The sequence below is a fragment of the Steroidobacter flavus genome, from assembly GCF_042651805.1.
In the GTDB taxonomy this organism is placed as follows: domain Bacteria; phylum Pseudomonadota; class Gammaproteobacteria; order Steroidobacterales; family Steroidobacteraceae; genus Steroidobacter; species Steroidobacter flavus.
Genome location: NZ_JBHSDU010000003.1, coordinates 1 through 922,746 on the forward strand (window position 1 = coordinate 1; position 922,746 = coordinate 922,746).

Here is a 922,746-nt window from a genome sequence, read left to right on the forward strand (position 1 = left end):
ATTGCATGCATACGAGTTACCCCAAGAAAGTCGCGTCCCCCGGCTGAATCTCAGCATCAGCGGCGGCTCGCATCAACAGATTTTCTTTACCCTTCCCCAATTTGCGACATCAAGATGGGGCGGCCGCCGTAAGCGGCCATTCGCCTTCACCGAGCATGGTGCCATCATGGCCGCAACCATCCTCAACAGCCCACGAGCTGTCGCCATGACCATTCACATCGTGCGCGCCTTTTTGCAGTTGCGTCACTTGCTTTCGTCCAACAAACAACTCGCGGAGAAGTTCGCACAACTAGAGAAAAAAGTGTCGACGCATGATCAGGCGATCGTCGGCATCCTCAAAGCAATTCGCGAGCTCATGCGCCTGCCAGAACCCAAGAAGCGCCCTATCGGCTTCACCGCCAATCTCGACGAATAGCCTCATCGGCTCCGAGACATGTAACTGCCGCGCCACAACACGTCATAACCAGAAAATATTTCAAACAAATGACTTTTTTCGCGACGGAAAAATGTGATGATTGTCGCTATACATTTTAGGAACAACAGTTTCACCACGGACGGAGTTCAGTTGTTCCAAGGAAGCGCGAGTCGTGCATGGACGCACACGATGATCACTGTCGACATGGAGTTTCCAGTGACATCGCCGCTCAAGATCGAGCGAACTCGCGGATCTTCCGGAGTCGACCACGAACCACTCCCACGGCTCGTGACGACTTCTCACACAAGGAAAGTGACAATCAAAAAGAACAGGAGGAAGTCAGCACACGCACGCCACACGAGAGAGCCAGGAAGGCTAAGTGGCATGCCAACGCCCTACTCACTTTGAGTCCCGCCGCGGGCCGCCAGGGAGCAGCCCGCGGCGTTTGTATGCGCGAGCATCACGATGCTCTCGGTGAACCGTTGCTCGTACAACAACGCTCGGAATTCAATTCGCATAGTGATCTTCCCTAGCGCACATAGCTGCCGCACCACGACACGTCATAACTCGAAAATATTTCAAATAAATTACTTTTTACGCGAGGGAGAATTGCAACGTTTGTCGCTTTATCTATTAGGAACAGCAGCTTTATCACGGAGGGAATTCAGCTGTTCCAAGGAAGCGCGAGTCGTGCAGGGACGCACGCAATGATCGAGAGTCGACATGGAGTTGGCATTGAAACATCGCCGCTCAGGAAGAGCGGGCTCGCGATTCTTCCTGAAGCTCGTCACGCACCACTCCCGGGATGCGTGACGGCTTCTCACACAAGGACAGTGACTATCAACAACAGGAAGAAAATCTCATGCGCCCGCCACGCAAGAGCCAGGGAGGCGAAGGTGGCATGTCAGCGCATTACTCAAATTGAGTCGCGCCGCGGCCGGCAAGGAGCCGGCCCGCGGCGATTCCATGCGCGTACAGTCCCTTGCAACGGAATCGCGATGCGCAGGTGAGCGCAACTCCGCAGGCAAGATCAAAAGAACGAAATTTGTTTCGATCGCACCGAATGACTGGCGAAAGTCGCGACCGTCAAACAGGCGAGCCGAGCTTGATCATCGGCACGTACATGGCCACGATCAGCAACACAAAAATCCCCAGGTTGGCCTTGGCGATGCGATAGAACAGACGACGCGCCTCCGGCGTTCTTCTGTTCAGCAGCGCGAGCAGCGATACCACCTGCGCGATCAAACAAAGCAGGAGAATCACGAAGACAGGAATTCGAAACGAGAGGACGGCACGGGTGAGCCAGGGCAACTCCGCGCCGAAGCCCAGGAACAGGCGATGGAACTCGCCGACGATGGACGGGGTCGCCAGCCCCGCAGCAACCATTAGCAGGCTCAATACGGTCGGCCCCAGGCCGCTGATTGCCGAACGCTCTTCCTTGACCATGCGAGATGCCCTCCTCGCATGTAATTATTCCACAAAATCAGGCGCCGGGAATCCTCCGCGCGGAGGATTCCCGTACTCCTAGTCTCCTACGGCGTTAGAAGTTGACGCGCGCTCCGACGCCAATCGTTCGAGGACGCAGCGTGGTTGCGGATGACTCGCCCGAGGTGCGAGAGAAGTCCAGGTAGGGCGACTCGTCCAGGAGATTGTTGACGAACAAGCGGTACTGCCAGTCCCCGCGGAAGATCGTGAAGTTGAGATTCACGATGTCGTAGGAGCCCTGGATCTGCGTCATGTTGGGAACATTCGCCGACGTGCCGTTCGGATACGCCACCAGCATGGTCGTATCGAACTGACGCAGGCTCGAATCGCGATACTGATACTCAGCGCGAATCGTGGCATCCATGGTCTCGCTCAACCGAAACTTGTAATCGCCGTACACGTTACCCATCCACTCCGGCGTGTCGAGCACGGACTGACCGACCTGCGCAGAAACGCCAGGGGCAGACTCCGTAATCTCAGCATCCGTGTAGCTCGCCGTACCGCCGATCGTCAGCGCATCCGTCACTGCAGCTTCGATTGCCAGCTCCGCGCCCTTGATCTCCGCCGCGCCGACGTTACCGACGAATTGGAATCCGCACGTCGGCAAGTTCACCTGCTGCTGAATCTTGCTCCAGTCCGTGTAGTACACAGCGGCATTCACCGTCGCGCGACGATCTAACACTTGATTCTTACTGCCAACTTCATACGTCCACAACGTATCCGGCCGATAGCTGTCCGGCACGCGATCGATACCAAGCCGTTCGAAGTCCGGCGCGCACAGCGGGCTGTTGGTGTTGAAACGATTCGGTCCGCCTTGACGGAAGCCCTTGCTCGCCGTCGTGTAGAGCAGATTGTCCGGCGTCGCGCGCCAGGTGAGCGAGACCTTCGGTGTCACGCCATCTTCGCTGCTCTTCTTGTTGTCGACGGTGCTGGCACCGCCGTTGAAGATGCCGTCGAACTCGGCGTTGACCGTCTGGTCCTGATCGAAGTAACGCAGGCCGACCGTCAAGTCCAGGTTCGACAGAATCTCGAACGTGAGTTCGCCGAACGCGGCGAACTGTTTGCTGTCGGTCCGCTGGTCGCCGAAGTAAGTCACATCGGTGCCCAACCCGAACGGCACGCCCGCACCCACCGTGTCCACGATCTGCAACAGCCGATCTTCCTGATCGGCGTAGTACAAGCCGCCCACCCATTGCAGACGACCGCCGATCGCCTCGCCCGACAGGCGCAATTCCTGCGTGAACGTCTTGGTGGTCGTGTCGGAAGTATTGTACGAATCGTACGGGAAGAACGCGCCCGCCAGGTTGCCGATGAACAGCGAGTAGTCGCGATCCCAATTCACGTCGCGATCGACGTACGCAGAGATCGACGTGAGCGTCGCGCCGCCGAAGTCATTGGTGAGCGTGAGGCTGTAGATGCCCACGTCATCCTTGGTCGGCTGAGCGAAGCGATACGACACCTGATACTCAGGCAGGTTCGTGAAGAAAGTATCCGTGCCGTCCTTCTCGCTCTTCTGGAAGAACACCGCCGGCACAATCGTCAGCGTGTCCGTCGGCGTGTACTTCGCCGACAGTCGCACCGAGAGCAAGTCGCGCTCGTTGGTATCGTCCTGACGGAACGCGCTCAACGTCGAGTATCGCGTGGGTTGGATCGCCGCCGGCGGGTTGGTCGTGCTGCGGGTCCAGACTTCAGTATCGCCATTGGGAACGTTGTCGATGTAGCCGCCCGTCTTGCGATAAGACACGCCAGCGCGGATCGCCAGCTTCTCAGCGACCAACGGAATGTTCGCGACACCCTCGGCCTCGTAAGAAATATCGCCGCCGCGCGTACTGGACATGCCCGCCGCGGTCGAGAACGACGTCTTATCGATCTCGGCCTGACGGCTCACATATTTGATGGCGCCGCCCATGGCGCTGCCACCGTACAACGTGCCCTGCGGGCCTTTCAGCACTTCGACCCGTTCGAAGTCGAAGAATGCCGGATCGATGGCACCCGCGAAACTCGTCGAGATGGACACGAGCGAGATGTCGTCGAGATACACGCCCACCGTCGGGCTCGACGCTTCGGTGCTGACGCCGCGAATCGCGTAGCGGCTCTGGCCGGGCTCGGTGCCGGCGAAAGAAACGCCGGGCACGCTGCGTAACAAGTCCTGGAACTGCGTGATGCCCTGCTGTTCCAGCTGCACGCCCGAGACCGCAGTGACCGCCATCGGCACTTCCTGCAGTTTCTGTTCGCGCTTCTGAGCGGTGACGACGATTTCCTCCAGACCTTCTCCGGCAGCTGCGCTCTCCTGAGCTAAAGCGTGCAGCGGAATCGTGCTGGCAAGGACCGCCGCGCTCATCGCGGCGGCAAGATGAGTTCGGGTATTCACTGGCGATGACCTCGGGATGGATTTATCAGAATGCGACGGCGTTGCCGTCTGCCTTATAGGTGCGTCCCTGCTTCATCACGAACGTAATCTGCTCGAGCAGGCGGATGTCGGTGAGCGGGTCGCCTTGTACAGCGACGATGTCCGCGAAGTGACCGGGTTGCAGGGTGCCGATGTCCTTGCTGCGATCGAGCAGATCGGCGGCGTTCTGGGTGGCGGCGCGAATCACTTCGAACGGCGGTACGCCCGCCTCCACCATGTAACCGAACTCGCGAGCGTTGCGACCGTGCGGATAGACGCCGGAGTCCGTGCCGAATGCGATCGGCACGCCGGCTTTCCAAGCACGGTTCAACGCGGCCACCATGAGCGGACCGATCTCGAGCGCCTTGGCTTGCACGGAGGGAGGGAAGAAACCGGGCGTCTTCGCGGCCTCAGCAACAGACGCGCCGGCGATAACCGTCGGCACCAGATAGACGTGATTCTTCTTCATGAGCGCGTACGTCTTCGGCGTGAGATACGTGCCGTGCTCGACCGAAGAAACACCCGCGGCCACAGCAACGTAGGCCCCTTCGTCACCGTGCGCGTGGGCCGCCACTTTCAAACCGTGACTCTTCGCGGTTTCGACAATCGCCTGCAACTCAGGGGATGTGAATTGCGGACCCGAGCCATGATCGGCAACGGACATCACGCCGCCCGTCGCTGTGACTTTGATGACATCCGCGCCGCGCTTGATCGCGATGCGCGTGCCGCGAATGGCGCTATCGACGCCATCGACGACGCCATCGGCTTCCGTCGGATGGAACAACTCTTCGCGATAGCCCGCGGACGGATCGCCATGACCGCCCGAAATCGACAGCAAATTCGTTGCAACGAGCATGCGAGGCCCCGGCACGTCGCCGCGCTCGATGGCGTTCTTGAGCGCGACATCGACCAGATGCTGGCCGCCAAGATCGCGCACCGTCGTGAAGCCCGTCATCAGCACGACCTTCGCGTTGCGCGCGGCCTTATAAGCAATATCGCCGTCGGTGTCGACGAACTTGCTGAGATAGGCGCCCTTGCCAAATTCCATCGTCAGGTGAGTGTGGCTATCGATGAAGCCAGGCAGGCACGTGGCCTTACGAAGATCGACAGTCTGCGCGCCAGCCGGCGCGGAGATGAAGCCGGTATCGACTCGAACGACGCGACCCTGCTCGATGACGATGGAACGCTCTGACAACGGCTGCGCCGACGCGGCGGGGTCGATGAGCGTGCCGCAATGGACAACGATGCTCGAAGTCGGCTCGGCCGCGTGCGCGACACCGCTACCAATCAGCAAGCCAACGGCGGCGCGAACCAGCAAGGAGAAATGACGGATGGGTTGGCTCATGAAACTCTTAGCTCTTCGCCTTCAGCGCCTCGACGGCGCTGTTCGCGCACGCCGCGTCTTGATCGGGCTGGCCGCCCGACACGCCAACGGCACCCGCTACCACTTCAGCGCCACGCGCGAACGGCACGCCGCCGGGGATCGAAGTCAGTTGCATCGTGATGAAGGCATCGCGCGTTCCCGCATCGCCTTGCACGACCGGCGACAGCACCGCCGTCGGCGCTCGCGTGCGAATCGACGTCCGAGCCTTGAGCAGCGCTGCGTCGACGGCGACAGGCATCGCACCGTCCTGCCGCTTCGACGCGATCAACGCACCGCTCGCATCCACGACAACGACGCTCACTGGCGGCATCTTGTTAGCGGCGGCGTAAGCGAAACAGCTGGCGATCATCTTCTCGGCCGAGGCGAGCGCCGAATCGGCGGCGAGTGCGGAGGGCCCGGCGCACAACACGCAGGCAGCCAGTAACGTTCTCAGATGTCTCATCAGTGAGCAGCTCCGGTGGAAGGCTCATGACCCGGCACAGTTTTGGAAGAGTTCGGCAGCTCAGGTGAGGTAGCCGGCACGTGAGGCGCGGTCTGCGGCGCGTGCGGCGCCGATTGCGGCAAATCCTGTGCAGATTCATAAGCACGCCACGCCGAATCGACGACGGCCGCGCGAATCTGCTGAGCTTGAGCAGGCGTGAGCAAGCTCGCGAACGACCCCATGCCCTTGGAAGCCCGCACGCCCTTCAACACGATGTCTTCGAATTCTTGATGAGTCTGCGCGCTCATCCAGCGCAGATCGGGAATCGCGCCCGGACCTTCGTTCGCGTGACAACGCGCGCAGTTGCGCTTCAACAATTCGTTGCCGGTTTCGATATCCGCCGCCGACCCGAAACGCTCGACCGACGGACGCGGAACGGAAGAAACATGTTCCTTCTCCGCCGGCTTCGGCACCGGGCCGCCATCGATCTTGAACGTCACGATGCGACCGGCGTTGCCATAGCGCTCGGCAGCAGTGCCAACAGGATGCACGCCGCCCAGCGCGCCGCCGTACCCCGCCATCACCGAAACGTATTGAACGCCATCGAGCTCATAAGTCATCGGGGCAGCCATGATGCTGGTGCCGATGTCGATCGCCGCGAGCGGATGACCGTCGGTCGCGCGATAGACATGAAGCGCACCGGTCGACTGGCCCTGGAACACGAGATTGCCCGACGTGGTCATCACCCCGCCGCCATTCCAGATCGCATTCATCTGGCCCACCCACTGGCCCGAGGTTTCAACTTCCCACACGACTTTGTTTGCTACCGGATCCCACGCGCGCAGGAAGCCGCGAATAGTCGTGTCGGGCTGACCTTTGCCCAGCTCGGACAACGGCGGCAGATGTTTCGCCGCCGGCGATTCCAATCCCCAATTGCCCGCGTGCGCCGCCGGGAATGCATACATCGCGCCGGCGTTGGCACCGCCCTTCGCATATACAAAGGGCTCGGCCGGAACCCAGAACACCGCGCTCGCTTCCAGCGTCGGGATGTAGACCAGTCCCGTCTCCGGATTGAACGCCATCGGATGCCAGTTGTGACCGCCGGCCGGCGAAGGGAACACCAGCTTCGGACCGTTGCTGTAATCGGCCAAGCCCGTTTCCATCGGACGGCCGGTCTTCTCATCGACGCCCGAGGCCCAGTTCACGGGCACATAAGGTTTGGCGGACAGCAATTCGCCGGTCGCGCGATCGAGCACGTAGAAGAAGCCGTTCTTCGGTGCCTGCATCAGCACCTGACGCGTCTGATCGCCGATCTTCAAATCGGCCAGGATCATTTTTTGAGTGGCGGTGTAATCCCACTGATCGCCCGGCGTCGTCTGGTAATGCCACGCCATCCGGCCGGTCTTCGGATGGATCGCGAGAATGGAAGAAACGTACAGATTGTCGCCGCCATTCGGGCTACGCAGCTTGCGCGGATACAACGCGGAGTTGCCGACGCCCACATACAGCAGATCGAGCTTGGCGTCGTAGGCCATGCCGTCCCAAACGGTGCCGCCGAGGCCGACGTCCCAACGTGACTTCGGATCCCACGTCTTCGCAGCCGCTTCGAGCTCGGGGTGTTCGAACGGTCCGGTCGAGCTGCCGGGCACGGTATAGAAGCGCCACGCGAGTTCGCCGGTGCTCACCTTGTATGCAGTGATGTAGCCGCGCGCATCGAGCTCGCCGCCCGAGTTGCCAATGACGACGACGTCGCCCGCGACGTAGGGCGAGCCGGTAACGGTGTAGCCGCGCTCGTGATCGACGATCGTGTCGGCCTGCCACAGGACTTTGCCGTCTTTGGCATCGAGCGCCGACAACCGGCCATCGATGGACGCCGTGAACACGCGCCCTTCCGCGAACGCGAGGCCGCGGCTGACGATGCCACAACAAACTTTGCTGGTGATGGAGTTATCGACCTTGGGATCGAACACCCAGCGACGTTCACCGGTGCGTGCATCGACCGCGTGCACGAATCCCCAAGGGGCGCTGGCGTACATCACGCCATCGACCACGACCGGCGTGGCTTCCTGGCCGTGCGTCGTTTCGAGATCGTATTGCCACGCATAGCCGAGCCGGCCAGCATTGGCTTCATCGATCTGCTTCAGCGGGGAATGATAGGTCTGGGCCTGGTCATGACCGCCGGTCAGCCAGCCGGCATCGGTCGATGCTTTCGGGGCCGCGGCCTCCTGTTTGGAACAGCCGGCTGCCAGCAGGCCCAACACAGCCACGGCGGACAACGCACGCCAAGCATTGCTCACTCGCTATTCTCCCGAATCGATCCCCAGTGACGGTGTTGTACGCGATGTCGGCGATGCCGGCTTACGCGATCCTCACTAAGTCATTCGAGATCGTCACTATCGGGTAGGCAGAGCGCGGGCTTCGCTGGGGGAATGACCGAAGTAGCGGTGGAATGCCGAACTGAACGCGCCGGTCGAGGAATACCCGACCGACAAAGCGACCTCTGAGACATTGAGGCTGGATTCGCGCAGCAGGCGCCGCGCTTCATTCATCCGCAAGCCGCTGGCGAAATCGAAAATGGAGACGCCGAACAGCGTGCGAAAACCGGTGCAAAGCTTATTGCGATTGAGCCCGAACTCGCGGGCCAGGTCCTCGATGCGGGTGCCTGCCATGAAGCTGGCTTCCAGGCGCTCGCGGACCTGTTGCAGCTGGCGCTTGTCCCGCTCGGTCAGCCGGACCGACGAGCCTCGCGCCTCGGACGGCGAGACCAGATGCTCCACGACGGTGTGGATGAACTCGAGCGCCTTGGCCTCGAGAAACAACTTACGCATCGGGCCGGAGCTGCGGCAGCCGAGAATTTCCCGGGCGAGCCGGATCTCATCGGGCGTCGGCACGGCGGTGGCCAGACGCGGCGAGTAAGCGTAGCGGCTGATCACATCCTCGAGCGCGACCGGCATGTTGGTGTCACCGGTGTCGAGGTATTCGAGGAAGCGTTGCCGCTCCATGGCGACCGTGATCGACACTTCCTCGTGATTGGCGAAGATGTGGTCGGTCTTGGGCAGGTCGCGCTCGTGAAGCAGGACGGCGGTGGCCGTGTCATCGAGCGCCAGCATGTCGTAACCGTCGAAGGTCAGCGAGCGCCGACCGGACAGCCGGACATGGAATTTGATCATGTCCTCGCCGTGGATCAGGCTGTCGAAGCGCTCGCGCAGGCGGTAGTTGTCGATAGAAAGCCACAACCGGCCGAAATCCAGCACTTCCGGCGCTACCGAGCCCGGCACGGCCAGGGCCGGCGGCACAAACGTGGAAGGCAATGACAGCGGCGGCTCGGTCATGGTGACCGAGTCTATGCCATTACTCTTCGACCGTCACATCCGGCCGCGGCGGCGGCTGGAAACCGGAACGTTTCGCAACTCGCAGCTGGAACACGTACGTCAGCACCTGAGCGACGGCCTGATACACCGTTGAGGGAATCTCGCCGCCGATGTCGACGTTTCTATACAACACACGCGCCAGCGGCGGCGCCTCGAAGATCGGCACGTTGTTTTCCGCCGCGATCTCACGGATGCGGGCGGCGACCAGGTCCACGCCCTTGGCGACGACGATCGGGGCGCGCATGCGCTTCTCGTCATAGCGCAAGGCCACGGCGAAGTGCGTCGGGTTGGTGACGATCACGTCGGCCTTCGGCACGTCCGTCATCATGCGCTGGCGAGCCATCTGCTGTTGCAACTGACGGATGCGCCCTTTCACTTCCGGCGAGCCTTCCGATTCCTTGTGCTCTTCGCGGATCTCCTGACGGCTCATCTTCAACTGTTTGGCGTAGGTGTACAGCTGATACGGCACGTCGATGCCCGCGATGATCAGCAAGCCCGCAGTAATGGAGATCAGTGCCTTGCCGGCCAGAGTAATCGTGTGAGCGATGGCTTGATCGAGCGGCTCCTGACCGAGGCCGAGCAACAAGTTGACGTCTTTCCAAAGCACGATCACGGCGATCAGACCGACGATGCCGAACTTCGCGAGCGCTTTGACCAGCTCGATCACGGCGCGCATGGAGAAGATGCGCTTCACGCCTTCCAACGGATTCAACCGATTGAACTGCGGCATCAGCGCTTCGGTGCTGAACGACCAGCCGCCGAGCGCCAGCGGAGCAAGCACCGCCGCGAGACAGATGATGCCGAGCACGGGCGCGCACATCTTCAAACCATCGATGGCCGCGCTGGTGAGCGACGGGATCATTTGTGACGAATCCAACGCCTGTTCGCGCGTCAACGTCAGGCTGCGCTCCATGAAGCCGTACATCTTGGCGGCGATCTGATCGCCCATCATGTACAGCGCCGCCGCGGCCGACATCGTCACCGCCGCCGCGCTCAGCTCCCTGGATCTGGGGATATTGCCTTTGCGCCTCGCTTCCTCGAGGCGCTTGGGAGTTGCACTTTCGGTTTTTTCCTGTGCGTCATCGCCCTCTGCCATGGCTCACTCCTATGGCGAGATACGAAGCAATGTGCGGATGACTCCGAACGCCGCTTCGAGCGATTGATTGAAAGCGGCCAGCACCGAGGGCAGGCCGACGTACATGATCACCAGACCGGAGATCAGCGTGATCGGGAAACCGACCGCGAACAAATTCAACGTCGGGGCGGCGCGGCTCATCACACCGAACGCGAGATTCACGACCAGCAGCGCGGCCATGCCCGGCAGCGCCACGACCAACGCACCGGCGAACAACTGACTGCCCCACTCGCCCAAGCGCCAGATCATCTGACTGTCCAGACCGGTCATGCCCACCGGCAAGGTCGTGAAGCCTTGCACCAGCAGCTCGATCAGCACCAGATGACCGTTGATCGCGAGAAACGTCAACGTCACCAGAATCATATACAGCTGACCGAGCACCGGCGTGCTCACACCGCGCAACGGATCGACGTTGAACGCGAAACCCAGGCCCATGGTGTTCGCCAGCAACTGGCCGCCCATGGCGAGCGCGTCGAAGATCAGCTGCAAGGCGAACGCGCTGGCGAAGCCAATCAACACTTGATGCAGGGTCACGATCACAGCGGCGAACGAAAACACTTCCACATTCGTCGGCGGGATCAGCGGCGCGACGATGAACGTGATCGCGCCCGCAAGAAACAAGCGCACGCGCGGCGGCACGAAGCCGGCGCCGAAGATGGGCGCCATCATGAAGCAGGCACCGATACGCAGGAATGGCCACAGGTATTGCGCCAGCCAGGCTTCGAGCTGTCCTGTGGTGAGGTTAATCATGAAGTGACTACTGACTAATGACTAATGAATAGTCAGAAGACCGTCAGCCGATCAGGCCCGGAATGCTCTCGAACAGCTCGCGCGTGTAGCCGACGATGAGCTTGAGCATCCAGGGGCCGGCGATGACCAGCGTCGCCGCCATGCCGAGCAGCTTGGGAATGAACGACAGGGTCATTTCGTTGATCTGCGTCGCCGCCTGGAACACGCCGACCAGCAAGCCGATCGCCAGCGCGGCGAGCAACAGCGGCGCCGCGAGGAGCATCGTGATCTCCAGCGCGTGGCGGCCGATCGTCATGATGGTCTCGGGCGTCATGTATAGAAGCTCGCTGCCAGCGTGCCCATGATCAGGCTCCAGCCATCGACCAGCACGAACAGCATCAATTTGAAGGGCAAGGAGATCAGCACCGGCGACAGCATCATCATGCCCATGGACATGAGCACGCTGGCCACCACCAGATCGATGATCACGAACGGAATGAAAATCAGGAAGCCGATCTGGAACGCCGACTTCAGCTCGCTGGTGGCGAACGCCGGCACCAGGATGCGCAACGGCACATCTTCGGGCTTGTCGAAGCCCTGGCCGCCGGAAATGCGCACGAACGTCGCGATATCGCTTTCGCGCGTCTGATCGAGCATGAACTTCTTGAGCGGCTCGACGCCGGTGCTCATGGCCGTGGTCGCGTCCATCTTGCCTTCCATGTACGGCTGCACGGCCTGCGTGTTCACCTGGTCGACCACCGGTCCCATCACGAACAAGGTGAGAAACAACGACAGCCCGATCAACACTTGATTCGGCGGCGCCTGGCCGGCGCCCAGCGCCTGACGCAGGATGGCCAGCACGATGACGATGCGCGTGAACGCCGTCATCATCAGCACGATCCCCGGCAACAGCGTGATGGCCGTCATCAGGATCAGGATCTGCAGCGTCAACGAATATTGCTGACCGCCGCCCGGCGCGGTGGACACCGTGACCGCCGGAATGCCCTGAGCGAAAGAAATAAACGGCGCGAGCAGCAGCAACGTCGCCAGCGCATACCGCGCGAGCCCTCGGCCGCGCAGCTTGTCGAAAGCGCGCATCACAGCCCGAGGCTCCGCTTCAGGATGGTTTTGAAATCGGTGGGGTGCTGCGGCGTCGAGCCGTCAGCGGCAGGCGCTGAAACTGCCGGTGCTTGCGGAGTCACCGGCTCATCGAGAACGTGCAACGTGCTCACACGACCGGGAGCGACACCGATCAGCAGCTGCTGCTTGCCGACCTGCACGAGCACGACGCGCTCTTTCTGACCGACGGCGATCTCGGTGACCACCTGGAGCGCGCCGTTACCAAACTTGCCGAAGCCGCGCAGACGACGCGTCAGCCACGCGGCCGCGAACACGACGCCCAACACGAGCAATAACGACAGCGTCACCTGAGTCAGACTGCCCGCGCCGACGGCGGCGGGTGCCTGGGACGCTTCCGGGGCCGCGAATTTTTCGGCGGCGAATACCATCGGTGCGGCTAAACACAGAACGCCGATCACGGCCGTGACGGCCAGACCCCGAAGTGCCACGCCACGAATGACGGACAACATCAAGGTGCGCGGCATGAGAACTTTGCCCTGACTCACTTCGACTTCAACTCACTTCAGCTTGCGGATGCGCTCGGACGGGGAGATCACGTCGGTGAGACGGATACCGAACTTCTCGTTCACGACCACGACTTCGCCGTGCGCGACCAGGGTGCCGTTGACGAACACGTCGAGCGGCTCGCCGGCGGCGCGATCCAGCTCCACCACCGAGCCCTGATTGAGCTGCAGCAGGTTGCGGATCGGAATGCGCGTGCGGCCCACTTCCATCGACAGCGTGACCGGCACGTCGAGAATGACGTCCAGGTTCACATCGCCGGGAACGCCGGTCGGAATGCTGGCCTCGGCCTGAGGCGGCTGGGCGGCGGCGTTGCGCTGACGCTGCTCCTGCTCCAGCAGCTCGGCAAACTGAGCGGCCTGGGCCGCCTCCATCGCTTCTCTACTCATGCTCATGGTTTCAAGCCTTCGCGTTCAAAATGTCCAGCATTCGCGGACGCAAACGAGAAATACGATCTTCGATCTGCACGGCCTGCTGGCCGTTGGAAACACCGAACTTGCCTCGGAAGATGGGCACGTCCTCGGCCATGATGGTGGCGCGACCGTTGAAGTCGCACGGCAGGATATCGCCCGCCTTCAAGTCCATCAGCTGGCGCATGGTCAGCTTGGAGCGACCCAACAACGTGGTCAGCTCGACGTCTGCATCTTCGATCTCTTCCTTCAGCGCGCTGACCCAGCGCTCGTCGTGCTCGACACGGTCGCTCGCCACGCCGGCATCCAGCAGCTCGCGCAGCGGCTCGATCATCGCGTACGGCATGGTGATGTGAATGTCGCCGCCACCGCCGTCGAGCTCGACGTGGAAGCTGGTGATGACGACGATTTCCGTCGGGCTCACGATGTTGGCGAAGTGCGGATTGATTTCGGAGTTGACGTACTCGATGTCCAGGCGCTGCACGTGGGACCAGGCTTCCTTGAGGTCGGCGAACACATGCTTGAGCAACATGTGAATGATTCGCTGCTCGGTCGCAGTGAACTCGCGGCCTTCGATCTTCGCGTAACGGCCGTTGCCGCCGAAGAAGTTGTCGACCGTGGTGAACACCAGTTTCGGATCAAGCACGATCAGGCCGGTGCCCCGCAGCGGCGCGATCTTCACCAGATTCAAATTGGTCGGCACGTGCAACGAGTGCACGTACTCGCTGAACTTCAGCATCTTCACTGGCGCGACCGCGACTTCCGGCGTCCGGCGCAGCAGGTTGAACAGGCTGATACGGAACAGGCGCGCGAACCGCTCGTTGATCATTTCGAGCGTGGGCATGCGCCCGCGCACGATACGAACCTGGTTCGAGAAATCGTAATTGCGCGCCTCGCCGGGCGCGATGGGCGCTTCGGTCTTGACGGCGCCGCTGTCTACGCCATGTAGCAGGGCATCGATTTCATCTTGATTTAGAATGTCACTGCCGGACATGTCTCAATCCCGGGTTGGTTACTGCATCACGAAGCTGGTGAAGTACAACTGCTCGACGCTCTCAGCCTTGCCGCCTTCGGCCGCGATCACATCCGCCACCGCCTTGAGCGCCTGGGTGCGCAGCTGTTCCTTGCCTTCGCGCGAGCTCAGCGTCTCGAACGTCTGGCCGCCCAGCAACATCAGCAGGTCGTTACGCAGCTTCGGATCGTGCTGCTTGATCATTTCGGCGGTCGCCGGATCGCGGGTCATCACTTCGATGCTGACCTGGAGGAAGCGCATCATGCCCTTGTTCTGAAAGTTGACCACGAACGGCGGATCGAACTTGCTGTAGATCGCCGGGGTCTTCACGGCCGGTGCCGGCGCGGCTTCGGCGTGTTCGTCCTTGCCCTTCTTCGCGGTCATGAAATACACGCCGCCACCCGCTGCTCCCGCAGCGAGCACCGAGCACAACACAATCACCAGCATTTTCGATTTGCCGGGAGGCGCCGCAGGAGCGTCACCAGCAGGAGCATCAGACATCGCGCATTTCCTCGAAGACTTCGTCGCACGCGGTTAAAGAGCAAGCCACGTGCCACGCCATGCGTCGAGCATGCAAGTGATTAATTCAGAAGAGAAATACGCGAAAAACACAGTGTGAACTGCGACACACCGCAAGCGCGCGACAGAATCCTGACGCGGACACTTGAGCAGCACGTCACAGTTACGTGCCGGCTCGGCGCCAGCAGTGTCAAAGGCTGGACGCCCCCATCAGCCGTCGATTGGGTTGAGCGGCGTGCGCAAAGTCAGCTGATAGAACGCCAGATCCAGCCAACCGCCGAACTTGAAACCCGACTCGCGAATCGTGCCCGCATGCACGAAGCCGAGCTTCTCATGCATGGCGATGCTGCCGGCGTTGGTCGCATCGATGCCGCCCACCATCACGTGCAAATCCTGCGCACGGGCCGCCTCTATCAGACGTTCCATTAGCGCCAAACCGAGACCCTTACCTCGGTGATCCTGGTGCACGTACACCGAGTGCTCGACGGTGTACTTGTACGCCGGACGTTCGCGGAACACGCCGTAGGTGGCGAATCCCATCAGCGTACCGTGCTCATCCTCGACCCCGATGACCGGGTAGTTCTTGACCTCCTTGGCCTTGAACCAGGTCGCCATGCTGTCCGGACTGCGTTCCACATACTCGTACACCGCGGTGGAGGTGCGGATCTGCTCGTTGAGGATGTCCAGAATCGCCGCACCGTGGTCGGAAAGAGTGCAGGTCACGAACTTCATTGCTTGATCCTCATGGGTCAGGCGCTCCGCGCCGTAATCCCGTAACCCAACCATGCAACCAGCAAGCCAAAGACGATGCTCACGGCCACGTTGGCAATCGCGACGGCCGCCTCGCCCCGCTTGAACAGCAGCAGCGTCTCCAGGCCGAACGCCGAGAACGTGGTGAACCCGCCCAGGATGCCGGTGAACAGGAACACCCGCGCCTCCGGCGAGAAGATGTCCTGCTTCACGGCCATGCCCGCCAGCAAGCCGGCGATGAAACAGCCGATGAGATTGACGGTGAGCGTGCCGGCCGGAAAGCGCCAGTTCGGCGTCGCATGCAACACCCATCCGGACATCTTGAAGCGCGCCACCGAGCCAATGGCACCGCCGAGCGCAACGAGCAGCAGTTGTTTCAATTGGTCACCTCGTCAGCACGATATCGCAGCAGTTGCTCTTTGAATCTTTGCTGTAACCCTTCGACCCGCCGCTCGCGTCCAACTCGCCAGACCGAACCATTGACGTCGAGGCTGCGATGTTTCAGCAGTTCACGCGAGCCGCCGCGGGCGTAATTCTATTCGCTTGCGGAGGGTTGAGCATTACGAGTTGCTACGCCGGCGAAACCAGCGACATCACGACGCCGGCCGGCGAGGACGCCATCGGTCGATCCACGCGAGCCGCGCTTCAAGGCAATGGCAAGCTTGCCGCCTCCGTCCTGCAAGGCTTGCCGAGGAATCACTTCGCCGGCAAGGACATCGTCTATCGACGGTGCATGCTCCAGCGCTTCCATGCGAAGGCCAAGCCGCCCGCTCGTCCGGAGGTCGGCGATCCCTTTGTCAGCGACGTGCTCGGGCTCTATCAAACGTACTGGTGGCACGCGCTGATGTCACCTTCGGACCGCGATACTTACGGCCGCCAGCTTCAGCGCGATCTCAGCACGCTGCTTGGCGAGCCCAATCCGATCGACGATTGGAACGTCCTCGACGAACGTGTTGCCCGCGAACTGCGGGCGCGAGGCTACTACTCGCAACTCGGCAACACTCCACCGCTGCGAGAACTGATGGTCTGGCGCAAACAGGACTCATCGCAACGCGAGGTTCAGTTACCGGAACGCACTTATCCTGTGAAACTCGAAGTGCTGAATGACTTCGTGACGCGCGGCTGGAGCGCATATGCACGTTGCGACCGAGGCTCGAATGGCGGGTGGGCGACCGATGAGCGCTTGTTCGCCGTCGGCCCCGCGTTTCCGCAGGGGTTGGACAGCGAGGCTTTCCGCACCAGCTTGCTGGGTCACGAAACTCAGCACTTCGCGGATCTCCAACAGTTCCCCACGCTGCAGCCGTGGGAGCTGGAATATCGCGCCAAGCTCACCGAGTTGTGGATGTCGCGAGACTCGCTGCATTTTTTGCTAGGCAAGTTCAACAGCGATCAAGGCGATGACCAGCAGGTGCCGCATCTGTTCGCGAACAAGCGAGTGATGCGGGATCTGCAGGCTTACCTGACTGCGAACGGCGTGCGGTGCTCGCGAGAAGATTTATTCGACGTGGCTCCCGATCAGCTTCGAGCGGCGGCGGTAGAAGTGTTGAATCGAGACACGCGCGTCCGAGAGTATGCCGCGAGCCTGGCCGGGACCCGCCCGGCCAAGCCCGGCCAATGAAAGTTACGGACTGGTCGACGAGCTCCCGAACTCGAACGCCCACTGCTGATTGAAACTGATGTTGTCGTACCAGAACTGCATGACCGCGCCGTCGCCCGTCTGCCCGCCGGTATCGACGGCCTTGCCGTTGGAACGATTGAGGATCTTGTAGTACGAGTCGATGGCCACGAGGGTCCACTGCTGATTGAAGTTGGCGCTGTCGGCCCACTGCCCGACCGCCGAGCCGTCCGCCGTGCGACCGACGCTGTCCAGATATTTTCCGCCCGTGACCGCGCGTAACTTCCAATAGCCACCGGAGGCCGTGAGTATCCATCGCTGATTCAAGCTGCTGCTCGAGGCCCACTGCGCGACATTCGCGCCGTCCGCCGTCGCGCCGAGATTATCGAGATATTTCCCGCTGGTTCGATTGCGTATGCGATACGTGCCATTCGCCAGCGCGCCGCCCTGTGCCGGCACATTCACGCCCGCAGCCACCGGCCAGCCGTTGCTGAAGCCCACCGTCGTGATCCTCAACTTCGGCGCGCCGTTGTCGTTGCCGTCGTAGAAGTGAAATGTGAGCTTGCCTTCGCCGATGCCGACGTGACCCGGCCCGATGTATCGACCGTCGCGATTCGGAAGAAATACACTGCCGCCGCCGTTCAACACGCTCGCGCCGGTCTTGTCGAGATATGGGCCGGTGATGCTGGTGGAGCGGCCGACGACGGTGTAGTACGTGCTGTTCACGCCGTTACAACACAGGCCGCGCTGGAAGAACAGATAGTAATAACTGCCGTTCTTGTGCAGATACGGCGCCTCGACCTGACCGGGCACCAGATCCCAACGACTTGAATTCAGCGCCTTGCCGTTCGACGGGTTCAACTGCAACAGGTCGATGCCCGACTGCCAGTTACCCCACGTCAACCATTGATTGCTGCCATCCACCAGCGGCGCGGGATCGATGGCGTTGTTACCCGCCACGACCAGGCCTTGATCGGTCCATGGGCCGGCCAGATTCGCGGCGGTCGCGAGCCCGATCGCCGCCGGTGCGCCCTGCCCCGCGCACGAGTAGTAGAGACGATACTGTCCGTTGACGTAGATGACATCCGGCGCCCAGAAGAAGCCGTTGAATCCCGTCACATAGTTGTTGATCCAGCTGGGCCAGGTGCCCACTGGAAACACCGTCGGCTCGACGCGCCAATCGGTGAAGTTCGCGTTGCTCGAGGACATCGCCCAGACGCCGTCGCCCGTCGTGAATATCCAATAGCGACCGTCGACGTTGCGGACCATGCGCGAGGGGTCGTGACTGGGCGCGACCTGCGCGTGGGCGTTGAATAGCAGTAGCGAGCCGAGGAAGAACAGGACGACCGCCAGAAGGCGGGGTAAAGGGTTCCGGCCGTGCAGTTCCGTCATTGGAATCTCCCGTTGGATGAGTGACTGTTCCTTGTCGGCCGACGGGATTTAATATGTCTGACAATTTAAATCAGCGCAAGGCCCAGGCTAAAGCGTCCTCCAATCGATCGTTCCCCCAGAACAATTCACGTCCGACGGTGAACGACGGTGCGCCGAAGATGCCTCGCTCCATGGCTTCGGTCGTTTGAGCTTTGAGTTTTTCTTTGGCAGTTTGCGTTTGTGCTGTGGTTAAGAGGGTTGCTGCGTCCTGACCTGCTTGCGTCAGACACTGCTCGACTATTTCCGGACTGGAGATTTCAGCGTCGTTCGCAAAGTTCGCGCGATACACAGAGCGAACAAACTCCGGCACCCATGGTTCCTCTGAATGGGCACACACTATTCGCGCAGCCAGCAAACCATTGCGTGGGAATTTGCTTGGCCTGCGCAACGGAAGATTTTGGCTTTCGCAGATGCGCTCCATATCGCGCCACATGTACCTTCCCTTCGCCTCGTAGATATTGAACGGCGAATCGTTCCAGCCTTGCTGCTGAAAAATCGGCCCCAACAGAAAGGGCCTCCACACCACCTGCACTCCCCGATTCGCCGCCAGCGCTTCGATACGCATCGCCGCCGGATAGGAATATGTACTCGCGAACTCGAACCAGAACTCGACCTTCATGCCGCCTCCGTCTTCTGAGCAGGCAGACATGCTAACCGACCGCTCGCTGAATTTCGCCGGCCGAGCACGAGCAGGAACAGGGCCAGCACCCAGTGAAAGGCCACTGGAATGCCGCCCGCGTCGATGACGTTCTCCGCGCCTCGCAAGAGTTGTACTAGTAGTCTTAGCAACATCACTGCGAAATAGCCGACCGCTATCCGTCGCACCCACGCCCTTCCCTGGCCCGAGTTCGTAGGTGTGCCCCGCTCCGCCTGCATCTCACGCATCACTACGGCTGACATGATCATCAGAAGCACGATCTGCAACGGCAACAGGATCGGATAGGGAATCAGGCCCGAGTACCAGTCGTGCATGGATGGCAACCAGGACGGTGCGAGCAGCAGCACCTCCATCTGTCCCAACACGCGCAATAAGAACAGCCCGACGCAGGTCCAGAGGATGGCGATTCGCCCGGAGCTCGATTCGACGCCCATCGCACCAAGCTTCGACTCAAGCTCGCGGCTAACACTCACCCCGCTCGGACTCGATCCGAACTCGCCGCCGGTACTCATCGCGTTGGGACTGGATTTAAGCTCGCGACTGATGCTCATCGCGCGGGGACTTGGTTCGAGTTCGCGGCCGATGCTCATTGGGCGACCGTGAATTGGTCTCGGTAGTGGCGATACCAATCGCTCTGGAACACCTCGCGCGGGTCGAAGTGCTTCTTCGCGGCGAGGAAGCGGTCGAACGTCGGGTAGCAGGTTCGTAGTTGATCGGCGGTGGCGTGGCGGTGGTAGGTGAGGAAGTAGCTGCCGCCGTGGTGGATGGCGATGTCGATCAACCGGCGGAACGCTTCCGCCGACGCGGCGAGGCCGCGAGGATCGTGGTCCACGTGTAAATTGAAAATGACGCAGGCGAAGCGCTCGCGGGCCCAGGCCATGAGCGTTTCCGTATCCGGCTCGATCAACCGTACCGTGCCGTAAATGAAATCGACCCGGTGCCTGAGAAAATCCCTGCGCACATCCTGCATGAAGCCCGTCAGCCGCTCCCGCGGCACATACAACTCCGTGATCATCTCCGACCCGGGCACTTGCGGCTGCAACGCCTCATCGAGCTTGCCGTGATAGTCATCGAGATACACGCTCAACTGGTGCGTATCGCTCCAGTAAATCTGCCCCGACGACTGCAAATAGAAATCCGCGAATTCATTGAACGCGCGCAGCTTATTGCGATGAGCGAGATACAGGAGCCGCCGCCAGTCCGCAGGCGACAATCGAATCTGGTTCGGCGGAATCGGCGTATCTGGAGTGACCGGCCGATAACAGGAAAACACGCCGCGAGATAGAAATCCTCGATCCTCCGGCGCGCTCGAGAATTGGAAGTCCCCGTAGAGATAACCCGCGTCGATGCGCTCTTGAAAGCGATCCATGATCTGCTCGATCCGTGCAAGCTCCACGACGCGCTCGACCTTCTGCCGAGGCACCAATCGCAACTTCACTGAAGTGACGACGCCGAACAAGCCGTAGCCGCCGACAACCAACCGAAACAACTCATAATTCCGTGCGCGGCTGCACTCGACGACCGAACCATCGGCCAGCACGACTTCGAGAGATTCGATCTCTTTTACAAACGGCGCATACGACAGCCCGCGCCCGTGAATGTTTGCAGCGACGGCACCGCCAAGGGTCAGCCGATCCGCGCCCGTCTGCTTCTGGCGAATCCCCCACGCACTCTCGCCATCACGCTGCTCGATCACATAATGCCGCATCAAATCCGGCCAGGTGATGCCAGCCTCGGCGTGAATAATTCCGTGCTCGCGATCAAAGCCAAGCACCTTGTTCATCGACCGCATGTCGAGCAGCCAGCCATCCGTCGCGAACTGCTGACCGCCCATGGCATGACAGGAGCCAGCGACGCTCAAACGATCGCTCGTCTTCACGGCACGAACCACATCCTCCACGCGACGAGGAGTAAGACGGCCAAGCACGCTCGTCGCATTGAGATGCGAGTGCTTGTCGTTGCAGATCTCGCGATGTTGAGTCCAGGAATCGAACGAGGTGAGCGCGTTCATGCCGTTCAGTCCGTGCAATCAGGGATGCGGCAAGCCTGCTGATTGGCACCCATAATCCGCAACCGGGCTTGCGGAAGTATCAAAATGCAATACCCTGGGCCTCACCCGACCGGACTGGAACGAAACGTCATGAGCGAGTGCGCGCAAATCATTGCCGTGTTGAAACGCAGCCTGAAGGCCCGAGGCACGACCTATCGCGACCTGGCCAAGGCGGTCGGCCTGAGCGAAGCGTCGATCAAGCGCATCTTCGCCGAGGAAACGTTCTCGCTGGCGCGACTGGAGCAGATCTGCACAGCGCTGGGATTGAGCATCATGGAAGTCGCCAGGATGGCGGCTCAGCAGACCACGCCCGGCGGTCAGCAGCTCAGCATCGATCAGGAAGAAACGCTGGCCAGCGATTCGCGTCTGCTCGCCTGCTTCCACCTGTTGCTAAACGGGCGCGAAACCCCGGCGATCGCAAGCGAGCTCGATCTGCCCGAGCGGGAGTTACGACGTCTGCTGGTCAAGCTCGACGCGACCAAGCTGATCGAGCTGCAGCCAAAAATGAAAGTGCGACTGCGTACATCGAATGTAATTTCCTGGCGCAGTAACGGGCCAGTGCGACGGCTCTACGAGCAGCAGGTGAAAACGGAGTTCCTGCAGTCCGATTTCACCGGTCGTCACGAATCGATCAGCTTTGCCTCGGCTGAATTATCCGAAGCCTCGGCAAAGATTCTGACGCGCAAGGCCGAACTGCTCGCGCGAGATTTCGCGGAACTGGCCGCGCTCGACGCCGGGCTGCCGGACAAGGACAAGCGCAGTATGGGACTGCTGCTCGCCCTGCGCCCGTGGGTGTTTTCGATGTACGACGGGCTGCGAAAGAAAGGTCAGGCGTACGCGTCGAGCAACCCGAGTCGGACCTGAGCAGCCGACACCGAGGTCACGCCCTCGTCGCCGCCAAAGTTGGACGATGACGACGAAGATTGTGACGTCGGATTCTGCTGCTGACGCGGCGGCTCGCGAGAAACATTGGCATCGGCGAGCGACAAGCCCGTCGACGCAAACATTTCGCGCAATCGAGGCAATGCGTTTTCGATGGCGTTACGCGTATCGACATGCGCGGCGCCGAACTGCACCGACGCCTGATCGCCATTCATCGTGATCCGCACTTCGAGCGGGCCGAGATGTTCCGGTGACAACCGCAGCGAAGCGGTGTGCTTGCCCTGTTCCACCATCATGGTCATGCGCGAGCCGATCTCATCGGCCCACTGCGCGGTGCCGACTGGAACGTTTACCGGACGTGCATGGGCCGCCTCGGCCTGGCGCAGCGGCGACACGTTATCAGCCGGCAATTGAGGAATCTCGAACTTACCCTGACCCGAGGCGGCCTCCGGCTGAATCAGATCGGTGAGCAGCTGCGCTTCGGGAGCGACAGTGTCTTTCGACTTACCCAACCCGGCAGCGACACCGAGCAACGCCCCAGCTTCCGCACTGACGTCGGCTTTCACTTCCGTCGGCATCACGGGCAAGGACAACGGCATCATGCCGATCATGTCGGTGGACTCGGGATCGGTGTCCAACTCTTCCGTATCTTTTGTTACAGGCAGCGCCGGCCCGGTCTGCATCGCTGTCGACGCAGGCGTCGGCGCGACGGCACCGGCGAGCTGACCCAGCATCGCCATGAAATCCACCTGGACGCTGGACGGCGCGGCCGACGCAGACGTCGCCGGCGGAGCGGCAGCGGGCGTGGCAGTGCTGGCGACTGGCATTGAACCCCCTGAGAAAGGAACACTGGGCGTCATGATCGGATCAGGGTCTCGGAATCTTGCGTTGGGCGCGCTCGTCGCTTTCGCGTTGCTCGCGCCGTTCGGTCACATGGCGCTCTTCGGCCTGCCAGCGCTCGACCACGTGGCCCAGCGCCTTGGAACGTCTCAGAGCCTCCTGCCACTTTACGCGCTCGCCTTCGTGCTCGGCGCGGGCGCGGGTCACAAGCGCCTGCTGCTGCTTGATGGCCTCAGCCAATCTTGCGAGAAAAGCCTGGTAATCGCGCATCTCCATGACGCCGATGCCGGTCGCGGCGCGCTGCTGAAAGCCCTGCTCGTACTCGGCCTTGTAGCGCACCAGCTCGTCGAGTTTCTGCTCGCCGTCCAGCACCCGTTTTTCGAACGCAGCCACGCTCATCGCGAGCCGCTTCTGCGCCTCGTCGACAATGTGCTGCACCGGTTCGAGTCGTTTCGCTCTGGTCATCTAGATCAACCGCCGACCAATGCTTGCAGCTGCGCAAGGCTCGTGCGGTAGTCGACTGACTCGTGCACGTTCTGCTGGAGGAACTTCTGCATCGCCGGCCACGCCGCGATCGCCGCGTCGATGCGCGGATCGCTGCCTTTGTTATAAGCACCGATCGCGATCAGGTCGCGGTTCTGCTGGAAGGTCGACAAGGCCTGTTTGAACTGACGCGCCATCTGCGAATGCTCGTGCGGCACGATTTCGTGCATCACGCGGCTGATGGACGCTTCGACATCGATGGCCGGATAGTGGCCGGCTTCGGCGTAACGACGGGTCAACACGATGTGACCGTCGAGAATGGCGCGGGCCGAGTCAGCGATCGGATCTTGTTGATCGTCGCCCTCGCTCAGCACCGTATAGAACGCAGTGATCGAGCCCGAGCCGCTATCGCCGTTACCTGCACGCTCCACCAGCTGCGGCAACTTGGCAAACACCGACGGCGGATAACCTTTGGTCGCGGGCGCTTCGCCGATCGCCAGACCGATCTCACGTTGCGCCTGAGCGAAACGAGTGAGCGAGTCCATGATCAACAAAACATTCTTGCCTTGATCGCGGAAATACTCGGCGATGGCCGTGGCACGCCACGCACCATGCAAACGCATCAGCGGCGTGTTGTCGGCCGGCGATGCGACGACGATGGAACGAGCCAGACCTTCCGGCCCGAGGATGCGCTCGACGAACTCTTTCACTTCGCGACCGCGCTCGCCGATCAGACCGACGACGATCACATCGGCCGTGGTGTAGCGAGCCATCATGCCGAGCAGCACGCTCTTACCGACGCCGGAGCCGGCGAACAAACCGATACGTTGACCGCGACCAACCGTGAGCAATGAGTTGATCGCGCGCACGCCGACGTCGAGCGGTTCTTCGATGGGCTTGCGAGTCAATGGATTGATCGGTGCGCCCACCAGACGAATACGATCCTCACATTCGAGCGGCCCCAGCGTATCGAGCACATTACCGGCACCATCGATGATGCGGCCCATGAGCTCGGGACCGGCCGCGACGGTGCCGGCGCCCGTCCGGGGCACGACACGCGCGTTCGGCTTCAAACCGTGAATGTCGCCCGTCGGCATGAGATACAAACGATCGCCCGAGAAGCCGACGACTTCGGCTTCGACGCTGTGACCGTTCGTGCCCAGCACGTCACAACGATCGCCGATTGCGGCCTGGCAGCCGGCGGCTTCGAGCGTGAGACCAATCATGCGAGTGAGCACGCCTTCAACCGGCGGCGGCTCCAATTTCTCGACGACGCGGGCAGCACGCTGGAGCTGCTTGGCCCAGTTCGCACCGCGCTTCAATTGCAGGACCGGAGCGCTGTGAGACCCGATCGGCGCGGTCGCCGAATTCCCGCGAGAGGCCGGACTGCTCATGTCTGCCCCGCTTTGGCGTCGTCACCGAACAGGTCAGCGGATGCGCCGGCATCGGCGGACGCTTCTTCGCCGCGAACTGCTGTAACGCGTTCGTCGCCCAACAGCGCGCTGATAACGCTGCCGATGCGTGTTTCCAAACGCGCGTCGATCTGCGCCGTCTCGGTGGAAACGCGGCAACCGCCGCGCCCCATCACCGGATCTTCAGCAATCGTCCAGGCTCGTTCGCCAACAGGTGCCGCGAGCTTTTCGCGAACCACCGCCGCATCTTCGGGATGCAAATGAACGCGCACATCGCGTGCCGACGCGGGCAGCAGCGCCACCGTCTCACGAATGATCGCAATCACCTGACTCGGATCGATGCGCAGCTCACGACGCACCAGATGACGGCCGATGCTCAGCGCGAGCTGCAACAGCTGATCCTCGACTTCGGGATCGAGCTCGTCCAGCGGACGCGCCATTGAATTGATGATGGTATCGAGACGTTCGACGCGTGCCTGCAGCTGTTGGATCTGCGGGCGCATCTCGCGCTCGGCCGCGGCCAACCCTTGCGCGCGACCTTCTTCCAGACCTTTCGCGAACGCTTCTTCGTACGTGCGCTGTTCGAGATCTTCCAGCTCCTGCACGGTCTTGCCGGGGCGACGCCCCTGCACAGCCGCCTGCATGCTGGTGATGCTCGGCAATTCGTAGCGCGGCGGGCTCGTCATACGAACTCTTCACCCTTGCCGCCGAGCTGAATAGTGCCGGCTTCGGACATCTTACGAACCTGCAGCAGGATTTCTTTCTGCGCTCCTTCCACTTCGGACAGGCGCACCGGACCGCGCGACTCGAGATCGTCCTTGAGCATTTCGGCGGCACGCTGCGACATGTTCTTGAAGATCTTCGCCTTGAGCTCGTCGTCGGCACCCTTCATGGCGAGCAACAACTTCTCGCCCGGCACCGCGCGCAACACTTCCTGCATGCCGCGATCGTCGATCTCGACCAGGTCGCCGAACACGAACATGAGGTCCTGGATCTTGCCGCCGAGCGTGTCGTCCACCTTGCGAATGTTCTCGATCAGCACACTCTCCTGGGTCGAATCCAGGAAGTTCATGATCTGCGCCGCCGTCTTGATGCCGCCGATGACCGACGTCTTGAGCGCGCCCGTCTTACCGGCGAACTGTTTCTCGATCACTTCGTCGAGCTCATGCAACGCCGTGGGCTGAATACCATCGAGCGTCGCGATACGCATGATCACGTCGGCGCGCAGCCAATCCGGGAACTGCGACAGGATCTCCGCCGACTGATCGGCGTCGAGATAGGCGAGCACGATGGAAATGATCTGCGGATGTTCCTGGCGGATCAGCTCGGCGACCGCACGCGCGTCCATCCACTTCAGCGCTTCCAGGCCCTTGCTGGAGCGGCCGAACAGAATACGATCGATGACGCCGCCGGCCTTGTCTTCGCCGAGCGCGCCGATCAGCACCTTGCGCAGATAGTCGTCGACGCCGATGCCCAGCGCGGTCTTTTCCTCGAGCTCTTTGGTGAACCCGGCGAGCACGTCCTGCACTTCCTGACGTGAAATATTCTGGAGCTGCGTCATGGCCCCGCCGATGCGCTGCACGTCCTTGGCGCCCATGTGCTTCATCACTTCGGTGGCTTCGGCCTCGCCGAGCGACAGCAACAGGATGGCGGCACGCTCGGTGCCGTTGCGCTTGCTTTCCTTTTCTTTACTCATCGTCGCCGACCCACGTCTTCACCAGCTGCGCCACGCGAGCAGGATCCTGCGCCACCAGAGCGCGGGCCGCCGCGATCTGACCGTCATAATCGAGCGGTGCCGCGATGCTGCCATCGGCGGCGAGCGCTGCCGGCGCTGCCATCGCAGCCATCGCCACTGGTGTCACCTGCTGCACCTGAGCTTCCTTCGCATCCTTGTCCTTGTCCTTCTTGCCCTTCTTTTCAGCCTTCGGCGGCACGCCCAGCAAGCTGCGAAGCATCGGGCGGAGCACAGCGAAGACCAGCACCAGCAGCGCGATCAAGCCGACGAGCAACTTCGCCACGTCGCGCATCAGCGGCTGTTCCCAGAGCGGGATCTTGTCCGCCACGATATCTTCCGGCTTGGTCTCGCCACGGAACGACTGATTCACCACACTGACGCTGTCGCCGCGCTGTTCGTTGAAGCCGATCGCGTCCTTCACCAGGCGAGTCATGTTCTCGATCTGCTCGGGTGTAATCGGCGTTTCGTTGACGGTGCCGTCTTCGGCGGTCGAGCGCAGGTTATCCACCAGCACGGCCACGGTCAGACGCTTCAACCGACCCGCCGGCAACTTCGTGTAAGCCACGGTGCGATCGATCTCATAATTGCGAGTCGCCTGCTTGGACGTGTTGTCCGGCGGCGCGACGCCAGCGGCCCCGTTCGCATTGGCCGGCGCGGCCTGCGCCTGAGCCGGAGCGGCGCTCGAGCCCGGCGGCAACGCGGTGCCCGGCTGCGGCGGCTGATTGGTCAACGCCCCCGGCACGCCCTGCGGACCGGCGCCGTTGCGGCTCGACTCTTCCGAGGTTTGCTCGCTGCGAACGATCTGGCTGTCCGGCCGATACTGCTCACGAGCTTCTTCCGTCGTGGACATCTCGACATCGGCCACGACCTGCGCACGCACGCGATCGCTGCCGACCAGCGGCGCCAGCAACGACTGAACTCGCTGTGTGTAACGATCTTCCAGCTCGCGCGCGATTTCCATTTGTTTCTCGCGCTCGGCCACTTCGGTATTGGTGCCTTCGGGAGACGACAACAAACGCCCCTGCTGATCGACGACCGTGACCTGCTGCGCTTCCAATTCAGGAATGCTGGACGCGACCAGATTGATGATGGCAGTGACCTGTTCCGACTCGAGACGACGGCCCGGCTTCATCTGCAGGAACACCGACGCGCTCGGCTTGCGACGATCGCGAACGAAGGCGGACTGACGCGGCAACGCGAGGTGCACACGTGCCCCTTCAACGGCCTGAAGATTGGTAATCGTGCGGGCCAGCTCGGTTTCCAGCGCGTGCTGATAACGCGCGCCTTCCATGAACTGACTGACCCCGAAGCCCGGATCTTTCGACATGACGGAGAAACCGCCATCGCCTTCCGGCAAGCCCTGACCGGCGAGTTTCAAGCGCGCGTCGTGCACGCGATCGGCGGGCACAGTGATCGTGCCGCTGCCTTCGAGCTTATAAGGAATGCCGTTGGTATCCAGCGCCTGCGCGATCTGCGCGGCATCCGATTGACCGAGGCCACCGTACAACAGGCTGTAGGTCGGCTCCTTCGACCACAACACGACGCCCACACCGGCGGCCACTGCGGCAGCGATGCCGATCAGAAGAATGAGCGGCTTGAAGGCCGGCGGAATGAGCGTCGGCCGCGGCGGCTGCGCGGGCGTCGACGTCTCCGGCAGGCCCGCCCCTTGCGGCGTAGGCGACGGCAACGGCAATGCTGAAGCTTCAGCGCTCATGCTTTACCCCGGATACTCCATACACATCGCATAACAAATCCTGGCTCCACCTATTCATTAGTCACTAGTCAGTAGTCACTTCTAAATCGGCATGTTCATGATTTCCTGATACGCGCTCACGAAGCGGTTGCGCACTTCGGTGACCGCGCGGAAGGAAACACTGGCCTTCTGCATTTCCAACATCACTTGCGGCAGCTCGACGCCGGGCACGCCCTGCTCGAACTTGGTCGCCAGATCCGAGGCGCGAGCCTGGGTCTGATTGACCGAATCCAGACCTTGTTTCATCACGTTCGCGAACGAGTTGGTCGGCGACTGAACCGCGCTTTCCACCCCCGCCACTTTGGCAACGTCGTTCGACGGAGCGCCGACGCCGCCGCCAACGCCCTTGATCTGCGACTGCATAGCGCGGATCTGCGAGAGCACGGCGTCAATCTGTAATGAAGACATGTGTGCTTACCTCAAGCGGCCGGAACGACGAAGCCAGCCTCACGCAAACGCTGAAGCTTGTAACGCAGTGTGCGCGGGCTGATGCCGAGGCGCTTCGCGGCAGCCTGGCGATTACCGCCATCCTCACGCAGAGCGTCCATGATCAGATCGCGCTCGGCACTGGACAGCGAATCGGACAGACCGCCCTCCGCCGTGCCGTTCCTGCGCGATGTTTCTTGAACGACCGGGCGCTGAGGCGCGGCCACGAAATCGCGAACCGTCTGACTCGCGGCGGCCAGTGCGGCGGGCAACGCGTCCAGACCTTCGATCTCGAGATGAATGTGCTCCGGCTGGATCACCGAGCCGTTCGCAAGAATCAGTGCACGCTGCATGACATTGTCCAGCTCGCGCACGTTGCCCGGCCACGGATACAACAACAGCATGTGAGCAGCGTCGGCGCTCAGGGCCGGAATGCGTTCACCAGCACGGCAGCGAGCAGTCAGCAAACGCATCGCCAGCGGGAGCACGTCATCGCGACGTTCACGCAACGGCGAGGTCTGCAAAGGAAATACGTTCAATCGATAGTAGAGGTCTTCACGAAAACGACCGGCGGCAACTTCAGCACGCAGGTTGCGGTTCGTGGTCGCGAGGACACGCACATCCAACGCGATGGAAGAACGACCGCCAAGGCGCTCCACTTCGCGCTCCTGCAGAACCCGCAGCAGCTTGGCCTGCAGACCCAGCGGCATCTCGGTCACTTCGTCCAGCAACAATGTGCCGCCCTGCGCCTGCTCGAACTTACCGGCGTGGCTGGCATGCGCACCCGTGAACGAACCCTTCTCGTAGCCGAACAGAATGGCTTCGAGCATGTTTTCCGGAATCGCCGCGCAGTTCACCGCTACGAAGGCTTTGGTGGCGCGAGTCGAATGACGATGGATGAAACGAGCCAGCACTTCCTTGCCGGTGCCCGACTCGCCGGCGATCAGCACCGTGCAGTCGCTGGCAGCGACGCGGCGGGCCAGGTCGGCCAGGCGACGCGAGGTATCGGCGATTGCAACCATGTCGTCCGATGGCGAGGCCGACGAGCGCTGCTCCGACACCGCAACGGCGTCTTCATTGACCGCCAGCTGGGTGCTTACGTCGTCGAATTCTGTTTGTGACACTGCGCTCATTCGTACGGATCTCTGTTTGCCACCCCAGAGGGAGCAAGTTCTGTTCCAGTGCCACAGCGGAGAGGTTTTGCCGGTGAATCCTGTGGAGCCCATCACACCGGCAAAGGTTTGCCGCGGCAATCGCGACCATCCGAGTAAGGGTTGCGCTTAGAGAAAGGGCTCGGGGTCGCGTGGGCTTTGGCCGCGCCCGTCAAAGTTCCGACGCGGCGGCCTCGTTGAGCATGTGGAATTTGCGCAGCTTCTCGACCAGCGTGGTACGACGCAGTTTCAACAGACGCGCAGCGTGAGCGACGGTGCCGCCGGCACGGGTCAGCGCCTGCTGGATCAGATCGCGCTCGATGGTGAAAAGATGATCGCGCAGGTCGATGCCGTCGGCCGGCAATTGCACGACCGCGGCTTCGTTCGGCTCGCTGGACAGCATGGACATGACTTCGCGGTCCTCATCCAGCGCCTCTTCGGCTTCCAGCTCGGACTCGAGGGTCTCGACCGGCAACTGCAGATCGGCGCTCAGATCCAGCTCGGCGAGCAGGTCCGCAGGCCGGTACTTCAGCGGCAGATCGGCCACGTCGACCGAGCGGTTCGGGCACAGGATGGACAGACGCTCGATCAGATTGCCGAGCTCGCGCACGTTGCCGGGCCAGGGATAGTGGCTCAGCACCTTGAGCGCCCGCGCTGTCAGGTCTACACGGCTACGACCTTCGGCGACATTCCGATCGGAGAAGTCCCGCACCAGCATCGCCAGGTCTTCGATACGAGTCCGCAGCGCCGGCATTTCGATGGGGAACACGTTCAAGCGATAGAACAAGTCCTCGCGGAACGAACCCTTGGCAATCGACTCCTCGAGATTGCGGTGGGTCGCGGCGATGATGCGCACGTTGCAACGGATCGGCGTGTGATTGCCGACGCGCTCGAACACCCGCTCCTGCAAGACTCTCAGCAGCTTCACTTGCATCGGCAAGCTCATGTCGCCGATCTCATCGAGGAACAGCGTGCCGCCCTCGGCGATCTCGAACCGACCCTTGCGAGCCGCGATGGCACCGGTGAAGGAGCCCTTCTCGTGTCCGAACAGCTCGCTCTCCAGCAACTCCGCGGGGATGGCGCCGCAGTTGATGGCGACGAACGGACGTTGGCGACGGGGGCTCGCCTCATGGACGGCACGAGCCGCCAGCTCCTTACCGGTGCCAGATTCGCCCAGGATCAGCACACTGGAGTCATGAGCGGCGACCTGACGAATGAGGCGCGTGACATCGCGAATCGCGGGCGAGCTGCCGGTCGGCATGGCAACGTCGCCGATCTCGGCCGGGGTCGCTTGCGCAGGCATGCGCAAGGCGGTGCCCAGCACTGAGTGCTTGAATGGAAATGTGAGGCGCTTCACACGCGCGGCGCCGACAGCGGCGATCAATTGATCCGCGACGCTCGAGGAGCCGTACGCCACCACCGGGATATCGCTCAGTTGCTCGCGCAAGGCGGCGCCCAGCTCGACCCAGTCGCAGTCGGCGACATCGCCGACCAGCAGCGCCGGGGGATTGTTCGGGGTTTGAATCACGGCGCGCATCAGGGCGCAGTGATCGATCAACAGCGGCTCGAGACTCAGCTCACGTACCACGTCCGCGACTTTTTCTGCCCGCCCAGAGTCGCTGTCGTACACGACGGCTTGCTGGATGGTCAGGCTTCGCGCCTGGGTGTCGTTCAAATTCATTCCTTCGCCTCGCGCCGACTCGCGTCAGTTTTTTTGTAAACCTGACGGGCATTCTGTGCTTGGGAATGAATGGCTCTATCAGGCTAACCCTGAACGCCACGCGTGCGTGAACTGCTGCCAGAAATTTGGCGCCCGGCTCAGGGATGAGCTGAGTAAACCATGGTGCAGACCGCAAAAAAATGCGCACTGGCGCGCACTTTCATCGCGGCCTGGCAGTACCGATACTGCGTCGGACTATTGGCGTGCGCAAATCGGGTGCGACACGCGTCACACTGTTGGCTGTGACAACAATTGCGGACTCAACGGCGCGAGACCGCTACTTCTTCGGCTGGCGCACGCCCGCGACCTGTCGTCGATGCTTGCGGAAGGCCAGCTTCTCGAGCAGGTCGGAGATGTTCTCGCCCGGCGGCACGAAGCGCACCTTGACCTTCCCGTCAGGGCTTACCGAAGCGATACGGCCGAACAGCCGCAACGGATCGGCGACGCAATCGCGCAGATAGACTTCGAGCACACCCTGGTTACCCAGCGGCGGGAACGGCGAGGCGCCCTGATACACGCCGCCGAGCGCGTTGAAGCGCACCGCTGCCGGCTTGGGGCGCGGACGGCTGGCGATCAGCAGCGCGCCGACCATGTCCAGCAACAGATTCATTTTCATTTCCAGCCGCATGATGTCGGCGGCGTGGGGAGAATTGTCGTCCGGCTTCTCGATCTGACCGTGCTCGTCGAGCGCCGCGACCGCCTGCAATACCCGCAGGTTGCGGTCGGCGAAGCTGCCGACGATGGCGGGATCGAAAGGTTCGGGCAATGGCCTCCATGCCACCGGCAACACGTCTTCGTAGGCCAGCTCTTCGTACAGAATGACCGTGTCTAGTCCTTCATACATAGCAGCTACCTGCTCTGTTTGAGCAGCTCCAACATGCTGTCCACCGCAGCCGAGTTTGGCGTATCCACCACGCCGCCCGCGACCGTTCCTTGTGAATGCGTAGTCAAGCCCAGATTCGTTGCAACGCTCGCCGGGGCGATCTTGGCCACGGCCGCGTCCGATTCTGCCATCGCCTGCTGGAGCGCGCCCAGCCATTGACGATCCTGCGGCGACGCGGACGCCGACAGATTATTCAACAACTCACGGCGCTCCTGCACCGTCTTCGGCACGTCCTGCCATTGGCCGGTCATGGCCTGCTGGACCAGCTTGTGAGTGGCGGCCAGGACGCCGTCGGCAATGATCGAGCTCATTTGCCACGAACCTCCGGAGCAATCGCCAGCCAGGCGCCACGGATCTCGTGCAGCAGCTTGCTGACTTCGTCGAGCATCTCCGCCTTGTTCTCGCTGGTGGCGAGCAGCAGGCGGCGGCACATGTAATCGTACAGCTCGGCGAGGTTGGCGGCGATCTGTCCGCCATTGCGCATATCGAGACTGTTGCGCAGCTCACCGATAATGGACACGGCGCGATTGATGAGGCGAGCCTTCTCGGACGTCTCGTTACGCTGCATGCAGCCGCGAGCCGTGGCGATGCGCTCGAGCGCGCCGTCCATCAACATCACGATCAAGCGATGCGGGTCCGAAGCCGCCACGCCACCATGCGCAGCTGCGCTCTGATAGGCGGCGAGATTCGAAGACTTTGCGTAACCCAGCATGCTCAAATGCTCCCATCAATCCTTGAAGTGGGTAACGGCGCGCGGGATGTTTCCTTGAGGTCCCGGCGGCTCAGTGTTTCCACGCGTTAAGTTCAATCGGTCGACCACTTGGGCAACGAGTCGATCTGCTGACCCAGATACGCGGACGTCGACGACAACGACGACAACAACGTGTCGAGACGCGTGAACTGCGCCAGATAAGTCTTCTGCACGATCGCCATGCGCGTATCGATATCGGCACTCTTCTTTTCGAGCGCACGCTTTTGCGTCTGCAGGCTCTCAGTGCGCATGTCGAGCGCGGCGCCATCGGCCAGACGATCTCCGATCTGGCTGTACAGGCGCGAGGCAACGCCAGTCTCTTCCGTGCCGAACAAGCGGCTCACCGCATCGAAGTTGCTGTTCAAGGCCGCGGTCAGCTTGGCGTCGTCCACCTTGAGCGAGCCATCTTTCTGAGTCGCGATGCCGATGTCGGCGAGCGTCTGCACGGCGCCGTTGCCAGCGGCAGCGACGGGCTCAGACAGCGTGCGGCGGATTTCCGAATCGATACCGGCCAGCATCGAGTCGCCCAGCATCGGGCCCGCGACTTTGGTGGTCGAGTTGTAACCGCCGAGCGCCGTCAACATCGTGCGCAGCGAGTTATAGGCCTGCACGAACGAGTTGACCTTGTCTTTCGCCGCCGCCTTGTCGTAAGTCACATCGATGCCGACCGTAGTGCCCGGCTCCGCCGACACCAGATTCAGCGACACGCCGTCGATCACGTTCTCGATGACATTGGTCGGACTGGTCGTGGTGTAGCCCGCGATGACCACGGTCGCATCGGCCGCTCCACGCAGCTGCGTGTAGTTCGCCGTATTGGTCGAGGAGTACTCGAGCCGGTTCAGCGTGCCCGTCTGCGCCACCGTGATCGCGTTCGCAGCGCCCGTCTTGGTGGACGTGAGCACCAGATGCGCGCCGTCGCTCGCATTGATGATGGTTGCGGTGACACCGGGATTATCCGTGGCGGAATTGATCGCGTTACGCACATCGGCCAGCGTGTTGGCCGAGGCGCCGATGTTTACGTTGAAACTGCTGGAGCCCAGCGAGATGGTCAGCTGACCGGTGCCGGCGACGGCACTGCTGCCGCCGACGAATGCGGTCGATGAAAGCTGCTGCGCGCTGGCGAGACTTTGCACTTCAACGTCGTAACGACCGGGCACGGCCGAAGTCGTCGCAGTGGCAGTCGCGATGTCCGCATCGGTGCTTGAGGTGGCGCGGCCGCTGAACGCGGTCGTCGTCTTCAAACCGTTCAACTGGGATTGAAACGCGGACAAAGCGCCGAGCAAGGCGCTGGTTGCGGAAATCTGCGTCGTGACTTTCGTGGTCGCGCGCGTCACCTGGTCGTCGAGCGGTTTGCGCTCGGCGGCGACCAGCTGTGCGACCAGCGATTGCACATCGATTTGCGAGCCGCCTGTGATTCCCGAGGTTGCCATGTCCTTCTTCCTTCTTGATTACACCGTCTGATCGACCAGACCGGTCGGCGCCTTGCCGCCCAGGTTGTGAGCCAGACGCATGATTTCTTCAGAGGGGATCTGCCGGATGGTCTCACCCGTGGCCTTGTCTTTGACAGTGACCACCGTGCGACCGCTTTCCTGGTCGATCCGGAATTCCAAATAACGATTCAAGCTCTGCATGTGAGCTTCCAGCTGCTGGGCCGCGCGCTTCACGTCATCAGCGGACGGTTCGGCGGGTGCGCTGGCTTGAGTCGTCGTCTGCTTGAGCTGCGACACTTCAGCAGCCGTGGTCGGCTGCGGAAATGACGGCGAGCGGGGAGATCTTACGATCTCCCCGCCCGCTTCGACCTGACTTGCGTCAAGCCTGCTCATCGCTCATTAGCCACGGAGCAGCGACAACACGCCCTGCGGAGCCGAGTTCGCCTGAGCGACCATCGCCGTACCCGCCTGCTGCAGGATCTGGGCCTTGGTCATCGCGGCGGTTTCAGACGCGAAGTCCGCGTCCTGAATTCGGCTGCGGGAAGCGGTCAAGTTCTCGGCAGTGGTCTGCAAGCTCGCAACCACCGACGTGAAGCGGTTCTGAGTCGCACCGAGCGTCGCGCGGGCGCCCGACACCTGGCTCAGAGCGGCGTCGATCGAGGCCAACGCGTTGCGGGCGTTATCCGCCGTGCTCACGTTGATCGCGGAGATCGCCGTACCGGTCGCCGTCACAGCGTGGGCGCCAGCGCCCAAGCCAGTCGTCATCGCGCCACCGAAGGTGATGCTGTTCGTGCCGGCCGGAGCCTGGTACGTCAGATCGAACGTCGAGGTGTGGTTCGACAGGCCGCCGAGGCCGTACGAAGCCAGGTCACCGCCGGTCGAGCCAGCCGCGCCGAAGGCCACGGAGATGTTGCGGCCGTCAGCAGCCGTCAGGCGCACGCCCGAACCCGTGTCCACAGCGGTCACGCCAGTCGTCGCCGACTGCGAGTTGATCGCGGTGATCGCGTTGGTGCGGTTGGTCTGCGCGTCGGTCGTGCCGGCGATGCTGATGGTCGTGCCGTTCAACGTGATCGTGTCGGTACCAGCAACGGTGATGCCGTTGGTGGTCGTACCCGTCTGCACGTTGGCGTCGGCAGTAGCCTGCAAGCCAGCGACACCGGCCGCGTTGATCGCCTGAGCAATCACTTTGGCGTCGGTGGACAGCGTGCCGAAGTTCACGTTCTGCGTGCCAGTCGCGGTCGCGATGGCAGCGGTGAAGCCCTGAGCAGCAGCGTTGTACGTCACGGAGACGTTCTGCTGGTTGTAGCCGTTGTAAGCACCGAGCGAGCTGGAGCGCGCGTTGGTGATCGCATCGACCGTGATCTGGTCGGTCGAGGTCGCATTCGCGCCGACCTGGAACACCTGCGCCTGGAAGCTACCATCCAACAGCTTCACGCCGTTGAACGAAGAAGCCTGGGCGACGCGGTCAATTTCCTGAGCGAGCTGCTGAACTTCGGCGTTCAACGCGGCGCGGTCAGAGACCGAGTTCGAAGCGTTGGCGGACTGGACGGCCAGTTCGCGCATACGCTGCAGGTTGTTGCCGATCTGGGCGAGGTCGCCTTCGGCCGTCTGCGCAAGGGAGATACCGTCGTTGGCGTTACGAGCAGCGACGTTCAAGCCGCTGATCTGCGCCGACAGACGCTCGGAGATGGCGAGACCGGCGGCGTCGTCTTTCGCGCTGTTGATGCGCAAACCCGAAGACAGGCGCTGCAGGGAGGTCGCCAACTGGTTGGCGGATGTCGACAGGTTACGCTGAGCGTTCAGCGACATCACGTTCGTGTTGATAACAAGTGCCATGAATCTAACTCCTGGTGATTACTTTGCCGGAAGACCCGAAGTCCTTCGGCTTGCTCTCAGCACTTACGGCGTGATGTGCGCCGGACTGCTGTTCAAGTGCTGTATCGGTGCGCTCCCCTGGAACTTGAGTGGGTGTTACCACATCGATGAAAAGTGAGGAGTCGGTCACGGACAGCGGCTTAACAGTGGCAGGCAAAGGGTAAAAAGCCTACGCAGCAACCATCTGTATCAGCTCAGATAGTTGAAGAGCGACAGGTTGGAGATCTTGCTGTAGGACATCTGCGCGGCCTGCAAGCCCACCAGCTGTTGATTCATCTTGGTGAGCGCCTGCGCATAGTCCAGATCGCGCAGATCGGACAGCGCGCTGGCCGTATCGATATCCATGGCTTCGCGCGTGGCATCGGCGGCGTCGATCGAGCCCAAACGAACGCCGACCTGCGCACGCACGCTCAGGAAATGATCGGTCGCCTGGTCCATCTGTTGCAGCTTGCCCTGCAAGGTCGACGCGAGCTTGGCATTCGCGATCGCATTGCCGGCTGGCTGTCTGAGAATGTTCACCACGTCGCGAACGGTATCGAAGATGCTTTCGTTGCGACTCTGATTGACCTGGAAGGTATCGCCAGCGGCCGGCGCACCGGTGACAGTGACGCTCACACCATTAAATGTAATCGCACTACCCGAAGTGTATGTGCCGGTCTGCACGACGTTCGCCGGGGTGGCGCCGTCGGTGATTTCATAAGCCGTCGGCGAAGTAAACGTAATCGTGTAATCGTCCGGCACCCAGTTCGGCCGATCCACCACCGAGCCCACGTCGATGGCGCCCGAGCCGTTGTTATTCATATTCACCGCGGTGGAAAACGTGCCGTTGCCTTCGGGAATATCCACGAAGACCTGGAAGCCGTTGTGACTATCAGCCACCTTCTGTGTGCTGGAAATCTGCAGCTGCCGCGCGCCCTGATCGGCCACGTAGTTGATGGGCGTGCCGTCGCCGCCGGAGAACGGCTTGGTCTTGGTCGAGAAACCCGCGAACAAATATTCGCCGTTACCGTCCTGACGATTGGCGATGTCCTGCAATTCGTCCAGGCGCTGCGCCAGCTCGGTCGCCATGGACTCGCGATCGGCGTTGCTGTACGTACCGACGTTGCCTCCTTGCACCATCAGCTCGCGGATGCGCGTCATCGTATTGGTGATATCGACGAACGCCTGCTCTTCCTGACTCAAACGATTCTTGGCGAGCGTGCTGTTCTTGGAAAACTGCTCCGACTCGGACTGCGAGCGCTGCAGCTCCTGAATATGCACGTAAGCAATGGGATCGTCGGCCGGCGTGGAAACGCGCAGGCCGAGCGCCACCTGATTCTGCAGCTTCGCCAGTCCCGACTGCTGCTCCAGCATGGCGCTGAGCGAGCCCATCGAAAAACCGAGAGTCGACATACGCATATTCAGACCTCTTCTCAAGCAGCCATCCCTGGAACGTTAGCCAGCCGTTACATCCGTGTACCGGCGTTCGCCCGGTTTGAAGACACGTTAAGTGTCTTCAAAAAGGCATCCGGGCTCACCCTCGGGTCGCCTGGAGCACGGACTGGAAGCAGCTGTCCGCGACTCGAATCATTTGCGAAATGGCCATGTAGGCCTGCTGATAGCGCAACAGATTGGCGGCTTCTTCGTCGAGATTCACACCCGACACCGCCTGCATCGATTCCGTCGCCTCTTCGGCTACCACTTTTTGCGCGGCAGCCGTCACTTGCGCGGCATTGGTCTTCACGCCGATGTCGCCGACGAACTGACCGATGCTCTGCGACAGCGACACGGTGCCGTTGTTCATCACCGGCTCGTTCATGAGGCCGGACAGCAGCTGCATGTTGCGGTTGTCGCCCGAGCCGTTGCTGTTGTCGCTGACGGTGAATGTATCGCCGGCGACCGGAGAGCCACTGATTTGAACGCGCCAGCCATTGGCGTCGATGTTTGAGCCGGCCGTGTACGTGTACACCGTCGGATCGCCGCTCACCGTATAAGTGGTGGCGCTGGTGAAAGTAATCGTCGCCGACGTGCGCAGCGCCGGGTTGGTGGGATTCAACACCTCACCCGCGCTGATCGTGCCGTTGCCCTGATTGCCCGTGCCCGCCTGCCCCACGATGGGCGCAGCCGCCGCGACCTCGGCCGGATCGGTGATCAACACCTGCATCGAGCTGACCGCGCTGGAGGTCGGCAGGATCTTCAAGCTGTCGCCGACGTTGGCCGTGCCGCTCACGACAATCGACAAACCATCGGCCACGAACGGATCGCCCGCCGTGCCCGTGCCGGTCATCGGCACCGTCGCGCCTGTGTCAGTGCGACGTAAGCTCCAACCGCCGGCCGTGTTGGTAAGAATGTAATCGGAGTTCGTCAGCGCGCCCGTATCGGTGCGCGTGACGGTCGCACTGGAGTTGCCAGTGTTGTTGGCATGCGCGCGGACCGCGACATCGCCGACAGAGAAGAAGTCACCGCCCATGTTGCCGTTGAGGTCCATGCCGGCGTTGTGCTGCTCGTTCATCACATCGGCCAGCGCGACGCTGATCTTGCCGATGGTGTTACGCGCCGGATCGAGCATGTCAGAGCGGAAACTGAGAATGCCGCCCAGAGTGCCGCCAGACAGCGAACCGGTGATATCGATGGTGCCGACGCTCGACTGCACGGCCAGGCGCTTGCGCGTCGGATCGTACGGATCGCTGGTCGCGACGACTTTCGCCGGATCGTTGCCGACCACTAAAGGCTGGCCATTGCCGATGAACACGTTCAACTGGTTGTCGTCAGTCTTCACGACGTTCACGTTCACGTGCGTCGATAGCTGGTCGATCAAGCGGTCGCGCTGATCCAGCAGGTCGTTCGGCGCCTGACCGGTTTGCGCATAACCGCTGGCGATCTGTTTGTTGAGGTCGGCAATGCCTTTGGCAAGCGACGTGATGGAATCGGCCTCGCTCGAAATCGACGCATTCACCTGGCTGTCGAGGCTCTTGAGGCTCGAGTCGTAGGCCTTCAACCGCTCGACCAGGCTGCCCGCCTGGCTCAGCATGGTCTGGCGCGCGGCCGTGGAATTCGGCGCGTCGGCGACGGACTGCAACGAGTTGACGAACTTCTGCATCGTGGCGCTCAGACCCGTGGTCGAGTCGCCGAACAGATTGCTGATACGCGCAGCCTGGGTCGCATATGTATTCGACTGGCTGTAAGCGCTCGACGCGGTGCGCGCTTGATCGGCCAGGAAATTGTCATAAGCGCGATTGACTGCGGCCACATCCGCACCGCTGCCGATCCAATTGCCGCCGAGGAACTGCGGCGTGCGGGTCTGGAAATCCGGCAACTGCCGGCTATAGCCCGGCGTGTTGGCGTTGGTGATGTTATGGCTGGTCACGTCCAGCGCCCGCTGGAACGCGAGCAGGCCGGAAATGCTGGTGTTTAAAAGGTCTGCCATGACTTCACCGGAAAAGCGGTTGCGGGCCCATCAGATCAAAACCGACGCAGTCCGCCGCTACCGCCGTTTGTCGGCGATACCGAAGCGAACTTTAGGGAGTTGTCTGATGCAGCGTTGTTAGCGAGTGCGCGGACCTCATCGGCCACCGCGACGATCTTCTGCGCATAATTCGGATCGGTGGCATAACCACCGTCCTGCAACGCCGAGGCGAAGGTGGTCACATCACCACCCGCGCCTCGAGCGTTTTCATACCGAGGGTTGTTGCCGATCAGCTGGGCATAATCGTTGAAGCTGTCGGCCGGAGAATCGTAGGCTCTGAAGCGCTCGACCTTACGCACAGCGACGCCATCTTCGAATTCCAGCGTCGGCACATTCGCGGTCGCGCCGTCCCAGCCCGAGCCTGCCTTGATTCCAAACAAATTGAAGCTGGAGCCGTCCGCGTTGGTCGGCACTGCCCGGCCCCAACCGGTTTCGAGAGCGGCCTGGGCGACCAGCGCACTCGGATCGACACCGAGCGCCGCGCCGGCCTGTTGCGCATGCGGCCACATCATCTTCACGAAGTCCTCTTTCGACTTCGCGAGCGGTTGATGGTCGGCGGTGGGGAACTGTGCTTTGGATGCCGCTTCGGCCGCGGCAGCCGCGTCCATATCTTTCACCATGCCTGAGGTCGCGAGCTGGCGCACCAGCACGTCCGCGAGACCGAGGCCCTTGCCCTTCGACAACTCCATCGAAATCTGGTCGTCGAACATGTCCTGATAGAAATCGCCCTGCTGACTCGAAAACATCGAGCCTTCGCTGAAGCTGCGATTCGCGTCGCGCATGCTCTTCAGCATCATCTGGGTGAACAAGCTCTCGAACTGCTTGGCCGCTTGCTTGAGCGTCGCCACGTCCTGGGACTTGGTCGCGTCATTGCGCAACGACGCCAGGCCGGCGAAGTCGAAGGAAGCATTGATGGGGGCGGTCATTGTGGCACCCCTTTAGATGACGATCAGCTCGGCGCGCAATGCGCCCGCTTCTTTCAGCGCTTCGAGGATGGCGACCAGGTCGCCCGGCGCTGCGCCGACTTGATTCACGGCGCGGACGATCTCATCGAGATTCACGCCCGCGTTGAAAACAAACATACGCGCCGCGCCCTGCTCGACCTTGATGTCGGAACGCGGCGTCACGACGGTCTCGCCATTGGACAGCGCGTTCGGCTGGCTCACATCGTTGCGCTCGGTGATCGTCACCGATAGCGAACCGTGAGCAACGGCCGCCGGCGTCACGCGCACCAGGGAACCAATCACAACCGTGCCCGTGCGGGAATTCACAATCACACGCGCCGGCGCTTCACCCGGCTGAATCTCGATCGCTTCGAGCGTCGAGAGATAAGCAATGCGCTGGCTGGAATCCGTGGGCGCCTGCACGCGCACGGAAACCGCATCGATGGCGCGAGCCGTGTCGGGGCCGAGCATCTTGTTGATGCCGTCGGTCAAACGGGCCGCGGTCGTGAAGTCCGGCGTGTTGAGATTCAACGTGACATACGGCTCGCTCGAGAAGTTATTCGCCACGGCGCGTTCCACCGACGCACCGTTCGGAATGCGGCCGGAGCTCGGCACGTTGAGCGAAATGCGCGAGCCGTCTTTGCCCTGCACGCCGAAGCCGCTGACCACCAGGCTGCCCTGACCGATCGCGTACACCTCGCCGTCGATACCGCGCAGCGGGGTCATCAACAAGCTGCCGCCGCGCAGGCTCGTGGCGTTGCCGATCGAGTCGACCGTGATATCGATCGTCTGACCCGGCTTCGAGAACGCCGGCAGATCGGCACGCACCGTCACGGCGGCAACGTTCTTCAGCTGCGGATTCACGTTCGCCGGAATGGTCACGCCGAACTTCGCCAGCATGTTACGAATGCTTTGAATGGTGAACGGCGCCTGGCTGGTCTGATCGCCGGTGCCGTCGAGGCCCACCACCAGACCGTAGCCCACCAGCTGGTTGCCACGTACACCCGCGACCGACGCCAGATCTTTGACGCGCTCAGCGTGAGCCGGCGCTACAAACATCGCGGCAATCGTCAACGCGGCAAGTACATTTGTGAGCTTCATCACCCTTTGGTCCCGAATTTGGCGCCGTTAATCAGAACGGCAACCAAGGTATATTGAAGAATCGTGCCAACAGGCCGGGCGTGTTCGCGTCATTGAGCGCGCCCTTGCCGCCATAGCCGATCTGCGCGTCGGCCACCTTCAAGGATGAGATGGAGTTATCGGGATCGATGTCGATGGGCCGCACGATGCCCTGAATGCGCACGTACTCCCGGCCCTGATTAATTGTGATCCATTTCTGGCCCCTGACCAGAAGATTGCCGTTCGGCAGCCGCTGCGCCACCGTGACTGTGATGTCGCCCACAAGTCGGTTGCTCTGGCTGCTGTCGCCGGCGCCGTCGAACGACGTCTTATTGTCAACCGACATGTTCAGCACTTCGGTGCCGTTCACCGTCACCGGCCGGCCGGCAATGGTCGGCCCCGGCATATCGACGTTGGTGGCCTTGCTGGTCGTGGTGCTGGAGCTCTTGGAAGCATTGGTGCTTTCGTTGAGCTTGATCGTCAGCGTATCGCCGACCCGACGCGCGACCGAGTTCTCGAACAGCGCCACGTCGTGGCCGACCTGATAGATGGCGCCATTGCCGCTCTCCTGCGTCGGTGCCGGCTCGGGCCAGGTCGCGGAGTAATCCGGTTCCTTCGGCGGGGTCACGCAGCCGCTGAGGGCGAACGCGGCCGCGACCATCACGAACAAGTTACGCACGGTGACGTTGATCATTGCTCAGTTACTTCAAAGATTGTTCGTCAGATACTGGAGCATCTGATCCGTGGTCGAGATTGCCTTCGAGTTCATCTCGTAAGCGCGCTGGGTTTCGATCATGTTCACCAGCTCTTCCACCACGTTGACGTTGGACGCTTCCAGCGAGCCCTGCTCGATGTAGCCCAGCCCGTTCAAGCCCGGCGTGCCGGTCTGCGGCGTGCCGCTCGCGGCCGACTCGACCAGCAGGTTTTCGCCCTTGGGCTGCAGGCCCGCGGGATTGATGAAGTCCACCAGCTGCAGCGTGCCGATCTGCGTCGGCGCGGACTGACCCGACAGCTGCGCCGTGACCACGCCGTCTTTACCGATGGTGATGGACTGCACGCCGTCCGGAATTGTGATGCCCGGCTGCACGCGATAGCCGGCGGACGTGACGAGCTCACCTTGCGGGTTGAGTTCGAAATCACCGTCGCGCGTGTAGCCCATCGTGCCATCCGGCAGCAGCACCTGGAAAAAGCCGCGACCGTTCACAGCAACGTCGAGACTGTTGCCGGTGGTCTGCATGTTTCCTTGCGTGTACTGCTTCTCCGTCGCCACGACTCGGACGCCCGTGCCGAGCGACAAGCCCGTCGGTGCAACCGTGTCCTGCGACGTCGAGCCGCCGACCTGACGCACGTTCTGATACAGCAGGTCCTCGAACACGGCGCGACCTTTCTTGAAGCCGGTCGTGCTGACGTTGGCGAGGTTGTGAGAAGTCACGGACATGCGCGTCTGTTGCGCATCGAGTCCGGTTTTGGCGGCCCACAAGGCTGGATTCATGATGAAACCCTAGAAGTGACTAATGACTAATGACTGGTGACTAGACGCCGCCACGCAGTAGCTGTGCCGAAGTCGCCGCGTTCTCTTCGGCGGTGCGCATCGCCTTCACCTGGAAATCGAAACGACGCGACAGCTCGATCATGTTGACCATGGCATCGGCGGTGTTGACGTTGCTGGACTCCAGCGAACCGGTGGCGAGCTTCACGCTCGCATCCGGCGGCACTTCGGCACCGCTGGCGCTACGAAACAAACCATCCTCGCCTCGAACCATGTCCGCATCCGGCGGATTCACCAGCTTGATGCGACCGATCATCGCGGTCGTTTCCGCGCCCTGGCCGAGCGGAATGACAGAGATCGTGCCGTCGGCACCGATGGTCAGCGACGTGTTCGGCGGCACGCTGACCGGGCCGCCCTCGCCCATCACCTGATGACCCGCACCGGTCATCAACATGCCGTTCGGATCGACGCGCAGATCGCCGGCACGCGTGTAAGCCTCGCGCCCATCCTTGCCCAGCACGGCAATCCAGCCCTTGCCGTTGACGCCCACGTCCAGATCGCGACCCGTCGATGTCAACGAGCCCTGCGTCGGATCCCAACCTGTCGTCGAGTTGGTCGCGTAAGCACGCGAGGCATATCCCGACCCGGCCACGTTGCGCGTTTGAAACGCGCTCATGTCGGCGCGAAAACCGGTCGTGCTCGCGTTGGCGAGGTTGTGGTTGTTCGCGGTCTGGGCGCGCATGGTCTCTTTGGCGCCGGACATCGAGATGTAGAGAAAGCGATCCATTAGTTACTCGATCTCATCCGTAGATGAGTTAGCGAATATTGATGATGGTTTGCGTAATCTGGTCGGCCGTCGAAATCATTTGCGAGTTGGCCTGGAAGTTCCGCTGCGCGGTGATCATGTTGACCAGCTGCGCGGTGATGTCGACGTTCGACGCTTCCAGCGCACCCGACTGAATCAGGCCGAAGCCCGAGTTGCCGGCCTGGCCGTTCAACGGCTGACCCGAAGCAAACGTCTGCGCCCACGTGGTGTCGCCGAGCTGCTGCAGGCCTTGCGGATTCTGGAAGTTCGCGATCGCGACCTGACCGAGCTCAGTCGACTGACCGTTGGTGAAGCGAGCCTGCACCACGCCGGTGGAATCGATGTCGATGCCGATCAAGCGGCCGGTGGTGTAACCGTCCTGCGTGATCGAGGTCATCGTGAACGTATCGCCGTACTGCGTCGTGCGGCTCAGATCCATCGTCACGTTCATCGTCGCCGCGCCGGTCGACAGGCCCGCGGCCGCATCGTAGGGCGGCAACACGAACTGGCCGTTGGCCGGCGTCGTCAGATTGCCGTTCTGATCATAAATGAGATGCTGTGTGCCGGACGGGTTGCCGTCGATGGTCACATGCATGTCCCATTCGTTGGTCGCCGTCTTCACGTAGTACATGCTGGCCGTATGCGCCGCGCCGAGCGAGTCGTACAGCGTCATCGAGCGCGCGGTGTTGTAGCTGGTCTCATCGGCCGCATCGAACGGCGTCGTGGTCGGCACCGTGGCGGCGGACGGCAGGTTGAACACCGTCTCCACTTCCGACGTGGCGGCCGGCGAGCTCTCGCTCGTCACCAGACGCAGGTCGGTCATGGTGCTGGTGTTGAAAGTCCCATTGGCTCCCGCCGGATACACCTGCAGGCGCTGAGCCTGGCTGTTCACGACGTAGCCGTCGTTGTTCGGGCGGAATGCGCCGGCACGGCTATAAACCGTGGAGCCGCCGTCGCTCAGAATGAAGAAGCCCTGGCCGCTGAGCGCCAGGTCCATGCTGTTGTTAGTGGTGTTGATGTTGCCCTGGGTGAACTGCTGCGACACCGAGGCCACCTTCACGCCGTTGCCGGTCGCGTTACGGTTGACGCCGTACGGAGAAACAGCAAACAAATCGGCGAACTCGGCGCGCGACTGCTTGAAGCCGGTCGTCGACGAGTTGGCGATGTTGTTGGCGGTGACGTTCAAGTCCTGCTGAGCCGCATTGAGACCGCTGAGCGCGATACCGAAAGACATTTTCTTGACTCCTAAGACGAAAAACTACAAACCGAAAATTTCGACTACCCCGAACTCGATGCCACTACCGGTCGTAAGACCAACTCAATCGAGATACTTGGCGAAGTGTCATGATTCGGCTGCGGGAGAGTAGGAAGCCGGTTAAAACTGAAATCTGTTACTGCACGCGACGCACGTCGGCCATCGAGATCGAGCCGAGCGTCGGAGTATTCAAAGCAAGATTGTTGCCGGACGCGTCCATGCTGACGCTGGCCACGTGCCCCGCCATCAGCACCTCGAGCGATCCGGTCTCGCCGCGCACGGTGGCGACGGCTTCGATGTCGTACGTGTCCGATTCAGCCTGGGTGCCGTCGGTGCGCATGCCGTCCCAAGTGAAGTTCTGTGTGCCTTCGGCGGTCTCGAGCTGAATCTCGCGCACGACGGCGCCAGTCGAATCGGTGATTCGCAGCTGCAGAGAAGTCGTGCCAGCGGGAACGTCGATCTGACCGCTGACCGAGCCGCCCTGGGTGTGGTCGAAGCTGTCGGCCGAGGCGAGGATGTCGCGGCCGATCATGGTCGAGCCGTTCAACGTCTGCGTAGCGCGCAACGACGACGCCAATGTTTCCAGCGAGGTCCCCATTTCCTGCACGCCCGTCACGGTGCCGAACTGCGCGAGCTGCGAAATGAACTCGGTGCCTTCCAGCGGCTTCAACGGATCCTGGTTCTTCAACTGCGCCGTCATCAGCGTCAGGAACGAATCGATGCCGAGCGTTTGATCTTTCTTCTGTCGCGCCTCGGCTTCAGCCTGCGCTTGCGCGGCCCAGTTCTGGATCGGATCGGTGCCAATAGTCATGTCAACTCCAAATACTTCTAGCTATTACGAGCCGAGCCGCAGTGTGGCCAGCATCATTTCCTTGGCGGTGTTCATCACTTCGACGTTGTTCTGATACGAACGCGACGCCGAGATCATGTCGGTCATCTCTTCGACGGTGTTCACGTTGGGCGAGTACACATAACCATTGGCGTCCGCGAGCGGATTGCCGGGCTCGTAGCGAGCGTTCGGCGCTTCCGGATTCTCGAAGATGCCTTTCACGGACACGCCGGAGGACGACGCGTCCTTGCCGAGGCCGTTCTTGATGGCTTCGAACAACGGATGCTTGGCCCTGTAGACCTGATTCGGATCGCCGCTGACGCTGTCGGCATTGGCGAGGTTGCTGGCGGTGGTGTTGAGGCGCACGGTCTGCGCGCTCATGCCGGAGCCGGCGATGTTGAAGATGTTGAAAGAGGACATGTGTCGTTACCTCTTATTGGCCCGTGATGGCGGTCATCAGGCCGCGGAACTTGGAATTCAGGAACTGCAGGGTCGCTTGATAGCGAACGGTGTTCTCGGCGAACTGGGCCTGCTCCATCTGCGCGTCGACGGTGTTGCCGTCGAGCGAGGGCGCGAGCGGGTTACGGTATTTCAGTTCAGGCGCGGGCGAGCCGTTAACCATCTTGGGGCCGATGTGCCCGGCATTCGTGGTCTGCAGATGCACACCCGGCTGCGCGCTGCCGCTGGCCTGCGCGAGCGCTGCTTTGAAATCGATGTCACGAGCGCGATAGCCCGGCGTGTCGGCATTGGCGAGGTTCGCCGCCAGCAACTCGGTCCGCTGCGAGCGCAGCGTCAGCGCTTGCGCGTGCACTCCTAGATGTTTGTCGATTGCGCTCGTCATAACTACATCCGCCAGAAAACTGTCTGCGAAAGTAGTTAGCAAGGCGCGTGCCACCTCCCTGCGAGCCGCATGTTTCCTCGCGCTCTCACCGCCCTCGAGCCTTAGCAAACAAAAAAGTCGCGACGTGGATCACATGGGGCGGCGGCAAAAATTTGCCGCGTGGCGGAGTGATGGCGCTGACACGTCGGCGGTTCGCGCCTCGCGAGGCAGCGTCGGTGGCTGAAGCCGCGCGTCGCCTCAACGCCTATAGATCAGTGGTAACGGAGAGCGTCCTTAAGAAGAGACGTCGCCGTAACTCCTATAGATCGGCGATCGCAGCGACGCTCTTTCCCCATGCCAAACCTCCGGGCCGGCTGACACGGCTCGACCGTCCGGTCGGTTGGTGCGTATCCGTTTCGGCGTCTGGCTGATGTGTTGGCTGCGTCACAGTTCGTACGATCAACGTCGCACGTTCTGGGGCGTGCGCGGTTTGTGGCACTTCACTTGCTTTGTTTCAGGCAGCGTCAATGAGACGACTCTCGGCGGTTTCGATAGTGAGCAGCTTTCGTTCTTATATAGGTGCCCTGATGGGCGCCGTTGCAGCTCTGGCCTTCGCGGCGCACGCGAACGCCGGCGGCGTGCAGAACATCGATTCGATTCGGGGAGCGGCTGAGGAATTCGTACGGTCTTCCCTGCCGGAAAAATCCACCAAACATTTCGTGACCGCCGGCAACCTCGACCCGCGGCTGCGGCTCGATGAGTGCGCCTCACCGCTGGAGGCCTTCTCTCAAGGCACGGCGATGAACACCGGTCGCATGACCATCGGCGTGCGTTGCCCGTCCGCGAACCCATGGACCATCTATGTCCCGGTCACGATCGAGGTCGAAGTCTCCGTACTGGTGCTAAGACGCCCGCTCTCCCGCCGCTCGCGGGTCGAACTGGCCGATGTCGAGCCGCAAGTAAGACGGCTGCCAGGACTGGCGTCAGTCTTTATTAATGATGTGGGCAGCCTGCAGGGCCATCGCTTGAAGCGGTCGCTGCCGGTAGGCACGGCGCTGACGGTCGAGATGCTCCAGCCGGACGTGCTGGTTCGTCGCGGTCAACAGGTCACGTTGATTGCCGCTAACAGCAGTGTGCAGATTCGCGCCCAGGGCCAGGCGCTCACCGAAGGGGCCGTCACCGAGCGGGTGCGGGTCCAGAATGTGAGTTCGCTCAAGGTTGTGGAAGGTGTAGTGGAAAGCGACGGAGTTGTCAGGGTCGGGTTATGAAAACCGGTGCGAAAGCGCGGCGATTTTCTGACATTGGGGTTTTCCCTGCGTCGCGAAACGGCGCCACATTTGTCAGAAGCTGGCCGAGTGTGCCGCAAGTCCCAGAAACTCCGGGTGAAAACGAGTTTTAGGTCGATGCCGACGCTGTGCGGGAGTGAGTGAAGCCGAGTTGATTTGACCTATTGTCACGACGGTTTTTCGCGGCTTGGGTGATTCCCCTAAGGCACCTCTGAGGCGGTGACCGATGAGGTTGCTAAAGTTCTCAGAATCGCGGCCGTTACCCTCTTCGAGCGGTGCGACGTTGTTGTCGTTGCCGCAACCGGAGAAAGGACGTGACTACCAAAATCACTGGCTATCAGAACACCCCCGTACAGGTGGGCACCGATAAGTCGGTGTCGCGCGTGAAGGATGGTGCAGCGGGCTCCGCCGAAGTGGCGAGCAAGCCGGCCAACCCCGTGCAGATCACTGACCAGGCCCGCAAGCTGGCGGCGCTGGAACAGACAGTGAATAGCGTCCCGGTGGTGAACGAGGCGAAAGTCGCGCGCATCCGCCAGGCGATCGAAGATGGTAGTTACCAGGTGGCGCCGGAGCGCATCGCCGACAAGCTGCTCCGCATGGATCGCGATCTGGGAGCAGTTCTGAAGTAAGGAGTGAGGTCTCGTGGATCCGGTTGTCTGTCGCGATACGCTCGACAAGTTGATCGCCGAAGAATCGAGCACGCTCGACCAGCTGCATCAGCTGCTCGAGCGTGAGCATGAATATCTGGTCGCCAATGACGTGGACGCGCTGGAGCGCGCCGGTCATGCGCGTCAGAACTGTATCGGTACGCTGATGCGTATCGAAGACGAGCGCAAAGCGCTGTGCCGGGCACTGAACGTGCCGGCCGACAATCACGGTCTCGATCGCATCCTTGCCTGGTGCGATCCGAACAAACAATTGCGTGTTCGCTGGAAGGATCTCGGCGAACGTGCCGACCGCTGCCGTACGGCCAACGATCGCAATGGCGCGCTGGTCACAGCTCGCATGAGCCGCACCCAAGGCTTGTTGGATATCGTGACGGGTCGCGCCGGACAGCCCAAGACCTATGGTCGCCAGGGCGCATTCCAGAATCAGCCGCGCGCCGGCCGCGTGATCGTCTCTGTTTAACTTTCCATCACCGGCCGCGCTAGCGGCCAGGTGATGTTTCCTCATCCGTTCAGTTGATTCAGGTCGACGGCTCTCTCGGGAGCCGGCGGCGCGTCGCTATTTGCAACGACATCGCCGAGTCGTAGCAGGATGCTCGCGGTGAGCTTGCTGCCCTCCTCTTTCACCATGCGCGAGACCGCCAGGTTCAACAGCGCATTGGCAATGTATTCCCGTTGCGCCATCGGCACGTTGCGCAGCGAGCTCTGAATCCGATGCATCACGGATTGCAGCTGCGCCACTTCCACGCCGCGATCGTCATCGGTCATCACACGAGTCAAACAACGGCGGGATACGACTGCGTTCATCACTTGGCTCCGTTGACTCAGGACACGAAATGCAGCGCCTCGACCCAGGCTCGCAAGCCGACGATCGCGGCGAGCCCGGCACTGACCAGAGAAGGAAAAGCAGGGAGTGGTACGCGCAACCAGCGTTGTCGCGGCGAGGCGGAATAAACCAGCGCGGCAGCCAGCATCCAGGTTGCAAGCGCAAAGATCAGCAACCAAACATCCATTGGCACAGCTACCTCGATTACGCCGATGTTTGTTATTCGGCGGCGCGATGTGAGATAGCTGGCTGCGCCGCTGTGGGGGAGAGGAGGCGGCGCTTGCTGGCGAGATCGCATCGCCCTTCGGGCTCACGATCAATTCATTTCAGGAACAAGCCCACTGCGGTCCCGCAAGACAGGTGAGCGATCGATCCAGCATTGAGTCCCGCAGGACTCAGGTGACCGAGCGACCTAGCACCGAGTCCCGTGAGACTCAGTAGCCGATCGCTTCAGCGAGCGGTCACTTCGTCAGGATCAGCTTGTTACTGTGAGTCACACGCAAGCGGTAATAACCGCCGCTGTGCTCGATCAGAATTTCCCGCGCCTTGCCGAAGAGCTCTTCGGAACGCAGTAAAGGAATCGCCGGCAAACGAGCGAGCTCGGGGGCCGGCGATCGAACCTCCGCTGGGCGGAGAGGGGTTTTGGATTGTGTGTGCAGCATGGATGCAAATGATAATGACTCTCACTAACAGTGCAAGAGTCTATTGGACTTTTTTTGAATCCTGCCGTTTTGTACCTATGCCGGCGAGCGACTTAGGGCAATGCGCCCATGTCTTTCAAGGCGTTACGGATGACCGTCTGATTTTGGGCGCTGGCCGCCTCGCCCTTCTCCGCCACCTCGTCCGCCTGCGCGAACAGCGGATGGAACAGGCCGAGCTTGTCGACCGGCCCTTTCAAGGTGACCTCGCCCTGCTTCACGAAGATCTGCGACCACTCATCGCGCACCTGATCCCAGAATTGTTTGGTGCGCTCGTAATAAACATCGGCCTGCGCGAAATCTGCGTCGCGAATGCGCTCGTATCGAGCGACACCATATTCGCGCGCGACATAGGGCTGCGATGGATCGAGCACCCGTGCCGAGGTGAGCACCGTCTTCAAATTGTTTTCTTCTTGAATCCAGCCAGTCGGTGAGATGGTGTGACGATTGGTGCCGACCAGCACTTGATAGTCGTCGCGCACGCTCCATTCGCGCCGAGGCAGCGGCCGCCAGGTCTCGCCGCTCAGCCAGGAAGAAAAGCTGCCGGAGTGTTCCCAACGCCCGACGCTCGCATAACGCGGCGATTCGTCGACTTGATAGACCGTTTGCAGCCACACGCCCTTGGATTCGGCGGCGCTGAGCTTGCGACTCTGCCAACGATCCCGACCGCGATATTCGACGATGTGCGTCGGCTCGTACTGCCAGTCCTGACGCCAATGTTTGGTGACCATGGGGTCGCTGATCGAGCCGTCCTTCTGCACGATGCGCATCTCGAGAATGTGCACCAGGCTGATGTTCTTGCCATCGTCGCTATCGACGAAGACTTTCTCAGTGCCCCACGACTGATACGGCGCGTTCGGTTTTTCCAGCGATTTGAAAGGCACGACTTCGAGGAAGTCGAACGTGACCCGATACGTGCCCGACATGGCGAGAATCGCGCGACGGTCACGCTCTTGTGCTGACAAACCGTCCGCGCGCAAATCCTTCCACGCTTTCGAAGGCTCGAGATCGAGCGTGACTGGCGCGCCTTTGGTGGTGCCGCCGCGCGGCGCCGGCGCGCCCGCTTCCAGAGGCCACGAGAATGTGTAGCGCGCTGGCGCCGAAGCTTGTTGTGGTTTGCCCGAGTAGTCGTCGGCGCCCGACGCCGCACTAACGAACAGCGCCGCCGCGATGGCGGCGACCCAACCTTCCACTCTGATCATGACCAACTCCTGAACGCACTAGCTTGGATCCGACGTGGTCCTGGCGGTCCCGTCAGTGTAAGCGAGCCTCGTTCGGGAATTGCAGCCTCAGCACTCCGGCAGGTTGACGGCGAGACCGCCCAGCGAGGTCTCTTTGTAAGAATCCTGCATATCGGCACCGGTCCGCCGCATGGTCTCGATCACTTTATCGAGCGTGACGTGATGCGAGCCGTCGCCCATGAGCGCGAGGCGCGACGCGTCCACGGCCTTCACGGCGCCGGTGGCGTTGCGCTCGATACAAGGAATCTGCACGAGGCCGCCGATGGGATCGCACGTCAGACCGAGGTTGTGCTCCATGCCGATCTCGGCGGCGTTCTCGATCTGCTGGTTCGTACCGCCCTGCGCGGCCGCGAGGCCGGCGGCGGCAATGGAACAAGCGACACCGATCTCGCCCTGACACCCCACTTCCGCGGCGGAAATGCTGGCATTCAGCTTGTAGAGCGATCCGATCGCGCCGGCCGTCAGCAAAAAGGTATGCCGACCTTCGCGCGTACCATTACAGAAACGATCGTAATAACGCAGTACAGATGGCACGACGCCGGCCGCGCCGTTCGTCGGGGCTGTGACCACTTTGCCACCGGCCGCATTCTCTTCGTTGACGGCGAGCGCCCACACGTTGATCCAGTCCATCGCGATGAGGCCATCGGAAGACTGCGCCTGTTCGCGCTTCTCCAGCATGCCGCGCAACTTGGCAGCGCGACGCTTCACATTCAGACCGCCCGGCAATATGCCTTCCTGCCGCAGGCCGCGATCGATACAGGAATTCATGGCCTCGGCGATGCGATCGAGCCCAGCCAGCACTTCCTCGCGAGTCCGGGTCGCGCATTCATTGCGCATCATCACTTCGGCAATCGTCAGACCATTGCGCTCAGCGACTTCCAACAATTCCGCGGCATCGGAAAACGGCAGCGGAACCGTCGTCGCAGCCGTCGCGGTCGCCGGGGACTTGGCTTCCTCGTCGCTGACGACGAAGCCGCCGCCGACGGAATAGAACGTCGCCTCATGCAACAACGCACCGCCGGCATCGCGGGCGAACAGCGTCAACGCGTTCGGGTGATACGGCAGGCTTTCTTTGTATTTCCAATGAATGTCGCGCTCGATGCGGAAGTCGATCTCATGACTCCCCGCAAGCTTGACCTTGCCGTGCTGACGGACGTCTTCAATGAGCTTGGCAGCCGCATCGGGATTGACCTGCGCAGGCAACCAGCCCGCGAGGCCGGTCGTGACAGCGGTATCGGTCGCGTGGCCCTTACCGGTCAGCGCCAGCGAGCCATAAAGATTCACCGTCACTTGCGCGACCCGCGCCAGGATTCCTTGCTGTTCCAGTGACTTCGCGAAACGGCAGGCGGCGGTCATCGGCCCCATGGTGTGGGAGCTCGACGGCCCGATACCGATTTTGAACATGTCGAAGACACTGATGGTCGCTGCGCTCAAGAGACACTCTCGTTCAACCGTAAGCCCGTGAATAGTAAACGTCCCGCCTGCATCGCGGTGTTGCGGGCGGACACATTAATTGATGTCCAGGGACAATTTCGAAATTTTTAGCAAAAGACTTGCCAATGAGAATTATTCTCATACACTGCCCGTCTATCGTCCTCTCATTCAGTGTCCCGCGCGTCTGTGATTTCACGGGTAATTGCAGTGGTTGCTCATGGCTGAAGCCCTCCGTGCCTCCTCCGCTCAAGCGCAAAAGGCCCGCGCGTTCTGGCTGAAGCATCTTCACCAGTGGCACTGGCTGAGCGCGGCGATGTGCCTGGTCGGAATGCTGCTGTTCAGTGTCACCGGCTTCACGCTCAACCACGCTTCGTGGATCGGAGCGAAGCCCAAGGTCACGACGCAGACAGCGGCACTGCCGGCCCCATTGCTCGAGCAATTACAGAAGACGCGCGAGTCTAGTGGCGATGACAAGGCCGCGCTCCCGACCGAAGTAGCGGATTGGCTCGATGAAACATTGACCGTGCGGCTCGAGCATCGCGACACGGAGTGGTCGGACGATGAAGTTTACGTGTCGCTGCCGCGCCCCGGCGGCGATGCCTGGCTGACGGTGAATCTCGAAGACGGCGAAGTCACGCATGAGCTCACCGATCGCGGTTGGCTGTCGTACTTGAACGATCTGCACAAGGGCCGCAATGCCGGCGCCGCGTGGAGCCTGTTCATCGATGTGTTCGCGATCTCGGCGCTGGTGTTCGCTATCACCGGCCTGCTGCTGTTGAAGATGCACGCGGGCAATCGTCCCGGCACCTGGCCGATGGTGGGCCTGGGACTGGTGCTGCCGCTGCTGCTGGCGATTTTGTTTATTCACTGAATGGGGATGGACATGAAAAGGATAGCGGGTGCCCTGCTGTTGATCGGCTCGAGTGCCGTATCGTTCGGGGCCGAGCTGAATCTCAAGCTCACAATTCCACGTCTCGACGTCGCCGAGTACCACCGCCCGTACCTCGCCGTATGGGTCGAGAACCAGGATCAAAGCACGGCCGCACAACTCGCGGTCTGGTATCAAACCGACACGAAAAAAGAAGACGGCACGCAATGGCTGAAAGATCTGCGTCAATGGTGGCGTCGTGGCGGCCGCGAACAACAAATGCCGATCGACGGCGTCACCGGCGCCACTCGCCCGGCCGGTGAGCACACGCTGAGCTTCAAGAGCACGGACAAGCAACTCGCCAATCTCGCGCCCGGCAAATACAACGTCGTGGTCGAAGCCGTGCGCGAGGTCGGCGGACGCGAACTATTGCGCGTGCCCTTCGAGTGGCCCGGCACCCAGAAACAATCGGCAACCGCTCAGGGCAAATCCGAGCTCGGCGCCATCACGCTCAACGTCACTCCCTAGGCTCTCTATTACTTCGCGAGGAAGACCATGAAAACCGCACTTCGCGCCATCGCCGTCACCGCCGCCCTGCTCGCTCCGTTCGCGAGTCATGCGCACAAGATGTGGCTGCTGCCGTCCGCCACCGTTTCGACCGTCGATCAATGGATCACCGTCGACGCCGCGGTCTCGAACGATCTGTTCTATTTCAACCATGTGCCGCTACGCCTGGACTCGTTGGCGATCACCGCGCCCGATGGCTCGAAAGTGAACGCGGAGAACCCGTTCACCGGCAAATATCGCAGCGTGTTCGACGTGCAACTGAAACAGAACGGCACGTACAAAGTGGCGCTGGTCAACAACGGCTTGTTTGCGAGCTACGAAGAGAACGGTCAACGCAAGCGCTGGCACGGTAACGCGGAGAGGTTCGCGAAAGAAGTGCCCGCCGATGCAAAGAACCTGGAAGTGAGCGAGTCGGTCGGCCGCGTCGAGACCTTCGTCACCGCTGGCAAGCCGACCGAAGGCGCATTGAAGTTCTCGAATGTCGGTCTCGAGCTCGTGCCGGTCACGCATCCGAACGATCTGTACGCCGGCGAGGCCTCGAAGTTTCGTTTCCTGATCGACGGCAAGCCTGCAGCCAATCTCGACGTAGTCGTGCAGGCCGGCGGCACGCGCTATCGCAACGACCAGGAAGAGCAGAAGCTCAAGACCGACGCCAAAGGCGAACTGGCCGTGAACTGGCCGGCGCCCGGCATGTACTGGCTCGAGACCGGCACGGAAGATCAGAAGACCTCGCTCAAGCAGGCCGAGCAGCGCCGGCTGAGCTACGTCGCGACATTCGAAGTGTTGCCGCAGTAAGGCGGAATGTCCGGGATTCTCGCCGGCCTCAGCGACGCACGACTGTATTCAGCGTGCGTCGTTGTCGTTTTGTATCTGACTACCTGCGCGTATTTTCTCTGGCCGCGACGCCAGCCCGCCCTGATCGCCACCGGCCGTGATCCCACGTTGATCGCGTTCGCGAGTCAAACAGGATTCGCGGCCGAACTGGCGAATCGAACCGCACAATCGCTGCAGGCCGCGGGCGCGCCGGTGATGCTCGCGTCGTTACAGCAGATCGACAATCAGCTGCTGAAACAAACCAAGCACGCACTGTTCGTCGTGAGCACGACGGGCGAAGGCGACGCGCCCGATCCGGCCGCCGCATTCGTTCGCGATGTGCTCGACAGCACTGTGCCGCTCAAAGATCTGAGCTACGGCGTGCTTGCGTTAGGCGATCGTGAATACGACAACTACTGCGCGTTCGGGCATCGCATCGATCAGTGGCTGAGACATCAAGGCGCGACCGCGCTGTTCGACGTGATCGAAGTCGACAACGGCGACGAAGGCGCGCTCCGTCATTGGCAACATCAGCTCAGCGTGATCAGCAACAGCCCCGATCTGCCTGACTGGGAAGCTCCTCGCTACGATCGCTGGCGCCTCACAGCGCGCCATCAGGCCAACCCCGGCAGCGCGGGTGACGCCTGTTTTCACATCGAGTTGCAGCCGCAGACTGCGGATGCGAAGTGGCAAGCCGGCGATATCGCCGAAATCGATCCGCGCAATTCGACTTGGGATGACAAGCTCACGCCCCTGCCCCACCGCGAATATTCCATCGCATCGTTACCGACGGACGGCGCAATTCATCTGCTGGTGCGACAGATGCGGCGTCCGGACGGCGAGCCGGGGCTGGGCAGCGGCTGGCTGACGGCAGGCGCAAGAGTTGGAGAAGACATCGCCGTTCGCGTGCGAGCCAACCCGAACTTTCACGCGCCTCAAAGTGATGTGCCGTTGATCCTCATCGGCAACGGCACGGGTATCGCCGGCCTGCGAGCATTGTTGAAAACTCGCATTGCCGAAGGTCGTCACCGCAACTGGCTCATCTTCGGCGAGCGCAACGTCGCGCACGACAGGTTCTACGGCGATGAGATCGAGCAATGGCGCAGTCAAGGACAGTTGGAACGCGTCGACCTGGTCTTCTCGCGCGATCAGACAGAACGCCGTTACGTGCAGCACCGCGTGCTCGAGTGCGGTGACGAAATGAAACGTTGGATAAGCGAAGGCGCGGCGATCTACGTCTGCGGCAGCCTGCAAGGAATGGCTCCAGCGGTCGATGCCGCACTCTCGGAAGTGCTCGGCGCCGACACCCTCGAAAATCTGGCGATCTCCGGCCGCTACCGGCGCGACGTCTACTGAGCGTTCACGGCGACCAGCCGAGATGATTCGGATACGGTGCGCTCTCGCCCGCGTACTTCAGGCCTTTCACGCAGCGGATGATCCACCATATTGCCAACGCGAGCAGGATCGGCAGGCCGATCAAAATCCAGCTCAGCACTCCGCCGATCGCGCCGACGATCAAACCGAACCAGAACGTGCGGATCTGCAACTCGTAGTGCGTACGCAGCCACTCCGGCGCGCCGTCCTTATGGACGTAAGCCATGATCACGCCGACCACCGCCGTGATACCGCCGGAAATCAATGCCAGCAAATAGAGCACGTAGATGATGGTGACCATCGACGTATTGGCCGAGCGATCGGTAAGGCTCTGATTCACGATGGGCTCCCAGGCAAGCACGCTAATGTGAAAATTGTGCGGCCGGTCACGTTGCAGCTCAACCTGATTCACCGGCAAATAGCCGCGACTGGCCTGGATTCTTGCCGGCCGGGAATCAATTACATGCCATTCGCCACGATGATGCCCGGCGTCCGACGGCGTACTCTGCACTCACGGTTTGAAGCGCACGGCGAGGAGAGAATCCATGCTCGATTTCGAAGAAGACAACGTGGTGCACATGCCGACCGGCGTACAGACGACCTCGCCGGAAGCGGCCAAGACGCTGGAACAGGCGTGGCAGCGCCGTCGGGCCGAACTTGCCGATTGGGCGCCGTCAGCCGGCTGGCTCACCGAGCGCCGTGAAGTGCGACATCTCGGCCGCGTCGGTGCTCGCTAAGGACCGACCGGCGCGACAACAAACGACGGCTCGAGCTCTTTGGCCCAAGCCAGCAAGCCCCCTTCCAAGTGACCGACATTTGTCAGCCCGGCACGCGTAGCGATAGCCGACGCGGTCAAGCTACGCGCGCCGCTGCGACAGATGAAAACAACCAGCGGCTCGCGAGGAATCTCGGCGAGTCGTTGCTGAACTTCGCCCACAGGAATACTCACCGCTCCTGGCAAGTGCGAGGCACGAAACTCACTCGGTGATCGCACATCGACGATGGCGACTTTGCCGAGCAGCGCCCGCAACTCCACCGGCGACAGACGCCGCACCTGGTCCATCGCATCGGCACTGCAAATCTCGGCGAGATCCGCCGGCTCGTGAATGGTCGGATGATCGCCGCAGACCGCACAGTCCGGGCGCCGCGTGAATCGAAACTCGCCGAAGCGCATCGCCAATGCATCGTAAGTTAACAGTCGACCGAGCAACGGCTCGCCGACACCGACGATCAACTTGATCGCTTCGGTCGCCTGAATCGTGCCCATCACCCCCGGCAACACTCCGAGCACGCCGGCTTCAGCGCAGTTCGGCACGAGCCCGTCGGCGGGCGGCTCGGGAAACAAACAGCGATAGCAAGGCGCCTGGCCCGGCACATACGTCATCGCCTGCCCTTCGAATCGATGAATGGCGGCGGAGACCAGCGGCTTGCGCAGAATCACGCAGGCGTCATTGGAAAGATAACGTGTGTTAAAGCGGTCCGTGCCGTCGAGCACCACATCGTACTTGCCAAAGATCTCGCGTACGTTCGCGGCCCGCAGCTCAACGGTGTGTGACACCAGCTCGATCTCGGGATTGAGCGCGAACAAACGTTCCTTCGCCACCTCCGCTTTCGGCCGGCCGACGCTCTGCGTGTCGTACAGCACCTGACGCTGCAGATTCGAGACATCGACCCGATCGTTATCGATCACACCGATCGTGCCCACGCCCGAGGCCGCCAGATACAACGCCGCCGGCGAACCCAGGCCGCCGGCACCGACCAGCAGCACTCTGGCGGCTTTGAGTTTTTCCTGGCCCTGAACACCGATCTCGCGCAACGCCAGATGACGGCTGTAACGCGCAAGATCCGCTGGAGATAACGAAGGAGTCGACATCGGTTGACCATCACACTTGGCTCCCGCCCTGTCAACCGCCAACCTGAACCGTTGCTAAATAGAGAAAGCGGTGTGTCATGGATTGCGCGCTTGTTCCACGGACAGGCAGCTCTTTCGGCCGGGCTGTTGAAGCCCACCGACGACGCGCTCGATAATTCTCGCGCAGCGGGCTGACCTATTAGGCCCGGCACCAGCACGATTGGACGCTGACTGACACGGACCGGAGCAGCCCGCATGGCTTTTCTCGTTGTATCCTCGACGCAGCAATACGGTGCCGGAGATCACCGATGAGTGCCACCAGCAATCCCCTGGTCGCCGCGACGTCAGCACCGCCGCGCGTCCAGCGAACGGTCAACGCGAACATCAACAACTTCTCCGCCGGCCTGACGCGCATCGATCCGAGGCCCTACGCGATCGTGTGCATGCATATCGGCCCGTCGGTGGAAGTCACTTGCGAGCGCGGCGGCAAGCTGCGTCACGGCCGCGAAGTCGCAGGCGATCTGGATATCGTGCCTGCTCACACGCCCGCGGCATGGGAAACCAAACAAAGCGGCACCACGCTCGTCATGCGCGTACCCGACGAGTTACTGCGGACTGTCGCGGTCGAACTCGACATGGATCCCTCCAACATCGAGATCGCCGACCGCTTCCAGTTGCGCGACCCGTTCATCGAACATATCGGTTGGGCGATCAAAGCCGATCTCGATTCCGGCGGCGCGGGTGGACGTTTGTTTCGTGAGAGTCTTGGCACCGCACTCGCCGCGCGTCTGCTTCAACGTCACAACCGTCGTTCGTTGCCGATGCGCGATCCGAAAGGCGGATTGAGCGCGTGGAAGCTCAAGCTGGTGATCTCGCACATCGAGGACAACCTGGAAAGCGAGCTGTCGCTGGCGGAGATCGCGAAGGTTGCCGGCGTCAGCGTGTCGCATTTGAAGACGCTGTTCCGGCGCTCGACCGGTACGCCGGTACATCAATACATCCTGCGCCGGCGCGTGGAACGGGCGAAGTTGCTGCTACAGGATGAGTCGCTGTCGATTGCGCAGATCGCGTTCGCCACCGGCTTTGCACACCAGAGCCATCTGGCTCGTCACATGCGCAAGATTCTGGGCGTCACACCGGCCGCGGCGCGTCGCGACCTGGCACAACCTCACGTTGCCGAGCAAGCGGCGAACATTTAATCAAGCGGTCACGTCTTCGCGCAGCTGCAGCTCGGCGATCATCTGCTCGCGCATGATGAACTTCTGAATCTTGCCGGTGACCGTCATGGGGAACTGCTCGACGAAGCGGACGTGCGTCGGCACTTTGAAGTGCGCGATCTGATCGCGACAGAACAACCGAATCGCATCGGCATCGCACGGCTCGACGCCTTTGAGCTTGATCCAGGCGCACACGACTTCGCCGTAACGCGAGTCCGGAATGCCGAACACCTGCACGTCTTGAATCTGCGGATGCCGGTACAGGAACTCTTCGACTTCGCGGGGTGAAATGTTCTCGCCGCCGCGGATGATCAGATCTTTCACGCGACCGGCGATGTTGCAATAACCCTCGGCATCGATCACCGCCAGATCGCCGGTGTGCATCCAGCCTTGCTCGTCGACGGCTTGGCGCGTCTTCTCCGCGTCATCCCAATAGCCCGTCATCACGCTGTAGCCACGAGTCAGCAACTCGCCGCGCTCGCCTCGCGGCACGACTCGACCCTCGGTGTCGACGATCTTCACTTCGAGATGCGGATGAATCCTGCCGACCGTGGACACGCGCCGCTCGATGGAATCGTCATTGCGGCTCTGGAAACTCACCGGACTTGTCTCCGTCATCCCGTAAGCGATGGTGACCTCGCGCATGTGCATGTCGGCGATCACTCGCTTCATCACTTCGACCGGACACGGCGCTCCGGCCATGACGCCCGTACGCAATGAGCTCAGGTCATAGTTCCGGAACTGCGGATGATCCAGCTCGGCGATGAACATCGTCGGCACACCATAGAGTCCCGTGCACTTCTCCGCCGCGACCGCTTCCAACACAGCGCCCGGCTCGAACGCCTCGGATGGAAAAACCATCGCCGCACCGTGCGTCACGCAACCAAGCACCCCCATAACCATGCCGAAGCAGTGATACAGCGGCACGGGAATGCACAGACTGTCTTCGTGCGAGAACGCCATGTGACTCGCCACGAAGTAGCCGTTGTTCACGATGTTGTGATGAGACAGCGTCGCGCCCTTGGGCAGACCCGTCGTGCCGCTCGTGAACTGAATGTTGATGGGATCTTCCGGCTGCAACAGCGAGCGCAGCTCGTTCAATCGTCCGCGTTCAACCTCGGTGCCTAATGTTTCAACGACGCGGAAAGGCATGAATCCCGGCACGCGCGCATCGTCAGTGAGAATCACGGTACGCAACGTCGGCAGTCGCGCGGCCTCGAGACGGCCCACGGCGCTCGTGGTCAACTCTGGCGCAAGCTGCTTGAGCATGCCGACGTAGTCGCTGCTCTTGAAGTTGGGCGCGAGTATCAACGCCCGGCAGCCAACTTTGTTGAGCGCGAACTCCAGTTCGGTGATGCGATACGCGGGATTGACGTTGACCAGAATCAAGCCGGCCTTCGCCGTCGCGAATTGGGCGAGCACCCATTCATAACGATTCGGCGACCAGATGCCGACGCGATCGCCCGGCTGCAGACCGAGCTTGAGCAAGCCAGCGGCAAAGCGCTCGGCTGCTTCGTTCAGTTCGCGATACGTCCAGCGGATGTTCTGATGACGGACGATCAACGCCGGCCGGTCGCCCCAGCGGCGTGCCGCGTCCGCGAGCACCGCACCGACGGTTTTGTAGAGCAGCGGCACCGAACCGGTGCCACAAACGTAGCTCAGCTCCATGGTTCCCCCTCGAGCGAGCTCCAGCCCGCCTCGTTTATTCGGCGGTCGAGACGAAGCGCGCGTGCTCTCGATCTTTACGAACCTCATCGCCCCGGAATACCTGACCGCTCATGGCCACGTACACCCCCGGCGGTAAGGTCTGCACCGCTGCGAAAGCCATCCCCAGGTTGAACATCGCATCGCTTTCCGCGAAGCGGGCCGGCGACAGCGCGCCGGTGAAGACAATGGTCTTGCCGGCGATGGCTTTGAGCACCTGGGCCGAGTCGGTCATGGTGTCCGTGCCGTGCGTGATGACGACCCGATCGGTGTCGAGCGCCGCGACCGTCTCGTACAGCGCCCGGCGATCCTGGTCGGTCAGGTCCAGGCTGTCCTTGCGGAACATCTCGACGACGCGGAACGGGCGCGTGACGTTGGCCACGTCCAGCATCTTCTTGACCATGGGCTCGCCGATCTTGTACGCGCTGAGCGCGTCGAAGTAGGCCTTGTCGATGGTGCCGCCAGTGGTAATGACTACGATCGGTGGGGTGACTTTTTGCATCCGGGCAAGATACCAGTCGGACCGGTCCGACTGAAGTGACCGCTCGCGGCAGCACCCACGTTCCGCCGCTTCATGAATCGATGCGCTATAAAGTGCACCGGTTATGTCTTCCGGGAGAGTGCGATGGAATTCAGGCAATTGGGCGCATCGGGCTTCATGGTGCCGGTGTTCAGCCTCGGCACCGGCACGTTCGGCGGCAAAGGCGACTTCTTCAAGAGTTGGGGCGACAACGACGTGAAGGAAGCGACCCGGCTGGTCGACATCAGCCTGGACGCCGGCATCAACATGTTCGACTCCGCCGATATTTACTCCGGCGGCGCCGCAGAAGAGATCCTGGGCGCGGCCATCAAGGGCCGGCGCGACCAGGTCATCATTTCCACCAAGGCCACCTTCCGGCACGGCAAAGGCCCGAACGACGTGGGCTCCTCGCGCTTCAACCTGATCCGCGCAGTCGACAAAGCGCTGGGCCGTCTGGGAACCGACTACATCGACATCTTCCAGCTGCACGGTTATGACGCACTCACGCCGGTCGAGGAAACCCTGCAAACCCTCGACGACCTGGTACGCGCGGGCAAGCTTCGTTACACCGGCGTCTCGAACTTCTCCGGCTGGCACTTGATGAAGTCGCTGGCCGCCTCGGATCGCCATGGCTGGAACCGCCACGTCGTGCATCAGGCGTATTACTCGCTGATCGGCCGCGACTACGAGTGGGAGCTGATGCCGCTGGGCATCGAGCAGAAAGTCAGCGCCATTGTCTGGAGCCCGCTGGGCTGGGGTCGACTGACTGGCAAGATCCGTCGCGGTCAGGGGTTACCGGAAACCTCGCGCCTGCGCTCGCAGTTGAGCATCGACAAGGGGCCGCCGGTCGCTGATGAATATCTTTACACGGTCGTCGATGCGCTTGACCAAGTGGCGAAGGAAACCGGCAAGACCGTGCCGCAGATCGCGCTGAACTGGCTGTTGCAGCGGCCCACCGTTGCGAACGTCATCGTCGGCGCCCGCAACGAGGAGCAACTGAAACAGAACCTCGGCGCGCTCGGTTGGAATCTCACGCCGGAGCAGGTGAAGAAACTGGATGAGGCCAGCGCGACGACACTGGCCTATCCGTACTGGCATCAGCGCGATTTCAAGGAACGGAATCCGCCGCCAGTCTGAGCACGTTAGCGCGTGCTCGTCGCTGCAGTCTTTTGGTAGCCAGGTCCGCGCACGACCTGGCCGGGCTTCGCGCCGGTGTGCTCGCCGTCGCGAAGCACTTGCACCCCATTCACGAAGACGTGCTGTACGCCGGTCGCGTACTGATGCGGCTTCTCGAAGGTCGCGTGATCCTGGATCGTCGCCGGATTGAACACGACGATATCGGCGAAGCATTCTTTCTTCAGGCAACCGCGATTCGTCAGCTTGAAGGTCTCGGCCGGCAGGCTGGTGAGACGACGGATCGCATCTTGCAGCGTCGTCACTTTCTCATCGCGCACATACTTGCCGAGGAAGCGAGCGAACGTGCCGTAGGTACGCGGGTGCGGATTGCTGAGGAGGAATGGCCCTTCCGGCGCCGAGGCTTCCGCGTCTGAATCGATATTCACCCAAGGCTGCGACAAGCCGAGCTTCACGTTCTCTTCCGACATCAGGAAGTAAGCGGTGCCGACGCGCGTGTGATCTTCGATGACCAGATCGATCGCCGCATCTTCCGGCGACACGCCACGCATCCTGGCGACTTCGGCCAGCGTCTTGCCGGTGAGCGGCTTGAGCTTGTCCGTCTTGAAACCGATCAACAGCACGCGGCTGGCATCGCCCGCCGCCTGCAACAGACTTTCGAAGTCGGCGTTCGGATCGCGCATTTCCTTGATCACGCGGGCGCGGATCTCAGGCTTCTTCAAGCGCGCGACCCAATCGTCGATACCGCCTTCCTGCACCCACGTCGGCATCGATGCATCCAGACCGGTGGCACCGGCCGTGTAGGCATACATGTCGGCGGTGATCTTCTGACCCGACTTGCGAGCGGCTTCGATCTTGTCGATGGCCTGCTGCATCTTCGGCCAGTTCTTCTTCCCGGCGGCCTTCAAGTGATAGACCTGCGCCGGCACCTTGGCTTCCTTCGAGATCAGCAGCAACTCGTCCAGCGCTTCGAGGAAACGGTCGCCCTCGCTGCGCATGTGTGAGATGTAAGCGCCGCCGAATTCACCGGCCGCCTTGGTGATCGCGATCAACTCGTCGGTCTTCGCATAGTTGCCGGGCGCGTAGATCAACGAGCTGCCGACACCGAGCGCACCTTCGCGCATCGCCTGACGAACCAGGTCCTGCATGCGCTTCAACTCTTCCGGCGTGGGCGCGCGGTTGGCGAAGCCGACTTCGTGCTGTCGAACTGTGGCGGCGCCGACGAACGAAGCGATGTTGGGCGAAATGCCCTTCTTCGCCAGAAAATCCAGATATTCGCCGAGCGTGGTCCAGGTGATGTCATAGCGGATGTCGCCCTGGGTCTTGAGCATCTCGGTGCGGATGGTGTCGTTGACCGGTCCCATGGAGGTGCCTTCGCCGAAGATCTCCAGGGTCACGCCCTGCTTGATGTCGCTCATGCCGCGACCGTCGTAGATCAGCGATTCGGTGGCCCAGGACAGCGTATTGATGAAGCCCGGCGCCACCGCCAGTCCCTTGGCATCGACGGTCTGCTTGCCCTGGTAATCAGTGAGCTTGCCGACCGCGACCACGCGGCCATTGCGGACAGCGACCGAGCCTTGGACGGGATTGCCACCGCTGCCGTCGTAGATCACGCCGTTGTTGATCAACAGGTCGACTTGTTCGGCCGCCGAGGCAGCCGTCGTCAGGCCAAGACATAGGACGAGCTTCGCGATGACGATGGACGTGAGACGCACGATGACTCCAAACGATGACGAATGGGGGAAGGGACCCTAGCGCAGATCGGCACGGATCGTACAGAGATTCACAACCTGAGCTACAAGGTAGTCGATCTCGAGGCCCGCTTCCTGCAAGATCTCTGCAGCCGCTGGAATATTTTCGCCCATGGAGGCCGAGGCTCAGCCTTCGAACACCTTCTCCAGCACGCTGGCCAGCTCTTCCACCGTATCGGGCTTGAGCACCAGCTCGCGTACGCCGACCTGCTTGGCGGTGTCGCGATCCTCGGCGCGCACATATCCGGAGGTGACGACGACGGGCAGATCGGCGCGAATCTCTCGAATGGCCTGCGCGACGTGGAAGCCCGACATGCCCGGCATGGATAGATCGGTGACGATCACGTCGAACGCGCCCGGTTGCTCGCGAAGAACTTGCAAAGCCTGCTCGGCATCGGTGAAGCCGGTGACGTGATAGCCGGACTTCTGAAGCATACGAATCATCAGATAGACGAGCGAGTCTTCATCGTCGATATACATCACGCGCCGGCCGCGGCCTTGAACTGCCGGTGGAGCCACTGTATCCGCGACTCGCTTCGTTTCGGATGGCGCGGTATCGACGGCGGGAAAATACAGTTTGAACGTCGCGCCTCGTCCAGGCTCGCTCGTTGCGATCACCGATCCTTCGTGACTGCGCATGATGCCGTCCACGACACTCAGTCCGAGCCCAGTGCCCCGCCCCACCGGCTTCGTCGTGAAGAACGGATCGAACACCCGATCGAGCGTGACTTTGTCCATGCCGCTGCCCGTGTCGGTGACGGACAAACGCACATAGCGACCGGCCTTCAACTCCGGCGTCAGCGCGCCGCCTTGTGCGATATGCACCTCGTCGAGCGCCACGGTGATACATCCCGCCGCACCGTCGCCGATGGCATGCGCCGCGTTGGTCACCAGGTTGATCATGATCTGATGAATCTGGGTCGCATCGGCCCGCACCGACGGCAAGCCTTCGGCGAAATTAGTGTTGATCTCGATCATCGCGGGCAGGGTCGCACGCAGCAGCTTGATCGCATCCTCCACCGCGGGCTGCAATTGCAGGACCTCGCGACGACAATTGTTCTGCCGACTGAAGGTGAGGATCCGATTGACCAGATCGGTGGCCCGCGCGGTGGCCTTCGCGATCTCGCCCAGCATGTTCTGAATCGGATGATCGGGCGCCAGCTCCAGCTTCGCCAGGCGCGTGTTGCCAGCGACCGCCAGCAGGATATTGTTGAAGTCATGGGCGATGCCGCCGGCGAGTGTGCCGAGCGCTTCAATCTTCTGCGCGTGATGCAAGGCGTCTTCGGCGTTCCTGCGCGCCGTGACGACAATGGTCGCACCGATCATTCGCGTGGCGATTCCCTGTTCGTTCCGCTCGATCTGTCCATTGACGTCGACCCACTGCGACACACCGTCCGGCCGGAGCAAACGAAACTCGAGCGAGATCTCTCGCGCGTCACTGTTGATGTGCTGCTCCATGGCTCGCGCGACCCAGTCCCGGTCCTCCGGATGCAACAGCGCCGTCGCCGTGGCGATGGGCAATATTCCGTGGTGACGGCGCTGACCCCAAAGTTTGTACATCGCGCTGTCCCACCACACGGTGCGCCTCTGCAGATCCCAAACCCAAGTGCCGATGCGCCCCGCTCTCACCGCCGCCCGCAATCGTTCTTCGCTGTGTCGGTTGCGAACATGCGAGACATGGCCGCCGCGGTGGTGCCCCGATCGCGGCCTGACGGCGACCAACGTGCACCGAATCTCGCCGGCGTCGACCGGCAGTTGAATGAAGCGCAATGGGAACGTGCTGCCATCGAGACGATGTCCGGTGGCACGGCGACGCGTCGCAAGCGGCTCGCCCCGATCCAGGGGCCGCCATGCGGGAATCAACTCGTCGACTGCAAGCCGATGCAAGTCGCGCTGTTCATAGCCGAACAGCCTCGCAGCAGCACGATTGCCGGCGGAGATGTAGCCATGCTCATCGATCAATACCGCTGCCGCCGGCCAATGCGCCAGCGTCAGTTGCACGATCGTCGAGCCCAATCCTTCCTCTTCCCCAGACTGGTCGTCACCGTCCCTGCGTGGCGACTGCTGCCGCGGCTGGCCACCACGGCGATTCGCCCGAACGGATTTCACAGGTCACCTCTGCGGGCCTGATTGATTAGTTATTCCTGAAACACAAAGGCCCCACCCGACTCGTCGGATGAGGCCTACCGGTTCTACTACGCTACGCAACAGCGCGCACGTAGGACTTACCGTCGAATGTTACTGCCGACCTCTCTTAGGACAACTTCGCATCGATCAGCGCTGTCAGATCCGCCTTGCGAGGCAGACCGACTTTCTGACCGACCACTTCGCCGCCCTTGAACAGCAGGACTGTCGGTACGCCGCGCACGCCGAAGCGATATGCCGTCTGACTGTTGGCATCGACATCGATGGTCGCCACTGTCAGACGACCGTCATAATCGCGTGCGATGTCTTCGATCATCGGCTTCATCGCCTTGCACGGACCGCACCAGTCGGCTTCGAACTTCACCAGCACGGGACCGGCGGCGCCGAGGACCTGATCTTTGAAGCTGGCGTCCGTAACCGCGACAAACTTCGCATCGCTCATGAAACCTCTCCTTTTCGGAGTGTGACCTTGGTGAGTCAACATGCGCCCGGGAACAGTCATCGGCAATCGCCATTGGCAATCCCGTCAATCGACAACTTCGATGGCGCTTGCCATCATGGGCGCCCTTCACCACCGGGTTGCGCCGTTGAGCCTGTGTCGCGCCGATAAGTTCCTGCTGGCCAGTGCGGCTGTAACCCTCGGCTCCGCCACGGTTTTCGGCCCGGGCGCGCTGGGCCTCGGAATTCCGCTGAGCGTACATGCGCTGCTGGTGGCGGACGGCATCTTCCGCCCCGCCTCCTCCCTGCTGTACCCGACACTGGTCCGCGGCCGCACCGATCGGCCGCGAGTGGCGCTCACTTTCGACGACGGCCCCGACCCCGAGATCACTCCGGCCGTGCTCGACCTGCTCGCGAAATACAACGCCCGCGCGACGTTCTTCGTGATCGGCCGTTACCTGGACAAACACCGGGCGCTGGGCGAGCGCATGCATCGCGAAGGCCACGAGATCGGCAATCACTCCTGGCATCACTCGCCGTTTCAGAATTTCTATCCGGCGTCCGGGCATGGCATCGAGATCGATCGTTGCTCGCAGCTGATCCAATCGGTGACGCAGTCGAACCGCGAGCCGTTGTATCGGCCGCCAGTCGGATTGAAGAGCCCGGGGATGTCACGTGCCGCTCACAAGCGCAAGCTCGAGGTGGTCGCCTGGTCCATCCATTCGAGAGACACGATGGCGCGCGATCCTCGCGCGGTCGCAAATGGCGTAGTGAATCGCGCTCGACCCGGAGACATCGTGCTACTGCACGACGGGCACGATCGCGAGAACCATCATCGTCCGTTGATTCTCGAAACGCTGCCGTTGTTGTTAGCAGGGCTGCGCGAGCGCGGGCTCGAATCGGTCAGCGTCAGCGAGCTGTCGAACGAAACTCAGCCGGCGACACCCGCTCCCAACGGCGCCAGACTCGCCGCAGATGATGCGCGGAGCTGAAGCCGCTGCGCTCGGCGACACGCTCCAGCGCTAAATCGCTATTCGCCACCATTTCTCGCGCCACCGCCACGCGAAGGCGCTGCACGTAATCGAGCGGCGAGCATCCGGCGTGTTCTGCGAAGAGCCGGCCGAGATTTCGAGCGCTCATACAACCGACCGCCGCAAGCTTTGCCGATGTCCAATCCGCCGCGGGATTGCGAGCAATCGCATCCTGGACTTTGTGAACCGCAGGGTGAATGTGATTCCGATGCATGACCCACGCGGAAAGCTGCGGGTCGGCGGTGGTCCGCCTCATATAAACGACGAGGTCGCGCGCCACAGCCACAGCGATCTTGTGACCTAACTCCTGACCGATCATGTGAAGCGCGAGGTCGATGCCGGAAGTCACACCGGCACTCGTCATGACCTGACCGTCCTCGACGAAGATGCGATTGCCGTGCACCGTCGCACTTGGCTCGAGCTTGGCCAGATGGTCGACCAGGTCGTGATGTGTCGTGCACTCACGCCCGCGCAACAGCCCGGCATTTGCGGCCATCAGACTGCCCGAGCATACACACATCAAGGTCACGGTCTGGTTGCGCCCGATGACCTGCAACCACCGCGTCAGTTGCTTGAACGGTTCCGAGTCGAGATCGAACGCGGCCGTGGTGACGCCGGCAACGACGACAATTGAATGATCCGGCACGGTGGCCGGCAGCGGCTGCAGCTTATGAAGTTGCAGCCCGATGCAGGAACTCAACGACGAACTGGTGCCGACGAACTGCAGATCGTAGCTGCCGGGAACGAGCTTGGTTGCCAGACGAAACGCTTCCGCCGCGCCCGCCACGTCGAGCAGCACGACCTCGGGCAACAGCGCGAACAGCACCGTTCTCATTCGTTAGACCTCACATCACGACGGCTTCGGAGTGCTGAACCTGGGCAAACCGGCCCTGTAACACCAGCTCGGTGCGGTCGCGGATCTCTGCCGGGGTATACGTGCGGCCCGATCCAGACACCATGGGGAACGTCAGCGTGGCATCCATCGCGTAGGTCACACTATAGCCGAGATCCGAAGCGTGACGGGTCGTCGTCTCACAGCACTGCTCGGTGCGGATGCCCGTGACGATCAGCCGATCGATCCCGTGAGTGCGCAGCCAGTAGTCGAGGCTCTTGCCATTCCTGGTGGTTGAGAACATGGCCGAGTGCACGGCCTTGGTGAACACTTCGGTGGGCCGGACATCGAGCTGCGGCAGGGTCTTGATCAGCCCGGACTCTTGGGAAAAGGCGCTCTCCGGGCCTTCCTCATCGACATGAAACACCTGCAAGACCGGCAAGCCGGCCTTGTGAGCACGGTTCACCAGCTGCTGCAGATTCTGTACGAACCCAGGCAGCTCCGCCTCATTCCAATACGGACGGCGGGTAAACGACTGCTGCACATCGATGACGAGCAACGCGGACTTCATGGCGACTCCTCCAGGACAACGTGGGCGCATGGTGCGCGCCACGCGGTCCGGGGACGAGAGCGTCGCTCGACAGGCAGCGGTCAAAAACGGCCAGTAGATTCCGGCCGCCGATTATGACCGGTAGGCTTCGCGCCCCACGCCCTGGATGGGAATGCCCTGCGACTTGAGCACTTCGTGCTGGAGCGCGTACATGGCCGCAGCCGCCTCATCGATGGCCTTCACGAACGCCAGCGAGCCCTGGAGGATGGGCGCGAGCCGGGCCTTGTCCTGGATGCGAGCCGGCGGATATTCGTGCTCGACGACCAGATAAGTCTTGGCCGGATCGATCGACAACAACTCTCGCGCGGCGAGCTGATGATCGAGCCAATCGACACTTCGGTTTTGCAGATAGGCCAGCGGATCGTGACGCGCTGTGCCCGGTAGCTCGTGCTCGCACAGCACGGTTTGTTTCTTCCACGCATTGCCTTGATCGGCCGGATTCGGCGACGGCTTGCCGTCGATCCAATCGCCCCGCTGCATGGTCTGACCGCCGTAGCCCCACGCAGAGACGCCTCGTGAGTCGACGACCTGACCTTTGACGTGAAATCCGCCGATGAGAAACGCGTAGCCCGAGTCCTTCAGATATTGAAACAGCGAGCGCGTGTCCTGCCCCATCAGAATCGCATGCGACGGATCGTAGTGAATGCGAAACTGATCGCCGACCCCATGCCGCTCACAGATCCGATGTAACGCAATCCACGGGCCGGGCGCGTAGGCAATGTTGTTGTGCCAGCGATCGAGCACGTTCCAACCGGGCATCGGACATTGCTCGACTCGATAAGTCAGGCCGCGCGCCTTCGCTTCCTTGAGCAACGGAATGAACGACTCTTCGAACATGATGAGGTTCTGATCCATTTCCAGCTGCGGATTGCGCCCGACGAAACCGCACACGGCATCGGTGCCCAACAGCACGGCGGCATCGAACACCCGCAACATGAAGTCATATTTCTTGCGACGTGCCGCCGGATCGGCGACCAGCATATTGTCGAAGTAACCCAGATCGGACAGACCGACGCCGGTTTCTTTCATGGAGGCGAGCACCCGGGTGGCGCGTTGTTTGTTGAACGGCTGGCGCAGATCCAACGTGTTCGCGACCGGATCGAGCATGGCCTCGGCGGGCACGTCGCTTTCGGTCGGATGCAGCGCTGAGGAGAGTTGGATATTCGGCGAGCCGATGTCGCGCGCGAATTGCAGCCATTCTTCGATGGCCAGATCCGGGTCGGCATCCCGTTTGTCCCGAGGCGTCAGCTCCTGGAGCGCCGCGGTCAGAATGCTGAGCTTCATGGGCTTGGGGGCAAAGGGTGTGGTGCTCATGCCCCCGAGTCTGGCAGATCCTGTAACCGTTTACAGCCCGGACCTGCGGGCCTGCGGCCGGCAATGTCCCGAGATTGGTCAGCTAGGCGGTTGATGTTCGGCGGGCCCGCGCTCGGCCAAAGGACCGCCCGGGCCGCGGCAGGGTCAGCCGAAGGCGGCCTGGTATTCGGCGGGTTTGAAGCCGATCAGCAGCTTGGCGCCCTTCTCCAGCACGGGGCGCTTGATCATCGAAGGCTGCTGCAGCATCAGCATGATGGCCTTGTGCTCGTCCAGGTCGGCCTTGTCCGCGTCAGGCAATTTACGAAACGTGGTGCCGGCCCGATTCAGCACGGTTTCCCACCCGGCCTTCTTGCACCACGCCTCCAGGTGCTCGCGGTCGATGCCCGCGACCTTGTAGTCATGAAACTCGTACTTGACCCCGTGCTCGTCGAGCCAGGTGCGCGCCTTTTTCATGGTGTCGCAGGCTTTGATGCCATAGATCGTCGTTGTCATTCAGAAATTGTACTTCACACCGAAGCGGAGGGTACGCGGCTCCTCCACCCGGCTGACCCGGCCGTCGACCTGCTCGCCCTCCGGATCGAGGCCGGCCACGTGCGCACCGTAGTAATACACGATGTCCTTGCCATCCTCGTCGAGCGCGTTGAGCAGTTCGGCGTAGACGGTGAAATGTTCCGTCTTCCAGGCGCCGCGCAGATTCAGACTGGTCTCGGCGTCGGCGCGCAGTGAGTTGTCTTCGATGAGTGGATACTCGCCGAGATGCCGCACGCGCAGGCTCGCTTCCCAACGATCGTAGATCATGGAGATGCCCATCTCGCCCGCGTTCTCGACCGCCCCCGTGACGTAAACACCATCGGGGCTGTTCTCATAGCGAGCGCGACTGCCGGTCCACACGGCGTCGAATGCGAGCCAATCCACGGGACGCCAGAAGCCCACTAACTCATATCCGCGACGTTTGGTCGCCGCACCGGGCTCGACGGAGTTGGAATCGCCGACGAACTTGAGCTCGCTGTCCAGCTCCAGCCACCAATAGGTCGCGGTGAGTCGCACCGGACCCAGCTCGAAACGCGCGCCGACTTCGTGACCCGAACCTTTGCTCAGTCCGGCCACCGGCGTCTCTCTATTCATGACGCCGCGTGCGTCGTTGGAATGAAAACCCTTGCCCCAGTTGCCGTAGACCTCGACGCGATCGTTGATGCTGTAAGCCGCGCCCAATTTCGGAGACACGGCGTTGTCCGAGTCCGAGCCTTCGTCGACGCCGTCGATGCGCGCCTTTACGTCGAAGTCGTAGTAGTCACCGCGCAATCCGCCGGTGAGTCGCAGATTTTCCACGGGCCGCCAGGTCGCTTCGGTATAGACGCCGGCCGAGCTCTCGCGCACCGAGTGTTGGCTGATGGTTTCGATATATTGGCCAGCCTCGGTATGTTGTAAGCCGACGTTGCCGATGTCGTCGTAGCGCGCTTCGACGCCCGCCGTAAACGACAATTGCTCGTTGACCTTGAAGCCACGCTCGAAACGGCCTCCGCCGATCCACCGACGATCGATTTGATTGATCTGATAGTCGTAGGTTGCGTTCGACAGCATGTGCCAGTCGTAGTACTGCGCGTATGCCGTCGCCCGCCAATCGTCGCCGATCAAACGAGCCGCGGCGATCCAACGCAATGTTTCGCCGACCGCGGTGGGATCGAGCGAGCAATAAGCGTTCTCGCAAACATCGGTGCCGATGGCGCGCTCGGGGATTTGTTCGGTCGGCCGCCATTCGGCGTGATAGCCCGACAGGCTCAGCTCGAGCCGCGTGTCATCGAGCGGCAGCGAGTACTTCGCCCAGGCGGATTGATGCCGCAAGTTCTCAGCCAGCTCCCAGGGACCGTCATAGGACTTCCATTCACCGACAGCGACCAGCTCGCCCTCGCCGATTTGAGCGGACGTGCCACCGGCCAGACGCTGCCAATCGTATCTGCCACCTTCCGCCGAAATGAAAGAGTCGAGACGTGTCACCGTGCTCATGTGAGCGGCGCCGGCCATGGAGAAGTCGCCGGTGTCGGCGCGATACGGCCCCTTGCGATAGTCGATGCGGTCAATGACTTCCGGGATGAGTCCGTTCACGTCCAGATAGCCCTGCCCATGACCGTGGGTGCGCAGGTTCATCGGCACGTCGTCGATGTAGTTGGAGAAGTCGGTGCCGTGGTCGAGATTGAAGCCCCGCAGAAAGTACTGGTTCGCCTTGCCCGAGCCGGAGTGCTGGACGGCGATCATGCCCGGCACGACCTCCAGCAGTTCCGCCACTCGCAACAGCGGACGCACCGAGAGATCGGCCCCGCCGACCGCCCCCTCGCTGGCCGCCGCCGCCTTGCCGATCTGCTGCTCGCCCCGGGCGAACACCACAACCTCTTCCAAGTTGTCCGCCGCCACCACCCCGTTGCTCACCGCCAGCAACGCCCAAGGCAGCATCGCCGCCGGACTCAGATACCGATCAACCATCGCCAACTTCCTCGCAAGTCCTCGCCCAAGCCCGCCCGGAGTTTTCCACCGGCAGACCTCGCTGAAGTTCTCTGCCGAATCTTCTCGGTCAAAGCCCTCCGCAGAAGAACAAAAATTAATTTCCCCCTCCCGTAGACGGGAGGGGGCAAGGGGGTGGGTCTTCCGGCCCACGAGGAAAGCTTAGGTTGCGAGGCGCACGCGGACGCCGTTTATTACGGTTACCGCCCGCCCGTTAACGTGAATAACGTCCTACGAATCAGGGCGCTAGCGCCGACTGCGACGCCGTTCGCGACGACGACTTCTCAGCAATCCAGGCTTGAACGCGCTTGCTCACCACATCCAACGGCAGCGCCCCACTCAGCAGCAGCTTGTCGTGAAACTCGCGAACGTTGAAGTTTTCCCCGAGCGCCTTCTCCGCATCACGACGCAAACCGCGGAGGCGCAGCTCGCCGATCTTGTACGCGAGCGCCTGGCCCGGCCACGAGATGTAACGCTCCAGCTCGGTCTGGATGTTGTGAGGCGCGAGCGCCGAGTTCTCGGTGAAGCAGCGACGCGCCTGCTCGATGTCCCACCCCAGCCAATGAATGCCGGTGTCGGCCACGAGGCGGCAGGCCCGCCACATTTCGTAGGAGTAGCGACCGAAGCGCTCGTACGGATCGCGATAAATCCCCATCTCCTCGCCCAGGAACTCCGAATACAACCCCCAGCCTTCGACGAACGCCGTCGGACTGGTATTGCGACGGAAGTACGGCAGACCGCTCAGCTCCTGCGACAACGCGATCTGCAGATGATGGCCAGGCACCGCCTCGTGCACGGTCAGCGCCGGCAGCTCGTACAGCGGCCGCTGATCCAGATGCGAGGTGTTGACCATATACCCGCCCGCCTGACCCTGCTGCATGCTGCCGACCCAATAGCGACCGGTCGTGTAACCCTCGGCGATATCGGCCGGCACCGCACGCACGCCGTAAGGCAAGCGTGGCAGCGTGCCGAACAAGCGAGGCAACTGATCGTCCGAGCGCTTGGCGATCTCGCTCGCCTTCTCCATCAGCTCTTCCGGCGTCTTGGCATAGAAGCGCGCATCGGTACGAAGCATCTTCAGAAAGTCCGCGAAGCTGCCCTTGAAGCCGGTCTCCGCGATGGTCTGTTCCATCAGCCCACGAATGCGCGCAACTTCCGACTGACCCAGTTGATGAATCTCATCCGGCGTCATCTGCGTCGTGGTCTCACGTCGCACGAAAAACTTGTAGGAGCTCTCGCCGTTCGGAACCGTTCGCCACGCCAGCTTCGGCCGCGCCGCGCGGAGATATTCCTTCTCCATGAAGTCGGCGAACTTCTTCTGCGCCGGCAGGATGCGATCGCGCACGATCGCGAGCGCCTTGGTGCGATAGTCCGCTTGAGCCGCGGCCGGAATGCTCGACGGCATGCGCGCGAATGGCAGTAACAAGGAGCTGTCTTCAGGCTTCGTATTCGCCACCTTGCGAGCCACTTCCAGCACCCGATCGGCCACGATGCGCGGCTGCGTGTATTTGGTTTTGATCCCTCGCTGCAGATTGGCGAGGTTCTGCTCGTAGTACGCCGGCGTCGCTTCGAGTCGAGCGAGCCAGGCATCCGCGTCGTCACGCGAGCCGATCGTCGTCGTGCGCGCCAGATAGTCGAGCAATGTATGAAAGCCGCTGTCGTTCTCAAACGGAATGCGCGGGAGGTCGAATGTGAGTTGTTCCGAGTGAAGCGCGACGACGCCGGTGAGCAACTGATGATTCAACGCCGCGTCTTCAGACAAGCCCGACGTGTTGATCGCCGCAAGCCGTTCGCCGATGCTCTTCAGCTGCTTCGCAATCGCCGCCTGCGTTTCAGGCCGCACATCGGGAAGCCGTCGCAATGCCTCGCGATCCCCTTCCTGCCCCGCGCTCACCGGATCGTCCTTCCGGATCAACTGCTCATATTCGTCAATCAGCGTGCTCAGGCTCGACTCGGGCGTTTGCGCGCTGGCCAGCGAGCATGACAACAGCAGCGCCAGACCGCTCAGCAAGGATGCGGGACGGAACATGCAACCCATGAGGCCCTCTCCATAGCATTTGGAAGACGGCATCTTGGGCCGGCGGCTCGTGAAATTAAAGAGCCGGGGCGATGTATACGGAGGGAGCTTTCGCTAGCGCGGCGCAGCCAGCTCGGTCGAGCCCAGGCCACCGCGCAGGACGCTGGCATTGAAGCCACGTTCCGCAAGAATGTAGGCACATGCCGAGCTGCGCCGGCCAGTGTCGCAACAAACGATGTAATGGCGGTTGCGATCCAGCGCTTTCATTTTCAGGCGCAGCGAATGCAACGGAATGTTGATCGCGCCCTCGGCCCGATAGTGCTCGAACTCCGACGGCAGGCGCACGTCGATCCACTGCCCTTCTTCCCTGGCGACGATGCGCTTGGCGCTCTCGTAATCGACCCAGTCGAGCAGCGGCTCGTGCAACAGCTTGCGAAAATCGTCCTTGGCCAGTCGCATCAGCACGCCGTCGGTGACCATGGTCACGGTGGCATTGCGCTTCACATCGGAGATCAGCGCTTCCTCGCCGAAGGTATCGCCCATCTTGAGCTCGGCGAGGCGCACGCCTTCCTTGTTGAGGGGCGTCTCGCGCGCGACCTGACAAATGCCTTTGACGACGACATAGAAATAATCGCCGATATCGCCTTGCTTGATGACGACCTCGCCGGCGCGATGATCGATCCGCTGCAGCCGCATGAACACGGCCTGGATGTTGGCCGGCGGAATCTTGTGAAATGCCTTGGTCTGCAACAGCGCGGTCATCCAGTCGTCCGGGCCGGGCGAGTTCTCGTCCAGGCCGTTCAACTCCAGCACTTTGTAGGCACCGGTCTGGTCGAGCGTGACCGCGACGTCGAGGAATTCGCTGTCGATCTGGAAATATTCGATGCGGTCGGAAGTGACCACCGCCGAATAAGGCCGCGGCAGCTGATGCGCCAGCGGGCTCTTGGATTTGGGGGTGCCGCTCCTCACCGAGCCGACGATCTCGCCCTCGGCGAGCAGGTCGATCGAGCCGCTGATCAGATAAAAGGTCTGCTTTTCCTCGTCGCCTTCGGTGAACAGCAGGCGACCTTTGGGCGCCTGGCGACGGGTCATCTTCCGGGCGAACACAGCCACGCTTTCGGGCTTCATGCCGTCGAACGGCGCGAAACTCCGTAGCAGGGCCAGCTCTTTGGGGTTCCCGGATAAATCCATGGCCACGATCTTGTTATTAGACCCGAGCCAGTATTAGGCAGCCGCCTTAGGTAATCCGCGATGTATCTCACAAAGGCGTCCGGATACCGCCCCAACGTCAATATTCTGTCGGCCCTGCTACATTCGCTGATACCAGGCCGCGGGTAAGCCCCGCAGCAACCAGGCCATCAGCCGCCAGCGCCGGGTCACATAGGCATGTCGCTTCCGACCGCGGATCGCAGCAGATATCTGTTCGGCCGCCTTCTCGGCCGAAGCCACCCAGAACAGTTGCGGACTCTGTGCCATGGCGGTGGCCACGAAACCGGGCTTGATATCGGTCACCGTGATCGGCAGGCCGTTGCGATGGCATCGCTGCCGGATCCCTTCGAGATAGTTAGAAACAAACGCCTTGGACGCGTTGTATGCCGGCGCGGCCCGCCCGCCCCGCAAAGCGGCCACCGATGAGATACCAACCAAATGGCCCGAGCCGCGCTGTTCGAGCGCGTGCATGGCTGCATTCACCATGGCGGTGAAGCCGAGCACATTCACTTCGATGGTGCTTCGCTCTTGCGACCACTCGAGCGTCGGATTGATATATCCCACGCCAGAGCTGACTACATACAGCTCTACATCGCCCACTTCCTCAGCGAGCTCGCGCAATGCCGTCATGGCTTGTTCAGGCTGGGCAATGTCGATCACTTTGGTGAACGCGGCATTCGGCAGGCTGGCGCGCACGCTCTCGAGCAACTCGCGACGACGCGCGGCCAGACCGACTCGATAACCCTGAGCCGACAGCCGCCGCGCCAGCGCCGCGCCAATGCCTGAACTGGCTCCGATCACAATGGCACCCGGCATGAGACTCCTTTTGAACTTAATTGCTTGTTTTTTCGGGGCTGCCCGGAACGACAGGGTAGCGCATTGCGCCGTTCACCTTGAGTTCACCCCAGGGAACGGATCATGCTCACAACCGTTCTAAACGGGGGTGGGCAACATGATTTCCGGCAACGCCAACCGCCGACTCACGGATCGATCAAGCGGCCAGCTCATAGGCGGCAACAACGTGACGAATTCCCTGACACAGTGGCTGACGGGACTCGCGGGCAGCGCGGTCTTGCTGGTCGCATTCGGCGGTGTCGCTCGCGCTCAGGAGCCTGTCGTCGAGCCAGAGCCCGTGGTCGAATCTTCCGACGACGGCGCACCCGTTGTCGAACCTGTCGTCGAGCCCGAGTCCGCCACTGAATCCTCCAGCCGCGGCAGCGCCGTCACTGACCCACCGAGTCGTGCTGCCCGTCTCGGCTATGTCGATGGTGAAGTCACCGTCGCGCCGGCCGGCAGCGAAGAATGGGCCGAAGCCGCACTGAACCGTCCGCTGACCAGCGGCGATCGATTGTGGGTTGAAGATAAAGGTCGTGCCGAGCTGCAGATCGGCTCCGCGGCCGTGTATCTCGACGGTGACACCGGCTTCGGTTTCATCGAGCTGGACGACAACGTCCTGCAAGCGAGCCTCACCGAAGGCGCCGCCACCATTCGCGTGCGTCGTCTGGCCGAAGGCGAAACCATTCAAGTCGAGACACCGCACGCCACGGTGTATTTGAATCGGGTCGGCGAATATCACCTCGAAGTGGACAAGGCCGCCGATCGCACCATCGTCAAGACCCGGACCGGCGAAGCCGAAGTCAAAGGCGGCAACAAAGAATTCACGGTGCGCGCCAACGAGCGCGGCGTGTTCACTGGATTGGAAACACTCACCGCTCAGATCGAGCCGCTGGGCCCGCGCACCGCGTTCGAGAACTGGGCGAACGATCGCGACGGTCGTAACGAGCGCTCGCAGTCGGCGAAGTATGTCTCTCGCGACGTGGTCGGTTACGAAGATCTCGACGACAACGGCACGTGGATCAGCGAGCCCGAGTACGGCTACGTGTGGCGGCCGACGTATGTCGTGAGCGGCTGGGCGCCCTATCGTTATGGCCGCTGGGTATACGTGTCGCCTTGGGGTTATTCATGGGTCGATGACGCGCGCTGGGGCTATGCGCCGTTTCACTATGGTCGCTGGGCGTACATTCGCAGTAACTGGTGCTGGGTCCCCGGCCCGCGTCACATTCGCCCGGTGTATGCGCCGGCCCTGGTTGGCTGGGTTGGCGGCCCGGGCGTGGGCCTCTCCGTCTCGTTCAGCAATGTCGGTTGGTATCCGCTGGGGCCCCGCGATATTTATTATCCGGGCTACCGTCACACGCCGCGGTACATCCGCTACGTGAATGTTTCCAACACAGTTGTTATCAACAACAACTATTTCTACGGCAGCCGGCGTGCCCCGCCGCCGCGCTTCGACTATCACCGCTATCCGGGAGCCGTGACTTCCGTACCGCGTGACTCTTTCGTCGGCGGCCGACGCATCGGCGATCACTGGGTGCGGCCAAGCGAGAATGACATGCGCAACTGGCACGGCGTGCGCCAGCCGCCCGCCATCGCGCCGTATCGTGAAAGTGTGCTGGGCGGCCAGGTTCGTCAGCCGCCGCGCGATGCGGATCGTTTCAACAACATGAGTCGCGGCGATTTCTATGCCGGGCGCCTGCCGTTCCATCGCGAGCGCAGTGCCATCGAATCGAATGGCGGCCGGCCAGTCGGCCGCGCTGAGCTGATCGACCGCCAGGACGGCAACCCGAAACGCGGCGGCGATTTTCATTCGATCCGCCCGAGCGGCAGCTCTGATATCAGACGGACCGATCGCGATCAGGCGCTGGGCTTGGGCGGCAGCAATCGGCCTCGCGAGTTGAACAACGACTCGGCGCGCGAATGGCAAAGCCGTCGCGATCGCGACGACGCTCGCGAGCGAGTGAGAAGCATGCCGGCGGAAGAGTCTTCGAACATCCGCCGCAACGATCATATGCAACGCATCCCGAGCAGCGGCTATCAGCAAAACGGCAGCGGCTTCTATCGCCCACCGTCGAACGATAGCGGCCAGGACCGGTTCCGCGATCGCGAGCAATCTCGCAGCTCCGGCGGCGGCTCGCGGGTCGAGCCGCGTCAATACAGCCAACCTCGCGTCGAGCCTCGCCAATACAGCCAGCCTCAGCCTCGTAGCGAGCCGCGCAACTACTCTCCTCCCCCAAGCCCGAGGCAGGAGATGCCTCGCGCCCAGCCGCAGCCCTCACGCCCCTCTCCGTCCAATAACAACAACGGCGGTGGTGGCGGAAAAGGCGGCGGCAATCGGCCGTGGAATACGCCGAAGGAACGCTGAGGATCTACGGAGCTCAATTTCGTTGACCGGCACGGGCGCGCACGCTAGCGTCCGTGCTGTGTCGCGCGTGCTCTATTTGATTTGACAATATCTAACGCGCGCTCAGCGGATCCAACAAACATTCGAGAGACGGAAGTCCCGAGACGGAGTCGAGCGTGCGTAGTCGTATTTTGCTGGCGGCGGGAGTGCTGCTGGCGTCGTTTACCGTTCAAGCGGCCATGGACGTGCAATGGCGCACGACCACCTTCGGCACCGGCATTGGCGCCACCGGCATCTGGCCGGTCGACGCCGACCACGATGGCGACCTGGATTTCGTGCTCGGCGGCGGCTTTGCCTTCAGCCAGAACGCCACCTGGTCCATTGTTTCCTATGACGCCGCGGCCCACCGCTACGAGATCGCGTGGCAGAGCGTGGCGCCGGGCTCCCCGCCCTATCCCTACGATCAGAGCATTCAGGCGCTGCGCGTCGTCGAAACCGGCGGCACTCAGCGCGTTTGGATCGGTCGGGCCAATGGCACGGTCGACGTCGTCGACCTCGCCACGCGCGAGACGTTGCAAACGTTGAGTCCGAGCGGCGCCCTGGTGACTGACTTCGCCGTCGAGGACATCGACAACAACGGCGCGTTGGAAGTCGCAGTGGTCACACAGGCTCAAACGTTCCTATACAACGCACAAACGCTCGCCCTCGAACGAACGCTCGCTTATGGCGGCTCGCATGCCGCGGTCGGCAACATCGACAACGATGCCGAGCTCGAACTGGTGTTCAACACCGGCGCCGTGCTTCAGGTCGGCACCAGCAGCGTCACCGAGGAATGGGTTTCGTCGATCGCATTCGGCGAGCGCGTGGAACTGGCAGATATCGACGGCGACGGCCGCGACGAAATCGTCGGCGCCGACGCGTGGTATTTGATTCGTGCCTGGGACGCGGAGTTGCACTCGCTGAAGTGGAGCAAGGGTGTCTCTCTGGACATCAGCGCCTTCAAAGTGGTCGACGTGACCGGCGACAGCACCCCCGAAATCCTCTACGGCGACGGCCAGTGGGGCTACGTCCACGCGCTCGACGCGGCCACCCAGAACGAACTGTGGAATATTCAGAACGCCGACAGCGGCGTGACAAATATCGCGGTCTTCGATGCCGACGGCGACGGCGCTCGTGAGCTGCTGTTCGGCGCCGGCTGGCATTCGACCGGCCCCGATCATCTCAACGTGCACGACCTCGCCACGCAGGCACAGGAGTGGCAGAACACGATCTACTCCGGCCCCTACAGCGCCGTGGATATCGGCGACGTGGATGCAGACGGCCGGCTGGAAATGGTGATCGCCTCATATTCCGACTACGGCACCACTGATGGCGCGATCAGCATGATCCGCGTGTACGACGCCATCACCAACGAGCTCGAGTGGAGCAGCGTGGGCCAGACTTACTACGGCGGCCGCGCGCTCAAGCTGATCAATATCGATGCGGATCCACAGCTGGAAATCGCGCTGTCCGCGGACAATTCGATGATCGTCATCGACGGCCTCACCCATCAGGTGCAGAGCGAAACCCTTCACAGCGGATACACGACGCTAAGCGCGCTCGACGCCGCCGATCTGACCGGCGACGGCATTCCCGAAGTGATCGTCGGCAACATGGAGCAATCGACCGGCTCCACCGGCGCACGCGTGTACGTCATGGATCCGGTCAACGGCACAGTGATCTGGCAAAGCGCCGTGTTCGCAACCGGCTTTGCTCAGGTCACGGATGTGCTGGCCACCGACGTCGGTGCGCCGGGTCCCGACATCATCGGCGTTTCCTCACAGGTGCACGTGATTCGCTGGAGCGATCGTCGTCACATCTACAGCGCGGGCGCCAACTATCTCTCCGTGACTACAGGCGAAGTGGCACCGAACGCCGGAGTCGAGATTCTGGCCGGCAAGAACGCGGGCTCCCTCGACGTGCTCGACGGCGAAACGTTAGCGCTCATCGACACACACACTGTCTGCGCGACGCCGATCCGGGCCCTGGAAATGCAGGCCAGTAATCGAGTCCTGGTCGCCTGTGACGACCAACTGATCGTTTACGATCTGGCCACGCGGACCGCCATTGAATCGAAGGCCGCGGGCACCGTGTGGCTCGGCAGGTCCGGTAGCCTCGTGCGTAGCTCGATCAACGGTCGCGCTGTTGTGCTCGCCGGTGGCCTGCAAGCAGTGAAGTTCGTGGACGACAGCGGCAACAACGCCCCGCTGCTCACAGTCACGCCGGTCTCGGTGCATTGGCGTACGCCCACCGAGATGCAGCTGTCCGCGTCGGACGCGAACAACGACCCGCTGCGTTTTGAAATGCTGACGACGCCGCTCAGAGGCACAGCGATCTGGACCGATCAGGCCACCGGCAGATTGCGTTACTCCGGGAGCCTGGAAGGCGGCACGGGAACCGACACGGTTCGAGTTCGCGTCTCCGATGGATATCAATACTCCGACACGCAGACGCTGCAGATCACGGTGACCAACACGGGGCCCACCGCGACCGCGGCGGGACACGATCTGAATCCAGGCGCGACGACGATGAGCGGCCGATTCAGCGCGTCCGATCCGAATGGAGATCCGCTCACCTATTCGATCGTTCGTCAGCCCACGCGAGGCACGCTGACCTTCGACGCGACTGCTGGAACGTATCAATACGTCGGCACGGGCAGCCCGTCCCAGACGGACTCAGTGACGTTTGCCGTCAGGGATGGCTTGTCGCAGGCCGAAGCGACGGTTGAGTTCCGCTATGTCGCTGCAAGAAGCAGTGGTGGCGGCGGAGGTGGTGGAGCGTTTGGAGCGCTGATGCCCGCGCTGCTGGCTCTGATGGTGGGATTGAGGAGGCGAGCGCATCGCGCTCGCCTCACCTGAGCTTTTACTTGCGCTTCAGTGCCGCTGCGAACGCATCGGCCATCGCGCCGGCACCCACCGACTCTTCACGACGCGGCTGCTGCTGTTGACGCTGCGGTGGCCGTGAGTCGCGGTCGCGACGGAAATCGCCGGACGCGTTGTCACGAACGCGTTGTGCCGATTCGTCGAGACGCATGGTGAGAGCGATGCGCTTGCGCTGCTGATCGACTTCCAGCACTTTGACCTTCACCACGTCGCCGGCCTTCACCACTTCGCGCGGGTCCTTCACGAACTTGTTCGACATCATGGAGATGTGCACCAGGCCGTCCTGATGGACGCCGACGTCGACGAACGCGCCGAACGCGGTGACGTTGGTGACGACGCCTTCCAGGATCATGCCCTGTTGCAGATCCTTCAGCTCTTCGACGCCGTCCTTGAAGGTCGCGGTCTTGAACTCGGGGCGCGGGTCGCGGCCCGGCTTCTCGAGCTCCTTCAGAATGTCCTTCACCGTCGGCAAGCCGAACTTCTCGTCGGTGAACCTGGCGGGATCGACTTTCTTCAAGGTCGAGCCGTCGCCCAGCACTTCCTTCACGGGCTTCTTCAAGTCCGCGATGATGCGCTCGACCACCGGGTACGCTTCCGGGTGCACGGCTGACATATCGAGCGGATTGTCACCGTTCATCACGCGCAAGAAGCCGGCGGCTTGCTCGTACGTCTTGTCGCCGAGACGCGGCACCTTCTTCAAGCCCGCGCGATTCGCGAACGCGCCGTGCTCGTCGCGATAGCGAACGATGTTTTCAGCGAGCGTCGAGGACAAACCGGAGATGCGAGCCAGCAGCGCGGCCGACGCGGTGTTCACATCGACACCGACGGCGTTCACGCAATCCTCGACGACGGCGTCGAGGCTCTTGGCGAGCTTGGTCTGGCTCACGTCGTGCTGATACTGACCGACGCCGATGGACTTCGGATCGATCTTCACCAGCTCGGCGAGCGGGTCTTGCAGACGGCGCGCGATGGAAACAGCGCCACGCAAGCTCACGTCGAGATCCGGGAATTCCTTCGCCGCCAGCGCCGACGCCGAGTACACCGACGCGCCCGCTTCGGACACGACGATCTTGGTGAGCTTCAGATCCGGATGCAGCTTGATCAGCTCGCCGGCGAGCTTATCGGTCTCGCGCGAGGCGGTGCCGTTGCCGATGCTGATCAGATCGACGTTGTGTTTCTTGGCCAGCAGCGCGAGGTGAGCGATGGTCCGATCCCACTCATTACGCGGCACGTGCGGATAAACCGTCGCAGTCTCCAGCAGCTTGCCCGTGCGATCGACGATGGCAACTTTCACGCCCGTACGCAGGCCCGGGTCGAGGCCCATCGTGGCACGCGGACCGGCCGGAGCAGCGAGCAACAGATCGTGCAGATTGTGCGCGAAAACGCGAATCGCCTCTTCTTCCGAGCGCTCACGCAACGCCGTCAGCAGTTCAGCTTCCAACTGCCACGCGAGCTTGACCTGCCACGTCCAGCGAACGGTCTGCAGCAGCCACGCATCGGCGGGCTTCTTGCGATCGGCGATATTAAAGCGCGCAGAAATCTTCAGCTCGCACGCGTTGAACGGCGCCTGACCGGTCGCCGGCGGCGGCTGCATGTCTTCCGGCAGCTTCAGCGTCACCTTCAGCAGCTCTTCCTTGCGGCCACGGAACAGCGCCAGCGCGCGATGCGAAGGCACAGTCTTGAGCGTCTCGCTGTACGCGAAGTAATCGCGGAACTTCGCAGCCGGCTCTTCCTTGCCTTCGGCAACGGCTGACACCACGATGCCGTTGTCCTGCAGATGGGTGCGGAGGTTGTTCAGCAACTCGGCGTCTTCGGCGAATTGCTCGATCAGAATGGTGCGCGCCCCTTCGAGCGCCGCCTTCACGTCCACCACGCCCGGGTTGTCGTCACCCGCCGCGGTCTTGAACGCCGGCTTCAGGTACTTCGCAGCCTCGGTCTCGGGCGTCAGCGAATGATCGGCAAGCAGCGCTTCCGCCAGCACATCGAGCCCCGCCTCGCGCGCGATCTGCGCCTTGGTACGACGTTTCGGCTTGTACGGGAGGTACAAGTCCTCCAGACGCTGCTTGGTGTCGGCCGCCTCGATGCTGGCACGCAGTTCAGGTGTCAGCTTTTTCTGCTCATCGATGCTGGCGATGATGGCCGCGCGGCGCTCTTCCAGCTCGCGCAGGTAGCCCAGCCGCTCCTCCAAAGTACGCAGCTGCGTGTCGTCCAGTCCCCCTGTCGCCTCTTTGCGATAGCGCGCGATGAACGGCACCGTCGCGCCTTCATCCAGCAGCGCCACGGCGGCGATGACCTGCTCTGGTTTAGCCGACAATTCGGCGGCAATGCGGGATTGAATCGACGGCAGCGGCATCAGGTCCGGTCCACAGAGCGAAAACGAAGGCGCGCACTATGAAGAACGAGCCCCGCCGCCACAAGCCTTGAGATTCGCGCCTGACTGGTCTAAGCAAAGTTCTGTCATTGGCTGCCTGAACCAGGGTCGGCGGCTCGCCCCTACCGCTACACTCGGCAAGCGTTACAACAAGTAACTCGTCGACGGAACGCGGGGGATTTCACTGTGCGGATACAACCATTTAGCGCACGCGCCTGGAGCCTGGTCGCGCTGGCAATGCTGGTCACGGTCGCGGCCCAGGCACGCAACCTGTCGCTGCCCGAAACCAAGCCGGAAAGCGTCGGCTTCTCTTCGGAGCGCCTGAAGCGGCTCGATGCCGGCATGAAAGCCGTCGTCGATAGCAAACAACTGGCCGGCATCGCCACAGTGGTCGCGCGTCGCGGCCAGGTCGTGCAGCAGATGACGTACGGGCAAGCCGACGCGGCCGGCGGCAAGCCCATGCAGATGGACTCCATCGTGCGCATCTACTCGATGACCAAGCCCATCACTGGCGTCGCGATGATGATGTTGTACGAGGAAGGCAAGTGGAAACCTTCCGATCCGATCTCGCGCCACATTCCCGAGTTCAAGGATCTGAAAGTGTTCGCGGGCAACGGCCCCGACGGCCAGCTCACCTTCGTCGCGCCGACTCACGCGCCCACGATGGGCGAACTGATGTCGCACACCGCCGGTTTCACTTATGGAGTGTTCGGCGCCACGCCGGTGGACAAGCTGTATCAGCAGTCGGCGCCGCTCAGCGCGGGGTCGCTGCAGGAATTCATCGATCGTGTGGCCAAGCTGCCGCTGCTGTATCAACCCGGCGAAGGTTGGGTTTACAGCGTCGGCGTCGACATTCAGGGCTACTTGGTGGAGAAGCTGTCTGGCAAGCCCTTCCCCGAGTTCCTGCGCGAGCGCATCTTCGAGCCGTTGAACATGACCGACACCGCGTTCCACGTGCCGGCGAACAAGATGTCGCGGCTCGCCACGATTTATCAGTGGGGCAACGACGGCCTCAGCGCCATGCCTCACGATAAAGGCGTGAACGAGCCGCCTGGCCTGCCCTCCGGCGGTGGCGGCCTCTACTCCACCGCGGCGGACTATCTGCGCTTCGTTCAGATGCTGGCGAACCAAGGTCAGCTCGACGGCAAGCGCCTGCTCGCGCCGAGCACAGTCGCGCTGATGACGGCCAATCACGTGCCCGAAGGCGTGAAGAATCAGAACGGCAAGTTCGGCATCGGCAACTACCGCATGCAGCCGGGCTTCGGCTTCGGGTTCGACGTGGCGATCTTTGAAGAGCCGCTGGAAGTCGGCAGCCCTACGGGCAAGGGCACTTATCTTTGGGATGGCCTCGCCGGCACCTGGTTCTGGATCGATCCCACCAACGACGTGGTGTTCCTCGGCATCATCCAGCGCCGCGGCAGTCCACCGAACACGCCGAACATCGAAGATCTGTCGCGCCAGCTGACTTTCCAGGCTCTGGTCGAGCCCGCCAAGTGAAACGAAGGGCGGGAGCATCGCGCTCCCGCCCCTGCTGCGTCAGAACTTCTGCCCGAACTTCACACCGATCGTGCGCGGTTGATTGGTGACGATGTAGGGCTTCGTGCACATCTCCTCACGACACTGCGCAAAGCGTGTGATGTCGGCACGCTTGTCGAAGGCGTTGTTCAGAAACACCTGCGCCGTCCACGAGTCCTTGCCGAAACCGATCGAGAAGTCGGCGAGACCGTAGGCTTTGTTCTTGCCGAGAATGCCTTCGTCGAACGCCGTGAGTGCCGCGCGACTTTCGGATTGGTACACGAAGGCCGCTTGCGCGAAGGCATCCAGCGAGCCCATCTCGAAACGATAGCGACCGGTGAGATTGGCTTTGTAATCCGGCACGACCGGCAGCTCCGTCCCATCTTTCGCACCTCGCAGCACGTCAGGACCGCCGTAAGGATCGGGCGCGAGACATTCGCTCAGCGGCAACGGCTGCCCCGCTCCATCGAGCAGCTCGCAGAAATCGCCGCGCAGCTTGGCATCGAGCACCGACAGACCGCCCGAGATCAGGAAACTCTCGGTGGCGGCGAACTCCAGATCGGTTTCGATGCCTTTGATGCGGGCACCGCCGGCGTTGGTGATATTGGTCAGACCGTTCTCGCCCGTGAACGAGAATTGGAAATCGTCCCAATCGAGCATGAACACCGCGCCGTTGAAGCGCAGGCGGTTGTCCATCCAGGTGGTCTTCCAACCCACTTCGTAGTTCTTCAGATAATCGGCATCGTACGGCGGGAACGTGCCGCGACGATTGACGCCGCCCGGCCGGAACCCTTTGGAGTACGTCACGTACACCATGCGATCGTCATCGAACTTGTAAGTGAGATTGACCTTGGGCGTGATGCCGTCGTCCTTGACGGATTTGTCCAGGTTCTTGCAAGGCGCCGTATTGACGGCGCTGTAAGGCACCCAGCTGGAGCGATCCCCGACCTCGTCGCCGGCGACCAGACTACACAGCGCTTCGCCGCTGCTACCGCTGCTGCTGTAGCCCTCGCCATAACCGAAGAAGCCCGCCAGTGAGTTCTCGGCTTTGAACCAACGCGCGCCGCCGGTCAGCGTCAGCTTTTCTGTGATGTCGAAACTGAGTTCGCCGAACACCGCGTAGTCGCGATCCACGCGCTTCTGCTCGGTCAGCCAGATCGTGTCGGGCCAGTCTGTGACTTCATAGACTGGCGTCAGGTTATCGATCTTGTAGCGTTGTTCGATGCCATGCTCCTGGCGCTGGTAGAACAAGCCGCCGACGAAACGCACCCGTTTATCGCCGGGCGTAGACAATCGGAATTCGTGGCTTTGCCGCTTGTAACGATCCTTGCCCTGGATGTACTGCGTCGGCTCGATGGTGTCGCCGGCGTCGTTGTAGACGGTGTATCCGTACGAGATGTCATAGAACAGCGAGTAATCGGAATAGTCCTGCTGGGTGTCCACATCGCGCTTGAGATAAGAGCCTGCGTACACCACGTCGAGATTGGCGATCTTGCCTTCGACCGTGAGTGCCGCTTGCGTCCAGCGATCGTCGGACGTCTCCGGTCGATAGCGCGCCACTTTCAGATCGCCCAGACTGGGATCGTAAGCAAACGCGCCGTTCGACTCCTGCTGCTGATGCATCAGGGTCGGAGTAATGGTCCAGCTGTCATTCAAGTCCACGCGCAAAGCGGCACGCGCGCCGTAGGTTTCTACATCGTTGTAATCTTTCTTGGCGCGGTCGGCGTTGTTGATGGTGATGTCCGCGGTGGGATAGAAACGATCCCGTGCGACATTGCTGATATAGCCGGCGTCGCGCTTGCCCCAACCGACGAGTCGGATCGCGGCATTTTCGCTCACCGGCAGATTGGCGAAGCCCTCGGCGACGTAGCCGGTCTCGCCATCGAGCATGTTGCCTTCGATGTCGTAGCCCGCCACGAACTTCGACGGATCGGGCTTGTTGGTGATGATACGAATCGTGCCCGCTTGCGAGCTGGCGCCGTACAGCGTGCCCTGCGGCCCTGCCAGCGCCTCGACCCGCTCGATGTCATAAACGTGCACATCGAGCGCGCCTTGAATCGTGGTGATGGGCTGCTCGTCGAGATAGATACCCACGGAAGGCATCGAGCCCGAGTGGTTACCGTTGTCACCGCTGCTGACGCCGCGGAAGAACACTCGCGAAAACCCCGGGCCAAGCGAGGTGTAAGACAGGCTGGGTAGAAACTTGGCGTAATCGGCGAAATCCGTTACGTGCAATTCTTCCAGCTTCGCGGTGCCGAGCGCGGTGATACTGACCGGCACCTCCTGCAGATTCTCCTGCCGCTTCTGAGCGGTGACGATCACCTGCTCGAGTACCGCGCCTTCGTTGGCTTGTTGCGCCGACGCCTGCGACAGCGTCACGGACAGCGCGGCGGCCAATGGAACCGACATCGATCTTCGGCGACTGTGCCGAAGTTTGTGAGCATGCAAGCGACGTTCAACCATCTTGCTCTCCCCATGTTGTAGCCGCGGGTCCACGCGGCTCCTTTTGATGACTCAGTCGAGTTAATCAGCGTGTCGAAACATCTCCGGAACGGCGGGATACGACTCGAGCACCGGCCCGAGCGCCCGCTTCAAAGGCTCCAGCCAGGATTCATAGTGCTGCCAGTGGTCGACGCCGTCGCGATAAATGGGACGGCGAACCTGCTCCGAGCTGGCCGTGCGCACGGCACGATCGTTCTCATAAAAGCGCAGGCAGCGCTCATCGAACGGCAGGCCACAGTAGTCGAGCAGACGACGCACTTCGCGCTCGGTGTCGTCGACCAGGGTCTCGTAAATCACTCGATGCACGCGCCCCGGCAACACCGCGTCGAAATGCGCCATCAGCTCGACGTAGTCGCGGTAGTAGCGACCGATATCGTCGAGCCCATACGTGAAATGCTGGCCGCGCGCGAAATGCTGCTTGAAGCCCGAGAAGCAGCAGCCCAACGGATGGCGTCGCGCATCGATGATCTTGGCCCGCGGCAGGATCAGTTGGATCAAGCCGATGTGCGCGAAGTTGTTCGGCATCTTGTCGATGAAGAACGGCGCATCGGTCTTGCGCTGGATGCGCGTGTTCGCGATGTATTCATCGCCGAGTGCGCGCAACTGATCGGCGGACAGCTCGGCCAACACTTCGGGATACTTCGACACCTCGGCTCGCACCCGACGGCCGCCGAGCGAGCGCGCCATATCGATGATGTCGGGCAACTCCATCGTGCCCTCGACCAGGGGATGGCTGGAAAGAATCTGCTCCAGCAACGTCGAGCCCGCTCGCGGCAAGCCGACGATGAAAATCGGATCCGGCGCGCTCGAGCCCCAGCCTTGGCGCGCGGCGAAGAACTCGGGCGTGAACAACTGTTTCGAGCGATGTGTCTTCTCGGACGTCTCATCGGCGTCGTACTGAACCAGCTCCCGCCGCAACCGATTGCCCTGCTCATAGTGCTCGAACGACTTCGCATAATCGTGCGCGTCTTCGAATGCCTTGCCGAGCGAGAAATGAAAGTGGAAACGGTCCTCGGCACTCAGCTCATTTCGTTGCAACTGCGCCTGCATGCCAACGACATCCCGCTCGTTGAAACGGAATGTTTTCAGATTCGCCAGACTCCAATACGCCTCGCCGAGTTGCGGAGACAGCTCGATGGCACGGCGATAGGTCGCCACGCATTCGCTCTGCTGACCTGCCGCCTTCAGCGCGTGTCCATAACTCATCCAGACCTTGGCGTTGCTCGGATATTCCTTCACTACGCCGGCATAGATCTTCAGGGCGCGATCGTAGTCTCCGGTTCGGCCCAGCACGGCGGCCAGCAGATTGCGATATCCGGGATTGCGCGGATCGGCGGCGAGCAAACGATCGAGCTGCTGCAGCGATTGCGCCAGCTTGTTCTGTCGCTGCAGAACGAACGCGTAGTTGTGACGCGCGCCGGTGAAACTCGGCGCGAGCTCGAGACAGCGCTCGAGCAAGACTTCCGCATCGGCGTAGCGACCGAGTCGCGCGGCGACTTCGGCAAGCATGCGAATCGCCGCGACATCGGTGGGATGCTGCTTCAAATGCTCACGAAGCAAAGCTTCGGCGACGGGAATGCGATTGTCTGCCAACGCCACGCCCGCTTCGAGCAAGCGCGGATCGCGAGTGGAGAATCGAATGTGCTGCGCGTACGCGTGGTCGGCGCCTGCGGTATCGCCGGCAACAGTGAGATGATCGGCCAGCGTTCGCCACGCGTCCGGCAAATCAGGCTTCAACTCGACGGCCCGGCGCAAGGCCGCGATCGCTTCATCGCCCTGCCCCGTGGCACTGTATGCAAGGCCCAGTAGAAACTGTGCCAGCGGTTGTCGGGGAATGACCTTTAAAATCTCCCGCGCCTGCTCGGCAGCCGCGGACGGGTCATGATCCAGCAAATGCCGGGTATGCGCGAGGGCGATCTCCAGGGTTCCTACCGGTTCCGGTGTTGCGCTCATTCGTCAGCTGGCCAGTGACAACGCAATGTCCCCGCTGTGATCATAACGCCGCTCACACCCGATTCTGCAAATGCATTGAGAAGTCTTCATGCCTGCCGCCCCATTCAGCTTCCGACTCGAATGCATCGAAAGTCCCGTTGGCGACATGCTGGTGGTGGCCGATGAGCAGGGGCGTTTGCGCGCGTTGGGCTGGGCCGATCTGGAAGAACGGCTCAAGCGGACGCTGACGGTGCTGTACGGCGACCTGAAACTCCAGACTCGGCCGGTGGCGCCCGCGATCAGAGAAGCCTTGCTCGCCTATCTCGAAGGCAAGTTGGATGCCATCGATCAAATTCGCATCGAAACCGGCGGCACCGCCTTTCAACGCTCGGTGTGGCAAGGGCTGCGCAGTATTCCAGTCGGCACCACGATGAGCTATGGCGACTTCGCCGCGCGCATCGGTCGCCCTAAAGCCGTGCGCGCCGTCGGTCATGCGAACGGCTCCAATCCCATCTGTATCGTCGTGCCGTGCCATCGTTTGATCGGTGCCGATGGCTCGCTCACCGGCTACGGCGGCGGCCTGCCCCGCAAACGCTGGCTGTTGAATCACGAAGCAGCAGCGCAAGGCAGGCTGATCTGATAGATTTTCGCGCTTCGATTTTTCGTCGCACGGATATCACAACTAATGCAGCACGCTCATGCGCGCGGCGCCTCGCGTCGCCCGGTCATGATTCCTTTGCTGGGGTTCCTGCTGAGTGCCTGCGCGACCGCGCCACAGTCGCAGACACCGACGCCGCAAGCAACCCCTGCTCCATCGACACCCGCACCGTATACATCGACGTATCAAGCGCCGGCATCAGGGCCGACACTGATTCGCGGTGCGACCGTGCTGACTGGTACGGGCACACGCATCGACAACGGCGATGTGCTGATTGTCGACGGCAAGATCTCCGCGGTCGGTACACAACTGACGGCCCCCGCCGGCGCCAAAATCATTGAAGCGAACGGTCGCTGGGTCACGCCCGGCTTGATCGACGTGCACTCTCACCTCGGCGTGTATCCCAGCCCGGGCGTCGACGCACACAGCGACGGCAACGAAATGGTCGATCCCGTGACCGCGCAAGCCTGGGCCGAACATGCCATCTGGCCGCAAGACCCCGGCTTTGAGACCGCGCTCGAAGGCGGCATTACCTCCCTGCAAATTCTGCCCGGCTCGGGCAATCTGATCGGCGGCCGCGGCGTCACCGTAAAAAACGTGCACACCACGACCTATCAGGCGATGAAATTCCCCGGCGCCCCGCAAGGCTTGAAGATGGCGTGCGGCGAGAATCCCAAAGGATTCTATGGCAGTAAGGGTCAAGCGCCGATGACGCGCATGGGTAACGTGGCCGGCTATCGCCAGGCGTTCGCCGATGCCCAGGCCTATCGCGAGGAGTGGAACAAATATCGTCGCGAGCTGGCCGAGTACGAAAAGAAACAAAAGGACTCGTCCGGCAAGAAGAAGGACGAGGACGCCAAGCCGCCTTCACCGCCCAAGCGCGACCTGAAATCGGAAACGCTGGTCGGCGCTATGAACGGCGAGATCCTGGTGCACATCCACTGCTATCGCTCCGACGAGATGGCCATCATGATCGACCTGGCCAAGGAATTCGGCTTCAAGATCGCCGCGTTCCACCACGCCGTCGAGGCCTACAAGATCGCCGACGTGCTCGCTCAAAACAACATCTGCGGCGCCGAGTGGGCCGACTGGTGGGGCTTCAAGATGGAAGCGTTCGATGGCGTGCTGGAAAACCTCGCGCTCACCGACATGCCCAAGAACAGCTGCGCCATCGTCCACTCCGATTCGGCCGAAGGTATACAACGACTCAATCAGGAAGCCGCCAAAGCCATGACTTATGGCAACCGCATGGGCCTCGCCATTTCGCGCGAGCATGCGATCACGTGGCTCACGTCGAACGCCGCGAAGGCGCTCGGCATCGACAAAGTCACCGGCACGCTCGAAGCCGGCAAGATGGGCGACGTGGTGATCTGGAACGGCGATCCCTTCAGCGTGTACGCGCTCGCCGAGCAGGTGTTCATCGACGGCACGCTGGCCTACGACCGCGCCAATCCGCCGACGAAACCCGCCTCGGATTTCTTGTTGGGCCAGTATGAGACCGCTGTGAAAGGGAGCGCGCAATGAAAGCTCTGATCGCCTCTGTGCTGGCCCTGAGCGCCAGCAGCGCTGCTCTCGCGCAAGATGTTTTGATTCGCGGCGCGACGGTCTATACGTCGACGGCCAAAGGCACGCTCACGAACACTGACGTGCTGATTCGCGACGGCAAGATCCACTCCATCGGCAACGGGCTATCCTCCGATGGCACCGTGATCGACGCGAAAGGTCGCGCACTGACGCCCGGCATGTTCGCTGGCCTCAGCACCATCGGCATCCAGGAAGTCTCACAGGAATCGACTACCGACGACGCCTCCATCGGTCTCGGCGCGCCCGCCTATGAGATGCAGTGGCGGCCGGAGTTCGACGTGTCCGCCGCTTATAACGGTCGCTCGGTGCTCGTGCCCGTCACGCGCATCGAAGGCATGACCTGGACCGTGCTGAATCCCGGCATCGCCAGCAGCGGCAACTTCCTCGCCGGCCAAGGCGCGGGTGTAACGCTCGATGGTCGACAGGACGCCGTGCTCGATGGCAGCCGCTCGCTGTTCATCAATCTCGGCGGCGGGATGAACTCACATTCCGGTGGCAGCCGCGCGGCACAGTGGATGGTGCTCGAACAGGCCGTGCATGAAACGCGCAATCGGGTCGCCGATCAGAAGACGCTGATGCATCCGCTGGGTCGCGAAGTGTTTGCTCGTTATTTGTCCGGCGGGCGAGTGATCTTCAACGTCGACCGCGCCGGTGAAATCGTCAAGACAATCGCGTTCGCCAAGCGTTACGGCATCAAGCCTGTGATCGCAGGTGGCGCCGAAGCGTGGGTCGTTGCCGATCAGCTCGCCGCAGCGAAAGTGCCGGTGATCGTCGATGCGCTCAACAATCTGCCGAACTCGTTCGACCAGATCGGCTCGCGCCTCGACAACGCCGCGCTGCTTCACAAAGCCGGCGTGAAGATCACGTTCACTCAATTCGAAGACAGCCACAACGCTCGCAAGGTCCGCCAGACTGCCGGCAATGCCGTCGCGCATGGCATGCCGAAGGAAGCAGCGATCACCGCGCTGACCGCCGATGCCGCCGAGATCTTCGGCCTCGGCGCCACTCGCGGTCATATCGCCGCCGGCCAGGTGGCCGACGTGGTGTTGTGGAGCGGCGATCCGCTCGATGTCACCAGCCTCGCCGACCAGGTCTGGATCGCTGGCCGCCCGATCGACATGCGCTCACGCCAGACCGACCTGCGCGATCGTTACTTCGAACGCCTGAAGCGCGCGACCGCGAACTGAGCGGTCAACCTCGCGAGAGGTGGTGCGTTGATGGGAGGAAGCGCTGGGCTGTGCCAGCGCTTCACCCGGATACTGAGGAAAGCACCATGTCTCGCTTGTTTGTATCGTCCGCCCTGCTCATTTTGTTAAGTGCGCCCGCGATGGCGCAGATGCGCGGCGAAGGCGTCTTCGAACGCGCCGACTCCAACCACGACGGCTCCGTCACACGCGAAGAATTCCTCGCCGCCCGCGCCGAGCACTTCGCCAAACTCGACCGCAACTCGGACGGCTACCTCGATAGCGCCGACGCTCCCAAACGCCGCGGCGGAGACTTTCTGACTGGCCAGTTTGACACTGACGGCAACGGCAAGGTCAGCAAGGAAGAGTTCGTGAACGGCCCGACCACACTGTTCGACCGCTCCGACGCCGACAAGAACAACGTGCTCGATGCGAAGGAACTTGCCGCGGCAAAAGAAGCAATGAAAGAGAAAGGCGACGGGTGGCGCAATCGGAAGCGTCAGTGAGGCGCTACGGCGCCCCGCTCCAAATCGCATCGTTCTTCATCGAAGAAACAAACACCACCCGCGCATTCAACCCTGCGCGGGCCATCCCATCGACCTCATACAGCGATTCGAACGACTCAGCCCCGGACGCCCGACGAGCAATCTCATCGACACCCGTGCGACGTGACAACGTCTCGGCGACATGCATCACGCCGTTATCGCGCGTCCCTGAAATAACAACGATCCGATTCCCATTCGGTCCAGCAAACGTGGAGAAATAACCGAAGTCGCGAAAGGCTCCGCCCTCCGGTCCCATCGGCATCGCTGTGCTCACATAGTCAGTCCCCGTCTGCGAGTCGTGCAGCTCATCGAACGACCCGCCCAACGCCAGCCTCGACTGCGCGAACACTCGATCGGCCAACATGCCCATGCCGCTGATGTAACCGACGTAAACCACATGTGTCGACTTGAGCAGCCTCGGGTCGAGCGCCGACAGCAACGTCACTCGCACCTGCTTGCCGGCATTCAACACCGGCACCAGATCCTGCAAAGCGAAGGCGCTCGCCGCCGGCAAATACGTCAGATCCAGATTTCGATAGTTCGCCATCTGCCCCGCATTGAGCTGCAGATGATCCAGAAAGTCCTGATTGGAGTTGATGTAGAACTCGCGCACCAGCCGTTCGACATTGCCCGCCTGGTCCACTTCGCCGAGCAAAAAGTAGTCGCCCACCACCAGCGTGATCGGCAAGTCATCGTCCAGCAGCGGCCCCCAGACCGCGCTATGACGAACGGCGTCCAAATCTCGATCCGTCGGATTCGACGTGACCGCATACGTCAGCACGACGCCCACGATGAACGCAGCCACCGCCACCAACGCCGGCTTCAACCATTCTCGCCGCGTGAGCCGACTCGTTGGCAGCACCTCCACCGACGGCTCAATGACCTCAGCCACGGGCGCAACCGCCGTCGATGGCTCGAGCACCAATCGGTACTCGCCCTTCGGAATAGTGATGCGACTGTCGTAAGGCGTCAGCGAGCGCGCCGCGAACTCCTCGAGCCGACGCCTCAGCTTGTGGACGTAAACGCGAACCACCGAGTCCTGCGCCACGTCGAAGTTCGCCCCCTTGCCGAAAACCTGCAGAGCGATCTCGATCTCTTTCGGCACCTCGCCGCTCAACGAGCGCGACAACAGAAAATCGAACAGGCGCGACAACGCCCCCGGCTTGCCGAGCAAGCCGCTGGCGCGGAACTGCTCCGCCTGCCTCTGCAGCTCCTCGACCGCTGTCATGCTGAACGCCACACCACCCCCGCTCATGGCCACGATACTAGGAGTTTTAACGTTAAGTAACGTCATTGGAAACAGTAAATTACTGGAGAAGAGCGCGGTTCGCTAACTAGTCTGGTCCCGACTAGTTTGCCCGAGCCTGCCGGTGCCGAGCGGTAACGCACCGGTTACGAATCAGTCTGAATCTTTCCCTGGGGACTCCCTTGCTTCGCCATAGCCGACTCGCAGCCTCGCTGCTCACCCTGGCTTCCACCGTCTCGTTCGCTCAAGACGACCCGCTGGAGGAGATCCTGGTGACTGCCCGGAGCATCGAAGAGACGCTGCCGGTGGAACTGGCCCGCTATGGCCACGACGTGGAATACGTCAGCGCCGATCGCGTGCGTGCGGCGGGCTATGTCGATGTCAGCACCGCCCTGCAGTTCGAAGTGCCCGGCCTGTACGTCTCCCCGGGGAGCGGACCGTTCGACTATGTGGACGTGTCGCTGCAAGGCTCGCGGCCGGGCGACGTGCTGTGGCTGGTCGACGGCGTGCGCATCAACAACCGCATCTTCAACGACACCAGCCCCGACACCCTGCCGGCCAACATGGTCGAGCGCATCGAAGTGCTGAAAGGCGGCGAGAGCCTGTTCTACGGAACGCAGGGCGTGGCCGGTGCCATCAATGTCGTGACCCGCAGCTTCTCCGACGAGCCCGGCGGCAACGTCGCCGTGAACTACGATGGCAACGACGGCTACCAAATCGCAGGCTACGGTCGCGGCGCCATCGGCCGGCACAAGTTCGTGGTGTACAGCTCGAAGAACGAAGGCGACGATTACCGGCAGTTCGCGCACTTCGAGCCCAGCGCCACCGACCGTGACCGCAGTTACAACGTGACCAATGCCGGCCTGAAATACGGCCTGGACTTCACCGACTCGCTGCGACTCGACCTGCTCTATCACCACACCGACGCCACGCTCGACAACAACAGTGCGGCTCGCACCAAGCGCAGCTACAACGATCGCAATGAAGACATCGTCAGCGCCAAGCTCGCTTACGACGCCAGCGACCAGGTGCAGTTGCTGGTCAAAGCGTATCTGCACGACTGGGACACGACCTACGCCAACATCCAGAACGATCCCGCGACCGGCGAGGAAGTCGTGCTATATCCGCCTGGCACTTACTGGGGCTTTCATGACTACGGCGGCAGTGCGCTCGTGAAGATCCGACCGGGCGGCCAGGTCGACTATCACGTCGGCTACGACTATCAGAACTACAAGGCGCGCGACGATGTGTTCCCCATCGCCGGCGAGACCGAGACCGTGCATGCATTCTTTGGTGAAGTGCGCACGGCGGAGAATGCATTCGAGAAGATCGCAGCGGCCGCCGGCGTTCGTTACAACCGCGGCAGTGGCGGCAAGAACGCGACGGTGTGGAACGTCAGTAGCCGCTACACATTGAGCAATGCCCTGTACGTCGAAGGTGTCGTCGCAACGGCGTTCCTGCTGCCGAGCGCGGAGCAGCTTTACTACATCGGCATCGACGACTACGCCGGCAATCCGGACCTGCAACCCGAGGAAAGCAAGAATCTGAATGTTTCCATCGGCGGCAACATTCCGCTGAGCGAAGGCGCCGCAATGGCGTGGCAACTCACCGGTTTCGCGCGCAACGTCGACAATCTCATCGATGTCGGCGACGGGACCGATCAGTTCCCCAACGGTCGCTATCAGAATCTGCCTGGCGAAGTGCAGGTTCGTGGCGCCGAAGCTTCGATCAGTGCGCCGCTCGGCCGCGTCTTCAGAACGAGCCTGAGCTACACCTACAGTCAGTCCCGCCCAGAGGGCTCGGATCTGCAAATCGCGCGACTCCCGGAGAGCTACGCGAAAGGATCGCTGCAATTCACGCCTGCTCGGTTGCCGCTGGACGCGAGCGCGACGGTCAATTGGGTCGGCAATGTGTATCAGTCTGTCAGCGGCTTCGGTCGCCGCAACTACGGCAACTACTTCGTCCTCAACCTCGCCGGACGCTACTACGTCGACGATGCGCGTCGCCATCGTATCGGAGTGAACTTACAGAACGTGTTCGATGAGGAATACGCGACTCGCTTGAGCTCCGCTCGGCGCGACGACGGCTCGGGCTCATTCATCGCCGAGCGCCTCGGCGTGCCGAGAACCTACGGTGTGAGCTACACATACGAGTTCTGACGATGATTCGCTGGCTGCTCCCTGCCGTTGAGCAACATCAGCGCAATGCGCCAACCGACCGGGCACCCATATTTCAGTACATCTCTTTGCGATTGCGGTCACACGCATACTCACACCACCTCGGCAATCGCCGTTGCCCTCTCAACTATCTTGACGGTCGTCCCCCCTTTAACCAGACTGAAACCGCGCTTCCAGCGCACACCACAGCCATTTGGCTCATCACCGAATCGAGGAGATAGTCATGATCATCGAACTCGGCAAAGCAACTGAGGAGACCAGGAAGTGGTATGGGTTCATGGACTTCTGGTTTGACGAGCAACCCTGAACCATACATCGCGCGCATCGAAAGATGCGCGCCCGGCTCAACGCAGCTCGCGTGACAATCTATCTTCGACACGGCGTCCACATGTGCCTCGTTGACGAAGGCGCTATCTTTCTCGACATTTCAACCAATGCGTACGTTGGCATCGATGCTGAGACCCAGTGCGCGCTGACTACGTGTCTCGCGGGGCTTGATTCGGGTCAGAACTCTGCGCCACCGGACACAGTGTTAGCGCTGATGCGTCGCGGGCTGCTTACCGACTCGCAATCGCTCGGCAGGCCCTTCTCACCGCTTACAGTTTCCCTGAATCGCGCGCTGCCTTACGGAACGGGACGACACCCAAGGCCAGGCATCACGGCAATCCACCTTGTGAGATTCTTGAGCGCGCTCACTCGTGTATCGATCATGATTCGTCGCGGGCGGCTCTTGCCTTTGATCACTCGCCTCACCACTCTCAAAGCCAGCGCCTCCCTGCAAGACCTGCAGAGCGCCTTCATTCTGGTGCGCATCTTTCGCCGGCTGTCCACGGCCTTCTATACCGCCAAGAATGCCTGCCTCCTCGACTCCCTGGTGCTCACAGAGTTTCTCATCAAGCACGGTCACCGGCCCACGCTGCTCATCGGAATATGTACCAAGCCCTTCCTTGCGCATGCATGGGTGCAGATTGAAGACTGCGCACTCAACGACTCTCTCGAGCACGCACAAACATTCATACCTTTAGCGGCTCTGTGATGCCAAATGACGCGCTTTCTGGCCCTTGTCTGGGACGATCGAGACCTCGAGAGCAGCGAAGGTGCGTCGAGGATGCGCCGGCAGGTAATGAATGGTAGCGATTGGCTGGTCGCAACGGATCACGCCGGCTTGGCCGTTTACATTCACCAGAAGAGCGCAAGCAGTCGTCGCCCAATATCGCTTCAACAGGATACCGGCGTCATTCTCGGTACGCTGTTCAGACGATCGACAAGTGCCATGGAGCCGGCCGAGCGTCGGCTCACGATTGACGAACGGCAAAGCGCGGACATCCGACGCACTCATGGGCGATCGCTCGTCGATAGCGATTGGGGATCGTACATTTTGTTCCTGCGACGTTCCCAGGAGCATGCGATAAGCGTGTTTCGAGGACCTGCGGGGGCCCTTTCCTGCTACTACCTGACTCGCGACCGGTGCACCCTGTTTTTCTCGCATGCGGCGGATCTTCTCGGGCTGGGCAGCTCACTCTCCATCAACTGGGATTCCATACGAGCCCAAGCCGCCGCGGGCGATTACTTGACCCGAGAAACGGGACTCTCCGAAGTCACTGCAATCCTCAGTGGCGAGTGCCTGGATATCTGTGACGGACAAATCACCAGTCGGTCCTACTGGAATCCATCCAGGTTTTGCAGCGATCCCGTTCGATGCCTTGCTGACGCCGCAACACTATTGCATCTGGAGACGCATCGGTGCATCAGCGCCTGGGCTTCCCTGCACGAAACCCTCCTGCTGCTACTGTCCGGCGGGTTGGATTCGTCGATTGTCCTGTCGTGTCTGCGCAGCAAGAGCCATCGTACAAGAGTGATCGCGGTCAACTTCTATTCCCAAGGCGCCGGCGATGAGCGCCGCTTTGCGCGAAGCATGACCGAAAGAACGAATACCCCGCTCGAGGAGATCCCGAGCAACATCGACATCGATCTGCGCGCATTTGCCGATTGCGCTTTGACTCCGAACCCGGTGTTGAATTTTACCGGCTTCGACGTGGAGCCCGTCATGCAGAGACTGGCTCGCACCTATAACGCGACCGCAGTCTTTACTGGAGAGACGGGTGATGACGTGTTCGGACACGCGCCCACGCCAGATGCATTAGCGGAGATCCTGCAAAGCCCCGAGAACATTCACCGATTCTTTACCGCTGCAATGGACTATGCGGAGCTCGCGCGCATTTCTGTCTGGCGAGCCATGCGCATGGCGTATGTTCATCTCAAGTGGCTGCGTCGGATCCGGACCTGGAGCCTCTATCGCCATCGACTCCTTGCCGGACGATCCAACGACAGCTATCTGGTTTCTCGAAGTGCCGTGACCGTGTATGAAAGCATGCTAGGTCGTTTTACGCACCCGTGGTTCCAGGATGCCGACAACACGCCGCTAGGCAAGGCAACACTGATCTACAGCTTGATCAAGGCAACCTCATCCATCGCTCATTCGCCATTCAGCGCTGCGGAGGAGCCCACCCGCATGAGCCCTCTCGTGAGTCAACCGCTGCTCGAAGCCACGCTGCGAATACCCAGCCATATGCACTTTTCAGGGGCGGAGAACGGTGCGGTCGTGCGCGCTGCATTCCGCTCGGCCTTATCCCCGCTGGTACTGGATCGAGGGATTGGCAAGGGCACTCCTGCGGCGTGGGCTCGTAGCTTGCTCGATAGAAACGCGGCGTTCCTGAGCGAGTTGCTTCTGGGCGGATGGCTCGTGCAGAAAGGAATACTCGACCCACAAAAGATACAAGAGCTGCTGTCGAGTCAGATCAGTCGAACCCGGCTGGGCACGGCTGATTTGGTCAGACAGGTGTACATAGAGACCTGGCTGAGGCGCTGGATTCGTGAAGGTGCCCGCCCCTAGCTCGACTTCCTCTCACCAGATCAGTGAGAACTCTATGGCGATCAACCGACCGAGCGGATCCGCATTGGCGGCATCGTAGGTTGCGCCTCGAGTTGCGCGTGAGCCGGCAATACGCGGCGGCCCTTCATCGAAGAGGTTCGATACACCCAGACGGATAGACAAGTCATCAAGCGTCCGCGCGCGGCTATTATGGAATGTGTAGCTCAGATAGGCATCGGTCGTGCCATACGAGCTCACTGGAACATCGGGCTCCGGCGTCGTATCTCTATAGCCATTGGTGAAGTTCACCGCGAGTCCGCCCTCCCAACGCCCTCGGGTGAATACGGCACCTGCCCGCAGTTTCAATCCCGCAGGGTTTCCTACCGTGCCGACAGAGTCGAAAGCTTGAGCACCGGGCGCGAAGGTCGTCTCGAGCTCGTGGATCGCGCTGGTGGTCAAGGACAGGTCCAGCTGCCCTCCTCTCATGCGGGTTGAATAGCCCACCGTAAGGTCGATGCCGTCGGTGTCGAGCACGCTGGCATTGACGAGCCGCGCGTCATAAATATAGGTCGCGAGATTCTGTGGATTCGGCCCAAAAGCCCCGCCCGTTGAATCTGTGCCAGTCCGGTCCACATACACGAGTTGGCCACCGGTTTGCCGCGCCAACGCGGTCTGCAGGGCCGCGGGACTGCTGTAACTGCGAATGAAACTCTGCAAGGCAGGATTGGACAACGCTGCCGAGTCGAAGGGAGGCGCGACAATGCGCCCCGAGTACGAAATCGCGTAGTAAGTGAGATCGAGCTTCAGCCCTTCAATCATGTTGGGATGGAGAGTGAGTCCGGCGGTCCAATGCCGTGCCGTCTCCGGACGTAAATTTGTTGCTCCAGTCAAGAACGCTACAGGGATCGTTTCGCTGCTATCGGCGCTTCGGAATGAATAGATCGACACTAAAGCGTCAGTTCCGTGCGATGTTCTGATGAGCTCCGCACCCGGCGCCGGCGCGCGAAACGAGTGACTGTAGGTCGCGCGGAGCTCCAGGCCTGATACAGGCGCCCAGGAAAGCCCGAGCTTTGGATTGACAATATGGCCGACATCGGAATAGTCATCGTAGCGCCCAGCTAAAGACAGCCGTGCGCCTCTGGCATCTGGAGCTCGATTGGGCTCGCCAAAGAGGGGCACATGCAGCTCGACGTACGCGGATTCGACAGTGCGTGCAACGTGTTGGCTGCCGATGGTCGGCGACCGCAATGAACGAGTGTATTCTTCCTCTCGGTGATCGATGCCGACGGCAACGCTCATGCTCCCCGCGGGCAGGCTGCCCAGAATTCCATTGGCCGCCAGGCCTGTGATCCATTGCCCTTGGGTCAGCCCCTGTACTTCAGAACTGCTCACCTGCGGCACTGACTCGCCCGTGGGAAAGTGTAGAAAACTGAAATCGGTGCCTTCCCGACTGAGGTGCCCTCTGAGCCAGAGGTCCCATCCCTCGATGCCTGCATAGCGCAGACTCATGGACCCTTGCGTTCGGTCGATCGTGGCCGGAAATTCCAAATGACCGGGCTGGGAAGCTGTTCCAACGGCGAATCGCTGCGTGCGGCCATGTTGAACATCAGCATGCGCAACCCATGAATCCGCGAGCTGCTGACGGCCCGAGACATGAACACTCAATTGCTCATTGCTGGGAAAGATCGAGGCCGGTCGAGCCACACCGCTGGTACAAGCCCTTTTATCCACGCGCAGCGCCGATTGGCTCAGCACGCTGGCAACACCCAAGACACTGCCGCGGTCCCAGCTGGAACCCAACGATTGCCAGGCATGAGTCTCATTGCGCCCCGCCGGTGACGTAAATCCGTATCGAACATGAGTTTCAGCTTCGTCAAAGTCGTCCTTGAGGATGATGTTCACCACGCCTGCGATCGCGTCGGCTCCATACACCGCGGAAGCGCCATCTGTCAGCACTTCGATTCGAGAGACTGCAGCAAGGGGAATGAGGGAAATGTCCGTGATGAGCCCTTGCCCTGAAGGTGCCACACGATGACCATTCACCAGAGTCAACGTCGCCGTGGATCCCAAGCCGCGAAGATTTGCGCTGGCACCGAAGGAAACATTCCCCGAGGCCGCAGCGCCCGCGCTGAATCTTGCGTCCGCGGACTCGCCGTTCGTTCCGCTACGAATGTTCTGTGTGAGCCACTGGACGGCTTGCTCCGTGGTGGCGTACCCCAGCCGGCGAATCTCGTCCTTGTCCAATGTGATAACGGCGGAGCCCGCGGGTGCGACGCCCAGAATGTGTGTTCCAGTCACCAACACTTCAGCGATGGGCTCGCTCGACCTCTTGATACCATTTTCCGCGCTGACAGCGGCGACGCTCGTTTCAGGCGCTGACGTCCGACCGGCGGGTTTGGTCCCCGCACCCGCAGTTGCCGGGAGAATCAGCACTGTTAGCGAATCAACCAACTTATAGGTGAGCCCGGTCCCGGCGAGCAGCTGTAATAGCGCGTCAGCGGGCGAGAGCCGTCCGATGACCTTCGGCGCATCCGACAGTGCCACTGACCCCGGTTGGAAACTCACTTGGAACCTGGATTGGTCCGCCCACTCAGCCACCGCCTGGAACAGAGGCTGCGCCTCCAAACGGAACTCCTGCTGCTTCGACAAATCCGGCGCCGCCCGCGATTGTCCAGGCGCGAGCAGACACAAGACAGCGAACAACAGCAACGCTGCGCCGCTTCGCCAGGCCGGCGAATTCAAGGCCCGAGACCGCACCCGTCTAGGGGCCACTATCACGCAGAGTGATGTCTTCTCCATTGCGAACGATTTTTATGGTCTTATTGAGCTTGAGCACGTTTAGCAAGGATTCCGGGCGCGTCTTCCAGAACACGCCAGAGACGGGAAGCCGGCGTAGCTCCGCACCTTCAACGATCAGCTTTGGCGCCGCGTTGTAACGATTGAACTCTTTCGCGACCTCTGCCAGGGGCCAACGATCGAACACCAGCTGCTGTTCTGGCTGCCACCATGCGGTTGCCGCAGTCGCATCCACCTTCTTCACCGGCTCTATTCGACCGTCTTGATGAATGGTCACTGACTGCCCGGCCGAGAGCGTCACTGCCTGAACCGGTCTGGGGGTTTTAGGGGGAGCAAGCTGTGGCTTCGCCTGCACGACGCCTTTCACCACCACTGCGGTGACTGTTTGATCGCGGGCCACACTCACATCGAATTCCGTACCAACCGCCACCACCATCGCGAGGCCGGCATGCACACGCAAGGGGCGATGAGCGTCTTGACGAACTCTGAAAAAGCCCTGTCCCTTCTCCAGGTACAAATCACGCGCCTCCGCGGAGAACGCTGCCCGCACCTCAGAGTGAGCATTCAACGCAACCACCGAGCCATCCTCCAGCTCGAACTCCTGCCGCTGTTCGCCCGCGACGTAAGCTCCTCTTGTGGGTTGGAGCGCAGAGATCGCCGCCACTGACAAGCCGAGCGCTGCCACACTCGCCGCGATCGCCATACCCCGGACACGCCGACGCGCGAGCCGCCGCTCCGCTTTGGATCGCTCGATCAGGGCGTCCACATCGATGGGATAAGTGCGCACAACATCCCGAATTCGATTGTCGACCTCCTGGGCAGCCGCGAACTCCATGACGTTTCTCGGCGAGGCCTGGATCCAGTTCGAAAACTCCGTGAGATGCTCTTCTGTTGGCTCATCGGTCAGTACCCGAAGCCAGTATGCCGCCTGCTCTTCTACTGGCCCGGTGCGCAGTTGCGAGTCATCCTTTGTCATCGGCGTGCCTCCCGAGACAGGCGAATTCGCAGCTTGGCCCGGGCGCGCTGAATGCACTTCTTCAGCGCCGCCTCCGTCATCTCCAGTCGCTCGGCCGCTTCGGCGTAGCTCAGCCCATCGCGCACCAGCAGGACGATCGCTGCGTAAGCCGTCGGCATATCGGCCAGCTTTGTTTCAACTTTCTTGAGCAGCTCCGCATAATGTTGACGATCTTCCGGATCCTCGCTTGACCATTGCTGGATGCTTGCTCCGTCATCACCCTCGGCCGACTGCTCCAGTTCGTAGAGCCACACCATGTGTTCGCGCTCCTTGGCACGGTTGGCGCGGAACTCCGCCAGCGTCCAGCTGGCCAGCGTAAGAAGAAAGCCAAGGGGCTTTCGGATAAACGGCATTCTGTTGTTGATACTGAGGATCTTCTCAAACGTCGATTGAGCGAGGTCTTCGACATCCTGCGGGTTGCTGACTCGCCGCGAGAGATAGTCACGCAGATTCCCGGAATATTCCTTCGCGGCGGCCTGCGCCAGATCCCGGCTCGAGATCATATTGAGCGTCCTCGACAAACTGATGGGCTAGGCCGGATAGACCGGCCTGAGTTGGCGAGTCGCCTTCGTGGTAATCAGTTTGTTTGTTTTCGAGGTAAGCGCCGCGGGTCAGCGGTGCTGCCGACCGAAAAAAAATGTCCCCGAATGCGGGTGAAGTTCAGACCTAGTGGACGAGGGACCGTACCCCCCGGCCATGGATGGCCTTCCAGCACACACATCCATCGATGAGAGAGATAGCCGTGCGACGACAGAAACAAAAAGGGCGCCTTTCGGCGCCCTCTCTCAATCAAACAACAGCTTTACCCGATCAAGTCGCCTGCACAGCGATCAACCGCACGCGCAGGTACTGCTGACGCAGCGACTCTTCGAGCTCGCGAACGCGATGGGCGAATTCGGTGTGCTCGATGTGGTCGATAACGGCCTTCTTGGCGGCTTCGACTTTCTTCTGTTGCAGCGTGGCCCAGTGAGCCAGCGTTTCCTTGAAGTGCGCCATCTCGGTTTCGAGGGACTGGCGCAGGGCGGCCAGGCGGCCGTGGTCCTGGCACTGGCCGAGGTTCTCTTGGGCGGCCTGCAGCTGACGCTCGACCAGCGCCTGGCGGATCTGGAACTCGGGCACGCGCTTCAACGAGCGGGCCAGGCCGACGAACTTGGCGGCGGAGATCAGCCACTTGGTCGGATCCCACTGGTACCAGCGGATGCCATTGCGGTAGTCCCACTGAAACAGGTGGTGATAGTTGTGATAGCCCTCGCCCCAGGTGAACAGCGCCAGCACGCCGTTGTCGCGGGCGGTGTTCTCAGTGGTGTAAGGACGGCTGCCCCAGAAGTGGGCCAGCGAGTTGATGAAGAACGTGCAGTGGTGGCTGACCACCAGGCGCAGGAAGCCGCCGAGCAGCAGGCTGCCCCAGATGTTGCCGTGGATAAAGCCCAGCAGCAGCGGGATGCCGAAGTTCATGGCCACGGCGATCGGCACGTAATACTTGTGCTGGAAGGCGACGATCGGGTTGGCTTCCAGGTCCTTGGCGTTCCGGAAGTCCTGCTTGCCGCTCTCGTAGTTACGGAGCATCCAGCCCAGGTGCGAGAACCACAGGCCGCGCTTGGCCGAGTACGGGTCCTGGTCCACATCGTCGACGTGGCGATGATGCACGCGGTGGGAGGACGCCCACACCAGGATGCTGTTCTGGAGCGCCATCGCGCCGAACAGCATGTAGAAAATCTGCAGGGGCTTGGACGCCTCGTAGCTACGATGCGCCCACAAGCGGTGATAACCGGCCGTGATGGACATGCCGTTCAGCGCCCACAGCACGAAGAAGCCGATCCACTCGTAAGCGTCGAAGCCGTAGTTCGCCCAGTACCACGGCAGCACCGTCACCACCGGAATGGTGGAGATCAGGAACATGATGATGGCAGGCCAATTCAGCGGCGCGCGTTTCGTCGTGGCGTCAGCGGTCATCGGTACTCCGTGGAAAACTTGAGGCTCGGATCCTAGCAGGGGCTAGCGGGAATTTCCGCGCAATAATGGCTCAGACCCACCCGGCCCGTACTTCGTGCGAAGTACGGGCCAGGTTCAGGGAATGCCCTAGGTTCCTGAGCGGAATCTGTGACTTAGCGCTCAGCCAGCGCCGCCACCAGGGCGCCGCGGGCGGTCGCTGTCAGTGGATCGCTGGCCATCCGCACCTCGCCCACCTGGAACGGCCAGGAGCGGCGGCGCAGGGCCTTCTCGAAGCGGTCCCGGAAGCCATTGGGCTTGGAGGTGCCGCCGGCCAGAATGATCGGCATGGGCTGATCGTTCCGCGGCAGTTTCGGGGTCTTCTGCACGGCCTTGCCCAGCTCATCGACCAGCTGCTCGATCAGCTTGTCGTAATAGATGTGCAGCGCCTTGTCGATCTTGTCGCCGCCCTCGCGGGTCAGGTCGAGCGTTTCTTCCTTGATGGCTTTGACGCGGGTGGCCGGCTCGTTGACGACCGCACCGACCGAGGCGTCGATGAAGTCGCCGCCGTGCGCCAGGCTCATGGTCAGCGACGGAATCGACAGGTACGAGATCGCGACGTTGCACATGCCGCCGCCGCAGGAAATGCCGATGCCGGTGAAGCCTTCTTTGGCGAGCTCGGCCAGCACCACCGCGAGGCCTTCGTTGACCGCGAGCGGCGTGTAACCGCGGCCCTTCAAGTAACGTTTGATGGTCTCTTCGTGATAGGTCAGCTCGTGGCCCGTCTCAGGCGCGGCCGCCGGCACGGAGAACGCCAGCAATTCGCCAGGATTCCGGGACTGCGGCACGAGCGTGCTGAGCACGGTCTCGAGCACATGTGTGGCCTGCGGCTCGCTGGGATTCAAGATGCCCTTGGCCATCGGCCGGCGCACGTTGGCATTGAAAATGTGCGCGAACTTTTCCGAAGCGTCGCCATAGACGATCAGACGATCGTTCTCGCGATAGAACGGCGTGCGATTCGCCTTCAGCCCTTGCTCGTGCAACGCCGAGTACGGCACGTCGAAGAACGCGTTGAGCTGCGAGTCGGTCGTCGGCGAAATGTTATCGCCGCGCGCCGAGACCACTTTGCTGGTGCCCACGTCGAGGCCGATGCGAGTGCGAGTCCCGCTCTGGCTCTGACCAGTGTGGCTGCCCGAGCCCGACGATTCCGAGCCGTGGTCGTTACGATCGTCCATAGCGTTACCCTCTTTTGTCTGCCGTCTGTAAAACCAATGTTTACTGAGTTCGATTGGCCAGGCCGGGCTCGTCCCCGGTCGGCGTCGGAAGTTCCGCGCGCCAGCGGCGATAGTCCGCCTGGCGTTCGTGCCGTAAATCGTCGAGCGACATCGAGCGCTGACGAGCCTCATTTGCAAGTTGTTGCTCGGCTGCGATCAACCCGGGCCAGCGCTCGCCCATCGTGCGCAGGAATTCGCTGTCGTAAGTGAAGCCGAACAGCGCCACGCTCGGCAGCGGCTGCGCATACAGGTCCGGCAAGCCAAACGCTTTGAACGGGAAGCCGCGCGCCCAGTCGAGGTGATATCCAATCAAGCCCCGCTTCGGCGACACGCTCGCGAGCCCGTGCGTCACACACATCTCCGGCGCGATGGCGAATCGCTGCCGCAAGTAATGAGTGAGATTGCGACCGGCGATCAGCTGCGCGCGTGTGATGGGCAACGTGCGCCCGCCCTCCCAGCGCGACTCGAACGATACCCCGAGGAATGCCGAATTCAGATCCAGATAAACCTCATCGCCGCGCGCCCACACACCGTGTCCGGCATGATTGGCGCGACTGTCGTCATCGACGATGCGATACACGCGGCCGAAGCGATCGATCATGTAGTTATAGGCCTGCTCGCGCTTCACGAAGCGGAGCAAGGCTTCCGAGCCCTTGCGCAATTCTTTCTCGTAGCCCGGCTCGAGCGGCCACAGATCGCTCTCCGAGGTATGAAACAGAATGCCGATGGGACGATTGAGCTTGGTGGGTAACAACTGACCGTCGCGGGAATGCACGCGATAGTCACGAGGCGCGCCCTTCACCGTATACGCGGTCTCGATGCGCAAACCGTTGCTATACAACTCCCAGTCCGGCCCACGATCTGCGAGCCACAGCATGCTGGGCACGATGCCAACGTCATCGTCGGCCAACGTCTCAGCGACCGGCGGCTGATTGACCGGCGTCTCATCGACTGACGCGGGAGTGGTGAGCGTCGTCGTTGTCGGTACAGAGAGCGGCGCAGTCGCAGATTCAATCGCGGTGGCATTCGCTTCGGTGGAAGAACCTACCGATGCAACTTGTTCAGGCTCGCTGCGCCATCGATTGACTTGCCAGGCAACGATGGCCACGAGCACGGGAACAAACAACATCGCGGCCGCGGACGCGCCGACGACCACACGACGCGCAGTCTGTCGAGCCGCTAGGGTGCGCTCGGCAATTTCTTCATCGGCATCGGCCACGGCGTCGAGCGCACGCAAACCTTTCAATCGATACCAGGCACGACGCGCGGGAGGAATGGGCACGAGCTGCACGAGGGCGCTCTTGTCGCCGTCTTCGTTAAGGGCGCTTTGCAGATAGCGCAGCTTGACGATGGGATCGTCGATGTCGTCGGTGATGCGGGTCAGCTCTTCGCCGCATTCACGGCTCACGGGCGGCCGCTCACGCCGATAGCGCTCGGTGGGCGAGCCTCTCGCTGCAGCCGTCATGGGCCGGCCATCCATCCAAGGAAAACAATGGGATGCACGTTATGCCTGCGAACATTCTGCGTTGCAATCAGGGATTACAGTCGCGTTATGTCCGGCGAACCAGTACCCAGTTCACGGTCCCGCCAATTCCTTGGCGGTAAGCACCCCAGAAATCGCCGTTCGCGAGCCGTTAGCCGTATATCGGTACGCGCGAGGCTTCTCGCCCATCCACGCGGGATCAACCGCAAAGCGCAGCGCCTCCTCCGGCGCCGTGGAAAATGCATAGGCTTCCGAGCGCACCCCGAGATCCGCCAGCCGTTGACGAATGTCAGACGCCGCGGCGATGGGATCGGTCGAGATCGTGACCACCTTGAGCGTAGATTGCTGCTTTTGCAGGGCCGCGATGTTACCGAGCGATTTCATGCAGTAGACACACTCCAGGTCCCACATCACGACCCAGAACTCCGCGCCGGCATGTTGTTGTTCGATCTTGCGCAGCGTGTCGCGGCTGAACGGCTTGATGGCATCGTCGCCGGTCGCATCGCCGAGGTTCGCGACGGCAACGCCATCGGCCTTGCGCCAGACAATCAACATCGACGTGTCGTTGCTCAGCACTCGCGGCTGATCGGACTCACCTTCTGTTTGTAACGTCGGGCCCGCCGTGAAATGACGTCCGCCGTCTTTAGATAACCACGACTCCACTTGGGTGGCCGTGCCGTCGAAACGTTTCCAAACGACGCCGACGATGTTTCCTCGGGCCACGATGTCCGCGTGCATCGCTCCGGCCGGCAACGGTTGCACGCCGGTAGGAGCGGCGCCCGTCAGGCGTCCGTAGAACGCACGCCCTTCGCCGTTGACTTGATTGAACCACACCGCATGACGAGTACCGTCCGCGGCGATCGCAAGTGACGGCCCGTGATGAGGGCACGCGTCGATCTTCCATCGATCCGATGTAACACGCTCGACAGTAATGCCCTCGCCCTCCGGTTTCAGCACGGCGAATGCATGATCCCGTTCGCTACCCGGAAACACATGACGCCACATCGCAACGGCGCGCCCCTTCGAATCGAGCGTCATGGCGATCCGGCAACACTCGCAACTGTTGTCGGCCAGTTTGTAATCGCCCTTCCAGGTCGCGCCCCGATCGTCCGAGTACGCGTAATACACGGCCGCGCCGGCGTACTCGCGTTTCGCCGCCTGCGCGGCGCCGAGATCGCGCTTGTCGATCCACGACACCCAGAGGCGACCGGTCTGATCGACCAGCATCGACTCGAATCGATGCGTGATGAGTTGTCGATCTCGATGAACCACCGCGGGCGCCGACCAGCTCTTGCCGCCATCCAGCGAGCGAGCGAAGCGAATGTCGCCGGTGAATTTGTCCGAGGTCGGCGACGTCCAGGTCACATAGATCTCGTCACGAGGACCGAACGCGATCTTCGGACGATTCTCACCGTCGGCGGAGACCGGCTCCGGCTTCGTCGTGACGCGAATCGCGGGCTGCCAGGTTTTGCCGTTGTCGTCGGAACGCTCGAGCACGACGTGAGCGTTCTTATCGACCGGCTCGCTGCGAACGATCCACAAACGTTTCTGCTGATCGAACGCGGCGGTCGTGCCCAGAGCACGACCGTGCGACATGGCGGCACTCGCCGGCTGAAGCAGCGTGGCGAGCATGAGCGCCAGGAGCGCCGGCACGGCGGTCCAACGAACGACCGTGCGGCTGAGCTTCAACGCCCTCATCGCGATCCCTTGACCTGCCAGCGCGCTCGTACGAGCGGGTGCCTCTCGGCGAACGACCGTGCGGCTGAACTGTAGCGATTTCATCGCGTGCCCTCGAAAGACCAGCGCGCCTCAACAAACGCCGTGCGACCCGCATAGGGATGCGATTGATACGCACGCTCGTCGGTAAGGTTGTCCACGCCCAGCGCCAGCTCGATGTTGTTTTCCATCGTGTACGCCACCCGTGCATCCAGCATCGTGAAGCGCGAGACGCCGCCGTATGTATCGGGATTGATGTCGTCGTTCTCCAGGCGGTTGTACATCCGCCCGGAGTAACGAATCCCGAGACTGGTCATCCACTGATCCGTCGGCCGCCACACCGCTTGCAAATTTCCGCGCCAATCCGGAACGCGCGGCCAGATGTTGCCGACCGACACGGGATAGTTGTCGTTCTCCAGAATCCTGGCACGCGCATACGCCAGGCTGCCGTCGAATGACACTGACTCAATCGTTGGCAACGCGACGCTAAAGGCCGTTTCGATGCCGCGCGTCCGTACGCGGTCAACGTTCTGCACATTGGTGACATTCGGCGTCACCGTGATGTTCGTCTGACTGAAGATGCTGTCACGGACGTCGTCCTGGAACAAACTCGCGCGCAGCTTGCCCCAGCTGAACCAGCGCTCGACCGTGAAGTCGACCGAGTCGGACCGTTCCGGCTTCAAGTTCGGATCGTTGACGACGATGGTCCCCGCCGTGCTCGTGCCTTGAAACAATTCCGGCACTGTCGGGAAACGCACGCCGCGACCCGCGCTCAAGCGAAGCGTCCAATCGTCATTCAACGTGTAGGCCAGCGATGCCTTCGGCGACAGCGCGCTGTCATTGCGCTCGGGGTACGACACCACCGACGTGCCAGCACGTTGACCGCCATCGAACGCCGACCATTCTTCATAACGCGCACCCAACGTGAGCGCCCAACGATCCGCAAGCTGCCACTCGTCCTGCAGATACAAAGCTTCGAGCCGCGTCTGACCGAACACGTTCTGGGTCAGTGCGCCGCTAGTAACGTTGTAGACAGGATTGTCGAGTTCGTACTCATTGCGGTGATAGCCGATCGCGAGCGTGTGTCGTCCGCCTGTCCAGTCGTCAGCGAACGGCGTGTAGACGCCCTGCACTTCGAACGTCTGCCAGCCGGTGCCGTCGCGCTCCGTATTCGTCGGATCGGGCGAACCCGCGGGACCTGAGCCGTTGCGATATCCCTCGACGAGCGTGTCTTCGAGGATGTCGTAACGCGAATAGACCAGCGAGCCGTTCCAACCATCGGGGCGCGTGGTACGTAACGTCGTCCCCCACAGCCGATGTTCTTCTTTGCGTGTGCTCGGCAAGAACGCGTTGGTCGGAATATTGAAAGTAATGCCATCGGCGATCACGCGACCCGACCAGACTTCGTTGCCCGCCGCGTCACGCATCAACGTGCGATTCTCGTTGTTGGTGTCGTTACGCCACATCGAGACGAAGCCCTCCGCCTCCAGCCAATCCGTGAATGCATAACCGCCCCGCAGCTTCACTTGATCCTGAATCGTGTGATCGATGGCGCCCGAGTTCGCTCCGAAGACCGCGCGCTGACGACCCTGCGGATCGCTATCGAAACGCACGCCCGTAACCGGTGTTGCCGCGCCTGTCACCGTCGGGAACTGCCCGGCTGCGTTGGCGGATACCGTGTAGTACTGCATCGGATGCCCAGTCGCGTCCTGACGATTCGCGGCCAACGTGAACCACGCTCCGTTGTCGAAGCGATTGCCGAGATATCCCGACACTTGGTAGCCGTTGTAGTCGTCGTCGAGACCGTACTCGTCGAAGTGCTCGCTGAACGCCGTGGTCCGGACGCTCGTCTCGAAATCGGACGGCCGACGAGTTCGGATCGCAACGGTCGTGCCGATGGAGTTGCCGGGATAGACCGCCGAGTACGGGCCATACAACACATCGACACGCTCGATCTCCTCGGGCGCGACCATGTTCCAGCGGGGCGCATCGAACCGACCGAGGAAGTTGGACAGCAAATAGCCGTCCATGAAAACCAGGCCGCGTGCCGGTTGCAGCGTCGAGAAGCTGCGACCGCCGATCAGCGCGTTCCGATCGCCGATGTAGCGCTTACGAATGGTGAGATTGGGTAAATATTTGAGGGCGTCCTCGGGATTGAAAAGATTCTGCGTGCGCAGCTCGTCGGCGGTTTTCGACGCCGTCGTGTTGGGCACATCCACACCGGGCCGCTCGCGCAGGCCGGTCACAGTGATTGCATCTATCAATTTGTCCGTCGCCACGCCTTGGGCGTGCGCGCAGACAGTCGCGCCGGCACTTAACAGTACCGCCGTCGCGAGCTTAGTTCGGGTGTCCATGAAATCGACTCCAGACCATCGCCGCCGCGATGTTTAGTCGCGGCAATCAAGGGCGCGGAACGATCAGGAGCGAGCAGCAATGCCCGCGATCCTCATCGTCGGGGCGCCCTCACTGGTGACCAATGTCAGGCGAGGCTGGGAGGACCGCGAATGCGATCGGCGCGAACGGGGCCGACACGGAAGGTCGGCGCGGAGAGGAATTCGAAATGTTCGTCACGCGGAGCATCGGTCGCACCCGCGAGATAAGGAATGTCACAAGGCGTCGCCGATGCGACCAGCGAGAACGGACAGGGCGAGTTGTCGTCATGCGAAGCCGATGCTTGATCCGCTCCGCCATGATGCATGCCCGGGTGATGCTGATGTTCGGCATGGGCTTGCTGGGTCGCCGGCTTCGGCGAGAACAGCGGCGCCACGACGCCGGACGGACAGAACATCAACTGCAGCTGGCCCGCATCCACCGACAGCATGAAGCCAGCCGGAATCAGTGCCCGCATGACCAGCAGCGGGACGATCCAGAGACTCAGCAGTTTCAGGTAATGGCGACGCATGACTGCGAGCGGAAGTATACGCCCGCTCCAGTTCAGGCAGTCACCCTCCAAGGTGAGACAGATTGCCCCAGCGCACGGATGTACTCAGGGCTGCTCTTTCGGGCAGTACCCTTTTAGAGCAGTCTCTTTTTGAGCATTTTTTCTCTGGCCACCGCTGCTTAGGATGCGTCCCATCGAAATAACACTGGTTGGGGAGCATGCCATGGACACCGCTGAAGTCTGCGAGCAAACCGATATCTACGAACAAGTCCGGGAGGCAGTGCGGCAAGCCGTAAGTGACACGCTGGCCCGGATCGCCACCCGGGACGATCTGAACACCCTGCTGTTGCAACTCATGCCGACCCCGGCCGCCACCAATGCGGTGCGCGTCTCAGCGCCGCCCTCGGCCGCCACGCCGAGCTCGGTTCGACTGACGGCGCGCGAACAGGAAATTCTCGAGCGCATCACCGCTGGCGACAGTAATAAAGAAATCGCCCGTGCCTTCGATCTCAGTCTGCATACGGTGAAACGTCACGTCGCGAACATTCTGACCAAGCTCGGCGTCAGCTCGCGCGTGCAGGCGGCCACCTGGAAGTACGCGCGTCACTGATGAGATCGCCTTCGGCCATGTTGTCCCCGGAGCACATTCTGCAGACGGGCTTCGGATTCCGCGCTTCGCAGACATTACTGTCGGCGGTCGAAGTTGGATTGTTCACCGAGCTCGGCAAAGGGCCGCGCTCGAACCGTCAATTGCGCCGCTCGCTCGGCTTGAAACAAAGCGCCGTTGCCGAGCTGCTGGAGCCGCTGGTGGCGCTGGGCTTTCTGGAACGAGAAGGCGACGACGCCGGCGCCGTGTACGTGAACAGTCGGGAGAGCGGACATTTCCTGGACCGGAACAGTCCCGGCTATCTGGGCGACGTGCTGGTCCAAAGTGCCCGCCCCGAAGCCACCCCACAACAGTCCTCAGCGACTGGACTGTTGACCATCGCAGCCTTGTTACTCGCCGATCGTTTCGATTTTTCCCGCTATGGATCGATGCTCGACCTGGGCAGTACGCGCGGCTTGTTGGCGAGAGCCCTCGCCGCCCGGCACGCGCATCTGGCTTGTACGAGACTCGGCTTTTCCACACTGCGAACCACCGGCTCCCTACCTCGCGCCGATGTCATCGTGACGCCGATGATTCTCCGGCGTTTCGATGAAGCTGGCCGAACGCGGCTCATCAAGCGCGCTCATCAAGCGCTCGCCTCTGGCGGCTGCCTGATCGCCATCGAATTTCTGACGGGCGAAGATCGGCGTCGAGGCTCGGCCTTGGCCGCGCTACTGGGCGTCGAGCCCCAGCGCCACCGTGCACTGAGCTGGTCGGACCTGGATGACAGCTGTCGTGCAGCCGGCTTCGAGCGCACCGAATTGTTGCCGCTGATCGGCCCGTTGACTGCGACACTCGCCTACAAGCCGCCCAAACGTTGAGTTGTCGACCTCGCTGACAATTTGCCGCCCGAGACCAACGGGAGGCTACTGCTCGCGTGCGCATTCGCTAGAATCCGGGACCGAATCTCCAGCCCAAGGTCCCCGTCTCAGAGATCCATGGCCCGCAGCGACCCTCCCCGCGCCATCTCCCGCTTGCGTCATCGCCCGGTTGCGCGCCGGGACGTCGATGAATGTTTCGAGCTGCTACCGCCGTGGCTCGGCGTGGATCAACAGCAAGTCGCGGAGATCCGGCAAGTGTGGGATTGGCTCATCGATGAGCCGTCGCTGCTCTCGGGCGTCATCGAGGATCTGGCGCTGCCGCCCGGTAGGCGCATCCAGGCATCGGGCGTCACGCTCATCGTGCCGCAAAGCCTGGTGCGGGCGTTGGACCTGGACGGCCAGCCGCGAGCATTCATCACCCGGCGCATCTACAGCGCGCTCCGGGATGGCAGCTTCAAGCCCATGACCGATCGCGAGATCGGCATCGAGAATGCCCGCGGTGAGCTCACGATGATGATCCTGCACTTCTCACAACGCGATCACGACATCACCAATCCGTACGTGCAAGACGTGATTACGATGGCGAACGATACGTTCCGCATGTTCCACGACGGCTTCAACCTGCGCGCCGTGTATTACGAAACGGGCGAGATCAACGATCTGGTCGCGGTGGCGTCCGGCTTCATCCGGCGTCATTACGCCAACCCGGCGGAATTGCAGGTTCTGCCGCGCGAGCATCAGCCCGCTCTGTTCGGCCTGACCCGCGAGCAGGCCAAGGGCTTGTTGCCTGGCTCGCCGGCCCGCAATTGTTTCCAGAACCAGCCGCCGCTGTTCACCTTCTCGGCCTCGCAACGCCGGCTGCTATGGTTCGCCTTGTTCGACGACTCCGACGATGCACTGATGCCGTTGCTCGATGTGTCGGTGCACGGCCTGAAGAAACTCTGGCGCGGCATCTACGAGCGCGTCGAAGATCGCATGCCCGAGTTCTTCGGCGACAGCGGCAGTGGCGACGAAGGCAAACGGGGTCCGGAGAAGCGGCGGCAAGTGCTCGCTTACGTTCGGCAGCGACCGGAAGAATTGCGGCCCTGGTTTGCGGGCTGAGCCGTGCGCACGCCTCACATCGCAAGATTGCGATTCCGCCCCACGCAGCCCGCCGACCTGACGGAATGTTTGGCTTTGTCGCCCGAATGCCTCGGCCTGGACGACGGACTCCGGCGCGCCCTGCCGGGGCTGTGGCAGCGGATTCTAGGCCTGCCGAGCATCATCACCACCGTGATGGAAGACCTGGCGATGCCCACCGGCCAGCGTATTCAAGGCTGGGGTTACAGCTTCGCGCTCGCCGACGAGTGGGTACGACAGGAACAGCTCGACGACCGACCGTCCGCGTTCGTCATCCGACGCATCTACGCCGGCATTCTGGACGGCAGCTTCAAACTGATGGACGACGCCGAGCTGGGTCACGCGAACGCGCAGGGGCGATACAACTACATCCACTTCTACTCGCAACGGCGCAAGGATCTGAACGACCCGTACGTGCAAAGCGTGTTCAACATCGCCAATGAGGCGTTCCGCACGGCCGCCAGCGGTTACAACGTGCGAGCCATGTACTTCGAAACCAGCGCGCAAGACGCGCCGGCGATCGTTGCGGCCGGCTTCCACCGCAGGCTGTACGCAGACGAGAGCTCGCTCGAACACCTGTCGGAGGAGGCGCGTCCGGCGTTTCTCAGCATGACTCGCGAGGAAGTGCGAGCCAGCCTCCCGGGCACTTCGGTGCGACACGTGTTCGATCATCATCCGCCGCTGTTTCGATTCTCATACTCGCAGCGTCGGCTGTTGTGGCTCGCCCTGTTCGACGACAGCGACGCCCACCTCACCGAGCGATTGGAAATATCCGTGCACGGCCTGAAGAAATTGTGGCGCGGGATTTACGAGCGCATCGAAGATCGCATGCCCGAGTTCTTCGGCGACACCGGCGGCAGCGACGAAGGCAAGCGCGGCCCGGAAAAACGCCGCCAGGTGCTCGCGTATGTGCGTCAGAGACCGGAAGAATTGCGACCCTGGTCCGGCGCCGATTGATCCTTTGTGACATGCACTGAAGTGCATGGCTCCCCACTCGCCGCCGGCATAGCTCCTCCGAGCGATTCGACATCCGGGGCGCACCCGGAAACTTCGCGTCCATCGTTCACCGCGGAGTTTTCTCATGTTCAAGCGACTTTCCATTCTTGGCTGTCTGGCCCTGTCCTTGTCCGGCTGCATCAGCCCCGTCGAGGCCGCGACCTTGCCGATGCCCACTGTCGAATACTCGGCCGATCGCATCATCGAAACCGCGCAGGGCTCCTTCGAAGGCAAGATCTTCGCCGCCAAGGACAAGGAGCGTACCGAGACCAGCATGCAAGGCATGCAGAGCGTGATGATCCTCCGTAAGGATCAGCAGCTGGGCTGGATGCTCATGCCGGCGCAGCGCATGTATCAGAAGCTCGACTTCAAGCAGGCTCAGCAGCAAAGCGGCTCGCAGCCCAACGATGTGGAAATCACCGAAATCGGCAGCGACACCGTCGAAGGCATCGCGGCCACCAAGTACAAGATGATCATGAAGGACGGCAGCGCCGGCGGCTTCCTGTGGATCACGTCCGAAGGCATCACGGTCAAGATGGACATGCTTTCCAAAGACGGCCGCGATAAGAACCGCACGACCGTCACGCTGAAGAATCTGGTCATCGGCCCACAGGATGCCGCGCTGTTCGATCCGCCCGCCGACTACAAGGCCATGCCGTCGTTCGGCGGCGGTATGAAAGGTCTGTTCAATCGTTAACGCGCGCACGTCGTCACATCAGGGGCAATCATGAATTCTCGATATCTCGCGACGGCTGTGCTCGTCACTACTTCTTTGCTTGCTGGCGCTGCGTTCGCGGACTGCGCGGGCGACGGCGTCGCCGACAAGAAGCGCTCGTATCAGCAGGCACAGAACTTCGAGCACGAAGGGAAGAAGGAACAGGCGTTGTTTGCTTACCATGCTGCGCAGGGCTATGCGTGCGAACCCAACAATCCATATGAGATGGATGCCGCAAGACGCGCCGCGCCGCTCGGCCTGGAGCTCGGTCAGGCTGCTGAGAAGAAGGGTGATTTGGTTCGCGCCTTTCAGCTTTATGAGGCAGGCGGTCACTTTGCTCACGCCGATCGCGTGTTCATCGTAACGATTCGTGCGGAAGACTCGCCCCAGGCTTATCAACGCGCGCTCGAGCATTATCGAAATCGCGAAGGCGGCGCGTTCGTCAGCAACAATGCGGCTGCGCTGAAGGTCACTGGCAATTACAAGGTCGATCCGAAGTACATGGCCGAAGTGATGGCGATGCCGAAAAACGGCGTCGAGCGCGCGGCGGAGAAGGAGAAGGCTGCATTCAACGAGCAGTTCTTGCGCGAGTACGTGCAACTGATTCAGTCACAGCCGGATGACCCGAGCGACTTCGCAGCCCTGCAACGCGCTGGTGACGCCCACACGGCGTTCGCGAGCAAGTGGCCCGATCAGGATCCGATGAAGACTTCGCGTGATGCGATTCAGTCCATGCGGATGTGGGGTTTGAATGGCAACGACGAAGCATTGGCCAAGTCGGTGGACGGCCGAGTCAAGTCACTCGTCGAGCAACGAGCTTCGTTGCTACGAGACAAGTTCTTCAACGCACCGAAGCTGCTTGGTGACGCGATGGACTTCTATCGTGTGCTGGGGTCAGAGGCCGGCGTCGGTGGCAAGATCAAGGCGATTCGTTCGCAGGCCAAGCAGCTCGCGGCGGATGCGGATGCGAAGCAACGCTATGGATTGGCTGCTGAGTATTACAGCGTGGCGGGCGACAGCGATGCCGCTGAGGCGTCCCGTCAGAAACAACAACAGCTGGCGATGACGAAGATGCAGCCGTCGATCGATGCCGCCCAGAAACAAGCCGAGGAATTGCAGAAGCAGTTCAGCGACCCGAAGGCGGTGGAAGCGATGCGTAAGCAGGCCGAAGCCGCGCAGGCTGCGATTCAGGCTCAGCAGAAGAAGCAGCAGAAGAGCGGCGATAAGAAAAAGAGCGCGGAGGAGCTGGAGAAAGAGCTGGGGATGTAACAACTCGAAGGGTGCCCGCTCTGCCCCGGCAGAGCCGGCAGCCCGGCCTGCCGAGCCGGATCCACCTCGTAGCACACGCCACCTTCGTCGCAGGCCCCATTGCATCGCCCGGCTCCGCCGGGCCGATGCGGCTCTACTAGCCAGCCCTCGATCTCACTCCCTGGGCAACAAGAGCATGGCGCGGCTTCCGCCGGGGCCGATGCGACTCTACTAACCAACCCTCGGTCTCACTCCCTGAGCAACAAGAGCATGGCCCCGGCTCCGCCGGGCCGATGCGGCTCTACTAACCAACTCTCGGTCTCACTCCCTGAGCAACAAGAGCATGGCCCGGCTTCGGCCGGGCCGATGCGGCTCTACTAACCAACCCTCACTCACTGAGCAACAAGAGCATGGCGCTGCTCTGGCCGGGGCATCTGGCTCTATCAACAAACCAACGGTTTCAATCTCCCGGCAACAGGAGCCGGTATCCGACCCCTGCTTCAGTGAGTAGATACTGGGGTCGGGCCGGGTCCGGCTCGATCTTGGTTCGCAGGTTCTTGATACAAACGCGCAGGCTGCGGGTATCGCCGAGCTTGTCCGGTCCCCAGGCCTCGTTGATGAGCTGACGTTGCGTGACGATCATGCCGGACTGACGCGCCAGACTCTCCAGCACCCGATATTCGAGCGGCGTGAAATGCACGTCCCCTTTCGGCCCGACCGCCTGCCTCCGGGTCAAATCGATTGAGATCGTACCGATTTGCAGATTCGGCACCTGCTCCGCCCCACGAACATTCCGTCTCAACGCCGCTCGCACGCGGGCCAGCAACTCCGGCGCGCTGAAAGGTTTGGTCACGTAGTCATCCGCGCCCGCATCGAGCGCTTCAATCTTCTGCGACTCCATGGTCCGCGCGGACAGCACGACGACGGGCACCGGCGACCACTCGCGAACAGATCGAATGACTTTGAGGCCGTCAGCATCCGGCAACCCCAGATCCACCAGCAACAGATCCGGCTTGTGAGTTCGCGCCTCGACAATCGCGCGTGCCGCGGTCTCAGTTTCAATGACTCGATAGCCCGCCGTCTTCAGCAGCGTGCGCAGAATGCCGCGAATATCCGGCTCATCTTCGACAATGAGCACTTGATGAAGGGCCTGCGTCACGAGCTGGCCTCCTTCATCGGCAAAGTGAAAACGAATCGCGCCCCGCCGCCCGGCCGTGCACTCGCAGTGATATCGCCGCCATGAGCGCGAACAATCGCGCGACAGATCGCGAGGCCCAGCCCCGCACCGACCGTCGCGCCCTCCTCGCTGCCCCGCTGAAACTTATCGAACAACCGGCTCGCCTCTCCCGGCGGTAGCCCGGGACCCGCATCGTCACAAGTGACGACCACCGCCTCGTCGCGGACGGCGGCGGAGATCGTCACGGGCGTCGCAGGCGGCGTGTACTTCACCACGTTATCCAGCAAATTGACGAACACCTGCACAATCAAGTTCGCGTCGACATGGACCGGCGGCAGATCGGCGGGCAACTGCGATGTGACCTCGTGCGAGCCAAGCCGCTCTTGCATACGAATCAACGCGGTGCCGAGCAGATCGTCCACGGTCTCCCATTCCCGGCGCAGCGCGACCTGCCCGGATTCGAATCGCATCAGGTCGAGCACGTTGGAAACCAGATCCGTCATGTCGCGCGCTTTGGATTCGATGGACCGCGCCAGCTTCCGGCGCGCCGCTACATCCAAACCGTCGCCGTGCTCCACCAACGTACTGCTGGCACCGGCGATCACCGCAAGCGGCGTGCGCAAGTCATGCGAGATGGAGGCGAGCAACGTATTCCTCAAGCTCTCTGTCTCAGCAGCAACGCGAGACGACTCTGCAATTTCAGCCAGCTTGCCCCGCTCCACCGCCAAGCCGATCTGCGCCGCAAATGTTTCCAGCAACCGTCGCTGCTCAGGCAACAAGACGCGGCGCCGGTTCTGAGGCAACACTGCCAGCACACCGAGCTGCTGTTGTTCACTTCCGAGGGGCAGATACAACGCCGGAGCCGCGGGCAACGTATCCGAGTCGAGCCCCGCACGACGCCCATGATCGAGCACCCACTGCGCGATCGACAGGTCCGCGCCTCTGAGCGAACCCGCTTCCGCCCCTTCACGCGGATGCCCGAGCTTGCCGGCAGCATCCGGCAACAGAACCACAGCCTGACATTGAAACACTTCCGCGACATGACGAACCGCGACTCGCGCCATCTCAGCGATACCTCGCGTTGCCGCCAACTCTCGACTCATCGCGTACAGCAGATAAGTCCGTCGTTCTCGCGCGCCAGCGACGCGAGTCTGTTGCCGCACGCTCGCCATGAGGTTCGCAATCACCAGCGTCACGATCAACATCACCGCGAATGTCACGACATACTGCGCATCGGCAACCGAGAACGTGAAGTGTGGCGGCACGAAACAAAAGTCGAAGGCGAACACATTGGCAATCGCGGTGAGCACCGCCGGACCGCGACCGAAGCGCACGCCGGCGATGGTCGCCCCCAGCACGTACACCATCACGATGTTTGCCGCCTCGAAGCTCGACTGCATCGAGAATCCGACCAAGGTGCAAATCAACGTAGTAGCCAGCGCCCACGCGTACCGATCCCAATGCACGGGCATCGCCACTTCCGGCACCTCGGACCGCTCGGCCGCAGCTCGCTTCGGCGAATCGGCGGGCGCGATGGTGATCACATCGAAGCCCTTCGCCTTGCGAGCCAGGGCCGTCGTCGTGGACGGTCGGAACAACGCACGCCAACCCCGCCGCTTGGGCGAGCCGACGATCACGCGAGTGGCATTCCGGGTGTGGGCATACTCGGTCAATGTTTCAGCGGCCGTCGGACCGTCGAGCGTTACCGTCTCCGCGCCCAAAGATTCAGCGAGCCGCAAAACATCGATGCGACGATTGCGCTGGTGTTGTGACAAGCGCAGCAGCTCAGGCGTCTCTACATAGACAACCGACCAGACCGCATCGAGCGCATCCGCCATTCGCTTGCCGGCACGCACCAACTGCTCGGCCTGTTCGTCCGGTCCCACGGCGACGAGCAAACGATCACGCGCCATCCACGCGCGTGAGGCTCGATCCAATGAAGCGGTAGCGCGAGCGGAGGCGTCGACGCGGTCCGCCATGCGACGAAGCGACAGCTCGCGTAGCGCAATCAAGTTGGATTTGCGAAAGAAACGATCGGCCGCCGTGCGCGTCTCTTCCGGCAAATAGATAAGTCCCGCCTGCAAGCGCCCGAGCAGATCGTCCGGCGGCAGATCGATCAGCTCGACTTCATCGGCTTCGTCGAAAATACGATCGGGAATGGTCTCGCGCTGACGCACGCCGGTGATCTGTGCCACCAGATCGTTGAGGCTTTCCAGATGCTGGACGTTGACCGTGGTCCAAACGTTGATGCCCGCTTCGAGCAGCTCTTCGATGTCCTGCCAGCGCTTGGCATGGCGTGGCGGCGGATCGCCGTCGATGAGGTTGGAATGCGCCAGCTCGTCGACCAGCAGGATGGCCGGCCGGCGTTTCAGCGCGGCGTCGAGATCGAATTCCTGGCGGACCAGGCCGCGATAACGGACCGGCAAGGTGGGCAGCTGTTCCAGGCCTTCGCGCAGGCTCTCGGTTTCGGCACGGCCGTGCGGCTCGATATATCCAAGCACCAGATCGGCGCCCGTTTCCCTGACCCGATGCGCGGCCTCGAGCATCGAGTAGGTCTTGCCGACGCCGGCCGACCCGCCGAAAAAGATGCGCAGCTTGCCGCGATGGGCGCGAGCCTCCTGGGCGGTGACGGCGGCCAGCAATTGGTCGGGATCGGGGCGCATGCCCGATTTGAGCATGCCGCCACGGTCGCCAGATAGACCAAACGTGTGAGGATTTAGGCCCGGGCGACGGGCTGGTCCTCGGCGCTGGGGCTTCTCAGCTCGCCTTCCCACTTCGAAACCACCGCGGTCGCGACGCTGTTGCCGACCACGTTGGTCGCGGAACGGCCCATGTCGAGGAAGTGATCGATGCCGAGCAGCAGCAACATGCCGGCTTCGGGAATATTGAAGTGAGGCAGCGTCGCCGCGATCACAACCAGCGACGCGCGCGGCACGCCGGCGATGCCCTTCGACGTGAGCATCAGCACCGCGACCATGACGATCTGCTGGGCGATGCTCAACTCGATCCCGTACACCTGCGCGATGAACATGATCGCGAACGTGCAATACATCATCGAGCCATCGAGATTGAACGAGTAGCCCACCGGCAACACGAAGCTCGCCACGCGATTGCTACAACCAAATCGCTCCAGTTCCTCGAGGGTCTTCGGGTACGCCGCTTCGGAGCTGGCAGTCGAGAACGCGAGAATCACCGGCTCGCGTATGCGACGGATGAGCTGCGTGATGCGCGGCCCGATCACGACGCCGCCGGCGATAGCGAGCACCAGCCACAGGATCGCCAGGCCGAGATAGAACTCACCAATGAACAATCCATAGACGCCGATGATGCCCAGCCCTTCTTTCGCGACGGTGCTCGCGAGCGCACCGAACACCGCGAACGGCGCAAACAACATCACATAGCCGGTGACCTTCAGCATGATGTGCGCGACCACGTCGAGCACTTCGATGACCACCTTGCTTCGTTCGCCCAGCGATGCCATGGCGGTGCCGAAGAACAGCGAGAACACCACGATCTGCAGGATCTCGTTGCGCGCCATCGCGTCGATGACGCTGGTGGGGATGGTGTGCTCGATGAAGATCTTCAGCGACAACGCATCGCCCTTCACACCTGAAGTCGCGTTCGCTTCCGGAATCGGCAACTGCATCGCTTTGCCGGGCTCGAACAGCTGCACCAGGATCAGGCCCAGCGTCAGCGAGATCACCGACGCACCGATGAACCACGCCAGCGCCTTGCCGCCGACACGACCCACGGTCGCGATGTCGCCCATCTTCGCGATGCCGACCACCAGGGTCGCGAACACCAGCGGCGCGATGATCATCTTGATCAAGCGCAGGAACACGGTCGGCAGCAGCGATGTAACGTCCGCGTAGCCGGCGCTCGACTCCGGAAAATACGCGTACGCGAGGTAGCCGCTGAGAATACCGAGCACCAGCCCGATAATGATCCAGCGAGTCAGGCGATTCGGCATGAAGGTCCTTTACACGGCAACCAGCAACAGAATGCCCAGCGCGATGCGATACCAGGCGAACACGGTGAACTTATGCGTCTGGATGTATTGCAACAGCCATTTCACCGCGATGAACGCGACGATCGCCGATACCACGAAGCCCAGCGCCACATCGCCGAAGTTTTCATTCGCGAGCCCGCCGTCTTCATACATCTTGAGCAATTCGTAAGCGGTCGCGGCGAACATGGTCGGAATGCCGACCAGGAACGCGAACTCAGCCGCGGCCGGGCGCGACGTCATGCCGGCGAGCATGGCCGCGAAAATCGTTGCCGCCGAGCGCGACGTGCCGGGAAAGACCGCCGCGACGATTTGCGCCAGGCCCACCCAGGTCGCCACGCCCCAACTGAGCGTGTCACGCACCGGCTGCCGGTCGGCGTAAGCCTCGACCGCGAAAATCACGATGCCGCCGACTATCAGCGCCCAGGCAATCGGCGCCACCGTGTCGGGCAATTCCAAGCCAAGCTTCTTGGCGATGAGACCGCCCACCACGGTGATCACGAACGCCCAGCTCAGCTTGTACAAGTAGTCGCGATTGACGGGATCTTTGATATTGAGGGTGAGATTCCACAACCGCCGCCAATAGATCAGCACGACCGCGAGAATCGCGCCCGCCTGAATGGCGACGGTGAACAGCTCCGAGCGCCGGCCCAGCCAGTGCTGCGCGATCAACAAGTGACCGGTGCTGGAAATGGGCAGGAACTCGGTGATGCCCTCGATGATCCCGAGCAGGATGACCTGTAAAAAATTATCCACTCGTCCCCATCGTCATTCAGTGGCACATCGGCCAATGATACTGGCGCGGCGCAGCCGGGGACAGGGCTTGCAAGCACGCGAACCATACATCCGGGCATTAAGTTTCAGCCACGTGCCGGCCACTGCCGTATTTACACTGAGAGTCACCCTTCGGCGACAGGACTTGGACAGGTTTCAGCCGCGGCCCGGATTGAACTCGCGCATCCAGGTATGCAATTCGGTGCGGCCCGCCTCGCTCACACCGGTCATGATGTCGGCGAACACATCGTCGCGCTCATCCTGTCCCAGCTTGAATCTGGCCCGTACGTTGCGAACCTTGGCGCGGAAGCCGATGACGCGTTGAGCCAATGAGCCATAACGCGCGCCCATGTCATCCACTTTCCATGCCGCTGCGGCCGCCGAGCGCGGCGTCTTCTGTTCCATCGTGTTCACGAGCTCGCGCAAGTGCGCTTCAATGGCTGCGGGCTGCTCGAAAAATTCCACGTCGACGAAGAACTGCGCACTGGCGTAGTTCCAGGTCGGCGCCTGTGTTTTGTCCTGCATCCACGACGGCGAAATATAGCCATTCGCGCCCAGCACCAGCATCACGGCCTTGGGGTTCTGCATCAGCAGTTTGTATTGATCGTTGGAGCGCGCGAAATGCCCCTCCAGCACCTGCTGGCCCTGCGCGTCGGTCCGGGCAAGGATCGGCAGCAACGTCGAACGAAAGTTATCTTCGGCAACCGAACCGGACACCACCCAGGCGAGCGGCTGCTGTTGCACGAGACGTAACAAATCCGCATCGGAGCGCGGCGCGAAACGATCGACCCTGGCGTTCATGATCAAGCCCTTGGAAAAGTGCGCAATGCTATTGACCGCCGCGAACGGCAGCTTTGCTATGCGGATCATTTATTACCGCGCGCGGGCCACGCGCGCCACGTATAACCCGATCAGGTCCGGGTGCGACGGCGCGCCAGCAGCGGCCAGAGCCCGGCCGCCAGGAACAGGAAACTCACAATGATGACGGGCCAGTTACCGACCTGCGCATAAGGCGTCAAGCCGACGCGCGGCTGCACGTCGCCGGTCAGCACACCGGGCTTGAAGCGAGGGAATGTTTTCTCGATGACGCCATTGGCCGCGATGATGGCGGAGATGCCGTCGTTCCCCGCGCGCAACAGTTGCCTGCCGGCTTCGAGCGCACGCATGCGGCTGATCTGCAGATGCTGATGAGCGGCGGTGGAGTCGCCGAACCAGGCATCGTTAGTCACATTCACCAGCAGCGTCGCGGTCTTGAGGACTTCGAGCTGATCCGACGCGTAGGCGTCTTCGTAACAAATCGTCATGGCCAGTTTCTGACCGGCGGCGTCGAGCGGATCCTGATTGTCGACCCCGGCCCGGAAGCCGCTGTACGGCAGATCCATGCCGCGCAGCCAGGCAGTGATCCACTTCGGCAGCTCCGGGAAATACTCGGTGAGCGGCACCAGCCGACGCTTCGCATACCACTGCGGCTCCTTGTCGAGCGCCAGTACCGCGTTGTAGTACACCTGTTCTTCGAAGTCGTAACGCGCTTGCCCGAGCACCAGGGCCGAACCGGCACGGTGCGCAGCCGTCCACTCCTCGCTCAGCACATCCGTCAGCTCATGCGACAGACCGGGCAAGGCCGCTTCCGGCCAGATGATCAGCTTGGTGCCCAGATGGTCGCGCGTGAGATTGCGATACAGCGCAATGGTTTTGTCGCGCTGATCCTCTTCCCATTTCATTTCCTGCGGGACCGCGCCTTGCACGATGGCGACGCTGATCGGTTCGCCCACCTTTTCGGTCCACTCTTTGTTGTGGATCGACAGCCCGATGAGCCACAGGACGGCGATGACGCTCGCCGCCGCGATGCGCGTGTTCTTGTTCCCAAGCACGAGCGCGGTGATGGCACCGGCGCACAAAGTCACAGCCAGGCTGACGGTGTAAACACCACCCACCGGCGCAAAGCCCGCGAGCCACGTATCGGTCTGTGTGTAACCGAGCGCGAGCCAAGGGAAGCCGCTGAGAAACCAGCCGCGAAACCATTCGAGAATGACGATGGCGGCGGGCAGCACGAGCAACCAACGAATCCAGCCCTGCGCCGGAATCCAACGTTTCAATGCATAGCCGACGAAGGCCGTGTACGCAGCCATGATCGCAACGAGTGCCAGCATCACGAACAGCGTCAGGTACATCGGCGCGTGACCGATGGTGTGAATGCTGTGATATAGCCAGTAGGTGCCGGCCAGATACGTGCCCGCAGTAAACAAGAAACCGCGCTTGGCAGCCTGCTTCGGCGTCGCATCTTCCCAGGCCAGAAACAGAAACGCGAAACAAAGTATCGCCAGCGGCCAGACATTGAATGGCGCGAACGCGAGCGACACCGCCGCGCCGACCGGCAAGGACGCGTGCGTGTAGAACTTGAAGGCGCGCACGCTCAAGGCATGCTCCTTTTCGATCAGTGACGGCGTCGCCGTCCATTCTCCCTTCGAGATGCTCACTTGAAGGCGCCTGTTGTATTGGCCATCACAATGACGACTGACAGGATCAATCGTGCCAGGCGGCTCGGCCCTGCGCAGCCAGCCCGGGGCTGTCGTAGCGTATCAATCGTCTTTCGGTTCGATATCGCGCGGCGTGATCACACGCAGCAGGTCGAGGCGGCGGCGATCGGCGCGCAGTACTTTGAATTCGAGCCCGCCGAGCGAAAAAGATTCACCGCGCCGGGGCAACCGGCCCAGGCTGCTGATGGCCAGGCCGCCGATGGTGTCGAACTCCTCGTCGCTGAAGTCCGTGCCGAAGTAGCTGTTGAACTCGTCGATGCGCGTCTGCGCCTTGACGGTGAACTGCCGCTCGCCTTCCTTGCGGATGTCCAGGTCGTCGTCGGTGTCGTACTCGTCGCCGATGTCGCCGACGATCTGCTCGAGCACGTCTTCGATGGTCACCAGGCCCGACACGCCGCCGTACTCGTCGACCACGATGGCCATGTGATGATGGCTGACGCGGAATTCCTTCAGCAGCACGTTGAGGCGCTTGCTCTCGGGAATGAAGACCGCCGGACGCAGGCATTCTTTGATATCGAAATTGCCGCGGGCGCCGTCGGCGAAATAGCGCAGCAGGTCCTTGGCGAGCAGGATGCCGGCAATCTGATCGCGATCGTCGCCGATGACCGGATAGCGCGAGTGGCCGTGCTCGACCACCATCGGCAGGATTTCCTCCGGCGGATCGTCGCGATTCACGATGATCATCTGCGAGCGCGGCACCATGATGTCCCGCACCTGCAGCTCGACCACCCGAAACACGCCCTCCATCATTTCATGCGCGTCGGAGTCGATGATGCCCCGCTCGCGCGCCTGACCCAGCACTTCGTTGAGATCTTCCAGATCGCGCGGCTCGCCGCTCAGTGAGCCGGTGATCCGTCGCAGCCAACTGCCGGTGTGACTGTGCTCTTCAGGCATAAGGGTTGTCGTATCCGAATTGCGCCAGAATCTTCACTTCACGGGCTTCCATCGCCGTGGCGTCACGATCGTTCTCGTGATCGAAGCCCAACAGATGCAGCACGCCGTGGACCACCATGTGGGCCCAATGCGCCTGCGCCGGTTTGCCCTGTTCCTTCGCTTCCCGCGCCACCACGGGCGCGCAGATCGCGAGATCACCGAGCTCGGAAAACTCTTTGGCTGGAAATCGAGTCGGCACGCCGTTCTTGCCCGGCGCGAGCGGCGCGGCAGGAAACGACAGCACGTTGGTCGGTTTGTCTTTGTTGCGCCAGGTGCGATTGAGGCGGCGGCTTTCAGCGGCGCCGACGACGCGAATCGTGAGCTCGAGTGCGCTGTCGTTGCGAGGCAAGTAGGGGGCGCAGGCAGCCTGCGCCCACCGGTTCAGACTCCGGGCATGCGGTACGCCGCGACGCGAACTTGCCACTTGCACGGTCACGGCCAATTTCAAGCTCCGTCGCCTCCAGGCCGGTCGGGAGCGGCCGCCTGTTTCTGCTCGTACGCCTGCACGATCCGCTGCACCAGCGGATGCCGGACCACGTCACGCGAGGTGAAATGGGTGAACGCGACGCCGTCGACGCCCGGTAACACGTTCATCACATGCTTCAGCCCCGACAGCTGCTGCTTGGGCAGGTCGGTCTGGGTGATGTCGCCGGTCACGACCGCCTTGGAACCGAAGCCCATGCGCGTCAGAAACATCTTCATCTGCTCGACCGAGGTATTCTGAGCTTCGTCCAGAATGATGAAGGAGTCATTAAGGGATCGGCCGCGCATGAACGCCAGCGGCGCGATTTCGATCACCTGGCGCTCGATGGCCCGCGCCACGCGGTCGAAGCCCATCATGTCATACAGCGCGTCATACATCGGCCGCAAATACGGATCCACTTTCTGGCCGATGTCGCCAGGCAAAAAGCCCAGGCGCTCGCCCGCTTCCACCGCCGGTCGCACCAGCACGATGCGACGGACCCGATCCGTCTGCAGCGCCTCGACCGCGCAGGCCACGGCAAGATAGGTCTTGCCCGTGCCGGCCGGCCCGATGCCGAACGTCAGGTCGTTGGTGTGGATGTTATGCAGATACTGTCTTTGATTCGGACCCCGCCCGCGGATGCCGCCGCGTTGGGTGTGGATCGTGACCTCATCCGACGGACGAGGCGCGACCAAGACTGGCGCCGTCGTTGTTTCTTCCATCCCTGCCTCCTGCACAGCCAAGTGCACACGTTCCGGTGTGATTGCTTCTTTCGACGACAGATCGAACAAACGTCGCAGCACCCGCTCGGCCGTATGGGCCGAGGCCGCGGGGCCGGACACTTCGATATGACCGCCACGGCGATGCACCTGCACGCTGAGCCGCTGCTCGACGTGACGCAGGTTCTCGTCCATGGGGCCCACGAAATTGGCGAGCCGGGCGTTGTCCACTGGCTCGAACGCGAGCTCGCGCGTTGCGATGGATGCGTTCAATTGCGGGCCACGTCTTCCGCACCGACCAGCCGGCCACGCAACGAATTCGGCATGGCCTCGGTGATCAACACATCGGCGAATTGATTGATCAGCGAGTGCGGGCCATCGAAGTTGACCCAACGCATGTTCTCGGTCTTGCCGGCAATCTGCCCTTCGTGTTTTTTCGCGGGGCGCTCGACCAACACACGCTGCACCGTGCCGACCATGCGACGACTGATCTCCAGGTGCTGCTGATTGATCCGCGCCTGCAGAATCTCGAGTCGCTTGTGCTTCTCTTCCTGAGAGACATCGTCCGGCAGCGACGCCGCCGGCGTACCGGGGCGACGGCTGTAGATGAAGCTGAAAGACTGATCGAAGCCGACGTCGGCGATCAGGTTCATGGTCGCTTCGAAATCTTTCTCGGTCTCGCCGGGGAAGCCGACGATGAAGTCCGAGGAGATGCTGATATCCGGGCGCACCGCGCGCAGCTTGCGGATCTTTTGTTTGTATTCGAGCGCGGTGTAGCCACGCTTCATCGCCATGAGAATGCGGTCTGAGCCGGCCTGCACCGGCAGATGCAGATAGTTCGCGAGCTGCGGCACGTCGCGATAAGCCTCGATCAGGGAGTCCTTGAACTCCACCGGATGTGACGTTGTGAAGCGGATGCGCTCGATGCCCGGCACGTCCGCCACGCAATAGATCAACGTACCCAGATCGCAAGGCGTTCCATCGTCCATCGGGCCGTTATAGGCGTTGACGTTCTGGCCGAGCAGATTGATTTCCTTCACGCCTTGCTCGGCGAGCTGGCGAATCTCCGTCATCACCGACTCAAACGGACGGCTCACTTCCTCGCCGCGCGTATAAGGCACGACGCAGAAGGTGCAGTACTTACTGCACCCTTCCATGATGGACACGAACGCAGTCGCGCCTTCCGAGCGCGGCGCCGGCATGTGGTCGAACTTCTCGATCTCAGGAAAGCTCACGTCGACCACCGAGCGGCCGGCCGAGCGGATCTCGTTGATCATGTCCGGCAGCCGATGCAGGGTCTGCGGGCCGAACACCAGATCGACATAAGGCGCACGCTTGGTGATGCCCTCGCCTTCCTGACTGGCCACGCAGCCACCCACGCCGATCAACAGGCCGGGGTTGTTCTTTTTCAGCTGCCGCCAGCCGCCCAGCTGCGAGAACACCTTCTCCTGCGCCTTCTCGCGCACCGAGCAGGTATTGAGCAGCAACAGGTCGGCCTGGGCCGGGTCGTCCGTCGGCTCGTAGCCCCCTGCCTCGCGCAGCACGTCCACCATGCGGGCGGAGTCGTACTCATTCATCTGGCAGCCGAAGGTGCGGATAAAGACGCGAGGCATTGGGTAAAAACGAGCGGACGAACGCAGGCTATGAGGGGCTGATAAGGATAAGGGCCGCGCGGTGGCTTTTCCACCGGCGAACTCATTTCGGGGGCCCGGCAGCACGGTTGGCTGGCGGGCCCCGAGAGATAGGGGCAATCTTTTGTTAATTCAAGGGCATGGCTGTCTCGCCAGGCCCCATTCCGGTGCGGGTCAGAACGGAATGTCGTCGTCGAAGCCGCCGCCACCGCCGTCATCGGCCGGCGGGGGCGCCGAACGCTCGCTCTGCTGGGAACGGGACGGGGCGCGACGCGGCTGTTCGTCGTCGCCGCCAAAGCCGCCGCCACCGCCTCCACCACCGCCGCCTCCGCCACCGCCCCGGCCGCCCAGCATCTGCATGTTCTGGCCGATGATTTCGGTGGTGTACCGGTCCTTACCTTCCTTGTCCTGCCACTTACGGGTGCGCAGCGAGCCTTCGATATACACCTGCGAGCCCTTGCGCAGGTACTCCGCGGCGATCTCGCCGAGCTTGTCGTAGAGGACGATGGCGTGCCACTCGGTGCGCTCCTGCATGTCGCCGGTCTGCTTGTCCTTCCAGGACTCGGAGGTGGCGATGCGGATGTTGGTGACCGCCTTGCCGCTGGGCATGTAGCGCGTGTCGGGGTCCGCTCCCAAGTTGCCCACCAGAATGACTTTATTGATACCGCGCGCCATGACTAGCGAACCTCGAATTCAGTGAAGGCGGGGATTGTAAACGCGGTTGGCCAGGCTCGCAGTACATTCTGGGACCCCCAAACCGCCAGTTATTCAGTGTGCCGCGCCGGGCCGATTCATGCTTGGCGCAAGCTCCGGCTAATTCCTGCCGGCCCCTGTCGAGTTTTTGCTCCAACTTGGCCGGCTCCGTATATTGAACGATCCCCTTTTGACGCCACGTCTGGAACCCATGCCTTCCATCGTTATCCGCGGCGCCCGCACTCACAACCTCCGCAACATCGATCTCGAGATCCCGCGCGACAAGCTCATCGTCTTCACGGGCTTGTCGGGCTCGGGCAAGTCGTCGCTGGCGTTCGACACTATCTATGCCGAGGGCCAGCGCCGCTATGTCGAGTCGCTGTCGGCCTACGCGCGGCAATTCCTGTCGATGATGGAAAAGCCCGACATCGATTCGATCGAGGGCCTGTCGCCGGCCATCGCGATCGAGCAGAAGTCCACTTCGCATAATCCGCGCTCCACGGTGGGCACGGTCACTGAGATTTACGACCACCTGCGTCTGCTGTTCGCGCGTGTCGGCACGCCGCGCTGTCCGGATCATGGCGTCGATCTCGCCGCGCAGACGGTGAGTCAGATGGTCGATCAAGTGATGCGCCTGCCCGAAGGCACGCCGCTGCTGCTGCTCGCACCGATGATCGACGACCGCAAAGGCGAGCACGCTCAGGTGTTCGAACAACTGCGCGGCCAGGGTTTCGTGCGTGCTCGCGTCGACGGACACGTCGTCGAACTGGACGCAGTTCCGAAGCTCGATCCGAAGAAGAAGCACAGCATCGATGCGGTCGTCGATCGTGTGAAAGTCCGCCCCGATGCGGCTCAGCGCCTGGCGGAATCTTTTGAAACGGCGCTGCGCATGGCCGACGGCGTCGCGCGCGTTTCGTTCATGGACGACCCGAAGCGCGAAGAACTGGTGTTCTCCGATAAGTTCGCCTGCACCGTCTGCGGTTACAGCATCGCCGACCTCGAGCCGAAGCTGTTCTCTTTCAACAACCCCGCGGGCGCCTGCGCCACTTGCTCGGGCTTGGGCGTGCAGCAGTTCTTCGATCCGGCGCGCGTGATTCATCATCCCAATCTATCCATCGCCGGCGGCGCGATTCGCGGCTGGGATCGGCGCAACGCTTATTACTTCGCGTTGATGCAATCGCTGTCGAAGCACTACAAGTTCGACGTCGAGGAACCCTGGGAAGACCTGCCCGCCAAGAGCCGGAAGGTCGTGCTCTATGGCAGCGGCGAAGAAAAGATCGATTTCAAATACGTCAACGCTCAGGGCGGGACCTTGCGTCGCTCTCACAAGTGGGAAGGCGTGATTCCCAATCTCGAGCGACGCTATCGCGAGACCGAGTCGGTCGCGGTTCGCGAAGAGCTTGCCAAGTATCTGAGCAATCAACCCTGCCCCGATTGCGGCGGCACCCGGTTGAATCGTGCGGCTCGCAATGTGTTCGTCGCCGAGCGCAGCTTGCCGGAGCTGGCCCGGTTGGCGGTGGCGGATGCGTTGAGCTTCAGCTCCGATCTGAAACTTGAAGGCTGGCGCGGTGAGATCGCGGGCAAGATCATCAAAGAGATCGGCGAGCGGCTGCGGTTTTTGAGCGATGTGGGGTTGGATTATCTGACCCTGGATCGCAGCGCCGATACGTTGTCCGGCGGCGAGGCGCAGCGTATTCGGCTTGCGAGTCAGATCGGCTCTGGGCTGGTCGGTTGTATGTACATCCTCGACGAGCCTTCGATCGGCTTGCATCAGCGCGATAACGATCGACTGCTGCTCACGTTGAATCGGCTGCGCGATTTAGGAAACACCGTGCTGGTCGTCGAGCACGACGAAGATGCGATTCGTCACGCCGATCATGTGGTCGACCTCGGCCCGGGCGCGGGCGTGCACGGCGGGCAGATCATTGCTCAAGGCACGCCGGCGGAGATCGCGGCCGATGCCAATTCGATCACGGGCCAGTACCTGTCCGGTAAGCGTGAGATTGCGATTCCGGCTCTGCGCACGCCGGTGCAGGCGGAGCGTCATCTGCGCGTTGTGAATGCGCGCGGAAATAACTTGAAGGGCGTGACGGTTGATATTCCGCTCGGCGTGATGACGTGCGTGACCGGCGTGTCCGGCTCGGGCAAGTCGACGCTCGTGAACGACACGTTGTATCAATTCGTCGCGCGACAGTTGAACGATGCCTCCACCGATCCGGCACCGAGCGACGGTGTCGAGGGCTTGGATGAGATCGATCGGGTGATCGATATCGACCAGAGCCCCATCGGCCGCACTCCCCGCTCCAACCCGGCGACCTACACCGGTCTGTTCACGCCGATTCGCGACATCTTCTCCGGCGTGCCCGAAGCACGCGCTCGTGGCTATGAAGCCGGGCGCTTCAGCTTCAACGTCAAAGGTGGCCGCTGCGAAGCTTGCCAGGGCGACGGCGTCATCAAAGTGGAAATGCACTTCCTGCCCGACGTGTACGTGCCTTGCGATGTTTGCAAAGGCAAGCGCTACAACCGCGAGACGCTGGAGATTCGTTACAAGGGCAAGAACATCAGCGAAGTGCTGGAGATGACCGTCGAGGATGCGCTGGAATTCTTCCGCCACGCGCCGGTGATCGCACCGAAGCTGCAGACGTTGATGGATGTCGGCCTGTCCTATATTCGCCTGGGACAGAACGCGACGACGCTGTCAGGCGGTGAGGCTCAGCGCGTGAAGCTGGCGAAGGAACTGTCGAAGCGCTCGACGGGTCGCACGCTTTATATTCTCGATGAGCCCACGACCGGCCTGCACTTCTTCGATATCGAGCAGCTACTGGGTGTGTTGCATCGTCTGCGCGATGAAGGCAACACGATTGTGGTCATCGAGCACAATCTCGACGTCATCAAGACCGCGGACTGGATCATCGATCTCGGTCCCGAAGGCGGCGGCGGCGGCGGCACGATCGTGGCCACCGGCACGCCCGAGGAGATTGCTCAGGTGAAGGGGTCGTATACGGGTAAGTATTTGAAGCCGATTCTGGAGAAGAAGAAGCCGGCGGCGGTTCGGAAGCGGGCTTAGCGGACGTGTGCGACCATGGCGCACCTTTCGTGCACTGGAGCACGAGGCTGCGCCTACCGAGCACAAAGCAACTCATCCGTCGCAGCAGTCCACCGCCGAGGAAACCGAGGTTACTGCGTATAGTCAGGGACCACCGATCGTTGGTCCCGAAGAAGCCGAAACTGATCGACGACGGCCCCTCGATTTCCAGCTTCTGGATGAACCCGAAGTAATCCGGCGTCGTCGCGCGATCGAGCACTGCGCCGTTCGAATCCAACAGATAGAACCAATGGTTGGTCCCCTCGAAATAATCGTAGCTGACAATGACCAGGAAGCCCGCATCGCATTGAAACTGATGCTGCAGCCGGTCGCCGTTGATCACTCCAAGGGACCGACCTTCCATCAGCAGCGGACTGAGATGGTCCAGCATCACGGTCCCAGGTAACGACGGCCCCAAAGAGAACAGGTGAACTGCTTTCATGCCGCTGCAAACATCGCCGCTCTCCTCGCAGCCCAACCTTCTTCTACGTTAGAGATATTCGTACTTGGCGGCAATAAATTCATTGCTCGAGGTCACCAGAGCTTCCACCACGGCTTCGTCGCTTGCGGTGACGATACGCTGTCCTCAGCTTTTCCGTCCGTGACATTGCGCGCGAGTTGTGTGTAGTCAGTGCGGTCGGTGGTGGCGATGGCTACAGATGTTGAGGCGATGGGAAGATCGTCGGGAGGAGACAAGCCGAAGGCACGCATGAGTTGCTCTGTTTCTTTCATGTAATAATTTTCGACGGCGATCCCCACCTCTTGGGGGAGAGGCGAGCCGGAGGAAGTGAGCTCCCCGTCGATGTTTTGAATCATTCGGCGCAGTTGGCCGGATTCGTAACAGCAAAAGGACGCGCAGCCGCCGGCGGTTTCGACGATGAAGGAAACGACCGAGCCGAACCGGACGCTCAGTTCCTCGAGCGCGGCGTCGTCGCCGGGCAGAACGAAGCTGAAGTCCATGAGCACGGCCCAGGGCCCGTCCTGGCACAACACATAGGCCTCGACACCCTGGTTATCTTTAGTCCACTCGGCTGCCGACACGAAACGCTCGTGGGCGTTTTTCCAGGACCAAACGTCGTCCGCAGTGGCGAACTTCTCCGCGGAGGAGACAACCTCCAACTCGGGCCACGTCTCAGAGAACGCTGCCCTGAGCTCCGACACGGACGTCTTCGCGGCGATGAGTCCGAAATGCATGCCCATTGTTAGATCTCCGTGGCATCCGCTTCTCACACGATAGTGATAATCATCCCGTGACCAAGCGCCGCGCTCCGGTTTTTCTATCCGCCAGCGCGCACGGTCAACTTTGCGCCGAGAGCATGCGCGAGCGAGGTTAGGAGCGGGCGAGCCTCGGCAACGTAGTCGCCGATCACTCGTCCGCACCAGAGACGCAGATTGAGAGTTCCGCCGCCGACTTCCGCCGTGGCAAACCCGGGCATGTCGAAGCGCAATTCTTTGCCTGTGAAAGGGTCTTGTCCCGATCGATAGCCGCGATACTGCACACCCTTGCAGGCAGAGACAGCGACTTTCCATTCGTCCAGCGATATGGGTCGAAGAATGGACTCGGCCCACGCCGCACTGCGGGCGATACAGAAGGACTTCGGGGGCAGCGGGCCGCGAGCGGGATTCTCTTGCTGAGCCGAATCGAGGAAGGATTCGAGATCCTCCTGGGCATCTTCAATGCCGGGCGGATCGTGCGACCAGAGCCGTACTCGATCGGATCGCTCGGGCTCGGTCGAAACGAAATAATAGTTGCCGAAGCCGTCGCCGGAGAGAAAGAAACGATTGCGCGTCCAGCCGGTCTCGTCGTTCTCGCGCAGCTCGAGATTCAAAATACAAAGCGTCTTGGGATCGAAGCCGCGTTTGCGCAAAACGGATCGATCGGAAGCCTCGACGTACTCGATGTACTCTTCCGGGACGAGCTCCGGCAACAACGCCTCCAGCTCGTCCAGATCGATTTTCATTGTTCTCTTCCAGTGAGTGTCGACCGCGCAAGATAGTCGACGACGCGAGACCGCGCCGTCAACACGCGAGAGGGTGTCAGCGCACCCGTTGACGGTTCGTCGAGGTGAACGTCTGGTGCACTTCGCCGTGGGCCACCTTCTCCAGAAACTTCCCGGCGGTGTATTCGGTCAGGATGGTGCGCCAGAAGCCGACGGCGGCTTTGTTGTGGAGAAACTCGGTGATCTCCCAGCTGCCGGCGAAGCGGTTGAAGATCAGCTGGGCGGCGTCGCGGCCGATGCCGAGGCGGCGGGACTTCAGGGCGATGAAGAACTCGGCCATGCGGAAGTCGACCTGGTCGCGGCGATTCCGCGGCGGGCGGCTGACGAGCGCGAAGCCGGCGGGCTGCTCGTCCTTCAGGATGATCAGGGGATAGGAGCTGTCATCGGCGAACCACCGGGCCATCAGTTCCGTCTGCACCTCACGGGTGGCCGGGAACACGCCGGTGTTCATGCTCATTTGCGACAAGTCTTCCAGGTACTCCGGGTATTGAGCCTGGATCCATTGACGGTCGCGGGGAGAATTCAAGGCATCGCGAATACTGACGGGCACGGCTTGCTGGCGGTTCCCTTGCCACCTCCGAGTTCTATTCCGTGAGTACGGTACTGAAAAAACGGAGCCGCCGATATCGGTGATCCCCGCGTGCCCGAGATCCGGGCGATCCTTAAAACAACACCGGGCGGAGAGCCCGCCCGGTGTTGGTGGGAACGGCGGTTACCCGCCGCTCCGCAAGCTCGATGACCGAGCTTGGGCTCGATTACTGAGCCTGAGCAGGCGGCGTGGTCTCGCCAGCCGGCGGCGCGGTGGCAGCGTCAGCAGGAGCTTCGGCCGGAGCAGCGCCTTCAGCCGGAGGAGTCGCCTCGGCAGCAGGAGCTTCAGCAGCAGGAGCGGCAGGAGCTTCAGCGGCAGGAGCAGCGGCGTCGGCCGGAGCCTCTTCCTTCTTGGCGCAAGCAGCGAGCGACAGCGACAACGCCAGAGCGGCGAGGATCATCTTTGTGTTCATGTGAACGATCACCCCAATGTGATGTAGGTTGATTGAACAGCAACGGATCAAGTGGCTCGCGCCACCATTCCCATGCGGCGGCGGGAGTCTAAGATGTTTCAGTGGTCATTGAAACAGTCATGCAACATCGGCGCGCTCACGTCGCCGCATAAAGACAAATCACAAACATCATGAAAACCAGAGCCGCGCGCAGCGTCGCGTCGATGTCATTGATCTGTATCGTGCTTGCTGCGTGCAGTTCGACAGAACATCGGCTCGTTGACGAAATAGTGACATCGTGGCGCGAGCAGCGCTCGCTGCCAAATATTGACGAAACATTGACAATCGATTCCGCGTATCGCGTGCAGACGCGCAGCGTGCGCGAACGATTGCATGGCGCGAGTCCGGCAGGCTTTAAAGCAGGCCTCACGTCCGCGCCCGCGCAAGCACGCTTCAAAACGAACGATGCAGTGGCAGGCGTACTGTTCAAGGAAGGAGCGCTGCAGTCTGCAGGCACTGTGAGCTTGCATGATATGCGCGGTCTATTCATCGAAGTCGAAGTGGCCATGCGCATCGGCACACCGATCGACAAGCCACTCGCGGATGTCGCAGCACTGCGCACGCACATCGATGGCATCGGCCCGGCGATCGAGCTCCCCAATCTCGACTACACACAACCGCAGTCGCTCGACGCCATCGATGTTGTCGCCACCAATGTCGCGGCGGCGAAGTACATCGTCGGTGAGTTCGCCCCGCCTCAACAGCGCGATCCGAATGCGACCGACGTTCGCCTCGTGTGCAACGACAAAGAGATGTTGACCGGCAAAGGCACCGACGCGCTCGGCGATCAGTGGCGCGCGGCGCTGTTCCTGGTGAACAAGATGGTCGAGCAAGGATGGACGTTGCAGCGTGGGCAGATCTTACTCACCGGCTCGCTGGGTCGGATGCTTCCCGGCACGACGGGGCACTGCGTCGCCAGCTACCATGCAGGCCAGACACAGTGGGCTCAGCTCGAGATCAACGTGACGGACTGACCATGAACACCGCTTCGCTGAAACCTTCGTACACCGCACATCTGCAGATCCAGCGCCGTCACACCGACGAGGCCCTCGCCGCCACCGGCTTCGACGCGCTGGCCATCTACGCGGGCGGTCATCACATGCAGTTTCTGGATGACCTGACCTACCCGTTCAAGCCCAATCCCCACTTTCGGCTGTGGACCCCGCTGGCGGAGCCTGTCGACTGCTGGATCGTGTATCGGCCAGGGCAACGGTTGCAGCTCGTGTTCCTGCAGCCGGTGGATTATTGGCACAAGCCGCCCGCGATGCCGAACGACTTCTGGACCGATCAGTTCGACTTCAAAGTCATTCGTGAAGCAGCGGAAGCCAAGGCGCATATCGTCGATGTGGGGCGCTGCGCATTCATCGGTGAATGGCGCGAAGAGTTTACCGATTGGGGTTTCACCGGACGTAACCCCGAGGCGCTGATGCATCGCTTGCACTACGTGCGCGCGTTCAAGACAGAGTACGAGCTTGAATGCATGCGTCGCGCATCGCGCATGGCTGCACGCGGTCACAAGGCGGCGGAAGCTGCGTTTCGTGCCGGAGGCTCTGAGTACAACATCAACATGTCGTATATCCGCGCGACGGCGCAAACGGAGAATGAACTGCCCTACCCCAATATCGTCGGGCTCAATGCGAACTCAGCGGTGCTGCATTATCAGATTCAGGAGCGCACGGCGCCGGCGCAGTCACGTTCATTTTTGATCGATGCGGGCGCGCAGTTTCATGGCTATGCGTCCGATGTCACGCGCACCTACTCGCGTGAGGACGATGACTTCGCGGCGTTGATCAAGGCGATGGACCGTGAGCAGCAAGGTCTGTGTTCAGAAGTGCGGGCCGGCGTTGAGTACGCCGACATTCATCTCAGCGCGCACCGGCGGATTGCGAAGATCCTGCGTGAGTTCGATGTAATCACAGCTGCGCCGGAAGAAGCGCTGGCGAGTGGATTGAGCAGCGTGTTTTTCCCGCACGGCGTTGGCCACTTGCTGGGGCTGCAAGTGCACGATGTCGCGGGCTTCACGGTGACGCCGGATGGTCAGCAAAAGGCGCGGCCGCAAGGTCATCCCTACCTGCGACTGACACGCACGCTGGAGCCGGGCTTCGTCGTTACGATCGAGCCGGGGTTGTACTTCATCGATCAGTTGCTGGAGAAGGCGCGCACGTCGCCGCTGGGCAAGCAGATCAACTGGCAAACGGTAGAGAAGTTCAAACCGTTCGGCGGCATTCGTATCGAAGACAACGTCGCCGCGACGACGAGCGAGCCGGAGAACTTGACGCGTCCCGCGTTCGCCGCAGCCTGAGAAAGCGCGCCACGCGAGAGCGTCGGCGCGCTCCGTCCTAACGCTGCTGCTGTTTCAGCAGATCGCGAATCTCTTCGAGCAACACTTCCTGGCGAGGCGGCGGCGGTGGCACGGCGGGGGCGGCAGGCTTGGCTTCTTCGGCACGACGCAGGCGGTTGATCAACTTCACCAGCAAGAAGATCGCGAACGCCACGATCATGAAATCGAACGTCGCTTGCAGGAACACACCGTAGCGAATAGTCACTGGCTCCACGCCTTCCCGAATCGTCGGCAAGGTCACCGCGAGCTTGGTGAAATCCACGCCGCCGATGAGGTAGCCGAGCGGCGGGGTCACCACGTCGCTGACCAGCGAGCTGACGATCTTGCCGAACGCGGCGCCGATGATGATACCGACGGCCATGTCGACCACGTTGCCCTTGACGGCGAATTCCCGGAATTCCTTGACGAAGCTCATAGCCACCTCGATTGGAGTTGTTAGCGCAACGAACGATACGCCAATCGACGTGACAATTAGAAGCTGCCACGGGCGCCAACGGGACGTATCAAGCCGGCGCGTGGGCCCGACCGGCGGTAGGGACAGATTTGAAATCTGTCCCTGTCACGCAGGATGGCGACGCGGGCTCAGGTCAGCCGATTGATGCCGTTATACGCCGCCACCCGGTATGCCTCGGCCATGGTCGGATAGTTGAACGTGGTCTGGGTGAAGTAACGAATGTCGTTGTTCGGCCCGGCCATCACCGTCTGGCCGATGTGCACGATCTCGGAGGCGTTGTCGCCGAAGCAGTGCACGCCCAGCACCTGCATGGTCTCGGCGTGGAAAATGATCTTCAGCATGCCGACGCGTTCATCCGTCATCTGCGCGCGGGCCAGGTTCTTGAACGAGCAGTGCCCGACCTCATACGGCACCTTCGCTTCCTGCAGCTCACGCTCGCCGCGACCGATGGAGGAGATCTCCGGGATCGTGTAGATGCCGCTCGGAATGGTCGCTGTGCTATGGGGCGGGATCGAGGGATCGAGCATGTGCTGAACCGCATGCGAGCCCTGCACGTACGCGGCGCTGGCCAGCGCGGGCGGTCCGACAATATCACCGACCGCGTAGATGTGAGGCACCGCCGTCTGATAGTGCTGATTCACTTCGATCTGACCGCGGCTGTTGGCTTTCAGGCCGACGTGATCGAGCTTGAGCTTGTCGGAGTTGCCGGTGCGGCCGTTCGCCCATAGCAGCAGGTCCGATTTGATCTTGCGGCCCGATTCCAGATGCAGGACCACGTCGCGCTCGCGGGCTTCGAGTGCCTTGAATTGCTCGTTATGACGAATCACACAGCCCTGTTCGCGCAGGTGATATGACAAAGCCTCGGCGATCTCATCGTCGAGGAACGACAAGAGCCGGTCGTGAGTATTGACCAACGTCACCTTCGCGCCTAAGTTGATGAAGATCGAGGCGTACTCACAACCAATAACTCCCGCACCATAGATGGTCACGGAGAACGGATGCTGGTCGTAGCGCAGGATGGAATCGCTGTCTCGAATACGCTCGTGGCTGAAGTCCACTTCGGGTGGATGGTACGGCCGCGAGCCCGCGGCTATCACAATGTTCTTGCCGCTGATGCGCGTCGGCTTGCCGGTCGAGGGCTGGATCTCCAGCGTGTTGGCATCCACGAAGCTGGCCTCGCCGAAAAACACCGGAATCCGATTTCGTTCATAAAAGCGCCGGCGGCTCGCCACCTGCGCCTCGATGACTTTGCCTGCCGAGGCCAGCAGCTGCGGGTAGGTCAGCTTCGAGGCGTCGTGAAACTCGCGGAGCAAAGGATTGCGCCGGAGGTCATGGAGGATCTTCACCGCGTGACGCAGAGCCTTACTGGGGATGGTGCCCCAATGCGTACAACCGCCGCCCACCTCGAAGTAGCGCTCGACGATGGCCACGCTGCGATGACTCTTGGCCGCGGTGAGTGCCGCGCCCTCGCCCGCCGGGCCGCTGCCAATGACCACGAGATCGAATTGTTCGGTCGCCATGCTCGATACCAGACTCTGAATCGAAGAGTTGAGCCCCGCATCATCCCCGACTCGTTGTCGGGGAACAACAGCTCAGTACTGCAGAACGCAACAACATCGACCGGGGTTCGCCGGGGCCCCGGGGCTAGCCCGGACTGCACGGCGCAATCCCCGAATATCCTGGCCTGCAACGGCCATGTTTGAATCATTTTGGTGCTTTTGCGAACGTTGCTTTTACGCAAAGTCTCTTTCGCTGGCGCGCCGAACTCAGTTAGTCTTCGCGTGCTGAGTAACAGCAGCGGGCTGGTTAGCCCCGCCATGACAAAGTTCTGAATCTGGTTGGATCTAAACAAGGGGGATCCATGAAAGATCGAAGTGAGCAGCTGCGCCGAGCAGTGGTGGGTGCACTGGCTCTGGTGACTTTGCCTGCGCTTGGCCAGCAGGCATCGGAACCTCAAGAATCGCGCACCATCGACACGATCATCGTCACTGCGCAGAAACGAGAACAAAGCCTGCAGGACGTGCCGATCGTAGTGACCGCGGTGTCCGAACAGTTGTTGAAGGACACGGGCGTCAAAGACATCAAAGATCTCACCATCCTCACGCCGGGCCTGCTGGTGACCTCGACCTCGAACGAGTCGGTCACCACCGCTCGTATCCGAGGCATCGGTACGGTGGGCGACAACGCCGGCCTGGAATCGTCGGTCGGTGTGGTCATCGACGGCGTGTACCGGCCGCGTAACGGCGTGGGCTTCGGCGACCTGGGCGAACTGGAACGCATCGAAGTGCTGAAAGGTCCGCAAGGCACGCTGTTCGGCAAGAACACCTCGGCCGGCGTGATCAACGTCGTCACCAAGCGGCCGTCGTTCGACTTCGGCGCCGACGTTGAGCTCACCGCCGGCGATTACGGCGCGATGGAAGGCGCGGCCTCGGTGACGGGTCCGTTCTCTGAGAAGGTGGCCGGTCGTTTGTATGTGGCTTCGCGCGAGCGCGACGGTTTCCTCGATGTGGTTCGCGGCCCTGGCCCGCGCACTGAAGACGAAGACGTCGATCGCAAGTTCACGACCGCGCGCGGTCAGTTGTTGTTCAAGCCCAGCGACGCGCTGGATATTCGCTTGACGGCCGACTACACCGATCGCGACGAGAACTGCTGCGCGGCTCCGCAGGCCGTGCTGTCGCCCAACCCCGGCGTGATCCAGGTGTTGACCGCCATCGGCGGCCCGAACTCGTTCCGCAATCCCGCCGATCCGTTCGATCGTGTCGCCTACTCCAACCGCTCCACCAAACAGGAAGTGACGGACAAGGGCGCGTCGATGGAAATCAATTGGGACCTCGCCGGCCTCGGCGGCGCGACGGTCACGTCGATCACCGCGTACCGCAATTGGGAGACCATCAACGGTCAGGACGCCGACTTCACCACGGCCGATATTTTGTATCGCAATCCCGACGGCAACTTCGGCAACGAGTTCAAGCAGCTGACGCAGGAATTCCGTCTCGCCGGCGAAAGCGAAAAACTCAGCTGGCTGGTCGGGCTGTTCTACGCCGACGAAGATCTGGACTCGCGCGATCAGCTGATTCAAGGCACGCAGTTCCAGAACTACTTCATCGGCTTGACCGGTGGCGCGGCGAGCCCGCTGGTCACGCTCGGCGTGCTGACGCCGGGCTCTTATCCTGCCAATTCCGCGACCAAAGACGTGTATGAGCAAAGCTCCAAGAACTGGGCGCTGTTCACTAATAACAGCATCCGCTTTACGGAGGCGTTGGAGCTGACGCTCGGCCTGCGTTATACGGATGAGTCGAAGGATCTCGACTCGCACTATCAGAATCTGCACGACGGCCTGGGCTGCACGCAGCTGCGCGCCAACGATACGCTCCGCAACCTGGCGATCGCCGGCAACGCCGGCATCCAGACGCTGTATGGCATCGGCTGTAGCGTCACGTACGCGGATCCGATCTACGGCAACGTCCAGACCAAACAGTCGCTCGACGAGGAAGAATGGAGCGGCACCGCCAAGATCGCCTATCGCTTCACCGACGAGGTGATGTCGTACCTGTCGTATGCGAAGGGCTACAAAGGCGGCGGCTTCAACCTGTATCGAGAACGTAACGGCATCTTCTTCCTGCCGGTCGGCACGCCGGGTCTCGGCCCGACGGTCGACACCGACACGCACTTCGAGAAAGAGACAGTGGACTCGTACGAGCTGGGCGTGAAGACGCAGTGGGCCGGCAACAGCCTGCTGGTGAACGGCGCGGTGTTCTACCAGGACTACACGGACTTCCAGCTCAACACCTTCACCGGCCTGCAGTTCATCGTGACTTCGCTGCCGCAAGTGGTGTCGCAGGGCGTGGACGTGGACTTCGTGTGGTTCACGCCGCTCGAGCAGCTGAGCTTCCAGGGTGGCGTGACCTATGCGGAAACGACCATCGAGGACTTCGGCGGCCCGGCCAACCTCGCGTTCTTCCGCACCGAGCGCAAGGACGACACGCTGTCGTTCGCACCGAAGTGGTCGTCGAGCTTGTCGGCGACGTTCGATCAGCCGATCGGCAACAGCCTGCTCCTCCGCGCCAACATCGGTGCCCGATACACGTCGGAGTACAACACCGGCTCGAACCTGGATCCGCGCAAGATTCAGGATGCGATGACGCTGGTGAACGCACGCGTTGGTTTTGGCGCTGCGGACGAGAAGTGGATGGTCGAGCTGTGGGCGCTGAACGTGACCGACGAGGACTACTACCAGGTGCTGTTCGACGCCACGCTGCAAGGCTCGTCGACCACTCCAGGCGCCTCGCAGAGCACGCTCAACGGCTTCCTGGGCGCTCCGCGGACTTACGGTGTGACGGCTCGGTTCAAGTTCTGATCGACAACGACGAAGACTCTCGCGGGAGTCCGGGGCGGCTTGGCTTAACCAAGCCGCCCTTTTCTTTTACGAGGGATCGGGCATCCTGCCACGACCCTCGTGCGAGTCGGCAAAAGGCGTGACTTTTGCCTCTCGCCGCCGCCCATGGCGGCGGGGTACATCCATGTACCCTTGGGCTCACCTATTTGAGCTTCGATTCAATATGAAATACCCGCTTCTGATTGCTCTCGCGCTGTTCGTTCTCGTGCAACCGGCTCGCGCCGAATGGATGGAGCGCGTCGAGGACGGGATCATGGGGACGCGCATCACGGTGGAGCTGTGGGCCACCGATAAGGCGCAGGGCAACGCCGCCATCGAGGCCGTGCTCGCGGAGATGCGCCGGGTCGATGAGGCGATGAGCACTTATAAGCCCACCAGCGAGCTGTCCATCGTCAATGCCCGCGCGGCGCAGGAGCCGATCAAGATTTCGCCCGAGCTGTTCGATCTGCTGTCGACGGCGCTCGACTATTCGCGCATCACCGACGGCGCGTTCGATATCACTTATGCGAGCGTCGGCTACATGTATGACTTCCGGAAACATGTGCATCCGGATGAGAAACAAATCGCCGCCGCGCTGCCGGGCATCAACTATCGGCACGTCGAGCTGGACAAGAAAAACAGCACCGTGCATTTCGCCCGTGCCGGCATGCGCATCGACCTGGGCGGGATCGGTAAAGGTCACGCCGTCGATCGCGGCATCGCTATTCTCCAGGCGCGCGGCATCGACCATGCGCTGGTTACTGCCGGTGGCGACAGTCGGATCATCGGAGATCGATTCGGTCAGCCGTGGGTGGTCGGCATTCGGCATCCCGACCGGAAAGACGAAGTGATCGCGCGCATTCCGCTGGAAGATGCGGCGCTCTCAACATCAGGCGATTACGAGCGCTATTTCGAAGAGAACGGCGTCCGGTATCACCACATCATCGACCCGAAAACGGGTCACTCGGCCAGCAAGGTTCGCAGCGCCACGATCATCGGGCCGACGGCGACTCGCACGGACGGACTGTCAAAGACTGCCTTTGTGCTGGGGCCGGAGAAGGCGATCGAAATATACAACCGGCTGGAAGATATCGACGCGGTGTTGGTGACGCCGGAAGGCAAAGTGCTCTATACGAAAGGACTGACTCCTCCCGATACAGCAGATAAATAACAAACGTTCTCGCCTCGTCCGGAGGCCCTCAATCGCCGTACGGCTCGGAACAGAGCGAGTGACCGCAGTCATGTTTGAGCCGTACGGCGATTGAGGGCGTCTTACTCCGGAATACAATCGACGCGAGCGAAGAGACAGCGCAAATAAAAAGGGCCCTCTCAACGAGAGGGCCCTTTGGTATGAACAGCGACGGCGAAGTTACTTCTTCGCAGCAGCCTTTTTCTTGGTCGCACCGCCGGCCTTCTTCTTCGGGGCGGCAGTCTTCTTGGCGCTCTTCTTCGCAGCAGCGGCTTCGACCTTCTTGGCCTTGGCGGCGGCCTTGGTCTCAGCCTTGGCCTTCTTCTCGGCCTTCTCGGCGTCGGACTTCACGGCCTTCTTGGTCACGCGCTTGGAAGCGGCTTTCTTCTTCGAAGCAGCCTTCTTCGGCGCAGCCTCTTCGCCCTCGGTGGACGGCGCGGCTTCGGCGTCGGCCAGTGCCGGCTGATCCAGCAACTGCATGAGCGCCATTTCGGCGGCATCGCCCGGACGCGGGTTCATGCGCAGGATGCGGGTGTAACCGCCCGGACGCGCCTGGAAGCGGGGGCCGAGGGTTTCGAACAGCTTCACGACCACTTCGGCGTCGCGCAGCAGGGAGAACGCACGGCGGCGGTTGGCATCGCTGTCGTCCTTGCCGAGCGTGATCAACGGCTCGACCACTCGACGCAATTCCTTCGCCTTCGGCACCGTGGTGCGGATGGTCTCGTGACGGAGCAGCGAGGCTGCCATGTTACGCAGCATCGCCTGGCGATGCGGGGCATTGCGGCTGAGCTGCCGGCCGGAAAGTTGGTGACGCATTGTTCTAGGTCCTTACACAGAACCGGGGCTCACATCGTGAGCCCCGGGTTTAGTCTTCAGATGACGTCTCGATCGTCATCGCGTTTCAGGCTGACCGGCGGCCAGTTGTCCAGGCGCATGCCGAGCGACAGGCCATGGCTCTCCAGGACTTCCTTGATCTCGGTGAGCGACTTCTTGCCGAGGTTCGGAGTACGGAGCAGCTCCACTTCGGTCCGCTGCACGAGGTCGCCGATGTAATGGATGTTCTCGGCCTTCAAGCAGTTCGCGCTGCGAACCGTGAGCTCGAGCTCGTCCACCGGGCGCAACAGGATCGGATCGAACTGCTGCTCGGCAGCCTTCGACGCGCCCTCGTCCTGGCCCTGCAGATCCACGAACACCGACAGCTGATCCTTCAGGATCGAGCCGGCGCGACGGATGGCTTCTTCCGCGTCGATCGTGCCATTGGTTTCGATGTCCAGGATCAGCTTGTCCAGGTTCGTGCGCTGCTCGACGCGGGCGCTCTCGACCGTGTAGGTCACGCGACGGATCGGGCTGAACGACGCATCGAGCTGCAGACGGCCGATCGGGCCGCTGGACTCTTCGAACGTGGCGCGCTGGATGGCCGGACGATAGCCGCGGCCGCGCTCCACCTTGAGCGTCATATTCAGTTCACCGGCCTTGGTCAGATTGGCGATCACGAGGTCGGTGTTCAGCACTTCCACGTCGTGGTCGAGCTGGATGTCGCCCGCGGTCACCGGGCCCGGGCCCTTCTTGTGGAGGCGCAGCTCGGTCTCTTCACGCGCATTCAAGCGGATCGCGACCTGCTTCAGATTCAACAAAATGTCGACGACGTCTTCCTGCACGCCTTCGATGCTGGTGTACTCATGGAGCACGCCGTCGATCTCCGCTTCGGTGATCGCGCAGCCGGGCATGGAGGACAGCAGCACGCGGCGCAGGGCGTTGCCCAGCGTGTGACCGAAACCGCGCTCAAAGGGCTCGATCACGACTTTCGCCTGCTTGGCGGTCGTGGGAGTCACCTTGACGACACGAGGCTTCAGGAATTCGCCAACGGATGCCTGCATGGACCATTCACCTATCAGGTAAGTGTTGGAAACAGATTAGAGATCTGTCCCCAGAGATATGGGCTGGAGGCGGATTTAACATCCGCCCCCAACGCAAACTTATTTCGAATACAACTCGACCACGAGGTTCTCGTTGATCTCGGGCAGAATCTCTTCGCGGTCGGGCAGCTGCTTGAACGTGCCGGTAAATTTCTTCTCATCGACCTCAACCCATGCCGGGAAGCCGACCTGGGACTTGATCTGCAAGGCGGTCTGAATGCGCAGCTGCTTCTGCGCCTTCTCGCGGACCGCGACCACATCGCCGGCGCTGCACTGGTACGAAGGGATGTTCACCACTTCGCCATTCACCGAGATCGACTTGTGGCTGACCAGCTGACGGGCTTCGCTGCGCGTGGCGGCGAATCCCATGCGGTAGACCACGTTGTCGAGACGGCCTTCCAGGAGCTGCAACAGGGTCGAGCCCGTGGCGCCCGGACGACCGGTAGCCTTGATGTAGTAATTACGGAACTGTCTTTCAAGGACGCCGTACATACGGCGCAGCTTCTGCTTCTCGCGCAGCTGCAGACCGTAGTCGGACAAACGACCGCGGCGCTCACCCTTGATGCCGCCCGGCGGCACTTCCAGCTTGCACTTCGATTCCAGCGACTTGACGCCGCTCTTCAAGAACAAGTCGGTGCCTTCGCGGCGGGACAGCTTGCACTTCGGACCAAGATAACGAGCCATGCGACTTCCTTAGCGACGCGTTAGACGCGGCGCTTTTTGGGCGGACGGCAGCCGTTGTGCGGGATCGGCGTGACGTCAGAAATGTTTGTAATCTTCAGACCGCAGGCGTTCAGCGCGCGGACAGCGGATTCGCGACCCGGGCCGGGGCCCTTGACGCGCACTTCCACCATCTTCACGCCGTGTTCCTGAGCGGCGGTGCCGGCCTTTTCGGCGGCGACCTGCGCGGCGAACGGCGTGCTCTTACGCGAGCCGCGGAAACCGCAACCACCGCTGGTCGCCCACGACAGGGTGTTGCCCTGACGATCGGTGATCGTGACGATGGTGTTGTTGAACGACGCGTGCACATGGGCAATCGCATCGGTCACATGCTTTTTGACCTTCTTGCGAGCGCCACCCTTGGCGCCGCCCTGCTGGCCCTGTTGCTTCTGTTCAGCCATAACTATCTCTTAGGCCTTACCGGCCGGGGTGTTCATCTTCACCGCCGCCTTACGCGGGCCCTTACGGGTGCGGGCGTTGGTGCGGGTACGCTGGCCACGCAGCGGCAGACCACGGCGATGACGGATGCCGCGGTAGCAACCGAGGTCCATCAGACGCTTGATGTTCATGGACACTTCGCGGCGCAGGTCGCCTTCGACGGTCAGCTTGCCGATCGCCGAGCGCAACGCAGCCACTTCCGCGTCGGTGAGGTTCTTCACCAGCGTGTTGAGCTTGACGCCCGCGGTTTCACAGGCCTTCTGAGCCTGAGTGCGGCCGACACCGTAGATATGTGTGAGGCCAACCCACACATGCTTGTTCATCGGAATGTTGACGCCGGCAATGCGAGCCATCTGCGGACTACTCCCCGCGACGAAAAGCGCGGAACTTTAAACTAAAAAACCTAGTAACTCAATGCTTTAAAGACTGGCACCCGCGAGGGATCAGCCCTGGCGCTGTTTATGACGCGCGTCGGAGCAGATTACGTACACCACGCGGCGGCGGCGCACGACCTTGCAGTTCTTGCAGATCTTCTTGACTGATGCACGGACCTTCATGACTCACTCCCGCGGATCGCTCACGCGCCCGCCATCAAATGCTGACTAATTCTGCTGGCCCGGGCGGCCGTAACCGCGCAGGTTGGCCTTCTTCATCAGGCCTTCGTACTGGTGCGACATGAGGTGTGCCGCGACCTGCGCCTGGAAGTCCATGATCACCACCACCATGATCAGCAGCGAGGTACCACCGAAGTAGAACGGCACGCTGAAGCGCGAGATCAGGAACTCAGGCAGCAAGCAGACGATGGTCACGTACAGCGCACCCCACACCGTCAACCGCGTCAGCACCTTGTCGATGTACTCGCCGGTCTGCTGACCCGGGCGGATGCCCGGAATGAAGGCGCCCGACTTCTTCAGGTTCTCCGCCGTCTCGCGCGAGTTGAACACCAGCGCGGTGTAGAAGAAGCTGAAGAAAATGATCAGGCCGCCGTACAGAATCATGTGCGCCGGCTGACCCGGCGTCAGTGCCGCAGACACGTTCTGCAGCCACGCGAAATTGCCCGAGGTACCGCCCCAGCTGGCGATCGTCGCCGGGAACAGCAACAAGCTCGACGCGAAGATCGGCGGGATCACGCCCGACATGTTCAGCTTGAACGGCAGGTGCGTGCTCTGACCGGCGTACAGACGACGGCCCTGCTGACGCTTCGCATAGTTCACCTGGATGCGACGCTGGCCGCGCTCCACGAACACCACGAACGCGGTCACCGCGATCACCATGATGAACAGCACCAGCGCCAGCGCCGGATTGATTTCACCGGTGCGCACCAGCTCCAACGTACCGCCGATAGCCGCAGGCAAGCCCGCCACGATACCGGCCAGAATGATCATCGAAATGCCGTTGCCCAGACCGCGCTCGGTGATCTGCTCGCCGAGCCACATCAGGAACATCGTGCCGGCGATCAACGTCATGGTCGCGACGAACACGAACTGCGGGCCCGGCTGCAACACCACGCCCTGGTTCTGGAACGCGATGGATGCCGAAGCGCCCTGCACCGCCGCCAGGATCACCGTGCCGTAACGCGTGTACTGCGTCAGCTTACGACGGCCCGACTCGCCTTCCTTTTTGATCGCGGCCAGCGACGGCACAACCACTGCCATCATCTGAATGATGATGGACGCGGAAATGTACGGCATCACGCCCAGCGCGAAGATCGACAACCGCTGCAGAGCGCCGCCCGAGAACATGTTGAAGATGTCCAGGATGGTGCCCTTCTGCTCCTGGAAGAAGCGCGCGAGCGCCACCGGGTCGATGCCCGGTGCCGGAATGAAGGTGCCGATGCGATACACGATCAACGCGCCCAGCAAGAAGAACAACCGCTGTCGCAGCTCTGCGAAGCGGGTCATCTCGCCGAAGGCGGACAGAGACGCAGCGGTGGCGGGTTTCGTGGCCACGGAGTCCTTGTCGTTCAGTGAATCGTTACGGGTCGAGGCGTCAGAGGCTGCTTACTTGGCAGCCTCGACCGCTTCGATCTTGCCGCCAGCCGCCTCGATGGCAGCCTTGGCACCCTTGGTCAGGTACACGCCCTTGATGGTCACCGCGCGGCTGATGCCGCCCGAGGACACGATGCGCGCACGCTCGGCGAACACCGGCACCAGGTTGGTGGCCTTCAGGACTTCCAGGTCAATGACGTCGCCTTTGACCTTTGCAAGCTCCGACAGGCGCACTTCGGCGACGGTCGGCGCAATCTTGGAGCGGAAGCCGAACTTCGGCAGCCGGCGCTGGATGGGCATCTGGCCGCCTTCGAAGCCGACCTTGTGATAGCCACCCTTACGCGCACGCTGACCCTTCACGCCACGGCCGCAGGTCTTGCCCTGGCCGGCGGAAGCGCCGCGACCGACGCGCAGACGCGTCTTCTTGCTGCCCGGAGCGGGCTGGATTTCATTGAGGCGCATGCTAGTGCTCATTGCATTCAGCCCTTCAACTCTTCGACTTTCAGCAAGTGGCGCGAGGCGCTCAGCATGCCGCGAATTTCCGGCGTGTCCGCCACGGTCACGGTGTCACGAATCCGACGCAGACCCAGGCCGCGCACAGTGGCGCGATGAGCCTTGAGCTGGCCGAAGACGCTCTTCACGAGCGTGACCTTGTAGCCCTTGTTGCTTGCCATGACGACTTTCCTAATGTGATGCGCGTAGGTGATCCGTTGGCTTACTGGCCGAGGATCTCTTCCACACGCTTGCCACGCTTCGCCGCGATGTCATCGGGCGACTGCGCGCTGTTCAACGCATTCATCGTGGCGCGCACGATGTTGATCGGATTACGCGAGCCGTAGCTCTTGGCGAGCACGTTGCGCACACCGGCGCACTCGAACACGGCGCGCATACCGCCGCCCGCGATCAAGCCCGTACCGTCGGCGGCCGGCTGCATGTGCACGCGAGTCGCGCCGTGACGGCCCGAGACCGCGTAGTGCAACGTCGCGTTCTTCAGCGACACGTTCGACAGGTTCTTGCGAGCTGCCTGCATCGCCTTCTGGATCGCGACCGGCACTTCACGCGCCTTGCCGTAACCGAAGCCGACCTTGCCGCGACCGTCGCCGACCACCGTCAGCGCGGTGAAGCCGAACTGCCGACCGCCCTTGACGACTTTGGCGACTCGATTCACCGCAACGAGCTTCTCGATGTACTCGTCGCCCGCCTGGTTCTTTTCAACTCTGGCCATGTGGTGTCTCTCTTAGAATTCCAGACCGTGCTCACGCGCGGCATCGGCCAGCGCCTTGATACGACCGTGGAACTTGAAGCCGGAACGATCGAAGGCCACTTTCGTGATGCCCTTCGCCTTGGCGCGCTCGGCAATTGCCTTGCCGACGGCGGCAGCGGCGGTCGCATTGCCGGTGCCTGTCAAACCTTCGCGCACGTCCTTCTGCAGGGTCGACGCCTGCGCCAGCACCTTCGACTCGGTGTCGAAGATCTGTGCGTAGATGTGCTGTGACGTGCGATGCACCGACAGCCGCAGAACTTTCAGTTCGCGGATCTTGGCGCGCGAGCGGATCGCACGGCGCAGTCGTTGAGCATTTTTGTTCATAACTAATTTCCCGAAATGACCGGTACTCTCTGGCACGACGCCTGAGCCGATATCACTTCTTCTTGGCTTCCTTCAGTTCGATCTTCTCGCCGGCATAGCGCACGCCCTTGCCCTTGTACGGCTCAGGCGGACGGAACGCGCGGATGTCGGCGCAGACCTGGCCGAGCTTCTGCACGTCCGAGCCCTTGACCAGAATTTCGGTCTGGCTCGGCGTTTCGATGGTGATGCCCTCGGGCGCCGTGTAGACGACCGGGTGCGAGAAACCCAGCGTGAGGTTCAGGTTCTTGCCCTGCGCAGCGGCGCGGTAACCGACGCCGACGAGCTCGAGCTTGCGCTCATAGCCCTTGCTCACGCCGAGCACGATGTTCGCCAGGTGCGCACGGGTCGAGCCCGCGACCATGTCGGCTTCGCGACCGTCGTTGGCCTTCTCGACCTTGAGCGCCGAGGCGTCCTGCACCACTTTCACCAGCTTGCTGTTGAGCGCCAGGCTCAACGTGCCCTTGGCGCCTTTGACGCTGATGGCATCGGCGCTGATGGTGGCGGTCACGCCCTGGGGCAGTGGGACCGGCTGTTTAGCTACTCGAGACATTGCTGTGCGTCCCTATTAGGAAACGACGCAGATGACTTCGCCGCCGTGCCCTGCGGCACGTGCCTGACGATCCGTCATCACGCCCTGCGACGTGGAAACGATGGCGATACCCAGCCCGCCCAGCACGGAAGGCAGCTCGTCCTTCCCTTTGTAGACGCGCAGGCCGGGACGGCTGATGCGTTCGAGGCGGTCGATGACCGGGCGGCCCTGGTAGTACTTCAGCTGTACCGCCAGCGTCGGCTTGCCCTCGACGTCAGTCGCGGTGAAATCTTCGATATAGCCTTCGTCCTTCAGCACCTTGGCAATCGCCACCTTCACCTTGGAGGTGGGGGCGTTGATTGCGGTTTTGCCAGAAGACTGCCCGTTACGAATACGGGTCAGGAAGTCGGCGATCGGATCCGTCATGCTCATTTATGCGTGCTCCAGAGGTACCAGCTGTTACCAGCTGGCCTTGCCGAGGCCCGGAATTTCGCCGCGCATGGTCGCTTCGCGCAGCTTGGTGCGGCCCAATCCGAACTTGCGGTAGAAACCGCGCGGACGGCCGGTGATTGCGCAGCGGTTGCGCATGCGGCTCTTGCTCGAGTCGCGCGGCAGAGCCTGCAACTGAGCGACAGCAGCTTCGCGTTCCGCCGGCGTGGAAGTCGGCTTACGAATGATCTCTTTCAGCTTCGCGCGTTTGGCGGCGTAGCGCTTCACCAGCTTCGCACGCTTGTCTTCGCGATTGACCATCGATGTCTTGGCCATAACCTAGCTCCCGCCGTTACTTGCGGAACGGAAAATTGAACGCTTCCAGCAACGCGCGGCCGGACTTGTCGTCCTTGGCGGTCGTGGTGATCGTGATGTCCATACCGCGGATCGCATCGATCTGGTCGTATGCGATTTCCGGGAAGATGATCTGTTCCTTGACGCCGAAGTTGTAGTTGCCCTGGCCGTCGAAGGAGCGTGCGCTGACACCGCGGAAGTCGCGGATACGAGGCATCGCGATGCTCACCAGACGATCGAGGAACTCATACATACGGGCCCCGCGCAGCGTCACCTTGGCGCCGATCGCCAGACCGTCGCGGACCTTGAAGGTCGCAACCGACTTGCGGGCGCGCGTGACCAGCGGCTTCTGACCGGTGATCTTGGTGAGATCGCCGACCGCGTTGTCCATGATCTTCTTGTCCGCGACCGCCTCGCCGACGCCCATGTTGACCGTGATCTTGGTGATCTTCGGCACTTCCATGACGTTGGTCAGGCCCAGCGTCTCTTTGAGCTGGGACACGATCGTGTCGCGGTAATACTGTTCGAGTCTTGCCTTAGCCATCTTCGTTTACCTGTGGACCCGCTCCGACGCCTCAGGCGTCGACGGTTTCCTTGTTGGACTTGAAGAAGCGCACTTTCTTGCCGTCGGCGAGCGTGCGGATGCCCACGCGATCGCCCTTCTTCGTCACGGGATTCCACAACGCGACGTTGGACAGATCGATCGAGGTTTCTTTCTCGACGACGCCACCCTGCACGTTACGCTGCGGGTTCGGCTTGGTGTGCCGCTTGACCATGTTGATGCCCTCGACGACCACGCGGCCTTCGAGAACTTTGGTCACCGTGCCACGGCGGCCTTTGTCTCGGCCGGTGGTCACGACGACTTCGTCACCCTTACGAATCTTGTTCATGACCCAACTCTCAAAGAACTTCGGGAGCCAGCGAAATGATCTTCATGAACTGCGCGGTACGCAGCTCACGAGTCACGGGTCCGAAGATACGGGTGCCCACCGGCTCCAGCTTGTTGGTCAGCAACACCGCGGCGTTGCCGTCGAAGCGGATCAGCGAGCCGTCGGCACGACGCACACCGAACTTGGTGCGCACGACCACGGCGTCATAGACCTCGCCCTTCTTCACTTTGCCGCGCGGGATGGCATCGCGGATGCTGACCTTGATGACATCGCCGACCGTCGCGTAGCGACGCTTCGAGCCACCGAGCACCTTGATGCACATCAGGCTGCGGGCGCCGCTGTTATCGGCGGCATTCAACAACGTGCGCATCTGGATCATGGCGCGGCCTCCACGGCTTCAACCTGCACGGCGCGCTGGACGATCTTCACCAGACGCCAGGACTTGTGACGCGACAGCGGGCGGCACTCTTCGATGGCCACGGTGTCGCCTTCACGGCTTTCGTTGTTCTCGTCATGAGCGAGGAACTGGGTCGAGCGGCGCTGATACTTGCCGTACTGAGGGTGCGGCACATAGCGCTCGACAGAGACCGTGATGGTCTTCTGCATCTTGGTGCTGACGACCTTACCGGTCAGCTGACGCGCAGCCTTGGTCTTCTCGGTGCTCATTACTTACTACCTTTCGCGGCGGCCGCGCGGCGCTGTTCGCCAGCCACGGTCTTCAAGCGCGCGATGTTGCGACGGACCTTGCTGAACTGGTCCGGCTTCGCGGCCTGGCCGGTGGCCCGGGCCATGCGGAGATTGAACTGTTCGCGACGCAGCTCCAGCAGCTCTTTCTGCAGGTCGGCGGGCGACTTGGCGCGCAATTCTTTGGCGGTGCTCATGGTCTATCTCTTAACGGACCTGGCGGGTCACGAACTGCGTGTCCACCGACAGCTTCGACGCAGCCAGACGGAACGCTTCGCGCGCGATGGTCTCGGTCACGCCTTCCATCTCGAACAGCACTTTGCCCGGCTTGATCTTGGCGACGTAGTACTCGACGTTGCCCTTACCGGAGCCCATTCGAACTTCGAGCGGCTTCTTGGTGATCGGCAGGTCCGGGAACACGCGGATCCACACCTGACCGCCACGCTTCACGTAACGGGTCATGGCGCGACGCGCGGCTTCCAGCTCACGCGCAGTCATGCGCGCACGGCTGGTGGCCTTCAGGCCGTAGTCGCCGAAGGCGACGTAGTTACCGCTCTGCGCGAGGCCGGCGTTGCGGCCCTTGAACGCCTTGCGGTACTTGGTGCGTTTGGGTTGCATCATGATGGATTACCTCAGGCAGTCGCTTCAGCGGCCGCCTGCTGGCCTTCAGCCGCTTCAGCCGGCTGTTCCTGCGTGTTGAACACTTCGCCCTTGAAGATCCACACCTTGACGCCGATGACGCCGTAGTTGGTGCGGGCTTCAGCCAGGCCGTAGTCGATGTCCGCGCGCAGCGTGTGCAGCGGGATGCGGCCTTCGCGGTACTGCTCGGTACGTGCGATTTCGGCGCCGTTCAAGCGGCCGGCGACACGCACCTTGATGCCCAGAGCGCCGATGCGCATCGTGTTGGTCACGGCACGCTTCATGGCGCGACGGAACATCACGCGACGCTCCAGCTGCTGAGCAATGCCTTCGGCAACCAGCATCGCGTCCAGCTCGGGCTTACGGATCTCGGCGATGTTGATGCGCACGTCGGACGTCGGCATCTTCATCAGCTTCGAGACCTGACCGCGCAGCTTCTCGATGTCCTCGCCCTTCTTACCGATCACGATGCCAGGACGCGCAGTGTGAATAGTGATGTTCACTTTGCGCGCAGCACGCTCGATCTGAATGCGGCTCACCGATGCTTCGGCCAGCTTCTTCTTCAGCAGCTCGCGCACCTGGAAGTCGGTGTACACGTGCGACGGGAAGTTCTTGCTCGAGGCATACCACTTCGAGGTCCACTCACGGGTGATGCCGAGGCGGATGCCGACCGGATTGACTTTTTGACCCATGGTTCTTACTCGCTCTTACCGTCGCCGACCGTCACGATGATGTGACTGTTGCGCTTCCAGATTCGATTGCCGCGGCCCTTGGCACGCGCGTGGAAACGCTTCAGCACGGGGGCGGTGTCGACGGTGACGGTCTGCACCTTCAGCTCGTCCACATCCGCGCTCAGGTTGTTCTCGGCGTTGGCCACAGCCGACTCGAGCACCTTCAACACCAGACGCGCGCCCTTCTTCGGCGTGTACTTCAGCGTGTTCAACGCGAGGCCGACAGGCTTATCGCGGATCAAATCCGCGATCAGGCGGCACTTCTGCGGAGAGATGCGCGCGTACTTCAGTTTGGCAGCGACTTGCATTTCGATTACTCCGCCGAGCTCTTCTTGTCGCCCGAGTGACCTTTGAAGGTACGCGTCGGAGCGAACTCACCCAGCTTGTGACCGACCATGTTCTCGGACACGAGCACGGGAATGTGCTGGCGACCGTTATGGACGGCGAGCGTCAGGCCGACGAAATCCGGCAGGATCATCGAACGGCGCGACCACGTCTTGATCGGACGACGATCGTTCTTCTCGGCGGCGACGCGCACCTTCTTGGCGAGGTGCAGATCGACGAACGGACCTTTCTTTACGGAACGAGGCACGTTGCTATCCTCTTAAGCTCAGTTACGGCGGCGGATGATCATGCCCGCCGTGCGCTTGTTACGACGCGTCTTCTTGCCCTTGGTGTTCCAACCCCATGGGCTCACCGGATGCGGATTACCCTGGCCGGACTTACCTTCACCACCACCGTGCGGGTGATCGACCGGGTTCATGACCACACCACGCACCGTCGGGCGGACGCCGCGCCAACGGATCGCGCCGGCCTTGCCGTAGCTGCGCAGGTTGTGTTCGCCGTTAGAAACTTCACCGATGGTCGCGCGGCAGTCGACGTGCACCTTGCGCATCTCGGTGGAGCGCAGACGGATCGTCGCGTACATGCCTTCGCGAGCAGCCAGCTGGGCCGAGCCGCCGGCGCTGCGTGCGAGCTGCGCGCCCTTGCCGGGCTTCAGCTCGATGCAGTGAATCGTGGTACCGATCGGGATGTGGCGCAGCTGCATGGCGTTGCCAGACTTGATCGGAGCTTCGGCGCCCGACATCACGGCGTCGCCGGGATTCACATCCTTCGGCGCGATGATGTAACGACGCTCGCCATCCTTGTACAGCACGAGCGCCAGATGCGCGGTGCGGTTCGGATCGTATTCGATGCGCTCAACTTTGCCGGCGATGCCGTCTTTGTCGCGCAAGAAGTCGATGACGCGGTACTTCTGCTTGTGCCCGCCGCCCTGATGGCGCACGGTCTGACGGCCGAAGTGGTTACGCGCGCCGGTCGAGTTCTTGTGCACGACCAGGGTCTGCTCGGGACCACCCTTGTGGAGGTGATCGCGCGAGATCTTCACCTGGAAGCGGCGGCCCGGCGAGGTCGGTTTGGACTTGATCAATGCCATGACTGATTTCCTGATGCTGCCGGTGGGCCGTTAGGCCTCGGTACCGGTCAGGTCGATGCTCTGACCCGGGGCCAGGCGCACATAAGCCTTCTTGTAGTCCTGCCGGCGACCGAGCCGCTGGCCGAAGCGCTTCTGCTTGCCGCCGACGTTCACGACGTTCACGTCCGCCACTTTGACTTCGAACATCAGTTCGACCGCGGCCTTGATGTCGCTGCTGGTCGCATCGCGACGCACGCGGAACACGAATTGGTTCGCCGTCTCGGCGATACGCGCGCTCTTCTCGGACACATGGGGTCCGAGCAGCACGTTCATCAGTTTTTCCTGACTCATGCGAGCCTCTCTTCGAGCAGGCGAACGGCACCGACCGTCGCGAGCACTTGGTCATGACGAGCGAGGCTCAGCGGATCGAGCGCGCTCACCGGCAACACGTCGACATACGGCAGGTTGCGCGAGGCGAGTTCCAACTTCTCGTCGAAGGCCTCGACCAGCACCAGCACGTTGTCGCCCTGGTTCAGTTCCTTGAGCTTCTGCAGCAGCAGCTTGGTCTTCGGCGCTTCGAGCTCGATGCCGTTGACGACCTGCAAGCGATCGGTACGAGCCAGCTGCGACAACATGGCCTGCAGACCGGCGCGATACATCTTGCGGTTCACTTTCTGCGCGAAGTCACGCGGCTTGGCAGCGAATGCACGACCACCGCCGACCCAGATCGGGCTGCGGATGGAGCCGGCACGCGCCTGACCGGTGCCCTTCTGGCGCCACGGCTTGATGCCGCCGCCGCGCACTTCGGCCTTGGTCTTCTGCGCTTTGGTGCCCGCACGACCGGCCGCCATGTAAGCGACGATGATCTGGTGCACCAGGGATTCGTTGTACTCGCGGGCGAACGTCGCGTCGGAGACCTGGACGTCCTGAGCCTGCGCGCCTTTGCTGATGAGTTTGAGGTTCATGGGCGACTACTCTTACTTCTTCGCCGGGGCAATGCGCTTACGGCGCAGTTGCGCAGCAGCCTTCACCGACGGACGCACGATGACCTGACCACCCTCGGCACCCGGAACGGCACCGCTGATCAGGATCAGATTGCGCTCGGCATCGACGCGCACGACCTTGAGGTTCTCGATGGTGCGACGGACCTGGCCCATGTGGCCGGACATGCGCTTACCGAGGAACACGCGACCCGGGGTCTGGCGCTGACCGATAGAACCGGGCGAGCGGTGCGACACGGAGACACCGTGCGTGGCCGGCAGACCGCCGAAGTTGTGGCGCTTCATGGTGCCGGCGAAGCCTTTACCGATGGTGGTGCCAGTGACATCGACCACCTGGCCCACTTCGAACGCGTCGACCTTGAGCTCGAAGCCCGCGGCGACATCCTTCAGGTCATCGCCCTTCAAACGAAACTCGACCAGCTGCTTGCCGGGAGCGACTTTGACTTTGGCGTAATGGCCCGTGAGGGACTTGTTGGTATGCGACGCCTTGCGATCGCCAACGGCGACCTGGATGGCGCGATAGCCATCGGCTTCCAGCGTACGAACCTGCGTGACGCGGTTCGGCACGGCTTCGATGACGGTCACAGGAACGGCTTCACCCGTTTCCGTGTAGACGCGCGTCATACCCGCCTTTCGACCGACCAGACCTGGGGTCTTGGCAGCGCTCATCGTGATTCCTCGTTAATTACGGCGACATCACCCGTCCCGGCTCATGACCGGTACGGTGCGACACCGCGCTGATCCAACGCCCGCGACTACGATTGGCCGCGAACGGTAAAACATTGTCTCTGCAGTGAAATCGGCGACAGGAATTCGAGAGGAACGACCAGGAACTCTGGTCATGCATCTCGAGCGGTACCCCGTCAGGGCCAGACCTCGGCGCAAAAGAGGCGCGAATTATAGTCAGGTCGGCTGACTTTGCAAGCGCCTCAGAGAATCCCGAACCTGGTTTCCGGCTCGGGGCACGGGGCGAAGCCCCGTACATAAAGAAAACGCTGTCTCGCGAGGGTCGCCGGCAAAAGCCGGCGATCCGAGCGGGGTCTTAATTGAGCTTGATCTGAACGTCCACGCCGGCCGGCAATTCCAGCTTCATCAGCGCGTCGACGGTCTTGTCCGTCGGGTTCAGGATGTCCATCAGGCGCTTGTGGGTACGGATCTCGTACTGGTCGCGCGCGTCCTTGTCACCGTGCGGGGAGACCAGCAGGGTGAAGCGCTCCATCTTGGTCGGCAGCGGCACCGGACCCTTGACGGTGGCACCCGTGCGCTTGGCGGTCTCGACGATTTCACGCGCCGAGTTGTCGATCAGGCGATGATCGAACGCTTTCAGACGGATGCGGATGTTCTGGTTCGTTGCCATGGTTGCAAATCTCTTGAAGCGCCGGAGGGTTGGTTCCGCCGGCGCCCGTTAATTGAACTTACTTGATGATCTTGGCGACGACGCCGGCGCCGACCGTCTTGCCGCCTTCACGGATGGCGAAGCGCAGGCCTTCTTCCATCGCGATCGGCGCAATCAGCTCCACCACCATCTTGATGTTGTCGCCAGGCATGACCATCTCGACGCCTTCCGGCAGCTCGCACGCGCCCGTCACGTCCGTCGTACGGAAGTAGAACTGCGGACGATAGCCCTTGAAGAACGGCGTATGACGACCGCCTTCTTCCTTCGTCAGCACGTACACCTCAGCTTCGAACTGCGTGTGCGGCTTGATCGAACCCGGCTTGCACAGCACCTGGCCGCGCTCCACTTCTTCGCGCTTCGTGCCACGGAGCAGCACGCCGACGTTGTCGCCGGCCTGACCCTGATCCAGCAGCTTGCGGAACATTTCCACGCCCGTGCAGGTCGTCTTGGTCGTCGGACGGATGCCGACGATTTCAACTTCGTCGTTCACCTTCACGATGCCGCGCTCGATACGACCCGTCACCACCGTGCCGCGGCCGGAGATCGAGAACACGTCTTCCACCGGCATCAGGAACGCGCCGTCGATCGCACGCTCCGGCACCGGGATGTACTTGTCCATTTCCGCCACCAGCTGCACCACCGCCGGCACGCCGATCGGGCTCTGATCGCCTTCCAGCGCCTTCAGCGCCGAACCCTTCACGATCGGGGTCGTGTCGCCAGGGAAGTCGTACTTCGACAGCAGCTCGCGCACTTCCATTTCGACCAGCTCAAGGAGCTCGGCGTCATCGACCATGTCGGCCTTGTTCAGGAACACCACGATGTACGGCACGCCGACCTGACGGGCCAGCAGGATGTGCTCGCGCGTCTGCGGCATCGGGCCGTCAGCGGCGGAACACACCAGGATCGCGCCGTCCATCTGCGCCGCGCCCGTGATCATGTTCTTCACGTAGTCGGCGTGGCCCGGGCAATCGACGTGCGCGTAGTGACGCGCATCCGAGGTGTACTCCACGTGCGCCGTCGCGATCGTGATACCGCGAGCGCGCTCTTCGGGCGCCTTGTCGATCTGGTCGTACGCCTTGAACTCACCGCCGTGCTTCTCAGCCATCACCTTCGTCAGCGCGGCCGTCAACGTGGTCTTGCCATGGTCGACGTGGCCGATGGTGCCTACGTTCACGTGCGGCTTGGTACGTTCAAACTTCTCTTTGGCCACAGCGGCGTTCCTCTAGCTAGAAGTCACTTATTCGAATGGCGTTGACAACAAACGATGCATGGAGCTCACGACCGGGATTGAACCGGTGACCTCGTCCTTACCAAGGACGTGCTCTACCAACTGAGCTACGTGAGCGCCCTTCAAAACCGGACGTTCCCTCTATCTTCTTATATCCGCCGTACTCAACTCATCGCGATGTGCGCAATGGAGCGGGTGATGGGAATCGAACCCACACCATCAGCTTGGAAGGCTGAGGTTCTACCATTGAACTACACCCGCATGAGGAGTGGTGGAGGGGGTAGGATTCGAACCTACGAAGGCATAAGCCAGCAGATTTACAGTCTGCCCCCGTTGGCCGCTTGGGTACCCCTCCGCGGACATAAGAGCCGGGCATTCTCTTCGCCGAACTATTGAGTGTCAACAGCCAACGAGTGCTGTTTGACGCCTCGAAGCAAAATTCCTGCTTAAGTCATGTCCTGAAGCGCCGATACAGGGCCCGTCGGCGTCATTCAGGCGCCGTCCCGTATTGAAACGCAGCCCAGGGACCCCGGTTATGCTGCCCCAGGACCTCGAACAACGCCTCAAGGCGCAGGTCGATTTTCCCAGCCCACCGCAAGTGGCGACTGAGATCATCACGCTCGCGCGCGATCCGGACATCGAGATGGCCAAGGTGGCCACCGCCGTCGGCCGGGACCCGGCCATGACGGCCAAGATCCTTCGCATCGCGAACTCGGCATTTTACGCACAACGCCGTCCAAGCCAAAACTTGCGACAGGCGCTGGTTATTATCGGCTTGAATGCCGCGCTAACACTGGCGCTCAGCTTCTCGCTGGTCTCCTCGATGCGCGCCCTCCGCGCAACCGGCATCGACTACAGCCGCTTCTGGCGCCGCGCGCTGTTGGCCGCGACCGCCGCCCGCGCCTTCAGCGAAGCGGCGAAAACCGGGCATCCCGAAGATGTTTTCCTGTCCGCGATGCTTCAGGACATGGGCGTGCTGGCCCTGGACCGCGCCGCGCGCGACTTCTACAGCCAGCTCCCCCAGAAGTCGACGCATGCCGACTGGGTGGCTTACGAAATCGCCAAGCTGGGCAAGGACCACTCCCACTACACCGCGATGATGTTGCGCGCCTGGAACCTGCCCGAGCGGCTGTGCAAGCCGGTCGAGGCCAGCCATTCGCCGCAGATGTTCGCCTGGACCACCGAGGAAGGTCAGTTCGCGCGCTGCGTCGCGCTGGGCAGCGACCTCGCCGAGGCGGTGCTGTCGCCGGATCAGGCCAGCTCGGTGCCGGCACTCGCGCAACGGGCCCATCGCCTGCTGAGCATGAGTCACGAGCACTTCAACGAAGTCGTCGCGCGGATCCTCGCGCTGATTCCCGAGACCGAAGCGCTGTACGAGACCAGCATCCTCGACGCGGATGACGCGGAGAACCTGCTGGCCGAGGCGCGCGAGCTCCTGGCTGTCAGGAATCTGCATGCCCTGCAGGAAGTCACCAACCTGCAGGCCACGACCAGCGCCCTGCAGACGCGCACCGAAGAGGCGGAAGACTCGAGCCGCCGCGACCCGCTCACCGGCGTGCTCAACCGCCCGTGGCTCGATCGCCTGCTTGATCGAGAGTTCACGCAGGCCGTGGTGTTCGGCCGCGACTTGAGCGTCGCGCACATCGACCTCGACCGCTTCAAACTCATCAACGAGAAGTACGGCACGCCGGTCGGCGACAAGGTTCTGCACAGCTGCGCGCAGGCGATTCAGGCCGTTATCCGCGGCAGCGACCTCGTGGCGCGCTTCGGCGGTGAGGAATTCATCGTGGTGCTGCCGAGCACCGACCGCGCAATCGCGCGGCAAGTCGCTCAACGAATTCTGGCGGCGCTGGCCGGTCAGGATCACGGCAGCGATGGGGCCTCGGGCGTGCACGTCACGGCGTCGATCGGTGTCGCGACCTATACGACGAACCAGCGTTTCCCCAGCACGCTTGCCTTGCTGGAAGCGGCCGACCACGCGCTCTATGCCGCGAAGCTCTGCGGCCGCAATCGCGTGGAATGCTACGACGAGCTGCCGACCTCGCGTCGAAGCCCGGCGGCCGCGCGCAGTTAGCGCGCAGCGGTAGGAGCTAGGTCGACCAGCTCGACCCGGCTCGCATCGAACGCCTCGCCCAGGAACCGGCTGCCCACGCGCGCAAAGCGCTCCGGGCTGTCAGTTGCTTGCAAGATCGGAGCGGACGCCGGCCCGGTCGTATTCAACAATCCGCGATCAATCAGTTCCGCCTGTACGGCCCGCGCGGTCGTCTCCGCCGAATCGACAATCGTGATCTGCGGCCCGATGACTGCGCGCAAAGCAGATGCAAGCACCGGGAAGTGAGTACAGCCGAGCAACAACGTGTCGATCCGCGGGTCGTCACGAAACAACTCGTCAACATAACGATGCGCGATGGCCTCGGCGATGGCGCCGTCGGTCCACCCCTCCTCCGCCAGCGCGACGAATAGCGAGCACGCCTGTGCCTTTACTTGCGCCGTGGGTTCCAGCCGAGCGATCGCTCGTTGATAGGCGCCGCCTCGCACCGTGCCTTCCGTCGCAAGCACCGCGATATGTCCACTCGTCGACGCCGCGCAACCCGCAATCGAGCCGGGCTCGATCACGCCAATGACTGGCATCGGCGCGAACCGTTCGCGCAGCGGCTCGACCGCGACCGAAGACGCAGTGTTACAAGCGATCACCAGACACTTGATGCCCTGCCTGACCAGAAACTCCGCGGCCTGGATCGAATAGCGCAGCACCGAGTCGCCACTCTTCGTTCCATAGGGGAGTCGTGCCGTGTCGCCGAGGTAGATGAATTGCTCATCGGGCAGTCGTTGCCGAAGCGCGCGGAGCACGGTCAGCCCGCCGACACCGGAGTCGAACACTCCGATGGGGAGCGAATTTGCTTTGATCATGAAGGGCGATAATAAGCATATGCCGGGAATCTGCTCACAGCTTTCCGTTCCGCGAGGCGAGCACACCGGCGCCGAATTCGGCATGGGCGCTTGCCACGAATCGTTGCACGGACTGTATTTCGTCAAGCGTGAGCGGCGACACCCTGCCGACTGACCTAGGGGAATACATCAGTAGCACGAGGGTGGATATTGTGCAGGTGACATTGTGCCGTCTGAAATAGCCGATGAGTCTACATAACGCCTCATCAACGGGCTTATCACGCGTCATCGAGCGCGGCATAATGATCGCGCAAAGATCGCATCGGGGAGTTGAGCATGGAGCGACGTCTCCATACACGTCATAGAGCGAGAACCGCCGTCTACGTTTCTGTCCCCGGACGCCCCGGCAAGCTGTGCCGTGCGCGCAACTTGAGCGCGAATGGTGTCTTCATCGAAACCGAGAACCTGGGATTGAAGAAGGGCGCGACGGTGCATCTCGCGTTCGCCATCAATCTCGGCGTCGTCACCAAGATTCATCGCCGTACCGCCATCGTCGCGCACGTGTCCAAGGGTGGCACGGGCTTGATGATGGAAAGCCTCACCGGTACGCGTTAAGACGAGCTCACCTCGTCTGCGTGACCATTGCGTGCATGTCCGCCGCAATGGTCCGCGACGCGCCGAACAGCGATCCCGAGCACAACAACATCAGTACCGGGATTACATACATCGCGCTGTGCAGTCCCGCCGCGCGAAAGTGCGCTGCCATCTGTGTCGCGCCGGCATTCAACATGGCTTGATTCGCGAAGTAATCGCTCAGCGCGCCCATGATGGTCGAGCCGAAGCTCGCACCTAATACGTACATCGCAAAGAAGTACAACGACACCGCCGTGCCGCGCAGATTGGGCGCGACCACATCTTGAATGGCGCTGTACACGGTCGAGTAGTACGCGAACGACAACGCGCTCGACGCGCCCATCAGGATCGTAAACACGACCACGCCACCCTTCGGCTGCTGAAGCGCCATGAACACGCACGGCGCCGCGAACAACAACGCGAACGCCGCGACCAGCACGCGGCCATTCGCGCGCTTCACACGCAGACGATCGCCGAGCCAGCCGCCCAACAGCAGACCGATCGCACCCGTGAGCCCCAACGACACGGCCGAGATGGTGTTCGCATCCCGCAAGCCGAGCTCGTGGAACCGTTGCAGGAACGGCGTTTGAAACACATTCACCGCGTAGCTATTGAAGTTGAACAGCAACCCGGACAGCACGATCCACCACATCGTCTTGATCCGCAGCACGCTGCGAAAAGGCGAGCCCGGCAACGCCAGCGACGTGCGCTGTTCGATGGCACCGCGCGGCGGTTCTTTAATGAACAGCGCGAGCCCGGCGAGGATCAAGCCCGGCACGCACGCCACGAAGAACGCCGCGCGCCATCCCCAGGTCTCGCCGATGTATCCCGACAGCATATAAGCCGCGAACAACCCGAACGGCAGACCGAGCATGAAGATCGCCATCGCCCGCGCACGCCGCTCGGGTGGATACAAATCGCCGATCAACGATTGACCCGCCGGCGCGCAGCTCGCCTCACCGATACCGACGCCAATGCGCGTCAGCAGGAAAGATGTGTAATTCCACGCCAATCCGGACGCGGCGGTGAGCACGCTCCAGAACGTCACGCCGATCGCTATCAAGCGGGTCCGCAGCCAGTTGTCAGTAAGCCGCCCCAGCGGCACGCCCACTGCCGCATATACGAGCGTAAATACTGTGGCCACCAGGCCGAGCTGCGTATCGTTCAGCCCGAACTCCACGCGGATCGGCTCGCCGAGCGCGCCGGCGATCTGCCGGTCGAAAAAATTCATCAGGTTGATGCCGAACAGTACCGTCAGTGCGAAACGCGCATTCCTCTGCTGTTCGGTCACGACGCCCCCATGCTCAGCAAGTTATCGGTATTGGCACGCGAGCGTACCATCGGGGCCCCGCGCAGGGTGGGCAAAGAATTGTGGATCGGCGGTGTCACAACGTGTGCCAAAGCCGGAACGAGGATGAGATGATGCCGGGGTGACAGCCGCTCCCGTTTCCATGACCCGCAATGCCCCCGCCGACGGCGCCGACCTCGCCGACGCGCTCAAAAGTCGCTTCGGTTTCAGCACGTTCCGTCCCGGCCAGGAAGCCGTCGTGCGCGATGCGCTCGCCGGTCGCGATCTGCTGGCCATCATGCCTACCGGCGGCGGCAAGTCGTTGTGCTTCCAGCTGCCCGCGGTTCTGCAGCCTGGCATCACGCTGGTGATCTCGCCGCTGATCGCACTCATGCAGGACCAGGTGCGCCTGCTCCAGGACAACGGCATCCCGGCGACGTACATCAACTCCAGCCTCGAATCGAGCGAGGTGAGCGCACGCCTGCGCGGCGCGGCTCAAGGTGAATACAAGTTGCTGTACCTCGCGCCCGAGCGTTTGTTACAGCCGGGCTTCTTCGATGGCGTGCTTGCGCGACTGGACGCCGGCCGCGGCATCACCGCGTTCGTGGTCGACGAGGCCCATTGCGTGTCCGAATGGGGCCACGATTTCCGTCCGGAATATCGACAGCTCGCCGCGCTCCGGCGGCGCTACGAGAATGTTCCGTTGTTTGCATTCACCGCTACAGCGACACCGCGCGTCCGTCAGGACATCATCAATCAGCTGGCGTTACACGACCCGGCGGTGCATGTCGCGAGCTTCAATCGGCCGAATCTGTATTACGGCGTGCGGCCGAAGAACAAGCGCACCTACGACGAGTTGCTGGCGCGAGCGCGCGAGGACAGCGCTGGCATCGTGTACTGCCTGTCACGCAAGCGCGTCGACGAGCTCGCGTTGCAATTGCAAGCGGACGGCATCGACGCCCTGCCCTATCACGCCGGCCTCGATGCCGAGCAACGCCGTAGCAATCAGGAAGCTTTCATCCGAGATGACGCGCGTGTGATGGTCGCGACCATTGCCTTCGGCATGGGTATCAACAAGCCCGACGTGCGCTGGGTGATTCATTACGATCTGCCGCGCACCCTCGAAAGTTATTATCAGGAGTCCGGCCGCGCCGGACGCGACGGCGATCCCGCCGAATGTATTCTGTATTTCAGTGCCGCCGACATTCGCACCGCCGAATTTCTGATCCAGCAGAAGGTGGATCCGGACACAGGCGAACCGCTCGAGGACGAGCAGCGGCTCGCCCGCCAGCAACTGCGCCAGGTGCTCAACTACGCCGAGTCGACCGAGTGCCGGCGCGGAATCCAGCTTCGATACTTCGGCGAAGTGCTCCCCGATTCGTGCGGAAACTGCGACAACTGCCGCAACCCGCGCCAGCAGCAGGACCGCACGATCGAAGCACAGCAGTTTCTGTCGTGCATCGCGCGGCTCGCGCAGCGGCGCGAACGCTTCGGTGCCGCTTATTTGATCGACATCCTGCGCGGCAGCCAGTCTCAGCGCCTGATCGACAATGGACATGCGCAGCTCAGCGTCTACGGCATCGGTAAGCAGCACAGCGTCGACACGTGGCGCGGCGTGGCCCGCGCGCTGCTCCATCAGGGCCTGCTCCAGGAAACGCAGGACGGCTATTCGGTGCTGTCTCTCAACGCGGCGAGCTGGGAAGTCCTGCGCGGGGAGCGCAAAGTGCACATCGCCGACGCGCCGGCCGCCCCGTCACGGCGCAAATCGGATGCGTCCGGCGGCGCCGAGGACCTGCATGTCGCCGATCAGCCGCTGTTCGATAAGTTGCGAGCCTTGCGGAAAAAGCTGGCGGATCAGAGCGGGGTACCGCCCTACGTCATTTTTCACGACGCCACCTTGCGCGAGATGGTGCGCCGGGCGCCGGCCACGCTGGCAGAATTTGCCAACATTCCCGGGGTGGGTCAGGCCAAACTGGCGCGCTACGGGCAGTTGTTCACGGATGAAATCCGCTCCGGCCGCAGCTAGGTATAATCTCGCCGCCCCGCAGGGCCGCCGGTGGCGCGGCCCCGTTACTACTGCCTACTGAGACCGCTTCGCTTTGACAGTCCAGAGACGACCGATGTTCATTCATGCCTCGGGTGAGTACTTGCCGGAACGGGTCGTTGACAACGACTACTTCGCGCGCCTGACCGGCCGGGCCTCGCCGTGGTTCGAGCAATTGACGGGTATTCGTCAACGCCGCCGCGCCGGTGAAGGCGAGAACGCCAATTCGATGGCGATCGCGGCCGTCAAGCATTTGCTACGCACGGGCGACGCGACGCTCGAGGACGTTGATCTCATCATCGGCGCCTCCTACACGCCGTGGGACACAATCGGCACCATTGCTCACGTGTTACAGCGCGAGTTCTCGCTCGCCAACGCGCGTGCGATGTATTTGTCCACGGCATGCTCGTCTTTCATCGACGCCATCGACATGGCATCGGCCTACTTCGCGTCGGGCCGCTCGCGCAAGGCGCTGATCGTGGCCTCCGAGCACAACAGCCTGTACTCGTCCGACGGCGACGAGAAATCCGGTCACTTGTGGGGCGACGGCGCGGCTGCCCTGATTCTGGGCAACACGCCGGGCAAGTTGCAGCTGGAAGTTCTGGACACGCACACGGTCGGCCTCGCCGATCGGGGCAAGGGCCCGTTCGGCATCACCATGGTGCCGCGTGACGGCGGCCTGGTCATGCATCATGGCAAGGACATTTTCGTGCACGCTTGCCGGGAGATGGCCGGCATGGCGCGGCTCCTCCTGGAACGCAACAAGCTCACAGTGGGCGACGTTCGACTGGTCATTCCGCACCAAGCGAACAAACGCATCATCGATAGCGTCGCCGACGATCTCGGTCTGCAGCCGCAACGCGTGGCGCTGACGATTGGCGAACTGGGTAACACCGGTTGCGCGAGCGTGGCGATCACGCTGCATCGTTACGCGCACAAGCTCGAGCCGGGCGAATATGCGTTGCTGATCGCATTCGGCGGCGGCTACTCAGCAGCCGGCGCACTGGTTCGCCGCGCTCAATAACGTTTCCCGCGGAATGTCTCCAGCCGCGCTTCTTGAGTTGTGCGGCCTTCTCGGTCGCGCTCGTTCAGAGCGCGACATGCTCGCCGAACTTCGGCGGCTTCAAAATCAGCGCGTCGCACGGCAACTTCTCCAGCACATCCTCTGCCGTGCTGCCGATGAAAATCCGTTTGAGTCCGCTGCGCGCGATCGCGCCCATCGTCATCACATCCGCATTGATCCGTGCCGCCGCCATCGGCAGCACTTGAGCCGGACCGCCCAGCTCGAGATGAATGTTCTTGGGCGCGACGTTGTAATCGCTAACTAGCGCGGTCACCAGCTCGCGACGATTCTTTTCTTCGAGCGCCAGTTCTTCCGGCGTCGCAGCCGCCACCATGGGCGGATTCACCGCCGTCGCCGCACCGATGATGGCCATGGGCAAATAAACATGCAGCACATGCAGCTCGCCGTTCAGTCGCTGCGCGAACAACGATGCATGCTCGACGATCCAGTGATCCAGAATTTCCGGCTTGTCATTGACGTGACCCGGATCGACCGCCGCCACGACGCGTGGCACCTCGGCCCATTTACCGCCTTTGGTCAACAACAGCGGCACGGGACAGCCGCGAATCAATTGCCAATCGGTGTTTGTAAGAAACGTTCGCTGAGCGAGCGAATGATGATGCGTGTCCTTCACCACCAGATCGGCATTCGTGTGTCGAATGCGATCGAGCAATCCGATATGTAGCGGATCGGCGCAAGCAGTATCGGTCGTAACGTCCAGCCCGCGGGCACGCAGCGGTACGGCCAAAGATTCGAGCTCGCCTTTGAAATTGACCGGCAACGGCGCACCCGGATTGGCGCGCACGTGTGACGACAACCGCATCTCGCGAGCCGCCTTGGTGTCGCAGGCGAACAGCTCCAGCCGCGCATGAAACTTTTCCGCGAGCAATGCGGCCTTGTCCACGGCTGGATGCTCGGTCGCGGTGGGATCGACGATCACCAGGATTTGTTTGATATAGCCCATTGGGGTTGTCATGGCAGTGACCTCGACTCAGTCTCGAATCGCACCGGGGCGCCCGGTATCGGGACAACCGCGTAACCGCTCCGGACAAGCCCGGCGTTTTCAGCCAGCGCCGCCGGCAGCGCTGCGGCGATCGGTACCGCCGTCGACGGAGAGCTCGTCGATCGCATCGAGCAATGCCGAGGTGTCGACCGGCTTGCTTAGAAACCGACAATTCGGCACCGGCGTGCGCAACGAGCGCAGGACCGACGGCAAGTCGCCACTGAGCACGACACCGGGCACGTCATAGCCCAGACGTTGGCGCAACCTTGTCAGCAACTCCAACCCGGTGTTGCGACCGTCGAGATGATAGTCAGCGACGATCACATCGCCGCGCTGAAACTTCTCGAACAACACCTCGGCCTCGGCAGCCGACGGCGCGCTCTCGACGTGGAAACCTTCGAAACGCAGAAACAACTCGGTCGCCAGGCGCACGCCATCGTTGTCTTCGACCAGCAGTACTCGAGATCGACGCGTCGCGCCGCCGGCGGGTTCCGCAGTGGCGGTCGAATCCGCTCCCACGGCGATCGCAGTCAAATACTGATTCGGGATGCTCACAACCGCCCGCGTGCCCTCACCGACGTGCGAGCTGATGCTCACCGTGAATCCCAACAGTCGCGCGACTTCTTTAACAATCGCCAACCCGAGCCCCACGCCCATGCGCTTCGCGCCTTGCGTGTCGACCTGGTAGTACTCGTCGAAGATGCGATCCAGCTTGTCGGCCGGAATGCCGATGCCCGTGTCGCTCACAGTAATAGTGAGCGCGGCGGGACCGGTGACGCAGCTGACCTTGACCTCGCCTTGATCGGTATATTTCAACGCATTGCCGACCAGGTTCTGCAGCAACTGATAGAACAGCGTGCGATCGGTCGAGACGATCAATGAAGCGGGCTCGACCCGAAGCGCGATGCCACGCGCCTGCGCCACCGACTCGAACTCGGTGGTCAGCTGATGAAGCGTCTCGGTGAGCGGCACATCGGAGACTTGCGGCTCGATCGCGCCTGACTCCAAGCGACTGATATCGAGCAATGCGTTCAGCATGCGAGTCATGCCTTCAATCGCGCGCTCCTGCTGCTGTAACAGCTCGCGCAGATCGGGCCGCGAAATCTTGAGCATGGCCGCATTCAACAAACGAATGGTTTGAATGGGCTGACGCAAGTCATGGCTGGCCGTCGCCAGGAAGCGGCTCTTGGCGCGATTGGCCCGGTCCGCCTCTTCGCGCGCGGCAATCAACGCTTCATTGATCTGCTGCCGTTCAGTGTTGTCGCGGATCGCGGCGGCGACGAACAGCTTCTCACCGATTTTGAACGGCGCCAGCCGGATACCGGCCGCAAACTCGCTGCCATCGGAACGGCGCGCATACAAGTCGGCGATACGAGCGCCCATCTCGCGATTGCCGGGCTTGCTCAAATACGCGGTCAGATGACTGACATGCTTGCCGCGCAGGCGCTCGGGAATCAGCGTCTCCAGCGGCTTGTCCAGCAACTGCTCGAGCGCGTAGCCGAACAGCTGGGTGACCGTCTCGTTGGCGAAACGGATGCGGCCGTTGGCATCGACCACGATCAGCGCGTCGGGGGAAAAGCGCAACAGGTGCTGAGTGATATCGCTAAGCTGGTCCATCGTCTCGGGCTCGTCGTAGGCTGAAAATTATGCCGCTTTTCACGCCCGCGGGACATCGATGCGGACCACGACGGCCGGCTCTAAGGGGCGGGCGTAGTCGCTTCCGTGGAAGTCGCGGGTGTGCCGGCCAGGGCTTGCGGGCAGTCTGCGACCCATATGAAACTCCCGGAATCATGGCAATCCCGCCCCGTTCCCGTTCCGCCACCGACCGGCGGTGCAGTCATGGCTGCTGACGACCCGTCCGGCGAGCCGGCGACATCGCGACTGCTCGAGCAACTGATGCAGATTGCCCGCACGTCCGCGCTGGAGGAAATGGCCAGCGGCTTTGCGCATGAATTGAATCAGCCCATCGGCGCCATTGCCACCTTCGCGCAAGCCGCCGAGCGCATGCTGTCGCGGCCCGAGCCGATGACGGCGCAGGCCCTGGACGTCCTGCGTCACATCAGTAACGAAGCGCTCAATGCCGGCCAAGGCATCCGTCGCATTCGTAAATTGTTCAACGATCACGCCGTGGCCCGCGTCAATTGCGCCATGGCCGACGTGATTGCGGAGCTGATGCCAGTGCTGGAGCTGCTCGCCAGTCGCGCCGGTGTGCGCCTGGAAGTGGTCATCGACGAGGCGCTGCCCGCCGTCTCGGTCGACCGCCTGCGCATTCAGCATGTGCTCTATACGCTCGTACAGAATTCGCTCGAAGCGCGCCGGCCCGCTCAACAGCCGGCCCGCGTGCGCATCGAAGTCACCGGCGACCGCTACGCCGTGACCACCGCCGTCATCGACAACGGCGTGGGCCTGACGACCGAGGCTCGTGCGCAATTGTTTCGACCGTTTTTCACCACCAAGGATCAGGGCACGGGCTTGGGCCTGGCGTCGAGCCGCGCTATCGTTGAAGCACACGAAGGCGCGATCGGCTGCGACGATGTCGAAGGCGGTGGCGCGAAGTTCTGGTTCCGCATACCGGTGTCGATCTCCTAGCGAACATGACCGCCACTAAAACTCCGGCCCGCAAAAAGCCAACGATCTACATTGTCGACGACGACGACGGCATGCGTCGCGCCTTGAGCGTGCTCATGTCGACGGTCGGTTACAACGCCGTCAGCTTCGAGCGTCCCGCGGAGTTCCTGCAGAAGCTCGATCCGAATCAGCCCGGCTGCCTGGTGCTCGACGTGCGCATGCCGGAAATGAGCGGCCTGGAAGTACAGCAGCAGCTTAATCGCAGCGGCTCGATGCTACCGGTGATCCTCATGACCGGACACGGCGACATTCCGATGGCCGTGCAGGCCATGAAAGACGGCGCGTTCGATTTTCTACAGAAGCCGTTCCGTGACCAGGATCTACTCGATCGTATTAACGGCGCCCTGAAACAGGACGCCGAGAATCGCGAGACCGTCGAGCGGCACGCCGATCTCAAGCGTCGCAGCGAATCGCTCACCCCGCGCGAGCGCGAAGTGATGGCCCTGGTCGTCGATGGCCGCGCCAACAAAGTCATCGCCATCGACCTCGGCCTGAGCGAGCGCACCGTCGAAATTCACCGCGCCAATGTCATGGAAAAAATGCAGGCGCGCTCGGTGGCGCATCTGGTGAAGATGCACCTCACCCTGAATGGTGAAACTCTCGGCAATGGCTGACGATTAGCCAGGGCCTAGCATTCTTCGAGGACCGGCTATGTCAGATGCCACGCGCGACGATCCCACACTCAGTCCTGAATATCTGACACGGCTCGATGCCTACTGGCGGGCCGCGAACTATCTCGCGGTCGGTCAGATCTATCTGATGGACAACCCGCTGCTCGAGCAGCCACTACAGTTGTCACACGTCAAGCCGCGGCTGCTGGGTCACTGGGGCACGACCCCCGGGCTCAACTTCATCTATGCGCACTTGAACCGCGCCATCCGCAAGTACGACCTGGACATGGTGTATGTGGCGGGCCCGGGTCACGGCGGACCGGCGCTGGTCGCCAACGTCTATCTGGAAGGCACGTACAGCGAGTACTACCCGAATATTTCCGAAGACAAGGACGGGATGCGCAAGCTGTTCAAACAGTTTTCGTTTCCCGGCGGTATTCCCAGTCATGTCGCGCCCGAAACGCCGGGCTCGATTCATGAAGGCGGCGAGCTCGGCTACGCGCTGTCGCATGCCACCGGCGCGGTGCTCGACAATCCCGAACTCATCGTGGCCTGCGTCATCGGCGACGGCGAAGCCGAGACCGGTCCGCTCGCCACCAGCTGGCACTCGAACAAGTTTGTGAATCCCGTGCGCGACGGCGCGGTGCTGCCCATCCTGCATTTGAATGGTTACAAGATCGCCGGCCCGACCGTGCTCTCTCGCATCCCGCAGGAAGAGCTGAAGCAACTGATGCAGGGTTACGGCTACGAGCCCTTCTTCCTCGAAGAAGCCGATACCGTGGCCGCCACTCATCTCGCCATGGCGAAGCTCGTGGATCGAATGATCGAGCGCATCCGCGAGATTCAAACCGACGCGCGCAAGAACGGTTTCCATCAACGGCCACGCTGGCCGATGCTGGTGATGCGCACTCCGAAAGGCTGGACCGGTCCCGAAGAGGTCGACGGCGTGCCGGTCGAGAACAGCTGGCGCTCGCATCAAGTGCCCCTCGCGCAGCTCGCGGAAAAGCCCGAACACTTGAAGCTGCTCGAACAGTGGATGCGCAGCTACAAGCCCGAAGAGTTGTTTACTGCCGAAGGCAAGTTACACCCGAAATTGCGTGAGCTCGCTCCCGTCGGCAAGCGACGCATGGGTGACAACCCGCACGCGAACGGCGGCCTTCTGCTTCGGGAGCTGCGCCTTCCCGACTTCCGCGAATACGCCATCGAGCTGCCGTCGCCCGGCTCGCGCATCGGCGAGGCGACGCGCGTCCAGGGCAAGTTCCTGCGCGACGTGATGAAGATGAATATGGACTCGAAGAACTTCCGGTTGTTCGCGCCGGACGAGTTCACGTCGAATCGCTGGGACGAGGTGTTGCAAGTCACCTCGCGCATGCTCGCGGCCGAGATTCTGCCAACGGATACCGGCGTCGCGATGGACGGTCGCATCATGGAAGTGCTCAGCGAGCACCAATGCCAGGGCTGGCTGGAAGGCTATCTGTTGACGGGACGGCACGGTTTCTTCAGCTGCTACGAAGCGTTCGTGCACATCGTCGACTCGATGTTCAATCAGCATGCCAAGTGGCTCAAGACCTGCAACGACATCCCCTGGCGGCGTCCCATCGCTTCGTTGAATTACCTGCTGACGTCGCATGTCTGGCGCCAGGATCACAACGGCTTCAGCCATCAGGACCCGGGGTTCATCGATCATGTCGTGAACAAGAAGCCCGAAGTCGTGCGCGTGTATCTGCCGCCGGATGCCAACACGTTGTTGAGCGTCACGGACCATTGTCTGCGCAGTCGCAACTACGTGAACGTCGTCGTCGCCGGCAAGCAGCCGGCGTATCAATGGCTGTCGATGGATGCGGCCATCAAACATTGCAGCGCCGGTGCCGGCATCTGGGACTGGGCCAGCAACGATCAGGAAAGCTCGCCCGATATCGTGATGGCCTGCGCCGGCGACGTGCCGACGCTGGAATCATTGGCTGCGGTGTCGCTGCTGCGTGAGTGGCTGCCGTCGTTGAAGATTCGTTTCGTGAACGTCGTCGACCTCATGACGCTGCAGCCGGCAAGCGAACATCCTCATGGCATGAGCGACAAGGAGTTCGATGCCATGTTCACAACGGACAAACCCATCCTGTTCGCGTTCCACGGCTATCCTTGGCTGATCCACCGCCTCACCTATCGCCGCAAAGGCCACGACAATCTGCACGTGCGCGGCTACAAGGAAGAAGGCACGACCACCACGCCGTTCGATATGACCGTGCTCAACGACCTCGACCGCTTCCACCTCGCCGAAGCCGCCATCGACCTGGTCCCCAGCCTGGGCGCGCAGGCCGGCCACTTACGTCAGCGACTGCGAGACAAGCTCATCGAGCATCGCGAATACATCTGCCGGCATGGTGAAGATATGCCGGAGGTTCGGAATTGGCAGTGGAAGGTGAAGTAAGCGCCGATCCGGTACCGCCCCGCGCGCTGGCCGGGCCTTCGGCCCGGCAGCGCCTACCGATTCAGTGCCGGCATCTGCGCATGCAGAAACCAGCGGTCGAGCACGACATTGCGTGCGAACCACTGCGTCTGCATCAGTGCTCGAGCGAGGCCGAGACGCAACTTCGAGGGAAGCATCGCCAGCGCCGGCGCTTCGCCGCGCTCTCCGAAGCGAGCGCGGAGTGCGGCTTCGTAAGGTGACAGCCGCTCGCGACGATAGTCGCGATTCGCGGCGAGCGCGTTAGCGGCCGCCATCAACCCCGACTCAATCGCCGGCCGAATTCCCTCACCGCTCTGCGTATAAGCGAGGCCGGCCGCATCGCCAATGATCATCACGCCATCGCCAATCACAGGCCGGTTGCCGTGCGCATAGAGCAAATAGGCGTGCCCTTTGAACTTGCCCGGCAAGTCCGCCGGAATCCTGCCTTGCTCAGCCAGCGACCGGGCAAACGTTTGCACATGCTCGGCGAGCCGATGGTTGCCTTCGCGGCCCAGGCCGACATTGAGATAGTTGCCCTTCCTGAAACACCAGCCATAACCCTTCAGGTCATCGCAAAAATAAAGCTCCGGCCGCTCGCCGGTCACAGCGCATCGCGCCGCCTGCGAATCACTCAGCTCAAACTCGATCTCCTGCGCGCTGATAGCGCGCTCTTCCTTGCCCAAGTGAGCACCGAGAAAGCGGGCCACGGGACAGAAATGACCGCCCGCACCGATGACCAGCGAAGCGGAAATCTCTCCGTTCACGAGCCAGCGATCGCCCTGCCGCTCCATCGACTTCCACGCCTCGCCCATCCGCAACCGCGCACCGCTACGTTCCAATAAATAATGATCGAACTCACACCGCCGGATCCCGTAGCTCACGATCTTGCCGTAGCTCACCGACGCATTGGCCTGCTCACCCATGCCGGTGATGAATGAATCGATAGGTTGCAGCACGCGCCCCTGTCGATAGTCATCCACATCCAGTTCCAGCTCCTGCACGACCTGCGGCGTAATCCACCCCGCGCACACCTTGTCCCGCGGGAACGTGCTCTTGTCCATGATGAGCACATCGAGCCCAGCCTTGGTCAGCGCGCGTGCGCACGTGGACCCGGCCGGGCCGCCCCCGACAATCAGCACATCACAGGTAGCCGCGCTCATGGGTGATACAGATGCTCGCGCGTCATGGGAATCTTGTTGTTGGTGCCGGCCGAGAACACCACCTGAAACAGCTGCATCTCACCGGTGACGAACGCGGCGCGCGAACCGGCCAGATACAGGCGCCACATTCTGACGAAGTTCTCGTCGAACATGGCGGCGACTTTATCGCGCGACTCTTCATACAACCGCCACCACCAATCCAAGGTCTTGGCGTAGTGCAGGCGAATGTTCTCCACGTCCAGCACCGAGAACTCCGAGTCCTCGAAGATATCCATCATCTGTTTCAGCGACGGCGGATTCGCGCCCGGGAAGATGCGTCGATCGATCCAGCGGTGCATGGGCTTCCAGCGATTGCGACCGATAGTATGAATCAGCCCCAGCCCTTCCGGCTTCAAACAGCCGCGAATGACCTCGCCCAGCCCCGGGTAGTTTTCGACGCCGACGTGCTCGAGCATGCCCACCGAAACGAACGCGTCGTACGAACCACGAATGTTTCGATAGTCGTCCTCGACGAACTCGACGTTGCTCTCCAGCCCCTGAGCTTTGGCCCGCTCGCGTGCAAATGCAATTTGCTCGCGCGAGATATTGAACGCCCGGACTTTCACGCCGTGGTGACGAGCCATATACAACGCGAGCCCGCCCCAGCCACACCCAGCCTCGGCGACCGTCATCCCCGGGCGCAGCATCAACTTCCGGCACACATGTTCCATCTTGGCGTTCTGCGCTTCATCCAGAGTCGCTTCGGGCGTCGGGAAGTACGCGCAGGTGTACGCCATGGTCGAGCCCAGCCACAGGGAATAGAACTCGTTACCGATGTCGTAGTGATGATGAATATTTTCGCGCGAGCCATGCAACGTATTGGACGGTCGACGGTGCAACCATTGCCCCAGGCGCCGCAGGGCCGAGATGGAATTGCGTCCCGGATGTGCCGAGCCTTGATACAACACTTCGATGAGCCGACCGAGATCGCCTTCGATCGGCAGCTGGCCGGAGCTGTACAGCTCGCCGAACTGCAGATCGGGATCTCTGCACAGACGCACTAACGTGGACCGGTTCGGCACATGCAAGGTCGCCACGGGCTCCGCGGGGCCGACGCGCTCGCCATTCCAAAGTGCAATCTGAACCGGCGGATCGCCGAATGCATGTAGCAATGCGCGCAGCATGCGGCCTTCGAGGGAGAGTGGCTGCAACGCGGGTGCAGGCTGAGCGGAGGAGTCGTGCCGCGCAGGACCCGGTGGCGCATTGTCCGCCACTCGGTACGCAGTCATAGGCCGCTCTTGAGAGGTCTGCATTGTTGTCTCCGCCCCCGCTGGCAGTCGCCGACCTTTATATTGGGATTTTTTCTATTCGATGCAAGCGTTCGCGCGCATTTGGCGTCGTGAACGGCGGTTGTCGAAAGAATTGCTGCGAACTGCCGGCAAGGATTACACCCTGCCACCATCCCCGGACTACCCCGCAGACCTTCCGTGGACCTCCGGAGCGCGGCACACCTGCCCGCCTCTTATAAATACACCCAGACAAAACGAACGATCCGGCCGAAAGGTTCGGCCTGAATGATGACAAGGTGTGTGCCATGAGACTCGCTGCTGCAATTCTTTCCGCATTGACCCTGACTACCGCGCTCCCCACCCAGGCCCAGGAAGCCGGTGACTGGATCTGGCGCGTGGGTGTCCATAACGTCCGCCCCAAGTCGGACAATCACGAGCTGGTCAACGTCGATGCCGCCGCCCAGCTGACCTTCAATGCGACATATATGCTCGCACCCAACTGGGGCGTCGAGGTGCTCGCGGCCCTGCCGTTCGAGTCCGATATCAATCTGAATGGCGGCCCCCGGGTGGCCAAGTCCAAGTACCTGCCGCCCACCGTCAGCGCCCAATATCACTTCAATCCCAACGGCACGTGGCGCCCCTATGTCGGCGCGGGCCTGAACTACACGTTGTTCTTCGACGAGAAGACCCGGGGCGCACTGAACGGCGTCAAGCTCGAGCTCGATCCCTCCTGGGGACTCGCGGCCCAAGTCGGCCTGGATGTGGATATCGGTTCGGACTGGTTCGTGAATGCCGACGCGCGCTGGTTCGACATCGACACCGACGCCAAGGTGAACGGCGCCGACATCGGCACCGTCGAAGTCGATCCATTGGCCTTTGGCTTGTCCATCGGCCGCCGCTTCTGACGCGCACCGCGCAAGGCCGCGAATGAAACTGGACGCTGCATTGATTCGTCGTTATGACAGCCACGGACCGCGCTACACGTCCTATCCGACGGCGGTTCAGTTTCATTCCGGTTTCGACGAGCAGAGTTACCGGCGCGTCGCGTTCCTGAGTAACGCCGGCGCGCCGCGACCGCTGTCGATTTACGTGCACGTGCCGTTCTGTGCGAAGCCTTGTTTCTATTGCGGCTGTAACAAGATCATCACGCGGAATCCGGTCCACGCCGAGCAATACCTGAAACGGTTGCGTCGTGAGATCGAGCTGCAGGGCTCGTTGTTCGAGCGGCGCCGGAGTGTGCGTCAGATGCATTTCGGCGGCGGCACGCCCACCTATCTGACGATGGCGCAGCTCGGCGGCGTGTTCGATCACCTGGGCAGACATTTCAGCATCGATCGTTCAGAGCGCCGCGAGTTCTCCATAGAGATCGATCCGCGCACGCTCGATGCCAACACCCTGCCCACGCTGGCGCAGTTCGGCTTCAACCGGCTCAGCCTCGGCGTTCAGGACTTCGATCCCCGAGTCCAGCACGCCGTCAATCGTGAGCAAAGCCCGGCGCAGATCGCCGAATGCATGGCTCAGGCCCGCGCGCTGGACTATCGCTCGGTGAGCTTCGATCTGATTTACGGTCTGCCGCTGCAAACCGTCGAAAGCTTCGGCCAGACGCTCGATACCGTCATCGGGATGCGCCCCGATCGGATCGCTGCCTACGGTTATGCGCACATGCCTCGCCTGTTCAAAGCCCAGCGAGCGATTCATACCGACCAGCTGCCCGACGCGGACACACGCTTGCAGTTGCTCGCGCTGACCGTCGAACGACTCACAGAAGCAGGCTACGTTTATATCGGCATGGATCACTTCGCCCTGCCCGATGACGACCTGGCCCGCGCCATGCGCGACGGCAGCCTGCATCGTAACTTCCAAGGCTACTCGACCCACGGCGACTGCGATCTGATCGGTCTGGGCGTCAGCGCCATCGGCGCGGTCGGCACCTCTTACTCACAAAATCGTAAGGACCTGTCCGGCTACTACGCAGCGCTCGATCAAGGGCGGCTGCCGGTCGAACGGGGCATCGCATTGAGCGTCGACGATGTATTGCGCCGTGAAGTCATTCAACGGCTCATGTGCAAAGGCGAGCTGTCGATGCGCGAAATCGAAGGACGTTACGCGCTCGACTTCAGCAACTATTTCGCGGGCGAGCTGGTGGCGCTGAATGCATTAGCCGGCGACGGGCTGATTACCAGCGACGCCGACACCATCCACGTCACCGAACGCGGACGCTCGCTCCTGCGCACGATCGCCATGGTCTTCGACGCGTACCTGCCGCGAGCCGCGAGCACGCAGTTCTCCAAGGTCATCTGATCTCAGGCAAACCCTGAACGCGCGCTTCGCATGATGCGAAGGGCGTGATCGTATTCGACGTTATCCCCACGTCGAAATGAGAACCAGTCGGAATTCGCAGCCTGTATCAGGCATCCCACTCAGGGCTGGTGCGCAGTCTCTCTCGGGGTCTCCGTAATTAGAAAAAAAGCGCTGCACGGTACCTTTGTTACGCCGACACCAACACCGTAACGAGGCCCCTAGATGTCCGCGAATGATTTGCCCGCCACTTATAACGACAAGGTCGTTCGCCAGTTCGCGATCATGACCGTCGTCTGGGGCATCGTCGGCATGGCGGTGGGCGCGTTCATCGCCGCGCAGCTGTTGTGGCCGGCGTTGAACTTCGATGTTCCCTGGCTGACTTACAGCCGCCTGCGTCCGCTACATACGAACGCCGTGATCTTCGCGTTCGGCGGCTGCGCGCTGTTCGCCACCTCGTACCACATCGTGCAGCGGACCTGTCACGCACGACTGTTTTGCGATCGGCTCGCCGCGTTCACGTTCTGGGGCTGGCAAGCGGTGATCGTGGCCGCGGCCATCACGCTGCCGCTGGGCATCACTCAGAGCAAGGAATACGCCGAGCTGGAATGGCCCATCGATCTGCTGATCGCGATCGTGTGGGTGTCGTACGGCGTGGTGTTCTTCGGCACCATCGTCAAGCGCAAGGTGAAACATATCTACGTCGCGAACTGGTTCTTCGCCGCGTACATCATCACCATCGCGGTCCTGCATATCGTCAACAACATCGCAATCCCGGTCTCGCCGACCAAGTCGTACATCGTTTACTCCGGCGTCGTCGACGCCATGGTGCAGTGGTGGTACGGCCACAACGCGGTGGGCTTCTTCCTCACCGCCGGCTTCCTCGGAATGATGTACTACGTCGTGCCCAAGCAGGCCGGCAAGCCGATTTATTCCTATCGCTTGTCCATCGTGCACTTCTGGGCGCTGATCTCCATCTACATGTGGGCCGGCCCGCATCACCTGCACTACACCTCGCTGCCGGACTGGGCGCAGTCGTTGGGCATGGTGTTCTCGCTGATTCTGCTGGCGCCGTCGTGGGGCGGCATGATCAACGGCTTGATGACCATGTCGGGTGTGTGGCATCGCCTGCGCACCGATCCCATCCTGAAGTTCCTGGTCGTGTCGCTGTCGTTTTACGGCATGGCGACGTTCGAAGGCCCGCTGATGTCCATCAAGACGGTGAACGCGCTGTCGCACTACACCGATTGGACCATCGGTCACGTGCACGCCGGCGCGCTCGGCTGGGTTGCCTTCATCACCATCGCGGCGATGTATCAGATGATTCCGCGACTGTTCGGCAAGCAGCAGATGTACAGCGTGAAGCTCATGGACGCGCACTTCTGGGTCGCCACCATCGGCATCGTGTTGTACGTCACCTCGATGTGGATCGCCGGCGTGATGCAGGGCTTGATGTGGCGCGCGGTGAACGCCGACGGCACGTTGACCTACACCTTCGTCGAAGCCCTCAAGGCAACGTATCCGTACTACGCCATCCGACTGCTCGGCGGCCTGATGTTCCTGACCGGCATGCTGATCATGGCCTACAACGTGTGGCGCACCGTGCGCGACACGCAGCCGGTCGATTCGCCTGTGCTCGCTCCCGCCACCAGTCATTGATCGCTCATCATGAAACACGAACTCGTTGAAAAGAAGATTGCGTTGATGGGAGCTCTCATTGCCGTCGTCATCAGTGTCGGCGGCCTCGTAGAGATTGCCCCGCTGTACATGCAGAGCTCGGTCATCGAACCGTCGCCGGGCATCAAGCCGTACTCAGCCCTCGCGCTCGAAGGCCGTGACGTGTACGTGCGCGAAGGTTGTTACAACTGCCACTCGCAGATGGTGCGACCGTTGCCGGCCGAAACCGAGCGCTACGGTCACTACTCCATCGCTGGGGAAGCGGTGTACGACCATCCGTTCCAGTTCGGCTCCAAGCGCACCGGCCCGGATCTCGCGCGCGTCGGCGGTCGCTACACGGATGAATGGCATCGCATCCATCTGACCAATCCTCGCGACGTGGTGCCCGAGTCGAACATGCCCGGCTTTCCGTGGCTCGCCGAACGCACCCTCGATCCCGCCGGCACCCAAACAAAGATGCAGGCGCTGCAGAAGATCGGCGTGCCGTACACGGCAGAGGAAATCGCAGCCGCGCCGGAAGCGGTGCGTAACCGCACCGAGATGGAAGCGTTGATCGCTTACATGCAAGGCCTGAAGTTTTATGGCGAGCCCAAGGCCGCCGATGGTTCCGCGAAGGGGCAGAAATGAATATTGAACTGAACGTAGGGTTGGTGCGCGGGTTACTGACACTGATCTTGTTTCTGGCCTTCATGACCCTGTGGGCCTGGGCCTGGAACAAGAACCGTCAGCCGGACTTCGACCGCATGGCGCGCCTGCCTCTCGAAGATCAAGACTCGAACCCGGAACAGCCGCGATGATCCGCCAACCCGCCAGTGTTTTTATCATCGTCTTCACCGCGATCAACATCGTCGCCTGTCTGTGGCTCATGTGGTGGACCGCGCGCACGCGCGTGGCCGCAAACGATGCATCCGAAGACTCGGCCACGACTGGCCATGTTTGGGACGGCGATTTGGAAGAGATGAACAACCCGCTGCCACGCTGGTGGCTGGGCCTGTTCATCATCACTATTCTCTTCGGCGCCGGCTATCTCACCTTCTATCCCGGCATGGGCAACTTTGCCGGCACGTCGAAGTGGAGCTCCGCGGGTGCGTATGAAGAACAAGTTGCCCAGCAACGCGCGAAATTCGAAGAGAAGCTGGCCTCGTTGAAAGATCGCTCGCTGAAGGAGCTGGCCAACAACGGCAGCGCCATGGCGACCGCGAAGAACTTGTTTGGCGCCAACTGCGCCGGCTGCCACGGCTCGGATGCGCGCGGCGCGAAGGGCTTTCCCAACCTCGCCGATAAGGATTGGCTGTGGGGCGGCGATGAAGATCGCGTGCTGGAAACCATCGCGCAGGGCCGTCACGGCATGATGCCGGCACTCGGCAGCGCGCTCGGCGAACAAGGCGTGAAAGAAGTTGCTTCCTATGTCGTGAGCTTGAGCGGCGGCAAAGCGCCGGCTGACTGGGTCGCCGCCGGTCAGCAGCGCTTCGCGATGATGTGTGTCGGCTGTCACGGCGTGGACGCGAAGGGCAATGCGATGCTCGGCGCGCCGAACCTCACCGACAACGTCTGGCTGCACGGCGGTGACTTCGACACCGTGCGTGCAACCATCACCAATGGTCGTGACAACCAGATGCCCGCTCACAAAGACTTGCTCGGCGACACCAAGGTGAAATTGCTCGCCGCTTACGTGCTCAGTCTCAGCGAGCCCGAGATGCATGTCGCAAACTGAACAGCCCACGTCGCAGTCCCGCTGGCCGCACTTCCTGGAAGATCTGGGAGTGCTGCTGTGGGCTTCGTTCCTCGCGGCCTGCGTCGCCACGCTGGTGTTCTTCGGTTTCTTCGACCCGCAACTGCTCGTGGATGATGTCGCGCCGCCGGCGTGGCTGGCCGATCGTCGCGCCGGCTACACCGTCGGCTTTTTCTTTTTCTGGATGATGTCCGCCATCGCCAGCTTTCTCACCGCCTACCTGATCGAGACCCGAAACAGCGCGGCGGACAGGGAACCTCGATGAATCCCGCTCGCGCTCCGCAGCCCGTCAACAATGACGGCGGCCTTTATATTGCTCATCAGAAGGTGTATCCGCGCGAGGTCGCGGGTCGCTTCAACCGGCTGCGCGTCGCCGCCACCATCGCGCTGCTCGGTTTGTTTTATGCGATGCCGTGGCTACAGTGGGACGGCCGGCAGGCGGTGCTGTTCGATCTGCCCGCGCGCAAGTTCTATATCTTCGGCCTGACGTTCTTTCCCCAGGACTTTTTCCTGCTGACCTGGCTGCTGATCATCGCGGCCTTGTCCTTGTTCTTTTTCACCGCCCTGGCCGGCCGCTTGTGGTGCGGCTTCGCCTGCCCGCAAACGGTGTGGACCGAAATCTTTGTCTGGATGGAGCGCTGGACCGAAGGCAATCGTCAGCAGCGCATGCGACTCGACAAGTCGGCGTGGTCCCCCGAAAAAGTGGCGCGCAAGACTGGCAAACAACTGCTGTGGATCACTTTCGCGCTCTACACCGGCTACACCTTCGTCGGTTATTTCACGCCGGTGCGCACGCTGACAGGCTCGGTGCTGACGGCAACCGTCGGTGGCTGGGAGCTGTTCTGGATTCTGTTCTACGGCTTCGCCACTTATGGCAACGCCGGCTACATGCGCGAGCAAGTCTGCAAGTACATGTGCCCGTATGCGCGCTTCCAGGGTGCGATGTTCGATCGTAATACCCTGGTGATTTCCTATGACACCAAGCGCGGCGATCCTCGCGGCTCTCGCGCACGCAACGTCGATGCCAAAAGCAAAGGGCTCGGCGATTGCATCGACTGCAAGCTGTGCGTGCAGGCGTGCCCGACCGGTATCGACATTCGTCAGGGCCTGCAAATGGACTGTATCGCCTGCGCCGCCTGTATCGACGCGTGCGATGACGTGATGGATAAGATGAACTATCCGCGCGGACTGGTTCGTTACACGACCCAGAACGCCATGGATAACAAGCCCACCCGCGTCGTCAGGCCGCGCACCATCATTTACGGCACGGTGCTGCTGGCATTGATCGTCGGATTCGGCGTGGCGGTCGCGAATCGTCACCTGGTCGAAGTCGACGTGCTCCGCGACCGCAATGCCCTGTATCGTTCCATCGAAGGCGGCCTGGTGGAGAACGTCTACACCATCCGATTTATCAACAAGGATACGCGTGAGCACGCGCTGCGCATCGGCGCTGAAGGCATCGACGGCGTCACGGTCGATACCGATCGGGACTTGCAACGGGTCGGCGCTGGTGAAGTCGTGAGCGTGGCCGTCCGCGTGCGCGCTCCTAGCAGCGCCATCAGCGGGGGTCGGGATATTCAGATCGTGGTTCATTCCGACGACGGCGTCATCGAAGCCAAGTCCAAGGCGCGCTTCATCGCCCCGGTGGCTCGATGACCACTTTCTGCTTCCATTGCGGTGAGCCGTTGCGAGGATCGACGCTGGTTGCACGCGTCGAGCAGCGCGATGAGCCTGTGTGCTGCAGTGGATGCCAGGCCGTCGCCGAGCTCATCGCCGGCACCGGCCTCGGCGATTTCTATCGTTATCGCGACGGCAATTCGGTGCGCCCGAGCGAACAGAATCAGACCGACAAGTGGCGCGTCTACGCCGATCCGCAATTCGCTGCTCAGTTCACACAGACCACGCAGGGACAAACATCCGTCACGTTGCTGATCGAGGGCCTGCGCTGCTCGGCATGCAGCTGGCTGATCGATCAAGTCTTACGACGGCACGCTGGCATCCACGACGTGAGCGTGAACGCCGCGACCGGCCGCGCCAGCGTCATGTGGGACGGCACCAAACTGAACCTCGCCGATGTCATGCGCACCATCGCGCAGCTTGGTTACACCCCGCATCCGGTCACCGATGAAACCGTCACTCGGGCGTTACGTCAGGAACGACGCGACAGTCTGAAGCGCCTGGCCGTCGCGGGCTTCGGCATGATGCAGGTCATGATGTTTGCGGTCGCCGTCTACTCGGCCGAGCTCGCGCACGAGATCATGGAGCCGTCGCTGCTCAACTACTTCCGCTTCGTCAGCCTGCTGGTGGCGACGCCCGTCATGTTCTATGCCGGCGCGCCGATTCTGCTGAGCGCGTGGAACAGTCTGCGAAGCCGCTCGATCGGCATGGACGTGCCAGTGAGCATCGCGCTGGTCCTCGCCTATGGCGCGAGCGTGTGGAACACGTTCAATGGCGCCGGCGGCGAGGTGTACTTCGACTCGGTCACCATGTTTATTTTCTTCCTGACACTCGGGCGCTTCGTGCAGATGAGCGTTCGCCAGCACACGGCGGGCGTCACCGATGCGCTGGCGAGACAGTTGCCGTCGATTGCCCATCGAATCGGCGCGGATGGGATTGAAGATGTGCCGGTGACCTCACTGCGCGTCGGCGACGTGATCCAGGTGCGTCGGGGCGAAGTGCTGCCGGCGGACGGCCAGTTGCTCGACACCGAAGCTCATATCGACGAAGCCATGCTCACTGGCGAGTCGCTGCCGGTCCGACATCAACTGGGCCAGCGCGTTGTCGCGGGCACCATCAACGTCGATGGCCCGATCAGCATCGCGATCACAGCGCTGGGTGCCGACACCGCGCTGTCTCACATCGTCGCGCTGATGCAGAGAGCTCAAACATACAAGCCCGCGCTGGCTCGCAATGCCGACGCCGCCGCCGGTAAGTTTCTCGGCTACGTACTGATCGGAGCCGGGCTCACGTGCGCGGCATGGTTGGCGATCGACCCGTCGCAAGCCTTTGCTGCCACACTGGCGGTACTCGTCGTCGCTTGTCCTTGCGCCTTCGCGATTGCCATGCCCGCGGCACTCGCCGCCGCGACAGCGAGCCTCGGGCGCCACGGCATCCTCCTGACCGATCCGGACGCGCTCGAAAGCCTGGCGAAAGTGGATCACATCGTCTTCGACAAGACCGGCACGCTGACTCGAGGCGAGCTGCGAGTTTCCAAGTGCACCTCACTGGACGGTCTGTCCGCGCCGCAATGCCTGCAGATTGCAGCCCTGCTCGAACGAGCTTCCGAACATCCGTTGGCCCGTGCGTTCGTGCCTTATCTCGACAAGGGCACCGTTGAGGATCTACAGACTGTCGCCGGCCGCGGCGTGCAGGGACGAGTCGACGGTCGTTTGTATCGCATCGGCACGCCCGACTTCGTCGCCGAGCTCCGCCAGGAACAGCATCGGTTGACGCCACCCGCCGAACTGATCGGCAGTGTCATCATGCTGGGCGATGAGCACCATGCGCTCGCGTGGTTCGAGCTCACCGACTCGCTCCGACCCGCCGCGCACAGCGCCGTAGACCAGCTGCGCTCGCTGAACATCGAACCGCAAATCCTCAGCGGCGATGCTCATGGAGCCGTACAAGCTGTGGCCCAGCAGTGTGGCATCGCTGAGTCTTTCGCCCGGCGCACGGCGAAGGAGAAACTTACGCACGTGCTGAACCTCCAGAAGGAAGGCAAGCGCGTTGCCGTCATCGGCGACGGCGTAAACGATGCTCCGGTGCTGGGCGCCGCCGATGTTTCTATCGCGATGGGCCGAGGCGCGGCGTTGGCTCATGCCAGTGCCGGGCTGGTGCTGGTCAGTGACAATCTGGCCGCCCTTCCTGAAGCCGTCCTGCTCGCACGACGCACTTTGCGGATCGCGAAACAGAATCTGTTGTGGGCCGCGATCTATAATCTGGGCTCGATCCCGCTGGCCGCGCTCGGCTTCATTCCGCCGTGGCTCGCGGCGCTGGGCATGTCGCTCAGCTCGGTCGCCGTAGTATTGAATTCGACTCGACTGTTGCCGCGCGCGTCCCGAAGCACCGCTGCGCCATCGGCCATGACATCCGCACATCTGCGGGAGACGACGGCATGAGCATTCTGTTCGTTCTGATTCCGCTGAGCCTGGCGCTGGTGGTGTTCGCCGGCTGGGGCTTCTTCTGGGCCGTGAACACCGGCCAGTTCGACGATCTGGAATCGCCGGGCTGGGACGCGTTGCGCGACGACGCTCCAGCCGATGCCCCGAATCAAGATGGCTGACGCGACCGACGCCATCAGTCTGTCGGCTGCGTTCATCGCCGGTGTCGCCGGCAGCGCTCATTGTTTTGCCATGTGCGGCGGATTGGCAGGCGCTCTCGGCATGCGAGCACGCACCACCGCGACGAGTCCTGGTAGCGCATTCACCAATGCCCTGTCCTATCACGTCGGTCGGCTGAGCGGATATGCAATGGCCGGCGCAATCTGCGGCTTGATCGGCGCCTCGCTGCAAGCGGTGCTCGACCTCGCACGCGTCGGCGCGACATTACGCATCGCCAGCGGCGTGCTGTTGATGTTGATCGCTCTGCGAATGCTGTCGCCGTGGAACCCGCTGCGATGGCTGGAAACATTGGGCGCCAAGTTCTGGCGTCAGCTGCAACCGTTCACGCTCGGTACGAGCAAATTGACCGGCCACACGCACGCCATCGCGCTCGGCTTTCTGTGGGGCTGGTTGCCGTGCGGACTGGTCTACTCGATGTTGCTGTTCGCGGCCCTCAGCGGCCACGCATGGAATGGAGCGGCGATTCTGCTCGCGTTCGGCTTAGGCACGCTGCCCTCGATGCTGACCAGCAGTGTGCTCGCCTCTCAGATGCAACGTTTCCTCAAGAGCCGCTGGCCGCGATTCGCCAGCGGTGCGTTACTGCTGTTGTTTGGCGCCTGGATGATCTGGGTGTCGATCCCCGCAACGGGCCACGCGCATCATCATTGATTCAGTCGGCTCAGCGCCGCCTCGAGGTTGTCACAAAAGTTTTCCGGGCCGATCAGATCGACGATGCCGGCCCGACGCAGCTTGCCGGCCACTCGCTCGTTGGCGCCAGTCAACATCACACGCACTTTGCGCCGCTGCAGACCGCGAATGACTTCCTCCAGCGTCTGCAGCCCGGTGATGTCCATAAATGGCACCCAGCGCAACCGGATGATGAGCACTTCCGGATCGGTGCCCGTGCTCGCCAGCGCCCGCTCGAAGTTCTCCACCGCACCAAAAAAGAACGGCCCCTCCACCGCAAAGGCCAGCACCCCAGGCGGAAAGCTCAGCCCGCGATGTGCGAACTCGCGACTCAGGTCCTGATGCGTCTGCTGTTGCACTTCCACGCTGCTCGACATCCGGCGCAGGAAATGTAACGTCGCGACGATCACACCGATGTTCACAGCCACAACCAGGTCCACGAACACCGTGAGCCCGAACGTCACCAACAGCACCACCACGTCGGCCGGCGGTGCGCGTCGAACCATTTTGACGACGTGGCCCGCCTCGCTCATGTTCCATGCGACCACGAACAGAATCGCCGCGAGTGCCGCCAACGGGATGTGCACAGCTAACGGTGCGAGCGCGAGCACGATGAGCACCAACGTCAGCGCATGCGTGATGCCGGCGAGCGGGCTGGTGCCACCGTTACGAACATTGGTCGCCGTTCTTGCCAACGCACCGGTGGCCGCGAAGCCGCCGAACAACGGCGCCGCCATGTTGGCGATGCCCTGCCCGATCAATTCCTGATTCGAATCGTGACGAGTGCCGGCCATGCCGTCGGCAACCACAGCCGATAACAGCGACTCGATCGCGCCCAGCATCGCGATGGTGAACGCGGGCCCGATCAGCTCGATGACCCGATCCACCGTGATTGCCGGCATTTGCAACGAAGGCAGGCCGCGTGGAATGCCGCCGAACGCCGAGCCAATGGTCGCCACGCCTTTGATATGAAACATCGCCTGCACGAGGGTGGCGAACAGCAGGCCGAGCAGCGGCCCCGGCACGCGCTTGAGAGCAGACACCTTCGGCGTGAACAGCACGATCAGCAGCGTCGCAGCCGCCAGCGCGGTCGTGCCGAGTTGTGCCTGCGGAAACGCCTGCAACGAATGCCAGAGCTTTTCGTGGAAGTGTCGCCCCTCCACCGCGGGCAGCCCGAAGAAGTCATGCCACTGACCGACCCAGATGACCACGGCAATGCCGGCGGTGAAGCCCAGGATCACCGGATCGGGAATGAACTTGATGATGGCGCCGAGTCGCGCAATGCCCAGCAGCAGTAGCATCACGCCAGCGAGCAGCGTGGCGATCTGCAGGCCATCGATGCCGTGCTCGGCGGTGATGCCCGAGAGAATGACGATGAACGCGCCGGTCGGTCCGGCGATCTGCAGACGGCTGCCACCGAACATCGAGACCAGCAGTCCGGCGACGATGGCCGTGTACAGGCCCTGCTCGGGCTTCGCGCCCGAGGCGATCGCGAACGCCATGGCCAGCGGCAGGGCCACTACGCCCACGACGACGCCGGAGACGATGTTTCGTGCCCACTGGGCGCGGCCCAGCAGGCCGGCGCGATGTGCCTCCAGAATCGCAATCATCGAGAATGTTCCCTAAGTCTGTGTAGGGGATGCCCCGCGAGATTATGCGGCAGCGCCCCGGGCAGCAAACAACCAATGCCCCGCATGACATAAGTGTCAGTCCGTAGTGACGACCTGCTGCTCGTGCGGGACCCTCGTCCAGGCATAAGGCGGTTGCCTAAACCGGCTCGGACCGGCAATTCATGATGAACCGTTGTGACAGCGGCACACGCCGTGCCACACATTCTGTCCGATAGTCGACGTATGCCATTGTCCGCTTTCATCGGTGCCGGTTCGCTGTCGCAGCGCCGGCATGCGCAAATGCAGGGCAAGCCCCTGCCGCGGACCTGGTACCGGCCCCTGCAGTTGCTGTGCTCGTTACTGGCTCGTCCCTTCGTGGGCGGGCTGCATGCGCGCCTGCACGAGCTGGAAAGCGAGCTCGACGTGCTCAACAGTTGCAGCATCGTGTCGAGCACCGACGGCAGCGGCCGCATCACCCACGTCAACGAGCTGTTCTGTCGCGTCAGTGGCTACTCGCGAGAGGAACTGCTCGGTCGCAATCACAACGTGATCAACTCGGGAGCTCACCCCCGCAAGTTCTTCATGGAAATGTACCGGAACATCGCCACGGGTCAGCCCTGGCGCGGCGAGATCTGTAATCGCGCCAAGAACGGCGAGGACTTCTGGCTGGACATGACCATCATCCCGGCCACCGACGGCTCGGGCCGAGTGGTCCGCTACACGTCAGTCTGCATCGATATCACAGAGCGCAAGAAAACCGAGGCGATGCTGGTTCGATTGCGTGAGCGCCATGCGCTGGCCATCGACGGCTCCGGCATCTGCCTGTGGGATTGGGATCTGGTGCGCGACTCGGTGGAGTTCGACGGCAACTGGGGCGCGATGCTCGGCTACACCAGCGAGGAAGTGGCACACACGCCGCGCGACGCCTGGAATCGCAATATGCATCCGGACGATCTCGCGAACACGATGCATCAGATCGAACGGCACTGTCACGGCGAAACCGCGTACTTCGAGAGCGAGGCACGCATGCGTCACCGGGACGGCCACTGGGTATCACTGCTGTTTCGCGGCTCGGTCAACAAGCGCGACCCGAACGGTCTGGCGTTACGAATTTCCGGCACGGCCATCGAAATCTCACAGCTCAAGCAGGCTGTGCGCCAGGCGGAGCAATCCGAAGCTCTGCTCAAGACGGTCATCGACCTGCTACCGCAGCGAGTGTTCTGGAAAGATTGCGAAGGCCGCTTCCTCGGCGCGAATCGGAACTTCAAATCCGACGTGGGCGTGGAAAATATCGTCGGCAAGACCGATCGGGAAGTGGCCTGGGCCGGCGCCCAACCCGACGGCACTCAGGATCGGCACATCATGGAACATCGCCAGCCGGTGCTGAATCATGCACAGCAGCTCATGGACGGCGATCAAATCGAATGGCGCACCACCAGCAAGGTGCCGCTCATCGACGCGCGTGGCGAAGTGTGGGGCGTGCTGGGCACCTATCAGGACATCACGCCTTACAAGATCGCCGAAGCCGAGCTGATCAAAGCGCGCAACGCCGCCGAAGACGCCAGCAAGGCGAAGAGCGAATTCCTGGCCACCATGAGCCACGAGATCCGCACGCCGATGAACGGCGTCATCGGCTTCACCGATCTGCTGTTGCAGACGCCGCTGAATCCCGAGCAGCAGTCGATGGCCAGCACCATCCGCGATTCCGGCCGGGCGCTGATGACCATCATCGACGACATTCTGGATTTCTCGCGCATCGAAGCGGGCCGGGTTTCAGTCGAGCTGGCGAAAGTCGATGCCAGAAAAATTGCGAGCGACGTGCTCGCGCTGTTGCGCCCGCGGGCGGTCGAGAAACAACTGGAGTTCGACGTGCAGTGGCCGTCGGGCGTTTCCGCCATCGTGCTCGGCGATGCCGGTCGCTTGCGACAGGTGCTGGTGAATCTCGCGTCGAACGCGATCAAGTTCACCGAAACCGGTCGCGTCATCATTCGCGCCGTGGACGCCGATGGCATGTTACGTTTTGAGGTGGAGGACACGGGCATCGGCATCACGCCCGATCAGCTCCCTCGCCTGTTCTCCAAGTTCACACAGGCCGACTCCTCCACCACGCGCAAATACGGTGGCACGGGACTGGGCCTCGCGATCTCCAAACAGCTCGTGGAATTGATGGGCGGTCAGATCGGCGCGCACAGCCAATCGGGTGTCGGGTCGACGTTCTGGTTCACGCTGCCGTCCGCTCAGCGCACGGAGTTGACCGCGACGAATCGGGTCCTGAAATTGGATGCCAGCCTCGACGCCGCCGATCGGCGGTGCTCGAGTACATCGGCTCCGCGAGTGCTGGTCGTCGAGGATCATGCCGTCAATCGTATGCTGGCGACCCGCCTGCTGGCCAAGCTCGGCTGTGAGGTGGAATTCGCCGAGAACGGTCTCATTGCCTGCGAGCGCGCCTCGCTGCAGAGCTACGATTTGATCTTCATGGATTGTCAGATGCCGGAAATGGACGGCTTCGAAGCAACGCGCGCCATTCGCGAGCGAGAGCAAGTCCTGGGCCGCCATACACCGATCGTCGCACTCACTGCCAATGCCATGAGCGAGGACCGCGACCGCTGTCTGCAGGCGGGCATGGACGACTACATCACCAAACCCTACTCCGTCGCCGACTTCGAGCGAACCTTGCAGCGCTGGTGCAGCCCTCAGGCGTTGCCCGCGATGGGCATCGAGAAATAAACCGTCGCACCGCGCCCTTCGGCGCCCTCCGCCCACGTGCGGCCGCCGTGACGCTGCACGATACGTCGCACGTTCGCCAGACCGACGCCCGTGCCTTCGAAATCCTTCTCCGCGTGCAGGCGCTGGAACACGCCGAACAAGCGATCGGCATACTGCATGTTGAAGCCCACGCCATTGTCTTTGACGTAGTAAACGACTTCGTTGGTGCCCACATCGGCACCGATCTCGATCTTCGCCGGATCGCGCGGCCGCGTGTACTTCACGGCGTTCGCCAGCAAGTTCACCCACACTTGCTTCATCAGCTGCGGATCGCCCACGGTGTCCGGGATGGCGCGACGCTCCCAATCGATGTGCCGATCGCTCAACTCCGGCCCCAGCTCCTGGAAGGTTTCGTCGATCAGGTCATCCATGCGAATGCGTTGCCGATGCATGGCCGCGCGTCCGATACGTGAGAACGCCAATAGATCGTCGATCAACCGGGTCATGCGCAGCGCCGCCTTCTGTACGGTCTGGACGTGCCGCCGTTCCTCCGAGTTGAGCTTGGCGCCGGCCGACGCTTCGAGCATCGACACATAGGAATGAATGTGGCGCAGGGGCATGCGCAAATCGTGCGAGACCGAATGACAGAACGACTCGAGATCGGCATTGGCCGCCAACAGATCGTCGTTCTTCTCGCGCAGGGCACTGTTCAACTCCGTGACCTGCTCGGCGATGCGCACGCGCTCGCTGATCTCCTGCTCCAGCTCGTGCCGCGCTTTATCCAGCTCGACGAACACCGCCACCTTCGCGCGCAGCACCTCGGGCTCCAGCGGCTTCATCAAATAATCCACCGCACCGGCCGAGTAGCCGCTGAACACCATCTCCGCCGTGCGCATCATGCCGGTGAGAAAGATGATCGGCGTGGCTCGCGATCTTTCACGCCCGCGAATCAGCGCCGCAGCCTCGATGCCGCTCATGCCCGGCATCTGCACATCGAGCAGGATCACGGCGAAGTCATATTCCAGCACGCACTTGAGCGCCTGCTCGCCGCGCCGGGCGGTGATCAGATTCTGCCCCAGCCCTTCCAGCACGGCCTCCAGCGCGTCCAGATTCGCCTGCTCGTCGTCGACCAGCAGAATGTTCGATTTGTGAGCCGCTTTGATCATCGCCAAACTCCCTCAACATGCCTTGCGATACAGCCGGTGGCGCCGCGACAGCAATTCATAATCCGATTCGTGCCGGGTCAGGTGCAACGACTCGCTCTGTCCCAGTCCCAGAAATCCCAGTCGCACCAGGCTGTCGCTGAGCAGCTGATACACCCGGTAACGCAACGCCTCGTCGAAATACATCAGCACGTTGCGACAGAAAATCACATGAAACTCGTTGAACGATGCATCGCGCGCCAGGTCGTGACGAAACACGGCGATCCGATCCAGCACCGCAGGATCGATCACTGCCGAGGTCGTGCCGCGCATGTAATAGTCGGACAGCGCACGTATGCCGCCGGCCGCACGATAGTTCTGTTCGTATTCCTCGAGCGCCGCCAGCGGCAAGACGCCCGAGCGTGCCTGCTCCAGCACGACCTCGTTGAGATCGGTCGCATAGATGCGGCAGCGGTCATACAGCCCTTCTTCGCGCAACAGAATCGCCAGCGAATAGGCTTCCTGCCCGGTGGAGCAGCCGGCGACCCAGAGCCTCGGATACGGATACGTGCGTAACAACGGCACGACACGCTCACGAAACAAACGAAAGAAACCTGGGTCGCGAAACATGGTCGTGACCCGCAGCATGAGCCGGTCGAGCACATGCGAGAGAAAGCGGGGATCGTCACGAATGCGATCGCTCAGCTCCCCGATGCCCGACAGGCCTTCGCCACTGATCAGGCTACGCACGCGCCGATACAAGGCGCGCTTGCCGTAACCGCTCAGATCCACGCCGCTGAGATCGAACAGACGGTCCAGGAACTGATGCAACTCCAGTCCTGGGGCGTCATGTCCGTGCGCGTCCACTGGGCTAGCGCTGCTTGTACAGCCACACTCGCAGCATGGAGCGCAGCTGATCCAGATCCACCGGCTTCGCCAGATAGTCCGAGGCGCCGGATTTCAAACATTCCTCACGCGCCCGCGCCATGGCTTTGGCGGTGAGCACGATGATGGGCAGATTCGCGTGCCGCTCGATGCGACGGATCCGGCGGATCGCCTCGAAGCCGTCCATCTCGGGCATCATTACGTCCATCAGCACCACGTCGAAATGTTCCGGCGACTGCATGATCTCGATAGCGGCGGCACCGCTCTCCGCGTAACGCACGCGCATGTGATGACTCTCGAGGCCGGCGGTGATGGCGAAGATGTTTCTCACATCGTCGTCCACGACCAGCACGCTTCGTCCTCGCAGCAGCGGATCTTCTTTGCGCGCACGCTCCAACAGCTGGCGCCGCGATTCCGGCAGACGCGACGCTGGGTAATGCAACAGCAGCGCCGTCTCGTCCAGCAGCCGCTCAGGCGAGCTGGCATCTTTGATGATGATGGCTTCGGACACCGCGCGCAGCTCGGTCTCTTCGGTGCGCGACAGCGGCTTGCCGGTGTAGATCACCACCGGCGGCGAGCTCCTACCGAGCCGGCGGTGCATGGTCGCGATCATGTCGGCGCCGCTCATGTCGGGCAGCATCAAGTCCGCGATCATGCAGTGGAAATGACTTTCGCTCAGCGCCTGCAGTCCTTCGGCCGCCGTGCCTTTCGCCACGATTTCAACGTCGGTGGCATTGAACAGATCGACCACCGCCTGACGCTGACGCTCGTCGTCCTCGACGATCAACAGCCGACGCGCCGGGCTGTCGAGCAGCGCCAATGTTTCGCCGAGCACGCCATCCAACATTTCGCGCGTGACGGGCTTTTGCAGGAACGTCAGCGCGCCTTGCATGAGCGCCCGCTCGCGCTGATCTTCCACCGAGATCACATGAACCGGGACGTGTCGCAGTTCCGGATCGTGCTTCAAGCGATCCAGCACCGCCCAACCGTTGCTGTCCTTGAGCAGCAGATCGAGCGTGATCGCGCTCGGCTTGAAACGTCGCGCGGCACGAATCGCTTCCTGCGCCGACCGTTCGATGATGACTTTGAATCCTTTCTCGCGAGCGAAGTCGGCCAGCACCGCGGAGAAACTACGATCGTCCTCGATGATCAGCAGAATGCGATCGTCCGGCGCGAGGTTGGAGCGATCGTCATCGGCAACTTCCGGCGCGTCATCGAACGCATCGATATCGGCAAGCTTCGACTCTTCCACTACCGCACGCGGCGTGAGGCGGGCGATTTGGGGCTCGGGCGCTTTCACAGCCGGCGCGTCGGGGGTCAGCGTCACCGGCAGGTACAACGAGAATGTGCTACCCACGCCCGGTTTGCTCTCGAGCGAGAGCGCGCCTTGTAACAAACGACTGAGCTCGCGACTGATGGACAGTCCCAACCCGGTGCCGCCATACCGCCGCGCGGTACCGGCGTCCGCCTGTTGGAAAGCTTCGAACACGATTTCACGACGGTCCTCGGGAACGCCGATGCCCGTGTCGATGACCCGGAAGGCGACGACGGCATCCGCGTTCGCCAACGCCGAAGCATGGCCGCCCCATCCTGAAGTCACGCGCTCGATCTTGAGCGTGACGCCGCCCTTGGACGTGAACTTGAATGCATTCGACAGCAGGTTGCGCAGGATCTGTTGCAAGCGGCGGCCATCAGTCACCAGCGTGGACGGCACATCGGCGCCCACGTCCACCGTGAACTTGAGATGCGCATTCTCGGCAACGTGATCGAACGCCTGGCGCATCTGATAGGTGATGTCGGCAATCCGCACCTGCGCCACATCGGCCGTGACCGTGCCCGACTCGATCTTCGCCAGATCGAGGATGTCATTGATCAGTTCCAGCAGATCGTTGCCGGCGCCGTGGATGGTGTTGGCCCGCTCGACCTGCTTGGCCGTCAGTGTGCCCTCGTTGTTCTCGGCGAGGATCTTCGAAAGAATCAGCAAACTGTTGAGCGGCGTGCGCAGCTCATGTGACATGTTGGCCAGGAACTCGGACTTGTACTTGGAGCTGAGCGCCAGCTGCTGCACTTTGTCTTCCAGCGAGAGGCGGGCCCGCTCGACTTCCTTGTTGGCGCGCTCCAGCGCCTCGCGCTGCTCCTGAAGCACCGTCGCCTTCTCTTCCATCTCGACGTTGCTCTGCTGCAGCTCCTCGTTGACCTGTTCCATTTCAACGTTGGCCTGCTGCAGCTCGGTCTGCTGCTCGCGCAGCTTCTCCGACATGGCATTCGCTTCTTCCAGCAGCTCCTCGGTCCTCAGCGAGGCTTGCAGGGCGTGCAGCACCGTGGCGAAGCTGTCGCAGAAGCGACGAAGCAATGTGAGTTGTGCCCCGGAGAAACTGGTCAGCGTGGCCAGCTCCAGCACGGCCTTGACCTTGCCCTCGAACACGGCGGGCATCACTACGACCTGTGCCGCCTTCGCCTGACCGAGCGCCGAGCTGACGCGCAGATAATCTTCGGGCACCTTGTCCAGCACGACCCCGTTGGCGTCGCGAAAACATTGACCGATCAAGCCTTGGCCGCGAGCGATCCGCTGCGGCGGATTTTCGCCGGCATAGCTGGCCTGCAGCTCGAGGGTGTCTGAGGTATCCGATTGCGGAGCGTAGATCAGCGATTGTTTCGCGCCGACCAGAATGGCGAGCTCCGAGAGCACCTTCGCGCCCAGTTTGGCTGGATCGCGAGCCCCTTCGAGCAAACGTGACAAGCGCGCCAGGCTGCTGTTCATCCAATCCTGTTCGGCCAGCGCCTGCTCGCGGGCGGCGATCTGGGCCGCCATGCGATTGAACATCACGGCAAGCTGGCCCAACTCGTCGTCCCGTGCAACCGCCACAGCCTGCTGATAATCGCCTCGACCCACTCGCGAAGCGCCTTCCGACAACGCCGCTACCGGACGCAGGATGCTGCGAGTCACGAGCCAGCCGACGAACGCGATCAGCACCACCACCGTGATCGATCCGTACATGACGACTTGCTGCGTCATCCGCTCGTTATCGGTGGCACGCGCCCGCCGTTCGTCCAGCAAGCGCCCTTCTTCCACTTCGATGGAGCGGGTCAGCCCGTCGATACGATCCATGAGGGCCAGGCCACTGGCGACCATTGCAACCGTATCCGGACGCTGCGGGTCGAGCAACAGTCGCAAGGACTCGAAACGTTGTCGAACCAGGGGCACCAGGGTGCCGATGAGTTGCTGCTGGGTGGAGTTGTCCGCCGTGAGCGACCTGAGTTCGGTGAGCGTGCGCTCGACATTGACGAACGAAGTATCGAACTGCTCGCGGAACACCGGGTGGCCGGTCAGTTTGAAGCCGCGAGTCGCTCCCTCCGCCAGGCGGATCAGGCCGACCGCATGCTCGTTCGCCTTGAGCACTTCCAGTGAATGTTGCACCCACTGTCGTTCTTCGCCCGCTGCCTTGAGCCGTGAATTCACCGCCACGCTGAACAACGCCAGCAACAGCAGCGCAACACCGAAGCCCGCGCCGATGCGCACACCGACAGACAGTAATGAGCGACGGGCGGGTTCTAATGGGATGGCGGCAACCGACGGCCCGGTATCGAAGCCCGCCGTGGCGCTGAAGTCCCTATTGGGGGCAGGGTCAGCCAGCCCGGTCTGTCCAAACGAGCTGGCGTGCATGTTCCAGTAACTGTTGCAACATCGAGGGCGGACGGAAGTTATAGTCGCGCAGGACGATAGATATGGCGGGTGCCGGGAGCAATCGGTAGTTAACGCGCCTACAGCATTCGCTGCCGACGACGCGATGGGGCCGAAAGTCGCCTTGCACCGATCATTGCCATGTCGCGCTCCGTTGCCGCTCCAACGGTGGTAACAACAACAAAATGGCGTCAGATGCCTTGTTTTCCCGCGCGATGTAAACTGCAAACGCGAGATGGGACATCAGGGAGAGGTGGGGATGAATAAAGCAGCGCACCCGGTCGTCCATATCTTGGATGACGACGATGAGGTCCGCGATGTACTGACGGCTGTCGTGCAAGCCGCCAATCATGTCGCTATTTCTTACAGCCGGCCTTCTCAGTTCCTGGAGAAGCTCGATTCTTCGCAGCCCGGCACCTTGATCCTGGACGTCCGCCTCCCGGAAATGAGCGGGCTGGAATTGCAACGTCACTTGAACCGCATCGGCTCGCTGCTGCCGGTGATCCTGATCACCAACCACGCCGACATTCCCATGGTGGTGGAAGCCATGCGCGAAGGCGCGTTCGACTTCCTGGAGAAGCCGGTCCGGCACCAGGACCTGATCGACCGGGTCAACGCAGCCATCAAGAAGGACGCGCAGAATCGCGAAGGTATCCGCCGGCACGCCGACATCCGCTCCCGTTTCCTCACGCTCAGCGCCCGGGAGAAAGAAGTCCTGCAGCTGGTGGTGGACGGGCGCGCCAACAAAGTGATCGCGCTCGACCTGGGGCTGAGCGAGCGCACCGTCGAGGTCCATCGCGGCAACATCATGGACAAGATGGGAGCGCAGTCGCTGGCCCATCTGGTCCGCATGCACATGATCATTCAGTCCGGCATGGGCAACGCCTGAGACCGCCGCTCCCGGCCCGCACAGCGAACGCCTCTTCGCCGGATGAGGCGTTCCCTCATTTCCCCGGGAATGTGCGTTTCGATATGACGAAACGCCGCGATGTGATGTTGAATCGCGCCACTTGATCGTTTCCTGGCTTCACCTCGGTTCCCAGTGGCATCCGGCTCCCGCACCAGACTCGCGCTCGGCATCTTTTCGGCTTGCACCGTGCTCGCCGTGACCCTGGCCGTTGCAGCGAAGCTGTTTGTCAGCCGCTTCGACACTATCGAAGACGCGCGTACCGCGCAGAAGGCGGAGCAGATCGTTCAGGGGATAGACGCCGATCTGAATCAGCTGGCCATCAGCACGCGGGATTACGGCCAGTGGGACCAGATGTACAACTACATCCAGCAGCCCACCCAGCAGTTCGTCGACGTGAACTTCACGCCCGACTCCCTGGCGAGCATGGAAGTCGACATGGTCGCGATCCTGAATCCCCAGGGCGAGCTGATGTTCTCGGCCGAGCTGCTCGAAGATGAGCGGCGGCTGCGCTTTCCGGCGCCGCCCGGACTGCTGCGATTCGCCAGCCATCTGCGCAGCGATCCGCAGGACTGGCACAACCGCCCGCCGGTTGGGCGCATCGTGGATACGCCGCGCGGCCCGATGGCGTTTTCCATCGTCGAGATCAATCGTTCCGACAAGAGCGCCCCCACCGGCGCCCTGCTGCTGTTCCTTCGCTTTTTCGATCCGGACGAGATCGCTCGCATCGGCCAGACCAGTCAGCTGCCGGTGACCATGACCCGGGTCTCGGGCGACGAGCTCGAGTACGCCCGGCTGCCCGACGAGGTGCGCGGGTGGGTCGCGACCGCCGGCAGCCCGATGACCTTCGGCGCCAACCTCGACGACGAGCGAGCGATGAGTTACGCGTTGCTACGAGACATCCACAGCAAGCCGGTCGCCCTGCTGAGCGCGCCCAGCACTCGTGATATCGCGACGCTCGGTCGTCGCACCACATTGATGCTGATCGGCACTATCGCTCTGGTGCTGCTCGCCTGCGTCGCATCTTTAACCTTCCTGGTGCTGCGACTCAAACAAAGCTGGGAGCGGCAGGTCGCGGCGGAGCGGCGTCATCGCCAGACGCTCGATCACGTCGGCGAGCACGATTCGCTGACCGAGCTGCCGAATCGCGTGTACCTGCGCAAACGTCTGCCGCAGCTGCTGCATGAAGCCTCGGAGAGCGGTCGGCCGCTCACCCTGCTGTATGTGGACCTCGACCATTTCAAACACGTCAACGAATCGCGCTGCCACGGCATCGGCGATCAATTGATCAAGATCGTCGCACAGCGCTTGCAGGCGGCCACGCGCCCCGCCGACATCGTGATCCGTTCCGGCGGCGACGAGTTCGTGGTGGTTGCGCCGATGCTGGAGAGCATGCTGGAGATTCGAGCGTTGGCCAGCCGCCTGCTGGAAGCGGTACGCGAGCCCATTCCGTTGAGCGATATCACTGTCTCGATGACCGCGAGCATTGGCGTTGCGGTTTATCCGCACGATGGCATGGATGCGGAGGCACTGCTGAAACATGCCGACATTGCGCTGTATCGCGCTAAAGAATTGGGCCGTGACAACTTCCAGCTGTTCGACGCGAATATGAACACCGAGCTGGCCGAGCACGTCGCCATCGAACAGGCGCTGCGCCGGGCCATCGGCACCTCGCAGATCTATCTGGAATTCCAGCCGCTGGTGGATTTGCAGAGCGGCCGGCTCACTTCATTCGAAGCGCTGGCGCGCTGGCGACATCCGGAGCTCGGCGTCGTCTCGCCCGGACGTTTCATTCCCGTGGCGGAAAAGAGCGGTCTGATCGTGCCGCTGGGCGAGCAGATCCTGCTTATGGTCATCAAACAACTGCACGCCTGGCAGCAGGCCGAGGTGCCGCTGGTGCCGGTAGCCGTCAACGTGGCGCCGTTGCAGTTCGAGCGCACCGACTTCCCGACCCGCTGCCACGAGCTGGCGCTTCAGCACGAGCTCGATCCCAAGTGGCTGTCGTTCGAAGTCACCGAGTCGGCGTGGCTGCAGAACTCGACCAAGAGCGTGGTGATGATCGATACCTTGCGCCACGAAGGCTCGAAGGTTTATCTGGACGACTTCGGCACCGGCTTCTCGAACCTGAGCTATCTGAAACATCTGCCCATCGACGCGGTGAAGATCGACCAGGCGTTCGTCAGAAACATCACCGTCGACGCCGGCGACGCGGCCATCGTGCGCGGCGTGCTGGCCATGGCCAAGCAATTGAACATCGACACCATCGCCGAAGGCATCGAGACCGCCGAACAGCTCGACTACCTGCGCGAGATGGGCTGTCATCGCGGCCAAGGCTATTACTTCAGCAAGCCGATCCCGGTCGATCAGTGCCGCGCGCTGCTGGAGGAGATGGACGAAATGCGCCGCTTCACCGAAACCGTGAAAGCTCGGGCGCTACAAGTGACGATGGCTCAGGCGCCCGCCGCGTAGAGCAGAATCGCGCCGGCGATCTCGTTCAATGGCAGGGTCCGCTGCGCGCCACCAAGGCGGATCGCCTCCTTGGGCATTCCGAAAACCACACAGCTCGCTTCGTCCTGCGCCAGCGTCGACGATCCGCTCTCGCGCATCTCTTTCAGTCCGCGTGCGCCGTCGTCGCCCATGCCGGTCATGATGACGCCCATCGCATTCGGACCGGCGCAGTTCGCCACCGAACGGAACAAGACATCGACCGACGGCTTGTGACGATTCACCAGCGCGCCGTCGAGCACTTCAGCGTAGTAGTAGGCGCCACTGCGTTTGAGCATGAGATGCTTGCCGCCGGGCGCGATCAGCACATGACCCGGAAGCAGTCGTTCGCCCGTAGTCGCTTCGCGAACGGTGACCTGGCAGATCTTGTTCAACCGGTCGGCGAACGCGGCAGTGAATCGCTCAGGCATGTGCTGAACGGCAATGATGCCCGGTGCATCCTTCGGCAATACCTTCAACACCGCTTCGAGTGCCTGAGTGCCACCCGTCGACGTGCCGATCGCGACGATGCGCTCAGTGGTGCGTTTCATCGCGCCGGTTGTGGCAGCGAGCACCGCGTCGGCGGTGAACTTCTGCCCGGCCCGGCCGGCGTCCGCAGCGGGCTTGAGCGGGCTCGGGAGAACGGCCGCGGGTCTCGAATCCGAGCGAGCCGAGGGAGTCAGCCGCTTCACATTCGCCGAAGCCGCGGCTTTCACTTGAGCAATGATGTCCGTGCTCGCATCGAGCAGGAAATTCTTCACGCCCATCTTCGGCTTGGTAACGATGGCCACGGCACCCGCCGCCAGCGCATCGAGCGTGGTCGCGGCGCCCGCTTCGGTGAGCGACGAGCACATCACGACCGGCGTCGGCCGCTCGCTCATGAGCCGTCTCAGAAAAGTAATGCCGTCCATGCGCGGCATCTCGACATCGAGCACGATCACATCCGGGCTGAGCGTCTTCAAGCGCTCGAGCGCGAACACCGGATCGGACACCGCCGCGATGACTTGGATCTGCGGGTCGCGCGTCAGCATGTCGCTGACGACCTGACGCACGACCGCCGAATCATCGACGATCATGACATTGATCTGCCTCACGCCGGCACAGCCTGGCCGCGACGAATCCAAACGTCGCCGCTCCACAACTCGAACACGAGCACGCGGCTGCCGTAGCCGCCGGTATGCTCGGCCGAGAGAGTAAAGCCATGGTTGGCGAGTAGGGCTCTCCCCGCCGCGATATTGCGAGTCGACACTTCGCGAACATCAGTCGGCGGCCGATGAGTATCGTGGGCGTCGACGAACATACAGCCGCCGCCAAACAGCTTGACGATGTAGTCCTTGGGCTGCGTGCCGGTTTTACGCAGCTCGCGAAGAAACATATCCATCACTTCATCGGCGTAGTTGCCTTCGACCGCCACCGACGCTGTTCCGCCCGTGCCGCGCTGAGGCAGCATGTAATGGCACATGCCGCCGATTTTCAGCCGCGGATGCCACATCGTAATCGACACACAGGAGCCAAGCAGGGTGCGGATCTTGGTCTGACCGCCGCCAAAGTAAAATTGACCGATCTTCAAAACGACTTCGGTCACCGCGGGAGCATTCATTGTCGTCAGCATGACGTTGCCGCGTGAGTCCAGCCACCAGGCATTGCCGTAACGCCGACTCGGATTTTCGCGCCAGACACCTGACGCGCTCCCTTAAGCGGCGGCCGTGTGCTCGGCGAGCAAGGCCGCGTCCTCCATGGACAGGACCTGGTTCACATCGAGCACGATGACGAACTTGCCATTCACCTTGCCGAGCCCGGCGATGAACTCGCTGCGGATCGCGGTCCCGAACGTGGGCGGCGCCTCGATCTCGGACGCCGCAATCTCCAGCACCTCATTGACCGCATCCACGACGATGCCGATCACCTGACGCTCCTCGTTGAGCTGCATCTCGACGATGACGATGCAGGTCTTCTTGGTGACGGGCTGACTGGGCCGCTGCAGCCTCGCGGCCAGATCGAGCACCGGTACCACCGCGCCCCGCAGATTGATCACGCCGCGAATGAACGACGGCATCATCGGCACCTCGGTCGGGTGCCCGTATTCCAGAATTTCCTTGATACACAGAATGCCGAGCGCGAGCGTCTCGCGACCGAGCATGAAAGTTAAATACTGGCTCATGTGAACTCCCCGCGCCGCGTGCTTAGAACTTGACGAAATCCTGATCGTTCACATCCTCAGCGGCCGCGCCGCCAGCGGGGCGCCGTGCCTGCCCTTGTCTTGCCGGCACAGGTCGAGCTGACTTGCCGCGAGCAGCAGGAGCCCGCGCAGGGCCCGTTTGAGCGATGCGCGTCACGCCGCCGCTTGCCGCCATGCCTTGCACGGTGAAGAAGCTCATCGTGCTTTGCAGGTGTTGCGACTGACTGCTCATATCCTGCGCCGTCGCCGCCAGCTCTTCGCTCGCCGACGCGTTCTGTTGTGTCAACTGCGACAGCTGGGTCATCGCCGTGTTGATCTGACCGACGCCGCTCGCCTGCTCAGAGCTGGCGGCCGCGATCTCTTGCACCAGGTCCGAAGTCTTGCGGATCGACGGCACCATCTCGCTCAACAGCTGGCCCGCCTGATCCGCCAGCTCCACCGACGAGCTGGCGACTTCACCGATTTCCTGCGCGGCGACTTGCGAACGTTCGGCGAGCTTGCGCACTTCAGCCGCCACCACCGCGAAGCCTTTGCCATGCTCGCCGGCCCGCGCTGCTTCGATCGCGGCGTTCAACGCCAGCAGATTGGTTTGATACGCGATGTCGTCGATGATGGAAATCTTGCGAGCGATCTGCTGCATGGCCTCGACGGTCTTTTTCACCGCCTCGCCACCCTCGCCCGCTTCGCGCGCCGCCTTGGTCGCCATCTGATCGGTGACCTTGGCATTGTCGGTGTTCTGATTGATCGAGGCGCTCATCTGCTCGACCGACGCGGATGTTTCTTCCACGCTCGCGGCCTGCTCATTGCTCGCCTGCGACAGCGACTGCGAAGTCGACGACACCTGCTCGGACGCGCCCGAGATGCTGTCCGCCGCCTGCCGCACTTCCGCGATGACCGCAGACAACTTCAGCACGGAATCGTTGATGGCTTCCTTGAGACGACCGAACGTGCCCTGATACTCGCGATCGATGGTCAACGTGAGATCGCCCTTCGCCATCTGCTCCATCACGCGCAGCGCGTCTTCCAGGATCTGCGACGACGTGCCGGTGAGATCGTTGATGCCCTGAGCCAGTTGTTTCATGAAGCCTTCCTTGCCTTCCAGGCTCAGCCGCTTGCCGAGATCGCCGGCGACCGCGGATTGCACGATGGCGTTCACTTCCTTCTCGACCGCGACTTCTTCGGTAGCGTCGATCCACTCCATCGAGCTGCCCAGACGCTCGCCCTTGTCGTTGAACACCGGGTTCGCGGTCAACCGGAAGCTGCGACCGCCGACCGTGATCGCCGCGCGATGCGTGCTCGTGAGATTCTTGAGCATGGTGCGCTGATGCGAGGGATTGCGATGGAACGTATCGATGTTCGTGCCAATCAACGTATTGGCATTGAAGCTCGGCAGATCCTTGCGCATGTCGCCTTCGGCCTTCTTCAAGGTCGTGGCCAGCGACTTGTTCAAATAAACGATGTTCAGATCCGGGTCGGCGATCATCATGCCGGTGCTGGCATTGTCCAGCGCCTGACGCACTCGCAGGTTTTCGGCGGCGACGCGCCCGTCGGCCTCGATGCGCTCGCGCAGTTGCGTCTGCATTTGGCTCAAGGTCTCGAGCAGCTGACCGGTCTCGTCCTTGCTGGTGACTACGATCTCGCTATTGAGATCGCCGCTGGCGATGCGGTTGGCGACATCGCCGGCCTTGCTCAGCGGCCGCGTGACAGAGCGAGTGACCCAGAAGGCCGCTCCGAAGGCCGCCAGCGCCGCGAGCACCGCAATCATTAGTAAGAGCTGGCGCGCACCGGCGTACGTCGCCTTCGCCTCTTCGTTCGCCGACGCCATCTGATCGGACTGATAGCGAACGAAGTCGTCGATTGCGCCGGTGTAGCTGGCCTGCATCTGGAACAGCTCGCCGCGCATCAACTCGAACGCCGCATCCTGTTTGCCATTCACCCCGAGCTCGATGAAGCGCGCCAGCAGTGCCGCGTACTTGTGCTCCGAGTCGGAGATGGCTTGCAGCTTCGCCTTGGCCTCGTCGCTCTCCGCCTTGCTTTGCAGCTGCTGGATGGCCTCACGATTGGCGGCGATGTACTCCTCGATCTTCCGCTGCTGCTCGCGCACCGCTTCGGGCCGGCGCTCCAACAACAGGTCACGCAGCGCCACCCGCGTGAGGTTCATGGTCTTACGCAGCTCGGCGGCCTGGACCGACTGCGGATAGCGATCTTCGACGATCAGACTGGTGGTCTGATTGACGGTCGCCAGATTCTTGATGGACAGGCCCACCACCGCCACCAGCAACACCATCACCAGCCCGAAGGCAAGACCGAGGCGAGTGCCTACTTTCAGATTAGCCAACATGAGCGCGCTCCTGAACAACATTGAGATCCGTTGCGAACTGTCGAACATTCAACTGAGGCGACTCTGGCACTGAGCGATCAGTGCCGGCGCGTCGATGATCAATGCGATCCCGCCATCGGCCAGGATGGTCGAGCCACCCAGACCGCGAACGTGTTGAAACACGCGCGCCAGCGGCTTGATGACGGTCTGATACTCGCCGAGCAATTCGTCCACGACGAAGCCGGCGCGGAGGTTGCCGCAACGAACGACAACAACACTTTCGCGCCGCCCGGCTTTGCCGCTCACACCGAAGTGATCGCGCAGCCGAACGAACGGCAGCACCTGGCCACGCAGATCGATATAGCGATGACCGCTATCCACCACAGACGTTACGGCGTGCGACTCGACACACTCTTCCACCATCTCCAGCGGAATAACGAACGACGAGGCGGCAACGCGAACCAGGAACCCTTCGATGATCGCCAGCGTCAGCGGCAAGCGAATGCGCACCGTCGTGCCCTCGCCTTCCTTGCTGTCGATATCGACGGTGCCACGCAAAGCCATCACGTTGCGCTTGACGACGTCCATGCCGACGCCGCGACCGGAGAGATTGGTGACGGCATCCGCCGTCGAGAAGCCCGGCTCGAAGATCAGCGAATACACCTGAGCATCGGTGAGCTGCTGGCCGGCCGTGACCAGGCCGCGCTCCAGCGCTTTGTTGAAAATCTTCTCGCGACGTAGACCGCCGCCGTCATCGGACACTTCAATCACCACCGAGCCGGAGTCGTGATACGCGTTCAAGCGCACGACGCCCTCTGCTTTCTTCCCGTGAGCCAAGCGGACATCGCTCGGCTCAATGCCGTGATCCATCGCGTTACGCACCAGATGCGTCAACGGATCGGTGATCTTCTCGATGAGGGTTTTGTCCAGCTCGGTCTCGGCGCCGCTGGTTTCCAGACGAATGTCCTTGCCCAGCTCATGCGACACGTCGCGCACGACGCGGGCGAAGCGCGCGAAGGTGCTACCGATCTGCATCATGCGCAGCTGCAACGTTTGATCGCGAACTTCCTCGACCAGTCGCGCCAGCCGCTGTGACGATTCATTCAACTCGGCCAGATTGGCGCGCTGAGCGAGCAGATTGGTCGCCGCGCCCGCAATCACCAGCTCGCCGACCAGATTGATCAGTACCTCGAGCTTGTCGGCATCGACGCGGACCGATCGTTGCTCGCGACCTTTCGGATCGCTCTGACGCTGCTTGGGCGACTCAACCGTGCGCTGTTCAATCGACTGCGGCGGCACCAACGTCAGCGTGCAATCTTCCCGCACGAACTCGAACGCGCTTTCGATGCGCTCGCGATCGGCATCAGTTCGAAATTGCAGATCGAAGCCAAGGTAGCAGGCTTCAGGATCGAATTCGTTCAACGGCGGCAGTGCTTCGTCAATCGTCTCGATGGCGACGATTTCACCGAACGTGCTCAGGTAACTCAGTGAGGCCAGAGGATCCATGCCATTGCGCAGGACCTCCGGCTTGAAACGCAGCGACAAATGCCAGCAGCCCGGAGCGTCGCGCGGACCGTCTTGATCGTCGCCCGGCGCCACCGTTTTCGGCGTACTGACAGACGCCGCGGCGCCGATACGACTGACCGTTCCCGCAATGGACTGCAGTTGTTCCAACAGCTGTTCGCCCGCAATTGCAAACGCCCGCTGATCGCCCGGCGATTGCTCGCCCACTGCATCCAACAGCACATTGATATGATCGCGGCAGCCGATCAGCACTTGCACGAGCGGTGGCGTCATGGGCTGCTGCCCGTTACGCACCCGATCGAGCACCGTTTCGACCACGTGCGCGAACGCTACGATATTGTCGAGACCGAACAGGCCCGCCGACCCTTTGATCGTGTGAACGGCACGGAACAACGCGTTGATCGTGTCGCAGTCGACGTCGCCGCGTTCACAGGCGAGCAGCGCCGACTCGATCTCCTCGCTCAGCTCGCGCGCTTCCTGCAGAAACGTCGGTAGTGCTTCGTTGCTCATGCCCACACTCCGTGGCGTGATGGTTTAGGGAAGGACCAGCTTCGCGACCGCGTCCAGTAACACTTGCGGCTGAAACGGCTTGACCATCCACGCCTTGACGCCGGCGGCGCGCCCTTGCGCTTTCTTTTCCTCGCCCGCTTCGGTCGTGAGCATGATGATGGGCATGAACTTGTACGCCGGCTGCGCTTTCACTTCGCGCGCGAAGGTCAAGCCGTCCATGACCGGCATGTTCACATCGCTGATGATGAGATGAACTTTCTGCGCGGCGGCGAGCTTGCTGAGCCCGTCGCGTCCGTCGCTCGCTTCGACGACGTTATATCCACCGCGTGACAGCGCACTGGTGCACACCTGGCGCATCGACGCTGAATCGTCCACGATCAGTACGGTTTTCATTGTTCGTTCCGGCTAGTCAATCCGTTAGCGCGGGCGAAAGATACAAGCGGTCTCACTGCAGCAAACATCGGCGTTCGCCGTTATGGACAGGGAGGTGCCGCCTTAGCGACTGACCACTAGCGGGTCGGGGCAATCGAGCCCTAGAAAAAATCCACAGCCGCGGCTCTAGGCTGAGCCACTTCCATGTCACCGTTATGAATGGAACGTTGTTCCGTTGTTGTATATGTCGCAGCCATGCGAGTCAGGAAGTCCGCAATGTCCGCGGCCTGCAGAGACTGATGACTGCTGGCACTCTGACCCAGCTCGCGCAGATGATTGGCCGCATGCACGAGAATTTGTGACACCCGATCCTGAAACTGCAGCTGCACCATCGCTTGTTCGATGACGTCTTTGATTCGTTCGCTGTCTTGCCGCAAGCGCTGTGTCGCTTCGGCCAGCGTCTGACTGGTGGTCGCGAACCGCGACAGCACTTCGTTGATCTGTTGCTCACAACCGCCGACCGCCGACGACTCTTGTGAGAAGACCTCTTCATTGCGCTGCGTCAGGCTGCTCAACGTGCCATTGACCGCTTCGATCCGAGTCACAATCTTTCGACCGGTCTCGCGCGATGCTTCGGAGAGCGCGCGAACTTCCTGGGCAACGACGGCGAAGCCCTTACCCGCTTCACCGGCATGCGCCGCTTCGATGGCCGCATTCAACGCGAGCATGTTGGTTTTGAATGCAATCTGCCCAACGTCGGCGGCCATTGCATGCAATTCGTCCGTGTACTGGCGCAACCCGCGAATTTCTTCCGCCAGACCGGAGCGACTGGCGTGAATGTCTTTCAGGTCATTTATAACTTGGGTTAGTCGCTGACGGCCTTCGCCGAGCGCCGAGGCGAAGCTGCTGTCGTCATTGCCGCCGATGCTGGCGGAGACCGCCAATGTCTCGTCCAGCTGCTGAACGATACCCAGAAACTGCGAGCTCAGCGCGCCCACCCCGGATTCCATCTGATCCCGCGATGTATCCACGTGCTGCGCGAGGACCGGCAGGACCTGCTCACACAAATCAGCAAAATACCCGCTCGAGGGGGCCGCCGATTGTTCCTTAGGACGCTTGCGCAGCAGGTGAAACACCATCACGCTCCGTTGCTTCGAGCCGATTTATAAAACCTTCAACATACTCGCGGACTGCAGGGCGCGACAGCCGAAACAAACACAGGGTCGGCCCTTAAGCGGAGGTGCGTATAGATGCGGACTCCGGGCAATGAGCGGGCTGCTTAGACTGCTCGCAAAATCCAGGGTGCAGCGAAGCCGATCGGACCGAGGCGCGCGACGAGGAGATCCCCTGAACAACAAACATAATGTTTCCTCACTGACATCGGCCGCCGTCATGGCAGTTCGACCCGGCCCGCCGCTGGCCTTGATGCCGTTCGCTCGCGCGATCGCGGCTCTCTGCGTCGCCATCGGCATCATCGCTCTGATCGGCTGGTGGCTGTCGTTCCCGCTCCTTCATAACCTGGTGCCCGGACTGGGCACGCTCAAACCCAATACGGCGCTGTGTTTCGTGCTCGGCGGATTGTCTCTTGCCGGCCTGGCCGCACACTCGCGCCCCAAAGGCGCCTTCAGCCGGCTGTTGATCCGGATTCAACCGACGGCGGCGGCTTTGTTACTTCTGGTCGCCAGCACCACCCTGCTCAGTTACGCGATGCATGCGCCTATCGGCATAGACCGGTTGTTGGTGCCACATGATCCACCCAATCAATTGAGTTTGTTTCCTTGGCGCATGTCGCCGATCTCGGCCCTCAGCTTCAGTTTGCTGGCAGTCACGATGTTGCCGTGGCCAGCCCGGCTGACGCGACTGTGGCTGGCGATGGAAGTGATCGTGCTGCTGATCTCGGTGAGCGCCTTCATCATGGTGCTGGGTTACGCCTACGAAGCGGCGTCGCTGTATTCATTGCCGGGCTTCTCAGTCGTGGCATTGCATACAGCGCTCGGTTTGCTGGTACTCACAAAGGCGGTGCTGACCGTTCATCCGCGCTTCGTACTGGCGGGCCAGATCATGGCGCCCGACCAGGCCGGCGCGGAAACGCGTCGTCTGCTGCCGGCAGCCATTCTTCTTCCGTGTATCGTCGGTTGGTTACTGCTGCAGGGTCAGCGTCGCGGTTACTACGACGCCGAGCTCGGGCTCGCGATGTTGACGGCCGTCAACATGCTGGTGTTCTCGACGCTGATCTGGTGGAACTCACATATCGTCCGCCGTAGTGACGTAGCCTTGCTCGCTCACCTACGCCGCGTCGAGGCAGTCGCCGAGCTGGACCGCGCCATTCTCAGCATGCGCTCCACCCGTGAGATTGCCGGCAAGGCCCTGGATCATCTGCGACGAATGGTTCCTTGCGCCGGCGCCAGCGTGATCGTGTTCGATCGTAACTCCAGCGCGCATCGGCTGTTAGCCGCCGGCACGTGTGGCGCGACGAACTTCATTCCTCGGGTGCATTCGGTCGCGAGCTATGAAGAAGCCCTGCGAGACGTCGGCTCCGGCCAGGCCATTCTGTTGGGCGACTTGAACGCCGTCGAATCGAACACCGAACTGTTCAACGAGCTGCGCCACGCCGGCGTCGTTTCCTATGTGGGACTGCCATTACGGGGCGAGCAGCACTTGCTCGGCATGCTGGAACTGATCGATGCCCGTCCGCACTGCTTCAACAAGGAGCACGTTCAGGCGGCGCACAGCATTGCCGATCAGCTCGCGATCGCGCTTCAACAGGCGCTGCTTCGGGAAGATATAGAGCGACACACTGCCTCACTCGAGCGGCGCGTGGCGGAGCGGACACGCGAGCTGCAGGCCATGAATCAAGAGCTGACCTTCGCCAATCGCGACCTGGAGGAATTCACTGCTTCGGCCGCGCACGATCTGCGAGCGCCGTTGAACGGGATGTCCGGCCATTGCGGTCTGTTGCAGGCGATTATCGAGCAGCATCCCGAAGAGGAAGCCCGCCGTCACATGGAGCGCATCGAAGCCTCGGTGCGACGAATGAACGATGTCATCGACGGCATGCTCGGGCTCGCCCAGCTCACCAAGGTCGAGCTGACGCGTCGACCGGTGGATCTGAACCTCGTCGCGACCGAAGTGATTCAGGAACTCCAGCAGCAATATCCCGACCATCGGGTGCGTTTCAACATCGACTGCGGCGCGCCGATCTGCGCCGATCCACGCTTGATGCGCAGCCTGCTGGTCAACCTGTTGGGCAATGCCTGGAAATATACGACGCGCACCGACTTTCCTTCCGTGTCCCTCGCGCGCCAGGAAGACATGGGCGGCCCGATGTTCGTGGTCCGGGACAACGGCGTGGGCTTCGACATGAACTTCGCCCAGCATTTGTTCGAGCCGTTCCGCCGCATGCACACGCTGTCCGAGTTTCCGGGCGTCGGCATCGGCCTCGCGACGGCCGCACGTATCGTGCAACGCTACGGCGGCAGGATCTGGGCGGACAGCAGGGTCGGCGAAGGCTCGTCGTTTTACTTCACGCTGCCCCAAGCGGCAGCGACCAACGACGAACCAGTGACGACGGATTAGAACTCGTGCCAATCGCCGCCGCTGGCCTTGGCCATCGGGGCGGGCGCTGCCTTGGCACGCGTCACCGCTTTCGGAGCAGGTTTACGCGATGGCTTGCCAATCGGTTTGACAGCCGCGACCGGACGAGCCGCAACCACCGGCGCTGCCACCTGAGAGGTGACAGTATCGGCAGTCCGGAACTGATTGACCTGCGCGACCAGTCCCTGACCCTGTTGTTCGAGCGACTTGCTGGCAGCTGACGCCTCTTCGACGAGCGCCGCGTTCTGCTGCGTCATCGAGTCCATGGTCGAAATCGCGTTGTTCACTTGATCGATACCCTGCGCCTGCTCCTCACTGGCAGCGGCGATCTCGGCAACGATGTCGCTGACCCGCTTCACCGATTCCATGATGTCGGCGAGCGTGCGGCCGGATTCATCGACCAGCTCGGAACCCGAGCGCACCTTGTCGACCGAGTCATTGATCAGATCTTTGATCTCTTTAGCGGCGCTGGCACTACGCTGAGCGAGGCTACGCACTTCAGACGCGACGACCGCGAAGCCGCGGCCCTGCTCACCCGCCCGCGCCGCTTCGACTGCCGCGTTCAATGCGAGCAGATTGGTCTGGAACGCGATCTCGTCGATCACGCCGATGATGTCCGCGATCTTGCGACTGGAGGCATTGATCTCGCCCATCGCGCCCACGGCCCGTTGCACGACCTGCCCGCCCTTCTCGGCGTGCGAGCGCGCGTGTGAGGAAAGCTGATTGGCCTGGCGCGCATTGTCGGCGTTTTGTTTCACCGTCGCCGTCATCTGCTCCATGCTCGACGCCGTTTCTTCCAGCGCCGCTGCCTGTTCCTGCGTGCGCTGATTGAGATCGTCGTTGCCGCGTGCGATCTGCAACGCGCCGCTCGACATGGACGCCGACAACGACTTGGTGGTCGAGATGATTCTGTGCAGCTTGTCGATGAAGCCGTTCAGCGAACGCGCGATCTCGCCAAACTCGGCCGTCATCGGCGGCAATTGATAAGTGAGATCGCCATCGCCGGCGCGCAGATCCTCGGTGGCTCGCAACACCTGACGCAACGGATTGACGATGCTACGGGCGATGACGATCGCCATCATGATCGACAGAATCACGGTCAGCGCGCCACCGCCGATCAATACAGAATTAGCAAACACTCGGGCGTCTTCGGCGGTCTGGGCGCGCTGCTCGAGCAGGTTCGCCTCGATCTCGCCGATCTCGTCGACGATCGTGCGCATGCCGTCCATGCTTTGCTTGCCGCGAGCTTCGCGCTCGAGCGCAACGATGTCCGCCATGGTCGCCTCGCCGGAAATCACTTTACGACGCAGACTGATTGAAGGCTCGATGGCCTGGCTCAACCATGCCTGCTGAGCCGTACGCAGCCGGTTGAGCTTCTCTCTCACGTGCTCGTCCCGAGTCAGCTCCTCGGCGGTCGCGAGATACTTGTCGAAGTCCGACCGGCCCTTGTTGAAAGGCTCGAGAAACGAATCGACACCGGCGAGCAGGAAGCCGCGGGCGCCGGTCTCCATGTTGATGAGGGCATCGCTCAGGCCGTTAATCTGTTCGATGACGTCGTAGGTATGAATGTTGCTGCGCTGGGCCTCGACCTGCTTGTTCTGGCTGACCGTGGCCACGCCGATGAGCGTGACCAGGATGGCAATGACGACCGAAAAGGCCGCGATCAGGCGCGCGTTGATGCTGAGTCTGGACAAGCCCACGACAACTCCGAGGAATGAGCACACTTCTGCGTAGCTCGTTATATCGGTCGCGGACTCAGGACCTTAACCAGCGATGTAGGGATTCGGGGGCGGCCTTAGTCCCTACCAACGCAGGATGTCCACCTAGGATAAGGAACTTTTACAATCAGGCACTTATTGCTTGACTTGCGCAATTGGCCCGTTCCGCCAATGTGACAGCTCATCGGCGGCCCTCCAGCATCCGAGCGCAAGTGACTGACACCACACAAAAAGCATAACCGGCTCCTGCACCAAAATGGGGCGGAGACCGCAAAGTTAACGGTAACGGCGAGGACTGCGGCTAACATTCGCCTCCGCCGATGAACCCGTTTCTTTTAAATACCCTGGAGGGATCATGACCGTCTTGCGAAATACCGCAGGTGATCCGGCCAAACAGCAACAAGCCATCGAAGCCCTCGCCAAGGAAAGCGAGACCTCAGTCGAACACGTGCGCGAACTGTATGAAATGGAACATGCGCGCCTGAATTCGCAAGCTCGAGTCAAGACCTTCGTGTCCGTGATCGCGACTCGCCTGGTGCGCAACACGCTGCACGCAGAACGTACCAACAGCTGATTCCGCCAACCGGTTCCCTTCCGGACCGGTCGACTTGCGATCGCTCGGTTGTCATCGAGCGATCATCGAATCGAAATCTGCGTTGAACCTCCCCGGCGTATCTGTAGGCCGGTTCGAGCGCCGTTAAGTCAAAACAATGCGGCGTCGGACTCCCTATCCATTCGCAGGAGAGTTCAATGCCACTTCGTTTGCAGTTGGCCGCGCCCGCGGCTTTGCTAGCGGCACTTTGTTCCTTTGCCGCGCTCGCCGGTGACTACGATCGCGGCGACGACAACTACAGCGATCGTCACGACGACAAAGGCTCGCGTAGCACCGCGCAGCTCGGCGACCGCCCGTTCTTTCTGATCGACGGTCTCGACGACAGCCGCCTCAAGGACAAGCTGCAGAGCTGCAAGGCCGGCCCGTTCTACAAGTCGAATTTCTCCATCGCTCATCGCGGCGCCCCGCTGCAGTTCCCGGAGCACACCAAGGAATCGTATGAAGCCGGTGCGCGTCAGGGCGCGGGCGTGGTCGAATGCGATGTGACTTTCACCAAGGACGGCGAGCTGGTGTGTCGTCACGACGAGTGCGATCTGCACACCACCACCAACATCGTCGACACCGAACTGAATGCCTCCTGCACCACGCCGTGGGCCCCGGGCGTGACCCCGAAGTGCTGTGCCAGCGATCTCACGCTCGCTCAGTTCAAGACGCTGAAGGGCAAGATGGACGCGTCCAACCCGAGCGCGACCACCTCGAAAGGCTATCTCGGCGGCACCGCTTCGTTCCGCACCGATCTCTACAACAGCCGCGGCACCCTGCTCACGCTGAAAGAGAGCATCGCGCTGAATAAGAAGCTCGGCGTCAAGCACACTCCGGAACTGAAGGCCGGCAATCCGGCGCGCCTGCAGACGGTGTTCGGCGGCCAGGAAGGCTACGCGCAGAAGATGATCGATACGTTCAAGGCCGCCGGCGTGAACCCGAAGGATGTCTATCCGCAGTCGTTCAACGTTGCCGACGTTCTGTACTGGATCAAGAACGAGCCCCGCTTCGGCCAGCAAGCCGTGTATCTCGATGACGTCGATCCGTCGTCGCCAAGCTTCCCGCGCCTGACGGTGGAAGAGCTGAAGCAGCTGAAGAAGCAGGGCGTGAAGATCATCGCTCCACCGATCGGCGTGCTGCTGGCGGTGAACAGCAATGACGAGATCGTGCCGTCGCAGTACGCGCTCGACATCAAGAGCTTCGGCTTCGACATCATCACCTGGTCGTTCGAGCGTGCGGACCTGCGTAACGGCGGCGTCGGCGCGGGCTTCTACTACGCGTTCGATCCGACCGGCCGTGCGCTGAAGAAAGACAGCGACATGTACAAGGCGCTGGATGTGCTGGCGAAGAAGGTCGGCGTCATCGGCATCTTCTCCGACTGGCCGGCGACCGTCACTTACTACGCGAACTGCATGGGATTGAAGTAATCCCGGTTCGCTGAGCAATAAAAAAGCCGGCGGCACTCGGGCCGCCGGCTTTCAGCATCGAACGTTTACAGGCGCGGAGTCTTCTGGCCCTCGCCCCGAACCAGATTGTTGCCAACCTCGCTGACCATCACCGACGCCAGCGTTTCCTGATCGCTCTTCGCATCGACGGTCGCGACATGATAGATCTCGCAGGTCGCCGCCTCGTGCGTCAGATCGAGCACGCCATAGCCACGACGATTCAGATTGATGTACTTCAGATGCGGCGACACGAAGCGCAACTGAGCCGCCAGCACGTCACCCGCCGCACCGGGCACCGGGCCCGGTGAAGTTACGGCCGGGCACACGAACTCGGCACCCAGCACGCCCGCGCCAGTCTGCGGGTTGTAGCCCGAGCTATCCCACGGATTCAACGTGAGATCGGCGCACCACGACGAGTGAATGTCGCCGGTGAGCACCACGTTGTTCTTGATATTGTTGTCGCGCAGGTGAGTGAACAAACGCGCGCGAGCCGGCGCATAGCCGTCCCACTGATCCGGATTGATGATGGTCTGACCGAAGGTGCTGCTGAGCTGCGCCATCATCACCTGCTGACCGAGCACGCGCCACGTCGTGCCACGCTGCTTGGATTCCCACAGCTGACGGTTCAACCACTCTTCCTGATCGAAGCCGAGCAGCGTGCGCGTGCCGTCGCTGATCGTGGGATCGCTGACCGGCAACTCGGACTGACCGGTCTTGAACGCAGCCTGCAGGTCACGGCCATGCAAGCGCGTGTCGAGCATGATCAGATCGCCCAGATCGCCGATGCGGAAGTGGCGATAGATCTCGTCGTCAGCATCGTTCGTGCTACGGATCGGCATGTACTCGTTGTACGCACGGACCGCGTTACGACGGCGCACGATCCACTCGCCTTCGCCATTCTCGGGATTGTGATTTTCAGCGCCGTCGCGCCACGCATCGTTGGCGCTCTCGTGGTCGTCCCACACGCAGATGAACGGATACAACCGATGCAGCTCCTGCAGATCGGGATCGGTCTTGTACAGCGCGTGACGCAGGCGGTAGTCGGTGAGCGTGAGAATCTCGTTCGTCGGCACGACATCGCGCAGGCCGACCAGCAACGGATTGGCATAGCCACCCTGCGGGTATTCATACAAGTAATCGCCCAGGTGCAACACCATGTCAATGTCGTTGCGAGCCGCCATTCGGCCGTAGGCATTGAAATAGCCGTAGGGATAGTTGGAGCACGAAGCAAACGCCATGCGCCAGTGACGGCGATGATCGACCGGCAACGTGCGCGTGCGACCGAGCGGGGACTGCGCGCCGCGCGTTTCGAACTGGTAGTAATACATCGTGTCCGGCTCGAGGCCGATGGCGTCGACCTTCACCGTGAAGTCACGAGTAATATCGGTGGAGAACAAACCTGAACGCACCACGTTCTTGAGATGATGGTCGGTGGCAATGCGCCACTTGACCTGCAGGTGATCTTCGAGCTTCTTCGGGGTGAGACGGGTCCAAAGAATGACTCGATCGTGCAGCGGGTCGCCGCTGGCCACGCCGTGCAGGAACGAAGGACCGACGCCTTCAGTCGGCAACTGACCGTCGCGACCGATGGCAAAAGCGCTCGGGGCAATGCCCAGAGCGGATAACGTGGCAAGAAATTCTCGTCGGCTGAATGCACTCATTGTTCTGGCTCCTGCGGCTGGAGCCGGTACCTTCGACGCTTTGCATTGCTGACTGATGACGGTTGCTTTGCAACCTGACGGCAAATCGGCTGCCGCGCGACGTGCATTTCATGCAACACTGGTTCGAGCGCACGCCGCCCCATCGGAGGGCGGCTCTGCTATTCATGGCGATCGTTCCACTTCGTGAATCCGATATGAAGCCACTCGTCGCTCTGCTGCTCGCCGTCCTCCTACCCAGCTCGGCTGCGCAGGCCTGGTCCCGCCCGGGACATATGGTCACGGCCGCGATTGCGTATGACGAATTGAGTGCGCAGGACCGACGAGTCATCGACAAGATCGTCGCGTTGGCTGAGAAACATCCGGATCGCGGCGCCTTCGAGGTCGCCGTCGGTCGCGCCACTGGCGAGGAGCGCGGCCGGCGCCTCTTCCTCGAGCTGGCCCGCTGGCCGGACGACGCCCGCGGCAGCATTCACGATCATCCGACGTGGCACTACTGGTCGCGCCCCATTGTCGACCGATCGTCCCCTCCCCCGCAGAGTCCTAAAGATGTCCCCGAAGGCTCGGCCTACGAAGCCTTTGTACTGAATCTGAGCGTCGCGGCCGATTCGCGCGCCTCAGCCGGCGAGCGGGCGGTAGCGCTTGCCTGGCTATTTCATCTGGTCGGCGACATGCATCAGCCCCTGCACAGCGTGTCGCAGGTATCGAAACGTTTCCCGGAAGGCGACCGCGGCGGCAGCCTGCAATTCGTGCTCGATCCGGTCGAGAAGAAGCCGATCACACTGCACTGGTATTGGGACGACAGCGTCAGCCGCGATGGCGAGCCCGAGCTGGCGTTCAAGCGTGCCGACGATCTCATGCGTCGCGTGCCGCGCACGCAGTTCATGCTCCAGCCGTTCAAGAGCGCCACGGAATTTTCGGAATGGGCCAAGGAAAGTTATCAGCTCGGCAATACCGTCGCGTACGGCCCGGATCTGCGAGCCAGCGATTCGGCCAGCACCGCGCCGGAGCAGTCCAAACGTTACGTGGACCAATCCCTGGAAGTCGGGGAACAGCGACTCACCCTGGCCGGCTATCGACTCACCGAGGTACTGCGCTGGGTGTTTCGTAACGAGCGGTGATTCCGTCATCCAATTGCAATACAAGGGTTCGATGCTAGAGCTTTTCTCGCCGATGCGCAGAAAAGCTCCGCCGCTGGAATTCATCGAAGCGTTCGTGGCCGCCGCCCGAACCGGCAGCTTTCGCGCGGCCGCCGATAAGCTCGCACTCAGCCCGTCCGCGTTCTCGCGCCGGATTCGCAACCTCGAAGAATTCCTGCGCGTGCCGCTGTTCGACCGCAGTCAGTCGAGTGCACGCCTGACCACCGCCGGTCAGCAGTATCTACAAAGCATCGAGCCCGCGATGGACGCGCTGTTTCGCGCCACGCTCGACTTCCGCCGCGAACAACCCGCCGGCGTCCTGCGAATTCGCGCGCCTCATTCGTTCGCCATCAGCTGGTTGTTACAACGAACGGCCACCTTCATGGCGCTGAATCCGGACATCGAGATCGAGGTCACGATTGGCCGCGGGCTGGACGAACTGCGCGCCGGCAAAGTCGACGCGGTGATCGCTATTGGACCGAACGAGTCGCACAGCTTCCCGCAAGATCGGCTCATTGAATTGGAAGCGGCGGTTGTCGCCGCGCCGTCCTTGCTGAGAGGCCGAGCGCCGCCACGCCATCCCTCGGAGCTCGACGGACATCACGTGCTCTGCGAGGAACACGCGCCACGCCTGTGGCACACGTACCTGTCCACCGCCAATCTCGATGCGAATGGCTCCTGGTCGTTCACTCGCTACGAAACATTGCTGATGATGTACGAAGCCGCCGCGACCGGGCTGGGCATCACCCTCGGCCTGCCCTTGTTCATGGAAAAGTACTTCGCCGACGGCAGGCTGCAACCCTGCTTCTCGTTGCGCCAGCCGATCGACTACTGGTACTCGATGATCTACGCGAGCGACGCCATCAGCCGTCGGACGGACATGAGACGTTTCTCGCGTTGGCTTCATGCCGAGATCACTCGCTCACAACAGCAGTTCGCCGCTGCTGTCGATGCGAGTTCTCCGTGGACATCTCAGAATCCTGCCCAGATGCGGGCGTAGTATTCGCGCCCATCTGAACCGAGACCGCCCGCTTCGGAGTATTGCAAGCTGCCTCCCTGCAGTGACGCACGCTGAGCGATCTTGTCCGGATACGCGTCCGTCGCGTTGATCACGCCGACGCTGAGCCGCAGCGATTTGGTGATCTCATAGTCCACGCCCACATCCAGCGTCGTCACCGCGCCGTACGTCTGCTCTGTCGTGACGGGCACGTTGCGATACTCACCGAATCGCGTCACGTCCAGACGCAGCTGCCAATCACCCCACGATTGCATCGAAGTGAGCGTCACCTTGTCTTCGGGCTGCGCTTCGGTCAGCAGATCGATGGACGCCAATCCGAGCAGCGGCACGGAAGGAACGACCGAATTGCTCTTGACTCGTTCGAGCTTGGTGTCGGCTGACATGTAGCCCAACGTGAGCTCGCTACGAACGCTATCGAACCAGGTTCCGCGCCAGGCTGCCGTCAGTTCGTAGCCCTCGGTGGTCGTGTCGGCGGCATTGGTGAAGAACCGGACTTGGCTCGCGTTGGTGATGCCCGCCTGCTGCAGAATCGCCGTCACCGCCGCACCGCTCAACGATTCGCTGAGGATGATGCGATCCTCGATGTCGATCCGGAAAGCATCGATGGACAGAGTGAGGCCTTGCATCGGCGTGAGCACGATGCCCGCGCTCACGTGCTCCGATGTTTCAGCTTCGAGCGATTGCGCGCCCAGGGCACGCGCCACGGGATCATTGACGGCGAAGGTGCCAACGTTCACGAGCACGCCGCCGCTCGATTGGCTGCTGACCGTGCTGAAGTACTGCTGCTGGAGGGATGGCGCTCGGAAGCCTGTGCTGCCGGTCGCACGGAATGCGATCACCGATGTCGGCTTGAACATCGCCGACAACTTGCCCGTGACTTCGTCGCCAAAGTCACTGTAGTCCTCATAGCGCGCGGCCGCGCCGACGCTGAACGCCTGCGTCAGATGAAACTCTGCGTCGACGAATGCGCTCCATGCGTCGCGGCTCTCGTCGATCGGGCTCGGCGGATTGAAGCCCGGGAACCCTTGCGCGCCCGCGCCCTGCAACGATGCTTCCTCGCCGCGCACGATCTCGAATGTTTCGTAGCGGCTCTCGAGACCGAAGGCGAGATTCGCGCCGGACAGGATGTCGATCGGTCGGGTCAGGGTCAGGCCCAACACGTTCTGCTGATAGCGTGTACCGCCTGCGTCGAACGACGTCGGGCTCGCCGTGCCCAGCGAGGTATTCACGCTGTCACCTACTTTGAAGTCCGCACGATTGGTGCCGAAGGTGTCGCTGATGTCGAGCGTCCAGGCGCCGAGTGGCTGCGACCACCCGGCCGTCGCGGCGAGATCCAGCATGTCCAGGTCGATCAGTGGCAGGAAGCCGTTTGGATAGAGCGGCGACACATTCGATGCGCGGTACTGCGCGGCGCTCTCAGAATCGCGATGTGAGGCGATGATGTTGCCGTACAGCTCGCTCTCGCCCATCGGCACGCGAGCGTTGATCACGAGACCGAGGTCGAGCGATTCCGGATCGCCCTGACGATTGGTGACACGGCCGACGCGGCTGTCGATGCCGGCACCGTTCGTGAAATCTCTATAGCGAGATTCAGCGGTCACGGTGATGCCACCACTGTCGCCCACATCGAAGCTCGTGCCCGCTGCGACGATGGCTGTCTCACCGTCGCCATCTTCCGTCGCGCCGCCTTGCAGTGACGTGAACGATTGCGAATCCGTGCCGCGCAGGACGATGTTTACTACGCCTGCGATTGCGTCCGAACCGTACTGCGCAGCGGCGCCGTCGCGCAGGATTTCCACTCGCTCCACCGCAGAGAGTGGAATCGCGTTCAGGTCGACCGGCACCGTGCCGCGACCCACCACATTGTTGAAGTTCAGCACGGACGATGCGTGACGGCGCTTGCCGTCGACCAGCACCAGCACCTGATCCGGGCTCAGCCCTCGCAGCGTCACGCCTCTGGTGTTCGCCGCGGACGGACCGGTTGCCGAACGTGGGAAGTTCACGGAAGGCGCGAGGAACTGGAGCGCCTTGCTCAGATCGTTGAAGCCGGTGGCGCGGAGTTGATCGCCGTCGATCAGATCGATCGGTGAGGAAGACTCGGTTACCAGTCGCGGCGTACCGCGACTACCGACTACGACGACCTCGTCCAACTCCACCGCCGCATCCTGCGCGGACGCGCTCGCTGCGAGTACTAGTGAAATGGCCGCGCCCAACGCACGTGCGCGCGACGGATTGGCCGAAGGGTGGGATGAACGCTTGACGCCCCGCATGGATGTTTTCTCGAGCCTGCCAGTAATCCGGCAAGCTTCGACCACCCCGTCACATCGCGCGAGCGCACGGAACCGCACAGGCGTTGCAAGCGACGCAACGCCTTGTCATCAAGCTGCAAAGATATTCGCTGTGCTCAATGCTGCTGGCCGCACACCGGGGCGCCGCCGTTTCCGCCGAAACGCCGACTGTCGAATCCAGGTCGCAGTCTTTCAGTACGGTCGAAAGTCACCCGAGGCGACAGCAGCCGCGCGGAACGCGGGGCCCGGCGCACTCCGATTATTTCCGCGCATCGGCGAATCGGGCGCACGACGCTCGCGAAAATTTCCGGCATCACGTTTATCCTGCTTGGCCGGCGCGCTGTCGCCGACGTGGAAGAACGATACCGACTCCTGCAACTGCACGGCCTGACCCGACAGCTCTTCGGACGTAGCCGCCAGCTCTTCAGACGCCGAGGCGTTCTGTTGCGTGGCCATGCTGAGCTGATCCATCGCGGCGCCGATCTGCTTCACCGACTCGCTCTGCTCCTGCGACGCTGCGGCGATCTCTTGCACCAGATCGGAGGTGCGCTGAATCGAGGGAACGATTGCACCCAGCAACTCGCCCGCATGCTCCGCAGTCGAGACGCTCTTACCGGCGAGCTCGCCGATTTCTTTGGCCGCCTCCTGGCTGCGCTCGGCGAGCTTGCGCACTTCGGACGCCACCACGGAGAAGCCCCGGCCATGTTCGCCGGCACGCGCCGCTTCGATGGCCGCGTTCAATGCCAGCAGATTGGTCTGATACGCAATGTCATCGATGATGCTGATCTTCTGCGCGATCTGTTTCATCGCCACGACCGTCTGCGTCACCGCCTGCCCGCCCTCGCTGGCCTCCTTGCTCGCCTTGGTCGCCATGCCGTCAGTGACCTTGGCGTTGTCGCTGTTCTGGGCAATCGACCCCGACATGGTCTCGACCGATGCAGTGGTCTCCTCGACGGACGCCGCCTGTTCGGTGGCCGACTGCGACAGGCTCTGCGCCGTCGCGCTCACGTGATTGGCAGCATCCGTCAGCGACGCCGCCGCTGAACGGACCTGCTCGATAATGGACGCCAACTTATCGCAACTCGCGTTGGCGTCGTTCTTGACCTGGTTGAATGTACCCTGCGCCTCGCGGGTAATCCGCTGTGTGAGATCGCCGGCTGCGAGACCCGAGAACACACGACCCACATCCTCGATGATGGCCGCCAGCTTTTCGCTGGTGGCGTTGGCATCCGCCTTCACAGTGCCGAAGACACCCGTGTAATCGCGTGTGATTCGTTGGGACAAATCACCCGCCGCCAGCGCGCCGAAGACGCGACCGACGTCGGAGAAAATCACGGAGGTCGTTTCCATCAAGGAGTTGACGCCTGCACACAGCGACGCAATCGGCCCGCTCTTGCCTTCCAGCGGAATCCGCTGCGATAGATCGCCATCGCGCGCGGCGGATGTCACCACCTGCGCTTGCTCGACGGCTTCACGCAACATGCGATTGGCGTTGATCTCGGCCGTAATGTCAGTGGCGTACTTGACCACTTTCACCGGCTTGCCGTTCACATCCATGATCGGGTTGTAAGCCGCTTGAATCCAAACTTCCTTGCCGCCCTTACCGATCCGTTTGTATTGACCGCTGTCGTACTCGCCGCGCCCCAGCTTCTCCCAGAACAGACGATATTCCACGCTACCACGATATGCCTGATCGACGAACAGCGAGTGATGCTGTCCCTTGATCTCTTCCAGCGAGTAGCCGAGCGTCGATAGAAAATTGGTATTGGCGTGCAGGATGCGCCCGTCGAGCGAAAACTCGATGACTGCCTGTGCCTTGCTGATGGCGGCCAGCTGTCCTTCGAAATCCGCGGCGCGCTCCTTGGCGGCCGTGATGTCGGTGGCGAACTTGATGACTTTGCACGGCTTGCCATTCGTATCCAGGATCGGGTTGTACGATGCCTGGATCCACACTTCCTTGCCGCCCTTCGCGAGCCGCTTGTATTGGCCCTGATCGAATTCGCCGCGATTGAGCTTGTCCCAAAAGTGACGGTACTCAACCGAGTTGGCATACGCCGGTTCGGCAAACATGCTGTGATGACGGCCCTGCACTTCGTCGAGCCGATAGCCCATGGTGCGCAGGAAATTGTCGTTGGCATGCAGGATGGTGCCGTCGAGCTTGAACTCGATCGTGGCCTGCACTTTGTCGAGCGCCGCCAGCCGGCCTTGCATCTCGGACAATTCGCTCGCCCGCTCCAGCGCTGTCTGCTTTTCTTGCTCCGTGGGACCGAGCGCAAGCACGTTACGCAACCACGACTTCGAAGCGTTCACACCTATCTCCTACACAATTTCATTGAGCGCACTGACGTGACGCATGGAGCGCTCCTTGGAGGTGTAACGACTCGGCGCACCGCGTCCTGAATAGCTACGTTTCGAATTTGCGGGAAGCCCTTAGACGACCGAGCTGCTGCGACTGAGACGGAACGGCCGAAACGTTCCCCGGCAGCAACGGCCTGATGATGGGACTAGGCGACTGCCTTATGAGCTGTGTACGCGGAATCCGACTCGTAGCTGGACGTGCCTGGGTGCCTTGCCTAAGCTACGCACAAACGTTGCAGGGGCCCGCCGAGCCTCATAAAAGGGATCAGATATGGAAAGCGCGATTCAGAGCACGGAGCCGCTGCGCCGTCGACCCGTCCACGCCCGGTACTTATCCGCAGCCTGTCTCGCAATCCTGTGTGCCACGGCGAGCGGCGACTCGCCCACATATTCGTTGATCCTGCGACCGCAGATCGCGCTGGATCCTATTCAGGGCGTCCCTGCCAATATCCTTTACACACCGGTCAATGGCGTCATCCACGACCTCAACGGCGATGGCACGTCCGACATCGTGATCGGTGTCAACGGCGTTCACCCGGCGGTCTACTACAACAACGGCACGGCCGATCCCTTCGAGAACGTCCCGGGAGTGTTCGTTTCGCCGCCGCCCGTGATCTTGATGACCTGGGGCGCGGTGACGGTGAGCGACATCGATGCCGACGGTCGTCCCGATCTCGCCATCGGCGGCTTCAATGCGTCGAACACGATCTATCTGAACGATGGCAGTCCCGCGCCGTTCAACAACGTGACTCCCATTGCCATCGGCGCAACGGATGTCAGCATGCACCCCGCGTTTGGCGACGTGAACGGCGATGGCTTCGTCGACCTGGCCGTTGCCAACACCAATCATGTTCCGAGCCGGGTGTACCTGACACAAGGCGCTCCACTCACCAGCGGCACTTATACGACCGCTCAGGTCGGCCCCGTGGCAGGCGGATATGGCCAGAGCACCGTGATCGCCGATGTGAACGGCGATAACAGGCTCGATCTCATTCTCGGCTACGTCATTGCCTCCTTCCCGGGCACGGATCCGGAAGGGATCGCAATCTATCTGAACAACGGCACCGGCGATCCGTTCGGCAATGTGACGCCCCTGCAGTTGCTCGCGGGCGAGTCCGTCAATGCAATTGCGGTAGCGGACATCAATCAGGATGGGCGGATGGACCTGATCACGTCGGTGTCCGACATGGGCCTGGCCTCGGGAACGCAAAGTGTGTTTCTGAACACGGGCTCGTCCACCGATCCGTTCTCCAGTGCTCAGGACCTCCAACCCAACGGCAATCTCGGCGGTGGCTGTCTCGACATCGCGGTCGGCGATGTGAACGGCGACGCCCGCCCCGATCTCTTGTTCTCCTGTTCGGCCCCCGCGTGGAATGCTAATCCGATGCCGGAAACCCCGGCGGTGGGTTCGATCTATCTCAACAGCGGTACGGCGAATCCGTTCGCTAACGCCGCTCCCGTTGATATTCCCGCGACGCCCAACAGCGGTTATGGACGAGGCATCGCCGTCGGGACACTCGTTGCCAACGCAGCCCCTGCGGTCCTCATCGTGGATGGCGCCTCGCGCTATGGCGCGTACCACCCGACCGTTCTTGCACTGGATCCGGTCGCACAGAACGATTCTGCCGTCGTTGCGATCAATACAACGATCCAGATCGGTGTGCTCGCCAATGACACCGCGGCGCCAGGTCAGACTCTGGATATCAGCTCACTCAGAATCACCGAGACTCCGCAGCACGGGACGGCGACGGTGAACGCAAGCGGTACGGTGACCTATGCCGCGGCCTCGGGATACTCAGGCGCGGATACATTCGCATACACCGTGCGCGACGGTCTCGGCGCGCGGTCTCAACGGGCAGTAGTAAACATCGCCGTCCAGGCTGCGCCGATCGCGACCAACGACATGAGAACGCTCAGCGCGGGGCAGTCCGTCACCCTCGATGTGCTAGCTAACGACACCAGCAGCGGCGGCACACTCGACGCTGCATCGATCACGATTGCGGTCCCGGCTGTACACGGCACTGCTGTAGTAACGAACGGTCAGGTCGTCTACACGCCTGCCGCGGGCTACGCCGGTGTCGACGCGTTCCAGTATTCCGTGAAGGACAACCTGGGCACCGTATCTAACATTGCTACCGTCAGCCTCAGCGTCCAGTCGCTACCGATCGCAACGAACGACACCTCCAGCGTTCAGGCCAATCGCAGCGTCACTATCAACGTCGTCGCCAACGACAAGAGCGAAGGCGGCACACTCGACCACGCCTCGGTCGCGATCGTGAACGGCCCAGCGCATGGCACTACCACCGTTTCTAACGGGTCGGTGACCTATACACCGACTGCCGGTTATTCCGGCTCCGACAGCTTCGAGTATTCCGTGCGCGACAACCTGGGTGCGACGTCGAATGCGGCCATGGTCTCCGTTCAAGTGACCGCCCCGCCCGCCTCCGGCGGCGGCGGTGGCGGTTCGTTCGGTACGTCGGAGTTGCTTGCGCTGCTCGGGTTGCTCGTTGGTGTCGCGCGTCGCCGTCGTAGTTGGTCGGCATAGATTTCGACTCCAACTGACCCTATCTCCGAATGAAAATCACCCAGCGTTCGATAGGAAACGCGCATTCGGTTTTCTTTGCTCCGAGCCGACCGGATTTATACGACGGGAGATTACCTCCAATCCGCGAAAGCGCTATGGAGCCGGGCCGGGGGCGTTAGGCAAGTGGAGTGGCTGTCTGCCGATTCCGCCTTCGTCGTCATAACCAAGCAATCGAAGGTGGAGACCTGGAGCTGGCCACCAGAAGACCATCCCCGTTGGGAGATTCACCTCTCGAGGCATACTTAATAAAACGCTTGATAGGACGCGCAGGCGTCGTGCGAAAGCATCGCCATTGATCAGAGCATCCTCAGAACCATGATTCGCCACAAAGGATCTTTCGTCTGCCCACATTGGGCGCGGTAATGACGCTTTCGCGCGCTTGAATGTCTCCCGGTACCAACCTTTGGAGATGCTGCGCTGTTGAAGCAAATGGCACCGGTCCTTGTCTCGAGAAAATCTAAACAAAGAGGAGAACCTGAATATGACACAGCGAAACATTGCCGCTTCGATGATATTTTCTTTGTTGAGCGTAGCCCCGTTAGCGATGGCTTGCGAAACGCAGAATCCGAATTGTGAGGGAAAGGTCTGGTTCGTGAACGAAACCAAGGGCCCCAAATGTTTCAGGCTTTATCAGGGCGACAGCCCGGGTTTCAAGAATTTTTGTGTCCCTCCGGGTGGACGGGTCGACTACAAGGTGCGTTCAGGCGATACGCACTGTGTGATTTATGAGGATCGCGCCCCGCCCAGCAATTGTACGCGCTACCCCTTTGTACTGATCACTAAGTACACCAGGAGCAAAGCGACGGAAAAAAGGGCGATCGTGCATCCGCGCGGTCGCCCGATCGTCAACTCCGACGGGCTACCTCGCCCGAACAGTATTAACGACCCACCCGCGGCAAATGAAACAACGCTCGCGCACCGCCGAGATCCACACGCTTACACAAGAGCTCATGAAACTCCGCAGGCTTAAGAACTGAGCGGCGGCCGCTGGTCAGGCCGGTGAGATGGTCTTTCAGTAGAAACGGTTCCAGGTCGTAGCGCCGTACCACGGTGTCGGAGGAAGAAGCGGCCTGCCACGAAGCGGCGATCGCGCGAGCCAGCTCACGGTTCTCGGCGATGGTGAGAGCATTCTGGAGCGCGAAGTGCGAGCCGCCGATCACTTCCACCCGGGAGCGGACTTTCTCGCCAAACGTTCCTCGTTGCTTGAGGGCACGCTGATTGCCGAACTCGACGTTAGCTGCGACGTGCGACCAGCGGGCAATAGTGACTCTCACGGCCTCGTGCTCTTCGGCTTCGCGGAGTCGATGCACGCCCTGTTCGCGTTCGAGATAGCCGTGCGCGTACGCTCCTTTGACGGCAAAGAAGGTCGCATCCGACGGCGTGAGCGGATCCGCGAGCAATTGAGTGTGATAGCCGATTTCATCGGCCCAGCCGCGGTAGGTCTCGAACAAGAGGTCGCGTAACTGGGTGGAATGACCGATGGGCGTGATAGCGATCAAAGCATCGATAGCACCGTCACCACCCATTCGCACCAGCTCGCGCTCGGCCACCTCGAGGTCCGCCGTGATTTGATCGATCGAGCGCTCGAGAACTTCGAGCTGTCGGACGTTGGGTCGCGAGAGTTCCTGTGAGAGGCCGTCGATGCGGGTCTGTAATGACTCGAGTCGCATCAGCACCTCCTTCAGCTCGTCCATCTCAACGAGCGCTTCATTCGCCAACGCGACGTCGCGCCAGAAGTGCGCAGCCCGTCGCTGTTTATCCAGCTCGCTCAATCGCGCGGTGAGTGCATCTTTGTTGCAGTACTTGGCCAATTCCTCGCAGCGCGTGGCCAGCTTGCGTGCCTCGTCATTCATTTCGATGACGCTGCGTCGTTGTTTGTTGGCCGCTAGCTCACGCGCAGCTTCCCGCCTGTAACTGCGACTCGCCTCCGATTCCAGTACCCGGACTCGTGTGCTCCCAGGGGTGGAGCGATCGGGCTCATGGGATGCGATGTCGAGTTTGAGGATGCTGCCGGGCGGGACGTCGCTCTCCATGAGGCGGCTCGCGATCGGAAACAGGACGCGTTGCTGTACCTGTCTCTTCAACGCGCGGGCGCCGTACTCCCGATCGAAACCGGTCTCGACCACTGCGTCCAACACGTCCTCGCCCACCTCGACGCACAGATTGCGAGACGTGATGCCTTCCCGGGCGAGCAGTTGCTGGATCTCGCGATTCGCGATCCGACGTACGCTCTCACGTGTCAGCCCGTCGAAGGTGACGATATGCTGAAAGCGATTGAGCAGCTCGGGACGAAACACGCTCTCCAGCGACTTGAGGGAGATTTGCCCTGACGGGGAGCCCACAAACCCCAGCGGACCTTTGTGAGCATCCTGAGCGCCGACGTTCGAGGTCGCGATCACGATCGTGTTACGGAAGTTCGCGCGAGCGCCGTTCGGTGGCGAGACGTGACCTTCGTCGAGCAGCTGCAGGAGCATGTCCCACACGTTTTGATGTGCCTTCTCGATCTCATCGAACAGGATGACCTGAAAGGGCTGCGCGCGAATCGGATCCAGCAGGCGCGCCGGTTGTCGCGGCTTGTTGGGGTCGCCGACCAGGAGCTGGAAGGCGTGATAGTCCTTGAACTCCGACAGATCGAATCGCAGCAGGCGCGATTCGCTGCCGAACAAATATTGCGCGAGCGCCTTCGCCAGCTCGGTCTTGCCGACGCCGGTCGGCCCCACGAACAGCAACGTGCCGATCGGACGGGTGGGATCGTGCAACCCCGCTTTGAACAGGGTGATGACTTCGACCACGGACTCGATCGCACGCTCCTGGCCGATAATCCGCTCTCGGAACCATTCGCGGATCTCCCGCGCCGGCTTCGTGACAGAGCGGGAAACAACGAAACGCGGCAGGCCCGAATAGATGGAAAAGACCTTCTCGATGAAGGCCTGATCGATCAGCTCAGGCTCACCGATGGCGACTTTCTCGCGCTGATAGTCGGCGATCTGTTGTATCAGTCGTAACAACTGGCCGGGGCCGCGGTCTCCGGGCAGGAATCGACTGCACAGGGTCATCAGCTCGCGGATCGCGCGCTCATCCACAGGGATCTGTCGGGAAGCAGCGTAGTCGGTGGCGAGGCTGGAAATCTGATTCTCTTCGAGCGGCACGATGGGCACGACATCGAACAGCGATGTGAACAGCGGCGCTGACTGCAGCCCCAGCAATCGCTCGGGGGTCACTTCCCCGATCAGCTGGACCTCGCCCGTCAGCATTCTCGGCCGCAAATGGTCGAAGAGTGCCGTGGGGTCGCTGCTCGAGGTACCTACGGTGAGCACGTTCCATATATCGGGAACGTACAGCACGCCGCGCCGACCTTTCAGTGCCTGCAGGATGGCTTCCACCTTGCTAGGCCAGTCGCCTAAGTAGCGCGTGCCCGTCAAAACGGCATTCGTCGGCAGTTCCCAAAGCTCACGCGCGATGCGAGGCAGCTCGTTCCCAACGCCGTGCACGACGGACGTCTTCCCCACGCCGACGTCACCCACCAACAGCACCGAACGGTTGCGCTTGAGTGCGGCGAGCACAGCACCCACCGCCTGCTCCCGATAGCGCGGCAATTCAAGCTTCTTGTCCAGGATCAGACGGCTGAGATTTCGTCCCTCCTGGCCCAATGCATCGGAATATCGCTGATCGGCCATTATGTCCTGCTCGTTGACTTGGCTCGCGGTCGAGGCGCCCTGACCCATTCGACAATCCTGATAAACTTGCCCAATTCAACCGTGAACCGCAAGCAACACATGCTGGACGTCGGCCGCTATGAAGTGGTGGTGCGCGATGGCATCGGCCGCATTCGCGATAAAGCCTCGGGCGAGGTCATGCACTCGGTGAACGACCCCGCCGAAGAAGCGCACGCCCTTTATGTCGAGCAATCGCGCCTGGTGGAGAGGCTGCAGGAGACAAGCACCGAGCCGCTGGTCGTGTGGGACGTCGGCCTCGGCGCGGCGGCCAACGCGATGGCCACGATTCAAGCTGCCGAAGCAATGAATGTCGCCGATCGCGGCCGGCGATTACTGCTGATCAGTTTCGAGAACGACCTGAATTCCCTCAAACTGGCCTTGCATCATCGTCAGTGGTTCAAACACCTCGAACACGCCGCGCCCGAACAATTGCTCGCGGAGGGCCGATGGGTAAGCCAGGACGGCTCGATCGAATGGCGATTACTCAAGGGGGACTTTGCGACGCTCAAGTTCGTTGCTCCACTGCCGGATCTGATCTTCTTCGATCCATTTTCATTCAAGACGGATAGTAAGTTGTGGGCTGTGGCATCTTTTCGCGAGCTGCTTCAGGTATGCAACGGTCACGCGACAGAACTATTCACGTACACCAACTCCACCGCCGTGCGTGCGGCGATGCTCGTTGCGGGTTTCTATGTAGCCAAGGGATGCGCGACAGGACCGAAATCAGAAACGACCATTGGCTTGTCGCCGCTCGCTGCAATAGGCAGTCACCGGCGGGAACTGCTCGGCGCAGCGTGGTTGCTTCGATGGAGCCGCAGCGGAGCACAGACGCCTTTCGGGGTGAGTGCGAACGATGAGTCATGGCGTGCAGCCGTGACCGAACATCCGCAATTTCAGCTCACTTAAAATTTGCAATTCAGGGCGAGACTACATCCTGTTTCTATATACAGCTCTGCATCGGCCGGTTACGATCCAGACCGTGCTCGAACAACACGAGCTCCCCGACCACCGCTCAAAAGCTTTCCTAACCTTTCGAGCGGTCCTACTGAACCTTTCTATCGAGAGTGCAATGCATGAAAAGCGGCGCTCGACGGTGGTGGAACACCGCCGAACGCCTGACCAAGCCACCTTATCGGAGAAGATGACATGGCTGACCAAGATGATACTGCCAACCCCACCCGCAAACGTCACAACCAACTCAAACCCACGGCAGACGCACGCGCGCCCGCCGCGGCAGCGGACACCGCGCCACTACCGCAGACATTAGACGAAGCCATCGAGCGCGTGCGCTCTCTCCTGCTGGAGGTCCGCGCCATGCTCCACTGCTTGTCCGAGGTACTGCAGTACTCGGATGACGATGACAGTGTCCTGCACGCGGAGGTTGCGCAGGCAGCGGCGAGATGGATCAACGACTCGGCGGCGGATCTGGATATGGTGAAGCTGCGGCCGCTGATCGAGTTGATCCGGAAGCGCGAGGATGAGTCAGGCTCGGGCGGCTGTGGCCTGTATCAGGTGAGGGAACAGACGGCGGTTTATCGCGTCGCTTGAGAAACGGTTGCATCCTCTGTCGCCGCGAGAAGGAACGGCGCGGCGACGGAGGGTGGGGCGCAGATAAGCTGCTCAAAGGCTCCAGTGCTCAGCAAGATCGGTAACGGAGATCGCTCCGCTTCGGACCAACTGCTGATACCGAATGCCGCGCTTCAGCATCGCGATCAGATGATCCCCATCGCTTTCCAGGATGATGATTTCGTAGGCGGTTTGTGAGTTGTTGAAGTGAAGCTGAATTGCATTCATCAGCTCGCGTAAGGCGAACAGCGCCATTTCGATTTCTTCACGTGATGGACCTGTCAGCGGTACCGCATGTCTGTTGACCATCGTCTCGTGATCGAAGTGGGCGATGTGCTTGTTTCGCCTTGCCCGAATCTTGTCGCATTTGTCCTGGTACTTACTGAGATTCAACGTCATCATCGGCTCGAGGCCGGGTTCGTTTGTCGAAATCGCCTTGACCAAGGCCGTGACGGTCAGATTCTTGAAACGCCCAGTCTGCGCGGGATCGCCCAGCTTCGCGAGACCCAGTTGCACATCATCCAACAGTACGTTCTGCAGCACTTGCGCAAAAGTACCAGCGGAGCGGTTCAATATCTCGACTCGCTCCTCGTCGGTTCCGAACAACTGCCGGTAAATCTGCCAGCGGCCGTGCAGCCATGTGACCTCGTAGTCAAGTTCGCTCCACAATGCGGCAACGTCCGGAGGAACGCCGTTCAGGCCTGTGCTCATGTGTGCCTCCAGGGAACATTGCACATTCTACGATGGCGCTGTCTTGCCGAATCCGTGTACCTCTTGGCCGTCAGCAGACGCAATGAGTACGGTCGCTTCGAACCAAAGAGGGAGCGCTGTCTGGCGGCGTAAGAAGCAGTGAATTCGACCAAAGTAGACGCCTCTCGCGACTCACTTTTTCAGGTGTTGCTCAATCATCTCCACCACGTAACGAATGCCCATCCCGATCAAGACATTCTGTTGTGCCCGGTGCTCGATTGCCACCGCGACCACAGGGAATACGGGGTGCTCGCCGGGATTCTCATTCAGGTCGTACATTAACTCTCGCATCGACGGCCCAGGCAAAACGCGATGTCCAAAGGCGTCCGCGTCTGGCCGAAAGCCGCCTCGCCGCGAAGAAACATCCCGCCGTCCAGGCCACGCCCTAACGTGGATAGTCACGGCAGGTGACGCTCCTTAGTGGCCGTCGACGGGACGGTGCACCCGTAGTTCAGGGTCTTCAACACTTCTTTGCCCTCTCCACACGGTCATCAGCCGACCGCCAATCCTCCACCTGGAGGATTTCTCGCCGCCCGAACTCGGTACAGTAGGCTGTCAACGGCCATGCCGAAATCCATCGGGCCGCCATCCCAGCGCGTGACGGCGGTGCGGGCGTTGATGGTGACGCCTTGCTCATCATGATGTCGCGGCAGCTCACGCCAGTCGCTCATTGGGTAGCGGTGGTCCGGCGCGATGCTGTCGAAGCTCTGGCCGTTCGGTCGCAGGAAACGAATCGCGCCGTCGTCCAGTACATGGATTTCGACCTTGCCTTCGTGCACCGCGCGGTGGTGCGCCCTACACAAGGTAACGAGGTTGGATAGCTTTGTTTCGCCGCCGTGTGCCCAGTGATGAATGTGATGTGCGTCGGTGTATCGGGTGTTGCAGCAACCGGGGAACCGGCAGCCTTTATCGCGCGAGCGGAGCGCGCGTTGCAGGGCCGGCGGCACGCTTCTCGTTTTTCGGCCGACGTTGAGAGGCTCACCTTGTTCGTCTTCAACGATGCCGACCACGCTGGCATCGCACGCGAGACGCCGCGCAGTCTCGGCGGCGATGTGTGTGCCGTGCTCGATCTCGCAGCGACCCGCACAGCCGGTTTGCAATGTTTCCATATCGACGTGCACGACGATCTGATGCCTGTCACCACCGCTTAACGTCGCGGCGCCGCTCTGAAGGAAACTCTCGGCCAGCAGTTCCAGCGCATCGGCACGACGGGTCCGTGTCGGCAGGAATTTAACATTCGGCGTTCCAGCTGGAGTTTCCGCCTCCACCGCCTCCGGCTCGGTCTCCCAGAGATCGTCGACCGCCTTGTCGATCGCCTTCATGAAAAGCGCGCCGGCCTGGGCGGGCAAGCGACCTTTAATGATCAGCGAACCATCATGATCGTAGAAGTACTGGAGCGTGCGATCCTTCTGCTGTCGCACCTCGCGTGTCAGCTCCTCGGCTTCTTTGGCGTGGCGGTAGTAGCGAACGAGTTGTTCCACGTGATGCGCAGTGCCGTGGATGGCGATCGTTAATAAGTAGTCTTCGGTGGCCGGGCAGGCCACGCGCGTTAGTTCGCGCACCTTCGAGTAGCTGAGTTCGCCGCGCTCCATCGCCGCGGAAATCTTCGGCAGGTTCTCGAGCGCGCGAGCCGTCCTCACTTTCTCGCGCGCTGCGCAGAAGCTGATGCCGCACTTCCAATTCAGCCAATGCGCACACGATTGCGTAGCGCCGTCGTTCCAGCCGGCTCGGCGGTCGAACTCCGCGATAAGAGTTAGCAAACGATAGGTGGCAGCGTTGATGTGGCCGGAGAGTTCGGTGATCTGATCACCGATGGCACGGGTTTCCTCGATACGCGCGATGCGTGCGCGGAAACCTTCGTCGGCAAGGTATGTCTCCATCGGTCGCCCCAGTGAAATATGGCTCGTGCTGGGGAGCAGATTACTTCAATCCCGATGGCCTGTATATAAAATCAGTCCAGCGACCAGCCAACGACTAGCAATCGCCACCTGAAGCTTGCGAGCCCTGCTCGAAACATTTTGGGCTCTCAGCGGTCGCGCGCACGCGCTAACGCACTTGGGCCGCATCGCGAGATCCCCGTTGTCGCTCGCGCATCATCGATCGCGACGTATGGAAGCGCGATAAGGAGCGCTACGGAAGGCGCGAGCTGTCGGAATAAGCGGCACGGATTGCCCGAAAGTGCCGGGCACCGCGAAGGCCTCCGTGCGTCGCGAACTCCCCTCAAGCGCCACTTGAAAATCGCGGCCCCATCCCCAGTGTGCTGCGCGCCCCGACACTCAACTCTTAGGAGGTGCGGATATGTTCGGCAGCATATATTCCGAGAGCCCGCTCTGGAGTCAGTTGCGGCGTCTCGAGCAGGAACTCGATGAAGCTTTTGGCGCAGGCACCGCCTGGTCCGGCGGTATTCGCTCGTTGCCTCCCGGCACTTTTCCGGCCATCAATGTGGGCAGCACCGAGGAGGGCGTCACGGTCTATCTGTTTGCACCCGGTATCGATGCGAAGAAGCTCGACATTTCTATTCAGCAGAACGTGCTATCGATCAACGGCGCTCGGGAGGAGCCAGCGGAGGAACAGGGAACGTACTACCGGCGGGAGCGATTCGCCGGCGAGTTTCGACGCGTCATCAGCCTTCCGGACGATGTCGATCCGGACAAGGTCGAGGCCTCGTACCGCGACGGTATCGTGCAGATCAGGGTTAGCCGTCGCGAATCGACCAAGCCGCGACAGATCACGGTCCAGTGAATGGGAGGTGCACCATGAATCGGGCAACTGAAGTTTCGTCCAGGAAGGAGAATTCCACCGGCGACTGGCAGCGCGAGGTGATCCGGCCGGCGGTGGACATCTTCGAAAATGCCAATGGCATCACGCTGAAAGCCGACATGCCGGGCGTATCGAAGGAACGGCTCGAGATCCGGGTCGAAGGCAACAATCTGCGAGTGGAAGGCACGATCGGCATCGAAGCGCAGTCGGAAATGTCGGCGCTGTACGCGGATCTGCGCGCGACGACCTATCGGCGCAGCTTCGCCATCGGCAATGAGTTGGAAACCGAAAAGATCGACGCAAGTCTGGCCGATGGCGTGTTGACGCTGCGCATCCCGAAGCGCGCCGAGCTTAGGCCGCGTCGCATCGAGATCAAGGGCTGACGATTTGCGGTAGCCCCAAGCCCCGGCCGGTTGTCAGGCGGCAGCCGGCCGAGGTACTGAGCAGCACCAGGTGCGCACCCTAGTGCTCGTGACCGTGGTCGTCTCCCCGATGCGCTTGGTAGTGCGCGCGAAGCAAGTCCCCGCCGAAGTCGCGCTCCAGATCGCGCCACACACTGTGGATATGATTCGCGTTGTTCTGAGTGTTGTCGTACTCGATGAGAACAGTCGGGCCGTGCACTCGGTAGTAGTGCGGCTTGCCCGGCTCAAGACTGCCGGCCCATCCAAAGTGCAGTTTGTCGAACCCCGCGCGCTCAATGCGCTCGAGTTGCTCCCGTGCAGCACTCTCCGTCATGCGATCCGAGTAGACGTGCAGTAGCTTGCGCAATTGCGCTTGCTCAGCCTGAGACATATCCCCTGCCGCAAGTCCTTCAATGCTCAACGAGCGTACGGTTGGGTCGTTACGCGTGGTGATGTCTGTGAAAGCGTCACCGGAAAGGATCGCGCGCGTGCGTCGCTCCTCCGGCAGCATGCGTATCAGATCCCGAGCCAGATCTTCTTCTGCCGCGAGCAATCGCTGACCGGCTTTCGGACCGTACGGTACGCGTGCTGGGTTCGCGCCCATGAAGAGCGGCGCCACGACCTGAGTTTGACCTTCGACATGGGTCACATTGACAGAAAGATGATGACCTTCGAATCGCCACGCCCAAGGTGCACGCGGTCCGGGTTCCCCGAACACTGCCGTGTAGTAGAGCTCCGGATCGCGACGCGGGTTTTTTTCGATCTCCGCCAAGATCGATTCGTGCTGCACGATCTGTTGAGCTGTCTCAAAGCCTGCGGGGCTCAATGCCGAACGCAGCAGTGGATCGATCATCGCTTTCTGGTTCGCATCGAGCTCTGCGAGCGCGACGCCGGCGCGTTTCATGGGGACATAGTTCCAGTTCGTTCGCTCGGACGAATCGAACGGCAACTGTGCTTGTGCTCGCTTGGCTTCTGGTAGCGCTTTCAGAAGGGTACGCGCAGCCGCTGTCCCGGAGGACCGCTTCTCCTCACTCTCATCGGGCACATTTGCGTGGCTGGACATGAGAGCAGCTCCCAAGCTGACCAAGATTACGACGGCGCCGATGAGCAGCACGGGGCTGGCGCGGTTGTTCGAGAGTCCCTTAGTCATGTGGAGGCACTCATCAAAGAGATCTCCCGACTGGCACGCCACTCGATGTAGTAACGCGATTCTGGGGGCACTGTCCGACTACGCTTGGGTTCCAGGCGCAGTTCCCCTGATGCTGAGCTCACCGGCTCGCCGGCAGCTTCACAGTCACCTTGATCTCGAACTGAAACCCGGTCAGCCAGGTCACGCCGATGGCCGTCGCGGTCGGGTAGGGAGCGTTGCCCCAGTACTCGGGGACGATCCGCCAGATCTTCTCGAAGTTCTTTTCCAGGTCCACGATGAAGTAGGTGACGTCCACCACGTCGTCGAGCGTGGCGCCGGCGGCCTTCAAGATCGCGTTGAGATTGTCGAACGCGAGGCGGACCTGCTTCTCCAGATCGGGCTCGGGCGAACCGTCTTCGCGACTGCCGACCTGGCCTGAAACAAACAGGAAGCCGTCGGAACGGACCGCCGGCGAATAGCGATAGCGCTCGTAGAGGGCCTGGCGGCCGGGCGGGAAAACGACGTCACGGGTAGCCATGAAAGATCTCCGTACAGGAAGTTGCGATGGCTCCACTGTAGACGCCAACGCGCGATCGACCAACGAGCAAGTCTGTGCATCACTGTTTGTATAATCCAAACAATCCCGGCGAGGATTTCCCGATGGACCGATTCGATGCGATGCAGGCGTTCGTTCGAGTGGTGGAGACCGGCAGCTTTACCAAGGCGTCCGAGACCCTTCACATGAGCAGAACCAGCGTGACTCAACTCGTGCAGCAGTTGGAGGCACGACTACGCGTCAAGCTGCTCAATCGAACCACACGCAAGGTCAACGTGACGGCGGATGGCGCCGCCTACTACGAGCGGTCTGTCCGCGTGTTGGCAGACCTGGACGATGCGGAGACCAGCTTGTCCAGCGCAGCCGCCGAGCCAAGAGGTCGGTTACGAGTGGATGTGCCCAGCCCGCTCGCGCGAATGATACTGGTGCCGGCCTTGCCAGCGTTTCATCAACGCTATCCCGAGATTCAGCTCGACATGGGCGTCAGCGATCGGGTCGTGGATGTGATCGGCGAGAACGTGGACTGCGTCGTGCGTGGCGGTGAGCTTAGAGATCAATCGCTGAAGGCGCGCCACGTAGGCGATCTGCAGCTTGGGGTTTATGCGGCGCCCGGTTATCTGGAGCGCGCCGGTACGCCGGCGCATCCAGATGAGCTGGAAAGTTCACACCATCGCATCGTGGGCTTTTTGTGGGGACGATTGGGCAAACCGTTGCCATACGCCATGCGTCGCGGCGACGAGCGCGTGAACGTGCATGGTCGCTATGTGATCTCCGTCGACGACGGCAATGCCTATCTCGCGGCCGGCGTGGCGGGCATGGGAATTCTATGGCTACCGCACTACATGTCGGACGCCCACGTGGCGCGCGGCGAATTGGTGCCGCTGTTCCAGGACTGGCGCCTCGATTCGATGCCGCTCTACCTGGCGTTTCCTCCGAAGCGGCATGTCAGCGCCAAGCTGCGCGTGTTCATCGATTGGATCGTCGAGCTGATGGCGCGCCATGCGCCCATTGCTGAGAGATGAGAGCAGCCGTGCGCACCAGGAAGCGCTCACTTGTTCTTCACGAGCCCGGCGACGAACTCCTGCACCGACATCTTCTCCAGCTTCGCCCGATCCGCAAACATCGCTTTGATCGCCTCCGCCTGCTTCGCATGAAAGTGCGCGGTGACGGACTCTTCGAACTTCTGCACCAGCACCGGCATCCCCTCCGCTCTCCGCTTCCGATGGCCCAGCGGATAATCCACCTGCACCCGCTCCGTCCGCGTTCCATCCTTGAAGAACACCTGAACCGCATTGCCAATCGCCCGCTTATCTGGCGCGTAATACTCCTCCGTGAACGTCGTGTTCTCACTCACGACCATCTTCTCCCTCAACGCGTCGATCCGCGGATCGCTCGCGACAGCATCTTCATAATCTGACGCCTGCAAGCGTCCGAAGATCAGCGCAACAGCAACCATATATTGAATGCAGTGATCTCGATCGGCGGGGTTGTTCAAAGGCCCCGTCTTATCGATGATGCGAACGCCTGATTCCTGCGTCTCGATCACCACGCGCTCGATGACATCGATGTGACGCTTCACCTGCGGATGCAGCTTCATCGCCGCCTCCACCGCCGTCTGGCCGTGGAACTCGGCAGGGAAGGAAATCTTGAACAGGATGTTTTCCATCACATAGCTGCCGAAGGGCTGCGGGAAGGACAGCGGCTTGCCTTTCATCAACACATCTTGGAATCCCCACGTCGAAGCAGTGACCGCCGACGGATAGCCCATCTCGCCCACCATCGCCATCAACGCATGACGCACAGCCCGACTGGTCGCATCGCCCGCCGCCCAGCTCTTGCGCGATCCTGTATTCGGCGCATGGCGATAAGCCCGCAACGCGCCGCCATCGATAAACGCATTCGAAACCGCGTTGATCACCTGCTCTCGCGATCCGCCGAGCATCGCAGTCGTTACAGCGGTCGACGCCAGACGCACCAACAACACATGATCCAGCCCGACGCGATTGAAACTATTCTCCAGCGCACCGACACCCTGGATCTCATGCGCCTTGATCATCGCGGTGAGCACATCTCTCACCCGCAGCGTCGTTTTCCCCTGCGCCCCACTACGCCGCGCCAGGAAATCAGCAATAGCGAGAATGCCACCGAGGTTGTCGGAAGGATGACCCCACTCCGCCGCCAGCCACGTGTCGTTGAAGTCGAGCCAGCGAACCATCGCGCCGATGTTGAATGCGGCCTGCACCGGATCGAGCTCGTAGCTCGTGCCCGGCACCCGCGAGCCGCCCGGCATCACCGCGCCTGGCACCACCGGCCCCAACAACTTCGTGCACGCTGGATACTGCAAAGCCTGGAAGCCGCAGGCCAACGTATCCATCAAGCAGTAGTAGGCCGTCTCGTAAGCCGCCTCACTGTCGATCCGATACGACAGCACGTAATCGACGATCGCCGCCAGGATCTGATCCGGTGCCGGACGTTCCGCGGATTTGAGATCGTGATGGGCCATTACTTCCTCTGATCGAGCGGCACGAACTTCAGATTCTCCGGCCCGGTGTAGTTCGCGCTCGGGCGGATGATCTTGCCGTCCTCGCGCTGCTCGATCACGTGCGCCGCCCAGCCGGTGGTGCGGGCGATGACGAACAGCGGAGTAAACATCGCTGTCGGCACGCCCATCAGGTTGTAGGAAACCGCCGAGTACCAATCCAGATTCGGGAACATGTTCTTGATCTCTTTCATCGTCTTTTCCAGACGCGCGGCGACATCGAACATTTTTCTGTCGCCGGCCTCCTCCGCCAGCTTCTGAGCAACGTCTTTGATCACCTCGTTGCGCGGATCAGAGATCGTATAGACCGGATGACCGAAGCCGATGATCACTTCTTTGTTCGCCACCCGCTTGCGAATGTCTTCATCGGCCTGCTCGGGCGAGTCATAGCGCTGCTGGATTTCGAACGCGACTTCATTCGCACCGCCGTGCTTCGGTCCACGCAAGGCACCGATCGCGCCAGTGATGGCCGAATACATATCCGAGCCCGTGCCCGCGATGACACGAGCGGTAAACGTCGACGCGTTGAACTCATGCTCGGCATAGAGAATGAGCGACGTATGCATTGCATGCACCCACTCACGCGACGGCGTTTCCTGATGCAACAGGTGCAGGAAATGACCGCCGATCGAATCGTCGTCGGTGTCTACATCGATGCGGCGACCGTTATGACTGTAGTGATACCAATACGTGAGCATGGAGCCGAGGCTGGCGATGAGCCGGTCGGCGATGTCACGAGCCGCCGCAGTCGCGTGATGTTCGGGCTCCGGCAGAATGCAGCCCAACGTAGACACACCAGTGCGCATCACATCCATCGGATGAGCGCCGGCGGGAATTTGCTCGAGCACCGATTTGAGCGCGGCCGGCAAGCCGCGCAGGCGTGACAGCTTGGCTTTGTAGCCGGCGAGCTCGGCGTGATTGGGTAGCTTGCCGTGAATCAGCAAGTACGCGATTTCCTCGAACTCGCAGCTCTTGGCGATATCGAGAATGTCATAACCGCGGTAATGCAGATCGTTGCCGCTGCGTCCGACGGTGCAAAGCGCGGTATTGCCAGCGGTCACACCGGACAGTGCGACAGACTTCTTCGGCTTGAAACCGGCGGTCGAAGATGCTTCGGTCATCGCGAGCCCCCTGACGTTGCTCTGAAATATTTCCTTGGCGAGCCGCGCTTGGAATGCGCAAAGCGCAGCACCGCCGCTACTTTGCCACACTGGCCAGTCCGGCAGGGGCGAACAATGGGGTATTGCCGAAGCCGCCGCCCCGGTGGGCCGGCGGCGGCAAGATCAGGCTAAAGGCGCGGCGGCCTGCACTGGACCCGCGAGGGTCTTCAGCGGCACCGTTTCATCGGCGAGCGCCGCGGGGTCGAAGGGTTTACATGCCGCCACCATGCGCTTGGCGACCATGAATTCCTGGGCGCGATTGACGGCGTCGACCGCGATCAGCCGGCCTTCCTTCAAATAGAACGCGGCAAACGACTTGTTCTCCATCGAGCCACGCAGCACGAACTGATCGTAGCCTTGCGACAGCCCGGTCATTTGCAACTTCAGATCGTATTGATCGGACCAGAACCACGGCACCGAGTCGTAGACCTTCGGCTTGCCAGCGAGCGAACCCGCTGCGACCCGTGCCTGCTCGACAGCATTCGGCACCGACTCCAAACGAATGCGTCTTCCGCAGAACACGCTGGGATGACTCGTGCAATCGCCCGCCGCGACGATATCCGGATCGGACGTGACCGCGTACTCGTTGACGACGATGCCGTTGTCGACATCCAGACCCGCGGCCTGCGCCAGCTCGGTGTTAGGTAACAAGCCGATGCCGACGACGACGAAGTCCGCCGGAATCACCACACCGCCCGTGCAGTGAACGGCAGTCACAGCATCGCCCGCTTCGTTGAAGTCGAGCCCGGTCACTTCGATGTTGGTGCGCAGATCGACGCCGGCATTGCGATGGATCGTCTCGTAGAACGCAGACATCTGCGGCGCGGTGACTCGTGCGAGCACGCGAGGCAACGCTTCGAGCACAGTAACATTCACGTCGCGCGCAATCGCCGACGCGGCAACTTCCAATCCAACGTAACCGCCACCGATGACGACCAGACGCTGCCCTTCCTGGAAGCGCTCGCGAATCGCCATCACATCGTCAATGTTCCGCAGATAGTGGAAGTTCTTCGTCCGCTCGGCGCGAGCGGCATCGCTGATCGTCATGCGACGAGCGCGACCGCCCGTGGCCAGGCCGAGCTTGGAATAAGTAACTTCGCGACCGTCATCGAACACCAGCTTCTTGTTGGCGCGATCGATGCGCTCGACGCGACGGCTCAACAGCAAGCCAATGTTTGCTTTCTCATACGCAGCCTGTTGCCGCAGATAGAGCGACGTCGCCTCGCACTCGCCTTTCAGATACGCCTTCGACAGCGGCGGCCGTTGATATGGCAGATGCGCCTCTTCGCCGATGACCGTCAGCGGCCCGGCGTAGCCTTGTTGACGTAACGCGAACGCGAGCTCGCCGCCGGCATGACCCGCGCCGACGATATAGATGTGATCTTCAGTGTGCGTATCGGACATGAGTGGAATCTGGAGCGGCGATCATTCTTCCGGAGCGAGCGTCACGCGCAGGCCGTCGTGCTCTGGCTTCAACTGGATCTGACAGGACAGACGCGAGTTGTCCTGACGGAACTGCAGCTCGGCGAGCAGATCGCCTTCATCGCTCTGACGGTCCGGCAACTTCGCGACCCATTCCGGGGCGATGTAGACGTGGCAGGTGGCGCAGGAGCACATGCCACCGCAAATCGCGCTGACGCCGTAGTCCAATTCGCGCAGCGTTTCCATCAAAGAGCCTTGCGGCGCCGTCTCCACCTCGTGCTCACCGCCGTTGCGGTCCACCACGCTCAACCGAATACTCATTCAAATGCTCCAGCCCGAACCAGACCCGAAACCGGGCGGCAATTGTGCCATTTCACGGTCCGGAACGTCTCACAACTTGCCAAAAGAGCCGGCGAACTCCAGCACTTCGCGGGCCAGGCGTTGCTTGTCCGCCGCTGTCTTCATCAGCGTCGCGGTCACGTGCGTGGCGACGCCGATTTCCGGCGCCAGGTGCGCTTCGGACTTGTCGAGCACGAAGCCGTCGATGATGCCTTCGTAGAAGCGGGCGATGGTCGCGGAGGACTGTTCCAGCTGCAATTCGCCCATGATTTTACTGGTCGGGCCCTTCACCGCCTGGCCGTTGACCAGCGGCGATACGGCAATGACTGGCGCTCGCGCCTCGACCAGCAACTCGCGCCACGCGGGCATTTCCAGGAACGGCGCGATGCTCAGCCAGGGATTCGACGGACAGATCACGATGGTCTGCAGCGCCGGGTCGTCTGCCACCTCCCGAAGGATAGGCACGAGCTGTGCGTCGGCCGCGCCCGCATAGGCGAGCCCCTTCACCACCGGTTCGCAGCGGCGCGCGACGAAATAGTGCTGAAAATCCAGCGTGCCCTCGTCGGTGATCACCATGGTCCGCACCAGATCGTTCGACATGGGCACCACCCGGCTGAGGATGCCGAAGTGACGCGCGAAATCGGCGGTGATGCCGGACAGCTTTTCGCCAGCATTCAGGCGGCGCGTGCGCTCGATATGGACCGCCAGGTCCTTGTCGCCGAGCCGGAACCAGCTCTCGCCGCCGAGCCGCTCGATTTCCGCCATGAAATGCCAGCTCTCGTTGGCACGGCCCCAGCCGAGCTCAGGGTTGGCCAGGTCGGCGAGCGTGTAGAGCAGAGTGTCGATGTCGGGCGAGATCGACAGGCCCAGGTGCTCGAAATCGTCGCCGGTGTTGACCGCGACGGTCAGCTCTCCCGGCGGCAGCACATGTTGTAAACCCACGGCGAGCTTGGCTCCGCCGATGCCTCCTGAAAGCGCCAGTACCTGAGTCATCGGAACAGATCCTGCTCCGTGGAGCGCAGTAACGCCGCCGCGTTACGTTCAGTCGCCGTCCATTGCAGTCCTCGTGCGATCACCACTGGAGTTCCCTCGCTTGCTTCACCCATGACCAACGCGGCGCCGGCGGCAACGGCGTCGGACAAAGCGACCTCCGTCATTTCCAGCACGCGACCTTCCCGGTCATATTCGCCGCGACGGTCGATAATGGATGGCAGTCCGGCCGCTCCAATGGCGACGTTGACTACGCCGTTGCGCCAGGCCCGGCCGAAACTGTCGCTGATCAGCACCGCTACCGGCACTTGCCAACGCGCCATCAGCTCGCTCCGCAAGCGTTCGGCGGACGCATCCGGATCCTGAGGCAGTAGCAGCACCTGATCCTGCGCGGCACCGGGAACGTTCGATCGGTCGACGCCGGCGTTGGCCATCACATGGCCGAGCCGGTGGCGAACGATGAGCACATTGGGCACGGCCCGCATCACTTCCTGTGACTCCGACAGCACGACTTCGACGAGTCGCGCGTCCTTGCGAGTTTGGGCCGCCAGCTCCAATGCTCGAGCCGACGGCGTGATCGTGCGCAGGTCGACGGTGCGACCTTCGGCTTTGGAAACAATCTTCTGTGCCACGACGATCACATCGAACGGCGCGGGCACGAGGCCCGCAATGTCGACCGCCGCTGCGACGGTCTGCGACAGATCGTGACCCGCCTTGATTTCGGGCAAGCCCGGCAAGGCGGTGAAGACGACGGATTTCACGCGATGAATCAGCGGCCCGTGAACTGCGGTGCGCGCTTCTCGAAGAAGGCTTTCACGCCTTCGCGGAAATCCTGGCTGTCGATACAACCCTTTTGAATCTCGCCTTCCTCGCGGATGGCACCCGCGAGATCCAGTGCGTGTGCGCGACGAAGCAGCTTCTTCGTGCCCGCCAGCGCCAACGGTGCGGCGTCGGCCAATTTCTCGGCGAGCGCGATGGCCTGGTCGAGCAATTCCGCATCGGGCACAACACGATTCGCGAGGCCCAGCTCGACACACCGAGCCGCTGGAATGCGATCGCCGATCAATGCCAGCTCAAAGGCGTGCCGTGTACCGACGCGCTCCGCGAATTGCCACGTGAGACCGCCATCGGGCACCAGTCCGATTTTCGCAAACGGCAATTGCACAAACGCTTTCTCGCCCATCACCAGCATGTCGCATGCGAGCGCATAACCCGCACCTATGCCGCTGGCGAAACCGTTGACCGCGCCGATGACCGGCTTCGGCAGCTCGGCGATGGCCAGAATGCCGGGCCCGAATTCTTCTTCGAGCATCGCCTGCACCTTGGCCCCCGAGGGCGGCAACCCGTTGAGATCGGCGCCGGCGCTGAAACCGCGGCCCACACCGGTCAGGACCACGGCGCGAATGTGCTCGGCGGCCGCGATCTTCTTGAAGGCATCGATGAGGCCGACACGCATCTCTTGCGTGAACGTGTTCAGCGCATCGGGACGATTCCACGTGACAATCGCCACCCGGCCGCGCTCTTCGTACAGGACTTCGCTCATAGGTCTCCCCTTCAACAGCTTGGCAGGATGGCGCGAACCCGCCTGTCGCGCAACTGGCGGCAACGCCGGCAGACAGTGCTATTGCCTATTTCGAACGGGGGTCGCGCACTTCGGGCTGGGAGATGCCGCCAGCCCGCACGCGAGCCACTGTCCCCAGCAGCAGACGGGCCGCATTGCGAACTTCCTGCTGAATCGCCTGGTCCTTGTCGAGCGCTTCATGACTGGTCGCATACGGCTCGTAATAGCCGATGTATCGATCGATGTTCGCGTCGCCGCCGGCCGGCACCAGCTCCATGTCGCACATCCAGTCATGCAGATTGCGACGTAATGTTTCAGCGCCGACCGTGTCTCCGTGCACGACGGTGGAGAACGCACGGCCTTTCAGATGTCGCGGATAATCCCAACCTTCGAGCTCGATGGCCTTGGCCTTCTTCGCGTTCTTGCCATCCGTGCGCGTGGGATCGGGATTGCCGCCGTCGGCGCACACCAGACGATCGATCATCAGTTTCAACGGCGACGGCGCCTGATACCAATACACCGGCGTAATAATCATCACACCGTGCGCAGCGACCCAGCGCGGATAGATCTCGTTCATCCAGTCGTTGATCTGACCGAGCGAATGATTGGGATAGCATGAGCACGGCCAGTGACAGAGCGGCATGGCCGTCGCCACGCAGGCCTTGCACGGATAGATGACTCGGCCGTACTCGGCCGTCAGATGACTGAGGTCGAGCAGATCGACGCTCGCCCGCTCGGCCACCAATGTTTGCTCCGCGAGCTGGCACAAGCGATAGCTCTTCGACACCTCGCCCGGGCACGTTTGCTCGTGGCGGGCCGCGCCATTGATCAGCAGAATCCGAGCTGCGCCCGTCGTATCTTCGTGCAAGCGCTGCGCTTTGCGAATCTCGTCGCGCGCCTGCAACCATTGTTCGGATAATTGATATTCCGGATTCTCGAACTCCGGTCCGGCGGCACGAGTGCGAGGCGCCTTCCGGCCTTCGTGATAGGCCTCCCACGCAATGTCCGCCAGGGCGTCGATCTGCTCCTTCGAGCCGTCGAACGCGGGATCGTAGAAGCGCTGGCGGAAGCGGGTCCGGAAGGTGTCCTTGTCGATCTGCGCCGACACTCCGAGCTTTCTGGGCTCGGGCACAGCGGGCTCATTGCAGTTGTCGGTAGTCGTAGACACTTGGGAAGCAACGCTGCCCTCGAATCTCGTGTTCCCCATGAACTTTGCGCGCCCTTCCGGGTTAATCACGGATGCGCGGCACACGGCGGTTCGCGCACAAGATGACGGAGATTTTCATGCAAGAGTTGAGCGCAGCGGTTGCCAGCATCGATCGGGCGACCTGGATCACGATCGGCTGCACCCTGCTGGGGCTGCTGGTGGCACATGTAATTCTGAGTTGGGCCATCAAATACAAGGCGGCGCGCGAGACGAACAACCACATGCCGATGGAAGACGGCACGCAGGCCGCGATCCGTCGCTGGATCTGGCGAGGCGCCCTACGTTGCATTCGTCCGCTGGCGTTTCTGATCTGGGTGAACGGCCTGTACGTGCTCGCGACCACTCTCGTCCGCGACCTCGAGGAATACAAATTTTCCACGACCGCGCTCGCTGCACTGGAATGGTGGCAGGGCCTCGGCACGCTCATCGGCATTACATGGTTGCTGGTGCGTATCGGCGTCACGACGGATACGGCGCTCCGCAAGATTGCCGCTCGTCACGACAACAATTGGAGCGAGATTCTGATTCCTTTCGCCGGCCGCGCCGTGCGCTGGGTGTTGCCGCTGATCGCCGTTCTGTTGGGAGCGCCCGCGCTGGCGGTGTCGTCGAAGACCGAAGCCATCGTGAAGGACGCGACCAGCATCCTGCTGATCGCGACGCTCGCCTACATGGCCCTGCAACTGATCCAGGTGGGAACGTCACTGATCCTGACCCGACAGCAATTGACCGTGAGTGACAACCGTCGCGCGCGGGCCATCTACACGCAAGTGACGATGCTTCGGAAGATTGTCACTTCCATCGTCGCGCTCATCGCCGTCGCGTCCATGCTCATGGTGTTCGACTCGGTCCGTCACTTCGGCACCGCCATCATCGCATCGGCAGGCGTGGGTGCCGTGATCCTCGGCTTCGCAGCTCAGAAGAGCATCGCCACGCTGCTGGCTGGCATCCAGATCGCGCTGACGCAGCCCATCCGCATCGACGACGTGGTGATCGTCGAAGGCGAATGGGGCCGCATCGAAGAGATCACGCTCACTTACGTGGTGGTTTGTATCTGGGACTGGCGCCGGCTGGTGCTGCCCATTTCTTATTTCATTGAGAAGCCCTTCCAGAACTGGACGCGCACGACCGCGGAAGTCATCGGGTCGGTGTTTCTTTATGTCGATTACAACGTGCCTCTCGCGCCGCTGCGTGCCGAGCTTCAGCGCATTCTCGAGGCGTCGCCGCTTTGGGATCGCAAGGTGAGCGCGCTACAGGTCACGGATACGAAACAACACACCGTCGAGGTCCGCGTGATCGTCAGCGCGCGTGATGCCGGTCAGGCCTTCGACTTGCGCTGTGACGTGCGTGAAAGGCTCATCGGCTATTTGCAAAAGAACTATCCGGACAGTTTGCCGAGAATTCGCGCGACACTGGAAAGCGAGACTGCCAACGAGAGAACGCTCGACGCGCCGCTCAAGCGCACCGAACGCCGCAACGAAGCCGCCGCCGTCAACTCTTGATCGGCACCCACACTTCCAGACCGCCCTGGCCGGTCTTGGCATCGAACTCGGGGCCGTAAACTTCGAGCAACGGCCCATCGGCCGCTTGGTGACCCGATGCCGGCATCCATTGCCCCCAGATGGCCGCTAACGTGTCACCAATAGTCGAGATGTGCTCGCGATGTTTGAAGATCGCATAGCGCTGCGGACTGACGCGCAGCGTGCTCAGCTCCGGCGGCGTGCGGGCGAAATCGCTCACCTGGGCAGCACACAGATATTCCATGTTGCCCGCGTCGTCGACGTTGTAGACCACGCCGTAAGCGGTGTTGCCCACTTGGTCAGGGATGTGGTCCAAGTAAGGCACGAACCGTTTCCACTGCGACGGAATACCCGCCTTGTTGTCGCACTTGTAACGCGCGCCGATGCCGGCGAGCAGTAACGCATTGCCTTGTTCGAAACGCGGCGGCTCGAGCTTGGGAAGATGCTGATGAGTCATGGCGATGGCCTCCACGATGGTGGCCCGCGCCCGCCTGATCGATCTTACGGTCAGCGTGCCGGTGCCTTGATCAGTGCCTGGTCCAGGATACCGCCGTCGGCGAAGTGAGTTTTGATCACGTTGTCCCAGCCGCCGAACACGTCCTCGACCGTGACCAGCTTGATGGCCGGAAACTGCGCCGCATATTTCTTCTGAACGTCGGCGTCGCGGACGCGGTTGTAGTGCCGGGCGATGATGTCCTGGCCGGCCGGGCTGTAGAGATACTTCAAATAAGCGGTCGCGGCTTCACGCGTCTTCTTACGATCCACGACCTTGTCGACCACGGCGACCGGAAAATCGGCGCGCAGGCTCATGGACGGAACCACTTCCTGCAGGTTGCTCTTGCCGTACTCGCGACGGATAGCGGTGATCTCGCTCTCGAAGGTCACGAGCACGTCGCCGATATTGCGTTCGATGAACGTCGTCGTCGCGCCGCGTCCGCCCGTATCGAACACCGGCACATTCGCGAGCAACCGAGTTACGAAGTCCTTCGCTTTCGTCGCATCGCCCTTGTTCTGCGCCAGCGCATACGCGTACGCGGCGAGATAGGTGTAGCGGCCGTTGCCCGACGTCTTGGGATTTGGAAACACGACCTGAATGCCCGGCCGCGCGAGATCGCTCCAGTCCTTCACCTGTTTGGGATTGCCCTCGCGCACCATCAACACCGGCAGCGAATAAAACGGCGAGGCGTTGTTCGGCAGCCGCTGCCGCCAATCCGCGCCGACCAGGCCAGCCTTGTGGAGCAGATCGATGTCGGTGGCCTGATTGAACGTCACCACGTCGGCCGGCAACCCATCGGCCACGGAGCGCGCCTGTTTGGAAGAGCCGCCATGGGACTGGCGGATCTTGAGCGTCTGGCCGGTCTGCTTCTTCCATTCAGCGACGAACGCGGGATTCACATCCTCGAACAGCTCGCGCGCCACGTCATACGAGGCATTGAGCAGGTCCTGCGAAAACGCGGCGGGGGCCAGCAGCAATCCGGCCAGCACCAGCCAGGGGCGAACGTTCATGCACACTGCCATCGTTCCTGAATGAGGGGCAGCGATTCTGCAGGGAGCGCACCGGCCATGTCAGTACCGGCGCGGTGATAAGGAAGTTATCGGCGGTTATGAGAGAAGGCGGCGTCGCCGGGACGCCGCCTGTGGCCTGGAATGGCCGCTACGACACGAATGACGACTACTGATTCGGCGGTGGCGGCGTCGTGCCTTCGGCCGGCGGCGGAGTCGTGGTATCCGGAGGCGGCGGCGTCTCGGACGGCGACGGGCTCGGTGCCGGTTCAGCCGGGGTCGGTGCAGGTGTCGTCGGCGCGGTATCGGCCGGCGGCGAAGTCATATCCGAATTGTCGTGCTTTTTCTGGCAACCCGCCGCGAACACCAGGGCGGTCACGGCAAGCAATGTAAAGACACGCATGTCTCATCCTCCAGGAAATGTTTTCCGATGGACTCGGGTCCCCCTACTAAGCGGTTCACCTCCGCGATGGTTCCAAACGCGGCGGCGTTGACGATGAATGTCAATGTTTCGTCAACATCGGTTCGTGCGTTCGTCACCGCCGCCTCTCTATAATGCGCCCGCGAATACCAACCATACGATCGAAGGAACGCTTTCATGCCCGCGTCCGCCCGCGCCCTGGTTCATGCCTTCCTGGAGCGCGAGTTCATCCGGCAAGTGGAGTTTCTTGCCGAGCTGGTGCGCGTGCCCAGCGACAATCCTCCTGGCGACTGCTCGCCCGCCGCGGAGCGTGCGCATGAATTACTCGAAGGTCTGCTCGATCTGGAAGTTGAAACAGACGTCGTGCCGGCGTCGGTCGCGAAAACAAATGGAATGATTTCCGTGACCAATCTCATCGTGCGCCGGCGCTTCGGCCGCGGCGGCGCGACCATCGCGCTGAACGCGCACGGCGATGTGGTGCCGCCGGGCCAAGGCTGGACGCGCGATCCTTACGGCGCGGAAATCATCGACGATCCCGATCACGGCCTGGTGATGTTTGGTCGCGGCGTCGCAGTGAGTAAATCTGACTTCGCCACCTACACATGGGCGCTGCTCGCTCTGATAGAGCTCGAAAAGCACGGCGTGCCGCTCAACGGCGTGGTCGAGCTGCATTTCACCTATGACGAGGAAGTCGGCGGCAACCTCGGCCCGAAGCGCCTGCTACAACAGCACCTCAGCACGCCGACCCTAGCCATCTGCGCCGGCTTCTCGTATGCGGTCACCAGCGCGCACAACGGTTGTTTGCACATGGAAGTCGTGGTGAATGGCAAATCGGGCCACGCCGCGATTCCTGCCAGTGGTGTCGATGCGCTCGAGGCGGCGACCGATGTTCTCAACGCGCTTTATTCCCATCGGGCCGAGTTGTCGCAAAAGCAATCGAAGGTGCGCGGCATCGAGACTCCGACGCTCACCGTCGGGCTCATTCAAGGGGGCATCAATACGAATGTCGTGCCCGATCAGGTCACGCTTCGTTTGGACCGTCGCACGATCCCCGAGGAGTCTGCGGAGGAAGCGGAGTCACAACTGCGCGCGTTGATTGAAAGCGCAGTCGCGCATCGCCCCGGCATCACGTTGGAGATCAAGCGCATCATGCTGGCGGAGCCGCTGCTCGAACTGCCCGACGCCGCGCGAATGATCATCGCTCTGCGAACACACGCGGAAGAAGAGTTTGGTGTCGCGATCCCGGTGCAAGGCGTGCCGCTCTACACCGATGCGAGACATTATTCCTCGGCCGGCATTCCCACCGTGTTATATGGCGCGGGCCCTAAAACATTGCAGGACGCGAATGGCCACGGCGCCGACGAATGTTTGCGCCTCGACGATTTGCGAAAAGCGACCGCGGTGGTCGCGCTGACGCTCGCGGACTTGATGAAGGGCAACTAAAACTTAGTTTGCGACGTCGGCAGAAAGAAACTTTCGTCGACCGGCTTGTTGGCCAGAATCTCTTCGCGAGTCAGTCCCTGCACTTCGTGCGGGAACACCAGCCACTGATCGGTCTCGCGAATAAAATAATCCGGTCGCAACGAGCTGGTGTTCCTCGTGGGCTTGTAATAGACCGTCGCGATCCTGACCTGCTCCGGCATATTGCGCCGGCAGCGACGTTGCAGCTCGGCGACCACGGCTTCCAGGCTGCGCCCTGAATCGAACACGTCGTCGATCAACAGCAGCTGGTCCTCGAAACTCAACTGCGATACCAGGTAGTCGATGGCGTGCACGCGCACCGTCTTCGCTTGCTGATCGATGCCCTGATAGGACGACGTGCGGATCGCGATGTGATCGCATTCGATGCCGTTGAACTCCAGCACCTCTTGCACCGAGATGCCGATCGGCGCCCCGCCGCGCCAGACGCCCACCAGGAACGACGGCCGGAAGCCGCTGCGGACGATCTGCAGCCCCAGCGCCAGCGAGTCCCGCAACAGGGAATCTGCCGAAATATAGGTTTTTTCCATGGCCGCATCATACACGCCGGCCACAACTCGCTTACACTGTCGACCTGATTCCGTAGACGAGGTTGACAGCATGAACTGGCTCGAACGCGACGCCGCCACGGTGTGGCACGGCTTTACTCAAATGGATTGCTATGGCGCCAACCGCCCGGTGATCGTGGAGCGCGCCGAAGGTCGCGAATTGATCGGCGTCGACGGGCGTCGTTACCTGGACGCAGTCTCATCGCTGTGGGTCACGACGCTGGGTCATCGCGTGCCGGAGCTCGATCAGGCCTTGCGCGAGCAGCTGGATCGTGTCGCCCACTCCACCATGCTCGGCAATGGCAACCGCATCGTCATCGAGTTCGCCGAAGCGCTCGCACGCGTCGTGCCGGTCGATCGAGCACACACCTTGTTCGCCTCCGATGGCGCCGCCGCCGTCGAACAGGCATTGAAGATCGCGTTCCAGTACTGGACCAACAAAGGCGAGCCAGGCCGCACCACTTATCTGGCATTCGGCGACGGCTATCACGGCGACACCATCGGCTCGCTCTCGTTGGGCGGCGGTGGTTTCGGCACGGAGATCTTCGATCCGCTGCGCTTCCCAGTGATCCGCGCTCCTGCATTCACCGAGCCGGGCGCTCTACATAAAGCTGCGCAGTTGGTTCGCGAACATCATCGCAAGCTCGCGGCCGTTGTCGTCGAGCCGCTGGTCCAAGGTGCGGCTGGCATGTCGATCGCACCGGCTGCCGATTTCGCCGAGCTTGGCAAGGCCTGTCACGAAACGGGCGTGCTGCTGATCTGCGATGAGGTCGCGACCGGCTTCGGTCGCACCGGCACGCTGTTCGCTTCCGAGCAATGCGGCCTGCGACCGGACTTGATGTGTTTGGGCAAAGGCATCACCGGAGGTTATCTGCCGATGTCGGCGACCGTTGCCTCACAACGCGTATTCGCTGCGTTTCTCGGCCCGGACCTGAGCGAGAAGACGCTGTATCACGGTCACTCGTACGGCGGTAACGCGCTCGCGGCGGCGGTCGCGCTCAAGCACTTACAGATGATGACGTCGCTGCCCGTCCTTGACAACGTTCGTGAGCGCTCGTCACAGCTGCGTGCGGAGCTCGAGACACGCATTCGCCCATTCAAGCGCGTCAAAGACATTCGTCTGCAAGGTCTGATGGGCGCCGTCGAGCTGGATACGAGCCACGACTCGAAGTTCGCGCGCCGAGTTTGTGCCGCAATGGTCGAACGCGGTGTGTTGTCGCGCTCCATGGGCCCCGTTGTGACAATCGTTCCGCCGCTCACCACTACCGCGGAGGAGATCGAGCGCATCGTCGTGACACTCGCGGCCGCACTGGAGGAAACAGCGTGAGCGCTTGGAATACCTGGGCAGAGCGCGAGCTGGCCGGTCTGCGTGCCATTAACAGATATCGCGAAACCGTGCCGTTCGATGGGGACGGCCCGGAAGGCAAACTGCGAGATCGTCGGCTCGTTTCTTTTGCCTCCAACGACTATTTAGGCCTCGCTTCGCATCCGCAGGTGAAGCTCGCCGCCATTGCGGCGATTGAACGCTTTGGCACCGGTGCAATGGCCTCACGTCTGATTGTCGGCACACGCAGCTTGCATGTCGAATTGGAATCTTTACTCGCCGAGTGGAACCATTCGGAGCGCTCGCTCGTGTTCTCTTCCGGGTATGCGGCCAATCTCGGCGTGCTTACAACATTGGGCGAAACGGACGTGACGCTTTTTAGCGACGAGCTCAATCACGCATCGATTATCGATGGTTGTCGTCTGGCCAAAGCGCGCACTTTGATTTACCGTCACCTGGATCTGCAGCACCTGCAGATTCTGCTTAGACAAACTCCAGGTCGGAAAATCGTGGTGACTGAATCGGTGTTCTCCATGGACGGTGACACTGCGCCCTTGCCTGCGCTCGCACAGTTGTGCAGCGAGCACGGGGCGTTACTCATATTGGATAACGCGCATGCGGCGCTGGGCCCGAAGCTCGCGCCGACTCGCGATCTAGAGGTGTTGCACGTCGGCACGCTGTCGAAGACGCTGGGCTCGCTCGGCGGCTTCGTCGCCGGCTCCAGCCGTCTGATCGAGCTGCTGGTCAATCGCGCCAGGACTTTTATCTTCACTACCGGTCTGTCGCCCGCCGATACGGCGGCGGCAGCGGCGGCGGTGCGGATCTGTCGCAGCGAGGAAGGCGATCATTTGCGAGCGCGCTTGCGAGCTCTCATCGATATGATCCGGCCCGGCCATCCATCGGCCATCGTGCCCATCGTGCTCGGCGAGGATGCAGCGGCGCTTGCCGCGGCAGCCGAGTTGCGAGAAGCCGGCATTCACGTGCCGGCAATTCGCCCACCGACGGTGCCCAAAGGAACGGCACGCCTGCGCGTCGCGCTGTCCGCATCGCATACCGAAGCGATGGTCAGGAGCTTGCAAGCTGCGCTCGCTAACTTAACTTGTATTAATTCGAACTAGCCAAAGACGCATGATCGAGACTGACTCCAGACCTTCCCTATTGATTGGTGTGATTGGTACGAACACGGAAGTAGGAAAGACCTGGGTAACCGCGCAACTCCTCGCAACGCTGAAACTGCGTGGCGCGCGTGTTGCCGCACGAAAACCTGTGCAATCGTATGGACCGGACGAAATCGACACGGACGCCGCGCGGCTCGCGGGAGCGAGTGGCGAAGAAGTATCGGACATTTGTCCTGCGCACCGCTGGTATCCGATCGCACTGGCGCCGCCGATGGCGGCTCACGCGCTGGGACGAGGCCCGGTGTGGATGTCGGAGATCATCAAAGAGATCCGCTGGCCCGCCGAAGTGGATATTGGTTTCGTCGAGACGGTCGGCGGCGTGCGCTCGCCGCTGGCCTGCGATGGCGACAGCCTCGATCTATTGAATCGCCTGGGCGTGGATCGGCTGCTGCTGGTCGCCGACGCGGAGCTCGGCACCATCAATGCCGTGCGCCTCACGCTGGCTGCGGTGGGCCCCACGCCCACCGTCGTTTATTTGAACCGCTTCGACCCGGACAACCGGCTGCACCAGCTGAATCGAAATTGGCTGATCGAGCAGGACAAGCTCACCGTGATTACCGACGTGCATTCGCTGGCGGTCGCGATCGAAGACGTCTGCGAGGCGGCTTGACGATCACAGCTCCGCACGGACGCCGACGCCTGCCTCGCGAGCACGCTGATAGATAGCATGAGCCGCGGCCAGATCCTGAGCCGCGATGCCCAGCGACTTATAAACAGTCACCTCGAACTCATCGGTGCGGCCCGGCACGGTGCCGTTGAGCACTTCGCCGATTTCGCCGCGAATGTGCTTGGCGGCGTTCGAGCCCATCGCTCCCAGCAGCTCGCCCGCCTGAGCCAGCGCCGAACCTCGGAAGTCGACGAAGAAACTGCTTCGTAAGACCAACGCGTCGTCGACCTCACGCGCGGCGGCGGAGCTCGCGCCGACCAGATTCACATGCGCGCCTTGAGCGATCCATGCGCCTTCGACGATGGGCTCGCGTGCACTGGTGGTCGTGCAGACCAGATCGGCGCCCAGCAGCGCATCGCGAATCGTTCCATAGACTTCGATGCGCGGCATGCCAGGCGCGACCTCGCGATCGGCGAACGCGTAAGCTTTTTCTTTCGAGCGTCCCCAGACGCGCACCGAACGCAACTTGCGAACCAGACTGATCGCCTGCAGATGCGCGACCGCTTGCTCGCCTGTGCCGATGATGGCCAGGTCGCAGGCATCTTCAGACGCCAATGCTTTCGTCGCCACCGCCGTTGCCGCGGCGGTTCTCAGTCCAGTGATCGACGCAGCGTCGATGATGGCCAGCGGCACGCCTTCATGCGCATCGAACAACACCACCACGCCCATGTGAGACGACAGGCCTCGTTGAGCGTTCGCGGGATACACCGCAATGACTTTCGCACCGATGCTCGCCGGCTCGTCGAGATAGCCCGGCATCACCGCCAGAATGTTTTGAGTGCCCGGCGGCACGCAGCCGATGCGCAAGGGCAACTGTGCCCCGCCACGTGAGACTTCCCGCATCGCGCTTTCGACGATGGGAATGCAGTCCTGCATCGGCAAGAGCCGGCGCACGTCGGCGCCGCTGATAACCAGCACGGGGGTAGAGGCTGTATGACTCATTAGATGTCTTCGCGGAACCTTCAGAGACGTCACTCTATCAAAGCGGCGGTTGCCTATATTCACGCAATCCAGCCACGAGTAACGCCAGGCCCTCGGCGAGCTCCTGATGTGATTGGCCATATCCCACTCTGATATGACCGGGCGCGCCGAAGAATTCACCCGGGGCCAGCGCCAGCCGTGAGCGATCCCACATCCAGGAAGCGAAACGACGCGTATCGCTGACATGAGTCAGACGAGGAAAATACATACAACCGTGCTCAGGCACGGCGCCCGCGATCAGTCCTTCGACTTGCAGCTGCGCCACCGTTTCCAACAGCAGCGGTCGATTGCGTGCCAGCACCGAGCGCCAATGCGACTCATACTCGGTCAGCTCGTCGAGAATCAGCGCCGCGATGCCGTGCGTGAATTTGGACGATCCCGATTCGAATTCGGCATACACCGGCCGCAACCGTTGCAACTTGCTGTCAGCGGCGATCATCCAGCCGCATTTCAAGCCGTGCAGGCCGTAGACCTTGGTCAGGCTGTTGACGCTGATGAAACAAGGATCAATCTGCGCCGCGGGGACCGGACGCACGCTGGCCGGCAGGAAATCGCCGTACACCTCGTCGATCAGCACCGTCACCCCGTGTTTGTTCGCAACCTTCGCGATGTCACGTAACGCCGCTTCATCGAAGTAGGCGCCGCTCGGGTTGTGAGCATTGGTCAGCACGACGAGCTCGGTGTTCGGCTGAATCAGCGCCGCCAGCTGGTCGATATCGACCCCGTAGTCCGGCGCCACTCGAGGCAGAAAGCTGATGCTCGCGCCGCGACTCTTGGCGAAGCGCGGCAGCAATTCGAAGTAGGGCCGTTCGATGATGGCGTGCGCACCGGGCTTCAGGAACGCGGTGTAGATCTGCCAGATCGCGGCGGTACAACCGGTCGTGGCCAGGATGCTGCGCTCGTCGACACCGTAGCGCTTCGCGATCGCGCCGATGAGCAGCGGGCTACCCCAACCGAACGTGCTACGGAAAGGCGAGGGTTGCCCCGACTCGAATGCGCGCCGGGCCTGCGCATATAACAACGACGTCGGCTCCTGCATGGTGCTGTCGAACAGCAGCCGGCCGCGCTCGCCCGACGACAACAGCGCCGACAGCTCGCGATACCAGCCGACATAGTCGGGATTGGCAAACACGGCGCTGGCTGAAGCTCGCGGCATCGCCGACCCGGACGCTGATTCGTTCGCTGGCGGGCCCTCCGGCCGCACCGATTCCTCTTGCAAGACCTGTCTCCGCACGCCAGCCCGGGTTTATTGTCCGATCGCCCCCGGGGCATTTCTTTTCGTTGTGCTCCACCGGGGCGCCCCGGCAGGGATTGTTCATGCACGCCCCGCCCGTTCGCCTGGCGACCTATGCGCCGCGGGCACCCGATCGACACCGACAAGGGCAAGAAATTCCTCGACCCGGCCCGTAGGCTGGCCGCCCTATGAATCATCGCATCTACGACACGACGACCACCGTCGGACCAGCGCGCTATATGGTCGCGCGCAGTAATTTCCCGGCTGATCGGGTTGTGCTTCGAACGTATGAAGGCGGCCACATGGCGTACACCAGCGAAGCCGCCCTCAAGGCACTGACTGCCGACGTGCGCGCCTTTATCGGCGCGAAATAAAGCTGCGCACAGCCTGAGTGAATCGATCCAGATTCGAGTCGCCATCGAACACAGTGTGCCCGGTGGCGAACTCGCCTACGACCAGCCGCTGCGTTGGAATACTGGCGTGATCGAGGATGTAACGACCGGCGTAGAGCGGCGTCGTGATGTCGTAGATGCCGGCGCCCCAGAACACCCGTAGCTCCGAATTCTTCTGCATCGCTGCGCCGACCAGGCCGGCCGGATTGGCCAAGGCCTCGCCCTTGAACTGCCACTTCGAATTCACATCCAGATTCAAGGTGCGGTAGTTGTCCTTCGCCGGGAACTTCAGCTCATTCGTGAAGTACTCGTGCACCAGCCCGGCGGTCGAGCCGCCTGCGAACATCGATGGATCGTCACGCGGTGGCTGCTTGTCCGCGTACTCCGCCAGGCTGCCGGTGGCTCTCGCATCGAGCTGTCCGGTGCGCAGTCCACGATCTTTCAGCAGGTTCAGCATGAAGGTGGGCTTTGTGATGCGAAGGTTGTTGTCGGCGATGAAGTCTGCCGGCAAACCGATGCGCTTCGACAACTCCTGCGCGATGCGCGCCTTCTCCGCAGGCGGCAGTGAATCGCCCTGAATCAACGCGGCGATGTACTCGCTGCGGGCAAACTGCACGGCCTCAGCGAATATCTGCGCCGGCGTGCGTCCCTGCGCGTCCACCTTGCCATGAAACGCCGCCGTCGCTGCAAACGTCGGCAGCGTGATCACATACGGCATATCGGGCCCTTCCGGCCCGCCCGTCATCGACAGCAACAACACGCCGATGATGGGCAGCTCGGGCGCGGAACTCACAATCTGTGACGCCCGCGTGGTGCCGTAGCTCTCGCCACAGATGAATAGTGGCGACGATTCACGATCGTTCTGCTTGCGCCACGCTTTGATGAAAGTCACGACTGAGGCCGCGTCGCCTTCGATGCTCCAGAACGGCTGACCGTCCACATTCGGCAAAGGCCGCGAAAAGCCCGTGCCGACCGGATCGACGAACACCAGATCCACGGTGTCGAGCGGGCTGTAGGGATTGTCGATGAGCTTGCGTTGTGGCGGCTCGCCGCCGATGCGGCGGGGACCGAAGGCGCTCATATGCAGCGGCGACGAGGATGCGCCCGGCCCACCGTTGAATACGAACATCACAGGACGACTCGCGCGGTCCTTCACGTCCTCGCGCACATAGGCCGTGTTGATCATCGACGCCGCCGGCTTGCCGTCCGGCCCGTCCAGAATGGTTTCCGCCACCGTCGCGGAATACTTCACCCGCTGTTGATTGAAGGTGCCGACATGCTTGGTCACCGCCACAGCGGGCTCGGCGCCCGCCAGACCGGCGGTCAGGATCAGGACCAGCAACAGGACGGTGCGCCTCATGGGCTCCATGCTCCGAAAAATGGCAAACGTAGCGAACATCCTATGCGGCAGCTGCAGGCATTTCTTTTCATTCCACGCGCAGTCACCCCCGGGTGAAGCATGCGTTATACTCCGGTAAGCCTGCTCGGAACATAAGCTATGCCATCCGAACTCGACACCATCGATTTGAAGATCCTCAATCTGATGCAGCAGGACGCGTCGCTGTCGACCGCGGAGCTGGCCGAGCGGGTCGGCCTGTCGCAGTCGCCCTGCTGGCGCCGTATCCAGCGCATGCGTGAGGAGGGTTACATCAAAGCGCAGGTGGTCATCGTCGACCGCCTCAAGCTCGGCTATCACATGCAGATGTTCGCGCAGGTCAAGATGACCCGGCTCAGCGAATCCGAGCGCGCCGACTTCGTGCGGCAGATCCAGGGCATTCCGGAAATTCTCGAGTGCTACACGGTGTTCGGCGAGATGGACGTGATGCTGAAAATCATCGCGCCCGACGTCATGTGGTATCAGGAATTCATCTTCTCCACGCTGCTGAAGCTGCCCGGCGTGCAGGACGTGCGCTCCATCGTCACGCTCGTGGAAATGAAGAGCACGACCGCGGTTCCTCTCAAAACCAGGAAGCCGCGATGAGCCTCACCCGCAGAGCCGTACTGGCCGGCGCGGCGGCGCTGCCTGCGTTGTCGAAAGTTGCGGTCGCCGAGTCGACGGCGGCCCCGGCGCTGCCGGCAAAGTCCGCGTTTGCTCGCATGCCGATGACTTATCTGGATTCGGGCTCGACGCATCCGATGAGTCTCGGCGCGAAGGCGGCGCTGGAAGAATATCTGCGCTTCAAGACGCAGGACGGCTCGCTGCCCGGCTATAGCGTCGGCGCGATGGAAAAGGCCGTGTTCGAAAGCTTCGGCCGCTTGATTGGCGCCTCGCCGGATGAGCTGAGCTTCGTGCAGTCGACGACGATGGGCGAGAACCTCGTGCTCCAGGCGCTGGGCTTCCCGCAAGCGGGCGGGCGCATCGTCACCGATGTGCTGCATTTCTTCGGATCGTTCTACACCTACGGCGAGCTGGGCAAGGCTGGCATGGACGTTGTGACTTTGCCGATGACGTCGGAGGGGCGCATCGACATGGCGGAGATGGAGAAGGCCATCAACGATCGCACGAAGCTCGTGTCGATCAGCCTCGTCTCCACCATCAATGGCTTTCAACATGACTTGAAACGGGTGTGCGCTATCGCGCATGCGCACGGCGCTTATGTGTATGCGGACATCGTTCATGCCGCTGGCACGGTGCCTACTGACCTGCGCGCGAGCGGCGTCGATTTCGCGGCGTGCTCTTCCTATAAATGGTTGATGGGCGATTTCGGGCTGGGCTTCTTGTATGTCCGCCGCGAAGTGCAGAACAAGATCAAGCGGCCGTGGTGGGGTTATCACCAGCTCGCCAGCTTCCGCACCCACGTATTCCCTCTCGACGAGCCCGGGCCGGGCGTCGCGAGCTACGAAGCGTCGCCGGACACGGCGGGCCGGTTTGCGATGGGCACGACGTCGTGGACGGGCGTCGTGCAGTTGAATCATTCCCTCGCGTGGCTGGAGAAAGTCGGCGTCTCGCAGATTCAGGCGTGGCGACAGCCGATGATCGATACGTTGCAGAAGGAGCTTCGGGCTCGCGGGTATCAGCCGCTGACACCCTTGGACTCGCGAACGTCGCTGGTCGCGTTTGCTTTGAAAGATGCGAGGACGAAGCTGAGCGATCTGCTCAAGACGGCGAATGTGAGGATCACGGTGTCACAGCACCGGTTCAGAGTGTCGGTGGCTGTGTTCAATGATATGAACGACGTCGACCGGCTGCTCGACGTTCTACCTCGGAAGCCGAGCTGATTCGGAGGCATCGGCGGCCGGCAGCGGCGAACGCACCCACTTCCGAAAGGACAAGCTGCATTTCAGCGCGGATGAACTTAGCCAGCCCTCCGCGATGGACTTGGTCGGGCCTTCTGCTGAGGTAACAACAACTCTAGCTCACGCCCGCCAAGATGTTTTATGCGAGGCCCCCTGGGCTCTACCTTGGCTTCTTTCCGTGCACGAGCACGAACGGTGAGCTTGTCTCTTTCTGAAAAGAAAAAAACTTATTTAAAAATGTAGTTCCCCCTCCCGTTCACGGGAGGGGGCCAGGGGGTGGGTCTTCAGGTCAAAAATTTAAAGCTTCGTCGGGTCCGCTTCCAAAATCGAAGCCGCGCCCTGCTTCACAACCCGCGCCAACGTCTGCGCCTCCGGCAACAAATTCGCCGCATAGAACCGCGAGATCTGCTGTTTGGCCGTGAAGAACTCCGGGTCCTCCGATGCCTGGCGGACAGAAAGATCGTGCGCCTTGGCCGTCAGCCAGCCACCAATAACGACACCGCCGAGCATCAGATAAGGCACGCAAATCGCCAGCGCCCCTTCCGGATCCTTCAGCACCGCCGCCGTCGCTTCCTTCAACGCAGCCACACCTTCCAGCGCGGCCGTCTTACTAGCGACAACACCCGCATCGCTGGAAGAAATCTTCTCCAGCTCCGCCTGCATGTCAGCGATCAAAGCATTCATCGCAGCGCCGTTGTCACGGCCGACCTTGCGACCGACCAGGTCGCCCGCCTGAATACCAGTCGTGCCTTCGTAAATCGGAGCGATGCGCGAGTCGCGCAGGATCTGAGCGGCGCCGGTTTCTTCGATGAAGCCCATGCCACCGTGGACCTGCACGCCCAGCGACGCCATCGTCACACCGAGCTCGGTCGACCAGCCCTTCACGATGGGAATCAACAATTCGCCGCGAGCCTGCGCCTTGGCCTTCTCATCGCCATCCGGCAGATGCTTGCCCAGATCGAGCTGCATCGCTGCGTACAGCGCGACCGCGCGAGCGGCGTCGGTGTAGGCCTTCTGAGTGAGCAGCATGCGCTTCACGTCGGGGTGATACGCGATCGGCGCCACCTTCGAGCCTTCCGGCACATTCCGCGCCTTCGGCTTGCCCTGAACGCGAGTGCGCGAATATTCGAGGGCCTGCTGATACGCACGCTCTGCGAGCGCGTAACCTTCCAGGCCGACCGACAGGCGCGCGGCGTTCATCATGATGAACATATATTCGAGGCCGCGATTCTCTTCGCCGACCAGATAACCGACCGCGCCTTCCTTATCGCCATACGACAGCACGCAAGTCGGGCTGCCATGAATGCCCAGCTTGTGCTCGATGGAAACAGTACGCACGTCGTTACGCGCACCGAGGCTGCCATCGTCGTTCACGATCACCTTCGGCACGATGAACAACGAAATGCCACGCACGCCGGCCGGCGCGCCTTCGATGCGGGCGAGCACCATGTGAATGATGTTCGACGTGTAGTCGTGATCGCCGTAAGTGATGAAGATCTTCTGACCGTACACGCGATAGTGATCGCCTTCGCGCGTAGCACGCGTGCGAATCGCAGCGAGATCCGAACCGGCCTGGGGCTCGGTCAGATTCATGGTGCCGGTCCATTCGCCGCTGATCATCTTCGGCAGATACTTTTCTTTCTGGGCCTGCGAGCCGCACTGATTGATGGCTTCGACGGCGCCTTGCGTGAGCATGGGGCACAGCTTGAACGCGAGATTCGACGAGGCCCACAACTCTTCCACCGCCGTGCCCAGCATGATGGGCGCGCCCTGGCCGCCGAACTCCGCTTCGGCGCGCAGCTGGGTCCAGCCACCTTCGACGAACCTGGCATAAGCGGCCTTGAACTCGGCCGGCATGCGCACGCCTTCGGCAGTCCACTTCGCACCGGTGCGATCGCCGATGCGGTTGATGGGATCGAGCACCCCCTCGGCAAAGCGGGCTGCTTCGTCCAATACGGCGTCCGCGAACTCGGTGGAGTAATCAGGAAGGCCGGACAGTCCGACCAAACGTTGATCGCCCACCAGCTGATGGATCGCGAAGCGCAGTTCTTTGAGAGGTGCTTTGTACATGGAAGTCAGTGTCTTAGCGGATCGGGTTACATACTGCGCCGATACTGCCCGCCGACTTCGTACAGCGCGCGGGAGATCTGGCCCAGGGAACAAACTTTAACCGCGTTCATCAGCTCGGCAAAGACATTCCCGCCGGAGGTGGCCGCATTCTGCAGTTTGCGTAGGGCATCGGCGCTATGCGCCGCGTTGCGCTGCTGGAAGGATTTCACCGCTGCGACCTGGAAATCCTTCTCTTCGTCGGTGGATCGAATCAGCGCCACGCCCTTTGCCGCCTCGTTCGAGTCGGTTTCGGAAAGGAAGGTATTCACGCCGATCAGCGGCAGCGAGCCGTCATGCTTACGCTTCTCGTAATACATGCTCTCTTCCTGGATCTTGCCGCGCTGATACATCGTTTCCATGGCGCCGAGCACGCCGCCGCGCTCGGACAACGATTCGAACTCCTTGTACACGGCCTCTTCCACCAGATCGGTGAGCTGCTCGAGGAAGAACGAGCCCTGCCACGGATTCTGGTTGTTGTTCAGCCCCAGCTCCTTGTTGATGATGAGCTGGATGGCCACCGCGCGACGCACGCTCTCTTCCGTCGGCGTCGTAAGCGCCTCGTCATAGGCATTCGTGTGCAGCGAGTTGCAGTTGTCGAACAGCGCATACATGGCCTGCAGCGTCGTACGAATGTCGTTGAACTGAATCTCCTGCGCGTGCAACGAGCGGCCCGACGTCTGCACGTGATACTTCAACATCTGACTGCGCGGGCCGGCGCCGTACAGATCGCGCATGGCACGTGCCCAAATGCGACGAGCGACACGACCGATGACCGCGTACTCCGGGTCCATGCCGTTGGAGAAGAAGAACGACAGGTTGGGCGCGAAGTCGTCGATCTTCATGCCGCGAGCCAGGTAGTACTCGACGATGGTGAAACCGTTCGACAGCGTGAAGGCCAGCTGGCTGATCGGATTCGCACCGGCTTCGGCGATGTGATACCCGGAGATGGACACGGAATAGAAGTTCCGCACCTTGTTGTCGATGAAGAACTGCTGCACGTCGCCCATCATGCGCAGCGCGAACTCAGTCGAGAAGATACAGGTATTCTGCGCCTGATCTTCCTTGAGGATGTCAGCCTGCACCGTGCCACGCACCAGCGACATCGCCTCGGCCTTCAACTTCGCATGTTCCTCCGCGCTCAACACGCCTGGCGCGATCAGCTGGTCGCTGGTGAGGCCCAGCAGTGCGACGCCGGAGCCGTCGTGACCTTGCGGCAGGTCGCCGTTGTAGATCGCTGAGTCAAGGCCCTTGGCGCTCATCTCCTTTCGAAGCTCAGCGATGCGCTTCTCAGCGGCTTCCCAACGACCTTCTTTGCGCAGGAAACGTTCGACGCGCTGATCGATGGCCGTGTTCATGAACATGGCGAGCAGCATCGGCGCCGGGCCGTTGATGGTCATGGAAACAGACGTCGTCGGCGCGCACAGATCGAAGCCGGAATACAGCTTCTTCATATCGTCGAGCGTCGCGATTGACACGCCCGAGTTGCCGGTGCGGCCATAGATGTCCGGACGCGTGTCCGGGTCTTCGCCGTACAGCGTCGTCGAATCGAACGCCGTCGACAGACGCGTTGCGCCGTGACCGCCGGCGAGATAATGGAAGCGACGGTTGGTTCGCTCCGGGCCGCCCTCGCCCGCGAACATGCGAATCGGATCTTCTTCCTCGCGGCGATACGGATACACGCCGCCGGTGTACGGATAGCTGCCCGGCAGGTTCTCGGACAGGATGAACTGCAGCGTCTCGCCCCAATCCTTGAAACGCGGCACGGCGATCTTCGCCATCGCATTGCCACTCAATGACGTGACGTAGTTGTCGCCGGTCACGTTCTTGTCGCGCACTTTGTACGAATACTTCTCGTCGGTGACGCCCTTGACCCGCTGCGGCCAACGCTTCAGCTCACCGACACCCTCGGCGCCGATCTCGTCGAGCGCGTTGTTATAAGCGGCGCGCAGCTCGCGACGAGTCGCGTCGATGGACTGATCGTTGAGATCGCTCTCGGGGAATCGATCCAACGGTCCCGGCAGACGCGCATCATGCAGAGCGCGCAACGTCTCATACACGCCAGACGCGCGACGAGCCGCATCGACCATCGAGTCGATGTTTGATCGAACCTTGCGGCCCGCGCTGGCGATCTCGGCGAGATAGCGGCTGCGCGTGCCCGGAATCAGCGGATCGCGGGACACGAATTTGATCGGCCCCACATCGCCCGGCGACCACTGACGGTCCTTCAGTTCCGGCCGCCGCTCGTTGACGAGCTGGCACAGCCTCGAGAACAGATGATTGACGCCAGGATCGTTGAAGCGGCTGGCAATGGTCGGAAACACCGGCAACTCTTCATCCGGCAGACGCGCGCGATCGGGATGATTGCGACGCCACTGCTTGCGCACGTCACGCAACGCATCTTCAGCGCCGCGCTTCTCGAACTTGTTGAGCACGATCACGTCGGCGAAATCCAGCATGTCGATCTTTTCGAGCTGGCTGGCCGCACCGTATTCGCTGGTCATCACATACGCCGACACGTCGACCATGTCCGCGATCTCGGTGTCCGACTGGCCGATACCGGCAGTCTCGACGATGATCAGATCGAACTGCGCGAGTCGCAGCAGGCCGATCACATCCTTCAGCACCGCGCTGGTCGCGAGGTTCTGGCGACGAGTTGCGAGCGAGCGCATGAACACATTGGGCGCGGCGAGCGAATTCATACGAATGCGATCGCCCAGCAAAGCGCCGCCGGAACGACGACGCGTCGGATCCATCGCCACGACCGCGATGTTTCGATCCGGGAAGTGACGCACGAACCGCTGCAGCAGCTCGTCGTTGAGACTGGATTTACCGGCACCGCCCGTGCCCGTCAGACCGATGACCGGCGCGCCGCCCTGCACCTTCCCAATCGCCTTGCGAATCTCCTGACCGGCCGCGTCGTCGTCGCTCGTGCCTTCCAGCAAAGAGATCGCCTGCGCGAGCTGATGATGGTCGCGCGGGTCCAGGGAGTTACCGGCACCGAACGCATAGTTCGGCTTGGCGGACGCCGCGACGCGCTTGAACACGTCGTCGATCATTCCATCCAGGCCCATGCGCCGGCCGTCTTCAGGCGTATAGATCTTTTCGACGCCATGCTTTTCCAGCGCCGCCACTTCATGCGGAGCAATCGTGCCGCCGCCGCCGACGATGACGCGAATGTGATCGACGCCCTGTTCGCGCAGCATGTCGACCATGTAGGCGAAATATTCGTTATGTCCGCCCTGGTAGGACGACACGGCGATGCCGTCCGCGTCTTCCTGAATCGCCGCGCGCACGATGTCCGCCACGCTGCGGTTATGACCGAGGTGCACCACCTCAGCGCCATGGGCTTGGAGCAGGCGGCGGATCATGTTGATCGCGGCATCGTGACCGTCAAACAACGACGCGGCGCTGACGAAACGCAGCGGGTGCGCCTCGGGGCGGGTCGCCCGGTTGTCGGCACGGAAAGGCAGGACAGCGGCTGTATTCATGGTCGCCTCGAGGCGAATCTGGGGTATTCAAGGGGCAGATTAGAGCCTGGACTCTAATTTACCCGCGAGTATATTTAGCCCGACCCCGCCGGGTCAATCAGGCACCCGCACCGTCCAGCCTCAGGCTATGATCCGACGCCTTACCTTAGTCAGGAGCAGTTCCCCGGTGGCAGGTCGACAGGCGCGCAAAAACACTCCGCAAAAGGCCAGCGGCCCGGCCCTCTGGGCGTCGGTCGGCGCGCGGGTCCGGGATCGGGAGCGCAAGCGCGACGCGGTCATAATGACGGCGGCCCGGGCGTTCCGGGAGCGCGGTTACCACAACACCTCCCTGGACGACATCGCCAGCGAGCTGAACGTCACCAAGCCGACCGTCTATCACTACGTCGAGAACAAGGAACAACTGCTGTTCGAATGTTTCCGGGCCGGCTTGAAGCTGATCATGGACGGCATCGAGGAACAGCGTGAATCGACGACCACGGGGCGCGAGCGACTGGCGGCGGTGATCGCGCGTTATGCGGAAGCCATCACGTCGGACTTCGGCTGGTGCATGGTGCAAGCCGAGAACCAGGACCTCAGCCCGACCATGAGCCGCAAGGTGAAGTCGCTGAAATCCGAGATCGACCAGGGCATCCGCGCGTTGATTCGCGCCGGCGTCTCGGACGGCTCGATTCGCGAGTGCGATGAGAAGATGACGGCGTTCGCGCTGGCGGGGGCGCTGAACTGGATCGCTCACTGGTATCGCAGCGACGACAAGCTCGGGGCCGCCGAGATCGCGCTTCGATTCGTCGATTTGTTCGAGCTGGGATTGCAGCCGCGCAAGTAGGTGCCTTCGGCGATACTCACTGGCAGCCGCATCAGACTTGTGACAGCGGCGCGAATTGAAGCCTATGTCGCGCTGTTCGGCGCACCACGCTCCGCGACCGCCTTGTCCAGCGCGGCTTGTAACTTCCCAAGCGTCTCGACCATGCGCGGCTGATCGACGCTGCCGCTGGCAAGGAAGCCGGCCGCCATCCGCTCGAGATCGCCGGCATGGCTGCTGATCTCATCGAAATGTAACATCGCACCGCTGCCATGCATGCGATGAGTCAACGCCTCGATCTCGCGGATCACATCCAGATTGCCGCTCGCGGCGTTATCGATCAGGGTCCGCAGCTGCACGACTTCTTTGGTGACGCGCTCCAGATAGCGTCCCGCGATCTGGACCATCTTGGCACGCAGCTCTTCGGGACCGCTGGACATTACAGGCCTTCCCAGATGGACAACACATGCTCGGCCAGCAGCATGGGGTCGAACGGCTTGGCGATCACCGCCGCCGCACCGAGCGCTCGGAAGCGAGCGACTTCCTGCGGCATGGCCTTGGCGGTCATGAAGATCACGGGAATGGATTGCAGCTCGGGCTGACTGCGCATCTGCTGCAAGGTCGTCGGCCCGTCCATGTTCGGCATCATCACATCGAGCAAGACCAGATCCGGCTTGCTTGCCTGCATGCTCTGTAACGCACGTGTGCCCGAATCCGCGGTGTTCACCGACAACGTCGGCACGAGCCCGAGCGCCATCTGCACGATCTCACGAATATCGGGCTCGTCGTCGACGTACAGGATCTCGCGAAGGCTGTCTCTGTTCATGACTAGTGCACCTCTCCCTGCGCGCCCGACGAGCTCGGGCGAAATGCGATGGGAGAATCACCCTGCAGGCACATGGTGTAGCGATTACGCCCGTCTCTTTTGCTCGCGTACAGGCATTGATCGGCAATTTCGAGCAAACCCTTGAAGCTCAGGTCACTAGTTAACATTTGTGCGGCTTCGCCGCCGCCGATGCTGATGGTCACGGGGACCCGCCCCACCGAAGTCTCGATGGGCGCTTCCGCCATGCCGCTCACCAGCCGCTGAGCAACGATCTCCGCGCCGCGCAGATCGGTATCGATCAACACGATCAGAAATTCCTCGCCGCCGTAACGACCGATCCAGTCGCAAGCCCGAGGCAACATATCTCGCAACCGGCGATAGGTATTCCGCAGCACCTCATCGCCGATGGCGTGACCATACCGGTCGTTGATGCGCTTGAAATAATCGATGTCGAGCAGCAGCACGGACACCGGATGATTGAAACGTCGCGTACGCTCCAGCTCCAGCGACAACTGCCGCTCCAGATAACGTCGGCTGTAAGCCCCGGTGAGCGCATCGGTGTTCGCCATCTGCCGCTTTTGATCGAGCGCCCGGCGCAAGGCCTGCTCGAGACTGACGATGCGTCGGGCATTGCCGAGACGCGCAATCAACTCCGGCGCCGAAATGTTCTTCTTTCCCAGGTAATCGTCCGCGCCCGCTTTCAAGCCCGACACGATATCGGCGCTGGCGTTCTGCGCCGTGAGCAGGAAGATATATAAGTAGCCGGGATAGTGTCCCTCGCGCGCCCGCTTGCACAGCGTGACGCCGTCCATGCCCGGCATGTTGCGATCGGTGATCATGATGGGACAGAACTCCGTGTCGAGCAGCTTCAACGCTTCCTCGCCGCTGGAAGCCACGGCCGTCTGATAACCCGCTTCCTGCACGACCGCGACCAGATAGTCCCGCGCCTCCGGATCGTCATCGACGATGAGCACCCGCAGTTCCGGCTGCAGCGCGCTGAGCTCCAGCGTCAGCGTCTGCTCGAATACGCTGGGATCGGATTGCATGACGGGTCAGCCGGCTTCGGTACGCCGTGGCGTGCTCGCGGTGTTCGGAGCAACTCTGGCGCCCGCTTCCGCCTCACGCAGTAACGCTTCGATGTTCGAGGCGATTTGCTGGGAGGGCTGTGTTTCCTGACCGGGCGTAAACGATGAGCAGCCCACGCGTGCCGTGAACGATTCGAGCGGGGTCAACAAACGCGCGGCCAACGTGGCACTCAAGCGAGCACCGACTCCAGCCGCGGCGGCAGCGTTGGTCTCGGGCAAAACGACAGCAATACGCTGCACGCCATCGTGCCCTCGATAGCGGGTCGCGAAATCGATATCGACCCGAACACTGTCGCTCACAATCTCCACCGCTTGCGCCAACGTATTGGCGACCGGCGCACCGCTCTCCGACTCCAGCTGTAACACCAGCACGGACAGATTGCGACCATACCGGGCGGCGCGCTTCACTTCAGCCCGCATCCGATCGGCCAGCACGCCGCTGGCCACATCGCTGACCAGACCGGTGCCCTGCTGTTCTCTCACAGCGTGTAAGGCCTGCCGCATCTCGACCGCCCGGAAGGCGGCGCGAATGGCGGCGACAATTTTCGCGTCCGGTGCCCGCTTGCTCAGATAATCGTCCACGCCGGCGAAATAGCCCCGCTCGTGCGAGCTGTCGTCGTCGAGCACCGTGAGCATGATGATGTAAGTTTCGCTGTCGCCCTGACTGCGCAAATTCTCCGTAAGACGAATGCCATCCATGCGCGGCATCTGCCAATCGGTGATCACCACAGGGAACGATTGAGTCTGCAACAGCTCCAGCGCGGCGCTGCCGTCGCTGACGGTATGCGTCTCGAAGCCGAGCGATTTGAGCCGGTCCGCCATCAGCTCCAGCTCGAGCTCGTCATCGTCGACCAGTAGAATACGTTGAACGGGTCGGTTGGCAGCTCCGGTCACGGATGCGTCATGAACGTGGCTCATGGGAGCGATGGCTCGATGTTTGTGAGAATTTTCCGGTAGCTTGGGCCCGTGCGCCGCCGCATAAGATCAGGTAGCCCATGCCCTGTGCATGAGTGATTCCCGCAATCCTCCGCCGATAGGAAGTGCATGGCAAAGGCGCGTATATGAGGGCGCTGTCATAAACGTATTAATAGAACTCCAGGCTGCACGAATCGGGCTCTGTCATTGGACCGACACGATCAGACGGAACAGCGCGTAAGAGATGAACAGTTGCAGCTCCTGTTCGCGGGGCTGCCGTCTTCCTTGCTCGCTACCCTGCTACTGCTGACGCTCACCGTCGCGGTCACGCATCTTGCTGGCGGCATCCATATCTATCCGGCCAGTTTGGGGATTCTGTTCGTCACCGCGGCGCGCTTCGTGCTGTGGCTGGCGTATGTGCGCCATGCCCATCGTGAAAACATTGCATGGTCAACGCTGTTCTTTATCGGCTCGGTCGCGGCCGGTGCGGCGTGGGGATTCGGCGCTGTCATCGTGTTTCCTGTCGGCGATGTCACGGCGCAAGCATTTATCGCTTTTGTGATCGCCGGCGTATCGGCCGGCGCCGTCTCGACGCTAGCCATCGAGAAGTGGACCGCGCTCGGCTTCGTGTTGCCCTGTGTGGTGCCCTTCGCAGTCCGGTTGCTGCTCGAGCCTGGCGCGTACAGCACCACGATGGGCGTGATGGTCACAATCTATGCGGCCGTGATCTCCGCGTCCGGCATTCGCCTGAGCCAGCACATCACCGAGAACATCCTGCTGCGAATGCAGGCCAGCGAACAGCAGCGCGCACAGGAACGATCGGAGCGCGCCCTGGCCCAGGCCAATCATCGATTACGGGATTTCATCGACGCCGCCGATCACGTCGCCATCATCGCGCTCGACAGTAACGGCATCGTCACAATGTTGAATCGGGGCGCCGAGAAAATGCTCGGCTATTCCGAACAGGAGCTGACCGGCAAGCTGACTCTGGAGCTGCTGCTCGACCCTCACGAGGTACTGGAAGTCGCCAATGAACTGAGCAGCGCGGACCGCCGCCTGTTCGGCCTGGATGCCTTCCTACAATACAGCCGCGAAACCGGCTCGTTTCGCCGTGAATGCATGTTCATCGGCAAGAACGACCAACGCGTGCTCGTGGATCTCGTGCTCACGCCCACGCACGGCAACGGCGACGCCGACACCATCACCGGCTTCCTCGCCACTGCGATCGACATCAGCGAACGCAAGCGTGCCGCCGAAGCGCTGATCCGAATGAATCAACGCTTTGTGCTGGCCGCGCATTCGGGTGGCATGGGAATTTGGGACTGGGACCTGGTGGCCGATACGCTCACCTGGGACGCACGCACCTACGAGATCTACGGCGCGCCGCGCGATGTGAAGCCCGACATGAGCTACATGCTTCGCACCGTTCACCCGGACGATGTGGAGCGCGCCCGTGGCGAGCTGATGGGGGCGCTCAGCGGCAAGCAGCCACAGCTGCGCACGACATTCCGGGTCATCTGTCCCAGCGGCGAGGAGCGCATCGTCAGCGCCTCCGGCCTGACCTTGCGTAACGCCAGCGGTCGCGCCGTTCGCATGACCGGACTGATCTGGGACATCACCGAAAACCGGCGCGTCGAGCGCATGAAGAACGAGTTCGTGGCCACGGTCTCGCACGAACTGCGTACCCCGCTGACCTCGATTCGAGGCTCGCTGGGTCTGGTATCGGCCGGCGTTGCAGGTAAGCTGCCCGAGCGCGCCGCCGGGCTGGTCAACATGGCCCTGAACAATTGCGAGCGCCTGACGCTGCTGATCAACGACATTCTGGACATGGAAAAACTGGAATCCGAAAAACAACGTTTCGACGTGCGGCGCATGGACGTGAGCGAGCTGGTGAAACGCTCGCTGGAGGACAACGCCGGTTTCGCGCAATCGCTCAGCGTGCACTTCGTGACGCCCGAGCCGTTGTGTAACACCCCCGTGCTGGTCGACCCGGGTCGCTTCCTGCAAGTGATGGCGAACCTGTTGTCGAACGCCAGCAAGTTCTCGCCCGCCGGTGCGGCCATCGAAGTGACGGCCCGCTGCAATCAAGGGCGCGTGCGCGTTTCAGTCCGCGACTACGGCAAAGGCATTCCGCCAGACTTCCAGCCGCGCATATTCCAGAAGTTTTCTCAGGCCGACTCGTCGGACTCGCGTAGTCGCGCCGGCACTGGCCTCGGCCTCGCGATCAGCCGCGCCATCGTCGAACGGCTCGGCGGTCACATCGGCTTCGATACCGGGCCCGGCGGCACGACGTTTTATTTCGAGCTGCCGGACGCCGACAGTGTCGCCGCGCAGACCCTGGCCCTTCAGCAGTCGCATGTGTCATGAGCTCGCAGCGCCTGCCGCTTCGTAACAGCGACATCGTCGCGATGCTGTTGATTGCGCTGGGCGTCGTGGTTGCCGGCGGCTGGATCCTGGGCAGGCCGCTGACCATCACTGTTGGCCTCGACAACATCGGCATGACCATGAATGCCGCGCTCAGCTTCATCGTTGCCGGCCTGGCACTGACCTTCGGGCAGCCGCGCGTACGACTCGGGCTCGCGGTGCTGCTGTCCATTCCCAGCGTGCTCACCTTGTGCGAGCACATGTTCCAGCTCGACCTGGGCATCGACGATCTGTTCGGCAACTCGTGGATCCTGCATGCCGCGCCTCATCACGGCCGCATGGCGCCGCAAGTCGCTGCCGGCTTCGCATTCGCAGCCGTGGCGCTCGCTCAACTCACCCGTCCGCAGGACAGCCGCCTGCATTGGCTCGGGCCGCTGGCCACCGGCGTCGTGTTTCTAATCGCACTGGTCTCGTTCTTCGGCCGGGTGCTTCGGCTCGATATCATTTATGACTGGCATTACGCGACGCGCATCGCGCCTCACACCGCCATTGGCTTGTTATTACTGTCGCTCGGCCTGGCGCAAATCGCTTATCGGCGCTCGTTCGACAAGGTCGACGATGTTTCCAACGATTCCCGGCGCATTCTGGCGGTCAGCACGGCGGCCATGCTGGCGATCACCATCACCTGCGCCGCCGTGTGCTTCGCCGTCGTCGTGCGCCACAGTCACGATCTGCAACAGACCACGCTGGCTCGCGAGCTGCGCAACCAAGTCGAGCTCATCAGCACCGAGATCGCCGGCCAACGGCAGGAAAGCGAACGGGTGGTGTCGAGTCAGTCGTTGGCTCAAATCATCGCGCGCAGCTCTCCGGAAGTCAGTGTGCCCAGGTTACGCGAGAGTTTGCGGGACTGGGCTGAGCGGCGACTGCCTCTGAGCCGCGGCCTGCAGGCGCTGGATCTGATCGATGCCGATGGTCATTCGCTGTTGCAGTCGGGCTCGTTCGGGCCGCCGCCCAGCAGTGTCGTGCGCCTCGATGACCAGGTGCGCATCGAAATCGGCAACGAAGCTCATCTGTTGATCGAGCGGCCGACGCCGCCCGATGCCGCCGGTCGCAGCGGCTTTATCAGAATGCAATTCGCTCTGCCGCGCCTGAACGCCGCCTTGTTGTCCGACCGGACCACCACTGAATTCGACACCTCCATCTGCCAGGCCCTGAGCGCGAACTCGATGCAATGTTTGCGATTGGCCTCTTCACCGCTGGCGACATTGCCCATGGCGCGCGACACGGCCGGCCGTGCCGGCGCGCTGAACCTCGCGTTCAGTGGCAAGAGCGGCGTGACATTGGGAGCGGAGCCCAGCGGCGCCCGTTTCTTTGCCGCGTATGGCCCCATCCCCGGCACGCCTTTGGTGACCGCGCTGACGACGCCGCTCGACACGCTCTACAGCGACTTGCGTCAGCGCTTGAACATGCTGTTGCTGCTGATGATTGGACTGGTCGGCGCGGCTGCCTGGCTGCTCCGCTGGCAGATTGCTCCGCTGCTCGCCAAGGTCATCGCTGCCCGTTCGCGCGCCAACGACAGCGCAATGCATCTCACCGCGATCATGAACACCGCCGGCGACGGCATCATCACTGTGAATCGGGTCGGAACCTTGTTGTCCGCGAACCCCGGCTTTCGTCGGCTGCTGGGCTCGGAGTCGACCGAACTGGTCGGCGAGAATCTCACCAAACTGCTGCCCGGGTTGCAGTTGCTGATCGATGAGCACGGCATGTACTCGCTGGCCTATTGCGCCGGCGAGCCGGCAGTGGAATTCCAGCGCGAATCCGCCACCGGCGAGACGCTCTACCTGCAAGTGGAGTTCGCGTGGCTCGATCCAACCACGCGTAGCACGCTGGTGGCGACGGTTCGCGATCTCACATTGCTCAAGCGCGGCGAAATGGAGCTGCGCGAGACTCACGAACGCCTACAGGACAGCGAGCGTTTGTATCGCGACCAGGCGACCCGGCTTGCGACTTTGTTTGACAGCGTCGAGGATGCGATTGTCGTCATCAACGCCAGCGGCAACATCGAATCGTGGAATCACGGCGCGGAGCAATTGTTCGGCTACGCAGCCGAGACCATCCTTGGCAAGGACGCGCGCTCATTGCTGCCCGAGCCGCACGCGTCACTGCTATCGCGCTACATACAAACCCGCGAGCGCATCAAGCCCGGCCGCATCGAAATGGAGGGTCGCCACGGCAGCGGCCGGATCATTCCTATCGAAGTGTCGATTCGCGAGATGATCATCAACGACGAGCGGCTTTACGTCGCCGTGCTGCATGACATTTCCGTGCGCCGCGAAGTCGATCGCATGAAATCGGAGTTCGTCTCGACCATCAGTCACGAACTGCGCACGCCCCTCACGTCAATTGCCGGCTCGCTCTCCCTCATCTCAGGCGGCGTGGCCGGCGAGATTCCCTCGAAAGCCGCGCGGCTGGTCGGCATCGCGCGCCAGAACAGCGAACGTCTGATCCGCCTGATCAACGACATCCTGGATCTGGAAAAGGCCGAGGCCGGCAAACTGGGCTTTTCGTTGCACGTACGCTCACTGCGCGCCGAAGTGGCATCGGTGGCCGAGTTCAACCGCGGTTTCGCGCAAGGCCTCGGCGTGGCCATCGAACTGGAGGACGGCGATGACGCCGACGTGCTCATCGACAGCGACCGCCTCACTCAGGTCCTCACCAACCTGATCTCCAACGCCGCGAAGTTCTCGCCGCCCGGCGGCGTCGTTCGCATTCGCATCGACCGCGAGAAACAATTCGATGTGCGCGTGACCGTCACCGACAACGGTCCAGGCATTCCACCGGAGTTCTGCGCGCGTATCTTCCAGAAGTTCGCGCAGGCCGACGCGTCCGATAGCCGCGCCAAGGGCGGCACCGGCCTGGGCCTGTCGATCGCCAAGACCATCACCGAAAAACTCGGCGGCCGCATCGGTTTCGACACCACGCCCGGCAAGGGCACCAGCTTCTATGTGATCCTGCCCATCCACGGCCACGGCCGCCTCGGCATGCAGGGCAAGGCGCCGCCAGAAGACATGGCCATCGAGGTCGAGCGTGGCGCGTTACCGCCACGCGGTGAAATCTTGCCGCAGATCCTGCACGTCGAAGACGATCAGTCGCTCTCCGCCATCGTGCGCGAAACCCTATCGCGCAACGCCGTTGTGACTTCAGCGAGATCGGTCGCGGCCGCTCGTCAGCAGCTGGCCGAGAAACATTTCGATGCCGTGATCCTGGATGTGACTTTGCCGGACGGCTCGGGCCTGGACCTGCTGCCCCTGGCGGAGCGCGCCGGCAAGCGCGCTCCGGTGATGGTGTCTTATACGGCGGATGAGCCTTCACGCGCTTTGCGTGTCGCGGTGGATGCCGCGCTGGTCAAGTCGCGGCATTCGGTCACTCAGCTGTTAGTCACCGTGCTGGCTCAAATCGAACGAGCCGATCCTCGCGACGCTGAAACGATTCGAGCCAGCTAGCGGGAGAGGCGGAAGTGTCGATGTATGCCGGCGAACCCGGCCGGAACCGAACTCTCATCGATACGGGTTCCAGGCATCCGCGCCGGCAAAGAACGTCGGCAGCGACCAGCGTTGCGCCTCGGCGGCGGACAGAACCTTCGTATGCGATTGCCGCTTGCTCATATCGGCGCTGCGACCTTGCGTGTTGAACTCGGCGTAGTAGGCCAGCTTCAGCCGATCGGTCTTCCCCGGCGTCCATTCGCGCCAGCCTTCCGGATCGAGATCGCCCTTCACTGTCGTATTCATGAAAATGACGGCCGCGTAGTCACGCCACGGTCGCCCGAAGTAGATCCGCGCGCCCTCCTCGCCCGTGATCGTGCAGTTGTTGAACACGAAAGCGCGATCTTGATCCGGAGCCGTGCGGGCATGAGCTGTGATCAATATCTCCGGATGAGCGATAGCGTGGATCTGACAGCGCTCGAAGAACGCCTTGGAGTCGCCGAAGATGAAATCGACATGTCCTTCGATGTAACAATTCGAGAAGTACTGGCGACTCGTCGGGCAGGGCTCGGACCCGCACTTCTTGCTGCCCGCATAGAGCGTGTCCTGCGCACCCAACAGGCGTACGTGATCGATCACCGCTCGATCTCCCGTGACGGACAGCGCAACCGCCTGCGAGCGCTGGTCCGAGCGCTTGTGATAGTCGTTCTGGATGGTGAGATTTTCGGCACGGAAGTTCTCGCCGCTCACGTGCAACGTCGCCGAGCGGAACGTGCCACCTGCCGTCACCGCCCCGTCGCTCCAAACGATGACCACATCGTCAGGGCTGGCCCCCAACCCGCGCAAGCGCACGTTCGGTTTCCCGATCACGATCTTCTCGCGATACTCACCAGCCGGCAGCAGGATCTCTCCACCGCTCGCAGGCAACGCATCGACGGCCGCCTGTAACGAAAGGAAAGCCGTGCCGTTGTAGGTCGGCTGCGAGAACTTACCTCTGGGGCTGGGCACGGTCGTCAGCTCGTGCAGATATTCTTCGAGATTCGTGTAGCCATCGCGGTCGGCATCCGCGGCATCGTCCGCCGCTTGCGGATTCAGCCCGTTCGCCTGCTCCCACGCATCCGGCATTCCGTCCTGATCGCTGTCCGCCAGCGGCGGCAACGAGATGAGCGCGGGCCATCCACCGACTTGAGTCTGCGAGTCGATCAAGCCGCCACTGCGATCGCGCACGCTTTGCACGACTCTGCGATCGACACTGTCTCGCACCAGCGAAGCGCCGGATGAGTTCAAGACTCGCTCATACGCCTGCGCTGCCGGTTCCCGTGCGACCGGCGCGACGTCCGCAGGTTTTGCGAGCCGGTGCTCCGGCCCTTTCTTGCCCGACACCAGGCTCCATTGATCGGCCGGCAGCTGGCCGTCCATGGTGTTGCCCGCGAACCAGGCCTGCGCAAGCTCGTTGGAGTCATCGAATGCAATCCGTCCGGTCGACGCCGGGCCGGGCAGATAAGTGTTGTCCTCGAAGTTATATTTGACGATTGACGCTTTCACGCCCGTGTCGGCGTTGTAGCCAGAATGTTTGCCGCCCCAATCGTAGAAAACATTCGAACGATAATCATGCAATGCGCCAACCGGATCGCGTTCCGGCGGCACTGGATTGCCGGGCCGAGGATTGCGGCCTTGATGATGCGCCCACAGGTTGTGATGAAAGCTGATGCGCGTGCCGTAACCGCCAGCGATCAGCGAGCCATAGCCATGCGTGCCCTTCACGTGCACCGATCGATTCAATGACTCGGCAATGATCGACCACTGCACGGTCACGTCGTAGAACCCGGTCTGCGGATCTTTGAAGCCGTTATTAACCGACAGCGTCTCGTCGACGGACCAGCTGGCGGACACATGGTCCAGAATGATCCGTCGACCGCTGCGCACCCAAATAGCATCGCTCTCCGCCCGCCGCTCATCGCCCAGGCGCGAGCGGATGTAACGGACCACCACGTCGTCCGCGGCAACGATGAGCGGGTGATTCTTCAACGTGATGCCGTCGCCCGGCGCGCTCTGGCCTGCAATCGTGATGCGCGGTTGTTTAATGTCTAAAGGCGTTTCGAGCGCGATGGTCCCCGACACGTCGAACAGAATCGTCCGCGACTCCGCCAGCTCGACTGCGGCACGCAGGCTGCCCGGACCGGAGTCATTCAAGTTTGTGACTTTGACGACGCGTCCGCCGCGACCGCCAAGCGACAGCCGGCCCGCCCCTTCGGCGCCCTGGAAAGCCACGGGCGATTCAGCGTGTCCTCCGGCCACGTTCGAAGGCGCGCTCGGGGGCGACGAACAGCCCGCGAGCGCCCCGAGCATCGAACCATACATTGCAACCAGAAGACGCGATCTCATCATCCGACTCCCTCCCGCTCAAAATCTCAAGCGCACACCCGCGAAGTACTGACGCCCCGTGCTGCGGTACTGTGTGACCAGGGGGTTGTCTTGATATGCCCAGCGCTCGTCCGCCTGATTGGTAAGATTCAGTGCTTCTAAACTCAGCGTGACCGCATCGCTCAACTCGTACGACACCGACGCGTCGACGTTGAGCGTGTCCTCACTGCCCACGAAGTCGTTGACCAGCGGCGAATCGCACACGCCGGGATCGCACGATCCCGAAGCGACCGGATACTGCGTGACATAGCCATCGCGATAGGCACCCGACACCCGCGCACTCCATTTCTCGGTTTCGTAGTAGACGGTGAGATTGTAAGAGCCTGGCGAGGCGCCGAGCCATGGGCCCGGCTGCACCACCTGCGGACGCGCGCCGTCCGGCGTGCCTGGATCGATCACATACATCAGCTCCGAATCGATGTGAGTGTAGTTGGCCTGCACGCCCAGGTTACTGAGCAGGCCCGGCAGGAAGGTCAGGTCCTGCTGATAGATGAGCTCATAGCCCTTGATGTCGCCGCCTGGCGCCGAGCGGAACTGACGCACGTCGAACGGATTGTCGGCCCGTAGGTAAGCGATCGCGTTGGCGTTGGTCTGCTGCGCGATGAGCTGATCGATCACCTCCTGGCCCAGGAACGACGACAGCGTTTGAGTGCTGACGATGGTCTGAGGATACGAGTCGATCTTCTTGGTGAAATAGGCCGCGGACAGCAAGGCGCCTTCCGCAAAATACCATTCGACGCTGAAGTCATAGTTCTTGCCACGGAACGGGTCCAGCTTGGGATTGCCGATCGTGAGCGAGCCGCCGGTGGCGTTGCCATTGGTCGGTACCGTCAGCGCCGTGATGCTCGGCGCGAGATTGCCCAGCAGCGGACGCGCCATGACCTTCGCGGCGGCAACACGCAGCAACAGATTCGGCACGATTTCGTAGCTCACATTCAACGATGGCAGCGTATCGCTGTAGTCGTTCTTGCCCACTACCGGGCGCGAGCCAGTCGTGAACCCGTCCGATACCAGCTCCGTACGCGCGTAGCGCAAGCCGACGTTGCCCTGGAGCGAACGGTTCCAAACATCGAGCGCGAAGTTCAGCTGCGCGAAGTAACTGTCGTCGTCCTCGGTTACGGCATAGGCGTTTTGCGGCGTCGATAGATACGACAGGCGCCAGTCGCCCCACTGATTGATGCAATTGCAGTCGAAGCCGACAGCATTGCGGAACGCATCCAGATTGGGCGCGATGAAGCTGCGCGTCACGCCGGCTGGAACATCGAGGCCATCGCCGAACGACACCACGCGACTCAAATCGCTGACCGATTTGCCCAGCTCCGCCAGGCTCGGATTCAACGTCTCGGTGGTCAGTCGTTGCAGCTGCCGCGTCTCGAATTCGTAGGTGCGCACGCTGGCGCCGAAATCGAGACTGAAGACATCGGTCAGGCCAAGCTTGAAGTCGAGCCGCGCGGTTTCGAAAGTGTTCTTGACGTCGCGCTGGTACATGCGCAGCGCCGAGAAGCCCTTCACCACATCCCAGTTGTTCGGGTCGGCCGCATCGAAGCCGAATTGCATCACCGGCATCGAGCCGCCGCCGCGCTCGTCGTAAACGAAGAGTCCCTGCGAGTCCATGCGGTTGAACTCAGCCAGCAAGCCCTGGCTGTCGTTTTCCGATTCGGACTGACCATACACCGCGGCCACACTGAACCGGTCGCTGAACTCATGAGAAACGTTCAGCGACAGCTGTTTGAACTCGGTGGTGTAGAAGCTGGCATCGGCCGCCGACCGGAAGTCCACGTTCTGCAAGACCAGGTAGTCGGCCTGATTCGCATCGTTCACGTGCGCATCGAGCACGCGCGTGGCCGGCCGCCCGATCATCGCGCCTCGCATCGCCACGCCATCCGGATCGGGGATGTAACCGACCGAGGCCGGGTTGTTGTAATACTCGTAGGGCTCGAGGTTGTGCGGATTGCGACTGAATCCCCCCGCGAACACCGGCGTCGTGCCATACAACTGCTCGCCACAATCGATGGCATCCTGTGTCTCCGATGCGGCTCGCGAGGTACACGTGGCGTACGCGCCTCGACGCGTGGCCGCTGATGTCGTCCCCGATACGGTGTTGAGCGAGGCGTTGGTGTTGTTTCGATTCAGACCGACCGGCGAGATCTGGTAGTTGATCTGACCCTGCTCGAACTTCGAATACAAGCCATCGAGGCTCACGCTGGTACGCTCGGTGGGCTTCCATTGCAAGCCAAACGTGACCCCCAGCCGCTCTTGATCGAGCGCCGATTCTTCGATGGTGGGTAGCGCCGGGATGCGCGTGAGGTCGTTCAATTGAGCGTAGGCAGCGGCATCGGAACCGGACAGCGTGTTGCGCACTGATGCGTTGGAAATGCCGCTCGGCAAAGCGCTCGCGTTCGGCACAGCGAAACCGCGAATCAAATTCGGCGCCGTGGTACCGGCGAAGGTCGAGCCGCGATACGTGTAGTCCGACTGGCCTGGTGCGCGCCGATAAGCATCGATCGACTGCTCGCGCTTGTTATATGCGGCGGACATGGAAACGCCGAGCCGCCCGTCGAACCATTGATCCGCAATCAAGCCGGCGATGCGAGGATTGTGAGTTTCGCCCACCTCGTAATAAGCATCCTGCACCGAGAACGCGAGTTGCCGGCTGTCGAAATCCAGCGGCCGCGTGGCGATCAAGTCCACGGTCGCGCCCAATGAGCCTTCGTCGACTTCGGCCGTCGAGGTCTTCTGCACTTTCAACGAACTGAACAGCTCGGACGCGAATGTATTGAAGTCGAAGCCGCGGCCGCGATTCGGACTGGTGCCCGAATCGTTCGACCCTGCTGTCGACAATGCTTCGAGACCGTTGATACGCACGCGCGTGAAATCGCTGCCCAGGCCGCGCACAGTGATCGAACGTCCTTCGCCGTTGTCACGATCGATCGAGACGCCCGGCAGGCGCTGCAACGACTCGGCCAGATTCGCATCGGGAAAGTCGGCAATATCTTCTGCGTTAATCACGTCGACCATCGCGGCCGTCTCGCGCTTCTCGTCGAGCGCGCTACGCAATGCCTGCCGGTAGCCGGTGACGACCACTTCCTCGAGTTGAGAATCGCCGGCGTCCGCGGCCTCCGCATTATTCGTCGACCACAGCGCCAGGGACGAGGCCGCTCCTAGAGCCACATGCACAGCCACGCGCACGCGGCGCGGTTTCCCATGAACCAGCATGATGAATCCCCCCAAACAGTTGTCGTATGTGTTCGGTCCGCTGAATTTTTCCCGGCAAAACTCACTGACACCGGTAGCAATCCAGACCAGCTTTTAGCCAAGAGAAATCCCTCCTCTGCAATTTTCGAGGCCGTGCGGGTGGCGACAGCGAGTTATCGCTATCACTTGAAATGACTTTTACATATCAAAAAATAGATTTCAACAGCGGAAAACAGCGTTTTCGTGTCGAACCGGTGGTTAGATGTACCCGCCGCGGGCGCGATCCCTTCCAGTAGCGAGGTCGCTCGGGGATCTGTTAGCCTCGTAATTCATGACACCGGTGGCATACGCATGGACCACAACAAGTACTGGATCAGTAAGGGGATTTTGAGCATCGCAATGGCTGTTTTCGCCTGCTCGCTGGCCGGAGGAACGGCGCGAGCCGACACTCCTACGCCATCGCCGGCAGCCACGCCCATCCGTGCTTCGAAAATCATTTTGATCGGCGATTCGACCGTTGCCGTGCAAGGTGGATGGGGCAGCAGCTTCTGCGCCGAGCACGTTACGTCGTTCGCTGCTTGTTTGAATCTGGCGCGCGGCGGGCGCAGTTCCGGAAGTTACATTGCCGAAGGTTCTTGGGAACTGGCGCTCAACGAAGCACGCGCCCCTGGATACGTCGCAACCTGGCTGCTCATTCAATTCGGTCACAACGATCAACCGGGCAAGCCGGGACGCTCGACGGATCTGGCCACTGAATTCCCGGCGAATTTACGTCGCTATGTGACCGAGGCCCGCGCCGTCGGTGCACAGCCCGTCCTGATCACACCGCTCACGCGTCGTATCTTCAAAGACGGCAAGCTCGAGAATGGTCTGGCACCGTGGGCCGAGACGATCGCGCGTGTCGCGAACGAAATGAAAGTTCCGCTGATCGATCTCAATGCGCGCAGTACCGCTGCAGTACAGGCGATGGGCTCGACGGCTGCGAATGAGTTTGCGTCATTGCCTCCATCGCCCGCAGTTGCCGCCGCTGCGGCGACGGGCACGACGATTCCGGCCACGACGGAAACCAACGATCGCTCGCCTCCGCCGGCGCTCATCGATCCGAAGTTGCCGCCGCTGGCGCAGCCGAAACTGTCGTTCGATTACACGCATCTCGGCCGCAAAGGGTCCGACTACTTCGCCGCGATGGTTACAGCGGAGCTGGCGACTGCGGTCCCGGAGATGCGCCCGCTGCTGATTCTCTGAGCGTAGACTAGCGCTCACGATCGCATCGACCGTGAGCCGCTGTTGCCATGACATCTTCCAAACCCTTCGCGCCCGCTTGCGAGCGCAATCAAGGCCCCATTCTCGAAGTCCTGCGCCAGTATTTTCGCGATCGACGTCGTGTGCTGGAGATCGGCAGCGGAACCGGACAACACGCGGTCCACTTCGCGCCAGCATTTCCGAACGCGGTTTGGCAAACATCGGATGTCGCGGAGAATCTGCCTGGCATACGGATGTGGCTGAACGAAGCAGCCTCATCGAACCTGCCAGCGCCACTCACGCTCGATGTCACAGGCAACTGGCCGCACGCGAGCTTCGACGCCATCTTCAGCGCGAACTCGCTGCACATCATGCCGTGGTCGGCGGTAGAACAGTTTTTTGCTGGCGTCGGTCGTGTGCTGGAGCCGGGTGGCATTCTCGCCGTCTACGGCCCCTTCAACTATCACGGCACCTACACTAGCGATAGCAACCGGGAATTCGACGGCTGGCTGAAACAACGCTCCGCACTGAGCGCCATTCGCGATTTCGAAGCCGTCGACGGCTTGGCCCAGGGCATCGCCTGCCAACTCGTGAAGGATCACACAATGCCCGCAAACAACCGCCTGCTAGTATGGCGGCGCCAAATCCCGGCGCCGACCCGATCCGATGCATGAAGTCTGTTGTCATATTCTCGACGCTGTTGCTGCTGCCCCTGAGCGCCCTCAGCGCCGAACCGCCTTACAAGGAAGTGATGAACGAAGCGGTGCGGGCCAAACAGCCTGTGGTGTATGCGCGCGTGGCCGATCATGGCTTCGGCATCCAATACCGGCGCGATAGCGGCACTGGATTCGGCGTCGGCAACCTGGTCGGCGGAATATTGGGTGGTTATAACGGCGCCTTCATCGGAGGCATGTCGGGCGTCGTAGCCGACAAAATTGCCGATACCCAACCCACCGAGCTCGCCGAGAAAGACGCCGAGGCGCTGTCTCCTTTCATGGACCGAGCCGCCGCTCAGCATGATCTCGAAGTCGGCTTGGCCGAGAGCCTGGCGACGGCACCGTTGTTCGAAATGCCGGCCGTCCTCAACGCTTTGCCGCCCGGCGCGTCCACGGGGATTGAATCATTCAAAGAAGATCCGGTACTGATCGTGGAGCTGTATGCGTCCTTGCTCACGGATTACACCGGGCTGCAGGTCACGTTGCTGGCCCAGGAGTTGAGCCCGTCAGCAGTCGACTCGCCGACGTCGGGCCGCGTCTATCGCAATCGCATCGACTATGTCAGCCCGCTACTGACGCCGACGCACATCAAGGACAGGGCCGAGATCAAGGCCGACGTGGACGCCGTCAAGGCCAAATACAAAGGCCGCAAGCTCAATGCCGAAGAGCAGAAGCAAATGAACGAGGAACTGAAGGATGCGAAGGCCGGCACGACACTGGAGAAGTATCGCCTGCCGCTGATGGAGCAATGGACCGCGAACGACGGAGTGAAACTGCGCGAGGAGTTGCAGATCGGCACCAGGATCGTCACTCAGCTACTCGCGCGGGATCTCATGGATTACAGTGCCGTCGAGATCCGCAGGGAAATCGGCAGCAAGGACTGGGGCACCGCGCGGGACTCGACGATGGATCGTCAGGTCCGCGTCTTCTTTGGTGGCCCGTTCGCCGGCTCGCTGGTCTCGCAACCCACCGGCTACGGGGTGCGCGGTTGCCAGGGCATCGGCTTCAAGAAGACGGTGCCCCCGGCGGATATTCCCAAACTGTGCATTATCTTCAGGTAACGCTCAGCTCGTCACTGCCTCGGTCATCTTGAAGATGCCTTGCGCGTTGCTGCTATCGAAGCCGAGATCGAGTTCGTCGCTGCCTGCGTGTAGCGGAGCACGGGTGATGAACTCGAAGAACGATCCGGGCACCTCCATTTCCATCGTCGAACCATCGGCGGCACGGAACGAACGACGCACCGGGTCGGCGCGGAATGCGGTCTGACGAACACGCCCCGAACTGGACACCTCGACGCGATCCTTGATGCGCCGGCCGAGCTCGCGCTGCCGATCCGCGACCGCTTCGACATCGACCACGCGATCGGTCGCGTGATTGAACGCATTGCCTTCGGTCGCAATCCAGGCGGCTTCCTTCGAATGCAGGCGCAACGTCTCATAGTCATCGAGCGAAGGAATCTGGTGATGACAACCGAAGCACGCCGCGAGATCCGGCATGGCCGCGCACGCCAGCGTCAGGTCGACTGACTTATTCCCTTCCAACACTTCCAACAGCTCGCGCGCCTGCGGCCCCAGCGGGTCACGAGACGTTCCAAACACGCGCGCAGCGGCGACCTGAAACTCGGACGGGAACTGATCGATGTGCAGCTCGCTGACGAAGAACTGCGGGATATCCGCCGGACCATCGTCATGTGCATACGACCGCCCGGTCATGCGCAGTCGGGTCAGCGGATAAACGCCGCGAACGCTATAGCCCAACGGTCGAAGTACGCGAGTCAGTACCTCTTCGCCCGACGGCAACGCCCCAACCATAGGCCCCGGCAAATGGATGGTCCGGACGGCGCCATGATCGAACACGATGCGCCGACCTTCCTGATGATTCTCGGCGACGTAGGTCGCACCGCTCGGCACTCGCGTCAGCAAGTCTCGAAACAGAATCGTGTTCAACGCCATCGCAAGCACACGCCGGGAGACACGCGAGCCTTGCTCCACCAGCACGTCCGCAGGCAAATGCAGAGTCGAAGCGACATGCGCAGCTGTCGCTTCATCCATGGACGTAAGCAACAGCGCCGAATAATTCGTCACACTCACAAAGTGCCTCGACTCAGATATCGAACTTCACGCCCTGCGCCAACGGCAGGCGCGTGCCATAGTTAATCGTGTTCGTCGCACGCCGCATGTAGCCCTTCCAGCAGTCCGAGCCGGCCTCGCGACCGCCGCCCGTTTCTTTCTCGCCACCGAAAGCGCCGCCGATCTCGGCCCCCGAAGGGCCGATGTTGACGTTGGCAATACCGCAATCCGAGCCGAGCGCCGACAGGAAATATTCCGCCTCGCGCAGATCGTTGGTGAAGATGCAGGACGACAGGCCCTGCGGCACCTCGTTATGCAGCCGAACGACTTCCTGCAGGTTGTCGTACTTCATTACGTACAGGATCGGCGCGAACGTCTCACGACGCACCACGTCGTCCTGAGAAGTCACTTCGACCAGCGCGGGACGAACGTAATAAGCGTCATCGCCCAATTCCGGCGCGACGCGATCGCCGCCGACCACCTTGCCGCCGATCGCAGCCGCCTGTTGTAGCGACTGCTGCATGGCTTGATACGACTGCTTATCCACCAGCGGACCGATCAAAACATCCTCGCGCCGCGGATCGCCGATCGCGACCGACTGATAGACCTTCTTCAGACGCGCCACGCAATCGTCGTACACCGCCGAGTGAACGAACAGGCGGCGCAGGGTCGTGCATCGCTGCCCCGCTGTGCCCATCGCACCGAAGGCAATGCCACGAAGCGCGAGATTCATATCCGCTGTGGGAGAAACGATTGCGCCGTTGTTTCCACCGAGCTCGAGGATCGCGCGAGCGAAACGCGCGGCGAGCTTCGGGGCCACCGTGCGGCCCATGTGCGTCGAACCCGTCGCGGACACGAGCGGCACCCGCGGGTGATCGACCAGCACTTCGCCGACCTCACGACCACCAATGATCAGCGTCGACAGCCCCTCCGGCACACCACCAAACTTCGCAGCGGCACGCTCGAACAGCGTTTGCACAGCGAGTGCAGTGAGCGGCGTCTTTTCCGACGGCTTCCACACCACGGAGTTGCCACACACCAGCGCCAGCGTCGAGTTCCAAGCCCACACAGCGACCGGGAAGTTGAACGCCGAGATCACACCGACAACACCCAGCGGATGCCAGTTCTCCATCAAGCGATGATCGGCGCGCTCGGACGCAATCGTGAGACCGAACAGCTGACGCGACAGACCGACCGCGTAATCGCAAATGTCGATCATCTCCTGCACTTCGCCCTGCCCTTCCGATAGGATCTTGCCCGCCTCGAGCGTGACGAGCCGCCCCAGATCCTCACGCGCCGCGCGCAACTCTTCACCGAACAATCGCACGAGTTCGCCACGCTTCGGTGCGGGAACTGAACGCCACGCAAGAAACGCCCGATGCGCCCGTTCGATCTGCTCACTCGCTTCCTGCGCTGAGTTCTCGCGCAGACGGCCGACAATGTCACCGCTGATGGGCGAGCGCGCCACCAAGCTGCCATTGTTAAACCGCTCCGCCGGCACTCCGAGACGCGCGAGCGTAGCGGCGACATCGTTGATAACGCTAATGTGAGTCATGGCTGATCCTGTTAGCGGGGCGCGTAGGCGCGCCCGAAGCGATTCCCCAGGAACATATTCAGATCGATATCTTCCTGCCGAATGAAGCCGCGATCGGCGATCTTCCCCGTGGCGAGCAAATCGAGCACGCCCGTGATCCCGGCCGCCGTCGTGATCTGAATCGCGCTCCGCATCACACCGCCAACCTCAGCGCTGTAAATCTTGTTCGCGTACGTATCCTGCACGAGCTGACCGTTACGCATGCCGCTGACCGTGACGAACACGATCACCACGTCCTGCAACGTCGCCGGCAGCGCGTTCTCGAGGATGTCCTTGAGCACATCGCGACGATCGCGCAGACGCAGATCGTTCAGCAGCGCCTTCATGATCGCCGCGTGACCGGGATAACGAATAGTGCGGTAGTTGAGATTGCGCACCTTGCCGCTCAAGGTCTCGCACAGCGAGCCCAGCCCGCCGGACGTGTTGAACGCCTCGTACGTCACGCCGTCGAGCGAGAACTCTTCCAGCTCTTCCATCGGCGGCACTTCGCGACGCTCGCCGTTGACGATGGCTTCGCAGGGCTCGCAGTACTCGTTGATGAGCCCTTCGGTGCTCCAGGTCAGGTTGTAGTTGAGCGCGTTCGACGGAAACTTCGGCAGCGCGCCTACGCGCATGCGCACGTCATGCAGCGTGTCGAAGCGACGGATCAGATCGTAAGCCGCGATGGTGATGAAGCCCGGTGCCAGGCCGCACTGAGGAATGAACGCAGTCTGCGCGCCTTCCGCCAGCTTCTTCACCTTGCGCGTGGTCGCCACGTCTTCGGTGAGATCCAGGTAGTGCGCGCCCGTTTCCTTGGCCGCGACGGCGATGTCGCCCGTCAGATTGAACGGCACCGCGCTCAGCACAGCGAAGCTGCCTTTGAGCAACGCGCTCAGCTCGCGCGGATTGGTGACGTCGACTGCCTTCGTTTCGATGGACGGGTTGAGGCCGTTGAAGCGGCCCACCGCACGATCCGCCAGGGTGACGCGATAGTCGCCGCTGGCGGCGAGCATATCGGCAATGGTGACGCCAATCTTGCCGGCGCCTGCGACCACGATGTGTTTCATGGCAGGCATTGTCGGTAAGCCCCCAGTCGACGGGTATTGCCAAAGCGCCGAGCTGTCGGCAATGTTTCGGCGTTTTGTCGGTACCGTTGGTCATTTCGCCGAGGCACTCCCCGTTTTCGCATGAAGCCCCGCCCGCAACCGCTCGATGCCGTCGACCAGCAACTGATTGCGCTGTTGCGCGAGAACGCTCGTGCCCCGACCGCCGCCCTCGCCCGCAGCCTCGGCCTGTCGCGCACCACGGTGCAAAGCCGGCTGGAACGGCTGGAGCGATCCAAGGTGATCACTGGCTATTCGGTCCGCCTCTCGGAGACGCAGGAACGCGGCGCCGTCCACGCGTACATCATGATCACAGTGAAGCCGAAGCACGCCGGTCAAGTCGAGCGCGAAGTACGCAAACTGAAGGACGTGCGCGTTCTACAGGCAGTCAGCGGCGCGTTCGATCTGATGGCACTGGCCGTCACCGATTCGATCACCGACATGGACGAGTTGATCGACTCCATCGGCGAGCTCGACGGCGTCGAGCGCACCACGTCCTCTATCGTCCTGTCGACCAAATTCGAGCGTTGAAAGCTGCCCGCCATCGTGCGGTCGATCCGATTTCCAGCGCTGAAAGCTGCCAGTTTTTTGTGAGCTGAGCGCGTTCGCCCGACAGCGTGCGTCGCCAACTTGCGTCGCGCATGAGAGCTGTATATACAGCCAGACATGGACCTGGAGACCAAGCTCGCCATCCTGGCCGACGCCGCCAAATACGACGCCTCATGCGCCAGCAGCGGCGCGCCCAAACGTAGCGCTGCGCCGGGCAAAGGCATGGGCTCGACCACGGGCATGGGCATCTGCCACAGCTACACGCCCGACGGTCGCTGCGTCTCGTTGCTCAAGATCCTGTTGACCAACTTTTGTCTGTACGACTGTCTCTATTGCATCAACCGCCGTTCGAGCGACATTCCACGAGCTCGCTTCTCGGTGCAGGAAGTGGTCGACCTGACGCTCTCCTTTTATCGACGCAACTACATCGAAGGCTTGTTCCTCAGCTCCGGCATCATCCGAACGGCTGACTACACGATGGAACAATTGGTCGAAGTCGCTCGCACGCTGCGCGAAGAGCACGAGTTTCGCGGCTACATCCATCTGAAGACCATTCCTGAAGCGAGTCCGGAATTGGTCGAGGCCGCGGGCCGTTATGCCGACCGCTTGAGCGTCAACATCGAACTCCCGACGCGCGAGGCGCTGACCACGCTGGCGCCGGAAAAGAGCGATGTGTCCATCAAGCGCGCCATGGGCGAGATTCGTCTCAAGCTCGATGAGAAAGCGGATGGGGGAGCGAAAGCGCCGCGCTTCTCTCCGGCGGGCCAGAGCACACAGCTCATCGTCGGTGCCGACGAAAGCACCGACGCGTCCATCATGGAAACGGCGGACACACTGTATCGCTCGTACAAGCTGCGCCGAATTTATTACTCGGCATTTAGCCCGATTCAACGCACGTCCGCGCTCCTGCCCAACAAGGCGCCGCCGCTGATGCGCGAGCATCGGTTGTATCAAGCCGATTGGCTGATGCGTTACTACGAGTTCTCGCTCGGCGAACTGTCGCAGGCCATGCCGGGCGGCAAGCTGGATTTGAGCGTCGATCCGAAGACCACGTGGGCGCTGGCGAATCGCCATCAGTTCCCGGTGGATGTGAACACGGCTGACCGCCACCTGCTCCTGCGAGTGCCGGGATTGGGTGTGCGAGTGATTGATCGCATCATCAGCTCGCGCCGTCATCGCAAGCTGCGTTACGAGGATTTGAAAACACTCGGCGCGACATTGAAGCGCGCACGCCATTTCATTTGCACGGCTGATTATAGGCCGCAGCAGAGCGATCGCAGCTCGGATGGCCTGCGGCACGCGTTGATCTCAGCGCCCGAACAGCAGTCGTTGTTCTGACTATGTATTCGGCCTGCGTACAAGAGTTCACGCAGTGGCGCGACGTGGCGCGTCCGCTGTTATCCGCCGGCACTATTCCCGAAGACATCGAGTGGCGGCTCGGCCGGCAGTTCGAACCGTTGGTGCCATCGCTCGAAGCGCCGGCACCGTTGCGCCTGTCACGCCAGCTGATCGAGCTATTGGAAACCCTCAGTTGCTATCGCCACGACGGCCGCTGGGATTTGATGTATCGGCTGGCCTGGCGTTCCTTACGGCAGCCTCACCTCTTGGAAGACGCTGCCGATCCCGACGTTCACCGCGCCATGCAAATGGCCAGCGCCGTGAACCGCGAGGTCCACAAGATGCACGCGTTCGTTCGCTTTCGAGAAATGACCGACGAACAAGGCGAAAAGAAATACTTCGCCTGGTTCGAGCCGACGCATGAAGTCCTGCGCCTGGGCGTGCCGTTCTTCTGCAAACGCTTCCCGAACATGGAATGGATGATCGCCACGCCCGACGGCACCGCGCTGTGGCAGAACGGTGAGCTGCGATTCATCGAAACACCGGAGAAGTCGACGCTGCCCAAAGCGGATGCGCATGAAGGACTGTGGCGCACGTACTATCGAAACATCTGCAACGTGTCGCGTATCAACCCGCCGGCCATGAAACGCGAGATGCCGCAGCGGTATTGGCGCAACTTGCCCGAGTCCGTCGAGATTCAAACGCTGTTGCGCGACGGTCAGGCGAGCTTTGCTCAGCGCCAGCGCGAAGCCATGGATCTGGAGCTCGCCAAAGCTCGAGCCATGCAACGCGCGCTGGCGGATCTGCCCGATCACTCCGGCGGTCCGTCCGCGTGTCGTCGTTGTGACATCTGGCGTCACGCAACCCAGGCCGTTCTCGGCGAAGGCGCAACCTCGGCGTCAATCATGCTGGTTGGCGAACAGCCCGGCGATGAAGAAGACCTGCGCGGTCGTCCGTTCGTCGGCCCCGCCGGGCGCGTGCTCGACGAAGCGTTGAAAACGGCCGGGCTGGAACGCGGCGAGTTGTACGTCACCAACGCCGTCAAACATTTCAAATGGCAACCGCGCGGCAAACGCCGCCTACACAAACGGCCCGATGCTTCGGAAGTCGCGGCCTGCAATCACTGGCTCGATGCCGAAGTGTCGCAAGTCAAACCTCGCATCATCGTTGCCCTTGGCGCATCGGCACTCCGCGCTGTCGCCGGCCTGACCGACTCGATCGAATCGGCCCGCCAGCTGCAAATTCCACACGCCAGCGGAGCGCAGGTCGTATGTACCTATCATCCGTCCGCAATCCTGCGCGCCGACCCGTCGAACGCCGACCAACTGCGCTCCCACCTGGTGGACGATTTGCGCCGTGCCCGGGAACTCGCCGCGTGACGGTGCACTTGCTGTAACGATGTCCGCCACTCCGCCACCGCTGGTGACCGTCACAGAAAACGGCCTGTATTGCCCGGCCGGTGGATTTCATATCGACCCGTGGCGGCCGGTGGAAACCGCGGTCATCACGCACGCGCATGGCGATCATCTGCGCCAAGGCAGCACCCGTTATCTGCTCGCCGAGCCCGGCCTGGCCATCGCACGTCATCGCCTGGGTGCGGATCATCAGCCGACGCCTTTGAACTACGGCGAGCGACTGCAAGTCGGCGCAACGACGATCTCACTGCATCCCGCCGGTCACATTCTCGGCTCCGCGCAGCTGCGCATCGAACACGAAGGACAAGTATGGGTCGTGTCCGGCGACTACAAGCGACAGCCCGATCCAACGTGTGCGCCCTTCGAGCCGCTGACGTGCGACGTATTTATCAGCGAAGCGACCTTCGCCCTTCCGGTCTATCAATGGCAGCCCACTGGCGAAGTCGTCGAAGAAATCTTCCGCTGGTGGCGAGCCAATCGGGAGCGCGGACTCGCGTCCGTATTGTTCTGTTACGCGCTCGGCAAGGCACAGCGCGTGTTAGCCGAACTCCGAGCGCTCACCGATGAGACCGTTTATTTGCACGGCGCGGTCAACGTGCTGACTGACGTCTATCGACAGCAAGGCATCGAGATGCTTCCGACGATGCCCGTCACCGGCGAGAAGAAAGCAGACTATCGCGGCGCTCTGATCATCGCTCCGCCGAGCGCCGCCGGTACCCCGTGGATGCGACGCTTCGGCGATCATTCCAGCGGCTTCTGTTCGGGCTGGATGCGAGTGCGCGGCAATCGTCGCCGACGCGGCTATGACCGCGGCTTCGTGCTTTCCGATCACGTCGATTGGCCGGGCCTCATCGATACGTTCAAAGCTACCGGCGCAAGCAAGATCCTGCTCACTCACGGTTACTCCGACGCCCTGGCTCGTTACATGAACGAGCTTGGCATCTCCGCCGCCGCGCTCCAGACGGCATATGGCAACGAGGAGCAGCAATGAGAGCCTTCGCCGCGCTGTACGAAGAGCTCGATACGACGCAATCGACCAATCTCAAGGTCGCTGCAATGTCCCGCTACTTTCGCGCAGCGCCGCCCGCCGATGCGGCGTGGGCAACGTACATTCTCTCGGGCCGCCGACTGAAACGTTTCATCGGCCCCGCGCTGTTGAAACGCTGGTTGATCGACGAAGCCGCGCTGCCCGAATGGCTGATCGATGAATCCTACAGCTCGGTCGGCGACCTGGCCGAGGCCATCGCACTACTCACGGCCGGCACAGCTCACAGTGAGGCCAGCACAAACGACATCGCCCTGGCCGACTGGATCGAGGATCGCCTGCTTCCTTTGCGTGAGGCGGAGGAAGACGTGCAACGCCAGACCATCACCAGCTGGTGGCGCGAGCTGCCGTATCGCCAATGTTTTCTGTTGAACAAGCTGCTCACCGGCGAGTTGCGCGTCGGCGTGTCGCAACTATTGGTCACGCGTGCGCTCGCCGATGTCACGGGCATCGAACGCACCGAGCTCGCGGGCCGATTGATGGGCGATTGGCAACCCGGCGCCCTCTTCTGGCAAGCGCTGCATGCGGCCGAGAGTCCGCGTACCGATCCCGCCGTTCCGTATCCGTTCTTTCTAGCGTCGCCACTTGAAGGCGAACAGAGCCAACTCGGCGACCGCGACTCCTGGCAGGCGGAATGGAAATGGGACGGCATTCGCGGCCAACTCATCCGCCGCGCCAGCGAATGCCACTTATGGTCGCGCGGCGAGGAGCGCATCACCGAACGTTTTCCTGAGATCGTCGACGCGGCCGCCACGCTGCCCGACGGCATCGTGCTCGATGGCGAAGTCGTCGCCTGGAAAGACGGACGCATCCAACCCTTCGCGTTGTTACAGCAGCGCATTGGACGCAAGAAACTCACCGCCGCGATTCTGGCGACAGTGCCGGTGCATTTCCTCGCCTATGACTTACTGGAATTCAACGGCGAGGATCTTCGCGCAGCACCGCTTCGAGAACGGCGCGCTCATCTGGAAAAGCTGCTGTCGAACACGTCGCCCATTCTGCAGGTCTCGCCTTTAGTCACCGCGCCGACCTGGGAAGAGCTCGCCGTTGCACGGGCCGACTCACGACAGCGCAACGTCGAAGGCTTGATGCTGAAAGCGCTCGAGTCGGGCTATGGCACGGGCCGTCAACGGGGCGCGTGGTGGAAGTGGAAGATCGAGCCGCATTCATTCGATGCGGTCATGATCTACGCCCAACCCGGTCAAGGGCGCCGCTCGAACCTGTACACCGACTACACCTTCGGCGTGTGGCGGGAGCAAGAGCTCGTGCCGGTGGCCAAAGCGTATTCAGGCTTGAGCAATCCCGAAGTCGAGCAGCTCGATCGCTGGATCCGGGCTCACACCGTGGAAAAATTCGGTCCGGTGCGCTCGGTCGAGCCGAGTCAGGTATTCGAGCTGGCGTATGAAGGCATCGCCGCCTCGGGTCGTCACAAATCCGGCATCGCCCTGCGCTTCCCGAGAATCCTGCGCTGGCGCACCGACAAGCCCGCCAGCGAAGCGGACACGCTGGCCAATCTGCAAGCCATGCTCCTGCCCGCGCCCCGACCGGCTAACATTTGATTACACGCTGACAATCCATTCATTCAACAAAAGGGGGCCCTCATGAAATACACAGGCAGCTGTCATTGCGGCGACATCGGGTTCGAGTTCGAAGGAACATTCGACGAAGTGATGGAGTGCAACTGCTCTCATTGCAGTCGTAAAGGTTACCTGTTGACCTTCATTCCGCATGAGCAGTTGACAGTGAGCAAAGGCGCCGACTGCTTGAGCACGTACACCTTCAACAGGCACGTCATTCAGCATCATTTCTGCGGGAAGTGCGGCTGCGCGCCGTTCGGCGTGGGCGTCAATCCGAAGGGCGGCAAGATGGCCGCCATCAATGTGCGCTGTCTGGAAGAGTTCGATCTGGCCGGCATCAAGCGCAAGCCAGTGGACGGCAAATCCTTCTAACCGTCCGGACGGTCGGTACGCTGTACTGTTATCAGCTCAGGGCGGCGGTCTGATAGTTTTGGGCAAGCGGCATTGGCTCCATGGCCAGTGCCAGCGCCTCGCGCACCAGCTCGATCAGGCGACGCGTGCAGTACTCGTACTCGCCGCGAGTGACGATGATGGACCAGGACACCGCACCGGCCTGCTCCGTCACGCGCAACATCGCCCGGGCCGGATCGATGCGGGCCGGATCGCGGCCCGGCGTCTGCGCGGCACGCGCCAACGCCTTTAATTCCCGATACAACGCTGAGCCGGCGCCTGCTTCCATCAAGCCCGCAAATGTGAGTGTCGCCGCTTCGATGTCGATGCGCAGCCGGCTGACACGGCCATCCGGCCACTCGACATCGATGGGCATGCGGCCGACGCGCAGCTTGCCTTCTTGAAAGCTGCGCAGCTCGCCGCGTTCCACCAGGACACGCAGGGCCGCGCAAACCGCCTTGACCTCTTTCGAGCGGCGGACGGGCGCGACAAAGTCACAGGAGTGGGTCATGTCCGGGGTGATTACTCATAACCTGATTCGCCTACCGATTGGTAGACGGCGCATAGGATAGGCTGTCGCGGCGGCAGGCTCCAGTACCCTTTCGCAACTTGTATGCAGACCCGTGCGAATCGAATACAGTGGCGCCCCCAAATCTGCATGAATTTATCTTCGGGTTACCAAGAGTCCCGGTGAATGAGTCAAGACAGCTCCTTGTCAGCAAACGCGCGCGATAATCTTCGCCAGGCGGCCCTCGCCTACCACGAGCACCCGACGCCTGGAAAACTGGCCATTACGGCCACCAAGCAGTTGACCAACCAGCGCGATCTGGCGCTGGCGTATTCGCCCGGCGTGGCCGCGGCGTGCGAAGCGATTGCCGACGATCCTCTGGCGGCATTTCGTTACACGGCCCGCGGCAATCTGGTGGCCGTCATCACCAACGGCACGGCGGTGCTCGGCCTCGGCGCCATCGGCCCGCTGGCCGCCAAGCCCGTGATGGAAGGCAAGGCGGTGCTGTTCAAGAAATTTGCCGGCATCGACGTGTTCGATATCGAGCTGGACGTGAACGATCCGGACCGCCTGGTCGACGTGATCGCCGCGCTCGAGCCCACCTTCGGCGGCATCAATCTCGAGGACATCAAAGCCCCCGAGTGCTTCATCATCGAGCGCCGCCTGCGCGAGCGCATGAAAATCCCGGTGTTCCACGACGATCAGCATGGCACCGCCATCATCGTCGCCGCCGCCGTGTTGAACGGCCTGCAGGTGGTCAACAAGGACATCAAATCGGTGAAGCTGGCGGTCAGCGGCGCCGGTGCCGCCGCGCTCGCCTGCGTCGATCTGCTGGTCGACATCGGCCTGCCCCGCGAAAATGTCTGGCTCACCGATCTTGCCGGCGTCGTCTATACGGGCCGCAAAGAATTGATGGATCCGGAGAAGGAGCGCTTCGCTCAGCCGACCGACCAGCGCACGCTCGCCGAAATCATCGTCGACGCTGACATATTCCTGGGCTTGTCGGCCGGCGGCGTGTTGAAGCCGCACATGGTGTCCACCATGAAGCCGCGCCCGCTGATTCTCGCGCTCGCCAATCCGACGCCGGAAATTCTGCCGGAAGAAGTCGCGGCCGTGCGCAGCGATGCGGTGATGGCCACCGGCCGCACCGATTATCCGAACCAGGTGAACAACGTCCTGTGCTTCCCCTACATTTTCCGGGGCGCGCTCGATGTCGGTGCAACGACGATCACGCGCACGATGGAGATCGCCGCGGTCCATGCGATCGCGGAACTGGCGCGTCAGGAACAGAACGACATCGTCGCGAGCGCCTACAACACCGAAAACCTGACCTTCGGTCCGCAATACATCATTCCGAAGCCGTTCGATCCGCGCCTGATCGTGAAGATCGCCCCGGCGGTCGCGAAGGCGGCGATGGACAGCGGTGTCGCGAGCCGGCCGATTCAGGATTTCGACGCCTACAGCCAGAAGCTGCAGCAGTTCGTGTATCACAGCGGCACCTTCATGCAGCCGGTGTTCGCCGCCGCTCGTCGGGTGGCCAAGGAACATTCGCGCATCATCTTCGCCGAAGGCGAAGAAGAGCGCGTGCTGCGCGCAGCTCAGATTCTGGTCGATGAAAAGCTGGGGCGGCCGATTCTGATCGGGCGTCGCGCCGTCATTGACAAGCGCATCCAGAAGTACGGCTTGCGCTTGCGACGTGACGAGCACTTCACCAACGTCGACCCGGAGAACGACCCGCGCTATCGCGAGTACTGGGAAGAATATCGCCAGCGCATGGGTCGCGAGGGCGTGACCGCTCAGTACGCCAAGCTCGAGATGCGTCGACGCACGACGCTGATCGCGGCGATGCTGTTGAAGAAGGGCGAAGGCGATGGTCTGATCTGCGGCACGATCAGCAGCAGCGGCCGACATCTGAAATACGTCGACCGTGTGCTGGGCAAGAAGCCTGGAACAACTGTATACGGCGCGATGAGCGCGCTGGTGCTGCCTGGCCGGCAGCTGTTCATCGTCGATACGCACGTGAACCTCGATCCCACTGCCGAGCAGCTGGCGGAGATCACGGTGCAGGCCGCCGAAGAAGTCAGAAACTTCGGCATCGAGCCGAAGATCGCGCTGATCTCACATTCCAACTTCGGCACCAGCAATGCGCCGTCCGCGGTGAAGATGCGTCGCGTGCTCGAGCTGGTGCGCGCAGCCGCACCGGAACTGGATATCGATGGCGAAATGCACGGCGACTCGGCGCTCGATGAAGCGATCCGGAAGGCCGCGTTGCCCGAGTCGACCCTCAAGGGCTCGGCAAATCTGCTGGTGTTGCCGAACCTCGACGCCGCCAATATTTCTTATAACTTGCTGAAGACCGCGGCCGGTCAGAACGTGGCCATCGGGCCGATCCTGCTGGGCTGTGCCGCGCCGGTGACCATCCTGACCCCGTCAGTGACGGTGCGCCGGATCGTGAACATGGCGGCGCTCACCGTCGTGCACGCCAACGCCGCGAAGCAGATTCAGCTGGGGCTGTCCTCGCCCTGATCCCGCAATGGCGGTCGCTCCCGCTCGGGAGCGACCGCCTGCAAGTCGTTACTTGCGCTTATGATCGTCGTCATCATATTTGTGTGACAGCGTCTCGCCGTTCCGGCGATCGATCACCATCTCGATCTCACGGCCCTGCGCGTCATAGCCCTCGACCTTGGCGAGCAGATCGCGCACCTTGATCTCCTTGACCTTGATGCCCTGCGCGCTGAGCCGGTTCTCGATCTCGCCGATGCTCAAGGCGTTGGCGGGGACGTTGACGACCGGGGCCGCTGCGTTCTGCGCCCAGGCCGATGCTCCGACCGCGCCCGCCAGCGTTACCACCGTCGCCAGCAGTACGGCACGCGCGCCGTTCGTTCCAATAGTCATATCTGCGCTCCTATGTAAAACTGCCTGACGCAATCTACGCGTAGCATGCTGACGACAGCCCGTCAGCGGCCGTCAGCTTGACGTCAGCACCTGGCAGTCACAGTAACGCCATGAAATCCAGACATTGGGTCCCCCTCGTCCTGCTGCTCAGCACGCTGTCGCTGGGGATGTCCACGGGGCTGGCCGACAAGAAGGACAACGAGCGCCAGCTGGTGCGAGACGCCCTCCTGCGCGGCGAAGTGCTGCCGCTGCAGAAAATCCTCGCCATCGCCAACCAGCAGGTGCCCGGCGACGTGATCAAGGTCGAGCTCGAGCAGGAAAAAATCGGACTGATCTACGAAATAAAAATACTCACTAGCACCGGCCGCGTGCGCGAAGTGAAAATAGATGCGCGCAACGGCAAGGTGTTGAACATCGAGGACGATTGATTGCGTGCATTGGTGATCGAAGACGAAGCGGCGGTCGCTGAGGACGTGGCTCAGGCCTTGTCCGGTGCCGGCTTCGTCGTGGACATCGCCACTGAAGGCGAAGACGCCTGGTACAAGGGCAGCGTCGAAGATTACGACGTCGCCGTCCTGGATCTCGGCCTGCCCCGCATCGACGGCCTGTCGGTGTTGAAACGCTGGCGCGGCGCGCAGCGCACCTTCCCCGTGCTGATTCTCTCGGCCCGCAATGACTGGACCGAAAAAGTCGCGGGCATCGAAGCCGGCGCCGACGACTATCTCGGCAAGCCCTTCGAAATGGGCGAGCTGATCGCACGTATCCGCGGCCTGGTTCGTCGCGCCGCCGGCCGGGCCTCCTCGACCATCGAGGTCGGCGAGCTCGTGCTCGACACGCATCGTATGTCCGCCACCTTCAGCGGCCGCCCGATCCGGTTGTCACAACTGGAATTTCGTTTTCTCGACTATCTGGCCCATCAAAGCGGCCGCGCGGTCTCGGCCGGCGAGCTTGCGGAACATTTGTATGGCGCCGACGAGCCGGGCGACTCCAACGCCATCGAGGCACTGGTGGTACGGCTACGACGCAAGATCGGCCCGCAGGTGATCGAGACCCGGCGCGGCTTTGGATATTTGCTCGCGGGTGACGGTGGGTGATGCCCCGATCCTTGCGCGTTCGGCTGCTGCTGAGCGCCGCGATCGCGATCTTTCTCGCGCTGGCCGCCGCCTGGGTGGCCATGACGGTGCTGTTCGAGCGTCACATCGAACATCGCATCGAAGCCGATCTGATTCGTGACGGTTTGCAGCTGGCCGCGGCATTGTCCGTCGGCGCCGACGGCACTCCGGCGCTGGAGCATGAGCCCGGCGACTCCCGTTTTTTCGAGCCCGCCAGCGGCCTGTACTGGCAAGTCTCCACGCTGCAAGGCGCACTGAACTCCCGCTCGCTGTGGGATCAGCATCTGCCCGAGCCCAGGAAGGCGACGTCGCTGGAATGGAAGACTCGCGCTGTCGAAGGGCCCTTCAATCAGCAGGTGCTGCTCGTCGAACGTTACATCCGTCCCGAGCGCGCGGGCGCCGATGTCTTGGTTCAGCTCGCCCACGAGCAAAAATCGCTGCACGAAGCCCGAGAAGAATTCGGTGAGGAGCTGGCGCTGTTCCTGGCGATTCTGTGGTTCATTTTGTCGGCCGCGGCGTGGGTGCAGGTTGAATTGGGTTTGCGACCGCTGCGTCACGTGCGCAACGAAGTAGAAACATTAAAGCGCAATCCTCGCGAGCGCATGGCGGCGGCGCACGTTGCCGAGATCGAGCCGCTCACGCTGGCGATCAACGAGCTTGCCGATGCACGCGAAAAAGATTTGAGCCGCGCGCGTCGACGCGCCGCCGATCTCGCTCACGGATTGAAAACACCGCTGGCCGCGTTGTCGGCGCAAAGTCGTCGGGCTCGCGAGGCCGGCGCGACGGATGCTGCCGACGGGTTGGATCAAGCCATCGCGGCGGCCACGTCCGCCATCGAAGGTGAGCTTGCTCGCAGCCGAGCCGCTGCCATCCGCGCTGCTCCGAGTGGCGACACCACCATTGCGCTGCCGTTAATCGAATCGCTGGTCGGGGTGGTGGAGAAAACCGAATTCGGCGCGAAGCTGGTGTTCGAAGTGAACATCCCCGAGGAGCTGAGCCTGCCGGTGGCCGGTGAAGATCTGCTCGAGATCGCCGGCGCTTTGATCGAGAACGCCGCGCGCTATGCACGTCGACGCGTGCGTATTACAGGCCAGGCCGTCGAAGGTGGCGTGCTGTTAGTCGAGGATGACGGCCCGGGCATCGAGTCCGAAAAGGTCGCCGAAGCCCTGATGCGCGGCGGACGACTCGACGAGGCCGGCCCGGGTCACGGCCTGGGCCTCGCCATCGCGAACGACCTCGTCGACGCCACACGCGGCGCTATCACGCTGCTGCGTTCGGAGCTCGGCGGATTGAAAGTCACCGTCGCTTGGCGGGCGCCAGAGCTCAACGCGGCGCGTTGAGGAAGTTACGAATCCACTTGGCCACGCGGACTGCATCGTTTGGCGTCTGCAACGAAGCCACCGCCGCGTCGGCGAAATCCTGTTGATAACGGGTGCCCCGGCGTAGATCGATCAAGGCCGTGGCATATTCCGGCGAGAACTCCGGATGGCCTTGAAACGAAATCGCGCGACGCTCCGGATACTCGAGCACCGCATAAGGCGTGAAGTCGCTGGCGGCGAGCACCTTCGCGTCCGGCGGCAGATCGATGATCTGATCCTGATGCGACACCGGAATGCTCAGCGTCAGTTCCGAATCCGAATTCATCCAGTCGGCGCGACGCTTGATGTCATAACGATGCAGCCCGGCGCCCCACCCTTTCGGCGATTTGGTCACATGGCCGCCGTAGGCTTCCGCCATGATCTGATGACCGAAACAAATACCGACCATGGGCGCCTGCCCCGACGATTGCTGAATGAACTGTTTCAACGGCTCGATCCAGGGATCGCCGTCATACACGCCGGAAGCGGAGCCGGTGATGAGATAGGCGTCGTGGCGGCCGACCTGCTCGGGCAGTTTCCCGCCGCGCACGTCGTAATACGAGTAGCGATAGTCCGGCCCCAACATTTGCCGGAACATGTCGCCATACGAGCCAAAGTGATTCTTCAAATCGCCCGGCGGAGCGCCGGTTTCGAGAATGCCCAGGTCCATCGCGATCCCAGAAAAGAACGATGGTCCGTAGCATAACAATGCCCCGAGTCGCTGCGCCTAAGACATTCCCCGCGCCCACAGACAGCCCCATCCTTCAGCGCCCGCGGCGGTGGGATGGCTCGTCTGTGTGCAATTGGCCTGACCAGTATCAAACACCAGGTTAGGCCGGCACCTGGAACCGTTCCAAACAGGCAATGCTCAGCACCGGCCATTCAGCTGAATTTGCCGGGGCGGCGACTTGTGACAATTGGTCTAGCCAGCGATAATCGGCCCCTCCACGATCACCGGCCGACGCTTGACGAAAATGCCTGCAGACACACAGCGACTGTACGAGCGCATCGCTCAGAAGCTGGCGAGCGGCATCGCGCGCGGCGAATACAAAGTCGGCCAGCGGCTGCCCTCGGAACGCGAGCTGGCGCAGGCCTTTTCGGTCTCCCGCCCGACGATTCGCGAAGCCATCATCGCACTGGAACTGGATCGCCTGGTCGAAGTGCGCGTCGGCTCCGGCGTGTATGTCATGAACACCGAGCCGCCAGGCGGCAAGGCGGGCGCGACCGACATCGGTCCGTTCGAATTGCTCGAAGCGCGCCGTTCCATCGAAGGCGAGGCCTGCGCGCTGGCGGCCACTCGCATCGACGATTCGCAGCTCGCCGAGCTGGCCGCGCTCGTCAATGAAATGCGCACAGAAAACGAGCACGACGTGGTGCTCAGCGAAGATGCCGATCGGCGCTTTCACGAGCTGATCGCGGCCGCCACCCAGAACAGCGGCATGATCGCGGCCGTGAAAATGCTTTGGGACGCGCGCACCCGCTCACCGCAAAGTCGCTCGCTGAGCTCCAAGGTCCGCGCCACCGGCGTCAAGCCGCGAATCGACGAGCACACCGCGATTCTCAAAGCGCTCAAGCAACGCGACGCCGATGCCGCCCGAGAGGCGATGCGCGAACATCTGACGCGCGTCATCGACGCCCTGCTCAAGGCCACCGAGGTCCAGGAGCTGGAAAAGGCCCGTCAGCAGATCGCCGAACAGCGCAAACGCTACGTGGCGAACAAGTAGCGCGGACTTTTCTCGCCGGTGAGAAATCCGTGAGCTGACGCGGGCTTAGGGCATTTCGCCGTTGACATCGGCGATTGGTCAGGCCAGAATGGCATGACCAATACACACCCGACCCGCGATCCTGACCTCATGCACACCATCGTCGACGCCCGCGTCATCATCAGCTGCCCGGGCCGCAATTTCGTCACTCTCAAGATCACCACCAAGAGCGGTGTGTATGGTCTGGGGGACGCCACCCTCAACGGCCGCGAGCTCGCCGTCGCCAGCTATCTCACGGATCACGTCATCCCCTGCCTGATCGGTCGCGACGCGCGACAGATCGAAGACATCTGGCAGTTCTTCTATCGCGGGGCTTACTGGCGTCGCGGTCCCGTCACGATGACCGCGATCGCAGCCGTCGATGTCGCACTGTGGGACATCAAGGCCAAGAACGCGAACATGCCGCTCTACGATCTGCTCGGCGGCGCGAGTCGCACGGGCGTGATGGTCTACGGCCACGCCAACGGCAACGACCTCGACGAGACCATCGCGCAAGCAAAGAAATACAAAGAAATGGGCTACAAGGCGATCCGCTTGCAGAGCGGCGTGCCCGGCCTGGCGTCGACCTACGGTGTTTCCAAAGACAAGCTCTACTACGAGCCCGCCGACGCCGCGAAGCCGACGGAGAATGTCTGGTCGACCAGCAGATACATGCCGACCGTCCCGAAATTGTTTGCTGCCGCTCGCGAGACGCTGGGTTGGGACGTGCATCTGCTCCACGACGTGCACCATCGCCTGACGCCGCTCGAAGCGGGCCGTCTCGGCAAGGACCTCGAACCGTTCCGTCCGTTCTGGCTCGAGGACGCAACGCCTGCGGAAAATCAGGCCGGCTTCCGCACGATCCGCCAGCACACGACCACACCGCTGGCCGTCGGCGAAGTGTTCAACTCAGTATGGGATGCGAAGCAGTTGCTCGATGAGCAATTGATCGACTACATCCGCACGACCATCGTGCACGCCGGCGGCATCAGCCACGTGCGTCGCATCGCTCATCTCGCCGAGCTGAACAATGTGAGAACCGGCTTCCACGGCGCGACCGACTTGTCGCCTGTTTGCATGGGCGCGGCGTTGCATTTCGATCTATGGGTGCCGAACTTCGGCATTCAAGAATACATGCGTCACACCGACGAGACCGACGCCGTGTTCCCGCACGCGTACACGTTCTCGAAAGGCGATTTGCATCCTGGCACAGCGCCGGGACACGGCGTCGACATCGACGAAGCGCTGGCCGCGAAATATCCCTATCGGCCCGCGAGCCTGCCGGTCAATCGACTCGAGGACGGCACGCTGTTCAATTGGTAGCGTCTGCGCTGATTGATTCTTGGGCCGTCGAGAGCGGCAGCGTGAAGTGCACGGCCGTGCCCTTGCCCAATTCGCTCTCGATCCAGATGCGCCCCTCGTGCGCTTCGACGATGCGCTTGGTGATGTACAACCCGAGACCGGTGCCATTGCGCCGGTTCTTGGCGCCCGAGAAATAGGCGTCGAACACCAGCGGCAAATCCTCGCTGGAAATGCCGGGCCCCGTATCGATCACGGACGCCTGCATGCGATCTTCGATCCGCTGCACGCTCACACGAATCTGATCGCCGTGCCGACAGAACTTGATCGCGTTACCCAGCAGATTCGAGAACACCTGCAGGATGCGCTCACGGTCGCATAACACGACGGCAGCAAGCGCATCGCACTCGGCAACCAGCCGAATACCCTTCTGCTGAGCCAACGGCTCGTGCACGGCGACCGCTTCATTCACCAGATGCGCGGCAATCTCCGGTCGCAGCTTCACTTCGATACGACCGGTGCGAATGCTCGCCATGTCGAGCAGGTCGGCGATCACCCGGCTCATCAAATCGACGGTGCTCGATAGCCGACCATGAATCGCGGCTCGGGCATCGGCACCCAGCTTCTCGGGCGGCTTGTTCAACATCTGCACGCCGCTCTTGATGGCTTGCAGGAAGTTACGAATGTCATGCGAAACAACCGCGAGCACATCTTCGCGCGCCTGCACGGCATCGCGCAGTAGCGCTTCGCTCTCCTGCAACTGCTGATATTGCTCGGCGAGCTTCTTGCGCTGCTGATCCAGGCCGATGAAAGTATCGGTCTTGTGACGCAGGATGTTCGGATCGACCGGCTTGAACAGAAAGTCCACCGCGCCTGACTCATAGCCGCGAAACACTCGATTCGCTTCGCCCGTGCCCGCAGTCAGGAAAATGATCGGAATGTATTTGGAGCGCTCAGCGCCGCGCATGTACTCGGCGAGCTCGAAGCCATTCATCTCGGGCATCTGCACGTCGACAAACGCCAGTGCGAACTCATACTGCAGGATCAGCTCCAGCGCTTCGTTGCCCGAGCGGGCGGTGATGATGTCGGCATCGTCCCGGCGCAACAGCGCTTCGAGCGCGACCAGATTCTCCTCGATGTCGTCGACCACCAGAATGCGCGAACGATCGGTCATGGCGACCTCCCGCTCAGCAGTTGGGTCAATCCAGAGGCGATGTCGTTGGGCGGCCATACGTGGGTGGGCTCGAACAGGGCCAGCGCAGCCGCCGGCATGATGGCGACCTCGGCGGAAAACGGCGATTGCACGATGGTCGTGCCGCCCGCCGCGTGAATTTCTTGTAAGCCGGCGGCGCCGTCATCGCTCGCGCCGCTCAGCAGAATTCCGACCAGCCCGGCGCGATACACATCGCACGCCGTCTCGAACAACACGTCGATGGACGGCCGGGAAAAATGCACCGGCGGATCGACCGAGAGCGCGAAGGTGCCCTGCGACTCCATCAACAGGTGATAACTCGGTGGCGCAATATAGATCGTGCCGGGCGCCGCGGGCTCTTTGTCTTCGGCTTGTTTCACTCGAAGACAGGTATCGACGCTCAGCAACTCCGCCAGACCGCTCGAATGCGGGGGCAGATGAATGACGATCGCCACCGGACAGGACAGCGACTGCGGCAGCTCGCGCACTATCATACGTAACACTTCGAGCGAGCCCGCCGAACCGCCGATGACCACAGCGACCGGGGAGGCCATCAATCCACCCTCCGATAAATCTTCTGCTCGCCGCTCACTTCCTGAAAGCGCTGTGCGTAGGCAGAGAAGCGCACCGACTCCTTGGTGCCGAGGCACAGGAAGCCACGCCGGCACAAGGCATCGTTGAACAGGCCGAGCGCGCGATCCTGCAAAGTCCGATCGAAGTAGATCAGAACGTTCCGGCACGACACCAGCTGCACTTCGGAAAAAATGCTGTCGGTCGCGAGACTGTGATCGGCGAACGTGATGTGCTGTTTCAGCACTGGCGACATCACCGCGCTGTCTTGCACGGCGTGATAGTGATCGGACAGCGAGCCATGACCGCCCGCCGTGCGATGGTTCATCGTGAACTGTTTCATCCGGTCGAGCGCGTACACGCCTTTCTGCGCCTTGCGCAGACTCTCGTCGTTGATGTCGGTGGCATAGATGCGCGAGCGCTCGAGCAGACCTTCCTCGGCCAGCAGGATCGCGTATGAATAGGCTTCTTCGCCGGTGCTGCAGCCGGCGACCCAAAGTTTCAGCGACGGGTAAGTGGCGAGTAGCGGCACCACTTGCCGCCGCACCGCCAGGAAGAATTCCGGGTCGCGAAACAAATCGCTGACCTGCACGGTGAGATATTCGAGCAGGCGGGGAAACGCGTTCTCATCCTGTAGCAACCGCTCCTGCAACCGCGCCAGGGTCGCGCACTGAAAATGAGTCAGCGCCTGCTGCAGACGACGCTTCAGCGAGGCGGTGGCGTACTGGCGAAAGTCATAGTGATAGCGCTGGTAGATCTGCTCCAGCAGCTGGCTGATCTCGGCTTCTGAGATTTCCAGCCTCAACGGGGCGCTCCCCGCCGCACCGGCATCCAGATACGCAGCAACGACAACAGCTTTTCGATGTCGATGGGCTTGGTGATGTAATCGTTGGCGCCGGCCTGCAAGCATTTCTGCCGGTCATCCGGCATAGCCTTGGCGGTGAGCGCGATGATGGGCAGATTCGCCCAGCGACGCTCGGCACGGATCGCGCGCGTCGCCTCGAAGCCGTCCATCTCCGGCATCATGATGTCCATCAACACCAGGTCCATCTCTGAATTGCGCCCGAGCACATCGAGCGCTTCACGACCGTTGCGCGCGATCTCAATAATCGCACCGTGCGGCTCGAGCACTCGCGTGATCGCGAACACGTTACGCACGTCGTCTTCAACGAGCAGGATGCGACGCTTCTCGAACACAGAGTCGCGGCTGCGCGCCACTCGCAACATGCGCTGCTGCTCCGCCGGCAACGACGCTTCCACTCGATGCAGGAACAGCGTCACTTCATCGAGCAATCGCTCGGGCGAGCGCGTGCCCTTGATGATGATGGACTTGGAATAGCGACGCAGCTGCTGCTCTTCCTCGGCGGACAGCGTGCGACCGGTGTAAACGATCACGGGCGGGAACGAATACGTCTCGTCGTTCGCCATCTTCTCCAGCAGCTCATAGCCCGAAGCGTCGGGCAGCGCCAGATCGAGCACCATGCAGTCGAACGTCGACGAACGCAGCTTTTCCAGCGCGTCCGCGGCCGAGGCGACCGCAACGGTCTGGACCTGTTCGGAGCGCAGCAGATGTTCGATGCTGTCCCGTTGCATGGCGTTGTCTTCGACGATCAGCACCGCACGCGTGGCATCGTTGGCTTTGCTCGCCAGCTTGGTGAGCGAGCCCAACAGCTGGTCGCGTTCCACCGGTTTCCGCAGCACATTGGCGGCGCCCATTTCCAACGCGATATGGGTGTAGTCATGACCGGAGATGACTTGCACCGGAATGTGTCGAGTCGCCGGATCGTGCTTGAGCCGATCGAGCACGGTCAGGCCGGTGTGGTCCGGCAAGCGGATGTCGAGCACGATCGCGGTCGGCCGATGCTTGAGCGCGAGCTCGATGCCTTCATCGGCGGTGTGCGCGATGATGCATTCGAACTGCAGGCCCGAAGCGAGCGTCGCAATGGTCTGCGCGAACGTCTCGTCATCTTCGACGATGAGCAACAGACGCGCACCACCTGAAATCGTTGGGGCCGGCTCGGCAGTCCGTTCCACCAGTCTGCTTTCACGAGTCCGCACCGGCGCGCTTATCGGCGCCGGCGGCGGAGCATCGAGCTCCGATTTCCCTTCTTGGGCCGGCAGGGTTCGCGGCAGCACGAGCGTGAACGTGCTACCGACGCCCAGCTCGCTGTGCAATTCGATGCGACCGCCGAGCATCGCCGCCAGCTCGCGCGAGATCGACAAGCCCAACCCGGTGCCGCCGAAGCGACGATTGGTCGTGCCGTCAGCCTGACGGAACGGCTCGAAAATGATTTCCTGCTTGTCCGGCGGAATGCCGATGCCGGTGTCTTCGACCGTGAACGCGATGTCGCCTGTGCCTGCCCGCGTGAAGATCTTCAGGCTGACCTTGCCTTGCATGGTGAACTTCAACGCGTTCGACAACAGATTGCGCAGCACCTGACGCAGCCGCTGCGAGTCGGTCTCCAGCTCCGCCGGCGCATCGTTGGCGAGCGTGAGCTCCAGCTCCACGCGCTTTTGATTCGCCATGGGACGGAACATCTGCCCCATGTTGTCGACCAGAGCCTGCAGCCCGACGCGCTCGCGCTTCAGATCGATCTGGCGCGCTTCGATCTTGGACAGATCCAGAATGTCGTTGATCAGCTCGAGCAGATCGTTGCCCGCCGAATAAATATTCCGCGCGAACTTCACCTGCTCCTCGCTGAGGTTGCCCGACGGATTGTCCGCCAGCAGCTTGGCCAGAATCAGCGAGCTGTTGAGCGGCGTACGCAGCTCATGCGACATGTTGGCGAGGAATTCGGACTTGAACTGATTGGAGCGCTCCAGCTCCGCCGCCTTGGACAGCAGCTCGCGACGCGCGACATCCAGATCGTCGTTCTGATGTGCCAGCATCTGCATATGCTCTTCGAGCTGAACATTGCTCTGCTCCAGCTCGGCCTGCTGATCTTCCAGACGAGCCTGGCTTTCGCGCAGCATGTTGCCCTGCTGTTCGAGCTCTTCGTTACTGACCCGCAGCTCTTCCTGCTGAGTCTGCAGTTCCTCAGCCTGCCGCTGAGTCGCACGCAGCAGCTCTTCGCGTTCGCTGCGCAAGCGGGCGGTACGAATCGCGATGCCCATGGGCTCGCTCAGTACCTCCAGCAACTCGAGATCGGCACGACCGATCGCTTCGAGGAAGCCCAGCTCCAATGCCCCGACCGCGACACCGTCGGCGATCACGGGAGTGACAATCAGCGTCTTCGGCCGGATCGTGCCGAGGGCCCCGCTGATCTCCAGCTCGCCGCCGGGCACGTCCTTTAAATGGATGGCTTTACGATCTTTGAGCGCCTGCCCGATCAAACCCTCGTTCGCCGCGATGCTGACGCGAGCCGGATGCGCGGCCGGCACGGCGTAGCCGCCAATGAATACCGCGCCGGTCGCATCCTGACGCGCATACAAAGCACCGACGCTGGCACCCAAGTATTCGCTGACGAACGAGGCGATGCGCTCGCCGACGTCGGTCAACGTCAACTCGCCGAGCACGCGTTGCGAGAGCGTCGATTCGGCCGTCCGCATCCAGTCCTGCTTGCGCAACGACTGGCGGGTCACGATGCTCATGCGGGTCTGAAAGGCGAACGCCCAGATGACGACCGTCGCGAACGAGCGGTTCAGCATCGCAATCGTGGGTGCGGTGCCCTCGGGCGAGAACTGGAAGTCAATGACGATGAGCAGGGTCGACAAACCGGCAATCGCGATCGGCGCGCCCGGCCGCGTCAAGAATATGCTGGCGCCGAGCGGAATCAGATAGAACAGCCAGGTCGCCACCCCGACCCGGGTCTGCAAGTCGACCACGAAGATCGCGAGCATGCTCGCGGCAATGAATACATACCAACCGTCGTGCGTCTCTTTCTCGAAACGTTTACGCATGTCGCTGCTGGGTTCCGCTGGGTGTCGCGACGTCAGGAATCTGGCCGCGACTTAGTATTTGGCATCCCGCCGAACGAGCGGGACCGTACAAAGGTTCCCGAGCGCGTGCGCTTTTTCAGGACCGGGGCTGCAGCATCTTGTAGAAGATGTGAGTGGCGCAGAACGCGCCGTCGGGCATGAGCGCGTAGTCCGGGATCGTACCGCTGTATTGCCAGCCCTGACGTCGATACAGACGCTCGGCGTCATCGCTCGCCGTGTCGAGCACGAGCACCGTCTTCCCAGCACTCAATGCACCTTGTTCAGCGGCCGTCAGCAGCGCCGCCCCAACTCCGAGCTTGCGCGCCTTCCGGTGCACCAACATCTTCGACAGGTCGCCCCGATGCGGCTGATTCTCCGGCAGGTCGAGCACTACCTGCACCGTGCCGACGATGGCACCTGAACCGTCTTCGGCGGCGAAAACGATTCGCTCGCCACGCGCCGCGCTTTCTGCCGTCTTCAACCAGAAGGCCCGCGCCTTCTCGACAGTCATGGGCCACATGAAGCTCACCGACGCGCCGCCTTCGACGCAATCGATCAGCACTTCGCTCAAGCCTTGAATTTCCCGTTCGCCAATGACTTGCAGGCGACGGATTTGAACGCCGTCGGGCACGTGAGTTCCTTTGCAGGCCAACGCCTGCCAGTGCGGAAAAGATATACAGACGCGGATATGCGTTCAATGGCTGGCACAGTCGGCGGTCAAGGGTGATACTGTATATATCCACAGACTTTCCATATCCCCATGTCGACCGGGAATCCCCCGACACCGGCGTCCGCGCCCACTATTGTTAACACTGCCTCCGCGAGTATGTCGGTGGCCGTGCGAGTGTTGTGCCAATTCACCGCCAAGCGCGGCGATCTGGATTTGCGCTTCACTCCCGCTCCCAGCGCTCGCGAAGGCATCGCCGGCCACATCCTCGTCGCCTCTCGTCGCGGCGGTCGTGACTATCGAGCGGAGATGGCGCTGGAAAGCATTCACGACGGCTTGCACGTGCGTGGCCGCGCCGATGGTTATGACAGCAAGATGCAACGCCTCGACGAGTGCAAGACCTATCGTGGCGACCTCACCCGGATGCCCGACAACCACCGCGCATTACATTGGGCTCAAGCGAAAATGTATGGCGCGATGCTGTGCCGGAAGCAGCAACTGCGCGAGCTTCGTATCGCGCTGGTTTATTTCGACGTGGACACCGAAGACGAAACCGTTGTGGCGGAAGATTTCCGCGCCGACGAGTTGCAAGCATTCTTCGAGGAACATTGCGCCCTTTACGGCCTGTGGGCCCGTGCGGAACTGGAGCATCGTCAGGAGCGCGACCTGGCGTTGCACGCGCTGAGCTTTCCTTACGATTTTTATCCGGCGCAACGGCAGCTCGCCGAGACTGTTTATCGTGCCGCTGCGATGGGCGAGCATTTGCTCGCGCAGGCACCGACGGGCGTGGGCAAAACGATGGGCACGCTGTTTCCCATGCTCAAAGCCATGGGCGCGCAGAAGATCGACCGGATCTTCTATCTCACGGCCAAGACCACCGGCCGTCAGCTCGCGCTCGATGCGCTACAGGCGCTGGCATCGCCGACGTTGAAGTTACGCGTTCTGGAAATCACCGCGCGCGAGAAGGTTTGCAAATATCCGGACTCGGCGTGTCACGGCGACTCTTGCCCGCTGGCGAAGAAATTCTATGACCGCTTGCCGGGCGCGCGTGCCATGGCGCTTCAACGCGGCACGATGACTCAGAAGGTGATCGGCAGTGTCGCGACCGAGCACGGCATCTGCCCCTATTTTCTGTCGCAGGAGCTGGCGCGCTGGAGCGACGTGATCATCGGCGACTACAACTATTACTTCGATCAAAGCGCCTTCCTGTATGGCCTGGCGCAGGAACAGGGCTGGCGCGTCGGTGTGCTGGTGGATGAAGCGCACAACCTGGTCGAGCGGGCCCGGCGCATGTATTCGGCATCCATCGACGCGGAAACTCTGAAGCGCGCTAAGAAAGAGGCGCCGAAGTTACTGGTCCGCGCGATCGGACGACTCGGCATCGAGTTCCATCGCATCGCCAATGCGCAACAGGTGCCGTATCAGGTTTATGAGAACGCTCCGAAGTCTTTCCTGAAGGCGTTGGACACTTACCTAAGCCAGCAAAGCGCGCTGGCCGATCAAGCGGCGCTGTTCCCGGAACATGTCCAGAAGCTGTTCTTCGATGCGCTCGCGTTTTACGGACTCTCGGAGGAATTCGCCGAGCATTCGCTGTTCGACATCGCGCATCCCGAGCACGCGACGTTCACGATTCGGAATGTCGTGCCCGCGCCTTTTCTCAAACTTCGTTTCGCGCATACGTGCAGCGTGGTGCTGTTCTCGGCCACGCTGACGCCGCGCAAGTTTTATCTGGACTTGCTGGGCCTGCCCGACACGACGCGCTGGCTGGACGTGGAATCGCCGTTCACGTCGGATCAGCTCGACGTGCAACTGGTGCGGCACATTTCCACTCGCTATCAGCATCGCGGCGATTCGATCGCGCCCATGGTCGAGCTCATCGTTCGACAGTTCGAGCGCATGCCCGGCAACTACCTCGTGTTCGCCAGCAGCTTCGACTACCTCGCGCGGATCGCGGAGGAACTGGATCGCGTCGCTCCCCACATTCCCAATCGGCTGCAGGTTCGCAATATGTCGGAAGCCGAGCGCAAACAATTCCTCGATGGCTTCGCTCCCGACGGCCGCAGTCTGGCGCTCGCGGTGTTGGGGGGCGCGTTCGGCGAAGGCATCGATTTGCCCGGTGAGCGCATGATCGGCGCATTCATCGCCACTCTCGGCCTGCCGCAGCTCAATGAAGTGAGCGAACAGATGCGCCTGCGCATGGACGAGCTGTTCGAGGCCGGCTATGAGTACACGTATTTGTATCCGGGCTTGCAGAAAGTGATTCAAGCCGCGGGGCGCGTGATCCGGACTCGATCCGATCGCGGCGTCGTGTATTTGATTGATGACCGTTTCGGTCAGCGCGAGGTGAGGAAGCTGTTGCCGAAGTGGTGGAAGCTGCAGAAATTGCCGGCTCCCGGTCGGAAAGGGGTTAATCTCGGCCCATGACGACAGCGCCCTCGCCCAGCACCTTTTCTGTCCGGCCTCCCGCCGGCGGGCTGGCGCGCTATGTCAGCCAATACTGGCTCAGTCTGAACAACACGTCGCCCGTGTACGCGGCCTTGCCGGACGGGTGCGTGGATCTGGTGCTCGAGGTCACCGCGAGCGGCTATCGCTCGTGGATCTATGGCAGCACGACGCAGCCCACCGCGATTCCCTGCACGGCTGGCACTCATTACCTTGGCATTCGATTTCATCCTGGGCAGAGTCGCCACTTCATCGCCGCCGCTGCTCATGAGATCACCGACGGTCGCGAAGACTTGCGGACGCTGATGCGGTTTCCAGCGGAACGCGTTGCTGCTCACATCGCGAGCGAGACACTGTTCGATGAGCTCGACGAAATCTTGATCGCGGCGCTGGGACGCGCACCGCCCGTCGAGAGTTATATCGACGGCATCATTCAACACATCGACGCTCATCACGGCATCGCGAGAGTCGACGATGTCGCCGTTCGATTCGGCAAGAGCCGGCGACAGATGGAACGCGTGTTTCTGCAAACCGTCGGCGTGCCCCTGAAGTTCTTTTGCATGATCTCGCGGCTCAAGCACGCTGCGGATTTAATCGTTCACCCGGCCTCGCGCGCTCTAACGACCATCGCGCACGATGCCGGCTATTCCGATCAGGCCCACATGACCCGCGACTTCACCCGCCTCGCCGGCGTCTCGCCCGGTCAGCTGCGGCCGGATGACGCATTTTTTCAATACCACTCGCCCCGCTGAGCGCATGCTCGCGGTTTGTTTCGCGAGGACCCGCCATGCAATTGGAATCCGCCTATCCGGTCATCGTCACTGAGTCCATTGGCGCGTGCCGTGACTTTTATGTACGGCACTTTGGATTCGACGTGGTGTTCGAATCGTCGTGGTTCATTTATCTCGCGGCAAAAGCCAATCCGGTGCTGGCCATCGCCTTCATGTCGCCCGACCATCCCTCCTCGCCGCCAGGCCCCGAGAAGTTCAACGGTCAAGGCATGTTCTTCACCTTGCAGGTGAGCGATGCCACCGCAGAGTTTCAGAAGCTGAGACAGTCCGGTGCGCCCATCGCGTATGAGTTGCGCGATGAACCTTGGGGTCAGCGTCGCTTCGGGCTGGTCGATCCGTCGGGCACCTGGGTCGACGTGGTTCAGCAGATCGAGCCGGCGGCGGGGTTCTGGGATCCTTATGTGAGGTCGGCCTAGCGGCCTGCCTTCGGCCACGGATTAATGTCAGCCGCTCTCTCAGCGTGCTGCGGCTCCGGCTTCGCGAGCACGCACCACGAGACTGGTGATCGCATCGAGAACGAGCTGCGGCTCATCAAGCTGGATATTGTGGCCAGCCTTGGTTGCGACGATGTGCTTGCTCTCCGTCGAAACCGTGACGAGCTCTCGTTGTAACTGCTGATGCACCTGTTCGATGGCGATCTGCCACTCGCGCGGCAATGGATTTTTATCGCTGGGTTCCTGGGGAGTTGCAGTGAGGACAATGAGCGGCAGGCTGCCGATACTCATGTTGTCCATGAACTGTTCCCCGTTCTTCGCGAAGTCGAACCATTCGCCGCCCATCGCTGTTCTGTCGGGGCCATCGCGAAATCCGCGCATCAGCGCTGACTCCTCCGGTTGCCGCGGTGGCAACGCCGCGTTGATGCGTTGAAGTTGCTGGGGATGCGAGGAGTCGATGAGTACGAGTCCCACGACTTCGTCGCGATATCGATTCGCGAAGGCCAGCGCGTTCATTCCACCGAGCGACTGGCCGGCAAACACATAGGGAGGAGCAATCTTTTCGCGACCGAGCAGTGCATGCAGGTCAGTCGCCACGTCGAAACTCGTTCTCGAACGTTCCGCTTTGCTACTCCGACCGAGCCCGACCCGATCGTAAACACAAACGCGCGTTTGTGATGCGATCTTCGGCGCGAGCGCAGCCCAGCCCACGGGCTGCTTCCAGGAGAAGACGGCTTCAAGGGAGATGCCGCCCCCTTGTTCGATGATCACAGTCGGGCGGCCTGCGCCTTGACAGTAGTAACGAATTGTCAAGCCTTCGACTTGCGCGTCCCGGAAACCCACGGTCGCGGTGACCGGCGGAGTGCTTGCAGGTGAAGGCGATGGATTCGCTAGCGCCGCGAGAGGCGCAACGAGCAAAGATAGGATAGCCATCGTCCAGCGCATATTGGTTTCATTGCCCCGAGGCGGACACTTTACTCACTTGCTGCGCGCAGTTCATCCTGTCGCTGCGGCCTGCACGTCGCTATCGTTGCGCCGTCTGGTCGCCGCTTCGGCCTTCGTTGCGCCTTCTCGTCGACGCCTCGGCCCTATGCAGATAGGTCGTGAACCCATCCGTCGCCGGCGCGATGGAATTGAGCAGGAACACCGCGCTGACCTGTCCTCGGTGACCCACGCCGTGCGTGATCACATGCATGAGCATCTCCTCACGCGACATGCGGCCTGCGGCTCCGTCAGTAAACGTGAAATCGATTCGTTCCACCAACTGCTCGTGCCCCAGTGCCGACACGTAGTCGATATATTCCTGATCGCTCGCTCTGATAGCCGCAGCCAGCTCTCCCAACGCCGGCAGTTCGCTCAGGTTGGCAGACGCATAGGCATGTTCTTTCCGCCTGAGATGCGCGGCAAAGATCTGATCGACGACGTGGCTGTGACTCAGCGCCTTGATGGCCAACTGAGTTATTGGCGCGTCCGCGCCGATCTTCGCCAAGGCGGTCAACAGCTCATCGTTCGCCCAGGCTTTGTATCGAAATAAACGTAGCAAGGTGTCGTGCATGATTGGCCTTCCGTTTCTGCGTCCACGTGCGCCAGAATACGAGCGATGATTCGCTTTTAATACTCGCATTGGCGGCGCGGAGCACCGATGAGAAAACCGCTCACGAAACCCAGGAAAGAAGCCGCTCAGGAGCGCTCGCGCGCGACGGTCGATGCGCTGATCGCAGCGACCGCTCGCATTCTGGTCCGGGAAGGATTCGACAAGGCCAGCACCAACCGGATCGCCGCCGTGGCGGGTGTCAGCGTCGGCTCACTCTACCAATACTTCCCCAGCAAGGAGGCGCTGGTCGCCGCGGTCATCGAGCGTCATCAGCAAGACACCCTGCGAATCGTTCGGGCCGAATTGGCGCAGGCTGCGAACCAACCGATAGAGCGCGGCGTGCGCACGCTCGTGGCAATGGCAGTCAAGGCGCATCGAATCGATCCGAAGCTGCATCGAGTGCTCGCGGAGCAAATTCCCCGCGTGGGCAAGCTCGAGAAGGTGGAAACATTCAGCCGGGAGAACTACGCCCTGTTCAAGGCGTATCTCGAAAGCCATCGGCAAGAGATTCGTGCCGTCGACCTGGAGCTCGCGGCCTTCGTGTGCGTGACATCCATAGAAGCGCTGACGCATACGGCGGTGTTGCACCAGGAAATCGCGTCGGGCGAAGAGACCGAAGCCCTCATCGACGAGGTGACTCGCCTCGTGGTCCGGTATCTGACCGGATAGCGATGTGTCGTGATCGGATTGCACATTGGCGGGGTCTGCGACTGTGGGGCACGGCCTGGCCCGCTACATTGAGGTCACCTACCAGGAGACACCAATGAACAAGACGATCCTCATCACCGGCACTTCGAGCGGTTTGGGCCGCGCCACCGCCAAGCTGTTCCACGAACAAGGATGGAACGTCATTGCGACCATGCGCACGCCGGATCGGGAGACAGAGCTCACACAGCTCGATCGCATGCTCGTCACCCGCCTCGACGTGCAAGACTCCGCATCCATCCAATCGGCCGTCGCGGCAGGCATCGCGAAGTTCGGCCGGATCGATGCACTGGTCAACAATGCGGGCTACGGTGCATATGGTCCGCTCGAGGCAATGCCGCCGGAGAACATACGTCGCCAGTTCGATGTGAACGTACTGGGCGTCCTGGCAACGACGCAGGCCCTTCTGCCCCATTTCCGAGCCAACCGAAGCGGCACCATCGTGAACATTTCCTCGATAGGCGGTCGGATGGCGTTTCCACTCGGTACGCTGTATCACGGCACCAAGTTCGCGGTGGAAGGACTCTCTGAGGCGCTACAGTACGAGCTTGGTGCACTCGGCGTTCGTGTGAAACTGGTCGAGCCCGGCGGCATCAGAACCGACTTTGCCGGCCGCTCGTTCGATTTTCAGAACGATCCGACCATGGTGGAATATCAGCCGCTCGTGCAGGCCACCGTCAACATGCTCGGTCCGATGATGACGGAGGGAGGCTCGTCGCCCGAGCACATCGCTGCAACGGTTTACGCGGCGGCGACGGATCAAACGGATCAGTTCCGCTACGAAGCTGGCGCTGACGCCGTGCGCTTACTCGAGCGTCGTCGCTCGGTGAACGATGCAGAATTTTTTGCCGGCATGAAGGCGCAGTTCGGTCTCAATCATGAACGCCGATAGTTGCGCACTCGACACAACGTGGCGCACGCTGCTCAAGGATCTCGGCGTCCGGCCTGCGAACGTGCTACGGCGCGCGGGCCTCGCTGAAGATCTTCTGCAGCAGCCTGGCGTGCGGCTTGCGCCAGCGGATTACTATCGATTGTGGGACAGTGTTGAAGCGGAAACTGGCGATCCGCTCTTCCCAATCACTCTATGCAACGCGGTCCGCAGCGACTCTTTCTCCCCGCCGCTGTTCGCCGCGCTGTGCAGTCCCAACCTGCTCGTAGCGGCCCAGCGCATCGGGCGTTATAAAAAGCTGATCGGCCCGATGCGATTCGACGTCACGCAGACGCGAGGTGTAGTCAGGATAGAGCTGCAATGGTTGGACAAGCCGTTGTTGCCGCCCGCGTCGCTGGTGACTATGGAGCTGCTCTTCTGCGTAACGCTCGCGCGCATCGGGACCCGAGAACCGGTGCGCCCGATCGAAGTGACAACCACGTCCTTGCCATCACCCCGAGCTGCGTATGAAGCGTTCCTCGGAGCGCGCATCCAACGGGGAACGAAACATCAGCTCGCTTTCACGAGCGCCGACGCCACGCGCCCGTTTCTAACCTCGAACGAGCCGCTGTGGGCCGCGTTCGAGCCGGAGCTTCGCCGACGCCTGGCCGATCTCGAAGCGCCCGTGACGACGGAACAACGGGTTCGTGCGGCTCTCTTGGAAGGACTGCCGAGCGGACTCGTGACGATGGACGTTATCGCCGGCAAGCTGGCGTTGAGCCCGCGAACGCTGCAGCGACGAATCGAAGCCGAGGGCACAAACTACCAAGAGATCCTGAAGCAGACGCGCGAGTCTCTGGCGCGCCACTATCTCTCGAATACCACTCTGACCGCCGCAGAGATTTCTTTTTTGCTCGGCTTCGATCAGCCCAATTCCTTCTATCGTGCCTTCCGCACCTGGACCGGCACGACGCCCGATAGCTTACGGCAGAGCCAGCCTAAGTATTCAAACCGCCGTCGACGTTGATGATGGCTCCAGTGATGTGCCTCGCCGCCGGGCTTGCGAGGAAAGTAACGGCCGCCGCCACGTCGCTCGGTTCGCCGTAGCGACCGAGAGGCATCAGTGTGCGCTGGAAATCGGCGGCCTCGCCGTTCGCGGGATTCATGTCGGTGTCGGTCGAGCCCGGCTGCACCAGGTTCACAGTGATGTCGCGAGATCCAAGTTCCCGTGCGAGGCCGCGGGTCAGTGAGTGGAGCGCGGACTTCGTCATGTAATACACGGTGCCGGTGTCGCCCACGATACGTTCGGCGCCGGCCGAGCCGATGCCGATGATCCGACCGCCTTTTTTGAGATAAGGAATGGCCGCCTGAGCGGCGAGCACCGGCGAACGCACGTTGACGGCGAGCAGCGCGTCGATGCGCTCGACGCTGACATCGGCGATGGCATCGTAAAGAACGATGGCGGCGTTGTTGACGAGGATGTCGAGCCCGCCCAATGCGCTGGCGGCTTCGTCGACCGATCGTTTGACCGCCGCTGGATCGGCACTGTCGGCTTGAATAGCGACCGCTTTACGGCCCTTGCTCTGGATCTCCCGAACGACTTCGGCCGCTCGATCCGCCGAGCGCTCATAGGTGATAGCGGCATCCGCGCCTCTGTCAGCCAGCGCCAATGCAATTGCGGCCCCGATGCCGCGCGATGCGCCCGTCACGAGGGCGCGCTTGCCAATCAGGTCGGTCATCGGCTCATCCTTTCTGCAGTGATCGTTACAGAAAGCCTAGAGCCATTGCCGAGTCGAGTCAACCGGTTTATATAACGATCGATGCAGAAATCCCGCCGCCGACTGCCCGCCAAGAAAACCAGCACCGCAGCCAGCGGTCGCGGGCGACCACGCGCCTTCGATCGCGCGACCGCTCTGGCTCAGGCAACGCGCGTGTTCTGGCTCAAGGGGTTCGGGGCGACGTCCGTGACCGATCTGACGCAGGCGATGGGGATTGGAGCCACCAGCATGTATGCGGCATTCGGCTCTAAAGAAGCGCTGTATGCCGAGGCACTTCGGCACTATGCGAACACGTATGAAGGACTGTTCTGGACTCGGTTCTCTACAGCCGGCACTGCGCGCGAGGCAGTTGAGGCCTTTCTGATGGATTCGTCCGCCGCGCTGACAGGAAGTCTTTGTGACATTCCTCGCGGTTGTATGGTGGCGCTCTCGTCAGTTGGCAGCGAAGGCTACTTGGAGCTCGGCAAGCTCGTTCGATCGGACCGTGCCGGCACGCTCAATCGATTGAAGACGCGGCTGGATCAGGCCGTCGCGGACGGCGAGATTCCCCCCTCGGCCGATGTGAACGCACTCGCGCGTTTCGTGCAGACCGTCCAGAACGGCATGTCCATTCAGGCCCGCGATGGGGCGAGCCGTGCCGACCTCGAGGCTGTGGCCCGGCTCGCGATGCGATGCTGGGACGATCGCACGCTACAGAAGAAACAGTCGATTCCATGACAGTCCCTGTCAGCGACGAACCGCTAGCATGTCCGCATGCAGACCATCTACTACGCCGCCGCCAGCCTCGACGGCTTCATCGCGACCGAGGACGACTCGCTGGACTGGCTGTTCTCCCTCGGGAACTTGAACGACTCCAGCTATCCCGAGTTCATTGCAGGCGTGGGTGCGTTGGCGATGGGATCGGCCACGTATGAGTGGATGCTCAGGAACGCGGACAAGGTGGCCGCGGAAACGGGGTCCGCATGGCCCTACAGTCAGCCCGCATGGATATTCTCTTCTCGTAAGCTTCCCGCAATAAACGGAGCGGACATTCGCTTCGTCAGCGGCGATGTTCGACAAACACACGCCGAGATGAGAGCCGCCGCCGGCGACAAGAATCTCTGGATTGTCGGCGGCGGCGATCTCGCCGGCCAGTTCTCCGATTGTGGCCTGCTCGATCAACTCATCATTCAAATTGGATCGTGCACACTAGGCGCAGGAAAGCCGCTGTTGCCGCGCAGGCTGCTCAGCCCCGTCCTGCGCCTGGCGTCAGTTCGTCAGATGGGTTCGGGCATGGCGGAATTGCGTTACCAGATCCAGCGTCAGATCTGAGCCATCCCTCCGTCGACGAACAACTCGATGCCATTCACAAAGGTCGAGTCATCGGATGCGAGGAACACGGCAGCGCGACCGATTTCGCGAGCATCGCCGATGCGGCCCGCGGGAACCTGCGCGGCGAGTTGCTGCTCGAACTGACGCCACTGTTCGTCATTACTCGTCAAGCCCTGCAGACCCGGCGTTTTGATCGGCCCCGGACTGATCGCATTCACGCGAATGTGCCGATCCTTCAGATCGAGGATCCAATGACGCGCGAAGTTTCGAATCGCAGCTTTGGTCGCGCCGTACACACTGAACGCTGGCAGCGCACGCGTAGTGCTGGTCGAGCTGGTCAGAATCACCGACGCGCCGTCACGTAATAGCGGCAACGCTTTCTGCACCGTGAAGAGCGTGCCCTTCACATTGGTGTCGAATGTTTTGTCGTACTCCTCCTCGGTGATCGCACCGAGCGGCTGGAACGAACCGCCGCCAGCGTTGGCGACGACGATATCGATCTGCGAAGCATGCTGCTGAACGACGTCATAGAGACGATCGAGATCCGACAGCTTCGATACATCGCTGCGCACGCCGATCGCTGACTTACCGATCGCCCGCACCGCTGCGTCCAGCTCTTCCTGGCGACGACCGGTGATGAAGACCTTCGCGCCCTCGGCGGCGAGCTCCTGCGCGATGCCCAGGCCGATGCCCGTCGTCCCGCCCGTGACCACTGCGACCTTACCTTCCAACCTGCGATTCATGACTGCTCTCCCGTCTGGACCTTTGCGGGTGATTCCGCATGGGATGAACTGTACGGATGGAACGATCATGCGAGTAGACCGCCAATATGGCACCCTGCGTCCTATTGGCAGGACGATAAAGCCCATGCAGGACCTTAACGATCTCTTCTACTTCTCGCAGGTGGTGTCCCACGGCGGATTTGCGCCGGCCGGTCGAGCCTTGAAGATTCCGAAGTCGAAACTGAGCCGACGGGTGGCGCAGCTCGAGGAACGGCTCGGGGTGAGGCTCATCGAACGGTCGTCGCGACGCTTTCGCGTAACCGACATCGGCAAGACGTTCTTCGATCAATCCCAGATTGCGGTCAGCGCGGCCGAGCGCGCCGAGGCACTGGTGGCCGCGAGCCTGACAGAGCCGAAAGGCGTGGTGCGATTCTCGTGCCCCACAGGCCTGATCGAAGTGATCTCGCCGATGCTGCCTGATTTTCTGTCGCTGTATCCGCGGGTGCGAATCGAAATCGTTGCGACCGATCGTCGCGTCGACGTGATCGCCGAACGTATCGACGTTGCATTACGCGTGCGCACCGACCTCGACACGGATGCTGCTCTCACGATGCGTACGCTGGCACGTAGTCAACGCATTCTGCTGGCGAGCCCGGCACTGGCGAACGCGCTCAAAGGCGTGGACATCGCGCTGCTGGCGAATGTTCCAACGCTGAGCTCCTCGGACGAAGGCGGCGAGTCCACCTGGATTCTCGAAGGCCCCGACGGCCAGACTCATACACACACGCATATCGCCCGCCTCAGCTGCAGCGACTTCGCCGCGATACGTGCCGCGGCGATCGCAGGGCTCGGCGTCGCTCTGTTGCCCGATCACACGTGCGCCGCAGCCTTGCGCTCAGGAGCCCTGGTGCGAATTTTTCCGGAATGGGCCGCAAAGGAAGGCATCGTGCATCTCGTGTTCACGACACGGACAGGCCTGCCGCCAGTCGTCCGTGCGTGGATCGATCATCTGGCTGCGCGCTTTCGAGCCGGCTCAGTTGAACCAGCAGAACACGCCCACTGACACTCCGCCAAGAAGCTCGCAAAAGAGACGCCCTCCTCGTTCGTTGCATTCGACCATCGCGGACGGCGAGATTCCCGCTTCGGTCGATGTGCACGCACTCGCGCGTTTCGTGCAGACCGTCCAGAACGGCATGTCCATCCAGGCCCGCGATGGGGCGAGCCGTGCCGACCTCGAAGCTGTGGCCCGGCTCGCGATGAGATGCTGGGGACGATCGCACGCCACAGAAGAAACAAGGGAGCCGCCGCGACTGAGCTGGAGGCGCGCATGCACGGGAACCCATCCGTCGGGTCCGCGTTCATCAAGGCCCATCAAGGAGATTCATACATGTCGAAGTCGAACAAAGAGATCCTGGAGCAGGCTAACTCGGCGATCACTCAAGGCGACTTCGAAGGGTTCCTGGCGTTGTGCACGGAGGACACGGCATGGACCTTCGAGGGTGAGCGGACCCTCAATGGCAAGGCAGCTGTTCGTCAGTGGATGAAGACTGCGTATATCGAGCCGCCCAAGTTCAGGGTGGATCGCATGATCGCCGACGATGATTTCGTGGCTGCGATCGGCGAGATCGTCCTCAAGGACGAAACAGGGAAGGCAGTCCGCCATGCGTACTGCGATGTGTGGCGCTTCCGTGACGGCAAGATGGCCGAGCTTCGCGCCTTCGTCGTCGAGGCAGAAAGCTGACGTTGCCGCTCGATCGAGAGCTCGGAACCGGCCCGCCGGGCCAGCGTTCCCAACCAGGAGCGACAAGAAACGCCGGGTGAATATGGCCGCCGCCGATCCCATCAGCCCTCCGGTCGAACCGATGCTGGCAAAACTTGCCGACGAGTTGCCGGCCGGCGACTACCTGTACGAACCCAAGTGGGACGGCTTCCGTGCCATCGTGTTCCGGGGCGATGACGACGTCTATATACAAAGCCGTGACTCGCGACCGCTCGATCGTTATTTTCCAGAGTTGCACGACACGTTGCTCGACGGCTTGCCCCGCCACTGCGTGGTCGACGGGGAAATCGTGATCGCGACGGACAAAGGGCTCGACTTCGACGCCCTTCAGCTGCGGTTGCATCCGGCGGCATCGCGCGTCAAGAAGCTCGCGAATGCAACGCCGTCCTCGTTCGTTGCATTCGACCTGCTCGCGACCAGGACACGAAATCTCATGGACACACCACAGGCCAAGCGCCGTGATGCCCTCGAGAAGTTACTTGGAAAGGTTGCGGAGCCCATCTATCTCACGCCGATGACGCGCGACCGGGCCGTTGCGCTCGACTGGCTCACCCGTTTCGAAGGCGCGGGCCTGGACGGTGTAATCGCCAAGCCGGCGGCCGGTGAATATCTTCCAGGCAAGCGCGCGATGATCAAGGTCAAGCATGCGCGCACTGCTGAGTGCGTGGTCGCCGGCTTCCGGTGGCACAAGAGCGGTAAGGATGCAGTCGGCTCGTTGCTGCTCGGCTTATACGACGACGCCGGGGTGCTCCAGCACGTTGGCGTCACCTCATCATTCACAATGGCGGTGCGCCGGCAGTTGGTGAAGGAGCTCGCGCCACTTCGCAAGAATGCAATGGACGATCACCCGTGGCGCGAATGGGGTGGCGCGGCTGCGGAGTCGAGCCGGATGCCGGGCTCGCAGAGTCGCTGGAGCGCCGGCAAGGACCTGTCGTGGGAGCCGCTGAGAATCGAACGGGTCTGCGAAGTGAAATACGATCATATGCAAGGCGACCGCTTCCGGCACGCGGCGATATTTCTGCGATGGCGTCCGGACAAGCAGCCCGACGATTGCCGCTACGATCAGCTCGGAGTCACCCAGCCTTACGAGCTGGAGCGGATCTTCTCGTCCGGATCGAGCGGTTCCTGAGCCGGCCGCCGCGCTTCGGGAACGTGCTGTAAGTTGATACGAATCCGAGTCCACGTGCTGTAGCGCCCGCGCATGGCGTCGACCAGCACATCAGCCGCTTCCAAATGCGCCGCCGCCTCACGATGCCGCGCTTTCCAGCGCTCCAAGCCCGCCAAAGCATCCTCTTTGCGGCGAGCTCGCCCGATCTCGATGAGAGGATGTTTGGTTTTGCGCTTGGAGGGTTGGACGCGAACAGGTTCCGAGCGTTGTTTGCGATAGTGAGGCGGCCAAGGGGCGTCGCCCAACCCCTGGCGTTTGAATAATTCGAGCAGCCCCGCGATCGAACTCGCATGCTCATCGATACCCGCGTGTCGATCGCCCAGCTTTTTGAATCGTGCAGGCATGGTGACCAGCGTGAAATCCGCCGGATCGCAGTCTTCGACCTCATCCCATGAGAGTGGCGCCGAGACGCGGGCGTCGGGCCTGGGCCGCACAGAGTACGCAGCGGCGACAGTGCGATCCTTCGCGTTTTGGTTGTAATCGACGAAGACTCCTTGGCGCTCCTCCTTCCACCACTTACTCGTGGCGAGTGTCGGTGCACGCTGCTCGATTTCGCGTGCAAGCGCGAGAGCTGCGAGGCGCACTTCATCGAAGGTCCAGCGCGGCTGGATTCGCACGCAGATGTGCATGCCCCGAGAGCCCGACGTCTTGGGCCAGCCCACCAATTTGAAGTCATCGAGCACAGATCGAGTGATCGTCGTGACTTGTTGAACTTGTTGCCACGTCACGCCTGGCACCGGATCCAGATCGACGCGCAGCTCGTCCGGATGCTCCAGATCCCCAGCTCGTACTGGATGCGGATGCAGCTCGAGGCAAGCGAGATTCGCGAGCCATGCGAGCGCCGCGGCATCGCGCGGCACCACTTCCTCAGCGGCGCGACCCGATGGGAAATGCAGCTCGACTACTTCGATCCACCGCGGTCGACTGTCCGGCGCCCGCTTTTGATAGAAATGTTCGCTCTCGATGCCGTTCGGATAGCGCACCAGCATGTTAGGTCGGCCACCGGCGCCGCGCAGCGCCCCTTCGCTGACCGCGAGGTAATAACGAACGAGATCGAGCTTGGTGAGCTTCGGCTCGGGGAACAGGACTTTGCCTGGATTCGAGATTGCAACCTCGCGCCCGGCGACGACAAGGACCTCAGCTGCGGCCGTCTTTTTCATGACATCGGATTCGCCTGGTCGCTCTCGCGAGCGCTACAGACGCAACGACGGCGCCGCAGGCCGGTTCCCTCAACCTGGCGTCTTCACCCACTGGCCATCGCGCAAGCGCGCGGCCTTGCAAGCGCTCATCTTTCTCCAACGGCGCCAGCAACTCCAATCCCTTCGCCGGTCCATGCACCATCGCCGCGGCGAGTTGCTTGTGGAAGTCGATCATGAAGGCGATGTGCGCTTCGATGTCCTGCTTCGGCCAGCTCATGATCTGGTATTCACCACCGGCCGTGGTGTTCATCATCAGCATGCATTTCATACAGTTAGCTCCTGGGTTGAGTCGATTCTAGCGCCCCCTCGGGCGTGCTTTCAGGAGTAAGTCGGAGCCGGCCGGTCGGTTTCGACACGACCGGCCAGATTATTTTTCAGGTCAGTGCGCGGATGATGCGCCCGAGCTCGGCGACGGCATCCTCGACCTGGGCGGTCCAGGGGTGGCCGTAGTTCAACCGAACACAATTGCGGAACTGCCGGCGCGCCGAAAACATCGGCCCCGGCGCAATGCTGATGTGGGCATCGATGGCCCGGCGATGAACTTCGAGCGCATCCACCTGTTCTGGCAACTCGATCCACAGGAAGTAACCGCCCTCCGGCGTCGCGACCCGGAAGCCTGAGGGGAAGTGTTGCTTGAGAGACGCGAGCGCCGCGCTCTGCTGTGAGCGCAACGCCTGACGCAACTTTTCCAGGTGACGGTCGTATCCTTCATTGCGAAGCATCTGCGCGATGCCGTTCTGAATGGGCACACTCGTTGCGAGTGACGTCGTCACCTTGCGGCGTTGAACCGCAGGCGCGAAACGTCCCGCCGCCGTCCAGCCCAATCGATATCCCGGCGCCAGACATTTGGAGAACGAACCGCAATTGAGCACGAGACCTTTGCGGTCGAACGCCTTCGCCGGCTTGGGCCGGTGCTTGTCGAAATGCAGCTCGGCGTAAACATCATCTTCGATCAACGGGATCTCGTGCTCGGCGAGCAGTTGCACGAGATCGCGTTTCTTTTCTTCGGGCAGCGAGGCGCCGAGCGGATTCTGAAACGTCGTCATGAACCAGCACGCACGGACGTTGTGCTTGGTGATGGCCTGCTCGAGCGCGCCGAGGTCGACGCCTTCGCGTGGATGCGTCGGAATCTCCACCGCTCGCAAGCCCCACGTTTCAATGGCCTGCAAACAGGCATAGAACGCGGGCGCTTCGATCGCGACCGTATCGCCAGGACGCGTGACGGTTTGCAGACACAACGTCAGCGCTTCGAGCGCTCCGGACGTCACAACGATTTCGTCCGCCGGCACTCGCGAACCGAATTGCAAATATCGACGCGCAATCTGACGCCGTAACTCTGGGCTCCCCGGCGGCAGGCTCTCGACCGTGCTCCACGGATCCATATTCCTGGCACTGCTGCCGAGATGCCTTGCGAGCTTTGCCCAAGGAAACAACGTCGGACTGGGAAAGGCCGAGCCCAACGGCACGACATCGCGATCGCGCGAGGCTTCGAGAATATTGAAAACGAGATCGCTGACATCGACCTGCGTCGTGCGGGACGAGGGCCGCGACGCACGCGGTTCGCTCGGTGCTTGTTGCCAACGATTGCTGACGTAGTAGCCCGAGCGATGACGGCTTTCGACCAGGCCGTTGGCTTCGAGCACGTCGTAGGCGCGCATCGCCGTGGCGGGACTCACTCCTCGCTCACGGCACAGCTCGCGCACCGATGGAATTCGCTCGCCCGCTTGCAGCGTGCCTTGCTGGATGAGCGATGTGAGATCGGCGGCCAGCTCCTGATACAGCTTCATGCGCCTGTTGTTAGTTGGGTTCCAGCGCCCCCATGTACCAGCCAATCATCAGGAAGGCAAACAACGCCACCGACAGCGCCACGCGCACGGTCAGCGCCTTCACCATGGCTTTGGAATCGGAGGGACCGGACACCATGCTGAACATGGCGTGGCCGAGACTGATGACGATACCGATGATCGTGAGGATGATGAGTTCTTTCATGATTGTTCCGCTGCACTTGCCTTGGCTGTAACGCGCCGCGCTTCCTCGGCGGCCTCGCGACGGATCGTGTAGACCAGTGTGCCGAAGGCGACCGCGATCAATGACATCAGGGCCACCATCAGGATCACCAGGCCGCCGGCCTGTCGGTACGCCTCGTAAATCGCGCCTGCCACGCCGATGGGCGTCGTCACCAGCAACAGAGGTTTGGCAATCCGCATCGCTTTTCTCCTTAGGTCGGATGCCATCGTAGGGGCCGTCTGTGCTGCATAACAGATGCAGATCGGGGTAAAAAAAGTGGCACAGCCGGCGCCGGAATTCTGACGGAACCGGCCCCGGCGCGGCCCGTTACTCCTGCATCAGCCCGAGGAGAAAACCTAATGCGCCCATTAACTTACGTTGTAGCGATTGCAGCCGTCGCCGGCCTGGCGACGGCCAGTGCGCAAAGTACCGGCGGCACCGGTGGTGCCCAGAATAGCGGCACGCAAGGCGCCCAGAGCCAAGGCACGCAAAACACCGGTAATCCGAATGCGACGCCGGGTGCGCAGGCGCCAGTAAATCAGCCATCAACCTCACCGCCAGCGTCGACGCCGACACCCTCGACCCGCACTTCACCGACGCCGTCGCAGCCCTCACCGTCGTCACGAGCGACGATGCCGTCGCCCTCGCAGCCGACGCAACCGAACGCGACAACTCAGCCGAACTCGCAGAGCATGCCGAACTCGACGACTCGACAAACACTGCCGGCGCAGCCGAACTCGACTCAGCAGACCATGCCGAATTCGACCACGACGCCTCAGCAGACCACGCCGAATTCGACCACGACGCCTCAGCAGACCACGCCGAATTCGACCACGACGCCTCAGCAGACCACGCCGAACTCAACGACGACGCCGAACTCGACTACGACACCCAACTCAACGATGCCTCAGCAAACCGTGCTGCCACCTGACTCGCGTAACTCGGCTCACTCAACGACCAATAACTCCGTGAACAATCAGCAGCGCGTCCCGCCCGCCATGCGCGGCGCGGGCACGACGGCCAATCGTCCCGACTGTTCGAAGATGCGCGGTCTCGAGAAGTCAGAGTGCGAACGTCGCGACACGTCTCGGGACGATCTGCCGGCCGGCGTAACAACGACGCAGCCGGAGAAGTGAAATAGCGATGTGCCTTCGCTGACAACCGGAGAAACGCAGTAGCGTTACGGCGCCTTCGCCGACAGCCGGAGAAACGCAGTAGCGTTGCGGCGCCTTCGCCGACAGCCGGACAAACGCGGTAACGTTGCGGCGCCTTCGCCGACAGCCGGACAAACGCGGTAACGTTACAGCGCCTTCGCCGACAGCCGGACAAACGCAGTAGCGTTACGGCACCTTCGCCGACAGCCGGAGAAACGTGGTAACGTTACGGCGCCTTCGCTGAAATAATCCCGAGGCGGTAGGCCGCGCTCACCGCCTCGGCTCGAGTAGAAACATCGAGCTTGGTAAAGATCGAGGCCAGGTGATGATCGATGGTCCTCGACGAACGATGTAATCGCTCGCCAATCTCCTTATTCCTCAGCCCCTGCGACAGCAGGCCGAGCACTTCGATTTCTTTCGTAGTCAAACCGGCCAGATTGTTCTGCGTACTTTCTCTCGGCCCTCGCTGCAATCCACGAACGCCAGCGGAGCGTAGCTTGTAACGCATCCGTTCAATCATGGGCCGCGCGCCGAAGGATTCGAACACCGTCAGCGCCTCCCGTTGCGCCGGCTCGTCGCCCTCCATCATCGCCCGCGCCGCCTCGAACGGACACTTCAGTGCGCGCCACTTCTCCGCAGCTTCGCGCCAGCGACCGGAAATCTCCATGGCGAACGGCATCTGAACGCAAAACTCAGGCAGGCCGCCCGGCAGCGAGCCATCCCCCTGCCAACACCAGAACAACAGCTCCGACGCAAACCACTGATGTTTTTTGCGGACTGCCAACTCGACGCCCGCGCATCCTTCGCTCGCCGCTTCAGCAGTCCGTCCTTCGAACCACGCAGCCTCGGCTCGCGCTGCCTGCATCAATGCAACTCGTTGCAAAGTTCCGGTGTTTCCAGCCAACTCCTGCGCTTCATGCAAAGCTTCCCACACGGCGGGATCGCCACGACGCGCTCGCACGCGCCCCAGCGCAATCAACGCAGTGATACGAGCAATCACCGGCGATCGCCGGTCAGCGAGCACGACATGCGCGGTGCCGGACGCTTCCGTCCACCGCCCGCGATACATCCACACCAGCGCCTGCCAGGCCAATTGATACAGCCGCGAAAAATCGATGTCGCGCTCGCTGCAAAAATCGATGCCCTGACGCAGGTAGTTGTCAGCGAGATCGAATCGATAAACTTCGCCACACGCCGACCCTAAATTGACGAACGCACTCGCAACCCACGAATCCGACCGAATCTCTTCAGCGAGAGCGCGGCTGCGCTCCAACTGCGCGCAGCCCTCATCGACCTGGCCGGCAAGGATGAGTGACGAGCCGATGGTATTGAGACAGTGAACGATGGACTCCCGATCGCCGAGTTGTTCCGCGGCCGCCTTGGCCAGCTCGCCTTCTTGAATGGCCTGAGCCACATCGCGATCGAGCATGCGCAAGTGTGCCGCCCAGCGACGCACCACAACCGCAGCTACGCCCGACGAATCATCAGCGATCAACGACACCGCCTCACGCATCGTCGCCTCGCCTTCAGCATTCTTTCCAGAAACCACCAACGCATGCGCGAGCCGCGCAAGTGAGATCGCTTGCTTACCGCGCTCGCCGAGGTCTTGCCAGAGAGTTACAGCGCTTCGTCGCGCGTCGATAGCATCGCTCACCATTCCACTGAGCTGACATTCAGCGGCATAGTCATCGAGTAATGCCGCGCGCTGCGCGGTCCGCGCCGTCGCAAACTTCAGCGCTCGTGCGAACTGCTGAGCCGCTTGTCGATGCGCGCCCTTCGCCGCCGCTTCACGGGCCGCGGCCGGTGCCAGCTTTAACACGGCATCTTCAAACGCGGCCCCTTCGGCATGATGAGCAAGCCGAGCGAGATCCGGCGTCGAACGCGATTGCAATGCCTGCAACACCATACGATGCAGGCTCATGGCTTTCGTGGGAGTCAACGCGTCGAGCACAGCTTCGCGAGCCAGCTCATGACGAAACATGAAGGCCCCGTTCTGTGCACACAGCACGCCAGTGGCAAGGCACTCGTCAATCCAGCCACTCTCCGCCGCGGTCAGCTCTTGTAACAACCACGGTTCGATCCGTGGGCCAGCGACAGCAGCGGCATCGAGAATCGCTCGTGCCGAGGGCCGCAAGCGGCCAGCGCGAGCGAGCACGGCATCTCGCACCGTCGCCGGCATCGCAACGCCACCCGCGGCAACGACTTCAGTCACAAAGAAAGGATTGCCGCCGGTCTTTGTTTTCAACTCGGCGGCATCGACATCGCGATCGCCAATCAGCTCTTGAATGGCGGCCACCGATAAAGGTTGCGGCGACAGGCGTTTCGCACCGCTGGTGGCCAGATCGCCGAGCACCAGACGTAACGCGTGCGACGGCCCCACTTCGTCACTACGAAAACTCACGACGAGCAGCGAGTGAGTGCGACCGATGCGTCGGCCGACATAACGCAGGAAATCCAGCGTCGCTTCGTCCGCCCAATGTAAGTCCTCGAGCACGATCAACGCCGGCGGACGCGCCAGCTCGGTCAGAAAACTACTGAAGATTTGCAGACGCTCGACGTTGCTGTTGAGCGCGATTTGCAATTCGCCTTGGATTTGCCCGGCGATATCGAACAGAGGACCGAGCGGCCGCGGCGTCTGCAACGCGTCGCAGCCAGCCCAATACACCGGCACCTGAGCACGTTGGGATTCGGCGAAGGCTCGCAACAACGACGTCTTGCCGATGCCGGCCTCGCCTTCGAGAAACAACAAGCTGCCCTGGCCCGCGGCGGCATTGCGCAGCAGCACCTGTAGCGAGGTCAGCAGTTCATCCCGCTCCAACAGCTTCATGCCCGGGCCCGCCACGCCGACGCCGTCGATCCGCGAAAAGTTGCGGGATCATAGCGCGGTGAGCGAGTCCCGGGCGTGAGCCCCGATCAGAACAGGAAGTAAGGATCGAGCACCCGGACTTCAGAGATACGGTCGATGGGCAAGCCATTGCGGCCGGCCACGGACCGGATCGCCTCGGGCGACGGACCGTCGTAGATGCAGTAGGTCTTTTTTCGATCCGGGGTCACATAGGAATGGATCCAGGTCACGCCCTCCTGGGCGTTGTTCGCAATCACCGACGACGCCGCTTTGGCGCCTTCGGCATTGGTGGGCAGACCGAGACCGTCCGGGAAAGTACGTTCAATCAGATAACGGGGCATGATCGTCTCCTATAGATTGGAAGTGCCCCGTCACGATACGAATCCGCCCCGCCGGACAATACGGCGGGATTGCCTATATTGCAGACCTGACTTTGGTCAGCCCTCGGGCACGCAGCGAAATGCCGTGCAAACCGGCTTTATTCCTGATCGCGGAAGGCGAGCGGCCCAGGGTAGTCGCAATGGCATCGATCGACAGATTGCGGGCGGCAAGCTCTCTCAGGCGACGAACATCATCGATGGACCAGGCATTCGGGAGCGCGGCGCGACGCGCCGCTGAACGAGCGTAATCATCGGACCAGAACATCACATCTCCACATCGCTTATCCCTCGCGGGACCGAAGCCGGGCTTCGTTGCCAAACTTCTACGACAGACGACGCGGAGCGGCAAGTGAAAATCCCATTAGGTGCGCGCTCGCGCCGGGCGATGTATCTTCACGAAAGACGGGGGTTCGCATGGCCATTCAGCTCAACCACACCATCGTGCACGCCAGGGATGCCAGGGCCTCGGCGACGTTTCTCTCGGAGCTGCTCGGGCTGGCCGAGCCGGGGCGGTTCGGCCCGTTCTGGACGGTCCAGTTGCAGAATGGTGTGACGCTCGACTACATCGATTGCGACCCCGTGCCCCTCATCGAGCATTACGCGTTCCTGGTGAGCGAAAGCGAATTCGATGTGATTTTCGGGCGCATCCAGCAACGCCAGCTGGACTACTGGGCCGACCCGATGCACTCCCGCCCGTTCGAGATCAATCGCCATGACGGCGGCCGCGGCGTGTACTGGAACGACCCGAACGGCCACTACCTGGAAATCATCACACGGCCGTACGGCAGCGGCTCATGACGCGGGCTTGCTCATCCGCAGCTTGGCGATGTGGCCGCCGAGCACGGCGGCGGGCAGGCTCAAGATCAGTCCGAGGATTTTGAACCACATCGGCAGATCGCCCGTGCCGATCATGCTGATCAGCATGCCGAGCACGCCGAACGCCAGTGCGTTGAAATACGGCATGCTGCGCGCAAGCCGAGCGGCGAGATAGCCGCCGAGCACGGTGGACGCGGTGCCCAGAATCATGCCCAACGTCAGGTAGCGCACATCCTGCATCAACACTTGATAGGCGCGCCGGATTTCGTCTTGCGAGAGATTGGAGTCGAACCCCGGGCCGCCGAACATCTGTGTCAACAGCATGCCGGAGATGATGTCGACGCCCAGGACGGCAAGAGTTGCAAGAATGACCGCGCGGATGCTGATGTTCGGCATACCGCAAGAGTAGAAGCCTGCCGGCGGTTTCGCCAGCACCCGCTAGTCGCGACCGTTCATCTCGACGCCGAATTCGGCGGCACTTTCCGACAACGCGGTCCAGAAGCTTTCGGCAAGGCTGCGGAACACCGCAATTTCGAACACCGCGTGTCCGCTCGGGTCATCGTCGAGCCGCCAGAGCGTGGCGCCGATATGGGCAGCAGCGGTGACGGACACATCGCCGCTTCGAAATATGCGCGGATGCAAATCGATGGGCACGAGCTTGCAAAGCGCCTCACGCGCCTTCGGCCCCGACACTCGCAGCACCGCCTGGCCGTCACTCTGATCGGCAATGGCCGCGTACTCGCCGAGCGCATCGGTCAACGATGTGACAAATCCGTTACCTGCCCCTTCTACTGTCGCAAACCAGGCACCCGGCCCCGACGCGATGAACGCGCAGTCGCCCGCAGCCGAGCGTCGTGGACCAGGTGGCAGATCGATGCCAAAACGCTCGCGCACCTGCTTCATCAAAGAGTCATGGTGTCCGCGCCTGGCCAGCACCGACGCGAGGCCCATTTCATCGCGCTCTTGCACGACCACACCACGGCCCGCCGCTTTGACAGGTAGATCCGCAAAGGCCGCGCGCGGCTCGAGTTTCAGCTGTGAGTGAGTCATGCCCTCAACCTTTCAAGCGTGCGCCTTCGGGATCGAAGAACACAGGCGCGACGACTTCGACTTCGGTTTCGCCACTACGCAGCGGGTCGTATGCGCGGAGCCGTTCGCCGACGCGGGCTTGCCCTCGAGCGAGCAAACCCAAGCCGATCCAATGACCGAGCATCGGCGAGAATGCGACGGAGGTGAGATAGCCTTGATCGTTGCTCAACGCCACCTTCGCCCCCATCGCCAGGAAGTGCGAGCCAGCGAACAACCGTTTGCTTCGATCCACGGGCCTGAGGCCCACCAACGTGGCTCGATTCGCATCCACCAAGCCTGGCCGCCCCGCGAGCACGCGGCCGATGAAATCCTTCTTCGTCGACATCATGCGTCCCAAGCCCAGATCGGCCGCGGTCGTCATGCCGTTCAACTCATTCCCGGCGACGTGACCTTTCTCGATGCGCATTACACCGAGCGCTTCGGTGCCGTAGGGAATGACGCCCCACTCTTTGCCCACCGCCATGAGCTCACGAATGGTGGCGTCGCCGTAGCGCGCGGGCACCGCCAGTTCGAAAGCCAACTCACCCGAGAACGAGACGCGGAACAAACGAGCTCGCATGCCACGCCAGGAGAACTCGGCGCAGGCCAGATAAGGGAACGCCTCGTTGGAAACATCGATGGCGTCACCGAGCAATCGTTCCAACAAGCGCCGCGAGTTCGGCCCTGCAATCGCGTACTGCGCCCATTGCTCGGTGACTGACACGATCTGTACGTCCAGCTCCGGCCAGATCACCTGCCTCGCATGCTCCAGGTGCTGCATGACCTTGCCGGCGTTCACGGTCGTCGTCGACATCACATAGTGGCCGGGCGCGATGTGAGCTGTCGTGCCGTCATCCATGACGAACCCATCTTCACGCAACATGATGCCGTAGCGGGTCTTGCCGACCGGCAGTGTCGAGATCATGTTGATGTAAACGCGATCGAGGAAGGTCGCGGCGTCCTTGCCCTGGATGTCGATCTTGCCCAGCGTCGATACATCGCACACGCCGACACTCGAACGCACCGACTTCACTTCGCGGTTGACGGTTTGCAGCCAGTCGGTCTCGCCCGGCTCCGCAAACCACTGCGCTCGCAGCCACTGCGCCGCCTCGACGAAAGTGGCGCCCCGCTCCGTGGCCCAGCGATGACCGGCGGTAAGACGCGTCGGCCGAAACTCCTTGCCGCGATGATGTCCCACGAACGCGCCGAACGAGACCGGCGTATAGGGCGGCCGAAACACCGTCGTGCCCACTTCAGGAATCGTTCGCCCGGTCGCTTCTGCCAGAAACGCGAGGCCGTTGATATTCGACGTGCGACCTTGATCGGTGCCCATGCCGAGCGTCGTGTAGCGCTTCAGGTGCTCGACCGAAGTGAACCCTTCGCGCGCGGCGAGCGTCACGTCGTCAGACGTCACATCGTTTTGAAAGTCGACGAAGGCTTTGCCTTTTGAATCGGCGACACGCCAGCACGGTGTGACGGCGGATAACTCATCGTCCACTTTCGGTGCTGACCAAGCCGGTGCCTCGTGACCGACGGACCGAGCGGCTTCAGCGCCCGCGGCCGCACCTTCTCTCAGCGCAGCGGCAAGCGTGAACGAGCCGTGCACCGCGCCTGCGACCATCGCGCCACGCAAGTCACTCGGAAGAAAAACCGAAAGCTCATCGCTCCAGCGCGGCCGGCCGCCGAGATGCGTCGACAAGGCGATGTTTGGACTCCACCCGCCGGACATGCACAGCACGTCGGTCTTCAAGTGCTCTATCCCGCCATCGTGCTTTCGAACTGTAACGCGAGTCAGCCCGTGCGAGCCGTGCGTGGCAATGACTTGCGAACCGAGCAACGTATAGATCCCGGTCTGCTTCGCGTCAGTGAGTAGCGATGCCGATATCTTTGTTCGGGTATCGACAACGGCCCGAACCGCGATGCCGGCGCGAGCCAGATCGAATGCCGTCGCCCAGCCGTCATCCGTCGCTGTAAACACGACCGGACTCTGGCCGACAGCAACGCCGTATCGATGCAGATACGTGCGCGCGGCGGCGGACATCATCACCCCAGGTCGGTCGTTGTCACCGAAAACCAGCGGACGCTCGATGGCGCCGGTCGCCAGCACAACGCGCTTCGCCACGATCTTCCACATACGCTGACGCGGCTGATGGGACGGCGGTGTCGGCAGATGATCCGAGACACGTTCGAGTGCGCCGAACGTGTTGCCATCGTAAGCACCGAACACAGTCGTTCGACGCATCACTCTCACGTCAAGCAAGGATTCGAGCTCGGCCGCCACACGCTGCGCCCAATCAGCACCGCTGATGCCGTCGATCTCGCGACGATCCCCATTCAAGCGACCGCCCAGCACGAAGTCTTCGTCGCAGAGAATGACGCGAGCGCCGGATCGCCCTGCTGTGAGCGCCGCGGCCAATCCAGCGGCACCGCCGCCGACGACCAGCACATCGCAAAACGCATGCGGCTTCTCGTAGGTGTCAGGGTCTATCTGTTCGCTCGCTCGGCCCAGACCGGCGGCCCGGCGGATCAGCGGCTCGTAAACCTTTTCCCAGAATGCCGCCGGCCACATGAAAGTCTTGTAGTAGAAGCCGGCGACGAAGATGGGCGAGAGCAGCGAGTTGATCGCGCCGACATCGAACGCGAGCGATGGCCAACGATTCTGGCTGCTGGCTTCCAAGCCACCGAACAGCTCAACTACGGTGGCGCGCGTGTTGGGCTCGCGACGCGCGCCGGTTCGCAGCTCAACGAGTGCGTTCGGCTCTTCGGAGCCGGCGGTGAGAATGCCGCGCGGGCGGTGATATTTGAAAGAGCGGCCGACCAGCTTGACGCCATTGGCCAGCAGCGCCGAAGCCAATGTATCGCCGGCATATCCCGTGAAGCAGCGAGCATCGAACTGAAACGTCAGCGCACGCTGGCGATCGATCAATCCGCCTGTGCCGAGCCGATGCGACTGAGCATTCATGCGCGTACGGCTTCCTTGCTTGCCTCGGTCGTCCCCTCGTTACACATCTCGACAGCGAATATTTCATGCGTGCGTGTATCGCGAGTCACCCGCAGCCAGCTGCGGCACCCGAAGCCGTGATACCACAGCTCCTCGTGGCGGCCGGCCGGGTTGTCACGCAGATAGACCGCTTCGAAGAACTGTTCCGGCGCGCCGGGATCGGGACGGCGCACCGTTGCGTCGCCCAGATAGGTGAACTCGCTCGAGTCCCGCTCGCCGCAGAAAGGACATTGAATACGCATCAGTGCAGATTGGGCTGCGCGCCCTGCCCCTTTTCGTCGATGAGATGGCCGGTGGCGAAGCGGTCGAGGCGATAGTCCCGCCCGACTTCATGCAACTCATCTCGAGCCAGCAGATGAGCGAAACACCAGCCCGACGCCGGCGTCGCCTTGAAGCCGCCGTAGCACCAGCCGGTATTCAGATACAGGCCGGGCAGCGGCGCGCGATCGATGATGGGCGAGCCGTCCATCGACATATCCATCACGCCGCCCCACGAACGCAGCACACGCACTCGCCCCAGCGACGGCAGGATGGCCATGCCGCCCTCACAAACATCTTCAACCGTCGGAAGGTTGCCGCGTTGAGCGTAGGAGTTGTAACCATCGATGTCGCCGCCGAAGACCAGCCCGCCCTTGTCCGACTGGCTCACATAGAAATGTCCGGCGCCGAACGTGATCACGCCGGGAATCCGCGGCTTGATCGACTCCGATACAAATGCCTGCAGGACGTGACTTTCGATAGGCAGCCGCAGACCGGCCAGGCTCGTCAGCCGCGAGGTGTTGCCTGCTACCGCGAGACCGACCTTCGCCGCTTTGATCTCGCCGCGCGAAGTCGTCACGCCGGTGATGCGCCCGGCTTCGCGAATGAAGCCCGTGACTTCGCAGTTCTGGATGATGTCCACGCCACGATCGCTGGCAGCGCGTGCGTAACCCCAGACGACGGCGTCATGGCGTGCCGTTCCGCCGCGCCGTTGTAACAAACCGCCGTGGATCGGAAAGCGAGCGTTGTCGAAATCCAGGAACGGCGCCATGCGTCGAACCGCGTTCGCATTGAGCAGCTCGGCGTCGATGCCATGCATGCGCATCGCGTTGCCCCGTCGCGCGTAGGCGTCGCGCTGTGCGTCCGAGTGATACAAATTCAGCACGCCACGCTGACTGACCATGGCGTTGTAGTTCAGATCCTGTTCCAGCCCTTCCCAGAGCTGCATCGAGAGCTCATAGAACGGCACATTGCCGGGTAACAGATAATTGGAACGAATGATGGTGGTGTTACGACCGGCGTTGCCCGAGCCGATCCAGCCCTTCTCGAGCACGGCGACGTTGGCGATGCCATACACCTTGGAAAGATAGTGAGCCGTCGCGAGCCCGTGCCCGCCACCGCCGACGATGATGACGTCATACGCGCGTTTGGGGGCAGCATCGCGCCAAGCGGGGGTCCAATCAGCATGCCCCCGCAAGGCCTGGCGCATGAGACTAAAAATGGAATAGCGCATTTGTGCTGACCATTCTTGAGTAGAGGTCATCGCCACAATTGCTCATTTACGACACGGTCTGTACAGTTTCCGCCATGGTGCCGCGACCCCAAGCATTGCCGAGCGAATTGCCAGGCGCCGCGCCACCGGTGGAATCGGTGGGCTTCCTGTTGATTCCCGGCTTTGCGTTGATGAGCTATGCCGCTGCGGTCGAGCCGCTGCGCGCCGCCAACGTGTTGGCTGGCAAAACACTTTATAAATGGTGGAATGCCGCGCCGGCCGACAAGCCCGCGCTGGCTTCGAATGGAGCCGCCGTGCTGCCGGACTTCAAGTTCGGCGCCGACGTGGGCTCGCTCGATCTCATGTTGGTGTGTGCCGGCGGCAATCCAGCGACCTTCAACGATCGCCGTACGTTCAGCTGGCTGAAGAAACTCGCGGCCCGCGGCATCAACATCGGGGGCATCTCTGGCGGCCCGTTTATCCTCGCCAAGGCCGGCCTGCTGTCCGGTCGACGCTGCACCGTCCATTGGGAACATTTGCCCGCGTTTCAGGAAGCGTTCCCCGATGTGAAACTGACCCGCTCGCTATTCGAGTTCGACGGCAATCGCGCGACGTGTTCGGGTGGCGTCGCCGGCCTCGATATGATGGTGGCGTTGATCACCCGCGATCACGGACATGAGTTAGCCGCCGCTGTCAGCGATTGGCTGTTACATACGCATGTGAGAGAAGGCGCAGGCCCGCAACGGATGGATCTGCGCTTTCGGCTCGGCGTCAGCGACGCGAAACTGCTCAAGGCGTTGCGCGCGATGGAAACACACATCGAAACGCCGCTGTCACGCGATCGACTCGCGACGCTCGCGGGCGTATCGCTCCGGCAGCTCGAGCGATCGTTCAATAGCGAGCTGGGGCGCGGCGTTCATGAGCACTATCTTGCCGTGCGGCTCGCCAGATCCAGGCAGCTGCTGCGCGAAACCTCGCTGTCCATTCTCGAAGTCGCGCTGGCCACAGGCTTCGCGTCCGCCAGCCAATTCTCGCGCGCCTTTCGTCGCAGTTTCGGCGCGACACCTCGCGACGCCCGTGAGCGCGACCGACGCGTCACTGATCCAAGTTGATAAACCAGTTCTCCCAATCGGCGTCCACCGCCCCGCCGTGCTGACGATAGAAACTCTTCGCCGGCTCGTTATCCGGCAGCACCTGCCAACGGATCATCCTCGCATTCAGTGAGCGTGCGTGCTCGATCACCGCATCCATGAGGCCGTGGCCGAAGTTCTTCCCGCGCGCCGCTTCGTCGATGAACAGCTCCTTCAACACAACGGTCGGTCGCAAATCGAACGTGTAAGGAATCACGTAGATCACCGCATAGCCGACGAGCGCGCCGTCGAGTTCGGCAACCCACGCGGTGAACTCCGGCGCACGGTGTGGTGAGAAGCCGCGCTCGATGAGCGCGTCAACGGTCACCGCGAACCGATCGTCATAGCCCTCGAAGCGCGCCAGGCCTCGCATCAGCGACAGTAACTGCGGCGCGTCCGAAGCTCGAGCACGACGAATCATTTCCTGCCGGTCTCCAAAGTGAAGCCTTCATCCAGCCAGCCGGTGATGCCACCGATCATCAACTTCACGGGGCGGCCGAGCCGCGCCAGTCGGATCGCGCCACGGTGCGCGCCGTTGCAGTGAGGACCTGCACAGTACACCACGAACACCGTGTCGGACGGATAGTCCCGCAGCGTTCCTTCGATGATCTTTCCATGCGGCAGGCTCACCGCGCCCGGCACATGGCCTTTTTCGTACAGCGCGTGACTGCGCACATCGAGCAGCACGAAATCCTGTTTGCCATTGGACATGACGTCGTGCACGTCCCAACAGTCGGTTTCAAACTCGAGCGCAGTCTCGAAGTGCTTCAGGGCGCGCTCGCTGCTGGCGGGTGCGACGGCGGTGACGGCGGTTGTCATAAGGGCCTCCAGGCTCGGTTGATGTAGGCATTCTGCGCAAAATCGCACCCCAGCCCCACTGGCGCCGACGCCATAGATCGGTAACATCGCGCCATGAGCAAAAAGACCCGCTCCACTCGTCACCGCGTCGTCGCCCTGGCCTACGACGGCCTGTGCACCTTCGAATTCGGCTGTGTCGTCGAGCTGTTCGCGCTCGACCGGCCGGAGCTGGGCGTTGAGTGGTACGACTTCGCGGTGTGCTCGGCTGAACGCGGGCCGTTACGTGCTGCGGGCGGCATCGAGGTCCGGGTGCCGAACTCGCTGTCGTTGCTCGATGAGGCTGACACCATTGTGATTCCCGGCTGGCGGAATGCGGACGAACTCCCGCCGCCTGCCCTGCTTCGTCGGATTCGCGCCGCTTATGAGCGAGGCGCACGCCTTTGCACGATCTGCTCGGGTGTGTTCGTGCTCGCTGCTGCCGGCGTGCTCGACGGCCGGACGGTCACGACTCATTGGCGCTACGCCGAGCGCCTGAGCAAACGTTATCCAACCGTGACGGTGGAACCCAACTCCCTCTATATCGATTCGGGACAGGTGCTCACCTCGGCCGGCTCCGCTGCGGGATTGGATATGCTGCTGCATCTCGTGCGACGGGACTATGGCGCCCGGATCGCGAATCAGGTCGCGCAACGCCTGGTCATCCCGCCTCATCGCGAAGGCGGTCAGGCTCAGTATCTGCCGCGCCCCATGCCGCAGGATGAGCGCAATCGTCTGTCGAAACTGATCGACTGGGTTCGCGCGCACCCTTCGCAAGCTCACACATTGCGAACGCTGGCACGTCGCGCCTCCATGAGCCCTCGCACGCTGCAACGTCAGTTTCAGGAGACGGTCGGCTTTGGGCCCTACGAATGGCTGATTCGCGAGCGCGTCGCACTGGCCAAGGACATGTTACAAGCGGGTCGCCATTCGCTGCCTCGGGTCGCGGAGGCCGTCGGGTTCAAGTCTCAAGAAACATTCCGGCGTCACTTCCGCCGGGTCGCCGGCACCAGCCCGGCCACCTATCGCCGCCAGTTCGCGAGCAACTGACGGTCGCTTCATGTCACGACCGAACAAGCTACTGCTCGTCCTGAGCTTCGTTGGATTCATCGCGCTGGGCCTGCCGGACGCGGTGATCGGTGTTGTGTGGCCTGCGCTGCGCACTCACTTCGGGTTGCCTCAAGATGCGCTGGGCCCGCTGTTCATCACTGTGACCGTGGGCTCCGTGATGGCGAGCACGGCCAGCGGCGTCATCCTGAGTCGAATGGGCATTGGCGACCTGCTCGCGTTCTCATGCGCACTGACGGCCATCGCGCTATTCGGCTATACCCTCGCGCCGTCGTGGACGGTGCTCGTCGCCATTGGCTTGCTGACGGGCTTCGGCGCAGGCGCCATCGACGCGGCGATCAATACTCACGCCGCGACTCGATATTCGGCGCGGCTGGTCAATGTACTGCACGCGTTCTATGGCGTCGGCGCGGCGGCAGGCCCGGCGTTGATGACCACCGTGTTGACGACCGGACGGCCATGGCAGCTCGGCTATCGAATCATTGTCGTCGTCGAGCTCGTGCTCGCGGTCGCATTCATCCTGTCCCGAAAGCAATGGCCACCGCCGGTCGCCGCACATGAAGAACATCTGCGACCGGCACGTTTGGTTGAGACATTGCAGCTCGGCAAAGTGCAGCTCTCACTGCTGGTGTTCCTGATCTACACAGGCTGCGAAGCCGCGGCGGGCGCGTGGGTGTTCTCGTTGTTATTCGAAGCTCGTGGCATCGCCACCGCAGCGGCGGGCACGGCGGTAACTCTGTATTGGGGTGGATTGTTCGCGAGCCGGCTGGGCTATGCGTTCCTGCCGTCGAACGTCAACCCGGAATCGATCGTGAAGCTCTGCATGATCGCAGCGCTCGCCGGCGTCGTGACATTGCTGCTCGACCTGCACCCCATCGTGGACACCGTGGCCATCGCATTGATGGGATTTGCCGCCGGCCCGATCTTCCCCTCGTTGATCGCAACCACTCCTGCACGAGTCGGGCCGCGACACACGGCGAACACAGTCGGCTTGCAAGTATCCATGGGCGCCGTGGGCCTGGCCGCATTGCCGGCGCTGTGCGGTGTGATTGTTCAGTACTGGGGATTGGAGCTGATCCCCGTCGTGCTGATCGTAGGCTGGTCGGTGCTGCTGACGGCGTACCTCGCACTCCGTCGTCTTCAACGCGACGACTTCGCGGTACTATCGCCGCCCCAGAAGCGGAGCGAGCAATGATCAAGCACATCGTCCTGTGGCGGCTCAAGAACAAGGCGGACGTGGCGCACGTCAAGCAGGAACTGGAAAGCATGCGCGGCAAGATTCCAGGCCTGCTGAGCCTGGAAGTGGGCGTCAATTTCGCGGAGAACTCACCCGTGGACGTCGGGCTGTACAGCGAGTTCACCGACCGGGCGGCGCTGAATGCATACGCCGACCACCCGGTCCACGTGCCGGTGAAACAAACAGTCGGCAGTCTGGTGGCCGAACGGTGGGTGCTGGACTACGAAGTCTGATCTGCCAGGCGGCGCTCGGAATCGAACGCGTCCAGGCGATCGAAAATGTCGCGGAGCTGCTGACGCAACTGCTTCAGCTCGGTCTGCGACATGCCTTCCACCATGGCCTGATAAACATCGGTGCTCAGGGTGTTGCACAGTTGCGCGACTTCCCGACCCTTCTTGGTGAGCGACACCGTGACCGAGCGGCTGTCGTCCTCGGCACGCTTGCGCTTGACCAGCCCTCGTTTTTCCAGCTGCAGGATCTGGTGAGAGATGGTCGATTGAGGCAGCACCATGCGGCTGACCAGATCGCCGACCCGCGCCTCCTCGTCTTCCATCAGGATGACCAGCATTCGCGAGTTGTGCAGATCGATACCGTATTCCCGGAAATAGGGATTACAGATCAGGAACACCCGGGCGCTGATGCGATGGATGAGAAAGGAGATACGTTCGTCGAGCGGCGGCAGCGGCTTGTTCGATTTGGCCATTGTTTCGCAGTTGCTATTCTTCGCAGATCCCTGCAACTGCGCGGCACTCTAGCACACGGCCGCCAGACAAATAACAGCGCCCAATGAAAAGCCAGCCGATTGCTCGGCTGGCTGTAGCTGCGATCGACTCAGCGGTTGCGATCCTTGTCCTGATCCCGGTCCTGTTGCTCGGTGCGGTTGCCGCTGCCACCTTGCTGCGGCGAGCGCATCTGACCCGACGATTGGCCGGGCTGATTGCGTTGTCCGCTTTCCTGACTCTGCTGACCCGAGCGCGAACCGCCGCCTTGCTGATCCTGACGGGCCTGGTTCTGACCTTGCTGCTTGTTACCCTGTGACGACTGTTGCTGCTGGTTGCGATTGGGATCGCTGCCCGCCTGCTGATTCCGATTTCTATCCTGCTCGTTCGCCATGAAAGTCTCCTCGAGTGGCGCGTTGACTTCTCTATGAGGCCCGCCGCGAGAATCGCGGAGGGGAAACTTCCCTCATCGATGTTGCGCCTGACATCGCTGTGCTAAACGCGCAGCGACTCGCGGAGTTGCATGTGGACATGCGCACAGTTCGCAAGGAATATCCGAGGCTGACGTAGGTTATAGCTGTAGTGCCAATCACGTCAGCCTGTGCGGACTATCCACAATTGAGCTCAGTGACTGTGCCCGGTCCAGGCCGGGCTCCAGTCGACACCATGGCGATCGCCAAGCTCCCAGTAGAACTTGCTACGCGGCCGATTGTAATTACCGATCTCGTTCATGCTCTCGGAGTCGTAGAGCCGGCCATTGACCATGGTGTAACGCACGCTGTTGGTATTCCGGATGTCGGCGAGCGGATCGCGATCCAGCACGATCAGATCGGCCAGCTTGCCGGGCTCGATGGAGCCGAGCTGATGATCCAGGCCATAGGTGTGAGCGCCGTTGATGGTCGCGGCACGCAGGATTCGCATCGGCGCCATGCCGCCTTCGGCGAGCAACTGCATTTCCCAATGAATGGCGATGCCTGAGGATTGACCGTGCGAGCCGACGTTGATGGTCACGCCCGCATCGTCGAGGCGTTTGATGGAACGCCCCACCGAACGGAAGCCCACATCGTACAACTCATCCGCATAGTGAATGGTCTGCATGCCACGCACGTACAGCGGCGCCTCGCCCGCGCCAGTGATCGGGTTGTACGCGTTGTTCACGCCCGGAATATAAGTGCGAACCTTGCTTTCCTTCCAAGGCTCCTGGTGCTGATAGATATAGTTCTCGCCGAACAGCTCGCCGAAGGTGACGATCAAGGTCGGCGTGCTGGACATCTTCGCATTCTTGAACAGTTGCAACAGATCGTCGTAGTACGTCGCGACCGGCAGGTTGTGCTCGAGGTTGGTGGTGCCGTCGAGAATCATGCTGACGTTGTCATAGAAATGACCGGCGCCTTCCGCATCGACCATCAAGCCGCCTTCCGCGGCCGCCTGTAACAGCCATTGCTTCTGCTCGCGCGTGGTCAACTTGTAGCTCTTCAGAATGTGGCCGCCGATCGCCTGCTTCCGCTTCACGATGGCGCGTGCATCGTCGAGATTCCGGATCTGATTGAACACACGATCCGGCTTGCCGGAGCGCCCGTAGATCACAAAGCCCGTGCTCAGCCAGCGCGGCCCGACCATCTCGCCCGCTTGCGTCATCTCAGTCGCTTCGTAGCTCGTGAGCTCGTTCGAGTACGGATCGAAGTTCGTGGTCACGCCGTACGCCAGCGCGGCGTAGTGCGTCGGTCGCTTCACCGGCGTTACCCCGGTCATATAGCAACAATCGATGTGACCGTGCGCGTCAAACATTCCCGGCATGAGCGTCTTGCCGCCGAGATCGATGACCTTCGCGCCCCGCGGAACCGTGACGCTACCCATCGGACCGACCGCCTTGATTCGATTGCCTTCGACGACCACTGCGCCTCGCTCGATGACGTTCTCCTGAGTCATCGGCAGGATGCGCGCATTCACGAAGGCAACGGTGCCTTCAGGAACATCTCCTTTCACGCTCAAAGCGATGGCTCGCTGAGCTTTCTCGACGACACCGCGTTCGCTGGGCGAGCTCACAAAGAGATCCCGACCGAGCATCCAGATCATCTTCGAGGAGTCCGGCGTCCACACCAGCTCGAAGCCATCCGTCGCCGTGAGCTGTCGGGCCGCGCTGTTTCCCTGAGCCGTGACTTTGAATGCCTGATCGCTCTCCTTGTACGGCATGACATACAGCTGGTTGAATTCCTTGAACGCCAGCCACTGAGCGTCCGGGCTGAGCACGAAGTCGCCTGTATCGGCAGTCTCGGAGTACGCGACATCGCGAGCATCCTTGCCATCGACACCCATGCTCCGGAGCAGCACAGCTTTGCGGCCGGCGAAGTCGGGCGAGCCGAAGAAATAAATGCGCTTGTCGTCAGGCGAGAACTGCGCGAGCCCGCTGGCTTCGCCGAGGAATTTTCCACCGGTGCCGTCCGCGTTCACGATGTAGATGCCGACGCGATCCGCCGCGCCACCCATCGCGTTGTCAGGATCCATGATGCGATAGGCAACACGACGACCGTCGCGCGAGAAGGTGGGCTGACGAATCGCGCCTCGGCTGCTCGCAATCACTTTTTCTTTGCCATTGGCAGAACGCAGCTTGAGCGTCGAGCCTTTCTCGTCGTTCCACTCGACGTAGGCAAGCGTGCGCCCGTCGGGCGACCACATCGGCTCACTCTCCGCCTGCACTGACTTCGTCAACCGTTGCGGAGCGCGCTGACCGGCCAGATCCTGTCGCCACAGCTTGCCGAGTGCGCGAAACACCAGCTCACCGCTGGGAGAAACAGCGAGCTGCCTGAAGATACGCACGTCGAACTGACTGGGCGCGGACTCGAGCTGAGTCCGCAGTGTCTTGTGAATACGATGGTGAGCCGGTGCCTGGAACGGAATCTGCGTCGCCTGGCCGGTCTGCACATCCACCTTCAACAGCTGACCTTTACCCCAGATCGCGACGTGACGATTGTCTGGAAACCAACCGAACGCCGGATAGTAATGCTCTTGCGGGATGTAATCGCCCTGCAGATCGCGATCGAGCTCTTGATACACCGGATGCTGCGTGCCGGCGGCCACGTCATAGCGGAATAACACGGTCTTCGAACCGACGCGGCGAATGAATGCAACCGTCTTCGCATCGGGCGACACCTGGGGCGTCGTCGCGCTACCGAAGCCAGCAATCAGATCCAGGCTCTCGCCGGTTTGCATATCGAGCCGGCGAATGACGAAGTTGCTGAGCCCCGTGTTCAAGTACACGTAGTGCTCACCGCCTTTGCGCTCGGTGTAATAGAGATAGCGACCGTCGGATGCGAGCCGCGGCTCCTGCACATCCTTACCGCTCTCCGGCGGCGACACGACGACTTGCTCGGCCGCGCCGTCGAGGAAGAAGCGGCGAACCTCCGACATCTTCATCTCGTGCGTGCTGGCGTTAGTTTTGATGGCGACGATGGAACGACCGTCGTGCGACCAGGCCGGCCCGGTGATCATCGCCAGATTTTCTTTGCTGATCTGCCGCGCGTTCGAGCCGTCGAGCGCCGAGATCCAGATATTGTCGGCGCCGGTCTGATCGCTGAGATACACCAGCGACTTGCCGTCCGGGCTGAATTGCGGGCTGCGTTGCACGGCGGGGCCGGCGTGAATGGGCTTGGCCGCGCCGCCTTCGGCGGGCATCACATAGATATCGTTGAGCAGATCGAATGCGATGGTCTTGCCATCGGGGCTCACGTCGAGACTCATCCACGTCCCTTCGGACGCGGTGAAGTCGATGTCGCGATACGCCGGCTGTTGATCGGCAGCGCCACTGATTTGAGCCGTAAACACGGCGCACAGCGCTCCGGCGAGCGTGAGCGCACGCCGGGCGTTGCTTCGTCCACTCATCGATGACCCCTGTTGAATATTGTCGGGTCATCTTATAGAGCCGGTTTCTCGCGGACCGGCGCGTTCTCGGAGCGGCTCGGTGCCTGGTGGGCACCAGCCGCCCGAGAATTCAAGCGGGCTTACGTCAAGCGGCCGGCGCCGCCGGCTTGCGGAACTTCAGCGTCATGCGATCCGATTCGCCGATCGCATCGTACTTGGTGCGATCGAAGTTTGGATCGTTGGCATCCGGGCCTTCGCTGTAGGGGCGCGTGCGCTTGGTAGGCGGCAACGTCCACACGCCGAACGGATGATCCTTGGTGTCCTTCGCGTTGGCGTTGATCTCCGACTTCTCCACCAGCTCGAAGCCGGCCTTCTGCGCCTGCTCGATCACGTAGGCTTCGGTGACATAGCCGCTCGCGGCCTTGGGATCCTGCTCGCCCGGATTGGCGCGATGCTGCTCGATCGCGAGAATGCCGCCGGGTTTGAGCGCGCCGTACAAATCCTTCAGGAATTTGTCGGTGACGCCGCCACCCATCCAGCCATGGAACGAGCGCGCCGACAGCGCGAAATCGAACGTGTTCTCCGGCAGCGGCGCCGACTTGGCACCGAAGTTCACAAACTGCACCGGGCCATACACATCGGGCTTGGCAGCGAAGCGCGCTTCGAAATCTTTGCGGCCTTGTTTGGCTGCTTCGGACAACTCCGGGTTCGCGAGATCCGCAGCGGTCGCGTAGTACTTGCCGCCGGTCGCTTTCGCGTACGGCGCGAGAATGTCGCTCCACCAACCGGCACCGGGCTGCACTTCGAGCACCGTCATGCCGGGCGCGAGACCCCAGAATTCCAACGCCTCCTTCGGATGCCGGAATTCATCGCGCGCCTTGTCATCGGCGCTTCGCCACTCACCGCTGATGCTCGCGACCAGAGGATCGGCGGCCGCCGGCTGAGTCGCTTCGGCGACCGGCGGAGTCTGGGTCGTCGGTTCCTGCTTCGAGCAAGCTGACAGCGCTGTAAGCAAAGCGAGCGCGGACACGCCCATCAAGGATGTTTTCATGAATTTTCTCCTGGCTTGTGGCAGACGGCTTCGAGATTCACTCCGTTGAGATCGATCACGAAGGCGCCGTAATAGTTCGGATGATAATGCTCGCGAATGCCCGGCGGACCATTGTCACGAGCGCCGGCTGCAATGGCTGCTTTATAGAATGCGTCAACCTCTGCACGGCTCTTCGCCGTGAAGCACAGGTGCATGCCCTGCGGTGCCGCGCCCTGGCCGATCCAGAAGTACGGTTTATGGTCGGAGCCGAAGCCGGTGAAGTCGCTCGGCCGCCCGCTCTCTTCCTTGGGCACGTTCATGATCACGCCGATGCCGAGGGGTGCGAGCGCCTTCAGATAGAACTCCTTGGACGCGGCAAAATCCGGGACGGAAATGCCAAGGTGGTCGAGCATGGGAAGTCCCCTGAATGAATGGGCGCCAAGCATCGCATCGGGCCGAGGACAGGTTCAATCGCGGCGGTTGCGCTCTGTCGCACCGGGGGCTCACTTGGCCGGCCCGGACGGTCGAGTTACACAGGCGCGCCAATGCCGCCGCCCCGTAAGATAGCGAAGGCCTGCGCCCCCTTAGCCAAGGACCATCATGACCGACAGCGTCCCCTTGATCGATGCCGCGACCATTGAGCGCCTCACGCCCATGCCGGCACTGATCGCCGCGTTACGCGCCGCTTTTGCCGATGGCACTTACCAGTCGCCCCCGAGGTACGCGAAAGACTTGAGCAAGACGTCCTCGCTGCTGGTGATGCCGTCGTGGAGCGAAGGCGCGCGACTGGGCGTGAAGATCGTGAACGTGGATCGTGTCGCCCGGCCCTCTGTGCGCTCGAGCTATGTGTTGATGGATCGAGCGACCGCTCGCCCCCTCGCCATCCTCGACGGCGCGACGCTGACCCGTCGACGAACTGCCGCCGCCTCGGTGCTCGCAGCGACGTTCCTCGCTCGCCCCGATTCACGACGACTGTTGTTGATCGGGACCGGCGCGATGATTCCGGCGTTGATCGAGGCGTATGCCAGCGCGTTCCCCATCGAGAAGATCTTCATCTGGGGACGCGATCCCGAGAACGCGAGTGCCGCCGTGACACAAGCGCGAGCGAAGGATTTTCAGGCGGAAGCGATCACCGATATTTCGGCGGCGCTCGCGAACGTGGATATCGTGTCCGCAGCGACGCTGGCCACCTCGCCCTTGATCATGGGAGAAGCTCTACGTCCGGGCATGCACGTGGATTTGATTGGCGCGTTCCGTCCCGAAATGTGCGAGGCGGACGGTGTCGCGTTCGCGCGTTCGCGGGTGTTCGTGGACACGTATGCGGGAGCGATGGATGAGGCAGGCGATTTGCTTCAAGCCATCGCCAGCGGACACTTCAATGAAGAAGCCATCGCGGGAGATCTGGCGTCACTGTGCCAGGAGAGGAACGCGGGTCGCGGCGCAGACCGCGACGCCATCACTCTATTCAAGTCGGTCGGTGCCGCGCTCGAAGACCTAGCCGCGGCGGAAGTGGTCTTCGAACGCTGGCAAGAAGATCGAGCTTAGTGGCCCGTCGTCGGCGCCGTCAGGTGCTGTTCCGGTTCGGATGATGTGACCTTGCAGCCCCATACCGCGTAGAACAGCACATACAGCTCGCACACCGCGGTCAGCAGGAACGATGCCTGCAGACCGAACATATCGGCGAGCCGCCCCTGCACGACCACCAGCGCGCCGCCGGCAATCGCCATGATCAACAGGCCGGAACCTTCTTCGGTCAGCGGGCCCAGGCCGCGAATGCCGAGCGTGAAAATCGTCGGGAACATGATGGAGTGGAACAGGCCCACGGAAATGAGGCTCCACATCGCGACCTTGCCGGTCGCGAATACCGTCAGCACCATGACGATGAACGCACCGGTGGCGGCCCACGCCAGCACGTTCTCAGCAGCGAACTTGCGCATCAGCTGACTGCCGGCGAAGCGACCGACCATCATGCCGCCCCAGAGCAGGAACAGATAATTCGAGGCCTGCGCGTGCGTCAGGTTGCCGATCTCCGGCGACGAGACGAAGTTGATGAACAGGTTGCTGACGCCGATCTCGGCGATCAGATAAATGAAGATGGCCGGAATGCCCAGCAGCAGATTGCGATGCTTCCACAACGAATGGTTCTTGCGATCCGCGGCGTCGAGGCGGCGCGTGGCGGCATCCAGATCCGGCAGCTTGTAACGTGCGATCACAACCGCCAGCACGACCAGCACCATCGCGACGATGAAATAAGGCAGCTGCACCGACTGCGCGTCGGCCAGGCGCTGCTCCATCGTCAACACGGCGGCCCCGCCTTCGACGTTACCCGAAGCGCTGCGGCTCAGAATCAAATAGCCGCCGAACAACGGCGCGAACGTCGTGCCCATGGAGTTGAACGCCTGCACCAGATTCAATCGTGACGACGCGCTCTCCGCCGGACCGATGACCGCGACGTACGGATTCGCCGCGACCTGCAGCAACGTGATGCCGGCGGCGATGATGAACAACGCCGTGAGCACGACTCCATAAGAAGGAATCCTCGCGGCCGGAATCATCAGCAGTGCGCCGACCGCCATGATCAACAGTCCAATCACCATCGAGCTCTTGTAGCCGATGCGCTCGATGAGCTTGGCCGACGGAATCGACGCGACGAAGTACGCGATGAACCACACCGACTCGATCCAGGTCGTCTGCGTATAGGTCAGATCGAACACGGAGCGCAGGTGGGGCAGCAACGTGTTGTTGATGACGGTGATGAAGCCCCACATGAAGAACAGGCTGGCCAGCAGCGTGAGTGCCGATTTCTGCGTGCTGGTAATACCGGCGCTGGGGCTGGCCGGAAGAGAAGACACGGGTGACGCCATGAACTGCTCCGAGGGGCGGGCGAATTGTCTGAGTATAGCCCAGGTCACGGGCTGGCCAGCAACAGACCCGACATGTCCGTGTCGCCCGGCGGTTTCCCGGGCTGGCTTGGCGCGCGGATTACGCGGCCTTCGCCCGGCGAATGAATTCAGCCGTGGCCTCGCGCGCAGCCGCCGCTTCGTCCTGGATCCAGTCGCGAAACTGACTGATTTTGCGACTGTCCTCGCGCCCGACCGGCACCGTGAACCAGAACGCCCAGCCATCGTTGGCGACCAGATCGTGCGCGGGCCGACAAGCCGATCAAGGTGCGATCTCAGTGGTCACACATCACGCCTACTTCCGCTCATTGGGAACAAGCGTGGTCCGCGGACGGCGGCGCGACCTGGGAAACAAACTGGATCAGCGAGCTGACCCGGAAAGCGTGAGTCAGGCTCTATAGCCGTTCAAAAATACATCGAGGGCGCGCTCGACCATGCCTTTGATCTGAGCGGGCGTGGGGCTCGGCGTTTTGCGTAAGAAATATTGATGCCACGGCTCGCCATGCGCGAGCAGCGCCGCCAGATGTTGAGCTGCAATCTCAGGATCCGCGCGGCGCAGTTGATTGCGATCCATCGCGCCAGCGAGATAACGACCGATGGATTCGATGGTGCGCTTCGGACCCGTCTCAAAAAACGACTCGCCGATATCGGAGTGCGCGGCCTCGCTGACCACCACACGATAAGAAGCCACCGCCTCGGGATCGGAAATGAACGCGAGGAACTGCTCGCCGAATCGCTGTAAGGCCTCGCGCACATCTTCATCGACGCTCTCTTCGAGGCGCTGGACCGCCGGCGACACATATTGCTCAGCCAGCTTGTTCACGATCGCCAGGAACAGCGCCTCCTTGGAGGGGAAGTAGCCGTACAGGGTCGCTTTTGAGCCACCCAAGCGACTCGCAATCTCTGCCATCGAAGCCCGCTCATAGCCCAGCTCAAGGAAGGTTTTCCTTGCGATTTCAATGATTTCGTCCCGCTTGGCGTCGGTGCGGACCTTCATGTCGACCCCATCACATAACTGAACCGAGGTGTACATTTTTGCTTGACCCGACGCGCCTGTCAATTCTAAACTAAACCGTACAGTACGCTTTTGGTCTTAGTTTGGAGCTTCCGCAATGACCCGCCCCTACCGCGCACCCTTGACCGCCGCCGCACTCAGCTTGATCGGCATGGCTGTGTTGACCGCTTGCGGCAAACCGCCGATGGGACCTGCCGGCGGTCCGCAGGGAACACCGAAGGTGAGCACGGTCGTCGTGCAGCCACAGCCGGTGGTTCTCACGACTGAACTGCCTGGTCGCACCAGTGCCGTACTGGTTGCGGATGTTCGGCCTCAAGTCACAGGCATCCTGCAATCGCGAAAGTTTGTTGAAGGCAGTGCTGTGAAGAAGGGCGATCTGCTCTATCAGATCGATCCCGCCACTTATCAAGCCGCCGTCGACAGCGCCGAAGCCGCGCTCGCGAAGGCGCAGGCGAATCAACACACGACGCGTTTGAAGGCGGAACGTTATAGCGAGCTCAAAGCGATCAACGCGGTCAGCCAACAGGACGCTGACGATGCAGACGCCGCGTTGTTACAAGCGAACGCTGAAGTTGCATCCGCTCGCGCGGCGTTGGAAACGGCTCGAATCGATCTCGCCTACACGCGCGTAACCTCGCCCATCACCGGTCGCATCGGCAAATCGTCCGTGACTGCCGGCGCTCTCGTGACCGCGAATCAAAGCGCCACGCTCGCGACGGTTCAGCAGCTCGATCCGATGTATGTAGACGTCACGCAGTCGAGCAACACCGTGCTTCAACTGAAGCGCGCCATCGCGCAAGGCCAACTCGGCGATGGCACCGCGAAAGTGAAGCTCGTGTTCGATGACGGTACGACTTATCCAATCGAAGGCAAGTTGCAGTTCTCGGATGTCACGGTGGATGCAAACACCGGCTCCGTGACATTGCGCGCCGAGTTTCCGAATCCCAAGGGCGAGTTGCTGCCCAACCTGTATGTCCGCGCCATCATCGAGGAAGGCACGATGTCGCAAGCGCTGCTGGTGCCGCAGCAAGCGGTGAGCCGCGATGCCACGGGCAAGCCGCACGCTCTTGTCGTCGGCAGCGACGGCAAAGTTCAGCAGCGCCAGATCCTGACTCAGCGTGCGATCGGCAATCAATGGCTGGTCACCGATGGCCTGAAAGCGGGCGATGTGCTGGTCGTGTCTGGCCAGCAGAAAGTGCAGCCCGGTGCACTCGTCGAAGCGACTCCATATCAGCCGCCCGCCAGCGATCGTGAACAGCTCGCGTCGCGCGTCGCGATGTAACCCAAACAGACATCGAGAATCATCATGGTCCGCTTTTTCATCGACCGTCCTGTCTTCGCCTGGGTCATCGCGATCATCGTGATGCTCGCCGGCACGCTGGCGGTCACCACGTTGCCCATCGCCCAGTATCCCGACATCGCGCCGCCGGCGATCTCCATCACCGCGAACTATCCCGGCGCGTCGGCCAAGACGGTGGAAGACACCGTGACTCAGGTCATCGAGCAGAAAATGAAAGGGCTCGATCGACTCGCCTATATGTCATCGACGAGTGAAGCGTCGGGCATGGTGACCATCACCCTGACGTTCGAGAACGGCACCAATCCCGACACGGCGCAGGTGCAAGTTCAGAACAAGCTGTCGCTCGCCACGGCCTCGTTGCCCGAGGAAGTGCAGCGTCAAGGTCTCACTGTCGCGAAGGCGGTGATGAACTTCGTGAGCGTGCTAGCGTTCGTGTCGAAGGACGGCAGCATGAACGCGGCCGATCTGAACGACTACGTCGCCGCCAACGTTCAAGAAGCGCTGAGCCGCGTCGAAGGCGTCGGCGACACCCAGCTGTTCGGCGCGCAGTATTCCATGCGCATCTGGCTGGATCCCAGCAAGCTCAACAACTACCGCCTCACCGCACTGGATGTGAGAAATGCCATCCAGGCGCAGAACACGCAGGTGTCCGCCGGTCAGCTGGGCGGCCTGCCCGCTGTGTCCGGTCAGCAGTTGAATGCAACGATCACTGCGCAGACTCGCCTGCGCACGGCTGAGCAATTCGAAGACATCATCCTGCGTACGCAGACCGATGGCTCGCAGGTTCGCTTGCGCGATGTCGCTCGCATCGAGCTCGGCAGCGAGTCGTATGTCAGCGCGGGTCGTTACAACGGCCAGCCGACCGCAGGCCTTGCGCTGAAGCTCGCGACCGGCGCGAACGCGCTCGACACGATCAAAGCCATCGACGCTCAGGTTGAAGAGTTGCGCCCGTTCTTCCCGCAAGGCCTGGAAGTCGTCAAACCGTACGACACCACGCCGTTCGTACGCATCTCCATCCAGGAAGTGGTCAAGACGCTGGTCGAAGCCATCGTGCTCGTGTTCCTGGTGATGTATGTGTTCCTGCAGAACTTCCGCGCCACCCTGATCCCGACGATCGCGGTGCCCGTCGTGTTGCTTGGTACGTTCGGTGTGCTGGCCGCGTTCGGCTTCACTATCAATACGCTGACGATGCTGGCGATGGTGTTGGCCATCGGCTTGCTCGTGGACGACGCCATCGTCGTCGTCGAGAACGTCGAGCGCGTGATGTCGGAAGAAGGTCTGCCGCCCCGTGAGGCGACTCGTAAGTCGATGAGCCAGATCACGGGCGCGTTGATCGGCGTCGCACTCGTGCTAGCTGCCGTGTTCGTGCCGATGGCGTTCTTCAGCGGCTCGACCGGCGTCATCTATCGTCAGTTCTCGATCACCATCGTCGCGGCGATGACGTTGTCCGTGCTCGTTGCGATGGTGCTCACGCCGGCACTGTGCGCGACGCTGCTCAAGCCGGTCGATCCCTCGCATGCGCGGGCGACGACGGGGTTCTTCGGCGCCTTCAATCGCTGGATGGACAAAGGCACGGCCCGTTACGAAGGCGGCGTGCATGGCATTCTGAATCGCCGTCGTCGCTTCATGATTGCGTATGCGGTCATCGTCGGCGTCGTCGCCCTGGCGTTCACGAAGATTCCGACGGGCTTCCTGCCCGACGAAGACCAGGGCACGATCTTCGCGATCGTCCAGTTGCCGCCCGGCGCCACGCAGGACCGCACGCTGGACGTGATCAAACAAGTCGAGCACCACGTGCTCGAGGATCAGAAGGACGCGGTGGAGTCCGTGCTCACGGTCGCGGGCTTCAGCTTCGCGGGTGGCGGACAGAACACCGGCATGGCGTTCATCAAGCTGCGTCCTTGGGACGAGCGCACGCGGCCGGATCAGCAGATCGGCGCGGTGATCGCCAAGGCCTCGCAGTATTTCGCGACCATTCAAGATGCGCAGGTGTTTGCTTTTGCGCCTCCGGCAGTCTCCGAGCTCGGCAACGCCAGCGGCTTCGACCTGATGCTTCAAGATCGCGCGAACCTCGGCCACGAGGCGCTGATTCAAGCTCGCAATCAGCTGCTCGGCGCGCTCAGCCAGGAACATTCGCTGGTCGGCGTGCGACCGAACGGTCAGGAAGACACGCCCGAGCTGCGCCTCGAGATCGACACTCACAAGGCCGGCGCGATGGGCTTGTCGCTGGCTGATATCAACGACACCTTCTCCAGCGCGTGAGGCAGCGTGTACGTCAACGACTTCATCGATCGCGGTCGTGTGAAGAAGGTGTTCATGCAGGCCGATGCGCCCTATCGCATGCTGCCGGAAGACATCAATCGCTGGTACGTGCGTAATTCCACCGGCGACATGGTGCCGTTCAGCGCGTTCGCGAGCACCGAGTGGTCGTCCGGCTCGCCGCGATTGGAACGTTACAACGGCGTGCCGTCGGTCGAGATCCTTGGCATGGCGCTGCCTGGCGTGGCGTCGAGCGGCGAAGCGATGGACATCGTCGAGCGTCACGCGAAGGAACTGCCTCCGGGCATCGGCTTCGAATGGACCGGCGTGTCGTTGCAGGAACGCGCGGCGGGCTCGCAGACGCTGCTGCTCTACACGCTGTCGATCGCGGTCGTGTTCTTGTGTCTCGCGGCGCTCTATGAAAGTTGGGCGATCCCGCTCTCGGTCATTCTCGTCGTGCCGCTCGGCGTGCTCGGCGCGCTGATCGCCGCGATGCTGATGTGGAAGATGAACGACGTTTATTTCCAGGTCGGCTTGCTCACGACCATCGGCCTGGCGTCGAAGAACGCGATTCTGATCGTCGAGTTCGCCAAGGATCTGTATGCCCGCGGCACCGACTTGATCGAGTCTGCGGTCACGGCGGCCCGCATGCGCCTGCGACCGATCCTCATGACCTCGCTCGCCTTCATCCTGGGCGCGTTGCCGCTGATGCTCAGCACCGGTGCCGGCGCTGGCGCTCGAAGCGCGCTCGGCGCGGCCGTGATCGGCGGCATGATCTCGGGCACGGTGCTCGCGATCTTCTTCGTGCCACTGCTGTTCGTGGTCGTGATGAAAGTGTTCTCGCGCCGCCCTGCCCCGCAGGGCGATGCGACCCTGGCCCTCGCCTCTGCGGCGGAGACGCATTGATATGAGTTACAGCAAATTGTTGATCGGCGCCGTGGCGGCCTCGTGGCTCGCCGGCTGCACGATGGCTCCCACTTACGAACGCCCCGCCGCGCCCGTTGCGGCGGATTTTCCGGATGCAGGCAGTCAGTCGACTTCGACGATTGCAGACATTCAGTGGCGTGAGTTCTACGCCGATCCGAAGTTGCGGGAGCTGATCGATCTGGCCCTCGCCAACAATCGCGATCTTCGCGTCGCCATTCTGAACATCGATCAGGCTCGCGCGCAGTATCGGATTCAGCGGTCGCAAAGCTTTCCGCAGCTCGATGCGGTCGGCAATGAAAGCGTGAATCGCGTTCCTGCCAGTGTTTCGCAAACGGGTGCCGGGGTGACGACGCGGCAGTTCAACGCGAACATCGGGCTCAGCGCTTACGAGCTGGATTTGTTCGGTCGTGTGCGTAGCTTGAATGGGCAGGCGCTCGAGAGGTTTCTTGCCACCGGCGAGGCGCGTAAAGCGACGCAGATCAGTTTGATCTCGGAAGTCGCGAACACGTATCTCACGTGGGCTGCGGATCTGGAGCAGCTTGCGCTTGCTCAACAGACATTGAAGAGTCAGAGCGACAGCTATGCGCTCACCAAGCGTCGCTTCGAACTGGGCAGCGCTTCTGAATTGACCTTGCGTCAGATTCAAACGAGCGTCGATACCGCGCGCGTGAATGTCTCGACCTACACGCGATTGATCGCGCAGGATCGTAATGCGCTTGTGTTACTGCTTGGCGCTGCCGTGCCGGAACATCTCACGCCCGCGTCGTTGAGTGACACTGTCAGCACGGTCGCCGATCTGCCCGCTGGCTTGCCTTCGGATTTGCTGACTCGCCGCCCTGACATTCTGCAGGCTGAGCACGAGCTCAAAGCCGCGAACTTCAACATCGGCGCGGCGCGTGCGGCTTTCTATCCGCGCATCACGCTGACCGGATCGGCGGGGAGCAGTAGCACCGATCTCGACGGCTTGTTTGCCGATGGCTCCGGCGCGTGGAGCTTCGTGCCCCAGATCAGCATTCCGCTGTTCGCCGGCGGCGCCAATCGCGCCAACCTCGACGCCGCTCATGTCAGCCGCCAGATCGAAGTGGCGCAATACGAGCAGGCGATCCAGACCGCCTTCCGCGAAGTCGCCGACGCCCTCGCCGAACGCAACACCCTGGGCGACCAGCTCTCCGCCCGCCAGTCGCTGGTCGAAGCCACCTCCACCAGCTTCCGCCTTTCGCAAGCCCGCTTCGAACGCGGCGTCGACAGCTACCTGGACGTGCTCGACTCGCAACGCTCCCTCTACACCGCCCAACAGGGCCTGATCGACGCCCGCCTGCAGAAGCTCACCAATACTGTGACTCTGTACAAGGCCTTAGGCGGCGGCTGGTCGGAGTAGGAGGTTCCCGCCGGGGCGGTTCTGGCATACAATGCCGCCCCTTCGCGGAGCCGACTTAGCTCAGTTGGTAGAGCTACTGATTTGTAATCAGTGGGTCGGGGGTTCGAGTCCCTCAGTCGGCACCACTTCCCTCCTCGACTCAGCTGCGGCCAGCAACGCTCTCACTCGTTACAGGCAAGACTTCAGCCTGAGTACGAGAGCGAGCATGTTGAAACGGACTTTCACCTACGTCGATCAGAATGGCGATCGTCACGAAGTCGTCGCCCTCATCCACGCTCCCCAGAAGCAGGATCGCCCGAAGGTTGTCCCGCAAGAGCCGGACACCTATTCCTGCGCTTTCGAAGTGACGGGTGCCGACCTGAATATCAAAGGCATGGGCTTCGGGGCCTTTGATGGACTTGCGGCACTTTTTGCCGCCCTCCGTGATCTGCGCTTGGAGTTGGATAAGCTTGGAAACAGGATTGGTTGGATCGGTCTAGGCTACACCGGCATACCGAGAATGGTGACGCTGGCAGATCCGATCCCTGTTCAGCAACGCATCGAGGCCGTATTGGATAACGAACATCAGATGCACTCAATACTCGGGCCGGGGCCAAAGCGCGGCACGAAGCCCTAGGCGTGGACGAAGGAAAGCCCTGGCATACAGACTGACACTCTGATTTGAAATCAGTGGGCCGGGGGGTTCGAGTCCCCTGCCCCCTCTCCGCTCGATCATGAGACATGATGCGAGGCGAAACCCGCGCATCCGATCCCGGAAACAACAGCGCGATATAGGCGCGGGCAACACCGCGGCAGCCCCGCCGTACAGCAGATTGCTCTTTTATCATCCCATCAGTGCTTGCCAACAAAGCAGGGCTATACCGCAAGCCTTTAGCGGTCTCTCCGAGGTAATTGCAGACGCACTATCAGGGCAAGTTTCATGCAAAGCGTTCAAGCTGGAGCCTTGGGAAAGAAAGTTACTGGCGTCGACGACATGTTCGAAGTCGGCATCGACGAAATGCGAAGACTCCGAACGGATGAGCTAGTTATTGGTCTTTGTGGCCCGATCGGCTCCCCGCTTCACAAGGTGGCGAGGGAGTTCGCCCGGCTCCTGGAGCAGGTATATGGATATGAATGCACCCTTATTCGACTGAGCGAGATCATCGAGGAGCTGCGCGGCTCGGTTTCGAGCCCCGCCCGGTTTGAACGAATTCAGAAACTGATCGAAAACGGAAATGAGTTGCGCAGGGAATTCGGCGCCAGCGTTCTCGCCGATATGGTGATTGGCAAGATCGCGCTCGAACGTGAGCACGTCAAGAAGACCACCGGAGGCGCTCGGTACAAGAGCCGCCGACGCTGTTACATCATCGATTCCATCAAGAATAACAACGAGCTCGAGGTACTGAGACTGGTCTATCGAGACATGTTCTATTTTGTTGGTGTGTTCGCTCCGCTGCATGTTCGGCAGACCGAGCTTGAAACCCGCGGCATGTCCCTGTCGGAAGTCTACCGCCTGATCGACCGGGACTCCGGCGAAGAAATCGAGCACGGCCAGACCGTGCGGAACACCTTCCCAAGGCCGATTTCTTTATCCGAGCCGGCACCGAAGCGTCGGACATGAGCGAGCGAATTCAGCGCCTGCTCGATCTCATCCTGCGTACAAAAGTAGTCACCCCTACCATTGCCGAGACAGCGATGTATCAAGCTGCATCGGCGGCCGGAAACTCCGCTTGACTGTCACGCCAAGTCGGCGCTGCGATTACCGATAGGGATGGAGAGATCCTCGCGATCGGTTGGAATGATGTGCCGAAGTTCGGCGGCGGCCTATACAACACATCCAGCGCACGGGCTTCCTCAGGCTCCGACAAAAGGTGCTTCAACTGGAAAGGGCTTTGTCACAACGATGAGGAAAAAGACGTACTGACCGAACGTGTCGTCAGAGTTCTAGCCGACGCTGGTTTCTTGGATCCAGCATCTATCGCACGGGCTATAAGCGCGCTCAAGGCTTCACCCATTCGCGCGCTAATCGAGTTCTCGCGGTCAATCCACGCCGAGATGCACGCACTCCTGAGCGCCGGTCATAGTGCTGGTTCCAGGCTGCGAGGCGCGGCGCTCTACTGCACCACGTACCCATGCCACGGTTGTGCCAGGCACATAGTTGCCGCGGGAGTCAGCGCGGTCTACTACATCGAGCCCTACCGCAAGAGTCAGGCGGTCAAACTTCATGAAGACTCCATCACCGAACACGAAGAATCCTCAACCAAGCTCAGAATTCTGCCGTTTGACGGGGTATCACCGGCAAGATTCCTGGAGTTCTTTCAGATGGGGGACGCGCCGCGGAAGGAGTCAGGCAAGGTCATCCAGCGCAACCCGCGCGAAGCTGTACCGATCAGTCACACGACGCTAGAATCGATTCCTGCCTTGGAGGGGCTGGTGATGCAAAGTCTGGTCTCGCGTAACCTGCTCAAGCGGCCAGACGGAGAATAAGCGGAATGAAAAGAGTGCCACCGATACAAGAATCGCTGCCCTTGCCTCCCGTACCCGACGAGTTTCGTGATCGCTTGACAGCAGATGCGGCAGCCCCCGCCAACACGACCGCCAAGGTTGTAGACCTCAAGCAATGGAGAGCGCGATCGATCGGCGTGGATCAATCGTCGCTCATTGCTGCCGTTTGTCAGCGCGCAGCACATCTCGCTGATGTAGTGTCTCCGCGATCGAACCGCTGACCGTTGAATGAACTATCATCCCGCCGAGCTGCGGGCGGCGGAAAAAGGGGCTAAACCTTCGGGTGGGCCCCTTTCCTTTTTCTGAAGCAGTGCTTCACTCCGCCCTTCCCGCCCGCGTTTCGGATTTTGCAACGTGGGCCATGGCGCGAAGATAAGTCTCTGGGTTTGGATCCTCCAGCGAAGCCGCAAGGTACTCGGCAATGACTTCCTCATTGTCGAGGAAGTCACACACGTTAAAAGGCGCAAGCTCCGCAGACCGAACCTTAACCTTCGCTCGCTTCTTTCGCGCCTTCTTCATACTTCAATCCTCAGGCATATAGTGACGACAGACCGCTCCGTCTCGACATCGAGCCCTCAGTCGGTACCACTCCCCGCGTCGCTCTTCGGCTCATACACCGCCTGCAACAGCAAATCGTCATCGGACGTCTGCCCGACGTGCGGGCAGTACAGCTTGGTGGACTCCTGGCCGGGCTCCAGGGGTGAGGTTTCGATGACTTTGATGCAATCATGAAACACACCGGCGGGTGTCTCGATCTTGAGATCGACGGCTACGTGTTCGGCGCGGTCGAGGGCGATGTCGGGGGCGAGTTCCTGGTAGTAGCGAGTGCCGATGAGAAATCCGGAATCGGGCATGATGATGCCCGGCGCGGCTTTGTCTCGGCCCGCGAGCCATTGCCCTTCGTGATCCACGATCTTGCCGCCTTCGTAGATATCGACCTCCTCGCCGAAGTAATAGACGTCGTTTGACGGCCGACAGGTAGCAAAGAAGTTGCGGGAGATTTCGACCAGCTCGCCGTCTGCAGTTTCTTTTTCTTCGACGACGCGCGTGACGATGTTTCGCTTGGCACCACCGACGTCCATCGCGACGGTGCGCGTCTCTGATTGCACGGTGATCCAAAGTTCCGTGAGCTCGTCGCACTTGCCCTCGGCGACGCATTGTTGATTGCTGAGATAAAGCTGCCGACCGGGTGTGAGATCGAAGAAGGTATTACCGCCGCGAGGGATGAAGTTGCAGTCCTCGATGGGGAAGTCGTCAGTGAATTTGACGTCTTGATCGGCAGCGAGCGCTGACAACGCGACGCACCCGGTAGCAACAGCAAGCAATTCGCCACGCATGGCAATCTCCTCGGAAGGTCCCCGACGATGATTAGACGCCGCTTCAAAGGACCATCAACCGCTCAACTCGCATCGACAGTTTCGGCGGCGCACGATCCGCCCTAAAATCCCCTCCTCGGCGTAGGCCACCTCAACTGACACGCGTATGAAATCACTCATCGCCTTCACAGCCCTCGCGTTCCTCTCGTCGGCCAACGCGGCGACACCTGCCGGCGTAAAGCTCTGGCGCCTCGACTGCGGAGCCATCTTGGAAAGCGATCTGAACCTGTTCTCCGATACGTATGCTTACGTCGGCCAATCCAAAGAACTGACCGTCAGCTGCTATCTCATCAAACATGGCGATACATACATGCTGTGGGACACAGGCTTGTCGACCGAAGCGCTGGGCAAGCCACTCAAAGGCCCGGGCGCAACGGGCGAGCGTCTGAGCAAATCGATAGCCGATCAGCTGAAGGCGCTCGGCGTCGAGCCGAAGCAGATCGAAATCATCGGCATCAGTCACTATCACTACGATCACACCGGACAGGCGGCGACGTTCCCGCAAGCACGACTACTGATGGGCAAAGGAGATATCGCGGCGCTACGAACGCCGGGAAGCGAACGAGCAAAGCCGCTGGCGCATTGGCTCAATGGTCAAGGCAAGCTGGAAGAAGTGACCGGCGACAAAGACGTCTTCGGCGATCAGAGCGTGGTGATGCTCGACTTGCCCGGCCATACACCCGGGCACCACGGGTTGCTCGTGAAGCTCGCAAAGCAAGGCTATGTGCTGCTGTCAGGCGACGTCGCGCACTTCGAGCAGAACTACGCCACGAACGGTGTGCCGATCTTCAACACCGATCGAGCCCAGTCGCTCGCATCGCTGGATCGATTCAAAGGACTCGCGAAGAATCTGCGTGCGACCGTGGTGATTCAGCACGAACAGGCGGACATCAAAAAGCTGCCGGCGTTTCCCGCCCACGCCGAATAACAAACAAAAAGGGCCCGCGACACAAGCCGCGGGCCCCTCGAACCAAGCGAAGCGGAATTACTTCTTCTTCCGCACCGCCTTCACAGCCGCCTCAGCATTGATGAAGCCATAGCCATCGAGCTGGCTGTAGCCCTTGCCGATGAGGTTGAAGAACTCGCCGCGGAAGCCGCCACCACCTTCGTACGTGCCGAAGAAGCTGGCGCCGCCCGGAACCACGTCGCCGGAAGGAAGCAGCACGCCGCCGCCCAGCAAGTCGGCCGAGTTGCCGCCGGCCGCAACGTTCGGCCCGGCGGCATCGGCTTCGTCGCGATCGATACCGAACGACAGCAGATCGCCGCTACGGAACGAGCCGGGACGGAACGCGAGATCGAGTTGTTTCCACTGACCGGCGACGCCCGGCAGATCGGCGGGAAGCGACGGTGTGGCCGTCACATCCGACGCAGTCAAACCAACCGTGCGACCGACAACGAACGGTTGACCCGGCGCGGGCAGAGGCGTGCCGCGTGTATCGAACACGATGCCCTTGGGGGTCTGAGTCACATCGCCGCCGCTGCCATTGATCGACACGCTAGCCAGTTTCCGCAAGCCGAGCTGAGTGATCGTGAACACGTTGGGATCGAACTGACTGATGGAGTTCTGATCGGCCGACGCATTGATCGCGACCAGACTGCCACCCGACAGCGCGAAGCCCGACGAGAAGAACGGATCGAGATCGTGACGGAAGGCGCTGTCCTGCAGGATCTTACGCATTTTCTCCGGCTTCACCGAGCCCGGCCCGCCGGCCGCATCGAGCACCAGCGCCGCGATCGACGCCGCGTGCGGGGCCGCCGCGCTGGTGCCGAAGAAGTTCGGGAAGGTGTCCGGATCGACGATCGAGTCGGTGGTGAAGAACGTGGTGTTGGCGCCATCCATCGCGGCCATGTCCGGCTTCTGACGAATCTGCGGAGTGCGATAACGTTTGTTGTTCTTGTCGAAATAAATGGTCGACGGCCCGGGCGACGTGAACGCCTCCGGAATGAACGGTGCGTAGAACGCATAGGCCGCGACACCCATCGCCCCTGCCGCCGAGTTGTGACCGTACGTCACAGGCCCGAGATAGCTGAAGTACTCCTGCGGATTCACGCCGCTGAAGCCGACGTAACGAATGCGATCCGCGACGTTTCGGTTCTTGCCAGGCGTATTGGCACGAGCGATCACCATCTGCAGCGTGGCGCCCGGCAGCTGACCGATCTCCACCGGCCGATTGGTAAAGCGGTTCTGTTCCGCGAACGAGCCGACGAAGGTGCCGTCCGGGAGGAAGAACAGCAAGTTGTAATCCGACAGCACTTGCTCGACCACTTCCACCTGCTGCACGCGATACGAATAATCGCCGAACTGCGCCGCGCCGAAGCTGTCGACGACTACCGTGTAGGTGCCGGCAATCGGCAGTTCCAGAATCAACGACTCTGGATTGGTGGTCGAATCGACGAACTGAATCTGCTGACCATTCGGATCCAGCAAGGTGAACGTCAGATCCGGATTCGGCGTCCCGGTCGTCGAGCTGTCGGCGTCGACAAATATTTCGACCAGCTGCCCGGCCACACCGGGGAACGTGAAGGTCGACGTTGCGCCCGCGGGCACCGTGCTCACGCCGGAAACAATCGGCGCGCCCACCGGTGTTGGCGGTATCGGATCGTACGGCTCGTTCCACTGGAACACGATGGTGCTGCCATTGGTGAACGCGATGGTCTGCGCGATATCGAGGTCCTTGCCGCCGGCAAAATTATGGAAGCCGCCGGCATACAACGCCGGATCGACGCCACTGAAATCCAGATTCGTACCCGCCCACGAGGAGGAGTCGCCCGGCACGATGCGGACTTTCGAGTCGTAGGCTTGAGTCGAGGGACGATTGCCGGCGGACGAGAAATACGACACGCCCTTCGCCGCCACTTCATCGACCGCCTGCGCGACGATGCCATCTTGGAAGAACGGCTCGGACAGATAGATGATGTCGTCGACGATGACGTCCGCCTTGAAGCCCGGCACGGCGTTCGGCGCACCGGGGAAACCGGCGAGCGCGCGAATGTTGTTGGCGAAATTCACTTCGCCGCCATTGGCGGTTGCGAAGCCGAGTCGCGCCTTCGGCGCCATGTCATGCACGATTTGTAACATCGCACGGCCTTCGTCGGAGGCGGCCGGCCAGTCCTGAAGCACGACGACTGACTCGGTGTTGCCGAACGGATTGCCGGACCCCGGCAGATCGCCGGTCGAAATATCGGCCGCGGCGCTGTTCGGCGCGACGTTGGTATCGTAGCTGTCCGACATCACGCCGACGGTGATGCCCGAGCCATCGATGCCGGGAATCTTGTCAACACGGTGTTGAACGATGCCCTGACTGTCGGTGGCACCGACGTTGGTCACCATCGGGCTCGACGGCACCACCGCGAGCACGCCTTTTTTGCCGGCGATACTCAACAGCGAGCCGCTGGGAACATAGGCTTCGACCACACCCGCGCGGTAATTCAGATCGGTGGCCATGACCTCCACGCCCGCCGTGCCCTGCAAGCTTTCGATCACGGCAGCGGCCGGCACTTTGCCATCGAGTGAAATGCGAACGAGCGCGCGGCCGGCATCGTCGAACTGCACGGGATGAGTCAACTGAACTTCGGAAACCGCGGCCCGGCGGGCGGCGGCGGCAGGCTGTGCAATTTGTTCTAATCCGCCGCCCAGATTGGCTGCGGTGGGCTTGGCGTCGACGGTCAAGGGCGTGAATCCCAGCACTGCGGCTGCTAGAACCCAACGCAATCCCTCATGACTATTCATGAAACATTACTCCGTGTTCGTGTTCCGACGGGATGCCAGATCGTTGTTGTTGTCGGGGCGACGATGCGCCCGAAACACATCGGATCTTCCTACGTGAATACTCACGTTTGCCCGACGCTACGCCGACCGACGATCCGATTCAAGCCGCCTTGCTGCCGGCCATGGAACGTTGTTACATACACGTCACAGGCTCAACGCCGCTGGTGTAAACATTCGTGGATCGACCCAATAACCGACTCTTGTTTCTGTTGCTCGCCGTCTATGCCGTGGCAAGCCTGGTGCACTTTGTACACAACGCCGAATTTCTCGGCGACTATCCCGGGCTGCCGGCCTCGTGGAGCAGCGGCGGCGTCTACCTCGCTTGGGTAGCAATGACCGTCGTCGGTGGAATCGGCGCGTTGTTGGTATACCGGGCGCGCGAATGGATCGGGCTGATGTTACTGGCGGTGTACGCCGCGCTCGGGCTGGACAGCCTCGGCCACTACGTAGTGGCGCCGATCTCGGCGCATAGCTCGATGATGAATACCACCATCCTGCTCGAAGTCGGTGCAGCGGCACTGGTGTTATTAGAAGTCACCCGCCGCCTGTTTGGATTGATAACAGGCCGGCGCGCTACGGATAGTTCCAGGCGTTCGTAACGGCGGGGCCGGTGACGTAGGCGTCGAACAGTGCACCGTTGACCTCGCTGCCATTCGCAAACTGCCGGCGAAAGTCGCTGAGATCGATGCGCGTGCGGACTTCCTCCAGCGAACCTCCCTTCGCGCGCTCGGCGTCGACCCGCTGGGGGATGGCGGTCATGAGATCGATGATGCGATCGATCTGAGCATTGTCGCGCATGAGCGGCCCGTGCCCCGGCACAACCGTCGCTGCCTTCAGGTCGCGGATTCGTTTCAACGTGCGGGCCCAATCACGAACTCGCGATTGTTCGGCGCCGACCAACGGCACGGGCCATCCCACGACGTCGCCCACGAACGCGACACTTTGCTCGGGCAAGTGAACGACCAGATCGCCGGTGGTGTGCGCATTGCCGATCGCGATCACATCGACGGCGCAGCCTTTGTCTCGAATCGAATATTTATCCTGGACGCCGATGTCCGGCAGGATCGCGACGAAGTCATCGGGCACCGTCGCATAACCCTCGCCGAGACGTAGATCGCTCTCGAGACTGCGACGCTGCTCATCGCTCAACGGTTTGCCCGCGCTGGTCTTGCCCGTCTCCAAAGTCTTGCGAAAGCGTTCCAGCACTTCAGGAATGGCGCGATGAAACTGGTCGCGATTCTGCTTGCCCTGATTCGGCAAGTAAGACAGGGACGCCACGCTGCCGATGACCTTCATCCCCGGGAACGCGTCTTTGTAAATGTGCGTACCGACGATGTGATCGTCGTGCCAATGCGTATTGATCAAATAACGCACCGGTTTGTTATTCGTGTAGAGCCGAACCTGTGCGAGCACTTGCGAGGTGGTCGCATCGTTCGACTGAGCATCCACGACGATGACGTGATCGGCGCACTCGATGAAGCCCGCGTTCGATTCGACGGCCAGCCCCGGCGGATCGCCGCGCAGGACAGTGAACACGTTGTCGCGCAGCTTGGTAACCGTGAACTGCTGAGCTGCATACGTAGGACAGGTTGCGGCCAGCGCCGCCAGCCAGATCAGGCGTCGAAAGCTCATGCACTTCCCCTCCAACAACCGTACCTACAGCGCACAGCATAGGCAGCGCCAAAGCAATACGCAGCCGCCCGGCTCCTTTTGAGCAACCCCGGCAAATGGAGTACGCTCGTGCCTTTCAGACTCAGGTGTGAGCGATATGTCAATCGACGGCCGGCACGACATCGAAGGGCTGCAGCGGATCGGCGCCATCGTGGCGGAAGTGCGCGAAGCGATGGGGGCCCGTGTGGCGCCCGGCGTGACCACCGGAGAGCTGGACGATCTCGGCAAGGAGATCCTCGATCGCCATGGCGCCCGCTCGGCGCCGCAACTGGCGTACGGATTTCCGGGCACCACCTGCATCAGCGTCAACGACGACATCGCGCACGGCATCCCGTCCTCGTCGCGCGTTCTGCAGGAAGGCGATCTGGTCAACATCGACGTGTCCGCTGAACTGAACGGCTACTGGGCCGACACCGGCGCGAGCTTTGCGGTCGGTGCAGTGTCGTTTCAGTCCGAGCAGCTGTTGAAAGCCACGAAGCAGGCGTTGGAAGACGCGATGGAACAGGTCACCGCCGGCGCTCCGATGCACAACATCGGCCGCGCGGTCGAGCGTCGGGCGAAGAGCTGTGGATTCCGAGTCATTCGGAATCTATGTGGGCACGGCGTGGGTCGTTACATCCACGAGGAGCCGCAAGTCCCCAACACGTTCGATCCGCGTAATCGAACCGTGCTGAAGGAAGGTTGGGTGATCACCATCGAGCCCTTCCTCACGACACGCGCGACGAAGGCAGTGACCGCTCAGGACGGCTGGACACTGCGCACCCCGGACGGCAGCCGAGGTGCACAGTTCGAACATACAATGATCATCACGCGCGATCGTCCGATCGTCGTGACTTGAGCATCACCACTCGTAACGCAACGTTCCGATGACGGTGCGCGACGCGCCGAAGTAGCAGCTGTTGGAGAACGGGCACGCAGTGACGTGCTTCTCGTCAAACAGGTTGGCAACGTTCAACGCCAGCTGCGCGCCGTCCAATGCGGACGACAGGCGACCGAGATCGTAGGAAGCGAGCGCATCGACCAGCACGAAGCTGTCGGTCGTGAAGTGATTGAACTGTGTCACTCCATTCACGACTGCGTACGTCGTCGTGCCTTCCGAGCCGCCGACATAACGAGCGCCGGCGCCGAGCGTCAATCCGCCGAGCCGACCTTCCGGTCGCGCGACGCCGAAGTCATAGCTCAGGAACGTCGATCCCATCCACACTGGCGCGCCCAGCAGACGCGTGCCAGTGGTGGTAGGCGTCACACCGCTCGCCGGAGCGCCTTGGGTGACTTCGGAATCGGTGTAGGTGCCGGTCACCACGACCTCGAAGCCCGGCATCACTTCGCCCCGGCCTTCCAGCTCGGCGCCCTGCACCTTCACTTCGCCGATCTGAATCTGCGCGGTGCTGGGAATGCCGTTGGTGCCCGCGCTCGGATGACCGACCGGCACCTTCTGCCGGCGCAAGTCGTAAGCGGCCAACGTGAACAACGCATTCACACCGGTCGGCTGATACTTCAAGCCGACTTCATATTGACGCCCCGTGACCGGATCGAACGGCTGGCCCTGATACGTCGAGCCCGCTTGCGGCTCGAACGATTCGGAATAGCTCACGAACGGCGCGAGACCGATCGGCAGCTCGTACAGCGCGCCCAGTCGGCCGGTGAAAGCGTTCTGAGAGAGCGGCGTCGTCACGCCATTGCGCTTGTTGAGCGCGTCCTGCTGATAGTCGTCGTAGCGACCGCTCGCAATCAACTGCAGCCGATCGATGGCGATCTGATCCTGCAGGTAGAAGCCGATCTGCTCGCGCTCGGTCTGGGTGTTGGTGTAGCCCGACGACAGCAACGTCAAATCTCGCGTCGGCATCACGCCGCCATAAGTCGGCGCGTACAGCCGCAGGTTGGGAATGCTCGTTGTCGGATTGGCGCTCTCGCCCGTATTGAACTGCTGGAAGTTCTCGCCGTCGATGTTCTGATAGTCCACGCCGACCAGCACGCTGTGCGCCAGCGGCCCTGTGCTGAACTTGATCGCCAGGCTGGTATCCGCCGTGAGCGTATCGAAATCCTCGTCGGCACCGCCGCCGCCGCGAATGATCGTGGAGTAGTCGGTGTTACGGTTCGCGCCGGTGCCCGTCGTGGCGAAGCCCGCGACATACATTTGCCGATAGCTCAGCTCGGTATTTTGAAAGCGAGCATTGGTCCGCAACGAAACGTGCTCATTGAAGTCATGACGAAACAGCGCCGAGACCGCGCGCTGATAACGATCGAACACCTCATAGTTCGGATCGCCGGTGTTGATGTCCTCGGGCAGCTCGCCCAACGGACTCGGCAACACTGAGCCGAATGCCGACACACCCGAGTAGCCACCGCCCTTCGGATCGTGCTGATAGGCACCGATCAACGTCAGGCTGGTGTGCTCCGAGGGAGCGAAGGTGAGCATCGGGCTGATGTGCTTGCGCTCGCTCTCCGTCATGTCAGTGAAGCCGTCATTCCGCTGCGCGCCGCCGACCGCACGGAACAACCAATGGCCTTCTGCGTCGAGCGGACGATTCACATCGAAGTTGGCGAGCTGCGTGTCGTAGTTGCCCGCCGAGATTTCCAAACGGTGAAAGGCGATCGCCTCCGGCGTCTTGCTGGTGAGATTCACCATGCCGCCGGGCGAGGAGTTGCCATACAACACCGAGGCCGGCCCCTTCACCACGTCGAGATGATCGACCCGATTGAAATCGACTTGCGGAGTCGAGTACGGCCCGGCGATCAAGCGCATGCCGTCGAGATAGAAGGCCGGCAAGAAACCGCGGATATACATCTGATCGTAGCGAGTCACCATGCCGCCGCGCTGATTCGCCGACACGCCGGCGACATAGTTCAACGCTTGATTGATGGAGCGCGCATTCCGACGAGCCAGCTCTTCGCTGTCGATGACAGTGATGGTCTGCGGCGTTTCAATCAGCGGCGTGTCGGTCTTCGTGCCCGATGCCTGTCCTTTCTCGCGAACGCCAGTCACAACGATGGAGTTGCCGTCGGAAATGCCCGCATTCGTTTCTGCCACCGCGCTATTGATTGCGACAGAAGCGAGTCCCGCGCCGAGCAATGTTCCTTTCAGCAAACCCGTGAGCAAACCGCCAGCCATAAATATCCCTGACGCGCCGACCCTTCCGGGTGCACGTGCTTATTCATTGAGTACTGGCTGGCTCTAGGGCCGGAGCGTCAGCTCACGGCCGTCGGCGGGCTACGGAGCGCGGCCCCTTCTATTAATAAGAGGGGCCGCAGCGGGCGCGATGATAATGGTTCGCATCCGGGATGCAAGCCTGCCATGGGCGGGGTTGACTACCGGTTCAGCACCACCACCGAAATCGCGCCGTCGACATTGACGCCGTCGCTGCTGTTTCGCAGCTCGAGCGGTCGGCCGAGGATGCCCTGATAAGTGTGGCTGAACGTGGTCTTACTTTTTGTCGCCGTCGGCGTCACCGTCACCTGGAGCTCGTAGTTTTCCGCGTTCAGCCGGCGCACCGCCATGGCGACGACGTTGGGCGGCAGATCCAGGGTGAAGCGCTCCCCCGGCCGCGCTTCGAAGGTGGAGCGGACCGTGTTGTCGGTGCCCTGGCTGGCGACGCGAATTTCGTAATGCGCTCGAAAAACTTCCGTGGCGCTGGCTGCGCCCACCCCTAGAAACGTAGCGCCCAGAAGCACTGCCAGCGTGTTGCCGAATGTGTTCATTTGCTTGTCTCCGTGCTCAGTCTTCCCGTCCGGCTATTCGCGATCTCACCGCATCTGGAGGCGCCCGGATCAGTCGTCGGCAGGCGACGCCCGCGGTCGGCGACGTCCCTATTGAAGTGCCTCGGACACCTGTATATAACAACAGCTCCTCAGCCGCTTTCGCCTCCGCCATGGACTACCGCGATCCCATCCTGGTCATCGACGAGACCATTGAGAATCTGGTGTATCTCGTTGAATGGTGGCTGGAAGACCTGGACATCGCGGTGGCACGCGATTTCGATTTGCTCACCCGGGAAGACGCGAAGACGATCTCGGCCTTGCGCGCGTCGCGAAAGTTGCTACCACGGCTGCGCATCGTCCGCTCCAACTACGAAGGCAGTCCTTTGCTTCCCGACGCCAAAGGATATCCGCGCGATCGCGAGCTGGACGAGTTTTGCGAGCGCAGCCGTATTCAATTGCGCCGACTGTTGAACCCACCCGGCGATGGCCCGCCGCCAGGAACTTGATCCGCACGCATGGCGTTCGCTGCGAGAGAGCAATCAACGAGGTGAGCGCTATGGAACGTGTTGAAAAAACGATTGACGTGAATTGCCCGATCCGCGCGGTTTATAACCAGTGGACCCAGTTCGAAGAGTTCCCCCGCTTCATGGCGGGCGTGAAGGAAGTCCGGCAGCTCGACGACACGCACGTGCATTGGCACGCGGAAATCTGGGGCAAGGACAAAGAGTGGGATGCGGAGATCACCGAGCAGGAGCCGGACAAACGAATCTCCTGGAAAAGTATTTCTGGCGCGCATAACGCCGGCACCGTGCGCTTCGAACCGTTGGACGCGGAGCGCACTCGCGTGCGTCTCGTCATGGCCTACGAGCCAGAAGGTGCGATCGAAAACATCGGCGACGCGGTCGGCATCGTGAGTGCGCGTGTCGAGAACACAGTGCAGGACTTCAAGAAGTTCATCGAAGAGCGCGGCCGGGAGACAGGTGCCTGGCGCGGTGAAGTCGACGACAGCCGGCCTGTTTGAAACATCGCCCATCCGCGAGCGCCCTGCACGTCGTCCGGAACCGACGCGTGCACGGCGCGTTCGCTTCCTGTCGAACAAACGAATCGCCCGGCATCGCCGGGGATTCATATCTCAGGTTTGGAAAAAGTTATAAGTGAGGTGGGCTATGAAAGTTGCGACCCTGCTGCTGATGGCGGCGCTGGGCACGGCGAGTGCGGCTGCGCTCGGTGCGGATGCGATCTCCGCCGAAGATTTCGTGAAGAAGGCCGGCGAGTCCGGTGTGGCTGAAGTCGAAATGGGCCAGCTCGGCGCGACGAAGGCCAGCAACGCCGACGTGAAAGCGTTCGCGCAAAAGATGGTGACGGATCACACCAAAGCCAACAAGGAGCTCATGGCCGCGGCGAAAGCCAAAGGCCTGAAAGTCCCGACCGAGCCGGGGCTGATGCACAAAGGCATGAAGGAGAAGTTCGAGCATCAATCCGCCGACGCGGAGTTCAATCACGATTTCATGAAGCAGATGGTGAAGGACCACGAAGCCGCGGTGGAGTTGTTCCAGACTGCGGCTAACGACACGACGCTGGATCCTGACTTGCGAGCGCTGGCGAAGAAAACCTTGCCGACACTCCAGCAGCACCTGAGCGATGCGCAGAAGCTGGAAGCGAAGCTGGCGAAGAAAACCTGACGGAAGATCGACGAGCTGCGCGGAAGCCGCCCACCGGGTCGGCTTCCCGCAGCTCACACCGATCAGTCGCCCTTGTCGCCCTGCCCTGGCCTGGCCTTGCGCTTGGCCTTCTTCTTCCGATCCCTCGACAACGACTCACTCACGTCGTCACTCTCTTTGAAACGACCGGTCTTGGACCGGCGCACATAACGCTTGTCCCCACGCGGTGCGATCAGCGTGCGCTTCGCTGCCTTGCGCGTGGACTTCTTTTTAGTCGCCTTTCCTCGAGTCGACTTCTTCTTCCTGGTACTTTTTCTGGTTGCCATGGTGCCCTCCTGTGGTTAGTCCCCTGTCATCTGCATCACTTGAACCCGGCACTGCGAGCGGAGTTCCCTCCCAAGGAACTTACCTTGGCGCGTTCTGTTGTAATCGCCATGGAAGAGTCCGTCGTCGATAGCGGCATCGTTGCTCGCACAATCAAATGGATGGTCACGCTCGCGAGCTGCACTCTGCTGGGCTGTCATCAGTCCGAGCCGAGCGGCTTAACGCAAGTTAACGAGATCGCGAATCCCCAGAGTGTTTCTTCAGCCGCCGCACCTGCGCCCGCCGCAGGTCCAGCGAACATTTCGGCCCCGGCCGCTGCGTCTCCGCCGGAAGATGGTCAATGGATGATGCCGGCGCGCGACTACGCGAACACTCGATTCAGCGGACTGGACGAAATCAACACGGACAACGTCAGCAAGCTGCAGCTCGAATTCACATTCGCGACCGGCACACTCCTGGGACAAGAGTCCGCGGTGCTCGCTGTCGGCGACACGCTCTACTTCGTCACGCCGTTTCCGAACATTTTGTATGCGGTGGATCTGAAGCAGCCGGGCGGCGGACTGAAATGGAAATTCGATCCGAAGCCCGACGCATCGGCGCAAGGCGTGGCGTGTTGCCAACCGGTCATTCGCGGCCCGGTGTATTCGAATGGCCGCATCTTCTACAACACCACCGATACGCACACCGTCGCCCTCGACGCGGCCACCGGCCAGTTGCTGTGGAAGACGCGCGTAGGAGATTTTAACTACGGCGAGGCGTTCACCATGGCCCCGCTGGTCGTGAAAGATAAAGTCCTGGTCGGCAACTCCGGCGCGGAGTTCGGAGCGCGCGGCTGGTTGACCGCGCTCAACGTGTCGGACGGCTCGGTCGCATGGCGTGCCTACTCGACCGGAAGCGACGCGGACGCATTGATCGATACCGCCGAGTTCAAGCCCTTCTATCCACAATATCATGGCAAGGATCTCGGGATCACTACGTTCCCACCCGATCACTGGAAGATCGGCGGCGGCACCGTGTGGGGCTGGATTTCATACGACCCCGAGCTCGATCTGATTTATTACGGCACCTCCAATCCCAGCCCCTGGAATCACGAAGTCCGGCCGGGCGATAACCTCTGGACCAACGGCATATTCGCGCGCAATCCAGATAACGGCCACGCACGCTGGTTTTATCAAACCAGCCCGCACGACCTGTGGGATCACTCCGGGGTCAACGAGAATCTGCTGCTGGATGTGAATTGGGAAGGCAAGCCGCGCAAGGTGCTGGTCCGCCCGGACCGCAACGGTTACATCTATGTGATCGATCGCGTCACCGGCGAGCTGCTGGCGGCGGATGCATTCACCTACATCACGGCGTCGAAAGGCGTCGATATGAAAACCGGTCGGTTGATCCACAACGAGGACAAGATCCCGTCGCAGGGCAAAGTCGTTCGTGAGGTCTGCCCGAACTCGCCGGGCGCGAAAGACTGGACGCCCTCCTCGTTCAGCAAGCGCACCGGCCTCATCTACATGCCACACAACAACATGTGCATGGACTGGGAGATCAAACCGGTTTCATACATCGCGGGCACGGGCTATCTCGGCGTGAACGCGCGTTTCTATCCGGGGCCCGGCGATCATGTCGGCGAGATGATGGCATGGGATCCGGTAGCCCGCCGCAAGCTGTGGGCGGTGAATGAGAAATGGCCGGTGTGGAGCGGAACCGCCGTGACCGCGGGCGACGTGGTTTTCTACGGCAATCTCGAAGGCTGGTTCAAAGCCGTGCACGCGCGAACCGGCGAAGTGCTGTGGCAGTTCCGGACCGCGAGCGGAATCATCGGGCAGCCGACCACATTTCGCGGCCCTGACGGTCGTCAATACGTTGCGATTCTTTCCGGTATCGGCGGTTGGGCCGGCGCGCTCGTGTCCAGCGAGCTGGACGAGCGCGACCCGACGGCCGCCAAGGGCTTCGGCAACATGATTGGCGAATTGAAGAAACAAAGCGGCATCGGTGGGATGCTCTATGTTTTCGCGTTACCTCGTTAGTCTGATGGTGGTCGGCGCTGGCCTGCTCGCGAGCTGCGAGCGCGAGACGCGTGCGTTTCACGATCAAGCGCCGGCGAAGAACGATGTCTCGCCGACCTCGTTCCGCGTCGGTGGCACGCCTCGACCGGTGGCGAAGAATCCGCAGGCGGACGAGTACGAGCGCAACGCCTATCACATCGGCGAAGGCAAGCGTTATTACGAGTGGTACAACTGCTATAGCTGCCATGCCGCCGGCGGCGGAGACATCGGCCCGCCGCTGATGGATGACAAGTGGCGCTACGGTGGCGAGATCGAACAAATTTACTCCAGCATCGTCGAGGGGCGTCCGAACGGCATGCCCTCGTTCGCCGGTCGCATTCCGGAACAGCAGGTTTGGGAAATCGCGGCGTACGTGCGATCCATGAGCGGGAACGCGGCGAAGGACGCAGTGCCGTCACGCGGCGACGAGATGAAGAACACCAAGCCGCTGACACAGATCCCGCACCAGCCCGTGCGCAGCGAGCCACCGAAAGTGGAGCGATGAACGTGAGCGCGCCTCGAGCAACCTGGCGGCGAGCATACGGTGCGATCGCGCTGGCCCTGCTCGTTGCCGGCTGCTCCGGCAGACAAGCGGCGCTCAACCCGGCGGCCGATCAGGCCGCCCTCATCAACGATTTGTGGACGTTGATGCTCTGGGTCTGTGGCTTCATGTATGTGCTCGTGCTCGCCTTTCTCGGCAACGCTCTGTGGCGAGCGCGCAGGGTGCTTACGGCGGAACCGCTGAGTCATGGAGCGGAGAGTCCGGCGGAAGCACCGCTGCGCAGGGTGTTGACTGGATGGTTTGGATTGATCCTGGGCGGATTGATCGTGCTCAGCCTCGGCAGCTTCCTCATCGATCGCAGCCTGGCCAACGCTCGTCGCGACGCTGCGCTCAAGATCAAGATCACGGCCGCGCAATGGTGGTGGAAGGTCGAGTACGAAGGCGCGACGCCGGACCAGCGCATCGCTACAGCGAACGAGTTACGACTTCCCGTCGGACGGCCTGCGATGCTCGAGTTGCAAGCCGAAGACGTCATCCACAGCTTCTGGATTCCCAACCTCGGCGGCAAACAAGATCTGATTCCCGGCCGCATCAATTCACTGCTACTGACGCCGCGACGTGTGGGCGAATACCGCGGCCAGTGCGCTGAATTCTGCGGCTTGCAACACGCGAAGATGGCACTCGATGCCACCGTCGTGAGCGGCCAGGACTTCTCGGCCTGGCGCGCCCAGCAACTCGCGCCTGCGCCCGCACCGAGCACGCCGGAGCAAGTGCGAGGTCATGAAATATTTATGAGCGGCCCGTGCGCGACCTGTCATCAAATCGTCGGCACGCCCGCAGCCGGACAAACCGGTCCCGATCTGACCCATGTCGCCAGTCGCCGCTCGATCGCAGCGGGCGCCCGGCCCTATTCATTCGATGCACTCCGTGACTGGCTGCGCGATCCGCACACGATCAAGCCAGGCAATCACATGCCTCAGGTGCAACTGTCGGACGCGGACTTGAACGCGCTCACGTCTTATCTGGATAGCTTGAAATGAGCGCCGTCCTGCCACGCGAGCCGGGAAATGCCGAGATTGCCGCACTGGATGCGCAGCTGAAGCGTACGTGGGACGCAGGCTCCGGCTTCTGGGCACGGCTCGCCACTGTCGATCACAAGATCGTCGCGAAGCGCTATCTGATCACCGCCTTCGTGTTCTTCGTGCTCGCCGGCGTGCTGGCGTTGCTGATGCGCACCCAGCTGTTGCGACCCGACAGCGGCTTGATCGGCCCGGACCGTTACAACCAGATCTTCACCATGCATGGCACGACCATGATGTTTCTATTCGCTGTGCCCATCATGGAAGCCATGGCGGTGTATCTGGTGCCGCTCATGTGCGGCACGCGAAATATTTCCTTCCCCCGGCTCAATGCTTACAGCTACTGGGTGTATGTGGCCGGGGGTATCATGGTGTGGGTCGCGTTCGTGTTGAACATCGGCCCGGAAACCGGTTGGTTTTCCTATGTGCCGCTGGCGGGGCCGGAGTATTCCGCGGGCAAGCGCACCGACTTCTGGGCCCAGATGATCACGTTCACCGAAGTCGCCGCGCTCGCGGTTGCGGTCGAGCTGGTGGCCACGATCATGAAACAACGCGCCCCCGGCATGACGCTGTCGCGCATGCCGCTGTTCCTCTGGTCCATGCTGGTCACGTCGATCATGATCATCATCGCGATGCCGGCGGTGATGCTGGCCTCCAGCTTTCTCATTTCGGACCGGTTGGTCGGCACGCAGTTTTTCAATCCGGTGGAAGGCGGCGACGCGCTGCTGTGGCAGCACTTGTTCTGGTTCTTCGGTCACCCGGAGGTGTACATCATCTTCCTGCCGGCGCTCGGCATGGTGTCTTCGATCGTCATCACCTTCTCGCGTCGAACCATCTTCGCCTACACCCTGATGGTGCTGGCGCTGCTGGGGACGGGCCTGCTCGCCTTCGGCCTGTGGGTGCATCATATGTTCGCGACCGGCATCCCGCACCTGGGCAGCAGCTTCTACACCGCGGCCAGCATGATGATCGCGATCCCGTCCGGCATTCAGATCTTTGCCTGGATCGCGACCTTGTGGGACGGCCAGCCGCGCTTTCAATCGCCGCTGCTGTTCGTCATCGGTTTCATCGTGATCTTCGTGCTCGGCGGGCTCACCGGCGTGATGCTCGCGGCCGTGCCATTGGATCTGCAGTTGCACGACACCTACTTCGTGGTCGCGCACTTTCATTACGTGCTCATCGGCGGCGCGGTATTCCCGCTGTTCGGCGCGTTCTATTATTGGTTTCCGAAGTTCACCGGCAAGCTGCTCAGCGAACGTTTGGGCCGCTGGAACTTCTGGCTGTTCTTCATCGGCTTCAACGTTGCGTTCTTCCCTATGCACATTCTCGGGCTGGCGGGCATGCCTCGCCGCGTCTACACGTACGCCGCCGGATTGGGCTGGGAGTCGCTCAATCAACTCTCCAGCTTCGGTGCGTATCTGATTGCCACGAGTGTGCTGCTGTTCATCATCAACGTATTCCGCTCGCTGCGCGTCGGCGAGCCCGCGGGCGACAATCCCTGGGGCGCATCTTCGCTCGAGTGGGCGACCAGCTCGCCGCCGCCGCCCTACAACTTCATGCACGTGCCAGTGGTGACCGGGCGCGAGGCCTTGTGGCAGCCGGAGCCACGCCAAGTGATGGAGGGCTTGTCGCCCTCGCATCGTGAAGTTCTTTGCACGACCGTGCTGAATGCAGAGCCTGATCTGCGACAGCCCTCCGCGACACCGACGTTGTGGCCGTTGTGGGCCGCGCTGGCCACGACGCTCTGGTTCATCGGCTCGATCTTCGATGCGCGTGCCGTCGTCTGGGGCGCGCTGCCGGTGGGCGTGTGTCTGATCGGCTGGCTGTGGCCCACTCCGCCGCGACTGGTACGTCAAAGGAGCGCGGCATGAAACATCAAATCGTCGGCGATGTTTCCTCGCTGCCGGACAGCGGGTTCAGTCATCGCACCTTGATCTGGTGGGGCGTGCTCGGCTTCATCCTGATCGAAGGCACCGCGTTCGTACTGGCCGGCGGCTCGTACTTCTTTCTGATGAATCACACCACACCGTGGCCGCCGCATCGAGTGCCGCCCGACCTGCCGCTCGCGACCTGGTTTACCGCAGTGATGCTGGTGAGTGAATTGCCGAATGTGTGGACCGATCGGGTCGCGCACGCCGAGCGGTTGCTGCCGACACGCATCGGCCTGGCGCTCATGACCTTGATCGGACTGGCGCTGATCGTGCTGCGCTGGTTCGAATTCCAGACCTTGAACGTGAGTTGGGAAGACAACGCCTACGGCTCCATCGTGTGGGCAGTGCTGTTCCTGCACACCGTGCATCTGCTCACCGACTGGGTCGATACGCTGGTGCTGACAGTGTTTGCCTTCGTGCACGATCTGGAGCGCACGCATTACTCCGACGTGGCGGACAACTGTCTGTACTGGCACTTCGTCGCGCTCGCCTGGCTGCCGATCTATGCGTTGTTGTACTGGGTGCCGAGGATGCTGAAATGAGCGACATGAGTGTGCCGGGCTGGCGCGCCTGGGCGGGGATGATCGTCGGGCCGATCGCCTGGGGCATTCATCATCAACTCGGCTCGAACCTGGGTTACGCCGCATGCGACCGCGGCCCCGACGCGATCTCGCTGATCGCTGGCGGGGTCCTGCTGGCGGTAATTGCTGGAGCCGGCTGGCTGGGTTGGCAATCGTGGCTGCAAGCCGGCGGCCTGGAAGTTGACGAGGCGGATGCCATCGAAGTTTTCATTCCGCTGCTCAGTGTCATGGCGACCGCGTTGTTCGCACTGCCGATCTTCGTGCAGATGCTCGCCGATCTGATCCTGCCGTCATGTTTCGGCTGACACAGCAACCGCTATTCGTTTCGATGAGCTTGGTAGTGCCGGCACTGGCGTGGGCACATGCCGAGCCGGTGGCTCAGCAGGCGCCCGGATGGACACTGAGTCCAGGCATTCTCATTCCACTTGCGTTCTCGTTGCTGCTGTATGTGAGTGGGGCGGCGCGATTGTTTCAACGCGCTCATGGAGGCCGCGGGCTACTGCGCCGTCGCGCGATGCTGTTCGCTGCTGGCTGGCTGATACTCGCAGCGGCAGTCGTCTCTCCTTTGCACGAGGCCGGAGAAAGTTCCTTCACGCTGCACATGATCGAGCACGAAGTGCTGATGCTGGTTGCAGCGCCGCTGCTGGTGCTGGCGCGTCCCCTGGAAACCATGCTGTGGGCCTGGCCGGGCCCGGCGCGCAAAGTCATTGGCGGTTGGGTGCACAGCTCGGCCCTGCAAAGCAGCTGGCGATTCCTGAGTGGCGCCGTCACCGCGACGCTCCTGCAGGCGGCCGCGCTGTGGTTGTGGCATGGGCCCATATTATTTGAGCTGGCACTGGCGCACGATGGCTGGCATATCGCTCAGCATCTGTCGTTTTTGATATCGGCGTTGTTGTTCTGGTCAGCGATGTTCCACAACAAACGAGCTCACGGCGGACGAGGACTGGCGGTGCTATGCCTGTTCGCTACATCGGTTATCAGCGGCGCGCTGGGCGCGCTCATGGCGTTTTCGCAAAGCCCCTGGTACCCACGCTACGCGGCGCTCGGGCTTGCTCCCTTCGGCCTGACACCGGTGGAGGATCAACAACTCGCGGGCTTGCTCATGTGGATTCCAGGGGGCCTGGTGCATGCGGCGGCGGCACTGATTCTGCTGGCCGCGTTGTTGCGCGACTCGACTGAAACTATTTCCAAAACACCGCGTTTCCCAGCCACGGATCCTTCGATCCGCGACGCTGGAATCTAGCGGCGTTACTCTCGAGGGAGTCATCATGCGAGCGGTAAGAAAATCGATTTCGGAACGCATCGTGAAGGTCGACCCCGCCTTGAACCGGCCCGCCAACGCCGACGAGAGCGTGCCGGAAGCTCTAGTACCGGATGTCATCCGGGCCGATGTGCAGCGAAGCGCACCGGACACTCCGCAGACGCGCTGGCAGCGCATCGCGCAGCGCGCTTATGAGCTGGCCCAGCAACGCGGCTTCGCACCGGGCGCGGACTTGAGCGACTGGTTGCGGGCGGAGCAAGAAATCGACGCGGCCGATCAGCAAATCCAGGCCGCGCCGGAAAATCAGATCACAGGTTAGCGAACGCTCAACGCCGCGAGCCAGCGCCTTGCGTGAGCATCGCGTAACTTTCTTTGGCATGCTCGAGGTGATCCATCACCTCAGGCAACGTCTCGCTGGAATATTTTCTCAGTGCCTCGTTCTGTCCCGCGCTGATATGCCATTGCAGCAGGTTGGCGGTGCGCTGATGATCCTGGATCTGGGCCGAGATATACGCGAGGTCGAAGGTCTGACCCGAGGCCTTGTTCAACTCGTTGCGCACGCTCTGATGCTCCGGATCCAGGTCTTTCGGCAGGTCGGGATTCAAGCCGCGTCCCAGCTTCAATAGCTGCTGATTGGATTTGGAATGCACGTCGACCATGCGGTCGGCGAACTCGCGCACCGATTTATCGGTAGCTTTCTTTTGCGCGAGCTTGCTCAATTCCACCTCCGCCTGACCGCCGAGCGCCGCCTGGCGCACGAACAACTTGTCCTGAGTGTTCGAGCCTTCGGGCGCCGGTCTGGCCATCTCCTTACCCGCGGTGTCAGGTGACATCCCCGCCGGATTGGTCTCTTCCTGAGCGAAGGAACCGGAAGCCAGCAGCGCGCAGCCGCTGGCCAGTACGAATACCGATACGTGTCGTGACATCGATGTCTCCTAGAGCGCCAGCATGTAAGCAACCAGCGAGTCCTTCTCGTCGGCGGTGAGCTTCAGTCCCAGCACGAGATTGAAGAACTCCACGGTGTCGGCCAGCGTCATCAAGCGGCCGTCGTGCATATACGGCGGCGAGTCCTTGATGCCGCGCAGAGTGAACGTCTTGATCGGCCCATCGGGCATCGCCACCTGATCGTTGAACACCTGACCTTGCTTGTAGAAGCGCTCGAGTTTGAGATCGTGCATCTGCTGATCGAGGAACGACTCCTGCGGAATGTGACAACCGGCGCACTGCCCCTTGCCCAGGAACACCTTCTCGCCCGCCAGCTCTTTGGCACTGGCTTTGCTCGGATCCAGACGACCGAGCGGATCGAGCTTCGGCGCGGGCGGGAAGTCGATCATGTTCTGCATCTGGGCCATCATCGCGACCTGGTTGGGTCGATCCGGCAGATTCACACCTTTGCGTGTGGCGCTGACGTGATCGCCGTTGAAGTACGCGGTGCGCTGTTCGAACTCGCTGAAATCTTCCACCGAGCGCAGCGAGCGCTTCGAGCCATGGATCTGTTGATTGAACATGCCTCGCAGGCTGGTGGTATCGAGCCGAAAACGAGCCGCCTGCGGACGCACGTCCGGCGTCAAATGGAAAGCGGCGTTGCTATGGAAGTTCTGGTGACAATCGAGACATGCCACGCCGTCGCTTTGCTCGGCGACCTTGCGATCCTCGGTCTGGTTGAACTCTTCCTGCGGGAATGGCGTGAGCAGCAACCGCAGACCTTCGATCTGCACCGGCGTGAGAATCCCGACCATCATCGCGTAGTAGTTGCGAATGGTGAGCAGCTTGCCGCCGCTCACGTCGCCCAGGTCGGGGCGATTGCTCAGAAAAATCGGCGCCGGGAATTCCGGCGTCAGGTGATCGGGCAGATCGAAATCGACGTCGAAGCGTTTCAGATTGCGGTCTTCGGCATCGCCGATCGCCTTGATCTGGTTTTGCGGAAACACCTGTCCGCCGGTCAGATGTTTGACGTGCGGCAGCGGCATGAAGCCGGCGGGAAACGCGCCCTTCGCTTTGATGTCATCCGGCGTCATGTTGGCCAGCGAATCCCAAGTCGTGCCCGGGCGTAGCTTCACACGCACACCGTCCTGCACGCCTTTGCGCCCGCCCGACATCTTCACGCCTTGCATGGGGCGATCGGCCAGGTCGTAGCGCTCATTCAACAGGCTCTGCTGACGGCGCTGCACGGCGGGCTTGGCGGCTTCATCGTTTCTTCGCACCACGTCCAGCGGCAAGGTTGGCAAAGGGCGATAGGTGGCGTCGGGTGGTAACGAGTCGGCGAGTGCGCCGCCGACGGCGGTGACGCTCATCGCCGTGAGACAAAGTAACAACTTGGACTTTCGCATGGGTCGGCTCCCTGCAGCTGGTGCTCGCATTCATCGGACTCCGTCATTGAGGTGCTTGAAACACTCCGACCAGCTCGACCTTGGCGATTGAAGCCATCCGGCAGGTCGAGGCTTGGTGTCGAGTGCAAAAATCTGGAAGTGATAGCGATGCGGCGGGTCGCCCACCGGCGGCTCCCGGCATTCGTTACATGTCGAGCCAACGCTGACAAACAACTCACCGTCGGGGATGAAAGCCAGCGTGCGGTTCGGATGTTGGCCGCCGTCTGGCAAACCCGCAGTGACGATGCCGTCGCCGTCCGTATCACGCAGCATCACCAGATTGCCCGGCGTGCGCTGAGTTACATACACCGTGCCGTCATCGGCAACCGCCTGCATGCGCGGATTGTCGAGACCTTCGGCGAGGGTCGGCGAGAGCGTGCTGACGAATATTCCCAAGCAAACAACGCCAGCCCTGTTTCCCATACGCGCCTCGCTCAGTGATGCGAGCACGCAAAGGCCGGCGCGACAACAAAGTTCCTCAGTTGAGACTCATTCGAGCGATGCGCGCCGGGCCGTTAACACGCGCTATGCAGATTTGCGATGGCGCCGGGCTCGTTGGCATCGAAGGTGCCACGTATTCACCTATGTTATTGAGAGAGTCGCGGTGTGCAGACTAATCTCCGCTGCCGCGCGGAACGCGCGGATTCGATTCGCCCTCGCGTTGTTCGCGCCCGGCAGGCGGATCACAACGAAAAGAAGTCAAAAAATTAACATAGGTTAACATCATCGCGCGGGACCAATTCTTCATGCTCAGCCGTTTAGTGGCAGACTTGCCCGGCGGCGCCTATCGTATTCCCCCCTTGGCGGACGCCCAGCATGAGATCTCCGTGATGACGTCAGCTGATAGTCCGGACCTCGATCTCTCGCGCCGTCTCAACAGCGGTCTCAAGCGAGTTGCGTCTGCGCACGGCGTGGATGCGGTATTGCTTGCGACCGCGACTGCGGCAAAGGAACTGGCGGATGCAGCCGGTCTCTGCGCCGTTACGGCCGATAGTTCTCATTGCGTGATATCCACTCCGGACAACAGCAGCGTGAGCACACTCGACGGCGGCTCGTCGCTGCATCGTTTGATTACCAGCGCGGCCGCAGCCGGTGAGGCGATAGTGCAGCACCGTCCGCAGATGGAAGTGGAACTCCCGTCCGGGCGACGCATTCTGGCGGAGACGTTGCTGACAGTGCCCGTGGGCGTCGAGTCAGGGTATCTGGGACTCGCGTTTTTCTGGCGTGACGGGGTGACGCCGAGCGCCGCCAGACTGATCGTCTTACCCGGACTGGCATGGACTTGCTGCCTGGCCTTGCGAGCACAACAGCATGAAGCCCGCTTGCAGGAGAGCCGCGTCGAGCAGCAAGCGCAGACCCACGAGATTCAGCATCGGGCCCGCAACCTGCTCGCCACAGTCCGGTCGATCATCCGCCGCTCGGGCCAGACGTCCGAATCTCCGGAAGAGTATGCGTCACACCTGGAAGCGCGCATCAGCGCGCTGGCCCGCACGCAAGGCGCATTGACCATCGATCAGCATTCGGGGCCGGAGCTCGAAGATCTGATTCGCGCCGAGCTGACGGCCAACGCGGTCACCGACGGTCAGTTCGTCATTGCCGGCCCTTCGTGGCGCATGGCCCCGCGGGCGGCCGAGACCATGGCACTGACGCTGCACGAGCTCACCATGAACGCACTCAAGTTCGGCGCGTTCACCGTGCCCGACGGCCGGCTGGCGGTGAGCTGGAGCATCGAAGCCCTACCGGCGCCGACCCTGCGCTGGCGCTGGATCGAATCGAATATACAGATTGCGCAGGCCACACCCAGCCGACGAGGCTTCGGCCGCGAATTGATCGAGCGCTTATTACCTTATGAGCTCGGCGCCGTCACGCGCTTGACGATTGCCGATAGCGGCGTGCGTTGTGAAATCGATCTGCCGATCAACGAGCGTACTGCCGCCCACGTCGACGGAGCATAGGGACACTGCCATGAGAACCCATCCGATTCGCGCCAAGATTCCTCTCGACGGCATCCGCGTCCTGGTCGTCGAGGACGATTACTTCATCGCCGATGAAATCTGCTCCACGTTGCGTGAGCACGGTGCTGAGATCGTGGGCCCCTCGCCCGACGTCGAGCACGGCCTGCAGATGGTCAGAAGCAATGATATCGATTGCGCCGTGCTGGATATCAACCTGCAAGGCGACTACGCGTTCGGTATCGCGAGCGAGCTGCGTCAGCGTGGCACTCCCGCCATCTTCGCCACCGGCTACGACGTGTCGGTATTGCCCGGTGAGTTCAGCGACAGTATCCGGCTCGAGAAGCCGGTGAATCTGCAGGCGCTGCTGCAGGCGGTGCAAGCTGCTTGCGGCCGTCGGCAAGCGCTCACATCAGAGCAGGAAAGTTGAGAGAGCCTTTGTTCATGCCCGAATCCAGCCTCATTCACCTGCTGATCCGCAAGCTCGAAAACTTCGCGGAGCTCACAGAGGAAGAGAAGCGCGCTCTATACGAGGCGGCGGGACCGGTGCGCGCGTATGGCTCGCACGAGGACCTCGTGCGCGAGGGCGAGCATTCCAGCGGCGTCTCGGTGATCGTTTCGGGCTTCGCGTGCCGGCACAAGATGCTGCCCGACGGCCGCCGGCAGATCATCGGCTATTTTCTGCCGGGCGACATGTGCGATGCCCGAGTGTTCATTCTGAGGAAGATGGATCACACCATCAGCACGCTGGCGCCCTCCTCGGTGACGATGTTGTCGCGCGACGCCATTCTGGATATCACTGCGCGCTATCCGCGTCTGACGCGGGCGTTCTGGTGGAACACCCTCGTCGAGGAGGCGATTGGCCGTCAGTGGCTGGTGAGCATCGGCCAACGCACGGCGCTGGAACGCATCGCGCATCTGTTTTGTGAGATCTACGTGCGCTTGCAGTCGGTGGGCCTGGCGACGCCGGAAGGGTGTGAGCTGCCGGTCACTCAATCGGAACTGGCCGATACGGTTGCGCTCTCCACCGTGCACGTGAACCGCACCCTGAAAGAACTGCGCCGGGTCGGGCTGGTCTCGATGAGCAGCAAGTCGCTGGTGATCCACGACTTCGCCGGCCTGCGCTCGCTGGCCATGTTCGACCCCGGCTATCTGCACCTGGAAGGCGAAGGCTTACTGAAGGATCGTTATAGCCAGACGTTGCTCAAGACGCTGTAGGCGCGGCGATCGACGCGGCAATTCGTGCCAGGTCGCGGCTCGATTCGGCTGGCACCGACACCGGCTTGCAAACATAGAACTCATGCTCAGGCCGGGACACCACTTCGAACCCGGCCGAGCGCAATAACCCTTCCACACAAGCGGCGTTCGGTACCCACCAATTGCTGTCGTCATCGGCGACCCGATGTTCGACGAACGCCATCTTCGGCCAGTGCTCGTCCAGCATCAGCTCGCGACGATTCAGCGGCACATCCGTAGGCACGACAGCGCGCTCCTCGCCCGGCATGGTCATGCTTTGAAACACCATGAGTCGCCGCGTGGCCCGACGCACCAGATCCAGTGCCAGCGTCGGATAGCGCAAGTGATAAAACACGCCGGTGAACCACACCATATCGTAGTGCTGACTGGCGCCCAGCAAGCCATACACATCGCCTTCGATGAAATCGACCCGATCTTTCATATCGAATTCGCGAGCCGCCCAGCGAGCCTGACGCACATACAACGGCTCGACGTCGACGCCCAATACACGCGCGCCCCGTCGTGCCAGCTCAAAGCTGTAGAACCCGGCGTTACAGCCGATGTCGAGCACCGACCATCCCGTCAGATCGTCGGGCACGGCACTCGCGACGTGCTGCCATTTGAAACTGGGGAAGTCGCCGAATGGATGATCCGGCGAGGTTTGCGTGCCATCCGGCAGATGCAGATTGTGAAACCAAGGGCCGAGTCCCGAGATCTGCTCGCGCATCGAGCTTTGCAACGCCATGGTCAGGCCCTCAATGTGCCGCGACGGCGCGTTCGCCGGACACTCCGGCAGCCGAACGCAGCGGCTGTTCCAACCCAGCCCCACGCGCAGCGCTCAGATAACTGTCCAGCTCCTCCGCTCGATGCAGGCTGCTGTGCTCGGCACAGATACGCTCGCGCGCAGCGGCGGCAATCTGCCTGGCTTCCGCATCGCTCACGTTCTCCAGAACCTCCGCCACGTCCTCGGTGGAGTTGGCCAGCAGAATTTCTCTGCCCGGCTCCAGCAATTCATCGAGCCCGACCCACTCGTCCGAAATAATGGGCGTGCCGCAAGCAGCCGCTTCGAACAACCGGACGCTCGGCGAATAGCCGGCCTTGCGCATATCGGTGCGCGTGAGGTTCAACGTGAACCGTTGCCGTCCATAGAACTGCGCATGCGAGCCGGGCGCCATGTGATCGATGCGCTGTACATTCTTCGGCCAGACCAGATTCGACGGATACTGCGCGCCGACCACGGCAAAGCGACGCTTCGGCACGCGACGCGCCGTTTGATTCAACAGCTGCTCCAGTGCCGGCTGGCGATCTTCGCTATAGGTGCCGAGATAACCCAAATCGATGTCCCGGTGCGAGCCGACGGGTTGATGCTGATCGACGTCGACACTGCAATACAGAGGCCGCGCGGCCTTCGCACCGAAGTCGCGTTCCAGACGATCCAGAATGGGCCCGCCAGTAAAGCTGAATATCGCATCGAACTCCGGGACCTGCGACGCGCGCAGATACTCGCAGCTGTCATCTTGCAGTCGTGCCACCGTCACGGGCGTGTCGATGTCGTAGAACGCCTTTACGCCCGTCGCATGATCGAGCACCCAGTCGCAAACGTTTCGGCCGTCGTCGACGTACGAACCGACGATCACTGCCGCCGCCGCCCGCAGGCGAGGCGTATATCTGGCACGCAACTCGTCAACGTCTGCATATAGTCGCGACTTGCAATACGGCAGGATGGGCGCATCCCGATTGCTCGCATACCACGGCTGATCGCACTCGAGAAACAATACCTGGTGGCCCAGCTGATGCAGTCCGCGAATCAGCGAGCGGTAGGTCGAAGCGTGTCCGTTGCCCCACGAAGAGGTAATGGACAGGCCGATGAAAATGATCTCGTCAGAGCGTCGCATGTCGCACCTCCTCGTCGCGTCTGGCGGGAATGGCGCGACGGGCCAACTGCTCCACCAGTAACTTCTTTACGTCTCGAGCGCGATGCTCGTACGTGTGCTCGCCGAGCAGACGCAGCAGGGCACGCTTACCGATGCGCCGCGCCTGGGTCGTCGTCAGCCCTGACAGCACCGCCGCCACTTCCTCGCCGCTATCGACCTTCAGCACTTCCTTGCCTGGCTCCAGGAACTGCTCCAATCCCTGCCACGCATCGCAGATCAAACAAGCGCCCGCACCGGCCGCCTCGAACACTCGGGTGGGCGGGGAGTAACCGACCTGCGCCATGCTGTCTCGATTGATGTTGAGCACCGCGAGCGTCGAGCAGTTGAAGGCATTGTGATCGCGGGTATAGACATGACCGGCGTAACTCACGTTCGGCGTGAGACTGACGTTGCGATCCCAACCGGCGCCGCCGAGCAAGAATTTCTTATCCGGCAGCAATATCGCAGGTTTCAAAAAGAACGTTTGCACCCGGCCCTCGCGATCGGGCAACCGGTTGCCCAGGAATCCGAGCGCCCCACTGAATCTCGAGTCCGGTTGCACGGGATGATGGGTCGTCGGATCGAGCGCGTTATAAATCGGAACGCACCGACGGGCGCCAAAGTTCGAGTACGCCTCGACGACGGGCGGTCCACCGCCATAAGTCAGAATGAGATCGAAGCGCGGCACCTGGGCGCGAAACGGATCGGAAGCATCGGCCTGCATGCGCTGCAAGGTCGCGGGCGCATCCACATCCCAGAAAACAATCAGATTCGACGCGCTCCGCAACCGGGGGATCTCGGCTTCCAGCTCCTCGTCGAACACGCCGACGCCGCTGGCCTTGACGATGATATCTGCGTCTCGCGCTTGCTCGAGCGCGGCTTGCCAGCCGTCCGTCGTTGCTGGATAGATCACGACCTTCGCCCAGTCCGGATCGGACATATCGCGATGCTGCTGCCGATCGAATGCATCCGGCTCGTAGAAAGTGACATCGAAGCCGCAGCCAGCGAGCGCGCGAATCATGCCGCGATAGTAAGTGGCCGCGCCGTTCCAATACGCCGACACCAGACTCGAGCCAAACATGGCCAAGGTGACTTTCGCAGTCATGCCAACCCTCCTGCGGCTGAGCGTCGCACCGGAATCGCACGCAGCGCTTCCAATATTTTCAGCAACTCATCGACCCGATGCGCGCAGGAATGGCGCGTCCGAATCGTTTCCAATCCGTGACGAGACAGACTCTGTGCGAGCTCGCGATCGTCGAGGACCGCGCGGAGATGACGTTGCATTTCATTGCCATCGTTGGCCACCAGATAATCGATGCCCGGACGGAACAGAAGCTCGGAGTCGATCCAGGGCGCACTGATCAAGGGAATGCCGCACGCCAATGCTTCGAACATCCGAATCGTCGGGATGCCATGCAGCTGTCGAGCGTAGGTCTGGCGAGGCACATGTACGGTGCAACGATGGCGAGCGAACACCTCGGGCACTCGATGATTGGGCAGCCAGCCTCGATATGCGATGCCCGCCTCGCGCAATGTCTGTAGCGCATGACCGGGATAGCGGACTCCATGCACCTCCGCTCTCAAGCGCAGGCGGCGCACCGGCTCGATCAAATATTCCTGCAGCTCGGCGCTGCGCTCATCGTCGCCCCAGTTGCCGATCCAGACGAGATCGGAGCGCTCATCGTCACAGGACAGGGGCATGAAACGCCGCAGATCGGCGGCTTCGTGCCACACCCAACTCTGCGCAGCCCAGCCGTGGCGTGTGTATCGATCCGCCACGGCTTGCCCGAATGCGAGCACGCCGTCGTAGTGACGCAGATCCAGCGCCGCCATGGCCGCTGCGTCGGAGACGCTGCGATGGTGGGTGTCATGAAATAGCGCCGTGCAGCCGCGTCGCCCGGCGATCTCGCCGAGCCGCTGGATCAATCCAGGCTCGTTCCACTCATGAACGATGACTACGTCGGCTCCATCCAGGGCTTTTTCGACATCCAGAATCGCAGCGTCGAAAAACGTACTGCTCAACTCGGGGAAAGCCACCCGAAAGTCGGTGACCGCGGCCTCGCCCCGCTCGTTGAGCAGATTCGTCAAGCTCCAGCCGGATCGCGGCTCGTAGACGTCGACGTCATGTCCTCGATACAACAGCTCGCTGACCACGCCACGCAGGAAATGAGCGTTGCCGTGATTCCAGTCCGAGATCAAGGAGTGATAGAACAGGACGAACTTCATGCGACAGCTCGCCTCCTGGTCGCGCGGCGGCGAACCAGTGTTCGATAAGTGTCGACATACTCAGCCGCCGCTACTGCCATGGAATATTTGCTGGCGCGCGTTCGTGCCGCGGCCGCCAGCTTGCGCTGACGTTCCGGATCGGCGAGCAGGGCTTGCAGTAACGCGCGCAGCTCGTCACTGCTTCTTGGCTGGAAGAATTCCGCCGCGCCATCCCACAGTTCGCGCAGCGTCGGAATATCTGCGAGCACGAGCACACATCCGGCAGCCGCCGCTTCGAGCACGACCAGGCCGAACGGCTCATAGAGCGCGGCATGTACGAACAAGCTCGCTTGTCGCATCCAGGCGTGGACTTCGTGAGCCGGCTGATGACCGACCGCTCGTAGCGCCGACGGAATGAACTCCTGACCGTCCGGCCCCGCGGTGTTGCCGATGACGCAGGCGTTCCAAGTCGAGCCCTGCGACGCTTCGTCCAGCACGCGCAGGTTTTTGGAAACATCCCAAGGCCGGCCGCAGGCCAATACGATCGGCTCCCGAGAGACATCGCAATTGAACGTCGTCGCCGCGCGCCCGTTGTGAATGACACGAGTCGGCTGCGTGAGCCTGTAGCTCGCGCCGAGCTGCTCCAGGAATGCGGCGGTCGGAGCGACGATGATGTTGGCGCTGTTCAGTCCGTCCTGGACACGGTGGCGATATTCATTCCATCGATCAGGCGGCGGTGAGCCATGCACTGCCTGCCACCACGTCGACACGCACGAGTGCGCTACGCAAACTACCGGCCGTCTCCATGGCAACGTCGCGTGCGAGTAGCCATTGAGGTGAATCACATCCACCGCATTTGCAGCGGCCAGATCGAGCAACCACTCTCCGGCGACAGTCACGTCGTCCCAAGGCTCGGTCATCCATTCCAATCGATAGTCCGACTCCAGGAGACTCACATTGCCGAGCGCTTTCGCGGCATCACGCTGAGCCTCAGTCGGAAGCGGCCCCATACTGGCAAGCACGACTTCGACGTCATGCGCGGCCAACGCGGAGCACAGATCCAGCGCATAGGTCCACACGCCGCCGACTGCATCGGTTGTCATCAGGAGCTTCATGCCCGATAGACCTCCTCGATGAGCTCGGCACTGCGAACGATGTGCTCCGCTTCCGGATCGAAGCGATTGCTTGCTCGCAAGCGCTGCAGCCATGCGTCGAGCGCCCGGGTCCCCCAGTCATCGCGCGACATTCCCAATCGCTCGCGATTCGTTCCCTGGAACCAGTGGACGTCGAAGTCATAGAAAGAGCCGTCGACGTTGCTCCATGAAGCGCCACCGCGCGTGCCGGTGATTTCCATCTGGATGCGCGCGGGCTGGCCAATGTGCGCATGCCAGGAGCAGCTGAGCCGTACGATCGCGCCGTTCGGTTGGATGAATTCGGCGTAAGCGAGATCTTCCAATGGTCCGTCGCAGCCTTGCAGCGGCTGTCCATCGGCAAACAAGCGGCTGCGCACGCGCTCCATCGGGGGCGCGTCCTGGACCCATAGCGCCAGATCCAGCAGATGCACGCCCAGGTCGAGCAAGCAGCCGCCACCGGCGAGCGCGCGTTCGCGACACCAGGATTTGTCTGGCCCGTAAGCATTGTGGAAGACGAGATCGACGGCAACGATTTCGCCCAACGCGCCCGACCTCAGTCGTTGTCGCAACTCATGCATGCCGGAGATGTGGCGATAGCAGAAGTCGATGCCGAGTAATCGATCGGCCTCGCGAGCCGCTGCCAGCACCCGTCGCACATCGTGCAGCGTGGTGGCAAGCGGCTTCTGGCAGAACACCGACAGGCCATGCTCCAAACAAGCAATGGCTTGAGCTGCGTGCAAACCATTCGGTGTGGCGATGACCACCGCGTCGAGCCCTTCGTCGAAGAGGGCATCGATGGTCGGTGCCACGGACGCATCCGGATGAACGCTTGCAGCTGCGCGCAAACGCTCTGTATCGCTGTCGACGAGCGCGGCCACACCGAACTGCGCATCCGGTTCGGAGACCAGCGCGTCCAAACGCTTGCGACCGATCCAGCCCAAGCCGACGAAGGCGATGCGCGGTCGAGAGTGCGATAAGCGCACCACCTTGGTCGGCACTTGCAGCCGAGCGCTCATGACCCAGCCTCATTGAGCAGCAGCGCTTTCACAAAACCTTCCGGGCGATCGCGCATGAGCTTGAATCCACGGTCGAGCGAGCCGAGCGAGACCGTGTGCGTCAACAATGGAAACGGATCGAGTCGACCTTCCAGCGCCGCCTGAATGGCTTTCTGCACGCCGGCAACGTAGCGATCCATGGAACGCTCATGCGCGTTGATGACATCGAGACCGCGCCAGTTCCACTGCTGCATGTTGACCTGACGCGGTCCGTCCTGGTGATAGCCCGCGATGATGAGCCGCGCGCGTTCGGCGGTGATCTCACTCGCAAGGTCCAGCCCGGCCTGCACTCCCGACACTTCGATCACGCGATCGAACCCGCGCCCGCGGGTGAGCTGCATCGCTCGTTCCGCGTCATGACCGTCGTCCTGGGTCGCGACGGTATCTTCTGCGTCCATCGTTAATGCAAGCTGTAGCGCAAAGTCACGATGTGACAACACCACGACGTGCGCCCCCGCGTCGGACGCCAGTTGCGTCAGCAGCAATCCGATGAAACCGCCACCCACGACGGCGACCGTTTGTCCGCTATGAATGTCGCTGCGCTCGAAAATATTCATCGCGCAGCCGAACGGCTCGCCTGGAAATGGCTCGTCGTCCAGTTCTTCAGGCAACGGTACGACGCAATCGCGCGCGGCCAGGTCGTACTCGGCAAAGGCATGGCCCGACATGAGCGCCACTCTTTGCCCAACGTCGATGTCGTCCACGGCCGAGCCCACCGCATCGACGACGCCCCACCCTTCATGACCTGGCGAGCCCGCTTCGAGCGGATACTTGAACCAATCGCGTCCTTCCCACACCGGTAGGCCGGAAGCGCAGATACCGCAGCCCTGCAATCGAACGCGCACCTCGTACGCAGCAGGTTCAGCGATTTCAACCTCGCGAACCCGCGTGGTCATCGGCCGGATCAGAGTGGCTGCGTGTTGCAATCCGCTCATGCATCTACCCAGACAGACCTAGCTCGCGCACCGATCCGTGCGCCGGTGTACGTCGATGCATCGACGGCAACTCGGACGCAGTCAACCAATCGCACAGGGCTTCGAGACCCTGCGCCACCGGCGTGCGCGCGTACCAATCGGTCGCATGCTGGAAGCGGCTGGTGTCGGACACGTAGTAACGCTGATCGCCGACGCGCCACGCGTCGAAGTGACGATCCACCCGTCGCTCCAGCAATTGCTCCAGGTGCCGCAGCAACTCCAGCAAGCTCACCGTATTGTCCGGCCCACCGCCGATGTTGAATGCGCGCCCGGACAGCCGATCGATGTCGTGACGCGCCTTGGCGAAGGCATCCACCAGATCGTCGACGAACAAAATGTCGCGCACCTGTTTGCCATCCCCATAAATCGTGATGGGCTCGCCGGCCAACGCTCGACGAAGCATGTGAGCCACCCAGCCCTGGTCCTCGTTGCCGTGCTGATGCGGTCCATAGATGCAGCTCATGCGAAACACGGCCGTACGCAAGCCAAAGCTGCGTGAATAATCCAGGACATATTGTTCGGCAGCGCCTTTCGAGCAGCCGTACGGACTGTGAAAATCCAGGCACCGCGATTCATCGATGCCTCGGGCGCGAACCCGCTCGGTGGTCGGCATGTAACGTTGCCCCTCGATTCGAACGCGCAGATCCTCCAGTCCGCCATACACTTTGTTGGTGGACGTGAAGATCAAGGAAGGCGCGCGAATGGCCCGTCGCGCCGCCTCGAGCACATTCAAGGTGCCGACCGCGTTCACATCGAAATCGAAGGTCGGATTCACGAGGCTGCTGGTCACCGCAACCTGCGCAGCCAGATGCACGACATGCTCGACCCCCATCATCGCGGTGGACACCGCGTCCGGATTTCGGACATCCGCCTCGACGAACTCCACGCCGTCCGGGTGATGCCGCTGCAACCAGTCGATGTTTGTTTCGCTGCCCGCTCGGGCCAGGGAATCGAGAATACGAACCCGTTCGCCGCAGGCCAGCCAATGCGCCGCGAGATTCACGCCGACGAATCCCGCGCCGCCCGTGATCAGAACGCTGCAGTCCCGCCCGTTCTTCGCCACCGCGCTCACAGCGTCAACCCCTTGCGACCGAGCTCGGCGCTCGCGCGCATGAAGTTGTCGTTCGCGGAAGTGCCCGCCAGCCATTCGGCCAATTCAACCAGACCGTCCTCGAACCTCACTTGCGGCCGATAGCCCAGCAATCGCTCGGCTTTGGATATATCCGCGAAGCAGTGCCGGATGTCGCCAATGCGGTACTTACCCGTGACCAGCGGTTCCACCGGGGCATTCACCGCGTCGATCACGCTATTGGCGACCTCCAGCACAGTTCGCGGCTCGCCCGAGCCGATGTTGAATGTTTGCCCGACGGCCGGTGTCGTCAGCGCCAGCTGGCACGCGCGAGCCACGTCCCGGACGCTGACGAAATCGCGTCGCTGCATGCCGTCCTCGAAGATCAGCGGCGAATTGCGGTTGAGACAGCGCGACGCGAAGATCGCCAGCACGCCGGTGTATGGATTCGACAGCGCCTGATGCGGCCCGTAAGCATTGAAGAAGCGTAACCCCACTGTCGGCACGCCGTAGGCAGCGCCAAACATCAGGCACATCTGTTCCTGATCGTATTTCGACAGCGCATACACCGAGGCCGGCACCGCATGTTTGGTCTCCGGTGTCGCTACCGGTTCGAGCATGCCGCCGTCGCTTTCGATCTCCCAACGCCCTTCGCACAGCTGTTCGCGCGAGCGCAGCGGCGGCTCGCAATACTGGGCGCCACCGTTGATGCCCGGGCGTCGATACAGTCCCTCGCCGTAGATGCTCATGCTGGAGGCGATCACCAGCCGTTGCAGCGGGCGATCCATCAATGTTTCCAGCAACATCGCGGTGCCCCGGTTGTTCACGTCGACGTAGCGCTCGATCTCATACATGCTCTGACCGACGCCCACGGCGGCGGCGAAGTGACACACGTGCGTCACATCCTTCAGCGCGAGGGACAAAGCATCGCGGTCGCGAACGTCACCTTCGACGCGCTCGACGTCGGGATGCAAATGAAGCGGGAAGCCCGCATCCGCGCCGTGCACCTGCTCGTCGAGCGCGTCGATCACACGCACTCGTGCGCCGCTTTCCGCAAGCAGGTTCGCCACGTGCGAACCGATGAAACCTGCGCCGCCAGTCACCAACACGCGCGAATCCAACTGCATGGGTTGATTCGATGTCCACAGCTTGCCCACTAGCCTCTCCTCGATGACTGTCGGTGACGGCGTACGTCGACGACGTCTGTCTGCAAGGTAAGTAGCAACAAGCGTGCCGCCACTGCGGCACCTCTCTGCACGGCATAAAGCAAGTGACTTTCACCGGCGACCCTGAAAAAAAGTTACACAGCCGCGGAGTGCTTACACACTTTCATGACGTCGCCGCGCGCACTCGCGCCAGTTGGTACTTTGCATGGTTCGTGCATCAGTCACGTCACACGATTCGCGGGAGACGGCATTGAACGCAGAGACAGTGAACGTTGGCATCGTCGGCGCCGGCAACTGCGCATCGTCCTTCGTACAGGGACTGCACTACTACCGCGATGCCGATGACGATGCGGTGATCCCGGGGCTGATGCACCCGAGAGTCGGTCCATATCACGTGCGTGACATCAGAATCGCCTCGGCGTTCGACATCACCGCGCCCAAAGTCGGCAAAGACCTGTCGGAAGCGCTGCTCGCGGCACCCAACAACACACGAGTGTTCGCGCCGCTACCGGCGCTGGGCGTCACGGTCGCGCGGGGCCGCACGCTCGATGGCATCGGCCTGTATCTCGAAGACGAGTTGATCGAATCGGACGCACCCGAAGCCGACATCGTGCAGATCCTGCGCGACAGCGGCACACAGATTCTTGTCTCCTATCTGCCGGTCGGCTCACAGCGAGCCACCGAGTGGTATGCCTTACGGGCGCTGGAGGCGGGCTGCGCATTCGTCAATTGCATTCCGGTGTTCATTGCTTCCGATGCGGACTGGCGACGTCGCTTCGAGGTGGCGCGCTTGCCGCTGGTGGGCGATGACATCAAGAGCCAGGTGGGCGCGACCATCGTGCATCGAGCGCTCGCCACTCTGTTTCGGGAGCGCGGCGTGCGCCTGGATCACACCTATCAGCTCAACTTCGGCGGCAACGCCGATTTCAAGAACATGCTGGAACGGGAACGGCTGGTCTCGAAGAAGCTGTCCAAGACCCGCTCCGTCACCAGTCAGATCGATGTGGCCCCGGCCAACATTCACGTCGGGCCGAGCGACCACGTCGAATGGTTGAGCGATAGAAAGTGGGCCTACATCCGCATGGAAGGCACGGCCTTCGGCGGCTCGCCCTTGAACGTCGAGTTGAAGCTGGAAGTGTGGGACTCGCCGAACTCAGCCGGCGTCGTCATCGACGCCGTACGCTGTGCGCAGCTCGCACTGGATCGCGGCGTAGGCGGCGCACTGACGGGCCCGTCGAGTTATTTCATGAAGTCGCCGCCTCAGCAGTTCACCGACCATGTCGCGCGTCAACTGACGCTGGACTTCATCGCCGGCCAGGTCGCTCAGGAACAGCAGGATCAAAGTCATGATCAACGAGCTCGTGCTCGTGCGCCACGCCACGTGCGAGCGCATGGATGAGATGTTGCTGGGACGCACGGTCGACGCGCCGCTGGCCGCCATCGGAGTTCGCGAAGCCGAAGCAATGGCCTGCGCGCTCGGCTCGTCACAGGAAACATTGATCGTGGCGAGCCCGCGACGTCGCGCTCAGCAAACGGCAGCCGCGATCTGCGAGCGCAGTCAGTGCGAGCTGGTCACTGCTTGCGACATCGACGAACTGGACTTCGGCCACTGGTCGGGGCAAACATTCAACGAGCTCGCTCAGGATCCAGCGTGGCGACGATGGAACGAGCAGCGCGCTACGGCGGCAACGCCGGCGGGCGAGCGGATCGGAGACGTGCAGGCACGAGTGGTGCGCCATCTCGATCGACTGCGCCAGACATTTCCCGGCCGGCCGATGGTTCTGGTCACGCACGCGGAAGTCATTCGCGCCGCGCTCCTGCATTGGCTGCAAGCGCCGGTCGACGCTTATCGACGACTGGCGATCAGCCCCGCCTCCATCAGTCGCGTGAGCCTCAGCGATTGGGGCCCGCGCATCGATGGCATCAACCAGCGGGCACCGTTATGAAAATCGCCATCTTCGGTCTGACCATCAGCTCCTCGTGGGGCAACGGCCACGCGACACTCTGGCGCGGGCTCGGCAAAGCGCTGGCAAGACTCGGCCACGAATTCGTTTTCTTCGAGCGCGACGTGCCCTATTACGCCAGCAGTCGCGACTGGCCTTCGCTGCCCCCGTCACTGGGCGATAGCAAGCTGGTGCTGTATTCGGACTGGTCGACGATCGAGGGTCGCGTACGTCGCGAGCTCGCCGATTGCGATACCGCGATTGTCTCGTCCTATTGTTTCGACGCGCAGGCTGCCACCGACGCCATCCTCGACGCGCAACGTCCACTGGCGGTCTTCTACGACCTGGATACGCCGGTCACGCTCGATGCGTTGCGCTCGGGCAAGCACGTTCCCTATATCCCGTGGCGAGGCCTCGCCGATTTCGATCTGGTGTTGAGCTACACCGGCGGTGCGGCGCTCGAAGCGTTACGAAGCGATCTGTCCGCGCATCGAGTCCGTGCGTTGTATGGCCACGTCGATCCCGATGTTCATCAACCCGTCGATCCCGTGCAGCGCTATCGCGCGGCGCTGTCGTGGCTGGGCACTTATTCGGCGGATCGGCAAACCCTGCTCGAAGAGCTGTTCGTCGCACCGGCGCGGCAGCGGCCCGGAGACAAATTTCTGATCGGCGGCGCGCAATATCCAGAGCACTTTCCCTGGAGCGACAACGTTTACTTCGTTTATCACCTGCCGCCAACGGAGCACGCCGCGTTCTTTTCCTCATCGCGCCTGACGTTGAATGTCACCCGCGAGCCGATGGCCCGCATGGGCTGGTGCCCCTCGGGCCGATTGTTCGAGGCCGCGGCGTGCGGAGCGACTGTGCTTTCGGACGAATGGTGCGGTCTGGAAGATTTCTACACGCCGGGCGAGCAGGTCCTGGTCGCTCGAGTCGCCGCCGACACCTTGGCCGCGCTGGATCTGAGCGATGCACGCTTGCAGGCCATCGGTCGCGCCGCGCGTGAGCGGACATTGGATGAGCACACCAGCCTGCATCGGGCCAAACAGTTGATCCAGTATCTGGAGGAGATCCGTTCGCCGTCGCGCCGGCGCTCGCTGCAACCTCCATTGCAGGATCACGGGCAACACTTCGACACAGCGAGGCCATGACCATGTGGGGCATCGTTCCCGCCGCCGGACGCGGCAGTCGTATTCAACCGCTGGCCTTCTCGAAAGAGCTGTTGCCGGTCGGCTCCCGTACCTTGAACGACACGCAACGGCCGTGCGCGGTCAGCGAGTACTTGCTGGAACGAATGATCAGAGGCGGCGCGGACAAAATCTGTTTCGTCATCGGCGCCGGGAAATCCGACATCCTGGAATACTTCGGCGGTCAATTCGGTGGCGCCGACCTCGCCTACGTCGTGCAACCTCAGCCTGCCGGACTCTGCGACGCGGTGTTTCGTGCGCGCTCTGTGGTCGCGGCGAATGACACCGTGGCCATCGGATTGCCCGACACGATCTGGTTTCCCGATCACGGTCTGGCGGCACTGCCGGACGACAAGCTTTCGTTCTTGTTGTTTCCAGTGGAGCGGCCCGAACAATTCGACGCCGTGATGCTGGCCGACGATGGCGAGCACGTCACCGAGATCCGCGTCAAACAACAGGATCCCGGCACCCATTGGATCTGGGGGGCGTTCAAGATGCCTGGCTCGGTCCTGCACGAGTTGTATCGCTTGTGGCGCGAACGTAACGAGCGCGACGAATATTTCGGCACCTTGATCAACGCCTATCTGGCCGCGGGCGGCGAAGCGCTCGGCATCAAGGCCGGCGAGGCGTATGTCGATGTCGGTACGTTGCAGGGCTATCGGGCCGCGATGCTCATGCTCAGCGATACGCCGCCAGGCACGGCTGACATGCCGACGCCGGTAACGCACAAGTGCGCACGTATCGAGGTCCGGACATGATCGAAGCCGCCATGATCTGGAACGAGCCGAACAACAAATCGCACTGGGATCCGGAGATCGATCCCGGGTGGGCGCGCTTTGCGGAGATGGCCTGTCTCGCCGGGCAAGCGATTCACTCCGCCAATCCGCGCCTGCCTCGCGTCCTTGGCGGCATGTCGCCGATCGATCCGTGCTTTCTGCGAAACCTCGAAGAGCGCGGCGTGCTCGAGCAGGTGGATGCCGTCGCTGTTCATGGCTTTCCGCTCGACTGGAATCTTTGGTGCATCGACGAATGGCCGACCAAGCTCGCGGAAATTCAGAGGGCGACGTCGTTGCCTGTGTGGGTGAGCGAAGTTGGCGTCTCGAGCTTCGGTGCCGAGGAAGTGCAAGCGTGGGGCGTGGATCGAACGGCCTCATTGCTCAAAGGACGGGCGCCGCGTATTCATTGGTACAGCCTCTATGACTTGCCGCGCGCATGGCCCGCCACGACGCGACATCGCGAAGCCGAAGGCTCCTCCTATTACAGACATTTCTATATGGGCCTGCTGCGCGAGGACGGCACGCCCAAACAGGCGCTGGACCGATTCGGCGATCACACGCCGGCGATGGGCATTTGTCAGTGGTTTCATTTCGAAGATCATCGGCTGGATGAAGGAGTCGCCTGGTTGAAGCGGCTCAATGTGCGACACCTGCGTACCGGTCTGTCATGGGCTGACAGCTTCCGCCCCAATGCGCTCGCGTGGTTCGACCGACAAATGACAGCGCTCCAGGACTTCGATGTCACAGTGACCTTCTGTTTCACGCCAGAGCATCTTGGCATCATGCCTCATCACACCAGCGCGCCGCGCGAGCCGGAACGATTCGCCGAGTTCTGTGCGTCGATGATCGAGCGCTACGCGCCGACGGTTGCAGGCACTGAGCATCCCATCAACAGAGTGGCAGTCGCATGAGCCGCGCATTCATCATCGTGCTGGACTCTCTCGGTGTAGGCGGCGCGCCCGATGCCGGCCGTTATGGCGATAGCGGCTCGGACACCTTGGGTCATATCGCGCAACGATGCGCCGACGGCGACGCCGATCGCAGCGGTCTCCGGCATGGAGCGTTGCATGTTCCCAATCTGTGCTCGCTCGGTCTCGGTGAGTGTTGTCGCGTGGCCACGGGCATGATGGCTCCGGGTCTGGAAACATCCGCCTGGCGACAGGGCCATGCCGGCGCGGCCGCCGAAGTATCGACGGGCAAGGATTCACAATCGGGGCATTGGGAGATCGCCGGCAGCCCGGTGGATTTCGAGTGGGGATATTTCCCTCGGACCGAGCCTTGCTTTCCGAATACGTTGATCGAAGCGCTATGCGAGCGCGGCAGCTTCGACGGCGTGCTCGGTAACAGACATGCGTCGGGCACCCAGATCATTGCCGAGCTCGGCGACGAACACCTGCGCACCGGCTGGCCCATCTGCTACACCTCCGCCGACAGCGTTTTTCAAATCGCGGCTCATGAGCAGCACTTCGGATTGGAGCGCCTGTACCGGACCTGCGAAGTGGCCCGCGAGTTGCTCGATGAGATGTGTGTCGGCAGAGTCATCGCTCGTCCGTTCGTCACGACCGGGAAGGGTTATCAGCGAACCTCGAACCGTCGAGACTATGGAGTACCGCCGCCTTTTCCCACACTGTTGAGTCGCGCCCGGGATATCGATCGTGAAGTCGTTTCGGTCGGAAAAATCGGCGACCTGTTCTGTCACACTGCCACCGGCCGCGAGCTGAAAGGCAAAGACAACGACTCGGTGTTCGATCAGGCAGTCGCTGCGATGAGGCACTTGGGCGAGGGTGGACTGATGTTCGTGAATCTGGTGGATTTCGACACGCTGTACGGTCATCGTCGCGACGTGCCGGGTTATGCCGCCGCCTTGGAAACGTTCGACTCACGCTTGCCCGAGTTCATGCAGCAGCTGGACGACGGCGATCTGGTCATCATTACCGGCGATCACGGCTGCGATCCGACCTGGCCCGGCTCCGATCACACGCGCGAATGCGTACCGGTGCTCGCGTTCGGGCCGAATCTCGAGATCGAGGGTGAGAGCCGTCGCTCACTGGGTCGGCGCGCCAGCTTTGCTGACATGGGCGCGACGGTTGCCCGACATTTGCGACTGCCACGCGGCGGTCATGGTCAATCTTTCTAATGGTAACCGGCCGTGGATATATGGACCGACGCCATGCGCCGAGGCGACTTCGGCTCAGCCTGGACCATCAGCGACACCGTGCTACAGGAGCGTGTTCGTCGTGGCGATGTCTGCACGCATCTGCCGCGGCATGAGCAGTTCATCTGGAATGGCGAGCCGCTAGAAGGTCGGCGCATCTTCGTCCGCTGCTATCACGGGCTCGGCGACACGTTGCAGTTCGTGAGACTGCTGGCTCATCCCCGCCTGCGAGCCGCCGAAATCACTTTGTGGGTGCAGCCAGCGCTCATCAAGCTGCTACAGACCGCGCGCGGCATCGACAGAATTCTGCCTCTGCACGAAGGCAACCCGGGCCTGGACTACGATATCGATGTAGAGATCATGGAGCTGCCGCACGCGTTGCGGCTCGACATGAACGAGCTTCCCGGCCCAGTGCCTTACATCTATGTACCGGCCTCGGTCGCCAAAGCGCCCTCCCACCGTCGGCGTGTCGGGGTGTGCTGGTCGGCCGGCGAGTGGGATCCAAAGCGATCTTTGAGTGCCGCCGAGCTGAGCTCCTGGGCGACATTGCGCAGCGTGCGTTGGTTCAGTCTGCAATTCCCGCCGGCGACCTGTGCTCTGCCCGCCGCACCGATCGCCTCCCGCGACATCGCGGAAATGGCCGCTCGCATGCAACTGCTCGATCTCATCATTACGGTGGACACGATGACCGCCCATCTTGCCGGTGCGCTCGGTCTGCCGGTGTGGCTGCTCCTGCCTCACGATGCCGATTGGCGTTGGATGCACGGCCGCGACGACTCGCCTTGGTATCCCACGATGCGCTTGTTTCGTCAGCCCGCCGTCGGCGACTGGGCCACCGTCATCGAACAGGTGCACGACGAGCTGGCGCAGCGGGTGCATTGATCAGTCGAGCGCGCTGTACTCGTTGAGCTTGTTATAGAGTGTCTTGACGCTGATGCCGAGCACGGCCGCCGTCCGTGTCTTATTGCCCGAGCAGCGTCGCAATGTTTCCTTGATGACCACGCGCTCCACGGCGGACAGCGACATTCCTTGTCGAAACGTCACTTCCGAGTCCGCGACCGCGCTCACCTCGGAAACGTCGGCGCCGCACTCGGATGCGCCGCGCAGATCGATCTCGTCGTCGGCGAGAATGAAAGCCCGCTGCACGGTGTTGCACAGCTCGCGAACATTGCCCGGCCAGCTGTGCTCTTTCAGGTAGCGTAGCGAGTCGACCGAGAACTCCTTGCTCGCACCTTCAGCCTCGTTGAGTCGGTTCAGAAAGACCCTGGCCAGCAGGCACACGTCTTCGCCACGCCGGCGCAACGCGGGAATGTGCAGATGAAAGACCGCGAGTCGATATAACAAATCGGCGCGGAATCTGTTCTCCGCCAGCGCGTCGGCCAGCGGTCGATTGGTGGCCGCGACCACTCTGGCTTGCAACGGAATATCCCGCTCGCCGCCGACTCGATAGAAACGTCGTGACTCCAACGCACGCAGCAACTTCACTTGCATGTCGAGCGGCATCTCGCCCGCTTCATCGAGAAACAATGTGCCACGCCCGGCGCGCTCGAAATAGCCTGCCTGCGAGCGGACCGCTCCGGTGAAGCTGCCCTTCTCGTAGCCGAACAACTCGGCTTCCACCAAGGTGGAAGGAATGGCGCCGCAGTTCACCGCGACGAACGGTTCTTCGCGCCCGGCGCTCAAGCAATGAATGGTCTCGGCAACCAGCTCCTTACCCGTACCGCTCTCGCCGGTGAGCAGCACGCTAACCCCGGTGGGCGCCACACGCTGCAAGCGATGAAACAACTCCGTCATCAACGCGCAGCCGCCGAGCAATCGACCCAGTCCGCTCGGCCGAAACTCGTCGTCCGAGTCATGCCGCGCGTCTTCGGGCCGGAACGAACCGCGACCGGTCCAGAGGTCAGCCGCGGAGGTATTGACGGTCACTGCGACTCCGTTGGATCGAGGCCTGCGAGATCAGGCCTGGGTGAGAGGGGCGACTTCACTGTCGCAAACGCACAAGCAATTTATCCGGTATTGCCGCGTTCGGCATTCACATAAGCTGCGCCGCCCTGCCGCGGTTCCAGCGCCTGCACCTCCTCGAGGTACCAGGGCACTTCGATGACGGTCAACAACGACCCGCCATGCTCCAATAACTTACGACGCAGATAGCGCGCGTGCTGTGTATGTAACAAGCGCTGATACCAGCGCTGTTTGATCAGCTCCGGGATCAGCACGGCAATCGCCCGTCCGGGATGGTTTATTTGTAACTCCTGTGACAATTTCAGAATGGGCACGTGAATGGCGCGGTACTGGGCCTGCAAAATGCATAACATAGGTTGTGCCCGCCCGGCACGCCGGCAGGGCGCGGCTACATTCTGCTCCCAGCGCTCGTGCAATTCTTTGTGCCGATCTTCTGAGTCCGGTCCCTCCAGCTGCGCGAGATGAACCCCCACAACATGCGGCGACAAGCTCAACGCCAGCGCCACGCCCTTCTCCGCCAGCGCATTCCAATCGTCGATCGTGACCAGCACGACCGGCGGCTCGACGCCGGCCACCTGCAACGGCGACGGCTGTCGCGTGCGTGCGGCCACTTTCTCGTAGTAATGCTTGATGGATTTGAGCAGCAGGATGACGGCAGGAACGATCATTACCGTAATCCATGCGCCGCCGACAAACTTCGCGACCACGATCACGATGAGTGCGACGCCGGTCGTCACCGCGCCAACCGCATTGATCGCCAGATGCATCCGGTGCCGGCGCCGCTCTTGTGCCGGCGCGGGCTTACGCAACAGACGTAACCAGTGCACCACCATGCCACTCTGCGACAGCGTAAACGTGGCGAACGCACCGACTGCGAACAGCGGGATCAAATGATCGGTAATTCCTCCAAACACCACCAGCAGCGCACCGGCGGTCATGGCGAGGTACAGAATGCCGACAGAAAACACCAATCGATGCCCCGCCACCGCGAACGGTCGTGGCAAGAAGCCATCCTGCGCGACGACGTGGCATAGACGAGGAAAGTCGACGAAGCTCGTGTTGGCCGACAGCGCCAGCACACAGAGCAACGAGCCGATGGCGACGTAGTACAACGGGCCATCGCCCACGACCGCGCTGGCGAGCTGCGACAGCACGCTGCGATAACCCGCTTGCGACTGATCCATCGCACCGATCTTGTAAACCGTTGCGAGATAGGCAATGCCAATCAACAGCGCGCCCAGGATGCCGACGATCGCTGTCAGCGTACGGTGACCGTATTTCACTGTCGGATCGCGAAACGCGGTCATGCCGTTGCTCACCGCCTCGACACCCGTCATCGCGGTACAGCCGGCAGCAAATGCTCTCAGCAACAGCCACACGTTCACGGCTTCAACGGATTTGGCCAGCGGTGGCGGTGGCACCACGGGTTGCGGATTGCCGCCGTCCATCAACACCTTCCAAACACCGACGGCGATGATGAGCGCGAAGCTGATGACGAAAGTGTAGGTTGGCACGGCGAACATGCGCCCGGCATCGATCGTACCGCGCAGATTCATCACGGTGATGAACGCCAGAATCAACAAACACAAGAGCAACATGTAGTCGTGCAGCGCTGGAACTGCCGACACCAGCGCGCCTACACCCGCCGAGATTCCCACCGCAACGTTGAGCACGTAATCGATCATCAACGCGGCGGCCGCAAGCAGACTGGCATTCGATCCCAGATTCTCTTTCGCGACGATATAAGCGCCCCCGTTGTGGGGATAGGCGCGGATCGTCTGCCAATACGAAGCAAACAGGATGGCGAGCAGACCGACAATGGGCGCCATCACCCAGCCGATATAACTCAAGCTGGCCGCGCCCAGCGGAATCAGCACTGAGAGCGCAGCTTCCGGGCCGTACGACGATGAGCCGAGCCCATCGAGACCCATCGCCGGCACACCCTCGAACGCGCCGATCCTGCGCTCGCGCAACTCGCGATTCGCCAATCGACGCCCGAGGATCAAACTGCGTAACGACACGGCCCAGTAAGGCCGCGCTCGAAGTGAGAGTTCCGGCGTGAGTTACCGCGTTAACTTTTGTTATTCCCGCATCGGAATACAACAGATCGCTGAACGCTTCAGCGCGGCTCGGCATTGCGCCTGCGAGCACGCCCGTCGATCGAATGCGCACGCATCATCAGCTCACATGACATACAGGAATTCGAGGGCACCGCGCATCGTTCGAGCAGTGCGTTGGCGGCCCGCGCCGCGAGCGCGTGAGGTCGGAACGAATATTTCTTGGAACCAAGTGTCGCCCGAGCGATTGGGTGTTCTCACCGCTTTGGAGGAAGCCTCATGACACTGTCATTGTTCGAAGATCGCGGCACGCCTCTCAACCAGCAGCGCTTCACGTGGCGGGAGCTGGCGGGCCAACCCATCAGCAAGCTGGATGACGATGCCTTCACGCGCGTCCGGGTCATCCTGATGAATGGCCTGGAGGTCGAGGCATTGCGGTTCGGGCACGCGGCCGCGCGTTTCAATCTCGAGCTGCGCAGACCGCTCGCCGAAGTGCGTCGAGTCGAGCAGCACCAGGCGACCATGGTCAACTGGTTGCTCGGCGCCGATCACTCGCCGCTGGAGACAACCATCGGCTACGAGCAGGTCGCCATCGAAGTCACGGCGGCACTGGCGCAGAACGAGCCGGATCCCTATCTGGCGCAGGTCTATCGGTACGGGCTGCTGGAGGATTTCGATCACATGTACCGCTACTCGGCGCTGCTCGATCGGCTCGAAGGCAAGGATTCAAACAATATTCTGCAGAGTTATACGGACGTGCTGCCGGGCCGGCCGACGGTCGTCGAACATCGCTCACCGGAGAACGACCTGCGTCGCCCGTTCGATCGTAACACCGCCGCTCCGCTCACCAAGCTGAATGCGCTGACACTGACGGCAGCGGAGCACCAGACCCACGATTACTACATGAACATCGGCCCGCTGTTCGCCGATCCCGTCGCGCGCCAGCTGTATGCGGAGATCGCATCGATCGAAGAGCAGCACGTCACTCAGTACGAATCGTTACTCGATCCGTCCCAGTCGCTGCTGGAGAACTGGCTGTTGCACGAGGCCATGGAAACGTACGCTTACTACAGCTGCGTGCAACAGGAATCCAATCCCCGCCTGCAGGCGCTCTGGGAGCGCATGCTCAATTACGAGCTGGGGCATTTTCATCTGGTCGCCGAGCTGTTCAAGAAACACGAGCGCCGCGATCCGCAGGAAATTGTCGGCGAGCGCCTGCCTGAACCGATCAAGTTCGCAAGTCAGCGTGAGTTCGTGCGCGCGACGCTCGCCAACGAAGTGGATCTGCGCGCCAAGGGTGCCGATTTCGTCAACCTGGAGGAAGAGCCGCAGGAATCGATCGACTATCGCAATCGCCTGAACTCGGAAGGCTCGCCTTCGGAGACTGTCGCTGCCGGTTACGCGTGGCGTCCGGGCGGCGAAGTAGTGTCGCGAATCAAGGTCCGCGCGGCGTGACGTCCATCGACGTAGCCAATCATCAGCCAACGACGGGAGATCACCATGCCAGAGTCCACCGCTGCCACCCGCCTGGGAAAGAATCGCACCGGCCTGCAAATGTCGCCGCATCATGCCGAGGAAATGTTGGAAGCCAACGAGCTCCTCGAAGAGTCTGAGAACCAAGTGTCGCTTCGGGACGGCGAAGCGCTGTCCGCGACACGCCTGGAGTACATCGCCGCCGCCGATCCGCTGGGATCGGTGCCCGCGCCCGCCATCTTGAAGGGCGCAGCGAAGAGCAGCGCGAAAATGCTGACCGGGCGGCGGCCGCAAGTGTTTATCGACAAGCTCGCCGAACGTCTCGCTTTCGAGCGGGGCGGCACGCGGCTGTATGACGCTGTATGCGCCAAGGCAGTCGCGCAGACCACGGAGTCGGACAAGGTCAGCCCCGAAGAACTGCTGGAAATTCGCGACTCAGAGGCGCGACATGCGCTGCTGATCAAGGAGTGCCTGGAAACATTGGGCGCCGATCCGACGGCTCAGACGCCCTGCGCCGACCTGGTCGGTGTGGAGACCATGGGCTTCATCCAGGCAGCGAGCGATCCACGCACCACGCTCGCTCAAACATTGCACGCCGCGCTCGCCGCCGAGCTCATCGACAACGAAGGCTGGGAAGGGCTGATCGTCATGGCCCGCCAGATGGGCCACAAAGATATGGCCGACCTGTTTCAGGACGCCCTCGAGGAAGAGGCGGAACACCTGATGAAAGTCCGCAATTGGTACACGCTGCTGAACCGGGAAAGCAGCGAGCTGATGTAAGCGGGCGGCCGGCGCGTGGTTTATTTTCCCGCGCCGGCCCCTACTATGGAGCTATGAAGCAAGCCGAGATCTTTCCGCCGCCGCTGCCTCCAGGTCTCATTTATCGGGAAGACTTCATTACTCTCGATGAAGAACAGGCGTTGCTGTCCGAGATTCGCCGGCTGCCCCTCAAGGAAGCGCAATATCAGCAATACACCGCACGTCGACGGACCGTGAACTATGGTTTCTCGTACGACTACACGCATCTCGAAGCCAAAGTCGCGCCAGCCATTCCCGATTTCCTGACGCCGTTGCGCACGCGAGCGGCCGAATGGCTCGGCGTGCAGCCGGAAGACTTCGTGCAAGCATTGGTTGCGGAATATCAGCCGGGCACGCCGCTCGGCTGGCATCGCGACGTGCCTGATTACGAAAAGGTCGTGGGTATCTCGCTCGCGGGCCACGCCCGGCTGCGCTTCCGGCCGTATCCCTGGTCGCCGGAGAAAAAATCCCAGGTGTTTGCGCTGGAACTGGCGCCACGCTCGGCCTATATCCTGCGCGATCAAGCTCGCTGGGGCTGGCAGCATCACGTACCGCCGACCAAGGAATTGCGTTATTCGATCACCTTTCGCACGGCAAGCGATAAGATTCGCGCCTCCCGTCGTCCCAAGGTTCCGAGCCCGTGACTGAATCGACCCTGCGCTTCAGCGATGCCGAGCGCGCCGGCGTGTATCGCGCCATCGCCGAGCGCGCCGGCGTGTATCGCGCCATCGCCGAGCGGCGAGACATGCGCCATTTCAAATCGGACCCGATCGACACCGCCACCTTGGAGCGGCTGTTGAATGCCGCTCACTGCGCACCGAGCGTGGGGCTGATGCAGCCTTGGCGGTTCATTCGCGTCACCGACCGCGCCTTGCGCGAACAGATCCATCGTCTGGTCGAAGAAGAACGGCATCGAACGGCGGAAGCGCTCGGCGAGCGTCACGACGAGTTCATGCGGCTCAAGGTGCAAGGCGTGCTCGAATGCGGCGAGTTGCTGATCGCGGCACTGTGCGAGGGACGCGAACAACACATCTTCGGCCGTCGTACGCTGCCCGAGATGGATCTCGCCTCGGTGTCGTGCGCCATTCAAAACTTGTGGCTGGCTGCGCGTGCCGAAGGAATCGGCATGGGCTGGGTGTCGCTGTTCGATCCGCTCGCGCTGGCGCAGTTACTTCACATGCCCGACGGCAGCTTGCCTATCGCAGTGTTGTGCCTCGGTCATGTCGAAGCGTTTTATCCCGGGCCGATGCTGGAGCTGACCGGCTGGGCCAAAGTGCGCCCCTTGAGTGAATTGATGTTCGTCGACCGCTGGGACAACGGCGCCGCTCAGAACCGGACGACGACCTCGGCGCCGTAAGTCCGCCCTTCCTGCTGGAGCACAGTCTGCGCGTGCTCTTCGGAGCCGGGGAACGGGCGTTCCTCATCGAAGGCATTGTAGATACCGGCAGTGAGCTCGACCTTCGACCACCGGTCGTGCGTGTTCAATGTGAAGTTCGCGGTCCAGAACGAAGGGCTGCGGGTCCGCGCCAGCGTCAGGCTGTCGCTGTTATATTGCAGACTCAGATTCGCGAACAGCTTGCTATTCAGCACCGGCACGGACGCGCTCAGTTTGCCCAACTGACGCGGTGAATTCGTCAGCTCCAGATTCGTGCCCACGTCCTTGGCACGCTGAACCGTCCAGCTGCCGCGCAGGACGGTGCCGTTCTTGTACGACCCTTCCAGCTCGAGCTCGACCCCGCGGGCATGCACATCGTCCAGGTTTTCGAAGTATGGCTCGGCATCCGCCGTCTCCTGCTGCGTGATCAAGCCGTCGATGTGATACGAATAACCGGACAGGCTCAACCGATACGTCGAGTTGAAATAGTGCTCGTACACCAGCTCGTACGTATCGATCGTCTCCGGCCGCAGCGCCGGATGATTGGCTTGCTCCGCGTTGTAATGACGCTCATATGGATTCGGCGCACGGAACGCTTCGCCGTACAGCACCTTGATCGCGGAGTTTGGCGATGGATTGTAGATGGCGGCGAGACGCGGATTGGTCGTGCCGCCGAAACTCTGGCCGTAATAGTCGTAGCGCAGGCCCGCGGTCAGACTGAAATCATCGCGCAGCCTCGCTTCGGCCTGACCGAACACGCCGACCACCGCGCTCGTATCGTCACGGTCAACATAATAGATGCGCGGCTCAACCTCATCGTACGAAGCCTGGTACTCACGCAGGTTGGCGCGATATTCGGTGCCCAGGACGAAGGTGTACCGATCGGTCGGCTGCACGGTGAGTTGCACTTCGCTGCTCAACCAGGTGCCCCGCATTTCGTCTCGCAGGATGGCTTGGTAATCGCCTTCGCCGAGCAGCGCATAGTTCGTGGGGAAGTCGCCCTCGTACTGATAAGAATCGTACGAGGCGCGCACATTCACACGGGCCTTGTCGTTCAGCGCGTACTTGTAACTCAGCTCCAGATAGCCGCGCATGTCGTCTGTCATCTCGCGCGGATCGCCGAACACAGTTTCGAACGACGCGGTCGGAATCCGCTTGTGACGATCGCTCAGGTAGAGCGACGCCGCGAAATCGCCGTAGCGAACGCTGCTGAAAAACTTCGTCGCCTCTTCGTCGTCGAGGCCCCTGGCGAAGCCGTCGTTCGCGGCCAGCGGACTGCCGCTGATCCGCTGATCGAGCTCGGGATAATAGAAATTCATGCCGTCGCTGGCGTAGTGGGTCATCGAGACCAGCCAGTCGAGCCCGTTGTCGAACGTCTTGCCGTAGGTGGCTCGAATTTTTTGAGTGTCGTAGCTCGCGGTGTCGATGGCGAGCTCGGTGCCATCGACGCCGCGCCCCCGCTTGGTGATCACGTTGATCACTCCGAAGAACGCACTGCTGCCGTAGATCGACGCACTCGGGCCGCGGATGACTTCGACGCGATCGATCAGCTCCACATCGAGCATGGACTCGCGCCCCACCGAGCCGCTGTCGTAAACGCTGTCGTTCATGCGGTGACCGTCGATCAGGACCAGCACGCGGGTGCTGTAATCGCCGGGGCGCAGGAAGCCACGCACGCCCATATAGGTGTAATTTCGATCGTTCGTTACATACAAACCCCGAACGTCGCGCAGGACATCCGCCAGGCTGGTATAGCCGAATCGACGGATGTCTTCGGCGGTCACGATGCTGATGGACGACGGTGCCTCGGTCACGCGCTGCTCGTATTTCGAGGCGCCGAAGACCACATGAATATTCATGTCCATCAGCTGCTCGAGGCTGAGCGCATCGAGATCGCCGGCGTCGGCCAACGCGGTGGCGCAGGCCAGCGTAAGCGCGCCGGCGCCCGCCAGTGCGCGCAGGTAATAACCTAAGTTAATCGTCATTTGAGCGAGTTCGCCTCGATGTCCGTGATCTTCGGCGCATCGGAGCACAGCGTGCATAAGACTTCTCCTTAAGTGGCCGGCAGGCGCCTCGCAAATGCAGCAAAGTGAGATCCGAGTAGCACTCCGCCGCGCGCACTCGGCCGATGACTCACGCACAATGGCGCAGGGATTGAGTGCGCGCCGACGCACGACCCAACGACCCAAGCTCCGATTGAAATGAACTGCCTCCTGCACATCGTCGCGGCGCTCGCAGCCCTCACGGCTGCCGCCGGTAGCGTCCGTGCCGATGCAGTCAAGCAACGGGAAGATCAGTTCAAAGCTGCCTACGTGTTCAATTTCGTCAAATTCGTCAGCTGGCCTGACGCTGAGGCCACGGACACGCTGACGATCTGCTTCGTCGGCGGTGACGACGTGTTCGCCGCGCTGACCAATGGCATCGCGAGCAAACGCGTCGGCACGCGATCGCTGGCGGCGGTGCAAGTTGCCGACGCCGCGCTCGAACCCCGCTGTGAAGCTCTTTACATCGAGGCATCGAAGGCAGCGAGCTATACGCTGCCGGTCGAACGGGCGGTGCTCACGATCAGCGACGCCGCGAACTTCACCGCGAGCGGCGGGATGATCGGACTGTTCACCGAGAATCACCGGCTGCGCTTCGTCATCAACGTGCAGAACGCGCAGCGGGTCGGGCTGCACATCAGCTCGGATCTGCTGAAACTGGCCGCCGACGTGCAGCGGGGGCCGCGATGAAATCCTTGAAGCAGTGGTTCGAACGGCTGCCCATCGGCAGCAAGCTCACCATGCTGGCGATTCTGGTCGCCGGCATGGCGCTGCTGCTGGCCGGCCTGGTGCTGACCGTCGCCGACTATCGCGCCGATCAACAGGAGATGTGGCGTCGTCTGGAAACGCAGGCGAAGATCACTGCTCGCGACAGCGCCGCCGCGGTGGCCTTCGACGATCGCGAAGCGGCGACTCGCTCGCTGTCCGCGTTGAGCGCCGACTCCTCGATCGTCGCGGCGGAAATTCATTACGCGGGCGGCGGCGTGCTGGCGCACTTCGGTCGCGACCTCACCGCGGCTGCCGATAGAAAAGAATTCGTCCATGTGCAGGCCGGTATCGTGCTCGACGGCCTCATCGGCTCGGTGCACCTGTGGGCCCATCGAAACGAGCTGAACGAAGGCATCCTCCAGCGCGCATGGCTGCTGGCGGTGGTGATCGTCGGCGCACTGGGATTTGCCAGCCTGGCGGCGCTGGGCATGCAGCGATTCATCTCCAAGCCAATTCTCGCCTTGTCTCGCGCAGCCGAGAGTGTCACTCGCGTGCGCGACTACAGTTTGCGCGTCCACGTCCACAACAATGACGAGATCGGCCGACTGATCGTCGCATTCAACGACATGCTGGGACAGATCGAAGCCCGCGACGCCGAACTGCTGCGCGCACGAGACGAGTTGGAACAACGCGTCGCGGCTCGCACGCATGAGCTGGCGACCAGTAACAATCGATTGGCCGACGCCACCCGACGCGCGACCGAATCGGCCTCCATCGCGAGCGCCGCGAATAAAGCGAAGAGCGAGTTCCTCGCCAACATGAGTCATGAGATCCGTACGCCCATGAACGGCGTGCTCGGCATGACCGATCTGTTGCTCGAGACCCGGCTCGATCCGACTCAGCGCGACTACGCGCAGACCATCAAAGACAGCGGCGCCGCGCTGCTGACCGTGATCAACGATATTCTGGACTTCTCCAAGGTCGAGGCCGGCAAGCTCGAACTGGAAGCTCACGACATGGACCTGCGCGACACGCTGGAAGACGTGGCTCGCCTGCTGTCCGTGCAGGCGCATGCAAAAGGCCTGGAAGTCACATTGCAAATCGATCCGGATCTGCCGGCCGCCGTGCAAGGCGACGCCGGGCGCGTCCGGCAGATCCTGTTGAACCTCGGCGGCAACGCGGTGAAGTTCACCAACAAAGGTGAGGTCTCGCTCGCGATCAGCGTGCTGTCGAACGACGCGCACGGTGTGTTCGTTCGCTGTGAAGTGCGCGACACGGGCATCGGCATTCCGGCCGACCGCATCAAGGCGCTGTTCTCACCTTTCACTCAAGTCGACTCGTCGACCACGCGCCGCTTCGGCGGCACCGGGCTGGGCTTGTCGATCGTGCGTCGTCTGGTCGATCTCATGGGCGGCGATGTCGGCGTCACCAGTCGCGAAGGCGTGGGCTCGACATTCTGGTTCACCGCGCGTTTCAAGCAAGGTCATCCGGTGACCGGCGCGTTCTCGATACTGGCGATCTCGATTCGTGGCAAGCGCGTGCTGGTCGTCGACGACAACGCCACGAATCGCAAAGTGCTCACGGGTCAATTGCAGATCTGTGGCATCGAGCCCGCCGTGGCGAGCAACGCGGCCGAAGCCATTGAACTGATGCATCAGGCATGCGCGAAGGGCCAGCCGTTCGATGCCGCGTTGCTGGATTATCAAATGCCCGAGTGCGATGGCGCCGAGCTGGGCCGCAAGATCGTGTCGGACCCGGCGCTGAAAGCGACGCGCCTCATCCTGCTGACCTCCTCCGGCCAGCGCGAGGACAGCCACAACTTCGCCGAGCTCGGTTTCGCCGGATATTTGCTGAAGCCGGTCACGCAGAAGGATCTGGTGGCGTCACTGCAGCTGGTGCTCGCTCAGCATCCTGAAGTCTGGCATCTGAAATCGCAGCCCATGGTCACCGGCGAGCGACTGCAGTCGGCTGCGCTCACCGAAAAGAAAGCTCACATCCTGCTCGCCGACGACAACATCGTGAATCAAAAGGTCGCGGTGCGCCTGCTCGAGAAGCTGAGCTATCGGGTCGACGTCGTCGGCACCGGGCGCGCCGCGGTCGATGCCTGGCACACAGGCAAATACGATTTGATCCTGATGGATTGCCAGATGCCTGACCTCGACGGCTACGAAGCCACGCGCGAAATTCGCAAAGTCGAGAATGGCAGCAAGCGCACGCCGATCGTCGCGCTCACCGCGCACGCCATGAAAGGGGCCGACGAGGAATGCCGGGCGGCGGGCATGGATGGCTATTTGTCGAAGCCCATCGATCGCGCCTTGTTGAAAACCACGCTGGCAGGCTTCCTCGGTCGCTGACGATTGCGGATACTCGGGTCATGAGTATCGGCAGACTGCTGGTCGCGCTGACGCTGATCAGTCTGGTCGGTTGCGCGACCATTCCCAATCGCCCGGCGCGCCCGGCCAGATCCTCTTACAGCTGTATGGAAACAGTCGTGAAGGAGAAGGTACCGACGCACGCGCCCGACAAGAGACAACATTGCCTCGCCGGAGGCTTCATCGCTCGTTATTGCAGCGGCAGCGAGGCTTACCTGGCCGGCGCCGGCAAAGAAATAAAAGATCTGTTCGGTGGAGGCGATGCCGAATGGGGCGATTGGCGCGCCGATCGCGCCGGTATCGCATGCGCCCGCTCAGCCAACGATGACGATGCGCTCGCCAAGTGCTGCGAGCAGAGCGGTTACTGAACCATCAGCCTGGCGCCGGGCAGCCGCGCAATTCCAGACGCAGGATGCGGCTCTGACCGACCTGGAACAGGCTGGTGTCGATGTTCTGACCCGGCTCTTTCAAATCCACATCGATCCAGAACACCGAGCCGGCGCGCTTGCGATCGCTGATCTGCGGAGACAACCCGATGGCGCGCACTTCCTCGGCCCGGCGCTGCGCCCGCTGATAATCGGAGAACACGCCCAACGACAGCACGTTCGGCGGATCCGAACCGGGCATCAAATAAACATCGGTGATGCCGTTGTCGTTGAGTGTCTTGAGCGCAGCTTCGGCGGCGTCGCGGGTCGAGAGATCGCGCACGCTCACCCAATAGCCCGTCCACAACTCGCCCTGCTCCACACGTTGGCGCGGCTCGAACCCCTGAGTGCGTAACGTCGCCTGCGCTTGCGATGCCTGACCGAGATCGGCGAAGGGACCGACGCTGGTACAGGTCAACGTTTCTTCCTGGCGAGCGACGGGCGGCTGAACGGTGCCGGGAGACTCCAACGGCTCGACGCGAGGCGGCTCGATGGCGCGCACGTCGGCCACTTTCTCCTCCTCTTCTTCGGGCGCTTGCTGGGCCGGCGTGTTCTGTATTTCTTTGGCGAGCACGATGCGCGGCGGCGGCGCGGCCACGCGAATCGGCACGCGATCGAGGCTGCCGACCTGCACATCGATCACCGAGGACCAGATGAAATACAGGGCGTTGACCAGCACCAACAGCAAACAGAACGCGCGCATGCGTAGTTATATTGAGCGGCTAACGCCGCTTCTTTCCCTTCTGGCTGCTCTGGCCCCAGTACGCGGCGATGTCCGCCACCTCGGCCGGCGTCAATTGCAACGGCCGCTTGTGCTTGACCTTGCCGGCGACGATATCGCTGATCAGGCTCTGCAGCGAGGCGACGCTCTCGCCTTCCCAGTCGTCGGCCTCGTGGCACTCGATGCATTTAGCCTGCGAGACGGTCTTGCCAGCGGCCACATCGGCAGCCAGTCCCGACAATGGCCACCAGCTCAGCGCTATCAGCGCCGCGCCCGCGGTCAACGGTCGGAATGTCGAGCTGGCCATCCAAGCGTCCTCAAATTGCTCTCCGCCTCGATCGAGCCGGATGATACACGAAGGCTCCCGCATCACCGCCTCCGGCGGGATCAGGCGGCGGATGATTCCGGCAAGCCGGCGACGACCGCCAGACCGCGCAGCACCAGGTCGGGAATTTCTGTGCCGGGGGCGCGAATGGCCCCCTGCAGCCGGGCACTTGCGCCACCGGTGAGCAACAACACCGGCGGCTCGCCGAGCTGCTGTTCGAGTGTTTCCAGCGCGCGGTCGACCAGCGCTGCGAGCGCCTGGACCGCGCCCTGCTGAATCGCGCCCAAGGTGTTGTCGGCAAATAACGCGTCGCGGGCCTGACCGCCCAAAGCGCGATGCGCGATATCGCTCGTGCTCTTCAGCAGGCTGGACACCATCAAATCCGGCCCCGGCACGATGACGCCGCCAAGATGCTGGCCGCCCGCGTCCAGGCCGTCGATGGTCATGGCCGTCCCGACACTGACAACACAGATCGGCCGTGGCTCGAATGCCCGTGCCCCCAGCAGACACAGCCATCGATCCACGCCCAGCTTGGCGGGCTCCGGATAGGCATTGCGAAGACCGGCTTGCGCCGCCGGCGAATGAACGAATCGAGGCTCGATCCGCCACGTCGAGCTGATCGCCGCCTGCGCCAGATCACCCATGCGCTTGCCGCCGACGTTGGCGATCAGCACGCGCTCGGCGCGAGGACCTGAATTCAGGATCTGCTGAACGAAATCCTCCGGCGTCCAGTTCGAATGCACAGCGGCGGATTGCGGGCCGAGGCCCCGTTCATCTGAACGCGCCCACTTGATGCGCGTATTGCCGATGTCGATGAGCAGCAGCATCGCGATCAGCTCTTCGCCGCGCGCAAACTGACTTCACCCGAAACGAACTTGCGCAGCTCGCCATCGACATCGACCAGCAATGTGCCATCGGCTTCCACGCCCCGCGCGAAGCCCATCGTGGTTTGCGAGCCGCTGATGACTTTGACCGGCGCATTCGCCAGCGTGTCCAGCTCGTGCCATTCATCTTTGAACGGTGCGAAGCCGTGCGTCGTGAACTGCTGCAGCATGCTCAGGAGCTCGGTGGCGACGGCGCCGATCAACGCGTTCCGGGTCGGCGTCTGCTCGCGCACGATCTCGTGAATATCGGCGATCAACGCGGCCTCGCGTTCAGCGAGCTGCATGCGGATCGCAGCGGGCATCTGCATATTGATGCCGATGCCGATGATGACTTGCGCCGGCCCGGCGGACTCGCCGCGCATTTCAATGAGAATGCCGCCGAGCTTGCGGCCCTGCCATTGCAGATCGTTGGGCCACTTCAAGCCGACGCCTTCGATCCCCAGACGCCTGAATGCCTTCACCACCGCGACGCCGACCGCGAGGCTCAGCGCCGAAAACGTCGGCGGGGCCTCGATAAACTGCCAGCCCAACGACATGCAGACACCGCTGCCAAAAGGCGCGACCCAACTGCGTCCGCGACGACCGCGGCCCGCGTTCTGCACTTCAGCCGTACACAACTGGAAACGTCCCGCTTGCGGCGGCGACAAGTCGGCGACGAAGCGATTGGTCGAATCCACCGTCAGCAACACATCGGCCCGCTCCAACTGCGCGCGGGTCGCGGCCGGCAACGAAGAGACGATGGCTTCCTTGTCGAGCAGATCGACGGCTCGCGGCAATCGATATCCCTGGCGCGCGACCGACTCGATGTCGACCCCCAGCGCCTTGAGCGAATTCATGAGTTTCCAGACCCCGGCGCGCGAGATCTTCAGTTTCTTGGCCAGTTGCTCGCCGGAATAGAACGAGCCTGCCGCCAGCATGCCCAGCAATCGCTGCCGGCGTGCCTGCGCTTGAGTCTTGGGCGTCTGAGCCTTGCTGCTGGTGGGCATGAGATCAGCGGGGTTTCAGCAGCCACAGCCGCCTGGCCCTGCTCTCGGTGCCAGCACGCATGCGCTCGATGTTGCCGCGATGGGTGTAACAGACGAACAGCGTCATTACGCAGCCGAAGACCAGCATGGCCATCGATGGCTCAGCTTCAGTGATCACGAGATAAGCGGGAAAGGACGCGACCGCGATCATCGTGCCGAGACCGACGAAGCCAGTCAGCATCACCACCGCCAGCCACACACCGAACACCGGCAGGATGGCGATCGGCTTCAGGCCGACGAGCACGCCGATCAACGTCGCCGCACCCTTGCCGCCGCGGAAGCCGTACCACACCGGATAAACGTGCCCGAGCACGACCGCGGTCGCGCAGGCCACCGCCAGCCAGTCGCGCTCGACCTGAGGATCGATGCCGATGCCCGGCAGATTCATCGGCGCCAGCAAGCCGGCCGCGAGCCAGCCCTTGCCGATATCGATGATCATCACCCACAGGGCGAACGACCAGCCCTGGGTGCGCAAGGCATTGGTGCCGCCGGCATTGCCGCTGCCGAGCTTACGAATGTCCACACCGCCGCGCAGCTGGCCGACCAGCAGACTGCCGATCAGCGAGCCCAGCAGATAGGCCAGCAGGGTTTTGACGCCAAGTTCCAACATTTGGCGAAATTATAGTCGGTTCTTCTCGGGCAGATGCAGCTCCGCGAGCATGCAGCGGACGCTGCCTCCTCCTAGCTTCTCGATGGTGGGGATGGGCGCGGCCACGATCGGGCCGGCATGCGATTCCAAAGTCGAGCGCTGCTCGGCAGTTAAGGCATCGCGCGCCCGCTCGGACATGGCGATGACGCTGCCGGTGAGCGAGGAGCCCAGCTCGAGCATGTTGCCGGCGAACGAGTTCATCTGATCGTGCGACAGGTCCACGACCGTACGACCTGAGCCGCGCAGTTGATTCAGGACTCCATCACGCTCGTCCTCGCGAATCGCGGCCAAGCACACGGCGGCGAAGCGCTCGCCCACCGACATCAGCACATTGGTGTGATAGATCGCCTTGCCGTTGGCGTCGTTCGCCTCGAACGCGACGATGTCGTAATCGAGCTGCTGGGCGAAATCGCCGAGCACGTCCAGGTCGGTGCGCGGGGACACACAGGCATAGGCCACACGATGGGTCCGATCTAGCACCAGGCTACCCGTCCCCTCGAGATAGCGGCCGGTGTGTTCGTGTCGGGTCAGGTCGATGACCCGGGCCGCGTAGAAGCCGTGCTTCGCGCTCAAGGCTTCGATCAGATCCAGTCGTCGCTCGAGCCGGCGGTTCTCGGCCAGCATGGGGTACAGCACGACCGTGCCGTCGGCGTGAAAGCTCACCCAGTTGTTGGGGAAGATCGAGTCGGGCGTGTGCGGCTCGGGCGTGTCCTCGAAAGCGTGAACGGTGACGCCCGCCTTTTGGAGCGCGGCCGCCAAACCGTCGAACTCACGCAGTGCCGCCGCCTGGTTGACCGCGTCCACGCTGTCCGGATCGACCTGCTGGAAGGCGTTGGACGCCCGGGTCTGTGGATTACCGGCGAAGGCCACCGGCCGGATCATCATGACGTGTGTGGCCGTCTGTCGATCCATCAGTTGTCGATCTAGCGCGCTCATACCCTGCCCCTCGATAGAGGGGCGGCATTATCAGCTCTTGAAGTCGATATTGAAACGCGTGGTCAATCGCGCCGACCCGTCGATACGACCGGCGGCGATCAGCGTGGTCGTAGGCACTTTGGCGTCGAAACTGCGGGAGATCCAACCGGTGGGCTGCGGCTGCTCGACCCCGCGATGGACAGTGCAGCGCAGTTCCTCAGGCAACGTCATCGATAACATCACGTCGCCGCAGGACACGCGCACGTCTCGGCCGTTCGCGACGACCGCGCACTGTTCGGCGAAGTGCCAGAACATTTCCACCTGATGCGTGCCGCTGCCGAGCAATTCATCGGTCACTTGCAGGCGGGAATGCTGCTTCTCGAATTGGATCTCGCGACGATGAGTCACGGGATGCTTGAGTCGCGAGTAGCCATCGTGACTCGCCGCCCAGCGATCGACGAGCGGCGTGCGCTCCAGAGCGATGACCTGCGCCTGCGCGTGCTTGACCCACAGAAAATTGCCGCCGCTGACCGATTGATCGACGCCGTCGATGCGCACGGTGTTATGCGCCGACGTACCTTTGAAGTAGTCACGCCAGATTCTTTGTGTGTGATATGCGTAGGTGCCCGGATCGATCAATATCTCTTTGCCGCCGGCGCTCAGCGTAAACGACAGCGCATCCGCATGCCCGTGCGCGGCGATCGACAGATAGCCGAGCGGGCCGGCGTCGGCGACGATGCGTACTTCACGATGGGTTTCGAAGCGGTCGCCGAGGATGTAGTAGCCGGCGTTCGGGAAATCCTTGCGCATCGGCAAAGACACGCGCGACATGTCGATGCTCTCGAACCTGGCCGCCGCGACGTCGCCGAGCAACCAACGAGTCTTGTCGTCGATAGTCTGCCCCGAGTGCCCCGCGTTCGCCTTGAACTTGAACTCCGCCGAATCGAATAACACCGCCCCGGTCGCGAGCAACGAGCGATAAACATCGCCCACCGCGGGATCGAGTCGCGCGATGATGGCGTCGTCCGCATCGCCGAAGTTCGGCACATGACCGCCGGCATCCATGATGCTCGCAATGTACTGAAGCATGCCTCGCAGGCGATGCCAGTAAGCGGTGCTGAAGTCACAACCATTGGCCCGCGCGATCAAGCCGCTGACAATCATCATGTCGGCGACTTCATGGTGATACCAGTTCGCCTGCTCGCGATTGGCGCCGTCCTCGCCGTTCTGGCGGAGCATCTCCTCTTCCAGCTCACGCTGCGCCATGCTCTTCCAGCGACGGCTGCGCTTCCACAGCGGCCACGTAAGCGAGGCGATGAACAATCCCATCAGCTCGCCGAGCAAATGATTGTTCGCCGAGGAGTAACGGGAGAAATGGCCGGCGATGAACTGGCAGTGCTGATACACGCTGGTCAGCCAGCGCTGTTTGAATGCTTCGCCCACCGGACCTTCAAAGATCGGCGAGCTGTCGCCGCCCAGCAAGTGCCACGCGAACGACCAGTTCACCAACCGGATCGAATGCTCGAGACTGCTGGTCCAGTGCACGCCGGAAGGATACGGACACTGATCGAACCACGACGCGAGCAACGTACGGCAACCTTCTGCATATCTATCTTCATGGGTCAGGTGCCACGCTTGCGCCAACGTCACCAGCTGCGCGTGGCGACTGGGCTCCCAGAGATACTTGATATCGCCGACCAAGGACTCATCGCGATAGTTGAGGGTCTTGCCGAACAGCAGCGGCGCTTGCTTGCCAGTTTTCGGATCGCGATTCCACTGGGGCGGAAAGCCGAGCGCGGCGGCCGACATCGCAAACACTGGGAAACGGCCATCGAGAATGTCATCGGCGGCGCGACGATATTTGTCGACATTGAATCCGTTCGGCAGCGTCGTAACCCAAGCCGCGCCCGTTCGCTCTCGCGCAGGTGGCGGCGGCACGGAGGAATGCAGGCCGAACTGCTCGACGCTGGCCTGGACGCGTTGCTTGACCCGGTACCCGACTTCCCAGCCGCTCATCGCCGACAGACGCTGCAGCTTCCACTTCAGACTCATGGCTCGAGCCTCACGCAATGTTTCCGTGGGCACGCGTATTGTTCAGCAGCTCCTTGACCGGCGGTCGATGAATGACGAAAGGCGTCTTGCCGCGGGCCGTGCGCTCCAGCGCGGTCACGCTGCGAATCTCGACGTGCATGCTCCTTGGCAGTTTTTCGCGAACGTTATTCATCAAGCGGTCGCGATCGCGATCCGAGTACTCTTCGGTCGGCAGCACCAGGATCACGACTTTGCTGGCGCTCTCTTGAATCACCTGGATGCGCACGATGTTGGCCACGTCACGCTGGAAGTGACTGATGCCGGTCACCTTCACTCCATCGGGCGTCACGAGGATGTCGCTGTCACGACCCAACACCCCCGAGAACGGGCGCAAGCCCAGCGCCACTTCTTCGAGCTCACGCTCGCCCCACGCGGCGGGCAAGCGAATCAGGTCGCCCGTGCGATAGCGAATCAACGCCATCGAACGATTCCAGAGCGGCGTGCCGATGATTTCATAAAGCTTGTGCTCGCCTTCCACGCCGGCCGGCTCGAACTCCACATGAGCATAGCCTGGCAGGAATCGATACTGGCCCGGCGCCGTCGCATAAGCGAAGGCGACGCGCTCGGCCTGACCGTAGTAGTCCAGGAGCTGACAATTGAGGGTTTCTCGGGCTGCCTGCCACACTCTGGGGTGCAGCACTTCGGATGAGCACAAGACAGCCGGAATGATCGTGCGACGTTTCGCCCGCTTCAGCAGGAAGCACAGCGCTTCGAGCGAGGTCGGATAGCCGAGCAAACATTCCGGCGCAAACTCGTCGATGGCACGCGCGTAGTGCTCAATCGTCGCGGCATTCAAGTGCGTCGACGACAGCACCAGTCGATTGCCACCGGCGGCATGAATCCAGTACGGCGGCTTGAAGTCGTTGGGATCTTTGATGCTTTCGGTGCGCAGGACCGCGCATCTCGCCGAGCGCGCATCGATGCCGACCTTTTGCATCATACGATCGATGCAGACCTGCTCGACCACCACAGACCGCAGCGAGCGCACGATGTCCAGCGGTGCGCCTGACGTGCCGCCCGTATTCGCTTTGATGGTGAAGAGTTGCGAGCCGACCGCGAACACCTCGGGTGCGCCACGCACCTCGGACTTGCTCAGCAACGGCCAGCTTGCAATATCGCCACCGCCTCGAACGATCATCCCGTAGCCGCTGCGGCTCGCCGGCCACAGCAGTTCGCTCAATCGAGCGTGGGTCCATTTGCGACGCTCGTTGAAACCGGCGCGCTCCAGACGCTCGAACTCGCGTTGCGCATCGGCATAGAACAGCGGATTGCGACGGACGGCGGTGTCGCCGACCTGAAGCAGCTTGAGTTTTTTTACCAGCGCTTGCATGCCCGATCCCCAGTGACAGCCGCTCAGCGTGCCACCGCTCGCCGGCCATGGCCGTTGGCGACGGAGCGATACACTGCGCACATGCGATCCGAATACTGTTTGACGCACAATGGTTCCACCGTGGCACGCGCGAGCCGCCCCATCTGAACCCTGTCCGTTTCTTGCGAGACCAGCCTCTCGATGGCCGCTGTCAACTGCGCGATATCGCCCGGTGGAATCAGCAATCCGTTCGCGTTGTTCACGACGTATTCGGGAATGCTGCCGACCGGCGTGCAGATGGGTGGCAGTCCCCAGGCCATCGCCTCGAGCAACGACATTGGCAGGCCCTCGGTATGCGACGGCAGTACGAATCCATGCGCACCCGCTAACAAACGATCGCGTTCGGCCGGATCGACCCACTCGCGAATCTCGACCACGTCCTGAATCCCAAGGTTCGCCGCAACCGCGCGTAACTGAGGGACCTCACCGTTACCCGCCAGAACGAATTCGACCCGGGCGCGACATTCCGGTGAGAGTTTCGCGATGGCGTCCATGAGATCGAACACGCCCTTGCGCCGGGTAATCATTCCGAAATAAACAAAGCGGACCTTGCCACCGAGCGACCGCTCCGGCACGGATTCGGGCAGCACTACCGGATTCGGCAACACAACGATGCGATGTTTTGGCACGCCGATGGACTCGAAGAACGTCTTCCACCCTTCGCCGAGCACGACCAGACGTTGCACTCGCTGCAGAGTGTTCAATGTGATCGAGCGCGCCGCCGGCGGCATGCTCGCCCAATGCTTTTGATAGTTTCCGCCGTGCGCATGCATGATCACGCTGACGCCGCGCGCCAGCGCCATGCGCGCGAGAATGATCTTGCGGAAATTGCTGGCGCCGCTGGCGAAATGAATATGGACCACGTCGGGATGCTGGCGCAGCTCGATGGTCAGCTTGGCCACGGACTGCGCGAACGTGACGGCCTTGGTCCACTTGCCCCCTTCGACCATGGTGGCGATGTGGGTGGCATGAACTTCTTCGGGCAAGGCATTGAGCAGCAGACGCTCCACGCCCGACACGCCACCGCGAACATTCAGCCCCGGCCCGAGCATCAAGACATTCGATGGCTCACGCATGGCTTACAGCCTCGTCCGCGCCGAGCATATTCTGGTAGGCGGTAAGCATGCCTTCCCAAGAAAACTCCCGCTGTGCTCGCATGGACGCGGCCGCCGCCATGCGAGTGCGTAGCATGTTGTCCAGTCGCAATTGATTCAGCAGCCCGGGCAATTGTCGCGGCAGATCGGCCACATCGACGATATAACCTTCCCGGCCGTGCTCGATCATTTCCGCGGCCCCCCCCGTGCGCGTCAGGATCACCGGCAACTGCATCGCCATCGCTTCGAGCGCCGCGTTCGAAAACGTTTCAGACAATGAAGGCAGGACAAAGACATCGAATACCTTCAGCGCCGCGCGAACATCTTGCAACGCGCCCGTGAATGTCACCGCCGATGAGATGCCACGCTCCGCCGCTCGCTGTTCCAGCGTCGCCCGCAAGGCGCCGTCGCCTACCAGCATCAAATGCACGTCTGCGCCAGTTGCTCGCAGGTCCGCGACGGCATCGACCAATGGCAGCTGATTCTTTTCGGCAACCAGGCGGCCGACGGTACCGACGACGAATGCGTTCTCGCCGATGCCGTACTGTGCCCGCTGGGCAGTGGCGCCGGTGCGCGCCGCCGAGAATTTGTTCAGATCGACACCGTTGTAAATGACGCTGGAGCGCGGGCGCATCGGGCTGTTGGCGGACAACCAGGCGTCCCGCTGCAACTCACAGCCATACACCGTCCAGTCGAGATATCGAAGCACGTGCGTATAGAAGCCGCGTTTCCATCTTGCGCCCCGGCGCATTTCGGTCGTGTTCATCAATCCGATGATTCGCGGACGATGCTTGACCCAACGCGTGGCCGTGACGACGTACAGCGCTGGGTACAGATTCACAGACACGACGTTGCGCGGGCACTGTTGTTCGATGAGCTGTCTCAACGCCGCGTTGGCCTCGAGCGAGAAGCGTCCCTGTCGCGACAGGAAGAACGTCGCCACGCTGCTGTCGATGTTTTTCAGCAGCGTCGTTGGCTCGTTCAAGTACGCCACACCCACGCGCATGCCCCGTCCGCTCAGCGCATTGGCCAACCGCACGATCTTGTTCTCGGAACCGCCGACGCCCAGATTGTTCAGGACGAACAACGCATCCAGCCCGTCGCTGTCTGCGGGCCGCGAGGCGGTGTCACGATCGAGCTTTGCTTCCACGCTCGCCATGGTCAACCACTGGTGCCGTAATGCAGGACCTGAGACGCATCCTGCGTGCCCAACATTTCCAGATAACGAGTGGCAATATGCGTCGGCCCGAACTGAGCGATCGCATACGCCCGCGCCCGCTCGCCGATACGATCGCGCTCGTCATGATCGGCCAGCAATCGGGTGATGGCGCGGATCATGTCTTCGAGATCCGTCGCAGTGTGCCCGAGCTGACGCTGCTTGATCAGCGAATCCGGATCGAAGAACGCGACCACCGGCACTCCGCGGACCCAAGCTTGCAGGAACGTGTTCGGGAAGCCTTCGATCCGTGAAGTATTCAAGAAGAGCTTCGCCCGGCTGAACATCGTGCCGACGTCGGTGTAAGGCACCGCGCCCGGACACGTGAGATTCGGGATCGATCTGGCCGCCTCGATCACATCGCGATAATAATCCTCCGACCCAGGCAGCGCGCCGCCCGCCAGCGTGAAGCGAACATTCGGTAAGCGCCGCGCCAGATCCAGCACGATCTCGGGGCGCTTCACCGGCCTGAGATTCGATACCCACAGCACGTCGATGTCCTTCGCCGGTTGCGGTCCGCTCGGCATCTCCACGGCCATGTCGAGCACTTCGCTCTTCAGGCCGTAATTCTGTCGCAACAAAGTGCGCTGCTGTTCGCTCTGCGCGACGATGAGGTCGGCATTGCGTAAACCGTACTCGTAGATCTTGCGATCGCGCCAGTAACGGATCAGTTGCTTGCCGGGAATGCAGGCCAGATCCGAAGCGATGCGCGAAATGAAACGTTTGCCATGCCGGCGGCAGAACCAGGCGGTGATGCCGGTCGCCGCGCCGGCGGGCGATTGATAATAAATGTCGGCGTCGATCTCGCGCATCGCGCCAATCATCCCGGTCAGTCGTGGATGCGCGAAGCGCAATACCGGAATGCCTTCATCTCGTGAGTAAGGCGCGACGGCGCGAATGCCGTCGACATTGGTGACCCGGCCTTGACCGTGGTCGTGCACGATCATCGACACCTCATGACCGAGCTCGTGCCAGGCCCGGGCCAGCAACACGTGCTGTACGGACTCGCCCCCCACATATTTCGCTGTTTTCAACTTCGCCAGTTGCGGATAGTCGTCGAGGCCGACAATACAAATCTTCATCGGTGCTTCCAGGTCGAATCAATGACGGACGGCGCCGATCCAGCCATACCCGTCCCCTCGTTGCGGCGTCAGCACCGGTTGATTAACGGTCACCGGTTCCGGCGCGGTCTCCCGGGCGATCATCGCCAGACGCATGCTCACGCCGGTGTATGCCCAGAAATAGATCCAGGGCACGTAAAGATCCACAAAGAACGTGGCCGTCGCGTAAGCGAGAGTCGAAACCACGAAACCGGCGAGCGGAATCTTCAGGTGCGTCGGCGCGACCGCGAAAGAACGCATCGCCGTGCGCACCGGAATCACCAGCAACAGTACGCTGCAGATCAGGCCCACCAACCCGAGGTTGAACCACTGCGCCAGGTAATAGTTATGCGGCGAATACCGGAACGGCATGATCCAGTAAGCATTCCAGCCGAATCCGGTCAGCAGGGTCTGCGGATGCTGGAACATCATCTCGATGGCGGTCGCCCAGATTTCGGTGCGGCCGGACGAGGTGCCGCCCATGTCCTTGCTGCTGAAGCCGGCCACCACTCGTTCATAGAGCAGATCGCCGAAGCTCAAGCTGACGATGAGCAGGATGACCAGCATCGCACCGCCCGCCATCATGCCCCAGGTCACGATCTTTCCTAACGACAGGTAACGCCGGAACATATAGGCGCCCGCAATCGTGGCAACGAAGGTCGCAACGAAGGCGCCGCGCGACACCGTCATCAACAGCGTCCCGGCCGTGAGCGCCGAGGCTCCCACCCAGAACCATCGACGCCAGCCCTTCGCGGCCACCGCCATCGCCACCGCGGCCGGCAAGGTCAGCGCCACGAAAGCGCCGTATTGATTCGACTCGCCGACCGCGCCTTGAACGCGACCGTCGCCGCGCCGCTCGATGTCGCCGATGTGAACGTAGCCGAAGGCATCCAACACCGCGACAAAGTGCGATACGACCCACGACAGCAACAGGCACTTCAACACGAATTGCGCATCCTTCTCCGAGCGCACGCCGTAAAAGAACGCCAGGAAGAACAGCAGGTAGTCGACGCCACGATTCTTCAGATCGAAGGCGCTGGTGAGCATGTCGTAGCGCGGGTAGTCGATGAACAGGACGATCGCCAGATACGAGAAGATGCAATAGCCGATCAGCACGATGAACGTGACGTTCATGGACGGCAGCTGGATTTTGAACTTGCGCCCGTTGGCGTAACTGAACACCAGCCCCATGATCAGCAGGTACAACAGAAAGTTCTTGATCTTGACGCCGGGCGCCGGCCCGGGGTCCCAGCTGAAGACGCTGCTGAGCGTGAGAAACAGCGTGAGCGCAGCCAACACGTAACGCATCAGCGCAGCCCTCTGTCGATACAAAAATGCACGTACACGTCGGCCTCGGTGGAATCCGCTCTCAGGATCAGTAGAGCAAGTTGCATACCAGCAAAGATCGCTTACGCAGGCGCATCGTTCCACGCCTCGAGAGCGCGACAGCCCACTTTAGTTGTAATAATTGCAACTGGCGCTTTAGTACTTACACTGAAGCGCGGTCGGCAAACGTTTCTTCACCCAGCCATGCGCCGGTGAGTCGCATGAAAGCGCACGGCCGCGGCAACACCCCGTCGAGCCATGCCGCTCTTGACCAGCTGTGCTCCGTCTTTCAACTTCAGCAGGTACTGCATGAGCGACGACATCTCACGTGGATGGGTCGCGCGCACCGGCGTGTAACCGAGCGCTTGCATGCAACTCCAGGACAGCGATTCGATCGAGGCGATCTCGTCTGGCGTCAGGCGGGTCTCGAACTTGCGAAAGTTGTCGCGCATGATTTCGGTCCGGCCGGCGGCATAACCCTTCTGCTCCACCGATTGCGACAGCTCGGTCAGACCGGCGAAGAAATTCAGATCCAGGAACAGACAGATCCGTCGCATCTGGGTGTCCGGATCCTGTAACAGCTCTTCGAATCTCACTTCCAGACAACGCTCAGGCATGCTCACGCACTGCCGATGCGCGTGCAGAACATCCTGGCCCCAGCGCCACGCCGAGCGGCGGATATCTTTGCCCCAGGCGTTGCGCATGGAAACGCAGTGATCGCGCACGTCGCGCACGATGTGCAGGATCCGGCCGTTGGGAAAATGTTTCATGATCAGCGGAATCTGTCGAATATAGGCCGGCGATTTGTCGGCCCAGATGGTGCCCGAGCCACGCTCGGCCTCGAGCTCATAGCGCGCGAAGCCTTCGAACAAGCCGCTCACATCGAAGCGACCGTTGCAGGCCGCTCGCCAGTCCTGCCAGCGAAACGGCCCGCGCGCCGCGGGTCGGAAGTTGAAGTAGTTCGCGCCGGTCATCGCGTTGGAGAATTGTTCGAACGCCTCTGGGGTCGACGGGCGGCCATGACGCTCGACCCACTCCGCGATGAACGGCAGAAAATCGGTTTCAGCGGCGAGGATGCGAATGCGCGGATGTTTGCTCAACAAACCGCGTAATAACTTCGTCCCCGACCGTGGCATGCCCACGATGAACAACGGGCCTTCCCATGTTGAGTGGGTGTGCTCGAACCCTGAGCTGGTGTGTCCTGTGTTTTGCTGCTCCAGCGTCATCGGTAACTGCCTCGTGACGGCGTAGTAACCAAGATATAACCACTGGAAACCAATGCATCGTTCGTACCCAAAGTTCAGGCACGGACTGTCGCAGCTGAGCGTCAGTTACTTGTACTTAGGACTTGGCGGGCACCGTTTCGCTTTTACGTAGGCGACCGACCATCGCAGCCACTTCGGGCACGCGGAAGACCACCAGCAGCGCCAGGAACAGCGCCATGAATACTGCCGAGCCGAGGACCACACCGACCAGACCGAAGTAGTCGATCCAGAAGGAACCGATGAAGACCACCGACGACAGCAGCGCAGCGAGCGCGACTTTGCCCAAGTCGGTCCAACGCGCGAGATCTTTCAGGGGGATGTTATATGCGCGCATGGTGCTGCGACTGAGCACCAAGCCTTCGGTCCAGCGCGAAATGACGAACGCCAGCGCCGCCGCGGGCAATCCCCAGATGGGCATGATGGTCACGAGCAACGACAAGTTCAGAATGATCGCAAACAGGCTGCTCGTGACGATGGGCGCGGTTCGATTCACGGCCCGCAGTGCCACACCGAAATCGAACACCTCGCGCACCAGCACCAGCAAATAAATCTGGAAGATCACCACCGCCGGCTCATAGCTCGGCGAGAACAGCGTCACGACGAAGGTGTGCGCAAACTCGAACAGCACGACGCCAGCTGCGGTCAGCAGAATCATCGACACCACCGTCGAACGGCGCCACAGTCCCAACGCAGCCTCGCCTTTCGCACTCTTCAGCGCCGCAAGCTCAGGCAGCACCGCGTCCGAGATTGAATTACGTAGCACGCCGATGACGGGCTGAATGTGAGTACCGATCGCGTAGTGCGCCAGTGCGACGACACCCAGTGTCTTGGTCACGAACAAGTTGCCCAACGATTTGTTGAGCGTCACCAGAATGAGCGCCAGACCGACCGGCCAGCAGTAATTGAACTGCTCGCGCCAGCACGACTCCTCGATGGTTTGAGTGATGCTGCCACGGGCGCGTCGCCAGGCGATAAACGAACCGGTGATGCGAATCGTCTCGAGCCCGATCAGCGACCAGACGATGGGCATCACGTCGCGCCAGATCGAGGCGGCGGTCACCACCACCAGAATGCGTGCGATCAAACGACCGGTGGTGTAGGCGAACACCGGCACCGGCCGCTTCTGCGACAGCCAGTAGAACTCCCAGAAATCCAGATTGACGAACAGCAACACATAGATCGCGACCGGCAATTCCAAGCCGCCGAGAATGGCGCCGTTGGAGAAAAAATCCGCGAGCAGCGTGCCGCCCACGACCGTCACGCTGGTGCCGAAAGTCATGGTCACCGCCTGCCGTACCATCTGTCGCACGCTCTCGGGCCGCGACGGAATGAAATACAACAAGCTGTTGTTGATGCCGAAGGCGCAGATGGTCGTGAGCAGGCCTGCGTACAGCAGGAACTCACGATAACGGCCGAACTCCTCGACCGTGAGCAGCCGCACCAGCAGGATGGGACTGATCACCACCAGTCCCTGATTCATGAACCGCGTGATGGAAATAATCGCGGTCCGACTGACTAACCCGGCGATGACTCTACTCCTGCGGCGGAGATGAAAGTTGCGACGGCGGCGCGCCCGTGGCACGCCACACCTGCGTCAAGCCATCCCTGCCTTCGTAAACCACTTCGAACTGCTTCGAGTGCAACACGGGATCCATGTCGCCTCGCATGCCCTTGCGCTTGTCGCTCTGATTCTCGCCGCTACCGATGACGAAAATTCGATGGCCGCGCTCGTTGCGCAGCAGGTCTTCCAGCATCGCGGCGCTACTGATAACGCCCGAGCCGGTATAAAAGTCCACGATCCGGCCGTTCTTCAGCTCCACGTAACGGCGCGCGTGATTCCGGCTCATCAGCCAGTAATCGACGTGGCCCAGGTAGTACGTTTGCTGCAAAACGTCCTCAGCAAGAATTACATCGCTGGCGACGATGTTCTGAGATTTCATGAACTCCGCCGCGCCTTTGTGATCCGGATGCGATTCGTATCCGGAATTCACATTCGCGACCACTTCCATAGGATTGACCACCAGGGCGGTCGTCACCGCGGCCGCCACGAGCTGACCGGAGCGATCCTTCAACAGAGATATATTCCGCGCCGCCGCTTTGACTTGCAGCCAGTCAGTCCCCTTCTGCGCGAAGGCAAACGCGCACAACATCATCGGCAACAGCGACGCCACCGTATAACGCGTCGGCAGGCTCCACACAAAGAAGCCGATGGTGAACATGGGAATCCATACGGCCAGCACGCCAAACAACACGTAGTCAGGGACCCGACGTCGTTTCATCAAACGCCACAATCCCCAGGCGACCGAGGCGAGCGCCAGCAGCCCAGCGAATTCCGAGAACTCCATGATGCGCGCATACGGCCAGATACTCGGTTGGCCGACCAGCGCACCGATCACCTTCTTCAGCGAACCCGGCGTGTACGCCAGCAGACTGAAATGAATCAAGGCGAGCAGGCCGGCGCCGAGCCCGAAGATGCTGAGCCTGCGCCAGACGCGAGGCCCGCCAAAGCGTCGCGCCACCACGACGCCAGCGACGAACAGCAGAGCGGCCATGTGATAGTAAAGCTTCAACTGCAACAGCAAGCCGACGAGCAATAGCGTCGCCACGCAGATCGCGGCGAATCGCTGCGGAATCACTCGTGACAAATGAACGGCGAAGAACGCGATCGCCAGCCCCGCGATCCACAATGCAACTTCGAACGACAGTGCGAAAGCTTGCGGCGTGCGACTGCGATCCCACATGGGCGCGCCGAGATCCGCTGCATACTCCGGCGGCGGCACGGGATAGTGCGAATCCACCCAGCCGTTGATCAACAGATACGACACCATGACGACCGCCGCGGCGATGCCGCCGTAAAGCAGCTTGCGAACATCCCCTTGCAGGATGCCCGGCATCAGGAACAGCAATACGGTCGTGACCGCGAGCGCGTGCAACTCAATGCCGATCACCAGCGCCAGCACGCCGCCGAGCAACCAGCCGATGCGTCCGCTACGCTCCCAGGCGAACACGCAGACCATGCATCCGGCCACAGCGGCCAACAAGAAGATATACATGCGCGCCGTCTGCGAATACACAATCATGGACGGCAACAACGCGATGGCGGCAGCAAACGCCAGATTCCAATAGGGACGCAGGAAACGTCGCCCGGCGAGCCACGCCCACCAGATCGTCAACACGCCGCAGATCGCCGATGGAAAGCGGAACGCCCATTCGGACTCACCGAACAATTGCACCGAGCCCGCCATGAGATAGAGCTCGGTCATGCCGCGCGGATAAAACATTCCGCTGGGAAGGATGGGCGCGCCCTCGCGCACGATGCTCATCACGGCCATCGCCATGGTTTCTTCATCGCCGTGCAAGCCGACGTTGCCCAGGCCCCAGAAACGCACCCAGGCACCGACGCTGACGATGAACAGCAGCACGATCCGGTGCGCCAGTTGATCGCGCTCCAGCGGCGCGGTGATCCGAAACAACTCAGACAGCGAGCGCATCAAGCCACTCACATGCCCTGTCAACGTCGGACTCACTGGAAACAACCCGCGATTGGCCGCATCCGAAAACATGGACGACCCCTTATCTACCAGTTGTCCTAGTAAGCCTTGTCGGTCTTGAATAGTTTCGGCACGGTGAGCACCAGGATCTTCAGATCCAGCCACAGCGACCAGTTGCGCAGATACTCCAGGTCGTAGTGCACCCGGCCCTGCATGTCCTGCAGGCGGGGCGTCGGGCCTCGGAAGCCGCTGATTTGCGCCAGTCCTGTGATTCCCGGTGGGACTTTGTGCCTCACCATGTAGCCTTTGATCAGACGCCGATACTCTTCGTTATGACCGACGGCATGCGGGCGGGGGCCGACCAGGCTCATGCGCCCTTGCAATACGTTGATCAGCTGCGGCATCTCATCGATGGAACAGCGTCGCAAGATGCGCCCGAGCGCCGTGACACGCTCGTCGTTGCGACTGGCCTGATCCAGCCAGCCGGAATTCTCAGTGACTGTCATGGTGCGAAACTTGTAGATCGTGATTTCGCGGCCATCCAAACCATAACGCTGCTGCCGGAACAGCACCGGCCCTTTGCTGGTGAGCTTGATCGCAGCGGCAATCGCCAGCAGCACCGGTGCCGTGACGATCAACGCGGCCGAAGCGATGATCAGATCCATCAGCCGTTTGGCCGCGCCACGATATCCATAGAACGGGCTTTCGCGCATGGCGATGACGGGCACACCAAGAATTTCGCCGGTGCGCGCCTGGAATTGATCGGAGACCAGCACGTCTGGCAAGTAATAAAGCGACGCAGTCGTGTCGCCGAGCTTATCCAGCAGATCCTGGACGCGACGGATGTGACGCAACGGCAACGAGATGAAAATCACGTCGATGTCGTTTTGCTTGATGTACTCGGGTAACTGCGACAGCGGGCCAAGCAATTGCTGATTGCCCTGTGCTTCGAGCCGCTGCGCGCTGCGATCGTCGAAGAAGCCTTGCACACGCATGCACAGCTCGGAATGCCGCGAGAATCGCTCAGCCAACTGCTGACTGGTCTTGTTATAACCGGCGAACACCACATTGCGACCGTTACTCGGGCGACACAGGACGCGCCGGGCCAGTTCGTCCAGAACCAACATGCTGGGAATCAGTAGTGCGGGCGTCGCTACTGCCCATATCAATATCACCGGCGTCGAGTACGCGCGGGGATAGCCGGTGATGGAACCGATGGTCAGCAATGCCGCCAGCAAGACCGTCCAGCGAATCAACAATCCTTTGGAGACCACCAGGCGCGGCGTAATCAATTCGGCCGCCGGCGTGCGCGGCGATTGCAACAAGGTGATCGAAAGAATGGTGACGATGATGGTCACCGCGCTGAACGAGTCAGTCGTGGCGGTGCCGGTCAGCTCTGCCAACACATATAAAGTGAGAATGGAGACAGCCGCTGGCGCGGTGGCGCGCAACGAGAAGTAAATCGCTGCCAGCGCCGACTGACGCTTGAACAACAGCGGCGGCGTGATGTCGTATGCCGCGGTCTGCTGAGGAGCAGGGGTGTCGGGAAGCTTTACTTGTGACAGCCGCGGCTGAGGCGCGCCCGACAGCTTCACTGTGCTCCGGACCGCGCTGTCGGGAACTGCGCTCATTCAATGGATCCACGAACTCTTGAGAACATTCGACGGGTCGCCAGGACCTATCGATATGTAATAGCAAGATACGTACCACGAACGCGGCGGCGCGGGAGATGGCCCTCTCCCGCGCCGTGCTTGAGCGAAGCTATCGTGAGAGCCCGTCGCTGTCGAGCAGGCTCACCGAAATTACAAAGAACTGCTTGTAGAAGTTACCGATTCAATGTCGGCGCTTGCGGAGAGCTCGACGCACGACCTTCCACTTCCGCTGCCATGCGATGCAGCCACAACTCCAGATTGGTGTAACCGCTCGCAGTGACTTCGTTCGGATTCGCCGGCAACGTCAGCGCACGACGATTTTGAGCGAGGTTCGGGTAACCGCCACCGTTACGCTCGCAACGAGTCGTGCCGTTCGCCGCGACACAGTTGATGATGCGGCCCGTGCCAGCGCGCGTCTGACTGATGATGCGGGTGTCCACGGCGTCGCGATCGGCCGGACGAGCACCGGCGTACTTCAGCACGTGTTCCTTCACGACGTTCTCCGAAGTCGGCAACGTCGTCATGGTGGCGGGCCACGCGAGCGGCGACGTGGATTTGAAGTTCGCCAGCGTCAACGTGCCGTAGATCGAGCCCGCAACCGACGAGGCCCACGCATCGCTGGTGCTCGAAGCCCCCGGTGCCAGGTTGTCCTGCAGGAACACCTTCGCGCCCGGACGCAACGTCGCCGCGTCGGCACGCAAGCCAACGGGAGCGTGACTACCGGCAGTATCCGGACCGCGCAGGAACACATTGCCCACGACCGAGTTCTGCGTGACCAGGCCACGGCTCTGCAGATCGATCGCCGTGTTGCCCCAGTTATAAATGAGATTGTTCACGATGACGGTGCGCGACGCGGCAGTCATCGGATTGCGCGACTGCATGTCGGCGAACAGGTTGCCCGCCAACGTGGCGTTGCCGTCGACCGGCCCGATCAGCACGCCGAAGCCGTGATTGCCTTCGGGATGAATCGACTGATGCAGCGGCTCGGCGAAAATATTGTTGAGCAGGCTAATGTTGTTCCAGTACTGCCAGGCACTGGCGATCTCGTCGATCGACCAGGTGAAGGTGCAGTGATCGACCACCACATTGCTGATGGGCGCGGCCTCCGGCGCCTCGATCTTCAAGCCGTCGCGGTTGATCGCCGGCTCGCCGCCGGAACCGTCGCCGGGACGAACGCGAATGTGCTGAACCAGCACGTCGGAGGCTTTGATCAGCAGGCCCGAGCCGCGCAGCGTGATGCCCGGCGACGGCGCGGTTTGACCGGCGATGGTGATGTAGCGATTACGGATGGTGAGGTCATCCGGCAACGTAATCGTGCCCGAAGTTTCGAACACGCAGACGCGCGGGCCGCTGGCATCCACACAGGCCTTGAGCGAGCCGGCGCCGTCCGAATTCGTGTTGGTCACGCGGATGACCGTACCGCCGCGACCGGCAGGCGTGGCGATGCCGTGGCCGATGGCCCCCGGAATCACCGGGACAGCATTGGCGAGCGGCGCCATGCCGCAGGCAAGCGCCACTGCGGCGGCGAGTCGGCGAATCGTTGGCTTCATGGCGGAAATCTTCGCAGTCATTAACGTCATTGCTCCATTGAGAGTTTCAGCGGCGGCGCGCGTGGCCAGTCGAGGCCTGCCACCCAGCATTTCGTGCACAGAAGAAAAGGCGAGCCGCGTAGCAACTCGGGAGAAAAGTTACAAGTTGGCTTGCAACGATTACATCGGCTAAGCCCTGAAGCCCGACCCAGCCGTACCGGGTCGACGTAGGTCGATTGCCTGCGCTTGAATGCCGACAGTAGTCGGCTTCGCAAACGCACCGTGCGCCCCTGTCGCAACGGGCACCGAGCCTTGCCCAAAAAATCCCTGCGCGGTGGGCACTGAAAGTGCATTGGATGCGTTGGGACTGAACACCTCGGGTAATCGTCGGATGCAACGTACAACAGCGACGCTGGCGCGAAACGAATATGACTTGCTGATCATCGGCGGCGGAGCCTTCGGTGCCGCCGCTGCGCGCGACGCCGCTCTGCGCGGCCTGCGGACGGTGCTGATCGAGCGCAACGATTTCGGCGGCGGTGCGTCGGCCGAATGTTTCAAGATGGTCCATGGCGGCATTCGTTATTTGCAGCACGCAGACATCCCTCGCTTGCGAGGCTCGTGCCACGAAAGATCGGCGTTGTTGCGAATCGCTCCGCATCTGGTCAGCCCCTTGCCGATCGCCATTCCCACCTATGGGCACGGCCGCAGCGGCAAAGCTTTTCTGGGTACCGGAGCACGCGTATACGACCTGTTCACACTGGATCGCAATCGCGGCATTCGTGATCCTGATCGTAAGATCAGCAATACGAGGCTGCTTTCCCGCGATGAAGTGCTGAGTATGTTTCCTCATCTGCGGACGCCGGACCTGAGTGGCGCGGTCGTGTTCGAAGATGGGCAGATGTACAACGCCGCGCGCCTGGTCCTCGCCTTTGTCAAGGGCGCCGTCGAAGCCGGCGCCGATGTTTGTAATTACGCCGAGGCCGTGCGCTTTCTGTGGAAGGGCAACACCGTACGAGGCGCTCGGGTTCGCGACCAGCTCACCGGCGACGAATTCGACGTGCATGCCCGTTTGACGCTGAACGCCGCCGGCCCTTGGGCCGACTACTTGCAAAACGACGCCGAACATTTCGGCAGCCCGAAGCGCCTGCCGTTTTCGCGCGACGCGTATTTCATCGTCGATCGCGCACCTTCGTCGTCTCATGGCATCGCCATTCAAGGCCTGAGTCGCGACAAAGACGCCCTGCTGGGCCGTCAGACGCGTCATCTGTTCGCCGCGCCCTGGCGTGACAAAACGCTGCTCGGGGTATGGCACAAGTTATTTCCAGAGTTTCCGGATCGCGCCCGCGTGCTGCCCGAGGAGATCGAGGAATGGATGGCGGAGATCAACACCGTCTATCCGACCTTGCAGCTGAAGCCCGAGGAAGTGAGCTTCGCGCACTGTGGCCTCGTGCCGTTCGGCGAAACCGCGACCGCCACCGAGCTGAGTTTTGGCAAGGAATCGCGCCTCATCGATCATCGTCATGCGCATAACGTGGCTGGCTTGGTGAGTCTGGTCGGCATCCGCTTCACGATGGCTCGCGTCGATGCGGCCCGCGCGCTCGATCTGCTGCTGAAACAAACGGAGCGCGCACCCGCCGCGCCGGCCAGCGATCGGCTGCCGCTGCCGGGCGGCGACATCGAAAACTTCGCCAGCTTCGAAACCGAGGCCTGCCGCGCAGCGCCGCCGGGCGTTGGCATGAAGAGCATGCAAGCGCTGGTGCGCAGTCACGGCACCCACTATCGCGCCGTGCTCAACGAAGGCAGCAACGCCGCCGTCGCGAGTATTCCAGGCACCAGCACTCTCACCGCGGAAGTCCGTTACGCGGTGAGCCATGAAATGGCCGTGCACTTGGACGACGTGGTTATGCGCCGGACGGATCTTGCCGCCGGCTCGCATCCAGGCCGGGCAGCATTGCTCGCCACCGCGGCTGAGATGGGCCGATTGTTGTCGTGGTCAGCCGAGCGCTTGCATCAGGAGATCGCCACGACGGAACACACTCTGCAAATGCATTTAGCGCGCGACTCCAGCTCGAAGGTTGCATCAGATCGAGCGGCGCATCGAGCAACTGTTGACCGCGCCAGTGAGACGGCATCGCCGAGTCATGGCGCGATGCTTGCAGAAACCACGGTAAGAGCGACTGCATGACTTCATTCCCGAATTCAACTTCTCCCCAGAAACTGCTCGTAACAGGAGCCACGGGTTTTATCGGCTCGCGACTCGCGTTACGCGCCCATCAACTCGGCATCGATATCCTGGCCACCGGCCGTGCCGAGTCACAAGTTGAGAACGAGCGGCTGCAAGAGTTGCGCGCCGCCGGCGTCCGCGTCGAAGCGGGGGTGCTGCAGGACCTCGCATTGGTCGATCGACTGCTGCAAGGGCGCGATACAGTAATTCATCTGGCCGCCGCTCAACACGAGGCCGAGATGCCCGAGAGCTATTTCCGCGCCGTCAACGTGGACGCCGTGCGCACGCTGTTGGGCGCCTGTCGCGACCACAACGTCCGCCGGTTCGTCTATGGCAGCACCATAGGCGTTTATGGCGAAGCAAGCGAATCGTTGCTGGACGAAGACAGTCCGCTGCGTCCGGAGAATGTCTACACGCACACCAAGGTCGAGGCCGAAGGCATCGTGCAATCCTTCGCGAATCACTTCGAGACCTGCATCGTGCGCATCGCCGAGACGTATGGGCCCGGCGATGGTCGACTGCTCAAGCTGTTCCGGAGCATCGCGCGCGGCCACTTCGTCATGATCGGCAACGGCACCAACCGGCGGCAGTGCATTCACGTCGACGATCTGGGTCGCGGCCTGCTGCTGGCCTCGCATCACCCGCAGGCGGTGGGCGGGAAGTTCGTGTTCGCCGGCCGCGAGATCATGACCACGCAGGAGATGGTGCGGCAGATCGCGCTCGTGCTGGACCGCAAGCCACCGCGCATGCGAGTACCGATGTTGCCGTTCGTCGCCGCGGCTCGCGTGATGGAGACCGCGCTGCCACCGCTGCACATTGCGCCACCCTTGCACAGCCGACGACTGGATTTCTTCCGCAAGTCTTTCGTATTTTCAACAACCCGGGCACAGTCGTTGCTAGGTTTTCAACCGGCGATCGATTTCCGGACCGGGGCGGCCGACACCGTCAGCTGGTATCGGGCGCGTGGCTTGCTGCCGCGCCCCGCCGTCACGGAGGTCGCCGATAGACAATCGGCTTAAGAACACTATGTCAGCGAACTTTCACGGCTCATTTCGTCAACGTCAACTACGCCAGCGGCGCTTCGCTCAGCGCCCGCCGAGCACGGACCTCGACTCGACCGCGGATGTCCACGACGAATTTACCGCGGACCTTGAGCCCAGCACCGTCGACATCGCCCCCAGCGACGCGCAGCCCTCGACGATGGCGAACCCGCCGCCGCAACGGGCACGCGCCGAAGAGCCGAGCCAAGACACAGTTGCGCGTGCGACGAATGAAGTGCCACGCCAGGAGACCATTGCGCGTGCGCCGGTCGAAGAGCCGCGCCGTGCAACTATTACTCGCGATCCCGCGCCGACAGCGAAGGTCGCGGCTCCGACCGAGCGGCCGAAGGTCGCGGGTCCGACCGAGCCGCCGATCGTGGCGCGCCCCACGGACTCACCGCTTGATGTGACCGGCCCCATCGTTGCCCGCGAACCCGCGGCGCCGAAGCCTGCGATCGATGCGACGGCGCGCATGCCGTTGCCGTTCGGTCGTCGTGAACCGTTCGTGTCCGCGCCACCTGCACCCTCGGGTCCCGCGACGGTCGATGTGCCGGCACGTCCGACCCCGCCTGTCTTGGAAGCGAAGGCTCCATCGCGAGCCTCCGATATAACGGACGACGTCTCTCGCGAGAACGTAAAGCTCGCGACAACCACGATCCCTCGCAAAGTCTCCGCGCCGAAGTCCTCCGAGCCGCAGCGACCGGCGGCGCTGGCGCCCGGCAAAGTGCTCTGTGATCGCTTCCTGCTCGAGCAAGTCATCGGTTGCGGCGGCACCGCCATCGTCTTCCGTGCTCGCGACATGCTGTCCGCCAAGGGCGCGGCGCCCAACATGCAAGTCGCGATCAAGACTCCGCGCCCCGAGCTGGGCAATCCCGAGCGCGCGGCGATGCGCCTCAAGCATGAGTTCGAGCATGCGAAGCTGCTCTCCCACCCGAGCATCGTGCGCGTGCTCGAGTTGCACGAGGACGAGGGCCGCTGCTTCATGACCATGGAGTTGGTCCAGGGCAAGCTGCTCTCGCAACTGTTGCGGGACTGGACCATGGTGCCCGCGTCGCTGGCTCACAAGATTCTGAGCAAGAGCGCCGAAGCCTTGACTTACGCGCACAGCCAGAATGTCGTGCACGGCGACTTCAAACCCGGCAATGTTTTCATCACGCCCGAGGAAGGCGTACGCATCGTCGACTTCGGCACCGCCGCTGGCCCGAGCGCCAACGACTCCCGTATTCCGGCGGGCACGCCGACCTACGCGAGCCCGGAAGTTCTCAGCGGCGAAACCCCTGATCGTCGCGACGACGTGTTCAGTTTTGCTTGCGTGGCGTACGAGCTCCTTACCGGCCAGCACCCGTTCGGCCGACAGTCTTCGTTACAAGCACGCGACGAAGCGAAGATTCCGCCGCGCGCATGGAACCTGTCGACCTCCCAATGGCTCTCTCTGCTCTCGGCTCTGTCGTGGAAGCGCGAGCAGCGTCCCGCAAGCGTCGAAGATCTGCTGACGAGTCTGAAGCCCGAGCAGCCCATGCTCGCGGCGCCTGCGCCTATGCATGTCGACCCTGAGGAACTTGTGCCCGCCGAACTACCCGCAGACCTGATGCCCAAGCAGCGTAGCTGGGGATTCTTCGCCTTCATCGCAGCGGCGCTGCTGGTCACGTATTTCGCGTTCCAACGTCACGACACGCCGGACGATGGGCCGACACCCTCGCTCGTCCCTGCGACGACATCGTTGCCGTCTGTGCCTCCGCCAGCAGTCGCCAAACAACCTGAAGAGGTTGAACAAGCGACCTCCGCGCCAGCGCAAGAAGCTACGGACGCGACGCCTGCAGCCGCAACCGACGATACGAAAGCAGCAGCGCCCGCCGTTACCGCGAGCAAACCGAAGCCCGCCGCGCCGATGAGCGAGATCTCGTTCGAATCGTCCAGCGTCGTGACCAGCGAGTCGTCGGTCGCCGCCGTGTTCCTGATCAAGCGCTCGCAGCCGCTATCGGGGCGCGCGAGTGTCAGCTGGAAGGCCGTGAGCGGCACGGCCGATGCCGGTATCGATTTCGCGTCCGATGCCGGGGGCACGGTGACGTTCGCCGATGGCCAGGCGCAACGTGCGATCTATGTGCCGCTCCGTAACGACCTGCTGAAGGAAGGCGACGAGAAGTTCTATGTGGAGTTGACGACGACCAGATCGGCGCGACTGGGCAAAGTCGCCCGCGCCGAGGCCATCATTCGCGACGACGACTGAGTCAGGAGCGCGTCGCCACCGCCGCGACCTTCTTGCTCAGCACGCTCACCTTCTTCCCGTACATCCTGAACAAAATCCGCATGCCGAGCTCCAGCACGCTGGTCACGGCCAAGCCCACATAATTCAGCGGATTCTTCCAGAACACATACAGCTTCAACGCGAACGGCTTGATGTCGCGGAAGCCACCGAGCTGCAGCAGCTGACCGAGGCTGTATTCCGTGACGATGTAAAAATGGTCAATGTTGTGAGCAAGGTTTTCAGCGCCGACGAACGGATTGGCGCCGTTCATCGCATACACGATCACACGACCGTTCGGCCGCAGCGCGTCGTGACACAACTGCAGAAACTCGATGGTCTCTTCGTGAGTGAGATGATTCAGTTCCTGCTCGGGAATGATGACGTCGAACTCGCCGCGACATTTCTCGAGATACGGAAACGCTTCCGCCGCCTCGCACGGCAAGTTGCGACGGCGCGCATGCTCGACCTTGGCGGGATCCGAATCGATGCCCACCACGGATTTATAGCCCGCCTGCGCTAACACATTGACCAGATAGCCCGGCCCGCAGCTCACCACCAGAATCCTGGTGGATTTATCGGCCGGCAGATGCGACAGATAGTTGGCCCGATAGTAGGCCGCGAATGAGCTGTAGCCCGCCTCGATGTTGGCGGGCGCCTGCCAATACGAATCGAACGGCTCCAGGCGCGCCGCCAGGACACGACGTTGTGGCACCGCGCGTTCGGTAACGATGGGCTGCGCACTCAAGGTCATCCGCCTAAATCCCGTGGGAACGCGAATAGTTCCGCGCAAGTTTACATGGGCGGCATGCGGCAACAGCGGCATGGAACTTGCTCCTTTACCCGGACGATGCGCATCCTTTTTTGTAACTACGAATATCCACCGCTCGGCGGTGGCGGCGGCGTCGTCATGGCGGCGCTCGCACGACAGCTGGCCCGTCGTCACGAAGTGACAGTACTCACATCCCGCGCTGGCGATCTACTCTCCGAAGATCGCGATGGCGGCGTGCGCGTGTTGCGAGTCCCGGTGTTTTTTCGCCGCGAGCTGGCGGTGGCGAACTTCCCGTCGATGGCGGCGTATCTGCCGACGGGATTCTTCCGCGGCCTGCGTTTCAGCAGGAATGACTTTGACGTGATCAACACCCACTTCGTCGTTCCCACCGGCCCGCTCGGCCACGCCCTGGCCCGCTGGCACGATGTGCCGAATGTTTTGTCGGTCCATGGCGGCGATTTGTTCGATCCCAGCAAGGGCAGCTCGCCGCATTTACATGCGCCGCTGCGATCCGCTGTGCGTTGGATGCTTCGCGCCGCTGACGATGTGGTCGGTCAGTCTCGTGATACCGTTCGTCATGTGACAGAACTCTATGGCGTGCAGCGCCCGGTCGAGCTGATTCCCCTCGGGATCGACAGGCCACCGCAAGTCAGCGCGGCGTCTCGTCAGGATCTGGGGCTGCCGAACGATGCGTTCGTGATGATCACCATCGGCCGGCTGGTTGCGCGCAAGGCAACTGTGCAACTGATTGATAATTTCGCCGCGAGCAAGATCGCCAATGCGCATCTGGTGATCGTCGGCGATGGGCCGGATGCGCCCGCTGTTGAAAAGCGCGCGACGGAACTCGGCGTTCGCAATCGCGTGCACATGCTGGGGCAAGTATCGGATGCGGAGAAATATGCCGCGCTGTCTGTGTCCGATGCGTTCGTCACCGCCAGTCAGCACGAAGGCTTCGGCCTGGTGTTCCTGGAAGCGATGGCGTTCGGTTTGCCCGTCCTGTGCTATGACCGTGGCGGACAGACCGACTTTCTGGTCACGGGCGAGACCGGTCAGGTCGTGAAGCTCAACGATCAAGCAGCGTTCGTGCGTGCGTTGATCGAGCTTTATCAAGACCACGAAGCGCGCGTGCGCCAGGGCCGACACAACCGGCAACTGGTCGAGAATTATTTCATCGACACCTGCGCGGCTCGTTACGAAGCCATCTTCTCCGCCGCCATCGAACGCCGTGCCGGCACCCCTAAAGGACTGACGTCGCCCTCTTCCTAGTCATTGGTCACCAGTCATTAGTCACTTCGAAAATCATGTGTGGAATCGCTGGCATCATCAACTCCGACCCGCAACGTGAGCACGCGCTGAAGCGCATGCTCGGCGCGCTCGAGCATCGCGGTCCGGACGGCGAAGGGATTCATCACGATTCGCATGCGACGCTGGGTCATCGCCGGCTGTCCATCATCGATCTGGCCGGTGGCCGACAGCCGCTGTACAACGAGGATCGCTCGCTGGTCCTGGTCTGCAACGGCGAGATCTACAACTATCGCGAGCTGCGCCAGCGTCTGGAGCAGGACGGCCATCGGTTTCTGACCAACAGCGATTGCGAAGTCATTCTCGGTCTGTACGAGCGTCACGGCGAGCAACTGGTCGACCACTTGCGCGGCATGTTCGCGTTCGCCTTGTGGGATACCAAACGCAAACGATTGCTGGCCGCGCGCGATCATCTGGGACAGAAGCCGTTCTTCTATAGCGCCGGCGAGCAAGGCTTCGCCTTCGCGTCCGAGATCAAGGCGCTGCGGGCGCTCGACCGCCGTCGACAGAAGATGAATCTCGCCGCGCTCGATCAGTATCTGGCCCTGCGGCTCATCGATGCGCCGCTGACCATGTACGAGGGCATTCACAAACTGCCGCCGGGTCATCTGCTGTCGTTCCAGCCGGGCGGCACGCCGCAGATCCGCCGCTACTGGCATCTGCAACAGAATCCCAAGCTCGCCGGCAACGAAGAACAGCTGCTCGACGAGTTGCAGGCCAAGTTGCAAGAGACGCTTCGCTTGCACATGGAGAGCGATGTGCCGGTCGGCGCGTTCTTGAGCGGCGGCATGGATTCGAGCCTGCTGGTCGCGATGTTGTCGCGGGACCTGAAAGTCAAAGACCTGCCGACCTTCACCATGGGCCTGAGCTACCAGCGCTTCGACGAAGCGCCCGCCGCTCGCGCCGTCGCGAAGTTGTTCGGTACCGAGCATCATGAAGAGCGCGTGCAGCCCGAGATCGCCGCGCATTTGCCCGATCTGGTGTGGGCGCTCGATGAGCCTTCGGATCCGTTGTCCCTGTGCACGTGGTTGCTGGCGAAGTTCACGCGTCAGCATGTGAAGGTCGTGATCGGCGGCGACGGCGGTGATGAATTGTTCGGCGGCTACGATCGCTATTACGGCAACTTGTACGCCGCTCAATATGGCCGGCTGCCGGAAACACTGCGTCGCAAGTTGCTGGCGCCGGCGATGGCGATGATCCCCGAGTCCGGTTGGTACAAGAGCCTCGGGCATCAGCTGCGCTGGCTGCATCACCTGTCGTTCCATTCGGGCAGCGCGCGTTACGCCGCGAGCCTGAACTATTTCTATTTCGATCCCGCGCGTCGACAACAGATGTATTCGCGCGACCTTCAGCATCGCTGGTCGACGCTGGATGCGGAAGCGGCGATACGCCGCCCGTATGAAGAGTCCGAAGGCGGCGACCTGGATCGTATGCTCTACGCCGACAGCCTGGTGCGGCTGCCCAATCATCCCGTGATGATCACCGATCGAATCTGCATGGCGCATGGCCTGGAAGCCCGCAGCCCGTTCATGGATCACGAGCTCGCGAGCTTCGCCGCGCGCTTGCCGTCATCGATGAAAGTGCGCGGCGGCACCCTGCGTTACATCCAACGCAAGCTCGCGGCCCGTTATCTGCCTTCGGAAATACTGGATCGTCCCAAGCAGGGCTTCTCATCCGCCCTGCCCTATCTGCTCCAAGCTGAATACACGCGCCTGTACCAGTCCTGCCTAAGGCAATCGCAGCTGGTACAGGACCGCGTGCTCGACCGGCAAGCCATCGCGCAACTCGTCGATGAGCATCTCGCCAAACGCGCCGATCACGGCAATCGCCTGTGGCTGCTGATCAACGCGGAGATCTGGTATCGCATGTCCATCCTGGGTCAATCCAAGGAAGACTTGCGTCGCGAGCTCGCCGCCGACGAGCACGGCACCCGCCGCGCCAGCTGAGCAAGCTCCATAGCAATGAAAACGTGGCTGAGGATCACCGTCACGCTGCTGTTGTGCGCGCTGCTGTTGATTTATGTCGTCGATGTGGACGCAGTGCTCAAGACCTTGAGCAATTCCGATCCGATGTGGACCGGGATCGCGCTGCTGGCGTTTCTGATCGACCGCGTGCTGATGAGTTACAAGTGGGGACTGCTGCTGAAGATTCGGGGTTACAGCATCTCGCTCGCGCAAAAGCTCATGGTCTACTGTAGCGCCATGATGTGGGGCCTGGCGCTGCCGAGCACGGTCGGCGCCGATGGCATTCGCGTCGTCCTCGTGCGTCGCTTCGGTGTGCGTGTCGATGACACGCTGGCAACGATTCTGGTCGAGCGCGGCATTGGTTTCATCGTCGCGTTGATGACCGCGGTCGCCAGTCTGATCCTGCTTCGAGCCCTGCTGCCGCATAACACGGCGTACGACTATGCGCTCGCTCTTGGCGTGGCCGGCCTGCTGACTGGGATCACGATCCTGGTGTTCTCATTTACCGATCATGCGTTGAACTCGGTCCTCCGACTCATTCCTACTCGGTTCAGAGACAGCAAAGGCGTTCGCTTGTTGGAACGTCTGCACGAGGCTTATTCGTCGTTGGCGTCGGATCGCCCTCGGATTGCCGCATTCTCGGCGCTGACGCTGGTCGAACACCTTGTCGTTATTGCTTGCTATGGATTGGTCGCGCGAGCACTGGAAGTCCCCTTCAATCCCATATTCATGTTTGCCGCGGTACCTCTAGCTATCCTGGTTTCGCGTTTACCTATTTCCCTCGACGGCATTGGCGTGTACGAAGGCATCTTCATCGCCATCATGGCCCTCGGGGGCGTGAAACCCGCGGATGCGCTCGCGGTGTCGCTTGCGGCACGCGCTTTGCAAATCGTTGTATGGTTTCCTTGGTGGTTGATGCTCGCGGCCCGCACGGGGGTGCGTCCGCCGGTCGAACCGGTGGCGGCAGCGACTGAACCTTCGAACATTAGAACATCGACATGAACGTACCGAGCTCTGCATTGGCTGCCAAGCGTCAGCCTGGCACGGACAGTCCGTTGCGCGCGGATTTGCGGCGTCGATATGCCATGACTTCTGGAAGCACGCTGCGCCGTGTGCTGACCTGCGCTCGCGCTCCCGGCGTGCACGCGGTGCTGGTGTTGCGCTTCGGGCAATGGAGTCGTCGGCGGCCCAAGCTGCTGCGCCTTCTGTTCGATCCCATTTATATGATTCTGGATTTTTTCATCCAGGCGCTGTGGGGCATCGAGATTCCACGGAGCGCGAAAGTCGGGCCCGGCTTGTATATCGGTCACTACGGCGGGATCACGGTGTCCTCGATCGCGGTCATCGGCCGAGACTGCAATCTTTCTCAGAACATCACGATCGGCGTGTCAGGCGCCGGCAAGAAGCGCGGCGCGCCGACGATCGGTGACAATGTTTATATCGCTCCGGGGGCGCGGGTGGTCGGCAAGATCAGCATCGGCCACAACGTGAAGATCGGCGCCAACGCGGTGATTCACAAGGACCTGCCGGACAATGCGATTGCCGTGCTCGATCCCGGCTTCAAGATTATTTCCTACGCCGGCAATCGCCCGGCGAACGAAGGCGAAGAGGAACCGGACGCCTAGAAACGACGCGCCCCAGGTTGGCGGCAACCTGGGGCTGTTTCCCCCTGAGCTCTGTCGGGAGCTTCGAGTCAGCGAGCGTACGAGTAGTACGCCCCTTCGTCTTGCGCCTCGGATCGGTTCAACACCACCCCCAGCAAATTCATTTCCTGCAACAGCGCTTTGGCGCCCTTCAAGGCATCGCGGTTGGTCATCCCTTCAGCGACCACGAGCAGCATGCCGTCCACCTGCGGTGAGAATGCCAGCACGTCATCGGACGCGAGCACCGGCGGCATGTCGAAGATCACGACCCGGCGCGGCGTCTCCGCTTCCAGCGTCTGCACCAGCTCATCCATGCGGGGCGAGGTCAGCAGCTCCGACGCATTCGCCACCGTCTGGAAATTCGGAATGATGGCGAGCCGATCCATGCCGGCCGGCGTGTACATGATCTGTTCGAACGTCGCATCGCCCAGCAGATAGTCGGTCAGGCCGCGCTCGCCGAGGCTGTTGTTGAGACCCAGGTAGCTGGCCACCTTCGGCCGATGCAGATCGAGGTCGACCAGAAACACCCAGGTGTTCGGGTCTTGCGCGAGCGCCATCGCCAGATTGATCGAAGTGAGTGTTTTGCCTTCACCCGGGGTCGCACCGGTCACCGCGAACGAATGCCATTGATTGGCTTCCAGGCGCCGTAACATTCGAGTGCGCAGGATCTTATAACCCCGCAACGCGCCCGGATCGGTGATCTGCGGCAGGATGCTGTTGTCGTCCAGCACGGCCCGGTCCAGCGTCACTGGCTGGAAACGTCGGACGTTCGCTGTCTCCGTGGCTGGCGGCGGCACGCGTCGCAGCCGGGGGCGGCCGCCGCTCGCGGGCTGCTCAGGCGGCGCAGGACGGTGATAGCGTTCCGCGGTCTTGCGCACTGCCTCTTCGATAATGCTCATTTGCGTGCTCTCGTGACTTTCAAATCGACGACGTAAAGTAAGGTCACATTCAGGCGACGAATCTGACGACCACTGCGAACAATAGGATCGCGATGGCGGCCACGGCGGTAGCAGCATACGCCGGTGCCCCGCTCTTGCGCTTCTTGGCATCGTGATGCTTGATGACCGGGACCGTGGCCAGCGGCGCAACACCGAGAATGTCCTGAATATCCCGGGCACCGCGCACCGTCGAATCGAACAGCTGGGCGAGGATCACCGTGGTAACCGAGGCAATCGTGGCCAGCACCGCCGCAATGATCATGATGGCGATGCGCTGCGGCTTGGCCGGATCTTCTGGAATCTTCGGCGACGACTTCACCTGGAACTTGTCGGCGGTGCCGCCAGCAATTGCAGCTTCGCTGACTTCCGCATCCATCTGGCGCTTCAACAACTCGTCGTACTTGGCGCGAGCGCCCGCGAGGTCGCGCGTCACCGCTTGATACTCGCGCTCGACCTCAGGCGCCGCGACGATGCGTCCTTCCAAACCGCTCAATTTGGTGCGCAACTCCATCGCGCGGGCCTGCAAGGCGGCCAGCTGCGTATCGGTGGCGTTCAACTGCGTCTGCAACTGCGTGGCCACCGGCGAATCGGCAGCGGTGCTGACATCGGCGGTTTCACCGGACGCGATGCGAGCCTCCAACGACTGGATGTTGCGCTGGATACGCTGCACGTCCGGATGATCCTCGCTATAGCGCTGACGAGCTTCGGCGAGGATGGAACGCTGGGTCTGCAGTTGTGCCTTCAATGACAAGCCGGCCGCGCCGCCGCCCGCCTTCAGCTGATCGATCTGACGACGCAGCATGATCAGGTCCGGATGGCTCTGATCATATTGGACGCTCTTGCGGGCATATTCGTCTTCGAGCGCCCGCAGATTCGATGACTCGGGGTTGGCCGCGCGGGCCTGCGCCAATTGCGACACCAGGAACACGCGCTCACGACGCAGCGCCTGCATCTGCGACTCGACGTTCTGGATGTCGCCTTCGGTGCGATCCATGACGTTGAGGTTCATCTCATTGAGCTCGGGCAGCTTGCCGGAGTTCTTTTGTTTGAACTCGGAGAGCTTGGCCTCGAGCTGCCCGACGTGAGTTCGCATCCGCTCGGCTTCACGCGCGAAGAATTTCGCTCGGCCGCCGGCCTGGCGCTGACGATCGTTACGATTCTCCGCGAGGAACGCGTTGACCAGCCACTCCGCGCCTTCCTGCGCACGCTGCGGCTGTTTGTTGTCGTAGGCGACGCTGAACGCCGTTACGACGTCGCGTTCGCGACCTGTATTGGGATCGAGAATGGGAACGGTGACGATGTCGACCTTGATATCGCCGCGCAGCTCTTCGAGCGCGCCGGCCGGATCGTCGGCCTGATCGTCATAAAGCTTGTGCTCGGCCAGCAGCTTCGCGAGGTTGCGATCGCTCAACACCACAGTGCTCAGGCTGCGCACGTACTGATCCGCGTACGGCGACTCCTCGGGATCCTGGGCCAGCGCATTCGGGTTTTGTTTGACCGCCTGCGCACCTTCGATTTCGATCTGTCCCTCCGAGCGATAGACATCGGGCAGCGCGAGCGCCAGCGTTGCGCCGATCGCGAGGATGGGCAGGCCCACCATCAGCAACAGCTTGCGACGTCTGCGCAGCGCGCCCAGGTAATCGCCGAAGCCAGAGCTTTCCGGCTCGAGGCCGGGATACGAGGGAGGTGGCGTCTGCATCTGGGTAGGAGTGACTGACATACGGATTAATGGGTTACTGAGCGCGTTTCGGTTCGTACACGATGCTGATCAGGAAGCCGCTGGAGTCGGCATCCGAGGGTTCGTCTTCGTACTCCTGCCACCGATAGTTGTAGCTGCCGATGAGCGACCACTGCCGCAGCCAGCGCCATTCGAAGCCCAACTCGCCAATGGCGTATTTGCGGGTGGGATAAGTGCCATCCTGGGTTTCCTCGTCCTGGGACAGGCGGGCACCGGCGCGTAGGGCAAAACGTTGCGATACGTCGTGATCGACCCTGAGACGCAACTGATAACGCTCCACCACGGTTCCCGCCGAGACCGGGCCAACGCTGCGGGTCAGGTCCACGAACAAGGTATTACGTTGCGTGGCCCACGAGCCGCCGGCCCCGGCGATGATGTTGGTATCGCTCGGGCCGTTCTCGGGCTTGGTCTGCTGGGCGCCCACACGGATATAGGCCCGCGAGTTCTCCGAGTACTGTGTATTCCATTCAACCTCACCGCCGTACGCGTCGGTGGTCTCGCTGGTTTCGTACTGGAAGCCCAAGGCACGCACAAACAGCGTCGAGCGTTGCGACGTGAGGAAGCCGAAGGCCGCACCCGCGCCGAACTCGCTGAAGTCCCGTTGCGCGCCTTCCACCTGATTATCGAAATCGGCCTGCAGGTAATGCGCGTCCAGCGCGAGCCGATAGCGCTGCGACAGGTCGTACTCGAACGACGGCGCGATCCGGAAAAAGTCGCGACGGTTGCGCACCAGAAAGCGTCCGGAATCGCCCGTGCCGGGGTCGCCGAGGTCGCCGCCGGCGGTCGTGCCCGGCAACTCGCTGTCAACGACATCTTCCTGTGAGTACAGGAACGGCACATTGATGCGCCGGCGCGGTGTGATGTCGGAGAAGCCCGCGTCGAGGTAGTAGTCGGTCGAGTCCTCGTCCTTCTCATTCGGGAAATAGGTCGCGTTGATGCGCGGCGTGATCTCGAAGTTGGTACGGGGATCGACCGTCTTGAAAGTCACACCGACTTCCGCCTCGCCACCCGACACTTCCACTTCACCGCCCGGTTGCTCGAGGTGATAGTTGTCGTTGTAACGGTAGCCCGCCTGCACACGCGGCGAGACATCCCAGTTCGCCGCGCTGGCACCGCATGCAGCGAGCGCCAACGGCAGGCTGGCCCAGTAGCGCCCGGGCAAGCGCTTACGGCACAACAACGATGTCTCCTGCAATCAGCTCGATGTTGGTTTCGAGCTTCTTACCGCGCACCACTTCGGGATAACGGAACGCCATCGCGGTTTGTTTATCGCCCTGCCCACGCAACACGATGATGTCGTTGGTGGCGGCGAACGGCGTCATGCCGCCGGCCATACTCAACGCCTGCATGATGTTGACGCTGGGATTGACGATGAACTCGCCCGGCTTGTTGACCTGGCCGAGCACGAAGATCTTGTTGCCTTTGATCTCCTGCACCGACACGGTCACCACCGCGCCCGAGATGTATTTGGTGAGCCGGTCGGCCACCAGCTTGTTCAGATCGGCGACGGTCTTGCCGCGTGCATCGACTTCGCCGACCAACGGAAAGGAAAAGGCGCCGTCCGGACGCACCAGCACCTGACGTTGCAGGTCCGGCTCCTTCCACACTGAGATCTCCAGCGTGTCGCCGGGCTTGATGACATACGACGCTTGTTGCGCGTGCGCGGCTTGTAGGCCCAACACACACATCACCAGCATCGCCCATACCCCTCGCATTCTCATCATCGATTCCGCTCCTCCGAACCTTCGGACTGAGTTCATAAGTTACGTGCTTGTTACGTTGGCCTGTCCTTTGCAGGTCACGTGCCAACGATGCAGCGTGTCGTTCGATAGCGGCAGCGCGGTGTGGATACGAGCATTCAGCGCCGCGTTGTCACTATGACGATGCAATGACGTGCGTGTGAGAAGAGTTCCTGCAGAAATGCCCTGTATAGAAAGGGGGCCATCGCAGGGTGGGGTTGTAAGAACGTCGGGAAATACAGGATGACTGGTGCAAAAGTTACAACTGGGCTCGATCAAACGATGACCAGCGCAGAAGCGCCTCAGACGCCGCGTCCGCGGCTTTCGGTGATCGTGCCGCTGTACAACGAGCAGGAGAGCATTCGCCCGCTGTACGCCGCCATAGTGCAGGCTCTTGGCGATATCGGCTGTACGTTCGAGATGGTGTTCGTCGACGACGGCAGTCGCGACGAGACCGCCGAGATCGCGCGCCAGATCGCCCGCTTCGACTCCCGGCTGCGGCTGGTGAAATTCCGCCGTAACTACGGTCAGACGCCGGCGATGGCTGCGGGCATCGAACATGCGCGAGGCGAAATCCTCGTGACCATGGATGGCGATCTGCAGAACGATCCGGCCGATATCAAACATCTGCTGGAACAGATCGAGGCCGGCTACGACATTGTGGTCGGCTGGCGTCATAATCGTCAGGACAAGCTGGTGACGCGCAAGATTCCATCGCGCATCGCCAATGTTTTGATCGGTAAAGTCACCGGCGTGCCCATCCGCGACAATGGCTGCTCGCTGAAAGCATTCCGCGCCGAGCTGATCAAGAGCATTCCGCTCTACTCGGAAATGCATCGTTTCATTCCGGCCATGGCGTCGATCGCCGGGCCGCGGGTCGCGCAGATTCGAGTGCGCCATCACGCACGCCGCTACGGTCAATCCAAGTACGGCCTGTCGCGCATTTACAAAGTTTTGCTGGATCTGATGGTCATCAAGACCGTGACCACGTTCGCCTCCCGCCCGCTGCGCTGGTTCGCGCTGTTGTCGGTGCCGCTGTTCCTGTGCTCGTTCGCGATGCTCGCGCACACGTTCATCTCGCTGGTCACCGACCGCTCGCAACTGTCGCTACCGCTGGCTGGCACCGGAATCATTTTTTTAGCGTCGGGCACGATCCTTTTGTGCAGTGGCGCGTTAGCTGAGCTGATCTATTCGCGCGGCGATATCCGCGACAACGAGTTTTTCAGATTGACTCAAACCATCCAGCGCCACCGGGGCGATGTTTCCAAGGCGCGGCCCACGCAACCAGTGACGACACTCTCATGAGCACTCAGCCTCTGAATCCTTCACTGCCGTCGATCTCCGTCATCGTGCCCGTGTGCGGGCGCCGGTCGGAGCTGCGGCCTCTGTACTCGCAATATAAGGCCGGTATCGAAGCGATCGGCCTGCCCTTCGAGTTCATCTTCGTCGTCGACGGCACCCGCACCGATGCCAGCCAGGCGCTGGAGGAGCTATTGAACGCTGGCGAGGACATCACTGTCATCAGCCTGACCCGCAGCTTCGGCGAGGCGGCCGCGCTGATGGCCGGCTTCGAGCGTGCCCAAGGCAGCGTGATCGTCACCTTGCCCGCATATCACCAGATCGAGGCGCAGGATATTCCCAAGCTGGTCGCAGCGCTCAGCGCCTCGGACATGGCAATCGGTTATCGCTCGCCGCGCTATGGCAACGCGTTCGATCGCATGCGTCGCAGCGCTTTCCACGGCCTGGTGAATTTCGTCACGAGCGCCCGGCTGCAGGACCTGGGCTGCGGCGCGCGTGCCATGCGCCGCCAGGTGTTCGAAGAAATGGATCTGTACGGTGACCAGCATCGCTTCATGGCCATCCTCGCGACCCGCCTGGGATTCCGCGTCAGCGAAGTGGCCATGCGTCAGTCGCCGCTCGATCGCTTGCAGCGTGCGTACCGGCCGAAACAGTACGCGCACCATGTGCTCGATCTGTTCAGCATTTTCTTCCTGGTGCGTTTCACCAAACGCCCGCTGCGGTTCTTCGGCATGTTGGGGGCCGCGACCTTCGGCATCGGCGCGGCGATCATCGCGTTCCTGAGCGTGCAACGGCTGTTCTTCGACGAGAAGCTGGCCGATCGACCGGCGCTGCTGTTAGGCGCACTGCTGGTCGTGCTGGGCATGCAGGTGTTTGCGCTCGGCCTGCTGGGCGAGCTGATCATCTTCACTCATGCCCGCGGCATGAAAGACTATCGGGTGCAGGAAGTGATTCAGTATCCCGATCAATATCCCGGCACGGTCGCTTCGTCGGTCGAGGTCACCGATGTGGAAGCCGGCGAAGGTCGCAGCAGAGAGATCCGGCACACCGAGCCGCCGGCGATGACGGCCTGAGTATCCGTCGACGCGCCGGCCTGCTCCGGCGCGTCGCTCACCGGCTGCCCGGTGGCAATGGTGAGCTTCACATCGTTCAACACGCCGGCCGGTAACTGACTGGCCTCGGCCGTCGAATAAATCATGGTCACTTCCGACAAGCGCCGGATCGCACTGGCCGCCTGGCTGCCGGTCAGGAAGTGATGCGCGTGATGGACCAGAATGCAATGGGGCCGACCAGCGCGGTCGTGCAGCGCCTGCAGCTGTAACAACAACGCATCGACGAACACCGGCCGCGTCTCGGGCGGCAAGGCTGCGAGATTGATTTCGATGCTATGAGTGGGCGCTTCGAGCGCGGTCAGCACGTCGGTGAGCCTGGGTGCATCGTGAGCGTCGCCCCAGCTGCTCATATCGGCGAACGAAGCGCGCGACGACGCGACCGGGACATTCCGATCCGCGCCGATCACACAACATTGATAATCCTGCTGCATCAACTGCTCCAGCAGGCGGTTGCAAATCACCGTGCGGGCGACTTCATCCGGCCCGCTGACCAGCACCGAGTCCTGGCAGGGCGACAGCAGGATCTCGCGTTGATCCTCGCTCTTGCCCAGCACCACTCGCCGTCTGGGCACCGCCGCCGCGAGATCGGTGGCAATCAGCTCGCGCGCCAGCTCGAGAAAGCCTTCGCAGTAGTCGCCTTCCGTCACTCGATCGGCGGCTTGTTTGATCGACTCGGTGGCATTGTTCACGACCACCGCGTGCTCGGCCGATGCCAGCAACGGCAGATCGTTTTCCGCGTTACCGATGGCGACCAGGTTGTGACGAGATACACCCAGCTCACGCAGCGCCTCGTTCATGCCCGAAGCTTTGTCGATGCCCGGCGGCAGGATGAGCAGCGTGTCGTCGTTGGTCACCAGCTCGTAATCCATGTGCAGCTTGTGCTTGCGCAAGGCCTCGCGTGCCGCCTCGAAGTATTTCGCGGCCGTGCTGATGATGGAGCTGCCGACGGACAGCGGCGTGACGTGCCGGCGACGCAGTTCCTGTAACAGGATCTCTGGCGGCGCCTGGCCTAGAATCTCGGATTGTCGGGTCGCCGTTCGATGCAGGACCGCGCCGTTCTCGGCGACGATGTAATCGAACAGGCGCGCTTCGGGAAAAATTTCCAGCAGCCGGCGCAGCTCGCGCCCGGTCACCAGAATCAATTTGCGGCCGGTTGCCGACAGCTCTCGCAATACGTCGATGCAACGCTCGTCGCAACGCCCATCGCGAGCCAGCGTTCCATCAAAGCCTGCGGCTAGCACCACGTATCGAATTGCCGTCGCCCTCAAATAAACAATGTTTCGTAGGCCGCCAGCAGGCGCGGTACCTCGTGCTCCCAGGCCAGCGAGTTCTTGACCCGCTCGCGGCCCCACTCGCCCATTTGTTTGCGGCGGGGCTCGTCGTCCAGCAAGGTCACGATCTGCTGGGCCATGTCGATGGGATCGTTGCGCTTGGCGTACAGCGACGCCTGCTGGGCCGACACGCGGCCCTCGGTCAGGTCGTACTGAACAATGGGCTTGCCCAGCGCCATGTACTCCATGATTTTGTTCATGGTGGACTTGTCGTTCATCTCGTTGGCGACATCGGGATTCACGCACACGTCCGCGGTGTTGAGCATCGCGAGCAGCTCCGCATCGGGCACGCGACCGGTGAAGGTCACGTAATCGGCAATCTGCAGCTCCTGCGCGAGCTTACGCATCGCGTCCAGCTCGGTGCCGCCGCCCACCAGGCCGAAATGAATGTCGGTGCGTTTCAGCGTATGCACGATGTGATGGACCGCGGTCAGCAGGCCGTCGATGCCTTCCTGACGCCCCATCACGCCCACATAGCCCACCAGATATTTCCGGCCTTGCTTTAGCTCCGGCTGGGGCGGCAACACCTTCAAGCGCCGCAGATCCGGGCCACTGCGCACCACGAACACTTTGCCCGGCTGCCGGCCGCCCCGCTCGATCGCGATCTTCTTGTACGACTCGTTGGTCGCGACACACACGTCGGCGGTCCGAAACGTCCAGCGCTCCAGCGCCAGCATCAGTTTGTAAAACACATCGCGACGCTGGAATTTCGCCTCGTACAGCTCGGGATTGATGTCGTGGTGATCGAACAGAAACTTCTTGCCGAACAGCTTGTAGAAGCCGCCGATCATGAAAATCATGTCGGGCGGATTGCAGCCATGAATCACGTCGAAGCCGCGGGTGAAACAGATCTTCAGCGACAGCAGAAACTCGGCCGCCAGCGCCCAGCTGTACTCGAGCGCGTAACCGAGCGCGCCATCGGCCTCGAACGGCATGGAGTGTCTATAGATCGCCACGCCGTCGAGCTCTTCGAAGCTCTTCTCGTAGCCTTTGCCTTTGGGGCAGATGATCGACACCTGATAGCCGTGCGCCTGCAAAGTGCGAGCTTCCTGCCACACGCGCCGATCGAACGGCAGCGGCAGGTTCTCAACAATGATCAGCACACGGCGGCGGCGGGCCAGCGCGACATCGGCGCTCATGACCCGAGTCTGTTCTTCGGCATTCGACATGACCCGCTACCAGCACACACCCTGATACGCGGACTGGTAGTTCTCGCGATCGGGCAGCACAGCGATATCCAGCAACAGCTGATCGGGCCGCGTATGAGCACGCAACGCCGCCAGCACCTCGGGCGTCTTCATGGCCACGACCAGCACGTCCGAGTCACGCACCAGGGCGTCGAGATCGGTGGTCATCAGCGAAGCGATGTGAGGAATGCTCTCCTCGATGAAGCGCCGGTTCGCGCCGATCAGCCGAGCCACGTTGACCTGCGGATCGAAGATGCACAGCGGCAGGCCTTTGCCGATGAAGCGCTCGGCCATGACCACCATGGGACTCTCGCGCAGATCGTCGGTCCCCGACTTGAAGCTCAGCCCGATCATGCCCACCGAACGTCGCCCGCTCGCCAGCACCCGATCCACCGCATGATCGATATGCGCGGCATTGCTCGGCAGCAGGCTATTGAGCATGGGCAGCTCGACGTCGTTGTTCTTCGCCAGATACAACAGCGCCTTCAGATCCTTCGGCAGGCACGAGCCGCCAAACGCGAAGCCCGGCCGCAGATAGGCAGAGGAAATGTTCAGCTGCCGGTCCATGCACAGCAGCTTCATCACTTCGTGCGGATCGACACCGGCCGACTGCGAGACGCGGCCGATCTCGTTGGCGAACGTCACTTTCAAAGCATGGAAAGCATTACACGCGTACTTGAGCATCTCAGCCGTGCGCACCGAGGTGTGCATGAACTCACAAGGAAGGTGGCCGAAAATGCCGCGCAACGCTTCGACGGCGTATTCGTCATCAGCGCCGACGACGGTCAACGGCGGATTGTCGTAGTCGTTGATCGAGGTGCCTTCGCGAAGGAACTCCGGCTGAAAGCACAGACTGAAATCGCGCCCCGCCAGCAGGCCTGAGGCCGCTTCGATGGCGGGCTTGATCACTTCGTCGAGCGTGCCGGGCTTCACCGTCGAGCGAATTACGATGACGTGTCGGGTCGCTTTCTCCGGCAGTACTGCACCGATCTGCTCGGCGATGCGAGTGATCGCCGCGAGGTCCTGGTTACCGTTCTGACGCGACGGCGTGCCGACGCAGACAAATGAAATGTCCGTGGCGAGGATGGCATCGCGCACCGAGTCGGTCACGCTCACCGTGCCACCGCGCATCACTGCACGCGTCAATTCCTGGATACCGGTTTCGACGATGGGCGCCTGACCCCGGCGCAGCAGCTCGAGCTTGCCCGGATCGATATCGACACCAAACATTTCGTGGCCGTCGCGAGCCAGACACGCCAGCGATACCGCGCCTACGTAACCCAGGCCAAAAATACTAATTCGACGCGGCGAGCCCGGTGCAATGTCTTCATCCTGCGCGCTCTCCCGCAGCCAGCCACGGCGGGCCCGCGCATCGGCGCTCACGCTATCGATCTGCAACGCCATCATTCGTCTCCGTGTTGAAAGTACCGACCGACGCTCAACGGTGTCGTCCGGTTCCCAGAAGAATGGCAAGTTCTATGCCGCCGTTCCCTGCAACGCAGTGAGAATTTTTTTGCAGACCTCAGAAGCAGTCTCGACGCGGAAATCCCAGGCTTTTACGGCAGATGCTGCGTCAATCAATTCGACACCCAAAACTTCCTACACGTGCTGCGCCGAAAAAACCTTATTACAAAGGAACTCGACCCTCGCTGGAAGAATTTGCATCTCACTCACGACGACAACGCGTTTTTGGCTTTTTTTATTGGGGAGAGATTACACAGTGGACGCACCGATCACACTGCACGAGAACGGCCTCGGCAATCTCCTCGGACGCTCGCCTGCCATGCATCAGGTATTCGGCTTGATCAAGCGTGTGGCTCCAACCGAAGCCACCGTCATGATCATGGGTGAAAGCGGCGTCGGCAAAGAGCTGGTCGCCGAATGCATTCACAACTTGAGCAATCGCTCGCAGGGCCCGCTGGTCGCGATCAACTGCGGTTCCATTCCCGCGTCGTTGATCGAAGCCGAATTGTTCGGCTACGAGAAGGGCAGTTTCACAGGCGCTTCTCGCTCGCATGCCGGCGTGTTCGAGCGCGCCACCGGCGGCACGTTGTTCCTCGACGAAGTTACGGAAATGCCGCTGGACATGCAGACGCGCTTGCTACGCGTGCTGGAGACTGGACGTTTCTATCGCGTCGGCGGCACGCAGGAGATCAAGACCGATATTCGGGTCGTGGCGGCGACCAATCGCAACGTCACCGAAGCGGTCGCCAATCGCCAGCTGCGCGAGGACTTGATGTATCGACTGGCGGTGTTCCCGCTGCACATTCCGCCGCTGCGCGAGCGTCCGGGCGATGTGCCGCTGCTCGCTCAACACTTCCTGAGCACGCTCAATCGCGGTAGCGATGTGACCAAATCTTTCTCGCCCTCATTCCTCGACGCACTCGGCTCGCGTCGCTGGGCTGGCAACGTGCGTGAGTTGAAGAACGCGGTCGAGCGCAGCTTCATCCTCGCCGACGAAGTGCTGGATGTGGATCTGTCCGTCACGATGCCGGCGCACACTCCGGAGCCCGTGGAAGCTGCGCGTCCGGCGGGCGTGCATGTGCCACTCGGCTCTCGTCTGGACGAAGCCGAGCGCTCTCTGATCGAAGTCACATTGGATTATTGCGAAGGCGACAAGCGTCGCGCCGCGGCCGTGCTCGGCTGCAGCCTCAAGACGCTCTACAACAAGTTGAACAGCTACGCGCGGGAACGCGCCGAGAGTGAACAGAGCCTCGGCCGGCATCATCTTCCCGGCGTCGGCGCCAGCGTGCCGTTGGCAAGCTGACCGGTTCGAGTTGAGACCAGCGCCAGATCCCCACCTGGCAATGACCCGCCATCGGCCCTCTAAGAGGGCCGATGTTTTATCGGGGCCTGACTGGCAAGAAAGCGTCGTATATGCAAAGCGCCGAGCCTCGAGCCGTAGGAGGATCGGCGCCGGACATGTCGCCGCCTATCGCGACCTTCGGGACAGACCGAGTTGAATCCTTCCACGTCCGCTCGCGCCACGTTTGCTCTGCTCGCCGCGACAGTCACGAGCGCGCCCGCACTGGCACAAGAGCCGCCGGCCTCTGCCATCGCGGCGAGCCTGACATTCTCGACCGATCGCATGTGGCGCGGGCTCTCGCAGACGGCGGGTGGGCCCGCGGTGGCTGGCGAGGTCAAATGGAACCATCGCGCGGGACCGTTCGTGGGCCTCTGGGCCGCAAACTACGAGTCGGACTCCAGCAGCGAAGCGGGAATTGCCAGCTTGCCCTTCGTCGGTTTCAACCGCGACTTCGGCCGCGTGAACCTGGATACCGGCTATCTCTATCGTCACTACAGCGGCAGAGGACGTGAGCGCGACTTCAACGAAGTCACAGTTTCCGTCGCCTATCGCTTCTCGCGTCTCTCCGCGCGACTGGGGATCTTCCATTCCGGGGATCATTACCTGGGAGGCGACAGCGTTTACAGCTATCTCGATACTCGTATTCCGCTTGGAACGCTCGGCAAGACCCCGATCGTATTGTCCACTCATCTGGGTCGGGCCGATTTGCCCGGCGCAGACAGCGATTATGCCGATCTTCAAGTCAGCCTCGCCGCCAGAATGCGGTGGGTCACATGCGCGCTACATGTCTCGCACGCCACGATCGATGACGAGGGCCGCGAGGAAGGCGCACGTCACGGTGGCACCCGGGCAGCCATCTCAATCTTCAAACTGTTCTGACGATCAGCCCGCGGCGACGGGCGCAAGCACGACAATGCGGTCGCGGCTGGAGACGACGGAGCCGCCCGCCTTCTCGATGGTGACAGCAAACATCGCGGGATTGCGGACCTGCAGCTTGGCGGTGATGGGAATGATCACTTCACCCTGCCCCGGGGGAATATCGAACACCCCACCGTCGATCGGATAGCGATCGTCGCGCGTGCCGTCGAAGATCCACAGCTGATATTGCAGCTCATCCGCGTTGTTCGCCTGCAGGCCACGGAAACGCAGATAACCATTCTGAGTCCGCTGGTCCCACACCACGTCGCCAGTGACGCCGCTCGCTGCGGGATCCTGCGTGGTCTGCCAGGTTCGGGTCATTACACCTTGCTGAGCGAGCAGTTGCTGACGCTCTTGTTCCAAGGTGCTGGCCACGGGAATTTCAGTCGTCGGCTCGCCGCCGGACTGCAGACGGGGCCACCAGCCGGCCAGAGCAATCAGTACGCTCGCAGCTGCTGCGAACCAACCGACTTTGCTCCCCCAGGATGAAGAAGACTTACGAGGTGCCGGCGCTTTCGATACAGGCGGCGGCGCACTGACCGCCGGCGCCGCCGTGGTCGAACGCGTCCGACCGGCGATGCTGATCACTCGCGGCTGCGACGAGCTCTGGCGAGGGGCCGGCTCCGGCATCGACGCGGCAACTGTGTCCGCCTGAGCCATCAACCGTTCGCGCAAGCTGTACGGCATTTCTTCGGGCGCGTTGTTCTCCACATCAGCGGCGAGCAGCAACGAGGCAGCGGTGTATTCGAACCGGCCGGCGTCGACATATCTCTCTTCGGAGAGCAGTTGTTTCAGCTCGGCGCGCTCGGATGAATTCAAACCGTCCACGGCCCGCTGCACGAGCAGTTCCACGAGTCGCGGGTTCTGCATGACTGAGTTGCTCATGAGCGCACCCCATCGGAGGCAGCGTTCTGAATACCCATCAACTCACGCACCTGAATCAGTCCTCGCCGCATCATGGTCTTGACTGTACCGAGTGGCATTTGCAGCACATCGGCAATTTCCGAATGACTCAACCCTTGCAGGATGCCAAGCTCCAGCACCTGCCTTTGTTCCGGCCGTAATTGCATGACTGCCCGGGCCGCCGCCGAAGCCTCGGCGCACACTTCGGCGCTGTTGCCCGGATCGGCCCAGCCCAGCGAATCGATGTCGTCGGTGGATTCGGTGCGCGCCTGATGCGAGGCACGGCGCATGCGATCGATCAAACGACGGCGCGCGATGGTGGCGACGAACACTTTCTCCGAGCCCTGATTGGGATCGAACCGGCCGGCGCTGCGCCAGACATCGGTGAAGATTTCCTGGACGGCATCTTCAGCATCGGCGCGGGTGCGCGTCAGACGTCGGGCGATGGACCAGATGAGACTGCCGAACTGATCGATGCACTCGTGCACGGCACGCGCATCTCCTTGTGCGACTCGAGCGAGTACTGAGTCCGTCATTCTCGGGCGGCTCTGAGCTGATGTGGTTCGCGTCGCATCGTCATTGGTCAGTGCGATGAGCGAAGTGTATGGAGCCGGAAGTATAGCGGAGACTGTCACTTCAGTTCGCCAGCCCGTTAATAAAGGTGAATGCAGGTCAGGTACTCGCCACCACTTATTCGCGGGCACTTGGCCATTGAGATTCAATGGGGGATTCATTGGCGTTCGCGTCTGCCAACCGCGTCACGTTTTTGCTGTGAGGGTTCAGCTTCGCTTTTGCGCTTGTGGTGGCGTGGAAAGGATCCTAGACTCTGTACCAGACGTTTGTCTGGTACCGCCTAAGACCAGGGCACCGCCGCCGACCGCACATGTCCGATCTCACCCGCAAACAATTGGAAGTATTGGCTTTTATCCGTCGCTTCATGGATCGCGACGGGTTGCCGCCGACCCGTGGGGAAATCGCCGAGGGGCTGGGGCTCAAGAATCGCCAGGGCATCGACCAGCATTTGCGCGCGTTGGAAAGCAAAGGCGCCATCGAGCTGCTGCCGGGCATCTCTCGAGGCATTCGTTTGCGCGAGGAAGCCGTCGCTCCGGCGCCGGCTGAAATCACAAGGTCATCCTCATCGAGCTTGCCGTTGTTAGGGCGCATCGCTGCGGGTGCGCCCATTCTGGCGAGCTCTCATATAGAAGAGCATGTCACTGTCGATGCTTCGCTGTTCAAGCCGCACGCCGATTTCTTACTGCGCGTCCGGGGCGACAGCATGAAGGACGCCGATATCCTCGATCGCGACCTGCTTGCGGTTCATCAAACATCGCAAGTCCGCAGCGGCCAGATCGTGGTCGCGCGCCTGGTCGACGAGGACGAGGCGACGGTGAAGTATTACCGCCGGCAAGGTCACATCGTGAAGCTGGAGCCCGCCAACGCGGCGTACCGGCCGATCGAGATCGATTTACGTGAACAGGAATTGTCCATTGAAGGACTGGCAGTCGGGGTGATCCGCACCTCGCTGTCTCGTGTTCGATGAACCGAAGGAGCGAAACATGGATCTTTCGCATCCGTCATGAGTGCATCTCGTGCCGAAACATTAGAACAGCTGGCGCGGCTGTGTCGTAACGGTCGCGAGGGCCCGCCGCCTCGGATCGAGCCCAGTGGCTCGGCCAATCTCGACGCCGTGTTGCCTGGCGGTGGCTGGCAATCGGGCACTATCGTCGAGCTGATGCCGATGAGCGATGGCATCGGCGAGCTGCGCCTGCTGATGCCGGCGCTGGCGAAGATCACGCACAGCGAGCGCCATGTGGCCATGATCGCGCCGCCTTATATTCCATTCGCTCCAGCCCTGCTTCGCCATGGGCTGCGGCTGGAGCACTTTTGGATCATTCGCGCCCAGAGCGCCGCCGACATTCTATGGTCCGCCGAACAAACATTGCGCTGTAAATCTTTTGGCGCGGTGCTGGCGTGGCCGTCCGCGATCCGCGATCGTGAAGTTCGTCGACTGCAGCTCGCGGCGGAAGCTGGCAACAGCATCGGTTTTGTTTATCGCCAGCCCAGCGCGGCTCGTGAATCTTCGCCCGCCGCGGTCCGGCTACGTTTGCAAACCGACGTCGCCGGTCAATTGAGTATCGACATCGTTAAATGCCGGGGCGCGCGGGCCGGCATGTCGGTAGGCATCGCTCCTGAGCTGGCGACTGCCAGTGCGGAATGATGTTTTCCCATGCTGTGGCTTTGTATCACCTTACCCCAATTGCCTCTCGAGGCTTTGCAATGTGAGCAAGGCGAGCGGCCCACGGTAGTCACCGTACTCGAAGGCAACGTCCGCTCGGTCGTCTGCTGCAATCCGGCCGCCGAGCGCGTCGGCTTGAAGCCGGCGATGAACTTCACGACCGCGCTGGCCATCCTGCCCGAAGTGATCGCCATGGAACGCCGGCTCACCGCCGAGCAAGCGGCGTTGGAACGACTGGCGACCTGGGCGTATCAATTCAGCGGCACCGTGATTCTCGGCGACATCTTCGCCGACCTGCCGCGTGCACGAACCACTGCACTGTGGCTGGAGATCGGCGCGAGCCTGCGTTTGTTCGGCGGCTTCCGCAAGCTCATCGAGCACTTGGAAACCGAGCTCGGCAAGTTGTCCTATAGCTATCAACTGGGCATCGCGCCGACGCTGGAAGGCGCCGCACTGCTGGCTCGCACCGGCGTTCGCGTCGCCATCACTACCGTAGCAGCGCTGCGTGCTCGCATCGAAGCCGTGTCGGTGAACTGGTTGAATCTGGATCCCTGGATTCCTCAGCAGTTGCAGATCGTCGGCGTCCGCACGGTCGGGTTGCTGGTGGCCTTGCCTCGCGACGGCGTGGCGAAACGTTTCGGGCCCGAGGTGTGCAATTACCTCGATCGCCTGACCGGCGCCGCGCCCGATCCTCGTCCCACTTATCGATTGCCACCGCAGTACCACGCACGATTCGAATTCGAAGCGGAGATTCACAACACCGAAGCGCTGCTCTTCCCTTTGCGACGCATGCTCCGCGAGTTCGTCGGCTTCTTGAGAGCGCGAGATACCGGGGTGCAGAAGTTCACGCTGCGTTTCATTCATCGCGATGCTGTTGCGACTGTGATTACCATCGGCCTTTCGATGCCCGACCGGAGCAGCGAACGTTTCCTCGCCCTGGCGCGGGAACGCCTCGAACATACGGCATTGCCTTCGGGGTCGGTGGCACTGGAGCTGTCGGCGGATGAGTTCGCCATGCCCACCGGGCTGCATATCGACATGCTCAGCGGCGCGACCGAGCAAAGCGAGGAGCTGGGTTACACCCTCGATCGCATCGTTGCCCGTCTGGGAGAAAGCCAGGTGCACGGCGTGAAAGCAGTCGCCGAACATCGGCCGGAAGACAGCTGGGCCACAGCAGCCCCCGAGGACAAGCGCCAGCATCTGGATTTTCCCGACCGGCCGTTGTGGCTGCTGCCCGAGCCCAAGCCTTTGCAACTGAGCGGCATGCCGTCGCTGACCGGCGCCGAGCGCATTGAAAGCGGCTGGTGGGACGGCGGCGACGTTCGGCGCGACTACTTCGTCGCCCGCACTCAGCAAGGCGCGGCGCTATGGATCTTTAAAGATCTGCGCGATGGCAGCTGGCATCTGCATGGGTTCTGGTCATGAGCTCGTACGCGGAGCTTCATTGCGTCAGTAACTTTTCGTTCCTGCGCGGGGCGTCGCAGCCGGGCGAGCTGGTTTATCAAGCTCACAACCTCGGCTATTCCGCGCTGGCGATTACGGATGAGTGTTCGATGGCGGGTGTGGTGCGCGCCTACGAAGCGGCACGCAAGATCGATTTCAAGCTGATCATCGGCTCGGAGTTCCGTACCGTCGAAGGAACCCATCTGGTGCTGCTCGCGCCGTCGCAGAAAGCTTATGCGCAGATCTGTCAGCTGATCAGCCTGGCGCGAGCCGAAGCGAAGAAAGGCACCTATCGATTGACCCGCAGTCAGTGTGCTTTGACCGATTTGAGCGAGTGCCTGGCGTTATGGGTGGCGCCGCGCGACCCTCAGAACTCCGAGGCCGCCTGGCTGAGAAATCTTTTTCCCGATCGCTGCTGGATCGCCGTCGAGCTGCATCGGCAACCGGACGATGTCGAGCATCTCGCGGCGGTGAGAAAACTGGGCGTCCGCATGAATATTCCGCTGGTCGCCAGTGGCGATGTCCACATGCATTTGGAGAAGCGACGCGCGTTACAGGACACGATGACCGCGATTCGCCATGGCTGCACGGTCGCCTCGGCCGGCCACAAATTATTTCCCAACGGCGAGCGCCATCTGCGTCCGCTACCGGTGCTGGAAGCGCTTTATCCGGCCGACCTGCTCCAGGAAACACAACGCATCGCGGAGCGCTGCCATTTTTCGCTGGGCAGTCTGCGCTATCAATATCCAAGGGAAATCGTGCCCGCCGGGCTGAGCGCGAGTGAGCACTTACGCAATCTGGTGGAGGCTGGAGTCAAGTATCGCTGGCCGCAAGGCGAGCCTGCGTCAGCTCGCGCCGCCATTGAGAAAGAGCTGTCCCTGATCTCGAAACTGGAATACGAACATTTCTTCCTGACCGTGCATGAGATCGTCGAATACGCACGCGCCGAGGTCGACGACGACGGCAAGCCGAAGAAGCCCATCCTTTGTCAGGGCCGCGGCTCGGCCGCCAATTCCGTCGTCTGCTATGCGCTGCGCATTACTGAAGTAAAGCCCGAGCTGATCTCGGCGCTGTTCGAGCGATTCATCAGCGAAGAGCGCGGCGAGCCTCCCGACATCGACGTGGATTTCGAGCACGAGCGGCGTGAGGAAGTCATCCAGCACGTGTTCCGGAAATACTCCCGCAAGCGAGCGGCCATTGCGGCCACTGTCATCACCTATCAGCCGCGCAGCGCGATTCGCGATGTCGGTAAAGCATTGGGCCTGCCCGAGGACATGGTGGGACGCCTCGCTAAACAGCATGCCTGGTGGGACAACCCTGAGCGCATGAAAGCGAACATGGCCGCGCAAGGAATGCATCTGGATGGGGAAGTCGCGCGGCGCTTGATCGTGCTCGTACAGCAGTTACTCAACTTTCCCCGGCATCTGTCACAGCATGTCGGCGGCTTCGTGATCGCCGAGCAGCCCATCAGCGAGCTGGTGCCCATCGAGAACGCCGCCATGCCCGATCGCACCATCATTCAATGGGACAAGAACGATCTGGAGACCTTGAAGCTGTTGAAGGTCGACGTGCTCGCGCTGGGCATGCTGACGGCCATGCGCAAGACTTTCGAGCTGCTGCGCACGGCGGGCACGGGCCCGACGCAGATGGATCAGGTGCCGCTGGAAGATCCCGCGACGTACGACATGATCTGCAAAGCCGATACCGTCGGTGTCTTTCAGATCGAATCGCGGGCGCAGATGAGCATGCTGCCGCGACTGAAACCGAGGAAGTACTACGACCTGGTGATCGAGGTCGCCATCGTTCGTCCCGGCCCGATCAAGGGCGGCATGGTGCATCCGTATCTGCAGCGGCGGGAAATGAAACCCGAGGACGTTCCTTATCCCAACGAAGATTTGCGCCCCATTCTGGAGAAGACGCGCGGTGTGCCCATTTTCCAGGAGCAGGTCATGCAGATCGCGGTGACCGCGGCCGGGTTCTCCCCTGGCGAAGCCGATGAGCTACGACGCTCGATGGGCGCATGGGAACGTAGCGGCAACATGGCCATGTATCGCGAGAAGCTGATGCAAGGCATGTACGCGAGAGGTTACACGCCCGAGTTCGCCGAGCAGATCTACAAGCAGATCGAAGGCTTCGGCGAATATGGCTTCCCCGAATCGCACTCGGCGTCGTTCGCGCTGCTGACGTACTTCTCGAGCTGGCTGAAGTGTCATCGACCGGCGGCGTTCATCGTGGGGCTCATCAACAGTCAGCCAATGGGATTTTATCAGCCCGCGCAATTGCTCGAGCAGGCGAAGCGGCAGCAGGTGAAGGTCTTGCCCGTCGATGTGACGGTGAGCGATTACGACTGCACGCTCGAGCCCGACGGCACGCGCACTCTCCCCGACGGCAACAAAGGCTCTTGGTTTGCAATTCGATTGGGCATGCGATTGATCAAGGGCCTGCGCAAGGAAGACGCATTGAACGTGGTCGCCGCGCGAGCGATCGCGCCATTCACTTCAGTAGAAGACGTCGCTTATCGCGCCGGATTGAAAACGCGCGCGGCGAAGGCGCTCGCGACGAGCGGCGCGTTTCGCAGTTTGAGTGAACATCGAAATCAGGCGTTGTGGAGCGCGCTCGGAATCGAGAGCTTGCCCGGCGCATTGGCAGGACATGCGGCAGCGGAAACCAGCCCGCAGTTGCCGATACCGACCGAGTGGGAAGAGATTCAGCGCGACTATCGACAGATGGGATTGAGCACAGGCCGACATCCGATGGCGGTGCTTCGTCCGAAGCTGCGTGCTTCAGGCATCGCCAGTCGTCGCGAGCTCGACTCGATGCGCAACGGACGAACCGTGCGCGTGGGAGGATTGGTCACTCATCTTCAACATCCGCAGACCGCGAACGGCGTGATCTTCGCATCGCTGGAAGACGAGACCGGCATCAACAACATCATCATCTGGCCATCCGTGTTCGAGCTGTATCGACAGCGCATCCTGCAGTCGAACTTCATGGTCGTGACGGGAGAATTGCAGAGCCTGGAGTCGGTCGTGCACGTGGTGGCGACCGACGTGGAAGACTATTCCCACTGGGTGAGAACGTTGCCGCGCAAGTCGCGCGACTTCCATTGAAGCGACGGGATCGAATATCCCCGATCACTCAGCCGGGCTGCGGACACGAACGCGCGATTGGCCCTGGTATTTTCCAGTACCGCTGCAATCCTCATCAGCTGCATGGGTCGCAAGCTGGTGTTGCGACAGCGGGTCGAGGAAGAGGTAGAGGCGGTCAGAGACATCATCGGCCTTCGTACCCATCTCGCTGGTTTTTATTCTTATGGCGAAATCGCGCCGTTCACCCCGGCACCGGACCAAGGCACGACTTTTACTATTCGATTGCCGGTCGACGGCAACACAGCGCAGACGAAGACTCCATGAACGCGGCACAGATCGATGCGATGAATTCGGTAGAGTCGCTCGCAGCCGAACTCGCTGCGGAGCGCAAGGAGCGCCTCCGTATCCAGGAGGAGCTCGCGCTGCGCGATGCCGCGCTGGACGCGGCGACTACGCACATGTTGATCATCGACATACGTCATGGCGACGATCCGATCGTGTACGCCAATCGCACCGTTGCCCTTGCGCACGGGTTCAGCGATCCGAGCGCGATGATCGGGATAGATGCGAGGTCCCTCGCCAGGGACAGATTCACAGCCGCGGATCGTGAAAGGCTGCTACGCGAGATCGAGGAGTCCGGAAGCGCACGCATGGAACTGGCGATTCCTCGTCGCGACGGCTCGGAATTCATCGTTGGATTCACCACGACTCCGTTACGCGGCGCGGACGGCAAACTGACCCACATTCTTTCCGTCGGCGCCGACATCACCGCGCGCCGTGAATACGAGCGCCAACAGGAGCAGCTTCAACAAGAGCTGCTGGAGCAGATGCGCCAGCGTGAGCGCATGGCCATCGAGCTGCGCCTGGCACAAAAACTGGAATCGATCGGCCGGCTTGCCGCCGGCCTGGCGCATGAGATCAACACTCCAATCCAGTACGTCACCGACAGCGTGCACTTCCTGCGCACCTCATTCGAGGATTTGCTCTCCATCTACGATGTCGCACGCGACTTGCTGCGCAGGGCGGCCGGTTCATCTGAATTCGAGCAGGCGTGGCATGCGCTCGAAGAACGTGAAGCGCAATGGGATCTGGAGTTCATGCGCAGCGAGATCCCCCGCGCTTTCGAACGGACCCTGGAGGGTGCGGCCCGAGTAGCGAACATCGTTCGGGCGATGAAGGAATACGCGTACCCGGACGCCGTGGAGCAGCGCGCCGCAGACTTGAATCATGCGCTGGAGACGACTCTCACGGTCGCGCGCAACGAATATAGATACGCCGCTGCGGTACAGACCGAGCTCGGCCCGCTTCCACCCGTAGTCTGCAACGTTGGCGAGCTCAATCAGGTCTTCCTCAATCTGATCGTCAATGCCGCGCATGCCATCGCCGACGCCGGGCGCGATGCGAGTTCCGGCCTGATCCGAATCACGACGGGGCTGGCGGGCGAGGCGGCGTTCATTGAGATCGCCGATAACGGTTGCGGCATTCCGGCGGAAAACCTGGAGCGGATCTTCGATCCATTCTTCACCACCAAGGAAGTCGGCCGCGGTACCGGTCAGGGCCTGTCCATAGCGCGCTCCATCGTGGTAGACAAACATGCCGGACATATCGATGTAACTAGCGTGCCGGGCAAGGGCACGTGCTTCCGGATCCGAGTGCCAGTTCGCGGACGAGCGGGGAGCTCGTCATGAAACGTGTGCTCTTCGTGGATGACGAGGTAGCGCTGCTCGATGGGCTGCGTGGCCGGATGCGACCGCTGCGCTCGCGTTGGGAGATGGTATTCGTCGAAAGCGGCCCACGGGCAATTGCCGAGCTGGAGCTGTCGCCGGTGGATGTGATCGTAGCGGACATGCGCATGGCCGGCATGGATGGCGCTCAGCTGCTCACTCAAGTGCGGCAACGCTGGCCCGGTGTCGTGAGGATCGTCATGTCCGGTTACGCCGAGGAGGAGCAGTCCGCGCGCCTGCTCAGCATCGCGCATCAATATCTGAGCAAGCCCTGCGATACCCGGGTACTGCAGAACGTGATCGAGCGCTGCCTGCTGCTGCAGGATCTGCTGGCCGAGCCCGAGCTTCGGGGGATCATCGGCCGCTTGGGACATTTACCGAGTGCGCCACGAACTTATAGCCGATTACAGCAGCTCGTTCAGAGCAGCGACGTGTCGGTGCGAAAGGTAGCCACGCTCGTTTACGAAGACCCGGCGGTCTGCGCAAAAGTGCTGCAAGTGGTGAATTCGTCTTTCTTCAGACTGGCCCGGCGCATCACCAACATCGAGCAGGCCATCACCTATCTCGGCGTGAATGCCATCCGCACGCTGGTGATTTGCTCTGAAGTGTTTTCGTCATGGCGGCCTTCGCAGTCGTTACCAGGATTCGAGCCCGAGGCGCTGCAGGAACGTGCTCATCGGGTCGCTTCAGCGGCGTGCGCCCTGGCCAATAACTCCATGCGCGATGACGCGCTGCTCGCCGGCCTGCTTCACAACATCGGCCATTGGATTCTCTTGCAGGAATCGCCGCAACGGTTCGAGCAGGCGTTAACGCTGGCTCGCACCGCCCACCTGCCGCTCGAGGAAGCGGAGCGCCGCGTGTTCGGCGCATCTCATGCGCAGATCGGAGCTTACTTGCTGGGGCTGTGGGGGCTGCCGCATTCGGTCATCGAAGCCGTGGCATTTCAACACTGCCCGCAGCGGGTTGGGCAGTCGTGCTACGACGTGCTTGCGATCCTGGCGACAGCCCGGAAACTCAGCGGTGTCACGCGAGAAATCGTTCCCGACGCGACCGACCCGCAGGACGCGCCGATCGATGACAACTATCTGACAGGGCTTGGAGCACCGTTCGACTGGAGTGAGGCTCAGCAGAGGGTTCACGAAGTATTGGGAGCAAGCGGGCATGAGTGAAATCAAGCGACCACGAGTGTTATGTGTCGATGACGAGGCGCGCGTGGTCGAAGGACTGTCGTTGCATTTGCGTCGCGAATACGAAGTGCATACAGCGGGCAGTGGCGCCGACGGCCTCAAGATGCTCAAGGAGTGCGGCGCCTTTGCGGTCGTGATCTCGGACATGCGCATGCCTGCGATGGATGGCGCCACGTTCCTGCATCGGGTCAAGCGGACGTATCCCGACACGACGCGCATTCTGCTGACCGGGGAAACCGGTCGGGATACCGCCGTGCAAGCGGTGAATGAAGGCCAGATCTTCCGGTTTCTTACCAAGCCCTGCCCACCCGACCAGCTCAAGGCAGCCGTGGATGCGGGCGTCATACAGCACCGGCTGCTGAACGCGGAGCGCGCCATCCTCCAGGAAACATTGATCGGCTGCATCGAAGCGATGACCGATGTGCTGGCGATCGCGAACCCGGTGGCCTTCGGACGCGCCACGCGCATCAAGCGAATGGCGATGCAATTCTCGCAGTCGCTCGGCTCGGCGTCGTTCTGGCAGCTGGAAGCGGCAGCAATGTTGTCGCAGCTCGGCTATCTGTCGCTACCGGTGGAAACGGTCGAAAAGCTGTATTACGGAGAGCGCTTGACCGCCGAGGAGAAAGTGCTGGCGCAGGGTGTGCCGGCGGTGGCCAGCAAGTTGCTCGGGCACATTCCCCGGCTCGATCCGGTACTGCAAATCCTGGATGCGCTGCGTGCCAGCGACAAGGCGTTGGCGGCACTGGGCGAAGGCACGATCGGCGGCGGCGCGCGAATTCTGATGATAGTGCTGGATTACGACGCGTTGATCGCGCAAGGCCACAGCAAAGACGTGGCGGTACAGACGCTGCGCATGAAGTCGGAGCGTTATGGCGCAGTGTTGCTGGAAAAATTCGCCGCCTTCGTCGGTGCCGCTGCAGCTCAAGCCGAAGTGCGCGAGATGCCGCTGCGCCATGTCCAGTCGGGCATGACGATCCTCGATGATCTGCGCACGCACATGGGTACGCTGTTGGTGCCGCGCGGCTTCGAAGTGTCGGAGACGTTCCTGGAGAAGCTGCGCCACTTCGGCTCATCGATTCTCTCGGAGAACGTAAAGGTGCTAGTGCCGGCAGCACAGCCAGCGGAGAAGCACTAGAGGGAGAGTTTGCTCTGTCCCTTTCGGGATCAGCTGGCGGCGCGCAGCTGATTGAAATGCTGAGCGGCCATGTCCTTGCGAAGGACTTTGATGGCCTCGGCACGCTGACGCTTGGAAGCGTTGACGGCGGCCTTGGCGATCTTCACATCGACAACCTGAGCTTTGACGAGCCGACGGCGTTCGAGCGTGTTCATTATTTCAACCCCTGATTACTGAGCAGCAATTGGTAGGTTGTGTAGCGATTACAAAAGCGACAAGTCATGAGCAAAAAGCCCCGCCGGATTACTCCAGCGGGGCTTGTCGCTTATTTAAGAGCCTGGCAGTGACCTACTCTTGCATGCCCGCAGGGCACACTACCATCGGCGCACAGCATTTTCACTTCCGAGTTCGATATGGGATCGGGTGGTTCCTGCTTGCTATTGCCGCCAGGCAAACTGGCTCACGTCGTGGTCGACATTGCTATCGGCCACAGTGAATTCGGAGTTGTTTCGACAACATTTCGACTCAGCGACAGATTCAAAGAATCAATGTCACATTGAGTATCAACAAGCGTCATACAAGACCCAAGCTGATTGGGTGTTATATGGTCAAGCCTCACGGGCAATTAGTACTGGTTAGCTCAATGCATTGCTGCACTTACACACCCAGCCTATCAACGTCGTAGTCTTCGACGGCCCTTTAGGGGAATCGAGTTCCCAGGGAAACCTAATCTTGGGGGGGGCTTCGCGCTTAGATGCTTTCAGCGCTTATCCCGTCCGTATATAGCTACCCGGCAGTGCCACTGGCGTGACAACCGGAACACCAGAGATACGTCCATCCCGGTCCTCTCGTACTAAGGACAGCTCACCCTCAAGTTTCCAACGCCCACGGCAGATAGGGACCGAACTGTCTCACGACGTTCTGAACCCAGCTCGCGTACCACTTTAAATGGCGAACAGCCATACCCTTGGGACCTGCTACAGCCCCAGGATGTGATGAGCCGACATCGAGGTGCCAAACTCCTCCGTCGATGTGGACTCTTGGGAGGAATAAGCCTGTTATCCCCGGAGTACCTTTTATCCGTTGAGCGATGGCCCTTCCATACAGAACCACCGGATCACTAAGACCTACTTTCGTACCTGTTCGACGTGTCTGTCTCACAGTTAAGCACGCTTATGCCTTTGCACTCTAGAGCGCGATGACCGACCGCGCTGAGCGTACCATTGCACTCCTCCGTTACTCTTTGGGAGGAGACCGCCCCAGTCAAACTACCCACCATACACTGTCCCCAATCCGGATTACGGACCAAGGTTAGAACTTCGAACATCCCAGGGTGGTATTTCAAGGTTGGCTCCACCCGAGCTAGCGCCCAGGTTTCATAGCCTCCCACCTATCCTACACAGGAAGGTTCAAAGTTCAGTGTAAAGCTGTAGTGAAGGTTCACGGGGTCTTTCCGTCTTGCCGCGGGAACGCCGCATCTTCACAGCGATTTCAACTTCACTGAGTCTCGGGTCGAGACAGTGTGGCCAGCGTTACGCCATTCGTGCAGGTCGGAACTTACCCGACAAGGAATTTCGCTACCTTAGGACCGTTATAGTTACGGCCGCCGTTTACCGGGGCTTCGATCAAGAGCTTCGCCTTGCGGCTAACCCCATCAATTAACCTTCCGGCACCGGGCAGGCGTCAGACCCTATACTTCCACTTGCGTGTTCGCAGAGTCCTGTGTTTTTGATAAACAGTCGCAGCCACCGATTACCTGCGACCTTCAACAGCTTCTGGAGTAAATCCATACACCGTCGAAGGCATACCTTCTTCCGAAGTTACGGTATCAATTTGCAGAGTTCCTTAACCCGAGTTCTCTCAAGCGCCTTGGCAGATTATCTGCTCGCCCACCAGTGTCGGTTTACGGTACGGTCCAATGTGATCTGAAGCTTAGAGGCTTTTCCTGGAAGCGGGGCGTTACTCACTTCGGCTCGCGTGGAGCCTCGTCATCACACCTCGGAGTTATGAGCTGCCGGATTTGCCTGGCAACTCCTCCTACATGCTTAAACAGGGAACCAACCCCTGCTGAGCTAGCCTTCTCCGTCACCCCATCGCAATCACACCGGGCACAGGAATGTTGACCTGTTTTCCATCGGCTACACCTTTCGGTCTCGTCTTAGGAACCGGCTCACCCTGCTCCGATTAACGTTGAGCAGGAAACCTTGGGCTTTCGGCGTGCGGGTTTTTCACCCGCATTAACGTTACTCATGTCAGCATTCGCACTTCTGATACCTCCAGCACACCTCACAGTGCACCTTCGCAGGCGTACAGAACGCTCCCCTACCACCTCACTTGCGTGAGATCCGCAGCTTCGGCTCATGGCTTGAGCCCCGTTAAATCTTCCGCGCGGGCCGACTAGACCAGTGAGCTATTACGCTTTCTTTAAAGGATGGCTGCTTCTAAGCCAACCTCCTGGCTGTCTATGCCTTCCCACATCGTTCACCACTTAGCCATGAATTTGGGGCCTTAGCTGGCGGTCTGGGTTATTTCCCTCTTCACGACGGACGTTAGCACCCGCCGTGTGTCTCCCACCGGTTCACTTCCTGGTATTCGGAGTTTGCATAGGTTTGCTAAGTCGGGATGACCCGCTAGCCTAAACAGTGCTCTACCCCCAGGAGTGCTCGATGAGGCACTACCTAAATAGCTTTCGGGGAGAACCAGCTATCGCCGGCCTTGATTAGCCTTTCACTCCTATCCACAGCTCATCGACATACTATTGCAACAGTAGTTCGTTCGGACCTCCAGTGAGTATTACCTCACCTTCATCCTGGCCATGGATAGATCGACCGGCTTCGGGTCTATTCCCAGCGACTGATTCGCCCTATTCGGACTCGGTTTCCCTACGGCTCCCCTATACGGTTAGCCTCGCCACTGAAAATAACTCGCTGACCCATTATACAAAAGGTACGCCATCACCCTTGCGGGCTCTGACTGCTTGTACGTATGCGGTTTCAGGTTCTATTTCACTCCCCTCTCCGGGGTTCTTTTCGCCTTTCCCTCACGGTACTGGTTCACTATCGGTCGATAGAGAGTATTTAGCCTTGGAGGATGGTCCCCCCATGTTCAGGCAGGATTGCACGTGTCCCGCCCTACTCTTCGTTGGTCATCGACTTTGCCTTTCGTGTACGGGGCTATCACCCGCTATGGCCGGACTTTCCAGACCGTTCCACTAAGCTCGATCGACTGGTTCCAACTGGGCTGTTCCGCGTTCGCTCGCCACTACTAACGGAATCTCGGTTGATTTCTTTTCCTCTGGGTACTGAGATGTTTCAATTCCCCAGGTTAGCTCTTGCAACCTATGGATTCAGTTGCAAGTACTGCCGAAGCAGTCGGTTTCCCGATTCGGAGATCTGCGGGTGAGTTTGTTTGCCAACTAACCGCAGCTTTTCGCAGGCTACCACGTCCTTCATCGCCTTCTATCGCCTAGGCATCCACCACATACGCTTATTCACTTGACCATATAACCCCAATGAGCCTGGTGTTATACGTTGCTGATTCTCGAATGCGACATGATTCTTGAACTCTTGAGATTTCCAAACTTCGTTTATTTCTAAACGTCGTTCGGATCCATCATGATTTCGCTGAATCTGATGCGTCAAAACAACTTCCGAATTTTTAAAGAGCACCGTAACAAGTGTCGTTGAGACACCTGCGACGTAAAGCCACTCATGAACCTTCGTTGGAAGATGCATGCATCGCTTCACGTACTAGTGAAATCCCGTGCGCTGATCGAGTTGGTGGAGCCAGTCGGGATCGAACCGACGACCCCCTGCTTGCAAAGCAGGTGCTCTCCCAGCTGAGCTATGGCCCCTGATTAGCCTTGGTAAGACTGGTGGGTCTGGGAGGATTTGAACCTCCGACCTCACCCTTATCAGGGGTGCGCTCTGACCAACTGAGCTACAGACCCGGATAGATGAAAGACCGGGCCAGTCTCACGGGAACCGATTCTTACTGAACAGATAACTTGTGTTGGGAACTCGCGGCAGCTGTGTAGCTGAAGCAGAGTCATTTAAAGGAGGTGATCCAGCCGCACGTTCCCGTACGGCTACCTTGTTACGACTTCACCCCAGTCATTGACCACACCGTGGTAAGCGCCCTCCTTGCGGTTAGGCTACCTACTTCTGGTGCAATCAACTCCCATGGTGTGACGGGCGGTGTGTACAAGACCCGGGAACGTATTCACCGTGACATCGCTGATTCACGATTACTAGCGATTCCGACTTCACGCAGCCGAGTTGCAGACTGCGATCCGGACTACGACCAGCTTTATGGGATTGGCTCCCCCTCGCGGGTTGGCAACCCTTTGTACTGGCCATTGTAGCACGTGTGTAGCCCTGGTCATAAGGGCCATGATGACTTGACGTCATCCCCACCTTCCTCCGGTTTGTCACCGGCGGTCCCCTTAGAGTTCCCAACTTAATGCTGGCAACTAAGGGCAAGGGTTGCGCTCGTTGCGGGACTTAACCCAACATCTCACGACACGAGCTGACGACAGCCATGCAGCACCTGTCTCCAGGTTCCCGAAGGCACCCCCACATCTCTGCGAGGTTCCTAGGATGTCAAGACCAGGTAAGGTTCTTCGCGTTGCATCGAATTAAACCACATGCTCCACCGCTTGTGCGGGTCCCCGTCAATTCCTTTGAGTTTCAACCTTGCGGCCGTACTCCCCAGGCGGAGAACTTAACGCGTTAGCTACGACACCGAAGGGCAGACCCCTCCGACATCCAGTTCTCATCGTTTATGGCGTGGACTACCAGGGTATCTAATCCTGTTTGCTCCCCACGCTTTCGCACATGAGCGTCAGTATTGGTCCAGGAAGTCGCTTTCGCCACTGATGTTCCTTCAGATATCTACGCATTTCACCGCTACACCTGAAATTCCACTTCCCTCTCCCATACTCTAGCTAGACAGTCTCGACTGCAGTTCCCAGGTTAAGCCCGGGGATTTCACAATCGACTTGAAAAGCCGCCTACGCGCGCTTTACGCCCAGTAATTCCGATTAACGCTCGCACCCTCTGTATTACCGCGGCTGCTGGCACAGAGTTAGCCGGTGCTTCTTTAGTTGGTTACGTCAAGGTCGCGATGTATTAAACCGCAACTTTTCTTCCCAACCGAAAGGGCTTTACAACCCGCAGGCCTTCTTCACCCACGCGGCGTCGCTGGATCAGGGTTTCCCCCATTGTCCAATATTCCCCACTGCTGCCTCCCGTAGGAGTCCGGACCGTGTCTCAGTTCCGGTGTGACTGGTCGTCCTCTCAGACCAGTTACGGATCGTCGCCTTGGTAGGCCGTTACCCTACCAACTAGCTAATCCGACTTGGGCTCATCTGTTAGCGCCAGGCCTTGCGGTCCCCGGCTTTCCACCGTAGTGCGTATGCGGTATTAGCCCGAGTTTCCCCGGGTTGTCCCCCACTAACAGGCAGATTCCCAAGCGTTACTCACCCGTCCGCCGCTCGTCAGCATGTATTGCTACACCTGTTACCGCTCGACTTGCATGTGTTAGGCACGCCGCCAGCGTTCAATCTGAGCCAGGATCAAACTCTTCACTTAAAGGCTTTGAGACCTTCAATTTAACGAAGAGATTATCCAAACAAGCTCTACTGGCTAATTTGGTAACTCATCGTCGAAGTTGGCTTCGCCAACGAACCGACGCGAGTCCCCACACAAATTATCTGTTTCAGTTTTTAAAGAGCGTCGCCTTCGAGAGGCGCTGCCGTTGCGCGGTGGCTAGGCAGAAGCGGAACTCTAAGCTGCTTCGTTCGTTTCGTCAACCCCTCGATTTTTTATTTCGAGGCGTCGGCGTCCTTCCGAACCAGCTTCCTCGCCGCCAGTTTTGCAACCGGCATCCGCTGCGAGGGGGCGCATCTTACTGTCTCGTTTTCTGCCGTCAACCCCTTCGAATTTTTTATTTTCGAGGTGTTGCCGACCCGTTCGATCCAGCTCCTTCGCAAGCTGTTTTTCAACCAGCACCCGTTGCGAAGGCGGCGCATCTTACTGTCTCGTTTTCTGCCGTCAACCCCCTCGAATTTTTTATTTTCGAGGTGTTGGCGACCGGTCGAAATCAGCGTCTTCGCAGCCCGTCTTTCAACCGGCGCCCGCTGCGAAGGGGGCGCATCTTACTGTTTGGTTACAGGGCGTCAACACCCTTCGTGTACTTTTTTTGAGGCGGGTTTCGACCGCGAAAAACCTGGTTATTTCTTCGCCACGTCGAAACCTTATTTCGCGGCCGTCGCGTGAATTTGCAAGAGCAAAGACAGGCCGCGAAGAATTTTTTTTGCTCCTTATGTCGAAGCCCGCACCACCTCGATATAGGCGAAGCCGCGTTTGCCAACCTGGAACAGTCGGGCCGCACCGGGCTCGAGCTGCAGCTTGATGTCCTCGACGCGTTCGCCATCGATGCGAACGGCGCCGCCCTGGATGAGTCGATTGGCCGCCGACGTGCTCTCGGCAAGGCCCGCCTGCTTGATGGCCGCAGCCACTCCGATGCTCGCCCCGTCGATCGTGAGGGTCTTTTTCTCGATGTTTTCGGGAATCTCCCGACGCTGACTGCGTGAGGTGAAGTTCTGCCGCGCCTGTTCGGCGGCCGCGGCCCCCGCGAAGCGCGTGGTGATTTCCATCGCCAGCTCGAACTTGACCTCCATCGGATTGCGACCCTCGGCGATCTGCTGCTTGAAGGCGGCCAGGTCGGCATTGGGCCGGAACGACAGCAGCTCGAAGTAGCGCCACATCAGATCGTCCGAGATCGACATGAGCTTGCCGAACATGCCGTCCGCGTCTTCGTTCACACCGATGTAGTTGCCGAGCGACTTGGACATCTTGTTGACGCCGTCGAGCCCCTCGAGCAGCGGCATGGTGAGCACGATCTGTGGCTCCTGACCGAACGCCTCCTGCAACTGGCGCCCCATCAACAGATTGAACTTCTGATCGGTGCCGCCGAGCTCGACATCGGCCTTGAGCGCGACCGAGTCATAGCCCTGGACCAGCGGGTACAGGAACTCGTGAATGGCGATGGGCTGGCCGCCCTTGTAACGTTTGCTGAAATCGTCCCGCTCCAGCATGCGGGCGACGGTGCTCTTGGCCGCCAGCTGAATCATGCCGGCCGAGCCGAGCTGACTCATCCAGCGGGAATTGAAATCGACCTTGGTTCTGGCCGGATCCAGGATCTTGAAGATCTGGTCCTGATAGGTCTTGGCATTGGCCTGCACGTCTTCCGGCGTCAGCGGCGGCCGGGTCGCGTTGCGGCCGGACGGGTCGCCGATCAAGCCGGTGAAATCTCCGATCAAGAAAATCACTTCGTGGCCGAAATCCTGAAAGCGGCGCATTTTGTTGATCAGCACCGTGTGCCCGAGATGCAGATCGGGCGCGGTGGGATCGAAACCGGCCTTGATACGTAGCGGCTTGCCCCTCTTCAGCTTGGTGAGTAGCTCGGACTCCAGCAGAATTTCGTTGCTGCCACGCTTGAGTTCGGACAATTGTTCTTCGGCGGAAAGCATCGGATTTCCAGCGTGCCGCGAAGGGCACGGTAATGATGGATTGGGTTGGATTGCAGGATTGTTCCGCGTCCACTCGCTCATGAACAGGACCCAAAGCCCAGGTTCGTGAGTAGATCAGTAGTTGACGCAGGCGCTGTGATTCTTCAAATTCGCCACTTGGTTCATTTACTTTAACTTATTTACGCACGCTCATGCGCGAGTCCAGGCAATCGGCACAACTCGGTTTTCGTAAGGGATTTCAGGCAAATCCCACCGCTGCGCCGACCGCTCGGACCGCGTTCGATTACAAGCCGCAGGCGACCCGTCGCAGCAATCACGCGCGCTGGTTCATCTCCGGTCTGGCGCTGCCGTTGATCGGCGGCCTGATCGCATACGGACTGGCGACTCGCGACGGCTCGTTCCTTTCGCCGCGCTCGCAGAGTGTGGACCTCGAGAACCTGCCGCCGATCGAAATCGCCGATGTGGCGATTCCCGCTGATGAAATGCCCTCTTCGCTGCTCGGTGACACGGTCGAATACGTGGTCCGTCGCAACGACACCATGGATCGCATTTTCCGGCAGCTGAAACTGAACCTGACCGACCTGGCCACGATTCGCGATATGCCGAGCGTCCAGGAGCAGCTCGATCAGCTGCGCGTCGGCGACATCATCACGCTGGTTCACGATGAAGGCCTGGTGCAGTCGCTGACCCGCCGTATCAGCGAGACCGCGATTCTTTCGGTGACGCGCGCCAACGAAGGCTTCAACGCCGAAGTGATCGAGACGCCGCTCGATATTCAGCAAGTGCAGGCCGAAGGCACCATCGACTCGTCGCTGTTCGTGGCGGCCCGCGCTGCCGGCGTCAGCCCCGAGCTGATCCTGCAGATGGCCAACGACATTTTCGGCTGGGACATCGACTTCGCGCTCGATATTCAGCCGGGCGACAAGTTCAACCTGGTGTACGAGCAGAAGTATCGCGACGGCAAGTTCATCGGCAACGGCCGCATTCTGGCCGCCGACTTCACCAACAACGGCACCCTGCATCGCGCGGTCTACTTCGAATCCAAGGACGGCAAGGTGGCCGACTACTTCCGGCCCGATGGCCGCAGCGTGCGTCGCGCATTTCTGCGCGCACCGCTGGAATTCACGCGGATCAGCTCGAACTTCAATCCGGCACGTCGTCATCCCATCCTGAACACCATTCGCGCTCATAAGGGCGTGGATTACGCAGCGTCGACCGGCACGATCATCAAAGCGGCGGGCGACGGCAAAGTCGCTTTCGTCGGCACCAAGGGCGGCTATGGTCGCGTCGTGATTCTCGAGCACGGCGGCGGCGTTTCGACGCTGTACGGACACATGTCCCGCTTCGCCGGCATCCGCAACGGTCAGCGCGTTCGCCAGGGCACGACCATCGGCTTCGTCGGCAGCTCCGGCGCCGCGACCGGCCCGCATCTGCACTACGAATACCTCGTGAACGGCGTCCACAAAAATCCGCGCACCGTGCTACTGCCGGAAGCCGCGCCGATTTCCGATGGCTATCGCGCCGAGTTCCTGTCCATGTCCGGCCTGTTGTTCGCGAAACTGGATCGCGGTGGCGCCGCGACGGTGACCACGGCCTCGCTCGCTCCCTGAGATTTCGAGACCAGATCGCGACTTTTGCGGTCGCGATCGCGCGACATGGCGCGCGTGTAACACAAGCCCCCGGCCGCCCGTAGTATTCTCGATGTCCCCCAAGCAACGGGACCTCGGCGACGGCGGCTATGCTGGATGTGAATCTCAAGGCTCCCGAGCACTACATCAATCGGGAACTGTCTTTTCTCAACTTCAACCAGCGCGTGCTCGCGCAAGCTCACGATGAGCGGCTGCCGCTGCTGGAGCGGATCCGGTTCCTCGGCATCTCCTGCTCCAATCTGGATGAGTTCTTCGAGATCCGCGTCGCCAGCCTCAAGCAGCGTCTGGAGCTCGGCTCGATAACAGGCGGCCCCGACGGCATGACCGTGCCGGAGCAGCTCGTCGCGATTCACGAGCGCGCGGCGGCGCTGGTGAAGGACCAATACGAACTGCTTCATGAGCTGGTGTTTCCAGACCTGGCCACGCAAGGCATCCAGTTCGTCAACGCCAAGACGCTCACCCCGGACCAGCGCAAATGGGTCGGCGATTATTTCGCGAAGGAAGTCGAGCCGGTGCTCACGCCGCTCGGGCTCGATCCAGCCCGCCCCTTCCCTCGTATTCAAAACAAGAGCCTGAACTTCATCGTGCGCCTGTCCGGCAAGGACGCATTCGGTCGCGACGCCGAGCTCGCGGTCGTGCAAGTGCCGCGCTCGTTGCCTCGAATCATTCGCCTGCCGCCGACCACCGGCGAGCCGGGCAAGACGTATTTCGTGTTCCTGTCGGCGGTGATTTCGAGCTTCGTCGCGCAGCTGTTCAGCGGCATGAAGGTGGAAGGCACCTGGCAATTCCGCGTCACGCGCAACAGCGATCTGTTCGTCGACGACGAAGAAGTGGACAACCTGTTGCGCGCCATCGAAGGTGAGCTCGCGCAACGGCGTTACGGCGCGGCCGTGCGACTGGAAACGTCGATCGACTGTCCGGAAGACATCACCAACTTCCTACTACGTCATTTCGCGCTCAAGCGCGACGATCTGTATCAGGTCAACGGCCCGGTGAATTTGAATCGGCTCATGGCCATTTACGATCTGGTCGATCGCCCGGACCTGAAATTTCCGCCGTTTACGCCCTGCATTCCGAAGCGGCTGGTGGCGAAGGAAGACATCTTCGCGGTCATGCGCGAAGGCGAGATTCTGCTTCACCATCCGTTCGAAGCCTTTGCACCGGTCATCGATTTTCTGCGGCAAGCGGCCGCCGATCCGGACGTGCTGGCGATCAAGCAGACGCTGTATCGCACTGGCCCGCAGTCGCCCGTCGTCGATGCGCTGGTCGACGCGGCCCGCGCGGGCAAGGAAGTCACCGTCATCATCGAGCTGATGGCGCGCTTCGACGAAGCGGCGAACATTCAACTCGCGACTCGTCTTCAGGAAGCCGGTGCGCACGTGATGTACGGCGTCGTGGGTTACAAGACGCACGCGAAGTTGATCATGGTGGTCCGTCGCGAACGGGGAAAACTGCGTCGCTACTGCCACTGCGGCACGGGCAACTACCATCCCAACACTGCACGCGTGTACACCGATTACGGCTTGTTCACGTGTGACGAGGCCGTCGGCGAGGATTTGCACGAGCTGTTCCTGCAGCTCACCAGCCCGACGCGCGTCGCGTCGATGCAGAAAATTCTGCAGTCACCGTTCACGCTGCACGAGGGCCTGCTCGAAAAGACCCGTCGCGAGATTGCGTTCGCGCGCGAAGGGAAGCCCGCGCGCATCATTGCCAAGATGAATGCGCTCATCGAGCCGCAAATCATCCAGACGCTCTACTCGGCCGCGATGGCCGGCGTGAAGGTCGACCTGATCGTGCGCGGCATCTGCGCGCTGCGCCCGGGATTGCCGGGCATCTCGGAGAACATCACGGTGCGCTCGGTGATCGGGCGTTTCCTCGAGCACTCGCGCGTCTACTACTTCCACAACGACGGCAGCCCGGAGATCTTCTGCGCCAGCGCCGACTGGATGGAGCGCAACTTCTTCCGTCGTATCGAAGTGTGCTTCCCGATCGAGCGCAAACAGCATCGCGACCGGATCGTCGAGGATCTGCAGACCTATCTGGCGGATAACGAGCAAGCGTGGGTGCTACGCCCCGACGGCCAGTACGAGCGCGCCAACGCGAACGGCGCGCCGACCGTGGTCGCGCAACAAGTGCTGCTTCAGCGGTATTCCGACTGCAACGAGTAGCGCGAGCAGCGGCTAGCTGACGCGCAAGCGAACGCCTGCCGCCTTCAGATATTCGATCTCGTTCTCGAGATCGGCCGCGGTCAGCGGATGGGAATCGAGCCAGCCCTTCGGGAAGGTGATTTCCATGGCACGCGCGCGTGGCAGCAGCACGATGTTCGGCAACACCTCAGCGCTGCGCCCACGATGTAACAGCACCGCGAGCCGCAAGATCAGGATCAAGAACTGCGCCTTGATATGCCACGGCGGCGTCAGCTCCTGGAGCGCATCGAGCTGCAGCTTGCGACGGTGCGCGCCGACGATGTACGCGAGGATCCTCTGCTCTTCCTGCGGGAAGCCCGGCAAGTCCGCGTGCTCCAGCAGATACGCGCCGTGTTTCTGGTAATGCGAGTGCGAGACATCGAGACCGATCTCGTGCAAGCGCGCGGCACACGACAGCGCCATCTCCGCGAACGGATCGTCGAGTTCCCACGCGGCCTGCGTCTGACGCAAGAAGTCGAGCGCCGTGGCTTCGACGCGCGCGGCCTGCGCGAGATCGACGTGATACCGACCTTGCAAGGCGCGCACGCTGCGCAGACGCGCGTCTTCATCGGTGAAGCGACCGACCAGGTCGTACAGCAAGCCTTCGCGCAACGCGCCGTCGGCCGCTTTCATCACCTTGATGTCGAGCACGCTGAGCACTTCCGCGAGAATGGCCAGGCCGCCGGGGAATACCGGCAAGCGCTCCTCAGTCAGCCCGGGCAGTCGCAGCTTCGACAGCTCGCCCGCGCGCAACATCTGCTCGATCAGCACTTCGACGCCCGCGGGACTGATGATTCCGTCGCCGTTGGAACGCGCGCGTAGCACGTCGCTCACCGAGCGGATCGTGCCCGATGAGCCGACCGCATGATCCCAGCCGTAATTCTTGAAGGTCGCCTGCACCGGCTCCAGCTCGAGTCGCGCGGCGAGCCGGGCCCGCTTCATGCGCTTCTCGGTGATCACGCCGTCGCTGAAGATGCGCGAACTCATGCTCACGCACCCCATGTGCAGACTCTCGAGCTTCTTCGGATGCTGGCCTTCGCCAATGATGATCTCGGTGCTACCGCCGCCAATGTCGGCGACCAAGCGTCGACCGGGATCGCTGGGCATCGTGTTCGCGACGCCGAGATAAATCAGGCGCGCTTCTTCGATACCAGAGATGACTTCGATGGGATGACCGAGCGCCGAACGCGCGCGATCCAGGAATGCGCCTTTGCGCTTGGCTTTGCGCAGTGTGTTGGTGCCAACGACGCGCACGCTCTCGGCCTTCATGTCGCGCAGTCGCTGGCCGAATCGCTCCAGGCAAGCCAGCGCAACGTCGATGGCCTCGCGCTTCAGACGGCCTTGCTCGTCGAGCCCCGCGCCGAGGCGCACGCTCTCGCGCAGACGATCCTGGATGATGAGCTGCCCGTGCATGTGACGGGCGACGACCATGTGGAAACTGTTGGAACCCAGATCGACGGCTGCAATGACGTCAGGAATTTTGCGCGCCATCGCCGAAACCATCCCACCTGAAGTTGAACCGGGGGAATGTTAATCGATGAAGCATCCGACTGCAGCGGCAACTTTGCCGCGCCCGGATGCTTACATGTTGAAGGACGAGCCGCAGCCGCAGGTCGTGGTCGCGTTCGGATTGCGAATGACGAACTGCGCGCCTTCGATGTCTTCCTTGTAGTCGATCTCGGCGCCGGCGAGATACTGGATGCTCATCGGATCGATGAGCAGAGTCACGCCGCCGTTCTCGACCTGCGTGTCGCCCTCTTCCAGGTTCTCGTCGAAGGTGAAGCCGTATTGGAAGCCCGAGCAGCCGCCGCCCTGCACGAACACGCGCAGCTTCAGATTGGGGTTGGACTCTTCACGGATCAGCTCGCTGACCTTGGCGGCCGCGGCGTCGGTGAAGACCAGGCTGGGCGCGCCAAGGCCCGGGACAAAGCTGGAAACGGCGGATTCAGTATTCATGGAGCCACATTGAGGGCGGCAGCAACTGAATCAAGTGTAACGCAGCCACCGCCGGCAGCGGCAAAACGCCGCCAAACCTTTGAGCTATAAGGCCCTCAGCCCGCGGAATCAGCGGTTGCATCGCCCGGCGCCGGCTTGATTTCAGGCTCGGCCTTGCCGCCCCGGCGCGGCTCGTGGATCAGCTTGCCGGTGATCTCCGCACCCATTTCCATCTCGATCAGCGCGTAATACACGTTGCCGGTGACCCGGGCGGTCGCGCCGAGCTCGACGCGCTCATGCGCGAGGATGTCGCCTTTCACGGTGCCGTTGAGAATCACATTCGGCACGGCCACCGAGCCTTCGACGACGCCGCTGTCGCTGACACTGAGCGTCGCGCCGGAATCGGCGGGCGCATCGACATTGCCTTTCACGTGGCCGTCGACATGGAAGCCGCCGGCGAACTGCACGTCGCCGATGATGCGCGTGCCGGCGCCGATCAGCGTGTCGATGCGATGGGGTTTGGGTTTACTACGGTTGAACATGCGCCGTCCAAATCAGGGGCTAGCTCGCCTCGAGGCCTCTTCAGCCTTCAGCCTGCACTTGCCAGGGATACGATTCTCGCACAGGGTCCATGCGCGCCGTGCGCACCTCGACCGTGACGGCCCGCGGCTCGAAGCCGTCCGGCAGCACGATGTCCTGCTCGAGATTCTGAAAATAGCGGAATTGAAACGGCAGCTGCCCATCGGCCCGCGGCGTCTCCGCGGCCTGCGATAACGGCAACTGCACCGGCTTGTTGTCGCGCACGCCTTCGAGCTGCACGATCACCGAGCCTGACACCACATTCTCCTGGCGCATCGACTGCACCAGCACCAGCCGCAATCGGAAGTGGTGATCGGCTGCGCCCGGCAGCACCTGGAAGCGTTGAATGCGCAGACCGCCGATGCCGTCTTCCGGCGACACGATGCCTCGATAGAAGGTCAGCTGCTCGCGATGTTTCAGGACCTGCGCCTGCAGGTCGGCCAGATTCTTTTCGACGTCCGCATAGGCCTTGTTTTCGACCTTGCGATCCAGCTCCGCGGCGGCGACCGCCGCGCGCAGCTTCTCGTTCTCGTCCTGCAGCGTCTCGATCTTGGCGTTCAGCTCGCGACGATGCTGAATCTCGGCGAACTTGCTGTAACCGCCTTCGAACCGGCCCCATTCATACATGAGGTAGAACGCGATCAGACCGCCCAGCACCCCACCGATGAGCACAGCCCGTCGCCGCCAGGTCGGATGCTGGCGGATAACGAAGGCGCCGGTGCGCAGGGGGGCGAAATCAGGCATTACGGCACATCGTTGCGAATTTGACGAAAGCTGGTGAAATTAGAGCACAGCCGCCGCGCCTCGATTGAGAAGCGCCGCAAAGAATCCCGTCCCGGTCCGCGCCCGCCAGCCTTCTGGTTGCACCTGCGAGCGAACGATTACGGCGATCACGCAAAGCGCGCTGAGGCGAAAGCCGCTGGCTTCCAAGGATTCATGCAAGGGTCGTTCATGCTCTGGCTCAAGGCGTTGCACATTATTTTCGTCATCACCTGGTTCGCCGGGTTGTTCTATCTGCCGCGACTATTCGTGTATCACGCGGCGCTTGGAGGCAGCGATCCGGCGGGCGCGGAGCGCTTCAAGATCATGGAGCGCCGGCTTTTCACCATGATGACCATCGGCGCCGTGCTCGCGATCCTGTTCGGCGGAGCCACGCTGGGGCAGGTGCCGGGCTTCATGCAGATGGGCTGGATGCACGCCAAGCTCACCCTGGTGGCCGGGCTCATCGTGTATCACTTCTGGTGCTACCGCCTGCTGACGGCATTCCGCGACAACCGCAACCAGCATTCGGAGCGCTGGTATCGAGGCTTCAACGAGGTGCCGACGCTGTTCCTGTTCGGCATCGTCATCCTGGTCGTCGTCAAGCCTTTCTAATCGATGGCTCGGGATCGGGCATCCTGCCACGCCCCTCGCGCAAGCCGGCAAAAGGCGCGACTTTTGCCGTTTGCTCGCCGCCCTTGGCGGCGGGGGTACATCCTGTACCCCTAGCTGGTTGCCTTGTCCAGGGCGGCTTTTTGCTGGCGCTGGGCCAGGCTGCGTAAATATTTTTCTTCCTGAGACCACTCGGGCAGTGCCGGCGGATCCTGCGGGAACGCGGTGCGCGCGAGCTCATCGAGGGCGCGGGCGTAGACGGCCCGTTTGAAGTAGATGACCTCGCGCACCGGCGTCCAGTAATCCACCCAGCGCCAGCTTTCGAATTCAGGCTCGCCATTGGAGACCAGGTCGAAGCGGTCCTCGGTGCCGGTGAACCGGAGCAGGAACCAGCGCTGCTTCTGCCCGATACAAGGCGGGTGGCTGTTCTTGCGCACGTATTGCTTGGGCAAGCGATAGCGCAGCCAGTTGCGGGTGCCCGCGATCAGCTTCACGTCGTGGGGGTCGAGCCCCACCTCTTCCTTGAGCTCGCGGTACAGCGCCTCTTCGGGGGTTTCGCGCTGCTGGACGCCGCCTTGGGGGAATTGCCAGCCGCGGCCGCCGGTCCGGCCGCCGAGGAAAACCTGGCGATCCTCGCGCATCAAGACGATTCCGACATTGGCGCGAAAGCCGTCTGCATCGATGAAATCGGTCATGGAACTGAACAAAAATCGGATTGACCCGATTCTTTCATCAGTCCCGCGCGAATGCCACCACATGGTCGGGCTCGATGCGAATGCCGATGCGCTCGCCGACCGCGTGGTCGTGATGGCTCGGGACCAGCGACAACAGCTGCACCCCGCTCGCAAGTTTCAACGTATACAGGAACTCGGCGCCTCGAAACGCGCGCTGACAGACTTCGGCGCGCAGGGTGCTCGCATCGTCATGAATGACATCGTCGGGACGTAGCAACAGATCGACGTGACGACCGGTCTGCCACTGCCCATTGCCATTCGCGCGAACCACGCCCAGCTCGGTGCGCACCGAGCCCGCGGCCACGATCTCGCCAGGAATAAAAACGCCCTGACCGATGAAGTCCGCTACGAAGCGCGTCTCGGGTCGATGATAGAGCTCATACGGCGTGTCCCACTGCTCGAGCTTGCCGTCCTTCATCACGCCCACGACATCGGCGACCGCGAAGGCTTCCTGCTGATCGTGAGTCACGAGCAGCGCGGTCGTGTTGAGCGTCTTCAACACCGAGCGCACTTCGATGCTCAAGCGCTCGCGCAGCTCGACGTCGAGACTGGAGAACGGCTCGTCGAGTAATACGATCTCGGGCTCCGGTGCCAACGCTCGCGCCAACGCCACGCGTTGCTGTTGCCCGCCCGACAACTGATGCGGGTAATGGCCTCGATGCTCCGCCAGGCCCACGGTTTCCAATATTTCTTCCGCGCGTCGCTGACGTTTGCTTCGATCCAGGCGATGCAGGCCGAACGCAACGTTGTCGAGCACCGTGAGATGCGGAAACAACGCGTAGTCCTGAAACACCATGCCGATCTGGCGGCTTTCCGGCGGCGAATGAAACTCTTTGGAGGCGAGCACACGACCGTGCGCGCGAATCTCGCCGACATCGACGGGCTCGAAACCCGCGATACAACGCAACGCCGTCGTCTTGCCACAGCCACTCGGGCCGAGCAAACAACCGATCGAGCCCTTCGCCAGACGCATCGACAAGCCATTCACGGCCGAGCGCTCGCCGAAGCGACGAACCACATTTTCTAGCTCAAGCCACATGCGCACCTCTGCGGGTCAGCATGGCGGCGGGAATGAGTCCGACGAGCACGATGGCGACCGCCGGCAACGCCGCGCGCTCCCACTCACCTTCAGATGTCATTTCCCACACGCGCACCGCCAGCGTGTCCCAGCCCGGCGGACGCGTAATCAACGTGATCGGCATTTCCTTCATCACATCGACGAACACCAAGGTCGCCGCTGTCGCGAGACTGGTTCGCAGCAGCGGCACATGAACTTTACGAATCAGATCGGTGCCGACCACGCCGAGACTGGCGGCCGCTTCATCGATACTGCGCGTCACTCGCTGGAGGCCGCTCTCGACCGGATTGAATCCCACCGTGAGAAAGCGAGCGAGATATGCGATGAGCACGGCGAGCAGCGTACCCTGAAGCAAGAGCACCGGGGCTGCGTCGCCCAACCACCCACGTAGCAGGCCCTGCAGCTGATTGTTCAACAACACCAACGGAACGGCGATGCCGACGGCCAGCACCGTTCCTGGAATGGCATAACCGAGCGTCGCCAGTCGCACGAGCACGCGGATCGGCGTCGTCGATCGACGGCGCTCGATGTAGGCCAGCGCCAGGCTCGCGGCGACGATGACAATCGCAGCGCTGCCCGCGAGCATCAGACTTCGCGCGATGAATCCCCAATAGCGGCTGTCGATGTCGCCGACGTTTTTGATGGACCAGATCAACAGCTGCAACAGCGGCAACACGAAGGCGAGCGCCAACACGATTGTCGCGCCGGCAAAGGCGCCCCATCGTGCGACAGGGCTCAGATGTAAGCGAGTGGCTTCACGCGTCATATCGCGGCTACTCGCGAAATGCGCGCCGGCTCGCGAGCTGCGCTCGAGCGCGAACGCGGCGATCACAAACAACAGCAGCACACCGGCCAGCTCCAGCGCCGCACTCACAGAGAACATGCCGAACCAGGCGCGATAGATGGCGGTCGTGAACGTGTTGTAGTTGAACACCGAGACCGCGCCGAAGTCGGCCAATGTTTCCATGCAAGTCAGCGCGATGCCGGCCGCGATCCACGGACGGGCCATCGGCAAAGCCACTTTCCACGTCGCGGCCACCCGGCCGATGCCCAACATCTGCGCCGCTTCGAGTGCGCGTCGACCTTGAGTGAGAAACGCCGTTCTCGCCAGCAAATAAACGTAGGGATACAACGCGAGCGACAGCACGATGATCACGCCGCCGGTCGAGCGGATCTTCGGCACCCAGGCGGACGTGCCGGTCCACGCCCGCAGCCAGCTCTGCAGCGGGCCGGAGAAATCGAGAAACCCCACCGCAACGAACGCCAGCACATACGTGGGAATGGCCAGCGGCAGCAACAGTGCCCAATCGAAAAAGCGCCGGCCGGGAAATTCACAAATCGAGGTGAGCCACGCGAGCGCCGTGCCGACGACGCCGCTCAACAGTGCGACGCCGATCAGCAGCTTGATCGTGTTGATCGTGACTTCGGGCAGCACGTAGCGGGACAGGTGTGCCCAGACTTCCGCTTCGGGTGAAATCGTCGCGTGCGCGATGACCAGCAGAGGCACAAGCGCAGGCAGGCACAGCACCACCGCGAGCACCATGCTCAACGGATCGCGCCACGCGCGTCGCGTCTCGGGCTGCATCATTTAAAACTCGGGATCGGGCATTACGCTGCGCAGTCCCTGCTCCGCGTAAGCCCAGGGTATACATCCATGTACACCCGCTCGGCGGAGCGAAGCAGCGCTTCGCTGAAAGCCACCGCCGAGCCCTGCCACGACCCTCGTGCGAGCTAGCAAAAAGACGCGACTTTTTGCTGCTCGCCGCCGCCCCTGGCGGCGGGGTACGTCCCTATACCCGGGTGGCACTCGGAACGCAATGTTCATACTTGCAACTCGTCAGCGATAGCCCACCCGATCCATCAACTTCACCGCCGTGGCCTGCAGCTCGCCGGCCTGCGCCACGTTCATCGGACTGCGCTTGAAATCCCCCCACGCCTTCACGATCGGATCGGGCTCGATGCTGGGGCTGGCGGGATATTCCAGATTCTGACCGGCGAAGAACGACTGCGCTTCCGGCTGCGACAGCCATTCGAGGAACTTCTTTGCCTGCTCGCCGCGCGGCGCATGCGCTGTGACACCCGCGCCGGAAATATTCACGTGCACGCCCTGCCCCGCTTGATCGGCCCAGAACAGCTTCAACGGCAGTTCCGGCTTATCGCGCAGCAGTCGGCCGAAGTAATAAGTGTTCACCAGACCCACGTCGCACTGACCCGCAGCGATGGCTTCCATCAGCAATGTATCGTTGGAGAACGGCTCGGCGGCGAGATTCGCGACCCAGCCGCGCACGATCTCTTCAGTCTTCGGCTCGCCATACTCGGCGATCAGCATGGCGACCAGCGATTGGTTGTAAACCTTCTTGGAAGTGCGCAGGCACAGCTTGCCTTTCCAACGCTCGCTGCCGAGCGCGGCGTAGTCACTCAACTCTTCGGGCTTCACGCGCTCGGTGCTGTAAACGATGGTGCGCGCACGGATCGAGAAACCGAACCAGCGGCCCTGCGGATCGCGCAGGCTTTCAGGAATGTTCTTGCTGAGCACTTCCGACTGCACCGGCTGCATCAGGCCCAGATCGGCGGCATGCCACAACTCGCCGGCGTCCACGGTCATCAGAATGTCGGCCTGCGAATTCGCGCCCTCGGCATTCAAGCGCTCGATCAGTGGACCGGCGTCGTCGGTGACAAAGCGGATCTTCTGGCCGGTCTCGGCGCTGTAGCGATCGAAGATGGGCTTGATCAGCTGTTCGTTGCGGGCCGAGTACACGACCAGCTCGGAAGGTTGCTTGGCACAGCCGGCGACTCCCAGAGCGAGCACCAGCGCGCCGAGCATTGGCGCAAACACACCGAACCTTACTGCCATGACCCGCAAACCCTCGATGCAATCAATGCGAATGAATCGCATTTAAGCACGTTTTGGCGGGGTCTGTCAGATCAGCCGCAGGGCTTATCGGGCATCTCTTCGCCGTTGGCGAGCGCGGCCCGGTTGCGGCCGGCCTGTTTCGCCCGGTACAGCGCGGCATCGGCGTCGGCGAGCAGCCGCTCGGCGGCGGCTTTGAGGTCGGCCTCGTCGCGCGACACGGTGATCCACGCCACGCCGATGGACACGGTCATATTCAACTCCACCCCAGACGGGAGGATCAGGGGTGTCTCGCAGACGGAGGTGCGGATGCGCTCCGCCAGGCATGCCGCCTGCTTCGGAGCGATCGCCGGGGCCAGCACGACGAATTCGTCGCCGCCGAATCGGGCCGCGGCATCGCTGCCGCGGATATGCGCATCGACTCGTTGCGCCGCCTCGCGCAAGGCCATATCACCGGCGAGGTGACCGTGCTGATCGTTGATCTGCTTGAAGCGATCCAGGTCGATGACCAGACACGTGAGACTGGTGCCCTGACGCTGCGCGCGAGCCAGCTCTTCTTTGAGCCGCGCGTTGAGATAACGACGGTTGTGCCAGCCGGTGAGAAAGTCGGTCAAGCCACTGCGAACCAGCCGCGCGCGGTTGATCGTGTTCTCGATCGCGAACGATGCGATCACGCCGAGATGCGCGAGGAAGTCAGTCGCGAGATGTCGCGAGAAACGTTTCTCGTCGATGCTGCCGAAGTTGAGACTGCCGAGCAGACGATCCTGTCGGCGCAACGGAATCAGCGCGGTGCTCTTCAGGCCCGGCGTGCCGGGAAACAGCAGCTGATGATCGCAGCCCATGTACGGCCCGAGCCACGGCCGATGAAACGAATTGAACTGCGGCGCCATCCCCGCGAGGCTGTCCGTGAACAACACCTGCGGAAAATCTTCCAGCTTCACGTTATCGGCGATCAGCAGATGACGAATCTCATGCTGAGGATCCAGCAATAGCAACGTCACGGACTCGAGCGCATACGACGCCTTCAGTCCTTTGCAAATAGCATCGAACAGCTGCGACATGTTCTCGGCTTTGAGCAGCTCGAGCTCGCGCTCCTGGCTCCGCCGCAGCAGCTTTTCATTGGTCGCAGCCTCGTCCATGAGCGCGGCGATACGCCCGCGCAATTCGCGGATCTCTCCTTGGAGATCCCGGGCCGACATCTATGCGTGCCTCGCTAACAAAGAACTAATCATTCCGCACACGGCCCGCCAGATACTCGCGGCCTTGGCTCATCATGGCGGTGAACTCCGGCGCGTCGCCGGTCGACACCGAGTGCCACAACTTCTCCACGGCCTTGCGCAATGCCTGCAGCGATTCGCGGCCGTAGTCGTTCAGGTGCTGGATCTCGAAATACAGATCGGGGCTCTCGGCGGCCACGCGGGTCGCGACATCGACCTGCGAGTCATACGTCGTGCTGGACAGTTGCGCCAGGCGCGGCGCCGCCTCACCGCTCTCGGCGAGCGCCGTGAAGAAAGCAATGTTCAAGGCGTGCGACAGACCCAGCACGTAAGCGATCAAGCGGTCGTGTTCATCGAGTCCCATGACTGCTTGTTGGGCCATGGTCGAGCCGAACAGTTCCTGCGCGGCGGTCACCGCTTCCTTGTTGCCCACATCGATGAAAATGACGTGCCGGCCGGACAGCAGCTCGGTATCGGGGCCGAACATGGGATGCACGGACGTGACTTTCACGCCGGCGCTCTTCAATGCATCGATGCCTTGTCGTAGCGGAGTCTTGAGCGAGCCGATGTCGAAGACGATGCCGCGCGGCTTGCGCACGGCCAGTTCCTGCAACACCACGTTCGCTATTTTGAGCGGAGTGGCAACCACGATCAGATCGTAATCGAGCGGGCTTTCGCGCCAATCCGCGATGTACGCATATGCAGCGTTGTCCGGGCGACGCGCTGGGTCGGCCACCGTCACGGTGTAGCCCTGCGAGGCCATGAAGTCGCTGAACCAGCGTCCCATCTTGCCGGTACCGCCGATGATCAGCGCGGTCTTGCCGCCGCCGCGACCGCCGGCCGCGACGCGAATGCGCTCCTGTGTCGTGAGCGAGCCACGGATCAACAGCCGCATCACCTGCTCCGCCAACGCCGGCGAAATTCCCAGGGAATCGGCCGTGGCGCGGGCCTGCATTACCACCTCGCGCTCGCGGGTGTAGTCGCGCGTGGCTTTGCCCTCGGCACGTTTGGCTTCGGCCACCTCACGGCTAAGCCGTTGGCGCTCGGCGACAAGCGCGAGCATCTGCCGATCCAGCTCGGACAGACGTTCGCGGATTTCTTGCAGATTCATGGGAATTTCAGTCCGGCGCACGGAGGGGTGCTGACGCCTTTTACCAACCAGCGAGCGCGGGCTGCAAGTTAGTGGCTCATAAAATCGAGGCCGGGGACTGGCATAATTGCCACACCTCTAATTTATGGCCGGCCGTTGGCCGGATCTCAAGAATAGCCATGGCCGCCGACGAACTGCTTCCCGAGCCCCTGCCCGCCGATCCTCTGCCCATGTTTGCGACGTGGTTCAGCGATGCGCGCGTGCGCAACGTCCAGCCCAACCCGGACGCAATGGTGATTGCGACCGTGGGCGAAAACAGTGCGCCCTCTGCGCGAGTTGTCCTGTGCAAGCGACTGGTCCCGGATCAGGGCTTCGTGGTGTTCTTCACGAACTACGATTCGCGCAAAGGCCGCGAACTGGAAGAACATCCCCGCGCCGCGGCCGTGTTTCATTGGGACGCGATGCATCGGCAAGTTCGGCTGGAAGGGCCGATCGTGATGTCGCCGGCCCCGGAGAGCGATCAATATTTCGCCAGCCGCGCGTTCGAAAGCCGCATCGGCGCCTGGGCCAGCGCCCAAAGCGAACCGCTCGCGTCGCGCGGCGCACTAGCCGCGCAGGTCGAGGCAGTGAAAGAGCGGCTGGGTCTGCAGAAGGCAACGGACGGCGAAGTGCCGCGGCCGCCGCACTGGGGCGGCATTCGACTGTGGATCGATTCGATCGAACTGTGGGCGGAAGGCGCCGGCCGCATCCACGAGCGCGCCCGCTGGACCCGCCAGCTCACGAAAAAGGATGAGTTTTCGTTCAGCGGCGGGCCGTGGACCGGCACGCGGCTGAATCCCTGAGCCGCGTTATTTGACGACCTTCAAGGTCGGCTTGGAACGCTTCGGCTGCTCGGGGCTGCCCGTCGGTGTTTCCGTTGGCGCAGTCGGGGGCGTCGGCGGGGGCGCATCGGCCTCCGAGAAAATCATTCCCTGCCCCGTCTCGCGCGCATAAATACCGAGCACCGCCGCGATCGGCACCATCACGTCGTGCGTGACCGCGCCGAATCTCGCGCGGAACCGAACTACGTCATTGCCCAAGCTGAGGTTGCTGGTCGCGCTGTTGCTCACGTTCAGGATGATCTTGCCTCCCTGAACGTACTGGCGCGGCACTTCCACGCCTTGTAACGAAGCATCGACAACTATGTGAGGAGTCTGATCGCTGTCGCTGATCCATTCGTGCATGGCACGCAATAAATAGGGACGTCGCGATCGAACTGGAGCATCTGCCATGAGTACCGCCGCGGGTTTTAAGCGCGCATTTCCTGCTCGGCGCGCGACAGACTGTGCCGGAACGCGGGCCGGGAGAACAATAGGTTGGCGTACTTGGTAATAGGTTGCGCCTGCGGTGGCAAGTCGATTTCCCAATACAACAAGCGCCACAGGATGGGAGCAATGGTGGCATCCACCAACGAGAACTCGTCCGACAGGAAGTACGGCTTGGCCTTGAACACGTCGGTGCTGGCCAGAATGCTGTCGCGGAGGATTTTGCGCGCCTTCAGGCCGTTCTTGCGGTCCGAGGGGTCGTCGATCTGCTGGGCGAGGCTGTACCAGTCCCGCTCGATCCGATACAGCGCCAGGCGGAACTGCGCGCGGGCCACCGGATCCACCGGCATCAGCGGCGGATGCGGGAAGCGCTCGTCCAGGTATTCGATGATGACGCGGGAGTCATAGAGGACCAGATCACGGTCCACCAGGGTGGGGACCGTGTGGTACGGGTTCAGGTCGAGCAGGTCCTCGGGCAGGTTACCGCCCTGCACGTCGATGGTCTCGACATGAATGCTCTTCTCAGCCAGAACGATCCTGGTGCGATGGCTCCAGGGATCGTCGGCGCGTGAGAAGAGCGTCATCATGGCAGTACGCTCCGGACAGATCTGAACGAACGCGCCGTAGCTCCCACGCGGGGGGCTACTTCACGTCCTTCCAGAACTCCTTCTTCAAGAAGTAAGCGAACAGGAAGAAGACTATCAGGAATGCCAGCACGCGCATGCCCAAATTGCGCCGTTCGATCTGCATCGGCTCGGCGATGTAGTCGAGGAAATTGACCGTGTCGCGGACGAATTGGTCGTACTCCTGCGGCGAAAGACTGCCCTGCTTCGCCAGTTCGAATTCCTTGAACTTCTTATGGACCGTGTTGTGTTCCGCATCGCTCTCGCCATCATAGACCGCCTGCTGTAAGCCTTGCAGCTCCCACAGCACGTGCGGCATGGCGGTGCCCGGCAGGATCAGGTTGTTGGTGCCCGTCGGCCTGCTCGGATCCAGATAGAACGACTTCAGGAAGGAGTAGATGTAGTCGGCCCCACGGCTGCGCGCAATGAGGGACAGGTCCGGCGGCGTGGTACCGAACCAGTGATTGGCATCTTCCGGCTTCATGCCGATCTTGATGGTGTCGTGGATTCGCTCACCCACGAACATCAAGTTGTCAGTCACTTGCTTTTCGCTCAGCTCCAGATCTTCCGCCAGACGGCTGTACCGGACGTACTTGGCCGAGTGGCAGCCGCTGCAATAGTTCACGTAGTTGCGTGCGCCGCGCTGAAGCGAGGCGACGTTGGCAACGTCGTTGCGCGCCAGTTGCATGGCCGAGTTATGGCCCTCCGCCGCCGCGCCGATCGCGGACCAGCTCAGAGCGGACAACCCCACCACACCCAGTACCAGCTTATGGAAACTCTTCTTCATCATGGCTTCGGCTAGATGCTCAGTGGGCATGGTAGGTCACGCGTTCCGGCACAGGCTTGGTCTGGTCGATCCTCGTGTACCAGGGCATGAGCAGGAAGAACGCGAAGTAGACGACCGCGAAGAAGCGCGCCGCCAGGGTGTATTCCGGCGTCGCCGGCTTCAGGCCGAGGTAGCCGAGCGCGATGAAGCTCACCGCGAACGCACCGAGGAAGCCGCGCCACAGCCAGCCGCGATAGCGGACCGACTTGACCTTGGAGCGGTCCAGCCACGGCAGGAACACGAACAACACCACGGCCGCGCCCATCAGAGCGACACCCAGCAGCTTGTTCGGAACCGCGCGCAGGATCGCGTAGAACGGCGTGAAGTACCACACCGGCGCAATGTGCTCAGGAGTCTGCAGCGGATTGGCCGGATCGAAGTTGGCGTGCTCCAGGAAGTAGCCGCCCATTTCCGGCGCGAAGAACAACACCAGTGCGAACACCATCGCGAACACGACGAAGCCCACCAGATCCTTCACGGTGTAGTACGGATGGAACGGAATGCCGTCCACCGGATGACCGTCCGGGCCCTTCAGCTTCTTGATCTCGACGCCGTCCGGATTGTTCGAGCCCACTTCGTGCAGGGCGAGGATGTGCGCGATCACCAGGAACACCAGCGCCAGCGGCAACGCGATGACGTGCAGCGCGAAGAAGCGATTCAGCGTGATGTCGGAGATGTAGTAGTCGCCGCGGATCCACTCCACGAGACCTTCACCGATGCCGGGAATCGCGCCGAACAGCGACACGATCACCTGCGCGCCCCAGTAGGACATGTTGCCCCAGGGCAGCAGGTAGCCGAAGAACGCCTCGGCCATCAGGCACAGATAAATCAGCATGCCGAAGATCCACACCAGCTCGCGCGGGTTCTTGTACGAGCCGTACATGAGACCGCGGAACATGTGCAGATAGACGACGATGAAGAACGCCGAGGCGCCGGTGGAGTGCATGTAGCGGATCAGCCAGCCCCACTCCACGTCGCGCATGATGTACTCGACCGACGCGAACGCGTCCGCGGCCGAGGGCTTGTAGTTCATCGTCAGGAAGATGCCCGTGACGATCTGCAGTACCAGCACGACCAGCGCGAGCGAGCCGAAGTAGTACCAGAAGTTGAAATTCTTCGGCGCGTAGTACTCGCTGACGTGTTCCTTCCACGTGCGAGTCAGCGGGAAGCGCGCGTCGATCCAGTCGACGAGCTGACCCATCTTGCCCTTCTCCGGCATGGTGGCGCTCATTATGCAACCTCCGCGTCAACGCCGATCTGCACCACGCCGTCGGTAATGAAACGGTATGGCGGCACTTTGAGATTCAACGGCGCGGGCACGTCCTTGAACACACGGCCGGCCAGGTCGAACTTCGAGCCGTGGCACGGGCAGTAGAAGCCGCCCGGCCAGTCGGCGCCGAGCTCGGCGTCCGCGGCCTGGAAGCGGCTCATCGGCGCGCAACCCAGGTGCGTGCACACGCCGACCAGCACCAGATATTCTGGCTTCAGCGAGCGCACTTCGTTCTTGGCGTACTTGGGCTGGTCGGACTGCTCCGACTTCGGGTCGCGCAGGCGATCCGCGAGGGACGGATCCTCGAGCTGCTTCATCATCTCCGGCGAGCGACGCACGATGAAGATGGCCTGGCCGCGCCAGTTCACCTTGACCATGGAGCCGGACTCGAGCTTGCTGATGTCCTGTTCGACCGGTGCGCCCAGCGCTTGCGCGCGTGCGCTCGGCTTCCAGGACGCGAGGAACGGGACGGCGGTCATCGCGGCACCGGCTATGCCGGTGACGGTCGTCGCGACCAGCAGGAAATGGCGCCGGCCGCCATCGACCCCATCTTTATCTACTTCTGACGTCATCCAAATCTCCGCGAGGCATCTGTCGCACGCGCAACCTCACCCGAGCCCTTGAAGCCCAGCGAGGTTTCAAACGTTCAAGGAATTCCGCATTATACACATATCGCTCAGCGCACTATGAAGCGCCCCCGGTCATCACCGGTACTCTTATCCGAGCCGCATCCGTGCCCACCGTGCCGCAGACCCTGTTGTTCCTGCTGAAATGGACCTTGGTGGGCCTGGCCATCGCCGCCGTCCTGCTGCTGGTCCGCCCGGCGCAGACCGTCCCGTCGGCCGCGCCCGCCACGCAGGAATCCCCTGCTTCGCCCGTGGCCTTCACGCCGCGCGAGGGCGAGGTGCGCAGGTCTTTCGCCGATGCGGTCAGCCGCGCCGGACCGGCCGTAGTTAACATTTACACGGCGCGTGTAGTCGCGAATGCGCCGTCCGCCACCAACGGCAATCCGCTGTTACGACAGAATCCGGCCCAGGTCCGACAGCGCGTGGAAGGCAGCCTCGGCTCGGGCGTCATTGTCGATTCCGACGGCCATCTGATTACCAACGACCACGTGGTTCATGGCGCGGACCAGATCCGCGTGCAACTGGCGGATGGTCGCGTCGCTACCCCAACCATCGTCGGCACCGATCCGGATACCGATCTCGCGGTCCTGCGCGTGGATCTGGAGAACCCGCCGGTCATGCCCATGGGCCGCTCCAACGTCCTGCGCGCGGGCGATGTGGTGCTCGCCATCGGCAATCCGTTCGGGCTCAGTCAGACCGTGACCCAGGGCATCGTGAGCGCCACGGGCCGCGGTCGGCTCGGCGTCACCGATTTCGAGGATTTCATTCAGACCGACGCGGCCATTAATTTCGGCAATTCCGGTGGCGCGCTGATCAACACGGACGGCGAATTGATCGGCATCAACACGGCGGTGCTCGCGCAGACGCTGGGCACGGACGGCATCAGCTTCGCGATTCCCGTGAACATGGTCCGCGGGGTAATGGATGAAATCATCGCGCACGGGCGTGTGCGTCGTGGGTGGCTGGGTGTGTCTTCTGAGGAGTTGCCGCGAATGACAGCCGCTGCGTTGGGTATTGATCCGCCGGTGGCGCTGCGAATCAGCTCAGTGGATCCGCTCGGCCCGGCCGCGAAGGTCGGCATGCGAGTGGATGATCTGGTGACTCACCTGAACGGTCAGCAGATCGTGAATGCGCAGGAAGCATTGAATCGCGTGGCCGCGATGTCGCCCGGCTCCATCCTCGAAATCCGCGGCCGCCGTGGCCGCTCGCCCTTGTCTATTGAAGCGACGTTAGAAGAGCGACCGCCTCGCGGCTCCCGCTAAGACCCTCCGGCCCGCGTCTTCGCCGGGCCGCGGTGAACTTTCCGCCCAGCCCTTCGCCGGGCCGCCGTGAACTTTCCGGCCCGCCCCTTCGCCGGGCCGGCGGTGAACTCTCCCCGGCCCGCGTCTTTGCCGGGCCCGCGGTGAACTCTCTCGGCCCGCGTCTTCGCCGGGCAGCGGTAACTATCCCTGGCCCGCGTCTTCGCCGGGCCGGCGATAGAGCGAGAAAAAAAATTGCGGCTGCGTTAGGCGATGCGCTTGATCTGCGCGCCGATCTGCTCAAGCTTTTCTTCAATGCGCTCGTAACCACGATCGATGTGGTAGATGCGGTGAATCTCAGTGGAACCCTGCGCTACGAGTGCAGCTAGCACGAGGCTCGCCGACGCGCGCAAATCCGTCGCCATCACCGGGGCCGCGGTGAGGCGCTCGACGCCGCGAATAATCGCGGTATTGCCTTCAATACGAATGTCCGCGCCGAGGCGTCGCATTTCCAACATGTGCATGAAGCGGTTCTCGAAGATCGTCTCCACCACCGTCGCCACGCCTTCCGCAACCGTATTCAACGCCGCGAACTGCGCCTGCATGTCTGTCGGGAATGCGGGATAAGGCGCGGTGCGAAGATCGACCGACTTCGGCCGGCGGCCGCGCATGTCGAGATCGATCCAGGTGTCGCCGATCTCAATCTCCGCGCCGGCCTCGCGCAGCTTCAACAACACCGCGTCGAGATGATCGGGCCGCGTGCCTTTGATCTTCACGTGACCGCCGGTGATCGCACCGGCCACCAGATAGGTGCCCGTCTCGATCCGATCCGGCAGCACGTCGTAGCTCGCGCCGTTCAAGCGCTCGACGCCGGTGACGGTAATAACATCCGTACCCGCGCCGCTGATCTTCGCGCCCATGGCACTGAGGAAATTCGCGAGATCGACGACCTCGGGCTCGCGCGCGGCGTTTTCGATGACGGTCTGCCCTTCCGCCAAGGTCGCGGCCATGAGCAAGTTCTCCGTACCGGTGACGGTCACGGTCTCGCACACGATGCGCGCACCTCTGAGGCGATCGGCCTTGGCGCGGATGTAACCATTTTCGATCTGAATGTCCGCGCCCATCGCGCGCAGACCATCAACGTGAATATTCACCGGGCGTGCGCCGATGGCGCAGCCGCCGGGCAGCGACACATCCGCCTTGCCGAAGCGGGCCAGCAGCGGTCCGAGCACGACGATCGATGCGCGCATCGTGCGCACCAGCTCATACGGAGCGACGAAAGCATTGGCGGTGGACGCATCCACCTCGACCCGCATGCGATCGTCGATGGTCACGCTCACGCCCATACGACCGAGCAGCTCGATCATGGTCGTGACGTCCTGAAGATGCGGCACGTTGCCCACCGACACCGGCCCCTCGGCCAGCAGCGTCGCGGCCAGAATCGGCAGCGCGGCATTCTTCGCGCCGGAGATTCGAACCTCGCCCTGGAGCGGCGCGCCGCCCTGAATCAGCAGCTTGTCCATGGAATTACTTTTGTTCGGAAGGCGCGAACGCCTGGATGCTGAGCGCGTGGATTTCACGGCCCATCAGCTGTCCGAGCGTCGCGTACACCAGCTGATGCCGCTGGATCATGCGACGGCCCTCGAACTGCGGGGCCACGATGACCGCTTCGAAATGAGTGTCGTCGTCGGATGCGACGCGCACTTGCGCGCCCGGCAATCCGGTCTGGATCAGCGCTTGGACCTCGGCGGCATTCATCGATGCGGGGTATCCGGAAATTTCAGAGGGCGGCCATGATATCCGATCCTCGGGCCGATCCGTCGCGCCGATTCGCGCTCGCTGAGACATGCACTCTTGCCGCGAAATAACCAGCGCCGCGGCCCGTGAGTCTCGTCAATTCGCTATCATTCGCGGATGCGATCTTTACCGACGTCCGCCCCGCTCGATTCTGAACAGTTGCTCACGCGCGGCCGTCGCGTGCTGGCTACGGAAGTCGCTGCGGTGCAAGCGCTCGAAGCGCGCCTGGACGGCGATTTCGTCACGGCCTGCCAGCTGGTGCACGACTGCTGCGGCCGGGTCGTGGTCACCGGAATGGGTAAATCCGGGCACATCGGCAACAAGATCGCGGCGACCCTGGCGAGCACCGGCACGCCCGCATTTTTCCTGCATCCGGCCGAGGCCAGTCACGGCGACATGGGCATGATCACCCACGACGACGTGGTCGTGGCAATTTCCAACTCGGGCGAGACTGCGGAGTTGCTCACCATTCTTCCCGGCATCAAGCGACTGGGCGTGCCGCTGATCGCGATGACCGGCAAAGCGCAGTCGACACTCGCCAAGGCCGCCTCGGCAGTGCTCGATGTCAGCGTTCCGGAGGAGGCCTGTCCTCACAATCTCGCGCCGACCGCGAGCACCACGGCGACACTTGCCATGGGCGATGCCCTCGCCGTCGCGGTGCTGGAAGCCCGGGGTTTCAGCGAGGAGGACTTCGCGCGCTCGCATCCGGGCGGCAGCCTCGGACGAAGGCTGTTATTGCACGTTGAAGATGTGATGCGCACTGGCGAGCAATTGCCCACGGTCAGCCCCGACACCTCGCTCAAGGACGGGCTGCTGGAAATCAGCCGCAAAGGCCTCGGCATGACGGCGGTAGTCGACGACCGGCAGCGTGTGCTCGGCATCTATACCGATGGCGACTTGCGCCGTGCGCTGGACCATCCGATCGATATCAACGTCGTGCGCATGCGTGATGTGATGACCGCGAATCCCAAGACGATCCAACCGAGAGTCCTGGCCGCGGAGGCTGTGCACCTGATGGAAAAACATCGCATCACCCAACTGCTGGTGACCGACGCGGGCAATGTCCTGGTCGGCGCCTTGAACGTTCATGATCTGTTCCGCGCCGGGGTGATGTAATTCATGGACACCCTGGTGGAACGTGCCAACGACGTGCGCCTGCTGGTGCTGGACGTGGATGGTGTGCTGACCGACGGGCGGCTGTATTTCACCGCCCGCGGCGAGACGATGAAATGTTTTCATGTACGCGACGGCGCCGGCATCAAGCAAGTGCTCAATGCCGGGCTGCAGGTCGCGGTGATTTCGGGCCGCCAGTCGAAGGCGGTAGACAAGCGCATGGCCGAGCTCGGTGTGACCTGGATCCGTCAGGGCGTGCACGACAAGGCGGCGGCGCTGCGCGAGTTGCTGGAGATGCTGAACCTCACACCCCAAGCCGTGGCGAGCGTCGGTGACGACACGCCGGACCTGTCGCTGTTCGAAGTATCGCGGCTCGCGGTCGCGGTCGCGGACGCGCATTCGAGCGTGAAGTCGCGTGCGCATTTCATTACGCAGGCACCCGGCGGTCAGGGCGCGGTGCGCGAGGTGTGCGATCTGCTGCTGGAAACCCGGCGCATCGGCGTCAATCGGCAGGTGCACGGATGAACTGGCGCTGGGTGTCATTGGCCGCCGCGCTCGCCGCCATCGTGATCGGTTATGGCGCGTTCGTGGACAATGGCGAGGCACCCACGGCGAATCATGAGATGCCCGACCAGCCCGGTTATTACCTGAAGGACGCCGTGATCCTGCGCACGCGCGAGGACGGCTCGCCCGGGGTCGAATTGATCGCACGGCGCATCGACCAGCGCTTGAGCCGGCCGGCGCGGGGCGAGGCGATCACCATGGAGTCGGTGCGCGTGAATTACTTCGGAGCGAAGGACTGGCAATGGGAGCTGACCGCCAAGAACGGATTGGTTCCGCCGAATTCGCGCGTCGTACAGTTGGAAGGCGATGTGGAGTTGCGACCTCTCGAAGGCAACTCGAACATGTATCTGCGCACCAACGAGCTGGCGATCGACACCGAAAAAAATATTGCTTACAGCACCCGCTCACCCGTGCAGATGCGTTACGGCCAGCATTCGATGACCGTGAAAAGCCTGCGCGCCGATTTGACCAGCGAGAAACTGCGGCTGGAGACAGTGAATGGAAAGTTTGATCCGCAAACACGACGGTAGGCGACGCGCGGCTCGCGCGGTCGGAGCGCTACTGTTGCTGTTCGCAACGGTGGGCAGCGGCGCCGCGAACGCGCCCAAGCTCGAAGGTGGCTTCACCTGGAGCGCCGACGTGCTCAGCTCCGATTTTCGCAGCGACACGCTCGACCTCGCCGGCAACGTGCGCGTCCTGCAGGGCCCGATGTCCATCGAAGCGCAGACCGCGAAGGCAAAGAACGTGCGCGCGGATACGAGCCGCTGGACCTTCGAAACCGCCGTGCGCATTCGCACCGCCGAGGCCGATCTGCAGTCCAATCTGGCGACGGCCGCTTTCATCAACGGACAGATTGCCGATGCGCGCGTCGAAGGCACGCCGGCGCGCTTCGAACAGATTGGCGCTTCCGATAATCGTCAGGTGCGCGGTCGCGCCGGCGTGATCGAGTATGACTTCAACACCGGCGTGGTGAAGCTCACGAATCAAGTGTGGTTCAGCAACGGTAAGGATGAGTTCCGCGGCGACGTGGTGATCTACAACGTGCGTGACGAGCGCGTGCAGATCAATCCGGGCGGCTCATCGAACCGGGTCCGCGGCATCATCCGTCCGAACCAAAAGACACAGACGAACAGCGGCGCTAACGGAACCGCGGCCATCGTCGAGCCCACCTTCAATGAGAACGGCGAGTCGATCCAGAACGAACGCGTCGAGCCAAAGCTGGCGACCGAATCCACCGGCGGCGGCGCATGACCCGGCTGCGCGTCGAGGGGCTCGCCAAAAAGTATCGCTCGCGACAGGTCGTCAAGAATCTGTCGCTCGAAGTGTCGAGCGGTGAAGTCGTCGGTCTGCTCGGCCCCAACGGCGCCGGCAAGACCACCGCGTTCTACATGATCGTCGGCCTGGTCCCCACGGACGCGGGCCGCATCATCCTGGACGATCAGGACATCTCGAAGTTGCCGGTGCATCGACGCGCGCGTCTCGGCGTGGGCTATCTGCCGCAGGAAGCCTCGGTGTTCCGCAAGCTCACGGTCGAGGACAACATCCGCGCCATTCTCGAAGTGCGTCCCGAGTTGAACCGCGACAAGCGCGACGAGATGCTCGAGTCGCTGCTCGACGAGCTGCACATCGGCCACATCCGTAACAGCGTCGGCCAGTCGCTGTCCGGCGGCGAACGCCGGCGCGTCGAAATCGCCCGCGCGCTGGCCGCGGAACCCCAGTTCATGCTGCTGGACGAGCCTTTCGCGGGCGTCGATCCGATCTCGGTGCTGGATATCCAGCGCATCATCCGGCACCTTGTCGCACGCAACATCGGTGTGTTGATTACGGACCATAACGTCCGGGAAACCTTAGGGATTTGCGGCCGCGCTTACATTGTCAGCGGGGGCAGCGTGATCGCCGCGGGGACTGCGGAAGAGATCCTTGCAAATCAGCAGGTCCGTGAGGTGTACTTGGGTCAGGACTTCCGGCTTTAGGCATCCTGCTTGCAGGGGGCCGCCCCGCCGGCCCGTTGACGACCTACAAGCGAGACGAATGCTCAAGCCCGCCCTGCAGCTCCGACTCGGCCAGCAGCTGACCATGACCCCTCAGCTGCAGCAGGCCATCCGCCTTTTGCAGCTGCCTGTGCTGGAGCTTCAAGCGCAGATCCGCGAGGCGTTGGAAAGCAACGTCATGCTGGAGGCCGAGGACGAGTCGGGCAGCCTCGAGACCGGCGAATCCACCGAGCCGCAATTCGAGCCGACGTACGAATCGCCCGCGCCCAGCCCCGAGGCGAGCTCCAGCAACGAGCACAACGAACACAATGACGACCGCGGCGAGACTGCCGAGGCCGCCGAACAGCCGCTCGACATCGTCGAGGATCAGGACTGGAGCGATTCGCAGGTCACCGGTCAATCCGACACGCCCTGGTCGGGCGATGACGATCACTCGCAAGACTTTTCCGACGCGCGCGGCGAGACGCTGCAGGAACATCTGACCTGGCAGCTGGAAATGTCGCGCCTCAATGAGCGCGAGATGCGCATCGGCGCGGCCATCATCGATGCGATCAATGACGACGGCTACGTGATCGAGCCGCTCGACGAGATCGCGCGCAATTTACAACCTGAGCTGGTCGTGGCCACCGCCGAGGTCGAGCGCGTGCTCACCCAGGTGCAGGCCATGGACCCCGCGGGTGTCGGCGCACGCTCGGTCAGCGAATGCATCGAGCTGCAGCTCCGTCAGCTGGACCCGGATACGCCGGGCCGTGAGACCGCGCTCGCAATCGCCGCCGGTTATCTAGATCAAGTCGCCGAGCAGCAGTACGCACTGTTGCGGCGGCAGCTGCGCGTTACCGAAGAGGAATTGGAAAACGCGTTAGTACTGGTCCGCGCCTGTCAGCCGCGCCCGGGCTCCAGTGTGCATTCCGTACCTGCCGAGTACATCGTGCCCGACGTGTTCGTGCGTCGGACCGAGCGAGGCTGGGCGGTCGATATCAATCCCGCGAGCCTGCCGCGCATTCGCGTGAATCAGAGTTACGCGGGCCTCATCGGCCGCGGCGGCGACCATGCGATGTTACGCACCCAGCTGCAGGAAGCGCGCTGGCTGATCCGCAGCCTCGAGATCCGCAACGAGACGCTGCTCAAAGTGGCCCGTTGCATCGTGCAGCGTCAGTCGGCGTTCCTGGAGAACGGCGACGAGTACATGCAGCCGATGATCCTCAAGGACGTGGCCGAAGCCGTGCAGATGCACGAGTCGACCATCTCCCGCGTCACCACCAACAAGTACATGCACACGCATCGTGGCGTGTTCGAGTTTCGTTATTTCTTTTCCAGTCATGTCGCCGCCAGCGACGGCACGGAGATGTCCTCTACGGCCATCCGCGCCAAGATCCGTAAGCTGGTGGCCGCGGAGGAGCCCGATAAGCCGCTCTCGGACAGCCGCATCGCCGACATCCTGTCACGCGAGGGCGTGCTGGTAGCGCGGCGTACCGTCGCTAAATACCGTGAAGCGCTAGGTATACCTCCGTCCAGCGAACGCAAGAGAGTTTCGGTGAGATAGCCAGCAGTTCCCCCCGCTCCGTACCCCTAGGAGGCTTCCATGCAACTGAACGTCACTGGTCACCACGTCGATGTCACCACTTCCATGAAGGGCTACGTCGAAAAGAAGCTGGACCGCATCGTCAGGCACTCCGACCACATCATTGACGTTCATTGCATCCTTACCGTGGAGAAGCTGAGGCACAAAGCCGAGGCCAAGGTTCTGTTGAATGGCGCCATGGTGTACGCGGACGCCGTCGATATGGATATGTACGCGGCCATCGACGCGCTGGCCGACAAGCTCGACCGCCGGGTAAAGAAGCACAAGGAAAAGCTCGCGGACCATCACGCGCTCGAAGCACAAAAGGTCCGTCCGTCCTAATCGGTCACCCGCCCTGGAAAAACTGCCGAGCGGTTCACAAATCCGCCGGCCCTCGGGCACACGGACCGTGCCCTACCTGTCACACACGCCCGACTCGTTGCCGCCCTTGCGCCGCTCGCTGTAGTCTTTGCAGCCAGCCCTCACCAGTATTGTGTTTGTACCCATGCGTCTCGTCATCGTCAGTGGCCTGTCCGGATCCGGCAAGAGCGTGGCCCTGCACATGCTCGAGGATCTCGACTATTACTGCGTGGACAACATCCCCGCGGGCCTGCTGCCAATGTTCATTTCCCATACCGTGCGCTCGCGCGAGTCGACGTATGGATATACGGCCGTCGGTGTCGATGCGCGCAACCGTCCCGCTGAAATCGCCTCGGTGCCGAAGCTGGTCGCCGATCTCAAGCGCAGCGGCGTGGCCTGCGAAGTGCTGTTTCTGCGCGCCGACCAGGAAACCCTGCTGAAGCGCTATAGCGAGACACGGCGGCGTCATCCGCTCAGTCGCGACGGCTTGGGTCTGGCCGAGGCCATCAGCCAGGAACAATCGCTGCTGGAGCCGATCGCGGACGCGGCCGATCTGATCATCGACACCACGCGCTCCAGCGTGCACGAGCTGCGCGAGCTGATCCGCGACCGGGTCGGCGCACGCGTCGAAGGACGCATGTCCATCCTGTTCGAATCGTTCGCCTTCCGTCACGGCGTGCCGGGCGATGCGGACTTCGTGTTCGATGTGCGCAGTCTGCCGAATCCCTATTGGGAGCCCGGCCTCGCGCGCTTCACCGGCCGCGATCCCGCGGTGGTGGAATATCTCGAACGGCATCCGCAGGTGACCAAGATGTTCGACGACATCGTCGGCTTCCTGGAGCACTGGATTCCCGAGCTGGTACGCACCAACCGCAGCTATTTGACCATCGCCATCGGCTGTACCGGCGGTCAGCATCGTTCCGTGTATCTTGTGGAACGTCTCGCGCGACATTTCTCGGCGAAATTTCCGCAGGTCCACGCGCGCCATCAAGTAGTCGGCGCTCACCGCGCCAGCTAATCAGTGTCAACTTGACTTCGCGGGCGCGCCTCACGCCGCTACACTGCGCCCGCCATGACCGAAGCCCAGGAACAAAAGCAGAGCCGACTCGCCGCGCTACGTAGCGCGCTCGAGCAGGGTTCGCTGCGCCATGGGCATCGGCTCATCAACAGCCTGCATCCGGCGGAAATCGCCTCGCTGATCGAATCGCTGCCGCCCGCCCGCCGCGAAATCGTCTGGGAATTCGTCGACCCCGAGTACGAGGGCGACGTGCTGATCGAGCTCAACGAGGAAGTGCGCGCCGAGCTGATCGGCGGCATGGACGCCGAGGAGCTGATCGCGGCCACCGAAGGCATGGAAGTCGACGACCTCGCCGACCTCATCGGCGACCTGCCCGAGACGCTGAACGAGCGCGTGCTCCATTCCATGGACGCGCAGGATCGTGAACGACTCTCGGCGGTGTTGCAGTTCGACCAGGACAGCGCCGGCGGTCTCATGAACCTCGACGCGGTCACCGTCCGCGCGGACGTGACACTCGAAGTCGTCCTGCGTTACTTGCGGATGCGAGGCGAACTGCCCGCGCGCACCGACCAATTGTTCGTGGTGAATCGTCACGATCGATACCGCGGCGCCGTGGACATAACACGGCTGCTCACCGAGGACCCGGAGAAGACTGTCGGCGAGGTGATGGACTCGGGCATCGAAGGCATCCCACCCGAAACACCGGCGGGCGAAGTCGCGAAGCTGTTCGAAGACCGCGACCTCGTGTCCGCCGCCGTGGTGACCAGCGACGGCAGGTTGCTCGGCCGTATCACCATCGACGACGTCGTCGACGTCATCCGCGAGGAAGCCGATCACTCGGTCATGAGCATGGCCGGTCTCGGCGAGGACGAGGATATGTTCGCTGGCGTCCTCACCAGCGCCCGCCGTCGCGCGATCTGGCTGAGCGTCAACCTCGCCACTGCGTTCCTGGCGGCGAACGTCGTCGGTCTGTTCGAAGCGACCATCGAGAAAGTCGTGGCGCTCGCCGTGCTGATGCCCATCGTCGCCAGCATGGGCGGCATCGCGGGCAGTCAGACGCTGGTGCTGATCATCCGCGGTATCGCGCTCGGTCAGATCGAGCACACCAATGCGCGCTGGCTGCTGATTCGAGAAATCTCCGTGGGCCTGCTCAACGGCATCGGGCTCGCCAGCATGGTGGGACTCGCCGCCGGGATCTGGTTCGAGAAATGGACCATTGGCGTCATCATCTTCGCCGCGCTGATGATCAATCTGTCCGCGGCGGCGCTGGCCGGCGTCGGCGTGCCGCTCATATTGAAACGCCTGGGTGTCGATCCCGCGCTGGCCGGCGGCGTGGTGCTCACCACCGTCACCGATACCGTCGGCTTCGCCTCACTTCTGGGCCTCGGCACGCTGTTCCTTACGTAGATCGAGCCGCCGTAGGATGGCCGTCGCTCCCGTCGACGCGACCGAGTAACCGGCCAGGAACGACATCAAATCGTCGGCCCGCTTCATCGCGTCCTGATAGCCGAGCGCGATCAACTCGCGTGTGTACGTATCCTGGAACAACAGATAACTCATCAGCTGACCGCCGCCAGTATTCATCGCGCCCATCGTTCTCAGCAGCACGCGCAGGGTTCGCGGCAGCGAGTCGACATGATGGCGCGCGATCTCCGACAGATCGCGACTCGGCAGAATCACCAGCATGTCGATCCGTCGCAGCTGCACCGTGCTGTCCGGATTGCTCACCGTGATGGGGCCGACTTTATCGACGATCTGATTCAGCTGCGTGAGCCGTTCCAGATCCGAATACATGCCGTCGCTGAACAGCGAGTCCAGCATGTAGCCGAAGATCTGGCCGAACGTGGGACACAGCGGCGGCACTGCCATGGTTGGCGAGGCTTCGTTACGCGTACCGATCACTAGCAAACGTTGCGCGCCAAGATGAATGGCGGCGCTGAATGGATTCGCCTCGCGCATCGCGCCGTCGCCGTAGTACTCGTCGCCCAGCAACACCGGCGGGAACAAGAACGGCACCGCGACGCTTGCCATTAAATGCTCGACCGACAGCGACACCGGCTCGCCGGCGCGGCGCGTTCGTTTCCACGGCGAGCTGCCCGGCTTGGCCTCAAAGAAAGAAACGGAACGCGTGCTCGCGTAGCCGGCGGTCGACATCGCGATGGCGTCCAGATGGCCCTCTTCGATGGAGCGGGCAATGCGGCCGAAATCGAACTGTTCCTTCAGCAGCTCGCGCAACGGCGAATTATCGAACAACGATTTCGGCGGCGGCAGCAGCCAGCCGCCCGACAGCATCGCGAACAGCCAATGCAGACTGGCGCGCAGCATGCTGCCGGTATCGGCGCGAAACACCTGCCCCACCTGAAAGTTGCGCCAGACGCGCTCGAGGTTACCGACCGCGACGCGGAAGCGATCGGCGTGAACGGCGATGGCGGTCGCGTTCACCGCCCCCGCCGAGGTGCCGGACACCACCGGGAAAGGATTGATGGCACGAGCCGGCAAGAGATCGGAGATCGCCCGCAGGACGCCCACTTGATAGGCGGCCCGCGCGCCACCGCCGGGTAACACCAACCCGACCTTGGGCGGTCCAACCGGAGGCGCGGAGGTGGGAATGCGCTCGCTCATATGTTGAATCCGTGCCGTTATCGTTGGCGAAATTCCCGACGCTGTTGAATTGATCCGGGCGCTCGCCGCTGAGCGTTTAGTATGGCACAGTGCTTCGGAACGCCTCGTGACACACGTGTTATATGGCGTCGCGGGCCGCCTTTTTCAGAGGGTTTTCCATGAATCTTCGTCTCGCTCGCTCGAATATGCAGGTCTGGCTGCGCACCTGGATGCTGGCCGTCACCTTCACCTGGATGGCCGCCAACCTCGCCCAGGCCGCCGAAGGCCCGGCCCTGGGCAGCACCGCCCCGGACTTCAAGCTGCAGGACCAGGCCGGCAAATGGCATGAGCTGAAGGACTATCGCGGCAAGTGGGTGGCGCTGTATTTCTATCCCAAGGACAAGACCCCGGGCTGCACCACCCAGGCGTGCGAGTTCCGGGACAACGTGTTTGCATTCCGCGACGCCAACGCGGTCATCCTTGGCGTGAGCGTCGATGACGTCGAATCTCACAAGGAGTTCGCCGAGAAACACGGCCTGCCCTTCACCATCCTCGCCGACGATAAGAAGGTCGTCGCCAAGGAGTACGGCGTACTGAAGCGCTTCCTCGGCGCGTTCGAGCTGGCCAGGCGGGATACGTTTCTAATCGACCCTCAAGGCAAGATCGTCCGTCACTACGCGGACGTCGATCCGAAAGGTCATTCGCAGATCGTGCTGAAGGACATCAAGGAATTGCAGGCGAAGAGCTGATTTGCCTGCGGGGGCAGGCGCTCAATGCAGCGCCTTGATCGCTTGCTCCAACCCGCCGAGCGTCAACGGAAACATCCGATTCTCGATCAGCTCACGCGTGACCTGCACGGACGGGGTGTAATCCCACCGCTGTTCCGGCTCCGGATTCAGCCAGACGTGGTGGGGCCACGTCTTGGTGAGCCGGTGCATCCACACTGACCCCGCCTCTTCATTCCAATGCTCGATGCTGCCGCCCGGCTGCACGATTTCATACGGGCTCATGGTCGCATCGCCGACCACGATCAGTTTGTAGTCGTGGCCGTAAGTCCGCATCACTTCCATCGTCGGAATCTTCTCCGCGCGGCGACGGTGGTTGTCCTTCCAGACGTGCTCGTAGACGAAGTTGTGGAAGTAGAAATATTCCAGGTGCTTGAACTCCGAGCGGGCGGCGGAGAACAGCTCTTCGCAGACGCGCACGTGATAATCCATCGAGCCGCCGACATCTAGAAACAGCAGCACCTTGATGGCGTTGTGCCGCTCGGGTACGAACTTCAGATCGAGCAGGCCGGCATTGCGGGCCGTGGCATCGATGGTGTTATCCAGATCCAGCAGCTCCGCCGCGCCTTCGCGGGCAAACTTGCGCAGCTTGCGTAGCGCGATCTTGATATTGCGCGTGCCGATCTCGACGGTGTCGTCGAGGTTTTTGAACTCGCGCTGATCCCACACTTTCACCGCGCTCTTGTTGCGCGACTCGTCCTGCCCGATCCGAATGCCTTCCGGGTTGTAACCGAACGCACCGAACGGCGAGGTGCCCGCAGTGCCGATCCATTTGTTACCGCCCTGATGACGTTCCTTCTGTTCGGCGAGCCGCTGCTTCAGCGTCTCGATCAGTTTGTCCCAGCCACCGAGCGCCTGGACCTGCGCTTTCTCTTCGTCGGTGAGCGTGCGCTCAGCCATGCGCTTGAGCCATTCCTCGGGAATGGACTTCATCATGGCTTCGAACAACTCTTCCGCGCCCTTGAAGTGCGCGGCGAAGGCACGATCGAAGCGGTCGAAGTGACGCTCGTCCTTCACCAGGCAAGCGCGCGACAGGTAATAAAAGTCCTCGGCGCTGGCGCTCGCGACCCGCGCCTGCAACGCCTGCAGCAGCGACAGGAACTCGGTGATCGACACCGGCACCCCGCTCTCGCGCAGCTTGAAGAAAAACGGCACCAGCATGGCTCGTTGCTCAGCGACCGCCGCGACGATTCAGAAACACCAGCTGTTCGAACAGATGCACATCCTGCTCGTTCTTCAGCAGCGCGCCGTACAGCGGCGGGATGGATTTCTTCGGATCGTCGCTGCGCAACGCTTCGGGCGGAATGTCTTCTGCGACCAGCAGCTTGATCCAGTCCAGCAACTCGGACGTCGAGGGCTTCTTCTTCAACCCCGGCATTTCGCGAACTTTGAAGAAGGCCGTCAGCGCTTCCGACAGCAACTCCTTCTTCAACGTCGGATAGTGCACGTCGACGATGCGCTCCATGGTCGTTGCATCCGGGAAGCGGATGTAGTGGAAGAAACATCGGCGCAGGAACGCGTCCGGCAGTTCCTTCTCGTTGTTGCTGGTGATGATGATGATCGGACGGTAGCGCGCCTTGATCCACTGGCGCGTCTCGTACACGTAGAACTCCATCCGATCCAGCTCGTGCAACAGATCGTTCGGGAATTCGATGTCGGCCTTGTCGATTTCATCGACCAGCAGCACCGGCTGCACATCGCTTTCGAAGGCTTCCCACAGGCGGCCTTTGACGATGTAGTTGCCGATGTCGTGCACCTTCGCCTCGCCGAGCTGCGAATCGCGCAGGCGGGACACGGCATCGTATTCATACAAGCCCTGCTGGGCCTTGGTCGTCGATTTGATATGCCAGCGATACAGCGGCCGCTGCAGCGAGCGCGCCACTTCTTCCGCGAGCTGAGTCTTGCCGGTGCCCGGCTCGCCTTTGACCAGCAGCGGACGGCCCAGCACGACGGCCGCGTTGACGGCCATCATCAAATCTTCAGTGGCAACGTAGTTGTCCGTGCCGGCGAACCGTGACGACATGAAAACCCCTAAACAGGCGCGAGAAACGACACCATACCATCGCTGGCAATGGTGCTCGATGACTTACTGTTTAGCGACGGCCGCAGGCGACAATTTGAGGGTATGTTTGGGCTCGCCCGGCAGCAGCGGGCGCGGCTCGCCGCGGGCCCAGGCCTTGTGGCCTGCTCCGTAGAACGGCGACATGGGGTGGTCGACCGGCCCACCGGGCATCTGGAAATATCCCTGCGCTTCCCGTCCCGGCGAGACCACCATGCGCTCGGAGGCGCCGAACGACGGCCCCTGAACGCGCGGCATGAACGAATCGCCCGACAGCGGCTGAGAAGGCATATCCAGCCAATGTCCGACGAACGGCAGGGCCTGCGACAGCGGATGTCTCATGGCCAACGTGTTCTGCGCGCCCCAGCTGCATTGGCTCAACGAGCCGCACTCATGCACCAGCTCTTTGAGCGCGGTATCGACGGACGCCAGCAACGCGTCCTCCCAACTCGGATAGCGCGGGTCGAGCATATGCGCCGGCTGCTTCGTGACCAATTGCCACAGCGGCCCTTCGAACTGCGCCGACGGGGAGAATTTGGTCTTCGGATATTTGAGGCGAGCGGCGGCGGTCAGCGATTCGAACACATCCTGCCGAATCTGCAGCCGCATGGCGCGAACCAGGCGATAGCCAACGTCGTCGGCTGCGGCGCGTGCCGACCAGTCCTCCAGAAACTTTCTCGCTTCCGCTCGCAACGGCTGACCTTGCACGGCGCGCTCATCGATCAACTCGAGCAGGAAGTCACGCCAGCGGATTAGAAACAACGCGCGATCGTCGAGCTGGATGTTGACCATGTCCGCCGGCGTCGCATTCTCGAGCGCCAGCAGATCGTCGCGAATCTGTGCGGCCCGCGCGCCGTTGTCGTACATGCCATCGCCCATGAACGACAACCACGTTTCGACATCGACCGTGCGCGCGTTCGCGGTCCACAACCGACCCGACTGCGGGTCGATGATGCGAGGATATTCCTCCGCCTTGCGCCAGCCGTTCCAACCGGTTTCCGGGGTGTTCCAGAGATAAGGCAGGGTCGAGTCGTAGTTGCTACGCACTGGCACCTGGCCCATCAACGACCAGCCGATACGACCGCTCGCATCGACCGCAATGAAATTCTGCACCGGCACGCCCGAGCGATTCGCCACGAGCAATGCGTTCTCGACGGTATCGACCGTCTCGAGATCGAACATTCGGAAGTTGGTGGCCTGCGCGTGGTGAGCGGTCCATGCCAATGCCAGCGGCCGATTCGACGTGTCCTCACGCACGATCGGTCCCCACCGCGTGTTGGTAACGGTGAGCTTCTCGTCGTCGCCGTCTTTCACCTTGAGAATTTCCTGACGCACCTGGAACGGCTCAGAGCCCTCCGGCGTCAGGTAACGCGAAGCGTCCTGCGGATCGCGCTCGACAATGACCAGATCGGTCCAGTCGCCGAAGCTGTTGGTAAAGCCCCAGGCCACGTGACCGTTGCTGCCGACGATCAGCAGCGGCAACCCCGGCAATGTCACACCGACCAGATCGCGATGCGCATCGCCATCGGTATCGACGATCATGCGTGCACGATACCAAACATGCGGCAGGCGCAGGCCGAGGTGCATGTCGTTCGCGAGCAGAGCACCCTTGTCGGCGGTATGCGTGCTCGCGACGGCCCAGCTGTTGCTGCCGACATAAACCTTTTCTTCCATCGTGCCCGCCGTGCGCGGTGCCGACAGAGCCGCCGACCGTGGCACGCCGTCACGCAGATCGAAGATATCCGGGCCAGGAATCGTCGCAGAGCGAATCGTTCCTCCCTGCATCGGCGCATCCCACTCCGTGCCCAGCGGCGCGAGGAACGCAAACATCGCCGGCGGCAACGCGTCGCGCAGCTGCAGACGCGACAGTTCTTCGCTGCCGGTTGAATCATTCAAATTGAGATACATCGAGAACGCCGCCAGCACCGAGTCTTCAGGCAGCCACGGCGCGGGCTTCGCGCCCAGCAGCAGATATTCCCAAGGCTTGGCGCTGGCCTGCGAGAGCGCGAAGTTCACACCGGCCGAGTACGCTTCCAACAAGGCGCGATCGCGGGCGGTCGCCGCCGCCATGACTTCGCGCGCCACATGCCTGAAACCGTGCACACGCAGCTTGCGGTCCATGTCGAGCACGGACGCGCCCAGCAATTCCGCCATCTCTCCCGCGGCCGCACGCCGCATCAGATCCATTTGGAAATAACGATCCTGGGCGTGGGCGAAACCGGTGGCGAACGCCAGATCGGCGCGATTGCCGGCGCGAATGACCGGCGTACCTTCGGCATCGCGCTCGATGGCCGCGGTGGCCGAGATGCGGGCGTTGGGAATATTGCCGTCGAGCTGCGGCAGGCTGGCACGCAGCGCGAAGTAGCCGATCAACCCACCGACGACCAGAACGATCAGTAAGGCAAGACCAACAACGCGCAGCGGCCGGAGCAAACGCATCTGAGTGAGGTTTAGACTCGTACCTCGAGAATCTTCATCGCATTGGTCTTGCCCGAGACGCCGGACAGCTCACCTTTGGTGATGATGATGCGATCGCCGATCTCCACCATGCCCTGCTTGAGCATGAGCTTGAAAATATCGGCGTACAGCACCTGGGCGTTGGCGTGAGTGATATCGAACGTCACCGGATACACGCCTCGATACAACATCACTCGACGCCGCGTCTCTTCATGGCGGGTGAACGCGTAGATGGGAATGTCGGCACGAATACGCGACATCCACAGCGGCGTCGAGCCCGACTCGGTCAACGCGACGATGGCCTTCACCTTCAGATGATTGGCCGTGTACATGACCGCCATGGCGATGGCTTCGTCGGTCTTCTCGAAAATACCGTGCTCGCTACGGGCACGCACCGGCGTGTGCGAGCTCTCGTACTTCTCCGCGCCGAGAATGACCTGCGCCATCGTCGACACGGCCTTGACCGGATACTTACCGACCGCGCTCTCGCCCGACAGCATCACCGCGTCGGTGCCGTCCATCACGGCGTTGGCGATATCTGAAACTTCGGCGCGCGTCGGCACCGGGTTGTGAATCATCGATTCCATCATCTGCGTCGCCGTGATCGCGACTCGATTGCGCTTGCGACACGCGGCGATGATGTGTTTCTGCAGACCGGTCAGCTCGGCGTAACCGACTTCGACGCCGAGGTCGCCACGGGCCACCATGACAGCGTCGCTGGCTTGAATGATGCGATCGAGGTTCACCAGCGCTTCGCTGCGCTCGATCTTCGCGACCAGAAAACCGTGGCCGCCAGCACCTCGCAACAGGTGGCGGGCTTCTTCCATGTCATGACCGTCGCGCGCGAACGAGACGGCGAGATAGTCGACGCCCAGCTCGGCCGCAAGCTTGATGTGCTCACGATCTTTATCGGTCAACGCACCGGCCGTCAGGCCGCCGCCTTGTTTGTTGATGCCCTTGTTATCGGAGAGTTCGCCGCCGACCACGACCCTGGTCTTGATGCGCGGCCCGTCGACATCAGCGACTTCCAGCACGATCAATCCGTCATTCAACAACAGCGTGTCGCCCGCACGGACATCCTTCGGCAGATTCTTGTACGCCACGCCGACTGACTGAAGCGTGCCGGCCTTGGAATCGAGAGAAACGTCGAGGACGAACGGCTCGCCCTCGTTCAGGAACACTTTGCCTTCGACGAAGCGATCGATGCGGATCTTCGGGCCCTGCAGGTCGCCGAGCACGGCGACCCACTTGCCGACCTGCTCCGCCACTTCGCGCACCATCTTGACGCGATTGGCGTGGGCCGCGGCCTCCCCGTGCGAGAAGTTCACTCGCACGACGTCGGCCCCGGCCCGCAACATCTCACCAAGCACCTTTGGGTTATCGGTGGCCGGCCCGAGGGTGGTCAGGATCTTGGTGCGACGGAGCATTGAGAACCTCGTGTTAACTGCGACTACGTTCTTCCAGAACCGCAACGGCGGGCAGCTTTTTACCTTCCAGGAATTCCAGGAAGGCACCGCCACCGGTAGAGATATAGGAGATGTCGTCTTCTACACGATATTTCTCGATGGCCGCTAGCGTATCGCCCCCGCCGGCGATGGAAAACGCTGATGATTTAGCTATCGCTTGCGCTAATGTCCGCGTGCCTTCGCCGAATTGATCGAACTCGAACACGCCCACCGGGCCGTTCCAGACGATGGTGCCGGCGCTCGCGAACGTGCGCGCAAACTTTTCAGCCGTGTCCGGACCGATGTCCAGAATCATCTCGTCGGCCTGCACCTTGCTCACCGGCCGCACATCGGCCTCGGCGTTGGCGGAGAACTCCTTGGCCACTACCACGTCGGTCGGGATCGGAATCTGCACCTTCAACTCGGCCGAGCGCTTCAGCAGGTTCTTGGCGATATCGATCATGTCCGGCTCGTGCAAGGACTTGCCGACCGGCAGGCCCTGCGCGGCGATGAACGTGTTGGCGATGCCGCCCCCGACGATCAGCGTGTCCACCTTGGACAGCAGGCTCTCCAGCACCGTGAGCTTGGTCGACACCTTGGAGCCGGCGACGATGGCGATCAACGGCCGCTTGGGTTTTTCCAGCGCGGTCTCGAGCGCCACCAGCTCGTTCATCAGCAACGGGCCGGCGCAGGCCACCTTGGCGAACTTGGCCACGCCGTGCGTGCTGGCTTCAGCGCGATGGGCCGTGCCGAACGCGTCCATCACGAACACGTCGCACAGCTCCGCCATCTTCCTGGCCAGATCTTCTTTGTCCTTCTTCTCGCCCTTGTTGAAGCGCACGTTTTCGAGCAGCACCACTTCGCCGGGCGCGCATTCCACGCCGTCCAGCCAATGCTTCTCGAAGCGCACCTTGAAGCCCAGCAGCTCGGACAGCCGCTTCGCCACCGGCGCGAGCGAAAACTCTTCGTCGTACACGCCCTCTTCCGGGCGTCCCAGGTGCGACATGACCAGGACGCGTGCGCCCTTTTCTTTCGCGGCCTGGATCGTCGGCAGCGACGCGCGGATGCGCGCGTCGCTGGTCACAACACCGCCCTGCACGGGCACGTTCAGATCCTCACGGATCAGAACGCGCTTGTCGCGCAGGTCTAGATCGACCATCCGCAGGACGGCCACGATCAGCCAGCCTTCGACCAGGCGATGGTGGTGTCGAGCATGCGGTTGGAGAAGCCCCACTCGTTGTCGTACCACGAGCACACCTTCACCAGCGTGCCGTCGATGACCTTGGTCATGGTGGCATCGTACGAAGACGAGTGCGGATCATGATTGAAATCGACCGACACCAACGGACCGTCGGTGTAAGCGAGAATGCCCTTGAACGCGCCGTTGGCGGCTTCCTTCATCACGGCATTGATCTCTTCGATCGACGTCGCGCGCTTGGCGACGAAGCTCAGGTCGACCAGCGACACGTTGATGGTCGGCACGCGCACCGAGAAGCCGTCGAGCTTGCCGTTCAATTCCGGCAGCACCAGGCCGACCGCGGCAGCCGCGCCCGTCTTGGTCGGAATCATCGACTGTGTGGCCGAGCGCGCACGACGCAGGTCCTTGTGGAACACGTCGGTGAGCACCTGGTCGTTGGTGTACGAGTGAATGGTGTTCATCACGCCCGACACGATGCCGATCTTCTCGTGCAGCACCTTGGCCAACGGCGCGAGGCAGTTGGTCGTGCACGACGCGTTGGAGATCACGGTGTGGCTGGACTTCAGCGTGTTGTGGTTCACGCCGTAGACGACAGTCGCATCGACGTCCTTCTCGCCCGGAGCGGAGATCACGACTTTCTTCGCGCCGCCCTGGATGTGCAGACCCGCCTTCGCCTTGCTGGTGAACAGGCCGGTGCATTCGAACACGTAGTCGACGCCCAGCTGGCCCCACGGCAGCTTGGCCGGATCGCGCTCGGCGAGCACTTTGATCCGGTCGCCGTTGATGACCAGAGAGTCGCCGTCGACTTTCACTTCGCCGTTGAACTTGCCATGCACGGTGTCATAGCGAGTCAGATGCGCGTTGGTCTGCGCGTCGCCGAGGTCGTTGAGCGCGACGATCTGGATTTCTTGCTGGCGGTTCGCCTCGTACAGCGCACGCAGGATGTTGCGGCCGATGCGGCCGTAGCCATTGATACCAACTTTGATGGGCATTCTGGTTACCTCGTTAGAATCACTGCAGCAGCTTGGACACGGTGCGAACGACATTGTCCGCGGTGAAACCAAAGTGCTTGAACAAATCCTTGGCCACGCCGGACGCGCCGAACGTGGTCATGCCGATGATGGCGCCGCTCGGACCGACGTAGCGGTACCACGTTTCAGTGGCCGCTGCTTCGATGGCCACACGCACCTGCACGGCGCGCGGCAGCACCTGCTCGCGATACGCCTCATCCTGCGCTTCGAACACGTTCGTGCTCGGCATGGAGACTACGCGCACTCGCTTGCCGTTCTGTTGCAACAGGCCGGCGGCTTCGACCGCGATGGCGACTTCCGAGCCGGTCGCGATCAGGATCACTTCGGGCGTGCCGTCCGAATCCTTCAACACATAACCGCCGCGGCGAATGTTTGCGATCTGCTGGTCGGTGCGGGCCTGCGGCGGCAACGCCTGACGGGTCAGCGCCAGCGTCGACGGACCATTCTTACGTTCGATCGAGTCGGCCCAGGCCACCGCCGTTTCGGTGCTGTCGCAAGGACGCCAGACCGTCATGTTCGGAATGATGCGCAGGCTCGGCAGATGTTCGATCGGTTGATGCGTCGGGCCGTCTTCGCCCAGGCCGATCGAGTCATGCGTCATGACGTAAATGACCCGTTGCTTCATCAGCGCCGACATGCGCATGGCATTACGCGCGTAATCGGAGAACACCAGGAAGGTGCCGCCGTAAGGAATCACAGCACCGTGCAAGGCCATGCCATTCATGATCGCGGACATGCCGAACTCGCGCACGCCGTAGTGAATGTAGTTGCCGGCGGCATTCGCGCCGGTGATGGAGACCGAGTCCTTGCGATTGGTGTTGTTCGAGCCGGTCAGGTCGGCCGAGCCGCCCAGCAGCTCCGGCAAGCCCGGGCCGTAGGCATTCAACGAAGCTTGCGAAGACTGACGGGTCGCGAGCGGCTTGCTTTCCTTGGCGACGTCGGCGACGTACTTGGCGGCGAGATCGGTCCAATTCCCGGGCAGAGCGCCGGCCTGACGACGCTCGTATTCGGCGGCGAGCGCAGGGAATTGGGACTTGTATGAGTTGAAGCGCTGTTGCCACTCGGCTTCGCGCTTCGCGCCCTTGGCTTTCGCATCCCAACCTTTGCGAATCTCTTCGGGGATCACGAACGGCTCGTAGTTCCAGCCGAGCTGCTTGCGCGTGGCCGCGACTTCGTCGGCGCCGAGCGCCGCGCCGTGCGTGGCTTCGGTGCCCTGCTTGTTCGGCGAGCCCCAGCCGATGATGGTCTTGCAACAGATCAGCGAGGGTTTGTCAGTTTGTGCGACAGACTCCGCGATCGCCTTTTCGATGGCGGCCGGATCGTGGCCGTCGACATTCGGCACCACGTGCCAGCCGTACGCTTCGAAGCGCTTCGGCGTGTCGTCGGTGAACCAGCCGTGCACCTCGCCGTCGATGGAAATGCCGTTGTCGTCATAGAAGGCAATCAGCTTGCCGAGCTTGAGCGTGCCGGCGAGCGAGCAAGCCTCGTGCGACACACCTTCCATGAGGCAGCCGTCGCCGAGGAACACCCAGGTGCGATGGTCGACGATGTCATGACCCGGGCGGTTGAACTGGCCGGCCAGATGCTTTTCCGCCAGCGCCATGCCGACCGCGTTGGCCAGGCCCTGGCCCAGCGGACCGGTGGTCGTCTCGATGCCCAGGTGCGCGTCGTGCTCGGGATGGCCGGCGGTGTGCGAGCCGAGCTGCCGGAATTTCTGCAGGTCTTCGATGCTCAGCGGGTAGCCGGTCAGATGCAGCACCGAGTACAGCAGCATCGAGCCGTGACCGTTCGACACCACGAAACGATCCCGGTCCGACCACAGTGGATTACCGGGATTGTGCTTGAGGTGATCGTTCCACAAGACTTCGGCGATATCGGCCATGCCCATGGGCATGCCCGGGTGGCCGGAATTGGCCTTTTGCACGGCGTCCATCGCCAGGGCACGAATGGCGTTGGCGAGTTGTCGGCGGTGCGCTGTCTGCATCAGAAAATATCTCGAGAAGTGCGTGAAAAGGCCGGCCCACGAGCAGGGGTGAGCGCGAGGGAAGGCCGCACATTTTGGACTAGTGGACGAGGTGGGGCAATGCAGACCGGGATCGGCAGGGAACGAAACCCCGCCCCGCCAGTCGGAACCGGAGCGCCGACGGCACGTTCATGCGTCACGGGTCGCTCCATCGCGACGCCCGGAGTTTGTGAGACGAGGCGCAAAACTCACGCTCGCGGGGCCTGCGAGCCATGCGATTAGACGCTGGTCACCTTTTCGCTCCGTGCCCGTTGCTACGATGATTGTGGCTATTTTGCCCCATTATGTAGCCCGGCTCAGCTCGAGGTTCGAAGACACTCACGATGCAGTCGATCCGCCTCATTCAGTTCAGCGATCTGCACCTCTTTGGAGAGGCAGGTGCGCGCCTGCGTGGCGTCGCGTGCTTGCCGGCCTTGCAGGCCGCGGTCGCCGATGCCCAGCGCCGGAGCCACCGGGCTGACGGCGTGTTGCTGACAGGCGACTTGGTGCAGGACGACCCCGAGGGCTATCGCTGGGTCCGCCACGTGTTCGGCGCCTCGCGCGTGCCGGTGCTCTGTCTAGCGGGCAATCACGATATCCCTGATCACATGCGCGCGGCCCTGCGCGGTGGGCCGTTCAAAGTCGGCGGTCACACCGAGTTCGGCCGCTGGCTGGTGGTCATGCTGGATTCCTGGGTCGCCAACGATGCCGGCGGCCGCGTCGGCGCCGAGCAGCTGAGCTATCTGCGCGAAGTGCTCCGCACTCATCGCAACCACCACGTGCTGGTGTGCCTGCATCATCACCCGATCTCGATCCGCAGCCAGTGGCTGGACCAGGTCGGCCTGTACGATGCCGACGAGCTCATGACCATCGTGCGCGAGCATTCGAACGTGCGCGGCGTGCTCTGGGGCCACGTGCATCAGTCGCTCGACAGCTTCATTCACGGCGTGCGCTTCATGGCGACGCCGGCCACCTGCGCGCAGTTCGTGCCCGGCAGTGTCGACTTCGCGATCGACAACCGCCCGCCCGGTTACCGCGTGCTGGAGCTGATGCCCGACGGCAGCATCGCCACCGAAGTCTGCTGGCTGGAGAGTTACGCGCATTCCAATGAACTCGGGACCGGGCATCCTGCCACGGCCCGAGTTGCGAGTCGGCAAAAGGCGTGACTTTTGCCTCTCGCTCGCCGCCTGTGGCGGCGGGGTACATCCATGTACCCTAGGCGGCACTTATCGACCGCCGGGATAAAACTAGATGAAGAAACTACTCATCGCGCTGTGCGTATTCTGGCTCAGCGCGAGCGCCTGCGCCGCCGCTCAAGAGCATCACAGCCTGTGGTCGCTCAAGGGCAAGACCAATACCGTTTATCTGCTCGGCTCGGTGCATTTCCTCAACGCCTCCGAGCAGCTGCCGGCGGTGGTCGACGAAGCCTATAAGAACGCCGAAGTGCTGCTGATGGAGATCGACATGGACGATCTCGATCCGGCCGAAACCCAGCAGATCACGCTCGAGCTCGGCCTGTTGCCCGCCGGGCAATCGCTCGAGCAGCAGCTCGGCAAGCCGACCTATTCCCGCCTGAGCGCCCGTGCGCAGGAAGTCGGCGTCGACCCGATGCTGCTGAATCGTTTCAAGCCCTGGTTCGCGGCCATGACCCTGGTGCAGCTGCAGCTGGTGAAGCTGGGCCTGGACCCGTCATCGGGCATCGAGCAACGCTTCACGACCCGCGCGGTCGCGGATAAAAAGCCCATTCACGGCTTGGAAACATTGCGCGAGCAATTGAACATGCTGGCCGGCCTGCCGGACCGTCAGCAGCGCGAGTTCCTGCTCTACAGTATCGAGGACACGGACCGGATCTCGCAGGAGATCGATGAGTTGTTGTCAGCCTGGCGGCGCGGCGACAGCAAGGCGCTGGCGAACCTGCTGGCGGAAGGTTTCGATCAATATCCGGATCTGTACCGGCCGCTGACCACCGACCGCAACCGGCGTTGGGTGAGCCAGGTCGAAGCGCTGCTGGACGATCGCGACGACTACCTGGTGATCGTCGGGACGCTGCACCTGGTGGGCAAGGACAGCCTGATCGATCTACTCGAGAACAAGGGACACAAGGTCACTCAGCACTGAGCGCGGCTCAGACTTCCACCATTTCGAAGTCTTCCTTGCCGGCGCCGCAGTCCGGGCAACGCCACGACAGCGGCACATCGTCCCAGCGCGTGCCGGCAGCTATGCCGGATGCGGGATCGCCTTTTTCTTCTTCGTAGACGTAACCGCAGATCACGCACATGTAGGCTTTCATTTCGCAGCGCCGGTCTTAACCGTAATAGACAAGGGGCCGGATTATAGGGAAGTGAGGCCGGCGATGGGAGGCCGCCCTTGGTCGGGGCGGATGGCTTACACTTCGCGTCCGAGATCCTGCGGAGTTCCCCCGTGTCGTTATTTTCCGATGCCAGCCGCTTCATTCCCGGCGGCGTGAACTCTCCCGTCCGCGCCTTTCGCGGCGTCGGCGGCGAGCCTGTTTTCATCGAGCGCGCGGCCGGCGCACGCATCTTCGATCAGAACGATCGAGGTTACATCGACTACGTCGGTTCGTGGGGGCCGATGATTCTGGGTCACGCGCATCCGACGGTGATCCGCGCCGTGCAGGAGCGCGCCGCGCTGGGCCTGTCGTTCGGCGCCCCGACGCGCATCGAGACGCAGGTCGCGCAGCGCATTTGCGAAATCATGCCGTCGATCGAGCTGGTGCGCATGGTGAGCTCCGGCACCGAAGCGACCATGAGCGCGATCCGGCTGGCGCGCGGCTTCACCGGTCGCGACAAGATCGTGAAGTTCGAAGGCTGCTATCACGGCCACTCCGATTCGCTGCTGGTGAAAGCGGGCTCCGGCGCGCTCACGTTCGGCGTGCCGACGTCGCCAGGCGTGCCGAAGGAATTCGCCGCGCAGACCATCACGCTCAACTACAACGATATCGCCCAAGTGCAGCAGCTGTTCAGCGACAGCGGCAACGAGATCGCCTGCATCATCGTCGAGCCCATCGCCGGCAACATGAATTGCGTGCCGCCCGTGCCCGGCTTCTTGGAAACATTGCGCGCGGTGTGCGACCAGAGCGGCGCGGTGTTGATCTTCGACGAAGTGATGACCGGCTTCCGTGTCGCGCGCGGCGGCGCGCAGGCGCTTTATAACATTCGCCCGGACCTGACCACGCTCGGCAAGATCGTCGGCGGCGGCATGCCTGTCGGCGCGTTCGGCGGACGTCGCGACATCATGGAAAAGATCGCGCCGCTCGGCCCGGTGTATCAAGCCGGCACGCTCTCTGGCAATCCGGTCGCGATGGCGGCGGGGCTCGCGACACTGGAGCTGCTCGATCAACCGCAGTTCTATGAGCAGATCGCCGCGCGCACCACGCAGCTGATGGAAGGACTCCAACATGCCGCGAAGCTGGCCGGCATTGCGCTGTCCACCAATCATGTCTGTGGAATGTTTGGATTGTTCTTCACGGACCAGAGCCCGGTGCGATATTTCCGCGAAGTGATGGCTTGCGACGTGGAGCGCTTCAAACGTTTCTTCCACGGCATGCTGAATGAAGGCATCTATCTCGCGCCCTCCGCGTTCGAAGCAGGCTTCCTCTCGGCGGCCCACACGCCCGCCGACATCGATGCGACGATCGCGGCGGCGAAGAAAGTGTTTGCGACGCTGTAAGCCGCTTGCTCCCTGACGTTCACATGTTCTGGCACGGGCCGCCGTTGTCGCGGCTCGAGCAGGTTTGCATGCGCTCGTTCGTTGCTCACGGGCATCGGGTGCTGCTGCATGTTTACGATCAGCCCGCGAACGTTCCCGACGGCGTGACGCTCGCCGACGCTGGCAGGATCCTGCCGCGCGAACGCTTGTTCAAACATGCTGAGTCCGGCTCGTTTGCGATTTTCGCGGACGGCTTTCGTTATCGCCTCCTGCTCGAGCTGGGCGGCTTATGGGTCGACACCGACATGGTGTGCCTGAAGCCGTTCGATTTCCCGACCACGGAAATTTATGGCTGGCAGGACGAGCGCACTATCAACAACGCGGTGCTTGGCTTACCGAAGGGACATCGGCTGGCGCAATGGATGAACGATGTATGCGAACAGCCGAATCGCGCGTTGCCTTACGACTCGGTGAAGATGCGTCGACGCAAGCTGCTGCGTCAGTGGCTGCCGAACAGTCGCGGTCGCATGACGTGGGGAGAGACCGGGCCGAACGGGCTCACTGCCGCGGCTCAGCATCTGCATTGCACGGGAGCGGCGTTGCCGTTCTGGGTTTTCTATCCGATCCCGTACGGCAACTGGCACACCGTGTTCGACGCCAGCCTGCGTGACAATCCCGGCCTGATCGCCGCCAGCTACGGCCTGCATCTGTGGAACGAGATGTCACGTCGCAGCCCGGGCTTCGACAAGAACGGCAGCTTCCCGCCCGACTCGCTGTTCGAGCAGCTGTGCGCTAGATACCTCTAGAAGCGGTAGCTCGCCGACAACGTGAAGCTGGTGATGTCGTAGAACACGTCCGGTCGCAGCTCGCGAGACGGATCGGCACCGACATCGGACGGCAGCAACTTGTCGCGCGCCACCTTGTCGGCATAACGCCAATCCAGGCCGAGATCCAGCTTTGGCAGAATGTTCCGCCACTGCACGCCCGCGCCGAAGTAATAACCATAGGCAGGCGTCGCCACGTCGTAACGAGCCGCGCCGAGGAACGCCGAGTACGCCAGCGGGCCTTGGGTGCGATAGCGGTAGTCGACCGCGCGCACCGCCATCAGCATGTGATCGTCGATACGATCGAATTCGATACGCACGCCGATATCGCTACGCGCGCTCACCGAGCGCCGAGCGCCTAGGCCGATGTGCGGCGCCCACTCTGAAGTTTTCTGCTGAGGATCGCTGTCGGGCGGCGGCCCCGGATCGCCCGTGCCTGGACGATACGTGACATCCGACATGGAAACGCCAGCATCGACGAACAGATCCGCGCCACTCGGTCGGCGAACGCTGCTGTCCCAATCGCCCGTCGCGGCGCCCGAATCCCACTGATCGCCGAAGCGCACGAAGCCGGCGATGCGACTGTAACTGTCGCCGAACGTATCCTTGCCGGCGCTGACTTCGCCACCCGCGGTCACTCCCATCAGCGTGCGCGAATAACTCAAGGAAACATCGTAGCCGCGCTCGTAAGGGACCGTACCGTAAGTTTCGTTCTCGATGACGCGCGCCCGTGCCTGCACCAGCCCGCCGAAGCCCGGCTCCCAACCGACGCGCGCCATGAACGACCGCGCACCGATCGCGTCACCCAGCTCCCGCTGATCCGCACCCCAATGTCCGAGCACCCGACCGTTCTCGGTGAGGCCGTCGCCATAGGCATTGCTGACATACCAGGCGTTCTGCCATTCCGAGGCTTCGAGCGTCAGATCGAAATGTTTCCAAAGCCGCGGGAAGTGCAGACCGATGGACAGCGAGGCATTACCGAGACGGTAGTTGCCATCGTAGGAAGTATCTTCGCCGGCATATTCCAGATACGCGGAGAACGGCGTCGCGCCCGGAAAGATGAAGCGACTGGTGAACGAGGCCAGCTGGTTGCCGAACTGGGTCTGGCCCGTTACACCTTCGCCGACGTTGTCATATTGACGCGGCCGGTACAGCGCACGCAGAAAGTCGGTGAACGAGCTTTCCCGCTCGCCGCCGCCGAATTGCAGTATCCGATGGGCGCTGAGCGACCAGCCCGGCACGGGCGCGATCCCGAGGCGCATGCCACCCAGTCTCGGCTTGCCGGCGGTACAGGTCTCGCCCGCCTGCGGCGGCAACGCCGGGTTGCAATTGTCGCCATAGGCGATGCGGTCGGAATATTCCATTTCCGCCATGAACAGCTCATACGTGAAGCCGAGGCCGCCCATCGGCTTGTAATTCGACAGCGTGAGCGACGGCAGCGTCTGTGCTTCCGTGCTGATTAGCATGGCGCTGTCGGTGAAGGGCGAATACCAGCGCGGCCGGTAACCCGCGTCGAGCTGAAAATATTCGTTACCGAAGCTCACCATCGAGCCGGTCGGCGTGGCCTCGTCGGCATCGGCGACACCGCCCAGGCTCACGATCAAATGATCGTTCACCTGCCAATGCGCGCCCGCCGACACCTGGAATTCGCTGTCGTTGGCCATGCCGTAACGATTCGGCACGGGCGTGCTGGAGCCGTCGGTGATCGCGCCTTCGACGCTGGCGTGATCCACATTGATCTTGCGCATGTATGCATTCAGATACCGGCGCACCCGTTTGCACAGCGCTTCATCGATACGACACGCCTGCGGTAACGCGTCCAGCACGGTGGCGGCGGCGATCGGACGCGACATGATGGGCCGATCGGCCAGGATCATCACGCGCTCGATCTGCCGCTCCATTTCGGGCGACATGTTCAACGGCAAATAGGGACTGACGCCACGCGCGTTGGCGAGCGGCGCCAGCAACGCGAGACCCACCGCGAATGCGGACAACGAAGTGCGATTCAAAACGTTCGATCCTTACCAGCGGACGCGGATTTTTTCGTATGCGGGGCCGTACTCGGCCGAGCCGCTGCGCTCGACGATTTCATAGCGCAGAGTGTTCAGGCCATCTTCGGCCGGATCCGCCAGCCCTCGCAGCAACAGGCTGCGCCGCTGACGATTGCGCCGGACATGCGCCGGAGCCCAGGGATAACGACGCTGCACCTGCTGATGGGGCGGATTGGGCAAATCCTGGTACGTGCCTTCCAGGTCGTAGTAACACAGCAGCTCAGTCAGCAGCAGGCGGAAAAAGAAATCGTCATCTTCCTTGCCCCAGCCCCAGTATTCGTTGGAGAAACCGTTGGCGGCCTGCACCTGATCCTTGCGGATCGAGACGGCACCGGAGAAGTAGTAGTCATTGTGCCGGCTCTTCCCCTGCAAGCCAATGATCTTGTTCACGAGGCGCAACGGCTGCGACGGACAGGCGTAGTTCGCGACCACCGGTACCGCATCGACGTCGTGCAGACAGTAATAATCGGTGGTGTCGGCGGCGTAATGAATGCCGGCGTTCAGCAGCCGGCCGCGATTGAACCTCGAGCCGCCTTCCTGCTCCACCACCACGATCCGGTAGTTGAGCTGCTGTTCCTGCAACTTTTCCAGCAAGACCGGCATCAACTGGCGCAAATGCGCCTCGCGATCCCGATAAGGAATGACCACGGTGAGCCGACGGTCATCGGCGAACGTGAGCGGCCGCGCGATCCGGGTGCTGAGCAGGCTGCGGGCCACGCTGGGAATCAGCTTCCAGTTGGCGATGCTGACCGGCACATAACGTCCGTCCACGCGCAGTTGCTGCAACGGATCTGTGCGCAGACGGACGCTGGGCCACCAGCGATTCAGCCATCGCCGGCGTCGCCGCAACTCCTTGGGGGCGAACAGATACGAGACGGACAAATTTCACTCCTGCAAAGACACGCCGCGCCAGTGTACCTGCAAGCCTTTGCTACAGACTTGGACCTTCACGATGACAGCACCACGCGGCAATTGGAATATTATCCCGTTTCATGCGCACCAGCCTGCTCATCACCACCTATAACTGGCCCGAGGCCCTGGAGCTGACGCTCGCCAGCGTCGCCCGCCAGAGCCTGCCGCCGGACGAGGTGGTGGTGGCCGACGACGGCTCGGGCCCGGCCACCCAGGCCGTCATCGAGCGCTGGCGCCAGCGTCTGGCGATGCCGCTGGTGCATGTCTGGCAGGCCGATGAAGGGTTTCGACTGGCACGTTCGCGCAATCGCGCGATTGCCGCATCGAGCATGGACTACATAGTGTTGGTGGACGGCGACATGGTGTTACACCGCCATTTCATCCGCGACCACGTCGCCTGCGCACGACCGGATTGCTTCATTCAGGGTGCACGGCCGCAACTCACCGAGCAGATTACCCGTCGGCTCCTGAACGGCGAACAACTGTCGGTGGGCTGGTGGACCGCCGGTCTGCAGCGTCGCGCCTATGCCTGGCGTAATACGCTGGTGAGTCGAATGACATCCCGGGTCAAGGCGGCGCTCGGCGGCATCCAGGGCTGCAATCAATCGTTCTGGCGCAAACACGCGCTGCAGGTGAACGGCTACGACGAGCGTTTCGAGGGCTGGGGCCCGGAGGATCGCGAGTTCGCCGCGCGGCTGTTACACATCGGTGTCCATCGCAATTATGTCCGTCATCGCGCCGTCGCTTTCCATCTGTATCACCGCACCCGCGCGCCGGCGAACGGCATCAATCCGTTAGACAGGTTGCTGCAGGAAACGCTGGCAGCGCGTACGATCCGCTGCGATCTGGGTATCGACGCCCCGCCCCGCGCGCTGGACGCGGCGGAAGGCTCCGTGAGCCGGCCAGTTACATGACAAGAAAGTTCGTTCTCATCGACCATTCCATGAGGGACCTGGGCGGGCACTACTACACGTATGCCAGTTGCGTGCTGCCCGCGGCCGAGCGCGCCGGCTTGCAGCCGGTGCTGGCCATGCATCGTGAATTTCGCGATCTGCCCGCGTTGCCGCCGAGCTGGCAATCCCACCCGATCTTCCGTAACAAAAGTTACTCCCAGCGCTACATCGAAACCGGCAGCGTCAATGGCGCATTGGGCGGCTGGTGGTCGCGCACACGAAGCAAATGGCGCGCTCGCGAGCGCCAGCGTCTCGCGGAGAGTTTCGCTGAGGATTGCGCGACGCTGCTGACCAAGGTCGCACTCGAAGAGGGCGATCACGTGTTCTTCGCCTCCGCGTCGGAAATCGACCTGGAAGGCCTGGCGATGTTTCTTCAGGGCGCGTCCGCGGAATACCGCCGCATCCACTGGCACCTGCAGTTCCATCTGGGCATTTTCGAAGGCCGCGATCCGGATTACGCCGAGCAGCGCCCGCGTCGCGAGTTCATGCGCGAGATCTTTCTGCATGCCCTGGCGCGCGTGCCCGAACATCACATTCATTTGTATTGCACGACGCGCGAGCTCACCGCGCAGTACGAGTATCTCGGCGTCGCGCCGTTCTACACGCTGCCCTACCCGGTCCATCCCCTGTTTCTTCTGCCGACCGCGCCGAAGACATCGAGCGACCATGTGCGCATCGCCTGCCTCGGTCACAGCCGTCGTGAGAAGGGCTACCGCGAGTTGCCCATCGTGGTCCGCAGGTTGTGGAACGAATATCTGAGCAAGGGCCGCGCGCAGCTGGTGATGCAAACTCGTCGCCGCGACTTGATGCGGGCCCTCGACTCCACCGTCGCCGATCTCGGCCCGCACAGTGCCACGCCGCCCATCGTGTACGCGCCGTTCCCGCTGGATCTGGAGCGTTATGCCGAGCTCGTGCGCAGCTCCGACATCGGCCTGCTGCTCTATGACAGCACGCGCTACTACGCTCGTTGCAGCGGTGTGCTGCTCGAAATGCTGAGCGCGGGCGTGCCCGTGATCGTGCCGGGCGGCTGTTGGCTGTCGGAGCAGATTCACGAAGAAAATCAGCGTCACCTGCGCGACATCGCCGCGCACGGCACGCCGTTGAAGCAGATCGGCAACGCCGCCGGCGCGGCCATCTCATTCACCGACGTCGAGCAGAGCACCGAGCTCGACCTCGCGGACGGCGCACGCTCTTTGTTACTTCGCCTGCGCTGGCTGGAACCGACCACTCACGGCACGTACGCGCACGTCGAGCTGGAACAACTGGATGCACAGGGCGCGCAGGTCATGACATTCGCCGCGATCATTGGCCCCGGCAGCGATCCTTCCGCGGTGTATTTGCTGTTTCATCTGCACGAGAACGCGCGCCGCGCGCGTCTGAAGTGGCGCAATGCCTGGGACGACGGCCCCATTACCGTCGATTCGCTCGAATACCGGCTATACGCCGAGCACTACCCGGCGGGCTCCGTCGGCCTGACGGCGGCGAACATGGATCAGAGCGGCGAGCTGCTTGGCGACGTATTGATGCACATGGATCACTATCGCCGTCGTTCCGGCGCCTTCGCCGGCCGCTGCGCCGAATATTTCAATGCCGACCAGATCGTCGCGCAGTTGCTCGGCGCCCGATCAACCGCGCAGCCGCTCTCGCAGTCGCTTGCCAGCCGCTTCGATCTCCCGGCGCAGACGAACGCGCAATCCAATGCGCGCTGAGTGATCGGTACGGTGCGCATTGATGAGCGCCGGATTGATGAAGATCCGATAACCCTGAGCGCGCAACTCGGCATGCAGCGGCACATGCTCGCAGACCGGCCGTTCCGGATTGCCGCCGCTGTAGCGACCGCTGAGTAACGCCTCGCGCCGATAGATCGCCAACCCGCCGAACGCCGAGTCCACTTCGATCCAGGCGGCTCGCGGACTCAGTCGTGCCATGCGCGAGTGAATGGCGATGGCCAGCGCCCGCGGACGATCGAACATCTCCCGCAGCCGCGAGTATTGCTCGTGACAATCGACGGGACACCAGTCCGGGTGACGTAGCGCCCAGATGTCGTAGTACGCGTCGCTTTGATTGGCCGCGACGACATCCCAAGGCTGCGTCGACGCCCAACACGTCGCCACCGCTTCGGGGCGCAGCGCGTCGTTCACGCCATCCAGATCCGCAACCATCACGTAGTCAACCTGGGCGTACTGCGAGTCGTGGCGCAGCTCATCGAGATATCGATTGCGACAGGCCGCGATCCGTTCGGTCCGCGCGGGAATCTGTTCAGCCAGCGCACCGAGCGAGGTGAACTGAAACCCGGTCACCTCGTTTCGCAAGCGCTGCAGCTCCGCGACGGTGCCGTCGGTCGAGTCGCTTTCGATGATCAAGAACTGCACTCGCGCGAAGCCGTGACTGGCGCGCTTCAATGTCTCGACGGCGCGACGCACGGTCCTTGCTCCGTTGCGCACGCAGCCAACGATAAGCAGCGCGGCGGCATCGATCGGCTTGTGCTCTCGCATCGGCAACGAAGGTGGCGCAGGGAATTCCGGCTGCGGCGCATTGGAGCAGGATACGCGCGGACTGACAACGCCGCGCGTACCGAACCCTGCGATCCCGCTGCTCATGATTCGACGGGGTCGACATGAGCTGACGGCGCACTGCCGGCCCGGCCGCGCCACTGCAGCCCCTGCCCCGGCAACCGGCCATGTCGTTCCAGCCGGGCTTGAATGCCCGCCATGGTCCGGTCATGGGACTGCGCCAGCTGCGCGAGCGACAGGCCCGCATCGAACCTTTCCAGCAGCTCGCGATCTTCCTGTTCCGCCCACGGCTTGCCGGCATTGGCGGGCATCCGCCCGCGAGTGCCGCGCGCCTTGGAGCGGTTGCTCAGCTCCAGGGCGCGGACAGCCACATACAATGCGCGAATCACGTCGGCCGCTTGATACGGCGAATCGACCTCGAACATTTCACCAGTCTGCGGGTTGACGCCATTCGCCAGCGCGGACACGATGCTCAGAGCCTTGTTGTCATCCATGATGCCGGTCTCCAAAAAGTTGCAGATGAATGCGAATCCTTGCCGCCTCTCGGCGCGCGGCCTCGAAGCTGACGGCAGTCTATGGGCGCCGACAGCGCGCAAACCGGCCGTATATCTGGCGTTTCATCGAGAAATGGCGCGCATTCCAACGCGTGATTTGAGTTACTGACCCATGCGCGCTTTCGCTCTGTTCGTCGCGCTGCTGGCGGGCTCGCTGCTCGTGGCCGCGGTTCTCACTTATCCCGCCTGGTGGCTGGTCAGCCTCGTTTCCATCGAGCCGGTCCACCGCGTCATGCATCGCATAGCCATGCTGCTGGCCCTGGTCGGCCTGGTGGTGCTCACGCGCAAGCTCGGGCTCACGGATAAGGAGTCGCTGGGTTACGGTCTGCCCCGTCGTGACTTTCTGCGCCAGATGGGCATCGGATTTGTGTGCGGTATCGGCTTGATGTTGCCGCTCACCGCGCTGCTGCTCGGGCTCGACATCCGCGAAGTGAAGCCCGGCTTCGAAGGCGCCTGGCTCGGGGTCATCGCCGGCGGATTGCTCACCGGCGTGACGGTCGCGTTCATCGAAGAAACATTTTTCCGCGGCGTGCTGTTTACAGCCGTCTCACGAACGTCCGGTGCGGCCGCGGCCGTGATTGCACCGAGCGTGCTGTATGCGTCTCTGCACTTTCTGGGTGGCAAGCTGCGCGTGCCCCCTGAACAGGTGTCCTGGGAGCACGGCTTCGAGGTATTGAGCAAGCTGTTCGAACGGTACGTGGAGCCGTTGACGTTCGCCGATTCGTTCGTCGCACTGGCCATGCTGGGCGTGTTGTTTGCTCTCGTTCGCTTGCGTACCGGCGCCATTGCGGGATGCATCGGACTGCACGCGGCAGGAGTCGCATTCATCGCCGTGCTGCGCGAAGCGACGCGCGTCAATCCCAACACAGAGTTTGCTGTGCTGGTGGGCAACTACGATGGAGTCATCGGATGGGCGGCGTTGGTGTGGTTCGCAACGATCGCCGCGGTGTTTGCTGTTTTGAGCCGTCGCCGGGCCGCCTAGCCCGGCGTCACGCTTCGCGAATATCCAGCCGCTCGCGTAACAGGCGCAAACGCTCCACGGCATTATCCATTTCGAGGCATTGCTGCTTCTCGGGCATCGGCAGCGGCAGAATTTCCGCGAGCCTCATCCCGACCCAGGTCGCGCTCTCATAGTGGGGCGGCTCATCGCCATACACCGCGCCGACCTGCACGAACGCCTGCTTCAACAATTCCGCGAGGATGGCGAGATCGTCCGGGATCTCCATCGCCGGCTCGTCGGCAATCCATTCGACGTCGGCGATGTTCAAGCCATCGGCCTGGGTTTTCACTTCGAGAATGGTGAAGCGCTGCCCGCCGCGCGCAGTGATTCCGAGCAAGCCGTCGTCGAGACGCTCGAAATCGACGATGCGCGCCGTCGTTCCAATCGTCGTGGTGCGCGCAGTACCGCCCGCTTCACGACCTTCCGTGATGAGCGCGACACCGAAGCTGCTGTTCTCCCGCATGCAGCGGCTCACCATGTCGAGATAGCGCGGCTCGAAGATTCGCAGGCGCAGCGGGCCGCCCGGGAACAACACGGTGTTCAGCGGGAATAACGGCAGGACCTCCGACATGCGTCCTCCTGGCGCTCCTCAACGCTTGCGCAAACGGTCCAGCAACTTTCCATGAATGCCGCCGAAGCCGCCATTAGACATGATCAGCACGTGATCGCCACTGACCAGCGACGCGTCCAGCTGCGCGATCAGCTGATCCAGATCCTTCACGGTATCGGCCCCTTTGCCGAGCGCCGCGACCGAGCCCGCGACATCCCACGTGACATTCGGTCCTTGATACATCCATACATGATCCGCCTGCGACAACGCACCGGCCAATGCCGAGGAATGCGTGCCCAGCTTCATCGTGTTGGAGCGCGGCTCCAACACAGCAATCAAACGCGCGGAACCGATCTTTCGTCTCAAACCGTCGATAGTCGTCGCGACCGCGGTCGGGTGATGCGCAAAATCATCGTAGACGGTAATGCCATTGACCACACCGCGCACTTCCATTCGACGACGCACCCCCTGGAATTCCTTCAACGCCGCGACCGATGTTTCGATCGGCACGCCGGCACTGCGCGCGGCAAGAATGGCGGCCAACGCATTTTCGGCATTGTGTCGGCCAACCATCGACCAGCTCACTTCGGCGACCGCGGCATTGCCTTCCATGATGGAAAAGGTGCTGTAGTCCCCGCCTGCCGGTGCAATCGCGTACCACGCGGTGTCGCCGTGCAGGCCGCTGGAGAAACGTTCCACCGGCGTCCAGCAACCCATATCGATCACGTGCATGACGTTGGCATCGCCGGAGTTGGCGACGACCAGGCCATGCCTCGGCACCATGCGCATCAGCTGATGGAACTGCCACTGAATGGACGCCACATCGGGATAGATATCCGCGTGGTCGTGCTCGAGATTGTTGATAACGGCGGTGCGCGGCCGGTAGTGCACGAACTTGGCGCGCTTGTCGAAGAACGCGGTGTCGTATTCGTCGGCCTCGACCACGAAGTGCTGGCCCTTGCCGAGCCGCGCGGTCACATTGAAATTGCCCGGCACGCCGCCGATCAGAAAGCCCGGCTCGAGGCCGCCATATTCCAGCAGCCAGGTGAGAATGCTGGAGGTGGTGGTCTTGCCGTGCGTGCCGGCGACCGCCAGGGTCCAGCGCTTGTTCAACACATGGCGCGCCAGCCACTCCGGCCCCGAGGTGTAGGGAATGTCGCTTTCCAGCAGCGCCTCGATCAGCGGATTGCCGCGACTCATGACGTTACCGACCACCACCACGTCGGGCTTGAGCTTCAGCTGCTCGGGCGTATAGCCCTCGATGATCTCGATGCCCAGCTCCCGCAGCTGATCGGACATGGGCGGATAGACGCTCTGATCCGATCCAGTAACACGATGGCCCGAGGCGCGTGCCAGCGCCGCGATGCCGCCCATGAAGGTGCCGCAAACGCCGAGAATGTGAACGTGCATGTGTCTTTTTAACCGCGCAGATCGAGCATCAGCTGCACGACTGCCTGAGTGGAATAAATGATTGCGATGGTCAGCGCGATGCCGGTGATCAGACCGCGGTCCAGTGCCAGCATGAACACGCGCCCGAGCACCAGCGCGAGGACCAGGAACCGCGCCTTCAACCAGGTCATCGACAACTCATCGCTCCAGCCGAGCGCCAGCTGGGCGGAGCGGATGGTCACATCGAGCAGCAATACCAGCAGACCGACGCCCAGCGTCGCCGTGATGGTCTGCACGAAACGCTGGCGCCGCCCGAAAAAAGCCAGCACCAGCCACAGCCAGGCGCCAAGCATCAGCGCATCGATACAGATGAACAGCAGCGCGGTGGGCCGGTCCAGCGTAAACAGCCGCATGCGCAGAAAACCGGTGCTCAGATAAGCGATCAGCGCCAGCGTCGCCAGGGCGGCGGAAGCCGGGAGGTCTTGCGGTCCCTTTCGCCAGAGCGCGATATCGAGGAAGCTTTGCAGAAATCGCAAAATGACCATGAGCGAAACGCGTGTAGAGCCGGCAAGCCACGCCGGCAGACTCCCCTATAATGCGATGAATTGTACACGCACGCCCATGCAACCCGCGCCACCAGTCACCACGTCCGCTGAACTTCTACACGCACTCGAACAGCTGCGCGACGCCGATTTCGTCGCGCTGGATACCGAGTTCATGCGTGAGAGCACGTACTTTCCCAAGCTCTGCCTGGTGCAGCTTGCGACACCGGCTCACTGCGCGCTGGTCGATCCGCTCGCTGTGCCCGACCTGCAGCCGTTATGGGAGTTTCTGAACGACCGCGGCCGGACCAAAGTCCTGCACGCCGCGCGCCAGGATCTGGAAGTGCTGGCGGTCGCCATGCGTGGCGCACTCAACGGCCCGATCTTCGATACCCAGATCGCCGCCGCCCTGCTCGGTCACCCGGCGCAGATCGGCTATGGCGCGCTGGTCGCCGCGCGGCTCGGGCAGCAGCTGGAAAAAGGCCATACGCGCACCGACTGGTCGCGACGTCCGCTGAGTCCCGAACAGGTGCAGTACGCCGAGGACGATGTGCGCTATCTGGTGCCGTTGTATCAGAACCTGCGAGACGCCCTGGCGGAAGCCGGCCGCACCCAGTGGCTCTATGAAGAAACACACGAGCTGGAATCTCCGGCCCTTCATCGCACCGAGCCCGAAGCGGCCTGGAAACGGTTGAAAGGACTGGATCGGTTGCGCCCCGAGCAACGCGCGACTGCGAAGTTACTCGCGCACTGGCGCGAGGAAATGGCCGTCAAACACGACAAGCCGCGCGGCTGGATCCTGGCGGACGACGCTTTGCGCGATATCGCCGAGCGTCTGCCGGGTAAGGCAGAGGATTTGGAAAACATACGCACGCTGCCAGCAGGCGTCGCGCGCCGGCGCGGAGAGGAATTGCTGGCGCTGGTCACGCGCGGTCGTGAACAAGGTCAGTCGGAGCCTGCCGCCTTCATTCCGCCCAAGCCGGAAGCTCAACAGGTCGCGATGGTCACCAAGCTGATGAACCTCGCGCGCACGACGGCGGAAGAATTGAAGATCAGCCCGGAGATCCTGGCCACCCGACGTGACGTGGAACAGCTGGTGTTCTCACGTCGCACCGATCGATTGAGCAGCGGCTGGCGGAAGGATGTGATTGGCGATCGACTGATCGCGACGGCGCAGGAAGCGCCCGCTCGTTGAGCGACTTGAACATGCGAGCAATACGTCCCGAACGTATTGCTCCGTCGGGCTGAGCGCGCGAGACGCGCGCCAGCCAGCGACTCTCACGCGCCCATCGGGCGCTAGAGATTATTTCTTCTTGCGAGCTTTGACCGCGCGACCCGCGGCATTCTTGGCAGCCTTGCCTTTCGCGGCCGGTGCCTTGCTCTTAGAGGCAGCCTTGCCCTTTGCAGCAGCCTTGCCTTTCACAGCCGGCGCCTTGCTCTTGGCCACGGTCTTGCTCTTGGCCGCAGCTTTGCTCTTGGCCGCAGCTTTGCTCTTGCCAGCAGCTTTGCTCTTGGCGGCAGTCTTGCCCTTCGCGGCCGGCGCCTTGCTCTTGGCAGCAGGCGTCGCCTCCGACGACTTGGCCTTCGCCGACGACTTGCTCTTGGCGGCGGGCTTGGCCTTCGAAGACTTGGCTTTGGCAGAAGACTTCGCCTTGGCCGACGTCTTGCTCGCGCTCTTGGCGGCGGGCTTCGCACTCTTGGCCGCGGTGGTCTTCGACTTGCTCGAAGCGCGCGTCTTCGTGACCTTCACCTTGGAGGCCGGCACGGGCTTGGCCAGTGCGGCGGCTTCCATGCGCTCGGAGACTTCTTCCAGCTCGCCTTCGCCCGCGACTTTGCGCAGCAGGCCCAGGTTGGAATAGTGCTCGATCAGCGGCTTGGTCTGCTGGTCATACACAGCCAGGCGCTTGCCGATGACTTCTTCCTTGTCGTCGGGGCGTTGATACAACTCGTTGCCGTCCTTTTCACAGGTCGTCACGCCCGGCGGCAGCGAATGAATGTTGTACACCGTGCCGCACTTCTGGCAGATCCGACGACCGGCGAGGCGTTGCATCAACGTCTCGTTGCGCACATCGAGCAGCAGCACCGCGTCCAGCGGCTGGCCGATTTCTTCCAGCAGCGCATTCAGCGAATTCGCCTGGTCGATGTTGCGGGGAAAGCCGTCGAGGATGAAACCGTTCTCGGCATCGGGGCGGCTCAGGCGCTCGCGAATCAGGCCGAGCACGATGTCGTCGGACACCAGCTGGCCGGCGTCCATGACGGACTTGGCCTGTTTACCCAGCTCGGTGCCCCGGGCCACGGCATCTCGCAGCAGATCGCCGGAGGAAACCTGCGGCACGCCGTATTTGCCCATGAGGCGCTGTGCCTGAGTTCCTTTGCCCGAACCGGGTGCCCCCAGTAATACGATCCGCATCATTTTTGATTCCGACCTCCCGATAAGAGCCCGGGAGGGTACAGAAAGGCTCGTTCGAGCGCTATCCTTCGCGGCCACTTGCCTACGTTGCACAGGTCGAAGCCCATGCCAAAAAAGACCGCGTCACGAAAGACCGCAGTCCGCCGCCGCAATGCCTTTTACGCTCAGTCCGGCGGCGTCACCGCTGTCATCAACGCGTCGGCAGCTGGCGTCATCGAAGCGTGCCGCAAGGCCGGCAGCCGGATCGGCAAGGTCTATGCGGGCCGCAACGGCATCGTCGGCGCTTTGACAGAAGATCTGATCGACACCAGCAAGGAATCGGCCGCGGCCATCCGGGCCTTGCGCCACACCCCCTCCGGCGCATTCGGCTCGGCGCGCTTCAAGCTGAAAAAGTTCGAGGACAACCCGGCGCAATACGAGCGCCTGATCGAAGTGTTCAAGGCGCACGACATTGGTTATTTCTTCTATAACGGCGGCGGCGACTCGGCCGACACCTGTCTGAAGGTCTCGCAGCTGGCCGACAAGCTCGGTTATCCGATTCAGGCCATCCACGTGCCCAAGACCGTGGATAACGACCTGCCGATCACCGACTGCTGCCCGGGCTTCGGCTCGGTTGCGAAATATGTCGCGGTATCGATCCGCGAGGCGGGATTCGACGTGGCCTCGATGGCCAAAACCTCCACCAAGGTGTTCATCATGGAAGTGATGGGCCGCCATGCGGGCTGGATCGCGGCCGCCGGCGGACTGGCCGCCGAGAAAGAGGGTGACTCGCCCCACATCATCCTGTTCCCGGAAATCACATTCGACGAGGAGAAGTTCTGCGCACGCGTGAAGGAATGCGTGGAGAAGTATGGCTATTGCGCCATCGTCGTGTCGGAAGGCGTCAAGACCGCGGACGGCAAGTTCCTGTCCGATGCCGGCCTGCGGGACGCGTTCGGTCATGCGCAGCTCGGTGGCGTCGCGCCGGTGATCGCGCAGCTGGTCAAGTCCAAGCTGAATTACAAATATCACTGGGCTGTCGCCGATTATCTGCAGCGTGCCGCCCGCCACATCGCTTCGAAGGTCGATGTCGAACAGGCCTATGCGGTCGGCAAGGCGGCGGTGGAGCTCGCGCTCAAGGGCCACAACTCGGTGATGCCGACCATCGTGCGCACCTCGCAGAGCCCGTACAAATGGAAAATCGGCATGGCACCGCTCGACAAAGTGGCGAACGTGGAAAAAATGCTGCCGCGTGATTACATCACCGAGGACGGCTTCCACATCACGGCCAAGGGCCGCCGGTATCTGAGCCCGTTGATCCGCGGCGAGGACTATCCACCGTATAAAGATGGCTTGCCCCAGTATGTGACGCTCAAGAATGCGCCGCTGAAGAAAAAGCTCGATACCCCCTTTGTGTTATAGTTTCGCGACTTTTTTCCGGCACTTATCAAGTGCCATCGCGTTTCTTCGCAGCTCCGGATAAGCCGCGCCCGGCGGAGCCGGGCGCAAACATGTATGGAATAGCGAGCGCCGGCGACAGCCTGGCGCGAGCCTGGTTCAACGTTTCAATTGGAATTGACTTACTGACGATCTGCTCGCGTTAAAAATTTGCTCACAACGATGCACCCGCAAGGGGGAGGAAGTTGATGTCCACAGATGTCGCGCTTTGGCTCGCGATCGGCGCCGGTGTTCTGGCCGTGCTGTATGGCGTAATTTCAGTCGGATGGATCAACAAGCAGCCCGCGGGCAGTGAGCGAATGCAGGAGATAGCGGCGGCGATTCAAGCCGGCGCGAAGGCCTATCTGAATCGTCAGTACTCCACCATCTCCATCGTCGGCGTCGTCTTGTTGATCGTGCTCGGCCTGGCGCTCGACTGGGCCACCGCCGGCGGCTTCGCCATCGGCGCCATCCTCTCGGGTCTCGCGGGTTATATCGGCATGAATGTTTCGGTGCGCGCCAACGTGCGTACCGCGCAAGCTGCCAGCGTCGGCCTGAACCCCGCTCTGCAAGTCGCCTTCCGTGGCGGCGCCATCACCGGCATGCTGGTGGTCGGCCTCGGCATGATCGGCGTCGCCGGTTACTTCGCAGTGATGCGCAAGTTCATCGGCGACGAACATGCCCTGCACTCGCTGGTCGGCCTCGCCTTCGGCGGCTCGCTCATCTCCATCTTCGCGCGTCTCGGCGGCGGCATCTTCACCAAAGGTGCTGACGTGGGCGCCGACCTCGTCGGCAAGGTCGAAGCCGGCATTCCTGAGGACGATCCCCGCAACCCGGCCGTGATCGCCGACAACGTCGGTGACAACGTCGGCGACTGCGCCGGCATGGCGGCCGACTTGTTCGAAACGTACGCAGTGACCGTGGTCGCCACGATGGTGCTCGGCGGTCTGATGTTCACGGCGGCCGATGGCGGTCTCGACATCCGCTACATCATCTATCCGTTGGTGCTCGGCGCGGTTTCCATCGTCGCCTCCATCATCGGCTCGTACTTCGTGAAGGCGCGCGAAGGCGGCAAGATCATGAACGCGCTGTATCGAGGCACCGCCGTCTCCGGCGTGCTGGCGCTGATCGCGTTCTACTTCGTGACCAAAATGGTCATGGGCCCCGAGCTCGCCGGCGCCTTGTTCGGCTGCGCGGTCATCGGCCTCGTGCTCACGGCCGCGCTGATCGTGATCACCGAGTACTACACCGCCACCGAGTTCGAGCCGGTGCGCTACGTCGCGGCCGCTTCGCAGACCGGTCACGGCACGAACGTGATCGCGGGTCTCGCGGTGTCGATGAAATCGACCGCGCTGCCGGTGCTCGCCGTCGTCGCGGCCATCTGGGGCGCGTATCACATCGCCGATCTGTATGGCATCGCCGTCGCGGCCACCGCGATGTTGTCGATGACCGGCATGATCGTCGCGCTCGACGCGTACGGCCCGATCACCGACAACGGCGGCGGTATCGCCGAGATGTCGGGTCTGCCGAAAGACGTGCGCAAGATCACCGACGCGCTCGATGCGGTCGGCAACACGACCAAGGCCGTGACCAAGGGCTACGCCATCGGCTCCGCCGGTCTCGCCGCACTGGTGCTGTTTGCGGACTACACCCACAACCTCGATGCTGCTGGCAAGTTGCAGGCATTCTCGCTGTCCGATCCGGCCGTGATCATCGGCTTGTTCATCGGCGGTCTGGTGCCTTATCTGTTCGGCGCCATGGCGATGGAAGCCGTGGGTCGCGCGGCCGGCTCGGTGGTCGTGGAAGTGCGCCGCCAGTTCCAGGAAATCAAAGGCATCATGGAAGGCACGGCCAAGCCGGACTATTCCAAGGCTGTGGACATGCTGACGCGCGCGGCGATCAAAGAAATGATCGTGCCGTCGGTGCTGCCCATCCTGGTGCCGGTGATCGTCGCCTTCGGCATGAACTTCCTCATGGGCCCGGGCGCGGGCATTCGCGCGCTGGGCGGTCTGCTGATCGGCACGATCGTGACGGGCTTGTTCGTCGCTATCTCCATGTGCACGGGTGGTGGTGCGTGGGATAACGCCAAGAAGTACATCGAAGAAGGTAACTTCGGCGGCAAGGGCTCGGATACGCACAAGGCCGCGGTCACGGGTGATACGGTGGGCGATCCGTACAAGGACACGGCCGGCCCGGCCATTAACCCGCTCATTAAAATTATCAACATCGTGGCGCTACTGTTGGTGCCGCTCCTCTAATAACGCCGCCGCGGCGTATTACGAAACGGCGCAGCTAACGCTGCGCCGTTTTCGTTTGTACGCCGCTCCTATACAACGCCGCCTTCGTACGGCCGGCTTGCTCTCGCAAGCGGCCACGCTCCATCCGAGCGCACTCGGCTCAACAGCAACCCGACCGCGCGTTAGCACCGCCCGCAGTGTTGGATTAACTTGCTCGCGCCCCCGCGTTAGCACCGCCCGCAATGTTGGACTAACTTTGCCGGCGGCCGCGCGTTAGCACGGTGCGGAACACTTGGATTAACTTGCCGGTGACCGCGCGTTAGCACCCGCCCGCAACATGGATTGCACTTGCAGGCGGCCGCGCGCAGCGCTGGCCGCAATGTCATTAACTTGATAGCGGCCGCGCGTTGGCACCGCCCGTAATGCTGGATTAACTTGCTGAAGGCCGCGCCTTGGCACCGGCCCGCGATGCGGATTGCACTTGCCGGCGGCCGCGCGAAGCGCAGGCCGCAACGTCAGATTAACTTGATAGCGGCCGCGCGTTAGCGCAGGCCGCGACACGAGCGAAGCGAGCCGGCAAACTACGGCGATGGATGACACCAGTAAGCCTGCTCGTCCTTTACCCGCGGTAGCGCGCTACCTGCTGCTGATATTCGCGGCGCTCTCGTTCGCGCTCGGGGTCATCGGCATCTTCGTCCCCGGCCTGCCAACAACCGTCTTCATCCTGATGGCCGGCTGGGCCGCCGCCCGAAGCTCGCCGCGATTCCATAACTGGCTGGAGAATCATCGCGTCTTCGGCCCGATGCTCCGCGACTGGAGGAAGCACGGCGCCGTGAGCCGAAGGGCGAAGATCATGGCCACCGTGATGATGACAGCCAGCGCGGTAATCTTGTTTCTAACGATTTCGCGAATGTGGCTGGCGGAAGCCATCACCGGCGTGATGGCACTCGTATTGATGTGGCTGTGGCTCCGGCCGGAGCCGCCACCAAAGAATCCTTAGCCAATACTCCGCGCCGGCACGACGCGAGCCAGCGGCTGCGGCCGACCCAAGTAGAAGCCCTGCAGGAAATCGACGCCCATCTTCTTCGCGGCGTCCAGCGCGCCGGCATCTTCGACCTGCTCGGCGATGACCTGGAAGTTCAGCGTGCGCGCCAGCTTGATCATGGCCGCGACCATGGCCTGATTCACCGAATCGACGGCCAGATTCCGAATGAACGTGCCATCGATCTTCAAATAATCGAGCGACAGATTCTTCAGATTGCCGAACGACGACAACCCCCGACCGAAATCATCCAGCGCGAATTGACACCCCATCCCATGCAGCACGCCGATGAACCGCTGCGCATGTTCGATGTTCGTAATCACCGAATTCTCGGTCACTTCAAAACACAGCTGCGCCGGCGCCACGCCAGTGCGGTCGAGCACGTCGACGACGAACTCGAGGAACTGCGGATCGCCCAACGTCTGACCGGAAAGATTGATCGCCAGGCTGCGGCTCGACGGCAACCGAATGCCGCCACGACCCAACGCAGTAAGCGCAGTCTGCACAACCCAGCGATCCACATCCGCCATCAAGCGATAACGTTCCGCCGCCCGCAGGAACTCTGCCGGCGAAATACCGCCCGGCACATTCTCATCCTGCAAACGAAGCAGCACTTCGAGCGCTGGACCGGTCTCGGTCGCCGCCGACGCGATGATGGGCTGAGCCATCAGCTCGAAACGATTGTCCTTGAGCGCCGACTGCAACCGCTGCAGCCACTGAATCTCGCCACGATGACGCGCGACAGCTTCATCGCGCGCCGAGTAAACGTGCACGTGATTGCCCTGCTTCTTCGCGACATAGCAGGCCGAATCCGCCGCACTCATCACTTCATCCGGCGCGCCGCTCTCGCGGGAGATCTCGATCAAGCCGACGCTGATGCCGATATTGAAGATCTTGTCCTTCCACACGAAGCGGTAGTCACTGATCTTGCGCACCACGTCGTCGGCAATCTGCCGTGCTTTATCGAGCGGACAGCCGACCAGCAGCAGACCGAACTCATCGCCGCCGAGACGGCCAACCGTGTCCGAATCGCGCACCGTTTCTTTAATGAGTGCCGCGACCTCGCGGAGCATGCCGTCGCCGGCCATGTGACCGCAGGTGTCGTTCACGGCTTTGAAGCGATCGAGGTCGAGGTAGCACAGCACGTGCTTCGCTTCGTTGGTATGCGCCGTCTGCAGCGACTCTTCCAACCGACGCTCGAACTCGCGGCGATTCACCAGGCCGGTGAGCGCATCGTGGCTGGCCTGATACGACATCTGCTTGGTGATACCGCGCAACTCGCTCACGTCGCGCACGACGACGACCGTGCCGACCAGATCGCCCTTCTGTCCCTTCAACGGCGTGACGGTCAGCTCCACCGAGCGCTCTTCGCTACCATTGCGCGAGATCATCAAGCCACGGCGCCCCGCGGTGACCTTCGATTGCGTGGCCAGGCAGTGACGCACGGGATCGCCGAGCGAGCGGCGATCGCCCTCGTCCAGCAATTGAATGATGTCAGTGATGCTCTTGCCGAGCGCGTCGACGGCGCTGACGCCGATCAGTTGCTCGCCGGCTTGATTGACGTAGTCGATGCGGCCGCTGACATCGGTGGTGATGATGCCTTCGCCGAGCGAATCGAGCGTCTCCCACGCGGTGGGTCGGCCGCTGCGCGCCGGGACCGTGGCCGGCATCGAACGCGGGCCCATCTCAACCAGCGTCAGCAACAACGCGGGGCCGCCTTGATAGTCGATGCGCACGGCGGTCAACTCGACGCGCGGAGTGCCGCCCTGATTATCGGGATGCAGCTCGATCTCCAGGCGGTCGAGCCCCGGCTCGCCCGACAGCGAGCGACGCAGATGCTCGATCACCAGCTCGGTGTAATCGGGATGCAGGAGGTCGGCGATCTTCTTGCCGGTGAGGTGCTCGGCGGCAAGCGCGCCGGTGAGCGCGGCGAAACGCTCGTTGGCGAACACGATGTGCTCGCGATGCACGGCGACCGCTTCCTGCAGGCCCGCGAGCAGACCGACCAGCGAGCGCTCGCGCTCGCCGATCATCAGATCCTTCATCGCCATCTGCTCGAGCAGACGATTGGCGTTCTCGGCGAATTCGGACGCGGGTCCGGCGACGCGGACGCGCTCGGCGAATTTCCCCGAGCGAACGATAGCCTCCAGTTGTCCGGCGGCACGGGTCAGGGCCGAGCTCCGGCGCTCCCGCCAGAGGATGAAACCCAGCAGCAGCAAAACCGCGACGGCGAGAGAAATGGTCAACGTCCCCAACAGGGCACTCACATTGAAACGCTCTTTACTTCGATCCCCTAGGTTGCCGCGGCGAGCCCCGGCCCCCGGTAAATTGGAGTGGCGCAGCGAAAAAAGCGCGCAAGCATCTAATTAGCCGGGGAAGGAGCATAGCGAACGGCTGAACATCTGCCGGGGGGATTGACCATATTGTATGCGGCGAGCAGGTAAATATTGGCCTGAATGTGTCCCTGAAGAAGGCTTCAGGGTTCCCGGCAGGCGCCAGCCTAGCTGTCCGGCCTTTAACTTGTACCGCGGAATCAAAGCCCGTACCCTTGCCGCCGCCGGCCCATCCCGCCTGATTTGTCTACGAATATTGCCTATGAATATCGAGTCCGCCCGCGCCCAGATGATCGAGCACCAGGTGCATGCCTGGGACGTGTTCGACGAGCGGGTTCTGAGCACCATGCGCGAGATCCGGCGCGAGCAGTTCGCCCCGGCACCGTTCAGCGCCGTCGCCTTCGCCGACGCGCCGATTCCGCTGCCCGGCGGCCAGTCGATGCTGCCGGCCAAGATCCACGGCCGCATCCTGCAGGCACTGCTGCCCAATCCGGCCGAGGTCGCCCTGGAAATCGGCACCGGCAGCGGCTACCTGAGCGCCTGCCTGGGACGGATGGCCGCTCGAGTACGCACCGTGGAAATCCTGCCGGAGCTGGCCGAGGCCGCCCGCCGCAACCTGTTCGCCGTCGCGGTCAACAACGTGGCCGTGGAAGTCGGCGACGGTATGCAGCTGACTGAACAGTCCACCTACGACGTGATTGCCGTGACCGGCTCGTTGCCGTTGTATGACGAGCGCTTCCAGCAGGCGCTGCGTATCGGCGGCCGGTTGTTCGTGGTGGTCGGTCAGGCGCCCGTCATGGAAGCCTGGAAGGTCACGCGCGTCGGCGAACGCGAATGGCAGCGCGAGAGCCTGTTCGAAACCGTGATTGCGCCGCTGATGAACGCGCCGCGTCCCTCCGAATTCGTGTTCTGATCATCATGAGCACTCCACAACAGATTGCCGAAATCACCCCCGCCGAACTCGTCGCCCGCCGCCAGCGCGGTGACGTGCTGACGCTGCTCGACGTGCGCGAAGCCTGGGAGCTCGGCGTCGCCAGCGTGCCGGCCGATCAACAGGTCGTGCACATTCCGATGGGCGAAGTGGCCGACCGTATCGCCGAGCTCGACAAGAGCAAAGAAGTGGCGGTGTTGTGCCGTTCAGGACGTCGCAGCCTGGAAGTCGCCAAGTTTCTGCAACAGAACGGTTTCCGCACGGTCAACGTCGCCGGCGGCATCCTCGCGTGGTCGCGCGATCTGGATGCAACCATTCCGACCTACTGAACGTCTCAAGCGCGTCACCGACCGGGCCTATAGAACCCAAGGACGGTGGCTCGGAGCGCCCGGTGTGTGGCATGAATAGTTAAGCTCGTCCGAGCCACGCGGCCTCGACATTAATTCATTCGCCAGCGTGTCATCATTCGGCGAATACACGGGATTGGAACGAAACAAGATGAAAGTACGCGCTCCGCTCATCGTCGCCGCTTGCAGTCTGATCCTCGCCTCGGCCGCCGCCGAGGCCGCCGACCTCGTCACCGTTTATCAGCGCGCCTTGCAGAACGATCCGCAGATTCGCGAGGCGGACGCCAATCGTCTCGCCAGCCGCGAATCCAAGCCGCAGGCGCTGGCCGCGTTACTGCCGCAGCTCGAAGTCGGCGGCTCGTACACCAAGATCGACGAAGACAGCGGCCGCACCACTCTGACTCGCAGCGACCCGTCCGATCCGCTCAGCCCGCTGGTGCCGATCGATATCACCAGCACCTCGGACCTGAAGGCCAAGCAATATGACATCACGTTGCGCCAGAGCCTGTTCCGCTGGGATCAATGGATGATTCTGAAGCGCGCCGACGCCGAAGTGGCGCAAGCCGAAGCGGATTATCAGTTCGCCCAGCAGGATTTGATTCAGCGAACCTCGATCCGTTATTTCGACGTGCTCGCCGCCCAGGACACGGTCGATGCCGCCGAAGCCGCGCTGGAAGCGTTCTCTCGTCAGCTCGAGCAAGCAAACAAGCGCTTCGAAGTTGGCTTGATCGCCATCACCGACGTTCAGGAAGCCCGCGCCGCGCACGACTCGGCCGCTGCCGCCGTGATCGCGGCCAAGCGCTCGCTGGCGACGGCTCGTGAGTTATTGCGCGAACTGACCGGCGAATCGTTCGATACATTGGCGACGCCCGTCGATGACATGCCACTGAAGTCGCCCGAGCCCGCCAACGAGGAACAATGGGTCACCCAGGCGCTGGAACAAAATCTAGCGGTCATCTCTGCGCGACTGGCAACCGACATTGCCAAGCAGGACGTGCGCGTCGCCCGTGCCGGCCACTTGCCCATCATCGATCTGGTCGCGAGTCGTGGCGATCAGGATTACACCGGCGATCAGGTCGGTCGTAACGAAGGCGGCGTGTCGCGGGCGCCGGCCGATCAAACCCAGACCACCGACTCCATCGGCATTCAGGTCACCATTCCGATTTACTCGGGCGGCTACACCTCCTCGCGCGTGCGCCAGCAGGTTTATCTGCATCGTGCCGCTCGCGAGCGCTTGGAACGAGCCAACCGCGAAACCGAACGTTCCGCCCGCGACGCTTATCTCGGCGTGATCAGTGAGATGTCCCGCGTTCGCGCGCTTCGCCAGGCGCTGGAATCCAGCCGCACGGCGCTGCAGGCCACCGAGGCCGGCTTCGAAGTAGGAACTCGCACCACTGTCGACGTGCTCGATGCCCGTCGTCGGTTGTTCCAGGCGCAGACCGACTATGCGCGCAGCCGTTACGACTACATCCTGAACGTATTGCAGCTGCAGTTCGCGACCGGCACGCTCGACCGCGCCGATCTGGACGAAATCAACTCCTTCTTGAGAGAGCGCGCGATTACGCGTTGATTCGCGGGGCGCGGGGCGGAACTCGTTCCGGCTCGGAGCGTTGCCGTTTAATCAGCCCAAGGGACCTGGCGCCGAAGGATCGGTTCTTCGACGGAGGCTCCCATGAGCGTCGCTACCCATCATCCGCCTGGCCGCGAAGATCTCGGGACGTTCGGTCCCGAGCCGCAGCCGTTGTCGCTCCTCATCAATGGCGAAGTGCGCACCGCGCTCGCCGATCCTGCGACTACGCTGGTTGAATTCCTGCGCGACACGCTCGGCCTCACCGGCACCAAGATCGGTTGCGATCGGGGCGCGTGCTCGGCCTGCACGGTGTGGCTCGATGGCGAGGTCGCGGCCAGTTGCATGACGCTCGCGTTCGACGCCCGCGACCGAAGCATCACAACCATCGAAGGCTTGAGCCGTGACGGCGAGTTACATCCCGTGCAACGCGCCTTCATCGAGCACGACGCGCTCCAGTGCGGCTTCTGCACGCCGGGCATGGTGATGAGCTGCGCGCAGTTGGTGAATACCAATCCCGATTGCACGCTCGACGATGTGAAGACTGCGATCTCAGGCCACCTGTGCCGTTGCGGAACCTATCCCAACATCTTCAAAGCCACGCTGGCCGCGGCGGCGACGCGCAAAGGCAAAGCGAAATGAGCGGCGCGGAGTCTTTCGAACAGCGCACGCTGTCGGCGGGCATCGTTGGCGACGCGATCAAACAAGTCACTCGCAACGTCCCGACCGGCGAGCCGCCCTCGTGGCCCACGAACGCGGAGCTGCGCGTCGTCGGCAAAGACGTGCCACGCATGGATGCGCTGGACAAAGTCACCGGCCGCGCCCGCTACACGTTCGACGTGCAACTTCCCGGCATGTTGTACGCGCGAACGTTGAACAGCACGGTCGCGCATGCGCGCATCAAGTCGATTGATACCTCCCGAGCGGAACAGTATCCCGGCGTACGCGCCGTGCATGTGCTCGAACGTTTGTTGATGGCGGCGGAGTTGCGCGATCCCGGTGAGGAAGCGAAAGAGCCCTATCCTATCGTGCGCTTCACCGGGCAGCCGATCGCGGCCGTCGCGGCGATCTCGGCTCGCGCCGCTGAAGCCGCGCTTGCGTTGATCAAAGTTGAATATGAGGTGCTGCCTCATGTCACCGAACTCGCGGACGCGATGAAGCCGGACTCACCGCCCGTGTTTCCCGGCCCGACTGAGCAGCGAGCCACTGCCGGCGGCGGTGGCGCAGCCAAAGGGCTGCCGCAGAAAGGCAACCTGCGCGGCCCGGGCAAAGGCGGCTCACGAGGAGACATCGAGCGCGGCTTCAAGGAGGCCGACGTCATCGTCGAAGGCGAGTATCGCACACAGGTCCAGACGCACACGCCGCTGGAACCTCATGGCCTCGTTGCCGACTGGCGCGGTGACGAACTCACGCTCTACGCATCGACTCAACACGTGATGAGCGTGCGCGATGAAGCGGCTGAGATTTTCAAGCTGCCGAAAGAAAAGATCCACGCGATCAGCGACTACACCGGCGGCGGCTTCGGCGCGAAGTACGGCGTCGGTAACTACGGCACGCTCGCGATTCATTTGTCACGAAAGGCCGGCGCCCCGGTTCGTTTGGTTCTGGACCGGCGTGAAGAGCATGTCTCCGTCGGCAATCGTCCCGCCAGCCTGCAACGATTGAAGATCGGCGCGAAGCGTGACGGCTCACTGACCGCCGTCGAGTTACACAGCTTCGGCACCGGCGGCGTCGCCGCTGGCGCTGGCGTGGGCTCGTGTCATCACAACATGTATGTGTGCCCGAATGTGAGCATCGAGCACTACGACGTATTCACCAACGCCGGCCCCTGTGCCGCGTTTCGCGGCCCCGGCCAGACGCAAGGAATATTCGCCTTCGAGCAGGCGATCGACGCCGTCGCTGACCGACTGGGCCTCGATCCCCTTCTCATGCGAGACAAGATCGATACTCGCGACGCCGACGACGTCCGCGCTCGCGCGGCGGAACGTCGCATCGGCGCGGAGAAGATTGGCTGGGCACGTCGCCGCGCTCCGGGCAGCGACACGGGGTCGATCAAACGCGGCGTCGGCATGGCGCAGTCCATGTGGCCCTACATCGTGAACAGCTACACGACTTGTGAGATCCGCGTGGCCGGGGACGGCACCGTCGAAGCGTTCTGCGGGACACAGGATATCGGTACCGGCACACGAACTGTGTTTGCTCAAGTCGTCGCTGAAGAGTTGGGCTTGGAAGCGGAGGACATCAAAGTTCATGTCGGCGACTCCCGCTTTCCCCCGGGCCCGCCGTCGGGTGGCAGCCGCGTTACCAGCTCGTTGACCCCCGCCGCTCGCAACGCGGCTCATGCAGCGGCTCGTGATATTGCCGCTCGAGTGGCACCGTTGCTCAATGCGAAGGCCGAGGACCTGGAGTTTCGGAACGGACACATCGAGGTCCGCGGCGATTCCAAATCGTCGCTGGGTTTCTTCGAAGCGCTCCGACGCGCGGGCATCGAGACGATCGTCCATCGCGCCGACCGCCGCGACGACTACGAAGGTTATGCGCGCAAGGCCGGCGAGCTGAACATCAGCCCGCACGCGATTGGCGGTGTGCAGTTCGCTGAGGTCTGCGTCGATACCCAGACCGGCGTGGTCAAAGTCGAGCGCGTGGTCGCCGTGCACGACTGCGGACGTCCCATCAATCCCAAGCTCGTCGAGAGCCAGATTCTGGGCGGCGTGGTTCAAGGGGTGAGCTACGCGCTGTATGAAGACCGCCGTCTCGACGCCGCCACCGGCGTGCAACTCAACGCCAACATCGATCAATACAAAATCGTCGGCTCACGTGAGACGCCACGCATCGACGTGCACTTGATCGAACTGCTCGGCGGCCAATCGTCCACCGATGCCCGCGGCGTCGCCGAGCCGGCGAACGTGGCAACAGCGGCAGCGGTCGCCAATGCATTCTTCAACGCCACGGGCAAGCGCATCTACACCTTGCCCATGACGCCCGCGAACGTTCTCGCAGCGCTGCGTTCGGAGTGATCATGCGTAGCTTCGAGTGGGTCGATGCGAAGTCGGTCGATGAAGCGGCGGCGCTGCTCGCGACGACTTCGGCGAGTCAGCCGGTGGTCGCGAAGGCGGGCGGCATGGACCTGCTCGACCTGATGAAGGAAGGCATCGTTCAACCCACGCGCGTCGTCAATCTCAAATCGATTCGCTCGCTGGGCGATGTGCGCCTCGACAATTCAGGCATGCAGATGGGTTCACTCGTGACTCTCGCCCAGATCGAGCAGCACGCCGGCATTCGCTCGCACTATCGAGCCCTGGCCGAAGCGGCCGCTCACGCAGCTACGCCGCAGGTGAGAAACGCGGCCACCATCGGCGGCAACTTACTGCAACGGCCGCGCTGCTGGTATTTCCGCAACGAGCACTTTCATTCCGTGGCGGAGGCAGATCATAGCGAGCATCAGTATCACGCGATCTTCGACAATGCACAGACGGTGATGGTCCATGCGTCGACACTCGCCACCCCGCTGCTTGCTTACGATGCGAGCGTGCATCTTACGCATGGCAAAGGCTCGGCGCGTGCCGTTGCGCTGAAAGACTTTCTATTGCCGCCGTCGATGAAACGGGATCGCGATACCGTCATTGCGGACGGCGAGATTCTGCTTCACGTCAGCGTGCCGCCGATCCAGCCGAATACTCGATGCGCTTATCACAAGCAGACGGAACGTGAGAGTTATGACTGGCCGATCTGCGATGTGGCCGTCGTGCTGGAAATGGATGGAGATATTGTGGCGGCCGCGAAGATCGTTCTCGGCTGGGTCGCCCCTACGCCGCGGCGGGCTGTCGAGAGCGAAGAATTATTAATCGGCCGCCGCCTCGACGAACACTCCGCCAGCGAAGCTGCCACCGCCGCCGTACGTGGCGCCACTCCGCTGGCTAAAAATGCTTACAAAGTGCCTGTCCTCGAAACCGTGATCCAACGGACGCTTCTCGCCGCCCGCTGACCGTCAGCCTCTGTGGCCCAGCAAGCGGGCCGGCAAGAACAGCAGGGCTTTGATGAAGGCGAACATCGCCTCGAGCACCACCGCCACCGCCCGGAACGGCAGCGACAGCAGCCACAGCACCGGCAACAGGAAAATGGCGAGCAACGCCAGCGGCCAGGCAAGCACGAACAACACACACCAGGCGAGCATAACGAGCACGAAAGTCATTGCCATCTCCTTCCAACTGTCCACCGCGCCAGCCCTTACCGGCGCTCTCGGTGATTGAGACGTAGCACCGCTGCGGAAGGTTGCAGCGGTGGCTAAAAACCTCGTCGCCCGCCTCAGCTGCCCCGCGTAACCGGCATCTCCACTTCGCCGCCCGCCCTGGGAACATGCCTCGCAAGCTCAAGCTTGGCGATCGCATTCCGATGAACCTCATCCGGCCCGTCAGCCAGACGCAGCGTCCGCTGATGCGCCCACAATCGCGCCAGCGGGAAGTCGTTGGAAACACCGCCAGCGCCGTGCGCCTGAATCGCCCAATCCAAAACCTGCAAAGTCATATTGGGCACGACGACCTTGATCAGTGCGATCTCCTGCTTGGCGACCTTATTCCCTACCGTATCCATCATGTACGCCGCCCTCAGCACCAGCAGCCGCGCCTGATCGATCATGCAACGTGCATCGGCAATGCGCTCATGCCACACCGATTGAGCAGACACCGGCTTGCCGAACGCCACGCGCGAGCTCAATCGCTTGCACATCAACTCCAGCGCCCGCTCCGCGACGCCAATCGACCGCATGCAATGATGAATACGACCAGGACCGAGACGCCCCTGAGCAATCTCAAATCCGCGCCCCTCGCCCAACAAAATATTCGACACCGGCACACGCACATTGGAAAGATCCACTTCCGCGTGACCGTGAGGAGCATCGTCATAGCCGAACACCGGCAAGTGACGCATCACCGTCACACCCTTCGCATCCGACGGCACTAGCACCATCGACTGCTGTTGATGTTTGCCCGCCTCGGGATTGGTCTTGCCCATCAGGATATAAAGCTTGCAGCGGGGATCGTTCGCGCCGCTCGACCACCACTTGCGGCCGTTGATCACGTACTCATCGCCCTCGCGACGAATACTGCATTCGATGTTGGTCGCGTCCGACGACGCCACCGCTGGCTCGGTCATCAGGAACGCCGAGCGGATCTCGCCCTTGAGCAAAGGCTCCAGCCACCGGTCCTTGTGCCCTTCGGTGCCATAGCGCTCGATGGTCTCCATGTTGCCCGTGTCCGGCGCGGAGCAATTGAACACTTCCGGCGCCCAGGGCACGCGGCCCATGATTTCGCACAGAGGCGCGTATTCGAGATTGGACAAACCTTCCGGCGCACGCGGCGAATGAGGCAGGAACAGATTCCACAGACCGGCAGCCCGCGCCTTGCCCTTCAAGTCCTCGATCACCTGGGTGGGAACGAAGGCATCGCCGTTGCGTCGATTGCGCGCCACCTCTTCCTCGTACGCCTTCTCGTTCGGATAGATGTGCGCGTCGAAGAACTTCAACAGGCGCGCCTGCAGTTCGCGCACGCGGGGGCTGTATTCGAATTCCATGCTCGTTCCCTCTCAAATGATGCGATAACTTGCCGTCTCGCCCGGCCCGGACGCCAATGCATTGTCTGAATGCGGCCCCATCGGCGCTATGCATACAATACGGCGGGACGACGGGCGCTGGAGGCCCCCATGCAGCTGTCCAGGATCGATCTCAATCTGTTCACCGTCTTCGACGCGATCTACCGCGAAGGCGGCATCACGCCCGCCAGCCGGCGGCTGCATCTGTCGCAGCCGGCGGTCAGCCATGCGCTGGGGCGGTTGCGCGAGTTGCTGAACGATCCGCTGTTCGAGCGGCGGGGTCACGAGATGATCCCGACACCGCTGGCCCGTTCGCTGGCCGACAGCATTGCCAGCTCCCTGGGCAATCTGGAGCAAATGCTCCAGCGCGTCGGACACTTCGAGCCCGGCACCGCGCAACGCTGCTTCACCATTGCCGCTCGCGAGTCGCACGAGCTGACGTTCCTGCCCGCGCTGATGAACCGCATCGGGACCGAAGCCTCGCACATCGACATCGCCTCGGTGCGCATCGATCGTCGCGATCTCGAGGAAGATCTGCAGAGTGGCGAGATCGATCTGGCGATCGACGTGGCTTTGCCGTTATCGAACGACGTGCGACGCGAGCGCATCGGCGCCGAGCCGCTGGTCGTGCTGGCCCGTGCCGATCATCCGGTCGTGCAGGGGAAGCTGGACCTCGAGACTTATACCGCCCTGTCGCACATTCTGATCACGGGGCGCCGCCGGGGAGGCGGTTATGAAGACGGTGCGCTGGCGCGCTTGGGATTATCCCGGCACATCAAGATGCGCTGTCAGGATCATGCAGCCGCGAGCCAGGTGGTCAGTCGCTCGGAGCTGCTGGCTACGATGACTCGTAGCCAGGCGTTGATCGTCAACCGCTCCACCGACAATCAGCTGCTGCCCTTCCCCGTCGAAGTGCCGCCGTTGGAGTCCTTCCTGTACTGGCACTCCAACGTCGACGAAGACCCGGCCTCGCAATGGTTCCGGGCGCAGGTGAAAGGTTGCCTCGCGGACAGATCAGGCTAGATCTTTGTACGACTCCACCACGCGCGACACGATGCCGTAGTCGATGGCTTCGTTGGCGCTCATCCAGAAGTCACGTTCCAGGTCGACGGCGACCTTCTCATACGGCCGACCGGTCTGTTTCGCGATGGTGCGACCGATGCGCTCGCGCGTGCGCAGGATTTCCTTGGCCTGAATCGCGATGTCGGCGGCCGGGCCGCCGGCGCCGCCGGCCGGCTGATGGATCATGAAGCGCGTGTTCGGCAGACACACGCGGTTCTGCTTTTCCGCCGCCAGGAAAATGTGCGTGCCGGCGCTGGCCACCCAGCCCGTGCCGATGGTGATGACCGGCGCATTGATGAAACGAATCATGTCGTGAATGGCGTCGCCGGACTCGACGTGCCCGCCCGGCGAGGAGATCAGCACGCGGATCGGTGCATCCGATTGCTGCGACAACGCGATCAACCTTTCGCATACGCCACGCGCGACCGTGTGATTGATCTCGCCGAACACCAGCACGAAACGCGACTTGAACGACAGCTGCTCCGCCAATGTCTCCGGACGGTCGGCCTTCTCGGGCTGCTTCTCTTCACGCTCGGCGTTAAAAATCGGGGCGGACATGGAACACACTCCTTGGAGCACTCAGTCTGGGGCGGACGCGGATTCTACCATTCGCCGGTGTTGGCCATGGACTTCCAGGGCTCGCGCGGCTCGAGCGAGCCGCCCCGCTGCAATAACTCGACCGAGATATTGTCAGGCGAACGGACGAACGCCATGCGGCCGTCGCGCGGCGGGCGGTTGATGGTGACGCCATGATCGATCAGACGCTGGCAGGCCGCGTAGATGTCGTCGACTTCATACGCAAGATGACCGAATGCGCGCCCGATTCCGTACTTTTCCGGGTCCCAGTTGAAGGTCAGCTCGACTTGAGCGTGCTCGTCCCCGGGCGCCGCCAGGAACACCAGCGTGAAGCGGCCTTTTTCGTTGTCGATCCGGCGAATCTCGCGCAATCCCAGCGCCTCGCAGTAAAAACTCAAGGAAGCGGTCAGATCCGTGACGCGCACCATAGTGTGCAGATACCTCATGGGCGATACCCTCGACGACACAACAAGGTCGGCCATCATAAACGACAGCCGCGGGGCGGAAAGGAACTCCGGCAACGCGATTGCGTTGATTTCCCCGAGGCTACCGGCAAAAACAGGACATATGGGTGCGGATGCGCCATCCTTCGGAACTGCTCGAAAGCGCTACATGCCGCGACTTCCTAGCCTGGCAGTAGCGATTGCGCTGCTTTGGGCCGTGGCCCGAAGCTCGCAGGCCGTTGCGCAAACTCCCGAGCCCGGCGCGGAGCCGCCGCCGTCCCCGCCGCAGACTGAACCAGTTCAGCCCGCGCCGGAAGTGGCGGATGACGCACCGGAACAGCCGGAGCAACCGGGCGACAAGCCCGAGGTCGTCAATCCCAAGGATGTGAATCAGGGCCCGTTGCGCGATCCCGTGCTTCAACAGAACGAGGGCGATCCGCGCACGCTGGAGCGCGAACCTGAAACCAAGGAGCCCGGGGACGAGGGCCCGCCGGCGCCGGAACAGAAGAGCGACGACACCAGCCCGATGGAAATCTGCGCGCAACCGGCGGAGCAAGGGGTCCTACAACGCGTGCGCCGGACACTCACAGTGACCGCTTGCGCATCGTCCGCGTGGCTGGATGGCTTGTTCGGCGATCAGATTTATCGCGACGAATATCACGCCACCTACGGCACCGTGACCGCCGGCGGCCTGTGGAGCGACTACGACGGCTTCGATCCGCGACTGCGGTTTCGAGCCCGCCTGCAATTACCGCAATGGGACAGCCGTATTTCCGCGTTCGCCGGCCGCGTCGGCCAGGACGACTACATCAGCGACACCGAAGGCGACTTCGACGCGTTGCCGACGCGTCAGTTCGGCACGCTCGAAGATGAAAGCGTGCTGGTCGGCCTGGGTTATTCCAGCCCCGAGCGCACCGGCAACGATTTCGATGCAGGCGTCGGCGTGCGCATCGACCTGCCGCTCGATCCGTACGCGCGGGCCCGTTATGAAATCGTCCGCACCTTCGCCGAGCGCTATGTGTTCAGCGCCCGCGAAACTGTGTTCTGGCAAAACACCGAAGGCTTCGGCACCACCACGCGCATCAATTTCGATCGGGTGATCTCGGATCGTTTCCTCCTGCGCTGGAGCAACCTCGGCAAGTTCACCGAAGAAACGATCGGCCTGGAGTGGTACTCGCAGCTGACTCTGTTTCAGAGCATCGGCCAGCGCACGGGCCTTGCGTACCAGGCGCATGTCGAGGGCGAGACCGACAACGAAGTGCCGATGACGCGCACCGCCCTGCGCTTGATCATGCGCCGTCAGCTCACGCCCGAATGGCTGATCCTGGAATTACGCGGCGGCGTCTCCTGGCCGCGCCGCCGGCTGGTCGAAGAGCGGGAAGCCAGCCCCGAAATCGGCATTGCGATTGAAATGCAATTCGGCCAGAAGCGCGATCGCCTGCGCCCGCCGCCGACCAGTCAGCCGTTGAATCGGCAATAGCCCGCGGCTAAGACTTCTCCCTAGGAACTCTCCGAGACAAAACCCCTGCGACGACAGGCGATTCGCCCTATGTGGATCAGGTGCTTCCTGAATCTGCAGACCCTGCGTTCAGATGGTGCAAAGCAGGCCGATGCGAGTCCTCGTAGCGCCACGGTTTCGTGGCATCGCATTCGTGTCGAGGAGTTGAAGATGAGTATGTCCGATCTGAGCGTCAAGGCGCGTCTGACCATGACGCTGAGCCTGCTGGCGCTGGCCATGTTCTGCGTGGGCCTGTTGGGCTTGAATGGTTTGAAGCAGTCCAACATGCGCATGGATGAGCTGTACAGCAATCAGTTCCAGTCCGCTGCCCTGGTCAACAAGATTGCCGCTCTGCGCCGTGACAACATTCGCGCGCTCGATCTCGCGCTGATGAACGGCAACGCGCAGCTGATTGCCGATTACCGCAGCGTCCAGGAACGCAATTCCAAAATCATCGACGAGCTGTGGGAGAAGTACAAAGCGCTGCCGTCCGAGCAGGAAGAAACTTCCCTCGCCGATGACTTCCACCAGAAGGGCGAAGAGTACCGTGCCGTCCGCGACGCCGTGGTCGCTAAGCTCGACGCGGGCGCGCTTGAAGAAGCGCGCACGTTGCGCGTGCAGGAAATGCGCCCGAAGGTCGTCGCGCTACTGAGCGCCGCCGACAAGCTGGCGGAAATTCAGGATCGACTCGGCGATGAAGCGAATACGGCCAACGGTGCCGCGTACAGCAAGGCTACGATGATTTCATGGGCATCGATGTTGATGGCCGGTGCGATCGCCGCCGTGCTCGGCATGATGCTGATCCGCTCGATGATGACTTCGCTCAACGCCGCGGTTGCCACGGCCGAGCGCATCGCCGGCGGCAAGCTCGGCAATCAGATCGAGATCGCATCGAAGGACGAGTTCGGTCGCCTGCTGCGCGCCATGCAGGACATGGACAACAAGCTGAGTGACATCGTGGGCACAGTGCGCCTCGGTGCCGACTCCGTCGGCTCGGCAGCTCGTCAGATCTCCAGCGGTAACGACGACCTGAGCCAGCGTACGCAGGAACAGGCGTCGGCGCTCGAAGAGACCGCGTCTTCGATGGAAGAGATGACCGCGACCGTGAAGCAGAACGCCGATAACGCCCGTCAGGCGAGCCAGCTCGCCACCGGTGCGCGCGATCAGGCGGATCGTGGCGGTGCCGTCGTGGGCCGCGCGGTCGGTGCGATGGGCGAAATCAGCGCGTCGAGCAAGCGCATCGCCGACATCATCGACGTGATCGACGAGATCGCGTTCCAAACGAATCTGCTCGCGTTGAACGCGGCGGTGGAAGCGGCGCGTGCCGGCGAACAGGGTCGCGGCTTCGCGGTCGTCGCCAGCGAAGTGCGTAACCTTGCGCAGCGTAGTGCCACGGCCGCCAAGGAGATCAAAGATCTGATCAACGACTCGGTCGCCAAGGTGCAGGCCGGCACCGCGCTGGTCGACGAGTCGGGCAAATCGCTGCATGAGATCGTGGCGAGCGTGAAGCGCGTCGCCGACATCGTCGCCGAAATCTCGGCCGCCAGCGAAGAACAAGCCAGCGGAATCGATCAGGTGAACACTGCGATCACGCAGATGGACACGACCACTCAGCAGAACGCGGCGCTGGTTGAAGAAGCCGCGGCGGCGAGCAAGGCGATGGAACAGCAGGCGCAGGTGCTGGTCGACAAGATGTCGTTCTTCTCGACGGCCGGCAGCCATCATCAGGCCGCGGCGCCCGTGTCGTTCAGCTCGAATGTTTCTTCGGCGCCGCGTGCGGCCGTGCGCACGATGCCGGCTCGTAAGGCCTCGAAGCCGGTGAGCCGCCCCGCTGCACGCCCGGCGCCCATGGCCAAGGCAAGCGGTGACGATTCGAGCTGGCAGGAGTTCTAAGAAATAACGGACGCCGCGGAGTCAAAGCTCACCGTCACGAGCTTTGTAGTCCGCGGCGCGCCGACACCCAGCAGATCCGTTGCCGGCGGTGTTCTCCACACCACTTGAGAGAAGTGGCACCGGCACCCTGTCTGATCGGCGAGCGATATTCAACTCATATCGCTCGCCGTATTTTTTTCGATGACTGGCAAGCAACTCGCGCGTCGGATCAGGCGCTATATGAACGTGACGTGGTAGCGCCGCCGTGTCCCGTCCAGTCCGTGTGGAAGAACTGTCCGCGCGGTTGATCGATGCGCTCGTAAGTGTGCGCGCCGAAGAAATCCCGCTGGGCTTGCAACAGATTCGCCGGCAGCCGCTCGGCTCGATACCCGTCGAAATACGACAAAGCGGCACTCATGCACGGCACGGGAATGCCGCTCTGAACCGCCGCGACGATGGCCCGCCGCCAGCCGGCCTGGCGCGTCGACACCGCATCCCGGAAGAACGGATCGAGGAGCAGATTGACCAGCTGCGGATCGCGCTCGAACGCCTTTTTGATGTCGCCCAGAAATGCCGAGCGGATGATGCAGCCCGCCCGCCAGACCAGCGCGATGCCGCCATAGTTCAGATTCCACTGGTAAGTCTTCGCGGCCGCGCGCATCAGCTGATATCCCTGCGCGTAGCTGATAATCTTCGACGCATACAGCGCCTGTCGCAGATCGTCGATGAGCTGTTTGCGCTCGCCCTTGAACTCGCTCACCACCGGCTTGAGCTGCTTCGACGCCTGCACGCGCTCTTCCTTCCCGGCCGACAACGCGCGAGCAAACACCGCTTCGCTGATCAATGTGAGCGGCGTGCCTTCATCCAGCGCCTCGATCACCGTCCACTTGCCCGTGCCCTTCTGACCGGCGGCATCGAGGATCTTGTCGACCGTCGCTTCGCCGTTCTTATCGACGAAGCCGAGGATGTCGCGCGTGATCTCGATCAGATAACTGTCCAGCTCGGCGCTGTTCCATTCGGCGAACACGTCGTGCATCTCGGCATTGCTCATGCCCAGCACGCGCTTCATCACATCGTAGGTCTCGCCGATGAGCTGGATGTCGCCGTACTCGATACCGTTATGGACCATCTTCACGAAATGACCGGCGCCGTTCTCTCCCATCCAGTCGCAACACGGCTCGCCGTCCGGCGTGCGCGCGGCGATCGCCTGAAAAATCGGTTTGATGTGCGGCCACGCGGCGACGCTGCCGCCCGGCATCAGCGAAGGCCCGTTCAACGCGCCCTCCTCGCCGCCGGACACGCCGGAGCCGACGAACAGCATGCCGCTTTCTTCGACTCGTTTGGTGCGACGGATGGTGTCCGTGAACAGGCTGTTGCCGCCGTCGATGAGAATGTCGCCCGGCTCGAGCAGGGGCAGTAACTGATCGATGAGCTGATCGACCGCGGCGCCGGCTTTCACCAGCATCACAATCTTGCGCGGCTTCTGCAAAGACCCGACGAATTCCTTCAAGTCATGCGCGCCGATGAAGCGTTTGCCCTTGGCCCGCCCCTGGATGAAATCATCGACGCGTGACGTCGTACGATTGAAAACAGCGACACGAAAGCCCCGACTCTCCATGTTGAGCGCCAGGTTCTCGCCCATGACCGCGAGCCCGATCAAACCGACATCTGCGAATTCAGTGCTCATCATATCCTCCAACCGCGTGCAGCCCGGTTATACGAGACTTGAGGGTGCAACACCAGGAATGGACGTGCGCACTTTGGTTCATCAATTCACGATCCGGAGGGCGTACCCCTTACATCCAGCCGCATCACCTGGGTCGTCAGTCGCAACGGGCGCAGCGGCTGATTGCGCGCGTCGCCGGTCGCCCGCCAATCGTTGAACGGCGCGGCGCGCTCGTCGGACTCGCTGATCGGGTCGATGACGTCCATCAGACCGACGAGGTCGTGCCCGAACGGCGGCGCTGCGCTCACTTGAAAGCTCACCTTCTGGTTCCAACGCGCGCCCGTGCGACGCTCCGTATTCTCGCCGGCGACCGTGCCGCTGCCGAAGCGAGGATGCGTCACGATCTGTGTGTACTCGAATGCCGTGCCCGGCGCCGTGGCATCGACGACGACTCGCCACAATCCGGCGCGCGGCGTGGGCACGACCAGCGTCTTATTGACCGGTCGCGTGAAGACTTCACTACCCCACAATTTACAAGTGCCGGTGACGCAGTCATACAAATACAGACCGATCCGAGTCCGACCATCCGGCGGTGACGCCGCGACTCGCAACGTCGTACTGCCGGGCTCCACCGAAACGTTGTAAGCACGCATGCCGCTGGGCCCGCCCACATCCTTCAGCGACCGACGCGCGCCGACTTCGGCGATGACTTCACTCCGCTGCAAAGGTGCGTAAATGTTGTTCAACCAAATCGTGTTGCCATTGTTGGCCGAGGGCTTCTCGTCCAACTGCGAGTCGACATAGCGAATCGAAGCAGTCACGCGCACCTCTTTCGCGCCGGCATTCGTCGGCAGCACCGTGACCTCATACACACCAGGCGGCGGATACGGTACGAGCAACATGGCCGGCTGTTTCGACGCAATCACCTTCGACGGCGGCAGATCGAGCGCGCCGCCCGTCAGCATCACCTGCATTTGTCCAGCACCGACCCCGGCCTCCAGGCGCAGCGAAGAAATATTCGGCGGCACATCCAGGAAATACCGCTTCGCCGCCGCGCCAGGCAACGACTGCTCACGTTGCTCGACCCGATAGTTGTTCGAAGCTGTGAACGGCTCCGCCGCGACGATCGTCGTCATGAGCGCATGCACCGGCAACCCGCTCGCCTTGTCGATCAGATACAAATGCGCGCTGTGAACGCCGGCCGCCGAAGCCGCGATCTCGACCGGAACGTCGACCGCTTCGTTGAAGGGCAATGAGACTTCAGCGTCCGTCGTCTTGAAGGTTCCATCGTTGCCCTGCCACTGCAGCGAGTACACCAGCGGCGTGGCCGCCCCGCTCTGACGCAGCAACGTGATCTTGCGCGTATCCTTCTGGCGCACCAGCCAGCCCTCGCGCTCATACAACCCCTGACCCACGCCGGGCTCCGGCAGGAACCGCGATAGATAAGTTTTCACCGGTGCCCGCGTCTGAATATCCGGCAAGTCCAGCTTTCGATCGCGAAGCTGTTTCAACAACTCGAGCGCACGCGCCGGATCGATGACACCAAAGCCTTGCTCGTGCGCCTGAAGACCTTCGACTCTTCGCGCACTCATGCGAAGCGCCCAAGCAATGTGACGCGCATCGGCGGGAAGAATCGCTGCTCGCGCGGCGGCGATCAACGCGTCGGTTTCGCTAGCGGCGTGTGCGAAGCCGCCGGGCGCGAGCAGATCGGGCTTAGCGCCGCCATCCGCGGACGGACCCAGCGATGCGACCTCCGGAATCCGCTCGTTTGCAAACTCGCCCACAGAAATCACTCGCCGTCCGCTCGACGCCCCGGTCACGCTTTCGAATCGCCCGAAGGCACCGGCGGCAAACAACAGCGGCGTGCTGTGGACTTCGAACGCGCGATTGGCGATCAGTGCGAACAGATCGAGACCGCCGCCCGGGAATCGGCCGCCGTCGTCATCGCGAGCCATGACTTTGTTTTCACCGCTGGCCGCGGCGGTCAATAACGATTCGATCTCGATGGCGAGCGAGGAGGACAGAGAGCCGACGTCCGCACCGAGCAGCGTATCGGTCAAATCGGGCGATGGGCGGTCGATGGTTGGCGGTGTTTCGGTCAATGGATAGCGCACGAGATCGCGATCGTTCTCGTACAACCCGTGCGCGCCACCGCCATCCAGATGCGCCATCAATACATTCGGTAGCGCACCGACTTCGGCAAAACGATCCAGCGCCAGGCGTGCGCGCAGGTAGCCCACCTCGTCGAAACGCGTTTGAATGTCGCCGCCGAGCGCAGCGATAGCAGCCGCGACCTCGGCTGTCTTTCCGATTTCCGTGGCCACCATGACCATGGCCTCGGTATCGCCCTTCGCGACCGCGTGGGCGAGTAACAAACGGTCGTGCAGATCGGGGCTCGCTGCCTTCCAGGAAGACAGCGACAGCCCTTGTTTACTGAGCGGCGGGGGTGCCGGTGGCGGCTCGGGCGGCGGTTTACCGCAGCCCGATAGCGTGGCGACGCCGAGCATGGCCACGAGCCAGGCCCGGCGGGAGCTCACCAGATTTTTACTCGCTGGTCCGGCGGCAGGAACAACTTCTCGCCGGGCTTCACGTCGAATGCGGCATACCATTCGTCCATGTTACGCACAGCGCCGTTCACTCGGAAATATGGCGGAGCGTGCGGATCGGACAGCACCTGTGCGCGCAGCGCCTCGTCGCGGATCTTGGTCCGCCACACCTGTGCCCAGGACAGGAAGAAGCGCTGATCGCCCGTCAATCCATCGATCACTGGCGCAGGCTTGCCCTCCAGCGTGTTGTGATACGCCTCGTAAGCCATGTTGAGGCCGCCGAGGTCGCCAATGTTCTCGCCCAGCGATGTGGCGCCATTGACCTTCAAGCCCGGCAACGCGTCGAACGACGAATACTGATCGACCAGCACCTTGGTCTTGGCGCCGAACGCATCGGCATCGGCCTTGGTCCACCAGTCGGTCAGGCTGCCGTCCGGCGCGAACTTGCGGCCTTGATCGTCGAAGCCGTGACCGATCTCGTGACCGATGACCGCACCGATGCCACCGTAATTGACCGCGTCGTCGGCGGCCGGATCGAAGAACGGCGGCTGCAGAATCGCGGCCGGGAACACGATCTCGTTGTTGAGCGGGTTGTAATACGCGTTGATGTCGGTGACGTTCATGAACCATTCGTCGCGATCCACCGGCTGATCCAGCCGCGCCACCTGACGGTTCCAATCCCACAGCGACGCCCGGCGCACATTGCCGACGACATCGTCACGCTTCACTTCGAGCGCCGAGTAATCCTTCCACTTGTCGGGATAGCCGATCTTCGCGACGAACGTATTGAGCTTCTCCTCGGCACGCTTGCGCGTGTCCTCGCTCATCCAGCTCAGCGTCGCCAGCCGCTCCTTCAAGGCCGCGCGCAGGTTGCCGACCAGCACTTCCATCTTGGCCTTGGACTCGGGCGGGAAATATTCCTTCACGTAGACCTGGCCCACCAGTTCGCCCAGACCGTCGCTGGTCAGCGCGACGCCGCGCTTCCAACGCTCGCGCTGTTGCGGCTGACCGCGCAGCTGCTGTCCATAAAACGCAAAGTTCGCTTCATCGAAACGTTTCGGCAGGAACGACGCATTCGAGCGCAGCAGATGGAACGTGAGGTAATCCTTCAGCGTGTCCACCGAGGCTTTGTCGAACACCTTCGCGCTGTCACGGATCGCGGTGAGCGGCCCGAGCACGAAGTTCTCGCGCGCACCGACATCGGAGGCGTCGAAGAACGCCTGCCAATCGAAGCCCGGCGCGTATGCAACCAGCTGCGCCTTGGTGCGCGGGTTGTAGTTCGCCTCGGCATCACGACGCTTCTCCAACGGCCACTGCACTTTGGCCAGCGCCGTTTCGAAGTCCATGATGCCCTTTGCCTTCTTCGCCGAGTCCTGCACGCCGCCGAGCGTCAGCATCTGCTCGATGTATGCAACGTACTTGGCGCGATGTTCCTTGAGCTTGGCGTCGTCCTTCAGATAGTAGTCGCGATCCGGCAGGCCCAGTCCGCTCTGGCCGATCTCGATGGAATAGACGCTGGGATTTTTCATGTCCGGCGAAATGCCCACGCCGAACGTGGACATGTAACCCGGCAGACCGAACAACGTCGCGATGTCTTTCTTGGTCTTGGCGGCCTGGATGCGCGCCAGCTCCGCCTCGATGGGCGTGAGGCCTTTGGCCTCGATGCCCGCTTCATCCATGAAGCTGGCGAAATAATCGCCGACCTTCTGCTCCGGCGTGCCGGCCGCGGGCTTGGACTGCGCGGCTTTCTCGATCAGGGTTTTGACCCGTTCTTCGGACAGGTCGTTGAGCTTGTGGAACGGGCCGTAGGAAGAGCGATCCGGCGGAATCTCGACCGTGTCGTACCACTTGCCGCTGGCGTAGGCGAAGAAATCGTCGCCGGGCTTGACCTGAGGATTGCCGGCAGTCAGATCCAAGCCGAAGTCTCCTAATTCAGCCTTGGCCGCGGGCGGCGCATCCGCTTTGGCGACCTCTTTCGGTGCTTCTTTGGCACAACCAGACTGCAGCGCCAGCGCCGCGATCAGCAGCAACGATTTTTTCATGCCCTTCCAGGTTCCTGTCAGAGTTATCCATCATGCATTCACCACCGCAGGCTGCACCTGCTCGTCCTGGTTGGTAATGCGCCTGCCCCGCAAGTATTCATGGACATCGCCCAGGATGGAAAGTGCGGTCGGCCAACGACCCGCGCCCTTCCCCGCCAGACGCACTACCTGGCCATTTCCTGCCACGATCTCGGCGCGATTCTGTTCCGCCCGGGCGCCGGCGAGGAAATCGCTCTCGGCCAGCTCGTGGAGTTTCACTACACCGCGCACATGCCCTTCACTTCGCTCGCAGCTGCCGACCAGCTTCAAACTCAACCCTTCCTCGCGAACCAGCGCGGCCTGACTGGCCGTGACGCCGACGATGCCGCGCACATTCAGCTCGAAGTGCGAAGCTTCGCCAAACGCGGCCCGCGCGATCAATTCCAGTTTACGCGCAGCATCCAGTCCCACCAGATCGTCGTGCGGATCGGCTTCGGCGAAACCGTTGGCCTGCGCGCTCGCGACCGCTGTGTCGAAGTCTATCCGCTGCTCCAACGCGTCGAGTATGAAGTTGCACGTACCGTTGAGAATGGCCCGGACCTGCACGACGCCCGATTGACGAGCCAATGCATTGATCGTCTCCAGCACCGGCACCGCCCCGCCGACCGCCGCACCGAACTTCAGGAGCGGCTGCTTGCCTGCGGCGAAACGCGACAGCTTCTCCCACCAGCGGGAAGCAATCAGCGCCTTGTTCGCCGTGACCACCGCCCGACCGCGCAACAACGCGGCATGTACGATTTCACCCGCCGGCTCGAGACCGCCGATGGTTTCGATGACCAGATCCGCAGGCTCCGTGACCGCGGCCCAGGCGTCGGTCGACAGCAGCGCTTTCGGCACTTCGAGATTCGCCTCGTCGATGCGACGGGGCTTGTCCAGGTCTCTGACCACGACCCGCACGACCTCGAACAGATCGGGCCGACGGATCAGATGCGCATAGACGCCGAGCCCGACCGTACCCAGCCCCAACAGCACGACGCGCAACGGTTGAATGTTTTCATGAAGCACAGTCGCGATCTCGTCGGGACCGTGATCGACCAGCGTGAATAAATTGGCGCCGACGCAGGCCACTTCAAACGTTTGGCCATGCGACTGCGCGAACTGCAAAGCGCGCGGCTGAATGATTCGTCCACCGATCTCCAGCGCCGTGCGCCAGCTCAACCGATTGAATCTCTGTGCGTGATTCTCGACGACCGCCGGATCGCTCTCATACACCCCATCGACATCTTTCAAGAGTCGACAGCGCGCTTCGAGATTCTTGGCGAGGAACAATGCCGTGAGATCCGAACCGCCGCGGCCGAGCAATACCGTGCGGCCTTGAATGTCTTGCGCGATGAAGCCCGGGACGACCAGCACTGCGTGATCGCGCAAGTGCTCGCGCAGGTAACTGGTGTTCAACGAGACGGGCGTCGACTCGTGCGGTTCGCCATGCGCCCGCAAGCCCGCTTCGCGCGCATCGACGTAACGTGCCGACACACCGTTCGCCACCAGTGCCGCGGCCAACTTCGTACCGGACTCTTCTTCGCCGCCCGCGACCCAGGCCGCTTGCTCGTGCAAATCGTTGGTCACCGCTCGCGTCTGCGCGAAGCGCCGATCCGTCTCCCCCGCAAAGGCGGAAACGACCGCGATGACTTGCCGGCCGGCGCGCCACTCACGGTAGATCTCATCGATCGCTTGCGGCAGATCCGCCTCGGTCTGTAACACCGAGCTGCCAAACTTGAGCACGACAATGGAAGGATTCACGCCACTCTCCGGCCTTATTCGTTGATACGGCGTCGACGAGGGCGCTGGCGGGAAAGAGACGGCGACCGGGGAAAGGGTCCGGCAAGCAGGCATAAAAAAACCCGCTCGCCAAAGCTCAAGCAGGGTTTGCTTCGCTTTAGCCGTATTTCTTACGCGCCCGCAAGCTGAACTCAAATCGGCGCAGGACGAACGCTAAAGGCTGGCCCCCGGACTGTCAAGAAATCCGGAGGGCAAGCAGCCCAAACTGTGACCTGGGTAAAATCGGCCAAGTCGTTGAAGGGACAGGGACCTTATGCTGACCACGCTGGCCATCGCCAACTACCGCTCGCTGCGCTCGGTGATCGTGCCTTTGACCGAATTGAACATCGTCAGCGGCGAGAACGGCACCGGCAAGTCCAACCTCTACCGCACGCTGCGACTGCTCTCCGATACCGCCCAAGGCAACGTCATCTCCTCGCTGGCGCGCGAGGGCGGACTGTCATCGACGCTCTGGGCCGGGCCGGAAACGATTGCCGCTTCGGTGCGGCGGGGCGAGCATCCGGTGCAAGGCGGGCCGCGCCGCGAGCCGGTGAGCCTGCGACTGGGCTTCGCGTCCCCTGACTACAGCTACACCATCGATCTCGGCGTCCATAGCAAGCCCAAGGACAATCCCTCCATGTTCGCACTCGATCCTGAGATCAAGCGTGAGTGCATCTGGGCCGGCGCGGTATTCCGACCGGCGGCGTTACTCGTTGACCGCCGAGGCGCAGTGGTTCGCACACGCGACGCGCGCGGCGAATGGCGCATCGTCACGTCGAACCTCGCAACATTCGACAGCATGCTCACTCAAGTGCTCGATGCCGAGCGCGCACCGGAAGTTCTCACCGTGCGCGAACAGATCCGCTCGTGGCGTTTTTACGATCATCTTCGCACCGACGCCGACTCGCCCATTCGCCAGCCGCAACTCGGCACGCGCACGCCGGTGCTGAGTCATAACGGCCATGACCTCGCGGCCGCCCTGCAAACGATTCGCGAGATCGGCGACATCACCCAATTGAACCAGGCCATCGAGGACGCCTTTCCCGGTGCGTCGATTGACATCGCTCAGGTCGGCAATGCATTCACGGTGGAATTTCATCAGCACGGCCTGTTGCGACCTTTGAGCGCCGCGGAACTCTCCGACGGCACGCTGCGATATTTGCTATGGATCGCAGCCCTGCTCACATCGCGCCCACCGCAACTGATGGTGTTGAACGAGCCCGAAACCAGCCTGCATCCCGATCTGTTGCCGGCACTCGCCCGCCTGATCATCGCGGCCAGCCGCTCGACTCAAGTGTGGGTCGTGTCGCACTCGTCTCGACTGTTATCGGCGCTTCAAGAAGACCCCCGTTGCAACGCCCTGCAACTGAGTAAGGATTTCGGCGAGACCCAGGTGAAAGATCAAGGCCTGCTGGATCGCCCGTCGTGGCATTGGCCGGAGCGTTGAGCGGCGCGTCCGCAAATATCCCACACGTTAAACTCGAGCATAGACACAGGTTGAACTTTGCGACGATCCGAGTCGTTACTAACGCGCGCGGCGCCTGCGTGCACCGCGGACCAGACGACACCGGAGACTCGCATGAACAGAGACATCGCAAGCGGTAATTTCAAGCAGCTCAGAGGCAAGATCAAGGAGCAGTGGGGCAAGCTCACGGACGACGAGATCGATCAGATGGAAGGCCACGCCGAGATTCTGGCCGGCAAGCTGCAAGAGCGTTACGGGATGGCGCGCGATGACGCCGAACGCCAGGCGCGCGAATTCCAGTCCCGCAATAATTGGCAATGAGTTGGATGAGTGTCGCCGCCTCGGCCCACGTTTCGGGCCGAGGCGCGACGCTCTGTCAGTGCTACGGCTGCTGCACCGAGAAGTTATCGAAGTAAGCGGCCGCCTTGTACATTCCGACGCCCGCACTGGTGATTCGCGGTACCAACGTCGGGTCCGTCGCCTCCAATAACAAAGCATCGTTGATGTAAGCACGCAGCCGCGTGCCGACCGACTCGAACCGCACTCGATACGTGACATTGGCCGTCACCGGGTAACTGGTGGATGCCAGGGTCTGAATGTTTCCATTCACCAGCCGACGGATGGAGACCGCCCCACTGTTACGCAACGTGACATAGTGATAGTTCGTGTCGTCCAGATAGCGGGCGAGCAATCCCACCCACCGATCCGGTCCCGAGAATTGTGTGACACGCAGATTGGCTTGCACGATTTGATCGCCAAACGTTCCCGGACTGAGCGGGCCCGTGCCACCGCCGAGAATCACGGCTCGCGCACCGCCTGTGACATCGCTCTGGCGACTGACCCACGAGCCGTTGAGATTGACGCGCTCCCACTGCCCGGCGACCGTCTGCCAGGGATAGCGCAGCACCTCGAAGTTATCGGCGAATGCGATGTACGCCGGATTGGTGTTGATGATGACGTTGTCGTAGTCAGCGCGCGTCTTGTACATCATCACTCCCGGCTGGCCCTGGGTCAGCGCGGAATCGCGCACGCGGATGACGGGACGTTCGTTCACCAGCACTCGGACATGGTCATCGACCGCTTCGATCCGCAAGCGGTGAGTTCGATTCAGCGCCACCGGCAGTGAGGCCGAGCCTAGCGTGGTGAACCTACCGCCGAGCATTCTCTTCAGGTGCACACCGCCACCGCTACGCGCAGTGATGTAATAGTAGTTGTTTGCATCCGTCTGGCGAACGAACAGACCAAACCATCGATCCGCACCATCGAAGGCGCGTGGCGTGATGTCGGCTTGAATCGATTGGCTGAGAGTCATACCCTGAGCCCACGCCGCCGCCGCGTTCCCCGCAACGCTGGTCTGACGCATCACCAGCGATCTTCCATCGTTGGCGACAGCAAACAAACTGCCCGGCGTCGTTGCCCAGCCGCGAATGTCGCCATCCTGGAAATCGTCCTGCTGCAGATCCGGCGTATTGACGTTCTCGGGTATCTCGAAAATGTAAGCGGCGCCCGGATACACCCCGGCAACCACGCGACTCGCACTGATTGCAACGGCAGTGATCTCGGATGAATCGCTGACTGCAAGCTCGCCGGAGTGCGGCCACGGCGCGGCCGAACTGCGACGATAGAACGGGCTGAATCGATAAGGAGCGAGCAGGCCCACGATGGTTTGTTCATCGTCATCGAGCGCGGCACCTCCCAAGACTTCGCCCGTTTGCAGCCAGGCACCGCTTGCGTCGCGTTCATACACCAACTGACTGATCAGCGTGGTGTTGCCCGAAATCGCGAGAGCCGAGCCAAAACCATCGGCGGAGCCACCCGGCGCCGAGCGCGTCACCATCGATACGGTCGGGCTCGCCCAATTGCCGCCACTGCCCGCCGTGTAGATGAATGCTGCCGAAGGCTGAGTACCGGAACCGAAGCTGCCATGGATCGCATGATTGGCGGTGATGTCGACTCTCGGCCCGAAGTCCTGATCACCGCCCTCGGTCGTACCGTTGTTATAAGTGGCGATCCGCGCCCACCCGGACGCGCCGCGCCGGTACAAGGCCATGCCATTCTCGGACGTGTGGCTGATTGCGACGACGCCGTTCTCGACCGCGACGAAAAAGCCGTTGCCTTGGTCTAGCGTTCCTCCGAGCACCGCCGCCTGCGCCCAAGCGGCGCCCTGCTTTTCAAACACATACGTTCGGCGGGAAAACGCGGCGCCTACCGCGATGACATCGCCATCGATCGCGACGTGCAGTCCGAACAAATCGCCATCGTTCGCCGGCGTGGGTGTCAACTTCGCGGTCTGCTGCCAGACACCCGCGCCGTTGCGTTCGAACACATAAGCCGCGCCAGGCAACGCTGGACTGCTGCCGTGAATGGTCGACATCGCATTGGCCGAAACGACTGCAGTGTTGCCGTCGATCGCCACCGCGCGGCCAAAGCCACCTGCGGGCGCACCGTCAGTTGGCGTGAGTCGGGTCTTTTCCAGATAAACCGCGGGACCGGCGATAGCCATTGGGCCAAGTAAGGTCAGCGCGGCGGCCAGAATGAATCGGGACGGAGAACATGCTTGGATGCGCATGGCCAGTCTCCCCCAGCATCTTTGTGCTTGCTCGACAATGCGCCGTCTGTGGCGCACCCCGACGTCGAACGGAGCGCTGGGCGAGCAAGTTCCGCAGCAGCGCGCTGTGGCGCTGCGTCGCCGCTCTCAATCGGCGAGCGAATCGCGCATATGCCGTGGGTTCTCGTACAAATCCTGCGCCTTGGCCCAGAAGCGCTTTGCTTCTTTATCCCGGCCTCGGCGCATCAAATAAACATAGCCGGCGCGCCCCGCTTCATCGGCGAGCTCCAGATCCTGCTCGATCGCCAGTAACAAATGTTTCAAGCCGCGATCGTCGTTGCGATCCAGCAGCATGCGACCCATCAATAGATGCGCTTTGGGATGCTCGCCGTCTCTCGACAACAACTGCTCGAGCGTTTCTTTCGCCTCGACGTCCCGATCGATCTCGAGCAGCAACAGCACCTTCTCCCAGATCTCCTTTTCGTTGAGCGCCGGATTCTGCGCATCCTCGAGCAAGGTGAGCTTGGCTTTGGCCTCGGCGATCTCGGTGTGACGCTTGCGCCATTTGGGCGCCGTGTCCTGCTGCCACTCGTCGTCGAAGAATTTCACCAGCGACGACGTCGATGGATGAAACAGCTTCAGCGCCGACCGGTCGGGATCGTGCACGGGCGTCGCCGGCTCGATGTCGAGCGCGGCGAGACGTTCGGCGAGACTGGGATGCGTATCCTCATCGGCGGCATAGCGCCGCAAGCTCTGCTGTAACCAATCCGGCCGTGCCCACTGCTGCTCCGCTGCTTTGAACGCACGCGGCATCAATGCGTGCGGCATATAGGGAGGATCGGGCTGTCGCTCGACCTGATCGTACAAACGTTTCCAGAACACTTCGGACAGGAATCGACCCGCGAGCTCCAGCTTGGTGAGCGCCGCGCCGATGGCAGCGGGGCTGGTAACATTCGCCGCCGCACGATCCGCGACGTACTCGTGATTGCGCGCGAGCACGAAGCTGTACGCATAAAAGTACGGCGCGTACCAGCCATAGAACGCGCCGAGAATCTGGTCGAATATTCCCACCGGATTACTGAACTTCGATTCCAATGCGTGCCATGTGACGCGCTGCCTGTAAATCCACGCGCCGAACTTGCCATGGGCCTGCGACAGATGACCCATCTCGTGCGCGATCACGGCTTTCAGCTCGTCGGTGGTGAGGACCATCGCGAGTGGCAAGCCGATTTCGAGATGATTGCGATAGTTACCGAAGATGCCCCAGCTCGGGGTCTGCACGATGCAGGCGTTGAATTCCGCACTGACGGAAACGGAATCCACGCGCACCCCGCCGATCTTCTCCGCCACTTCGTCGATGGCTTCGAATAAACGCGGTGTTTCTTCGGGACTGACTCGTAAACCGGAAGGCTCCGCGATGCGCACCCACAGCGCGCGAATCATTCCTACCAATGTGACTAATCCAACGGCACACGCGACGACGAGCGGCGCGCGGAAACGTTCGCCGGAAAGCAGCGGACTGAAGGTGTACCAGAACGTTACGAGGATGATGACGGCGAGCAGAAAGATCGATGCGTAACCGAGCGCCGCGAGTGCACCGACTTTCAACGCATAAACCTGAGGATTGTCGTCGGCCTGGCGTTCCAGGCGCCCGATCAGGGCCGAGAACTCATGTCTTTCCATAATCTGCCGCCAACGACGGTGAACCGAGGCGAGGTTACGGAATTCGGTCACGCTTGCCGCGTGATCAAGTTCTCATTATTGGGTTATGTGCGGATTTGCCGAAAGTGAACGGCCCGCCGCCGGCGCGGCGGGCCCATCGCTAGAACTGTTCTTAGTAGAACAATCCGTTTACAACACTAACAACCAACCCACTCGTCACCGCCGCAAGCACCACATCGTCATTCACCCGCACCCAATGATGACCGCGAGGGGGCGCGTGCAGGTGATAGCGGCCGTAGTCGCTCACGATGTAACGAGTCTCGCAGTATGAACGCGGCAGGTAGTCGCCGTGTCGCCAACTGCGGACATAGTAGCCACGCGGAGCGATGTAGCGGCCGCGGTCGTAACGGTGCTGATCGACGCGGCCGTTGTAGTACCCGGCGCGATACGCATCGCGGCGATCGTAGCGATCATGGTCCCGACGATAGTCGTGGCGGTCCCAATCCCGGTGATCGCGACGATCCCAGTCCCTGCGACCGTCGTGGCTGCGATAGTCGCGGCGGTCCCAATCTTTCCGGCCGTCACGGTCATGGCTGCGATAGTCGCGACGATCCTTGCCGCGATCGTCGTGGTGACGCTCGTGACGGCCGCGGTCGTGATCGCGATCGTCATTGCCTGCATAGGCTGTCGTCGCCGTGCCCGCAAGCATCGACATCGCTACGGCAGCAGCAAACAGGGTTTTCATCGCCATCTCCTCGTGACGCCGGCGGTGCCGACATGGGAGACACTATTGCGCACTCGATCTGATCGGAACCTGAACGGCTTTGGTCAGGTTGCGTTCAGCTGGTAACCTTCGGGCGCCTCGACCGTTGAGCATTCTCGTCAGCAACTTGGACCACTCATGATCCGACGTCGCGAATTCCTGCAATCCGCTGCCCTGCTTTCCGCACTTTCCGCCACTGGCCTTGCCTCCGCCGCCGAGCAAGCCTTTCGCGGGCCCGCCCAGCCCTTCGATTACGCCGTGCTCAAAGGCCAGGCGCGTGCGCTGGCGAGCAAACCGTACCAGCCGCCGGAGAAGCTGGCGCCGAAAGTCCTGATCGACCTGGGCTACGACGAATATCAATCGATTCGTTTCAAGCGCGAAGACGCGCTGTGGGCCGATCTCCAAGGCGGCAACTTCCGTTTGGAATTTTTTCACATGGGCCGCGGCTTCAAAGAGCCGGTGCGCATGCATGAGATCGTCGACGGACAGGCGCGCGAGATTCTGTATCGTCCCGAGCTGTTCGACCTGAGTCGCAGCGGCATCAATGCCCGCAAGCTGCCCAAGGACCTGGCGTGGGCCGGCTTCCGCATTCACACCATCACCGATTGGGAACGAGACGTGGCGTCGTTCCTCGGGGCCAGCTACTTCCGCAGCGTCGGCAACGACACGCGACAGTTCGGCCTGTCCGCTCGCGGCCTCGCCATCGACACCGCGCTCGATCCGGAAGAGTTCCCCCGCTTCACCGAATATTTCTTGGAGCGTCCCAAGCCCGATGCACGCACGTTGGTGATCTACGGCTTGATGGATTCGCCGAGCGTCGCCGGCGCATATCGATTCGCGCTGACGCCGGGCGCGCCGCAGATCGTAGAAGTGGATGCGGCCGTGTATCCGCGCAAGGCGATTCGACGCCTCGGCATCGCACCGCTCACCAGCATGTATCAGGTCGGCGAGAACGATCGTCGCATGGGCTACGACTGGCGGCCGGAGATTCACGATTCCGACGGCCTGTCGCTGTACACGGGCAATGGCGAATGGTTGTGGCGCCCGCTGAGCAATCCGCCGCTGCTGCGCTTCAATTCCTATCTCGATGAGAATCCGCGCGGCTTCGGTCTGATGCAACGGGATCGCGACTTCAACAACTATCAGGACGACGGCGTGTTCTATGAGCGTCGCCCCAGTTTGTGGATCGAGCCGAAGTCGCCGTGGGGCAAGGGCTCGGTGCAGCTCACCGAAATCCCGACCGTGGATGAAACGTTCGACAACATCGTCGCGTTCTGGAATCCAGCCACGCCGGTCAAGGGCGGCGAAGAACTGCTGTACAGCTACAACATGTACTGGGGCTCGCAGATGCCCGTGTCTTCCAATCTCGCCGAAGCTGTAGCGACACGCACGGGCCTCGGCGGTGTCGTGGGACAGCGGCGGCGTTATTTCTCGTGGCGCTTCGCGATCGACTTCAAAGGAGGCGAGCTCGCAACCCTTCCGCGGGGAGCGAAGGTCGAACCGGAGATTCACGTGTCGCGAGGCGAAGTCGAGATCACCTCAGCCCGTCCGCTGTACGAGATCGGCGGCTATCGAGCCATGTTCGATGTGAAGCTGCTGGACGACAGCATGGACCCGGTCGACATCCGCCTGGTCCTGCGCATCGGCCATCTGCCGCTGACCGAGACCTGGACCTATCAGTGGTCGCCACCGCCGCTGAAAGATCGGCTGCTGATGCTGCAACAGGCGGGGTGAGCACGGATGCATTTTCGAGGCGACTTAACGTCGCCTCGAACCGTGCGAACGCCGGTACACGGATGTACCGGCTGGCTGAGGTACCACGGACGGCTGCTTGAGATGAGCCTCTTCGTCAGAACGTGTAACGGAAGCCCGTCTTCCCCGTCCACGAATACTCTTCATACTGCAACAGCCGCTTGCGACCGCCCAGGTTCTGATACGCGACGTGCGGCTCGTCGCCCAGATTCACGAACTCGGCAAACACCTGGAACTGTGGCGTCACGCGATACTTGGCGCTCAAGTCGAACTGAATGTGATTCTCGACGTACCGGTCGTTCTCCGGATCGTCGCCCAGCTCGTCCAGATATTTGTCTCGATAAGCCGCCGTCAGTCGGAAGCTCAGCGGTCCCTTCTCGTAACCCAGCGATGCGTTGAACGTATTCTCCGCCGAAGCCGGCAGCGAGATGGTGCGGCCGTCGAATTCGCCTTCGGCATCGGTGTACGTGTAGTTGAAGCCCACGATCACGCCATCGAGCGGCGACGGCAGGAAGTTCAGCGACTGCTGATAGCTGAGCTCGAAGCCCTTCACTTTCGCTTCATCGCCATTCTGCGGAATCAGCGCTTCGGTGAACGCGACGCCGAGGAACTCCGAGTCTTCGTACACGACGTTAACAATGAAGTCCTCGATGCGTTTGTAGAACACGCCCGCCTGCAGCACGCCGTTGCTGCCCAGGTACCACTCGGCGGACAGGTCGAGGTTCCAGGCGTCGTAAGGCTTCAGCTCGGGATTGCCGAACTCACCCTCGCGCAAGATCACGTCTTCGCCGGTGTCCTCGTCCTCTTCAACGGTCTCTTCGACCACGAAACGCGGCGCGAGCTGACCGATCTGCGGACGCACCAGACTGCGATAGATACCCGCGCGCAGCAGCACATCCTCGGCGGCCTGATAGCGAACGTTCAAGCTCGGCAACACGTCCGTGTAGTCGCGATCGAAGCTCGTCGGCGTGACATTGACTTCCTCTTCTTCGTCCACCAGCTCGACGCGGCTCGCGCGAATGTCATTGCGCGTCTGTTCGACACGCACGCCACCGACGAGACGCAACGGCCCCTGGTCGAGCTTCCCGAGGATGTAGCCCGCATAGATGTCTTCATCGACGCTGTAGTCGGCGATGTTCGACTCGAACTCGGTATCCAGATCGTTCAACTCGAAGTCGGCGATATTGCGATGGATGAAATCGCGCACCGCCGGGCCGTTGGGCACCGGGCCGATGCCAGCGAGACCGTAGCTCGGCGAGCCCGCCACGTCCGCGAGCGTGAAGTCGCCGTCGAAGCCGTCGAAAATGTCCGCTTGTTTGTCGTAGGTCTTCTCGCGCTGGCGAGCCTTGGCACCGAACTGGACGGTGAACTGGCCGCCGCTCAATGCGAAGTCGCGTGAGATATCGAAACGTGCCGCCAGCTCCTCGTCCTTGGCCAGGCTGAGCGACGTGCGCTCGATCTTGTCGAACTCGTACTCCTCGGCATCGCTGAATGCCGCCACGTTGTTGCCGCTCAGCGTGTAGCGCGGCAGGCGCCAGTCGCCGTAGTTGAAGCTCACATCGAGCTCGTCGCCGCCCTCGAACTCCTTCTGGAATTCGACGGGATCGAGCGAGCCAGCCTCACGCTCCTTGGCGGCCGACCAGGAACCGCTGTACTTGAAGGTCCACGCGCCAGCGAACGTTTCGCCGCCGAGGCTGAGCGATGTGATGGTCTGCTTCTCGAAACGATCCTTGATGTCGCGGGTGATCTGGATCTCGCCATCCGCGTCCGAAAAGTTCGCGGTGGTCGCCGTGCCGCTGTTGGGATCTTCGTCCATCTCGAAAACCACACGGCCGCGATATTCCTGATCCTCGAACTCGCTGCGCAGGAAGCGCGCATACAACGTCGTGGTGTCGCTCGCGCGGAAGTCCAGAGACAATGAACCACCGAGGCGCTTGCGCTCGACGTCGTAGTCGCGATACTCGACCGTGCCCGCAAAAGGCACGTCATCGCTCACGTCCCAGTCGTCCATCTCGATATTGTCGGTCGAGAATTTTCGCTTGTAGTAGGACAGGCCACCGGCAAGCCCCAAGCGGTCGCCGATCATGCGCGAGAAATCCAGGCTGCCCTTCGGCGACCATTCGTTGTTCAGATCGTTGAACGAGCCTTCGCCGGAGAACGACAGGAACGGCTCCTTGCGATCGAAGGCGCTGGTGGTGTTGATCTCGATGGACGCGCCGATGGTGTCGGCATCCATGTCGGGCGTCAGCGACTTCTTGATCTCGATGGATTCGATCAGCTCGGCGGGAATCACGTCGAGCGCGACCGAGCGCACATCGGCTTCCGGCGCCGGCACGCGCGCACCGTTGATGGAGGCGGCGTTCAGATCCGGCGACAGGCCACGTACTGCCACGAAACGACCCTCGCCCTGATCGTTGAGTACGTTAATGCCCGCGACACGACGCAACGATTCCGCCGCGTTCTGATCGGGAAACTGACCGATGCCGTCGCGGCTCAGCACACTCTCGACGCCATCCGCCGAGCGCTGACGGGACAAGGCGCTCGCCAGGCTGGCCTGCTGACCGACCACGAGCACGTTCTCGATATAACCGCCATCGGCGCGGGCCGTGCCGAGCAGGATGTCCTCGCTGCGCGTATCGCCGGCAACGTCAACTTTTGTTTCGACGGCGGGAGCGCCGACGTACTGGGTCCGCAATGTGTACGTGCCGTCCGGAACATCGCCAAAACGAAACAAGCCATCGCTGCCCGTCTGCGCGCGTCGTTGCAATTCGACGATTTCGACCTCGGCACTCTGCAGAAATTTGACGCCGGAAGCATCGCTCACACGACCCGACAAAGAGCCCGCCAGCGCCGCCGAAGTGACGCAGGAACCGGCCACAACCAGAGCCGTCAACGTCACCGGTGTGGACCAAATACCACGGCCATCTCTGCGCCAATTCGCGCCTTTCTCAATTTTCACGACAATGCTTCCCGATCTGTAGCGGCGATTCGCGGGACGCTTTATGCAGTGAAGGCGTGACGGTTACGTTGCAGCCGGATGACGACGGCGAGAAGACTCACTTCGGAAAGCAGCACTGCTCGACGGCACTGTCATGCAATTATCATCTGGCCCGCGTCGCAAGGACTGCACGGGAAACAGCGGCCCGTAACACCCGGCACCATGAGCAACACTGAGCACATCGTTCAATTTTTTCGCAGCGACGAGGAGTACGTGCGCGCCGCGGGCTATTTCCTGCGGGAAGGCCTGGAAGCGGGCGAGACCTGCGTGGCAGTCGCGACCGCCGAGCATCATCTGCAGCTCGATCGACATTTGCTCGATGCCGGACTGGATCCGGACATGCTCTCGGCCGAGTATCGTTACGTGCCGTTACAAGCCGAGCAGTTGCTGCCGACGTTCTTCGATGCGCGCTCCGGCATCGATCAGGAGCGTTTTCATCGGCAGTTCAATCTGTTGATCAGTCAGGCCAGCTCTCGCGGACAACCCGTACGAATTTTCGGCGAAATGGTCTCGCTGTTGGCCGATCAAGGCCAGCCCACCGCGGCCATCCAGCTGGAAGAGTTATGGAACGAGCTCAGCCGTCAACACCACTTCAGCCTGTTCTGCTCGTACAAAGTCTCGCCGTTCACCGAGAACCCGCGCTATCGCAAGCTCCTGCACAGCATTCACAGTCACGTGGTGTGCGAAGGCGCCTGAAGCAGCGGCTCGATCAACTCCAGCACTCGACTCAGCGCGCCCCGATTCGACGCCACGATGGCATTGGCCTTCGCGCCCATTTCTGCACGCAAGCTCGGATTCGCATATAGATCCAGAAGGGCGGCAGCCATTTGCTCGGCCGAATTCACTTCGCGAGCGGCGCCGCTGTCGATCATCAGTTGCGCGATGTCGGGCGCGTTGAAATTGTGAGGCCCGACCAGAATCGGTCGCTCGAGCACCGCGGGCTCCAGCAGATTGTGACCTCCGACCGTCGCAATCAAACTGCCGCCCACGAAAGCGATATCGGCCGCGGCGTATAACATCATCAGTTCGCCGAGCGTGTCGGCCAGTAACACCGACGTCGTCGGCGTCACCGATTCATTCCGACTGCGCGAAGCAAACTCGACCTGCTCGCTCTTCAACCACGCGCGCACAGTCTCGAAACGATTCGGGTGACGAGGCACGAGCACGAGCAACGCGTCGGCACGTTGTGAAGTCACGATCCGATGCGCGGCGAGCACCTGCTGCTCTTCGCCATCGTGCGTGCTGCCCGCAACCCACACCGGACGATCCGCGAGCTGCGTGGCTCGCAATGTTTGTCCCGCCTCGCGAGCCGGCTGCGGTACTTCGATGTCGAATTTCACATTGCCCGTGACCAGCACGCGTTGCGCGCCGATGGAGCGATATCTCTCCGCATCCTGCGCTGTCTGAGCCGCGACGGTGACATTGCCCGACAGCGCATCGCGAAACAGCGACGCAAACTTTCGATGCCGGACCGCGGACCGTTCCGAGATGCGCGCACTCGCCAGCAAAATGGGAATACGTCGACGCTCGCATGCCTCGAACAGATTCGGCCAGATCTCGCGCTCCATCACGATGGCAAGCCTCGGCCGGACCCGATTCAGGAAGCGACGCACCGCGCCCGGCACGTCGTAGGGCAAATAAGCATGACGCACCGAGTCGCCGAACAAGGATCGCACGCGCTGCGCGCCGGTCGGCGTGGCGGTAGTGATCAAGATCAAGTGCTGTGGATATTTTTTCAGTAGGGTACGGATCAGAGGCGCGGCGGCCTGCACCTCACCCACCGACACCGCGTGAATCCACAGACAAGGGGCAGCGCTCGATGACGCAAGCACACGCGTGTATCCCCATCGCTCCGACAGCCGGTCGCGATAGGCGGGATCGCGCAGGCCTCGCAAGGCCGTGGCCACCCACGCCAGGGGCGCAAACACATAGAGGAGTGCGGTATAGACGGAACGCAGCATGTTGTGGTGTTCTTCGCTAAGATGGTACCCGCAACTGCTGCCATCTATGAAGTGATGACTACATCACCGACGGCTTCATCCACTCAACACGTCGCGCTTTCCCGCTTTCTCGGACCAAGGTTCTGGCCGATCTGGCTGGGGCTCGGCATCGTTCGCGCCCTGAATGTTTTGCCATTGCGCACCCAGCTGGCGGTGGGCCGCGCGCTCGGCCGGCTGGCGTATCGCTTCGCCCGACGGGATCGGCGCATCGCTGCCATCAATATCGCGCTGTGTCTGCCTGGCCTGTCCCCGGCCGAGCGCGACGACCTGGTGCGCGAGCATTTCGAATCGCTGGGCTGCACGCTGCTCGAGACCGGCCTGGTGTGGTGGGCCAGCGAAGCGCGCCTGCGCCGGCTCATTCAGTTCGACGGCGAAGAACATTTGCACGCGGCGCTGGCCAAGGGCCGCGGCGCGCTGATGCTGAGCGCGCACTTCACCACGTTGGAAATGGGGGCGCGTGCGCTGACGCTGCTCGGCCCGACCAGCGTCATGTATCTCACGCCGAGCAATCCGCTGATCGCGGAGCTGTCGCGCCGGAACCGTGAACGACATACGGTCCAGGCGGTCACCAGCGAACAGATCCGCGAGCTGCTGACCAATTTGAAGAACAACCTGCCGGTCTGGTACGCCCCCGATCAGCGCTACACCGGCAAGAACAGCGCGACCGTGCCGTTCTTCGGCGTGCCCGCCGCCTCCAACGTCGCCACTTCCCGACTGGCGAAGATTTCCGGCGCGCCGGTGCTACCCTATTTTCCTGAGCGCCGCGCCGACAACACCGGCTATGTGATCGTCATTCATCCGCCGCTGGAAGATTTTCCGTCCAGCGACCCGGTGGCCGACACGCAGCGTTTTCATGAGCTGATCGAAGATCACGCCCGCCGCAACCCGGCGCAGTATCTGTGGACCTATAAGCGCTTCAAGCGCCCCGACTACGACCCGTATCGACGTTGATGAAGACGCTGTTGCCCCTGCTCCGCCCGCACTACTGGCCGACCTGGCTGGCCATTGGCACGCTCAAGGCGCTGCAACCGCTGCCCGTTCGCGTGCTCAGCGTGCTGGGCCGTGCGTTGGGCAGCCTCGCCGTGCGCCTGCCCATGTCGTTCGTGCGCATCGCGCGGACCAACATGGGCATCTGCCTGCCGGAGCTTTCCGATCAACAGCGCGAGCTGCTGCTGAAAGAACATTTCAAGAGCCTCGGGCTCGGCATTTTCGAGACCGCGATGGCGTGGTGGGGCTCGAACCGGCGCATCGCCCGGATCACTCGACTCGAAGGCCTCGAGCATTTGCGCGCGGCCCTGGAACGAGGCAAGGGCGCCATCCTGCTCAGCGCCCATTTCACGACGCTGGAAATCGGCGGACGCGTGCTGTGCGACGAGCTGAAGCGCGAGATCAACATCATGTATCGCCCCACCGCCAACGCGGTGCTGGAACGATTCCTGGCGAAAAATCGCATCGATCACACCAAGCGAGCCATCCAGCGCGACGACGTTCGCACGCTGATCACAGCGCTCAGAGCGAATGAGCCAGTGTGGTACGCGCCCGATCAGGCCTATCGCAAGAAAGGCGCGGAGATGGTGCCGTTCTTCGGCATTCCCGCCGCAACCAATACAGCCACCTCGCGCCTTGCCCGCATGACCGGCGCGGCGGTGCTGCCTTACTTTCAGGAACGCTTGCCGAATGGCGACTATCGGATGGTGATCTATCCGATGCTGGAGGACTTTCCCAGCGACGATCCGGTCGCGGACGCGAAGCGGTTCAACGCGCTGATCGAATTGCAGGTCCGTCGCTTCCCCGAGCAGTACCTGTGGATTCACCGCCGCTTCAAGGGCCTGTCGCCGGACTATCCGGATTACTACAAGCGTAAACGCGCCAGCTAACCGACCGCGCCCATCAGCCACTGCCATTGCTGCTCGCCGAATCTCACATCGGCGCGCTGACCTTTGATTTTTTCCAGCGAGCGTCGCAGGCGCGCCAGCACCGCTTGTTCCCAGGCGCCCCGGGCCTCGATCCGGCCGCGGTCGAAGTCGAGCAGATAAACCTGAGGCGCAGGGTCGGCCAGCAGAATGTTATTGGCATTGAGGTCGGCGTGATGCACGCCTTCGCGATGAAACGCGCCGACGGTCTGGCCGACGGCGCGCCAGCCCGCTTCGGATAGATCGTGTCCAGTGATCGAATCGGCGAGTGTGCGCGTGCCGGGCAGCAGCTCGGTGATCAAGTCGGCACGATAAGTAAACAAGCCGCGAACGTAACGAGCCGCGATCGGCGCCGGCACCGGCAAGCCGCGACGACGCAGCTCGGCGAGCAAGCGCCATTCAGCAAAGGAACGGGTGCGTGCGGCGCCGGACCAGAAGTAGCTGTCCTGCGACAGCCGGGCCATCAAGCCGCCGCGACGATAATGGCGCAATACCCAGCGGCTGCTCTCGCTCACATTCAAAACGGCAATCGAGCTGCGTCCGCCGGCGATTTCCTCCAGCGCGTTGCGCGACGCCCAGTGAGAGCGCGAGAACAATGCATCGTCTGGCTTACTTAGACGCGAGGCGTCGTATAGGATGCCGCCGCCGGCGGTGGCGATGAATTGCTCGTCGGTCATCGGACAGCAAATGTATAACGTCACTCATCCACCTGCCAGCGTCTGCATTCTGCGGCTCTCGGCGATCGGCGATACCTGCCACGTGCTGCCGGTCATCCGCACTTTGCAGCGCGCCTGGCCCGACACCCGGATCACCTGGGTCATCGGCCGACTGGAAGCCAAGCTGTTCGGTCATTTGCCCGACGTCGAGTTCATCGTCGTCGACAAGCGCGAAGGCACGCTGAAGGCGCGCGGCAAGCTCAAAGAACAGCTGCGCGGCCGAAGCTTCGACGTGCTCATGCATATGCAGCTGTCGCTGCGTGCGAGCGTCCTCTCGACCGCGATTCCGGCCAAAATCCGGCTGGGCTTCGATCGCAGCCGGGCGCGTGAGATGCAATGGTTGTTCACCAACCTGCGCATCGCGCCGGCCGTTCACCAGCATGTGATGGACAGCTTTTTCGGCTTCGCCGAGAAGTTCGATGTCTATGAGAAGGTGCTGCGCTGGGATATTCCACTCAGCGCCGACGCCGTCGCCTATGCCGAGCGGGTCATTCCCCAGCCGGGCAATACATTGATCATCAGCCCCTGCTCCAGTCATCAGCTGCGCAACTGGCGGCCCGAGTACTACGCCGAGGTCGCGGACTATGCGATCGCTTCGCTCGGCATGCGGGTCATTCTGTGCGGCGGCCCGAGCGCAATCGAGAAGCGCACGGGCGAGCAGATCGTGAGTCTGATGAAGCAGAAATGCGAGAACACCATCGGGCAGGACACGCTGCTGCAGTTCTTCGCGACTCTGGGACGCGCAACGGCCTTGCTCACGCCCGACTCCGGCCCCGCGCATATGGGAACGGCCGCCGGCATTCCGGTGATCGGCTTGTACGCAGCGACCAATCCAGCGCGCAGCGGCCCCTATTTGAGCCGTCAGTGGTGCGTCGATAAGTACGATCTGGCCTCGCGCAAGTTGCTGGGCAAGCCCGCCGCCGAGATCCCCTGGACCACCAAAATCGAGCGACCCGGCGTGATGGACCTGATCACGCCCGACGACGTGATCAAGAAGCTGCACGCGTTGCTGCTGAGCCTGGCCCGCCATAAAAAGTAACGCGTCCACCGGGCAGGACTGGCCTTCGCCGGGGCACGCTGCGAAACTGGCGGGCATGGTCGACTCCAGTCAGCTCCCGAAGCTGCCCATCACACTCCTCATCATCGCGCGCAACGAGGCGTCCGCGATCGGCCGCTGCCTGGACAGCGTGCCGTTTGCCGCGGAAAAACTGGTGATCGACTCGGGCAGCACCGATGGCACGCAGGACGTATCGCAGCGGCACGGTGCCCGGGTGGTCTATCAGGAATGGCTGGGCTTCGGCCCGCAACGCAACTTCGCAAGCCTCCAGGCCAGTCACGACTGGATTCTGGCGCTCGATGCCGACGAAGCCTTGTCGCCCGAGCTCGCCAACGAGCTGCGCGAGCGCCTGCCCCAGCTGATGCAATCATCGAATGCCGGCGCGATCCTGCGACGACAGACCTGGTACATGGGCGCGCCGATGCGCTGGTATCGACCGATGGTTGGCGAGCGCATGGGCCGCCTCTATCATCGCGGCCGCGCGCGTTGGACCGACGTGCGCGTGCACGAGTCGCTGCGCTTCGACGGGCCGACTCCGACGCTCAAGCATCCGTTCATTCACTTGAACAATCCGACCCTGGTGCACAAACAGCTCAAGACGTTGCGCTACGCCGAGCTGAAGGCACGGGATTGGCTGGATCGCGGCAAGCCGGTGCACATGTGGATGACGCCGTTTGTTTATCTGACCGCGTTCATCAAAGACTATTTTCTGCGCCTGGCGTTTCTCGACGGCTGGCGCGGTTTCATCGTGTCGCAGACCGCCGCGACTTACGCCGCGTACAAGCGCATGCGTTACTACGAGATGCGGCGCAACCCCGAGTCACGAGACATGGCCGCCGACCTGCTGCATGGTTACGGACTGGATCCCTGATCAAAGATCATCAGTGAGCAAACACTATCTCTTATATGGTTCGGAGCGTTATGCGCTCGCCATCCTGCGTCCTTTGCAGGATGCGATCCGCGCCCGCGGACACAAGGTCGCCTGGTTCTTCGACGGCCCGGGCGGCGAAGAGCTCCGCTCCGATGAAACATTCCTGCGCACGACCCGTGAAGTGCGCGAGTTCGCGCCGATCGCGGTGCTGACTTCCAGCAACGCCGTGCCGCATTTCTTTCCGGGCGTGAAGGTCGAAGTGTTTCATGGCTTCGACGCCGGCAAGCCGCGCCACATATACATTCGCGGCTTCTTCGATCTGTACTGCACGACCGGCTCGCGCGACACGCAGTCGTTCACCGAGATCTCGCGCAAGCTCGGGCACTTTGCCGTCAAGGAAACCGGCTGGCCCAAGCTCGATCCGTTCATGCGAGAGCACGGCGCTCCCGAACCGCCGCCGGTGCGTCAGCAGCCCGTGATCTTGTATCACTCGACGTTCTCGCCCTCGTGGAGCGCCGCGGCCATTCTCTACGACAACATTCGTGAGATGTCGCGCACCGGGCGCTGGCGCTGGATCGTGACTTTGCATCCGAAGAGCGCGCCGGAGACGGTGGCCAAATACAAAGCATTGGAGAATGAATATCTCCGCTTTGCCACCGAGGACAACATTCTCGACCTGTTCCCGCAGGTCGATATGATGATCTCGGATACGTCGTCCGCGCTGAACGAATTCCTGCTGACCTACAAGCCGGTCGTGACGTTCAAGAACCGCCGGCCCGGCCCGCAATTGATCGACATCGAGTCACCGGAACAGCTGCAACCTTCCATCGAGCGAGCCCTGTCGCGGCCGCCCGAGCTGATGCAGGCGATCCGTGAGTACGCCGACTCCATCCATCCCTACCGCGACGGCCACTCGAGCGAGCGTGTGCTCGACGCAGTCGACGAATTCATCGCCGCCGGTGCCCGCAATCCGAAGCCGAAACCGGGCAACTGGTGGCGTAAGATCAAAATCCGCAAGCGCCTCGGCTATTGGGGTCGTGTTTAATGACTCGGGATCGGGCATTACACTGCGCTATCCTGCTCCGCGTAAGCCCGGGGTGGCCATCCATGGCCACCCGCTCGGCGGAGCGAAGCCGTGCTTCGCTGAAAGTCACCGCCGAGCCCTGCCACGACCCTCGTGCGAGCAAGCAAAAAGGCGTGACTATTTGCTGCTCGCCGCCGCCAAAGGCGGCGGGGTACATCCATGTACCCAAGGGTGGCACCAGTTACTAATGTTGGACGTTCCCATGAGCACCGAAATCAAAGTTCCCATTTCTCCCGGCGAGCTGATCGACAAGATCACCATCCTGGAGATCAAGGCCGCCAACATCGGCGACCCGGCCAAGCTGGCCAACGTCAAAGTGGAATTACAGCTGCTGCAGGAGACGTGGCAGACCTCGGCCTACGCCGCCAGCAACATCGACGCTGAATGGAAACAGCTGCGCGACGTGAACAAGAAGCTCTGGGACATCGAGGACGACATCCGCGACAAGGAGCGTCAGCGCAAATTCGATCAGGAGTTCATCGAGCTGGCCCGCGCCGTGTACATCAACAACGACGAGCGCGCGGCCGTGAAGAAGACGATCAACACCAAGCTGGGCTCGAAGATCGTCGAAGAGAAGAGTTACGCGAAGTACTGACCAGCGGCGTCCCGGCTCAGGCCGGGAGCACCGCCATGCTGACAGTGGCCAGGGTCGCGCCGATGATGGCACCAGCAGCCACATCGGTCGGGTAGTGCAGGCCCAGCACTACGCGTGACGCCGCCACCAACGTGGCGAACGGCACCAACAGCCAGGCCAGCTCCGGATAACTGGAGACAGCCAGGATCGTGAAGCTCACCGCATGCAGCGTGTGGCCCGACGGGAAGCTGTAACGGTCCAGCGCCGGCGTGCCAGGCACGATGCCCGCGAGCGAGATATACGGACGCTCGCGCACCAGGCGCGACTTCAGGTACTTGTAGAGCAGCACGCCGACGATGCCGACCGCCGCCATCCGTACCGAGGGCATGACGGCCGATTCGCCATAAATCGCCGGCAGCAGGAAGATCAGGATGTACCAGAACACGCCGTCGCCGAGCTTGCTGACAGCGGCGAACAGGTCACGGACGAAGCGCCGCTGCTGACAGCCCCGGTTCAGACGCAGGCACCACGCGTATTCGTACGCGTCGACCCGTCGAAATATTCCGTCCACTCGTGCGGTAGTCATGGCAGACACCTCTGCGCGATACAATTCGCGCAGTGTCAATATGCGCTCGGCATGCTGCGACAGGTTGACGGGGCCGTGACATTTGTGTGATGGCGACGCTGAAAACGACGCAATCCATCACGTTTTCCAGGTATTTACCGACCGCCAGTTGCGATCACGTACAATGTGACAACGATGTGTCAGCGTGACTGACTCAATTCTGACCCATATTTCCGCCCATGCGCCTGCTGCTGATCGAAGACCACCGTGACATCGCCGCCAACATCGCCGAGTTCTTCGAGGCGACCGGCGACAGCGTCGAGCACGTGCTCGATGGCGAGCGCGGCCTGCAACTGGCGTTGAATCAGACCTACGACGCCATCGTGCTGGACCTGATGCTGCCCAGCCTCGACGGCTTGTCGCTATGCAGGCAGCTGCGGCAGGCCGGCCATACGCGCGTGCCGGTGCTGATGCTGACCGCGAAGGATCTGCTTCAGGACAAGATCGAAGGCTTCGAGGCCGGCGCCGACGACTATCTGGTCAAGCCGTTCTCGCTCGCCGAGCTCGACGTACGCTTGAAAGCCCTGATCCGCCGCGCCACCGTGGCCCCGGCGCAGCGCTTGCTCACGGTCGGCGATCTCACATTCGATCTGGACACATTGGAAGCCGAACGTGGTGGAGAACGAGTGAAGCTCAATCCAACCACACGCCGTCTGTTGATCGTGCTGTTACAAAACTCGCATCGGGTGGTCACGCGCCAGGAGCTGGAGAAGGAGCTGTGGGGCGATCAGCCGCCGCAGGGCGACTTCCTGCGCGCTCACATGCATGCGCTGCGCACAGCCATCGACAAGAACTTTACGACCAAGTTGTTACATACCGTCCATGGCACCGGTTATCGACTTTCGGCGGAACCGCCTCGTCCGTAAGCTGGGCGAGCTGATTGCGCACCTGAGCCTGCGTGCGCGCATCGCCGGCACGATGATCGCGTTGCTGGCGGTCGCCGGCCTGATCCTGAGCGGCTGGGCCTATCTCGCCGACGAGCGCCTGAAACGAAACATCACGCTCGACCTGCTCTCCGAAGAGCTCACCCACTTCGAGCAGCGCCTGCATGCGGATCGCGGTGCCGAGCCGTTGCGCTCGGCGCGCCTGAGTATTTACAGATCCAGCGATCTGGCCGAGCTGCCGCGCCACATCGCCATGCTCAAGCCTGGCGAAATGCATCGGGTGCGCTCGGGCAAACGTTTGCTCGACGTGCTGGTCCGCGACGGCGAATTCGGTCGTCTCTACATCACCTACGACGTCACGACCTATGCGACCCAGGAGAAGATCGCGCTGCTGGTGCTGGGATTGGGCGTGGTCGGTGTCGTACTCGTCGCCGGCGCCGCCGCCACAGCGATCTCCCGCCGCCTGGTCGAGCCGGTCACGGTGCTCGCCGACCGGCTCACTCAGATCGATCCCGGCCAGCGACACGTCCGCATCGGCACACAGTTCGCCGGTAACGAGCTGGAGCCCATCGCGCGCTCCATCGATACATTCATGGAACGGCTCGACGGCTTCGTCGAGCGCGAACAGTCCTTCACCGCCACCGCCAGCCACGAATTGCGCACGCCGCTCGCAGTCATGCGCGGCGCGGTCGAGCTGCTCGAAACGCAAACCGCCGGGCGTCCCGGCGCGGGCAAGGCCATCGCCCGCATTCAGCGCGCCGTGCGCGAGATGACTGAATTCACCGACGCCCTGCTCGCCCTGTCTCGCGAGCCGCAACTGGTCGCGCCGGCCGAGACGACTTGCGATGTCTACGCCGTGCTGGCGCGGGTGGTCGAGGACCAGCGCAGTGTTGCACCAGAAAAGCACATCGTTGTGGATCTTCACGGCGGCCCGCTGCGGGTCGCGGCCCCGGAAAGCATGGTCGCCATGACCCTGGGCAATCTGGTCCGCAACGCCGTCCAGCACGGCACCGGCACCGAGATCCTGTGCCGCTCTCAAGGCCGCGAACTGGTGGTCAGCAATGCCGGCGCTTTGCCTGCCGGCCAGCTCGAAAACATCCCACCGCGCTTCACATCGCATCCTGGCGGGCACGGCATGGGCCTGTACCTGGTCAGGCGTATCTGCGAGCGCTACGGCTGGGCGATCCGGCTGGAAAACGCCGGCTCCGGCGTGACCGCCACTGTGAATTTCTGAGCGTCGGTCGACACCCCACGCCGGCCGCGACCGGCGGGGTTGTGATAGCATGCCGGCCCCCAAAATACCGGCAATCCCACCCCTTACGAACCAGCTCCACGGAGTTCGTCGATGTCGACCGCAGTAAAACTGAATGTGCCCCCGCAGGGGCAGAAGATCACCATCCAGAACGGCAAGCTCAACGTTCCCGATCAACCCATCATCCCCTTCATCGAAGGCGATGGCACCGGTCCGGACATCTGGCGCGCCTCGGTGCGCGTGATGGACGCAGCCGTGCAAAAGGCTTATGGCGGCAAGCGCAAGATCCATTGGATGGAGGTGTACGCCGGTCAGAAATCGAACGACCTGTTCAACACCTGGCTGCCGGATGAAACCGTGCAGGCCTGCCGCGACTACCTCGTGTCCATCAAGGGCCCGCTGACCACGCCGATCGGCGGCGGTATCCGCTCGTTGAACGTCGCGCTCCGTCAGATGCTGGATCTGTACGTGTGCTTGCGCCCGGTGCGCTGGTTCAAGGGCGTGCCTTCGCCCGTGCGCACTCCGGACCGCGTCGACATGACCATCTTCCGCGAGAACACCGAAGACATTTACGTCGGCATCGAATTCGAAGCCGGCACGCCGGACAACAAGAAGTTCCTGGAAGCCTTCAAGGCCGCGTTCCCCAAGCAGTACGCGAAGATCCGCTTCCCCGAGACGTCGGGCATCGGCCTGAAGCCGGTGTCGCAGGAAGGCACTGAGCGTCTGTTCCGCGCAGCCGTCGAGTACGCCATCGTCAACAAGCGCAAGAGCGTGACGATCGTGCACAAGGGCAACATCATGAAGTTCACGGAAGGCGCGTTCCGTAACTGGGCCTATGCACTGGCCGAGAAAGAGTTCGGCGCGCAGACCTACACCTGGGATCAGTGGGAGCGCACCAAGGCTGCCAAGGGCGAGAAGGCCGCGAACGAAGAGCAGGATGCGGCCAAGAAGGCCGGCAAGATCATCATCAAGGACGCGATCGCCGACATCACTCTGCAGCAGGTGCTGACGCGTCCCGAAGAGTTCGACGTGATCGCCACCATGAACTTGAACGGCGACTATCTGTCGGACGCGCTGGCTGCGCAGGTCGGCGGCATCGGCATCGCACCGGGCGGTAACGTCAACTACGTGACCGGCCACGCGGTGTTCGAAGCGACCCACGGCACGGCGCCGAAGTACGCCAACCTGGACAAAGTGAACCCGGGCTCAGTGATTCTCTCCGGCGAAATGATGCTGCGTTACATGGGCTGGACCGAAGCGGCCGACGCCATCATCAGCGCCATGGACAAGACCATCGGCCAGAAGACGGTCACTTACGACTTTGCACGCCTGATGGAAGGCGCCAAGGAAGTGAAGTGCTCCGAATTCGGCGACGCCTTGATTCGCAATCTGTAAGTTCGTCAGGGATGCCCTCTCCTTCCGGAGAGGGCATTCCCCGCCAGTTTCTTTCCGGCGGCCCTCAATCGCCGTACGGCTCGGAACGGAGCTGTTTGAGCCGTACGGCGATTGAGGGCCTCTTACTCTGGCGGTCGCGCGCATCACTGACAGCGCGGTAATATCTCAGACATCTTCATGGACCCATTGAACATGTCAGCACCAGCAGCTTCCGTTCTTTCCCGTGACGCATTGGTCGATACCTGTGCGGGCGCGCTGGTCCAATCGTTCGCGGATTACAACGCGGAATTTCGTTCCATCACGCGACGCGCGCCTCAGCGCTTCGAAGAGCGCGACTGGCGCGGCAGCCTGCGCGACGCGGTCGAGCGAATCGAGCTCTACGACAAGTGCGTCAATCGCGCCGTGCACCAGATGCAGGCACGACTCGGCGAAGACGTCACCGAGCGCGCCTTGTGGAGCAGTATCAAACGTCGCTTCACCGAGCTGATCGACGCCCTGCCCGACCTCGAATTCGACAAGACGTTCTTCAACTCGGTCACACGGCGCACGTTCGGCACCATCGGTGTCGATGCCGCGGTGGAATTCGTGGCGCTGGATCTGGATCCGATCGCGGCCGTGACGTCGTCGATCGAAACAAATGTTTATGTGAACCGCGGCTCGCTCGAGCTGCTGTTCGAAGAAGTGCTCGCTGACTTCCGGTTCCGCACGCCGTATCTCGACTTCGATCGCAGCATCCGCACGATCAGCAATGAAGTGCGCGCCCAGTGCGAAGTGGACGCCGATGCCTCCAAGCCGCCGCTGCAGGTCGAGCAGATCGAGATCATCCGCACTGTGTTCTTCCAGATGACGCGCGCCTACCTGGTCGGCCGCATCTCCGGCCCGGGCTGGCAACTGCCGTTCGTGCTGGCGCTCCAGAACACCGAGAGCGGCGTGCGCATCGACGCGGTGATGATGGACGAAAGCACCGTCAGCATCCTGTTCAGCTTCACGCGCTCGTACTTCCACGCCGACCTGGCGCACGTCGGCCAGGCCATCGTGTTCCTGAAGAGCATCCTGCCGCGCAAGCCGGTGAGCGAGCTGTACACCGTGCTCGGCCGCGCCAAGCAAGGCAAGACCGAGCGCTATCGCGAGCTCTTCAAACATCTGCAGAAGAGCGAAGATCAGTTCGTGCACGCACCCGGCGATAAAGGCCTGGTGATGATCTGCTTCACGCTGCCGTCGTTCGACGTGGTGTTCAAGATCATCCGCGACCGCTTCGCGTATCCGAAGAACATCCTGCGCGAGGAAGTGCAGAAGAAATACGAAATGGTGTTCAAGCACGACCGCGCCGGCCGGCTGGTCGATGCGCAGGAATTCAAGCGCTTGAAGTTCCCGGCCGCGCGCTTCTCGAAAGAGCTGGTCGCCGAGCTGCAGGACGAAGCCGCCAACACGGTGCACTTCGAGGATGGCTACGTGATCATGGATCACGTGTACATCGAGCGCCGCATGACGCCGCTCAACCTGTACATCCGCAACGCTTCACGCGAAGACGCCGAGAAAGCTGTGCTCGATTACGGCCAGTGCATTCGCGATCTGGCCGTCACCAACATCTTTGCCGGCGACCTGCTGCTGAAGAACTTCGGCGTCACGCGCCACGCCCGCGTGATCTTCTACGATTACGACGAGCTCTGCCCGGTCACCGAGTGCCGCTTCCGCGACGTCCCGCAGTCGAAGTTCGACGAAGACGATATGCGCGCCGAGGCTTGGTTCCACGTCAACGACAACGACGTGTTCCCTGAAACGTTCATGCAGTTCCTGGGCTTCGATGCGCACCTCAAGGAAGTGTTCCTGAAAGTGCACGGCGAGATCATGACCGCCGAATGGTGGCGCGGCATCCAGCAACGCCTGCGGGATGGAGAAGTGCTCGAAGTGCTGCCTTATCACCGGCACCGCGTGCGGGTGTTCAGCAGCCTCTGATCCCGATCAAAACAAAGCCGGCGCACCTCAACGAGCTGCGCCGGCTCAGATCAGAACAGCACTATCGTTAGAACATGAACCGGAAGATCAGGCGCGTCTGCGTGCCTTGAGTCTCGTTCTCGATGTCGTTGCTGAAAAACGAATTGTCTTCGCTATCGGTCTTCTCGAAGGCATAAGCCACTTCGCCGCCCAGCGAGAAGTGCCCGCCAAACACGTACTCGACACCGAAGGTCGGCGCGATGCCGTAGCCGTCCACGGTCGTCTTGCTGGAACCCGTCTTGCTCGAGCCGTCGAAATAAGTGATCCGGCCGCCGTAATAGATCTGCGCCGCCTCGGTCACCTTGCTCTTGCCGAACACGCCAACGCCCAGCTCCAGCAAATCCGACTCCGAGTCGAAGCCCGGGTCATCGTTACGTTCTTCTTTGTAATAGCGCAGGCTCGGCTCGAGCCGGAACTTATCGGAGAAATCGATGGGCACGTAGATCACGCCATCATCCGACTTCGCCGACACGCCAACACCGAAATCCGCCGCCATCGCACCGCTCGCGAACAACGCCAGACCGGCAGCCACAACTAAATTCCGCATCGAAACTCCTGTGATTTCCATCGATTTCCGTGAGCAACGCTGCCTGAGCGTCAAAATTTATAGCGCAGGACCACGCGTGTCTGCGTGCCCTGGCTCTTGCGTTCAGTATCCCGGGTGAGGCCCTGTTGCCTGAAGTTGCCTTCGAGATCGACAAAGCGATACTCGAGCTCGCCGCCTAACGACAGGTGCTGGCCAAACAAATACTCGAAGCCGAAGGTGGGGGCGACAGCAAAGCCATCCACATCCTGGCTGAAGATGAAACCCGAGGGCTGAGAGCGATACTCGGATTCGATGTACGACAGCCGGGCGCCGAAATAGACGCGGGCCGCTTCGCCGACTTTGCGCAAGCCCAGGACACCGACACCGACGTCCAGGGTCTTGTCGAAATCCACGTCGTTCCTGGCCTCGTTCTTGGCGTATCGAAGGTGGGGCTCGATCCGGAAGGACTCGCCGATGTCGATGGGCAGATACACGGAACGATCGTCCGTGGAGCGCGCCGCGATGCCAATTCCAAAATCAGCGGCGAACGCGCCGCTCGAACACAGTGCCAGACCGGCAACTGCAAGCAGACTCCGCATCAAAACTCCTTTCGTCTATTCCGTTACGGGCGCGACGCTGGCGCGTGCGCCGGGGGCGAACTTTGTATGCCGACATGCCCTAGGACCTGTGCATACGTCACATTTTACCTAGAATGCATGCCAGTGTGCATGAGATATGCAACCTGTGAGATGACGCCGCGCTGGACTGGATGCTCGCGCAACCGTTGCCTAAGATCGGCCGCTTCGCGGTCCTCCTAGGAATCTACTAATGCAACGATCGCCTCGTTCCCGCTCCCGCCTGGCACGCTCGTCCCTGGTCATGACCGGCGTACTTGCCCTGTTGAGCTCCGTCTCGAGCACAGCTCAGGCGCCCACGCCCGTCAGCAAAGTCGTTTACATCCACGCAGGCACGCTGCTCGACAATCCCGGCGGCGCGCCCCGTGGCAACTCGACGCTGATCGTGCGCGATGGAAAGATCGAAGCGATCCGCGAAGGTTTCGTGGCACCGGAAGGCGGCGCGAAGCTGGTCGACCTGAGCAAGCAATTTGTGCTCCCCGGCCTGATCGACATGCACGTTCACATCTTCAACGACGATAACAAGATGCGCGCCCGCATCGAACAGAATAACCGCGACGTCGAAGACAACTTCGTGATCGGCATTGACAACGCACGCCGCACGCTCGAAGCCGGCTTCACGACCCTGCGCGATCTCGGCTCGGACGTTCACAGCGTCACGGCACTGCGCGATGGCATCAACAACGGCCTGCTGGTCGGCCCGACGCTGTACGTCGCTGGACGCAGCATCTCCATCACCAGCGGTCACGGCGATGGATCGAACAACACCAATCGTGACATTGCCGAGATGGTGCATGAACACGCCGACAATACTTGCAACGGCGCCGATGACTGTCGCCGCGCCGTCCGCGCGCAAATCTCTCAGGGCGCGGATGTAATCAAGTTCGCCGCGACCGGTGGCGTGAACAGCAACATCGCCGGCGGCCTGAATCAGCAAATGTTTGCTGACGAGATGAAAGCCATTATCGACACCGCTCATATGTTCGGTCGCAAGGTCGCCGCGCATGCGCACGGTAACAATGGCATCAAGGCGGCGCTCGAAGCCGGCGTCGACTCGATCGAACACGGCACCTACACCGACGCGACCACGAACGCACTATTCAAGAAGCGCGGTGCCTGGTTCGTTCCGACCATGGTCGCTCCGCACGCGGCTCTGGCACAGGCACAAGCCGGCGCTCGTTCTCAGAACACGTTGCTCAAGGCTCAGGAAGCCGTCGCAAGCCACGCGAAAAACACGGCGGGCGCCATCAAGGACGGTGTGAAGATTGCGTTCGGCACCGACTCGGGCGTCGGCGATCACGCCAAGAATGCCAAGGAGTTTGCGCTCCTGGTGCAGGCGGGCATGACACCTGCCGGCGCGATCCGCGCAGCCACGCTCGACGCGGCCACGTTGCTGGGACAGGAAGCGCGCATCGGCTCGCTCGCACCGGGTAAGGACGCGGACATCATCGCCGTCAGCGCCAGCCCGCTCGAAGACGTGACCCGTCTGGAGAATGTCGGGTTCGTCATGCGCCGAGGCGTCGTCCACAAGCTCGACGGTCAGCGCCAGGCGTTCCCGGAACAGCTCGCGAGCCGCTGATCCGACCTACTGCGATAGGGCGGCAAGCGAAGCAATTCCTTGCCACCCCTTTTTTGGGCCGCCGGAATCGCAACGGCGGCCACTCGATGTCCCTGGCCGGCCTGCTATGCTAATTTCCGTCCGCCCTGTCAGTCGGACGGGGCGATCGGCCGGGAGACTCACCGTGTCGGCTCGCACTATTTCTTTGCCGCGTGAACTGGCGTGGCCGCTTCGCCGCGACTTTCAGACCTCCTCGATCTGCTGGGGCGCTTTCATCGTCCTGCTGTCCTGCTATTGCATGGTGTATCAGGTCGTCGTCGACGATGTGCCCGCGAACTTCGCCGCCTCGTTCACGTATGTATTCAAGAACTGGGGCGTGTGGCTGATCAGCACCCCGGTCATCTTTGCCACCCTGCGCAAGTACTCCACCAAATGGCACGACCGCGCCGTCGAGTTCGTCGCCCTGGTTGCGGTCGTGGTGTTTATTTCAACAGCCGTGCCGGTCGCCATCGATTTGCTGACACATGCGCGCGACGCCGCGACCAGCTTGATGATTTTCCTGCCCCGCTATGTGGCGGTGGTCGGAGTCGTGTATCTGGTGTGGCACGTGTTCCTGAGAGAGCGTCGGGTCGCCACGGAAACAGTGGATGTCTCGCCGTCGCCCGCGCCTGAACCGCCGGCCACCCTGCTCGTCAGCAAGGGCGCCGACCAATGTTTGATCCAGATCAATCGCATCGAGTACGTCAGCGCCGCCGGTAACTATGTCGAGATCGTCGAGCGCGGCCACCGTTATCTGATGCGTGCCACGCTCAAGCAGGTCGAGGACCTGCTGCCCGCCACCGATTTCATTCGTATTCATCGTTCCCATCTGGTCCGGCGGGATGAGATCGAGCGGATCAAGAGCCAACCCTCGGGCAACGGCACCGTGCAGCTGCGCGGCGGCCAGCTCCTGCCCATGAGCAAAAAGCACAAACAAGCGCTGCATCGGTACCGCCCGGCGGAATAGCACCTCCGGTGCCGGACTGCAGCCGCCCGGCGAGGGCTGCGCAGGCGTCAGCCATTCGTCCCAACGGCCCGCCATTCGTCCCTGACGGCCGCCATTCGTCACATCGAGCGCTCCGCCATCACATTTCGCTGGCAGCCTTCGCTCCCGGTCGCTGCAATGGCCTCCTATCCAAGGAGAGCCTTCCGCATGCGAGCGCCGTCCGTCGATTTTCTGGACCGCCGTACCTTTCTGAAAGCCTCGGTGTCCGCCGCCGGCGCGCTGCTGATCTCGATCCCCCTGCCTCCCCGTTCGTCGTTGGCTGCGCGAGCGGCGGAGGCTTCTCCGTCCTGGTGCGTCTATCTGACCCTGCATCCGGACAACACCGCCGAGCTGATGTCGCCGGTCATGGAGATGGGCCAGTTCATGCGCACCACCGGCCCGATGATTCTGGCCGACGAGATGGATCTGGACTGGTCGCGGGTCACCATCACCCGGGACGAGCCCGTCCGGATGATCAGAGATTCCAAAGGCGAGGTGGCCTACCAATATGGCCAAAGCAGCGCCGGCGGCAGCCAGACCGTCCGCAATAACTGGGATTACATGCGCCGCGCCGGCGCGACTGTCCGTCGCATGCTGGTGGAAGAAGCGGCGGCCCGATGGCAGGTTTCGGCAGACACGCTGATCGCTCGCGACAGTTTTGTCATCGATCCGGCGGGAGACCGCCGTCTCAGCTATGGCGAGCTCGCCGGCAAGGCCGCTGAGCGACGAGTGAATCCTGACCAGGTGAAGCTCAAACAACGCGCCGACTATCGCATCATGGGCAAGGATGCCGGCGTCGTGGATGTTCGCGACATCGTGATGGGACGCCCGCTGTTCGCCATCGACGAAGATTATCCGAATGCCTTGCAGGCCGTGATCGAGCGAGCACCCGCCCTCAACGCCGAGATCGCGAGTTACAACAAGGCGGCGGCGCTGGCCGTGCCGGGCGTACGTCACCTCATCGAGCTACCGCGCAAAGTCGAAGATCATTGGCCGGGCGGCGAAGCACAGGTCCTCGCGGCCGGCATCGCCGTGCTCGCCGACAGTCTGTGGTCGGCGATGCAAGGGCGCAAAGCACTGCAAGCGCAATGGAAGAACGCGGCGACCGACGACTCGACACGACAGCTGCAGGAGTTTCATCGCCAGGTCCTGAGTAGCGAGCCGGCGGAAAAGCTCGTCGACGACGGCGATGTGGACGCCGCGTTCGCCACTGCCGACCTGGTGCTCGATCTCACCTACGAGAAGCCCCTGTTCGCGCATGCGTGCATGGAGCCTCACAACTGTATTGCCGATGTTCGCGGCGATGGCGCCACCATTGTCACAGGCCATCAGGTGCCGCATTGGGTCGCGCGCGAGGTCGAACGTATCGCTGGCGTTGATGCCTTGAAGGTGAAGGTCATCAGCAAGCGCATGGGTGGAGGCTTCGGCCGTCGCTCGGAGCTCGACTACGTTCGGGAAGCCGTGACGTTGAGTCATCGGATCAAACGCCCCGTCAAAGTGACGTGGACGCGCGAAGACGAGATCCAGCGCGACTTCTTCGATGCCGCCGCCGTCATGCGCGTACGTGCGGCGCTAAAGAACAAGCGCATCGTCGCCTGGCATCATCGCCAGGCACAAACCCGCGGCTGGCCCGAAGCCCGCGACTATTTTCCCGCGAAGGTCGTGTCGAATTATCGAGTCGAGCGCTTCCGACCCACTTCAAACATTCAGTGCGGACCGTGGCGCGCTCCCACTCAGTTGCAATGGGCCTTCGCCACCGAATCCATGCTCGACGAGCTGGCCCACGCGGCCGGCGAAGATCCGCTCGCATTTCGGCTGCAATGGCTGCAGCCGTACAAGGCACATTCCATCGATAACTGGGCGGCCAAGAGCCTTCATTCCGGCCGTATGGCCGCATGTTACGAAGCGGCCGCGCGACTCGCCGATTGGAAACGTCCGCGACCCAAAGGTACCGGGTTGGGAATCGGCGGTCATTTCACATTCGGCACGTACGCGGCGTGCGTGCTCGAGGTCAGTGTCAGCGATAGCAATGAACTGAAGATCCTGCGCGCCTGGGGCGCGATTGACTGCGGCTTCGCCATCAACCCGAATCACATTCGCTCGCAAATGGAAGGCGGCTTCATCGACGGCTTGAACGCCGCGCTGTTCAACGATGTTCATGTCAGCGAAGGCCGCGTCGTGAACGACAACTTCGGCACGTTGCGCTGGATGCGACTGCGCGAGGCGCCGCTATCCATCGACGTTGAAATCATCGATAGCGGTTACGACCCCACCGGCGTCGGCGAACCTCCCGTTCCTCCCGCCGGCGCCGCGCTGGCGAACGCCATCTTCGCCGCTTGCGGCAAACGCGTGCGTCGCATGCCAATCGCGGACAGCTTCAAGATCTGAGCACTGCCATGCCCATCGAATTCACATTGAATCGCGACCCCATCGCGGCGCCCGACGACAAAGCTGAGATGCCGCTGTTATGGTTTCTGCGCGAGGACATGCGACTCAAAGGCACAAAGTTCGGTTGTGGCATCGGACAGTGCGGTGCCTGCACGGTCCTTTCCAACGGCAGCGCCGTCCGCTCGTGCGTGATGCGCGTGGCCGACGCCAAGGGACTCTCCATCGTCACCATCGAAGGCCTGGCGAGCGGCGAACGCCAGCTGCATCCCGTCCAACAAGCCTGGATCGAAACCGACGTGGCTCAATGCGGCTATTGCCAAAGCGGCCAGATCCTTTCCGCCGTAGCCCTGCTCAACCGCTCCCCCAACCCCACCGACGCCGACATCGACGCCGCCATGACCAACCTCTGCCGCTGCGGCTCGTACGTGCGAATTAGAAAAGCCGTGAAGGCCGCGGCGCTACGCAGTAAGACGAGCCAGCTCTAGCTCACGCGATCACTTCGCCGGGATCGACAAAGAACATTCGCTTCCATCCCTGCGTCTGCCCCGTGGCTTTCCACACGCGCGGGATCACTTGCAAGATCGCATAGTGCAAATGCGGCGCCTTGCCCGCAGCGTTGCCCGATGTTCCTACGGTGCCTAGCGCGTCGCCCGCCGTCACGATCTGCAATGGCCGGACGCTCGAGCTACGCAGATGAGCGAAGTAATGAATTCGCCACTTCGGCCCGAGGACGGCGACGACGTTGCCGCCTATTCCCATCTGCCCTCGATAGACCACCGTGCCGTACACCGGCGCGACCACCGGCCGGCCCGCGGGAGCGAATATATCGATGCCCTTGTGAACGCCCGACTGGCCCCAAGGCTCGTACCAGAACGATTGTTTGTTCCAGTCACGAGCGCTGGCGCCCTGCACGGGGATGCGCCCGCGCTCGGGCAATAGGAACGGAATGACCGCCAATAGCGCGACGACCAGCGCAATCTTCTTCTTGTTCAGATCTTGACCTTTCCCAGCCAGATATCCCGATACATCACCCAATCGCCGCGGAAACTATACAGCGGCCGCTGGAAGCTGGCGGGCCTGTTCTTTTCGAAGGCGAAATGACCCACCCAGGCGAAGCCGTAGCCGCACAACAGGCCGACCAGCAGCCAATAGCCGTCGCCGGTGGCGAGCAGCAGCACCAGGCAGCCGAGCGCCAGGGTCGAGCCGATGAAGTGCAGCAGGCGGCAGGCGCGGTTGCTGTGCTCGGACAGGTAGAAGGGATAAAATTCCTCGAAGGTCGAGAACGACTTCGGGTCGACGGCAGTCGCGGGCTTGGTGTCCATGCGGCTTCCCTCTGAATAGAATTTACCGCATACCTTGCGCCTGCCGGCGGCAAACAGCAATGAGTTACAACGACATCCCCGACGTCCGCGACGGCCTGACCCGCAAGGAGCGCATCGTCCTGTACGTGCTGCACCAGACGCAACAGGAACGCGGCGATCACAACGTGCCCACCCCCATGCTCTGGGGACGCGTTTGTGAGTATTTCTATATCAGCCCGGAAGAGCTGTCCAAGATGCTGGCGCGGCTCGGCGCCATGAAATATCCGGGTCAGCCCTAGCCCGCGTTGGCCTCCGCCGCGATCTGATACGAGCGCAACCGAGCCGCATGATCGTAGATCATCGACGCGACGATGATCTCGTCCGCGCCAGTCACATCCGCAAACGCCTTCAGCTCGCGCCGCACCGTGTCCACCGTGCCGATGGCCGAACAAGATAAAACCTCGTCGAGAATCGACCGATCGTGCGGATGCAGATTCTCGTAATACCCCGGCACCGGCGGCTGCAGTTTCTTCGGCGTGCCTGAGCGCAGATTCACGAACGCCTGCATCATCGAGGTCACAACCACCTTCGCTTCCTCATCCGTGTCGGCACCGAACACGTTGAACCCGACCATCGCGTACGGCTTGTCCAGATATTTCGACGGTTTGAATCGCGCCCGATAAATCTCCAGCGCGTGCATCAGCTGCCCCGGCGCGAAATGCGAGGCGAACGCGAACGGCAATCCCAACGCCGCCGCGACCTGCGCACCGAACAAGCTGGAACCGAGAATCCACAAAGGAACATTCAATCCCTGTCCCGGCACTGCCTGCACCCGCTGACCTTCCTGTAACGGCCCGAAGTACGCCATCAGCTCCAGCACATCTTGCGGAAATGCCTCCGGATCGGAATTGAGTGTCCGCCGCAGCGCTCGTGCCGTCGCCTGATCGGAGCCGGGCGCACGGCCCAAGCCAAGATCGATCCGGCCGGGAAACAAAGATTCCAACGTGCCGAATTGTTCGGCCACGGTCAGCGGCGAATGATTGGGCAACATGATGCCGCCCGCCCCGACTCGTATGCTCGACGTTCCCGCCGCGACATGCCCGATCACGACCGCCGTGGCGGCGCTGGCAATGCCGGGCATGCTGTGATGTTCCGCGAGCCAGAACCTCTTGTACCCCCAACGCTCGGCATGCTGAGCGAGGTCGAGCGAATTGCGCAGGGACTGGGCGACGTCGCTGTTCGCCGCGATGGGCGACAGGTCGAGAACGGATAGAGTAGCCATGGCCGCACAATACTGGAGCCGCGGCCTCAGGATTCAAGCCATGCAGGAACGACAGAAGTTCACGGACAAAGAAAACCCGCCTCTGGGGGAGGCGGGAAGGTGCAAAGTTGGGTCGTCAGAAAAACTATGGGTCCCGTGTCTGTTCGTTGTGTTTGGCGTCGTAGATGTCGCGACTCTGCTGATTTAAATCCTGGTGCAGGTCGATGCGCTCATCCCGGGTCAACGTGCCATCGGCCTTGTAGGCCTGCTCGGTCTGCCGGATCTCACGCCGACCGTCGCGCAGCTCCTGTGCCTCGTCGTGTGTCAGCTCGCCAGTCTTCACGCCGTTGACGATCCGACCGGTTTGATTCGCCTGCCGCTGATTCACGCCAGGATCGCGCACCGCTGCCGGCGGACGATCCTGGGCATCGTGCTTCTGCTGATAGATATCGCGGCTGGCCTGATTTTGTTCCTGATGCAAATCGACCCGCTCGGCCCGAGTCAACTCGCCATCGGATTTATAGGCGCGCTCCAGCTGCCGAACATCGCGCTGCTCCCGAGCCAACTTCCCGGTCTCACGACGCGTCAACTCACCGGACCGCACGCCCTGCTGAATCCGTTGCCGCTGATTCTGCTGGCGAGCATTGACGCCAGGATCTCGCACTCCAGCCTCGGCCTGACTCAGGCTAGCGATCCCCATGACGCCGGCGACTATCAGCACCCAGCGACGCTTTGTGACATTTGCGACCTGCATGGACGGCTCCTCGTGTAGTTCCAGATCAAGCGCGGTCTGGGAGATACAACGCGGATCGTCGTTGGCGGTTGACGAGCAAGGTTATTGTTAAGAGCGTGTCTGACAGTCGCTGCCTCGCGACATCGGTTGGTTATACTCAGGGCTCAGCGGCAATACCGAATCAGCTCATGTTCCAGCAAACAAAGGCGCTCTGCTTCGCGGCGCTCTTATTCTTGTCCGGCGCCGCTCAAGCCGCCTGGCACACCATCGACGCCGCCCCCATTCGCATCGTCAGCGAGCTGTCGCCCAAGCAATCCCAGAAGATCCTGCGGGACCTGGACGTGTACCAGGTGACAGTCGCGCAACTGCTCCCGAACGTGAATACCCGTTTCAAGGTGCCGATGACCATCCTCGTGCTCAGCCCCAAATCGTGGCAGCGCTACGTGTCGGGCGGGCAAGGCAGAGCGGGCTTCGTGTTCACGCGCCCGGGACGCGTGCACATGGTGATCGATGGCAGCGCCTGGACGCGCGATGCGCCCGTGCTGTTTCATGAGCTGAGTCACGTGATCCTGCATCAGAACTCGGGCGGTCGCGAGCTGCCGACTTGGTACGACGAGGGCTATGCGGAGTTACTCAGCACGATTCGTTCCTCGGGCGGCGACAAGGTGAAGGTCGGCGGCGTGCCGGTGTGGCGCTGGGTCAGCCTGCAATCCAATCCGTGGATGCCGCTCCAGACGCTGCTCGGCGTGTCGCACGACTCGCCGGAATATGAGAAGGAACGATTGGCGAACTCGTTCTACGCCGGCTCCTGGCTGATCATGCACTATGTGACCTTCGGCGATAACCGGCAGCGCGGCCGGCAGATCGAACAATATCGCTCGTATCTGAGCGACGGCTTGAAGCAGGAAGAAGCGTTCGCGAAGGCCTTCCCTGACGATAACGGTGCCTTCGAGAAGGAGCTGCGCGCCTACTCGAAGCGCACCTCATTCATGCTGGCGGAGTTGAAGGTGTCGCTGCCCGACACCGCTCAGCGAGAAGCGGTGAAGATCACCGATGCCGAGGCCTTCGGCGCCATCGCCGATTTCAAACTCGCAACGGCCCGGACCGACGACAACGACCTCGCATTGTTTCAACAGTGGGCAGCTGGCGCGGCCCCCGATGCAGTTCCGACACTGCGGCTCGGCGCCTTGCATGCTCTTCGCAACGAGCGCGAGGCTGCAATGTCCATCGCGGATGCGGGCTGCACCGTGAGATCCGCTTCCTATGACGTCGCTAAGGCCTGCGGCCTCCTCTATTACCAAGCGGCCTTCGAGAAGCTGCCCTGCCGGTGCGAGGAACTGATGGATCTGGCGCGCCAGTCGCGTTATCACTTCGCCCGCGTGCTGGACGAAACACCCGACGACGTCGAGTCGCTGTTATACGCGGGCACCGCGTCCATCTGGGCTCAACGGGCCGACGACCTCGCCCGCGACGGCCTGGTCCGCGCCTGGCGCGATCGAAAGATTCGCGACGACGAGATCGCCTACGCCCTCGCGTATCTCTACGCCCGCGACGACTATGCGACCGCCAAACAGTATCTAGAACTGGCGCTGATGTACGCGACGGGCTATCAACGCCAGCAGCAACTCGCCCGGGAGATCAACAACTGGAGTTCGCACGCACCGAAGGAGTGAGGGCTCAGCCCGCCGCTAACGCCTGCTGCAAATCCGCGATCAAATCCTCGACGTCCTCAACGCCGATCGACAGTCGCATGGTCCGATCCGAGACCGCGGCCCAGTTTTGCTCGGCTTCGTTGAGATCCCGGGGCCGCATCAACTGCCCCGGCTGAATCAGCGATTCGGTCGAGCCAACGCTCGCCGAGATCGCAAACAACTTCAGCGCATTCGCAAACGTCGTCGGCGCCACCCCGCCCTCTTTCAGCTCGACGGAGACGATCGCGCCACCGTCCTGCATCTGCCGTTGCGCCAGTTGATACTGTGGATGTGAGCTCAGCCCGGGATAAGTCACACGCTCCACATTCGGATGCGTCTCGAGGAACCGCGCGATCTCCAAGGCATTCGCGCACTGACGCTCATATCGAAGCGCATACGTCTTCAATCCACGCTGGATCAAGAACGCAGTATGAGGATCGAGCGTTGCGCCGATGACGATGAAGTCATGCCGCATCCTGTCGATGATCTCGCGACGGGCAATCACGGCGCCGCCCATCACGTCGCCATGCCCCGAGGCGTACTTCGTCAAGCTATGCACGAACACATCGATGTCGAACTGTCCGTGGTTGTGAAAGCCCGCGAAGGTATTGTCCAGCACCGTCAACGCACCGTGCCGCTTCGCCGCTGCCGTGATGCCTTCGATGTCCGCAACCTTGAGCACAGGGTTGGTCGGGGTCTCGAAGATCACCAGGCGCGTCGGCTTGCTTGCCAGCGTCCGCTCGATCCCTGCGGTGTCTTCGATTGAAAGCATGGAATGGGTGACGCCGAAGCGAGCCAGCACCCGACGGATCATGTACCGCGTCGGCTGATACATCTCCGCGAACAGCACCACATGATCGCCCTGCTTGCACAGCGCCAGCACCGCGAGATTGACGGCCGCCACGCCCGAAGCAGTCAGCAAACATTCGTCGCGACCTTGCAACTGGGCGAGCGTGAGACCCAGTTGCTCCAACGTCGGATTGGAGACGCGGGAGTATTGGAATCCTTCACGCTGCCCGCGCGACTGCCGCTCCGACTCGGCCACATCGTCGAAGGTGAACTTCACCGATTGATAGATCGGGGCGACCAGCGGCCGGTTGTCGGCGGGCACGCTGACGCTGGGCGGGTGATTCAAACGAGTGGAGATTTTCATGGCTCGAGCCCGATCAAATGAAAGTCGTCGGCGTCCAGATGCGCAGGGAATTTGGCGCGGAATCCGTCGAGCGCCGTCTTGTCCAACGTCACCGTCGCAACGAACTCCTGTTCTGATGGCGGCGTCATCGGCTGACCGAGATAGTCGATCGCCGCGCTGTCGCCGGTGTAGTTGACGCCCGTGCCATCCTTACCCACCCGATTCACAGCGATGCAATAGCTCAAATTCTCGATGGCTCGCGCCTTGATCAGCGTCTGCCACGGATAGCGCCGTCGCTCCGGCCAGTTCGCGACGTACAGCAACACATCGTAGCCGTCGTCACTCCGGTTCCGGCTCCAGACCGGAAAGCGCAGGTCGTAACAAACCAGCGGCAGGATCTTCCAGCCCTTCAACTCGACCACCCGTCGCTGCGACCCTGCGCGATAGTGATCCTGCTCATGCGCCATCCGAAACAGATGACGCTTGTCGTAGGTCTCATGCGTGCCGTCAGGCCGCATCCACACGAGGCGATTGTAGTAATCATCGCCGTCCTGGGTCGCGATGCTGCCGGTGATAACCGCCCCGAGCGCAGCCGCCTGCTCTCGCATCCAGCTGACCGTCGGCCCATTGGCAGATTCAGCGACGGACTCCGGCGCCATGGTGAAACCGGTCGTGAACATTTCGGGCAGCACGACCAGGTCGGTCTTTCCCGCCAATGCGGCGAAGCGCTCCTGCAGGCGCCGGCGATTGGCCTCGGGGTCGTGCCAGGCCAGATCGGTCTGGATCAATGTGACATTAAGCGCGCTCATGATTGAGAAGATACGGCGCAAAGCACGCCATCGCCAGTATTCATGGAAAAATCGTTGACACCGGCGCGGCCGCGAGTAGGATGCGCGACCCCGAGTTCACAACGGCCTCCAGGAGCCGATCAATGTTCGCACCGCCCAATCTCAACCTCGATATCAATAAACACGAGCGTTAGTTTCGCGAGATGACTTGCGGAGCGCGCCCGCTCCCGCAGGTCAGGTGCGTAGCCCTTTGGCTCCAACAAACCCCTGGCTGGGAAACCTGCCAGGGGTTTTGCCATTTTGGAACATAAGAATGGCTGGCGTTGAATTCTGGATTCGCAAAACTTTATGAGCATTCACAAGCTGAACCCCGACCGGACGCAGCCGGAGCCCAACCCGCTGGCGGTCGGCTTGAACTTTCATCATGAGATCTATGATTTCGCCGAGACGATTCTCAAAGCGCGGGCGATCCGCGCGCTCGAGAGCGTCGCTGCGAAGTATCCGGTGTATCGCCACGTGCGCTATGCGTCGCAACGCAAGCTGGAGGAGCTGTTCGACGACATCGCCCTGCATTGCGGCCTGAGCGCCTGCCGGCTCGGCATCGGCGAGCTGCTGCTGGAAGGTCCGGGCATTCTCGTCAACGTCGAAGGCTCCCGTACCGCCGGGTTCACCTCCTGCGGCTTCAGCTTCTGGGCCGACAGCATCGCGCGGGTCGATGAGTTGCGGGAGAAGCTGATTCGTATCATCGGCGAAGCGTATGCGCGCCGGCGTGTGTTCACGCTCGACTGGTATTTCATGTCCGCCCGCATGGGACTGAGCTCGACGTCGTTCGACGAACTGGTCGCCGATGAAATGTATGACGAGGCGTACCCCGCGCTGGGCCGCTCGGTGCCCGATTTTATTCGCGGCTACCTGGACGCGGACGAGACGGTGCTGATGTTGCTGGGACCGCCGGGCACCGGCAAAACCAGGCTGGTGCGCGCGATCCTGGGCGCGATGTCAGACCGAAAGGGCGACAGCGCGAAAGTGATGTACACGGCGGACAAGCGGGCGCTGGAGAATGACGAGATCTTCGTCAACTTCATCACCGGTCAGCACGACGCGTTCGTCATCGAGGATGCGGATCATCTGCTGCTTGCGCGTAGCAATGGCAATCACGATCTGCATCGCTTTCTGGCGATCGCCGACGGCGTGGTCCGCGCGCAGGGGCGTAAGATTATTTTTACGACCAACTTGCCGAACGTCACCGACGTCGACGACGCACTGTTGCGACCGGGCCGTTGCTACGCCAGCGTGCGCGCTCCGCTGCTGGTTCGAGAGGAGGCAGCGGCATTGATGCGCCGGCTCGTCGAGGATCGCGATCAAGCGGAGTCGCTGGTGGACAGCCTGTTTGCGGCGGGAGTGAAAGGCGTGTCTGTGGCGGACGTGTACCGCGCCCGCCCCAAAGCGCGCCGACCGAGCTAAAGCTTGCAGAGCCGCGCGGCCGCTTCTTCCAGCGTCGAATCGTTCTTGGCGAAGCAGAAGCGTAAAACGTTGAGCTTCGGCGGTGCCGTGTAGAACGGCGAAACGGGAATCGAGGCGACGCCGGCCTCGCGCAACACGCGGTCGGCGAACTCGACGTCCATTTGATCGGTGATAGCGCTGAAATCCAGCAGCTGGAAATAACTTCCAGCCGCTGGTGTCCAGCTGAAGCTCGAGTCGCGCAGCAGCTCGAGGAAACGATCGCGCTTGGCCTGATAGAACGCGCTCAATCCCGCGTTGTGCTCAGGGACTTCCTTCAGGAAGTCCGCGATCGCCAGCTGCAGCGGATGCGCGATGCTGAAGGTATTGAACTGATGGACTCGCCGGATCTCGCGAGTGATATCGGGCGGCGCCACGGCGTAGCCGACGCGCCATCCCGTGGCATGCATCGTCTTGCCGAAAGAGAACACGGCGACGCCGCGCTCATACAACTCCGGATGCTCGACGATGCTCGCGTGACGGGCGCCGTCGTAAATCATGTGCTCGTAGACTTCATCGGAAATCACCAGCGCATCTGTCGGCCGCAGGATCTCCGCGAGGATGTCCAGCTCCTTGCGCGGAATCACCGTCGTCACGGGATTGTGCGGCGTATTGATCATCACCAGCCTAGTGCGAGGCGTGATTGCGGCACGCACGCGGTCCCAATCAATCTGAAACTTCGGCGGATCGAGCGGAATATGAATCGGCCGGCCGCCCGCGGAAATCACCGCCGGCGCATACGAATCGTAGGAAGGATCGAACAGGATCACTTCCTCGCCGGGATGCACGAGCGAGACCACGGCGGAAAAGATCGCCTCGGTCGCGCCGAGCGTCACCGTAATTTCGCTATCGAGGTTGGGGAAACGGCCGTAACTCGTGCCGAGCTTCAGCGCGATCTGTTCGCGCAACTCGGCGACGCCGATCATCGGCGCGTATTGGTTGTGACCGGCCGCGACGTGGTAAGCGAGCAAGTCTTTCAGCCTGGCCGGCGCGTCGTAGTCGGGAAAGCCCTGCGCCAGATTGATCGCGCCCAGCTCCCGGGCGCGATTGGTCATGACGGTAAAAATCGTCGTGCCGATGTGCGGCAGTTTCGAACGGATCTTCATCTCCGCCCCCACGGATAATCAGGCGCGCATTCTCGCCGATGCTCCGGGCGACGGCGATAGCAGGAACCATTTGATCAATTGCCACTACTCGACTTCATCTGCTTCGATCCGCAAAGCATTTCAATCAGTTGCAGACTTGCCGAGGCCAGGAAGTCGATTGATCGGAGCTTCCGTAAGTCTTATTTAGCAGCCGCCGCCATCTGCATGTCGCGCAGGCGGCGTTTTTCCTGCCGCGCCATGAAGATGCCGGACACGACGACGCCGATGGTCACGAGCAGCACGATGATGGTCGCAAGCGCGTTGATGTCCGGGCTCACGCCCAGCCGCACTTTGGAAAAAATCACCATGGGCAGCGTGCTCGAGCCTGGGCCGGAGACGAAGCTGGTGACCACCAGGTCGTCCAGCGAAATCGTGAACGACAGCAACCAGCCGGAAACCAGCGCTGGCGCGATGATGGGCAAGGTGATGAGGAAGAAGATCTTCGCCGGACGCGCGCCCAGATCCATCGCCGCCTCTTCGAGCGAGTCGTCGAGCGAGGACAGCCGTGACTGCACGATCACCGTCACGTAAGCCAACGTCAGCGTCATGTGCGCGATAGTGATCGTCGTGAAGCCGCGGCCCGCGGGCCAACCGAAGGCGCCCTCCATCACCACGAACAACATCAGTAACGACAGGCCGGTGATGACTTCAGGCATGACCAGCGGCGCGGTCGTCATACCCGATAACAGCGTGCGGCCACGAAACTTACCGAAGCGCGCCAGCGCGAGTCCTGCCAGCGTGCCGAGAATGACGGCACCCGTCGCGTTGATCGCAGCGATTTTCAGCGACAGCCACGCCGCATCCAGGATCTGCCGGTTCTCCAGCAAACGCCCGTACCACTGGGTCGAGAAGCCACCCCACACCGTGACCAGTCGCGATTTGTTGAACGAGTAAACGATCAGCGACAGGATGGGGATGTACAGAAACGCGAAGCCGAACACGAGCACGGATATGCGGAACGTCGATGACTGTTTCATCGATGCGCTCCACGAGCCTCGGCCGCCTGCGCCCGCTGCAGCAACACGATCGGAATCACCAGCAGCAACAGCAACGCAATCGCCACTGCGCATGCCGCCGGCCAATCGCGCTTGGTGAAGAACACCTGCCAGAGCACCTTGCCGATCATCAACGAGTCGGACGGGCCCAGCAGCTCCGGAATCACGAACTCACCGACCGCCGGGATGAACACCAGCATGGAGCCGGCGACGATGCCCGGCAACGACAGCGGCAGCGTGATGGTGACGAACGTCTTGAACGGACGCGCGCCCAGATCGGCCGCCGCTTCCAGCAAGGTCAGATCCATCTTCTCCAGGTTGGAGTACAGCGGCAGGATCATGAACGGCAGATACGAGTACACGATGCCGACGTAGATCGCGAAGTCCGTCTGCAACATCACGATGGGCTCGTCGATGAGGCCGGTCCACATCAGAAAGTTATTGATGAGCCCGTTGTTCTTGAGGATGCCGATCCACGCGTAGACGCGTAGCAGGAACGACGTCCAGAACGGCAGGATCACCATCATCAGCAGGATGTGACGCCACGTCGACTGCGCACGCGCCACGGCATACGCCATGGGATAGCCGATCAGCAGACACAGCAGCGTGGAGATCGCCGCGACCTTGATCGAGTTGAGATAAGCCTTCCAGTACAGGCTGTCCTCGATCATGTTGTAGAAGTTCTTCAGATGCACGTTGATCTGCATCACGCCGCCTTCCATCCACTGTATCAACGGCTGATAGGGCGGAATGCCGATACGCGCGTCCGAGAACGCAATCTTCAAAACAATGATGAAGGGAACCAGGAAGAACAGCAGCAGCCAGAAATACGGAACGGCCGCGACCGCCGTGCGTCCCGTGATTCCCCAACGCACCAGGCGGGCCTGCGTCCAGCGATACGGCGGCAGGCGGTGCAGGAAATCGAGAATGAGCTGAACTCCCGCGCTGTGACGATGCCGGCGCGGCGCCTCAGCACGCGCGCTCATTCGCTCAGCACCACGGGACTGGAGGCATGCCAGCTCAAGTACACCGTCTGCTCCCAGGTGATGGAATCGTCGGCATGCCGATAGGTGTTGGGCTGCGTGACTCGCACGATCTTGTTGGAGGCGAGCTGCACCAGGTACACGGACATGTCGCCCATATACGCGATCTCCTTGACCACGCCTTGAGTGACGTTGTCGGTCTGCGCGGGCTTCTCGAGGGAGATATTGATCTTCTCCGGACGAATCGCAGCGGACACCACTGCGTCGGGCGCCGAGCTCACGCCGTGATCGACGTACACGGTGCCGCCCAACTCAGGTGAATCGATGCGCACGTGATCCGGCTCGTCCTCGATCAGCCGGCCTTCGAACATGTTCACATTGCCGATGAACTCGGCGACGAACCGGCTGCTCGGATATTCGTAAATGTCCTTGGGCGTGCCGACCTGGATGATCTCGCCCTGATTCATCACGCCGATGCGCGACGACAGGGTCATCGCTTCTTCCTGGTCGTGAGTCACGACCACGAACGTGACGCCGAGCTGTTCCTGAAGATTCACCAGCTCGAACTGCGTGTGCTCGCGAAGTTTCTTGTCGAGCGCGCCAAGCGGCTCATCGAGCAGCAGCAACTTGGGACGCTTCACCAGCGACCGCGCCAATGCGACGCGCTGCCGTTGACCGCCCGAGAGCTGATGCGGCTTACGCTTGGCGAACTGCTGCAGTCGCACGAGCTTGAGCATGTCGTCGACACGCGTGGCGATCTCGTCCTTGGCCACGCCGTCCTGCTTCAGACCGAACGCGACGTTCTGTTCCACCGTCATGTGCGGGAACAGCGCGTACGACTGGAACATCATGTTCACCGGACGCTCGTACGGCGGGATGTCGGTCACATCGACGCCGTCGATGAAGAGCTTGCCGCTGGTGGGCTCCTCGAAGCCCGCCAGCATGCGCAGGAGCGTGGTCTTGCCGCAGCCCGAGCCGCCGAGCAGACAGAACAGCTCCTTCTTGTAGATCTTCAGCGAGACATTGTTGACCGCGACGAAGTCACCGAACTTCTTGGTGACGCGATCGATGTGCACGTAAGGAACAGCTTGCGGATCGTTCCAGACCGCAAGCTGTTGCTGGGGCCGCGGATTCGTGGCCATGCAGTACCAGTACTTTGTTTGTTATTGACCGGTGGTGAACTTCTGCCACAGGCGCGCCATCGTGGCAGTGGCCTGCTCGCCGTAAGCCAGCGACGGGAACAGCTTGGCCTTCACTTCCGGCGTCGGATACACGCCCGGATCGTTCTTCACTTCGTCCTTCACCATCGCGAACGACGCGGCATTGGCGTTGGCGTAGTTCACGAAGTTGGAGTTGTTGGCGGCAACCTGCGGCTCCATCAGATAGTTGATGAAGGCATGCGCGTTCTTCGGATGCTTGGCATCGGTCGGGATGGCCAGCATGTCGAACCACACGATGGTGCCTTCCTTCGGAATCGAGTACGCGATCTTCACGCCCTGGCCGGCTTCGGCGGCGCGGTCGCGCGCCTGCAGGATGTCGCCGCTCCAACCGATGGCGATGCACAGATCGCCGTTGGCCAGATCGTCGATGTACTGCGAGGAGTGAATCTTGCGGATGTACGGACGGATCAGCTGCAGCTTCTCGGCGGCGGCGGTCAGGTCCTCGTCCTTCTGGCTGTTCGGATCGCGGCCCATCCATTGCAGCACCACTTTCAGGATTTCATCCGGCGCGTCCAGCACGGAGATGCCGCAGTCCTTGAACTTGGCGATTTCCTTGGGATCGAAAATCTGGTTCCAGGAATCGAGCGGCTTGTCGCCGAGGATTTTCTTGACCTTCTCGACGTTGTAGCCGATGCCCGTGGTGCCCCACAGGTAGGTCACGGAATGTTCGTTGCCCGGATCGTGGAGCGCGACGCGCTGCTGAATGTCCGGATCCATGTGCTGCAGGTTCGGGATCTGGCTCTTGTCCAGCTTCTGGAACACGCCGGCCTTGATCTGGCGCTCCAGGAACGAGGCCGACGGCACCACCACGTCGAAGCCGGAATTGCCGGCCAGCAGGCGGGTCTCGAGCATGTCGTTGGAGTCGAAGACATCGTAGGTGACCTTGATGCCGGTCTTCTCCTCGAAGTTCTTGATGGTGTCTTCGGCGATGTAGTCCGACCAGTTGTAAACGTGGAGGACCTTTTCTTCGGCGGCGGCGGCGCCCGTGGCGTCGGCCTGTTTTGCTTCTTCCTTCTTGCCGCAGGCAGCAACCGCCAGAGCGATCGTCGTAACGGCCAGCCCGGCGCGCAGTGAACTGTTGAACGCCCTACTCATCAGGAATACTCCCCGCAACGTTGGTTGTTGCGCGGGAGCGTAACGCAGAAGCGGGGGCGTGGGCTACAACCTACCTTGCCGGTGTAGCTCTTGCTGGGTCTGATCCAAAGCGGCGCGTGCCTTTTCGACCAGCTCGTCGATTTGCGCATGCGTGATGACCAAAGGCGGTGCAATGATCATGGTGTCACGCACCGCTCTCATCACCAGACCGTTGGCGATACACAGGTCCCGGCAGATGACGCCCACGTCGCCGGGATCCGGGAAGTTCAGGCGCTTGGCTTTGTCCTTGACCAGTTCGAGCGCGCCGATCAGCCCGACGATCCGTGCTTCACCCACTAAAGGATGGGAAGCCAGTTCAGCCCAGCGCCGTTGCAAGTACGGACCGACGTCATCGTTAACCCTGTCAACGATGCGCTCGTCACGCAGGATTTTGATAGCGGCACAGGCGACCGCGCAGGCCACAGGATGCCCCGAGTACGTGAAGCCGTGATTAAACTCGCCGGCCTTGACGGTCATGACCTCGGCCACCCGGTCGCCGACCATCACGCCGCCGATCGGCAAATACCCCGAAGACAGGCCTTTGGCGATGGGCATCAAGTCCGGCCGGATGCCGAAATATTCCGAGCCGAACCAGCGGCCAGTGCGGCCGAAGCCGCAGATCACCTCGTCGGCGACCAGCAAAATGCCGTATTTATCGACGATGCGCTGGATCTCGGGCCAGTAGGTCGACGGCGGAATGATCACGCCGCCCGCTCCCTGAATGGGCTCGCCGATGAAGGCGGCGACTTTCTCCGGCCCGATCTGCAGGATCTTTTCTTCGAGGGCCCGCGCCGCGACCCGACCGAACTCTTCGGGCGACAGCTCGCCGCCTTCGCCGAACCAGTACGGCTGACGAATGTGCACGATGCCAGGAATGGGCAAGCCGCCCTGCTCGTGCATGGGCTTCATGCCGCCCAGGCTGGCACCGGCCATGGTGCTGCCGTGATAAGCATTGTGACGACTGATGATGACCGTGCGCTCGGGCTGGCCGAGCACGTTCCAGTAATGACGCACGGTGCGCACGACGGTGTCGTTCGCTTCCGAACCTGAACCGGTGAAGAACACGTGCTTGAACTGCGGCGGCGTCACTTCTGACAGCAACCGCGCCAGCTCGATGGCCGGCGGATGGGCCACCTGAAAGAAGCTGTTGTAGTACGGCAGCTCCTGCAGCTGCTGGTAAGCGGCGTCGGCCAGCTCGCGCCGGCCGTAGCCCAGGTTCACACACCACAGCCCGGACATGCCGTCGAGAATGCGACGGCCGCCGGACTCATATAAGTACACGCCCTCGGCGCGGGTAATGACCCGCGTGCCCTTCTTACTTAGCGCCGCGTGGTCGGTGAATGGATGGATGTAATGGGCGGCATCGAGCGCCTGCCACTCGCTGGTACTGCGATCCGGAATGGAAGACGCCATGATGGATTTATCTGAAACGGCGGAAATAACTCATGGTGGTTGATTACACATTCAATAGCAGATGCTCGCGCTCCCAGGAGCTGATCACCTGCAAAAACGTTTCGTATTCGTTCTCTTTCACGGCCGCGTAGGCGATGACGAAACGCTCGCCGAGGATCTCGATCAACGGCCGGCAGTCACGCAGCAGCCGCAGCGAATCTTCAATGTTGCGGGGAAGAGAGAACGGCAAGTCATACGCGCTGCCGGTGATGGGCTCGCTCGGCTTGAGTCCTTCGACCATGCCGAGATAGCCGCACGCCAGCGAAGCTGCGATGGCCAGGTAGGGATTCGCATCGGCACCGGCGATCCGGTTTTCGACACGACGGTTTTTGGGATTCGCCACCGGCACGCGTAGTCCCGCGGTCCGGTTGTCATAACCCCATTGTGTATTGATCGGTGCGGAGTAATGCCGCGTGATGCGCCGATAGGAATTCACGTTCGGCGCGAACAGCGACATGGCCGCGGGCAAATACTTCTGCAGGCCCGCGATATGAGAAAAGAACAGCGGCGACGGACGGCCTTCGGCGTCGCTGAACACATTATTGCCGGTGCGACGATCCACGATGCTCTGGTGAATGTGCATGGCGCTGCCGGGCTCGCGGGCCATCGGTTTCGCCATGAACGTCGCATACATCTTGTGACGGAGCGCCGCTTCGCGCGCCGTGCGCTTGAACAGGAACACCTGGTCGGCGAGCGACAACGCATTCCCGTGCAGCAGATTGATTTCCATCTGCGCCGCGCCGTCTTCGTGAATCAGCGTGTCGATCTCGATGTCCTGCGCTTCGCAGAACGCATACATGTCGTCGAACAGCGGATCGAACTCGTTGACCGCGGCGATCGAATACGACTGACGCCCCACTTCCGGACGGCCCGAGCGGCCGATGGGCGGCTTCAACGGGTAGTCGGAGTCGGTGTTCGGCTCGACCAGATAGAACTCGAGCTCGGGCGCGACGACCGGATCCCAACCGTGCTGGGCATACAGCTCGAGCACGTGTTGAAGCACGTAGCGCGGCGCCATCGTCACTGGGCGCCCGTCGGAATAGAAGCTGTCGTGAATCACTTGAGCGGTCGGCTCGGCCGCCCACGGCACGACACGAACGGTGCTGGGATCGGCCTTCATCACCACGTCGATTTCCGACGGGCTGATGGCGCGCTCTTCATCCGGATAATCGCCGGTGACCGTCTGCAAGAAGATGCTCTCGGGCAATCGCATGCCCTCTTCTTCGGCGAACTTCGCCGCCGGCATCACCTTCCCGCGTGGCACGCCGGCCATGTCGGGAATGACTGCCTCACACTCTGAAATGCCGTGTTCTTTGAAAAATTGTTGAATGGCGCTCATACATCACCTTGCCGCTCGCTGGCGGGCACGCTCGCGCGCGGCTTCGCCAAAAGCGGCAAACAGCGCACGCGAAAAAGGGTTGTCCTTGAACTTCCACTCGGGATGCCACTGCAGCCCGAGCGCGAGCGACGGTGCATCCGCCGCCCGAAACGCTTCGATCACTCCATCCGGGGCACGCGCCTCGACCACGAGACCCTTGCCCAAGGTCTGCACTCCCTGGGAGTGCAATGAATTCACTTTCAATCGCTGCTCGCCCGACAGCCGCGCGAGCAGCCCGTCCGGTGTCAGCTCGATGTCATGCGCCGGGCCGTACTGTTCATCGAGCGGCGCTTCCGTGTCCTCGCGATGATTCCGGTAGCCCTGCACTTCGTGCAGCTTCTGCCAGAGCGTGCCGCCGAACGCGACGTTCATCTCCTGAAAGCCCCGGCAGATCGCCAGCAGCGGCAAGCCCGCTTCGACCACTCGCGGAATCATCGGTAGCGTCGTCGCGTCCCGATACGCGTCGTGCAGCGTGCCCGGATCGCTGGCCGGTCCGTTGTACCGATGTGGCTCAACGTTGGACGGACTGCCGGTCAGCAGGATGCCGTCGAAGTCCGCGAGCAGCTCACGCGCTTCCAATCCGTCACCCAACGAAGGAATCAGGACCGGCACCGCTTGAGCGCCTTCCGCCACCGCGGCGATGTATTTCTCGCCGACGCAGTGGAAGTAATGGTGGCCCAGCAGACGCCTGTCCGCCGGAATACCGATAAGGGGCCTACGAGTTGACACGTTTAAGATCTTTAACAACCGGCCAGATCGATGGCCAGGTCGCGAGGCATCATTTAACCACAACCGGGGCCGGGCCGCCCGTCCGGGATTGGATGATGGGGATGAAACCCTCTATGTTCAATGGCTTATATGAGCCACTTTGCTGTCCGCCCCCTTGCCGGCCGTCCTTGGGACTGGCTATCCTCGCTGCCGGGCCGGCGCCTGCGGGACGCCCGATGCGCCTCCAAATCTTAAACAGGTAATCCCTTATGGCGGTCACTGACCCCTCTGTGCAGCTGACCTCCTTCCGGCAGCAACACCCCCATACGCGCTTTATTGATGTACTGCTCGCGGACTTGTGTGGAATTCCGCGCGGCAAGCGCGTGACTGTGGCCGAGCTGCCCGGGATGTACCACGGTTGCTTCCTGTTACCCGGGTCGATGTTCGCGCTCGACGTGCTCGGCGGCACGATTCAGGAAACCGGCCTCGGCTTCAACGAAGGAGACGCCGACCGCCGCTGCCTGCCCATCGACGGCACGCTGGTTCCTGTGCCCTGGCGACCGGGCGAAGGCCTCGCGCAGCTGCAGGTCTCGATGGTCGATCACGACGGCTCGCCTTTTTATGGCGACCCTCGGCATGTGCTCGCTTCGGTGTTGAAGCGCTTCTCTGCTCTGGGGCTGACGCCGGTCGTGGCGATCGAGCTGGAGTTCTACTTGCTCGACACGGAGCGAACAGTGGATGGCCGCGCGCAACCGCCTCGCCTGCCACAGACTGGTCGCCGCGAATATCAAACGCAGATCAACTCGATGGTGGACTTGAATGAATACTCGGCGGTGCTCGCCGAGATCTCCGCCGCTTGTGAGATTCAACAGATTCCCTCCGGGACCGCGCTGGCCGAGTACGGCCCGGGGCAGTTCGAGGTGAACCTGCATCACTCTTCCGATGCGCTACTCGCCTGCGATCAAGCCATCCGCTTCAAGCGACTGGTACGAGGCGTGGCGGCTCGTCACGGCATGGAAGCGACGTTCATGCCGAAGCCCTACATGGATCATGCCGGCAGCGGCGCTCACATTCATGTGAGCATGCTCGATCGGGACGGTCGCAACATCTTCGCGTCCGAAGATCCCACCGGAAGCGCTTCGTTGAAACATGCGATCGGCGGGCTTGCCGCGACGATGGCGGACGCCATGCTGATCTTCGCACCGACGGCGAATTCTTATCGTCGCTATCGATCGGAGTCGTACGTACCACTCAATCCCAGCTGGGCCGTGAACAATCGCGGCGTGGCTCTGCGCATCCCCGCCAGCACCCCAGAGAACCGGCGCATCGAGCATCGCGTTGCCGGCGCGGATGCGAATCCTTATTTGCTAACTGCGGCGGTACTCGCCGGCATCCACCACGGCTTACAACGCAACCTCGATCCAGGCTCCCCGGTAGCGGGGAACGCATATCGTGATGCCGTTACCACGCTACCCATCACGTGGCCCGAGGCCGCGCTGAAGTTCGAATCCAGCAACGTGTTACGCGACTACCTCGGCGAGAAATTCCACCGTCTGTTTGTAACGACCCGCCGCGGCGAGTTGCAGGCGTTCGAGTCGCACGTCAGCCCGCTGGAATATGCGTGGTACGCGCGAACGTGCTGAGTCATACGATCACAGTTCGCCACGTCTCCTTTGCATGCGCCATTGCTCCAATCGCGCGAGCTTTTCCGGGTCTGTCATCATCCGCCGCATCTTTGCAACGTATGGCTCGAACCAGGCGGCGATCGTCTCGTACGGCTCCTCGGCGCTCATATAACCTTTCAGTGAACCGTTCACATCGAACAACAACAGCGGCTCGGGGCTGAGCAGGATCATGAAGCGCCTGGCGAGATCATAGTTGCGGATCAAATCGACTCTTGCCACTCGCCCATAGGGGCTGACCTCTTGGGCGAGCCGCTGCATTGGCAGGCATGCATCCGGCGCACCGATTCGCGGCTTGTGAAAATAAACGATGGTTGGCTCGGGAAACGCCTGGAATGCAGCGTCGAAGGATTCCGTTGTAAGGACCATGACCGAAGGCATTTGCGCCAGCCGTTCCGCTTCAATCTCCTCGATGGCCGCCGGCGTAAGCTCACCTGAGTTCGCCCATTCGATGAAGGACGCGTGCGCTGCCGCCTCTGCGTTCGTCATCTCATCCTTACGCTTCGCCGCCACTTTCCGGCACGCCGATCTGATCAGCTCGTAGCAATATTCGACAGGTTCGGCACCGTCCGGCGCATCTATTGGCGCGCTCGCGGCGACGGCGCGGGCTGCCTCTCTAGGCAAAAACTGATCGTCTGTGTAATCGGACATCACCAGCTTCCTCGCACCGACACCGTGGCGGAGCGCGGAGTGCCGTACCAATTTCCGCCGATCGGCGACCCGGAGACCGTTTGATAGTAGGTTTTGTCAAACAGGTTCTCGATGTTGAGCGCCATCGACCACTTGTCGGAGAGGCGGTAGTCGATCCGCGCGGCGACAACTGCGTAGGACGCCACGGTGAAGGAATAATCCACTCGGTCCGGAGGAGCGGAGGAAACGCAGGGCTGCGCGCCAGTGATCGGATCGGGCGGCGTATTCGGATTCAGATTTACGCAGATCGAACCGCTGTAATATCCGGAGGACTGGCCGTTGATGCCGGCCGAGAGAGTCAGCCCGGCGAGCACGCCTCCATGCCCCGCCGCGCCAAAGTCGTAGCTGGTCCAGAGCTTGTACAGATGTTTCGGTTGGATCGAGACAATGGGCTTGCCCTCGTCCCTGCCGTAATAGCTGCCTTCCCGCTTGGTTTCGTCATAAGTGTAGCTGGCTGACAGCTGCCAGCCCGGCAGCAGCTCGCCCGTCGCCTCGAGATCGCCGCCGTCGCTCAGCTCCAGCCGGTCGGGATCGACGAGGTAGCAACAGACAACGCCCGGCGACACTTCCACGATAGGCGCATCCGGGGAAAACATGCCGAATCCCTTCTGCCGGATGCGATAAGCGGCCAACGTAACATTGAGCCGGCCGTCGCGCGGCGACCATTTGAAACCCGCTTCCCAATTGGAGCCGGTGACAGGAGGCAGAGGCCGATGATCTACATCGAGGTTGCGGCCTTGACTGATGTAGATGTCGGTATATCCCAGATACGCGCTCAGGGATTTCGTGATGTCGAAAGAAAGGCTCGCCGCCGGCGGCCAACTCACATCCTCGTCGCGAAAGCCCTCGCGCGCAACCGAATAGACATCGCCGACCTGCATTCCAAGGCAAGCGCCCGTCGTGTTCCTACAATAGGTTTCCCGCACATTCGCAAACTCGTAGCGGCTCCAACGCAACCCCGTGGTGAGGTGGAGCCGATCGAAAGCAGTGAGGCGCAGGTTCAGATATGCGCTCGACTGAACGGTGTCGTACACGGGATAGAAGACGTTCCGCAATGGATTGCGCGGCTCGGAGTAGAGCAGGCCGGCCGGATCGAAATTGAAAACATCGATTGGGGGCTGAGAGCCGTCGGGAGAGCCCGAATAGAAGCTGGGTCCGCCCGCGTAGGGCTGGTAAGGCGCGGCCGCGGTGCCCGAGATCAGGCTCATATAGCCCATGCGCCCCGCGCCATCGCTCTTGACCCGGTTGGCGCCGATTGTAACTTCCTGCCGCTGACCGAACGCAGTGAACGCGCCGCTCAGCACCACTTCCGTCGAGAGCTGGTCGCTGGCGTAGTCGTTGTAGGTGCCCGTCAATATCGGGCCTCGCAGGTTGTTCGGGTTCACTCCGCCCTGGCTGTAGCCGAGCTTCTTGCTGTTTTGCTGTCGATTGCGTGTGAGATCGATGTCGAGAGTCCAAGCATCGCCGAGCTTCTGTTCGACACCACCGAAGATCTCGGTCGTCTCGAAGTCCCAACGATTCCATGGAAAGCACAGACAAGTCGACCGTGGTAGCCCGAGATCCCCGCCTGTTTGATAGAAAGGCAAACCACCCTGCCACGGGACGCTGTCCTGCCGCGTGTAGCTGATGCCGCCTGTGACCAGCGTGGTCGGCGTCGCATCCAGCTGAGCGATACCGTAGATCAGCGCTTTGTTGTCCTTGGCCGTGTCGTAGAAATAGTCATTATCTTGATAGGTCAGGATCAACCGGCCGCGCAACTTCCCTTCCAGCGCGAGCGGCGAGTTCGCATCGGCGACCACACGATAGTTGTTCCAACTTCCCGCCTGCGCGTCCATCTTGAACTGCGCGTTGTCGAGCGGCTTCTTGCGCACAAGGTTGACCGTGCCCGAGGGATCGCCATAGCCATTGAACAACCCCGCCGCGCCGCGCAGTAACTCCACATGATCGTAGATGGACATATCGATCTGCGGATAGAAGTCCATGAGCGTCGAGAGCGGCGCGCCGCCGTCCACTTGAATACTCGTGATCGCGAAACCGCGCGAATAGAAAGTGTTCTCGATGCTGGTCGCGCCCTGCACCAGTGTTATTCCCGGAAGCTGCCTCAGCGCGCCGGTGTAGTCCGTGACGTTTTGCTGCTCCATTCGTTCGCTCGTCAGCACGGACAATGACTGCGGCACATCCTTGAGCGCCTGTGGCGCCTTACTGCCAACGGTGAGCGCACCGCTGGTAAAGCTCCCGGTTCCCTCAGTCGCGGTGATGTCGCGCGAGCCGTTTATGCCATTCAATCCGGCGGCCCGACCGGCCTCACCGAAATGAGGCGACTGCTCCGCGCCCTCGACGCGAACCGGCCCCAGCACGCGAGTGTCGTTGGTCTGCTTCGGCTCGATCGTGACAGCGCCGGTGGAAAGATATCGATAGCTGACATTCAAACCTTGCAGCAACCGCGTCAGCGCACCGTCGATGGACATACGCCCCCGAATGCCTTCGCTGCGCATCCCCTGAACTGTTTTGGATTCGTACACGAATTGCAGATGCGCCTGTTCTCCGAATCGAGCCAAGGCCGCCGCCAGCGGGCCGGCAGGCACATCAAAGCTCATTTCTTCCGGAGAGATCGCCGCGGAGGGCGGCTTGGATTGCGCCCCGGCCGGCTGCGTCAACAACGACAGCGCGATCGCCGCCCCACAGGCCCATCGGGCCCCGCGCCCGGCTACGAAAGTCGTCATGAATCACCTCGATCTCACACCCACTGTATCGATCGGGTGTTAAGACAAAGGTCACGACCGAACGCCTAACCCGTCCCCGCGAAAAATTTTTCCCGCGTGGATCGCTTTACGGCCGCATTACCAACGTCAGCCACGGAGTCAGGGCGATGGTGCGCAAGCCTTGCGCTTGCACAAGCGACTCCAATCCGCGCTCGCTCTCGTCAACGTCGATCGCGAGATTGACCTTCTTGTCCGGCAGCGAACCCAGGCTCAAGATCATTCCCCGACGGTAGCGATCGATGATCGCCAGGGCGTCCTGCAGCGAGGCGTTCTCTATTTCTATGCGGCCTCGATGCCAGGCCACGGCGCTGTCCGAGCCCGGCTCTCTCGTCACCGCTTCGCTCGAGGCAGTGAGCTTTTCGCCCGCGGCCAGCGTGAGCGCATCGCCTCTGACGTTGACTTCCACACGTCCGTGGGTGACTTGAACAATCGCGCCGTCATCCAGGCGCGTCACGGCGTAAGCAGTCCCTTTCGCCACCGCTCGAACATCGTTCGCCTCAACCACGAACAACACGTCCGGATTGCGCTTCACATCGAACCAGGCGCTGCCTCGTAGCAACCGTATGCGCCGTTCCGCGGCGGTGAATTCGACCTCGATCGCGGATCCGCTGTCGAGAACCGCCATAGAACCGTCCGGTAACATCGTGCTCTTTACTTCACCGACGACGCTCGCCACGTCGGGAGGCGTCCCATCGATAACGAACGCGAGCCCCACAGCCAGCGCCGCGACGGCGGCTGCGAGTCTCAACGCCACGGTTTGCTTGATCTTGGGGCGCTCTTCTGTGAACACATCGCCGAGCCGGGACCAAGTGCGCCTCGCGCGGTCGAACGCCTCGCGATGGGCGCTCGAGCCCGCCAGCCAGGTCTCGAAGGCATGCAGCTCTTCATCGCGGATGTCTTGCGAGGCGAGCCTGACGACCCAGCGTTGGGCGATGACGTCCAGTTCTGTCTCGCTCACGGCGCATCCTGCCGGAGCGGCGCCAGACGCGCCATGGCACGACGCATGTGCTTCTCGACCGCCGTCTTGGAAATGCCGAGCTGGAGGGCGATCTGACTCTGCGAGATTCCTTCGCAGCGACTCATATAAAGAATCCGACGTGTCTGTTCCGGCAGCTCGGACACGAGGCATTTCATGCGTGCCACTTGCTGCCGCTCGGCCAGCTCCTGCTCCGGCGTCTGCTGCTCCAGATCGGCGCACAGAAGCTCTTTGGCACGTTCGAGCGTAGCTCGGCGCCGCTTCGTGGCAAGGGCGTGATTGACCAGGAGATTCGCGGCAATTCTGAACAGGAACGCCCTAGGGTACTTGATCGGCTGCTCTCGACTGGCCCGGAGTGCGCGCTCGAGCGCTTCTTGTGCCACATCCTCGGCGTTCGCGGCACACCCCAGCTTGCGCCTCAGAAACCCGACCAGCTGCGACCGATGCGACACCAATGTGGTGGGCTCGCTCGCCGCAAGCACGTCCTGCGCAAACTGATTTGTCTCTGACGCGCTCAAGCAAGACCCCGCCATGGCATCGAGGTGTAAACGAGCGAGCACGCGCCGAGCCGCAAGCCGGCTCGCGGCAGCCCTCGATCAGCGGGTCATGTCGGGCGCGTCGCTCCAGAACCATTGCCGCTCGAGCTTCTTCTCCCGGGGCCAAACCTCATCGAGCGTATTCGCGTCGTACATCCGCCCGTTCTTCATCACGAAGCGCAACGAATTCGTGTTCGTGATATTCGCCAGCGGGTCGCGATCCAGAATCAGCAGGTCCGCAAACTTGCCCGGCTCGATGCTGCCGATCTCGGTCGCCCGCCCGATCACCTCACTCGACCCAATCGTCGCCGCCCGCAACACTTCATGTGGCGTGGCGCCGCCCGATGCGTACGCTTCCAACTCCCAGTGATAGCCGATGCCCTGCATCTCACCATGGCTTCCCACACCAACCAACCCGCCCGCGCGCTGAATCGCCAATGCATCCGCCGCGAAGGTCGGATAAGTCTGATCCTCATGACGCGTCCACTTCTGCGTGCGCGTCTTAACATCGAGCAACCCACCGGGGATAAACCGCTGCACCTTCGCATCCCCCTGCGGCACATGACCGATCGTCATTTCATATAACGCCGGCTTACCCCCATACAACACGCTGATCGTCGGCGTATAGGAGATACGGCTCTTGGCGAACAACTCGACCACATCCTTATGGAGCGGCGATATGGGCAGTGCGTGCTCGTTACCGGCGAACCCGTCCAATGCATGAGTCAAGTTCAGACGCAGATCGCTCGCGCCTTCGGTCGTCGGCATCATCCCCAGCGCGCTCGCGCCTTGAATCATGAACTGCCGCTCCTGCCGCCCGCCGACCATGTACGACTTGATATTCCGGGTCCGGTAGTAATCGCGATAACGCGTCAGCACGTTGCGCGCATCGGCTTCGGAGTGAATCTCGCTGCTCACGAACACGCCTGGCCCGGTGGAATAAGCACGGGGGCCCAGCATCAAACCGGCATCGATCATGTCCTGATAACCGAAGACATCGACGGTGAACGGTTGCACATCCAGACCTGATGTCACGCCGTAAGCGAGATTCGCCAGGAACGGCCACTGATTTGGCTCGAGGATGTCACGCCGGATCTCCGCCCAATGCGCGTGCGTATCGACAAACCCCGGCACGATGTACTTGCCAGAAACATCGCGCACAACCGCACCCGCTGGCACCTGCACGCTGCCCTGAGCGCCGACGCCGACGATCTTGTTGTTCACAACCACGACATCGGCGTTGGGCAGGACCTCATCGCCACGCATCGTGATCACCGTCGCGCCGCGTAACACGACAGTACCTTCCGGCACATCGCGCTTAACCTCAACAACCGCGTCGAAGCGCTCGGCGGACTTCTCCGCATCAGTCACATTGCTCAACGAAACGCGACGGAACGACGAGCCCACCGACCAAGTAATCGTGCGCCCTTCGTCAGCCCAGCCGAAATAGTCCGCGCCGACCGCCGTGAGCTTCACGACCTTCGTGGCCGGGCTCAGCAAATTAACAACCGCCGGCTCCTCACCCAGCGACGGCGGCACAGCGACCAGATAGAGCTGCGAAGCGGCCTTCGCCAGTGCCCACTGCCCATCGGGACTGAGTCGCACCTCGTCGACCGGCGCGGGGCCGTCAACATACTGCGAGGGATGACGCGACAGAATGACCACGACGCGGCGCGGCTCCGATGAAGGCTCATCGGTCCGTAGCGTCTTCACGCCTTCGGGAGTGAAGAAACGAATCAGATTCGGCTCGCGACCGACATCGAGAAAGCGGGCACCGTGAGCATGAGCAATGAGCTGCGCATCGCCGCCGCCGGCCGGTAAACGAATAATGTCAGTCGCGCGACTCGGATCGATCTCCGATCGCGTGCGCAATCGATCGTAGTGACTCGCACGAAGCGCCAGCACGCTCTTGCCATCCGACGAGAACACAGGCTCGGTGTAATACGCCGCTTCTTTCGTGAGTTGTTTCGGAGCGCTGCGTCCGCGCGCCGACAGGGTCCACACCTGCCCACCCTCGAGAGGATTCCAAGTCACAAATGAAATCGTGCGACCGTCCGGCGACCAGGAGGGTTGATAGCCTGCGGCGAGTGGGCGGGGCCTGGCATTCGCTTGCAGATCGAGCAGATACAACTGACCCAACGCGGAGAACACGACGGAGCGACCATCCGGCGACTGCCTTGGCCGCTGAATCACTCGCACTCGAACCGGACCGGTTTCCTCATGCTGCTCGACGCGAGTCTGCGGGCCGATATCCAGCTCGACCTTCGCAGTAAAAGGAATATCGCTCAGCTTGCGACCCGCCAGCTCCAGCCGTTTGATCTTGCCACCGACGCTCAGAATGAGCGCCCGGTCATCCGAGGTGAACGTGTAACGCGGCAGCAGATTCGCGTAGTAACCGCCGTCATGTCCGTCGCGATCGACGGGATACAACAGCCATTGATCGTCCCCCGAGCTCAGATCGCGAATGCGCAGACCCGTGTCGTTGAGATGGCGGCTGGCGTACACCAGCTTGCGACCATCGTGAGAAACCGCCGGCTGCAACGCTTCACCGAGCGACTGGACGATCTCCTCGTCCTTACCGGTGCGCAGGTCGCGACGCGTGATGGACCACTGCGGCGGCTCCTTCTCGGTCCAGGTAGTGCCACCCTTTGAAGAGAAATACATGTAGCGACCATCGGGCGAGATCACCGCGCCCAATACATTGCGCCGATTGTCGAAGTCCTCCGTGCCCGACGGCTTCGCCTTGGTCACCTGCGTGCCGAGACCGCCGTCTTTGTTGAACAGAAAGACTTCGAACGCCAGCGTCGCATGCACCATGCGCGACGCATAGACATAGCGGCCATCGGGCGACCAGCTCGGTCCAGTCCATACAACCGCCCCCTCATCCTGCGAGAGCTGTCGCGGATTGCTGCCGTCCGAGTTCGCGATCCACAGATTGCTGGCACCGGACCGATCGCTGATGAACGCGAATTGCTTGCCATCGGGCGAGAACACGGGATTGGCGTCGAAGGCCGGTCCGGAAAGGACCAGCCGTGCCTGACCGCCGCTGCTGCCGATGGAATAGATGTCGCCCAGCAGATCGAACAGGATGCTCTTGCCGTCGGGCGCAACGTCCGGCGCCATCCAGGTGCCCTGGTCCGTCTCGAACGAGATATGCCGCGCCGACGCGAGCGGCAACGACGCGCCGGCAGTCGCCGCCATCAGTGACAGCAGCGAAGCAACGAGAGCCCTTTTGATCATGCGTTCGATCCCCAATGGACTGGCTACCTATGAAAGACGCACGGTCGCGGAAAACCGTAAGATAGAGACTCTGCCTGGAGCACGATTTGACCACGGATCCCAACACTGCCGTCTCCTACTACGCGGCTTCCGCAAACCCCGCGCCTGAGCATCCCCAGCTCAAAGGCGATGTGACCGCGGACGTTTGCGTCATTGGCGGCGGCATCGCGGGCTGCTCGACCGCACTCGATCTGGCCGAGCGCGGCTACAAGGTTGTGCTGCTCGAGGGACAGCGCATCGGCTGGGGCGCATCCGGTCGCAGCGGCGGTCAGGCCATCGGCGGTTATGCCAGCGGCCAGAGCAAGCTGGTCCAGCAGGTCGGCGCCGAGAACGCGAAGCGGATGTGGGACATTTCGCTGGAAGGCCTGCAACTGATCCGCGATCGGGTCGCCAGATACAACATCGATTGCGACCTGCATTGGGGCCAGATGCACGTCGCCATCAAGCCGCGTCAACGCGACGCACTGCTGCACGAGAAGCGCGAAGCCGAGGAAACGTACGGTTATCGCCAGCTCGAATTTCTGGAACGTGCCCAAGTCGAATCGCTGCTGGAGACCAAACGCTATTCCGCCGGTCTCTACGACAGCGGCGGCGGACATTTGCATCCGTTGAATTACACGCTGGGCCTCGCTGCCGCAGCGAGCGCCGCGGGTGTCGCTATCCATGAGCGCTCGCTCGTTACAAACATCAGCTACGACCAGCCTGCGGTCGTGAGCACTGCGACCGGCCGCGTCAAAGCGAAGTTCGTGGTGCTCTGTTGTAACGCCTACTTGAACACGCTCGTGCCGTCGCTGCGTTCACGCATCATGCCGGTGGGCACATATATCGTCGCGACCGAGTCGCTTGGCGAAGCGCGCATGCAACGACTCATGCGTGAGAACATCGCCGTCACGGATATCAACTTCGTGCTCGATTACTTCCGGCGGTCGGCGGACGCTCGGTTGCTGTTTGGCGGCCGGGTCAGCTATTCCGGCCTGGACCCGTTCAACACCGCCAGCGCGACCCGCAAGCGCATGCTCAAAGTGTTTCCTCAGCTGGCCGACGTGCGGGTCGAATACGCCTGGGGCGGGTATGTCGACATCACCATGAGCCGCGCCCCGGACTTCGGCCGTCTGGCCCCGCATGTTTATTATTTACAGGGGTTCTCGGGGCACGGGATCGCGCTCACCGGCATCGCCGGCCGCCTGGCGGCCGAGGCTATCGCCGGGCAGGCCGAGCGTTTCGACCTGTTCACCCACCTGAAGCACCGGAATTTCCCCGGCGGCGAGCTGCTTCGCATGCCGGCGCTGGTCCTGGCCATGCTCTGGTACCGGGCTCGCGATTTGCTCTAGCCGGCGGCCGCCGCTGGAACTTCCGCCGCTCCAGAGCATTCACAATCTGCGCTCGGCCGGTCTGGCTGCCGAGACCTCCTGAACGCCATTAATAAAGTGGGTCGCCGCTTCGAGACGACCGGGTGTATCCAGTGCGCGAATGAACCAGGTGACCGACACCGGCTCGACGCCCGACGCCTCCGCCAGCGTCGGGCCCGCTCCAGCATCGGCTGAAGCCCGGCACCGTCCTGGCATCCTGCTGGTCGATGACCAGCCCGCCCGCTTGCTGACCTATGAAGCCGTGCTTGCCGGTCTGGAGGTCGAGTGTGTACGCGCATTGTCGGGTAGAGAAGCGCTGAAGCAGCTGCTGACCCGGGAGTTCGCGCTCATTCTGCTCGACGTGAACATGCCCGACATGGACGGGTTCGAAACCGCCCGCGTGATCCGCGAACATCCCCGTTGGGAGCGCACGCCGATCATTTTCGTCACCGGCATGAATCTCACCGAACTGGATCAGCTCAAGGGCTATGAAGTCGGCGCCATCGACTACATCTCCGTGCCCGTGGTGCCGGAGATTCTTCGCACCAAGGTCACGGTACTGACCGAGCTGCATCAGCGACGACGTCATCTCGAGGCACTGAACTCATCGCTCACACAGGCGCGCAACGATCTGGAGGAGCGTCACGCCAGCGCCCTCGCCGAACGCGATGCGCAGCTGCATGCCATCTTCGAGCATCCCACCGAATTGTTCGTCGTGCTTCAAGCCGTGCGCGATTGCGAAACCATCGTCGACTGGCAATACCGGGATGCAAACACCAATGCACTCGAGCTGCTTGGCCACAACCGCCAGCAGTTGCTCGGTTGCCGTCTAACGGAGATGTTCGATCCGGAACAAGCCAGCCGGCTGATCGCCAAGTGCGCTCAGGTGCTACAGACGAGGCAACTCGTTCGTTACGAAGCGCAGTACCGCGACCAGGATTTCTTCATCACCTTGTTTCCCATGGGGCCCGACTGCGTGGTCGGCTCCGGCACCAACATCACCGAGCGCAAGCGGACCGAAGCGGCACTCAGACACAGCGAAGCACGCTACCGCGCGAGCGAAAAGCGGTTGCGCGAAGCCAACGAACGCAAGGACGAATTCCTCGCGATGCTGAGCCACGAGCTGCGCAATCCCGCCGCCGCGATCGGTAACGCCGCCCAAGCGCTGTCGCGCCTGGTGAATCATGAGAAGGAACAATCGCTGATCGGCATCGTGGAGCGCCAGATCGGTCATCTCGGCCACTTGCTGGACGATCTGCTCGACGTGTCGCGCATCACGCAAGGCCGCATCGAGATCAACCGCGAACGGCTCACCTTACAGTCGTGCATCGACATCGCGCTGGAGACCACGCAGCCGTTGCTTCAGGAAAAGAAACATCGGCTCACCTTGAGCATGTGCCCGGAACCGCTCTGGGTGAATGCCGACAAAGTGCGCCTGGCTCAATGCATCGCGAACCTGCTGACGAATGCGGTCAAGTACACCGAGCCCGGCGGCGAGATTCGCGTGCGAACCTTGATCGAGGACAACGCAGCGATCGTTACCATCGCCGATAATGGCATCGGCATGCCGCCCGAGCTGATCCCCCGCATGTTCGAGCTGTTCGTCCAGGGCGAGCGCACGCTGGACCGCTCGCAAGGCGGGCTGGGCATCGGGCTCGCCGTGTGCCGCATGCTCATGGAAATGCAGGGCGGCAGCGTGACGGGCAGCAGTCCCGGCGCTGGACACGGCTCGACATTCACGCTGCGCATGCCGCTCGCGAACGAAACATCCGATCCGTCGACGGGTGAAACGGCCGATAGCGGCGGCCCGGCGCGCGTGATGATCATCGATGACAATCGCGACGCCGCCGACTCGCTCGCGCTGTTACTTCAGCTCGAAGATCACGCCACGCTGACGGCCTATTCCGGCGCGGAGGCGCTGTCACAAGCCGCCAGTTTCAATCCGCAGTTCGTGCTGCTGGATATCGGCCTGCCAGAAATGGATGGTTATGAAGTGGCGCGTCGCTTGAAGACGCTGATCCCGCAGGCACGACTGATTGCGGTGACCGGCTACGGATTGGCAGGGGACAAACAACGCTCGGCCGATTCAGGCTTCGAAGCACACCTGGTGAAGCCGGTGAGCCTCAGCGATATCCAGACGACCTTCGCGTCGCTGACGACGAGCTGATCAGTCGCCGCGATATTCGCAGCCGCTGGTGCAAGTCTCGTGAATCACGACCTTGCTCAGCAGCGGCAGCACCGGCTTGGCCTGCTGCCACACCCAGCGCGCCAGATTCTCGCTGGTGGGATTCTCCAGCCCCTCGATCTCATTCAAATAGTGGTGATCGAGCCGGTCGTAGATGGGCTGAAAGGCGGCCTTCACATCGGCGAAATCCATCACCCAGCCGGTCACCGCATCGACCTCGCCGCTCACGTGCAGCTCGATACGAAACGAATGCCCGTGCAGACGCGCGCACTTATGACCCGCCGGAACGTTCGGCAGGCGATGCGCAGCCTCGATGGTGAAGACACGGAAGATGTTCATATGTGAAAAAGGCGCCGCAAGCGGCGCCTTTCGATTATCTCAGCTGCTGAAAGTTTACGCAGCTTTGCGACGACGCGAGCTGGACGCGCAGCTGCACGTGCCACAGGTGCAACGGATGGCGTTGCAATCGCTGCAGACCGCGAAATCCACCGAGCCGTAGTGGCGACGGCACGATTCGCAGTAAGGCTTGCGACGGCCGGTGCGGGCAGTCCGGTACGACTCGACCGCGGCGGCGCTCTGGTCAGCCGACTCACCTTCGCAGGGGTTCAAATCCTTGCTGACGATCCCACGCATGAAAGTGCTGGAGGTCATCGAGCCGACCTTGAACAAGCGCATCTGTTCGCGGGCCAGGCCCATCTGAGCCACGGGGTCGTAGATCACCACGCCCAGCTTGGGATGAAAATGAACCTGGAACGGATCGCCGCTCATAACAATCACTTCACAATCGAATGGAGTTGGTGGCCAGACGAGGGCCTGTAACGCGGGCGCAATTGTGCTGCAACAGGTCCGTCATAGCAATGCGCTTGCACCCGTATTCGGCGCTTTTTTTAGCGGGGAAATCGCAGGGCTCACCCTTTTGGGGCAGCAATTCCCTGAAGACCCTCACGCGCCAGTGGCCATTCAGACCACTGGCGGTGGGTCTTTCGCTCAGGGCAGGGCCGTCCGGCCAGCAGATTTTTCAGTAACTTCTACGGAGGCTCGCCGTAAGACATAACAAGCATGGATACGCGGATTGCGCTCGAAGTCCTTCGGCAACGTGCGCCGACCGACATCCTCGATCTCGAATGCTGCGAGCCCGTCGCGATCCAGCCGAAAACGCGTGTAATTATTTGAGAACACGATGGTGCCGTCGGGGGTCAACAGCTGCGCAGCAAGCGTCAATAGTTCGACGTGGTCCCGTTGCACGTCGAAGTCCTGTTCCATGCGCTTGGAGCGTGAGTGCGTCGGGGGATCGATAAACATCAGATCCCAGCGTCGCGATTTATCCCGCTGCTCCCGCAGCCAGGCCAGGCAGTCCGCCTGCACGAAGCCGTGTTCGGGCCCGGCGAGATTATTCAACGCCAGGTTGCGTTTGGCCCATTCGAGATAAGTTCGGGACATATCCACTGTCGTCGACGAGGCGGCGCCGCCACCCGCGGCGTAGACAGTTGCCGTGCCCGTGTATGCAAACAAATTCAAGAAACGTTTGCCGCGCGCCAGCTCGCCGACATAACGACGCGTCAGGCGGTGATCCAGAAACAGCCCGGTATCCAGATAGTCGGTGAAGTTCACCGCGAACCGGTACGGCTGCTCGCGCACGATGTGATATTCGCGCTCGTTATCCAGCTTTTCATATTGAGTGCCGTCTTTCTGCTGACGACGCTCGCGAATAAACAAGCGATCTTCGGCCAGGCCCAGCTCGTGTGGAATCACCGCAAGCGCTTCGTTCCGACGCGCACGCGCCGCTTTCGGCTCGATGGTCTTCGGCGGGGCATACTCCTGCACGACGACCCAGCGGTCGTTCTCGCCATTGCTGTACTGGTCGATCGCGAACGCGTACTCAGGCATGTCCGCATCGTAGATGCGATAGCAATCGACATCCGCGCGACGTGCCCAGTCCTGCATGGTCTTGAGATTCTTGCGTAAACGATTGGCGAACATTTGTGCGCCAGGCCGTTCGCGAATCTCGGCTGCATCCGGCGGCTTGCGCTCGACGGTGTACTCAGCGGGCGTTACATCGAAACGCAATAGCCGGCACTCGATGCGCCCGTTGAACAGCGTGTGCGTCCGGCGCGCATCGATGCCGACGGCCTTGGCCAGCGGCGGATTGCCCGTCAGCACAGCCGCTTTCCAACCCTCGAAGTGCTCGCGCAGCTTCGCGCCCAATGTTTGATAGAGCGCTTGCAATCGATCCTGTTCGCCGATGCGCTCGCCGTACGGCGGATTGGTGACGACCAGCCCGGTCGGCGTCTCGCTCTGACGCGTCAACTGCTCGAGATCGCGTCGTTCGATATGTACAACGCCGCGCAGCCTGGCACGCTCAACGTTCTCGATCGCGGCACGAACCGCGGTCGCGTCGGCGTCGTAGCCACGCAATGTGACTTTCTTCGTCGCCGCCGCCTCCCGACGATCGCGAGCTTCCTGAATCAACCGCTCCCACAAAGCTCGGTCGTGCCCCTGCCAGCGAATGAAGCCGAAGTAGCTGCGCAACAGCCCGGGCGCAACATCCAGCGCCATCAGCGCCGCTTCGATCGGCAGTGTGCCCGAGCCGCACATGGGATCGACCAGATCGCCCCCTTCCTCGGCGATGGTCGGCCAGCCACAGCGAAGCAATACAGCAGCGGCCAGATTCTCCTTCAACGGCGCAGCGACACCCCGAGCGCGATAGGCGCGCCGATGCAAGCTGTCGCCGGAAAGATCGAGGCTGACGGTTGCGCGATCGCGATCGAGCCGCACATCGATGCGAACATCGGGCTGCTCCAGCTGCACGGATGGCCGCTCGCCCGTTCGCTCGCGAAACTGATCGACGATGGCGTCCTTGGTCTTGAGCGCGCCGAAATGCGTATGAGTAATACCGCTCGAGGAACCGCCGAAGTCGATGGCCAGCGTGCCTTTCGGGCTGAGGTGCTGTTGCCAGTCGATGCTCGCGATGCCCTGATACAACTCATCTTGAGTCGCCGCTGGAAATGTGCCCAGCGGCATCAACACACGACTGGCCGTACGCGACCACAAACAGGCGCGATACGCGACTTCCAACGAGCCTTCAGCTTGAACGCCGAGCTTGAACTCGCGCGTTTGAGTCGCGCCGCAATTCCGCAACTCCGCGGCAGTGAGATCCGCGACACCCGGCGGACATGAAACGAAAATTTGCATGAATACCTTTACCCGCGTTTTTGGACGCGGCCTCTCCTAACCGGAGAGAAACAAATAAAACCCGCGCGCTCCCGCCCGGAAAAGCAATTGAACTCGCGCCCTCCGCTGCCGGAGAGCGCCATCAACTAGATCGCGCGTTGCCGGCCGTCGAGCGTCATGATCGGGCCGTACAACTCGGGTCGGCGATCGCGGAACACGCCCCAAGCGTTGCGATAGTTACGAATCGCCTCGAGGTCGAATGTCGCGGTCAGGATCGCCTCGCCCTCGCGCGGCGCCTGCTTGACGATCGCGCCCGTTTGATCGGCGATGAACGACGAGCCGTAGTAAGTCACTTGCCAACGCTCGCCTTGCTCGGTGCCGACCCGATTGGACGCCACCAGCGGCATGATGTTGGACGCGGCATGACCCTGCATCGCGCGCTGCCAGTGATCGCGCGAATCGATGCTCAGGTCCTGCGGCTCCGAACCGATGGCGGTCGGATAGAACAAAATCTCCGCGCCCTGCACGGCCATGGCACGCGCCGACTCCGGGAACCACTGGTCCCAGCAAATCGCGACGCCGATGGTGCCGAAGCGCGTCGGCCACACCTTGAAGCCGGTGTCGCCGGGCGAGAAATAAAACTTCTCGTGATAGCCCGGGCTTTCGGGAATGTGCGCCTTACGATAGGTGCCGAGCAGCGAGCCATCCGCATCGATGATCGCAACCGAGTTGTAGAAGGCGTTGCCCGCCCGCTCATAGACGCTGCAAGGGAGCACGACATTCAGCTCGCGCGCCAGATCCTGAAAGCGACGCACGGCCGGATTCTCCGCGATCGGCATCGCCACCGAGAAACACTGCGGGTTGTGCTCCTTACAAAAATAAGGGGTCTCGAACAGCTCCTGGATCAGGACGATGTTCGCACCCTGCTTGGCCGACTCACGCACCAGCCGCTCGGCGGTGGCGAGATTGGCCGTGCGATCCGGCGTGCTGGCGAATTGAGTGGCGGCAACAGTGGTCTTCATGACGGCTTCGGTCGCTCTGAAGTAAAAGTTAGAACGTGGGCGGCGTGCTGGCGCTGACGATCTCGCAGGCTTCGTCGCCGACATTGCGGAACCGGTGCGGGACCGCGCTGGTGAAATAGTACGCGTCTCCGGGCCCGAGCACTCTGCTTTGACCCCCTACGGTCAATTCAATATGGCCCGTCAGGATGATGCCGCCCTCCTCGCCCTTGTGACTGAGCATGTCGGCGCCGGTGTCCGCCTTCGGCCGATAGCGCTCGTGCATGATGGTCATGGCGCGATTGGTCCGCTTCGCCGCCACCAGCCGGAGCTGCACCTCGCGGTCGCCGATGTCCGCCAGCTCGTCGCGGGCGTAGAACACTTGGGGAGTTTCCTGCAAATCCAAGGTGAAGAAGTCGGCCAGCGACATCGGCACCCCGTCCAGCACTTTTTTCAGCGAGCTCACCGAGGGGCTGACCCGATTCTGCTCGATCAGCGAAATGGTGCCGTTGGTGACGCCGGCGCGCTTGGCCAGCTCGCGCTGGGACAGTCCGTACATCATCCGGACCGCTTTCAAATGACCGCCCACATCGATGCTCATGGTCCGCCTCGCTCAAGTGAGGCGTTTAGAATAATAGACAACCCTTCCCAGCGACCAGCGTTTTTTAGCGCTATTTCGCAGGAATATTTGAGCCGCGTGTTGATTTTTCTTATCATCGCCACGCATTGTCGATCTTCAATCGGAATCAGGCGGTGATCATGTCCTCGGCCCTCACACGCGATGCTCTCGAAGCTTTCTGGATGCCCTTCACCGCCAACCGGCAATTCAAGAACCAGCCGCGCTTGCTGGCTCGTGCCGAAGGGATGCATTACTGGACACCCGACGGTCGCAAAGTACTGGACGGGTGTGCGGGCCTGTGGTGCGTAAACGCGGGCCACGGTCGCAAAGAGATCACCGCCGCGGTCGCCGAGCAGATGGCGACGCTGGACTACGCACCGGCGTTTCAGATGGGACATCCGGTCGGCTTCGAGCTGGCGAACCGGCTGGTCAAGCTCATGCCCGGCGACCTGGATCATGTGTTCTTCACCAACTCCGGCTCGGAATCGGTGGACACCGCGCTGAAAATCGCGGTCGGCTATCACCGCCTCACCGGCAACGCCTCACGTCAGCGACTGATCGGTCGCGAGAAGGGTTATCACGGCGTCGGCTTCGGCGGTATCTCGGTGGGCGGCCTGGCGGGCAATCGTAAATATTTCGATTCGATGCTGTTGAACACCGACCATCTGCGTCACACGCTCGACCTCGAGCACAACGCCTTCACTCGCGGCTTGCCGGAATGGGGCGCGCACCTGGCCGACGATCTGGAGCGCCTGGTGACGCTGCACGATGCGTCGACTATCGCCGCAGTGATCGTCGAACCGATGGCCGGCTCCGCCGGCGTCATCCTGCCGCCGAAGGGTTACTTGCAGAAGCTGCGCGCGATCTGTGACAAGTACGGCATTCTGTTGATCTTCGACGAAGTCATCACCGGCTTCGGCCGCCTCGGCACGCCGTTCGGCGCGCAGTATTTCGACGTGATGCCCGACATCATCACGACCGCGAAGGGCCTGACGAACGGCGCGATTCCGATGGGCGCCGTGTTCGTGCGCAAGCAGCTCTACGACGCGTTCATGCAGGGCCCGGACGGCATCGAGTTCTTCCACGGCTACACCTATTCCGCTCATCCGGCTGCGTGCGCCGCCGGTCTCGCGACTCAAGAAATTTACGAGCGCGAAGGCTTGCTGACTCGGGGCGCTGAATTGTCGAAAGCGTTCGAAGACGCGGTTCACTCGCTGCGCTCGGCCCCGAATGTCATCGACGTTCGCAATCTCGGCCTGGTCGCCGGCATCGAGCTGCAATCCCGCCCGGGCGCGCCGATCGGCGCACGCGGTTATGAAGCGCTGGTGAAGTGCTTCGAGAAAGGCATTCTGATTCGCACCACCGGCGACACGATCGCACTCTCGCCGCCGCTGATCATCTCGACGGCGCAGATCGATGAGCTGGTGACTCGACTCGGCGAAGTGCTGAAGACCATCGCGTAGTCTTCAGCCTACGAAGGCTTTTCAGAAGGCATGGCCGCCGACCGAGGCGGCCGCCGCGGGATGAGATACATCACTCAGTTTGGAACATGCCTCATGGATAGTCGGCACGCGACTTTGCAGACTCCCCTCTCTGCCAAAGCAATTCCGTTCCGCTTCAAAAAGTTAACGTAGGTTATATGGGTTCGATCCATGATTGGCGCCAGTGGCTTGCCACTGCGCGCGGGAGACTTGCTGCCGCCAGCTTGTTCTCCTCATGGAGTATTTCGACTCGATTGCTGGTGGCATTCGCGAGTGTGGCGGTACTGGCAGCCGCCGCGAACTTCATCGTCGAGCGCAGCACTGAGATCGTCACGCAGTCGACGGCGCCTTCTTCGCCCTTGCCTATCAAAGACATCGTCGCACCTCCCGCGCCGGCGATCGAAGCCGTCGTTCCCGTCGAGACATTGTCCGGCGATGCGCTGATCCGCGCCATCGAGCGCTTCGACGAGTCGGTTTACTCGGCCGTGCAGTCCAATTCAGTCGAAGCGCTGGCGCGCTATCGCCAGCTCGGCAAAGAAGTCGATCGCGCTTCGAGTCAGTTCATGGCGCGGGCCGAAGCACTCGGCGAAACCTCTTACCAATCCGTGCCGGCTGCACTTCAACAACACAAGCGCGACGCGGATCGCTGGATCGAGCTCTCGCAGAATCGCCGCAAGCTGCTGCGTGAATATTCGGAAACGCTCGAACGTATGAATGGCCGAGTGAACACGTCACTCGACGGCGCGTTCAAGATCTTCGGTCGCGTCGTGGCTCGACAGTCGGTGATGCAACTGAATACCAGCCTGAGCGGACTGCGCGACAGTTTCGCCGCGGCCGTGCGGTCCTTCAGCTCGAACCCGGAGATTTTCGATCCCCTCAGCAAGGCCGAAGCTGCCTTCGCGCAATCGCTGCTCGACAACGGCAAGAGCCTGCGCCGCGCCGAGAGCGATGCGTGGTTCACGGCGATGGAGCAGGATTTCGCCAAGCTGACGGAGCTGCGTGTCGGCCTGGTGAAGACGCATCAGGAACTGACGAAGACTAGCAATGGATTCGTTGAGCAGACGGCGAAGCTGGTAGCTCGCATGCCGGATAAAGCGCCGGCGGTGAAGAAGCGTCCCGCCAAGCCCGCGCTGAGCAATGCGCAATCGCCGAGTAAAGAAACAAACGTTTCTCAGCCCGCAACGATGCGGTCGACGCAGCCAGCGGACCGAACTTCGCTCGCCAAGAATTCCCCTTCACCAGCGCACACGTCGACCACGACGGCGGCCGAGGATGCGACTCCGCCACCGGCAACGTCCGACATGACGGCTGCCGCCGAGAATACGCACCGACTCGGGCAGACACTCGACCCGAGTGAGAATGCAGCTCCATCCTCATGGCAGGCCGAGGAACAAGAAGAACAAACCGATCGTTCCCTCGTCGCCTGGATCAGCGTCGCTGTACTCGTACTGCTGCTCTGGATCTCCATCGCCACCGTCCGCAGCGTCGTGCTGCCAGTCCGCCGCTTGATCCAGGCTTCCGAAAAGCTCGCCGCCGGCGAACCGTGCGCACGGGTCCCGCGCGGCGGTATCAAGGAACTCGACTCACTCGCGGTCGCCTTCAACAACATGGCCGAGCGTCTCAGTCAGGCGCAGGCCGCCGCGCTCGACGCGCATCATCAGCTCGAAGAGAAAGTCGCCGAGCGCACCCAACAGCTGCAGGAACTGGCGGAAGTCGATCCGCTGACCGGCCTGCCGAATCGCCGACACCTGTTCCAGCTGCTCAATGCCAGCCTGGAGCGCGCGGCAAAATCCAATCGACGCGTCGGCGTGCTATTCCTCGACGTGGACAACTTCAAGAACATCAACGACAGCATCGGTCACTCATTCGGCGATCGCGTATTACGCGGAATCGCGCAACGCTTGCAGACCGCCGCGCAGCCGCTGGGCTTCGCAGCGCGCCTCGGTGGCGATGAATTCACCGTCATCTGCGAAGACGTCGGCGATCTCGAGCAAATCCGCGCCGCGAGCGAACAAATCATTCGCGCGTTTCAAACACCGATCGATGTCGACGGCCGGGAATTGATCATCGGCGTGAGCGTCGGCGCCAGCATCTATCCGGATCACGAGCAAAACGCCGAAGCCTTGCTGATCGCCGCCGACACGGCTCTGTTCCACACGAAATCCCTGGGCCGCGGCCGCGCGAGCATGTTCACGCCGGAACTGCTGGCCGGCGCCTCTAACAAATTCCGTATCGAGCAGGACCTGCGCCGCGCGATCGAGCGCAACGAGTTCGAGTTGTTCTTCCAGCCCGAAGTCGGCATCGAAGATCTGCAGACTCAACTGGTAGAAGCGCTGATCCGCTGGCGCACGCCGGATGGTCGATACATTCCGCCGGGCGACTTCCTGAGCGTCGCCGAAGAATCCGGTCTCATCATGGAGATCAGCGATTGGGTGTTACGTACCGCGATTCGCGCCGCCGCCGAGTGGCATCACGGGCCATGGCCCCAGGCCCGAGTCGCGATCAATGTTTCGCCCCGACAGCTGCTGGACTATCGATTCGTCGACCGCGTGCGCGAGCTGCTCACTGAATTCGATGTGCCTTCTCATTGCATCGAGATCGAGCTGACCGAGTCGGTGCTGCAGACCGGGCCCGCCACGGTCGAACAGCTACGTCGCTTGCGCGCACTCGGCATCGCCATCGCGCTCGATGACTTCGGCACCGGTTATTCGTCGCTGTCCTCGCTGGAACAATTGCCGCTGACTCGCGTCAAGCTCGACCGCAGCCTGATCGAAAGCATCGACACCAACGCGCGCTCGCGCTCGATCGTCCGCGCGATGATCGACATGTGCAACGGCCTTGGCCTGCAAGTGACCGCCGAAGGCCTGGAGCGCGCCGAGCAGTTCGAGCGCTTCCTCGGCTGCAAGAATCTTTCGTTGCAGGGATATTTGTTATCGCGCCCGGTCGCGATGGACCAGGTATTCACGGCGATGGCCGGCGCGGCACAGCGGGCACAGGAGCTGGTGCTGCTCTCGAATCCCCATGAAGAAAAAGCCCCGCACCTTTCGATGCGGGGCCCTTCTTCATTCAAACAACCGTCAGCGACCGCTGCCGGTTAGTTGTTGCTCCAAGGGAAGGTCGTAGCGACCGTGAAGATCACGCGACCTTCGTTGTTGAACTCGTCGCTCTTGTACACGATATCGCCGTCGGTATCGACGTACTTCAAAGCGAGATTGAACTTGCCCACCGTATAACCGACGCCGACGGAGTAGTCGATCTGGTCGTCGCCGAACGCGTTATCCCAGTAGTCGCCCGTGCTATAGCCCGCATGCAGCAGGATCGAGAAATCCTTCGGCAATGGAAAGGTGGCATTGCCTTCGAGGTACCACGCCGAGACCTTGTCCGTGCCAGACGCGTTGCGCGCCGTATCTTTGGCATAGTCGCCGCCGAAGGCGTCTGAATACCAAAGCTTGCCCTTGAACCACTCGTAGCTGACGCTACCGTAGATTTCGAAGTAGTTCAGGTCCGAGGCGCTGGGATAGGTGTAGTAGACCAAGCCGGCATCCCAGCCCAAGCCACCTTCACTGGTTCCAGTGAATCCCGTGTACACGTCAACTTCAACATCCGCATCCGCGACGATGTCGTCGGCCTTGCCGAAATCGATATTGCTACCCCAGGCGCCAACGTACCAACCGTTCGCAGCGGCGAAGTCGATGCTGCCCTGAATGGCAGGATCCTTGGCTGATTGGCTGTTGCCGCGGAAGTCGTAGTCGTTGGTCAAGGTCCAGGTCGACGTAACACCGGCATTGGCCACCGTTGCCGCCCCCAGCAATCCAACTGCAGCCAGAATCCTAAAATTTCGCATGGGTCTCCCCTTTGTGGTGAGAAAGAAACACGCCAAGCTCGGCATGTGGTTGAAGTTTACTTTAATTGGCCAGATTCCCGTTAATCTGCGGCAAAAAAGCCACAGGCGCGTCGCCTAGTCATAATGCAGCAAGCATGCCAGGGCCTTCAGACCCGATCGGAAGCGGCCGCAACTGGCCCACCAGCCAGCAACGGCGCGGGCCTGTATACCAGGGGCGTTGAACCGGACGATGACACCCAGTGCTCACAGATGGGGCATCTCGCCCCAGTTTGGAGCATCCCTGCCCGACTTTGCACTACGCCGGCTCGTGGATCACATAGAGCTTGGCGGTGGGCTCGAGCACTTCCCAAACACCGCTGAAACCCGCGGGAATGACAAAGGAAGCACCGGCGGAGAAGGTCCAGCCGCGACCCGACTCGTGCTCGATGCGCACGCGACCGCGCGTGATGTAGCAGAACTCGTTCTCGGAATAACGCACGCGCCATTTGCCCGGCGTGCTCTCCCAGACACCGGCAAAAAAGCGTCCGGTGCTATCGCTGAAATAATTGCGCGTGACCTGCTCTGGATTGCCGGCGAGCAGACGATCCGCGGGCGGCTTGGACTGGGTGGTCTCGGGAGCCGTGGCGCCGAAGTCCACGATCAACGAACTGGCGATTTCGGACATCACGATACTCGCTAGGCACATTCTGAGGACCCGCACTGTAGAAGGTGAGAGAGGTCATGGCTACTGCATAAGCCGTTAAGAAAGCGGCCGGCAGGTGCCGGCCGCTTCGGCGGACGAGCTCACTCGCTACGCGCCACCGCAGTGGTGGCTGTGGGCCGGATGGACAGACTCACCCGACGCTCCCAGGCATATGCCTCCAGATCTCCCTTCGGCGCCGTGGTCAGATCCGAGCCATGAGCCGACAACTGAATCTGCTCCGGCGCGGCACCACCCCGAATCAACGCCTCCCTCACCGCATTCGCGCGCTCCAACGACAGTTCGAGATTCTTCTCGGACTTGCCGCGCGGATCAGCGAAGCCATGCAGCTGCACTTCCAGCTGGCCATGAAGCGCCAGCAACTTGCCGAGGTCCTCCAACTTGCTCACCACATCAGCATCCATCTTCGCGTCGTTCGTACGGAACAACACATCCGCATGCAGACGCTCGGCGAGCGCATCGAGCATTTCGTCACCGCCGGTACGCTCGCTGGCCTTCGCCAGCGCGATGCGCGTATCGATCAGCTCCTGCTCGAGCTTCTGAGACTGCTCTTCCATCTGTTTGGCGTGCAGCTGCGCACGATTCGTCGTGCCGACGCTGTCGCCGAGAATGCCGCCGACCATGAAGCCCACTGCCGCGCCGATCGGGCCACCGACGATGGCACCCGCCGCCGCGCCGCTGAACATGCCGACGCCTTCTTCTTTCGTGAGTTTGTTCTTTTCACCCGCGTGAGCCGCACCCGCACTCATCGCCAGGGCCACCGCAGTAACCAACACTTTCTTGAACATCTGTCGCACTCCTCGTCGAACCCCCGTCGTTGCTCCCCTCTTGGGAGGCGGGTGACGTTTGCCCGTGAGTGCTATTCAAATCCCGGATGCGGACCCAATCCGATGTGCGCTATGGCGAGGTGAGGAAGGAGTGTGGCGAATTGTGGCGGGCGCGATGCCCGCCTTTTCGCTCGATTTCTGGTTAGAAACATATTCGTCCTCCCCAAGGGAGGACGAAATAATCTACAGGTTACTGCTGAGATGGCCGCCATCGACCACGATCGTCGCGCCATTCATGTAGCTCGACGCATCCGACGCCAGCAACAACAGCGGCCCCTCCAACTCTTCGAGCTCGCCGAGCCGCCGCGACGGCATGCGCTTGATCATCGCCGCACCTCCGTCCGTATCGAAGAACTCTTTGTTGATGTCGGTCGCGAAATATCCCGGCGCGATCCCGTTCACGCGAATCTTGAAGCGCGCCAGCTCCAGCGCCATCGATCGCGTGAGCTGCGTGAGACCCGCCTTCGATGCGGCATACGGCGCGATCTGCCCCGCCTGCCTGAAACTCAAAATCGATTCGATGTTGATGATGCTGCCGCCCTTGCCGTCCGCTTTCATGCGGCGCGCGACTTCGGTGGCAACCAGGAACGCGCCCCGCAAATTCACATTCACCACAGCATCGAAATCTTCCGCGGTCTGTTCGAGCAACGGCTTGCCGATCGACACCCCGGAGTTGTTCACGAGCACGTCGATGCGGCCGAGCGACTGCTCGATCGCCTGCACCGCCTGTCGTATCGATGCGCTATCGGACACATCGAGCTTGGCCGTCGCCGCCGTTCCGCCCACCTTCCGAATCTCCGCCGCGATCGACTCCAGCGCATCCACGCGCCGGGCCGCCAACCCCACCTTCGCCCCTTCACTCGCAAGCACCCGCGCAAAATGAGCGCCGAAGCCGCTCGACGCGCCGGTGATCAAGACAACTTTGCCCTGCACGGAAAACCGCTGGCTGCTGGTCATGGCATCTCCCCTTTGGATCGCCGAGGACTGTAGCAAACCACGCTTGCGGAAAATCGATCTGAAGTGACTCGGTCATGGCACTGGCGACCGACCGCCGGCGAGCCGATTCGCCGCCGGTTATCAGGCAAAGCCGGCATTTTCGCCCCACAAACCGCAATTCCGGAGCGCTCGTCTTGACACCCCGGACGCCCCCCTGGAGAATCGCCGCCCCCGCTTCTCGGGAACCGCCTTCCGCGCGGCGCCCACTGTCGGAAAACGGCTTGGAAAGGTAGCTCAGCCGGTTAGAGCACGGCACTCATAATGCCGGGGTCGAGGGTTCGAGTCCCTCCCTTTCCACCATATAATTCCGTTCTCATACAACGAGTTATCCTAGTCAGGCGGGGACCTACTGCCAAACTACTGCCAAATTCTGGGGACTCGCGGGGACGCGTGGGGTCACGAAGAACGGAAGTGAGAGTTCTTCGCGGGCTCGCTTCCATTGCTCGTCGAATAGCGTCGAGATCCGCCTGCTCTGAGCCCTCAATCCAGGTGCCATAGACCTCCAGCATCGTCTGCACGCTGTGGCCATTTTGTTTTGCGACCCAGAGCAGATTCTTTCCGAGCATGAGATTCCAGCTCACGAATGAGTGGCGCGCGTTGTAGGGCTCGCGATAGCGCGCCTTGAGTGTCATGAGCAGCGTCCAACGCCAGCGGTCGTAGGGATGATTCAGATCCAAGATCGGCGTGCCATCCTCACGGAAGAAGATATGGTCATGCGTGATCTTGCCCGCCAGCTTGAGCCGCGCCCTGAGCGCGAACTGACGCCTTAGGATCTCCAGCGCACGCGGACACAACTCGATGAGGCGGTCCTCACCGGTCTTCGTCCTGTCCTTGTCGCGCTTCATCACACGCGCCTTGCTCACCTTGAGCTTTCCCTGACTCAGATCGCAGTCATCGATCAGCAAGGCGATCTGTTCAGAGGGACGCAATCCCGTGAAGAACCGGAACTCGTCATAGTTACCTTGCGCTTCACCCCAATCGAGATGGATAGCCGCGATGAGCGCCTCAGCTTCATGAATAGAGAATGGATCGGGCGGCGGACGATCCTTCTTCGTCAATCGGAAGCACTTCAGCGAAGAAGCTGGGTTGTGCTTCTCGGGACTGTCCCGATACCCATACTCGAACGCGCAGCGAATCACACTGACCATGTTGTTGTAAGTTTTCTTCCCGATACCCTTCTTCCCGTCAGCAATCTTCGCCAGCCGAGAATATTTCACGTCCTCGAAGATCTCTTCCCCGATTTCCGGGCGCCAAGTCGATTTGAGGATCTTTCTATAGCTCTCGAAAGCCGCAAATGACAGGTCGCTCTTCGACACGCGGGACTCGCAGTGAGCCATGAAATCATCGAAGACCAAGTTGCAAGTCCGCCGTTGGACGATCTCGTCAGCCTTTCCGAGGAATTTATATTCGGGAAACTCATCAGCGAAGGAGAACTGCCCGCGAGCAATTCGCTGCTTGATCTCCGCCAGCTGCTTCCGCGCGCGACGCAGGTTCGCTTCTGACGGAAGTCTGTCGATGGTTGGACGGTAGCGCTTGCCCTCGTATTCGAAGTCGAATTGGATTCGCTTCGAACCGAGCGCGGTTACGCCACCACTTAACGACTTTCGACCCATCGTTGGTATCCCTGCAGGTCAATCATCACGCGACCATCCGGCGCCCGCCGCCAGACCTTGCCTTCTTGCCAATCGCCCCGCTCGATCTTTCGCTCCATGGCTTTCACGGTGTACCCGGTGAGCGCTTCGGCGAGCGGTAGCAGAACGTACCGTGCCGGCGCGATAAAGATCGAAGCATCGCTCGTCCCAAATGACGCCGGACGCTCAGGCTCAGCGCCCATGACGCACTGTCCTCGTAAGGCGGTCTACATAGCAACGTATTTCTGGGCGTCGTTTCTTCATCCGTTTCGACAAGCGCAGATGGAACGAGACATCCGCCGCAAACGCACGTCCGTTGCGTGAATGCATGCTCAGGGATCGTGCCCACGATGTGGCTCGGATCGCTTAGAGGCGAGTTGTCACGTAGAACATCTTTCATTGGTAGACTTCAATTGTCACGGGGAGAAATTGCGCTTTATTCGGCGAAACTCGGCACTCGTTCAAGTGTCGCGGAATAATCGGCGCATAAACGCATGCGAGCGCGGACGGTTTCGCCGAAAAAGCGGCGAAACCATACGAGGTGGCTACGCTTCGTTGAGGTAGCGGCCGGTATGGATATATATCGAACATGCTTGTATCAACAAGTCCGAAGTCTTTTCGCCGAAGACGATAACCACCTTGCCCTTGGATAGGAGCTTATGAACGAGTGGCGTGAAGTCGCCATCGTTCGTGACCAAGGCAAAGCAATCGATGCGCTCCGTATAGAGCAGATCCATGGCGTCGATCATCATGCACATGTCGACCGCGTCCTTGCCCTTCCGATAGACGAACTGCTGGATCGGCTGAATGGCATGAGGAAGCAGTTTCGGCTGCCAGTTCTTGCGCTTGCTCCAGTCCGCGTACGCGCGCCGAATATTGACGGTGCCTTGCTCCCCGAGATCGCCGAGGATGCCCTCGATGGCGGCGGGATTGGTGTTGTCGCAGTCGATCAACAAGGCAATGTGCATATCGAGCGACCGCCATTCTCGGTACGCCTCGAACCACGCGTCCGGATTCTTCCGCAGGGGCCCTGGAACTCGCATCTTGAGCCTCGCATTCACGGCGGCGGATCGACCGGCGGGAGTGCCGACGCTCGGATGCGACCCAGGCTCTGCATGGTTTTCCCCAGCAGTTGCTCAGGCCGCATGCCGAGGCCTTCGGCAAGCAAGATCAACGTGCCAATCGTGGCGTGCCGGTCAGCGGCGAGGAGAAGCTGGAGATAGGCGCGGCTGATGTGGCCTGATTTAGCGGCATCCCTCCGTCCCACGCCGGACCGACGGATCTCCACTGCCAAGGCTTCCGCGAATGCGCGCTTGACCGCACGCACATAGGGCGTTTCGGCTGACCGGGCCACGGTAGGGCTCCGAGTGCGATGAGGGCGGCCCGACGGCCACCCTTATCGACACATGGTCAACCAGCGGAAACGCCGTTGTCGGAGTCACCGGCGCTGGGCTCGCTCTGCATGGATGCGAGGGCCTCGATGGAGACCTCGCGTTCGTGACTCGCCAGTGCCTCGTAGACTCCCCGCAAGTGCACAGAGTCCAGCCGGTTCGTGGTCTCGTTGATCATCTGCCGAGCCCACTCGATCATGTCGCCGTACAGGAACTGATGCGCGTCGGCGCGCGGATCGTTGTTGATCGCGACCGTCGTGCAGCCGAGGATGGTGAGAGCCTGTTCGAGGCGGGCCCGCTCCGTCTCGATGACGTCCATCAGTGATGAGGACATCGATAGCGGGTCAGAATTTAGATAATTAGCCTCGTCGGTCGTAGAATCGCGCGTAGCCATTGTCGGCCTCCAGTTAGGCTGATCGTGGTTAGGCGCTCGGTGGTGTTAGCGCACCGCCGAGCGCCGCTTCCTGTTCCTTACATACTCAAAACGCTTCGCCCCTTATAGGAATCGCTTCAGTAATTCAAGGATTTCTTGGACGGGCAAACTATAAAGGAATTCTTGGATTTTGGTCAAACCGCGTTTCCGCTCGCGGGACCTCCGCGACCCGACCAACGAAGGCATGGGCGACGCGTCAATCGTGTACTCAAGGAATACTTGATAGACGATTGCCACAGAATCAATAATCTACGATGCCTTCACTCAGAGGTGGGGCACGATGGCGTCAGTAATCGGCAAGCGGATCAAGGAAGCCCGACTGCGCATGAAACTGTCGCAAGGTGAACTCGGCACTCAGGCCGGCATAAGTGCGGACGGAGCTTCGCAGCGACTCAGCCAATACGAGCTAGGAGTTCACGACCCGTCATTCGAACTCGTTGAAAAACTCGCGCAGGTGCTCGGGCTGCCGACGCCCTACTTCTACGCCAAAGAGGACCAGCTTGCCGACTGGATTCTCGCCTTCGCAAAGACAAGCGCCTCGAAGCGCCGCGTGATCGTCGAAGAAGCGGGCGTTCCCTCTCGCAAGTCCTAGTTGATGGACCAAAGCGAAAGCGTGACTGCAGAGCCAATGAAACTGAACTATTTCCTGCGTAGGGCACTAGCGCGTGAGAAGACGGTGCTATGGATCTCTATTGTCGCCGGTGCGGTTGGTTTTTGTGTGATCTATAGCTTGAGCCACGTCGCAAGCTGGCTCGGCCAAAGGGTTATCCCCGCCGATTTGATGACCGCAGGGATTTGGTTTCTTCGTATAAGCTATGCCTTCTTCGTGATGGGGAGTGCGATCAACGTCATTGGCCTACTGATTGCATTTCTGCGCGGGAAGCCCGCGCATTAGCGAACGAGCGGTTTCTCCTTGGTACGCGACTCACGGACGCGCTCCATCAGATCGGCGGCCAGCCATTGCTTCTCCGTGCGCGGCGGCGGCATCTGACTCACGAATCTCGACACCTGATCGGCAAGCTGATGATTTCCCTCGGCCGCCAGCAGGTCACGCACCGCGAGCCACCCTCGCACGACCTCCTGCCTGGTTCGCTGTAGCCTGGCGGCTCCGGACTGATCCAGGGAGCCCGCCTTTAGCTCGCGCACCACGTCACGCACCCGCGTCGCCATGTGCGATGACGCGCCCCGCTGCACGGCTCTGAAAATGGCATCCAACTTTGGCGCCCGACTTTGCCCGCGAGCACTGCGCGTCGTAGCGTTCGCCGCGACGCCTCGCGCTCGAAGTTGACGCGCGAACTCCCGGCGCCAATGCCCGAGCGTCTCCCTGCTGATGTTGAGCCGCACGCCGTCTTGACTGACCGCCTTCACGACGACATGCACGTGCGGATGAGGCTCGTCCGTGTGCAAGACCATCGCGTAGCGATGCTTGCGCCCGAATTCTTCGCCAGCGAAGTCGCGGACGGCCGCGAGGACTTTCTTGGGTGGCGTGCCTGCTGGCATGGAAAAGATGATCTTGTGGACGAGCTTGGCCGGCTTTCGCCGATTGATCGCAAATAGGTCAGGCCGCTTGCGATCCTCGTCCATATCCAAGTCCCAATCCTGGATGAGTTGCCGAGCGGCTTCCTTACCAACCAACCGCTCGCCATCGTCGGTCTCGATCTCCAGGTCGCCGCCCCGGCCGATGTAACTGAAGTGCGCCGCCACGCCGCGGCTCGAGGTCGAGCCGCGGCCGCTGGTAACCTTGACCATCACCTCAGGCGTGCGACCGACCGTCCGGCCAATCAGCGCGATATCACCGGGCGACAGATACATCCGCCGGCCCGACCCGGCACGGCCACGACTGCCGATGTCTAGCCACGGCTTGCCGCGCTCAAGGCGAAACGTCTTCATCTCCCGTCCTCCATGACCGTGCATTGGCCTTGACCAAGTCCTTCGTGTGAACGCGCAGCGCCTCGCACGCCTTCAGTATCGCGAGCAGATCACCTCGGGTGGGTCCGCCCGCACCTTGATGCGCAAGTCGTGTCAGCTGGTTGAGGTTGCGGCCAATCGCGCCTATCTCGGCGACCGCCTGTTTGAGCGCCAGCAACTCGTCCTTGGGCAGCGGAGAGAGGTTTCGCAGGTGGGCCCGTACAAGCACAGATATATACGTCGCTACCGCCATCTGGCGAGACGCCGCCCGCTCACGCAGTAACCGCTGGTCGTCGGGATGCAGCCGGACACACGCTCGCGCCCCTCGCAACCGACGCCCCGATGGTTTCAGAACATCGGCGTCGGTCTCACCAGCGCCACGTACCACCGAATCAACGAACCGCTTCACCAACGCCGACTCAGTCATCTGCTGCCGTTCCGCGAGACTGCGGAACCGCGCTTTCGTCTCCGGCGAGACGCGTGCAGCGATGAGCCGTGTAGTGACCATGGGCCACAGTGTTAAACAAAAGGCGCCGCAGGCATATCCTGCGTTTCGTTGAAAATTCGGCGAAACGTGGCCTTCCCTTCGCTACGACAAACGGAGGAAACTCCCGTAGATAACGACGACCGAAAGCCGCTCTTGTGACCGTTGCAATAAAGCAACTACGTCGGCAGCTCGCCTTGCGAATGCAACGCTACGGCGGCGGTCGAGACGACCCAGAGAATGGTGGCAACTACGACGAAGGCCCAGATGGCGATGATGAGCATGCGAGCGATTGGGAGTTCGGCATTGCGCATCGCATCGAGCGCTGCAACGAGGACTGGCCTGCAGACAAAAACGATTGCTGCAGCTATGACGGCCGATGCACCGAACAGGGTCAGAGTTGTTTGAATCATGACCCGCAGCAGGCCTCAATGAGAAGACCAGCCGCCTTTAGCTGCTCAGGCCAGTTGCCGGGAATCGACTGCGGGAACATATGTGCTCCGTGGATATTCGCGCTGCTGAATCCGGCGCGACGAGCCTCTATATATCTTGCGAAGTAGGATATCCGCCAGGAACGAAAAATCATCCGCTCGGGACCGGAATCCTTGAAGCGACTACGAACACCGGAATGAAATTATCCAATTTTCGTTCCGGCTGCTAAATCTCAGCTTTATGTTCTGCTGTCTCGACTCGCTCCTTGGACGCTTTATCGCGTAGTTTCGAGACTGTCTTTCTTGATGGCGCCCCCGACACTCTGCACAAACTTGATTAGTCGAATCTGATGGATCAGTCGCTCACACTCCCAAGGGGTGAACAGACGCTCATTGATTTCTCGGGTGACCTTTCGCAATCGATCCGTGCGATCAAAATCTCCAAGCTGCGGATCGCCCTCCGGCCAAAGCTCCCGCCCAATGACAACATCCTTAATATTGATGCCCTTGATCTCCATCCAGAGATCGAGATCAAAAACTTGAAGCACTTTGAACTCATGCCACTTCTTGAAATCCTTACCATCGAAGGCGGCCTTGGACACGCCGCCTAGCTGCTGGCGCATCCCTAGAAGCCACACCTCAAAAGCGGTCTTGAGACTTTCGTCGTCCAGGTTGAGATTCACCATCAATGGAACGCGCGCACCGAGAATGTCTCTGCACAAGAGACCCATATTTGGGGGCAATTTGTCCCAGCTACTTTCTCTATCTTCGACGATCTCCCCTCCCTCCTTGCGCACACTGAACTCGCCACGCAGTTCGGGATGCAGAGCCAGCCGCTGCGCCCACGCTATATGTTCTGGATTTGCATATGGCCGCAGCAAGTGCGCCAAAAACTCGGCTTCGAACGCCGTTAGTGCATTGATCGGCCAATCGCGGCTAAGGTCGGGCTCGTCATCGAAGATGAAGCGCCCCTTACGGCTCGGGGCCTGATCCGAAAGCACCGCGATGAAAGTCTCTTCTGGCGAACTCTGATCGCGCCCCATTCTTATTGGACCGGCATGCTCCTCCACCATGGCCTTACAGTTTCGATATGCAATCCTGAGCCCCAACCGGATATACAGCTCGGACGCCCATTCTTCAGCGGAGAGCCTGCGTTGGTACGTCTCTAACGGATACCAATCTGGCATCGAAATCTTCATTCGACATCCCTCAGAATTTTATTCTCCATCTTCATCAGCGTTGCCCTTCTCGGGAGGGGCCAGGCGGCATGCCCGCCGCTGGAATTATCGCCGAAAATCCGAGACCCCGCTTGGCGCTGGAGAGCAGCCCACTAGTTCCTCAGACCCCGAATCGAATAGGATTAGCTTGCGTCTTCAACAACGACAAGAGGCAGCACTTGGAAAGAGACACCTCGGCCGACCACGAAGAAGACCAAGGCAAAGATCGGCGTTGGGGCCGCATGGATTTCCAGACGGAGTTCGTGCCCATTGACAAAGCGAACGGTACCTTTCAGGTCCGCATGCGACCAGACCCACGGCGGTATGACCGCACAGAACATGACGGAAAGCCTCATTACTTCGACAAGTATCTCCGCGTCCTGATACCGGAAGATCTCATCTTAGGAGAAGGCAAGCGGCAACTTGAAGGCCTGCCGCTTTACTTCCTGTCTTCAAGCATCGACTCAACGGCCGAGTATGCGTCGGCAAGAAGCAACGCCCTGGGAGAAGAATTGCGAGGTGGCAGCTATTCGCCGCCGCACCAAAAAGCCTTGCAACACAAAAGTGCCGTGAGCAGCCCGACGCCGAAGGAATTGGTGTTCCTTTCTGTTGACATCTGCGGCGGCTCGGCCCTGCGTCGTAATAATCGGGAAAGATTCGATCGCGCCTACAAGATATTTATCCGGGAACTTGGAACGGTTGTCGGGCAATTCAATGGCACGATCTATAAGGCAACAGGCGACGGCTTCATCGCATATATCGATCACCCATCATTCACGTCGCGGTCTGATCAAGCAGTCGACTTAGGCCTCACGTTACTAGCCGTCCTTTGTCGTTCGATAAACCCTGCCCTCCGAGAAGCCGGTCTCCCTGAGCTGGCAATCAGGGTCGGAGCAGATACAGGTATCGTCAGTTTCAGAAAACTCGAAGTACCGACAACGGGTTTCTCAGAGGTTGAAATCGCAAGCGACGCGCTGAACCGTGCGGTAAAGATTCAAGAGTCGGCAGACGAGAATCTGTTTCGCATCGGCAGGGATTTGTACGAACTCGTTCATGTCGGATGGCTGGAGCGTGCGACCGAAGTTCCGTTCGATGGCGCGAGCGTCGGAATGCCCGACTACAGGGTATATGAGGTCATCTGATGGCAAACACCGAGTATTTCACGAAGGCATACCGCGATGCGCAGATCACCCGCACCCTTGCGACCCTGGAAAAAATCCGGGGTCGGTCCTCCGTTCCAGCGGGTCGCGTGATTCCCGACGCAGATGACCTTCCGATACATGCTGGTCGTAGACTAGATGCGACCGTCCTGTTCCTGGACATATCAAAGTTCTCGCAACGCCCGGCCTGGACAGAAGGTGAGCAGGACACCCTGCTTCGAATTCTCTCGCTGTTTTTTACCGAGATGATCCGGATCATCGAAGATTTTGGCGGAGTAGTCGAAAAGAACACTGGCGACGGCCTGATGGCCTACTTTGTAGCCGAGCCCGGTGACACGATCTCGGTGCAGCAACGCGCACTTGCCGCTGCGCTCACCATGTTCTATGCCGCCGACAACTACATCAACCCGATCCTGCGCAGCTCACAACTTGAGCCGCTACAATTCCGTATCTGTATGGACCATGGACCCATCACAGTGGCAAAGGTCGGATCAGCGCGAGGATTCAACGGCATCGTCGCCATTGGCACAACCGCCAACATCGCATCGAAAATGCTTGCCGCCGCCGATCCCAACACGATACTCATGGGAACAAAAGCGTTGGTTGGTTTGCCGACCAGCTGGCAAACAACTTGGGCGCGCCCTAAAACGTCCGAGACGGGGTGGTTCTATCGCGGGGACAGTAGCCCATACACATTCTGGACCTACGTAGGTCGCTGGCTGGAACCAACTACATGAGTGATATGCAAAGGAGTTCAGATAGCCCGCCTCAGGGGACCGTTCCGCCAGAAATCGAAGGCGCTCCGAAAATTGCCGCGCCTGCTACTGGGCAGGGAGAAATCGTCGCCTCCGGAACGCCACAACTGGACGAGGCTCATCGGTCGTTTTCTGAATTCCATCAAGGATACGTTAGCAACTACATTCAGTTTGCAGACACCAAGGCGGCATGGATATTTGCAATCGCTGCCGGGCTTGTGGTCTACATTCTAGATAAGAACGATCTGAAGACTTTGCTCTGTCCTCCTGACCAGAATCTTTATCTCTGGGCCCTGGTTGCAACGGCAGCTCTCCTGATAGCCTCAGCCGTTTTCTCATTCCTCGTCGTATTGCCCCGGCTGCCCGCATCAGGGGAAGGGATCGTCTCCTTCTTCTCCGTCGCCAAGAAACCCTCGGCTGATAGTTACGTGCGAGAGATTGCCTCGATGACGGATGCGGCCCTAACCGAAGCGCGATTGAAGCACTCTTACACAATCTCAGGAGTCTGTAGAAGGAAGTATGCGCACTTGAGGTGCGCCTTCATTACAGGGATGCTTGGGCTTGCCGGGACGGCACTGCTGACATTGCTTGCGTGAATGTCAAGGGATCTGATTCACTCGCAGCCTCTGCAATTCTTGGGGATTGTCGAGGGACCTTTCAAGATATTCGCTCAGTATGGACAATCAAGCAGCGCGCTCATCGCGCTAGAGGCTATGAAGTATCCGATCGATGTATTCGTCTGGCAGCTCGTTTAGCAACTGGTGAATGAGCTGAGCATTCATCTCCATTGACAGGCGTGCGACGGGATCAACCTCCCCCCGCATTGAATTGAGGTAGGTCAACGAAAATAGCTTTCTATTTCTGAGCCGGTCGGCCAGATCCCCGTTTATTGCAACTTCCAGGACTTTCTTGCTACGGACGCCCAATAGCACATCGACGTTGTTGCTCACGTGTCGATATTCAAGCTCGGGCGGCTCATCGTTCTCATAGGTAAAGTGAAAACTCCCTGCACTTGGCCCCTCAGGCTCGAACTTAACCGCCACAGGTATGTGGAACGGAGATAGGCCGGAGACCATCGTCCCGCCGCCGAACCGAGTCACCTTCTTCGGCGCATCAATATCTTTCCGCCTGAAAAGATACTCAGAGGTAATGCTTGTCATACTCACCTCACTCGACAACCTTACCCAGAATCAGCGCACAATCACGGAACCGCTGTTGAAACTCGCTTGTTCCATCACCGATTGCCGGACATTCATCATCCCCCGAATCCAGAAGGAGGACCCCCCAACGCTCGCCACCCGCATTCTCGATCACGGTGCCAACGAAGTGTCTTGCAAGGTGTGTTCGCGCCAGCAGGCTTTGGACAGACTTGACTCCAGTGGCCTCAGCATATCGTCGCACAGGATCGGCAACGGGGAGACTTTCGATCGTGACTCCTTTGACGGCGAGAATCAAAGCACGGTCAACGTGATCAAGCCCAGTTACTTCCACGAGTCCATTCTCGCGCCAAATCCTACCCACAATGCCCTCGCAGAGATCCGGGGCGTCATTGGACACGCGAAACGCGGCCGTCGACACGCGGTTCCATGAGTTCTTGGGACGCAAGTACACCCCAAGATAATAAGCTGTCCATTTGATGCCCAAGACTTCCCTGATTCTTGGCCATTGCTCGCGAAGGGGAAAAAATTTGAGCTTGATCAAAGCCCAGAGAAAAACCCTCCATCCTCTGGAGTACTTGAAAAGCGTGAGCCGGTTGCTCATGGCTCGGTCTGCGAAGAGCGTCTTAGCGTAGCTGTTCAGCAGTTTCTCCACCACGTTTTTGGTGTCATGACGGGCTCCGAGATAGTTGCGAAGCCCGTCTAGACCGACTGAGCATAAGCTCAAAGTGAAGACAGATGTGGCGAGCACGCCCTTTTGGCCCAGCAATAAAGAAGCAAGCCACGGCACGTCGCTATCGGTCGAATTAAAGCGTCCGACATAGTTGAGTGCATACAGGCCGATCGATATAACTACCCCGAGAATCCCTACTATTATTTTTATGCCACGCACACGACGGTTCCGCTGAGTTCCGGGCAGCGCACATTCTGCAATATACGGAACGTGAAGCAAAGATAGCCCCACGCACGAAGCGCGTTCGTACGCGCATGACCTTACAAGAGGCCTGCCGAACATCATGCTCGCCGCCCATGACATTGGGTCGAAACCAGTTAGCGCCGGCCTGCGTGGTAACGCTCTGAAAGCATGCACTGCGCTTGCATCAGCTGGCGGCTGAGCCACGTCCGCGCGCGATGCTATTCAGGTCGCTCCTATGACTAGGAATCGCAATCCTTCTTGCGCCAGCACCCTATTGCCAAATCCACTGCCAAATCGGGGGACAGACGGGAATTGAGGGGGACATCGCCTCGAAACAAATCAGTAAGTTACTGTTTCGCTTATTCTTTAGTGCGTTTTCGAGTCCCTCCCTTTCCACCATCTCAATCAGCTTCAGCCGCAATCCTGCGGAAACAACCACGCCCGCCATCTCTTCACTCGGTTGGCACCCTCGCCAGGGTCATTCGCCGGCACTAGCCGGTTAAAGAACAGAGCCCACCCACACCAGAGACTGGAACTACGTCCGGCAACGAGCCGTCTAAGGGGTGTTATAGTGACGTCATGGGTACACCGATGCGCAAATCCTTTTGGCGCGGCCTGTTACAAGGCCTCGGTAGCCCTGCCGAAATTTTCGCAGAGACGACTCATTCGGAGCGCGCCGCCTCAGCAACTGAGGCACTGCGATCTGACTGGGAACGGATCGGCCGAGACTTCAGAACGGTAGTTGGCCGTGAAGCACTCGACAAAAGCGAAAAGTCCGCAGCAGCCAAGCACCGTACCGCCGCCTAAGCAAACGAACGTTTCGGTTGAGTGGTCCGGACCACTTCCTCCTCCCGCCGCGCTCGAATATTTCGATCGCATTATTCCTGGCGGAGCCGATCGCATCCTGAAGATGGTGGAGCAAGAGCAATCCCACCGCCTCTCGCTCGAGCAGGTCAGCACCGAAGCCAATATCAAATCGCACTGGCGCGGCCAACTTCTCGGCGCGGGAATAGGGTTGTCAGCTATCGTCGCCGCAGTCGCTAACAGCTACTTCGGCGGCCCCTGGCAAGTGTCTGTGGCGCTGGTCGGAGTCCCGATCCTTGGTGTCGCACAGGCTTTGATTCGCGGCCGCAGGTGACGACAGCTAGATAAGGGATATCACGTTCTCGCGATGGAACTGGCGCCATGAAGCCCGTCTACCGGCGGCATCCCGATCTCGTGCCCGAAGCTCTGCGCGGTGAGCGCCTGTAGATGCCGCCAAAGGCTAGCGAACGAACGGTTTTATCTTTCGTCGGCTCAAAGCAAATCACTCAGTATCCAGTTCAGGCAGCGATTCACGCCCCACCACACGCACTTTCAAATTACAGGCCGGGCAGATCTTGAGGACGAAACGTTCAGCACCGTAGCACCGAAGACCACCGAACTTGCATTTGTAAGGGGATGATTCGATCACAGCTTCGGGGTGACCGTCACGATCCAGGTCCGAAAACGACAGCACAGCCTGATCCGCACCGACGCGCTCGCCGAGAAGCACGTGAGGCTCGCTACATGTCACGAACGAGTACTCAACATACCGCGATGTTGCCCCCGGCCAGTCCTGGGTGAAGCAGATGTCGTCGGCCTTATATGGATTTCGGAAGGGGCCGTCGAAAGCACCTGCGATCACGAGCCAGTGAACGCAGACGCCGACGAACAGAACAAGAAACAGACCGACAGTCCCTTGCAGTAAGAGCCGAAGGCAACGCCAAAATACGTTCATGACACCATCATGAAGGTACCTTGTGGCGTGTTTACGCTTCGATTCGGGAGAATCATGGCAGCCACGATGCAACCACTGGATTCGAACGGAGCCAGCGGACTACAGAAGCGGGCCTGGCACTTTTGAATCTGGTGGCTGAGCGCCGAAGCCTGGCGCGCGAACCGAAATGATCGGTTACGGGGACCGGTGCAAAGCTGATATCGAGTGACGCCCTCAGCTTTCCATCCTCGTGCCTGAAGGATGGAGGCAGGGCACCGATGTCATGACTTACGGGCTCGAAGCACGAAGCGGAGCTTCAATCGGAACCGCCGTCAGAATCGATTCGCGCGTGAGCTTGTTTGACGGGAGCTCAATCTCTGCCGCCCGCAGGGCGGCGCCCGAGGTGTACAGGATCACAAGATGGGTCCCATTGACGATGCGACCTCCCTTGTACTCCTCGACATTGCTCAGTACGCGGGCGAAATTTTTTCCAGTAGGACTCGCAACGGCAATCGTCTTTGTGTCTTCGGCCGTCAGTCGCTTGTCCTGATTGCTATCGCTGTCGACGAGCTCATACACGACCACTTGAGGCGACGCATTCGCCTCGCCGTTTTGCGGCGGCGGGTACTCGTTTTCGCCGACGATGAGCCCGCGATAGTCAGGAATGAGCCAGTAAGACTCCTGCGATGTCGGATCGAAGTAGAGATAGTTTCGGATCGAGCTGGCTTCCTTCGAGCCATAGGACTGCGCGTACTCCTGATGCACATCAAGTGACGCACGCAGGACCTCGGTGCCCTCGACCTCGATGAACGCGCCGAGCGATGCGACCGAACCCTCAACCTGGTCCTCCGCGACGTTAACTACGCCCCTTACGTGTCGCGTTCGCGTGACTTCCTTGAAGATAGAAACAGATGCGAAAATCAGAACGACGATGGCAGCCAGGCCGGCCGCGAACACGATCAGGGAATTGATGCGCCAGACCCATGCAAAGAACCGTTTCCCACCCACAAAATCTCCTTCCATGCAGATTGCTGAGTCGTTGCGACGATCATATCACCTGCAAAACCGGCCCGAAGCGCTTACATTTGAACTGATCTACCTGCTCTCTGATTCTTGGCCTGACCGGCCGCTTTAACAACGGATTCGAGCGAATGGAAGACACCTTATTCGGCGCAATGGTGTATGACTACGGCTGGGTGGGCCGGTATAGATACAAGCTGTTCGGCAACCTCGTGAACGTCAACCTCGTCGTGCCTTGTGATGAAGGGGACGAAATAGAGTCCGCGCAACGCGAAGCGTTTGTCGCGTTCGACGCCAGGCGAGACGAACTGATCGCGCAGGCCGAAGCGGCCATCTTCAGCTACTACCAAAGCGAGCTGGAAGAGTGGCGCGACCAGTTCGGCGCTGACTCCGCGGACGAACTGGCACCCGTGATCAGCGAGCCGGCAGAACTGGCATCGCTGATAGAGCCTACGGATATCCTCATTAAGCGATCCTTCGGTTCCGGGGATCGCGTTGTCGGTTTGCTGTTCTCGAGCTCATGGGATCCACAACTGGGCTTGGGCGTAAGATTTTTAAATGAGGCGATCGTAGAGGTCGGTCCTCAAGACGTCGCACTGTGAGCCCGCCTCAAAACGCTCCCCGCATCGTCAACATGTAACTCCGCGGATCCCCATACCAGTTGCTGCCGCTGGAGCTGCCAGGGACGCGGTAGTAGCGCTTGTCGGTCACGTTATCGACGTTCAGCGCCACGCTCCAGCGGATTGAACTCAGTGCAGGCGGTGCCGGCTTGAAACGCGTTGGATTGTCCCTGCACGCCGCCGCTGAAAGTCAGGCCGCGAGACCAGCCTTCGGTCGGGAGTCGATAGCTCGTCCATAGCTTGAAGACGCGCTGGGGCACCGGCGTGATCAGAGGGTCACCCTCGGTCCAAAGCGCGTTGTATCGTTGCAGGTCGGAGCCGTGGTACTCGTTCTCGTTATAAGAGTAGCTGGCCGAGGCCTGCCCATCCCTGAACGATTTCGCCCGAGAATTCTGTTTCGATGCCCCGGCTGGTCAGCGCGATGTCAAAGCCGGTGATATAGCAGCAGGACACACCGGTACGAACCACGGAATCGGGGTATCTGTTACCTGCGTTGTCCACGATGTACGACTGTCCGCCCTCGATCACCAGGCGTGAGCGATCGAGCACGCCGAATCCTTCCTGTTCGATCGGATAGCCGGCGATGGAAGCATTCAACCGACCATCGTTGCCCTGCCACGACCGCCCGTAATCGACGGCACCGAGCCAGGCGCGGTTCCTCACTCCCCTTTCCTCAAGCTTCGCGCCTTCTCCGCGACTCCCGCGAGAATCCGATCCAGCTCGGCGCGATCGAACAGGCGGCCGTTGAAAACAACCATGCGAGTCGCACGCACGTTACGAATATCCGCGAGCGGGTCGGCATCGAGCACGACCAGATCGGCGATTCTGCCGGCCGACACCGCGCCGAAATCGTTCGACTTGTTTGCATAGCGCGCCGGCGTGAGCGTCGCGGTGCGCAGCACTTCGGCGGGAGATAAACCCGAGCTCGCCATCAACTCCAGCTCATCCAGCAACGCGGAACCGGGAAAGCAGAAACTGTCGCCAGTATCCGTGCCGGCCATGACGTTGATGCCGGCTCGATACGCGAGACGAGTCACCTCCAGTCCTTTCTCGAAGAACGCTTTATAGGCCGCCGCATCCGTCGGACCGGAGGCGCGAGCGCGGGTTTGCTCGACGTCCTTCAAAGCACGCGTGACGGCGGTGGGATGAATGAGCTGGAGGCGAGGATCGTTGAGCGCCTGCGGATCGCCAGCGGCCGCGATCCAATCGAAGCGGCGGGTCAGATGCGTGGGCACATAATAAGTGTCGTGTTTCTTCATGGCCGCGAAGATCGCCCGAAGCCTCTTCGGATCGTGCTCCTGAAGAATTTTGGTGAGCATGGCAGGTTTCTGATCGCGCTCGCTCGGCGGCGCTTGCCGGGCTTCGAAGTCGCGCTGTAACTGCGCGGCGCCCCGAAAGCTGTCCAATAGAATTTCGCGAGCATGCTCGATACTTCTCTGGCCGGCGTTGACGGCTTCGATGAAGTCCACGCCGAGCGGCTTGTGACCGACGACGGTGATCCCCCGCTGGTTCGCTTCATCCATCAGGGCGAAGAACGAATCGCGTGGCAGGCCGCTATAAACCTTGATCGCATCCACCGACGATTCATCGACGAGATAGCGCACCAGCTCGCGGGCATCGTCGGGAGTGCCGGCGCCGAAGAAGGTGGGCAAATCCGGGCGGCGACGGGTCACTTGCGGGCCGTCGACGACCAGGCTGGCCGTACTGATTACACGGGGCCCGACGCGCAAACCGGCGCGAGCTTCGGCATCCCAACGTTTGGTGGTAATCGCGCGCTGTAACGATAGTCCGGCCCGGCGATGTAGTCGGACATGTCGCGCACGGAAGTCACGCCATTCGCGATGAACATAGGTAACGTCAGCTCATCGGCCGCCGTCTCCGGCGTGCCCACGTGAACATGCATGTCCCACAGGCCCGGCATCACAAAGCGGCCCTGGCCATCGACCCGTTGTGCCTTGGCCGGCACCGCCACGCTGTTGCTCGGCCCGGTGGCCAGGATGCGGCTTCGTTGCCAGATCACGCTCTGGTCGGGCAGCAGCTTGCCGAGCTGCACATCGACGATGGTCACATGTTCGAGAGCGATGATGCCCGTGTCGTCGGCCCGCGCCGTGAAAGCACACGCCAGGACAGCGACCGACGCCAGCCACAGATTGATAGTCGATCGGAATGCCATGCTCGAACCGCTCCTCAAATGTCCCCCATGATCTGAAGAGGACCCGCGAGCCGGTTTTATTGATCGCAGGCGGCGAATACCGTTGTCGTACAAGGCGGGCGCGATTCCAGAAATGTGATCTCGGCCTTGCTGTCCCGCTCGAATTTCACTTAAATTGCCCGGCGGCGTTGCATTATAAAAATCAGCGAAAAGTTCGATCACAGCGGATGTCCGACTCGTTCTATCCCGCCCATGCCTTTCACGAAGGCTTCGCCCAGGGCCGTGCTGCCGGCGACCTGAGCGTGAGCGCGGCTGGTTTTTGCTTTCGTAGCGACACGCAGTCGGTGACGCTGCCGCTCGCGGGCGCCCGGTTGACGCTCGGCGGGGCCAGCGATCGTATCGTTTTCATCGCCCATCCCGACTTTCCGGACTGGTCGGTGTACACCAGCGATCGCACCATCCTGCGCGATCCGGTCTTGGCCGCTCATCCGGAACTGACGGTCGCGCTGGGCGCCATGCGCCGGAAACGAATGAACAACTGGGCGGTGTTTGCCGCCATCTTTGCGGTGCTCATTGCGATCCCGGTCGGGCTGTTGCTCAACATGGGTTGGCTCACGGGCATCGCGGCCCGGCAAATCCCGGCCTCTTGGGAGGAACAGCTTGGCAAGACCGCGTTCGGTCAATACCAGGTGCAAGCCGACGTGATCCAGGACCCGGAGACGGCGAAGCTGCTGACCGAGCTCACCAACTCGTTGACCAAGACTCTGCCGGATTCGCGCTATCAGTTTCGTTTCTATGTGGTGCGCGATCCCTCGCTGAATGCATTTGCCCTGCCCGGCGGCTATGTGGTCGTCAATTCCGAGCTGCTGTTACGCGCCGACTCGGCCGAAGAAGTGCTGGGAGTGCTGGCGCACGAGATTTCGCATGTGACTTCCCAACACGGCACGCGCAATCTCATTGCATCCACCGGACTCTTTTTGACGGTGCAGGCCGCGCTGGGCGATGCCAGCGGCTTGCTCGCCACCCTGGCGAGCGCAGCGCCGTTCCTGCTGTCGCAGAAGTACTCGCGCGGCTTCGAGAACGAAGCGGATGAGCAAGGGTTCGAATTGTTACAGCGGGCACGTATCGACGGTCGTGGCATGGTGTCCTTCTTCGACAAGGTGAAAGCCGAAGAAGAAAGAATGCGTAAGAAAGTCCGCGAGCAGGTCGGCGAGAATGCCGGCACCGTGCTCACGGAAACACCTGAGTTTCTGGCGACTCATCCCGCCACCGACTCCCGCATCGAGCGCATGCGCGAAAAGGCGGCCCATCAGCAAGGCCCCTTCGTCGACATGAACCCGACCTTCGACGCGCTCAAGATCCGGGTCCGTAAATTCGCAGCCGAGCGTCCTTCGCAGGAGACCGAGAATGAAAACGCAGATTGATGGCGCCCCCGCCTTTGCGCACCTCCAGGTGACGCTGGCGCCGGGCGAGTCCATCGTTGCCGAGTCCGATGCCATGGCCAGCATGGCCGCGGATCTGACGATGCGCACACAATTGAATGGCGGGCTGTTCGGTGCAATCGCCCGGCGCCTGTTCGGCGGCGAGTCGATCTTCATCAATCGTTTTCACAACGGCACTTCGGCGCCGAAGCAGCTGACCCTGGTGCAGCCGACGCCCGGCGATATGCGTTGTAAGGAGCTCGCTGCGGGCGAGACCTACTATCTGCAACCCGGCGCATTCCTGGCGTGCGATGACACCGTGAAGATCGGCCTGAAGTGGGCCGGGCTGGTGTCCTTCATCGCTAAGGAAGGTCTGTTCAAGATCTCGGTGACCGGGCCCGGCAAGGTCTGGTACGGCGCGTATGGCGCGCTCATCGAACGGCAGATCGACGGCGAGTTCATCGTGGACACCAGCCATCTGGTCGCCTACGAGCCCGGCATCGAACTGAAGTTACAACTCGCGGGCGGACTGATCTCCAGTGTCATGGGCGGCGAAGGCCTGGTCACGCGCGTGGTCGGCAAGGGCCGCATCGTCATTCAAACCCGCAGCCTGAGCGGGCTCACTGGCTGGCTGAATCCGAAACTCTGGGGCTGAGATGGATATCCAACTCGTACATCGACCCGGTAACAGCGCTGCGAAAGTCACGCTCGGCGCCGGCGAAAGCGTCACGGCCGAAGCGGGCGCGATGATCGCGATGAGCGCCGACGTCGGCATCACGACCACGACTCACAAGCGCGGCTCGGGCAGCTTCACCAAGACGGTGAAGCGCCTGTTCGCCGGCGAGTCGATCTTTCTGAATCATTTCGAATCGAAGCGCGCCGGCTCCGAAGTCTGGCTCGGCACGCCGCTGCCCGGCGACATGACGACGCTGACTCTGCAACGCGAAAGTCTGATCGTGCAGGGCGGCTCGTTCGTGGCCTGCGAGAGCGGCGTCGAAATCGGCGTCGGCTGGCAGGGCTTCAAGACACTGCTCTCGGGCGAGAGCCTGTTCTGGGTCAAGCTGCAGGGGAGCGGCCAGGTGCTGCTGAACTCGTTCGGCGCGATCTACGAGCAGCAGGTCGATGGCGAGCTGATCGTCGATACCGGCCACATCGTCGCCTTCAACGAGACGTTGCAGTTCTCGCTGACCAAGGCCGGCGGCAGTTGGCTGCATTCGATCCTCGGCGGCGAAGGGCTGGTCTGCAAGTTCCGCGGCAAGGGCACCGTCTGGTGTCAATCAAACAATCAGCGCAGCTTCGGCGCCGCGCTGACCCCGACTCTGCGCGCACGCAAAGGTTAGGAACAACTCATGTCAGCGCAATTCAATGTCGTCCTCAGCGGCACGATCGCGGAAGGGCACGACCTTAACGCCGTCATCAGCTCGCTGGCCGCTCGCTTCAAGATCGAAGTCGCCCGGGCCACTACGTTGTTGAAAGGCCAGCCTTCGGTCGTGAAGAAAGGCGTCGACCGTGCAACGGCGGACAACCTGTGTGCAGCGATCCTGCAGCTCGGTGCGAAAGCGACCGTGGAGCCCGCCGATGCGGCCCCTGTTGCATCGACGTCCGCTGCCGCTCCCGATCCGCAGCCTCGAGCAGCGCCGGTCGCGGCAGCTCCATCCGCCGCCGCTGCGAAGACGCTGACTCCCGACCCGCGTGGAATGAAATTCAACGTGCAGGGTCAGCCCGACTACGCGTTCATCACCGTGCAGATCCCGGCCAATCAAACGTTGAAAGTGGAAGCCTCCGCGATGGCGACCATGGACACGAACCTGGTGATGAAGACCCGCTTGCGCGGCGGCCTGGGCCGTTTCGTGACCGGCGAATCCATCTTCATCAACGAGTTCACCGCGCAAGGCGGGCCGGGCGAGATCGGCATCGCACCCGGCGCTCCGGGCGATGTGCGCCATGTCTATCTGGACGAACAAACGATCTATTTGCAGAACTCGGCCTACGTCGCATCGAGCAGCGGCGTGGCGGTGGAAAGCAAGTGGCAGGGCCTGATGAAGGGCTTCTTCTCCGGCGAGAGCTTGTTCCTGATCCGCTGCCAGGGCAAAGGCGACCTGTGGTTCAGCAGCTATGGCGGCATCATCGAAATCGACGTGACCGACGAATACGTGGTCGACACGGGCAACATCGTCGCGTTCACCGACGGCCTGAAATACAACGTCACCAAAGTCGGCGGTTACAAGTCCTTGTTCTTTTCCGGCGAAGGCTTCGTATGTCGCTTCTCCGGTCAGGGCCGTGTCTGGATTCAGACGCGTAAGGTCGGGCCGCTGGTTTCCTGGGTGTGGCCGTTCCGTCCGTCCGGAAAATAAGCCGAGGAAGCGTGCCCGGCGTATAGCACTGTCCGGCCCTCGAACAGAGGGCTGGTCATCACTCGCCTCGCACTCAACGCATCCAGATTCGCCGTGGCCTCATCGAGCAGCAGGATTTCTCGGTCCGCGGCGAGCGCGGCTGTGAGCGCAACGAGTTGTCGTTGACCGCCTGAGAAGTTGCCGCCGCCGTGCGCGATGAGCGTGTCGTATCCCATCGGTAGCTGATCGACCATCTCAGCCAGCCCTGTAACTTCCGCTGCCCGCAGAATGCGGTGGAATGGCGCCCCCGCAGAAAACAAACGCAGGTTGTCCCGGACACTGGCATTCAACATACGAACCTGCTGCGGCAGATAAATCATTCGCTCGCGCGCCTCATGCGCGCCGCAGCCGCCGATTGAAATACTGCCGTCACAAGGGTCGTACAGTCCCGACACAAGTTTGAGCAGTGTCGTCTTGCCGAAGCCGGACGCGCCGTCCAGATGATGCAGCTCACCGGGCGCCACATTCAGGTCGAGCCCCTGGAACACCCAGGGCCGATCGTCGGCGTAGCGGAACCATAGATTGCGAATCTCGATGGCCGGTCGACCCGCACGCGGCGGACGCGAACGCGGTCGCTCGATCGGCTGCTGCTCCAGCAGTGTTTGCGTCTCGCGCAGATGGGGCTTCACGGTTCGCAATTTCACGAAGGTCTTCGCCAGCCGGCCGACCGTCGAGTGAAACAACGCCGCCATCAGGATGAAGGCCAGCAGCTCGCCGAGTTGCAGCGATCCCGCCATCACGCGTAGCCCACCCCAGATCCACAGCGCCTGCACCTGGATCTGACCGAGCAGGTCGATACCGACCTGCGAGCCGAGCATCAACCGATCGCTGCGTTGAGCGAGCTTGCGCGCACTCTTCACCAGCGCGAGCCACGCGTCCACCGCTCGATTCGTGGCACCGCCCGACTTGAGGGTCGCGATGTGAGTAAAGATCTCGGCGGCCTTGTCGCGCTCCTTGACTTGCGCATCGACCACGCTTTGCTGGATTCGATACTGCTGCTGTCCCGCGAGGATCGCCAGCAGCGCTGAAGCGACGCCGACCGCCGCTACAAACATCGTCGGCGCAATCATCGTCGCGCTCATCATGACGAGCAGAGCGATTGTGGTCACCGCGCCGAACGCCGCCGTCAGCGCATCGCCCGTAAGCACGGAGCGCGCCTGCGCGATGCCTTGAAAGCCCTGCATGAGCTCGCCGAGCGATCTGCTCTCGATGTAACGAAACGGCAGTCTCATCACATGTAGCAGCAGGCCCCGCTCGAGAATCGCATCGAGCCGTGCTTGCAGCAGCTGGGCGCAGCGCTGCTCGAGCCAGCCAGCCCAGCCCTTCAGCAACGCGATCAGAATCATGCCGAGCGCGAGGCTGGTCACGAGCGACGCGGACGATTGCGGGAACGCGTCGTCAACCAGAGTCCGGGTGAGCTGCGGGCTCAACAGCTCGAGCAGCTGTACGAAGATCGCGAAGCCAACGACCGGAAACAGCATTCGCCGCTGCAACCACACCAGGCGCGCCAACCGCGACCAGAGCGACGCTGCGGGCGGCAGCTCCAGCGTACGATCGAACACGACGCCGGAGAATTCCTTTTGAACGGCGGCGTGCGACACGATCTGTTCATGATCCGGCAGATCTTCGATCCGCATGCCATACGCACGAATTTCCTTGATGAGGATCCAGCGTCCGCTGCTCGACTGCGCCAGGATGGGGGCTTCGAGCTGCGCCAGCTCGTTGCTCTCGATGCGCGCCACGCGACCAGTGACACCGTACCGCTCGAGATGATCGAGCAGCGATTCGTTCGGATCGACCGCCACCGCGCCCGTTGCGTCGATGCCCAAAGCTTTCAGCAGCCGTCGGGCAGCGACGGCCGTGCTCATGCCGATCAGTGCCGTTCGGTCACGCATCCTGAAGCTCCGCCGAGCGAACCAGATCGCGAAACAATCCTTGCTCGGCTTGCAACGAAGCGAATGTTCCCTGCTTCACGATACGCCCCTGCTCCATCACCAACACACGATCGGCATCGCGAACGGTCTGGAGCCGGTGAGCGATGACGATGCGGGTACAGCGGAGCTCGCGCAGGTGCTCGTGAATGCGGCGCTCGGTTTCGGCATCGAGCGCGCTGGTGGCTTCGTCGAGTAAAAGAATCGCCGGTCGATGGGCAATCGCGCGGGCAATACAGAGCCGCTGACGCTCGCCGCCCGAAAGCTGCGCGTCATTACCGCCGAGCGGCGTGTCGTAGCCACGAGGGAGAGCTTCGATAACATGATCGATGCACGCGAGCCGGGCCGCCGAACGCACCGCCTCGATGGAGATCGTCGGATCGTTGCAGCTGATATTGGCGTGCACCGTGTCGCTCAGCAGCTCGACCTCCTGCAACACCACGCCCATGCGCCGCCTGAGCGCGTCGATATCGAATTCACGCAGATCCCTACCGTCGAACATGACTGTTCCTTGCGACGGCGACAGCAGGCCGAGCAGGATTCTGGCGAGCGTGCTCTTGCCCGACCCCGACGGCCCTACCAGAGCAATCAGCTCGCCAGGCTGCACGTGAACGTCTATGTCCACCAGACTCGGCTGCGCCTGAGCCGAATAACGAAAACTCACCTGCTCGAGTTTGATCTCGCCGCGCAGATCGCTTGGAACGTAGTGGCCGCTGCCTTCGGGCTCGGCTTCCAGAACGTCGTCGAGACGCGATAGATGAGAGCTCGCCAGTTGCAGCCGGTGGAGGTTCTGCATCAGCGAGCCCACCGGCGCAAGAAACAATGCCTGCAACGTCAGGAACGCCGAAAACACCCCGATCGACATCTGCCCTGCCAGCACCTCGCGACCGCCGACCAGGCAGACCAGTGCCAGCGCCAGCGAATTGATCGCGACCGTCGACTGGGCCCCTGTGTTTTCGAGGTCGAGGCGTGGCAGAAGTGCGCAGGCGCGCCTGACGACTCGATCGTTCCATCGGCGTAGCGCGAACGATTCGGCTGAAGTTGCACGTAGCGTTTCAATCGAATCGAGCGAAGCAACCAGCGCGGCACCGGTGCCGCTGAGCGCAGTCAGCTCGGCCGCAGCGGCCCGGCGATTCACCTCACGCATGTAGAGCTGGAACAGCACGCGAACGCCGCCCATCGCAATCACCAGCAGGCCGAGCATCCAGTGATACGCGATCATCAGCGCGGCCAATCCGATGACGAGCAATGAATCGAGCAATGACGCGACGATTTCCGTGCCGAGCAACGAACGCAGCATGCTGTTGCCTTCGAGTCGCTGCAATAGATCTCCCGGCGCACGCTGCATGAAGAAGCCGATAGGCAAGCGCACCGCATGTCGCATGAAGTCGCCGAGCAAGCGCAGGTCCAGCACGACGTGCAGATTGCCGATGACATAGCCGCGCCCGAGGGTCACAGCCCCCTGGACGACGGTTGCAAGAAAAAATGCCGCCGCCAGTTGCATCAGCAGCGGCACGTCCTTGCCAACCAGCGCGCGATCCACCAAGAGCTGCTGACCAATTGGCAGCGTCAGCACCAGCAACTCGAGCAAGGCGGAACATCCCAGAACGATGCCAATCGCGCCCGCGTTGTCACGAACCAGCGCTCGATAGCGGCCGAGATGCGGAGTCTTGCGGCGCCTTGGCTGCAGATCCGGAGTCACATCGAGCGCGAGCACCGCACCTGTAAAGGATTGTTCGAGCACACGCTTTGAAACGTTCAGACGTCCGCGCGCGGGATCGACGATCACCGCGCCTCCGCCGCGACGCCACTTCTCCAGCACGACGAAATGGTTGAAGTCCCAGTGAAGCACGGCGGGCAGAGGCAGCAGTTCCAGTTGCTCGAGGCTGACGGAATACGCGGTCGCCGTCAGGCCATAGGCTCTCGCCGCCTCCAACATCGCCTGTAAGCTCACGCCGTCGCGGGATACGCCACAGGCTTCGCGCACCTCCGGAAGGGGCGCGTGATGGCCGTGATAAGCGAGCACCATCGCGATACAGGATGCTCCGCATTCGAGTGCATCGAGCTGAGGAATGTAGGGCACCCGGTGCCGACTCATCGATCCATCCGCCGCTCAATCGCCCGCCCAATCTCCTCGTGCATGCACACCATGTAAGTCACGCAGGCTGCCAGCAGCGCGAGGGAGATCAGAATGACCGGCCAACTCCAGCGCATGCGGGCCGCGACAATGCCGATATTCTCCTGTTCCCGGAAGCGATACTCGATCGCCTCGCTGCGATAGATACTGGAGTTCGATTCGGTGCCGGACATCGTCGCGCTCAAGCGCTCTGGCGACGAGCGCACTGCGAATCGTACAGTCGCGCCAGAAACTCATAGATCACGAGCTCGTGAGCGCGCTGTGAAGACGGCAGCAGGCGATTGATGAACATATGAATCACACTGTTCGCCAGATTCTCAATCGAGACCGCCAGACGCCCCTGCCGATTCAGTGCATGCATAGCCTCGATAAGCGGAGCGCTGCGTCGGCTGCGTTCCTCAAACGCAGCGGCTACGGGCCCCGTGGCGATCAGCGCTTCGAGAGACTTTCGCTCTTTGCGGAAGCGCTCCGCGAACCATCCTTGCGTTCCCTTGTTCTGCGCCTTGAACTCCGCGACAAATGCATCCCGCATCCGTCGCACGAATGCACGACGCGCATCGAGGTCGAGCCCGAAGTCGTGCAGCCATCGGTCGGCACCGAGCAGGGCGAGCTGCCAACGCAGTTGCGAGCCTTCGTCACCCTGGCAGGAAGCCATTGTTTCCAACACAGCGTCGCTGTCGATCGCAAAGAGTTGTTCCGTGCGTTCGATATTGTCCGTCCCGCCGTAACGCAGGGTTTCACGTTCATACGTTGCCAGTTCGACTCGCCACAGCCGGCCTTGCTCGAGCAAAGGCGCGAGTCGCGCGTGCATCCTCGTCAATGCTTCAGCATTCAGTCGTGCGGGTTGCCCGTGCAGGCGAACACGAAGATGCGGATCCGGATCGGAATAACGGATAAAGAACCAGCCATCGATTGCGCCCTCCTCGCGCAGCTCGGCAATCACCGGCGCCACTGCATCGATGAGGACGCTGTCCGCGGTTCGTTCACCGCCATACAACTTGAAATAGAGCCATTCGGAGCCGGGCGCAAAACTCTCGACGACAGCACGGCGATCTAGCGCCGGCACACGTGCGGGCGATGGCAGCACCGACTGCTCACGCAACAGCGGCACAACGAGCTCGTGCGCGAACTGCCCCTCCGGACCCTCGACGGCAAGCTCGTCGGCCGACGGCAGATTCTCTTCAAGCCGAAGCTCCGTCCGGTTCTTCACGACGTCACAGAATGTATCGATGCTCAGCGCATTATCGAGGTCGATGAGCAATTCATTGTCGCCATCGACCAGCAGACAAAACCGGGGCAACTTGCGTTCGGCGCGCCAGCGTTGCGCGAGCTGGAACCGCTCGGAACCCGATGCGGCGACCAATGATTTGATCTCTTCTTTATCGATTCGCCAGCTCGCACGGGCGAGTACGATGCGCCCGCATCGAACGCGCGGCAGAAATCGTTCCTGGCCCACCGCGCCCCAATGCCAGCCGAGCCAATTGCGAGCGTGCTGTTCGACGATGGCGCCGAGAAACTGGCTAACGCCGAGCGTGCCGGTGTAGCTAAGCGCACTGGTGAGACGCGGAATCACCTGTTTACCGAGCTTCTCGGAGTACAGAACGATACGATCGTCAACGACGCCGACCATCAAATCGGCAACGTGGATCTGCCGTTCCCGATCGATGCCTGACGATCCCAGAAAAACAATCTCATGCTCGCGAAGCGCGGGACGCACGAGCAAGTTGCCGCTGCGGCCCTGGGGCAGATGCACGAGCTCCGCAAACACGACGTCGGGCCGGCGCGATTCCTCGGCACTGAGATGCGACCGGGTCTTCTCGCACAGTTGCTCATCCGCGTGACAGAAACGCCCGAGCATGCGACCGCCCGGAGGACCAAAGCAGCCCTGCAACAGCAGATCGAAATCGCCCTGCTCCACCGCCTGCTCGGAACGAGCGGCAATGCGGAGAGCCATGTCGCAGGATTCCGGCAAGGTGCTGGCAGTGACCTTGCCATCCAGCACCCGCAAGTCCGATTCGTCCAGATGCCACTCGTGCCGACCTTCCGCGAGCATTCGCTCGACACGCCTGAGCATGAAAACTTCACGTTGCGTCCACGTGGACTCGGTACCTTCGGCGGGATTCACTCCGCTGACGAAGCCGGCGAGCAAAGAAACATCATCCGGCTGCGAGCCCGTGCCGATCGGAAACCCGATGCCGGATTCGGGATCGAGCGCTTCCATCAACGGCACCCAGCGGTCCTCGAAGCGCCGTTGAAACTGTCGTCGAAACGCAGCGAGTGGATCGCCCGACGGCGCAGGCGTGATGCGCTGGACCAGCGCCGCGCACTCTTCGATACGGGCTGCAACCGCAGGCCCCAAGGTGAATCGATCGGCAGGCTTGTGCAGATCGACCTGCCAGCTCGAATGTTTCACTTGCACGGCGAGCCGTTCCAACTCTTCCGCGAGCTGCACATATTGTTGAGGTGGGTGCCCGAGACCGGCACGATCCATCTCCTCCATCCGCTCGACGGCGGCTCGCAGGGCGCGTGCGTTGTCGACTGTGTCCCCGCATCGTTCCAAACGATCCAGCAGCTGATCCATCCGCTCGGGCCCGGTGAGGCGCAGGTCCAGGTCTGAAACCAGAATTTGCGTGTCGATCAGCTCGTGTACGAATTCGGCGCCGTCGTCGATGTCGACCTCTGCAAAGCGCGCCACCGCGTCTGCGAGCTCAGCAACCGTCGCACCGCTCCGTGCGCGTTCGAGCACTTCGAGCAGATAAGGGCTCTCGGTGACACCGACGAGCTTGTAATGACGATTGCCGTTGTCATCCACCTCGAACTGCGTGTAGCGCAACCGCCCGGCGCTTCGATAAAGACTGGTGTTGGGGAAGAGCGTCAGCAACTCACGCAACGCATGCGATCGTTCGAGGCGGCTGACCAGCTTGCTGATCAAGCCTCGATCGACTCGCGTGTGGCGTTTGTTTGCTGCCAGGGGCGGCAGCTCGAGATGAGTGAGCGCATCGAAACGTCCAACCGAATGTCCAGCGAACAGGCCAAAGGGAGTGCACCGATGCGTCATGCGGTGGAAATAGCGGACGAGCACTCGTTCCGCAGCCATCCCCCGTTCGCTGTCCGGAGCTTGCAGCCAATGCTCCAGACTGCGATCGAGTGTCGGCGATGCGACGTAAAGCGCCTCTCGAACCTCAGGCCGATGAATCAACTCCCGCAATCGGGCACGCAGCGACTTGCGATCCTCGTCGAGTGCCGCATCAATCGACGCACCGCTTTCCCACGCAGCTCGGCCCGAGAGGCCGTCCGTCCATTGCAGATAATCGGTGAATGGCAGTAGCGGCGTGCGCAGGGCGAAGAAGTCGCTCACCCGATACCGTTCTGAATGCGCGGCGCTCGCGGCCATGCCTCACTGAACCTTCGCTGGAATGTCGAGCATGAACACCTCGTCCCAGGCGGGCTGCATCAGTGCGAGCATTCCGATCAACATCAGCCCGATACCGCAGGTGCCATCGATCAGGGAGGCACTTGGCTGCCACAAGGCGCGCTCCGGCTCGTTCGGCAGCAGCGGACAATAAGCCATGAAACCCGCGCGGCCCTGGCCCGGGACTCGCATTTTCAAGCCTTCGCCGAGCCATCGATGCGCAGCTTCGAGCAACGTCGGCTCACCGGTGGCTGCGTGCAGCTTCATGAAGATATGCGCGTTGCCGATCGCGCCATGGCAGAAACCCGCATCGACGACACCGCTGCTTTCCATCGGCCGCTTCGCGGCGTTCAAAGCGAGATCGATAGCCTCCGCTTCCCAGTCGAGCCGTCCCGCATGTCGTGCTGTCGAGAGCAACGCGACGGACACGCTCAGGTCGCCATAGCACCACGCAAGTCGCGCACCGTCGGGCTCGCGCATGGGATCGTCAGTGAACGTGTAACCGAACCGCGAGCCGTTCCTGAAATTTCGACGCTGCAGAAGCAACCATTCCGTGGCTTCCGCCGCCAACTCGCTTGCCCCCGCGCGTGAGAGAAACACGAGCGCGCCGGGAACGCCATGCGACAGCCCAAGGTTGAAACATCCTTCCGGATGACTGTTCACCGAGATCGCGGACATTCTCTCCGGTGCGTGAAACCACGTGCGCCGCCCGTCCGCACACACTGCCGTCACTTCGAGCGCACGCCGCGCTCTTTGTACGATCTCTGCTCCAAGCGGACGATGTCTGCGCGCCAGCCCATAGAGCCCGATTCCGCTCAGTCCGGAAACGAGCTCACAGAGCATCTCGTCGCCCTGTTCGTTCAGCACATCGAGCGCGGCGCGATCGGATACATCGCACAAGTCGTCGATGTCGTCGAGCCAATTCAAGCTGTGCAAATGATTGGCGGCCCACGAAATACCCATGAAGCCCGAAAACAGATCGAAACGTCCGCCGAGGTCGCCCAGCTTGCTCACAGCGGCTTGCAGATGCGCGAGCATCAACTCGCGATGTTGTTCCGCGCGCTGCGAATTCAGCAGCCCGCTCTCAGCAAGATAGGCGTGAAACAACGCAAAGCCCGCCTCGCCATTGCCAAGCGATGCAATCGTGTGCTCATCCCCCGGCGCGGGCAGCGAACGCGCGATCTCGAACAACGCTTCGCGCGCGGCCCGAGCCAGACTTTCATCCAGCGTAGGTATCCACGTTTTCAGATTCATTGCCGTGAGGTGCGGGGAGACGGATCTCCCCGCTTGCGATGGTTAATCGCCGATCAGCACGGGCAGGGATAGCAGTTCTTACTATTCGTCGTGCAGCCGGAGGTACACGGTTTGCCCGCGGTGCAGTCCGCCATCTCCGAGATCGGCCGGGCGGCGCCACCCTGCACGCGGCTCGCGTCCTTCGGGGTCAGCACTTTCAGAGTCTCGCGATCCAACACCAGTTTTTTCTTGGTGGTCATAATCGATTTCCTTTGCGTTCAGTCGTAGTTGATGGCCGCTGCCACCGGGGCCGCCGCACGGGCACGAGGTTGTGACCGCTTTCAAACGGCTCCCATCCTTTTGGGAGCGCAAAGGACTGGGAAACCGGCTCAGGATTGTTGCGTTTTTCGGATATCTGCTCGCTTCGAAGCGCTCGGCTGCGACAAGCCCGCGAGAATTGCGCATTCGCTCACACTTTTAATGGAGCCGCAGCGGAGCCGTAACGTTTCCAGATCCTTCTGCAATCGCTGCAGTTCCGCCACGCGGCGAGTCACGTCGGCAAGGTGATCGTCGATCAGCGTATTCACCTGTTCGCAACTCTTCTGCGGATGGTCCTTCAGCGCGAGCAGCGAGGAGATTTCCTCCAGCGTCATGTCCAGGGCGCGGCACTGGCGGATGAAAACCAGACGCTCGCGATGAGTCTCCGAGTACAACCGAAAGTTTCCTGCTGAGCGCTCCGGTTTCGGCAGCAATGCCTCGCGCTCGTAGTAACGAATCGTTGCCACGGGTACGTCCACATGACGCGCCAACTCGCCGATCTGATACGCCTTGGCCATTGCGGGTCTCCTCTTGACCCTCAAGTTACTACAGAGTGTTCAATGGCGATCCCCTGCTATCGAAGGATCTGCCGTGAGTAGTGACTGCCACAAAGGAAGCTGCTGTGCCCCGCCGCCGGGTAACTCAGCGCGGTTTCGCCGTGCCCTGTGGATTGCGCTGGCCGTCAACGGCGCGATGTTCGCTATCGAACTCTCCGCCGCCTGGCACGCGAGCTCGGTCTCCCTGCTGGCCGATGCCGTCGATTTCCTGGGCGATTCGGCCAACTACGCCATCTCGCTGTTCGTGCTGGGGCTGGCGCCTGCCTGGCGATCCCGAAGCGCCCTGATCAAAGGCATTTCGATGGGAGTCTATGGAATCTTTGTTTTCCGACAGACCGCCTGGACGGCGCTCAACGGTACCGTTCCCGATGCAGCCACGATGAGCAAAGTCGGCTTCCTCGCGCTCGCTGCCAACGTCGGTGTGGCACTCCTGCTCTATAGCTTCCGCGATGGCGACGCCAACATGCGCTCGGTGTGGTTGTGCTCCCGAAACGATGCCATCGGCAACGTCGCCGTGCTACTCGCCGCACTCGGTGTATTTGGCACAGGCAGCGGATGGCCGGACCTGCTCGTTGCGACCCTCATGAGCGCACTGGCGGTGTTCGCAGCGGTCAGTGTGGTGAAGCAATCACTGGCGGAACTTCGCGGAAGGAAGTCGCGCTCGTAGTGCTGCTGACGGCCGTCGCCATCGGCCTGTTCAAACGGCATATGCCAGCGCTTCGTTGTAACATTCAAACTCCTTGATGCTTGGAGGAGTCGCCATGAACCGATTCACGGGCGGTTGTCTGTGCGGCAACGTGCGAATGGTCGCATCGGGGCTTCCCTATCGGGTCGGCATTTGTCACTGCCTCGACTGCCGCAAACATCACGGCGCGCTCTTTCACGCGTCCGCGATATTCCCTCAGGATGCAGTTACCATCGAGGGCGAGACCCGCGAATACGCCGGCCGCTCTTTTTGTCCCCGCTGCGGCTCATCGGTGTTCTCACGCAGCGCCGACGAAATCGAAGTGCACCTGGGTTCGCTGGACGCGCCCGATCAACTGCAGCCCTCTTACGAACTCTGGACTGTTCGGCGTGAGTCCTGGCTGCCGCCATTTCCGGTCAAGAGACGATACGAACGCGATCGTGACGCCACGAGTCGCGAGGAATCGCCGTAACCGGACTACCATTTAGCTTTGAGACTGAGAGTGAACTGACGTGGCGGACCATAGTAGTTGTATCCGATGACGAAGCCCATTTGCTCGTAGTACCGCTCATCTGTCAGGTTGTCCACGTTGAGTGCCAGCTCGTAGCTCTTCGAGGCGCGATACGAAACGCGGCCGTTGAAGAACACGAACGGATCCTGGGTGTATTCCGCCTTTTCCGTGCGAACGTAGTTGCCATTCGCGTCGATCACGTAGTACTCGGCCGACATGAAGTGCTCCGACTGTCCCTGCGCGCCCAGGCCGAATGCCCATTTCCCGCCAAGCGCACGTGGCGTCCAGTCGACCCACGCCTTGAGCGAATGGCGCGGTGTGATCTCGCTGAACGTTTTAGTCGTCGACACTGTTTCGTTATCGTTCAGAACATACCCGAATGTGAAGTGCAGGTCCGAGCCCAGGTCACCCACCAGCTCGAGATCGGCACCCCGGCTCCTGGCGATCGTTCCGCCTCGCTCATAGCACTGACTTGCACCGGTCGGCCGGCAGGTAAATCGATGCGGGATCACGGGCGTGCCGACATCCGTCCGGTCCAGTTTGTAAAGGCTCGCGGATAGGTCCGTGCCCCAGCGCTCGACGCGCATCTTCAGGCCGAGCTCCTCGTTGCGATAGGTCGAGGGCTCCAGCGGATCGCCATTGACGTCGTATTGCGCGAACTGAATCTCGTATCCTTCCGCCCGGGTGTAAAAGAGCTGCGTCGAGTCTGAGAATCGATAGCCCGCGACCCAGTAGGGCTTGATGCTTCCGGGATCGTTTGCCGTGCTCTGGCTCGCGATGTTGCCGGTGGCGTTGAATGATTTCGCCTTCGAATCGTTGATGCTATGCCTTGCACCGATGGTCACGAATGCTCCGCCGATGCTGACATCGTCCTGAACGTAAATGCCATATCGCATGCCCACGGTGCGCGCAGCCCCATCGGCCGCGGCAAGCCTCGGTGTGACGAGAGCGGGATTGAAATTGGGAAACTGCAGGGGAAACGACAGATCGTCCCGACTCTGATAGCTGTAGTCATTCACGTAGGAGAGGTTGGCCCCCATCACGAACCGGTGGCGCGTAAAGCCGAGATCCGCCGATCCGGAAAGTGTTCCATCGACACCCGCGCTGTAGCCCTCAGACCTGTAAGTACGTGAGCGAAATCTACCGCTGTCGTATGCGGTGTTACGGTCGAGCGCATAGATGGAATATTGCGTCGTGTGCCCCTCGGAATCGTAGTTCTCGTAATTGATGGACAACCGGCCTTGCAGCCAATCGAGCATCGTTCCGTTCAGCTCCGCGAACAGCTTCTGATTCCGGTTCTGGTCGATGACTCCTGGATACGTATAGTTCGTGCTCGCGGGCAGATTCAAATCGTTGCCGTCGATAGCGCGAGGTACGCCGAGATAGCGCCCGCGATTCGTTGCACCCGATATTTCGACGCCAATCGCCGCCTCCGCGCGCTCGGACAACTCGTAAGTGAGGATTCCGTAGCCCGTGGACGACGACGCAGACGCGTAGTCATAGAAGAACTCGTGCTCGTCGACGGCAGCGGCGAAGCGACCTTTGATCCTCTTGTCCTCCGACAGCGCTCGTGACGCGTCGACCTCGAAGCGCGTGGCATCCCAACTGCCTCCCTTCAACGCCATCGATGTCGTATCGAGTACACCGGGTCGTTTGCGAACGAGATTGATGACGCCGCCCGGACTACCCTTGCCGGCGAACAGCCCATCGGGGCCACGCAGGACCTCTACATGGTCGTAACCGATCAGGTCGATGGGCGTCGTCGTGGCGCGAATCGCGGCCGGAGCTCCACCATCGGTCGTGATGCTGGATATCTCATAGCCGCGAGAACGAATCTGCACCGGTGTGGTGATCGAGTTGTAGCTCCGCCCGATCGTTATTCCGGTCGCCCGCTGCAGAGCGTGCTCGAGATCGACGATGTTCTCGTCCTCGAGACGCTGCTGCGTGAGAACCGAGATCGATCGCGGAATATCCATGACGTCAGCAGCCACCTTGCCCCCGGACGTCACGCCTCGCGGCCGATAGCTACCCGTGCCGTCGGTTATCGTGTCACTGGAGGACACCGACCGGCCCGTCAGTCCATGATCGAATGACTCCGCGCCTGTGGACTCGCCGCTGCCTTCCACTCGCACCGGGCCAAGAAGCCGCGTATCGGATGCGCCCGATGCCTTCTCGATCGTGATGGTTCGAGTGCCCGTCGTACGAAACTTCAGCCCCGTCCCGGCGAGCAATCGGCCCAGCGCATCGGTCGCGCTCATCCGCCCTTTCAACCCTTGTGAGGCGAGCCCTTGCGTAAGCTCGGAGCTATACGCGAACCTCAAGCCCGCCTGTTCGGCAAGGTCCGTCAGGGCAGCAGCGAGAGACTTCGGAGCGATCGAGAAATCAATCAGTTCCGCCGCGCTATTCCTATCGCTTTCGTTCGCGGCCTCGGCCGCTTGAGCGGCGAGAGGGATAACCCCGCCTGCGCCGAGCGCCAGAGCCAGCACCGCGCTCAAAAGATTGGATTTGCAGTCAGCTCGCGTGTTCATCGGTTCCCTATCCTGCTGTGAACTTGTGACGTTCACTGCTTTAGACTGGAACCGATGGGGCGATCCTCAATCGGGCGTGCTGATGACTATCAGGTAGGGCGTGATCGTGCGTACCCGGATGGGCACGGCGGCCGACAGCATGCGTAGCGAATCCATCGGCTTGGTGAGATCGAGCACGGCATTGACGGAGAGTTGCGCAACGTCATCGTCGACGACGATCCAGCCCCGATGATAATGTGACAGCGCATCGGCCACCTCGCCCAACGATTGAGGTTCGGCGACGAGCCGACCTTCACGCCACGCAGCGATGCGCGATATCGCCATTGTGCTGACCGGCTCCAACGCGCCGTTCGCATCGATGCGCACCGACTCGCCTTCGCGCAAGGTCACGCGCTCCCTCTCTGAAGACTGAACCGCCACCGCGTGCTCACTGACTGAAACCGTCACACTGCCATCGTCCCGGCGATCTATCTCGAAGGCAGTGCCGAGCACGGTGACTGTCGTGTTGCCCGCATCGACTTCGAACGTACGCCCGGCATCGCGCGCCACTTGGAAGAACGCCTTGCCAGAACGCAGCTCGACGCGTCGGCGCCCGGCGCTCAGATCGACATCCATCGATGCATTCGCGTTCAGGCTCACACGGGAGCCATCCGCGAGTGTCACGTCGCGCACTTCACCGGTCGCCGCAGTGAAATCCGCCCAAGGCGTGCTCGGAACGAACGTGAGCCACACACTGAGCCCGACCGCGAGCACCACGGTGGCTGCAAGCGCCATGAATTGCGCGCTCAATGGCTGCTTTGCCACGGGCACGACCGGGCTCAACGGCTGCGCCACGTGGAGCAGGCCACTCTTGGGATCGAGCTCGAGCCCGGTGGCGATATCCCAAATATCTTCCGCTTCCTGAAACGCGAGCTCGTGCTCCGGATCGGCGGCTCGCCAGGCGCGAATGGCCGCGTGATCCGCCGGCGTCGCAGTCCCGGAGCGCTCCTGAGTCACTCTGCGAATGGCTTCATCCGATACCGCCAAGGCGACGAACTTCTGGGTCACCTCAAACCTCCTCTTCACGCAATCGATCGCGGCAATGACCGAGTGCACGCATGACGTGCTTCTCCACCATGCTGACGGAGATGCCCAGCCGCTGCGCGATGACGCGATGATCCAGCCCTTGCAGCTTGTTGAGCACGAACGCTTCCCGGCACGCCGCGGGTAATTCGTTGAGCGCCGTCGCCATCCGCTGCAGGCGCTGCTGTGAGTGAATCTGCGCTTCAGGCGTGGGCGCTAACGAGACAACTTTGGATAAATCCTCGCGCCACTCGCGATGCCGCTGCTCGGTCCGCAGCCGCTCGGTATGATCGATCGCCGCATTACGCGCGGCCGTAAAAAGATAAGTCTTGGGGTAGTCGACGGTGGTTGCGTCGACGTTGCGAGTGGAGAACTTGAGATAAACATCCTGGGCAATGTCTTCGGCGGTCTGCGCGTTACCGACAATCGCCGAAACGAACCGGACCAGATGCCGATGATGCAAACGCACCAGCTCGCGGAGCTTGAACCCGCCTTCATTTGACATCGCTACGCCCTACCCGCCGCTGCCGACCTCGTGCAGCTCACTGTTCCCTGCAGAAACGAGCAATGCGGTCCAGCGCCGCAACGGGCCTCGAGTCGCGATACACTCCGCCCTTCCGCAAGAACGTATCGGGACTGTCATGCAAATTCGTCGAATTGCTCGCGCGCTAGCGATCGTGAGCCTGGCCGCTGCGATGAGCTCGGGCTTGGGCGCGTGCGCGGAGATGTCGCAGGTTCTGCAGTCGGGCGCCGGAGTCGCCGGTAATTCCAATCAATCCGCCCTGAGCCGCGCGGTGAAGGAATCGCTCGAGCTGGGCAGCACCCGGGCGGCGGACCTTCTGTCAAAAACCGGCGGCTATCAGAACAGCTCGCTGTACCGCATCCGACTGCCAGAATCGGTGCAGCCCATCGCCACCCGGCTACGACAGTTTGGCCTGGGCGGGCAGATCGACCAGATCGAGAAACTCATGAATCAGGGAGCCGAGCATGCCGCGGTCGAAGCGAAAGGCGTCTTCGTCAACGCCGTGCGAAGCATGACGATTACAGATGCGATGGGCATCGTGCGCGGGAGCGACACGGCCGCCACCGCCTACTTCCGCCAGCACACCGAAGCTGAATTACGACAGAAGTATCTGCCCATCATCCAGAACAATCTGAAGCAGATCGGCTTCTACAATCAGTATCAGCAACTGCTGAGCGCTTACAAACAATTGCCGCTGACCAACAAGCCCGACCTGGACCTGGAACAGCATGTGGTGACACAGAGCCTGAATGCGCTGTTCACTCAAGTCGGCGAAGAAGAGAAGGCGATTCGTAAGGATCCGATCGGTCGCGGCAGCAGCGCGATCGCAGCGGTGTTCGGCCGTTAAGCCGGATCGACGAAGCAGTTGATCGAAAGCCGGCCGGTTCTTGGATTCGGATCCGGCACGAAGGCGCGGTCGATCGAGCCCGAGTGCAGGGAATTGCGCCGATAGACGAGCATGCGATTGAAGACGCCCTCGGCTCGGGCAATTTCTTCGAACAGCGCCGTGTCGCCATTGATGTATTCCGACGCCGGCCGATCCGGGCCGGCGCATTCGGAGTCGAGTGCACGCGAGTACACGGGCCCGCGCTCCCGATCCAGATATTCGTAGCCCGTGGATCGGTGGCGATAGAACGCGGTGCCGCCGTGGTTCTCCCTGAACAGATAATGGATGGTCGCCAGCCCTTCGGGCGCGAGTGAATCCACGTGTGGCAGACGCTGTAACAGCGAGAGCTCCGCGGGCGGTGTTGTCACCAAGGAGTAGTGACACATGCTCAGGCGCAAGGATGGGCTGGTGAGACCGAAGTACTCGCCGACCAACTCGGGCAAGTGAGTCACCAGGAAGTGTTCGTACGAAGGCGGCGCCTTGACCCGAATGCCTGGATAGTACTGCCCACCCGAGGCGAACGGCGCCGTGGCCGCTTTCTTCACCAGCCGCTCGGGGTCGGCGATGAAATTGTCGATCACCACGAGCGGCGCGCCCTCGCGTCCGAGCGTAAGTTTCTCGATTCGGAGCTGAGAGTGCAGGTCCAGGATCATGACTTGAGCGTACGTCTCCTCGTTCGCTGAAGTCGATTGTAATCGGGCCGGCGGCCTACGTCAGCGGCACCATATCATCGAGCGCGTCGAGCCATTCGGCGGTTCCCAAGCCACCGCCACGCTTGACTTCCTTCAGCCCGCCGTTCTTGAACAGCAGGAAGGTCGGCAGACCGCGCACGGCGAAGCGCTCCGCCAGCTGCGCATCCCGGCCCTTGCTCGCCGCATAACAATCCATCGTCGTCTGGAAGCGCTGGCGAGTCGTTGCCAGCGCCCGGTCCATCATGCGACTGGCAATGCAGCCTCTGGAAACAAATGCCACGAACACCCAGGGCTTCTGACGGACCAGCGCATCGAACTCGGTCGCTGCCCCGAGCTGCGGCCACGAACTGAACGCGAGCGCGTCTTCTTTCGGCGCGCTCGCCCGCAACGCCGCCACGCGATCTCCTTTTGAGAGACCTGCGCCGGGGACGACCTTGCAATCCACATACCACGCGCTCACCGCCAGCCGAAAGCGCTCGTACACCTGACGCTCGGCTCGCGACAGGGCGCGCGTCCCTTCGCTTGCCTTCCGCAGCCGAACTTCTCGTAACAGCTCGGCCGGCAGGTCCGGACAGCCCTGCTCCGCCAGGTAGCGGTCGAGACTGGCCTGGTCGTCGATATTCACATCGTGCACATAGTCGAACGGGTAGCCGGACAAAGTAACGCTCTCTTCACTGAATTACCTGGAACGAGCCGGCCGACCTCCAGCCGCAATCAGAACGCCGCCGATACAGTCACCTTCGCCGAGCTCGGCGTACCGAAGTAACAAAAACCCTCCAATGGTGTGGCAGGCATCGCCCGCCACTCGCGGCAGGCGCAGCCAGATTTCCTGCGCGATGCCTTCGCGGTGGCTTCACAACGCAGCCGTCGTGCCAGGAACCGGATCAAATCCGGCCGATGACTCGCTCACGCTGCGAAAAGCGCCACCTGATCGTCGCTGAATGACATGCTGACCGAAAGAACGAGTCGGCCGGGCTGACACCGCAACACGGCCGGCTCAGGCAGGGTTGCTTACCACGCCCCTCGAACGGACAGCACGTAGCTGCGTGGCGCGCCGTAGAGATTGCCGCTGCCGACGCCGCCGATCGCCTCCCAATACGTCTTGTCGAGCAGGTTGTCGATATTCAGACGGACGGCGAACTTCTCGGTGAGCTGATACTCCAGCGAGCCGTCGAGAATGACGTAGGGCTTCACCGTGAACTCATAGGGAATGTAGGGCGGGATCGGCGCACCGGTGATTGGATTCGTGTCCGTGGGAATCGAGCCCTTGGTGTAGTACTTGGACTGGCCGTTCGCGCCGAAGCCGAAGCTCCACTTCTCGAGCGAGGGCGGTGCGTACGTGGTCCACAGCTTGAACAGCTGATTGGGCGGACGAGTGTTGAACGTCTGACCCGTCTCCGTGTTGTAGCCCGTCTTGTTCTCGAGATGCGAGAACGTGTAGCTAGCCGTCAGTTGCAGGCCATCGAGCACTTCACCGACCACCTCGACATCGTAGCCGCGGCTCTGCTTCTCCTGATCGTTGAAGAAGAAACAACAGCCGCCGCCATCCGGAAAGCTCCGAGGCTCCACGGACTCGTCAAGCGAATAGAAACCGCGCTCGCTGATCAGATAGCTCGAAATGCCGGCGGTCAACCGCCCGCCCCGCAGGGAAAACTTGAATCCGAGCTCCCACTGATCGGAGTGCGTCGGATCCAGCGCCTTCTGATTCCTGTCGCGCAATACGGTTGAGCTGCTGTAGATGTCGGTATAGCTCAGATGCGTCGTCACCCACGGCGCGATCTCATAAGTCAGCGCGTAATACGGGATCGGCACGTTCTGGTTGAAGCGGTTCACGGACCTGTCGTTGCGCTCCTCCACCAGGCCGAACTGCGGGATGGCGGGATAGTTGATCCACGTCCGGCTGTCGGAGGAGCTGCGGTTCAGACCGACCGTCGCGCTCAAGCTCGACGTGAACTCGACACTTGCTTTGAAGTACTGCGCTTCGTGCCGACCTTTGCCGGACAGTAACTGGTAGTAGAGGATGAGTTCGTCGTCACCGGGCTCCGGCACCGATCCCGGGTCGAAGTTGAACAGATCGATCGGATGGGCGGCGCCGTCGACATAGACTTTCTGACCGTCGTTCATCAGAGAGTCCGCCCGGTTGGCGCCCAACAGCAGCTCCAGCTTGCGACCGCCCCAGAGCTCGAAGCTGCCGCTGAGATTCACGTCCTTGCTGATGGCAGTGTGGCCCCACTTGGAGCGATAGCCGTTGGCCCGGAGTCCTTGCAAGGTGACCGGATTGATGCGGCCGCCGACGAATGCGTACTTGAACTCCGCATCGCTGCGCAGACGTGAGTAGCTGGCTTTCAACAGCCACTGCGAATTCGCGAGCCAATCGAGGTCGAACGCATATTCGCCGTTCACGAAATATTCGGTGTTGCTGGCCTCTTCGTGGTTCCAGGGCGCCACGAAACTGGTATCGCGCGCGAAGCCGATGTCGTCGCCGTTGCTGAATCGCGGCAGTCCGCCATACCACAACTTGCCCTCAGTCTCGGTCTCGCTGACGCCGACGCGTACCGCGCTGTTCGGCACTGGATTGGCTTCGATCACCGCGTACAGCGTCGTGCCTTCGTCTTCGGCGTCGTCGTAGAAATATTTGTTTTCTTCCGACATCACCACCAGCCGCCCTTTCAAGCCCGCGAAGCCGAGCGGCGAGCTCAAGTCCGCCATGACGCGATGGCCGCCGACGCCGGTGGCGGACAGGTCCAGGAGCGCCTGCGCATGGTCGAGCGGCTTCTTTCTGCTCAGATTGATGGTGCCGGCGGGCGAGCCCATGCTCGAAAACAAACCGTCCGGACCGCGCACGATCTCGACGTGGTCGTACTGGGAGAGATCGATGCCGCCGTAGGCACCCAGGTTATAGAGGCCGGCGACCAGCGTGCCGTCGATCATGAAACCGCTCACCTCGTAGCCGCGCGAGTAGATGTGGTTCTGATACTCCAGCCCTTTGGAGAACGTGATGCCCGGCGCGCGTTCCAACGCCTCTTCCATCGTGAACAGGTTTTGATCTTTGATCTGCTCGGAGGTGATGACACTGACCGACTGCGGAATATCCTTCATCGCCGCCGCGGTCTTCGAACCCACAGTGATTGCGCCCGTGGTGTAGCTGCCGGTGCCTTCAGTCGCGGTGGGATCGGTGCTGCCGTTGACGCCGCTCATTCCATTGCCCGCGGCTGTGAGACGAGGCTGTTCGGCACCTTCGACTTGCACCGGCCCAATCACGCGTACCGAATCCTTGCGTGCGCGCTCCAGCGTCACGACGCCGGCGCTGGTGTAGCGATAGCTGAAGCCCGAGCCTTCGAGTGCGGCTTTGAGCGCCTGGTCCGCCGTGAACCGCCCCTTCACCGCCGGCGCAACGATCTGCATCGTGCCCTGCGAGTCATACAGCACCTGCAGCCCGGTCAGCGAAGCGATCTGCGTAATGGTTCGAGGCAAGGGCTGAGAGCCGATGTCGAAATCGAAGGAGCGATTGCGTTCGGCGGTCGTCTCCGACGTCGTGTCCCCGGAGGCCAGCACCGGTGCCGCCAGGGCCAGCAGCAAAACGGACTCTCGTAACATGCTCGAAGCTCCGCCGAATTGAACGAGCGCACATCGCACCCGGCCAACTCGACGCTTCGGCAGTCTCGATCCCCTATCGCTGGCTCAATAAATCACGGTCACGCCAAAAGGCAGGCGCGTGACACGAAGTTGTAATGTGCGCTCGATGGTCCCGAGCGCTTGCTCGGTGTCTGGCAGATTGAATACGCCGGTGACCCGGCGGGCGCGTGCGTCGGCGTCCGCAATCAGAATCGGGCCGCGTCGATAACGATTGAGGTCGGCGACGACGGTCTCGAACGGTGCGTCATAGAAGATGGCTTTGCGCTCGCGCCACGCGACGGCCGACTGCGGATCGAAGGACGTTTGTTGTCGAACCTGGTCCTGCTCGACGAACCCTTGCATGCCGGCGGTCAATTGCAGCGTCTGGGTGGAACCATGAACCGGTGCAAGCTCCACGCGCCCATCGTCCACCGTGACGATCACTTGCTCGTCCTGCATTTTCACGTTGAACCGGGTGCCCAGCACGCGAACGCGCGCATCGCCGGCAGCAATCACGAACGGATGTTGGGGGTCGTGCGCGATCTCGAAATAAGCTTCACCGCGATACATCGTGACGCCACGGTCGCCGTCGCTCTTGGCGATGGCAGTGCCTGTGTTCAACGTGACCGTCGAGCCGTCCGACAACCGCAGTGTTTCGAACTCACCCGCGGCGGTCACCGCGTCGCTTTGAAGATCGGCGATTCGATCCCGCGGCCCTACGCCGAGCAGAACAGCGGCGAGCACGCTGGCGGCGAGTGCGAACGCCCGGCGTCGATTGCGACGCCGCTCCGCCAATCGACGCATCGGCTGATGTAACACGCCGAGCAATGCCCGCATCTCATCGAAGGCGGCGGCATGCGCGGGACTGCGCGCCTTCCACGCTTCAACGCTGGCTTGCAGACTCGCCTGCGCCGGCTGCTCCTGCAATCGCATCACCCAGATCGTCGCCTCTTCGCGCAAGGCGTCCACGGGCTCGCGTTCCATCACGGCCATAATCCCTCCTTGGCCAGCCGCTCCCGACAATGCAACAGCGCTTTGGCGACCTGATGTTCGACCGTCTTCTCGGCGATACCGAGCCGCTGCGCGACCTCTTTCACGGACAGTCCTTCGCCTCGATACAGAATGAATACTTCTTTGCGCTTGGGCGGCAATTCCTCGACAACCTTCATCAGGAACTCGAGCGCCTCGCGATAGTGCAGCCGGTCTTCGGCGCGTGGCGCAGGCTCCGGCACCTCGGCAACATCCGACGCCTCGCCCACAACGGTCGCGCGAAAGCGGCGACGGCGCAGCCAGTCGCCGGCCAGGTTGGAGGCGACCCGCTGCAGAAAAGCTTCGGGATTCTCGGGAGCGTCGGTCTGAGACGAACGGGCGATCCGCAGCCAGATATCGTTCAACAGATCCTGACTGGCCTGCTCGCACCCCGTGCGCCGGCGCAAAAAGCGCGCGAGCAGCTCCCGCTGCTTGAGATAGGCCGCCGCCAGCGATGCACTCGACATGAGACTTGAGCCGTTCCGAAGGATGTCTTCGAACAGGAACGAGCAGGCGGGACCGGCCCCGCAACGGCCCGGTCAGGGGGCGGCGTGTTACATCCAGCTGCCGCCGTTGACGTTGATCTCTTGCCCGGTGATGTAACTTGCACCATGCTCATCGACCTTTCCCCGTCAATGTCAGATGCAGCGCCGACAGGCCACGAATAATGAAGCTGGGCTCGAAATCCAGATTCCGGTTGCCGCGCGGCCCATGTTTCTCTGCGGACAGATCGATCGCCGAGGTCTGCTCGAGAAAGCGCTCGAGGATGATCCGCACTTCCACACGGGCGAGCGGCGCGCCGGCGCAGACATGCGCGCCGCGTCCGAAGGCAACGTGCTCTTTGATCTTGTCGCGATTGAGCTGGAACTGCGTAGGCTCGGGCCAGCGGCGGGGATCCCGATTGGCCGCGGCCAAAGCCAGGAAGACCTTCGTACCTACCGGAATCTCCACGCCGCCGATCCGAGTGTTCTTGCGCGCCAGACGCGCCGTCATTTTCGTCGAGCCTTCCAGGCGCAGGACTTCCTCGATGAGTTGAGGAATGAGTGCAGGATCGGCGCGCAACTTGTCCTGCAGCCCGGGCACGTCGACGATGTAACGCACCGAATTACCGAGCAGCTTGGCGCTCGTGTCCTGCCCCGCGCCGAACAGGAAGGTGGCGAGCCGGACGATCTCCATGAGATCCGGCGTCGAGCCGTCGGGATAGGTGGCGTTCGCTAGCTCGGACAACACGTCGGAGCGCGGATTGGCGCGGCGATCCATCACGTACTGCGCGAAGTATCGGCCCATGAACTCCAGCGGACCGTTCTGCGCCTGTTGATCTTCCGTCTCGATATTTCCGGGCGGCGGACCGGCGGCGATCACTTCCATGAACAGCTTGCGATCATCGGCGGGCACGCCGAGCAGATCCGCGATGACGAGCGTGACGAACGGCGTGGCGATCTCGTTGATCATCTCGCAGCCGCCTCGCGCCACCGCGTCCCTCACCAACTCGCCGGCGTACTCGCGAATGAACTCCTCGTTCGCCTTGAGACGCGAGGGCGTGAACAAGCGGCTGAGGATGGACCGCGACATCGAGTGCTGCCGATCGTCATAGGCGACCAGCAGATCGCCGCCGATGAACTGACTGCGATGAGCTTCGATCTGCGGCGTCAGGTCCTCGCCTTGCGGAGTGAACGGCAACGGCATGGCCGGCCCTTGAGGCGCGATCGCCGAGGAGAAATCGGCCGTGTTGCTCAAGACCTCGAGCGCCTCGGCATAGCCGGTCACGACCACGACACCCCGATGAGGCAGCGTGTACACCGGCCCTCTGGCGCGGACCGCCTCGAAATACTCGTACGGCTCTTTCAACACCGAGAAGTCGGTGAAGTAGTCGCGTTCTTCCATTCGCATGACTGGTCCCCCGCTGCGATGGAACTATGAAACACCATGTTGCTAAGATAAGCAACACTATGAATCATAGTTTGTCGGCTACAATGGCATCCCATGGCATCGAGAACGCACCGGCCTCACTTATCAGCGGCGCAAGATCCGCGCGCGGTTCACACCCGCGAATCTATGCGCACCGCGCTGCTGGAACTGTTGGAAGAGAAGCCGCTGGATCAGATCAGCATCCGTGACATCGCAGCCCGCGCGGGCATCAGCTATGTCACCTTCTTCCGCCATCACCCGACGAAAGAATCGCTGCTGCATGCGGTCGCGGCCGATCAGGTTCGTCAGCTGTCCGAGCTGATGCTGCCGGCGCTGGAAGCGGACGACACGCGCACCGCTTCGGTGAATTTGTGTACCTACGTCGATTCGCACCGCAAGCTTTGGTCCACGCTGCTGACGGGCGGCGCGGCTTCGGTGTTGCGCGAGGAACTGCTCAAGAAGTCCAGCGAAGTGGCGTCCACCCGCTCGAATCCAAACAACTGGCTGCCGCCCGAGCTGGCCGTGACGTTCAATGTGACTTGTACGATCGAGTTGTTGAGCTGGTGGCTGCGCCAAAAGCGCCCCGTCTCCATCGACCGGATCGCGGAGATTCAAGAGCGCATCATCATCAACCCCACCATCGATGCCGACCGGAACTGGGCTCAGCGCGCTAAAACCAAGCGCGCCAAGCGTTCCTGACCCAAGGCTGCGCCACTCAACGAGCGCAGCCCGGGGAGACCGACCTCAATCTCCAAAGCGATAGCGCAAGCGCACGCCGTACATGCGCGGCTCGCCGAGCGACGCGTATTCGCTGCCCGAAGTCGCCAGGCCCGGAACGTACTGGTAGTACTCCTCGTCGGTGACGTTGGTCGCGAATACGGACGCATCCACGGAGGTTCCCGCGATGCCGTCCCAGTTCACGTTTAGATTGAGCAGATTGCGACTGTCGATCGTTCCCAGGTCCTGGCCATACAGCGCCACGATCGCAGGATCGTGATAGCCGTAAGTGGTCAGCTGCTCGTCAGTGTGCACGAACGTCGCGCCGAACGTGATCGATCCCACCGTCTCGGGCAAGCGCCAGGTGTAGTTCGCCGATAGCGCATATTTGTTCTCGGGCGACAGCGCGAGCGGCGCACCGCTTTCGATCTGCGAAGTCTGCACCTGATAGTTCGGATCGACCGTCGTCACCGAATCGATGCTTCTGATCTCGGCCTTGAGATACGTGTAGCTGGCATCGAGCGTGAGCCCATCGAGCGGCGAAATCGACAGCTCGATTTCCGCGCCATAGATGCGCGACTTACCGGCATTCATGACCGCCGTCGTCGGCGACACCGGCGCCGTGGCGCCCGTCACTGGATCGACGCGAGCGTCGAAGCCGAACTGCAGCTGCTGATCGCTGAAGTCGTTATAGAACGCGGCGATGTTGAACAGACCGCGCACTGCCGAGCGGAAGCTGGTCTTCAAACCAACTTCGAAGTTATCGACCTGCTCCGGATCGAAGGTGCGGTGGTCGATGGGCGCGTTGGTGAACACGCCACCCGCGCGATAGCCGCGAGCGTACTTGCCGTACACCAGCACGTCGTCGCCGGGCTTGTAATCCAGGCCGAGCAACCAGGTGGGCTTGTCGGACTCCTGTTTCAGATACTGACTGCAGTTATTCGCAGTCGTCGATGGATCCGTACAACGTTGCGTCGGAGCGCCGAGGAATGGCGGCAACACCGGGAAGTTATAGGTGATGCGCTGAGCGTTGTTCGTCTGCTCGTCCCACGTGTAACGCAGGCCGCCCGTCAACGTAAACTGACTGGACAGATCGTAGCTCGACTGCGCATAAATGCCGCGGCTCCGATACGTCGTCCTGCCGGCCGTGTAGTTGACTGCAGCGACATTGATTGGCACCGGAAAGCCGAGTTGCTGACTCAGCGCGACGCTGAACACGCTGCCGATCGGGTCGCTGCAGGCGAGTGACGCCAGGTCAGTGCACGCCGCCAGCTGCGGCGATTGATTGCCCACAGTGCTGAGTGGATCGCTCCATTCCAGATAACCGCCGGCCTGATACCTCAACCGCCCATCCTCGCTGCCTCCTTGCAGCTGCAGCTCTTCGGTGTACGTGGACTGATCCGCTATGTTGTGACCCGGAATTGCAAACACGCCCGTGAACACAGCCGGCACACCACGGAAGAAGACTGGTTGATACGCCGCGGGCAGCGTGCTCGCCTGCCAGTTCGTACCGAACAGCGGCGAGCGCTGCTCATTGGTGAACTCGGCATAGCTTGCGATGTTCTTGAGCGTGACTGTGTCGCTCACATGCCAGCTCGTCGTATTGATCAGCTGCCATTGCTCGATGAGCGAAATCGGATTGGGCACGGCCGCCTGCACGTCATGAAAGTCCGTGCCGCGCGCCTGCTCGGACTGCAGCTGTCCGCAGGAAAGAATGCCGACGAAGTTGCGCAAGCCGATCTGCGGATTGGGCGGATTGTAGCCAGTCGGATTGCAAGCGATCAGTTTCTCCACGCTGCCATGGGTGTCCGACTTGCTCCAGGACGCAATGGTGTAATTCTCGAGATTCGGCGTGAGATCGAGCACCAGGCTGGCACGCACGGCGCTGTAGTTAACGTCGTTGTAGTCCTTCGGCCCGATGCCCGAGATATTGTTCAGATATCCCTCGCGCTCCTGATGATCCGCCGCGAGACGAAACCGCGCGTTCTCGCCGAAGGGCGCATTCAACGCCGCCTGCAGCCGATACATATCGTAGTCGCCGTACGACCCTTCGATATATCCACCGAAATCGCCCGTCGGCTTCTGTGGCACGAGCAGTACGGCACCGCCGGTCGTGTTTCGTCCGAACAGCGTGCCCTGCGGGCCTTTCAAGATCTGCACGTTTTGTAGATCGAAGAAGCTGCCGGGGCCGACGCCGTCGCCCGCCTGCGTGCCTTGTGTCGGGCCGCGCGGTGCGACCACATCGGCAAAGTAAGTGCCCACCGAAGGCTGCGTGCCGAGCTCTTGAACGAAACCGCGGATCGCGAAGCTCGTGTTCTCGATGCCGAAATTACTGTTCGCCGACAGCGACGGCGTGAAGTTCGCGAGATCGACCGCGTTGGTCACGTTGCGATTCGCCAGCTGTTCCTGGTTGTAAACGGTGATGGAGATCGGAACGTCCTGCAGTCGTTCCTCGGTGCGTCGGGCGGTGACGATGATTTCGTTGAGCTCGTCGATCGCCACATCGCTGGCCGTATTGGACGGCGGTGCTTGAGACAACGCGGGTAAGCTCACTCCCAAGCCTGCCGCCAGCGCGGCGCCGAGGACCAACGAACGCTTGTGCAACTCCGCCTTCATGGCTCTCCCCCTTCCCGATTCTGTTTTTACATGAAACGACTATCCGTCTTGTGGCGCGACCTTCACCTGCAAGCCGTCGAGCGCAGCCGTGATACGAATCTCAAGGTGCGACCGCTCTCGACCTCCAGCTCACGAACTTCCCCGTCGACGCCGGTCACCACAACCTTGGGCATGAATGTCACCGATCCGGGAGGAATTCGAGCTATCCACGGCGGCAACTTGCGTTGACCGTGGTGCTGTCGCGAGGCCGCCCGTTGCACTTATGAAACACAGTGTTACCTTAAGAAACACTGTGTATCACAGATTCGGGCTTGTCAACTTCACCGGAGGAGTTGCGCACGCCTTGGAACAAGGCGTGCGCGGTCAGCGAGTTATTGCTGAAGCGTCCAATTCACCGACTCGGTGAGCATGGAGCCATTCGACAGTTCGACCGTCCATTCAATCGGCGCACCCGCGGCCAGCGGCAGCACTGCATCGGCGTTCGGACACAGCACTGCGGGCTGGCCAGCGCTGGTCGGCGGCGGCACCAGCGTGCAATACCCCGGGTAGCCGATCGGCAACGGCGCGCCATTGGCCTTCGCGATCACATTCACGACGTTGCTGTTACGAGGCAGCGTCAACGCCGCGTCGAAGTGTTGATTGGGCAGGAAGCTGCCGGCGGCCGGCGACACTTCGAGGGTATCCGCGACGATCAGCTCCGCGCTCTCGATCTCAGCGCGGATGAAATACGATAAGCCCGGCCCGTTGATCGTGATGCTCTTCGTGCTGTAGTCGGCCAGAGTAGGCGCGGCAGCCGGCAGCGCCGTCGATTGGGTCACGCTGCCATAGCCGAAAAATTGCACCATGATGTTGCCGACCTCCGTTCCGTTCGACAGCGGCTTGTTCTGGAAACTGGAAATCCAGAAAGCGCCTGCCGAGCCAGGCTCCTCCGCCTGGACGGTGATGTAGATTTCCTGCGTGGGCTGCACACTCTCGAACACGAACCCACCCGTCGCGAAACGCACGCGCGCCTCATTGGCATAGGGACGGTAGTTGCCGACACTTGGATCCGGCGAAAGATCCGGCGTGTTGGTGTTGTAAACATAGGTTCCGGTCAAGCGCGAGCCTTGCACGATCTTGCCGTTGAACAAGCCTTGCATATCGACCGCATTGATGACTCTCGCCACCACTTTCACGCGCACGACCTCCGCCATCGCCGGTGCACACGCCAGTGCCGACAACAACAGACTGCTGACAAACAATGCTGCCTTCTTCATGGTTCTCCCTAACGTAAGTTGCGAGTTTGATGGAAGCGCGAATCCATCACGCGCAACAGCGCCTCGCCAGGGAGCAGTTAGTGACTGAGCCGGCGGCGCACGAACGGCGCCGCGAACGTTGCAGCTATTGGCCGATCCCTGGCGGTTCCCTGCTGCCGGCCTCAATCATTGAGGCCGTGTTTCCGAATTCGCGCTCGTATAGTACTCATTCGAAGCTCGCCTTCACAGTGAACATGAAGTTACGAGGCTCGCCGTACCAGTTGCCGTTGCTCAGTCCGCCGATGGTGCGCAGATAGGTCTTGTCCGTCAGATTGTTTACGTTGAGCGCCAGATCGATCGTGTCGTTGAGCTGATAGCTGGCGCGAGTCGACCAGATCGCATAGCCGCCTTGTTGAAAGCGAATCGCACCGGAGGTTTTGTACGCTTCGGTCTGCGCGTTGACGCCACCGCCGACGCTCAGACGGGACAGCACGCCCGGCAGCTTATAGTCGGTCCATACCCGCACGCTGTGCTTCGGCGTGAACGAGCTGAGCGGCTTGCCCTCATTGGCGCTCGGTGTGCCGGTGGCGGTCTTGTCGCGCAGATATTCGGTGGTCGTGTAAGTGTAGCCGGCGAACACGTTCCACGACTCGGTCAGCGTGCCGTTGATTTCGGCATCGAAGCCACGGCTGCGCACCTCGCCTTCGGCGATGGAGCAAACGCCGCCCACGGGCGACGCGGGGCAAGGATTCGGCGTATTCGGATCGGTCTGACGACGGTTGACCTCTTCGATCTGGTAGGCCGCGAAAGAAACATTGGCCAGGCCTTCGAACAACTCGCCTTTCAGTCCGATCTCGTAGCTTTGACCTTCGGCCGGATCGAGCGGCTCGCCCGCCGCGGTGTAGCTACTGGCCTGGGATGTGAATGTCTCGGCATAGCTCACATAGGTCGACCAGTTCTTGCCGAGCTCATAGGAGACGGCGCCGTACGGCGTGAACACATCGCTGTCCTTGGCGTGCGCGCTCGTCAGGCCGGTGACCTTGTTGAAGACCTCGTTCTCGTACTCACTGAAGCGGCCGCCGACGATTACGCTCAACGGATCGGTCAGTCGGAAACGCACGGAACCGAAGAATCCCGTCTGCTCCGTCGTTTCTTCAGTACGCGTCTTCGCACGCGCCGGCACAGTCGGGAACACTGCATACTGGCTCGGATCGAAGGCGAGCGGATTGATGGCCGGATTCGGCACCGTGAACAGCTGGCTGTCCAGATCGTAAGTGCGCTTCCAGTAGTTCGCGCCGACGATGACATCGTGACGACGCCCGAAGGCGTCGAAGCCGCCGGTCAACGTCGCGTCAGCGGAGTTTTGATTGCCGATCAGGTGCTGATTGAACGCAGAGAGGGTCGATCCCGTCAGCGTGGTCACGTTGACCGTGCCGAACGCCGAGCCGGAATGATCGTGATTGTCCTCGCGATCGTTCAGCGCCCCGATCTTCAATTCCCACACATCGTTGAAACGATGTTTCAGATCGGCGAACACCGTGGTGCTCTTGGCATTGGTGTCGGACCAGGCGGCGTTGAGATAAGTCGAACGGCTCAGGTTCAGCGACCTGCCATCGGCGTAACGCGGCAGGCCGGCGTAGAACGGCGTCATCTGGTTCTCTTCGTACTTCATGCCGGCCGCAATCGTGGTCGACGAGCCCAGGTCGTACTCGATGATGCCGTAGCCGAGGGGCTTCTTCGTTTCGGCGACGTCATAGAAGAACTCTCGATCCTGATAGGCCGCCACGAAGCGGCCGCGCAAGCTGCCCGAGCCGTTCAAGCCGCCGGTCACGTCGAGCTCGCTGCGATAGTTGTTCCACGATCCGACGCTGAGCGAGCCGCGCACGGCGAAATCGGCGCTGGCACGTTTGCGAACCAGGTTCACGGTGCCGCCCGGCGTCGAGGCGCCGGCAAACAATCCCGCCGGTCCGCGCAGCACTTCGACACGGTCGTAAATCGCGGTGTCGCCCTGAATCGCAAAGCCCTTGGCAGTCTGACTGAACTGGGTCGGCACCCCGTCGAATTGCACCGAGCTGATCTGGAAGCCGCGCGAGTAGAAGGCACGCTCATAGCTGCTGTTCTGCTCGACGACGATGCCGGTCGCGGCCTGCAACGCTTCATCGAGCGTCTGCAAGTTCTGATCTTCGAGGCGCTCGCGCGTGATGACGGTGACCGAGTTGGTGACGTCTTTCAGCCGCTGCGAGCCTTTGCCGATGGTCGCGCTCGACGCGCCGTAAGAGCCTGTGCCTTCGGTGGTGTCGCCGATCTCGCTCGCCTCGACCCGCAGCTTCTTGAGCTTCTGCGCGTCCTCGCTTTCTTGCGCCGATGCGGATGTGACAGCGGCAAACGCGAGCACGAGAGCGACACCCGCGCGAACGGAACCAACGCAAGCCATGCGAACTCCTCAACGACAAATGATTGAGCGAGTGCTTGCCGGATCGATGATGGGGCCGCTGGAGTCGCACTCGCGAGCGGCGGGCGGGCTCCGGGGAAGGAGCGTGGCTAGCAGTTCCAGATGCGAGCTATTCTCAGGTAGTGCCACAAGGATTGCAACTTCGCCATGGCGCTCGGTACCCTGCGCGCGAAGGAAATTCTCAACGTGACCGAACGACTCCCGCTGTTATTGTTGCCCGGCCTGTTATGCGATCAGCGGCTGTGGCGTGATCAAGCTCGCGACCTCGGCGACATCGCCGAGCCCACCCTCCCGGATCTCACGCTCGATGACAGCTTGAGCGCGATGGCCAAACGCGTCCTCGACGCCGCGCCCGAGCGCTTCGCGCTGGCGGCGCTGTCGATGGGCGGTTATGTCGCGTTCGAAATCCTGCGTCAGCAACCGGAACGCGTGACACGACTTGCGCTCGTGGATACCAGCGCCGCGCTCGACTCACCGCAACGAGTGACGCAACGATTGGCCGGTATCCAGTCGTTGAAGCACGGACGATTCTTCGGCGTCACGACCCGCATGTTGCCGCAGCTCGTTCACACCCAGCATGTGCATGGCCCGATCGGCGAAGAAGTGCAAGCGATGGCCAAGCGCGTCGGCGGCGAAGCCTTCCTGCGTCAGCAGAACGCCATTCTCAATCGGCCCGACTCGCGACCGTTGCTAGCGTCGATCAAAGTTCCGACGCTCGTTGCGGTCGGCGACTCGGACATTCTGACGCCGCCGAGCGATGCTGAAGACATGCATCGGCAGATCGCGGGCTCGACCTATCATGTGTTTCCCGAGTGCGGCCATTTGCCGCCGATGGAAGTGCCGGAGCAGACATCGCAGCTGCTACGCCGCTGGCTCCTTGAATAAATTTCACGACTGACGACGGTGGTCGCCACCGTATGGCATCGAGTCGCGACCCGGCGCATGATCGCCGCATGAGTCGCATCGTTGCAGTCATCAGTGGCTTCGTCAGCGTCATCGCACTCGCCAGTTGTGCGATGACCAAATCTCCGCCCGCCGCTCCACCGACACTGAGCTTTCAGATCGACGAGGGGCGCAACATCAACAGCTTCATGCGCGAAGGCGCGGTCGCTGCGCATTTGTTACTACGATCCGGCACGGACCCACGCATTCTCGTGGCGTTCCCTGCAGGCAATAGTGGCGTGGGCCTTTGGTTCAACAAGAGCGAGCAGCCGGTTGCTTGGACGCTTTCTCAGCCCCCTGCTCCCGTGTCGGAGAAAGATGCGGAAGGTCGGTCGCTTCATGGCATCGAAGCGGAGGTCACAGTCGATACCGCGAGGCTCAATATCCATGAAGCCGTGCTGTCCTCAGTGCGTGTGCTGCGTGACTATCAAGCGCTCGGCACGCTGCCGGAAGGCATCGCCGTTGCGCCTGCTGTTATCGGCGATCGCATCGAATGGGCCCGATCGCGACTGGATGGCGCGGCGGGCTATCGGCTCTCGATTGAAGCGCTCGATGGCGCGCAGGTTTCGAACGAAGCCATCACTGGCAGCGGCAAGCTGCGATTGAAGATCGTCGCGTTGACTGGCGAGACGCCACTCACGCCGATCGACAACACCTCGCTACTGACCGCGACCGCCGCTCGCGACACGCGTGCTCGTGACGTGCTCACCTTTCTCAGTTATCGCGAGAAGTACCTCGCAGGCTCGTGGCGCTTCGACACCTACTTCGGTCGCGACACCATGATGTCGCTGACGCTGCTCGCGCCGGTGCTGCAAAACCTGGCCATCGAGAGCGGCATCGGCGCAGTGCTGACTCGCCTCGCGCCGAATGGAGAGGTCGCGCACGAAGAAGACATTGGTGAGTTCGCCGTCCTCCGCAATTTGAAGGAGGGTCGCGGCGCCATCGACACGCCGATCTACGACTACGGAATGATCGACGACGACTTCATGCTCGCGCCGGTTACCGCCAATTGGCTGTTGGAGACCGAAGGCCGAACCGTTGCACAGAAGTTTCTCTCGGACAAGAACGCCACCGGCCAGCGACAGGGTGACTCGCTCGTGCGGAACCTGGTGTGGGTGGTGGAACGCACGGCCGCGTTCGCCGCCGATCCGAAGGCTTCGAATCTGGTCGGCCTCAAGGAAGGCCGCATGACCGGGCAATGGCGCGACAGCGAGGAAGGTCTCGGTCGAGGACGTTACGCCTATGACGTGAACGCAGTCTTCGTTCCCGCCGCGCTCGATGCGATCGATCGATTGCTCAAGAGCGGCTTGCTCGATAGCTATCTCACGGATGCCCAACGTCGCACGCTGCAGAAAGCAAGCACTCAACACGACGCGTGGTCGCGCAACGCGCCACCGATGTTTACAGTGACCTTGCCTGCTAAACAGGCGCGAGATCAGGTGTCAGCTTATGCGACCGCTCTCGGCGTGGACGCGAAGGCGCCGCTCGCCGCACTCGACAGCGGCCTGCGCGAGCAGTCGCTGACGTTCAATGCGCTCTCGCTCGATGCGAATGGCCAGCCGATCCCGATCATGCATTCCGACGATGGTTTCGCGCTGTTGTTCACCCAGCCGACGGCTGCACAGCTGCAACGTTCGATCGATGCCCTCATGCGGCCGTTTCCCGCGGGGCTGCTGACGCCCGTAGGCATGTTGGTCGCGAATCCTGCGTTTGCCGATCGCGAGACGCAGTCACGCTTCGACAACACGGCGTATCACGGCACGGTTGTATGGTCGTGGCAGCAGGCGGTGTTCGCGGCGGGATTGAGTCGTCAGCTGGCGCGGACGGACTTGTCTGCCGATCTTCGCACTCGATTGCAGACGGCGCGGTCGCAACTGTGGAAGGCAATCGACGCCGGCAACTCGTTTCGGTCTTCGGAGCTTTGGTCGTGGTCGTTCTCGAACGGTCAGTATCGACCCGAAGCGTTCGGACAGCACAACACCCACGCGGATGAATCGAACGCCGCTCAGCTCTGGAGCACGGTGTATCTATCGTTCCAGAACGGCGAGTGGCTGGGCGCCCGGCAGGCGCAATGAATCGACCGTAACCTGGCGCTGCTCCGAGCGCGGCGCCGAAAATCAACCATTATTTGGAGCTGCTGCGGCCGGAGCGCCGGGAATCGACCATGACCTGGCGCTGCTTCTGGCGGGGCGCGCGAATCAACCATTACTTGGCGCTGCTCCGGGGCGGGGCGCGAATCGACCATTACTTGGCGTTGCTCCGGGCGAGCGCCGCGATTATTTATTTGAGCCGGCGGCGGCCGCGGCGGCGCGCCGGCGCGAGATCGCGACCGGCACGAGCGAAGCGAGTAACAAGAAGCCGATGACGGCCCAGGCGGGCGGCAGCCACGACTGCTCTTCAGCCGCCGCGCCTTCCTTCTCGATGAGTTTCGGGCGGGCGTCAGCGACGGCGTCGATCTCGACATCCACGCCATGACCCTCGGCGGCATACGCCGACACTCGATAGCGATGTCCTTCCACAACCGGAAAGCTGAACTTGCCCTCGTTATCAGTCTCGCCGGCCGCGGCAGTTGCTCCCTGCGTGGACAAGTCGAGCAGTTCCACAGACTCACGAACAGCCAGCTCGCCGTTCGAGTAATACACGGTGCCTTCAATCTTATCGCCCACATGCTTGGCATCGAGCAGCAGGCCGTGCGCGGCCGCGAGACCGGGCAGCAGAACCATTAAACAAACAAATCGCGCGATGAGCTGCATGCGGTTACTTCGCATCGAACCCGAAGGAATATTCATAGCTCAGCTCCGTGTATTTGGGATTGCCCGTGACGGGAATGCGCTTGCCCGCCCACAGACGGTTGAAACCCTTCTTCGGCACGAAGGCCGCGACGCCATCGGCATCGGTCACTGGATCGGTCGCCGTGCCTTCTTCGCCGTGGCCAAGCTTAACACCCGCCGCTGGCTTGCCGTCCTGAAGCACACGAACGCGGAACGGTTGATCAGCCGTCGGCTGCTGTGCTGACAAGGGAACAACCTCGAATGGCTGACCGAGCGTCTTGGTCACGAGCGGCGCCCAGTCCACGACCGTCTTGTGATACTTCACCGCATAAGTCGCGCGCGTCGCGCCGGGCACTTCGTTCATGGGCTTCTCGACACTCGGCCCCGTCGCCGGCTTGGTGTGAATGCCGTTATCGAAATGCATGGAGATCAAAGCGGGCGCGCCGTCGACATGCAGACGCACGCCATCGGCCGCGATGTCCTGTTTGACGGCGAGCTTCTTGCCCTGCTTGTCGACCGCCTCGATCCGTTTGATCTTCTCCGGCTGGTAGGTCTCGAGCTTGCCGGCGTGGCCACCAAACTTCACCTGGAAATCGCCCTTGCCCTCCGGCTCGAGCCACACCGTGTGCGCCATCGCGGCCGAAGCACAACACGTGAGCATCGCGGAAAGAATCAGCTGACGCATATCAATATTCCTTAAAAATCGAACTGGATGCCGGCGCGCACCGTGCGCGGCGAACCGGGAGCAAACAAGAGCTGACCGCCGATCACCGAGACCGACGTGGCGTACTTCTCGTCGGTGACGTTGTCGAGCCGGGCATAGATGCGATAGCTGCGCTCGCCGCGGCTGGTATAAGAGACGCCGAGATCGAGCAGATCGTAGTTCTCCGCTTGCAGCGTATTCAGCGCATCGACCTCATACTCGCCGACGTAACGCCAGAACGCGTTGACGCTCCAGTTCTCGAACGGCCGGAAGGTCGCTTCGAGACTGCCTGAATTCTCCGGCACGCCGGCCACCGACAAGCCCAACAGACGAGCGTCCGCATTCTGCGTCACCTCGGTATCGGTGATGCCGTAAACCGCGTTCAGCTCGAAACTCTCGACTGGCTTCCATCGCGCGCTCGCCTCGACGCCTTTGCGCAAGGTCGCGCCATAGTTCTCATACACGCCCGGCGACACCGTGCGCACTTCGCCCGTCGACTTCAGACGGTAGCCGGCGATGTCGAACTCGAACGCATCGGCCGCGACGAAGTGCGCGCCGATCTCAGTCTGCCGGAAGATGTTCTCGTCCAGGGGCTGACCGCCGATTGCATATTTCACGAAGCCGTTCGGCAGCGCGAAGCCTTCGGCCCAGCTGGCACGCAGTTGCAGCCAGTCCGTCACTTGCGAGTTCAGCCCCAACTTCGGGCTCACATGATCCGCCTTGTTGAGCGCGCCGCACGGATCGGTGCCGGTCTCCGCGCCACGCAACTCACAACCGCCAGTGAAGCGATCCGCGCGCAAACCGACCGACAGCTGAGCGAGCGGATGCACGTTCGCTCTGACTTCAGTGAATGCCGAGACACTGTTGAGCTCGGTCTCGCGATTCGACTGCGCCGGCAGGACACGGCGACGATGATCGAGGCCGTCGAAGAACTTGTATTCGGTAGACTCGCGGAACGTTTCGACGCCGGCGATATAACTCACCGGGATCGACGCCAGCGCCGTCACGCCATTCAAGCTGGTGCCGGCACCGAACACGCTGCGGTCGTAGGTTTCTTCACGCTGCCGCCACGTCGTCGCATTGATGGGCCGCGAGAACCAGCGCGTGAAGTCCTGCTGAGTCGTGTATGCGAACGTCAGCAGCTTGAGCTCGTCATTGATCGCATAGTTCACGTCACCGCGAACCGTCAGGAATTCCTTATCCGCGCCGTCGTTCTGAGTGTTCGGATCGATGCCGCGAGGATTGGATTGGAATTGCGCCTGCGTCAGATACGACGCGGAATCGCTCTCCGACTGCAAGTAACGCGTCGACAGCGCAACCTGCAGCGCCGGCGTGACTTCCGCCGACCAACGACCGGCGAACGTGCCACGCTCGGTGTGACCCTGCGGCCGATAGCCGTCAGTGCGGAATAGCTGGCCGGCAAGATTGATCTGCTGAGTGTCGCTGAGCCGCGAGCCGTAAGCAGCTTGCAGATCCACGGTGTCGTAAGAGCCCAGCGACAAATCCGTCTCGGCGTAGTCGCCGCTCTTGCGCGTCTGGATATCGACCAGGCCGCCGCGATTGTAGTTGCCGTACAGCGCCGACACTGGACCCTTGAAGACGGTGAACGATTCGATCTCCAGCGGCACGACCGTGTTCAGATCGACATAGCCGTCCGCGTGCGACATGGCTTCGTTGAGCGGAATGCCGTCGATCACCGCACCGAGATCGCCACCGTGACCGCCGCTGCCGAAGCCGCGAATCACGATGTTGCTGGCCACCGAGCCGAGCTGCAGATCGCGCACCACCATGCCCGGCACGAGACGGAGCAGTTCGTCCACATCCGAGGGCGCCTGCTCGCGAATGACGGACGTATCGAGCACTGTCGCGCTGTACGCTGACTCTTGGGCACGAAGCAATTGGCCCTTGACGACCACTTCGTCGATGGTCGCCTCACTGGGGTGCGTCTCCGCCACCGCGCCGAACGATATTGTTCCCAGCGTGCAAGCCACTGCCCATCGCAATCCGTTATTGATCGACACGACCTTCTCCATCACGAGGGGTAAACAACACTTTCAGAGACTGCGGTCACATCGTGCGAGGACGTGACATAACCATGAACCTGCAGCGCCAGCAGCACTGCGCTCGCCGCAATCAACGCACCGTTGGTGACGCGCGTGATCGCCGGAAACGCGGTACTCGTCCGCCAGACTTTGACGACCGCAGTCATCAACACGAGCGCGGCGATCTGCCCGAACTCGACGCCGATGTTGAATGCGATGATCTTCGGCACCAGCTCCGGATCTTTCGCCAAAGTCATCTGCTGCAAGCGGGTCGACAGTCCGAAGCCGTGAATCAAGCCGAACACGAACACCATGAACAGCAGATTCGGCGCCGGCCGACCGAACCAGCGACGAAACAAGTCGAGATTCTCGAACGCCTTGTAAGTCACGGTCAGCGCGATCACCGCGTCGACCAGATAAGGATTGGCAGTGATGCCCGCGAGCGTCGCGAACAACAGCGTAATCGTGTGACCGGCGGTGAACGCCGTGATGAACACGACGATCTGACTGAAGCGCGTCAGAAACAGCATCACGCCCAGCAGGAACAACAAATGATCGTAGCCGGTGAGCATGTGTTCGGCGCCGATCCACGCGGCATCGACAAGACCGCCGATCAGCATGCGCTGCTGCGCTTGTTCGCTGACCGAGTGCGCCATGGCTGTAGCCGCGGCGAGCAGGACGCTCGCCGAGCCACAGACAACACACAATAGCTTTAACAAACGGCTTCTCACGACCGGCCTGCGCCCCTCATCAATTTATTCGCATCGAACCGTCCGGGGCGCGAGCGGGGTGTATGATGAATCTCAAATATTTCACACTGGTTTCAGATCGCCAAATTTTTCTGCCTCTGCATGACGCCCGGGAATGCGCGCATTCCTTTAGGTTATGCTGACGGCCTCGCGACACGAGAATTCCCATGCGCCGACTCACCATTTCCATCGACGACGAGCTCGCCGACACCTTCGACCAGTTCATGCAGCAGAAGGGTTATCAGAACCGTTCTGAAGCGTTTCGCGATTTGTTACGGGGCGAGTTGGGCCGCGACACGGTCGATCACGGTGGCGCGCACCATTGCGTGGCGGCGCTGAGTTATGTGTACAACCATCACGAGCGTCAGCTCGCCGGACGGCTGGCGCAGATTCAGCACGATCATCACGACGTGACGGTCTCGACCATGCACGCGCATCTGGATCACGACAATTGCATCGAGACCATGATCCTGCGCGGACACACCCAGGAAGTGGTGCAGTTCGCGGAAGCGCTGATCGCCGAGAAAGGCGTGCGCCATGGCAAGTTCAATGTGATTCCGGTGGAGTCCGAGGCCAACGGACGCGCACATCATCACCATCACCACGTCCACTTGCGACCGCACCGCTGAAGCCGCGATCATCGGCGTTTCGTCTGAGGGAGATGACCGATGCGATCCAAACTGTTCACGCCGGCCCAGGTCGGCCCGCTCACGCTCGCCAACCGCATCGTGATCGCGCCCATGTGCCAGTATTCAGCCGACAACGGCAACATGACCGACTGGCATCAGATCCATCTCGGCCAGCTGGCGTTGTCGGGCGCGGCCCTGCTGACCATCGAAGCCACTGCCGTCACACCCGAAGGCCGGATCTCCTACGCGGACGTGGGGCTGTTCTCCGACGAGAACGAGCGCGCCATGCATCGGGTCGTCGAGTCGGTGCGACGTTGGTCGGACATGCCGATCGCGATTCAGCTCGCGCACGCCGGTCGCAAGGCATCGACTGATTTGCCCTGGAAAGGCGGCGCGCAACTCCCGCCTAATCATGCGCACGGCTGGCAAACCGAAGCGCCTTCTTCCGTTGCTTTTCACGAGAGCGAACATCCGCCGCTCGCGTTGGATCGCGACGGCCTCAAAAGAGTGCGCGACGCGTTCGTCGAGGCAGCCCGTCGCGCCGTGAGGATCGGTCTCGATGCGATCCAGCTGCACGGCGCGCACGGTTATCTGCTGCATCAGTTTCTATCGCCGCTCTCGAACCGTCGCCACGACGAATACGGCGGCTCGCTCGAGAATCGGATGCGCTTTCCGCTCGAAGTGTTCGATGCGGTCCGGGCCGCGGTGCCCGCCGAAAAGCCGGTCAGCATTCGGGTCTCGGGAACGGACTGGGCGCCGGACGGTTGGGATATCGAACAAACCGTCGAGTTCGCCAAAGCATTGGAGGCACACGGCTGCCAGGCCATTCATGTTTCCAGCGGCGGACTGACACCGGCGCAGAAGATCGCAGTCGGCCCCGGCTATCAAGTGCCGCTGGCACGCGCCGTCAAAGCAGCCGTCAAGATGCCGGTGATCGCAGTTGGATTGATTACGGATTTCGAGCACGCCGAATCGGTGCTCGTTAACGGCGACGCGGACTTCATCGCCCTTGCTCGCGCCATGCTCTACAACCCGCGCTGGCCGTGGCACGCCGCGGCTCACTTCGGTGCGCGAGTGAAAGCGCCCGATCAATATTTGCGCTCTCAGCCGGCGCGCTTCCGCGGTTTGTTCGATATCCGCGCTGACGATTGAGCGCGAATCAGGTGCTCGGCTTCGCCGCCTGGCTCGGGACCGTCTTGTTGCCCTGATAGACAGGTTGCGTGCCGAGCACCATCGCGTCGAGCTTGCGACGCTGATTGGTCTCGGTATAGAAACGTGAAATGCGCTCGCGGGCTTTTTCGATCGTGTCGCGATCGACACCGGACGACGACGTGATCACCCGCAAGCTCGACACCAGGTAACGCTCCGCATCGTCGTTGCGCCCTTCACGATGCAACACTTCGCCGAGCGCGCTGGCGGAACGAGCGGAACGCCACTCGGGCGCATCGGTCCGCTTCCAACGATTCATCGACGCAGTGAACGCCGCCTCAGCATCGGCGAGCTTGCCGCCGGCAGCCAGCGCCTCGCCCAGGTAATGCTCGGCCGACGCGACATACTCGTGATCGGGCGGCAAGCTCTTCGCAAACAAATCCAGGGTGCTACGAAGCACTTCCTCGGCGTCCGCGAATTTGGATTGCTTGATCAGCACCGTGCCCAGCATGGTTTGCAGATAACCGATCTTGCCGTACGCGGTGCTGCCCGAATCATGATGCGCGGACAGTGCTTCGCGAACCAGGCCTTCGGCGGACTTCGGATCGCCTTGCGCCATGCGCACTTGCGCCAGCGATGCCAGCGTATCGGCGACCTTGCTGTTCGACTTGTAGAGCAGGCGCTGTGCCGTCAGCGTGCGCTCGAAGATGGGCGCGGCTTCGGAGACGCGGCCCTGATACAGCAGAATCTCGCCAAGGTGATAGTCGGCTTTGATACGGTCGGGATACAGCTCGGCCACATCGCGATAAATATCGACCGCTTCGCGAGCCGCCGCTTCCGCGCCCGCGAGGTCGTCGGACCAGGCCAGAATGTTTGCTAATTCGCTCAGGATGCTGCCGACCTCGGGATCGCGCGGGCCGCGCGCCTGGCGCATCAACTGCAACGCTTTGGTGAAGGACTGATACGCCTGCGCCGTGTTGCTGCGGAGGTTTTCGAGCCGGCCGTTTTCAACCAGCAGCGTCGCCGTGACTTCAGGATCGGTCTCGCCCGACAGCTGCGTCATCTGCTGGGCTTCGGTGAACAACTGATCGGATTGTTTGAATTGACCGGCCTCGCGCGTGGCAATCGCCAGCTCGATCAGCAACGAAGCGGTGCGAGGATTGTTGCCCGGCTGCAGCTGCCGCTGCAGACGCAAGGCGCTTTCCAATTGCGGGATGGCCCGGTCGGGCAAGCCCATGCGACGGTACGCGACGCCAATCGTTTCCAACAGCGGCGAGCGCACTTCGGGCTGCTCGCCGAGATCGGTTTCGATCGAACGGCTCGCTTGATCCAACACGTCCCGCGCCGTTTGTTCGCGACCGAAGTTCACGAACGGATCGGCCGCCGCGAACATGTTTCGCATAAAGCCCGAGACTTTCTCAGCGCGTTCCTTTTCCTGCGTGGCCAGCACCAACGCGGCTTCGGTCTGCGAGCGCTGATACGACATCACCGCCGAGACGCCGATGAGGAACATCACGAAGCTCGCACTCGCCGCCACGGCAAGACGATTCCGTCGCACGAATCGATTGGTGTAGTAAACCCAGTTGCCTTGCCGCGCCTGGACCGGCTCGCTCGACAGGTGATGCCGGATGTCGGCCATCAGCTGTTCGACGGAGCTGTACCGGGCCTGCGACTCCTTGCGGAGGGCACGCATGATGATGGCGTCGAGATCGCCGTTCAGGCTGCGTTCCAGCTTGTCCGGCGTGGTGCCGCGAGCGGCCGCGAGCGTGGCAATCGACGGCTCGTCTTCGCTCGGAGCTGCCGTCTTCGACGCATGCACGGCCGCACTCGGGCGCATCGGATCGGTGACGCAGATGGCGCGCTCGAGCTCGAGCTGGCTCGCCGACGACGAGGACAACGTGTAGGGACGCAGACCGGTGAGCAACTGATACAGGACGACGCCGAGCGAATAAACGTCGCTGGCGGTGGTCACCGGCTTGCCGAGGATCTGTTCGGGACTCGCGTACTCGGGGGTGAGCAGGCGGTCGTTCATGCGCGTCAGGTCCGACGGCTTGGTGACATCGCTCGCGTCCAGCAGCTTGGCGATACCGAAGTCGAGCAGCTTGGGCACGGCCTCGCCCGTGACCAGGATGTTCGCAGGCTTGATGTCGCGATGAACAATCAGGTTCTGGTGCGCGTACTGCACAGCGCCGCAAACCTGTAGAAACAATTCGAGCCGCGCCCGCAGATCCAATTGTTTCCGGTCGCAGTACTGATCCACGGGCTCGCCGTGGATGTATTCCATGACCAGATAGGGCTGATGAGTCTCAGTCTCGCCGGCGTCCAGCAGCCGGGCGATGTTGGGATGATTCAGGCTGGCCAGGATCTGGCGCTCGGCCCGGAACCGCAGGCCGAATGAAGCCGCGGCACTCTCATCGATGATCTTGACCGCGACCTGGGCGGAATACTGTTTGTCGGCGCGCTCGCCGAGATAAACGGTGCCCGAGCCGCCGCGGCCCAGCACGGAAACGATCATGTACTGGCCGATCACCCGGCCGATCAGGTTGCGATTCCGATTCTCGGAGGAGTTGTGCACCGCCTGACCGATCGCCCGCGAAATCGGTCCGGTGCCGTGTTGAGTGAAAGCGAACGCCACCAGATCCAGCAGCTCCCGCATTTCCTCGGGATTGTTGGCGTGTTTACGAATGAAAGACTCACGCTCCGCGCGCTGCAGCTTGGTCGCCTTCGCGAATAGATCCTCTATTCGCTTCCAGCGTTCTTCTGGCGCGTTCGGACTTGTCATAACGCAGTCATTTCTTCGCCGCAGCGCAGGCCCTTCTCACAACGCGCATTCCAACAAAACCCACACGAAAACATGAGTTACGGCGCCTCATTTTTAAAAACAAACAGCGCTGTGAGATCCACGTAGCCCTCGTCGCAGGTTGAATTCAGGGTTCTCCTGAATATCCATTTTCCTTTGCATAATGAACAATCCATGTGACGGGCTTCACAAGTTGATATCACTTGGAATAACGAGCCCAGCGTTTTGAAGGTTGGGACACATTTTTTTTTAGCGGGAGTGTTCAATGCGCATTCGTCTGGTCTCTGTTGCAGTCGCCACCATCCTCAGCGCCGTTATGACAAATGCCGCGCTCGCAGGCGACACCGGCGGTGCAAAACGCCCCCTGTTCCAACTCGCCGGCGACACGGGTGGTGCCAAGCGTCCGCTGCTCGCCGGTGACACCGGCGGTGCCAAGCGCCCCCTGTTCCAGCTCGCCGGTGACACTGGCGGTGCTAAGCGTCCTCTGCTCGCCGGCGATACCGGCGGTGCCAAGCGTCCTCTGCTCGCCGGAGACACCGGTGGTGCCAAGCGTCCTCTGCTCGCCGGAGACACCGGCGGTGCCAAGCGTCCTCTGCTCGCCGGAGACACCGGCGGTGCCAAGCGTCCCCTGCTCGCCGGCGATACCGGTGGTGCCAAACGTCCGCTGCTCGCCGGAGACACCGGCGGTGCCAAGCGTCCTCTCGTGGTCGCCGGTTGATCGAGCGGATTTAGGAGCACAGTCATGAAAAAGTTCTTCCTGCTTTCCCTCAGCGTCGTTGCCCTGATGCCGGTCGTGGCCGGTACGGCCGTTCCAGCTAGCAGCTCGACCACGGTCGCGCAGTCCACCGACCTGTCGCCCGCGCTGATCGATGCGCTCAAGGCCCAGGCCGGCTCGACGCTGTCGCGCCCGCTCTAAGTCCCGCTCAGGCGTTCCAACCCAAGGCGTGTGGTCCGGTCAACCGGGCCACGCGCCTTGTTCATTTCTGCCGGGCCGATCCCGGTGATTAGCAAATCTATATGTCGGCTCGATGGCAGGATCGTCACTCACGACCCTCCCGCCCGTCCAGCTTTGTATATTTTCTATACCGCTCGATCAGCGCGAGCTTTGCTGGCGCTCGATCTCGACCCGTAGCTCTGCTTCCTTGGCGCGCAGTTCCGGGGTGAACTCGGCTCCGAAATCCTCGACCTCGTAGAACGGCCGAATCTCGATCTCGGTGTCTTCGCCGGGCATGGGATGCGGGCAGCGGCGCACCCACTCGACCGCCTCCTCCATGGACTTCACCTGCCAGACCCAATAACCGGCGACGACTTCCTTGGTCTCGGCGAACGGGCCGTCGATCACCAGCCGCTTGTCGCCCACCAGGCGCACGCGCTTGCCGAACTTGGTGGGCTTCAAACCGTCGCCGCCCAGCATGACGCCGGCCTGGACCAGCGCTTCGTTGAACCTGGTCATGTCGGAGACCAGCTGCTCAGTGGGCAGGGTGCCGGCTTCGGTGTTCTTGGTGGCCTTGATCATTACCATGACGCGCATATCGGACTCTCCTGTTGAATGCCTGCGATCTGACTGGAAGACGACCGGGCCCGGGGCGGCCCGACACTTCGACGCAGAACTTTCCGTGTCAGCCGGGGGTCCAGGGCCGCAGCTCTTCGAGCCGCTGGCGTACGTAGGCCATGACCTGCCGGCGCTTCTCCGGCCCGCGCTTGCCATCGTCGCTGCCGGCGGCATCGCCGAAGAAGCTGGGCATGCGATCTTCGATCCGGTCATAGATGCCACGCCAGAGTTTCTTCAGGCCATGCACCGAGACGTCGAGGACGGGCATCAAAGCTTCGTCCGATTCGTCGAACAGCGCCAGCCACAGCAAGCGTCGTTGCGAGGCGGAGAAACAAAACAACGGCGGCTGATGCTCGAAGTTGTTACGCGCCGGCGGACCGGGCACCTGGTTCCACGCCTGCTCGCGCGTCAGACCGAAATACGCCGGCCGCAACTCGAGCGGCAGCGCCGTCAGATCCGCCTCGTTCGACAGGCGGCGCCGGAGAAAGCCCGAGCCGGCGGCGGCGTAATCGTCGGTCGCATTGGTTTCGTAATAGATGGCGCGCACCTGATAGCCGTAATGAAAGGTGCGATAGGTGTCGTTGGCGGTCGCGATCAGACTGGGACCGTACGGACTCTCGGGCCCGAACTGCCGCGCCGAGAAATGCAGAATCAGCATGGTCAGCTCGCCAGCCGCATTCTCGAGCCCGATCTCGCGATCGGTCATCGGTCGAAAGCGCCCGTCGAGCAGAGATCGATAGATCCGCCGCGCCAGGAACGCCTGCGGTTCGTCATCCAGTCGTAACTCCTGGACCTGCTGCTTCGGGAGGATCATGGTCACCCCCCAGGCTTGAATGCGCTCGGCCGGCAGCGCCAGATCTTCGATCACCGCGGTGATCACCGAAGGCTCGCCGACCAGTTGCTCCCAGAGCCGAGGCAACGCCTGCGTGGTTGCCGGGTCAAGGCCCAGCCAGGGCGGCAGCATGCCGATGCACTCGTCCAGGTCGGGACGAGTCACCGGTCGATAACGCAGACGGGCAATTCGACGAAGGTTGGGCGGCGGCGCGGACATCGGGCGAAGTTTAGCCCAACGCCGCGCCGGTTCGTCCCTTGCTCAGAAGCTATAGCCGGCCTTGATCCCGATCATGCGCGGGCGGGTGCGGTCGGCATTCGCCCAGGCGTAGTACGGGTCGGCCCACTTGTTCTGATTGGTCACGTTGTCGACGAACACTTCCAGGTCGACGCGCTTCACCGTGACGCCGGCCCGCACGTTGACCAGGTCGATTGCGTCCGACCATTGCGGCAGGTATTGCGGCAGGAAGCTCGAGCGATCGATGTACGCCACCTCGTCGCGATGGTTGTAGTCCAGGCTCACGAACGCCGGCAGATCCGCGAGCGCGGTGAACTCGTAACGCCCGCCCAGACTCCAGCTGAACTTCGGCGTGTAGTCGGACGAGTCGCCCACCACGTTCACCTGATCGCCCGGGTCGGTCTCGATCATCTCGCTGTCCAGCCAGGCGCCATTCACATAGAACGACAAGCCGTCCGCGGGCTGCAGCGTGAGCCCGGCCTCGACGCCCTTCACACGCACCTTACCGATATTGCGCGACTCAGACAGGAAGGCGCCGTCGATGACGGTCATCCGACGTCGAATCATGTCCTCATAGTTGGTGAGGAAGCCCGCGAAGTCGTATTGCACGAGCCCGTCGCCCACCGAGCCTTTGACACCCAGCTCATAGGTGAAGACCTTCTCTGGCTCGTACGGTGCGAACGGCTCTTGATTGAAGCCGCCGCTGCGAAAGCCCTTGGCGAAGTTCAGATACAACGTCGTGTCATCGTTCGGCTTGAAGCGGACATACGCGCGCGGATCGACGGAATGAAACGTCGCCTCCACCTCGGTGCCGGCGCCGGGCGAGTACTCGATCAAGCTGGTCTTCTTGTCTTCGAAGTAGCGCACGCCGGTGCCGACGGTCCAGTGCTCGCCAAACGAATAGCTGCCATCGGCGAATAACGAATAGGACCTGGCAGTCTGGTGACTGAAGTAATACAGGTCGCCGACGAAGATGCCGCCGCCCTCGTACAGACTACCGTCGGTGGTGTACTCGTATTCATAGGTCACGGGATTGCGATAATCCAGATCGCGGTAGAACGCACCGACCGTCCACTCAAACGGTCCACCGGAAGACGCGAGCCGCACCTCCTGGCTGAACTGCTCGGCGAGAATGGCGCGGTCGTCGTTGCCTTCGGTGTAGCCGTACGAAAGATTGCCCTGCCGCGGGATGTATGTGAACGGCAGGTGATGATCGAAGTCGATATACGACGTCGCGCTGATCAGCTTCGCGAAGCCGGCGTCGTAGTTCAAGGTGAGATTGTAGAGCTCGAAGTCGACCGTCTTGGGTCGCAGCACCTTGGAACGATCCGGCCCCACGTCGACGGTACGATCCGGCTCTTCGTAACCCATGCCGAGCTTGGTCTCAGCCCGATTCACCTGGATCATCAGGTTCGCACTGAAATCTTCGGTCGGCGCCCACAACAACTTGCTACGCACGTTGAGCAGTTCCGTGCCATTGCCGTCTTTGATGCCCGCCTCGGGCTGATCCTGCCAGCCACCGCCGCCTTGGTACGAACCGGCGAAACGCCACGCCAGCTTGTCCGTGACCAACGGCACGTTCAGCACCGCCGAGCCTTTGCCGCCCATCTCGCCGCCGGAGACGTCATAAGTCTCCGCTTCGAAGCGACCTTCGAAGGCATCGAGCTTGGGATCGTTGCTGATGAAACGCACGGTGCCCGCCGCCGAGCCCTGGCCATACAACGTACCCTGCGGTCCCTTGAGAATTTCCACGCGCTGATAATCGAGCACCGCCGGCGACACCTGATCGAAACCGGTCAGCGTCAGCGGCACTTCGTCCAGATACATACCGACCAGCGCATCCGTGCCCGAATGATTCGCGAGACCGCGAATGAACACTTGATACGTTCCCGGGCCGTCTTCTCGCAAGGTGAGACCAGGGACGTTGTATGCGAGATCTTTCATCGTCTCGATGCGTCGCTGCTCCAGCTGCTCGCCGCTCAGCACGTCGAGGCTGATGGGCACATCGATCAGACGTTCGGCGCGCTTCTGCGCCGTCACGATGACCTCCTCCAGCTCCTGCGCAAAGCTCATCGTGGGCATGGCCAGCACGCCCGCGGTGGCGATGACGGCCTGTCCGATCGCTCGACTCTTCATTCTTCGTTCCCCTTCATTGCTTGTAATCCCCACATCCTTCGCATCGATCGAGGCGCGTCAGCGGCGCGCCTTCTTCGCAACTTGTTGCCAGCGTCCGGGATTGATCGTGAGCCCGCCCTTCGCATCGAAACGCAACAGCAATGGATAGCGGCCCGGCACGGTGAACTCGGTGGCACTCACGGGCAGCAGCTCGACCGACTTGTTTCGGGGGATCGCATAGATGTCACGTTCGCCCGTGGCTTGACCGAACAACTTGCCGCCGGCCGCGGTCACGGTGAGTTTCGCGAACTGACTGAAGAGGTAGTCGCCGGAATATTTGTTGAGCGTTTTCGCATCGGCGACCGAAGCGCTCGACGGCACGGGCATCGCCGGCTGCTCGGGGGCGGCGCTCAGAATTGCGTCCCACATCACTTCGCCCGCGAGCAGGCCGAGGTTCACCAGCGAAATGCGTTCGTCTTCGGGCGGCGAGAGCTCCGCCGTCGACACGGCATATAAAACATCGCCGTCATACTCTGTCGCGAACGGCTGAATCGCTCGTCCCATCGACGTGTGCACCTGAACGGCGAGCCGCTGCAGCTCCCACGGCGCGAGCGCTTGATTGACGATGACCAGGCTGATCGTGGTGTTGCGTCGTGCGTCGCCCGGCGCCGGCGGCGGCGGCCAACCTTCCTTGCGCGTGTTCATCGCGTCGGCCATCAAGTCCTTGGCCTTCAGATCCTGCGGCCAGGCCGGCTCGCGATTGCAGTCGGGCACGCGGCCGTCGCGATCCGTGACGATGCCGAACGCGTTGACGACGGTGAAAGCGGCGATCTTCAGATCGCCGATCTGCCGGAACGCTCCACCTTGACCCGAATGCGCGTTACACCCGAACACCGCACCGGTCATCACCAACCGTCCCGCGCCGTACGGTCCGACGGGATAAACGCCGGGCTGTACCGCACGCAACGCGGCCTGAGCGAGCTTCTTGTCGGGATAGATTTCGTTGAGGCGGCGCGAGCCGAGGTCGTACACGATCGAGCCTTCGACCAGCCCGACGTTATCCCAGCGTCCGCCGCGATAGCCTTCGTCGACGAAGGCCGTGTTGACCGCCGTGACGGTCTCGAGCCCGTACCACGAGCCGCCCGAGAACACGATGGCGTCGAGCGCCGGCCGGTCGTAGCCCAATTGCAGGAATTCGGGATTCACCGTGCCCGGCCCGCCGCCGCGCGCATCGATAGCGCCATGCACGGGTCGGGCAAATCGAAACACCGTGACCCCGGTGGGCCCCTCGTCGTATTCGCCGGTGCCGATGCGGATCATCGGCCAGTCGAAACGCAGCGCCGACGCTCCATCCATGCCGGCATTCAACACCGGCGACAAATTCGCTTGCGAAGGCGGCGGCGCCGCTTGCGCTACGGTGGATCCCGCCAGCGCCGCGAGCGCACAGCAAAGCTGAAACAACTTGGGGACAGCGATGTGCATGCCCCCAGTCTAGAAAGTCCGGAACGCAACCCCGCCGACTACTTGTCACCAGTGTTGCGGCCCCGTCACCACCGGCTAACGACGCTGCGACTCGGTGGTGTCGCGAATCTGCTTGAACTCGGAGCCGGCCTTCCACGTCGGCCATTCTCGGGAATTCGCCAGCCGCCGCCCCACTTCGTACAACAACGAGGCGTCGGCCGCGATGCCATCGGAGCGCCAGTCCGCGGTGAACTCATCCGACGGCTGGTGATAACGGCTGCTGGTGTACGCCTTATCGAAGGCTTCACCCAACGCTCGCCCGCCGTCGACCAGATCGGTCCCCGACTTGAAAGAGATCGCCGGCACGCCGCGCTTGGCGAGCGCGAAATGATCCGAGCGGAAGAATCGCCCCGCCGCCGGCAACGGATCGGGCGTGAAATATCGATCGAACTCCTTCGCCACCGCGATCACATAGTCTTGTAACGTGACGCCACCCTCGCCCGCGGTCGTGAAATCCTTCGATGGCCCGGTCGGACGGGGCGCATCGGTGTTGAGATCCGCGACTGTCGTAGCGAGCGGATACAACGGGTTCGTTGCGTAGTACTCCGTGCCGAGCAGATTCTTTTCTTCGGCCGTGACGAATAGAAACACGACGGATCGATCGGTCTTTTCATGCGCGGCGAAGGTGCGCGCGATCTCGATCACTTGAGCGACGCCGGCCGCATTGTCGACCGCGCCGTTGTAGATCGCATCGCCTTTGGCATCGGGACGACCGACGCCCACGTGATCCCAGTGCGCGCTGTAGACGACGTATTCGCTCGGATGCTTTTTGCCTGGCGCGATGGCGACGACATTCTTCGATATCACCCGCTGCGTATCGACTGCGAACTTGGTTGAGAAATTCACGCCTTGCAAGGTGACCGGACGGAACTCACGAGTCTGCGCCTGCGCTTTGAGCTCGGCGAAATCGAGCCCGGCCCGCTTGAACAGATCGACAGCCGCGTCCCGATGAATCCAGCCTTCCATCGGCGTGTGTTGTTCGAGCGGATTGCGGCGAAGGATGTCGAACATCGGCGCGGCATCGCTGTTCGCCGGCGTGGCCCACGGATAAGCGGCAGGCGCTTCTTCATGAATCACCAGCACGCCGGCAGCACCGCGACGCGCGGCCTCTTCGAACTTGTAAGTCCAGCGGCCGTAGTAAGTCATGGCCTTGCCGCCGAAGTCGCCCTGCCCGGTTTCAAAGTCCGGATCGTTCACCAGCATCAGCACGACCTTGCCCTTGAGGTCGATACCTTTGAAGTCGTCCCACTTGCGTTCCGGCGCGGTGACGCCGTAACCCGCGAACACGATCGGCGCCGCATTGATGGCGACTTCATTCGTGCCGGTCTGCGCGGCACGAATGACGATTTGTTCGCTTTGTTTCCATTCCAGCGTTTCGCTGTCGGTGCGCACGCTGATGCTCATCGGGCCTTTGATCTCCGACCGCAGCAGCGGCACGTCCTGTGTCCAGGCTCGGCCCGATTCCTGCGGATCGCCGCCAGGCTGCAAGCCCGAGGCCTTCAATTGCGCGATCAAATAATCGACCGTTTTCTTTTCACCGGCACTGGCGGGCGCGCGTCCTTCGAATTCATCGGACGCCAGCACGCGCACGTGCCCGGTAATTTTTTCCGGATCGATGACCGACGATGGCGCAGCCAGCGCCGAGGCAGTCACGAGGGCGAGAGCGCCGCTCAACGCGGCACGAAGCAAATATCGGGTGTGCATGCATTCAAGCATGCCACAAAATGAAACGGCCGCTGACAGGTCACCCCATCAGCGGCCGTAAGTTTCACAAACCGGCAGAGCTTAGAACTCCTGCCACTCCACGTCCGAGCCGGCCGCCTTCTTCAGAGGCTGCGGAGCCGGAGCGGCCTTGGGAGCGGCGGCGAGATGCACCGGCTTCTTGGCCACCGGAGCAGCGACCGAAGCGCGAGCGACCGACTGCTGATACGTGCCGCCCGTCGAGCGGATCTTGAACACCGAGATCATGTCGGTGAGCTTCTTCGCCTGCTCGCTCATCGAAGCTGCAACCGCCGACGTTTCTTCGGCCATCGCCGCGTTCTGCTGCGTGCTCTCGTCCATCTGCGTGATAGCGCCATTGACCTGATCGAGGCCGCTGGCCTGCTGCTGGCTGGCCGAAGAAATCTCGCCGATGATGTCGGCAACCTTCTTCGCCGCCGAGACGATGTCGGTGAGATGCTGGCCGGACTCATCCACCAGCTTGGTGCCATCCTGCACCTTGGACACCGAGTCCTGAATCAGTTCTTTGATCTCGCGAGCCGCCGTGGCACTACGCTGCGCCAGGCTGCGAACTTCGGACGCGACCACCGCGAAGCCGCGGCCCTGTTCGCCGGCACGCGCCGCTTCGACGGCCGCGTTCAACGCCAGCAGGTTGGTCTGGAAGGCGATCTCGTCGATGACGCCGATGATGTCGGCGATCTTGCGGCTGGAGCTGTTGATCTCGGCCATCGCGCTCACGGCGCGAGAGGCGACGGAGCCACCCCGCTCGGCCTGATCGCGAGCTTCGGTCGCGAGCTGGTTGGCGTGACGCGCATTGTCGGCATTGCGCTTCACGGTCACGGTCATTTCTTCCATGCTCGACGCGGTTTCTTCCAGGCTCGCAGCCTGATCCGACGTACGAGTGCTCAGGCGATCGATGCCTGAATTGATATCGGCGGCAGCCGAGTCGACCGCACCGGAAGTCGTGCGCACGTCTTGAATCAGGTTGCCCAGCTTCTGGCGCAATGTTTCGATTCCGTGCAACAGGCTGGACTCATCGCCCTGGCGCAGCTCGACGCTGGTCGTGAAGTCGCCACTGGCGATCGTGCGCACGATCTGCACTGCCGTTTCCGGCTCGCCGCCGAGGCTGCGGAACACGTTGCCGATCAACACCCATGAGCCCACGCCCAACACCAGCAACATCACCGCGGAGGTGATCAAGCTGGCGATCAAGCTGTGCTGAACGTTATCGGTGCCGCTGGCGAGCAGCGAACGGAATTCGGCGATCGCATCTTCCTGCGACTTGGTGACCAGTGCGGTCATCGTCTCGTTGGTCTTTTGCATGCGGGCGATGGCGGCGGCGGAATCGCCGGTCTCGCTGCCCAACATCATCCGCGTCGCCGAAGTGGCGGCCGAGTAATAATCGTCGAAAGCGCTGCCGAGATCGCTGGCCAGAGTGCGGTCGGTATCGACGGCCTGCAGGTCCTTGAGCGCGGCGCGCACGGCGTTGGCATGATCGGTCGCTGCGCCCAGCGCATTCTGATCGCCCTCGGCGACCGCACGCTGCAGCGACTCCTGCACGTCCGTGAATTCGGTGCGCACCACGCGCAACGACTCCACGGTGGGATATTGAACTTTCTCGACGCGTGCCAGCGCGGCCGAGGTCTTTGACGTCATTTGCGAGCTGACGGCGATGCCGATCATGATGATCACGGCCGTCATGATCGGAAGCATCCAGATTCGATGTTTGAATTTCATTTCACTTTCTTTCGGGCCGTCGTGGCCACCTCTCCCGCAACGACTACTAATTAACGGCAGCTGGCGGCGTCTTCTTGAGGACGCCGCCAGCCACCGCGAGCATTACAGCTTCAGCACGGCTTTGACCGAGCCGTCGACCGCGCTCGAGTCGACATAACCGATCGCCTTCGGATCCGCAGCCACGAACGCCTTCACATCGGCGTCGGTCTTCAGCTCTTTCGGCGGGGTGCCCTTACCCGTGAAGGTCAGACGCGCCCAGGTGGCCTTGGCCTGCGCGGCCGAGCGACCCGTCGCTTTTTCGTAGAACGTGCCACGAACCGCGGCCGATTCCGGCTGGTCGGCGAGCGTCGCCGCCCCTCCATCCGGGAACTGGCTGGAGTTGCCCAGATACAGCGCCGCGACCTGTTCCGCCGACAGGCTTGCCGCCGGGTTCTTCGGGTTCACGATCACCACCACGTCGGCGTTGGCGCCGGCCGCGGCCAGCGTCAGTGCGCACACACTCAACATTGTTTTCAGACTACGCATGAGACACCGTTAGAAAATGAAGTCGAACGAGGCGCTGACCATGTTCACCTTGCCGTCGAAGCCAGGCTGCACATTGTTCAGACCGCCCTTGCCGTCGGCGTCGATGTGATCGAACTGCAGCTTCACCAGCGCACCCTTGACGACGGAGAACGATGGGAGTTCGTAACGCACGCCCAGGCTATAGCTGTCCTGGTCGGTGGCACCGGCCTGGATCGCCGCATTGACACCGGCGTTCAGCGCCGCGAGCGGACCGGTCGCCGGAATCGCATTGCTGTGCATGTCCTGATCACGACGCAAACCGGCAAGCGTGGCGTACGGCATCAGGTTGCCGAAGCGACGGCCGTAAGTGACATACGCAGCGCTGCGATCGGGAATGAGATAGTTGCCGTCGGAACGAAGGCGCGCATATTCGGTGGCCAGGAAGTTCGTGCCATCGTCGTATTGCACGCCGACGTTCAGATTCTCGATATCCGTGCCGTCGATACTGAGGCGGTTTGCCTCGGAGGCGCAGGCACCGCAGATGTTGGAGGGAATCGCGCGCAGCGGATCGGTCAGCTCCGCGGTGGAGTTCGTCGATGTCTCGAGCGTGAGCTGCGAGTAGCCGAAGCGTGCCTGGAACGAGCCCCAGGTCGCCGTGGTCGCCAGGCCCGCCCAGTCCTTGCCATCGATCGTGCTACTCGGCACGTCCACTTCGCTCTCGCCGAAGTAGGGATTCACGGCGATGGTGACGGCTCCGAGCTGAGTGCGCCAGGTCGCATCGACTCCGAGGATCTGATAAACGGGCGAGAGGTTATAAACTTCCAGCGGTGCGCGCACCCAGGTATTGGCGTAGCCGATGAAGATCGAATCCGAATACATGAACGTCGGTGCGCGCAAATAGCCACCGCGGAAGCTCAAGCTCTGCACCGGCTGCACGCGAACGTAGGCCCAATCCAGATGCGGCTCCCAGTCGCCCGTCAAGTCGGCATAAGCGACGCCCTGCACGGTCGCGGAAATCAGCTCGTTGAACTTGGCGGTCACCTGCACACCGAGCTTGGAGTCGGTCTCGAACGAGCCGTCCTTGTCGATGCTGTCCGGCTGCGAAACCAAGCCGACATCGGCGTCGTTCGTATCGCTCTGTGCATAAGCCGCGGTCGAAAAGCCGCTGTATGAAAAATCCACCGCCGATGCAACGGTCGGCAACGCTGCCGCAACCGCCAACGCGATGATCGAGAAACGTGAGGACATGCGGAAACACTCCATAAGTTGTGTAGCGATGGAGCCACACTTTTATTGGCCAGGCCCCATGACACCTGCACTATCGGCGTCGCATCGCAACGACTTGATTTGATCTCTCCTGATGCCGCACTGCCGGAAATCTCTAGGGGCGACGCCGGGGAACCCTTAAGGCTGGAAGGGGCGTCACACTTCGGGCAAGAACGCGCGTTGACAGCGCAATCAAGGGCAAGACCTCGTCTATGGGCCCGATCCGATCAATCGATTTCTGTGATCTGCGTCCGACGCGTACCTTGCCTGACACCGACTAATGAAACAGGCGCAGCTCGATGAATGAATCAGATGTGAAACCCGCGACCGCCGTCACACTCACGACCAGTGCCGGCAACCCCATCGCCGACAATCAGAACTCGCTGAGCGCCGGCCCGCGCGGACCGCTACTGCTGCAGGACTATCAGTTGATTGAGAAGCTCGCTCATCAAAATCGCGAGCGCATTCCCGAGCGCGTCGTGCATGCGAAGGGCTGGGGCGCCTATGGAACATTGACCGTGACAGGAGATATCTCCTCGTACACCAAAGCGAAGGTGTTACAGCCTGGCGCGAAGACCGATCTGATCCTGCGTTTCTCGACCGTGGCGGGTGAAGCGGGCGCGGCCGATGCGGAGCGCGACGTGCGCGGCTTCGCGCTGAAGTTCTATACGCCCGAGGGCAACTGGGACCTGGTAGGAAACAACACGCCGGTGTTCTTTATTCGCGATCCGCTCAAGTTCCCGGATTTCATTCGCACACAGAAGCGCCATCCGCGCACCAATCTTCGTTCGCCGACGGCGCAATGGGATTTCTGGTCGCTGTCGCCGGAGAGCCTGCATCAGATCACGATGCTGTTCTCGGATCGCGGCCTGCCGACCGACGTGCGACATATGAATGGTTATGGCTCGCACACGTACAGCTTGATCAACGATGCCGGCGAGCGCGTGTGGGTGAAGTTTCATTTCAAGACCCGGCAGGGTCATCGTCACTGGACCAACGCCGAAGCGGCACAGGTCGTCGGTCGCACTCGCGAAAGCACTCAGGAAGATTTGTTCTCCGCCATCGACCAGGGCGACTTCCCGCGCTGGACCCTGCAAGTGCAGATCATGACCGAAGCGCAGGCGGCCGCGTGGTCGGATGAGACCGGCTTGAATCCCTTCGACCTCACCAAGGTGTGGCCGCATCGTGACTTTCCGTTGATCGAGGTCGGCGTGCTCGAGTTGAATCGGAATGCGAGCAACTATTTCGCGGAGATCGAGCAGGTCGCGATGTCACCCTCGAACATCGTGCCGGGCATCGGCTTCTCGCCCGACCGCGTATTGCAGGCTCGTATCTTCAGCTATGCCGACGCGCATCGTTATCGTTTGGGCACGCACTATGAAGCGTTGCCGGTGAATGCGCCGAAATGTCCGGTGCATCATTATCACAAGGACGGCTCGATGCGGTTCTTCCAGAACGACACTGGCAACAGCGATGCGTACTACGAGCCGAACTCATTCAACGGCCCGAAGCAGGATCGGCGTTTCGCCGAGCCGCCGCTGCCGTTGCATGGCGACGCCGATCGTTACGATCATCGCTCCGGTAACAACGACTTCATTCAGCCTGGCAATCTGTTCCGGCTGTTCGATCCGGCCCAGAAGCAGCGACTGTTCGACAACATCGCAGCGGCGATGCAAGGCGTGCCAGAGTCCATCGTCCGACGCCAGCTCGCACTGTTCACGAAGTGCGATCCCGCATACGGCGAAGGTGTACGACGCGCGCTGAAGCTCGATCCGATCGGCGACGACCGGATCAAAGGCACCAGCGCGACAGACGAAGCGAAGGAAAGTAACGCCCTCGCCTGAACCCGGAGCTGCTGGCGACTGTTGTAGGATAGGGCTTGTGGTTTTCGCGCAGGCCCTATCCTCATGAAGCAAGTCACCTCACAGGATGTCCAACTTCGCGTCGAGCACACGCCCCGACCGGGCGCGCCCGCGCTGTTGTTGCTGAATTCGCTGGGCACGTCGTTGGAGATGTGGGATGACCAGTTCGAAGCGCTGAGCGAGCGCTTCGAGCTGATCCGCTTCGATGCACGCGGTCATGGCAAATCTACAATCGGCACTCACAAAGAGGCGACCATCGATTTGCTGGCCACCGATGCACTCAACGTGCTCGAGGCCTGCGGAGTCGCACGCGCTCATCTTTGCGGTCTGTCCTTAGGCGGAATGATCGCGATGCATGTCGCCGCCAAGTGGCCGGACCGCGTGCTCAAGGCGGCGTTGTGTAATACCACGCCTCACATGCCTCCGCGCGAAACTTGGGACACGCGCATTCAAACCGCACTCACGCAAGGGACCGCGCCGCTGGTGGAAGGCACGTTGGGACGCTGGTTCACGCCGCAGTTTCATAAGGCGCATCCCGAAAAGATCGACAAGATCCGCTCGATGCTGCTGGAAACTTCGCCGCAGGGCTACGCGGCCTGTTGTGCGGCCATTCGCGAGATGGATCAGCGGGAGTCGATCAAGAACATCACCGCGAAGACGTTGATCATCGGCGGCACACAGGACGTCGGGACGACGCCGGCGATGGCGGAATCGATGGCGAAATCAATTCCGGAGTCGAAGCTGGTTTTGCTGGAAGCCGCGCACTTGTCGAACATCGAGCGCAGCGAGGACTTCAATGCGACGTTGATCGAGTTCCTGCAGGGCGAGCTGGCGCCGCCCGTGACCCAGTCTTAAATAAAGTTTATGCGGCGCCCAGCTTCTGCAATAGAGCGGCGCGCTGTTCGGAGCTGATCTCGTAGCAGTTGAACAGATCGGCCAGCCACATGCCGTCGGCCACCAGGCGCAGATGCAATTCCTCGAGCGAGGTTTCGCCCGGCAAAGCATCGGGGTGAGCCATGTTCATCCGTGATCGCACCCGGGCCGCCAGCTCGGGCTGCGCCGTGCAGATGATGGTCAGGGCTTTGAACACCTGCTCATCCTTGGGCAGCTCGCCCATGCGCGCCACCACCTGCAGATAAGCCTTGGCCAGGCTGCCGCCCGCGGCCTGACGCTCGACTTCCAGCTGCAGCTGTTCGGCGAGGTAATCGGCCAGCGCTTCGAGCAGGGAATTCTTCGAGTCGAAGTAATACAACAGCCCGCCCTTACTGACATGCGCGGCTTCGGCTACAGCATCCAGCGTCAAAGCGGTGGTGCCTCTCTTCAGCACCAGGGTTGCAGCGGCATCCAGCAGTTGTTGCCGTCGATGGCTCGCGGCACGGGCACGAACAGAAGTTGGAATCGTGGACATGACACCCAGGTTGCGACGGAGACGGGGCTTATCAAGACGCCGGCGCGAGCCTTAGGGGAATGCCTAAGGCCCGCGCCCAGTGTCGTCGATAGCGATTTGGACAGGCGGTGCCCGCCTCAGTTCCGCCCTACACCGGCTGCGCGACCGGTGTGCCCGCGAGTTCTTGCGCCGGGTCCTGCTTGCGATGATCGGCAGCAATCAGCGTGTAGAACACCGGCACCACGAACAGCGTGAACAGCGTGCCGACGATCATGCCGGTGACCAGCACGATGCCGATACTGTTCCGCGCCTCGGCACCGGGGCCCGATACCAACACCAGCGGGAAGTGCCCGAACACTGTGGCCGCCGAGGTCATCAGCACTGGACGCAGGCGGGTCAGCGATGCCTCACGCAAGGCTGCGACTTTTTCCACGCCGCGCTCCTGCAGAGTGTTCGCGAACTCGACGATAAGTATGCCGTTCTTCGCGATCAGGCCGACCAGCGTGATCAAGCCCACTTGGGAGTAGATGTTGATGGTCGTCATGTCGAGGAACGTGAACACCAGCGCACCCGAGATCGCGAGCGGCACCGATCCGAGCAACACGATCAACGGATCGCGGAAGCTCTGGAACTGCGCAGCCAGCACCAGATAGATCAGGATCAGCGCGAAGCCGAGCGTCGCCGTCAGCGCCGCGCCTTCATGACGAATCTGTCGCGACTCGCCGGCGTAATCGATCAGCACGTTCTCGCCGCCCGCTTTCTTTGCCGCGGTTTCGAGCACGCGCAGACCTTCTTCCTTCGTCACCCCGGGCTGCACGCCACCGAAGATGCGCGCCGAGTTACGTTGCGCGAATCGATTCAGCGTGCGCGGACCGGTCTCCGATTCGATGTGCATGAAGGTGGACACCGGCACCAGTGCGCCACTCGGTGTCTTGATCTTCAAATCGAGCAGCGGATCGAGCGTCGCGCGGTCCTTGTCGCCGATCTGCGGGATCACCTTGTAGCTGCGGTCGAAGTAATTGAAGCGGTTCACGTACGCGCCGCCCAACAACGTACCGAGCTCACGACCGACGCCCGCGAGATCCAGGCCGAGATCGGCCAGACGCTCGCGATCGAGCACGACTCGAGCCTGCGGCAGATCGATCTTCAGGTCCGTATCGACGTACAGGAACTTGCCACTGGCCCAGCCGGCATTGAGCACCGCCTGCGTGGTCGCGAGCAATTCTTCGATCGACTGCTCGTTCTGCACGATCATCTCGACGTCATATTGACCCGGTGTCGGCAGCGGCGGATCGAGACGCGGATACACGCGCAGCCCCGGCACTTGAGACACGGCACCGTAAACCTCGCCGTACATTTGCTCGGTCGAGCGATCCCGCTCCTTCCAATCCTTCGCGACCAGACCGCCGAAGCCGCCCCACGCGGCCGTCAACGACCACATGAAGTTCGCCTCGGGGAATGCCGTGAGCGCCTTCACCACGTTGAGCGAATCGCGATTGGTCGCAACCAGCGACGAATCCGGCGACGCTTCGAAGAACAAGCTGATGTGACTTTGATCTTCGACCGGCGCCAGCTCCTGGCGTGAATACATGAACAACGGCCACGCCGCGAGCGTAACGAGCACGGCCATTGCGACGATGCCCCAGCGCATATTCAGCGCACCGTCGAGCAACTTCTCATATGTACGACGGACCGCATCGAAGCCGCGATTCACGATGGCGGTCAGCTTGCCCTCGTGACCATGCTCATGCACGAAGCGCGAGCTCATCACCGGCGACAACGTCAACGCGACGATACCGGACACGACGACCGCGGCCGCCAGCGTGATCGCGAACTCCAGGAACAACGAGCCCGTGAGACCGCCCTGGAACGCAATCGGCGTGTACACCGTCGCCAGCGTGATCGTCATCGCAATGATGGGGCCCGCCAGCTCTCGCGCACCCGCGAGTGCGGCCTCGACCCGAGTTTTTCCTTCGCGAACGTGTCGCTCGACGTTTTCGACCACAACGATGGCGTCGTCCACGACCAGTCCCACCGACAGCACGATCGCCAGAATCGTCAGCAGATTCAGACTGAAGCCGAACGCAATCATCACGATGGCCGCGCCCACCAGCGACACCGGCATCGCCACCAGCGGCACCAGCGCGGTACGAATCGAGCCCATGAACAGGAACACGACGATGGCCACGATCAGCACGGTCTCGCCCAGCGTCTTGGTGATTTCTTCCAAGGCACTGCGCATGAACATGGTGCCGTCCCACACCAGCTTCATCTGAATGTCGGCCGGCAAAGTCGGCTCGATGCGTTCCATCTCGTCACGCAGGTGTTGCGCGACTTCGATTTCGTTCGAGCCGGGCAGCGGCCACACGCCGAGATACACACTTTGCTGGCCGTTGTACTTGGCCACCATCGCCGCTTCTTCGGCCCCGAGCTCGACACGCGCCACATCGCTCAAGCGCACGATGGCGCCGTCGCGATCGGCGACGATCAGATTCTCGAACTCATCGACCGCGCGCAGATCGGTATTCGCCAACAGGTTCACCTGCACCAGGTTGCCCTTGGTCTGACCGACCGCGGCGAGATAGTTGTTCCGGCGCAAGGCGTCGTGCACGTCGCCCGGAGAAAGATTGCGGGCCGCGAGACGATCCGGATCGATCCACACGCGCATCGCGAGCGGCTGCGCTCCTTCGTAACTCACGCGCTGCACGCCTTCGAGCGTCGACAACTGCGGCTGCAAAGTGCGCGACAACCAGTCGGTCAGTTCAGGCACCGAGCGGTCCGGTGAAGTGAAGCCGAGATAGAACGTCGCATACGGACGATCGGCACGCTGCACTTCGACCACCGGCGGCTCGGCCTCCGCCGGCAATTCAGAACGAACCTGCTGTAAGCGAGCAGTGACTTCAGCCAGCGCATCGGTGCTGTTGTGATCCAGTTTCAAGCGCACGGTGACCGTGCTCAAACCGGCGCGGCTGGTCGATTCGACATAGTCGACACCACTGATTGCCGAGACTGAGCGCTCGATGGGCGTCGTCAGAAATCCACGAACGGTCTCGGCGCTGGCGCCGGTGTAGACCGTCGAAATAATGACCGACGAGCTTTCGACGCTCGGGAACTGCTGCACCGGCAGGTTGAACAACGCCCGCGCGCCGACCAGCACGATGACCAGATTGACCACCACCGCGAGCACGGGGTGTTTGATGAAAATGTCTGTGAACGATTTGTTCATGGCAGGCAATCCGTTGGCTTGGCCCGTTACATCGTGGTGGCGATCGGCTTCTTCGCCGAGTTCAGCGCCACCGACTCTGGCGGATTGGTCACTGCGACCAGTGCAGCTTCACGCAGCTTGAACGAGCCGGACGCGGCCACTTGTTCGCCGGGCTCCAGACCTTTGGTGATGACCACATCGTCACCGGCCATCGCATCGACCACGACTTCGCGCAGACGCGCGCGGGTCTTGCCCTTGTCGTCCGTGACCACGACGAACACATGATCGCCGGCGGGTCCTTTGCGAACGGCGCTGGCCGGAATGGCAGTCGCCATCAACGGAGTGCCGACCGGCACTTGAACACGCACTGACGCACCGGGTGCCGGCGTCTGCGCCGAATTTTTGATCTTCGCGCGGACCGCTGTATTACGCGTCGTTGGATCGACTCGCGCATCAATGGCGAGAATCTCGGCCTTCACGCCCGTGGTATCGCCGGAAGCAAACACATCTACTTTGTTACCCGCGTGCAGCGACGCCGCGACCTGCTGAGCGACGGTGAAGTCGACGTAGGTCGAATCATCCACGCCCTGCAACGTCGTCAACAGCGCGCCTTCATTCAGATATTGGCCGGGGTGCACATCGGAAATACCGATGCGGGCCCGGAATGGCGCACGAATGATTTTGCGATTGATGACCGCTTTGATACGGGCGACCTGCGCCTGCACCACTTCCTGCTCGGCCCGTGCGGTATCGACTTCCATTTCCGACGCCGCGCGATGCTGACTCATCCGTTGCATACGAGCGAACTGGGTTCGGGCCAGCTCGGCCTGCGCTTGCAGGGCCTGCAAATCTGCCTCTTCTACGGACACATCGAGCGCCACCAGCACGGTGCCGGCTTCAACGATCTTGCCCGGCTCGAGCGACACTTGACGGACGGTGCCGGGCAATTCGTTGCGGACCGTAATGGAGCGCAAGGCGACCACGGTGCCGATGGACGTCGTGGTCCGAATATGCTCGTGCTCACGAGCCACCGCTGTTACCACCGATTCCGCCGGCTCCGGTTGATTGGCCGCTGCTGCGTCCGATTCAGCAATGCTCGATTGTTTCCAGGCACTGAGCAGCACGCCGGACACGATTACCGCGCCGACGAGCAGTAATGATCCTATCCATTGAGGCGATTTCATGAATTCCCCTGAGACGTTCCAATCCTGCGAGAGGGATGCAAGGTATTCCTTGCCCAGGAACGGACCAATCAGGGGCGGCGAAACTCACTCGTGCCCGACAAGCAGGAATCGACAGAGCGTTGATTGATGCTCGCGATAACAAACGAGGCAAGGGCTCTCGTTAAGGAGTCATTCCGTGCGCCACTGCTGCCAGTAGTCACCGATGCGCTTGATGAAACGACGCGGCTTTTCTTCGAAAATTCTCGCGCCCAGCTCGCAGGCTTTGTCCTGTAACTTTTTGCGGCGGCGATCCAGCACCGCAACCAATGCGTCGTAATCCTTGCCTTCGAACGCGTCCTGATGGGCTTTGAGCTTGGTATGCAACACCGCCAGGTCGTGATCGTCGCCCAGATGCTCGGACAGCTTGTGAGCCTGATCGGCCAGCTCCTTCAGCAGCCCCGGCCATGCGGGCTGCAGGATCTGCAGTTGATGCCACAAATATTTCACTTGTTTACGCCAGTCGTGCAGATCCTCGCTGTCCCGTGAGCTCGCGGCCGCTTTCATCCCTTTCCTGCCGCCGCGATAGATACGTTCCAGCCCGCCGCCAATGACCTCCCAGTCGTCGCCTGTCATATTCCAACGCGTGCTGCGGGCTGTGACTTCACGCAACGCCTTCCGCTGTTTGTTCGCCAGGGTCTGGGTGATGGCCTGGCGGGCCGATGTTTGTTCCTGGCGCAGCACGCGCCGAAACTTGTCCAGTTTCAACGACCGGGTGGCCGGCTCGAACCGTTCGACCAGATCGTCCAGCGCGGCGACCAGCACTTTACTGTCGCGAGCCACGCCCAGCGGCTTGGCGGCATCGCGCAGGGCCATGTTCTCGCGCCGATACGCGATCTCGCCCATCGCCTCGCGCAACAATCGGAGTGCGGCCCGGGATTTCTTCAGCTGCTTGCGGGCGTCGTGAATGTGCGCGTCGGTGACTCTTTTCTTATGGAGCGAGTCGCCAGCACCGGCCACCCACTCCTGAAAAATTCGCCGCACCCCGGACAGACCCGCTTCGTCAGGTTGCAACTCGGCCATCGGTTACGTGCCCTTGCTCTTGCTCTTGTCGAATTCGCGGACGGCGTCGCGAAACATCTTTTGCGCCTGCCGTGCACCGCCGCGCCCCGTGATCCTGAACTCACGGCCCTGCGCCTGATTATACGACCGGAAAAAATGTTCGATATCCTTCAGCCGCGGCTCGTCCACCTGTTCGAGCTGCGTTATTGCCGGTTTGTTTACGGGGGTCTCGAGGGTCGCCAGCAATCGATCGTTACGGATCAGCTTGCGCCGCTCTTTCTGCACCGCCCGGATCACGCCGATCAAATGTACGTGCACGAGGCAGCCGGGAAACAACGGCGCCTCGGTGAGCACCAACACATCCAGCGCATCGCCGTCCTCGGCACAAGTGGACGGAATGGAACCGAAGTCATAAGGAAACGACATGCCGACCGGCAGAATACGACTCAGTTTCAGCAGACCGAGCTCAGCATCGAACTTGTACTTGTTACGACTGCCCTTGGGGGTGTCGATCACCACCCGCACCAAGCCGGTGTCCGGGTCCAGCGCGGGCAGCTCCATGGGATTGGGCATGGCGGTCTCCTCTTGAATGCAAGAGGCGAGCCCGGCAGGGAGTTCCGGCGGCGGCCGAAGCCGCCGCCGGCAGGGGGTCAGAAGCGGACGCGGGCGCCGAAATAATATTGACGGCCGGTGTTGTGGTAGAGCACCACCCGATCGTCCGTATCGATATAGAAGTCCTGGAACTCGTCCGTCAGGTTCAAGGCTTCGAGCGTGATCGACAGCGCGTCGGTGACTTTATAAGACGCCGATGCATCGACGGTCAGCGACGAATTCACACCCTCTTCGGTGCTGCTCTCGCGCGCTCCGCCAGCGAACGCCGTGACATAGCCGGAGCGATACGACACCGAGCCACGCAGACTCAGACGCTCGTCTTCATAGAACAACGTGGCGTTCGCGGAATCCTTGGACAGGTTCGTCAGCGGGCCGCTCACCGGCGCGCTGCCGCCCGGACCGGGATAGTCGATGTCGGCATCGACATAGGTGTAGTTCGCGAGCACACCGAGGTTGGACAGAAAGCCCGGCAGGAAGCGCAACTGATGCTGATAGTTGAGCTCGAAGCCGTTGATCTTGCCGCCGTCGCCGTTGACGACGCGGCGGTACTCGAACAGATCGCCGGGCTGCACGTTGGTGCCGTTCAACAGGCTGGCCGGCAGGCCCAGCGAGGAGAACGGCACCGAGTCCGCGATGTTGGTGCCGCTCAGCGTGCTGATGTCCTTTTGGAACAAGCCGACCGACAGCATCGAGCCCGGCGCGAAATACCATTCCGCGGCCAGGTCCAGATTGGTGGCCTTGGTGGGATCGAGGAACGGATTGCCGGTGTTGTAGACCCGATTCGACGGCAGAATGGTCAGCGATCCACCCGGCGACAACGATGCCAGCGTGGGCCGCGTAATGACTTTGGCGGCGCTGAAACGAACCACCACATCCTGGATCAGCTCGGCCGCGAGATTCAACGATGGCAACCAGTTGCCATACTCGCGCTCCACTCGCAGCGGACTGATGTCGACCGAGCCGTTGGGATTGGTGATCGCGGCATAACCCAATGTGTCCTGCTTGGTGCGTGCATAGCGCAGACCGACATCGCCGCGCAAAGTGATTGGCCCCACCGGCACGTCGAAGTTGGCTTGCACGAAGCCGGCGTATGCATCTTCTTGCACCGACGCCCAGTTACTGCGCGCGGTCGCATTCTCGATACCATACATACGCAGATCGATGCTCTGGCCGTTGACGGTCGTGACACAGTCACAATACAAATTCAGCTGCGACACCATCGCGTTGTAGTTTGGAATGACGTAGCTGCCGTAGTTGGGATCGCCGGTCAACGCGCTCAACGTCGTCGTCAGGCTTCTGAGCTGATCCGCCGTCAACGTCGGCGTCTGCGTTTCGGCGACCGCGCGGCGATACTCGCGACTGTCGTATTCAAACTTCCGTGCCTCGCCGCCGAAGGACACTCGCAGCTCGGGCACGACGGTCCAATCCGCCACCAGCTTGGTGCTGGTGAATTCGTTGTCGGCGTAGTTGCGCCGGATACGCAGATCCGACACGCCATTGGTCATGGTCCACGCCGCGGGATCGGTCGGATCGAAACCGAGATTGATGACGGGCTCGCGACTGTTGGCGCGGTAGTCCCACGAATAGCCGTCGCTGTCGGCCCGATCCAGCGTGATCGTGGTCTGCACCGGATTGCTGAATTCCGACTGCGAACGCCCCACGAACGCGGTGGTCTTGAAGCTGTCAGTGAACTGATATTCGAAGGCCGCGGTGTATTGCTGAAACTCGGTTTCCAGCTCGTCGTAGCGCGACTCGATGCGCATGTCGACATCGTCGAACACGCCATACACCAGCTCGTTCTGAGCATTCACCACGCCGTCGCGGATGATAGTGAACGGCTTGCCGCCGGCCGACCCTGTGCGACTGAACGACAGCGCTTCGATGTAATTTTCAGCGCGCGTGGTCTGGGCGTTCGAGTACAGAGCATCGATCGTGAGCATGGCGCGATCGGACGCGCGCCACTGCAACGAGCCCGTCACGCCCAGACGCTCGATTTCGTACTGCCAGTTGTCGTAGCGAGGAATGCGGGGATGATAGAGCAGCTGATCCCAGTTACTGCCGTTGCCGGCGGGCGAAGCGTTGATCTGCGCGACGGTGTAGCCAGGCAGCGTCGAGGCCGCATTGAAACCGCCGTTCGCGCCCGACGGTCCCCAACGCACGGTGCTGTGCCCTTCTTCCAGCACATCGCGCTGAGACCACGCGACGGACACGAGCGCGCCGAGCGTCGACTCTGCGTTCTGCCAGCTCAGCAGACCCGCGAGGCGCGGATCGGTCGATTCGGACAGATCGTTGTAACCGCCTTGCGCCGAGCCGGCCACGACCCACTGATCGGTGAAATCGAGCGGGCGCGCGGTCTGCAAATCCACGGTCGCGCCGAGCGAGCCTTCCTCGACATCGGCCGACGCCGTCTTGCGAACGGTGATGGAGTTGAACAACTCCGAGGCGAACACGTTGAAATCGAAACCGCGACCGCGATTGACGCCGCCGTTGGCATCGGCACCGCCAGTGGTCGCAACCGCTTCCATGCCGTTGATACGAACCCGGGTGAAATCCGGACCGAGGCCGCGCACGGACAAGGATCGACCTTCGCCGCCATCGCGGGAGATCGCGACGCCCGGCACCCGCTGAATCGACTCGGCCAGGTTGTTGTCGGGAAAATCCGCAATGTCCTCGGCCTTGATGACGTCGACGACGCCGCTCGCCGCGCGCTTTTCATCCTGAGCGGCATTGACGCTGCCACGAAAGCCCGTGACCACCACTTCCTCGAGGCCGCCTTCGCTGCCGGTCGAAGTGGCTGCGTTTTGCGACGTTTCCTGCGCCTGTGCGGACCCGGCACACAAGGCCGCGATGGTCAGAGCCAGAACCGGCGAGCGCCGGTGAATCGGATGCGACACGATACGTTTCCCCCCAACTGCGACGCTCATTGGCGGCGTCATTCGATGCTTCGTTGGGGTTACCTTAGTGCCGTCGCCCTGGCCAAAGCGAATTCCATGTCGGCATCGCCCGATGCGGTTTTGGCAATGATGCCGCCCGTGGATCGATCCATAGAGTATTTGACTTAGACGCCCCAGCGCCCACCGCCTAGCATCCAGCAACACTACGAGAGCGACGAGGGGGAGCATGTCGATCGCCGCCATCGCCGAACGGCGCACCCAGGTGCGCTACTTCATCATCTTTTTCGTTTTCATCGTCACCTCGATCAATTACGCCGACCGCGCCACGTTCTCGATCGCCGGCAGCGACGCCGCGCGCGAACTGGGCCTGTCGCCGATTGCCACCGGCTATATTCTCTCCGCCTTCGCCTGGGCCTACGCGCTGGCGCAGATTCCCGGCGGCGCGCTGCTGGATCGTTTCGGCACCAAGCGCATCTACGCGGGCGCCATCGCCGTCTGGTCGGTGTTCACCTTCCTGCAGGGGTTTGCCGGCTTCATCGCCGGACTGTCGGCCGTGAGCATGCTGTTCGCGCTGCGCTTCCTGGTCGGTCTGGCCGAAGCGCCTTCGTTTCCCGGCAATGCGCGCATCGTGGCCGCCTGGTTTCCGAGCAGCGAGCGCGGCACCGCCTCCGCCATCTTCAATTCGGCGCAATACTTCTCGCTGGTCGCGTTCGCGCCGCTGATGGGCTGGGTCGTTCACAATCACGGCTGGCGCGCGGTGTTCTATGTGATGGGCGGCCTCGGGTTGCTGGCGGCGCTGGCGTTCATGCGCTTCATCCACGATCCGGTGCGTCATCCGGGCATCAATCAGGCGGAATTGGAATACATCGAAAGCGGCGGCGGACTGGTCGCGCTCGATCAGACCAACGCAGGCAAAGGCAACGCGTTTCGCTGGTCCAACGTGAAGCAATTGCTCGCCAACCGGATGCTGCTCGGTGTGTATCTCGGTCAGTACAGCATCAACGTGCTGACGTATTTCTTCGTCACCTGGTTCCCCATTTATCTGGTGAAGGAACGCGGCCTGAACATTCTCGAAGCGGGCTTCGCAGCGGCGGCTCCTGCATTGTGCGGATTTGTCGGCGGTGTGCTCGGCGGCTATGGCTCGGACTGGCTATTGAAACGGACCGGCTCGCTCACCATCGCGCGCAAGACGCCGCTGCTGATCGGAATGCTGCTCGCCACGCTCATCATCGCCTGTGTGTACATCGAGCAGGAGTGGCTGGTGGTCACGGTCATGGCGATTGCATTCTTCGGCAAAGGCATTGCGTCGCTCGGCTGGGCGGTCGTCTCGGATGTCTCACCGCGCCAGCTGGCCGGACTCACCGGCGGCGTGTTCAACATGTTTGGTAATTGCGCCGGCATCGTGACCCCCATCGTCATCGGCTACCTGGTCGCGGCCAGCGGTTCGTTCGACAGCGCATTGATCTTCGTCGGCGCGCATTGCCTGCTGACCATCTTTGCGTACTTCGTCATCGTCGGACCGATTCGCCGGCTGGAGCTGCAGTGAATCGCCGGCAGTTCGTTGCGAGCGCGGCCGCCCTCGCCACGTGGCCGGCCACAGCGAGCTCCGCTCTGGTCGCCGCGACGCCCATGGCGCCGCCGGAATGGGCGTTGCTACAGCGAGAGCTGCTGCGCGCTCAAACCGAAGCGTGCGAAACCTTCTATGCGAAATATTTCGATGACCGCAGCTACTTGCGCGCCTTCGAGCGCTGGGGCGCGAACGACGGCCCCGACGATGCCATCGAGCAGGTCAACGACTGGGCGCTGTTACATGCACTCGGCGGCTCGGATCGCATCCTCGAGTTGTACCGCAAGGCTTGGGAAGGCCATCTGCAACAGTACTCGAACGTGCGGACCAGACAGGTCGAGCTCGGCCGTCGCGGCATGTATGTACGCGAGTTTCCGCCGCAGATGGACTGGCAACACATCAGCGAAGGTCTCACGACGTTCAACCTGATGGGCTTGTCCACGCCGCAGGATGCCCGGCTCATCGAACGTGCGCGCCGTTTTGCCGGGTTCTACACTGGCGACGATCCGGGCGTGCCGAACTACGACTCCAAACATCGCATCATTCGCAGCGTCTTCAACGGTAGCGCCGGGCCGCTGCTTCGGCCGGCGACCGAGCTGGACTGGGCCGGCGATCCGTTCGATGTTTCCAAGTTCAAGATGGAACACGGCGAGCGAACCTACGAAGAGACGCTCGCGCATTACCGCGAGTACACCGATATCGTCGGCGACAACCCGCTCAATCTGCATGCGACCACACTGGCATTGAATGCCTTCATGCTCACGGGAGATCGCAAGTATCGGAGCTGGGCGCTGGAATATCTGGACGCGTGGGTTGAGCGTGCCGACGCCAACAGCGGCCTCCTGCCGAGCCTCATCGGGCTGGACGGTCGCATCGGCGGACCGAGCGGCAAATGGTACGGCGGTGTGTATGGCTGGGGTTTCAGTCCCATCGTTCCGCAAACCGGTCAGCGCGAAGACCGCAATCGTGTGCCGCGCTCCATCGTGGCTTTCATGAATGCGAGCCTGCTGACCGGCGACGATCGTTACATGCAAGTCTGGCGACGCCAGAGCGAAGTTATCAATCAGCAGGCGCGCACCATCGATGGCAAGTTGCACACGCCGCGCATGTATGGCGAGCAAGGTTGGTACAGCTTCGCGCCCGGTCCCTATCGGGCCAATGCATTCGAGATCTGGTACGTCTCGATGCGCACCGGCGATCGCGAGCTGGCCGGCGATCATCCGTGGATCGCGTTTCTCGAAGGGCGCAACGCGAATTATCCGGTCGAGGCACAACGCGCGGCATTGAATCGCGTTCGCGAACGGATCGCAGCCATGCAAGCGGATAAGAGCACGCCCGAAACGCGACTCGCCGACAACGCCATCGATATCAATCCCGCGACAGTGACGGCATTGATTCAACTGTCGCAGGGCGGACTGCATATCGCGCGCCCGCCGTGGTCGAGCACGTCGCCCCACCAGGGCGGCGCCCCCCTGCACTGCCGGTTGAGATATTTCGATCCTGAGCGCAGGCGAGCGGGCCTGCCGCCGGATGTCGCCGCATTGGTCGATGAGCTGGGCGCCGATCGCACCGGTGTGACCCTGGTGAATCTCAATCCCGTAGGCTCGCGCGTGGTCACGATCCAGGGCGGAGCCTATGCCGAGCATCGCATCGAAGCGGCGACGCTGGGCGAACGACGCATCGATATCGGCAACTCCGCGTTCGACATCGAGCTGCGGCCGGGCTGCGGCGCGCGTTTGCAGCTGAGCATGCGACGCTATAGCAATGCGCCGACGCTGGCGTTTCCCTGGATGCGTTAACGCGCTTCGGCGTCGATGCCGAACTCGGCACAAAGATTCAACATCGGCTGTAACGCGGGATTGCCATTGTCACGACGCCACACCATGTGCAGCTCGACCGGCTGCGCGGGGCGCGTCGTGAATTTCCGGAACTGAATCGCGTCCATGTGCAGCTCGATCGCCGACGCCGGCACGATGGCGGCCGCCAGCCCCGCGCGCACCAGCCCCAGCATCGAATGAATTTGCGTCACGTGCTGCACGTACTCGGGCAACGCGCCGGCCGCCTCGAATAGACGAGTGAGCATGTTGTTGAAATAGCCGGCGCCGAGGCGCGAGTACATGATGAGTGGCTGGCTGTCGAAATCGCTTGGCGTCAACGCTGATTTATCCGCACGCGGATCGCCGGCAGGCAACGCGGCCATCAACGACTCTCTGAGAATGAGCCGCGATTCGAAGCTCGCCTGTTCGACCGGGGGCCGCACAAAGGCGATATCGATCTGACCGGTCATCAGTCCCTCGAACTGATCCGCGGTCACCATTTCGAACAACTCGAGCTCGAACTGCGGCAACGACGCGCGGGCACGAGCCACGATACGAGGTAGAAAACTGTAGCCCGACACCGCGGTGAACCCGATGGCCACCCGGCCCGTGTCGCCTTTGGCAACCCGGCGTGCCGCGAGCGCCGAAGTCTCGGCGAGACGAATGATGCGACGGGCTTCGGGAAGGAACGTGCTGCCCGCGGGCGTGAGCTTGACCTGACGGCTACTGCGCTCCAGCAGCTGGACGCCGAGCCCTCGCTCCAACAATTGGATCTGCCGGCTGAGCGGCGGCTGGGTCATGTTCAGTCGCACGGCCGCCCGGCCAAAGTGCAGCTCTTCGGCGGTGACCACGAAACAGCGCAGCTGACTGAGTTCGAACATGCATCGACATATAGCGTGCTCAGACGCTGCGTGCCAGTGGCTCTCCAAAAATCGTCTCGGCGCGTGCGATCAGGGCGCGCAATTCTTCCAGCTCGCGCTCGGTCAAGTCGGTCAATGGCGGGCGCACGGCGCCGGCGGGCTTACCGATCGCGCGCATGCCGGCCTTGACGATGGCGACCGCATAGCCTTTGCCTCGATTCCTCAGCGTGATGTAGGGCATGACGAAGTCGCGCAGGCCCGCCAGCACTCTCGCCTGATCCTCGGCGCGCACGGCTTTGTAAAACATCGACGCCCACCGCGGCATGAAGTTGAAAATCGCCGACGAGTACGTCGTCACGCCCATCTTCAAGTACGGCGCGGCGAATGTCTCGGCGGTGGGCAAGCCACCGATATAGGTCAGCCTGTCGCCCATCCGCGCGTAGATACGCGTCATCAATTCGATGTCGCCGACCCCATCTTTGAAGCCGACCAGATTGGGATGCCGGTCGCACAGACGCGCCAATGTGACATCGTCGATGACGGCGTTGTCCCGGTTGTAGACGATCACGCCGATGGAGACCGCGTTACAAACAGCGCCGATGTGCGCCGCCAATCCTTCCTGCGAGCCGTTGACCAGATAGGGCGGCAACAACAGGATGCCGTCGGCGCCTGCGACTTCCACCGCTTTCGCCAGCTCGACGGCCATGGCGGTGCCGTAGCCGCAGCCTGCAATTACAGGCAAACGGCCGGCGCATTCCGCGACCGCCGCGGACACGACATCGACGACTTCCCGGAACGTGAGCGAAAAGAATTCGCCGGTGCCGCCGGCGGCGAACAGCCCGGCCAGCTCATGTTCCATCATCCAGGCGCAGTGCGCGCGATACGGCTCGACGTCAAAGCGATTGTCCGCATCGAAATGCGTGACAGGGAAGGACAACAGTCCCCGGCCGATCGAACGGGCCATTTCAACAGGTGTGGCAGGCATGGACGCTAGCGTACGAGCAAGCTGCGCTGCCGGTCCAAACCAAAGGCGCTATTGATCGATGCTCATCCGCTCTCGATCGCGGGCCGACTGCGCCGCTCGACAAGTCTTACTTCCGGGCCGGGTGTCGTGACCGATCTGACAATAAAACATCGCGTCACAACCCACGCTCCACTGTTTGTTTTACGCCACGGTCTTGTCGCCACGCGACGACGTCAGGCCTCGAATCCGAGCGACGCCGCTTCGAGAACAGTAGAATTACATTCAGCGCATCACGCGCTACGTGAGAGTGAATGAACGTAACTATGAAGATGAACGCCAAAACTTTGATCTGTGCCGCCGCGCTTGCTCTGCCGTTCGCGGCCTCCGCCGAACAGCTGAGCTATCGCTACGTGGACGTGGCGCACTTCCCCGAAGCGAAAATCGATAGCGACCGCTTCGACGTGGACGGCGACGGCATTCAGCTGCGGGGCTCGCTGCCCGTGTATCAGAACGTTTTCGCGCTGGCCGAATTCCAGGACCTGAGCCTGGATCGAGGCATCGATGTCACGCGCTTCCTGGTGGGTGCCGGCGGTCATTGGCCCCTGGGCCCGAATCTGGACATCGTCGCGCGCGGCGGTGTGGTGCACTATGAAGTGGACTCGGACGACGACACCGGCCTGTTCGCCGGCGTGCGTCTGCGCACATTGGTCGCGCCGAAAGTCGAGATCGAAGGCGGTGTCGAACATATGGCCGTAGATGCCGGCGGCATGGACAGCGACACGTACCTGATCGGCGAAGGCCGCTACAACTTCAACTCGCAGTTCTCGGCAGGCTTGTTGATCACGCTCGGTGGCGACACCCGCGTGTTCGGCGCACAGGGCCGATTCAACTTCTGATCTACTCGTTGGTGGGTGGCGTGACCGATGGGTCACGCCACCCGCAATCTCACATTCCCGCCTGCTCTGCCGCAATCTTTCCTAGCGCGGCAATGTCATCGCCCTCACCGCCACGCGCGAGCAGCGCAAGAAATTTATCGCGCACCAGACTGCCCAGCGGCAGCGGCACCTTCAAACTTTCGCCGGCGGTGAGTGCCAGGCGAACGTCTTTCAATCCCAACGGCGCGGCGAATCCGGGCGGTTGATACTGCTGCTTCGTGATCAGCGGTGCATAGCCTTTGTAGATCGGAGCGGCGAACAACGTATTCGTCATCAAGTCGACGAATGCGTGCTCGTCGACACCGCCCTTGCGTAACAACGCGATGCTTTCGGCGAGCGCTTCGACGGCGGCGAAGATCATGAAGTTGCCGCTGAGCTTGACCAGATTGGCGGCGCTCGGCCGATCGCCGAACGGCCACACCTTCTGCCCCATCGATTCCAGCACTGGCATCACACGCTTCACTGGCTCGGCGGCACCTGCGACGAGAATGTTGAGTTGACCTGCGGCCGCGACTTGCGGCCGGCCAAAGACGGGCGCGGATACGAAATGTTTGCCCGCCTTGCTGTGCTCTTCAGTGAGACGATCAGCCAGCGCGACGCTGATGGTGCTGGCAGAAACATGCACTGCGCCGGCGCTGAGATTCTCGAGAATGCCGTGCGCGCCGAATGTCACTTCTTCCAGCGCGCCGTCGTCGGCCACCATCGTGATGACCACGTCGCCACGACATGCGTCAGCAGGTGTCTTCGCGAGTCGTGCGCCTTTTGCGACGAGAGCGTCGGCTTTACTCGCAGTCCGGTTGTAAACGGTCAGCTCGTGTCCACCCCGCAGCAGGCTCTCGGCCATGCCATGGCCCATCAATCCCAGGCCGATCAATCCGACGTTCATGATTGCACCACCCCTTCGTCAGCAACGCGATGAGTTCCGACTCATGCTACGAGCTATCGCATGTGGAGGTGAAGCCGGGGTGGCAATAGATCTTCTGAAGCGTCGCGTGCGCCGAAGGCGCACAGCGACCCTCCCGGCTCAGACGTTGAAGCGGAAGTGCATGACATCGCCTTCGTCGACGATGTATTCCTTGCCTTCCAGGCGCAGCTTGCCGGCTTCCTTCGCGCCCTGCTCACCCTTGAAGTTTACGTAGTCGTCGAACGCGATGACTTCGGCACGGATGAAGCCCTTCTCAAAGTCCGTGTGAATGACACCAGCCGCTTGCGGCGCGGTGGCACCGATGCGGACCGTCCAGGCGCGGGCTTCTTTCGGGCCGGCGGTGAAATACGTTTGCAGGCCGAGCAACGTGTAGCCGGCGCGGATCACGCGATTCAAGCCGGGCTCTTCCAGACCGATGTCCTTCAAGAAGTCGGCGCGATCGGCTTCGTCGAGCTGCGCGATTTCAGCTTCGATAGCCGCGCACACGGCGACCACTTCCGAATTCTCGCGCGCAGCGAGCTCACGCACCGAGTCCAGGTGCGGGTTGTTGGTGAAGCCGTTCTCGGCCACGTTGGCCACATACATCAGCGGCTTGATGGTGATGAGATGCAGCTCGTGCAACAGCTTCTTCTCTTCCGGATCCTTGATCAGCGAGCGCGCCGGCTGGCCCGAATCCAGATGATCCTTGAGCTTCTTCATCAGGTCGCGTTGTTTGATCGCGTCCTTGTCGCCGGCCTTCGCGGCCTTCTCGGCGCGCACCAGGCCGCGCTCGACGGTGTCGAGGTCGGCGAGCGCGAGCTCGGTGTTGATGACTTCGACGTCATCGAGCGGCTTGATCTTGCCCGCGACGTGCACGATGTCGTCGTTCTCGAAACAACGCACGACGTGCGCAATCGCATCGGTCTCGCGAATGTGAGAAAGGAATTTGTTACCGAGGCCTTCGCCCTTCGACGCGCCGGCCACCAGGCCCGCGATATCGACGAACTCGACCGTGGCGGGCAAGCGCTTTTCAGACTTCGCGATGCCGGCGAGCACGTCGAGCCGCGGATCGGGCACAGGCACGATGCCGACGTTCGGGTCGATCGTACAAAACGGATAGTTCTCCGCCGCGATCTGCGCGCGGGTCAGCGCGTTGAACAGAGTCGATTTACCGACGTTGGGGAGACCAACGATGCCGCATTTGATACCCATGATCTCGAACCAACAGTGGGGTGGAAAGGCGAAGCAACGACTGCAAAGTCCGCAGTCTACTTCTTCGTGTGCAGCCCGTTCATGGCGCGCTCCGAGCCCTGCTCGAGGAACGTGGGCAACGCCTGTAACGCTTGATCGATCGAGGCGAGGATTTTTTCTTCCTCATCCTTCGGCGCCCGGCGCAGCACGTAATCGATCACCTGCGATTTGTCGCCAGGATGTCCGACACCGATGCGCAGCCGCCAGTAATCGGGGCCCATGTGAGTCGTCGTGTCGCGCAGGCCGTTGTGGCCGCCGGCACCGCCGCCGAGCTTGAAGCGCACGTCGCCGACCGGCAGATCCAGCTCGTCGTGCACCACCATGATCTCGGCCGGCTCCACCTTGATGTAATCGGCGAGCGCGCGTACCGCGAGACCGCTGCGATTCATATAGGTCGTGGGCTTGAGCAGGGTGACGTCCTGGCCGCAGTACTGCACGCGGCAGATGTCACCGTGGAATTTCGCGTGACTGCGAAACGTACCGCCGAGCTTGGCCGCCAGCGCATCCACGAACCAGAAGCCCGCGTTGTGCCGCGTGAGCAGATGCTCCGGCCCGGGATTGCCGAGGCCGACGATGATTTTGAGGTGGGTGCCCGCCATAGCCGTGGGTCCGAAAATAACGCAACGATGGCGAGCAAAGATATGCGCCCGCCACCGTTTTCACGCCACCAGCCGTGTTGCCACGGCTGGGTGCGCGAACGCGTTACTTCTTCGCCGGGGCCTTGGCCGCCGGAGCAGCCGCCGCCTTCTTGTCGCCACCGGCCGCAGGAGCGGCAGCAGCGCCAGCCGCCGGAGCAGCACCGGCCGCGGGAGTCGCAGCAGCAGCCGCAGCCACCGGGGTTTCGGCCTCTTCGGCACGCGGATGATGGATGGAGACGACCGCTTCGTCGCGACCGTGCGAGAGCGCCACCAGCTCGACGCCGGGCGGCAACTGCAGGTCCGACAGACGACGGATGTCGTTGATCTCCATGGCCGACAGATCGATCTCCAGATATTCCGGCAGATCCTTCGGCAAGCACAGCACTTCGACTTCGTTCAACAGGTGCGACACCACGCCGCCCTGCGTCTTCACGCCCGGCGATGCGGCCGCACCCTTGAAGTGCAGCGGAATGGTCATGCGGATGTTCTCGTTCTCCAGCACGCGCTGCAGATCCATGTGCAGGATCTGGTTCTTGGCCGGATGACGCTGCACGTCCTTCAGGATGGCGGCCTGCGGCTGGCCATCGATCTTCAGCTGCAGAATGGTGGAGAAGAACTTCTCGTTCACCAGCAGGGTGAGCAGGTTCTGGTGATCCAGAATGATCTGCTTGGGCTCCTGATGGCCACCGTACAGAATCGCCGGAACTTTCCCCGTACGACGCAGGCGGCGGCTCGCACCCTTCCCCTGCTCGTTCGGCCGGGAGTCGGCGACGAGGTCAAATGAATATTTCATGGTTACTCCAGTTGAGAAACTAAGCGACGGCGTATCGCGACCAATTACGCCGCCACCGCGGGTGTTTCATTTGCTCGGCTACGCCTCGCAAAGAAACCAGAAAACATCGTCAGTTTTACGCGGCTTACGCCGCGCGCAGAGCAAACACTGGCGAATGGCATTCGCAAACGCCGCCCGGCCTTTCCTCCGGCTGGCGCGGCGTTAGCCAGCGCCTCTTCCAGAACTCGCGCGGCGAAGCCGCGCAATAAAACAAAACTTTCTTCCTGCGAGCGGCGCCGTCAGGCAGCCGCGAGCACTCAGTCGATGTACAGAGAGCTGACGCTCTCCTCGTCGCGGATGCGGCGCATCGTCTCCGCCAACAATCCCGCCACGCTCAACTGCCGAATCTTCTGGCAGTTGCGGGCATCCGGGCGCAACGGAATCGTGTCCGTCACCACCAGCTCATCCAGCTGCGACTGCGAGATCCGGTCGATGGCCGGGCCCGACAGCACCGCGTGCGTGATGTACGCGACCACCTTCTTCGCCCCGTTCGCCTTCAACGCCTCGGCCGCATGACACAGCGTGCCCGCGGTATCGACCAGGTCGTCGATCAGCACGCACGTCTTGCCCTCGACCTCACCGATGATGTTCATCACTTCGGACTCGTTCGGGCGCGGACGGCGCTTGTCGATGATGGCCAGCTCGGCATCATCCAACCGCTTCGCGAGCGCTCGAGCGCGCACCACGCCGCCGACGTCCGGCGACACGACCATCAGGTTGTCGTACTTCTGCTTCCACGCATCGCCGAGCAACACCGGCGAGGCATACACATTGTCCACCGGGATATCGAAGAATCCCTGGATCTGGTCGGCGTGCAGATCGACCGTCAGCACGCGGTTCACACCGGCGCTGGCGATCATGTTCGCCACCAGCTTCGCCGTGATCGGCACGCGCATGGCGCGCGGGCGGCGGTCCTGGCGGGCATAGCCGAAATAAGGAATCACAGCAGTGATGCGAGCGGCCGAAGCACGTCGGCACGCATCGGTCATCACCAGCAATTCCATCAAGTGATCGTTGGCCGGCGAGCAGGTCGGCTGCACGATGAACACGTCGCGACCGCGCACGTTTTCCAGCAGCTCAACCGTGCACTCGCTGTCGCTGAAGCGACTGACGCTGGCCCGGCCGAGCGGCACCATCAGGTGACGCGCGATCTCTTGGGCGAGCGGCTGATTGGCGTTGCCCGTAAACACCGCCATCGTGGCACGATCCATTCAACACTCCGACTGCAAAGGCATCTGGCTGGGGCGGACGGATGCGGGATCAAAGCCCGACCAGGGGGCTAACGGAATCAGTCACTTACCGACTCCACCCGTCTTTACGATCCCCTCCACTCCCATCGATTCCCCGTCACTGGCGGCAGCGCCGGCGGCACCGATCACCGGTGAACCAGTCAACGCACACAGCCGCAAGCGGGGGCGCGCAATATACACGAATCCAGGCCGTCTTAGCCGCCCCGCTGCAAGGATTTGCAAGGCTGTCCCATCAGGTATCCTTGCAAATTTAAAATATCATGTTAAAAATACAAGGATGCTGAAACGTCGTTATCAGGCGGAAGTCGAGAGCGCCCTGACCCGCCAGGCCGCCGTCGCACTGATCGGCCCCAGGCAGGCCGGCAAGACCACACTGGCCCTGGCGGTCGCCGAGACGCGCCCCTCGATCTATCTCGATCTCGAGTCCCCCCAGGATCGCGCCAAGTTGGCCGAGCCGGAGCTGTACTTCGGTCAACATCCGGAGGAACTCATCATTCTGGATGAGATCCACCGCGCCCCGGAGATCTTCCAGACGCTTCGCGGTGTGATCGACCGCGCCAGGCGCAAAGGAAAGCGCACCGGGCTCTTTCTATTGTTGGGGTCGGCGGCGATCGATCTGTTGCGTCAGTCGGGCGAAACCCTTGCCGGCCGCATCGAGTACGTAAACATGAGTCCGTTCGACGCTCTCGAGGTCGGCGCAGAGTCCGCCACTCAAGAGCGGCTGTGGTTACGAGGAGGATTTCCAGACAGCTTTCTGGCCGCGTCGGATGAGGATAGCTTCCGACTCCGGCAGAGCTTCATCCGAACCTATCTGGAACGCGACGTACCGCAGTTCGGGCCGCGTGTTCCTGCAGAAACACTCCATCGGTTGTGGACCATGCTCGCACACAATCAGGCGGCCACGTTAAACGCATCGCGCCTGGCCGCCGCACTCGACATGAGTTCCCCAACGATCGCACGTTACATCGATCTGCTGGCCGATCTTTTATTGGTACGACGACTGCCGCCCTTTCACGCCAACGCGGGCAAACGTCTCGTCAAATCTCCAAAGGTCTATGTGCGGGACAGTGGTCTCGTCCATGCGCTGCTCGGCCTGCGAACCTTCGACGATCTGTTCGGCCACCCGGTGAGCGGTGCAAGTTGGGAAGGCTTCGTGCTGGAATCTCTATTGTCCGCTGCGTCACCTTCAGCCGCGGCAAGCTTCTATCGTACCGCTGCCGGAGCGGAAATGGATCTCGTCCTCGAGCTCGGCGGTCGCGCCGGACGCTGGGCCATCGAAATCAAGCGCGGCCTCGCGCCGACGCTTACGAAAGGATTTCACAGTGCTCGTGAAGATCTCGCGCCAAAAAAGACATTCGTTGTCTACTCAGGAACGGAACGCTACCCGCTCGCGGAAGGCGTGGAGGCGATTGGCCACGTCGCGATGGCGCAGGAGTTGCTCAGTGTCTAGATCCAGTTGAAAAACCACGCTCACTCCAAAACTTCAAAGAACCTTCGCGCGTCTTCGTGCTCGACGACCTCAGTGAGAATGGCCGGCACCCCATGCCTTGGCACCTCGCGTCACTCGCACAACTGGCGAGCCTTGTCGTCGCAACCGTCACGCTCGCACTGAGCGATACATTCATCGCGTCGCGTGTCGGTGCCGCCAGCCGCGGCGGCGTTCGCCTCTGCCTGCTGCCTCACCTCTGACAGCGAGTTCGGGCCGATGGCATCGGCGCTCGATTGCGCTGGAATTTGCAGCGGCGTCTCCGACTCCAGTACGGCTGGCACCAGTGCTGCCGACTCAAATGCTCCTGACTCCAGCGCTGCTGGCGTTGACTCTGCCGGTGCTGGTTCTGGCACCGACTCTTGTACCAACTCCGGCTCCGGCAACGCCGATGCAACCGAGGAAGATGCCTCTGGCAGAGTCGGCTTGACGGGTATCGAGCCATCCCAGCTTCCTGCAACGCGTGCGCTCGCCGACGCCCACTCTGCTTTCAGCGCCGTAGCTACCGCCGACAGTTTCACAATCCAGCCCTGTTCGTTCGCAGTCACATACGCAGCCACGAGAGCCGCACCAATCAACATCACGCGGGCAAACCGAAATCGCGTCGGCCGCGGCGCCTGAATCTCCGCCAGCATCTCGTTGAACGATTCGAAACGTTTCTTCGGTAACGGCGCCATCGCTTGCATCAAAGCGTCCGCATAGCGCTTCGGCAAGTCGCGACGAATCTCCTCGATCGGCTGCACCGCGCCCGTCGGCAACGTGCCTGCCAATAATTCATACAGCACCACGCCGAGCGCATACTGATCGGTGCGCCAGTCGATTTTCTTCGAGCCGGCCCGCTGTTCCGGCGACATGTAATAAGCGGTGCCGAGCGCCATGCCGGTCTGGGTCATTTGCGAATTGCTGTAGGCCCGGGCAATGCCGAAGTCCATCAGCTTGACCGTGCCGTCCTCGGCCAGCCAGATATTCTCCGGCTTGATGTCACGATGCATGATGTAACGATGCGCGTACTGAAGCGCATCGATCAGCTGACGCGCAATGCTCGTGACCTCGGCAATACGGAAGGCACGATTCTGTTCGCGATACCGATCCATCTGCTGGCGCAGCGTGTGACCTTTCAACCGCTCCATGGACAGATAATAGGTATCCCCAATGATCCCGACATCATGCACGCGCACGATGTTCGGATGAGACAGATTGCAGGAAACTTTGGCCTCGGCGAGGAAACGCTCCTTAGCCGCCACGCTGAACTGCAAGTCTTGACGCAGCACTTTGATCGCCACGTCCTCGCCCTTCAGACGATCGCGCGCCGCGTACACGCAGCCCATGCCGCCTTCGCCGAGCAAGTCGCCGATCTCGAGACGATCCGCGATAACGGCGCCCGGCTCGACGCGAACGAACGCCTGGCTGGACGAAGCAGACAACAGCGCCGTTTCCGAGCGCATGACGGTCGCCGACTCTTTGCTCGTAGCTGACTTGCGACCACGCGGCTGGTCCGAACCTGCGACCGCAGGCTGAACAGCCTTTCGCTTCCGTGACACTGATTGCATCTCCGTTGCAGGGCTTCCTGCAGAGCGCGGAAACATATCAGGGGTGTGTGTTCAGTTGAAGATTTCTGCATCGTAGCGCTTCCCTGAACGCGAACCTGAACGACGTCACCTCTCGTGAAGCTAAGGGCTAGCCCTTAGCTGAATGCTGCGCGGCGCTCTTGATAGAGTCCCGCACCGAGCGCTCCACAAAAATATTGCGGGCGTTCGGCAGAGCAACCGACCAGCAAATAAAGAAACATTACCCCGCGCAAGCGGGAGCTACCGGGAGCGATGAAATGCAGAAGCAACTAGCGACAGGAATCGCGCTGGCGTTCGCGTGCCTGCCGGCCATGGCAGAGCCGGACATCGGGTTCTACAGCGGAGTGGGCGTGGGCCAGATCACGCTGAAAGACAGCTTCGATGGCGTTGGCATCAAAGCGACTGGCACTGGATTCAAAATTTTTGGCGGCTATCGATTCAATGAATACGGCTCGCTCGAGCTTGCCTACGCCGCGGGCAAGCCCGATGACAGAATCTCCGGCGTGACCGTCGAGTCGGATGCAACCGCAATCCAGGGATCGGCCCTCTTGCAAATACCAATCACCGTTCGCTTCGAAGGCTACGTTCGCGCCGGCTTCGTGGCCTGGGACACTGAGAATTCCATCAGAGCGGGAAACTTCGCCTTCATCGAGAAAAACGACGGCACCGATTTCGCATTGGGAATAGGCGGCGCCTGGCACGTCACGCCAAGGTTTGGCCTGCGCGCCGAGATCGAGGGTGCCGAACTGGACGGTACCGACTCGCGATCGCTCTCCCTGAGCGGACTGTTTCATTTCTAGTCCATGCAGGCGCCCCGTCCGCGCACCGGATGGGGCGCCCGGCTCATTTGATGCCACGTTCCAGAAGTGATATTTATGCCCGCCGCGGCGCCTTCGGGCACTGCGTTTACATAACAAATTCAAGCGGGTTCTTCGGCTCAGCCGAAGAGAGTGCGGGCAACGGTTTGCCCGGCATGAAGGGATTGAGAAACGATGCGCTCATTCTGGACGACGGCGTACGCGCTGTTATGTCTGTCTCTTTCGGCGTGTAGCGGGGGCGGAGGCGGCGATAGCGGTGGCGGGGGCGGCTCGTCATCGACGCGCGATGGCGCATTCACACTGAGCGGCAATTCCGCCTCGTTTACCGCCATCCAGGACGGCACCGCCCCACCCAACACTTCCCTGGCCCTGACGGTCACCGGCAAGAATGTCACTTACGTGGGCGCGGCGTACACCAACGGTCAAACGCAGCCGAGCTGGCTCAACATCAACATCGTCGGCTCCGGCAACAACTATCAGGTGGTCATCGGCGTTCGGCAGATCGGCACCCCGCCGGGGCAGTATTCGAGCACCTTCGGGGTCGGCACCGCCAATGCGAACGGCGATATCCTTCAGTCACAAATGATTACCGTGAGCTACACGGTGGTCGCTCGCGTGGCGATTGCGAGCGGGACCTATGCGTTGACGTTCGCTTATGGTGACGCGCAGCCCACAGGGCCGGTGTCGTTGCCGGTGCAGGCGCCGGGCCGGACCTGGACCGCTTCTTCAGATGTTCCGTGGCTGACCATGCCCGCCGCTGCGCAGACCGGCAACGGCCCGTTGACTGCAACGGCCAATGTTTCATCGCTCGAGCCGGGCACGCATTCGGGACGAGTCACTGTCGTCGACTCCGGCCATGCGCAGAACTCCAGTAGCGCAACAGTAACGGTTCAAGTGCTGGCACCGACGCTATCCGTCGCGACGACCTCGCTCGTGCTCGGCGGGGCCGACGGACTTTCCGCAACGACGCGGCCGCTCAGTTTCAACGTAAACAGCGGCGCGACCGGTCGAACACTGGCGAATCATACATTCACGGTAACGCCGACCACGGACGCCGGCGGCAACTGGCTGAGACCGAACGTGACCTCGGGCGCCATCGGACCTGCGGGCGTCGCGGTCGATATCAACGGCGCGCGGGGCAGCCTGGCAGGCGGCACATACACCGGTCAGTTGGCTTTGAACGTCACAGTCAAGAATCTGGTATTGAGCCGGCTCGTGCCGGTCACCTATAACATCGAAGAGAGCCGGATCATCGTGGGCGCGACGGGCGTCGGTCTCTCCTCCTCACCGGCACCGGCACGCTCGGTCCTCACACGATCGGTGCCGGTCTTCAGCTCGCTCGGGCGTACCAATGTGCCCTGGCAGGCAAGCTCCGATCGTAACTGGCTCAACGTCTCGAGCTCGGGTGTGACGGGTCAGTCGATCACGCTGACCGCGAACCCCAGCGGCCTGGCGACGGACCAGACTCACTTCGCCACAGTGACCGTCACTTCGACCGATCCCTTAGTAGAGAATCAAGAAACAATTCGCGTCGGGCTCCGCCTCAACAGCACCGCACCGTCGAGCCTCGGTCGGGCCGTCAACGCTCAATATCTGGTAGCGAGTCCCGTCGAGCCGCTGGTGTTCATCAACAACCGCGGCAGCACCATTACCGCATACGATGTTTATACCGGCGCGACCGTTCGAACCTTCACCGGCAATGTCACTGAAGCGTCGACGATGGTTATCAACGGCGACGGCCGACGACTGTATGTTTATGACCGGCCGAACTCACGCGTCTCCGAGTTGGACGCGGTGACCGGCGCACTGATTCGTCACTACTCCTGGACGAACGGTAGTTGGATTCCGACCGGCGATCTCATGACGTTCTTCCGGCCGTCGGGACGTTCGATTCTGATCACGCCCGACGGCGTCATGTTCGACGTCGACACCGGCAGACAGTACGCCGCGCAAAGCCTGGAGGCGGGAGAATTGGTCCACAGCATGGCTGTCTCGATGGATAGCACGATGCTCATCGACAGCGACACGATCGTGAATCGCATGCGCTATTCGGCGCTGTCGGGCGGCAGTCTGCGATTAACGTCGAGGAACCAGCTCGCGTACGGTCAAGGTGGGGCGGGTCAAGCGTGCATCACCCCGGACCTGCAAACGGTGTACACCGCGAACTCCGCGCCGCCCTACTTCCAAGGCAATGACATCGCGACCGGACAGATCGCCCGCATCCTGCCTGGCTACTACTATCCGAACTCGGTCTTGTGCCTGTGGAACGGCGTGATCGTCGGCGGCATCAACGGCTTCGGCGAACTGGTGGACGTGTGGGTCTACGATGGCCCGAGCGGCCAGGAGCTCGCGCAACTCAGCTCAGGGTGGAACACCCCCTCACGCCGACTCCGCGTTCGCGGCATGGCCGCGTCCGCCGACGCCACGCGGCTGATCACACTCACGCGCGCCGACCCCAGCCCTCCGTATCAAGCGGAAGAAGTGAGATTCCAATCGATTCCGGGAGCGCTGTAGAGCTGGGCGAATGCCGAAGGAGAGCGGTTGGCTGGGGTGGAAGGATTCGAACCTCCGAATGGCGGGATCAAAACCCGCTGCCTTACCACTTGGCGACACCCCAACAGCTGCAAAAGGGATTCAGGCCGATTCGTGCGCCAGCCGGTCCAGCAGCGGCGAACGGTTCAAGCCTCGGACGACGTAACCGGTCCAGCGCGCGGGCACGCGCGCCAAGACGCTCCGTGCGGTCGCCTCATCAGGCAGTGCGACGAACACGCAGGCACCGGTACCGGTCAGCCTTGCTTCCCCAAAATCATCAAGCCAATCAAGCGCTTCGGCAATCTCAGCACTGCGCTTGCGGACCACCGGGGCACAGTCGTTATGACCGCCCCCCGCAAAGAAGGCGCGTATTGTCGTGATGGGGGAATTACGTGTCAATTCAGGGTCCTGAAAGACCGCTGCGGTGCTCACTCCCGCTTGAGGTTTGAGTACCAGAAAGACCTGCTCCGGGAAGTCGCAGGGCGTGAGCTGTTCGCCGACGCCTTCCGCCCAGGCCGAGTGGCCGCGCACGAAGATGGGCACGTCGGCGCCCAGCTCCAGGCCCAGCGCTGCCAGCTCTTCGATCTTCAAATCCAGGCGCCACAGGTCGTTGAGCGCGACCAGCACGGTGGCCGCGTCGGAGCTGCCGCCGCCCAGGCCGCCCTGTACGGGAATGCGCTTTTTGATTTCGATGCCGACGCCGTCGAACACCTCGTAACGGGTGGCGAGCAGACGCGCGGCGCGCACGACCAGATCGTCTTCGGCGGGAATGTCCGCGTTATCGCCGACGCGCTCGATGACGCCGGCCGGGCGCTGGTAGAACTGCAGCTCGTCGCACAGGTCGATGAGTTGCATGGCGCTTTGTAACAGGTGATAGCCGTCGGCGCGCTGGCCGACGATGTGCAGGCACAGGTTGAGCTTGGCCGGTGCCGGCCAGGGCTCCGGCAGCCCGAGGAATTCGTCGCGAGCAGTGTTCATGGTTGTGTGTTTATGTTGCCCGACAGATGAATGACAAGCCTCGGGGACCGCTGCGCGGCCACCCGGCGGGCATGATGCCTCATTGTCCCAGTTGCCAGCGATCTACAACGATGCGCACGCGCGCGTCGCCGCTAGTGGCGGTGATGCGCATGGGGACACGAGCGCCGGGCTCGGTCGAAAAGCGCTGATAGTCGATGCGCCAGCCGGCTTGTTCGAGCGTGGTCACGCCGTTTTGGTTTTCTTCATGCCATTGATGCTCGCCGGGCGCGGCGACACCGAGCATCCAGTAACGCAGATTGCCGGCGGGCACGGCGGTGCCGAGGCGGTTTTGCAGTTCGTCCCAGGCGGCGTCGGATTCCAATTTGAGGCCGTCGCTGGTTTGCAAAACGAGATTGGGATTGCCGCCGGAGCCGCGCATCTCCAAGTGCACGCCACCAATGCCGATCGGGCCGCGGATGTCGACGTTGGAAACATCGCCGCGCTGTTGCCACTCGAAGCTGCCCGAACCGCCGTTCTCCGGCCCGGAGACGCCGAGCCTTCCACGAGCTTGCCAACGATCGAGGTCTTTTAGGTCAGCCGGAATCGCGGTGCCCGGACTGGGGCCTTTGGGCGTGGTGGCACAGCCAGCCGCAAGTAAAAAAACGGCTGCCAGTACCAGTCGCGTCGTGGCCACGATCAATTCAGCTTCTGCAGGCGCTGCTTGATCTCGTTATTTTCCGGGTAACGCTCGCTGGCGCGCTTCCATACGTCGCGCGCATCGTCTTTGCGATCCAACGCGATCAGCACTTCGCCGAGGTGCAGGTCCACTTCGGGGTCGTTGATCCGGCGCTTGGCGTGCTCTAGATAACCGAGAGCATCTTGCGAGCGGCCGACCCGGTGCAGGGCCCAGCCCATGCTATCGAGTACAGCACCGCTATCCGGTGTCTCGGTGAGCGCCTGCTCGATCAGATCCAGGCCTTCTTTGTGATGACGCGTGCGATCGACCAGTGTGTAGCCTAGCGCGTTGGTCGCCGATGGATCGTTGGGTCGATCCGCGACGAGGTGGCGCAGATCCGCGATGGCCTCGTCCACCTTGTCCGCCGATTCGAGCTGGAAGATGCGCGCGAAGCGCAGTTCCACCGCATCGGGATAGGCCTTCAACGCCGTATCCAGCAAGGCGAGCGCGCCGGCGCTATCGCCATTGGCACTCAACAAGGAGGCGCGGGCGGTAATCGTCTCGATCCGGTACTGAGGACGGGTGGCGCCGAATTCCTCGAGGTGTTTCAACCCCGCATCCAGTCCTTCCTGTTTCACTTTGAGACGGGCCAGTCGCGTCTGCGCGGCCATCGCGAATTCGCCGCCGGTGACACGGGCGTAGATCTGCGCGGCGTCATCCCAAGCTTCGCGGCCTTCGGCGATGGCGCCGAGATAGAACAGCGATTCGTAAACGAACCGGCCGCTGGACACCAGATTGCTGAAACGTTGCGCCGCCGAGTCGCGATTGCCGAGCTGGAAGTCGATATCCGCCAGCGCACGCTCGACGACGGTGCCGGTGGACTCGCTGTTGGCGAGCGCGCTCAGTTCTTTGCGCCCCTGCTCCTCCTTGCCCGCCTGCATCAGCATCAGCGCATATTCGAGCCGGTTCGAGTCCTGATTGTCCTGATCGATGACCTGCTTGGCGGTGGCCAGCGCGCCATCGGCGTCGCCGGTCAACATTTGCAGCCGGGCCAGCAGCAGGCCGGCGGGCGACCAGTACGGCCCCAGCTCGCGGGCCTTGCGCGCATGTTCCATCGCCAGCGCCAGGTTGTCCGACTGGGACGCCGCCTGCGACAGCGCGTAATGCGCTTCTGTCACATCGGGATACTTCACGATCAGCTGGCGAAGCACGGCGGTGGCACCGCTCGGCGTGCCCTCGTCCGCCAGTTGGGGCAGCAGCGCCAGGAAACCGGCCTGCGGATTGATGAACGCCGTATCCAGCAGAATGCCCAGGTGCTCGGCGGCCGTGTTGATCCTATATAGATGTAGAGCGGCGAACGCGGCGAAGCGCCGGGCCTCTTCATTGGTGTGGTTCAGCTCCAGCCAGCGCTCGGCGGCGGCCTGCACCACGGTCCATTGCCGATGCTCGTGGGCGACGCGGGTAGCCTGCTCAGCCAGCTCCTCGTCGTTGGAGGCCTGGGCGGCTCGGAGATACGCCTTGGAGGCTTCCAGGTATTGTCCCCGTTGCAAGGCCATTTCGGCGCCCAATACCAGGGCATTGGGATCGGCCGGCAAATTCTCGGCGGCCGCCTCCCGCTTGCTGGCTGGGGTGGTACAAGCTGCCAGCACGGCCGTGACCATCAAGGCCGCGAGACGCGGAGACAAGCGGAATGGACGAGGAAGTGGGCTCATTGTCGGATGACTATATCAGCTGGTTTAAAACTCGGGATCGGCCTTACCGCGTCGCTTGTCATTAGTGGGCCCTTCCCCGACAATCCGCACCCGTCGCGACTGCAGCCGGCATGCCACTCGTCGTCATAGGAATCAATCACCGCACCGCGCCCGTCGAAATCCGCGAAAAGATGGTCTTTGCGGGCGAGGAGCTGCCCGAGGCCTTGCGGGAGTTGGCCGGCCAGCCGGGGGTGCGCGAAGCGTTGATCGTTTCCACCTGTAACCGCACCGAGCTCTATTGTTTCGCGGACGACAGCCCCGGCGGGGAATCCACCGACCGATCCCATAACGGGCCAGCGCCCGCGCCGGATCCCTCGCTGCCCCTGTCCAACTGGCTGGCGCACTGGCACGACCTGGCCACGCATCGGCTGGACATCGATCAAACCCTGTATCGGATGCATGGCACGGCAGCGGTCCAGCACTTGTTCGCGGTCGCCTGCGGCCTGGATTCCCTCGTGATCGGCGAGCCGCAGATCCTGGGCCAGCTCAAGGACGCCTATCGGGCCGCGCTTGACCAGAAAGTCACCGGTCCCTATTTGAACCGGGTGATGCAGACAGCGTTCTCGGTCGCCAAGCGGGTGCGAACGCAGACTCGCATCGGTGCCAATGCTGTCTCGGTCGCTTATGCCGCGGTATCGCTGGCGCGCACCGTGTTCGAGAAGTTCTCCGGCCACACCGCCTTGCTGGTTGGTGCCGGCGAGACGATCGCGTTGGCCGCGCGCCATCTGCACGCGAACGGCCTGGGCCGGATGATCGTCGCGAATCGCAGTATCGGTCGCGCCCAGGAGCTGGCCGCCGAGTTCAAAGGCTTTGCGATCGGCATCGACGACATCGCAACCCACTTGCCCGAAGCGGACATCGTGATCACCTCGACCGCCAGCCCGACGCCTGTGATCACGTACGACGCGGTTCAAGCGGCGGTCAAAGCGCGCAAGCGCAAGCCGATCTTCATGGTCGACATCGCCGTGCCGCGCGACATCGAAGCCGAGGTGTCGAAGATTGAGGACGTGTATCTCTTCACCATCGACGACTTGCAGAACGTGGTGAATGAAAACCTGGCGTCGCGCCGCGAGGCGGCGCGCGACGCGAGTGAAATGCTGGCGACCGAAGTGTCGGTATTCGAGCAGCAGCTGAAAACGCTGGACGCGGTGCCGACCATCCGGCAACTGCGCGACGACGCCGAAGCGCTGCGCTCGCAGACCGCCGAGCAAGCGCGGCGTATGCTGGCAGCCGGGCGCGATCCCCAGGAAGTGATGGATTTCCTGGCCTCGACGCTCACCAATCGCCTGTTGCATGGCCCGAGCCAGCGGCTGCGAGAAGCCGCCGAACGAGGCGAAGTGGAGTTACTGGAAGCCGCGCGCATCTTGTTTGCCGCCGGCTCTCCCGATCAAAACTGATGAAAGATTCGATACGCATCAAGCTGGAAAAGCTGGCCGAGCGCCACGAGGAAGTCAGCGGCCTGCTGGCCGATCCTGGCGTGATCGGCGATACCAATAAGTTTCGCGACCTGTCGGTGGAATATTCCAAGCTCGACCCGGTGGTGGCGCGCTACAAGGCCTATCTCGGCACGCTCGCCGAGCGCGCCTCGGCGCGCGAGATGGCCGAAGGCGCCGATCCCGAAATGCGCGAGCTCGGCCAGGAAGAGCTGGCCAGCCTCAATGCGCGCATCGAGGTCGAAGAGGAAGCGCTCGCCAAGGAGCTCATTCCCAAGGACGAGCGCGACGAAAGTAACATTTATCTGGAAGTGCGCGCCGGCACCGGCGGCGACGAGGCCGCGATCTTCGCCGGCGATTTGTTTCGTATGTATTCGCGCTACGCCAGTCAGCACGGCTGGAATGTGGAAGTGCTGTCGGAGAGCGCCGGCGAGCACGGCGGCTACAAGGAAGTCATCAGTCGCGTGGTCGGCCGCGGCGCGTTCTCCCATCTGAAATTCGAGTCCGGCACCCATCGCGTGCAACGCGTGCCGGCAACCGAGGCGCAAGGTCGCATTCATACATCAGCGTGCACGGTCGCGATCCTGCCGGAGCTGGATGAGATCGAGCCCATCGAGCTCAATCCCGCGGACCTGCGCATCGACACATTTCGCGCCTCGGGCGCCGGCGGTCAGCACGTCAACAAGACCGACTCCGCGATTCGCGTCACGCACTTGCCCACCGGCATCGTGGTGGAATGTCAGGATGAACGCTCGCAGCACAAGAACCGCTCGCGTGCGCTGTCTTTGCTCAAAGCCAAGCTAAAGGCCGCCGAGCAGGAAAAGCGCGATCAGGCGGAGGCCAGCTCGCGCAAGCTGCAGGTCGGCTCGGGCGATCGTTCCGAACGGATCCGGACTTATAACTTTCCGCAGGGCCGCGTGACCGACCATCGCATCAACCTGACGCTGTACAAGCTCGCCGACGTCATCAACGGCGATCTGGGCGGGCTGATCCAGCCGTTGCAGCAGGAATATCAGGCCGAGCAGCTGGCGCGGATCGTGGAGTAACAGGAACAAGGAACAGCCATGGCCGCGCCTCAGGTCAGCCTGCAGAGCATTACCGGCGTCGATGTCGAGCTGCGCATCGCCGGGATCGGCAGCCGCAGCTATGCCTTCGTGATCGACTGGCACATCCGGGCGCTGCTTGCGTTCGCATGGTGGTCGGTGGGCACCATGCTGGCGCCCGGCGCGTTCGCATCGCTGTTCACTGAAGAAACGTCGCCGGGCTACTACCTGTGGGTCGTCGTGCCGACCGCGGTCATTTATTTCTTTTATCACCCGGTCGTCGAGGTGCTCATGCGCGGCAGTACACCGGGCAAGCGCATGGCCGGCGTGCGCATCGTCACGCGCACCGGCGACATTCCCAACGCCGGCGCCTTGTTGATCCGGAATGTGTTTCGCCTGGTCGACTCGTTGCCCTTCGCCTATCTGGTCGGGCTGATTGCCACCATGTTCACCGCCCAGCACGTTCGCATCGGCGACATCGCCGCCGGCACGCTGCTGATTCTCGACGGCAAAGAACACAACGTATCGTTGGCCCGACTCGCGCCGGCGAACAGTGCGCTCGATCCGCGCGCCGCGGATTTGATCCATGAATTGCTGGAACGCTGGATGCAGCTCGATAACAAGACGCGCGGCGAGCTTGCCCGCTCCATGCTGGCCCGAGTCGACAAGTCCATCTCGCCCGAGCAGCTTGCGGAACTCAGCACTATTGAGCTGAGAACCCGTCTACAGGCGCTGCTGAACCCGGCCTCATGAGCGCCGAAGCCGGCATGCAAGCGTGGCTCGCGTCTCGCGTCGAGACGTGGCGGCAACTCGCGCCTCAGCTCGAAGCGCTCGAAAAGAGTCGCAACCATTCCGCCGCCGAAGCACAGCAAGCCATCGAGTTATATCGCGCGCTCGGTCGGGATCTATCGATCGCGCGGCGCATCCTGCCGGCGAGCCGGGTGACCAAGGCACTGGAGCATAGCTACGTCAAGCTGCACTCCATCATCTATCGCAAGCCGCACGACTGGCGAGCCCGTCTGCTCAGCTTGTTTCGGGAAGAGATTCCCGACGTCGTGCACCAGCTGCGCGGCGCGATTTTTTGGGTGACGCTGCTGTTCATGCTCAGTGCCGGCGCCGGCTGGTGGCTGATCTCCGCGCATCCCGAACTGATCTCGCTGCTCGCCGACGAAGAAGCCATCAACGGCGTCGAGAGCGGCAAGCTGTGGACCGACGGCCTGCTCAACGTGACACCGTCTTCGGTGCTGTCGATCGGCATCCTGTCGAACAACATCGCCGTGACCCTCATGGCGTTCTGCGTCGGCATCTTTTTCGGGCTGGGCACGTTTTATCTGATCGCCACCAACGGACTGATGCTCGGCGCCATGTTCGCATTCACTCATCAGCACGGTCTGGGTGGCGAGCTATTGAAGTTCGTCACCGCGCACGGTGTGGTCGAGCTGTCGGTGATTTGTATTGCCGGCGCGGCCGGCACGATGCTCGGCGAGTCCTTGATCCGTCCGACGCATCCGACGCGTCGCGAATCGTTTCAGCACGCGGCGACCAAAGTGTCGCGCTTGCTGGTGCTGTGCGCGTTGTTACTGGTGGGCTGCGGCTTCATCGAGGGCTATCTGTCGCCCGATCCCGATTTCCCCATGATCAGCCGCGTCATAGTCGGTTTCGGCTACGGCGTCGTGATGGTGGCCGCGCTGACCGGTCACTTGTTCGGACGGAAGCGCGTCAAACCCGCCGTCGATTCCTGAACTCGAGATACGCGTCGAACACGGCGCGTTCCATATGCTCGGGCCGCGACACCAAGGCCGGCGCGCCCAACGCTCGCAGGGCTCGAACATTGCGTTCCAGTCGCGAGACATATTCATGAGCGGCCAGCGCCTCATACGGATCGAGCCAGGAACGCGCCGGCGCATCGCGCATCGCCTCCGCTTCCGGACTGGAGATGCCGGCGATCAGCGGCAAATGTTTCGGTAACAGCAGACGCGCTGCCGATGCGAGCTGGCCGGCTACCGTGGCGTCGTCCACATCGGTCAACATCACGATCAAACTGCGATGACGCACGAGCGTGCGAATGCGCAGTGCCGCGTTCAATGGGTTCGACTCCGCCAGCTTCGGCGTCGCCGCCGCCAGCATCTGACGGATTCGCAGTACGCTGCCAATACCTCGCCCCGGCGCGAGCGTCGCGAGCGGTTGATCGGCAAACAACATGACGCCGACCCGATCGTCCTGCGCGACCGCATGTTCGGCGAAGCGAGCGGCGAGATTGATGTAATGACCGAGACGATCCAGATCGCCGGCGCGCAAGGCGCTGGTCCGCCCCACATCGATGGCGATGACGATATCGAGGTGCTGATCTTCGGTGTAATCGCGACTGATCAAGCGGCCGCGTCGCGCCGTCGCTTTCCAATCGATCGCGTTCTGCGGATCGCCGACGCGATACTCACGAAGCTGCAGAATCTCGGCACCCGCGCCTTGATTGACGTGAGCCCGCGTCCCGCCGCTGACGGCACTGATGCGCCCCGCCGCGTCACGTAACAACTCCGGCATCACTTTGAAGGAGTAGCCCGGCTCAAGACGACGCGACCACCACGCCAACCCCAGCGGCCCGCCGATGCGCGCCTGCATTCCAGGCCACGCGTTTTGTCCGAGCCGTCGAGGCGTCGCGCGTAACTCGATGGCCGCCGCTTCGCCAGAGGGCACGGACAGCACCCGAATCTCATTATCGATCTCGACCGCTTCGGGTGCGGCTGGCGCGACCTGAATATCCAGCGCTCGCCCCAGTGCGTGACGAAACAAGAGCTGCAGCGGCATCGAGCGGCCCAATATTCCTTGAGCCGGCGCATCGATCGTCACATTCGTTCGCGCCCGCGTGACCGTCATGCCTTCGTAGGCCAGCCCGAGCAGCAACAGTGCGAGCGGCAACAGCCACAACCGCTGCAGATCCGCCTCACCGCTCCAGGTGCCGAGAATGGCGACGAGCACGGTGAGCACCGCGAATACGAGGCCATTGAGACGAAGATGCATGACTCAGCGCGGGACCGGCGTGCGATCGAGCAACTGCTGCGTGATCGTCTGCTCAGTCACGCCTTCGAGCAGCGCTTCGGGCGCCAGCATCAAACGATGGGGAATAACCAGCGGCGCCACTTGTTTCACATCGTCCGGCGTCACGAACTCCGCACCGCGCATACCGGCAGCGATTCGCGCCGCACGTACCAGCGCCAACACGCCGCGAGTGGAAAGACCGAGACTGACATGAGCATGCGAACGTGACGCCGCTGCCAGATCGATCACGTAACCCGACAACTCGGGCGCAATGTGAACCTGCTCGACGGCTTGACGAACCGCGGTGAGATCGATCGGCGGCAACTGTTGCGAGTCGACGCGAGCATGCGCGTCTGTGTTGCCGTAGCGAGCGACGATGGCCAGCTCATCCTCGCGCGCCGGATAAGTGAGATCGACCCGTAACATGAAACGATCGAGCTGCGACTCGGGCAGCGGGAAGGTGCCTTCGAATTCGCGCGGATTCTGGGTCGCGACCACCAGAAAGTTTTCCGGCAGCGCATAGTTCTGACGGTCCACCGTGACCTGACGCTCTTCCATCGCTTCGAGCAGCGCCGACTGCGTCTTCGGGCCGGCACGATTGATCTCGTCGACCAGCAGCACATCGGCGAACACCGGACCGTGACGAAACACGAACTGCCGCTGCTCGGCGTCGTAAGCGTGCACGCCGGTGATATCGGCGGGCATCAGATCGGAGGTGCCCTGCACGCGCTTGAACACGCCACGCAACGAGGCGGCCAGCGACTTGCTGAGCAATGTTTTACCCAGACCGGGCGCACCTTGCAGCAGCACGTGACCGCGAGCGACGACCGCAATCGCCAGCGCGCGAACGACCGGCTGCAAGCCGAGCACCACTGCGCCCAATTCCTGCTGCAAACGTTGTTCGAAATCTACCAGGGCGTTCATTCTTGTTCCCTATTCCAGAGCTGTTCGCAATCGTATCAGCAGGTTATGCAGCTGCGACAAATTGACGCGCTTGCCTTGCTGGGCCTTGGCATGCAGAGCTTGCAAGCTTTCGACATCCCGCTCCGACACCATCGTCTGCGCGCCCAGCCAGTCCCACATCGGCGTCGTGCCCGACGGCAGACCGTGGCGCTTGCGCGCGTCGTTGAAAAAATTCGCGATCATTTGCTGAGCGACGGTCGCAGGTTGCATCACACGCGCCATGAACCCACCCGTGGCTCGCACGAACCCCGTGATGTCCACCGGATTCCAGCTCGATTGTGACGGGCGCAGTCGCTGCGACCCGAGCACGAACAGCAGCCACAAGCCCAACAGCCACCACAACGTCGCGTGCAGGCGCGAGTCGCCGAAGAACGCATCGGGATCGTAGAAGGCGACCAGGCCTTGATGCGCGTCGTCGAGGATCACCTTGCCACCGCCGCGCAACGACCAGCGCACGATGTTGGCGATCAGATGCGCGTTGTCGGTCTCACCGAGCAACCTGTTCCCGAGAATGCTGCCGTAGGCGCTGACGATGATCTGCCCTTCGCCTTCGGACAACAGCCACAGCACCGGCACGCCCGACTCGGGATCGTGCGCCAGCTCCAGCACACTCGTGCCCTTCGCCCAACCTTCCCATTTCGCCGTGGGATAATCGGACAGCGCGCTCACCTTGCTCACCCCTTCGAGCAGCGGATGCGCGCCCGCAGGTCGCATCTCCAACTGCAGCGGCTCGGCGAGCTTGGTCTGCGCGGCGATCACTTGCGCCGGCGTCGCCGCCTTGGCCGGATCGTCCTTTTCTTTGTCGCTGTCCTCGTCCTCTTCGACACGCTGCTCGAAATGCATGCGTGTCATGGACTCCAGGTGCTCCAGAAACTGAGCGTCGCCGCGACGATCCATGGACCAGTCCGGTGTATCGGACAATCCCGCGACGATGAATAACGTATTGCCTCGTTGCACCCAGCGACGCAATGGCAGGACTTCAGAATCGCGGATCGGGTACAGATGGGGCGCGGCGGTGATCAGCAGGTTGCCGGTGTGAGCTTCGAGGCCGGGAACCTCGCTCAATTTCGTGAAGCGGTCCCGCAGCGAGAGTACCGGCACATGCTCTGCCGCCAGCCAGCGCGTGAAGCCGAGATAGCCGTTCGGGCCAGCTTCGATGCTGGTCGGACGCGTCGGATATTGCTCCGGCGTCGACGGCTTCGGTGCCATCACCACGTAGAACGCAACGAATGCGCAGATGGCAAGCGCGAATGTAAGCAAGCGATCTTTCATGTCGCCGCCTTCAGTTGCGCGTCGAGGCTGCGTCCAACGCGGAGCGCTTCACTCAGGTCGTCGCTCGCGACATCCTTGCCGCTGAAAACTTCACGCTCGGCGAGCTGTGCGATCTTTTGGAAAGATTCGCGCTGAGCGGCATCGTCGAAGCGCGCCCGTCCCGTCAGTTCGCGATGAGTCAGACTCTGCGCGCCATTCAAGCGACCGGTCTTGACCAACGTTGCAATCAACATTCTCAGCAGCGCGGACGGTCGCTCGCCACTCGTCTCCAGAGCCAATCCGCCCGATCCGCCCGCGCCAGCGAGGTCGGCCGCCGCTCCCCCTGCGGACTTGCGATGCCGACCCCGGGCCGCCACGCGCACCTCATTGATGACGATCCCCAGCGCGAGCAACACCACCAGCGCGACAGAGCCGTATATCAACGCCTGTTGCACCACTTCGGGCAGCGGATGCTCCGCCAGCCAGCGACTCAGCCAGGACTCGGTCTCGGCATCGGACTGGACTTGTTTCTTTTCGAAGAGCTCGCGCAACCAGCGCTTGAGACGCTCGTACCAGGACAGCGATTGCTCCGGCACCGGAGGCTTCCGTAACGACTCGAGTTCCGGTGCGAGACTCCCGGTGTCGATGGCCGCGAGCTCGGGCTCATTCTCATAGCGAGCGACGAGCGTGCGCAGGGTGCTCAAGCCATCGCGACTCAGCACACTGAGCTGATTATCGGAAACCAGATCCGTGAGCCCGAGCTCTTCCAGGGCCACACGGATATCCGGGCACGTGTCCTCGATATCGTCCAGACCGAGGACATCGGGATCGAGCGCTTGAATACAAACGTCGAGAACATGCCGCGGCGAGCCCTCGCTTTGCGCGAAGGCCGCGGGCATGACAAACAACAGCAGAACGAGAAACGCTGAACGCACGAATCAGGCGGCGCTCAATGCATCCACACGCGCGGCGAGATCGCCGCCTTCCTTGCGCAACTTCAAATCCCAGTAGAGCGCAATCATCACCGCACTTGTGAACGGCGAGATGAGTATGTTGACCACGGCATTCAGCACCAGCTGCACGACCATGCCCGCTACGAGGGAATCCGCGGCCATGCCGGCGAAGGGCGTGATGATCGCAACGACAAAACCCACCGCGATAAAGAGCACGAACAGCAGGATCGCGGTCACCGTGAACACGGCACAGGTGCGCCACCAGTTGCCCCAGACCAGCTTGTGACTACCGACCACGGCGTCGATCGGGCCTTTGGTGTCGAACACCACCAGCGCCATATACATGATCAGGCTCAGCATCAGGATCAGGCCGGGCACGATCAGCAGAATGGATCCCAGCGTAATCGCCACGCCGTACACGATGGTCGCGCCGATCAACGGCAGCAGGCGAACCAGTGCCACTCGAAACGCCTCGCCGGTGCTCATCGACTCATCGCTGCCAATCGCCCGCTGCTTCAGCAACATCGCGCTGGCGCCCCACATCGAGGGCAGGACCGTGATCAGCACCACCACGACCATATTGCGGAAGAAGGACATGTTGCCCGAGGCAATGGCCTGGGGATCGAGAGCGGACATGCCAATGAACAGAAAATACAGCCCCGGCAGCAGGCTCATGACCGCGATCAGCAGCGAGATGGGCCACACCGCGCCAAGCGACTCTTTGTACAACTGGAACGCGGTGTCCAGAACGCCGCCGATGCCCTGCGGCTGGTTGGGCTGAATGGCCATTGCACGAATCTCCCTGGTGTTTGTCTCGATGGATCGCGAGATACAGCGCCCGCTGTGGCGCATCGGCGGCGCAGATCATCGCGGTGGCCCGAGCCAATGGCAAATATCCCTTTCGCAAAACCAGGGGCTTAGCCGTGTCCGGAGGGCCGCCACCGGAAAGTGATATCACTCTGATATCTATCCATGATAGGGTCGGCCTGAAAAATCAGGAGAAGGCCATGAAAGAACGACAAGTATTGACCCTGCCCGGCGTGCCCATGGTGTTGATCCTGCTGGTATTGATGGCGCTTTGCGGCTGGTGGCTGTGGCACTCCGTGATGGCCTTCGTCTCGCCCGTACCGCCCATCGTCGCCGGAGCGCTGGTGGCTTTCTGCGGCATGGGTTTCTTCATCGTCCAGCCGAACCAGGCCGCGGTGATGCAGTTCTTTGGCAAGTACGTCGGCTCGGAGCGCACCAGCGGGCTGCGCTGGGCCAACCCGTTCTACAGCAAGAAGACTGTGACTCTGCGTGTGCGCAACTTCGAGTCCAGCAAGTTGAAGGTCAACGATCTGGAAGGCTCGCCCATCGAGATCGCGGCGGTGGTGGTCTGGCAGGTGCACGATGCCGCCGAGGCCGTGTTCAACGTGGACGATTACGAAAACTTCGTGCAGGTTCAGAGCGAGGCGGCGCTGCGCCAGATGGCGACCTCGTATCCCTACGATCTGCACGAGGAGCACAAGATCGCGCTTCGTTCGCACGCCACCGAAATCAACGAGCACCTTCGCAATGAAATCCAGGATCGGCTGGCGCAAGCGGGACTGACGGTGATCGAAGCTCGTGTCAGCCATCTCGCCTACGCGCCCGAGATCGCGCAGGCCATGCTCCAACGTCAGCAGGCGGCTGCAATCATCGCTGCTCGTACGCGCATCGTCGAAGGCGCAGTGACCATGGTGCACATGGCGCTCGAACAGCTGGCGAAGAAAGATGTGGTCCACCTCGACGAAGAGCGTAAGGCGGCGATGGTGTCGAATCTGTTGGTGGTGTTGTGCGGTGAGCGCGGCACGCAGCCTGTGGTCAACACCGGCACTTTGTATAGCGGCTGAATCCGTTGGCGGAGAAAAAAGCTTATCCGCTGCGTATCAGCAGCGATGTACTCGACGCCGTGCAACGCTGGGCGGCGGACGAGCTGCGCAGTGTGAATGCGCAGATCGAGTACGTCCTGCGCGACGCGCTTCGTAAGGCGGGACGAATCAGTCCCACCGCGCCCCCGCCGCCCGTCGAAGGCGGCGAGGACACAGAAGGCTCTTAAACGGCGAGCGCCTGCTCCAGATCCGCGAGCAGGTCTTCGACGTCTTCGATCCCCACCGACAGCCGGATCAACGAGTCGTCGATGCCGAGCTCGCGGCGCTTTTCAGGCGGAATCGACGCGTGGGTCATCAGGCCGGGATGGTCGACCAGACTTTCCACGCCGCCCAGGCTTTCCGCGATGGTGAAGATCCGGCAGCGCTCGAGGAAATGTTTGGCCTCGCCCAGGCCGCCCTTCACGAAGAACGTGACGATGCCGCTGAAGCCATTCTGCATCTGACGCTTGGCCAGCTGATGCTGCGGATGGCTGGCGAGCCCCGGATACAACACCTTCGCGACGCGCGAATGTTTCTCCAGCCAGCCAGCGATTCGTAACGCGCTCTCGCTCGACTGACGCATGCGCAACGCCAGTGTTTTCAACCCGCGCAACGCGAGGAAGCTATCGAACGGTCCGCTGACTGCGCCGACCGCGTTCTGCAGGAACCCGATCTTCTCCGCGAGCTCATTGTTTCCAGTGACCGCGACACCGCCGATCATGTCGGAGTGGCCGTTCAAATATTTGGTGGCCGAATGCATGGTGATGTCGGCGCCGAGCTCGATCGGCCGCTGCACCCACGGGCTCGCGAACGTGTTGTCGACGACGGTGAGAATGTTTCGCTTGCGCGCGAACTCGGCGACCTGCGCGATATCGACCAGGCGCAGGGTCGGATTGGTCGGCGTTTCGATCCAGATCATTTTGGTCGTCGGGCGCACCGCGGCTTCCAAGGCCTTTTGGCTGGTCAGATCCGCGAAGGTGATATCGAGTCCCGCCGAACGTTTACGCACCCGCTCGAACAGGCGGAACGTGCCGCCGTACAGGTCGTCCATCGCCACGATGTGACTTCCGGCATCGAGCAATTCCAGCAGCGTGCTGGTCGCCGCCATGCCCGACGCGAACGCGAACCCGCGCACGCCGCCTTCGAGATCGGCGATGCATTTCTCCCAGGCGTTGCGAGTGGGATTCGAGGTGCGAGAGTAGTCGTACCCCTTGTGGACGCCGGGGCTGCTCTGAGCATAGGTGGAGGTGGCGTAGATCGGCGGCATCACCGCACCCGTGCTCGGATCGGGAGCCTGACCGGCATGGATGCAGCGAGTGCCGAAACGCAACGAAGCGGAATCAGTCATGATGGGTACCGTTTATAACTTAGCCGAATGCTTTCGCCAGCCGGCGCTTCGCACCGGCGGCGGGTTTGTCCTGGTTAGCTCGACCGGCGCTGCGCGCCGGCGGCGAGAGAGTTCCAGTTGGCCGGGCCGGCCGCAGCGCCGGCCCACTGAAAATTCAGTTGCCGGCTGGCGACGCAAGTCGCCCAGCAAGGATTGCATCACTTCACCTGCCGGCGGAGGTAGTTGAGCACGTCAGAGCGCGTCACCAGGCCGAGAAACTTTTCGCCATCCATCACGGCGGCCGACGAGCGCACCTCGAGCATGGCCACCAGGTTATTGAGCGTCTGACTCTTGTCGACGCGCAGGAACGTGCTGGTCATTGCCTTATTGACCGGCTCGTTGAAACGTTCCGGATGGCCGAAGGCAAATCGCAGGATGTCATCTTCAGTAACGACGCCGATGAGTCTCTCTCCATCCATCACCGGCAACTGCGAGAAGCCCGCGTTGCGTAGACGATTGTGTGCCGTAGTGAGCACGTCGTTCGGCCCGACCGTGATCGTGGCTCGCTCGCCGTGCGGGCGGCCGATCAAGTCGCGCAAGTCGCCGTAGGTCTCGCGCTGGATGAAGCCCTGATCCTCCATCCAGAAATCGTTGTACAGCTTCGACAAATAACGCGCGCCCGTATCGCACGCCAACGTCACGACGCGCTTCGGTGTTTTCTGCTCACGGCAATAGCGCAAAGCTGAAGCGAGCAACGTGCCGGTCGAAGAGCCGGCGAGCACGCCTTCTTTCTGTAGCAACTCGCGCGCGACCGAGAACGACTCGCCGTCCGAGATGCTGTACGCACGCTTGGTCATGGAAAAGTCGGCGATCTCGGGAATGAAATCTTCGCCGATGCCTTCGACCAGCCAGCCGGTCTTCTGAGTCATTTTCCCGGTGGTGATGAACTCCGCGAGAATGGAGCCGACCGGATCGGCCAGCACCAGCTCCACATGCGGCGCATGTTTCTTGAAGAACGCCGCGAGGCCGGCGATCGTGCCGCTCGAGCCCACACCGATAACCACGGCGTCCAGCTTCTGCTCCATCTGCTCCCAGATTTCCGGCGCGGTGGTGAATTCGTGCGCCTTGGGATTGTCGGGATTGGCGAACTGATTGATGAAATACGCGCCCTGGCGTTTGGCGATGGCCGCGCCCAGGTCCTGGTAATACTCGGGATGGCCCTTGCCCACATCCGAGCGCGTCAACACCACTTCGGCGCCGAGGGCGCGCAGGTTGAAGATTTTTTCCTGGCTCATTTTGTCCGGTAACACCAGAATGAGCCGGTAGCCCTTTTGCGCGGCGACCAGCGCGAGGCCCAGGCCGGTATTGCCGGCAGTAGCTTCGACGATGACGCCGCCGGGCTTCAGATCGCCCCGGCGCTCGGCCTCCTCGATCATGGACAGGCCGATGCGATCCTTGATGGAGCCGCCCGGATTCATGTACTCGAGCTTCAGGTACAGCTCGCAGGGCCCCGTATCGAGCCGATGCAGCCGCAACATGGGAGTGCGGCCAATCATCTCGATCGCGTTCTGGTAAACGTGCATGGAAGACTCCGTCAGCAATCCAAGTGTGTTAGTCCAGCGTCATTCATGCCCGCCGTCAAATCCTCGCAAACCGTATCCGATGCTCTGCATACCGCAACGATGTTGTTGTCGCGGTCCTCGCCATCCGCGCGACTCGATGCCGAGTTGCTGCTGGAGTATGTGACCGGGCTGTCACGGACCAATTTCCGCGCCAATCCGGAGCGCGAGCTGCCTGCCAACGCCGGCTGGTCGTTTCAGCAGCTGGTCAAGCGTCGCTCGCTGGGCGAACCGGTTGCATACATCCGCCAGCAACAGGAGTTCTGGTCGCTGCTGCTGGAAGTGAGCCCGGCGGTGCTGATTCCGCGACCGGAGACCGAATTGGTCGTCGAGCGCACCTTGACCCATATAAATAAGGAAGACCCGGTCCGAGTTGCCGACCTGGGCACCGGAAGTGGCGCAATTGCGCTCGCCCTCGCGTCTGAACTGCGGCAGGCGCAAGTCACCGCCATCGATGCGTCGAAGGATGCGCTGGAGCTGGCCAGTCGTAATATCGGGCGACTCCAGCTGACCAACGTCTCGTTATTACACGGCAGCTGGTTTGCGCCCGTGGCCGGGCAGAAATTCCATGCGATCGCGTCCAATCCCCCCTACATCGCGCAGGACGATCCCGACCTCGCCCCCGACGTGCGTAAGTTCGAGCCGGTCATGGCGCTGATCTCGGGGCGGACCGGTTTCGAAGCCATCGACACCATCATCCGCGAAGCGCCGACACACCTGGAAGCTGAAGGCTGGCTGGTGCTGGAGCACGGCTGGAAGCAGGCGGAGGGGGTCCGTCAGCGGCTTGTGCGTCAAGGCTTCGTTCACGTAACCTCGCACGCCGATCTGGCCGGCCACGAACGCGTCACCGAAGGCCAGTGGCCCGGCCCTCGATGAGGACCGTGGCCAGAGCCACCTAGAGGATCATTCCCATGCTCGAATTCAAGACCACCAAAGGCACCTTCACCGTCCAGCTGTTCGACAAGCAGGCGCCGATCACGGTGGAGAACTTTTATCGCTATGCCGACGAAGGCTTTTTCGACGGCACCATTTTTCATCGCGTGATCCCGAACTTCATGGTTCAGGGCGGCGGCCTGACCGAAGACCTGAAGAACAAGAAAGGTCACGAGCCGATCAAGAATGAAGCCACCAATGGCTTGAAGAACAAGCGCGGCACGTTGTCGATGGCCCGCACCAACGACATCAACAGCGCGACCTCGCAGTTCTTCATCAATGTCGTCGACAACGACTTCCTGGACCACAAGGGCGCCAGCAACTACGGCTATGCCGTGTTCGGTCGCATCGATTCAGGCATGGACGTGGTCGATGCCATCGTCGGCGTGAAGACCGGCAGCCGGGGCGGCCATCAGGACGTGCCGGTCGAGCCGATCATCATCGAGTCGGTCAAGCGCATCGAACCGAAAGCCTGACAAACAAAATTTAGTTTTCGAGTACCTGCCCGGGTACAGGGATGTACCCCGACGCCGCAGGCGGCGGGCGAGCGGCAAAAGTCACGCCTTTTGCCGCCTCGCCACGAGGGTCGTCGCAGGATGCGCGATCCCGAGTTTTATTTGAACAACACCGACACGTTGATGACGTCGATATCGCTCTCGCCGTTCTTCTCGTCGTCGCCGACATCGAAGAAGCGCTGATATTCGACGCGCAGCGTGAAGCTCTGATTGATGTTCCAGGCCGCGCCCACACCGCCGAACAATTCGGTCTGGCTGGCATCCACACGGCGGTGGAGCAGATTGAAAACATCGCTCTGATCGACCCGGTCGATGTAACGCAAGCGGTTGGTGACGCGGGTATCGGCGTAATACACGCCGCCGCGCACGTGCAGATCGAAATGCTGGCCGAGCGGCAACATGCCCAACGCCGCGGCCGTGATGCCGGCGCTGGTCACCTGCAGCGAGCGCTCGAAGCCGCCATTCAACGAACGCGTGATTGCGGTCGAGCCGTCGCACGGACAGGGGTAGACATAGGTGCCCGAGATCGAGCCGCTCATGGTGTAGAGCAATTCGCCCAGGTCGACGTAACCCACTTCGGCCGCCACCCACTTATTGAACCGGAAGCCCACCTGCGCGCCCCACGGGGTCATGGTGTCATCCAGGTCGGAGCCCAGGATGGTGCCGGACAGGCTGGTGCCGGGAAGTCCGATCAGCGGAAACTCCTCGGCGAGCAGGTCGGCGACCACTTCGTCCGCATCGGCCTTGGAGCCGAAATCCATGTCGCCGCTGCCACCCCAGACGCCGAAATAGAATCCGCGATACTCTTCGGCGAACGCCGACGGCGCCGACAGCACACAGCTCAGCGCCAGACCAGCCAGCAAGCGCGTTTTATTGATCATGTCCCAAGCTCTCCGTAAGTTCCTTATCTGCGGGGAAATAGCCAAACCCGGATTTTGGGCGGGGATGGTAGACGATTATGTGCAATCAAACAGCGACTGGATCACACTTACCCGGCGCTTGCGCTGCTTTCGTGATCCACGTCCGTTTCGTCATCCGCAAAAATTCCACTGAATCGCCGCATGGCACGAATGTTTCGTTTCCTCCTCGGGCTGCTGGCCTTGCTACTTTTGCTGAGCCTCGGCCCCGTACTTCTACTGAGATGGGTGGACCCGCCGACCACGGCTTTCATGCTGCGGGAGTCCGGCCCGGTGCGGTACCGATGGGTGGATTGGGAGCAGATCTCGCCCCACATCAAGGTGGCAGTGATTGCGTCGGAGGATCAGAAGTTTCCGGAGCACCACGGCTTCGATTTCGATTCCATCAATGACGCGCTGGAGGATCGCGAGCGCGGCCGCCGGGTGCGCGGCGCCAGCACGCTGTCACAACAGGTCGCGAAGAATCTGTTTCTCTGGCCCGGGCAGAGCTGGATCCGCAAAGGCCTGGAAGCCTACTTCACCGTGCTGATCGAGACGCTGTGGCCGAAGAAGCGCATTCTCGAGGTGTATGTGAACATCGCGGAGTTCGGCACTGGCGTGTTCGGTGTGGGCGCCGCGTCCGAAGTGTTTTTCAGGAAGCCGGCGGCGCGACTCAGTGCCCCGGACGCCGCGCTGCTGGCAGCCGTGCTGCCGAATCCGAAGCGCATGAAGGTTCGCACGCCCTCGGTCTACGTCCGCTCGCGGCAGCTATGGATTCTTGGGCAGATGCGCGGGCTGGGTGGCGTCGGATTGTTACAAGAGATCGATCCGCCGCCACCGAAGCAGTCAAAGAAGCAGAGAACCTAGCCCGCGCGCACGACCTTCTGATCGATCGCGCCGAAGATGCTGCGACCGTCGCTGTCGAACATCTCGATGCGCACCGAGTCGCCGAACTTCATGAACGACGTGACCGGCTTGCCCTGCTCGATCTGTTCCAGCGTGCGACGCTCGGCGATGCACGCCGATCCCAGCGAACGGTCGTAATTGGAAATGGTCCCCGAGCCGAGCACGGTACCGGCGCGGGCATTGCGCGTCTTGACGATGTGCTCGATCAGGCGCGCGAAGTCGAAAGTCATATCGACACCGCAGTTCGGCTGACCGAAAGGTTTGCCGTTCACATGCACGACCAGCGGCAGATGAATCTTCGCGTCCGACCAGGCCGTGCCCAGCTCATCCGGAGTGACCGCCACCGGTGAAAACGCGGTGGCCGGCTTGGATTGATAGAACCCGAAGCCCTTGGCCAGCTCGTTCGGAATCAGATTACGCAACGACCAGTCGTTCACCAGCATCACCAGCTTGATGCGATCGAACGCAGCGTCGCGCTTCGTGCCCATCGGCACGTCGTCGGTGATCACAGCGACCTCGCCTTCCAGGTCGATGCCGAATTCCTCGCTCGGCACCGGCACGTCGTCGCGGGCACCCAGGAAATCATCCGAGCCACCTTGATACACCAGCGGATCGGTCCAGAAACTGGCCGGCATCTCCGCGCCGCGCGCCTTGCGCACCAGTTCGACGTGATTGACGTAAGCGGACCCGTCCACCCAATGATAGGCACGAGGCAGCGGCGCCATCGCACGCGACGGATCGAAGGCGAACGAGTCTTTCACCTCGCCCTTCTCCAGGGCCGCTGCGACCTCGGCCAACTTCGGCGATACGTTCGACCAGTCATCGAGCGCGGCCTGCATCGTCGGCGCGATGTGGCCGACCGCGACCGCTTTGCTCAGATCGCGGCTGACGACGACCAACTGCCCGTCGCGAGCAGCATTTTTCAGTGTAGCTAACTTCATTTCAGATCCAGCTTCAGATCGAGCGCACCGACGCGGCTGCGTTACTTCTGCTTCCAGCTATCGACATAGCCGGCCCATTCGACCGCGCTCGCGGACTCGGTGATCTCCAGCGCATCGCGCGTATCGATCATCACTGCGTACTCATCCGTCGCCGGCTTCGACTGCACCAGCATGTTCTTCAGCGCCTTCGGATGTGGGCCGTGCGTGAAGCCGCAAGGATGCAACGTCATCATTCCCGGCTTGATGTTGTCGCGCGAGAAGAAATCGCCCGCGTGATAGAACAACACCTCGTCGTAGTCGTCGTTGTTGTGGAAGAACGGCACCTTCAACGCACCGGCATCGGTTTCGAACGGCCGCGGCACGAACGTGCAGATCACGAACCGATTGCCGACGAACGTGGTGTGCGCCGATGGCGGTAAGTGATAGCGATGACTCATCACCGGCCGGATGTCTTTCACGTTGATGCGCACGACCGACAGATCGCCATGCCAGCCGGTCGCATCCAGCGGATTGAAGGGGTAAGTCACCTTCGAAATCGCATTGTTACGTTTGACGCGCACCTGCCAGCTACGATCGTCGCTCTGCTGAGCCAGGAACGCTGCGTCCATCTGCGGCACATCCAGCATCGCCGGATCGAAGATGGCGTGGTTGCCCAACAGGCCTTTGTCCGGCAGCGAGTAGCTCGAGTTGGTCGCTTCGATCAACAGCGCGAACATCGGCTCCTTCAGCTCGATACGCCACATTGTGCCGCGAGGGATCACGACGTAGTCGCCGGCTGCGATCGTCAGATGTCCGTAGTCACAATGAAACTCACCCGTGCCCCGATGCACGAAGATCAGTTCGTCGCCATCTGCATTGCGCGCCAGATGATCCATCGACTTGTCGGCATTCCACACCCGCACTCGAACGTTCGCGTTGCGCAGAATCTCCGCCGCTTGCCACGGCGATGTTTGCTCGCAATCCAGCTTGTTCAGATCGAACGCATGCGGACGCAGCGGTCCTTCGAACTCCACCCAGCCGGTCGGCGGATGACGATGATGAAAGAACGCGGCCGGGCCGAAGAAGCCTTCCTTACTGATCTCGCGCTCGAACGTCCCCTGCGGCAGGTCGGCATGCGCCTGCCGCGAGGCCGTGCCTGCGACGTGAGAGGGAGTGATGGGCCGTTTCATGGCACACCTCGTTTAAATCACACCGCGACGCATCTGGTCGAGTTCGATGGATTCGAACAAGGCCTTGAAGTTGCCTTCGCCGAAGCCGTCGTTGCCCTTGCGCTGGATGATCTCGAAAAAGATCGGGCCGATCACGTTCTGGGTGAAGATCTGCAACAGCAGGCCTTCGTTCTTGGCCGGGTTGCCGTCGAGCAAAATGCGACGCTTGCGCAACTCTTCCAGATTCTCGCGATGGCCCTCGACGCGCGCGTCGACACCTTCGTAATAAGTGTCCGGCGTGTCCTGGAACGCCACGCCCTGCTCGCGCAACACGTCGACCGTGCGCACGATGTCCGCGGTGCCGAGCGCGATGTGCTGAATGCCTTCGCCCTTGTACTCGCGCAGGTACTCTTCGATTTGCGACTTGTCGTCCTGGGACTCGTTGATCGGGATGCGGATCTTGCCGCAAGGGCTGGTCATGGCGCGGCTGAACAGGCCGGTCTTCTTGCCTTCGATATCGAAGTAACGGATCTCGCGGAAGTTGAACAGCTTCTCGTAGAAGCCGGCCCACTTGTCCATGTTGCCGCGAGCCACGTTGTGCGTCAGATGATCGATATAGGTCAGCCCGGCCGTGCGGCTCAAAGTCGCGCCTTTCACCGGCACGAAGTCGACGTCATAAATCGTTTGCTCGCCATAGCGGTCGACCAGATAGATCAGACTGCCGCCGATGCCTTCGATGGCCGGAATGTTCAGCTCCATCGGGCCGACGCGCGTCTCGACCGGCTTGGCACCGAGCTCGACACAACGCTTGAACGCGTACGCCGCGTCCTTCACCCGGAACGCCATGGCGCAGGCCGACGGCCCGTGCTCGCGCGCGAAACGCTGACCGAAGCTGTCCGGCTCGGCGTTGATGATGAAATTGATGTCGCCCTGCCGGTGCAACGTGACATTCTTGCTGCGATGACGGGCGGTGGCCGGAAAGCCGAGCCGCTCGAACAAGGTCCGCAACAACTCGGGATCTTCGGCGGTGTATTCGACGAACTCGAAGCCGTCGGTGCCGAGCGGGTTGTGACTGTCGTGGGCGGCGCTGCTCATACTCATTCCTCGGGTCCGGAACTAATGGTTACAATTGAAACTATATCGCCACGCGTCGTCAAGGGCCCTACTCGCAAGCCATGAACGGGACTAAAGAAAAAGTTGCCGAGCCGGCGCCGGAAGGCGCCTCGTTGCAGCTCGATCGTTTCATTCCCTACCGGCTGTCGGTGCTGACCAACACGGTCAGCATGGTGATCGCCAGCGCCTACGAGCGGGAGTTCGGCCTGAGCATCCCGCAATGGCGGGTGATGGCGGTGCTGGCTCAGTCTCCGGAACTGTCCGCCATCGAGGTCGCTGAACGCACGGCCATGGACAAAGTTGCGGTCAGCCGGGCGCTGCAAGGGCTGATCGACTCGAAGCGAGTCCTGCGCGCGTTCGACAAAGGCGACCGGCGCCGCTCCATCCTCCGCCTGTCCGCCGCTGGACAGGCGGTCTACACGCGGGTCGCGCCGATGGCCTTGCGCTACGAAGCCGAGTTGCTGAGCGCACTCAGTCCCAACGATCAGCGCATCCTCGATGACCTGCTGACGCGCCTGATGGACCAGGCAAAGTCCATGCAAGCAAGTCGCGACGTTTAGGAAGGAGTCGCTATAATTCGCGCCGCTTGCATAGCTGCGTCTTGCAGCTGAAGGAGCGGCAACGAGTGAGAACAGTGGCGGAGTTCCGGATCGAGTACCTGCGGCAGCTGAGCCCGCAGGGTCGTCCGCTCGATGAGCTGCCGGCGTTCGCAGCCGACAACGAGGAGTTGTTGAAGATGTTCGCGGCCATGCTGCGAGCCCGGACCTTCGACGCCAAGGCCATCAATCTGCAACGCACGGGCAAGCTCGGCACCTATGCGCCTTGCCTGGGTCAGGAAGCCGCCCATGTCGGCGTTGGCGCGGCGATGCGCCCCGAAGACTGCCTGGCCATCGTTTATCGCGAGATCGGCACCCTGTTCTGGCGCGGCGTGAGCATGACCGAAGTGCTGCTGTACTGGGGCGGCGACGAACGCGGTAACAACTTCGCCGTGCCCCGCCACGATTTCCCCTGGTGCGTGCCGATTGCGACTCAGACGCTGCACGCCGCCGGCGCCGCCATGGCATTCAAGATTCGCAAAGAGCCTCGTTGCGCCGTTGCGTATATCGGCGACGGCGGCACTTCCGAAGGCACCTTCTACGAAGCGATGAACCTGGCCGGCGCACGTCAGTTGCCGATCGTGTTCGTCGTGGTCAACAACAAGTGGGCGATCTCCGTGCCCATCGAAGAGCAGACGGCGTGCGAAACCCTGGCGCAGAAAGGCATTGCTGCCGGCATTCCGGGCGTCCAGGTCGATGGCAACGACGTGATCGCGGTCCGCGATTGCATGTCGCAAGCATTGGAGAAAGCCCGCAACGGTGGTGGCCCGACCGTCGTGGAAGCCCTCAGCTATCGCTTGAGCGATCACACCACCGCCGACGACGCGAGCCGCTATCGCGATGAAGCCGAAGTCGTCGAAGCCTGGAAAACCGAGCCGATGATCCGGCTGCGCAAGCTCCTCGAATCCCGCGGCGTGCTCGATGAAGCGCGCGAGCAGGCGATGAAGGCGCAATTCACGCGTGAGGTCGACGCCGCCGTTCAGGAATATCTGAACACGCCGCGCCAAGCCACCGACGCGATGTTCGAGCATCTGTACGCCAATCCGCCTCCGTACCTGGAGGAGCAGAAGGAACTCGCGCGTCGTTACGCCGGCACGGGCCGGCCTTCTCACTGAAGTCCTCGCATGCCCAAAGTCACAATGGTCGAAGCCATCGCGATGGCGCAGGCGTGGGAGCTGGCGAACGATCCCAGCGTGGTCGTGCTCGGCGAGGACGTCGGCAAGAGCGGCGGCGTATTTCGCGCCACCTCGGGCCTGTTCGAACGCTTCGGCGCCGATCGCGTGCAAGACACGCCGCTGGCGGAGAACATGATCGCCGGCATGTGTGTCGGCATGGCAGCCCAGGGCATGCGCCCGGTCGCCGAGATTCAGTTCATGGGCTTTCTATATCCGGCCATCGATCAGATCGTCAATCACATGAGCCGGCTGCGTCATCGCACGCGCGGGCGATTGTCGTGCCCGGTGGTCATTCGCACGCCGCACGGCGGCGGCATTCATGCGCCGGAACATCATTCGGAATCGGTTGAATCGATGATCGCGCACGTGCCCGGCATTCGCGTGGTCTGCCCTTCTTCGCCGGCTCGCGCCTATGGCTTGTTGCTCGCATCGATCCGCGATCCGGATCCGGTGCTGTTCCTCGAGCCGACGCGCATTTATCGACTGGCCAAACAGGAAGTGGCGGACGACGGCGTCGCGGCTCCGCTCGATGTTTGTTACATCCTGCGCGAAGGCGAAGACGTGACCATCGTGACCTGGGGCGCGATCGCGACCGACGTGCTGCAAGCGGCCGAGCAACTGGCGGCACAAGGCATCAGCGCGGAAGTGATCGATCTCGCGACCGTGAGCCCGATCGATTCGGAAACCATTCTGGATTCTGTGGCGAAGACCGGCCGGCTGGTGATCGTGCACGAGGCCGCGCGCAACTGTGGCGTCGGCGCCGAGATCGCCGCCATTGTCGCCGAGCACGGTCTTTATGATTTGCTGGCGCCGATTCAACGCGTCACCGGCTTCGATACCGTCGTGCCGCTGTACCGACTCGAGAACGATTACATCCCCAGCGTCACGCGCATCATGGATGCTGCCAAAGCGACCCTGGCCGGCTAGGAAGAAGATCATGAGCATTACCTTCAACCTCCCGGACCTCGGCGAAGGCCTGCCCGAAGCGGAAATCGTGTCGTGGCATGTCAAAGAGGGCCAGCGCGTCGAGGTCGATCAACCGTTATTGTCGGTGGAAACGGCCAAGGCCGTTGTCGATGTGCCCAGCCCGTACTCAGGCAACATCGTTCGCTTGCATGCGAAAGCCGGCGATACCGTTCAAACTGGCAAGCCGCTCGTCGAGTTCGATCTGCCGTCGCAAGCCGCCACTTCGAACGCGGCCTCCTCGCATGCTCAAAGCAACGCCGCCGGGCACGCGGCATCGGTGAATCAAGGCAAGGCCGCTGGTCAGGATGCCGCGTCGGGCCAGGGCATGGTCGTCGGCCACATGGCCACTCGTAACGAAGAGCTGGTCGATCACGCCATCGTCGGTCGCGGCCGCCGTGCGTATCGAGATCGTGAACGGGTGCGTGCGGCGCCAGCCGTTCGCATGCTGGCCAAACGGTTGAACGTGGAGTTGTCCGCGTGCCAGGCGAGCGGCCGGCATGGATTGGTCAGCGTCGACGATGTGCTTGCTCGAGCGAATCTCAGCAAGTCGTCACAACGGGCACCCGCCGTGCCCGGGCTCACTGACGCCGACAAGCTGCGTGGCCCGCGGAAAGCCATGGCTCAGAGCATGTCGCTGTCTCGCGATGAGATCGCAATGTGCACAATCTTCGACGACGCCGACATCGACGTCTGGAAAGATCGCGGCGACATCAGCATTCGACTTGTCCGAGCAATCGTTGCCGGCGTCAAGGCGGAACCGGCACTTAACGCGTTGTTCGATCCCGCCGGCCCGTCGCGCAAATTGATGGAACAAGTTCATCTGGCCATCGCGGTGGATACAAGCGACGGCCTGATCGTCCCGGTACTGCGCGATGTCTCTTCACAATCGGCCGCTCAGTTGCGCACCCAACTGGACGACATCAAGCAACGCACGCGCACGCGTACCATCACGCCAGAAGAAATGCGTGACTACACGTTCACACTTTCCAACTTTGGTACGGTCGCGGGACGGTATGCAACGCCATTGGTCGTGCCGCCGACCGTTGCAATCCTGGCCGCGGGCAAGCTGCAAAGAGACGTGGTCGCAGGCGAAAAAACCGCGGAAATACACGTTCGTCTGCCGTTGTCATTGACGTTCGACCACCGCTGCGTCACCGGTGGCGAAGCCTTGCGTTTCCTGGCCGCGGTCATCGCCGATCTGCAGTTGCCGAGCTAACTGCGGAGAAGCTCAAACGCTAGTTGTTATTCCATTTTGGTGCATCCGGCGCCACGGCGGTCTATTACCCTATGCACCGTCGTAGTTCATCACCATACATTCGCGCCATCATGACAACGACCATTCCCGCCGCTCGACAAAAACTGATCGAACGTATCGCACAGTCCGCCCGTGCCTTGAAAAAGCGGGGCGATCCGCTGGATGTGCAGGAGTTCGTCCGCCAGTACTACCGCGGCGTCGGTGAAGAAGATCTCGCTGAATACAAGAGCGAAGTGCTCGCCGCGTTGGCGCTCGCGCATCTGCGCAGCTCCATCGTACGTAAGCCCAATCGTCCGCTGGTGCGCGTATTCAATACGGATGAAGCACGCGATGGCTGGAGCAGTACGCACACCATCGTGGAAGTTACTACCGAGGACATGCCGTTCCTGGTGGACTCGCTCGGCATGGTGCTGACTCAGGCGGGCCTGACGATTCATATGATGGTCCACCCCGTGCTGCCGGTCCGTCGCGACCGCGCCGGTAAGCTCGAACAACTCGGCGAGAGCGGCGACGGGAAGAAGTTCACGCACGAGTCGTGGCAGCACATCGAGATCGATCGCATCGGCGCGCCGGAGCGGCTGCAGGAGATTGAGCAGAAACTGTTACGCACGCTCGAAGACGTGCGCCTCGCCGTCGGCGACTGGAACGAGATGCGCCAGCGCGCCACCGAGCTCGCCAACGAGATCGAGCGCGAGAACCCCGGCGTGCAGCCCAGCGAAGCGCGCGAAGCCAAAGCGCTGCTCGACTGGATGGCCGCGAATCATTTCACCTTCCTCGGCTACCGTCAGTACGAACTGAAACGGGGCCGTAGCGAAGATCTGCTGGTGCCCATGCCGGAAACCGGCCTCGGCATTCTGCGCGCTCGCAAAGGTTATCGCGCCGAGCCGACCGTGCTCACCGGCGAGATCCGCGAGCACGCCCGTCAGCCCGAGCTGATGCAAATCACCAAAGCAAACTCCGTCTCGACTGTGCATCGCTCGACGTATCTCGACTACGTCGGCGTGAAAACGGTCGACTCGCAAGGTCGCGTCACCGGCGAGAAACGTTTCCTCGGCTTGTTCACGTCGGCGGTTTACAACCGCAGCCCGCGTGAGATTCCAGTGCTCCGTCACAAGATCGAGCGCGTGGTCGGTCACTTCGGCCTCGACCCGACCAGCCATGACGGCAAAGCAGTCGTGCACGTGCTGGAAACGTATCCGCGCGACGAGCTCTTCCAGGCCAGCATCAACGATCTGATCCGCAACGTCCGCGGCATCGTCAATCTGTACGAGCGTCAGCGCGTGCGCGTGTTCCTGCGCCGGGACACGTTCGGTCGTTTCTATTCCGCACTGATCTTCGTGCCGCGCGACCGCTACAACACGCAGGTCCGCCAGAAGATGGAAGCGGTGATCAACGACAAGCTCAAGGCCACCGCCATCGAATCGCAGATCCAGCTGTCCGAATCGGCGCTGGCCCGCGTGCACATGATCATTCGTCTGCCGGCCGACGGCGGCCCGCGCATCGATGCCGAAGAGCTGGAGACGCTGATTGCCGAGACCGTGCGCACCTGGAGCGACAAGCTCCGCGATGCATTGATCGATAAGCACGGCGAACTGGATGGCCGCCTGCAAGCGGAGAAATTCCGTAACGCGTTCCCGGCCGCCTACGAAGAAGACACGACTGCCGACATCGCGCTCGACGACATCGGTCAGCTCAACGAAGTCATCGCCGACGCCGACAAGATCGCCATGCGCCTGGCGAATGGCGAAGGCAAGACAGTTCATCTGCGCCTGTTCCGGACTGCCTCGCCGATCGCGCTGTCGCAAGCGTTGCCGATCCTGGAGAACATGGGCTTCATGATCGTCAGCGAGCGCCCGTATCGCATCGCTGTACCCGGCGGCCGGCCGATCTGGTTGCAGGACTTCGAAATGCAGCGTCGCGATGGCGGCACGATCGATCCGGCGACCCTGGGCGAGCGCTTCACCGAGACCTTCTCGGCGGTGTGGACCGGCCGCGCCGAGAACGACGGCTTCAATCAGCTCATCGTCGTCACCGATCTCACCTGGCGCCAGGCCAGCGTGTTGCGCGCGTACTGTCGTTACGCCATTCAAACCGGCGCGAGCCTCAGTCAGGCGTACATGGAGCAGGTGCTGACCTCGAACTCGAAGATCGCGACCATCCTGTCGCAGTTGTTCGAAGCGCAGTTCGATCCGTCGCATAAGACGGCCAAGCGCAGCGCCGACGTGGATCGTTTGAAGCAGGAGCTGTCCGATCTGCTCGACTCGGTGCGCAGCCTCGACGAGGACCGCATTCTGCGTCGCTTTGCGCATGCCATTCAGGCCACGCTGCGCACGAACTACTTCCAGACGGACTCGAGCGGCGCGCCCAAGCAGTGGCTGTCGTTCAAGCTCGACTCACGCAGCATCCCCGAAGTCCCGCAACCGCGCCCCGCGTTCGAGATCTTCGTTTACTCGCCGCGCGTCGAAGGCGTTCACCTGCGCATGGGCCAGGTGGCCCGCGGCGGCATTCGCTGGTCGGATCGTCGCGAAGATTTCCGTACCGAAGTGCTGGGCCTGATGAAGGCGCAGAACGTGAAGAACACGCTGATCGTGCCGGTTGGTGCGAAAGGCGGCTTCGTGCCCAAGCGCATGCCCGCCGGCGCCAGCCGCGAGGACGTGCAGCGTGAAGGCGTCGAGTGCTATCGCACCTTCATCTCGGCGTTGCTCGACATCACCGACAACATCGTCGAAGGCAAGATCATTCCGCCGACCCAGGTCGTTCGTCGCGATGGCGACGATCCGTACCTGGTGGTCGCGGCCGACAAGGGCACGGCGACCTTCTCCGATATCGCCAACCGACTGGCGGCCGATTACAACTTCTGGCTCGGCGACGCGTTCGCCTCGGGCGGGTCGGCCGGTTATGACCATAAGAAGATGGGCATCACCGCGCGCGGCGGTTGGGAATGCGTGAAGCGCCACTTCCGCGAAATGGGCATCGACACCCAGTCGCAGGACTTCACCGCGATCGGCATCGGCGACATGGCCGGTGACGTGTTCGGTAACGGCATGCTCCAGTCGCCGCACACCCGCCTGCTGGCGGCGTTCAACCATCAGCACATCTTCCTGGATCCGGAGCCGGACGCAGCCGCCTCTTATAAAGAGCGTCAGCGCATGTTCAATCTGCCGCGCTCCACCTGGGAGGACTACAACAAGAAGTTGATCTCCAAGGGCGGCGGCATCTACGCGCGCAATGTCAAATCGATCAAAGTGTCGCCGCAAGTGCAGGCCATGCTCGGCATCAAGCGCGACTCGTTCACGCCGATCGAGCTGATCCGCGCGATTCTGTGCATGCCGGTCGACCTGCTGTGGAACGGCGGTATCGGTACTTACGTAAAAGCCACCGACGAAACTCATATCGACGTCGGCGATCGCGCCAACGACGCCCTGCGCGTCAACGGTCGCGAACTGCGCTGCAAAGTCATCGGCGAAGGCGGCAACCTCGGTTTGTCACAACGCGGCCGTGTGGAATACGCGCTGGCCGGCGGTCGCATCAATACCGACTTCGTCGACAACTCCGGTGGCGTCGATTGCTCGGATCATGAAGTCAACATCAAGATCCTGCTCAACAACCTGCCGAAGCGCGCCGGCCTCACCCTCGAGAAACGTAACGAATTGTTGGTCGACATGACCGACGAGGTCGCGGCCCTGGTCCTGCGCGACAACTATTTGCAGAGCCAGGCGCTGTCGATGCTCGAGGCCCGCGCCAGCAAGGATCTGCTGGAGCATGCGCATTCGATTCGTCGACTCGAAGTGTCGGGGCTGCTGGATCGCGGCCTGGAGTACCTGCCGGCCAGCGAAGAAATCACCGAGCGCCATCAGGCCGGCAAGGGCCTGACGCGGCCCGAGCTCGCCATTCTGCTGGCTTACGCCAAGATGGCGCTGTACTCGAAGCTGATCGATTCCGACGTGCCCGAGGATCCGTACCTGGGCCACGAGCTGGAACGTTACTTCCCGGCCCTGATGCAGAAGCGGTTCAACAAGTATCTGCCTGAGCATCGGTTGCGCCGGGAAATCATCGCCACCGCGACCACCAACAGCATCGTGAATCGCATGGGCCCGACGTTTGCTCGCCGGGTTCAGGAAGATACCGGCGCCACCGCCAGCACGGTCGCCCGCGCCTATGCCATCGCTCGCGAGTTCGTTGCCATGCGCGACACGTGGGCCGACATCGAAGCGCTCGATACCAGGATCGCGGCGGCCGTTCAGTACGAAATGATGTTCGAGACCACGCGGCTGCTGCGCTTCTGCACCTACTGGTTGATTCATCGGCAGAGTGGCCAGCTCGACATCGAACGTCAGGTGTCGCGCTTCCGCAGTGGCATGAAGGAGCTGGATGCGCTGCTGCCGAAGGTGCTGAGTGGCGACGACCTCTCGGTATTTAACAGTCGTCACGCCCGCTACACAGCCGCGTCCGTGCCCGACAAACTGGCCAAGCGCATGGCCAGCCTGGCAGCGCTGCGCTCCGGGCCGGATCTGGTCGAGATCTCTGAAGCGAGCGGCCTGTCTTTGGATCGAACCGCGGCGCTCTACTTCGGTGTCGGCACCGCGCTGTCGCTGGACTGGATCCGGGAGCAAGTCGAAATGCTCGGTGTGGAAGGTCACTGGCAGGCCGTGGCACGCACGACCCTGCGGGACAACGTCTACAACCTGCAGCGAGTCCTGTGCCTGCAAGTCGTGGCGGAGTCGAAGCGCTCCAACAAGGATGGCAAGGCCGCGCCCGCCGAATTGCTCGAGGGCTGGGTCGGTCGCCATCGGGCCGCTGTCGATTACTTGCGACAAACGGTCGCCGACATGCGCGCGTTGCCGGCGATGGACTTTGCGACGCTGTCTGTAGCCCTGCAGGCAGTGCGCCGAATGACGGAGTGAGTAACACCGAACGACGGAATCGTTAACAAATGACGATTCCGTTAACACGATAAGTCGGGATTTCTGCCGAAAAGTGACGGTAACTGGCGACAGCGATTGTTGCTCGCCAGGACAATATGAATGAACGCAGCGACACCTGCGGCTTAGGGGCGATGTCTGATATAAAGTCGCCCCTGTTCCACCCTCACTTTCGTTATGGCTGGCCAACTCGTACTTCTGCGTCACGGACAAAGCACCTGGAATCTGGAAAACCTGTTCACCGGCTGGGTGGACGTGGATCTGACCGAACAGGGCCGTAACGAAGCGCGTGCCGCCGGCCAGCTGCTCAAGCAGGAAGGTTTCGAGTTTCAGCAGGTGTTCACGTCGGTGCTCAAGCGCGCCATCCGCACCATGTGGATCGCGCTCGATGAGATGGACCGCATGTGGCTGCCGGTGGAACGCAGCTGGCGCCTGAACGAGCGTCATTACGGCGCTCTGCAGGGTCTGAACAAAGCCGAGACCGTCGAGAAGTACGGCGCCGACCAGGTGAAGATCTGGCGTCGTAGCTATGACATTCCGCCGCCGGCACTGTCGCTGGATGACGAACGCCATCCGCGCTTCGACCTGCGCTACGGCAATTTGCAACCCGCAGAGCTGCCGACCACCGAATCTTTGAAAACCACGCTCGATCGAGTGCTGCCCTACTGGAACAACCGTCTCGCTCCGGAGTTAAACGCCGGACGAAATGTATTAGTAGTCGCACACGGCAATAGTTTGCGTGCACTTGTAAAGATGCTCGACGGCATGTCCGATTCAGACATCGTCGAGTTCAACATTCCAACCGGTGTGCCCATTCACTACCAGTTGGACAAGGCGCTCAAGCCCACCTCGCGTCGCTTTCTGGGCGATCCCGAGGCCATTAAAGCCGCAGCTGAAGCCGTCGCGCGACAGACAGAAAAGAAGAGCGGTTAACGATTCGCGAGAAAGATTGAATCTGTGCTGTCGCCAATAGCGAACAGCGCAGCGGTGAACTATCGACTTCGTGCAGCAAAGCAACAGATGTTTCCAAACACTGTTGCATTGTCAGCAGAGGTGCAACGGAAGGCGATTTAACACTTGAAAACAAGGTTCCATATTGATGCACAGCTGCATCGGAACTGTTCGGGTGTGGAGCATGTCATCTGCTCGTCGTGTTTGAATGTTGTACTTGCGCAGCAAACGAGATTGGTCTAATTAGCCTGGATAGGTTTTGTTTGATGCATTTCGGTGCGCGCAGTGTGATGTTTCGCCGTTCAGCGACGGAAAAAATTACATTGGAATAAAACTTGCTTTGCTTGCAGATGACAAGCGATAGGCAAGAGATGATGGGGCGAGACGAAAGTCTTGCGATGTTTTTTGCGAGCCGTGGGGACGGGGGCGCAAACGCACACAACGATATGCGACGACCTGTCCACGTGTGCGTCATTGATGAGGAGTGATGCATGCGTCTGATCAAACTCGCGTGGGCCGTGGCGGCCCTTGGCGTTAGTTGGGCTGTGAGTGCGAACCCGGCAATCAACAGCAATGTAACGGGCTCGATCGCCGGACCGGCCGTGGCGACCACGCAAATGGTCGCAGGCCAGGCTCAGGTGCGCCTCGACGGCACCGGTCTGGGTGGCAGCGGCCTGAGCGGCAAGGACGCTCGTATCGCTCCCGAATCTTCCGCCGGCAGCATGGACGACTCGATGTCGCGCGGCTGGCTCATGGCCCTGGTCACGGTCCTGCTGATCGGCCATCAGCTGCGCCGGAAACATCGTTTCCTGCGTCCACAGCGTTTCAGCGACCTTTGATCGCCGCTAGCTGCTTCCGCACGGAGCAGGAGGTGCGATGATCAATCAACGTCAACCCTTGAGGTCGTACGATCGTTCGGCCGGCGTGAGCGCGTCGGAGCCGACCTCGTTATTCGTCCTGAAATCGCTGCTCTATCCAGTGACGCCGGTGCTCACCCTGGGCCTGTGCATGCTGGTATGGCGCGAGAGCCTGCTGCAGGGGCCCTACTTCCTGATGGCAGTGCTCGCATTCTTCGGCGCAGCCGACGTGCTCGATGCCCTGCCAATGGCGCCGCCGCGGCATCGCTCGATGGCGATCGCGTCGCTGCTCGACATCATCTTCCGCTGGTCCCTGGTGATCGCCTTCATCTGGGCACTGATGGAAATCGCGGGCATCGCCAAGCAGCTGCGCTGGGAAGTCCTGGTCAGCTGGGCCATTTCGACGCCGCTGGTGCTGTGGGTCGGCCGGCTGTACTCGCCGCATTTGTTCGTCCGGGCCAGCAACAACGGCGCCCCCCGCAAGGTGGTGATCGCCGGCGCCAACCGGCTCGGCGCGAAGCTGGCGGGCAAGCTGCAAGAGTCGCCCTGGCTGAACATGGAAGTGCTGGGCTACTTCGACGACCGCGATTCGGGCCGGCTGCCCGAGGAGTGCTCGGGGCGCGTACTCGGCAAGTTGAACTGGATGCGCGACTACATCGCCCGCAACTCGATCGACGTGGTCTACATCACGCTGCCGATGACGCGTCACCCGCGCATCACCGAGCTGTTGCAGTCCCTGAAAGACTCGACCGCTTCGGTGTACTTCGTGCCCGACCTGACCATGTGCGATCTGGTGCAGCCGCGCTTCGATCTGGTGAACGGCGTGCCGGTGGTAGCGGTGTGCGAGTCGCCGTTCTACGGCGGACGAGGGATCGCCAAGCGGGTCAGCGACATCGCGATCTCCTCAGTAGCTATCGCGCTGCTGTCGCCGGTGATGCTGCTGGTCGCGGCGGCGATCCGGCTCACGTCGGCGGGCCCGGTGATCTTCCGTCAAAAGCGCTATGGCTTGGACGGCAAGGAGATCGTGGTCTACAAGTTCCGCTCCATGACCGTCACCGAAGACGGCAACAAGAGTTATACGCAGGTCACGCGCAACGACGCGCGAGTGACCCCGGTTGGCGCCTTCATCCGTGCGACGTCGCTGGATGAACTGCCGCAGCTGTTCAATGTCTTGGAAGGAACCATGAGTATCGTCGGCCCGCGCCCGCACGCGGTTGCGGTCAACGAGCAGTACCGGCGGCTGATCCCCGGCTACATGCTCAGACATAAAGTGAAGCCGGGGATCACCGGCTGGGCACAGGTCAACGGTTTTCGTGGCGGCGATGACATCGGCTCGATGCGAGCGCGTATCGAGCATGATCTGGAATATCTCCAGCACTGGTCGCTCACGCTCGACCTGATGATCATCCTCAAGACAGCCATGGTGGTTTGGAACGACAGACATGCTTATTAGTCCGATGGCGCGCCGTTGGGTCTCGATGCTGAGTGCGGTGGTGCTGGTGTTCTGCTCGATGCTGGGCAGCTCGAGTTTCGCGGCCGATTCGGACTATCGCTTGGGACCGAGCGATCTGTTGCGAGTCAACGTATTCGGCTCGCCGGAGTTATCCGGTGAAGTGCGGGTGAGCGAGACCGGCAACATCACCTACCCGTTGATCGGGCAGGTGCCGGTGTCCGGCAAGTCGCCGGCACAGGTCGAGGCGCAGCTGGCGAGCGCGTTCATCGATGGCGGCTTCTTGAAGCAGGCTCAGGTGACGGTGCTGGTGCTGGAGTACCGCAGCCAGAAGGTGTCGGTGATGGGTCATGTCACGAAGCCGGGTCAGTACTCGCTGCAGTCGAGCAGCCGGGTGCTGGACGTGCTCGCCGAGGCCGGCGGCCCCGTCAACGAAGAGGCCGCCGACGTGGCGACGTTGATGCGCAAGGACGGTAGCAAGGCACCGATCGATCTGGCCGCGTTGTTCGCCGGCGACCCCGAGCAGAACCACGTGGTCGCTGGCGGCGACACTGTGTATGTGCCGCGCGCCCCGCAGTTCTATGTGTATGGCGAGGTGCAGAAGCCCGGCATGTACAAGCTCGAGCGCGGCATGACGGTGTCACGGGCGATTTCGAAGGGCGGCGGTCTGACGACGCGCGGCTCGGAGCGTCGGGTGGTGATCAAGCGCAAGAACAAGGAAGGTAAGGAAGAACACTACTCGGCGAAGGGTTCCGACCTGCTGCAAGCTGACGACGTGTTGATGGTCAAGGAAGGATTGTTCTGAAGTTAGGTCTGGGAAGGGTTACCGGGAACACAGCACTATGATGGGCCTCGCTCAAATGTTGAGAGTTCTGCGCGGACGCGCATTTCTGTTCACGTTCATCGTCCTGGTCGTGGTGACCGGCGTGGCCGTGATCAGCCTGCTGTCCCCGAAGAAATATGTGTCGGAGCTGGCGCTGGTGGTGGCCCTGCAGGGCAACGACCCGATGAAGGAAGCACCGATCGCGCCGTCGCTGGTGCCGACCTTCCTCGCCACTCAGACCGAGATCATCAAGAGCCGCAACGTGGCGCTGAAGGTGATCGAGAAGACCGGCCTCGCCAACAATCCCGAAGTGGTCGCGGCGTTCCACGACAGCGGTGCCGATACCGATCTGAATTCCTGGCTGGTCGAGAACCTGCTGCGTAACGTCGATGCCAAGACCGGCCGTACCAGCAACATCATTCGTATCGGCTATGCCAGCCGCGATCCGTACGAGGCCGCGGCCCTCGCGAACGCTTTCGCCGAAGCTTATATCCAGACCAGCCTGGAACTGCAGGTCGATCCGGCCCGTCGCCAGGTCACCTGGTACGAACAGCAGGTGGCGCAGCTGCGCGATGAGCTGGTCGCCGCTCAGGGCCGTCTCTCCAAGTATCAGGCCGATCACGGCGTGCTCGGCGTCGATGCCGCTCGCATGGACGTTGAGAACGCCCGCCTGCAGGAAATCTCGAATCAGCTGGTCGCCGTGCAGGCGCAGATGTTCGATGCCAACGCGCGCACCAAGCAGATCACTTCCAGCGAGCAGCTCGACTCGCTGCCGGATCTGATGAAGAACCCGACCATTCAAAACCTGAAGCAGGAGCTGGCCCGCGCCGAGTCCAAGCTCGCCGAAGTCAGCGAGCGTTACGGCGTGAATCATCCGCAGTACATCGCGTCGAACGCCGAAGTGGCCTCGCTCAAGTCCAAGCTCAACGTCGAAATCGGCGTGACTCGCGGCTCGCTGGTGCAGAGCGCGGAAATGGCTCGTCGCCAGGTCGGCGACGTGCAGAAAGCGTTGGACGAACAGAAAGACCGCATCATCGCGCTCAAGCGTCAGCAGGACGAGCTGTCGGTGTTGACCCGCGATATCGAGAGCGCACGCACCGCCTATGACGCAGCCTTGCAGCAGGCCAATCAGACCAAGCTGGAAAGCCGTGTCGATCGCACCAACGTCGCGATCCTGAATCAGGCCATGCCGCCGCTGCTGCCGGACTCGCCGAAGATTCTGCTCAACCTGGTCGTCGGCTTGTTCGCGGGTATCGCGCTCGCCATCGGTCTGATCCTGACGCTGGAAGTCTGCAACCGCCGGTTGCGCTCCGCCGAGGACCTGGCTGACTTCACCGATTTGCCCGTGCTCGCGGAATTGCCGGCGCTGCCGGCAGCCGCCCGTCGTCATCGCCGGCGTGAAGTGCGCCGTGCGTTGAAGCTTCAACCCAACGTCGCCCCGGCTAACTGAGATCAGGTCATTGAGGACGCCCGTTATGGACGCCGCTGTCGAACCACGCGCCCGCCTTCCGAGGGTCACTCGCCCGCGCATCCGCATTGGCGAGATCCTGCTGAACATGGGCGCGATCTCGGAAGCCGATCTGCAAAAGGTGCTGGCCGCGCATCTGGATCGTGGCGAGCCGTTCGGCAAAGTGGCCGTGGCCATGAAGCTGATCACCGAAGGCGAGCTGCGTGCGGCACTGGCCCAGCAGTTCACTTATCCGATTGCTCGCATCGGCGAGTCGGCGCTGTCGCCGCAGCTTGCGGCGGCTTACGAGCCTTTCGGTCAGTACGCCGAAGGGCTGCGCACGTTGCGCAGTCAGTTGTTGATGCGCTGGATGGGCGAGCATGACTGCACGCTCGCTGTTTGCTCGGCCCGCAGCGGCGAAGGTTGCAGCGTGCTCGCGGCCAATCTCGCCATCGTGTTCGCTCAGCTCGGCGAGCGCACGCTGCTGATCGACGCCAATCTGCGGCGCCCGGTTCAGCATCATCTGTTCGGCCTCGGCGAATGCGACGGTCTCACCGATCTGATCAAAGGCGCGACCCGCACCGAGAAGGCGCTCCGCAAGATCGCGCAGTTCGACAGCTTGAATGTGATGACGGCCGGCACGCCGCCGCCGAATCCGCAGGAGCTGTTGAGCCGCCTGCCGTTCGCCCAGTTGCTGGACGAAATGGCCGGCCGTTACGACGTGATCATCATCGACACGCCGCCGCTACTCGAGTTCGCCGACGGTCAGATCGTCGCGGCCCGCGCTCGTGGCTGCTTGCTCGGCACGCGCAGGGACAGCACGCGCCTGATCGACATCGCCCGCATGAAGGCGCAGCTCGATCCCAACCTGACCCACGTGTTGGGCACTGTGATCAGTGGCTGAAACGACGGCAATCGGCAACATTGGCGGCGCCCACGTCGCGCCGCGAGCACAACAGCACCGCGATTTCGTGCCCCTGCTCCTGCTGTGCACGCCGATCGCGTGCGCCAGCTTGTTGTCGAAGTTCGGCATTCCCGGTTACGCGGTTCTCGGCATCGGCATCGCGCTGCCCTTGATGATGCTGACGCTCGGGTTCGGCATGATCAACGACGCCGTGCGCATCGAGCCGCGCCGCCTGGGTTTCTACGGCATCACGTTGTCGGTGCTGATGCTGCCGCAGCTGTTACGCGCCGGCACGTTCTCGCTGAACTCGCTGATGATGCTGGCGCTGCTGCATCTTCCTTACGTGCTGGTCGTGAAGCGCGGCGACGAGCTCGCCCCGAAAGTGCTCACGTTCTTTCTGTACATCGCCCGCCTGCTGGCGGTGCTGGCGATCGCCCAATATTTCCTGCAAGGCTTCGTCGACAAGGCGTTTCTGTATCCGATCGATAATCTGATCCCGCAGGAGTTCATCGTGCAGGGCTTCAACGCCCAGGGCACGATCAGCTACGGCTCGACTCAGGTCCGCGCCACCGGCATGTTCATGCTGGAGCCGTCGTTTCTCACTCAATTTCTCGCAGTGGCCATCGTCGCCGAGTCGTGCACGACGCGCCGCCTGTGGCCGCTCGGCCTGTACACCTTCGGCATCATGATGGCGCACGCCGGTACCGGCATCCTGGTCCTGCTGATCTGCATGCCGTTCGTGGTGCTCATCCATCGCCGCTGGGATCTGATGATCCTCGGCATCGTCGGCATCGTCGCGGTGCTCGGCTTCGGCGAGCTGCTGGGCATCGACTTCCTCACCAGTCGCACCAACGAATTCAACGATCCGAACTCCAGCGGCTTCGCGCGCTTCGTCGGCGGCTTCTACATGTTCGAGGACATGTTGTGGCCCAACCTGTCGCGCGCCTTGTTCGGCTACGGTGCCGGCGCGTTCATGGACTACGTGCACCTCTTCACCATCGAAGTGGCCGACATGCCGTTGACCAAGATGCTGTTCGAATTCGGCCTGGTCGGCGCGTTCACGTATTTCTTCTTTATCGCCAGCAGCCTGTTTGCCTCGCCGCTGCCACGCATGCTGAGCGTCGCTATCGGGCTCACGTTCCTGCTCAACGGCATGTATGTGCCGTTCTCGCACGGACTGGCACTCGGCCTGCTGGTGCTGACTTCCACGCGGAAGGTGCAGACCGTCACGCCGACGGTGCCGCTAAAGACCACGCGAGTCGCGCGGGTCTAAGGAATGATCATGTCACTCGAACTCCTCCTGCTGGTACTGGCGGTGATTTGCCTGGGCTTGGCCCAGCATCCCTTCGTCACCTACCCGATGTCGCTCACGCTGATGAAGAAGCTGTGGCCACATCGGGGCAAGCCCCTGCCGGCCCGCCAGCCTCACCTCGACTTCACGATCTGCATGTGCGCCTACAACGAGGAAGGCGTGATCCGCGAGAAGCTGCAGAACCTGTTGGCCCTCAAACAGCGCGAGCCGGGTCTGGAGATTCTTATTTATGTGGACGCCGCGAGCGATCAGACCGCCAAGCGCCTGCGCGCCTACGCTCCACACATCAGCTTCCATGTTTCGCCGACCCGACATGGCAAGACCTATGGCATGAACCTGCTGGCGAGCCGCGCCACGGGCGACGTGATCCTGTTTACGGACGCGAACGTCATGCTGGACATGGAAGTGCTCGACAAGCTGCGCGCTTCGTTCGCCGATCCGGAGATCGGCTGCGTCTGCGGCAATCTGATTTATACGAACGAAGGTGAATCGGTCACGGCCTCGACCGGCTCGCTGTACTGGCGCCTGGAAGAAGGCATCAAACGGCTCGAGCAGGAGACCGGCTCGGTGATGGGCGCGGATGGCTCGCTGTTCGCCGTGCGCCGCTCGCTGCACAAGGCGCCGCCGGATCACATCATCGACGACATGTTCGTATCGTTCTGGGTGCTGATCCAGGGCTATCGTATCGTGCAGTCGAAAGACGCGCGGGCATACGAAGAATCGGCGAGCAACGCGACCGACGAGTTCGGCCGCAAGGCGCGCATCGCCTGCCAGGCGTTCAACGTGCATCGGTTGATCTGGCCCCATATCCGCAAGCTGAACTTTGTGACCGTCTATAAATATATGTCGCACAAGCTGCTGCGCTGGCTGTGCATCTACTTCCTCGCGCTGAGCGGCATCTTCGTGGTCGCAGCGCTGGCCGTCGCCGGTTACACCTGGGCCGCGGTCGTGCTCGTGGCGGCTTCTTTCATTGGTTTCATTCTCGGCGCCCGATACGCGATCAAGCCGTTCTCGCAGATCGTCGACATCGTCAGCAGCATGGCGGGCGCGGGATTGGGAGTTTGGAAATCGGTGCGTGGCGAACGGTTCCAGACCTGGACGCCCGTCGCCTCGTTACGCAAGGTCGCCGAATGAGATGTTTGTGGATCAGCCGGCACGTGCCTTACCCCATGAACGAGGGGTTGAAGGTGTACTCGGCCAAACTTTCCGAAGCGCTGGCACAAGCCGGTGCGTTCGTGCGCGTGCTTGGCTTTGGCGGCACCGAAGCCACGCCAAAGAATCGCGCGCGTATGGAATGGGTGTCGGTGCCCGGTGAGCGTCGCGGAACTGCGCTCGCTTTGTTGAACCGTTTCCCGCTGACCGCCGCTGTTGATTCGACGAGCGCATATCGTGCGCTCCTCGAAGAGCAGCTGCGCGAGCCGTGGGACGCAATCGTCTTCGACAGCTACGGCACCGGCTGGGCGCTGGACCGCTGCAAGGCGTATCGCGCCACGAAGCTCGGCGCCAAAACCATCCTGGTCCATGTTTCTCACAATCACGAAGAAGTGTTGTGGCATGCCATGGCCCGGCAGGCCGAAGCCGGCTTGCCGAAGCGCCTGGCGCTTTGGCAGAACTACTACAAGGTTCGCGGCCTGGAACGTCGGTTGCTGCGTGAGGTCGATCTGGTGTCGGCCATCACCATTGAAGATGAGCAGGCCTTGCGCGTTCATCGCAGCGACAACAACACGCTCACGTTGACGCCTGGCTACGACGGCGCCGTCGCTCCCGAACGAGTCATCGATGCATCGGTGCCCCGTCGTGCGGTGATCGTCGGCTCGTTCCAATGGGTCGTGAAGCGCGAGAACCTGGCCCGCTTCGTCGAGCATGCCGACGCCAAGTTCGCCGCCAACGGCATCGAACTGGTCGTCGCCGGCGACGTGCCCGACGATCTGAAACAAACGTTGATGGCCAGCAGCCGCGCGACCCGGTTCGAAGGCTTTGTCACGAACCTCGCGCCGTTCCTGGCGCAAGCGCGCATCGCCATCGTTCCCGAGCTGATCGGCGGCGGCTTCAAGCTGAAATTTCTGGATTACATCTTCGGCCGCGTCCCGGTCGCGACCGTCGATGCCGCAGCCGCGGGCCTGCCCGCAAAGCTGCGCGAGGACTTGATCACCAGCACCGATTTCGCGGGTCTCACGTCCGCCATCATCGAGCACATCGACCGCCTGGAGCATCTGAATCGCTTGCAGACGGCGGCGTTCGAGCAGGCGCGGACCTTGTATCGATGGGAAGACCGCGGGCTGCAGTTACAGCAGCGCATCGCGGAGTTGCAACAGGCGCGTGCGAACTCCCCCGCACGTTCGTCGGCCGCGGCCGCCGCCGCCAGCGCCTGAGCAGGAGCGCCGAATGTTTGGTTATGTTTCATTTGCCCAGCTGTCCAACGCCATCCGGGCGCAACTGTATGCGATTCCGGCAGATGTCGATCTGATCGTCGGCATCCCGCGCAGTGGCATGGTGCCCGCGTATCAGATCGGGCTGTTTCTGAATCGCCTGGTCTGTGACATCGACAACTTCATTGCCGATGGCAGCATCAGTCACGGCCACACGCGCAAGCTCGGTATCGAGCTGACATCGCTGCGTCAGGCTCAGCACATCCTGCTCGTCGACGACAGTATTGCCACCGGCGGATCGATGCAGAAGGCGCTGGCTCGCATCCAGGAGGCCGGTTACACGGGTCGCATCTCAACCTGCGCCGCCATCGTCGCGCCTTCTCACAAGAGCAGCGTGGACGTTTCCTTCATCACCATGCCGCAGCCCCGGTTGTTCGAGTGGAACGCGTTTCATCACGCGTGCGTCGAGACCGCGTGCTTCGACATGGACGGCGTGTTGTGCGTCGACCCGACGGCTTACGAGAACGACGACGGCCCGCGCTACGAGAAGTTTCTCGCCACCGCCCGGCCGCTGTTCCGCCCGACCTTGAAGATCGGTCACATCGTCACCGCCCGCCTCGAGAAATATCGCAGCCTCACCGAAGGCTGGCTGGCGGCCAACAATATTTCCTACGGCCAGCTGCACCTGGTCGACCTGCCGAGCCGCGCCGAGCGCATCCGGCAAGGCGCGCACTGCTCGCACAAGATTCGCGTGTATCGCGAGACGGGCGCGACGCTGTTCTACGAAAGCGAGATCGGGCAGGCGCACGAGATCGCGACCGGCGCGGGCAAGCCGGTGCTATGCATCGACGCGATGACCATGGTGATGCCCGGCGCTTCTCACATCGCGGCGACCGCCAAGAGCGCACTCTGGAAACTGCGCTCTCCCTTGGGACGCGCAAAGGGCTGGGTCAAGCAACAGATTCGTTCTTCGCGTACTCCCGTGAGGGGAGCGTGAGTCGAGATGCAGCACGTCAACCTCAACCATTGCCGGAGCGACCATCACCGGCACCCTGAACTTCGATCGAGGAGCGAAGGGTTAGGGCTTCCGTCGCCACACACGGATGTAATCGATCACGTAGTTCCACTGCGACTCGTCGGCCCTCATGGCCGAGACATCGACGCCCTTGAGCACCATGCCAAGCTGGTTGGTGACCAGGAGGTGCGCGGGCACGGGCTTGCTCCACACGTAGTGAGTTTGTTTGATCGGCTCGCCGTCGAGCAGCCAGATCGGCTGGTCCTTGACCCAGTCGAGCGAGAACACGTGGAAGTCCTTCGAGAAATCGAAGCCCGGGACGTACTCGTTCTTCTTGAATTTGGTCCAGAGATCCTTGGGATTGCCATAGCGCTCGGGCTTGCCGTGCGTCTGGATGTAACCCGTCATCACGCGCGTTTCCGGGCGGCCCTGCCAGTTGAAGAATTCGAAGATGTCGATTTCCGGCGGCCACGGCAGCTCGGAGAATTTGCCGTCCGGGTATTGCACGCCCGGGTTCAGCCAGAACGCCGGCCAGGCGCCGATGCCGGTCGGCAGCTTGGCTCGCATCTCGATGTACATGCCGTCGGTGACCGGCAGCTTCCCACGCAGCATGCCCGACTCCAGGCCCCGCGGTTTCAAGCCGCCGCCCGGCGGAATGCGGCCTTTCAATGTGAGCGTGCAGTCATCGAACACGTGCAGCGAGCGCGGGTCGCCGTCGGGATAGTCGCGATGGTACGACCAGTACGTCTTCAGGCCGTCGAGCTTGCCGTTCTCGTAGATGTATCGGTAGAAAAATTCCTGATCGAGCCTGGCGCGCGAATCGATGGTCGCATCCTTGCGACCGCGACCGAAGGTGTAGTCCTTGACCAGCTCGAACTCACCCGTTTGTTTGTAAGGACGCGCGGGATCGATGGGCGGGCCCAGCAACGCCGTGCAAGTCGCGGCCGCCGCTGCAGCCAGAGCAATGATGCTCATCGTCACCTCTCGAGTTCTTCCCGGTCATCTTCACGGTCTGGCCTTCGGCTGGCAATAGGAGCTTGCGCTTGAGCAGGGAAATCATCATCACGGGCGGCGACGCTCATTTCTTTCCCTGGATCATCGCGGCGATCAGCTCTCTGCGTGCGCACGCGGCGACCCGCGCGCTCGACATGGGCATCATCGATCAAGGCCTGACCGAAGAGCAGCGGGCTCAGCTGAACGCGTTCGGCTGCAAGATCGTTCAACCGCAGTGGACGCTGCCCGTGCCGCAGGAGGCGCGCTCGTTGCGAAATATCGGCCTGGTCGCACGGACCGCGCTGCGCGATTACTTCACCGGCTACGAAGTTTATTTGTGGTTCGATGCGGACGCGTGGATGCAGACGCCGGAGTTCGTCACCGCTTATGCGGAAGGCGCACGCGCGCGTGGTGCCGCCGTTGTGACTGAAAACGGCCCCGGTTATCGCAAAACATTTACCGATTGGAAGTGGTGGGCAGGGAACATGGTGGCCTCGTTCGGCGTTATCGACGGGCTGCGCTGCTCGTTTGCCACCAGTATCAATATCGGCGTGCTGTGCCTGAAAGACACGGCTCCACATTGGCAACAGTGGCAGCGCTACTACACGAAAGCGTTGGAACGCACCGGCAAGGTGAACATGGATCAGCATGCGTTGTTCGCGGCGATTCATCTGGAGAACCTGCCGACCGCGTTCCTGCCCGCGCGTTTCAACTGGTTGCCGCATTTGAGCTGCCCGGTCTGGAACGCCGAACAGAAGCTGCTGTGCGAGCCGACGGCACCGCATCGGCCGCTTTCCGTCATTCACCTGGCTGGCCCGCGCAAAGATCGGCCCTACGAAGTGGCGCATCTGAGCGGCGGATCGTTCGCCACATCGCTGACTTACCCAGCGATGCAACAACACCTGGCGACGTAATTCATGAGCTTCAATATTCTTAGAACCGTGTCGGTCGTGATTCCCGCGTACAACGCGAGCAACACGATTCAACAAGCCATCGCCACCGCCCGGGGGCAGACGCTGCGCCCGACGCAGATCGTCGTGGTCGACGACTGCTCCAAGGACGACACCCTCGAAAAAGCGGAAGCCGTCGCAGGCCCCGATTTGCTGGTCGTGCGCAGCCCCAAGAACGGCGGCGGCGGCGCGGCCCGCAATCGTGGCATCGATCATTCGACCGGCGATGTGGTCGCGTTCCTCGACGCCGACGATCTATGGGCACCGAACAAGCTGGCCAATCAAATGACCTTGTTGCGCACCCAGACGCGCGACTCGTTTTGTTTCAGCGCCGTCGAGCAGGTCAACGAGTACGACGAGAAGCATGTCCTGCCCAAGCGCGAGCCGTTGCCCGGCGAAGATCTGGCGGACTACATGCTCAAGTCCGGCAACATCATGCAGACCAGCACGCTGCTGGTGCCGCGACATCTGCTGGAGAATTGCCGCTTCAACGAAAAGCTGCGGCGCTTTCAGGATCTCGACTTCGTGCTCACCTTGGGCGAAGCCGGGATCGCCGCCGTGTTTTGTCCAGAGCCGTTGGTCGAGTGGCGCAACGTCGGCAATCCGAAGCGCGTCAGCTCGAATCCCGATCCGGCGATCATGCAGACCTTCCTCAACGCGCATCCTCGCCTCACCCGGGCACAAAAGCTCGGCCTCGAGATTCGCAGCGTCGGTCCGACTCCTGGAGCAGCCGGCGCGTTGCGCTGGTCATGGCGTCTGGCGTTGTCTGTGTTCTCGGGCGCGCTGCCACCGCCAAACGCGGTGAGCATGTTGCTCAAACACAGCCTCGGCATGCGCAACTACGGCGCGCTACGCGCACGCCTTGGAGCTAAATAGTGAGACACGCCACGCGCATCGCAATGTTCGCGAGCGCCCTGGCGCTGTTCGCCGGCACTCACGCATTGAGTGACGCGGCGACACAGTCGGGACCGACGCCCTACCCGACCAGCAACGACGCCTGGCCCGGCACCGGCGTCATTCGCACCTTCGGCTGGATGAAGGACAATCGTAATTTCTTCTGGACCGAGCGCGCCAAGAAACAAGGCGCCATCGTGTTCGCCGGCGACTCGCTCACCGCCAATTGGAAATCGCTCGGCGCCGATTTCTCCGGCACGCTGGTGGCGAATCGCGGCATCGGCGGCGATGTGAGTCGCGGCCTGTTGTTCCGCTTTCAGGAAGATGTGCTCGACCTGCATCCGAAAGCCATCGTGATCCTGATCGGCATCAACGACCTCACGGCGAAACAGCCAGCGAGCGCGACGCTGACAAACATCCGCTCCATGCTCTCGCTCAAGGCAACACAGCAGCCGCAGGTTCCGGTGTTCCTCTGCACCGTTCCGCCGAGCGCCAATCCCAAAGCGCCCGTCGATGAGCAACAGCGCCGGACACTGAATCAAGGCCTGCGTCAGATCGCGAAAGATACGAAGCTCGTGACTTTGGTGGACCTGTACGCCGCCACCGCCACGAACGCCGGCACGCCGGAGCTCCACTATTTCACCGACGATCAGTTACATCTATCCGCCGACGGCCGCGCCCGCTGGAAAGAAATATTGCAACCAGCCATGCAGCGCGCAGGAGTGTTGTAATCATGAGCCCTCCCCTCAGCAAAGCCGCTGACGGTCATGCCATGAGCGACATGGCATCGACCTATCTCGATGCCTTGCGCGCCGCCGGCGCCAATCTGGTCATCGCAGCGCATCTGTTGCCGCTGTACTTCGGCGCCGAGGATCGACATTCGCTGGGCAATCTGGGCGTGGCCCTGTTCTTTTTGCTGTCCGGCTTTTTGATCATGCAATCCATGTTGAACTGGCTGAACAAGCCGGAGCCGCGCTTCGCCGGCTTCTTCGCCGATCGTGTCGCCCGCATCATGACGCCGTATGTGCCGGCGCTGATCGTGATCGCGATCCTCAATGCGATGCTCGTCACCACCCGTCACGGACTGGAAGGCGCGAACTCAGGCGTGCTCGCGTTTCTGGGCAATTTGCTGATGCTCCAGGATCACGCGGTCTTCCAGGCGCTCGAGCTCGCCGGCATGGACGTGTCGTGGCGCATCCGTCCCTACAACACCGCCGAGCCGTTCTGGACCGTCGCCATCGAAATGTGGATTTACGTGGCCATGGGCTTGTTTGTTTTCTGTGTGCTGAAGCGCGAGCGCATCGAGCGATGGCGCGGCGTCGTGCTGGTGGCCTTCGCGGTGCCGGTGTTGATCTGGAATGCGGCGGCAGGCGGCGGCAAGTCGCTCAGCCTGATCTGGCTGCTGGGCGCGATCGCCGGCTATCTGTTTCATGTCTGGCGAGCCAACGGTTACGCCAACATGCGCAGCATCGCCTCGGTGGTGACCGTGTTCGCCAGCGTCGCGCTGATCGGACACTGCGGCAAAGCCGGCTTCCATCCCTTCGATTTCCAGACCGCCACCTTGCTGGCGATGATCATGTTCGGTGTGCTGGCGCTGCTGATGTGCGTCAAGAGCGCGCCGGGCGTGCTGCGCGGGTCGGTGAATTTCCTGGCGTCATATAGCTACAGTTTGTATTTGATCCACAACACCGTCTTAATCCTGGTGCTGGAGTACGTGCACACCGAAAGCGCGTGGACTCACGTGGCCATCGCGGTGGTCGCGGCTCATTGCTGCGCCTATCTCTTGTATGTGACGTTCGAACGTCACTATCGAATCGTGGGTCGCTGGTTGCGCCCGATGTTCGAGCGCGCTCTGGCACCTCGCGGTGCCGTGCAGACCGCGCCTGTCGCTGCTGAGCTAGTAGCTGGCAGCACCGTCGCCGCGACCCGGCAGGAGCGTTGATGTCCGCCGTTCGTAATGTTCGCTGGGTCGGCATGATCCAGGTGACGCGCATCAGCGTGCAGCTGCTGGGCCTGTTGGTTCTATCCCGTTTGCTGACGCCGGCCGACTTCGGCCTGGTCGCCATCGTGTTCGCCATCACCAATTTCGCGATGCTGTTGCGGGACATGGGCATGGCGTCCGCGATCATTCAGCGGGACACGCTCGATGAGCCGACGGTGCTGACGGCGCATTGGACCAATTGTTTCATCGGGCTGGGGCTGGCGGCGTTCCTGCTCGGCTTCTCGTTTTTCGCGGACTCCATTTTCAAGGCGTCCGGGCTCGCACCGCTGGTGCAATTGAGCGCGCTGTCGTTTCCGTTTCTCAGCGGCTCGACCGTGCATCAAGCCTTGCTGGAGCGCGGCTCGAAGTTCTCCACCGTGGCTCGTATCGAGATCGTCGCACTGCTGACGGGATTCACGGTGGCCGTCGTTTCCGCCTATCTCGGCGCGGGGCCGTACAGCCTGGTGCTGCAAACATTGACGGTCGCGGTACTGTCGGCGATTCAGTTCTGGATCGCGTCGGACACGAAGATGAAATGGACGTGGAGCACCGAGCACGCCAAAGGCTTGTGGGGTTACAGCGGCAACCTGTTCGCGTTCAACCTGGTGAACTATTTCTCGCGCAACGCCGACACGATGATCATCGGACGCATGCTCGGCCCGGCCTCGCTGGGTCCGTATTCGCTGGCGTATCGCGTGATGCTGTTCCCGCTGCAAAACCTCACGTGGGTTGCGACGCGCGCGTTGTTCCCGATGATGAGCCGTCACCAGCATTCGCCGCAGGAGCTGGGCGCCATGCACCTGCGCTTGCTGTCGGTGATCTCGTTCTTCACCGCGCCGATGATGGCCGGCCTGTTCGTACTGCGCGAGCCGTTCGTCGACGTGGCGCTGGGCGATTCGTGGAGCATGGTTGCCGCGCTGATCATGTGGCTGGCACCGATCGGTTTCATTCAATCGCTGGTCAGCGCTGGGGGCGTGGTGTTTCAGGCGTTGGGACGCACCGATCTGTTACTTCGCCTCGGCATCGTCAGCAGCATCATGCACGTCACGGCCTTCGTCACCGGCGTGCAGTGGGGCCTGCTCGGTCTCGCCGCCGCCTACTTCATCGTCACCTTGATCAACGCTGTGATCTCGCTGGGCGTCCTGCTACACCTGATGCAACAGACCGTGCCTCGCCTGCTGAGCGCCATCCTGCCTGCGATTGCGAAGGCGCTGATCATGGCGACCCTGCTTTATTTCGCCGACATCGAGCTGCGGGCCATGGAGTATCCGGCGCTGGTCCGCCTGCTGGGCCTCAGCGCCGGCGGCGGCGTCATCTTCCTGGCACTCACGCGCATCCATCTGATGCCCGCCGATCGTGACGTGCTGCGTCTATTTATGAAGCGAGCTTGAGGAGGGGAACTAATGACTGCGAAGGGAACGATCATTCGTCGAAACACCATATGCCTGGCCGCCGTCAGCACGGTGCTTTGTAACGCCGCGCTGGCCGCGCAACCGGACGAGAAGAAAGAGGAACACCTCTATCTCTCCGAGCAATACCTCTACGACGACAATCTGTTCCGCAAGGCCGACAGCACCGACCTCGGCGTCGTGGCCGGCGAGAGCGAGCCTGCGCGCGAGGACTACATCAATAAGATCACGCTCGGCCTGGGCAACGACTTTCACATGGGCCAGCAAACATTGCGCCTGAAGGGTCGCGTGTTCGATACCCGCTACCAGGACAACGACTATCTCGACTACACCGGCGGCGACGCCTCGGCGTCGTTCGACTTCCACGCACTGACCGCGCTGTCCGGCCGCTTGTCCGCCTCATACGATCGCACGCTGGCGGACTTCGCGAACACGCTGGGCACTCAGCGCGACATCATCGAAGGCACCAACTACTCGGCCATGCTGCGTTGGGCGATCGGCCCGCGCTGGTCGGTCAGTGCCAGCGGCGGCCGCATCGAAACCGAGCACGACCTGGATATTCGTCGGAGCGAAAACCTCGAAGCCAACATGGGCCGCGTCAGCATCGATTATGCGACGCCGTCGTTCCATTCGTTCGGCGTCGAGTACCGCTACATCGACGCGAAGTTTCCAAACGCGATCGTCGCTCCGGACGCCACCGCTTCCGATAGCGACTACGAAGAAAACGCTGCGCTTGCCCGCTTCACCTACACCGCCACGGTGCGCACTCAATTTCGCGTGAGCGCCGGCTACGTTGAACGCGAGCGCCCCGCCAATCCGGAAGGTCGATACTCGGGCGACACGTGGCGCGCCGAGATCGATTGGAAACCGCGCGAGAAGTTCTCGATGTTGCTGGCCGCGTGGAGCGAGCTGAAAGCTTATACGGACGCCGAATCGGATTACTTCATCTCCGACGGCTACAGCCTGTCGCCCACCTGGAGCCCGACCGAGAAGCTGAGCTTCGCGCTCACCGCCTCGTACGAAGATCAGGAATATCTGAACACGCGCGATCTGGAATTGGTGAACGGCAAGCGTAACGACGATGTGCTGACCGGCTTGTTTACGTTCACCTACAAGCCTCGCGACCAGCTGGCCTTCGAGCTGAGCTATCGCGGCAGCGATCGCGACAGCAATCGCGTCGCCCGGCGTTACGACGCGCAGGTCGCCGGCATCGCTGTGCGCTGGAGCGTGTTCTAACCCGTTGTAACGACAGACGCATGACATGCAGTCGCATAGACTACGTGTCATGCCTCAGTCCAAGCCCGCCAGAAAATCCCGCGCCGACGCTTCCAACAACCGCGAGCTGTTGCTGGATGCCGCGCAGGAATTGTTCCTTTCTCAAAGCACGGCCGCGCCGCTGGATCTGATCGCGACGCGCGCCGGCGTCGGCCGCGCCACGCTGTTTCGCAATTTTCCCGATCGGCAGGCATTGTTCCTGGCGCTACTAAACCGCTCACTGGACCGACTGGAAACGGAAGCGCGCGAGCTGCGCGACGATCCCGACGCTCTCCTGAAGCTGCTGCGCTACTGCGCCGACCGCATCTTTTCCAACGGACCGCTCATCGAATACTGGCAGGCGATGGATCCGCAGAACCCAGACCTGCAGGCCGCGGTCGCCCGCTACATAAAGGTTTTTTCACGTCCGCTGCGGCAGGCGGTTGCGACCGGCCGCTGCCGGGCGGACTTGCGGCCGCCGGACATATTGCTGCTCAGCTCGTTGCTGAGCTCGCGCGCCATCAAGAGAGCCAAGAACCGTAAAGCGCTGGCGGCGCGCAGCTGGGCGCTGACCGTAGCGGCCGCAGGTCTCAAATCCAAAGGCTGAATTGACCTCACCCTCGTCGTGCGTCGCCAAAAGTGATACTTTAAGTCTCACTTTTCCATCCATGACGACGAGACGATGACCTCCTCCCCGAGCGCACCGGCGGCTGGCCCGGTGCGGCTGAATCCCAAAGCCCGCGTGGCCCTGGTGGCCGGCGGTATCACAATCGCGGTGGTATTGAGCGGCTGGTTCATCTATCACCAGGCGCGCGGCCGCTACTTTCAGGACACGAACGACGCCTACATTCGTGCCGACTCGGTCGTGGTCTCGCCGAAGATCGGCGGCTACGTGGCCGAAGTCCTGATCGAAAACAACCAGGATGTCACGGTCGGTCAGCCGCTGGTGCGCATCGATGCACACGACTATCAGGCCCAAGCTGAACAGATCGAGGCGCAGATCGATGTTGCCGAAGCCAACGCAGCCAACGTGCGCGCCACGATTCGCGAACAGCACGCGACTATCGCGCAAGGCCGCGCTCGCTTGGCCGCCGCTCGCGCCAAGGCGAATCATGATGCAAACGAAGTGAAACGTTACGAGCCGCTGGCCGCTTCCGGCGCCGAGCCGCAAGAGAAGCTCGAGCAACTACGCACAATGGCGGTGCAATCGGCCAACGACGCCGAATCTCAAGCCGCCGCTCTGCAAGTCGCCGAACGCCGCCTCGAATCGCTGGAAACTCAAGTCCGGCAGGCGAAAGCACAAGGCCAAGGCGCGCGGGCGCAGTTGTCGGCCGCTCAGGGGGATCTGCAATCGACCACGATCAGTGCGGCGATGAACGGTCGGATCGGCAACAAGACCGTGACGGTCGGGCAGTTCGTTCAGCCCGGCACGCGCTTGATGTCCATCGTGCCGCTCGACAAGTTGTATGTGGAAGCGAACTTCAAGGAGACCCAGATCGGCCTGATGCGCATCGGCCAGGCGGTCAACATCGAAGTCGACACGCTCAAAGGCGTCGAACTGCACGGCACGATTGCCAGCTTCGCCCCCGGCACCGGCGCCGAGTTCTCCTTACTGCCGCCAAAAAATGCGACCGGCAATTTCACCAAGATCGTTCAGCGCGTGCCCGTGCGCATCACGCTGGAAGCAGGCCCCGAAGCGCGCAAGCTGCTGGTGCCCGGGCTGTCCGTGACCGTGACGGTCGACACGCGATCCGCGAAGGACGACCTGCATCGCGTGAAACAAGAGCAGGAGCAGTTGCTCAGCACGGCCAACTGACATGGCCAGCGCAACGCTCGCTTCACCCGCTGTCGGCGTGACGGAGAAAGCCGACCTCACCGCCTGGCTCGCGGTCGCCGCCGGCACCATCGGCGCCTTCATGGCGACGCTGGATATTTCCATCGTCAACTCCGCGCTGCCGACGATTCAAGGCGAGATCGGCGCGAGCGGCACCGAGGGTACGTGGATTGCCACTGCCTATCTTGTGGCCGAAGTCGTGGTCCTGCCGCTCGCCGCGTGGCTCGAACGTTTGCTCGGCCTGCGAACGTTGCTCTTACTCTGCGCGGTATTGTTCACCGGCTTCTCCATCCTGTGCGGCCTGTCGACGTCGCTGGCCATGATGGTGATCGGTCGCGTCGGCCAGGGATTCACCGGCGGCGCACTGATCCCGACCGCGCAAACGATCATCGCCACTCGACTGCCGCGCTCACAGCAACCGATCGGCATGGCGATGTTCGGCGTCACCGCGATCATGGGCCCGGTGCTCGGCCCGTTGATCGGCGGTTGGCTCACCGAAAACCTGAGCTGGCACTACGCTTTCTTTATCAATGTGCCGGTCGGCATCGCGTTGGTGATGTTGTTGCTGATCGGCCTGCCTCATCGCGCCGTGAACTGGCAGTGGCTGCGTGAAGCGGACTGGCTCGGCATTGCCGGCATGACCGCGGGGCTCGGCGGCCTCACCGTGCTGCTCGAAGACGGTCAGTCGGAACAATGGTTCGAATCGCAACTGATGATCAACATGGCGATCCTGTCGGCCCTCGGCTTCGTGCTGATCTTCGCCGGACAGCTCTTTGCGAAACGACCGGTGATCAAACTACGATTGCTGCTCGATCGACAGTTCGGCTCGGTCGCGATCACCGGCCTGGTGCTCGGCATGGTGTTGTATGGCACCGCTTATGCGATCCCGCAGTTCCTCGCCGTCATCGCCGGTTACAACGCGCTTCAATCCGGGCAGATCGTTCTGTTGAGCGGCTTGCCCAGCCTGGTGATGATGCCGTTCGTTCCGATCATCCTGCGACGACTGGACATCCGGCTATCGGTGGCGCTCGGCCTGCTGATCATGTCGATCAGCTCGTTCGCCGAAGTCTCGCTCACCGCCGACTCGGTCGGCTCGGCCTTTGTCGACTCGCAGCTGATGCGCGGTGTCGGCACCATCCTCAGCTTCGTGTTTCTAAGTCAGGCCGCGATTCAATCGGTGAGCCGCGAAGAAGCTGGCGATGCCGCGGGTCTGTTCAGTTGCGCTCGAAATCTCGGTGGCTCGCTGGCGCTGGCAGGCATGGCGATCCTTCAGGATCAACGCGCCGCGTTGCATGCACATCGTCTTTTGGAATCGATGCCCGCCAATGCTGCCTCCGTGCAGGACTACATTACCTCGGCCGCACATCAACTCGGCAGCATGCCGGCGGCGCTCGCCACGCTGGCGCAGGAAGTTCAGCAGCAGGCGCTGATCATGACCTACAACGATATTTTCTGGATCATGGGCATCGGCACGCTGGTGGTCATGCCGCTCGTGCTGTTCCTTCGCCCGCTGCCCATGAACGTCCGTCCTTCGATGGCTCACTGACATGCACTCGCGCATCTTGTGGCTTGCTGTTGTTTCTTTACTCGGCGCGTGCACCGTCGGGCCGACGTATCAAGGCGCGCCTGATACAGGCGCTGACGCCGGAAAGTTCGTGCGCGCTGCTGACGCTGCATTCAATGCATCGCTCGCGCCGACGCGCTGGTGGGAGTCGCTGGGCGACGCGGATCTCACTGGATTGATTGACGAAGCACTCACGAACAGCCCATCGATCGATATCGCACTGGCCCGCGTCGAACAGTCGCGCGCGACACTTCGTTTGCGACGCGCCGAGCAATTGCCTTCTGCCAACGCGAGCCTGTCTTACTTGCACGCGGAACTGCCAGGCATTGATCTCGGGGGCGGATCGGAAGAATCCGACTCCGGCGGCAAAGATACGATGGCGGTGGATTTGTACAACCTCGGCCTCGATGCCAGTTGGGAGCTGGATCTGTTTGGCGGTCGTCGTCGCGCCCGTGAGCAAGCCGCCGCCACCGCGGAAGCACGCTTGGCCGAACTCGCGGATGTGCAAGTCAGTCTTGCGGCTGATGTGGCCCAGACCTATATCAATCTTCGGGATGCGCAGGAACGAGCACGACTGTTCGAAGAATCGGTTCGCCTTCAGGAAAAGATATTGACGCTCACTCGGCAGCGCTTCTCTGCGGGCGTCGCTTCGGCGCTCGATGTGGATCGGGTTGAAACTCAGTATGAGAACACACAGGCTCAGCTGCTGCCGCTGCGGGCTCAAGTCGAGCAATATCTCAATCAGCTCGCGATGCTGACCGGTCACGAGCCGGGCGCTGTCGATGCGAAACTCACATCGGTGTCGCCAATTCCTCTGCCGCCCGCTGAAGTTCCCGTCGGCGATCCTGCCGAACTGCTGCGCCATCGACCTGACATCCGCGCCGCCGAACGTAACATCGCCGCGAGCACTGCCGCGATCGGCGTGAATGTCGCGCGACGTTTTCCGAACATCAAGTTCATGGGCCTGATCGGCACGGGCGGCAGCGCGGCGAGCGACATGTTCGATCTGGAAGAACTGGTGTTGCTTGCCGCCCCGACGCTGTCGTGGAACGTGCTGGACTTCGGTCGAAGCGGCGCGGCCGTTCGCCAATCCGAAGCGCAACGTGACGAAGCGGAAGCGCAGTATCGTCGTACTGTCCTGGCAGCCTTGAACGATGCGGAGACTTCTCTGTCTCGCTTCGGCTATCAGCGACGGCAACTCGGCAGTCTCGCTCGCGCCGAAGCGGCAGCAACTCGTGCCTCGGTGTTCAACGAGCAACGCTATCGCGCGGGCACTTCGTCGCTGATGGATCAGCTCGATATCGAGCGACAACGCATTTCAGCCGCGGCCGGCTTGGTTCAAGGTAAAGCGGCGCTGACCAGCAGCTACGTGGCGATTCAAAAGAGCCTGGGCCTGGGCTGGACGCCCGTGAAGTAACCCAGCGTCGCGCTGTATGACCTGAGGTTATACACGCCGCTGTTCTATTCATGGGCTTGCCAGGCCGCGGAGCTTAAGGTTGCACCTGGTCTCGTCAGCTCAAGGTCCCGCATGAAGATCTCGCGCCGCGCCCTCCTATCGCTCTGGAGTGCTCTCGTCCTTGCGACCTGCGCCAGCGTAGCCCACGCGCAGAAGGCCGCTCCCAGCACGAAGCCGATCCGCATCGCCGCGATCTACTTCATGCACGAGACCGTGACGTTCCTGCCTTTCGACACGCAACTGTCGGATTTCATCTACGAGGGATCGCCGGCTCGCGGCGAAGCGCTGCTGGGCTCGGACCCGGACGGCTACATGGGCGGCTTTGTGAAAGTCGCCCGCGAGCACGCCAACGTCGAGGTCGTGGGCATCGAGTCGCCGCTGTTTCCGAAAACGGGCACGGGCTCGGGATGGATCGACAAGACCACCTACGATCACTTCGTCAACAAGATGATCTCGGAGTTGAAGACGCTCGGGCCCTTCGACGGCGTGTATCTAGCGGTGCACGGTGCGATGGGTGTGCGCGGTGTCGCCAAGCCCGAAGCGGAGCTCGCCCGACGCGTGCGCCAGGTGGTCGGCCCGAAAGCATTCATCGTCGGCACCTTCGATCCTCACGGCAACGAGGACGCGGACTTCCTGCGTTATGCGAACCTCGCTTTCTGCACGAAATATTATCCCCACTACGATACTCATCTACAGGGCGAGCGAGCCGCACGCACCTTGATTCGCGCAATCCGCGGTGACTACAAACCTGCGACCGCCACTCGCAAACCGCCGATCCTCACGCCGTCGGTACTCCAGTGGACGGGCCGCTCGCCCTGGATGGATCTCGTGCAGCGAGCCCTGGTCTGGGAAGCCCGCGAGACCGATGTCTATGTCAATTTCTATTACGGCTTCGCGTTCATGGACTCGAATGAAGCCGGCATGGCGTTCCAGGTCATGACGAACGGCGATCCGGAGCTCGCCAATCACATCGCCGACGACATGGCGAACACTGCGTGGCGCCTGCGCGAGCAGCTCTATTACGGCACCAAGGTTTATTCGATGAAGGAAGGCGTGCAGCTGGCCAAGGAGTCGATCGCGAAGAAACAGACGCCGGTCGTGCTCGCCGATCATAGCGACCGCTCCGGCGCCGCCACCTGGCTGCTCCGACAAGTCATCGACCAGAAACTCAGCAACACCTTGATCGGCACGGTCGCCGACAAGGACGCGATCGAGGCCCTGCGCAAGAAAGGCGTCCGGCCCGGCGACAAGTTCGACATGATGGTCGGCGGGCGCGTGGACGAATCCGCCGGCGAGCCCGTGCGCGTGGTTGGAACGGTGAACACGGTCAGCGGCGGCATGTCGCGCTTCGGCGGGGGCGGCGGCGCGCAGCTGTGGGTGAGCGTGAAGTTCGGCGATGGCAACGAGCTCGTCATCAGCCCCTACCTGCACCAGAACACCGATCCGGCCGCGTTCTCCGAAATCGGCATCAACGCCGCGGACTTCAAAGTCATCGCGATCAAGTCGCGCGTGCACTTCCGTCGCGGTTATTACGACAGCGGCTGGGCGAAAAACATCCTGCTGGTCGAGCCGGATCAACCGTTCGTCGGCACCGTGCGCCTCGAAGCGCTCGACTACAAACACCTCAAGCTCGAGAACTTCTACCCGTTCGGCAAGAACGTGAAGTATCCCTAGCTCGCGGGCTACGATGCCGCCGGTCGGTACATGAGCGTGTACTTGACCGGCCGCGGCAACTGCGGGCTCGACACTTCCACTTCCAGATGTATCGACCCGCTCGCGTCCTTGGAGAAGGAATTCACGCGCGTGCCGTCCGCCGCTTTGTAAGTCTGGATCAGCTTGCCGCCCTCGAGCTTGGCGGACACATCGAAAACCTCGCCGTCGGCGCGCTTCCACTTGATTGCCTCGCCGCCGAGCGGCATATGAATCGGCGCCTGAGTGTCATACGTGACCTCGGCCTCGCTCGCGCCGAGCTCGATTCGAATCTGCTGATAAGGAAAGTTGGTCCTGCTCAGGCGACCGCGGGCAATCGGCCGTTTGATGAAGTTCATCTTTTCGATGGCTTGTTCGATCGCCTGTGAAATATCCGCGCTCTGCTCGGGCGCATATTTATATTTACCGGACAGGCCGGACAGCTCGTCGCCCCAGGCGCCAAACGCCGCGACGCTTGCTACGATAGCCACGCAAAAAGTGCGTCTGAGCATGTTGCCTCCGGTCGATGAGGTGCGGACCCATCGTAGCGCATACCTGGCCAGTATTCTGCCCGGGTCTAGCTGAAAGAGGCCAGCACATCCCCCAAGGTCCTCGCGTCCGGCGCGTACATCGACAGCCCCCACCCTATTGCGCCGGCCAGGATGGCGGTGATTGCGAACGGCACAATGGTGCGGCGGACCGCGGACTGCAGCCAGTGACGTGAGTCGGTTCGGCGCAATCTTCTATACAAGGACGCCGCCAGCACCCCGTCCACAATCAGTTCGGCAAACAGCACGGGCGCGGAAAGAATCACTGAGAACGACGCGAACAACGTGACGAGCACTATTGCGACGACCGCCAGAACCACAGCGAGCGGAATGGCGAATTCGTCCGCATCCGCCGCGGCTTCGGCGCCCGGCAGCGAAACGTCCGGCAGTTCGATTTCGTACGCAACCTCGTCCAACCCGTCATACGTGTCGAAGTCGGTACGAAGCCAAACCCAGAGCAGCACCAAAAAGGCGAGGTATGCGATCGCGACCGACAACGCGTAGCGCAACCCAAGCGAGTCGACGCCATACACGAGCATCACGAAAGAAGCGAGAAACCCCGCGCCGCCCGTCAGAGCGACGAGCAGCATCATCTGCAAGCGAGGATAGCCACGGGCTTCCAGTTCGCGCTGAATCCGCAGAATGAGTTGCTTGCGTGAGGTTATGGGCGGCGAGCGATGTGCGCTCATCGTGCGGCGATTCATTAGCACGGCGTCCTGTCCATCGGCGTTCGCTAGTATCGCCGATCCTGACTATCATTCGTAACGTCCCACAGCTTTACGGTCTGACGAATGAGCAAGCATCAAGGCTCCTGTTTATGCGGCCAGATCCACTTCGAAATCGATGGGGACTTCGAGCGGTTCTTCCTCTGCCATTGCGAGCATTGTCGTAAGGACACCGGCTCGGCCCACGCCGCCAACCTGTTCTCCTCCTCCGCGAAGCTGAAATGGACCGCCGGAGAGAACAACATCACGCAGTTCAATCTGCCGGGAACCCGGCACAGCAGGAGCTTCTGCCGAACCTGCGGATCGGCGGTGCCGATGGTCCAGATGGAGGGAGCGTTGCTCGTGGTCCCGGCCGGGAGCTTGAATAGCGAGGTTCACCTCGAGCCCGATGCTCATATCTTTGTGGCGAGCCGGGCTGGCTGGGATCAAGGACTCGAGAAGGTGCCGGCGTTCGAGAAGTTTCCGTCTTGAAAAATCCGAGGACCCTGTCGGCGTCCGACCGGCTCATCCGTCCTTGAGGCAAGTACCCACCCAGGAGCGCTCCGATGACCCCCACGATTACCGGTTTTGCACGGTCCCCCGATCAGGGTCGCGGGCTCGCCCGGGACATGCGCGTGCGCTGGGCGCTCGAAGAAGTGGGCCAGCCCTACGAGGTTCGGCTGGTTTCATTCGCTGAAATGAAGGAGCCGGCCCATCGCAAGCTGCATCCTTTCGGTCAGATTCCCACCTACGAAGAAGGCGACCTCGCTCTGTTCGAGTCGGGCGCGATCATATTTCACATCGCCGAGCGCCATCCCGGACTACTGCCGAAAGATCCAAATGCCCGAGCCCGCGCGATCGCATGGATGTTTGCCGCACTCAATACCGTGGAGCCGCCGATCGTCGAGCTGTCGATGGCGAAGATCGTGGAGCGCGACAAGAGCTGGTACGAGGAACGCCGGCCCATGCTCGAGGATCGCGTGCGTGCGCGACTGACCGAATTATCGAATCGACTGGGCGATGCCGACTGGCTCGACGGCGCGTTCAGTGCCGGCGACCTGATGATGGTGACCGTGCTGCGCCGGTTGATCGGACAGGGGCAGCTGGAAAAATATCCGACCCTGCTCGCTTATATCGCCCGCGCCGAAGCCCGGCCCGCTTACCAGCGTGCCTTTGCCGATCAGCTGGCGGTGTTCACTGCGAGCCAGCGCGCATGATCACCGTCTTCGGCGAAGGCAGAGGTTTCCGGGTCGTATGGACGCTGGAAGAAATGGGGCTCGCGTATCGGCTGCGGCCGGTGGATATGCTGGCCGGCGTCGAGAAAGACACGGAGTTTCTCGCCATCAACCCGTCAGGATTCATTCCGGCGATCCAGGACGGCGATGTGATCATGGTCGAGTCGATTGCGATCATGGAATATTTGATGAGCCGCTACGGGCCGACGCCACTTGTGCCGGACGCACACGATCCTGCCTTCCCCGCGTACCAACAGTTTCTTCATCTCGGCGAAGCCGGCCTTGCGGCCTCCACCTTCTTCGTCGTCGTCACTCGCATCCTCGCGCCCGAGGCCGAGCAGCAGAACTGGACCGCCGGCAAAGCGCAGGCGACCTTCGAAAACCGACGTAAACTGGTGGCGCGGCAGCTCGCGCACTCGCCCTATATGGCGGGCGATCGATTCACAGCGGCCGATATTTCGGTGACCTATGCCCTGCAGTTCGCGCAACGAACTGGCAATGCGACACTAGACGAGGCAGAGCGAGCCTATGTCGCCCGCACTACCGAACGCGCAGCCTACAAGCGAGCCATGGACACATGCCACGCTACGCGCGAGTGGGTCGCTACGTTGCCGAAGTAACAAAGACATCCCCAGTCATCGTTCGCTGGTAGCGTGCCGACAAGAACCGGAGTGCGCCGGCGCGGCCGCTTCGTGAGAATCGTCGTCACACTGGTCGACCAGAGCGCTCAAGGGATGATCCGCAAAACCACAATCCTGCTCGGCAGCTTGTTGTGCCTGTCAGGCTATTCCGCGGTGGCGGAGGTAAATCAACAATCGCTGGACGACGCCTGGTGGACCGGCCCGATTCTCGCGGCGGGCGCGGGGACATTGCCACAGGGCCATGCCCTCATCGAACCATATGTTTTCGATGTGATTCGATACGGTCGCTACGACAACGACGGTAATGAACGAAGCGCCGAACGTGCGCATTCGTACGGCAACCTGACCTATATCCTCTACGGCGTGACCGATCGCTTCACGGCCGGACTGATTCCGACATTCGGTTACAACAACGTGAGCAACGGCCGCGACAGCTCTTCGATACAGATCGGCGACGTGTCGGTCCAGGGACAATATCGACTGACGCAGTTCAGGCAGGGCAGCCCGGTCCCGACGATGTCGTTGGTCGTTCAGCAGACACTGCCCACGGGAAAATACGATCGATTGGGCGAGAACGTGAACGACGGCTTCGGTTCGGGCGCATACACGACGACGCTGGCGCTCTATTCGCAGTACTACGCCTGGATGCCGAACGGTCGCATTCTGCGCAGCCGATTCAATGTTTCGTATGCGCTATCGAGCGACGCCGACATCGAACATGTGAGCGTCTATGGCACAAACGCCGGCTTTCGCGGAACCGCGAGCCCCGGGGATGTGCTCACGATCAACTCCGCCTGGGAATACAGCATCACTCGTGAATGGGTGTTTGCAGTCGACCTGCTCTACCAGCACGACGCGAGCACGAAGATCGAAGGAACTGAGGCGAATCCCGCCACGGGTCAAACAGAAAACATCAAAGAGAGCTTCGACTCCGCCTGGCGCTTCGGCGTCGCGCCGGCCATCGAATATAACTTCAGCAGTCGGATTGGCGTCATTGCCGGCGCACGCTGGTTTGTCGCCGGTCGCAACACGAGCGCGACGATTACTCCCGTGGCCGCCATCAATATGGTCTTCTAGGCCCGCCGATCGGCGGCCCAGGCCTTCCTCACCTGTGGAATGCCCACAGTCGACGGCGCGTCGTCACGAGCCCCTTGTGCCAGCGCCGCCAGTTCTCTGAAGACGCGCGCCACTTCGGGATCGTTGGTCACATTCAGTGCCGTGAGCTGAGCCGCGACATGTTCCGCCGCACTCATCGTAGGTTGCCGTCGCATCTCATCCATGAGCCGTGGCGCGAGATGAGCAGTGCCGAACTTTGTGACAATGATTTGCTTCGCGTGCTCCCACAGCTCGCCGATGGTGCGTCGGGTGGTTTCATCCAGTGCTTGGTGACCGAAGACCCGGGCCACCGCCACGATGATCGACAGCAACGGTTCCATACCGTAACCCTCCCCTGTCGTTATTTACGAATCGCGCGAGCGTCCGGATCGTGCCGGCGAACAGGACCCCGTGTCTACTACGGATGCCTCGTAGCTGCGGCGCACGAAGCAAACAGGCGCTGCGCCGTCTCGTCAATGTACTCGGCCATTGCGAGCCGCATGCGCCAGGCCCGCGGTATCCCCTCCACGCCGTAATAGGCGCCGGCCAACTGGCCACAAATCGCCGCCGTCGTATCCGCGTCGTCTCCAAGATTCACTGCGCGAAGAATGGCGCTCTCGAAATCTTCCGTCGTGAGGAAGCTCCACAGCGCAGCGGCAAGAGAGTCGATGCAGTAACCCGATCCTCTGATTTCCGCCCCGGTCGTTGACTGGTAGTCCCGCGCAAGAATGCCGACAACTTTCGGCTCATGGATTCCCTCACCGGCATGCGACAGCAATTCGTTACGAGGGACGCCGCGAAGAATGGCGATCAGTGCCTGCGCCAGCACGCGACAGCATTCCACCGGTTCGGGCGCCGCATGAGTCGTTCTGGAACTAGCCTCCGCGAAATGCAGGCATGCTGCGGGGTCGTTGAAGAAGAACAGAACCACGGGCGCGAGTCTCATCAACGAACCGTTACCTCCACTGCGTGGATCGGTCGCCCCTGAGAATGGGTCGCGCGTTTGCAGATAGCGTTGCAAGGCCGCCCGCGTGGCATTACCAATGTCAAAACATTCGCCTGTCGAGCTCAAATAACCATGCTGCCACCAGTTGCAGTAGCGGTTCATCTGATCCGTCGCATCGAAACCTTTTCGATAGAGCAGACTCTCCGCGAGACACAACGCCATAGACGTATCGTCAGTCCATTGCCCGGCTTTCAGCACGAAGGGCCCGCCGCCCACCATATCGGTCACCGGCGGAAACGTTCCGCGCGGCATGAACTCGACGGTCGTTCCAACGGCGTCTCCACAGGCCAGGCCGACAAGAGCACCACGATATCTCGCATTGAGGCTCATCGATTCCATCTCAACTCCGCTTCTTCTTCGCCCGCTTCACCGCTGACTTCTTCTCCACCCGCTGAGGCACGATGGTCTCGCCCCTGGCCAGCATCGCCACCAGCGTTTCAATCTTCCTCGCCCGCCCGGCCGGTGTTTTCATATTGTTGGTCCGGAACGTCAGTGCGAACAAGTTCTGTCGGTTGAGCGATTCGAAGGTCTTGCGAGCGCGGGCGTTGGCATCGATGGCGGCGCGGAGATCTTTGGGAACTGTATCCACAGAGGAACTGCGGATCGGTGCATAGGCGGCGTCCCAGCGGCCGTCGGCCTTGGCGGCGTCGATGTGCTTTTGGCCGTGAGGTGTCATCCGCCCCGCCGCGGTCAGTCGCGCGACGTGTTCGCGATTGATGTGACTCCAGATGCTCTTGGGCTTGCGCAGACAGTAGCGCTGCAGGAACGAAATCTCGTCGTACGACTTGCGAATTCCATCGATCCAGCCCCAGCACAGCACGACCTCCAGCGCCTCGGCATAAGTCACCGTCGGCTTGCCGGAATCTTTCTTGAAGATCCGCAGCCACAGCTCCTCTTCGCGGTCGTGATGCTTGCTCAGCCAGGCCTCGAACTCGGCCGCCGAGCGAAAACTCTTGATCCTTTTCGGATCCACGATCACTTGGGCCATTCCGGGTCGCTCCGTGTCCGAACACGGCTTGTAGTCTAACTTAAACGTGCTTCAATTCTTTTCGATGGTCCCCGGCCACCGGCTCGGGGGATACTGACCGGCGCATTCCGAGAGAGGTCGTTTCAGATGAGTCCCGCCAGCCCGCAAAAGCGTGTCCAGTTCGATTTCGAAATCGAGTTTCTGAATGGCGGTGGCATTCAGGGCCAAGGGTTCCGATTGGATATCGAAGGCGAGGACATAGATGACAGCGCGCTGGCGCAGTACATCGTTCAAGACCTGCGCTTGCTGATGGTCGGGCGCGTGGCGATTTTGAACAAGACCATCATCGCCGAACCTCACAAGCGCTCGCGCGCCACGGCGGCAGTGGAGGATAAGGCGGCAGCGACGCTCATCGATCTGAGTCACACTATCGAAGATGGCATGATCACGTACAAGGGACTGCCGGCGCCGATCATTTGCGATCACCTCAGCAGAGAACAATCTCGCAGCCTGTACGCGCCGGGGACGGAGTTTCAGATCGGCAAGATCACGATGTGCTCCAACACCAGTACCTACATCGACAGCCCGTTTCACCGTTACGCCGACGGCACGGACATCGCGGGCCTGACGTTGAATACGCTGGTTGGCCTGGACGCGGTGGTCGTGCATGCCGACGGCATGTCAGGTCGAAAGATTCCGGCCGAGGCGTTCGGTGCGATCGATGTTCGCGGCAAGGCGGTGCTCGTTCACACGAACTGGTCGCGTCATTGGCGCACGGATCAATACTTCGAAGGCCATCCGTTCCTGACGGCCGAGGCCGCCGAGTATTTGAAGAAGGGAGGGGCAAAGCTGGTCGGCATCGATTCTTATAACATCGACGACACCACCGGCGGGCACCGGCCCGTTCATACCACCCTGCTCGGTGCGGGCATCCCTATCGTCGAGCACATGCGTGGGCTCGAGCTCGTGCCGGCAACCGGCGCGACATTCACCGCGGTCCCACCGAAGGTCAAAGGAATGGGAACATTCCCAGTGCGCGCATTCGCGACGCTGCCGGGTCAGCGCGTCACTTAGACGACGCTGACTTCCGATCGTGTAGCGGCTCGAACGACACGGCCGGCTCGGTGGGATGCGCATATTCTCCCTTGCCGACCTGGCTGCAGACATGAGTCACGCCCTTGACCTTGGCCCAGGCCCGCGCATCGTCCGGGCCGGAGGCAACGACCAACACGCGTCGATGTCCCAGATCGCCGAACGCCTCGGCCGCTTGTTTCTCATGCCACCTCGACCCCGTCTTGGGATGCTCGAGCATGATGCCGTCCACGTAACGCTCGCCGCCCTGGCCGCGTGAGTCGCCGCGGTCCCAGGGGCCATTGGAAACGATGATGAAGTCCGGATTGATCGCCCGCCGTTTCTCATCGAGCCGTCGCACCAGATCGATGGCGCCATCGGTCCACTCATCCTTTTCTTTCTGCGGCCAATCGTCCCAATGAGCTTCCTTGTTCCACGGCCGCGCACCGAGCGCATCCAGAAATACGCCGTCCACCTGGCCATCGCGCATCAACTGCGTGACGTAATCGACGACGTGCTGTATCCAGGGCGAGCCAGGACGCATGTCGGTCATGTGAGTTTTGGGATAACTGACCCGCTCTCCTTCGCGCGGATACGGCCACAGCGGCACGCGCGACGGGTCATTCATATATAACTCGTTGTCGAGCTTGCACACGCGGGTATCGGGACGCTCAGTCGCGGCGATATATTGAAGAACTTCGGCGCCCTTGCGTCGCGCATCCGCGAACGCGGGATCGTTCCGATTGCAACGCCCGGCGATGATCATGCCGCCCGGCTGTGCGTAAAGAGAAACGTTCGTGGTGTCCTTAAAAGCGATACCCAGCGGATTCGCCGCCTCAGTCCGTTGCGCGCTCATCGCCAGAACGACTGCGCACGCGAAGATCGAATGACGGAAGATACTCATGTGCCACCACCTGCATCACTGGCGCAAAGCGACGCCACTGTTGAGGCACTGGGCTCGAGAAAAAGTTCGCTAGGGAATCCCCACCGCCACACCCCGACCCTTGCCCAACCGCGGCGGTTGCGCGATCTGTTTCGGTCGGCGGCGCTGATATTCGTCCATCCACATCTGGTTGATCTCCTCCGGCGGGGGCATGCCGGCGACGCGCATCCAGCTGACGATGGTGTAACGATGACCGGCAGTGACGGGGCGCACGCCGTGGATGTAATTGTGATCGGAAGGAAAACACACGAGCGTGCCCGCTTCCGGCTCGATGACCAGATCGAGCGCCGGGAAGAATAATTCACCGCCCGAGAAATCATCGTTGATGAAATAGACCACGGACAGATCGCGGTCCAGAGTCTTTTCCCAGAGCTCGAGGCCGTCGTCGTCCTTGTAGAGCGTTTCCGCGTCGACGTGCGGAATGTAATGACCGCCGACGCCGTAATGAAGAATTTGTAATGGCTCGCGGTCGCGCACCTCAACCTTGTAAAACGGATTGACGATCGACTCGATACAGCCGTCGTCGATCGCGGCCAGTTTCTTTTCGATGGCCTTGGTGAGCTTCACATGCTGGGTGTCGCGGATCTGTTTGTTGATCACCCACTCGACCTGATCTTCGGCGGCGTCATCCTCGAAGTTCGAGACCGGCGAGTCGGCCATGCCGGCCCGTCGTAAGAAACGGGTGAGCTCCGCGAGATCGTCCGACCCCACGGCATTTCGCCGCACCAACACACCATCGCGCAGGTTCATAGCGGACAGGCTATACGGGATGACGGGCTCGCATCAACGCGGCCGCCGAAAAACATCGGCATCATCATAGAAGGCGGGATGCTCATTGGCGGGCCACCAGCCAGGCACGCCGAGCACGGGCAAGGGAAGAAAGTCCTTGGCCGCCAGTCGTGGCAACGTCAAGCTCGAGGCAATCGCCTCATCGGTGAACTCCTCGACCAGCCAGACGTGAGCGGTGATGGGCTTGCGTGGCTGCATCAGCTTTTCGAGCAGCGCGTGACCGAAGAGCGCAAGGTGCGCCGACGCCCATTGCGCTCGGTGTTCGATGAAGAGCGGCTGCCAATTGCGCGCACGTAACGCCTCAACCAACACCGCCGGCGCTTGGAATATCGCGGCGTTCTCATCGAACAGCGTCATGGCATCGCGTAACGGGCCGCGAGCGCCGGCAACGCTCCCTCGCGCCGTGATCTCTTCCGCATGAAGCACATTCAAACGTCGCTTGGTCTTCGGGTAGCTGAGCCACATCAGCCCGTTGAACAGGTCGTGCAGATTGTCGCGAGTCGGGACGCACGCCGTGCGCGCAATGAAGGACTCGTAAGGCTCGCCCTCAGGCAACGCGGCCTGCTCGACAAAGCGAATGCCGCCGCTCGACGCGGCGTTCAACGCATCGGCTACCGAATCCGCTTTCGCCGCCGCCACGGCCCGCGCAGCGCACAGATAGGGCATCAGCCACGGAGCCGGTGTGTTCAAAGTCTCGGCCAGCGAGGCCAATGGAAGAATCATGACGCCGTATTCTACGGGTGGAACCGATGGCGACGGCAGGGAATCGGCCGACATCGCATGCTCGATGAGATGCGACGTGGGTCTCACTCGGCTCCAAGTCAGTGCGCCCCACGTATCTTCCCCACTCAAGGAAACTCCCAGAGGGTCGATGCACGTTGATACACAGTCTCAGCGGAATAGAAAACGCGGGCCGAGGATGCTCACCGGCCGCGAATGACATTACGAACTCATGCCGAGCATGCCGACGCGTACCGAAGATCATCGACCGCCAGGACTGGACGCGATCCTGCGCCGTTTGCGCAGTTGCTCGGGCTTTCCGACGCTGTCGACCACCATCGTCGACATCAACAGCGTCGTCGCCAACGAGCTGCACAGTGCCCGGCAATTAACACAGGTTATTCTGCGCGACGCCTCGCTCACCACCAAGCTGCTGCAAGTGGTGAACTCGGCGCTCTATGGCCAATATCACGGCCGCATCCGTACGGTCTCCAAGGCAGTGATGATTCTCGGCTGCGACGAGGTGAGGAACACCGCCATGGCGCTGACCATGCTGGAGTTCTCCAAAGGCCGTCCGCAGGAGAAGTCGCTGCAGAACGAGCTGGTCGGCGCCTTCTTCGCCGGCGTCGTCTCGAAGCAGCTGGGCCAGCGGCTCGGCATCCCGAACAGCGAAGAAGCCGTCATCTGCGCCATGTTCCAAAGCTTGGGACGGCTGCTGGTGACGTTCTTCCTGTACGAGGAGAATCAGAAGATTCGCGCACTGGTGGACAAGGAGATTCCCGAAGAAGCCGCCGCTGAACGCGTGCTCGGCATTTCATATCGCGAGTTGGGCGTGGGCGTGGCGCGCGAATGGAATTTCCCGGCGCGGTTGATCGAAGGCATGGAGACGCTGTCGACTCGCGAGATCTCGGCCCCTACCGGTGACGTCGATCGCTTGAAGGTCGCGGCCAACTACGCCAACGACCTGTGCAACGCCGCCCTTCGCACCCCGCCCTCCAGTAAGTCGGCCGCCTTGTTTGCGCTCAGCAGACGCTACGGCCCCGCGATCAAACTCGATGTCAGAGAACTGGGCGCCCTCATCGATCAAAGCCTCAAGGAGATGGCCGAGCGCACGACCGGGCTCGATGTCCCGGCGGAGAAGAATGCGACGTGGCAAACGATCCGGGCCTGGAGCGGAACTCCGGCGGACACCGCCGAGACCTCGACCGCCGAGCCCGCCCAGACTCCCGATCCGTTGACGGAGCACGTCGACGCGATCGATGAACAACAGCAGGATGCCGCGACCACCGCAACCGAGACTTCGCAGCAGGCGCTGTCCGCCGGCATCCGCGATGTGACCGAAGCGCTCGCGACCGATTGCTCCTTGAACGACCTGCTGCACATGGTGCTGGAAACCATGTATCGCGGCATGGACTTCACGCGCACCCTGATTTTCATCCGGGACGCGCGCATGAACTCGATGCGCGCCCGCTTCGGTTTCGGCGCGGACATCGAGAGCATCATTCCTCAGTGCAGCTTTTCGTTGGCGTTCGCGCCGGACGCGTTCCATGTCTCCATCGAGAAGGGCGCCGACATCGTCATCGAGAACGCGCAGGCCGAGAACATCGCCCAGCGCATTCCGGAATGGCATCGCAAGGCGACTCGCGCCAGGAGTTTCATCCTGCTGCCGGTGATGTTGAAAGGGCAAGCCATCGGACTCTTGTACGCCGACTCGGAGAAACCCGACGGCATCAAAATCGATGCCGAGCAACTTGGCTTGCTACGAACGCTGCGCGGCCAGGTTACGCTGGCGTTCAAACATTGCGCGCCCGGGCGCGCCTGAGATCAGCCGCCGCTTTCGCGCACAGCCATCCACAGATCGCGCACGTAGTCGAACAACCAGCACGCCAGCTCCAGGCGATGCCAGGTCGTCAATTCGGTGAGTGAGGTGTACGAGCTCAGCAACTGCTCGCGCTGCAGTTTGTCGTACTTGTGATAAACGCACACCGACGCCAGATCGAACAACCGCTGCCCGACGCCCGCGTACTCCCAATCGATGAGCCGCAACGTGCCGTCGTCGGTGACATTCAAATGATGAACGTCGTTGTGACACAGTGTGGCGGCGGAGTTCTCGCGCAACTTCAGTGCGACCTGCAACGCTCGTTCGCGCAATGATTTGGTCGTCAGCGCCGGCTGAATGCCGCGCTCTTGCAACGTGCGGAAATAGCCTTCGAGCGTATCGTTCAGCTCCACGCGCCGGACGTTGACCGGCGGCGTCACGCGATGCAGGCGACGAAACAATTGTCCCAGGCGCTGGATGTTTTCTTCCTGGACGGCATCAGCCTCGGCCCAGGTATCGCCGAGATAGCGCGTGACCAGCACTCGCTGCGAAGGCTCGCACAGGAGCACGTCGGGCCCGATGCCCGCCTCGCTAACCGCCGCGAGCACCAGGGCTTCGCTCTGACGATCGATCTGCAGCGCTTCATCGGCGTTGTTACTGAGGCGCACGACGATGTCGTCCCGCTTGGTGCGCACCAGCCAGCTTTCATTGGTGAGCCCGTGCTTGATGGGCTCGCAGGACAGAACCGACTCGACCGCGATGCCCAGCACCCGCGCGGCGATGTCGAGCGCGCCGGCGGCGTTGCCAGCGGCCGTCATGCCAGCTCAAGTCGAGGGCGCGGCGACCACCGACTTACTCTGCAACTGCTGTTCCCGCCGCCACACGAAATATCCACGCACCACGATCCCGAGATAGATGATGAACAACACCGTGGTGGCGAGCAGCCCCTGGCTGAAGTACAGCCAGGCAGCGACGCCGTCGACCACGATCCAGTACAACCAGTTCTCGATTATGCGTCGCGCGACCATCCAAGTGGTAACAATGCTGCCCCAGGTGACGAAAGAATCCAGATACGGCGCCGGCGAGTCGGTCCATCGCGACAGGGCCCAGCCATTCAGCGCGCTCACGATTATGACAAGCACCGCGACCATCACATGCTGGTTCACAGTCCACGACTCGATTCGCACCTCGCCGGACTCGGTTCGCCCGCGCTTCCAGTCGATGAAGCCGTACACAGCCATCGCCAGGTAAAACACCTGCAGTAGCGACTGCATGTACAGCGACGCCTGCGCGAACAGCACCAGATAAATCGTTGTGCTCAAAAATGCACACAACCAGCACAGCAGGTTGCGACGGACCGCCAGCAGCAGATAGGCCAGGCCGATCAACGCCGCCGCGGCTTCCCATGGCGAGGTCGCCAGGAATTGCTCGACGATGATTTTCGTCATCGGTGCCGGCGCAAGCGATGCCCGGAGGATGGCTTCTTCCATGGACGCTCTCGCGGCTCAGGCGTCGGGCACGGTGCCGCCGAGCACCTTCATCACGAACACTTTGCGACCGTGCTCGGCGAAGCTGGCTGCGGTCTCCTTGCCAAGGATCTCGAACAAGCGCGCATGCTCGCCCGCGATCTGCGTGCTCATGGCGTTGGTCGTGACGTGCAGCTCGGGATACTTGTTCAGCCGATCGATGAAATCCTTGATCGGTGGAATGTAGTCGGCGTCGAGCGGATACAGACTGATCTCGATGGCGGTACGCATTATTTGAACTCCCAACGGAAAGTGACACCGAACTGCCGCGGCTCGCCCAGCTGCGTGTAGCGCTTGTTGGCGAAATCGGGCGGCTCGTTGCCGAAGTAGAACCCGCGCGTGTAGTAATCCTCGTCGAACACGTTACGGCCCCACGCATAGATGGCCCAGGTCTCAGCTTCATAACCGGCCTTGACGTGCGCGAGCGTGTACGAGTTAGAGCGATAGTTGTTCTTTTCCGGGTCGAGATCAGGCACGTCGAAGTAATAAGCGTCCGTCGCCGTCACATCGACCCGCGCCATCCAGCCCATCGGATGACGCCACGTGGCATTCACCGACCCCTGATACTCGGGTGCATACGCCTGATCGCGATCGCTCAGATCGGTAACGCCGTCAGGACGGAAGCCCGAGTAGCGAGTCCGCAGCAGGCCAAGCGCGGCGCCCAGCTCCAACTGTTCGGTCACACGCCAACGCACGCTGCTTTCGATGCCCTGGTTGCGGCCGCCCGACGCGTTGTCGGTGTAGAGCAGATAGCTGCTCGGATCGCCGGGGTTGAGCTGTGTGCTGATCGCCACCTGCATGTCGGTGCGCTTCATATAAAAGGCAGTGACATCCGCGTACAGACGACCTTCGAGCCACTGACCTTTCATACCCACGTCGAGGCCGACCAGATACTCGGGCAGGAACTGCGGCAGCACTTGCGCGGCCTCACCCAGATTGAAACCGCCGGCCTTGTAACCGCGCGACAGCGTCGCGAACCAGCGCAGATGATCGCGAGGATCGAAATAGAGCGTCGCTTGCCCGCCCCACATGGTGTCCTTCGCAGACGCATCGATGCCCGTCAGCTCGCCCTCGCCGGTGCGGCGATCGGTGTAGTCGGCATCGCGCTGCTCGCCCCGCAATCCGAATGACCAGCCCCAGCGCTCGCTGAACGGCGCTTCGACCTGCGCGTACACCGCGAGATTCTGCGCGTCGTAGTCGCTGTTCAGGGTCTTATCGGTGGAACCGGAATATTCCGGGAAGAACGGATCGATATAGACGCCCTGAGATGTGTAGTCGAGCTGCTCATCGACATCCAGCCCATACACGCCCGCGACCCACGTCAATCCATGCGGCGAGGCTGCTTCTTCAGAAGTGATGCGCGCTTCGAAACTGCGGCTGCGACGATCGCGCTGCTGGCGATCGAAATAATCGTAGGTGTACGGCGCCCAGGCTTGCTCGTTGCCCCAGTCGGCGTCGAAGCTGTAGTCGGTGTTGCTGTCGGACATCGTCGCCGTCAGCGTCAACCGCCCGAGGCTGCCGGCCGATGTATCGACGCGCAGCGCTGCGCCGTCGGACTTCTGCGCATCCTTGCCCGGACGATCGGCAAGCGACACGCGTGAGTTATCGATCGACCACGCGTCGTAGCCGTTGTTGAGATCCGCATGCAGCCAGGTCAGATCGACGGTCGTGCTCTCGCTCGGACGCCAGCGCCACTTGGCACGCGCGGTGAGCTCGTCGCGATCCATCGTGTCATCGCGACCGAGATAAGTATCTTTGCGAAAACCGTCGGAGCGATATTCCTGGACCGCCACGCGCCACGCCGAATTCAACGACTCGACCGGCCCCGTCGCCACTGCGCCGAGCGATTGACTGTTGTATTCGCCGACCGATGCCTCGGTGGCAAATCCAAATTGTTCTTCCGGATCGCGACCGCGCATGACGATCAGACCGCCGAGCGCATTGGCACCGTAGTGCAAGCCTTGCGGTCCGCGCAGCACTTCGATGCGATCCACATCGAACGTCGTCGCGGGCATGCCCATGCCGCTGAAATCGATATCGTCGATCAGAAATCCGATGGAAGGATTCGGCGCGCCCTGCCACTCCTCGCGCTCGCCGATACCGCGAATCTGGAAGAAACGTGGGCGCGACGTGCCGCTCGCATAAGTGAGATTCGGCACCGACGAGAGCACATCTTCGAAATGCTGGCGACCGGCGTCGCGCAAAGTCTTCGTGTCGAGCACGGTCACGCTGACGGGCGCCTCGACCAGAGATTGCTGACGGAGTGTCGCGGTGACGACCACTTCCTCGAGCACGTCCTGCTCGGCCGCCGCCGCCAGGCTGGTGGTGAGCGCCAGTGAAACGATCGCCGCCCGGGTGACTGTCCCGGCACTGTTTTGTTTATCGATGAGCATGGCCAGATCCTCGTTCGAGAAAGATCCGGCGCGAGCGGAGTGGGAGCGGGGGGAAATGAACGGGCACAACGACTGTGGCCGACTACCTGCTCCCTACGCCGGTACTAACCGGATCAGGTTCAACGGGTTTGCCAATGAGCCGTGCAGGCGGGTTGGCATCTCGGGCCCCAGTCAGGGCCACCCCTAAGGCGGGCGCGATTGTAACAAAGTGCCCCCATCACCTACAAAGCACTGTGCACCAATCGGTTCTAGCGCTATAAGGAGCGCTTTCGTTTGCCAATGGCTGCAACCATGCCCAACCGACATTGCCGGCTGTTTCACGTCGACGCGTTCACTCGCCAACGCTTTACCGGCAATCCGGCCATCGTGGTGCTGGACGCGGACAATCTGTCCGATGAGCAGATGCAGACCATCGCCACCGAAGTGAACGGCGAGACGGCGTTCGTGCTGGAAGCCGAAGCCAGCGATCACGACATGCAAGTGAGGTTCTTCACGCCCCGGCACGAAGTGCCGTTCGTGGGTCATGCCACCATCGCCGCTCAATACGTGCGCGCCAAGAAAGATGGCAAGCCCGGCGGCAAGATCCGGCAGCGCACCGGCGCCGGCATCGTCGAAATCGAGGTCACCGAGATCGACGGCGACCTGCGCATCGCCATCACCCAGAACCCGCCCTCGCTCGGCCCTGTCATTCCGGAGCATCATCGCCGCCAGGTGTTGAATGCGCTTGGCATTTCCAGCCCGAGCCTGCACGTGGATTGTCCGCTGCAAGTTCTCACCAAAGGCGGCTCGCGCCTGTTGGTGGGCTTGAAGTCCAACGACCTGCTCGGCTCCATCAAGCCGGATTTCGAAGAGCTCGCCCGCCTCACCTCGCACGTGGGCGCGGAAGGTTATTTCGTGTTCGCGCTGGTCGAGAACAACGGCGTCGTGGGCACCGAGTCGCGAATGTTTGTCCCGGCGCTCGGTATCCGCGAAGACGCGGTCAGCGGTAATGCGCACGGCATGCTCGGTGTGTACCTGGTCAATCACGGCCTGATGACGCCGCAGGACGGGCGCGTCGTGTTCCAGGGCCGCCAGGGCATGTGGATGCGCCGCCCCGGCATGGTCGAAGTGGCCATCGAGTCGTCCGGCAAGGTCGCCCAGTCGGTGCGCATCGTCGGCGACGCGGTCATCGTGTACGAGGCGGACATTCAGGCCTGACCCGGAGGTCGTGCGACCAGGGCGCACGGCCGGCAGGCCCGAAAATCCCCTACTCCCGCGAATTTGGCCGGCCCCAGGGCCCGGCCGTACGGCCGCGGCTGAACGGCGGGCCGTCAAATTCCCGGCAATCCCTGAAAATTTTCTTTCTCTTACAACAACTTCGGCCGATTTTTCAGGTAGAATGCGCGCCCTTCGCCTGGGCGCCCTAGTTTTGGGCCGCCTGGGTCATCGTATTTGCGCGGTTTTCCGATAGAATCCGCGCCCGCTAAACGACCCACAAACCTAGCTGCGCACAGACCTTGTAACGGAAATCTGACATGCCCCGTACTACAGCCCTTGCCGATATTAGAAACATCGGCATCATCGCCCACGTCGACGCCGGTAAGACCACGACCACCGAACGCATCCTGTATTACACGGGCCGCAAGCACACGATCGTCGACGTTCACGACACCAAGGATCTGAAGTCCTCGACCACGACGGACTACATGGAGCAGGAGCAGAAGCGCGGTATCACGATCCAATCCGCTGCTGTCTCGACGTTCTGGCGCAAGAAGAAGATCAACGTCATCGACACCCCGGGGCACGTCGACTTCACCATCGAAGTGAACCGCTCCCTGCGCGTGCTCGACGGCGCGGTCGTCGTGTTCGACGGCGTCGCCGGCGTGGAGCCGCAGTCTGAAACGAACTGGCGTCTCGCCGACAACTACGGCGTGCCGCGTATTTGTTACGTCAACAAGATGGACCGCAGCGGCGCCAACTTCCTGCGCTGTGTGGACATGATCAAGAAGCGCCTCGGCGCCCGTCCGCTGCCGGTGCAACTGCCGATCGGCTCGGAAGACAACTTCAAGGGCATGGTCGACCTGGTCGAGATGAAAGCCCTGGTGTGGGATTCAGACGATCGCGACGCCAAGCCGGCCGAGCACGAAATCACCGCCGACATCGCCGACAAGCTGGGCATCAGCGTGCCAAGCGATCGCAAGATCCTCGCCGACATCGCCAAGTACCGCACCGAGCTGATCGACACCTGCCTGGAGCAGGACGACGCCGCGATGGAAAAGTACCTGGAAGATGGCGTCGAGCCGTCGGCCGATGTGCTGCGCAAGTGCCTCCGCAAGGGCACCATCACCGCCGTGTTCAACCCGGTGCTGTGCGGCTCTTCGTACAAGAACAAGGGCGTGACTCAGATGCTCGACGCCGTCGTCGACTATCTGCCGGCCCCCACCGACGTCGAAGCCATCAAGACCGTGGACCAGGACGGTAACCCGAACGGCGAGCGCAAGAGCTCGGACGACGAGCCGTTCTCGGCGCTGGCATTCAAGGTGCTCAACGACGCGTACGGCGCGCTCACCTTCGTGCGCGTGTACTCGGGCGTGCTCACTAAAGGCATGTCGGTGATGAACTCGACTCGCGGCAAGCGCGAGAAGATCGGCCGCATGGTGGAAATGTTCGCGAAGGACGCGAACCCGATCGAAGAAGCCCGCGCCGGTGACATCATCGCGCTGGTCTCGCTCGCTGAAACCGAAACGGGCGACACCCTGTGCGCGTCCGAGAGCCCGGTGATCCTGGAGCGCATGCGCTTCCCGGACCCCGTCATCAGCGTGTCGGTGAAGCCGAAGAACAAGGCCGAGCAGGAGAAGTTCGGCACCGCCCTGGGCAAGATGGTTCGCGCCGATCCTTCGCTGAAGCTCGAGACCGATCGCGAAACGGGCCAGACGATTCTGCGCGGCATGGGCGAGTTGCACCTCGAAGTGACGCTCGACCGTATCCGCACGGAGTACAACGTCGAAGGCGTCATGGGTCAGCCGCAGGTGGCATACCGCGAAGCTTTCACCAAGACGATCTCCGAGCAGTACGTCCACAAGAAACAGACCGGCGGTTCCGGTCAGTTCGCCGAAGTGTGGATCACGTTCGAGCCGCTCGAACGTGGCGCCGGCTTCATCTTCGAAGACGAAACGGTCGGCGGCTCGGTGCCGCGTGAATACGTGCCGTCGGTGGAAAAAGGCATCCGCATGCAGATGGAACAAGGCGTGCTGGCGCAGTACCCGACGGTGGACTTCAAGGCCCGCCTCACGGACGGCAGCTACCACGACGTCGACTCGAACGCTCTGACGTTCGAAATCGCCGCCAAGGCCTGCTTCCGCGAAGCCATCCGCAAGGCCGGCCCGATCCTGCTGGAGCCGGTGATGAAGGTCGAGACCGTGACCCCGGCCGACTACCTGGGCGACGTGATCGGCGACATGAACCGTCGTCGCGGCATGATCCAGGAACAGCTGGAGCGCGGCACCAACATCGCCGTCGTGGCCACCGTGCCGCTGTCGGAAATGTTCGGCTACATCGGCCATCTGCGTGGCATGACCTCGGGTCGCGCCTCGTACACGATGGAGTTCTCGCACTACGATCCAGTGCCGAAGAACGTCGCCGACGTGGTCATCGAGGAAGCCGCCAAGGCGCGCTCGGCGCCGAAGGCCTAGGCGATAAACCCGCCACCGGGCGCCTCGACTACCCGGAGCGAAATGATCCTGATGGTCGCAAGACCAACTCAATAAGGATATTCGCTCAATGGGTACGACATGAGCAAAGGGCGGTGTCTTCGGACACCGCCCTTTTTATTTGCGTTGCTATTGCGCCATCGCCGGCAACAAACGATCTCTGAGCCAGAACATCGGCTCGAGCATGTCGGGCTTGTTGAAGCGCGTGGCGGTCACGACGACCACGCTGCGCAGCTCGGGCATCACGATCAGGAAGCTGCCGCCATTGCCCTGCGCCCACCAGAGTCTTGTCTGAGGCAGCTTCGGATCTTTGGTGTGATCCAGCCACCATAGATAGCCGTAGCGCTGGTTCACATTGGGAATATTGGTACGTTCCTGGGTCATTGCGTCGATCCAGGCTTCGGAGACGATGCGGGTTTGTTTGTACATGCCGCGCTTCAGTACGACGTCGCCGATTTTGAGCAGGTCGTCCGGGCCCAATCGCAGGTGACCGCCGGTATCGACGCCGCGCTTGTTATCGAAATACCGCCACTCGGCGCGGCGCGCCTCGATGGGAATGAACAGGTTCTTCAATGCAAACGCATCGGCGGACATGCTCACTGCTGCTGCGAGAATCTCGCCCAGGGCTACGACGTTGCCGGTGCAGTAAGAGAATTCTTTGCCGGGATCGGCGCGCATCTTCTGTTCGCTCCAGAAAGCGACCCAGTCCTGCTCCCGATACATCTTGTCTTCATGGCCCGGCGACTTCGGATCCCAATCGTTGCAATCGAGACCGCTGCGCATGGTGAGCAGGTCTTCGAGCGTCATCGCCGCCTTGCACGGATCCTTTTCGAAGGTGGTGCGCCGGGTCGGGAGCAGATCCATCACTTTCGTTTGCACCGACGGAATCGCGCCCTTATCGATGGCGATACCGATCAACAGCGCCGTAATGGATTTCGTGGCAGAGCGAAGATCCGGCGGCCGCTTCTCCAACGTGTCCGCCACTGCGCGACCAACGACGTTGCCGTCGACCTGCATGATGAATGACTCGATGCCCGCGTGCTCGCCCGCCGCGACTTCAGCCGCGAGCTCTTGCGCCGGCTGCAATGGCTCGGCGCTCGACGTAAAGCTCAGCGCCAGCAGGATGGCGAAGAGCATGGCTGCAAAATACTTCATTGAATAGCCATCGCGGGTTCGTACTCCTTCACTCGCCCCCAATGCAGCTGCTGCACGCCGTGGCCAAACTGTCTTCCCTCCACCACCAGCAACTCGTCGGTCGACAGGAAGATCTCATTCGGGCATCGGTCCCCGCACTCGTATTTGTATTCGAGAGTCACGGTCACACTCTGCAGCGGACCCTTGCCACGGAAGAGATGATGCGTGAAGACGTCCTGATCGGTGATTGGTGCCTTGCCGTTGGTCGTCCACGGGTGGAAGAAATCCAAGACCGACCGCGTACGTCCGTCCTCCGCATCTTTGCCAAAGTAGGAGACGTTGCTTACTCGGACTTCTTGAGGACAAAGCCGCGAGACAGGTGGGTCCAGGCACACGGGCGCAATCGAGAACGGCCGGCCGCCCGGCAAAGTTACCAGCAAGTTCATTTCTATCTTTCGGGGGCGACTCGTCGGGCCCGCGGCGACAGGGACCACCGGCAATCCCACCCCACCGAAGCTTGCAAACCTCAGGTCCGACACGAAGCTCACCTGCAACGCCATATCTTCGTTGACCAGCCGCAGAACGCCCGGCTCTCCGGACGGCACCCCCGGTTTGTATGTATCGTAAACGAAGAATCTCGAACAGCCGCCCACGGTCAGCAGCATCGCAACGAATGCGACCTTCAAACCAGCGCCGCGGAAGGAGTTCATGGACGGCTAGTGTCTATCTAGCAACTGCGTTCGTCCACCCCGCTGAATCTTCAACACATGCCTCACCGCCGGCACGATGTCTTCCGGATCGTGCACAGCCATGACAATTTGTGTTCCTTGTTCCGCCAGTTGCTCGATGAACCCGAGCACAGTCGCTCGCACATCTCCATCGAGACCGGTGCACGGCTCGTCGAGCAGCAACAATTCCGGGTCGTTCATCATCGCCCTCGCGAACAACGCGAGACGCATCTGCCCGTAGGAGACTTGTCTCGGACCGCGAGCGCGCAGGTGTTCGATGTTGAAGAACTTCAGCCAGCGATCGGCGGCCTTGCGGTCCGCTCGGGTGGGCGCGTCGTTCAGGCCCACGCTGGAGTAGCGACCGGAGATCACGATCTCTTCAATGGACCTGGCGAGGAAATGATCCGCCTGCAACTCCGGCGACACCCACCCGAGCCGATGTTTCCAAGCTTCGATGTGCGTACCCTTCGGTGCGCCGTCACGCTCGATCGTGCCGCCAAGCGCGGGATGCAGATCGCCGTAGATCATATTGAGCAGCGAGCTCTTCCCCGACCCGTTCGCCCCGAGAATGGCCCAGTTCTCACCGCGCCCCAACGTCCAGTCGAATTTGCGAAGGACCGGGCGGTAGTCGCGATAAATCTCAGCGTTGCGAATGACAAAGAGCGGCGCCGTGCTCTTCTGCTTACGCGACTTACTCGCCAGAGCCGACGCATCGCGTGCCGTAACGGCAGCGGCCGTCCTCGGCCGCGCCGTGGAGAGTCGCCCGGCCTTCGCGTGCCCGGAAGGAGCCTTTGCGTCGCGAGCAACAAGCTGCTCGTGCCCGATCGGCCCGGCTGAAACAATCCGGCCCTGCTGAATATGCGCCACGTGCGTCACATTCTTCGGCAGCTCCTTCGGCCGATGCGACGTGATCACCCAATCGTGCCCGCCTCTGGGCTGCTCGAGCGCCTTCTTCAACTTCTCTTTGGCTCGAACATCCAATCCATTGAACACTTCATCGAGCAACAACACCGCCGCATTACCAGCGAACAATCGCGCGACCAATGCCAGGCGTCGCTGCCCGTAAGACAGCGAGAGAATGCGCCGCTGCCTCAAGCCCCACAGACCAAACCGCTTCAGAACTCGAGAAACGCGCTCGCGCTGAGCAGACGTCGGCTGACTCAACGGGATATCTTCGTCGAACAATCCGGTCGTCACCACCTGAGTGACCGTCAGATTCCAGTCGTAGCGAACATATTTATCCTGCCGCTCCGGCCCCACGTACGCGATCTGCTCCTTCAACAGCGAAGACGTGCGCCGCTGACGCCCGGTGGGCGTCGGCCACACGTCGCCGCAAAGCATCTTGAGCAGCATGGTCTTGCCGGAGCCGTTGGCGCCGATCAGCGCCCAGCGCTCGCCTCGACGCAAGGTGAAGCTGACCTCGTCGAGCGCCTGATGCGCCTCGAAGATCAGCGAACAGTTGACGAGCTCGATCAGCGGGACGGAGGGGGAGAGTTTTGCAGCGACCACTGGGCGTTGATTGCCGGCGAGTCGCGCACGACCCGGCCGTCTTCTTCAAGTTTCAACAGATGAGCCAGCAGCGAACCTTTCGCCACTGGATGCAAGCGGGAATCGACGTCGTCATACACGCTGACGACCAATGTATCTATATCGGCGCTACCGAGGCGACCGAGCCTTTCGACAACCTTCGCCTCTCGCTGCAGACGATGCGCGACGATGCGAACGATCTCCGCCTGCGCGTCTTCGATCGTCAGGCCATGACCGGGTGCGATACGAGTCACCGGCTCTTTCTGCAAGCGTGCAAGCGAGCGCAGGTAATCGCCCATGCTGCCATCCGGCGGCCCGATGACCACCGTCGATCCTTGCATCAAGTGATCGCCGGTAAACAACAAGCCCGTGCCTTCGAGCAGATAACAAAGATGATTCGACGCATGCCCCGGCGTATGCAGGGCGCGCAGCGCGAGCGATCCGATCGTCACTTGATCGCCATCATTCAGCAATTGGCTCGGCGAGAATCCGGAGTCCTGACGCCCGTGCACCGGCGCTGGTTTGCCCATCACTTTCGCGCCGCTCGCGTCGGCGAGCGCTTTGGCGGCGGGCGAGTGATCCGGATGGGTGTGAGTCGCGAGCACCGCATCGATGCGACCGCCGGTTTCTTTCAGGATGCGTTCGACGTGAACCGCATCCTCCGGCCCCGGATCGATCACCAGGTAACGATCGTGACCGATCAAATACGTGTTGGTCCCCGGCCCCGTCATGAACCCGGGATTGCGCGCCACGAGCCGGCGCACGCCAGGAGCGATTTCGTCGAGTTGTCCGGAGCTGAGTGGCATTGCACAAGACTACCACCACTCTCGCCCGCCTCGCTCGCCGGCACGCGTCAGCGACTACCGAGTTCCCGACACCGCTCGCGCCGCAAGATTGACCGGTCGCGACCCTTCACGTATTTTGCGTGAACCGAGTCGAGGTCCACTGAAATGGCCGAGAAACAGAACATCACCGTAGCGATCGAGCCTGCACTGCTCAAGCAGGCACGCGCCATCGCCGCGCGTCGCGGCACGAGCATCAGCGGGCTGCTCGCCGATGAATTGCGTCGCCTGGTCGCCGCGGATCGCACTTACGAAAAGGCACGCAAGAGAGCCCTGGAACTGATGAAAACGGGGCTTGGCGCTATGGCTAGCGGCCGCATGGAAAACCGGGATGAGATCCATGACCGCAGTCGTTTTCGTTGACACAAACATCCTGGTCTACGCGCATGACCCAGCGGCCGGCGAGAAACACATTCGGGCAACCCGTGCGTTGGAACGGCTGTGGGTTGAAGAAACAGGGCGCGTTTCCGTACAGGTCCTCCAGGAATTCTATGTAACGGCCATACGGAAGTTGAAGATTCCTCGCGCCAACGCACGTGAGGCCGTTCAAGTCTACGCGCCGTGGGTTCAATCGCCGACGACGCCGGAAATCATTCTGCGCGCCAGCGATCTCTCCGAATCGGCGCAACTCTATTTCTGGGATGCACTGATCGTCGCTTCCGCCGAAGAGGTTGAAGCCACCCTGCTCTACACTGAAGACCTCAACGCAGGCCAGACCATCGCTGGCGTCAGGATTGTCAACCCGCTTGCAGCGAATTACGACCTGCCCCCTACGACGCCATACTCTGTACATGAACCCGCACCGCCAAGGTATGGGAGCCGCCGCCGAGGATGACGCCGCGGAGAGGGGAAACGTCGCCGAAGTCGCGGCCCCAGGCGATGGCGATGTGATCGAGGCCGGCGCGGACGCCGTTGGTGGGATCGAACTCAACCCAGCCGAGCGGCGGACAAAACACAGCGACCCAGGCATGTGAAGCATCGGCGCCGACGAGTTGAGACGTGCCGGGCCGCGGCGTGGTGCGGAGATAGCCGCTGACATAGCGAGCCGCCAGCCCACGAGCGCGCAGGCAGGCGATCATCAGATGAGCGTAGTCCTGACACACGCCGCGCTTCTCTTCCAACACTTGCAGCAGTGGCGTCGAAATATCCGTCACGCCCGGCGTGTATTTCATCTCGCGATATAACTTCATCATCAGCGCATCCGCCGCCGCGAGCAGCGGCCGACCCGCGGAGAAACAATCCGCGCCATATTCAGTGAACGCCTGCTTGATGCGAACGTAAGGCGACTCGACGCGATAACGAAGGGCGTCGAGCTGTTCGTCGCCAGGCGGACGCGCGGTATAGAGCAGTCGATTGCGCGCACGTTCCCAAGCCTCCGTCGGTGCATCGGTCGAACGACGCTCACGCACTTCCACCTTCATCTCGCTGGTGACCGCCAGCTCCTGATGCGGCCGATTGAACTCCAAACGTCGCAAGGGATTTCCAAACGCATCGATCGCATCGAGGCTGCCAGACGGTTCCGGCGTGATGCAAATCGACTGCTCGCTGCACGACTGATGAGTCATCGCGCGCGGCACGAGATGAAGCAAATGATGTGCGTGCACGACCTCGGCGCTGTACTTGTACAACGTCTCGTGCTTGACGCGATAAGTCACGGCAGCGCTCATGCGGTCACCGCGTGACGGTCCAGTTCAGTGTGAGAGAAGTGGCGCATGGACAAGCGATCGGACAGCAGCGACGCCGCATCCACGACCTTGCTCAGCGCTCGAGAAAACCCTTGCCTCGCAAGATCGGCGCTATAGCCAGCACCTTCGAGCGCGCCGAAGTCCGCTTCAACCGCCTCAGTGACGGCTTGCTGGAAGAAATCGACCGCCAATTCCCCTGCCGATTCACTCAGCTGCTGAGTGATCGCACAGATCTCCTGCCCCAGAAACGCCAGCGACCTGGGATTCTTCGCGTCTCGCACCAGCAGCTGTAACAAGGGCGCCAGCCGCGGGCGATCGAAATATCGAGTGCGATAGGCGATCGTGCCGCTGGCGATATCCAGAATCCACTCCAGCTCGCCCTGCGTGGGCGCGGCCTCGCTCAATCGACGCGACAGGAGCAGGGACAAAAATGAAATGCGCTCGACCCTCCGTCCCAGCATCATCAGCCGCCACGCGTCGTCTTGAGTCATATCGTCATGCGCGAATCCCGACAGCGCCGCGCACGACAGCGTCAATCGATCCAGCGTCTCACGCACGTCGCTGCTACTGGAAGAAGCATCGTGATACTGACGCTGCACGACGCCAATGGCCCGCCAATGCTCCGCCGACAAACGACCGCGCGCCTGCGTCGCCGACCATTGCAAACGCTGCAGATCAGCCGCGATACCCAACTGATGTTGAGTATCGAACAAGCTCGCCGCCGGATCTGAATCCATCGGCGTGACACCCAAATGCCGACACGTATCGACAGCACGCGGCCACACTTCGGAGCGACGCTCTAACGCCAGCGTTCCTCGTAACAAGCGCACCTTGTCCTCACAGCGCGTCGCATACCGGCCGAGCCAATAAAGATTCTCACCCACGCGCGACGGCAAGCTTTCATTGCGAAGTCGACTGCGCGGCGCCAGTTCCGTCGCTTGCGAGCCTTCCTCGCCCTGTCCCAGCACCCAAACATCTTTACTGCCACCGCCGCGCTGAGTCGAAACCACATCGGCATAAACATCCGACGCGATACGCGCCATGCCGCCGGGAATCACTTGATAACCCTCGGGCCCCGCAATCGCGTACACACGTAAGGACAGCGCGCGTCCGGTCAGCCCGGTGCCTCGCCACACCGGCGTTTGCGATAACGCGAGGCGTTCCTGCGCGACGTAGGCATACGGCCGCGCCCGCAAGCGACGAATCAATCGGGCGCGAGCATCGCGAGTCAGGTCGCGACCGAAGACCGCTTCGAAGCGCTGATTCGGAAAGGTCGGCTTGATGACCAGGCGATCCAGCCCTTCCAGCACTTCTTCGAGCGCCGGCCGTTCGCCGCACCACCAGGTCGCGACCGACGGCAGCTGCAACGATTCGCCGAGCAACCATTCGCAAATCGAAGGTAGAAAACCCAGCCACGCGGCCGACTCGATCACGCCGCTGCCAAGCGCATTCCCCAGCACCACGCGACCCGCTCGCACCACTTTCAACAACCCCTGCACGCCGAGCGCTGAATCGGCGCGCAGTTCGGCCGGATCGCAAAAGTCATCGTCGAGCCGGCGGAGCACCGCATGCACGCGCTTCAAGCCGCCGAGCGTTTTCAGATACAACGTGTCATCGCGCACCGTGAGGTCCGAGCCCTCGACCAGCGAGAAGCCCAGCTGTCGTGCCAGATACGCGTGCTCGAAATAGGTTTCGTTGAACGGGCCGGGCGTGAGCACGACCGCGAGCGGCGTCTCGCTCTCCTCGACATTCGCCAGCAACCCATCCCGTAACGATGCGAAGGCCCCGCTCAAAGGACGCACATTGAGATCGTCGAGCGTATCGGCAAGGACGCGCGACACGATGCGTCGATTCTCCAGCGCATAACCGGGACCGGAAGGTGTTTGCGTACGATCGCTGAGCACCCACCAACGACCGTCGGGCGAGCGCGCCAGATCGGCGGCATACATATAAAGCCAGCGCCCGCCGCGCGGGACGGCGCCATGACAGGGCCACAGATAATTTGGATGACCGAAGGCGACCTCGGCCGGAGCCGTGCCTTCCTGGAGCAGCCGCTGCGGACCATACAAATCCGCGAGCAGCGCATCGAATAGTCTGGCGCGCTGAATCACGCCCCGCTCGATGCTCTGCCACTCCTCCGCCGACATGATCACCGGCAGCATGTCGAGCGTCCACAATCGATCGCGTCCCTGCGGATCGGCGTAGACGTTGTAAGTGACGCCGTTCTCGACGATCAGCCGTCGTGCGAGGTCCGCGCTACGCCGGACAGCATCAGGCCCGGCCTGCTCCAGCCGCTCCACCAACGCACGCCAATGCGGACGAATGCTGCCGTCGGGCGACAGCAGCTCGTCGTAACGCTGCAGATCGGGCGTATAGGTTTGAAGCGAGGCGGACATTCGAGCCTTCAGACGCTGCACTCACGTCCTTCTGAGATCCAGCGTAAACGCAAACTCCGGCGCCGTCGATGCGGGCGGCACGTCGACGCGGCCCGGGGTATGCCCCAGGCGGAAGAAACGCGCCAGCCGGCGGCTCTCCGCCTCGAAGGCGTTCACCGGGAACACCGCGTAATTGCGGCCGCCGGGATGGGCCACGTGATATTGGCAGCCCCCAAGCGAGCGATTCATCCAGGTGTCGACCAGATCGAACGTCAACGGCGAATGTACGCCGATCGTCGGATGCAACGCCGACGCCGGCTGCCACGCGCGATAACGCACGCCGGCGACGAACTCACCCACTGCACCAGTTGGGCGCAACGGCACAGCATGGCCATTGCACGCAATCACATAGCGATCCGGCGCCAGGCCTGTGACCTTCACCTGCAACCGCTCGACCGACGAATCCACATAACGAACCGTGCCGCCGATCGTTCCCTCCTCGCCCATGACATGCCACGGCTCGAGCGCTTGCCGAATCTCCATGTCGACGCCGCGCGTCGCAAAGTCACCGTACTTGGGGAAACGAAACTCCAGATGCGGCGCGAACCACTCCGGCTGCAATGGATACCCATCGGACCGCAACTCGGTGAGCACGTCGCCCAGATCCTGCTCGATGAAATACGGCAGCATGAAACGATCGTGCAGTTCCGTCCCCCAGCGCGCCAGTCGGGCCGGCTCGTACGGCCGGCTCCAGAACTTCGCGATCAACGAGCGCAACAGCAGTTGTTGCGTGAGGCTCATGCGAGCATGCGGCGGCATTTCGAACGCACGCATCTCCAGCAATCCCAAACGACCGCTCGGCCCGTCGGGTGAGAACAGCTTGTCGATGCAGAACTCCGCGCGATGCGTGTTGCCAGTCACGTCGATGAGCAGATTGCGGAGCAGCCGGTCGCTCAACCACGGCGGCGATGTTTTCTCCGCCGCGGGGAACTGTTTGAACGCAAGCTCCAACTCATACAACGAGTCGTTACGCGCCTCATCCACACGCGGCGCTTGACTCGTCGGCCCGATGAACAGACCGGAGAACAAATACGACAGCGCCGGATGGTTGTGCCAATAGGCAATCAAGCTTCGTAGCAAGTCGGGACGTCGAAGGAACGGCGAGTCGTTCGGCGTCGCACCGCCGAGCACGAAGTGATTGCCGCCGCCCGTCCCGGTGTGACGCCCGTCGAGCATGAACTTCTCGGTGCTGAGCCGTGACTCGCGCGCGACCTCATATAAATGCGTCGTGCGCTCGACCATCTCATCCCAACTCGCGGCCGGATGGATGTTGACTTCGATCACGCCCGGATCCGGTGTGACCCGAAAATAGTTGAGGCGCGCATCGGACGGCGGCTCGTAACCTTCCAGCACGACGGGCTGCGATTGGCTGCGCGCCACGGCCTCGACGGCTTGCACGATCTCCAGATAATCCTCGAGCCGACGCGTCGGCGGCATGAAGATATACAACACGCCATTGCGAGCCTGAGCGCACATGGCCGTGCGTGTGACCCAATGTGCCGATTCACCCTTCGCGGGAGCATCGGCATGGAGTTCGTGACGACCGCCACGACCCGTCGACGGCGAGCCCGTCGTCCCATCGATCCCACGCCACGCCTGCCGCCGCAACTCCGCCTGCAGCGGCAACGGTTGACGCTGCTCGATCCAATCCGATGGCTGCCGTCGAATCTGCGCGTATCTCGCCAATGGCGGCAGTTCCTCACTGGGATCGACCGGGTACAAATAGGGATACTCGCCCTCCGTCACCCACGGCTGCGAATCCAACGGCAAGCGATAGCCGATGGGCGAGTCGCCTGGAATCAGATAACAACGCTCGGTGCGCAGAAACCAAGGCCCCGTGTCCCAACCAGCAGCGTTGCGCGCGATCGGCAACACATGACCGATGACGCTATCCAACCCGGCGCTGAACACACGAGCGAGTCGCGCCCGTTCCAACGGATCCTCCAGCTTCGAATCGAACGGATCGACATTGGTCGGCAAGCGCCGCTCGCGCCACAAGTAATAGAACGCGTCCTCGTACGTCGGAAATACGAACTGCGGCGTGAGCCCGAGCTGTCTCGCAACCGCAGTGAGAAACTCACCGGCATGGCGCTCACTCGCGCCGTAGTCGGTCGACTCGTTCGCGTACAGCGACGGCGTGCTCCAGATCGGCTCGCCGTCCCGACGCCAGAAACAATTGAGGGACCAGCGCGGCAGCTGCTCGCCGGGATACCACTTGCCCTGACCGAAGTGCGCCAGGCCCGAGGGCGCGTATCGTTCCTTCAAACGATGAAACAAATCGGCGGCGCGTGCCCGCTTGGTCGGCCCGAGCGCAGCGGTATTCCATTCCTCGCCGCCCGGGTCGTCGACGGCAACGAACGTCGGCTCGCCACCCATCGTGAGACGAACGTCCTCCGCTTCCAAGTCCGCATCCACGGCCCGACCGAGTGCGACGATCTCTGACCACTGCGCTTCCGTATAAGGCTTGGTAACCCGCGGCGCCTCCCAGATCCGCTCCACCTTCATGTGATGGGAGAACTCGACCTCCGATTCATCGACCGCGCCGGTCACCGGCGCCGCGCTCGAAGGCTCGGGCGTGCACGCCAGGGGAATGTGACCTTCGCCGGCCAGCAATCCCGAAGTAGGATCGAGACCGATCCAGCCCGCGCCCGGCAGATACACCTCGCACCAGGCATGCAGATCGGTGAAGTCGGCCGGCGGGCCGGACGGGCCGTCGAGCGCTTTGACATCCGCGGCCAGTTGAATCAGATAGCCCGACACGAAGCGCGCCGCCAGGCCCAGGTGTCGTAGCAGTTGCACCAGCAACCAGCCCGAATCGCGGCACGAGCCAGACCCATTGCAGAGTGTTTGCTCCGGCGTCTGCACGCCGGGCTCCATCCGGATCAGATAACGGATATCCTTGGCGAGTCGCTGATTGAGACCCACTAGAAAATCGATCGTGCGCACCCGCTGTCGCGGCAGGCTGGCCAGATACTCGCCGAAGCGAGGCGTGGGCGCATGAGTCACCAGATAAGGCGCGAGCTCACGACGCTCGGCCGGTTGATAGTCGAAGGGAACATGCTCGGCGTAGTCGTCCAGAAAAAAATCGAACGGATTGAGCACCGCCATCTCGGCCGTCAGGTCGACTTCGATGCGCAGCTCAGTCACCGGGTCCGGCACGACCACGCGCGCCAGGTAGTTCGCTTCCGGGTCCTGTTGCCAGTTGATGAAATGTTCGGCCGGCGTAATGCGTTGGGAATACGACAGGATGCGCGTGCGGCTGTGCGGCGCCGGGCGCAACCGGATCAGCTGCGGTCCGAGCGAGACCCGCCGGTCATATCGATAATGAGTGACATGATTCAGCGCGACGTGGATCGACAAGCATTGTTCCTTGCGGCCCGAGGGGCCGAGCTGCGGCTCGGGCTCAGGCAATGCAAGTCTCACTCCAGCCATAGCGGTGCGCCGGCGCCGCGAACGCCAGCATCCGCGCACCGGTCCAGTGCGCCGGCAAGGTATCATCGCACCGGCACAGAGCTTCCAGAATAGGAGCAAGGGCGAGCGTGACCCTCACCATCATTCTGATCGCGGCCATGGTCGGGCTGGCCGTGTTCATGTTCGGCATGCGCGGCTCGTCGAGTCGTTCCTCCGTTCCCGACGCTCCTCGCGACGAGGTGCGTCCCATCGCCGGCCCGCGCAGCGGTGACGGCCCGCCGTTCGAAACCGAAGCGACCGCCAGCGCCCTTGCCGAATGCTACAAGCTCGCCTTCACGGTGCCCGGCTTCGACTATGTGATCTCGGGTCGGCACGAGGACGTGCTGGAGAAGGTCAATCACAACGCCGCCGCGGCGGTTCATCAGCGTGAATATTTCCCTCGCCGCCCGATGCTCCTGCCGAAACTCATGCAGGCGCTGAACGACGATGAGAGCACCCGCCGGGAATTGGTGAGGCTGATCCTCGAAGACCCCGCGCTGGCGGGCAGCACTCTGCAACGAGCCAACAGCGCCGCGTATCGTTATTCGCCGGAGCCGGTGGACAGCCTCGATCGTGCCGTCGTCGTGCTCGGCACCGATGGCCTGCGCAGCTTGCTGGCCACGGCCATTCTGCAGCCGGTGTTCCGCCAACCCAAAGGTCACTTCGACAACTTCGCCGCCGTGACTTGGGAACATGCCCAGCGCACAGCCGCCGCGTCCGAAATGTGCGCGAGAGTGCTCGGCAACGCCGACCCCTTCATCGCGCAGTTGATCGGCCTGCTCGGCCCGCTGGCGCGCATCGTGCTGTTTCGACTGACGATGGAAACATATCGCGAGTTCCCTGACATTCAGCCGCGCGCCGAAGTATTCATTCGCGCCATGCAGTCGCAGGCCCCGAATGTCGCGGGCTTCATCGCCTCGACCTGGGAGTTGTCCGATCCTTCCATTCGCGCCCTGCAGGAACAGACGGACAAGATTCCACCGGACACCATGAGCCCGCTCGGTCAGGCCATCTATTTCGGCGAGCTCTGTGGCGCGCTGACGCTGCTGACCAAGCGTGGCACTTATTCCGAGGAAGGTGCGCAGGCGCTGCTGATGGAACAAGGCCTGAACCGCAAGATTACCCAGGAAATCTGGCAAGCCGCCAACCGCGCCGTGCAGGAGTAACGGTCCGGAACCGGGTCGCGAGGGCAGCCGTTCACTCAATATCTAAGTGAACGTGCGAGGCCCCATGGCTAATTTGCCTGCAAACACGCCGAAGCGTCCGCTCGGCCTGCACCGGATGCTGGATTACGGACGACAGAAGGGTAAAGTAGGTTGGATCCTGCTGTGGCTGCTGGGCATTCCGATCCCAGTGCTGTTCGTGCTGTTTCTGATTAGAGGCTGCACTTAACTTTTTACCCCGGAGCAACGTCGCTCATGCTGGTCACCTTTCGCTCCACCGCGACTGAATCCATCACGATGTTCCAGGACGTTGCGGTCCAGTTGCTCAAGCTGATGGGCGCGACCGGGCGCATCCCGGGCGCGCTCGGGCCGGACGACGTGCCCCTGGCCCTGCGCCAGCTGGAGCACGCCACAGAGCAGATCAAGGCCGGCACCCATGTCACCCCGGCCCGCCCGGCCGACAACGAAGACGCCAAGAACGAGGATGAGGACGACGAGGACCGCGAGGCGCCGGTGGATCTGGCGACCCGGGCCGTGCCGCTGCTGAGCATCCTCAAGCGGGCTGCGGCCGCCAAGGCCGAGCTGGCCTGGGAAGCCAAGGGCAAGTAACCCCGTCCAACCCACCGCCCGGCGCGGTGGTAAACTGGTCCGCTTGGAGTCCCGGGGAGCCATTCATGGGCCGTATTTTCGAAGTCCGAAAGCACGCGATGTTCGCGCGCTGGAACCGCATGGCGAAGCAATTCGCCCGCATCGGTAAAGACATCACCATCGCCGTGAAGAACGGCGGCCCCGACCCCCACTCCAACCCGGCCCTGCGACGCGTGATCCAGAACTCGCGCGCCGTGAACATGCCCAAGGACAAGGTCGAAGCGGCGATCAAGCGCGCCTCCGGCAAGGACGCGGCCAACTTCACCGAAATCCTGTACGAAGGCTACGCCCCGCATGGCGTCGCCGTGCTGGTCGAAACCGCCACCGACAACCCGACCCGCACCGTCGCCAACGTGCGCAGCATCTTCACCAAGCACGAGGGCAACCTGGGCACCGCCAACAGCGTGAGCTTTCAGTTCAAGAAAATGGGCGTGTTCCGCTTGAACCCCGAAGGCATCGACCAGGACGACCTGGAGCTGTACCTGATCGACCACGGCCTGGAAGAAATGGGCGAGAGCACCGGCGAGAAGGGCGAGCCGCAGATCGTGGCCCGCTGCAACTTCCCCGAGTTCGGCCAGATGCAAAAGGCCCTCGAAGACCGTGGCATCAACCCGTTGTCCGCCGAGCATGAATACATCTGCCTGACGCCGACCGAGCTGCCCGAAGAGCAAGCCACCGAAGTCCTGGAAATGATCGACAAGCTCGAACAGGACGAGGACGTGCAGAAGGTGTATCACACCTTAGCCTGACGTCGATGTTGACGATGACGTATCGATCGGCGCCCTGGGTACATGGATGTACCCCGACGCCGCAGGCGGCGGCGAGAGGCAAAAGTCACGCCTTTTGCCGACTCGCATGAGGGTCGTGGCAGGATGCCCGATCCCGATTTAAAAACTCTTCAGGTCGCGTTTGGCGATGACCTGTTCTCGGCCGCACAGCAGTTGGTCCGCGGCGGCGCTGTCAGCGAGCTGCGAGTCCTGCAATCTGGCCTGGTCGTGACAGGGGTGATCGCCGACGAAAGTGCAGCGGCCAAACGGCAGCGTGTTTACATTCGCCACACCGGGCCGAACGACCCACAGATCGCGGAAGCCGAATGCAGCTGCGGTAAACCCAGCCCGTGCGTGCACATCGCCGCCGTATCGATCGCGGCGGTGAGCAACGCGCCGAGCGTCGCCACGCCTCCGCGCCCCACGTCATCGTTGCAACGTGCGACCTCCGTGTCTGCCGGGCCGCAGTTACAACAGCGGCTCTACTATCTGTTGCAATCGACGTCGGCGGGCGAATTGCAGCTGTCGACCTGGGTGGGTCAATCCGCCCCTGGCTCGACGCGTCTCGCGCGCGGCGGCTCGAGCATCTTCGTGCCCCGAGGCAACGACTTCCCCCGCTATGTCGATTCGGAAGATCGACAGATTCTGCAGTTGTTACTTTCGCAGCGGACCGATGGTCCCTGGCTATTGCGCGACACCGACGGCACGACCGTGCTGAATCACGTGATCGCGACCGGCCGCGCACGCTGGCAAACCCTTGACACTCCCTCGCTGAAAGCCGGCAAGCTGCGACAGACCAAGCTGTCGTGGCAGCAGTTGGAGAACGGCGAGCAATATCTGCAATGTGAAGTCAGCGAGCGCGGCGACGATGCCGTCGCCACCTTCTTCGATCTGGACGTGGCGACCTACGTCGACCCCTCGAGCAAGGAGATCGGCGCACTTGCACTCCCCTGCTCCATCGAAGACTTCCGTCGCTTCTGGAACTCGCCACCGGTCGCACCGGAGCAAGTCGTAGAGCTGAATGAAGAGATCGCGCAAAGCTGTGCCGCTCTACCGAAGCTGCGCGAACTGAAAGCGGTACGCAAGGCGCGCAAGAGCGTCGGCGCGCAGCTGTATCTCTCCGAAGATCCCATCGCGACGCTGTACTTCGTTTACAACGGCCTGCCTGTCTATAGCCGTTCGTTGCGCGATGACATGACTCATGTCCGCATCGTCGCGGACAACAAGCTTCATGAGATCCCGCGAGATCGGAAAGCCGAGCACACGATTCAGCAACGCTTCGACGCCGCGCTGACCGGCAGCTCACAAGGCCGCGACTTCTGGCTGGCGTTCGTGCTCGACGGCATTCCCAAACTGCGCGCCGAGGGTTGGGACGTCGTCATCAACGACGACTTCCCCTATCGCCTCGCCTCGGCGGGCGAATGGTATGTGGACGCGGACAGCGGCCGGGATCGCGAATGGTTCGATTTGAAACTCGGCCTGGTGGTCGATGGCGTGCAAGTGAATCTGCTGCCGGCGCTGGTCGATTATCTGCAAGGCGCGCTTGGTAACGGCGAAGCCGGCGTGCATCGCATCGGCGATCAACTGTTCGTGCAGTTGCCCGACAAGCGCTATCTGCCGGTGCCGATCGAGCGGATCAAGCGCATCGCCGACACGCTCGTGGAGCTGTTCGATCACGACGCGCTGAATAAACAGCAGTCGCTGTCGTTGCCGGCATCGCAAACGAGCCGTCTCGCTCAGCTCACCCTGGAGCCCGAAGCGCCGGTGCTGCGCTCGAAGAGCACGGCGCTGTTGGAGTCGGTCGCCGAGCTCAAGAATTTCTCGGCCATCAAGCCACTGCAGCCACCGTCAAAGTTCAATGCGACGTTGCGCCCATATCAGCAGGAAGGCTTGGGCTGGCTCCAGTTCCTGCGACGCTGCCGCCTCGGCGGCATCCTCGCGGACGACATGGGCCTGGGCAAAACCGTGCAAACGCTCGCCCACCTCGCGCTGGAAAAGGAAGAAGGCCGGCTGACGAAGCCGTCGCTGATCGTCGCGCCCGTCAGTGTCATCGGTAACTGGCAACGCGAGATCCAGCAGTTCGCGCCGCACTTGAAACAACTGACGTTGCATGGCTCGCGACGCAAAGAATTGTTCTCGTCGATTCGCAATGTCGATGTCGTGATCACCGCGTATCCACTGTTGCAGTTGGATAGCGAAGTGTTGACGGCGCAGGAGTTCTACCTGGTCGTCATGGACGAAGCGCAGGTGATCAAGAATCCTCGCGCCAAAGTTTCTCAGGCCGCGCGGGCGCTCAATAGTGAGCATCGCCTGTGCCTCACCGGCACGCCGATGGAAAATCATCTCGGCGAGTTGTGGTCGCTCATCGATTTCCTGCAGCCCGGCATGCTCGGCGACGAGCGCGACTTCCAACGCCAGTACCGGACGGCCATCGAAAAGAACAACGATCGCGATCGTGCGTTGTCGCTCAGCCGGCGCATTGCCCCGTTCGTCCTGCGACGGACCAAAGATGCCGTCGCGCCCGAGTTGCCGGAAAAAACGCAGATCATCGAGACCATCGCGCTGGACGAAAAACAGCGCGACTTCTACGACGGCGTTCGACTCGCGTCGCACCGTCGCGTGCGCGAGACCATCGAGGAAAAAGGCCTCGCTCGCAGTCAGATCACCGTGCTCGACGCGTTGCTCAAACTTCGCCAGGCCTGTTGCGATCCGCGGCTGGTCGCGTCGGCGGAGCAGCCTGAAGAGGCCGTTCCCTCGGCCAAGATGGACTGGCTCAGTAACGCCTTGCCGGAAATGATCGAGGAAGGCCGGCGCATTCTGCTGTTCTCGCAGTTCACGTCCATGCTCGCCTTGATCGAAGAACAGATGCAGGAGTTGAACATTCCTTATCTGTTACTGACCGGCGATACCAAGGACCGCATGCCGCTGATCGAGAGATTCCAGAGCGGCGCGGTGCCGCTGTTCCTGATCAGCTTGAAAGCGGGCGGCACGGGATTGAATCTCACTGCCGCGGACACCGTCATTCACTATGACCCCTGGTGGAACCCCGCAGTCGAAGCGCAGGCCACCGATCGCGCCCATCGCATCGGGCAGCACAAGCCGGTGTTCGTGTATAAGCTGATCGCGCAAGGCACGGTCGAAGAGCGCATCGTGCGGCTGCAGGAACAGAAACATCAGCTGGCCAGCCAGCTGTACACCGAAAAGAATGCCGCGCCGTTGCAACTGGATGCGGCCGATCTCGAAATGTTGTTCGCTCCATGATCAAAATCGACAGCGCCCTGCAGAAGCAGGTGGACGATCAATTGTTGGAACAAGGCGCGTTCACGGTGCTGGAGCTGTTGCTCGCCACCGGGCGCCTCGCTTACAGCGACTACGAAAGCTGGCGTCGGCAGGAAATCGAATTCCTCGACGGCGTGTTGATGGGCAGTCCGGAGAAGATCCGCGCGCAGATCGAGCAGTCGGTGAACTACGCTCGAAGCATCGGACTGGTCGAACAGCCGCAGGAGTTCACCGCCTGGCACACAGACGCGCCGGCGAGCAACAAGCCTCTGCGCATCAGCACTCAGGCCGACGTGCATCGTCTGATCGCCGGACGATTCATTCCGGCGAAGCTGGCCCCGCAGATGGATTTGTTCTTCGACAATCCCGTGGCCACGCTCACCAACGGCATCGGTCGCGCATTGGCCGCGATGAACGCCGCCGACGCGCAGCGACAGCTCGATCGTCTGTATGAGATCGCGCCGAATCATTCCGATCTGGCCGGATACGATCGATTGGTCGGAGCGCTCGCGCGTCTGGGCCACCCGATCGTCGATGCGCGCGAAGAACTGGCGTTTCTGCAGGAAACAGCGCCTACAGCGAAACGACTGCTCGGTTCGCAGTGGCGCGAATTGCTGACTCCGCTGTGGCGACGTCTCGCTGACGCACTGAACGATCAGCCGTTCTCCGCCGACGAGCCGCACCTCCACCGCAGCTTTGCTTTGACTCAAGCGCAGGACTGGGCCGGCGTCAGCGCCTGTGTTTTGCAGGATCCCGAATGGTGGCGGCAACCGGCGCTGTGCCTCGCCGTCGCGCAGAGTGGCGCGTTTCAACATCGACGCGTCGAATCGCTGACCGGCTGGTTTGCTCTGTGCTGGCACTCACCCGCGGTCGCATCGGAAGCATTGAGCAAGCCCCAGCAGCCGGATGCCGGCATCGGCAAAGCGTGGCAGGAGTTTCTGGCAACCGAAGACGATCTGGTCGATGACGACGCAGACGATCCGGCACTCAGCCCTTGTGACTTCCCCGCGTGGATGCTGTTGCACGAGCCCGGTCTTGCGAGACAGCTGACGATCGATCTTGCGCAAACAGCAAGCGCCGGCGAAGAGAACTATCGCTGCGTGCATCGCTGGCTCGAAGCGCGGCGTGCCCAGAAGAAGGATGACGAGCTTGCCCAGCGCAAAGCCCTGCAGGCCGGACATCCGCTGTTGTTTCGTTATTTGAAAAGCGTCGTCGGCTAAGCACACCGCCACACCGCACAAATTGCCGCGTCGCGCTGCTGTTCGCACGACGCACGTTACGTATTCTCGCGTCGACGCGACGGCGTATCCTCACTCGTCCCAATTCCGACCACGAAGGGGAGCGCTATGAACAGATTCCTCGCGCAGTTATCGCCGGCCGTGCTCACACTCGCTGTGAGCATGAATGCAACCGCAGACACGAACGCCAAACCCATGGCGTCCGATGCGGACATCGTCAAGAGCGCCATGACCGCCGCGCCCGCCAAGGTGTCGCAACACGCGACCGTCGTGGCGATGGATGCGAATGGCAAGATGCGCACGGTGCGCAAAGGAACGAACGGCTTCACCTGCATGGCCGACAATCCGGAGACGCCGGGCCCGGATCCGATGTGCATGGATAAGAACGCGATGGAGTGGGTGCACGCCTGGATCGGTCACACGACACCGACACACGGCAAAGTCGGTTTCATGTACATGCTCTCTGGCGGCACCGACGCCAGCAACACCGATCCGTACGCGACCAAGCCCAGCTCAGAGAATCACTGGGTGAAGACCGGACCGCACGTGATGATCGTCGGCGCCGACCCGAGCTTCTACGAAAATTATCCCAAGGATGCCGATCCCGATACGGCCGTGCCGTACATCATGTGGCCGGGAACGCCGTATCAGCACTTGATGGTGCCGGTGAAATAGTCGCCTGAGTTATTCGCACGACTGACGACAATCTCGCAGTTCGTCCAGGCAGAGCTGGTCGGACTCGCGAGCATTTTCGTCGCAATCCTGGCGACGCTGCGCGACGGTGCCGCCGAGCACGTCGACGCACGCTTTGTATCTCGTGGTCATGCGTGCCAGGCAGGCTTCGCGGTTGAAGGAATTGTCACAACGTGACTGCCCGAAGTACGCGCAGCTCGTTGCGGCTGGATTCGTCGTCGTGATGCGTCCCGGACTCGCACCGAACGCCACCGCTCGCATGCATTCCTGCTTGCCACGACGGCCCAGGCTGCGGCACTCGCCGTCGTCGCGCTCGCATTGAGAGATACATTGTTTGCGTCGTGCATCGATGCCGCCACCGGCAGAGGATGACGACGCACTTTCAGATTGCGCCGCCTTCGCCACTCGCACCGGTGGCGCTGACGAATCCGGCTCGGCCTTTGCCACTCGCTGCGGCGGTGACGAATCCTGCGCGGCCGGCAATGGCGTCGCGCTGATCGCGTCGGCCGTTGATTGCACCGGCGCTTCCGTCTGTTTTTCAAGCTCTGGCAACGCTGCGGCAACCGACGGCGTCGCTTCCGGCGGTGGCGGCTCGGCGGGCGTTGTTCCATCCGTTCCGGCACTGCCGGACGGTTGCGTCGATCCTGCGACTGGCGTCGGTGTCGACTTAGTCGGCTGCGCCGTGGCAACCACTTCCGGCTTCGGCGCACGATTTTGATTCACAATCACGAACGCGCCGGCCGCTGCCGCCGCGAGACCCGCACCGATCAACAACACACTGCCATAACGAAACTTCTTCGGCGGCGGCGCTTCGATCTCGGCGAGCAACTCGTTCAACGATTGGAAACGATCTTCCGGCATCACCGCCATGGCACGCATCAGCGCGGCGGCGTACCGCTTCGGCAAGTCGCGACGAAGGTTTTCAATCGGCTGTACCGCGCCGGTCGGCAGCGTGCCCGCGAACAATTCATACAACACGACGCCGAGCGCATATTGATCGGTGCGCCAGTCGACTTCTTTCGAGCCGATGCGCTGCTCCGGCGACATGTAATACGCCGTGCCGAGCGCCATGCCCGTCTGCGTGAGCTGCGAGTTGGCGAAAGCACGCGCGATGCCGAAGTCCATCAGCTTGACCGTGCCATCTTCGGCCAGCCAGATGTTCTCCGGCTTGATATCCCGGTGCACGATGTAACGGTGCGCATAACGAAGCGCGTCGATCAGCTGACGCGCGATATCCGTGACTTCGGCGACGCTGAAGGCACGAGTGTTTTGCCGATACTGTTCCATGCGCTGACGAAGGGTGTGACCTTTCAGCCGCTCCATCGAGAAGTAATACAGCCCGCCGCTGATGCCCACGTCGTGCACGCGCACGATGTTTGGATGGGACAGGCTGCAGGAAACTTTGGCTTCGGCCAGGAAACGATCCTTGGCGGCGATGCTGAACTGCAAATCCTGACGCAGCACTTTGATCGCCACGTCTTCGTCTTTCAGACGGTCGCGCGCGGCGTACACGTTGCCCATGCCGCCCTGACCGAGCAGATTGCCGATCTCCAGGCGATCAGCGATGACGGCGCCCGGCTCCATCCGAACAAACGTGTTGCCCGAGGGCGCGGGCGTCAGCGTCGTGGCCGAACGCATGGCGGTCGCATTCGGATCGGGATTGGTATAACGGCCCGATGCCGTGATGAACTCGTAGGCCTCGCTCAGTTCGGCCAGCCTGGCGCCTTGCGTATTACGTTCGGCATCGGTCTGCGCCGACACCAACCGTTCCTGCACGACGGCCAGACGCTCGCCGTAGACCCTCGCCACGGTGGCGTGATCCTCGTTTCCCTGCAAACCCAGGCTTGCCAGCGCCGCTTCTTTGTTCATGGCCGGATTGTATGCCTGACCGGTCTCTTCCGTGCCGACCCCGCCCTTAAGGGAGGGTCGGACAGTGATCGAGTCCACATTCCAGTGGGCGAAGCGACCGTCGGATGCGGTAAATTGACGGTTCCGGTCCTTTTTTTTTCAGTCGAGTGTAGTTCGTGCGGTTCAGCTTGTTGGCAGTCTCAGTTGTTTTCACCGGCGCAGCCCTGCTCGCCGACGCGGCGCCCGCCGCCGATTTTCGCGTCCTGGATTTCGGCGCTCCTTGCGACCGGATCGCGGCGCTGGAGATGGCCCGCGGCTCCCAATCGTTCGAAGGCAAACTGCCTTCCGGCTATCAATTCGCCTTCAAGATTCAGGAGCTGGATCGTGACGCGTTGGCGGTCTATTCCTGCGACGGCGGTAAGCTGTTCCGCGGCGGTTATATCTTCGACGCCAAGGACGAAGCCGACGCCGCGGCCCTGTATGCCACCATCAAAAAACGCGTCACTCGCGAACGCGGTACGCCGTCCTATGACTTCGCCTCCCCGGTCCACCGCAAGAAAATGGGCGACGCCGGCGCCACGCTGTCTCGCGTCGACACGATGGTCGCGTTCTGGAACGGCCCCACCTCCGAAGCCCACGCCTCGGTCGCCGAGCCCTCCAAGGATCGCGGCTGGCGGGTGAGCTTGAGCTATACGGCCAATAGCCACGTGAAGGAATAATCCGACTGTGACGCGGATGACCAGGACTGCGATAGCTCTTGTGACATCCGCGATTGGCCTGATCGGAACCGCGTCCGGACAAGCTCGCGGCCCGAACGATCTATGGCAACTGCCGAGCGCGATTGCACCAGCGCTCGGTCAAGTCACGCCGGCCCGCCCCTGCGAAAGTCTCATGGCCTGGCGTCCCACCGCGGACGCGATTGTTCGCGACGCTCGAATCGCAAAGAACGGCACCGATGAATCGTGTCGCGTGACGATCGAAGTCACGATGCCAGCATCGCCGCATGTCATCACCGTGTGGTTGCGCTTACCCACAAAGGATTGGAACGGTCGCTTCCTGGGTCTGGGCGGCGGCGGCTGGATGCCTGGATTTCCTGCGGCGCTGGACGCTGGCGAATCGAAAGGTTTCGCCACCGCCATCACCAACGCCGGGCGTCCGTACGATGTCTCCATCGACCCGGCGGAGTTGGGTCGCAGCGTCGGTCAGAACGATTTCCTGCTCGACGCCAAAGGCCGCCTCGATTGGACAGCGCTACAAAACTTCGCCTATCGCGGCATTCACGAAATGACGGTCGTTGGTAAAGCCGTGACGCGAGAGTTCTATGGCAAGAACGCGCGCTATAACTATTTCAGCGGCTGCTCGACGGGAGGTCGCCAGGGGCAGTCCGAAGCGCAGCGTTTTCCGGAAGATTATGACGGCGTGTTGTCCGGTGCGCCGGTCGTCAATTGGGCCCACCTGGCCGCGGCCGACTCCTGGCCCCTGACGCTCACCAAAGAACTCGGCGACGTGCCCCAATGTAAATTCGACGCCGCACATCGAGCCGTCGTCGCTGCATGCGATGCGGATGACGGTGCACACGACGGCCTCGTCTCCAGCGTGGGCGAATGTCGCTTCGATCCGAAGACGCTCGAAGGCGTGGCGACGGAATGTGGCGCCATCAGCCCTCGAGAAGCAGAGGTCATCAAGCGCATCTGGGACGGCCCGCGACGCCGCGACGGCTCGCCTCTTTGGAATGGCATCGACTCCGCCGTGCTGATCCACGCCCCGCAGCCACCCACCAACTGGGCCGGCCCGTTCGCCGATGGCAAGGCAGTGGACACGAATAGTTTTTCCCTGGCTGCGTTCGAAACTCAGTTCGATCAATTCGTGGAACGCTACGGCGCGGTGATGGATACCTCGAATCCAGATCTGCGCGCCTTTGCCAGGCACGGCAAGACCCTCCTCTGGCACGGCCTCGCGGATGACATCGTGCCCGCCGCCGGCAGCGTGCACTACATCGAATCCATCCGTCGCATGCTGGGCCCGCGCGAGACCGATCGTTTCCTGCGCTTCTATCTCGCCCCTGGCGTCGGCCATTGCGGCTGGGGCGATGGCCCGCAACCGGTCGCACTGCTCGAACCGCTGATGAATTGGGTCGAGCACGGCCGCGCCCCCGGCATACTTAACAGCGAAAATTGGGATCCGACCGGACGCGTCACACGCACACGCCCGCTCTGTCCGTATCCCGAACGGGCCCGATATCGCGGGCATGGATCGCTGGATGAGGCCGCTAGTTTCCGCTGCGAGCGGTAGGCCGGGTCGGTCGAGGTCGCGGCTGCAATCGATCCTTTCAGTGAGATGGCCGCTCCAAGAAAGGGGCCCGGGATGGAATCACTTCGGCTTGAGCGCGGGGAAGATTTTAAGCACATCGTCGAGAAGGGCCTGGGCGTCGGCAATGGCCGTTTCTACCTGGGCTTCCGACACGTCGACGATATCGCCGTAGTCAAAACGGTTGCGCAGTCTGTGGATGTCATCTAATCGGCGCCATCGACCGGCTTCCCATTCGACGGTGTGTGCCAGGCACTGAAACACCATAGTACGGTGCCCCTCCGAGCCTGCCAGCCGGTAACCGGCAGCTTCGACGGATGCCCGCGCAAGCCAGAACGCCGCACCGTATGCCGCCGAAAAGCGCGTCGCGAGCGTATTGGTTTTTCGCCGTGCATCCACCAGTGCTTTGGACGCTCTGTCCGTCAGCCCTCGTAGCGTGTCCCAATTGGGTTCAGCGGCGTGAAGTGCGGGTTTCGCGCCTTTTGTTAGATTGTCGAGGTTTGCCTTTTTTACCATCGCCTTCTTCCACTGAGATGAGGCTCGCCAGTTTCGCTTCGTCACCGAGCACGAACACTTTCGGACCCGCCAGCATTGCATGCATCGATGGCTTCATCAGCGAAGCGCGATCGGTTGGCGAGTCCGGGTCGAAGTACAAGGTCTGAACCCTTCTGCCGAGGCGATCCTCGATGGAGTATATGCGCTCCGTTATAACGGAATAGCCGACCGTGCCAATGACGAAGAAGTCGAGGTCGCTATCTGCGCGTTCAGTTCCCTTGGCGACGGATCCGAAGATCAGCGCAATATCGATCTTGTCTTCCAGTCCTCGCAAGGCATCGCGAATAAATGTCGACGCGCCGGAAGACTTCGCGATGAAATTCTTCAGCTCCGTGAAGACCGGCGAGGAGGTTGCCGCGGAGAGGAATCGTTGGTGACCTTCTCGTTGCTCGACGACGAGCCCGGCGGCAGTCAGGGTCGCGAGCTCGCGGGAGACTGCGCCAGGACCGGACTTCAGACGGCGAACGAGCTCATTGAACGACAATCGGCGATCGGGGTTCGTGTAGAGCTCTCGCAGAAGCGCAGCACGCGTCTTGCCGAACAGGACTTCATCGAGCATGGTGCTCCCTATCTAGGATTGATTGCTCCCAATATAGGAGCAAAATCACCGACGTCAAGCCGCCGCTCCCAAGCTGGGATCGATTGCACCGAAATTGGGAGCCCGTGCGAGCGGGCGGTGCCGCCAAGCGGCCTCGCAATCAGTCGTTGAGTTCAACTATCAGTTCGTCATCCGGGTGCATTCCGAACACATTCGAAAATAGGTCCGTGCACAGGTCGACCAGCGCGGCGTTCCTCACTGGCTGCCCAACGGATGCATGAAGAGCTGCTCGGCGACCTCGGGCGCGGCAGACACCAGCGCAGGGCATGGTGCCCGCATCGAGGGACTGGTGGGATTGAGAAGTGGCGCGCCCGGAGAGACTCGAACTCCCGACCACTGCGTTCGAAGCGCAGTACTCTATCCAACTGAGCTACGGGCGCGGAACGGGCATTGTAACGTGAGTCCGGGATTCCGGCTATCGCGACCGGCGATAGATGCGATCGAACACGTAGTCCGCGATCTGCTCGCCCTGAGAAATCCCCTCCGACTTGTCGAACGCCCAATGAATGCCGAGATAGATGCGGCTCTGGCCGTTCTCCTCCTCGGCCTGTGACAAGGATTGGAACGAGCGCGGATGCCAGATGCGGGGCTCGCCCTGGTTGTCGCGAGTGACGCCGTTGTACTCATCCGAAACGAAGGTGAACGCGATGTCGTCGGTTCCATAGAAGCGGCGCAGAGTCTGGAACACTGCGCCGCCGAAGCCGGCGTGGCCCGACGGATAGGCCGGAAACGGCGGTGTGAAATTGGGGCCGTTGAGATTGCTGGCGGGTGCGCCCAAAGGCACAAAGGTCGGATCGCCTTGCGTGGCCTCGTTGCCATCGCCGGCGCCGGTCGGTCCCGTGCCGGGATCCGATTCGCGGATCGCGGTGACTGGACGCCAGACTTGATAGTGGAACTTCGATTCCCAGATGGCGATGCCTGCGTCGGCCAGCGCGACATTCACCAAGGCGAGCAGCCGTGCGGTCTGCATCGCATCCGAGCCCATCTGCCGCGCGATCTTTACCACGATCTGGTTATAGAGGCGCGGTGGTGCGCACAGGCTCGGCGTGCCGTCGTAAGCCCAGTAGATGCCGATGAATGTCTGCTCGTCGGTGCGCTCAGTCGGCGTGGTGATGCCATCGCCGCCGAGCCGCTTCACTTCATCGTAAGCGGCAGCGTATTCCTCGCTGGTCAGCGCAGGCGGTGGCGGCACGCGAAATTGATCCGATGTTTCGATCACGAAGGGAGCGATCGAGCCCCAGGTCGCACCGAGTGCCAGCTCGCTCTGACTGACGGGATCGGCCCGCCACCAGCCGGGCTCATCGCTCGGAGCGAATCCGTTGCCGATCGTCGGCTCGGCGTAATCCGAGCCGTCATCCTTGCGCATCCTGAGAATCCGCTCCGCAGCGTCCGCACCCACCAGACTTCCAGCCAACGCCACGGCTGCGGGCAGCTGCTCCAAAGCCGCCTGCAGCTCGCGATCGAAGGTCGCCCGCTGCGATGGAAACATTTCGATCAGCGTGTCATGCGCGGCCTGCGCGATCGCAGCCCTGATCGAGACGCGGCGGGGATCGACGACGCGCGGGATCCCCGTGTATGGCTTGAAGCCACCATTGATCGCCACCATGGCATCAAACATTGCGATGTGCACGATTGCCATCGCGCGGCTCGCTCGACCCGGGCCGAGCGCTTCGCCATATACGCGGTCTTCGCCAGGCGCCACCGGCGTGTGATCGACGCCGCTGGCGTCGATAGCGATGCTGTTCCAGTGAAGCAGGAAGCCGCGGAGCGATGGATCGCTTTGGAACCGTACAGGCCACGGCGTGGCACCGTACACATCGGCCAGCGCCTCCAGTGAAACGAGCGCGCAGCACATCAATAGTCCGAATGCTGCACGACGAAGGATTGGATACGACATGCGTCATCCCATATGCGTAGGATATGAAAAAACGATAAGACGACGTCGTGGAACCGTCGTCGCGCAGGAGCTGCTAGACGACTGGACTCTGTCTTCTTGCGATGTTCTGCGCCGTTCGCAGCTGGGGAGGAGATCGATGCCCGATCTCACAAGGGCGAGAGGACTTGTTGTTATCGGCCGGAACGGCTTTCTTTAAGCATGTTACAAAACAGCGCGCCCTGCTCGATCGCATCGTCGAGCGCCACGTGGGTATGCGGCAGGGGATCGAACCAGCGCTTCGGCATGTTCCTTTTCGTAGCGGCTCGATAGTCAGTGTTCAGCACCGCCATGGCGAACGATTTCATATCCAGCGCCGAGTGACTGAACGGGCTCTCGCCCACGAACTTGATCAGATACCAGTAGACGAACAAGAAATCGAAGCCCGCCGGGTACGCCACGAACACCGGCTTGCCCGCCAGCGATTTGATCCAACTCACATAGCGCGCCATCGCCTGCTCAGGCGACTCCAGGTCCTTGCGACACGCCGCCCAGGCTTCGGGTTGCGTGGCCCACCACTCGGCGGTCTTCGGATGAGCCTGCGCACCCGGCAACGTCTCCAGATTCGCGGAGAACGTGGCAACGAGCACCTTGTCGGCGGTGTAAGCCGCCGAGCCAATGCTAAGCATGGAGTGCGGACCGGGAATCGGGCCGTCGGTTTCGACGTCGGTGCTGATGTAGATCTCGTTCATCGCCGCACTTCACCAGAATCCCGCCACACTTGTCACTCCCGCCATGACGACCCGCCGACATAGCCTTTGAATCCGCACCGGCAAGCAGGTCGAACCGATGAGTCATTGCCAGTTCTGCAATCCCGACAGCGAGGCGCCGATGAAAGCGGTTCGATTGAAAGCACCGGCGAGCGTCGCCAATCTGCGTGTACTCGAAGAAGCCCCGCCCAAACCGAACGCGGGCGAAGTTCTGGTGCGAGTGCGGGCGAGCTCCATCAACCCTCACGATGATTTCGTCGTACGCGGCATGATCCCAGCAGCGGACGGCCGTGTTCCTCTATCGGACGGCGCAGGCGACGTCGTTGCGTGCGGCGAAGGCGTGACCGAGCTGAATGTAGGCGACGCGATTGTGAGCACATTCTGGCCTCATTGGCTGTCAGGTGAGATCACCGCAGCGACCCGACGAGACATTCCTGGTGAGCTCATTGATGGCTACGCGCGTGAGTATGCGTGCATGCCGGCACATGCATTCATTCGCGCACCCAAAGGTTACAGCCACGCACAAGCAGCCACCTTGCCATGCGCAGGCGTCACAGCGTGGCGAGGACTCGTGACGCAAGGAAAGGTGAAGCCCGGCGATACCGTACTGGTGCTCGGCAGCGGCGCGGTCTCTCTATTCGCGCTTCAGTTCGCGAAAGCCGCCGGCGCCAGAGTGATCGCCACCTCTTCATCCGACGAAAAGCTCACGAGGCTGATACAACTCGGCGCCGACGAAGTCATCAACTACAAGCGGACGCCAAACTGGGGCGAGAAAGCAAAGGCGCTCACCGACGGTCGCGGCGTCGATCACGTCATCGAGGTGGGCGGCCCGGCGACCCTCGCTCAATCGATAGCGGCTTGCAGATTCGGTGGACATATCGCATTGATCGGCGTGTTGTCGGGCTTCGCCGGCGAACTGCTCATTCCAGCGCTGTTCTCTGCCCAGATCCGAGTGAGCGGAATCTCGGTCGGCAGCAGAGCCGATCTGGAAGATATGATCCGCGCGATCGAAGTAAATCGACTGACGCCGGTCATCGACCGAAGCTTCGGCCTCGAACAGCTCGGCGCCGCCTTCGAGTATTACCAGACACAGCGTCATTTCGGCAAAGTCAGCATCGAGATCTGAACGCCGGCTTAAACCTTTTCGGCGGCGGTCGCGTCCTAAGAGCATCGCACTCACTCTTGGACCGACCCCATGACCGCCAGGGGCGCTCGCTGCTTGGGATTGCTGCTGGCCCTGCTCGCCGTTCGAGCCTTTGCCGTGGACATCGACGGCAAGCTCGACGCCGACGAGTGGCGAGAAGCCCGGCACATCACCGACTTCCGTAAGACCCTGCCGCTGAACGGCGAGCCGGCCACGCTCGCCACCGAGGCCTGGGTGCTGGCGACGCCCGAGGGCCTGGCGGTGGCATTCCGGAATTTCCAGCCGCCATCCGTGCCCCGCACTCAACAACGCGTGCAGCGGGACTTCAAGGATCTGGTTGATCGGATCGATCTGATGATCGACTTCGACGGCGATCATCGCACCGGCTACAACTTCAAAGTGAGCTCCACCGCCGGCGTGTACGACGCCGTCGTTACCAACGAATCCGAGTTCAACCCGGACTGGGATGGCAACTGGCGACATGCCGTCGGCAGCGACGCGGAGAGCTGGACGGTGGAGCTGTTGATCCCCTGGCATATCGCACCGATGCGGCAGAACGCCGGCGACGTGCGCACGATCGGCATCTATCTCGATCGCATCGTGGCCAACACCGGCGAGCGCGTCTCCTGGCCGCTGGCCAGTTGGGAACGGCCGCGGTTCCTGTCCGACTTCGCGCCCATCGAGGTCGCCAGTTACAAACAATCGTTGCTGGCAGTCACGCCGTATGTTTCCAGTCTCTACGACGTGCTCGGCTCGGACAGCCAGTTCAACGGCGGCGCCGATCTGTTCTGGAAACCGAACGGCCAGCTGCAGCTGAGCGCGACGGTGAATCCCGATTTCGGCCAGGTGGAAGCCGATGAGCTGGTCGTCAACTTCGACGCCACCGAAACCTTCATCAGCGACAAACGCCCGTTCTTCACCGAGAACCAGGGCATCTTCGAATTCACCACCCCGTCGGACTTCAGCCAGCTGCTGTACACCCGCCGCATCGGCGCACCCGCCGACGACGGTCGAGGCGCGGGAGATATCACTGGCGCGTTGAAATTGAATGGCAGCGTCGGCGCGACCAAATACGGCGTCTTCGCAGCGGATGAAGCCCACGAGGCCGGTCGCACCTTCGGCGCACTGCGCCTGGTGCGTGACTTCAAGGAACAGAACCTCGGCCTGCTCGCGACCAGAGTCGAGCGCCCCTATCTGGATCGAACCGCCAGCGTGGTCGGCCTCGATCACAACTGGCGACCGACGGCGCGATGGAATGTCCGCACGCGTCTCATGGGCAGCGAGATCGAACAATCCGGCGAGAGCACGCAAGGCGACGGCGCCACGGTCTGGGCGGACTACGAAATGGATCATGGCTGGCGCCAGCAATGGATCGGCATGCATTTCAGTAACGACCTGCAGATCAACGACGCCGGTTACCTCTCGCGCAACAGCACCAACTACGCGCACTGGCAACTGAACCGTCGCTTCACGAACCTGCCTGCCGAGTCGCGCTACATGTCCAAGGACTGGCGCTGGCGCGTCAGCACCGACTACAACGACTACGGCCAGCTGCTGAATCATCAATTCCGCATCAGCCGCGAAAGCCGGCTGCGCGATGGCAGCTACGAATACGGGCAGGTCAACATCAACAGTGCCGGTGTCGATGACTTGCTAACGCGCGGCAATGGCGTGGTGAATCTGCCGCCCAACTTCAACAGCTATTTTGAGTTCGAACGGCCACGACAGGGCAACTGGGCCTATCACCTGGAGCTCGAGTTCCAGAGCGGCGGTCTGGCGGGCAACGACAAGGTGGGCTACAGCGTCAATCTCGAGCCGACCTATTTCATCAACGATGCGTTGAACGTGTATCTCGGCTTGTATGCGAGCCGGACTCCCGACTGGCTGGTGTGGCAGCGGGACAATCTGATCGGCAGCTTCGACGGCGAGGAAACTCACTTCAGCGCCGGCTTCAACTGGGTCATGACCAACCGGCACGAGCTGCGATTGAAACTGCAAGCCGTGGCGGTGAATGCTGATATCCGACAAGGCTATCGCGTCGATCCCTCGGGCAACGCGTTGCCCACCGACGAGGTCGTCAACGATTTCAGCGTGCGTAACCTCGGGCTGCAGGTCCGCTACCGGTTCGAGATCGCCCCGCTCTCCTATTTGTATGTGGTGTATGGACGAGGCGGCTACGAAGAAGAAGCCGTCAGCGACGGTCGCGGGCGCCTGCTTCGCAATACCTTCGACCTGCGCGACGACGATCAATTGCTGGTCAAGCTCAGCTATCGCTTCGAATCCTAGTGAACCAACGCAGTCAACGGCCACACATACGCCTGACCGAGCACCAGCAAGCTCACCAGCAACGCCAGCGCAATGCTGTGGAAGAACACATAGCGCAAGATTTCGCTTTCGTGGCCGTACCAACGCGTCGCGGTGGATGCGACGACGATGCTTTGCGCATCGATCATCTTGCCCATCACGCCGCCGGAGCTGTTGGCCGCGGCCATGAGCACAGGATTCAGCCCGAGCTGCTCAGACGTGATTCTCTGCAATCCGCCGAATAGCACATTCGAGGCAGTATCCGAACCGGTGAGCGCAACGCCGAGCCAACCGAGCATGGTGCCGAACAGCGGATACAGCCAGCCAGTCTGCGCGAATGCCAAGCCCATCGTCGCGTCGGCGCCCGAGTAACGCGTGACATAGCCGAGCGCCAGCATCGCTGCGATGGTCAGCAGCGATAAGCGGACGACGACCAGCGTTTGGAAATATTCGCGCACGAACTCGCGCACCGAGAACTTCATCAGCACGCTGCTGATGATCGAGGCAACCAGGATTCCCGTGCCCGTCATCGACAGCAAGTTGAAGTTATAAACCGCGGCTTCGGCGGTGGGCTGCGCGACCACCGGCGGGACTTTCTGAACCAGCTCGTGCAGCCCGCTGACGGGCAGCTTGAGAATGAACAATGAATCGAGCCAGGTTTTGACTTGCGGAATGCCCCACAGGAAGACGCATACGCTGAGCACGATCCACGGCAACCACGCCTTGAACACTTGCTCCGACGTGTAGGTCGTCGCGGCCGGCTCGGTTACCGCACTTTCTTCCGTTTGAGCGCGCGTCGTCGAGCGCCAGAGGCTGGCCGGGCGCCACACGCGTAGAAACAATGTCAGCGCGCCCATCGAGCACAGCGCCGCGACGATATCGACCAGCCACGGCCCGTGAAAATTAGAAACAAGATACTGAGGAATGGCGAACGCGACGCCGGCGACAAGAATCGCCGGCCACACCTGCAACATGCCGCGCCACCCCGCGAACGCGCAGATGAGCCAGAACGGCACGATCACCGAGAAGAACGGCAGCTGTCGCCCCACCATGCCGCTCAGCTCGTGCAAATCGAGCCCCGTCACGCTGGCCAGCGCGATGACCGGCGTACCCAATGCGCCAAACGCCACTGGCGCAGTATTTGCGATCAACGATAATCCTGACGCGGCGAGCGGCGAGAATCCCAGACCGATCAACATCGCACCCGTCACAGCCACCGGCGTGCCGAATCCCGCCGCGCCTTCGAAGAACGCGCCAAAGCCAAACGCGATGAGCAGCAGCTGTAATCGCCGATCGGGTGTGATGCCGGCGATGCTGTCTTGAAGAATCCGGAACTGTCCGCGCTGGTCGGTGAGTCGATACAGAAAAATAACGTTCAGGATGATCCAGCCGATCGGCATGAGACCGTAAGCCGCGCCGAAGGCCGCTGCCCGTGCCGCCATGCCGGTCGGCATGCCGAACGCGAGAATGGCGATCGTCAGCGAACTGGCAATGCCGAGCAGGGCGGCCACGTGCGCCTTCATTTTCAGGAAAGCGATACAGCCCAGCAGCACCACGACGGGTACGGCCGCCATCAAGGTGGACACAATGGCGTTGCCGAACGGATCGTACCCTTGTGCCCACATGATCCCGTCCCCTCTGTTATGAAATATTCCGTCGACGGAACACCTCGAGCCCCGCGATCCATGCCGCCACCCAAGCGGCGCCGACCGCATAACCCCCGAGCACGTCGCTGAAGTAATGGACCTGTAGAACCACCCTGCTGAACCCCACGCACACGATCAGCATCATCGCGGCCGCGGCCACTGGCCAATGCCAACGCGGCGTCGAATGGATCACGATCAAATACGCGAGCAGACCGTAGACGATGAACGAGCCTGACGAATGACCGCTCGGAAAGCTCCAGCCGCTCGCCGACGCAAAGCCATGCAGATGCTCCGGTCTAGAGCGTTCGAAGATTGCTTTCAAGCCTACATTCGACAGCGCACCGCCCGCCGTAGCGACCAGCCACGCGGCCGCCAGAAACCAGCGGCGCCGAAACAGCATGAAGGCGGCGATGACTGCCGCTAAGGGGATGAGAAAGTCTTTATCGCCCAAATCGGTAACGGCCGCGAAGATGCGCAGCTGCCGGTCGCTGGCATGCTGACTCAGCGCCGCGCTCAGCGCGACGTCGAACCGGCCGAGATCGTCGTCCACGCCGATGTCGTCTGCGATCTCCACGAAGCCGACACAGGCCGCGACCGCAATCGCCACGCTCGCCAGCACCTGAATGCCGAGCCCGCTCGCGATCTGCCAGATACTGTGCACGGCGCCAGGGATCGGCAGGCGCCTGGCATGAGGACGAATCCGATCGATCACGCCTTGTCCTAGCGTGACAAAGCGACCGCCATAGCGCTGTAGGGCATGCCAAAGCAATCCCGCGACCAGCAGCATGCCGAGCGCGATGACGAACAGCACGGCCCAGAGATGAACGGCCAGGAACTCTGCAAATTTTTCAGTTGTCATGAACCAGCAAAGCATTGCCGCTTGCTGGATCCTAACCCTAGCTCTCGCGAGGCGACAGTAGCTCGATGGTGTGGCCGAGCGCTGACTGCTTGCCCGAACCGATCAATATCTGTCCCTCAGACACGGTTTCCCACCGCTGCTTGCCGAGACACACCTTGACGATGCCGCCGGTCTGACGATCCCGCAGCCACACGTCATAGTTGCAGCCGCGCTTGGGATGGCCGCCGCTCCGATCGATGACGAGGAACTCGCTGGAAATCGGCGTGCCGTAGGAGATCGTCAGGAAGGGCCCGATCACGCCGGAGAATGTCATCCAGACCATCAGCAGCGCGACCAGATACAAGCCGATGTGGCGGGAGATTCGCTTGCGGGGCGAATAGGTGAGTGTCGGATTCGAGGGATGCCGATCCTTGTAGATCGGCCACCAGATCGCGAACGCGAGCAGCAGCGAAACAGGCAGGAACGCGTAGATGGCCCCCGCCGTCAGCTCGAAGCCGGTACTCGAGTAGTACATATAGCCCACGAGCAGTCCCCACACCCAGCACCCCATGGCGACGGTGTAGATCTTTTCTTGCCTGGAGGCGTTAGCCCGAAACAGCCAATGGGCCATACGATCAGGGAATTTGCAGCGTCGCGCGATAGTCCTGCAGATCGCGCTCACAATGCACGCGCTCTTCTTCCAGCTGACGGATTTCCGATTTGAGCTCTCCGACGCGCTCACCGAGATGCTTCACATCCACCACGGCCTGCGCTCGCTCTTCCGTCGTTGCGTCGCTGCTGATGGCCCGCGCCGAGCGCGTGACGATATCGGACTCAGCGTCATGCAACTCGCCTCGCGCCGAGTCGAGTCGATAGGAAACGTTCGAGAGCCGCGACTCGAGCGTATAGAGCTGCCGACCATCGTGAAACGCATCGGAAAAGGCAGGATCGAGATCGGACGGGCAGATGCCGCGGTAGCTGCCGCCCTGCGAGCCCAATCTGAATCCATTGGAAGGTGTGCAGAACTCCCGCAACCCTTCGGCTCGCCCTTCTTGATACGCCGTGAGATCGGGAACTACGCCGTGTTTGGCGCATGCCTTGCGATGCTCTCCGATGCGATCGGCGGAGTAGCCGGCGACGCCGTCCTCGAAGCCAACGGTACGCCAGTCCACCGCCAGGCATTCCTCGCGATCCATGGTCGCGCAACCGCTGATGGCGAGCAGCACGACTGCGGCACTGGCTCGCGCAAAGGACTGATATTTCGGCGTTCGCATGTGAGTCTGCCCTCGGGGGAGGCCAAGACCCTAAACTACCGGGGCCGGGGCGATTGCTACGTGAGCTATGTCACAATCGGTCGTCGCCTTCCGGGAATTCCCCATGAGCTCGAGCATTTCATTCGACGACGTCCTCGGGCCACGACCGGCCCGAGGCGCTGTGATCGAAAGCGATCAGCCAGGAATTTCCGGCTCGACCAGCTTCGCCAGCTGCTCGAGCGATTCCTGCCAGCCGAGATAGCAGCCGTCTTCCGGGATCACATCGGGAATGCCTTCCTGCACGATGTTGATCGCCACACCGCACGACACCGGCGTGATGACGATGGTCGTCGGCATCTCGCCCGGCAGGTTCGGGTCGTCGAAGGTGCTGACGTAACGGATCTTCTGATTCGGCACCAGCTCCAGGTACTTGCCGCCGAACGAATGCGCGTTGCCGCTGGTGAAGTTGGTGAACGACGCCTTGTACGTGCCACCGACTTTGGCGTCCAGATGGTCCACCTTGCAGGTGAAGCCATAGGGCGGCAGCCATTTCGCAAACGCTTGGGGATCGAGGAACGCGCGATAGACGCGCTCGGGCTTGGTACGAAGGACTCGGTGCAGTCGGACTGTGCCTGGCATGGCTCTCTCCAGTGAATGTAAGTGGGCTTCGAGCCAAGGACGACCGAGCCCGGCCGTCCCCGACATTACTGCCCAACTAATCGATGATACTGGGGATCGAGGCGCCGCCAGCGCACAAAACGACGCTCCTAGTCCGCGCCAGACAGGAACGTGACGTTGGAAGGCTGGTTGACCGGCAGCCACGCCTCGCCCGGTGTCAGCTTCCCGCTGGCCGGGTCGACGGCGAACACGTTGATCGAGTTGGAGCCGGTGTTCGCCACCAGCAACCACTGTCCGCTCGGATCGAGCGAGAAGTCCCACGGCGTCTTGCCGGTTGCGGAAATGCGCTGCACTTCGGTGAGCTTGCCGGCCTCGTCCACTGCGTAGACCTGCATGGAGCTGGCGCCGCGATTTGATGCGTAAATAAAGCGTCCATCGCGACTGGTCTGGATATGCGCGGCGTTTTTCGTGCCAGTGAACGATGGCTCGTCCAGCGGCAATAGTTGCACCTGTTGCAAGGTGCCGCTCTTCGCATCCCAGCGATAGGACACCAGGTCGGCGCTCAGCTCCGTCACCAGGAACACGAACTCGCCGCTCGGATGAAACGCCAGATGTCGCGGGCCGGAGCCGGGCGCCAGCGAAACGAACGGCGGCGTGCCGGGCGTAAGCTGATGTGTCGCTGTGTCGAATCGATAAACAAACACTCGATCCGCGCCGAGATCGGCGCAGAGCACGTAGCGACGCGAGGGATCGACGACGACGCCATGCGCGTGCGGAGAGGTTTGCCGGCGATGCGGGCCGGTGCCGGAGTTATTTTGTTTGGCGTACAGTTCGCCGAGGCGGCCGTCTTCGGCCACGGGTAGCCAGCTCACATTCCCTGTACGGAAGTGAGCGACGAACATCGACTTCGTGTCTGCGTCGAATGTGAGATGTGTGGCACCGCCCCCGCCCGAAGCCACCTTGTTGAGCACGCTCAGCTTGCCGGTGACTTTTTCCACGCCGAGGCTAATGACACTCGACTCACCTTGAGCGTCGCCGACTGGCTCGCTCACCGAATACAGTACGGGAAGCGTCGGATGCGCGAGCAGCCAGGTCGGCCGACTGACATCGGCCACGACCCCGACCGGAGTCAAACGCCCGCTCTGCGTATCGAACCGCGCGGCGACGATGCCCTGCCCCGGCTCAGTGCTGCGATTACCGAAGTAAACCCATTGCTCGGCCGCGCGCGACGGCCCGGCGGCGAACACGGAGATCAGAACAATCGTCAGCAATACAGCGCGCCACATCCTCAGCCCCCATCAAAACTCGATGACGTCCGATGCCACAGCGCCCTGCCGCGGCACCGAACGTGTAGTTATCGACAACGTCCTAAACTGCGGCGCCATGCGCCGTCGACACCGGACATTTGGTTATCGCTAACGCCCCATGCCGCGGCATCGTGCGCCGCTGGCACCGGACATTTGGTTATCGCTAATGTCCCGTGCCGCCGCGCCATGCGCCGTCGGCACAGGACGCTTGGTATTGGTAACGCCCATATCACGGCGCCATGCGCCGTGGCAAAGGAAGGTCGGTTAGAAGTTTTCACTTTGGCAAAGGCGGCGCCGCCCGAGCACAGCGCCATCTCGATCTGCTTTGCTCCGGTCACGGTTTGGGAATGTACAGCGGCATTGCGTCTTCCCAAAGCGTATCGGTGACGGCGTACTTACCGCTGCCGTCGGCGTTCATGATCCAGTTCTGGCCGTCCGGTTGGAACGTGTTCTCGTAGAGCGCCACTTCGTCTCGGAAGCCGAACATGCCTGTGCTCCACAGGATCTTGCCATCGTAGCGCCAGATCGCGTGACCGTCGTTCGAGCCCGAGGTCGTCAGGCGCTTGAGCCCAGTGCCGTCAGGCTTGATGGTGAACACGTCGAAGTTCGTCGCATCCACACGGCGCGTGAACACGATCTTCGTCCCGTCAGGCGACCAACTCGGCAGATTGTCCGCCTCCGTGGTCAGGACCTGAGTAGTACGATCCGTCAGGTTCAGCACCCGCAGCCCCTTCACCGTCTCGCTCCACACGCGATACACGATCTTGTTGCCATCCGCCGAATAGCTCGGAAAGCCCGAGTGAATCGACCCGTCGGTCAGCACCTCCAAGCCAGTGCCATCGATACGAATGCGCTGGATGCTGGCGATACCGGTGCGACGCTCCTGAAACCACTGGCCGACACCGAAGGCGAGCCACTGACCGTCAGGCGACCACGTCGGTTGAAACGCGCCAGCCAGGCCGCGCGCCACTTGATCCGGCGGCAGACCGCTCAGGGTCGAGTCGTACACGCGCCGACGATTTGCGCCGTCCTGCGCATCCATCACGTCGATGGACGAGTTGATGTGTTTCGCGGTGATGGCCAGCGTCGACTTGTCTTTGGATAACTGCGGGAACACATCGGTGTACTTGTATTCCCAATCGCTATCGAAGCTATACATCGGCGCGTACTGCGCATACGCCGGCAGGAACGAGACCTTCTCGTAAATCACTTTAGTGCCGTCCGGCGAGTAGCGCGGCGAGCGCCAGCCTTTCATCGCGGCCGTCGTGCCAGCGGTGGTGTAGATGCCCTCGAGCGGACCACCCTTGATGTGATACGCGACGGTCGTGGCATTCAGGTACTGCGGGAACACTTTATATCCGCCACCGGTAGTGAGCTCGGTGCGTGCGCCCGTGGCGACATCGACCGACACGATTTGCGACGCGACCAACGCAATCCGCTCCGGCCGCCTTGCGCCCCACGTGTCTTCAGTGGTGCTCTCATAGAACACGAGACTCTTGCCATCCGGCGACCACGAGGGCGAGCCCTGCGAATAACCGGCGCGCGTCGCGACCTGGCGCCAGCCCGAGCCATCGGGCTTGATCACATAGAGACTGTTCTCCTGCGTGCGCTCCCAGCCATTCGGCGCATCGTGACCGCGCCAATCGCTGTTGCGATCGGAAGAGAAAGCAATCCACTTGCCGTCCGGCGACCACGCCGGCTTCATGTAGCTGTGCGGCTTGCTGGCATCGAACGGAATCGACGCCGTGAGATTCTTCAACGCGCCGGTCGCGAGATTGAGCGTCCAGACGTTCGCCCAGCCGGTGTTGCGCGAAGAAACAAACGCGATGAACCTGCCGTCCGGCGAGAACACAGCGGAATCATCCACGGCGGAATGATTCGTCAGCCGCTGCGCGCTCGTGCCATCCACCTTGGCGCGATAGATGTTTGAATTGCCGCGACCGTCGCGCTCTGACGTGAACACAACCCACTGACCGTCCTTCGAGTACGAAGCGTGATAGTCCATCTGCGAAGTCGCGAACAGCGCCGTCTCGCCAGTGCCGTCAGCGTTCGCAATGTACAGGTCGGACTTGGTGGGACCGATTCGATTCAACAGGATGCTGCCTTTGACGCCGCTCCCCTGCGTCACGGCTTCCGGGACCGGATTCCAAGTATCGGCATCATTCGCTAGAGCGTCCGGGCTCAGCCCCAGCTGGGCAGCGAGCATGGCCACAGACACCCCACTCAGAACTTTCCTTACGTTCATTGCTTCCTTCCCCCTTTGAGCGGTTGCTTACTCTTCGACGCCGGGGATCTTTACACCGCGAGTCGTAGGGGGCCTGATTGGATTCCAGTCAATGGATATAACTTCGGCCGGCGATAGGGCGGCGGCGGGCGTGCAGATGTGTAACGATCGCGCTTCGAATCTTTGGAGCAGACATGGCCCGAATCGTCCTGGGTATGGCGGTCCCTCACAGCGGCATGCTCGGCAAAGCCGCCGAAAGCTTGCTGGAGGACGGCGAGCGCGATCGTAAGAATCCGCAGTTGTGGTTCCGCAACCGCAGCTGGACTTTTCCAGAGCTGGCGGCCGCCCGCGCGAGCGAAGGCCTCGAGAAATATCTGACGCTGGAAGAGCGCCGCGCCCGCATGGCCCGCTGCGGCCAGGCGCTGGAAACATTGCGTCGTGTGTATCGCGAGCACCAGCCCGACGTCGCAGTCATCCTGGGCAAGGATCAAAAGGAAATTTTCATCGACACGTCGCCGTCGTTGGCGATCTACATGGGCGACACCATCCACAACGGCCCGCCACAGCGCGCCGTGTATGCGCCCGACAAGCCGGTGACGTATCCGGCGCATCCAGAGCTGGCACTGCATCTGATCAAGTCGTTCCAGGACGCCGGCTTCGACATGACCGAAGTGCTCAAGTGGCCGGACAACGTCTGGATGAAACCGCAAGGCCAGGTCGTGCCGCATGCGTACGGCTTTATCTATCACCAGATCATGCAAGACGACGTGGTGCCGAACGTACCCATCATCATGAACACGTTCTATCCGCCGAATCAGCCATCGATGCGCCGGAGCTTGCAGTTCGGCAAGACGCTGTTCGAGGCTATCAAGGCGTGGGACAGCGACAAGAAAGTGGCGTTGATCGCCTCGGGCGGGCTGTCGCACTTCGTGTGGGACGAGCAGCTCGACCAGACCTTCCTGAAGTATTTCCTCGAGTACGACTTCGAAGGGCTGGCGCAGATCGACAACAACTCGTATCAGTCCGGCACCTCGGAAGTGAAATTGTACGTGCCGGTGATGGTCGCGACCTCGCAACTCGGCTTCAAGATGAACCTGGTCGACTATGTCCCGGTGATCCGCACCGAAGCCGGCACCGGCGAAGGCTTCGGCTTCATGTACTGGTCGGGCGGCTGAGTTATTTGATCAGCGCCGGCCGCAGCGCCGATTGAATGCCCCTGGTCTTCGCCTCAGTGAGACGCTTGAGCACCGTCTCCGGCTTGAGCGAACCGACCACCTGGCGATGGATCAGCTCCATGAAGTTGGCCTGCAATTGTGTCGGCAGCCAGTTCTCGCGCGTCATCAACCCGATGTACGGCACCGGCTCGATGGGGCCGAACGGCACCGCGGCCAGCGCGTCCTCCTCATATAACAGCTCATAAGAGGTCAGCAGCGTCAGCCGATCGCTCTGAGACAGCAGCAATCGCACCGTGGGCAGCGAGCACGTCGCAATTCGCGCCTTGGGCTGGCGACGACCTTCAAACAACTTGTCGTAGCGAATGCGTCGAGCCGCGCCGGGCGTGCCGATAATCCACTCGTAGTCGGCGAGATCGTCGAGCGTGACCTTCGTCTGCTGATTGAGCGGATGACCGTGACGAGCGACAACGACGTACGGAGTCGCCGCGAGCGCCTGATGTTTGAGGTCATCGGAGACGCGGTCTCTCAACAATCCGATGACGACGTCCACATCGCCGCTGCGCAGATAGCGAATCATGTCGTCGGCGTTGCCATTCAGGATGCGAACGTTCGCGTTCGGATACATCGACACGAATTCGTTGATGACCGACGCCAGCAGCACGCTGCCTGCGAGCAGCATCGCGCCGATGACGATCTCACCGCCGATGTTTCCTCGAGCGGCTTCGACTTCTTCGATACCCCACTGAATCTCACGCAGCGCAAGCTTCACCTTGCGAGCGAATTCAGCTGCGGCCGGCGTTGCGACGATGCCCGAAGCAGTCTGCGTATAGAGCGGCGTACGCAGATTGCGCTCGAGATCTCGGGCCGCCCGCTGCAACGAGGTTTGTGAAACGCCGAGCGAACGTGCCGCTTGCGCGAACGAGCCATTCTCGACGATGGCGATCAGACTGCGAATCTGCGTCTTGGAAATGCGGCCCGCGATGCGCGCGATCGGAATGGGCCGGCTGGGCACGCCGAGATCGATCAGCCCCTGCTCGAACTGCGCGAACAGGCGCTGGGTACGGCGATGGAAGATGATGCCGAACTCGTTGAGATAGCTGCCGCTGGCACGCCGGTCGAGCAGCGTGACGCCCATCTGCTCTTCGAGCTTGGCGATGGCCTGAGTCACGGCCGGTTGCGACAAATGGCATTCGTCTGAGGCGCGCCGCACCCCGTGCAGCTGACCGACGCTGTCGAACACCTTGAGATGACGGATGCTGGTCGGAAACTCCGTCGGCTGCAGACTCGACTCGCCCATGCTTCCCCCAACCGAATCTTATGTGTCGCAGTCTAGCCCAGCACGCCGTCGCCAGCTGTAATCCATTGTTAACGGGCTGCGGCCGGGATCCGGAATGCCGGCGACAACTGTACCGGATCGACGCTCAGCTCGAGAACCGCAGGTTTGCCACTGGCCACCGCCCGGCGATACGCCGCAGGGAAGCCTTCGGTGGTATCGACCCGCTCGGCGAATGCACCATAACTCCGGGCCATCGCGACGAAGTCAGGATTCACGATATCGGTGGCAACCACGCGCCCCGGATAACGCCGCTCCTGATGCATTCGGATCGTGCCATAGATGCCGTTGTTGACCACCAGCACGATCACGTTGGCGCCGTGCTGAACCGCCGTGCCGAGCTCTTGCGGATACATCTGGAAACAACCATCACCGGCAAACGCGATCACTTCCCGGCCCGGATACCGCAGCTTGCCCGCAATCGCGGCCGGCAAGCCGTAACCCATCGCGCCGCTGGTCGGCGCCAGTTCCGTTCGCAACTGTCGATAGCGGAAGTAACGATGGACCCACACGGTGTAGTTACCGGCGCCGTTGGCAATGAGCGCATCGTCTTTCAAGTGCTCACTGAGCCATGCTACGACCGTCGCCATATCGACGTACTTCGACGTCGACACCGTCGGCGTCGGCGTGCTGAATTTCACATACGCCTCTCGCGCTTCCCGCAGCCAAGCAGTACGCCGGTCCCGAGCCGATGACTGCGCGCCTGCCGATGCGCTGGCGAAGTCGGTTGCGGACGCAGTAATGGTCGCGACATCGACACTAGCGAGGGCGTTAGCGAAGTCGGCCAAGCCGCAGGCGATGGCCAGCTCGGGCTGATACACGCGCCCCAACTCGTTCGGATCGGGATGCACGTGGATGAGGGATTGCTTCGGCACCGTCGGCGACAGCAGCGAATATCCATTCGTCGTGTTCTCGCCGAGCCGCGAGCCGATGGCGATCACCAGGTCGGCATTCTTCAACCGCTCGGTCAGAGTCGCATCGGCGCCCAGGCCGAGGTGACCGCAGTAGTTCTCGTGACGATTGTCGATGAGATCCTGGCGACGGAAGCTTGCGACCAAAGGCAATTCATTCCGCCGCGCGAAGTCAGCGAGATTTCGACAGCTGCTCGCCGTCCAGCCCGTACCGCCGACAACCAGCAATGGCCGCGAGGCTGCGCCGAGCATCGTGGAGAACGCATCGAGATCCGTCGCTCTCGGAGCCGCACCTGCTGCGTTGATAGGCTTCGCGTAAGCGGGCGGCTCGATGACTTCCGACAACATGTCTTCGGGCAACGAGAGCACGACCGGCCCCGCTCGACCCGACATCGCAACTCGATAAGCTCGTGCAACGTACTCCGGGATGCGCGCTGCGCTGTCGATCTCCGCCGCCCACTTGGCGAGCGGACCGAACATCGCGCGGAAATCGACTTCCTGAAATCCTTCGCGATCGCGCGCGTGCCGCGCGACCTGACCGATGAACAAGATCATCGGCGTGGAATCCTGGAACGCGGTGTGCACCCCTACTGTGGCATGCGTCGCACCCGGCCCGCGTGTCACGAAACAAATGCCCGGTCGGCCCGTAAGCTTGCCGTCCGCCTCGGCCATATTCGCCGCAGCCCCTTCATGCCGAGCGCTGACGACTGCAATCTCGGGCGCATCGTGTAACGCATCCAGCACGGGCAAGTAACTTTCGCCCGGCACGCAATACACCCGATCCACGCCTTGCGCGCGGAGCGCCGCGACCAGAATCTGTCCCCCTGTCGCCTTGTCCATTACACACCGAGGCCGGCGGTCAAATCGTTGAACAGCTCATCGACCTTGAAGCGTCGCGGAATGATCTTCTGTTCGAACGACCAATCGATGGCCATTTCCAGGCCCTTGCGATTCGCTTCGAGCCCCAGCGGCGGCAGGCCCGACACCACCGACGACGGCGCGTGGGTGCGGCTCTCTTTGATCATGCGAGCGATCTCACGCACTACATCGGGACGCTGCTTGGTGAGATCTTCGTGCACTACGAATAGATGATTGATCGGGATCACGCCTTCGCGCTCATACCACTGCGTCGCGGCCTTGTGAGGATCGGGCACGAGCGTGCGCACGCGAGGATCTTTAGGCATGTCGACGCCGAGAATGGCGGCGGCGACTTCGCCCTTCATCATCATCTCGTCGATCTTGCTGCCCTTGGGCAGCTTGCGGCAGTTCGGCGGATCGCTGTACTCGCTGAGATGCGATTCATCGACCGTCACCCACGTGACCTTGTCGAGATCGACGCCGTATTCGTGCTGAAGAATGCCGCGCACCCACAGGCCCGTCGTTTGCGCGTACGTGCGCACGCCGACCACGCGACCTTCGATGTCCTTCGGCTTCAGCTCGCCATGCTCGATGTTGAAACCGATGCAGTGATGCTGGAAGCGCCCCGAGATCGGGGTCGGCAACAACACCCACGGCTTGCCATAAGACCGGGCTTGTAGATAAGTGATGATAGCCAGCTCACCGCAGTCGAAAGCGTTCTCGCGCAACATGGCCTTGAAGCCATCGTGCGCCGTCTTCGGGCCACAACAATCCAGCGTCACCAGAGGAGACGTGACGCGGCCATCTTTCATGGCCAGCGTCACGGGATAGTCGGCGAGGTTCGTTCTCAGCTTCAGCGGTTCGGCGGTGGTCATAGGCCACCACGATGCCCCGGGGCTCGCAGTGGCGCTAATCCAAAGCGGGTGCTGAGTTATAAGTAATGCATCGCTCAGGCCAATGCGGGGTACAGCACCTGGGCGGTCTTGGCGAAGATCCATTCGCGATCCTGCTCTGACACGGATGCCAGGCAATGCTTCGCGATTTCCAGGTTCGCGCTCAGCTTGCCTTCGGACGCCGGGAAATTCGAGCCCCACGCCAGACGATTGGCACCGAAGATTTCAATCAGGCGCGGGAAGAACGTGTCCGCCGACGCCTGCTCCTTGCGCACATCGCCGAAAATACGCGGCGTCAGCTTCAAATAAATATTCTCGAACGGCGCCAGCCCGAACAGGCTCGACGCTTTCTTGTACGGTGGGCCGTCGGTGATATCGGGACGACCGAGATGATCGAGCACGATGCGCACTTTGGGAAAGCGCTTCGCGAGGCCCGCGACCTGCGCCAGACCGACCGGATCGGTCTGGATACACATCGACAAGCCCAGCTCGCCGATCAACTGCCAGGATGGGAACGAGCGCGGATCGTCCAACGTGCTCGGATCGAATGCCGCCGTGCTGCCGCCGGTAAATAAGCGGAAGCCGTTGGTACCGCGCTCGACCCAGTGACGGATCATTTTCGGCGCATCCGGTTGCAATACATCTACCGAACCGACGGCGGTAAAGCGATTCGCAAAGCGGGCAATCGAGTCGCACAGATAGGAATTGTCGTAGCCGTAGCAGGTCGACGCCTGCACGATGGCCGTCTTGTCGACGCCGGCTTCATCCATCGCCGCGATCAACCCTTCGGCAGTCACCGGCCGGTCCTTGGACCAGTCGGACTGCTTGCCGAACAGCGGCGCGCGTGGATAGCGGCCCGTGTCGGGTGAGCAAATATGCGGATGAATATCGATGAACCGGGCGACCATACGTTGTTACACCTTGTTTTCCAGTTGCCGTGCCTTCTCGATGGCACCGTAAGTCTTGACGGGCGAGGACATCAGGAACGAATAACCCTGCGCCACCACGCTTTCGACGTTCTTGCTCGTGACATGCGGATGACCGACGCGCATGCCGTGCTTCTTGCACGTGGCGACGATCTGATCCATGGCTTCCTTGACGATGGGATGCTCATACTGACGTGGCACACCGAGCTCCTGGCTCAAGTCGCCCTCGCCGATCAGTACGCAGCCGATGCCGGGAACATTGCGCAGGATGTCATCGAGGTTTTGCACACCGGCGACGTCCTCGATCATTAGGAATACCAATACCTCGCCGCTTGGATTCAACGGCCACACGTCAGCGCGCGAGTAGTATTGCTGCTGAGTGAGCCCCCAATAGCGCGAACAGGTATGCGGCCCGTCGCCGCGCATGCCGATGGGTTCGAGATACGGCGCATCTTTCGGACGGGGATAACGGCAGGCTGAGACCGCGTTGTACGCCTGCTCCACCGTGCTCACATGCGGCCACACGACGCCATAGACGCCGCGATCCAGCGCCTGCTTCGCGAGCCACTGGTTGTTCTCGACACCATTGGCGGGAATACGAACGATGGGCGTGACGGCCGGCGCCAGCGTGTCGCTTTCGAGAATCTGCTTGCGGTTCAGCATGAACTGCAGCGTGACTTCGAGCTCTTCGGCGTCCCACGAGTTGTGCTCCATCTCGAACACGACCGCGTCGTACGGTGCGGTGCTGAACTCGATCGCCGCGCGACGCCCCGGAGGAGCGAACGAGGCATACGCCGGCCGGCCCTGTTCCCAAGCCTTGATGATGCCGTTGAGACGCGGAAGCTCTGACACGATGACTCCTGCCGATGATCCGAAAACGTGCGATGAATATTACTTGCCGAGCTTCTTCAGCCGTGCATCCAGCCGCGGGTAGACCCGGCGCGTGTTGGCTTCGAAGATCTTGTGACGATCCTCCGCCGACAGCCTGGCGCAAGCATCCAGGTATTTCTTCGTATCGTCGAAATATTCGCCGGTGTCCGGATTCCTGCCGCGCACCGCGCCGATCATTTCCGAGCCGAACAGAATGTTCTCGACCGGCACGACGTTGGTCAGGAACTCGACACCCGGCTGGTGATAGACGCAGGTGTCGAAGAACACGTTGCTGAGCAACGATTCGATCTCACGCTTCTGATCGAGCGCGATGCCTCGATAGCGACCCCAGTGATAAGGCACGGCGCCGCCGCCGTGAGGAATGACGAAGCGCAGCTTCGGAAAGTCTTTGAAGATGTCCGAGAGCAGGAACTGCATGAACGCCGTCGTGTCGCCGTTGATGTAGTGCGCGCCGGTGCCATGGAAGCAGGGATTGCACGACGAGCTGACGTGCACCATCGCCGGCACATCCAGACGCACCAGCTCTTCGTAGAGCGGATACCACCAGCGATCGGTCAGCGGCGGATCTTTCCAGTAACCGCCCGAAGGATCGGGACTGAGATTGCAGCCGACGAAGCCCAGCTGCTCGACACAACGGCGCAGCTCCGGAATGCAGTTCTCCGGCGCCTGGCCCGGCGACTGCGGCAGCTGACACACGGGCGCGAAGTTATCGGGGAACAGCTCGCACACCCGATAGATGAGATCATTCGCGACCTCGGACCAGGCGTAGCTGGTCTGCTGATTGCCGAGGTGATGCGCCATCTGGCCTGCGATGGGCGAGAAAATCGTCAGGTCGCCGCCACGCTCCCGTTGCATCTTCAGCTGACCGCCCGCGATCGCCTCGCGAATCTCGTCGTCGGAGATTTTCAGGTCGCCGGCCTTGGGCTGATTCGCCGGCTCGTTGACAGCGGCGAGCTGCCTGGCGCGCCAGTCATGCAGGGTCCGGGGGGCGGTGGTGAAGTGACCGTGGCAATCGATGATCATGGAGTTTGCGGCTGTCGTTGTCGGCCACTACAAGCTAATGCATCCCAAGCCAGAGGCGATCATTGATTTTGCGACTGGGCTGATAAGTCTTCCGGTCGCCGCAGAACTTATAGCTTCGGGAGGCCTTTTGATTGCGCGGGGTTGCGGGCGGTTCGGCATTGTTGGCCGACGAGACTTACCCCAGGAGAACTGCTTTGGCTGCCCAGGTGCATCTGAAAATCGCGGTGGCGGACTACCCCCATACCGCCGCCGTGCGCAACGGCTCGATTCCCATCGAAGGCGTCGACGCCGACATCGTCACAGTCGAGCCGCAAATCGCCGCGTTCCGCCGCATGGTGCGCCAGGTCGAATTCGACGTCTGCGAGCTCGCCCCCACGACCTACATCATCGCCCGCGCCTACGGCGCGCCCTTCGTCGCGTTACCCATCTTCGTCCTGCGCCGCTTTCATCACGCCGGCCTGCTGGTCCGGCCGGATTCGGGCATCAAGACGCCGAAGGATCTCGAAGGTCGCAAGGTGGGCGTGCGTGCCTATTCAGTCACGACCGGCGTGTGGACGCGCGCGGTGTTGATCGACGAGTACGGACTGGATTCCTCCAAGGTGACCTGGGTCGTCGATGACGAAGAGCACGTGACCCAACTGCAGCTGCCCCCGAATGTGATTCACACCGCGCCGGGTCGATCGCTCGCCGACATGATGGCTGACGGCGAACTGGTCGCCGGCTTCCACGGCAACGCCGGCGTGGGCCGCACCGGCAACCCGACCGATGGCTGGAAGACGGTCGAAGCGCACTATCCCGATTTGTTTCCGAATGCGGAAGCGCTGGAAGCGGATTGGTACCAGCGCACCGGCATCTATCCCATGCACGGAACGATTGTGGTGAAGGATTCCGTTTTGGCTGAGCATCCGTGGGTCGCCAAGTCGTTGTTCAAGGCGTTCTCGCAGGCGAAGGATGATTGGCTGAAACGATTGGATGCCGGTGAAGTTAAAGGCGCTTCCGATCAGAAGTACGCCAAGCTGAGAAAGATCGTCGGCCACGATCCGTTGCCGTATGGCATGGCCGCGAACTTAAAGACCATCGCAGCGCTCGCCAGCACTGCGTACAGGCAAAAGCTCACACCCAAGCTGATGCAAGTGGGTGAGCTCTTCGTCGACCCCGAAAGGCCCTGACTCCTCTCGTCACGCGCGACGCCGCTGTGACGTATCGGCGGCGTCGGGAGTGACCTACCTCGTCCCGGCAGCTTTGCGGCACAGGGACGGGGCCGCAAAAGCAGGGCTCACTATGGACGTGCGCCCAGGAGCGCGAGGCGCGACGGGCGGCGCCCGGTGCCGGGACGAGGTAGGTCACTCCCGGCGACGCGAACCACTGAGGCGCCCTCTTCGTCGTTTAGAGATGAACGCGCCCCGCCACCAGCTCCCCCGGCACGAGGATACAATCCGTGTCGCATCCTTTCTTGACGTATAACTGCAAGTTCGAGTTCGTCCGCAGAATATTCTTGAGCAGCTCGCGATACACGCCGCGTTCACTCGCCTCGCTCTCTGCATGCCAGCGCGCATGAATGTTGTAGTAAACATCCATCAGCTCAGGATCGCCGTTGACGTGCGACGACGGATACGCCAGTGAAATCAAACTCCGCAACGAGATGTTATCGAGCGCGAGCTGCCCGGCAGGATCGAACTTGGTGTCGTGCCACCAGCCGGGATTAGATGGCGTAAGCGTGATAGCTTCGAATGTGATCCGCCCACCATCAGATAGCTGACGCGCAGCGCCGGTCGCAACACCGGCCAGGACAGGCCCGTAACAAAGCGCCATCGCCGTCATGAGCAACAACATCGCCCGCGGCTGATCGATGGGCGAGGCTCGTTCCGGGCTCAGAATCGACGTCATCCGTTGTTTCAGATCGCCACCGCTCGACGCAGCCACACCGGCGAATCGCGCCGTAACACCGAGCCGACAAACATGCAGCAGCGATTCGGCGTAAACCACCTGCTCATGTCCATCTTCGATGACGGACTCATCGCAAGCCGCTTCCCGCTCGCGGAGCATGTTCGCGCCGATCCACCACACCAACGGATGAAACCAGAAGATCACTTCGATGATCTTGTGAATGGCGGCAGTGAGATTGTCACGACGCCGGATGTGACACAGCTCGTGCGCCAGCACCGCTTGTATCTGCGATGCACTCAGCTCGTGCATAACGGCGTGCGGCAATATCAGCACGGGCTTGAACACACCAAACACGCCGGGCGTCAGCCCGGCGGAAGTGACGCGAACAGGCACGGGATAATCCATGGGCAAACACGGCGCCGATGCGAGCATCGCGCGCATCGCCCGCCACTGCGACCACCAGCGCCACAACAGGATGGCCGAGCCCAAGGCCCAGATCGTCACCGCGACGACCGACAGCGTCGGCAACACGGAACGATCGAAGCCGCCAGCGCCGATGGGGGGAACAAAGATGGCGCTGCCCGTCTCCAATATCGTGGGCGCCAGTGTGAGCGGTGCGGGCAAAGTGCGGCCGAGATAGTCGCCCAGATGTTGTAACAAACTGAACGGCACGAGAAACTTCAACGACGCGCAAAACCAGATCCAGTAACGGATCTCGGCCGGATTGCGCCGGCAAATTCGCGTCAACGCCCAGGCCGCGACCAGTACCACGGTCGATTGCCACAGGTGTAACGCGAGTTCCGTCATGCGTTCTCGTCCTTCTTGCCGAGCCCCTTCAGGATTTTCTCGGCTTCCTTGATATCGCCCATGGTCAGCTTGCCCGACTCGATGAGGTGCGCCATTACCGGCTGCGCCCGGCCGCCGAACAGGCCGAGCAGATCGTCGATCAAGCGGCGCTCGGCCGCCTCACGCGTGATCGTGGCCTCAAAAATATGCGCGTTACTGATTTTCTTGGCGCGCCGGAGCATTTCCTTCGCTTCCAGCCGGTACACCATCGTCTGCACCGTGGTGTAAGCGGGCCGGCCCCGCTTGGGAAAGGCATCGTGAATCTCACGGATGGAGCATACGCCGTGCGTCCACAGCGTCTCCATAATGGTCAATTCCAGCTTGCTGAGCTTCTGCGAAGGCATCTAAGACCTCGAACTATCGACGTGGTCGAGCCTACGCCCATTGTAGTAGGTGCCGCAAGTCGCTTGCACGCATCTACTACAACTGTCATAGTCATTACGACTCCCGTGGTTAACAATACGAGGCACCCATGGCCAGCCAGACCCAAGACGTTCCCAGCCAGTTCGATATGTTCGGCTTTCTGCACGAGGCGGGCGGACTCTCCTACGCCATCCTGATCGTGCTGGTGGCGATGTCGCTGGCGTGCTGGTTCATCACGCTCACCCGGATCTGGGATCAACGAAAGATCAACAAGGAATACGCGGAAGCGCGCAAGAAATTCTGGGTCTCAGGCAATCTGCACGACGGCATCGCCGCGCTCGGCGGCCGTGAGAATGTGTTTCGCATGCTGGCCGAGGACGGCATTCGCGCCAAGCAATATCACCAAGGCCACCTCACCACGGAGATGCCACTCAACGAATGGTTGGCGATTGCTTTGCAACGCTCAATGGAAAGTGTCACTGCGCGCTTGCAGATGGGCCTGGCCATCCTGGCCACGACCGGATCGGTCTCCCCTTTCATCGGCTTGCTCGGCACGGTGTGGGGCATCTTGAACGCGCTGACTCGTATCTCTCTGTCCGGCCAGCCCAGTCTGGATCAAATCGCCGGCCCGATCGGAGAAGCGCTGGTCATGACCGCCATCGGCCTGTTCGTCGCCGTGCCCGCGGTCATGGGCTACAACTGGCTGATCCGACGTAACAAGGCCATCCAGGAACAGATGCGACTGTTCGCAGCCGACGTTCATTCTTGCCTGGTCGGCGGCGCACGCTTCGACACCTCCACTCCCGTATCGCGCGTCGCCGCGACTCGTGCAGCGCCGATCGCGAAGAGCGCCTGATCGAAGCAAGCATTAGCGCAAGGACGCGCTCAGGTGCGGAGCCACCCCTGAACTAAAGCCACTTAGCGTTACTCACTTTCCCACAGTAGCTCAAAGCTCAATCCCTTCAATTTCATCTGTTGATAGCGCACGTAGAAATCCCGCGCCGGATCGCCGAGGCCTGTGACCAGCAGCGGAATCATCGGACAGTATCGGTCTCGAAAGAGCATCGAGCGACTAAAGCGCTCTTCATGAAAGACCCAATCCACCGGCACAGACTTCCTGGGTGGGGGGGTAACGATACTTCGTCTGCGCGAGGTTGAGCACATCGAGGAAATTGGTGATGTTCCACACCAGGAACTCACTCGGATCATCCTTGATCCGCACCGGCAGCTGCTGGACATCCCCTTCAATGCAGTCTGACAAGCCGGCCGCGAGCTCTGGCCTGCAGACCATATACTCCAACGGCAAGAACAGGAAGTCGCCGCGTCGCTTGGCCGGCTTATCAACGAACATCTCGTAGGGCTGCCAGTTCTCAAGCAACGGCGCCTCTGCCGTCGTCAGGGAGGGGTGCTCGCCTCCCCAATTCACTTCATAGATGAATTGATAGCGCTCATCTTTGACAATCCGAAATACTTGGATCATTGGGAATCCTCGGGAACGTCCTCCGCGTCCGAGATGTCATCCAAGAATTCCTCGAACTGAGCGTGGAGCGCATCAGGCGACAGGCGCAGCCGCTCAACACCACGCTTGTACCTCTCGGGTGCGGCCGAAGCGCTGCGCTCGTAGCCGAGGCGAAAGCAAAGATTCTCATCCGCCGTGCTCGCACTGGAAGCACCGTCGTGCAGCGTGAAAAACTCTTGAACAATCAGCACCTGATAAAACTGGATCAAGTCCGCCAACGCGGCGCGATCGCAGTTTGATTCAGCCACCTTGATGACAATCTCCTGGATGAAACTCGGCTCGGGCGAGCGGCGAGCGTTTTGAGCCCATCGGTCAAGCCACGATGGATCCGCCGGATCGACAAGATGACGCTTGATGGCACAAAAGAGTGCGCCGATCTCAAGCGCCGCACTCCTTTCCCCTTCCCGTTGTTCAAGCCCCAAGGGCTGGAGGAGGACTCTAGCCCAGCATCCTTCAGCACACGCCGCAGTGTTTCGATACGATCCACAGATTCTCCTCGAGCCCACCCCGAACACGAACTATGGACACTCTTGCGCCCGGCGACAATGTGCGGACGGTTGACTTCACGAGTGCTCCCCCGCGCGATGGCACCTCGTATGCGACCTCGATGGTCATCGGCGTCGCGGCCCTGCTGTGCGCGCTGGTCGCATGTTCAGCCGCGCCCTCCCCGACGATCCGCTTCGATAGCGTGATGAGCGGATACGCGTTGGAATTCACGGACTCGATCGAGCAAGTGCTGGTACTTGAGGATGCCGCTGCTTATCAGAACTGGGGCCAACAACTTCGCGGCTATTTCGAGCCTGCTGAGTTGCCGCGGATCGATTTCGATGAGCGGCTGGTGGTCGTCGCCTATCTCGGCGTGCGCGGCAGTACCACGGGCCTCTCGAAACCAGCCGCGCTGCTCATCGAGAATGATCAGCTCGTGCTCGAGGTCAACGAGCCCGCACCTGGTCCACGCTGTGTCCAGCTGCAGCAGGAACAGATTCCTTTGGTCGCGGTAAGCATCGCACGGGCGGACTATCGACCGCCCGTGCAGGTTCGGGTGCACAAAGTGACGATCAGCTGCTGATCGCCCCCCCCTTACCGAGCAGACTCCATCCAGTTCTCGACGCGCAATTTCGTCACGCGTGAAAACTCACGGACGTTGTTTGTCACAACTGTCGCATTGATGCTCAGAGCGTGGCTGGCTATGAGAGTATCGAGCGGCCCAATGGGAGTACCGGCGCGCTCCAGTGACGCGCGAACATGACCATAGCAAGTTGCGGCAATGTCATCGAACGCGAGGACCTCCAGAGGCAGCAGAAATTGTTCGAGCGCGGACTGGTTCTTTTCCGGCTGGCTGCTCTTGGCGACTCCAAAGCTCAACTCCCCCAGAGTGATCGATGAGATGGCAACGTCGCCGGGCTTGTGACGCTGCAGCCGGCCGATGAGCTCACGCGGCTGGCGCTTGATGAGGGCAATACAAATATCGGTATCGAGCATCCACATCAGAACGACTCGCGACGATCGTTGCCTTCGGGCTGCGCCCGATCGGTCATGAAGTCGTTGCTGAACTGACTCAGGCTGTCGACCAGTGCCCCCCAGGACTTCTTCTTGGGCAACAGCACGACCGCATTACCGGCCTTCTTGATCAGCACCTCGTCGCCGTCGAAGCGGAATTCCTTGGGCAGGCGCACGGCCTGGCTCTCGCCGTTCTTGAAAAGCTTGGCGGTTTTCATATCGGCACCCTCGCGTTCAGCCCGTCCCATACAACGCGAGAAAGTATATACTTTTCATATATACTTGCACAAGCCCCGGCCCCGGCATACGCCTGTCACATTCCCGACATATCCTCATCGCGAACGAATTCTTGCTCCCACGACAGGCGCTCTCGGTTCATGAAACGGTTCGGAAAAGCTCCCGCGCTCCTCGCGCTTCTCATCGCATCCACTCTGACCGGTGCCGACAGCCTGGCGGATCCGTTACATAAGTACGGGAATGAAGGCGCGTGGTGTCACGTCGATAGTGGTTGGATGTTTCCGGAGAGCGTGGGAGGCTTTGCGCGGGTTTTGCAGCCGTACAGTATTGATGGCAACAGCGATGCAGCGGGTGCCGAGTATCGGCAGGCGTCGGGCCCGCTGCAGGGCGCGGTCGAAGTTGATGTCTATGGCATCGATTCGATGGCGGCCGATGCAAACATCGATGGCGCGAAGGCGACGGCCGCCGGTAAAGCGGGCGAAGGCGCGAAGATCGAATCGGAGAAGCCGTTCAAGCTCGGTGCGGCGAAGGGCCTGCAGGGCGTGAAGATCAAGTATGCGGCCGACGCGGGCGAACGGACCAATCTCTATTACTTCACGACGGATCGCTGGCATGTGAAGGTGCTGGCCAAAGGCACGGGCAAAGAAAGCGATAAGGCGCTCGATGCGTTCGTGCAGGCGTTGCCGTGGAATACACTGGGCACGAACCCGGGCATTCACTGAGATTCCAGATGCGCCCTTCTGTCATCGTCGTCGCGCTGGGCATGGCCGCCGCCTGCGGCGGACTTGTTTATATGCAGGCGACCCGACAGTCGACCGATGCGACTGCCGGGCCGGCGGCATCGGGCGCGCAGGCGTCTAGAGAAGGATCGGCGGCGGCGACCGAGTCATCCGGACCTGACGCCGCAGCGTCGTCAACGAACAGTAATGCGGCAATGGAAACTGCAGCGGCCGCGCAGAATGATGACGATGCAATCGCGGCGAGCAAAGCGTCGAGGCCCGACACCGTCGAGCAATGGATCAAGGACACGCAAGACAGCGACCCGAAGATCCGAGCCGCGGCGATCGCGAAGCTCGCCAACGCACCGAAGGCGCAAGCGCTGCCCGCGCTGAAGAACGTGCTCGAAACCGGCGAGCCCGACATCGATCGTCACATCGCCCTCAATTCATTGCACACCCTCGCCTTGCGCGATGGCGACAAGAACGGTCAGGTCCGCGATGTGATGCGCAGCGCGATTTATCACAGCGATAACGACGGTGTGATGCAGACCGCGCAGTCGCTGCTCGACGATGTCGAAGCAGCGCTGTCCGAACCGCCGCCGCAGAAGAATTAGAAGCTCACGATTGTCGGCGCGATAAAAGAGGCGGCGCACCGAGCGCCGCCGGTCTGGCGAATCATGCGGCTACGATGCCGACGATACGATCGATCGACCAGTAAGCGGCGATAGCGCCAATGGCATAGAGCGCCGGCGTGCGCGCCATGACAAATTGCGGCGTCGATGCCAGGGCGCGGTACACCCCATAACAAAGGCCGACCACCAGCAGCTGACCGACCTCCACGCCCACATTGAATGTGAGCAAGGCGACAAACATGTTGTTCTTCGGCAGGCCGATCTCGGCCAGTGCGCCCGCGAAGCCCAGCCCGTGCACCAGGCCGAACAGGAACGCCACCAGTGCGGGCCAGCGCCGCGACAATGTTTGTTCCTTATGCAGCGCCTCACCGGCCACCAGCATGATGGACAACGCAATAGTCGCCTCCACCGGCGGCGGACGCAGCGTCAGCAACCCGAGCGAGCTCAGCGCCAGGGTCAAGCTGTGCGCGAGCGTGAACGCGCTGATCGTGAACACCAGTCGTTTGTTGAATCCAACCAGGAACAGCAGCGACAGCACGAACAGCAAATGATCGAAGCCGCTGAGGATGTGCTCGACCCCCAGCGTCACATACGCCCACGCAATCTCACCCGAACCGCGCTTGTCTTCGGCCGAACCATACAAATGCACTTCCGGCTGGCGCGTGGTGATCGTGAACACCTGCTTCTGACCGTCCAGCCAGTAGATCTTCACGATGGCAGCCGAATAGTCGCCGCCGACGCCGTTGACACGCAGCGTGCCGAACAGGCCTTTGTCGCCGCAGCGGAGCATGTTCAGCTCCGCCGTGCAGGGCTCGGGCCACACGGGCGCGAGCACCACGGAAGGCGCCTTATCGCTGCTCGCCGTCCATTGCCACAGGAACTCGCCTGGCGACGTCTCGCGCACTTCCATTTCCGCCATGCTCAGCTCATGGGCGGAGACGGCGCTCGACACCAGCGCCAGGAACGCGAGAAGCAATAGATGCAGCTTGCGCATTACTGCTTCACCCCGTCGATCACGATGGTGTACTTCTTGGCCAGCGCGGCGACGGCGGCACTACGCTGCTCGGACATCACAGCGTCGGTCCAGTCGCCCGTCACCACGCCGCGCAGCTGCTCGAAATCGGCGGGCTGCAGAGCGACGACGGATTCGAGCCGCATCGCTCGCCAGCCGCTCTTGGTCTGCAACGCACGCCACTCGCCCGGCGTCGAGCTTTCCAGCGCGGTGGCGAACTCTTCGCCATAGCTCTTCACCAGATTGTCGTGCGGACGGTCTTTGAAAACGCGCAGCCCGGCCTGCACCTCCGGCGTGGCGCCGGCGTTCAGGGCATGCACGAACGAGCGGATGGTGGCTTCGGAGGACTCGCCGGCGATCACGGCTTCCTCGAAATTGAAGCGCTGGGGAATGTCATAGCGGGCGCGGTTCTTCTCGAACCACTCGCGCAGCACCTTGTCGTCGTACTCCGGACGTTTGGTATTGCTGTCCACCATGCTCAGCGCCTTGAAGATCACGCGTTCGCGAATGGTCTTGTCGCCCCGGTCCAGGCCCAGCGCCAGCCCTTCGCGATACAACACTTCGTTGTCGAGCCACACCCGGCGCAGCGCCCGCAGCTCATCGGCATCGGGCTTGTGGCCGCGAGCGGCTTCGAATACCTGCTGTGCTTCGGCATCGACTTCCGCGTCGAGCACGATGAGATTCGGATCCTCGGCCTGGCCGGCGATCAGCGAGTCGACGCCGAACAGCACGGCGCCGATCAGAATGAAATGTAACAACGGCTCTCGCAGCCAATGTACGCGCTTAGCCGGCTCCTTGGATGCAGCGTCGCTTGAAGAAATTCCTGAGCTCGACAAAACGGATGACATATGTAATCGCCTCGACAGAAACAAATGAACGCCGCGCGTTGCCGCGCGGCGTTCGGATGGCTCCTCGATAACGGAAGGGTTACTTCACGTTAGCGACGATCGTGCCGTTCTTCACTTCGATGAAGATCGGGTTGCTGTAGAACCACAGATCCGACCAGGCGGCCACGTCATAGCTGACGTACTGCTGGCCCGTGACGGCCGGGAAGCGCGCCAGGTGAGCCGGGCAGCCATCGATGCTGGTGCCGGTGTAGACCGTGTTGGCCGGAATCTGCGTGGTCAGCTGCGTCGTGCAAGGAATCCGCAGCTTCGACGGATCGCTGGCATTCGTGTAGATGTCCGCGAGCGGGTTGCCGTCCGCATCGGTCTCGTAAGGCACAGAGGCCGGCAGGTTGGAACCGCGCAGACGAAGGTACTGCGTGGCCTTCACGCCGGAGAGACGGAAGGAAGCAACCTTGTAGTCGCCATCCGTCGTCCAGGTGCCGTTGCCGAACGTCTTCACCACGCCCGCCGAGGTGTTCTTCGCACCGGCAGGAACCGTGCTCATGTCCGGATTGTCGACCCAGTTGTCCGGCCACTGACCCGAGTACGTTGCCAGGCCCGGCTTGACCATGCCGGTCACCAGACCGCCGATCACATCGAAGTGATCAAGCACAGGCTGGTTCAACGGCTGGGTCTTGCTGATCTGGAGCAGCGAAGGATTCGGGAAGGTGTACGGCGAGTAGTTGGTGCCGGACGGATCGCGAACCACGACGGTCACGAGCACGTCGTCGTTGTTGTTGATCTTGAGCTTCTCGCCCATGACCGCGCAGTTGGCATTGATGTTCACTTCAGTGCCGTTCTTCGCAGCTTCCAGAGCGATCGCTTCCAGCTCAGCCGCGCCTTCGTCACCCTTGAAGCGCGAGTCGGAGCAGGCCACGAACGCCAGACGATCGATCAGCTGACCGGACGCCGCGAAGCTGTTGCCGCTACGCAGCCCGTCCACGATCTCCTGCGGAGCCGCCGGGCCGCCCTTGTCACGGCTGGTCTTGCGGACCATCACGAAGTCGCGCTGATATTCGCCAGGATAGAAGTCCTGAGTCGAACGACGGTCGTCGGCAGAGAAGCTGCCGCGGTTGTGCCAGTCGGAGCTGGCGAAGAACCACCAGTTGCGACCTTCACCCAGCAGCGCGTCCCACACGCCGCCGACCTGGCCGGCATACACGCCGGTGCCGCCCCAAGTGGTGCCGCCGACGCTGTCGACGCGCACGCCACCGATGCTGTTACGGTCCGGGCTGTACTCGCCGCGGTTGTCGGAAGCGCCGTGACCCGGCTGGCTCTCGAAGCCGAACGCAACCTTCGGCGCCGCGTTGTTGAAGTTACGCAGGTGCTCGATGTTGAAGCCGTTGTTGCCGTCCGGGTTGAACGGTCCAGCGCGCTCGAGGTGCGCCGGGACGTAGTAGCTGGTGTACGGGTGATAGCTGGCCATCCACTTCAGCGCGTCGACGGTCTTGTTGTGACCGCGCACGCCGCTGCCCACGCCGCCGGCGGGGAACAGCTTGGCTGCATTCGGCTTCCAATCCGGGTTGGTGGAATAGTCGATGCCGGGCACCGAGCAATCCCAGTTGTTGGCGCCACCGCGGCTGTTGTCGGTGTCACCGCGATCGAAGCAGTACGACCACTGAGCGAGCGCGTTGGCATCGCCGACCGGCACGTAGCTGCCCGGGCCCACGGCGCCGTTCTTGCCGACGACCTGGCCGCTGACGACGGACATCGAGGTGTGCTCGTGACCGGCGACGACCGATTCCATGCCGACGAACACCGGCAGGTTCTTCTGGCCGCTCAGATATTCAGCGACCGGGTACTGCAGTTCCTGCAGCGACTGCCAACGCCACATGCTCGGGCTGGCTTGCGAAGACAGCGGAGTGGTCGAACTGCCGTCGGAAGAGCCGGTGTTGCCCTTCACCGCGGCGGCGCCGATGCTGTTCGCCCAAGTGGTGGTCGGGCCCTGGCCCTGCACGAACGGATACGGCTCGCTGCTCAGCGACGCGTCTTCGACGAGCGTGCAATTGCGGTTGCCGTTGCCGCCGTGGCCGGCCTGCACGAACCAGTCGAGGCCCCAGGGCGTGTCCTGCTTGTCCGTCACCTTCTTGATCAGCTTCTGCATCGAAATGGAGCCGTCGGAGCAGGTGGTGTGATTGTGGAAGTCGCCGGTGGCGTACACGCCTTCGGCGCGCGGGCCGACTTCGACTGCGGGTTTACCGGAATCCTTGGCTAATGCTGGGGCCATCGTGGCCGCACTGAGTACCGCCGCGACCGCTGTCGCGATCTGGGTCCGGGTGATTGCAACTCTCATTTGTTTCGAAGCTCCCTTCAAGCTATCGGGTGTGTTGTGAGAAGGACCCGCAGCGTAGAAGGGCGATATGACTACATTGTGAACGATAGATGATGCTTGCGGCGGTTCCGAGAAACTGCATCGGCGTCGCTGTCACGAAGGCGTAGCAATCCGCTTCCTATAATAAAAGGTTGCGCAGTCGCGCGAGTTCATCGAAGCAGTCGTCAGCAATGTCCGGAACGCCCGAGGTTTTCAGTCTTTTTCCCACGCCGGTCATGAAGATACCCGGTGCGTTGCCACGTCAGCTGGTCGCTGGCCTGGTCGCTCACTTCAGCGAGCACGCGCGCACCTTAAATAATTCTTCAGCCAATCTCTCGCACACCTCGATGCTGAAGCCGTCGGACAGCCCGCTGCTGGTGACGGCGGCCACTGTCATAACTCCGATGCTCGGCGAGTTCGGCGCACTGATGTTCGGCGAGCGCTTGCCGTGGTCGCTGAAAGAGATGTGGGTGAACCTGCTCGACACCGGCGGCCGGCAGTCGATGCACAACCACGCCAACAGTTTCATCTCCGGCGTCGCCTACCTGACGCCGACGCATCCGGACTCGCGCACCGTGTTCATGAAGTCGCCCGGCGGCACCGAGTTCTCGTTCAAGAACGATCACGAAGGCGTGGTCACCGGCCCGTTCAACGCCGAGAAGTGGATCAGCCCGCAGCCGGAGCCGGGCGACATCGTTCTGTTTCCCAGCTACATCATGCACGCCGTGCCCCCCAACCCCGGCGAGCGCCGGATCACGCTGGCGTTCAACGCCATTCCGACGCAGCTGGATTCGTGGGGGTACAAGATTGGGTTCAGCGGCTGAGGGGTGTCCCAGCAGTCGCCGGATATTCCGGGCGCATCGCAAGCAGCGAGCCATTGAGCGGGATCGAGCTTGATAACCATGGCCAGTAGTGAGCCCTTAGCGGGATCGAGCCCGAGATAACCATGGCCAGTAGTGAGCCCTTGGCGGGATCGAGCCCGAGATAACCATGGCCAGTAGTGAGCCTCTAATAGAAGCATCGGGCGTCGCCGCCGAGGTGGGCGGTCTCGAGCGCGGTCGTTCGTATCATATGGCGTTGGCGTGCGTGTTGATGGTCGCGTCCGGGTTCGCCGGGCTCGCTTATCAAATCGTCTGGACTCAGCAAAGCACGTCGTGGCTCGGTCATGAGTCGGCGGCCGTGCTCGCCGTCGTTGCGGCGTTCTTCGGTGGATTGGCGCTCGGTGCGCTGACGCTCGGCTCTCGGATTGATCGGAGTGCGCGACCTGCTCGCTGGTATGCGGGTTGTGAGATTGTCATTGGTGTTTGGAGCCTGACGCTCGCCGCGTTACTTGAGCCGGCGTCGAGTGCGTTGCTTGGTTTGATTGGTCCGCAACCCTCAGCGGCATGGCACTGGTTCGTCGCGTTCTTCGGCGCGGCGCTGCTGCTGTTGCCGGCGACGGTGGCAATGGGTGCGACGCTGCCGGCGATGGAACGTGTGTTCGCGGCGACTTCGGTTAGGAATATCTCGATCAGCGCCCTGTACGCCGCGAACACCGCCGGCGCCGTGGTTGGCGTGATAGCCGCCGCATTCTGGCTCGTACCGCAGCTCGGGTTGGCCCACTCAGCCCTCGCGTGCGCCGTGCTGAACTTCGCCTGCGCGGCGGTGGCGTTGAGTTTGCGAACAAATGGCGCGAATCATGAGGGCGCAGCCAACGCCAACGCTCACGTTTCGACCGCAACGACAGCGACTTCCGCCGACTCCGGCGCCGGGACGGCCCCCTCAGAGCACGTTGATCGAGCGGCGGCAGCGCCGTTGAAGGGCACTGGCTTTGCGGAAGTTGCGGACTCCGCCATGGCAAGTCATCGCGCGCCAGCGATCGAGACCACGCGCGGTCCGTCGCACATTCTCCTGCTTCTTGGCGCGACGGGCTTGCTCGGCATCGGCTACGAAGTCCTCGTCGTTCGCGCGCTCAGTCAGGTCGCGGAGAACACGGTTTATACGTTTGCGCTGTTGCTCGCGGTTTACCTGATCGGCACCGCGCTCGGCGCTGCAATTTATGGCCGGTGGTTTATCGCACGGGCGACCGTGCCCACTAGCACGTCGCTGGGGGCGAACAAGTTCACATCGAGCCGCGACACCTCGCCGAACGGTCACATAGAAACAAACGGCAGCGTGCCCGCCGACAGATTACTCACGCCTCTGATTCAAACCCTCGCCGCCACCTGCCTCCTCGGCACCCTGCTCCTCGCCGGCACGGACGAAATCAAAAACTCGCTGATCGCTCTATTCGGCCCAAGCGTAACGTCCGCGCTCGCGGGTGAAGTCGCGATGGCGGTCATCGCATTCTTATTACCCACAATCGTGATGGGTGCCCTCTTCAGTCACCTCAGCACCAGCGCCCGTGACAAAGGCATCAGCTTCGGCCACGCCATCGGTGTGAACACCTTGGGCGCAGCCATCGCGCCGCTGTTGTTCGGCGTCGTGCTTCTTCCCATGCTGGGATTGAAACCCGCGCTGCTCCTGATATCCGCCGGCTACTTACTGCTTGCCGCAAAACAAGCCTGGTCGCGCCCCGTGCAATGGGCACTAATCGCCGCCACCGTCGCCGGCATCATCTGGGGCCCGTCGCTACACAACACTCACATCCCCGAAGGCGGAAGGTTGGTGAGTTATTTCGAAGGCGTGATGGCCAGCGTCAGCGTGATCGAAGACGAGTCAGGCATCGCGACCCTGCACATCAACAACAGGCAACAGGAAGGCAGCAGCGCTACGCTGCTGGCAGACGCACGTCAGGCACTGCTGCCCGTTCTGCTCCACCCCAATCCGAAACGTGCATTGTTTCTAGGCCTGGGCACCGGACTGACCTCGTCCTCAGCCACGCTGCAACCCGATCTGCAGGTCGACGTCGTCGAACTGGTCCCGCAAGTCATCGACGCCGCCGCGCATTTCGAAAGCTCTTATTCAAGCGACGCCGACCGCACCCGCATGCACACAATGAGCGCCGACGCACGCCGCTTCATCCGCACGAGCGAGCAACGCTACGACGTGATCGTCGCCGACAACTTCCATCCGGCCCGCAGCGGCTCGGCGTCCCTATACACCGTGGAGCACTTCGAAGCCGTCCGCCAACGGTTGTCAGAAGGCGGAGTGTTCTGCCAATGGTTGCCGCTGCATCAGCTCGATCTCGATACCCTGCGCAGTATCGTTCGCTCGTTCATGACTGTGTATCCGCACGGCGCGGCAGTGCTCGCAACCCTCAGTCTGGACACACCAACGGTCGGATTGATCGCTCACCGCGATGACGAACTCTTCCGCCGTGACGAAGTGCGTGCTCAACTAGCGACCGCGCGCTCCTACAACGTGGAAAACTTCGGCATCACCGACGACCTGGCCCTGCTCGGCAACTTCATCGCCGGCCCGCAATCGTTAGAAACATTTGCCGGCACAGCCCCGCTCAACACCGACGACCGCCCGATCGTCGCGTACCGCGCACCGAACATCACTTACCTGCCGATCTCGACGCCGCGCGAACGACTACTCGAACTACTGAGCGACGTCACGGTAAGACCAGAAGAAATCCTGGCCGACGAGCAACACTCAGACTGGGATCGCCGACTCGCCGCCTATTGGACCGCTCGCAATCGCTTCGTCGTCGCCGGCCAACACGTGCGACCGACCTCCGACGTTCGCGACATGCTGGCGCAAGTGCGCGAACCGCTGCTCGAGGTGTTACACCTCAGTCCGGATTTTCGCCCGGCTTACGACCCGTTGGTCCGCATGGCGGCCGCTCTGGCCGGCCGGGATGGCGCGGCCGCCCGCGCCTTGCTGAGCGAATTGCAGCAGGTACAGCCCGACCGGCCGGAAGCCGCGCGATTGTTGAGTGAGATCGACTCACAGGGGCAGTAAGCGAAGATTTGTATTGCCAGGTCAACTGGACTGTAGATAGCCGTCTGCAACGCAGCCATGCGTACAAATGCAGACATCGCCACGCGACCGTCGACCTTCGAATGCTTCGACCAGTTCAGCGGCGAAGGTCGACCGCTGAAACATTCGACGCCGCTGAAACTCATGTTCACAACACGCTGTCGCTGCAGGGATCGACAGCCACTATAATCGACTCACGCCCCACCCACCGATGGCTCATGTCAGAACCGTCCCTGTATTCGAGACTGCTCGGCCCGGCCTTCGAGGACCTGCCGTCCGCTCTCAAAAGCATTCACGACGCCCGCCGTTCCAAGCGGTACGTCGGCCGATGTGACATTCGCGGCGGCGGCCCGATTGCCAGAACCATAGCCCGCCTCGCAGGCCTGCCCGTCGCCCGGGCCGATGCGCCCATCGAAGTCACGGTCAACGTCACGGCAACCGGCGAGCACTGGCTACGAAAGTTCGGCAGCCAGCGCATGCAATCGCGACTGACCTGGCGCAAGCAGCGAATGGAAGAGCGACTCGGGCCGATCGTGCTCGCCTTCGAGCTGTCTGCACAGCAGGAACGTATCATTTGGTCCTTGTACAGCGCGCGTCTGGCATTGTTACCTGTGCCGCTGACCTGGCTGCTGAAATGCGGAGCGACGGAATCCCTCGATCAGGGTCGCTACGGCTTCGATGTGAGCGCGCACGTGCTAGGCATCGGGCTCGTCGTTCACTACAAGGGATGGCTGGTCGAGCATGAATGACCGGGTGCTGGTGTTCGACGGCGTGTGCGTATTGTGCAGTCATTGGGTGAGCTTCGTACTCGAGCACGATCGACAGCGGTTGTATAAGTTCGCAGCCATGCAGACGGCCACCGGTCGCGAGCTGTTGACGAGCCACGGTCTGGATCCGGACGATCCCAAGTCGTTTCTATTGTTGGAAGGCGGGCGAGGCTATATGGACACGGATGCCCTGATTCGAGTGCTCAGGTCCTTCGGCGGGCGCTGGCGGATCGTCTCGACACTGATCCGGTTGATGCCGCGTTTCATCCGCGACGCCTTTTATCGAGCGATCGCACGCAATCGCTACAAGCTGTTCGGCAAGCACGACGTGTGCATCGTCCCGAGCGCCCAGACCGCGGACAGATTCTTGAGCTGATCATGAAGTCCGTCGTCGTCCTCGGAGGCTATGGCAACTTCGGTCGCCGCATCGTCGATGCGCTGGCGCGCGAGCGTGACACTCGCGTGTTTGTTTCCGGGCGTGATGTGCAGCAAGCAACGGCCGTCGCCCAAGAGATTGGCGGCTCGGCGGAACCACTTCGTCTCGATGCTTACGCCGCCGATTTCACCGCCGAGCTGCGCAAAGTAGGCGCGACCATCGTTGTTCATACAGCAGGCCCATTCCAAGGACAGGAATACGCAGTGCCTCGCGCGTGTGTCGCCGCCAAGGCTCACTACCTCGATCTCGCGGATGGGCGTGGCTTCGTGTGCGGCATCAGAGCACTCGATGAAGAAGCGAAGCTGAATGACGCTCTGGTCGTCAGTGGCGCGAGCTCCGTGCCCGCACTTTCATCCGCCGTCGTTGACGCACTCGGCGCGCAGTTCTCCTCGATCGAAAGCATCGATCATGGCATTACCTCCGGCGCCCGGCCGCCAGGTAAAGCGACCATGGACGGCGTGCTCGCTTACGCGGGCAAGCCTTTCAAACAATGGCGCGACGGTCAGTGGCAACAAGTGTGCGGCTGGCAGGATCTGACGCGTCGTTTGTATCCGACACCCATCCAGGGCCGCTGGATCGCCAACTGCGACGTGCCCGACCTGGATTTGTTTCCTGAACGATATCGACTGGTGCACACCGTGCAGTTCCGTGCCGGTGTCGGCCCGGCGTCGAGCATGATTGGATTGTGGTTCGCCTCCTGGCTGGTGCGAGTCGGATTACTCACTTCGCTACAGAGCTGGGTGCCCGCGCTCCATCGCACGGCCAGCACGCTCGCGCCCTTCGGCTCGAAGCGCAGCGCCATGCACGTGACCGTTCGTGGCATCGACTTGAACGGCGAGCCCGCGGTCCGCAACTGGTTTCTGTTGGCCGATCAGGATCACGGCCCCTTCATTCCCTGCTTCCCCGCCATCGCCCTGGCCCGCAAGCTGGTGCGCGATGAAATCTCCGCACGCGGTGCCATGCCGTGCATGGGCTTGCTCACCGTCGATGACATTCTTTCTGTCGGCGACGGCCTCGACCTGCGCGTCGTCGTGGGCTGACGCTGCACTTCCTTCGTATTCTCCGGGCGCTCGCCCCGGTTAATAAAGCACGCAGATTCCATTCCTCGCACTCGATTGCAAGCATTCGGACATATCCGGCTGCGACAGTGCCGTAGCACGTTCACGCTTAGGAGCGCTTTATGACCAAGACCTCGAGCACCGTCACTACCAAAGACGGCACGACGATTTACTACAAGGACTGGGGCACCGGACAGCCGGTGGTCTTCAGCCATGGTTGGCCGCTGTGCTCCGACAGTTGGGAAGCGCAGATGCTGCACGTGGCGAGCAATGGGTTTCGCGCCGTCGCTCATGACCGTCGCGGTCACGGCCGCTCGAGCCAGCCGTGGGAAGGCAATGAGATGAACACCTACGCCGACGATCTCGCGGCGGTCATCGAAGCCCTGGATCTGAAAGATATCGTGCTGATCGGCTTCTCGACGGGCGGCGGTGAGGTCGCGCGCTACATCGGTCGTCATGGCACCAAGCGGGTCGCCAAAGCTGCGCTGATCTCGTCCGTGCCGCCGCTCATGCTCAAGACCGCGGCGAATCCGGGCGGTTTGCCGATCGAGGTGTTCGATGGCATTCGCGCGGGCTCGCTCGCCGACCGCTCACAGTTGTACCAGGATTTCGCCAACGGCCCGTTCTTCGGCGCCAATCGCCCGGGCGCGAAAGTCTCGCAGGGCATGAAGGACTCGTTCTGGCTGCAAGGCATGATGGGCGGCCACAAGAACACCTACGACTGCATCAAGGCGTTCTCCGAAACCGACTTCACCGAAGATTTGAAAAAGTTCGACGTGCCGACGCTGGTCATCCATGGCGATGACGATCAGGTCGTTCCCATCGATGCGGCCGGCCGGGCGTCGGCGAAGCTCGTCAAGAACAGCACGCTCAAGGTGTACAAAGGCGCGCCCCACGGCATCACCGACACGCACAAGGAACAGCTCAACAAGGATTTGCTGGAGTTCATCAAAGGCTGACAGGCCTTCTGGAACAGCGGCGGATTTTTCGGCAGGATGTTTTCTTCGGAAGGCCTGCTGAGAGACCGCCGCTATGTTCAGTCACATCCACCTTGGCACTCGAGACCTGCCTCGCGCCGAGGCGTTCTACGACGCCGTTCTTCTTCCCATCGGCTTGAAACGTCGGCAAGTCATTCCCGACGGCGGGCCCGATTGCGCCTGCTGGGTCTCTCCCGACCGAACGCTGCCTCGCTTCTACGTTACGCTCCCTTTCAACAGACAGGAAGCTTCCGTGGGCAACGGCACGATGGTCGCATTCATGGCCCCCGATCCGGCCGCGGTCGATCGTTCCTATCGCGCCGGCATCGCCGCCGGCGGCTCCGACGAAGGCCCGCCCGGCGAGCGACTCCACTACGGCAAAGGCTACTACGGCGCCTATCTTCGCGACCCCGATGGCAACAAAGTTCACATCGTCCATCGCGGCGACCTGCCGTGATCGACGAAGGCCGCGCCCAGGAGCGGCGCGGCCTTCAAGGTTGGAGTCCGTTCCGAACGAATATTCCTTAAGCAGCGCGACGGCGGCGGAAGATTCCCATGCCGGCGAGCGCCGAGCCGAGCAGCCAGAACGCGGCCGGCAGCGGTACCGGTGTGACGCTCACGTTCATGGAGTAGGCGAAGATGCCTTCCAGCGGGAAGCCCGACTCGCCACCGACGGCGATCGTGTACACGCCGCTCGACGGCAACACCAGGTTCAGCAGGCTGGTGCCGATGGCGCCAGTCACGGGATTGGTGCCGGCGACAAAAATGTTGTCGCCGAAATCGCCGTAGTTGCTGAAGCCGGGGATGAGCAGTTCCATCTGCTCAACCACGCCCTGATACACGCTCACGCCGAACTCGATCGCCGAGGACTGCACGACGATGGACAACGTGTCGCCCGCGTTCGCGGTGAACGACCAGAAGTTGACCTGGTCGCCATCGGTGGCGTTCGACTCGATCCATGCGCTGGAGCTGGTGACGCTGCTCTCGACCGTGCCGCCGCCGGTGACATCGCCGCTCAGCACTTGAGCGAACGACGCCACCGGCAACAACAGCACGGCCCACAGCCATACCGCACGAATGATAGTTTTCATGGCGGTACTCCTTACAGCGCGCCGTTGTCCCAAGGACCGGTGATGGCGAGCGTGATGCCCGGCGTCTGCAGGTTCACGAACATCCACTTCTCGAAGAAGGTCGCGCCACACCACTCGGTGTTGGTGTAGTTGCCCGGCGGGATGAGCGCGGCGACCTGGCCACCGGCATTCAACGCCGCATCGGCCTGCTGCAACTGAGCCGCGGTGAAGTTCATGCGGTTTTCCGCGAAGATGAACGTGCCGCCCGTCTGCGTCAGACCACGCAGACGTTGGATGCTGTTGCCACCGTCTTCGCACAACACGATGCCGCCGCGCGGGCTGACAGCGATGTTGTCCGGCATGTTGACTTCGGCGTTGCTCACACCGGCGCCGGTGGAGTTGAACACGATCGTCAACGTTTCACGACGCGGGTCGTAGCAATACACCTGGCCCTGGCGAGCGGTGCCGCCGCTGGTGCTGACGAAATAGATCTTGCCGCTGTCGTAGTAAGCACCTTCCAGACGCGCGAAAGCAGCGCGGCCCGGCGCGGAGTTATAAACGCGACCGTTGATCGCTTCGACATCCGTCACCTGCACCCACTCGACATTCCAGGTCGTGCCCGCCGGATGATCGACGTACACACCGTTCAAGCCGCTGAAGTTGAAGTTGTCGGTGCCCGCCACCTTCATCGCGAACAGCGTGCCGCCCAGGTGCAGCTTGCCGTACTGATTCGGCACGAACTTGTAGAACGCGCTCGGCGTGACGTCTTCGGTCTGATACACGATGCCAGTGGCAGGATCGACGGCAACGGCTTCCCACTCCGACTTGCCCATCGCGCGCAGCGGCTGGCCAGTGGCGGCGCCGTAGCCCGGCACTTCGAAGATCCAGCCGTGACGCACGCCGGCCGGAGAAACATCGCCCGCTTCTTCGCAGGAGAGCCACGAGCCCCAAGGCGTGCGGCCGCCGGCGCAGTTACGCACCGTGCCGGTGAGCGACGCATACGAGCTCACGAACTTGCCGGTCGCAGTATCGAACAACACGTTGGTCGTGCCGCCGCGAGCATAGGTCGGGTCGTAAGCGGCAGGCGCGTTGAACGCGACACCGCCGGTGCCCTGCTCATGATTACGAACCATCACGATCTGGCTGCCCTTCGCCGCGACGACGGCCATGCCGTCATGGGCGCCGGGTGTGCGCTGACCGTCGGCCATCGGCTGACCGCTCCAGCCGTAGCTGCGATACGTGAAGCCGGCAGGCAACGCGATCAGCGGCAGACCGGTGGTGAGATCGTTGACCGGAGCGACCGGACCGTAGTCATCCGAGTACGGCAGCTCTGCCGCACTGACTTCGCGACGCGCCAGCATCGCGGCGAAAGAAATCGATGCGGCACCCACCACACCGTTCCGAATGAATTCACGACGATTAGCGACAGGACGGACGTCGTCCGTGCCCGGCTCACGAGATTGATCGGTCATTGCTGAACCCCTCACCGTTCTTGGAAAAAGAAATGTGCCGGCAGCAGTGATCGAAGCCGTAGCTTGCGACTGCTGGCGCGGCGGCGAGGATTGTTCAGTGACGATGTTTAGTGATGATGGCGCGGGCGCGAACGCTCCATGACTAAATGCGCACGCGCTCGCGCTCCTGTCATACGTAAACTGACAGCGACGTCAGATTAGCGTTGCCGACGACGCTGCGCCTGCCAGTAACGAATGATCACGAAGCCGGTGGCCATGCCACCCAAGTGGGCGAAGTGCGCGATACCCGACGCGGTCTGCGTCACGCCCATCACCAATTCGAAGATGCCGTACAGCGTGACGAACAACCACGCCGGCATCGGGATCGGAGGGAATATCAGCATCAGCATGCGACGAGGAAACGCCATGCCGTAGGCGAGCAGCAAACCGAATACGCCGCCCGACGCGCCGACCACCGGTCCGGACATTCCGCCCGCAGCCGCTGTGACGATCAAGTGCATGGCCGCAGCGCCGACGACACACGCGAGGTAATAAAACAGATAACGCCGCGAGCCGAACAACCGCTCGATGTCCGAACCGAACATGAACAGCGCGAACATGTTGAAGAACAGGTGCGTCAACCCGCCATGCAGGAACCCGTAGGTCAGCAGCTGCCAGATATGGAAGGCCGGGTAACCATACTGCTCGCCCTGCGGCGGCCACAGCGCGAACAGCACGTCGATCAGGCCGCCCAGCAGATACTGCAGGCCGAACATCACGACGTTGATGATGATCAGGAGTTTGTTGAGCGGGGTAATGCTGGGCATCGAGACTCTATGCGGGCTAGCGCGTCGGGTTAAAGCGACGCCCAAAACAAAAGCCCACCATGCGGTGGGCTCATAGGGGATCGAGGTTACAGCAAGGGGTCACGGATTTCGACCGTGGCCGGGCGCGGCAGTTCCCCGAAAGTGTAGGATGCCGCCCAGATCGCCCCCACGGATGAGCGAATGGCCAATCCATCACAATTCAAACTACTGGTCCAACGCCGCTTCCTGCCGTTCTTCGGCGCCCAGGCGCTCGGCGCGTTCAACGACAATGTCTACAAGAACACGCTCGTTATCCTCGCAACCTACCAGGCGGCGAGCTACACGAAGCTCGAGCCCTCGCTGCTGACCAACATCGCGGCCGGCCTGTTCATCCTGCCGTTCGTGCTGTTTTCCGGCATGGCCGGGCAGCTGGCGGATCGCTACGACAAGGCCCGGGTGCTGAAAGTCGTCAAGGCCGCCGAAATCGGCATCATGGGCGTCGCGGGGGTCGGCTTCGCCACCCACAATATAGAAGTGTTACTCGCCGCCCTGTTCCTGATGGGCATGCACTCCACTTTCTTCGCGCCCGCCAAGTACGGCCTGTTGCCCGAGGTACTGCGCGACTCGGAGCTGGTCGGCGGCAACGCCATGGTGGAAATGGGCACGTTCGTGGCGATTGTGCTCGGCACATTGGTCGCGGGTCTGCTCGCGGCCCATGGCGGCACCGCCCTGATCGTGACGACGCTCGTGGCCATTGCATTGTTGGGCTTTCTCAGCAGTCTCGCGATTCCGAAGCTGCAACCCGCGGCGCCGACGCTGAAGATCGATTGGCGCCCATGGACTTCGACATGGGAAAACCTGCGCGCGGCCGGCGAGTCGCGCACGGTATTTCTATCCATCCTCGGCATCTCCTGGTTTTGGTTCTACGGCGCCCTCGTGCTCGCGCAATTGCCGCTCTACACCAAGGATGTGCTCGGCGGCAGCGAAGAAGTGGTGACGGTGCTGCTCGTGATGTTCTCCGCCGGCGTCGGCATCGGCTCATTGCTCTGCGAGCGCTTGTCCGGGCGCCAGGTGGAAATCGGCCTGGTGCCGTTCGGCTCCATCGGCCTCACGGTGTTCGCGGTCGATCTGTATCTCGCGACACCCGCGATGGCGGGCTCCAACTTGTCGGCTCGCGACTTCATCCACGCGCCGGGCTCCTGGCGCGTGCTGATGGACATGGCGTTGATCGGTCTGTTCGGCGGTTTGTTTATCGTGCCGCTGTACGCAATGGTTCAACAGCGCACGCGTCGCGAGATCATGTCGCGCGTCATCGGTGCGAACAGCATTCTCAACGCGGTGTTCATGGTCGTCGCCGCCGGCGTCGCGGCCCTCGCGTTGCATTTCGGGCTGACCATTCCGCAGCTGTTGCTGTTGACCGGCGTGCTGAATGCGTTCGTCGCGATTTATATCTACAGCCTGGTGCCCGAGTTCCTGTTGCGCTTCGTCGCGTGGCTGTTGATCCACTTCGTGTATCGGCTCGACCGCCGCGGCATCGACAACATTCCCGAGGAAGGGCCGGCGCTGCTCATCTGTAATCACGTCGGCTTCGCCGATGCCATTGTGATCTCGGCCGCATGCCCGCGCCCCATCCGTTTCATCATGGAAAGCAGCATCTTCAAGATCCCGGTGCTGAAGACCATCTTCCGCGGTATGAAGGCGATTCCGGTGGCCCCGCAGAAGGAAGATCCGGAAGTGTATGAGCGCGCCTTCCAGCTAGTCGCCGCCGAGCTGCGCGACGGCAACTTGGTTTGTATCTTCCCCGAAGGCCGACTCACCCCTGACGGCGAGATCGGTGAGTTCCGCGCGGGCATGATGCGCATTTTGAAAGAGACCCCGGTGCCGGTGGTGCCGCTGTCCCTGTCCGGGCTGTGGGACTCGATGCTCTCGCGCAAATACAAACAAGTGTGGAAACGTCTGCCGCGCCGGTTCCTGGCCAAGATCACGCTGAAAGCCGGCGAGCCGGTCCCGCCGGACCAGGCCGAAGTTCACGACTTGCGCCGACGCGTTGTCGAGCTGCGCGGCTCGGCGCAGTAGGGGCCAAAAAAAAAGCCCGCACTAGGCGGGCTCAACAGGGGGATCGGGTTCAAAAATGCGACGGTGGTTATGACACCATCCTCGGGTCGCATTGACACTTGTTCAAAAGTACGGTCATCAAGCAGCGACACGATACGGGCGATATGCCAGTTTCAAATCGCGAGCCACTGCCTCACATGTGATGGCGCCCGCGTGAACATTCAAGCCCGCCGCCAGATGCGGATCGGCCGCCAGCGCTTTCTCCGCGCCGAGATCTGCCAGCTGTTTCACGTAGGGCAACGTTGCATTCGTCAACGCGAACGTCGACGTGCGCGGCACGGCGCCCGGCATGTTGGTGACGCAGTAGTGAATGACGCCATCGACAACATACGTCGGGTCGGCATGGGTGGTCGGCCGGCTGGTCTCGAAGCAACCGCCCTGGTCGATGGAAATATCCACCATCACGGCGCCCTTCTTCATCTTGCTCACCATCTCGCGCGTCACGAGCTTCGGCGCAGCGGCACCGACCACCAGCACCGCGCCGATCACGACGTCGGCTTGAGTCACTAACGATTCGATCGCTTCGGCCGTCGAGGCCATCGTCTTCAAGCGACCGGCGAACAATGCGTCGAGCTCGCGCAAACGCTTCAGCGAGCGATCGACGACAGTCACATCGGCCCGCATGCCGACCGCAATCTCTGCCGCCGCCGTACCGGACACACCGCCACCGAGCACCACCACCTTCGCGGGCGCCGTGCCGGGCACGCCACCGAGCAACACACCCAATCCACCATTCGCCTTCTGCAGCGTCGTGGCACCGACCTGCACCGACATACGACCGGCCACTTCACTCATCGGCGTCAGCAGCGGCAGCGAACCATTCGGCGCAGTGACTGTTTCATAGGCGATGGCCGTCGCACCGGACGCCATCAACGCATTGGCCTGCGCGGCATCGGCCGCGAGATGCAAATAGGTGAACAGCACCTGGCCCGGACGGAGCATCTGACACTCGACCAGCTGTGGCTCCTTGACCTTCACCACCAACTCAGCCCCGTCGAAGATCTCCTTGGCCGTCGCCACGATCTTGGCGCCCGCCGCGACATAGGCCGCGTCGTCGACCCCGATCCCCGCACCGGCCGTACTCTGTATGAGTACCTGGTGGCCTGACGCCACCAGCTCGCGGACACCCGCGGGCACCAGACCGACGCGATATTCGTGATTCTTGATCTCTTTCGGGACGCCGATACGCATAAGACCTCGTTGGAGACGACACGAGCAAAAATTTAGGCTTCGGCCGGCGCATGAAACTGCTGCATTCGGGCGCTTTCCAACGGATCTGTGGCAGAATCTGCGGCAGGTCTCCCAGGCTGCGACGGATTCTTGCGCCATGAAATTCGACCGCTTCGACCGCGCCATCCTCCAGGCGCTCCAGCACGAAGGCCGCATTCCGAACAGCGCCCTCGCCGAGCGCGTCAATCTGTCGGAATCCGCATGCCTGCGCCGCATCCGCCAGCTCGAGGAATCCGGCGTGATCGAGGGCTACACGGCGCTCATCAGCCAACAGAAGGTCGGCTGCCCGGTGAATGTGTTCGTCAACATCACGCTCGATCGCCAGGACGAGACCGACCTGCGCAAGTTCGAAGAGGCGGTGCGAAAGATTCCCGAGGTGATGGAGTGCTACCTGATGACGGGCGACTACGACTACGTCGTCCGCGTCGTCGTCGCCGACACCGCCGACTTCGAACGACTCCACAGCAAGCACCTCACCCGCCTGCCCGGCGTCGCCCGCGTCCACTCCAGCTTCGCGCTGCGCACCGTGCAAAAGGCGCCTGAATTGCCGATTCGCTGATCGCTCCGTGACGTCCGCGTTACAAAGCTGATGCCTGGCTGACGCGCGCTGACAGGCATCCGTCAGCCGGCGCTCTATACAGTGGGCGCCTCAGCGAAAAACATTAACGTTGGCTGCCTAAGCTTTTCATTTTTCGGCGGAGTGATTGAATGCGACGTCTGGTTCCTTGCCTGCTCTCGATGGCCCTCCTCAGCGGCTGCGGTATCACTCAGGGCAGTGAGTCGCCCTCGAAGTCCGCGAAGCCTGTGTTCGCTTCCGTTGAAACCGAGCCTGTCGCCAGCGCCAACGACGCCGCGGACGATCCCGCGATCTGGATCCATCCGACCGATCCTTCCCGCAGCTTGATCATCGGCACCGACAAGAAGAACGGCCTCGACGTTTACGACCTCACCGGCAAGCGCGTGCAGACGCTGCCTGACGGGCGCATGAACAACGTCGATCTTCGCTATGGGTTTGCTCTCGGCGGTCAGCAGGTCGCCCTCGTCGCGGCGACTAATCGAACGGATCAAACGTTGGCGTTATATGCGGTCGATGTTAACGGCCGGCTGAGCAATGTCGCGGACGGGAAGATCGCCACTGGCATGGCCGATCCTTATGGCTTGTGCATGTATCGCAGTGCTGCCGGTGAGTATTTCGTGTTTGCCAACGACGGCGACACGGGTCACTTCAAACAATGGGTGCTGGAAGCTCGTGGCGAGCGAGTTGGCGCTCGCTTGGTTCGTGAGTTCGGCGTTGGCTCGCAGGCGGAAGGATGCGCAGCGGATGACGGCACGGGGGCTTTGTATGTTGCCGAAGAAGACGTCGGCCTCTGGCGCTATTCCGCCGCGCCCAACGGCGGCGATGCTCGGACTTCGGTCGATACCGTCGCCAAGGGCAATCTGACTGACGATGCCGAGGGCGTGACGATCTACTACGGCGCCGGCTCCACCGGCTATTTGATTGTGTCCAGTCAGGGATCGAACGATTACAACGTTTATCAGCGCGACGGCGATAACAAGTTTATCGGCAAGTTCGCCATCGTTCTGAGCCCCGCCGGCATCGACGGCACCAGCGATACGGATGGCATCGATGTGACTAGCGCGTCGCTTGGCTCGGCGTTCCCGCACGGTGTGTTTGTCGCACAAGACGGGAAAAATACGAATCCCTCCGCGCCGCAGAACTTCAAGCTAGTGCCGTGGGAGCGGATCGCGGAAGCGCTGAAGTTGTAAGAGGTTTGGCAAAGGGAAGAGAGGGGCGGCGCTGTCTCGAAAGCGCTGCTTCGAGTCGCGCATCTTTGAGCTGGGGGAAAGGTGGGGGTCTCGGGAAGTTCGCAACCACGGTAACTTTCCCACCGCAGCTATTCGAGCAAGCCGTTGCACGCCGGCTGTACAAATGAGGGAGCGCGTTGGGCGCTCGGCGTGCGGAGCGCGCCGAGTGCGGCGACGGCGAAGTAACAGCCGGCGCAATTCATGCGGCAGCCATCAACGCTCAGCCCACCGACACTAAAGACGCTCGCGAGTTTCCCGAGTCCCCCACCTACGCCCCCAGCTCTGCCGAAGGCCGCGCGCAACGCGTCAGCAGAAAGGTCTGGGACAATTTACCCACCGATATGCAGGATCGGACATAGCGCCCGATCCGCCCTCGTTATATCCTCACGGATATCGCGCTCCCGCTTGCCGGCGGACGCGCGCGGAGAACAAGGGAGCACCGGCTTTGGAAAACAAAACTTTCTGCACCGTGACACTCGCGATCGGTGCAATCTGTGTGACCAGCGCGGCCCGCGCGGACGACAGCAACGTCTTCACGCTCGGTCAGATCACCGTCACTGCGCCTCGCATTGACACAGTCCTAGGCGACGCCACCGTCAGCCAGGACGAAGTGTGGAACTTCAACGTGAACACCCTGGATGAAGCCGTGAAGCTCGTTCCCGGCGTCACGAGCAATTTCGACTCCAACGGTCGTCGCAACGAGCACGACATCCTGGTGCGTGGCTACGGTCGCTGGCAGGTGCCGCTGTCCATCGACGGCATTCGGGTCTATCTGCCCGCCGACAACCGCCTCGACTTCAATCGTTTCCTCACGCAGGACCTCGCCGAGATTCAGATCCGCAAGGGCTATGCGTCCGTGCTCGACGGCCCCGGCGGCCTCGGCGGCGCGATCAATCTGGTGACACGCAAGCCCACCAAGGCGTTCGAGTCTTCGTTCCAAAGCGAAGCGATCTTCGGCAATGACGATTACGAAGGCTGGAGCAGCACGCTCAGCCTCGGCGCCCGGCAAGACAACTATTACGTACAAGCGAGCGGCAGTTATCTCGATCGCGACCATTGGTCCCTCTCGAACGACTTCCGTCCGAGCCCGATGGAAGACGGCGGCGAGCGCGACGGCTCCGCGACCAAGGACTGGCGCGTGAACGTCAAAGTCGGTTTCACACCGAACGAGACCGACGAATACAGCCTCAGCTACACCACGCAGGAAGGCGAGAAAGGCGCGCCGCTGCAGGTCTTCAACAACCCGCCGAATCCGCCCAACAGTTATTGGACCTGGCCGTGGTGGGACACCGACAGCATTTATTTCCTGTCGCACACGCAGCTCGGCGACAGCAGCTATCTGAAGACGCGCCTGTTCTACAACACGTTCGACAACGCGCTCTGGGCCTACGACGACGCGACCTACACGACCCTGTCATTGAACGGCCGCTTCCGCAGCGCCTACGACGACGAAGGTTATGGCGGCAGTGTCGAAGCGGGCATTTCACTCAGCGAGAGCAACACCCTCAAAGGTGCGATTCACTATCGCGTCGACGAGCATCGCGAGCGGGATTTCAACCGACCGACGAACCCGGCGTTCGCCGCCATGGAACCCTGGACCGGAAGAAAGGAACACACCTGGTCCGTTGCGCTGGAGGACACCCTGCAGTTCACGTCACAACTCAGCGCCGTGGTCGGCGTGAGCTATGACAAGAATGAATTGAAAGAAGCCACCGACTACACCGTCGCGCGCGGCGTCTTCAGCTATCCCACCGGCGACAGCGACGCTGTCAACGGGCAAGCCGCCGTGTACTGGCGTTACAACGACGCGGCTCAGCTGCACGCATCGATCTCGTCACGCTCTCGTTTCCCCACCAATTTCGAGCGCTTCAGCACGCGCTTCGGCAATGCCGTGCCCAATCCGGATCTGGGCACCGAGCGCGGTGTGAACTACGAGATCGGTTGGGAGAGCGGCACGCAGTGGGACACCACGACGCTGTCCGCAACCGTGTTCTACAACGACATCAGCGACATGATCCAAACGGTGATCGTGCAAGCCTCGCCGCAGCTGACCCAGACTCAAAACGTCGGTGATGGCGAAGCGTACGGCATCGAGCTCAGCGCCGACACACAACTCAACGACCAGCTGCGCATCGGCGCGAACTACAGCTACCTGCATCGCGAGATTACCGACGCCTTGCAGCCGGGTCTGCGCCCCGCGGGCACACCGACGCATCAAGGCCTGGTGTTCGTGAGCTATCAGCTCATTCCACAGCTCACGATCATGCCGAACGTGGAACTGGCGGACGACCGCTGGAGCGACAATGGCACCGGCCGCTTCGTTGAAGTCGGCCAGTACAAGCTCGCGAATCTGCAGGTGCAGTATCGCGCCAACGATGCGTGGGAACTGGCCATCGGTGCCCGCAATCTGCTGGATGAGAACTATCAGCTCGCGTTCGGCTACCCCGAACAGGGCCGCACGTACTACGCGAAGTTCAAGCTGGACTTTTAAAGAGTGAACGCAGTTCCATCACCGGGACGTTGCTCGCCTGGCCGCCGCAGTGGCGGGCGAGCGCTGCGTGCGGGTGATGGAGCGGCGCGTGCCCTCGCGCTGAGTGCTGACGGTCTTGAGCATGGAACCGAAGTATTTCTCGGCGCGGGCGTTGGTTTCTTTTTCGAACTGTCGATACGCGGTCACGATGGCCTCGCCGAACTCGGTGAGCGTCGTGCCCCCGCCACCACTGCCACCGGTCGCAGTCAGCACCAGCGGCTCGCGAAAGGTTTGATTGAGACTGGCCAGCAATTGCCAGGCGCGGCGATAGCTCATATCGAGATCGCGGGCCGCCTGCGAGAGCGAGCCGGAGTCGCGCATTTTCTCGAGCAATGCCACCTTGCCCGGCCCGATGGCATGGTCGGAATCGAAGTCCACACGCAACGTAATCTTGAGCCTGCTCATCGCTTGTCTCCGCGGGCGAACCACGAAAGTAACGCAGCACCGGCTACGATCCAAGCGCCGGCCGCAAACGAGGTATCAGCATGATCCAATCCCTGGCGCGCAGCTTTGCGCATCTTCTCATCGCAGCCCTGCTGCTGACCCAGACCGCGACAGCGGCCGAAGCGCAGCGTGAGCCCTTGCTCGTGTTCGCGGCCGCCTCGCTGACCGATGTCTTACAGCAGGCCGGGCCGCTCTACACCAAGCAGTCGAACGTCGAGGTCAAGTTCTCGTTTGCCGCCAGCTCCGCGCTGGCCAAGCAGATCGAGTCCGGCGCCAGGGCCGATGCGTTCCTGTCCGCCGACCAGGACTGGATGAATTACCTGCAGGAACGCAAGCTGATCAAGGCCGACACGCGTGCCGATCTGCTTGGCAATCGCCTGGTGCTGATCGCGCCGAAAGATAGCAAGATCACTCTGAAGCTACAGAAAGGCGCGCCGTTGATCGAGGCGCTGGGCCCGAACGGCCGCCTGTCCACTGGCGACCCGGACTCCGTGCCCGTCGGCAAATACGCCAAGACCGCGCTCGGCAATCTCGATTTGTGGGCCGCAATCGAATCTCGCCTGGTGCGAGCGGACAATGTTCGCGTCGCGCTGATGTATGTGGCTCGGGGTGAAGCGCCGCTCGGCATCGTGTATGCGACGGACGCCGCGGCCGAACCACAAGTCCGCGTTGTCGATCTGTTCCCCGAATCGTCACACGCGCCGATCACGTATCCGATGGCCGCAACGACCAGCGCATCGGCTGAGACCGCCTCGTTCCTGAAGTTCCTGCGCGGCGATCAGGCTCGCGCCATCTTCACCAAGGCCGGGTTCACCATTCTGCGCGGCGCTGGCACAGCGGCTGGCAGCGCGCCGGCGTGCAGCGGATTCCAGTTCGACGTGAGCAAGGAACTGAAGGTGTTCGAAAGCAAGCCGCGTGAAGTGGCCGCCACGACCGCCGCGAATTCCGCCGCTGCGATCGATGTGAATCAGCTGTACTCGGTGAAACTGACGGATCAAAGCAAAGTGTCGTTCGCAACGACGCCCGGCAAGTCGACAGTGGCCGACGGCTCGTACGCGGGCCTACTCAAGATCACCTCGCCTCGCACGCAGACTATTCGGGTCACAGCGACGGAACATGCGTGGCTCGACGTCGTCAGCGGCGGCAAGCTGGTCGAATCGGCCCGTCACACCGGCAGCGCCAACTGTAAGGTGCTGCGTAAGGTCGTGGAGTTCAAGATCGCGCCGGACCAGCCTGTGATGATCCAGGTGAGCGGCAGCACGGAACAGCAGATCAAGCTCGCGGTAACGACGATTTGAGGAGCGGCCCTTCAACGAACGCGTGGCCGCGAATCGAGACCGACTTCACCAGCGCCCACACCTGCAGACCGGCGCGCAGGCCAAGCGCGATCGATGCGGCTCGCGTGACGCGCGACAGAATCGACGCGCCACCGATGTCGACATAGACCAGTTCGGTATCCTCATCATCCGGAACGATCCGCGCGATCGTTCCGGTCATGATGTTTCGAACACTGAGATTGTCGGGTCGGCTGGTCGCAAGAATGATGTCGCGAGCGAGCAGCTGCGTACGGACATGAGCGCCGGCTTTCGCGTCCCGCAAACCAATTCTCAGCTCGTTCGTGCCGACCCGAATGTTCGCCAAACCGGTGCCGCCGTCCAAAGATTCCACGACGCCGTGAATCACGGCGCCAACGGCATCCGGCCCGACGATGGCGCGCAATTCCGGATGCAAGCTCAGCTCATCCAGCGAGCCTTGCGACAGCACCTTGCCTTTATCCATCAGCACGACATGGGTCGCGAGCCGGAGCACTTCCTCGAACTGGTGACTCACATAGATCATGGGAATCGCCAGCTCGTCGCGCAGCTTTTCCAGATACGGCAGGACTTCTTCCCGACGCGCGGCATCGAGCGATGCCAACGGCTCATCGAGAATCAACACGCGCGGGCCGGACAACAACGCGCGCCCCAGCGCGACGCGCTGACGTTCGCCGCCCGAGAGTTGATGAACCCGTCGCGACAGCAACGGCTCCAGCCCAAGCAACGGCGCAACCACGTCGAGCGTGATCCGCGGCAACTCCCGACGCGGAGTTACAGGCGCGCCTTGCAAGGCGGGAACAAATCGATTCGCGCGTTTTTCGCCGTAGCGCAGATTCCCCATCACATCGAGGTGAGGAAACAATCGCGCATCCTGGAACACATAGCCAATGCGTCGATGCTCGGCCTGCAACGACTTGCCGTTCTGTTCGAGCGCCACCCCGTCGATCACGATGTGAGCTTCGTCGGCCGGCAGCAGCCCGGCGATGATGTTCGCGAGCGTCGTCTTGCCGCAGCCGGAGCGACCGAACAGCGCGACCACACCGGGCGACGAGACCTCGATCTCCACGTCGAGCACAAAGCCATCGCGGCGCTTCTTGGCGCGAATACTGAACATGCGGCGCGCTACCGTCCCAACATCCGGCGCACGCGACGCGCGATGTATTCCGCCGCGATCAAGCCCAGCAAACCGAGCGTGAACGAAATCGTCGCCAGCCTCGCCGCGACCGCATCGCCGCCCGGCGTCTGCAACGCGGTGTAGAGCGCCAGCGGTAAGGTGCGCGTCTCGCCGGGAATGTTTGAAACGAAGGTGATGACGGCGCCGAACTCACCGAGCCCCGCCGAGAACGCGGTGACGGCGCCCGCGAGAATGCCGGGCAACATCAGCGGCAGCATCACGGTGAAGAAACGATCCCACGCCCCCGCTCCGAGCGTGCGTGCCGCATCTTCCAGACCCGAGTCGACGCCCTCGAGCGAGATGCGAATGGCTCGCACCATCAAGGGAAAACTCATGACCGCGGTGGCCAGCGCCGCACCCGCGCTGGTGAACACGAGCTGGATGCCGAAGTGCGCATATAGCCAGCCGCCGATGGGCCCGCGCATTCCAAACAACAACAGCAGCAAGTAGCCGACCACGACCGGCGGCAGCACCAGCGGCAAATGCACGAAGGCATCGAGCAGCAAGCGTCCATGCAACCGGCGCCGGGTCAACAGCCAGGCCACGAGGATCGCCAGCGGCAGGCTGAACAGCACGCTGCGCAGGGCGATCGACAGGCTCAGGCGGACGGCGTCCGCCTCGGCGGCGGTGAGCATCATCGGTACAGTATAAAAGACCCGGCGATCGTGAACATTTTGAGCATAGCCAAGCGGCGCACACGCGCCTTAAGATGAGGCGGTATTCGGAACGCCCGCTAGAGGATTCGTCATGATCAAAACCATTATTACCGGCACGCTGCTGGGCTGCCTCGCGGTCGCCACCGCAACCGCCGAGTGCTCGTATCCCAAGGCCCCGACCGGCCTGCCCGACGGTGCCACCGCGACCCAGGACGAAATGGTCGGCGGCATGAAAGCCATCAAGGAATACAACAACCAGGTCACGACCTATCTGAACTGCCTGGAAAGCGAAATGAACACCCGCATCGAGGCCGCCGGCCCCGAAGCGCCGGCCGATCAGGTCGAGCAGATCAAGGCCATTCACACCAAGCGTCATAACGCGGCCGTCGAGGAGCTGGAGTCGACCGCGGCCCGCTTCAACGAGCAGGTGAAAGTATTCAAGGCCCGCGAGAAAAAGAGCTGATTTTTTCCGGCCGGGGCGCGTGCTTATGTGAAGCCACGCGCCCCGGCACGAGCGCCGCCCGGCGACTCATTTCACGTTTTCCAGCGAACCCCTCCAAAGCAGTGCGACCGCCGTCGCAGTTGTACGCGGTACTGACAGATCGCCCCTTAAGCGCACGCTCGTAGGGCCGATGCCCGCTGTGTCCGCCGTAACAACGGCTCACGCTCACGGATCAGCTGGAGAAAGTAATGAATCGCAAGTTGCTCACCATCGGCGCTGCCTTCGCCCTCGCCTTTGGCGTGGCTACCGCCCAGGCCGAATGCGCCTTCCCGAAGGCCCCCGCCTCTATTCCCGATGGCAAGACCGCCTCGGAGCCGGAAATGGTCGCCGCCATGCAGGCCTTCAAGGCCTACAACGAGGAAGTGAATGCGTTCGGCGCCTGCCTGGAAGAAGAGACCAAGAGCAAGGCCGCCGGCACGGCGCAGCTGATGCAGCTGAAGACCATGCAGACCAAGAAGCACAACGCCGCCATCGACGAGCTGCAGGCCAAGGCCAAGCTGTTCAACGAGCAGGTGCGTGTGTTCAAGGCGCGCGGCTAAGAGTTTAAGGCCGGCTCGCATGGCGGGCCGGCTCGATACCGCCAGGCACATCCTGGGCAGGATGCCCGATCGATTTTTTTGACGAAGCCGGGCGCCTTGCAGCGCCGCTGGATTGATGTGCCATCGGCGAAGCAGGCCAAAGGCCAGGGAATGGAGCGAATCAGCCGCTCCATGGGGAAGCTACGGATCAGTTTCCTTGCTTACGCGCGGATGTGGATCCAGGGACCCGGTGTCCGCTTCGCGTGTCTTTCAGTCAGCCCGGGCTAGCCCGGGGCTGGCGCCCATTTGCCTAATCGTGCGCCATTTCTGACCGGATATAGCGCCCCCCGATGGCTCGTGACACACTTTCGCGGTGTCCAGCCGACTCCCCTCACCCACTGAAGCCGAAGCCGCGATTCGTCAGCATGCGACGCCGCTGCCGGCCGTGCATTTACCCCTGACCGAGCTCTCGGGCACGGTCCTGCGCGAGTCCATTACCTCGACGCGCGATCAACCGCCGTTCGACCGGGTCACGATGGACGGCATCGCCTTCTCGTTCGCGACCTGGCAGGGCGGACGGAATAGTTTCCGTGTGGCTGGCACCCAAGCCGCCGGCGCCGCGCCGCTGACTTTGCGCGAACCCAACGACTGCATCGAAGTCATGACCGGCGCGATGCTGCCGATCGGCTGCGATTGTGTCGTGCCGGTCGAGAACATCGAAGTCCGCGACAGCATCGCTCAACTGCGCGACGACGCCCCCGCGCCGGTGCGCAATCTCAACATCCACAATCGCGGGATCGACTCGCGGCGAGGCGATCTGTTGTTGCCTGCGGGCTGCCGGCTCGGCCCCGCCGAGGTGGCGGTGATTGCCTCGAACGGGCAAACGCGTGCGCTGGTCTCGAGGCCGCCGCGCATCGTCGTGATCTCCACGGGCGACGAGCTGGTCGAGCCCGGCCAGCCGCTGCAGGACTGGCAGATCTCGCGCTCGAACGTTTATGCCGTGCTCGCCTCGTTGCGACAGCATGGCTATTCCGCGCTGTCCCACGATCACGTGCCGGACGACCTGCCCAAACTGCGCGAGCGTCTTGCCGCTCATCTCGCGGCCAACGATGTAATGGTCCTGAGCGGCGGCGTATCGATGGGCCGGTTCGATTACGTTCCGCAAGTGTTGCAGGAACTGGGCGTGCGCATGATCTTCCACAAAGTCGCGCAGCGCCCGGGCAAGCCGCTGTGGTTCGGCGTAGGCAGCGGCGGACAAACGGTGTACGCGTTGCCCGGCAATCCGGTGTCGACGCTGGTTTGCCTGACACGCTATGTGCTCCCTGGATTGCAGGCGGCCCAAGGCGCTTCGATGACACCCGTTGAAACCGTCTCGCTTGCCCAAAGCTACGAAGTTAAGCCGTCGCTCGCGGTGTTCTTGCCCGTGACGATCACGAACACCGTCGCGGGGCAATGCGCCTTGCCGCATCCGACACGGGGTTCCGGCGATTTCACCTCCCTGGTCGGCACCGTAGGCTTCGTGGAACTGCCGCCGGGCCCGCGGGTCGTTATGGAAGACGCGACCTTGCCTCTTTATCGTTGGTAGCCGCATGCCATCCACCGTCACCCCTCTGCCCGTGAAGCACCGCCCGCACGATACGCTGGGCCGGCCGCTGCACGACCTGCGGATTTCGGTGATGGATCGCTGCAACTTCCGCTGCCCGTATTGCATGCCGAAGGAAACGTTCCATGAGAACTACCGTTTCCTGAAATCGAACGAGCGGCTGTCGTTCGAAGAAATCACGCGACTGACCCGCTTGTTCGTCGACATCGGCGTACGCAAAGTGCGCCTCACCGGCGGCGAGCCGCTGCTCCGTTCGAATCTCGCCGATCTGGTCGGCGATCTCACGGCCATCGAAGGCGTGCAGGACGTGGCGCTCACGACCAACGGTGTGCTGCTCGCTCAGCATGCGGTCGAGTTGAAAGCCAACGGCCTGCATCGAATCACGGTCAGCCTCGACACGACCGATCCCGAGATCTTCAAGCAGATGAGCGGCGGCATGGGCGATCTGGACCGCGTGCTCGATGGCATTCGCGCCGCGCAGGAAGCGGGGCTCGCGCCGATCAAGATCAACTCGGTGATTGAGCGGGGCTTGAACGATCACACCGCGCTCGATTTGATCGAGCGCTTCCGGGGCACCGGCGTGATCGTGCGCTTCATCGAATATATGGATGTGGGCAATCGTAATCACTGGAGCCTGGAGCGCGTCGTTCCTTCACGCGAACTGGTGGACCGGATCGGCCAGCGCTGGCCGCTGCATCCGGTCGATCCGAATTATCGCGGCGAAGTGGCTGAGCGTTACGCGTTCGATGACGGGCTCGGCGAGGTCGGGTTTATCTCTTCGATCACCAATCCGTTCTGTGGCGACTGCACCCGAGCGCGGCTGTCGTCGGAAGGCGTCTTCTATACTTGCCTGTTCGCGCGCTCCGGCGTCGATTTGCGCGCTCCCCTGCGCGAAGGCGCGTCGGATGCGGAGCTGAGCCAGCTCATCTCTAACACCTGGCTGAAACGCGGCGATCGGTACAGCGAGATCCGCTCCTCTTTGAAGAACGGCGAGCAACCGTTGCGCAAGATCGAGATGTATTACATCGGTGGCTGATCGGATGGCGACGTTCACTCATATCGACTCGAACTCGCGGCCGACCATGGTCGACGTGAGCGACAAAGTCGTCACCAAGCGCACGGCGACGGCGCAGACGCGCGTGCGGTTTCCTTCGGCTGTCGCCGAGGCTTTGCGCTCTCAGCAGTTCAATACGCCCAAGGGGCCGGTGTTTCAGACGGCCATCATCGCGGGCACGATGGCGGCGAAGCGGACCCACGATTTGATTCCGTTCTGTCATCCGCTCGGGATCGAGAAATGCTCGGTGTCGATTGAGATGGACGGCGACGAGGCGGTCGTTCTTTGCACGGTCTCCGTTCATCATAAGACTGGCGTCGAGATGGAAGCTTTGACTGGCGCGAGCGTGGCTGCGCTTACTGTTTATGACATGTGCAAGGCGCTGTCGCATGACATCGTGATTGCGGAGACGCGGCTGATTGAGAAGCGCGGAGGCAAGAGCGATGTCGGCTGACGCCCCTTTGTTCGGTTTGGTGCTTGCTGGCGGCGCCAGCACCCGCATGCAGCGGGATAAGGCGGCGATCGAGTATCACGGTCAGTCCCAGTTGCACTGGACGTTTCATTTGTTGTCGCACGTGTGTGCGGCGACGTTTGTTTCTGTTCGGCCGGATCAGAGGGAGGAGCCGACTCGGGCTGGGTTACCTCAAATTGTCGATCGTCAGCCTGGGATTGGACCAATTGCCGGCATCTCGGCTGCACTCCACGCCCATCCCAAAGCCGCTTGGATCGTTGTTGCCTGCGACCTGCCGTTTTTGAACGAGCAGACGCTGCGTTATCTTGTCGAGCGTCGCGATCCGCGGAAGATCGCGACCGCGTTCAAGAGCAGCCACGACGGTTTGCCCGAGCCCTTGTGCGCGATCTGGGAGCCCGCCGCTCGCGAGCCCGTGCTCGCGCACATCGCCGCCGGCAAACAGTGCCCGCGGAAGTTTTTGATCAATGCGGATACGCTGCTGCTCGATCTGCCCGATGCTCGGGCGCTCGACAATGTGAATACCTCCGACGAATATCGATCCGCCGTGTCCGCCTTCGGCGGCCCGGCCCCTTCTTTGTTGCCCACCCACCCGCCCTCTTCGAACCAAGACGGCGCTAGCTGCGCCTCTCTTTCGAACCACGGCGACGACGGGGCGAGCCGCGCCTCTTCTTCGAACCAGGCCGGCGGCGAAACATACCTCGCCTCACCTGCTCACTCCGGCAGCGGCGCTAGCCGCGCCTCTTCTCCTGGCCAGGCCAGCGGCGATACACGCCTCACCTCTTCTCCGGGCCAGGGCGGCGGGTCTCATTTATCTAATGCTGCTGCGTTAGGAGCCAAGGCCGACAAGCCTCGCACCCTCCGCATCCAGTACTACGCCATCCTCCGCGAACAAGCCGGGCGCAGCGAAGAAACATTGGACACCACAGCAGCAACCCCAGCCGAGCTCTACAACGAGCTCCGTCAGCGGCACCCGTTCCAATTGAATCCGGCCCAGCTGAAAGTCGCCCTGAACAACGACTTCAGCGATTGGCAAACCCCGCTTCGTCACGGCGACACTGTCGTCTTCATCCCCCCGGTGGCCGGCGGATGAAACCTTTCTCCTTCAGCAGCACGAAACTGACCCTCGACGACTATCGCAGGGAACTCAGCGATGACGCCGCCGGGGGTTATGCCTCCTTCGAAGGCTGGGTGAGGAATCACAATGAAGGCCACGCCGTCACTCGGCTGGAATACGAAGCGTTCGAGGCACTAGCGAACAAGGAAGGCGAGCGCATCGTCAACGAAGCCATCCAGCGCTTCGGCATCTTGAAAGCCGCCTGCGTCCATCGCGTCGGCTCGCTAGCGATTGGCGACGTCGCCGTCTGGGTAGGCGTCAGCTCGAAACACAGAGCCGAGGCCTTCGCGGCGTGCCGTTACATCATCGATGAAGTGAAACATCGAGTGCCCATCTGGAAGAAGGAGCACTACGTCAACGGCGACTCAGGCTGGGTGAATTGCGAGCGCTGTGCCGTTCCCGGTCACGATCACACGCATGAGCACCCTCATGCGCATGACCACAATCACTGAGCTGACCCAGCCGCGGGACGAACTTCCTCTTTCTTTGGAGATCAGCCGCTGCCGGCGACGTGAATCACCAGGTCGATGCGCCGATTGCGCGCACGACCGACGGCCGTCTCGTTAGTCGCAACAGGCCGCGCCTCGCCATAACCGATCGAGCTGACCTTCTCCGCATTCGCCCCAAGCTGACTCACGAGATACTGCTTCACCGCGTCCGCACGATCCTGCGACAGGATCAGATTCGCCGAGTCGCTGCCGTTCGCATCGGTGTGTCCTTCAACCACAATCGTGGCCTCCGGGAAGCGCGACAGCGCCGACTGAACCTTCTTCATCAGCGCCGCGCTGCTGCCATCGATGGTGCTGCGGCCCGACGGAAAGTTGATGCCCAACAATGACACGACGACGTCTTCGCCCTGCCGATACACACGTGCCTCTTCGGCCGTGAACGACGCTTCGATGGCAGCGATATTCGACCGCAGCTGGGCCTGCGCATCGACCTGACGCTGAAGCGCGATACGCTCCTGCGACTCGCCGCCCAGGCGCGACTCGACCCGCTTCAGCTGATTATTCAGCGCCGCGATCTGCTCTTCGCGATCCTGCAATTCCTGTTTCAAGCGCCGCACTTCCTGCGTCTGTTGCTGAGCGTACTCGCCCAGCTCTTTCATCGGCGCCTGATGACCCTCGTCGAAACGAATGTCCAGTTCCATATCGTCGGCAATGCGCTGAAGCGGTTCTTCCCACGACAGGATCAACGCCTCGACCCCGGACTGATCCTCTTTCTCCTGCTGCAGGACCTTCTGGACCTGCTGAGCCAGATACGTCGCATGGCGCGCATCGTAGCGAGCCTGTCCGGCGAGCTTGCGAGGTTGAGTCACGTCGTAACGATTGCGCTGAATCTCCTGCTCCGCCTCGGCGAGGTGACGTTTCGCCGATTGCAGCGTGCGGGGCGCGTAACGTTCCACCTTGGCCGCATCGGCCTGCGCGATCAGGTTGCGAGCCTCGTTGAGAATGCCGCCCTTGATGCCGGTCAGCTCGACATCGCGCAACAGGACTTCGGCCTCGGCCGCCCGCTTCTGCGCATTCGGCAGATCGCCGCTCTCGTTCTCGCGCATGGCTTGCACGAAACGATCGTTGGCCTTGGTCCAGGCCTCGCCGGCGAACTTGGGCGCTTCGGCAACCAATGCATCTTCACGAGTCTTGATCACGCCGCCCAGCGATTGGCGGGCATTCGCTGCGACAGTGCGCGCCTTTTCCAACGCCGCCTCGCCTTCCTGCACGCGAGCTGCAATTTTTTCAGTGCCGCGGCCTCGTTCAGCTTCCTTCGCGGCGGCCTGGCTGGCCTGCACGGCCGCGGCGAACGCTTTGGGCGCCAGTACATCGAGTTGATCGGCGCGACCTTTTTCAACGGCGGCGGCCAGCGCCGCGGCATCGAGATTGCCGGCGGCGGACGCCGGGGCAGCCCCGAAACTGAGACACACGACAACGATCAGCGCGAATAGCTGCAACATACGAACGGGCCCGAAACAAAACTTGAGCGAAAGTATATATGCGTCAGGGCCGGATCTGGCCGGAGCCGCGCACCACATATTTGTAACTGGTGAGCTGCTCGACGCCCACCGGGCCGCGCGCATGGAATTTATCGGTTGAGATGCCGATCTCGGCGCCCATGCCAAATTCGCCGCCATCGGCGAACTGGGTGGACGCGTTATGCAAAACGATGGCGCTATCGACGCCCCCCAGGAAACGCTCGGCCGTGGCTTGATTGGCCGTGACGATGGATTCCGTATGCGCCGACCCATACTTCGCAATGTGCGCGATGGCGGCATCGACGCCGTCGACCACCTTCGCCGCGATGATGGGTTCGAGATATTCGGTGCTCCAGTCCGCCTCGACCGCAGGCCGGATGCGCGAATCGAGACGCTGTAACGTTTCATCGCCGCGCACTTCGCAGCCCGCGTCGAGCAAAGACTTGAGAACAGTCGAAGCCGCGTCGCCGGCACGATCGAACAACACAGTCTCCGCAGCCCCGCAGACACCGGTGCGACGAAGCTTCGCGTTGAGCACGACTTCGCGAGCCATGTCGAGGTTGGCATCGCGATCCACATACACGTGGCAGTTGCCATCGAGATGACCGATGACAGGCACGCGTGCTTCCTTCTGCACGCGTTCCACCAGACTGCGCCCACCGCGAGGCACGACGACATTGATGAACTCGGTCATGCTCGAGAGCATGTAACCCACCGCCGCACGATCCGTCGTCGGCACGACTTGAATGGCCGCTTCGGGCAAACCGGCGGCGCGCAGACCGGCGGCCAGACATTCATGAATCGCTTTGATCGAGCGATTGCTCTCGCTGCCACCACGCAGGATCACCGCGTTGCCCGACTTCAAACAAAGCGCACCGGCATCGGCGGTGACGTTGGGGCGGCTCTCATAAATGATACCGACGACGCCGAGCGGCACACGCACCCGCTCGATCTTCAAACCATTCGGCCGGGTCCAGCTGGCGATCACGCTGCCGATGGGATCCGGCAAAGCAATGATGTCCTCGATGCCGCGGGCCATGGCTTCGATCCGTTGCTCGTTCAATACGAGCCGGTCGAGCAGCGAGGACGAGAGGCCGCGCTGTTTGGCCTGCTCGACATCGGCGCGATTGGCGGCCAGCAGGTCGCCGCGGCGCTCGCGAATCGCGGTGGCCGCAGCCTTCAATGCTGAGTTCTTGGCGTCGGTGGATGCCTGAGCCAGGGCCTTGGCGGCGCTCTTGGCCGCGCGGCCCAGGGCCTGCATCGATTCAGCGACTGAGGCGACATCGCCTTCGGCCTTAGCTTTGTTTATCGAAGATGGGGGAGTAGGAGCGTTCATGACTTCATTCTAGCGGCACCCTGCCCGGGTAAAGAAGTGTCAATCGGCCCCCACGCTTCTACATCGCGAAACTGACGGGCCGTGCGGGCCAGTCTTGGTCAATTCTTGACCCGTCCGCGCGATGTCAAACGTCCTGGGCGATGACACAATGATCCGATCCGGGACGAGGGGGATGACGATGGCAGTAGAGGCACGATCGGTCGGCGACCGAGCCGCCAGCGCGGGCGCCGACGCGGCGGGAGCATTCACTGCCAGCAATGCCTACCGCAACTACGTCGTCTGGCTGCTGTTCGTCATCTACGTGTTCAACTACGTCGACCGGCAGATCCTGTCCATCGTGCTCGAGCCCATCAAGCAGGAATTCGGCCTGCACGACTGGCAGCTCGGCATGCTCAGCGGCCTGGCCTTCGCCGCGTTCTATTCGACGCTCGGCATTCCCATCGCGCGCATGGCCGATACGCGCAACCGGGTCAATATCATCACCGCGTCCATCGTGATCTGGAGTGCGTTTACCGTCTTCTGTGGTATGGCCAGAAACTTCTGGCAACTGCTGTTCGCGCGCATCGGTGTCGGCATCGGCGAGGCGGGCTGCAGTCCGTCGGCGTATTCGATCATCAGCGACTACGTCGAGCCGAAGAAACGCGCCACCGCGCTGTCGATTTATTCGATGGGCGTGTATGGCGGCAGCGCGCTCGGCTTCCTGGTCGGCGGGCTGGTCGCGCATGAATATGGCTGGCGGGCCGCGTTCTATACGGTGGGCTTGCCGGGCCTGCTCGTCGCGCTGATTCTGAAGCTCACCGTCAAAGAGCCACCGCGGGGCTTCTCGGAGCCCACGCCGGTCGCGATCGCGGAGCCGCCGCCGTTCAAGCAAGTGATGGGCAATCTCTGGGCGAAGAAATCATTTCGTCACTTGTCCGTCGCCGCCGGTCTGCACGCATTTGTCAGCTACGGATTGAGCTCGTTCTATTCGCCGTTCTTCATGCGCAGTCATGGCATGACGCTCGGCGATGTCGGGGCGTGGCTCGCCATCGTCGTCGCGTTGGGCGGATTGTCTGGAACATATCTCGGCGGTCTGTGGTGCGATCGTTACTACGCCCGCACCCAGGACCCGCGCTGGTATGTCTGGATCCCGGCGATCACGTTGATCATCGTCGTGCCGTTCGGCCAGGTCGTGTACGCGTTGGATAACACGGTCGCCGCGCTCTTGTTACTCACTCTGTACATCGCGCTGGCAGCGGCCTATCTCGGCCCGAGCATCGCGTCGACCCACCGATTGGTCGGATTGCGGGAACGCGCGCTCGCATCGGCCTTCCTGCTGCTGATCCTCAACTTCATCGGCCTTGGACTCGGCCCGATGTTCACGGGCGCGTTGAGCGACCTGTTCAAGGAATATTTTGTCTCGCAGGGCATCGCCGAGAAGGTGGCGCTCGCCGACGGGCTGCGCTGGTCGATCCGCGTGACGCTGATGATGAATCTGTGGTCGGCGCTCCACTATTACCTCGCGGCCAAGACGCTGCGCGAGGATATCGAAACGGGCAATCAGGCTCGCGCCGCCTCCGGCATCTAAACCAGCGGCGACTGGGTCTTCAAGAACTCCAGCTCTTCGGGCGTCGAGCGGCGCCCGAGAATGGCGTTGCGATGAGGGAAGCGCCCGAAGCGCTCGACGATATCGTGATGGTGACGCGCGTACTTCACGCCGTCCGCGATGCCGAGCTCATTGAATAGACGCACGGACTCCGCCTGCGCCTGCAGATCCTCGCTGTGCATGAACGGCAGATAAAGAAAGTGCCGCTGCTTCGCAGGCAATGACTGATCCTTGCCGCTCCCCACCGCATGCCGCGCCAATGCCAGCGCGCTGGCATCGGTTGCATAGGCCTCCGGTGTCTTACGAAACATATTGCGCGGAAACTGATCGAGCACGATGACGGCCGCGAGCAACGTGCGCGCATCGGCGCTCTCCGGCGCCAGCGGTTCAGCTTTCAACGCGGCGTAGGTCTCACCGAAACGTGCACGGCATTTGTCATCCACTTGCGTGCTGCTTCTGAACCAGTCCTGCTCGCTCAGCTCCTCGAACCAGAAGTGCAAGACCTCGTCGACCCAACCCGCTGGTAATTTTTTCGAGGACATCGCCGGCGCCCGCTCGCTTACGAATTCAGAACCTTATCAAAGTCACAAACGGTCGGAAGGTTCCCGACGCACAAAATTCTGCGCGATCCACCGATCCACTGTCCGCTCTCGCGCATTGTCCCTACGCCAGCGTAAGGATGAATCAGACATGTCGACCGCATTCAGGCTGAAGGTATTCGCAGTGCTCGGCAGCGCATTGATGCTCGCCGCCTGCAGCAGCAACAACGACGACAATAAGAATGACGCTCCCGACACCGGGCAGTCACAACCGCCGCCGTCGGCGGCCACGCCCACCGCCGGCACGCTGATCGAAACGCCGCCAACGCGGCTCGGCTCGTTTCCGATTGCCGATCTGCTCAATCTGGTGAATGTGAACTCCACCGCCGCACGCATCGTGGATTTCATCGCCGACCCGGAATGCGGCGTCGACGTTTATCAGCTTCGCTATAACACGCTCGACCCCGCTCAGCAGCCGACCACCGCGTCGGGCGCGCTGATGGTTCCGACCGGCACGAACGCCGCATGCCAGGGCTCCCGACCCATTGTCGTGTACGCGCATGGCACGCAGGCGGAGAAGGCATTCAACATCGCGAATCTCTCGAACGCCGACAACTACGAAGGCTTGCTGATCGCGATTACGTTCGCCGCACAAGGCTATATCGTCGTGGCGCCGAACTACGCGGGCTACGACACGTCATCGCTTCCGTATCACCCATATCTGCACGCCGACCAGCAGGCAAAAGACACGTCTGATGCACTGGCCGCCGCGCGAAGTGCGCTTCCCACGAGCAGCGCACCGACGGTCACCGACAACGGCCGACTGTTCATCACGGGCTATTCGCAAGGCGGGTTCGTGGCCATGGCCACGCATCGACTGCTGCAAACGAACGGCGCGACCGTAACCGCATCCGCGCCGATGTCAGGACCGTATGCCCTCGCGGCGTTTGGTGACGCTGTGTTTCAAGGCGAGGTCATCCGTAGCGCGCCAGCGTTGGTGGGCTGGCTGATGACGGCGTATCAGCGCATCTACGGCAACATCTATGCGGCGCCGACCGATGCGTTCGAAGCCCGATATGCGCCGACCATCGACACTCTGTTTCCAACGACGACTACGCGAGGCCAGGTTTACGATCAAGGCCTGTTGCCGCGAGACCAGCTGTTCAACAGCACGCCGCCCGATCCGGCCTACGCCGCCTACACTCCTGCGACAACGCCAGCGGATCTAGCGCCCGTGTTCGCTCAGGGATTTGGCACCGAAAACCTGGTCACCAATTCATTCCGAGGCAGTTATCTGCAGGACTCGCTTGCGCATCCCGATGGTGGCTTCCCAACGGTCACGGACGGTTTGCCGGCCGCGGCGCCTGCCCATCCGCTGCGCGTCGCGTTCAAAGCAAACGATCTGCGCAATTGGAGCCCGACTTCACCGGTGTTGTTGTGTGCCGGGCATGACGATCCGACCGTTCTGTATATGAACACGGATCTGATGCAGCGTTATTGGACCGCGGCCGGCGTGACGACGCAGATTCGCGTGCTAGACGTCGATGAAGATCCGTCCGTCGGCGGTGACGACACGACGCTGAAGCTCGGCTTCAACGCCGCGAAGGAAGCGGTCATCGCCGCCGCGATAGCCGGCGGCGCAACAGATGGTGGGGCGCTCGCCGTGGCCGATGTGTATCACTCCACGCTGGTGCCGCCGTTCTGTCTTGCGAAAGTGCAGTCGTTCTTCGATGGCTTCTAAGCGGCCGAGTACTGATCGCGCAGCTCGCGCTTCAGCACTTTGCCGATCGCATTTCGGGGCAGCTCGGCCGCCAGCCGGACGGCGGTCAGACGCTGCGTCTTGCCGAGACGCTCGTTGGTCCATTGTTTGATGTCGTCGGCGCTGGCCGTCGCGTCCGGACGTAGCACGACGAACGCGACCGGCGTCTCGCCCCACTCCTTCGACGGCACGCCGACGACGGCGCCATCGCGCACGGCCGGGTGTTGAAACAACACAGCCTCCAGATCGCTCGGATAAATATTGAAGCCGCCGGAGATGATCATGTCCTTGCGACGATCCATCAGCGTCAGAAAGCCTTCGGCATCGAAGCGACCGACATCGCCGGTGCGAATGAAACGATTGCCGGCGGCGTCATACCACTCAGCCTCCGCCGTCTTGCCGGGCTGATTGAAATAACCATTCATCATCGCGGTCGAGCGACCGACCACCTCGCCGATCTGACCCGGCGGCACTTCGCGGCCCTGCTCGTCGATCAAGCGAATGTCATGACCCGCCACCGGCTGGCCGACCGTATGCAACTTGTCCGGAAACTGATGGGCCATGAGCATGCACGTGCCGCCGCCTTCGGTCATGCCGTAGTACTCGATCAAGCCACCGGGCCAGCGACGCAGAATGTCTGCCTTCAGCGACGCAGCGAACGGCGCGCTGGTACAAAACTTCATGCGATAGCTGCTCAGGTCGAAACGATCGAAATCGGCACGATCCATCAATCGCTGATACTGAACCGGCACCAGCATGGCATGCGTCACTTTGTGCCGTTGTGACAGCTCGAGGAACTTGCCGGCGTCGAACTTGGCCATGAGCACGACCGCGCCGCCGCCGGCAATGGCGGGAAAGAAAGAAACGAGCGTCGTATTCGAATACAGCGGCGTGGAGCAGATCGTCACCGCCTCGCGGTCGTAACCGAAGTTACGGGCGCGGCGGACGTGCGCCCAGCGCATGCTGTGAGGTTGCACGATGCCCTTGGGCGTGCCGGTCGTGCCCGACGAATAGATGATGTTGAACGGCGCGTCCGGCGCGATTGTTACAGGCACGGGCACGCCGCCGGCCGGCGCCAGCCAGGTGTCGATCGATCTGACACCCGGCGCTCGATCCAGACGAACCAATTGCAGCCCGGACGGTAATTTCACGGTTGCCAGCGCGCTCGCGACGCTCTCATCCAGAAACAGGATCTTCGAGCCGCTGTCGGCGAGCATCGTGACCAGCGATTCCGGCGTGGAGGATGGCGATAGCGGCGCGACCGCCACGCCGGCACGCACGGCGCCGAGGAAAACGACGGCATAGTCAACACAGGACGCCGCGCAAATCGCCACCGCCTCGCCACTGGCCACCTGCTCACGCTGCAAGGCAATGGCGACCCGATCCATCCATTGATCCAGCTCGCCATAACTGAGGCTGCGCTGTTCATCGATCAGGGCGGGATGCCTGGGCCGCTCCTGGGCATAGGCGTGGACCAGGTCTGCGATCAGGCCGAAGTCCTGCTCGAACAATGTTTCAGGCGGGCTCACGTTCATGGATCATCCCTCGAGAGGGCCGGCACTCTGCCACAGCGTCATACACGCCGACAGCGACGCCGGGGCGCCATTGCATTAATTCATACTCGCGGACACACTCGACGCCGACTCAGCCATACAAGCGTCGCCCGTCGGAAATAAATCAGTATTCCGATCTGCGAAAATACGCTCCAACCGGTGCAGGTCCCATGCAAATTCCCGATCCCGCGGTCGAAGGTCAGCTCAAGGGCAAAATCGCATTGGTCACCGGCGCCGCGAGCGGCATCGGCCGGGCCAGCGCCATTGTGTTCGCACAGGCCGGCGCGGCGGTCGTGGCGCTGGATCGCGCGGCTGAAGTGGAAGACACAGTAGCCACTATCCGCAAAGAGAACGGTCGCGCCACCGCCATCGTCAGCGATTCGTCTCAGGAATCGAATATTTCAGAGGCCATCGACGCGGCGGTCCGGGAGTACGGCGCGCTCGATGTTTGTTTCGCCAATGCCGGCATCAGCGGCGGCCTGGTGCCGCTCAACGAGCAGACACCCGAGCACTGGCTGCAAGTGCTGACGATCAATCTGATCGGTACGTTCCTCGCCGTGAAGCATGCGGCCCGAGTCATGACACCGCGCAAGCGGGGCTCGATCATCTGCACCGCCTCGGTGGCCGGGCTGCGCTCGGGCGCGGGCGGCTCGCCGTACAGCGCCAGCAAAGCGGGTGTCATCAGCCTGGTGCAAACGACGGCGTATCAGCTGTCCGGCAGCGGCGTACGTATCAATGCCATTTGTCCCGGCTTGATCGAGACCGGCATGACCAAGCCCATCTTCGATCAGGCCCGGGCGCGCGGCACCGATAACAAGATCGGCCAGCTCAATCCGCTGCGACGCGCCGGCGCCCCCATCGAGATCGCGCGCATGGCCCTGTTCCTGGCGTCGGACGCGGCGTCCTACGTCAACGGTCAGGCCTTCCCGGTCGACGGCGGCCTGTCCAGCTCGCACCCCATCGTCCCGCCGCGAGTGCCCTGACGGAACCCCGCCCGGCGGCGAAGCGTCTCGCTAAGACCTACAACGGAGAACGCTCATGCGCGACTACGAGCGCTATGACGATGACGATCTCGACGATTACAGGCCGCGGCGACGCTCGGCGGCGTTCGGCGCAGTCGAGTCCATCCTGCTGCTAGGTGCGCTGGCGCTGATCGCGATGCCGGCCATCAAGGGCATCGCGCGGCGCTATCGAGTGCGCAACCCGGTGGCCGCCGACGAGGCGTCGGTCGATGAGTCGCTGAAGGAAACCTTTCCCGCCAGCGACGCACCGGCTTCGCGTTACGTCGATATTCCAGTGAACCGGCGCGATACGACGACGCACTGATTCTCCCGCGGGATTTCCCCGGCCGTGCTTCCTCGATTGCACGGCCTTTGGGTCACGGCTTGAGCCGCATCAGCTGCGCGATCAGCACATTCGGTAGCACCGGCTTTGCCAGGCGCGGCACGCCGCGGGCGGCTTGAGGAAACAGCCGATCCTCGTCGGCATAAGCGGTCGCGAACACAAACGGCACATCCTTCGCGC

The 922,746-nt window shown here is 61.9% G+C and carries 816 protein-coding genes, 9 tRNA genes, 3 rRNA genes, 6 pseudogenes and 1 riboswitch (1 of these 835 only partly in view); of the genes and pseudogenes, 345 read left to right on the plus strand and 489 right to left on the minus strand.

Annotation, left to right across the window (positions count from 1 at the left end; all coding sequences use genetic code 11):
- Positions 1–415 (plus strand): annotated as a pseudogene (locus ACFPN2_RS05415) (hypothetical protein); the annotation flags it as partial.
- Between the two features lie 395 nt (positions 416–810).
- Here the strand turns inward: ACFPN2_RS05415 and ACFPN2_RS05420 are convergent.
- From ACFPN2_RS05420 to crcB, 17 genes and pseudogenes are all read right to left on the minus strand, one after another.
- A complete protein-coding gene (locus ACFPN2_RS05420) occupies positions 811–933 on the minus strand; it encodes a hypothetical protein (protein ID WP_380595616.1) in 123 nt (40 codons plus the stop codon).
- Positions 934–1,501: 568 nt separating this feature from the next.
- On the minus strand, positions 1,502–1,861 hold the full coding sequence (locus ACFPN2_RS05425) for a hypothetical protein (RefSeq protein WP_380595617.1): 360 nt from the start codon (positions 1,859–1,861) through the stop codon (positions 1,502–1,504).
- Positions 1,862–1,955: 94 nt separating this feature from the next.
- Positions 1,956–4,271 (minus strand): TonB-dependent receptor, encoded by a 2,316-nt coding sequence (locus tag ACFPN2_RS05430; protein WP_380595618.1) that lies wholly within the window; start codon positions 4,269–4,271, stop codon positions 1,956–1,958.
- 25 nt (positions 4,272–4,296) lie between these two features.
- Complete coding sequence (locus ACFPN2_RS05435; RefSeq protein WP_380595619.1) at positions 4,297–5,634, minus strand: metal-dependent hydrolase family protein; 1,338 nt, start codon at positions 5,632–5,634, stop codon at positions 4,297–4,299.
- Positions 5,635–5,641: 7 nt separating this feature from the next.
- Entirely contained in the window at positions 5,642–6,115 is a 474-nt protein-coding gene (locus ACFPN2_RS05440; protein WP_380595620.1) for a GlcG/HbpS family heme-binding protein, read from the minus strand.
- Positions 6,115–8,391, minus strand: a complete 2,277-nt coding sequence (locus ACFPN2_RS05445) for a PQQ-dependent dehydrogenase, methanol/ethanol family (protein ID WP_380595621.1) — start codon at positions 8,389–8,391, stop codon at positions 6,115–6,117. Before ACFPN2_RS05445 ends, ACFPN2_RS05440 begins: the two co-directional genes overlap by 1 nt.
- 96 nt (positions 8,392–8,487) lie before the next feature.
- Positions 8,488–9,426 (minus strand): helix-turn-helix transcriptional regulator, encoded by a 939-nt coding sequence (locus ACFPN2_RS05450; RefSeq protein WP_380595622.1) that lies wholly within the window; start codon positions 9,424–9,426, stop codon positions 8,488–8,490.
- A 19-nt stretch (positions 9,427–9,445) separates the two neighbouring features.
- Entirely contained in the window at positions 9,446–10,561 is a 1,116-nt protein-coding gene (gene flhB / locus ACFPN2_RS05455; protein ID WP_380595623.1) for a flagellar biosynthesis protein FlhB, read from the minus strand.
- A 9-nt stretch (positions 10,562–10,570) separates the two neighbouring features.
- A complete protein-coding gene (gene fliR / locus ACFPN2_RS05460) occupies positions 10,571–11,350 on the minus strand; it encodes a flagellar biosynthetic protein FliR (protein ID WP_380595624.1) in 780 nt (259 codons plus the stop codon).
- Positions 11,351–11,393: 43 nt separating this feature from the next.
- The gene (gene fliQ, locus ACFPN2_RS05465; protein WP_129775108.1) at positions 11,394–11,663 is read right to left on the minus strand and encodes a flagellar biosynthesis protein FliQ; all 270 of its coding nucleotides are present in this window, start codon (positions 11,661–11,663) and stop codon (positions 11,394–11,396) included.
- On the minus strand, positions 11,660–12,427 hold the full coding sequence (fliP, locus tag ACFPN2_RS05470; protein ID WP_380600041.1) for a flagellar type III secretion system pore protein FliP: 768 nt from the start codon (positions 12,425–12,427) through the stop codon (positions 11,660–11,662). The genes fliQ and fliP overlap by 4 nt, the downstream gene beginning before the upstream one ends.
- A complete protein-coding gene (gene fliO / locus ACFPN2_RS05475) occupies positions 12,427–12,954 on the minus strand; it encodes a flagellar biosynthetic protein FliO (protein WP_380595625.1) in 528 nt (175 codons plus the stop codon). Before fliO ends, fliP begins: the two co-directional genes overlap by 1 nt.
- A gap of 12 nt (positions 12,955–12,966) precedes the next feature.
- Positions 12,967–13,221: pseudogene (gene fliN, locus ACFPN2_RS05480) on the minus strand (flagellar motor switch protein FliN); the annotation flags it as partial.
- 148 nt (positions 13,222–13,369) lie between these two features.
- Entirely contained in the window at positions 13,370–14,374 is a 1,005-nt protein-coding gene (gene fliM / locus ACFPN2_RS05485; RefSeq protein WP_380595626.1) for a flagellar motor switch protein FliM, read from the minus strand.
- A gap of 18 nt (positions 14,375–14,392) precedes the next feature.
- A complete protein-coding gene (locus tag ACFPN2_RS05490) occupies positions 14,393–14,893 on the minus strand; it encodes a flagellar basal body-associated FliL family protein (protein WP_380595627.1) in 501 nt (166 codons plus the stop codon).
- Positions 14,894–15,121: 228 nt separating this feature from the next.
- Entirely contained in the window at positions 15,122–15,643 is a 522-nt protein-coding gene (locus tag ACFPN2_RS05495) for a GNAT family N-acetyltransferase (protein WP_380595628.1), read from the minus strand.
- A gap of 17 nt (positions 15,644–15,660) precedes the next feature.
- Entirely contained in the window at positions 15,661–16,041 is a 381-nt protein-coding gene (crcB, locus tag ACFPN2_RS05500; protein ID WP_380595629.1) for a fluoride efflux transporter CrcB, read from the minus strand.
- Between the two features lie 116 nt (positions 16,042–16,157).
- On the opposite strand from crcB, the gene ACFPN2_RS05505 reads away from it, so the two are divergent.
- Positions 16,158–17,279 (plus strand): hypothetical protein, encoded by a 1,122-nt coding sequence (locus tag ACFPN2_RS05505; protein ID WP_380595630.1) that lies wholly within the window; start codon positions 16,158–16,160, stop codon positions 17,277–17,279.
- A 3-nt stretch (positions 17,280–17,282) separates the two neighbouring features.
- On the opposite strand, the gene ACFPN2_RS05510 is transcribed toward ACFPN2_RS05505, so the two are convergent.
- From ACFPN2_RS05510 to ACFPN2_RS05525, 4 genes are all read right to left on the minus strand, one after another.
- Positions 17,283–18,668 (minus strand): RICIN domain-containing protein, encoded by a 1,386-nt coding sequence (locus ACFPN2_RS05510; RefSeq protein ID WP_380595631.1) that lies wholly within the window; start codon positions 18,666–18,668, stop codon positions 17,283–17,285.
- A gap of 70 nt (positions 18,669–18,738) precedes the next feature.
- Complete coding sequence (locus ACFPN2_RS05515; protein WP_380595632.1) at positions 18,739–19,326, minus strand: 2-hydroxychromene-2-carboxylate isomerase; 588 nt, start codon at positions 19,324–19,326, stop codon at positions 18,739–18,741.
- A complete protein-coding gene (locus tag ACFPN2_RS05520) occupies positions 19,323–19,799 on the minus strand; it encodes a hypothetical protein (protein WP_380595633.1) in 477 nt (158 codons plus the stop codon). Before ACFPN2_RS05520 ends, ACFPN2_RS05515 begins: the two co-directional genes overlap by 4 nt.
- Before the next feature lie 152 nt (positions 19,800–19,951).
- A complete protein-coding gene (locus ACFPN2_RS05525; protein ID WP_380595634.1) occupies positions 19,952–21,376 on the minus strand; it encodes an FAD-binding oxidoreductase in 1,425 nt (474 codons plus the stop codon).
- A gap of 129 nt (positions 21,377–21,505) precedes the next feature.
- Here ACFPN2_RS05525 and ACFPN2_RS05530 point away from each other — a divergent pair, with 129 nt between their 5' ends.
- Positions 21,506–22,279, plus strand: coding sequence for a helix-turn-helix domain-containing protein (locus tag ACFPN2_RS05530; protein WP_380595635.1), 774 nt, complete (start codon positions 21,506–21,508; stop codon positions 22,277–22,279).
- On the opposite strand, the gene ACFPN2_RS05535 is transcribed toward ACFPN2_RS05530, so the two are convergent.
- From ACFPN2_RS05535 to flgB, 26 genes are all read right to left on the minus strand, one after another.
- The gene (locus tag ACFPN2_RS05535; RefSeq protein ID WP_380595636.1) at positions 22,243–23,124 is read right to left on the minus strand and encodes a flagellar hook-length control protein FliK; all 882 of its coding nucleotides are present in this window, start codon (positions 23,122–23,124) and stop codon (positions 22,243–22,245) included. The two genes, ACFPN2_RS05530 and ACFPN2_RS05535, sit on opposite strands and share 37 nt — an antisense overlap.
- Before the next feature lie 40 nt (positions 23,125–23,164).
- Positions 23,165–23,602, minus strand: coding sequence for a flagellar export protein FliJ (fliJ, locus tag ACFPN2_RS05540; RefSeq protein WP_380595637.1), 438 nt, complete (start codon positions 23,600–23,602; stop codon positions 23,165–23,167).
- Positions 23,603–23,607: 5 nt separating this feature from the next.
- Entirely contained in the window at positions 23,608–25,014 is a 1,407-nt protein-coding gene (fliI, locus tag ACFPN2_RS05545; protein WP_380595638.1) for a flagellar protein export ATPase FliI, read from the minus strand.
- On the minus strand, positions 25,011–25,718 hold the full coding sequence (locus tag ACFPN2_RS05550) for a flagellar assembly protein FliH (protein WP_380595639.1): 708 nt from the start codon (positions 25,716–25,718) through the stop codon (positions 25,011–25,013). The genes fliI and ACFPN2_RS05550 overlap by 4 nt, the downstream gene beginning before the upstream one ends.
- Positions 25,715–26,728: a flagellar motor switch protein FliG gene (gene fliG, locus ACFPN2_RS05555; RefSeq protein ID WP_380595640.1), complete on the minus strand. Its 1,014-nt coding sequence runs from the start codon at positions 26,726–26,728 to the stop codon at positions 25,715–25,717. Before fliG ends, ACFPN2_RS05550 begins: the two co-directional genes overlap by 4 nt.
- A complete protein-coding gene (gene fliF / locus ACFPN2_RS05560) occupies positions 26,721–28,481 on the minus strand; it encodes a flagellar basal-body MS-ring/collar protein FliF (RefSeq protein ID WP_380595641.1) in 1,761 nt (586 codons plus the stop codon). The genes fliG and fliF overlap by 8 nt, the downstream gene beginning before the upstream one ends.
- An 81-nt stretch (positions 28,482–28,562) precedes the next feature.
- A complete protein-coding gene (gene fliE, locus ACFPN2_RS05565) occupies positions 28,563–28,928 on the minus strand; it encodes a flagellar hook-basal body complex protein FliE (protein ID WP_380595642.1) in 366 nt (121 codons plus the stop codon).
- Between the two features lie 11 nt (positions 28,929–28,939).
- Positions 28,940–30,079 carry a sigma-54 interaction domain-containing protein gene (locus ACFPN2_RS05570; protein WP_380595643.1) on the minus strand — a complete coding sequence of 380 codons (1,140 nt, stop codon included), beginning with the start codon at positions 30,077–30,079 and terminating at the stop codon, positions 28,940–28,942.
- Between the two features lie 190 nt (positions 30,080–30,269).
- A complete protein-coding gene (locus ACFPN2_RS05575; protein WP_417774531.1) occupies positions 30,270–31,748 on the minus strand; it encodes a sigma 54-interacting transcriptional regulator in 1,479 nt (492 codons plus the stop codon).
- A gap of 346 nt (positions 31,749–32,094) precedes the next feature.
- The gene (locus ACFPN2_RS05580) at positions 32,095–32,583 is read right to left on the minus strand and encodes a PilZ domain-containing protein (RefSeq protein WP_380595645.1); all 489 of its coding nucleotides are present in this window, start codon (positions 32,581–32,583) and stop codon (positions 32,095–32,097) included.
- Between the two features lie 83 nt (positions 32,584–32,666).
- A complete protein-coding gene (locus ACFPN2_RS05585; RefSeq protein WP_380595646.1) occupies positions 32,667–33,011 on the minus strand; it encodes a hypothetical protein in 345 nt (114 codons plus the stop codon).
- A complete protein-coding gene (fliS, locus tag ACFPN2_RS05590) occupies positions 33,008–33,412 on the minus strand; it encodes a flagellar export chaperone FliS (protein WP_380595647.1) in 405 nt (134 codons plus the stop codon). Before fliS ends, ACFPN2_RS05585 begins: the two co-directional genes overlap by 4 nt.
- 92 nt (positions 33,413–33,504) lie before the next feature.
- A complete protein-coding gene (gene fliD, locus ACFPN2_RS05595) occupies positions 33,505–34,881 on the minus strand; it encodes a flagellar filament capping protein FliD (protein WP_380595648.1) in 1,377 nt (458 codons plus the stop codon).
- An 18-nt stretch (positions 34,882–34,899) separates the two neighbouring features.
- A complete protein-coding gene (locus ACFPN2_RS05600) occupies positions 34,900–35,274 on the minus strand; it encodes a flagellar protein FlaG (protein WP_380595649.1) in 375 nt (124 codons plus the stop codon).
- Between the two features lie 6 nt (positions 35,275–35,280).
- Entirely contained in the window at positions 35,281–36,717 is a 1,437-nt protein-coding gene (locus tag ACFPN2_RS05605; protein ID WP_380595650.1) for a flagellin N-terminal helical domain-containing protein, read from the minus strand.
- Between the two features lie 228 nt (positions 36,718–36,945).
- A complete protein-coding gene (gene flgL / locus ACFPN2_RS05610; protein WP_380595651.1) occupies positions 36,946–38,154 on the minus strand; it encodes a flagellar hook-associated protein FlgL in 1,209 nt (402 codons plus the stop codon).
- Between the two features lie 115 nt (positions 38,155–38,269).
- On the minus strand, positions 38,270–40,162 hold the full coding sequence (gene flgK, locus ACFPN2_RS05615; protein ID WP_380595652.1) for a flagellar hook-associated protein FlgK: 1,893 nt from the start codon (positions 40,160–40,162) through the stop codon (positions 38,270–38,272).
- A 35-nt stretch (positions 40,163–40,197) separates the two neighbouring features.
- A complete protein-coding gene (gene flgJ, locus ACFPN2_RS05620) occupies positions 40,198–41,127 on the minus strand; it encodes a flagellar assembly peptidoglycan hydrolase FlgJ (protein ID WP_380595653.1) in 930 nt (309 codons plus the stop codon).
- A gap of 12 nt (positions 41,128–41,139) precedes the next feature.
- A complete protein-coding gene (locus tag ACFPN2_RS05625; RefSeq protein WP_380595654.1) occupies positions 41,140–42,246 on the minus strand; it encodes a flagellar basal body P-ring protein FlgI in 1,107 nt (368 codons plus the stop codon).
- A gap of 31 nt (positions 42,247–42,277) precedes the next feature.
- The gene (gene flgH, locus ACFPN2_RS05630; protein WP_380595655.1) at positions 42,278–42,958 is read right to left on the minus strand and encodes a flagellar basal body L-ring protein FlgH; all 681 of its coding nucleotides are present in this window, start codon (positions 42,956–42,958) and stop codon (positions 42,278–42,280) included.
- A gap of 12 nt (positions 42,959–42,970) precedes the next feature.
- Positions 42,971–43,756, minus strand: coding sequence for a flagellar basal-body rod protein FlgG (gene flgG, locus ACFPN2_RS05635; RefSeq protein WP_380595656.1), 786 nt, complete (start codon positions 43,754–43,756; stop codon positions 42,971–42,973).
- 40 nt (positions 43,757–43,796) lie between these two features.
- On the minus strand, positions 43,797–44,540 hold the full coding sequence (flgF, locus tag ACFPN2_RS05640; RefSeq protein WP_380595657.1) for a flagellar basal-body rod protein FlgF: 744 nt from the start codon (positions 44,538–44,540) through the stop codon (positions 43,797–43,799).
- A 28-nt stretch (positions 44,541–44,568) separates the two neighbouring features.
- Positions 44,569–45,792: a flagellar hook protein FlgE gene (flgE, locus tag ACFPN2_RS05645; protein ID WP_380595658.1), complete on the minus strand. Its 1,224-nt coding sequence runs from the start codon at positions 45,790–45,792 to the stop codon at positions 44,569–44,571.
- Positions 45,793–45,949: 157 nt separating this feature from the next.
- Positions 45,950–46,624, minus strand: a complete 675-nt coding sequence (locus ACFPN2_RS05650; protein WP_380595659.1) for a flagellar hook assembly protein FlgD — start codon at positions 46,622–46,624, stop codon at positions 45,950–45,952.
- Between the two features lie 24 nt (positions 46,625–46,648).
- Positions 46,649–47,062 (minus strand): flagellar basal body rod protein FlgC, encoded by a 414-nt coding sequence (gene flgC / locus ACFPN2_RS05655; protein ID WP_380595660.1) that lies wholly within the window; start codon positions 47,060–47,062, stop codon positions 46,649–46,651.
- Between the two features lie 13 nt (positions 47,063–47,075).
- Positions 47,076–47,483, minus strand: a complete 408-nt coding sequence (flgB, locus tag ACFPN2_RS05660) for a flagellar basal body rod protein FlgB (protein WP_380595661.1) — start codon at positions 47,481–47,483, stop codon at positions 47,076–47,078.
- Positions 47,484–48,049: 566 nt separating this feature from the next.
- Between flgB and flgA the strand changes: the two genes are divergently transcribed.
- From flgA to ACFPN2_RS05675, 3 genes are all read left to right on the plus strand, one after another.
- Positions 48,050–48,730 carry a flagellar basal body P-ring formation chaperone FlgA gene (gene flgA / locus ACFPN2_RS05665; RefSeq protein WP_380595662.1) on the plus strand — a complete coding sequence of 227 codons (681 nt, stop codon included), beginning with the start codon at positions 48,050–48,052 and terminating at the stop codon, positions 48,728–48,730.
- 332 nt (positions 48,731–49,062) lie between these two features.
- Positions 49,063–49,377 (plus strand): flagellar biosynthesis anti-sigma factor FlgM, encoded by a 315-nt coding sequence (gene flgM, locus ACFPN2_RS05670; protein WP_380595663.1) that lies wholly within the window; start codon positions 49,063–49,065, stop codon positions 49,375–49,377.
- 13 nt (positions 49,378–49,390) lie between these two features.
- Positions 49,391–49,876 carry a flagella synthesis protein FlgN gene (locus tag ACFPN2_RS05675; protein ID WP_380595664.1) on the plus strand — a complete coding sequence of 162 codons (486 nt, stop codon included), beginning with the start codon at positions 49,391–49,393 and terminating at the stop codon, positions 49,874–49,876.
- A 41-nt stretch (positions 49,877–49,917) separates the two neighbouring features.
- Here ACFPN2_RS05675 and ACFPN2_RS05680 read toward each other — a convergent pair whose 3' ends face one another.
- The 5 genes from ACFPN2_RS05680 to ACFPN2_RS05700 all read right to left on the minus strand — a co-directional run bounded on the left by ACFPN2_RS05680 (position 49,918) and on the right by ACFPN2_RS05700 (position 53,612).
- Positions 49,918–50,220 (minus strand): hypothetical protein, encoded by a 303-nt coding sequence (locus ACFPN2_RS05680; protein WP_380595665.1) that lies wholly within the window; start codon positions 50,218–50,220, stop codon positions 49,918–49,920.
- Positions 50,221–50,237: 17 nt separating this feature from the next.
- On the minus strand, positions 50,238–50,426 hold the full coding sequence (locus tag ACFPN2_RS05685) for a hypothetical protein (RefSeq protein ID WP_380595666.1): 189 nt from the start codon (positions 50,424–50,426) through the stop codon (positions 50,238–50,240).
- A 274-nt stretch (positions 50,427–50,700) separates the two neighbouring features.
- A complete protein-coding gene (gene hemP, locus ACFPN2_RS05690; protein ID WP_246038825.1) occupies positions 50,701–50,829 on the minus strand; it encodes a hemin uptake protein HemP in 129 nt (42 codons plus the stop codon).
- Between the two features lie 164 nt (positions 50,830–50,993).
- Entirely contained in the window at positions 50,994–52,139 is a 1,146-nt protein-coding gene (locus ACFPN2_RS05695; protein WP_380595667.1) for a DUF6607 family protein, read from the minus strand.
- A gap of 87 nt (positions 52,140–52,226) precedes the next feature.
- Positions 52,227–53,612, minus strand: a complete 1,386-nt coding sequence (locus tag ACFPN2_RS05700) for an L-serine ammonia-lyase (protein WP_380595668.1) — start codon at positions 53,610–53,612, stop codon at positions 52,227–52,229.
- A 217-nt stretch (positions 53,613–53,829) separates the two neighbouring features.
- Here ACFPN2_RS05700 and ACFPN2_RS05705 point away from each other — a divergent pair, with 217 nt between their 5' ends.
- From ACFPN2_RS05705 to ACFPN2_RS05720, 4 genes are read left to right on the plus strand one after another with little or no spacing between them, the layout of a single operon-like run.
- Complete coding sequence (locus ACFPN2_RS05705; protein WP_380595669.1) at positions 53,830–54,483, plus strand: PepSY-associated TM helix domain-containing protein; 654 nt, start codon at positions 53,830–53,832, stop codon at positions 54,481–54,483.
- Between the two features lie 12 nt (positions 54,484–54,495).
- Positions 54,496–55,008: a DUF2271 domain-containing protein gene (locus ACFPN2_RS05710; protein ID WP_380595670.1), complete on the plus strand. Its 513-nt coding sequence runs from the start codon at positions 54,496–54,498 to the stop codon at positions 55,006–55,008.
- A gap of 27 nt (positions 55,009–55,035) precedes the next feature.
- Positions 55,036–55,842, plus strand: a complete 807-nt coding sequence (locus tag ACFPN2_RS05715; RefSeq protein ID WP_380595671.1) for a DUF4198 domain-containing protein — start codon at positions 55,036–55,038, stop codon at positions 55,840–55,842.
- Positions 55,843–55,848: 6 nt separating this feature from the next.
- Positions 55,849–57,216: a sulfite reductase subunit alpha gene (locus ACFPN2_RS05720; protein ID WP_380595672.1), complete on the plus strand. Its 1,368-nt coding sequence runs from the start codon at positions 55,849–55,851 to the stop codon at positions 57,214–57,216.
- 4 nt (positions 57,217–57,220) lie between these two features.
- Here ACFPN2_RS05720 and ACFPN2_RS05725 read toward each other — a convergent pair whose 3' ends face one another.
- Positions 57,221–57,574, minus strand: a complete 354-nt coding sequence (locus tag ACFPN2_RS05725) for a DUF4870 family protein (RefSeq protein WP_380595673.1) — start codon at positions 57,572–57,574, stop codon at positions 57,221–57,223.
- Between the two features lie 205 nt (positions 57,575–57,779).
- On the opposite strand from ACFPN2_RS05725, the gene ACFPN2_RS05730 reads away from it, so the two are divergent.
- Positions 57,780–57,971, plus strand: coding sequence for a hypothetical protein (locus ACFPN2_RS05730; RefSeq protein ID WP_380595674.1), 192 nt, complete (start codon positions 57,780–57,782; stop codon positions 57,969–57,971).
- On the opposite strand, the gene moeB is transcribed toward ACFPN2_RS05730, so the two are convergent.
- Positions 57,968–59,107: a molybdopterin-synthase adenylyltransferase MoeB gene (moeB, locus tag ACFPN2_RS05735; RefSeq protein ID WP_380595675.1), complete on the minus strand. Its 1,140-nt coding sequence runs from the start codon at positions 59,105–59,107 to the stop codon at positions 57,968–57,970. The genes ACFPN2_RS05730 and moeB overlap by 4 nt on opposite strands.
- A 287-nt stretch (positions 59,108–59,394) precedes the next feature.
- Here moeB and ACFPN2_RS05740 point away from each other — a divergent pair, with 287 nt between their 5' ends.
- Complete coding sequence (locus ACFPN2_RS05740; RefSeq protein ID WP_380595676.1) at positions 59,395–60,285, plus strand: helix-turn-helix domain-containing protein; 891 nt, start codon at positions 59,395–59,397, stop codon at positions 60,283–60,285.
- Here ACFPN2_RS05740 and ACFPN2_RS05745 read toward each other — a convergent pair whose 3' ends face one another.
- Both ACFPN2_RS05745 and ACFPN2_RS05750 read right to left on the minus strand, forming a co-directional pair.
- Positions 60,286–61,971, minus strand: a complete 1,686-nt coding sequence (locus tag ACFPN2_RS05745) for an AMP-binding protein (protein WP_380595677.1) — start codon at positions 61,969–61,971, stop codon at positions 60,286–60,288.
- 34 nt (positions 61,972–62,005) lie between these two features.
- Complete coding sequence (locus ACFPN2_RS05750) at positions 62,006–62,509, minus strand: asparaginase domain-containing protein (protein ID WP_380595678.1); 504 nt, start codon at positions 62,507–62,509, stop codon at positions 62,006–62,008.
- A gap of 123 nt (positions 62,510–62,632) precedes the next feature.
- Between ACFPN2_RS05750 and ACFPN2_RS05755 the strand changes: the two genes are divergently transcribed.
- Entirely contained in the window at positions 62,633–63,664 is a 1,032-nt protein-coding gene (locus ACFPN2_RS05755) for an aldo/keto reductase (RefSeq protein ID WP_380595679.1), read from the plus strand.
- A 5-nt stretch (positions 63,665–63,669) separates the two neighbouring features.
- Here ACFPN2_RS05755 and ACFPN2_RS05760 read toward each other — a convergent pair whose 3' ends face one another.
- The 3 genes from ACFPN2_RS05760 to trxA all read right to left on the minus strand — a co-directional run bounded on the left by ACFPN2_RS05760 (position 63,670) and on the right by trxA (position 67,999).
- Positions 63,670–65,376: an N-acyl-D-amino-acid deacylase family protein gene (locus tag ACFPN2_RS05760; RefSeq protein WP_380595680.1), complete on the minus strand. Its 1,707-nt coding sequence runs from the start codon at positions 65,374–65,376 to the stop codon at positions 63,670–63,672.
- 162 nt (positions 65,377–65,538) lie between these two features.
- A complete protein-coding gene (locus ACFPN2_RS05765) occupies positions 65,539–67,521 on the minus strand; it encodes a hybrid sensor histidine kinase/response regulator (protein WP_380595681.1) in 1,983 nt (660 codons plus the stop codon).
- Positions 67,522–67,666: 145 nt separating this feature from the next.
- Positions 67,667–67,999 (minus strand): thioredoxin, encoded by a 333-nt coding sequence (gene trxA, locus ACFPN2_RS05770; protein WP_380595682.1) that lies wholly within the window; start codon positions 67,997–67,999, stop codon positions 67,667–67,669.
- A 40-nt stretch (positions 68,000–68,039) separates the two neighbouring features.
- Here trxA and ACFPN2_RS05775 point away from each other — a divergent pair, with 40 nt between their 5' ends.
- Positions 68,040–68,987, plus strand: coding sequence for a polysaccharide deacetylase family protein (locus ACFPN2_RS05775; RefSeq protein WP_380595683.1), 948 nt, complete (start codon positions 68,040–68,042; stop codon positions 68,985–68,987).
- Here the strand turns inward: ACFPN2_RS05775 and ACFPN2_RS05780 are convergent.
- From ACFPN2_RS05780 to ACFPN2_RS05815, 8 genes are all read right to left on the minus strand, one after another.
- Entirely contained in the window at positions 68,905–69,861 is a 957-nt protein-coding gene (locus ACFPN2_RS05780; RefSeq protein WP_380595684.1) for a GlxA family transcriptional regulator, read from the minus strand. The genes ACFPN2_RS05775 and ACFPN2_RS05780 overlap by 83 nt on opposite strands.
- Before the next feature lie 10 nt (positions 69,862–69,871).
- Entirely contained in the window at positions 69,872–70,429 is a 558-nt protein-coding gene (locus ACFPN2_RS05785; protein WP_380595685.1) for a cysteine hydrolase family protein, read from the minus strand.
- Between the two features lie 111 nt (positions 70,430–70,540).
- Positions 70,541–71,782 carry a sugar phosphate isomerase/epimerase family protein gene (locus ACFPN2_RS05790; protein WP_380595686.1) on the minus strand — a complete coding sequence of 414 codons (1,242 nt, stop codon included), beginning with the start codon at positions 71,780–71,782 and terminating at the stop codon, positions 70,541–70,543.
- Between the two features lie 144 nt (positions 71,783–71,926).
- Positions 71,927–72,274, minus strand: a complete 348-nt coding sequence (locus ACFPN2_RS05795) for an ArsC family reductase (protein ID WP_380595687.1) — start codon at positions 72,272–72,274, stop codon at positions 71,927–71,929.
- Positions 72,275–74,260, minus strand: a complete 1,986-nt coding sequence (locus tag ACFPN2_RS05800; RefSeq protein WP_380595688.1) for a TonB-dependent receptor — start codon at positions 74,258–74,260, stop codon at positions 72,275–72,277.
- A gap of 256 nt (positions 74,261–74,516) precedes the next feature.
- Entirely contained in the window at positions 74,517–76,316 is a 1,800-nt protein-coding gene (locus tag ACFPN2_RS05805; protein ID WP_380595689.1) for a DUF885 domain-containing protein, read from the minus strand.
- Positions 76,317–76,409: 93 nt separating this feature from the next.
- The gene (locus ACFPN2_RS05810; protein ID WP_380595690.1) at positions 76,410–77,486 is read right to left on the minus strand and encodes a cyclic nucleotide-binding domain-containing protein; all 1,077 of its coding nucleotides are present in this window, start codon (positions 77,484–77,486) and stop codon (positions 76,410–76,412) included.
- 117 nt (positions 77,487–77,603) lie between these two features.
- The gene (locus tag ACFPN2_RS05815) at positions 77,604–78,320 is read right to left on the minus strand and encodes an SDR family NAD(P)-dependent oxidoreductase (protein ID WP_380595691.1); all 717 of its coding nucleotides are present in this window, start codon (positions 78,318–78,320) and stop codon (positions 77,604–77,606) included.
- Positions 78,321–78,456: 136 nt separating this feature from the next.
- Between ACFPN2_RS05815 and ACFPN2_RS05820 the strand changes: the two genes are divergently transcribed.
- Positions 78,457–80,703, plus strand: coding sequence for a DUF6600 domain-containing protein (locus ACFPN2_RS05820; protein ID WP_380595692.1), 2,247 nt, complete (start codon positions 78,457–78,459; stop codon positions 80,701–80,703).
- A gap of 155 nt (positions 80,704–80,858) precedes the next feature.
- Positions 80,859–83,579, plus strand: a complete 2,721-nt coding sequence (locus tag ACFPN2_RS05825) for an Ig-like domain-containing protein (protein ID WP_380595693.1) — start codon at positions 80,859–80,861, stop codon at positions 83,577–83,579.
- A 4-nt stretch (positions 83,580–83,583) separates the two neighbouring features.
- Here ACFPN2_RS05825 and ACFPN2_RS05830 read toward each other — a convergent pair whose 3' ends face one another.
- A complete protein-coding gene (locus ACFPN2_RS05830) occupies positions 83,584–85,956 on the minus strand; it encodes a Tex family protein (protein ID WP_380595694.1) in 2,373 nt (790 codons plus the stop codon).
- 204 nt (positions 85,957–86,160) lie between these two features.
- Here ACFPN2_RS05830 and ACFPN2_RS05835 point away from each other — a divergent pair, with 204 nt between their 5' ends.
- Positions 86,161–87,471, plus strand: coding sequence for a serine hydrolase domain-containing protein (locus ACFPN2_RS05835; protein WP_380595695.1), 1,311 nt, complete (start codon positions 86,161–86,163; stop codon positions 87,469–87,471).
- 39 nt (positions 87,472–87,510) lie between these two features.
- Here the strand turns inward: ACFPN2_RS05835 and ACFPN2_RS05840 are convergent, their stop codons facing one another.
- Positions 87,511–89,898 (minus strand): TonB-dependent receptor, encoded by a 2,388-nt coding sequence (locus tag ACFPN2_RS05840; protein ID WP_380595696.1) that lies wholly within the window; start codon positions 89,896–89,898, stop codon positions 87,511–87,513.
- 114 nt (positions 89,899–90,012) lie between these two features.
- Positions 90,013–91,944, minus strand: coding sequence for a tetratricopeptide repeat-containing sulfotransferase family protein (locus tag ACFPN2_RS05845; RefSeq protein ID WP_380595697.1), 1,932 nt, complete (start codon positions 91,942–91,944; stop codon positions 90,013–90,015).
- An 88-nt stretch (positions 91,945–92,032) separates the two neighbouring features.
- Between ACFPN2_RS05845 and ACFPN2_RS05850 the strand changes: the two genes are divergently transcribed.
- The 4 genes from ACFPN2_RS05850 to ACFPN2_RS05870 all read left to right on the plus strand — a co-directional run bounded on the left by ACFPN2_RS05850 (position 92,033) and on the right by ACFPN2_RS05870 (position 95,855).
- Positions 92,033–92,563: a methylated-DNA--[protein]-cysteine S-methyltransferase gene (locus ACFPN2_RS05850; RefSeq protein ID WP_380595698.1), complete on the plus strand. Its 531-nt coding sequence runs from the start codon at positions 92,033–92,035 to the stop codon at positions 92,561–92,563.
- Between the two features lie 45 nt (positions 92,564–92,608).
- Positions 92,609–94,105, plus strand: a complete 1,497-nt coding sequence (locus ACFPN2_RS38525) for an amidohydrolase (protein ID WP_417774530.1) — start codon at positions 92,609–92,611, stop codon at positions 94,103–94,105.
- Positions 94,102–95,352: an amidohydrolase family protein gene (locus ACFPN2_RS05865; RefSeq protein WP_380595699.1), complete on the plus strand. Its 1,251-nt coding sequence runs from the start codon at positions 94,102–94,104 to the stop codon at positions 95,350–95,352. Before ACFPN2_RS38525 ends, ACFPN2_RS05865 begins: the two co-directional genes overlap by 4 nt.
- A gap of 140 nt (positions 95,353–95,492) precedes the next feature.
- Positions 95,493–95,855 carry an EF-hand domain-containing protein gene (locus tag ACFPN2_RS05870; RefSeq protein ID WP_380595700.1) on the plus strand — a complete coding sequence of 121 codons (363 nt, stop codon included), beginning with the start codon at positions 95,493–95,495 and terminating at the stop codon, positions 95,853–95,855.
- A gap of 4 nt (positions 95,856–95,859) precedes the next feature.
- On the opposite strand, the gene ACFPN2_RS05875 is transcribed toward ACFPN2_RS05870, so the two are convergent.
- A complete protein-coding gene (locus ACFPN2_RS05875) occupies positions 95,860–97,122 on the minus strand; it encodes a hypothetical protein (protein WP_380595701.1) in 1,263 nt (420 codons plus the stop codon).
- Positions 97,123–97,322: 200 nt separating this feature from the next.
- Here ACFPN2_RS05875 and ACFPN2_RS05880 point away from each other — a divergent pair, with 200 nt between their 5' ends.
- From ACFPN2_RS05880 to ACFPN2_RS05890, 3 genes are all read left to right on the plus strand, one after another.
- Positions 97,323–99,299 (plus strand): TonB-dependent receptor plug domain-containing protein, encoded by a 1,977-nt coding sequence (locus ACFPN2_RS05880; RefSeq protein ID WP_380595702.1) that lies wholly within the window; start codon positions 97,323–97,325, stop codon positions 99,297–99,299.
- A gap of 349 nt (positions 99,300–99,648) precedes the next feature.
- Positions 99,649–100,353 (plus strand): lasso peptide biosynthesis B2 protein, encoded by a 705-nt coding sequence (locus ACFPN2_RS05885; RefSeq protein ID WP_380595703.1) that lies wholly within the window; start codon positions 99,649–99,651, stop codon positions 100,351–100,353.
- Positions 100,354–100,359: 6 nt separating this feature from the next.
- Entirely contained in the window at positions 100,360–102,210 is a 1,851-nt protein-coding gene (locus tag ACFPN2_RS05890) for an asparagine synthase-related protein (RefSeq protein WP_380595704.1), read from the plus strand.
- A 12-nt stretch (positions 102,211–102,222) separates the two neighbouring features.
- Here ACFPN2_RS05890 and ACFPN2_RS05895 read toward each other — a convergent pair whose 3' ends face one another.
- From ACFPN2_RS05895 to ACFPN2_RS05935, 9 genes are all read right to left on the minus strand, one after another.
- Positions 102,223–104,988, minus strand: coding sequence for a TonB-dependent receptor domain-containing protein (locus tag ACFPN2_RS05895; RefSeq protein ID WP_380595705.1), 2,766 nt, complete (start codon positions 104,986–104,988; stop codon positions 102,223–102,225).
- Positions 104,951–105,820: a FecR family protein gene (locus ACFPN2_RS05900; protein ID WP_380595706.1), complete on the minus strand. Its 870-nt coding sequence runs from the start codon at positions 105,818–105,820 to the stop codon at positions 104,951–104,953. Before ACFPN2_RS05900 ends, ACFPN2_RS05895 begins: the two co-directional genes overlap by 38 nt.
- A 137-nt stretch (positions 105,821–105,957) precedes the next feature.
- Positions 105,958–106,503: an RNA polymerase sigma factor gene (locus ACFPN2_RS05905; protein ID WP_380595707.1), complete on the minus strand. Its 546-nt coding sequence runs from the start codon at positions 106,501–106,503 to the stop codon at positions 105,958–105,960.
- Positions 106,504–106,810: 307 nt separating this feature from the next.
- A complete protein-coding gene (locus tag ACFPN2_RS05910; RefSeq protein WP_380595708.1) occupies positions 106,811–107,953 on the minus strand; it encodes an acyl-CoA desaturase in 1,143 nt (380 codons plus the stop codon).
- Between the two features lie 152 nt (positions 107,954–108,105).
- Positions 108,106–109,164 carry a disk-shape morphogenesis protein volactin gene (locus ACFPN2_RS05915; protein ID WP_380595709.1) on the minus strand — a complete coding sequence of 353 codons (1,059 nt, stop codon included), beginning with the start codon at positions 109,162–109,164 and terminating at the stop codon, positions 108,106–108,108.
- 40 nt (positions 109,165–109,204) lie between these two features.
- Positions 109,205–110,668 (minus strand): peptidoglycan recognition protein family protein, encoded by a 1,464-nt coding sequence (locus ACFPN2_RS05920; protein WP_380595710.1) that lies wholly within the window; start codon positions 110,666–110,668, stop codon positions 109,205–109,207.
- 111 nt (positions 110,669–110,779) lie between these two features.
- A complete protein-coding gene (locus tag ACFPN2_RS05925; RefSeq protein WP_380595711.1) occupies positions 110,780–112,384 on the minus strand; it encodes a sialidase family protein in 1,605 nt (534 codons plus the stop codon).
- 80 nt (positions 112,385–112,464) lie between these two features.
- Positions 112,465–114,756, minus strand: a complete 2,292-nt coding sequence (locus tag ACFPN2_RS05930) for a TonB-dependent receptor (RefSeq protein ID WP_380595712.1) — start codon at positions 114,754–114,756, stop codon at positions 112,465–112,467.
- Positions 114,757–114,881: 125 nt separating this feature from the next.
- On the minus strand, positions 114,882–115,304 hold the full coding sequence (locus ACFPN2_RS05935) for a hypothetical protein (protein ID WP_380595713.1): 423 nt from the start codon (positions 115,302–115,304) through the stop codon (positions 114,882–114,884).
- A gap of 202 nt (positions 115,305–115,506) precedes the next feature.
- Here ACFPN2_RS05935 and ACFPN2_RS05940 point away from each other — a divergent pair, with 202 nt between their 5' ends.
- From ACFPN2_RS05940 to ACFPN2_RS05965, 6 genes are all read left to right on the plus strand, one after another.
- Positions 115,507–115,893: a response regulator transcription factor gene (locus tag ACFPN2_RS05940; RefSeq protein WP_380595714.1), complete on the plus strand. Its 387-nt coding sequence runs from the start codon at positions 115,507–115,509 to the stop codon at positions 115,891–115,893.
- Entirely contained in the window at positions 115,893–116,750 is an 858-nt protein-coding gene (locus ACFPN2_RS05945) for a methyltransferase family protein (RefSeq protein WP_380595715.1), read from the plus strand. The genes ACFPN2_RS05940 and ACFPN2_RS05945 overlap by 1 nt, the downstream gene beginning before the upstream one ends.
- A gap of 117 nt (positions 116,751–116,867) precedes the next feature.
- Positions 116,868–117,851, plus strand: a complete 984-nt coding sequence (locus tag ACFPN2_RS05950; RefSeq protein WP_380595716.1) for a hypothetical protein — start codon at positions 116,868–116,870, stop codon at positions 117,849–117,851.
- 3 nt (positions 117,852–117,854) lie between these two features.
- Positions 117,855–118,826 carry a hypothetical protein gene (locus tag ACFPN2_RS05955; protein WP_380595717.1) on the plus strand — a complete coding sequence of 324 codons (972 nt, stop codon included), beginning with the start codon at positions 117,855–117,857 and terminating at the stop codon, positions 118,824–118,826.
- Positions 118,827–118,950: 124 nt separating this feature from the next.
- A complete protein-coding gene (locus ACFPN2_RS05960) occupies positions 118,951–119,562 on the plus strand; it encodes a DUF4412 domain-containing protein (RefSeq protein WP_380595718.1) in 612 nt (203 codons plus the stop codon).
- A gap of 30 nt (positions 119,563–119,592) precedes the next feature.
- On the plus strand, positions 119,593–120,849 hold the full coding sequence (locus ACFPN2_RS05965; RefSeq protein ID WP_380595719.1) for a hypothetical protein: 1,257 nt from the start codon (positions 119,593–119,595) through the stop codon (positions 120,847–120,849).
- Between the two features lie 439 nt (positions 120,850–121,288).
- Here ACFPN2_RS05965 and ACFPN2_RS05970 read toward each other — a convergent pair whose 3' ends face one another.
- From ACFPN2_RS05970 to ssb, 11 genes are all read right to left on the minus strand, one after another.
- Positions 121,289–121,987, minus strand: a complete 699-nt coding sequence (locus ACFPN2_RS05970) for a response regulator (RefSeq protein ID WP_380595720.1) — start codon at positions 121,985–121,987, stop codon at positions 121,289–121,291.
- Positions 121,984–124,683 (minus strand): ATP-binding protein, encoded by a 2,700-nt coding sequence (locus ACFPN2_RS05975; protein WP_380595721.1) that lies wholly within the window; start codon positions 124,681–124,683, stop codon positions 121,984–121,986. Before ACFPN2_RS05975 ends, ACFPN2_RS05970 begins: the two co-directional genes overlap by 4 nt.
- A 38-nt stretch (positions 124,684–124,721) precedes the next feature.
- Positions 124,722–125,975, minus strand: coding sequence for a dicarboxylate/amino acid:cation symporter (locus ACFPN2_RS05980; protein WP_380595722.1), 1,254 nt, complete (start codon positions 125,973–125,975; stop codon positions 124,722–124,724).
- 9 nt (positions 125,976–125,984) lie between these two features.
- Entirely contained in the window at positions 125,985–126,767 is a 783-nt protein-coding gene (locus ACFPN2_RS05985) for an undecaprenyl-diphosphate phosphatase (RefSeq protein ID WP_380595723.1), read from the minus strand.
- 174 nt (positions 126,768–126,941) lie between these two features.
- Positions 126,942–127,655: an FMN-binding negative transcriptional regulator gene (locus tag ACFPN2_RS05990; RefSeq protein ID WP_380595724.1), complete on the minus strand. Its 714-nt coding sequence runs from the start codon at positions 127,653–127,655 to the stop codon at positions 126,942–126,944.
- Positions 127,656–127,696: 41 nt separating this feature from the next.
- Positions 127,697–129,262, minus strand: a complete 1,566-nt coding sequence (gene lnt / locus ACFPN2_RS05995; protein ID WP_380595725.1) for an apolipoprotein N-acyltransferase — start codon at positions 129,260–129,262, stop codon at positions 127,697–127,699.
- A gap of 102 nt (positions 129,263–129,364) precedes the next feature.
- Positions 129,365–130,216: an HlyC/CorC family transporter gene (locus ACFPN2_RS06000; RefSeq protein WP_380595726.1), complete on the minus strand. Its 852-nt coding sequence runs from the start codon at positions 130,214–130,216 to the stop codon at positions 129,365–129,367.
- Positions 130,209–130,703, minus strand: coding sequence for an rRNA maturation RNase YbeY (gene ybeY / locus ACFPN2_RS06005; protein ID WP_380595727.1), 495 nt, complete (start codon positions 130,701–130,703; stop codon positions 130,209–130,211). The genes ACFPN2_RS06000 and ybeY overlap by 8 nt, the downstream gene beginning before the upstream one ends.
- Positions 130,700–131,710 (minus strand): PhoH family protein, encoded by a 1,011-nt coding sequence (locus ACFPN2_RS06010; RefSeq protein WP_380595728.1) that lies wholly within the window; start codon positions 131,708–131,710, stop codon positions 130,700–130,702. The genes ybeY and ACFPN2_RS06010 overlap by 4 nt, the downstream gene beginning before the upstream one ends.
- Positions 131,707–133,152 carry a tRNA (N6-isopentenyl adenosine(37)-C2)-methylthiotransferase MiaB gene (gene miaB, locus ACFPN2_RS06015; protein WP_380600045.1) on the minus strand — a complete coding sequence of 482 codons (1,446 nt, stop codon included), beginning with the start codon at positions 133,150–133,152 and terminating at the stop codon, positions 131,707–131,709. Before miaB ends, ACFPN2_RS06010 begins: the two co-directional genes overlap by 4 nt.
- A gap of 90 nt (positions 133,153–133,242) precedes the next feature.
- Positions 133,243–133,743, minus strand: coding sequence for a single-stranded DNA-binding protein (gene ssb / locus ACFPN2_RS06020; protein ID WP_380595729.1), 501 nt, complete (start codon positions 133,741–133,743; stop codon positions 133,243–133,245).
- A 229-nt stretch (positions 133,744–133,972) separates the two neighbouring features.
- Here ssb and uvrA point away from each other — a divergent pair, with 229 nt between their 5' ends.
- Positions 133,973–136,828: an excinuclease ABC subunit UvrA gene (uvrA, locus tag ACFPN2_RS06025; RefSeq protein WP_380595730.1), complete on the plus strand. Its 2,856-nt coding sequence runs from the start codon at positions 133,973–133,975 to the stop codon at positions 136,826–136,828.
- A gap of 552 nt (positions 136,829–137,380) precedes the next feature.
- Here the strand turns inward: uvrA and ACFPN2_RS06030 are convergent.
- The 4 genes from ACFPN2_RS06030 to ACFPN2_RS06045 form a co-directional block, all read right to left on the minus strand.
- Positions 137,381–138,046, minus strand: a complete 666-nt coding sequence (locus ACFPN2_RS06030) for a hypothetical protein (RefSeq protein WP_380595731.1) — start codon at positions 138,044–138,046, stop codon at positions 137,381–137,383.
- Positions 138,047–138,123: 77 nt separating this feature from the next.
- On the minus strand, positions 138,124–138,807 hold the full coding sequence (locus tag ACFPN2_RS06035) for an SMI1/KNR4 family protein (protein WP_380595732.1): 684 nt from the start codon (positions 138,805–138,807) through the stop codon (positions 138,124–138,126).
- 76 nt (positions 138,808–138,883) lie between these two features.
- On the minus strand, positions 138,884–139,303 hold the full coding sequence (locus tag ACFPN2_RS06040; RefSeq protein WP_380595733.1) for a GNAT family N-acetyltransferase: 420 nt from the start codon (positions 139,301–139,303) through the stop codon (positions 138,884–138,886).
- 298 nt (positions 139,304–139,601) lie between these two features.
- Positions 139,602–139,847 (minus strand): hypothetical protein, encoded by a 246-nt coding sequence (locus ACFPN2_RS06045; protein WP_380595734.1) that lies wholly within the window; start codon positions 139,845–139,847, stop codon positions 139,602–139,604.
- 170 nt (positions 139,848–140,017) lie between these two features.
- Between ACFPN2_RS06045 and ACFPN2_RS06050 the strand changes: the two genes are divergently transcribed.
- Positions 140,018–140,860 carry a 2-keto-4-pentenoate hydratase gene (locus ACFPN2_RS06050; RefSeq protein WP_380595735.1) on the plus strand — a complete coding sequence of 281 codons (843 nt, stop codon included), beginning with the start codon at positions 140,018–140,020 and terminating at the stop codon, positions 140,858–140,860.
- 2 nt (positions 140,861–140,862) lie between these two features.
- On the plus strand, positions 140,863–142,188 hold the full coding sequence (pepQ, locus tag ACFPN2_RS06055) for a Xaa-Pro dipeptidase (protein WP_380595736.1): 1,326 nt from the start codon (positions 140,863–140,865) through the stop codon (positions 142,186–142,188).
- A gap of 37 nt (positions 142,189–142,225) precedes the next feature.
- Here pepQ and mscL read toward each other — a convergent pair whose 3' ends face one another.
- Both mscL and sthA read right to left on the minus strand, forming a co-directional pair.
- On the minus strand, positions 142,226–142,642 hold the full coding sequence (gene mscL / locus ACFPN2_RS06060) for a large-conductance mechanosensitive channel protein MscL (protein ID WP_380595737.1): 417 nt from the start codon (positions 142,640–142,642) through the stop codon (positions 142,226–142,228).
- A gap of 167 nt (positions 142,643–142,809) precedes the next feature.
- Entirely contained in the window at positions 142,810–144,201 is a 1,392-nt protein-coding gene (gene sthA / locus ACFPN2_RS06065) for a Si-specific NAD(P)(+) transhydrogenase (protein WP_380595738.1), read from the minus strand.
- 341 nt (positions 144,202–144,542) lie between these two features.
- Between sthA and ACFPN2_RS06070 the strand changes: the two genes are divergently transcribed.
- Complete coding sequence (locus ACFPN2_RS06070) at positions 144,543–147,038, plus strand: TonB-dependent receptor (protein ID WP_380595739.1); 2,496 nt, start codon at positions 144,543–144,545, stop codon at positions 147,036–147,038.
- Between the two features lie 202 nt (positions 147,039–147,240).
- Positions 147,241–148,227, plus strand: a complete 987-nt coding sequence (locus ACFPN2_RS06075; protein ID WP_380595740.1) for an FAD:protein FMN transferase — start codon at positions 147,241–147,243, stop codon at positions 148,225–148,227.
- A gap of 441 nt (positions 148,228–148,668) precedes the next feature.
- On the opposite strand, the pseudogene rplQ reads toward ACFPN2_RS06075, so the two are convergent.
- The 32 genes and pseudogenes from rplQ to ACFPN2_RS06235 form a co-directional block, all read right to left on the minus strand.
- Positions 148,669–149,061 (minus strand): annotated as a pseudogene (rplQ, locus tag ACFPN2_RS06080) (50S ribosomal protein L17); the annotation flags it as partial.
- 56 nt (positions 149,062–149,117) lie between these two features.
- Entirely contained in the window at positions 149,118–150,122 is a 1,005-nt protein-coding gene (locus ACFPN2_RS06085) for a DNA-directed RNA polymerase subunit alpha (RefSeq protein ID WP_116808871.1), read from the minus strand.
- Positions 150,123–150,221: 99 nt separating this feature from the next.
- A complete protein-coding gene (rpsD, locus tag ACFPN2_RS06090; RefSeq protein WP_380595741.1) occupies positions 150,222–150,845 on the minus strand; it encodes a 30S ribosomal protein S4 in 624 nt (207 codons plus the stop codon).
- Positions 150,846–150,865: 20 nt separating this feature from the next.
- Positions 150,866–151,282 (minus strand): 30S ribosomal protein S11, encoded by a 417-nt coding sequence (gene rpsK / locus ACFPN2_RS06095; protein ID WP_380595742.1) that lies wholly within the window; start codon positions 151,280–151,282, stop codon positions 150,866–150,868.
- A gap of 9 nt (positions 151,283–151,291) precedes the next feature.
- Positions 151,292–151,672, minus strand: coding sequence for a 30S ribosomal protein S13 (gene rpsM, locus ACFPN2_RS06100; protein ID WP_380595743.1), 381 nt, complete (start codon positions 151,670–151,672; stop codon positions 151,292–151,294).
- 90 nt (positions 151,673–151,762) lie between these two features.
- Positions 151,763–151,876 (minus strand): 50S ribosomal protein L36, encoded by a 114-nt coding sequence (gene rpmJ / locus ACFPN2_RS06105; protein WP_116808875.1) that lies wholly within the window; start codon positions 151,874–151,876, stop codon positions 151,763–151,765.
- Positions 151,877–151,921: 45 nt separating this feature from the next.
- A complete protein-coding gene (gene secY, locus ACFPN2_RS06110; protein WP_380600047.1) occupies positions 151,922–153,220 on the minus strand; it encodes a preprotein translocase subunit SecY in 1,299 nt (432 codons plus the stop codon).
- A gap of 99 nt (positions 153,221–153,319) precedes the next feature.
- On the minus strand, positions 153,320–153,769 hold the full coding sequence (gene rplO, locus ACFPN2_RS06115; RefSeq protein WP_380600049.1) for a 50S ribosomal protein L15: 450 nt from the start codon (positions 153,767–153,769) through the stop codon (positions 153,320–153,322).
- 17 nt (positions 153,770–153,786) lie between these two features.
- Entirely contained in the window at positions 153,787–153,981 is a 195-nt protein-coding gene (gene rpmD / locus ACFPN2_RS06120; RefSeq protein ID WP_380595744.1) for a 50S ribosomal protein L30, read from the minus strand.
- Between the two features lie 41 nt (positions 153,982–154,022).
- Positions 154,023–154,532, minus strand: coding sequence for a 30S ribosomal protein S5 (gene rpsE, locus ACFPN2_RS06125; protein WP_380595745.1), 510 nt, complete (start codon positions 154,530–154,532; stop codon positions 154,023–154,025).
- Positions 154,533–154,544: 12 nt separating this feature from the next.
- Positions 154,545–154,895: a 50S ribosomal protein L18 gene (rplR, locus tag ACFPN2_RS06130; protein WP_380595746.1), complete on the minus strand. Its 351-nt coding sequence runs from the start codon at positions 154,893–154,895 to the stop codon at positions 154,545–154,547.
- A 52-nt stretch (positions 154,896–154,947) separates the two neighbouring features.
- Complete coding sequence (gene rplF, locus ACFPN2_RS06135; protein ID WP_380595747.1) at positions 154,948–155,484, minus strand: 50S ribosomal protein L6; 537 nt, start codon at positions 155,482–155,484, stop codon at positions 154,948–154,950.
- Between the two features lie 15 nt (positions 155,485–155,499).
- Positions 155,500–155,895: a 30S ribosomal protein S8 gene (gene rpsH / locus ACFPN2_RS06140; RefSeq protein ID WP_380595748.1), complete on the minus strand. Its 396-nt coding sequence runs from the start codon at positions 155,893–155,895 to the stop codon at positions 155,500–155,502.
- 27 nt (positions 155,896–155,922) lie between these two features.
- Entirely contained in the window at positions 155,923–156,228 is a 306-nt protein-coding gene (gene rpsN, locus ACFPN2_RS06145; protein ID WP_380595749.1) for a 30S ribosomal protein S14, read from the minus strand.
- A 16-nt stretch (positions 156,229–156,244) separates the two neighbouring features.
- Positions 156,245–156,790, minus strand: a complete 546-nt coding sequence (gene rplE / locus ACFPN2_RS06150; protein ID WP_380595750.1) for a 50S ribosomal protein L5 — start codon at positions 156,788–156,790, stop codon at positions 156,245–156,247.
- A 31-nt stretch (positions 156,791–156,821) separates the two neighbouring features.
- Positions 156,822–157,136, minus strand: a complete 315-nt coding sequence (gene rplX / locus ACFPN2_RS06155) for a 50S ribosomal protein L24 (RefSeq protein WP_380595751.1) — start codon at positions 157,134–157,136, stop codon at positions 156,822–156,824.
- A gap of 10 nt (positions 157,137–157,146) precedes the next feature.
- A complete protein-coding gene (gene rplN, locus ACFPN2_RS06160) occupies positions 157,147–157,515 on the minus strand; it encodes a 50S ribosomal protein L14 (protein ID WP_129775232.1) in 369 nt (122 codons plus the stop codon).
- Positions 157,512–157,802 carry a 30S ribosomal protein S17 gene (gene rpsQ, locus ACFPN2_RS06165; RefSeq protein ID WP_380595752.1) on the minus strand — a complete coding sequence of 97 codons (291 nt, stop codon included), beginning with the start codon at positions 157,800–157,802 and terminating at the stop codon, positions 157,512–157,514. Before rpsQ ends, rplN begins: the two co-directional genes overlap by 4 nt.
- Positions 157,802–158,017, minus strand: coding sequence for a 50S ribosomal protein L29 (gene rpmC, locus ACFPN2_RS06170; RefSeq protein ID WP_380595753.1), 216 nt, complete (start codon positions 158,015–158,017; stop codon positions 157,802–157,804). The genes rpsQ and rpmC overlap by 1 nt, the downstream gene beginning before the upstream one ends.
- A gap of 10 nt (positions 158,018–158,027) precedes the next feature.
- Positions 158,028–158,441: a 50S ribosomal protein L16 gene (gene rplP, locus ACFPN2_RS06175; RefSeq protein WP_380595754.1), complete on the minus strand. Its 414-nt coding sequence runs from the start codon at positions 158,439–158,441 to the stop codon at positions 158,028–158,030.
- Positions 158,442–158,452: 11 nt separating this feature from the next.
- Positions 158,453–159,151, minus strand: a complete 699-nt coding sequence (rpsC, locus tag ACFPN2_RS06180; RefSeq protein WP_380595755.1) for a 30S ribosomal protein S3 — start codon at positions 159,149–159,151, stop codon at positions 158,453–158,455.
- 5 nt (positions 159,152–159,156) lie between these two features.
- On the minus strand, positions 159,157–159,498 hold the full coding sequence (gene rplV / locus ACFPN2_RS06185) for a 50S ribosomal protein L22 (protein WP_129775237.1): 342 nt from the start codon (positions 159,496–159,498) through the stop codon (positions 159,157–159,159).
- A 5-nt stretch (positions 159,499–159,503) separates the two neighbouring features.
- Positions 159,504–159,782: a 30S ribosomal protein S19 gene (gene rpsS, locus ACFPN2_RS06190; protein ID WP_129775238.1), complete on the minus strand. Its 279-nt coding sequence runs from the start codon at positions 159,780–159,782 to the stop codon at positions 159,504–159,506.
- Positions 159,783–159,800: 18 nt separating this feature from the next.
- A complete protein-coding gene (rplB, locus tag ACFPN2_RS06195; protein ID WP_380595756.1) occupies positions 159,801–160,625 on the minus strand; it encodes a 50S ribosomal protein L2 in 825 nt (274 codons plus the stop codon).
- Positions 160,626–160,655: 30 nt separating this feature from the next.
- Complete coding sequence (gene rplW / locus ACFPN2_RS06200; protein WP_129775240.1) at positions 160,656–160,955, minus strand: 50S ribosomal protein L23; 300 nt, start codon at positions 160,953–160,955, stop codon at positions 160,656–160,658.
- A complete protein-coding gene (rplD, locus tag ACFPN2_RS06205) occupies positions 160,952–161,569 on the minus strand; it encodes a 50S ribosomal protein L4 (protein WP_380595757.1) in 618 nt (205 codons plus the stop codon). The genes rplW and rplD overlap by 4 nt, the downstream gene beginning before the upstream one ends.
- Before the next feature lie 12 nt (positions 161,570–161,581).
- Complete coding sequence (rplC, locus tag ACFPN2_RS06210) at positions 161,582–162,274, minus strand: 50S ribosomal protein L3 (protein WP_380595758.1); 693 nt, start codon at positions 162,272–162,274, stop codon at positions 161,582–161,584.
- 373 nt (positions 162,275–162,647) lie between these two features.
- The gene (gene rpsJ / locus ACFPN2_RS06215; RefSeq protein ID WP_129644601.1) at positions 162,648–162,962 is read right to left on the minus strand and encodes a 30S ribosomal protein S10; all 315 of its coding nucleotides are present in this window, start codon (positions 162,960–162,962) and stop codon (positions 162,648–162,650) included.
- 58 nt (positions 162,963–163,020) lie between these two features.
- Positions 163,021–164,211, minus strand: a complete 1,191-nt coding sequence (tuf, locus tag ACFPN2_RS06220; protein ID WP_129775243.1) for an elongation factor Tu — start codon at positions 164,209–164,211, stop codon at positions 163,021–163,023.
- Between the two features lie 59 nt (positions 164,212–164,270).
- Positions 164,271–164,346 (minus strand) — tRNA-Thr (locus ACFPN2_RS06225).
- 70 nt (positions 164,347–164,416) lie between these two features.
- Positions 164,417–164,490 (minus strand) — tRNA-Gly (locus tag ACFPN2_RS06230).
- An 8-nt stretch (positions 164,491–164,498) separates the two neighbouring features.
- A tRNA-Tyr gene (locus ACFPN2_RS06235) sits at positions 164,499–164,584 on the minus strand.
- Positions 164,585–164,764: 180 nt separating this feature from the next.
- On the opposite strand from ACFPN2_RS06235, the gene ACFPN2_RS06240 reads away from it, so the two are divergent.
- Complete coding sequence (locus ACFPN2_RS06240; RefSeq protein WP_380595759.1) at positions 164,765–166,303, plus strand: sensor domain-containing diguanylate cyclase; 1,539 nt, start codon at positions 164,765–164,767, stop codon at positions 166,301–166,303.
- Here ACFPN2_RS06240 and murI read toward each other — a convergent pair.
- Positions 166,300–167,139 (minus strand): glutamate racemase, encoded by an 840-nt coding sequence (gene murI / locus ACFPN2_RS06245; protein ID WP_380595760.1) that lies wholly within the window; start codon positions 167,137–167,139, stop codon positions 166,300–166,302. The genes ACFPN2_RS06240 and murI overlap by 4 nt on opposite strands.
- Positions 167,140–167,454: 315 nt before the next feature.
- Between murI and ACFPN2_RS06250 the strand changes: the two genes are divergently transcribed.
- Positions 167,455–167,733, plus strand: coding sequence for a PilZ domain-containing protein (locus ACFPN2_RS06250; RefSeq protein WP_116808918.1), 279 nt, complete (start codon positions 167,455–167,457; stop codon positions 167,731–167,733).
- A 7-nt stretch (positions 167,734–167,740) separates the two neighbouring features.
- On the opposite strand, the gene ACFPN2_RS06255 is transcribed toward ACFPN2_RS06250, so the two are convergent.
- Positions 167,741–169,042: a spinster family MFS transporter gene (locus ACFPN2_RS06255; protein WP_380595761.1), complete on the minus strand. Its 1,302-nt coding sequence runs from the start codon at positions 169,040–169,042 to the stop codon at positions 167,741–167,743.
- Positions 169,043–169,181: 139 nt separating this feature from the next.
- Here ACFPN2_RS06255 and recQ point away from each other — a divergent pair, with 139 nt between their 5' ends.
- Positions 169,182–171,065 (plus strand): DNA helicase RecQ, encoded by a 1,884-nt coding sequence (recQ, locus tag ACFPN2_RS06260; RefSeq protein WP_380595762.1) that lies wholly within the window; start codon positions 169,182–169,184, stop codon positions 171,063–171,065.
- A 94-nt stretch (positions 171,066–171,159) separates the two neighbouring features.
- Positions 171,160–172,107 (plus strand): 3-oxoacyl-ACP synthase III family protein, encoded by a 948-nt coding sequence (locus ACFPN2_RS06265; RefSeq protein ID WP_380595763.1) that lies wholly within the window; start codon positions 171,160–171,162, stop codon positions 172,105–172,107.
- Positions 172,108–172,171: 64 nt separating this feature from the next.
- On the opposite strand, the gene ACFPN2_RS06270 is transcribed toward ACFPN2_RS06265, so the two are convergent.
- Together ACFPN2_RS06270 and ACFPN2_RS06275 are read right to left on the minus strand one after the other, a co-directional pair.
- Complete coding sequence (locus ACFPN2_RS06270) at positions 172,172–173,122, minus strand: universal stress protein (RefSeq protein WP_380595764.1); 951 nt, start codon at positions 173,120–173,122, stop codon at positions 172,172–172,174.
- 87 nt (positions 173,123–173,209) lie between these two features.
- Entirely contained in the window at positions 173,210–174,766 is a 1,557-nt protein-coding gene (locus ACFPN2_RS06275) for a hybrid sensor histidine kinase/response regulator (protein WP_380595765.1), read from the minus strand.
- A gap of 222 nt (positions 174,767–174,988) precedes the next feature.
- Between ACFPN2_RS06275 and ACFPN2_RS06280 the strand changes: the two genes are divergently transcribed.
- The 3 genes from ACFPN2_RS06280 to ACFPN2_RS06290 are packed head-to-tail and all read left to right on the plus strand — an operon-like array spanning position 174,989 to position 178,813.
- Entirely contained in the window at positions 174,989–175,738 is a 750-nt protein-coding gene (locus tag ACFPN2_RS06280) for a sensor histidine kinase (RefSeq protein ID WP_380595766.1), read from the plus strand.
- A gap of 5 nt (positions 175,739–175,743) precedes the next feature.
- Positions 175,744–176,391 (plus strand): response regulator transcription factor, encoded by a 648-nt coding sequence (locus tag ACFPN2_RS06285; protein ID WP_380595767.1) that lies wholly within the window; start codon positions 175,744–175,746, stop codon positions 176,389–176,391.
- A gap of 37 nt (positions 176,392–176,428) precedes the next feature.
- On the plus strand, positions 176,429–178,813 hold the full coding sequence (locus ACFPN2_RS06290; protein WP_380595768.1) for a phosphoketolase family protein: 2,385 nt from the start codon (positions 176,429–176,431) through the stop codon (positions 178,811–178,813).
- A 53-nt stretch (positions 178,814–178,866) separates the two neighbouring features.
- Here ACFPN2_RS06290 and ACFPN2_RS06295 read toward each other — a convergent pair whose 3' ends face one another.
- Positions 178,867–179,991 carry an NAD(P)/FAD-dependent oxidoreductase gene (locus ACFPN2_RS06295; protein ID WP_380595769.1) on the minus strand — a complete coding sequence of 375 codons (1,125 nt, stop codon included), beginning with the start codon at positions 179,989–179,991 and terminating at the stop codon, positions 178,867–178,869.
- The gene (locus tag ACFPN2_RS06300) at positions 179,988–181,259 is read right to left on the minus strand and encodes a class I SAM-dependent methyltransferase (protein ID WP_380595770.1); all 1,272 of its coding nucleotides are present in this window, start codon (positions 181,257–181,259) and stop codon (positions 179,988–179,990) included. The genes ACFPN2_RS06295 and ACFPN2_RS06300 overlap by 4 nt, the downstream gene beginning before the upstream one ends.
- A 305-nt stretch (positions 181,260–181,564) precedes the next feature.
- Here ACFPN2_RS06300 and ACFPN2_RS06305 point away from each other — a divergent pair, with 305 nt between their 5' ends.
- The 11 genes from ACFPN2_RS06305 to ACFPN2_RS06355 all read left to right on the plus strand — a co-directional run bounded on the left by ACFPN2_RS06305 (position 181,565) and on the right by ACFPN2_RS06355 (position 191,954).
- Positions 181,565–182,164, plus strand: coding sequence for an OmpW/AlkL family protein (locus ACFPN2_RS06305; RefSeq protein ID WP_380595771.1), 600 nt, complete (start codon positions 181,565–181,567; stop codon positions 182,162–182,164).
- A gap of 22 nt (positions 182,165–182,186) precedes the next feature.
- Positions 182,187–183,560 (plus strand): oxygen-independent coproporphyrinogen III oxidase, encoded by a 1,374-nt coding sequence (hemN, locus tag ACFPN2_RS06310; RefSeq protein ID WP_380595772.1) that lies wholly within the window; start codon positions 182,187–182,189, stop codon positions 183,558–183,560.
- 222 nt (positions 183,561–183,782) lie between these two features.
- Entirely contained in the window at positions 183,783–185,216 is a 1,434-nt protein-coding gene (ccoN, locus tag ACFPN2_RS06315) for a cytochrome-c oxidase, cbb3-type subunit I (RefSeq protein ID WP_380595773.1), read from the plus strand.
- Positions 185,217–185,225: 9 nt separating this feature from the next.
- Positions 185,226–185,861: a cytochrome-c oxidase, cbb3-type subunit II gene (gene ccoO / locus ACFPN2_RS06320; protein WP_380595774.1), complete on the plus strand. Its 636-nt coding sequence runs from the start codon at positions 185,226–185,228 to the stop codon at positions 185,859–185,861.
- Positions 185,858–186,031, plus strand: a complete 174-nt coding sequence (locus ACFPN2_RS06325) for a cbb3-type cytochrome oxidase subunit 3 (protein ID WP_380595775.1) — start codon at positions 185,858–185,860, stop codon at positions 186,029–186,031. The genes ccoO and ACFPN2_RS06325 overlap by 4 nt, the downstream gene beginning before the upstream one ends.
- On the plus strand, positions 186,028–186,948 hold the full coding sequence (ccoP, locus tag ACFPN2_RS06330) for a cytochrome-c oxidase, cbb3-type subunit III (RefSeq protein WP_380595776.1): 921 nt from the start codon (positions 186,028–186,030) through the stop codon (positions 186,946–186,948). Before ACFPN2_RS06325 ends, ccoP begins: the two co-directional genes overlap by 4 nt.
- Entirely contained in the window at positions 186,935–187,231 is a 297-nt protein-coding gene (locus tag ACFPN2_RS06335; RefSeq protein ID WP_380595777.1) for a hypothetical protein, read from the plus strand. Before ccoP ends, ACFPN2_RS06335 begins: the two co-directional genes overlap by 14 nt.
- A complete protein-coding gene (gene ccoG, locus ACFPN2_RS06340) occupies positions 187,228–188,622 on the plus strand; it encodes a cytochrome c oxidase accessory protein CcoG (protein WP_380595778.1) in 1,395 nt (464 codons plus the stop codon). Before ACFPN2_RS06335 ends, ccoG begins: the two co-directional genes overlap by 4 nt.
- Positions 188,619–191,084 (plus strand): heavy metal translocating P-type ATPase, encoded by a 2,466-nt coding sequence (locus ACFPN2_RS06345; RefSeq protein WP_380595779.1) that lies wholly within the window; start codon positions 188,619–188,621, stop codon positions 191,082–191,084. Before ccoG ends, ACFPN2_RS06345 begins: the two co-directional genes overlap by 4 nt.
- Positions 191,081–191,248 carry a cbb3-type cytochrome oxidase assembly protein CcoS gene (gene ccoS / locus ACFPN2_RS06350; protein ID WP_380595780.1) on the plus strand — a complete coding sequence of 56 codons (168 nt, stop codon included), beginning with the start codon at positions 191,081–191,083 and terminating at the stop codon, positions 191,246–191,248. The genes ACFPN2_RS06345 and ccoS overlap by 4 nt, the downstream gene beginning before the upstream one ends.
- Positions 191,241–191,954, plus strand: coding sequence for a sulfite exporter TauE/SafE family protein (locus tag ACFPN2_RS06355; RefSeq protein WP_380595781.1), 714 nt, complete (start codon positions 191,241–191,243; stop codon positions 191,952–191,954). Before ccoS ends, ACFPN2_RS06355 begins: the two co-directional genes overlap by 8 nt.
- On the opposite strand, the gene ACFPN2_RS06360 is transcribed toward ACFPN2_RS06355, so the two are convergent.
- A complete protein-coding gene (locus ACFPN2_RS06360) occupies positions 191,948–193,582 on the minus strand; it encodes a SulP family inorganic anion transporter (RefSeq protein WP_380595782.1) in 1,635 nt (544 codons plus the stop codon). The two genes, ACFPN2_RS06355 and ACFPN2_RS06360, sit on opposite strands and share 7 nt — an antisense overlap.
- A gap of 243 nt (positions 193,583–193,825) precedes the next feature.
- Between ACFPN2_RS06360 and ACFPN2_RS06365 the strand changes: the two genes are divergently transcribed.
- Positions 193,826–196,309: a PAS domain S-box protein gene (locus tag ACFPN2_RS06365; RefSeq protein ID WP_380595783.1), complete on the plus strand. Its 2,484-nt coding sequence runs from the start codon at positions 193,826–193,828 to the stop codon at positions 196,307–196,309.
- On the opposite strand, the gene ACFPN2_RS06370 is transcribed toward ACFPN2_RS06365, so the two are convergent.
- Genes ACFPN2_RS06370 through ACFPN2_RS06380 form a run of 3 tightly spaced genes read right to left on the minus strand, consistent with a single transcriptional unit; the run spans position 196,276 to position 201,979 of the window.
- Complete coding sequence (locus ACFPN2_RS06370) at positions 196,276–197,454, minus strand: sensor histidine kinase (RefSeq protein ID WP_380595784.1); 1,179 nt, start codon at positions 197,452–197,454, stop codon at positions 196,276–196,278. The genes ACFPN2_RS06365 and ACFPN2_RS06370 overlap by 34 nt on opposite strands.
- Before the next feature lie 12 nt (positions 197,455–197,466).
- Positions 197,467–198,261 carry a CheR family methyltransferase gene (locus tag ACFPN2_RS06375; protein WP_380595785.1) on the minus strand — a complete coding sequence of 265 codons (795 nt, stop codon included), beginning with the start codon at positions 198,259–198,261 and terminating at the stop codon, positions 197,467–197,469.
- Positions 198,262–198,301: 40 nt separating this feature from the next.
- Positions 198,302–201,979, minus strand: a complete 3,678-nt coding sequence (locus tag ACFPN2_RS06380; RefSeq protein WP_380595786.1) for a response regulator — start codon at positions 201,977–201,979, stop codon at positions 198,302–198,304.
- A gap of 277 nt (positions 201,980–202,256) precedes the next feature.
- On the opposite strand from ACFPN2_RS06380, the gene ACFPN2_RS06385 reads away from it, so the two are divergent.
- Both ACFPN2_RS06385 and ACFPN2_RS06390 read left to right on the plus strand, forming a co-directional pair.
- Positions 202,257–202,886 carry a response regulator transcription factor gene (locus ACFPN2_RS06385; protein WP_380595787.1) on the plus strand — a complete coding sequence of 210 codons (630 nt, stop codon included), beginning with the start codon at positions 202,257–202,259 and terminating at the stop codon, positions 202,884–202,886.
- Positions 202,887–203,039: 153 nt separating this feature from the next.
- Positions 203,040–205,373, plus strand: a complete 2,334-nt coding sequence (locus tag ACFPN2_RS06390; protein ID WP_380595788.1) for a putative bifunctional diguanylate cyclase/phosphodiesterase — start codon at positions 203,040–203,042, stop codon at positions 205,371–205,373.
- Here ACFPN2_RS06390 and ACFPN2_RS06395 read toward each other — a convergent pair.
- The 7 genes from ACFPN2_RS06395 to ACFPN2_RS06425 form a co-directional block, all read right to left on the minus strand.
- On the minus strand, positions 205,355–206,464 hold the full coding sequence (locus tag ACFPN2_RS06395; RefSeq protein WP_380595789.1) for a protein-glutamate methylesterase/protein-glutamine glutaminase: 1,110 nt from the start codon (positions 206,462–206,464) through the stop codon (positions 205,355–205,357). The two genes, ACFPN2_RS06390 and ACFPN2_RS06395, sit on opposite strands and share 19 nt — an antisense overlap.
- A gap of 14 nt (positions 206,465–206,478) precedes the next feature.
- On the minus strand, positions 206,479–207,000 hold the full coding sequence (locus tag ACFPN2_RS06400) for a chemotaxis protein CheD (protein ID WP_380595790.1): 522 nt from the start codon (positions 206,998–207,000) through the stop codon (positions 206,479–206,481).
- 81 nt (positions 207,001–207,081) lie between these two features.
- A complete protein-coding gene (locus tag ACFPN2_RS06405) occupies positions 207,082–207,549 on the minus strand; it encodes a chemotaxis protein CheW (RefSeq protein WP_380595791.1) in 468 nt (155 codons plus the stop codon).
- A gap of 22 nt (positions 207,550–207,571) precedes the next feature.
- Positions 207,572–209,908 carry a methyl-accepting chemotaxis protein gene (locus ACFPN2_RS06410; RefSeq protein WP_380595792.1) on the minus strand — a complete coding sequence of 779 codons (2,337 nt, stop codon included), beginning with the start codon at positions 209,906–209,908 and terminating at the stop codon, positions 207,572–207,574.
- A gap of 48 nt (positions 209,909–209,956) precedes the next feature.
- Positions 209,957–211,921, minus strand: coding sequence for a chemotaxis protein CheA (locus ACFPN2_RS06415; RefSeq protein ID WP_380595793.1), 1,965 nt, complete (start codon positions 211,919–211,921; stop codon positions 209,957–209,959).
- 24 nt (positions 211,922–211,945) lie between these two features.
- Entirely contained in the window at positions 211,946–212,314 is a 369-nt protein-coding gene (locus tag ACFPN2_RS06420) for a response regulator (RefSeq protein WP_380595794.1), read from the minus strand.
- Positions 212,315–212,454: 140 nt separating this feature from the next.
- Positions 212,455–213,432, minus strand: a complete 978-nt coding sequence (locus ACFPN2_RS06425; RefSeq protein WP_380600051.1) for a methyl-accepting chemotaxis protein — start codon at positions 213,430–213,432, stop codon at positions 212,455–212,457.
- A 253-nt stretch (positions 213,433–213,685) separates the two neighbouring features.
- Here ACFPN2_RS06425 and ACFPN2_RS06430 point away from each other — a divergent pair, with 253 nt between their 5' ends.
- Positions 213,686–215,869: a sensor histidine kinase gene (locus ACFPN2_RS06430; protein WP_380595795.1), complete on the plus strand. Its 2,184-nt coding sequence runs from the start codon at positions 213,686–213,688 to the stop codon at positions 215,867–215,869.
- Here ACFPN2_RS06430 and ACFPN2_RS06435 read toward each other — a convergent pair.
- On the minus strand, positions 215,866–217,587 hold the full coding sequence (locus ACFPN2_RS06435) for a methyl-accepting chemotaxis protein (RefSeq protein ID WP_380595796.1): 1,722 nt from the start codon (positions 217,585–217,587) through the stop codon (positions 215,866–215,868). The two genes, ACFPN2_RS06430 and ACFPN2_RS06435, sit on opposite strands and share 4 nt — an antisense overlap.
- A gap of 373 nt (positions 217,588–217,960) precedes the next feature.
- Here ACFPN2_RS06435 and ACFPN2_RS06440 point away from each other — a divergent pair, with 373 nt between their 5' ends.
- Both ACFPN2_RS06440 and ACFPN2_RS06445 read left to right on the plus strand, forming a co-directional pair.
- Positions 217,961–218,179, plus strand: coding sequence for a DUF3562 domain-containing protein (locus tag ACFPN2_RS06440; RefSeq protein WP_380595797.1), 219 nt, complete (start codon positions 217,961–217,963; stop codon positions 218,177–218,179).
- A gap of 176 nt (positions 218,180–218,355) precedes the next feature.
- Positions 218,356–219,627: a glycerophosphodiester phosphodiesterase family protein gene (locus ACFPN2_RS06445; RefSeq protein WP_380595798.1), complete on the plus strand. Its 1,272-nt coding sequence runs from the start codon at positions 218,356–218,358 to the stop codon at positions 219,625–219,627.
- Positions 219,628–219,692: 65 nt separating this feature from the next.
- On the opposite strand, the gene ACFPN2_RS06450 is transcribed toward ACFPN2_RS06445, so the two are convergent.
- Positions 219,693–221,306: an alkaline phosphatase D family protein gene (locus tag ACFPN2_RS06450; RefSeq protein ID WP_380595799.1), complete on the minus strand. Its 1,614-nt coding sequence runs from the start codon at positions 221,304–221,306 to the stop codon at positions 219,693–219,695.
- A gap of 194 nt (positions 221,307–221,500) precedes the next feature.
- On the opposite strand from ACFPN2_RS06450, the gene ACFPN2_RS06455 reads away from it, so the two are divergent.
- Positions 221,501–222,424: a S1/P1 nuclease gene (locus tag ACFPN2_RS06455; RefSeq protein WP_380595800.1), complete on the plus strand. Its 924-nt coding sequence runs from the start codon at positions 221,501–221,503 to the stop codon at positions 222,422–222,424.
- A gap of 52 nt (positions 222,425–222,476) precedes the next feature.
- Positions 222,477–223,442: a LysR substrate-binding domain-containing protein gene (locus ACFPN2_RS06460; RefSeq protein WP_380595801.1), complete on the plus strand. Its 966-nt coding sequence runs from the start codon at positions 222,477–222,479 to the stop codon at positions 223,440–223,442.
- Here ACFPN2_RS06460 and ACFPN2_RS06465 read toward each other — a convergent pair.
- Positions 223,415–225,730, minus strand: a complete 2,316-nt coding sequence (locus ACFPN2_RS06465) for a TonB-dependent receptor plug domain-containing protein (RefSeq protein WP_380595802.1) — start codon at positions 225,728–225,730, stop codon at positions 223,415–223,417. The genes ACFPN2_RS06460 and ACFPN2_RS06465 overlap by 28 nt on opposite strands.
- Before the next feature lie 210 nt (positions 225,731–225,940).
- Positions 225,941–227,959 (minus strand): methyl-accepting chemotaxis protein, encoded by a 2,019-nt coding sequence (locus ACFPN2_RS06470; RefSeq protein ID WP_465270386.1) that lies wholly within the window; start codon positions 227,957–227,959, stop codon positions 225,941–225,943.
- 418 nt (positions 227,960–228,377) lie between these two features.
- Here ACFPN2_RS06470 and ACFPN2_RS06475 point away from each other — a divergent pair, with 418 nt between their 5' ends.
- The gene (locus ACFPN2_RS06475; protein WP_380595804.1) at positions 228,378–230,651 is read left to right on the plus strand and encodes an Ig-like domain-containing protein; all 2,274 of its coding nucleotides are present in this window, start codon (positions 228,378–228,380) and stop codon (positions 230,649–230,651) included.
- A 917-nt stretch (positions 230,652–231,568) separates the two neighbouring features.
- On the opposite strand, the gene ACFPN2_RS06480 is transcribed toward ACFPN2_RS06475, so the two are convergent.
- Complete coding sequence (locus ACFPN2_RS06480) at positions 231,569–234,367, minus strand: AAA family ATPase (RefSeq protein WP_380595805.1); 2,799 nt, start codon at positions 234,365–234,367, stop codon at positions 231,569–231,571.
- Positions 234,368–234,553: 186 nt separating this feature from the next.
- On the opposite strand from ACFPN2_RS06480, the gene ACFPN2_RS06485 reads away from it, so the two are divergent.
- The gene (locus tag ACFPN2_RS06485) at positions 234,554–235,312 is read left to right on the plus strand and encodes an MnmC family methyltransferase (RefSeq protein ID WP_380595806.1); all 759 of its coding nucleotides are present in this window, start codon (positions 234,554–234,556) and stop codon (positions 235,310–235,312) included.
- 240 nt (positions 235,313–235,552) lie between these two features.
- Positions 235,553–235,954 (plus strand): hypothetical protein, encoded by a 402-nt coding sequence (locus tag ACFPN2_RS06490; RefSeq protein ID WP_380595807.1) that lies wholly within the window; start codon positions 235,553–235,555, stop codon positions 235,952–235,954.
- A gap of 72 nt (positions 235,955–236,026) precedes the next feature.
- Here ACFPN2_RS06490 and ACFPN2_RS06495 read toward each other — a convergent pair whose 3' ends face one another.
- The 3 genes from ACFPN2_RS06495 to ACFPN2_RS06505 all read right to left on the minus strand — a co-directional run bounded on the left by ACFPN2_RS06495 (position 236,027) and on the right by ACFPN2_RS06505 (position 238,602).
- Positions 236,027–236,683, minus strand: a complete 657-nt coding sequence (locus ACFPN2_RS06495; RefSeq protein ID WP_380595808.1) for an AbiU2 domain-containing protein — start codon at positions 236,681–236,683, stop codon at positions 236,027–236,029.
- A gap of 171 nt (positions 236,684–236,854) precedes the next feature.
- Positions 236,855–237,001, minus strand: coding sequence for a hypothetical protein (locus tag ACFPN2_RS06500; RefSeq protein ID WP_380595809.1), 147 nt, complete (start codon positions 236,999–237,001; stop codon positions 236,855–236,857).
- A gap of 212 nt (positions 237,002–237,213) precedes the next feature.
- Positions 237,214–238,602 carry an HNH endonuclease signature motif containing protein gene (locus tag ACFPN2_RS06505; RefSeq protein WP_380595810.1) on the minus strand — a complete coding sequence of 463 codons (1,389 nt, stop codon included), beginning with the start codon at positions 238,600–238,602 and terminating at the stop codon, positions 237,214–237,216.
- Between the two features lie 418 nt (positions 238,603–239,020).
- Here ACFPN2_RS06505 and ACFPN2_RS06510 point away from each other — a divergent pair, with 418 nt between their 5' ends.
- Positions 239,021–239,464 carry an Hsp20/alpha crystallin family protein gene (locus ACFPN2_RS06510; protein WP_380595811.1) on the plus strand — a complete coding sequence of 148 codons (444 nt, stop codon included), beginning with the start codon at positions 239,021–239,023 and terminating at the stop codon, positions 239,462–239,464.
- A 14-nt stretch (positions 239,465–239,478) separates the two neighbouring features.
- Entirely contained in the window at positions 239,479–239,865 is a 387-nt protein-coding gene (locus tag ACFPN2_RS06515) for an Hsp20/alpha crystallin family protein (RefSeq protein ID WP_380595812.1), read from the plus strand.
- A gap of 79 nt (positions 239,866–239,944) precedes the next feature.
- Here ACFPN2_RS06515 and ACFPN2_RS06520 read toward each other — a convergent pair whose 3' ends face one another.
- Positions 239,945–240,997, minus strand: coding sequence for a DUF3500 domain-containing protein (locus tag ACFPN2_RS06520; RefSeq protein WP_380595813.1), 1,053 nt, complete (start codon positions 240,995–240,997; stop codon positions 239,945–239,947).
- Positions 240,998–241,151: 154 nt separating this feature from the next.
- Complete coding sequence (locus ACFPN2_RS06525; RefSeq protein WP_380595814.1) at positions 241,152–241,550, minus strand: RidA family protein; 399 nt, start codon at positions 241,548–241,550, stop codon at positions 241,152–241,154.
- Between the two features lie 122 nt (positions 241,551–241,672).
- On the opposite strand from ACFPN2_RS06525, the gene ACFPN2_RS06530 reads away from it, so the two are divergent.
- A complete protein-coding gene (locus ACFPN2_RS06530; RefSeq protein ID WP_380595815.1) occupies positions 241,673–242,590 on the plus strand; it encodes a LysR family transcriptional regulator in 918 nt (305 codons plus the stop codon).
- Positions 242,591–242,616: 26 nt separating this feature from the next.
- On the opposite strand, the gene ACFPN2_RS06535 is transcribed toward ACFPN2_RS06530, so the two are convergent.
- From ACFPN2_RS06535 to ACFPN2_RS06570, 8 genes are all read right to left on the minus strand, one after another.
- Positions 242,617–244,071, minus strand: coding sequence for a bifunctional 2-methylcitrate dehydratase/aconitate hydratase (locus ACFPN2_RS06535; protein WP_380595816.1), 1,455 nt, complete (start codon positions 244,069–244,071; stop codon positions 242,617–242,619).
- The gene (gene prpC / locus ACFPN2_RS06540; protein WP_380595817.1) at positions 244,071–245,228 is read right to left on the minus strand and encodes a bifunctional 2-methylcitrate synthase/citrate synthase; all 1,158 of its coding nucleotides are present in this window, start codon (positions 245,226–245,228) and stop codon (positions 244,071–244,073) included. The genes ACFPN2_RS06535 and prpC overlap by 1 nt, the downstream gene beginning before the upstream one ends.
- 162 nt (positions 245,229–245,390) lie before the next feature.
- Positions 245,391–246,671, minus strand: coding sequence for an NAD(P)/FAD-dependent oxidoreductase (locus ACFPN2_RS06545; RefSeq protein WP_380595818.1), 1,281 nt, complete (start codon positions 246,669–246,671; stop codon positions 245,391–245,393).
- Positions 246,672–246,692: 21 nt separating this feature from the next.
- Positions 246,693–247,010, minus strand: coding sequence for a 2Fe-2S iron-sulfur cluster-binding protein (locus ACFPN2_RS06550; RefSeq protein ID WP_380595819.1), 318 nt, complete (start codon positions 247,008–247,010; stop codon positions 246,693–246,695).
- 69 nt (positions 247,011–247,079) lie between these two features.
- Entirely contained in the window at positions 247,080–248,021 is a 942-nt protein-coding gene (cofD, locus tag ACFPN2_RS06555) for a 2-phospho-L-lactate transferase (RefSeq protein WP_380595820.1), read from the minus strand.
- On the minus strand, positions 248,018–248,779 hold the full coding sequence (cofE, locus tag ACFPN2_RS06560) for a coenzyme F420-0:L-glutamate ligase (RefSeq protein ID WP_380595821.1): 762 nt from the start codon (positions 248,777–248,779) through the stop codon (positions 248,018–248,020). The genes cofD and cofE overlap by 4 nt, the downstream gene beginning before the upstream one ends.
- An 8-nt stretch (positions 248,780–248,787) precedes the next feature.
- The gene (locus tag ACFPN2_RS06565) at positions 248,788–249,561 is read right to left on the minus strand and encodes an enoyl-CoA hydratase/isomerase family protein (RefSeq protein ID WP_380595822.1); all 774 of its coding nucleotides are present in this window, start codon (positions 249,559–249,561) and stop codon (positions 248,788–248,790) included.
- A gap of 85 nt (positions 249,562–249,646) precedes the next feature.
- Positions 249,647–250,711 carry a flavodoxin family protein gene (locus ACFPN2_RS06570; RefSeq protein ID WP_380595823.1) on the minus strand — a complete coding sequence of 355 codons (1,065 nt, stop codon included), beginning with the start codon at positions 250,709–250,711 and terminating at the stop codon, positions 249,647–249,649.
- A gap of 152 nt (positions 250,712–250,863) precedes the next feature.
- Between ACFPN2_RS06570 and ACFPN2_RS06575 the strand changes: the two genes are divergently transcribed.
- Positions 250,864–252,285 carry a mechanosensitive ion channel family protein gene (locus ACFPN2_RS06575; RefSeq protein WP_380595824.1) on the plus strand — a complete coding sequence of 474 codons (1,422 nt, stop codon included), beginning with the start codon at positions 250,864–250,866 and terminating at the stop codon, positions 252,283–252,285.
- Here the strand turns inward: ACFPN2_RS06575 and ACFPN2_RS06580 are convergent.
- The 3 genes from ACFPN2_RS06580 to ACFPN2_RS06590 all read right to left on the minus strand — a co-directional run bounded on the left by ACFPN2_RS06580 (position 252,275) and on the right by ACFPN2_RS06590 (position 254,209).
- A complete protein-coding gene (locus ACFPN2_RS06580) occupies positions 252,275–252,760 on the minus strand; it encodes a GyrI-like domain-containing protein (protein WP_380595825.1) in 486 nt (161 codons plus the stop codon). The two genes, ACFPN2_RS06575 and ACFPN2_RS06580, sit on opposite strands and share 11 nt — an antisense overlap.
- A 50-nt stretch (positions 252,761–252,810) precedes the next feature.
- Positions 252,811–253,809 (minus strand): sulfate ABC transporter substrate-binding protein, encoded by a 999-nt coding sequence (locus tag ACFPN2_RS06585; protein ID WP_380595826.1) that lies wholly within the window; start codon positions 253,807–253,809, stop codon positions 252,811–252,813.
- Positions 253,810–253,975: 166 nt separating this feature from the next.
- A complete protein-coding gene (locus ACFPN2_RS06590; protein WP_380595827.1) occupies positions 253,976–254,209 on the minus strand; it encodes a hypothetical protein in 234 nt (77 codons plus the stop codon).
- Between the two features lie 195 nt (positions 254,210–254,404).
- Between ACFPN2_RS06590 and ACFPN2_RS06595 the strand changes: the two genes are divergently transcribed.
- Positions 254,405–255,670 carry a M20/M25/M40 family metallo-hydrolase gene (locus tag ACFPN2_RS06595; protein WP_380595828.1) on the plus strand — a complete coding sequence of 422 codons (1,266 nt, stop codon included), beginning with the start codon at positions 254,405–254,407 and terminating at the stop codon, positions 255,668–255,670.
- Here ACFPN2_RS06595 and ACFPN2_RS06600 read toward each other — a convergent pair.
- On the minus strand, positions 255,667–256,236 hold the full coding sequence (locus ACFPN2_RS06600; protein ID WP_380595829.1) for a phosphoribosyltransferase: 570 nt from the start codon (positions 256,234–256,236) through the stop codon (positions 255,667–255,669). The genes ACFPN2_RS06595 and ACFPN2_RS06600 overlap by 4 nt on opposite strands.
- 70 nt (positions 256,237–256,306) lie before the next feature.
- Here ACFPN2_RS06600 and bioA point away from each other — a divergent pair, with 70 nt between their 5' ends.
- The 3 genes from bioA to bioD are packed head-to-tail and all read left to right on the plus strand — an operon-like array spanning position 256,307 to position 259,366.
- Entirely contained in the window at positions 256,307–257,581 is a 1,275-nt protein-coding gene (gene bioA / locus ACFPN2_RS06605) for an adenosylmethionine--8-amino-7-oxononanoate transaminase (RefSeq protein ID WP_380595830.1), read from the plus strand.
- Positions 257,578–258,696: an aminotransferase class I/II-fold pyridoxal phosphate-dependent enzyme gene (locus tag ACFPN2_RS06610; protein ID WP_380595831.1), complete on the plus strand. Its 1,119-nt coding sequence runs from the start codon at positions 257,578–257,580 to the stop codon at positions 258,694–258,696. The genes bioA and ACFPN2_RS06610 overlap by 4 nt, the downstream gene beginning before the upstream one ends.
- 10 nt (positions 258,697–258,706) lie before the next feature.
- Positions 258,707–259,366, plus strand: a complete 660-nt coding sequence (gene bioD, locus ACFPN2_RS06615) for an ATP-dependent dethiobiotin synthetase BioD (RefSeq protein ID WP_380595832.1) — start codon at positions 258,707–258,709, stop codon at positions 259,364–259,366.
- A gap of 3 nt (positions 259,367–259,369) precedes the next feature.
- Here the strand turns inward: bioD and ACFPN2_RS06620 are convergent, their stop codons facing one another.
- Complete coding sequence (locus tag ACFPN2_RS06620) at positions 259,370–260,365, minus strand: ornithine cyclodeaminase family protein (protein WP_380595833.1); 996 nt, start codon at positions 260,363–260,365, stop codon at positions 259,370–259,372.
- 37 nt (positions 260,366–260,402) lie between these two features.
- A complete protein-coding gene (locus ACFPN2_RS06625) occupies positions 260,403–261,560 on the minus strand; it encodes a pyridoxal phosphate-dependent aminotransferase (protein WP_380595834.1) in 1,158 nt (385 codons plus the stop codon).
- 266 nt (positions 261,561–261,826) lie between these two features.
- Between ACFPN2_RS06625 and ACFPN2_RS06630 the strand changes: the two genes are divergently transcribed.
- A complete protein-coding gene (locus tag ACFPN2_RS06630) occupies positions 261,827–262,012 on the plus strand; it encodes a hypothetical protein (protein ID WP_380595835.1) in 186 nt (61 codons plus the stop codon).
- Here ACFPN2_RS06630 and ACFPN2_RS06635 read toward each other — a convergent pair.
- Positions 261,996–263,390, minus strand: a complete 1,395-nt coding sequence (locus ACFPN2_RS06635) for a S10 family peptidase (RefSeq protein WP_380595836.1) — start codon at positions 263,388–263,390, stop codon at positions 261,996–261,998. The genes ACFPN2_RS06630 and ACFPN2_RS06635 overlap by 17 nt on opposite strands.
- Before the next feature lie 138 nt (positions 263,391–263,528).
- On the opposite strand from ACFPN2_RS06635, the gene ACFPN2_RS06640 reads away from it, so the two are divergent.
- Positions 263,529–264,011 (plus strand): Lrp/AsnC family transcriptional regulator, encoded by a 483-nt coding sequence (locus ACFPN2_RS06640; protein WP_380595837.1) that lies wholly within the window; start codon positions 263,529–263,531, stop codon positions 264,009–264,011.
- A complete protein-coding gene (locus tag ACFPN2_RS06645) occupies positions 264,008–265,249 on the plus strand; it encodes an aminotransferase class V-fold PLP-dependent enzyme (protein WP_380595838.1) in 1,242 nt (413 codons plus the stop codon). The genes ACFPN2_RS06640 and ACFPN2_RS06645 overlap by 4 nt, the downstream gene beginning before the upstream one ends.
- Before the next feature lie 315 nt (positions 265,250–265,564).
- Here ACFPN2_RS06645 and ACFPN2_RS06650 read toward each other — a convergent pair whose 3' ends face one another.
- Both ACFPN2_RS06650 and ACFPN2_RS06655 read right to left on the minus strand, forming a co-directional pair.
- Positions 265,565–267,337: an acyl-CoA dehydrogenase gene (locus ACFPN2_RS06650; RefSeq protein ID WP_380595839.1), complete on the minus strand. Its 1,773-nt coding sequence runs from the start codon at positions 267,335–267,337 to the stop codon at positions 265,565–265,567.
- A gap of 26 nt (positions 267,338–267,363) precedes the next feature.
- Positions 267,364–270,864, minus strand: a complete 3,501-nt coding sequence (locus tag ACFPN2_RS06655) for a methylmalonyl-CoA mutase family protein (protein ID WP_380595840.1) — start codon at positions 270,862–270,864, stop codon at positions 267,364–267,366.
- Between the two features lie 166 nt (positions 270,865–271,030).
- On the opposite strand from ACFPN2_RS06655, the gene ACFPN2_RS06660 reads away from it, so the two are divergent.
- Positions 271,031–271,687: a TetR/AcrR family transcriptional regulator gene (locus ACFPN2_RS06660; protein WP_380595841.1), complete on the plus strand. Its 657-nt coding sequence runs from the start codon at positions 271,031–271,033 to the stop codon at positions 271,685–271,687.
- Between the two features lie 62 nt (positions 271,688–271,749).
- Here the strand turns inward: ACFPN2_RS06660 and ACFPN2_RS06665 are convergent, their stop codons facing one another.
- The 4 genes from ACFPN2_RS06665 to ACFPN2_RS06680 are packed head-to-tail and all read right to left on the minus strand — an operon-like array spanning position 271,750 to position 274,492.
- Complete coding sequence (locus ACFPN2_RS06665; protein WP_380595842.1) at positions 271,750–272,103, minus strand: Hpt domain-containing protein; 354 nt, start codon at positions 272,101–272,103, stop codon at positions 271,750–271,752.
- Positions 272,103–272,489 carry a response regulator gene (locus ACFPN2_RS06670; protein ID WP_380595843.1) on the minus strand — a complete coding sequence of 129 codons (387 nt, stop codon included), beginning with the start codon at positions 272,487–272,489 and terminating at the stop codon, positions 272,103–272,105. Before ACFPN2_RS06670 ends, ACFPN2_RS06665 begins: the two co-directional genes overlap by 1 nt.
- A gap of 2 nt (positions 272,490–272,491) precedes the next feature.
- Positions 272,492–273,535 carry a diguanylate cyclase gene (locus ACFPN2_RS06675; protein ID WP_380595844.1) on the minus strand — a complete coding sequence of 348 codons (1,044 nt, stop codon included), beginning with the start codon at positions 273,533–273,535 and terminating at the stop codon, positions 272,492–272,494.
- A 6-nt stretch (positions 273,536–273,541) separates the two neighbouring features.
- Complete coding sequence (locus ACFPN2_RS06680) at positions 273,542–274,492, minus strand: response regulator (protein WP_380595845.1); 951 nt, start codon at positions 274,490–274,492, stop codon at positions 273,542–273,544.
- Between the two features lie 249 nt (positions 274,493–274,741).
- Between ACFPN2_RS06680 and ACFPN2_RS06685 the strand changes: the two genes are divergently transcribed.
- Together ACFPN2_RS06685 and ACFPN2_RS06690 are read left to right on the plus strand one after the other, a co-directional pair.
- On the plus strand, positions 274,742–276,856 hold the full coding sequence (locus ACFPN2_RS06685) for a PAS domain-containing sensor histidine kinase (RefSeq protein ID WP_380595846.1): 2,115 nt from the start codon (positions 274,742–274,744) through the stop codon (positions 276,854–276,856).
- Positions 276,853–280,359: a PAS domain S-box protein gene (locus ACFPN2_RS06690; protein WP_380595847.1), complete on the plus strand. Its 3,507-nt coding sequence runs from the start codon at positions 276,853–276,855 to the stop codon at positions 280,357–280,359. The genes ACFPN2_RS06685 and ACFPN2_RS06690 overlap by 4 nt, the downstream gene beginning before the upstream one ends.
- Positions 280,360–280,413: 54 nt before the next feature.
- On the opposite strand, the gene ACFPN2_RS06695 is transcribed toward ACFPN2_RS06690, so the two are convergent.
- Complete coding sequence (locus ACFPN2_RS06695) at positions 280,414–282,726, minus strand: pectinesterase family protein (protein WP_380595848.1); 2,313 nt, start codon at positions 282,724–282,726, stop codon at positions 280,414–280,416.
- Between the two features lie 15 nt (positions 282,727–282,741).
- Positions 282,742–285,978: a TonB-dependent receptor gene (locus tag ACFPN2_RS06700; RefSeq protein ID WP_380595849.1), complete on the minus strand. Its 3,237-nt coding sequence runs from the start codon at positions 285,976–285,978 to the stop codon at positions 282,742–282,744.
- A gap of 378 nt (positions 285,979–286,356) precedes the next feature.
- Here ACFPN2_RS06700 and ACFPN2_RS06705 point away from each other — a divergent pair, with 378 nt between their 5' ends.
- From ACFPN2_RS06705 to ACFPN2_RS06715, 3 genes are read left to right on the plus strand one after another with little or no spacing between them, the layout of a single operon-like run.
- On the plus strand, positions 286,357–287,202 hold the full coding sequence (locus ACFPN2_RS06705) for a rhamnogalacturonan acetylesterase (protein ID WP_380595850.1): 846 nt from the start codon (positions 286,357–286,359) through the stop codon (positions 287,200–287,202).
- A gap of 47 nt (positions 287,203–287,249) precedes the next feature.
- Positions 287,250–287,873 (plus strand): DUF938 domain-containing protein, encoded by a 624-nt coding sequence (locus tag ACFPN2_RS06710; protein WP_380595851.1) that lies wholly within the window; start codon positions 287,250–287,252, stop codon positions 287,871–287,873.
- A complete protein-coding gene (locus tag ACFPN2_RS06715; RefSeq protein WP_380595852.1) occupies positions 287,870–288,976 on the plus strand; it encodes a hypothetical protein in 1,107 nt (368 codons plus the stop codon). Before ACFPN2_RS06710 ends, ACFPN2_RS06715 begins: the two co-directional genes overlap by 4 nt.
- Positions 288,977–288,979: 3 nt before the next feature.
- On the opposite strand, the gene ACFPN2_RS06720 is transcribed toward ACFPN2_RS06715, so the two are convergent.
- The 3 genes from ACFPN2_RS06720 to ACFPN2_RS06730 are packed head-to-tail and all read right to left on the minus strand — an operon-like array spanning position 288,980 to position 292,633.
- The gene (locus ACFPN2_RS06720) at positions 288,980–289,966 is read right to left on the minus strand and encodes a 2-oxoadipate dioxygenase/decarboxylase family protein (protein WP_380600053.1); all 987 of its coding nucleotides are present in this window, start codon (positions 289,964–289,966) and stop codon (positions 288,980–288,982) included.
- Between the two features lie 52 nt (positions 289,967–290,018).
- Positions 290,019–291,539 carry an L-piperidine-6-carboxylate dehydrogenase gene (gene amaB, locus ACFPN2_RS06725; protein ID WP_380595853.1) on the minus strand — a complete coding sequence of 507 codons (1,521 nt, stop codon included), beginning with the start codon at positions 291,537–291,539 and terminating at the stop codon, positions 290,019–290,021.
- An 11-nt stretch (positions 291,540–291,550) separates the two neighbouring features.
- Positions 291,551–292,633 (minus strand): saccharopine dehydrogenase family protein, encoded by a 1,083-nt coding sequence (locus tag ACFPN2_RS06730; RefSeq protein ID WP_380595854.1) that lies wholly within the window; start codon positions 292,631–292,633, stop codon positions 291,551–291,553.
- A gap of 111 nt (positions 292,634–292,744) precedes the next feature.
- Here ACFPN2_RS06730 and ACFPN2_RS06735 point away from each other — a divergent pair, with 111 nt between their 5' ends.
- The 6 genes from ACFPN2_RS06735 (at position 292,745) to ACFPN2_RS06760 (ending at position 298,956) form a co-directional block, all read left to right on the plus strand.
- Entirely contained in the window at positions 292,745–293,191 is a 447-nt protein-coding gene (locus tag ACFPN2_RS06735) for an Lrp/AsnC family transcriptional regulator (RefSeq protein WP_380595855.1), read from the plus strand.
- A gap of 135 nt (positions 293,192–293,326) precedes the next feature.
- The gene (locus ACFPN2_RS06740) at positions 293,327–294,547 is read left to right on the plus strand and encodes a putative DNA modification/repair radical SAM protein (protein WP_380595856.1); all 1,221 of its coding nucleotides are present in this window, start codon (positions 293,327–293,329) and stop codon (positions 294,545–294,547) included.
- A gap of 2 nt (positions 294,548–294,549) precedes the next feature.
- Positions 294,550–295,926 carry a UdgX family uracil-DNA binding protein gene (locus ACFPN2_RS06745; RefSeq protein ID WP_380595857.1) on the plus strand — a complete coding sequence of 459 codons (1,377 nt, stop codon included), beginning with the start codon at positions 294,550–294,552 and terminating at the stop codon, positions 295,924–295,926.
- Positions 295,927–295,945: 19 nt separating this feature from the next.
- Complete coding sequence (locus tag ACFPN2_RS06750) at positions 295,946–296,953, plus strand: ligase-associated DNA damage response exonuclease (RefSeq protein ID WP_380595858.1); 1,008 nt, start codon at positions 295,946–295,948, stop codon at positions 296,951–296,953.
- Positions 296,950–298,566, plus strand: a complete 1,617-nt coding sequence (locus ACFPN2_RS06755) for an ATP-dependent DNA ligase (RefSeq protein ID WP_380595859.1) — start codon at positions 296,950–296,952, stop codon at positions 298,564–298,566. The genes ACFPN2_RS06750 and ACFPN2_RS06755 overlap by 4 nt, the downstream gene beginning before the upstream one ends.
- A gap of 42 nt (positions 298,567–298,608) precedes the next feature.
- Complete coding sequence (locus ACFPN2_RS06760; protein ID WP_380595860.1) at positions 298,609–298,956, plus strand: GFA family protein; 348 nt, start codon at positions 298,609–298,611, stop codon at positions 298,954–298,956.
- Between the two features lie 31 nt (positions 298,957–298,987).
- Here the strand turns inward: ACFPN2_RS06760 and ACFPN2_RS06765 are convergent, their stop codons facing one another.
- Positions 298,988–299,485, minus strand: a complete 498-nt coding sequence (locus ACFPN2_RS06765) for a hypothetical protein (protein ID WP_380595861.1) — start codon at positions 299,483–299,485, stop codon at positions 298,988–298,990.
- A 183-nt stretch (positions 299,486–299,668) separates the two neighbouring features.
- On the opposite strand from ACFPN2_RS06765, the gene ACFPN2_RS06770 reads away from it, so the two are divergent.
- Positions 299,669–302,008 carry an NADP-dependent malic enzyme gene (locus tag ACFPN2_RS06770; protein WP_380595862.1) on the plus strand — a complete coding sequence of 780 codons (2,340 nt, stop codon included), beginning with the start codon at positions 299,669–299,671 and terminating at the stop codon, positions 302,006–302,008.
- Positions 302,009–302,056: 48 nt separating this feature from the next.
- On the opposite strand, the gene ACFPN2_RS06775 is transcribed toward ACFPN2_RS06770, so the two are convergent.
- Complete coding sequence (locus ACFPN2_RS06775) at positions 302,057–302,377, minus strand: PepSY domain-containing protein (protein WP_380595863.1); 321 nt, start codon at positions 302,375–302,377, stop codon at positions 302,057–302,059.
- A gap of 110 nt (positions 302,378–302,487) precedes the next feature.
- Here ACFPN2_RS06775 and ACFPN2_RS06780 point away from each other — a divergent pair, with 110 nt between their 5' ends.
- Genes ACFPN2_RS06780 through ACFPN2_RS06790 form a run of 3 tightly spaced genes read left to right on the plus strand, consistent with a single transcriptional unit; the run spans position 302,488 to position 304,829 of the window.
- Positions 302,488–302,805, plus strand: a complete 318-nt coding sequence (locus ACFPN2_RS06780) for a PepSY domain-containing protein (RefSeq protein ID WP_380595864.1) — start codon at positions 302,488–302,490, stop codon at positions 302,803–302,805.
- Positions 302,806–303,471, plus strand: a complete 666-nt coding sequence (locus ACFPN2_RS06785) for a response regulator transcription factor (RefSeq protein ID WP_380595865.1) — start codon at positions 302,806–302,808, stop codon at positions 303,469–303,471. It begins immediately after the preceding gene.
- Complete coding sequence (locus tag ACFPN2_RS06790) at positions 303,471–304,829, plus strand: ATP-binding protein (protein WP_380595866.1); 1,359 nt, start codon at positions 303,471–303,473, stop codon at positions 304,827–304,829. The genes ACFPN2_RS06785 and ACFPN2_RS06790 overlap by 1 nt, the downstream gene beginning before the upstream one ends.
- On the opposite strand, the gene ACFPN2_RS06795 is transcribed toward ACFPN2_RS06790, so the two are convergent.
- A complete protein-coding gene (locus tag ACFPN2_RS06795) occupies positions 304,813–305,517 on the minus strand; it encodes a glutamine amidotransferase-related protein (RefSeq protein WP_380595867.1) in 705 nt (234 codons plus the stop codon). The genes ACFPN2_RS06790 and ACFPN2_RS06795 overlap by 17 nt on opposite strands.
- Positions 305,518–305,821: 304 nt before the next feature.
- Here ACFPN2_RS06795 and ACFPN2_RS06800 point away from each other — a divergent pair, with 304 nt between their 5' ends.
- Together ACFPN2_RS06800 and manD are read left to right on the plus strand one after the other, a co-directional pair.
- The gene (locus tag ACFPN2_RS06800; protein ID WP_380595868.1) at positions 305,822–306,571 is read left to right on the plus strand and encodes a FadR/GntR family transcriptional regulator; all 750 of its coding nucleotides are present in this window, start codon (positions 305,822–305,824) and stop codon (positions 306,569–306,571) included.
- A 129-nt stretch (positions 306,572–306,700) separates the two neighbouring features.
- Positions 306,701–307,912 carry a D-mannonate dehydratase ManD gene (manD, locus tag ACFPN2_RS06805; RefSeq protein WP_380600055.1) on the plus strand — a complete coding sequence of 404 codons (1,212 nt, stop codon included), beginning with the start codon at positions 306,701–306,703 and terminating at the stop codon, positions 307,910–307,912.
- Here the strand turns inward: manD and ACFPN2_RS06810 are convergent.
- From ACFPN2_RS06810 to ACFPN2_RS06830, 5 genes are all read right to left on the minus strand, one after another.
- A complete protein-coding gene (locus ACFPN2_RS06810; RefSeq protein WP_380595869.1) occupies positions 307,902–309,062 on the minus strand; it encodes a hybrid sensor histidine kinase/response regulator in 1,161 nt (386 codons plus the stop codon). The genes manD and ACFPN2_RS06810 overlap by 11 nt on opposite strands.
- Entirely contained in the window at positions 309,059–309,634 is a 576-nt protein-coding gene (locus ACFPN2_RS06815) for a chemotaxis protein CheB (protein ID WP_380595870.1), read from the minus strand. The genes ACFPN2_RS06810 and ACFPN2_RS06815 overlap by 4 nt, the downstream gene beginning before the upstream one ends.
- The gene (locus ACFPN2_RS06820) at positions 309,634–310,455 is read right to left on the minus strand and encodes a CheR family methyltransferase (RefSeq protein WP_380595871.1); all 822 of its coding nucleotides are present in this window, start codon (positions 310,453–310,455) and stop codon (positions 309,634–309,636) included. The genes ACFPN2_RS06815 and ACFPN2_RS06820 overlap by 1 nt, the downstream gene beginning before the upstream one ends.
- Positions 310,452–313,550, minus strand: a complete 3,099-nt coding sequence (locus ACFPN2_RS06825) for a response regulator (protein WP_380595872.1) — start codon at positions 313,548–313,550, stop codon at positions 310,452–310,454. Before ACFPN2_RS06825 ends, ACFPN2_RS06820 begins: the two co-directional genes overlap by 4 nt.
- A 115-nt stretch (positions 313,551–313,665) precedes the next feature.
- Positions 313,666–314,199, minus strand: a complete 534-nt coding sequence (locus tag ACFPN2_RS06830; protein WP_380595873.1) for a GNAT family N-acetyltransferase — start codon at positions 314,197–314,199, stop codon at positions 313,666–313,668.
- A 129-nt stretch (positions 314,200–314,328) separates the two neighbouring features.
- Here ACFPN2_RS06830 and ACFPN2_RS06835 point away from each other — a divergent pair, with 129 nt between their 5' ends.
- The 3 genes from ACFPN2_RS06835 to ACFPN2_RS06845 are packed head-to-tail and all read left to right on the plus strand — an operon-like array spanning position 314,329 to position 317,884.
- Positions 314,329–316,659, plus strand: a complete 2,331-nt coding sequence (locus tag ACFPN2_RS06835; RefSeq protein ID WP_380595874.1) for an ATP-dependent DNA helicase — start codon at positions 314,329–314,331, stop codon at positions 316,657–316,659.
- The gene (locus tag ACFPN2_RS06840) at positions 316,656–317,429 is read left to right on the plus strand and encodes a DUF6597 domain-containing transcriptional factor (RefSeq protein ID WP_380595875.1); all 774 of its coding nucleotides are present in this window, start codon (positions 316,656–316,658) and stop codon (positions 317,427–317,429) included. Before ACFPN2_RS06835 ends, ACFPN2_RS06840 begins: the two co-directional genes overlap by 4 nt.
- Positions 317,430–317,464: 35 nt before the next feature.
- The gene (locus ACFPN2_RS06845; protein WP_380595876.1) at positions 317,465–317,884 is read left to right on the plus strand and encodes a VOC family protein; all 420 of its coding nucleotides are present in this window, start codon (positions 317,465–317,467) and stop codon (positions 317,882–317,884) included.
- Between the two features lie 39 nt (positions 317,885–317,923).
- Here the strand turns inward: ACFPN2_RS06845 and ACFPN2_RS06850 are convergent, their stop codons facing one another.
- Positions 317,924–318,847 carry an alpha/beta fold hydrolase gene (locus tag ACFPN2_RS06850; protein ID WP_380595877.1) on the minus strand — a complete coding sequence of 308 codons (924 nt, stop codon included), beginning with the start codon at positions 318,845–318,847 and terminating at the stop codon, positions 317,924–317,926.
- 79 nt (positions 318,848–318,926) lie between these two features.
- Complete coding sequence (locus ACFPN2_RS06855; protein ID WP_380595878.1) at positions 318,927–319,457, minus strand: DinB family protein; 531 nt, start codon at positions 319,455–319,457, stop codon at positions 318,927–318,929.
- Between the two features lie 87 nt (positions 319,458–319,544).
- Between ACFPN2_RS06855 and ACFPN2_RS06860 the strand changes: the two genes are divergently transcribed.
- From ACFPN2_RS06860 to ACFPN2_RS06870, 3 genes are all read left to right on the plus strand, one after another.
- Positions 319,545–320,165, plus strand: a complete 621-nt coding sequence (locus ACFPN2_RS06860; protein ID WP_380595879.1) for a TetR/AcrR family transcriptional regulator — start codon at positions 319,545–319,547, stop codon at positions 320,163–320,165.
- Between the two features lie 94 nt (positions 320,166–320,259).
- The gene (locus ACFPN2_RS06865) at positions 320,260–321,093 is read left to right on the plus strand and encodes an SDR family oxidoreductase (RefSeq protein WP_380595880.1); all 834 of its coding nucleotides are present in this window, start codon (positions 320,260–320,262) and stop codon (positions 321,091–321,093) included.
- Positions 321,080–322,096 carry an AraC family transcriptional regulator gene (locus ACFPN2_RS06870; protein ID WP_380595881.1) on the plus strand — a complete coding sequence of 339 codons (1,017 nt, stop codon included), beginning with the start codon at positions 321,080–321,082 and terminating at the stop codon, positions 322,094–322,096. The genes ACFPN2_RS06865 and ACFPN2_RS06870 overlap by 14 nt, the downstream gene beginning before the upstream one ends.
- Here ACFPN2_RS06870 and ACFPN2_RS06875 read toward each other — a convergent pair.
- Positions 322,068–322,808: an SDR family NAD(P)-dependent oxidoreductase gene (locus ACFPN2_RS06875; protein WP_380595882.1), complete on the minus strand. Its 741-nt coding sequence runs from the start codon at positions 322,806–322,808 to the stop codon at positions 322,068–322,070. The two genes, ACFPN2_RS06870 and ACFPN2_RS06875, sit on opposite strands and share 29 nt — an antisense overlap.
- A gap of 81 nt (positions 322,809–322,889) precedes the next feature.
- Here ACFPN2_RS06875 and ACFPN2_RS06880 point away from each other — a divergent pair, with 81 nt between their 5' ends.
- Entirely contained in the window at positions 322,890–323,564 is a 675-nt protein-coding gene (locus ACFPN2_RS06880; RefSeq protein WP_380595883.1) for a TetR/AcrR family transcriptional regulator, read from the plus strand.
- A gap of 36 nt (positions 323,565–323,600) precedes the next feature.
- The gene (locus ACFPN2_RS06885; protein WP_380595884.1) at positions 323,601–324,158 is read left to right on the plus strand and encodes a dihydrofolate reductase family protein; all 558 of its coding nucleotides are present in this window, start codon (positions 323,601–323,603) and stop codon (positions 324,156–324,158) included.
- Here the strand turns inward: ACFPN2_RS06885 and ACFPN2_RS06890 are convergent.
- Entirely contained in the window at positions 324,149–324,901 is a 753-nt protein-coding gene (locus ACFPN2_RS06890) for an SDR family NAD(P)-dependent oxidoreductase (protein ID WP_380595885.1), read from the minus strand. The genes ACFPN2_RS06885 and ACFPN2_RS06890 overlap by 10 nt on opposite strands.
- Positions 324,902–325,025: 124 nt before the next feature.
- On the opposite strand from ACFPN2_RS06890, the gene ACFPN2_RS06895 reads away from it, so the two are divergent.
- The 4 genes and pseudogenes from ACFPN2_RS06895 (at position 325,026) to ACFPN2_RS06910 (ending at position 327,789) form a co-directional block, all read left to right on the plus strand.
- Positions 325,026–325,943 (plus strand): LysR family transcriptional regulator, encoded by a 918-nt coding sequence (locus ACFPN2_RS06895; RefSeq protein ID WP_380595886.1) that lies wholly within the window; start codon positions 325,026–325,028, stop codon positions 325,941–325,943.
- A 43-nt stretch (positions 325,944–325,986) separates the two neighbouring features.
- Positions 325,987–326,181: pseudogene (locus ACFPN2_RS06900) on the plus strand (TetR/AcrR family transcriptional regulator); the annotation flags it as partial.
- An 86-nt stretch (positions 326,182–326,267) separates the two neighbouring features.
- On the plus strand, positions 326,268–326,621 hold the full coding sequence (locus tag ACFPN2_RS06905) for a nuclear transport factor 2 family protein (RefSeq protein ID WP_380595887.1): 354 nt from the start codon (positions 326,268–326,270) through the stop codon (positions 326,619–326,621).
- Positions 326,622–326,703: 82 nt separating this feature from the next.
- A complete protein-coding gene (locus tag ACFPN2_RS06910; protein WP_380600057.1) occupies positions 326,704–327,789 on the plus strand; it encodes an ATP-dependent DNA ligase in 1,086 nt (361 codons plus the stop codon).
- Here the strand turns inward: ACFPN2_RS06910 and ligD are convergent.
- The 5 genes from ligD to ACFPN2_RS06935 all read right to left on the minus strand — a co-directional run bounded on the left by ligD (position 327,744) and on the right by ACFPN2_RS06935 (position 331,234).
- Positions 327,744–328,988 (minus strand): non-homologous end-joining DNA ligase, encoded by a 1,245-nt coding sequence (ligD, locus tag ACFPN2_RS06915; protein WP_380595888.1) that lies wholly within the window; start codon positions 328,986–328,988, stop codon positions 327,744–327,746. The genes ACFPN2_RS06910 and ligD overlap by 46 nt on opposite strands.
- On the minus strand, positions 328,966–329,295 hold the full coding sequence (locus ACFPN2_RS06920; RefSeq protein WP_380595889.1) for a hypothetical protein: 330 nt from the start codon (positions 329,293–329,295) through the stop codon (positions 328,966–328,968). The genes ligD and ACFPN2_RS06920 overlap by 23 nt, the downstream gene beginning before the upstream one ends.
- Before the next feature lie 106 nt (positions 329,296–329,401).
- The gene (locus tag ACFPN2_RS06925) at positions 329,402–330,814 is read right to left on the minus strand and encodes an aminotransferase-like domain-containing protein (RefSeq protein ID WP_380595890.1); all 1,413 of its coding nucleotides are present in this window, start codon (positions 330,812–330,814) and stop codon (positions 329,402–329,404) included.
- A 10-nt stretch (positions 330,815–330,824) separates the two neighbouring features.
- Positions 330,825–331,016, minus strand: coding sequence for a twin transmembrane helix small protein (locus ACFPN2_RS06930; protein ID WP_380595891.1), 192 nt, complete (start codon positions 331,014–331,016; stop codon positions 330,825–330,827).
- Positions 331,013–331,234 (minus strand): hypothetical protein, encoded by a 222-nt coding sequence (locus tag ACFPN2_RS06935; protein WP_380595892.1) that lies wholly within the window; start codon positions 331,232–331,234, stop codon positions 331,013–331,015. Before ACFPN2_RS06935 ends, ACFPN2_RS06930 begins: the two co-directional genes overlap by 4 nt.
- A 159-nt stretch (positions 331,235–331,393) precedes the next feature.
- Between ACFPN2_RS06935 and ACFPN2_RS06940 the strand changes: the two genes are divergently transcribed.
- Positions 331,394–332,170 (plus strand): RodZ family helix-turn-helix domain-containing protein, encoded by a 777-nt coding sequence (locus ACFPN2_RS06940; protein WP_380595893.1) that lies wholly within the window; start codon positions 331,394–331,396, stop codon positions 332,168–332,170.
- A gap of 244 nt (positions 332,171–332,414) precedes the next feature.
- On the opposite strand, the gene ACFPN2_RS06945 is transcribed toward ACFPN2_RS06940, so the two are convergent.
- Together ACFPN2_RS06945 and ACFPN2_RS06950 are read right to left on the minus strand one after the other, a co-directional pair.
- Positions 332,415–335,015, minus strand: a complete 2,601-nt coding sequence (locus ACFPN2_RS06945) for an ATP-binding protein (protein ID WP_380595894.1) — start codon at positions 335,013–335,015, stop codon at positions 332,415–332,417.
- An 86-nt stretch (positions 335,016–335,101) separates the two neighbouring features.
- The gene (locus ACFPN2_RS06950) at positions 335,102–335,374 is read right to left on the minus strand and encodes a DUF4242 domain-containing protein (RefSeq protein ID WP_380595895.1); all 273 of its coding nucleotides are present in this window, start codon (positions 335,372–335,374) and stop codon (positions 335,102–335,104) included.
- Positions 335,375–335,827: 453 nt separating this feature from the next.
- Between ACFPN2_RS06950 and ACFPN2_RS06955 the strand changes: the two genes are divergently transcribed.
- The gene (locus tag ACFPN2_RS06955) at positions 335,828–336,211 is read left to right on the plus strand and encodes a VOC family protein (protein ID WP_380595896.1); all 384 of its coding nucleotides are present in this window, start codon (positions 335,828–335,830) and stop codon (positions 336,209–336,211) included.
- Here ACFPN2_RS06955 and ACFPN2_RS06960 read toward each other — a convergent pair.
- From ACFPN2_RS06960 to ACFPN2_RS06980, 5 genes are read right to left on the minus strand one after another with little or no spacing between them, the layout of a single operon-like run.
- The gene (locus ACFPN2_RS06960; RefSeq protein WP_380595897.1) at positions 336,206–336,625 is read right to left on the minus strand and encodes a hypothetical protein; all 420 of its coding nucleotides are present in this window, start codon (positions 336,623–336,625) and stop codon (positions 336,206–336,208) included. The genes ACFPN2_RS06955 and ACFPN2_RS06960 overlap by 6 nt on opposite strands.
- A 42-nt stretch (positions 336,626–336,667) precedes the next feature.
- Entirely contained in the window at positions 336,668–337,279 is a 612-nt protein-coding gene (locus tag ACFPN2_RS06965) for a sarcosine oxidase subunit gamma (protein ID WP_380595898.1), read from the minus strand.
- A gap of 4 nt (positions 337,280–337,283) precedes the next feature.
- Entirely contained in the window at positions 337,284–340,259 is a 2,976-nt protein-coding gene (locus tag ACFPN2_RS06970) for a sarcosine oxidase subunit alpha family protein (protein ID WP_380595899.1), read from the minus strand.
- Positions 340,256–340,540, minus strand: a complete 285-nt coding sequence (locus ACFPN2_RS06975) for a sarcosine oxidase subunit delta (protein ID WP_380595900.1) — start codon at positions 340,538–340,540, stop codon at positions 340,256–340,258. The genes ACFPN2_RS06970 and ACFPN2_RS06975 overlap by 4 nt, the downstream gene beginning before the upstream one ends.
- Positions 340,540–341,790 (minus strand): sarcosine oxidase subunit beta family protein, encoded by a 1,251-nt coding sequence (locus tag ACFPN2_RS06980; RefSeq protein ID WP_380595901.1) that lies wholly within the window; start codon positions 341,788–341,790, stop codon positions 340,540–340,542. The genes ACFPN2_RS06975 and ACFPN2_RS06980 overlap by 1 nt, the downstream gene beginning before the upstream one ends.
- Before the next feature lie 74 nt (positions 341,791–341,864).
- On the opposite strand from ACFPN2_RS06980, the gene ACFPN2_RS06985 reads away from it, so the two are divergent.
- Complete coding sequence (locus tag ACFPN2_RS06985) at positions 341,865–342,881, plus strand: GlxA family transcriptional regulator (protein ID WP_380595902.1); 1,017 nt, start codon at positions 341,865–341,867, stop codon at positions 342,879–342,881.
- Here the strand turns inward: ACFPN2_RS06985 and ACFPN2_RS06990 are convergent.
- Positions 342,865–343,320, minus strand: coding sequence for a GNAT family N-acetyltransferase (locus ACFPN2_RS06990; protein ID WP_380595903.1), 456 nt, complete (start codon positions 343,318–343,320; stop codon positions 342,865–342,867). The two genes, ACFPN2_RS06985 and ACFPN2_RS06990, sit on opposite strands and share 17 nt — an antisense overlap.
- Complete coding sequence (locus tag ACFPN2_RS06995; protein WP_380595904.1) at positions 343,317–343,718, minus strand: rhodanese-like domain-containing protein; 402 nt, start codon at positions 343,716–343,718, stop codon at positions 343,317–343,319. Before ACFPN2_RS06995 ends, ACFPN2_RS06990 begins: the two co-directional genes overlap by 4 nt.
- A 93-nt stretch (positions 343,719–343,811) precedes the next feature.
- Between ACFPN2_RS06995 and ftrA the strand changes: the two genes are divergently transcribed.
- From ftrA to ACFPN2_RS07010, 3 genes are read left to right on the plus strand one after another with little or no spacing between them, the layout of a single operon-like run.
- The gene (gene ftrA / locus ACFPN2_RS07000; protein WP_380595905.1) at positions 343,812–344,783 is read left to right on the plus strand and encodes a transcriptional regulator FtrA; all 972 of its coding nucleotides are present in this window, start codon (positions 343,812–343,814) and stop codon (positions 344,781–344,783) included.
- A gap of 10 nt (positions 344,784–344,793) precedes the next feature.
- On the plus strand, positions 344,794–345,996 hold the full coding sequence (locus ACFPN2_RS07005; protein WP_380595906.1) for an MFS transporter: 1,203 nt from the start codon (positions 344,794–344,796) through the stop codon (positions 345,994–345,996).
- Entirely contained in the window at positions 345,993–346,271 is a 279-nt protein-coding gene (locus ACFPN2_RS07010) for a Dabb family protein (protein WP_380595907.1), read from the plus strand. The genes ACFPN2_RS07005 and ACFPN2_RS07010 overlap by 4 nt, the downstream gene beginning before the upstream one ends.
- Here the strand turns inward: ACFPN2_RS07010 and ACFPN2_RS07015 are convergent.
- The 5 genes from ACFPN2_RS07015 to ACFPN2_RS07035 all read right to left on the minus strand — a co-directional run bounded on the left by ACFPN2_RS07015 (position 346,259) and on the right by ACFPN2_RS07035 (position 352,058).
- On the minus strand, positions 346,259–346,741 hold the full coding sequence (locus ACFPN2_RS07015; RefSeq protein WP_380595908.1) for a MarR family winged helix-turn-helix transcriptional regulator: 483 nt from the start codon (positions 346,739–346,741) through the stop codon (positions 346,259–346,261). The genes ACFPN2_RS07010 and ACFPN2_RS07015 overlap by 13 nt on opposite strands.
- 128 nt (positions 346,742–346,869) lie before the next feature.
- A complete protein-coding gene (locus ACFPN2_RS07020; protein WP_380595909.1) occupies positions 346,870–347,151 on the minus strand; it encodes a hypothetical protein in 282 nt (93 codons plus the stop codon).
- Between the two features lie 230 nt (positions 347,152–347,381).
- A complete protein-coding gene (locus ACFPN2_RS07025) occupies positions 347,382–350,636 on the minus strand; it encodes an amidohydrolase family protein (protein ID WP_380595910.1) in 3,255 nt (1,084 codons plus the stop codon).
- Positions 350,637–350,760: 124 nt separating this feature from the next.
- Positions 350,761–351,666 carry a class I SAM-dependent methyltransferase gene (locus tag ACFPN2_RS07030; protein WP_380595911.1) on the minus strand — a complete coding sequence of 302 codons (906 nt, stop codon included), beginning with the start codon at positions 351,664–351,666 and terminating at the stop codon, positions 350,761–350,763.
- The gene (locus tag ACFPN2_RS07035; RefSeq protein ID WP_380595912.1) at positions 351,663–352,058 is read right to left on the minus strand and encodes a VOC family protein; all 396 of its coding nucleotides are present in this window, start codon (positions 352,056–352,058) and stop codon (positions 351,663–351,665) included. The genes ACFPN2_RS07030 and ACFPN2_RS07035 overlap by 4 nt, the downstream gene beginning before the upstream one ends.
- Before the next feature lie 187 nt (positions 352,059–352,245).
- Here ACFPN2_RS07035 and lhpI point away from each other — a divergent pair, with 187 nt between their 5' ends.
- Positions 352,246–353,190, plus strand: coding sequence for a bifunctional Delta(1)-pyrroline-2-carboxylate/Delta(1)-piperideine-2-carboxylate reductase (gene lhpI, locus ACFPN2_RS07040; RefSeq protein WP_380595913.1), 945 nt, complete (start codon positions 352,246–352,248; stop codon positions 353,188–353,190).
- Here the strand turns inward: lhpI and ACFPN2_RS07045 are convergent.
- Positions 353,187–354,509 (minus strand): sugar MFS transporter, encoded by a 1,323-nt coding sequence (locus ACFPN2_RS07045; RefSeq protein ID WP_380595914.1) that lies wholly within the window; start codon positions 354,507–354,509, stop codon positions 353,187–353,189. The genes lhpI and ACFPN2_RS07045 overlap by 4 nt on opposite strands.
- Positions 354,510–354,933: 424 nt before the next feature.
- Complete coding sequence (locus ACFPN2_RS07050; RefSeq protein WP_380595915.1) at positions 354,934–355,542, minus strand: TetR/AcrR family transcriptional regulator; 609 nt, start codon at positions 355,540–355,542, stop codon at positions 354,934–354,936.
- 115 nt (positions 355,543–355,657) lie between these two features.
- Between ACFPN2_RS07050 and ACFPN2_RS07055 the strand changes: the two genes are divergently transcribed.
- From ACFPN2_RS07055 to ACFPN2_RS07085, 7 genes and pseudogenes are all read left to right on the plus strand, one after another.
- Entirely contained in the window at positions 355,658–356,842 is a 1,185-nt protein-coding gene (locus tag ACFPN2_RS07055; RefSeq protein WP_380595916.1) for an efflux RND transporter periplasmic adaptor subunit, read from the plus strand.
- 24 nt (positions 356,843–356,866) lie between these two features.
- Positions 356,867–360,025: pseudogene (locus ACFPN2_RS07060) on the plus strand (efflux RND transporter permease subunit).
- Between the two features lies 1 nt (position 360,026).
- Positions 360,027–361,424 carry an AdeC/AdeK/OprM family multidrug efflux complex outer membrane factor gene (adeC, locus tag ACFPN2_RS07065; protein ID WP_380595917.1) on the plus strand — a complete coding sequence of 466 codons (1,398 nt, stop codon included), beginning with the start codon at positions 360,027–360,029 and terminating at the stop codon, positions 361,422–361,424.
- 49 nt (positions 361,425–361,473) lie between these two features.
- Positions 361,474–361,549, plus strand: a tRNA-Thr gene (locus ACFPN2_RS07070).
- Positions 361,550–361,629: 80 nt separating this feature from the next.
- Complete coding sequence (locus ACFPN2_RS07075; protein WP_380595918.1) at positions 361,630–362,040, plus strand: DUF6968 family protein; 411 nt, start codon at positions 361,630–361,632, stop codon at positions 362,038–362,040.
- A 303-nt stretch (positions 362,041–362,343) separates the two neighbouring features.
- Positions 362,344–363,024 (plus strand): hypothetical protein, encoded by a 681-nt coding sequence (locus ACFPN2_RS07080; RefSeq protein WP_380595919.1) that lies wholly within the window; start codon positions 362,344–362,346, stop codon positions 363,022–363,024.
- A gap of 167 nt (positions 363,025–363,191) precedes the next feature.
- Positions 363,192–363,890: a deaminase gene (locus tag ACFPN2_RS07085; RefSeq protein WP_380600059.1), complete on the plus strand. Its 699-nt coding sequence runs from the start codon at positions 363,192–363,194 to the stop codon at positions 363,888–363,890.
- 333 nt (positions 363,891–364,223) lie between these two features.
- On the opposite strand, the gene ACFPN2_RS07090 is transcribed toward ACFPN2_RS07085, so the two are convergent.
- Positions 364,224–364,427: a helix-turn-helix domain-containing transcriptional regulator gene (locus ACFPN2_RS07090; RefSeq protein ID WP_380595920.1), complete on the minus strand. Its 204-nt coding sequence runs from the start codon at positions 364,425–364,427 to the stop codon at positions 364,224–364,226.
- A 56-nt stretch (positions 364,428–364,483) separates the two neighbouring features.
- Positions 364,484–365,245 (minus strand): hypothetical protein, encoded by a 762-nt coding sequence (locus ACFPN2_RS07095; RefSeq protein WP_380595921.1) that lies wholly within the window; start codon positions 365,243–365,245, stop codon positions 364,484–364,486.
- 145 nt (positions 365,246–365,390) lie between these two features.
- Here ACFPN2_RS07095 and ACFPN2_RS07100 point away from each other — a divergent pair, with 145 nt between their 5' ends.
- Positions 365,391–366,212 (plus strand): N-acyl homoserine lactonase family protein, encoded by an 822-nt coding sequence (locus ACFPN2_RS07100; protein ID WP_380595922.1) that lies wholly within the window; start codon positions 365,391–365,393, stop codon positions 366,210–366,212.
- A 57-nt stretch (positions 366,213–366,269) separates the two neighbouring features.
- Here ACFPN2_RS07100 and ACFPN2_RS07105 read toward each other — a convergent pair whose 3' ends face one another.
- Entirely contained in the window at positions 366,270–369,014 is a 2,745-nt protein-coding gene (locus ACFPN2_RS07105) for a S8 family serine peptidase (RefSeq protein ID WP_380595923.1), read from the minus strand.
- 215 nt (positions 369,015–369,229) lie between these two features.
- On the opposite strand from ACFPN2_RS07105, the gene ACFPN2_RS07110 reads away from it, so the two are divergent.
- Positions 369,230–369,652 carry a hypothetical protein gene (locus ACFPN2_RS07110; protein WP_380595924.1) on the plus strand — a complete coding sequence of 141 codons (423 nt, stop codon included), beginning with the start codon at positions 369,230–369,232 and terminating at the stop codon, positions 369,650–369,652.
- Here ACFPN2_RS07110 and ACFPN2_RS07115 read toward each other — a convergent pair.
- On the minus strand, positions 369,627–370,685 hold the full coding sequence (locus ACFPN2_RS07115; RefSeq protein ID WP_380595925.1) for an MBL fold metallo-hydrolase: 1,059 nt from the start codon (positions 370,683–370,685) through the stop codon (positions 369,627–369,629). The two genes, ACFPN2_RS07110 and ACFPN2_RS07115, sit on opposite strands and share 26 nt — an antisense overlap.
- Before the next feature lie 136 nt (positions 370,686–370,821).
- Between ACFPN2_RS07115 and map the strand changes: the two genes are divergently transcribed.
- The gene (gene map, locus ACFPN2_RS07120; protein ID WP_380600060.1) at positions 370,822–371,562 is read left to right on the plus strand and encodes a type I methionyl aminopeptidase; all 741 of its coding nucleotides are present in this window, start codon (positions 370,822–370,824) and stop codon (positions 371,560–371,562) included.
- A gap of 3 nt (positions 371,563–371,565) precedes the next feature.
- On the opposite strand, the gene ACFPN2_RS07125 is transcribed toward map, so the two are convergent.
- Both ACFPN2_RS07125 and ACFPN2_RS07130 read right to left on the minus strand, forming a co-directional pair.
- Positions 371,566–373,836, minus strand: a complete 2,271-nt coding sequence (locus ACFPN2_RS07125) for a TonB-dependent siderophore receptor (RefSeq protein ID WP_380595926.1) — start codon at positions 373,834–373,836, stop codon at positions 371,566–371,568.
- 197 nt (positions 373,837–374,033) lie between these two features.
- Positions 374,034–374,423, minus strand: a complete 390-nt coding sequence (locus tag ACFPN2_RS07130; protein WP_380595927.1) for a hypothetical protein — start codon at positions 374,421–374,423, stop codon at positions 374,034–374,036.
- Positions 374,424–374,593: 170 nt separating this feature from the next.
- On the opposite strand from ACFPN2_RS07130, the gene ACFPN2_RS07135 reads away from it, so the two are divergent.
- From ACFPN2_RS07135 to ACFPN2_RS07145, 3 genes are all read left to right on the plus strand, one after another.
- Positions 374,594–374,929, plus strand: a complete 336-nt coding sequence (locus tag ACFPN2_RS07135) for a hypothetical protein (protein ID WP_380595928.1) — start codon at positions 374,594–374,596, stop codon at positions 374,927–374,929.
- 50 nt (positions 374,930–374,979) lie between these two features.
- Positions 374,980–375,444, plus strand: coding sequence for an SRPBCC family protein (locus ACFPN2_RS07140; RefSeq protein ID WP_380595929.1), 465 nt, complete (start codon positions 374,980–374,982; stop codon positions 375,442–375,444).
- Positions 375,445–375,589: 145 nt separating this feature from the next.
- Positions 375,590–376,105 carry a DUF4142 domain-containing protein gene (locus ACFPN2_RS07145; protein WP_380595930.1) on the plus strand — a complete coding sequence of 172 codons (516 nt, stop codon included), beginning with the start codon at positions 375,590–375,592 and terminating at the stop codon, positions 376,103–376,105.
- Between the two features lie 62 nt (positions 376,106–376,167).
- Here the strand turns inward: ACFPN2_RS07145 and ACFPN2_RS07150 are convergent, their stop codons facing one another.
- Positions 376,168–376,410, minus strand: a complete 243-nt coding sequence (locus ACFPN2_RS07150; protein ID WP_380600198.1) for a hypothetical protein — start codon at positions 376,408–376,410, stop codon at positions 376,168–376,170.
- A gap of 159 nt (positions 376,411–376,569) precedes the next feature.
- Here ACFPN2_RS07150 and ACFPN2_RS07155 point away from each other — a divergent pair, with 159 nt between their 5' ends.
- Genes ACFPN2_RS07155 through ACFPN2_RS07190 form a run of 8 tightly spaced genes read left to right on the plus strand, consistent with a single transcriptional unit; the run spans position 376,570 to position 384,123 of the window.
- Positions 376,570–378,432: a PQQ-dependent dehydrogenase, methanol/ethanol family gene (locus ACFPN2_RS07155; RefSeq protein WP_380600062.1), complete on the plus strand. Its 1,863-nt coding sequence runs from the start codon at positions 376,570–376,572 to the stop codon at positions 378,430–378,432.
- Complete coding sequence (locus tag ACFPN2_RS07160) at positions 378,410–378,955, plus strand: c-type cytochrome (protein ID WP_380595931.1); 546 nt, start codon at positions 378,410–378,412, stop codon at positions 378,953–378,955. Before ACFPN2_RS07155 ends, ACFPN2_RS07160 begins: the two co-directional genes overlap by 23 nt.
- Before the next feature lie 2 nt (positions 378,956–378,957).
- A complete protein-coding gene (locus ACFPN2_RS07165) occupies positions 378,958–379,992 on the plus strand; it encodes a cytochrome c oxidase subunit II (protein WP_380595932.1) in 1,035 nt (344 codons plus the stop codon).
- Positions 379,989–381,902: a cytochrome c oxidase subunit I gene (gene ctaD / locus ACFPN2_RS07170; RefSeq protein WP_380595933.1), complete on the plus strand. Its 1,914-nt coding sequence runs from the start codon at positions 379,989–379,991 to the stop codon at positions 381,900–381,902. The genes ACFPN2_RS07165 and ctaD overlap by 4 nt, the downstream gene beginning before the upstream one ends.
- Positions 381,899–382,504: a cytochrome c oxidase subunit 3 gene (locus tag ACFPN2_RS07175; RefSeq protein ID WP_380595934.1), complete on the plus strand. Its 606-nt coding sequence runs from the start codon at positions 381,899–381,901 to the stop codon at positions 382,502–382,504. Before ctaD ends, ACFPN2_RS07175 begins: the two co-directional genes overlap by 4 nt.
- The gene (locus ACFPN2_RS07180) at positions 382,501–382,848 is read left to right on the plus strand and encodes a hypothetical protein (protein WP_380595935.1); all 348 of its coding nucleotides are present in this window, start codon (positions 382,501–382,503) and stop codon (positions 382,846–382,848) included. Before ACFPN2_RS07175 ends, ACFPN2_RS07180 begins: the two co-directional genes overlap by 4 nt.
- Before the next feature lie 23 nt (positions 382,849–382,871).
- Positions 382,872–383,786, plus strand: a complete 915-nt coding sequence (locus tag ACFPN2_RS07185; protein WP_380595936.1) for a cytochrome c oxidase assembly protein — start codon at positions 382,872–382,874, stop codon at positions 383,784–383,786.
- A gap of 25 nt (positions 383,787–383,811) precedes the next feature.
- Positions 383,812–384,123 carry a DUF2934 domain-containing protein gene (locus ACFPN2_RS07190; protein WP_380595937.1) on the plus strand — a complete coding sequence of 104 codons (312 nt, stop codon included), beginning with the start codon at positions 383,812–383,814 and terminating at the stop codon, positions 384,121–384,123.
- A 7-nt stretch (positions 384,124–384,130) separates the two neighbouring features.
- On the opposite strand, the gene ACFPN2_RS07195 is transcribed toward ACFPN2_RS07190, so the two are convergent.
- From ACFPN2_RS07195 to ACFPN2_RS07205, 3 genes are read right to left on the minus strand one after another with little or no spacing between them, the layout of a single operon-like run.
- Positions 384,131–384,730 carry a DUF4142 domain-containing protein gene (locus tag ACFPN2_RS07195; RefSeq protein WP_380595938.1) on the minus strand — a complete coding sequence of 200 codons (600 nt, stop codon included), beginning with the start codon at positions 384,728–384,730 and terminating at the stop codon, positions 384,131–384,133.
- Positions 384,731–384,739: 9 nt separating this feature from the next.
- Positions 384,740–386,134 carry a cytochrome B6 gene (locus tag ACFPN2_RS07200; RefSeq protein WP_380595939.1) on the minus strand — a complete coding sequence of 465 codons (1,395 nt, stop codon included), beginning with the start codon at positions 386,132–386,134 and terminating at the stop codon, positions 384,740–384,742.
- Between the two features lie 30 nt (positions 386,135–386,164).
- Positions 386,165–386,596, minus strand: coding sequence for a PQQ-dependent sugar dehydrogenase family protein (locus ACFPN2_RS07205; protein WP_380595940.1), 432 nt, complete (start codon positions 386,594–386,596; stop codon positions 386,165–386,167).
- Between the two features lie 407 nt (positions 386,597–387,003).
- Here ACFPN2_RS07205 and ACFPN2_RS07210 point away from each other — a divergent pair, with 407 nt between their 5' ends.
- Genes ACFPN2_RS07210 through ACFPN2_RS07220 form a run of 3 tightly spaced genes read left to right on the plus strand, consistent with a single transcriptional unit; the run spans position 387,004 to position 389,343 of the window.
- Positions 387,004–388,128, plus strand: a complete 1,125-nt coding sequence (locus tag ACFPN2_RS07210; protein WP_380600064.1) for an HWE histidine kinase domain-containing protein — start codon at positions 387,004–387,006, stop codon at positions 388,126–388,128.
- A gap of 10 nt (positions 388,129–388,138) precedes the next feature.
- The gene (locus tag ACFPN2_RS07215; RefSeq protein ID WP_380595941.1) at positions 388,139–388,555 is read left to right on the plus strand and encodes a response regulator; all 417 of its coding nucleotides are present in this window, start codon (positions 388,139–388,141) and stop codon (positions 388,553–388,555) included.
- Between the two features lie 14 nt (positions 388,556–388,569).
- Positions 388,570–389,343: a Crp/Fnr family transcriptional regulator gene (locus tag ACFPN2_RS07220; protein ID WP_380595942.1), complete on the plus strand. Its 774-nt coding sequence runs from the start codon at positions 388,570–388,572 to the stop codon at positions 389,341–389,343.
- On the opposite strand, the gene ACFPN2_RS07225 is transcribed toward ACFPN2_RS07220, so the two are convergent.
- The 9 genes from ACFPN2_RS07225 to ACFPN2_RS07265 are packed head-to-tail and all read right to left on the minus strand — an operon-like array spanning position 389,330 to position 398,837.
- Positions 389,330–390,106, minus strand: coding sequence for a TIGR04290 family methyltransferase (locus ACFPN2_RS07225; RefSeq protein WP_380595943.1), 777 nt, complete (start codon positions 390,104–390,106; stop codon positions 389,330–389,332). The genes ACFPN2_RS07220 and ACFPN2_RS07225 overlap by 14 nt on opposite strands.
- A 10-nt stretch (positions 390,107–390,116) precedes the next feature.
- A complete protein-coding gene (locus tag ACFPN2_RS07230) occupies positions 390,117–391,256 on the minus strand; it encodes a CgeB family protein (protein WP_380595944.1) in 1,140 nt (379 codons plus the stop codon).
- A complete protein-coding gene (locus tag ACFPN2_RS07235) occupies positions 391,243–392,379 on the minus strand; it encodes a CgeB family protein (RefSeq protein ID WP_380595945.1) in 1,137 nt (378 codons plus the stop codon). Before ACFPN2_RS07235 ends, ACFPN2_RS07230 begins: the two co-directional genes overlap by 14 nt.
- Complete coding sequence (locus ACFPN2_RS07240) at positions 392,376–393,500, minus strand: CgeB family protein (RefSeq protein ID WP_380595946.1); 1,125 nt, start codon at positions 393,498–393,500, stop codon at positions 392,376–392,378. Before ACFPN2_RS07240 ends, ACFPN2_RS07235 begins: the two co-directional genes overlap by 4 nt.
- Positions 393,497–394,582, minus strand: coding sequence for a glycosyltransferase family 4 protein (locus ACFPN2_RS07245; RefSeq protein ID WP_380595947.1), 1,086 nt, complete (start codon positions 394,580–394,582; stop codon positions 393,497–393,499). The genes ACFPN2_RS07240 and ACFPN2_RS07245 overlap by 4 nt, the downstream gene beginning before the upstream one ends.
- Positions 394,583–394,590: 8 nt before the next feature.
- Positions 394,591–395,628, minus strand: a complete 1,038-nt coding sequence (locus ACFPN2_RS07250) for a Gfo/Idh/MocA family protein (protein ID WP_380595948.1) — start codon at positions 395,626–395,628, stop codon at positions 394,591–394,593.
- A complete protein-coding gene (locus ACFPN2_RS07255) occupies positions 395,625–396,602 on the minus strand; it encodes an MDR/zinc-dependent alcohol dehydrogenase-like family protein (protein WP_380595949.1) in 978 nt (325 codons plus the stop codon). The genes ACFPN2_RS07250 and ACFPN2_RS07255 overlap by 4 nt, the downstream gene beginning before the upstream one ends.
- A 4-nt stretch (positions 396,603–396,606) precedes the next feature.
- Positions 396,607–397,713: an NAD-dependent epimerase/dehydratase family protein gene (locus tag ACFPN2_RS07260; RefSeq protein WP_380595950.1), complete on the minus strand. Its 1,107-nt coding sequence runs from the start codon at positions 397,711–397,713 to the stop codon at positions 396,607–396,609.
- Positions 397,710–398,837 (minus strand): SDR family NAD(P)-dependent oxidoreductase, encoded by a 1,128-nt coding sequence (locus tag ACFPN2_RS07265; protein ID WP_380600066.1) that lies wholly within the window; start codon positions 398,835–398,837, stop codon positions 397,710–397,712. The genes ACFPN2_RS07260 and ACFPN2_RS07265 overlap by 4 nt, the downstream gene beginning before the upstream one ends.
- 289 nt (positions 398,838–399,126) lie before the next feature.
- Between ACFPN2_RS07265 and ACFPN2_RS07270 the strand changes: the two genes are divergently transcribed.
- Genes ACFPN2_RS07270 through ACFPN2_RS07300 form a run of 7 tightly spaced genes read left to right on the plus strand, consistent with a single transcriptional unit; the run spans position 399,127 to position 405,816 of the window.
- Entirely contained in the window at positions 399,127–400,275 is a 1,149-nt protein-coding gene (locus ACFPN2_RS07270) for an inositol-3-phosphate synthase (RefSeq protein WP_380595951.1), read from the plus strand.
- Positions 400,223–400,822, plus strand: a complete 600-nt coding sequence (locus ACFPN2_RS07275; protein WP_380595952.1) for a histidine phosphatase family protein — start codon at positions 400,223–400,225, stop codon at positions 400,820–400,822. Before ACFPN2_RS07270 ends, ACFPN2_RS07275 begins: the two co-directional genes overlap by 53 nt.
- Entirely contained in the window at positions 400,819–401,967 is a 1,149-nt protein-coding gene (locus ACFPN2_RS07280; RefSeq protein ID WP_380595953.1) for a CgeB family protein, read from the plus strand. Before ACFPN2_RS07275 ends, ACFPN2_RS07280 begins: the two co-directional genes overlap by 4 nt.
- 2 nt (positions 401,968–401,969) lie before the next feature.
- Positions 401,970–402,761, plus strand: a complete 792-nt coding sequence (locus tag ACFPN2_RS07285) for a nucleotidyltransferase family protein (RefSeq protein WP_380600068.1) — start codon at positions 401,970–401,972, stop codon at positions 402,759–402,761.
- Positions 402,758–403,690 carry a glycoside hydrolase 5 family protein gene (locus ACFPN2_RS07290; protein ID WP_380595954.1) on the plus strand — a complete coding sequence of 311 codons (933 nt, stop codon included), beginning with the start codon at positions 402,758–402,760 and terminating at the stop codon, positions 403,688–403,690. The genes ACFPN2_RS07285 and ACFPN2_RS07290 overlap by 4 nt, the downstream gene beginning before the upstream one ends.
- Positions 403,687–404,916, plus strand: coding sequence for a phosphopentomutase (locus tag ACFPN2_RS07295; RefSeq protein ID WP_380595955.1), 1,230 nt, complete (start codon positions 403,687–403,689; stop codon positions 404,914–404,916). Before ACFPN2_RS07290 ends, ACFPN2_RS07295 begins: the two co-directional genes overlap by 4 nt.
- Positions 404,917–404,928: 12 nt before the next feature.
- Positions 404,929–405,816, plus strand: coding sequence for a glycosyltransferase family protein (locus ACFPN2_RS07300; RefSeq protein WP_380595956.1), 888 nt, complete (start codon positions 404,929–404,931; stop codon positions 405,814–405,816).
- On the opposite strand, the gene ACFPN2_RS07305 is transcribed toward ACFPN2_RS07300, so the two are convergent.
- Positions 405,817–406,860, minus strand: coding sequence for a sigma-54 interaction domain-containing protein (locus ACFPN2_RS07305; RefSeq protein WP_380595957.1), 1,044 nt, complete (start codon positions 406,858–406,860; stop codon positions 405,817–405,819).
- An 80-nt stretch (positions 406,861–406,940) separates the two neighbouring features.
- Positions 406,941–408,917, minus strand: coding sequence for an APC family permease (locus ACFPN2_RS07310; RefSeq protein ID WP_380595958.1), 1,977 nt, complete (start codon positions 408,915–408,917; stop codon positions 406,941–406,943).
- A 315-nt stretch (positions 408,918–409,232) separates the two neighbouring features.
- Here ACFPN2_RS07310 and ACFPN2_RS07315 point away from each other — a divergent pair, with 315 nt between their 5' ends.
- Genes ACFPN2_RS07315 through bluB form a run of 4 tightly spaced genes read left to right on the plus strand, consistent with a single transcriptional unit; the run spans position 409,233 to position 412,581 of the window.
- Positions 409,233–410,408 carry a hypothetical protein gene (locus ACFPN2_RS07315; RefSeq protein ID WP_380595959.1) on the plus strand — a complete coding sequence of 392 codons (1,176 nt, stop codon included), beginning with the start codon at positions 409,233–409,235 and terminating at the stop codon, positions 410,406–410,408.
- Positions 410,409–410,453: 45 nt separating this feature from the next.
- Complete coding sequence (locus tag ACFPN2_RS07320; protein ID WP_380595960.1) at positions 410,454–411,206, plus strand: ferritin-like domain-containing protein; 753 nt, start codon at positions 410,454–410,456, stop codon at positions 411,204–411,206.
- Positions 411,207–411,259: 53 nt separating this feature from the next.
- Positions 411,260–411,868: an alpha-ketoglutarate-dependent dioxygenase AlkB gene (locus tag ACFPN2_RS07325; RefSeq protein ID WP_380595961.1), complete on the plus strand. Its 609-nt coding sequence runs from the start codon at positions 411,260–411,262 to the stop codon at positions 411,866–411,868.
- 41 nt (positions 411,869–411,909) lie between these two features.
- Positions 411,910–412,581 carry a 5,6-dimethylbenzimidazole synthase gene (bluB, locus tag ACFPN2_RS07330; protein ID WP_380600070.1) on the plus strand — a complete coding sequence of 224 codons (672 nt, stop codon included), beginning with the start codon at positions 411,910–411,912 and terminating at the stop codon, positions 412,579–412,581.
- Here bluB and ACFPN2_RS07335 read toward each other — a convergent pair.
- Positions 412,551–414,584, minus strand: coding sequence for a TonB-dependent receptor plug domain-containing protein (locus ACFPN2_RS07335; protein WP_380595962.1), 2,034 nt, complete (start codon positions 414,582–414,584; stop codon positions 412,551–412,553). The genes bluB and ACFPN2_RS07335 overlap by 31 nt on opposite strands.
- Before the next feature lie 216 nt (positions 414,585–414,800).
- Here ACFPN2_RS07335 and ACFPN2_RS07340 point away from each other — a divergent pair, with 216 nt between their 5' ends.
- From ACFPN2_RS07340 to ACFPN2_RS07350, 3 genes are read left to right on the plus strand one after another with little or no spacing between them, the layout of a single operon-like run.
- Positions 414,801–415,331: a YfiR family protein gene (locus ACFPN2_RS07340; protein ID WP_380595963.1), complete on the plus strand. Its 531-nt coding sequence runs from the start codon at positions 414,801–414,803 to the stop codon at positions 415,329–415,331.
- Positions 415,328–417,703, plus strand: a complete 2,376-nt coding sequence (locus ACFPN2_RS07345; protein ID WP_380595964.1) for a response regulator — start codon at positions 415,328–415,330, stop codon at positions 417,701–417,703. Before ACFPN2_RS07340 ends, ACFPN2_RS07345 begins: the two co-directional genes overlap by 4 nt.
- Before the next feature lie 20 nt (positions 417,704–417,723).
- On the plus strand, positions 417,724–418,089 hold the full coding sequence (locus tag ACFPN2_RS07350; RefSeq protein ID WP_380595965.1) for a hypothetical protein: 366 nt from the start codon (positions 417,724–417,726) through the stop codon (positions 418,087–418,089).
- Positions 418,090–418,093: 4 nt separating this feature from the next.
- Here ACFPN2_RS07350 and ACFPN2_RS07355 read toward each other — a convergent pair whose 3' ends face one another.
- From ACFPN2_RS07355 to ACFPN2_RS07435, 17 genes are all read right to left on the minus strand, one after another.
- Positions 418,094–418,849 carry an SPOR domain-containing protein gene (locus ACFPN2_RS07355; protein WP_380595966.1) on the minus strand — a complete coding sequence of 252 codons (756 nt, stop codon included), beginning with the start codon at positions 418,847–418,849 and terminating at the stop codon, positions 418,094–418,096.
- A gap of 19 nt (positions 418,850–418,868) precedes the next feature.
- Positions 418,869–419,174, minus strand: a complete 306-nt coding sequence (locus tag ACFPN2_RS07360) for a hypothetical protein (protein ID WP_380595967.1) — start codon at positions 419,172–419,174, stop codon at positions 418,869–418,871.
- 80 nt (positions 419,175–419,254) lie between these two features.
- A complete protein-coding gene (locus ACFPN2_RS07365; RefSeq protein ID WP_380595968.1) occupies positions 419,255–420,019 on the minus strand; it encodes a type III pantothenate kinase in 765 nt (254 codons plus the stop codon).
- Positions 420,020–420,024: 5 nt separating this feature from the next.
- Positions 420,025–421,062, minus strand: a complete 1,038-nt coding sequence (locus ACFPN2_RS07370; protein ID WP_380595969.1) for a biotin--[acetyl-CoA-carboxylase] ligase — start codon at positions 421,060–421,062, stop codon at positions 420,025–420,027.
- A gap of 4 nt (positions 421,063–421,066) precedes the next feature.
- Entirely contained in the window at positions 421,067–421,711 is a 645-nt protein-coding gene (gene plsY / locus ACFPN2_RS07375) for a glycerol-3-phosphate 1-O-acyltransferase PlsY (protein ID WP_380595970.1), read from the minus strand.
- Positions 421,712–421,720: 9 nt separating this feature from the next.
- A complete protein-coding gene (ctlX, locus tag ACFPN2_RS07380) occupies positions 421,721–422,635 on the minus strand; it encodes a citrulline utilization hydrolase CtlX (protein WP_380595971.1) in 915 nt (304 codons plus the stop codon).
- Positions 422,636–422,716: 81 nt separating this feature from the next.
- Positions 422,717–424,717: a heparinase II/III family protein gene (locus ACFPN2_RS07385; protein ID WP_380595972.1), complete on the minus strand. Its 2,001-nt coding sequence runs from the start codon at positions 424,715–424,717 to the stop codon at positions 422,717–422,719.
- Between the two features lie 10 nt (positions 424,718–424,727).
- Positions 424,728–426,086, minus strand: a complete 1,359-nt coding sequence (locus tag ACFPN2_RS07390; RefSeq protein WP_380595973.1) for an AMP-binding protein — start codon at positions 426,084–426,086, stop codon at positions 424,728–424,730.
- A 23-nt stretch (positions 426,087–426,109) separates the two neighbouring features.
- The gene (locus ACFPN2_RS07395; protein ID WP_380595974.1) at positions 426,110–427,201 is read right to left on the minus strand and encodes a glycosyltransferase family 4 protein; all 1,092 of its coding nucleotides are present in this window, start codon (positions 427,199–427,201) and stop codon (positions 426,110–426,112) included.
- Positions 427,194–428,378, minus strand: a complete 1,185-nt coding sequence (locus ACFPN2_RS07400) for a glycosyltransferase (RefSeq protein ID WP_380595975.1) — start codon at positions 428,376–428,378, stop codon at positions 427,194–427,196. The genes ACFPN2_RS07395 and ACFPN2_RS07400 overlap by 8 nt, the downstream gene beginning before the upstream one ends.
- A gap of 2 nt (positions 428,379–428,380) precedes the next feature.
- Positions 428,381–429,517 (minus strand): glycosyltransferase family 4 protein, encoded by a 1,137-nt coding sequence (locus ACFPN2_RS07405; protein ID WP_380595976.1) that lies wholly within the window; start codon positions 429,515–429,517, stop codon positions 428,381–428,383.
- 18 nt (positions 429,518–429,535) lie between these two features.
- The gene (locus ACFPN2_RS07410) at positions 429,536–430,843 is read right to left on the minus strand and encodes an O-antigen ligase family protein (protein ID WP_380595977.1); all 1,308 of its coding nucleotides are present in this window, start codon (positions 430,841–430,843) and stop codon (positions 429,536–429,538) included.
- A 212-nt stretch (positions 430,844–431,055) separates the two neighbouring features.
- Positions 431,056–432,087: a sulfotransferase family protein gene (locus ACFPN2_RS07415; RefSeq protein ID WP_380595978.1), complete on the minus strand. Its 1,032-nt coding sequence runs from the start codon at positions 432,085–432,087 to the stop codon at positions 431,056–431,058.
- Positions 432,088–432,202: 115 nt separating this feature from the next.
- Positions 432,203–433,708 (minus strand): lipopolysaccharide biosynthesis protein, encoded by a 1,506-nt coding sequence (locus ACFPN2_RS07420; RefSeq protein WP_380595979.1) that lies wholly within the window; start codon positions 433,706–433,708, stop codon positions 432,203–432,205.
- Complete coding sequence (locus ACFPN2_RS07425; RefSeq protein WP_380595980.1) at positions 433,659–435,689, minus strand: glycosyltransferase family 39 protein; 2,031 nt, start codon at positions 435,687–435,689, stop codon at positions 433,659–433,661. The genes ACFPN2_RS07420 and ACFPN2_RS07425 overlap by 50 nt, the downstream gene beginning before the upstream one ends.
- A gap of 26 nt (positions 435,690–435,715) precedes the next feature.
- The gene (locus ACFPN2_RS07430) at positions 435,716–437,248 is read right to left on the minus strand and encodes an undecaprenyl-phosphate glucose phosphotransferase (RefSeq protein ID WP_380595981.1); all 1,533 of its coding nucleotides are present in this window, start codon (positions 437,246–437,248) and stop codon (positions 435,716–435,718) included.
- Positions 437,249–437,442: 194 nt separating this feature from the next.
- Entirely contained in the window at positions 437,443–438,819 is a 1,377-nt protein-coding gene (locus ACFPN2_RS07435) for a pectate lyase family protein (protein WP_380595982.1), read from the minus strand.
- Between the two features lie 370 nt (positions 438,820–439,189).
- Here ACFPN2_RS07435 and ACFPN2_RS07440 point away from each other — a divergent pair, with 370 nt between their 5' ends.
- The 3 genes from ACFPN2_RS07440 to ACFPN2_RS07450 are packed head-to-tail and all read left to right on the plus strand — an operon-like array spanning position 439,190 to position 444,289.
- Complete coding sequence (locus tag ACFPN2_RS07440; protein WP_380595983.1) at positions 439,190–440,983, plus strand: glycerol-3-phosphate dehydrogenase/oxidase; 1,794 nt, start codon at positions 439,190–439,192, stop codon at positions 440,981–440,983.
- Complete coding sequence (locus ACFPN2_RS07445; protein WP_380595984.1) at positions 440,980–442,041, plus strand: NAD-dependent epimerase/dehydratase family protein; 1,062 nt, start codon at positions 440,980–440,982, stop codon at positions 442,039–442,041. The genes ACFPN2_RS07440 and ACFPN2_RS07445 overlap by 4 nt, the downstream gene beginning before the upstream one ends.
- A 7-nt stretch (positions 442,042–442,048) precedes the next feature.
- Positions 442,049–444,289 carry a protein kinase domain-containing protein gene (locus tag ACFPN2_RS07450; protein WP_380595985.1) on the plus strand — a complete coding sequence of 747 codons (2,241 nt, stop codon included), beginning with the start codon at positions 442,049–442,051 and terminating at the stop codon, positions 444,287–444,289.
- Between the two features lies 1 nt (position 444,290).
- Here ACFPN2_RS07450 and ACFPN2_RS07455 read toward each other — a convergent pair whose 3' ends face one another.
- A complete protein-coding gene (locus ACFPN2_RS07455; RefSeq protein WP_380595986.1) occupies positions 444,291–445,058 on the minus strand; it encodes a class I SAM-dependent methyltransferase in 768 nt (255 codons plus the stop codon).
- 96 nt (positions 445,059–445,154) lie between these two features.
- Here ACFPN2_RS07455 and ACFPN2_RS07460 point away from each other — a divergent pair, with 96 nt between their 5' ends.
- The 4 genes from ACFPN2_RS07460 to ACFPN2_RS07475 are packed head-to-tail and all read left to right on the plus strand — an operon-like array spanning position 445,155 to position 449,967.
- On the plus strand, positions 445,155–446,342 hold the full coding sequence (locus ACFPN2_RS07460) for a glycosyltransferase family 4 protein (RefSeq protein WP_380595987.1): 1,188 nt from the start codon (positions 445,155–445,157) through the stop codon (positions 446,340–446,342).
- Between the two features lie 35 nt (positions 446,343–446,377).
- A complete protein-coding gene (asnB, locus tag ACFPN2_RS07465) occupies positions 446,378–448,324 on the plus strand; it encodes an asparagine synthase (glutamine-hydrolyzing) (RefSeq protein ID WP_380595988.1) in 1,947 nt (648 codons plus the stop codon).
- A 15-nt stretch (positions 448,325–448,339) separates the two neighbouring features.
- The gene (locus tag ACFPN2_RS07470) at positions 448,340–449,344 is read left to right on the plus strand and encodes a lysylphosphatidylglycerol synthase transmembrane domain-containing protein (RefSeq protein ID WP_380595989.1); all 1,005 of its coding nucleotides are present in this window, start codon (positions 448,340–448,342) and stop codon (positions 449,342–449,344) included.
- Entirely contained in the window at positions 449,341–449,967 is a 627-nt protein-coding gene (locus ACFPN2_RS07475; protein WP_380595990.1) for a serine O-acetyltransferase, read from the plus strand. Before ACFPN2_RS07470 ends, ACFPN2_RS07475 begins: the two co-directional genes overlap by 4 nt.
- 68 nt (positions 449,968–450,035) lie before the next feature.
- Here the strand turns inward: ACFPN2_RS07475 and ACFPN2_RS07480 are convergent, their stop codons facing one another.
- Genes ACFPN2_RS07480 through ACFPN2_RS07495 form a run of 4 tightly spaced genes read right to left on the minus strand, consistent with a single transcriptional unit; the run spans position 450,036 to position 454,385 of the window.
- A complete protein-coding gene (locus tag ACFPN2_RS07480; protein ID WP_380595991.1) occupies positions 450,036–450,884 on the minus strand; it encodes a CpsD/CapB family tyrosine-protein kinase in 849 nt (282 codons plus the stop codon).
- A gap of 49 nt (positions 450,885–450,933) precedes the next feature.
- Positions 450,934–452,643 carry a GumC family protein gene (locus ACFPN2_RS07485; protein ID WP_380595992.1) on the minus strand — a complete coding sequence of 570 codons (1,710 nt, stop codon included), beginning with the start codon at positions 452,641–452,643 and terminating at the stop codon, positions 450,934–450,936.
- A gap of 13 nt (positions 452,644–452,656) precedes the next feature.
- Entirely contained in the window at positions 452,657–453,841 is a 1,185-nt protein-coding gene (locus tag ACFPN2_RS07490; RefSeq protein WP_380595993.1) for a hypothetical protein, read from the minus strand.
- Positions 453,828–454,385 carry a polysaccharide biosynthesis/export family protein gene (locus ACFPN2_RS07495; RefSeq protein ID WP_380595994.1) on the minus strand — a complete coding sequence of 186 codons (558 nt, stop codon included), beginning with the start codon at positions 454,383–454,385 and terminating at the stop codon, positions 453,828–453,830. The genes ACFPN2_RS07490 and ACFPN2_RS07495 overlap by 14 nt, the downstream gene beginning before the upstream one ends.
- A gap of 297 nt (positions 454,386–454,682) precedes the next feature.
- Here ACFPN2_RS07495 and ACFPN2_RS07500 point away from each other — a divergent pair, with 297 nt between their 5' ends.
- Together ACFPN2_RS07500 and ACFPN2_RS07505 are read left to right on the plus strand one after the other, a co-directional pair.
- On the plus strand, positions 454,683–455,705 hold the full coding sequence (locus tag ACFPN2_RS07500; RefSeq protein ID WP_380595995.1) for a glycosyltransferase family 2 protein: 1,023 nt from the start codon (positions 454,683–454,685) through the stop codon (positions 455,703–455,705).
- Positions 455,702–456,772, plus strand: coding sequence for a glycosyltransferase (locus ACFPN2_RS07505; protein ID WP_380595996.1), 1,071 nt, complete (start codon positions 455,702–455,704; stop codon positions 456,770–456,772). The genes ACFPN2_RS07500 and ACFPN2_RS07505 overlap by 4 nt, the downstream gene beginning before the upstream one ends.
- Here the strand turns inward: ACFPN2_RS07505 and ACFPN2_RS07510 are convergent.
- Genes ACFPN2_RS07510 through ACFPN2_RS07520 form a run of 3 tightly spaced genes read right to left on the minus strand, consistent with a single transcriptional unit; the run spans position 456,664 to position 460,736 of the window.
- On the minus strand, positions 456,664–458,055 hold the full coding sequence (locus tag ACFPN2_RS07510; protein ID WP_380595997.1) for an HAD family hydrolase: 1,392 nt from the start codon (positions 458,053–458,055) through the stop codon (positions 456,664–456,666). The genes ACFPN2_RS07505 and ACFPN2_RS07510 overlap by 109 nt on opposite strands.
- A 20-nt stretch (positions 458,056–458,075) precedes the next feature.
- The gene (locus tag ACFPN2_RS07515; protein WP_380595998.1) at positions 458,076–459,311 is read right to left on the minus strand and encodes a glycosyltransferase family 4 protein; all 1,236 of its coding nucleotides are present in this window, start codon (positions 459,309–459,311) and stop codon (positions 458,076–458,078) included.
- Positions 459,312–459,317: 6 nt separating this feature from the next.
- Positions 459,318–460,736: a nucleotide sugar dehydrogenase gene (locus ACFPN2_RS07520; protein WP_380595999.1), complete on the minus strand. Its 1,419-nt coding sequence runs from the start codon at positions 460,734–460,736 to the stop codon at positions 459,318–459,320.
- A gap of 313 nt (positions 460,737–461,049) precedes the next feature.
- Here ACFPN2_RS07520 and ACFPN2_RS07525 point away from each other — a divergent pair, with 313 nt between their 5' ends.
- Positions 461,050–462,096: a sigma-54 interaction domain-containing protein gene (locus tag ACFPN2_RS07525; protein WP_380596000.1), complete on the plus strand. Its 1,047-nt coding sequence runs from the start codon at positions 461,050–461,052 to the stop codon at positions 462,094–462,096.
- A gap of 192 nt (positions 462,097–462,288) precedes the next feature.
- Positions 462,289–463,014, plus strand: a complete 726-nt coding sequence (locus ACFPN2_RS07530) for a TorF family putative porin (protein ID WP_380596001.1) — start codon at positions 462,289–462,291, stop codon at positions 463,012–463,014.
- 3 nt (positions 463,015–463,017) lie between these two features.
- On the opposite strand, the gene ACFPN2_RS07535 is transcribed toward ACFPN2_RS07530, so the two are convergent.
- Both ACFPN2_RS07535 and ACFPN2_RS07540 read right to left on the minus strand, forming a co-directional pair.
- A complete protein-coding gene (locus tag ACFPN2_RS07535) occupies positions 463,018–463,938 on the minus strand; it encodes an anti-sigma factor domain-containing protein (RefSeq protein ID WP_380596002.1) in 921 nt (306 codons plus the stop codon).
- Positions 463,935–464,492, minus strand: coding sequence for an RNA polymerase sigma factor (locus ACFPN2_RS07540; RefSeq protein WP_380596003.1), 558 nt, complete (start codon positions 464,490–464,492; stop codon positions 463,935–463,937). Before ACFPN2_RS07540 ends, ACFPN2_RS07535 begins: the two co-directional genes overlap by 4 nt.
- 347 nt (positions 464,493–464,839) lie before the next feature.
- On the opposite strand from ACFPN2_RS07540, the gene lexA reads away from it, so the two are divergent.
- From lexA to ACFPN2_RS07580, 8 genes are read left to right on the plus strand one after another with little or no spacing between them, the layout of a single operon-like run.
- Positions 464,840–465,496 (plus strand): transcriptional repressor LexA, encoded by a 657-nt coding sequence (lexA, locus tag ACFPN2_RS07545; protein WP_380596004.1) that lies wholly within the window; start codon positions 464,840–464,842, stop codon positions 465,494–465,496.
- A gap of 36 nt (positions 465,497–465,532) precedes the next feature.
- Positions 465,533–466,174, plus strand: a complete 642-nt coding sequence (gene imuA / locus ACFPN2_RS07550) for a translesion DNA synthesis-associated protein ImuA (protein ID WP_380596005.1) — start codon at positions 465,533–465,535, stop codon at positions 466,172–466,174.
- Between the two features lie 9 nt (positions 466,175–466,183).
- Positions 466,184–467,617 carry a Y-family DNA polymerase gene (locus ACFPN2_RS07555; RefSeq protein ID WP_380596006.1) on the plus strand — a complete coding sequence of 478 codons (1,434 nt, stop codon included), beginning with the start codon at positions 466,184–466,186 and terminating at the stop codon, positions 467,615–467,617.
- Positions 467,614–470,745, plus strand: coding sequence for an error-prone DNA polymerase (locus ACFPN2_RS07560; protein ID WP_380596007.1), 3,132 nt, complete (start codon positions 467,614–467,616; stop codon positions 470,743–470,745). The genes ACFPN2_RS07555 and ACFPN2_RS07560 overlap by 4 nt, the downstream gene beginning before the upstream one ends.
- A 57-nt stretch (positions 470,746–470,802) precedes the next feature.
- Positions 470,803–471,048, plus strand: coding sequence for an FIST C-terminal domain-containing protein (locus ACFPN2_RS07565; protein ID WP_380596008.1), 246 nt, complete (start codon positions 470,803–470,805; stop codon positions 471,046–471,048).
- Positions 471,045–472,412 (plus strand): sensor histidine kinase, encoded by a 1,368-nt coding sequence (locus ACFPN2_RS07570; protein WP_380596009.1) that lies wholly within the window; start codon positions 471,045–471,047, stop codon positions 472,410–472,412. Before ACFPN2_RS07565 ends, ACFPN2_RS07570 begins: the two co-directional genes overlap by 4 nt.
- Positions 472,409–473,617 carry an HDOD domain-containing protein gene (locus tag ACFPN2_RS07575; protein ID WP_380596010.1) on the plus strand — a complete coding sequence of 403 codons (1,209 nt, stop codon included), beginning with the start codon at positions 472,409–472,411 and terminating at the stop codon, positions 473,615–473,617. The genes ACFPN2_RS07570 and ACFPN2_RS07575 overlap by 4 nt, the downstream gene beginning before the upstream one ends.
- A complete protein-coding gene (locus ACFPN2_RS07580; protein ID WP_380596011.1) occupies positions 473,610–474,770 on the plus strand; it encodes a response regulator in 1,161 nt (386 codons plus the stop codon). Before ACFPN2_RS07575 ends, ACFPN2_RS07580 begins: the two co-directional genes overlap by 8 nt.
- 29 nt (positions 474,771–474,799) lie before the next feature.
- Here ACFPN2_RS07580 and ACFPN2_RS07585 read toward each other — a convergent pair whose 3' ends face one another.
- The 7 genes from ACFPN2_RS07585 to tyrS all read right to left on the minus strand — a co-directional run bounded on the left by ACFPN2_RS07585 (position 474,800) and on the right by tyrS (position 482,283).
- Positions 474,800–474,964: a hypothetical protein gene (locus tag ACFPN2_RS07585; RefSeq protein WP_380596012.1), complete on the minus strand. Its 165-nt coding sequence runs from the start codon at positions 474,962–474,964 to the stop codon at positions 474,800–474,802.
- A gap of 120 nt (positions 474,965–475,084) precedes the next feature.
- Positions 475,085–475,200 (minus strand): 5S ribosomal RNA (gene rrf / locus ACFPN2_RS07590).
- A gap of 153 nt (positions 475,201–475,353) precedes the next feature.
- Positions 475,354–478,249: ribosomal RNA gene (locus tag ACFPN2_RS07595) — 23S ribosomal RNA — on the minus strand.
- Between the two features lie 277 nt (positions 478,250–478,526).
- Positions 478,527–478,602, minus strand: a tRNA-Ala gene (locus ACFPN2_RS07600).
- Positions 478,603–478,621: 19 nt separating this feature from the next.
- Positions 478,622–478,698, minus strand: a tRNA-Ile gene (locus ACFPN2_RS07605).
- 104 nt (positions 478,699–478,802) lie between these two features.
- A 16S ribosomal RNA gene (locus tag ACFPN2_RS07610) occupies positions 478,803–480,340 on the minus strand.
- Together the 16S, 23S and 5S rRNA genes with 2 tRNA genes alongside form the textbook arrangement of a ribosomal RNA operon.
- A gap of 731 nt (positions 480,341–481,071) precedes the next feature.
- The gene (gene tyrS / locus ACFPN2_RS07615) at positions 481,072–482,283 is read right to left on the minus strand and encodes a tyrosine--tRNA ligase (RefSeq protein ID WP_380596013.1); all 1,212 of its coding nucleotides are present in this window, start codon (positions 482,281–482,283) and stop codon (positions 481,072–481,074) included.
- Between the two features lie 191 nt (positions 482,284–482,474).
- Between tyrS and ACFPN2_RS07620 the strand changes: the two genes are divergently transcribed.
- Together ACFPN2_RS07620 and ppk1 are read left to right on the plus strand one after the other, a co-directional pair.
- Positions 482,475–483,893, plus strand: coding sequence for a M23 family metallopeptidase (locus ACFPN2_RS07620; RefSeq protein WP_380596014.1), 1,419 nt, complete (start codon positions 482,475–482,477; stop codon positions 483,891–483,893).
- Positions 483,894–484,021: 128 nt separating this feature from the next.
- Positions 484,022–486,100: a polyphosphate kinase 1 gene (gene ppk1, locus ACFPN2_RS07625; RefSeq protein WP_380596015.1), complete on the plus strand. Its 2,079-nt coding sequence runs from the start codon at positions 484,022–484,024 to the stop codon at positions 486,098–486,100.
- 12 nt (positions 486,101–486,112) lie between these two features.
- Here ppk1 and ppx read toward each other — a convergent pair whose 3' ends face one another.
- The 4 genes from ppx to ACFPN2_RS07645 form a co-directional block, all read right to left on the minus strand.
- Positions 486,113–487,609 (minus strand): exopolyphosphatase, encoded by a 1,497-nt coding sequence (gene ppx / locus ACFPN2_RS07630; protein WP_380596016.1) that lies wholly within the window; start codon positions 487,607–487,609, stop codon positions 486,113–486,115.
- A gap of 90 nt (positions 487,610–487,699) precedes the next feature.
- Complete coding sequence (gene erpA, locus ACFPN2_RS07635) at positions 487,700–488,074, minus strand: iron-sulfur cluster insertion protein ErpA (RefSeq protein ID WP_380596017.1); 375 nt, start codon at positions 488,072–488,074, stop codon at positions 487,700–487,702.
- 95 nt (positions 488,075–488,169) lie between these two features.
- Positions 488,170–488,595, minus strand: a complete 426-nt coding sequence (locus ACFPN2_RS07640; RefSeq protein WP_380596018.1) for a bactofilin family protein — start codon at positions 488,593–488,595, stop codon at positions 488,170–488,172.
- Positions 488,596–488,635: 40 nt separating this feature from the next.
- On the minus strand, positions 488,636–489,376 hold the full coding sequence (locus tag ACFPN2_RS07645) for a DUF6776 family protein (protein ID WP_380596019.1): 741 nt from the start codon (positions 489,374–489,376) through the stop codon (positions 488,636–488,638).
- A 33-nt stretch (positions 489,377–489,409) separates the two neighbouring features.
- Between ACFPN2_RS07645 and ACFPN2_RS07650 the strand changes: the two genes are divergently transcribed.
- A complete protein-coding gene (locus ACFPN2_RS07650) occupies positions 489,410–490,006 on the plus strand; it encodes a CopD family protein (protein ID WP_380596020.1) in 597 nt (198 codons plus the stop codon).
- A gap of 110 nt (positions 490,007–490,116) precedes the next feature.
- Here the strand turns inward: ACFPN2_RS07650 and ACFPN2_RS07655 are convergent, their stop codons facing one another.
- From ACFPN2_RS07655 to ACFPN2_RS07680, 6 genes are all read right to left on the minus strand, one after another.
- Positions 490,117–490,698, minus strand: coding sequence for an RNA pyrophosphohydrolase (locus tag ACFPN2_RS07655; RefSeq protein ID WP_380596021.1), 582 nt, complete (start codon positions 490,696–490,698; stop codon positions 490,117–490,119).
- A 37-nt stretch (positions 490,699–490,735) separates the two neighbouring features.
- Positions 490,736–491,776 carry an ABC transporter ATP-binding protein gene (locus ACFPN2_RS07660; RefSeq protein ID WP_380596022.1) on the minus strand — a complete coding sequence of 347 codons (1,041 nt, stop codon included), beginning with the start codon at positions 491,774–491,776 and terminating at the stop codon, positions 490,736–490,738.
- Complete coding sequence (locus ACFPN2_RS07665) at positions 491,766–493,403, minus strand: ABC transporter permease (RefSeq protein ID WP_380596023.1); 1,638 nt, start codon at positions 493,401–493,403, stop codon at positions 491,766–491,768. The genes ACFPN2_RS07660 and ACFPN2_RS07665 overlap by 11 nt, the downstream gene beginning before the upstream one ends.
- A gap of 249 nt (positions 493,404–493,652) precedes the next feature.
- Complete coding sequence (locus ACFPN2_RS07670) at positions 493,653–494,669, minus strand: Fe(3+) ABC transporter substrate-binding protein (RefSeq protein WP_380596024.1); 1,017 nt, start codon at positions 494,667–494,669, stop codon at positions 493,653–493,655.
- Positions 494,670–494,740: 71 nt separating this feature from the next.
- Positions 494,741–495,865 (minus strand): GGDEF domain-containing protein, encoded by a 1,125-nt coding sequence (locus ACFPN2_RS07675; RefSeq protein WP_380596025.1) that lies wholly within the window; start codon positions 495,863–495,865, stop codon positions 494,741–494,743.
- Positions 495,866–495,890: 25 nt separating this feature from the next.
- Positions 495,891–496,994: a prephenate dehydrogenase/arogenate dehydrogenase family protein gene (locus ACFPN2_RS07680; protein ID WP_380596026.1), complete on the minus strand. Its 1,104-nt coding sequence runs from the start codon at positions 496,992–496,994 to the stop codon at positions 495,891–495,893.
- A 158-nt stretch (positions 496,995–497,152) separates the two neighbouring features.
- On the opposite strand from ACFPN2_RS07680, the gene pdxH reads away from it, so the two are divergent.
- Positions 497,153–497,815, plus strand: coding sequence for a pyridoxamine 5'-phosphate oxidase (pdxH, locus tag ACFPN2_RS07685; RefSeq protein ID WP_380596027.1), 663 nt, complete (start codon positions 497,153–497,155; stop codon positions 497,813–497,815).
- 6 nt (positions 497,816–497,821) lie between these two features.
- On the opposite strand, the gene ACFPN2_RS07690 is transcribed toward pdxH, so the two are convergent.
- From ACFPN2_RS07690 to petA, 5 genes are read right to left on the minus strand one after another with little or no spacing between them, the layout of a single operon-like run.
- Positions 497,822–498,244 carry a ClpXP protease specificity-enhancing factor gene (locus ACFPN2_RS07690; RefSeq protein WP_380596028.1) on the minus strand — a complete coding sequence of 141 codons (423 nt, stop codon included), beginning with the start codon at positions 498,242–498,244 and terminating at the stop codon, positions 497,822–497,824.
- A gap of 17 nt (positions 498,245–498,261) precedes the next feature.
- Positions 498,262–498,861: a glutathione S-transferase N-terminal domain-containing protein gene (locus ACFPN2_RS07695; RefSeq protein WP_203170332.1), complete on the minus strand. Its 600-nt coding sequence runs from the start codon at positions 498,859–498,861 to the stop codon at positions 498,262–498,264.
- A gap of 58 nt (positions 498,862–498,919) precedes the next feature.
- Complete coding sequence (locus ACFPN2_RS07700; RefSeq protein ID WP_380596029.1) at positions 498,920–499,717, minus strand: cytochrome c1; 798 nt, start codon at positions 499,715–499,717, stop codon at positions 498,920–498,922.
- A complete protein-coding gene (locus tag ACFPN2_RS07705) occupies positions 499,707–500,927 on the minus strand; it encodes a cytochrome b (protein WP_380600073.1) in 1,221 nt (406 codons plus the stop codon). The genes ACFPN2_RS07700 and ACFPN2_RS07705 overlap by 11 nt, the downstream gene beginning before the upstream one ends.
- A 29-nt stretch (positions 500,928–500,956) precedes the next feature.
- Positions 500,957–501,568 (minus strand): ubiquinol-cytochrome c reductase iron-sulfur subunit, encoded by a 612-nt coding sequence (petA, locus tag ACFPN2_RS07710; protein ID WP_380596030.1) that lies wholly within the window; start codon positions 501,566–501,568, stop codon positions 500,957–500,959.
- Positions 501,569–501,729: 161 nt separating this feature from the next.
- On the opposite strand from petA, the gene ACFPN2_RS07715 reads away from it, so the two are divergent.
- The gene (locus ACFPN2_RS07715) at positions 501,730–502,884 is read left to right on the plus strand and encodes a S1C family serine protease (protein WP_380596031.1); all 1,155 of its coding nucleotides are present in this window, start codon (positions 501,730–501,732) and stop codon (positions 502,882–502,884) included.
- Between the two features lie 242 nt (positions 502,885–503,126).
- Here ACFPN2_RS07715 and murA read toward each other — a convergent pair whose 3' ends face one another.
- Positions 503,127–504,383 carry a UDP-N-acetylglucosamine 1-carboxyvinyltransferase gene (gene murA, locus ACFPN2_RS07720; protein ID WP_380596032.1) on the minus strand — a complete coding sequence of 419 codons (1,257 nt, stop codon included), beginning with the start codon at positions 504,381–504,383 and terminating at the stop codon, positions 503,127–503,129.
- Between the two features lie 4 nt (positions 504,384–504,387).
- Entirely contained in the window at positions 504,388–504,618 is a 231-nt protein-coding gene (locus ACFPN2_RS07725; RefSeq protein WP_116810387.1) for a BolA family protein, read from the minus strand.
- A gap of 156 nt (positions 504,619–504,774) precedes the next feature.
- Between ACFPN2_RS07725 and ACFPN2_RS07730 the strand changes: the two genes are divergently transcribed.
- The 9 genes from ACFPN2_RS07730 to mgtE all read left to right on the plus strand — a co-directional run bounded on the left by ACFPN2_RS07730 (position 504,775) and on the right by mgtE (position 512,671).
- Positions 504,775–505,773: a KpsF/GutQ family sugar-phosphate isomerase gene (locus tag ACFPN2_RS07730; RefSeq protein ID WP_380596033.1), complete on the plus strand. Its 999-nt coding sequence runs from the start codon at positions 504,775–504,777 to the stop codon at positions 505,771–505,773.
- Positions 505,774–505,776: 3 nt separating this feature from the next.
- Positions 505,777–506,295, plus strand: coding sequence for a KdsC family phosphatase (locus ACFPN2_RS07735; RefSeq protein WP_380596034.1), 519 nt, complete (start codon positions 505,777–505,779; stop codon positions 506,293–506,295).
- A complete protein-coding gene (gene lptC / locus ACFPN2_RS07740) occupies positions 506,292–506,864 on the plus strand; it encodes an LPS export ABC transporter periplasmic protein LptC (protein WP_380596035.1) in 573 nt (190 codons plus the stop codon). The genes ACFPN2_RS07735 and lptC overlap by 4 nt, the downstream gene beginning before the upstream one ends.
- Positions 506,833–507,585, plus strand: coding sequence for an LptA/OstA family protein (locus ACFPN2_RS07745; RefSeq protein ID WP_380596036.1), 753 nt, complete (start codon positions 506,833–506,835; stop codon positions 507,583–507,585). Before lptC ends, ACFPN2_RS07745 begins: the two co-directional genes overlap by 32 nt.
- Complete coding sequence (gene lptB / locus ACFPN2_RS07750) at positions 507,582–508,307, plus strand: LPS export ABC transporter ATP-binding protein (protein ID WP_380596037.1); 726 nt, start codon at positions 507,582–507,584, stop codon at positions 508,305–508,307. Before ACFPN2_RS07745 ends, lptB begins: the two co-directional genes overlap by 4 nt.
- 58 nt (positions 508,308–508,365) lie before the next feature.
- Positions 508,366–509,868, plus strand: coding sequence for an RNA polymerase factor sigma-54 (locus ACFPN2_RS07755; protein WP_380596038.1), 1,503 nt, complete (start codon positions 508,366–508,368; stop codon positions 509,866–509,868).
- Positions 509,869–509,907: 39 nt separating this feature from the next.
- Entirely contained in the window at positions 509,908–510,228 is a 321-nt protein-coding gene (gene hpf / locus ACFPN2_RS07760; RefSeq protein WP_380596039.1) for a ribosome hibernation-promoting factor, HPF/YfiA family, read from the plus strand.
- A 163-nt stretch (positions 510,229–510,391) separates the two neighbouring features.
- The gene (gene rapZ / locus ACFPN2_RS07765) at positions 510,392–511,264 is read left to right on the plus strand and encodes an RNase adapter RapZ (RefSeq protein ID WP_380596040.1); all 873 of its coding nucleotides are present in this window, start codon (positions 510,392–510,394) and stop codon (positions 511,262–511,264) included.
- 54 nt (positions 511,265–511,318) lie between these two features.
- Positions 511,319–512,671 carry a magnesium transporter gene (mgtE, locus tag ACFPN2_RS07770; RefSeq protein ID WP_380596041.1) on the plus strand — a complete coding sequence of 451 codons (1,353 nt, stop codon included), beginning with the start codon at positions 511,319–511,321 and terminating at the stop codon, positions 512,669–512,671.
- Here the strand turns inward: mgtE and ACFPN2_RS07775 are convergent.
- Positions 512,636–513,886, minus strand: a complete 1,251-nt coding sequence (locus ACFPN2_RS07775; RefSeq protein WP_380596042.1) for a patatin-like phospholipase family protein — start codon at positions 513,884–513,886, stop codon at positions 512,636–512,638. The genes mgtE and ACFPN2_RS07775 overlap by 36 nt on opposite strands.
- A gap of 158 nt (positions 513,887–514,044) precedes the next feature.
- Here ACFPN2_RS07775 and ACFPN2_RS07780 point away from each other — a divergent pair, with 158 nt between their 5' ends.
- Positions 514,045–514,614, plus strand: a complete 570-nt coding sequence (locus ACFPN2_RS07780) for a peroxiredoxin (RefSeq protein WP_380596043.1) — start codon at positions 514,045–514,047, stop codon at positions 514,612–514,614.
- 21 nt (positions 514,615–514,635) lie between these two features.
- On the opposite strand, the gene ACFPN2_RS07785 is transcribed toward ACFPN2_RS07780, so the two are convergent.
- From ACFPN2_RS07785 to tkt, 7 genes are all read right to left on the minus strand, one after another.
- Positions 514,636–515,811, minus strand: coding sequence for a vWA domain-containing protein (locus tag ACFPN2_RS07785; protein ID WP_380596044.1), 1,176 nt, complete (start codon positions 515,809–515,811; stop codon positions 514,636–514,638).
- A 10-nt stretch (positions 515,812–515,821) separates the two neighbouring features.
- A complete protein-coding gene (locus ACFPN2_RS07790) occupies positions 515,822–516,673 on the minus strand; it encodes an AAA family ATPase (RefSeq protein WP_380596045.1) in 852 nt (283 codons plus the stop codon).
- Positions 516,674–516,736: 63 nt separating this feature from the next.
- Complete coding sequence (locus ACFPN2_RS07795; protein WP_380596046.1) at positions 516,737–519,148, minus strand: penicillin acylase family protein; 2,412 nt, start codon at positions 519,146–519,148, stop codon at positions 516,737–516,739.
- Positions 519,149–519,159: 11 nt separating this feature from the next.
- The gene (gene pyk / locus ACFPN2_RS07800; RefSeq protein WP_380596047.1) at positions 519,160–520,593 is read right to left on the minus strand and encodes a pyruvate kinase; all 1,434 of its coding nucleotides are present in this window, start codon (positions 520,591–520,593) and stop codon (positions 519,160–519,162) included.
- 13 nt (positions 520,594–520,606) lie between these two features.
- On the minus strand, positions 520,607–521,785 hold the full coding sequence (locus ACFPN2_RS07805) for a phosphoglycerate kinase (protein WP_380596048.1): 1,179 nt from the start codon (positions 521,783–521,785) through the stop codon (positions 520,607–520,609).
- Between the two features lie 2 nt (positions 521,786–521,787).
- Entirely contained in the window at positions 521,788–522,801 is a 1,014-nt protein-coding gene (gene gap, locus ACFPN2_RS07810; protein ID WP_380596049.1) for a type I glyceraldehyde-3-phosphate dehydrogenase, read from the minus strand.
- A 19-nt stretch (positions 522,802–522,820) separates the two neighbouring features.
- Positions 522,821–524,824, minus strand: a complete 2,004-nt coding sequence (gene tkt, locus ACFPN2_RS07815) for a transketolase (RefSeq protein WP_380596050.1) — start codon at positions 524,822–524,824, stop codon at positions 522,821–522,823.
- Positions 524,825–525,186: 362 nt separating this feature from the next.
- On the opposite strand from tkt, the gene ACFPN2_RS07820 reads away from it, so the two are divergent.
- Both ACFPN2_RS07820 and ACFPN2_RS07825 read left to right on the plus strand, forming a co-directional pair.
- On the plus strand, positions 525,187–526,008 hold the full coding sequence (locus ACFPN2_RS07820) for a metallophosphoesterase (protein WP_380596051.1): 822 nt from the start codon (positions 525,187–525,189) through the stop codon (positions 526,006–526,008).
- A gap of 85 nt (positions 526,009–526,093) precedes the next feature.
- Entirely contained in the window at positions 526,094–526,960 is an 867-nt protein-coding gene (locus tag ACFPN2_RS07825) for a TraB/GumN family protein (RefSeq protein ID WP_380596052.1), read from the plus strand.
- 7 nt (positions 526,961–526,967) lie between these two features.
- Here ACFPN2_RS07825 and ACFPN2_RS07830 read toward each other — a convergent pair whose 3' ends face one another.
- Positions 526,968–527,132, minus strand: a complete 165-nt coding sequence (locus ACFPN2_RS07830) for a rubredoxin (protein ID WP_116810406.1) — start codon at positions 527,130–527,132, stop codon at positions 526,968–526,970.
- A gap of 131 nt (positions 527,133–527,263) precedes the next feature.
- Between ACFPN2_RS07830 and hemL the strand changes: the two genes are divergently transcribed.
- Both hemL and ACFPN2_RS07840 read left to right on the plus strand, forming a co-directional pair.
- Positions 527,264–528,532 (plus strand): glutamate-1-semialdehyde 2,1-aminomutase, encoded by a 1,269-nt coding sequence (gene hemL, locus ACFPN2_RS07835; protein WP_380596053.1) that lies wholly within the window; start codon positions 527,264–527,266, stop codon positions 528,530–528,532.
- A gap of 68 nt (positions 528,533–528,600) precedes the next feature.
- Positions 528,601–529,317 carry a glycosyltransferase gene (locus ACFPN2_RS07840; protein WP_380596054.1) on the plus strand — a complete coding sequence of 239 codons (717 nt, stop codon included), beginning with the start codon at positions 528,601–528,603 and terminating at the stop codon, positions 529,315–529,317.
- Here the strand turns inward: ACFPN2_RS07840 and ACFPN2_RS07845 are convergent.
- Together ACFPN2_RS07845 and ACFPN2_RS07850 are read right to left on the minus strand one after the other, a co-directional pair.
- Positions 529,314–531,344, minus strand: coding sequence for a capsule assembly Wzi family protein (locus ACFPN2_RS07845; RefSeq protein ID WP_380596055.1), 2,031 nt, complete (start codon positions 531,342–531,344; stop codon positions 529,314–529,316). The genes ACFPN2_RS07840 and ACFPN2_RS07845 overlap by 4 nt on opposite strands.
- Positions 531,345–531,356: 12 nt before the next feature.
- Entirely contained in the window at positions 531,357–532,268 is a 912-nt protein-coding gene (locus ACFPN2_RS07850; RefSeq protein ID WP_380596056.1) for a galactosyltransferase-related protein, read from the minus strand.
- A 110-nt stretch (positions 532,269–532,378) separates the two neighbouring features.
- Here ACFPN2_RS07850 and ACFPN2_RS07855 point away from each other — a divergent pair, with 110 nt between their 5' ends.
- A complete protein-coding gene (locus ACFPN2_RS07855) occupies positions 532,379–533,212 on the plus strand; it encodes a glycosyltransferase family 2 protein (protein ID WP_380596057.1) in 834 nt (277 codons plus the stop codon).
- On the plus strand, positions 533,209–534,960 hold the full coding sequence (locus ACFPN2_RS07860) for a glycosyltransferase family protein (protein WP_380596058.1): 1,752 nt from the start codon (positions 533,209–533,211) through the stop codon (positions 534,958–534,960). Before ACFPN2_RS07855 ends, ACFPN2_RS07860 begins: the two co-directional genes overlap by 4 nt.
- Here ACFPN2_RS07860 and ACFPN2_RS07865 read toward each other — a convergent pair.
- Together ACFPN2_RS07865 and ACFPN2_RS07870 are read right to left on the minus strand one after the other, a co-directional pair.
- Positions 534,877–535,674, minus strand: coding sequence for a hypothetical protein (locus ACFPN2_RS07865; RefSeq protein WP_380596059.1), 798 nt, complete (start codon positions 535,672–535,674; stop codon positions 534,877–534,879). The genes ACFPN2_RS07860 and ACFPN2_RS07865 overlap by 84 nt on opposite strands.
- Positions 535,675–535,847: 173 nt before the next feature.
- Positions 535,848–536,258, minus strand: a complete 411-nt coding sequence (locus tag ACFPN2_RS07870; protein ID WP_380596060.1) for a hypothetical protein — start codon at positions 536,256–536,258, stop codon at positions 535,848–535,850.
- A gap of 172 nt (positions 536,259–536,430) precedes the next feature.
- Between ACFPN2_RS07870 and ACFPN2_RS07875 the strand changes: the two genes are divergently transcribed.
- Positions 536,431–537,300: a CPBP family intramembrane glutamic endopeptidase gene (locus tag ACFPN2_RS07875; RefSeq protein WP_380596061.1), complete on the plus strand. Its 870-nt coding sequence runs from the start codon at positions 536,431–536,433 to the stop codon at positions 537,298–537,300.
- A 7-nt stretch (positions 537,301–537,307) separates the two neighbouring features.
- On the opposite strand, the gene ACFPN2_RS07880 is transcribed toward ACFPN2_RS07875, so the two are convergent.
- From ACFPN2_RS07880 to ACFPN2_RS07890, 3 genes are read right to left on the minus strand one after another with little or no spacing between them, the layout of a single operon-like run.
- Positions 537,308–537,889, minus strand: coding sequence for an LON peptidase substrate-binding domain-containing protein (locus tag ACFPN2_RS07880; RefSeq protein ID WP_380596062.1), 582 nt, complete (start codon positions 537,887–537,889; stop codon positions 537,308–537,310).
- 18 nt (positions 537,890–537,907) lie between these two features.
- Complete coding sequence (gene mpl / locus ACFPN2_RS07885; RefSeq protein WP_380596063.1) at positions 537,908–539,278, minus strand: UDP-N-acetylmuramate:L-alanyl-gamma-D-glutamyl-meso-diaminopimelate ligase; 1,371 nt, start codon at positions 539,276–539,278, stop codon at positions 537,908–537,910.
- A gap of 8 nt (positions 539,279–539,286) precedes the next feature.
- Positions 539,287–539,802: a hypothetical protein gene (locus ACFPN2_RS07890; protein ID WP_380596064.1), complete on the minus strand. Its 516-nt coding sequence runs from the start codon at positions 539,800–539,802 to the stop codon at positions 539,287–539,289.
- Positions 539,803–539,878: 76 nt separating this feature from the next.
- Between ACFPN2_RS07890 and rnd the strand changes: the two genes are divergently transcribed.
- On the plus strand, positions 539,879–540,994 hold the full coding sequence (rnd, locus tag ACFPN2_RS07895; protein ID WP_380596065.1) for a ribonuclease D: 1,116 nt from the start codon (positions 539,879–539,881) through the stop codon (positions 540,992–540,994).
- Between the two features lie 108 nt (positions 540,995–541,102).
- Here the strand turns inward: rnd and ACFPN2_RS07900 are convergent, their stop codons facing one another.
- Positions 541,103–542,212, minus strand: coding sequence for an adenylate kinase (locus ACFPN2_RS07900; RefSeq protein ID WP_380596066.1), 1,110 nt, complete (start codon positions 542,210–542,212; stop codon positions 541,103–541,105).
- A gap of 102 nt (positions 542,213–542,314) precedes the next feature.
- On the opposite strand from ACFPN2_RS07900, the gene ACFPN2_RS07905 reads away from it, so the two are divergent.
- From ACFPN2_RS07905 to ACFPN2_RS07915, 3 genes are all read left to right on the plus strand, one after another.
- Positions 542,315–543,610 (plus strand): 6-phosphofructokinase, encoded by a 1,296-nt coding sequence (locus ACFPN2_RS07905; protein WP_380596067.1) that lies wholly within the window; start codon positions 542,315–542,317, stop codon positions 543,608–543,610.
- A gap of 224 nt (positions 543,611–543,834) precedes the next feature.
- On the plus strand, positions 543,835–545,883 hold the full coding sequence (locus ACFPN2_RS07910; protein ID WP_380596068.1) for a sodium-translocating pyrophosphatase: 2,049 nt from the start codon (positions 543,835–543,837) through the stop codon (positions 545,881–545,883).
- Between the two features lie 568 nt (positions 545,884–546,451).
- Positions 546,452–546,862: a YbaN family protein gene (locus tag ACFPN2_RS07915; RefSeq protein WP_380596069.1), complete on the plus strand. Its 411-nt coding sequence runs from the start codon at positions 546,452–546,454 to the stop codon at positions 546,860–546,862.
- Here the strand turns inward: ACFPN2_RS07915 and ACFPN2_RS07920 are convergent.
- Positions 546,859–549,171, minus strand: a complete 2,313-nt coding sequence (locus tag ACFPN2_RS07920; RefSeq protein ID WP_380596070.1) for an EAL domain-containing protein — start codon at positions 549,169–549,171, stop codon at positions 546,859–546,861. The two genes, ACFPN2_RS07915 and ACFPN2_RS07920, sit on opposite strands and share 4 nt — an antisense overlap.
- A gap of 328 nt (positions 549,172–549,499) precedes the next feature.
- Here ACFPN2_RS07920 and ACFPN2_RS07925 point away from each other — a divergent pair, with 328 nt between their 5' ends.
- The 6 genes from ACFPN2_RS07925 (at position 549,500) to ACFPN2_RS07950 (ending at position 556,067) form a co-directional block, all read left to right on the plus strand.
- Positions 549,500–550,150 (plus strand): protein-L-isoaspartate O-methyltransferase family protein, encoded by a 651-nt coding sequence (locus ACFPN2_RS07925; RefSeq protein WP_380596071.1) that lies wholly within the window; start codon positions 549,500–549,502, stop codon positions 550,148–550,150.
- A 5-nt stretch (positions 550,151–550,155) separates the two neighbouring features.
- Positions 550,156–550,497 carry a rhodanese-like domain-containing protein gene (locus tag ACFPN2_RS07930; RefSeq protein ID WP_380596072.1) on the plus strand — a complete coding sequence of 114 codons (342 nt, stop codon included), beginning with the start codon at positions 550,156–550,158 and terminating at the stop codon, positions 550,495–550,497.
- Positions 550,498–550,666: 169 nt separating this feature from the next.
- Entirely contained in the window at positions 550,667–552,085 is a 1,419-nt protein-coding gene (locus ACFPN2_RS07935; protein WP_380596073.1) for a TolC family outer membrane protein, read from the plus strand.
- Positions 552,086–552,187: 102 nt separating this feature from the next.
- Positions 552,188–552,724, plus strand: coding sequence for a (2Fe-2S)-binding protein (locus tag ACFPN2_RS07940; RefSeq protein WP_380596074.1), 537 nt, complete (start codon positions 552,188–552,190; stop codon positions 552,722–552,724).
- Positions 552,721–555,099 carry a xanthine dehydrogenase family protein molybdopterin-binding subunit gene (locus ACFPN2_RS07945; RefSeq protein ID WP_380596075.1) on the plus strand — a complete coding sequence of 793 codons (2,379 nt, stop codon included), beginning with the start codon at positions 552,721–552,723 and terminating at the stop codon, positions 555,097–555,099. Before ACFPN2_RS07940 ends, ACFPN2_RS07945 begins: the two co-directional genes overlap by 4 nt.
- 2 nt (positions 555,100–555,101) lie before the next feature.
- A complete protein-coding gene (locus ACFPN2_RS07950; RefSeq protein WP_380596076.1) occupies positions 555,102–556,067 on the plus strand; it encodes an FAD binding domain-containing protein in 966 nt (321 codons plus the stop codon).
- A gap of 3 nt (positions 556,068–556,070) precedes the next feature.
- On the opposite strand, the gene ACFPN2_RS07955 is transcribed toward ACFPN2_RS07950, so the two are convergent.
- Together ACFPN2_RS07955 and ACFPN2_RS07960 are read right to left on the minus strand one after the other, a co-directional pair.
- The gene (locus ACFPN2_RS07955) at positions 556,071–556,274 is read right to left on the minus strand and encodes a hypothetical protein (RefSeq protein WP_129775505.1); all 204 of its coding nucleotides are present in this window, start codon (positions 556,272–556,274) and stop codon (positions 556,071–556,073) included.
- A 113-nt stretch (positions 556,275–556,387) separates the two neighbouring features.
- Positions 556,388–557,650 (minus strand): acyl-CoA dehydrogenase family protein, encoded by a 1,263-nt coding sequence (locus ACFPN2_RS07960; RefSeq protein WP_380596077.1) that lies wholly within the window; start codon positions 557,648–557,650, stop codon positions 556,388–556,390.
- Between the two features lie 129 nt (positions 557,651–557,779).
- On the opposite strand from ACFPN2_RS07960, the gene ACFPN2_RS07965 reads away from it, so the two are divergent.
- Positions 557,780–558,691, plus strand: coding sequence for a LysR family transcriptional regulator (locus ACFPN2_RS07965; protein WP_380596078.1), 912 nt, complete (start codon positions 557,780–557,782; stop codon positions 558,689–558,691).
- Here the strand turns inward: ACFPN2_RS07965 and ACFPN2_RS07970 are convergent.
- Entirely contained in the window at positions 558,683–559,288 is a 606-nt protein-coding gene (locus tag ACFPN2_RS07970) for an ATP-dependent Clp protease proteolytic subunit (RefSeq protein WP_380596079.1), read from the minus strand. The two genes, ACFPN2_RS07965 and ACFPN2_RS07970, sit on opposite strands and share 9 nt — an antisense overlap.
- A gap of 44 nt (positions 559,289–559,332) precedes the next feature.
- Complete coding sequence (locus ACFPN2_RS07975) at positions 559,333–559,752, minus strand: VOC family protein (protein ID WP_380600075.1); 420 nt, start codon at positions 559,750–559,752, stop codon at positions 559,333–559,335.
- A 166-nt stretch (positions 559,753–559,918) separates the two neighbouring features.
- On the opposite strand from ACFPN2_RS07975, the gene ACFPN2_RS07980 reads away from it, so the two are divergent.
- Positions 559,919–561,229: a hypothetical protein gene (locus ACFPN2_RS07980; protein WP_380596080.1), complete on the plus strand. Its 1,311-nt coding sequence runs from the start codon at positions 559,919–559,921 to the stop codon at positions 561,227–561,229.
- Positions 561,230–561,418: 189 nt separating this feature from the next.
- Complete coding sequence (locus ACFPN2_RS07985; RefSeq protein ID WP_380596081.1) at positions 561,419–563,140, plus strand: methyl-accepting chemotaxis protein; 1,722 nt, start codon at positions 561,419–561,421, stop codon at positions 563,138–563,140.
- Positions 563,141–563,348: 208 nt separating this feature from the next.
- Here the strand turns inward: ACFPN2_RS07985 and gnd are convergent, their stop codons facing one another.
- The 4 genes from gnd to ACFPN2_RS08005 all read right to left on the minus strand — a co-directional run bounded on the left by gnd (position 563,349) and on the right by ACFPN2_RS08005 (position 571,152).
- A complete protein-coding gene (gnd, locus tag ACFPN2_RS07990) occupies positions 563,349–564,806 on the minus strand; it encodes a decarboxylating NADP(+)-dependent phosphogluconate dehydrogenase (protein WP_380596082.1) in 1,458 nt (485 codons plus the stop codon).
- A gap of 86 nt (positions 564,807–564,892) precedes the next feature.
- Positions 564,893–567,322 (minus strand): hypothetical protein, encoded by a 2,430-nt coding sequence (locus tag ACFPN2_RS07995; protein WP_380596083.1) that lies wholly within the window; start codon positions 567,320–567,322, stop codon positions 564,893–564,895.
- The gene (locus ACFPN2_RS08000) at positions 567,319–569,373 is read right to left on the minus strand and encodes a M13 family metallopeptidase (RefSeq protein WP_380596084.1); all 2,055 of its coding nucleotides are present in this window, start codon (positions 569,371–569,373) and stop codon (positions 567,319–567,321) included. The genes ACFPN2_RS07995 and ACFPN2_RS08000 overlap by 4 nt, the downstream gene beginning before the upstream one ends.
- A 30-nt stretch (positions 569,374–569,403) precedes the next feature.
- On the minus strand, positions 569,404–571,152 hold the full coding sequence (locus ACFPN2_RS08005) for a homoserine dehydrogenase (protein WP_380596085.1): 1,749 nt from the start codon (positions 571,150–571,152) through the stop codon (positions 569,404–569,406).
- Between the two features lie 292 nt (positions 571,153–571,444).
- Here ACFPN2_RS08005 and ACFPN2_RS08010 point away from each other — a divergent pair, with 292 nt between their 5' ends.
- Both ACFPN2_RS08010 and ACFPN2_RS08015 read left to right on the plus strand, forming a co-directional pair.
- Complete coding sequence (locus ACFPN2_RS08010; protein WP_380596086.1) at positions 571,445–572,617, plus strand: AAA family ATPase; 1,173 nt, start codon at positions 571,445–571,447, stop codon at positions 572,615–572,617.
- Between the two features lie 132 nt (positions 572,618–572,749).
- Complete coding sequence (locus tag ACFPN2_RS08015) at positions 572,750–572,956, plus strand: CsbD family protein (protein ID WP_380596087.1); 207 nt, start codon at positions 572,750–572,752, stop codon at positions 572,954–572,956.
- Between the two features lie 61 nt (positions 572,957–573,017).
- Here the strand turns inward: ACFPN2_RS08015 and ACFPN2_RS08020 are convergent, their stop codons facing one another.
- The 3 genes from ACFPN2_RS08020 to ACFPN2_RS08030 all read right to left on the minus strand — a co-directional run bounded on the left by ACFPN2_RS08020 (position 573,018) and on the right by ACFPN2_RS08030 (position 577,590).
- Complete coding sequence (locus ACFPN2_RS08020; RefSeq protein WP_380596088.1) at positions 573,018–575,204, minus strand: FG-GAP repeat protein; 2,187 nt, start codon at positions 575,202–575,204, stop codon at positions 573,018–573,020.
- 126 nt (positions 575,205–575,330) lie between these two features.
- Positions 575,331–576,866 (minus strand): M48 family metalloprotease, encoded by a 1,536-nt coding sequence (locus tag ACFPN2_RS08025; protein WP_380596089.1) that lies wholly within the window; start codon positions 576,864–576,866, stop codon positions 575,331–575,333.
- Between the two features lie 151 nt (positions 576,867–577,017).
- Positions 577,018–577,590: an RcnB family protein gene (locus tag ACFPN2_RS08030; RefSeq protein ID WP_380596090.1), complete on the minus strand. Its 573-nt coding sequence runs from the start codon at positions 577,588–577,590 to the stop codon at positions 577,018–577,020.
- A 159-nt stretch (positions 577,591–577,749) separates the two neighbouring features.
- Between ACFPN2_RS08030 and ACFPN2_RS08035 the strand changes: the two genes are divergently transcribed.
- Positions 577,750–579,342 (plus strand): OpgD/OpgG family glucan biosynthesis protein, encoded by a 1,593-nt coding sequence (locus ACFPN2_RS08035; protein WP_380600077.1) that lies wholly within the window; start codon positions 577,750–577,752, stop codon positions 579,340–579,342.
- A gap of 115 nt (positions 579,343–579,457) precedes the next feature.
- Here ACFPN2_RS08035 and ACFPN2_RS08040 read toward each other — a convergent pair whose 3' ends face one another.
- The gene (locus tag ACFPN2_RS08040; RefSeq protein WP_380596091.1) at positions 579,458–582,319 is read right to left on the minus strand and encodes a TonB-dependent receptor; all 2,862 of its coding nucleotides are present in this window, start codon (positions 582,317–582,319) and stop codon (positions 579,458–579,460) included.
- Positions 582,320–582,520: 201 nt separating this feature from the next.
- Between ACFPN2_RS08040 and ACFPN2_RS08045 the strand changes: the two genes are divergently transcribed.
- Positions 582,521–583,054, plus strand: coding sequence for an MEDS domain-containing protein (locus tag ACFPN2_RS08045; protein WP_380596092.1), 534 nt, complete (start codon positions 582,521–582,523; stop codon positions 583,052–583,054).
- Here the strand turns inward: ACFPN2_RS08045 and waaA are convergent.
- On the minus strand, positions 583,030–584,319 hold the full coding sequence (gene waaA / locus ACFPN2_RS08050; RefSeq protein ID WP_380596093.1) for a lipid IV(A) 3-deoxy-D-manno-octulosonic acid transferase: 1,290 nt from the start codon (positions 584,317–584,319) through the stop codon (positions 583,030–583,032). The genes ACFPN2_RS08045 and waaA overlap by 25 nt on opposite strands.
- Positions 584,320–584,340: 21 nt before the next feature.
- Between waaA and ACFPN2_RS08055 the strand changes: the two genes are divergently transcribed.
- Positions 584,341–585,309 (plus strand): LpxL/LpxP family acyltransferase, encoded by a 969-nt coding sequence (locus ACFPN2_RS08055; RefSeq protein ID WP_380596094.1) that lies wholly within the window; start codon positions 584,341–584,343, stop codon positions 585,307–585,309.
- Entirely contained in the window at positions 585,309–586,235 is a 927-nt protein-coding gene (lpxL, locus tag ACFPN2_RS08060) for an LpxL/LpxP family Kdo(2)-lipid IV(A) lauroyl/palmitoleoyl acyltransferase (RefSeq protein ID WP_380596095.1), read from the plus strand. The genes ACFPN2_RS08055 and lpxL overlap by 1 nt, the downstream gene beginning before the upstream one ends.
- Here the strand turns inward: lpxL and ACFPN2_RS08065 are convergent.
- Positions 586,232–586,972, minus strand: a complete 741-nt coding sequence (locus ACFPN2_RS08065) for a 3-deoxy-D-manno-octulosonic acid kinase (RefSeq protein ID WP_380596096.1) — start codon at positions 586,970–586,972, stop codon at positions 586,232–586,234. The genes lpxL and ACFPN2_RS08065 overlap by 4 nt on opposite strands.
- On the opposite strand from ACFPN2_RS08065, the gene ACFPN2_RS08070 reads away from it, so the two are divergent.
- The 4 genes from ACFPN2_RS08070 to ACFPN2_RS08085 all read left to right on the plus strand — a co-directional run bounded on the left by ACFPN2_RS08070 (position 586,959) and on the right by ACFPN2_RS08085 (position 590,594).
- Complete coding sequence (locus ACFPN2_RS08070) at positions 586,959–588,026, plus strand: glycosyltransferase family 9 protein (RefSeq protein ID WP_380596097.1); 1,068 nt, start codon at positions 586,959–586,961, stop codon at positions 588,024–588,026. The two genes, ACFPN2_RS08065 and ACFPN2_RS08070, sit on opposite strands and share 14 nt — an antisense overlap.
- Before the next feature lie 55 nt (positions 588,027–588,081).
- On the plus strand, positions 588,082–588,915 hold the full coding sequence (locus ACFPN2_RS08075; RefSeq protein ID WP_380596098.1) for a glycosyltransferase family 2 protein: 834 nt from the start codon (positions 588,082–588,084) through the stop codon (positions 588,913–588,915).
- A 13-nt stretch (positions 588,916–588,928) separates the two neighbouring features.
- The gene (locus ACFPN2_RS08080) at positions 588,929–589,960 is read left to right on the plus strand and encodes a CDP-glycerol glycerophosphotransferase family protein (RefSeq protein WP_380596099.1); all 1,032 of its coding nucleotides are present in this window, start codon (positions 588,929–588,931) and stop codon (positions 589,958–589,960) included.
- Positions 589,961–590,201: 241 nt separating this feature from the next.
- On the plus strand, positions 590,202–590,594 hold the full coding sequence (locus tag ACFPN2_RS08085; protein WP_380596100.1) for a DUF6165 family protein: 393 nt from the start codon (positions 590,202–590,204) through the stop codon (positions 590,592–590,594).
- 16 nt (positions 590,595–590,610) lie between these two features.
- On the opposite strand, the gene ACFPN2_RS08090 is transcribed toward ACFPN2_RS08085, so the two are convergent.
- On the minus strand, positions 590,611–591,159 hold the full coding sequence (locus ACFPN2_RS08090; protein WP_380596101.1) for a phosphatase PAP2 family protein: 549 nt from the start codon (positions 591,157–591,159) through the stop codon (positions 590,611–590,613).
- A gap of 218 nt (positions 591,160–591,377) precedes the next feature.
- On the opposite strand from ACFPN2_RS08090, the gene ACFPN2_RS08095 reads away from it, so the two are divergent.
- The 4 genes from ACFPN2_RS08095 to aceK all read left to right on the plus strand — a co-directional run bounded on the left by ACFPN2_RS08095 (position 591,378) and on the right by aceK (position 596,685).
- Positions 591,378–592,064 carry a response regulator transcription factor gene (locus ACFPN2_RS08095; RefSeq protein ID WP_380596102.1) on the plus strand — a complete coding sequence of 229 codons (687 nt, stop codon included), beginning with the start codon at positions 591,378–591,380 and terminating at the stop codon, positions 592,062–592,064.
- Positions 592,021–593,316: a sensor histidine kinase gene (locus tag ACFPN2_RS08100; RefSeq protein WP_380596103.1), complete on the plus strand. Its 1,296-nt coding sequence runs from the start codon at positions 592,021–592,023 to the stop codon at positions 593,314–593,316. Before ACFPN2_RS08095 ends, ACFPN2_RS08100 begins: the two co-directional genes overlap by 44 nt.
- Before the next feature lie 111 nt (positions 593,317–593,427).
- Entirely contained in the window at positions 593,428–594,729 is a 1,302-nt protein-coding gene (icd, locus tag ACFPN2_RS08105) for an NADP-dependent isocitrate dehydrogenase (protein ID WP_380596104.1), read from the plus strand.
- A gap of 192 nt (positions 594,730–594,921) precedes the next feature.
- Positions 594,922–596,685: a bifunctional isocitrate dehydrogenase kinase/phosphatase gene (gene aceK / locus ACFPN2_RS08110; RefSeq protein WP_380596105.1), complete on the plus strand. Its 1,764-nt coding sequence runs from the start codon at positions 594,922–594,924 to the stop codon at positions 596,683–596,685.
- A 67-nt stretch (positions 596,686–596,752) separates the two neighbouring features.
- Here the strand turns inward: aceK and ACFPN2_RS08115 are convergent, their stop codons facing one another.
- Positions 596,753–597,271, minus strand: a complete 519-nt coding sequence (locus tag ACFPN2_RS08115; RefSeq protein ID WP_380596106.1) for a hypothetical protein — start codon at positions 597,269–597,271, stop codon at positions 596,753–596,755.
- Between the two features lie 50 nt (positions 597,272–597,321).
- Positions 597,322–597,849: a hypothetical protein gene (locus ACFPN2_RS08120; protein ID WP_380596107.1), complete on the minus strand. Its 528-nt coding sequence runs from the start codon at positions 597,847–597,849 to the stop codon at positions 597,322–597,324.
- A 229-nt stretch (positions 597,850–598,078) separates the two neighbouring features.
- Between ACFPN2_RS08120 and ACFPN2_RS08125 the strand changes: the two genes are divergently transcribed.
- The 4 genes from ACFPN2_RS08125 (at position 598,079) to ACFPN2_RS08140 (ending at position 603,340) form a co-directional block, all read left to right on the plus strand.
- Entirely contained in the window at positions 598,079–599,464 is a 1,386-nt protein-coding gene (locus ACFPN2_RS08125) for a metal-dependent hydrolase family protein (protein ID WP_380596108.1), read from the plus strand.
- Between the two features lie 163 nt (positions 599,465–599,627).
- Positions 599,628–600,449: a LytR/AlgR family response regulator transcription factor gene (locus tag ACFPN2_RS08130; protein WP_380596109.1), complete on the plus strand. Its 822-nt coding sequence runs from the start codon at positions 599,628–599,630 to the stop codon at positions 600,447–600,449.
- Between the two features lie 186 nt (positions 600,450–600,635).
- Entirely contained in the window at positions 600,636–602,855 is a 2,220-nt protein-coding gene (locus ACFPN2_RS08135; RefSeq protein ID WP_380596110.1) for a molybdopterin cofactor-binding domain-containing protein, read from the plus strand.
- Positions 602,856–602,863: 8 nt separating this feature from the next.
- Positions 602,864–603,340, plus strand: coding sequence for a (2Fe-2S)-binding protein (locus ACFPN2_RS08140; protein WP_380596111.1), 477 nt, complete (start codon positions 602,864–602,866; stop codon positions 603,338–603,340).
- A 1-nt stretch (position 603,341) separates the two neighbouring features.
- On the opposite strand, the gene ACFPN2_RS08145 is transcribed toward ACFPN2_RS08140, so the two are convergent.
- Both ACFPN2_RS08145 and ACFPN2_RS08150 read right to left on the minus strand, forming a co-directional pair.
- Positions 603,342–603,848, minus strand: coding sequence for a M23 family metallopeptidase (locus ACFPN2_RS08145; protein ID WP_380600079.1), 507 nt, complete (start codon positions 603,846–603,848; stop codon positions 603,342–603,344).
- Entirely contained in the window at positions 603,845–604,177 is a 333-nt protein-coding gene (locus ACFPN2_RS08150; protein ID WP_380596112.1) for an Mpo1-like protein, read from the minus strand. The genes ACFPN2_RS08145 and ACFPN2_RS08150 overlap by 4 nt, the downstream gene beginning before the upstream one ends.
- 59 nt (positions 604,178–604,236) lie before the next feature.
- Here ACFPN2_RS08150 and ACFPN2_RS08155 point away from each other — a divergent pair, with 59 nt between their 5' ends.
- Positions 604,237–604,455 carry a hypothetical protein gene (locus tag ACFPN2_RS08155; protein WP_380596113.1) on the plus strand — a complete coding sequence of 73 codons (219 nt, stop codon included), beginning with the start codon at positions 604,237–604,239 and terminating at the stop codon, positions 604,453–604,455.
- Here the strand turns inward: ACFPN2_RS08155 and ACFPN2_RS08160 are convergent.
- Positions 604,452–605,438 carry an LLM class flavin-dependent oxidoreductase gene (locus ACFPN2_RS08160; protein ID WP_380596114.1) on the minus strand — a complete coding sequence of 329 codons (987 nt, stop codon included), beginning with the start codon at positions 605,436–605,438 and terminating at the stop codon, positions 604,452–604,454. The genes ACFPN2_RS08155 and ACFPN2_RS08160 overlap by 4 nt on opposite strands.
- Before the next feature lie 124 nt (positions 605,439–605,562).
- Complete coding sequence (locus tag ACFPN2_RS08165; protein ID WP_380596115.1) at positions 605,563–606,171, minus strand: hypothetical protein; 609 nt, start codon at positions 606,169–606,171, stop codon at positions 605,563–605,565.
- A 167-nt stretch (positions 606,172–606,338) separates the two neighbouring features.
- Between ACFPN2_RS08165 and ACFPN2_RS08170 the strand changes: the two genes are divergently transcribed.
- Positions 606,339–607,823 (plus strand): hypothetical protein, encoded by a 1,485-nt coding sequence (locus tag ACFPN2_RS08170; protein ID WP_380596116.1) that lies wholly within the window; start codon positions 606,339–606,341, stop codon positions 607,821–607,823.
- Positions 607,824–607,827: 4 nt separating this feature from the next.
- Here the strand turns inward: ACFPN2_RS08170 and ACFPN2_RS08175 are convergent, their stop codons facing one another.
- The gene (locus tag ACFPN2_RS08175) at positions 607,828–608,994 is read right to left on the minus strand and encodes a trans-sulfuration enzyme family protein (protein ID WP_380596117.1); all 1,167 of its coding nucleotides are present in this window, start codon (positions 608,992–608,994) and stop codon (positions 607,828–607,830) included.
- Complete coding sequence (locus ACFPN2_RS08180; protein ID WP_380596118.1) at positions 608,991–609,782, minus strand: amidohydrolase; 792 nt, start codon at positions 609,780–609,782, stop codon at positions 608,991–608,993. The genes ACFPN2_RS08175 and ACFPN2_RS08180 overlap by 4 nt, the downstream gene beginning before the upstream one ends.
- A gap of 327 nt (positions 609,783–610,109) precedes the next feature.
- On the opposite strand from ACFPN2_RS08180, the gene ACFPN2_RS08185 reads away from it, so the two are divergent.
- Positions 610,110–611,225 carry an AAA family ATPase gene (locus tag ACFPN2_RS08185; protein WP_380596119.1) on the plus strand — a complete coding sequence of 372 codons (1,116 nt, stop codon included), beginning with the start codon at positions 610,110–610,112 and terminating at the stop codon, positions 611,223–611,225.
- Here ACFPN2_RS08185 and ACFPN2_RS08190 read toward each other — a convergent pair.
- The 8 genes from ACFPN2_RS08190 to ACFPN2_RS08225 all read right to left on the minus strand — a co-directional run bounded on the left by ACFPN2_RS08190 (position 611,222) and on the right by ACFPN2_RS08225 (position 620,297).
- Entirely contained in the window at positions 611,222–612,367 is a 1,146-nt protein-coding gene (locus ACFPN2_RS08190) for a methionine aminotransferase (protein WP_380596120.1), read from the minus strand. The two genes, ACFPN2_RS08185 and ACFPN2_RS08190, sit on opposite strands and share 4 nt — an antisense overlap.
- 179 nt (positions 612,368–612,546) lie before the next feature.
- Positions 612,547–613,383, minus strand: coding sequence for an ABC transporter permease subunit (locus ACFPN2_RS08195; RefSeq protein ID WP_380596121.1), 837 nt, complete (start codon positions 613,381–613,383; stop codon positions 612,547–612,549).
- A complete protein-coding gene (locus tag ACFPN2_RS08200; RefSeq protein WP_380596122.1) occupies positions 613,380–614,387 on the minus strand; it encodes an ABC transporter permease subunit in 1,008 nt (335 codons plus the stop codon). Before ACFPN2_RS08200 ends, ACFPN2_RS08195 begins: the two co-directional genes overlap by 4 nt.
- Entirely contained in the window at positions 614,384–615,526 is a 1,143-nt protein-coding gene (locus tag ACFPN2_RS08205; RefSeq protein ID WP_380596123.1) for an ABC transporter ATP-binding protein, read from the minus strand. The genes ACFPN2_RS08200 and ACFPN2_RS08205 overlap by 4 nt, the downstream gene beginning before the upstream one ends.
- Before the next feature lie 21 nt (positions 615,527–615,547).
- Positions 615,548–616,699, minus strand: coding sequence for a polyamine ABC transporter substrate-binding protein (locus ACFPN2_RS08210; protein WP_380596124.1), 1,152 nt, complete (start codon positions 616,697–616,699; stop codon positions 615,548–615,550).
- A gap of 63 nt (positions 616,700–616,762) precedes the next feature.
- The gene (locus ACFPN2_RS08215) at positions 616,763–618,151 is read right to left on the minus strand and encodes an aspartate aminotransferase family protein (protein ID WP_380596125.1); all 1,389 of its coding nucleotides are present in this window, start codon (positions 618,149–618,151) and stop codon (positions 616,763–616,765) included.
- Positions 618,152–618,194: 43 nt separating this feature from the next.
- A complete protein-coding gene (locus ACFPN2_RS08220) occupies positions 618,195–619,529 on the minus strand; it encodes a glutamine synthetase family protein (RefSeq protein ID WP_380596126.1) in 1,335 nt (444 codons plus the stop codon).
- A gap of 3 nt (positions 619,530–619,532) precedes the next feature.
- Positions 619,533–620,297: a gamma-glutamyl-gamma-aminobutyrate hydrolase family protein gene (locus tag ACFPN2_RS08225; protein WP_380596127.1), complete on the minus strand. Its 765-nt coding sequence runs from the start codon at positions 620,295–620,297 to the stop codon at positions 619,533–619,535.
- A 248-nt stretch (positions 620,298–620,545) separates the two neighbouring features.
- On the opposite strand from ACFPN2_RS08225, the gene ACFPN2_RS08230 reads away from it, so the two are divergent.
- Entirely contained in the window at positions 620,546–621,919 is a 1,374-nt protein-coding gene (locus ACFPN2_RS08230) for a glutamine synthetase family protein (RefSeq protein ID WP_380596128.1), read from the plus strand.
- Between the two features lie 9 nt (positions 621,920–621,928).
- Here ACFPN2_RS08230 and ACFPN2_RS08235 read toward each other — a convergent pair whose 3' ends face one another.
- The 5 genes from ACFPN2_RS08235 to ACFPN2_RS08255 all read right to left on the minus strand — a co-directional run bounded on the left by ACFPN2_RS08235 (position 621,929) and on the right by ACFPN2_RS08255 (position 630,162).
- On the minus strand, positions 621,929–622,612 hold the full coding sequence (locus ACFPN2_RS08235) for a YbbN family protein (RefSeq protein WP_380596129.1): 684 nt from the start codon (positions 622,610–622,612) through the stop codon (positions 621,929–621,931).
- The gene (locus ACFPN2_RS08240; protein ID WP_380596130.1) at positions 622,609–625,371 is read right to left on the minus strand and encodes a TonB-dependent siderophore receptor; all 2,763 of its coding nucleotides are present in this window, start codon (positions 625,369–625,371) and stop codon (positions 622,609–622,611) included. Before ACFPN2_RS08240 ends, ACFPN2_RS08235 begins: the two co-directional genes overlap by 4 nt.
- A 106-nt stretch (positions 625,372–625,477) precedes the next feature.
- Entirely contained in the window at positions 625,478–626,368 is an 891-nt protein-coding gene (locus ACFPN2_RS08245) for a FecR family protein (protein WP_380596131.1), read from the minus strand.
- Complete coding sequence (locus ACFPN2_RS08250) at positions 626,365–626,904, minus strand: RNA polymerase sigma factor (protein ID WP_380596132.1); 540 nt, start codon at positions 626,902–626,904, stop codon at positions 626,365–626,367. The genes ACFPN2_RS08245 and ACFPN2_RS08250 overlap by 4 nt, the downstream gene beginning before the upstream one ends.
- 78 nt (positions 626,905–626,982) lie before the next feature.
- Complete coding sequence (locus tag ACFPN2_RS08255; protein ID WP_380596133.1) at positions 626,983–630,162, minus strand: amidohydrolase family protein; 3,180 nt, start codon at positions 630,160–630,162, stop codon at positions 626,983–626,985.
- A gap of 86 nt (positions 630,163–630,248) precedes the next feature.
- Here ACFPN2_RS08255 and ACFPN2_RS08260 point away from each other — a divergent pair, with 86 nt between their 5' ends.
- Together ACFPN2_RS08260 and ACFPN2_RS08265 are read left to right on the plus strand one after the other, a co-directional pair.
- On the plus strand, positions 630,249–631,532 hold the full coding sequence (locus tag ACFPN2_RS08260; protein ID WP_380596134.1) for an NAD(P)/FAD-dependent oxidoreductase: 1,284 nt from the start codon (positions 630,249–630,251) through the stop codon (positions 631,530–631,532).
- Between the two features lie 139 nt (positions 631,533–631,671).
- On the plus strand, positions 631,672–633,717 hold the full coding sequence (locus ACFPN2_RS08265; protein WP_380596135.1) for a response regulator: 2,046 nt from the start codon (positions 631,672–631,674) through the stop codon (positions 633,715–633,717).
- Here the strand turns inward: ACFPN2_RS08265 and queD are convergent, their stop codons facing one another.
- The 5 genes from queD to ACFPN2_RS08290 all read right to left on the minus strand — a co-directional run bounded on the left by queD (position 633,718) and on the right by ACFPN2_RS08290 (position 638,505).
- Positions 633,718–634,074: a 6-carboxytetrahydropterin synthase QueD gene (gene queD / locus ACFPN2_RS08270; RefSeq protein ID WP_380596136.1), complete on the minus strand. Its 357-nt coding sequence runs from the start codon at positions 634,072–634,074 to the stop codon at positions 633,718–633,720.
- A gap of 54 nt (positions 634,075–634,128) precedes the next feature.
- On the minus strand, positions 634,129–634,503 hold the full coding sequence (locus ACFPN2_RS08275; RefSeq protein WP_380596137.1) for a hypothetical protein: 375 nt from the start codon (positions 634,501–634,503) through the stop codon (positions 634,129–634,131).
- A 219-nt stretch (positions 634,504–634,722) separates the two neighbouring features.
- Positions 634,723–636,927, minus strand: coding sequence for a bifunctional 23S rRNA (guanine(2069)-N(7))-methyltransferase RlmK/23S rRNA (guanine(2445)-N(2))-methyltransferase RlmL (gene rlmKL, locus ACFPN2_RS08280; RefSeq protein ID WP_380596138.1), 2,205 nt, complete (start codon positions 636,925–636,927; stop codon positions 634,723–634,725).
- Positions 636,928–637,052: 125 nt separating this feature from the next.
- Entirely contained in the window at positions 637,053–637,928 is an 876-nt protein-coding gene (gene aguB, locus ACFPN2_RS08285; protein ID WP_380596139.1) for an N-carbamoylputrescine amidase, read from the minus strand.
- Positions 637,929–637,956: 28 nt separating this feature from the next.
- Positions 637,957–638,505 (minus strand): cupin domain-containing protein, encoded by a 549-nt coding sequence (locus ACFPN2_RS08290; RefSeq protein ID WP_380596140.1) that lies wholly within the window; start codon positions 638,503–638,505, stop codon positions 637,957–637,959.
- Positions 638,506–638,663: 158 nt separating this feature from the next.
- On the opposite strand from ACFPN2_RS08290, the gene aptA reads away from it, so the two are divergent.
- Together aptA and ACFPN2_RS08300 are read left to right on the plus strand one after the other, a co-directional pair.
- Positions 638,664–639,986, plus strand: a complete 1,323-nt coding sequence (aptA, locus tag ACFPN2_RS08295) for an omega-aminotransferase AptA (RefSeq protein WP_380596141.1) — start codon at positions 638,664–638,666, stop codon at positions 639,984–639,986.
- Positions 639,987–640,264: 278 nt separating this feature from the next.
- Entirely contained in the window at positions 640,265–643,102 is a 2,838-nt protein-coding gene (locus ACFPN2_RS08300) for a putative bifunctional diguanylate cyclase/phosphodiesterase (RefSeq protein ID WP_380596142.1), read from the plus strand.
- Here ACFPN2_RS08300 and ACFPN2_RS08305 read toward each other — a convergent pair.
- From ACFPN2_RS08305 to ACFPN2_RS08320, 4 genes are all read right to left on the minus strand, one after another.
- Positions 643,099–643,848, minus strand: a complete 750-nt coding sequence (locus tag ACFPN2_RS08305; RefSeq protein ID WP_380596143.1) for a TorF family putative porin — start codon at positions 643,846–643,848, stop codon at positions 643,099–643,101. The genes ACFPN2_RS08300 and ACFPN2_RS08305 overlap by 4 nt on opposite strands.
- A 295-nt stretch (positions 643,849–644,143) precedes the next feature.
- Complete coding sequence (locus tag ACFPN2_RS08310; RefSeq protein WP_380600081.1) at positions 644,144–644,512, minus strand: cupin domain-containing protein; 369 nt, start codon at positions 644,510–644,512, stop codon at positions 644,144–644,146.
- A 119-nt stretch (positions 644,513–644,631) separates the two neighbouring features.
- Positions 644,632–645,336, minus strand: coding sequence for an OmpA family protein (locus ACFPN2_RS08315; protein ID WP_380596144.1), 705 nt, complete (start codon positions 645,334–645,336; stop codon positions 644,632–644,634).
- A 222-nt stretch (positions 645,337–645,558) separates the two neighbouring features.
- The gene (locus ACFPN2_RS08320; RefSeq protein WP_380596145.1) at positions 645,559–646,332 is read right to left on the minus strand and encodes an SDR family NAD(P)-dependent oxidoreductase; all 774 of its coding nucleotides are present in this window, start codon (positions 646,330–646,332) and stop codon (positions 645,559–645,561) included.
- A 262-nt stretch (positions 646,333–646,594) separates the two neighbouring features.
- On the opposite strand from ACFPN2_RS08320, the gene ACFPN2_RS08325 reads away from it, so the two are divergent.
- A tRNA-Met gene (locus tag ACFPN2_RS08325) sits at positions 646,595–646,671 on the plus strand.
- Positions 646,672–646,877: 206 nt separating this feature from the next.
- Here ACFPN2_RS08325 and ACFPN2_RS08330 read toward each other — a convergent pair.
- From ACFPN2_RS08330 to ACFPN2_RS08350, 5 genes and pseudogenes are all read right to left on the minus strand, one after another.
- Positions 646,878–647,984: pseudogene (locus ACFPN2_RS08330) on the minus strand (Arm DNA-binding domain-containing protein); the annotation flags it as partial.
- Positions 647,966–648,205: an excisionase gene (locus tag ACFPN2_RS08335; protein WP_380596146.1), complete on the minus strand. Its 240-nt coding sequence runs from the start codon at positions 648,203–648,205 to the stop codon at positions 647,966–647,968. The gene ACFPN2_RS08335 and the pseudogene ACFPN2_RS08330, both read right to left, overlap by 19 nt.
- Before the next feature lie 342 nt (positions 648,206–648,547).
- Positions 648,548–649,045, minus strand: a complete 498-nt coding sequence (locus ACFPN2_RS08340; protein WP_380596147.1) for an NYN domain-containing protein — start codon at positions 649,043–649,045, stop codon at positions 648,548–648,550.
- A 14-nt stretch (positions 649,046–649,059) separates the two neighbouring features.
- The gene (locus ACFPN2_RS08345) at positions 649,060–649,356 is read right to left on the minus strand and encodes a hypothetical protein (RefSeq protein ID WP_380596148.1); all 297 of its coding nucleotides are present in this window, start codon (positions 649,354–649,356) and stop codon (positions 649,060–649,062) included.
- 56 nt (positions 649,357–649,412) lie between these two features.
- Positions 649,413–649,712 (minus strand): hypothetical protein, encoded by a 300-nt coding sequence (locus ACFPN2_RS08350; protein WP_380596149.1) that lies wholly within the window; start codon positions 649,710–649,712, stop codon positions 649,413–649,415.
- Positions 649,713–650,106: 394 nt separating this feature from the next.
- Between ACFPN2_RS08350 and ACFPN2_RS08355 the strand changes: the two genes are divergently transcribed.
- Positions 650,107–650,418, plus strand: coding sequence for a helix-turn-helix domain-containing protein (locus tag ACFPN2_RS08355; protein ID WP_380596150.1), 312 nt, complete (start codon positions 650,107–650,109; stop codon positions 650,416–650,418).
- Positions 650,419–650,454: 36 nt separating this feature from the next.
- Complete coding sequence (locus ACFPN2_RS08360; RefSeq protein WP_380596151.1) at positions 650,455–650,721, plus strand: hypothetical protein; 267 nt, start codon at positions 650,455–650,457, stop codon at positions 650,719–650,721.
- On the opposite strand, the gene ACFPN2_RS08365 is transcribed toward ACFPN2_RS08360, so the two are convergent.
- From ACFPN2_RS08365 to ACFPN2_RS08380, 4 genes are all read right to left on the minus strand, one after another.
- Positions 650,718–651,716: a relaxase/mobilization nuclease domain-containing protein gene (locus tag ACFPN2_RS08365; protein ID WP_380596152.1), complete on the minus strand. Its 999-nt coding sequence runs from the start codon at positions 651,714–651,716 to the stop codon at positions 650,718–650,720. The two genes, ACFPN2_RS08360 and ACFPN2_RS08365, sit on opposite strands and share 4 nt — an antisense overlap.
- Positions 651,697–652,161, minus strand: a complete 465-nt coding sequence (locus ACFPN2_RS08370; RefSeq protein ID WP_380596153.1) for a plasmid mobilization protein — start codon at positions 652,159–652,161, stop codon at positions 651,697–651,699. Before ACFPN2_RS08370 ends, ACFPN2_RS08365 begins: the two co-directional genes overlap by 20 nt.
- Before the next feature lie 236 nt (positions 652,162–652,397).
- On the minus strand, positions 652,398–652,631 hold the full coding sequence (locus ACFPN2_RS08375) for a hypothetical protein (RefSeq protein ID WP_380596154.1): 234 nt from the start codon (positions 652,629–652,631) through the stop codon (positions 652,398–652,400).
- Positions 652,632–652,924: 293 nt separating this feature from the next.
- Positions 652,925–653,848 carry a DUF6387 family protein gene (locus ACFPN2_RS08380; protein ID WP_380596155.1) on the minus strand — a complete coding sequence of 308 codons (924 nt, stop codon included), beginning with the start codon at positions 653,846–653,848 and terminating at the stop codon, positions 652,925–652,927.
- A gap of 197 nt (positions 653,849–654,045) precedes the next feature.
- Here ACFPN2_RS08380 and ACFPN2_RS08385 point away from each other — a divergent pair, with 197 nt between their 5' ends.
- Genes ACFPN2_RS08385 through ACFPN2_RS08395 form a run of 3 tightly spaced genes read left to right on the plus strand, consistent with a single transcriptional unit; the run spans position 654,046 to position 656,377 of the window.
- Complete coding sequence (locus ACFPN2_RS08385) at positions 654,046–655,008, plus strand: hypothetical protein (RefSeq protein ID WP_380596156.1); 963 nt, start codon at positions 654,046–654,048, stop codon at positions 655,006–655,008.
- Positions 655,008–655,763, plus strand: coding sequence for an adenylate/guanylate cyclase domain-containing protein (locus ACFPN2_RS08390; RefSeq protein ID WP_380596157.1), 756 nt, complete (start codon positions 655,008–655,010; stop codon positions 655,761–655,763). The genes ACFPN2_RS08385 and ACFPN2_RS08390 overlap by 1 nt, the downstream gene beginning before the upstream one ends.
- A complete protein-coding gene (locus tag ACFPN2_RS08395; protein ID WP_380596158.1) occupies positions 655,760–656,377 on the plus strand; it encodes a Pycsar system effector family protein in 618 nt (205 codons plus the stop codon). Before ACFPN2_RS08390 ends, ACFPN2_RS08395 begins: the two co-directional genes overlap by 4 nt.
- 108 nt (positions 656,378–656,485) lie before the next feature.
- On the opposite strand, the gene ACFPN2_RS08400 is transcribed toward ACFPN2_RS08395, so the two are convergent.
- Together ACFPN2_RS08400 and ACFPN2_RS08405 are read right to left on the minus strand one after the other, a co-directional pair.
- Positions 656,486–656,941 (minus strand): hypothetical protein, encoded by a 456-nt coding sequence (locus ACFPN2_RS08400; RefSeq protein ID WP_380596159.1) that lies wholly within the window; start codon positions 656,939–656,941, stop codon positions 656,486–656,488.
- Positions 656,942–656,948: 7 nt separating this feature from the next.
- Positions 656,949–657,830, minus strand: a complete 882-nt coding sequence (locus tag ACFPN2_RS08405; protein ID WP_380596160.1) for a hypothetical protein — start codon at positions 657,828–657,830, stop codon at positions 656,949–656,951.
- Positions 657,831–658,602: 772 nt separating this feature from the next.
- Between ACFPN2_RS08405 and ACFPN2_RS08410 the strand changes: the two genes are divergently transcribed.
- The gene (locus tag ACFPN2_RS08410; RefSeq protein ID WP_380596161.1) at positions 658,603–658,992 is read left to right on the plus strand and encodes a DUF2335 domain-containing protein; all 390 of its coding nucleotides are present in this window, start codon (positions 658,603–658,605) and stop codon (positions 658,990–658,992) included.
- Positions 658,993–659,160: 168 nt separating this feature from the next.
- On the opposite strand, the gene ACFPN2_RS08415 is transcribed toward ACFPN2_RS08410, so the two are convergent.
- Together ACFPN2_RS08415 and ACFPN2_RS08420 are read right to left on the minus strand one after the other, a co-directional pair.
- Positions 659,161–659,613, minus strand: coding sequence for a hypothetical protein (locus ACFPN2_RS08415; RefSeq protein WP_380596162.1), 453 nt, complete (start codon positions 659,611–659,613; stop codon positions 659,161–659,163).
- Between the two features lie 267 nt (positions 659,614–659,880).
- Positions 659,881–660,600, minus strand: a complete 720-nt coding sequence (locus tag ACFPN2_RS08420) for a hypothetical protein (protein WP_380596163.1) — start codon at positions 660,598–660,600, stop codon at positions 659,881–659,883.
- 143 nt (positions 660,601–660,743) lie between these two features.
- Between ACFPN2_RS08420 and ACFPN2_RS08425 the strand changes: the two genes are divergently transcribed.
- Positions 660,744–661,214, plus strand: coding sequence for a DUF6985 domain-containing protein (locus ACFPN2_RS08425; RefSeq protein ID WP_380596164.1), 471 nt, complete (start codon positions 660,744–660,746; stop codon positions 661,212–661,214).
- 110 nt (positions 661,215–661,324) lie between these two features.
- On the opposite strand, the gene ACFPN2_RS08430 is transcribed toward ACFPN2_RS08425, so the two are convergent.
- The 4 genes from ACFPN2_RS08430 to ACFPN2_RS08445 all read right to left on the minus strand — a co-directional run bounded on the left by ACFPN2_RS08430 (position 661,325) and on the right by ACFPN2_RS08445 (position 663,405).
- Positions 661,325–661,492, minus strand: coding sequence for a hypothetical protein (locus ACFPN2_RS08430; protein WP_380596165.1), 168 nt, complete (start codon positions 661,490–661,492; stop codon positions 661,325–661,327).
- Between the two features lie 76 nt (positions 661,493–661,568).
- A complete protein-coding gene (locus ACFPN2_RS08435; RefSeq protein WP_380596166.1) occupies positions 661,569–661,895 on the minus strand; it encodes a hypothetical protein in 327 nt (108 codons plus the stop codon).
- Positions 661,892–662,905 (minus strand): amidohydrolase family protein, encoded by a 1,014-nt coding sequence (locus ACFPN2_RS08440; RefSeq protein ID WP_380596167.1) that lies wholly within the window; start codon positions 662,903–662,905, stop codon positions 661,892–661,894. The genes ACFPN2_RS08435 and ACFPN2_RS08440 overlap by 4 nt, the downstream gene beginning before the upstream one ends.
- Before the next feature lie 35 nt (positions 662,906–662,940).
- On the minus strand, positions 662,941–663,405 hold the full coding sequence (locus ACFPN2_RS08445; RefSeq protein WP_380596168.1) for an amidohydrolase family protein: 465 nt from the start codon (positions 663,403–663,405) through the stop codon (positions 662,941–662,943).
- A gap of 206 nt (positions 663,406–663,611) precedes the next feature.
- On the opposite strand from ACFPN2_RS08445, the gene ACFPN2_RS08450 reads away from it, so the two are divergent.
- From ACFPN2_RS08450 to ACFPN2_RS08465, 4 genes are read left to right on the plus strand one after another with little or no spacing between them, the layout of a single operon-like run.
- On the plus strand, positions 663,612–664,808 hold the full coding sequence (locus ACFPN2_RS08450; RefSeq protein WP_380596169.1) for a M48 family metallopeptidase: 1,197 nt from the start codon (positions 663,612–663,614) through the stop codon (positions 664,806–664,808).
- Positions 664,792–665,460: a TIGR00266 family protein gene (locus ACFPN2_RS08455; protein ID WP_380596170.1), complete on the plus strand. Its 669-nt coding sequence runs from the start codon at positions 664,792–664,794 to the stop codon at positions 665,458–665,460. Before ACFPN2_RS08450 ends, ACFPN2_RS08455 begins: the two co-directional genes overlap by 17 nt.
- Position 665,461: 1 nt before the next feature.
- The gene (locus ACFPN2_RS08460; protein WP_380596171.1) at positions 665,462–666,145 is read left to right on the plus strand and encodes a TIGR00266 family protein; all 684 of its coding nucleotides are present in this window, start codon (positions 665,462–665,464) and stop codon (positions 666,143–666,145) included.
- Positions 666,146–666,154: 9 nt separating this feature from the next.
- Positions 666,155–667,159, plus strand: coding sequence for a TIGR00266 family protein (locus tag ACFPN2_RS08465; protein ID WP_380596172.1), 1,005 nt, complete (start codon positions 666,155–666,157; stop codon positions 667,157–667,159).
- Here ACFPN2_RS08465 and ACFPN2_RS08470 read toward each other — a convergent pair.
- The 7 genes from ACFPN2_RS08470 to cadR all read right to left on the minus strand — a co-directional run bounded on the left by ACFPN2_RS08470 (position 667,096) and on the right by cadR (position 676,747).
- Positions 667,096–669,093: a peptidase domain-containing ABC transporter gene (locus ACFPN2_RS08470; RefSeq protein WP_380596173.1), complete on the minus strand. Its 1,998-nt coding sequence runs from the start codon at positions 669,091–669,093 to the stop codon at positions 667,096–667,098. The genes ACFPN2_RS08465 and ACFPN2_RS08470 overlap by 64 nt on opposite strands.
- Positions 669,086–671,227: a peptidase domain-containing ABC transporter gene (locus tag ACFPN2_RS08475; protein WP_380596174.1), complete on the minus strand. Its 2,142-nt coding sequence runs from the start codon at positions 671,225–671,227 to the stop codon at positions 669,086–669,088. Before ACFPN2_RS08475 ends, ACFPN2_RS08470 begins: the two co-directional genes overlap by 8 nt.
- On the minus strand, positions 671,224–671,439 hold the full coding sequence (locus ACFPN2_RS08480; protein ID WP_380596175.1) for a hypothetical protein: 216 nt from the start codon (positions 671,437–671,439) through the stop codon (positions 671,224–671,226). The genes ACFPN2_RS08475 and ACFPN2_RS08480 overlap by 4 nt, the downstream gene beginning before the upstream one ends.
- Before the next feature lie 8 nt (positions 671,440–671,447).
- Entirely contained in the window at positions 671,448–674,660 is a 3,213-nt protein-coding gene (locus ACFPN2_RS08485; RefSeq protein WP_380596176.1) for a lantibiotic dehydratase, read from the minus strand.
- Between the two features lie 3 nt (positions 674,661–674,663).
- A complete protein-coding gene (locus ACFPN2_RS08490) occupies positions 674,664–675,932 on the minus strand; it encodes a lanthionine synthetase C family protein (RefSeq protein ID WP_380596177.1) in 1,269 nt (422 codons plus the stop codon).
- 53 nt (positions 675,933–675,985) lie between these two features.
- On the minus strand, positions 675,986–676,171 hold the full coding sequence (locus tag ACFPN2_RS08495; RefSeq protein WP_380596178.1) for a hypothetical protein: 186 nt from the start codon (positions 676,169–676,171) through the stop codon (positions 675,986–675,988).
- Between the two features lie 129 nt (positions 676,172–676,300).
- Positions 676,301–676,747: a Cd(II)/Pb(II)-responsive transcriptional regulator gene (gene cadR, locus ACFPN2_RS08500; RefSeq protein WP_380596179.1), complete on the minus strand. Its 447-nt coding sequence runs from the start codon at positions 676,745–676,747 to the stop codon at positions 676,301–676,303.
- A 73-nt stretch (positions 676,748–676,820) separates the two neighbouring features.
- Here cadR and ACFPN2_RS08505 point away from each other — a divergent pair, with 73 nt between their 5' ends.
- On the plus strand, positions 676,821–677,453 hold the full coding sequence (locus ACFPN2_RS08505; RefSeq protein WP_380596180.1) for a cation efflux transmembrane domain-containing protein: 633 nt from the start codon (positions 676,821–676,823) through the stop codon (positions 677,451–677,453).
- A gap of 94 nt (positions 677,454–677,547) precedes the next feature.
- Positions 677,548–677,943, plus strand: coding sequence for a GFA family protein (locus tag ACFPN2_RS08510; protein ID WP_380596181.1), 396 nt, complete (start codon positions 677,548–677,550; stop codon positions 677,941–677,943).
- A gap of 5 nt (positions 677,944–677,948) precedes the next feature.
- Here the strand turns inward: ACFPN2_RS08510 and ACFPN2_RS08515 are convergent, their stop codons facing one another.
- The 3 genes from ACFPN2_RS08515 to ACFPN2_RS08525 form a co-directional block, all read right to left on the minus strand.
- A complete protein-coding gene (locus ACFPN2_RS08515; protein ID WP_380596182.1) occupies positions 677,949–680,510 on the minus strand; it encodes a TonB-dependent siderophore receptor in 2,562 nt (853 codons plus the stop codon).
- A 66-nt stretch (positions 680,511–680,576) separates the two neighbouring features.
- Positions 680,577–681,557 (minus strand): FecR family protein, encoded by a 981-nt coding sequence (locus tag ACFPN2_RS08520; RefSeq protein ID WP_380596183.1) that lies wholly within the window; start codon positions 681,555–681,557, stop codon positions 680,577–680,579.
- A gap of 1 nt (position 681,558) precedes the next feature.
- Positions 681,559–682,077 (minus strand): RNA polymerase sigma factor, encoded by a 519-nt coding sequence (locus ACFPN2_RS08525; protein ID WP_380596184.1) that lies wholly within the window; start codon positions 682,075–682,077, stop codon positions 681,559–681,561.
- 136 nt (positions 682,078–682,213) lie between these two features.
- Here ACFPN2_RS08525 and ACFPN2_RS08530 point away from each other — a divergent pair, with 136 nt between their 5' ends.
- Positions 682,214–682,942 carry a DUF4197 domain-containing protein gene (locus ACFPN2_RS08530; RefSeq protein WP_380596185.1) on the plus strand — a complete coding sequence of 243 codons (729 nt, stop codon included), beginning with the start codon at positions 682,214–682,216 and terminating at the stop codon, positions 682,940–682,942.
- On the opposite strand, the gene ACFPN2_RS08535 is transcribed toward ACFPN2_RS08530, so the two are convergent.
- From ACFPN2_RS08535 to ACFPN2_RS08560, 6 genes are all read right to left on the minus strand, one after another.
- A complete protein-coding gene (locus tag ACFPN2_RS08535) occupies positions 682,939–683,634 on the minus strand; it encodes a DUF6445 family protein (protein ID WP_380596186.1) in 696 nt (231 codons plus the stop codon). The two genes, ACFPN2_RS08530 and ACFPN2_RS08535, sit on opposite strands and share 4 nt — an antisense overlap.
- Positions 683,635–683,689: 55 nt before the next feature.
- Entirely contained in the window at positions 683,690–684,331 is a 642-nt protein-coding gene (locus ACFPN2_RS08540; protein ID WP_380596187.1) for a thioredoxin family protein, read from the minus strand.
- A 353-nt stretch (positions 684,332–684,684) separates the two neighbouring features.
- On the minus strand, positions 684,685–687,270 hold the full coding sequence (locus ACFPN2_RS08545; RefSeq protein ID WP_380596188.1) for a TonB-dependent siderophore receptor: 2,586 nt from the start codon (positions 687,268–687,270) through the stop codon (positions 684,685–684,687).
- Between the two features lie 84 nt (positions 687,271–687,354).
- Complete coding sequence (locus ACFPN2_RS08550; RefSeq protein WP_380596189.1) at positions 687,355–688,281, minus strand: FecR family protein; 927 nt, start codon at positions 688,279–688,281, stop codon at positions 687,355–687,357.
- Complete coding sequence (locus ACFPN2_RS08555) at positions 688,272–688,784, minus strand: RNA polymerase sigma factor (RefSeq protein ID WP_380596190.1); 513 nt, start codon at positions 688,782–688,784, stop codon at positions 688,272–688,274. The genes ACFPN2_RS08550 and ACFPN2_RS08555 overlap by 10 nt, the downstream gene beginning before the upstream one ends.
- 148 nt (positions 688,785–688,932) lie before the next feature.
- On the minus strand, positions 688,933–690,207 hold the full coding sequence (locus ACFPN2_RS08560; RefSeq protein ID WP_380596191.1) for a cytochrome P450: 1,275 nt from the start codon (positions 690,205–690,207) through the stop codon (positions 688,933–688,935).
- 165 nt (positions 690,208–690,372) lie between these two features.
- Between ACFPN2_RS08560 and ACFPN2_RS08565 the strand changes: the two genes are divergently transcribed.
- Positions 690,373–690,924, plus strand: a complete 552-nt coding sequence (locus tag ACFPN2_RS08565) for a TetR/AcrR family transcriptional regulator (RefSeq protein ID WP_380596192.1) — start codon at positions 690,373–690,375, stop codon at positions 690,922–690,924.
- 45 nt (positions 690,925–690,969) lie between these two features.
- Here the strand turns inward: ACFPN2_RS08565 and ACFPN2_RS08570 are convergent, their stop codons facing one another.
- The 3 genes from ACFPN2_RS08570 to ACFPN2_RS08580 all read right to left on the minus strand — a co-directional run bounded on the left by ACFPN2_RS08570 (position 690,970) and on the right by ACFPN2_RS08580 (position 697,227).
- Complete coding sequence (locus ACFPN2_RS08570) at positions 690,970–693,558, minus strand: TonB-dependent receptor (RefSeq protein WP_380596193.1); 2,589 nt, start codon at positions 693,556–693,558, stop codon at positions 690,970–690,972.
- Between the two features lie 371 nt (positions 693,559–693,929).
- Positions 693,930–694,814, minus strand: a complete 885-nt coding sequence (locus ACFPN2_RS08575; RefSeq protein ID WP_380596194.1) for a hypothetical protein — start codon at positions 694,812–694,814, stop codon at positions 693,930–693,932.
- A gap of 205 nt (positions 694,815–695,019) precedes the next feature.
- Positions 695,020–697,227 carry a TonB-dependent siderophore receptor gene (locus ACFPN2_RS08580; protein WP_380596195.1) on the minus strand — a complete coding sequence of 736 codons (2,208 nt, stop codon included), beginning with the start codon at positions 697,225–697,227 and terminating at the stop codon, positions 695,020–695,022.
- A gap of 165 nt (positions 697,228–697,392) precedes the next feature.
- Between ACFPN2_RS08580 and ACFPN2_RS08585 the strand changes: the two genes are divergently transcribed.
- Together ACFPN2_RS08585 and ACFPN2_RS08590 are read left to right on the plus strand one after the other, a co-directional pair.
- On the plus strand, positions 697,393–698,130 hold the full coding sequence (locus ACFPN2_RS08585) for an alpha/beta fold hydrolase (RefSeq protein ID WP_380596196.1): 738 nt from the start codon (positions 697,393–697,395) through the stop codon (positions 698,128–698,130).
- Positions 698,131–698,198: 68 nt separating this feature from the next.
- Positions 698,199–700,262, plus strand: coding sequence for a hypothetical protein (locus ACFPN2_RS08590; protein ID WP_380596197.1), 2,064 nt, complete (start codon positions 698,199–698,201; stop codon positions 700,260–700,262).
- A gap of 201 nt (positions 700,263–700,463) precedes the next feature.
- On the opposite strand, the gene ACFPN2_RS08595 is transcribed toward ACFPN2_RS08590, so the two are convergent.
- From ACFPN2_RS08595 to ACFPN2_RS08610, 4 genes are read right to left on the minus strand one after another with little or no spacing between them, the layout of a single operon-like run.
- Positions 700,464–700,976 (minus strand): carboxypeptidase-like regulatory domain-containing protein, encoded by a 513-nt coding sequence (locus ACFPN2_RS08595; RefSeq protein WP_380596198.1) that lies wholly within the window; start codon positions 700,974–700,976, stop codon positions 700,464–700,466.
- Positions 700,945–701,643, minus strand: coding sequence for a DUF4198 domain-containing protein (locus tag ACFPN2_RS08600; RefSeq protein WP_380596199.1), 699 nt, complete (start codon positions 701,641–701,643; stop codon positions 700,945–700,947). The genes ACFPN2_RS08595 and ACFPN2_RS08600 overlap by 32 nt, the downstream gene beginning before the upstream one ends.
- A gap of 11 nt (positions 701,644–701,654) precedes the next feature.
- Positions 701,655–703,682, minus strand: a complete 2,028-nt coding sequence (locus ACFPN2_RS08605) for a TonB-dependent receptor (protein WP_380596200.1) — start codon at positions 703,680–703,682, stop codon at positions 701,655–701,657.
- Between the two features lie 11 nt (positions 703,683–703,693).
- Positions 703,694–704,359 carry a HupE/UreJ family protein gene (locus ACFPN2_RS08610; protein WP_380596201.1) on the minus strand — a complete coding sequence of 222 codons (666 nt, stop codon included), beginning with the start codon at positions 704,357–704,359 and terminating at the stop codon, positions 703,694–703,696.
- Between the two features lie 260 nt (positions 704,360–704,619).
- Here ACFPN2_RS08610 and nikR point away from each other — a divergent pair, with 260 nt between their 5' ends.
- Positions 704,620–705,081, plus strand: coding sequence for a nickel-responsive transcriptional regulator NikR (gene nikR / locus ACFPN2_RS08615; RefSeq protein WP_380596202.1), 462 nt, complete (start codon positions 704,620–704,622; stop codon positions 705,079–705,081).
- Between the two features lie 39 nt (positions 705,082–705,120).
- Positions 705,121–706,233 carry an NADH:flavin oxidoreductase/NADH oxidase gene (locus ACFPN2_RS08620; protein WP_380596203.1) on the plus strand — a complete coding sequence of 371 codons (1,113 nt, stop codon included), beginning with the start codon at positions 705,121–705,123 and terminating at the stop codon, positions 706,231–706,233.
- A 7-nt stretch (positions 706,234–706,240) separates the two neighbouring features.
- Here the strand turns inward: ACFPN2_RS08620 and ACFPN2_RS08625 are convergent, their stop codons facing one another.
- Positions 706,241–709,012: a protein kinase domain-containing protein gene (locus tag ACFPN2_RS08625; RefSeq protein WP_380596204.1), complete on the minus strand. Its 2,772-nt coding sequence runs from the start codon at positions 709,010–709,012 to the stop codon at positions 706,241–706,243.
- 283 nt (positions 709,013–709,295) lie between these two features.
- Here ACFPN2_RS08625 and ACFPN2_RS08630 point away from each other — a divergent pair, with 283 nt between their 5' ends.
- Positions 709,296–709,748 carry a hypothetical protein gene (locus ACFPN2_RS08630; RefSeq protein ID WP_380596205.1) on the plus strand — a complete coding sequence of 151 codons (453 nt, stop codon included), beginning with the start codon at positions 709,296–709,298 and terminating at the stop codon, positions 709,746–709,748.
- 24 nt (positions 709,749–709,772) lie between these two features.
- Complete coding sequence (locus ACFPN2_RS08635) at positions 709,773–709,946, plus strand: hypothetical protein (RefSeq protein ID WP_380596206.1); 174 nt, start codon at positions 709,773–709,775, stop codon at positions 709,944–709,946.
- Between the two features lie 177 nt (positions 709,947–710,123).
- On the opposite strand, the gene ACFPN2_RS08640 is transcribed toward ACFPN2_RS08635, so the two are convergent.
- The 8 genes from ACFPN2_RS08640 to ACFPN2_RS08675 all read right to left on the minus strand — a co-directional run bounded on the left by ACFPN2_RS08640 (position 710,124) and on the right by ACFPN2_RS08675 (position 720,495).
- Positions 710,124–710,561 (minus strand): YciI family protein, encoded by a 438-nt coding sequence (locus ACFPN2_RS08640; RefSeq protein WP_380596207.1) that lies wholly within the window; start codon positions 710,559–710,561, stop codon positions 710,124–710,126.
- Positions 710,562–710,649: 88 nt separating this feature from the next.
- Positions 710,650–711,633 (minus strand): hypothetical protein, encoded by a 984-nt coding sequence (locus tag ACFPN2_RS08645; RefSeq protein WP_380596208.1) that lies wholly within the window; start codon positions 711,631–711,633, stop codon positions 710,650–710,652.
- Positions 711,634–711,675: 42 nt separating this feature from the next.
- Positions 711,676–713,787 carry a TonB-dependent receptor gene (locus tag ACFPN2_RS08650; RefSeq protein WP_380596209.1) on the minus strand — a complete coding sequence of 704 codons (2,112 nt, stop codon included), beginning with the start codon at positions 713,785–713,787 and terminating at the stop codon, positions 711,676–711,678.
- Between the two features lie 57 nt (positions 713,788–713,844).
- Positions 713,845–715,248 (minus strand): P1 family peptidase, encoded by a 1,404-nt coding sequence (locus tag ACFPN2_RS08655; protein ID WP_380596210.1) that lies wholly within the window; start codon positions 715,246–715,248, stop codon positions 713,845–713,847.
- Between the two features lie 75 nt (positions 715,249–715,323).
- Entirely contained in the window at positions 715,324–716,991 is a 1,668-nt protein-coding gene (locus ACFPN2_RS08660; RefSeq protein ID WP_380596211.1) for a M28 family metallopeptidase, read from the minus strand.
- A gap of 81 nt (positions 716,992–717,072) precedes the next feature.
- Positions 717,073–718,743, minus strand: coding sequence for a methyl-accepting chemotaxis protein (locus ACFPN2_RS08665; protein ID WP_380596212.1), 1,671 nt, complete (start codon positions 718,741–718,743; stop codon positions 717,073–717,075).
- 102 nt (positions 718,744–718,845) lie between these two features.
- The gene (locus tag ACFPN2_RS08670; RefSeq protein WP_380596213.1) at positions 718,846–719,268 is read right to left on the minus strand and encodes a type 2 periplasmic-binding domain-containing protein; all 423 of its coding nucleotides are present in this window, start codon (positions 719,266–719,268) and stop codon (positions 718,846–718,848) included.
- A gap of 9 nt (positions 719,269–719,277) precedes the next feature.
- Positions 719,278–720,495: a hypothetical protein gene (locus tag ACFPN2_RS08675; RefSeq protein WP_380596214.1), complete on the minus strand. Its 1,218-nt coding sequence runs from the start codon at positions 720,493–720,495 to the stop codon at positions 719,278–719,280.
- A 317-nt stretch (positions 720,496–720,812) separates the two neighbouring features.
- Between ACFPN2_RS08675 and ACFPN2_RS08680 the strand changes: the two genes are divergently transcribed.
- Together ACFPN2_RS08680 and pcaD are read left to right on the plus strand one after the other, a co-directional pair.
- A complete protein-coding gene (locus ACFPN2_RS08680) occupies positions 720,813–722,357 on the plus strand; it encodes a catalase (RefSeq protein ID WP_380596215.1) in 1,545 nt (514 codons plus the stop codon).
- A gap of 63 nt (positions 722,358–722,420) precedes the next feature.
- Positions 722,421–723,230, plus strand: a complete 810-nt coding sequence (gene pcaD / locus ACFPN2_RS08685) for a 3-oxoadipate enol-lactonase (RefSeq protein WP_380596216.1) — start codon at positions 722,421–722,423, stop codon at positions 723,228–723,230.
- Between the two features lie 7 nt (positions 723,231–723,237).
- Here pcaD and ACFPN2_RS08690 read toward each other — a convergent pair whose 3' ends face one another.
- The 6 genes from ACFPN2_RS08690 to ACFPN2_RS08715 all read right to left on the minus strand — a co-directional run bounded on the left by ACFPN2_RS08690 (position 723,238) and on the right by ACFPN2_RS08715 (position 732,695).
- Positions 723,238–723,783, minus strand: a complete 546-nt coding sequence (locus ACFPN2_RS08690) for a TetR/AcrR family transcriptional regulator (RefSeq protein WP_380596217.1) — start codon at positions 723,781–723,783, stop codon at positions 723,238–723,240.
- 127 nt (positions 723,784–723,910) lie between these two features.
- On the minus strand, positions 723,911–726,988 hold the full coding sequence (locus ACFPN2_RS08695) for an efflux RND transporter permease subunit (RefSeq protein ID WP_380596218.1): 3,078 nt from the start codon (positions 726,986–726,988) through the stop codon (positions 723,911–723,913).
- Positions 726,989–727,014: 26 nt separating this feature from the next.
- On the minus strand, positions 727,015–728,151 hold the full coding sequence (locus ACFPN2_RS08700) for an efflux RND transporter periplasmic adaptor subunit (protein WP_380596219.1): 1,137 nt from the start codon (positions 728,149–728,151) through the stop codon (positions 727,015–727,017).
- 168 nt (positions 728,152–728,319) lie between these two features.
- On the minus strand, positions 728,320–729,210 hold the full coding sequence (locus ACFPN2_RS08705; protein WP_380596220.1) for a CHAD domain-containing protein: 891 nt from the start codon (positions 729,208–729,210) through the stop codon (positions 728,320–728,322).
- A gap of 3 nt (positions 729,211–729,213) precedes the next feature.
- Positions 729,214–729,762 carry an inorganic diphosphatase gene (locus tag ACFPN2_RS08710; protein WP_380596221.1) on the minus strand — a complete coding sequence of 183 codons (549 nt, stop codon included), beginning with the start codon at positions 729,760–729,762 and terminating at the stop codon, positions 729,214–729,216.
- 77 nt (positions 729,763–729,839) lie between these two features.
- Positions 729,840–732,695 (minus strand): TonB-dependent receptor, encoded by a 2,856-nt coding sequence (locus ACFPN2_RS08715; RefSeq protein ID WP_380596222.1) that lies wholly within the window; start codon positions 732,693–732,695, stop codon positions 729,840–729,842.
- A gap of 226 nt (positions 732,696–732,921) precedes the next feature.
- Here ACFPN2_RS08715 and ACFPN2_RS08720 point away from each other — a divergent pair, with 226 nt between their 5' ends.
- Together ACFPN2_RS08720 and ACFPN2_RS08725 are read left to right on the plus strand one after the other, a co-directional pair.
- Entirely contained in the window at positions 732,922–734,241 is a 1,320-nt protein-coding gene (locus ACFPN2_RS08720; RefSeq protein WP_380596223.1) for an MFS transporter, read from the plus strand.
- Positions 734,238–736,061 (plus strand): DUF8034 domain-containing protein, encoded by a 1,824-nt coding sequence (locus ACFPN2_RS08725; protein WP_380596224.1) that lies wholly within the window; start codon positions 734,238–734,240, stop codon positions 736,059–736,061. The genes ACFPN2_RS08720 and ACFPN2_RS08725 overlap by 4 nt, the downstream gene beginning before the upstream one ends.
- On the opposite strand, the gene ACFPN2_RS08730 is transcribed toward ACFPN2_RS08725, so the two are convergent.
- Positions 736,058–736,960: a LysR substrate-binding domain-containing protein gene (locus ACFPN2_RS08730; protein ID WP_380596225.1), complete on the minus strand. Its 903-nt coding sequence runs from the start codon at positions 736,958–736,960 to the stop codon at positions 736,058–736,060. The two genes, ACFPN2_RS08725 and ACFPN2_RS08730, sit on opposite strands and share 4 nt — an antisense overlap.
- A 19-nt stretch (positions 736,961–736,979) precedes the next feature.
- Positions 736,980–737,924, minus strand: coding sequence for a 5-dehydro-4-deoxyglucarate dehydratase (kdgD, locus tag ACFPN2_RS08735; protein ID WP_380596226.1), 945 nt, complete (start codon positions 737,922–737,924; stop codon positions 736,980–736,982).
- Between the two features lie 308 nt (positions 737,925–738,232).
- On the opposite strand from kdgD, the gene ACFPN2_RS08740 reads away from it, so the two are divergent.
- Positions 738,233–738,799 (plus strand): hypothetical protein, encoded by a 567-nt coding sequence (locus ACFPN2_RS08740; RefSeq protein WP_380596227.1) that lies wholly within the window; start codon positions 738,233–738,235, stop codon positions 738,797–738,799.
- A gap of 49 nt (positions 738,800–738,848) precedes the next feature.
- Here the strand turns inward: ACFPN2_RS08740 and ACFPN2_RS08745 are convergent, their stop codons facing one another.
- The 5 genes from ACFPN2_RS08745 to ACFPN2_RS08765 form a co-directional block, all read right to left on the minus strand.
- On the minus strand, positions 738,849–739,724 hold the full coding sequence (locus ACFPN2_RS08745) for an NAD(P)-dependent oxidoreductase (RefSeq protein ID WP_380596228.1): 876 nt from the start codon (positions 739,722–739,724) through the stop codon (positions 738,849–738,851).
- Positions 739,725–739,862: 138 nt separating this feature from the next.
- Positions 739,863–740,954, minus strand: coding sequence for a redox-regulated ATPase YchF (gene ychF, locus ACFPN2_RS08750; RefSeq protein ID WP_380596229.1), 1,092 nt, complete (start codon positions 740,952–740,954; stop codon positions 739,863–739,865).
- Between the two features lie 56 nt (positions 740,955–741,010).
- Complete coding sequence (gene pth / locus ACFPN2_RS08755) at positions 741,011–741,592, minus strand: aminoacyl-tRNA hydrolase (RefSeq protein WP_380596230.1); 582 nt, start codon at positions 741,590–741,592, stop codon at positions 741,011–741,013.
- Positions 741,593–741,695: 103 nt separating this feature from the next.
- A complete protein-coding gene (locus tag ACFPN2_RS08760; protein ID WP_380596231.1) occupies positions 741,696–742,424 on the minus strand; it encodes a 50S ribosomal protein L25/general stress protein Ctc in 729 nt (242 codons plus the stop codon).
- Between the two features lie 296 nt (positions 742,425–742,720).
- Positions 742,721–743,659 carry a ribose-phosphate diphosphokinase gene (locus ACFPN2_RS08765; protein WP_129776035.1) on the minus strand — a complete coding sequence of 313 codons (939 nt, stop codon included), beginning with the start codon at positions 743,657–743,659 and terminating at the stop codon, positions 742,721–742,723.
- A gap of 1 nt (position 743,660) precedes the next feature.
- Between ACFPN2_RS08765 and ACFPN2_RS08770 the strand changes: the two genes are divergently transcribed.
- On the plus strand, positions 743,661–745,163 hold the full coding sequence (locus tag ACFPN2_RS08770; RefSeq protein WP_380596232.1) for an ATP-binding protein: 1,503 nt from the start codon (positions 743,661–743,663) through the stop codon (positions 745,161–745,163).
- Positions 745,164–745,273: 110 nt separating this feature from the next.
- On the opposite strand, the gene ACFPN2_RS08775 is transcribed toward ACFPN2_RS08770, so the two are convergent.
- Positions 745,274–746,644 carry a serine/threonine protein kinase gene (locus tag ACFPN2_RS08775; protein ID WP_380596233.1) on the minus strand — a complete coding sequence of 457 codons (1,371 nt, stop codon included), beginning with the start codon at positions 746,642–746,644 and terminating at the stop codon, positions 745,274–745,276.
- A gap of 380 nt (positions 746,645–747,024) precedes the next feature.
- Between ACFPN2_RS08775 and ACFPN2_RS08780 the strand changes: the two genes are divergently transcribed.
- Both ACFPN2_RS08780 and ACFPN2_RS08785 read left to right on the plus strand, forming a co-directional pair.
- Complete coding sequence (locus tag ACFPN2_RS08780) at positions 747,025–747,567, plus strand: porin family protein (RefSeq protein ID WP_380596234.1); 543 nt, start codon at positions 747,025–747,027, stop codon at positions 747,565–747,567.
- A 192-nt stretch (positions 747,568–747,759) separates the two neighbouring features.
- Positions 747,760–750,099 carry a hypothetical protein gene (locus tag ACFPN2_RS08785; RefSeq protein WP_380596235.1) on the plus strand — a complete coding sequence of 780 codons (2,340 nt, stop codon included), beginning with the start codon at positions 747,760–747,762 and terminating at the stop codon, positions 750,097–750,099.
- A gap of 28 nt (positions 750,100–750,127) precedes the next feature.
- Here the strand turns inward: ACFPN2_RS08785 and ACFPN2_RS08790 are convergent.
- From ACFPN2_RS08790 to ACFPN2_RS08805, 4 genes are all read right to left on the minus strand, one after another.
- Positions 750,128–750,202, minus strand: a tRNA-Gln gene (locus ACFPN2_RS08790).
- A 17-nt stretch (positions 750,203–750,219) separates the two neighbouring features.
- Complete coding sequence (gene ispE, locus ACFPN2_RS08795) at positions 750,220–751,095, minus strand: 4-(cytidine 5'-diphospho)-2-C-methyl-D-erythritol kinase (protein WP_380596236.1); 876 nt, start codon at positions 751,093–751,095, stop codon at positions 750,220–750,222.
- 79 nt (positions 751,096–751,174) lie between these two features.
- Positions 751,175–751,768 (minus strand): lipoprotein insertase outer membrane protein LolB, encoded by a 594-nt coding sequence (gene lolB / locus ACFPN2_RS08800; protein WP_380596237.1) that lies wholly within the window; start codon positions 751,766–751,768, stop codon positions 751,175–751,177.
- Between the two features lie 2 nt (positions 751,769–751,770).
- The gene (locus tag ACFPN2_RS08805) at positions 751,771–753,462 is read right to left on the minus strand and encodes a tetratricopeptide repeat protein (RefSeq protein ID WP_380596238.1); all 1,692 of its coding nucleotides are present in this window, start codon (positions 753,460–753,462) and stop codon (positions 751,771–751,773) included.
- Positions 753,463–753,572: 110 nt separating this feature from the next.
- Here ACFPN2_RS08805 and hemA point away from each other — a divergent pair, with 110 nt between their 5' ends.
- From hemA to ACFPN2_RS08825, 4 genes are read left to right on the plus strand one after another with little or no spacing between them, the layout of a single operon-like run.
- On the plus strand, positions 753,573–754,898 hold the full coding sequence (gene hemA, locus ACFPN2_RS08810) for a glutamyl-tRNA reductase (protein ID WP_380596239.1): 1,326 nt from the start codon (positions 753,573–753,575) through the stop codon (positions 754,896–754,898).
- Entirely contained in the window at positions 754,898–755,980 is a 1,083-nt protein-coding gene (prfA, locus tag ACFPN2_RS08815) for a peptide chain release factor 1 (RefSeq protein WP_380596240.1), read from the plus strand. The genes hemA and prfA overlap by 1 nt, the downstream gene beginning before the upstream one ends.
- Positions 755,981–755,998: 18 nt before the next feature.
- Positions 755,999–756,730: an RDD family protein gene (locus ACFPN2_RS08820; protein ID WP_380596241.1), complete on the plus strand. Its 732-nt coding sequence runs from the start codon at positions 755,999–756,001 to the stop codon at positions 756,728–756,730.
- A complete protein-coding gene (locus tag ACFPN2_RS08825; RefSeq protein ID WP_380596242.1) occupies positions 756,727–757,719 on the plus strand; it encodes a stage II sporulation protein M in 993 nt (330 codons plus the stop codon). Before ACFPN2_RS08820 ends, ACFPN2_RS08825 begins: the two co-directional genes overlap by 4 nt.
- Here the strand turns inward: ACFPN2_RS08825 and ACFPN2_RS08830 are convergent.
- The 5 genes from ACFPN2_RS08830 to ACFPN2_RS08850 are packed head-to-tail and all read right to left on the minus strand — an operon-like array spanning position 757,697 to position 762,969.
- On the minus strand, positions 757,697–758,995 hold the full coding sequence (locus tag ACFPN2_RS08830; protein ID WP_380596243.1) for a DUF58 domain-containing protein: 1,299 nt from the start codon (positions 758,993–758,995) through the stop codon (positions 757,697–757,699). The genes ACFPN2_RS08825 and ACFPN2_RS08830 overlap by 23 nt on opposite strands.
- 3 nt (positions 758,996–758,998) lie before the next feature.
- Positions 758,999–759,937, minus strand: coding sequence for an AAA family ATPase (locus tag ACFPN2_RS08835; protein ID WP_380596244.1), 939 nt, complete (start codon positions 759,935–759,937; stop codon positions 758,999–759,001).
- 9 nt (positions 759,938–759,946) lie between these two features.
- A complete protein-coding gene (locus ACFPN2_RS08840) occupies positions 759,947–761,248 on the minus strand; it encodes a DUF4350 domain-containing protein (protein ID WP_380596245.1) in 1,302 nt (433 codons plus the stop codon).
- Positions 761,245–762,162, minus strand: a complete 918-nt coding sequence (locus ACFPN2_RS08845) for a hypothetical protein (protein WP_380596246.1) — start codon at positions 762,160–762,162, stop codon at positions 761,245–761,247. Before ACFPN2_RS08845 ends, ACFPN2_RS08840 begins: the two co-directional genes overlap by 4 nt.
- A gap of 3 nt (positions 762,163–762,165) precedes the next feature.
- Positions 762,166–762,969 carry a hypothetical protein gene (locus ACFPN2_RS08850; protein ID WP_380596247.1) on the minus strand — a complete coding sequence of 268 codons (804 nt, stop codon included), beginning with the start codon at positions 762,967–762,969 and terminating at the stop codon, positions 762,166–762,168.
- A 218-nt stretch (positions 762,970–763,187) separates the two neighbouring features.
- Between ACFPN2_RS08850 and ACFPN2_RS08855 the strand changes: the two genes are divergently transcribed.
- Both ACFPN2_RS08855 and ACFPN2_RS08860 read left to right on the plus strand, forming a co-directional pair.
- The gene (locus ACFPN2_RS08855) at positions 763,188–764,051 is read left to right on the plus strand and encodes an SPFH domain-containing protein (RefSeq protein ID WP_380596248.1); all 864 of its coding nucleotides are present in this window, start codon (positions 763,188–763,190) and stop codon (positions 764,049–764,051) included.
- Between the two features lie 5 nt (positions 764,052–764,056).
- The gene (locus ACFPN2_RS08860) at positions 764,057–764,257 is read left to right on the plus strand and encodes a type II toxin-antitoxin system antitoxin (RefSeq protein ID WP_380596249.1); all 201 of its coding nucleotides are present in this window, start codon (positions 764,057–764,059) and stop codon (positions 764,255–764,257) included.
- Here the strand turns inward: ACFPN2_RS08860 and ACFPN2_RS08865 are convergent.
- Together ACFPN2_RS08865 and ACFPN2_RS08870 are read right to left on the minus strand one after the other, a co-directional pair.
- Entirely contained in the window at positions 764,254–765,417 is a 1,164-nt protein-coding gene (locus tag ACFPN2_RS08865) for a trans-sulfuration enzyme family protein (protein WP_380596250.1), read from the minus strand. The two genes, ACFPN2_RS08860 and ACFPN2_RS08865, sit on opposite strands and share 4 nt — an antisense overlap.
- Positions 765,418–765,614: 197 nt before the next feature.
- Positions 765,615–766,979: a pyridoxal-phosphate dependent enzyme gene (locus ACFPN2_RS08870; RefSeq protein WP_380596251.1), complete on the minus strand. Its 1,365-nt coding sequence runs from the start codon at positions 766,977–766,979 to the stop codon at positions 765,615–765,617.
- A gap of 45 nt (positions 766,980–767,024) precedes the next feature.
- Between ACFPN2_RS08870 and prmC the strand changes: the two genes are divergently transcribed.
- Positions 767,025–767,891, plus strand: a complete 867-nt coding sequence (prmC, locus tag ACFPN2_RS08875) for a peptide chain release factor N(5)-glutamine methyltransferase (protein WP_380596252.1) — start codon at positions 767,025–767,027, stop codon at positions 767,889–767,891.
- A gap of 35 nt (positions 767,892–767,926) precedes the next feature.
- Positions 767,927–768,424, plus strand: coding sequence for a peptidylprolyl isomerase (locus tag ACFPN2_RS08880; RefSeq protein ID WP_380596253.1), 498 nt, complete (start codon positions 767,927–767,929; stop codon positions 768,422–768,424).
- 137 nt (positions 768,425–768,561) lie between these two features.
- On the opposite strand, the gene ACFPN2_RS08885 is transcribed toward ACFPN2_RS08880, so the two are convergent.
- Complete coding sequence (locus ACFPN2_RS08885; protein ID WP_380596254.1) at positions 768,562–769,344, minus strand: outer membrane beta-barrel protein; 783 nt, start codon at positions 769,342–769,344, stop codon at positions 768,562–768,564.
- Positions 769,345–769,524: 180 nt separating this feature from the next.
- On the opposite strand from ACFPN2_RS08885, the gene mtgA reads away from it, so the two are divergent.
- Positions 769,525–770,226 (plus strand): monofunctional biosynthetic peptidoglycan transglycosylase, encoded by a 702-nt coding sequence (gene mtgA, locus ACFPN2_RS08890; RefSeq protein ID WP_380596255.1) that lies wholly within the window; start codon positions 769,525–769,527, stop codon positions 770,224–770,226.
- Here the strand turns inward: mtgA and ACFPN2_RS08895 are convergent.
- From ACFPN2_RS08895 to hppD, 3 genes are read right to left on the minus strand one after another with little or no spacing between them, the layout of a single operon-like run.
- Positions 770,223–771,206 carry a fumarylacetoacetate hydrolase family protein gene (locus ACFPN2_RS08895; RefSeq protein WP_380596256.1) on the minus strand — a complete coding sequence of 328 codons (984 nt, stop codon included), beginning with the start codon at positions 771,204–771,206 and terminating at the stop codon, positions 770,223–770,225. The two genes, mtgA and ACFPN2_RS08895, sit on opposite strands and share 4 nt — an antisense overlap.
- 41 nt (positions 771,207–771,247) lie before the next feature.
- Positions 771,248–772,375 (minus strand): homogentisate 1,2-dioxygenase, encoded by a 1,128-nt coding sequence (locus tag ACFPN2_RS08900; protein WP_380596257.1) that lies wholly within the window; start codon positions 772,373–772,375, stop codon positions 771,248–771,250.
- Between the two features lie 12 nt (positions 772,376–772,387).
- Positions 772,388–773,449, minus strand: coding sequence for a 4-hydroxyphenylpyruvate dioxygenase (gene hppD, locus ACFPN2_RS08905; RefSeq protein ID WP_380596258.1), 1,062 nt, complete (start codon positions 773,447–773,449; stop codon positions 772,388–772,390).
- A gap of 80 nt (positions 773,450–773,529) precedes the next feature.
- Between hppD and ACFPN2_RS08910 the strand changes: the two genes are divergently transcribed.
- From ACFPN2_RS08910 to ACFPN2_RS08980, 15 genes are all read left to right on the plus strand, one after another.
- A complete protein-coding gene (locus ACFPN2_RS08910) occupies positions 773,530–774,027 on the plus strand; it encodes a MarR family winged helix-turn-helix transcriptional regulator (RefSeq protein ID WP_380596259.1) in 498 nt (165 codons plus the stop codon).
- Between the two features lie 65 nt (positions 774,028–774,092).
- Positions 774,093–775,178, plus strand: coding sequence for a pyruvate dehydrogenase (acetyl-transferring) E1 component subunit alpha (pdhA, locus tag ACFPN2_RS08915; RefSeq protein ID WP_380596260.1), 1,086 nt, complete (start codon positions 774,093–774,095; stop codon positions 775,176–775,178).
- A gap of 9 nt (positions 775,179–775,187) precedes the next feature.
- Positions 775,188–776,165, plus strand: a complete 978-nt coding sequence (locus ACFPN2_RS08920) for an alpha-ketoacid dehydrogenase subunit beta (protein WP_380596261.1) — start codon at positions 775,188–775,190, stop codon at positions 776,163–776,165.
- Positions 776,166–776,175: 10 nt separating this feature from the next.
- The gene (locus ACFPN2_RS08925) at positions 776,176–777,420 is read left to right on the plus strand and encodes a dihydrolipoamide acetyltransferase family protein (RefSeq protein WP_380596262.1); all 1,245 of its coding nucleotides are present in this window, start codon (positions 776,176–776,178) and stop codon (positions 777,418–777,420) included.
- A 110-nt stretch (positions 777,421–777,530) separates the two neighbouring features.
- A complete protein-coding gene (locus ACFPN2_RS08930) occupies positions 777,531–782,363 on the plus strand; it encodes an NAD-glutamate dehydrogenase (RefSeq protein ID WP_380596263.1) in 4,833 nt (1,610 codons plus the stop codon).
- A gap of 195 nt (positions 782,364–782,558) precedes the next feature.
- Positions 782,559–783,314, plus strand: a complete 756-nt coding sequence (gene gpmA, locus ACFPN2_RS08935) for a 2,3-diphosphoglycerate-dependent phosphoglycerate mutase (protein WP_380596264.1) — start codon at positions 782,559–782,561, stop codon at positions 783,312–783,314.
- Between the two features lie 509 nt (positions 783,315–783,823).
- A complete protein-coding gene (locus ACFPN2_RS08940) occupies positions 783,824–784,171 on the plus strand; it encodes a hypothetical protein (protein WP_380596265.1) in 348 nt (115 codons plus the stop codon).
- Positions 784,172–784,208: 37 nt separating this feature from the next.
- Positions 784,209–785,642 carry an undecaprenyl-phosphate glucose phosphotransferase gene (locus tag ACFPN2_RS08945; RefSeq protein WP_380596266.1) on the plus strand — a complete coding sequence of 478 codons (1,434 nt, stop codon included), beginning with the start codon at positions 784,209–784,211 and terminating at the stop codon, positions 785,640–785,642.
- Positions 785,632–786,444: a polysaccharide export protein EpsE gene (gene epsE / locus ACFPN2_RS08950; protein WP_380596267.1), complete on the plus strand. Its 813-nt coding sequence runs from the start codon at positions 785,632–785,634 to the stop codon at positions 786,442–786,444. Before ACFPN2_RS08945 ends, epsE begins: the two co-directional genes overlap by 11 nt.
- Positions 786,445–786,481: 37 nt before the next feature.
- A complete protein-coding gene (epsF, locus tag ACFPN2_RS08955) occupies positions 786,482–787,912 on the plus strand; it encodes a chain length determinant protein EpsF (RefSeq protein ID WP_380596268.1) in 1,431 nt (476 codons plus the stop codon).
- A gap of 25 nt (positions 787,913–787,937) precedes the next feature.
- Positions 787,938–788,813: a polysaccharide biosynthesis tyrosine autokinase gene (locus ACFPN2_RS08960; RefSeq protein WP_380596269.1), complete on the plus strand. Its 876-nt coding sequence runs from the start codon at positions 787,938–787,940 to the stop codon at positions 788,811–788,813.
- Positions 788,806–790,086: a hypothetical protein gene (locus ACFPN2_RS08965; protein WP_380596270.1), complete on the plus strand. Its 1,281-nt coding sequence runs from the start codon at positions 788,806–788,808 to the stop codon at positions 790,084–790,086. The genes ACFPN2_RS08960 and ACFPN2_RS08965 overlap by 8 nt, the downstream gene beginning before the upstream one ends.
- Before the next feature lie 9 nt (positions 790,087–790,095).
- A complete protein-coding gene (locus ACFPN2_RS08970; protein ID WP_380596271.1) occupies positions 790,096–791,259 on the plus strand; it encodes a glycosyltransferase in 1,164 nt (387 codons plus the stop codon).
- A 35-nt stretch (positions 791,260–791,294) separates the two neighbouring features.
- Positions 791,295–792,497 carry a glycosyltransferase gene (locus tag ACFPN2_RS08975; RefSeq protein WP_380596272.1) on the plus strand — a complete coding sequence of 401 codons (1,203 nt, stop codon included), beginning with the start codon at positions 791,295–791,297 and terminating at the stop codon, positions 792,495–792,497.
- Between the two features lie 13 nt (positions 792,498–792,510).
- Positions 792,511–793,491 (plus strand): phosphoribosyltransferase family protein, encoded by a 981-nt coding sequence (locus ACFPN2_RS08980; protein WP_380596273.1) that lies wholly within the window; start codon positions 792,511–792,513, stop codon positions 793,489–793,491.
- A gap of 81 nt (positions 793,492–793,572) precedes the next feature.
- On the opposite strand, the gene ACFPN2_RS08985 is transcribed toward ACFPN2_RS08980, so the two are convergent.
- Positions 793,573–794,484 (minus strand): glycoside hydrolase family 16 protein, encoded by a 912-nt coding sequence (locus ACFPN2_RS08985; protein ID WP_380596274.1) that lies wholly within the window; start codon positions 794,482–794,484, stop codon positions 793,573–793,575.
- A gap of 68 nt (positions 794,485–794,552) precedes the next feature.
- On the opposite strand from ACFPN2_RS08985, the gene ACFPN2_RS08990 reads away from it, so the two are divergent.
- From ACFPN2_RS08990 to ACFPN2_RS09040, 11 genes are all read left to right on the plus strand, one after another.
- Positions 794,553–795,416, plus strand: coding sequence for a glycosyltransferase family protein (locus tag ACFPN2_RS08990; protein ID WP_380596275.1), 864 nt, complete (start codon positions 794,553–794,555; stop codon positions 795,414–795,416).
- Positions 795,417–795,419: 3 nt separating this feature from the next.
- Positions 795,420–796,328, plus strand: a complete 909-nt coding sequence (locus ACFPN2_RS08995) for a glycosyltransferase family 2 protein (protein ID WP_380596276.1) — start codon at positions 795,420–795,422, stop codon at positions 796,326–796,328.
- Positions 796,328–797,077, plus strand: coding sequence for a GDSL-type esterase/lipase family protein (locus ACFPN2_RS09000; protein ID WP_380596277.1), 750 nt, complete (start codon positions 796,328–796,330; stop codon positions 797,075–797,077). Before ACFPN2_RS08995 ends, ACFPN2_RS09000 begins: the two co-directional genes overlap by 1 nt.
- Before the next feature lie 2 nt (positions 797,078–797,079).
- A complete protein-coding gene (locus tag ACFPN2_RS09005; RefSeq protein ID WP_380596278.1) occupies positions 797,080–798,288 on the plus strand; it encodes an acyltransferase family protein in 1,209 nt (402 codons plus the stop codon).
- Positions 798,288–799,718: a lipopolysaccharide biosynthesis protein gene (locus ACFPN2_RS09010; protein ID WP_380596279.1), complete on the plus strand. Its 1,431-nt coding sequence runs from the start codon at positions 798,288–798,290 to the stop codon at positions 799,716–799,718. The genes ACFPN2_RS09005 and ACFPN2_RS09010 overlap by 1 nt, the downstream gene beginning before the upstream one ends.
- Positions 799,719–799,730: 12 nt before the next feature.
- Positions 799,731–800,972, plus strand: a complete 1,242-nt coding sequence (locus ACFPN2_RS09015) for an outer membrane beta-barrel protein (RefSeq protein ID WP_380596280.1) — start codon at positions 799,731–799,733, stop codon at positions 800,970–800,972.
- 109 nt (positions 800,973–801,081) lie between these two features.
- Complete coding sequence (locus ACFPN2_RS09020) at positions 801,082–801,597, plus strand: TetR/AcrR family transcriptional regulator (protein ID WP_380596281.1); 516 nt, start codon at positions 801,082–801,084, stop codon at positions 801,595–801,597.
- Positions 801,598–801,672: 75 nt separating this feature from the next.
- Positions 801,673–802,806, plus strand: a complete 1,134-nt coding sequence (locus tag ACFPN2_RS09025) for an HlyD family secretion protein (protein WP_380596282.1) — start codon at positions 801,673–801,675, stop codon at positions 802,804–802,806.
- Between the two features lies 1 nt (position 802,807).
- On the plus strand, positions 802,808–804,370 hold the full coding sequence (locus ACFPN2_RS09030) for a DHA2 family efflux MFS transporter permease subunit (RefSeq protein WP_380596283.1): 1,563 nt from the start codon (positions 802,808–802,810) through the stop codon (positions 804,368–804,370).
- Position 804,371: 1 nt separating this feature from the next.
- Positions 804,372–805,805, plus strand: coding sequence for an efflux transporter outer membrane subunit (locus ACFPN2_RS09035; RefSeq protein WP_380596284.1), 1,434 nt, complete (start codon positions 804,372–804,374; stop codon positions 805,803–805,805).
- Positions 805,806–806,021: 216 nt separating this feature from the next.
- Positions 806,022–807,518 (plus strand): M81 family metallopeptidase, encoded by a 1,497-nt coding sequence (locus ACFPN2_RS09040; RefSeq protein WP_380600083.1) that lies wholly within the window; start codon positions 806,022–806,024, stop codon positions 807,516–807,518.
- 8 nt (positions 807,519–807,526) lie between these two features.
- Here the strand turns inward: ACFPN2_RS09040 and ACFPN2_RS09045 are convergent, their stop codons facing one another.
- The gene (locus ACFPN2_RS09045) at positions 807,527–808,045 is read right to left on the minus strand and encodes a hypothetical protein (RefSeq protein WP_380596285.1); all 519 of its coding nucleotides are present in this window, start codon (positions 808,043–808,045) and stop codon (positions 807,527–807,529) included.
- Between the two features lie 65 nt (positions 808,046–808,110).
- Positions 808,111–808,674 carry a hypothetical protein gene (locus ACFPN2_RS09050; RefSeq protein WP_380596286.1) on the minus strand — a complete coding sequence of 188 codons (564 nt, stop codon included), beginning with the start codon at positions 808,672–808,674 and terminating at the stop codon, positions 808,111–808,113.
- A 198-nt stretch (positions 808,675–808,872) separates the two neighbouring features.
- On the opposite strand from ACFPN2_RS09050, the gene ACFPN2_RS09055 reads away from it, so the two are divergent.
- From ACFPN2_RS09055 to ACFPN2_RS09070, 4 genes are all read left to right on the plus strand, one after another.
- Positions 808,873–809,277 (plus strand): GFA family protein, encoded by a 405-nt coding sequence (locus tag ACFPN2_RS09055; protein ID WP_380596287.1) that lies wholly within the window; start codon positions 808,873–808,875, stop codon positions 809,275–809,277.
- Between the two features lie 74 nt (positions 809,278–809,351).
- On the plus strand, positions 809,352–810,002 hold the full coding sequence (locus ACFPN2_RS09060) for a glutathione S-transferase family protein (RefSeq protein ID WP_380596288.1): 651 nt from the start codon (positions 809,352–809,354) through the stop codon (positions 810,000–810,002).
- On the plus strand, positions 809,999–810,640 hold the full coding sequence (locus ACFPN2_RS09065; RefSeq protein WP_380596289.1) for a glutathione S-transferase family protein: 642 nt from the start codon (positions 809,999–810,001) through the stop codon (positions 810,638–810,640). Before ACFPN2_RS09060 ends, ACFPN2_RS09065 begins: the two co-directional genes overlap by 4 nt.
- A gap of 72 nt (positions 810,641–810,712) precedes the next feature.
- Entirely contained in the window at positions 810,713–811,738 is a 1,026-nt protein-coding gene (locus tag ACFPN2_RS09070; RefSeq protein WP_380596290.1) for a transporter family protein, read from the plus strand.
- On the opposite strand, the gene ACFPN2_RS09075 is transcribed toward ACFPN2_RS09070, so the two are convergent.
- From ACFPN2_RS09075 to ACFPN2_RS09085, 3 genes are all read right to left on the minus strand, one after another.
- A complete protein-coding gene (locus ACFPN2_RS09075) occupies positions 811,735–812,097 on the minus strand; it encodes a hypothetical protein (protein WP_380596291.1) in 363 nt (120 codons plus the stop codon). The two genes, ACFPN2_RS09070 and ACFPN2_RS09075, sit on opposite strands and share 4 nt — an antisense overlap.
- Positions 812,098–812,174: 77 nt before the next feature.
- Entirely contained in the window at positions 812,175–813,101 is a 927-nt protein-coding gene (locus ACFPN2_RS09080; RefSeq protein ID WP_380596292.1) for an ADP-ribosylglycohydrolase family protein, read from the minus strand.
- Between the two features lies 1 nt (position 813,102).
- Entirely contained in the window at positions 813,103–813,750 is a 648-nt protein-coding gene (locus tag ACFPN2_RS09085; protein WP_380596293.1) for a YdeI/OmpD-associated family protein, read from the minus strand.
- Positions 813,751–813,876: 126 nt separating this feature from the next.
- Between ACFPN2_RS09085 and ACFPN2_RS09090 the strand changes: the two genes are divergently transcribed.
- Entirely contained in the window at positions 813,877–814,803 is a 927-nt protein-coding gene (locus tag ACFPN2_RS09090) for a cyclase family protein (protein ID WP_380596294.1), read from the plus strand.
- Here ACFPN2_RS09090 and ACFPN2_RS09095 read toward each other — a convergent pair.
- The 3 genes from ACFPN2_RS09095 to ACFPN2_RS09105 form a co-directional block, all read right to left on the minus strand.
- Positions 814,796–815,704: a hypothetical protein gene (locus ACFPN2_RS09095; protein WP_380596295.1), complete on the minus strand. Its 909-nt coding sequence runs from the start codon at positions 815,702–815,704 to the stop codon at positions 814,796–814,798. The genes ACFPN2_RS09090 and ACFPN2_RS09095 overlap by 8 nt on opposite strands.
- Positions 815,705–815,773: 69 nt before the next feature.
- A complete protein-coding gene (locus ACFPN2_RS09100) occupies positions 815,774–816,493 on the minus strand; it encodes a prolyl hydroxylase family protein (RefSeq protein WP_380596296.1) in 720 nt (239 codons plus the stop codon).
- A 33-nt stretch (positions 816,494–816,526) separates the two neighbouring features.
- Positions 816,527–817,255, minus strand: a complete 729-nt coding sequence (locus tag ACFPN2_RS09105; RefSeq protein WP_380596297.1) for a DUF3025 domain-containing protein — start codon at positions 817,253–817,255, stop codon at positions 816,527–816,529.
- A 238-nt stretch (positions 817,256–817,493) separates the two neighbouring features.
- Between ACFPN2_RS09105 and ACFPN2_RS09110 the strand changes: the two genes are divergently transcribed.
- A complete protein-coding gene (locus ACFPN2_RS09110) occupies positions 817,494–819,074 on the plus strand; it encodes an HDOD domain-containing protein (RefSeq protein ID WP_380596298.1) in 1,581 nt (526 codons plus the stop codon).
- A gap of 2 nt (positions 819,075–819,076) precedes the next feature.
- Here ACFPN2_RS09110 and ACFPN2_RS09115 read toward each other — a convergent pair whose 3' ends face one another.
- Genes ACFPN2_RS09115 through ACFPN2_RS09130 form a run of 4 tightly spaced genes read right to left on the minus strand, consistent with a single transcriptional unit; the run spans position 819,077 to position 822,990 of the window.
- Positions 819,077–819,889, minus strand: a complete 813-nt coding sequence (locus tag ACFPN2_RS09115) for a phosphotransferase (protein WP_380596299.1) — start codon at positions 819,887–819,889, stop codon at positions 819,077–819,079.
- A 6-nt stretch (positions 819,890–819,895) separates the two neighbouring features.
- On the minus strand, positions 819,896–820,561 hold the full coding sequence (gene pnuC / locus ACFPN2_RS09120; RefSeq protein WP_380596300.1) for a nicotinamide riboside transporter PnuC: 666 nt from the start codon (positions 820,559–820,561) through the stop codon (positions 819,896–819,898).
- Positions 820,562–820,576: 15 nt separating this feature from the next.
- Positions 820,577–820,828, minus strand: coding sequence for a YkoF family thiamine/hydroxymethylpyrimidine-binding protein (locus ACFPN2_RS09125; RefSeq protein WP_380596301.1), 252 nt, complete (start codon positions 820,826–820,828; stop codon positions 820,577–820,579).
- Positions 820,828–822,990: a TonB-dependent receptor gene (locus tag ACFPN2_RS09130; protein WP_380596302.1), complete on the minus strand. Its 2,163-nt coding sequence runs from the start codon at positions 822,988–822,990 to the stop codon at positions 820,828–820,830. The genes ACFPN2_RS09125 and ACFPN2_RS09130 overlap by 1 nt, the downstream gene beginning before the upstream one ends.
- A 72-nt stretch (positions 822,991–823,062) precedes the next feature.
- Positions 823,063–823,185: riboswitch (TPP riboswitch) on the minus strand.
- 96 nt (positions 823,186–823,281) lie between these two features.
- Between ACFPN2_RS09130 and ACFPN2_RS09135 the strand changes: the two genes are divergently transcribed.
- Entirely contained in the window at positions 823,282–824,187 is a 906-nt protein-coding gene (locus ACFPN2_RS09135; RefSeq protein ID WP_380596303.1) for a PhzF family phenazine biosynthesis isomerase, read from the plus strand.
- A 317-nt stretch (positions 824,188–824,504) separates the two neighbouring features.
- The gene (gene fusA, locus ACFPN2_RS09140) at positions 824,505–826,661 is read left to right on the plus strand and encodes an elongation factor G (protein ID WP_380596304.1); all 2,157 of its coding nucleotides are present in this window, start codon (positions 824,505–824,507) and stop codon (positions 826,659–826,661) included.
- 147 nt (positions 826,662–826,808) lie between these two features.
- Here fusA and ACFPN2_RS09145 read toward each other — a convergent pair whose 3' ends face one another.
- From ACFPN2_RS09145 to ACFPN2_RS09160, 4 genes are read right to left on the minus strand one after another with little or no spacing between them, the layout of a single operon-like run.
- Positions 826,809–827,834 (minus strand): serine hydrolase domain-containing protein, encoded by a 1,026-nt coding sequence (locus tag ACFPN2_RS09145; RefSeq protein ID WP_380596305.1) that lies wholly within the window; start codon positions 827,832–827,834, stop codon positions 826,809–826,811.
- The gene (locus tag ACFPN2_RS09150) at positions 827,831–828,523 is read right to left on the minus strand and encodes a hypothetical protein (protein WP_380596306.1); all 693 of its coding nucleotides are present in this window, start codon (positions 828,521–828,523) and stop codon (positions 827,831–827,833) included. The genes ACFPN2_RS09145 and ACFPN2_RS09150 overlap by 4 nt, the downstream gene beginning before the upstream one ends.
- Positions 828,524–828,529: 6 nt before the next feature.
- Positions 828,530–830,050: an ATP-binding cassette domain-containing protein gene (locus tag ACFPN2_RS09155; RefSeq protein ID WP_380596307.1), complete on the minus strand. Its 1,521-nt coding sequence runs from the start codon at positions 830,048–830,050 to the stop codon at positions 828,530–828,532.
- The gene (locus tag ACFPN2_RS09160; RefSeq protein WP_380596308.1) at positions 830,014–830,874 is read right to left on the minus strand and encodes an MBL fold metallo-hydrolase; all 861 of its coding nucleotides are present in this window, start codon (positions 830,872–830,874) and stop codon (positions 830,014–830,016) included. The genes ACFPN2_RS09155 and ACFPN2_RS09160 overlap by 37 nt, the downstream gene beginning before the upstream one ends.
- A gap of 144 nt (positions 830,875–831,018) precedes the next feature.
- Here ACFPN2_RS09160 and ACFPN2_RS09165 point away from each other — a divergent pair, with 144 nt between their 5' ends.
- On the plus strand, positions 831,019–831,273 hold the full coding sequence (locus ACFPN2_RS09165) for a CopG family transcriptional regulator (RefSeq protein WP_380596309.1): 255 nt from the start codon (positions 831,019–831,021) through the stop codon (positions 831,271–831,273).
- Positions 831,251–831,745, plus strand: coding sequence for a PIN domain-containing protein (locus ACFPN2_RS09170; protein ID WP_380596310.1), 495 nt, complete (start codon positions 831,251–831,253; stop codon positions 831,743–831,745). The genes ACFPN2_RS09165 and ACFPN2_RS09170 overlap by 23 nt, the downstream gene beginning before the upstream one ends.
- Here the strand turns inward: ACFPN2_RS09170 and ACFPN2_RS09175 are convergent.
- The 3 genes from ACFPN2_RS09175 to ACFPN2_RS09185 are packed head-to-tail and all read right to left on the minus strand — an operon-like array spanning position 831,681 to position 838,390.
- The gene (locus ACFPN2_RS09175) at positions 831,681–832,577 is read right to left on the minus strand and encodes a transglutaminase family protein (RefSeq protein WP_380596311.1); all 897 of its coding nucleotides are present in this window, start codon (positions 832,575–832,577) and stop codon (positions 831,681–831,683) included. The two genes, ACFPN2_RS09170 and ACFPN2_RS09175, sit on opposite strands and share 65 nt — an antisense overlap.
- Complete coding sequence (locus ACFPN2_RS09180) at positions 832,574–834,991, minus strand: circularly permuted type 2 ATP-grasp protein (protein WP_380596312.1); 2,418 nt, start codon at positions 834,989–834,991, stop codon at positions 832,574–832,576. Before ACFPN2_RS09180 ends, ACFPN2_RS09175 begins: the two co-directional genes overlap by 4 nt.
- A gap of 21 nt (positions 834,992–835,012) precedes the next feature.
- Positions 835,013–838,390, minus strand: a complete 3,378-nt coding sequence (locus ACFPN2_RS09185; RefSeq protein ID WP_380600085.1) for a transglutaminase family protein — start codon at positions 838,388–838,390, stop codon at positions 835,013–835,015.
- A 179-nt stretch (positions 838,391–838,569) separates the two neighbouring features.
- On the opposite strand from ACFPN2_RS09185, the gene ACFPN2_RS09190 reads away from it, so the two are divergent.
- The 7 genes from ACFPN2_RS09190 to ACFPN2_RS09220 all read left to right on the plus strand — a co-directional run bounded on the left by ACFPN2_RS09190 (position 838,570) and on the right by ACFPN2_RS09220 (position 846,250).
- The gene (locus ACFPN2_RS09190; protein ID WP_380596313.1) at positions 838,570–839,646 is read left to right on the plus strand and encodes an HDOD domain-containing protein; all 1,077 of its coding nucleotides are present in this window, start codon (positions 838,570–838,572) and stop codon (positions 839,644–839,646) included.
- Positions 839,647–839,710: 64 nt separating this feature from the next.
- Positions 839,711–839,872 (plus strand): hypothetical protein, encoded by a 162-nt coding sequence (locus ACFPN2_RS09195; protein WP_380596314.1) that lies wholly within the window; start codon positions 839,711–839,713, stop codon positions 839,870–839,872.
- Between the two features lie 26 nt (positions 839,873–839,898).
- Positions 839,899–840,252, plus strand: a complete 354-nt coding sequence (locus ACFPN2_RS09200) for a DUF1840 domain-containing protein (RefSeq protein ID WP_380596315.1) — start codon at positions 839,899–839,901, stop codon at positions 840,250–840,252.
- A 65-nt stretch (positions 840,253–840,317) separates the two neighbouring features.
- Positions 840,318–841,040 (plus strand): YebC/PmpR family DNA-binding transcriptional regulator, encoded by a 723-nt coding sequence (locus tag ACFPN2_RS09205; RefSeq protein ID WP_129775750.1) that lies wholly within the window; start codon positions 840,318–840,320, stop codon positions 841,038–841,040.
- A 123-nt stretch (positions 841,041–841,163) separates the two neighbouring features.
- Entirely contained in the window at positions 841,164–844,319 is a 3,156-nt protein-coding gene (locus tag ACFPN2_RS09210; protein WP_380596316.1) for an SNF2-related protein, read from the plus strand.
- Positions 844,316–845,557, plus strand: a complete 1,242-nt coding sequence (locus ACFPN2_RS09215) for a hypothetical protein (RefSeq protein ID WP_380596317.1) — start codon at positions 844,316–844,318, stop codon at positions 845,555–845,557. Before ACFPN2_RS09210 ends, ACFPN2_RS09215 begins: the two co-directional genes overlap by 4 nt.
- Positions 845,558–845,737: 180 nt before the next feature.
- Positions 845,738–846,250 carry a hypothetical protein gene (locus tag ACFPN2_RS09220; protein ID WP_380600086.1) on the plus strand — a complete coding sequence of 171 codons (513 nt, stop codon included), beginning with the start codon at positions 845,738–845,740 and terminating at the stop codon, positions 846,248–846,250.
- A 9-nt stretch (positions 846,251–846,259) separates the two neighbouring features.
- Here the strand turns inward: ACFPN2_RS09220 and ACFPN2_RS09225 are convergent, their stop codons facing one another.
- Positions 846,260–848,137: a serine/threonine-protein kinase gene (locus ACFPN2_RS09225; protein WP_380596318.1), complete on the minus strand. Its 1,878-nt coding sequence runs from the start codon at positions 848,135–848,137 to the stop codon at positions 846,260–846,262.
- 170 nt (positions 848,138–848,307) lie between these two features.
- Between ACFPN2_RS09225 and ACFPN2_RS09230 the strand changes: the two genes are divergently transcribed.
- Both ACFPN2_RS09230 and ACFPN2_RS09235 read left to right on the plus strand, forming a co-directional pair.
- A complete protein-coding gene (locus ACFPN2_RS09230; protein ID WP_380596319.1) occupies positions 848,308–848,835 on the plus strand; it encodes a hypothetical protein in 528 nt (175 codons plus the stop codon).
- A 40-nt stretch (positions 848,836–848,875) separates the two neighbouring features.
- Positions 848,876–850,408: a tannase/feruloyl esterase family alpha/beta hydrolase gene (locus tag ACFPN2_RS09235; RefSeq protein WP_380596320.1), complete on the plus strand. Its 1,533-nt coding sequence runs from the start codon at positions 848,876–848,878 to the stop codon at positions 850,406–850,408.
- Positions 850,409–850,486: 78 nt separating this feature from the next.
- On the opposite strand, the gene ACFPN2_RS09240 is transcribed toward ACFPN2_RS09235, so the two are convergent.
- The 5 genes from ACFPN2_RS09240 to ACFPN2_RS09260 form a co-directional block, all read right to left on the minus strand.
- Positions 850,487–850,939, minus strand: a complete 453-nt coding sequence (locus ACFPN2_RS09240) for a hypothetical protein (protein WP_380596321.1) — start codon at positions 850,937–850,939, stop codon at positions 850,487–850,489.
- Positions 850,875–851,537: a MarR family transcriptional regulator gene (locus ACFPN2_RS09245; protein WP_380596322.1), complete on the minus strand. Its 663-nt coding sequence runs from the start codon at positions 851,535–851,537 to the stop codon at positions 850,875–850,877. Before ACFPN2_RS09245 ends, ACFPN2_RS09240 begins: the two co-directional genes overlap by 65 nt.
- A 342-nt stretch (positions 851,538–851,879) precedes the next feature.
- Positions 851,880–851,956: transfer RNA gene (locus ACFPN2_RS09250), tRNA-Arg, on the minus strand.
- Between the two features lie 35 nt (positions 851,957–851,991).
- The gene (locus ACFPN2_RS09255; RefSeq protein ID WP_380596323.1) at positions 851,992–853,473 is read right to left on the minus strand and encodes a vanadium-dependent haloperoxidase; all 1,482 of its coding nucleotides are present in this window, start codon (positions 853,471–853,473) and stop codon (positions 851,992–851,994) included.
- A 170-nt stretch (positions 853,474–853,643) separates the two neighbouring features.
- Positions 853,644–854,201, minus strand: coding sequence for a 3'-5' exoribonuclease domain-containing protein (locus ACFPN2_RS09260; RefSeq protein ID WP_380596324.1), 558 nt, complete (start codon positions 854,199–854,201; stop codon positions 853,644–853,646).
- 139 nt (positions 854,202–854,340) lie between these two features.
- On the opposite strand from ACFPN2_RS09260, the gene ACFPN2_RS09265 reads away from it, so the two are divergent.
- Both ACFPN2_RS09265 and ACFPN2_RS09270 read left to right on the plus strand, forming a co-directional pair.
- Positions 854,341–855,345, plus strand: coding sequence for a zinc-dependent alcohol dehydrogenase family protein (locus ACFPN2_RS09265; protein ID WP_380596325.1), 1,005 nt, complete (start codon positions 854,341–854,343; stop codon positions 855,343–855,345).
- Between the two features lie 69 nt (positions 855,346–855,414).
- Complete coding sequence (locus ACFPN2_RS09270) at positions 855,415–857,649, plus strand: DUF5916 domain-containing protein (protein ID WP_380596326.1); 2,235 nt, start codon at positions 855,415–855,417, stop codon at positions 857,647–857,649.
- Here ACFPN2_RS09270 and ACFPN2_RS09275 read toward each other — a convergent pair.
- From ACFPN2_RS09275 to ACFPN2_RS09305, 7 genes are all read right to left on the minus strand, one after another.
- The gene (locus tag ACFPN2_RS09275; RefSeq protein ID WP_380600088.1) at positions 857,646–859,295 is read right to left on the minus strand and encodes an L-lactate permease; all 1,650 of its coding nucleotides are present in this window, start codon (positions 859,293–859,295) and stop codon (positions 857,646–857,648) included. The genes ACFPN2_RS09270 and ACFPN2_RS09275 overlap by 4 nt on opposite strands.
- 13 nt (positions 859,296–859,308) lie before the next feature.
- Positions 859,309–860,172 carry a phosphatase PAP2 family protein gene (locus ACFPN2_RS09280; protein WP_380596327.1) on the minus strand — a complete coding sequence of 288 codons (864 nt, stop codon included), beginning with the start codon at positions 860,170–860,172 and terminating at the stop codon, positions 859,309–859,311.
- Between the two features lie 37 nt (positions 860,173–860,209).
- The gene (locus tag ACFPN2_RS09285; RefSeq protein WP_380596328.1) at positions 860,210–860,782 is read right to left on the minus strand and encodes a hypothetical protein; all 573 of its coding nucleotides are present in this window, start codon (positions 860,780–860,782) and stop codon (positions 860,210–860,212) included.
- Positions 860,783–860,786: 4 nt separating this feature from the next.
- Positions 860,787–861,425 carry a DUF2799 domain-containing protein gene (locus ACFPN2_RS09290; RefSeq protein ID WP_380596329.1) on the minus strand — a complete coding sequence of 213 codons (639 nt, stop codon included), beginning with the start codon at positions 861,423–861,425 and terminating at the stop codon, positions 860,787–860,789.
- Between the two features lie 174 nt (positions 861,426–861,599).
- Positions 861,600–862,043 (minus strand): SRPBCC family protein, encoded by a 444-nt coding sequence (locus tag ACFPN2_RS09295; protein ID WP_380596330.1) that lies wholly within the window; start codon positions 862,041–862,043, stop codon positions 861,600–861,602.
- A gap of 128 nt (positions 862,044–862,171) precedes the next feature.
- The gene (locus ACFPN2_RS09300) at positions 862,172–863,308 is read right to left on the minus strand and encodes a lactonase family protein (RefSeq protein ID WP_380596331.1); all 1,137 of its coding nucleotides are present in this window, start codon (positions 863,306–863,308) and stop codon (positions 862,172–862,174) included.
- 355 nt (positions 863,309–863,663) lie between these two features.
- Entirely contained in the window at positions 863,664–865,574 is a 1,911-nt protein-coding gene (locus tag ACFPN2_RS09305) for a hypothetical protein (RefSeq protein WP_380596332.1), read from the minus strand.
- Between the two features lie 173 nt (positions 865,575–865,747).
- Between ACFPN2_RS09305 and ACFPN2_RS09310 the strand changes: the two genes are divergently transcribed.
- Positions 865,748–866,728, plus strand: coding sequence for a DODA-type extradiol aromatic ring-opening family dioxygenase (locus ACFPN2_RS09310; RefSeq protein ID WP_380596333.1), 981 nt, complete (start codon positions 865,748–865,750; stop codon positions 866,726–866,728).
- Position 866,729: 1 nt separating this feature from the next.
- Here the strand turns inward: ACFPN2_RS09310 and ACFPN2_RS09315 are convergent, their stop codons facing one another.
- The 6 genes from ACFPN2_RS09315 to ACFPN2_RS09340 form a co-directional block, all read right to left on the minus strand.
- On the minus strand, positions 866,730–868,025 hold the full coding sequence (locus ACFPN2_RS09315) for a LysR family transcriptional regulator (protein ID WP_380596334.1): 1,296 nt from the start codon (positions 868,023–868,025) through the stop codon (positions 866,730–866,732).
- A 68-nt stretch (positions 868,026–868,093) separates the two neighbouring features.
- Positions 868,094–869,812 (minus strand): thiamine pyrophosphate-binding protein, encoded by a 1,719-nt coding sequence (locus ACFPN2_RS09320; protein ID WP_380596335.1) that lies wholly within the window; start codon positions 869,810–869,812, stop codon positions 868,094–868,096.
- Complete coding sequence (locus ACFPN2_RS09325) at positions 869,812–870,705, minus strand: substrate-binding domain-containing protein (protein WP_380596336.1); 894 nt, start codon at positions 870,703–870,705, stop codon at positions 869,812–869,814. Before ACFPN2_RS09325 ends, ACFPN2_RS09320 begins: the two co-directional genes overlap by 1 nt.
- 74 nt (positions 870,706–870,779) lie before the next feature.
- Positions 870,780–871,631: an amidohydrolase family protein gene (locus tag ACFPN2_RS09330; protein ID WP_380596337.1), complete on the minus strand. Its 852-nt coding sequence runs from the start codon at positions 871,629–871,631 to the stop codon at positions 870,780–870,782.
- A 6-nt stretch (positions 871,632–871,637) separates the two neighbouring features.
- Positions 871,638–872,501 carry an HpcH/HpaI aldolase family protein gene (locus ACFPN2_RS09335; protein ID WP_380596338.1) on the minus strand — a complete coding sequence of 288 codons (864 nt, stop codon included), beginning with the start codon at positions 872,499–872,501 and terminating at the stop codon, positions 871,638–871,640.
- Positions 872,502–872,540: 39 nt separating this feature from the next.
- Positions 872,541–873,563, minus strand: a complete 1,023-nt coding sequence (locus ACFPN2_RS09340) for an amidohydrolase family protein (protein WP_380596339.1) — start codon at positions 873,561–873,563, stop codon at positions 872,541–872,543.
- 194 nt (positions 873,564–873,757) lie between these two features.
- On the opposite strand from ACFPN2_RS09340, the gene ACFPN2_RS09345 reads away from it, so the two are divergent.
- A complete protein-coding gene (locus tag ACFPN2_RS09345) occupies positions 873,758–874,732 on the plus strand; it encodes an ABC transporter substrate-binding protein (RefSeq protein ID WP_380596340.1) in 975 nt (324 codons plus the stop codon).
- 217 nt (positions 874,733–874,949) lie between these two features.
- Here the strand turns inward: ACFPN2_RS09345 and ACFPN2_RS09350 are convergent, their stop codons facing one another.
- Both ACFPN2_RS09350 and ACFPN2_RS09355 read right to left on the minus strand, forming a co-directional pair.
- Positions 874,950–876,257 carry a M56 family metallopeptidase gene (locus tag ACFPN2_RS09350; RefSeq protein ID WP_380596341.1) on the minus strand — a complete coding sequence of 436 codons (1,308 nt, stop codon included), beginning with the start codon at positions 876,255–876,257 and terminating at the stop codon, positions 874,950–874,952.
- A complete protein-coding gene (locus ACFPN2_RS09355) occupies positions 876,254–876,640 on the minus strand; it encodes a BlaI/MecI/CopY family transcriptional regulator (protein ID WP_380596342.1) in 387 nt (128 codons plus the stop codon). Before ACFPN2_RS09355 ends, ACFPN2_RS09350 begins: the two co-directional genes overlap by 4 nt.
- A 128-nt stretch (positions 876,641–876,768) precedes the next feature.
- Between ACFPN2_RS09355 and ACFPN2_RS09360 the strand changes: the two genes are divergently transcribed.
- A complete protein-coding gene (locus ACFPN2_RS09360) occupies positions 876,769–877,515 on the plus strand; it encodes a MotA/TolQ/ExbB proton channel family protein (RefSeq protein ID WP_380596343.1) in 747 nt (248 codons plus the stop codon).
- 228 nt (positions 877,516–877,743) lie between these two features.
- Here ACFPN2_RS09360 and ACFPN2_RS09365 read toward each other — a convergent pair whose 3' ends face one another.
- On the minus strand, positions 877,744–878,139 hold the full coding sequence (locus tag ACFPN2_RS09365; RefSeq protein ID WP_380596344.1) for a hypothetical protein: 396 nt from the start codon (positions 878,137–878,139) through the stop codon (positions 877,744–877,746).
- Positions 878,136–878,600, minus strand: coding sequence for a hypothetical protein (locus tag ACFPN2_RS09370; RefSeq protein ID WP_380596345.1), 465 nt, complete (start codon positions 878,598–878,600; stop codon positions 878,136–878,138). The genes ACFPN2_RS09365 and ACFPN2_RS09370 overlap by 4 nt, the downstream gene beginning before the upstream one ends.
- A 98-nt stretch (positions 878,601–878,698) precedes the next feature.
- Between ACFPN2_RS09370 and ACFPN2_RS09375 the strand changes: the two genes are divergently transcribed.
- Positions 878,699–879,247, plus strand: a complete 549-nt coding sequence (locus ACFPN2_RS09375; protein WP_380596346.1) for a hypothetical protein — start codon at positions 878,699–878,701, stop codon at positions 879,245–879,247.
- Positions 879,248–879,258: 11 nt separating this feature from the next.
- Here the strand turns inward: ACFPN2_RS09375 and vapC are convergent, their stop codons facing one another.
- Together vapC and vapB are read right to left on the minus strand one after the other, a co-directional pair.
- On the minus strand, positions 879,259–879,660 hold the full coding sequence (vapC, locus tag ACFPN2_RS09380; protein ID WP_380596347.1) for a type II toxin-antitoxin system tRNA(fMet)-specific endonuclease VapC: 402 nt from the start codon (positions 879,658–879,660) through the stop codon (positions 879,259–879,261).
- Positions 879,661–879,665: 5 nt separating this feature from the next.
- On the minus strand, positions 879,666–879,896 hold the full coding sequence (vapB, locus tag ACFPN2_RS09385) for a type II toxin-antitoxin system antitoxin VapB (protein WP_380596348.1): 231 nt from the start codon (positions 879,894–879,896) through the stop codon (positions 879,666–879,668).
- 159 nt (positions 879,897–880,055) lie between these two features.
- On the opposite strand from vapB, the gene ACFPN2_RS09390 reads away from it, so the two are divergent.
- Complete coding sequence (locus ACFPN2_RS09390) at positions 880,056–880,637, plus strand: hypothetical protein (protein WP_380596349.1); 582 nt, start codon at positions 880,056–880,058, stop codon at positions 880,635–880,637.
- 8 nt (positions 880,638–880,645) lie between these two features.
- The gene (locus ACFPN2_RS09395; RefSeq protein ID WP_380596350.1) at positions 880,646–881,248 is read left to right on the plus strand and encodes a hypothetical protein; all 603 of its coding nucleotides are present in this window, start codon (positions 880,646–880,648) and stop codon (positions 881,246–881,248) included.
- A gap of 61 nt (positions 881,249–881,309) precedes the next feature.
- Here ACFPN2_RS09395 and ACFPN2_RS09400 read toward each other — a convergent pair whose 3' ends face one another.
- The 3 genes from ACFPN2_RS09400 to ACFPN2_RS09410 form a co-directional block, all read right to left on the minus strand.
- Positions 881,310–882,260, minus strand: coding sequence for a HupE/UreJ family protein (locus tag ACFPN2_RS09400; RefSeq protein WP_380596351.1), 951 nt, complete (start codon positions 882,258–882,260; stop codon positions 881,310–881,312).
- A complete protein-coding gene (locus tag ACFPN2_RS09405) occupies positions 882,260–883,126 on the minus strand; it encodes a peptidyl-prolyl cis-trans isomerase (RefSeq protein WP_380596352.1) in 867 nt (288 codons plus the stop codon). Before ACFPN2_RS09405 ends, ACFPN2_RS09400 begins: the two co-directional genes overlap by 1 nt.
- A 79-nt stretch (positions 883,127–883,205) precedes the next feature.
- Positions 883,206–885,458: a hypothetical protein gene (locus ACFPN2_RS09410; protein ID WP_380596353.1), complete on the minus strand. Its 2,253-nt coding sequence runs from the start codon at positions 885,456–885,458 to the stop codon at positions 883,206–883,208.
- A 254-nt stretch (positions 885,459–885,712) separates the two neighbouring features.
- On the opposite strand from ACFPN2_RS09410, the gene ACFPN2_RS09415 reads away from it, so the two are divergent.
- The 7 genes from ACFPN2_RS09415 (at position 885,713) to ACFPN2_RS09445 (ending at position 893,077) form a co-directional block, all read left to right on the plus strand.
- The gene (locus ACFPN2_RS09415; RefSeq protein ID WP_380596354.1) at positions 885,713–886,300 is read left to right on the plus strand and encodes a putative 2OG-Fe(II) oxygenase; all 588 of its coding nucleotides are present in this window, start codon (positions 885,713–885,715) and stop codon (positions 886,298–886,300) included.
- A gap of 166 nt (positions 886,301–886,466) precedes the next feature.
- Positions 886,467–889,364 carry a fused MFS/spermidine synthase gene (locus ACFPN2_RS09420; protein WP_380596355.1) on the plus strand — a complete coding sequence of 966 codons (2,898 nt, stop codon included), beginning with the start codon at positions 886,467–886,469 and terminating at the stop codon, positions 889,362–889,364.
- A gap of 236 nt (positions 889,365–889,600) precedes the next feature.
- Entirely contained in the window at positions 889,601–890,131 is a 531-nt protein-coding gene (locus ACFPN2_RS09425) for a DUF4166 domain-containing protein (RefSeq protein WP_380596356.1), read from the plus strand.
- Positions 890,124–890,525, plus strand: coding sequence for a thiol-disulfide oxidoreductase DCC family protein (locus tag ACFPN2_RS09430; RefSeq protein WP_380596357.1), 402 nt, complete (start codon positions 890,124–890,126; stop codon positions 890,523–890,525). The genes ACFPN2_RS09425 and ACFPN2_RS09430 overlap by 8 nt, the downstream gene beginning before the upstream one ends.
- Positions 890,526–890,527: 2 nt before the next feature.
- Positions 890,528–891,625: a saccharopine dehydrogenase family protein gene (locus ACFPN2_RS09435; protein ID WP_380596358.1), complete on the plus strand. Its 1,098-nt coding sequence runs from the start codon at positions 890,528–890,530 to the stop codon at positions 891,623–891,625.
- A gap of 140 nt (positions 891,626–891,765) precedes the next feature.
- Positions 891,766–892,602 carry an alpha/beta fold hydrolase gene (locus ACFPN2_RS09440; protein ID WP_380596359.1) on the plus strand — a complete coding sequence of 279 codons (837 nt, stop codon included), beginning with the start codon at positions 891,766–891,768 and terminating at the stop codon, positions 892,600–892,602.
- Positions 892,603–892,675: 73 nt separating this feature from the next.
- Positions 892,676–893,077 (plus strand): VOC family protein, encoded by a 402-nt coding sequence (locus tag ACFPN2_RS09445; protein ID WP_380596360.1) that lies wholly within the window; start codon positions 892,676–892,678, stop codon positions 893,075–893,077.
- Between the two features lie 67 nt (positions 893,078–893,144).
- Here the strand turns inward: ACFPN2_RS09445 and ACFPN2_RS09450 are convergent, their stop codons facing one another.
- The 3 genes from ACFPN2_RS09450 to ACFPN2_RS09460 form a co-directional block, all read right to left on the minus strand.
- Positions 893,145–893,711, minus strand: coding sequence for a VPLPA-CTERM sorting domain-containing protein (locus ACFPN2_RS09450; protein ID WP_380596361.1), 567 nt, complete (start codon positions 893,709–893,711; stop codon positions 893,145–893,147).
- Positions 893,712–893,722: 11 nt separating this feature from the next.
- Positions 893,723–895,162: an alkaline phosphatase PhoX gene (locus tag ACFPN2_RS09455; protein WP_380596362.1), complete on the minus strand. Its 1,440-nt coding sequence runs from the start codon at positions 895,160–895,162 to the stop codon at positions 893,723–893,725.
- A gap of 197 nt (positions 895,163–895,359) precedes the next feature.
- The gene (locus ACFPN2_RS09460; RefSeq protein ID WP_380596363.1) at positions 895,360–895,968 is read right to left on the minus strand and encodes a rhomboid family intramembrane serine protease; all 609 of its coding nucleotides are present in this window, start codon (positions 895,966–895,968) and stop codon (positions 895,360–895,362) included.
- 180 nt (positions 895,969–896,148) lie between these two features.
- Between ACFPN2_RS09460 and ACFPN2_RS09465 the strand changes: the two genes are divergently transcribed.
- Positions 896,149–898,023 (plus strand): MFS transporter, encoded by a 1,875-nt coding sequence (locus ACFPN2_RS09465; protein WP_380596364.1) that lies wholly within the window; start codon positions 896,149–896,151, stop codon positions 898,021–898,023.
- Positions 898,024–898,140: 117 nt separating this feature from the next.
- Here the strand turns inward: ACFPN2_RS09465 and ald are convergent, their stop codons facing one another.
- Positions 898,141–899,253, minus strand: coding sequence for an alanine dehydrogenase (gene ald, locus ACFPN2_RS09470; protein ID WP_380596365.1), 1,113 nt, complete (start codon positions 899,251–899,253; stop codon positions 898,141–898,143).
- A gap of 136 nt (positions 899,254–899,389) precedes the next feature.
- Here ald and ACFPN2_RS09475 point away from each other — a divergent pair, with 136 nt between their 5' ends.
- The 3 genes from ACFPN2_RS09475 to ACFPN2_RS09485 all read left to right on the plus strand — a co-directional run bounded on the left by ACFPN2_RS09475 (position 899,390) and on the right by ACFPN2_RS09485 (position 903,589).
- On the plus strand, positions 899,390–899,851 hold the full coding sequence (locus ACFPN2_RS09475) for an Lrp/AsnC family transcriptional regulator (RefSeq protein ID WP_380596366.1): 462 nt from the start codon (positions 899,390–899,392) through the stop codon (positions 899,849–899,851).
- 149 nt (positions 899,852–900,000) lie between these two features.
- Positions 900,001–901,059: a phytase gene (locus tag ACFPN2_RS09480; protein WP_380596367.1), complete on the plus strand. Its 1,059-nt coding sequence runs from the start codon at positions 900,001–900,003 to the stop codon at positions 901,057–901,059.
- A gap of 484 nt (positions 901,060–901,543) precedes the next feature.
- Entirely contained in the window at positions 901,544–903,589 is a 2,046-nt protein-coding gene (locus ACFPN2_RS09485; RefSeq protein ID WP_380596368.1) for a TonB-dependent receptor plug domain-containing protein, read from the plus strand.
- Between the two features lie 18 nt (positions 903,590–903,607).
- Here the strand turns inward: ACFPN2_RS09485 and ACFPN2_RS09490 are convergent, their stop codons facing one another.
- The gene (locus ACFPN2_RS09490; protein ID WP_380596369.1) at positions 903,608–904,033 is read right to left on the minus strand and encodes a winged helix-turn-helix domain-containing protein; all 426 of its coding nucleotides are present in this window, start codon (positions 904,031–904,033) and stop codon (positions 903,608–903,610) included.
- Positions 904,034–904,113: 80 nt separating this feature from the next.
- On the opposite strand from ACFPN2_RS09490, the gene modA reads away from it, so the two are divergent.
- Positions 904,114–905,370 (plus strand): molybdate ABC transporter substrate-binding protein, encoded by a 1,257-nt coding sequence (gene modA, locus ACFPN2_RS09495; RefSeq protein ID WP_380596370.1) that lies wholly within the window; start codon positions 904,114–904,116, stop codon positions 905,368–905,370.
- On the opposite strand, the gene modC is transcribed toward modA, so the two are convergent.
- Both modC and modB read right to left on the minus strand, forming a co-directional pair.
- Positions 905,345–906,502, minus strand: a complete 1,158-nt coding sequence (modC, locus tag ACFPN2_RS09500) for a molybdenum ABC transporter ATP-binding protein (protein WP_380596371.1) — start codon at positions 906,500–906,502, stop codon at positions 905,345–905,347. The two genes, modA and modC, sit on opposite strands and share 26 nt — an antisense overlap.
- A gap of 8 nt (positions 906,503–906,510) precedes the next feature.
- Entirely contained in the window at positions 906,511–907,200 is a 690-nt protein-coding gene (modB, locus tag ACFPN2_RS09505; protein ID WP_380596372.1) for a molybdate ABC transporter permease subunit, read from the minus strand.
- A gap of 109 nt (positions 907,201–907,309) precedes the next feature.
- On the opposite strand from modB, the gene ACFPN2_RS09510 reads away from it, so the two are divergent.
- From ACFPN2_RS09510 to ACFPN2_RS09540, 7 genes are all read left to right on the plus strand, one after another.
- Positions 907,310–907,681, plus strand: coding sequence for a hypothetical protein (locus ACFPN2_RS09510; protein WP_380596373.1), 372 nt, complete (start codon positions 907,310–907,312; stop codon positions 907,679–907,681).
- A gap of 227 nt (positions 907,682–907,908) precedes the next feature.
- On the plus strand, positions 907,909–908,259 hold the full coding sequence (locus tag ACFPN2_RS09515; RefSeq protein WP_129775788.1) for a hypothetical protein: 351 nt from the start codon (positions 907,909–907,911) through the stop codon (positions 908,257–908,259).
- 352 nt (positions 908,260–908,611) lie between these two features.
- Positions 908,612–909,823 (plus strand): molybdopterin molybdotransferase MoeA, encoded by a 1,212-nt coding sequence (locus tag ACFPN2_RS09520; protein ID WP_380596374.1) that lies wholly within the window; start codon positions 908,612–908,614, stop codon positions 909,821–909,823.
- Positions 909,824–909,827: 4 nt separating this feature from the next.
- Entirely contained in the window at positions 909,828–910,877 is a 1,050-nt protein-coding gene (gene moaA / locus ACFPN2_RS09525) for a GTP 3',8-cyclase MoaA (protein WP_380596375.1), read from the plus strand.
- Positions 910,878–910,881: 4 nt separating this feature from the next.
- Positions 910,882–911,349, plus strand: coding sequence for a cyclic pyranopterin monophosphate synthase MoaC (gene moaC, locus ACFPN2_RS09530; RefSeq protein ID WP_380596376.1), 468 nt, complete (start codon positions 910,882–910,884; stop codon positions 911,347–911,349).
- On the plus strand, positions 911,339–912,457 hold the full coding sequence (locus ACFPN2_RS09535; RefSeq protein WP_380596377.1) for an NTP transferase domain-containing protein: 1,119 nt from the start codon (positions 911,339–911,341) through the stop codon (positions 912,455–912,457). Before moaC ends, ACFPN2_RS09535 begins: the two co-directional genes overlap by 11 nt.
- Positions 912,454–912,933: a molybdenum cofactor biosynthesis protein MoaE gene (locus ACFPN2_RS09540; protein WP_380596378.1), complete on the plus strand. Its 480-nt coding sequence runs from the start codon at positions 912,454–912,456 to the stop codon at positions 912,931–912,933. The genes ACFPN2_RS09535 and ACFPN2_RS09540 overlap by 4 nt, the downstream gene beginning before the upstream one ends.
- 41 nt (positions 912,934–912,974) lie before the next feature.
- Here the strand turns inward: ACFPN2_RS09540 and ACFPN2_RS09545 are convergent, their stop codons facing one another.
- The gene (locus ACFPN2_RS09545; RefSeq protein WP_380596379.1) at positions 912,975–914,432 is read right to left on the minus strand and encodes an OmpA family protein; all 1,458 of its coding nucleotides are present in this window, start codon (positions 914,430–914,432) and stop codon (positions 912,975–912,977) included.
- A 43-nt stretch (positions 914,433–914,475) separates the two neighbouring features.
- Positions 914,476–915,786: a glutamate-5-semialdehyde dehydrogenase gene (locus tag ACFPN2_RS09550; RefSeq protein ID WP_380596380.1), complete on the minus strand. Its 1,311-nt coding sequence runs from the start codon at positions 915,784–915,786 to the stop codon at positions 914,476–914,478.
- Positions 915,787–915,964: 178 nt separating this feature from the next.
- Here ACFPN2_RS09550 and ACFPN2_RS09555 point away from each other — a divergent pair, with 178 nt between their 5' ends.
- Positions 915,965–917,353 (plus strand): spinster family MFS transporter, encoded by a 1,389-nt coding sequence (locus ACFPN2_RS09555; RefSeq protein WP_380596381.1) that lies wholly within the window; start codon positions 915,965–915,967, stop codon positions 917,351–917,353.
- Here the strand turns inward: ACFPN2_RS09555 and ACFPN2_RS09560 are convergent.
- The gene (locus tag ACFPN2_RS09560) at positions 917,350–917,913 is read right to left on the minus strand and encodes a DUF924 family protein (protein WP_380596382.1); all 564 of its coding nucleotides are present in this window, start codon (positions 917,911–917,913) and stop codon (positions 917,350–917,352) included. The genes ACFPN2_RS09555 and ACFPN2_RS09560 overlap by 4 nt on opposite strands.
- Before the next feature lie 148 nt (positions 917,914–918,061).
- Here ACFPN2_RS09560 and ACFPN2_RS09565 point away from each other — a divergent pair, with 148 nt between their 5' ends.
- A complete protein-coding gene (locus tag ACFPN2_RS09565) occupies positions 918,062–919,651 on the plus strand; it encodes an alpha/beta hydrolase family protein (protein WP_380596383.1) in 1,590 nt (529 codons plus the stop codon).
- Here the strand turns inward: ACFPN2_RS09565 and ACFPN2_RS09570 are convergent.
- A complete protein-coding gene (locus ACFPN2_RS09570; RefSeq protein WP_380596384.1) occupies positions 919,648–921,204 on the minus strand; it encodes a class I adenylate-forming enzyme family protein in 1,557 nt (518 codons plus the stop codon). The genes ACFPN2_RS09565 and ACFPN2_RS09570 overlap by 4 nt on opposite strands.
- Before the next feature lie 188 nt (positions 921,205–921,392).
- On the opposite strand from ACFPN2_RS09570, the gene ACFPN2_RS09575 reads away from it, so the two are divergent.
- Positions 921,393–922,205 carry an SDR family NAD(P)-dependent oxidoreductase gene (locus ACFPN2_RS09575; protein WP_380596385.1) on the plus strand — a complete coding sequence of 271 codons (813 nt, stop codon included), beginning with the start codon at positions 921,393–921,395 and terminating at the stop codon, positions 922,203–922,205.
- A gap of 55 nt (positions 922,206–922,260) precedes the next feature.
- A complete protein-coding gene (locus ACFPN2_RS09580; protein ID WP_380596386.1) occupies positions 922,261–922,548 on the plus strand; it encodes a hypothetical protein in 288 nt (95 codons plus the stop codon).
- Between the two features lie 52 nt (positions 922,549–922,600).
- On the opposite strand, the gene ACFPN2_RS09585 is transcribed toward ACFPN2_RS09580, so the two are convergent.
- A protein-coding gene (locus ACFPN2_RS09585) for a response regulator (protein WP_380596387.1) crosses the window boundary here: on the minus strand, positions 922,601–922,746 show its 3' end. 325 nt of this gene lie beyond the right edge of the window; only the last 146 of its 471 coding nucleotides appear in the window; its start codon lies beyond the right edge, outside the window; its stop codon occupies positions 922,601–922,603.

What these genes read in the sequence shown, in the direction of transcription:
- ACFPN2_RS08045 (WP_380596092.1), top strand. Translation starts at nt 582,521, where the DNA reads ATGAGCAACACTGAGCACATCGTTCAATTTTTTCGCAGCGACGAGGAG.
- ACFPN2_RS05705 (WP_380595669.1), top strand. Translation starts at nt 53,830, where the DNA reads ATGGCTGAAGCCCTCCGTGCCTCCTCCGCTCAAGCGCAAAAGGCCCGC.
- ACFPN2_RS06465 (WP_380595802.1), bottom strand. Translation starts at nt 225,730, where the DNA reads ATGCGGGGCGTCAAGCGTTCATCCCACCCTTCGGCCAATCCGTCGCGC.
- ACFPN2_RS05585 (WP_380595646.1), bottom strand. Translation starts at nt 33,011, where the DNA reads ATGAGCTCGATCATTGCCGACGGCGTCCTGGCCGCCACTCACAAGCTG.
- pth (WP_380596230.1), bottom strand. Translation starts at nt 741,592, where the DNA reads ATGGCGGGCACCCACCTCAAAATCATCGTCGGCCTCGGCAATCCCGGG.
- ACFPN2_RS05605 (WP_380595650.1), bottom strand. Translation starts at nt 36,717, where the DNA reads ATGGCACTTGTTATCAACACGAACGTGATGTCGCTGAACGCTCAGCGT.
- fusA (WP_380596304.1), top strand. Translation starts at nt 824,505, where the DNA reads ATGCCCCGTACTACAGCCCTTGCCGATATTAGAAACATCGGCATCATC.
- ccoG (WP_380595778.1), top strand. Translation starts at nt 187,228, where the DNA reads ATGAATCCCGCTCGCGCTCCGCAGCCCGTCAACAATGACGGCGGCCTT.
- ACFPN2_RS07180 (WP_380595935.1), top strand. Translation starts at nt 382,501, where the DNA reads ATGAGCGACATGAGTGTGCCGGGCTGGCGCGCCTGGGCGGGGATGATC.
- ppx (WP_380596016.1), bottom strand. Translation starts at nt 487,609, where the DNA reads ATGGCGCGCAAAATTCCTGACGTCATTGCAGCCGTCGATCTGGGTTCC.
- ACFPN2_RS08600 (WP_380596199.1), bottom strand. Translation starts at nt 701,643, where the DNA reads ATGCGTCAGCTGATTCTTTCCGCGATGCTCACGTGTTGTGCTTCGGCC.
- ACFPN2_RS09045 (WP_380596285.1), bottom strand. Translation starts at nt 808,045, where the DNA reads ATGCTCAGACGCACTTTTTGCGTGGCTATCGTAGCAAGCGTCGCGGCG.
- ACFPN2_RS05885 (WP_380595703.1), top strand. Translation starts at nt 99,649, where the DNA reads ATGCGCGCCCGGCTCAACGCAGCTCGCGTGACAATCTATCTTCGACAC.
- flgA (WP_380595662.1), top strand. Translation starts at nt 48,050, where the DNA reads ATGGGCGCCGTTGCAGCTCTGGCCTTCGCGGCGCACGCGAACGCCGGC.
- ACFPN2_RS05930 (WP_380595712.1), bottom strand. Translation starts at nt 114,756, where the DNA reads ATGGACACCCGAACTAAGCTCGCGACGGCGGTACTGTTAAGTGCCGGC.
- ACFPN2_RS05680 (WP_380595665.1), bottom strand. Translation starts at nt 50,220, where the DNA reads ATGAACGCAGTCGTATCCCGCCGTTGTTTGACTCGTGTGATGACCGAT.
- ACFPN2_RS06760 (WP_380595860.1), top strand. Translation starts at nt 298,609, where the DNA reads ATGAAATACACAGGCAGCTGTCATTGCGGCGACATCGGGTTCGAGTTC.
- ACFPN2_RS08155 (WP_380596113.1), top strand. Translation starts at nt 604,237, where the DNA reads ATGAGTTACAACGACATCCCCGACGTCCGCGACGGCCTGACCCGCAAG.
- ACFPN2_RS06620 (WP_380595833.1), bottom strand. Translation starts at nt 260,365, where the DNA reads ATGAGTCATACAGCCTCTACCCCCGTGCTGGTTATCAGCGGCGCCGAC.
- ACFPN2_RS05965 (WP_380595719.1), top strand. Translation starts at nt 119,593, where the DNA reads ATGAATTCTCGATATCTCGCGACGGCTGTGCTCGTCACTACTTCTTTG.
- ACFPN2_RS08425 (WP_380596164.1), top strand. Translation starts at nt 660,744, where the DNA reads ATGGAAGACACCTTATTCGGCGCAATGGTGTATGACTACGGCTGGGTG.
- ACFPN2_RS08930 (WP_380596263.1), top strand. Translation starts at nt 777,531, where the DNA reads ATGACAACGACCATTCCCGCCGCTCGACAAAAACTGATCGAACGTATC.
- ACFPN2_RS06265 (WP_380595763.1), top strand. Translation starts at nt 171,160, where the DNA reads ATGTTCATTCATGCCTCGGGTGAGTACTTGCCGGAACGGGTCGTTGAC.
- flgC (WP_380595660.1), bottom strand. Translation starts at nt 47,062, where the DNA reads ATGTCCTCTTTCAACATCTTCAACATCGCCGGCTCCGGCATGAGCGCG.
- prmC (WP_380596252.1), top strand. Translation starts at nt 767,025, where the DNA reads ATGCCCGCCGTCAAATCCTCGCAAACCGTATCCGATGCTCTGCATACC.
- ACFPN2_RS09490 (WP_380596369.1), bottom strand. Translation starts at nt 904,033, where the DNA reads ATGAGCAGGCTCAAGATTACGTTGCGTGTGGACTTCGATTCCGACCAT.
- ACFPN2_RS06295 (WP_380595769.1), bottom strand. Translation starts at nt 179,991, where the DNA reads ATGAGCGCGGCTACCTGTGATGTGCTGATTGTCGGGGGCGGCCCGGCC.
- ccoO (WP_380595774.1), top strand. Translation starts at nt 185,226, where the DNA reads ATGAAACACGAACTCGTTGAAAAGAAGATTGCGTTGATGGGAGCTCTC.
- ACFPN2_RS05785 (WP_380595685.1), bottom strand. Translation starts at nt 70,429, where the DNA reads ATGAAGTCCGCGTTGCTCGTCATCGATGTGCAGCAGTCGTTTACCCGC.
- ACFPN2_RS07785 (WP_380596044.1), bottom strand. Translation starts at nt 515,811, where the DNA reads ATGCTGGTGCCGTTTTTCTTCAAGCTGCGCGAGAGCGGGGTGCCGGTG.
- fliE (WP_380595642.1), bottom strand. Translation starts at nt 28,928, where the DNA reads ATGTCTTCATTACAGATTGACGCCGTGCTCTCGCAGATCCGCGCTATG.
- ACFPN2_RS08515 (WP_380596182.1), bottom strand. Translation starts at nt 680,510, where the DNA reads ATGAACACGCGAGCTGACTGCAAATCCAATCTTTTGAGCGCGGTGCTG.
- ACFPN2_RS09340 (WP_380596339.1), bottom strand. Translation starts at nt 873,563, where the DNA reads ATGATCATCGATTGCCACGGTCACTTCACCACCGCCCCCCGGACCCTG.
- epsE (WP_380596267.1), top strand. Translation starts at nt 785,632, where the DNA reads ATGCTTATTAGTCCGATGGCGCGCCGTTGGGTCTCGATGCTGAGTGCG.
- ACFPN2_RS07230 (WP_380595944.1), bottom strand. Translation starts at nt 391,256, where the DNA reads ATGCGACGCTCTGACGAGATCATTTTCATCGGCCTGTCCATTACCTCT.
- ACFPN2_RS06800 (WP_380595868.1), top strand. Translation starts at nt 305,822, where the DNA reads ATGCCTGCAGACACACAGCGACTGTACGAGCGCATCGCTCAGAAGCTG.
- ACFPN2_RS06490 (WP_380595807.1), top strand. Translation starts at nt 235,553, where the DNA reads ATGGCTGACCAAGATGATACTGCCAACCCCACCCGCAAACGTCACAAC.
- murI (WP_380595760.1), bottom strand. Translation starts at nt 167,139, where the DNA reads ATGATCAAAGCAAATTCGCTCCCCATCGGAGTGTTCGACTCCGGTGTC.
- ACFPN2_RS09030 (WP_380596283.1), top strand. Translation starts at nt 802,808, where the DNA reads ATGGCCAGCGCAACGCTCGCTTCACCCGCTGTCGGCGTGACGGAGAAA.
- ACFPN2_RS05840 (WP_380595696.1), bottom strand. Translation starts at nt 89,898, where the DNA reads ATGTCGGTTCCATTGGCCGCCGCGCTGTCCGTGACGCTGTCGCAGGCG.
- ACFPN2_RS07225 (WP_380595943.1), bottom strand. Translation starts at nt 390,106, where the DNA reads ATGGCGTTGCAAAGCTCGATGCGCGAGCAGATCTCGGGACTCGGCCCT.
- ACFPN2_RS08150 (WP_380596112.1), bottom strand. Translation starts at nt 604,177, where the DNA reads ATGGACACCAAGCCCGCGACTGCCGTCGACCCGAAGTCGTTCTCGACC.
- ACFPN2_RS08885 (WP_380596254.1), bottom strand. Translation starts at nt 769,344, where the DNA reads ATGATCAATAAAACGCGCTTGCTGGCTGGTCTGGCGCTGAGCTGTGTG.
- ACFPN2_RS05820 (WP_380595692.1), top strand. Translation starts at nt 78,457, where the DNA reads ATGATTTCCGGCAACGCCAACCGCCGACTCACGGATCGATCAAGCGGC.
- pcaD (WP_380596216.1), top strand. Translation starts at nt 722,421, where the DNA reads ATGAAGCAAGTCACCTCACAGGATGTCCAACTTCGCGTCGAGCACACG.
- ACFPN2_RS05890 (WP_380595704.1), top strand. Translation starts at nt 100,360, where the DNA reads ATGACGCGCTTTCTGGCCCTTGTCTGGGACGATCGAGACCTCGAGAGC.
- ACFPN2_RS09035 (WP_380596284.1), top strand. Translation starts at nt 804,372, where the DNA reads ATGCACTCGCGCATCTTGTGGCTTGCTGTTGTTTCTTTACTCGGCGCG.
- ACFPN2_RS07185 (WP_380595936.1), top strand. Translation starts at nt 382,872, where the DNA reads ATGAGCTTGGTAGTGCCGGCACTGGCGTGGGCACATGCCGAGCCGGTG.
- rpsE (WP_380595745.1), bottom strand. Translation starts at nt 154,532, where the DNA reads ATGGCCAGAGTTGAAAAGAACCAGGCGGGCGACGAGTACATCGAGAAG.
- ACFPN2_RS06480 (WP_380595805.1), bottom strand. Translation starts at nt 234,367, where the DNA reads ATGGCCGATCAGCGATATTCCGATGCATTGGGCCAGGAGGGACGAAAT.
- ACFPN2_RS09215 (WP_380596317.1), top strand. Translation starts at nt 844,316, where the DNA reads ATGATCAAAATCGACAGCGCCCTGCAGAAGCAGGTGGACGATCAATTG.
- ACFPN2_RS08550 (WP_380596189.1), bottom strand. Translation starts at nt 688,281, where the DNA reads ATGGCCGTGATGGAACGCGAGCCCGTGGACGCCTTGCGCGAAGAGGCG.
- ligD (WP_380595888.1), bottom strand. Translation starts at nt 328,988, where the DNA reads ATGAAAAAGACGGCCGCAGCTGAGGTCCTTGTCGTCGCCGGGCGCGAG.
- lhpI (WP_380595913.1), top strand. Translation starts at nt 352,246, where the DNA reads ATGACCGACAGCGTCCCCTTGATCGATGCCGCGACCATTGAGCGCCTC.
- ACFPN2_RS05625 (WP_380595654.1), bottom strand. Translation starts at nt 42,246, where the DNA reads ATGAAGCTCACAAATGTACTTGCCGCGTTGACGATTGCCGCGATGTTT.
- ACFPN2_RS07540 (WP_380596003.1), bottom strand. Translation starts at nt 464,492, where the DNA reads ATGACGGACTCAGTACTCGCTCGAGTCGCACAAGGAGATGCGCGTGCC.
- ACFPN2_RS06975 (WP_380595900.1), bottom strand. Translation starts at nt 340,540, where the DNA reads ATGCGTATTCAATGTCCTTTCTGCGGCGAGCGGGACTCGAGCGAGTTC.
- ACFPN2_RS09145 (WP_380596305.1), bottom strand. Translation starts at nt 827,834, where the DNA reads ATGAAGTATTTTGCAGCCATGCTCTTCGCCATCCTGCTGGCGCTGAGC.
- ACFPN2_RS05980 (WP_380595722.1), bottom strand. Translation starts at nt 125,975, where the DNA reads ATGCCGAATCGCCTGACTCGCTGGATCATTATCGGGCTGGTGCTCGGT.
- ACFPN2_RS08390 (WP_380596157.1), top strand. Translation starts at nt 655,008, where the DNA reads ATGGCAAACACCGAGTATTTCACGAAGGCATACCGCGATGCGCAGATC.
- ACFPN2_RS08720 (WP_380596223.1), top strand. Translation starts at nt 732,922, where the DNA reads ATGTCGATCGCCGCCATCGCCGAACGGCGCACCCAGGTGCGCTACTTC.
- ACFPN2_RS06885 (WP_380595884.1), top strand. Translation starts at nt 323,601, where the DNA reads ATGCAGACCATCTACTACGCCGCCGCCAGCCTCGACGGCTTCATCGCG.
- rpmD (WP_380595744.1), bottom strand. Translation starts at nt 153,981, where the DNA reads ATGGCAAGCAACAAGGGCTACAAGGTCACGCTCGTGAAGAGCGTCTTC.
- ACFPN2_RS09375 (WP_380596346.1), top strand. Translation starts at nt 878,699, where the DNA reads ATGGACACTCTTGCGCCCGGCGACAATGTGCGGACGGTTGACTTCACG.
- ACFPN2_RS07940 (WP_380596074.1), top strand. Translation starts at nt 552,188, where the DNA reads ATGAGCGTCGCTACCCATCATCCGCCTGGCCGCGAAGATCTCGGGACG.
- kdgD (WP_380596226.1), bottom strand. Translation starts at nt 737,924, where the DNA reads ATGCCTGCCACACCTGTTGAAATGGCCCGTTCGATCGGCCGGGGACTG.
- ACFPN2_RS05975 (WP_380595721.1), bottom strand. Translation starts at nt 124,683, where the DNA reads ATGCTCAAATCGGGCATGCGCCCCGATCCCGACCAATTGCTGGCCGCC.
- ACFPN2_RS05490 (WP_380595627.1), bottom strand. Translation starts at nt 14,893, where the DNA reads ATGTCTGATGCTCCTGCTGGTGACGCTCCTGCGGCGCCTCCCGGCAAA.
- ACFPN2_RS09535 (WP_380596377.1), top strand. Translation starts at nt 911,339, where the DNA reads ATGTCGGCTGACGCCCCTTTGTTCGGTTTGGTGCTTGCTGGCGGCGCC.
- ACFPN2_RS05950 (WP_380595716.1), top strand. Translation starts at nt 116,868, where the DNA reads ATGGCCCGCAGCGACCCTCCCCGCGCCATCTCCCGCTTGCGTCATCGC.
- ispE (WP_380596236.1), bottom strand. Translation starts at nt 751,095, where the DNA reads ATGAACACTGCTCGCGACGAATTCCTCGGGCTGCCGGAGCCCTGGCCG.
- ACFPN2_RS06855 (WP_380595878.1), bottom strand. Translation starts at nt 319,457, where the DNA reads ATGCACGACACCTTGCTACGTTTATTTCGATACAAAGCCTGGGCGAAC.
- ACFPN2_RS08075 (WP_380596098.1), top strand. Translation starts at nt 588,082, where the DNA reads ATGGTCGACTCCAGTCAGCTCCCGAAGCTGCCCATCACACTCCTCATC.
- rpsN (WP_380595749.1), bottom strand. Translation starts at nt 156,228, where the DNA reads ATGGCCAAGACATCGATGGTCAATCGCGAAGACAAGCGTGCGAAGCTG.
- ACFPN2_RS09350 (WP_380596341.1), bottom strand. Translation starts at nt 876,257, where the DNA reads ATGACGGAACTCGCGTTACACCTGTGGCAATCGACCGTGGTACTGGTC.
- ACFPN2_RS05600 (WP_380595649.1), bottom strand. Translation starts at nt 35,274, where the DNA reads ATGAGCAGGCTTGACGCAAGTCAGGTCGAAGCGGGCGGGGAGATCGTA.
- ACFPN2_RS09285 (WP_380596328.1), bottom strand. Translation starts at nt 860,782, where the DNA reads ATGGCCCATTGGCTGTTTCGGGCTAACGCCTCCAGGCAAGAAAAGATC.
- ACFPN2_RS06965 (WP_380595898.1), bottom strand. Translation starts at nt 337,279, where the DNA reads ATGACTCACTCACAGCTGAAACTCGAGCCGCGCGCGGCCTTTGCGGAT.
- ACFPN2_RS09005 (WP_380596278.1), top strand. Translation starts at nt 797,080, where the DNA reads ATGAGCCCTCCCCTCAGCAAAGCCGCTGACGGTCATGCCATGAGCGAC.
- ACFPN2_RS06535 (WP_380595816.1), bottom strand. Translation starts at nt 244,071, where the DNA reads ATGGCCCATCACGATCTCAAATCCGCGGAACGTCCGGCACCGGATCAG.
- moaA (WP_380596375.1), top strand. Translation starts at nt 909,828, where the DNA reads ATGCCATCCACCGTCACCCCTCTGCCCGTGAAGCACCGCCCGCACGAT.
- ACFPN2_RS06880 (WP_380595883.1), top strand. Translation starts at nt 322,890, where the DNA reads ATGCAGAAATCCCGCCGCCGACTGCCCGCCAAGAAAACCAGCACCGCA.
- ACFPN2_RS06795 (WP_380595867.1), bottom strand. Translation starts at nt 305,517, where the DNA reads ATGGACCTGGGCATTCTCGAAACCGGCGCTCCGCCGGGCGATTTGAAG.
- ACFPN2_RS09410 (WP_380596353.1), bottom strand. Translation starts at nt 885,458, where the DNA reads ATGAGAGTTGCAATCACCCGGACCCAGATCGCGACAGCGGTCGCGGCG.
- rpsK (WP_380595742.1), bottom strand. Translation starts at nt 151,282, where the DNA reads ATGGCTGAACAGAAGCAACAGGGCCAGCAGGGCGGCGCCAAGGGTGGC.
- ACFPN2_RS09025 (WP_380596282.1), top strand. Translation starts at nt 801,673, where the DNA reads ATGACCTCCTCCCCGAGCGCACCGGCGGCTGGCCCGGTGCGGCTGAAT.
- ACFPN2_RS07980 (WP_380596080.1), top strand. Translation starts at nt 559,919, where the DNA reads ATGCCGCGACTTCCTAGCCTGGCAGTAGCGATTGCGCTGCTTTGGGCC.
- ACFPN2_RS08565 (WP_380596192.1), top strand. Translation starts at nt 690,373, where the DNA reads ATGCGCACCGCGCTGCTGGAACTGTTGGAAGAGAAGCCGCTGGATCAG.
- ACFPN2_RS08255 (WP_380596133.1), bottom strand. Translation starts at nt 630,162, where the DNA reads ATGATCAAAAGGGCTCTCGTTGCTTCGCTGCTGTCACTGATGGCGGCG.
- ACFPN2_RS07075 (WP_380595918.1), top strand. Translation starts at nt 361,630, where the DNA reads ATGTTGAAACGGACTTTCACCTACGTCGATCAGAATGGCGATCGTCAC.
- ACFPN2_RS07410 (WP_380595977.1), bottom strand. Translation starts at nt 430,843, where the DNA reads ATGCGTTACGTGTTGGCTGCGCTCACGCTGTTTCTCACGCTCAGCAGC.
- ACFPN2_RS07135 (WP_380595928.1), top strand. Translation starts at nt 374,594, where the DNA reads ATGGACTACCGCGATCCCATCCTGGTCATCGACGAGACCATTGAGAAT.
- flgE (WP_380595658.1), bottom strand. Translation starts at nt 45,792, where the DNA reads ATGTCTTTCGGTATCGCGCTCAGCGGTCTCAATGCGGCTCAGCAGGAC.
- ACFPN2_RS08320 (WP_380596145.1), bottom strand. Translation starts at nt 646,332, where the DNA reads ATGACCAGCAGCCAGCGGTTTTCCGTGCAGGGCAAAGTTGTCTTGATC.
- ACFPN2_RS08180 (WP_380596118.1), bottom strand. Translation starts at nt 609,782, where the DNA reads ATGAGCGCGCTTAATGTCACATTGATCCAGACCGATCTGGCCTGGCAC.
- ACFPN2_RS06380 (WP_380595786.1), bottom strand. Translation starts at nt 201,979, where the DNA reads ATGCACGCCAGCTCGTTTGGACAGACCGGGCTGGCTGACCCTGCCCCC.
- ACFPN2_RS08610 (WP_380596201.1), bottom strand. Translation starts at nt 704,359, where the DNA reads ATGGCGCACTCGGTCAGCGAACAAGCGCAGCAGCGCATGCTGATCGGC.
- ACFPN2_RS08880 (WP_380596253.1), top strand. Translation starts at nt 767,927, where the DNA reads ATGCTCGAATTCAAGACCACCAAAGGCACCTTCACCGTCCAGCTGTTC.
- ACFPN2_RS08785 (WP_380596235.1), top strand. Translation starts at nt 747,760, where the DNA reads ATGCGCTCATTCTGGACGACGGCGTACGCGCTGTTATGTCTGTCTCTT.
- ACFPN2_RS09570 (WP_380596384.1), bottom strand. Translation starts at nt 921,204, where the DNA reads ATGAACGTGAGCCCGCCTGAAACATTGTTCGAGCAGGACTTCGGCCTG.
- ACFPN2_RS07350 (WP_380595965.1), top strand. Translation starts at nt 417,724, where the DNA reads ATGAGTATCGGCAGACTGCTGGTCGCGCTGACGCTGATCAGTCTGGTC.
- ACFPN2_RS06345 (WP_380595779.1), top strand. Translation starts at nt 188,619, where the DNA reads ATGACCACTTTCTGCTTCCATTGCGGTGAGCCGTTGCGAGGATCGACG.
- ACFPN2_RS06945 (WP_380595894.1), bottom strand. Translation starts at nt 335,015, where the DNA reads ATGAAGCTGTTGGAGCGGGATGAACTGCTGACCTCGCTACAGGTGCTG.
- pepQ (WP_380595736.1), top strand. Translation starts at nt 140,863, where the DNA reads ATGAACACCGCTTCGCTGAAACCTTCGTACACCGCACATCTGCAGATC.
- ACFPN2_RS09420 (WP_380596355.1), top strand. Translation starts at nt 886,467, where the DNA reads ATGGCCAGTAGTGAGCCTCTAATAGAAGCATCGGGCGTCGCCGCCGAG.
- ACFPN2_RS09415 (WP_380596354.1), top strand. Translation starts at nt 885,713, where the DNA reads ATGAAGATACCCGGTGCGTTGCCACGTCAGCTGGTCGCTGGCCTGGTC.
- prpC (WP_380595817.1), bottom strand. Translation starts at nt 245,228, where the DNA reads ATGACCGAAGCATCTTCGACCGCCGGTTTCAAGCCGAAGAAGTCTGTC.
- ACFPN2_RS05710 (WP_380595670.1), top strand. Translation starts at nt 54,496, where the DNA reads ATGAAAAGGATAGCGGGTGCCCTGCTGTTGATCGGCTCGAGTGCCGTA.
- ACFPN2_RS08055 (WP_380596094.1), top strand. Translation starts at nt 584,341, where the DNA reads ATGGTACCCGCAACTGCTGCCATCTATGAAGTGATGACTACATCACCG.
- ACFPN2_RS07430 (WP_380595981.1), bottom strand. Translation starts at nt 437,248, where the DNA reads ATGAGCGCAGTTCCCGACAGCGCGGTCCGGAGCACAGTGAAGCTGTCG.
- asnB (WP_380595988.1), top strand. Translation starts at nt 446,378, where the DNA reads ATGTGTGGAATCGCTGGCATCATCAACTCCGACCCGCAACGTGAGCAC.
- ACFPN2_RS06910 (WP_380600057.1), top strand. Translation starts at nt 326,704, where the DNA reads ATGGCCGCCGCCGATCCCATCAGCCCTCCGGTCGAACCGATGCTGGCA.
- ACFPN2_RS07775 (WP_380596042.1), bottom strand. Translation starts at nt 513,886, where the DNA reads ATGAGCGAGCGCATTCCCACCTCCGCGCCTCCGGTTGGACCGCCCAAG.
- ACFPN2_RS06670 (WP_380595843.1), bottom strand. Translation starts at nt 272,489, where the DNA reads ATGAACAGAGACAGCCTTCGCGAGATCCTGTACGTCGACGACGAGCCC.
- ACFPN2_RS09105 (WP_380596297.1), bottom strand. Translation starts at nt 817,255, where the DNA reads ATGATTCTTCCATTGGCCTCGCTGGCCGAGACTTTGAACACACCGGCT.
- ACFPN2_RS07725 (WP_116810387.1), bottom strand. Translation starts at nt 504,618, where the DNA reads ATGAATGCCGCCGAGGTCCAAGCGCTGATCCAGACCGGATTGCCGGGC.
- ACFPN2_RS08085 (WP_380596100.1), top strand. Translation starts at nt 590,202, where the DNA reads ATGAGCACCGAAATCAAAGTTCCCATTTCTCCCGGCGAGCTGATCGAC.
- ACFPN2_RS07690 (WP_380596028.1), bottom strand. Translation starts at nt 498,244, where the DNA reads ATGGCAGATGCTCCAGTTCGATCGCGACGTCCCTATTTATTGCGTGCC.
- ACFPN2_RS07620 (WP_380596014.1), top strand. Translation starts at nt 482,475, where the DNA reads ATGCGCGAGTCCAGGCAATCGGCACAACTCGGTTTTCGTAAGGGATTT.
- ACFPN2_RS09305 (WP_380596332.1), bottom strand. Translation starts at nt 865,574, where the DNA reads ATGAACGTAAGGAAAGTTCTGAGTGGGGTGTCTGTGGCCATGCTCGCT.
- ACFPN2_RS06745 (WP_380595857.1), top strand. Translation starts at nt 294,550, where the DNA reads ATGTATTCGGCCTGCGTACAAGAGTTCACGCAGTGGCGCGACGTGGCG.
- ACFPN2_RS09075 (WP_380596291.1), bottom strand. Translation starts at nt 812,097, where the DNA reads ATGGAACCGTTGCTGTCGATCATCGTGGCGGTGGCCCGGGTCTTCGGT.
- ACFPN2_RS06630 (WP_380595835.1), top strand. Translation starts at nt 261,827, where the DNA reads ATGAATCATCGCATCTACGACACGACGACCACCGTCGGACCAGCGCGC.
- ACFPN2_RS07045 (WP_380595914.1), bottom strand. Translation starts at nt 354,509, where the DNA reads ATGGCGTCACCCGTGTCTTCTCTTCCGGCCAGCCCCAGCGCCGGTATT.
- pnuC (WP_380596300.1), bottom strand. Translation starts at nt 820,561, where the DNA reads ATGGAAGAAGCCATCCTCCGGGCATCGCTTGCGCCGGCACCGATGACG.
- ACFPN2_RS06870 (WP_380595881.1), top strand. Translation starts at nt 321,080, where the DNA reads ATGAACGCCGATAGTTGCGCACTCGACACAACGTGGCGCACGCTGCTC.
- ACFPN2_RS07015 (WP_380595908.1), bottom strand. Translation starts at nt 346,741, where the DNA reads ATGGCCAAATCGAACAAGCCGCTGCCGCCGCTCGACGAACGTATCTCC.
- ACFPN2_RS05800 (WP_380595688.1), bottom strand. Translation starts at nt 74,260, where the DNA reads ATGGTTGATCGGTATCTGAGTCCGGCGGCGATGCTGCCTTGGGCGTTG.
- manD (WP_380600055.1), top strand. Translation starts at nt 306,701, where the DNA reads ATGCACACCATCGTCGACGCCCGCGTCATCATCAGCTGCCCGGGCCGC.
- ACFPN2_RS06925 (WP_380595890.1), bottom strand. Translation starts at nt 330,814, where the DNA reads ATGAAGCTGTATCAGGAGCTGGCCGCCGATCTCACATCGCTCATCCAG.
- lptB (WP_380596037.1), top strand. Translation starts at nt 507,582, where the DNA reads ATGACCCGGCTGCGCGTCGAGGGGCTCGCCAAAAAGTATCGCTCGCGA.
- ACFPN2_RS06525 (WP_380595814.1), bottom strand. Translation starts at nt 241,550, where the DNA reads ATGGCTACCCGTGACGTCGTTTTCCCGCCCGGCCGCCAGGCCCTCTAC.
- flgJ (WP_380595653.1), bottom strand. Translation starts at nt 41,127, where the DNA reads ATGACCGCCCCCATCAATGCTTCCTTCGACTTCGCCGGCCTGGCGTCG.
- ACFPN2_RS07695 (WP_203170332.1), bottom strand. Translation starts at nt 498,861, where the DNA reads ATGACGCTCTTCTCACGCGCCGACGATCCCTGGAGCCATCGCACCAGG.
- ACFPN2_RS08590 (WP_380596197.1), top strand. Translation starts at nt 698,199, where the DNA reads ATGAGTCGCATCGTTGCAGTCATCAGTGGCTTCGTCAGCGTCATCGCA.
- ACFPN2_RS09365 (WP_380596344.1), bottom strand. Translation starts at nt 878,139, where the DNA reads ATGATCCAAGTATTTCGGATTGTCAAAGATGAGCGCTATCAATTCATC.
- ACFPN2_RS05550 (WP_380595639.1), bottom strand. Translation starts at nt 25,718, where the DNA reads ATGACGAGCCCGCCGCGCTACGAATTGCCGAGCATCACCAGCATGCAG.
- ACFPN2_RS06475 (WP_380595804.1), top strand. Translation starts at nt 228,378, where the DNA reads ATGGAAAGCGCGATTCAGAGCACGGAGCCGCTGCGCCGTCGACCCGTC.
- ACFPN2_RS08445 (WP_380596168.1), bottom strand. Translation starts at nt 663,405, where the DNA reads ATGGCATTCCGATCGACTATCAATCTGTGGCTGGCGTCGGTCGCTGTC.
- ACFPN2_RS08765 (WP_129776035.1), bottom strand. Translation starts at nt 743,659, where the DNA reads ATGGCGGTGTTTACGGGCAACGCCAATCAGCCGCTCGCCCAAGAGATC.
- queD (WP_380596136.1), bottom strand. Translation starts at nt 634,074, where the DNA reads ATGAACATCTTCCGTGTCTTCACCATCGAGGCTGCGCATCGCCTGCCG.
- ACFPN2_RS05740 (WP_380595676.1), top strand. Translation starts at nt 59,395, where the DNA reads ATGAGTGCCACCAGCAATCCCCTGGTCGCCGCGACGTCAGCACCGCCG.
- ACFPN2_RS09065 (WP_380596289.1), top strand. Translation starts at nt 809,999, where the DNA reads ATGATCACCGTCTTCGGCGAAGGCAGAGGTTTCCGGGTCGTATGGACG.
- ACFPN2_RS05895 (WP_380595705.1), bottom strand. Translation starts at nt 104,988, where the DNA reads ATGGAGAAGACATCACTCTGCGTGATAGTGGCCCCTAGACGGGTGCGG.
- ACFPN2_RS09180 (WP_380596312.1), bottom strand. Translation starts at nt 834,991, where the DNA reads ATGTCCGCCTCGCTTCAAACCTATACGCCCGATCTGCAGCGTTACGAC.
- ACFPN2_RS09550 (WP_380596380.1), bottom strand. Translation starts at nt 915,786, where the DNA reads ATGAACGCTCCTACTCCCCCATCTTCGATAAACAAAGCTAAGGCCGAA.
- ACFPN2_RS07405 (WP_380595976.1), bottom strand. Translation starts at nt 429,517, where the DNA reads ATGAAGATTTGTATTGTCGGCCTCGACGACTATCCGCAACTGGCGAAG.
- ACFPN2_RS06875 (WP_380595882.1), bottom strand. Translation starts at nt 322,808, where the DNA reads ATGACCGACCTGATTGGCAAGCGCGCCCTCGTGACGGGCGCATCGCGC.
- ACFPN2_RS06500 (WP_380595809.1), bottom strand. Translation starts at nt 237,001, where the DNA reads ATGTACGACCTGAATGAGAATCCCGGCGAGCACCCCGTATTCCCTGTG.
- ACFPN2_RS05495 (WP_380595628.1), bottom strand. Translation starts at nt 15,643, where the DNA reads ATGAAGTTCGTGACCTGCACTCTTTCCGACCACGGTGCGGCGATTCTG.
- ACFPN2_RS08340 (WP_380596147.1), bottom strand. Translation starts at nt 649,045, where the DNA reads ATGCGAGTTCCAGGGCCCCTGCGGAAGAATCCGGACGCGTGGTTCGAG.
- ACFPN2_RS08970 (WP_380596271.1), top strand. Translation starts at nt 790,096, where the DNA reads ATGTCACTCGAACTCCTCCTGCTGGTACTGGCGGTGATTTGCCTGGGC.
- ACFPN2_RS09295 (WP_380596330.1), bottom strand. Translation starts at nt 862,043, where the DNA reads ATGCCAGGCACAGTCCGACTGCACCGAGTCCTTCGTACCAAGCCCGAG.
- ACFPN2_RS09220 (WP_380600086.1), top strand. Translation starts at nt 845,738, where the DNA reads ATGAATGCAACCGCAGACACGAACGCCAAACCCATGGCGTCCGATGCG.
- ACFPN2_RS06750 (WP_380595858.1), top strand. Translation starts at nt 295,946, where the DNA reads ATGTCCGCCACTCCGCCACCGCTGGTGACCGTCACAGAAAACGGCCTG.
- ACFPN2_RS07050 (WP_380595915.1), bottom strand. Translation starts at nt 355,542, where the DNA reads ATGAAGGTCCGCACCGACGCCAAGCGGGACGAAATCATTGAAATCGCA.
- ACFPN2_RS07790 (WP_380596045.1), bottom strand. Translation starts at nt 516,673, where the DNA reads ATGTCGTCACGGTTCGCCGGCACGGACAACTACGTTGCCACTGAAGAT.
- ACFPN2_RS06565 (WP_380595822.1), bottom strand. Translation starts at nt 249,561, where the DNA reads ATGAGCGAAGTCCTGTACGAAGAGCGCGGCCGGGTGGCGATTGTCACG.
- ACFPN2_RS07155 (WP_380600062.1), top strand. Translation starts at nt 376,570, where the DNA reads ATGGTCACGCTCGCGAGCTGCACTCTGCTGGGCTGTCATCAGTCCGAG.
- modA (WP_380596370.1), top strand. Translation starts at nt 904,114, where the DNA reads ATGATCCAATCCCTGGCGCGCAGCTTTGCGCATCTTCTCATCGCAGCC.
- ACFPN2_RS08360 (WP_380596151.1), top strand. Translation starts at nt 650,455, where the DNA reads ATGAAACTGAACTATTTCCTGCGTAGGGCACTAGCGCGTGAGAAGACG.
- ACFPN2_RS07105 (WP_380595923.1), bottom strand. Translation starts at nt 369,014, where the DNA reads ATGAATAGTCATGAGGGATTGCGTTGGGTTCTAGCAGCCGCAGTGCTG.
- ACFPN2_RS06920 (WP_380595889.1), bottom strand. Translation starts at nt 329,295, where the DNA reads ATGAAATGCATGCTGATGATGAACACCACGGCCGGTGGTGAATACCAG.
- ACFPN2_RS09115 (WP_380596299.1), bottom strand. Translation starts at nt 819,889, where the DNA reads ATGACGGCCGCTGGCAACGCCGCCGGCGCGCTCGACATCGCCGCGCGG.
- ACFPN2_RS08575 (WP_380596194.1), bottom strand. Translation starts at nt 694,814, where the DNA reads ATGAAGAAGGCAGCATTGTTTGTCAGCAGTCTGTTGTTGTCGGCACTG.
- ACFPN2_RS07875 (WP_380596061.1), top strand. Translation starts at nt 536,431, where the DNA reads ATGCGCGCTTTCGCTCTGTTCGTCGCGCTGCTGGCGGGCTCGCTGCTC.
- bioD (WP_380595832.1), top strand. Translation starts at nt 258,707, where the DNA reads ATGATCGAGACTGACTCCAGACCTTCCCTATTGATTGGTGTGATTGGT.
- ACFPN2_RS05795 (WP_380595687.1), bottom strand. Translation starts at nt 72,274, where the DNA reads ATGACAACGACGATCTATGGCATCAAAGCCTGCGACACCATGAAAAAG.
- ACFPN2_RS08900 (WP_380596257.1), bottom strand. Translation starts at nt 772,375, where the DNA reads ATGAAACGGCCCATCACTCCCTCTCACGTCGCAGGCACGGCCTCGCGG.
- ACFPN2_RS07125 (WP_380595926.1), bottom strand. Translation starts at nt 373,836, where the DNA reads ATGGCTGGCGGTTTGCTCACGGGTTTGCTGAAAGGAACATTGCTCGGC.
- ACFPN2_RS05750 (WP_380595678.1), bottom strand. Translation starts at nt 62,509, where the DNA reads ATGCAAAAAGTCACCCCACCGATCGTAGTCATTACCACTGGCGGCACC.
- ACFPN2_RS07450 (WP_380595985.1), top strand. Translation starts at nt 442,049, where the DNA reads ATGTCAGCGAACTTTCACGGCTCATTTCGTCAACGTCAACTACGCCAG.
- ACFPN2_RS09270 (WP_380596326.1), top strand. Translation starts at nt 855,415, where the DNA reads ATGACCGCCAGGGGCGCTCGCTGCTTGGGATTGCTGCTGGCCCTGCTC.
- ACFPN2_RS08730 (WP_380596225.1), bottom strand. Translation starts at nt 736,960, where the DNA reads ATGTTCGAACTCAGTCAGCTGCGCTGTTTCGTGGTCACCGCCGAAGAG.
- hpf (WP_380596039.1), top strand. Translation starts at nt 509,908, where the DNA reads ATGCAACTGAACGTCACTGGTCACCACGTCGATGTCACCACTTCCATG.
- ACFPN2_RS06530 (WP_380595815.1), top strand. Translation starts at nt 241,673, where the DNA reads ATGGACCGATTCGATGCGATGCAGGCGTTCGTTCGAGTGGTGGAGACC.
- ACFPN2_RS05570 (WP_380595643.1), bottom strand. Translation starts at nt 30,079, where the DNA reads ATGAGCGCAGTGTCACAAACAGAATTCGACGACGTAAGCACCCAGCTG.
- ACFPN2_RS07055 (WP_380595916.1), top strand. Translation starts at nt 355,658, where the DNA reads ATGACCCGCCCCTACCGCGCACCCTTGACCGCCGCCGCACTCAGCTTG.
- ACFPN2_RS07360 (WP_380595967.1), bottom strand. Translation starts at nt 419,174, where the DNA reads ATGGCCAGCTCGACATTCCGACCGTTGACCGCGGGCGCGGCGCTGATA.
- ACFPN2_RS06705 (WP_380595850.1), top strand. Translation starts at nt 286,357, where the DNA reads ATGGCTGTTTTCGCCTGCTCGCTGGCCGGAGGAACGGCGCGAGCCGAC.
- ACFPN2_RS06370 (WP_380595784.1), bottom strand. Translation starts at nt 197,454, where the DNA reads ATGATCAAAGCGGCTCACAAATCGAACATTCTGCTGGTCGACGACGAG.
- ACFPN2_RS07485 (WP_380595992.1), bottom strand. Translation starts at nt 452,643, where the DNA reads ATGTCAGTCACTCCTACCCAGATGCAGACGCCACCTCCCTCGTATCCC.
- ACFPN2_RS08335 (WP_380596146.1), bottom strand. Translation starts at nt 648,205, where the DNA reads ATGGGCGCTGAGCCTGAGCGTCCGGCGTCATTTGGGACGAGCGATGCT.
- ACFPN2_RS08135 (WP_380596110.1), top strand. Translation starts at nt 600,636, where the DNA reads ATGCGAGCGCCGTCCGTCGATTTTCTGGACCGCCGTACCTTTCTGAAA.
- ACFPN2_RS06070 (WP_380595739.1), top strand. Translation starts at nt 144,543, where the DNA reads ATGAAAGATCGAAGTGAGCAGCTGCGCCGAGCAGTGGTGGGTGCACTG.
- ACFPN2_RS05520 (WP_380595633.1), bottom strand. Translation starts at nt 19,799, where the DNA reads ATGGGCGTCGAATCGAGCTCCGGGCGAATCGCCATCCTCTGGACCTGC.
- ACFPN2_RS08220 (WP_380596126.1), bottom strand. Translation starts at nt 619,529, where the DNA reads ATGAGCGCCATTCAACAATTTTTCAAAGAACACGGCATTTCAGAGTGT.
- ACFPN2_RS05905 (WP_380595707.1), bottom strand. Translation starts at nt 106,503, where the DNA reads ATGATCTCGAGCCGGGATCTGGCGCAGGCCGCCGCGAAGGAATATTCC.
- ACFPN2_RS08275 (WP_380596137.1), bottom strand. Translation starts at nt 634,503, where the DNA reads ATGAGCGGCGATCCGTTCCAGGTTCATTTTCATCCCAAGCTGGGCGTG.
- ACFPN2_RS08675 (WP_380596214.1), bottom strand. Translation starts at nt 720,495, where the DNA reads ATGTCCTCACGTTTCTCGATCATCGCGTTGGCGGTTGCGGCAGCGTTG.
- ACFPN2_RS08000 (WP_380596084.1), bottom strand. Translation starts at nt 569,373, where the DNA reads ATGAAAAAATCGTTGCTGCTGATCGCGGCGCTGGCGCTGCAGTCTGGT.
- ACFPN2_RS07365 (WP_380595968.1), bottom strand. Translation starts at nt 420,019, where the DNA reads ATGCTGCTGCTCATCGACATCGGCAATACGCGCATCAAGTGGGCGCGT.
- ACFPN2_RS08985 (WP_380596274.1), bottom strand. Translation starts at nt 794,484, where the DNA reads ATGAGCATCATTGCTCTGGCTGCAGCGGCGGCCGCGACTTGCACGGCG.
- ACFPN2_RS08215 (WP_380596125.1), bottom strand. Translation starts at nt 618,151, where the DNA reads ATGGCGTCTTCCATTCCGGATCGCAGTACCAGCGAGTGGCAGGCGCTC.
- ACFPN2_RS06305 (WP_380595771.1), top strand. Translation starts at nt 181,565, where the DNA reads ATGAGACTCGCTGCTGCAATTCTTTCCGCATTGACCCTGACTACCGCG.
- ACFPN2_RS05850 (WP_380595698.1), top strand. Translation starts at nt 92,033, where the DNA reads ATGCCTGCCGCCCCATTCAGCTTCCGACTCGAATGCATCGAAAGTCCC.
- ACFPN2_RS08640 (WP_380596207.1), bottom strand. Translation starts at nt 710,561, where the DNA reads ATGCGCGTCATGGTAATGATCAAGGCCACCAAGAACACCGAAGCCGGC.
- ACFPN2_RS09055 (WP_380596287.1), top strand. Translation starts at nt 808,873, where the DNA reads ATGAGCAAGCATCAAGGCTCCTGTTTATGCGGCCAGATCCACTTCGAA.
- ACFPN2_RS07080 (WP_380595919.1), top strand. Translation starts at nt 362,344, where the DNA reads ATGCAAAGCGTTCAAGCTGGAGCCTTGGGAAAGAAAGTTACTGGCGTC.
- ACFPN2_RS08160 (WP_380596114.1), bottom strand. Translation starts at nt 605,438, where the DNA reads ATGGCTACTCTATCCGTTCTCGACCTGTCGCCCATCGCGGCGAACAGC.
- ACFPN2_RS06275 (WP_380595765.1), bottom strand. Translation starts at nt 174,766, where the DNA reads ATGGACCAGCTTAGCGATATCACTCAGCACCTGTTGCGCTTTTCCCCC.
- ACFPN2_RS08190 (WP_380596120.1), bottom strand. Translation starts at nt 612,367, where the DNA reads ATGAAGATCCGTTCGAAACTGCCGCACATCGGCACGACGATTTTTACC.
- modB (WP_380596372.1), bottom strand. Translation starts at nt 907,200, where the DNA reads ATGATGCTCACCGCCGCCGAGGCGGACGCCGTCCGCCTGAGCCTGTCG.
- ACFPN2_RS05870 (WP_380595700.1), top strand. Translation starts at nt 95,493, where the DNA reads ATGGCGCAGATGCGCGGCGAAGGCGTCTTCGAACGCGCCGACTCCAAC.
- rplV (WP_129775237.1), bottom strand. Translation starts at nt 159,498, where the DNA reads ATGCAAGTCGCTGCCAAACTGAAGTACGCGCGCATCTCTCCGCAGAAG.
- ACFPN2_RS08925 (WP_380596262.1), top strand. Translation starts at nt 776,176, where the DNA reads ATGAGCATTACCTTCAACCTCCCGGACCTCGGCGAAGGCCTGCCCGAA.
- flgG (WP_380595656.1), bottom strand. Translation starts at nt 43,756, where the DNA reads ATGAATCCAGCCTTGTGGGCCGCCAAAACCGGACTCGATGCGCAACAG.
- gnd (WP_380596082.1), bottom strand. Translation starts at nt 564,806, where the DNA reads ATGAGCACTGAATTCGCAGATGTCGGTTTGATCGGGCTCGCGGTCATG.
- ACFPN2_RS05755 (WP_380595679.1), top strand. Translation starts at nt 62,633, where the DNA reads ATGGAATTCAGGCAATTGGGCGCATCGGGCTTCATGGTGCCGGTGTTC.
- fliQ (WP_129775108.1), bottom strand. Translation starts at nt 11,663, where the DNA reads ATGACGCCCGAGACCATCATGACGATCGGCCGCCACGCGCTGGAGATC.
- ACFPN2_RS08650 (WP_380596209.1), bottom strand. Translation starts at nt 713,787, where the DNA reads ATGAAGAGTCGAGCGATCGGACAGGCCGTCATCGCCACCGCGGGCGTG.
- ACFPN2_RS06425 (WP_380600051.1), bottom strand. Translation starts at nt 213,432, where the DNA reads ATGGTGTTTCACCTGCTGCGCAAGCGTCCTAAGGAACAATCGGCGGCC.
- ACFPN2_RS07735 (WP_380596034.1), top strand. Translation starts at nt 505,777, where the DNA reads ATGGACACCCTGGTGGAACGTGCCAACGACGTGCGCCTGCTGGTGCTG.
- ACFPN2_RS05650 (WP_380595659.1), bottom strand. Translation starts at nt 46,624, where the DNA reads ATGACTATTGGCACCGATCCGATCCAGAACTGGGCCGCGCAAGCGCAG.
- ACFPN2_RS05945 (WP_380595715.1), top strand. Translation starts at nt 115,893, where the DNA reads ATGAGATCGCCTTCGGCCATGTTGTCCCCGGAGCACATTCTGCAGACG.
- ACFPN2_RS08380 (WP_380596155.1), bottom strand. Translation starts at nt 653,848, where the DNA reads ATGAAGATTTCGATGCCAGATTGGTATCCGTTAGAGACGTACCAACGC.
- ACFPN2_RS08370 (WP_380596153.1), bottom strand. Translation starts at nt 652,161, where the DNA reads ATGACTGAGTCGGCGTTGGTGAAGCGGTTCGTTGATTCGGTGGTACGT.
- ACFPN2_RS06580 (WP_380595825.1), bottom strand. Translation starts at nt 252,760, where the DNA reads ATGACTCATCAGCATCTTCCCAAGCTCGAGCCGCCGCGTTTCGAACAA.
- ACFPN2_RS07130 (WP_380595927.1), bottom strand. Translation starts at nt 374,423, where the DNA reads ATGAACACATTCGGCAACACGCTGGCAGTGCTTCTGGGCGCTACGTTT.
- ACFPN2_RS06420 (WP_380595794.1), bottom strand. Translation starts at nt 212,314, where the DNA reads ATGAAAACCGTACTGATCGTGGACGATTCAGCGTCGATGCGCCAGGTG.
- ACFPN2_RS06850 (WP_380595877.1), bottom strand. Translation starts at nt 318,847, where the DNA reads ATGCGCTGGACGATGGCTATCCTATCTTTGCTCGTTGCGCCTCTCGCG.
- ACFPN2_RS07860 (WP_380596058.1), top strand. Translation starts at nt 533,209, where the DNA reads ATGACAAGAAAGTTCGTTCTCATCGACCATTCCATGAGGGACCTGGGC.
- ACFPN2_RS06365 (WP_380595783.1), top strand. Translation starts at nt 193,826, where the DNA reads ATGCCATTGTCCGCTTTCATCGGTGCCGGTTCGCTGTCGCAGCGCCGG.
- ACFPN2_RS09575 (WP_380596385.1), top strand. Translation starts at nt 921,393, where the DNA reads ATGCAAATTCCCGATCCCGCGGTCGAAGGTCAGCTCAAGGGCAAAATC.
- ACFPN2_RS06290 (WP_380595768.1), top strand. Translation starts at nt 176,429, where the DNA reads ATGTCAGATGCCACGCGCGACGATCCCACACTCAGTCCTGAATATCTG.
- ccoN (WP_380595773.1), top strand. Translation starts at nt 183,783, where the DNA reads ATGTCCGCGAATGATTTGCCCGCCACTTATAACGACAAGGTCGTTCGC.
- ACFPN2_RS06600 (WP_380595829.1), bottom strand. Translation starts at nt 256,236, where the DNA reads ATGGAAAAAACCTATATTTCGGCAGATTCCCTGTTGCGGGACTCGCTG.
- rpmJ (WP_116808875.1), bottom strand. Translation starts at nt 151,876, where the DNA reads ATGAAGGTCCGTGCATCAGTCAAGAAGATCTGCAAGAACTGCAAGGTC.
- ACFPN2_RS09110 (WP_380596298.1), top strand. Translation starts at nt 817,494, where the DNA reads ATGCCGACGCGTACCGAAGATCATCGACCGCCAGGACTGGACGCGATC.
- ACFPN2_RS08825 (WP_380596242.1), top strand. Translation starts at nt 756,727, where the DNA reads ATGAGCGCCGAAGCCGGCATGCAAGCGTGGCTCGCGTCTCGCGTCGAG.
- ACFPN2_RS07025 (WP_380595910.1), bottom strand. Translation starts at nt 350,636, where the DNA reads ATGAGTGGACGAAGCAACGCCCGGCGTGCGCTCACGCTCGCCGGAGCG.
- rplP (WP_380595754.1), bottom strand. Translation starts at nt 158,441, where the DNA reads ATGATGCAACCCAAACGCACCAAGTACCGCAAGGCGTTCAAGGGCCGC.
- ACFPN2_RS06950 (WP_380595895.1), bottom strand. Translation starts at nt 335,374, where the DNA reads ATGCCCCGTTATCTGATTGAACGTACTTTCCCGGACGGTCTCGGTCTG.
- ctaD (WP_380595933.1), top strand. Translation starts at nt 379,989, where the DNA reads ATGAGCGCCGTCCTGCCACGCGAGCCGGGAAATGCCGAGATTGCCGCA.
- ACFPN2_RS06240 (WP_380595759.1), top strand. Translation starts at nt 164,765, where the DNA reads ATGCTGCCCCAGGACCTCGAACAACGCCTCAAGGCGCAGGTCGATTTT.
- ACFPN2_RS07340 (WP_380595963.1), top strand. Translation starts at nt 414,801, where the DNA reads ATGAACTGCCTCCTGCACATCGTCGCGGCGCTCGCAGCCCTCACGGCT.
- ACFPN2_RS08570 (WP_380596193.1), bottom strand. Translation starts at nt 693,558, where the DNA reads ATGAAGGCGGAGTTGCACAAGCGTTCGTTGGTCCTCGGCGCCGCGCTG.
- ACFPN2_RS06280 (WP_380595766.1), top strand. Translation starts at nt 174,989, where the DNA reads ATGGCTGCTGACGACCCGTCCGGCGAGCCGGCGACATCGCGACTGCTC.
- ACFPN2_RS07930 (WP_380596072.1), top strand. Translation starts at nt 550,156, where the DNA reads ATGAGCACTCCACAACAGATTGCCGAAATCACCCCCGCCGAACTCGTC.
- fliD (WP_380595648.1), bottom strand. Translation starts at nt 34,881, where the DNA reads ATGGCAACCTCGGGAATCACAGGCGGCTCGCAAATCGATGTGCAATCG.
- epsF (WP_380596268.1), top strand. Translation starts at nt 786,482, where the DNA reads ATGATGGGCCTCGCTCAAATGTTGAGAGTTCTGCGCGGACGCGCATTT.
- ACFPN2_RS06325 (WP_380595775.1), top strand. Translation starts at nt 185,858, where the DNA reads ATGAATATTGAACTGAACGTAGGGTTGGTGCGCGGGTTACTGACACTG.
- rpsM (WP_380595743.1), bottom strand. Translation starts at nt 151,672, where the DNA reads ATGGCTCGCATTGCCGGCGTCAACATTCCGATGAACAAGCATGTGTGG.
- ACFPN2_RS06575 (WP_380595824.1), top strand. Translation starts at nt 250,864, where the DNA reads ATGCAAGAGTTGAGCGCAGCGGTTGCCAGCATCGATCGGGCGACCTGG.
- ACFPN2_RS05510 (WP_380595631.1), bottom strand. Translation starts at nt 18,668, where the DNA reads ATGACGGAACTGCACGGCCGGAACCCTTTACCCCGCCTTCTGGCGGTC.
- ACFPN2_RS06700 (WP_380595849.1), bottom strand. Translation starts at nt 285,978, where the DNA reads ATGCTGGTTCATGGGAAACCGCGCCGCGTGCGCGTGGCTGTGCATGTG.
- ACFPN2_RS07480 (WP_380595991.1), bottom strand. Translation starts at nt 450,884, where the DNA reads ATGAGCATTATCGAAGAGGCAGTGCGCAAGACCGCGGAACGCTATCAC.
- ACFPN2_RS07905 (WP_380596067.1), top strand. Translation starts at nt 542,315, where the DNA reads ATGCCAAAAAAGACCGCGTCACGAAAGACCGCAGTCCGCCGCCGCAAT.
- ACFPN2_RS07460 (WP_380595987.1), top strand. Translation starts at nt 445,155, where the DNA reads ATGCGCATCCTTTTTTGTAACTACGAATATCCACCGCTCGGCGGTGGC.
- ACFPN2_RS06355 (WP_380595781.1), top strand. Translation starts at nt 191,241, where the DNA reads ATGGCTGACGCGACCGACGCCATCAGTCTGTCGGCTGCGTTCATCGCC.
- ACFPN2_RS08475 (WP_380596174.1), bottom strand. Translation starts at nt 671,227, where the DNA reads ATGAGTCGGCACCGGGTGCCCTACATTCCTCAGCTCGATGCACTCGAA.
- ACFPN2_RS06455 (WP_380595800.1), top strand. Translation starts at nt 221,501, where the DNA reads ATGAAGCCACTCGTCGCTCTGCTGCTCGCCGTCCTCCTACCCAGCTCG.
- ACFPN2_RS07505 (WP_380595996.1), top strand. Translation starts at nt 455,702, where the DNA reads ATGAGCACTCAGCCTCTGAATCCTTCACTGCCGTCGATCTCCGTCATC.
- ACFPN2_RS09080 (WP_380596292.1), bottom strand. Translation starts at nt 813,101, where the DNA reads ATGGAATCGATGAGCCTCAATGCGAGATATCGTGGTGCTCTTGTCGGC.
- ACFPN2_RS06890 (WP_380595885.1), bottom strand. Translation starts at nt 324,901, where the DNA reads ATGAATCGCAGGTTGGAAGGTAAGGTCGCAGTGGTCACGGGCGGGACG.
- cofD (WP_380595820.1), bottom strand. Translation starts at nt 248,021, where the DNA reads ATGACTCAGGTACTGGCGCTTTCAGGAGGCATCGGCGGAGCCAAGCTC.
- ACFPN2_RS07555 (WP_380596006.1), top strand. Translation starts at nt 466,184, where the DNA reads ATGCTGTGGCTTTGTATCACCTTACCCCAATTGCCTCTCGAGGCTTTG.
- ACFPN2_RS06585 (WP_380595826.1), bottom strand. Translation starts at nt 253,809, where the DNA reads ATGAACGTTCGCCCCTGGCTGGTGCTGGCCGGATTGCTGCTGGCCCCC.
- gpmA (WP_380596264.1), top strand. Translation starts at nt 782,559, where the DNA reads ATGGCTGGCCAACTCGTACTTCTGCGTCACGGACAAAGCACCTGGAAT.
- ACFPN2_RS08940 (WP_380596265.1), top strand. Translation starts at nt 783,824, where the DNA reads ATGCGTCTGATCAAACTCGCGTGGGCCGTGGCGGCCCTTGGCGTTAGT.
- ACFPN2_RS06740 (WP_380595856.1), top strand. Translation starts at nt 293,327, where the DNA reads ATGGACCTGGAGACCAAGCTCGCCATCCTGGCCGACGCCGCCAAATAC.
- ACFPN2_RS06510 (WP_380595811.1), top strand. Translation starts at nt 239,021, where the DNA reads ATGTTCGGCAGCATATATTCCGAGAGCCCGCTCTGGAGTCAGTTGCGG.
- ACFPN2_RS08995 (WP_380596276.1), top strand. Translation starts at nt 795,420, where the DNA reads ATGAGCTTCAATATTCTTAGAACCGTGTCGGTCGTGATTCCCGCGTAC.
- ACFPN2_RS09130 (WP_380596302.1), bottom strand. Translation starts at nt 822,990, where the DNA reads ATGCTCATCGATAAACAAAACAGTGCCGGGACAGTCACCCGGGCGGCG.
- ACFPN2_RS06360 (WP_380595782.1), bottom strand. Translation starts at nt 193,582, where the DNA reads ATGATTGCGATTCTGGAGGCACATCGCGCCGGCCTGCTGGGCCGCGCC.
- ACFPN2_RS06960 (WP_380595897.1), bottom strand. Translation starts at nt 336,625, where the DNA reads ATGCCGAACATCAGCATCCGCGCGGTCATTCTTGCAACTCTTGCCGTC.
- ACFPN2_RS07700 (WP_380596029.1), bottom strand. Translation starts at nt 499,717, where the DNA reads ATGCCCACTGAGCATCTAGCCGAAGCCATGATGAAGAAGAGTTTCCAT.
- ACFPN2_RS09165 (WP_380596309.1), top strand. Translation starts at nt 831,019, where the DNA reads ATGGCCGAGAAACAGAACATCACCGTAGCGATCGAGCCTGCACTGCTC.
- rnd (WP_380596065.1), top strand. Translation starts at nt 539,879, where the DNA reads ATGCAACCCGCGCCACCAGTCACCACGTCCGCTGAACTTCTACACGCA.
- flgL (WP_380595651.1), bottom strand. Translation starts at nt 38,154, where the DNA reads ATGCGTATGTCGACTCTCGGTTTTTCGATGGGCTCGCTCAGCGCCATG.
- ACFPN2_RS07915 (WP_380596069.1), top strand. Translation starts at nt 546,452, where the DNA reads ATGGATGACACCAGTAAGCCTGCTCGTCCTTTACCCGCGGTAGCGCGC.
- ACFPN2_RS07675 (WP_380596025.1), bottom strand. Translation starts at nt 495,865, where the DNA reads ATGTCGGCCCGGGATCTCCAAGGAGAGATCCGCGAATTGCGCGGGCGT.
- ctlX (WP_380595971.1), bottom strand. Translation starts at nt 422,635, where the DNA reads ATGATGATCCGGCCGGTGGCCTTCGCCGGTAATCCACAGACCCGGGCG.
- ACFPN2_RS06040 (WP_380595733.1), bottom strand. Translation starts at nt 139,303, where the DNA reads ATGAGCATGAACACCGGCGTGTTCCCGGCCACCCGTGAGGTGCAGACG.
- ACFPN2_RS07515 (WP_380595998.1), bottom strand. Translation starts at nt 459,311, where the DNA reads ATGTCGAATGCCGAAGAACAGACTCGGGTCATGAGCGCCGATGTCGCG.
- ACFPN2_RS05435 (WP_380595619.1), bottom strand. Translation starts at nt 5,634, where the DNA reads ATGAGCCAACCCATCCGTCATTTCTCCTTGCTGGTTCGCGCCGCCGTT.
- ACFPN2_RS07730 (WP_380596033.1), top strand. Translation starts at nt 504,775, where the DNA reads ATGCGATCTTTACCGACGTCCGCCCCGCTCGATTCTGAACAGTTGCTC.
- ACFPN2_RS09475 (WP_380596366.1), top strand. Translation starts at nt 899,390, where the DNA reads ATGAAATTCGACCGCTTCGACCGCGCCATCCTCCAGGCGCTCCAGCAC.
- ACFPN2_RS06075 (WP_380595740.1), top strand. Translation starts at nt 147,241, where the DNA reads ATGAAATACCCGCTTCTGATTGCTCTCGCGCTGTTCGTTCTCGTGCAA.
- ACFPN2_RS07175 (WP_380595934.1), top strand. Translation starts at nt 381,899, where the DNA reads ATGAAACATCAAATCGTCGGCGATGTTTCCTCGCTGCCGGACAGCGGG.
- flhB (WP_380595623.1), bottom strand. Translation starts at nt 10,561, where the DNA reads ATGGCAGAGGGCGATGACGCACAGGAAAAAACCGAAAGTGCAACTCCC.
- ACFPN2_RS07335 (WP_380595962.1), bottom strand. Translation starts at nt 414,584, where the DNA reads ATGACGATTAACTTAGGTTATTACCTGCGCGCACTGGCGGGCGCCGGC.
- ACFPN2_RS07240 (WP_380595946.1), bottom strand. Translation starts at nt 393,500, where the DNA reads ATGAAGTTCGTCCTGTTCTATCACTCCTTGATCTCGGACTGGAATCAC.
- ACFPN2_RS06775 (WP_380595863.1), bottom strand. Translation starts at nt 302,377, where the DNA reads ATGACTATTGGAACGAACGGCGCGCGTGCCGTACTGCTGGCGACGGTG.
- rplE (WP_380595750.1), bottom strand. Translation starts at nt 156,790, where the DNA reads ATGGCTAAGGCAAGACTCGAACAGTATTACCGCGACACGATCGTGTCC.
- ACFPN2_RS09560 (WP_380596382.1), bottom strand. Translation starts at nt 917,913, where the DNA reads ATGTCCTCGAAAAAATTACCAGCGGGTTGGGTCGACGAGGTCTTGCAC.
- ACFPN2_RS05865 (WP_380595699.1), top strand. Translation starts at nt 94,102, where the DNA reads ATGAAAGCTCTGATCGCCTCTGTGCTGGCCCTGAGCGCCAGCAGCGCT.
- flgH (WP_380595655.1), bottom strand. Translation starts at nt 42,958, where the DNA reads ATGATCAACGTCACCGTGCGTAACTTGTTCGTGATGGTCGCGGCCGCG.
- ACFPN2_RS06655 (WP_380595840.1), bottom strand. Translation starts at nt 270,864, where the DNA reads ATGAATACAGCCGCTGTCCTGCCTTTCCGTGCCGACAACCGGGCGACC.
- ACFPN2_RS06285 (WP_380595767.1), top strand. Translation starts at nt 175,744, where the DNA reads ATGACCGCCACTAAAACTCCGGCCCGCAAAAAGCCAACGATCTACATT.
- rpsQ (WP_380595752.1), bottom strand. Translation starts at nt 157,802, where the DNA reads ATGAGCACCGAGAAGACCAAGGCTGCGCGTCAGCTGACCGGTAAGGTC.
- ACFPN2_RS07935 (WP_380596073.1), top strand. Translation starts at nt 550,667, where the DNA reads ATGAAAGTACGCGCTCCGCTCATCGTCGCCGCTTGCAGTCTGATCCTC.
- flgB (WP_380595661.1), bottom strand. Translation starts at nt 47,483, where the DNA reads ATGACGAGCGCAATCGACAAACATCTAGGAGTGCACGCGCAAGCGCTG.
- flgK (WP_380595652.1), bottom strand. Translation starts at nt 40,162, where the DNA reads ATGGCAGACCTTTTAAACACCAGCATTTCCGGCCTGCTCGCGTTCCAG.
- ACFPN2_RS05790 (WP_380595686.1), bottom strand. Translation starts at nt 71,782, where the DNA reads ATGAGCACCACACCCTTTGCCCCCAAGCCCATGAAGCTCAGCATTCTG.
- ACFPN2_RS09465 (WP_380596364.1), top strand. Translation starts at nt 896,149, where the DNA reads ATGGCCAATCCATCACAATTCAAACTACTGGTCCAACGCCGCTTCCTG.
- ACFPN2_RS08850 (WP_380596247.1), bottom strand. Translation starts at nt 762,969, where the DNA reads ATGGCCATTCAGCCCAACCAGCCGCAGGGCATCGGCGGCGTTCTGGAC.
- ACFPN2_RS07900 (WP_380596066.1), bottom strand. Translation starts at nt 542,212, where the DNA reads ATGATGCGGATCGTATTACTGGGGGCACCCGGTTCGGGCAAAGGAACT.
- ACFPN2_RS09310 (WP_380596333.1), top strand. Translation starts at nt 865,748, where the DNA reads ATGGCCCGAATCGTCCTGGGTATGGCGGTCCCTCACAGCGGCATGCTC.
- ACFPN2_RS08805 (WP_380596238.1), bottom strand. Translation starts at nt 753,462, where the DNA reads ATGAGCCCACTTCCTCGTCCATTCCGCTTGTCTCCGCGTCTCGCGGCC.
- ACFPN2_RS06030 (WP_380595731.1), bottom strand. Translation starts at nt 138,046, where the DNA reads ATGGGCATGCATTTCGGACTCATCGCCGCGAAGACGTCCGTGTCGGAG.
- lexA (WP_380596004.1), top strand. Translation starts at nt 464,840, where the DNA reads ATGTCCGATCTCACCCGCAAACAATTGGAAGTATTGGCTTTTATCCGT.
- ACFPN2_RS09325 (WP_380596336.1), bottom strand. Translation starts at nt 870,705, where the DNA reads ATGACCACCGCCGAACCGCTGAAGCTGAGAACGAACCTCGCCGACTAT.
- ACFPN2_RS07415 (WP_380595978.1), bottom strand. Translation starts at nt 432,087, where the DNA reads ATGACGCTGGAGCAGCAAAACACAGGACACACCAGCTCAGGGTTCGAG.
- ACFPN2_RS09085 (WP_380596293.1), bottom strand. Translation starts at nt 813,750, where the DNA reads ATGGCCCAAGTGATCGTGGATCCGAAAAGGATCAAGAGTTTTCGCTCG.
- ACFPN2_RS09320 (WP_380596335.1), bottom strand. Translation starts at nt 869,812, where the DNA reads ATGGACAAGGCGACAGGGGGACAGATTCTGGTCGCGGCGCTCCGCGCG.
- ACFPN2_RS08455 (WP_380596170.1), top strand. Translation starts at nt 664,792, where the DNA reads ATGAAAACGCAGATTGATGGCGCCCCCGCCTTTGCGCACCTCCAGGTG.
- ACFPN2_RS09170 (WP_380596310.1), top strand. Translation starts at nt 831,251, where the DNA reads ATGACCGCAGTCGTTTTCGTTGACACAAACATCCTGGTCTACGCGCAT.
- ACFPN2_RS06780 (WP_380595864.1), top strand. Translation starts at nt 302,488, where the DNA reads ATGAAATCCAGACATTGGGTCCCCCTCGTCCTGCTGCTCAGCACGCTG.
- ACFPN2_RS06385 (WP_380595787.1), top strand. Translation starts at nt 202,257, where the DNA reads ATGAATAAAGCAGCGCACCCGGTCGTCCATATCTTGGATGACGACGAT.
- fliG (WP_380595640.1), bottom strand. Translation starts at nt 26,728, where the DNA reads ATGAGTAAAGAAAAGGAAAGCAAGCGCAACGGCACCGAGCGTGCCGCC.
- ACFPN2_RS08855 (WP_380596248.1), top strand. Translation starts at nt 763,188, where the DNA reads ATGAAAGAACGACAAGTATTGACCCTGCCCGGCGTGCCCATGGTGTTG.
- ACFPN2_RS06970 (WP_380595899.1), bottom strand. Translation starts at nt 340,259, where the DNA reads ATGAATGCTCAGTCGCATCGGCTCGGCACAGGCGGATTGATCGATCGC.
- ACFPN2_RS06640 (WP_380595837.1), top strand. Translation starts at nt 263,529, where the DNA reads ATGCCATCCGAACTCGACACCATCGATTTGAAGATCCTCAATCTGATG.
- ACFPN2_RS06665 (WP_380595842.1), bottom strand. Translation starts at nt 272,103, where the DNA reads ATGTCCAGCGGTCCCGAAGAGCTGCGTGCCAAGATGGTCCAGATCGCG.
- ACFPN2_RS06085 (WP_116808871.1), bottom strand. Translation starts at nt 150,122, where the DNA reads ATGCAGGCATCCGTTGGCGAATTCCTGAAGCCTCGTGTCGTCAAGGTG.
- ACFPN2_RS06495 (WP_380595808.1), bottom strand. Translation starts at nt 236,683, where the DNA reads ATGAGCACAGGCCTGAACGGCGTTCCTCCGGACGTTGCCGCATTGTGG.
- fliP (WP_380600041.1), bottom strand. Translation starts at nt 12,427, where the DNA reads ATGCGCGCTTTCGACAAGCTGCGCGGCCGAGGGCTCGCGCGGTATGCG.
- ACFPN2_RS08070 (WP_380596097.1), top strand. Translation starts at nt 586,959, where the DNA reads ATGTATAACGTCACTCATCCACCTGCCAGCGTCTGCATTCTGCGGCTC.
- ACFPN2_RS07020 (WP_380595909.1), bottom strand. Translation starts at nt 347,151, where the DNA reads ATGGCGAACGAGCAGGATAGAAATCGGAATCAGCAGGCGGGCAGCGAT.
- ACFPN2_RS07945 (WP_380596075.1), top strand. Translation starts at nt 552,721, where the DNA reads ATGAGCGGCGCGGAGTCTTTCGAACAGCGCACGCTGTCGGCGGGCATC.
- ACFPN2_RS07795 (WP_380596046.1), bottom strand. Translation starts at nt 519,148, where the DNA reads ATGCGTTTGCTCCGGCCGCTGCGCGTTGTTGGTCTTGCCTTACTGATC.
- ACFPN2_RS05530 (WP_380595635.1), top strand. Translation starts at nt 21,506, where the DNA reads ATGAGCGAGTGCGCGCAAATCATTGCCGTGTTGAAACGCAGCCTGAAG.
- ACFPN2_RS07670 (WP_380596024.1), bottom strand. Translation starts at nt 494,669, where the DNA reads ATGGCAGTAAGGTTCGGTGTGTTTGCGCCAATGCTCGGCGCGCTGGTG.
- ACFPN2_RS07455 (WP_380595986.1), bottom strand. Translation starts at nt 445,058, where the DNA reads ATGACCTTGAGTGCGCAGCCCATCGTTACCGAACGCGCGGTGCCACAA.
- ACFPN2_RS09395 (WP_380596350.1), top strand. Translation starts at nt 880,646, where the DNA reads ATGCGCCCTTCTGTCATCGTCGTCGCGCTGGGCATGGCCGCCGCCTGC.
- secY (WP_380600047.1), bottom strand. Translation starts at nt 153,220, where the DNA reads ATGACCCGCTTCGCAGAGCTGCGACAGCGGTTGTTCTTCTTGCTGGGC.
- ACFPN2_RS06710 (WP_380595851.1), top strand. Translation starts at nt 287,250, where the DNA reads ATGACATCTTCCAAACCCTTCGCGCCCGCTTGCGAGCGCAATCAAGGC.
- ACFPN2_RS08975 (WP_380596272.1), top strand. Translation starts at nt 791,295, where the DNA reads ATGAACGAGGGGTTGAAGGTGTACTCGGCCAAACTTTCCGAAGCGCTG.
- rplB (WP_380595756.1), bottom strand. Translation starts at nt 160,625, where the DNA reads ATGGCATTGATCAAGTCCAAACCGACCTCGCCGGGCCGCCGCTTCCAG.
- mpl (WP_380596063.1), bottom strand. Translation starts at nt 539,278, where the DNA reads ATGCACGTTCACATTCTCGGCGTTTGCGGCACCTTCATGGGCGGCATC.
- ACFPN2_RS07585 (WP_380596012.1), bottom strand. Translation starts at nt 474,964, where the DNA reads ATGAACACGCTCGAACGCCGTCGGCTCGTCAAAGCTCAGGTTGTCGAT.
- ACFPN2_RS09400 (WP_380596351.1), bottom strand. Translation starts at nt 882,260, where the DNA reads ATGCGCAAGCTGCATCTATTGCTTCTCGCGTTCCTGGCGCTGGTGTCG.
- ACFPN2_RS08365 (WP_380596152.1), bottom strand. Translation starts at nt 651,716, where the DNA reads ATGAAGACGTTTCGCCTTGAGCGCGGCAAGCCGTGGCTAGACATCGGC.
- ACFPN2_RS06595 (WP_380595828.1), top strand. Translation starts at nt 254,405, where the DNA reads ATGCCCGCGTCCGCCCGCGCCCTGGTTCATGCCTTCCTGGAGCGCGAG.
- moaC (WP_380596376.1), top strand. Translation starts at nt 910,882, where the DNA reads ATGGCGACGTTCACTCATATCGACTCGAACTCGCGGCCGACCATGGTC.
- flgF (WP_380595657.1), bottom strand. Translation starts at nt 44,540, where the DNA reads ATGGATCGCTTTCTCTACATCTCGATGTCCGGCGCCAAAGAGACCATG.
- ACFPN2_RS06860 (WP_380595879.1), top strand. Translation starts at nt 319,545, where the DNA reads ATGAGAAAACCGCTCACGAAACCCAGGAAAGAAGCCGCTCAGGAGCGC.
- ACFPN2_RS06250 (WP_116808918.1), top strand. Translation starts at nt 167,455, where the DNA reads ATGGAGCGACGTCTCCATACACGTCATAGAGCGAGAACCGCCGTCTAC.
- ACFPN2_RS09315 (WP_380596334.1), bottom strand. Translation starts at nt 868,025, where the DNA reads ATGGGCGAGTCGAGTCTGCAGCCGACGGAGTTTCCGACCAGCATCCGT.
- ACFPN2_RS06980 (WP_380595901.1), bottom strand. Translation starts at nt 341,790, where the DNA reads ATGCGCTATTCCATTTTTAGTCTCATGCGCCAGGCCTTGCGGGGGCAT.
- ACFPN2_RS09480 (WP_380596367.1), top strand. Translation starts at nt 900,001, where the DNA reads ATGCGACGTCTGGTTCCTTGCCTGCTCTCGATGGCCCTCCTCAGCGGC.
- aceK (WP_380596105.1), top strand. Translation starts at nt 594,922, where the DNA reads ATGTCAGCACCAGCAGCTTCCGTTCTTTCCCGTGACGCATTGGTCGAT.
- ACFPN2_RS07035 (WP_380595912.1), bottom strand. Translation starts at nt 352,058, where the DNA reads ATGCTCGACCACCTTGGCATTTCCGTCCCGGATTTTGCCGCGTCCAAG.
- sthA (WP_380595738.1), bottom strand. Translation starts at nt 144,201, where the DNA reads ATGGCGACCGAACAATTCGATCTCGTGGTCATTGGCAGCGGCCCGGCG.
- erpA (WP_380596017.1), bottom strand. Translation starts at nt 488,074, where the DNA reads ATGAATACTGAATCCGCCGTTTCCAGCTTTGTCCCGGGCCTTGGCGCG.
- ACFPN2_RS09260 (WP_380596324.1), bottom strand. Translation starts at nt 854,201, where the DNA reads ATGAACGAGATCTACATCAGCACCGACGTCGAAACCGACGGCCCGATT.
- fliJ (WP_380595637.1), bottom strand. Translation starts at nt 23,602, where the DNA reads ATGACCAGAGCGAAACGACTCGAACCGGTGCAGCACATTGTCGACGAG.
- fliR (WP_380595624.1), bottom strand. Translation starts at nt 11,350, where the DNA reads ATGATTAACCTCACCACAGGACAGCTCGAAGCCTGGCTGGCGCAATAC.
- ACFPN2_RS05775 (WP_380595683.1), top strand. Translation starts at nt 68,040, where the DNA reads ATGCGCCCGGGAACAGTCATCGGCAATCGCCATTGGCAATCCCGTCAA.
- ACFPN2_RS08305 (WP_380596143.1), bottom strand. Translation starts at nt 643,848, where the DNA reads ATGCGAAATTTTAGGATTCTGGCTGCAGTTGGATTGCTGGGGGCGGCA.
- ACFPN2_RS06835 (WP_380595874.1), top strand. Translation starts at nt 314,329, where the DNA reads ATGTCGACCGGGAATCCCCCGACACCGGCGTCCGCGCCCACTATTGTT.
- ACFPN2_RS07520 (WP_380595999.1), bottom strand. Translation starts at nt 460,736, where the DNA reads ATGATGGCGTTGCAGATCGATAGCGTGAGCGCCGATGCGCGGGCCCGC.
- ACFPN2_RS09290 (WP_380596329.1), bottom strand. Translation starts at nt 861,425, where the DNA reads ATGCGAACGCCGAAATATCAGTCCTTTGCGCGAGCCAGTGCCGCAGTC.
- ACFPN2_RS07705 (WP_380600073.1), bottom strand. Translation starts at nt 500,927, where the DNA reads ATGGGTCAGCTCGTCGACTGGATCGACGCGCGCTTCCCGCTGACTCGC.
- ACFPN2_RS07090 (WP_380595920.1), bottom strand. Translation starts at nt 364,427, where the DNA reads ATGAAGAAGGCGCGAAAGAAGCGAGCGAAGGTTAAGGTTCGGTCTGCG.
- ACFPN2_RS08450 (WP_380596169.1), top strand. Translation starts at nt 663,612, where the DNA reads ATGTCCGACTCGTTCTATCCCGCCCATGCCTTTCACGAAGGCTTCGCC.
- ACFPN2_RS08680 (WP_380596215.1), top strand. Translation starts at nt 720,813, where the DNA reads ATGAATGAATCAGATGTGAAACCCGCGACCGCCGTCACACTCACGACC.
- ACFPN2_RS08840 (WP_380596245.1), bottom strand. Translation starts at nt 761,248, where the DNA reads ATGAAAGATCGCTTGCTTACATTCGCGCTTGCCATCTGCGCATTCGTT.
- ACFPN2_RS09435 (WP_380596358.1), top strand. Translation starts at nt 890,528, where the DNA reads ATGAAGTCCGTCGTCGTCCTCGGAGGCTATGGCAACTTCGGTCGCCGC.
- ACFPN2_RS08185 (WP_380596119.1), top strand. Translation starts at nt 610,110, where the DNA reads ATGAGCATTCACAAGCTGAACCCCGACCGGACGCAGCCGGAGCCCAAC.
- ACFPN2_RS08395 (WP_380596158.1), top strand. Translation starts at nt 655,760, where the DNA reads ATGAGTGATATGCAAAGGAGTTCAGATAGCCCGCCTCAGGGGACCGTT.
- ACFPN2_RS09565 (WP_380596383.1), top strand. Translation starts at nt 918,062, where the DNA reads ATGTCGACCGCATTCAGGCTGAAGGTATTCGCAGTGCTCGGCAGCGCA.
- ACFPN2_RS05685 (WP_380595666.1), bottom strand. Translation starts at nt 50,426, where the DNA reads ATGGATGTTTGGTTGCTGATCTTTGCGCTTGCAACCTGGATGCTGGCT.
- ACFPN2_RS08100 (WP_380596103.1), top strand. Translation starts at nt 592,021, where the DNA reads ATGGCACCGGTTATCGACTTTCGGCGGAACCGCCTCGTCCGTAAGCTG.
- ACFPN2_RS08980 (WP_380596273.1), top strand. Translation starts at nt 792,511, where the DNA reads ATGTTTGGTTATGTTTCATTTGCCCAGCTGTCCAACGCCATCCGGGCG.
- map (WP_380600060.1), top strand. Translation starts at nt 370,822, where the DNA reads ATGTCAATCGACGGCCGGCACGACATCGAAGGGCTGCAGCGGATCGGC.
- ACFPN2_RS08375 (WP_380596154.1), bottom strand. Translation starts at nt 652,631, where the DNA reads ATGATTCAAACAACTCTGACCCTGTTCGGTGCATCGGCCGTCATAGCT.
- ACFPN2_RS07235 (WP_380595945.1), bottom strand. Translation starts at nt 392,379, where the DNA reads ATGACTGCGAAAGTCACCTTGGCCATGTTTGGCTCGAGTCTGGTGTCG.
- ACFPN2_RS05875 (WP_380595701.1), bottom strand. Translation starts at nt 97,122, where the DNA reads ATGACAGCGGTCGAGGAGCTGCAGAGGCAGGCGGAGCAGTTCCGCGCC.
- ACFPN2_RS06935 (WP_380595892.1), bottom strand. Translation starts at nt 331,234, where the DNA reads ATGCGGATTGCCAAACCTCTGTTGCTGGTGACGACGCCCATCGGCGTG.
- ACFPN2_RS06415 (WP_380595793.1), bottom strand. Translation starts at nt 211,921, where the DNA reads ATGAGCAACGAAGCACTACCGACGTTTCTGCAGGAAGCGCGCGAGCTG.
- pdxH (WP_380596027.1), top strand. Translation starts at nt 497,153, where the DNA reads ATGGCCGCCGACGAACTGCTTCCCGAGCCCCTGCCCGCCGATCCTCTG.
- ACFPN2_RS08195 (WP_380596121.1), bottom strand. Translation starts at nt 613,383, where the DNA reads ATGAAACAGTCATCGACGTTCCGCATATCCGTGCTCGTGTTCGGCTTC.
- ACFPN2_RS06400 (WP_380595790.1), bottom strand. Translation starts at nt 207,000, where the DNA reads ATGCTGACGACAATGAATGCTCCCGCGGTGACCGAAGTCGTTTTGAAG.
- fliS (WP_380595647.1), bottom strand. Translation starts at nt 33,412, where the DNA reads ATGCTGGGTTACGCAAAGTCTTCGAATCTCGCCGCCTATCAGAGCGCA.
- ACFPN2_RS06335 (WP_380595777.1), top strand. Translation starts at nt 186,935, where the DNA reads ATGTCGCAAACTGAACAGCCCACGTCGCAGTCCCGCTGGCCGCACTTC.
- ACFPN2_RS09360 (WP_380596343.1), top strand. Translation starts at nt 876,769, where the DNA reads ATGGCCAGCCAGACCCAAGACGTTCCCAGCCAGTTCGATATGTTCGGC.
- ACFPN2_RS07640 (WP_380596018.1), bottom strand. Translation starts at nt 488,595, where the DNA reads ATGTTCAACCGTAGTAAACCCAAACCCCATCGCATCGACACGCTGATC.
- ACFPN2_RS08095 (WP_380596102.1), top strand. Translation starts at nt 591,378, where the DNA reads ATGCGCCTGCTGCTGATCGAAGACCACCGTGACATCGCCGCCAACATC.
- ACFPN2_RS06395 (WP_380595789.1), bottom strand. Translation starts at nt 206,464, where the DNA reads ATGATCGTCGATGATTCGGCGGTCGTGCGTCAGGTCGTCAGCGACATG.
- ACFPN2_RS09210 (WP_380596316.1), top strand. Translation starts at nt 841,164, where the DNA reads ATGCCCGATCCCGATTTAAAAACTCTTCAGGTCGCGTTTGGCGATGAC.
- ACFPN2_RS09245 (WP_380596322.1), bottom strand. Translation starts at nt 851,537, where the DNA reads ATGCTCGATGAAGTCCTGTTCGGCAAGACGCGTGCTGCGCTTCTGCGA.
- ACFPN2_RS08630 (WP_380596205.1), top strand. Translation starts at nt 709,296, where the DNA reads ATGCGCATTCGTCTGGTCTCTGTTGCAGTCGCCACCATCCTCAGCGCC.
- ACFPN2_RS08460 (WP_380596171.1), top strand. Translation starts at nt 665,462, where the DNA reads ATGGATATCCAACTCGTACATCGACCCGGTAACAGCGCTGCGAAAGTC.
- ACFPN2_RS07355 (WP_380595966.1), bottom strand. Translation starts at nt 418,849, where the DNA reads ATGCGCGCGTTCTGTTTGCTGTTGGTGCTGGTCAACGCCCTGTATTTC.
- ACFPN2_RS05940 (WP_380595714.1), top strand. Translation starts at nt 115,507, where the DNA reads ATGGACACCGCTGAAGTCTGCGAGCAAACCGATATCTACGAACAAGTC.
- ACFPN2_RS06940 (WP_380595893.1), top strand. Translation starts at nt 331,394, where the DNA reads ATGCGCCCATTAACTTACGTTGTAGCGATTGCAGCCGTCGCCGGCCTG.
- vapC (WP_380596347.1), bottom strand. Translation starts at nt 879,660, where the DNA reads ATGCTCGATACCGATATTTGTATTGCCCTCATCAAGCGCCAGCCGCGT.
- ACFPN2_RS09095 (WP_380596295.1), bottom strand. Translation starts at nt 815,704, where the DNA reads ATGAGTATCTTCCGTCATTCGATCTTCGCGTGCGCAGTCGTTCTGGCG.
- ACFPN2_RS07825 (WP_380596052.1), top strand. Translation starts at nt 526,094, where the DNA reads ATGAAGAAACTACTCATCGCGCTGTGCGTATTCTGGCTCAGCGCGAGC.
- ACFPN2_RS07220 (WP_380595942.1), top strand. Translation starts at nt 388,570, where the DNA reads ATGCCCGAATCCAGCCTCATTCACCTGCTGATCCGCAAGCTCGAAAAC.
- tyrS (WP_380596013.1), bottom strand. Translation starts at nt 482,283, where the DNA reads ATGCTTTCCGCCGAAGAACAATTGTCCGAACTCAAGCGTGGCAGCAAC.
- ACFPN2_RS06735 (WP_380595855.1), top strand. Translation starts at nt 292,745, where the DNA reads ATGAAGCCCCGCCCGCAACCGCTCGATGCCGTCGACCAGCAACTGATT.
- ACFPN2_RS09425 (WP_380596356.1), top strand. Translation starts at nt 889,601, where the DNA reads ATGTCAGAACCGTCCCTGTATTCGAGACTGCTCGGCCCGGCCTTCGAG.
- hemA (WP_380596239.1), top strand. Translation starts at nt 753,573, where the DNA reads ATGCCACTCGTCGTCATAGGAATCAATCACCGCACCGCGCCCGTCGAA.
- ACFPN2_RS08165 (WP_380596115.1), bottom strand. Translation starts at nt 606,171, where the DNA reads ATGCAGGTCGCAAATGTCACAAAGCGTCGCTGGGTGCTGATAGTCGCC.
- ACFPN2_RS06985 (WP_380595902.1), top strand. Translation starts at nt 341,865, where the DNA reads ATGGTGCCGCGACCCCAAGCATTGCCGAGCGAATTGCCAGGCGCCGCG.
- ACFPN2_RS08780 (WP_380596234.1), top strand. Translation starts at nt 747,025, where the DNA reads ATGCAGAAGCAACTAGCGACAGGAATCGCGCTGGCGTTCGCGTGCCTG.
- rplN (WP_129775232.1), bottom strand. Translation starts at nt 157,515, where the DNA reads ATGATCCAGATGCGCACGTTGTTGAATGCCGCCGATAACAGCGGCGCC.
- fliF (WP_380595641.1), bottom strand. Translation starts at nt 28,481, where the DNA reads ATGAGCGCTGAAGCTTCAGCATTGCCGTTGCCGTCGCCTACGCCGCAA.
- ccoP (WP_380595776.1), top strand. Translation starts at nt 186,028, where the DNA reads ATGATCCGCCAACCCGCCAGTGTTTTTATCATCGTCTTCACCGCGATC.
- ACFPN2_RS05830 (WP_380595694.1), bottom strand. Translation starts at nt 85,956, where the DNA reads ATGCCGCTGCCGTCGATTCAATCCCGCATTGCCGCCGAATTGTCGGCT.
- tkt (WP_380596050.1), bottom strand. Translation starts at nt 524,824, where the DNA reads ATGCAGACAGCGCACCGCCGACAACTCGCCAACGCCATTCGTGCCCTG.
- ftrA (WP_380595905.1), top strand. Translation starts at nt 343,812, where the DNA reads ATGAGCAAAAAGACCCGCTCCACTCGTCACCGCGTCGTCGCCCTGGCC.
- ACFPN2_RS05440 (WP_380595620.1), bottom strand. Translation starts at nt 6,115, where the DNA reads ATGAGACATCTGAGAACGTTACTGGCTGCCTGCGTGTTGTGCGCCGGG.
- ACFPN2_RS06430 (WP_380595795.1), top strand. Translation starts at nt 213,686, where the DNA reads ATGGCAGTTCGACCCGGCCCGCCGCTGGCCTTGATGCCGTTCGCTCGC.
- ACFPN2_RS07560 (WP_380596007.1), top strand. Translation starts at nt 467,614, where the DNA reads ATGAGCTCGTACGCGGAGCTTCATTGCGTCAGTAACTTTTCGTTCCTG.
- ACFPN2_RS06810 (WP_380595869.1), bottom strand. Translation starts at nt 309,062, where the DNA reads ATGACCGATCGTTCGCGCATTCTGGTGGTCGACGACATCGAGGAGAAT.
- ACFPN2_RS06505 (WP_380595810.1), bottom strand. Translation starts at nt 238,602, where the DNA reads ATGGAGACATACCTTGCCGACGAAGGTTTCCGCGCACGCATCGCGCGT.
- ACFPN2_RS06865 (WP_380595880.1), top strand. Translation starts at nt 320,260, where the DNA reads ATGAACAAGACGATCCTCATCACCGGCACTTCGAGCGGTTTGGGCCGC.
- ACFPN2_RS05920 (WP_380595710.1), bottom strand. Translation starts at nt 110,668, where the DNA reads ATGACGGCTGCAGCGAGAGGCTCGCCCACCGAGCGCTATCGGCGTGAG.
- ACFPN2_RS08710 (WP_380596221.1), bottom strand. Translation starts at nt 729,762, where the DNA reads ATGCCCAATCCCATGGAGCTGCCCGCGCTGGACCCGGACACCGGCTTG.
- ACFPN2_RS09450 (WP_380596361.1), bottom strand. Translation starts at nt 893,711, where the DNA reads ATGAAAACTATCATTCGTGCGGTATGGCTGTGGGCCGTGCTGTTGTTG.
- ACFPN2_RS08120 (WP_380596107.1), bottom strand. Translation starts at nt 597,849, where the DNA reads ATGCGGAGTCTGCTTGCAGTTGCCGGTCTGGCACTGTGTTCGAGCGGC.
- ACFPN2_RS07215 (WP_380595941.1), top strand. Translation starts at nt 388,139, where the DNA reads ATGAGAACCCATCCGATTCGCGCCAAGATTCCTCTCGACGGCATCCGC.
- ACFPN2_RS09545 (WP_380596379.1), bottom strand. Translation starts at nt 914,432, where the DNA reads ATGTTGCAGCTATTCGCGCTGATCGTTGTCGTGTGTCTCAGTTTCGGG.
- ACFPN2_RS06755 (WP_380595859.1), top strand. Translation starts at nt 296,950, where the DNA reads ATGAGAGCCTTCGCCGCGCTGTACGAAGAGCTCGATACGACGCAATCG.
- ACFPN2_RS07385 (WP_380595972.1), bottom strand. Translation starts at nt 424,717, where the DNA reads ATGAGTCTGAAGTGGAAGCTGCAGCGTCTGTCGGCGATGAGCGGCTGG.
- ACFPN2_RS06995 (WP_380595904.1), bottom strand. Translation starts at nt 343,718, where the DNA reads ATGACAACCGCCGTCACCGCCGTCGCACCCGCCAGCAGCGAGCGCGCC.
- ACFPN2_RS08760 (WP_380596231.1), bottom strand. Translation starts at nt 742,424, where the DNA reads ATGAAATATTCATTTGACCTCGTCGCCGACTCCCGGCCGAACGAGCAG.
- ACFPN2_RS08170 (WP_380596116.1), top strand. Translation starts at nt 606,339, where the DNA reads ATGTTCCAGCAAACAAAGGCGCTCTGCTTCGCGGCGCTCTTATTCTTG.
- ACFPN2_RS05990 (WP_380595724.1), bottom strand. Translation starts at nt 127,655, where the DNA reads ATGATCCGCATAGCAAAGCTGCCGTTCGCGGCGGTCAATAGCATTGCG.
- ACFPN2_RS05915 (WP_380595709.1), bottom strand. Translation starts at nt 109,164, where the DNA reads ATGGACGATCGTAACGACCACGGCTCGGAATCGTCGGGCTCGGGCAGC.
- ACFPN2_RS08090 (WP_380596101.1), bottom strand. Translation starts at nt 591,159, where the DNA reads ATGACTACCGCACGAGTGGACGGAATATTTCGACGGGTCGACGCGTAC.
- ACFPN2_RS09580 (WP_380596386.1), top strand. Translation starts at nt 922,261, where the DNA reads ATGCGCGACTACGAGCGCTATGACGATGACGATCTCGACGATTACAGG.
- fliI (WP_380595638.1), bottom strand. Translation starts at nt 25,014, where the DNA reads ATGAGCAGTCCGGCCTCTCGCGGGAATTCGGCGACCGCGCCGATCGGG.
- ACFPN2_RS05845 (WP_380595697.1), bottom strand. Translation starts at nt 91,944, where the DNA reads ATGAGCGCAACACCGGAACCGGTAGGAACCCTGGAGATCGCCCTCGCG.
- ACFPN2_RS08355 (WP_380596150.1), top strand. Translation starts at nt 650,107, where the DNA reads ATGGCGTCAGTAATCGGCAAGCGGATCAAGGAAGCCCGACTGCGCATG.
- ACFPN2_RS07275 (WP_380595952.1), top strand. Translation starts at nt 400,223, where the DNA reads ATGATCAACGAGCTCGTGCTCGTGCGCCACGCCACGTGCGAGCGCATG.
- ACFPN2_RS06930 (WP_380595891.1), bottom strand. Translation starts at nt 331,016, where the DNA reads ATGAAAGAACTCATCATCCTCACGATCATCGGTATCGTCATCAGTCTC.
- ACFPN2_RS09330 (WP_380596337.1), bottom strand. Translation starts at nt 871,631, where the DNA reads ATGGTCGCCCGGTTCATCGATATTCATCCGCATATTTGCTCACCCGAC.
- imuA (WP_380596005.1), top strand. Translation starts at nt 465,533, where the DNA reads ATGAGTGCATCTCGTGCCGAAACATTAGAACAGCTGGCGCGGCTGTGT.
- ACFPN2_RS07315 (WP_380595959.1), top strand. Translation starts at nt 409,233, where the DNA reads ATGACACTGTCATTGTTCGAAGATCGCGGCACGCCTCTCAACCAGCAG.
- ACFPN2_RS05505 (WP_380595630.1), top strand. Translation starts at nt 16,158, where the DNA reads ATGTTTCAGCAGTTCACGCGAGCCGCCGCGGGCGTAATTCTATTCGCT.
- ACFPN2_RS07965 (WP_380596078.1), top strand. Translation starts at nt 557,780, where the DNA reads ATGCAGCTGTCCAGGATCGATCTCAATCTGTTCACCGTCTTCGACGCG.
- ACFPN2_RS05935 (WP_380595713.1), bottom strand. Translation starts at nt 115,304, where the DNA reads ATGCGTCGCCATTACCTGAAACTGCTGAGTCTCTGGATCGTCCCGCTG.
- ACFPN2_RS05695 (WP_380595667.1), bottom strand. Translation starts at nt 52,139, where the DNA reads ATGATCAGAGTGGAAGGTTGGGTCGCCGCCATCGCGGCGGCGCTGTTC.
- ACFPN2_RS08010 (WP_380596086.1), top strand. Translation starts at nt 571,445, where the DNA reads ATGCTGACCACGCTGGCCATCGCCAACTACCGCTCGCTGCGCTCGGTG.
- ACFPN2_RS05805 (WP_380595689.1), bottom strand. Translation starts at nt 76,316, where the DNA reads ATGGGTTGCATGTTCCGTCCCGCATCCTTGCTGAGCGGTCTGGCGCTG.
- ACFPN2_RS07100 (WP_380595922.1), top strand. Translation starts at nt 365,391, where the DNA reads ATGAAATCACTCATCGCCTTCACAGCCCTCGCGTTCCTCTCGTCGGCC.
- ACFPN2_RS06645 (WP_380595838.1), top strand. Translation starts at nt 264,008, where the DNA reads ATGAGCCTCACCCGCAGAGCCGTACTGGCCGGCGCGGCGGCGCTGCCT.
- ACFPN2_RS07005 (WP_380595906.1), top strand. Translation starts at nt 344,794, where the DNA reads ATGTCACGACCGAACAAGCTACTGCTCGTCCTGAGCTTCGTTGGATTC.
- ACFPN2_RS05780 (WP_380595684.1), bottom strand. Translation starts at nt 69,861, where the DNA reads ATGAGAACGGTGCTGTTCGCGCTGTTGCCCGAGGTCGTGCTGCTCGAC.
- ACFPN2_RS07855 (WP_380596057.1), top strand. Translation starts at nt 532,379, where the DNA reads ATGCGCACCAGCCTGCTCATCACCACCTATAACTGGCCCGAGGCCCTG.
- ACFPN2_RS08620 (WP_380596203.1), top strand. Translation starts at nt 705,121, where the DNA reads ATGCGATCCAAACTGTTCACGCCGGCCCAGGTCGGCCCGCTCACGCTC.
- ACFPN2_RS08535 (WP_380596186.1), bottom strand. Translation starts at nt 683,634, where the DNA reads ATGATCCTGGACCTGCACTCTCAGCTCCGAATCGAGAAACTTACGCTC.
- ACFPN2_RS08350 (WP_380596149.1), bottom strand. Translation starts at nt 649,712, where the DNA reads ATGGACGTCATCGAGACGGAGCGGGCCCGCCTCGAACAGGCTCTCACC.
- ppk1 (WP_380596015.1), top strand. Translation starts at nt 484,022, where the DNA reads ATGCTGGATGTGAATCTCAAGGCTCCCGAGCACTACATCAATCGGGAA.
- ACFPN2_RS06270 (WP_380595764.1), bottom strand. Translation starts at nt 173,122, where the DNA reads ATGACAACCCCAATGGGCTATATCAAACAAATCCTGGTGATCGTCGAT.
- ACFPN2_RS08030 (WP_380596090.1), bottom strand. Translation starts at nt 577,590, where the DNA reads ATGAAAACCCTGTTTGCTGCTGCCGTAGCGATGTCGATGCTTGCGGGC.
- ACFPN2_RS05720 (WP_380595672.1), top strand. Translation starts at nt 55,849, where the DNA reads ATGTCCGGGATTCTCGCCGGCCTCAGCGACGCACGACTGTATTCAGCG.
- nikR (WP_380596202.1), top strand. Translation starts at nt 704,620, where the DNA reads ATGCGCCGACTCACCATTTCCATCGACGACGAGCTCGCCGACACCTTC.
- ACFPN2_RS07830 (WP_116810406.1), bottom strand. Translation starts at nt 527,132, where the DNA reads ATGAAAGCCTACATGTGCGTGATCTGCGGTTACGTCTACGAAGAAGAA.
- ACFPN2_RS06715 (WP_380595852.1), top strand. Translation starts at nt 287,870, where the DNA reads ATGAAGTCTGTTGTCATATTCTCGACGCTGTTGCTGCTGCCCCTGAGC.
- ACFPN2_RS09135 (WP_380596303.1), top strand. Translation starts at nt 823,282, where the DNA reads ATGCCCAACCGACATTGCCGGCTGTTTCACGTCGACGCGTTCACTCGC.
- ACFPN2_RS08240 (WP_380596130.1), bottom strand. Translation starts at nt 625,371, where the DNA reads ATGACGACTTTCGTAGCCGGGCGCGGGGCCCGATGGGCCTGTGGGGCG.
- ACFPN2_RS07160 (WP_380595931.1), top strand. Translation starts at nt 378,410, where the DNA reads ATGTTTTCGCGTTACCTCGTTAGTCTGATGGTGGTCGGCGCTGGCCTG.
- ACFPN2_RS06825 (WP_380595872.1), bottom strand. Translation starts at nt 313,550, where the DNA reads ATGCGTAAACGTTTCGAGAAAGAGACGCACGACGGTTGGTATGTATTC.
- ACFPN2_RS08695 (WP_380596218.1), bottom strand. Translation starts at nt 726,988, where the DNA reads ATGAACAAATCGTTCACAGACATTTTCATCAAACACCCCGTGCTCGCG.
- ACFPN2_RS09255 (WP_380596323.1), bottom strand. Translation starts at nt 853,473, where the DNA reads ATGTCGTATCCAATCCTTCGTCGTGCAGCATTCGGACTATTGATGTGC.
- ACFPN2_RS08310 (WP_380600081.1), bottom strand. Translation starts at nt 644,512, where the DNA reads ATGTCCGAAATCGCCAGTTCGTTGATCGTGGACTTCGGCGCCACGGCT.
- ACFPN2_RS08835 (WP_380596244.1), bottom strand. Translation starts at nt 759,937, where the DNA reads ATGAACGCCCTGGTAGATTTCGAACAACGTTTGCAGCAGGAATTGGGC.
- ACFPN2_RS08595 (WP_380596198.1), bottom strand. Translation starts at nt 700,976, where the DNA reads ATGAATATTCCTTCGGGTTCGATGCGAAGTAACCGCATGCAGCTCATC.
- ACFPN2_RS09405 (WP_380596352.1), bottom strand. Translation starts at nt 883,126, where the DNA reads ATGTCATCCGTTTTGTCGAGCTCAGGAATTTCTTCAAGCGACGCTGCA.
- ACFPN2_RS09050 (WP_380596286.1), bottom strand. Translation starts at nt 808,674, where the DNA reads ATGATGCTGCTCGTCGCTCTGACGGGCGGCGCGGGGTTTCTCGCTTCT.
- ACFPN2_RS09175 (WP_380596311.1), bottom strand. Translation starts at nt 832,577, where the DNA reads ATGAGCGCTGCCGTGACTTATCGCGTCAAGCACGAGACGTTGTACAAG.
- ACFPN2_RS09060 (WP_380596288.1), top strand. Translation starts at nt 809,352, where the DNA reads ATGACCCCCACGATTACCGGTTTTGCACGGTCCCCCGATCAGGGTCGC.
- aptA (WP_380596141.1), top strand. Translation starts at nt 638,664, where the DNA reads ATGTCCTCGGCCCTCACACGCGATGCTCTCGAAGCTTTCTGGATGCCC.
- ACFPN2_RS08580 (WP_380596195.1), bottom strand. Translation starts at nt 697,227, where the DNA reads ATGGCTTGCGTTGGTTCCGTTCGCGCGGGTGTCGCTCTCGTGCTCGCG.
- ACFPN2_RS07780 (WP_380596043.1), top strand. Translation starts at nt 514,045, where the DNA reads ATGAATCTTCGTCTCGCTCGCTCGAATATGCAGGTCTGGCTGCGCACC.
- ACFPN2_RS08645 (WP_380596208.1), bottom strand. Translation starts at nt 711,633, where the DNA reads ATGTCCGCGCCGCCGCCCAACCTTCGTCGAATTGCCCGTCTGCGTTAT.
- ACFPN2_RS07950 (WP_380596076.1), top strand. Translation starts at nt 555,102, where the DNA reads ATGCGTAGCTTCGAGTGGGTCGATGCGAAGTCGGTCGATGAAGCGGCG.
- ACFPN2_RS08960 (WP_380596269.1), top strand. Translation starts at nt 787,938, where the DNA reads ATGGACGCCGCTGTCGAACCACGCGCCCGCCTTCCGAGGGTCACTCGC.
- ACFPN2_RS06545 (WP_380595818.1), bottom strand. Translation starts at nt 246,671, where the DNA reads ATGTCCGATACGCACACTGAAGATCACATCTATATCGTCGGCGCGGGT.
- ACFPN2_RS06955 (WP_380595896.1), top strand. Translation starts at nt 335,828, where the DNA reads ATGGCCATTCAGCTCAACCACACCATCGTGCACGCCAGGGATGCCAGG.
- ACFPN2_RS08700 (WP_380596219.1), bottom strand. Translation starts at nt 728,151, where the DNA reads ATGAAATCGCCTCAATGGATAGGATCATTACTGCTCGTCGGCGCGGTA.
- rplC (WP_380595758.1), bottom strand. Translation starts at nt 162,274, where the DNA reads ATGAGCGCTGCCAAGACCCCAGGTCTGGTCGGTCGAAAGGCGGGTATG.
- ACFPN2_RS09205 (WP_129775750.1), top strand. Translation starts at nt 840,318, where the DNA reads ATGGGCCGTATTTTCGAAGTCCGAAAGCACGCGATGTTCGCGCGCTGG.
- ACFPN2_RS08230 (WP_380596128.1), top strand. Translation starts at nt 620,546, where the DNA reads ATGGCGGTCACTGACCCCTCTGTGCAGCTGACCTCCTTCCGGCAGCAA.
- rpsD (WP_380595741.1), bottom strand. Translation starts at nt 150,845, where the DNA reads ATGGCTCGTTATCTTGGTCCGAAGTGCAAGCTGTCCCGCCGCGAAGGC.
- ACFPN2_RS06440 (WP_380595797.1), top strand. Translation starts at nt 217,961, where the DNA reads ATGACCGTCTTGCGAAATACCGCAGGTGATCCGGCCAAACAGCAACAA.
- ACFPN2_RS06730 (WP_380595854.1), bottom strand. Translation starts at nt 292,633, where the DNA reads ATGCCTGCCATGAAACACATCGTGGTCGCAGGCGCCGGCAAGATTGGC.
- ACFPN2_RS08400 (WP_380596159.1), bottom strand. Translation starts at nt 656,941, where the DNA reads ATGACAAGCATTACCTCTGAGTATCTTTTCAGGCGGAAAGATATTGAT.
- ACFPN2_RS07095 (WP_380595921.1), bottom strand. Translation starts at nt 365,245, where the DNA reads ATGCGTGGCGAATTGCTTGCTGTTGCTACCGGGTGCGTCGCGTTGTCA.
- ACFPN2_RS05910 (WP_380595708.1), bottom strand. Translation starts at nt 107,953, where the DNA reads ATGACCGCTGACGCCACGACGAAACGCGCGCCGCTGAATTGGCCTGCC.
- ACFPN2_RS08690 (WP_380596217.1), bottom strand. Translation starts at nt 723,783, where the DNA reads ATGTCCACGATTCCAACTTCTGTTCGTGCCCGTGCCGCGAGCCATCGA.
- ACFPN2_RS06515 (WP_380595812.1), top strand. Translation starts at nt 239,479, where the DNA reads ATGAATCGGGCAACTGAAGTTTCGTCCAGGAAGGAGAATTCCACCGGC.
- ACFPN2_RS06405 (WP_380595791.1), bottom strand. Translation starts at nt 207,549, where the DNA reads ATGAGCCAGTATTTAACTTTCATGCTCGGTCGCGAGACGCTCGCGCTC.
- ACFPN2_RS08870 (WP_380596251.1), bottom strand. Translation starts at nt 766,979, where the DNA reads ATGCACGTTTACCAGAACGCGATCGAGATGATTGGCCGCACTCCCATG.
- ACFPN2_RS07010 (WP_380595907.1), top strand. Translation starts at nt 345,993, where the DNA reads ATGATCAAGCACATCGTCCTGTGGCGGCTCAAGAACAAGGCGGACGTG.
- ACFPN2_RS08660 (WP_380596211.1), bottom strand. Translation starts at nt 716,991, where the DNA reads ATGCACACCCGATATTTGCTTCGTGCCGCGTTGAGCGGCGCTCTCGCC.
- ccoS (WP_380595780.1), top strand. Translation starts at nt 191,081, where the DNA reads ATGAGCATTCTGTTCGTTCTGATTCCGCTGAGCCTGGCGCTGGTGGTG.
- prfA (WP_380596240.1), top strand. Translation starts at nt 754,898, where the DNA reads ATGAAAGATTCGATACGCATCAAGCTGGAAAAGCTGGCCGAGCGCCAC.
- ACFPN2_RS08175 (WP_380596117.1), bottom strand. Translation starts at nt 608,994, where the DNA reads ATGAAAATCTCCACTCGTTTGAATCACCCGCCCAGCGTCAGCGTGCCC.
- ACFPN2_RS08740 (WP_380596227.1), top strand. Translation starts at nt 738,233, where the DNA reads ATGAACGCCAAAACTTTGATCTGTGCCGCCGCGCTTGCTCTGCCGTTC.
- ACFPN2_RS05810 (WP_380595690.1), bottom strand. Translation starts at nt 77,486, where the DNA reads ATGGATTTATCCGGGAACCCCAAAGAGCTGGCCCTGCTACGGAGTTTC.
- ACFPN2_RS05745 (WP_380595677.1), bottom strand. Translation starts at nt 61,971, where the DNA reads ATGGAGCTGAGCTACGTTTGTGGCACCGGTTCGGTGCCGCTGCTCTAC.
- ACFPN2_RS06840 (WP_380595875.1), top strand. Translation starts at nt 316,656, where the DNA reads ATGACGACAGCGCCCTCGCCCAGCACCTTTTCTGTCCGGCCTCCCGCC.
- ACFPN2_RS08635 (WP_380596206.1), top strand. Translation starts at nt 709,773, where the DNA reads ATGAAAAAGTTCTTCCTGCTTTCCCTCAGCGTCGTTGCCCTGATGCCG.
- ACFPN2_RS07255 (WP_380595949.1), bottom strand. Translation starts at nt 396,602, where the DNA reads ATGAGCGGATTGCAACACGCAGCCACTCTGATCCGGCCGATGACCACG.
- rplR (WP_380595746.1), bottom strand. Translation starts at nt 154,895, where the DNA reads ATGAACAAAAATGCTCAACGACTGCGCCGTGCGATCCGCTCGCGCGCC.
- ACFPN2_RS08525 (WP_380596184.1), bottom strand. Translation starts at nt 682,077, where the DNA reads ATGTCAAATGAAGGCGGGTTCAAGCTCCGCGAGCTGGTGCGTTTGCAT.
- ACFPN2_RS08670 (WP_380596213.1), bottom strand. Translation starts at nt 719,268, where the DNA reads ATGCGTAGTCTGAAAACAATGTTGAGTGTGTGCGCACTGACGCTGGCC.
- ACFPN2_RS07320 (WP_380595960.1), top strand. Translation starts at nt 410,454, where the DNA reads ATGCCAGAGTCCACCGCTGCCACCCGCCTGGGAAAGAATCGCACCGGC.
- ACFPN2_RS05925 (WP_380595711.1), bottom strand. Translation starts at nt 112,384, where the DNA reads ATGAGGGCGTTGAAGCTCAGCCGCACGGTCGTTCGTTGGACCGCCGTG.
- ACFPN2_RS08015 (WP_380596087.1), top strand. Translation starts at nt 572,750, where the DNA reads ATGAACAGAGACATCGCAAGCGGTAATTTCAAGCAGCTCAGAGGCAAG.
- ACFPN2_RS07880 (WP_380596062.1), bottom strand. Translation starts at nt 537,889, where the DNA reads ATGTCGGAGGTCCTGCCGTTATTCCCGCTGAACACCGTGTTGTTCCCG.
- mtgA (WP_380596255.1), top strand. Translation starts at nt 769,525, where the DNA reads ATGGCACGAATGTTTCGTTTCCTCCTCGGGCTGCTGGCCTTGCTACTT.
- ACFPN2_RS07470 (WP_380595989.1), top strand. Translation starts at nt 448,340, where the DNA reads ATGAAAACGTGGCTGAGGATCACCGTCACGCTGCTGTTGTGCGCGCTG.
- ACFPN2_RS07820 (WP_380596051.1), top strand. Translation starts at nt 525,187, where the DNA reads ATGCAGTCGATCCGCCTCATTCAGTTCAGCGATCTGCACCTCTTTGGA.
- ACFPN2_RS06895 (WP_380595886.1), top strand. Translation starts at nt 325,026, where the DNA reads ATGCAGGACCTTAACGATCTCTTCTACTTCTCGCAGGTGGTGTCCCAC.
- plsY (WP_380595970.1), bottom strand. Translation starts at nt 421,711, where the DNA reads ATGTTGGAACTTGGCGTCAAAACCCTGCTGGCCTATCTGCTGGGCTCG.
- ACFPN2_RS07245 (WP_380595947.1), bottom strand. Translation starts at nt 394,582, where the DNA reads ATGACAACCGATGCAGTCGGCGGCGTGTGGACCTATGCGCTGGATCTG.
- ACFPN2_RS07955 (WP_129775505.1), bottom strand. Translation starts at nt 556,274, where the DNA reads ATGACTTTCGTGCTCGTTATGCTCGCCTGGTGTGTGTTGTTCGTGCTT.
- ACFPN2_RS06410 (WP_380595792.1), bottom strand. Translation starts at nt 209,908, where the DNA reads ATGTTGGCTAATCTGAAAGTAGGCACTCGCCTCGGTCTTGCCTTCGGG.
- ACFPN2_RS07370 (WP_380595969.1), bottom strand. Translation starts at nt 421,062, where the DNA reads ATGCCCACCAGCAGCAAGGCTCAGACGCCCAAGACTCAAGCGCAGGCA.
- ACFPN2_RS09150 (WP_380596306.1), bottom strand. Translation starts at nt 828,523, where the DNA reads ATGAACTCCTTCCGCGGCGCTGGTTTGAAGGTCGCATTCGTTGCGATG.
- ACFPN2_RS08470 (WP_380596173.1), bottom strand. Translation starts at nt 669,093, where the DNA reads ATGCGTGACCGAACGGCACTGATCGGCATGAGCACGGCCGTCGCTGCC.
- ACFPN2_RS07475 (WP_380595990.1), top strand. Translation starts at nt 449,341, where the DNA reads ATGAACGTACCGAGCTCTGCATTGGCTGCCAAGCGTCAGCCTGGCACG.
- rpsH (WP_380595748.1), bottom strand. Translation starts at nt 155,895, where the DNA reads ATGAGCATGACGGATCCGATCGCCGACTTCCTGACCCGTATTCGTAAC.
- ACFPN2_RS05900 (WP_380595706.1), bottom strand. Translation starts at nt 105,820, where the DNA reads ATGGAGTTCGCGGCTGCCCAGGAGGTCGACAATCGAATTCGGGATGTT.
- rplW (WP_129775240.1), bottom strand. Translation starts at nt 160,955, where the DNA reads ATGAGTCAGGAAAAACTGATGAACGTGCTGCTCGGACCCCATGTGTCC.
- ACFPN2_RS05715 (WP_380595671.1), top strand. Translation starts at nt 55,036, where the DNA reads ATGAAAACCGCACTTCGCGCCATCGCCGTCACCGCCGCCCTGCTCGCT.
- ACFPN2_RS08625 (WP_380596204.1), bottom strand. Translation starts at nt 709,012, where the DNA reads ATGACAAGTCCGAACGCGCCAGAAGAACGCTGGAAGCGAATAGAGGAT.
- fliM (WP_380595626.1), bottom strand. Translation starts at nt 14,374, where the DNA reads ATGTCCGGCAGTGACATTCTAAATCAAGATGAAATCGATGCCCTGCTA.
- ACFPN2_RS08705 (WP_380596220.1), bottom strand. Translation starts at nt 729,210, where the DNA reads ATGGCCGAGTTGCAACCTGACGAAGCGGGTCTGTCCGGGGTGCGGCGA.
- ACFPN2_RS07345 (WP_380595964.1), top strand. Translation starts at nt 415,328, where the DNA reads ATGAAATCCTTGAAGCAGTGGTTCGAACGGCTGCCCATCGGCAGCAAG.
- ACFPN2_RS09200 (WP_380596315.1), top strand. Translation starts at nt 839,899, where the DNA reads ATGCTGGTCACCTTTCGCTCCACCGCGACTGAATCCATCACGATGTTC.
- ACFPN2_RS09445 (WP_380596360.1), top strand. Translation starts at nt 892,676, where the DNA reads ATGTTCAGTCACATCCACCTTGGCACTCGAGACCTGCCTCGCGCCGAG.
- ACFPN2_RS08545 (WP_380596188.1), bottom strand. Translation starts at nt 687,270, where the DNA reads ATGTTACGAGAGTCCGTTTTGCTGCTGGCCCTGGCGGCACCGGTGCTG.
- ACFPN2_RS08910 (WP_380596259.1), top strand. Translation starts at nt 773,530, where the DNA reads ATGAACGGGACTAAAGAAAAAGTTGCCGAGCCGGCGCCGGAAGGCGCC.
- ACFPN2_RS06765 (WP_380595861.1), bottom strand. Translation starts at nt 299,485, where the DNA reads ATGACCCACTCCTGTGACTTTGTCGCGCCCGTCCGCCGCTCGAAAGAG.
- ACFPN2_RS07145 (WP_380595930.1), top strand. Translation starts at nt 375,590, where the DNA reads ATGAAAGTTGCGACCCTGCTGCTGATGGCGGCGCTGGGCACGGCGAGT.
- ACFPN2_RS07680 (WP_380596026.1), bottom strand. Translation starts at nt 496,994, where the DNA reads ATGAATCTGCAAGAAATCCGCGAACGTCTGTCCGAGCTGGATCGGCAG.
- petA (WP_380596030.1), bottom strand. Translation starts at nt 501,568, where the DNA reads ATGACGTCAGAAGTAGATAAAGATGGGGTCGATGGCGGCCGGCGCCAT.
- ACFPN2_RS07140 (WP_380595929.1), top strand. Translation starts at nt 374,980, where the DNA reads ATGGAACGTGTTGAAAAAACGATTGACGTGAATTGCCCGATCCGCGCG.
- lptC (WP_380596035.1), top strand. Translation starts at nt 506,292, where the DNA reads ATGAACTGGCGCTGGGTGTCATTGGCCGCCGCGCTCGCCGCCATCGTG.
- ACFPN2_RS08895 (WP_380596256.1), bottom strand. Translation starts at nt 771,206, where the DNA reads ATGAAGTTAGCTACACTGAAAAATGCTGCTCGCGACGGGCAGTTGGTC.
- ACFPN2_RS09355 (WP_380596342.1), bottom strand. Translation starts at nt 876,640, where the DNA reads ATGCCTTCGCAGAAGCTCAGCAAGCTGGAATTGACCATTATGGAGACG.
- ACFPN2_RS07660 (WP_380596022.1), bottom strand. Translation starts at nt 491,776, where the DNA reads ATGTGGCTTGAGCTAGAAAATGTGGTTCGTCGCTTCGGCGAGCGCTCG.
- ACFPN2_RS07265 (WP_380600066.1), bottom strand. Translation starts at nt 398,837, where the DNA reads ATGCAGTTGGATTCGCGCGTGTTGGTGACTGGCGGCGCAGGTTTCATC.
- mscL (WP_380595737.1), bottom strand. Translation starts at nt 142,642, where the DNA reads ATGAGCTTCGTCAAGGAATTCCGGGAATTCGCCGTCAAGGGCAACGTG.
- ACFPN2_RS09240 (WP_380596321.1), bottom strand. Translation starts at nt 850,939, where the DNA reads ATGGTAAAAAAGGCAAACCTCGACAATCTAACAAAAGGCGCGAAACCC.
- ACFPN2_RS08945 (WP_380596266.1), top strand. Translation starts at nt 784,209, where the DNA reads ATGATCAATCAACGTCAACCCTTGAGGTCGTACGATCGTTCGGCCGGC.
- ACFPN2_RS05450 (WP_380595622.1), bottom strand. Translation starts at nt 9,426, where the DNA reads ATGACCGAGCCGCCGCTGTCATTGCCTTCCACGTTTGTGCCGCCGGCC.
- ACFPN2_RS09280 (WP_380596327.1), bottom strand. Translation starts at nt 860,172, where the DNA reads ATGACAACTGAAAAATTTGCAGAGTTCCTGGCCGTTCATCTCTGGGCC.
- vapB (WP_380596348.1), bottom strand. Translation starts at nt 879,896, where the DNA reads ATGAAAACCGCCAAGCTTTTCAAGAACGGCGAGAGCCAGGCCGTGCGC.
- ACFPN2_RS08210 (WP_380596124.1), bottom strand. Translation starts at nt 616,699, where the DNA reads ATGAGTAGGGCGTTCAACAGTTCACTGCGCGCCGGGCTGGCCGTTACG.
- waaA (WP_380596093.1), bottom strand. Translation starts at nt 584,319, where the DNA reads ATGCTGCGTTCCGTCTATACCGCACTCCTCTATGTGTTTGCGCCCCTG.
- ACFPN2_RS08205 (WP_380596123.1), bottom strand. Translation starts at nt 615,526, where the DNA reads ATGGCCACGAATCCGCGGCCCCAGCAACAGCTTGCGGTCTGGAACGAT.
- rpmC (WP_380595753.1), bottom strand. Translation starts at nt 158,017, where the DNA reads ATGAGCACCGCCAAAGAATTGCGCGCCAAGTCGCCCGCCGACCTGCAG.
- ACFPN2_RS07445 (WP_380595984.1), top strand. Translation starts at nt 440,980, where the DNA reads ATGACTTCATTCCCGAATTCAACTTCTCCCCAGAAACTGCTCGTAACA.
- ACFPN2_RS08585 (WP_380596196.1), top strand. Translation starts at nt 697,393, where the DNA reads ATGGCGCTCGGTACCCTGCGCGCGAAGGAAATTCTCAACGTGACCGAA.
- ACFPN2_RS09225 (WP_380596318.1), bottom strand. Translation starts at nt 848,137, where the DNA reads ATGAACAAAGAAGCGGCGCTGGCAAGCCTGGGTTTGCAGGGAAACGAG.
- rplO (WP_380600049.1), bottom strand. Translation starts at nt 153,769, where the DNA reads ATGCGCCTCAATGAAATCCAGCCCGCTCCGGGCAGCAAGAAGACGCGT.
- ACFPN2_RS09440 (WP_380596359.1), top strand. Translation starts at nt 891,766, where the DNA reads ATGACCAAGACCTCGAGCACCGTCACTACCAAAGACGGCACGACGATT.
- ACFPN2_RS08830 (WP_380596243.1), bottom strand. Translation starts at nt 758,995, where the DNA reads ATGCATCTTCGTCTCAATGGCCTCGTATTCGCGGTGCTCACCGTGCTC.
- ACFPN2_RS08745 (WP_380596228.1), bottom strand. Translation starts at nt 739,724, where the DNA reads ATGAACGTCGGATTGATCGGCCTGGGATTGATGGGCCATGGCATGGCC.
- ACFPN2_RS07150 (WP_380600198.1), bottom strand. Translation starts at nt 376,410, where the DNA reads ATGGCAACCAGAAAAAGTACCAGGAAGAAGAAGTCGACTCGAGGAAAG.
- ACFPN2_RS06690 (WP_380595847.1), top strand. Translation starts at nt 276,853, where the DNA reads ATGAGCTCGCAGCGCCTGCCGCTTCGTAACAGCGACATCGTCGCGATG.
- ACFPN2_RS08020 (WP_380596088.1), bottom strand. Translation starts at nt 575,204, where the DNA reads ATGCGCATCCAAGCATGTTCTCCGTCCCGATTCATTCTGGCCGCCGCG.
- ACFPN2_RS08115 (WP_380596106.1), bottom strand. Translation starts at nt 597,271, where the DNA reads ATGCGGAATTTAGTTGTGGCTGCCGGTCTGGCGTTGTTCGCGAGCGGT.
- aguB (WP_380596139.1), bottom strand. Translation starts at nt 637,928, where the DNA reads ATGAAGACCACTGTTGCCGCCACTCAATTCGCCAGCACGCCGGATCGC.
- ACFPN2_RS07645 (WP_380596019.1), bottom strand. Translation starts at nt 489,376, where the DNA reads ATGCCTGATTTCGCCCCCCTGCGCACCGGCGCCTTCGTTATCCGCCAG.
- ACFPN2_RS08560 (WP_380596191.1), bottom strand. Translation starts at nt 690,207, where the DNA reads ATGCGAATGGAAGAACGCGACTACTTCACCGACTTCTCGGTGTTGAAA.
- ACFPN2_RS08465 (WP_380596172.1), top strand. Translation starts at nt 666,155, where the DNA reads ATGTCAGCGCAATTCAATGTCGTCCTCAGCGGCACGATCGCGGAAGGG.
- ACFPN2_RS06450 (WP_380595799.1), bottom strand. Translation starts at nt 221,306, where the DNA reads ATGAGTGCATTCAGCCGACGAGAATTTCTTGCCACGTTATCCGCTCTG.
- ACFPN2_RS05525 (WP_380595634.1), bottom strand. Translation starts at nt 21,376, where the DNA reads ATGAACGCGCTCACCTCGTTCGATTCCTGGACTCAACATCGCGAGATC.
- pyk (WP_380596047.1), bottom strand. Translation starts at nt 520,593, where the DNA reads ATGCTCCGTCGCACCAAGATCCTGACCACCCTCGGGCCGGCCACCGAT.
- ACFPN2_RS06990 (WP_380595903.1), bottom strand. Translation starts at nt 343,320, where the DNA reads ATGATTCGTCGTGCTCGAGCTTCGGACGCGCCGCAGTTACTGTCGCTG.
- ACFPN2_RS07250 (WP_380595948.1), bottom strand. Translation starts at nt 395,628, where the DNA reads ATGAGCGCTCGGCTGCAAGTGCCGACCAAGGTGGTGCGCTTATCGCAC.
- rpsC (WP_380595755.1), bottom strand. Translation starts at nt 159,151, where the DNA reads ATGGGTCAAAAAGTCAATCCGGTCGGCATCCGCCTCGGCATCACCCGT.
- modC (WP_380596371.1), bottom strand. Translation starts at nt 906,502, where the DNA reads ATGTTCAGTATTCGCGCCAAGAAGCGCCGCGATGGCTTTGTGCTCGAC.
- ACFPN2_RS08200 (WP_380596122.1), bottom strand. Translation starts at nt 614,387, where the DNA reads ATGAGCGCGCGTGCTGAGGCGCCGCGCCGGCATCGTCACAGCGCGGGA.
- ACFPN2_RS07890 (WP_380596064.1), bottom strand. Translation starts at nt 539,802, where the DNA reads ATGGTCATTTTGCGATTTCTGCAAAGCTTCCTCGATATCGCGCTCTGG.
- ACFPN2_RS07400 (WP_380595975.1), bottom strand. Translation starts at nt 428,378, where the DNA reads ATGGCGAGCGTGGAAGCAAAGCTCGATCGTGACACCGCCTCGCGGCCC.
- hemN (WP_380595772.1), top strand. Translation starts at nt 182,187, where the DNA reads ATGAAACTGGACGCTGCATTGATTCGTCGTTATGACAGCCACGGACCG.
- ACFPN2_RS06720 (WP_380600053.1), bottom strand. Translation starts at nt 289,966, where the DNA reads ATGGATGAAGCGACAGCTGCGCATGTCGCTTCGACTCTGCATTTGCCT.
- ACFPN2_RS08415 (WP_380596162.1), bottom strand. Translation starts at nt 659,613, where the DNA reads ATGAACGTATTTTGGCGTTGCCTTCGGCTCTTACTGCAAGGGACTGTC.
- ACFPN2_RS08265 (WP_380596135.1), top strand. Translation starts at nt 631,672, where the DNA reads ATGAACCAGGTGACCGACACCGGCTCGACGCCCGACGCCTCCGCCAGC.
- ACFPN2_RS05535 (WP_380595636.1), bottom strand. Translation starts at nt 23,124, where the DNA reads ATGCCAGTCGCCAGCACTGCCACGCCCGCTGCCGCTCCGCCGGCGACG.
- ACFPN2_RS09515 (WP_129775788.1), top strand. Translation starts at nt 907,909, where the DNA reads ATGAATCGCAAGTTGCTCACCATCGGCGCTGCCTTCGCCCTCGCCTTT.
- ACFPN2_RS07985 (WP_380596081.1), top strand. Translation starts at nt 561,419, where the DNA reads ATGAGTATGTCCGATCTGAGCGTCAAGGCGCGTCTGACCATGACGCTG.
- ACFPN2_RS07665 (WP_380596023.1), bottom strand. Translation starts at nt 493,403, where the DNA reads ATGATGCAGCCCGAGACGCGACGCGCGTGGCGCGATCCGTTGAGCATG.
- ACFPN2_RS06035 (WP_380595732.1), bottom strand. Translation starts at nt 138,807, where the DNA reads ATGAAAATCGATCTGGACGAGCTGGAGGCGTTGTTGCCGGAGCTCGTC.
- ACFPN2_RS06650 (WP_380595839.1), bottom strand. Translation starts at nt 267,337, where the DNA reads ATGTACAAAGCACCTCTCAAAGAACTGCGCTTCGCGATCCATCAGCTG.
- ACFPN2_RS09540 (WP_380596378.1), top strand. Translation starts at nt 912,454, where the DNA reads ATGAAACCTTTCTCCTTCAGCAGCACGAAACTGACCCTCGACGACTAT.
- ACFPN2_RS07655 (WP_380596021.1), bottom strand. Translation starts at nt 490,698, where the DNA reads ATGACCGATTTCATCGATGCAGACGGCTTTCGCGCCAATGTCGGAATC.
- ACFPN2_RS05730 (WP_380595674.1), top strand. Translation starts at nt 57,780, where the DNA reads ATGCTCGATTTCGAAGAAGACAACGTGGTGCACATGCCGACCGGCGTA.
- ACFPN2_RS08495 (WP_380596178.1), bottom strand. Translation starts at nt 676,171, where the DNA reads ATGACCACCAAGAAAAAACTGGTGTTGGATCGCGAGACTCTGAAAGTG.
- cadR (WP_380596179.1), bottom strand. Translation starts at nt 676,747, where the DNA reads ATGGCCAAGGCGTATCAGATCGGCGAGTTGGCGCGTCATGTGGACGTA.
- ACFPN2_RS07495 (WP_380595994.1), bottom strand. Translation starts at nt 454,385, where the DNA reads ATGATGAGAATGCGAGGGGTATGGGCGATGCTGGTGATGTGTGTGTTG.
- ACFPN2_RS06815 (WP_380595870.1), bottom strand. Translation starts at nt 309,634, where the DNA reads ATGGCCTCCCCGGTCGCTGTGGTCATCGGCGGTTCGGCGGGCTCGCTC.
- ACFPN2_RS07295 (WP_380595955.1), top strand. Translation starts at nt 403,687, where the DNA reads ATGAGCCGCGCATTCATCATCGTGCTGGACTCTCTCGGTGTAGGCGGC.
- ACFPN2_RS07925 (WP_380596071.1), top strand. Translation starts at nt 549,500, where the DNA reads ATGAATATCGAGTCCGCCCGCGCCCAGATGATCGAGCACCAGGTGCAT.
- moeB (WP_380595675.1), bottom strand. Translation starts at nt 59,107, where the DNA reads ATGTCGACTCCTTCGTTATCTCCAGCGGATCTTGCGCGTTACAGCCGT.
- bioA (WP_380595830.1), top strand. Translation starts at nt 256,307, where the DNA reads ATGAACTGGCTCGAACGCGACGCCGCCACGGTGTGGCACGGCTTTACT.
- ACFPN2_RS38525 (WP_417774530.1), top strand. Translation starts at nt 92,609, where the DNA reads ATGCAGCACGCTCATGCGCGCGGCGCCTCGCGTCGCCCGGTCATGATT.
- ACFPN2_RS07870 (WP_380596060.1), bottom strand. Translation starts at nt 536,258, where the DNA reads ATGGATGACAACAAGGCTCTGAGCATCGTGTCCGCGCTGGCGAATGGC.
- ACFPN2_RS09430 (WP_380596357.1), top strand. Translation starts at nt 890,124, where the DNA reads ATGAATGACCGGGTGCTGGTGTTCGACGGCGTGTGCGTATTGTGCAGT.
- ssb (WP_380595729.1), bottom strand. Translation starts at nt 133,743, where the DNA reads ATGGCGCGCGGTATCAATAAAGTCATTCTGGTGGGCAACTTGGGAGCG.
- ACFPN2_RS05425 (WP_380595617.1), bottom strand. Translation starts at nt 1,861, where the DNA reads ATGGTCAAGGAAGAGCGTTCGGCAATCAGCGGCCTGGGGCCGACCGTA.
- ACFPN2_RS07570 (WP_380596009.1), top strand. Translation starts at nt 471,045, where the DNA reads ATGAACGCGGCACAGATCGATGCGATGAATTCGGTAGAGTCGCTCGCA.
- ACFPN2_RS06000 (WP_380595726.1), bottom strand. Translation starts at nt 130,216, where the DNA reads ATGCCTGAAGAGCACAGTCACACCGGCAGTTGGCTGCGACGGATCACC.
- ACFPN2_RS07535 (WP_380596002.1), bottom strand. Translation starts at nt 463,938, where the DNA reads ATGAGCAACTCAGTCATGCAGAACCCGCGACTCGTGGAACTGCTCGTG.
- ACFPN2_RS07580 (WP_380596011.1), top strand. Translation starts at nt 473,610, where the DNA reads ATGAGTGAAATCAAGCGACCACGAGTGTTATGTGTCGATGACGAGGCG.
- ACFPN2_RS05420 (WP_380595616.1), bottom strand. Translation starts at nt 933, where the DNA reads ATGCGAATTGAATTCCGAGCGTTGTTGTACGAGCAACGGTTCACCGAG.
- gap (WP_380596049.1), bottom strand. Translation starts at nt 522,801, where the DNA reads ATGCCCATCAAAGTTGGTATCAATGGCTACGGCCGCATCGGCCGCAAC.
- ACFPN2_RS06550 (WP_380595819.1), bottom strand. Translation starts at nt 247,010, where the DNA reads ATGAGTATTCGGTTGAGCGTGGTGGACCGCAACGGCGGTGAGCACGAG.
- ACFPN2_RS08315 (WP_380596144.1), bottom strand. Translation starts at nt 645,336, where the DNA reads ATGTTCAAGAAAGTGTTGGTTACTGCGGTGGCCCTGGCGATGAGTGCG.
- ACFPN2_RS08555 (WP_380596190.1), bottom strand. Translation starts at nt 688,784, where the DNA reads ATGTCGAGTGCATCGCTGGCGGCGGCCTATCTCAAGCAGCGGGAGCTG.
- ACFPN2_RS09090 (WP_380596294.1), top strand. Translation starts at nt 813,877, where the DNA reads ATGAGTCCCGCCAGCCCGCAAAAGCGTGTCCAGTTCGATTTCGAAATC.
- ACFPN2_RS07500 (WP_380595995.1), top strand. Translation starts at nt 454,683, where the DNA reads ATGACCAGCGCAGAAGCGCCTCAGACGCCGCGTCCGCGGCTTTCGGTG.
- ACFPN2_RS07395 (WP_380595974.1), bottom strand. Translation starts at nt 427,201, where the DNA reads ATGCGTGAGCCATCGAATGTCTTGATGCTCGGGCCGGGGCTGAATGTT.
- ACFPN2_RS06675 (WP_380595844.1), bottom strand. Translation starts at nt 273,535, where the DNA reads ATGCAATCCGATCCCAGCGTATTCGAGCAGACGCTGACGCTGGAGCTC.
- ACFPN2_RS08485 (WP_380596176.1), bottom strand. Translation starts at nt 674,660, where the DNA reads ATGGCCGCGAGCGCCGCGCATTCAGAACGGTATCGGGTGAGCGACTTC.
- ACFPN2_RS05815 (WP_380595691.1), bottom strand. Translation starts at nt 78,320, where the DNA reads ATGCCGGGTGCCATTGTGATCGGAGCCAGTTCAGGCATTGGCGCGGCG.
- trxA (WP_380595682.1), bottom strand. Translation starts at nt 67,999, where the DNA reads ATGAGCGATGCGAAGTTTGTCGCGGTTACGGACGCCAGCTTCAAAGAT.
- ACFPN2_RS06635 (WP_380595836.1), bottom strand. Translation starts at nt 263,390, where the DNA reads ATGAGGCGCACCGTCCTGTTGCTGGTCCTGATCCTGACCGCCGGTCTG.
- ACFPN2_RS09195 (WP_380596314.1), top strand. Translation starts at nt 839,711, where the DNA reads ATGGCTAATTTGCCTGCAAACACGCCGAAGCGTCCGCTCGGCCTGCAC.
- ACFPN2_RS08820 (WP_380596241.1), top strand. Translation starts at nt 755,999, where the DNA reads ATGGCCGCGCCTCAGGTCAGCCTGCAGAGCATTACCGGCGTCGATGTC.
- ACFPN2_RS09300 (WP_380596331.1), bottom strand. Translation starts at nt 863,308, where the DNA reads ATGTGGCGCGCTGTATTGCTGACGATTGTTCTGATCTCCGTGTTCGCC.
- ACFPN2_RS08530 (WP_380596185.1), top strand. Translation starts at nt 682,214, where the DNA reads ATGCAAATTCGTCGAATTGCTCGCGCGCTAGCGATCGTGAGCCTGGCC.
- hppD (WP_380596258.1), bottom strand. Translation starts at nt 773,449, where the DNA reads ATGAGCAGCGCCGCCCACGACAGTCACAACCCGCTCGGCACCGACGGC.
- ACFPN2_RS07975 (WP_380600075.1), bottom strand. Translation starts at nt 559,752, where the DNA reads ATGAGGTATCTGCACACTATGGTGCGCGTCACGGATCTGACCGCTTCC.
- ald (WP_380596365.1), bottom strand. Translation starts at nt 899,253, where the DNA reads ATGCGTATCGGCGTCCCGAAAGAGATCAAGAATCACGAATATCGCGTC.
- ACFPN2_RS07840 (WP_380596054.1), top strand. Translation starts at nt 528,601, where the DNA reads ATGCGCTCGTTCGTTGCTCACGGGCATCGGGTGCTGCTGCATGTTTAC.
- ACFPN2_RS09555 (WP_380596381.1), top strand. Translation starts at nt 915,965, where the DNA reads ATGGCAGTAGAGGCACGATCGGTCGGCGACCGAGCCGCCAGCGCGGGC.
- ACFPN2_RS07200 (WP_380595939.1), bottom strand. Translation starts at nt 386,134, where the DNA reads ATGCGAAAGTCCAAGTTGTTACTTTGTCTCACGGCGATGAGCGTCACC.
- ACFPN2_RS09100 (WP_380596296.1), bottom strand. Translation starts at nt 816,493, where the DNA reads ATGAACCTGCGCGATGGTGTGTTGGTGCGGCGAAATGCCGTGGGGTCG.
- uvrA (WP_380595730.1), top strand. Translation starts at nt 133,973, where the DNA reads ATGCCTTCCATCGTTATCCGCGGCGCCCGCACTCACAACCTCCGCAAC.
- ACFPN2_RS09125 (WP_380596301.1), bottom strand. Translation starts at nt 820,828, where the DNA reads ATGCGTACCGCCATCGAGATCAGTCTGTATCCGCTCGACGCCGACTAC.
- ACFPN2_RS08655 (WP_380596210.1), bottom strand. Translation starts at nt 715,248, where the DNA reads ATGCACATCGCTGTCCCCAAGTTGTTTCAGCTTTGCTGTGCGCTCGCG.
- ACFPN2_RS06680 (WP_380595845.1), bottom strand. Translation starts at nt 274,492, where the DNA reads ATGAGCCACGTTCATGACGCATCCGTGACCGGAGCTGCCAACCGACCC.
- ACFPN2_RS06470 (WP_465270386.1), bottom strand. Translation starts at nt 227,959, where the DNA reads ATGCAAGGCCGGCTGGCGGCGCTCGACAAAGTGCAGGCCACGATCGAG.
- ACFPN2_RS09510 (WP_380596373.1), top strand. Translation starts at nt 907,310, where the DNA reads ATGATCAAAACCATTATTACCGGCACGCTGCTGGGCTGCCTCGCGGTC.
- ACFPN2_RS09010 (WP_380596279.1), top strand. Translation starts at nt 798,288, where the DNA reads ATGTCCGCCGTTCGTAATGTTCGCTGGGTCGGCATGATCCAGGTGACG.
- rplX (WP_380595751.1), bottom strand. Translation starts at nt 157,136, where the DNA reads ATGAACAAGATTCGTAAGGGTGACGAAGTCGTCGTGACCACCGGCCGA.
- ACFPN2_RS07390 (WP_380595973.1), bottom strand. Translation starts at nt 426,086, where the DNA reads ATGCAAGCGCTGGTAAAAAAACTCAAGCTGCTTCAGGTCGGCGACACC.
- ACFPN2_RS07745 (WP_380596036.1), top strand. Translation starts at nt 506,833, where the DNA reads ATGGAAAGTTTGATCCGCAAACACGACGGTAGGCGACGCGCGGCTCGC.
- ACFPN2_RS07115 (WP_380595925.1), bottom strand. Translation starts at nt 370,685, where the DNA reads ATGAGCTTTCGACGCCTGATCTGGCTGGCGGCGCTGGCCGCAACCTGT.
- rpsJ (WP_129644601.1), bottom strand. Translation starts at nt 162,962, where the DNA reads ATGGCAACGAACCAGAACATCCGCATCCGTCTGAAAGCGTTCGATCAT.
- ACFPN2_RS07280 (WP_380595953.1), top strand. Translation starts at nt 400,819, where the DNA reads ATGAAAATCGCCATCTTCGGTCTGACCATCAGCTCCTCGTGGGGCAAC.
- ACFPN2_RS06590 (WP_380595827.1), bottom strand. Translation starts at nt 254,209, where the DNA reads ATGCGTGTCTTTACATTGCTTGCCGTGACCGCCCTGGTGTTCGCGGCG.
- ACFPN2_RS08125 (WP_380596108.1), top strand. Translation starts at nt 598,079, where the DNA reads ATGCAACGATCGCCTCGTTCCCGCTCCCGCCTGGCACGCTCGTCCCTG.
- ychF (WP_380596229.1), bottom strand. Translation starts at nt 740,954, where the DNA reads ATGGGTATCAAATGCGGCATCGTTGGTCTCCCCAACGTCGGTAAATCG.
- ACFPN2_RS06300 (WP_380595770.1), bottom strand. Translation starts at nt 181,259, where the DNA reads ATGACTGCGTACCGAGTGGCGGACAATGCGCCACCGGGTCCTGCGCGG.
- ACFPN2_RS06045 (WP_380595734.1), bottom strand. Translation starts at nt 139,847, where the DNA reads ATGAACACAAAGATGATCCTCGCCGCTCTGGCGTTGTCGCTGTCGCTC.
- ACFPN2_RS05515 (WP_380595632.1), bottom strand. Translation starts at nt 19,326, where the DNA reads ATGAAGGTCGAGTTCTGGTTCGAGTTCGCGAGTACATATTCCTATCCG.
- ACFPN2_RS07970 (WP_380596079.1), bottom strand. Translation starts at nt 559,288, where the DNA reads ATGTCCGCCCCGATTTTTAACGCCGAGCGTGAAGAGAAGCAGCCCGAG.
- ACFPN2_RS08920 (WP_380596261.1), top strand. Translation starts at nt 775,188, where the DNA reads ATGCCCAAAGTCACAATGGTCGAAGCCATCGCGATGGCGCAGGCGTGG.
- ACFPN2_RS07755 (WP_380596038.1), top strand. Translation starts at nt 508,366, where the DNA reads ATGCTCAAGCCCGCCCTGCAGCTCCGACTCGGCCAGCAGCTGACCATG.
- ACFPN2_RS08865 (WP_380596250.1), bottom strand. Translation starts at nt 765,417, where the DNA reads ATGACTGATTCCGCTTCGTTGCGTTTCGGCACTCGCTGCATCCATGCC.
- ACFPN2_RS06790 (WP_380595866.1), top strand. Translation starts at nt 303,471, where the DNA reads ATGCCCCGATCCTTGCGCGTTCGGCTGCTGCTGAGCGCCGCGATCGCG.
- ACFPN2_RS06845 (WP_380595876.1), top strand. Translation starts at nt 317,465, where the DNA reads ATGCAATTGGAATCCGCCTATCCGGTCATCGTCACTGAGTCCATTGGC.
- ACFPN2_RS07910 (WP_380596068.1), top strand. Translation starts at nt 543,835, where the DNA reads ATGTCCACAGATGTCGCGCTTTGGCTCGCGATCGGCGCCGGTGTTCTG.
- ACFPN2_RS08025 (WP_380596089.1), bottom strand. Translation starts at nt 576,866, where the DNA reads ATGGAAAGACATGAGTTCTCGGCCCTGATCGGGCGCCTGGAACGCCAG.
- ACFPN2_RS07190 (WP_380595937.1), top strand. Translation starts at nt 383,812, where the DNA reads ATGCGAGCGGTAAGAAAATCGATTTCGGAACGCATCGTGAAGGTCGAC.
- ACFPN2_RS09160 (WP_380596308.1), bottom strand. Translation starts at nt 830,874, where the DNA reads ATGCCACTCAGCTCCGGACAACTCGACGAAATCGCTCCTGGCGTGCGC.
- ACFPN2_RS06905 (WP_380595887.1), top strand. Translation starts at nt 326,268, where the DNA reads ATGTCGAAGTCGAACAAAGAGATCCTGGAGCAGGCTAACTCGGCGATC.
- ACFPN2_RS09460 (WP_380596363.1), bottom strand. Translation starts at nt 895,968, where the DNA reads ATGCCCAGCATTACCCCGCTCAACAAACTCCTGATCATCATCAACGTC.
- ACFPN2_RS07575 (WP_380596010.1), top strand. Translation starts at nt 472,409, where the DNA reads ATGAAACGTGTGCTCTTCGTGGATGACGAGGTAGCGCTGCTCGATGGG.
- icd (WP_380596104.1), top strand. Translation starts at nt 593,428, where the DNA reads ATGTCGACCGCAGTAAAACTGAATGTGCCCCCGCAGGGGCAGAAGATC.
- ACFPN2_RS07440 (WP_380595983.1), top strand. Translation starts at nt 439,190, where the DNA reads ATGCAACGTACAACAGCGACGCTGGCGCGAAACGAATATGACTTGCTG.
- murA (WP_380596032.1), bottom strand. Translation starts at nt 504,383, where the DNA reads ATGGACAAGCTGCTGATTCAGGGCGGCGCGCCGCTCCAGGGCGAGGTT.
- ACFPN2_RS08775 (WP_380596233.1), bottom strand. Translation starts at nt 746,644, where the DNA reads ATGCGCTCGGAAACGGCGCTGTTGTCTGCTTCGTCCAGCCAGGCGTTC.
- ACFPN2_RS06695 (WP_380595848.1), bottom strand. Translation starts at nt 282,726, where the DNA reads ATGATGAGATCGCGTCTTCTGGTTGCAATGTATGGTTCGATGCTCGGG.
- ACFPN2_RS08290 (WP_380596140.1), bottom strand. Translation starts at nt 638,505, where the DNA reads ATGAGCATCGATGTGGGCGGTCATTTGAAAGCGGTCCGGATGATGTAC.
- ACFPN2_RS06770 (WP_380595862.1), top strand. Translation starts at nt 299,669, where the DNA reads ATGAGTCAAGACAGCTCCTTGTCAGCAAACGCGCGCGATAATCTTCGC.
- ACFPN2_RS06445 (WP_380595798.1), top strand. Translation starts at nt 218,356, where the DNA reads ATGCCACTTCGTTTGCAGTTGGCCGCGCCCGCGGCTTTGCTAGCGGCA.
- rplF (WP_380595747.1), bottom strand. Translation starts at nt 155,484, where the DNA reads ATGTCTCGAGTAGCTAAACAGCCGGTCCCACTGCCCCAGGGCGTGACC.
- adeC (WP_380595917.1), top strand. Translation starts at nt 360,027, where the DNA reads ATGAGTTACAGCAAATTGTTGATCGGCGCCGTGGCGGCCTCGTGGCTC.
- ACFPN2_RS06460 (WP_380595801.1), top strand. Translation starts at nt 222,477, where the DNA reads ATGCGCAGAAAAGCTCCGCCGCTGGAATTCATCGAAGCGTTCGTGGCC.
- ACFPN2_RS07425 (WP_380595980.1), bottom strand. Translation starts at nt 435,689, where the DNA reads ATGTTTTCGGATGCGGCCAATCGCGGGTTGTTTCCAGTGAGTCCGACG.
- ACFPN2_RS07960 (WP_380596077.1), bottom strand. Translation starts at nt 557,650, where the DNA reads ATGGAATTCGAATACAGCCCCCGCGTGCGCGAACTGCAGGCGCGCCTG.
- lpxL (WP_380596095.1), top strand. Translation starts at nt 585,309, where the DNA reads ATGAAGACGCTGTTGCCCCTGCTCCGCCCGCACTACTGGCCGACCTGG.
- ACFPN2_RS09390 (WP_380596349.1), top strand. Translation starts at nt 880,056, where the DNA reads ATGAAACGGTTCGGAAAAGCTCCCGCGCTCCTCGCGCTTCTCATCGCA.
- ACFPN2_RS07285 (WP_380600068.1), top strand. Translation starts at nt 401,970, where the DNA reads ATGTGGGGCATCGTTCCCGCCGCCGGACGCGGCAGTCGTATTCAACCG.
- ACFPN2_RS07210 (WP_380600064.1), top strand. Translation starts at nt 387,004, where the DNA reads ATGACGTCAGCTGATAGTCCGGACCTCGATCTCTCGCGCCGTCTCAAC.
- ACFPN2_RS06050 (WP_380595735.1), top strand. Translation starts at nt 140,018, where the DNA reads ATGAAAACCAGAGCCGCGCGCAGCGTCGCGTCGATGTCATTGATCTGT.
- ACFPN2_RS06625 (WP_380595834.1), bottom strand. Translation starts at nt 261,560, where the DNA reads ATGCCGCGAGCTTCAGCCAGCGCCGTGTTTGCCAATCCCGACTATGTC.
- ACFPN2_RS07195 (WP_380595938.1), bottom strand. Translation starts at nt 384,730, where the DNA reads ATGTCACGACACGTATCGGTATTCGTACTGGCCAGCGGCTGCGCGCTG.
- ACFPN2_RS08665 (WP_380596212.1), bottom strand. Translation starts at nt 718,743, where the DNA reads ATGAAATTCAAACATCGAATCTGGATGCTTCCGATCATGACGGCCGTG.
- rapZ (WP_380596040.1), top strand. Translation starts at nt 510,392, where the DNA reads ATGCGTCTCGTCATCGTCAGTGGCCTGTCCGGATCCGGCAAGAGCGTG.
- ACFPN2_RS07030 (WP_380595911.1), bottom strand. Translation starts at nt 351,666, where the DNA reads ATGAAAACATCCTTGATGGGCGTGTCCGCGCTCGCTTTGCTTACAGCG.
- ACFPN2_RS08140 (WP_380596111.1), top strand. Translation starts at nt 602,864, where the DNA reads ATGCCCATCGAATTCACATTGAATCGCGACCCCATCGCGGCGCCCGAC.
- rlmKL (WP_380596138.1), bottom strand. Translation starts at nt 636,927, where the DNA reads ATGCAAATTTTCGTTTCATGTCCGCCGGGTGTCGCGGATCTCACTGCC.
- ACFPN2_RS07205 (WP_380595940.1), bottom strand. Translation starts at nt 386,596, where the DNA reads ATGGGAAACAGGGCTGGCGTTGTTTGCTTGGGAATATTCGTCAGCACG.
- ACFPN2_RS08490 (WP_380596177.1), bottom strand. Translation starts at nt 675,932, where the DNA reads ATGAATCTGAAAACGTGGATACCTACGCTGGATGAAAGTCTGGCTCGG.
- rplD (WP_380595757.1), bottom strand. Translation starts at nt 161,569, where the DNA reads ATGAACCTCAAACTCATCAGCAAAGGCGCGCAGGCTCAGGACGTCCAG.
- ACFPN2_RS08480 (WP_380596175.1), bottom strand. Translation starts at nt 671,439, where the DNA reads ATGTCCGGCACCGAATCGAACTCCAGTATCTATCGCAGCGAGGCGATC.
- ACFPN2_RS08510 (WP_380596181.1), top strand. Translation starts at nt 677,548, where the DNA reads ATGAACCGATTCACGGGCGGTTGTCTGTGCGGCAACGTGCGAATGGTC.
- amaB (WP_380595853.1), bottom strand. Translation starts at nt 291,539, where the DNA reads ATGACTCACATTAGCGTTATCAACGATGTCGCCGCTACGCTCGCGCGT.
- ACFPN2_RS05960 (WP_380595718.1), top strand. Translation starts at nt 118,951, where the DNA reads ATGTTCAAGCGACTTTCCATTCTTGGCTGTCTGGCCCTGTCCTTGTCC.
- ACFPN2_RS07290 (WP_380595954.1), top strand. Translation starts at nt 402,758, where the DNA reads ATGATCGAAGCCGCCATGATCTGGAACGAGCCGAACAACAAATCGCAC.
- ACFPN2_RS09265 (WP_380596325.1), top strand. Translation starts at nt 854,341, where the DNA reads ATGAAAGCGGTTCGATTGAAAGCACCGGCGAGCGTCGCCAATCTGCGT.
- ACFPN2_RS07325 (WP_380595961.1), top strand. Translation starts at nt 411,260, where the DNA reads ATGAAGCAAGCCGAGATCTTTCCGCCGCCGCTGCCTCCAGGTCTCATT.
- mgtE (WP_380596041.1), top strand. Translation starts at nt 511,319, where the DNA reads ATGACCGAAGCCCAGGAACAAAAGCAGAGCCGACTCGCCGCGCTACGT.
- ACFPN2_RS09455 (WP_380596362.1), bottom strand. Translation starts at nt 895,162, where the DNA reads ATGACCGATCAATCTCGTGAGCCGGGCACGGACGACGTCCGTCCTGTC.
- ACFPN2_RS09015 (WP_380596280.1), top strand. Translation starts at nt 799,731, where the DNA reads ATGACTGCGAAGGGAACGATCATTCGTCGAAACACCATATGCCTGGCC.
- ACFPN2_RS07435 (WP_380595982.1), bottom strand. Translation starts at nt 438,819, where the DNA reads ATGAAGCCAACGATTCGCCGACTCGCCGCCGCAGTGGCGCTTGCCTGC.